The 922,746-nt window shown below is 57.9% G+C and carries 622 protein-coding genes, 16 tRNA genes, 3 rRNA genes, 1 other RNA gene, 192 pseudogenes and 2 riboswitches (2 of these 836 cut by a window edge); of the genes and pseudogenes, 484 read left to right on the top strand and 350 right to left on the bottom strand.

Annotated elements, in window-relative coordinates:
* From ML_RS09555 to ML_RS09535, 5 genes and pseudogenes are all read left to right on the top strand, one after another.
* Positions 1-464 (top strand): annotated as a pseudogene (locus ML_RS09555) (alpha-hydroxy acid oxidase); it begins 686 nt to the left of the window's first position.
* Positions 465-478: 14 nt separating this feature from the next.
* Positions 479-995, top strand: a pseudogene (gene mftE / locus ML_RS09550) (mycofactocin biosynthesis peptidyl-dipeptidase MftE); the annotation flags it as partial.
* A pseudogene (locus ML_RS09545) lies at positions 992-2,286 on the top strand (mycofactocin biosynthesis glycosyltransferase MftF); the annotation flags it as partial. The pseudogenes mftE and ML_RS09545, both read left to right, overlap by 4 nt.
* Positions 2,284-3,682 (top strand): annotated as a pseudogene (locus ML_RS19305) (GMC oxidoreductase); the annotation flags it as partial. The pseudogenes ML_RS09545 and ML_RS19305, both read left to right, overlap by 3 nt.
* Positions 3,683-3,875: 193 nt before the next feature.
* Positions 3,876-4,088, top strand: coding sequence for a hypothetical protein (locus ML_RS09535; protein ID WP_041323033.1), 213 nt, complete (start codon positions 3,876-3,878; stop codon positions 4,086-4,088).
* 284 nt (positions 4,089-4,372) lie between these two features.
* Here ML_RS09535 and ML_RS17485 read toward each other — a convergent pair whose 3' ends face one another.
* The gene (locus ML_RS17485; RefSeq protein WP_269147013.1) at positions 4,373-4,507 is read right to left on the bottom strand and encodes a hypothetical protein; all 135 of its coding nucleotides are present in this window, start codon (positions 4,505-4,507) and stop codon (positions 4,373-4,375) included.
* 778 nt (positions 4,508-5,285) lie between these two features.
* Here ML_RS17485 and rpsJ point away from each other — a divergent pair.
* From rpsJ to sppA, 25 genes and pseudogenes are all read left to right on the top strand, one after another.
* Entirely contained in the window at positions 5,286-5,591 is a 306-nt protein-coding gene (gene rpsJ, locus ML_RS09530; RefSeq protein ID WP_010908587.1) for a 30S ribosomal protein S10, read from the top strand.
* A 15-nt stretch (positions 5,592-5,606) separates the two neighbouring features.
* Complete coding sequence (rplC, locus tag ML_RS09525) at positions 5,607-6,260, top strand: 50S ribosomal protein L3 (RefSeq protein WP_041323030.1); 654 nt, start codon at positions 5,607-5,609, stop codon at positions 6,258-6,260.
* Positions 6,260-6,952 (top strand): 50S ribosomal protein L4, encoded by a 693-nt coding sequence (gene rplD, locus ML_RS09520; protein WP_010908585.1) that lies wholly within the window; start codon positions 6,260-6,262, stop codon positions 6,950-6,952. The genes rplC and rplD overlap by 1 nt, the downstream gene beginning before the upstream one ends.
* Positions 6,952-7,254 carry a 50S ribosomal protein L23 gene (rplW, locus tag ML_RS09515; RefSeq protein ID WP_010908584.1) on the top strand — a complete coding sequence of 101 codons (303 nt, stop codon included), beginning with the start codon at positions 6,952-6,954 and terminating at the stop codon, positions 7,252-7,254. The genes rplD and rplW overlap by 1 nt, the downstream gene beginning before the upstream one ends.
* A 29-nt stretch (positions 7,255-7,283) precedes the next feature.
* A complete protein-coding gene (gene rplB, locus ML_RS09510) occupies positions 7,284-8,126 on the top strand; it encodes a 50S ribosomal protein L2 (protein ID WP_010908583.1) in 843 nt (280 codons plus the stop codon).
* Positions 8,127-8,149: 23 nt separating this feature from the next.
* Positions 8,150-8,431, top strand: coding sequence for a 30S ribosomal protein S19 (gene rpsS / locus ML_RS09505; RefSeq protein ID WP_010908582.1), 282 nt, complete (start codon positions 8,150-8,152; stop codon positions 8,429-8,431).
* Entirely contained in the window at positions 8,428-8,955 is a 528-nt protein-coding gene (gene rplV, locus ML_RS09500; protein WP_010908581.1) for a 50S ribosomal protein L22, read from the top strand. Before rpsS ends, rplV begins: the two co-directional genes overlap by 4 nt.
* Positions 8,955-9,800 carry a 30S ribosomal protein S3 gene (gene rpsC / locus ML_RS09495; protein WP_010908580.1) on the top strand — a complete coding sequence of 282 codons (846 nt, stop codon included), beginning with the start codon at positions 8,955-8,957 and terminating at the stop codon, positions 9,798-9,800. The genes rplV and rpsC overlap by 1 nt, the downstream gene beginning before the upstream one ends.
* A 3-nt stretch (positions 9,801-9,803) precedes the next feature.
* Positions 9,804-10,220 carry a 50S ribosomal protein L16 gene (gene rplP, locus ML_RS09490; protein ID WP_010908579.1) on the top strand — a complete coding sequence of 139 codons (417 nt, stop codon included), beginning with the start codon at positions 9,804-9,806 and terminating at the stop codon, positions 10,218-10,220.
* Positions 10,220-10,462 carry a 50S ribosomal protein L29 gene (rpmC, locus tag ML_RS09485; protein ID WP_041323024.1) on the top strand — a complete coding sequence of 81 codons (243 nt, stop codon included), beginning with the start codon at positions 10,220-10,222 and terminating at the stop codon, positions 10,460-10,462. The genes rplP and rpmC overlap by 1 nt, the downstream gene beginning before the upstream one ends.
* A complete protein-coding gene (gene rpsQ, locus ML_RS09480; protein WP_162618335.1) occupies positions 10,462-10,842 on the top strand; it encodes a 30S ribosomal protein S17 in 381 nt (126 codons plus the stop codon). Before rpmC ends, rpsQ begins: the two co-directional genes overlap by 1 nt.
* An 876-nt stretch (positions 10,843-11,718) precedes the next feature.
* A pseudogene (locus tag ML_RS09475) lies at positions 11,719-13,102 on the top strand (sulfatase-like hydrolase/transferase); the annotation flags it as partial.
* Positions 13,103-13,143: 41 nt separating this feature from the next.
* Positions 13,144-13,446, top strand: a pseudogene (locus tag ML_RS09470) (DUF4436 family protein); the annotation flags it as partial.
* 134 nt (positions 13,447-13,580) lie between these two features.
* Positions 13,581-14,405, top strand: a pseudogene (locus tag ML_RS09465) (SUMF1/EgtB/PvdO family nonheme iron enzyme).
* 1,606 nt (positions 14,406-16,011) lie between these two features.
* A complete protein-coding gene (rplN, locus tag ML_RS09460) occupies positions 16,012-16,380 on the top strand; it encodes a 50S ribosomal protein L14 (RefSeq protein ID WP_041323021.1) in 369 nt (122 codons plus the stop codon).
* Positions 16,381-16,698 (top strand): 50S ribosomal protein L24, encoded by a 318-nt coding sequence (gene rplX / locus ML_RS09455; protein ID WP_010908575.1) that lies wholly within the window; start codon positions 16,381-16,383, stop codon positions 16,696-16,698.
* Positions 16,699-17,262: a 50S ribosomal protein L5 gene (rplE, locus tag ML_RS09450; RefSeq protein WP_010908574.1), complete on the top strand. Its 564-nt coding sequence runs from the start codon at positions 16,699-16,701 to the stop codon at positions 17,260-17,262.
* A gap of 5 nt (positions 17,263-17,267) precedes the next feature.
* Positions 17,268-17,453 (top strand): type Z 30S ribosomal protein S14, encoded by a 186-nt coding sequence (locus tag ML_RS09445; RefSeq protein WP_010908573.1) that lies wholly within the window; start codon positions 17,268-17,270, stop codon positions 17,451-17,453.
* Between the two features lie 82 nt (positions 17,454-17,535).
* Positions 17,536-17,934, top strand: a complete 399-nt coding sequence (gene rpsH, locus ML_RS09440) for a 30S ribosomal protein S8 (RefSeq protein ID WP_010908572.1) — start codon at positions 17,536-17,538, stop codon at positions 17,932-17,934.
* A 25-nt stretch (positions 17,935-17,959) separates the two neighbouring features.
* Complete coding sequence (gene rplF / locus ML_RS09435; protein ID WP_010908571.1) at positions 17,960-18,499, top strand: 50S ribosomal protein L6; 540 nt, start codon at positions 17,960-17,962, stop codon at positions 18,497-18,499.
* 2 nt (positions 18,500-18,501) lie between these two features.
* Positions 18,502-18,870, top strand: a complete 369-nt coding sequence (gene rplR / locus ML_RS09430; RefSeq protein WP_041323018.1) for a 50S ribosomal protein L18 — start codon at positions 18,502-18,504, stop codon at positions 18,868-18,870.
* A gap of 28 nt (positions 18,871-18,898) precedes the next feature.
* Positions 18,899-19,517 (top strand): annotated as a pseudogene (rpsE, locus tag ML_RS09425) (30S ribosomal protein S5); the annotation flags it as partial.
* Between the two features lie 37 nt (positions 19,518-19,554).
* Positions 19,555-19,770, top strand: coding sequence for a 50S ribosomal protein L30 (rpmD, locus tag ML_RS09420; protein ID WP_010908568.1), 216 nt, complete (start codon positions 19,555-19,557; stop codon positions 19,768-19,770).
* Positions 19,771-20,211 carry a 50S ribosomal protein L15 gene (gene rplO / locus ML_RS09415; RefSeq protein ID WP_010908567.1) on the top strand — a complete coding sequence of 147 codons (441 nt, stop codon included), beginning with the start codon at positions 19,771-19,773 and terminating at the stop codon, positions 20,209-20,211.
* A 235-nt stretch (positions 20,212-20,446) separates the two neighbouring features.
* Entirely contained in the window at positions 20,447-22,255 is a 1,809-nt protein-coding gene (sppA, locus tag ML_RS09410) for a signal peptide peptidase SppA (RefSeq protein ID WP_010908566.1), read from the top strand.
* A 546-nt stretch (positions 22,256-22,801) separates the two neighbouring features.
* Here sppA and ML_RS09405 read toward each other — a convergent pair.
* Both ML_RS09405 and ML_RS09400 read right to left on the bottom strand, forming a co-directional pair.
* Positions 22,802-23,175 (bottom strand): annotated as a pseudogene (locus tag ML_RS09405) (class II aldolase/adducin family protein); the annotation flags it as partial.
* 6 nt (positions 23,176-23,181) lie between these two features.
* A pseudogene (locus ML_RS09400) lies at positions 23,182-24,226 on the bottom strand (NAD(P)-dependent oxidoreductase); the annotation flags it as partial.
* Here ML_RS09400 and ML_RS19900 point away from each other — a divergent pair.
* A pseudogene (locus ML_RS19900) lies at positions 24,219-25,198 on the top strand (xylulokinase); the annotation flags it as partial. The pseudogenes ML_RS09400 and ML_RS19900 sit on opposite strands and share 8 nt — an antisense overlap.
* A 93-nt stretch (positions 25,199-25,291) precedes the next feature.
* A complete protein-coding gene (locus ML_RS09390) occupies positions 25,292-25,975 on the top strand; it encodes a GNAT family N-acetyltransferase (protein WP_010908565.1) in 684 nt (227 codons plus the stop codon).
* A gap of 144 nt (positions 25,976-26,119) precedes the next feature.
* On the opposite strand, the gene ML_RS16320 is transcribed toward ML_RS09390, so the two are convergent.
* Positions 26,120-26,380, bottom strand: coding sequence for a hypothetical protein (locus ML_RS16320; protein ID WP_049769817.1), 261 nt, complete (start codon positions 26,378-26,380; stop codon positions 26,120-26,122).
* 151 nt (positions 26,381-26,531) lie between these two features.
* Positions 26,532-26,651, bottom strand: a pseudogene (locus tag ML_RS16315) (class I SAM-dependent methyltransferase); the annotation flags it as partial.
* 467 nt (positions 26,652-27,118) lie between these two features.
* On the opposite strand from ML_RS16315, the gene secY reads away from it, so the two are divergent.
* The 7 genes and pseudogenes from secY to ML_RS19295 all read left to right on the top strand — a co-directional run bounded on the left by secY (position 27,119) and on the right by ML_RS19295 (position 33,035).
* Complete coding sequence (gene secY, locus ML_RS09380) at positions 27,119-28,435, top strand: preprotein translocase subunit SecY (RefSeq protein ID WP_010908564.1); 1,317 nt, start codon at positions 27,119-27,121, stop codon at positions 28,433-28,435.
* Positions 28,432-28,977 carry an adenylate kinase gene (locus ML_RS09375; RefSeq protein ID WP_010908563.1) on the top strand — a complete coding sequence of 182 codons (546 nt, stop codon included), beginning with the start codon at positions 28,432-28,434 and terminating at the stop codon, positions 28,975-28,977. Before secY ends, ML_RS09375 begins: the two co-directional genes overlap by 4 nt.
* A gap of 11 nt (positions 28,978-28,988) precedes the next feature.
* A complete protein-coding gene (map, locus tag ML_RS09370) occupies positions 28,989-29,789 on the top strand; it encodes a type I methionyl aminopeptidase (protein ID WP_010908562.1) in 801 nt (266 codons plus the stop codon).
* An 813-nt stretch (positions 29,790-30,602) separates the two neighbouring features.
* A pseudogene (locus tag ML_RS18065) lies at positions 30,603-31,237 on the top strand (SRPBCC family protein).
* Between the two features lie 68 nt (positions 31,238-31,305).
* Positions 31,306-32,246: pseudogene (locus tag ML_RS16310) on the top strand (beta-ketoacyl-[acyl-carrier-protein] synthase family protein).
* A 76-nt stretch (positions 32,247-32,322) separates the two neighbouring features.
* Positions 32,323-32,655 (top strand): hypothetical protein, encoded by a 333-nt coding sequence (locus tag ML_RS19300; protein WP_064430436.1) that lies wholly within the window; start codon positions 32,323-32,325, stop codon positions 32,653-32,655.
* A 251-nt stretch (positions 32,656-32,906) separates the two neighbouring features.
* Positions 32,907-33,035 (top strand): hypothetical protein, encoded by a 129-nt coding sequence (locus ML_RS19295; protein WP_269147012.1) that lies wholly within the window; start codon positions 32,907-32,909, stop codon positions 33,033-33,035.
* A 965-nt stretch (positions 33,036-34,000) separates the two neighbouring features.
* Here the strand turns inward: ML_RS19295 and ML_RS09360 are convergent.
* On the bottom strand, positions 34,001-34,378 hold the full coding sequence (locus ML_RS09360) for a hypothetical protein (protein ID WP_010908561.1): 378 nt from the start codon (positions 34,376-34,378) through the stop codon (positions 34,001-34,003).
* Positions 34,379-34,725: 347 nt separating this feature from the next.
* Positions 34,726-34,907: riboswitch (cobalamin riboswitch) on the top strand.
* Between the two features lie 117 nt (positions 34,908-35,024).
* Here ML_RS09360 and ML_RS09355 point away from each other — a divergent pair.
* From ML_RS09355 to ML_RS19895, 7 genes and pseudogenes are all read left to right on the top strand, one after another.
* Positions 35,025-36,743: a PPE family protein gene (locus ML_RS09355; protein WP_010908560.1), complete on the top strand. Its 1,719-nt coding sequence runs from the start codon at positions 35,025-35,027 to the stop codon at positions 36,741-36,743.
* A 127-nt stretch (positions 36,744-36,870) separates the two neighbouring features.
* Positions 36,871-37,354, top strand: a pseudogene (locus ML_RS18055) (cobyric acid synthase); the annotation flags it as partial.
* Positions 37,338-37,730: pseudogene (locus ML_RS09345) on the top strand (bifunctional adenosylcobinamide kinase/adenosylcobinamide-phosphate guanylyltransferase); the annotation flags it as partial. The pseudogenes ML_RS18055 and ML_RS09345, both read left to right, overlap by 17 nt.
* Positions 37,731-38,432: 702 nt before the next feature.
* Entirely contained in the window at positions 38,433-38,576 is a 144-nt protein-coding gene (locus ML_RS09340) for a hypothetical protein (protein WP_156511828.1), read from the top strand.
* Positions 38,577-39,230: 654 nt separating this feature from the next.
* Positions 39,231-39,481 (top strand): annotated as a pseudogene (locus tag ML_RS16300) (RNA-dependent RNA polymerase family protein); the annotation flags it as partial.
* Between the two features lie 7 nt (positions 39,482-39,488).
* The gene (locus tag ML_RS16295; protein WP_049769633.1) at positions 39,489-39,788 is read left to right on the top strand and encodes an RNA-dependent RNA polymerase family protein; all 300 of its coding nucleotides are present in this window, start codon (positions 39,489-39,491) and stop codon (positions 39,786-39,788) included.
* Between the two features lie 2,017 nt (positions 39,789-41,805).
* Positions 41,806-42,112, top strand: a pseudogene (locus ML_RS19895) (hypothetical protein); the annotation flags it as partial.
* Between the two features lie 844 nt (positions 42,113-42,956).
* On the opposite strand, the pseudogene ML_RS09320 reads toward ML_RS19895, so the two are convergent.
* Both ML_RS09320 and ML_RS16290 read right to left on the bottom strand, forming a co-directional pair.
* Positions 42,957-43,532, bottom strand: a pseudogene (locus tag ML_RS09320) (cutinase family protein); the annotation flags it as partial.
* 1,175 nt (positions 43,533-44,707) lie between these two features.
* Positions 44,708-45,207 (bottom strand): annotated as a pseudogene (locus tag ML_RS16290) (transposase); the annotation flags it as partial.
* 2,070 nt (positions 45,208-47,277) lie between these two features.
* On the opposite strand from ML_RS16290, the gene ML_RS09305 reads away from it, so the two are divergent.
* From ML_RS09305 to ML_RS16280, 4 genes and pseudogenes are all read left to right on the top strand, one after another.
* Positions 47,278-47,670: a thioredoxin domain-containing protein gene (locus ML_RS09305; protein ID WP_010908558.1), complete on the top strand. Its 393-nt coding sequence runs from the start codon at positions 47,278-47,280 to the stop codon at positions 47,668-47,670.
* Between the two features lie 76 nt (positions 47,671-47,746).
* Positions 47,747-48,559 (top strand): annotated as a pseudogene (locus ML_RS09300) (enoyl-CoA hydratase).
* Between the two features lie 39 nt (positions 48,560-48,598).
* Entirely contained in the window at positions 48,599-50,236 is a 1,638-nt protein-coding gene (locus tag ML_RS09295) for an ABC-F family ATP-binding cassette domain-containing protein (protein ID WP_010908557.1), read from the top strand.
* A gap of 107 nt (positions 50,237-50,343) precedes the next feature.
* A pseudogene (locus ML_RS16280) lies at positions 50,344-50,525 on the top strand (helix-turn-helix domain-containing protein).
* A gap of 122 nt (positions 50,526-50,647) precedes the next feature.
* Here the strand turns inward: ML_RS16280 and ML_RS09290 are convergent.
* Both ML_RS09290 and ML_RS09285 read right to left on the bottom strand, forming a co-directional pair.
* Positions 50,648-51,225, bottom strand: a pseudogene (locus tag ML_RS09290) (TetR/AcrR family transcriptional regulator).
* Entirely contained in the window at positions 51,225-54,056 is a 2,832-nt protein-coding gene (locus ML_RS09285) for an aconitate hydratase (protein ID WP_111481143.1), read from the bottom strand. The pseudogene ML_RS09290 and the gene ML_RS09285 overlap by 1 nt, the downstream one beginning before the upstream one ends.
* Before the next feature lie 285 nt (positions 54,057-54,341).
* On the opposite strand from ML_RS09285, the gene ML_RS09280 reads away from it, so the two are divergent.
* From ML_RS09280 to ML_RS09240, 9 genes are all read left to right on the top strand, one after another.
* Entirely contained in the window at positions 54,342-54,914 is a 573-nt protein-coding gene (locus ML_RS09280) for an Rv1476 family membrane protein (RefSeq protein WP_010908555.1), read from the top strand.
* 239 nt (positions 54,915-55,153) lie between these two features.
* The gene (gene ripA, locus ML_RS09275; RefSeq protein WP_010908554.1) at positions 55,154-56,593 is read left to right on the top strand and encodes an NlpC/P60 family peptidoglycan endopeptidase RipA; all 1,440 of its coding nucleotides are present in this window, start codon (positions 55,154-55,156) and stop codon (positions 56,591-56,593) included.
* A gap of 26 nt (positions 56,594-56,619) precedes the next feature.
* Entirely contained in the window at positions 56,620-57,345 is a 726-nt protein-coding gene (ripB, locus tag ML_RS09270) for an NlpC/P60 family peptidoglycan endopeptidase RipB (RefSeq protein ID WP_010908553.1), read from the top strand.
* A gap of 234 nt (positions 57,346-57,579) precedes the next feature.
* Complete coding sequence (gene moxR1, locus ML_RS09265) at positions 57,580-58,713, top strand: chaperone MoxR1 (RefSeq protein WP_010908552.1); 1,134 nt, start codon at positions 57,580-57,582, stop codon at positions 58,711-58,713.
* Between the two features lie 47 nt (positions 58,714-58,760).
* Complete coding sequence (locus tag ML_RS09260) at positions 58,761-59,672, top strand: DUF58 domain-containing protein (protein WP_049769945.1); 912 nt, start codon at positions 58,761-58,763, stop codon at positions 59,670-59,672.
* Between the two features lie 43 nt (positions 59,673-59,715).
* Complete coding sequence (locus ML_RS09255) at positions 59,716-60,723, top strand: VWA domain-containing protein (RefSeq protein ID WP_010908550.1); 1,008 nt, start codon at positions 59,716-59,718, stop codon at positions 60,721-60,723.
* A 72-nt stretch (positions 60,724-60,795) separates the two neighbouring features.
* Entirely contained in the window at positions 60,796-61,557 is a 762-nt protein-coding gene (gene fabG, locus ML_RS09250) for a beta-ketoacyl-ACP reductase (RefSeq protein WP_010908549.1), read from the top strand.
* A 29-nt stretch (positions 61,558-61,586) separates the two neighbouring features.
* On the top strand, positions 61,587-62,396 hold the full coding sequence (gene inhA, locus ML_RS09245; protein WP_010908548.1) for an NADH-dependent enoyl-ACP reductase InhA: 810 nt from the start codon (positions 61,587-61,589) through the stop codon (positions 62,394-62,396).
* 6 nt (positions 62,397-62,402) lie between these two features.
* Positions 62,403-63,413: a ferrochelatase gene (locus ML_RS09240; RefSeq protein ID WP_010908547.1), complete on the top strand. Its 1,011-nt coding sequence runs from the start codon at positions 62,403-62,405 to the stop codon at positions 63,411-63,413.
* A gap of 36 nt (positions 63,414-63,449) precedes the next feature.
* On the opposite strand, the gene ML_RS09235 is transcribed toward ML_RS09240, so the two are convergent.
* Positions 63,450-64,346, bottom strand: coding sequence for a hypothetical protein (locus tag ML_RS09235; RefSeq protein WP_010908546.1), 897 nt, complete (start codon positions 64,344-64,346; stop codon positions 63,450-63,452).
* A 57-nt stretch (positions 64,347-64,403) separates the two neighbouring features.
* On the opposite strand from ML_RS09235, the gene ML_RS09230 reads away from it, so the two are divergent.
* Both ML_RS09230 and ML_RS09225 read left to right on the top strand, forming a co-directional pair.
* A complete protein-coding gene (locus ML_RS09230; protein ID WP_010908545.1) occupies positions 64,404-64,835 on the top strand; it encodes an NfeD family protein in 432 nt (143 codons plus the stop codon).
* Positions 64,836-64,871: 36 nt separating this feature from the next.
* Positions 64,872-65,996 (top strand): SPFH domain-containing protein, encoded by a 1,125-nt coding sequence (locus ML_RS09225; RefSeq protein ID WP_010908544.1) that lies wholly within the window; start codon positions 64,872-64,874, stop codon positions 65,994-65,996.
* A 146-nt stretch (positions 65,997-66,142) separates the two neighbouring features.
* On the opposite strand, the pseudogene ML_RS09220 reads toward ML_RS09225, so the two are convergent.
* Positions 66,143-66,906, bottom strand: a pseudogene (locus ML_RS09220) (TVP38/TMEM64 family protein).
* 189 nt (positions 66,907-67,095) lie between these two features.
* Here ML_RS09220 and mutA point away from each other — a divergent pair.
* Genes mutA through meaB form a run of 3 tightly spaced genes read left to right on the top strand, consistent with a single transcriptional unit; the run spans position 67,096 to position 72,272 of the window.
* Positions 67,096-69,006 (top strand): methylmalonyl-CoA mutase small subunit, encoded by a 1,911-nt coding sequence (gene mutA, locus ML_RS09215; protein WP_010908543.1) that lies wholly within the window; start codon positions 67,096-67,098, stop codon positions 69,004-69,006.
* A gap of 5 nt (positions 69,007-69,011) precedes the next feature.
* Positions 69,012-71,288: a methylmalonyl-CoA mutase gene (scpA, locus tag ML_RS09210; RefSeq protein ID WP_010908542.1), complete on the top strand. Its 2,277-nt coding sequence runs from the start codon at positions 69,012-69,014 to the stop codon at positions 71,286-71,288.
* A complete protein-coding gene (gene meaB, locus ML_RS09205; protein WP_010908541.1) occupies positions 71,289-72,272 on the top strand; it encodes a methylmalonyl Co-A mutase-associated GTPase MeaB in 984 nt (327 codons plus the stop codon).
* 1,203 nt (positions 72,273-73,475) lie between these two features.
* Here the strand turns inward: meaB and ML_RS09200 are convergent.
* Positions 73,476-73,889, bottom strand: coding sequence for a hypothetical protein (locus ML_RS09200; protein WP_010908540.1), 414 nt, complete (start codon positions 73,887-73,889; stop codon positions 73,476-73,478).
* Positions 73,890-74,447: 558 nt separating this feature from the next.
* Entirely contained in the window at positions 74,448-74,894 is a 447-nt protein-coding gene (gene hsp18 / locus ML_RS09195; protein WP_010908539.1) for a molecular chaperone Hsp18, read from the bottom strand.
* Positions 74,895-75,042: 148 nt separating this feature from the next.
* On the opposite strand from hsp18, the pseudogene ML_RS09190 reads away from it, so the two are divergent.
* A pseudogene (locus ML_RS09190) lies at positions 75,043-75,346 on the top strand (MerR family transcriptional regulator).
* A 1,124-nt stretch (positions 75,347-76,470) separates the two neighbouring features.
* Here the strand turns inward: ML_RS09190 and ML_RS09185 are convergent.
* Positions 76,471-77,679: a MalY/PatB family protein gene (locus ML_RS09185; RefSeq protein WP_010908538.1), complete on the bottom strand. Its 1,209-nt coding sequence runs from the start codon at positions 77,677-77,679 to the stop codon at positions 76,471-76,473.
* 715 nt (positions 77,680-78,394) lie between these two features.
* Here ML_RS09185 and ML_RS09180 point away from each other — a divergent pair.
* On the top strand, positions 78,395-78,715 hold the full coding sequence (locus ML_RS09180) for a hypothetical protein (protein ID WP_145985196.1): 321 nt from the start codon (positions 78,395-78,397) through the stop codon (positions 78,713-78,715).
* Positions 78,716-79,349: 634 nt separating this feature from the next.
* On the opposite strand, the gene ML_RS09175 is transcribed toward ML_RS09180, so the two are convergent.
* The 3 genes and pseudogenes from ML_RS09175 to ML_RS19285 form a co-directional block, all read right to left on the bottom strand.
* Positions 79,350-79,541 carry a hypothetical protein gene (locus ML_RS09175; protein ID WP_041322984.1) on the bottom strand — a complete coding sequence of 64 codons (192 nt, stop codon included), beginning with the start codon at positions 79,539-79,541 and terminating at the stop codon, positions 79,350-79,352.
* Between the two features lie 73 nt (positions 79,542-79,614).
* Positions 79,615-80,792 (bottom strand): annotated as a pseudogene (locus tag ML_RS14050) (AAA family ATPase).
* Between the two features lie 59 nt (positions 80,793-80,851).
* Positions 80,852-82,480: pseudogene (locus ML_RS19285) on the bottom strand (Na+/H+ antiporter).
* A gap of 119 nt (positions 82,481-82,599) precedes the next feature.
* Between ML_RS19285 and ML_RS09155 the strand changes: the two are divergent.
* The 3 genes and pseudogenes from ML_RS09155 to ML_RS09145 form a co-directional block, all read left to right on the top strand.
* The gene (locus tag ML_RS09155; protein WP_041322978.1) at positions 82,600-82,785 is read left to right on the top strand and encodes a hypothetical protein; all 186 of its coding nucleotides are present in this window, start codon (positions 82,600-82,602) and stop codon (positions 82,783-82,785) included.
* 408 nt (positions 82,786-83,193) lie between these two features.
* The gene (locus ML_RS09150; RefSeq protein ID WP_197492534.1) at positions 83,194-83,571 is read left to right on the top strand and encodes an NYN domain-containing protein; all 378 of its coding nucleotides are present in this window, start codon (positions 83,194-83,196) and stop codon (positions 83,569-83,571) included.
* Positions 83,572-84,018: 447 nt separating this feature from the next.
* Positions 84,019-84,222: pseudogene (locus ML_RS09145) on the top strand (transposase); the annotation flags it as partial.
* Positions 84,223-84,505: 283 nt separating this feature from the next.
* On the opposite strand, the gene ML_RS09140 reads toward ML_RS09145, so the two are convergent.
* From ML_RS09140 to ML_RS16255, 3 genes and pseudogenes are all read right to left on the bottom strand, one after another.
* Positions 84,506-84,691, bottom strand: a complete 186-nt coding sequence (locus tag ML_RS09140) for a hypothetical protein (RefSeq protein WP_041322973.1) — start codon at positions 84,689-84,691, stop codon at positions 84,506-84,508.
* A pseudogene (locus ML_RS16260) lies at positions 84,688-85,068 on the bottom strand (YidH family protein). The gene ML_RS09140 and the pseudogene ML_RS16260 overlap by 4 nt, the downstream one beginning before the upstream one ends.
* A gap of 727 nt (positions 85,069-85,795) precedes the next feature.
* Positions 85,796-86,096: pseudogene (locus ML_RS16255) on the bottom strand (cytochrome P450); the annotation flags it as partial.
* A gap of 207 nt (positions 86,097-86,303) precedes the next feature.
* Between ML_RS16255 and ML_RS09125 the strand changes: the two are divergent.
* Positions 86,304-86,636 carry a hypothetical protein gene (locus ML_RS09125; RefSeq protein ID WP_041322971.1) on the top strand — a complete coding sequence of 111 codons (333 nt, stop codon included), beginning with the start codon at positions 86,304-86,306 and terminating at the stop codon, positions 86,634-86,636.
* Positions 86,637-86,727: 91 nt separating this feature from the next.
* Entirely contained in the window at positions 86,728-86,853 is a 126-nt protein-coding gene (locus ML_RS17475; protein WP_269147011.1) for a hypothetical protein, read from the top strand.
* A 754-nt stretch (positions 86,854-87,607) separates the two neighbouring features.
* Here the strand turns inward: ML_RS17475 and ML_RS16250 are convergent.
* Positions 87,608-87,777: pseudogene (locus ML_RS16250) on the bottom strand (MBL fold metallo-hydrolase); the annotation flags it as partial.
* Between the two features lie 53 nt (positions 87,778-87,830).
* Positions 87,831-88,916: an S-(hydroxymethyl)mycothiol dehydrogenase gene (locus tag ML_RS09115; RefSeq protein WP_010908534.1), complete on the bottom strand. Its 1,086-nt coding sequence runs from the start codon at positions 88,914-88,916 to the stop codon at positions 87,831-87,833.
* An 84-nt stretch (positions 88,917-89,000) separates the two neighbouring features.
* On the opposite strand from ML_RS09115, the pseudogene ML_RS09110 reads away from it, so the two are divergent.
* The 3 genes and pseudogenes from ML_RS09110 to ML_RS09100 all read left to right on the top strand — a co-directional run.
* Positions 89,001-90,006 (top strand): annotated as a pseudogene (locus ML_RS09110) (class I SAM-dependent methyltransferase); the annotation flags it as partial.
* A 39-nt stretch (positions 90,007-90,045) separates the two neighbouring features.
* Positions 90,046-90,867, top strand: a complete 822-nt coding sequence (locus tag ML_RS09105; protein WP_010908532.1) for a serine hydrolase domain-containing protein — start codon at positions 90,046-90,048, stop codon at positions 90,865-90,867.
* A gap of 138 nt (positions 90,868-91,005) precedes the next feature.
* Positions 91,006-91,518: a DUF3145 domain-containing protein gene (locus ML_RS09100; RefSeq protein WP_010908531.1), complete on the top strand. Its 513-nt coding sequence runs from the start codon at positions 91,006-91,008 to the stop codon at positions 91,516-91,518.
* On the opposite strand, the pseudogene ML_RS09095 reads toward ML_RS09100, so the two are convergent.
* Positions 91,499-92,470, bottom strand: a pseudogene (locus ML_RS09095) (diacylglycerol kinase). The gene ML_RS09100 and the pseudogene ML_RS09095 sit on opposite strands and share 20 nt — an antisense overlap.
* A pseudogene (locus ML_RS09090) lies at positions 92,467-94,068 on the bottom strand (FAD-binding oxidoreductase). The pseudogenes ML_RS09095 and ML_RS09090 overlap by 4 nt, the downstream one beginning before the upstream one ends.
* 101 nt (positions 94,069-94,169) lie before the next feature.
* Here ML_RS09090 and ML_RS09085 point away from each other — a divergent pair.
* The 3 genes and pseudogenes from ML_RS09085 to ML_RS09055 all read left to right on the top strand — a co-directional run bounded on the left by ML_RS09085 (position 94,170) and on the right by ML_RS09055 (position 97,218).
* A pseudogene (locus ML_RS09085) lies at positions 94,170-94,682 on the top strand (TetR/AcrR family transcriptional regulator).
* A gap of 7 nt (positions 94,683-94,689) precedes the next feature.
* A pseudogene (locus ML_RS16245) lies at positions 94,690-96,130 on the top strand (FAD-dependent oxidoreductase); the annotation flags it as partial.
* Positions 96,131-96,957: 827 nt separating this feature from the next.
* Positions 96,958-97,218: a serine hydrolase gene (locus ML_RS09055; RefSeq protein ID WP_049769810.1), complete on the top strand. Its 261-nt coding sequence runs from the start codon at positions 96,958-96,960 to the stop codon at positions 97,216-97,218.
* An 895-nt stretch (positions 97,219-98,113) separates the two neighbouring features.
* Here ML_RS09055 and ML_RS09050 read toward each other — a convergent pair.
* Positions 98,114-98,562 (bottom strand): annotated as a pseudogene (locus tag ML_RS09050) (Lrp/AsnC family transcriptional regulator); the annotation flags it as partial.
* Positions 98,563-99,297: 735 nt separating this feature from the next.
* Between ML_RS09050 and ML_RS19280 the strand changes: the two are divergent.
* From ML_RS19280 to ML_RS16230, 5 genes and pseudogenes are all read left to right on the top strand, one after another.
* A complete protein-coding gene (locus tag ML_RS19280) occupies positions 99,298-99,597 on the top strand; it encodes an aminotransferase class III-fold pyridoxal phosphate-dependent enzyme (RefSeq protein WP_414085493.1) in 300 nt (99 codons plus the stop codon).
* The gene (locus ML_RS19275) at positions 99,594-99,839 is read left to right on the top strand and encodes an aminotransferase class III-fold pyridoxal phosphate-dependent enzyme (RefSeq protein WP_414085492.1); all 246 of its coding nucleotides are present in this window, start codon (positions 99,594-99,596) and stop codon (positions 99,837-99,839) included. Before ML_RS19280 ends, ML_RS19275 begins: the two co-directional genes overlap by 4 nt.
* A 94-nt stretch (positions 99,840-99,933) precedes the next feature.
* A pseudogene (locus tag ML_RS19270) lies at positions 99,934-100,326 on the top strand (aminotransferase class III-fold pyridoxal phosphate-dependent enzyme).
* Between the two features lie 250 nt (positions 100,327-100,576).
* Positions 100,577-101,808, top strand: a pseudogene (locus tag ML_RS19265) (APC family permease); the annotation flags it as partial.
* Positions 101,809-101,854: 46 nt separating this feature from the next.
* Positions 101,855-102,022: a hypothetical protein gene (locus ML_RS16230; protein ID WP_231846592.1), complete on the top strand. Its 168-nt coding sequence runs from the start codon at positions 101,855-101,857 to the stop codon at positions 102,020-102,022.
* A gap of 663 nt (positions 102,023-102,685) precedes the next feature.
* Here ML_RS16230 and ML_RS09030 read toward each other — a convergent pair.
* The 3 genes from ML_RS09030 to ML_RS09020 all read right to left on the bottom strand — a co-directional run bounded on the left by ML_RS09030 (position 102,686) and on the right by ML_RS09020 (position 105,915).
* Positions 102,686-104,026 carry an ABC transporter substrate-binding protein gene (locus ML_RS09030; protein WP_010908530.1) on the bottom strand — a complete coding sequence of 447 codons (1,341 nt, stop codon included), beginning with the start codon at positions 104,024-104,026 and terminating at the stop codon, positions 102,686-102,688.
* A gap of 91 nt (positions 104,027-104,117) precedes the next feature.
* Positions 104,118-104,942 (bottom strand): carbohydrate ABC transporter permease, encoded by an 825-nt coding sequence (locus tag ML_RS09025; RefSeq protein ID WP_010908529.1) that lies wholly within the window; start codon positions 104,940-104,942, stop codon positions 104,118-104,120.
* The gene (locus ML_RS09020; RefSeq protein WP_010908528.1) at positions 104,929-105,915 is read right to left on the bottom strand and encodes a carbohydrate ABC transporter permease; all 987 of its coding nucleotides are present in this window, start codon (positions 105,913-105,915) and stop codon (positions 104,929-104,931) included. Before ML_RS09020 ends, ML_RS09025 begins: the two co-directional genes overlap by 14 nt.
* Positions 105,916-105,977: 62 nt before the next feature.
* Between ML_RS09020 and ML_RS09015 the strand changes: the two are divergent.
* The 4 genes and pseudogenes from ML_RS09015 (at position 105,978) to ML_RS19250 (ending at position 108,975) form a co-directional block, all read left to right on the top strand.
* A pseudogene (locus ML_RS09015) lies at positions 105,978-107,433 on the top strand (TldD/PmbA family protein).
* A gap of 173 nt (positions 107,434-107,606) precedes the next feature.
* On the top strand, positions 107,607-107,870 hold the full coding sequence (locus tag ML_RS19260; RefSeq protein ID WP_414085491.1) for a hypothetical protein: 264 nt from the start codon (positions 107,607-107,609) through the stop codon (positions 107,868-107,870).
* 177 nt (positions 107,871-108,047) lie between these two features.
* Positions 108,048-108,471: pseudogene (locus ML_RS19255) on the top strand (metallopeptidase TldD-related protein); the annotation flags it as partial.
* Positions 108,472-108,765: 294 nt separating this feature from the next.
* A complete protein-coding gene (locus ML_RS19250; RefSeq protein WP_145985193.1) occupies positions 108,766-108,975 on the top strand; it encodes a hypothetical protein in 210 nt (69 codons plus the stop codon).
* A gap of 139 nt (positions 108,976-109,114) precedes the next feature.
* Here ML_RS19250 and ML_RS16220 read toward each other — a convergent pair whose 3' ends face one another.
* The 3 genes from ML_RS16220 to ML_RS16210 form a co-directional block, all read right to left on the bottom strand.
* Positions 109,115-109,288, bottom strand: coding sequence for a hypothetical protein (locus ML_RS16220; protein ID WP_231846591.1), 174 nt, complete (start codon positions 109,286-109,288; stop codon positions 109,115-109,117).
* Positions 109,289-109,314: 26 nt separating this feature from the next.
* Complete coding sequence (locus ML_RS16215) at positions 109,315-109,557, bottom strand: NAD-binding protein (RefSeq protein WP_231846590.1); 243 nt, start codon at positions 109,555-109,557, stop codon at positions 109,315-109,317.
* A 655-nt stretch (positions 109,558-110,212) separates the two neighbouring features.
* The gene (locus tag ML_RS16210) at positions 110,213-110,428 is read right to left on the bottom strand and encodes a hypothetical protein (protein ID WP_010908527.1); all 216 of its coding nucleotides are present in this window, start codon (positions 110,426-110,428) and stop codon (positions 110,213-110,215) included.
* Positions 110,429-111,608: 1,180 nt separating this feature from the next.
* On the opposite strand from ML_RS16210, the gene ML_RS08995 reads away from it, so the two are divergent.
* The 7 genes and pseudogenes from ML_RS08995 to ML_RS16205 all read left to right on the top strand — a co-directional run.
* Complete coding sequence (locus tag ML_RS08995) at positions 111,609-111,755, top strand: hypothetical protein (protein WP_156511974.1); 147 nt, start codon at positions 111,609-111,611, stop codon at positions 111,753-111,755.
* Between the two features lie 389 nt (positions 111,756-112,144).
* On the top strand, positions 112,145-112,336 hold the full coding sequence (locus ML_RS08990) for a hypothetical protein (RefSeq protein WP_041322964.1): 192 nt from the start codon (positions 112,145-112,147) through the stop codon (positions 112,334-112,336).
* Between the two features lie 483 nt (positions 112,337-112,819).
* A complete protein-coding gene (locus ML_RS08985; protein WP_010908526.1) occupies positions 112,820-113,164 on the top strand; it encodes a hypothetical protein in 345 nt (114 codons plus the stop codon).
* A 459-nt stretch (positions 113,165-113,623) separates the two neighbouring features.
* Positions 113,624-113,697, top strand: a tRNA-Ile gene (locus ML_RS08980).
* 714 nt (positions 113,698-114,411) lie between these two features.
* A pseudogene (locus ML_RS08970) lies at positions 114,412-115,204 on the top strand (phosphohexomutase domain-containing protein); the annotation flags it as partial.
* A 67-nt stretch (positions 115,205-115,271) separates the two neighbouring features.
* A tRNA-Ala gene (locus tag ML_RS08965) sits at positions 115,272-115,344 on the top strand.
* Positions 115,345-116,098: 754 nt separating this feature from the next.
* Positions 116,099-116,635: pseudogene (locus tag ML_RS16205) on the top strand (ferredoxin reductase domain-containing protein); the annotation flags it as partial.
* A gap of 941 nt (positions 116,636-117,576) precedes the next feature.
* Here ML_RS16205 and ML_RS08955 read toward each other — a convergent pair.
* Positions 117,577-117,900, bottom strand: coding sequence for a DMT family transporter (locus ML_RS08955; RefSeq protein ID WP_010908525.1), 324 nt, complete (start codon positions 117,898-117,900; stop codon positions 117,577-117,579).
* 257 nt (positions 117,901-118,157) lie between these two features.
* Between ML_RS08955 and ML_RS08950 the strand changes: the two genes are divergently transcribed.
* Entirely contained in the window at positions 118,158-119,534 is a 1,377-nt protein-coding gene (locus tag ML_RS08950) for an L-serine ammonia-lyase (protein ID WP_010908524.1), read from the top strand.
* Between the two features lie 856 nt (positions 119,535-120,390).
* On the opposite strand, the pseudogene ML_RS19890 reads toward ML_RS08950, so the two are convergent.
* Positions 120,391-120,510, bottom strand: a pseudogene (locus ML_RS19890) (hypothetical protein); the annotation flags it as partial.
* Positions 120,511-121,582: 1,072 nt separating this feature from the next.
* Here ML_RS19890 and ML_RS08945 point away from each other — a divergent pair.
* Together ML_RS08945 and ML_RS08940 are read left to right on the top strand one after the other, a co-directional pair.
* Positions 121,583-121,924: a hypothetical protein gene (locus ML_RS08945; RefSeq protein WP_041322961.1), complete on the top strand. Its 342-nt coding sequence runs from the start codon at positions 121,583-121,585 to the stop codon at positions 121,922-121,924.
* Positions 121,925-122,102: 178 nt separating this feature from the next.
* Entirely contained in the window at positions 122,103-125,423 is a 3,321-nt protein-coding gene (locus ML_RS08940) for a LuxR family transcriptional regulator (RefSeq protein WP_010908523.1), read from the top strand.
* Positions 125,424-126,107: 684 nt separating this feature from the next.
* Here ML_RS08940 and ML_RS08935 read toward each other — a convergent pair.
* A complete protein-coding gene (locus ML_RS08935) occupies positions 126,108-126,260 on the bottom strand; it encodes a hypothetical protein (protein WP_156511956.1) in 153 nt (50 codons plus the stop codon).
* Between the two features lie 703 nt (positions 126,261-126,963).
* Between ML_RS08935 and ML_RS08930 the strand changes: the two genes are divergently transcribed.
* From ML_RS08930 to ML_RS19885, 5 genes and pseudogenes are all read left to right on the top strand, one after another.
* On the top strand, positions 126,964-127,872 hold the full coding sequence (locus ML_RS08930; RefSeq protein WP_010908522.1) for an EAL domain-containing protein: 909 nt from the start codon (positions 126,964-126,966) through the stop codon (positions 127,870-127,872).
* Between the two features lie 1,144 nt (positions 127,873-129,016).
* Positions 129,017-129,724 (top strand): hypothetical protein, encoded by a 708-nt coding sequence (locus ML_RS08925; RefSeq protein WP_041322959.1) that lies wholly within the window; start codon positions 129,017-129,019, stop codon positions 129,722-129,724.
* Between the two features lie 345 nt (positions 129,725-130,069).
* The gene (locus ML_RS08920) at positions 130,070-132,181 is read left to right on the top strand and encodes an Rv1355c family protein (protein WP_231846587.1); all 2,112 of its coding nucleotides are present in this window, start codon (positions 130,070-130,072) and stop codon (positions 132,179-132,181) included.
* A gap of 17 nt (positions 132,182-132,198) precedes the next feature.
* Positions 132,199-134,070, top strand: a complete 1,872-nt coding sequence (locus tag ML_RS08915; protein ID WP_010908520.1) for a putative bifunctional diguanylate cyclase/phosphodiesterase — start codon at positions 132,199-132,201, stop codon at positions 134,068-134,070.
* 616 nt (positions 134,071-134,686) lie between these two features.
* Positions 134,687-135,780 (top strand): annotated as a pseudogene (locus ML_RS19885) (IS1634 family transposase); the annotation flags it as partial.
* 1,449 nt (positions 135,781-137,229) lie between these two features.
* On the opposite strand, the gene ML_RS19245 reads toward ML_RS19885, so the two are convergent.
* Positions 137,230-137,352: a PAS domain-containing protein gene (locus tag ML_RS19245; protein WP_368730475.1), complete on the bottom strand. Its 123-nt coding sequence runs from the start codon at positions 137,350-137,352 to the stop codon at positions 137,230-137,232.
* Positions 137,353-139,627: 2,275 nt separating this feature from the next.
* On the opposite strand from ML_RS19245, the pseudogene ML_RS08905 reads away from it, so the two are divergent.
* The 9 genes and pseudogenes from ML_RS08905 to ML_RS08875 all read left to right on the top strand — a co-directional run bounded on the left by ML_RS08905 (position 139,628) and on the right by ML_RS08875 (position 149,210).
* A pseudogene (locus ML_RS08905) lies at positions 139,628-140,265 on the top strand (SDR family NAD(P)-dependent oxidoreductase).
* A gap of 79 nt (positions 140,266-140,344) precedes the next feature.
* Positions 140,345-142,515 (top strand): annotated as a pseudogene (locus ML_RS08900) (acyl-CoA dehydrogenase).
* A gap of 932 nt (positions 142,516-143,447) precedes the next feature.
* On the top strand, positions 143,448-143,639 hold the full coding sequence (locus tag ML_RS19240) for a hypothetical protein (RefSeq protein WP_049769802.1): 192 nt from the start codon (positions 143,448-143,450) through the stop codon (positions 143,637-143,639).
* A 49-nt stretch (positions 143,640-143,688) separates the two neighbouring features.
* The gene (locus ML_RS19235) at positions 143,689-143,850 is read left to right on the top strand and encodes a hypothetical protein (protein WP_156511896.1); all 162 of its coding nucleotides are present in this window, start codon (positions 143,689-143,691) and stop codon (positions 143,848-143,850) included.
* Between the two features lie 76 nt (positions 143,851-143,926).
* Entirely contained in the window at positions 143,927-144,178 is a 252-nt protein-coding gene (locus ML_RS19230) for a hypothetical protein (protein WP_049769801.1), read from the top strand.
* Between the two features lie 1,131 nt (positions 144,179-145,309).
* Positions 145,310-145,522: a hypothetical protein gene (locus ML_RS08880; RefSeq protein WP_041322949.1), complete on the top strand. Its 213-nt coding sequence runs from the start codon at positions 145,310-145,312 to the stop codon at positions 145,520-145,522.
* Positions 145,523-146,705: 1,183 nt separating this feature from the next.
* A complete protein-coding gene (locus ML_RS16185) occupies positions 146,706-146,879 on the top strand; it encodes a hypothetical protein (RefSeq protein ID WP_162618264.1) in 174 nt (57 codons plus the stop codon).
* An 836-nt stretch (positions 146,880-147,715) separates the two neighbouring features.
* Positions 147,716-148,268 (top strand): annotated as a pseudogene (locus tag ML_RS18045) (TetR/AcrR family transcriptional regulator).
* A 3-nt stretch (positions 148,269-148,271) separates the two neighbouring features.
* On the top strand, positions 148,272-149,210 hold the full coding sequence (locus ML_RS08875) for an SDR family oxidoreductase (protein WP_010908519.1): 939 nt from the start codon (positions 148,272-148,274) through the stop codon (positions 149,208-149,210).
* A gap of 24 nt (positions 149,211-149,234) precedes the next feature.
* Here the strand turns inward: ML_RS08875 and ML_RS08870 are convergent.
* Together ML_RS08870 and ML_RS08865 are read right to left on the bottom strand one after the other, a co-directional pair.
* Positions 149,235-150,240 (bottom strand): annotated as a pseudogene (locus ML_RS08870) (Y-family DNA polymerase).
* 36 nt (positions 150,241-150,276) lie between these two features.
* Positions 150,277-150,872 (bottom strand): annotated as a pseudogene (locus ML_RS08865) (TetR/AcrR family transcriptional regulator).
* A gap of 192 nt (positions 150,873-151,064) precedes the next feature.
* Here ML_RS08865 and ML_RS08860 point away from each other — a divergent pair.
* The 7 genes and pseudogenes from ML_RS08860 to nrdF all read left to right on the top strand — a co-directional run.
* A pseudogene (locus ML_RS08860) lies at positions 151,065-151,544 on the top strand (NAD(P)H-dependent oxidoreductase); the annotation flags it as partial.
* Between the two features lie 472 nt (positions 151,545-152,016).
* The gene (locus ML_RS08855; RefSeq protein ID WP_041322946.1) at positions 152,017-152,256 is read left to right on the top strand and encodes a redoxin NrdH; all 240 of its coding nucleotides are present in this window, start codon (positions 152,017-152,019) and stop codon (positions 152,254-152,256) included.
* Positions 152,257-152,260: 4 nt separating this feature from the next.
* A pseudogene (nrdI, locus tag ML_RS08850) lies at positions 152,261-152,732 on the top strand (class Ib ribonucleoside-diphosphate reductase assembly flavoprotein NrdI).
* A complete protein-coding gene (gene nrdE, locus ML_RS08845) occupies positions 152,702-154,867 on the top strand; it encodes a class 1b ribonucleoside-diphosphate reductase subunit alpha (protein ID WP_041322943.1) in 2,166 nt (721 codons plus the stop codon). The pseudogene nrdI and the gene nrdE overlap by 31 nt, the downstream one beginning before the upstream one ends.
* A 163-nt stretch (positions 154,868-155,030) precedes the next feature.
* Entirely contained in the window at positions 155,031-155,741 is a 711-nt protein-coding gene (locus ML_RS08840) for a TetR/AcrR family transcriptional regulator (RefSeq protein WP_162618334.1), read from the top strand.
* Between the two features lie 190 nt (positions 155,742-155,931).
* Positions 155,932-157,465: pseudogene (locus ML_RS08835) on the top strand (flavin-containing monooxygenase).
* Positions 157,466-157,603: 138 nt separating this feature from the next.
* Positions 157,604-158,578 carry a class 1b ribonucleoside-diphosphate reductase subunit beta gene (gene nrdF, locus ML_RS08830; protein WP_111481141.1) on the top strand — a complete coding sequence of 325 codons (975 nt, stop codon included), beginning with the start codon at positions 157,604-157,606 and terminating at the stop codon, positions 158,576-158,578.
* A gap of 1,608 nt (positions 158,579-160,186) precedes the next feature.
* Here the strand turns inward: nrdF and ML_RS08825 are convergent.
* Positions 160,187-161,227 carry an NAD(P)-dependent alcohol dehydrogenase gene (locus ML_RS08825; RefSeq protein WP_041322939.1) on the bottom strand — a complete coding sequence of 347 codons (1,041 nt, stop codon included), beginning with the start codon at positions 161,225-161,227 and terminating at the stop codon, positions 160,187-160,189.
* A 307-nt stretch (positions 161,228-161,534) separates the two neighbouring features.
* Positions 161,535-162,611 (bottom strand): iron-siderophore ABC transporter substrate-binding protein, encoded by a 1,077-nt coding sequence (locus ML_RS08820; protein WP_172591968.1) that lies wholly within the window; start codon positions 162,609-162,611, stop codon positions 161,535-161,537.
* 232 nt (positions 162,612-162,843) lie between these two features.
* Between ML_RS08820 and ctaD the strand changes: the two genes are divergently transcribed.
* The 7 genes and pseudogenes from ctaD to ML_RS08785 all read left to right on the top strand — a co-directional run bounded on the left by ctaD (position 162,844) and on the right by ML_RS08785 (position 169,678).
* Entirely contained in the window at positions 162,844-164,568 is a 1,725-nt protein-coding gene (gene ctaD / locus ML_RS08815) for an aa3-type cytochrome oxidase subunit I (protein WP_010908511.1), read from the top strand.
* A 39-nt stretch (positions 164,569-164,607) separates the two neighbouring features.
* Positions 164,608-165,843 (top strand): phosphoserine phosphatase SerB, encoded by a 1,236-nt coding sequence (gene serB / locus ML_RS08810; protein ID WP_010908510.1) that lies wholly within the window; start codon positions 164,608-164,610, stop codon positions 165,841-165,843.
* 48 nt (positions 165,844-165,891) lie between these two features.
* Positions 165,892-166,770 (top strand): ABC transporter ATP-binding protein, encoded by an 879-nt coding sequence (locus ML_RS08805; protein ID WP_049769943.1) that lies wholly within the window; start codon positions 165,892-165,894, stop codon positions 166,768-166,770.
* Positions 166,767-167,571 (top strand): annotated as a pseudogene (locus ML_RS08800) (NUDIX hydrolase). Before ML_RS08805 ends, ML_RS08800 begins: the two are co-directional and overlap by 4 nt.
* Before the next feature lie 70 nt (positions 167,572-167,641).
* Positions 167,642-168,400 carry an enoyl-CoA hydratase gene (locus ML_RS08795; protein ID WP_010908508.1) on the top strand — a complete coding sequence of 253 codons (759 nt, stop codon included), beginning with the start codon at positions 167,642-167,644 and terminating at the stop codon, positions 168,398-168,400.
* A gap of 32 nt (positions 168,401-168,432) precedes the next feature.
* Positions 168,433-169,416 (top strand): class I SAM-dependent methyltransferase, encoded by a 984-nt coding sequence (locus ML_RS08790; RefSeq protein ID WP_010908507.1) that lies wholly within the window; start codon positions 168,433-168,435, stop codon positions 169,414-169,416.
* A gap of 64 nt (positions 169,417-169,480) precedes the next feature.
* On the top strand, positions 169,481-169,678 hold the full coding sequence (locus ML_RS08785) for a hypothetical protein (RefSeq protein ID WP_145985192.1): 198 nt from the start codon (positions 169,481-169,483) through the stop codon (positions 169,676-169,678).
* Positions 169,679-170,529: 851 nt separating this feature from the next.
* Here the strand turns inward: ML_RS08785 and ML_RS19225 are convergent.
* Entirely contained in the window at positions 170,530-170,835 is a 306-nt protein-coding gene (locus ML_RS19225; protein WP_145985191.1) for a hypothetical protein, read from the bottom strand.
* Positions 170,836-170,990: 155 nt separating this feature from the next.
* On the opposite strand from ML_RS19225, the gene ML_RS19220 reads away from it, so the two are divergent.
* Positions 170,991-171,215, top strand: a complete 225-nt coding sequence (locus tag ML_RS19220; RefSeq protein WP_064430366.1) for a THUMP-like domain-containing protein — start codon at positions 170,991-170,993, stop codon at positions 171,213-171,215.
* Between the two features lie 78 nt (positions 171,216-171,293).
* Positions 171,294-171,995: pseudogene (locus ML_RS16180) on the top strand (esterase).
* Here ML_RS16180 and ML_RS08770 read toward each other — a convergent pair.
* Entirely contained in the window at positions 171,996-173,297 is a 1,302-nt protein-coding gene (locus ML_RS08770) for an outer membrane protein assembly factor BamB family protein (RefSeq protein ID WP_197492542.1), read from the bottom strand.
* A 232-nt stretch (positions 173,298-173,529) separates the two neighbouring features.
* On the opposite strand from ML_RS08770, the gene ML_RS08765 reads away from it, so the two are divergent.
* Entirely contained in the window at positions 173,530-174,267 is a 738-nt protein-coding gene (locus ML_RS08765) for an acyltransferase (RefSeq protein ID WP_010908505.1), read from the top strand.
* 738 nt (positions 174,268-175,005) lie between these two features.
* On the opposite strand, the pseudogene ML_RS08760 reads toward ML_RS08765, so the two are convergent.
* A pseudogene (locus ML_RS08760) lies at positions 175,006-175,929 on the bottom strand (fumarylacetoacetate hydrolase family protein).
* Between the two features lie 565 nt (positions 175,930-176,494).
* Here ML_RS08760 and ML_RS08755 point away from each other — a divergent pair.
* The 3 genes from ML_RS08755 to ML_RS08740 all read left to right on the top strand — a co-directional run bounded on the left by ML_RS08755 (position 176,495) and on the right by ML_RS08740 (position 178,564).
* The gene (locus tag ML_RS08755; protein ID WP_041322933.1) at positions 176,495-176,692 is read left to right on the top strand and encodes a hypothetical protein; all 198 of its coding nucleotides are present in this window, start codon (positions 176,495-176,497) and stop codon (positions 176,690-176,692) included.
* Positions 176,693-177,132: 440 nt separating this feature from the next.
* On the top strand, positions 177,133-177,453 hold the full coding sequence (locus tag ML_RS16175; RefSeq protein ID WP_231846586.1) for a hypothetical protein: 321 nt from the start codon (positions 177,133-177,135) through the stop codon (positions 177,451-177,453).
* A 772-nt stretch (positions 177,454-178,225) separates the two neighbouring features.
* Complete coding sequence (locus ML_RS08740; RefSeq protein ID WP_041322930.1) at positions 178,226-178,564, top strand: hypothetical protein; 339 nt, start codon at positions 178,226-178,228, stop codon at positions 178,562-178,564.
* Between the two features lie 95 nt (positions 178,565-178,659).
* On the opposite strand, the gene ML_RS08735 is transcribed toward ML_RS08740, so the two are convergent.
* From ML_RS08735 to ML_RS08720, 4 genes are all read right to left on the bottom strand, one after another.
* The gene (locus tag ML_RS08735) at positions 178,660-179,193 is read right to left on the bottom strand and encodes a hypothetical protein (RefSeq protein WP_156517096.1); all 534 of its coding nucleotides are present in this window, start codon (positions 179,191-179,193) and stop codon (positions 178,660-178,662) included.
* 140 nt (positions 179,194-179,333) lie between these two features.
* On the bottom strand, positions 179,334-180,578 hold the full coding sequence (locus ML_RS08730) for a glycosyltransferase family 4 protein (RefSeq protein ID WP_041322924.1): 1,245 nt from the start codon (positions 180,576-180,578) through the stop codon (positions 179,334-179,336).
* Positions 180,579-180,675: 97 nt separating this feature from the next.
* On the bottom strand, positions 180,676-182,244 hold the full coding sequence (locus ML_RS08725; protein WP_010908502.1) for a 1,4-alpha-glucan branching protein domain-containing protein: 1,569 nt from the start codon (positions 182,242-182,244) through the stop codon (positions 180,676-180,678).
* On the bottom strand, positions 182,241-183,083 hold the full coding sequence (locus ML_RS08720; protein WP_010908501.1) for a class I SAM-dependent methyltransferase: 843 nt from the start codon (positions 183,081-183,083) through the stop codon (positions 182,241-182,243). Before ML_RS08720 ends, ML_RS08725 begins: the two co-directional genes overlap by 4 nt.
* A 227-nt stretch (positions 183,084-183,310) precedes the next feature.
* Here ML_RS08720 and ML_RS08715 point away from each other — a divergent pair, with 227 nt between their 5' ends.
* The 8 genes and pseudogenes from ML_RS08715 to ligA all read left to right on the top strand — a co-directional run bounded on the left by ML_RS08715 (position 183,311) and on the right by ligA (position 193,447).
* The gene (locus ML_RS08715) at positions 183,311-184,111 is read left to right on the top strand and encodes an electron transfer flavoprotein subunit beta/FixA family protein (protein WP_010908500.1); all 801 of its coding nucleotides are present in this window, start codon (positions 183,311-183,313) and stop codon (positions 184,109-184,111) included.
* A gap of 48 nt (positions 184,112-184,159) precedes the next feature.
* Positions 184,160-185,116 carry an electron transfer flavoprotein subunit alpha/FixB family protein gene (locus tag ML_RS08710; protein WP_010908499.1) on the top strand — a complete coding sequence of 319 codons (957 nt, stop codon included), beginning with the start codon at positions 184,160-184,162 and terminating at the stop codon, positions 185,114-185,116.
* Between the two features lie 247 nt (positions 185,117-185,363).
* Positions 185,364-186,213 (top strand): annotated as a pseudogene (locus ML_RS08705) (GNAT family N-acetyltransferase).
* A gap of 90 nt (positions 186,214-186,303) precedes the next feature.
* Positions 186,304-187,073 (top strand): annotated as a pseudogene (locus tag ML_RS08700) (lysophospholipid acyltransferase family protein).
* A 38-nt stretch (positions 187,074-187,111) separates the two neighbouring features.
* Positions 187,112-188,302, top strand: coding sequence for a cysteine desulfurase family protein (locus ML_RS08695; RefSeq protein WP_041322921.1), 1,191 nt, complete (start codon positions 187,112-187,114; stop codon positions 188,300-188,302).
* Positions 188,299-189,375: a tRNA 2-thiouridine(34) synthase MnmA gene (mnmA, locus tag ML_RS08690; RefSeq protein ID WP_010908497.1), complete on the top strand. Its 1,077-nt coding sequence runs from the start codon at positions 188,299-188,301 to the stop codon at positions 189,373-189,375. The genes ML_RS08695 and mnmA overlap by 4 nt, the downstream gene beginning before the upstream one ends.
* Before the next feature lie 915 nt (positions 189,376-190,290).
* Positions 190,291-191,304 carry a uroporphyrinogen decarboxylase/cobalamine-independent methonine synthase family protein gene (locus tag ML_RS08685; protein WP_010908496.1) on the top strand — a complete coding sequence of 338 codons (1,014 nt, stop codon included), beginning with the start codon at positions 190,291-190,293 and terminating at the stop codon, positions 191,302-191,304.
* Between the two features lie 58 nt (positions 191,305-191,362).
* Positions 191,363-193,447 (top strand): NAD-dependent DNA ligase LigA, encoded by a 2,085-nt coding sequence (gene ligA / locus ML_RS08680; protein ID WP_010908495.1) that lies wholly within the window; start codon positions 191,363-191,365, stop codon positions 193,445-193,447.
* 2 nt (positions 193,448-193,449) lie between these two features.
* Here ligA and ML_RS08675 read toward each other — a convergent pair whose 3' ends face one another.
* Positions 193,450-194,106 (bottom strand): ACT domain-containing protein, encoded by a 657-nt coding sequence (locus tag ML_RS08675; RefSeq protein ID WP_165443162.1) that lies wholly within the window; start codon positions 194,104-194,106, stop codon positions 193,450-193,452.
* A 178-nt stretch (positions 194,107-194,284) separates the two neighbouring features.
* On the opposite strand from ML_RS08675, the gene gatC reads away from it, so the two are divergent.
* The 5 genes from gatC to ML_RS17470 all read left to right on the top strand — a co-directional run bounded on the left by gatC (position 194,285) and on the right by ML_RS17470 (position 199,824).
* Positions 194,285-194,584: an Asp-tRNA(Asn)/Glu-tRNA(Gln) amidotransferase subunit GatC gene (gene gatC, locus ML_RS08670; RefSeq protein ID WP_010908493.1), complete on the top strand. Its 300-nt coding sequence runs from the start codon at positions 194,285-194,287 to the stop codon at positions 194,582-194,584.
* An 8-nt stretch (positions 194,585-194,592) separates the two neighbouring features.
* A complete protein-coding gene (gene gatA, locus ML_RS08665) occupies positions 194,593-196,074 on the top strand; it encodes an Asp-tRNA(Asn)/Glu-tRNA(Gln) amidotransferase subunit GatA (protein ID WP_162618333.1) in 1,482 nt (493 codons plus the stop codon).
* An 87-nt stretch (positions 196,075-196,161) separates the two neighbouring features.
* Entirely contained in the window at positions 196,162-197,193 is a 1,032-nt protein-coding gene (locus ML_RS08660) for an ATP-dependent 6-phosphofructokinase (protein WP_010908491.1), read from the top strand.
* Positions 197,194-197,541: 348 nt separating this feature from the next.
* The gene (gene gatB / locus ML_RS08655; RefSeq protein WP_010908490.1) at positions 197,542-199,071 is read left to right on the top strand and encodes an Asp-tRNA(Asn)/Glu-tRNA(Gln) amidotransferase subunit GatB; all 1,530 of its coding nucleotides are present in this window, start codon (positions 197,542-197,544) and stop codon (positions 199,069-199,071) included.
* Positions 199,072-199,695: 624 nt separating this feature from the next.
* Entirely contained in the window at positions 199,696-199,824 is a 129-nt protein-coding gene (locus ML_RS17470; protein ID WP_269147010.1) for a hypothetical protein, read from the top strand.
* A gap of 188 nt (positions 199,825-200,012) precedes the next feature.
* Here the strand turns inward: ML_RS17470 and ML_RS08650 are convergent, their stop codons facing one another.
* Complete coding sequence (locus ML_RS08650; protein ID WP_010908489.1) at positions 200,013-201,131, bottom strand: PQQ-dependent sugar dehydrogenase; 1,119 nt, start codon at positions 201,129-201,131, stop codon at positions 200,013-200,015.
* A gap of 242 nt (positions 201,132-201,373) precedes the next feature.
* On the opposite strand from ML_RS08650, the gene ML_RS08645 reads away from it, so the two are divergent.
* The gene (locus ML_RS08645; RefSeq protein ID WP_010908488.1) at positions 201,374-202,207 is read left to right on the top strand and encodes a DoxX family protein; all 834 of its coding nucleotides are present in this window, start codon (positions 201,374-201,376) and stop codon (positions 202,205-202,207) included.
* A 56-nt stretch (positions 202,208-202,263) separates the two neighbouring features.
* Here the strand turns inward: ML_RS08645 and ML_RS16170 are convergent.
* Positions 202,264-202,633 (bottom strand): annotated as a pseudogene (locus ML_RS16170) (PH domain-containing protein); the annotation flags it as partial.
* Between the two features lie 345 nt (positions 202,634-202,978).
* On the opposite strand from ML_RS16170, the gene ML_RS08635 reads away from it, so the two are divergent.
* From ML_RS08635 to ilvC, 3 genes are read left to right on the top strand one after another with little or no spacing between them, the layout of a single operon-like run.
* Complete coding sequence (locus ML_RS08635; RefSeq protein WP_010908487.1) at positions 202,979-204,856, top strand: acetolactate synthase large subunit; 1,878 nt, start codon at positions 202,979-202,981, stop codon at positions 204,854-204,856.
* Between the two features lie 51 nt (positions 204,857-204,907).
* A complete protein-coding gene (gene ilvN / locus ML_RS08630; RefSeq protein ID WP_010908486.1) occupies positions 204,908-205,417 on the top strand; it encodes an acetolactate synthase small subunit in 510 nt (169 codons plus the stop codon).
* A 52-nt stretch (positions 205,418-205,469) separates the two neighbouring features.
* Positions 205,470-206,471: a ketol-acid reductoisomerase gene (gene ilvC, locus ML_RS08625; protein WP_010908485.1), complete on the top strand. Its 1,002-nt coding sequence runs from the start codon at positions 205,470-205,472 to the stop codon at positions 206,469-206,471.
* Between the two features lie 954 nt (positions 206,472-207,425).
* On the opposite strand, the pseudogene ML_RS16165 reads toward ilvC, so the two are convergent.
* Both ML_RS16165 and ML_RS18040 read right to left on the bottom strand, forming a co-directional pair.
* A pseudogene (locus ML_RS16165) lies at positions 207,426-208,019 on the bottom strand (NAD(P)H-dependent oxidoreductase); the annotation flags it as partial.
* A pseudogene (locus ML_RS18040) lies at positions 208,016-209,269 on the bottom strand (dehydrogenase); the annotation flags it as partial. The pseudogenes ML_RS18040 and ML_RS16165, both read right to left, overlap by 4 nt.
* A gap of 120 nt (positions 209,270-209,389) precedes the next feature.
* On the opposite strand from ML_RS18040, the gene serA reads away from it, so the two are divergent.
* Both serA and ML_RS08610 read left to right on the top strand, forming a co-directional pair.
* Positions 209,390-210,976 carry a phosphoglycerate dehydrogenase gene (gene serA, locus ML_RS08615; RefSeq protein ID WP_010908484.1) on the top strand — a complete coding sequence of 529 codons (1,587 nt, stop codon included), beginning with the start codon at positions 209,390-209,392 and terminating at the stop codon, positions 210,974-210,976.
* 49 nt (positions 210,977-211,025) lie between these two features.
* Complete coding sequence (locus ML_RS08610) at positions 211,026-212,036, top strand: 3-isopropylmalate dehydrogenase (protein WP_010908483.1); 1,011 nt, start codon at positions 211,026-211,028, stop codon at positions 212,034-212,036.
* Positions 212,037-212,060: 24 nt separating this feature from the next.
* Here the strand turns inward: ML_RS08610 and ML_RS16155 are convergent, their stop codons facing one another.
* A complete protein-coding gene (locus tag ML_RS16155; protein WP_231846584.1) occupies positions 212,061-212,465 on the bottom strand; it encodes an MFS transporter in 405 nt (134 codons plus the stop codon).
* Between the two features lie 830 nt (positions 212,466-213,295).
* Between ML_RS16155 and ML_RS08600 the strand changes: the two genes are divergently transcribed.
* The 4 genes from ML_RS08600 (at position 213,296) to ML_RS08585 (ending at position 216,082) form a co-directional block, all read left to right on the top strand.
* Positions 213,296-214,102 carry a fumarylacetoacetate hydrolase family protein gene (locus tag ML_RS08600; RefSeq protein ID WP_041322908.1) on the top strand — a complete coding sequence of 269 codons (807 nt, stop codon included), beginning with the start codon at positions 213,296-213,298 and terminating at the stop codon, positions 214,100-214,102.
* The gene (gene gltX / locus ML_RS08595) at positions 214,099-215,607 is read left to right on the top strand and encodes a glutamate--tRNA ligase (RefSeq protein WP_010908481.1); all 1,509 of its coding nucleotides are present in this window, start codon (positions 214,099-214,101) and stop codon (positions 215,605-215,607) included. The genes ML_RS08600 and gltX overlap by 4 nt, the downstream gene beginning before the upstream one ends.
* A gap of 240 nt (positions 215,608-215,847) precedes the next feature.
* A tRNA-Gln gene (locus tag ML_RS08590) sits at positions 215,848-215,919 on the top strand.
* Positions 215,920-216,009: 90 nt separating this feature from the next.
* Positions 216,010-216,082: transfer RNA gene (locus tag ML_RS08585), tRNA-Glu, on the top strand.
* A 47-nt stretch (positions 216,083-216,129) separates the two neighbouring features.
* On the opposite strand, the pseudogene ML_RS18035 reads toward ML_RS08585, so the two are convergent.
* Positions 216,130-216,650, bottom strand: a pseudogene (locus tag ML_RS18035) (pyridoxamine 5'-phosphate oxidase family protein).
* A gap of 123 nt (positions 216,651-216,773) precedes the next feature.
* Positions 216,774-217,484: pseudogene (locus tag ML_RS08580) on the bottom strand (IclR family transcriptional regulator).
* An 83-nt stretch (positions 217,485-217,567) separates the two neighbouring features.
* On the opposite strand from ML_RS08580, the gene leuC reads away from it, so the two are divergent.
* The 3 genes from leuC (at position 217,568) to ML_RS08565 (ending at position 220,474) form a co-directional block, all read left to right on the top strand.
* The gene (gene leuC, locus ML_RS08575; protein ID WP_049769796.1) at positions 217,568-219,019 is read left to right on the top strand and encodes a 3-isopropylmalate dehydratase large subunit; all 1,452 of its coding nucleotides are present in this window, start codon (positions 217,568-217,570) and stop codon (positions 219,017-219,019) included.
* 42 nt (positions 219,020-219,061) lie between these two features.
* Positions 219,062-219,658 carry a 3-isopropylmalate dehydratase small subunit gene (gene leuD, locus ML_RS08570; protein WP_010908479.1) on the top strand — a complete coding sequence of 199 codons (597 nt, stop codon included), beginning with the start codon at positions 219,062-219,064 and terminating at the stop codon, positions 219,656-219,658.
* Between the two features lie 213 nt (positions 219,659-219,871).
* The gene (locus ML_RS08565) at positions 219,872-220,474 is read left to right on the top strand and encodes an HU family DNA-binding protein (RefSeq protein ID WP_010908478.1); all 603 of its coding nucleotides are present in this window, start codon (positions 219,872-219,874) and stop codon (positions 220,472-220,474) included.
* A gap of 68 nt (positions 220,475-220,542) precedes the next feature.
* Here ML_RS08565 and mutT1 read toward each other — a convergent pair whose 3' ends face one another.
* The 3 genes from mutT1 to cofC form a co-directional block, all read right to left on the bottom strand.
* Positions 220,543-221,481: an 8-oxo-(d)GTP phosphatase MutT1 gene (gene mutT1, locus ML_RS08560; protein ID WP_041322901.1), complete on the bottom strand. Its 939-nt coding sequence runs from the start codon at positions 221,479-221,481 to the stop codon at positions 220,543-220,545.
* 75 nt (positions 221,482-221,556) lie between these two features.
* Positions 221,557-223,776: an RNA degradosome polyphosphate kinase gene (locus ML_RS08555; RefSeq protein ID WP_010908476.1), complete on the bottom strand. Its 2,220-nt coding sequence runs from the start codon at positions 223,774-223,776 to the stop codon at positions 221,557-221,559.
* An 83-nt stretch (positions 223,777-223,859) separates the two neighbouring features.
* Positions 223,860-224,510, bottom strand: coding sequence for a 2-phospho-L-lactate guanylyltransferase (gene cofC / locus ML_RS08550; RefSeq protein ID WP_010908475.1), 651 nt, complete (start codon positions 224,508-224,510; stop codon positions 223,860-223,862).
* Between the two features lie 546 nt (positions 224,511-225,056).
* Here cofC and ML_RS08545 point away from each other — a divergent pair.
* Positions 225,057-226,106 (top strand): NAD(P)H-dependent glycerol-3-phosphate dehydrogenase, encoded by a 1,050-nt coding sequence (locus ML_RS08545; RefSeq protein WP_041323875.1) that lies wholly within the window; start codon positions 225,057-225,059, stop codon positions 226,104-226,106.
* Between the two features lie 135 nt (positions 226,107-226,241).
* Positions 226,242-227,372, top strand: coding sequence for a D-alanine--D-alanine ligase family protein (locus tag ML_RS08540; protein WP_162618262.1), 1,131 nt, complete (start codon positions 226,242-226,244; stop codon positions 227,370-227,372).
* Between the two features lie 8 nt (positions 227,373-227,380).
* Here ML_RS08540 and ML_RS08535 read toward each other — a convergent pair whose 3' ends face one another.
* Positions 227,381-227,974, bottom strand: a complete 594-nt coding sequence (locus ML_RS08535) for a DUF3515 domain-containing protein (RefSeq protein ID WP_172591914.1) — start codon at positions 227,972-227,974, stop codon at positions 227,381-227,383.
* A 165-nt stretch (positions 227,975-228,139) separates the two neighbouring features.
* Here ML_RS08535 and ML_RS08530 point away from each other — a divergent pair, with 165 nt between their 5' ends.
* Both ML_RS08530 and ML_RS08525 read left to right on the top strand, forming a co-directional pair.
* On the top strand, positions 228,140-229,117 hold the full coding sequence (locus tag ML_RS08530) for a thiamine-phosphate kinase (protein WP_010908471.1): 978 nt from the start codon (positions 228,140-228,142) through the stop codon (positions 229,115-229,117).
* A gap of 113 nt (positions 229,118-229,230) precedes the next feature.
* Positions 229,231-229,914: a uracil-DNA glycosylase gene (locus ML_RS08525; RefSeq protein WP_010908470.1), complete on the top strand. Its 684-nt coding sequence runs from the start codon at positions 229,231-229,233 to the stop codon at positions 229,912-229,914.
* A gap of 176 nt (positions 229,915-230,090) precedes the next feature.
* On the opposite strand, the gene rpmB is transcribed toward ML_RS08525, so the two are convergent.
* Entirely contained in the window at positions 230,091-230,285 is a 195-nt protein-coding gene (rpmB, locus tag ML_RS08520) for a 50S ribosomal protein L28 (RefSeq protein WP_081439356.1), read from the bottom strand.
* Between the two features lie 272 nt (positions 230,286-230,557).
* Between rpmB and ML_RS08515 the strand changes: the two are divergent.
* The 3 genes and pseudogenes from ML_RS08515 (at position 230,558) to ML_RS08505 (ending at position 235,249) form a co-directional block, all read left to right on the top strand.
* Positions 230,558-232,234, top strand: a pseudogene (locus ML_RS08515) (DAK2 domain-containing protein).
* Positions 232,235-232,236: 2 nt separating this feature from the next.
* The gene (gene recG, locus ML_RS08510) at positions 232,237-234,468 is read left to right on the top strand and encodes an ATP-dependent DNA helicase RecG (protein ID WP_010908469.1); all 2,232 of its coding nucleotides are present in this window, start codon (positions 232,237-232,239) and stop codon (positions 234,466-234,468) included.
* Positions 234,469-234,552: 84 nt separating this feature from the next.
* Positions 234,553-235,249 (top strand): annotated as a pseudogene (locus ML_RS08505) (HNH endonuclease family protein).
* 37 nt (positions 235,250-235,286) lie between these two features.
* Here ML_RS08505 and ML_RS08500 read toward each other — a convergent pair.
* Both ML_RS08500 and ML_RS14360 read right to left on the bottom strand, forming a co-directional pair.
* Positions 235,287-236,135 carry an aldo/keto reductase gene (locus ML_RS08500; protein WP_010908468.1) on the bottom strand — a complete coding sequence of 283 codons (849 nt, stop codon included), beginning with the start codon at positions 236,133-236,135 and terminating at the stop codon, positions 235,287-235,289.
* A 1-nt stretch (position 236,136) separates the two neighbouring features.
* Positions 236,137-236,961, bottom strand: a pseudogene (locus ML_RS14360) (aldo/keto reductase).
* A 20-nt stretch (positions 236,962-236,981) separates the two neighbouring features.
* On the opposite strand from ML_RS14360, the pseudogene ML_RS19215 reads away from it, so the two are divergent.
* The 6 genes and pseudogenes from ML_RS19215 to coaD all read left to right on the top strand — a co-directional run bounded on the left by ML_RS19215 (position 236,982) and on the right by coaD (position 244,059).
* Positions 236,982-238,072 (top strand): annotated as a pseudogene (locus tag ML_RS19215) (alpha/beta hydrolase fold domain-containing protein).
* A gap of 88 nt (positions 238,073-238,160) precedes the next feature.
* A complete protein-coding gene (locus ML_RS08485; protein WP_041323874.1) occupies positions 238,161-238,937 on the top strand; it encodes a DsbA family protein in 777 nt (258 codons plus the stop codon).
* Between the two features lie 8 nt (positions 238,938-238,945).
* Positions 238,946-239,590 carry a vitamin K epoxide reductase family protein gene (locus ML_RS08480; RefSeq protein ID WP_010908466.1) on the top strand — a complete coding sequence of 215 codons (645 nt, stop codon included), beginning with the start codon at positions 238,946-238,948 and terminating at the stop codon, positions 239,588-239,590.
* Positions 239,591-239,594: 4 nt separating this feature from the next.
* Positions 239,595-243,003 (top strand): annotated as a pseudogene (locus tag ML_RS08475) (pyruvate carboxylase).
* Positions 243,000-243,554 carry a 16S rRNA (guanine(966)-N(2))-methyltransferase RsmD gene (gene rsmD, locus ML_RS08470; RefSeq protein WP_064430360.1) on the top strand — a complete coding sequence of 185 codons (555 nt, stop codon included), beginning with the start codon at positions 243,000-243,002 and terminating at the stop codon, positions 243,552-243,554. The pseudogene ML_RS08475 and the gene rsmD overlap by 4 nt, the downstream one beginning before the upstream one ends.
* Before the next feature lie 22 nt (positions 243,555-243,576).
* Positions 243,577-244,059, top strand: a complete 483-nt coding sequence (gene coaD, locus ML_RS08465) for a pantetheine-phosphate adenylyltransferase (RefSeq protein ID WP_041322890.1) — start codon at positions 243,577-243,579, stop codon at positions 244,057-244,059.
* A 27-nt stretch (positions 244,060-244,086) separates the two neighbouring features.
* Here coaD and ML_RS19210 read toward each other — a convergent pair whose 3' ends face one another.
* From ML_RS19210 to ML_RS08450, 3 genes and pseudogenes are all read right to left on the bottom strand, one after another.
* A complete protein-coding gene (locus ML_RS19210; RefSeq protein ID WP_119607978.1) occupies positions 244,087-244,299 on the bottom strand; it encodes a reverse transcriptase domain-containing protein in 213 nt (70 codons plus the stop codon).
* 197 nt (positions 244,300-244,496) lie between these two features.
* Positions 244,497-244,953: pseudogene (locus tag ML_RS16150) on the bottom strand (reverse transcriptase domain-containing protein); the annotation flags it as partial.
* Positions 244,954-245,568: 615 nt separating this feature from the next.
* Complete coding sequence (locus ML_RS08450; RefSeq protein WP_049769795.1) at positions 245,569-245,769, bottom strand: hypothetical protein; 201 nt, start codon at positions 245,767-245,769, stop codon at positions 245,569-245,571.
* A 390-nt stretch (positions 245,770-246,159) separates the two neighbouring features.
* Between ML_RS08450 and sepIVA the strand changes: the two genes are divergently transcribed.
* Genes sepIVA through mutM form a run of 4 tightly spaced genes read left to right on the top strand, consistent with a single transcriptional unit; the run spans position 246,160 to position 249,200 of the window.
* A complete protein-coding gene (gene sepIVA, locus ML_RS08445) occupies positions 246,160-246,897 on the top strand; it encodes a cell division protein SepIVA (RefSeq protein ID WP_041323873.1) in 738 nt (245 codons plus the stop codon).
* Between the two features lie 33 nt (positions 246,898-246,930).
* A complete protein-coding gene (locus ML_RS08440; protein ID WP_010908462.1) occupies positions 246,931-247,584 on the top strand; it encodes a YceD family protein in 654 nt (217 codons plus the stop codon).
* Positions 247,581-248,297 carry a ribonuclease III gene (rnc, locus tag ML_RS08435; RefSeq protein ID WP_010908461.1) on the top strand — a complete coding sequence of 239 codons (717 nt, stop codon included), beginning with the start codon at positions 247,581-247,583 and terminating at the stop codon, positions 248,295-248,297. The genes ML_RS08440 and rnc overlap by 4 nt, the downstream gene beginning before the upstream one ends.
* Positions 248,298-248,351: 54 nt before the next feature.
* Positions 248,352-249,200, top strand: coding sequence for a DNA-formamidopyrimidine glycosylase (gene mutM, locus ML_RS08430; protein ID WP_010908460.1), 849 nt, complete (start codon positions 248,352-248,354; stop codon positions 249,198-249,200).
* Between the two features lie 1,125 nt (positions 249,201-250,325).
* Here mutM and ML_RS08420 read toward each other — a convergent pair.
* The 7 genes from ML_RS08420 to aceE all read right to left on the bottom strand — a co-directional run bounded on the left by ML_RS08420 (position 250,326) and on the right by aceE (position 260,027).
* Positions 250,326-251,747 carry an acyl-CoA carboxylase subunit beta gene (locus ML_RS08420; protein WP_010908459.1) on the bottom strand — a complete coding sequence of 474 codons (1,422 nt, stop codon included), beginning with the start codon at positions 251,745-251,747 and terminating at the stop codon, positions 250,326-250,328.
* Positions 251,748-251,777: 30 nt separating this feature from the next.
* Entirely contained in the window at positions 251,778-253,040 is a 1,263-nt protein-coding gene (gene kasB, locus ML_RS08415) for a 3-oxoacyl-ACP synthase KasB (RefSeq protein WP_197492536.1), read from the bottom strand.
* A 27-nt stretch (positions 253,041-253,067) separates the two neighbouring features.
* On the bottom strand, positions 253,068-254,318 hold the full coding sequence (gene kasA / locus ML_RS08410) for a 3-oxoacyl-ACP synthase KasA (protein WP_010908457.1): 1,251 nt from the start codon (positions 254,316-254,318) through the stop codon (positions 253,068-253,070).
* Positions 254,315-254,662, bottom strand: coding sequence for a meromycolate extension acyl carrier protein AcpM (gene acpM / locus ML_RS08405; protein ID WP_010908456.1), 348 nt, complete (start codon positions 254,660-254,662; stop codon positions 254,315-254,317). The genes kasA and acpM overlap by 4 nt, the downstream gene beginning before the upstream one ends.
* A 99-nt stretch (positions 254,663-254,761) precedes the next feature.
* Positions 254,762-255,676 carry an ACP S-malonyltransferase gene (locus tag ML_RS08400; protein WP_010908455.1) on the bottom strand — a complete coding sequence of 305 codons (915 nt, stop codon included), beginning with the start codon at positions 255,674-255,676 and terminating at the stop codon, positions 254,762-254,764.
* Between the two features lie 210 nt (positions 255,677-255,886).
* A complete protein-coding gene (locus ML_RS08395) occupies positions 255,887-257,131 on the bottom strand; it encodes a PucR family transcriptional regulator (protein WP_010908454.1) in 1,245 nt (414 codons plus the stop codon).
* 85 nt (positions 257,132-257,216) lie between these two features.
* On the bottom strand, positions 257,217-260,027 hold the full coding sequence (aceE, locus tag ML_RS08390; RefSeq protein ID WP_010908453.1) for a pyruvate dehydrogenase (acetyl-transferring), homodimeric type: 2,811 nt from the start codon (positions 260,025-260,027) through the stop codon (positions 257,217-257,219).
* 606 nt (positions 260,028-260,633) lie between these two features.
* Between aceE and ML_RS16145 the strand changes: the two genes are divergently transcribed.
* From ML_RS16145 to ML_RS08355, 8 genes and pseudogenes are all read left to right on the top strand, one after another.
* Positions 260,634-260,789: a hypothetical protein gene (locus ML_RS16145; RefSeq protein ID WP_231846583.1), complete on the top strand. Its 156-nt coding sequence runs from the start codon at positions 260,634-260,636 to the stop codon at positions 260,787-260,789.
* Between the two features lie 150 nt (positions 260,790-260,939).
* Complete coding sequence (locus ML_RS08380) at positions 260,940-261,362, top strand: DUF3052 domain-containing protein (RefSeq protein ID WP_010908452.1); 423 nt, start codon at positions 260,940-260,942, stop codon at positions 261,360-261,362.
* Positions 261,362-261,831, top strand: a pseudogene (locus ML_RS08375) (redoxin domain-containing protein). The gene ML_RS08380 and the pseudogene ML_RS08375 overlap by 1 nt, the downstream one beginning before the upstream one ends.
* A 45-nt stretch (positions 261,832-261,876) precedes the next feature.
* A tRNA-Val gene (locus ML_RS08370) sits at positions 261,877-261,951 on the top strand.
* A 1,730-nt stretch (positions 261,952-263,681) separates the two neighbouring features.
* Positions 263,682-263,861: a hypothetical protein gene (locus ML_RS08365; protein ID WP_145985190.1), complete on the top strand. Its 180-nt coding sequence runs from the start codon at positions 263,682-263,684 to the stop codon at positions 263,859-263,861.
* Between the two features lie 446 nt (positions 263,862-264,307).
* Positions 264,308-264,457, top strand: a pseudogene (locus ML_RS19205) (type IV toxin-antitoxin system AbiEi family antitoxin domain-containing protein); the annotation flags it as partial.
* A gap of 62 nt (positions 264,458-264,519) precedes the next feature.
* On the top strand, positions 264,520-265,059 hold the full coding sequence (locus ML_RS16140; protein WP_049769793.1) for a hypothetical protein: 540 nt from the start codon (positions 264,520-264,522) through the stop codon (positions 265,057-265,059).
* A complete protein-coding gene (locus ML_RS08355) occupies positions 265,020-265,403 on the top strand; it encodes a hypothetical protein (protein WP_049769792.1) in 384 nt (127 codons plus the stop codon). Before ML_RS16140 ends, ML_RS08355 begins: the two co-directional genes overlap by 40 nt.
* 1,078 nt (positions 265,404-266,481) lie before the next feature.
* Here the strand turns inward: ML_RS08355 and ML_RS16135 are convergent.
* The gene (locus ML_RS16135; protein WP_231846582.1) at positions 266,482-266,637 is read right to left on the bottom strand and encodes a hypothetical protein; all 156 of its coding nucleotides are present in this window, start codon (positions 266,635-266,637) and stop codon (positions 266,482-266,484) included.
* 734 nt (positions 266,638-267,371) lie between these two features.
* On the opposite strand from ML_RS16135, the pseudogene ML_RS08345 reads away from it, so the two are divergent.
* Together ML_RS08345 and ML_RS19200 are read left to right on the top strand one after the other, a co-directional pair.
* Positions 267,372-268,545, top strand: a pseudogene (locus ML_RS08345) (epoxide hydrolase N-terminal domain-containing protein).
* Positions 268,546-268,746: 201 nt separating this feature from the next.
* Complete coding sequence (locus tag ML_RS19200; protein ID WP_414085490.1) at positions 268,747-268,962, top strand: hypothetical protein; 216 nt, start codon at positions 268,747-268,749, stop codon at positions 268,960-268,962.
* Positions 268,963-269,417: 455 nt separating this feature from the next.
* On the opposite strand, the gene ML_RS08335 is transcribed toward ML_RS19200, so the two are convergent.
* From ML_RS08335 to ML_RS19195, 3 genes and pseudogenes are all read right to left on the bottom strand, one after another.
* Positions 269,418-270,230 (bottom strand): SURF1 family cytochrome oxidase biogenesis protein, encoded by an 813-nt coding sequence (locus ML_RS08335; protein ID WP_010908451.1) that lies wholly within the window; start codon positions 270,228-270,230, stop codon positions 269,418-269,420.
* A pseudogene (locus ML_RS08330) lies at positions 270,230-270,671 on the bottom strand (arsenate reductase/protein-tyrosine-phosphatase family protein). Before ML_RS08330 ends, ML_RS08335 begins: the two are co-directional and overlap by 1 nt.
* 55 nt (positions 270,672-270,726) lie before the next feature.
* Positions 270,727-271,050 carry an HAD family hydrolase gene (locus ML_RS19195; RefSeq protein ID WP_414085489.1) on the bottom strand — a complete coding sequence of 108 codons (324 nt, stop codon included), beginning with the start codon at positions 271,048-271,050 and terminating at the stop codon, positions 270,727-270,729.
* Between the two features lie 157 nt (positions 271,051-271,207).
* Here ML_RS19195 and ML_RS08320 point away from each other — a divergent pair.
* The 5 genes and pseudogenes from ML_RS08320 to rnpB all read left to right on the top strand — a co-directional run.
* Positions 271,208-272,072: pseudogene (locus ML_RS08320) on the top strand (Rv2231c family pyridoxal phosphate-dependent protein CobC); the annotation flags it as partial.
* A gap of 95 nt (positions 272,073-272,167) precedes the next feature.
* The gene (locus ML_RS08315) at positions 272,168-273,325 is read left to right on the top strand and encodes a Nif3-like dinuclear metal center hexameric protein (protein WP_010908450.1); all 1,158 of its coding nucleotides are present in this window, start codon (positions 272,168-272,170) and stop codon (positions 273,323-273,325) included.
* 45 nt (positions 273,326-273,370) lie between these two features.
* Positions 273,371-274,069, top strand: coding sequence for a zinc ribbon domain-containing protein (locus ML_RS08310; protein WP_010908449.1), 699 nt, complete (start codon positions 273,371-273,373; stop codon positions 274,067-274,069).
* Positions 274,066-275,181 (top strand): bifunctional RNase H/acid phosphatase, encoded by a 1,116-nt coding sequence (locus ML_RS08305; RefSeq protein WP_010908448.1) that lies wholly within the window; start codon positions 274,066-274,068, stop codon positions 275,179-275,181. The genes ML_RS08310 and ML_RS08305 overlap by 4 nt, the downstream gene beginning before the upstream one ends.
* 1,744 nt (positions 275,182-276,925) lie before the next feature.
* Positions 276,926-277,343, top strand: an RNA gene (gene rnpB / locus ML_RS08300) — RNase P RNA component class A.
* A gap of 25 nt (positions 277,344-277,368) precedes the next feature.
* On the opposite strand, the pseudogene ML_RS08295 reads toward rnpB, so the two are convergent.
* A pseudogene (locus ML_RS08295) lies at positions 277,369-278,860 on the bottom strand (CYTH and CHAD domain-containing protein).
* A 342-nt stretch (positions 278,861-279,202) separates the two neighbouring features.
* On the bottom strand, positions 279,203-280,063 hold the full coding sequence (gene panB, locus ML_RS08290) for a 3-methyl-2-oxobutanoate hydroxymethyltransferase (protein WP_010908447.1): 861 nt from the start codon (positions 280,061-280,063) through the stop codon (positions 279,203-279,205).
* A gap of 368 nt (positions 280,064-280,431) precedes the next feature.
* Here panB and ML_RS16130 point away from each other — a divergent pair, with 368 nt between their 5' ends.
* The 14 genes and pseudogenes from ML_RS16130 to ML_RS19170 all read left to right on the top strand — a co-directional run.
* Positions 280,432-280,536 carry a hypothetical protein gene (locus ML_RS16130; protein WP_306455873.1) on the top strand — a complete coding sequence of 35 codons (105 nt, stop codon included), beginning with the start codon at positions 280,432-280,434 and terminating at the stop codon, positions 280,534-280,536.
* A gap of 95 nt (positions 280,537-280,631) precedes the next feature.
* On the top strand, positions 280,632-280,793 hold the full coding sequence (locus ML_RS19190; RefSeq protein WP_330998105.1) for a hypothetical protein: 162 nt from the start codon (positions 280,632-280,634) through the stop codon (positions 280,791-280,793).
* A gap of 405 nt (positions 280,794-281,198) precedes the next feature.
* Positions 281,199-281,456, top strand: coding sequence for a WS/DGAT domain-containing protein (locus tag ML_RS19185; RefSeq protein ID WP_368730474.1), 258 nt, complete (start codon positions 281,199-281,201; stop codon positions 281,454-281,456).
* 189 nt (positions 281,457-281,645) lie between these two features.
* Positions 281,646-283,208, top strand: a complete 1,563-nt coding sequence (locus ML_RS08280; RefSeq protein WP_111481041.1) for an alpha/beta hydrolase — start codon at positions 281,646-281,648, stop codon at positions 283,206-283,208.
* Between the two features lie 74 nt (positions 283,209-283,282).
* A complete protein-coding gene (locus ML_RS08275; RefSeq protein WP_010908445.1) occupies positions 283,283-284,818 on the top strand; it encodes an alpha/beta hydrolase in 1,536 nt (511 codons plus the stop codon).
* A gap of 96 nt (positions 284,819-284,914) precedes the next feature.
* Positions 284,915-286,261, top strand: coding sequence for a type I glutamate--ammonia ligase (glnA, locus tag ML_RS08270; protein ID WP_010908444.1), 1,347 nt, complete (start codon positions 284,915-284,917; stop codon positions 286,259-286,261).
* A 48-nt stretch (positions 286,262-286,309) separates the two neighbouring features.
* Positions 286,310-289,306 (top strand): bifunctional [glutamine synthetase] adenylyltransferase/[glutamine synthetase]-adenylyl-L-tyrosine phosphorylase, encoded by a 2,997-nt coding sequence (locus tag ML_RS08265; protein ID WP_041322874.1) that lies wholly within the window; start codon positions 286,310-286,312, stop codon positions 289,304-289,306.
* An 18-nt stretch (positions 289,307-289,324) separates the two neighbouring features.
* Positions 289,325-289,498 (top strand): hypothetical protein, encoded by a 174-nt coding sequence (locus tag ML_RS08260; RefSeq protein WP_156511888.1) that lies wholly within the window; start codon positions 289,325-289,327, stop codon positions 289,496-289,498.
* Positions 289,499-290,725: 1,227 nt separating this feature from the next.
* Complete coding sequence (gene smc / locus ML_RS08250) at positions 290,726-294,337, top strand: chromosome segregation protein SMC (protein WP_010908442.1); 3,612 nt, start codon at positions 290,726-290,728, stop codon at positions 294,335-294,337.
* 113 nt (positions 294,338-294,450) lie between these two features.
* On the top strand, positions 294,451-295,743 hold the full coding sequence (gene ftsY, locus ML_RS08245; protein ID WP_010908441.1) for a signal recognition particle-docking protein FtsY: 1,293 nt from the start codon (positions 294,451-294,453) through the stop codon (positions 295,741-295,743).
* 653 nt (positions 295,744-296,396) lie between these two features.
* Entirely contained in the window at positions 296,397-296,672 is a 276-nt protein-coding gene (locus ML_RS19180) for an ammonium transporter (RefSeq protein WP_049769790.1), read from the top strand.
* 20 nt (positions 296,673-296,692) lie between these two features.
* Positions 296,693-296,914: a hypothetical protein gene (locus tag ML_RS19175; RefSeq protein WP_049769789.1), complete on the top strand. Its 222-nt coding sequence runs from the start codon at positions 296,693-296,695 to the stop codon at positions 296,912-296,914.
* Between the two features lie 80 nt (positions 296,915-296,994).
* Positions 296,995-297,332: pseudogene (locus ML_RS08235) on the top strand (P-II family nitrogen regulator).
* A gap of 126 nt (positions 297,333-297,458) precedes the next feature.
* A pseudogene (locus ML_RS19170) lies at positions 297,459-299,674 on the top strand ([protein-PII] uridylyltransferase); the annotation flags it as partial.
* A gap of 89 nt (positions 299,675-299,763) precedes the next feature.
* Here ML_RS19170 and ML_RS08225 read toward each other — a convergent pair.
* Both ML_RS08225 and htpG read right to left on the bottom strand, forming a co-directional pair.
* Positions 299,764-301,554 (bottom strand): DEAD/DEAH box helicase, encoded by a 1,791-nt coding sequence (locus ML_RS08225; protein WP_010908440.1) that lies wholly within the window; start codon positions 301,552-301,554, stop codon positions 299,764-299,766.
* A gap of 161 nt (positions 301,555-301,715) precedes the next feature.
* The gene (htpG, locus tag ML_RS08220) at positions 301,716-303,686 is read right to left on the bottom strand and encodes a molecular chaperone HtpG (RefSeq protein ID WP_010908439.1); all 1,971 of its coding nucleotides are present in this window, start codon (positions 303,684-303,686) and stop codon (positions 301,716-301,718) included.
* 138 nt (positions 303,687-303,824) lie between these two features.
* Here htpG and ffh point away from each other — a divergent pair, with 138 nt between their 5' ends.
* Entirely contained in the window at positions 303,825-305,390 is a 1,566-nt protein-coding gene (ffh, locus tag ML_RS08215) for a signal recognition particle protein (RefSeq protein WP_010908438.1), read from the top strand.
* 7 nt (positions 305,391-305,397) lie between these two features.
* A pseudogene (locus ML_RS08210) lies at positions 305,398-306,526 on the top strand (amidohydrolase family protein).
* Positions 306,527-307,058: 532 nt separating this feature from the next.
* Here ML_RS08210 and ML_RS08205 read toward each other — a convergent pair.
* Positions 307,059-307,238, bottom strand: coding sequence for a hypothetical protein (locus ML_RS08205; RefSeq protein WP_041322865.1), 180 nt, complete (start codon positions 307,236-307,238; stop codon positions 307,059-307,061).
* 1,207 nt (positions 307,239-308,445) lie between these two features.
* Here ML_RS08205 and rpsP point away from each other — a divergent pair.
* From rpsP to trmD, 4 genes are read left to right on the top strand one after another with little or no spacing between them, the layout of a single operon-like run.
* Positions 308,446-308,928 carry a 30S ribosomal protein S16 gene (rpsP, locus tag ML_RS08200; protein WP_010908437.1) on the top strand — a complete coding sequence of 161 codons (483 nt, stop codon included), beginning with the start codon at positions 308,446-308,448 and terminating at the stop codon, positions 308,926-308,928.
* A gap of 24 nt (positions 308,929-308,952) precedes the next feature.
* On the top strand, positions 308,953-309,195 hold the full coding sequence (locus tag ML_RS08195; RefSeq protein ID WP_010908436.1) for an RNA-binding protein: 243 nt from the start codon (positions 308,953-308,955) through the stop codon (positions 309,193-309,195).
* A gap of 25 nt (positions 309,196-309,220) precedes the next feature.
* On the top strand, positions 309,221-309,739 hold the full coding sequence (rimM, locus tag ML_RS08190) for a ribosome maturation factor RimM (protein ID WP_041323871.1): 519 nt from the start codon (positions 309,221-309,223) through the stop codon (positions 309,737-309,739).
* Positions 309,736-310,452 (top strand): tRNA (guanosine(37)-N1)-methyltransferase TrmD, encoded by a 717-nt coding sequence (trmD, locus tag ML_RS08185; protein WP_010908434.1) that lies wholly within the window; start codon positions 309,736-309,738, stop codon positions 310,450-310,452. Before rimM ends, trmD begins: the two co-directional genes overlap by 4 nt.
* A 521-nt stretch (positions 310,453-310,973) precedes the next feature.
* Here the strand turns inward: trmD and ML_RS16090 are convergent.
* The gene (locus tag ML_RS16090) at positions 310,974-311,204 is read right to left on the bottom strand and encodes a hypothetical protein (RefSeq protein ID WP_041322861.1); all 231 of its coding nucleotides are present in this window, start codon (positions 311,202-311,204) and stop codon (positions 310,974-310,976) included.
* Between the two features lie 533 nt (positions 311,205-311,737).
* On the opposite strand from ML_RS16090, the gene rplS reads away from it, so the two are divergent.
* The 4 genes from rplS (at position 311,738) to ML_RS08160 (ending at position 314,171) form a co-directional block, all read left to right on the top strand.
* A complete protein-coding gene (rplS, locus tag ML_RS08175) occupies positions 311,738-312,079 on the top strand; it encodes a 50S ribosomal protein L19 (RefSeq protein WP_010908433.1) in 342 nt (113 codons plus the stop codon).
* 79 nt (positions 312,080-312,158) lie between these two features.
* Positions 312,159-313,028 (top strand): signal peptidase I, encoded by an 870-nt coding sequence (gene lepB, locus ML_RS08170; RefSeq protein ID WP_010908432.1) that lies wholly within the window; start codon positions 312,159-312,161, stop codon positions 313,026-313,028.
* Between the two features lie 2 nt (positions 313,029-313,030).
* Positions 313,031-313,753, top strand: a complete 723-nt coding sequence (locus tag ML_RS08165) for a ribonuclease HII (protein WP_010908431.1) — start codon at positions 313,031-313,033, stop codon at positions 313,751-313,753.
* 112 nt (positions 313,754-313,865) lie between these two features.
* On the top strand, positions 313,866-314,171 hold the full coding sequence (locus ML_RS08160; RefSeq protein WP_010908430.1) for a DUF2469 domain-containing protein: 306 nt from the start codon (positions 313,866-313,868) through the stop codon (positions 314,169-314,171).
* A gap of 18 nt (positions 314,172-314,189) precedes the next feature.
* Here ML_RS08160 and ML_RS08155 read toward each other — a convergent pair whose 3' ends face one another.
* Positions 314,190-314,387: a hypothetical protein gene (locus ML_RS08155; RefSeq protein ID WP_041322859.1), complete on the bottom strand. Its 198-nt coding sequence runs from the start codon at positions 314,385-314,387 to the stop codon at positions 314,190-314,192.
* A 218-nt stretch (positions 314,388-314,605) separates the two neighbouring features.
* Here ML_RS08155 and ML_RS16085 point away from each other — a divergent pair.
* From ML_RS16085 to ML_RS08135, 4 genes and pseudogenes are all read left to right on the top strand, one after another.
* Positions 314,606-315,524: pseudogene (locus ML_RS16085) on the top strand (hypothetical protein); the annotation flags it as partial.
* A 3-nt stretch (positions 315,525-315,527) separates the two neighbouring features.
* A pseudogene (locus ML_RS08145) lies at positions 315,528-316,062 on the top strand (formate dehydrogenase accessory sulfurtransferase FdhD).
* Between the two features lie 138 nt (positions 316,063-316,200).
* The gene (locus ML_RS08140) at positions 316,201-316,491 is read left to right on the top strand and encodes a YraN family protein (protein WP_010908429.1); all 291 of its coding nucleotides are present in this window, start codon (positions 316,201-316,203) and stop codon (positions 316,489-316,491) included.
* 90 nt (positions 316,492-316,581) lie between these two features.
* Positions 316,582-316,917, top strand: a pseudogene (locus tag ML_RS08135) (magnesium chelatase domain-containing protein); the annotation flags it as partial.
* 867 nt (positions 316,918-317,784) lie between these two features.
* Here the strand turns inward: ML_RS08135 and ML_RS08130 are convergent.
* Positions 317,785-317,970, bottom strand: a complete 186-nt coding sequence (locus tag ML_RS08130) for a hypothetical protein (RefSeq protein ID WP_231846576.1) — start codon at positions 317,968-317,970, stop codon at positions 317,785-317,787.
* 1,475 nt (positions 317,971-319,445) lie between these two features.
* Positions 319,446-319,676, bottom strand: coding sequence for a hypothetical protein (locus ML_RS08125; protein WP_111481039.1), 231 nt, complete (start codon positions 319,674-319,676; stop codon positions 319,446-319,448).
* 101 nt (positions 319,677-319,777) lie between these two features.
* Here ML_RS08125 and ML_RS08120 point away from each other — a divergent pair, with 101 nt between their 5' ends.
* The 11 genes from ML_RS08120 (at position 319,778) to ML_RS08070 (ending at position 328,278) form a co-directional block, all read left to right on the top strand.
* Positions 319,778-319,915 (top strand): hypothetical protein, encoded by a 138-nt coding sequence (locus tag ML_RS08120; protein ID WP_156511842.1) that lies wholly within the window; start codon positions 319,778-319,780, stop codon positions 319,913-319,915.
* Between the two features lie 40 nt (positions 319,916-319,955).
* The gene (locus tag ML_RS08115) at positions 319,956-320,345 is read left to right on the top strand and encodes a hypothetical protein (protein WP_010908427.1); all 390 of its coding nucleotides are present in this window, start codon (positions 319,956-319,958) and stop codon (positions 320,343-320,345) included.
* A 722-nt stretch (positions 320,346-321,067) separates the two neighbouring features.
* Positions 321,068-321,388, top strand: coding sequence for an ATP-grasp domain-containing protein (locus ML_RS08105; protein ID WP_010908425.1), 321 nt, complete (start codon positions 321,068-321,070; stop codon positions 321,386-321,388).
* A gap of 193 nt (positions 321,389-321,581) precedes the next feature.
* On the top strand, positions 321,582-321,707 hold the full coding sequence (locus tag ML_RS17450) for a hypothetical protein (protein ID WP_269147007.1): 126 nt from the start codon (positions 321,582-321,584) through the stop codon (positions 321,705-321,707).
* A 364-nt stretch (positions 321,708-322,071) separates the two neighbouring features.
* The gene (locus ML_RS08100; RefSeq protein WP_010908424.1) at positions 322,072-322,437 is read left to right on the top strand and encodes a carbamoyltransferase N-terminal domain-containing protein; all 366 of its coding nucleotides are present in this window, start codon (positions 322,072-322,074) and stop codon (positions 322,435-322,437) included.
* 210 nt (positions 322,438-322,647) lie between these two features.
* Positions 322,648-322,848 (top strand): hypothetical protein, encoded by a 201-nt coding sequence (locus ML_RS08095; RefSeq protein WP_145985189.1) that lies wholly within the window; start codon positions 322,648-322,650, stop codon positions 322,846-322,848.
* A gap of 291 nt (positions 322,849-323,139) precedes the next feature.
* Entirely contained in the window at positions 323,140-323,373 is a 234-nt protein-coding gene (locus ML_RS08090; RefSeq protein ID WP_041322849.1) for a carbamoyltransferase C-terminal domain-containing protein, read from the top strand.
* An 80-nt stretch (positions 323,374-323,453) separates the two neighbouring features.
* Complete coding sequence (locus ML_RS08085; protein WP_010908423.1) at positions 323,454-324,347, top strand: tyrosine recombinase XerC; 894 nt, start codon at positions 323,454-323,456, stop codon at positions 324,345-324,347.
* 823 nt (positions 324,348-325,170) lie between these two features.
* Positions 325,171-326,004 carry a 30S ribosomal protein S2 gene (gene rpsB, locus ML_RS08080; RefSeq protein WP_010908422.1) on the top strand — a complete coding sequence of 278 codons (834 nt, stop codon included), beginning with the start codon at positions 325,171-325,173 and terminating at the stop codon, positions 326,002-326,004.
* Position 326,005: 1 nt separating this feature from the next.
* Positions 326,006-326,836 carry a translation elongation factor Ts gene (gene tsf / locus ML_RS08075; protein ID WP_010908421.1) on the top strand — a complete coding sequence of 277 codons (831 nt, stop codon included), beginning with the start codon at positions 326,006-326,008 and terminating at the stop codon, positions 326,834-326,836.
* 35 nt (positions 326,837-326,871) lie between these two features.
* Entirely contained in the window at positions 326,872-328,278 is a 1,407-nt protein-coding gene (locus ML_RS08070; protein ID WP_010908420.1) for an amidase, read from the top strand.
* Positions 328,279-328,281: 3 nt separating this feature from the next.
* Here the strand turns inward: ML_RS08070 and ML_RS08065 are convergent.
* Positions 328,282-328,733, bottom strand: a pseudogene (locus ML_RS08065) (hypothetical protein).
* An 851-nt stretch (positions 328,734-329,584) separates the two neighbouring features.
* On the bottom strand, positions 329,585-329,821 hold the full coding sequence (locus tag ML_RS08055; protein WP_156517078.1) for a hypothetical protein: 237 nt from the start codon (positions 329,819-329,821) through the stop codon (positions 329,585-329,587).
* Between the two features lie 332 nt (positions 329,822-330,153).
* On the opposite strand from ML_RS08055, the gene ML_RS08050 reads away from it, so the two are divergent.
* Complete coding sequence (locus tag ML_RS08050) at positions 330,154-330,414, top strand: hypothetical protein (protein ID WP_041322847.1); 261 nt, start codon at positions 330,154-330,156, stop codon at positions 330,412-330,414.
* Positions 330,415-331,246: 832 nt separating this feature from the next.
* On the opposite strand, the gene ML_RS17445 is transcribed toward ML_RS08050, so the two are convergent.
* From ML_RS17445 to ML_RS16070, 3 genes are all read right to left on the bottom strand, one after another.
* Positions 331,247-331,516, bottom strand: coding sequence for a winged helix-turn-helix domain-containing protein (locus ML_RS17445; RefSeq protein ID WP_269147093.1), 270 nt, complete (start codon positions 331,514-331,516; stop codon positions 331,247-331,249).
* Between the two features lie 113 nt (positions 331,517-331,629).
* Positions 331,630-331,782 carry a hypothetical protein gene (locus ML_RS16075; RefSeq protein ID WP_162618260.1) on the bottom strand — a complete coding sequence of 51 codons (153 nt, stop codon included), beginning with the start codon at positions 331,780-331,782 and terminating at the stop codon, positions 331,630-331,632.
* 5 nt (positions 331,783-331,787) lie between these two features.
* The gene (locus tag ML_RS16070) at positions 331,788-332,018 is read right to left on the bottom strand and encodes a hypothetical protein (RefSeq protein WP_049769783.1); all 231 of its coding nucleotides are present in this window, start codon (positions 332,016-332,018) and stop codon (positions 331,788-331,790) included.
* Positions 332,019-332,868: 850 nt separating this feature from the next.
* Between ML_RS16070 and pyrH the strand changes: the two genes are divergently transcribed.
* The 8 genes and pseudogenes from pyrH (at position 332,869) to ML_RS08000 (ending at position 338,654) form a co-directional block, all read left to right on the top strand.
* Entirely contained in the window at positions 332,869-333,708 is an 840-nt protein-coding gene (gene pyrH / locus ML_RS08030) for a UMP kinase (RefSeq protein WP_010908419.1), read from the top strand.
* Positions 333,709-333,766: 58 nt separating this feature from the next.
* Positions 333,767-334,324, top strand: a complete 558-nt coding sequence (gene frr, locus ML_RS08025) for a ribosome recycling factor (RefSeq protein WP_010908418.1) — start codon at positions 333,767-333,769, stop codon at positions 334,322-334,324.
* 31 nt (positions 334,325-334,355) lie between these two features.
* Positions 334,356-335,294 (top strand): phosphatidate cytidylyltransferase, encoded by a 939-nt coding sequence (locus ML_RS08020; protein WP_010908417.1) that lies wholly within the window; start codon positions 334,356-334,358, stop codon positions 335,292-335,294.
* A 22-nt stretch (positions 335,295-335,316) separates the two neighbouring features.
* Positions 335,317-336,353, top strand: a pseudogene (locus tag ML_RS08015) (dual-specificity RNA methyltransferase RlmN).
* A gap of 191 nt (positions 336,354-336,544) precedes the next feature.
* Positions 336,545-337,011: pseudogene (locus ML_RS19165) on the top strand (thioredoxin domain-containing protein).
* A 640-nt stretch (positions 337,012-337,651) separates the two neighbouring features.
* On the top strand, positions 337,652-337,894 hold the full coding sequence (locus tag ML_RS08010) for a hypothetical protein (protein WP_049769782.1): 243 nt from the start codon (positions 337,652-337,654) through the stop codon (positions 337,892-337,894).
* A gap of 275 nt (positions 337,895-338,169) precedes the next feature.
* Positions 338,170-338,520: a hypothetical protein gene (locus ML_RS08005; protein WP_041322844.1), complete on the top strand. Its 351-nt coding sequence runs from the start codon at positions 338,170-338,172 to the stop codon at positions 338,518-338,520.
* On the top strand, positions 338,514-338,654 hold the full coding sequence (locus tag ML_RS08000; RefSeq protein ID WP_156511841.1) for a hypothetical protein: 141 nt from the start codon (positions 338,514-338,516) through the stop codon (positions 338,652-338,654). Before ML_RS08005 ends, ML_RS08000 begins: the two co-directional genes overlap by 7 nt.
* A 692-nt stretch (positions 338,655-339,346) precedes the next feature.
* On the opposite strand, the gene ML_RS07995 is transcribed toward ML_RS08000, so the two are convergent.
* Positions 339,347-339,601: a DUF2631 domain-containing protein gene (locus tag ML_RS07995; protein ID WP_010908416.1), complete on the bottom strand. Its 255-nt coding sequence runs from the start codon at positions 339,599-339,601 to the stop codon at positions 339,347-339,349.
* 154 nt (positions 339,602-339,755) lie between these two features.
* Between ML_RS07995 and dxr the strand changes: the two genes are divergently transcribed.
* The 9 genes and pseudogenes from dxr (at position 339,756) to ML_RS07950 (ending at position 350,208) form a co-directional block, all read left to right on the top strand.
* Positions 339,756-340,976, top strand: coding sequence for a 1-deoxy-D-xylulose-5-phosphate reductoisomerase (gene dxr, locus ML_RS07990; protein WP_010908415.1), 1,221 nt, complete (start codon positions 339,756-339,758; stop codon positions 340,974-340,976).
* A gap of 8 nt (positions 340,977-340,984) precedes the next feature.
* Positions 340,985-342,199: a M50 family metallopeptidase gene (locus tag ML_RS07985; RefSeq protein ID WP_010908414.1), complete on the top strand. Its 1,215-nt coding sequence runs from the start codon at positions 340,985-340,987 to the stop codon at positions 342,197-342,199.
* 52 nt (positions 342,200-342,251) lie between these two features.
* Positions 342,252-343,430 carry a flavodoxin-dependent (E)-4-hydroxy-3-methylbut-2-enyl-diphosphate synthase gene (ispG, locus tag ML_RS07980; protein WP_010908413.1) on the top strand — a complete coding sequence of 393 codons (1,179 nt, stop codon included), beginning with the start codon at positions 342,252-342,254 and terminating at the stop codon, positions 343,428-343,430.
* Between the two features lie 67 nt (positions 343,431-343,497).
* Positions 343,498-344,264 (top strand): annotated as a pseudogene (locus ML_RS07975) (GNAT family N-acetyltransferase).
* Between the two features lie 1,168 nt (positions 344,265-345,432).
* Positions 345,433-347,256 carry a penicillin-binding transpeptidase domain-containing protein gene (locus tag ML_RS07970; RefSeq protein WP_162618331.1) on the top strand — a complete coding sequence of 608 codons (1,824 nt, stop codon included), beginning with the start codon at positions 345,433-345,435 and terminating at the stop codon, positions 347,254-347,256.
* A gap of 191 nt (positions 347,257-347,447) precedes the next feature.
* Positions 347,448-348,305, top strand: a complete 858-nt coding sequence (map, locus tag ML_RS07965) for a type I methionyl aminopeptidase (RefSeq protein WP_010908411.1) — start codon at positions 347,448-347,450, stop codon at positions 348,303-348,305.
* A gap of 449 nt (positions 348,306-348,754) precedes the next feature.
* Entirely contained in the window at positions 348,755-348,967 is a 213-nt protein-coding gene (locus ML_RS07960) for a hypothetical protein (RefSeq protein ID WP_172591913.1), read from the top strand.
* 232 nt (positions 348,968-349,199) lie between these two features.
* Positions 349,200-349,418, top strand: coding sequence for a hypothetical protein (locus ML_RS07955; protein ID WP_041322840.1), 219 nt, complete (start codon positions 349,200-349,202; stop codon positions 349,416-349,418).
* Between the two features lie 40 nt (positions 349,419-349,458).
* Positions 349,459-350,208, top strand: a complete 750-nt coding sequence (locus ML_RS07950) for a gamma-glutamyl-gamma-aminobutyrate hydrolase family protein (RefSeq protein WP_010908409.1) — start codon at positions 349,459-349,461, stop codon at positions 350,206-350,208.
* Between the two features lie 460 nt (positions 350,209-350,668).
* On the opposite strand, the gene ML_RS07945 is transcribed toward ML_RS07950, so the two are convergent.
* The 4 genes and pseudogenes from ML_RS07945 to ML_RS07930 all read right to left on the bottom strand — a co-directional run.
* Positions 350,669-351,133: an alkaline phosphatase family protein gene (locus tag ML_RS07945; protein WP_231846575.1), complete on the bottom strand. Its 465-nt coding sequence runs from the start codon at positions 351,131-351,133 to the stop codon at positions 350,669-350,671.
* 393 nt (positions 351,134-351,526) lie between these two features.
* Positions 351,527-351,781: a HoxN/HupN/NixA family nickel/cobalt transporter gene (locus tag ML_RS07940; protein WP_081439348.1), complete on the bottom strand. Its 255-nt coding sequence runs from the start codon at positions 351,779-351,781 to the stop codon at positions 351,527-351,529.
* 183 nt (positions 351,782-351,964) lie between these two features.
* Positions 351,965-352,357 (bottom strand): hypothetical protein, encoded by a 393-nt coding sequence (locus ML_RS19880; RefSeq protein WP_081439347.1) that lies wholly within the window; start codon positions 352,355-352,357, stop codon positions 351,965-351,967.
* 396 nt (positions 352,358-352,753) lie between these two features.
* Positions 352,754-354,104, bottom strand: a pseudogene (locus tag ML_RS07930) (FAD-dependent oxidoreductase); the annotation flags it as partial.
* Between the two features lie 1,229 nt (positions 354,105-355,333).
* Between ML_RS07930 and ML_RS07925 the strand changes: the two are divergent.
* From ML_RS07925 to ML_RS07895, 6 genes and pseudogenes are all read left to right on the top strand, one after another.
* A pseudogene (locus tag ML_RS07925) lies at positions 355,334-356,819 on the top strand (malate:quinone oxidoreductase).
* Positions 356,816-357,103 (top strand): annotated as a pseudogene (locus tag ML_RS07920) (GNAT family N-acetyltransferase); the annotation flags it as partial. The pseudogenes ML_RS07925 and ML_RS07920, both read left to right, overlap by 4 nt.
* Positions 357,104-357,110: 7 nt before the next feature.
* Positions 357,111-358,595: pseudogene (locus ML_RS19875) on the top strand (ATP-binding protein); the annotation flags it as partial.
* 35 nt (positions 358,596-358,630) lie between these two features.
* Positions 358,631-360,012: pseudogene (locus ML_RS19150) on the top strand (cobyrinate a,c-diamide synthase).
* A 48-nt stretch (positions 360,013-360,060) separates the two neighbouring features.
* Positions 360,061-361,259, top strand: a pseudogene (locus tag ML_RS19145) (siroheme synthase family protein).
* Between the two features lie 33 nt (positions 361,260-361,292).
* Entirely contained in the window at positions 361,293-362,897 is a 1,605-nt protein-coding gene (locus tag ML_RS07895; RefSeq protein WP_010908407.1) for an MFS transporter, read from the top strand.
* A gap of 24 nt (positions 362,898-362,921) precedes the next feature.
* On the opposite strand, the gene ML_RS07890 is transcribed toward ML_RS07895, so the two are convergent.
* A complete protein-coding gene (locus tag ML_RS07890; protein WP_010908406.1) occupies positions 362,922-363,419 on the bottom strand; it encodes a ferritin-like domain-containing protein in 498 nt (165 codons plus the stop codon).
* Complete coding sequence (locus tag ML_RS07885) at positions 363,416-363,943, bottom strand: hypothetical protein (protein ID WP_414085488.1); 528 nt, start codon at positions 363,941-363,943, stop codon at positions 363,416-363,418. The genes ML_RS07890 and ML_RS07885 overlap by 4 nt, the downstream gene beginning before the upstream one ends.
* A gap of 136 nt (positions 363,944-364,079) precedes the next feature.
* On the opposite strand from ML_RS07885, the pseudogene ML_RS07880 reads away from it, so the two are divergent.
* The 7 genes and pseudogenes from ML_RS07880 to ML_RS19135 all read left to right on the top strand — a co-directional run bounded on the left by ML_RS07880 (position 364,080) and on the right by ML_RS19135 (position 370,477).
* Positions 364,080-364,555: pseudogene (locus tag ML_RS07880) on the top strand (LSm family protein).
* Between the two features lie 56 nt (positions 364,556-364,611).
* Positions 364,612-365,655, top strand: a complete 1,044-nt coding sequence (nusA, locus tag ML_RS07875; RefSeq protein WP_010908404.1) for a transcription termination factor NusA — start codon at positions 364,612-364,614, stop codon at positions 365,653-365,655.
* Between the two features lie 148 nt (positions 365,656-365,803).
* Positions 365,804-366,175 (top strand): YlxR family protein, encoded by a 372-nt coding sequence (locus ML_RS07870; protein ID WP_197492503.1) that lies wholly within the window; start codon positions 365,804-365,806, stop codon positions 366,173-366,175.
* Between the two features lie 64 nt (positions 366,176-366,239).
* On the top strand, positions 366,240-369,014 hold the full coding sequence (infB, locus tag ML_RS07865) for a translation initiation factor IF-2 (RefSeq protein ID WP_010908402.1): 2,775 nt from the start codon (positions 366,240-366,242) through the stop codon (positions 369,012-369,014).
* Positions 369,015-369,027: 13 nt separating this feature from the next.
* Positions 369,028-369,522: a 30S ribosome-binding factor RbfA gene (gene rbfA, locus ML_RS07860; protein WP_010908401.1), complete on the top strand. Its 495-nt coding sequence runs from the start codon at positions 369,028-369,030 to the stop codon at positions 369,520-369,522.
* 425 nt (positions 369,523-369,947) lie between these two features.
* The gene (locus ML_RS19140) at positions 369,948-370,208 is read left to right on the top strand and encodes a hypothetical protein (protein ID WP_414085487.1); all 261 of its coding nucleotides are present in this window, start codon (positions 369,948-369,950) and stop codon (positions 370,206-370,208) included.
* Positions 370,209-370,303: 95 nt separating this feature from the next.
* Positions 370,304-370,477, top strand: a complete 174-nt coding sequence (locus ML_RS19135; RefSeq protein ID WP_414085486.1) for a hypothetical protein — start codon at positions 370,304-370,306, stop codon at positions 370,475-370,477.
* 29 nt (positions 370,478-370,506) lie between these two features.
* Here ML_RS19135 and proS read toward each other — a convergent pair whose 3' ends face one another.
* Both proS and ML_RS07845 read right to left on the bottom strand, forming a co-directional pair.
* On the bottom strand, positions 370,507-371,949 hold the full coding sequence (gene proS, locus ML_RS07850; protein WP_010908400.1) for a proline--tRNA ligase: 1,443 nt from the start codon (positions 371,947-371,949) through the stop codon (positions 370,507-370,509).
* Between the two features lie 251 nt (positions 371,950-372,200).
* A pseudogene (locus tag ML_RS07845) lies at positions 372,201-372,946 on the bottom strand (enoyl-CoA hydratase-related protein).
* Between the two features lie 243 nt (positions 372,947-373,189).
* Between ML_RS07845 and ML_RS19130 the strand changes: the two are divergent.
* Together ML_RS19130 and ML_RS07840 are read left to right on the top strand one after the other, a co-directional pair.
* Positions 373,190-373,324: pseudogene (locus ML_RS19130) on the top strand (DUF2277 domain-containing protein); the annotation flags it as partial.
* 20 nt (positions 373,325-373,344) lie between these two features.
* Positions 373,345-373,772 (top strand): annotated as a pseudogene (locus tag ML_RS07840) (DUF1802 family protein); the annotation flags it as partial.
* Between the two features lie 301 nt (positions 373,773-374,073).
* Here the strand turns inward: ML_RS07840 and ML_RS07835 are convergent.
* From ML_RS07835 to ML_RS19125, 3 genes and pseudogenes are all read right to left on the bottom strand, one after another.
* The gene (locus tag ML_RS07835) at positions 374,074-374,259 is read right to left on the bottom strand and encodes a hypothetical protein (RefSeq protein WP_145985188.1); all 186 of its coding nucleotides are present in this window, start codon (positions 374,257-374,259) and stop codon (positions 374,074-374,076) included.
* A 113-nt stretch (positions 374,260-374,372) separates the two neighbouring features.
* Complete coding sequence (locus tag ML_RS07830) at positions 374,373-374,531, bottom strand: CocE/NonD family hydrolase (protein ID WP_111481037.1); 159 nt, start codon at positions 374,529-374,531, stop codon at positions 374,373-374,375.
* 321 nt (positions 374,532-374,852) lie between these two features.
* Positions 374,853-375,435: pseudogene (locus tag ML_RS19125) on the bottom strand (DUF3558 domain-containing protein).
* 170 nt (positions 375,436-375,605) lie between these two features.
* Between ML_RS19125 and ML_RS07825 the strand changes: the two are divergent.
* Genes ML_RS07825 through truB form a run of 3 tightly spaced genes read left to right on the top strand, consistent with a single transcriptional unit; the run spans position 375,606 to position 378,192 of the window.
* Positions 375,606-376,553, top strand: a complete 948-nt coding sequence (locus ML_RS07825) for a metallophosphoesterase family protein (RefSeq protein WP_041323870.1) — start codon at positions 375,606-375,608, stop codon at positions 376,551-376,553.
* A complete protein-coding gene (pptT, locus tag ML_RS07820; RefSeq protein ID WP_010908398.1) occupies positions 376,550-377,233 on the top strand; it encodes a 4'-phosphopantetheinyl transferase PptT in 684 nt (227 codons plus the stop codon). The genes ML_RS07825 and pptT overlap by 4 nt, the downstream gene beginning before the upstream one ends.
* Entirely contained in the window at positions 377,230-378,192 is a 963-nt protein-coding gene (gene truB / locus ML_RS07815; protein ID WP_010908397.1) for a tRNA pseudouridine(55) synthase TruB, read from the top strand. Before pptT ends, truB begins: the two co-directional genes overlap by 4 nt.
* A gap of 1,239 nt (positions 378,193-379,431) precedes the next feature.
* Here truB and ML_RS16015 read toward each other — a convergent pair.
* Positions 379,432-379,632, bottom strand: coding sequence for a hypothetical protein (locus ML_RS16015; RefSeq protein WP_231846569.1), 201 nt, complete (start codon positions 379,630-379,632; stop codon positions 379,432-379,434).
* A 1,669-nt stretch (positions 379,633-381,301) separates the two neighbouring features.
* On the opposite strand from ML_RS16015, the gene eccB reads away from it, so the two are divergent.
* From eccB to ML_RS19120, 8 genes are all read left to right on the top strand, one after another.
* The gene (eccB, locus tag ML_RS07800; protein ID WP_010908396.1) at positions 381,302-382,822 is read left to right on the top strand and encodes a type VII secretion protein EccB; all 1,521 of its coding nucleotides are present in this window, start codon (positions 381,302-381,304) and stop codon (positions 382,820-382,822) included.
* Positions 382,819-386,976 carry a type VII secretion protein EccC gene (locus tag ML_RS07795; RefSeq protein WP_041322832.1) on the top strand — a complete coding sequence of 1,386 codons (4,158 nt, stop codon included), beginning with the start codon at positions 382,819-382,821 and terminating at the stop codon, positions 386,974-386,976. The genes eccB and ML_RS07795 overlap by 4 nt, the downstream gene beginning before the upstream one ends.
* A gap of 3,017 nt (positions 386,977-389,993) precedes the next feature.
* On the top strand, positions 389,994-390,896 hold the full coding sequence (locus ML_RS07790; RefSeq protein WP_010908394.1) for an ESX secretion-associated protein EspG: 903 nt from the start codon (positions 389,994-389,996) through the stop codon (positions 390,894-390,896).
* 263 nt (positions 390,897-391,159) lie between these two features.
* The gene (gene eccD, locus ML_RS07785; protein ID WP_010908393.1) at positions 391,160-392,671 is read left to right on the top strand and encodes a type VII secretion integral membrane protein EccD; all 1,512 of its coding nucleotides are present in this window, start codon (positions 391,160-391,162) and stop codon (positions 392,669-392,671) included.
* Complete coding sequence (locus tag ML_RS07780) at positions 392,649-394,406, top strand: S8 family serine peptidase (RefSeq protein ID WP_165443173.1); 1,758 nt, start codon at positions 392,649-392,651, stop codon at positions 394,404-394,406. The genes eccD and ML_RS07780 overlap by 23 nt, the downstream gene beginning before the upstream one ends.
* A gap of 20 nt (positions 394,407-394,426) precedes the next feature.
* Positions 394,427-395,632, top strand: a complete 1,206-nt coding sequence (gene eccE / locus ML_RS07775; RefSeq protein WP_010908391.1) for a type VII secretion protein EccE — start codon at positions 394,427-394,429, stop codon at positions 395,630-395,632.
* The gene (gene eccA, locus ML_RS07770) at positions 395,629-397,461 is read left to right on the top strand and encodes a type VII secretion AAA-ATPase EccA (RefSeq protein WP_010908390.1); all 1,833 of its coding nucleotides are present in this window, start codon (positions 395,629-395,631) and stop codon (positions 397,459-397,461) included. Before eccE ends, eccA begins: the two co-directional genes overlap by 4 nt.
* 202 nt (positions 397,462-397,663) lie before the next feature.
* Positions 397,664-397,835: riboswitch (M-box (ykoK) riboswitch) on the top strand.
* A gap of 793 nt (positions 397,836-398,628) precedes the next feature.
* Positions 398,629-398,889, top strand: coding sequence for a PPE domain-containing protein (locus ML_RS19120; RefSeq protein ID WP_081439346.1), 261 nt, complete (start codon positions 398,629-398,631; stop codon positions 398,887-398,889).
* Positions 398,890-401,109: 2,220 nt separating this feature from the next.
* On the opposite strand, the gene ald is transcribed toward ML_RS19120, so the two are convergent.
* Positions 401,110-402,225, bottom strand: a complete 1,116-nt coding sequence (ald, locus tag ML_RS07755; RefSeq protein ID WP_010908389.1) for an alanine dehydrogenase — start codon at positions 402,223-402,225, stop codon at positions 401,110-401,112.
* A 179-nt stretch (positions 402,226-402,404) separates the two neighbouring features.
* Between ald and ML_RS07750 the strand changes: the two are divergent.
* The 3 pseudogenes from ML_RS07750 to ML_RS07740 all read left to right on the top strand — a co-directional run.
* Positions 402,405-402,863, top strand: a pseudogene (locus ML_RS07750) (Lrp/AsnC ligand binding domain-containing protein); the annotation flags it as partial.
* Positions 402,864-402,890: 27 nt separating this feature from the next.
* Positions 402,891-403,779 (top strand): annotated as a pseudogene (locus ML_RS07745) (metal-dependent hydrolase).
* A gap of 388 nt (positions 403,780-404,167) precedes the next feature.
* A pseudogene (locus ML_RS07740) lies at positions 404,168-405,268 on the top strand (PDR/VanB family oxidoreductase).
* Positions 405,269-405,757: 489 nt separating this feature from the next.
* On the opposite strand, the gene ML_RS19115 reads toward ML_RS07740, so the two are convergent.
* Positions 405,758-405,829 (bottom strand): hypothetical protein, encoded by a 72-nt coding sequence (locus tag ML_RS19115; RefSeq protein WP_414085560.1) that lies wholly within the window; start codon positions 405,827-405,829, stop codon positions 405,758-405,760.
* On the opposite strand from ML_RS19115, the gene ML_RS17440 reads away from it, so the two are divergent.
* Positions 405,815-405,937, top strand: a complete 123-nt coding sequence (locus ML_RS17440) for a hypothetical protein (protein ID WP_269147006.1) — start codon at positions 405,815-405,817, stop codon at positions 405,935-405,937. The two genes, ML_RS19115 and ML_RS17440, sit on opposite strands and share 15 nt — an antisense overlap.
* Before the next feature lie 121 nt (positions 405,938-406,058).
* On the opposite strand, the gene ML_RS16005 is transcribed toward ML_RS17440, so the two are convergent.
* On the bottom strand, positions 406,059-406,217 hold the full coding sequence (locus tag ML_RS16005) for a DUF222 domain-containing protein (protein ID WP_231846795.1): 159 nt from the start codon (positions 406,215-406,217) through the stop codon (positions 406,059-406,061).
* Positions 406,218-407,501: 1,284 nt separating this feature from the next.
* Here ML_RS16005 and dapB point away from each other — a divergent pair.
* From dapB to ML_RS19100, 8 genes and pseudogenes are all read left to right on the top strand, one after another.
* Positions 407,502-408,238: pseudogene (gene dapB / locus ML_RS07730) on the top strand (4-hydroxy-tetrahydrodipicolinate reductase).
* A gap of 11 nt (positions 408,239-408,249) precedes the next feature.
* Positions 408,250-408,717, top strand: a complete 468-nt coding sequence (locus tag ML_RS07725) for a tetratricopeptide repeat protein (protein WP_041323866.1) — start codon at positions 408,250-408,252, stop codon at positions 408,715-408,717.
* A 7-nt stretch (positions 408,718-408,724) separates the two neighbouring features.
* Positions 408,725-409,180: a flavodoxin family protein gene (locus ML_RS07720; RefSeq protein WP_010908387.1), complete on the top strand. Its 456-nt coding sequence runs from the start codon at positions 408,725-408,727 to the stop codon at positions 409,178-409,180.
* 2,307 nt (positions 409,181-411,487) lie between these two features.
* Positions 411,488-412,150, top strand: a pseudogene (locus ML_RS16000) (SDR family NAD(P)-dependent oxidoreductase); the annotation flags it as partial.
* Between the two features lie 87 nt (positions 412,151-412,237).
* Positions 412,238-413,442 (top strand): annotated as a pseudogene (locus ML_RS07710) (acyl-CoA dehydrogenase family protein).
* A 60-nt stretch (positions 413,443-413,502) separates the two neighbouring features.
* Positions 413,503-413,718, top strand: a complete 216-nt coding sequence (locus ML_RS19110) for an acyl-CoA dehydrogenase family protein (RefSeq protein WP_414085485.1) — start codon at positions 413,503-413,505, stop codon at positions 413,716-413,718.
* A gap of 12 nt (positions 413,719-413,730) precedes the next feature.
* Complete coding sequence (locus tag ML_RS19105) at positions 413,731-413,883, top strand: hypothetical protein (protein ID WP_414085484.1); 153 nt, start codon at positions 413,731-413,733, stop codon at positions 413,881-413,883.
* 52 nt (positions 413,884-413,935) lie between these two features.
* The gene (locus ML_RS19100) at positions 413,936-414,133 is read left to right on the top strand and encodes a hypothetical protein (protein WP_414085483.1); all 198 of its coding nucleotides are present in this window, start codon (positions 413,936-413,938) and stop codon (positions 414,131-414,133) included.
* 401 nt (positions 414,134-414,534) lie between these two features.
* On the opposite strand, the pseudogene ML_RS19095 reads toward ML_RS19100, so the two are convergent.
* Positions 414,535-415,258, bottom strand: a pseudogene (locus ML_RS19095) (dienelactone hydrolase family protein); the annotation flags it as partial.
* A 106-nt stretch (positions 415,259-415,364) separates the two neighbouring features.
* Between ML_RS19095 and ML_RS07700 the strand changes: the two are divergent.
* The 12 genes and pseudogenes from ML_RS07700 (at position 415,365) to ML_RS07655 (ending at position 426,260) form a co-directional block, all read left to right on the top strand.
* A complete protein-coding gene (locus ML_RS07700) occupies positions 415,365-416,165 on the top strand; it encodes a thymidylate synthase (protein WP_010908385.1) in 801 nt (266 codons plus the stop codon).
* Between the two features lie 52 nt (positions 416,166-416,217).
* Complete coding sequence (locus ML_RS07695; protein WP_010908384.1) at positions 416,218-416,715, top strand: dihydrofolate reductase; 498 nt, start codon at positions 416,218-416,220, stop codon at positions 416,713-416,715.
* A gap of 62 nt (positions 416,716-416,777) precedes the next feature.
* Positions 416,778-418,003: pseudogene (locus ML_RS19090) on the top strand (DNA glycosylase AlkZ-like family protein).
* A 164-nt stretch (positions 418,004-418,167) separates the two neighbouring features.
* The gene (locus ML_RS19085) at positions 418,168-418,545 is read left to right on the top strand and encodes a hypothetical protein (protein WP_414085482.1); all 378 of its coding nucleotides are present in this window, start codon (positions 418,168-418,170) and stop codon (positions 418,543-418,545) included.
* Positions 418,542-418,751 carry an N-6 DNA methylase gene (locus ML_RS19080; RefSeq protein WP_414085481.1) on the top strand — a complete coding sequence of 70 codons (210 nt, stop codon included), beginning with the start codon at positions 418,542-418,544 and terminating at the stop codon, positions 418,749-418,751. Before ML_RS19085 ends, ML_RS19080 begins: the two co-directional genes overlap by 4 nt.
* 17 nt (positions 418,752-418,768) lie before the next feature.
* A complete protein-coding gene (locus tag ML_RS19075; RefSeq protein WP_414085480.1) occupies positions 418,769-418,978 on the top strand; it encodes a hypothetical protein in 210 nt (69 codons plus the stop codon).
* A gap of 757 nt (positions 418,979-419,735) precedes the next feature.
* Positions 419,736-419,939, top strand: a complete 204-nt coding sequence (locus tag ML_RS15990; protein ID WP_231846568.1) for a hypothetical protein — start codon at positions 419,736-419,738, stop codon at positions 419,937-419,939.
* Between the two features lie 1,714 nt (positions 419,940-421,653).
* Positions 421,654-422,121 (top strand): MATE family efflux transporter, encoded by a 468-nt coding sequence (locus ML_RS07675; protein WP_156511931.1) that lies wholly within the window; start codon positions 421,654-421,656, stop codon positions 422,119-422,121.
* Between the two features lie 125 nt (positions 422,122-422,246).
* Positions 422,247-422,429 carry a hypothetical protein gene (locus ML_RS19070; protein WP_049769773.1) on the top strand — a complete coding sequence of 61 codons (183 nt, stop codon included), beginning with the start codon at positions 422,247-422,249 and terminating at the stop codon, positions 422,427-422,429.
* A gap of 352 nt (positions 422,430-422,781) precedes the next feature.
* The gene (thyX, locus tag ML_RS07665; RefSeq protein WP_010908382.1) at positions 422,782-423,546 is read left to right on the top strand and encodes an FAD-dependent thymidylate synthase; all 765 of its coding nucleotides are present in this window, start codon (positions 422,782-422,784) and stop codon (positions 423,544-423,546) included.
* A gap of 115 nt (positions 423,547-423,661) precedes the next feature.
* Positions 423,662-424,564: a 4-hydroxy-tetrahydrodipicolinate synthase gene (gene dapA, locus ML_RS07660; protein ID WP_010908381.1), complete on the top strand. Its 903-nt coding sequence runs from the start codon at positions 423,662-423,664 to the stop codon at positions 424,562-424,564.
* Positions 424,565-424,583: 19 nt separating this feature from the next.
* Positions 424,584-426,260: a ribonuclease J gene (locus tag ML_RS07655; protein ID WP_010908380.1), complete on the top strand. Its 1,677-nt coding sequence runs from the start codon at positions 424,584-424,586 to the stop codon at positions 426,258-426,260.
* A gap of 974 nt (positions 426,261-427,234) precedes the next feature.
* On the opposite strand, the gene ML_RS07650 is transcribed toward ML_RS07655, so the two are convergent.
* Positions 427,235-427,948 carry an NAD-dependent deacylase gene (locus ML_RS07650; RefSeq protein WP_010908379.1) on the bottom strand — a complete coding sequence of 238 codons (714 nt, stop codon included), beginning with the start codon at positions 427,946-427,948 and terminating at the stop codon, positions 427,235-427,237.
* Between the two features lie 33 nt (positions 427,949-427,981).
* Here ML_RS07650 and ML_RS07645 point away from each other — a divergent pair.
* Positions 427,982-428,346 (top strand): annotated as a pseudogene (locus ML_RS07645) (GntR family transcriptional regulator).
* Positions 428,347-428,893: 547 nt separating this feature from the next.
* On the opposite strand, the gene ML_RS15985 reads toward ML_RS07645, so the two are convergent.
* Positions 428,894-429,109 carry a DUF1697 domain-containing protein gene (locus ML_RS15985; RefSeq protein WP_064430393.1) on the bottom strand — a complete coding sequence of 72 codons (216 nt, stop codon included), beginning with the start codon at positions 429,107-429,109 and terminating at the stop codon, positions 428,894-428,896.
* Positions 429,110-429,190: 81 nt separating this feature from the next.
* On the opposite strand from ML_RS15985, the gene ML_RS07635 reads away from it, so the two are divergent.
* Both ML_RS07635 and ML_RS07630 read left to right on the top strand, forming a co-directional pair.
* The gene (locus ML_RS07635) at positions 429,191-429,634 is read left to right on the top strand and encodes a PPOX class F420-dependent oxidoreductase (RefSeq protein WP_041323864.1); all 444 of its coding nucleotides are present in this window, start codon (positions 429,191-429,193) and stop codon (positions 429,632-429,634) included.
* 472 nt (positions 429,635-430,106) lie between these two features.
* Positions 430,107-430,636 (top strand): annotated as a pseudogene (locus ML_RS07630) (HhH-GPD-type base excision DNA repair protein).
* A 174-nt stretch (positions 430,637-430,810) separates the two neighbouring features.
* Here the strand turns inward: ML_RS07630 and ML_RS07625 are convergent.
* Together ML_RS07625 and ML_RS07620 are read right to left on the bottom strand one after the other, a co-directional pair.
* Positions 430,811-431,839, bottom strand: a complete 1,029-nt coding sequence (locus ML_RS07625; RefSeq protein WP_172591911.1) for an Rv1157c family protein — start codon at positions 431,837-431,839, stop codon at positions 430,811-430,813.
* Positions 431,840-431,884: 45 nt separating this feature from the next.
* The gene (locus ML_RS07620) at positions 431,885-432,433 is read right to left on the bottom strand and encodes a hypothetical protein (RefSeq protein ID WP_010908376.1); all 549 of its coding nucleotides are present in this window, start codon (positions 432,431-432,433) and stop codon (positions 431,885-431,887) included.
* A gap of 118 nt (positions 432,434-432,551) precedes the next feature.
* Here ML_RS07620 and ML_RS07615 point away from each other — a divergent pair, with 118 nt between their 5' ends.
* Positions 432,552-433,829: a mannosyltransferase gene (locus ML_RS07615; RefSeq protein WP_041323862.1), complete on the top strand. Its 1,278-nt coding sequence runs from the start codon at positions 432,552-432,554 to the stop codon at positions 433,827-433,829.
* On the opposite strand, the gene ML_RS07610 is transcribed toward ML_RS07615, so the two are convergent.
* Positions 433,816-434,100: a 4a-hydroxytetrahydrobiopterin dehydratase gene (locus tag ML_RS07610; protein ID WP_010908374.1), complete on the bottom strand. Its 285-nt coding sequence runs from the start codon at positions 434,098-434,100 to the stop codon at positions 433,816-433,818. The two genes, ML_RS07615 and ML_RS07610, sit on opposite strands and share 14 nt — an antisense overlap.
* 827 nt (positions 434,101-434,927) lie before the next feature.
* On the opposite strand from ML_RS07610, the pseudogene ML_RS07605 reads away from it, so the two are divergent.
* The 8 genes and pseudogenes from ML_RS07605 (at position 434,928) to ML_RS07580 (ending at position 445,570) form a co-directional block, all read left to right on the top strand.
* Positions 434,928-438,591: pseudogene (locus ML_RS07605) on the top strand (molybdopterin-dependent oxidoreductase).
* Positions 438,591-440,263 (top strand): annotated as a pseudogene (locus ML_RS07600) (4Fe-4S dicluster domain-containing protein). The pseudogenes ML_RS07605 and ML_RS07600 overlap by 1 nt, the downstream one beginning before the upstream one ends.
* Positions 440,264-440,304: 41 nt before the next feature.
* Positions 440,305-440,918 (top strand): annotated as a pseudogene (gene narJ / locus ML_RS07595) (nitrate reductase molybdenum cofactor assembly chaperone).
* Between the two features lie 49 nt (positions 440,919-440,967).
* Complete coding sequence (locus ML_RS19065; protein ID WP_368730479.1) at positions 440,968-441,192, top strand: respiratory nitrate reductase subunit gamma; 225 nt, start codon at positions 440,968-440,970, stop codon at positions 441,190-441,192.
* Positions 441,189-441,467, top strand: a complete 279-nt coding sequence (locus ML_RS19060) for a respiratory nitrate reductase subunit gamma (protein WP_368730480.1) — start codon at positions 441,189-441,191, stop codon at positions 441,465-441,467. Before ML_RS19065 ends, ML_RS19060 begins: the two co-directional genes overlap by 4 nt.
* Positions 441,352-441,642: a respiratory nitrate reductase subunit gamma gene (locus ML_RS19055; RefSeq protein ID WP_414085479.1), complete on the top strand. Its 291-nt coding sequence runs from the start codon at positions 441,352-441,354 to the stop codon at positions 441,640-441,642. Before ML_RS19060 ends, ML_RS19055 begins: the two co-directional genes overlap by 116 nt.
* 121 nt (positions 441,643-441,763) lie before the next feature.
* Positions 441,764-443,650 carry a translational GTPase TypA gene (typA, locus tag ML_RS07585; protein ID WP_010908373.1) on the top strand — a complete coding sequence of 629 codons (1,887 nt, stop codon included), beginning with the start codon at positions 441,764-441,766 and terminating at the stop codon, positions 443,648-443,650.
* Between the two features lie 99 nt (positions 443,651-443,749).
* On the top strand, positions 443,750-445,570 hold the full coding sequence (locus ML_RS07580; protein ID WP_162618330.1) for an ABC transporter family substrate-binding protein: 1,821 nt from the start codon (positions 443,750-443,752) through the stop codon (positions 445,568-445,570).
* A 22-nt stretch (positions 445,571-445,592) separates the two neighbouring features.
* On the opposite strand, the pseudogene ML_RS19050 reads toward ML_RS07580, so the two are convergent.
* Positions 445,593-446,173 (bottom strand): annotated as a pseudogene (locus tag ML_RS19050) (TetR/AcrR family transcriptional regulator); the annotation flags it as partial.
* Between the two features lie 203 nt (positions 446,174-446,376).
* On the opposite strand from ML_RS19050, the gene mshB reads away from it, so the two are divergent.
* Entirely contained in the window at positions 446,377-447,303 is a 927-nt protein-coding gene (gene mshB / locus ML_RS07570; RefSeq protein ID WP_010908371.1) for an N-acetyl-1-D-myo-inositol-2-amino-2-deoxy-alpha-D-glucopyranoside deacetylase, read from the top strand.
* 164 nt (positions 447,304-447,467) lie between these two features.
* The gene (locus tag ML_RS07565) at positions 447,468-447,821 is read left to right on the top strand and encodes a hypothetical protein (protein ID WP_010908370.1); all 354 of its coding nucleotides are present in this window, start codon (positions 447,468-447,470) and stop codon (positions 447,819-447,821) included.
* Positions 447,822-448,234: 413 nt separating this feature from the next.
* On the opposite strand, the gene ML_RS14020 is transcribed toward ML_RS07565, so the two are convergent.
* Both ML_RS14020 and ML_RS14015 read right to left on the bottom strand, forming a co-directional pair.
* Positions 448,235-448,462, bottom strand: a complete 228-nt coding sequence (locus ML_RS14020) for a hypothetical protein (RefSeq protein WP_165443161.1) — start codon at positions 448,460-448,462, stop codon at positions 448,235-448,237.
* Positions 448,446-448,706 carry a PE family protein gene (locus ML_RS14015; RefSeq protein ID WP_269147005.1) on the bottom strand — a complete coding sequence of 87 codons (261 nt, stop codon included), beginning with the start codon at positions 448,704-448,706 and terminating at the stop codon, positions 448,446-448,448. Before ML_RS14015 ends, ML_RS14020 begins: the two co-directional genes overlap by 17 nt.
* A 281-nt stretch (positions 448,707-448,987) precedes the next feature.
* Here ML_RS14015 and ML_RS07555 point away from each other — a divergent pair, with 281 nt between their 5' ends.
* Positions 448,988-451,579, top strand: a complete 2,592-nt coding sequence (locus ML_RS07555; RefSeq protein WP_010908369.1) for a bifunctional FO biosynthesis protein CofGH — start codon at positions 448,988-448,990, stop codon at positions 451,577-451,579.
* 123 nt (positions 451,580-451,702) lie between these two features.
* On the opposite strand, the gene ML_RS15965 is transcribed toward ML_RS07555, so the two are convergent.
* The 4 genes from ML_RS15965 to ML_RS19035 form a co-directional block, all read right to left on the bottom strand.
* Positions 451,703-451,864 (bottom strand): hypothetical protein, encoded by a 162-nt coding sequence (locus ML_RS15965; RefSeq protein WP_156511923.1) that lies wholly within the window; start codon positions 451,862-451,864, stop codon positions 451,703-451,705.
* A gap of 359 nt (positions 451,865-452,223) precedes the next feature.
* On the bottom strand, positions 452,224-452,688 hold the full coding sequence (locus tag ML_RS19045) for a hypothetical protein (RefSeq protein WP_414085478.1): 465 nt from the start codon (positions 452,686-452,688) through the stop codon (positions 452,224-452,226).
* Positions 452,689-453,056: 368 nt separating this feature from the next.
* On the bottom strand, positions 453,057-453,179 hold the full coding sequence (locus tag ML_RS19040) for a hypothetical protein (protein WP_414085477.1): 123 nt from the start codon (positions 453,177-453,179) through the stop codon (positions 453,057-453,059).
* A gap of 414 nt (positions 453,180-453,593) precedes the next feature.
* Positions 453,594-453,788, bottom strand: a complete 195-nt coding sequence (locus ML_RS19035) for a hypothetical protein (RefSeq protein ID WP_414085476.1) — start codon at positions 453,786-453,788, stop codon at positions 453,594-453,596.
* A 977-nt stretch (positions 453,789-454,765) separates the two neighbouring features.
* Between ML_RS19035 and fdxA the strand changes: the two genes are divergently transcribed.
* From fdxA to ML_RS19025, 4 genes are all read left to right on the top strand, one after another.
* Complete coding sequence (fdxA, locus tag ML_RS07545) at positions 454,766-455,092, top strand: ferredoxin (RefSeq protein WP_010908368.1); 327 nt, start codon at positions 454,766-454,768, stop codon at positions 455,090-455,092.
* A gap of 55 nt (positions 455,093-455,147) precedes the next feature.
* On the top strand, positions 455,148-456,233 hold the full coding sequence (gene dapC, locus ML_RS07540; RefSeq protein WP_162618329.1) for a succinyldiaminopimelate transaminase: 1,086 nt from the start codon (positions 455,148-455,150) through the stop codon (positions 456,231-456,233).
* Between the two features lie 150 nt (positions 456,234-456,383).
* On the top strand, positions 456,384-456,593 hold the full coding sequence (locus ML_RS19030) for a hypothetical protein (protein WP_145985186.1): 210 nt from the start codon (positions 456,384-456,386) through the stop codon (positions 456,591-456,593).
* 417 nt (positions 456,594-457,010) lie between these two features.
* A complete protein-coding gene (locus ML_RS19025; RefSeq protein ID WP_041322816.1) occupies positions 457,011-457,319 on the top strand; it encodes a hypothetical protein in 309 nt (102 codons plus the stop codon).
* A gap of 613 nt (positions 457,320-457,932) precedes the next feature.
* On the opposite strand, the gene pepN is transcribed toward ML_RS19025, so the two are convergent.
* Entirely contained in the window at positions 457,933-460,521 is a 2,589-nt protein-coding gene (gene pepN, locus ML_RS07520) for an aminopeptidase N (RefSeq protein ID WP_010908366.1), read from the bottom strand.
* Positions 460,522-460,652: 131 nt separating this feature from the next.
* Between pepN and ML_RS07515 the strand changes: the two genes are divergently transcribed.
* From ML_RS07515 to ML_RS19020, 3 genes and pseudogenes are all read left to right on the top strand, one after another.
* Positions 460,653-461,276: a mycothiol-dependent nitroreductase Rv2466c family protein gene (locus tag ML_RS07515; RefSeq protein ID WP_010908365.1), complete on the top strand. Its 624-nt coding sequence runs from the start codon at positions 460,653-460,655 to the stop codon at positions 461,274-461,276.
* Positions 461,277-461,325: 49 nt separating this feature from the next.
* On the top strand, positions 461,326-461,805 hold the full coding sequence (locus ML_RS07510) for a ribose-5-phosphate isomerase (RefSeq protein ID WP_041323860.1): 480 nt from the start codon (positions 461,326-461,328) through the stop codon (positions 461,803-461,805).
* 36 nt (positions 461,806-461,841) lie between these two features.
* A pseudogene (locus tag ML_RS19020) lies at positions 461,842-462,633 on the top strand (Fpg/Nei family DNA glycosylase).
* A gap of 112 nt (positions 462,634-462,745) precedes the next feature.
* On the opposite strand, the pseudogene ML_RS15955 reads toward ML_RS19020, so the two are convergent.
* Both ML_RS15955 and ML_RS07495 read right to left on the bottom strand, forming a co-directional pair.
* Positions 462,746-463,862 (bottom strand): annotated as a pseudogene (locus ML_RS15955) (serine hydrolase domain-containing protein).
* A 33-nt stretch (positions 463,863-463,895) separates the two neighbouring features.
* Positions 463,896-463,966: transfer RNA gene (locus ML_RS07495), tRNA-Gly, on the bottom strand.
* Between the two features lie 135 nt (positions 463,967-464,101).
* Between ML_RS07495 and ML_RS07490 the strand changes: the two genes are divergently transcribed.
* The 4 genes from ML_RS07490 (at position 464,102) to clpP2 (ending at position 466,987) form a co-directional block, all read left to right on the top strand.
* Positions 464,102-464,178 (top strand) — tRNA-Pro (locus tag ML_RS07490).
* A 32-nt stretch (positions 464,179-464,210) separates the two neighbouring features.
* Complete coding sequence (gene tig / locus ML_RS07485; protein WP_010908363.1) at positions 464,211-465,620, top strand: trigger factor; 1,410 nt, start codon at positions 464,211-464,213, stop codon at positions 465,618-465,620.
* 123 nt (positions 465,621-465,743) lie between these two features.
* A complete protein-coding gene (clpP1, locus tag ML_RS07480; RefSeq protein WP_111481034.1) occupies positions 465,744-466,346 on the top strand; it encodes an ATP-dependent CLP protease proteolytic subunit ClpP1 in 603 nt (200 codons plus the stop codon).
* Positions 466,343-466,987: an ATP-dependent CLP protease proteolytic subunit ClpP2 gene (gene clpP2, locus ML_RS07475; protein WP_010908361.1), complete on the top strand. Its 645-nt coding sequence runs from the start codon at positions 466,343-466,345 to the stop codon at positions 466,985-466,987. The genes clpP1 and clpP2 overlap by 4 nt, the downstream gene beginning before the upstream one ends.
* On the opposite strand, the gene mmuM is transcribed toward clpP2, so the two are convergent.
* The gene (mmuM, locus tag ML_RS07470; protein WP_162618328.1) at positions 466,984-467,859 is read right to left on the bottom strand and encodes a homocysteine S-methyltransferase; all 876 of its coding nucleotides are present in this window, start codon (positions 467,857-467,859) and stop codon (positions 466,984-466,986) included. The two genes, clpP2 and mmuM, sit on opposite strands and share 4 nt — an antisense overlap.
* Before the next feature lie 278 nt (positions 467,860-468,137).
* Between mmuM and clpX the strand changes: the two genes are divergently transcribed.
* From clpX to ML_RS07395, 15 genes and pseudogenes are all read left to right on the top strand, one after another.
* A complete protein-coding gene (clpX, locus tag ML_RS07465; protein WP_010908359.1) occupies positions 468,138-469,418 on the top strand; it encodes an ATP-dependent Clp protease ATP-binding subunit ClpX in 1,281 nt (426 codons plus the stop codon).
* 415 nt (positions 469,419-469,833) lie between these two features.
* Positions 469,834-471,322: pseudogene (locus ML_RS07460) on the top strand (2-oxoacid:acceptor oxidoreductase family protein).
* Positions 471,323-471,371: 49 nt separating this feature from the next.
* A pseudogene (locus ML_RS07455) lies at positions 471,372-472,487 on the top strand (2-oxoacid:ferredoxin oxidoreductase subunit beta).
* 254 nt (positions 472,488-472,741) lie between these two features.
* Entirely contained in the window at positions 472,742-473,107 is a 366-nt protein-coding gene (locus ML_RS15950) for a glycosyltransferase family protein (RefSeq protein WP_231846566.1), read from the top strand.
* A 2,983-nt stretch (positions 473,108-476,090) separates the two neighbouring features.
* A complete protein-coding gene (locus ML_RS07445) occupies positions 476,091-478,751 on the top strand; it encodes a valine--tRNA ligase (protein ID WP_010908358.1) in 2,661 nt (886 codons plus the stop codon).
* The gene (gene folC, locus ML_RS07440) at positions 478,748-480,205 is read left to right on the top strand and encodes a bifunctional tetrahydrofolate synthase/dihydrofolate synthase (RefSeq protein WP_010908357.1); all 1,458 of its coding nucleotides are present in this window, start codon (positions 478,748-478,750) and stop codon (positions 480,203-480,205) included. The genes ML_RS07445 and folC overlap by 4 nt, the downstream gene beginning before the upstream one ends.
* A complete protein-coding gene (locus ML_RS07435; RefSeq protein WP_010908356.1) occupies positions 480,202-480,573 on the top strand; it encodes a DUF4233 domain-containing protein in 372 nt (123 codons plus the stop codon). Before folC ends, ML_RS07435 begins: the two co-directional genes overlap by 4 nt.
* A 49-nt stretch (positions 480,574-480,622) precedes the next feature.
* Positions 480,623-481,033: a nucleoside-diphosphate kinase gene (gene ndk, locus ML_RS07430; protein ID WP_010908355.1), complete on the top strand. Its 411-nt coding sequence runs from the start codon at positions 480,623-480,625 to the stop codon at positions 481,031-481,033.
* 342 nt (positions 481,034-481,375) lie between these two features.
* Positions 481,376-484,150, top strand: a complete 2,775-nt coding sequence (rne, locus tag ML_RS07425; RefSeq protein ID WP_010908354.1) for a ribonuclease E — start codon at positions 481,376-481,378, stop codon at positions 484,148-484,150.
* A gap of 226 nt (positions 484,151-484,376) precedes the next feature.
* Complete coding sequence (gene rplU, locus ML_RS07420; RefSeq protein ID WP_010908353.1) at positions 484,377-484,688, top strand: 50S ribosomal protein L21; 312 nt, start codon at positions 484,377-484,379, stop codon at positions 484,686-484,688.
* Positions 484,689-484,699: 11 nt separating this feature from the next.
* On the top strand, positions 484,700-484,966 hold the full coding sequence (gene rpmA / locus ML_RS07415; RefSeq protein WP_010908352.1) for a 50S ribosomal protein L27: 267 nt from the start codon (positions 484,700-484,702) through the stop codon (positions 484,964-484,966).
* A gap of 114 nt (positions 484,967-485,080) precedes the next feature.
* Positions 485,081-486,520, top strand: coding sequence for a GTPase ObgE (obgE, locus tag ML_RS07410; RefSeq protein WP_010908351.1), 1,440 nt, complete (start codon positions 485,081-485,083; stop codon positions 486,518-486,520).
* Positions 486,521-486,523: 3 nt separating this feature from the next.
* Positions 486,524-487,627, top strand: coding sequence for a glutamate 5-kinase (gene proB / locus ML_RS07405; RefSeq protein WP_010908350.1), 1,104 nt, complete (start codon positions 486,524-486,526; stop codon positions 487,625-487,627).
* Positions 487,628-487,843: 216 nt separating this feature from the next.
* Complete coding sequence (locus ML_RS07400) at positions 487,844-489,886, top strand: NAD(+) synthase (RefSeq protein WP_010908349.1); 2,043 nt, start codon at positions 487,844-487,846, stop codon at positions 489,884-489,886.
* Positions 489,887-490,247: 361 nt separating this feature from the next.
* Positions 490,248-490,445, top strand: coding sequence for a hypothetical protein (locus tag ML_RS07395; RefSeq protein WP_041322806.1), 198 nt, complete (start codon positions 490,248-490,250; stop codon positions 490,443-490,445).
* 1,800 nt (positions 490,446-492,245) lie between these two features.
* On the opposite strand, the gene ML_RS07390 is transcribed toward ML_RS07395, so the two are convergent.
* Positions 492,246-492,752, bottom strand: coding sequence for a HipA N-terminal domain-containing protein (locus ML_RS07390; RefSeq protein WP_041322803.1), 507 nt, complete (start codon positions 492,750-492,752; stop codon positions 492,246-492,248).
* Between the two features lie 1,349 nt (positions 492,753-494,101).
* Here ML_RS07390 and ML_RS15940 point away from each other — a divergent pair.
* The 5 genes and pseudogenes from ML_RS15940 to ML_RS07370 all read left to right on the top strand — a co-directional run bounded on the left by ML_RS15940 (position 494,102) and on the right by ML_RS07370 (position 499,846).
* A complete protein-coding gene (locus ML_RS15940) occupies positions 494,102-494,269 on the top strand; it encodes a hypothetical protein (RefSeq protein WP_231846565.1) in 168 nt (55 codons plus the stop codon).
* A 389-nt stretch (positions 494,270-494,658) separates the two neighbouring features.
* Positions 494,659-494,889, top strand: coding sequence for a hypothetical protein (locus ML_RS15935; RefSeq protein WP_231846564.1), 231 nt, complete (start codon positions 494,659-494,661; stop codon positions 494,887-494,889).
* A gap of 1,291 nt (positions 494,890-496,180) precedes the next feature.
* Positions 496,181-497,440, top strand: a complete 1,260-nt coding sequence (locus ML_RS07380) for a glutamate-5-semialdehyde dehydrogenase (RefSeq protein ID WP_049769771.1) — start codon at positions 496,181-496,183, stop codon at positions 497,438-497,440.
* A 45-nt stretch (positions 497,441-497,485) separates the two neighbouring features.
* Positions 497,486-498,375, top strand: a pseudogene (locus ML_RS07375) (AAA family ATPase); the annotation flags it as partial.
* Between the two features lie 30 nt (positions 498,376-498,405).
* A pseudogene (locus tag ML_RS07370) lies at positions 498,406-499,846 on the top strand (VWA domain-containing protein).
* A 552-nt stretch (positions 499,847-500,398) separates the two neighbouring features.
* Here the strand turns inward: ML_RS07370 and ML_RS19015 are convergent.
* Entirely contained in the window at positions 500,399-500,488 is a 90-nt protein-coding gene (locus ML_RS19015; protein ID WP_111481028.1) for an AbrB/MazE/SpoVT family DNA-binding domain-containing protein, read from the bottom strand.
* Positions 500,489-500,569: 81 nt separating this feature from the next.
* Between ML_RS19015 and nadD the strand changes: the two genes are divergently transcribed.
* The 7 genes from nadD (at position 500,570) to ML_RS07330 (ending at position 504,154) form a co-directional block, all read left to right on the top strand.
* On the top strand, positions 500,570-501,244 hold the full coding sequence (gene nadD, locus ML_RS07360) for a nicotinate-nucleotide adenylyltransferase (RefSeq protein WP_081439343.1): 675 nt from the start codon (positions 500,570-500,572) through the stop codon (positions 501,242-501,244).
* A complete protein-coding gene (gene rsfS, locus ML_RS07355) occupies positions 501,241-501,630 on the top strand; it encodes a ribosome silencing factor (protein ID WP_010908346.1) in 390 nt (129 codons plus the stop codon). Before nadD ends, rsfS begins: the two co-directional genes overlap by 4 nt.
* Entirely contained in the window at positions 501,630-502,304 is a 675-nt protein-coding gene (gene gpgP, locus ML_RS07350) for a glucosyl-3-phosphoglycerate phosphatase (RefSeq protein ID WP_010908345.1), read from the top strand. Before rsfS ends, gpgP begins: the two co-directional genes overlap by 1 nt.
* Positions 502,294-503,037 carry a diglucosylglycerate octanoyltransferase gene (octT, locus tag ML_RS07345; RefSeq protein ID WP_041322801.1) on the top strand — a complete coding sequence of 248 codons (744 nt, stop codon included), beginning with the start codon at positions 502,294-502,296 and terminating at the stop codon, positions 503,035-503,037. Before gpgP ends, octT begins: the two co-directional genes overlap by 11 nt.
* Before the next feature lie 82 nt (positions 503,038-503,119).
* Positions 503,120-503,335, top strand: coding sequence for a hypothetical protein (locus tag ML_RS07340; RefSeq protein WP_111481027.1), 216 nt, complete (start codon positions 503,120-503,122; stop codon positions 503,333-503,335).
* A 38-nt stretch (positions 503,336-503,373) separates the two neighbouring features.
* Positions 503,374-503,850: a DegV family protein gene (locus tag ML_RS07335; protein ID WP_111481026.1), complete on the top strand. Its 477-nt coding sequence runs from the start codon at positions 503,374-503,376 to the stop codon at positions 503,848-503,850.
* Positions 503,851-503,926: 76 nt separating this feature from the next.
* Positions 503,927-504,154 carry a hypothetical protein gene (locus ML_RS07330; protein ID WP_049769770.1) on the top strand — a complete coding sequence of 76 codons (228 nt, stop codon included), beginning with the start codon at positions 503,927-503,929 and terminating at the stop codon, positions 504,152-504,154.
* A gap of 1,592 nt (positions 504,155-505,746) precedes the next feature.
* On the opposite strand, the pseudogene ML_RS19010 reads toward ML_RS07330, so the two are convergent.
* Positions 505,747-506,055 (bottom strand): annotated as a pseudogene (locus ML_RS19010) (MMPL family transporter); the annotation flags it as partial.
* Positions 506,056-506,216: 161 nt separating this feature from the next.
* Between ML_RS19010 and ML_RS07320 the strand changes: the two are divergent.
* Positions 506,217-506,973, top strand: a pseudogene (locus tag ML_RS07320) (cobalt-precorrin-4/precorrin-4 C(11)-methyltransferase).
* Positions 506,974-507,732: 759 nt separating this feature from the next.
* Here the strand turns inward: ML_RS07320 and sigC are convergent.
* On the bottom strand, positions 507,733-508,287 hold the full coding sequence (gene sigC / locus ML_RS07315; protein ID WP_010908344.1) for an RNA polymerase sigma factor SigC: 555 nt from the start codon (positions 508,285-508,287) through the stop codon (positions 507,733-507,735).
* A gap of 82 nt (positions 508,288-508,369) precedes the next feature.
* On the opposite strand from sigC, the pseudogene ML_RS15930 reads away from it, so the two are divergent.
* The 3 genes and pseudogenes from ML_RS15930 to ML_RS07305 all read left to right on the top strand — a co-directional run.
* Positions 508,370-508,668, top strand: a pseudogene (locus ML_RS15930) (cobaltochelatase subunit CobN); the annotation flags it as partial.
* Positions 508,669-508,706: 38 nt separating this feature from the next.
* Positions 508,707-509,093, top strand: a complete 387-nt coding sequence (locus ML_RS07310; RefSeq protein ID WP_010908343.1) for a PPOX class F420-dependent oxidoreductase — start codon at positions 508,707-508,709, stop codon at positions 509,091-509,093.
* A gap of 222 nt (positions 509,094-509,315) precedes the next feature.
* Positions 509,316-509,540 carry a hypothetical protein gene (locus ML_RS07305; protein ID WP_010908342.1) on the top strand — a complete coding sequence of 75 codons (225 nt, stop codon included), beginning with the start codon at positions 509,316-509,318 and terminating at the stop codon, positions 509,538-509,540.
* 357 nt (positions 509,541-509,897) lie between these two features.
* Here ML_RS07305 and ML_RS07300 read toward each other — a convergent pair whose 3' ends face one another.
* Positions 509,898-510,596 (bottom strand): dienelactone hydrolase family protein, encoded by a 699-nt coding sequence (locus tag ML_RS07300; protein ID WP_010908341.1) that lies wholly within the window; start codon positions 510,594-510,596, stop codon positions 509,898-509,900.
* A gap of 327 nt (positions 510,597-510,923) precedes the next feature.
* Between ML_RS07300 and ML_RS15925 the strand changes: the two genes are divergently transcribed.
* The 3 genes and pseudogenes from ML_RS15925 to lnt all read left to right on the top strand — a co-directional run bounded on the left by ML_RS15925 (position 510,924) and on the right by lnt (position 515,552).
* Positions 510,924-511,151, top strand: a complete 228-nt coding sequence (locus ML_RS15925) for a hypothetical protein (RefSeq protein ID WP_231846563.1) — start codon at positions 510,924-510,926, stop codon at positions 511,149-511,151.
* Positions 511,152-511,184: 33 nt separating this feature from the next.
* A pseudogene (locus tag ML_RS07290) lies at positions 511,185-512,795 on the top strand (amidohydrolase family protein).
* Positions 512,796-512,913: 118 nt separating this feature from the next.
* Positions 512,914-515,552: pseudogene (gene lnt / locus ML_RS15920) on the top strand (apolipoprotein N-acyltransferase).
* Here lnt and rbpA read toward each other — a convergent pair.
* Complete coding sequence (gene rbpA, locus ML_RS07275) at positions 515,509-515,844, bottom strand: RNA polymerase-binding protein RbpA (RefSeq protein ID WP_010908338.1); 336 nt, start codon at positions 515,842-515,844, stop codon at positions 515,509-515,511. The pseudogene lnt and the gene rbpA overlap by 44 nt on opposite strands.
* Positions 515,845-516,028: 184 nt before the next feature.
* Here rbpA and ML_RS07270 point away from each other — a divergent pair.
* From ML_RS07270 to ML_RS18995, 10 genes and pseudogenes are all read left to right on the top strand, one after another.
* Positions 516,029-516,338, top strand: a pseudogene (locus ML_RS07270) (hypothetical protein); the annotation flags it as partial.
* A 274-nt stretch (positions 516,339-516,612) separates the two neighbouring features.
* Positions 516,613-522,809: pseudogene (locus ML_RS15915) on the top strand (type I polyketide synthase); the annotation flags it as partial.
* Positions 522,810-523,056: 247 nt separating this feature from the next.
* Positions 523,057-525,383: pseudogene (locus tag ML_RS18010) on the top strand (NAD-dependent epimerase/dehydratase family protein); the annotation flags it as partial.
* Positions 525,384-526,749: 1,366 nt separating this feature from the next.
* Positions 526,750-526,983 carry a hypothetical protein gene (locus ML_RS07255; RefSeq protein ID WP_041322791.1) on the top strand — a complete coding sequence of 78 codons (234 nt, stop codon included), beginning with the start codon at positions 526,750-526,752 and terminating at the stop codon, positions 526,981-526,983.
* A 918-nt stretch (positions 526,984-527,901) separates the two neighbouring features.
* A complete protein-coding gene (locus ML_RS19005) occupies positions 527,902-527,979 on the top strand; it encodes a carboxylesterase family protein (RefSeq protein ID WP_231883219.1) in 78 nt (25 codons plus the stop codon).
* A 178-nt stretch (positions 527,980-528,157) separates the two neighbouring features.
* Positions 528,158-528,421 (top strand): carboxylesterase family protein, encoded by a 264-nt coding sequence (locus tag ML_RS15890; RefSeq protein ID WP_049769765.1) that lies wholly within the window; start codon positions 528,158-528,160, stop codon positions 528,419-528,421.
* A 15-nt stretch (positions 528,422-528,436) separates the two neighbouring features.
* Positions 528,437-528,586: a hypothetical protein gene (locus tag ML_RS15885; protein ID WP_231846558.1), complete on the top strand. Its 150-nt coding sequence runs from the start codon at positions 528,437-528,439 to the stop codon at positions 528,584-528,586.
* 497 nt (positions 528,587-529,083) lie between these two features.
* Positions 529,084-529,245 carry a hypothetical protein gene (locus ML_RS07245; protein ID WP_156517128.1) on the top strand — a complete coding sequence of 54 codons (162 nt, stop codon included), beginning with the start codon at positions 529,084-529,086 and terminating at the stop codon, positions 529,243-529,245.
* Positions 529,246-530,894: 1,649 nt separating this feature from the next.
* Entirely contained in the window at positions 530,895-531,125 is a 231-nt protein-coding gene (locus tag ML_RS19000; protein WP_049769762.1) for a cysteine hydrolase family protein, read from the top strand.
* Positions 531,125-531,866: pseudogene (locus ML_RS18995) on the top strand (nuclear transport factor 2 family protein). Before ML_RS19000 ends, ML_RS18995 begins: the two are co-directional and overlap by 1 nt.
* A 74-nt stretch (positions 531,867-531,940) precedes the next feature.
* Here ML_RS18995 and ML_RS07230 read toward each other — a convergent pair.
* The gene (locus ML_RS07230; protein WP_010908337.1) at positions 531,941-532,267 is read right to left on the bottom strand and encodes a DoxX family protein; all 327 of its coding nucleotides are present in this window, start codon (positions 532,265-532,267) and stop codon (positions 531,941-531,943) included.
* 239 nt (positions 532,268-532,506) lie between these two features.
* Between ML_RS07230 and ML_RS07225 the strand changes: the two are divergent.
* From ML_RS07225 to ML_RS18985, 9 genes and pseudogenes are all read left to right on the top strand, one after another.
* A pseudogene (locus ML_RS07225) lies at positions 532,507-533,431 on the top strand (sigma-70 family RNA polymerase sigma factor family protein).
* Positions 533,421-534,758, top strand: coding sequence for an ABC transporter substrate-binding protein (locus ML_RS07220; RefSeq protein WP_010908336.1), 1,338 nt, complete (start codon positions 533,421-533,423; stop codon positions 534,756-534,758). Before ML_RS07225 ends, ML_RS07220 begins: the two are co-directional and overlap by 11 nt.
* A gap of 92 nt (positions 534,759-534,850) precedes the next feature.
* A complete protein-coding gene (locus ML_RS07215; protein ID WP_414085559.1) occupies positions 534,851-535,714 on the top strand; it encodes a carbohydrate ABC transporter permease in 864 nt (287 codons plus the stop codon).
* Positions 535,701-536,552: a carbohydrate ABC transporter permease gene (locus ML_RS07210; protein ID WP_010908334.1), complete on the top strand. Its 852-nt coding sequence runs from the start codon at positions 535,701-535,703 to the stop codon at positions 536,550-536,552. Before ML_RS07215 ends, ML_RS07210 begins: the two co-directional genes overlap by 14 nt.
* A gap of 2 nt (positions 536,553-536,554) precedes the next feature.
* Positions 536,555-537,625 carry an ABC transporter ATP-binding protein gene (locus ML_RS07205; protein WP_010908333.1) on the top strand — a complete coding sequence of 357 codons (1,071 nt, stop codon included), beginning with the start codon at positions 536,555-536,557 and terminating at the stop codon, positions 537,623-537,625.
* A gap of 84 nt (positions 537,626-537,709) precedes the next feature.
* The gene (locus ML_RS07200) at positions 537,710-538,684 is read left to right on the top strand and encodes a patatin-like phospholipase family protein (protein WP_041323856.1); all 975 of its coding nucleotides are present in this window, start codon (positions 537,710-537,712) and stop codon (positions 538,682-538,684) included.
* Between the two features lie 96 nt (positions 538,685-538,780).
* Positions 538,781-539,586, top strand: a pseudogene (locus ML_RS07195) (DUF3097 family protein).
* Positions 539,587-541,522: 1,936 nt separating this feature from the next.
* The gene (locus tag ML_RS18990) at positions 541,523-541,978 is read left to right on the top strand and encodes a hypothetical protein (protein ID WP_081439340.1); all 456 of its coding nucleotides are present in this window, start codon (positions 541,523-541,525) and stop codon (positions 541,976-541,978) included.
* A 425-nt stretch (positions 541,979-542,403) separates the two neighbouring features.
* Positions 542,404-542,448: pseudogene (locus tag ML_RS18985) on the top strand (hypothetical protein); the annotation flags it as partial.
* Here the strand turns inward: ML_RS18985 and ML_RS15875 are convergent.
* The gene (locus tag ML_RS15875; protein ID WP_010908331.1) at positions 542,447-542,800 is read right to left on the bottom strand and encodes a hypothetical protein; all 354 of its coding nucleotides are present in this window, start codon (positions 542,798-542,800) and stop codon (positions 542,447-542,449) included. The pseudogene ML_RS18985 and the gene ML_RS15875 overlap by 2 nt on opposite strands.
* A 369-nt stretch (positions 542,801-543,169) precedes the next feature.
* On the opposite strand from ML_RS15875, the gene ML_RS07170 reads away from it, so the two are divergent.
* Both ML_RS07170 and ML_RS07165 read left to right on the top strand, forming a co-directional pair.
* Complete coding sequence (locus tag ML_RS07170; RefSeq protein WP_269147092.1) at positions 543,170-544,837, top strand: diguanylate cyclase; 1,668 nt, start codon at positions 543,170-543,172, stop codon at positions 544,835-544,837.
* A 3,109-nt stretch (positions 544,838-547,946) separates the two neighbouring features.
* Entirely contained in the window at positions 547,947-548,495 is a 549-nt protein-coding gene (locus ML_RS07165; RefSeq protein WP_010908329.1) for a thioredoxin family protein, read from the top strand.
* A gap of 241 nt (positions 548,496-548,736) precedes the next feature.
* Here the strand turns inward: ML_RS07165 and ML_RS07160 are convergent, their stop codons facing one another.
* The 13 genes and pseudogenes from ML_RS07160 to argC form a co-directional block, all read right to left on the bottom strand.
* Positions 548,737-549,543 carry a CDP-diacylglycerol diphosphatase gene (locus ML_RS07160; RefSeq protein WP_010908328.1) on the bottom strand — a complete coding sequence of 269 codons (807 nt, stop codon included), beginning with the start codon at positions 549,541-549,543 and terminating at the stop codon, positions 548,737-548,739.
* A 457-nt stretch (positions 549,544-550,000) separates the two neighbouring features.
* Positions 550,001-550,665 (bottom strand): annotated as a pseudogene (locus ML_RS19870) (beta-ketoacyl synthase N-terminal-like domain-containing protein); the annotation flags it as partial.
* Between the two features lie 189 nt (positions 550,666-550,854).
* A complete protein-coding gene (locus ML_RS18970; RefSeq protein WP_162618254.1) occupies positions 550,855-551,076 on the bottom strand; it encodes a beta-ketoacyl synthase N-terminal-like domain-containing protein in 222 nt (73 codons plus the stop codon).
* A 314-nt stretch (positions 551,077-551,390) separates the two neighbouring features.
* Positions 551,391-552,101 (bottom strand): annotated as a pseudogene (locus tag ML_RS07140) (beta-ketoacyl-[acyl-carrier-protein] synthase family protein).
* Positions 552,102-552,408: 307 nt separating this feature from the next.
* Positions 552,409-552,747 carry a PE family protein gene (locus ML_RS07135; RefSeq protein WP_049769758.1) on the bottom strand — a complete coding sequence of 113 codons (339 nt, stop codon included), beginning with the start codon at positions 552,745-552,747 and terminating at the stop codon, positions 552,409-552,411.
* Positions 552,748-552,894: 147 nt separating this feature from the next.
* Entirely contained in the window at positions 552,895-554,307 is a 1,413-nt protein-coding gene (gene argH / locus ML_RS07130; protein ID WP_010908327.1) for an argininosuccinate lyase, read from the bottom strand.
* A gap of 71 nt (positions 554,308-554,378) precedes the next feature.
* Positions 554,379-555,575: an argininosuccinate synthase gene (locus tag ML_RS07125; protein WP_041322778.1), complete on the bottom strand. Its 1,197-nt coding sequence runs from the start codon at positions 555,573-555,575 to the stop codon at positions 554,379-554,381.
* A gap of 12 nt (positions 555,576-555,587) precedes the next feature.
* Positions 555,588-556,091: an arginine repressor gene (locus ML_RS07120; RefSeq protein WP_010908325.1), complete on the bottom strand. Its 504-nt coding sequence runs from the start codon at positions 556,089-556,091 to the stop codon at positions 555,588-555,590.
* A 2-nt stretch (positions 556,092-556,093) separates the two neighbouring features.
* Complete coding sequence (argF, locus tag ML_RS07115) at positions 556,094-557,014, bottom strand: ornithine carbamoyltransferase (RefSeq protein ID WP_041322775.1); 921 nt, start codon at positions 557,012-557,014, stop codon at positions 556,094-556,096.
* 73 nt (positions 557,015-557,087) lie between these two features.
* Positions 557,088-558,302: an acetylornithine transaminase gene (locus ML_RS07110; protein ID WP_010908323.1), complete on the bottom strand. Its 1,215-nt coding sequence runs from the start codon at positions 558,300-558,302 to the stop codon at positions 557,088-557,090.
* Positions 558,303-558,353: 51 nt separating this feature from the next.
* On the bottom strand, positions 558,354-559,247 hold the full coding sequence (gene argB / locus ML_RS07105; protein WP_041323854.1) for an acetylglutamate kinase: 894 nt from the start codon (positions 559,245-559,247) through the stop codon (positions 558,354-558,356).
* Positions 559,248-559,255: 8 nt separating this feature from the next.
* The gene (gene argJ, locus ML_RS07100) at positions 559,256-560,479 is read right to left on the bottom strand and encodes a bifunctional glutamate N-acetyltransferase/amino-acid acetyltransferase ArgJ (protein ID WP_010908321.1); all 1,224 of its coding nucleotides are present in this window, start codon (positions 560,477-560,479) and stop codon (positions 559,256-559,258) included.
* A complete protein-coding gene (gene argC / locus ML_RS07095) occupies positions 560,476-561,519 on the bottom strand; it encodes an N-acetyl-gamma-glutamyl-phosphate reductase (RefSeq protein ID WP_010908320.1) in 1,044 nt (347 codons plus the stop codon). The genes argJ and argC overlap by 4 nt, the downstream gene beginning before the upstream one ends.
* A gap of 212 nt (positions 561,520-561,731) precedes the next feature.
* Between argC and ML_RS07090 the strand changes: the two are divergent.
* Positions 561,732-562,936, top strand: a pseudogene (locus ML_RS07090) (transposase).
* Positions 562,937-564,594: 1,658 nt separating this feature from the next.
* Here ML_RS07090 and pheT read toward each other — a convergent pair.
* The 3 genes from pheT to ML_RS07075 all read right to left on the bottom strand — a co-directional run bounded on the left by pheT (position 564,595) and on the right by ML_RS07075 (position 569,977).
* Complete coding sequence (gene pheT, locus ML_RS07085) at positions 564,595-567,102, bottom strand: phenylalanine--tRNA ligase subunit beta (RefSeq protein WP_041322770.1); 2,508 nt, start codon at positions 567,100-567,102, stop codon at positions 564,595-564,597.
* The gene (gene pheS, locus ML_RS07080) at positions 567,102-568,154 is read right to left on the bottom strand and encodes a phenylalanine--tRNA ligase subunit alpha (protein WP_010908318.1); all 1,053 of its coding nucleotides are present in this window, start codon (positions 568,152-568,154) and stop codon (positions 567,102-567,104) included. The genes pheT and pheS overlap by 1 nt, the downstream gene beginning before the upstream one ends.
* Before the next feature lie 848 nt (positions 568,155-569,002).
* On the bottom strand, positions 569,003-569,977 hold the full coding sequence (locus ML_RS07075) for an adenylate cyclase (protein ID WP_010908317.1): 975 nt from the start codon (positions 569,975-569,977) through the stop codon (positions 569,003-569,005).
* Positions 569,978-570,136: 159 nt separating this feature from the next.
* Here ML_RS07075 and ML_RS07070 point away from each other — a divergent pair.
* Positions 570,137-571,065: pseudogene (locus ML_RS07070) on the top strand (oxygenase MpaB family protein); the annotation flags it as partial.
* A gap of 239 nt (positions 571,066-571,304) precedes the next feature.
* On the opposite strand, the gene ML_RS07065 reads toward ML_RS07070, so the two are convergent.
* The 4 genes from ML_RS07065 to infC are packed head-to-tail and all read right to left on the bottom strand — an operon-like array spanning position 571,305 to position 573,435.
* Positions 571,305-572,084, bottom strand: coding sequence for a TrmH family RNA methyltransferase (locus tag ML_RS07065; RefSeq protein ID WP_010908316.1), 780 nt, complete (start codon positions 572,082-572,084; stop codon positions 571,305-571,307).
* Positions 572,085-572,138: 54 nt separating this feature from the next.
* Positions 572,139-572,528, bottom strand: a complete 390-nt coding sequence (rplT, locus tag ML_RS07060; RefSeq protein ID WP_010908315.1) for a 50S ribosomal protein L20 — start codon at positions 572,526-572,528, stop codon at positions 572,139-572,141.
* 53 nt (positions 572,529-572,581) lie between these two features.
* Entirely contained in the window at positions 572,582-572,776 is a 195-nt protein-coding gene (rpmI, locus tag ML_RS07055; protein ID WP_010908314.1) for a 50S ribosomal protein L35, read from the bottom strand.
* A 50-nt stretch (positions 572,777-572,826) separates the two neighbouring features.
* Positions 572,827-573,435 carry a translation initiation factor IF-3 gene (gene infC, locus ML_RS07050; protein WP_081439339.1) on the bottom strand — a complete coding sequence of 203 codons (609 nt, stop codon included), beginning with the start codon at positions 573,433-573,435 and terminating at the stop codon, positions 572,827-572,829.
* A 506-nt stretch (positions 573,436-573,941) separates the two neighbouring features.
* Between infC and lysX the strand changes: the two genes are divergently transcribed.
* On the top strand, positions 573,942-577,268 hold the full coding sequence (gene lysX / locus ML_RS07045) for a bifunctional lysylphosphatidylglycerol synthetase/lysine--tRNA ligase LysX (RefSeq protein WP_081439395.1): 3,327 nt from the start codon (positions 573,942-573,944) through the stop codon (positions 577,266-577,268).
* 676 nt (positions 577,269-577,944) lie between these two features.
* Here lysX and uvrA read toward each other — a convergent pair.
* Entirely contained in the window at positions 577,945-580,854 is a 2,910-nt protein-coding gene (uvrA, locus tag ML_RS07040) for an excinuclease ABC subunit UvrA (protein WP_010908311.1), read from the bottom strand.
* A gap of 137 nt (positions 580,855-580,991) precedes the next feature.
* Here uvrA and ML_RS07035 point away from each other — a divergent pair, with 137 nt between their 5' ends.
* The gene (locus ML_RS07035; RefSeq protein ID WP_010908310.1) at positions 580,992-581,690 is read left to right on the top strand and encodes an MBL fold metallo-hydrolase; all 699 of its coding nucleotides are present in this window, start codon (positions 580,992-580,994) and stop codon (positions 581,688-581,690) included.
* Positions 581,691-581,698: 8 nt separating this feature from the next.
* Here ML_RS07035 and ML_RS07030 read toward each other — a convergent pair whose 3' ends face one another.
* Positions 581,699-582,142, bottom strand: coding sequence for a universal stress protein (locus ML_RS07030; RefSeq protein ID WP_010908309.1), 444 nt, complete (start codon positions 582,140-582,142; stop codon positions 581,699-581,701).
* A gap of 303 nt (positions 582,143-582,445) precedes the next feature.
* Here ML_RS07030 and ML_RS07025 point away from each other — a divergent pair, with 303 nt between their 5' ends.
* Positions 582,446-584,017, top strand: a complete 1,572-nt coding sequence (locus ML_RS07025) for a mannosyltransferase (protein WP_041322764.1) — start codon at positions 582,446-582,448, stop codon at positions 584,015-584,017.
* Here ML_RS07025 and ML_RS18965 read toward each other — a convergent pair.
* From ML_RS18965 to ML_RS15865, 3 genes and pseudogenes are all read right to left on the bottom strand, one after another.
* Positions 584,006-585,344, bottom strand: a pseudogene (locus ML_RS18965) (MFS transporter); the annotation flags it as partial. The gene ML_RS07025 and the pseudogene ML_RS18965 overlap by 12 nt on opposite strands.
* 85 nt (positions 585,345-585,429) lie before the next feature.
* Positions 585,430-587,589: an excinuclease ABC subunit UvrB gene (uvrB, locus tag ML_RS07015; protein ID WP_041322763.1), complete on the bottom strand. Its 2,160-nt coding sequence runs from the start codon at positions 587,587-587,589 to the stop codon at positions 585,430-585,432.
* A 1,174-nt stretch (positions 587,590-588,763) separates the two neighbouring features.
* Positions 588,764-589,060: a hypothetical protein gene (locus tag ML_RS15865; RefSeq protein WP_231846555.1), complete on the bottom strand. Its 297-nt coding sequence runs from the start codon at positions 589,058-589,060 to the stop codon at positions 588,764-588,766.
* Positions 589,061-590,790: 1,730 nt separating this feature from the next.
* On the opposite strand from ML_RS15865, the gene ML_RS15860 reads away from it, so the two are divergent.
* From ML_RS15860 to ML_RS07000, 3 genes are all read left to right on the top strand, one after another.
* Positions 590,791-591,057 (top strand): P-loop NTPase family protein, encoded by a 267-nt coding sequence (locus ML_RS15860; protein WP_231846554.1) that lies wholly within the window; start codon positions 590,791-590,793, stop codon positions 591,055-591,057.
* A 1,197-nt stretch (positions 591,058-592,254) separates the two neighbouring features.
* Complete coding sequence (locus ML_RS15855; RefSeq protein WP_231846553.1) at positions 592,255-592,557, top strand: hypothetical protein; 303 nt, start codon at positions 592,255-592,257, stop codon at positions 592,555-592,557.
* A gap of 103 nt (positions 592,558-592,660) precedes the next feature.
* The gene (locus ML_RS07000) at positions 592,661-593,104 is read left to right on the top strand and encodes a ribonuclease FAU-1 family protein (RefSeq protein WP_041322757.1); all 444 of its coding nucleotides are present in this window, start codon (positions 592,661-592,663) and stop codon (positions 593,102-593,104) included.
* Positions 593,105-593,758: 654 nt separating this feature from the next.
* Here the strand turns inward: ML_RS07000 and coaE are convergent.
* Together coaE and rpsA are read right to left on the bottom strand one after the other, a co-directional pair.
* Positions 593,759-594,991, bottom strand: a complete 1,233-nt coding sequence (gene coaE, locus ML_RS06995) for a dephospho-CoA kinase (RefSeq protein ID WP_010908305.1) — start codon at positions 594,989-594,991, stop codon at positions 593,759-593,761.
* Between the two features lie 26 nt (positions 594,992-595,017).
* Positions 595,018-596,463 (bottom strand): 30S ribosomal protein S1, encoded by a 1,446-nt coding sequence (gene rpsA, locus ML_RS06990; RefSeq protein WP_010908304.1) that lies wholly within the window; start codon positions 596,461-596,463, stop codon positions 595,018-595,020.
* A gap of 350 nt (positions 596,464-596,813) precedes the next feature.
* Between rpsA and ML_RS06985 the strand changes: the two genes are divergently transcribed.
* From ML_RS06985 to polA, 3 genes are all read left to right on the top strand, one after another.
* Complete coding sequence (locus ML_RS06985) at positions 596,814-597,026, top strand: hypothetical protein (protein WP_049769757.1); 213 nt, start codon at positions 596,814-596,816, stop codon at positions 597,024-597,026.
* Between the two features lie 104 nt (positions 597,027-597,130).
* A complete protein-coding gene (locus tag ML_RS06980; RefSeq protein WP_049769756.1) occupies positions 597,131-597,370 on the top strand; it encodes a hypothetical protein in 240 nt (79 codons plus the stop codon).
* Positions 597,371-598,247: 877 nt separating this feature from the next.
* Positions 598,248-600,971, top strand: coding sequence for a DNA polymerase I (polA, locus tag ML_RS06970; protein WP_049769942.1), 2,724 nt, complete (start codon positions 598,248-598,250; stop codon positions 600,969-600,971).
* A gap of 708 nt (positions 600,972-601,679) precedes the next feature.
* On the opposite strand, the gene ML_RS06960 is transcribed toward polA, so the two are convergent.
* Positions 601,680-601,919, bottom strand: coding sequence for a hypothetical protein (locus ML_RS06960; protein ID WP_041322752.1), 240 nt, complete (start codon positions 601,917-601,919; stop codon positions 601,680-601,682).
* Between the two features lie 765 nt (positions 601,920-602,684).
* Between ML_RS06960 and ML_RS15850 the strand changes: the two are divergent.
* Positions 602,685-603,435 (top strand): annotated as a pseudogene (locus tag ML_RS15850) (molybdopterin-binding protein); the annotation flags it as partial.
* 122 nt (positions 603,436-603,557) lie between these two features.
* On the opposite strand, the gene ML_RS06955 reads toward ML_RS15850, so the two are convergent.
* The 7 genes from ML_RS06955 to ML_RS06940 form a co-directional block, all read right to left on the bottom strand.
* Positions 603,558-604,121, bottom strand: a complete 564-nt coding sequence (locus ML_RS06955) for a hypothetical protein (RefSeq protein ID WP_010908302.1) — start codon at positions 604,119-604,121, stop codon at positions 603,558-603,560.
* Between the two features lie 703 nt (positions 604,122-604,824).
* Positions 604,825-604,977, bottom strand: a complete 153-nt coding sequence (locus tag ML_RS17430; protein WP_269147003.1) for a D-arabinono-1,4-lactone oxidase — start codon at positions 604,975-604,977, stop codon at positions 604,825-604,827.
* 8 nt (positions 604,978-604,985) lie between these two features.
* Positions 604,986-605,162 carry a D-arabinono-1,4-lactone oxidase gene (locus tag ML_RS17425; protein ID WP_269147002.1) on the bottom strand — a complete coding sequence of 59 codons (177 nt, stop codon included), beginning with the start codon at positions 605,160-605,162 and terminating at the stop codon, positions 604,986-604,988.
* A 142-nt stretch (positions 605,163-605,304) separates the two neighbouring features.
* Entirely contained in the window at positions 605,305-605,463 is a 159-nt protein-coding gene (locus tag ML_RS17420; protein WP_269147001.1) for a D-arabinono-1,4-lactone oxidase, read from the bottom strand.
* 1,257 nt (positions 605,464-606,720) lie between these two features.
* Positions 606,721-606,891, bottom strand: coding sequence for a hypothetical protein (locus ML_RS15845; protein WP_231846552.1), 171 nt, complete (start codon positions 606,889-606,891; stop codon positions 606,721-606,723).
* Between the two features lie 53 nt (positions 606,892-606,944).
* Positions 606,945-607,196 carry a hypothetical protein gene (locus ML_RS15840; protein WP_231846551.1) on the bottom strand — a complete coding sequence of 84 codons (252 nt, stop codon included), beginning with the start codon at positions 607,194-607,196 and terminating at the stop codon, positions 606,945-606,947.
* Between the two features lie 264 nt (positions 607,197-607,460).
* The gene (locus tag ML_RS06940; RefSeq protein WP_231846550.1) at positions 607,461-607,661 is read right to left on the bottom strand and encodes a hypothetical protein; all 201 of its coding nucleotides are present in this window, start codon (positions 607,659-607,661) and stop codon (positions 607,461-607,463) included.
* A gap of 129 nt (positions 607,662-607,790) precedes the next feature.
* Here ML_RS06940 and ML_RS06935 point away from each other — a divergent pair.
* Both ML_RS06935 and ML_RS06930 read left to right on the top strand, forming a co-directional pair.
* Positions 607,791-607,880 (top strand): annotated as a pseudogene (locus ML_RS06935) (nitroreductase/quinone reductase family protein); the annotation flags it as partial.
* A 327-nt stretch (positions 607,881-608,207) separates the two neighbouring features.
* The gene (locus ML_RS06930) at positions 608,208-608,444 is read left to right on the top strand and encodes a hypothetical protein (protein ID WP_156511861.1); all 237 of its coding nucleotides are present in this window, start codon (positions 608,208-608,210) and stop codon (positions 608,442-608,444) included.
* 1,527 nt (positions 608,445-609,971) lie between these two features.
* Here ML_RS06930 and ML_RS15835 read toward each other — a convergent pair.
* The 4 genes and pseudogenes from ML_RS15835 to ML_RS06910 all read right to left on the bottom strand — a co-directional run bounded on the left by ML_RS15835 (position 609,972) and on the right by ML_RS06910 (position 613,583).
* The gene (locus ML_RS15835; RefSeq protein ID WP_231846549.1) at positions 609,972-610,139 is read right to left on the bottom strand and encodes a CoA transferase; all 168 of its coding nucleotides are present in this window, start codon (positions 610,137-610,139) and stop codon (positions 609,972-609,974) included.
* 612 nt (positions 610,140-610,751) lie between these two features.
* Positions 610,752-610,825, bottom strand: a tRNA-Pro gene (locus tag ML_RS06920).
* 1,418 nt (positions 610,826-612,243) lie between these two features.
* Positions 612,244-613,020: pseudogene (locus ML_RS18005) on the bottom strand (IclR family transcriptional regulator).
* Between the two features lie 392 nt (positions 613,021-613,412).
* Complete coding sequence (locus ML_RS06910) at positions 613,413-613,583, bottom strand: hypothetical protein (protein ID WP_156511863.1); 171 nt, start codon at positions 613,581-613,583, stop codon at positions 613,413-613,415.
* A 1,414-nt stretch (positions 613,584-614,997) separates the two neighbouring features.
* Here ML_RS06910 and ML_RS18960 point away from each other — a divergent pair.
* Positions 614,998-615,138, top strand: a pseudogene (locus ML_RS18960) (hypothetical protein); the annotation flags it as partial.
* A gap of 300 nt (positions 615,139-615,438) precedes the next feature.
* Positions 615,439-615,681, top strand: a pseudogene (locus ML_RS18955) (DUF222 domain-containing protein); the annotation flags it as partial.
* Positions 615,682-615,932: 251 nt separating this feature from the next.
* Here the strand turns inward: ML_RS18955 and der are convergent.
* The 6 genes from der to ML_RS06875 are packed head-to-tail and all read right to left on the bottom strand — an operon-like array spanning position 615,933 to position 621,162.
* A complete protein-coding gene (der, locus tag ML_RS06900; protein ID WP_041323845.1) occupies positions 615,933-617,318 on the bottom strand; it encodes a ribosome biogenesis GTPase Der in 1,386 nt (461 codons plus the stop codon).
* Positions 617,315-617,986, bottom strand: coding sequence for a (d)CMP kinase (gene cmk, locus ML_RS06895; RefSeq protein ID WP_010908300.1), 672 nt, complete (start codon positions 617,984-617,986; stop codon positions 617,315-617,317). The genes der and cmk overlap by 4 nt, the downstream gene beginning before the upstream one ends.
* Positions 617,983-618,729: a pseudouridine synthase gene (locus tag ML_RS06890; RefSeq protein WP_414085543.1), complete on the bottom strand. Its 747-nt coding sequence runs from the start codon at positions 618,727-618,729 to the stop codon at positions 617,983-617,985. The genes cmk and ML_RS06890 overlap by 4 nt, the downstream gene beginning before the upstream one ends.
* Positions 618,730-618,752: 23 nt before the next feature.
* Entirely contained in the window at positions 618,753-619,436 is a 684-nt protein-coding gene (gene scpB / locus ML_RS06885; protein WP_414085557.1) for an SMC-Scp complex subunit ScpB, read from the bottom strand.
* A gap of 59 nt (positions 619,437-619,495) precedes the next feature.
* On the bottom strand, positions 619,496-620,323 hold the full coding sequence (locus ML_RS06880; protein WP_231846791.1) for a segregation/condensation protein A: 828 nt from the start codon (positions 620,321-620,323) through the stop codon (positions 619,496-619,498).
* Entirely contained in the window at positions 620,299-621,162 is an 864-nt protein-coding gene (locus tag ML_RS06875; protein WP_010908296.1) for a ParA family protein, read from the bottom strand. The genes ML_RS06880 and ML_RS06875 overlap by 25 nt, the downstream gene beginning before the upstream one ends.
* A gap of 304 nt (positions 621,163-621,466) precedes the next feature.
* Here ML_RS06875 and ML_RS18950 point away from each other — a divergent pair.
* Positions 621,467-621,643, top strand: a pseudogene (locus tag ML_RS18950) (O-methyltransferase); the annotation flags it as partial.
* Between the two features lie 59 nt (positions 621,644-621,702).
* Here the strand turns inward: ML_RS18950 and xerD are convergent.
* The 10 genes and pseudogenes from xerD to ML_RS19865 form a co-directional block, all read right to left on the bottom strand.
* Positions 621,703-622,653, bottom strand: coding sequence for a site-specific tyrosine recombinase XerD (gene xerD / locus ML_RS06870; protein WP_010908295.1), 951 nt, complete (start codon positions 622,651-622,653; stop codon positions 621,703-621,705).
* A pseudogene (locus ML_RS06865) lies at positions 622,650-623,274 on the bottom strand (NUDIX hydrolase). Before ML_RS06865 ends, xerD begins: the two are co-directional and overlap by 4 nt.
* A complete protein-coding gene (locus tag ML_RS06860; protein ID WP_010908294.1) occupies positions 623,267-625,039 on the bottom strand; it encodes a CTP synthase in 1,773 nt (590 codons plus the stop codon). The pseudogene ML_RS06865 and the gene ML_RS06860 overlap by 8 nt, the downstream one beginning before the upstream one ends.
* 172 nt (positions 625,040-625,211) lie before the next feature.
* Complete coding sequence (locus ML_RS06855; protein ID WP_010908293.1) at positions 625,212-626,165, bottom strand: copper transporter; 954 nt, start codon at positions 626,163-626,165, stop codon at positions 625,212-625,214.
* A 21-nt stretch (positions 626,166-626,186) separates the two neighbouring features.
* The gene (gene steA, locus ML_RS06850; RefSeq protein ID WP_010908292.1) at positions 626,187-627,368 is read right to left on the bottom strand and encodes a putative cytokinetic ring protein SteA; all 1,182 of its coding nucleotides are present in this window, start codon (positions 627,366-627,368) and stop codon (positions 626,187-626,189) included.
* 185 nt (positions 627,369-627,553) lie between these two features.
* On the bottom strand, positions 627,554-629,317 hold the full coding sequence (gene recN, locus ML_RS06845; protein WP_010908291.1) for a DNA repair protein RecN: 1,764 nt from the start codon (positions 629,315-629,317) through the stop codon (positions 627,554-627,556).
* A gap of 23 nt (positions 629,318-629,340) precedes the next feature.
* Complete coding sequence (locus ML_RS06840) at positions 629,341-630,276, bottom strand: NAD kinase (protein ID WP_010908290.1); 936 nt, start codon at positions 630,274-630,276, stop codon at positions 629,341-629,343.
* Positions 630,273-631,082, bottom strand: a complete 810-nt coding sequence (locus ML_RS06835; RefSeq protein ID WP_010908289.1) for a TlyA family RNA methyltransferase — start codon at positions 631,080-631,082, stop codon at positions 630,273-630,275. The genes ML_RS06840 and ML_RS06835 overlap by 4 nt, the downstream gene beginning before the upstream one ends.
* 7 nt (positions 631,083-631,089) lie before the next feature.
* Positions 631,090-631,275, bottom strand: a complete 186-nt coding sequence (locus ML_RS06830) for a hypothetical protein (protein WP_010908288.1) — start codon at positions 631,273-631,275, stop codon at positions 631,090-631,092.
* Positions 631,272-631,369: pseudogene (locus ML_RS19865) on the bottom strand (hypothetical protein); the annotation flags it as partial. The gene ML_RS06830 and the pseudogene ML_RS19865, both read right to left, overlap by 4 nt.
* 213 nt (positions 631,370-631,582) lie before the next feature.
* On the opposite strand from ML_RS19865, the gene ML_RS19860 reads away from it, so the two are divergent.
* Both ML_RS19860 and ML_RS19855 read left to right on the top strand, forming a co-directional pair.
* Complete coding sequence (locus ML_RS19860; protein ID WP_156511864.1) at positions 631,583-632,056, top strand: hypothetical protein; 474 nt, start codon at positions 631,583-631,585, stop codon at positions 632,054-632,056.
* Positions 632,057-632,086: 30 nt separating this feature from the next.
* The gene (locus ML_RS19855) at positions 632,087-632,242 is read left to right on the top strand and encodes a hypothetical protein (protein WP_156511865.1); all 156 of its coding nucleotides are present in this window, start codon (positions 632,087-632,089) and stop codon (positions 632,240-632,242) included.
* 3,493 nt (positions 632,243-635,735) lie between these two features.
* Here ML_RS19855 and tyrS read toward each other — a convergent pair.
* Both tyrS and ML_RS06810 read right to left on the bottom strand, forming a co-directional pair.
* Positions 635,736-637,016: a tyrosine--tRNA ligase gene (gene tyrS, locus ML_RS06815; protein ID WP_010908287.1), complete on the bottom strand. Its 1,281-nt coding sequence runs from the start codon at positions 637,014-637,016 to the stop codon at positions 635,736-635,738.
* A 10-nt stretch (positions 637,017-637,026) separates the two neighbouring features.
* Positions 637,027-637,638 carry a DNA-3-methyladenine glycosylase gene (locus tag ML_RS06810; RefSeq protein ID WP_162618252.1) on the bottom strand — a complete coding sequence of 204 codons (612 nt, stop codon included), beginning with the start codon at positions 637,636-637,638 and terminating at the stop codon, positions 637,027-637,029.
* Positions 637,639-638,070: 432 nt separating this feature from the next.
* Between ML_RS06810 and ML_RS18945 the strand changes: the two genes are divergently transcribed.
* The 3 genes and pseudogenes from ML_RS18945 to ML_RS06795 form a co-directional block, all read left to right on the top strand.
* A complete protein-coding gene (locus ML_RS18945) occupies positions 638,071-638,511 on the top strand; it encodes an ATP-binding cassette domain-containing protein (RefSeq protein ID WP_414085542.1) in 441 nt (146 codons plus the stop codon).
* A 520-nt stretch (positions 638,512-639,031) separates the two neighbouring features.
* Positions 639,032-639,253, top strand: coding sequence for an ABC-2 transporter permease (locus ML_RS18940; RefSeq protein ID WP_414085541.1), 222 nt, complete (start codon positions 639,032-639,034; stop codon positions 639,251-639,253).
* A gap of 4 nt (positions 639,254-639,257) precedes the next feature.
* Positions 639,258-639,825 (top strand): annotated as a pseudogene (locus ML_RS06795) (TetR family transcriptional regulator); the annotation flags it as partial.
* Between the two features lie 18 nt (positions 639,826-639,843).
* Here ML_RS06795 and ML_RS06790 read toward each other — a convergent pair.
* Together ML_RS06790 and ML_RS06785 are read right to left on the bottom strand one after the other, a co-directional pair.
* Positions 639,844-640,077 carry a Trm112 family protein gene (locus ML_RS06790; RefSeq protein ID WP_010908285.1) on the bottom strand — a complete coding sequence of 78 codons (234 nt, stop codon included), beginning with the start codon at positions 640,075-640,077 and terminating at the stop codon, positions 639,844-639,846.
* Positions 640,070-643,120 (bottom strand): acyl-CoA synthetase, encoded by a 3,051-nt coding sequence (locus tag ML_RS06785; protein ID WP_111481018.1) that lies wholly within the window; start codon positions 643,118-643,120, stop codon positions 640,070-640,072. Before ML_RS06785 ends, ML_RS06790 begins: the two co-directional genes overlap by 8 nt.
* A 2,828-nt stretch (positions 643,121-645,948) precedes the next feature.
* On the opposite strand from ML_RS06785, the gene ML_RS06780 reads away from it, so the two are divergent.
* Positions 645,949-646,209 carry a site-specific integrase gene (locus ML_RS06780; protein WP_010908283.1) on the top strand — a complete coding sequence of 87 codons (261 nt, stop codon included), beginning with the start codon at positions 645,949-645,951 and terminating at the stop codon, positions 646,207-646,209.
* Between the two features lie 89 nt (positions 646,210-646,298).
* Here the strand turns inward: ML_RS06780 and ML_RS06775 are convergent.
* Positions 646,299-646,373 (bottom strand) — tRNA-Val (locus ML_RS06775).
* A gap of 178 nt (positions 646,374-646,551) precedes the next feature.
* On the opposite strand from ML_RS06775, the gene ML_RS06770 reads away from it, so the two are divergent.
* The 4 genes from ML_RS06770 to ML_RS06755 all read left to right on the top strand — a co-directional run bounded on the left by ML_RS06770 (position 646,552) and on the right by ML_RS06755 (position 647,543).
* A tRNA-Gly gene (locus tag ML_RS06770) sits at positions 646,552-646,624 on the top strand.
* 28 nt (positions 646,625-646,652) lie between these two features.
* Positions 646,653-646,723 (top strand) — tRNA-Cys (locus ML_RS06765).
* Between the two features lie 17 nt (positions 646,724-646,740).
* A tRNA-Val gene (locus tag ML_RS06760) sits at positions 646,741-646,815 on the top strand.
* 524 nt (positions 646,816-647,339) lie between these two features.
* Positions 647,340-647,543, top strand: coding sequence for a hypothetical protein (locus ML_RS06755; RefSeq protein ID WP_041322727.1), 204 nt, complete (start codon positions 647,340-647,342; stop codon positions 647,541-647,543).
* A gap of 1,313 nt (positions 647,544-648,856) precedes the next feature.
* Here the strand turns inward: ML_RS06755 and ML_RS17995 are convergent.
* Both ML_RS17995 and zapE read right to left on the bottom strand, forming a co-directional pair.
* Positions 648,857-649,021, bottom strand: coding sequence for a hypothetical protein (locus ML_RS17995; protein ID WP_197492522.1), 165 nt, complete (start codon positions 649,019-649,021; stop codon positions 648,857-648,859).
* Positions 649,002-649,706, bottom strand: a pseudogene (gene zapE, locus ML_RS17990) (AFG1/ZapE family ATPase). Before zapE ends, ML_RS17995 begins: the two are co-directional and overlap by 20 nt.
* A gap of 296 nt (positions 649,707-650,002) precedes the next feature.
* On the opposite strand from zapE, the gene ML_RS06745 reads away from it, so the two are divergent.
* From ML_RS06745 to ML_RS18935, 4 genes and pseudogenes are all read left to right on the top strand, one after another.
* Positions 650,003-650,809 (top strand): pyrimidine reductase family protein, encoded by an 807-nt coding sequence (locus ML_RS06745; RefSeq protein WP_010908282.1) that lies wholly within the window; start codon positions 650,003-650,005, stop codon positions 650,807-650,809.
* Positions 650,810-650,822: 13 nt separating this feature from the next.
* Positions 650,823-652,400 (top strand): alpha/beta hydrolase, encoded by a 1,578-nt coding sequence (locus tag ML_RS06740; protein ID WP_010908281.1) that lies wholly within the window; start codon positions 650,823-650,825, stop codon positions 652,398-652,400.
* A gap of 19 nt (positions 652,401-652,419) precedes the next feature.
* Entirely contained in the window at positions 652,420-653,742 is a 1,323-nt protein-coding gene (aftC, locus tag ML_RS06735; protein WP_010908280.1) for an arabinofuranan 3-O-arabinosyltransferase, read from the top strand.
* A 70-nt stretch (positions 653,743-653,812) separates the two neighbouring features.
* Positions 653,813-654,153 (top strand): annotated as a pseudogene (locus tag ML_RS18935) (peptide-methionine (R)-S-oxide reductase); the annotation flags it as partial.
* Between the two features lie 1,884 nt (positions 654,154-656,037).
* Here the strand turns inward: ML_RS18935 and ML_RS06725 are convergent.
* From ML_RS06725 to ML_RS06715, 5 genes and pseudogenes are all read right to left on the bottom strand, one after another.
* Positions 656,038-656,139: pseudogene (locus ML_RS06725) on the bottom strand (NAD-dependent protein deacylase); the annotation flags it as partial.
* A gap of 267 nt (positions 656,140-656,406) precedes the next feature.
* The gene (locus tag ML_RS15815; protein WP_231846762.1) at positions 656,407-656,553 is read right to left on the bottom strand and encodes a hypothetical protein; all 147 of its coding nucleotides are present in this window, start codon (positions 656,551-656,553) and stop codon (positions 656,407-656,409) included.
* Positions 656,554-657,225: 672 nt separating this feature from the next.
* The gene (locus ML_RS17410; protein WP_269147082.1) at positions 657,226-657,351 is read right to left on the bottom strand and encodes a hypothetical protein; all 126 of its coding nucleotides are present in this window, start codon (positions 657,349-657,351) and stop codon (positions 657,226-657,228) included.
* A gap of 307 nt (positions 657,352-657,658) precedes the next feature.
* Positions 657,659-657,862 (bottom strand): hypothetical protein, encoded by a 204-nt coding sequence (locus ML_RS15810; RefSeq protein ID WP_041322723.1) that lies wholly within the window; start codon positions 657,860-657,862, stop codon positions 657,659-657,661.
* A 1,033-nt stretch (positions 657,863-658,895) separates the two neighbouring features.
* A pseudogene (locus tag ML_RS06715) lies at positions 658,896-660,052 on the bottom strand (M24 family metallopeptidase).
* 35 nt (positions 660,053-660,087) lie between these two features.
* On the opposite strand from ML_RS06715, the pseudogene ML_RS06710 reads away from it, so the two are divergent.
* Positions 660,088-661,003, top strand: a pseudogene (locus tag ML_RS06710) (5'-3' exonuclease H3TH domain-containing protein).
* Positions 661,004-661,050: 47 nt separating this feature from the next.
* Here ML_RS06710 and ML_RS06705 read toward each other — a convergent pair.
* The 13 genes and pseudogenes from ML_RS06705 to ML_RS06635 form a co-directional block, all read right to left on the bottom strand.
* Entirely contained in the window at positions 661,051-661,869 is an 819-nt protein-coding gene (locus ML_RS06705) for a DUF4333 domain-containing protein (RefSeq protein WP_010908279.1), read from the bottom strand.
* A gap of 64 nt (positions 661,870-661,933) precedes the next feature.
* Positions 661,934-664,696: a DEAD/DEAH box helicase gene (locus tag ML_RS06700; protein WP_010908278.1), complete on the bottom strand. Its 2,763-nt coding sequence runs from the start codon at positions 664,694-664,696 to the stop codon at positions 661,934-661,936.
* A gap of 24 nt (positions 664,697-664,720) precedes the next feature.
* A complete protein-coding gene (gene tatC, locus ML_RS06695; RefSeq protein WP_162618251.1) occupies positions 664,721-665,653 on the bottom strand; it encodes a twin-arginine translocase subunit TatC in 933 nt (310 codons plus the stop codon).
* A gap of 66 nt (positions 665,654-665,719) precedes the next feature.
* A complete protein-coding gene (gene tatA / locus ML_RS06690; protein WP_010908276.1) occupies positions 665,720-665,986 on the bottom strand; it encodes a Sec-independent protein translocase subunit TatA in 267 nt (88 codons plus the stop codon).
* A 72-nt stretch (positions 665,987-666,058) separates the two neighbouring features.
* Entirely contained in the window at positions 666,059-667,033 is a 975-nt protein-coding gene (locus ML_RS06685; RefSeq protein WP_010908275.1) for a helix-turn-helix transcriptional regulator, read from the bottom strand.
* Positions 667,030-668,025, bottom strand: a complete 996-nt coding sequence (locus tag ML_RS06680) for a helix-turn-helix transcriptional regulator (protein WP_010908274.1) — start codon at positions 668,023-668,025, stop codon at positions 667,030-667,032. Before ML_RS06680 ends, ML_RS06685 begins: the two co-directional genes overlap by 4 nt.
* 6 nt (positions 668,026-668,031) lie before the next feature.
* A complete protein-coding gene (gene pafA, locus ML_RS06675) occupies positions 668,032-669,390 on the bottom strand; it encodes a Pup--protein ligase (RefSeq protein ID WP_010908273.1) in 1,359 nt (452 codons plus the stop codon).
* A gap of 1,622 nt (positions 669,391-671,012) precedes the next feature.
* Positions 671,013-671,450: pseudogene (locus tag ML_RS17985) on the bottom strand (TA system VapC family ribonuclease toxin); the annotation flags it as partial.
* Positions 671,451-671,840: 390 nt separating this feature from the next.
* Entirely contained in the window at positions 671,841-672,638 is a 798-nt protein-coding gene (gene prcA, locus ML_RS06660; protein WP_010908272.1) for a proteasome subunit alpha, read from the bottom strand.
* On the bottom strand, positions 672,635-673,510 hold the full coding sequence (gene prcB, locus ML_RS06655; RefSeq protein ID WP_010908271.1) for a proteasome subunit beta: 876 nt from the start codon (positions 673,508-673,510) through the stop codon (positions 672,635-672,637). Before prcB ends, prcA begins: the two co-directional genes overlap by 4 nt.
* A complete protein-coding gene (locus tag ML_RS06650) occupies positions 673,507-673,698 on the bottom strand; it encodes a ubiquitin-like protein Pup (protein WP_010908270.1) in 192 nt (63 codons plus the stop codon). The genes prcB and ML_RS06650 overlap by 4 nt, the downstream gene beginning before the upstream one ends.
* Positions 673,699-673,729: 31 nt before the next feature.
* Entirely contained in the window at positions 673,730-675,274 is a 1,545-nt protein-coding gene (gene dop, locus ML_RS06645; RefSeq protein WP_010908269.1) for a pup deamidase/depupylase, read from the bottom strand.
* Between the two features lie 1,299 nt (positions 675,275-676,573).
* Positions 676,574-677,053, bottom strand: coding sequence for a hypothetical protein (locus ML_RS06635; RefSeq protein WP_049769753.1), 480 nt, complete (start codon positions 677,051-677,053; stop codon positions 676,574-676,576).
* A gap of 822 nt (positions 677,054-677,875) precedes the next feature.
* Here ML_RS06635 and ML_RS15805 point away from each other — a divergent pair.
* Positions 677,876-678,253 carry a hypothetical protein gene (locus tag ML_RS15805; protein WP_231846761.1) on the top strand — a complete coding sequence of 126 codons (378 nt, stop codon included), beginning with the start codon at positions 677,876-677,878 and terminating at the stop codon, positions 678,251-678,253.
* On the opposite strand, the gene ML_RS15800 is transcribed toward ML_RS15805, so the two are convergent.
* Both ML_RS15800 and arc read right to left on the bottom strand, forming a co-directional pair.
* Positions 678,228-678,509 carry a hypothetical protein gene (locus tag ML_RS15800; protein ID WP_111481017.1) on the bottom strand — a complete coding sequence of 94 codons (282 nt, stop codon included), beginning with the start codon at positions 678,507-678,509 and terminating at the stop codon, positions 678,228-678,230. The two genes, ML_RS15805 and ML_RS15800, sit on opposite strands and share 26 nt — an antisense overlap.
* 608 nt (positions 678,510-679,117) lie before the next feature.
* Positions 679,118-680,947 carry a proteasome ATPase gene (gene arc / locus ML_RS06625; RefSeq protein WP_010908268.1) on the bottom strand — a complete coding sequence of 610 codons (1,830 nt, stop codon included), beginning with the start codon at positions 680,945-680,947 and terminating at the stop codon, positions 679,118-679,120.
* 287 nt (positions 680,948-681,234) lie between these two features.
* Here arc and ML_RS06620 point away from each other — a divergent pair, with 287 nt between their 5' ends.
* Together ML_RS06620 and ML_RS06615 are read left to right on the top strand one after the other, a co-directional pair.
* Positions 681,235-681,819: a lipoprotein gene (locus tag ML_RS06620; RefSeq protein WP_010908267.1), complete on the top strand. Its 585-nt coding sequence runs from the start codon at positions 681,235-681,237 to the stop codon at positions 681,817-681,819.
* A gap of 8 nt (positions 681,820-681,827) precedes the next feature.
* Positions 681,828-682,121 carry a DUF503 domain-containing protein gene (locus ML_RS06615; protein WP_010908266.1) on the top strand — a complete coding sequence of 98 codons (294 nt, stop codon included), beginning with the start codon at positions 681,828-681,830 and terminating at the stop codon, positions 682,119-682,121.
* 113 nt (positions 682,122-682,234) lie between these two features.
* Here the strand turns inward: ML_RS06615 and trmI are convergent, their stop codons facing one another.
* The gene (trmI, locus tag ML_RS06610) at positions 682,235-683,080 is read right to left on the bottom strand and encodes a tRNA (adenine(58)-N(1))-methyltransferase TrmI (RefSeq protein ID WP_010908265.1); all 846 of its coding nucleotides are present in this window, start codon (positions 683,078-683,080) and stop codon (positions 682,235-682,237) included.
* A 73-nt stretch (positions 683,081-683,153) separates the two neighbouring features.
* Between trmI and ML_RS06605 the strand changes: the two genes are divergently transcribed.
* Positions 683,154-684,038, top strand: a complete 885-nt coding sequence (locus tag ML_RS06605) for a RecB family exonuclease (RefSeq protein WP_010908264.1) — start codon at positions 683,154-683,156, stop codon at positions 684,036-684,038.
* 105 nt (positions 684,039-684,143) lie between these two features.
* On the opposite strand, the pseudogene ML_RS17980 reads toward ML_RS06605, so the two are convergent.
* From ML_RS17980 to ML_RS06590, 3 genes and pseudogenes are all read right to left on the bottom strand, one after another.
* A pseudogene (locus ML_RS17980) lies at positions 684,144-685,490 on the bottom strand (FAD-dependent oxidoreductase).
* A gap of 587 nt (positions 685,491-686,077) precedes the next feature.
* Complete coding sequence (gene hisG, locus ML_RS06595; protein WP_041322695.1) at positions 686,078-686,941, bottom strand: ATP phosphoribosyltransferase; 864 nt, start codon at positions 686,939-686,941, stop codon at positions 686,078-686,080.
* Positions 686,942-686,943: 2 nt separating this feature from the next.
* Positions 686,944-687,225 carry a phosphoribosyl-ATP diphosphatase gene (locus ML_RS06590; RefSeq protein WP_010908262.1) on the bottom strand — a complete coding sequence of 94 codons (282 nt, stop codon included), beginning with the start codon at positions 687,223-687,225 and terminating at the stop codon, positions 686,944-686,946.
* Between the two features lie 358 nt (positions 687,226-687,583).
* On the opposite strand from ML_RS06590, the gene ML_RS19850 reads away from it, so the two are divergent.
* Together ML_RS19850 and ML_RS15785 are read left to right on the top strand one after the other, a co-directional pair.
* A complete protein-coding gene (locus tag ML_RS19850; protein WP_081439332.1) occupies positions 687,584-687,817 on the top strand; it encodes a PPE domain-containing protein in 234 nt (77 codons plus the stop codon).
* A 134-nt stretch (positions 687,818-687,951) separates the two neighbouring features.
* The gene (locus tag ML_RS15785; RefSeq protein WP_049769750.1) at positions 687,952-688,359 is read left to right on the top strand and encodes a hypothetical protein; all 408 of its coding nucleotides are present in this window, start codon (positions 687,952-687,954) and stop codon (positions 688,357-688,359) included.
* A 165-nt stretch (positions 688,360-688,524) separates the two neighbouring features.
* Here ML_RS15785 and ML_RS06575 read toward each other — a convergent pair whose 3' ends face one another.
* Together ML_RS06575 and metH are read right to left on the bottom strand one after the other, a co-directional pair.
* The gene (locus ML_RS06575; RefSeq protein ID WP_156511964.1) at positions 688,525-688,689 is read right to left on the bottom strand and encodes a hypothetical protein; all 165 of its coding nucleotides are present in this window, start codon (positions 688,687-688,689) and stop codon (positions 688,525-688,527) included.
* Between the two features lie 30 nt (positions 688,690-688,719).
* Positions 688,720-692,340 (bottom strand): methionine synthase, encoded by a 3,621-nt coding sequence (gene metH, locus ML_RS06570; RefSeq protein ID WP_010908261.1) that lies wholly within the window; start codon positions 692,338-692,340, stop codon positions 688,720-688,722.
* A gap of 144 nt (positions 692,341-692,484) precedes the next feature.
* On the opposite strand from metH, the gene ML_RS06565 reads away from it, so the two are divergent.
* The 3 genes from ML_RS06565 to ML_RS06555 all read left to right on the top strand — a co-directional run bounded on the left by ML_RS06565 (position 692,485) and on the right by ML_RS06555 (position 696,672).
* Positions 692,485-693,372 (top strand): PAC2 family protein, encoded by an 888-nt coding sequence (locus ML_RS06565; protein WP_414085537.1) that lies wholly within the window; start codon positions 692,485-692,487, stop codon positions 693,370-693,372.
* Positions 693,373-693,508: 136 nt separating this feature from the next.
* Complete coding sequence (locus ML_RS06560; protein WP_010908259.1) at positions 693,509-695,026, top strand: amino acid permease; 1,518 nt, start codon at positions 693,509-693,511, stop codon at positions 695,024-695,026.
* A 149-nt stretch (positions 695,027-695,175) separates the two neighbouring features.
* Positions 695,176-696,672: an amino acid permease gene (locus tag ML_RS06555; RefSeq protein ID WP_010908258.1), complete on the top strand. Its 1,497-nt coding sequence runs from the start codon at positions 695,176-695,178 to the stop codon at positions 696,670-696,672.
* Positions 696,673-697,646: 974 nt separating this feature from the next.
* On the opposite strand, the gene ML_RS18930 is transcribed toward ML_RS06555, so the two are convergent.
* The 8 genes from ML_RS18930 to ML_RS06520 form a co-directional block, all read right to left on the bottom strand.
* Positions 697,647-697,790, bottom strand: a complete 144-nt coding sequence (locus tag ML_RS18930; RefSeq protein WP_231846758.1) for a hypothetical protein — start codon at positions 697,788-697,790, stop codon at positions 697,647-697,649.
* A 16-nt stretch (positions 697,791-697,806) separates the two neighbouring features.
* Complete coding sequence (gene mshC / locus ML_RS06550; protein ID WP_041323832.1) at positions 697,807-699,054, bottom strand: cysteine--1-D-myo-inosityl 2-amino-2-deoxy-alpha-D-glucopyranoside ligase; 1,248 nt, start codon at positions 699,052-699,054, stop codon at positions 697,807-697,809.
* A gap of 102 nt (positions 699,055-699,156) precedes the next feature.
* On the bottom strand, positions 699,157-699,972 hold the full coding sequence (locus ML_RS06545; protein ID WP_010908256.1) for a 3'(2'),5'-bisphosphate nucleotidase CysQ: 816 nt from the start codon (positions 699,970-699,972) through the stop codon (positions 699,157-699,159).
* Positions 699,973-700,010: 38 nt separating this feature from the next.
* A complete protein-coding gene (locus ML_RS06540; RefSeq protein ID WP_330944710.1) occupies positions 700,011-700,826 on the bottom strand; it encodes an SCO1664 family protein in 816 nt (271 codons plus the stop codon).
* Positions 700,810-701,400: a DUF3090 domain-containing protein gene (locus ML_RS06535; protein WP_010908254.1), complete on the bottom strand. Its 591-nt coding sequence runs from the start codon at positions 701,398-701,400 to the stop codon at positions 700,810-700,812. Before ML_RS06535 ends, ML_RS06540 begins: the two co-directional genes overlap by 17 nt.
* A gap of 77 nt (positions 701,401-701,477) precedes the next feature.
* Positions 701,478-702,230, bottom strand: coding sequence for a histidine phosphatase family protein (locus ML_RS06530; RefSeq protein WP_010908253.1), 753 nt, complete (start codon positions 702,228-702,230; stop codon positions 701,478-701,480).
* Positions 702,227-703,057 carry an undecaprenyl-diphosphate phosphatase gene (locus ML_RS06525; protein WP_041323829.1) on the bottom strand — a complete coding sequence of 277 codons (831 nt, stop codon included), beginning with the start codon at positions 703,055-703,057 and terminating at the stop codon, positions 702,227-702,229. Before ML_RS06525 ends, ML_RS06530 begins: the two co-directional genes overlap by 4 nt.
* A gap of 58 nt (positions 703,058-703,115) precedes the next feature.
* Positions 703,116-703,418 carry a hypothetical protein gene (locus ML_RS06520; protein ID WP_041322689.1) on the bottom strand — a complete coding sequence of 101 codons (303 nt, stop codon included), beginning with the start codon at positions 703,416-703,418 and terminating at the stop codon, positions 703,116-703,118.
* A gap of 117 nt (positions 703,419-703,535) precedes the next feature.
* Here ML_RS06520 and ML_RS06515 point away from each other — a divergent pair, with 117 nt between their 5' ends.
* Genes ML_RS06515 through ML_RS06505 form a run of 3 tightly spaced genes read left to right on the top strand, consistent with a single transcriptional unit; the run spans position 703,536 to position 705,927 of the window.
* Entirely contained in the window at positions 703,536-704,585 is a 1,050-nt protein-coding gene (locus ML_RS06515; RefSeq protein ID WP_041322687.1) for a YncE family protein, read from the top strand.
* 53 nt (positions 704,586-704,638) lie between these two features.
* Complete coding sequence (locus tag ML_RS06510; RefSeq protein WP_049769940.1) at positions 704,639-704,836, top strand: DUF5703 family protein; 198 nt, start codon at positions 704,639-704,641, stop codon at positions 704,834-704,836.
* 20 nt (positions 704,837-704,856) lie between these two features.
* The gene (locus ML_RS06505) at positions 704,857-705,927 is read left to right on the top strand and encodes a quinone-dependent dihydroorotate dehydrogenase (RefSeq protein WP_049769939.1); all 1,071 of its coding nucleotides are present in this window, start codon (positions 704,857-704,859) and stop codon (positions 705,925-705,927) included.
* Between the two features lie 1,884 nt (positions 705,928-707,811).
* Here the strand turns inward: ML_RS06505 and ML_RS17405 are convergent.
* From ML_RS17405 to ML_RS06485, 4 genes are all read right to left on the bottom strand, one after another.
* Positions 707,812-707,946, bottom strand: a complete 135-nt coding sequence (locus ML_RS17405; RefSeq protein WP_269147081.1) for a hypothetical protein — start codon at positions 707,944-707,946, stop codon at positions 707,812-707,814.
* A gap of 2,478 nt (positions 707,947-710,424) precedes the next feature.
* The gene (locus ML_RS15775; RefSeq protein ID WP_064430469.1) at positions 710,425-710,604 is read right to left on the bottom strand and encodes a hypothetical protein; all 180 of its coding nucleotides are present in this window, start codon (positions 710,602-710,604) and stop codon (positions 710,425-710,427) included.
* 472 nt (positions 710,605-711,076) lie between these two features.
* Positions 711,077-711,607: a YbhB/YbcL family Raf kinase inhibitor-like protein gene (locus ML_RS06490; RefSeq protein ID WP_010908247.1), complete on the bottom strand. Its 531-nt coding sequence runs from the start codon at positions 711,605-711,607 to the stop codon at positions 711,077-711,079.
* A gap of 31 nt (positions 711,608-711,638) precedes the next feature.
* Positions 711,639-712,985: a M20/M25/M40 family metallo-hydrolase gene (locus ML_RS06485; protein ID WP_041323826.1), complete on the bottom strand. Its 1,347-nt coding sequence runs from the start codon at positions 712,983-712,985 to the stop codon at positions 711,639-711,641.
* A 169-nt stretch (positions 712,986-713,154) separates the two neighbouring features.
* Here ML_RS06485 and ML_RS06480 point away from each other — a divergent pair.
* Both ML_RS06480 and ML_RS15770 read left to right on the top strand, forming a co-directional pair.
* Positions 713,155-713,240 (top strand) — tRNA-Leu (locus ML_RS06480).
* Positions 713,241-715,481: 2,241 nt separating this feature from the next.
* A pseudogene (locus tag ML_RS15770) lies at positions 715,482-716,652 on the top strand (lipid-transfer protein); the annotation flags it as partial.
* Between the two features lie 54 nt (positions 716,653-716,706).
* On the opposite strand, the gene ML_RS06470 reads toward ML_RS15770, so the two are convergent.
* Positions 716,707-717,324, bottom strand: coding sequence for an ANTAR domain-containing response regulator (locus tag ML_RS06470; protein WP_010908245.1), 618 nt, complete (start codon positions 717,322-717,324; stop codon positions 716,707-716,709).
* A 92-nt stretch (positions 717,325-717,416) separates the two neighbouring features.
* Here ML_RS06470 and ML_RS06465 point away from each other — a divergent pair.
* From ML_RS06465 to ML_RS17965, 3 genes and pseudogenes are all read left to right on the top strand, one after another.
* Positions 717,417-717,490: transfer RNA gene (locus ML_RS06465), tRNA-Leu, on the top strand.
* A gap of 228 nt (positions 717,491-717,718) precedes the next feature.
* Positions 717,719-717,982 carry a hypothetical protein gene (locus ML_RS18925; protein WP_414085536.1) on the top strand — a complete coding sequence of 88 codons (264 nt, stop codon included), beginning with the start codon at positions 717,719-717,721 and terminating at the stop codon, positions 717,980-717,982.
* 8 nt (positions 717,983-717,990) lie between these two features.
* Positions 717,991-718,128, top strand: a pseudogene (locus tag ML_RS17965) (hypothetical protein); the annotation flags it as partial.
* A 42-nt stretch (positions 718,129-718,170) separates the two neighbouring features.
* On the opposite strand, the gene ML_RS17400 reads toward ML_RS17965, so the two are convergent.
* On the bottom strand, positions 718,171-718,293 hold the full coding sequence (locus ML_RS17400) for a hypothetical protein (protein WP_269147080.1): 123 nt from the start codon (positions 718,291-718,293) through the stop codon (positions 718,171-718,173).
* Between the two features lie 94 nt (positions 718,294-718,387).
* Between ML_RS17400 and ML_RS17395 the strand changes: the two genes are divergently transcribed.
* From ML_RS17395 to ML_RS18915, 7 genes and pseudogenes are all read left to right on the top strand, one after another.
* Positions 718,388-718,561, top strand: a complete 174-nt coding sequence (locus ML_RS17395; RefSeq protein WP_269147079.1) for an adenylate/guanylate cyclase domain-containing protein — start codon at positions 718,388-718,390, stop codon at positions 718,559-718,561.
* The gene (locus ML_RS17390; RefSeq protein ID WP_269147096.1) at positions 718,488-718,727 is read left to right on the top strand and encodes an adenylate/guanylate cyclase domain-containing protein; all 240 of its coding nucleotides are present in this window, start codon (positions 718,488-718,490) and stop codon (positions 718,725-718,727) included. The genes ML_RS17395 and ML_RS17390 overlap by 74 nt, the downstream gene beginning before the upstream one ends.
* 319 nt (positions 718,728-719,046) lie before the next feature.
* A pseudogene (locus ML_RS17385) lies at positions 719,047-720,367 on the top strand (cytochrome ubiquinol oxidase subunit I); the annotation flags it as partial.
* A gap of 31 nt (positions 720,368-720,398) precedes the next feature.
* Positions 720,399-721,437: pseudogene (gene cydB / locus ML_RS06450) on the top strand (cytochrome d ubiquinol oxidase subunit II).
* Between the two features lie 84 nt (positions 721,438-721,521).
* Positions 721,522-723,102: pseudogene (locus tag ML_RS06445) on the top strand (ABC transporter ATP-binding protein/permease).
* Between the two features lie 930 nt (positions 723,103-724,032).
* Positions 724,033-724,479, top strand: a pseudogene (locus tag ML_RS18920) (ATP-binding cassette domain-containing protein); the annotation flags it as partial.
* 76 nt (positions 724,480-724,555) lie between these two features.
* On the top strand, positions 724,556-724,705 hold the full coding sequence (locus ML_RS18915; RefSeq protein WP_368730477.1) for an ATP-binding cassette domain-containing protein: 150 nt from the start codon (positions 724,556-724,558) through the stop codon (positions 724,703-724,705).
* A gap of 183 nt (positions 724,706-724,888) precedes the next feature.
* Here the strand turns inward: ML_RS18915 and ML_RS18910 are convergent, their stop codons facing one another.
* The 13 genes and pseudogenes from ML_RS18910 to ML_RS06380 all read right to left on the bottom strand — a co-directional run bounded on the left by ML_RS18910 (position 724,889) and on the right by ML_RS06380 (position 737,052).
* Positions 724,889-725,176, bottom strand: coding sequence for an SDR family NAD(P)-dependent oxidoreductase (locus ML_RS18910; protein ID WP_049769749.1), 288 nt, complete (start codon positions 725,174-725,176; stop codon positions 724,889-724,891).
* A gap of 60 nt (positions 725,177-725,236) precedes the next feature.
* Positions 725,237-725,419: a hypothetical protein gene (locus ML_RS15755; RefSeq protein ID WP_162618249.1), complete on the bottom strand. Its 183-nt coding sequence runs from the start codon at positions 725,417-725,419 to the stop codon at positions 725,237-725,239.
* A 1,612-nt stretch (positions 725,420-727,031) separates the two neighbouring features.
* Positions 727,032-727,898, bottom strand: coding sequence for an acyl-CoA thioesterase II (locus tag ML_RS06430; protein ID WP_162618248.1), 867 nt, complete (start codon positions 727,896-727,898; stop codon positions 727,032-727,034).
* Between the two features lie 133 nt (positions 727,899-728,031).
* Positions 728,032-729,450 (bottom strand): pyruvate kinase, encoded by a 1,419-nt coding sequence (gene pyk, locus ML_RS06425; protein ID WP_010908243.1) that lies wholly within the window; start codon positions 729,448-729,450, stop codon positions 728,032-728,034.
* 82 nt (positions 729,451-729,532) lie between these two features.
* Complete coding sequence (locus tag ML_RS06420) at positions 729,533-729,973, bottom strand: DUF2752 domain-containing protein (protein WP_010908242.1); 441 nt, start codon at positions 729,971-729,973, stop codon at positions 729,533-729,535.
* Complete coding sequence (locus ML_RS06415) at positions 729,963-730,352, bottom strand: NINE protein (protein ID WP_041323823.1); 390 nt, start codon at positions 730,350-730,352, stop codon at positions 729,963-729,965. The genes ML_RS06420 and ML_RS06415 overlap by 11 nt, the downstream gene beginning before the upstream one ends.
* Before the next feature lie 172 nt (positions 730,353-730,524).
* Complete coding sequence (locus ML_RS06410; RefSeq protein ID WP_231846756.1) at positions 730,525-730,746, bottom strand: hypothetical protein; 222 nt, start codon at positions 730,744-730,746, stop codon at positions 730,525-730,527.
* A 32-nt stretch (positions 730,747-730,778) separates the two neighbouring features.
* Positions 730,779-731,741, bottom strand: a pseudogene (gene lgt, locus ML_RS06405) (prolipoprotein diacylglyceryl transferase); the annotation flags it as partial.
* Between the two features lie 5 nt (positions 731,742-731,746).
* Positions 731,747-732,559, bottom strand: a complete 813-nt coding sequence (trpA, locus tag ML_RS06400; protein WP_010908239.1) for a tryptophan synthase subunit alpha — start codon at positions 732,557-732,559, stop codon at positions 731,747-731,749.
* A complete protein-coding gene (gene trpB, locus ML_RS06395) occupies positions 732,556-733,809 on the bottom strand; it encodes a tryptophan synthase subunit beta (protein ID WP_010908238.1) in 1,254 nt (417 codons plus the stop codon). Before trpB ends, trpA begins: the two co-directional genes overlap by 4 nt.
* Before the next feature lie 63 nt (positions 733,810-733,872).
* The gene (gene trpC, locus ML_RS06390; RefSeq protein ID WP_010908237.1) at positions 733,873-734,691 is read right to left on the bottom strand and encodes an indole-3-glycerol phosphate synthase TrpC; all 819 of its coding nucleotides are present in this window, start codon (positions 734,689-734,691) and stop codon (positions 733,873-733,875) included.
* Between the two features lie 112 nt (positions 734,692-734,803).
* Positions 734,804-735,463, bottom strand: a pseudogene (locus ML_RS06385) (TIGR02234 family membrane protein); the annotation flags it as partial.
* Positions 735,463-737,052 carry an anthranilate synthase component I gene (locus ML_RS06380; protein WP_010908235.1) on the bottom strand — a complete coding sequence of 530 codons (1,590 nt, stop codon included), beginning with the start codon at positions 737,050-737,052 and terminating at the stop codon, positions 735,463-735,465. The pseudogene ML_RS06385 and the gene ML_RS06380, both read right to left, overlap by 1 nt.
* A gap of 108 nt (positions 737,053-737,160) precedes the next feature.
* Between ML_RS06380 and ML_RS06375 the strand changes: the two are divergent.
* Positions 737,161-737,625, top strand: a pseudogene (locus tag ML_RS06375) (peroxiredoxin).
* A gap of 31 nt (positions 737,626-737,656) precedes the next feature.
* On the opposite strand, the gene ML_RS06370 reads toward ML_RS06375, so the two are convergent.
* The 11 genes and pseudogenes from ML_RS06370 to hisD form a co-directional block, all read right to left on the bottom strand.
* Positions 737,657-738,751: a calcium:cation antiporter gene (locus ML_RS06370; RefSeq protein WP_010908234.1), complete on the bottom strand. Its 1,095-nt coding sequence runs from the start codon at positions 738,749-738,751 to the stop codon at positions 737,657-737,659.
* 273 nt (positions 738,752-739,024) lie between these two features.
* A complete protein-coding gene (locus ML_RS06365; RefSeq protein WP_156517098.1) occupies positions 739,025-739,168 on the bottom strand; it encodes a hypothetical protein in 144 nt (47 codons plus the stop codon).
* Between the two features lie 622 nt (positions 739,169-739,790).
* Positions 739,791-739,997, bottom strand: a complete 207-nt coding sequence (locus ML_RS06360) for a hypothetical protein (RefSeq protein WP_164920144.1) — start codon at positions 739,995-739,997, stop codon at positions 739,791-739,793.
* Between the two features lie 487 nt (positions 739,998-740,484).
* On the bottom strand, positions 740,485-740,832 hold the full coding sequence (gene hisI / locus ML_RS06355) for a phosphoribosyl-AMP cyclohydrolase (RefSeq protein ID WP_010908233.1): 348 nt from the start codon (positions 740,830-740,832) through the stop codon (positions 740,485-740,487).
* Positions 740,829-741,614 carry an imidazole glycerol phosphate synthase subunit HisF gene (gene hisF, locus ML_RS06350; protein ID WP_010908232.1) on the bottom strand — a complete coding sequence of 262 codons (786 nt, stop codon included), beginning with the start codon at positions 741,612-741,614 and terminating at the stop codon, positions 740,829-740,831. The genes hisI and hisF overlap by 4 nt, the downstream gene beginning before the upstream one ends.
* Positions 741,601-742,414 (bottom strand): annotated as a pseudogene (locus tag ML_RS06345) (inositol monophosphatase family protein). The gene hisF and the pseudogene ML_RS06345 overlap by 14 nt, the downstream one beginning before the upstream one ends.
* Positions 742,415-742,421: 7 nt before the next feature.
* Positions 742,422-743,159, bottom strand: a complete 738-nt coding sequence (gene priA / locus ML_RS06340; RefSeq protein WP_010908231.1) for a bifunctional 1-(5-phosphoribosyl)-5-((5-phosphoribosylamino)methylideneamino)imidazole-4-carboxamide isomerase/phosphoribosylanthranilate isomerase PriA — start codon at positions 743,157-743,159, stop codon at positions 742,422-742,424.
* A gap of 9 nt (positions 743,160-743,168) precedes the next feature.
* Entirely contained in the window at positions 743,169-743,789 is a 621-nt protein-coding gene (hisH, locus tag ML_RS06335) for an imidazole glycerol phosphate synthase subunit HisH (RefSeq protein ID WP_010908230.1), read from the bottom strand.
* Entirely contained in the window at positions 743,786-744,418 is a 633-nt protein-coding gene (hisB, locus tag ML_RS06330) for an imidazoleglycerol-phosphate dehydratase HisB (protein ID WP_010908229.1), read from the bottom strand. The genes hisH and hisB overlap by 4 nt, the downstream gene beginning before the upstream one ends.
* A complete protein-coding gene (locus tag ML_RS06325; protein ID WP_010908228.1) occupies positions 744,415-745,548 on the bottom strand; it encodes a histidinol-phosphate transaminase in 1,134 nt (377 codons plus the stop codon). The genes hisB and ML_RS06325 overlap by 4 nt, the downstream gene beginning before the upstream one ends.
* Positions 745,545-746,873, bottom strand: a complete 1,329-nt coding sequence (gene hisD / locus ML_RS06320) for a histidinol dehydrogenase (protein WP_111481139.1) — start codon at positions 746,871-746,873, stop codon at positions 745,545-745,547. Before hisD ends, ML_RS06325 begins: the two co-directional genes overlap by 4 nt.
* Positions 746,874-747,049: 176 nt before the next feature.
* Between hisD and ML_RS17960 the strand changes: the two are divergent.
* A pseudogene (locus ML_RS17960) lies at positions 747,050-747,424 on the top strand (nitroreductase family deazaflavin-dependent oxidoreductase).
* 436 nt (positions 747,425-747,860) lie between these two features.
* Here the strand turns inward: ML_RS17960 and ML_RS06315 are convergent.
* From ML_RS06315 to ML_RS06295, 4 genes are all read right to left on the bottom strand, one after another.
* Positions 747,861-748,145, bottom strand: a complete 285-nt coding sequence (locus tag ML_RS06315; RefSeq protein WP_145985184.1) for a hypothetical protein — start codon at positions 748,143-748,145, stop codon at positions 747,861-747,863.
* Between the two features lie 786 nt (positions 748,146-748,931).
* A complete protein-coding gene (locus ML_RS06305) occupies positions 748,932-749,423 on the bottom strand; it encodes a DUF5130 domain-containing protein (protein ID WP_010908226.1) in 492 nt (163 codons plus the stop codon).
* Positions 749,374-749,601 (bottom strand): aa3-type cytochrome oxidase subunit CtaJ, encoded by a 228-nt coding sequence (ctaJ, locus tag ML_RS06300; RefSeq protein WP_081439394.1) that lies wholly within the window; start codon positions 749,599-749,601, stop codon positions 749,374-749,376. Before ctaJ ends, ML_RS06305 begins: the two co-directional genes overlap by 50 nt.
* A gap of 236 nt (positions 749,602-749,837) precedes the next feature.
* Positions 749,838-750,485 carry an HNH endonuclease gene (locus ML_RS06295; protein WP_010908225.1) on the bottom strand — a complete coding sequence of 216 codons (648 nt, stop codon included), beginning with the start codon at positions 750,483-750,485 and terminating at the stop codon, positions 749,838-749,840.
* A gap of 168 nt (positions 750,486-750,653) precedes the next feature.
* Between ML_RS06295 and glbO the strand changes: the two genes are divergently transcribed.
* Both glbO and ML_RS06285 read left to right on the top strand, forming a co-directional pair.
* Positions 750,654-751,040, top strand: coding sequence for a group 2 truncated hemoglobin GlbO (gene glbO / locus ML_RS06290; protein ID WP_010908224.1), 387 nt, complete (start codon positions 750,654-750,656; stop codon positions 751,038-751,040).
* A pseudogene (locus tag ML_RS06285) lies at positions 751,040-752,418 on the top strand (alpha-amylase family glycosyl hydrolase). Before glbO ends, ML_RS06285 begins: the two are co-directional and overlap by 1 nt.
* Positions 752,419-752,628: 210 nt before the next feature.
* On the opposite strand, the gene ML_RS17380 reads toward ML_RS06285, so the two are convergent.
* The 10 genes and pseudogenes from ML_RS17380 to ML_RS06245 form a co-directional block, all read right to left on the bottom strand.
* Positions 752,629-752,757, bottom strand: coding sequence for a hypothetical protein (locus ML_RS17380; protein WP_269147078.1), 129 nt, complete (start codon positions 752,755-752,757; stop codon positions 752,629-752,631).
* Positions 752,758-753,059: 302 nt separating this feature from the next.
* Positions 753,060-753,376: pseudogene (locus ML_RS18905) on the bottom strand (acyl-CoA thioesterase).
* A gap of 47 nt (positions 753,377-753,423) precedes the next feature.
* Positions 753,424-758,292 (bottom strand): NAD-glutamate dehydrogenase, encoded by a 4,869-nt coding sequence (locus ML_RS06280; RefSeq protein ID WP_010908223.1) that lies wholly within the window; start codon positions 758,290-758,292, stop codon positions 753,424-753,426.
* Between the two features lie 58 nt (positions 758,293-758,350).
* Positions 758,351-760,021 carry an energy-dependent translational throttle protein EttA gene (gene ettA, locus ML_RS06275; protein ID WP_010908222.1) on the bottom strand — a complete coding sequence of 557 codons (1,671 nt, stop codon included), beginning with the start codon at positions 760,019-760,021 and terminating at the stop codon, positions 758,351-758,353.
* Positions 760,014-760,493, bottom strand: a pseudogene (locus ML_RS18900) (single stranded DNA-binding domain-containing protein). Before ML_RS18900 ends, ettA begins: the two are co-directional and overlap by 8 nt.
* 345 nt (positions 760,494-760,838) lie before the next feature.
* Positions 760,839-763,166, bottom strand: coding sequence for a glycerol-3-phosphate 1-O-acyltransferase (locus ML_RS06265; protein WP_010908221.1), 2,328 nt, complete (start codon positions 763,164-763,166; stop codon positions 760,839-760,841).
* The gene (locus ML_RS06260) at positions 763,163-764,902 is read right to left on the bottom strand and encodes an HAD-IB family hydrolase/lysophospholipid acyltransferase family protein (RefSeq protein WP_010908220.1); all 1,740 of its coding nucleotides are present in this window, start codon (positions 764,900-764,902) and stop codon (positions 763,163-763,165) included. Before ML_RS06260 ends, ML_RS06265 begins: the two co-directional genes overlap by 4 nt.
* On the bottom strand, positions 764,899-766,374 hold the full coding sequence (locus tag ML_RS06255; protein WP_010908219.1) for a wax ester/triacylglycerol synthase family O-acyltransferase: 1,476 nt from the start codon (positions 766,372-766,374) through the stop codon (positions 764,899-764,901). Before ML_RS06255 ends, ML_RS06260 begins: the two co-directional genes overlap by 4 nt.
* Positions 766,375-766,596: 222 nt before the next feature.
* Complete coding sequence (locus tag ML_RS15745; RefSeq protein WP_231846755.1) at positions 766,597-766,800, bottom strand: hypothetical protein; 204 nt, start codon at positions 766,798-766,800, stop codon at positions 766,597-766,599.
* 391 nt (positions 766,801-767,191) lie between these two features.
* Complete coding sequence (locus ML_RS06245) at positions 767,192-767,401, bottom strand: hypothetical protein (RefSeq protein ID WP_145985183.1); 210 nt, start codon at positions 767,399-767,401, stop codon at positions 767,192-767,194.
* Positions 767,402-767,669: 268 nt separating this feature from the next.
* Between ML_RS06245 and ML_RS06240 the strand changes: the two genes are divergently transcribed.
* Positions 767,670-767,743, top strand: a tRNA-Arg gene (locus tag ML_RS06240).
* Between the two features lie 812 nt (positions 767,744-768,555).
* On the opposite strand, the gene ML_RS06235 is transcribed toward ML_RS06240, so the two are convergent.
* The 3 genes from ML_RS06235 to ML_RS06225 form a co-directional block, all read right to left on the bottom strand.
* A complete protein-coding gene (locus ML_RS06235) occupies positions 768,556-768,981 on the bottom strand; it encodes a hypothetical protein (protein WP_041322671.1) in 426 nt (141 codons plus the stop codon).
* 1,153 nt (positions 768,982-770,134) lie between these two features.
* The gene (locus ML_RS06230) at positions 770,135-770,338 is read right to left on the bottom strand and encodes a hypothetical protein (RefSeq protein WP_049769743.1); all 204 of its coding nucleotides are present in this window, start codon (positions 770,336-770,338) and stop codon (positions 770,135-770,137) included.
* Positions 770,339-771,755: 1,417 nt separating this feature from the next.
* On the bottom strand, positions 771,756-772,640 hold the full coding sequence (locus tag ML_RS06225) for an enoyl-CoA hydratase (protein WP_010908217.1): 885 nt from the start codon (positions 772,638-772,640) through the stop codon (positions 771,756-771,758).
* Positions 772,641-773,329: 689 nt separating this feature from the next.
* On the opposite strand from ML_RS06225, the pseudogene ML_RS17955 reads away from it, so the two are divergent.
* Both ML_RS17955 and ML_RS15740 read left to right on the top strand, forming a co-directional pair.
* Positions 773,330-773,822, top strand: a pseudogene (locus tag ML_RS17955) (ATP-binding cassette domain-containing protein); the annotation flags it as partial.
* 194 nt (positions 773,823-774,016) lie between these two features.
* Positions 774,017-774,158, top strand: a pseudogene (locus ML_RS15740) (cytochrome P450); the annotation flags it as partial.
* A 407-nt stretch (positions 774,159-774,565) separates the two neighbouring features.
* On the opposite strand, the gene ML_RS18895 reads toward ML_RS15740, so the two are convergent.
* From ML_RS18895 to ML_RS15735, 3 genes are all read right to left on the bottom strand, one after another.
* Positions 774,566-774,967 carry a hypothetical protein gene (locus ML_RS18895; RefSeq protein WP_414085535.1) on the bottom strand — a complete coding sequence of 134 codons (402 nt, stop codon included), beginning with the start codon at positions 774,965-774,967 and terminating at the stop codon, positions 774,566-774,568.
* Between the two features lie 1,565 nt (positions 774,968-776,532).
* Positions 776,533-776,820 carry a hypothetical protein gene (locus ML_RS06210; protein ID WP_145985181.1) on the bottom strand — a complete coding sequence of 96 codons (288 nt, stop codon included), beginning with the start codon at positions 776,818-776,820 and terminating at the stop codon, positions 776,533-776,535.
* A gap of 1,252 nt (positions 776,821-778,072) precedes the next feature.
* On the bottom strand, positions 778,073-778,309 hold the full coding sequence (locus ML_RS15735) for a hypothetical protein (RefSeq protein ID WP_231846790.1): 237 nt from the start codon (positions 778,307-778,309) through the stop codon (positions 778,073-778,075).
* Between the two features lie 1,567 nt (positions 778,310-779,876).
* Between ML_RS15735 and fadD21 the strand changes: the two genes are divergently transcribed.
* The 3 genes from fadD21 (at position 779,877) to ML_RS06190 (ending at position 783,579) form a co-directional block, all read left to right on the top strand.
* Entirely contained in the window at positions 779,877-781,616 is a 1,740-nt protein-coding gene (gene fadD21 / locus ML_RS06200; protein ID WP_010908216.1) for a fatty-acid--AMP ligase FAAL21/FadD21, read from the top strand.
* Positions 781,617-781,645: 29 nt separating this feature from the next.
* Positions 781,646-782,338, top strand: a complete 693-nt coding sequence (locus ML_RS06195; protein ID WP_010908215.1) for a GAP family protein — start codon at positions 781,646-781,648, stop codon at positions 782,336-782,338.
* Positions 782,339-782,502: 164 nt separating this feature from the next.
* Complete coding sequence (locus ML_RS06190; protein ID WP_010908214.1) at positions 782,503-783,579, top strand: PE-PPE domain-containing protein; 1,077 nt, start codon at positions 782,503-782,505, stop codon at positions 783,577-783,579.
* 427 nt (positions 783,580-784,006) lie between these two features.
* Here ML_RS06190 and ML_RS06185 read toward each other — a convergent pair whose 3' ends face one another.
* The 7 genes from ML_RS06185 to nadA form a co-directional block, all read right to left on the bottom strand.
* A complete protein-coding gene (locus ML_RS06185; RefSeq protein ID WP_414085556.1) occupies positions 784,007-786,979 on the bottom strand; it encodes an MMPL/RND family transporter in 2,973 nt (990 codons plus the stop codon).
* A 60-nt stretch (positions 786,980-787,039) separates the two neighbouring features.
* Entirely contained in the window at positions 787,040-788,455 is a 1,416-nt protein-coding gene (locus ML_RS06180) for a condensation domain-containing protein (protein ID WP_010908212.1), read from the bottom strand.
* An 80-nt stretch (positions 788,456-788,535) separates the two neighbouring features.
* A complete protein-coding gene (gene pks2 / locus ML_RS06175; protein WP_010908211.1) occupies positions 788,536-794,892 on the bottom strand; it encodes a sulfolipid-1 biosynthesis phthioceranic/hydroxyphthioceranic acid synthase in 6,357 nt (2,118 codons plus the stop codon).
* A gap of 2,105 nt (positions 794,893-796,997) precedes the next feature.
* The gene (locus ML_RS17375) at positions 796,998-797,126 is read right to left on the bottom strand and encodes a hypothetical protein (protein WP_269147077.1); all 129 of its coding nucleotides are present in this window, start codon (positions 797,124-797,126) and stop codon (positions 796,998-797,000) included.
* A gap of 1,856 nt (positions 797,127-798,982) precedes the next feature.
* Complete coding sequence (gene nadC / locus ML_RS06160; RefSeq protein WP_162618323.1) at positions 798,983-799,840, bottom strand: carboxylating nicotinate-nucleotide diphosphorylase; 858 nt, start codon at positions 799,838-799,840, stop codon at positions 798,983-798,985.
* The gene (locus ML_RS06155) at positions 799,840-801,420 is read right to left on the bottom strand and encodes an L-aspartate oxidase (protein WP_162618322.1); all 1,581 of its coding nucleotides are present in this window, start codon (positions 801,418-801,420) and stop codon (positions 799,840-799,842) included. The genes nadC and ML_RS06155 overlap by 1 nt, the downstream gene beginning before the upstream one ends.
* Entirely contained in the window at positions 801,420-802,460 is a 1,041-nt protein-coding gene (gene nadA, locus ML_RS06150) for a quinolinate synthase NadA (RefSeq protein ID WP_414085555.1), read from the bottom strand. The genes ML_RS06155 and nadA overlap by 1 nt, the downstream gene beginning before the upstream one ends.
* 64 nt (positions 802,461-802,524) lie before the next feature.
* Between nadA and ML_RS06145 the strand changes: the two genes are divergently transcribed.
* Positions 802,525-803,244, top strand: a complete 720-nt coding sequence (locus tag ML_RS06145; RefSeq protein ID WP_010908207.1) for an NUDIX hydrolase — start codon at positions 802,525-802,527, stop codon at positions 803,242-803,244.
* 207 nt (positions 803,245-803,451) lie between these two features.
* A pseudogene (locus ML_RS17950) lies at positions 803,452-804,740 on the top strand (lipase family protein).
* Between the two features lie 50 nt (positions 804,741-804,790).
* On the opposite strand, the gene ML_RS06135 reads toward ML_RS17950, so the two are convergent.
* The 7 genes and pseudogenes from ML_RS06135 to ML_RS06105 all read right to left on the bottom strand — a co-directional run bounded on the left by ML_RS06135 (position 804,791) and on the right by ML_RS06105 (position 810,594).
* Positions 804,791-805,387 carry a DUF2567 domain-containing protein gene (locus tag ML_RS06135; protein ID WP_010908206.1) on the bottom strand — a complete coding sequence of 199 codons (597 nt, stop codon included), beginning with the start codon at positions 805,385-805,387 and terminating at the stop codon, positions 804,791-804,793.
* A complete protein-coding gene (gene bsaP, locus ML_RS06130) occupies positions 805,384-805,626 on the bottom strand; it encodes a biotin synthase auxiliary protein BsaP (protein ID WP_010908205.1) in 243 nt (80 codons plus the stop codon). Before bsaP ends, ML_RS06135 begins: the two co-directional genes overlap by 4 nt.
* Before the next feature lie 25 nt (positions 805,627-805,651).
* Entirely contained in the window at positions 805,652-806,689 is a 1,038-nt protein-coding gene (gene bioB / locus ML_RS06125; RefSeq protein WP_010908204.1) for a biotin synthase BioB, read from the bottom strand.
* Positions 806,690-806,915: 226 nt separating this feature from the next.
* A pseudogene (locus ML_RS06120) lies at positions 806,916-807,443 on the bottom strand (2'-5' RNA ligase family protein).
* The gene (gene bioD / locus ML_RS06115; protein ID WP_010908203.1) at positions 807,443-808,123 is read right to left on the bottom strand and encodes a dethiobiotin synthase; all 681 of its coding nucleotides are present in this window, start codon (positions 808,121-808,123) and stop codon (positions 807,443-807,445) included. Before bioD ends, ML_RS06120 begins: the two are co-directional and overlap by 1 nt.
* Positions 808,120-809,277, bottom strand: a complete 1,158-nt coding sequence (locus ML_RS06110) for an 8-amino-7-oxononanoate synthase (RefSeq protein ID WP_010908202.1) — start codon at positions 809,275-809,277, stop codon at positions 808,120-808,122. The genes bioD and ML_RS06110 overlap by 4 nt, the downstream gene beginning before the upstream one ends.
* Positions 809,278-809,283: 6 nt before the next feature.
* Positions 809,284-810,594: an adenosylmethionine--8-amino-7-oxononanoate transaminase gene (locus ML_RS06105; protein ID WP_010908201.1), complete on the bottom strand. Its 1,311-nt coding sequence runs from the start codon at positions 810,592-810,594 to the stop codon at positions 809,284-809,286.
* 948 nt (positions 810,595-811,542) lie between these two features.
* Here ML_RS06105 and ripD point away from each other — a divergent pair.
* From ripD to ML_RS06085, 4 genes and pseudogenes are all read left to right on the top strand, one after another.
* On the top strand, positions 811,543-812,181 hold the full coding sequence (gene ripD / locus ML_RS06100) for an NlpC/P60 family peptidoglycan-binding protein RipD (RefSeq protein WP_010908200.1): 639 nt from the start codon (positions 811,543-811,545) through the stop codon (positions 812,179-812,181).
* A gap of 156 nt (positions 812,182-812,337) precedes the next feature.
* Positions 812,338-814,512, top strand: a complete 2,175-nt coding sequence (locus tag ML_RS06095) for an acyltransferase family protein (protein WP_041322657.1) — start codon at positions 812,338-812,340, stop codon at positions 814,510-814,512.
* 43 nt (positions 814,513-814,555) lie between these two features.
* A pseudogene (locus ML_RS06090) lies at positions 814,556-816,750 on the top strand (glycogen debranching protein).
* Between the two features lie 807 nt (positions 816,751-817,557).
* Positions 817,558-817,707: a hypothetical protein gene (locus ML_RS06085; RefSeq protein WP_156517111.1), complete on the top strand. Its 150-nt coding sequence runs from the start codon at positions 817,558-817,560 to the stop codon at positions 817,705-817,707.
* A 204-nt stretch (positions 817,708-817,911) separates the two neighbouring features.
* On the opposite strand, the gene ML_RS06080 is transcribed toward ML_RS06085, so the two are convergent.
* The gene (locus ML_RS06080; protein ID WP_010908198.1) at positions 817,912-818,097 is read right to left on the bottom strand and encodes a hypothetical protein; all 186 of its coding nucleotides are present in this window, start codon (positions 818,095-818,097) and stop codon (positions 817,912-817,914) included.
* 846 nt (positions 818,098-818,943) lie between these two features.
* On the opposite strand from ML_RS06080, the pseudogene ML_RS15725 reads away from it, so the two are divergent.
* Positions 818,944-819,629, top strand: a pseudogene (locus ML_RS15725) (pyridoxamine 5'-phosphate oxidase family protein).
* A gap of 27 nt (positions 819,630-819,656) precedes the next feature.
* Here ML_RS15725 and ilvA read toward each other — a convergent pair.
* The 5 genes and pseudogenes from ilvA to ML_RS18890 all read right to left on the bottom strand — a co-directional run.
* Positions 819,657-820,940, bottom strand: a complete 1,284-nt coding sequence (ilvA, locus tag ML_RS06075) for a threonine ammonia-lyase IlvA (protein ID WP_010908197.1) — start codon at positions 820,938-820,940, stop codon at positions 819,657-819,659.
* 65 nt (positions 820,941-821,005) lie between these two features.
* A pseudogene (locus ML_RS06070) lies at positions 821,006-821,400 on the bottom strand (nitroreductase family deazaflavin-dependent oxidoreductase).
* Between the two features lie 1,243 nt (positions 821,401-822,643).
* Positions 822,644-826,177 carry a DNA polymerase III subunit alpha gene (gene dnaE / locus ML_RS06060; protein WP_010908196.1) on the bottom strand — a complete coding sequence of 1,178 codons (3,534 nt, stop codon included), beginning with the start codon at positions 826,175-826,177 and terminating at the stop codon, positions 822,644-822,646.
* Positions 826,178-826,803: 626 nt separating this feature from the next.
* Positions 826,804-827,522: pseudogene (locus tag ML_RS06055) on the bottom strand (SDR family NAD(P)-dependent oxidoreductase).
* Positions 827,523-827,591: 69 nt separating this feature from the next.
* Positions 827,592-828,572 (bottom strand): annotated as a pseudogene (locus tag ML_RS18890) (SDR family NAD(P)-dependent oxidoreductase); the annotation flags it as partial.
* A 1,269-nt stretch (positions 828,573-829,841) separates the two neighbouring features.
* On the opposite strand from ML_RS18890, the pseudogene ML_RS18885 reads away from it, so the two are divergent.
* A pseudogene (locus tag ML_RS18885) lies at positions 829,842-830,498 on the top strand (SAM-dependent methyltransferase).
* A 13-nt stretch (positions 830,499-830,511) separates the two neighbouring features.
* Here ML_RS18885 and ML_RS06045 read toward each other — a convergent pair.
* Both ML_RS06045 and lspA read right to left on the bottom strand, forming a co-directional pair.
* Positions 830,512-831,438 carry an RluA family pseudouridine synthase gene (locus ML_RS06045; protein WP_010908195.1) on the bottom strand — a complete coding sequence of 309 codons (927 nt, stop codon included), beginning with the start codon at positions 831,436-831,438 and terminating at the stop codon, positions 830,512-830,514.
* A 118-nt stretch (positions 831,439-831,556) separates the two neighbouring features.
* Entirely contained in the window at positions 831,557-832,150 is a 594-nt protein-coding gene (gene lspA / locus ML_RS06040) for a signal peptidase II (RefSeq protein WP_162618247.1), read from the bottom strand.
* Between the two features lie 86 nt (positions 832,151-832,236).
* Between lspA and ML_RS06035 the strand changes: the two genes are divergently transcribed.
* Positions 832,237-833,169 (top strand): asparaginase, encoded by a 933-nt coding sequence (locus tag ML_RS06035; protein ID WP_010908193.1) that lies wholly within the window; start codon positions 832,237-832,239, stop codon positions 833,167-833,169.
* Positions 833,170-833,702: 533 nt separating this feature from the next.
* On the opposite strand, the gene ML_RS19845 is transcribed toward ML_RS06035, so the two are convergent.
* Entirely contained in the window at positions 833,703-834,161 is a 459-nt protein-coding gene (locus tag ML_RS19845) for a hypothetical protein (protein WP_231846751.1), read from the bottom strand.
* 93 nt (positions 834,162-834,254) lie between these two features.
* Positions 834,255-834,392, bottom strand: a complete 138-nt coding sequence (locus tag ML_RS19840) for a hypothetical protein (RefSeq protein ID WP_231846750.1) — start codon at positions 834,390-834,392, stop codon at positions 834,255-834,257.
* Between the two features lie 346 nt (positions 834,393-834,738).
* Here ML_RS19840 and ML_RS17940 point away from each other — a divergent pair, with 346 nt between their 5' ends.
* Positions 834,739-835,011, top strand: coding sequence for a class I SAM-dependent methyltransferase (locus tag ML_RS17940; RefSeq protein WP_306455887.1), 273 nt, complete (start codon positions 834,739-834,741; stop codon positions 835,009-835,011).
* 215 nt (positions 835,012-835,226) lie between these two features.
* On the opposite strand, the gene ileS is transcribed toward ML_RS17940, so the two are convergent.
* A complete protein-coding gene (ileS, locus tag ML_RS06020) occupies positions 835,227-838,406 on the bottom strand; it encodes an isoleucine--tRNA ligase (RefSeq protein WP_010908192.1) in 3,180 nt (1,059 codons plus the stop codon).
* Positions 838,407-840,672: 2,266 nt separating this feature from the next.
* Here ileS and ML_RS06015 point away from each other — a divergent pair.
* Positions 840,673-840,831, top strand: a complete 159-nt coding sequence (locus ML_RS06015) for a hypothetical protein (RefSeq protein ID WP_164920143.1) — start codon at positions 840,673-840,675, stop codon at positions 840,829-840,831.
* A 668-nt stretch (positions 840,832-841,499) separates the two neighbouring features.
* Here ML_RS06015 and ML_RS06005 read toward each other — a convergent pair.
* The 5 genes and pseudogenes from ML_RS06005 to ML_RS17935 form a co-directional block, all read right to left on the bottom strand.
* On the bottom strand, positions 841,500-842,828 hold the full coding sequence (locus ML_RS06005; RefSeq protein WP_010908191.1) for a dipeptidase: 1,329 nt from the start codon (positions 842,826-842,828) through the stop codon (positions 841,500-841,502).
* 89 nt (positions 842,829-842,917) lie between these two features.
* Positions 842,918-843,310 (bottom strand): holo-ACP synthase AcpS, encoded by a 393-nt coding sequence (gene acpS, locus ML_RS06000; RefSeq protein WP_010908190.1) that lies wholly within the window; start codon positions 843,308-843,310, stop codon positions 842,918-842,920.
* A gap of 28 nt (positions 843,311-843,338) precedes the next feature.
* Positions 843,339-852,569, bottom strand: a complete 9,231-nt coding sequence (locus ML_RS05995) for a type I polyketide synthase (RefSeq protein WP_010908189.1) — start codon at positions 852,567-852,569, stop codon at positions 843,339-843,341.
* Between the two features lie 611 nt (positions 852,570-853,180).
* Positions 853,181-853,900, bottom strand: coding sequence for a DUF1906 domain-containing protein (locus ML_RS05990; protein ID WP_010908188.1), 720 nt, complete (start codon positions 853,898-853,900; stop codon positions 853,181-853,183).
* 1,472 nt (positions 853,901-855,372) lie between these two features.
* Positions 855,373-855,788, bottom strand: a pseudogene (locus tag ML_RS17935) (nuclear transport factor 2 family protein).
* A gap of 526 nt (positions 855,789-856,314) precedes the next feature.
* On the opposite strand from ML_RS17935, the gene ML_RS05980 reads away from it, so the two are divergent.
* The 3 genes and pseudogenes from ML_RS05980 to ML_RS05965 all read left to right on the top strand — a co-directional run bounded on the left by ML_RS05980 (position 856,315) and on the right by ML_RS05965 (position 859,742).
* Positions 856,315-856,698, top strand: coding sequence for a cytochrome P450 family protein (locus ML_RS05980; protein ID WP_010908187.1), 384 nt, complete (start codon positions 856,315-856,317; stop codon positions 856,696-856,698).
* A gap of 1,528 nt (positions 856,699-858,226) precedes the next feature.
* A pseudogene (locus tag ML_RS17930) lies at positions 858,227-859,021 on the top strand (FadR/GntR family transcriptional regulator).
* Positions 859,018-859,742 (top strand): annotated as a pseudogene (locus ML_RS05965) (SDR family oxidoreductase). Before ML_RS17930 ends, ML_RS05965 begins: the two co-directional pseudogenes overlap by 4 nt.
* Here ML_RS05965 and ML_RS17925 read toward each other — a convergent pair.
* Both ML_RS17925 and ML_RS05955 read right to left on the bottom strand, forming a co-directional pair.
* A pseudogene (locus ML_RS17925) lies at positions 859,732-860,533 on the bottom strand (LLM class flavin-dependent oxidoreductase); the annotation flags it as partial. The pseudogenes ML_RS05965 and ML_RS17925 sit on opposite strands and share 11 nt — an antisense overlap.
* 1,873 nt (positions 860,534-862,406) lie before the next feature.
* Positions 862,407-862,585 (bottom strand): annotated as a pseudogene (locus ML_RS05955) (DivIVA domain-containing protein); the annotation flags it as partial.
* 637 nt (positions 862,586-863,222) lie between these two features.
* Here ML_RS05955 and ML_RS15695 point away from each other — a divergent pair.
* The 7 genes and pseudogenes from ML_RS15695 to ML_RS05930 form a co-directional block, all read left to right on the top strand.
* Positions 863,223-864,019, top strand: a pseudogene (locus tag ML_RS15695) (TetR/AcrR family transcriptional regulator); the annotation flags it as partial.
* A gap of 458 nt (positions 864,020-864,477) precedes the next feature.
* Entirely contained in the window at positions 864,478-864,774 is a 297-nt protein-coding gene (locus ML_RS18875) for a hypothetical protein (RefSeq protein WP_414085534.1), read from the top strand.
* Positions 864,775-865,017: 243 nt separating this feature from the next.
* Complete coding sequence (locus ML_RS18870) at positions 865,018-865,467, top strand: MDR/zinc-dependent alcohol dehydrogenase-like family protein (RefSeq protein ID WP_414085533.1); 450 nt, start codon at positions 865,018-865,020, stop codon at positions 865,465-865,467.
* A gap of 1,098 nt (positions 865,468-866,565) precedes the next feature.
* The gene (locus tag ML_RS05945; RefSeq protein ID WP_010908098.1) at positions 866,566-866,865 is read left to right on the top strand and encodes a PE family protein; all 300 of its coding nucleotides are present in this window, start codon (positions 866,566-866,568) and stop codon (positions 866,863-866,865) included.
* Positions 866,866-866,921: 56 nt separating this feature from the next.
* Positions 866,922-868,187 carry a PPE family protein gene (locus tag ML_RS05940; RefSeq protein ID WP_010908184.1) on the top strand — a complete coding sequence of 422 codons (1,266 nt, stop codon included), beginning with the start codon at positions 866,922-866,924 and terminating at the stop codon, positions 868,185-868,187.
* Positions 868,188-868,249: 62 nt separating this feature from the next.
* On the top strand, positions 868,250-868,552 hold the full coding sequence (locus ML_RS05935; RefSeq protein WP_010908099.1) for a WXG100 family type VII secretion target: 303 nt from the start codon (positions 868,250-868,252) through the stop codon (positions 868,550-868,552).
* 51 nt (positions 868,553-868,603) lie between these two features.
* Entirely contained in the window at positions 868,604-868,891 is a 288-nt protein-coding gene (locus ML_RS05930) for a WXG100 family type VII secretion target (RefSeq protein ID WP_010908100.1), read from the top strand.
* A 986-nt stretch (positions 868,892-869,877) separates the two neighbouring features.
* Here the strand turns inward: ML_RS05930 and ML_RS15690 are convergent.
* From ML_RS15690 to ML_RS15680, 5 pseudogenes are all read right to left on the bottom strand, one after another.
* Positions 869,878-870,257 (bottom strand): annotated as a pseudogene (locus ML_RS15690) (acyl-CoA dehydrogenase); the annotation flags it as partial.
* Positions 870,209-870,868: pseudogene (locus ML_RS05920) on the bottom strand (GntR family transcriptional regulator). The pseudogenes ML_RS15690 and ML_RS05920, both read right to left, overlap by 49 nt.
* 3 nt (positions 870,869-870,871) lie before the next feature.
* Positions 870,872-872,106: pseudogene (locus ML_RS15685) on the bottom strand (acyl-CoA dehydrogenase family protein).
* A 1,212-nt stretch (positions 872,107-873,318) separates the two neighbouring features.
* Positions 873,319-873,453: pseudogene (locus ML_RS05905) on the bottom strand (acetyl-CoA C-acyltransferase); the annotation flags it as partial.
* Positions 873,454-874,253: pseudogene (locus tag ML_RS15680) on the bottom strand (SDR family NAD(P)-dependent oxidoreductase).
* A gap of 327 nt (positions 874,254-874,580) precedes the next feature.
* Here ML_RS15680 and ML_RS05895 point away from each other — a divergent pair.
* Positions 874,581-874,745 carry a hypothetical protein gene (locus tag ML_RS05895; RefSeq protein ID WP_156511836.1) on the top strand — a complete coding sequence of 55 codons (165 nt, stop codon included), beginning with the start codon at positions 874,581-874,583 and terminating at the stop codon, positions 874,743-874,745.
* 287 nt (positions 874,746-875,032) lie between these two features.
* Here the strand turns inward: ML_RS05895 and ML_RS05890 are convergent.
* Positions 875,033-875,115: transfer RNA gene (locus ML_RS05890), tRNA-Leu, on the bottom strand.
* Between the two features lie 854 nt (positions 875,116-875,969).
* Here ML_RS05890 and ML_RS05885 point away from each other — a divergent pair.
* Positions 875,970-876,350: a lipoprotein gene (locus ML_RS05885; protein WP_010908183.1), complete on the top strand. Its 381-nt coding sequence runs from the start codon at positions 875,970-875,972 to the stop codon at positions 876,348-876,350.
* Positions 876,347-876,706 carry a DUF3817 domain-containing protein gene (locus ML_RS05880; protein WP_010908182.1) on the top strand — a complete coding sequence of 120 codons (360 nt, stop codon included), beginning with the start codon at positions 876,347-876,349 and terminating at the stop codon, positions 876,704-876,706. Before ML_RS05885 ends, ML_RS05880 begins: the two co-directional genes overlap by 4 nt.
* Before the next feature lie 40 nt (positions 876,707-876,746).
* On the opposite strand, the gene ML_RS05875 is transcribed toward ML_RS05880, so the two are convergent.
* From ML_RS05875 to clpS, 11 genes and pseudogenes are all read right to left on the bottom strand, one after another.
* Positions 876,747-877,373: a non-canonical purine NTP pyrophosphatase gene (locus ML_RS05875; RefSeq protein ID WP_162618243.1), complete on the bottom strand. Its 627-nt coding sequence runs from the start codon at positions 877,371-877,373 to the stop codon at positions 876,747-876,749.
* A gap of 70 nt (positions 877,374-877,443) precedes the next feature.
* Complete coding sequence (gene rph / locus ML_RS05870; RefSeq protein WP_010908180.1) at positions 877,444-878,223, bottom strand: ribonuclease PH; 780 nt, start codon at positions 878,221-878,223, stop codon at positions 877,444-877,446.
* A gap of 89 nt (positions 878,224-878,312) precedes the next feature.
* Positions 878,313-879,095: a cyclic nucleotide-degrading phosphodiesterase gene (locus ML_RS05865; protein ID WP_010908179.1), complete on the bottom strand. Its 783-nt coding sequence runs from the start codon at positions 879,093-879,095 to the stop codon at positions 878,313-878,315.
* Between the two features lie 72 nt (positions 879,096-879,167).
* Positions 879,168-879,986, bottom strand: coding sequence for a glutamate racemase (gene murI, locus ML_RS05860; protein WP_010908178.1), 819 nt, complete (start codon positions 879,984-879,986; stop codon positions 879,168-879,170).
* Positions 879,983-880,660 (bottom strand): rhomboid family protein, encoded by a 678-nt coding sequence (locus ML_RS05855; RefSeq protein ID WP_172591907.1) that lies wholly within the window; start codon positions 880,658-880,660, stop codon positions 879,983-879,985. Before ML_RS05855 ends, murI begins: the two co-directional genes overlap by 4 nt.
* Before the next feature lie 130 nt (positions 880,661-880,790).
* A pseudogene (locus ML_RS05850) lies at positions 880,791-881,792 on the bottom strand (PLP-dependent cysteine synthase family protein).
* An 8-nt stretch (positions 881,793-881,800) separates the two neighbouring features.
* Positions 881,801-882,078, bottom strand: a pseudogene (locus ML_RS15675) (MoaD/ThiS family protein).
* 332 nt (positions 882,079-882,410) lie between these two features.
* Positions 882,411-882,515 carry a hypothetical protein gene (locus ML_RS18865; RefSeq protein ID WP_269147091.1) on the bottom strand — a complete coding sequence of 35 codons (105 nt, stop codon included), beginning with the start codon at positions 882,513-882,515 and terminating at the stop codon, positions 882,411-882,413.
* 36 nt (positions 882,516-882,551) lie between these two features.
* A complete protein-coding gene (locus tag ML_RS05840; RefSeq protein ID WP_041323793.1) occupies positions 882,552-883,619 on the bottom strand; it encodes a P1 family peptidase in 1,068 nt (355 codons plus the stop codon).
* 20 nt (positions 883,620-883,639) lie between these two features.
* Positions 883,640-884,227 carry an oxidative stress transcriptional regulator AosR gene (gene aosR / locus ML_RS05835; RefSeq protein WP_010908175.1) on the bottom strand — a complete coding sequence of 196 codons (588 nt, stop codon included), beginning with the start codon at positions 884,225-884,227 and terminating at the stop codon, positions 883,640-883,642.
* Positions 884,228-884,252: 25 nt separating this feature from the next.
* Positions 884,253-884,570, bottom strand: a complete 318-nt coding sequence (clpS, locus tag ML_RS05830) for an ATP-dependent Clp protease adapter ClpS (protein ID WP_041323790.1) — start codon at positions 884,568-884,570, stop codon at positions 884,253-884,255.
* 47 nt (positions 884,571-884,617) lie between these two features.
* Between clpS and ML_RS15670 the strand changes: the two are divergent.
* From ML_RS15670 to ML_RS05820, 3 genes and pseudogenes are all read left to right on the top strand, one after another.
* Positions 884,618-885,125: pseudogene (locus ML_RS15670) on the top strand (nicotinate phosphoribosyltransferase); the annotation flags it as partial.
* Between the two features lie 273 nt (positions 885,126-885,398).
* Positions 885,399-885,584 (top strand): hypothetical protein, encoded by a 186-nt coding sequence (locus ML_RS05825; RefSeq protein ID WP_145985180.1) that lies wholly within the window; start codon positions 885,399-885,401, stop codon positions 885,582-885,584.
* Positions 885,585-885,588: 4 nt separating this feature from the next.
* Complete coding sequence (locus ML_RS05820) at positions 885,589-885,804, top strand: hypothetical protein (RefSeq protein WP_049769732.1); 216 nt, start codon at positions 885,589-885,591, stop codon at positions 885,802-885,804.
* Between the two features lie 1,033 nt (positions 885,805-886,837).
* Here ML_RS05820 and glgP read toward each other — a convergent pair.
* Positions 886,838-889,472: pseudogene (glgP, locus tag ML_RS05815) on the bottom strand (alpha-glucan family phosphorylase).
* 160 nt (positions 889,473-889,632) lie between these two features.
* Between glgP and ML_RS18860 the strand changes: the two are divergent.
* From ML_RS18860 to glgB, 7 genes and pseudogenes are all read left to right on the top strand, one after another.
* A complete protein-coding gene (locus ML_RS18860; protein WP_269147076.1) occupies positions 889,633-889,929 on the top strand; it encodes a maltotransferase domain-containing protein in 297 nt (98 codons plus the stop codon).
* 141 nt (positions 889,930-890,070) lie between these two features.
* Positions 890,071-890,214, top strand: a complete 144-nt coding sequence (locus ML_RS18855; RefSeq protein ID WP_269147075.1) for a hypothetical protein — start codon at positions 890,071-890,073, stop codon at positions 890,212-890,214.
* Positions 890,211-890,441, top strand: a complete 231-nt coding sequence (locus ML_RS18850; protein ID WP_269147074.1) for a maltotransferase domain-containing protein — start codon at positions 890,211-890,213, stop codon at positions 890,439-890,441. The genes ML_RS18855 and ML_RS18850 overlap by 4 nt, the downstream gene beginning before the upstream one ends.
* 17 nt (positions 890,442-890,458) lie before the next feature.
* Positions 890,459-890,593, top strand: a complete 135-nt coding sequence (locus ML_RS18845; RefSeq protein WP_269147073.1) for a hypothetical protein — start codon at positions 890,459-890,461, stop codon at positions 890,591-890,593.
* 367 nt (positions 890,594-890,960) lie between these two features.
* Positions 890,961-891,221, top strand: a complete 261-nt coding sequence (locus ML_RS18840) for an alpha-amylase family protein (protein WP_269147072.1) — start codon at positions 890,961-890,963, stop codon at positions 891,219-891,221.
* A gap of 329 nt (positions 891,222-891,550) precedes the next feature.
* Positions 891,551-891,712, top strand: a complete 162-nt coding sequence (locus tag ML_RS18835; RefSeq protein ID WP_414085532.1) for a hypothetical protein — start codon at positions 891,551-891,553, stop codon at positions 891,710-891,712.
* Positions 891,713-891,772: 60 nt separating this feature from the next.
* Positions 891,773-893,956 (top strand): annotated as a pseudogene (gene glgB, locus ML_RS05805) (1,4-alpha-glucan branching protein GlgB).
* A 49-nt stretch (positions 893,957-894,005) separates the two neighbouring features.
* On the opposite strand, the gene ML_RS05800 reads toward glgB, so the two are convergent.
* Entirely contained in the window at positions 894,006-894,944 is a 939-nt protein-coding gene (locus tag ML_RS05800; protein ID WP_041323787.1) for a thioredoxin family protein, read from the bottom strand.
* Positions 894,945-895,097: 153 nt separating this feature from the next.
* Positions 895,098-896,279: an acetyl-CoA C-acetyltransferase gene (locus ML_RS05795; RefSeq protein WP_010908172.1), complete on the bottom strand. Its 1,182-nt coding sequence runs from the start codon at positions 896,277-896,279 to the stop codon at positions 895,098-895,100.
* A 91-nt stretch (positions 896,280-896,370) separates the two neighbouring features.
* Between ML_RS05795 and mce the strand changes: the two genes are divergently transcribed.
* Entirely contained in the window at positions 896,371-896,838 is a 468-nt protein-coding gene (gene mce, locus ML_RS05790; protein WP_010908171.1) for a methylmalonyl-CoA epimerase, read from the top strand.
* A gap of 3 nt (positions 896,839-896,841) precedes the next feature.
* Here the strand turns inward: mce and ML_RS15665 are convergent.
* Positions 896,842-897,146, bottom strand: a pseudogene (locus ML_RS15665) (hypothetical protein).
* Between the two features lie 23 nt (positions 897,147-897,169).
* Positions 897,170-897,841 carry an endonuclease NucS gene (gene nucS, locus ML_RS05785; RefSeq protein WP_041322633.1) on the bottom strand — a complete coding sequence of 224 codons (672 nt, stop codon included), beginning with the start codon at positions 897,839-897,841 and terminating at the stop codon, positions 897,170-897,172.
* A 100-nt stretch (positions 897,842-897,941) separates the two neighbouring features.
* Between nucS and ML_RS18830 the strand changes: the two are divergent.
* A pseudogene (locus ML_RS18830) lies at positions 897,942-899,522 on the top strand (adenylate/guanylate cyclase domain-containing protein).
* A gap of 460 nt (positions 899,523-899,982) precedes the next feature.
* Here ML_RS18830 and ML_RS18825 read toward each other — a convergent pair.
* Entirely contained in the window at positions 899,983-900,453 is a 471-nt protein-coding gene (locus ML_RS18825; protein WP_414085531.1) for a hypothetical protein, read from the bottom strand.
* 496 nt (positions 900,454-900,949) lie between these two features.
* On the opposite strand from ML_RS18825, the pseudogene ML_RS18820 reads away from it, so the two are divergent.
* From ML_RS18820 to ML_RS05755, 4 genes and pseudogenes are all read left to right on the top strand, one after another.
* Positions 900,950-901,141 (top strand): annotated as a pseudogene (locus ML_RS18820) (Ada metal-binding domain-containing protein); the annotation flags it as partial.
* Positions 901,142-901,645: 504 nt separating this feature from the next.
* A complete protein-coding gene (locus tag ML_RS17335; protein ID WP_156511839.1) occupies positions 901,646-901,807 on the top strand; it encodes a hypothetical protein in 162 nt (53 codons plus the stop codon).
* Positions 901,808-902,120: 313 nt separating this feature from the next.
* Complete coding sequence (locus ML_RS17330) at positions 902,121-902,294, top strand: hypothetical protein (protein WP_156511840.1); 174 nt, start codon at positions 902,121-902,123, stop codon at positions 902,292-902,294.
* 39 nt (positions 902,295-902,333) lie between these two features.
* Positions 902,334-902,831, top strand: coding sequence for a methylated-DNA--[protein]-cysteine S-methyltransferase (locus ML_RS05755; RefSeq protein ID WP_010908169.1), 498 nt, complete (start codon positions 902,334-902,336; stop codon positions 902,829-902,831).
* 59 nt (positions 902,832-902,890) lie between these two features.
* Here the strand turns inward: ML_RS05755 and rrf are convergent.
* The 4 genes from rrf to murA all read right to left on the bottom strand — a co-directional run bounded on the left by rrf (position 902,891) and on the right by murA (position 909,611).
* Positions 902,891-903,003, bottom strand: a 5S ribosomal RNA gene (gene rrf / locus ML_RS05750).
* Positions 903,004-903,091: 88 nt separating this feature from the next.
* Positions 903,092-906,213: ribosomal RNA gene (locus tag ML_RS05745) — 23S ribosomal RNA — on the bottom strand.
* Between the two features lie 287 nt (positions 906,214-906,500).
* Positions 906,501-908,045: ribosomal RNA gene (locus tag ML_RS05740) — 16S ribosomal RNA — on the bottom strand.
* The 16S, 23S and 5S rRNA genes sit together here, the layout of an rRNA operon.
* A 309-nt stretch (positions 908,046-908,354) precedes the next feature.
* A complete protein-coding gene (gene murA / locus ML_RS05735) occupies positions 908,355-909,611 on the bottom strand; it encodes a UDP-N-acetylglucosamine 1-carboxyvinyltransferase (RefSeq protein WP_010908168.1) in 1,257 nt (418 codons plus the stop codon).
* A 117-nt stretch (positions 909,612-909,728) separates the two neighbouring features.
* On the opposite strand from murA, the gene ML_RS05730 reads away from it, so the two are divergent.
* Both ML_RS05730 and ML_RS13970 read left to right on the top strand, forming a co-directional pair.
* Positions 909,729-910,304, top strand: a complete 576-nt coding sequence (locus ML_RS05730; RefSeq protein ID WP_010908167.1) for a cob(I)yrinic acid a,c-diamide adenosyltransferase — start codon at positions 909,729-909,731, stop codon at positions 910,302-910,304.
* Positions 910,305-910,516: 212 nt separating this feature from the next.
* Entirely contained in the window at positions 910,517-910,672 is a 156-nt protein-coding gene (locus tag ML_RS13970; RefSeq protein WP_010908166.1) for a hypothetical protein, read from the top strand.
* A 138-nt stretch (positions 910,673-910,810) separates the two neighbouring features.
* On the opposite strand, the gene ML_RS05725 is transcribed toward ML_RS13970, so the two are convergent.
* The 14 genes from ML_RS05725 to prfA all read right to left on the bottom strand — a co-directional run.
* Positions 910,811-911,254 (bottom strand): DUF2550 domain-containing protein, encoded by a 444-nt coding sequence (locus tag ML_RS05725; RefSeq protein WP_010908165.1) that lies wholly within the window; start codon positions 911,252-911,254, stop codon positions 910,811-910,813.
* Positions 911,255-911,260: 6 nt separating this feature from the next.
* The gene (locus ML_RS05720) at positions 911,261-911,626 is read right to left on the bottom strand and encodes a F0F1 ATP synthase subunit epsilon (protein ID WP_010908164.1); all 366 of its coding nucleotides are present in this window, start codon (positions 911,624-911,626) and stop codon (positions 911,261-911,263) included.
* 32 nt (positions 911,627-911,658) lie between these two features.
* Positions 911,659-913,116, bottom strand: coding sequence for a F0F1 ATP synthase subunit beta (gene atpD / locus ML_RS05715; protein WP_010908163.1), 1,458 nt, complete (start codon positions 913,114-913,116; stop codon positions 911,659-911,661).
* Positions 913,117-913,142: 26 nt separating this feature from the next.
* Complete coding sequence (locus tag ML_RS05710) at positions 913,143-914,039, bottom strand: F0F1 ATP synthase subunit gamma (RefSeq protein WP_010908162.1); 897 nt, start codon at positions 914,037-914,039, stop codon at positions 913,143-913,145.
* A gap of 17 nt (positions 914,040-914,056) precedes the next feature.
* Positions 914,057-915,733: a F0F1 ATP synthase subunit alpha gene (gene atpA / locus ML_RS05705; RefSeq protein WP_010908161.1), complete on the bottom strand. Its 1,677-nt coding sequence runs from the start codon at positions 915,731-915,733 to the stop codon at positions 914,057-914,059.
* 61 nt (positions 915,734-915,794) lie between these two features.
* Positions 915,795-917,135, bottom strand: coding sequence for a F0F1 ATP synthase subunit B/delta (locus ML_RS05700; protein ID WP_010908160.1), 1,341 nt, complete (start codon positions 917,133-917,135; stop codon positions 915,795-915,797).
* Positions 917,136-917,140: 5 nt separating this feature from the next.
* Positions 917,141-917,653 carry a F0F1 ATP synthase subunit B gene (locus ML_RS05695; RefSeq protein WP_010908159.1) on the bottom strand — a complete coding sequence of 171 codons (513 nt, stop codon included), beginning with the start codon at positions 917,651-917,653 and terminating at the stop codon, positions 917,141-917,143.
* A 21-nt stretch (positions 917,654-917,674) separates the two neighbouring features.
* The gene (locus ML_RS05690; protein WP_010908158.1) at positions 917,675-917,920 is read right to left on the bottom strand and encodes a F0F1 ATP synthase subunit C; all 246 of its coding nucleotides are present in this window, start codon (positions 917,918-917,920) and stop codon (positions 917,675-917,677) included.
* Positions 917,921-918,015: 95 nt separating this feature from the next.
* Positions 918,016-918,771: a F0F1 ATP synthase subunit A gene (atpB, locus tag ML_RS05685; RefSeq protein WP_010908157.1), complete on the bottom strand. Its 756-nt coding sequence runs from the start codon at positions 918,769-918,771 to the stop codon at positions 918,016-918,018.
* Entirely contained in the window at positions 918,768-919,229 is a 462-nt protein-coding gene (locus ML_RS05680) for an ATP synthase subunit I (RefSeq protein WP_010908156.1), read from the bottom strand. The genes atpB and ML_RS05680 overlap by 4 nt, the downstream gene beginning before the upstream one ends.
* Before the next feature lie 262 nt (positions 919,230-919,491).
* The gene (locus tag ML_RS05675; RefSeq protein ID WP_111481138.1) at positions 919,492-920,688 is read right to left on the bottom strand and encodes a glycosyltransferase family 4 protein; all 1,197 of its coding nucleotides are present in this window, start codon (positions 920,686-920,688) and stop codon (positions 919,492-919,494) included.
* 33 nt (positions 920,689-920,721) lie between these two features.
* Positions 920,722-921,375: an L-threonylcarbamoyladenylate synthase gene (locus ML_RS05670; protein ID WP_041322625.1), complete on the bottom strand. Its 654-nt coding sequence runs from the start codon at positions 921,373-921,375 to the stop codon at positions 920,722-920,724.
* 48 nt (positions 921,376-921,423) lie between these two features.
* Positions 921,424-922,290 carry a peptide chain release factor N(5)-glutamine methyltransferase gene (gene prmC, locus ML_RS05665; RefSeq protein ID WP_010908153.1) on the bottom strand — a complete coding sequence of 289 codons (867 nt, stop codon included), beginning with the start codon at positions 922,288-922,290 and terminating at the stop codon, positions 921,424-921,426.
* On the bottom strand, positions 922,287-922,746 hold the end of the coding sequence (gene prfA / locus ML_RS05660; RefSeq protein WP_010908152.1) for a peptide chain release factor 1. The gene runs 626 nt beyond the window's last position; 460 of the gene's 1,086 nt are visible here — the last part of the coding sequence; its start codon lies off the right edge, out of view; its stop codon occupies positions 922,287-922,289. The genes prmC and prfA overlap by 4 nt, the downstream gene beginning before the upstream one ends.

Below are 922,746 nucleotides of genomic sequence, written 5' to 3'. Positions count from 1 at the left end.
GCCGTCGACCTGAGACGACACCGCCTGGCTACGGAACTGTGGGGTGGATCATTCATGATTAAGGGCATTATGCGAGTTTACTATGCCAAAAGGCTGTATAGACTGCTGTTTCAGGGATTTGGTATAGAACTATAGTGCAGCAATCTGGACGGAACGCCTGCCGCTATTCATGCTTTCATGCAGTAGCGGCAGCCGTGGTCGACCAAATCGAGGTGTTGCTTAACGGTGGCCTTCGGCGCGGAAGCGATGTTATCGAGGCTGTAGCGCTGGGCGCGTGGGCGGTTATGTTCGGCCGAACGTACCTGTGGGGGCTTGCCACAGCCTGGCAAACCGGTGTCGAAAACGTCCTCGATATTTTGCGCTCCGGTCTCGACTCGGCGTTGATGGTTCTGGGGCAAGCCAGCGTCGGTGAAATCAGCCCCGATGACACCCTAGTTTCGACCGGGCTTTGGCCGGGAACATGACCCACGTTGAGTAAGACTGGCTGGCGGCACCGGAGCTTGCCTACGGTGCAAGCGGTGAGCACCAAAGTTTCTCCGGAACGATCTCCATCGGTAGCGAGGTCTTGACTGCGCTGCTGGTGGAGTACGGTAGCTCGATTTGCTGCTGGCCGCAGTGTCTGTCTTCATCAACGGCCACGTAGATAATGTCGGTGTGTTGGACCGTGCCGTTGGCAGACTTCGCGCTAAAGGCCTTGACGTAGCATGGTTCGCGTGTACCGCCGCCAGCGGCGATGTCCATGCTGGGCGCACCGTTACATCGGTGTTGCTGCATAGCTCACCAGCCGGAGTGCTGATTGATCGGTGGCTAGCTGGTAGCGGCGCGCCATTGGCTGAATTGCTCCTGCCCATGCGCTGCGGGGGAGTCGCGGTGGAGGTGCTGGGGTCCCACCACCGCTACTGTAGATGAGGGCAAGCGCATCTTCGCGGAGCTGGTCGACTGGTGTGTGTTGAGTTGTCCGCTGGCTTCCTGGGTCCGACGGGATGTTGGCCTGATCCAGGCCCAACTGCCGTGCGGATTCCCCGTTCAGGTCGATCGCTGTGTGTTCATGCTTGGCGACGGTTAGGGCCTTGCTCGGGAATCACCAATCCGCCTGCTGCGGGTTGGCTCTGGCGGCCTAAGAGATGTTGTCTGATGGCCCTTGCTGAAGGGTGCAGCCCCCAGGCCTGGCACGTGCCCTGCTGGATGCCACAGTGACGCATCTCCCGGCCCGCGGCTGGCCCTTCGCACCGTGACGTGACCGCGATGGTAGCCGATGCGTGATAACGCCGCTGGAGTGCGGCGCTTGGTGAGCTCACTACGCGGATTACGCGTTGTTTTGGTGGAAGACGGTTTGTTGTGCCCTACTTCGGAGGAACTTAGGACGGGGGATTGCGTGGGTATGCACTGCGACGTCGAAGTGTTGCGCAACTACTAGGCTGGCCTTCTGCGCTACAGACTTCATCACGTTTATGGATTCCGGTGTGTCGCCATGGCGTGGTTCACTGAAATGTTCTGCTCGGTCACTTCTGCGATCCCACCATCGCCGTGATCTTATCACGCATAATTGGTTTCTTGCAAGGCGTGAATGCTGTAGCTCGTTATAGGGCGGGTGTATTCGTAACTGGTCCTCGGTCAGCGAGAAGCTTCAGTGTGGCACCACAGCACGATGTCCTAATGTACCCAGCATGGCGATCATCTGCGTTGCTCGGCCATTTGCAGGATCGGCGGGTTCGATGAGACGCTGTAGTACGGCTAGGAGGTCAACCTGTGCCGGAGGCTCATCGAAGCAGCAGCCTGGCTGTCGCTACGAGCTCATCACGTTGGTCGCTCACGATCACCACATCGAATTGCTAGATTAGATTGTGCACAAAGTATTCTTCTATGGCGGCTTGACGGCGGAGCTATCGGTGCGTCACCCTGACAAGACCGTTCCTTTGGTGATTTCCTGCTGGGCACCGATGGCCTGGATTCTTATGGCTGTAGGAAAACGAGCATCATGCAGCTAACGTCGTTGGTGATCGCCGTCCTGACGGGTCGACGAATGACCAGAGTCTTGCACAGTGCCGAGACTCGTTGCGCGATATTGTTGCGATCGCCACCCGCTGTCTATGGTCGGCGGCACTGCAACTGGCGTCGGCCATTTGCTGGCATTACTGGCCGGGGTGTTGCTGGCAGCACGTTCTCGGTATCGAATTGCACTATTTGGCGCTCAAGCGGGTCGATTACCTAGCCTACGACATCGGGCTGTCGTGGGGTGTGGTGTGCGAAAGCAACGTTGGTGTGCTCAAGCCACAGATCGCCGTGTTAGCCACGGCCGTCTCGCATAGCGATGTGCTGGTCGTCGGTACTGGCAGTGCTAGATCGATTGTTGCCTAACGTCTTTCCTCCGATCTCTACTACGTGGTGACCGTGCTCGAGGTAGGTCCTAGGCTCGCCGATTTCCAATTATTGGCTCAGAACGCCAACGGCTTGCAGTTGCTTATCGATGTTAGCAACCTGCTGGTACAGTGCTATGTGACTAAACTCACCGATAAATCAGCTTGTTACTTGCCCATCGTGCGCGGAGTCATGGTCGGCGGTTCTGGCGCGGTCAGCGGCGGCTATTTCTGTCGTGAATTGCCTTACGATTTCGATCCCGTCGCGACACCCGACTGGGGGTGCTCGTACGTCCGCGACCGCTTCCGAGCTATCGAGAAGGATCTGGATTTCGATGGCCCCGCCCAAGATAACACCGGCTTTCTACTTGTTCAGCTGACTCGCGAAATAGCAGGCGTCATTGAGATTTTTCCAGCGGCTACCCAGTGCGTGGAGTTCTTGTGCATCGTTAACCTCAACGATGTTGGGGACTACACATGCTTTCAGCTGTCGGAGCGGTTCCACTCAACATTATTGACGGTGTGTGCACCAGTTCCGTTGCCATCTATGCTAATAACCACGCTGAGGCGACTTAATCTGACGTTGCTGGCCCAGAAGTGGGAACTGCTGCTGCTTTTCTCCGACGCAATCGCGGCAGCTGTCAACCCGGTAGGCCTAGATGGCTCGATTGCTCTGGTTGCTGACTGAATCATATTCTTTTCCAGAACGGTTCATTCCGATCATCTGCTGATGCTTTCGGGCGTTGGTGATTAGGTTATGCAGCGTGCTGACGGTGTGACAGTGGTGGTGGGGAAAGTAATGCGGCGTCCTCCTGAACTGGGTGATGTCTACCAATTAGGCGTTGGCTGTGGATCGACCAGTATTAGCGGTAGTGTTAAGCACCGCTAATGGAATCGAGATATGTCCTGTATACAGCTGGTTTCGTTGCAATGGCCAGTGACGGTAGTGTTGTCCACCGCGACTGGCCTCATGGGAAGATGGCATTCATGTAGCCGTGGGTATGAGGGTGTATTATCCTGGCCTCGCCTGATCCCCAGGTGCCGGCTTGCATTGAACACCGCTATAATGCGTGAACCCGCTGATGTTGCGGTCTTGTGTTAAGATAGCGCATTATTCAGTGTGGCAGCGCATATAGTTTCTATCGCCACATCTTTGTGGCAGTGCTCCGATCGGCGCCGAGCGTAACCCGCGGGCTGTCATGGACCATCGTGTCGGGTCCGCGGTATCGAGAATTTCTGGGGTGATTGACGGGTTGATTTTGCCCACGCTAACTAGTCGTGTGCCCGACGCTACCATTGTGATGCTGGAACATCGCGCCGCTGAAAAATGCGCGATCGCCAGATGCCTTGGCAAGAGCGTTCTAACCTCATCTCAATACCCGATACCCGCCGTCCTGGGTCGACCAGAATGATCCGGTTTGTACAGGATGGGAGATGTCGTACATAACTCACTGCCTCTGAGACGTTGCTGACGGCTGCCACCGATATGGACGTTATCGCGTAGGTGCTCACTACGGTGTGTCGGCCGCTCTCCTGGGACATACCCGGCTGCTGCGGGGAGCGCCTACACACAACGCCGAGGTCGCCATCACGATGTCAGATGTTCTGGGCGTGTTCAGCGCGCAAGTCCAGTCCTTGATCTCCAGCAGCATTGCCGCATTGACTACGCTGGCGGATCCAGTCTACTCCGCAAATGGCGTTCATAATGGGTGGAACACCGATACCTTATAACCCTGACCCGACATACATGGCAGCTATTCAGGAAAATCTATTATGTTGAGCCCCCATTTTCCGGATACACTACATTGAGTATACTGGTCGTACCTGAGAAGTTGTGGCGCACCCCTTGCCTCGGCCAGTCCGCTGCCTAGAGGTTAAATCTGCTGAACAACTTGATTAACGCACAACCCAGCCAATTGGCAGATAGCGCCGTCGTTTTCGGCTACTTCCAGAGCCCCGTGATCCCAACCAAACGAAATACGGTCCCTCATGGTTCAAGTTAAGTCCCCAGTCACCTAGCCTTCGTGCTGACTGGCGATCTCAGCAATCCCGTCGGCGGCCCCAGCGAGCGCTTCACCCAGGTTGTACATCCCGATTCTGGGTTTGCCGTTCAACAGTGCAACCTGGCCGAATTTGCCCTGTTCAACCACTATGTTTGTCCTGTGATTAAGGTGGCTGTATACCTGGCGCCCAGGAGTTCTCCGTTCGGCTGCGTGCCGCAGTTTGACGACGACATGTTCTTGGCTTAATGAACCGTGCATTATTATAGACCCCGCTAAAACGGAGTGGGTGGCTTGGGAAGACGATGATATCCCGACCGCGCGATGCTCCAGCATCGAGGTTTAGCCAATGCCATCTTATCATGGCAAGGACGCACGAATTATCGTGGTTATCGGAGGGAAAGCGAATAGCACCTTCAACTGTTGCCCTAAGCTCAGGGTCAAGGCGCCGGCCGTTCGGTGGGCGGGTGCTAGGCTATAGTCTGCTACCCAGGCCCCGGCCCTGTTCGTTATTTGGGAGATTTGTACAGCAACACCTTACGAGCTTCCCCATCTTCATTTGTGGTGTGGCCGGCACCGTCCGCCGAGTGGCCCAATAATTTGGCCGATACAGCGAAGTAGGGCATACTGTTCAGGTTGCCTTGCGCCAGGTTTACGCCTGGACGGGCATACGACCAGCGCCCACACAGGGGCGCGCCCGGTCCCATCCTTGACGTGCGACTTAATTTCGGTCTTGAAATTTGAGTGCGGCAAGGCTGCGTGCGGGTGGTATGCCCGAGCGTTAGGAGGGTCGGTGAACCACGACAGGTAAACAGCGGCTCAGTCTCCGACGCGACGCTAGATCGGCCCAAGTTGGTCGGGTGTAGGTCGGTGCGCTGGAGGCACCAGGTCCGGACACGGGCCTCAAGTGGAATGAGGTAGGAAAAGCGTGGCGGGACAGAAGATCCGCATCAGGCTCAAGGCCTACGACCATGAGGCGATTGACGCCTCGGCTCGCAAAATCGTCGAGACCGTCGTACGCACCGGTGCCAACGTCGTAGGTCCGGTGCCACTGCCGACTGAGAAGAATGTGTACTGCGTCATCCGCTCGCCGCACAAGTACAAGGATTCGCGAGAGCACTTCGAAATGCGCACCCACAAGCGGCTGATAGACATCCTTGATCCAACACCGAAGACGGTTGACGCCCTCATGCGTATCGATCTTCCGGCCAGTGTCGATGTCAACATCCAGTAGTGAGGTTGCAGAGTGATGGCGCGAAAGGGCATTCTTGGTACCAAGCTGGGCATGACGCAGGTATTCGACGAAAACAACAGAGTGGTACCGGTGACTGTGGTCAAGGCCGGCCCGAACGTGGTGACTCGCATCCGCACACTGGAGCGCGATGGCTATAGTGCTGTACAGCTGGCCTACGGCGAAATCAGCCCGCGGAAGGTCAACAAGCCGGTGACAGGCCAGTACAACTCTGCGGGGGTGAACCCGCGTCGTTACTTGGCTGAACTACGTCTGGACCACCCGGACGCGGCGGCTGAGTACGAGGTCGGCCAAGAACTGACGGCGGAGATCTTCGCCGATGCCACGTACGTCGACGTGACCGGGACCTCCAAGGGCAAGGGCTTCTCCGGCACTATGAAGCGGCACGGCTTCCGTGGGCAGGGCGCCAGTCACGGTGCCCAGGCAGTACACCGCCGTCCGGGTTCGATCGGCGGTTGCGCTACTCCTGCCCGAGTATTTAAGGGCACCCGGATGGCTGGCCGCATGGGTAACGACAGGGTGACGGTCCAGAACTTGTTGGTGCACAAGGTTGATACCGAGAACGGCGTGCTGCTGATCAAGGGTGCCGTCCCCGGCCGCACGGGTGGGCTCGTCATGGTCCGCAGCGCGATCAAACGAGGTGAGAAATGATGGCAGCCAAGGTTGAGAACGGTTCCAATATCCGGAAAATCGATGTCAAGACACCAGACGGCAAAGTCGACGGCACCATCGAGCTGCCGGCTGAGCTGTTCGACGCACCCGCGAATATTGCGTTAATGCACCAGGTGGTCACCGCTCAGCGGGCAGCGGCTCGGCAGGGTACGCACTCAACCAAGACGCGCGGCGATGTCAGTGGTGGTGGTCGCAAGCCTTATCGGCAGAAGGGGACCGGTCGCGCTCGGCAGGGGTCGATGCGGGCCCCGCAGTTCACCGGTGGCGGTATTGTGCACGGTCCTAAATTGCGCGACTACAGTCAACGCACACCCAAGAAGATGATCGCCGCGGCGTTGCGCGGGGCGTTATCCGACCGGGCACGCAACGGCCGCATACACGCAGTCACCGAACTAGTGGTGGGTAAGACTCCGTCTACTAAGAGCGCCAAGGAATTCCTGGGCACACTGACAGATCGCAAGCAGGTGTTAGTAGTCATCGGCCGTAGCGACGAGACTGGTGCGAAAAGCGTGCGCAACCTGCCCGGTGTGCATCTCCTGTCGCCCGACCAGCTCAACACCTATGACGTGCTGCGCGCCGACGACTTGGTGTTCAGCGTTGAGGCGCTCAACAGCTATATCGCCGCTCAGCAAGCAGCCGGCACTTCTACACCCGAGAAGGTTTCGGCCTGATGGCAACTATCGCTGACTCCCGCGACATCATCCTGGCCCCGGTCATTTCGGAGAAGTCTTATGGGCTGCTGGACGACAATGTGTACACATTCGTGGTGCATCCCGATTCGAACAAGACGCAGATCAAGATCGCTATCGAGAAGATTTTCTCAGTCAAGGTCGCATCGGTAAATACCTCTAATAGGAAGGGTAAGTGCAAGCGCACCAGGACTGGATTCGGTAGGCGCAAGAACACTAAGCGTGCCATCGTCACCCTGGCGCCGGGCAGCAAGTCGATTGACCTGTTCGGAACACCAGCTTAGCAGCACGCGAGAGAAGGACCTGATTAGACATGGCAATTCGCAAGTACAAGCCGACGACTTCCGGTCGTCGTGGCGCCAGTGTGTCTGATTTCACCGACATCACTCGTACGAAGCCGGAGAAGGCGTTGATGCGTTCGCTGCACGGCCATGGTGGGCGCAACGTCCACGGCCGGATCACCACTCGCCACAAGGGCGGTGGCCATAAGCGCGCCTACCGGTTGATCGATTTCCGCCGCAACGACACAGACGGTGTCAACGCCAAGGTCGCGCACATTGAATATGATCCGAACCGCACAGCGAACATCGCGTTACTGCACTTCTTGGATGGCAAGAAGCGATACATCCTTGCTCCGCAAGGACTTTCGCAGGGTGACGTGGTGGAGTCGGGTGCTAACGCTGACATCAAGCCAGGTAACAACCTCCCGTTGCGCAATATTCCTGCCGGTACCTTGATCCATGCCGTGGAGCTCCGGCCGGGCGGTGGTGCCAAGCTCGCACGATCGGCCGGGTCGAGCATCCAGTTGCTCGGCAAGGAATCCAGCTACGCCTCGTTGCGTATGCCCAGTGGTGAGATCCGGCGGGTCGATGTGCGCTGCCGCGCGACGGTCGGTGAGGTGGGCAATGCCGAGCAGGCAAACATCAACTGGGGCAAAGCCGGTCGTATGCGTTGGAAAGGTAAGCGTCCGTCTGTTCGTGGTGTCGTCATGAACCCAGTAGACCACCCTCACGGCGGTGGTGAGGGTAAGACCTCGGGTGGGCGTCACCCGGTCAGTCCGTGGGGCAAGCCTGAGGGCCGCACCCGCAAGCCGAACAAATCGAGCAACAAACTGATCGTCCGCCGACGGCGCACCGGCAAAAAGCACGCGCGCTAGTACGTTTTAGGAGTAGCCAAACTATGCCTCGCAGCTTGAAAAAGGGTCCGTTCGTTGACGACCACCTGCTCAAGAAGGTCGACGTTCAGAACGAAAAGAACACCAAGCAGGTCATCAAGACCTGGTCGCGCCGGTCAACGATTATTCCGGACTTCATTGGTCATACCTTTGCGGTCCATGACGGACGCAAGCATGTTCCGGTTTTCGTTACCGAGGCAATGGTGGGTCACAAACTTGGCGAATTCGCGCCGACTCGCACCTTCAAGGGACACATCAAGGATGACCGGAAGGCCAAACGACGATGACTACGACTGAATTTCCGTCGGCGATCGCCAAAGCACGATTTGTGCGAGTGTCGCCGAGAAAGGCGCGCCGGGTGATCGACCTGGTGCGCGGAAGGTCGGTGGCAGACGCACTCGACATTCTGCGCTGGGCGCCGCAGGCCGCCAGTGAGCCGGTCGCTAGGGTGATTGCGAGTGCTGCGGCCAACGCCCAGAACAACAACGGACTGGACCCGGAGACTTTGGTGGTTGCCACCGTCTACGCTGGCGAAGGCCCGACCGCCAAACGGATTCGTCCGCGAGCCCAGGGACGCGCGTTCCGTATACGCAGGCGGACCAGCCACATCACGGTGGTGGTTGAAAGTCGGCCGGTCAAAGATCAACGGTCGGCGGCGTCGACGAAGGCCCGTCGGGCCGAGGCCAGCAAGACTGCCGGCAGAGCCCCAGCGAAAAAGGCCGGGGCCAGTTCTGGGGCAACCAAGATGCCGCCTAAGAAGGCATCCGTTAAAACTTCTGAGGCTTCTGAAACGAAGGGAGGCTCAGACTAGTGGGCCAGAAGATTAATCCGCATGGCTTCCGGTTGGGTATCACCACCGGCTGGAAGTCTCGTTGGTACGCCGACAAACAGTACGCCGAGTACGTCAAGGAAGATGTCGCGATCCGGCGGCTGCTATCCACCGGCCTAGAGCGCGCGGGGATCGCCGACGTGGAGATTGAGCGCACCCGTGACCGGGTCAGGGTGGACATCCACACCGCCCGTCCCGGCATCGTCATTGGTCGTCGCGGTACCGAAGCCGACCGGATACGGGCAGATCTAGAGAAGTTGACCTGCAAGCAGGTTCAACTCAATATCCTCGAAGTCAAAAACCCTGAGTCGCAAGCACAATTGGTGGCCCAAGGGGTCGCTGAGCAGTTGAGCAATCGGGTGGCGTTCCGTCGGGCGATGCGCAAGGCTATCCAGTCTGCGATGCGTCAACCTAACGTCAAGGGCATCAGGGTGCAGTGCTCGGGCCGGCTTGGTGGCGCGGAGATGAGCCGCTCGGAGTTTTACCGTGAGGGCCGCGTGCCGTTGCACACCTTGCGCGCTGATATCGACTACGGGTTACATGAGGCCAAGACTACCTTCGGCCGGATCGGCGTGAAGGTATGGATCTACAAGGGCGACATTGTCGGTGGCAAACGTGAAGTGACAGCCGTCGCGCCGGCTGGTGCTGAGCGTGCGCGCCGCGAGCGGCCGTCGGGCACGCGTCCGCGCCGCAGTGGCGCGGCGGGCACCACCGTAACTGGCACCGACGCTGGACGGGCGGTGGGTGGCGAAGAAAGCGCTGCTACCAACATTGGGCACTCTGACGACAGCGTGGTTACCCACGAACCGCAGATCGCGGAGAGCTGAATCATGTTGATTCCCCGGAAAGTCAAGCATCGTAAGCAGCACCATCCGCGCCAGCGCGGCATCGCTAGTGGCGGCACAAAGGTGAATTTCGGTGATTACGGTATCCAGGCCCTCGAGCACGCCTACGTCACCAACCGCCAGATCGAGTCCGCTCGTATCGCCATCAACCGACACATCAAGCGTGGTGGCAAGGTGTGGATCAACATCTTCCCGGATCGCCCGCTGACCAAAAAACCTGCTGAGACCCGAATGGGTTCGGGTAAAGGCTCACCGGAGTGGTGGGTGGTCAACGTCAAGCCGGGTCGAGTGCTGTTTGAGCTCAGCTACCCGAATGAGCAGACTGCCCGGGCCGCACTCACCCGCGCAATCCACAAGTTGCCGATCAAAGCACGCATCGTAACCCGAGAGGAGCAGTTTTGATGGCAGTGGGAATTTCCCCTGGCGAACTGCGTGAGCTCACCGACGAGGAGCTGATTGAGCGACTGCGCGAATCCAAGGAAGAGTTATTCAATCTGCGTTTCCAAATGGCGACAGGCCAGCTCAACAACAACCGACGGCTACGTACGGTTCGTCATGAGATCGCGCGTGTTTACACCGTGCTGCGTGAACGGGAATTGGGTCTAGCCTCTGGACCCGGTGGTGCTAATGGTGAGGAATCATGATGGCAGCAGAAGCTAAGACCAGCGCTAAGGCAGCGCCCTCGGCAACCACAGCCGCTCCTAAGGGAGGAGCTGTCAAGGGTGGCGTATCAAAAGACAAGGGTCCCAAGCACACTCCGAGTATTCCGAAGGTACGTGGGGGACGTAAAATGCGCATTGGCTATGTAGTGAGCGACAAGATGCAGAAGACCATTGTGGTTGAACTGGAAGACCGCATGCGCCATCCCTTGTACGGCAAGATCATTCGTACCACCAAGAAGGTCAAGGCGCACGACGAGAACAGCGTTGCGGGCATTGGTGATCGTGTTTCGCTGATGGAGACGCGGCCTCTATCGGCGACCAAACGGTGGCGGCTGGTGGAGATCCTCGAAAAGGCCAAGTAGGGTCTGTTCGTTAACAGCGGGGTCGACTTAATGTGTCTTGTGGTCGCTGGCCCTGCCTGTTGGACAACACGTTTCTGCATGCATATATTTGTATGCATGCTAACATCATTCACCCTTTCGGGAGGTAAGATTCCAATGTCCCACCGAGTTTTTGTTCCTAGAATGATAACTAGGCTACTCGTTTCTCATTCTCTGCCTTGATGAGATCACTGAGTGAACCTATTGTCAGGTGGCTTGAGTTTTGAACTTTCGGCGCACACCCGGTAGCGCCGAGCACTAGCTTGTGCTCCTGACTCGCCGGTGGGGATTTGATTTATACACGCGGACAGATTCCCGCTGAGCAATTTCTTCTCGTCCAGGCCTGCTATCCGCGGTGTGTCCCGTCTGAATCGGCAAATGCCGACAGTGCCACGGTGGCCTTAATAGACCAGCGTGTGATGTGTATCCGGAGGCGGCCACGTGCACATCAGCGCGATGTTGGAACGATATGAGCTCCACTGTTTGAGATCCATCGCGATCGGTGGGCGGGCTCGGCCAACTGCGACGTCAGCGTGTTAAACTGCACCACCGAATTCTAGATCGCCCGAAAGCCTAACCCTGGCCCGGATGGAGCTGCGGGTATTGCGGTAGCTGTTTTTGGAACTCGGTGGCACGCCATGACGACACCGAGGACGTCGATGGCGGTCTGATGTCTCGCCGTCCGTCAACGTGGTGGGACGCCACAGATCTCTATGTATGTCGTATGGTGCGGCCGCTAGCTGGTTGGCGACGTTATGTGATCAGGCCGAGGCCTCGATGCCCGGACTACCGCCATGTTCAGGTGTAGTCTTCACGTCGCGCTTGGCAGGTAAGTTCACAACGAGAGCGAGGCTGACGATGGCGGAATTTAACGGCCAGATCGATCTGGACATCTGTGATTCGGAGCCAGATTGGGCTCCGCCCGTGCGCAGTGCCGAGGACACCGGAGAATTCGCTAAACATCCTTTACTCTGCTCTGGGATGACACTGGTGTCGCGACCTGGGACTGCTTCGGGGGCCCCTGGTTGAGATGCCCGCAATAATGCTGATTGCCAAACGGCGGTGTGCGGCTGTTGCAGTTTCACACCGCCCGCGCTGTGCTAAACGACCAGGGCTGCCCTGCTGACTGGTCGCAACGCCACTACCGTGGGCCGGGTCACCATCGAAGAATGCACCGCCGTTTTCCCTAACTGCAACGCACGGATCCCGGGAGACACCACGCTGATCTCATAGGTGCTCGCCGAACGTGGTTACAACACCTACTGTGTTGACAAATGGCATCTGGCACCGCTGGAAGAGTCCAATCTGGCATCGACCGAGCGGCACTGGCCGACTTCGCACGATTGTACGTGGTTATGGGCGGGAAACCGATCAGTGGTATACCGGCTGGGTGTACCGATACTGACCTGATGACATCACCGGCCACTTCCGGCGGCGGCTATTGCCTGTCCGAAAGTCCAAAGGATATTGCTGATAAAACGATTGAATTCATCCGTGATGCCAATGATCACGTTGACTAAAACCGTGGTTTAGCTATGTTTGCCCGGGCGCCGGGCATGCGCCGCATCGCGTCTTCAAAGAATGGCCTGATAAGTACGCCAGCCGCTTTAAAACATGGCTACGAGCGTTACCGTGAGGTTGTGCTGGACAAGCAGAAGTCGATGGACATCGTCGTGCCGCTGGATACCAAGCTGTTGCCGGTCACCCCTCCAGTGCTTGAAGGGAGTGCTTGAAGGGACCGGACGGTTTGCCGTGGCCATTTCGGGACACGGTGCGTCCGTGGAACTCGCTCAGCGATGAAGCGAAGAAGTTGTTCAGCCGGATGGCTGAGGTGTTAGCCGGTTTTTTTGAGCTACACCGATGCGCAGATCGGTTGGATACTAGACTAGCTGGAGTAATTTGATCCGCTGGATACCATCATCGTGGTGATCTCTGGCAACGGAGCCAGAGATGAGAGTCGGCAAAGTGGATTGGTCAACGAGAGCAAGTTCTTCAACGGCTACATCGACACCGTGGAAGAGAGCCTGGAGTTTCTTAACCGGCTTGGTGGGCCCGAGACCTAGAACCCATTACCTGATTGGGTGGAGCGATGGCCTTCCAAGACGCCCTACAACCCCACAAGGAGTATAAGTGTTACGTGTCGCATGAGGGTGGTATCGTCCGGCCGACAGTCATCTCGTGGTCTAATGGTATTGTGGCGCGTGGGAAGATCCGCAACAACTACGTTAACGTCTGCGACATTTGACGTGTTGGTTGGGAGTGGGGTGATACGTAGATGCTCGGGTCGAAGTAGCCGGATCGTTGTACGGTTGGGCTGTTTACACCGAGCGCAGAGTCAGCGAAGCCTCAAATGATTCTGACGATGTGATCGTCACCTTGCAGAGAGCCAAGGGGTCATTGCTTTTCGATCTGGGAATCTGCCTGGTCCTCGTCAGTCTGCCTACTCTGGTGCTGGTGATGCCCATTCTAATGGCATTGGGCAGGAAGAATTTTTTTCCGCAGTTCGCAACGTGGTACACTGTGGTCCCGTTCGCCATCGTCCCGCTGAACAATTTCTTTCCGGGCTCTACCCTGTCGGGCTCGTAGATAGACCAAGCTGTTGTGTTTTGATTGGTGGTGGCGATGAGACTGTTAATCGTGGTGTGGTTCCGGGGTCGGGACTGAAGCGCGCTGAAAAGCGGCGTGCTACGGTACTCTGCGGTCGTCCTACTTGTTAAGTCGTGCTCACCGAGTTGATCGAGCTGCCGGCCGGATCATTCTCGCATGGGCTCGACGAGTTTTTACCCCGAAGAGGTGCCGGTACATACTGTGACCGTAGGTTCTTTCGCGGTGGAGTGGCACCCCGTTACGAATACGCAGTTCGCCGAATTCGTTAAGTAGCCGATCGATGCGGCGCTGTGCTCCGGAATAGTATCCGATGAGCTGCGTGTTGGTGCCATGGTTTTCCGCCCGACATCGGCCCTGGTAGACCTGCTCGACTGGCTGCAGTGGTGGGAGTATGGGTGTTGGGTGCTAACTGGTGTCATCCGTTTGGTTCGGATCACCCGGAGAGTCCAGATAGCCCTCCAGCGGTCGCGCCGTCGCCCGCGCCATCACCCAGTTGGCCAGGTGGCATACCCCGACTCCACGGCGTACGCGCGATGAACCGGGTGGCGTTGGCTGACCGAGGACGAGTGGGAGTATGCCGCCCGCGCCGGGAGTGCGACTACCTAATCGTGGGGAGTGACGAGGCCGGGTCAGACGGTCAACTGATGGCTAACACCTGGCAGGGTAGGTTCCTGTGTCAGAACGACGGTATGCTCGGCTGGATGGGAACCTCACCGTGGGGCTTTCCTGGCCAACCCTTTCGGGTTGGTGGACATGATCGGCAACGTGTGGGAGTGGACCACCACCGAATGTTACGCGCACCATCGGCCTAAAAGCCTGTTGTTTACCGTGGCTTCATGGATTCCGGTATCGGTCAAACGTTAAAGGGTGGTTCGTATTTGTGCGCACCGGAATACTGATACCGGTACCGACTTGCTGCGCGGTTGTCACAGTCATAGGATACCGCTACCACTCACATCGGATTTCGCTGCGTGGCGGATCTTGGATTCTGCTGGACTGAGCTGGCGGACGCGATCGGTGTACACCGCGGTTTCGCCGCAGAAATCGCAAAAGGGGTGGCTTCTGGCAATCAATCGGTATCGGTGTCCTCGTTCTGGCCAAATCAGCGGAGCTGGCTAACGGTGAAAGGGCTTTTGATTCTTCGGGAGTGCGTTCGATTTTGCTGGATCGGGCGACCTTGTTGACCTACGAGCCACAGTGGGACCGTAAGCCCGCCCTGGTGAACACCGATCCCGCCGTGCGGTTGCGCTACTAGACGATGCTGTTGGTCCTGAACAGCTGGCTGTCGTCAAGATGCCGCGTTGGTCGTCGATGACTCAGGGGTCGGCTGGCCGGCCAATCGTGGCTAAGGCCGATGCGGTGTGCGCAGTGTCAGGTCGATCGCGGGATGTGGCTTGAGGATTGCGCAGAGGGTGTCTCGGGGATCCACAGCAGCCTGTTGACTCTCGACGCGCACGCCTTCGCTAAACGGTTGACCGCGTTGGCGGCCACGATGGATGTGTGAGGGTATGATCTAAGAGGTCCTGAGCAGCGCTGCTGCGCTGACGTTTGGGCCCGTCGTTGGTGGGGTCCGGTGCTGATCGGCTAGGGTGTTGTTGCGGCCGGCACGACTGTGTGGCTGGGAAGTGACCTGCCTCAACGTCTGTGGTGATTCATAATGATTGCTGAGCAAGTCATGATCGAGAGCGGCGGCTCGGCGCCGGCGTCCCAATTGGACGCTGATGAGCTTATCGCACTCGACGTCGTTGCAGCGCTGGTTTATAAGTTGGTCCAAGTTGGTGTCGTTGGTCCACCCGACCGATGCTCCGCCCGAGCCGGGGTATGTGCCGTTGAGGACGTTGGCAGCTTTTGTGCGCTCTGCCAGTATTTGACGTGTCGTTGGCACAGCTGTTGCCAGCCTGTCTGAACTGCGATCTCAACTACACCATTGCGTACGCCGATGGCTGGCCAACGCATGGGTTCAACTTGCAGTGCTCTTGCCTGCAACCCACCATCTGGTGAAGACGTTCTGGGGCTGGTGGTGGCCAGTAGATGCCCGACGGAAGGACGACTTTGCTCTCGCTATCGGAGAGAACCGACGTCACCGCGTCGGGCAGCGCGCTGCTGTTTCCGAGTTTGTGCCTGTCCACCGGCCGGTATGCTGGCACCGAAGCCGGTCCTTTACTGAATTTTACTGAGGCAACCAGAGCGCTTTGGTGCCCAACGCCGCCGTATTCGCGGGCAAGACCGGGCCCATCGCATAGCCACCGAACGCCGACACAACCACACGGCTTGTGTCCGGCGGGCTGAGTGCTCGAGCTACCTCCGACCGGCCCACCCGGAACCGATAACCCAGCGACGTTTTAGATGGCTGTGGTCAGAATTTGGCTCCGAGTTGGTCATCCCCTAAACTCTAGTGGTTGCCTCGTGCTGGCCGCGGCCGGCATGCGTAAGCGGCGAGCCTGCAAGCTGGCTTCGCGGGTCCTTCGGCGACAAAAGACCGCGCACGTCAGGTTTTGTGGGTTCCTCCTGCCGTGCATATTGTGAACCAGGTCAGGAGATCGAGTGATTCAGCAGGAATCGCGACTGAAGGTGGCCGACAACACCGGCGCCAAGGAGATCTTGTGCATACGAGTGCTCGGCGGCTCGTCCCGACGCTACGCCAGCATTGGTGATGTCATCGTCGGCACCGTCAAGGACGCTATTCCTGGCGGCAACGTCAAACGCGGAGATGTCGTCAAAGCCGTCGTGGTACGCACCGCCAAAGAGTGCAGGCGTCCCGACGGCAGCTACATCAAGTTCGATGAAAACGCTGCTGTGATCATCAAGCCTGACAACGATCCGCGCGGAACTCGCATCTTCGGGCCGGTCGGCCGCGAACTTCGTGAGAAACGATTCATGAAGATCATCTCGCTGGCTCCGGAGGTGCTGTAGATGAAGGTTCACAAGGGCGATACCGTTCTGGTTATCGCGGGGAAAGACAAAGGCGCCAAAGGCAAAGTGTTGCAGGCCTACCCGGCCCGTAACCGGGTACTGGTTGAGGGGGTCAACCGGATCAAGAAGCATACTGCGATTTCAGCCAACCAGCGCGGAGCTCAAGCAGGAGGAATCGTCACCCAGGAGGCCCCGATCCACGTTTCCAATGTGATGGTGGTTGACTCAGACGGCAAGCCCACCCGCATCGGCTACCGGGTAGACGAGGAGACCGACAAGCGAGTTCGTATTTCCAAGCGCAATGGCAAGGATATCTGATTGAGTACCGCAGAAAAAGTGCAGCCGCGCCTTAAACAGCGCTACCGCAGCGAGATTCGGGAGGCGCTGAACAAGCAGTTCAGCTACGGCAACGTGATGCAGATCCCGACCGTGGTGAAGGTCGTCGTCAACATGGGAGTTGGTGACGCAGCCCGGGATGCCAAGCTAATCAACGGTGCAGTCAGTGACTTGGCGCTGATCACCGGGCAGAAACCCGAGGTTCGCAAGGCGCGGAAGTCTATCGCGCAATTCAAGCTGCGCGAGGGCATGCCAATCGGTGTCCGTGTCACGTTGCGTGACGACCGGATGTGGGAATTCCTGGACCGGCTTACGTCGATCGCGCTGCCACGTATTCGTGATTTCCGTGGGTTGTCGCCTAAGCAGTTCGACGGTGTCGGTAACTACACCTTCGGGCTGGCTGAGCAGTCGGTGTTCCACGAGATCGATGTGGACAAGATCGACCGGGTTCGCGGCATGGACATCAACGTCGTCACCTCGGCGACGACCGACGATGAAGGACGAGCGTTGTTGCGGGCCCTCGGCTTTCCGTTCAAGGAGAACTGAAGTAGATGGCGAAGAAGGCACTAGTCAACAAAGCCGCACGCAAGCCAAAATTTACGGTGCGCGGTTACACTCGTTGCAGCAAGTGCGGTCGCCCGCGTGCAGTGTTCCGCAAATTCGGGCTATGCAGGATTTGCCTGCGCGAGATGGCGCATGCGGGTGAGTTGCCCGGTGTGCAGAAGAGCAGCTGGTAACGGCCCAACACATGGCCTACAGGACTAACGCGGGCAGTCCTGAGCACAGGGAACCACCGCGAGGAAGGTGACAGGAGCTGTCATGACCATGACGGACCCGATCGCAGATTTTTTGACACGTCTGCGCAACGCCAATTCGGCGTATCACGACGAAGTGACTGTGCCGCACTCCAATATCAAGGCCAACATCGCCCAGATCCTTAAGAACGAAGGATACATCCGAGACTTCCGTACCGAAGACGCTCGTGTCGGCAAGTCATTGATCATCCAACTCAAGTACGGACCCAGCCGGGAGCGTAGCATCGCTGGTTTGCGCCGGGTGTCCAAGCCGGGGTTGCGGGTGTATGCGAAGTCGATCAACTTGCCGCGTGTGCTGGGCGGTCTGGGCGTGGTCATCATCTCGACCTCCTCAGGCCTGCTGACCGACCGTCAGGCAGCCAGGCAGGGTGTGGGCGGCGAAGTCCTCGCGTACGTGTGGTAGCTGTGAGAGCATGGAGTAAACGATCATGTCGCGCATTGGTAAGCAGCCGATTCCGGTCCCCGCCGGAGTCGACATCACGATCGATGGTCAAAACGTCTTGGTGAAGGGGCCCAAGGGTACTCTGGATTTGACGGTCGCTGAGCCGATCATGTTGGCGCGCAACGACGAAGGTGCAATCGTGGTCACCCGTCCCGACAATGAGCGGCGCAACCGCTCGCTGCACGGATTGTCGCGCACTTTGGTGTCCAACCTGGTCACCGGTGTGACGCAGGGTTACACTGTCAGCATGGAGATCTTCGGTGTCGGTTACCGGGCCCAGCTCAAGGGCTCCAATCTGGAATTCGCGCTAGGGTATAGCCATCCAGTGGTGATCGAGGCTCCCGAGGGTATCACGTTCGCGGTTCAGTCACCGACGAAGTTCACTATCACGGGGATCGACAAGCAGAAGGTTGGTCAGATCTCGGCGAACATCCGCCGTCTGCGCCGTCCTGACCCTTATAAGGGTAAGGGCGTGCGTTACGAGGGCGAACAGATTCGCCGCAAGGTCGGAAAAACAGGTAAGTAGTCGTGGTGCAGTCAGTTTCCGCGATTCGTAGGGTCTCTCGGCTGCGTAGGCACGCGCGGCTGCGCAAGAAAGTGTCAGGCACCTCGGAGCGTCCACGGTTGGTGGTGAACCGGTCCGCGAGGCACATTCACGTGCAACTGGTTAACGACGTCACCGGCACTACGGTGGCTGCTGCGTCATCGATCGAGGCCGACGTGCGCGGTCTGCAAGGTGACAAGAAAGTCCGCAGTGTGCGGGTCGGCCAATTGATCGCCGAGCGGGCCAAGGCCGCTGGCATTAACACGGTGGTATTCGACCGTGGCGGATACACCTACGGTGGACGCATCGCGGCGCTGGCCGATTCCGTGCGCGAGAACGGATTGAATTTCTGATGACAAGCAAGCCTGGAGGGCTGCTATAATGGCGGCGCAGTCAGCTGGCCTGCTAGGTGATAGCCGCGAGGGTCGTAGCCGGCGCGAGGGAGGTAGCCGCGGCGGTCGCGATCGGGACCGTGATGGTGAGAAGGGCAACTACCTGGAACGGGTTGTTGCCATCAACCGGGTCTCCAAGGTCGTTAAAGGTGGTCGGCGATTCAGCTTCACCGCTTTGGTCATCGTGGGTGACGGACACGGCATGGTTGGCGTTGGTTATGGTAAGGCCAAGGAAGTCCCCGCCGCGATTGCCAAGGGCGTAGAAGAGGCCCGTAAAAGCTTCTTCCGGGTGCCGCTGATCGATGGCACTATCACTCACCCCGTACAGGGCGAGGCAGCCGCGGGCGTGGTGCTGTTGCGCCCTGCCAGCCCTGGTACCGGTGTTATCGCCGGCGGCGCGGTACGTGCTGTGCTGGAATGCGCTGGGGTGCACGATATCCTGGCTAAATCCTTGGGCAGTGACAATGCGATCAATGTGGTGCATGCCACCGTGGCTGCGCTCAAGCTGCTGCAGCGTCCTGATGAGGTGGCGGCCCGGCGCGGCCTGCGATCGGGTATGTTGCCTCGGAGCTGGGATCCTGCAGGCGTGGCGGGAGAGCGAAGCGTTGATCGGCCAGTGGGGCGCGTGAGGGAACAGGCATAACCATGGCAAGTCTGAAGATTACCCAGGTACGTAGCACGATCGGGGTGCGGTGGAAGCAGCGTGAGAGCCTGCGCACCCTGGGCCTGAGGCGGATTCGGCATTCGGTGATTCGCGAAGACAACCTCCAAACCCGCGGGCTGATCGCTGTGGTGCGTCACCTCGTCGAGGTGGAGCCGGCCACCGGAGGTAGTACTCCTGTGGGTGGGGGGAGAGATTAAGTGACGATTAAGCTGCACGACCTGCAACCTGCGCGCGGGTCGAAAACTACACGTACCCGGGTCGGCCGCGGTGAGGCCTCGAAAGGCAAGACGGCTGGCCGCGGTACCAAGGGTACCAAAGCCCGTAAGCAGGTACCAGTGACCTTTGAGGGCGGGCAGATGCCAATCCACATGCGGTTGCCTAAGCTGAAGGGATTCCGGAATCGATTACGGACAGAATATGCGGTCGTCAATGTCGGTGACATAAGCCGGCTGTTCCCTGAAGGCGGCACAATCAGCGTAAACGACTTAGTCGCCAAGAAAGCTATTCGTAAAAACTCATTGGTTAAAATTCTAGGTGACGGCAAGCTGACTGTCAAAGTCACCCTGTCCGCGCATAAGTTCAGCGGCAGTGCGCGTCACAAGATCACCGTAGCTGGCGGCTCTGTTACCGAGCTCTAAGTCAGCTCGGTTTTGTGCGACTCTGTGGCTGATCCGGTTGACGACGGTGGTTACGGCCGAGGGTCAGTTGCAGTGTTTCCCCGATGACCTGGGTGTGGAGCTCGGCGTCATCGAAGTCCGTCTGCGGGGATCATAGTGATCGAGAACTTCACTTCACCACTGTACGGTGGGTGGCTTCACCACGGCTGAGCAGCGGTCTGAGATGTCCGACGCCACGTATCGGTACGCTGCAAGCATGTCCGCCTTTCTGCCCCCTTTTCCTGGTATCGATGACGTGCGTGCCCTGGCCAACCGGGTTAACACGGCCCGTCACCATGGCATACCGAATGGTTGCGTGCTCGAAGTCAATCTGCGGTCGTTGCCGCCGGAAACGACCAGCTTTGACCCCTTCACAATTATCACTAGGGGTGGCCGACCGATGGCCCTGCGCGAGGCTGTCGCCGCGATTCACCGCGCCGCCGCCGACCCCCGGGTCGCCGGTATGATTGCCCGCGTTCAGCTTGGTGCGTCGCCGCCTGCGGCAGTGCAGGAACTGCGCGAAGCCGTCGCCACTTTCAGTGCGGTCAAGCCGTCACTGGCCTGGGCCGAGACTTATCCTGGCACGCTGTCCTACTACCTGGCTTCGGCCTTTGGTGAGGTCTGGATGCAGCCGTCGGGTAGTGTCGGGCTGGTCGGCTTCGCTAGCAATGCCACGTTTCTACGCGACGTGCTGGCCAAGGTAGGGATCGAAGCGCAGTTCGTCGCACGGGGTGAATACAAGTCAGCGGCAAACCTTTTCACCGAAGGCGGCTTCACCGACGCTCACCGCGAGGCGGTCAGCCGAATGCTGGAAAGTCTGCAAGGCCAGGTGTGGCAGGGGATCGCCGAATCACGCAGGATCGATCCCGCAGCGCTCAATCCGTTGGCCGACCGGGCTCCTCTGTTACGCGATGACGCGGTCGCTTCCGGTTTGGTCGACCGTATTGGATTCCGCGACGAAGCTTATGCTCGTATAGCGGAACTTGTTGGTGCTGAAAGTATTACACCAAATTCAAGCGAGCCGCAGGCGAGAACAGAGGCCAACGACGGTCTACCGCGACTGTATTTGTCGCGCTACGCTAGTGCGGGCCGGTCACGGTTGATGCCCCCCATGCCGTTGATTCCCGGACGCCGATCCAAGCCAACGGTTGTCGTGGTCACTCTGGAAGGTCCGATTGTCAACGGGCGCGGTGGACCGCAGTTTCTGCCGTTCGGTATCTCTACCGGCGGTGGTGACACCATTGCGGCGGCGCTCCGCGAGGTCGCTGCCGACGATTCAGTGTCCGCGATTGTGCTGCGGGTGAACAGCCCGGGTGGCTCGGTTACCGCATCTGAAACCATCTGGCGTGAGGTGAAAAGGGCCCGCGATCGCGGCAAGCCGGTAGTGGTTTCCATGGGGGCGGTAGCTGCCTCTGGCGGCTACTACGTCTCGGTGGGCGCTGACGAGATTGTGGCCAATCCCGGTACGATCACCGGTTCGATTGGCGTGATCACCGGGAAGCTGGTGATTCGGGACCTGAAAGGTCGGTTGGGCGTTGGGTCAGATACGGTGCGCACCAACGCCAATGCTGATGCGTGGTCGGCTAACGTGCCGTTCACGCCGGAGCAGCACACCCATCGAGAGGCCGAGGCGGACCTGTGCTATGCTGACTTTCTTGAACGCGTAGCAGAAGGCCGCGGCATGACCACTGATGCAGTGGATGATGTTGCGCGAGGGCGGATTTGGACTGGTGCCGATGCTCTCGAACGCGGTCTGGTCGACGAACTCGGCGGGCTTGTAACCGCGGTGCGCAGAGCCAAGGTCCTAGCCGGTTTGGATGCGGACGTCGATGTCCGCATCGTCAGTTACCCCGGCTCGTCGTTGCTGGACATGGTACGACCCCGTGCGTCGTCGCAACCCGGGGCTGCGTCGTTGCCAGACGCGGTAGCCACGCTGCTAGGACGCTCGGTTGCCGGGATACTCGAACAGGTCGAGCAAGCGTTAAGCGGTGTCAGAGTGCTGTGGTTGGGGGAGTACCGGTTTTGAGAGTCTTAGCGATGTGGCTCATCTCGTTGAAAACGGTTAGTCAGAGTGACGGGGCGACGATCTGTGACACTTCTCCAAATGGAGTTACTTTCGACAGCTAAGCCTGCACTTTACGTGCGTAAGGTGGCCATTGCCTCGGCTTCCCGATCCCAGGATCCCTGATCCTTCTTTTCGAGGGCAGCGCTCTCTTGGGGCGTTGACCTCGAACTTGTTCTTTGCGTCCTCCACCTTTTTCGGTTAGTGGTAATATCCTCCGGAGGTATCCACGTTACTTATGCACCCGCGTACAGGCGTGTGCTATGCTCTGGGCCGATTTGGCGGTCAGTTTGGAACAACCGGTAAACAGTGCCACAGTCACGCCTGATGCTGTGTGGCTGTTTCTGCTATCCAATTCGCCGACTCGCGATCCCACGCGCGTCGTAGCTCTCCATTAAACCTAGATTAGGTGTGCTAGAATTCTAGAGAGGTTTTCCACTGCATTGCAAGGGACATCCGCGGCGTGTCGGTTTTTCCGTTGCCAGGGCACTGAATGTGCTCGCCGTATTAGACTGCGAACTCGTCAATGCAAGCTGGAATCGGCTTATGAGCGATGGCGAGCGTGGTCGACCGCACCAGGATGACTGTGAATGACGCTGTCGATGTCGTTGAACGCTTTTTGGCACGCCATATGCAACTTGATTTGCGACGACGGCACCCGGCTGGCTTTCGTTCCTATGATTCCCTCTTCGGGATAGATCAGCATAAGATCGTCGGGTAGCATGTCCCGGTAGTCGACCGACAACAGCGTGATGACGATGTTGCCGTTGCAGTTCCGGGCTGAAATGTTGCCCGCCGTTCCCTCGACCAAGTCCCCGGATCAGCATGTCTTTGTTCGTCGCCAGCCGTAGCTTCGGGGTGGGGACGGCTTTCGCAGTTGTCATCAGGACGAGTACTTCTGTGTTCAGAATGTAGGCGGGCGTGTTGTCTGACTAGCAACGCTTCTAGATCGTCGGCAACTATCTGTGCTCGGCTGGTCCTCAGTGTTCCACGTCGCGCGGCTGATGTGCGGGGTGAGTACGACGTTGGGCGTATCCACCAACGGGTAATCGGGGGCGGCAGTCACTCGCTGACGAAGTGGTCGAGTCCTGCGGTGGCTACCCGGTTTTGGCGCAACTCGTCTACCAGTGCGTAGGTGTCGTGCAGCTGAGACCGAGCGGTGTTGAGCAAGACGACACCATCACGTAAGGTCCGAAGTTGTTTTGTGTCTACCATCTCTATGGTTTCGTCGGTGATCGATGCGTGCAGCGAGGGGACATCAGCCTCGTTGCGCAGCTCGTCGAGGTTGTGGCGGGCTTCGTCGTTGTAAGGGTCGGTGGTGATGACCCGCAAGCCCAGCCCTGATAGCCGCCACTGTAACGCTAGGCAACCGCATCCAGGCCAACCAGCCCTGCTGTGCGCTTGGCGATTTCTCCTCAATGGAACTGCTGATAGGGAATGTTGCCATCACGAAACATGTTGCCGCTGAAGATATTCACATATGTGGTTCAGCAGATGACGGGTGGCCGTTAGCCACAAAGTCACAGCCATCTCGGTGACCGCGTCGGCGTTGTCGGCCAGGGTGTTCAGCACCGGAATGCCGGCTGCGATGGTGTCAGGAATATCGACGTTGGTGGGATCCCCGCGGGGGCTGCGATGGAGAGTACGGCGCGCCATCCCTGGTAAAAGACCCGGGTACCGACCGAGTCGCTTTCTACCACCACATCGATGCCTTTGTGTGCGATCCGGTTGGCCAGCTGTGTTGTAGAGCTTAAGCGGGGTCTGATCGCGCTCACCTATCCAAGGGTTGTACACCACGTAGGCCAACTCTCGAAGCTTAGCGAAGCCCGGTCCTTGCAGCTGAGCTGTTACCAAGGCACGTGGTAGAGACGTCGGCGAAAGCCAATGCTGTTGTACAGCAACGTCTGTATCGCGTAAAGGCGTCACAATCGGCATCGACGTCGGTAGCATCGCGTTCAAAGCGGTGGTTGCAGACGAGAACGGTCACGTGAAGGCTCGGCAGTGGATTGGCCACCAGCTGCAGGTGCCGACCCCCGATCGGTTGGAACACGACGCCAACCAGGCATGGCTGCAGGGTCCGTTGGCGGCCCTGGACCGATTGATTCGGACCGACATCAAGGTGGTGGCCGTTGCGTCCATGGTCCCCACGTTGACCGCCATCGATTCCGCAGGCAGGCTCGTCGTGTCGGGACTGCTGTACGGCAACAGCTGGGACCGGGTGCCCGCTGACTTGGTCTCACCGGCACAACTGCTTCCGCCGGTGGGCGAGGCCGCCGAGTTTCTGTGCTGGACGGCCGCCGCTGAGGCGGTCAGCTACTAACCCGCCACCAGCGGTAGCCAACTACATGCTGGCCGGCGAGGCAGTGATAGACTTTGCCATAGCTATCACGGTTCTGGCCCCTCTTCGGCGGCACCGAGTGGAGCTTGATGGCATGCAACGGCTGCGGAGTGACCGTCGACCGCATGCTCAAGCGGAGGCAATCGGAGCGGCTGTTGGCCAAGTTCGCCGAGAGCAGCTCCGTGTTGGCGACCGGCAGTGTCGTTGGTGCTTAACGGATCGTGGCTGGCGTTGACCGCGCCGGCGACGTGCTGGTGCTGTGTAGCACTACCTTGATTGTATGGATCCCTACCCTGGAGCCAAGACGGGTTCCTGGGCTGTGGGCAACCCCGCACCCAGCCGCCGGGAAGAGTCAGATCGGACGAGCCAGCAATTCCGGCAGATTATTCCTCGGCTGGGTGCATACAAGGTGTCCGGCTTTGTGGTTCGCCAGCTCATCGAACTGAGTGGAATATCGGTATCGCGCATCGTGGTCGCTGGCGGCGGTACTGTGGTCTGGCGTTGGAATCAGGCCATCGCCGACGCGACCCGTCGGACCGGTGCAGGTGGCTGAGGGAGCGGCATTGGGGGTTGGGGTTTTTCACGCTAGCAGACCGGCTGTTGCTTGGCGTCTAGCCTCGTGGCCTAGCGCGACAATCGAGGTGGCGTTCTAGGCTTATGCCATGACTGACCACGACCAAACCGCTGCCCGACGAGAGACAGCTGACGCTCTGTTGAAGGCGCTGGAACGTCGCCACGAGATAGCCGACGCCGTGGTGGAGGCCGAAAATAAGCCCGCCGCAGTCGAGGCGATCGTCAAGCTGCTTGACACGTCTCGCCTGGCTGCCGAAGCGGTCATGAGCATGTCGTTCGACCGGCTCACCAAAGACTCCCGCAAAAAGATCCTTGCCGAGCTGGAAGATCTGAACAAGCAGCTGAGTTTCACCCTCCAGGAGCGCCCGGCAAGCCTGGGGGAAAGTCTCGAGCTTCGACCTTTTTCCGGCGAAGATGACCGTGACATCTTCGCTGCCCGCACCGCGGAAATCAATTCTGCCGGCGATGGGTCTGGCGGACCGGCCGGCAGCATTGATGACGAGATCCGTGCGGCGCTGGTCCGCGTCGCCGACGAAGAGGCTGCGTGGTTTGTGGCCGTAGACTCAGGCGCGAAGGTTGGGATGGTGTTCGGTGAACTCGTCCATGGCGAGGTGGATGTTCGGGTCTGGATTTGCCCCGATCACCGAAAGAAGGGTTACGGCACCGCTGCGCTGCGCAAGTCACGGTCAGAGATGGCGTACTGCTTCCCCGCCGTGCCAATGGTTGCCCGAGCGCCCGCCGCCGACTTGCATAGCCGTATCACGGCTGACTAACAGCTGGGTTCCTTGCTGGCCAACGCAGATCAAGTCTGCTGTCGGCGGAGTTCAGTTCTCAGAATTGCAGTAACGGTGACAACATTGCGGAACTGAGACATCTCATCGTCGTCTGGGAAGACGTGGCCGTAATCGGCTAACAAATCACGCCGTGGCCTGGTCGTCACCTGCCAGCCGCAATAGGCCAGGTAATGAATGACATTGCTGCGCTTGCCGTCGCAGAACAGTCCGGACAGGTCGATGCCGCAACCCAATTTGACCCACCGCTTGCCTGAAGTCCTGCGCGCTCTGCGACATCGTCGCACCCGAATCCGGATGGTATTCGGTGGCGAGCTGGCTTCCCGGCGCGCTGAGCGCGGTGATGTTGTAGAACAGCCGGTCTTGAGTATCCGGTGGAAGGTACATCAGCAAGCTTTCCGCGCTCCACGTTCGTCGTCCAGGTCGATCCCCACGGCGCGTTGCTTCGCCGTCGGCTGGGCGCCTTAGGGCGGCTGGCGTCGTGATCTTTAATACAGATCACCTGGGGTTGATAGATTTGGATCACTGTGGTATGGGATGGCCAGAGCAGCCGATAGGCGCAGACATCCAGGCCGGCTGCTAAAATGACGGTTTGCTGGATATTGCCTCGTGCGGTGTTTAGGAAAAATCGCCGACGCGAGATATCTTTGTTTCCCATATCCGTCGCTTCCGCGAACTGATCGTTGATCAAGACTGCTGATCCGTTGGCGGCCATGTTGGCATCTCCATACAGTAGCCAGGTCCCAAGGGTCAATCTCAAGTCGGGCGTTGCTCAATCCCCGTCATCCGTTGCCCTTCGTCGTTTATACTGATGTTTTGCCGCTTCATGCTTAGCCAACTGTAATGACCTACCCAAAACTTTACGTTTGTTGACTGGCCGGGTCCGGCATGTGATGGTGGAGTATTCGGCGGCCTTGCCGGCCTGATTCGCGGGGCTTCCCGGCGGCCCGCAAGGGGGCTTGTACAGACCAGCTGTTAGTCTCGTACACGGTTTGACGGGCGACGCGGTATGTCCCTGCCTGCGGGTATGATGCGCGAGACGCAGGATAACCCCCGGAAATCGATGCCAGCCGGACCAGCCTGGTTGGCATGTCGCGAAAAGAGTTTGGCTGCGCAGGAGGAAGAGTGCTCTCGGCTTTCATCTCGTCGCTGCGGACAGTCGATTTAAGGCGGAAGATCCTTTTCACGCTGGGCATCCTCGTGCTCTATCGCGTCAGTGCGGCACTGCCCTCTCCGGGCGTCAACTACCGGCACGTGCAGCAATGCATTCAAGAGGCCACCGCCGGCGAAGCCGGGGAAATTTACTCGCTGATTAACTTGTTCTCCGGTGGTGCGCTGCTAAAGCTCACGGTAGGGGTGATGCCCTATATCACCGCCAGTATCATTGTGCAGTTGCTGACCGTGGTGATCCCGCGCTTTGAAGAATTACGCAAAGAGGGTCAAGCAGGCCAAGCGAAAATGACCCAATACACCCGCTATCTGGCTATCGCACTAGCCGTCCTGCAAGCCACCAGCATCGTGGCGCTGGCGGCCAACGGTGGACTGCTGCAGGGTTGCCAGGAGGACATCATCTCCGACCAGAGCATCTTCAGTCTGGTCGTCATCGTGCTGGTGATGACGGGCGGTGCGGCGCTGGTGATGTGGATGGGTGAGTTGATCACCGAACGTGGTATCGGCAATGGCATGTCGTTATTGATCTTCGTCGGTATCGCTGCCCGCATTCCCGCCGAGGGCAAACAGATCCTAGATAGCCGGGGTGGGGTCATCTTTGCCGCTGTTTGCCTGGCCGCACTGGTCATCATCGTTGGCGTGGTCTTCGTTGAGCAGGGCCAGCGCCGAATCCCGGTGCAATACGCTAAGCGCATGGTGGGTCGGCGGATGTATGGCGGGACCTCAACATACCTGCCGCTCAAGGTCAATCAGGCCGGCGTTATTCCGGTAATCTTCGCGTCGTCGTTAATCTACATTCCACATCTGATCACCCAGCTGGTCCGCAGCGGCAGCGGTGGTGTGGGCAAGAGCTGGTGGGACAAATTCGTCGGCACCTACCTATCGGATCCGGCCGATCCCGTTTATATCAACATATACTTCGGGCTTATCATCTTCTTCACCTACTTCTATGTATCGGTAACATTCAATCCCGACGAACGTGCCGACGAGATGAAGAAGTTCGGTGGTTTCATTCCTGGCATTCGACCGGGACGGCCGACGGCGGACTATTTGCGTTATGTGCTAAGCCGAATTACGTTGCCGGGATCGATCTATCTTGGAGCGATCGCGGTGTTGCCCAATCTATTCCTGCAGATCGGCAATGGCGGCGAGGTCCAGAATTTACCGTTCGGGGGAACCGCTGTGTTGATCATGATCGGTGTTGGCTTGGATACGGTCAAGCAGATCGAGAGTCAGCTGATGCAACGCAACTATGAAGGGTTCCTGAAGTGAGAGTTGTTTTGCTGGGACCGCCGGGGGCAGGCAAGGGCACGCAAGCCCAAAGGCTCGCCGAGAAGCTTGGTATCCCGCAGATCTCCACCGGTGAATTGTTCCGGCGCAACATCGAAAAAGACACCAAACTCGGGCACGAGGCCAAGAAGTACCTGGACGCCGGCGACTTGGTTCCTGCCGACCTGACCAATCAGCTGGTGGACGACCGTCTGAACAAATCGGACACGGTCGACGGGTTTATCTTGGATGGGTATCCGCGCTCGCTCGAGCAAGCCAAGGCGCTGCATGAAATGCTGGAACGCCGGGGTACCGACATTGATGCCGTGCTGGAGTTTCGCGTGTCGCAGGCGGTGGTGCTGGAGCGGCTTAAAGGGCGGGGCCGCGCCGATGACACCGACGACGTCGTCATCAATCGGATGAACATCTACCGTGACGAGACTGCTTCGCTGTTGGAGTACTATAGCAGCGAATTGAAGACTATTGACGCCATCGGCACCATGGACGAAGTGTTTGCCCGTGCGTTGCACGCCTTGGGAAAGTAGGTAAAGTAGCTGTGGGCGCGTTGACACGGCTGCGCAGTCGCAGGGTTGTGCCGCAGCGCAGTGTTGGCGAACTTGACGCGATGGCCGCAGCCGGTGCAGTGGTCGCGGCAGCACTGCACGCCGTCCGGGACGCTGCAGGCCCCGGGGTGTCGAGTCTCAGCCTCGACGAAATTGCCGAGTCAGTGATCCGCGAAGCCGGAGCTACACCGTCATTTCTCCGTTATCACGGCTACCCCGCTACCATCTGCACATCGGTTAATGACCGGGTGATTCATGGAATCCCCTCTGCCGTTGAGATTCTCGCACCCGGCGACCTCGTGTCGATCGACTGCGGCGCGGTGCTGGACGGCTGGCACGGTGATGCGGCGATAACCTTTGGTGTGGGCACCCTCACTTCCGTGGATGAAGCCTTGTCCCAGGCGACCAGAGAATCGCTGGAAGCCGGCATTGCGGCGATGATTGTCAACAATCGTTTGACCGACGTGGCGCATGCCATCGAAGTGAGTACCCGTACGTCCGAGATTCGATACCGACTTACGTTTGGGATCGTGCAAGGTTACGGGGGTCATGGCATCGGCCGGCACATGCACATGGATCCGTTTCTGCCCAACGAAGGCGCTCCTGGGCGCGGCCCGCTGCTGGTACCTGGCTCGGTACTGGCCATCGAACCGATGTTGACGCTTGGCACCGGCAAAACGATTGTGCTCGACGACGAATGGACGGTAACGACTGCTGACGGTTCGCGTGCGGCTCATTGGGAGCACACTGTGGCCGTCACCGAGGACGGACCTCGCGTTCTTACTCTGGCCTGACACTTCTAGCGCACACGTACTCTGGTGAATCTTCCTCTAGGGGGGCGGTGAACTAAGCATTTACTCGTATCCAGTAAGTGGAGGTGATCAAATGACTTGCGGGTAGGATGACACTGCGGCTGCGGAAGCCGCTCTACGACGAGTATGCTGCCTGTTATATAGTGCGCTATACTTGCTGCAGTTAATCCGCCGTGCGAGCCAGCCGAAGGCATAATACAAGAGACCTTGTTGCAAACCTGGTAGCATCCCGAAGTGATCGGCGACACAGAGCGCTCGGCGTGCGGATATTGATCGTTGCTCGCAATATGATCATTGGGGGATCGATGTAGCGCATCGGTTCCGCAATTTCGGCGTCGTGATCGGCATGGCGTTCGGGGTGTCAACAGCGGACGTACAGTGGTGATTGCTGGCGACAGTGTGTTTTTCTGCACGGCATGGTAGTGCACACGGCCGTGCATTAACGGCTTCCGGTGAAGTTTATGTTGTTCAACAACAATACTCACGCCATGTGTGTTCCTGTGGGAGCAGCTGTTCTCTGAAGACCGCCAGAGCTACAATCGATTCTATATACAGCCGGTTGAACGCCGTTCTGGCAGAGATTTTCCCGGAGCTAACGTTCTTTGACATCAGCGACTTTGACGATTTTGCCGCTGCTATGCGTTCGGCACTTGTCGTGGACAGCCCTGCGATGGTGAGTGTGGAGTGCGACTTCGCACGAAATCCCGACTTTAGCAACATTTCTCATCTAGCAGTCGGTTGGAAACACTGCTGTAGTAGAGAATCTAACAGCGAAGAAAAACCGAACCAATGTAGCTGCCAGCTCTTGACGCTATCACCACGCAAATCGACGAGGTCACCGGCATCGATACCTACCCCTTTGAAAAGGGCACTCCGATCATTATGTAGATGATGTAGTTGGTCTACCCGCACGACCAAGTATTAGGCGAGTACTGCACCGTAAACGATTACGGTGACTGTACGCTCGACGAGTTGTTTTAGTATGTTGCTGGTACCCGCAGTCTCGAGGAGTGGATCGACAGTCCACGTGATTTTATCCTCGCAGATAAACCGGGTTTGTGGCTGGCTCCCACCGGGCTGTTCAGGGACCGAAATCTAACACCCGCATCGTTGTCAACTCGCAGGTTCGCACCGTCGACTACCACTGGCGTGGGATCAAGGAAAAGCCTGTGGACGATTTGCTTGATGCGTGTCATAGCTGCCCAAATGGTTCTCGACAAGCAGTGTGTGGTTGTACTGTGGATATCACCCGTTCTACGACCACAACCCGTACCCGGAGGGCAGTACCGCCCGAATCTACTGTCCTTGGTCGGTGATTTCTGAGACCTGTTTGGCGCAGGACACCTGCCGAAAATAAAAAAACCTTAAAGCAATTGTCGAGTACCGTCCACCACAATGGCCTTCCGGTGACCCCGAAATCAATGACCTAGGATGAGGCAAGAGGGTAGTAGGACATCGTGAGCTAACCCAGCGTCAGTCTGACCAACTTTCCACTTACCTGCCCGGTGAGCCGATCGGCGCAGACTACTAAGCGCAGTTCGCGCTGTCCGATGATCTGCGTGACAACGTAATGTTCCGTTTCCCCCAAGTTCCGCCACCATGTTGTGCCGGACAAGACGGTGATTGACGTGATTGCGAGTGAGTCGCGGGGTTTGATTGAACGGTAAGGCGACGACCTCATCGAGGTGCAGGTGTGTTTGATCACCTACATCGAGGCTCCTGAACTGCCGTTCTACGACGCTAGCGAGGGTGTTGCACACCGTTTGGGCATGCGACTAGCCTAGAGTGCTTTATATGCACAATGGCGGGTGCGCTGTGTTTGTATTGGTGCTCAACGAGGCTCGCTGACTGTTGACCCCAGGTTTGGGGCGCACCGTGGTGATAGCTATCGCGCAAAATGCCGCCGGCCAGGTGTCCGATCGACAGGTGATTCGCCAGAAGGCTTAGGTGCCGGCGCCGTGGTGGTCCTGGTCACGGGTGAGTAACCAGTCGCCGATTCTGGTTATCGAGTGCCGCATCTACGGGGAATACCACCGGTGAAATTACGTTTTCTCCCAACCCACCCGCAAGTGGTGGATGCCCGGGACCGATGAGCTTTGCATCGGTGTCACCGAAAGTAAGATTACTAAAGTGCTGACTCGTGGCAACCGGTAGGTTCCTGAAGTGTCGGTGGCAGTATGCTACCGAATTATCTTTTCTTCCAAAGATATCGATCTGCTGGTTACCAAACAACCAGCCGTGTTTTCTGCGTAATTGGCGGTAATTTCCCCAGGGGACCTGGGAAAGACATAGGGATACATTTGATTTGCTTAGTGCAGCAACCTCTTCGGTTCCGGTATAATGATCAACCTCGAGCCCGCGATATCTGATGGTCAGATCAAGACTAGGGGGGTGGTCGTAACAGCAGCCTTTGCGCACACCGGTGCGTTTAGGAGATAGGGGCTGATGCAACCCATTGTGAGCCCCGTAATCGACGAGGTTAATACTGAGTACCTGACACGTTGATCCGTTTGTTTTGTCGCGCAACGAGCATACTTTTCTGCAACTCACTGCGGTGCGATCGGCGTCGATTCGTTCGATCAACGCGGCCAACCGGTACCCGGAGTTTCTGCCCGAACGGTTGTTACGCTTGATTGCCGGCAATATCGGCTTACCCGCGGATCAGGTGGTTCTCGGCGCCGGTGCGACCGGTGTGGTGTTACAGGCCCTGCAGGTGTTGACCACCGCGGGTGGGCGAAATAGTCGCCGCGGCAACCACCTTCGACGGTTATCCGATCATCGCTCAGATGGCGCGGCTGATCCCGGTGACTTTTTCTCTCAACAAGCATGGCTGCAATTACCTCGATAGGCTGGCCGATGCCGCCACTACTGCTTGCGTGGTGGTGTGTCGTCCGCACAAACCCTACCGGCATGCTAGAGTCGACGGGCGCGCTATAGAGATTTCTACGCTGGGTGCTGCGACATACTGTCGTGTTGCTCGATGAGGTGTAGATCGAATTCGCCTCGCCTGAGCACCGGGTCAACCTATTCGGAAACAGCTAGCGGCGCTGACTGCGTGTTTACTCAAAGTGGTAGCATTGTCTTCTCAAGGCGTATGGGTTGCTGGGACTGTCGATCGACTACGGGTTGGCGTTTGCTGAGCTAGCCCGGACGTTGTGGGTTCAGCAGCTGTTCTTCGGTATCGTGATCACCAGTTTGCTTGAGGTCGCGGCTGCCTACGATGTTTAAGACGAATTGCTGCCATGGATCCTGCTCATAACGGCTGAACGTCAGCTATATCTAAGCGTATTGGGGATATTCAACACCCACGCTCATGCGAACTTCATGTACCTGGCTTCGCAAAGAAGGGTCGGATATGGTGTGATCTACTGTCGCGGCCTGTTCCGGGCCTGATTTTATCCGAATAGCGGTGCACGAATCACCGTGAACTTAAACAATCGAGTGTCGGTATTTACGGTGTTGTCTGCGGTAGATAAAGTCTGTGGCATGATCGTAGAGCTGGAAAGCCGAGCGTGTGCTTCGGTCCGCACGTGTGGCTGGTGCTGGCGAAGCCAGCCCAGCCCCCCGTACCGTAAATAACTATTATAGCGGATGTGTCGTTGAACGGCGTAGACGACCAGCAAATACCGATCGTCGATGGGGTACCTGTCGGTAGAACTCGAACTGGTGATTGGAGGCAATTTCGGTATGTAGGATCGCCACCAGATCTCTGAGCGCTAGATCAGGGTGCGCCCACATAGCTTTGCCAATCGTTGTTGCCGTTGCCGGGGTTGATCGCTTCGGCCGCCAAACTAAGCTGTAGCCCTTGCGCACCCCCAGCCAGCCCACTGTAGGGGGTGCCGGCTACCAGATCGTAGTTGAGCAGATCGTAGTTGAGGGTTTTCCATGTAGTTAGTGACCAAGGGGCTCTGTACGTACCTAGACTTAAACCTACTGTAGCGTAGACCTATTTTAAGATCAGCTGCAAGTTTCCGGTGCGTTGGTCATCGGCCTACGGAGATAGCTACTGCCCGCGTCGATGATTAGCTGGCCGGCAGAGTCGCCGCCTGCCGGCACTACCCAGGTGCCCTGATACGGGGTTCCGGATAGCACCTCCGGTGGTTTTGTTGGCCATCATGTGGTAGTTCGCCCCGGGATTGGTCATTGAATTTGCCGGCTTTCTTTTCCGGTGCCGGTCAACACGGCTAACACCTTCACCTAATTGCACGCGGCCTAAGGCCTAACGAGGTGAGCTTTAGCCATTCGGCGTCGACGTGGTTGTCGACGCCGAATGGCATAATGCAGATTGTTGGAGCCGTGGTGACCATCATATCAGGGTGATCTGTGATCACAGCCGCCACGTTGACCTGCTGACCCGGCGTGTACTCGGTGATCTTCCCGACGGTGACGCGTTGGCGGATCCGCGGGGTGACGGTGTCGCCGGTGTCAGCGACACCAGCGGTCTGCTTTAGTGTGGTGATCATCCCCAAGTGAGTGGTCGACGCCGAATACGGTCTTGTGACCGGTACCGTGATCTGTTGTCCGTGTGCCAGGTCGCCGGTTAGCCCCGGGGCCGAAGCGCTGCAGCGCACCAGCACATACGACTCGGGTTAACTGCCCGGATATGGGTTGCTCGACCGTCAGGATTTGGCAACTGTTGTGGTAACTAACGGTGAAATTCATAGCGTCGGTGACCGTCAACTTCTCGGGAAGTAGTCTAGTTTCCGGGCTGAAGTCAGTCAGGCTAGCCGGCATCTGGCGCGGCGCTGATGTCCAGATGGGCTAGAGGGGCTAACGCATCCAGCCATGGCGAGTAGTTAGGCTGGTTATTACGGTTAGGGTCACCCAGGGGACGTGCAATCGGGGTGGGCCACACTCCATCGGGCCCACGGTGTAGTAGCAAATCAGGCTGCGGGCTGAGCGGATTGCCCCAGCGTTGCTGTACTATATGCGACACTGTGTATCTGTAAAGGCGATGACGATGCAGGAAGTCGGTGCAAAGCCGGCGCGGTCCCGCCACTGTAATCGGGGAGCGACCCTCGTAGGCCACGGCCATTGGCTGGAAGGCGAGGCAAGCGGTGATCCGAGAGCCAGGAAACTCGCGTCATCGCGTCCTGCTAACCCGGGGCGGCGTATCCCGGAGAAAGCTGTCTTAGTCGTGACGTTGCAACTTTATACTTTTTCGGCCCGGTCGCCACTATGGAGCGTTGAATCGCATCCGATTACGGGTGGCTCGCGGTGAGTGCGCCGATCTGGATGGCGTCACCCCCGGAGGTGCACTCGGCGCTGCTAAGCAGAGGCCCAGGATCCGGTCCACTGCTAGTGGCAGCTGAAGCGTGGCGCTCGTTGAGTAGCGTGTACGCTGAGATGGCCGACGAGCTGGTCGCGCTGTTGGTGGTGGTGCCGGTTAGCTCCTGGGACGGTTCGGCCGCCGAGGCATATGTGATCGCCTATTTGCCGTATTTAGGGTGGCTGAGGCAAGCCAGCGTTGATAGCGCTGTGATGGCAGCCCACTATGAAACCATGGCCACAGCCTACATCACCACTTTGGCGATGATGCCGACGTTGGCTGAGCTAGCCGCCAACCGTACTGCCCACACGGTGTTGGTGACCACTAATTTCTTCGGCATCAACACTATCCCGATCGCTCGCAACGAAATCGACTACGTGCGGATGTGGGTCGAGGCCGCCATTGCGATGGGCACCTATCAGGAGGTCTCTACGGTGGTGGTGGATTCCGCCCCGGAGGCCATCGCCGCCCCCCAGATCATGGCAAGCGACGCGCTGGAAGCCAGTTCCGACCAGCCGTCGCCGACAGCCCCCAGCCAGTCCCCTCAGGTCCAAAATTGGTTGCAATGGTTGCAGAAGATCGGCTACACCGACTTTTACAACACTTTGGTTCAACCGCTAATAACCTCGTTGACGAACCACCCTTTCTTCCAAGGGATGTTTTCCGGATTTGATCCTTGGTTGCCTTCGCTTGGTAATCCGCTTAGTTTCCTCAGCCCTTTCAACATTGCGTTTGCCCTAGGCACTCCGATGGACATAGGTTCATATGTCGGTTATTTGTCCCAGACCTTCGCTTTTATCGGGGCCGATCTTGCAGCGGCGTTCGCTTCGGGTAATCCTGTGACTATCGGTTTCACCCTGCTGTTCACCACCATCGAAGCCATTGGCACGATTATCACCGATACCATCGCGTTGGTTAAGACTATGATTGAACAGTCTTTTGTGCTGCTCCCGATGATTCTACCGCTGTTGACCGCTCCGTTAGCGGTTGCCACCGCGGGTGCAGCGGGCAGTTTCGCGGGCTTGTCGGAGCTGGCGGGCCTGGTTGGTGTGGCACCACCCGGGTTGCCGTCCGCTCCGCCCGTAGCAGCGGTGGCCCCGGTCGTCCCGCCTTCGATGCCCACCTTAGCTTCGATACCGACTCCGACCCCGATGCCGGCTCCAGCAGCCTCGACCGCGCCGGTCGTCACGCCGCCTGGTCCGCCGCCGGTTACCGCACCACCGTCGGTGACCGGTGCGGGCGTGGAAAGCTTCGGTTACCTGGTGGGTCGCCTGCCGTCGACGGCCAGGGGGGTGGTGGGCACTAGCGTCCGACAGCAGTCATCAGCACCCGACCGCATCGAAGCCCCTGACGCTGCGGCAACGCCCCAGGAGCAAGCTCGATCGCGGTGGCGTCGACGGGCAAAGGTCACACCGTTCGACTCGAGCGGTTCGCCCAACCCGAAGGCCGCGCCGACGGCATCGGATCAAGGCGCAGGAACTCTGGGGTTAGCCGGAACTGCCCGCCAGGCCAGTTCCGGACCCGCCACAGGATTGGTCACTCTGTCCAACGGTACGTTCAGCGACAGTCCACGCGCGCCAATGTTGCCGCGAACCTGGGGTGCTGACCCAACTTTCTGTTACAATGCGGCTGATATTGGTCCTGCTGGTGGCTGGGACGACGAATGACTCTAGATAAGAGCGTCGTGACCGCGGGGCTATGCCGCGCGTTGGCTCGACGTGACGTACGGGTGAAGCATTTACTTTAAAGCGTGGAACATGTCCGATAACTCATAGTGTTCGCATTCCGGCCCTCGCGCGGGGCGATGTCGACCTGACCGTGCTACGCCAGGGTACCCGTGCAACGGTCGCCTATCTCGCTTGGTTGCGGGTACGACGCCTAGAGAGTGCGGTGCTTTAGCCCGCCGCGGCGGGCAAGCCATTGCTCGGTATTTGCGGTGGATTCCAGCTACCGGTCCGGATAGGTCGCGATTCGTATAATGTCGAAGGGCTGGTGGCCGAGGTCGAGGATATGGGTTTTCTCGCAGGGGAGACGGCCTGCTCTGTCCAGAAGGGGCTGCGGCTACTCTGCGTAGGCCAGGTCTTGGGAGTTTCCGCCTCAGGGTACGAGATTCACCACAGCAAGATTACCCGCGGTGACGCTACCGAGGAATGCCTGGGTGGTGCACGCAACGGACAGGGTGTTCGGAACGATGTGGCACGGCTCGCTCGTTAGTTAAGGTGATGTGCTCCGCCCGGCTTTCCTGCACGAGACGCTCGGACTCGCTGCATCGGGCTCGTCGTCCAGCGACTTGGCTGATGGTGAAAACAGCTGACGTCGTAAAAGTTTTGTCCGAGGCACGGTATCTCGTATCCTGCCTGGGTGGACTATCTGGGCAGTTGGTTGACGGCTCTCATGGATCGCGAGGGTGTTATGGGATGTTGCTACTGTTGACATCTACGCTGCGGTCGAGGCACAACTCGACGGGTTGTGTGGGGCGTTGATCGGATTGCCAGACGCGATCGTGGTGACGAATGAGGTCGGCCTCGGTGTGGTGCCTGCCCATCTGTTCGGGTGTGCTGTTTCGGGATCTGCTTGGCGAGATCAACCAACGCGTGGCGGCTGTCTGCGACGAAGTGCATCTGGTCGTCGCGGGACGGGTACTCACCCTTTAAGGGTCGACTACCGACATTGCCGCAGCAGGATCGACCGAATACGATGAATTCGTTGTGATAGTTGAGCAAAGCGATTATCAGGCCGCATGCCTCAGTAAATATGTATGACTATATTAGTGATTCGGCCAATTATTCAGCGGCCGCAGTTGTGCGGATCGGCTGCCGGCGTAGCTACCGAGTGGGGCTTGTTCTGGGCTCCCTGTTTCGATAGAAATGCCAGTTGTTTATTGACGCTGGTATGATGTGACAGCATATGGTCAGCAACGTGTCCGTCGTGCACCGAAACCCGGGTGGTGCAGCGATTCAACATGCCTATAACGGCACTCAGTCCAGATTCTGGAGTTTCAGAGAGCGTCTAGCGCTGCGGATTGCTGGTTTCCTTCTAGTCCCGATTGTAAGTGAGACTCGTTGTGTGTGTGTGTGTGTAGTTCCCACGTTCGACTGCGACAGTTCGGGTGGGTTTAACCTACTGCGCCCGTCACATAACTGCGTGCGAGTGATAGTCGCATCGCGCCATAAAATACTGCCAGTGCCGACACTGCAGGCAAACGGTTACTTGACCATCCTTGGTAATTGCTGGGGTTTTTTGAGAAGGAGTTTTGTATCCAGAGTCCCTATAACGTTGACGAGAGTGGTTGAAAGTGCAGCTAGTGGTGGGTGGTTTTGAGGCGTTTAGGTGTGGTTGGTTGAGGTAAGTGGGCGGTGTATGTGGTTGCTGTCTTGGAGTTGCGCGATGGCGACCGGGGTCGGCTGGGGTGGTTGACGAGGGTGTTGTGGGTGCTGGTGGGGCAGGTGACACGGGCGTGGATTGTGTGGTTGGTGTCCGATGGAGTGGCTAGATACTGATATCGCGGTTCGGGTACGCCGGGGACGGGACGTGCTTCGGTGATCGATGAGGTCATGGTGCTCGTAGAGACGTTGGTCGGCGATGTTATGCGAATCGGCCGTTCAGCGTCGGAGCGGCCCGTCACCGGAGCAGTTGATGGCTGTGGGGGATTTCGTTTTCCTTGGTCGCGCGGATCTGGCATAAGTGGGGGCATCCAGTCGCATCGCGTGAAGACCTTCAAGTTCGTTACCGACCCCGACGTGGGAGACCAAACGGCGTGATGTGGTCGGGCTCGACCTGGATCCACGTGCGTCACGAAGTGCTGATGATTGGCATGGCAGTGAAGGTGAGAGATCTTCGCCGCCGGGCCTGTCGCAGCAGGAACGGTGAAGCGGGGGCACCTTGGCCTTGGGTGGCGTCGGGAAGGGGAGGAATCGTCCTAGGTCCTGCTTGGGTGTTGTGTGGCCAACACGATTTATCGGGTTGGGGTCATCGTCGGTCGATCGTGGCCGCAGGTTTGATGACCTGTTCAATCTCGTGTGTGACCCGGCGAACATTGTTGGTGGCGTTTGACTGGGTCACGGGCAACTATGGGGCGAATACTGCTGGTGTGGACGCCCGGACCGGAGCCCATGTTGAGGAAATCGTCGAGGTAGCGGGTTGTTGGACAATCTGCGGATCGAGTCGTTCAGGCTGCGTTGAAGCTGGTGTTGGAGCCTGTCGTCGAGGCCGCTTTCGAGCCGATCTCCCCTGGATTCCGCCCCCAAGCGGCGATCTCAGGGACACGATCGCCGAAATTCACCAATACAGCACTACAAGCTATCGGTGGGTGCTGTATGCAGACATTGAGGTGCGCTGTGACTCTATCTCACATTTTGCTCTGTTGGAGCGGATGCTATTGCCAGTCAAGGATAAACGCGTACTTGGTCCTGGTGAAGGCGTTTTCTAAGGCCGGTGTGCTCACCGAGTCTGGTGAGCACCAGAACACTCACACCGGAACGTCTCAGGGCAATATCTTGTCGCCGGTGCTGACCAACATCGCCTTGCCTGGGCTCGATGAGTATCGGATGCAGCCATGGAAACCGTGCGGCTCGATGTCCACTGCTTACCTGCCTAGTCGGCGCCGCGTCACAGGCCTGCTGAGTACAACGCAGTCGTCCCGCGTAGCGGACGACTGCGTTGTACTCAGCACATGGCGACCAGACACGCCAGAGGCCTGCAAAACGAAATAAACTCGATGCTTACGCCTCTAGGTCTGCAGCTGTCGACTGCAAAGACAAAGACCGCGCACTTCGGTAACTGGTATGGACTTTCGCGGCTTCCACACCGGGTGGACACCCAAGAAGGCAACGACCACGTGGGCATGTCTAGGACTTGTATCGCCGACCGGGCACGACGGTCGGTCAAAGCCAAGATCCGTGCCCTGGCAAACAGGAAATCACAGCGCAATCCGGGGGCCGTGCTGGCACAGATCAACCATCGGTGGTTTCGAGCACTGTATCGCCGGAGATGGAAAGACATTCGCCGGCAGTTCACCACCTCCGAAAAACGGTGAAAACCGATTGACGCAGAAGAGACCACCCTATTGAACCCGACCTCGATACCGGTCACCCGGTACCGCTACCAAATCACCACAATACCCAACCCTTGGACCAGTATTCCCACCGCCTAACGGTAGTGACCATGAAAAGCCCGGTGCGCAAAGACGCGCACACCAGGATCGGCGACCAGTCTGGGAAACGGACCGAAAGTAATACACCCACACCGCGCCCCAGGCCTACTCAACCCGCGGCCGCGATTATGCTCTAGCGTCGACAATGAAGCCCCAGACCCAAGCAGCTGGATCACACCCAAACCGATTCTGCCACTACCTTCAAACTCGCCACCAAAACACACCCACACATACAGGCATGCCCCAATCTGCGACTGGCAGGCTTTTGAATTGGTGTTTTCGTCGTTGGCGGGACGGAATCTGGGCTACTAATTGAAGGTTTTTAGGAGTGCGGTGGTGGCTTATGGACGCACCGTGAAGATGGCTTCGGGGGCTACGGCTGCGTAGGCTGTTTGGTTCCCACGGTGGGGTTCACGCAAGAGCGGGCACCTGGGTTCTGCGCACGAAGAAGTGGAGTTGGAGGTGCTCAAGACTGTGGCGAATCAATGTAATGTAATGTCTGGCTGCCAGTCAGCAAAGCCTGGATCGTCCCGAGTCGTCCGGCGCCCCGTTGGAGATCATGGTGTCCAGGCCAGCGCACCTGTGGAAGGCGTTGTGTCAAGACTACGAGGTGCTGGGTTTCGATGCCGCCGCTGGCGGCTATGAGGTAGTTCGCGCCATGGTATACGGTACACGTCATCGAACCGACGAACAAGGTCGATACACTATGTGTGTTCAAGGAGACAGGAGTTGATTCGGCGGCCTACTGGACACTGAATCGACTCCTACCAGTACCAGTCTTCGCTAAACCTGCATTCCGGCAGCAACGTTCGACCCCGTGAGCTGCTCATGCGTAAGTTGAGTACAGCCAGTCTGGTGCTCTACGACGTGACAACCTTGTACTTCGAGAAGGTGTGGGGGATGGTTTCTGCGAGCTTGGGTTTTCGAAGGAACGCCGGTTGGACCCGTAGATCACCCTGGGGCGTTCACTGACGCTACCGGGTTTTGCTCAATGTCGCGGCGTTCGAGGGCAACCGAACCGAGACCACCACGATGGTGCCGGTCCTCAATGCATTTAAGACCGCTCGCAATCTGACCGACGTGACCGTGGTGGGCTGACGCCGGCATGATCTCCGAAGCCAACCAGGTCGTCCTACAGGCTGCCGGGTTGTCCTATATCTTCGGTGCTAGCGTTCCGCACCCGCCTGACGTGGTGCGCTAATAGTGTGTGACAAACACCCCAGAGAGGCGGTCCCCGACGGGCTGGTTCATTACCCAGCGGTGGTCGCCGACGAGTTCAGAAAAAGCCCGTAAAATCCCCGACCGGGTCACTCCACTACCAATACCGCCACGATCGGTCCCGAAAAACGCTGGGTGGCATCAATGACCAGGTCACTAAGGCCCAGCGTGTCATCGATGGGCGCTCTCCGGTCAAACGCAACCGCTATATCTAACCCGGTGCCACTAATAGAGTGTCAATTGCGCAGTGGAAGACAAGACCCGCACACTGGCCGGCTAGAACTAAAAAGGTACACCCCCAACCTCGTTCGTCGGCCATCACGCGACGTTCATTAATTGATGTCTCCCACCAGCTGTAGAATATCGACAAGGCTTTCCGGATGTCCAAACACGACCTGCAGGTGCACCCGATGTACCACCGCATCCGCGACTCCATCGAAACTCACTTAACCGTGGTGTTTGCCGCGATGGTCTTCAGTCACTAGTTTGAGCACCAAAACGATTGGAACATTAAGAAATTCGCGCGGACTACCCTCCGGCTACCGCACCATGCAGATCGAGGCCGGACAACAAATCCTGACCATCACCTACCCGCCAACCTCGTCGACGTGCTGGCCAAGATCAACAGCCACAATGTGCACTAAATTGTCCCAACCCACTACGTAGAGACACTGCCTACCACTCGAAATACATTGTGAAGTAGAATATTTCATAGCTAGTTGGTAATATCTAATAATATCCCTATTCTAATGTATCAACCATGTTGTTCGAAAAACGAGGCCCAGTAAATGCTTAATTCACGGCTAAATTCTCAACATGACAAAAATTTTGTCACAGTTTTATTAGCCACTCTGGGCTAACGACAGTCTGAGAACCACGTGGTGTGGATAACGCAATCAGTACAGCGCAATTCGTTGGCTTGGGAGAAGTTCAGCAATCGTGGCGAATAAGTCAGGAACAACGGTGGTTTTCCTTCAAGTGCATCCGGCTTGTGCATGCCGCTAAGCGGTATGCACTGCAACGCAGCGATGTGTCGCCTCCTTCTTTCCTGGAACGGCAGCGCGTTGCCGTACGGGGGTGACCTCGGCCCTGTTGTCCGAAATTTCGGGTATGCTCCAGCTTGAAAATACACTGGCTTAAGGGTTTATCCCGTATTGACGTTGACAGGTGTCCTCAAGCGGTTTAGCTGCTAGAAGCAGCTGGAACCGACCTCCTGACGGTCCCCATATGAAACGCATGTTGGTAGTAGCGATGTTGCTTTAAGGCTAGTAGCAGCGCATAGAGGTCGAGCTAGCCAGCTGCCGAACTTCGAATCTTGATTTGAATCATGCTGTGTCACAAAGTGCTAGTATAATTTAGCTAGTTCGACGTCAAACCTGAACCGACACCAGCCGTAGTGGTGTACATTCGCTACATTGATCAGATCGTGCTAACCCATACGAGACTGATCGTGGCAGCGGGCGCATGGTGTATCGTTTCCACACGCGACGTGCGGATGAGCCGCCTAGGACTAACTGGCTACGAAGTTGGCTTCCTGGTTGGCCATATCTATCTGAACGTATGCATTCGTGAGGTGTTGTGGCCAATTGTCTTGCCAGGTGTGCGTGTCAGCCGTGTTGCAGACGGGATCGGTGCTGTGGCACAGTTCGATGCTCCTGTCTTTGTAGAGCGGGTTGAAGTTCGTGATCGGACTCATCCATTGGCTCCCGTTGCCGAACAACGCGACGGCGGCAATGTGCTGGTCGGCATTGGCCGGGAAGGGCTGGTCAAAACTAAACGCCGCGATAGGTACCGCGAACACCACGTCGGTGACCGCCGCACCCCGTTGAGTAGCCGCCCAGTACCAGCCGGGTGTCTAGACAGCCATTGACTATGTAATCGATATATGTCGGTTCATGTCATTGGCGCCTACGTTAACCTGTCGTATCGACAGAGTACTTCACGGTGTATACGCCAATATTTTTTATCGCTGGCTTTGGATTCCAGCGCGTTGATGAACGCATTGCCGAGTATGGCCCGTTCCCGGTGATGTCAGCCGGCCACGGGTAAAGACGACTTCTATCTGCGGACAATTCGCCTCAGTAGCCGACTATGTGGCCCTTACGTCCCCGGAGGTACTCCAGCGGCAGTAGACCGTAAGGACTACTGCGATCGAAACTGCCGCTACGCTAGCAGTAGTCTATTTTTAGGTAAACAAAGAGCGCGGGGCATGATGTTTAGCGATTCATGTACTTGCTGTTGCTAGATCTGTGCACGACGCCACGTGGCCTAGGAAGGACAAGTTAACCAATTCAGTGACGGAGGATGTTGGAGCTGCGCACCCGGTGGACAGTATGTTGCCGCTGGTCGTACTGCTGATTTCCCTGATGGCGCTAGCGTTTTCTTATCAGGAGGATATTGGCGGTTGCTGATCTGGCACCCACTGACGTGATCATAGCGGTGGCTGTGGGATCCGGTAGCCAACCGATAAACGTTTACCAAGAGGTACTTTCGCAGGTCAATGTCTTCGCCGTTAACGATTGCACAATGCCGTTATCGGCAGTGGCCAATAACATTTGTTATTGTTCGCCAAGTGCGGCAAGGGTCGGTATTTGGTGGCTGTTCATGCCCAAATCACTATTGGGCGTTGACAATCCGTGGGACAAGTGCTTACATCGGGTGATTTATGGTGGTCAGCTACCGCCTGTCCAACCGACTGTCACACCAGACTCGTTTCGCACTTGTTCTCGCCGGCGACACACGTTGCCTGCCTCGCAATGGCGGCGTCTGGGCTGGGCACAATGACGGTTACGTTGGTGTCTATGGGTGTGGCGAACTCAGCGCAAAGCTAGCCGTCCTGTGGTTCCCCAACCAGGGTAGCGAGGACGTGCATCGACCGATTGATGCAGGTGTGGATGGTCAAAGTCGGTCAGTTAGGCTCACTAAATATCCACTTTCCACCGCCTCAGACCCACACGGTCTGACGACGACCTGGTTTGACGACCGTTGTAAAGCCAAGAGCAGCGGATCGCTTCCATAGTGAGAGCTAGTCGCAGGGACTCCGCTTAGCGCTTAGAATCTGCCGATGGTTCCGTGCGTGACTTCGCCATCAAATTTCTCCTGGGTGCTAACAATCGGTCCGTATCAAATCTAGGTGATCGAAACTTGACCTGGACTATATTTCAATTATTCATTTCGGCGTGCACCACACATGGCATGTGGAACTATAGGTGTACCACCGATCGAAAGTGAACTGTTCTGGAGCTGTCGGAGATTATTGGTTCATGTCACTTCGGTCGGGGTGGCTGTCTGCTGGTAGCGCTGTTCGTATGCGACTGGTGGTCGGTATTGGATTGATATTGATGAGGTGGAGTCTCGATCGTGTTGTACTAGTGCACCCAGGAGGTGGTTTCCCGTTCCAGTTCGACGCGACCGGTGAAGGTCGCATGTTGGTCGATTAATTCAGATTTGTACCGTCCCTATAGCAGAATCCATAAACACGTTGTCCAAAGCGTCGCCGACACTGCTGATGGATCCGGCGATACCGGCCTCGTGCAGCGCCTCGGTGAACGCGATCGACGTATATTGATCCCGCGTCCAAGTGATGAATCAAATCGGTTATAGAGAATGGAGCTATGTGCAATAGGGGGTGAGTAGCGTCTGCTCAAGCACCGATGTGACCAAGCACCCGCGGTCTTGCTGGTCATCACCTGCCAGCCCAGGATGGGGTGGGAGAACACGTCCACACAAAACGTGGTATAGCACACCCTTTGCAGCGTCCACTTTTTCGACGACGATCGCGAAGAACCGGTTGGGTAGTTCGATGATGTTGGCCGCAGGCTGGATGCTGGTAGTCAGCCGCGCGTAGCCGACGATATCGACGAAAGCCACGGTGACGTGGCGTTCAGCTGCGCCAAGTTTTTGGTCGTTCGCGTTCGGCAGCGGCGACTTTACACCCGACACGGTGGACGAAAAGATCATGCACCTGTTCGCGCTCACACAGGCCGTCGACCATCGTGTTGAAATCACGCTGCAGTTCACCAAGTTCGGGTCCCGGTGCTATCGCTCCAAGTAGTACTCCTACACGCGCTTAAGCGCCGTGCACACCACACCCACAGCGGTGTCACTGTCTACCAGGCTAGGGTCTACATCAGACTTCGGATGAACCCGAAGACCAGTGTTGTCGCTGACACGAGCAGCACTCTGAACCCGAACTGGGTTGTGATGAGATTGTGCATAAATGTCTGGGCGATCATCGTCAGGGCGATGCTGACGGCAGGAACGCCGGAACCGACTAGCCACACCATGATGGTCCGGACCATGATGCCAGCGGCTATCTGCCGTGGGGGTCTCTTGCCTTTAGTGCTTGGGTAGTCACTGGGCGCAGAGCTAATTCAGTGATTCAGAAAGCAATTGCTGGTGCCCAAGATACCGGAGGCGCTCACCGAAAAGAGACACCGCGGAATGAACATATGGTTGGCTCGTACGTAGAGTAGCATTTGTTTTTTCGTCTTCTATCCACACAGAGTCAGGTAGGCGATCGCCATGCACGATGAAGCCAGGAAGATGTTGCTTTTGGCTTGCGGGGGCGCAGTTTGCTATTCTCGATCGTTCAGCGCAGCGTGAGCGTATTTTGCCGGGTAATCAACATGGGTGCTTAGAGCGATTGCCGGGACACTGTAGGCGGGGACGGCGACAACCGTTATCCACAACGGCGCTTCGTTAAACTAAACACGCTCGCTCTGGGAACGCTCACCGTCATCAGCAGCACGACGACGGCGATTCTGGTCAGGTTCGTTTCGGTGATGAAAACGGCCAAGATGACTTAGATGCATCTGTGGCGATGTTGTCTGGTCTTACCAGACTTGCCTGAGCAGCTAGGAGCTGTAAGCCGGGGTGCGGGTGAGTCGGTCGCTCTGGCCGGTCACATCACTATAGCGCTAGCATTGGGTCTAAGAGTTGAGCCAACGTCTTCTTGGCCATCATGATCATGATGGCGTCATCCTAACTTGTCGGTCACGCTCTAAAGCTTGATTCTTGACCCGAGGTTGCGCTGTCCGGTCTGTCGGATAGGAGGTAGATTCTAACTACACAACGTTGATTGCACCCATTTGTGTGGTGTAAGTTGAAAGCCCCGCCGGCTGTTCAGGGTCCATTCTGTGTAAAGTGCGTTATTGCGCTACGTGATCCGTCGTGTGACGGCCGTGCCGGCTACCATGGTTCTCCATTGGTAGTAGGGGACGTGGAGTTAGGGTGAGTTGCCGTGTCAACGGCAGTTGGGCGTGCTGCAGTGGGTATTTGAGCTGGATGACGGTGCCGGATGCGATGACTCCGACTTCAGCCAGCTGCGCGGCAAATCTCCCGTAACGCTTTCGGTAGCCTGCTAATTGCTCGGCTGGACAGTCGGATTCGAGCGTTCGCAGGCCGTAGTACTGTGCTCCGACGGACCGGCGGTTTCGCTACCCAAAAGCTGTCGCAGGTCACCGGGTGCTCGTCGTCGGCCCTGGTGTCAACGACGCTTCCACTATAGCTGCGGCTTACCTGTACGTTGCGATTGGCGCCAGGGCCGACCGCGCGTTTCAAAACCGCCGACGGTGTCATCGTCCGTTATGAATCATCGCGCATGATCTCGGCTATCGGGTTAGTGCGACGCGCTCGTCGTGTCGTGACCGTCAATTTTGCGATCGCTACCGCCTTTATTCCCGTTTGGTGTTGTGGGACTTGTTCGGGCAGTTGCCGGTTGCCGCTGAGTACGGCCGGCCACGAAGGATCGACAGTGCTCAGCGGCATGTGTTTGCCCATCAACCGGTCGTGGCGGGCCGCGGCGTCCACCAGTGTGCTGAGGCCGGTGAATGGTCCGGGAACATGGCGTCGGTGTGCGACGTTGGACTAGACGTGACCTTATTGCTGAACAGTTAAACGAAACCATCAACGTCAACAACATGGTGCTTGTCGCCTTTTGGGCGTCCTGGTGCGGACCAGATCGATTGTTTGTGCCGACGTTTCACGCGTCGTCGAATAAGCACTCTGATGTCGTGCACTTAAACGTAGACACCAAAGCCGAAAGGCAACTGGCATTAGCAGCTCAGATCAGGTCCATCCCCACGTTGGTGGCCTTCAAGAAGGGCAAGCCGCTGTTGAGTCAGGCTGGGGATCTGACGCCGGCGGTGCCGGGGTATTTGGTGCAACAAATCAAGGCCTTCGACGTCTCCGACGATGGGGTCGTGCCAGACGAACAGGTCTAATCAGAATGTGCGTGGGCGGCGTTGGCACGGATCGACCGTGTACAGTGGGAGGCGCTTTGCGCGTTAATTTTCAACGGTGCCTTTTGTACTTGTTGATTACCTGCGACCTGGTGTCGCGTTAATAACCCCCAACTGGTTGAAGCGGATGAGCTCCATTGCGTTTGATGTCGTGGTGCCGTTCAAGAGCGAGCTCGAGAAAGTCACTTACGACAATTCGGTGCGAGTAGTCGTGCTGACTGGGGTTAGGCAGAAGTTGTTCGTCGGGTGCCGATCACAAGTCCGCGGGAGCGGTGCCGCACGTTGACGGATTTGCCCCAGCCGACATATGCGCTGCGCTCCATAGAGCATAGATCTTCTCGACGACGTTATCTTGATGCTGTGTCGGTTGCATCAACCGGTGATTGCCGCGGTCAATGGTCCAGCCATCGGTTGTGGGCTATGCTTGGCACTGGCGGCCGCTATCCGAGTGGTATCTACCACTTCCTACTTCTGGGTCGCGGGCATTAACAACCGGCTAACTGCCAGCGAACTAAGGCTGAATTTTATTCATTGTCCCGTGACATTGGATCTTCGCGTGCGGTCGAGATCATGCTGGCCGGTCGCAGTATTGCCGCCGAGGAAGGTCGAACGGATCGGCCTGGTGTCCTGCCAGGTGTTGGACGAGCAGCGGTTAAACGCCTGTTAAGCGATTGCTGCGTGGATCGTGGCGTTCTTCCGGCTAGGAATCGAGTTGACCAACCGCACGCTCTGTAGTGGACAGTACGGCTACCCTAGAAAGCTACATGCAAGGGCTGAGGGTCTGGGACAGCTTTTCGTTCGGCTACTCACCGTCAACGTTGAAGAAGCGTTTGCCGCGTGTGCAGAGAAGCGACCGGCAGTGTTTACCTAAGACAAGTGACGATGATAAACAACAAAAAGGGGAGCGAATGTGATCACGGCCACGGACCTTGAGGTCCGCGCTGGTGCGCGCATCTTGCTCTCATCCGACGGTCCGGACCTGCGCGTACAGCCCGGCGACCGCATTGGGCTGGTTGGACGCAACGGCGCAGGCAAGACCACCACCTTGCGCATTTTGGCAGGGGCAACTGAACCCTATGCCGGGTCAGTCACCTGGACCGGCGAGATTGGTTACCTGCCACAAGATCCCAAAGTGGGCAATCTTGACGTGTTAGCCCGAGACCGGGTGCTGTCCGCCCGCGGGTTGGACGTGCTGCTAACCGATCTAGAGAAGCAGCAGGCTTTGATGGCTGAGGTAGCCGACGACGATGCGCGTGACCGTGCGATCCGTCGCTACGGCCAGCTCGAGGAGCGATTCCTTGCGTTGGGGGGTTACAGCGCCGAAAGCGAAGCTGGCAGGATATGCGCGAGTCTAGGTCTGCCTGAAAGGGTGCTGGTCCAGCAGTTGTGCACCTTGTCGGGAGGTCAGCGCCGTAGGGTAGAGCTGGCGCGTATTCTGTTCGCGGCATCCAGAGCAGGAACTGGTGCTTCCGGTTCGGGAACCACGCTGTTGCTCGATGAGCCGACCAACCACCTCGATGCCGATTCGCTTGGGTGGCTGCGGGATTTCTTGCGGTCGCACACTGGTGGACTGGTAGTGATCAGCCATAACGTCGAGTTGATCGCCGCTGTCGTCAACCGGGTGTGGTTCCTGGATGCCGTGCTCGGCAAGGTCGATGTCTACAACATGGGCTGGTACAAGTACCTCGACTCCCGGGCCACCGACGAGCAGCGCCGCCGCCGAGAACGCGTCAACGCTGAACGCAAGGCCACTGCGTTGCGAACACAAGCTGCCAAGATGGGTGCTAAGGCAACCAAAGCGGTTGCGGCTCAAAATATGTTGCGTCGAGCCGATCGGATGATGGCAGCACTTGACGAGGAACGGGTCATCGAAAAAGTGGCCCAGATCAAGTTTCCTACACCAGCGGCGTGCGGGCGCACGCCGCTGGTGGCCAAGGGACTCAGCAAGACGTACGGGTCCCTTGAAGTGTTCACTGGTGTGAATCTGGCTATTGACCGTGGCTCGCGAGTGGTCGTACTGGGCCTCAACGGCGCCGGCAAGACCACGCTGTTGCGAGTGCTGGCCGGAGCTGAGAAGCCCGACGTCGGCAGGCTGGAACCTGGACACGGTTTGCGGATCGGCTATTTCGCCCAGGAACACGACACGCTCGATAACGAAGACACCGTCTGGCAGAACATTCGGCACACCGCACCCGAGTTCGGTGAACAGGATTTACGCGGACTGCTCGGCGCGTTCATGTTCAGCGGCCCACAGCTCGACCAACTGGCTGGCACCCTTTCCGGTGGTGAGAAGACCCGACTCGCACTCGCAGGCCTGGTAGCGTCCACGGCTAACGTGCTACTACTCGATGAACCGACCAACAATCTCGATCCCGCGTCGCGCAAGCAGGTGCTCGACGCGTTGCGTAATTATCAGGGTGCAGTGGTATTGGTGACGCACGATCCCGGAGCGGCAAAAGCGCTGGATCCGCAACGCGTCGTGTTGTTGCCTGACGGCACTGAGGACTATTGGTCCGACGAATATCGGGATCTCATTGAGTTGGCCTGACCAATCGAAGCCGGACCGTGCAGGACGTTTCGGCCAAAGTGGCTTCGCAGCGGACGACGGGTTCTATAACGTTATGAGCTTAGGGTCTGTCGATGCGTGGAGGCGCGATGAGGAACTCGAAGAAGGCGTGCGATGGGGTGCGGCATGCCTATGAGGACGGGGCCAGCATCCGCAGCCTGGTGGCCGCACCACCGGCAAGTCACACGGATCCATTCACAGCATGCTGCGCGAGTCGGGCACCACACTGCTCAGTTGTAGCAGTCCCAACCACCGCGCTCGGCCAAGTTAGTCATGTTGGTGGGTCAGCCGCGAGTGTAGCGTTACTGCGAGATCTTGTCCCTTTGATCGCAGTGCCGTTTCCCACGCAAGTGGGCGGTGTTCCCCAGCTAGCGGTTTCACCACCGGCAGAATCTACCTGCGGCGCAACGAGTTCTCTACTAATTTAAGGATCGCGCTGAGCCGCTGCTGATCTTCGCCGGACGCCAGTCGGGCTACCAATCCATCCAGAACCAGGCCTAGTTAGCATTGCAGTACGTTGCTCGAAACATTGTCACGCACCCTGCCGGCCTGTTTTTGTCGATGTAGCCGATCCGTTGTTGCCGCGGCCAACTCCGCGGGGTGTTCTGTCCATTCGCGGCTGAATGCTGGATCGGTTCGAGGCTTTCGAGCGATTTCCAATCTGGTGACAAGCCAGTCGAACTGGTCGGGCGTAGCGAATATGTCGCGCGTAATCTGAATCAGATCTGAGCGCGCCGCGATATAGGCCATCTGCTGGGCATATTCGTGGGCCAAGGCGAAAAACAATGTGTCTGTTGTTCCGGAAATGGTGGAAGATCGCGCCGTGTGATGTTCCGATCGCTTGTTCCATCTGACTTACGGTGGTCTTGTCATAGCCATATTCGGCAAAGCAGCGACTCGGCGCCATCGAGGATTCGATGGCGCCGAGTCGCCAGATGGTCTTCACTGAGTCTTGGGCACGGGTACTGGATTAGTTTGACTTCAGTATGTTGCGCAACACGTAATGCAGAATTCCGCCGTTGCGGTAGTAGTCGGCCTCACCGGGGGTGTCTATGCGCACCAACGCATCGAACGTCACTGTGGTTCCGCTAGCCTTGCTGGCTTTGACATGCACAGTTTTTGGTGTCTTGCCATTATTGAACACATCGATACCGTTGATCTCGAACACTTCGGTACCGTCCAGTCCGAGCGACGAAGCCGACTCGCCCTGCGGGAATTGTAGCGGGATCACACCCATACCAATCAAGTTGGAGCGGTGGATGCGTTCGAACGACTCGGCGATCACCGCACGCACTCCTAACAGCAACGTGCCCTTGGCCGCCCAGTCGCGCGATGACCCGGACCCATATTCCTTGCCGCTGAGTACCACCAACGGAATGTTTTCTGCCGCATAGTTTTGTGCCGCGTCGTAGATGAACGCCTGCGGAGCACCGGGTTTGGTGAAGTCGCGGGTGTACCCGCCCGCAACGCCGTTCAGCAGCATATTGCGCAGTCTGATGTTGGCAAATGTGCCACGGATCATGACTTCGTGGTTGCCGCGACGTGACCCGAAGGAATTGTAGTCCTTGCGGTCGACGCCATGGGTGTCGAGGTATTGTGCTGCCGGGGTACCCGGCTTGATGGTGCTGGCGGGGGAGATGTGGTCGGTGGTCACTGAGTCGTCCAGCAGCGCTAGCACTCGAGCGCCGGTGATGTTACGCACTGGCTTGGGCTCTACGGACATTCCCTCGAAGTAAGGAGGTTTGCGCACATACGTCGAATTCTGTTCCCAATCAAAGGTATTGCCGCTCGGTGTTGGCAAGTTGCGCCAGCGTTCATCGCCCTTGAAAACGTCGGCATAGTTCTTGGTGAACATCTCTTGATTGATTGCCGAGGCGATGGTGTCGGTGACGTCTTTTTGCGAGGGCCAGATGTCTTTCAAGTAGACGGCCTTGCCGTTTTTATCTGTGTCCAACGGCTGGCTCTCGAAGTCGAAGTCCATTGTCCCGGCTAGTGCGTAGGCGATCACTAGTGGTGGCGAGGCCAAGTAGTTCATCTTCACATCGGGGTTGATGCGACCCTCGAAGTTTCGGTTGCCCGACAACACAGCGGTCACCGAAAGGTTGTTGTAGTTGATCGCTTTCGAAATCTCCTCGGGAAGTGGGCCAGAGTTGCCAATACACGTGGTGCAGCCGTAGCCGACCAGATAGAAGCCGAGCTTTTCCAAATACGGCCACAGACCGGACCGGTCGTAGTAGTCGTTGACCACCTGCGAGCCCGGCGCCATCGTGGTTTTCACCCATGGTTTGGAGGCCAGTCCCTTTTCGACGGCGTTGCGGGCCAGCAGCGCCGCACACAACATAACCTCAGGATTGGAGGTGTTGGTGCAAGATGTGATCGCGGCGATCACCACCGCGCCGTGGTCGAGCACGAACTCACCGAGTTCTTGCGTCTTGATGCGCACCGGGTTGCTTACTCGGCCGTTCGCATGCGCGGCCGCAGATTGCATTACCACCTCATCGTTGTTGGTGAACGACAGCTTCCCCGGGTCGCTGGCTGGGCATGTCTCCTCGACTACCTCGTCCAACTTCGAATGTTGGTTGTGGAGCGAACTGCCGTCAACATACTTAGGAATTTGCGCGCGGAACGTGGACTTGGCTTGCGCCAAGCAGATTCGGTCCTGCGGACGTTTCGGTCCGGAGATCGACGGTACCACATCGGAGAGGTTTAGTTCGAGGTATTCGGAGAACGTCGGCTCATTCTTGGGGTCGTGCCACATGCCTTGCTCTTTGGCGTAACCCTCGACCAGGGCAACTTGCTCAGGCGTGCGCCCGGTGAACCGCAGGTAGTTAATCGTCTCTTCGTCGATCGGAAAAATTGCTGCAGTGGAACCGAATTCAGGGCTCATATTGCCCAGAGTGGCGCGATTGGCCAGCGGTACCTCGGCCACGCCCTCGCCGTAGAACTCGACGAACTTGCCAACAACACCGTGCCTGCGCAACATTTCGGTGACAGTCAGTACGACGTCGGTGGCTGTAACACCTGGCTGAATCTCACCACTCAGCTTGAAGCCGACCACCCACGGGATCAGCATCGACACCGGCTGGCCCAACATGGCGGCCTCAGCTTCGATGCCACCTACGCCCCAGCCTAGGACGCCGAGCCCGTTGACCATCGTGGTGTGCGAGTCGGTGCCTACGCAGGTGTCGGGGTATGCCACTACTGTTCCTTGGGTATTCTCCTGAGTCATCACGACACTAGCCAGATATTCGATGTTTACCTGGTGCACAATGCCGGTGCCCGGTGGTACCACCTTGAAGTCGTTGAACGCTCCTTGTCCCCAGCGCAGGAACTGATAACGCTCGCCGTTGCGCTGGTACTCGATTTCAACATTGCGCTCGAACGCGTCGGCGCGGCCAAACAGATCGGCGATCACTGAGTGGTCAATCACCAAGTCAACCCGCGCCAGTGGGTTGACTTTTTCCGGGTTGCCGCCGAGATCCCCGATGGCCTCCCGCATGGTGGCCAAGTCGACGATACACGGCACGCCTGTGAAGTCCTGCATGACGATACGGGCCGGCGTGTACTGGATTTCGATGCTGGGTTCCGCCTGCCTATCCCAGTTTGCTATCGCTTCGATGTGATCTTTGGTGATATTCTTGCCGTCTTCGTTGCGTAGTAGGTTTTCGGCGAGTACTTTGAGACTGTATGGAAGTCTCTTGGTATTGGAGACGGCGTCCAGACGATAGATTTGGTAACTGTTGTCGCCGATTTTCAGGGTGTCGCGGGCTGAAAACGAGTTCACCGAATCTTTGCTACTTATCACATCAACTCCCTGGGATTACATTCACCCGTTGACGGGCCGTGTCGACGGCGCCCTGCCACGTTAACAGTACGCTTGTCCTGCATTGCATTGGGCATGTACCTGTGTCGGTCTTGTCGAGTTAGGCGTGTGTTTGAACCTCATTTCCTCTTCATGTTCCAGCGAAATTGCCGCCACTCGCGTTGTTGCGACCACAAATTGCAACCCTCACGGCAATCTCGACGTCGAGTGTCGCGTACGGTGCTTATAAGCACTGGGATAGGAAACGGCGGGAGGGAGACATCGATGACCGGTCAAGATGTTGTCGTTCAGCAACCTCAGACGATTCCCATGCTACCGATCTATATTCCGCAAGATGTCGATATGACCGTGGTTAAGTCTGAAGTCGCCGCGGCCGGGGTCAGTGCGTCACCGGCTGCCATGCCGGGGTTACTCGAGGTAGTGAGCCATGCGCAGGCCGAGGGTATCAACCTCAAGATCGTGTTGCTAGACCACAACCTCCCGAACGACACGCCCTTGCGCGATATCGCCACCGTGGTTGGCGCCGATTACCCAGATGTCACGGTTCTCACGCTTAGCCCTAACTACGTCGGCAGCTACAGCACGCATTACCCGCGTGTCACTTTGGAGGCGGGGGAAGATATCTCCAAGACCGGCAACCCCGTGCAGTCCGCGCAGAATTTCCTGGGTGAACTAAATGTCCCCGAGTTTCCTTGGACCGTGTTGACCATTGTATTGTTGATCGGGGTGCTGGTGGCAGCCATCGGCACTCGGTTTATGCAGCTGCGCAGCAAGCGATTAGCAACATCATTAGATGCCGCCGGCATCCTGGCAGAAGACGTTAATCGGGCTGATTAGTCAGGCTAAGTCCGGTTCTTTCAGTGTTGTAACCCTGGCTGCGGCCCACTTTACGGCAAACCCAGTAGGTCACTGTTCGGTCACAGTAATCGCACGTACAGAGTGCAGTTTGTGACTTGCGTTTCCTCAGTGTCAGATGTGACGTACGGTGCGAATAATGCTCATGTTGTCATCGGCGTTTCGCGAAAGTCGTGGTTGGCGCCGTCCGTCCGTGTTGAGCCATAGGAGATTCCAGTCGAATGAAACGGCCCCGCCGTGGCTCTGTTTCGCGACCGACCGCACGGTTTGTGCGGCCGGCCATTCCGTCACTCGTGAGTGCGGCCCTACTGGTATCCCTCCCGGTGCTGGCGACCGCTGATCCAGATGGAGACAACTTAGGCACCTTGATTGCCGACGTCGCCAAGGTCAACCAGCGCCTAGAAGATCTCGGCGCGGCCATCGAGACCGAAGAGCAAAGTGTCAACAAGGCGATGGTTAGTGTGGAGATGGCCCGGGACAACGCGGTAGCGGCCGAACACGATTGCGAGGTTAGCCAACAGTCGGTCAAGGACGCGAATACGGCCATCAATGCTGCTCAGCATCGGTTTGATAGCTTCGCAGCAGCCACATATATGAATGGCCCGTCGGGCAGTTACCTGACTGCGACCAGCCCGGATGACATTATTGCCACCGCGACCGCCGCCAGGACGCTCACTGCCAGTTCCCAGGCGGTGATGGCCAATCTGCAGCGGGCCCGGACTGAGCAGGTGAACAAGGAGTCGGCTGCGCGGCTGGCCAAGCAAAAGGCCGATAAGGCCGCTGACGATGCAAAGGCCAGCATGGATGCCGCGGTGGCGGCACTCACCGCGTCCAAGCGCAAATTTGATGAGCAGCGGGACGAAGTTAATCGCCTGGCTGCTGAGCGTGACGAGGCTCAGGCCAGGCTCGAAGTGGCCCAAATAGCGGCAGCAACGTGGGTGCCAGGGATGGGAGGGCATGGCACGCCACCGTTCGGTGACCGGTGGGAACCTGGTTCGCCAGCTTCAGCTGGCCCGGCCGGGGGCCGCAAATGGGACGGCTGGGATCCCACGCTGCCGCAGGTACCCAGCGCCAACGTCCCGGGAGACCCGATCGCAGTGATCAACCAGGTGTTGGGGTACGCGGCGACTTCGACGCAGGTCACCGCCAGCATGGGGCGCAACTTCTTGCAGCAACTGGGCATCTTGAAACCGAACGACACTGGTATCACTAACGCCCCGATTGGTTCGACGCAGGGACGTATTCCGCGGGTTTACGGGCGGCAGGCCTCCGAATACGTGATCCGTCGCGGGATATCGCAGATCGGCGTGCCCTACTCCTGGGGTGGTGGCAACGCAGCTGGCCCGAGTAGGGGAATAGACTCGGGTGCTGGGATTACCGGCTTCGACTGTTCGGGGCTAGTTTTGTATTCTTTCGCCGGGGTGGGCATCAGGCTGCCGCACTACTCGGGCTCGCAGTACAACCTGGGCCGCAAGATCCCGTCTGCTCAGATGCGCCGCGGCGACGTCATCTTCTACGGCCCGGGCGGCAGCCAGCACGTGACGATCTACCTCGGCCATGGCCAGATGCTCGAGGCTCCGGACATCGGCTTGAGGGTGCGTGTTGCACCTGTGCGCACCAGTGGCATGACTCCGTATGTGGTCCGCTACATCGAATACTAAACGAGGCTGAATATCAACGAGGAGCTATGCGCCACAAGAATTTTCGCCTGATCAATCTAGCCGGGCTCACCGCGATGGTGGCCGGGTTGATTATCGTTGTCACGATACCTGCTACGGCAGACCCTGGCCAGTGGGATCCGACATTGCCAGCAGCGGTGAGTGCGGGGGCCCCGGGAGATCCGCTCGCTGTTGCCAACGCTTCGCTGCAGGTCACCGCTCAAGCAACCCAGACCACGCTCGATCTGGGTAAGCAATTTCTGGGTAGGCTAGGGATCAATTTCGGTGGCGATCCTTCCAACGCCGCGACCACATCCAGCAACCCGGGAGGCCGGATTCCGCGGGTCTACGGTGGTCAGGCCATCGAGTACGTGATCAAGCGGGGTGGGGCACAGATCGGGGTGCCGTATTCGTGGGGTGGCGGCTCGCTGCAGGGTCCCAGCAAGGGGGTCGGCGATGGTGCCAACATTACCGGTTTCGACTGCTCGGGTCTGATGCGATATGCGTTCGCTGGCGTTGGCGTGCTGATCCCGCGGTTTTCCGGTGATCAATACAATGCCGGTCGCCACCTTACTCCCGACCAGGCCAAGCGCGGTGACCTGATTTTTTACGGCCCGGGTGGAGGTCAGCATGTCACCATGTATCTGGGCAACGGTCAGATGTTGGAAGCATCTAGCAGCGTCGGCAAAGTCACCGTCAGCTCGGTGCGTAAGGCTGGTATGACGCCGTTTGTGACTCGGATCATCGAGTCTTGATTCGGTGCGTTGTCAAGCTGGTGGTCCGGGCCGGCACGGTTTGCACCTAGCTGCTGTTCCGGCTGGGGTTTCTCCACCTAGGGCCGTTCCGGCCCGCTCAAGAACTGGGGGATTGATCGACGGAACCGCGGCGTCGACGGAATCCACGAGGCCTGGAATAGTTGAACGCGGACATGTCGTGATATTGGGTCGTGTCCGATTGGGCTTTGTTGGTTGAGCCGAGAAAGGAGCGTGATGACATCAGCAGGAGGGTTGCCCGTGGGCGCCGACGGTTGTTCGGGCCCGGGTGGGCAATCAGGCCCGAGGGCTCATGAGGCGCCTCCGGGTGGCGCTGACGGGTTGGTTGCCGAGGTGCACACCTTGGAGCGTGCGATCTTCGAGGTTAAGCGGGTCATAGTCGGCCAGGATCAACTCGTTGAGCGGATGCTAGTCGGTCTGCTGTCCAAAGGACACGTCCTGCTTGAGGGTGTTCCCGGTGTGGCCAAGACGCTGGCAGTGGAGACCTTCGCGCGGGTGGTCGGTGGGACCTTCGCGCGCATCCAGTTCACCCCCGACCTGGTTCCCACCGATATCATCGGTACCCGTATCTATCGGCAAGGCAAGGAAGAATTCGACACTGAGCTTGGCCCGGTGGTGGTCAATTTCCTGCTGGCCGATGAGATTAACCGGGCCCCGGCTAAGGTGCAGTCGGCGCTGCTGGAGGTTATGCAGGAACGCCATGTGTCCATAGGGGGCAAGACGTTCCCATTGCCCAACCCGTTCCTGGTGATGGCGACGCAAAACCCGATCGAGCACGAGGGTGTTTATCTGTTGCCCGAGGCGCAGCGCGACCGTTTCCTGTTCAAGATCAACGTCGGCTACCCTTCACCCGAGGAGGAGCGGGAGATCATCTACCGGATGGGTGTCACCCCACCAGTGCCCAAACAGATCTTGAATGCCGGCGATCTGCTGCGGCTGCAGGAGATTTCGGCCAACAACTTCGTTCACCATGCGCTGGTTGACTATGTGGTGCGCGTAGTCACCGCCACCCGCCACCCCGAGCAACTGGGCATGAACGATGTTAAGACGTGGATCTCGTTCGGCGCCTCCCCGCGTGCTTCATTGGGTATCATTAAGGCATCTCGGTCGCTGGCTTTGGTGAGGGGACGTGACTACGTGATCCCGCAGGACGTCATCGAGGTTATTCCCGACGTACTACGGCACCGATTGGTGCTAACCTACAACGCGCTTGCCGACGAAATCTCCCCGGAAATTGTCATCAACCGTGTTCTGCAGACAGTTGCCCTGCCACAGGTGAATTCTTTTCCGCAACAAGGCCATTCAGTACCTTCGGTGACGCAGGCCGCGGCCGCGGCCAGCGGTCGGTGATCGATCCAAACCCCGCCGCGAAGCCAGGGGTGTTCCACCCGCCTTCGATGCAGCGCGGGCAGATCGACGACCCGAAGCTGTCGGCGGCGTTGCGGACACTCGAGCTCACAGTCAAACGCAAACTCGACGGAGTCCTGCATGGTGACCACCTCGGCCTGATCTCGGGCCCGGGATCAGAGCCGGGAGAGTCGCGCGTGTATCAGCCTGGCGACGACGTCCGCCGGATGGATTGGGCGGTCACCGCACGCACGACTCACCCGCATGTTCGGCAGATGATCGCTGACCGTGAACTGGAGACCTGGATGGTGATCGACATGTCGGCTAGCCTGGACTTCGGCACCACCATCTGCGAGAAACGTGACTTGGCTGTGGCGGCGGCTGCTGCGATCACCTTCCTCAACAGTGGTGGCGGAAACCGGCTCGGAGCGCTGATCTGCAATGGCGCGAGAATGACCCGGGTACCGGCACGTTCCGGACGCCAACATGAGCAGACACTGTTGCGCACCATCGCTACCACGCCTAAAGCGCCGGTCGGGGTACGTGGCGACTTGACGGTTGCCATCGACGCACTACGCCGGCCGGAACGCCGCCGCGGAATGGCCGTCATCATAAGCGATTTCCTGGGCCCGATTAACTGGATGCGCCCGCTGCGCGCGATTGCAGCCCGGCATGAGGTACTCGGTATCGAGGTGCTCGACCCCCGCGATGTAGCACTGCCCGACATTGGCGAGGTTGTCTTGCAGGACGCCGAAACCGGTGTCACCCGAGAGTTCACCATCGATGCAGCGTTGCGTGACGATTTTGCGAGGGCCGCTGCCGCCCACTGCGCCGATGTCTCCCGCAGCCTGCGCAATTGTGGGGCACCGCTGATGTCGCTGCGCACCGACCGGGACTGGATCGCTGACATAGTCCGTTTCGTCGAATCTCGTCGGCGTGGGGCATTGGCGGGACGCCAGTGACTGATGTGGCACACACGCTCGCACCTTTTAAGGCGGGTCGGCTATGACGCTGCCGTTGCTGGGGCCGATGTCGCTGTCCGGTTTCGAACACTCGTGGTTTTTTCTGTTCATCTTTATCGTTTTTGGGCTAGCCGCGTTCTACGTCATGATGCAGGTGGCGCGCCAGCGACGCATGCTGCGGTTTGCCAACATGGAGTTGCTGGAAAGCGTAGCTCCCAACCGACCTGTTCAATGGCGCCACGTGCCCGCGATTCTGCTGATGTTGGCGTTGTTGCTGTTCACCATTGCGATGGCGGGGCCGACGAACGACGTTCGGATTCCGCGTAACCGCGCGGTGGTCATGCTGGTTATCGACGTATCGCAGTCGATGCGTGCTACCGATGTCGAACCCAATCGGATGGCTGCGGCGCAAGAGGCTGCAAAACAGTTTGCCGGCGAGCTGACTCCAGGCATCAACCTTGGCCTGATCGCCTACGCGGGCACGGCAACGGTGCTGGTGTCACCAACCACCAATCGGTACGCCACCAAGAACGCGCTCGACAAATTGCAGTTTGCCGACCGTACCGCCACTGGAGAGGCCATCTTTACCGCGCTGCAGGCCATCGCCACCGTAGGTGCGGTGATAGGCGGCGGTGAAATGCCACCACCGGCGCGTATCGTGTTGTTCTCTGACGGCAAGGAGACGATGCCGACCAACCCGGACAACCCCAAGGGCGCTTATACTGCTGCGCGCACCGCCAAGGACCAGGGCGTGCCGATCTCAACGATCTCGTTTGGCACCGTGTACGGCTTCGTTGAGATCAACGGTCAGCGTCAGCCGGTGCCCGTCGACGACGAGACGATGAAGAAGGTCGCCCAGCTCTCCGGTGGTAACTCGTACAATGCGGCGACCTTAGCGGAACTAAAAGCCGTTTATGCGTCACTGCAGCAGCAGATCGGCTACGAGACCATCAAGGGTGACGCCAGCGCTGGCTGGCTGCGGCTGGGTGTGCTGGTGCTTGCGCTGGCTGCGCTGACGGCGCTGCTGATCAACCGCCGGCTGCCGACCTAGTTTTGTTACAGTTGCGTCAGAGTCAGACCGGCCGGTGTTGGGTCGGCCGCGGTGAGGCGATAGGTTGGCGGGGTGACTGACGCCGCTGCCAAGGTCTCAGCAGCCCCTGGGAGGGGTAAACCCGCATTCGTGTCTCGTTCAATACTGGTCACTGGCGGAAACCGGGGGATCGGGTTGGCGGTGGCGCGCCGCCTGGTCGCTGATGGGCATCGGGTGGCGGTGACCCACCGGGCGTCCGTCGTCCCTGACTGGTTTTTCGGCGTCGAGTGCGACGTCACCGACAACGATGCCATCGGTGCTGCCTTCAAAGCAGTCGAAGAGCACCAGGGGCCGGTGGAGGTGTTGGTGGCCAACGCTGGTATCACGTCCGACATGCTGATCATGCGGATGAGTGAGGAGCAATTCCAGAAAGTCATCGACGTCAACCTGACCGGTGTTTTTCGGGTCGCCAAGCTGGCTTCACGCAACATGATCAAGCAGCGGTTCGGTCGCTACATTTTTATGGGATCGGTCGTCGGGCTCAGCGGTGTACCCGGACAAGCGAATTACGCCGCATCCAAGTCGGGCCTCATCGGAATGGCCCGGTCGTTGGCCCGCGAACTGGGGTCGCGGTCGATCACCGCCAACGTAGTGGCGCCCGGCTTCATCGACACCGAGATGACCCGTGCCATGGACTCGAAATACCAGGAAGCCGCGCTGCAAGCAATTCCGTTGGGCCGCATCGGCGCGGTCGAGGAGATCGCCGGTGCTGTCAGTTTCCTGGCATCCGAGGATGCCGGATACATCTCGGGCGCGGTGATCCCGGTCGATGGCGGCCTGGGTATGGGCCACTGAGAAAGTATCGAACACATACAAGGACGAACATGGCAGGACTGCTCGAAGGCAAAAGGATTCTGGTCAGCGGGATCATCACCGATTCGTCGATCGCGTTTCACATCGCCAAGGTAGCCCAGGAAGCGGGGGCGCAGTTGGTGCTGACCGGATTCGACCGGTTGCGGCTGATTCAGCGTATAGCCGACCGGCTGCCGGACAAGGCGCCGCTGATCGAACTTGACGTGCAGAACGAAGAGCACTTGGCCACGCTAGCCGAGCGGGTGACGGCCGAGATCGGAGAAGGTAACAAGCTCGACGGCGTGGTGCACTCGATCGGCTTCATGCCGCAGACCGGGATGGGCACCAACCAGTTCTTCGATGCGCCCTATGAGGACGTTTCCAAGGGTATCCACATCTCGACGTACTCGTACGCCTCGTTGGCCAAGGCGCTGCTGCTGATCATGAACTCTGGCGGCTCCATCGTGGGCATGGATTTCGATCCGACCCGGGCCATGCCGGCTTACAACTGGATGACCGTGGCTAAGAGCGCGCTGGAGTCGGTCAATCGTTTTGTTGCGCGCGAGGCTGGCAAGTACGGTGTACGCTCCAATCTCGTTGCGGCGGGTCCTATCCGGACACTGGCGATGAGCGCTATCGTCGGTGGTGCGTTCGGCGAGGAGGCCGGTGCTCAGATGCAGCTGCTCGAGGAGGGCTGGGATCAGCGTGCCCCGATCGGCTGGAACATGAAGGATCCCACGCCAGTCGCTAAGACGGTGTGCGCGCTGTTGTCTGAGTGGTTGCCGGCTACTACCGGTAGCATCATCTATGCCGACGGCGGTGCTAGCACCCAACTACTCTAAACGGCAATGCTTTTCGATGCAGCTCTACTTTTGTCCTTCGGCGGTCCGGACGGACCCGAGCAGGTGCGGCCGTTTCTGGAGAACGTCACTCGGGGATGCAACGTGCCACCCGAACGCCTTGATGAAGTTACCAAGCATTACCTGCATTTCGGTGGAGTGTCGCCAATCAATGGGATCAACCTCGCCCTGGTCAATGAGCTGCAAGTGGAACTGGACCTGCCCGTCTATTTCGGCAACCGTAACTGGGAACCCTACATAGAGGATTCCGTTGTGACCATGCGAGACGATGGTATTCGTTGTGCTGCTGTGTTCATCACGTCGGCGTGGAGTGGCTATTCCAGTTGCACGCGATATGTTGAAGCCATTGCCCGTGCTCGTCGGCGAGCTGGTACGGGCGCGCCCAATCTGGTTAAATTGCGGCCCTACTTCGATCATCCGCTTTTCGTCGAGATGTTCGTCGATGCCATCACGGCTGCTGCCGCCAGCTTGCCCGCTGCGCTGCGCAGCGAAGCGCGGCTAGTGTTCACCGCGCATTCGGTTCCGGTGGCTACTGACCGACGCTGCGGTCCTGCGCTCTATAGCCGCCAAGTCGGTTATGCTGCAAGGCTCGTCGCGGCCGGTGCTGGATACGCCGACTACGACCTGACCTGGCAGTCTCGGTCGGGGCCGCCGTATGTTCCGTGGTTAGCGCCCGATGTTGGCGATCAACTCATGACGCTGGCGTCCGCCGGCACCAAAGCCGTCATCGTCTGTCCAATCGGGTTTGTCGCTGACCATATTGAGGTGGTGTGGGATCTAGATCACGAATTGCGATCTCAAGCAGACGCGGCGGGCGTCGCGTTCGCCCGGGCCGCTACACCTAACGCCGATCGGCGGTTCGCCCGGCTGGCCGCAAGTTTGATCGACGAACTCACGCACGACCGCGTGCCCGTTCGGGTGAATGGCTCCGATCCGGTGCCGGGTTGCCTGGCCAGCATCAATGGCGTGCCGTGCGATCTACCGCACTGTGTTGCGTAGGTAGAGTCCGGCGTGGATTTGTATGGCGCGGTACAATCAGTCGGGCCAGGCCGAGTGCAGGATTGCGTTGACCGCCGCCATCCTTGCCGAACGTACCACCGCGGTGAGCGGTCGCAGCGCATTGCTAGCGATCTCGATGTCGGACAATGAGTGGGTTCCGATTGGTGTTAGGCCGGTGCTTACCGAGATTATCGCATCAACGTGCGCAGCGTTCTCCAATACCCTCAATGCACGTGATGGCGCGTGGTCTGGAACTCTGTGTTGCCGTGAGGATTCCAGCAATTGTTCGACAAGCCCCCGCGGATCGGTTATGTCGGCTGTCGCGGAATTCAGTTCAATGGTGCCGAGCGCATCGGCGGCGGAGCGCACCGCGGATCGCAGTGCGTATTCGGCGTCACCCAGTTCGTGATGGTCGAACAAGGGTACGCCAGGTAGTGAGTACACCACCCAAGATAGCGCAGACAATTCGGAGAGACGTGTCTCTTCGCTGTTGGTGTACTGCTCGGGATTGCTGTAGGAGTACTCCGGGACGAGTCCGACGGCGGTGCTGGAATCGTGCGGGTTGGTGATGATTACCGCCTCGCTCGCAGCCAGGGCATCATGCTCGAATTGCGTGCCCGTGACCAGCCCGTGCACGTCGCCGGGTACCGGCAGTACCACATTTATTGTCCCACGCAACCGATGTGGGTCATTGGGCGTAGATTTCGTCGGCCTGCCGACCGCGGTACGTAGGGTTTGTAACAGCGAGACTGTTCCGGCGTCGTGAATGTCGGGCCACGGCAGTCCGGTATGGCCGGCCGCGACGGCGTCATATGCGGCAACTGATTGCATTGGTGTCCAGAGCGATAACGCATCCAATAGGTCGTCGGGCGCAGCCTTGCCGGCGAGCCAGGCGTTGGCCCACACGGACAGTGAAACACTGGGACACCACATGATTTCGCAGTGTAGTTGTTCGGCCCTAAGAAGGCCGATTATGCGTATTCTGGCCGCATGCCTGTCGCGCTAGTTTGGCTGATTTTTGCGCTGGTGCTGGCCTGTGCTGAGGCGCTAACGGGTGACATGTTCTTGTTGATGCTCGGCGGCGGTGCTCTGGCCTCGGCCGTAAGTGGCTGGCTGACGGATTGGCCAATCTGGGTCGACGGGACGGTGTTCCTGATCGTCTCGGTTCTGCTACTGACGTTGGTTCGTCCTGCGGTGCGGCGGCTAACGCCCGCTCTGGGAACACAGCTGGGCATAAAGGCGCTAGAAGGCAAGGCCGCCCTGGTGCTTGATCGCGTTGCCCGCAATGAGGGCCAGGTCAAGCTGGATGGCCAGGTGTGGACGGCCCGCACGTTGAGCGACGATGATGTGTATGAAGCCGGCGAGTCGGTAATCGTTGTGCACATCGACGGCGCCACGGCGATGGTATTTAGGAACGGGTAAGAGCGTCGGTAGAACCCTGCGAAGAAAGGAACCCCAGTGCAAGGTGTGGTTGCAGGTCTGGTGTTGCTTGCCGTCCTGACGATATTCGCCATCGTTGTGGTGGCCAAGTCGATTGTGTTGATTCCACAAGCCGAAGCTGCGGTAGTCGAACGGCTAGGTCGGTACGGTCGTACCGTCAGCGGGCAGCTGACCTTATTGGTGCTCTTCATTGACCGTGTCCGCGCCCGAGTGGACCTGCGGGAGCGGGTGGTGTCCTTCCCGCCGCAGCCGGTGATCACCGAGGACAATTTGACTCTCAACATTGACACCGTGGTCTACTTCCAGGTCACCGTTCCGCAGGCGGCAGTGTATGAAATCAGTAACTACATTGTCGGCGTTGAACAGCTCACCACGACTACGTTGCGCAATGTCGTTGGTGGCATGACGCTGGAGCAGACTCTGACCTCCCGTGACCAGATCAACGCTCAGCTGCGGGGTGTGCTGGACGAGGCGACCGGTCGCTGGGGACTGCGGGTGGCCCGGGTGGAGCTGCGCAGCATCGACCCACCGCCGTCGATCCAGACCTCGATGGAAAAGCAGATGAAGGCCGACCGGGAGAAGCGGGCGATGATCCTGACCGCCGAAGGCACCCGGGAAGCGGCCATCAAGCAGGCCGAAGGCAACAAGCAGGCGCAGATCCTGGCTGCCGAGGGCGCCAAGCAGGCCGTGATTCTCGCCGCCGAGGCCGACCGGCAGTCGCGGATGCTACGTGCTCAGGGTAAGCGTGCCGCGGCCTATCTCCAGGCGCAGGGGCAGGCCAAGGCCATCGAGAAGACGTTCGCTGCGATCAAAGCCGGCAGGCCGACCCCGGAAATGCTGGCTTACCAGTACCTGCAGATACTGCCGCAGATGGCGCGTGGTGACGCCAACAAGGTGTGGGTTGTCCCCAGCGACTTCAGCACGGCGTTGCAAGGGTTCACCAAACTGCTGGGCGCCCCGGGTGAAGACGGGGTATTTCGGTTCCAGCCGTCCCCCGTTGACTCTTCCGATCAGGTTGTCAAGCATGCTGCCGACGAGGATGACGCCGAAGTCGCGGACTGGTTCTCCGTTGAGACCGATCCGGCGATCGCTCAAGCGGTCGCCAAAGCTGAGGCGATGGTTTACCAGCCAGTCGACGAATAGATAGGTTTGCGCCCCGAGTTTCCTTGATAGGTTTTGTGTATGAGTGTTTTGACTGCAACGAAAGCCTATGCAGCGCCTAATTTTCCAGGCCGGTAGATGCGGTGGTGATTGTGAGGGGAGTGGATCAGGGAGCTGCCTATAAGTGTTCACTGCACCGGTCGGTTTAGTGGATGGCTGCGGTTCGGGGGCGTGTCGGTCCCCGCGCGGCAGCTTTGGTTCGATGTGCGGTGGTGGTGTTGCCGATAGCGGCGGATTTCGACGATCAGCTCCGCCATATCCAAGTCGCCTGTACACAGCGACACCAGATATATCGTGTCAAGCTCACGTGACCGGCGAGCGTGTAGCCGAGTGTCACTACAGCCGCGGTGCCGTGCAGCAGGACCAGCCAGCGTGGGCAACGTGTAGGGCGGTATTCGCACGGCACACGGCGGCATAGTTGATCGCGGAAAACGCCACGACAGAAAAATATAAACCTCAGCGACAGTACGGTTAGCCAGCCTCGCTCCTGCAGTGCTCGTTTACCATGCCGGCCGCTTTGGTGCCGAATCAGGCGATGCAGCTGCCAACCGGGGCTGCTCGGACCGCCAGCACTGCGATCAGCACACCGACGACCGGGCCAAACAGTAGCCCGGCAGCCAGAGTGATACGTCGTGTGGGGGATAGGAACCACCGTGACGACAGTATGCGCTATCAAAAACGTTAGCGGAAGTCATGAGCCCAGCGATGTTGCCCACTTGCGTAACTGCACTGCGGTGTGCGTCGGAACCTACATAGCCAGCGCAACCAGAACTGTGATTCCAACCACGGTCGTGATGATCCGCAGCCAGGACATCTGACGCTTGGCCGCGCCTTGCGTAGCGGCAGGATTGTGCAGCTTGCTGACTGTTTTACAGGTGGCGGCCCTCGTCACGTCTACTAAGGCTAAGAGGGGCAGATAAGTAATCTAGTTTCTCATAGCTGGCGTTTCGCCGCCGACCGACCGGCTCGCTTCACTTCGGCGCTTTACGATCGCCGCGATCAATTAGCTTTAATTGGTCGAATGGCATCCTCGAAGCCCTGCATCAAGGGCTCGCCAATTGCTGGGAAATAGGAGCAGTCGGTGTTCGTAGATGTACCCGAGTTCGCCGAACTGGAACAGATTCGCGGGCGGTGGCGACGTGCGGTCGCTGGTGTGCTCTCGAGGAGCATGCGGAGAGACCCTGCCACGTTTGGGGATCAGCCTGAGCGGCTACTGGACACCGCGACCTACGACGGGTTCGCCATCCGGCCGCTGTATACCGTGTTCGACGAGTTGCCGGAATCGTCGCTGCCAGGAGAGTGGCCTTACCGCCGCGGTGGCGATGCGTTACGCGATGTTCATTCCGGCTGGAAGGTCACCGAAGTGTTTCCGGTCGACCCGGCAACCGCAGGGGTGGCTGCCGACGAGGGCACGGCTAGCAACGCTACAATATTGGCTGCGCTAGCAGAGGGAGTCAGCGCGCTGCGAATCCGGGTGGGCCAGTCCGGGGTAGCGCCTGGGCAGCTGGACAGCCTGCTTCTCGGTGTGTACGTGGACTTGGTCCCGGTGATTCTTGACGCGGGCGCTGACTACGTCGAAGCCTGTGATGCGGTGTTGGCCCTGCTGGCCAGGCTGGACTCGAGTCGGCGCACAATGCTATCGATCGATCTGGGTGCCGACCCGCTGACTGCGTCGCTGAGCGGTCGTCCTGCCCCGTCGATCGACCAGGTGGTTGCAGTCGCAGCACGGGTCGCCGGCGACCGTGGCGTGCGGGCGATCACCGTCGACGGGCCTGCTTTCCACAATTTGGGGGCCAGCGCGACATGGGAGCTCGCCGCTGCGATTGCGGCTGCGGTGACCTACCTTCGGGTGCTCACAGAATCCAAGATGCCGGTCAGCGAGGCGCTACGGCAAATCAGTTTTCGGCTAGCTGCCGACGACGATCAGTTTTTGACCATCGCTAAAATACGCGCCGTGCGTCAACTGTGGGCGCGTATCGCAGAAGTCGCGGGGGACCCCGAAGGCGGCGCGGCAGTTGTGCACGCGGAAACGTCGCTGCCGATGATGACTCAGCGCGACCCGTGGGTGAACATGCTGCGCGGCACGCTGGCCGCGTTTGGTGCAGGCGTTGGTGGTGCCGACACCGTGTTGGTGTTCCCGTTCGATGTGGCGATTCCCGGTGGCTTTCTTGGCATGGCGGCTAGCTTCGCGCGTAGGATTGCCCGTAACACCCAGCTGCTGCTGTTGGAAGAGTCACACGTTGGCCGGGTGTTGGATCCGGCCGGAGGGTCCTGGTTCGTCGAGAACCTCACCGAACAACTGGCTCAGCAGGCCTGGCAGCATTTTCAGGCTATCGAGACCTACGGTGGATTTGTCGATGCCGGTGACTACCTTGCCGGCCAGATCCACGAAACAGCCGCACGCCGTACCGACGACATCGCGCATCGCCGTACCGCGATAACCGGTGTCAACGAATATCCGAACTTAGCTGAGCCTGCTCTGCTGCACGGCGGTTCGCCTGTTGTGGCGACTGCTGCGGGAAACCTGCTGCGCTACGCTGCCGGTTTCGAAGCGCTGCGGGATCGTTCGGATGCTTATCTGGCCCGCACCGGTGCACGTCCGCAGGTGCTGTTGCTGCCGCTGGGCCCGCTGGCTGAGCACAACATTCGGGCGACGTTTGCGACGAATCTGCTGGCTTCGGGCGGCATAGCGGCGATCAACCTAGGATCAGTGGACGCACCGGGTGTCGTGCAAGCCGTCGCGCAGGCTGGTTTCATGGCCGGGTCGTCGATGGTGGTGGTTATCTGTGGCACAGACTTGCGCTATCGGGATGAGGCCGCAGATGTGGTGGAGGCGGCGCGAGGCGCCGGGGTGTCGTGGGTCTACCTGGCGGGACCTGAGAAAGCGCTGGGTGATATCAACAACGCAAAGAGTCGGCCAGATGAATATATAACTGCGAAAATTAATGCGGTCGAAGCTCTTTCAAATCTGCTCACTCGATTGGGGGCATAGCCACGATGACTGTGCGTGACGTCGGCGGCCAGCAGGATAGAGAAACTACATTCGTGGTCGGCAGTTTCGCCGATATCCCGCTGCGCAGCGATCGTGTCGTGTGGCCACCCTCCGAAGCTGCGGTCGAAAAGCATGTTTTCTCAGCCGCTTCAGCACACGGGTACACAGTTGATCAACTGCACTGGCATACGCCGGAAGGTATCGACGTCAAACCGGTCTACATCGCTGCCGACCGTGCCGCCGCCGAGGCCGGCGGCTACCCGTTGCATAGCTTCCCCGGTGAGCCGCCTTACCTGCGCGGACCTTATCCGACGATGTATGTCAACCAGCCGTGGACAATCCGTCAATACGCTGGGTTTTCCACCGCCGCAGATTCCAACGCATTTTACCGTCGGAACCTGGCAGCCGGCCAGAAGGGCCTGTCGGTAGCCTTCGACCTGGCTACTCACCGCGGGTACGACTCCGACCATCCTCGTGTCCAGGGTGATGTCGGAATGGCTGGTGTGGCAATCGATTCTATCCTCGACATGCGACAATTGTTCGATGGCATAGACCTCTCAGCGGTTTCGGTATCGATGACGATGAACGGTGCTGTGCTGCCGATCCTGGCGCTGTATGTGGTAGCAGCTGAGGAACAGGGTGTTCCTCCGGAGAAGCTGGCAGGCACTATTCAAAACGATATCCTCAAAGAGTTCATGGTCCGCAACACCTACATCTACCCACCTGAGCCATCGATGCGGATCATATCCGATATATTCGCCTACACCAGCGCCAAGATGCCGAAGTTCAACTCCATCTCGATCTCTGGCTACCATATACAAGAAGCAGGCGCCACAGCGGATTTGGAACTGGCATATACCTTGGCCGATGGTGTCGACTACATCAAGGCGGGCTTGGACGCTGGGCTGGACATTGACACTTTTGCGCCGCGGTTGTCCTTCTTTTGGGGCATCGGGATGAACTTCTTCATGGAAGTTGCCAAACTGCGTGCTGGCCGGCTGTTATGGAGTGAACTGGTCGCCAAATTTGGACCCCAAAGCCCAAAATCCCTATCACTGCGCACCCATTCGCAAACCTCTGGATGGTCGTTGACCGCCCAGGACCCGTTCAACAACGTAGCCCGCACCTGTATCGAGGCGATGGCCGCAACACAGGGCCATACCCAGTCGCTGCACACCAACGCGTTGGACGAGGCGTTGGCGCTGCCAACGGACTTTTCCGCCCGGATCGCCCGCAATACTCAGCTTGTATTGCAACAGGAGTCGGGCACTACGCGGCCGATTGACCCGTGGGGAGGCTCTTACTATGTGGAGTGGCTGACCCATCAACTGGCTGCCCGTGCTCGTACTCATATCGCCGAGGTTGCCGAGCATGGCGGCATGGCTGCGGCTATCAGCGACGGCATCCCCAAGCTGCGCATCGAGGAGGCTGCTGCGCGCACCCAGGCCCGCATCGACTCCGGGCGTCAGCCGGTGGTCGGGGTCAACAAGTACCAAGTCGACCAGGATCACGAGATTGAGGTACTCAAAGTCGAGAACAGTCGGGTGCGTGCTGAACAAGTGGCCAAATTGCAGCAGCTGCGGGCAAACCGGGATCAGTTGGCGGTCGACGCGGCTCTGGCCGAGCTGTCTGGTGCCGCTGGGGCCCACGGCCGTGCCGGAGATAATTTGTTGGCGCTTGCTATCAACGCGGCCCGGGTTCAAGCTACTGTCGGCGAGATCTCCGATGCGCTGGAGAGAGTATATGGGCGTCACCAAGCGAAGATCCGTACCATCACCGGGGTCTACCGTCGGGAAGTGGGAGAAGCTGGGAAGGCCACCGATATCGCAAACGCTACAGAACTAGTCAAAAAATTCGCCGAGGCTGATGGTCGTCGACCCAGGATTCTGGTGGCCAAGATGGGCCAGGACGGCCACGACCGCGGGCAGAAGGTTGTTGCGACGGCATTCGCCGACCTCGGGTTTGACGTCGATGTCGGATCGCTGTTCTCCACGCCCGAAGAGGTCGCCCGCCAGGCTGCCGACAACGATGTGCATGTGATAGGTGTGTCGTCGCTGGCCGCTGGCCACCTGACGCTGGTGCCGGCGCTCCGAGACGCGCTTGCTGACGTGGGCCGGCCTGACATCATGATTGTGGTGGGCGGCGTGATCCCGCCTGATGACTTTGATGAGTTGTATGCTGCCGGGGCTACTGCCATCTTCCCTCCTGGGACGGTGATAGCCTACGCCGCAATTGGCTTGCTGCATAAGCTCGCCGGCCGGCTGGGGTACACTCTCACCTAGATGGCGGGGGACAGCACCGTGGACAGACTAGTCGCTGCTGTCCGTAGTGGTGATCGCGTGGCATTGCCGCGGGCTATAACGTTGGTGGAGTCCACTCGCTCCGACCATCGTGAGCAGGCGCAGCAGCTGCTGCTGGCATTGCAACCGGATGCTGGAAACGCCCATCGGGTGGGCATCACCGGGGTGCCCGGGGTAGGAAAGTCCACCGCCATTGAGGCGCTTGGCATGCATCTGATCGAACGGGGTCATCGAGTGGCGGTGCTGGCCGTCGACCCATCATCGGTCCGTACCGGTGGATCCATCCTTGGCGACAAGACCCGGATGGCGCGGCTAGCGGTACACCCGGACGCCTATATCCGGCCATCGCCGACATCGGGCACGTTGGGCGGGGTGACGAAGGCCACTCGGGAAACAGTTGTCCTGTTGGAGGCGGCTGGTTTTGATGTAATTCTGATCGAAACTGTAGGCGTCGGACAGTCTGAGGTAGCGGTGGCTAATATGGTCGACACCTTCGTTTTGTTGGCCTTGGCGCGTACCGGCGATCAGTTGCAGGGCATCAAAAAAGGCGTGCTGGAGCTGGCCGACATCGTGGTGGTGAACAAGGCCGATGGGGAGCATCTGCGCGATGCTCGGCTAGCTGCTCGGGACCTGTCATCGGCACTCCGATTGATCTATACACACGAAAAAATTTGGAGACCAAAAGTTTTCACGATTAGTGCGACTGAGGGGACCGGTCTGACCCAGATGTGGGAAGCGGTCGAATGTCATCGTCAAGTGCTTACTGCCTCCGGCGAGTTTGAGAACCGTCGACTGGCCCAGCAAGTCGAGTGGGCTTGGCAGATGGTCCGTGACGCGGTGCTAGACCGGGTGCTGTCCAACCCCGCGGTGCGTGAGATTCGTGCTGAGCTGGAGTGTCAGGTGCGAGCAGGGGAGCTGACTCCCGCGATGGCGGCCCAGCAAATCCTGCAGGCAGCATCCTGCTAATGGAAAGGTAAGTTAATTATCGTTTGCTCATGACTGATGTGCAATCATCGTAAATTCACGAAGTGTGAAGGTGTAAGCTCAAGTCGATCGCCGTGTGTACCCGTCCTCACGACGCCTTTAACGCTGGTCATCGTTTGTTCGGAGCGGCGGACTCAAACTTTGCTTGCGTCGTTCGTAGTTTTGTGACCCTGTTCCCCGGGCGTTGATTCGGCGGAGGAGCACTGGCCATGTTCAACTGATCGTCGACATGTCGGACCGGGTGCGTGGATCGGCGCGGCCAGGTGCTTACGAGCGGCTGATACTGTCCGGATGGTGTTCTCTGCGACCAAAAGGTTGGCGGCTAACGTCATTCACCGGCTCGTCGGCTGGGGGATTGATCGAGTATGACGCGCCGGTTGACGAGTATTGGCTAACTGTTCGGAGCCAATGGCAAGTTAGCGCTGACCGTTCGTGAGGTGGTTAAACAACACGCCGGCTGGTCGGGTTTGCGCAGCACCACCAAGGAAGACTGGCTGGGGATGCACATACGTGCACGGCGTAACTGTTATGGTGCTGGCTAGCGGGTGATCTCATTGAGTGAGTTATTTCGTTGAAAAGACTTGAAAAACAACGTCTTTCACGAGATGATGGGTGTTGCGGGTTGGAACTGTGCATTGTCCCGCTTCACTTGGGGCAAGATTGCGCTCGAGTCACTGATCATATGTGGACAACCCAGTTCGAAGTACTCGCGGCAATCCGTACTACAGGAAGCACGGTGACTCAACTGGGGTGGGATACGGAGACTGCTATGTAGTTGTTCGCTATGTCGACTGTGACAACCATGCCAATCTGCCGCTACGCTGTTCGGTGTGGCCTGCCAGTCACCCGGCACGATCCACTGCGACCTCTGCTCTGGTTCTGACGCCCTGAGTCACGGTGGTGGTGAGAAGTGCAGCCCGGCTGCTCTTTGCCACTAGCAATTCTGTACCTGTAACCCAAATAACGCGGAGTTTGCAGGCCGTACCCGGTTACGGGTACGTCTGATCGGTGGACATCTGTTCCGCTGTGAACGTGTTGTGGTGCGCGCTCGTCATGCTTCTTGGAGTACGGTCAGGTTGTCTCCAAGAAGGACTTGAAGATGCCCTGTCAACAGTAGTTGGTCGAGCCTTGCTTGGGCACTGAAACCGGGTCCGGCGCCGCGGAAACCTTCCCAGATCTTTTTGGCTAGCCAGCCGCAGCTTGATGTTGGTTTCCTGGGACAGCGTATTTGAGCAGGTTGAACGGGGTGTCGTAGGTTATACCATCGATCAGCATCAACATGCTCTTGGTCTGCTCGATTCCCGCTCGGTTTTGGGTGCTCTTGGCTAGTCTCGCTATGACGATGCCCTCGTGCACTTGTTCCGGTAGGGCCGAAACATCGATGTAGAAATCATACGTTCCGATCGTTGCTCCTCGGTCGTCGAACAGCTGATCAGCAATTACGATGACGTTGTCCACATTTTCGCTGGTGTCGATAATCCGGTGACGGGTGCTGAATAACTTATGTGTGTTCAGGATTTCGTCAATGGTGGCCGCTACTTGACCGCGGTCGTTGAGGTGCCTGTGGGTGAGCATCAGGTCGGTAGTTAGGGACGACATTGCCGGGCTTGTACCTGTGTATCCGTTGCACCTGTTCAGACCATTCCTACTGTTGGTCGGTGCAATAGAAGCAGAACCACCCTATTTGTTCTATTTGTTGTGGTGAGCAGCTCGGCAGGGCCTGTTCGACCTCGGTCGACTGGCCGTTGAACTTCCAATTCATCGTCAAACTTGCCTCCTCGTGTCCACGTCGCTGTGGATGACTGAGGCTATACCCATCAGCACACCGCTATAAGAGGGGTGTACACGTATCCCCACCAGATACCCGGCCGATAGCAGCATCAGGACAAACAGTACTACACTACCCGTCGAAGCCAGGGACAGCTCCCGAAGTATCTAGCTGGGGAGCCGCCCGTATCACCAATTATGACGCTGTCGTCAAATGGCATCGCATTGCCGATTCACTTAAATGCCTAGTTGTTGTCGTGGTGATTCTCGCACATCTGCGGCCAGCAACCGAAATGTTCGGATACTTTAAAGATCCATGGCTAAGACGGGCTTTTGACCGCAGCGGCGTGCTTAGCTTCGTGCTTAGCTTGTTGCGCAAACAACAGTCGATTAGGCATCTATGATTTCGTGTGCGGTTTTGTTTATGGTCTGGTGTCCGTTGTTGCCACGATCAACGGAGATCTTGCGCGGTTTAGCCCTTTCGGCTACTGGTATCGACAACTTCAGGACACCTTCTTGGTAGGAAGCCAAGATCCGTTCGGTGTCGAGGTTTTCGCCGAGAACCAGCTGACGATTGAACACACCGCGTGGCCGCTCGGCAGCAAGCATTTCCCGATCGGGGTCGACGCCTGGGCGCTCGGCCCGCACGGTGACTACGTTGCGTTCGATGTCAATGTCCAGTGAATCGGCTTTGATGCCAGGAAGGTCGAACTCGACGACGAATTCTTCGCCCTCACGCCAAGCGTCCATGGGCATTACTGCTGGGCGGGCAGACGTACCTAACACTTGCTCGGCGAAGCGGTCCAGTTCACGGAACGGGTCAGTACGCATCAGCATGTGTGGTCACCTCGCACTCCAATCTGTTGTGACAAACTATAACTATATAGCTGTTCCTGACTACATAGATTTGATATAGCACTGGTCGATATATTGATGCAAGTTGTGATAGACAAGTTTTCTGTCTGAACAGCTGAGGAGATTGCTCATGACCGATTGTAGTGCCGGCACGGGTACGTCGGCACTGCAACGCAGCGTATACGACATCATCGGTAGCGGCCGAACTTTCCGGCGTTCCCGGTGCCGTCGCTGCGGCTCTATGAACGCTGCGGGCTATTCAGGCCGGCTCGAAGTGACAGCGGAGCCCGGCGCGCTATAGTGCCGACGATTTGGCCCGGTTGCAGCGCATCAGTCCGCTGGTAGACGCCGGTATCAATCTGGCTGGTATTGCTCGTATGCTTAACCTTGAAGACAACAACGCAGCGCTATCGCAAACTAATACCGATTTGTGATATACCAACAGTAGGTTGTGTAACGCTATGGAGGCTACGGGATCTAAGCCCACATACGACCGGCCGCCGCCGTGAACCTTAGTACGCGGCACTTTGCGGTTCTGTTTAAAAAACTACACGGAATTGTTACGCATTGGGATCGGCGGGATCCGGCAGGGCTATGCGCGCCTCTGCGCCTGACCGCAGGTGGTCGATCACGGCGTTGTTGACCCGCTCGCCTGGGACGACCATTGATGGGTATGCCCCGTGGATACGGGGGTGGTCTGTTCTGCCGCGATGCGGCCGTCGGCTTTTAATGCGGGGGGTATTTCGGTCGGTTTGAAGAACGCGTCACGAGGAAGACAGACGGTATCAAGTTGCAATTCCGTTGGTGAGGGCACCTGTATCCGGTTGTGGGTGCTGGAAGTCCTTTACCGCTGTGCGCTATGGAGTCAGCGTTGCTACGAGTCGATCGATGGTGTGCTTGTTGTTTAGTCGAATGACATCGTCGCCAGAATGCGGCGGTGATCGCTTAGGCTGAGGTTGAGTTGGCGGTTTTCACGCAGCTAATCTATGGCTTGGTAACTTGATGTTCTGGTCGTGGATAGGCCCATAAGGACTTGCGGCAGGGCTGTTCGAGCTACGCATATCATTACGTAGGCATTCTAAAGCGTTCGGGAACTCGCCTAGCTCCGGGTAGCCAACCAGACCCGGGAAAGCAACGGCATCGCCGTAGTGATATAGCCACCGCGATTCCTGCTAGGCCAGGCGCTCGGGGCACCACTTCGAACATTTGTCGCTGGTAACTCGTTGGGCACATTCAGCTAACGTCGGTGGATTTAGGTGCGGAATCGACTTGCCACGATGCCGTCTGAGATGTGCCAGGGATAGATATAGATGGTGTCGTCCAGACCCGCCCACGGCGAGCTCCCTGCCTGAGGGTACTTCTCACCGGGACGCTGTACTGAAATGGGCTGCAGATCACCTTCTCTGCGACGATCAAACCGGTTCTGACCCGGGTCGGTATGCTAACGAGATTTGGTCAGCTTCAAAGGGTCGAAGCCGTTCGTACTGTGATTTTACCACGCATGCTAGCCGAGGCTGCGTAACACTGATGCCGTGGTTTGCAGCGCGCTACCGGACGATTATCGGAAATTGACGAGTGCTCGACCCATTCGCGATAGGGCCTCGATGAGGATTGCTTGGGAGGTCGCGAAGTTCACGCGTACGTGTCCGACTCCGCCTGTTCCGAAGGCGTGGCCGGAAGTGAGGGCCACACGCGAGTGGTCGAGGAACCAGCGGGCTGGTCCGGATAGATCGGAGATTGCCGCAAGCCCTTCGTTGATCTGCTCGTCGAAACCGAGGTGTCGGCAATCCAGCCAAGTCAGATACGTGCCCTGCGGTCGTTGATATCTCACTCCGGGTAAATGCTTGGTGACCAGATCTCTGAGCAACGCGCGGTTCGCTTCCAGACCTTGCAACAACGCGTCGAGCCAGCTGCTGCCGGTGCGGAAGGCTGCGGTATGCGCGATGATGCCCAGATGGCTGGGGCCGTGGCTGACCTCTTTTGGTATCCGGCGAAGGTCGGCGGCCGCTTCACGACCGGCGATGGCAATGGCCGCTTTCAACCCGCACAGGTTCCACCCCTTGGTGGCTGACATCAGGGCGAACGCGTTTTCTGCTCCGGGGATACTCAGATATGGGGTGAATCGCGCACCGGACAAGACGAGCGGAGCGTGAATTTCGTCTGATATCACCCGAACACCGAACCGACGGGCGAGTTCGGCAACCCCGTGCAATTCGGCGACGGTGTGCACCGATCCGGTCGGATTGTGCGGATTACATAACAGGTATGCGACTTTTCCGTTGGGTCCGCTCGAACGTCGGGCACGCGAAAACGCGTCCTGCAACGCGGCCAAGTCAAGCCGGCCGTCGCGGCCGAGCGGTGCTTCGAGCACCCGACGGCCATCGTGTGTCACGAAGGCGTAGAACGGGGGGTATACTGGCGGGCTGACTATGACGCCGTCACCCCGATCAGTGATCAGGCGTAGCATCTCAACGACACCAAGCATGACGTCGGGAACGATTGCTGTGCGGCTGACGTCTAGGTCGTGCCATTGCCAACGCTGCGAAGCGAATTCACTTATCGCCTCGGCGAACGTGGTTCCGTAAGGATAACCGGTATCACCGTTGTCGACAGCACGATGGACGGCTTCGGCCACCGTCGGCGCTAGCAGCACATCCATTTCCGCGACCCACAATGGCAACACGTCTTCGGGATGTGCGCGCCACTTCATACTGGTGCGGCATTGCAGTTGTTCTATCGTTAGTTGTTCGAGCGGATTAGAAGTCACTCAGGCAGATTAGACGAATCGGCAACCATTGTTGTCCCGGCCGGCGTTAGACTCCCTGTCTGCGGTCCACTGACCTCGATTGCAGTGATGATTTGGACAATGACGTCGATACGATCTCAGTGACCAAGTGATTTGGTCAACAGATGTTGCCGGGGGTCCGCTGTGTTGTCGGCAGCGCCGTGCAAAGCGCACGGCCGGGCCAACCGACACTGTGCCGGATACAGCGATCGCTGATCCAGGTGGTCAGCTTGTGACTGAGCCAGCGTGGTTGATCTTTCTTTTTGATCTGACTTAGCTTACGTGAGAAAAAGATTTAGGTTATCTAGGAGTTGCTTTGTTCACGTTGCGCTTCGACATGCGAGCGTATAGACTCCTGTCGTACTGACAGGGTGGTTTCGACTTGTGCTGTCGGCGAAATCCGGATTTTGACCTCCTCCTTTCCCGGCCGGTAAGGTGTACTGGGCCAAGGGCGGGCGGTACCACCCTTTGAAAAGTTCAGACGGTTTTTTTGACCAGCACTGGCGTCGGAGCCGGGGCGGGAAAGTATCGAGGGAAGCAGCCTGGCCATGACCTCGGCACAACACGATCTTTCGGCCGAGCCTGGCAGGTTTATTGTGCCCATCAGGGCGCCAGGAGCGGGCAAGACCACTGTCGCAACCACTTTCGTGCAGCACTACATGCCTGCCGTACATTTACACTTATACGCGGACGTCTTTTGGCGCTTCGTCTATTGTGGTGGCTGTACCGCCGTACGTACTGCAAGGCACACCGGCAGAACATCGTGGTGCTCACCGCGCTGGTACGTGCTGCTGCCATCTACGTCACCGGCGGCTACCAGGTGATCGTGGGCGGCATCGTAAGGCCCTGGGCTCACCGAGCTTTTTTGCACCGCCACCCACCCGGCTATCCGATGCATATTCACTACCTCATCCTGCACCTCGACGAAGTCACCACCTTGCACCGTGCACGGCACCGCGGTTCTGATGCTGCTTGCAGCAAGCTACTCGGTTCAGGCTGTATGTCACCAATTTGTTGACCCGGGACCCTATGAGAGCTAAGTGATCGACTCAACGATCCTTGACATAGTTGTTACGCGTTGAACGCGTCGAGTAGGGACTCGGTACAGGACAGTTTGTCCTGGGGCCTTGCATAGGCTAGTCCGATGGCTGGCTTTGATGCACCAGTACCGCGTCGTTGGGTTGATTCCCGAGTGTTTGAAGCCAATCTCCTCACTTCTGCTAGTCAGACGAACGATCTGGGCCAAGTACTGGAGGTAGTGATCGGCGGTCAGTATCATTCAGTAGCAGCTTCGACCGACTTTGCTTCTTATATATCTCTGCCATACGTGGTTGGCGGCGCGAGGTTGTCGTGTAGGTCCCAATACCAGAGTGGTGTTAACCAATTTTTGGAAAATGTTTCACGTTAACCTGTTTCAGCATAATATATGGTGTTTGACGGTGCCAGGATTCTATTGTTGTGGGCAAGGCACTGTGCCAACGCGATGATCTCGGGATCGTCCAGGGTGCGGCGTGAAGGTGGTCATTTTCCCAGACCAGTGGCCAAGACCTCAGGCGTGGTTGCTGTTACCGTGGTGCGCGCCGTTGCGGGGTCGAGAAGCACGTTTTGGAACACTGTGAGGTTGGTCAGCGGAAGGTAATCCTTGGCATTAGTTATGATGATATCAATGGGTAGCGCCAGTTGCTCCTCGATACTCCCGCCGGGATGGCGATATCGTCTTGCGTAACGTTGGCCAGCCCGCGTTGCGGCGTCGGATCCAACGCGGTAGCGTTGAATACACGCCTGGTGTCGGCTTTCTTGCGTTCCCGCAGTATGGGCAGCTGACCCATTATGATAACCAACATACTTCAGAACGTTGGTTGGTGGGTAAAAGTGCCTATCAGGACAATTCTGTGTTCTTCAGCGTTTGCTCCAGTCCTATCGCAGTGTTGTCAGCAGGTCCTGGCCGCTGATACGGGTATCACCCCACTCCTTGTACGGTCCGATCTCGACTGCTCGGTCGGCAGCGTCGGTACCGAATGGGCAGGCCGCCACTACGGTTACGGTGTCGAAGAACTCCAGCGGTGCAAGGGAGTGGGTGACCATCACAACCTGAGTCCGTGTGGCCACGGTCCGGGTCAGCGATGCAAGCGGACGAGCCAAGTTTGGTTGCAGTTAGATTTTTGATTCGTTGAGTTATATTAGCGATAACGCTAGAGCACTAAACAGTGCGGCGGTCCACAGCAGGAACCGTAATGTGCCGTCGTATAACTCGGCAGCTCGCAGCATCTCGTGCTGTTGCAACTGAAGGTCGAACAGCCCGTCGTGGATGACAACCGAGACCGTGGCACGCATCGAATGTGTCCGCGACGGCGAGTCTCCGCTCATCGAATCCTGACTTGATGATCGTCGAATCGCGGCGGCCAAGTCACTGTTGTCGTCGGCAAGCACCGGGGTACGTGTATCCCCCTGTGGGGGCCGCGCGGGTGCTGTCGCATTCATGCCGAAGTCTTCTTAGAACCGCCATACGGGTAGCCGCTCGCGCACGGTTGCCAGTTCGGAAAAGTGCTTGCGGGTAGGGGCATACTGCTGCGAGCACATTGCGGTTAAACGGCAAGGACCGGCACAACTCGTTGAAAGTGCGGCCTACGTCTGCGCTGACCTCGGCATAGTTTCGGGTCCGACGCACGAGCATGGTGCTGGTCCGCCGGATCGGGCCAGTAAACACCGCTGCCCATTTGATTTCTGGATCGCGGGCGAAGGTCGAGTTATGCCCGACTGATGGTGGGATGCCTAGTTTTACTAGATAAACGAAATCATTTGCTGCGGAAGTGTAGTCAAGTGTTACGGGTTTGGTATGTACCGTGCCCTTCGCTTTCCCAGTGCTTCGGGCAGCTCCCACATCCTCGGTCCTGGCCCACAGCACAGGTTACAGTCCGCCCTCATGAGCGACTGAGCCGATCATTTCGCCTCGGTCGTACTCTGCTAATAGCCGCAGAGTGCGGTACAGAGACGACTTTACTGCACCGTTGGCGCCGGTGACGATCGACAGCTGACCCAACGGGGGGACTACCTCGCGCGGCACGGCATCCGCGAATCACTATCGTTTGTGACATGTAGCCGACTGTACGGTTTGGGACTGTCGACGCGTGTCGACTGACTGTGGGTGGTGCGCTTAGTCGGTATCGGCAGCGTCGAAAAGTTGTGCCTCCGCTAGATCTAGTTCGGCCTGCAACTCGCGTAGTACGATGTCGTTGATGAGGTTCTGGTGTCGAAGGTCAGTAACGACCCAGTGTTGGTGCTGGATCATGCCAAGATGTACCCGCCGCACCAGATCATTTCGTTTAACCAGATCGTTTGTCGCCGAATCGTCGGCGTTGGCGTTGACCACTGCGGCGTGTTCTTCGTCTTACTTTTGTAGGCAGCTCAGTAGTTTCGAACCGAACCCGCGTTCGCTGGTAACCGCCGGTAACACATCGAGAGCGGTTTGAGCGCCAACACTGCGGGCCAATGGCAATTTCTCAGCGTGAGCTACGTTTTCGGGCATCCGGGCCCAGCGGATGACGACGGGTAGCGTACTCCCTTGGAGTAGCGTGGTAATAAGAATGATCGCCGTCACGACATAAATGATCAGGCTGCGGTCTGGGAATGGTGTGCTGCTGAGCGTGGTCAACGGGACGGTTAACGCAGCGGCTAGTGACGCTGTACCGTGGAATCCTGCCTCGGCGTTAACGATGTGCTGACGCCAGTTGACTCGACGGGTGAGCTGCACCTCGCTTCGGTCGATGACACTAATCAGCGCGGTGGTGAGCGGTCCTCAGAAAATTTGGGACACGATGATGACGCCGGTGATGGCAAGGGCAATAAACGTGGTGTGGTGTAACCCACCCGTCGACGTTGGGTATTCTGCGCAGCGTTCCCGAGATATGGATTCCAATAAACACCCACAACGGGCCGTTCATCAGAAATGTCGCCATGTCTCCAGAATGCATAAGCCTGCGGCTGGGAACGAGCCCGGATCACGACCGGTTCCGAATAGACGAACAAGCACTAGCGCCGACACCATGACCGCGACCACACTGCTGCAGTGGATTGATTGGATTATCAAGTAACGTTGCTAACGGTGTCAGCGCGCTCAAGGAGCTTTTTCCGCTACTGGGGCGTCGATTCCGTTGACGTAGCAGGGGTACCAATCCGCCGACCAGTAGCTTGGCGGAGATACTGCCGAGGTAGGGGAGCCAATAAATTGGGCGACCGAATCAACGGGTCCGATAGCGGCTCCGCCAATCGTGACTTTTACAGTCACGATGAACACGACCAGTGGGCTCCCTCGGGGAGGGTACTCTGCGGCGCGCAGCACGGTGAGGTTAAGGCGTGGCAATTGCTTGGCCAGACCGGCTAAGGCGGTGGTGGGGGAGAGCACAGCGTACAGCACCGCCATTGTGTCCGACGCCATACCGAGCGCTCGTGCTGTCCACGACATCATTACTGCGGTGGCAATTACTAGGGCGACACTGAGAAACATGATGACGCTTAGGTTCGCGTGGATCTAGCGAAAAGTTCATGTTCATGCTTTCCCCAATATGGGGTATAACCGGCAAAAATAGTGGAAGCACCATCTCCTCGTTGATCCGAACATCACCAGACGGCAGGGATCAGACCCAGCAGGACAATACGCAAGATTGGGGGGATTCACGCGATAGCGCTGTTCCAAGACCGTTCCCACGATGACGGTGGAGACCAACTCGACGACAATGACAAGCCAAAAACTAGCCCATCTGCTGTACAGTTTAATCGATTTCATACGTCTGGTTAGCGGTGTGTTGGTATCCAGCAATCGTAGCAGCAGATGGTGGTGATTTAGCGCGCTTACATCCCGTGCAACGGGCTATGCTCCAAAACTGAATTAGAGGGTTTATTCTCATGGAAGACAAGGGTTTTGGTGATGTTCGCCATGTTCGGTTCACAGTGGTGTTGGGTTACCTGAGATCCACTGAGAGCCCGCTGGCAACCAAAACCATCGACGTCCCCATGTACGACTTTTTTAACCAGAGCAACATCTCTCGAGACATGACGCTGACAGTTGGCGACACACTGAAAGTAAAGTGACGCTGGGCTCGAATCACACCACTCCGTAACGGTGGACGGCGAACGCCAAGATTGGCGATGCTAGTGTCGTGCAGCAACCGATCACGAATGTATCTGATCAACTTCTGGCTTGATGGAAGCTCCTGGTACTGAGGTGCGGCCATTCACGGCGCTGAAGGTGGGCGCACCACGGCGATCTTCAACAGCATCGCCATCGGGCTCGCGCTGCATGGCTTTGTCCCTTTTCCTTCGCAACTGGTTCCAAGTAGGCAAGCTAGGAAAATAACTCGAGGTCGAGGCCGAGAGCTCCATCGTCATTGCTGCCATATTTCTGGTGTTGGCTTAGCCGCGGGTGGCCGACAATTGGGAAAAATTTTTATTATGTTGCCGACGGTTACGCACCAAGCCATAACCTGTACTGTCAGACGTGTGCGCTGGATAGTCGATGCGATGAACGTGATCGGGACTCGCCCGGATTGTTGGTGGAAGGACCGCCGTGGCGCAATGGTTCGTCTGGTAGGTAAGCTCGAGCGCTGGGCGTCAACCGAAAGGAACCACGTGACAGTGGTGTTTGAGCGGCCGCCGTCGCCCTCCATTCGTTCATCGGTGATCGTGATAGCACACGCACCCAAGGCATTCCCTGACTCAGCCGACGACGAGATCGTCCGGCTGGTGCAAGCCGATCCTGAACCTCAAGGAATTTGTGTCGTGACATCGGATAGCGCGTTGACCGATCGGGTTCAGGAGGTGGGTGCATTAGCCTACCCGGCTGCACGCTTTCGTAAACATATCGACTCGATCGACTAGGACAACTTTGCGTGTTCAACAGAAGATTCTGTGCCAGAAGAAGATTCAGCTCCGTCTTATGCGGTGAACATCGGGATCTGATAGCGCGTGTGTTATCGGGTTCCGTAAAAGCTTGTATAGCCCGCCAGGCGATCGTGCCGAAAGTGTGGCTGGTCAAAACGGCTCGAGTGAGGTGCAGCTGGATCACTAGAAACGTCGGGTGTCTGTTACCGCCAAGTGGTGTCCCCGAACACCGTTCGTATCCTTGGTACTTAAATCCATTGTTTCGAATGTGTTTTCGAGTTTGGTTACTCATTATTAGCGTCACGGTGCTTGACCCAACTGGGGGTACAACCCATGAGGTAGTGGTATTCACGAGGACGCTGCTGATTTAGTTACGCGATTTTCTTTTTGCCTGAGTGTTTTCGACTCGGCTATTCCTTCAGGATCGTTGGGTGGATTTAGGATATAAAAATCGATGAGGGATCATTTGATGACGTGTTGTTGTTGGGTGATAAGCTACCCGAGGTCAGTATTTATCGGCTGCTGGCTGAGTATGGTGCTGCGCTGTTCGGTGACGATTATTTCGTCGCTTTGTTCATGCGGTCGACGTTGGGACAGCTGACCGTGCCGGAGTGGGTTTTTGCCACGGTGATGTTGCTGACTTCGTGGATAATCCAATGTGTATCGGAAACAAATTAATCCTATTATAGGAATAACGGATTGTTAATGTATACTCACATCGGTGAGTTTCGGTACGAAATCCGGAGGCTGTCTGACGAACTGCGCAACATCGTTCCCAGCGTTGATGTCGACGGGCGTTAGTGCAATACGGCAAGCGTGTTCACGGCCATGAGTGCCAGCAACCGATATACCGACGACGTGCACGTGACAGAGCGGAGTGATGTACGCGGGATTGGGCGTTGTCCCAATGTTCATTGGCGTTATGTAGCAATCACGTGGCAGCATGATGTTGCGACGATCGCCAACCCGGCGGGAATTGTTTGGTGAGTTCGTCAGTGCCGTGCAGGTTCTTGCCTATCATCATCGCGCCGTTGCCCAGCAACGCAAAAGAGGTCCGGGCGGTTCGCTCCGACTGTAGTCCGGGATCTGGCTGACCGACTGACGTCGTCTGGCTCAATTCATGACAGCCTTGGCGATTACCAGAACTAGCGCGATTATCCAGACCAGTTTGAGGGCTTAGCGCTAGGTAGCCGGGGGTGAGGTGACGGGGCAATTACACAGGCCGCGGTGCATGGAATGCTCAGGTTGCCGCCAGCGCAGCAGTCTCATTCCGCTGGTGGAGGGTGGTCAGGAACTGTAACCCTCATGCTAAGCAAACGGCACGCGCCGGGAACAGGTCAGCTCCGGAACGAGCTGAGCCAGGGCTACTGCAGCAGCCAGCAGCCCTGGCGAAGTGCGTTGCCAGGACAAGAAAGTCCGCTCGTTAGCCAGGGTGAACCGATAGTCGGGTTCGATCTCTGCTTCGTCGTTGGTGTGTTGTTCACCGGTTGGCATGGTGGTGTTATCGGCCAAGAGGTACTTTGCAGGGCTCATCGGGGACTGGGTTGTTTGTCGTCGACAAAGTCTACTCAATGACATGGTCGGCCACGTTGTATTTAGCCGGTCACGGGCTGGCACCAGATAAGTCCTTGCTTCAGCTATGCACTGAGTCCAGTAGGGGGGTTGGCCGTTTGCGGCTTGAAGCAGGCCGATGACGGTGCATCATGAGGTTTAGATCTACCTTGCCGAAAAGAGTCGTACAGCCGGTTCGGTACTGACCGTGCTGAACCGTTTCAGCAGCCCTCGATATTACAGCAGTTGCACGACCTGTCCGACAGTGCCGCCGGACCACAGAGTGGGCCGGAATTGGGATGGGCGTTCCAGCATCAGCTGTCGCACGCCGGCCAGGCTCAGTTTAACGGCCAGTATCAGACAGGTGAGCTTGGAGCCCACGACGATCACCTAGGCATGCATTACTTACCATCTTTCACGACTCCATTTGCGCAGCTTCTGGTCTTGGCCAGTATGCCCCAGGGCTTACCGCAAGTCCTGGGTACGCTATACGTTGAGAATGAGAAGAGGCGGAAGTTAGCTTCAACGCTAAGAATTCGTTTCCTGCTAGCTGCCGACCTACCAGCTATCGGACAACGCAGAGCACACCGTCAGGTCTCCTCGACAGAACCGATTACGTTGCCAATAAGCATGTTTCCGTGGAAAACTGGAGTAAGTGCCAACGCTGATATCATGCTAAGGGGGGAGTCCAGGCGACCCTCAGACTTTTGATGCCGTGGATGAATTGCGACAAAAGGCGTGAGGGTGTTCCTGTCGCGACTATATCGGTTAATTTCGTCGAACACGACTCTGATCTCGCTCCGAGTTATGTTAGCGCCCAGACAGAATTGGGTACTTCGGCCACATAAACCGACATGCGGATTGGGATTGCGTTCGACGTCCAAAGTCGATGGATTAACAAACTTTGACTCGTCGTAGTTGGCAGAATTGTACCACAGTGGAACCTGATCGCCGGTCGCCATCTTGGTGCCGTCTCTTGCTGATGGCTCTTAGCGTCCTCTTCACCTGGCCTCCAGGGAATCCGGGCAGCGTTCTGGTGAAATGGGCACATGCTCGACAGCCTGTCGAGGGCAAATCCTCGGCTGGCCGTCGGTGTAGTACCTGTCTTCGCTTTTCCCGTGCCAGTGTGATAGTGGCTGAACCTAGTTCGGCCTGGTGCCGTTGCGTCTGGTTGTGCTATGAATTACCTCGCCGACTACGTTCGTGATCGGGCCGTTGATCAGCTACGAGACAATTTTTTTGACCTTGCTCATCATGAGGCGCAGTTTGGCGCTGAGTTGTTAGTCAATCAGAGTTTCACTTCAACGATTCAGAGGACTTGGGTGCAGCAGCTGGCTGTTTTGCCCGCGCTGTACGCCGCCGAGGTAGGACGTTCGGCGGTGCATGTCAGATTGTCGGGCGATAACTTGGCCTTCGACGTCTGGGGTCGCTGTCTGGTGTGGTGCCCGTCGGGCTACCAGGGTGTGGTTGTGTTTCGTTGGCGTCGAATGCCTCCTGTATACAACGGCTAGGAGATTGGGTTCTGGTGCCGGTGTTCGCCGGATCCTGGGCTTTGCGCTGTTTCGTTGGCGCCGTTTCTGTCGTGATAGACATACTGCGTGGATGAAGAGCAGGCGGCTCGCCCGGATTTCGCTCACTGCCGCCATCGCTATGTTGTTGGTGTTGGTCGCCGGTTTCGCTGATGGTAACTACAACGTCACCACCGACGGTCAGGTCGCAGATTCATGAACCCGCGACTTGCCTTCGGCTATTAAAGTTCGTACGGCTTTCTGGTGTAGGTGTTTGTTGTGGTCAGCTTGATCGATTTAGCTTTGTCAGTGACCTGGGTGGCCCGCACCCGGCAGAAGGCTGTTTCGGCGCTGGTGTCTCAATCCTTGATGACTACACCGGCCGTAGCCTAGGAACTCCCTGACTAGGGTGTACGCCTTGAGTGACTCAAAAAGTTAGTCGGCTGCGGCTAAACAACAGGACCGCGACCATCACCAGACGCCATTCGATACTGATGCGACCTGATTTTAGCTTCACTTGCTGCAAGATTGTTGAATTGTACTTTGTGTGCATGTTCTGTTGTGGGGGTGGAGTAAAGGGTGGCGGTGTGTTGCAGTGTTGTGAGTTGATGTGATCGATCGTTAACCGTTCGTTTGGGTTGGGTGGGGGTGGGGATCGTGCGTGAGATCACCAGCAAGGGTGGGGCCCGCGTGTTTGCGGGTTGCTTTGGGGGTTGCACTGATTCGACACCAACTATGCTGGCTAAGACGCTCAATCGGGTTACTGAGCTTGTATTGCTTAGCTATGCAGTGAGCAGTGGGCCCAGTGGCTTTAAAGGCCGGCAAGGTGAGCGTTGTGGGCAGCTGCGTACGGAGATAGACATGTGTGCTGGCCAAGAAGTACAGTCCCGAACAAATTGTGGGGGTGTTGGCCCAAAACCTATCCCGACCGGCCCGAAAGATGCAGGTGTCCTATAAAACACTTCAACATCGAGTCCAAGCTCGGGAGCCGCTGTGATGTGATCGTTGTGGCCGTGGGTGCACACCACTGCCACTACGTTGTGCGGCCATCGATTGTCGCTACGATCGGTGCTGCTTAATGGGGGGTGGCATTGAAAATCACGACCTCGGTGTCGTCACCGACTATCCAGATGTTGTTATCGATTTCCTAACTGCTACTGTCGAGTTCGAAGGTTCTTTGGGGGACTACCCATTCAATCACAGCATAACCACCGAGCGCAGCACTTTACCACCGTGTATCTTGTGGAATGCTTCTTCGACGTCGCCCAGCCCAATGCGCTCGGAGACGAACTTGCCCAATGGAAGGCGTCCCTGCAGATAGAGGTCAACAAGGGTGGGGAAATCGCGTTCAGGTAGGCAATCACCGTACCACGATGACTTAAGCGAGCCGCCATGAGAGAAGAAGTCTAGCAGCGGCATGTCCAGGCGCATGTCGGGTGTCGGTACACCCACCAGTACAACGGTTCCGGCGAGATCGCGGGCGTAGAAGGCCTGCTTCCAGGTTTCGGGTCGGCCGACCGTGTCGATTACCACGTCGACGCCGAAGCCACTGGTGAGATCCTGGATGGTTTTGACGACTTCGAGTTCAAGGGCGTTAACGGTGTGGGTGGCACCGAACGTGCGTGCCCACTCCAGTTTCGTGTCATCGATGTCGACCGCGATGATCCGGTTGGCACCGACCAGCGCGGCCCCGGAGATTGCGGCATCACCCACACCGCCACAGCCGATCACCGCGACGGTGTCGTCGCGGCTCACTGCGGCGGTATTGATTGCGGCGCCTAACCCGGCCATCACCCCGCAGCCCAGCAGGCCGGCGACCGCTGGATCGGCAGCGGGATCGACTTTGGTGCATTGACCAGAGTGCACTAGCGTCTTGTCGGCGAAGGCTCCGATGCCCAGCGCCGGGGTAAGTTCGGTGCCGTCGATCAGTGTCATTTTCTGTTGGGCGTTGAATGTGTCGAAACAGTAGCTTGGCCTGCCGCGTTTGCAGGCCCGGCACTGCCCGCACACGGCTCGCCAGTTCAGGATTACGAAGTCGCCCGGTTCGACCGCGGTCACGCCCGGCCCGACGACCTCGACCGTGCCGGCTGCTTCGTGGCCGAGCAGGAACGGATACCTGTCATTGATGCCGCCTTCGCGGTAGGTCAGGTCAGTGTGGCACACTCCGCACGCGGTGACGTCGACCACGGCCTCCCCCGGCCCGGGATCTGGGATGACGATGTCCACCAGTTCCACGGGTTCGTCCTTCTTGCGCGAGATTACTCCGCGTACTGTTTGACTCATGGTGTCCAACCTACGGTTGTAGCGTTGCTTAGTATGACGGCGCCCGAGACCGGCTTCGCAACCACCGAAGCATTCATCGAGAGGATGTCCGACGCTCATGAACAACGCCAGACTGGCACTGTTCATGAGCGTCGGACATTAAAACCGCTTTGCTGGAAACGATGGTCGGGCTTTCGCTCGTCACCAGCACCCAGATCGCGTACGTCGCCGGGCTCAACGAGCGCTACGTCCGGGAGTGGTTGGGTGACATGACCACAGGGCATGTCGTCGACTACTACGCCGAGACCGGGACTTACTCGTTATCAGTACACCGCGTGGCCGTGCTGGTGTGGGCGACCGGGACAAACAATCTCGCCTCGGTGGCTCAGTTCATTCCGCTGTTCAGCGGGTTTGAACAGCAATTCATCGGGGGTTTCTGCGACGACGTTGGCGGGCCCTACAGCGAGTTTCCGCGCTTCTACTCGTTGATGGCTGAGATGAGCGGTGCGATGTTTGATGCAGCGTTTGTCGATGTGGTGCTACCGTTGGCCAACGGCCTTCCGGAACGCTTGCGGTCTGGAGCCGGCGTCGCCGATTTCGATTGCGGCAGTGGTCATGTGGTCAATGTGTTGGTACGAGCTTTTCCCGCGAGCTGGTTCATCGGCATCGATTTTTCCAATGAGGCCGTTGCGATCCACACCGCGGAGGAGGATCGACTCGGTCTAGGAACAGTGACCTTTGAGAGCCACAATCTGGCCCGGTTAGATAAGGCTGCCGCCTATGACGTCATCACCGTTTTTGACGCTAGTCACGATCATGCACAGCCGGTGCGGGTGCTGGAAAATATTTATCAAGCCCTGCGACCCGGCGATGTGCTCCTAATGGCCAGCATCAAGGTGTCAAGCCAGCTCGAAGACAATGTCGATGTCCTGATGAGCATTTATCTGTATACGGCCTCGCTGATGCATTGCATGACGGTGTCCTTGGCGCTACAGGGTGCCCCGGATTGGATGCGGTGTGGGGAAGGTGGCTGGCCACCACGATGTTCGGCGACGCGGGATTGGACGACGTGCGGGTGGTCGATATCGAGTCCGACCCGATCAACAACTACATACATTTACATCGCCACAAAGTTACCCCGCCTAACTTAATGGTAGCTCTGGACGCACTTGATGACTGGCCGGTTCCGACTACCGCTGCCGCGGTGGTCGGACCCACCGGCGTGTTAGCCGCTCGCGGCGACACCGAGCAGGTGTTCCCGCTGGCCTCAGTCACCAAACCACTGGTGGCCCGCGCCGTGCAAATCGCCATCGAGGAAGGGGTTGTCGACCTCGATACCGTGGCCGGTCCGCCTGGCTCCACGATCCGCCATCTACTGGCGCATGCATCAGGCTTGGCGATGCACTCCAAGTACGTGATGGCTCCGCCCGGCACCCGTCGGATTTATTCGAATTACGGCTTTAGGGTGCTGGCCGAGACTGTGCAGCGGGAGGCGGGGATTGGATTCAGCCGTTACCTCACCGAGGCGGTGTTGGAGCCACTGGCGATGACAGCCACCAAGCTAGAGGATGGTACGTGGGCTGCCGGGTTTGGGGCCACCTCGACCGTGGCCGATCTGGCCGCATTCGCTAATGACTTGCTGCGTCCTGCGACGGTCTCGGCGCAAATTCACGCGGAAGCCACGTCTGTGCAATTCCCCGACTTGGATGGCGTCCTGCCCGGGCACGGTGTGCAGCGTCCCAACGATTGGGGACTAGGCTATGAGATCAAGAATTCAAAATTACCGCATTGGACCGGCACCCTCAACTCCGCCCGAACATACGGCCATTTCGGTCAATCAGGCGGTTTTATCTGGGCAGATCCGGAGGCGGAGCTAGCATTGGTGGTCCTCACGGACCGCGATTTCGGTGAGTGGGCACTGCAGCTGTGGCCGGCGATTTCCGACGCCGTAATATCCGAGTACGCCCGATAGAGATTGCAGACTAGCGCAACACGGGTCTCACAAGGCACAATAGGCACGCAAGACACACAAATACCGGCAAGTATCTTGTTCTTCGGGTTCACCAGGTCGTTGGGGAAGACGTCCCTCGTGGAACCGAAGGAGTAGCAGATGCGTGCGTCGAATCAATTCGCTGACGCCACGGCGGGTGTGGTGTATGTCCACGCCTCACCCGCGGCAGTATGCCCGCATGTCGAGTGGGCATTGTCGTCGACCCTGCAGACTAAGGCGAACTTGGTGTGGACACCGCAGCCGGCGATGCCGGGGCAGCTGCGTGCGGTCACCAACTGGACCGGACCGGTGGGTACCGGCGCCAGGTTGGCCAACGCGTTGCGTTCGTGGTCGGTGTTGCGGTTCGAGGTCACCGAGGATCCCAGCCCCGGAGTCGACGGTCAGCGGTTCAGTCACACACCGCAGCTAGGGTTGTGGAGCGGGTCGATGAGTGCCAACGGTGACATCATGGTCGGGGAGATGCGACTGCGGGCGATGATGGCTCACGGTGCCGACACACTTGCCGCCGAACTGGATTCGGTACTGGGAACGGCGTGGGACGACGCGCTCGAAGTGTATCGTGACGGCGGTGACGTCGGTGAGGTGACCTGGCTCAGCCGTGGGGTCGGATAACGGGTGGTTGGTGTGGACGAAAAATTTGCAGAGCACCGGCGACCACGGAGATTTCGGCGGGGAGCAGGCACGCGAAATCGCCGTCGGCATAGGCGTGGATTCCGGGGCACTTAACGTGGATTGACTTGGCACGTTCCGTGCTGACCCCATCGAGGTAATATGGATGCCTTTTATTACTTTTATTACAATGGGGGATAAGCGGATCAGCTTGGTCCGGGATGCTTCTTTCACCATGGTGATGTCGAGCAGGCCGTCGCTGTGATCGGCGTTGGGACAGATCAGCAGTCCCCCCGCCATAACTGAGGGTATTGCCGAAGGCCGCGAACACGATATCGCACTCGACTTCCCTGGCTCCTGGTTTCGTCGAGGATCGACCGATAACGCATAGAGTCGCAGCTACGACAGTTCGGCTGCTATCACCAGATAGCAGCGCAATCGTCCGTGTGGCTAGCGTATTCAGTTGGAGCGATCGGTCACTAGGGAATTGAATCCAGTTACCACTACACTGCCGAACCACTTGACCCACTTTTTGCGTACCTGGCGACACTAAAATCCTAACCAAGTCAACGGTTTCTGTCCAGCCGGCAACGATGATGTTGGCAGCAGTTTCGGGATCCTTTGTGGAAATTCCGGATTAACGAGCATGATAGTTACCGGTTACAGCTGGGATGATTCCCAGCGGAATGTCGTTGCCTGCCAGGACCTGCAGTGTGTTGGAGATGAAGCCGTCACCGCCCGTCACTATGATTGCTTCGGTGCCCTTCTCGAGTGCCGCGTAGACGAGATACTGTGCATCTTCAGCATCATCACCGATGATTTCCACGACTTCTAAGTCGTGCTACTGCAGCCGGGTGATCGCGCGTCGTGCCGCTTCTATTGCACTGCCATGCCTCGACAGGGGACTGGTCAGCACGGTCACATGGGCGATTTCGCGCTGGCGTAATTGGGTCACAGAATCAGTTTGCCGGTATTGAGAATTTCGTCCGGATCCAACGCCATCTTGACCGCACGCAACACCTGTACACTCATATAGCCGACCCCCTATCGTGCATCCAGGGTCGGTGGTCGGTGCGGACCGCACGGTGGTGGGTTATGCCTCCTCCGGAGGCCGGATCGCATCCAAAGCGGTCTTCTTGGAGGTCCGCCACTGCTAGATCGGATTGTTCCGCTGCTTGGCGACGACTGTGCAGTACAGTTAATCACCGCTGGGGTAGACGTGCGACACGTGACACATCACCAGAGCCGTTGCTCCCGGTGTGGTTAACGAGGTGGTCAGCGCGTCGGTGACTGTGGCCTTAAGCGCGGGCATGTTGGACCATACGGTGGCGTTCTCGAGCGGCTCGCAGAGCACTCTTGCGGCTAGCAGAGTGTAGCGCAGGTGCAGGTATGGCACGGCGAATCGGCCGCTTTCTCAGTTCTGTGCCAGCCCCTCTCTCAACGATGTGCCGCTCTGGGCCGGCCAGCAGCGCACTGCTTTTGGTCTGCTGGCTCTCGACGCGTTCCTTGATGCCTTCGAACACGGTGATGACCAAGCAGTTGTTAGTGATTTGGTTTTCGCCGATTGACTTGTTGGTGACGAGATTGGCCCTTGTCTTGGCCTCCTCAGAGAGCCGAATAACGATGGTAACGGTGGCCATTGTCAAGGACCGTCCGCAGCGCGGTAACCCCGGTCTTGAAATTGGAGAACGACCATGCTTCGTAATGGACGCCCTGCGGCGTGCGATGCATGCACCACCATACCTGGGCTATGACGTCTAAGGGTGCCCTTGGAGCCTATGGCATTAGTTGCCGCAGATCCGGACTCGCGGCCGAGGTGGGCGCGCCGCCCAGCACCAGCGTGCCAACCGGGTGATTATCCGTAACCCAAGAATCATGTCGTTGAACCGGTCGTAGCCAGTCGAGTCCTGGCGGGACGACCGGGTCGCCGCGAAGCCTCTGATAGTGGCGAATTCAAAGTTTTGTGGGATGTGTCCGAGCGAGAAACTGTGTTCGTCAAGCTGATGCGGCTTCCGGTCCAATGACATCGGTGCATAACTTGGCTGTGCCTTATACCTCATCTAGGGCGAGCAGCTGATTGAAACGCCGCAAACCCAGGGAAACTACGGCATCGAACGTGACGTGGGATGAGTTGAGCTCACCGACGATGTTGGTGCCACCTCCGCACGGGATGACTGCGATGCCGTGCTTAGAACAGTAATCCAAAATGACGGTGACGGTGTCTTCACCTCTGGGGCTGCTGGGCAGCAACACCGCGTCGGATGCATCTTGGACTCCGGTGTCCTTTCGCCGCAACATGTCCGGGGTGGACTTACCGTCGGTGTCCAACAACCTGTCACGCATCGGAAGTGCGGCAGCAATCGACGCCCATGATCCTGACTAGCGCATCGTGATCTGCATTTCGATAATGCGGCTAGGCGTAGCTTCACCTTGTCGGGCTCGAGCTCAGTCTCTTCTCGTTCCGCTAGGTTCAAGGTTTGCTTCAGCAAAGACCGGATTCCCCTCGGCAAGTGGTTTGGTTGTGGCCGGATCTCCTCATGCGTTCCATTTCATCGGCGGAAAAGTGAGTTGCTCAACATGGATCACGTGTTATTGCATTTTACATATGCTATCAATTTTAAGAATGCTTCGCTGGATACCGCGGAGCGGGTACTGTGGCCAGATGTGTCGTTGATTTCGGCGTGGACAGGGCGGTCCTTGCCGGATAGCACGGCGTGCGGGTGTGCGCAGGCCAACGGTATACTGGTGATTGCCTGATACTCGGTCGATTATGGTGGCGCTGCTGACCACGCGCATCACCGACGTGATGCGCGACGCGCCATTATTCGACGACGATCGCGAATCGCTTGTGCATCGGATCGTTACAGTCGCCAATCTGCTGTGTCAGGACAGACTGGTTATGTTGATGATGCACTAGGAGCTGGTGCAGATCCACATCAACGAAAGCTTGGGGGCTAGTCAGCAGATATTGATCGACGCTCTTGCAGAACGGTTGCGGGTGGCCCAGCGGCACGGCAGCGTACGCGCCGGCGACTCCTAACAGGATGGCCACGATGGTGTTGCTGATCGCTCAGTTGACCATTCAGTCGGAGCAGGTTGTGGCCGATTTTGATGTCGATGCGCTGGCCGCCGAATTCATCTACTCGCTGAACGGGTACCTGTCCTGATGACTAAATTGACGGTGCTCAACGTCGCGTGATCGAACTGCAAGCACTCGCTGACAGCGACCGGCCCGACGTCATCGTGATCCGTGACGATCTTACCAGCGTCGGGATTGCTCTCGATGTCGCGTCGCGCGGGCTTCGGGTAGCGCTGGCGGAAAACATGCTCTGGCGTTTTGGCACCAGCCATTGAAGTTCTAAACTGGATCATAGAGTCTATGTCATCTGGTGGCCGGCAACGTGGGAATCATCCGGCGCAGCGCCGTCGAGCACGGAATCTTCATGACATGCAACGTCCCCTAATCTCGTGACGCGATGCTGCCGCTGATTCCGTTGCTGCCGTCGATGGGGCACACTACGCGAGCACTAGTGCATGCTGGATTTTTCGACGGCGACGCGTCGCGGATTCTTACGGGCACACCGCCGTCGACGCTGCCGCTATTATGCAGGGTTAGGCATAGTGTGTCGTGGATATGGCTCCTGCGGTTCGATGTGACGGGCTTGACGGTGAATTGCTAGCCTACGACGGGCAATTGCTCGATGAGGCCCGGCTAGTTATCGCGGTCGCGTGCACCGCGGCGCAACATGGCGCCAGAATTTTCACCTACGTGGCCGGCATCCAAAAGGCCACTGGAAACTCGGTGCGGTTGACTGACTAGCTCGCCGGATAGTTGTTCGAGGTGTCGGTAATTGCCGTCATCAATGCTGTCGGGGTGTGGACGGGCGAGAACCCATCGCTGAAGTTGCGGCCTAGCTTTGGGACAAGCCTTATCTTTGATGCTAGATTGTTCGCCAATCCGACTGCAGCGTTGACAATTCCGATTCCTGGTGGGCTCAACCGCTTCGTGTTCACATGCCCGAACAGTTAATCCAGTCTTCTCTGGGTTGACCGATGAAGCGGCTCCAGGACCGATTCCCAATGTACTGCGAATCCTTCTTAGAGGAGATCACGTTTCTGTTGGACACAGTGAACACTGCGTTGGGGGCGGCGTTACGGATTACTGATGTCATCGGTTCCTACGTTGGTTTGCGGCCGTTGATCGACACCTGCGAAGGCCGCAGCGCAGATGTGTCGCGAGACTACGCTGTGGTCGAGTTGCCCTTCGACGTGATCAGCGCGATAGGCGGCAAGCTGACCGAATATCGCTACACGGCAAGGGACGTGCTGGATCACGTCATCCGCCTGTGGCACCTGCCCGCCGCAAATTGTCGGACCCGCGATTTACCGCTGATCGGAATACTGGCCAACCCCGGGCCGCGTTGTTGGCTGCAGCATGGGGCCGGGCGTCGGCGTGTCGAGGTCGCTGGCACAACGTTATAGGGCTGAGGCTTACAACGTCATCGCCACTGCGACTTGCACACGGCCGACCGAGCTGGTTATCGATGGCATTGACGTGACTCAGGCGGAGTTCGAATATGCGGTGACCTATGAATGTGCATTGGATGTTGCCGACCACGCCAATGAGTTCGACACACGGGCCACAGCACCGCAGCGACCTGTGCGAGTCAGCATCGGACGGGGCATTGTTGGGGTGATTGAGGCCTTGGGTGGTGGTGTTGTGGTGGGCTGGTGGGGTGTGGGTGGTTGATCTGCGCTAGAAGGTTGCCGTATGTGCCGCCGACGGCCGGATCATCGATGCACTGTTCACTAACACGATACTGCTGCACCCGGCGGCATGCCTGCTTGCTGGCTGAGGGCCGGTCAACAAGCCGCCGACACCGATACCAGCGGCAGAAATGGTGCAAGGGATAACATCAGGTGCGAATAGTTATACCGTGCACGGGGACGTGCCTGTTCAGGTGCGGCCACATTGACCACGCCGACACCTCAAGGCCATGACATGCACACTAAAACGCCCCTACCCCGCGGCGCTAACAACTATCCTCACACTCACGCCTGCATCGATATCGCCTTCAGCACAGCCCAGGTGCCCAGCCCCTGGCATCATCAACATGTAGACCAAGCAGCATCCACCACCGACATGCTTACGTGCGCCGCGCTAATCGTGTCCACTGCGGCAAAGCACACGAAGCCTCATCGAAAGCAGGCAGTCAGCCACCCACCAACAAAAACCCCGCAACACAGCAAAACACGTCAACAGGATTCCGGGCTGCCCCCCACGACTACCGAACATATCGGCCAGTCATAAAACGCAAAAACAGCCATTTCACCCACCACCTATGAAACCAACCGAACAACTCACCGCCACAGACACAAGACAGCAACCTGCAGTTCAAGGGAAGCAGCGGTGGCCAAACCAGCGAACGGCATTGATCCCAGGTGCTATCGTGGGTTTATAGCGGCAGCAAGGTCGAATATATTCGAGCGTTTCAGGTTTCTTATAAAGCAGCCGGTGCTGTGATGAATGCAGATTTCTGCAGCCGAATTCGCAGCGAAACAAAGACCTTTACCGTGATGGCGTTGCCGCAGTTTGCCGACCAGGCGATGATCCACATCGACGATTCGATCGTGAAGTATGTCGATGGTATCCTTGTTGGAAGACTGGATTACCTTGCTACAGTCGACACGGATGCAAAGTGAACTGTATAAATGCGCCAACAATCAAGCTTTTAGGCAAGCATATTTCGCTGATCTGCATCGCCGCTTCAGTCCTCGGGAGCTGCTCGGATACGCATTCGCACAGTTGCCGGAGAGACATCTCACGACTTAAACGCCGATATTATTCTGTTGGGTCTGGTGGTGGAAAAGGTCAGCAGATAGTCGTGGTGCGACTATCTGCGTTAACGCATCATCACACCGCTTATCGTGATTTTTCTATAACGAACGGGTTTTCGGAACCACACGCTCAGGGCTAAGCCATCTTAACTGTCAACGGTGCATAGACCACGGAAACCGACTGGGATCCGTCCTCAACTTGGGTCACCAGGGAGATGATTTTCACGCTCGAAGACTGGCATGCTTGGACGGTCGCTGTTCCACCATCGGCAAGCTTTTCAGTACGGAGATGCAACGGCAACGGCCGGAGACTGTGTATGAGCCAGTGTGTCAATGAGGATCCGATATTGGTTAGGAATTTGTAACGTTGCTGTATAGATCGTGCGCAACGGCACTTTGCCCGGTAACGAAACCGTGGCGGTCTACTTACCGAATAAGTAACTAACGCTCGTCAATCTCACCAATACCAATATCGATTATATTGACGACACCACAAATATGAAGCTGGCTGCAGTCGTCATCAAGATCGTACCCCAAGATCACGTCTACGCGTTTAGTCCGTAAATCTAGAAGATAGTTTTTCGCATAACGTAAGTGGGTGGCCGACATATACCGCATGATCTGTTCCAGTACCTGCCGATGCAGCTTAAGCACATTATGACCAATTCGGTATATGAAAGAAATACTACTTATATCGCATATGGCTAATCACATCAGCATCTGGGTTGACGCGTCTGGATGGATTGGACAACCAGCCGCTCGGCACGCTATGTCCGTATGCGTTGGATAGAACGGCGACGCTTTCGCTGTGCTCGATACCAGCGCTTGAAAGGATGCGTTCGAGCGCTGTCGCGAGGTGCTGCATGTTACGGGCGAGTACGTGGAGGAAGACGTCAGAGGTTCCGGTAACCGTCAGCGATGCTGCCAACTGCGAGAATATTAACCCACGCCGCCTGCAACTGATCGTAAGCAATCCTGCCATGGCAGAATCTCCGAGTATTATTAGGTCTCGGTGTTACAGCCCAGTGTATTGCGGATGACTTTAGTTGTGAAATCCTTGGTCATGTCCTTGTCAAGGATTCGATCGACACATCGTTTGATTATCGGTGCGGATAAATTCACCTGCTGTCTGATATCGGCAAAGGTAGTTCGCGCATGCTTGGCCAGCTTGGCGAGAATACGTTCTTCTGTGTTATCTAGGAGGTCCAACATAGGAACCTTGCACCCATCCTTTTGGGTAATGATCCTCGCAAATTCAAATCATGCGCTACGAATTCGCTGAGAACATAATGGTTGTCTTTTTGCTTGTCAATTAAGGCAAAATTATTGTTAATTCATGACCGATTACTATGTCGAGACCGCCTGTTCTCAACATAGTAACGTTGACATGGCAAGCTGCCGAGCAGCGCGGTCACACGCCCCGATCTCGTCGATACGCGATGACCCCGCTGACCTATTTCGCAGTCGAGTATGCAATCAGCCGGTGACCGCTCGTCGCGTCAATGAGGGATAGGGAGACGGTACTGTTGATGGGAGAAATAGTGTTGGCTTGATATGGATTTCGCGCCTACCGAAGCGCACATGCCGAAATCTCCGTGGCATTGGGGAAACCGGTAGTTTCTTCGAACTGGTTGCCCCGGCTTCTATCACTTAGATGCCGCACTAGGGATTCTCGATTATCACACAAATGTGTTCTATCCTCCGGAGTACAGTACAGCTATGCAGGATCACTGTACACGCTGTTTCCCGACGTCATTGTTTTCGGTAATGTCGACGCCTATATATTCGGAATATTAATATTCTGTCCTATGGTTTACACGTTGTTCTTCATTCTGTTGCAAAAAATTTCGCTACGCGGCTTCGTGAAGTAGGCTTTGACGGCGGTTCAGTCAAGTGTTGCATGTCGGATGTTTTCCCATGGAAATTTTTGGCGTTCCAGCTTAAGTGCTAGTGGCCACAGAACGAATTCAAGAATTCATTGCTTTAGCGGAAAAGAATGCAGTGTATAATTATGCGACGCTACTGGTGCTCACGGCAAGAGCCGAGGGCTCGTGGATCACCAATATCGAAGGCAGGTGCTACCTGGATTGCTTGGCCGCCTATTCTGCGGTTAACTTCAGCCATCGCAATCCGGAGATCACCGCGGTGGCACACGCTCAACTCGACACCGTTGTGATTGTTGAGTCGAGCCTTCCATTCCGGCAATGTAGGACCGTTTTGCGCTGCGCTTGCTTAGGTGTGTGAAAAAGACAATGGTGTTGCCGATTAACTCCGTCGCTGACGCAGTGGAAAGCTTCCTCAAGGTCACCCGCAAGTGGAGTGTAGAAGCCAACGGAGTCCCTGAGAGTCGGGCACACATCATCTTGGCCGATAACAACTTCCATGGTTGGATGATCCGCGGCGTCAGCTTCTCGTCCGATCCGGTAATGCGACGCAGAGTTGGGTCGTTCACATCGGGATTTTGTTCGGTGATACTGCGGTTTTGACTGAAGCGATCGACGACAACACTGTAGCGGCGCGACTTGAGCCTCTCCCAGAGAGGCCGGCGTCATTGTTCCCCCAGACGGCTACTTGCTGGCCGTGCAAGCGTTGTACAGCGAGCACAACGTGCTGATGATCGCCGACGAAATCCAGTCGTTGGCCCGCACAGGCTATATGTTTCGTGGGTGACCGCTTTGAGCGGTAATATTGGTAGATTGCCTGCTTGGTAAGGTGGTCAGCGGCGGCGTGGTTCCACTGTCGGCGGTGGTAGCCAGACCTCGGGATCCTCGCTTGTTGCATTCTGGTGAGCACGGCTCGACGTTCGCTGGCAACCCGTTGGCCGCGGCAATTGGTACGACGGTTGTTTTTTTCATGTTGACGCGTGAGGAATTCCAGGCTCGCTCGGCTGAATTGTGCGTGTATCTGCGGAGCCTGATCGGTGATGGTGTGTTGGCGGTGCGCGGCCTGGTATTGTGGGCAGCGTCGATATAGAGCCGACGTTGGCCACCGGCAAGGAATGAGCATGCGGTTGGCCAGCTGTGGTGTGCTGGTGAAGGACACCCGTGGTTCGGCGCTACGGTGCGCACCTGCACTAGTCATAACTGTCCATAACTGCCGAGGAGATCGACGGGTCGGTACGATAGTTCACCGCCGTGTTAAGGGAGGTTTGATAATCAGGCTGATCTAACAACTCTGGAGGTGCAATGACGTTCCTGTCGATCAGCCTGACAGAGCAGATGTCGGGGCCTCTGCCCACTTCAAACGGAGTATCGGCACGTTCGATCTGACATGTTTGGTGTCGGCCCGACGATTGGTATCGGCGTCTTCTTTGTGCTGTCCCAGGAGGTGCCAGAATCAGTTCCTGGGATGATCTATCTTGCTTGTTGTTGGAGTACGGAGTGGCTATCGCCGCGGCCGTTTGGAGCGGTTACGTCAACAAGCTGCTGCGAAACTTATCCGGATTCGAGATACCGTAGGCTTTGTCGTTTGCGCCGTGGAACTCGGCGCCGGGTTATGTGAATCTGCCGGTCGTCAATCCTGGCCGGAATATGCAGCTTACTCTTGTGATCTGCGCCCCAGCGAGTCGGTTGAAGGTCAACGCGATCATGGTGCTGAATCAAGCTCGGTATACTGGGCATGTTCGTAGTCATCGCGTTCAGCGCTTACGACGTCAACTATATCAATGCTTTAGCGCCATTCGACGTTGCCGGCATCGGTGCGGAGGCGGACACGATCTTTTTCTCTTTCATCGGCCTTGACACCGGGTTGACCGCGGGTGACGGGGGAAAAACCTGCAGAAGACGATGCCGTAGGAACTGATCGTGGTGCCGATAGTTGTCACAAGCGTTTATGTGCTCGCCTCGGTCGCTGTGTTGGGTACTCAGCCGTGGCAGAAGTTTGGTGGGCAGCAAGAGGACGGGCTGGTGACGATCTTCGACCACGTCACGCACGGCAAGTGGGTGACCATCACTATGGCTGCCGGTGTGGTGATCTCGATCTTCACCGTCATGTTGGTCACGACGTATGGCCAGACGCGCATCCTGCTTGCCGTGGACCGCGAAGGATTTTTTGCCGACGTGGCTTGTGACGGTTAATCCGCGCACGATGATTCCGGTTGCCAATACGATCATAGTCGCGACGGCCATGTTGATGCTGGCTGCTGTCGTACCGTTGTCTGATTTGGCGGACATGGGGTGTCCCTCGGTACACTTATCTCATTCATCGTCGTGTCTACAGGGGTGATCATCCTGTGCGTGTGCGCACTCAACCTGCCGCGTACGTTCAAAGTTCCTGATTATCCGGTGACATCGGTACTTGCAGTGCTGGCGTGTGGATATCATCTCGTCAGTCTGCTCTGCTATAATTTAGATCCTGTTCAGCCAGTGGTCGCGCTGACTCTAGATCTTTTACCTGGCGTGGGGTCGCTATCGTAGCGCGCTCAACTTACTCGCGGTACCGATTGCATCGCGATAGGAGCCCAGCAAAACGAAGTGCTCAACAATCCGTCAAAGAAAGCCTTGTGACTGTCGTTGCCCGGCTACCTGGCTGGCAAATCGGGTTGTCAGGGTTGTACCTGGCCGTGCGCACCGCGCGGATGCTGAGAACGTCGCTAACCGTCGGTACCATCATGTTGAAACTGTGGCTGACCCCGCCACGGGCGCGTATCGACGCCGAATACGTGCAATAGGTAGATTGTCTTACCGCGGACTCGGCGAAGGAGGCCCAGCAGCATGTCGACAAGGTAGCCGACGGGATCGAGATCAACTAATGCCACAGCGCGCACCACTCGGTCGTGGCTGAGTGTATCGAGGAAGTCGACGCTGAGATTTGGTGCTGGGGTTGTTGCTGAGCGGTGGACGTGGGCAAGGGCAGATGGTAATCGGCTCGACGGCTGACTGGCTGCTGCATTCGTCGGCGGTGTCGGTAACGATCACTCCCCCCGGATATCGTGGTTATAACTGCAAGCTATCGCGGGTGAAGTGTGTCTAATCGGCTATCCTGGATGTAGTCGATTTGGTGAGGCGCTGTTTTCAGTCCGCCAAACAATTCGAAGTATCGTCGCGAGTGGTCAGCTTCGCGGTGCGCGACTGGACTATGTATCCACCGGAGATTGGTTGGGACGCTGAGGATTCGTTCCTCAGCGCTTGGGACGTCGCAGGTGTGAGAAAAACTGGAAAATTGAAGATTTATGGATATAGTCGACGAAGACATTGTACTGCAAGTGGTTACTCTGCTATTGGAAGCAGGCTTTCGGCACTGTGAACGGAGAAGGCGGCGAGATCCAACGGGTATTCCGCGATTCGCACAGTGATAAAATGATCCGTTACAGCCCGGTTCATGTGTTTTCTGGCTAGCGGTGAGCTGCGGTGTTCGCTGCCGCTTGAGCTTGACACAGGATTTTCTCGACATCACCGTGACCTAGGAACATTTCGTCGAAATAGCTTTGCAACGCGTCGTCTCCGGCGGGAAAGCCAGCGCCGCCCGGAGCCGGAATGTGAGGGCCGTCCAGCACCGAGAAAAAGGGTGTGACGTCGATGCCCTTTGCGGCCCAGTAGTCGAAGTAGACCGACTGAGCTGACCGCACTGCTGGGACGGCGGCACCGTGACGCCCCAGGTACGCGTTGCCCTCCCTGCTGCCCATCCAGGCCAATACTTGACGCACCGCATCCGGATGCTTGGTTGCTGAATTACCAGCTACGGCAATACCATTGGTAACACTCACTCGTCCCTGCGGGCCGGTCGGCATCATTGCGATACCCCAGTGGAACCGGGCCTCGCGGGCTATTAGTGCCAAGTTGTAGGTGCCGGACTGGAAGAGTGCCATCCTGCCAGACAAAAATTGGTTGCGCGAGAAATCGCCGTTGTTGTTGGTTTCTGAGGCCGGCGGTGCCACGTGATCGTTGTTGATCAGACCGACTAGGTATCGGAAGGCTTCGACCGCCGAAGGGTTATCGAAGGCGAACTCGTCGCCGCGTTGGAATACTCCACCGGCTGACCCGATGTAGTTAAGGTAGATGGCCTGGGGGTCGTTGGCCGCATTATACCCCCATTGACGGACTCGTCTTGAATCGAAACCTGGTGTTTTAGCGACATGTCCATTGGTGTCTAGGGTGAGCTGAGTCAGTAAGGGGCGCAAGGTGTCGTCATCGTTAGAAGTCCATTGCATGCGGTTGAGCTGGACCGGATCAATACCGGCAGCAGTGAGCAGGTCGGCGTTATAGAATACAGCGATGCCGGCATCGGTCAACTGCGGTACACCCCATAACGCTCCGGCTCGGGTGAATTGGTCTACCACTGCTGGCTCCCAGTCTGAAGTGGCCCTCTGTCCGAGGCTGTTACTAATGTTTATCAACCGACCGTTGTCAGCATATGCTGCGAGGTAAGCGCTTGATAGCCAAAAGATATCGTCGGCGCTGCCGCCGGCTACGTCGGTGCGTAGGGTATTGAAATACTTCGAGTAGGCAACGACATTGGTGTGCACCTCGATATCGGGATGGGTACGGGTAAAGGCCTGGAACGACTGACTATATGCTGTGGAAATCTGGTCAGCCCACAGGCGCATTGTAACGACGACCTTACCGCCACGTAGCTGGCCTCCTGACCAGCCCATCAGCATTGCTGTAGCAGTCAACAGGACGGTGGCCAACGCAAGTGCTTCGGCAACTAATGTTGAATAGCGGGGCCGGGTCACGTCGTATGCCTACACGCACGTTGCAATTGCTGCTGTAGTCGTGGATCCGCGAAGGTCACGAGCCTGAAGGCAATCTCGGTGTCAAGGCAGCTCATTTCAGCCCCGAGACGACGATCGAGGGGATGATGTGCCGCTGGAATCCAACGAAAAGTACGATCAGCGGAACGATTGCAACCGTGGTAGCGGCCATTACCAGCGTCCACTGAGCGTTGAATCGGGACTGTAGGTCAGCTGTCGCTACCGTAAGCACACGCCACTTGTTGCCGCTAGTGATCACCAACGGCCACATGAAGTTATTCCACTGCGAGACTACTGTGATAAGTGTCAAGGCCGCTAGAACCGAGCGGTTGGACGGAATCACAACATGCACGATCACGTCCAGAGTGTTAGCGCCGTCGAGACGTGCCGCGTTGATCAAATCATTTGGGATGATGCGAAAGTGTTCGCGCAGCAGGAAAATTGCGTATGGGGAGCCAAACATAAACGGCAGCACCAGCGCCCAAAATGTGTTACGGAGGCCGACTTGGGCCATCATCATATACATCGGCACCACCGTGACCGTCGCCGGCACCATCAATGTCATAATGTAGGCCCAAAACAGGGTATCGCGCCCGGGAAACCGTAACCGTGCGAACGCGTAGCCAGCCAGCACCGAGAAGGTTAGCTGGCCAAGAAGAATTACCGCCGTCATCAACGCGGTAACCGCGGTCGCGCGCAGAAATCCAGCACCGGACAAACCAGCGTAGTTAGCCAGCGTGGGTGGTCGTGGCAATTGCAGCGGTGTACCGGTCGTAAATTGATGCGCCGACGTGAACGAGGTGAGTAAGCCGAGTGCGAACGGTGCGACGGTGATCAGCGCACCGAGTGTCAGGCCGGCGTAAGTCACGGCGTTGGACAAGCGACTAGGTGAGCTCATAGCTGATCCGACGCTGGAAGTACAAATGTTGAACAACAGTGACGCCGAATAGGACGACGAATAATAACACTGCCATCACCGATGCTCGCCCAATGGCCGCAGAGCCGAATGCCTCGGCATAGATGCGGTGCGCCACCAGGTCGGTGCGGCTCTTAGGACCACCGTCAGTCAGCGCATAGACGGTGTCGAAAACCTGTGCTGTGCTCACTATTCCGGTAACCAGCACAAAGAACATCGTCGGCCGTAACATCGGCAGAGTGATGCGCCAGAACCGCTGCCAGGCATCGGCACCGTCGGTGCGCGCGGCAGCGTTAATGTCTTCTGGGATAGACAGCAGTCCGGCGAGGAACGACAGCGAGACGTAGCCGACGTTGGTCCAGACGACGACAGCTGAAACGACCGGTAGCGCAAGACTGGGATCGGAGAGCCATTCTATGCGATGTCTTAGGACCATGCTGAACGCACCGTCGGTGGGAGCAAGGAGCCAGCGCCACAACACCGCTATTGCCAAAGGGGCGCAGATCCACGGCAGCACGTATAGCGTGCGAAACACGCCGGTGCCCGGAAGTTGGCGGGCCAGCATTGTCGCGATAAGCAGGCCGAGCATCGTCTGAGTTGGTACCACAATCGCCACGAAGACGGCTGTGACAATTAGTGAATTGGCGAAATTGGGGTCGGTCAGCACTGACCGCCAGTTGGCCAGGCCGACATAGTGCAGGGGTCCCAACAGGTCCCACCGGAACAGGCTAAGCCAGATAACCACGATGATGGGTAGCAGCAAGAAGGTGACCACGCCGAACAGGCTGGGGGCCAGCAGGGCGTAGGCCAGAGCGATGGATCGTGGGTGGTTCTTCGTTAGGGCGCGGGTCCTGTGTGTCTTTCTCCCCCGCAAGCGGGAGATGCTCCCCACTTCATCGCTTTGCTCTGTATCGTCGCCGGTGTTGGTCATGGAGGTATTAAAGTGGGCGCACATGGCTGGTTGCTACAGTGTAGCCGTGACACTAAACCGGGAGATCGATAGGCTGACTTCTTGGATTGGATCTTCTGCGCCAGGAATTGCCCAAAGTCGCGTTGTCGGCAGCTCCTGTGGCCGGGGCCAACTATGCGTACCTGTGCATTCACCGCCTCTGCATCGAGATCATCCAGCTCCGTGACGACGATGGGCTAGAGACCGAGGTGGTCAGCCGCGAGATCGGGTTTGGCGGTTCGGGTTAGTGTGGGCGACACGTGGGGTTTGCCGCAGACGCCGAGTTGGCGCCGTCCGTGGCATCCAGCACAGCACGCCGCGGAGTACGATGACCACCACGCTCGCGGCGCTCTACAGCGAGCGGTGTCGTGCTTCCGCTCGCGTCAGTCTACACCAACGCCAGCTGTGCGTCGAATTACGGATCGACTCGTTCAGCATCTCCGCGCCGGACAAGATCGCCGTGCTCGAGGAGTTTTCCTGACAGTTGCTGGACGCAGACATCATTGACCACGTGTCGCCTGGTTTGAGAGCAGTCCAGGCGGAATTCTATGCAGACACTTTCGGGTCATCAATTACCCAACAACGGGTGAGGGTAATGCCGTCGGTGGAGGCGGTGGGCGCTACGGCGGCGATTTCGACTCGATGCATACGTTGGCGCCACCGACGGCCCGGGGCTGGGAAGTGTTAGCTGATGATGAAGTGTGGAACTGCACCGACGAGTTCGCACAGCTGGCGGCAAAGCTCAACGAGCACAGTGTGACCTCAGGGACTGAGGATCTGGTGATCGACCCGACCAACCTGTGGTTGACCATTCACCAAGCCACTATACACACAATCAAATACAAGCGCGCTGTCGGCTACGAGGCCTCCTACGTCAGAACCTCGTTCGCTACAGCCGAGACAAACTCGGAACCATGTAATCTGGTTCTCCGGTAATGAACCTGACAGTGGACCGTGCCGTGAAATTCGGTCTTGCTCGCGTCGGTTACGAGGACGAGGGCATGGCCGCGCAGCGCTGGATAGTATTGCATGACAGGGTGTTTGTCGGTTATCAGCTTGACCGGGTCTTCGCTCCACGGCTGGGGCAGTAGCGCTCCAACGGGTGCTCGTATGCTGATTTGCCGCATCACGTGCCGAATTCAGCGGATGGCCATTGTGTCGCTGCAGCCTGGCCCCGACGAGATTACTACCGCTGACCTGATCGCCTAGGCTGACGACAGCATCTAAATTGTCAGCGACAAGTCATGGCCGATCGATATGCAGCGTTAAAGTTTTCAGTTCACCGGACAGCTGTTATTCTCGCATCCGAGACAGCCGTCTGAATGATCAGCTGCACGCTGTTGCTTATCAGGCAACCACCGATTTCTGGAATTCCATGGAAACTGTGGGCGACCCGTCGGCCTGGCGACGCATTCAATTGCGGCAAGGCCCAGCCCAGCTAGGTGGCTGCCGTGAGCCATGGCTGTCCGACAGCGTTATTTCGGGGACCTAAACGTACTCAACATCCGTACCGAAAGTGACTGATAATCACGGTGCAGTTATGTTGTCAATCTTCTGTTAGATCAGGAGGAGAAGTCTGGACGTGCCAACGAGACTATGGTCGTGGTCACCGACCGCATCGAAGCGAACTTGCACTGGGGCAGACAATTCGATGACCATCAATGGAATGTCGGTCATCGGTCAATCGAAGTGTGACTGTGATTTCTGTTGTTCACCAAGGTGATAGCGTTTTGATTAGCACGGTGGTATCGGAGGAAGTGGATTCATTAATGCTTCCTGTACTGGTTCCTGCATTCCAAGAGGTAGCACGGTCCGTGCCAAAGAACGGTGATGCTGCGCCGCTGCCGGTACATCCGACGATTGGTACGCTGTATATGTCTGGCAATGGAGCTGAAGTGTTCGCCGATGTCCCCGACTCATTGAGCTGGGGGTTCCGCGGCATCGACAGACTGTATAGCTAAGCGCATCGCAGTGTCTAGACGAGGTTTTAGCGTCGCCGACAAGACTGCGTCGACGCTATAAGGGCTATCGAGATCAACACCAAACGGAACGACAGAAGTGCTTGGATGGGTGTCGGCTCACGCAATTTCGTGGACGTGCCAACCGGTCTGGCTACTCGAGCAGTTGTCGATGAGGTTGGGGTGATCAATGCGTTAGCCTATCTGCGGGCCACTGCTGCTTAGTTCAATGCCCCGCTCGCGGTCGTTACCGACAACCCGATGATGACAAGGCAGGTTGACCTATCTTGCTGGCATGATCACGGGTACCGAGCACGGCCTATTGTTGACCACGCTGTGATATATCCGGGAGATTGACCCAACCACGCTACTGCCCGCCAGGCTAACTCGCCGACGGCGTGTACCTTATTCAAGACGGCAAGCTGACAGCAGCGGTCAACAGCTTCCGGTTCAATGAAAGCCGGCTTGACCTGCTATGACGTGACACGCAGGTCGGCGTCAGCGAGATTACCCTGTCGCGGGAATGGGGGACTGGCCCGCTTGTGCAACGATGCCTTCGCTATGGATACCAAACTTGCATATGTCGTCGGTGAATCAGGTGCAACGGCCGATTGCCGAACGGCGAAGCACGTCCCACCGGGTGAGAAATGGGATTCCGGTTTTTGTCGCGGGTGCGGGCTGAATGTTCAATGACTTCTGCACGCCGTGGCCCGGATGCATGTGCTCGACCTGGTCACCTCCGAACACGTGGCGCCGCTCAACACAACTGCCGACTGTGCATGTAACTGCGGGAAGCACCGCGTTCGGCGTCGGAGGTTTCAAGCGCTCTATGTCGTCATAGAGCGCTTGAAACCTCGCTATTACTCGATGACCGCGCAAAAACCGCGCTGCGGTATAATTGAGTGCGTTAGTTTGGACGCCGACGCACCTCGTCGCCGAGGTGCGCACCCGTTTTTCCGATACTGAGGCCTTCGCGCTGAACTTTGACATCATGAGTAACGCCAGCCCACAAGGTTGCTGTGTTGTTGGGTGGCCGACGCTGCACGGGTTTGAGTACGGCACCGAGCGTTACGTGCTGGACACCGCCTGTCAGGCCGTGTCCAGTTGATAACTGGGTGCGTGGTGTCGGCTCGAATAGGCTTGGTGGGTACGAAACAAGCCTGGCGTCCACTTGTTGATCTCTCGGCGGACGTTCATCATTGATTAGATGCTGCCGGGATAGGCTGTCCCTTACGTAGGCTGGCGAATTATTTGCGGTACGGATCAACAAGGTAAACGCTGTTGCCGGCACTGAGCAAGGCGTCCTGTCCCGAGTCCAGCTGGGCTGGCGCAACTTCCCGGGTGATCGTGATGACACGGATTTGCCTTGATAGTTCGAACATTTGCAGCCCATCGAGTTCGTGGTCGGCTTGTACATGCATTACGCCGATCCGGAAAGAGCGTTTTCCTAACGAAAACGTCCCCCAGCCCCTGCAGCTCTAACGGGAAGCTGCCCCTGCCAGATGGCGGCGGCTTCCACCTGCTGTCCCAGCATTTCACGAATGACGATCATGGTCTCGATGTTGACCATGTCATCGCGGGTCAGCGCCGCCACGACGCGGGCTTGGTCGACACGGTCCGCTTCCAATGTTTGGCGTAAACTGACTTCCCTGAAAATTACCGGCATGTCGAGTTGGTCCGCCGTCGACAAGAAACAGTTGTTTATATCGCGCTCGATCGCCGCTACGTCATATCCGGCTGCGGTTAGACTCAGTGACGACGCGGATCCCGAGTGCACTTAGCCTGACGACCGATTATGTGGCCGCCTGGGTGGCGCGCTCGCGGGCATTCGTTCGGGCAGACGAATCGACGCGACAGCAGCACGTCAACGACAAAAGCTACAAGCAACGTGGTGGTCACGCCACTCGACATCAACATGGCAGTGTACATTCGTAGCCAGGTTGGTTGCTGGGCAAAGCTGAAGTCGCCATAACCCAGCTTCGTGATTGTCTCGTTGGTGAGGCAGAACGTGTCTACCTACTACCTCCCGGGGTGCTTATAGCCAATAGCCCTCGAGCTGAGTAATTAAGATATTCAGGGCGGCGATCACTGGCTAGAACGCGGAGTTGACTTCGTGGTTGGGTAAAGTGCGCGCGGTGTTCAATTCTCGACGCAGTCGAAAGTGGCATGAACGTGTTTTGTCCGGACGCCTAACCCTAATATTATAGGCCTAGCTAGTCGCCTGTCTATCATTGCTGTCCAGTCACTGGCGTGCACTTGCACATCCCGCCCCGGACCTGGGTATTACATTGCTGGGGGTTGGTGGTGGTGTTGTTCTGGTCGCGAACTATAGCTATCGGGGCAAGCTAGTGATAGATTTCGCGTAGCGTCACGTCACGTGATTGCTTCGGAGCTAAAGCCATGAATTCAATGCCCGCAGCCCCGACGGGGTGTGTGGTGCGCCCCAGGAATGTCTCGACAAACACCGACGTCGCGGGGGCTGCGACGTCAAAGATCGCGCTGGACCTGTCGTCGTCGGCCACCGTTTCTCGCAGCACCTCGCTGGCTAACCGTGCCACCATGCAAATATTTTTATTTGATTTCCTTGCTAGGAAATTAATTTAAAAATTCGTCACGTTATCATTTCCGGAACAGATGACGGTGGTTGCTTTTGTTACCCCCGCTTTGGCGAGTTCCGTTTTGACTCGGGCTCCGGTGAATTCAGGACCGAGGAGTTTGGCGATACTTGCCTTCGCCCTCTTAAATTTTTGTCGTAGCCAATACTTAGTCACCTCTGACAATAATTGTGCTGGCGCACGGGTTTCTACTCCTCAGTGAAACATTGATCTAGATAACCACATTAAATTCTTATGGTGTCAAATCGTACGAAAAACGATTCCATAGCAATAATTTTTACAGCTGGCATAGGTCTTTTCTTGTTTACGATAACATTAATTAGTAACTCGGTTAATCGGACATCTTGGTCGATATTAGAAACAAATTAACCATGTTGTACAAGAATGGTCTGATAAGCTTGCTAAAATATAATCAATTTTATTGTTCTGCATCACAAATATAGTTACCGGTTTGTTACCGGCTGGACTGGATTACTAGAGAAACCGTGTTGCTAATTTAAGTGCCAAAATAATTGATAGCCAAGACTGTTGTTGGCGGCAGGTTCACATGTTATGCAGCGGAATTTCTTCCCTATTCGGAGCCATGATTTTTTATATAGATATCAACTGAATTCCGAAATACATTGACAACATTCTGCTCCTGGATATTCCGTAAATCTATGTAGCGCACGAAGACTTTAGGTTTTCTTCGAAGTATACGTGCCGGAAAAGAAAAATTGACTCTTGACAACGATTTTGATTGACAGATGGAGTACATGGTTACATTCTTTCGATGTGTGTAAGCACGGCTTGTTCGGGAGCAGCGTTGATCACCGACCGGCTGCAACACGAACGATTATCGAATCCTGTTTTTCTCGGTGTCCTTTCGCTGGAAGCGATTTTCTCGACCGCCTACGGTCCTGAACAAGTCATGATTGAGTTGCTGTCGGCAGCCGGGATGGCTGTTTCGCTTTGCTGCTGCCGATCACCGATGTCATCCTGTTGATTCTGGTGTTGGTGGCTGCGTCATATTGGCAAATCGTCCAAGTCGTCATGGTCTATACCCGGTCCGGTGGATAATACGTGGTCGTATAGGAACAACCGCGGGCCACGTGTGGTGCGGATCGCCGCCGCATGCGGCTGGTAGATGGACGTAGTCACTGTCGTGGTGCAGTGCGCGGACGGGACAGTGGCGATGGTTTTGGCGATACCGGTGCGAGGCCCCTGCAACCTGGAGAGCACGGTGGGTGTGGTGTTGCTGATGTGTCTGACGAATCTCCGTGAATTGCGGTAGGCCGGAGTGCTTTTTGCGTTACCGACTTACGCCTTTGTAGCTATGGTCGTCGCTGACGATCGTGGTCGGTTTTGTTTGTTAAATTGCTTGGTGCTTAACGAAATATGATCCGCAGCAGATTGTCGGGGCGGTGCCGGTTCATCAGGGTGGCGATCTATTGATGGGTGTGAAGTTGTTGGCCGTGTTGCGGGCATTCGCCAACGGTGGCTCATAGTTTACCGGTGTTGAGGCCATTGCCAACGCGATCAGCAATTTCTTTCAGCCCGAAGGTGTTAACACGCATCGGGCGCTGACCGCGTTGGCCTGCATTCTCGGGGTATTGCTGGTGGGCGTGGTCTGGTTGGCGTATGTTACCCACGCCACGCCCTAGTGTTGACGGGTATCCATCGATGCTATCCGAGATTACCCGGGTGGTCTTCGGTCACGGTGTGATGAGCAACATCCTGTGTTTTTGGTGCAAGCGTCGTCTGCGGCCATCCTTTTACCGGTTGCAACACGAGTTTAAGGGTTTTCCCGCGTTGACCAATTTTGTTGCTGAGGAACGTTTTCTGCCGCGCCTAGTTGATGTTGATGAAGCATAACCATCGTTTGGTGTTTTCTAACGGACTTTCGACGCTTACCTGTGATGTCCGTGGCGTTGCTGGTTATCACCGGCTGCTGGGTCAATGCTTCTTCGCAATCGGTGTGTTCACCGGGTTTTCGATGGCTGGCTACGGCATGGCTAAACATCACCTGACTCGCTGCAGGACAAGCTGGTGATCAACTTGCTGGCGGAAGTGTTATAGACGATCATGGTGGGAATTTTCGCGGTGGTTAATTTGACCAAAAGTGAGTGGTTCCTCTTTGTTATGTTTCCCGTGCTGGTTTTGGCTTTGGTGCGGTTCAACCGACAATACCGCGCTGAGGCTCCCGTTCTGGAGATGTTCCACACCGAACGTTCCTACTAGCCAAGCATCTGCGCCTTCGGGTACTGGGCTTCGTGGATTCGGTTGATTTCGCCGAGATCGAGGCACTGCGCTACGGAAATGGCCTGCATTCCGGCGACCTCACCGCGGTGCACTTCCTTGATCGAAGCTGATTATGCTGCGTGGCTCAAGGAACGCTGGGAGCATTTTGAACACCACACGCCGCTGCGGGTGGTCAACTGCCCGGATTACCACCTGATTCGGGTCGCACATGAGTTGATAGCTCAAGTGCTCAATGAGCATCTAGACAGCAAGGTTACGGTGCTGCTGTTTCGTCGAAAGTATTCGCCGTTCTTGTGCCAGCTACTTCATGATCGCACCACCGACAAGATGGTCCGCGCCGTCGGCCTCATTCGAGACGCGATCGCGCTAATAATGCTTGACGATATAGAATCGCGGATATCACGGTTGGTGAACTCCGAGGGTTCGAGTAGCGCGGAATAAAGGGCTGTGCAGTCACTCGAAGGCTTGAAAACAAAACTCGTACATTATATTCCTATTCGGTTATCGCCGATATGACGGAGCACTGAGATCAAACACGACGTCTGAGGGGTGGTTGAGGGGTTCGCAAGTTTCAAGGGTGGTTAGTTTCTGAACGCACTCCTGTTCCCAAGTCGTCACTGCGTATCTACCCGTCGACGAGTACTGCAGAGCGTTCGTTAAAGCTTGCAATGCGTTGGTGGCCAATAGGTTCCGTACTACACGGACTACAGCAGACTATGGTGTCGTTGGCGATTAACGCAGGCACTGAGGTCAAGCCTGTGCAGAGACTTCTTGTGCACGCGACGGGCTGCTAGTGCGCTTCACCGCAACGGACACTCGTTAAGCGACTGGATAGCGTCGCGGACGTAGCTGCTGAATATGTCGAGGACGCAAGCTGGACTTGCACTAGATTAGATTAAGGGGGCGGTAGCTCAGTTGGTTAGAGCCGCGGACTCATAATCCGTTGGTCGCGGGTTCGAGCCCCGCCCGCCCCACTTCAGCCCTGCCCGCCACCCAAGCCCCCACTTCAGACGATTGGACTATCGTGATTAGCGTTTACCCGCTGTGTTCATATGACTGAACATTGTTGGCTGGCGGTTCCGACTGCCTGTGCCCGCGGGTCGCGCACGGCGGTCAGCGCATCTTTTGCCGAGACAGTAAGACATGTTCGGTAGTCGTGGGGGGCAGCCCGGAATCCTGTTGACGTGTTTTGCTGTGTTGCGGGGTTTTTGTTGGTGGGTGGCTGACTGCCTGCTTTCGATGAGGCTTCGTGTGCTTTGCCGCAGTGGACACGATTAGCGCGGCGCACGTAAGCATGTCGGTGGTGGATGCTGCTTGGTCTACATGTTGATGATGCCAGGGGCTGGGCACCTGGGCTGTGCTGAAGGCGATATCGATGCAGGCGTGGGTGTGAGGATAGTTGTTAGCGCCGCGGGGTAGGGGCGTTTTAGTGTGCATGTCATGGCCTTGAGGTGTCGGCGTGGTCAATGTGGCCGCACCTGAACAGGCACGTCCCCGTGCACGGTAAAGGTGACACTGGTTCATTATTCCTAGGCCCTGACACGCACAGCTTTTCTGAGCGGGCATGTGTTTCGGAGTTGGAGGTCCTCGCCGCTAGTGAAGTGCTAGCGGTGGTGGATTACCGTAACCGCTATACGCCGATGCCGGCGATCAGTCATGCGATCCTGACCTACAACCGCGGTCGCACCGACGCGATGGCCTCGCTCATCGTCAACTGGTACCACGATCAGATCGCCACCGGCAACGACGCCGACTCCGATCGCTACGGATATCGTGACCTCGATGCGGGTTTGTGAATCCGAACTATTATCTGGCGGTGGTAATCGACTACTTTTACACGCACCGGCCGTCCTTACCAACAGGTATAGCGCCAACAGGTATAGCGGTCGGTAAGACCGCGGTCAGTTCCTGGATCATCGACCGGGTGATCGTCCGGTCTCGGTCGTGAGATGGTCGAAGTGTTGTTCGGGTTCAAATGGTTCGTCGACAGTTTGCTCGGTGGCATGATCGGCTTCGGCGGCGAGGAATCGACGGGGGCGTCGTTCCTGCGGCGAGATGGATCGGTGTGGACCACCGACAAGGACGGCATCATCCTGGCTTCTGAGATCTTGGCCGTCATTGGTTGCACCCCCTCACAGCGCTACCAGGAGCTGACCGCCAAGTACGGCACCTCGTCGTATGCTCGGCTTGACTCGCCCGTTGACCGTGATCAGAAAGCTCGGCTGGCCAGGGTGTTGGCAGATCAGGTTGAAAGCCACCGAGTTGGCGGGTGAGCCGATCACCGCGAAGTTCACCGCCGCGCCGGACAACGCTACTCCGCTGGGCGGCTTGAAGGTGACGACGGCCAACGCGTGGTGTGCCGCACGACCATCGGGTACCGAGGATGTCTACAAAATCTACGCAGAGTCCTTCAACGGACCGGAGCATCTGGCCGAAGTGCAAAAGACCGCCTGCGAGGTGGTCAATCAAGCTATCGGGTAAGGGCACTTGGCCAGTGACTTTGAACGCTGCCTGGCAGTTGGTGTAGCTTCGACGAGCACAACTTCTCGGGGCTATGGCGCAGCTGGTAGCGCACCACACTGGCAGTGTGGGGGTCAGGGGTTCGAGTCCCCTTAGCTCCACTACGGAAGAAGCCGTGTTGTGAGTTTCGTTCTTGAACGTTTGACTACAACGGCGGCTTCACTGACGACAACCGGCCGGACGACTCTTCACCTACGGGTTCGAACAAAGTGCCTATCGAGGCTAGGGCGCAGCGCCGCTGCACAGCCTAATCGAACTGTGTCGCCAGGAATCCGCTGCACGGTGGTCGGGGCTTTCCCATAGTAAACAACAGGGTGACGCAAATCATGCATGCGAAGCTGCGGGATGTCCGTGTCGGTTAACGTTTTCGAAGGCGTCGTCCTGGTGGCGGTGGAAGGCGATCTCGTTGCCGGTCCGGTCTTTTTGGCCGCGCCCCCCGGACGATAGTGATCGCATCCAGGTGCAGGATTTGGCTTTCGGCCAGTTCGCTGACTACTCCGCCGAGCTCGAACGCCAGGCTCAATGTGAGTGTACCGGTCGATTGATGATTACCTCAATGGACTCAATCCTGACCGCGGCAACATTCCCGGGCCGGAGTTGGCTCCCGGGGCGCAGTGGCCGTAAATTCCGGTCCCGATACAGGTTACTGATAGTGTGCCTCACTACATTATTTCTATTTCGTGTCACCTGCCCTGCAGCGGCTCACCGGCTCGCAGCGTAATCGTCCCGATCGCGGTTGGGCACTAGATCGTTACCTCACCTCCCGGCGTCGTCGGCCGGCTCACCAGCAAGTGGGTCGACCTGGCCATCGAGAGTGTCGTTCCCGCGGAAGGTCTTCGACCAGCAGAGCGAGATTTGCTGTTTAACAAAACATTTGGATATAATAAATCTGCTAATTTGTACGGTTGCCACAAGTGCGACAGTTCCTACATCGCGTTGTGGGGTGCAGGTATTCTCTTCGGCTGATTCGTGTCGGCGTCACAGTGGTCGCCAGCGCGGGTGGTATCGGTGCAGCGGATCAACACCGCGGTAATCCACCCAACGTGAATTGCTCACGCCCGACGTGGTCGCGTTAACCTTGGCTGATGCGCAAGGTGGATTGCTGCCGTCCTGGACGTCAGGTGTGCACATCAGTATGGCCGACGCCAGTACTCGCTGCGCGGTTCTCCCTGGAGGTGCACGGCGATCCATGACATCTTCGAGGTGGGTGACATATGCGAGTTCGAAGGTCCTCGCAACACGTTTTATCTCGTCATGGATAAACAAGACGTGTTGTTCGCGATCGGTGGCATCGGAGTGATGCCAATCCTGCCGATGATTCAGGTGGCTGGGCAGCGTGGCATCAATTGGCGCACAATCCACTTGCTCCGGGAGGATATCTACACGCGGCTTTTTCCAGGCTATCTCGTGTAAAACCTATATATAATTATAATGTACAATTATGTGGATGCGTTTCTCGATCTCGTTGAGACAGCATTGTGATATTTGACGTTACGAACTCTTACCCCAGGAGATGTCCGCAGCGCGGCATGTTTTGCTCCACTCCGTGGAGAACCCGGCTATCATCGAGATGATGACATATTTCTGAACTTTCTTGAAGGGGAGATTAAGACATCGTGCAAAAGGAATACCTAGCGCTTGACCTACCGAGTGCAACAGCACATCCGGGCCCTCATGTGAGGGGTAATGGTAGCGCAACATCGCCAGTTTGGAACAGAACCTGGGGCCCATGCAGCGAATTGCTGCGCCAGACGCAATCTGCGCACCCTTGGAACCGCTAGGGGCAATTCTTGGCCAGTCTGGCTATGGCGTCGGTGAGTGCAATAGGTGCTGAGCGAGGCATCGGTGATCAGCGAGTTCAGAGTGGCGCTGTCGAGAAACATGGTGACCGTTTCCGTGTCCCGTCGCCCTATGTGCGTTTTGAGCAGCACGAGACTAGGCTCTCATGCCACTCCCCGCGCCAGGTGCTGCAATTCCGGTCGATGGGTGGTGGCAATACACAGAACTGTTGAGTGCGCGGTGTCGGTCGGCCAGGTAATCTACGGTGGGCTGGGGGAGTGCGGCGGGAAGCTCGGGCTTCGTCTCAAGTTCGTGACGTCACTGACTGAGGTATGCGGTCGCAGTGGTCGCCGCGTGCGTGAGCGGGGCATCCTGCAGCGCTTCGAGATAGCTGAAGTAATTAGGTGGTACCCGACCGGCACATCCGCCTCGGCGGATGTACTCGGCGCTGGGTTGATTCGTCGAGACCCCCAGGTGATTATTGCGTCCAGCTGCCTGGACGATCGCTTGTTGGCGACCGGTGGGGTCGCGTGGACGGCGATCTGGGGCGGTGGTCAATGGGCATCGGCCAGGTTCAACGTGATCACTCCGACTATAATCAGCGCGACGCCAACGACTTTCGCCACGGATACCGGTGAGTCGAGGAATAGCACCGCGATCAGCACGATGGCAGCCGTGCCGATGGCCGACCACAACGCATAGGCGACGTCTGTCTTCATGCCGCGTGAGATCGACAGCGCCAGGAGTGTGAAAGTTACTGCGTAGCCGGCCAGACAAGCCAGGGTTGGCACCAGCCGAGTGAAGCCTTCGGTGCTCTTGAGCAGGGTGGTCGCCACCACCTCCACAAAGATCGCGCAAAAGAGGAACAGATAAGCCACAATGCCTCCCTATTCTACAAATGTACACGAGAAAAGCGGGCGAATGACTTGCTGGAGCGGACAGCTTGTCGATGCCATGATGCTCGCCGATAGTTTGGCTCATCTGCGGAATTGCACAGTGCCGCTACTGGTATGATATCGGCTTCACGCATACACATTTTCACCAGCAGTGGCCAGACGGGCGGAGGTTGCCGATAAGCGTTGTCAACGTATGGGGGGATGATGGCTGCTCGACCTGAGACATCCGAGGCTTCATCATGACCATCAGCGTGTTCGATCTGTTTACGATCGGCATAGGGCCGTCCAGCTCACACACGGTCGGTCCAATGCGCGCCGCAGCACGTTTCGTCGATGGCTTAGCTGCCAACGGTTTGCTCGAGGACGTGTGCGACATCCGTGTCGAGTTGTTCGGATCGCTGGCGGCAACTGGGGCAGGCCACGGCACCATGTCGGCTATCCTGTTAGGGCTTGAGGGGGAGCATCCCGAGAGGCTTGATGCCGATGACATGGTGACCCGATTGGCCTGTATGCGCGCTGCCGGGACAATCTGTCTGGGTGGATTGATCGTGATCAAGTTCACCGAAGCCGATGTCGTACTGCGTCCACAGACGGTGCTGGACCGGCATCCCAACGCCATGACGATCGTTGCTCTCGCCCGCGACGGAACCAAGCTCGCCGCCGAGACTTATTATTCGGTCGGTGGCGGATTTGTCGTGGCACACGGCGATCCACCCGAGGGCGCGGAATGGACCACTGGTGGGGTGTCCTTTGGCTCGGCGGGTGAGTTGTTAGAATTGGCGGCCACGCGAGGAATGTCAATCTGCGAGTTGATGGCCGAGTACGAGCAAAGCCTGAGGTCCGAGCAGGAGGTACGTGCCGGTCTGCTAAATATTCGTGACGTCATGACGCAATCCGTTCAGCGTGGTATTGCTCAGGGCGGCTACCTGCCTGGTGGGCTGAAAGTGCGTCGCCGCGCACATTCCTGGCACGAGCGGCTGTGTGCCGAGGATCCGAATCGCGATCCAGTGTTCGCCGAGGACTGGGTGAACCTGGTCGCGCTGGCAGTCAACGAGGAGAATGCCGTGGGCGGAAGAGTGGTCACCGCTCCGACTAACGGTGCGGCGGGCATCATTCCCGCTGTTTTGCATTATGCACAGCATTACTGTCCCGCTGGGCGGGCAGACCCAGACGATACAAGTGTGCGGTTTTTGTTAACTGCGGGGGCAATTGGTTCGCTGTACAAGGAGCTTGCGTCTATCTCCGGCGCGGAGGTCGGTTGCCAAGGTGAGGTGGGGTCGGCGGCTTCTATGGCCGCTGCGGGCTTGGCTGAAATCCTTGGTGGCACACCGGCTCAGGTCGAGAACGCGGCTGAGATTGCGATGGAACACAGTCTCGGTTTAACCTGTGACCCGATCGCCGGTCTGGTCCAGATTCCGTGCATCGAACGCAATGCCATCTCGGCCGGCAAAGCGATCAATGCCGCTCGGATGGCTATGCGTGGCGACGGTACCCACCGGGTGAGCCTTGACGAGGTGATCGCCACCATGAGGGCAACCGGCCGGGACATGAATTTCAAGTACAAGGAGACTGCCGCGGGCGGACTCGCCCTCGCGGTCAACATCGTCGAATGCTGACCGGCCGACGCGGTTGCCGGCGGAAGTTCGGGTGCGTAATCGCCGGTGGCAACCGACACACCCATCAATTCGCTGTATTGATCAACCCCACGTCGCCGGTAGCAGCGGTACCTGTGGGTCACCACTGAACCTGCCATCCAACGTGACCAGCTCCGAAGCACCAGCAGTGGTCGGCGAAGGAGCGGTGGTACAATCCCACCACCCTGCGCTGAGAGTGCCACCGCTGACATGACATCACTGGGTGGCACTTGAAATTTGCTCGATGCCTCGTCGTTGTTTGATGTGGCCAAACTATCGGTGATGGTCGTGTCTACAAAGTCTGCTTCCAAGTAAGACAGGTAATTGACACCGCCCGGTATCCCAATTCTCAGCGGAAGCGCTACCGTACTCATAGCGGCGACTGTGCTAACCGGGCCAACTCCTAGGATCAGAACCGCGGTAATAGCAATAACCAGGGCCGTCAGAGCTTCGACTAAGCCGCCGAACAAGCCAATTAGGTACGCGACCAACCACCGAGTCCCGAAGGCCAGCAGGAATAACAGGTAACTCGCCATTAGTTCGATTGAAGTGCATGATCTGTACGAACCTGTGCCAGGTCGCGATGAGTTAATTCCCAGGTGCTGCTGATTACCGCAACAGTGTCGTCCTGAGCCGCGATGGTCCTCTAAAGTAGGGAGTTAGTTTATTACTCATATCGGGTTTTGCGATCGCTGACGCGGGTGTGATGTGCGGGGATTGCGACCACCGCCGCGGTAGAGACTTTCTGATAGAACTCCATAGTGGTGTCCATAGTGGTGGGAGCCTAGATCAACATCCGCGCAAGTTGTCCTCATTAGCGTCAATCGGAATCTTTTTATTACCAACGAAATTCGTACTTAGTACGTGTTACATGTGCTGTGTGATTGGCTACCAACTCACCCACTGTCGGCATTGTCTCCAGCGCACTCACATAGGCCGTTGGCATGACCTCATGCTGAGCCGCAGCATCCTGCTATCGATGCTGTTATGAGTCAGTCATTTCTGATACGGCATATGCTCAGCCACATAACGTTCAGCGCTGGTACGCCGCTAAGTTTCATACTGCACCCCAGTCAGGACTACACCGAGTTCTTCTGCCGCCGAAGCGTATTGTGTTCAGCGAATTCCACGCTTCCACTGTCGCCAATAGTGGGTTTGGTCCAGGCACCGTGCTCAGTAACATCGAAGATGCCTCTAGTGGGTCGGCAGGCCAGACACAACCTTTCCCGGTGTCGTCACGCTAAACCCCCACATAGCGACACCACCACAGTATCACCGGCGGTATAGTTTGCTCAGAACTTAACTGCACCAACGACTTAACTACATCAACGCCTACCTCATTTACTGCCGAACTACTCGTCCCTCTTCAATGGCTACCGCAACACATTCGTCACCTACCACGCTAAAATCGGCCGCAATTTACAGCGACACCAGGCCAGTCGAATGCGGCACCGTCATCCTAATCGCCGTTGTGCAAAGTCGTAAGCAGCCGCCAGCTGATACGTCTGTGCTGACCTACCCGACTGCACGCTGCCAGGCCCTCATGACCAACAGCGTTTCTACCGACACTTCTTCCGGCGCATCTCATGCACCCCCGTCCGCAACGAAGAAGACATCGTCTAGTCCAGAAGCGACGTCGAACGCTGTTAGTGCTGTATGCTTGACTTTAGTATCTTGTGGCGCGCTGAGTGTAGCGACCGCAGCGGTGGCTGAGACGGAATGCGACCCCGGTGCATTATCAACTTCCTGCAGTACCCACCATTAGCGACTTGGATTTGCCGTAGCCTAGTGCTTGCTGGCCAGTTCAGCGGCCATTCTGAGGGCTAGTCATGCCCGTTTACTCTACGTATAGAGACTGGACCAAATACGTAGCTGCGCCGATGTAGTTGGACTCGTGTTACACGAAGCTTGCGAGGATAGGGGTGAAGATTCTCAAAACCGCCGTTGGCAACGCTGCCTCGGCACCGGAATTCGACTAAATAAACCTCGTTGCAGCTGATCGTTGTGCACGGAATTCAAGGTCGAACACCATGCAGCGACTGTCGTATCTGATGCGCGCGGGTCGTGGTACGGCAGCAAAGGAAAGGTTGGACATGATGGTCACCGTAACTTTGAGCAACGGACAGGTCATTAGGTTGGAAACAGATGATACCGGGCATGAAACGTCCGGGTCGTATGCCATCGATGACGCTGGCGTGCTGATGATTGAGTCCAGGAAGATCAGGAGCACAGGAGAAGTGGTGGTCACACGCCAGCGTTTCAGCCCGGCCGCGTGGCAGTGCGTTGAACAAGACCACGCCATTGGGTATTCTGATGTCTTGCCTTGGACCGCTGGGGTGATCGGCTCTGGGGTTTTGAGTGGGCACAGGTGATGGCGCCCACGGTAAGATGTCGACTCGCCGCAGGTTACCAAGTCTGCCGGCTTGTGAGATGTCGGCAGCAATTTGATCGACCGAGAATCGGTTTCTCTCCAAATATTTGGCGCAGACTGTGCATTTCCGCGGAACAAGACCGTGGTTAACATGTACGGCCGAATGTGTGTCGGGAGACATGTATTCTTTGGGCGAGATGCAGAAACCAGTACCCGTTGGCGCTGATTATCTGGCTTCATGTCTGGTGGCGCGGCTGAGATCGACCGATGTACCGACGGACCTCCATCGCGGTTGCACGGTGACGTTGTTTCTGGGTGACGTCGAAGGCTTGGCAGAGCTGTCCGAAACACAACCCGATGAGGCAGCGGATGCAATCGCACGCCTGGACTGTGTGGTGTCAGAAGCTGTCGCGGCTCACGGCGGGGTGCAACAGGTTGTCCAAGGGGTAAGGGGAAACTTTCTCGCAACGTTTGCCCGTGCTAGCGACGCCACAGCGTGCGCATTAGACCTGCAGCTGGCCCCGATCGTACCAGTTCGGTTTCGTATCGCTCTGCACACCGGTGAGGTTCAGATATCCAACGATGATGTCAATAATGTGGTTTTTATGATGGTGCAGGCTGCAGGGTTGCTCGATTTGGCATGCGGGGGACAAACGGTGTTGTCATCTATCACAGGAGATCTCGTCGTTGATGGGCTCCCCGCTGATACCTGGCTGGTGGATCTTGGCAGTCACCTATTGCGGGATCTGGCTCGGCCAGTACGTGTCATGCAGTTGTGTCACCGTAATCTGCGCAGAAATCTTCACGAGCTAGGTATCCGGACTGTCCCTGGCGGACCAAGTCTTCCGGTGCCGCTCACCACTTTTGTTGGTCGCGCTGCGCAGATCAAAGAACTGCAAGAGCTGTTGACCGAAAAACGGTTGTTAACGCTGGTAGGTCCAGGGGGAGTAGGAAAAACGCGGCTCGCGTTACAGGTCGTCGCTAGGGTCGCAGACGAGTTTAGTGGTGAGCTGTCGTATTTCGACCTAGCTCCGGACACCGATCACGACATCTTTCCGATTACGGTGTTAGACAATCTGCGCCGGTGCATCGGTGACCGTCGCATGCTGATGGTGTTGGACAACTGCGAGTACCTTCTCGATGTGTGCGCGAATGTGATGACTACGCTGTTGGGCGCTTGTCCGTCGTTGACGATTTTGGCGACCAGTCGTGAGCCGATCGGGGTGGCCGGCGAAGTCATATGGCGGGTTTCAATGCTGTCTCCTGCCGACGAAGCGGTCGAATTATTCACAGAACGAGCTGCCTTGGTTCAACCCGGTTTCAGTGTTACCGATGGCAACCGTCAGATCGTGACCGAGATCTGTCAGCGCCTTGACGGCATGCCTTTGGCGATTGAGCTGGCCGCTGCACGGATACGTACGTTATCGTTAACTGAGATAGCCGATGGTTTGGATGACCGGTTTCGGCTGCTGACTGGTGGTGCGCGTACCGCGGTGCGACGTCAACAGACGCTCCGTGCCTCGATGGATTGGTCGTATGCATTGCTGACCGAAAGCGAGCGGGCCTTGTTTCGTCGCTTGTCGGCAATTTCGGGGACGTTCGACCTCAAGGTGGCCTATGCGGTTGGACACGATGATCTTGAGGAGCCTGATCAGGTTTTCGATCGGCTGACTATGCTCATAGACAAGTCTTTGGTCATAGTTGAAGGCAGACAGGGTGGCTCGCGGTACCGGTTGCTGGAAACGGTGCGCCAGTACGCGATGAAGAAGCTCGAAGAGTCCAATGAGGTCGACCTTGTGCTTGCCCGTCACCGCGATCACTACATGGCACTTGGGGCTTTGCTGGATACTCCGGGAGACATCGACCACGAGCAGCTTGTTGAGCAAGTTGAGACCGAGCTTGACAATCTGCGTAGCGCATTCGCATGGAGCCGCGAAACCGGCGATATCGCTGGCGCACTGCAACTCGCGTCTTCACTACAGCCGATCTGGTTTGGTCGGGGCCACATGTATGAGGGGTTGGCCTGGTTCGACTCGATCTTTGAACACAAAAACATCGAGCATCTTGTTGCACCCAAAGAGGTTTTAGCTCGGGCGGTTGCCAACAAGGTTATGCTCCACGCCATATTGGCCAGCAGTCCACCAGACGGCAGTGACCTCGTCACTCAAGCTCAACAAGCTCTGACCATGGCACGCGAGATAGGTGACTCTGCTGTTTTGGCTCGGGCGCTTACTGCCTGCGGCTTCAGCAGTGGCTATGACACGGAGGTGGCTCGGCCCTACTTTGCCGAGGCGGTTGAGCTCGCGCGAACGCAAGGTGATAAATGGACACTGAGCCAGATTCGGCTTTGGGGAGTTGTTGGATTCTGCGTGTCAGGTGACCCGGTTGCTTTGCGAGCAGCAGCTGAGGCGGCCGACGATCTCGCTCAAGAAATCGGGGATCGGTTCGTTTCGCTACAGTGTCGTTTGCTGCTCTCCATTGCACAGTTATGGCAGGGCGATATGGACGGAGCGATCGTACGATCGGGTGAAGTTGTTGCCGGTGCTGAAGCTGCCCACGATACAGTGACGAGAACTTTCGGTCTGTACGTCCAAACTCGGGCGCTGGTGCATCGCGACGTCAGCGCGGCCCTGGTTACGGCCGGCCTGGTCGTTGAAGCCGCAGCGGAATTAAGTGGGGTGTACCAAGGTATTGGTTATGCAGCAATGGTTTTTGCGGCGTTGGCTATGGGCGATGTTGCCGCGGCTGTCGAGGCCAGCGAGGCGTGCCGGCCGCACCTGGGTGCTGACCACGGCCTGGTAGCGATACACCTCGAACTCATGGCGGCGGTCGCTTTGGCAAGAGGCGATGTAATCGTGGCGCGACGCCTCGCCGACAATAGTGTTTCTGCGACCACTGGGTGGCATCAAATGGCGGCCTTGACAACGCGTGCGCGCATCGCTATGGCGCAGGGTGAACCAGAACTGGCACGAGCTGATATCCATGCTGCGCTTGCGTGCGGTGCCGACATCCAGGCGTCTCTGGGCATATCAGACAGCATGGAATTGTTAGCCGAGCTGATCAGCCAGGGTGACAACCATCGTCAAGCCGGGCGTCTTTTCGGTGCGGCGTCCGCGCAACGTGAGAAGACAGGTGAGGTCCGCTTCAAAGTCTGGGATGCAGGCTATGAGTCCGCAGTGGCGGTGCTTCGTGGCGCGATGGGCTGCAAGGATTTCGACTCCGCCTGGGCAGAGGGTGCTGCCATGCCCATCGACGACGCGATCACCTACGCACAGCGCGGGCGTGGCAACCGTAAACGACCGACCACTGGTTGGGAATCCCTAACCCCTGCCGAACACAATGTAATACGGCTCGTTAGCGAGGGGTTAGATACCAAAGATATCGCGGCACGGCTTTTCGTCTCCGTTCGAACCGTACATACCCATCTCACACGCATCTACTCTAAACTTGGCCTCACCTCCCGCGTCCAACTCGTGCAAGAAGCTGCGCGCCACAACTAGGTTGCGACGTTCTCTACGGCTGCTATACGTGTGCTCTCCATAGCTGTGCCCCCGTTGATTGGCGCGGCGATTACTTCGCCGAGTTCGACTTTTGTGCCAGGCGGCGTTGTGGGAATAGCACCTGGATGTGTGTCCCATTAGCGACCAACTGAACCAGTGCCGACCGGATCCGTTCGGCACTGGTTCAAGGATTAACGCGGCGTCGGCGGGCACCGCTAGATCGGCGTTGAGCATAGAACCGATACCCCCGTCAAAGTAATTAGGCGTGGTCGATTAGGGCTGGTGGCCTGTGGTGCGCATCGATGATGCTGTTTCTATACAGATACAGCGGAACCTCATCGGTGAACACAGCGCGGTGGCCGGTACGCAGGTTACGTGTGACGATTGACAGGTTTGACTTTGGTTACACAGCACCTCGTGCATCTGGTGATGTGGGGGGCTGGGATCGTTGTCACGTGAGTATCGCAGCAATGTTTGGAGTCGACTCAGCTCACGTATCGTTGCCGTGTCATTGCGGGTGCAGGTTCGCGTGCGTGCTGTCAGCAGCGTATCGCTCGGGTGCCGTTTGTCCGAACGATTTGGAGCGCGAACATGCCTGCTTGCCGTGCATAGGAGCCGGTGTTGGTGCACGATTCTACGGGCGGTTATCGCTGAAGAGCGTGACGATCTGTCGAGGCGGCCCAACTAGTGCTGCAGCACCGGCTGGCCGGCGGTTGCTGCCATATGCTCAGACAAACGCAGCAGCCCGAACTCGCCTACCCCGTGCGGGAGGTTGTGGGCCAGCTTGCGCAACTTGACAGCGCAATCGTGTAGTTCCTGCCGAAGCTGTGTTCTCATCGTGCATTCGCCATGGTTCAAGGGTGTTGAAATGTTTGGTAACATCAACAACGTCTGTTTCTCGGATCAATCTTGTAAATGAGAGCCCATCATTTGCTATCGCCGAACAATAAGCATTAGCGCATCTGCTTGCATCCAGCACAGATTTTGCTGCGCACACCGTGTCACTGTGTGGTTGTGACATGCTCCTCAGCAGCGAAGTCCGAAGGGCATTCCACAGTCAATCTTCACACAAATTAATAATTCTATAAACAATTTTCAGATGACAGTAAGGTATTGACTTGTTTGACAGGGAAATTCGGCAGCTAAGGAGCTGAATTTGGCCTACCTTTAGTTAAATCAACTAAGGCCAGTCTTGATGTAGCTGGCAGTGCTCGTCAGTCGGAGTTACTCATTATCAGGTCATTTTTCTGCTGCAGACTGGCACGGTTTGCGCCTTTGTTTTCGTAGCTCGGGCGTGGAGGCAAGCAGCCTTTGAGTCCTCTACGTGGAACAGTGGCAAGTTGTACGTAATACTACTGATGATCTTCACTGCGCAGCATCGCTAGAGTTTGTTAATAGCTAGGCATCGTGGCCCAGCTATAGTAAATTCAGACGAGAATGAACTGGCGTGATGTCAGCATCGGAAATTGCGGGTTGCGACGATTCGGGTGGCGTATCTGCGGATGCCCTGCGGTACGTCGACATTGAATGCCTGTCGACATTGCCTATCGAGGGTGCTATGCGGAGCAGTTCGCTGCCGGATGGGTGTAGTGACAGGTCAGCCGATTCGCGCGGCAGTGGCGAGGTAAAAGACCGAAGTAGTGGATGGTTTTACGGCCATCACGATCGCGAGCAGCGGAGCGTCCACGATGGTCTGTTGCAGGTGATTCCTGCTGCACTGGATCGCGGAGAATTTTTCCTCGTCTACCAGCCGATTGTCCGGCTTAATGACAAACGCTTCATCGGCGTCGAGGCGTTACTGCGTTGGGCGCATCCGACGCTGGGTACCCTACTCCCAGCGCGATTCATCAGCCTTGCCGAGCGAAACGGCATGATAGTACCACTCACTACCTTCGTGATTGAGCAGGCCTGCCGACATATCCGCAACTGGCGTGACGACAGCACCAATCCGCGACCGTTCGTCAGCGTCAACGTCTCGGCCCGCAACATTCGTGATCCCAGTTTTCTCTCGATGGTCGAGCGGGTGCTTGGCGAAACTGGTCTGCCTGCCCACGCGTTGCGGCTCGAACTCACTGAGAACGCGAGCCTGAGCATAGATGAGGCATCGATCACCAGGCTGCAGGAGCTGTCCGCGTTAGGCGTGGGTATCGCGATCGACGACTTCGGTACTGGATTTTCCAGCCTCGCTTATTTACGCAACTTACCCGTCGACATGGTCAAACTCGCCGGCGAGTTCATCGAGAACCTCGGTGGTGATATCCGTGGCCGGTTGGCTGATGAACAGATCACCCGGGCAATGATTGACCTTGCCTTCAAACTTGGGATCATTGTTTGCGCCAAGCGAGTTGAAACGCCCGGTCAAGCTGCTAGGTTGCGTGATTTCGGCTGCGACGCTGCCCAAGGCTGGCATTTTGCGAAAGCGCTACCGGCCGATTTTTTCACTGAGTAGTAGGTCGAATAGTGAGAGCAAATCTATGGTGGCTCGCAGCTAGCAAACCGCGGCGCGTGTCAATTAGTTGTAGCGGCGAGCGAGGGCCACCATATATTGTATTGGCCTCATTGACGAGGCCAAATATCAACTGTCACAAACCTCAAATGATATTGCGAGCAAATCGCTGAGGTTTGTAAATGACACCCGGCGGGGCGGTGCGTAGAGGGGACGCATTTCCCCGCCGGGGAACCACAGAAATTTTGGGGTAGCTTTGATGAGGACCGCTTTGCTGCCTCGTTTCGCGAAAGTATACGCATGGTTGTGATAATGCTTGACCTCGACAAATCTTGGCGTGGAGGTCGCCGACTATGTGAAACGGTTCGCAGATTAGGTCGACGAGGACGTTATTGAGACCTTCTCCGGTTAGCGACAACGGTTCTCCCCGTTGATACGGTAGGTGTGGGTACTGTAAGTCGCCGCTGTTTATTTTGCTGACCAAGGCTTGGCTGTAGCTTCGGGTTTATCGTTTGTCCCGCAAGCGCTTTCGATCCGATTTGGTTCAGATCTGGGCTCTCGGTTACCTGCATATATAGGCTCACCAGGCCCAGTGGCTAGGGCGGGCCATGACCTTCGTCGAGCGTGATCGATGGGGGTTCACAGACCACCTTCGCAATATTAACAGCGTCGCTTGTTAGAGATCGGAGCTCGCGACGATAGCCGTAATTAATTGGTCGTGCTGAGCGATAAATATCGCAAGTAGGACAAATTTAAGGTTGATGTGCTATCTCGAGTAATTCTGTACGAATCGCGCCTAACGACGCAGACCTGTTGAAATAATGATTGACGATAGCAGTGCTAACCGGGGTCAGGAACTACTGATCAGTTAAGTAACCACGTATTATCTAGCTTTATTTTCTACACGCTATGGTCGTGGATTCAGATATCGAAAGACAACATGTCTGCGCAGAAATAGCAATATTCAGCTAAATGATAAATTTGCGTGCAGTGTGCTTAAAACGGCTCGATAACAGTTCAAATCATGCTGTAGAAAAACTGGCTGGATATTGCCAAAGATAGGAAATTTTCTACCAGTTATTGCCATTAATAGCAAATGCAATGACGTTTTGCATAACTACCTAATATTCATACAGATTGGAGAATAATGGTCACCGCCCAATTGGATCCTGTTGTACCGCAAGGGTTGTGCCTTCGGGAAAACCTTAGTGTCTGGGCTTCCGATGCACAATGTCAGCTTGTGGTATCGCAGCCCACCCTTGATCCTAAGTTATGGAATGAATATCTTGACGGTGCGTTTCGTACCTACAGCAAACATGGAGTCGAGTGTACTCTAGACCCCGACGCGGGTGATGACACACGGCTATTTTTCGCTGCGGTAAACATGCAAAGACAGGTGGTTGGGGGAATGCGCGTGATTGGTCCGCTGGGGTCAGCTGAGGATTCGCATGCCGTGGTTGAGTGGGCAGGTAATCCCGGACTGACCGCAGTGCGCAAGATGATCAATGATCGCGTGCCGTTTGGGGTCGTGGAAGTAAAGACCGCATGGGCTGACAGCGACTCCCATCAGAGTGGTTTAATTGCCAAGGCCTTAGCGCGCCCCGCGTTTACAGTCATGGCTTTGTTAGGGGTGCAGTTCATTATGGCGACCGCGGCAGCCCATGTGCTGGACCGGTGGCGTTCATCGGGGGGAGTAGTAGCAGCGAAAATCCCGGTGGCTGCATACCCGGATGAACGTTACCGAACCAAGATGATTTGGTGGGACCGCCGTACCTTAGCTAACCATGCTGAACCGCAACAACTATCAATAATGCTTGCTGAGACGCGCGAGCTGTTGCGCGACACGAACACATAGAGTGGAATCTGCACAGCGACCGCCGAAGCCGGCCAGTGATCAACCTGCACAGCAACTCGCCGCCGGTCCCGGAGTGTACATCGGGGGGCGTTTTGCGGGCTCGGGCTCGGAGGCTACTCTGGGGCTAGCTACGTTATATTCGGCGAGCTGCAGTGCACTTGCTGGCCGATAATTTCCCGCTGGTGGCAACGTTTACTGTGGTTGTCGACGGCTCGATTTGGACCTGCAACCTTCCAGCTGAGCCGTCGATTGGAGGCCAGATGATCGAAACTGGCACCCGGCTACGTCGGCTTGGCGTATGGGTGCAACCCAAGGGGAGCCGCAAGGGTGAGTGATGAGCGTGATGTGAGCCCGTACGCTCGGGTTCTGGCCCTTGACGACCCCGCTGATGCTGCGGTGCTGCAGCGGCTGCGGGCTGATTCCAAGGTTGACTTTGTCGACCATCATGAGCGACAGCTGCAGGAATTGCTTAGCTTGCTGCCCACGCCCGATCCGCAGTTGATCGCCGAACCGTGTAGGTGGGTGTACTACCCATGGCGGCATGTGGTCGTATCGATGCTGGGTCCGCGCGGGTTTCGGGCGGTACGGTTGGACCGCAACCGCAACGAGATCACCGCCGAGGAGCAAGTTGCGTTGGGCAGACTACACATCGGCGTCGCTGGGCTAAGTGTGGGACATGTGATCGCCCACACGTTGGCCGCCCAGGGCCTGTGCGGACAACTGCGCTTGGCCGATTTCGATCGCCTCGAACTATCCAACCTCAACCGAGTTCCTGCCACGGTGTTCGATCTTGGGCTCAATAAGGCTGAGGTAGCTGCGCGCCGCATCGCTGAACTGGACCCGTATCTGACAGTGCGAGTGTTTGACAATGGTTTGACGTTCGACACCGTTGATCAGTTCTTGGAGGGCCTCGATGTCGTGGTGGAGCAGTGCGATTCGCTGGACATAAAGGCTCTCCTGCGAGAGGGAGCCCGCAGCCACGGTATTCCGGTACTGATGGCGACCAGTGACCGCGGCCTGATTGATGTTGAGCGGTTCGACTTGGAGCCGCGGCGTTCGATTCTGCACGGTCTGCTAGGTGAGCTTGATATCCGGTTGCTTCCAGAGATGAGCAACCGCGAGAAAATTCCGTATATTTTGCGCTTTCTGGAGGCCGAACGGTTGTCGCCGCGCACTGCGACGACGTTGGTCGAGATCGATCGCTCGCTGTCGACCTGGCCCCAGTTGGCAGGGGACGTGGCGCTGGGAGCTACTGCGGTGGCCGAGGCGGTACGCCGAATCGGTCTCGGGGAGGAGTTGCGCTCGGGGCGAGCGCGTATTGACGTCGCCTCGGCGCTCAATCAGCTCACCGAGCCGGACATGGCCCGACATCGTCCCGCGAATCCGACGCAGTGTTCAGAACTCGCACTGTCCGGTATTGAGGGGGTTATTGCCACTGCTGCGATCCGCGCACCGTCGGGTGGAAACCTACAGCCCTGGCACATCGACGCCGGGCCTGATGCCTTGGTGATTCGAATTGCTCCAGAACATACTGACAGCCTCGACGTCGGCTTCCGCGGCAGCGCCGTTGCGGTGGGTGCAGCGTTGTTCAACGCTAGGGTTGCGGCTGCTGCCCATGGTGTGCTCGGGCCGGTAAGCCTGGCTGAAAATGTTGACGGTGCGCCGCTGCGGGTCACCTTAAGTTTAGGTGATGGGTGGAACCCCGACTTAGCAGCAGTTTATGAGCCGATGCTGGTCCGCGAAACTAATCGCAATCATGGCAAGCCAACAATGGTTCTGACCGAGACGATTGATGTGTTGCACGCGGCCGCGGTGGCCGAAGGTGCACGGCTGCACCTGCTAACTGCGCGAGATGACATCGTCCGAGCTGCAACCATTCTGGCTGCTGCCGACCGGTCGAGGTATCTTACGCCACGGCTTCACGAGGAGATGATCTCGGAGCTGCGTTGGCCGGGAGATTCGTTTCCAGACACTGGTATTGATGTGCGTAGCCTCGAAATGGATTGGCATCAGTTGGCTGCGTTCGACGTGCTTCGTCGTACGGACGTTATGGAACTCCTTGCGCAGTGGAACGTCGGCGCCGCGCTGGGTCAAGACACCCATGATCGTGTGGTGGCCAGTTCGGCGCTTGCCGTGATCTCGGTGCCCGGGCACGCGTTGGCGGACTACGCTCGTGGTGGATCGGCTGTCGAGGCGATATGGGTCGCTGCGCAGCGGTATGGGTTCGCAGTACAGCCGATTTCGCCCGTGTTCCTCTACGCTCACAGTGTCGACGAGCTACACGCATTATCTGCACAGTTCGCCGATGAATTGGGTCAACTGGGCAAAGACTTCCGCAGTCTGGCGCGTATCCCGGCCGATAACTCCCTCGTGTTGGTGTTGCGATTGACTGTCGCGGGGCCTGCGTCGGTGCGGAGCCGCCGAAGTTTTGAACGCATCCGGTTGCTGTCGGGCTAAGCGGTTATGGTAAGACCATGACCCGGTCCCTGGACGAACTCGTCACTAGGGTGGCCTCGAAGTTAATGGCTGCAACAGCGGCCACCGCGGTCACGATCAGCGAAGGGGTGCTGGCTATCCTGGTGGAGCACTTCGGCGTCGATGTGAGTTTTCTTCGTCACAATAACCACGATATTCACGCGACCAAGCTGATCGTGGAATGGCCGCCGCGTGACTACGTGCCTGATCCTGACCCGATCGGTGTGGTGTATTTCGCCGACGCCGACCCGGTTTTTGCTATGGCCGAGTATCTCAAAGAACCGGCGGTTTTGCGGCCCGAGCCGGCCAATGCCGACTATCAGCGTCGCATCGAGGAGGGCGCCTCTGTGCCGGCTGTTTCCCTGGCGTGTGTTCCGTTGCTGTCCGGAGAAATCACCACCGGTGTCCTCGGATTCGTTAAGTACGGCGACCGGGAATGGCACGACGATGAGTTGCGCGCGCTGCAGGCGATCGCAACTCTTTTCGCCCAGCTGCAGGCCCGCATCGTTGCCGAAGAACAATTGCGTTACCTGGCCGAACACGATGATCTCACAGGGCTGCTGAATCGCCGAGCCCTGATCGCGCACCTCGATGAGAGGCTGGCCGACGGTCAGCGCGGCCCGGTGACGTTGCTGTTCCTTGGCCTCGATCGGCTCAAAGCGGTCAACGATTACCTGGGTCACAATGCCGGCGACCGGCTGATCGAGGTCTTCGCCGATAGGCTGCGCGAGGCTGCTGAAAGCCTAACGGTTATTGCCCGTTTCGGCGGAGACGAGTTTGTCGTAGTGCCCGCTGAGTCGGTGTCGGTTGATGTTGCAGAGTCGTTTGCCCATCGCTTGCAGACGCGGCTTCAAAAGCAAGTGGTGATCGACGGCGAAATACTCACCCGCACCGTCAGCATTGGTGTTGCCACCGGTCTTCCGGGACGGGATACCACGTCGGATCTGCTACGTTGGGCTGATCACGCGGCGCTGTCGGCGAAAAGCGACGGCAGCAAGGTCGTGGTTCTTGACCACGGGATCAGCGCACAGCATACGCTGAGAACTGAGGTTGAACTGCACTTAGCAGGGATGATCGATACTGACCTGGTGCTGCACTACCTTCCTGAGGTAGACATGAGTACCGGCAAAGTCTTGGGCACCGAGGCCTTGGTGCGCTGGCAGCACCCGACACGGGGGTTGCTATTTCCCGATTCATTTATCCCAGTGGCGGAATCGATTAATCTAGCAGGCAAGCTGGGCCGGATGGTGATGCACTCGGCATGTGCGGAATTCAGTCGATGGCGCTCAGCCGGCGTGGGACTTGATGCGCTGTTGCGCATTAATGTCTCGCCAGTACAGTTGGTTGCTGAAGGTTTCGTTGACAACGTGGCTGGCACTCTCGACGAGTTCGGTCTCGACGGCAGCATGGTGTGTCTGGAGATCACAGAGAATGTTGTGGTCCAAAACATCGATGCCACTCGCAAGACACTTGCCGGACTCAAGGAGGTCGGAGTGCACCTGGCTATCGACGACTTCGGTACCGGTTACAGCGTGTTGACCCATTTGAAATCCCTGCCGGTGGACACCATCAAAATCGATAAGAGCTTCGTGGCCGAACTGGGCAGCAACGCAAGTGATCTAGCGATCGTGCGGGCGATCATGGCGCTAGCCAAGGAATTTGAACTCGAAGTCGTCGCTGAAGGCGTCGAGACTGCCGTTGCAGCGCAGGTGCTGCTGGAGTTAGGGTGCAACCGTGCGCAGGGCTTTCTGCTCTCACGTCCCGTCGACGGTGCGGCGATGGAATCTCTGCTGGCAAAAGGTGTGATACCCATGGCGCTTGGCACATGTCAAAGCCCGGAGCCGAGCGAACACCAGATACACCGATCGTAAAACCCGAACGCCGACCCCAAACTTGCTTGGGTTTGTAAGCGCTGATCAAGAATTTTGGTAGTTTCTGCCTGACCGTTATCGTCGATTGCATTAGGGTGGGATTGTGAGGTTGAGAATTGGTGGCAGTTTCATATATATATATGAACGCTGGACGGATCTAGTCGATCTGCCAGTATTTGACCACGGTTTTGTGCAATTCCCCAATCTGCGACAACTACGCCAACCCACAAACCCCCAGCAGCCGATCCTGGCTACAGGATAACCAGCAAGCCACACTGCACTTCACACCGACAAGCTGCTCATAGCTGACACATAACCAAAATCTTCTTCACCACCATCACCCGCCACAACACGTTCACCGATATCAACAACCTCGAAACCGCGATCCCCACCTACAACGAACACACCACACCGTTCACCTGAACCCAGACCGCAGACACCCCCTCAACAAAATCAAACGTTAAAACAATCACCAACACACAACACTAGCGAACACATCAGACCTGACTTTGGCCATTCTTCGGTGATCGGTTGTCTGCAGGCTTTTGAATTGGTGTTTTCGTCGTTGGCGGGACGGAATCTGGGCTACTAATTGAAGGTTTTTAGGAGTGCGGTGGTGGCTTATGGACGCACCGTGAAGATGGCTTCGGGGGCTACGGCTGCGTAGGCTGTTTGGTTCCCACGGTGGGGTTCACGCAAGAGCGGGCACCTGGGTTCTGCGCACGAAGAAGTGGAGTTGGAGGTGCTCAAGACTGTGGCGAATCAATGTAATGTAATGTCTGGCTGCCAGTCAGCAAAGCCTGGATCGTCCCGAGTCGTCCGGCGCCCCGTTGGAGATCATGGTGTCCAGGCCAGCGCACCTGTGGAAGGCGTTGTGTCAAGACTACGAGGTGCTGGGTTTCGATGCCGCCGCTGGCGGCTATGAGGTAGTTCGCGCCATGGTATACGGTACACGTCATCGAACCGACGAACAAGGTCGATACACTATGTGTGTTCAAGGAGACAGGAGTTGATTCGGCGGCCTACTGGACACTGAATCGACTCCTACCAGTACCAGTCTTCGCTAAACCTGCATTCCGGCAGCAACGTTCGACCCCGTGAGCTGCTCATGCGTAAGTTGAGTACAGCCAGTCTGGTGCTCTACGACGTGACAACCTTGTACTTCGAGAAGGTGTGGGGGATGGTTTCTGCGAGCTTGGGTTTTCGAAGGAACGCCGGTTGGACCCGTAGATCACCCTGGGGCGTTCACTGACGCTACCGGGTTTTGCTCAATGTCGCGGCGTTCGAGGGCAACCGAACCGAGACCACCACGATGGTGCCGGTCCTCAATGCATTTAAGACCGCTCGCAATCTGACCGACGTGACCGTGGTGGGCTGACGCCGGCATGATCTCCGAAGCCAACCAGGTCGTCCTACAGGCTGCCGGGTTGTCCTATATCTTCGGTGCTAGCGTTCCGCACCCGCCTGACGTGGTGCGCTAATAGTGTGTGACAAACACCCCAGAGAGGCGGTCCCCGACGGGCTGGTTCATTACCCAGCGGTGGTCGCCGACGAGTTCAGAAAAAGCCCGTAAAATCCCCGACCGGGTCACTCCACTACCAATACCGCCACGATCGGTCCCGAAAAACGCTGGGTGGCATCAATGACCAGGTCACTAAGGCCCAGCGTGTCATCGATGGGCGCTCTCCGGTCAAACGCAACCGCTATATCTAACCCGGTGCCACTAATAGAGTGTCAATTGCGCAGTGGAAGACAAGACCCGCACACTGGCCGGCTAGAACTAAAAAGGTACACCCCCCTTTTTTATTTCATTGTCCCTAAGTTGGCAATGCATATAATGGCGCCACCTATATCCGCAGCTGTAACGAACGAGCCACTCCGTTAACCTGGTAATGACCCCATATTTTGCTCGGAAAAATCAAGTGAAAATTGATCATAAGAACGCGATATTTAGTGCATATTTGGCAGGGATATTGATAGTGTAAAATAATGAGCCATATTTCCTTCGTATGATTTAACATGCCGAATTCTTGCTTCGGTGTCGTGTATAATCTGTCTAGAATTGCATGGGTAATCTTCAGTAATTACGAGGATGTCGTTACTGGCGCTTACCACCGCCTCAGCACTTCCGATACGTACAGGTTTAGCCAGCGCAGCAAGGATCCTTTCGGCTAGTTGATCCAACCTTGCTTGCGTCATCTCCTCTTGGCTTAAAGCGATCTTGAATTTATCCAGATCAAGGTGTCGGAAACACGTACTATGAAAAGTATATGTCTGTGATCGGGTAGTCCCGGTCAGCCCATCGTGAGCGGCCTCATAGGAAAGCCAAGGAGAGCAGCACCGGGCGAGCTTTGCAGGTCTGAACGGCTTACGCTTGCAGGAACCCAAATAGGGTTCGTTGATCCGGGTTGAGTATTCGGCCTTCGGAATCGAAGATCAGAACTATCACAACGCGTCTCCCGAAATCGTAAACCTAGTCACTGGAATCGACGTTCAGAATTTGTAGTGCAGCTGCGTTCATCGCTTTAACGCGTCCATCACTGTCTAAATACAAACACACTCTCCGCAAGTGAAGCGACGACGGTTTGGAAGTGCTACTCAGCCTGCAGCAGGGGCGTTTGATCGGCGCATTCTAGAACAATCTACTATCCATTGCGGCTGAGCTGACCTACCTGCACTGACAGAACAGTGCTGTCTGAGGTGTGCTGTGCGGCACGGAACACATTTTCACTGGTGACAATGACTGCCGGATCCAACAAATGCACCGACCGTACTTGCTCTACTGGAATTGGAAGCCCCAACGCCATGGCGGCTTAGTCGGCAGTAAATCATTTAGGTTGCCGGATGCCAACTGGGTTGACAATACCGGCGACAGTCGCATCACTGGTGTGGCTTACCAGGGCTACCTGCCTGATAATGCAGCGTCTTTTCGGCAGCTTTCTAGAGTGCTCAGGTCACGCATGATGGCCAAATACAAATAGAAGTTGAGCATTGCACACCACCTCGACGTCCATCGTGGTGCCACCCAAGCTCAGCAAGGCCTCCGGAGCTGGGTCGGAAGTATCCCCCGACGTGACGCAACGAGATGATGCGTGCCAAGCCCTTTTGTGTCTCGGTGGGATTTACGACTTCGGTGGCCCGACGGCCGACGAATTGCTCTTACGAGGTCTTGCCTAGCCACCTAACCCCGGCCGGGTTTACATACACGAACCGGCTGTCTTTGTGTACTAGGATCATGTCGGGAGAATGGTCGAGCAGCTGGCGGTAATGCTGTTCCGCAATGAGCTGGCCTTCCTTGTAATTGTTACTTATCCGCTATATCGGTTTGTAAGTAATGACGTTCTGGATCTGTATCTTTCATTGGCCATGCCAGCCGAAATCCATGCGTGCTATTGCTAGGCAAGCGGCGACCGATCCCGTTGCATCCTCTTCAGCGGTCGTATCGATCAGAATTTTGCGGTAGTCGACGACGAACCTGGCGAGAGCGAAGTCTGTTGCGACAAGACCGTTCTCGATATCGTTATTGATAAACCGTATATCGGTGACGTGGCCGGGGGCCGCAATAGTTAAACTGGCGTCAATCGCGGTTGGCAAGGATCAGGATTGGCTTTTGAAATGTTTTGGTCCAATAGATTTCGACCGCAACACCGAGTTAGGGGACTTTCGCGGCCCTGGTACTACCACGTTGGAGGACACCAAGCTGTTTGTAATCGATCGGCGTGCAGTGTTACGGCATCAGTAGTGAGGATTGCCAGATTGCGTTAACCTGTGAGGGGAAATATTTGAAGCTTGCACGACTACGAAGCTCCTCGAATCGCGTCTGAGGTGAGGATCGATGATACTGTACGACATCGAGGCAACTGTCTAAGGGCTCTACTTTAGATACTTCTTCAGGTTGGGTAGCTGCAGATGTCCATTTTGGGATGCGTCGGTTGTTTGGTCACACGAATTGGTTATTTTCTTCATGTTGTCTTTTGTGAGAACGGCTGAATAAACACACGATCCCGAGGTTGATATTTTTCCTTACCGCACATTTTTATTGTGTTGTAACGAATTTAGTCATGACCATCGCTACTCGATGGCCGAGCGTACCGTCGTTTTTGCAACTTTTACTCCGTTATGGTGTTAAGCAACCCGGAGGGTGTGAACAACTTAGACGGCATAGGATCATCCTCGGTTAATGTCCTATCAGCACTTTGAATTGATTTGACCGCGAATATAATTCATGCAACTAACACAAGGATGACAACCGTGGAGAAAATAATCGACAAGATTCCCTGAATCGAGGTGTTTCCGATGACTTCGTCGAGCTGATGCTGGTTCTTCGTCGCACCTAACGTCATTTTGCCCAAATGTTCGCCGCTAGATATCGGATATGCTGTGCCCAGCAGCCGATGGCCAGATCTGCGGAGAAGATTTTCTGCCAAGACGCTGTCAGCGCGACAACCGTATAACCTAGTAGCGGAACTCCTGGAAGCTAAAAACCGTTTTCAATAGGCTCTTCCTGATAACCACCATGATGATGACGGTCAGCAAAATACTTGCGAGCTAGTTAGCAATACCGAACAGCGGGAACAGTTGTGTTGATAACACCGAGCGGATCGGTTACTGCTCAACAGCAGGATGCTGTTCCACACGCTGATCATCACCAGGCTGCAGATCTAATCTATACGTCGGGGTGCCAATTCGGATTTGGCAGCTTGGCCAGTAAGCCGCTCAAACTACCGAGGGTGTTGGAAAGCATGAAGCAGCTCACCCGAGTGTCTGCGTGGTAGGCTGGGCGGTGCGAATGCCGATCGCGAGTGCCGATCGCGAGTAAAGCGATGGCGTCTACATTTCATGAATATCGACAGGTAGTTGCGTAGCGCAAGCAGCAACCACATCCGAAGAACTTCCGCGGAGCAATCGTAAATGATTTAGATACCAGCTACAAGGTAACCGGCGATAGGCTGAACCAGGAGGTTTTTCAGGATGTTTCGGCGATCCAGTTGCCGCTGGCTACCGCGAGCAGACTTCTGCTAAGCGTTGCCGCGCGTTGTACTGTGGCAGTCGGGATTTCGGCGATGACGACAGTGTTAGTCATGAGCCTGACCAGCGCACCTCGGCACAGCTCACTGCTTTAGTAACTGGCGCAGAAAGAGTTGTTTCGGTTTTGGTGGCGGCAGCGAGTAACCGAACGACGAGTTCGTCACGCCGCGCTTGGGTCTTATTGCCGGACACTACGCTGATCTTGGGAGATAAGGTGGTGTCGATGTTGGTAGCATTCAGTACTGGCTGCGATGCTGCCGTTGGTCGTGACTGTAGCGATACCTAGCTGACGGCGATATGGAGCGTTGGTGTAATTCACCGGAGAGCCATGACATGATGATCGCGACTACGCTAGCGATGCGCGCGACTTTAGAACAACCGCGACGAGGTGCCGCCAACATCGTGTGATATGGTAGCCACATCGAAAAACAGCACAGTTCAGCTCGCCAAGGCTTGCCGTCATCTTGGTTACGCGGGCGCTCTAGCGTGCGTACTAGATGTTCAGAAGGCTACGGCAATGGAGGGCTGAATGGAGATCACCGGGAAAGAGGCTGCCGTCGTCGGTGGTGCGTCAGGTATGGGGCGGGCTACTGCCGAGTGGTTGGCCGAGCGTGGCGCACAGGTCACTGTCCTTGATCGCGAGGGTTGCCGACGGTAAAACAGTTATCGAAGGTCTCGGTGGTGTGTTTTATTTTAGTAGGTGTCTATGTCACCGACTTCATTCGCACTGAGCCCACGGTTGACAAACTCCGCGGTCTGTAAGTCGCAGTGACCACCGGCGGCGGTATAGCCAAGCGGACGTTCACCAAATCCGGTCTCCTTGACCTCGAATCCTTCCGCTCGGTGGTGGATCTCAATCTCATCGCGACGTTCAACATGAGTCGGTTGTCAGCTGCTCACATGAGCAAGAACGAGCCCGAGGATTATTATGCGCGACCTTGGGTCGCTGGGGACGGGGTGCTGGCGATCGCTCCGAATTTGTTTCTGACCGACTTGACTGTGAGGTTCCGACGGGAGGGCGGCTATGCTGACCCGCGATACGGTCTTCGCTAAGCGGATGGGACGGCCTGAGTAATAAGCGAAGTTGGTGCAGCCATAGTGGATAACTCGATGCTCAACGGTAAATGTTTATGCCTGGATGCTGGACAGTTATTCGTGCCTAAGTAGCCTCATCGGCGATTCTTGTCACATTAAGTACACTACATTTTGCTTTTTCCAATCGGAAAGCGGTGCGAGGAGGACCCTGATGGGTATCGCACTGACCGACAATCATCGCGAACTCGCCGAGGTAGCCCGCGCGTTCTTGATCTCGCAGCAGGTGCGCTGGGCGGCTCGGTCGCTGCTCGATACGCCCGACGAGGTCCGGCCTGCATTCTGGCACGACATGGTGGAGCTCGGCTGGCCCGGTCTGCACGTAGACGAAAAGTACGGCGGTTCAGGCTACGGGTTGCCCGAACTCGTGGTGGTGATAGAAGAACTCGGGCGCGCGGTGGCGCCGGGGCCATTTGTCCCGACCGTGATCGCGTCGGCAGTGATCGCCAACGACGGCACCGCTGGTCACAAGGCGCGGTTGCTGTCGGGGTTGATCGACGGTAGCGTCACTGCGGGAATCGGGTTGTACGGCCAGGTGCGGGTCAAAGACGGTGGCACTGCCGATGGCGAGGCCGGAATCGTATTGGGGGCTGGGCTCGCCGAGTTGCTGTTGGTTGCCGCTGGTGACGACATGCTGGTGTTGGAACGCGACCGCGCGGGTGTGGTCGGTGGACATGACCGGAAAATCTCGATCCGACTCGGCGCTGCGGGCGCGTCCGGCTACACAACGTTAGCGTCACCGCCGACGACCTTTTGCCTGGGGCACGGGAATCGGTGCTGGCTCGGGCGCGCACTTTGCTGGCTGCCGAGGCGGTGGGCGGAGCATCCGACTGTGTCGACGCTGCCGTCGGGTATGCCAAGCTGTGTCAGCAATTTGGCCGCACCATCGCCACGTTCCAGGCGGTCAAGCATCATTGCGCGAACATGCTGGTGGTCGCCGAGTCGGCGGTCGCCGCGGTCTGGGATGCCGCACGTGCGGCATCCCAGGATGAAGAGCAATTCCGGCTGGCTGCCGCGGTAGCGGCTGCGCTGGCCTTCCCCGCCTACACTCGCAATGCCGAACTCAACATTCAGGTGCATGGCGGTATCGGTTTCACTTGGGAACATGATGCGCACCTACACCTGCGGCGGGCGCTAGTCAGTGCGGCATTGCTGGGTGGTGACGCGCCGGCCGTGGATGTCTTCGATCGCACCGCGGCTGGTGCTGTTCGGACCAACAGCCTGGATTTGCCGGCCGAAGCCGAAGAATTGCGTACCCAGATCCGTGCCGACGCCGCCGAGCTCGCCGCCCTGGATACGAAGGCACAGCGCGACAAGCTGATCGAGACCGGCTACGTGATGCCGCACTGGCCCCAACCGTGGGGTCGCTCGGCCGATGCTGTGGAGCAGTTGGTGATCGATGAAAAGTTTTGCGCAGCAGGAATCAAACGCCCGGATTACTCGATTACCGGCTGGGTGATCCTAACCTTGATCCAACACGGAACGCCTTGGCAGATTGAAAGATTCGCGGGAAAAGCGTTGCTTCAAGAGGAAATTTGGTGTCAGTTATTCTCCGAACCCGACGCTGGTTCGGATGCAGCGTCCGTTAAGACCCGGGCCACGCGAGTGGACGGTGGCTGGAAGATCACCGGGCAAAAGGTGTGGACCAGTGGGGCCCAGTATTGTCGCCGCGGCCTGGCCACAGTACGTACCGACCCGGATGCACCTAAGCATGCGGGCATCACCACCGTGATTATCGACATGAAGGCAGTGGGCGTCGAGGTGCGGCCATTGCGGCAGATTACCGGCGGGTCGGAATTCAATGAGGTGTTTTTCGACAACGTGTTCGTTCCGGATGAGGATGTGGTTGGTGTGCCCAACTCCGGGTGGACGATCGCGCGGGCGACGTTGGGCAATGAGCGGGTCAGTCTCGGCGGTAGTGACTCGTTCTACGAGGGGATGGCGGCGCAACTGGTGCAGCTAGCCCAGCAGCGGGTGGATCGGTTGGCGAGTGCGGAAATCCGTGTCGGAACCTACCTCGCCGAAGACCATGCGCTGCGGCTGCTGAACCTGCGTCGCGTCGCCCGCAGTGTCGAAGGGGTGGGTTCTGGCCCGGAAGGCAACGTCACCAAACTGAAGCTGGCGGAGCACATGGTTGAGGGCGCGGCGATTTTGGCGGTGCTGCTGGGGCCCGAGGTTGCATTGCTCGACGGTCCTGGCACAGTGGTCGGCCGGTTGATCATGGGCGCGCGCGGTATGGTGATCACTGGCGGCACCTCGGAGGTTACTCGCAACCAAATTGCCGAGAGGATTCTCGGCATGCCGCGCGATCCGTTGATTAACTAAGATTCCGGGTGCTTTGTTAGGTTGCCCGGGTGCTTGGGATCCGTCCCAGCACAGTGAATCTCGCAGTTATTACGTACCACCAACACGGCGGTGCCGACAGATACTGGCTCGATGGTCGCCGCCGGGGAGCGGCAACACATGACTGAAATGATGTTTTCCGGAGTTGTTGAGCCGTTAGGTGAGATGGATGTATGAGGCGGCTACGTAGTTTCTGAGCTGGCTATGTACGCTGCGAAAGCAGCTCTTAGTGGCCCATCAACAGGACGTTTAGTTTATCTCTGCACGGCCATTTCGATGCACATCGGGCAATGATCGTTTTCGGCTGGGATCGCCGATAAACGTGCTGATTGGCATAAGTGGGGTAACGGCCAACCAACTTGGGCTAAATACTCCGGCGATCGCAGACCTCGATGCGCAATACATACAGTACGGGGACCATGGAGTCGCGGTGATGTGGCGCTATAAGAATATAGTGGTTCTTTCAACGTTGTCGTCGATGACTCCGTGGGTAGATGCTACCGCTGATCACCAACGAAACTGGGCTTGCTCAGTTTAGCGGGCTAGCCACACAAGGCCACGTTCAATGAAGCTGGCAAGGTGAGGCAGTCGCCGACGTTTTTACCGGCTGCAAAGTTACCATTGACGACTATTGAAGGTATATGCAGAAAGTCGTTATTCTGCAATGTATTTCCGGTGAAGGTATTGATACTGTATGGGTGGTTTTCCGCGACTCTTGCAAGGCAAACCACGGACCAGGGGAGCGTACGCAAGTGCTGACTAGCCTAACTTGTCCCTGCTAATCAGATTAGTGTTCGGTTTAACCAACTGCTCCGGCGGCTACCAGCTCGGGTCAGATATCAACGATCATCCCGCATTTCACTGAATCTGGTTAGCAGTCAACGATATTAGCTGTTATCCACAGCTTATGTGGTTTGGCGAGTCCGACGAAGTCAACACCGCACTGCGGATCCACGCTGTGGACTGAGACCGGCGGCTTGCTGAGCCCGGGTCGGGCACGCCAGCTGCGCGAGGTGCCGGGGGTCGATCTTGAGGCACCCCACGGCAAGCTGGCGGAGGGATTGGCGACCACCATTGTCGACAATATCGCGGGTAGTTCCTGGTAGGTCCGTTCCGTCTTTCGGGACCGAGACAGTGCTGCTGTAACGCAGCCGGGTGAGCCGCGCGGTGCTTCTGGAAGCGGTGCTACTCGCATATTACGCGATCACACACATGCGCCGCAGACTGGTCATCATAAAACCCCAGGAGCAGGCCAGCATGGACACGATAGCGCTTTACCGAGAGTACTTAAAACCGGACCGCGAAGACTTACGTTGAGTCCGGGGTGCTTTCGAGATAGACACCATCGCCAAAATCCTGAGGAGGCGGAACGAGCCCGAGGTGGCGGCCTTTCTTGCCGTTCATCGGGGTATTCGCAACCAATACCCTCAAACAGCTGCCGGCTGATATGGCCGCGGCCGGTGAGTCACGGTTCCACCTCAGATTGGCGCAGTTGGCCGGCAATGCGCTGCCGGCTTGGCGCGATGTCGTCGCTGTCGAGCACGTTAAACAGCGGATTGTCGAGGCAATCAGCGACGGTGACGACAGCTTGGCGCGCTATCGCATCCATCGCCATCTGTACGCTGCTGCATCTTGGTGGCTGTAGGGGTTAACCGGTGTCCGGCCAGCGAGAGCAGCAAGGATCTGAGCTCTAATTAATATAGCCTAAGGGACCGGTCCGCTTAACCAGTATGAAGAAGAATGGAAGAAATGGTTCTTCGCACTAACTGCGACAAAGCTCGAGCGAAAGTTCAAAGAAGCGATCGTGAGAGATTTTCCGTGAGTGAGGATTAGAGCATCATGCGCGTTTAGCGATCAGCCACACTACACACCTCATTTGATTACACAGTCGAGCGAGCTCGGAAAGTGCTTACGCAGCAAGGTTTCGTTGTGCTAATCGAGATCGACATGAACGTGACGCTGAAAAGCTTTAGAAAAATATGGAGTATTATATGGTTCTTGGTGCGTGTAATCGCACGTTTGTGTAACAGGAGGTCAATGTGTACCGGACGCTTGGAGTTCTGTTGCCTTGCAACGTCGTCATGGGCAAAGACTCGGATGCACCGGATACGGTTTTGATCGACGCTATGGACCCCAGGTTGGGGATCGAGGTAACCTAAGATCCTGGGTTGTGGGAGATCGCTGAGCAGGTAACCGTGCTGTTGAAGAATGCCCTGCACGAGGTTCAGCAGACTTGTAGCCATTTCTCGTGGCGCGAAGTGACGTCAACAAGCGGTCAAGGTCGTTTCAAGAAATGTTTGGGGTGGTGGTTGTGGGGGTGTGATTCTGGCTGACTGGTGTGTGGAATGTGTCATTGTTGGTGCTTCGGGCTGTGCTGGTGTGAGTGATTTTCCCTTGTCGCAGGCTTGGCGCGGCGGGCAGTCTGTGCGGCGGTTCGCCCAAGTAAGTAAAAACAGTCGGCGCATACAACGCAAGCGCATTTAGACTTCCGGGGTCCGCTAACAGTACGTAGCCATCGCTGGTTAGCTGTACGAGGAGGTACTCTCGTGTCCCATCCGTTTCCCCATCCCGTCGTGACGGGACCATCGGAAGCCCCGAGGGTAGTTGCCGGCAACCTGCAGGGCATCGATGCGCAGATGGTTACCAGATAATGTAGGCGCAGCTCCCGCAACGACTGGTACTCTATCTCTTTCCGCCGACGAGGTGTCGGTGCTCAACCCGCTCACTACAGCGCGCAAGCTGAGCTTTATCCGGTATTTTCCGCTCAGGCCAGAAGATGCATGAGCAGTTTGTTGCCCCCCTTGCCGCCAGCGCGGATTCCTATACCGATACCGAGGTCACCAACCAGGCCATCGGCGCTACTTCGGAGGCCGCTAACCCGGCGAACGTCCCGCAGAGTTCCGTAGACGATAACGATCTCGGGATGGGGCGAAAGGGATCCAATTTTCAGCTACGACCAGTTTTGAGTTCGGGGCCCACCGCAGCTTAAAAGTCACCGGACGTATTTTATGGTTGATTGCTAGCGGTTCCCGACAACGAGTTTACAAATAAGGGAGGAATACCTAGAGGCTATGGGTAGGTTGATTGGCTATTCCGTATCGGAAGACGTGGTCCTGGGTATCATTCATCAGACTCGGCGTCGGACTTGTCTTGCCAGGCCCATTAACTCGCCACGTGGAGCGAATTCTGGGACTCGCCACACCAGGGGCATTCCCCCCCGTCGAGTCCACTGGAGCCGAGAGGTGGGTAGTGAGCGTACCTGCTACTGGTAGCGGTTGGAGAAGCTGCTCGAAGGTCCCCTGATCTGCGTCCGTCAGGGCTAGCGGTCCGACGGCGGGATCCGATATTGTGATTCCGGAAGCCGCTATACTGCAATTGATTTCATCAAGTCGTTGGTGTTTGTTGGCCGGAAAATCCGACGTAGTTCGTGTTGTGTGCGCTAACTGACTGTCCGTGTGATTGGCGTCTGTTCGGGGTACGGGTTAGAACGGACGCAGCATAATCGGCATCCAGCTGATTGTCCCATAGTAGCTGTTAGTCGGGTCGGATCAGTCCCAGCCGGTAGCTGCTAAGCAGTCGGTACACGACGGTCCTGACCTTCAGTTGTCCGAATGCCATGCTAATGCACTTGTGCGCTCCAGCACCCGAACGGTGCGAAGGCTTACCGGTGTTTCTTTTGCTCGGACCGCGATTCTGCGAAGCGTTCCGGGTCGAATTATTTTGCTCTCTTCATGATTCGGGTATTCGGTGGTTCAGTCCGAGCCATCCGTATTGTTACGTTAGTTTCGGCTGGCGTATGATAGCCCAGCCGGTTGGTGTCACGAACGGCCTGGCGTAAGTTGAAGGGCAGTGAGGTCACCATGCGAAGAGATTAGTTCATTACAAAATCGAGAGCTTCCAACTTTTCCAGCGCATCGATGTCGAACGGTGCATCGTCACGCTGAGCCGACTTCTCGCGTGTTTGCTCCTGCCACTCCGGATGCGCGCGGTCAGGTTGTAGATCATCGTTGTGGTTGTTGATGTCGAGGTGTCTTGGGCGGTCATCATCAGTAAGATCATGTGGTTGACGATGTCTTCGTCGGTGAAGCTGTTACCGTTGTCATTCTTGGTTTTGGAACAGCACTGTTAACATGTTGGTGCCACGAGCGTGACGGCGCTCCATGAAGTGGTCGATGAAGTACTCCTCGAGCACCTTGCGGGTGCGCAGTATACGCCACCATTTAAACGGCGGTACCCACTGGCGGATGCTCGTGCCACCGGCGCGTGTTGTAGTGGTAAAGGCCCGGATTAACCTTGGTGGCCGGGTCGCTGTCGGTACCGGGTTCATGGCCTATGAACACTGTTGATGCGACGTTGAGGGTGAGTTGCGTCATCGCGGGATGTAACAGGAACCGTGCATCGTTGGTTGGTCAGTTGGCGATGGTGGTCGACGCCATGCGGTCAGTGAGCTCGACGTACCCCCGGCTAAGTGGGGCCGGATGAAGACCTCTTGCATGATGTGCTGGTGGTACATGTACTTTTCGAGGCGTAGCAATATAAGGTACTGGCTCAAGAACGGGCCGGTCGCCGTGTGCTAAATACTTTTACGAAAGTCCTTAGTTCTTAATTGGCGAATATGGCCTGGGTAGCGTCGGTCCCAACACCAGTAACCGACGGCAGGGCCGGCGAAGCGGGATAAATCAGCGGATTGTGTGCTTGATACAGGAACAGCGCGTAGTCCATGTCTCCCCTGGAATACTTCGATGAAGTGACCGAGCATGGGCAACGTCTGAGTCGCCGAGGATGAGCTTGAGACTGTTACCGGCGGGTGGTTTGGCTAGGATTGCTGTCTTCCAGTCGTGGGCGAATATAGCGCCTTGGAACGTTTCCATACTGAGGATGGTGTTAAGCGTTGGGGGCATCGATGTCCTGTGTCTGGTCCGGCTTATAGTGCTAAGTGCTTATGATGGCGGCCATGAACGCTTCATTTGCCTGCCTGGACAGGCTATGACAATGTTACTAAAAAATGATCCTTCGGACAGGTTTGATGGCTGTCAAGTTTCCTTTTCGAGCGGCATGGTGCAAGGTCAGATGGGATGATTACAATGTGAATAGCTAAGCAGCCAGGAGCGGGGGGATACCAACTGTGCGACAGCATGATCACAAGCACCGACAAGCGGTCCTGTAGGCAGCGCGTGAGCTTCTGGAGGAGAGGTCGCATGTTGGAGCTGTCGGTTAGCACCATTAGCCACCGCGTCGGGGTGACCCGATCCGGCTTCTTACTTCCTATTTCGACTCCAAGTACGCTGTGCTTGCCAAGATTCTGGCGAAGGCAGCCGAAGAACTCGAAAAGTCCACCTAATATTTCGTCCCCCGTCGGTCGGGCGAATCACTCGAGCAGTTCGCCAAGCAAATGGTGGGCAGTGCCGCCGTTGTCTACGCACACAACGACTCGGTGATGACGGCCTGTAATCATCTGTCGTCCGCCACACCGATATTGAGATCCAACATATTTTCGAACGGCAATTTGAAGTGGTGCTTTGCTAGATCATTGATTTACTCGAGGCGCGGGGATCGCGCATCCGATCTGTGCAGACATCTCGGCATTGATCCGTACGCTTGGCGGGTCCGGCCGCGCTGATGCTGACCGGTTAACCTATGCTGATCGGTTGCGACAGTGGTGTGGTACGGGGCGCTGCGTGCGGGTGCTCGAGCAGGTGTGGCTAAACGTTCTATGGTGCGGCGGCCAAAGGTAAGCCATGGTGAAGACGGCACAATATTTCGTGGGGAAGCGGTGTTTTGTCACCGGCGCGGCTAGTGGTATTGGCCGAGCCACCGCATTGCGGCTCGCCGCCTACGGTGCTGAGCTGTATCTGACCGACCGCCACTGCGATGGTTTGGCCCAAACCGTGTCCGAAGCACGGGCTCTCGGTGCACAGGTCCCCGAGTATCGTGCCCTGGACATTTCCGACTACGACGAGGTGGCGGCATTCGGCGCTGACATCCACGCAAGGCATCCCAGCATGGATATCGTGATGAATATCGCTGGCGTCTCGGTCTGGGGGACTGTTGACCGACTCACCCACGACCAGTGGAGCAACGTGGTCGCGATCAACCTGATGGGACCGATCCACATCATCGAGACGTTCGTGCCGGCGATCCTGGCCGCCGGCCGGGGTGGGCATTTGGTCAATGTCTCTTCGGCGGCTGGGCTGGTCGCCCTGCCCTGGCATGCGGCCTACAGTGCCAGCAAGTACGGATTGCGCGGACTTTCTGAGGTGCTGCGCTTCGACCTAGCCCGGTACCGCATCGGGGTGTCGGTTGTGGTGCCCGGTGCGGTACGGACGCCGCTAGTCGATACTATCGAAATTGCCGGGGTTGACCGCCAGGACCCGAGGTTCAGTCGATGGGTTGACCGCTTCCGTGGTCATGCTGTGTCAGCGGAAAGGGCCGCCGAGAAGATCTTGGCCGGGGTCGCAAAGAACCGGTACCTGATCTACACCTCGCACGATATTCGGGTGCTGTATGGGTTCAAGCGGCTGGCGTGGTGGCCGTACGGAGTGGTGATGAAGCAAGTCAACGTAGTTTTCACGCGGGCACTTCGGCCCAGTCCGGCGACGATGCGGTGCGTGGAGCCGATCAAGGTGGGGGTGTACTCCCAGCCGCGCAGCGGTGAGGGGGGCAAGTCGGGCAATTGAACCCGGACCGATACCATGCTGACGCTACGGGGGCGTCTCGAGTTCGAGCCGCCTACCGAGTAATCGGATCGGGCGGTCCAGCTACGCCATAAACCCAGTACGCGCAATGTCGCGGTGGTGGTGGTGTTGGGATGGTGTGGTGTGCGCGTCTAACTTGCGGATCTTGTTGTTGGCGTAGAAAATTGCGGTGAGCACGGTGACCGCCACTTGGGTTACTGTTCGAGATGAAGCTACCACATTGGTCAGCGCTCGCTGCACTAATTCCTTTACCGCCAAATCCATTTCGATTCGTTCAGTGAGGTCACGTGGAAAGGTGACTATGTGGCTGCAAGAGTGCGGAATCCATGATTGTGCACTTGACCGCGGTGTGGCCACCCCCTCAGCGAGCAGCGGCAGACACAAGCCGGTTAGCGGACCGAAGGTGGAAGTCAGCAACTCGCTGTCGCTGTGTACAAGCTGCCGCGCCGTTATTCTCCCAAGGGCTTCAAGATTTTTCGCGATCCTAGGCTCGACTATCCCACAGTCCACAATTTTTCGACAGGTCGGGTGGCTGTCAGGGTCATCCCGTTCGCGTAGGTGATGGTAAAGATCCCGGCCGGTTTCGCCAAGCCAGTGGAGACCTTGACATGCTGTTTGTTGTCGCTGATGGCCGACTTAGCAGGATAGCCCGGTTTCCGAGAAGATGACGGCGTGGATGTGGCTCGGTACCTTCAGTGTCCTGAGCTGTCTCGGCTGCGGTCAACTCGGCATAAGCTTCGTCCAGCCCCAGACCTCTGCCCGGGTGTACCAAGTCGCGCAACAATTCCATAACGTGGTCGTAGGCGGCCGGATCGGACCCTAAAAATGTGGCCGGGGCAGCACCGAGCGGACGGCCGTAGTGACCTACTCGTGTGCACAACCGAATTCGCGGGTCTCATGTTAGTCGCAGGTGACGATCTTGAGGTGGTTCGGTTGAGGTTGAATAGTCGGCGCCGACGACGACTGACAGCTCGGTCACTTCGTAGTGGTAGCGAAGCTCGACCGACGCCAAAAATTGGTCGAGGTAGACATCGCAGGACCGAGTTAGTCACTGTCCGCACAGCTTGCGCACCAGACTCTCCCACGCCTGGCCCAAAGTTTCCAGGTGTGACTGCTATAGTTCAATTGATGTTCTACGTAGTCGGCGTCGAGCAGCGCTAGCAGGGCGTCGGTCTGGCCATCGAGGTTGCCAGTGTTCTTTGCTGACTGCAAAAGTACCCGCACATGGGTGCGCTACACCGCGGCCGCCCTAACGTGGCGGGTAAGCGGGTCGCGGTTGGCTGCCAACAGCACAGCGCGTGGTGGGTATGGGCGAAGCAGATCCGCTCTCGTCTGAACGCGACTAGTCGATCCATAGGGGCGCATCGGGTCCAACGGCAGCGCTCCGAATAGGAACATGTCTGATAGGAACGTCTGCTGGCTAGCGCGCTCGTCCGCTTCGAGCAGCACCATCATCAGGCTGGCTCGGCTGTCGAACTGGCTGAATAGCGTGTCTTTGCCGACGCCGACGTCGTCCATGGTGACAGCATCCGCACCGTGTGTGGTGACCAAGCGGTGGGCCACCTGCAACAATAGTGCGCGATTACGGGCCGCGTCACTGCGCTCTTGTGGGAGCTCTGCTGAAGCGGACAGAGCCAATTCTATTCAATCGCTCGCCATGGATCCCATAAATTGTACTGTAACGTGGTTGGAAAAAACGGACCGTAGGTCCCTTTTGTATATCCAAGGCTGAAGGTCAGCCCATGGCCTACGAAGAGAATGGAATGGTGCCGGAGGACTCTAACATCAACGTCTTAGTGTAGTGGAAGCCTGTGCGTAGCGTCGATCAACCACCTTATGGCCGACTTGGACATAAGGGTTGCCCCCGGACGGCTTCACCGTCACGGTGGTTGAGGGGCTGGGGGCGTTGCCGTTGTATAATGATAATGAGGACATCGACATACCGACACTTGTGCCGGTTTCGGTGACGGCGTTGCGAGAAGTCGCAACTGACGAGGATAGTGTCCTGGTTGTCATCCCGGAATACAACGGCAGTACCCTCGCGATGGTCAAGAATGCGGTCGACTAGCTGTCACGACCATTTGGCGATGGCGCGGTGAAGAACAAGCCGCTAGTGGTGTTGTGTCAGTGGATCAATACGGTGGTGTGTGGGCGCGCGACGAGGCGCACAAGTCGTTCGGCATAGCCAGCTCGAACGTGATCGACGAAATTACGTTGTCCGTGCCGTTTCTGTCCTTGGCGGGCAAGGCTCCCGCGGACAGCCGCGAGATTTATGCAAAGCTGTGTGACATCGTCGGTAAGCTTGCTGCCCAGGTGAGCTGGACACATTGGGTGAGCGGCAGAGCCGCCAGTTGCCGTTGGCAGCTTTGCTGGCTACAAGGGGCGTGCCGTTGACACCAGTCTTGTCGGTGGCCAGTGCTATACCGATGCGGATGGGCGCCTGTGGTGATTGTTGGGCGACTATATGTAAGTTCCGACACGCCGGATGGTTCGCAGGGCATGGCTGACTACCAGGGAATTTCGTAACTGTTGTTCAGAACATCTTGTATCTATTCTCCTTGCCACCCACTAGGTGTAGTGTTTTAAGGTGCCGGCAGATCCCAGGTTCACTACGCTAACCAGGCAGGTGATCGTTCCAGAATCGGTATCGCCAGGTCAGGTGATGTGGGCGGCCGCACGACGGGAATCTTGGGGCTTGGCGGACCGCTGAACACAGCACACGTTGTACCTGAGTAGTTGCCAGTCCATATAGCCTTTCCAACTTTCGCAAAGGAGCGGTATTTCTGTGATGAACATCACCGTGTACACCAAGCCCGCGTGTGTGCAGTGTAGTGCCACTTACAAGGCGCTGGATAAACAAGGTATCCCCTACCAGACGGTCGACATCAGCCTCGATTCTGAGGCGCGTGACTACGTGATGGCGTTGGGTTACTTGCAGGCGCCGGTTGTGGTGGCCGGAAACAACCACTGGTCGGGTTTCCGGCCCGATCGCATCAAGGCACTCGCCGGGGCCGTGCTGACCGCGTAGCCAGATGACTATAGGTAAGGAGGTTGCGGTGCAGGCGCACAACTTGGTCTATTTCTCTTCGGTGTCGGAGAATACTCATCGCTTCGTGCAGAAGCTGGGTGTTCCCGCCATGCGGATACCATTGCATAGTCGTATCGAGGTCAGCGATCCCTATGTATTGGTGTTGCCCACGTATGGTGGCGGCCGGACCGCTCCGGATCTTCAAGCAGGCGGCTATGTCCCCAAGCAGGTCATCGCCTTTTTGAACAACGAGTACAATCGAGCACTAATATGCGGGGTGGTCGCGGCCGGCAACACCAACTTCGGCGCAGAATTTTGCTATGCCGGCGATGTCGTTGCTCGCAAATGCGGTGTTCCCTACCTCTACCGCTTCGAATTGATGGGTACCGAGGACGACGTCACTGCTGTCCGAGCGGGCTTGGCCAATTTGTGGAAGGAACATTAGGTGCCACCAACCGCCACTGCAGAGCCGGTAACCGCCAGCACTCACATGTTGTCCAATGAAACAGACTACCACGCGCTCAACGCGATGTTGAATCTGTACGATGCGGACGGCAAGATCCAATTCGACAAGGACGTACTCGCGGCCCGCCAATTCTTCCTGCAGCATGTCAATCAGAACACGGTCTTTTTCCATAACCAGGACGAGAAGCTGGACTATCTGATCCGCGAGAATTACTACGAGCGTGAGGTGCTCGATCAGTACTCGCGTAACTTTGTCAAGTCGCTGCTGGATCGTGCCTACGCCAAGAAGTTTCGGTTCTCAACGTTTCTTGGTGCGTTCAAGTATTATACCTCTTACACGCTGAAGACGTTCGACGGGAAGCGGTATTTAGAGCGCCTCGAAGACCGGGTCTGCATGGTCGCACTCACGTTGGCGGCCGGTGACACCGGCTTGGCCGAGAAGCTCGTCGACGAGATCATCGACGGCCGATTCCAGCCAGCTACCCCAACTTTTTTGAACTCGGGCAAGAAACAACGCGGCGAACCGGTGAGCTGTTTTTTGCTGCGCATTGAGGATAACATGGAGTCGATCGGGCGATCGGTCAACTCCGCGCTACAGCTATCCAAGCGTGGCGGAGGAGTTGCTTTGCTGCTGAGCAACATTCGTGAGCATGGTGCACCGATCAAGAACATCGAACACCAGTCTTCGGGCGTAATTCCGATCATGAAGTTGCTTGAAGATGCGTTCTCGTATGCCAATCAGTTGGGCGCCCGCCAAGGCGCTGGTGCGGTGTACCTGCATGCTCATCACCCTGACATCTACCGCTTCTTGGACACTAAGCGGGAGAATGCCGACGAGAAGATCCGGATCAAGACGCTGAGCCTGGGGGTGATAATTCCCGACATCACCTTTGAGCTGGCTAAGCGTAACGAAGACATGTACCTGTTCTCGTCGTACGACGTCGAGCGGGTTTACGAGGTGCCGTTCGCCGATATTTCGGTGACTGAGAAGTATTATGAGATGCTCGATGACGCACGCATCCGCAAGACCAAGATCAAGGCGCGGGAGTTTTTCCAGAAGCTGGCCGAGCTGCAGTTCGAGTCCGGTTACCCCTATGTCATGTTCGAGGACACGGTGAACCGGGCCAACCCCATTGAAGGTAAGATCACTCACTCGAATCTATGCTCGGAGATCCTGCAGGTGTCCACGCCGTCGTTGTTTAACGACGACTTGTCGTATGCCAAAGTGGGCAAGGACATTTCATGTAACCTGGGATCGCTGAACATTGCCAAGACGATGGACTCACCGGATTTCGCGCAGACGGTTGAGGTGGCGATTCGCGCGTTGACTGCGGTGAGCGACCAGACGCACATCAAGTCGGTGCCCTCGATCGAGCAGGGTAACAATGATTCCCACGCGATCGGGCTGGGGCAGATGAACCTGCATGGCTACTTGTCCCGTGAAGGAATCTTCTACGGTTCCGAAGAGGGAGTCGATTTCACCAACATTTACTTCTATACGGTGTTGTTTCACGTGTTGCTGGCTTCGAACTCTATCGCGATCGAACGAGGTACCTTCTTCAAAGGTTTCGAGCGGTCCAAGTACGCGTCGGGAGAGTTCTTCGACAAATACATCGAGCAGACGTGGGAGCCGAAGACCGATAAAGTGCGTCAGTTATTCGCTGAGGCAGCGATCCGTATTCCGACCCAAAACGACTGGAAGCGGCTGAAGGAGTTGGTGGTCGCACACGGCATCTACAACCAGAACCTGCAGGCGGTGCCGCCGACCGGATCGATCTCCTATATCAACCATTCGACGTCGTCGATCCACCCGATCGTGTCGAAAGTTGAGATCCGTAAGGAAGGAAAAATTGGCCGAGTTTACTATCCGGCGCCCTATATGACCAATGACAATCTGCAGTACTACCAGGACGCTTATGAGATCGGGTACCAGAAGATCATCGACACATACGCGGCGGCCACCCAGCACGTCGACCAAGGGCTCTCACTGACGTTGTTCTTCAAAGACACCGCCACCACCCGGGACGTGAACAAGGCGCAGATTTATGCGTGGCGCAAGGGAATCAAGACGCTGTATTACATTCGGCTGCGGCAGATGGCGCTGGAAGGCACCGAAGTCGAGGGCTGCGTGTCTTGCACGCTGTAAGTTCCTCGGTTCCTCGCGAGTATGGATACTGCGACGCGATACGTCCGTGACCCGTCGCAGTATCCATACCCGCAAGCCGTTGAAGTGGTCGGGCTGTGCGGGTCAGCATGTGCGATCCGGTAAGGTATTTGACGTGGGGAGAATTAGCCTATCCTATCCCAGCATGAAACCCGGGGTGAAGATCGACGCACGCAGTGAACGTTGGCGTGAACACCGTAAGAAGGTGCGCGGCGAAATCGTCGATGCGGCTTTCCGCGCTCTCGACCGGCTGGGGCCTGAGGTCAGTGTGCGGGAAATCGCCGAAGAGGCCGGAACCGCTAAGCCCAAGATCTACCGGCACTTCACCGACAAGTCCGATCTGTTCGAAGCTATCGGCATACGTCTGCGTGACATGCTGTGGGCGGCGATCTTTCCGGCTATCGACTTAGCTACCGACTCGGCTCGCGAAATCATCCGGCGCAGCGTCGACGAATATGTCAGCCTCGTCGACAAACATCCCAATGTGTTGCGGGTTTTCATCCAAGGCCGTTTCTCGGCGCAGTCCGAGGCAACAGTTCGGACCCTCGACGAAGGCCGCGAAATCACCCTGACCATGGCCGAGATGTTCAACAACGAGCTGCGGGAAATGGAGCTAAACCGCGCGGCTAGCGAACTTGCCGCGTTCGCCGCCTTCGGATCGGTTGCGTCGGCCACAGAGTGGTGGTTGGGTCCCGAACCCGATAGCCCGCGGCGGATGCCACGTGAGCAGTTCGTCGCGCATCTGACGATCATCATGATGGCCGTCATCGTCGGAACCGCAGAGACGCTTGGCATCTCGATGAATCCTGATCGGCCGATCCACGATGCGGTACCACTCGATCGCTCCGCGAGCTGAGCATTGACGGTGTTGACATCGTTACGATGATCGAAAAATCATATTGAAATTTGTGTACGATACCCCGGGTACCGGATATTTGTGACAGCTAGATGCCTAGGCTAAAAATGCGCATGTCGCGCACAGGTTTCCATAGGAAGACTGATCCAACGTGACAAATGCCGGGACTCGACCGGACACTCATGCCGAGCTGGGGATCGAGGGTCATCAGTTGGTGCATACCCGTGCTCTCATTATTGGTACCGGGTTTTCTGGTCTGGGGATGGCGATTGCGTTGCAACGGCAAGGCGTCGACTTGGTGATCCTGGAAAAAGTCGACGACATCGGCGGTACGTGGCGGGACAACAGTTACCCCGGCTGTGCATGCGACATCCCATCTCACCTGTATTCCTTCTCATTCGAGCCCAAGCCAGATTGGAAACACTTGTTTTCCTACCAACCTGAGATCTGGGACTACCTCAAGGGAGTGACCGAGAAATACGAACTGCGTCGTTACATAGTTTTCAACTCGCTGGTAGATCGTGGCCACTGGGACGAGGACGAGTACCGGTGGCATGTGTTCACTTCCGATGAGCGAGAATACGTTGCCCAGTTCTTGATCTCGGGGGGCGGTGCGCTGCATATCCCGTCGATCCCTGACATCGAAGGCCGTGACGAATTCCGCGGCACCGCTTTCCATTCCGCGCACTGGGATCACGGTGTGGATTTGACTGGAAAGCGGGTGGCGATGATCGGGACTGGCGCCAGCGCGATCCAAATCGTGCCGGAGATCGTCTACCAGGTTGCCGAACTCCAACTCTATCAACGCACCCCACCCTGGGTGGTGCCGCGCATTAACGTAGAATTGCCATTGTGGCTGCAGCGTGTTCTGACGAATGTTCCGGGACTACGGGCCTTGCTGCGTGCCGGTATCTACTGGGCGCATGAGGCGTTGGCGTACGGCATGACAAAGCGACCGAACACACTCAAGGTCATCGAAGCTCTCGCCAAATGGAACATCCGCCACTCGGTGAAAGACCCCGAGCTGAGTCGTAAGCTAGTTCCGCACTACCGCGTCGGGTGCAAGCGAATCCTGAATTCTTCCAGTTATTAACGGGCGGTCGCTAACCCGAAGACTGAATTTAGTGACCGAGGCCATAAGCCGAATCACGCGCGACGGAATCGTCACTGTCGACGGTACTGGCCGTGCGTTCTTCCGAGAAGTGGACGTGATCGTCTACGGTACCGGTTTTCATGCCACCGAGTCCTACACCTATGTCCAGATCAAAGGATGCCACGGTGAGGATTTGGTAGATCGCTGGAACCGTGAGGGCATTGCCGCTCACCGCGGGATCACCGTCGCTGATATGCCTAATTTGTTCTTCTTGCTGGGACCTAACACCGGACTAGGGCACAACTCCGTCGTGTTCATGATCGAATCCCAAATCCGCTACGTCGTCGACGCGATCGCGACGTGCGATCGGTTAGGCGCACAGGCGCTGGCTCCGACGCGTGCTGCGCAGGACCGTTTCAACGACGAACTGGAAGGCAATCTGGCTAACTCGGTGTGGAACAGCGGCGGTTGCAGTAGCTGGTATCTCGATGAACATGGCAAGAACACCGTGCTTTGGGGCAGTTACACTTGACAGTACTGGGGTGGGACCCGCTCGGTCAAGCCCACGGAGTACCAATTCTTTGGAGTGGGGATGGGCATCGCACCGGCATGCGCCGCTCACGGTGGCTAATTAGGTGGCTGGGCTAGTCGACACGCAAAACACTACTTCTTGTGTTGCGGCGTTATGTCGGACCCCAAGGGTAGTGTTTAAGGTCTAAGTACAGTAAGAAGACTGTCAGCTGACTAGAGCGTGTGAAGTGGGGTTTTGTTGACTGGGAAGATGAAGCTAATTGACCGCGTTTCGGCGATTAATTGGAACTGGCTGCAAGACGACAAGGACGCCGAGGTCTGGGACCGGCTGACTGGAAACTTCTGGCTGCCCGAGAAGGTGCCGGTGTCCAACGATCTCCCGTCGTGGGGCACGCTGACTGCTAGTGAAAAGCAGCTGACAATGCGGGTGTTCACCGGTTTGACGCTGCTCGACACGATCCAAGGCACGGTCGGAGCGGTCAGCCTTATTCCTGATGCGCTAACGCCGCATGAGGAAGCCGTCTACACCAACATTGCATTCATGGAGTCGGTGCACGCCAAGAGCTACAGTTCGATCTTTTCCACGCTGTGCTCGACAGCGGAGATCGACGAAGCGTTTCGCTGGTCGGAGGAGAACAACAACCTGCAGCGCAAAGCTAAGATTGTGATGGAGTACTATCGAGGCGACGAACCGCTCAAGCGCAAGGTGGCCTCCACCTTGCTCGAAAGCTTCCTGTTTTACTCTGGGTTCTACCTGCCGATGTACTGGTCAAGTCGGGCCAAGCTGACCAACACCGCTGATATGATTCGGCTGATCATCCGCGACGAAGCAGTCCACGGTTACTATATCGGCTACAAATTTCAGCGTGGCTTGGTGTTGGTCGACGACGCCAGGCGGGCAGAACTCAAGGAATACACCTACGAATTGCTCTTTGAGCTCTACGACAACGAGGTGGAATACACCCAAGATCTCTACGACAGAGTCGGGTTGACCGAAGACGTCAAGAAGTTCTTGCGCTACAACGCAAATAAGGCGTTGATGAACCTTGGCTACGAGGCGCTGTTCCCGCGGGACGAGACCGACGTGAACCCGGCGATCCTGTCGGCCTTGTCTCCCAACGCCGATGAGAATCATGACTTTTTCTCCGGCTCGGGGTCGTCGTATGTGATCGGGAAAGCCGTCGTCACTGAGGACGAGGACTGGGACTTCTAAAGGTCGCAGTTCAGCTGCTTTACCTTCAGGTCTACTCGCCTGATCCAGCAAACTCCTGATCGGTTAGTCTTCGGTTCCGAAGCCATCCATTTGTGGCGATACGCGCTTGCCCGCTGGGTGAGCTGTGCCGGAGGCGAAGTAGCGCATCGCGGATTGATCCGGTCACCGCTTGACGGACATAGTGGATCTCCTAAGAGGTTTCCGGGGCATCTGTCTATTTGAGATAGACGCTCGGCCAAGGATAGGTCGTGGTAGGGCCACATCGATTGGGTCAGTCAGCGTGCCTGAGGGTGTTGGTCTGTTTGCCGAATTACCATTGGCGACAAGCAGTCCCAAGGGGAGCAGGTCCATCGAGCTCTGAGAGTGCAGAGAGTTGTTGCACAAGTACCGGCTCACACTGAGACCATGGTCGTCGCTGCTTCCTGAACAACGCTCAACTGTTCGGCTATGAGACGAATGCTGACCATTGCCGCACGTTGCCTCTGTTCAGGCCGCTTTGGTCCACCTTCGTCAATCGGTTCTCCCCACTCCGCGTCGGGCCATCACTGCTTTCTCAAGCTTATCTGCGAGTTGAGCGTCATTCTTGCGATGTTTGTGGTTGTCGGTCATATCATCCTCTCCCCTCCAGAGCCCCTTTACTTAATCTCATAGCCTTCGCTACTTGCGAGATGTAATAGGACGAACTACGTGGCGAGTCTCGTTGTAAATTACTGCGGCAACAATCGACCGATGTCCGTTTATACACTCTACCATCAAATACGTGGCAGTTCGGTCTTTCTTATTTGCTACCCAGCGGGGACGGTTCTCAAATACTTGGTAGAATTTGACGACCGACATCCCCATGGGCAGTGACATGCTCCTTGTTGCCTCATTGATTTCAAGAATTTCGGCGTCAACTAGGCGATTTCACCACCATTCCTGACGGTCATACCGCTGGTTTTGATGCGGTATGACCGCAATAAGTGACATTCGTCTTTATATTAGGTGAGCTAGCGATGGAAGTAACCGGGCTCTTGTGGAATCATGCCGAAGCCGTGAACAACATGCTGTTTGTTCTCGGGAGGAGGCATAGACCAAGCGGTTATTCAGCCGTACCAACCCGGATCCTGGCAGGTATCCTCTAAAGTCTTGGTATTTGAAGTCCTGTGGACTGCCATGAACCAAGCATATTCCGTACATGTCACCCTGGAGCACGCTGACGGACAGCCTGTCGAAATGTCTCACCAGTTCAGACACCCGTTGAACCGTTCTGTGTCGACCTCAAATTTTAGGTTGGTCGGCCGCCACAACTCGTGGTTGGGACAAGCCAAACACTGTAGATTCATTAGGAATAAACGTTCCAGTGCTCCCGCTGGAAAAGCTCGGACAATATAACTTATAACTTTATAATTTATAACTTTGTTGTAGCCGTTGATGGTTCCAAGGAAAAGCGCTTGCATTACCGACAGTTGGCCAACCGGGTGTTATGTTGAGTCACGGCTTGTGCCTACAGATCTACCCGCAGTTGTTGATATGTCTTCGTCTCTGGCTAGCCGTTGGCTGGCATCTCAGGATTCGTCCATGCTGACTGAAGTCAGTTCATGGCGAATCCGCGCCGACGTCACAGCCTTACAAACTTGATATGTTTATGACGAAGCGGTACCGCACGTCGCTTGCCAGCACTCGTTCATAGGCTTCGTTGATGTAGTCCGGTTCGATGAGCTCTATTTCCGGTGTAACACTATGTTCAGCACTGAAATTCATCATCTCCTGGGTTTCGGTGATCCCGCCGATGTTCGACCCAGCTAGGCTGCGCCGCATGAGTGCCAGCGCGAATGCCGGCACCAACATCGGGTGCTCGGGAATGCCCAGCTCGACGAGCGTCCCGTTGACATCAAGCAGGTTCAGGTATTTGCCGAGATCCAGATTCGCCGAGACGGTGTTCAAAATCAGGTCGAAACTGCCACGTAGTTTGCGGAAGGTGTCGGGATCGGCAGTTGCGTAATAGTTGCTGGCGCCCAGCTGCAGTCCGTCCTCCATCTTCTTCAGCGACTGGGACAGCACCGTCACTTCACAGCCCATCTTTCTGCCCAGCTTGACACCCATGTGCCCGAGACCGCCCAAACCGATGATTGCGAGCCGCGTGCCCGGCTTAGCATTCCAATGCCTAAGCGGTGAGTAGAGCGTGATGCCCGCGCACAGCAGCGGTGCGGCGGCGTCCAGCGGTAGCGCATCGGGTATGTGTACGACAAAGTTCTCGTCGACGACGATTGCCTGGCTGTAGCCGCCTTGTGTTGACTGGCCGTCTGTGCCGATCGAGTTGTAGGTAAAGGTCGCGCCCCGTTTACAGTACTGCTCGATGCCAGCTAGGCAGCTGCTGCATTCACCGCAAGAGCCCACCATGCAGCCCACGCCGACGCGGTCGCCCACCTTGTGCTTGGTGACCTCAGTGCCCACCGCGGTCACCACGCCAGCGATCTCATGGCCTGGTACCACAGGGTAATTCGGTTGGCCCCACTCAGCTTTTACGGTGTGGATATCGGAGTGGCAGATACCGGCGAACTTGATCTGGATTGCTACGTCGTGCGGACCCGGGGCGCGGCGGTTGATGGTGACCTTGGTTAGCGGTTCGGTCGCCGACGTGGCGGCGTAAGCGGAGACGGTAGTCATGGCACCTAATCTTCTCTTTCTTCTGTGTTTTGACACGTGTGACTTCATTAGCTGTGAATACCGAAAGCTTATCTCTGCCCCCTCAATCGGGGTAAGTAATTAGGTCGATGGTGGTGACTCGCTAGCCCGGCTTTACCGCGCTTGCGCTCATCACTAGCTCCTTGCATCTGAAGTTCGTTTTATTAATTTGTTGAAAGCCGCCACCGGTGACTACCGCGACATTGACAAAGCTGCGGTGACATGCCCTGAAGAATGTCGCTGTGATCTTATTCACTGTGAATATTCAACGAACTTCAGGCTTACAATGTTAATTGATTGGTGCGTTGATCCACCTCAGGTCATCGACGATGCCGCGGGCCGCGATCAAGCCCTCACCGGTCTGCCACACTTCATCGTTGACGATGAAGATACGGTTGTCATGATTGGCGGACAGCTTGCGCCACGGGCCGCTGTCGAGCACGGTGGCGGCGCGCTTTGCGACTGCCGGTGAGGTGCACGATACGTAGATGATGTCGGCGTCAACCGCGGAGAAATCCGGCTCCTTCGCGAGATCAGCATCGGTGATCCCGCTCTGAATATAAGCCTGGTCGGTGAATCGCTGTGACGTGGGCCGGTCCACTCCGACCGCGGTTAGCACGCGGGCCGGGAAATTATTGGATCCGTAAACCCGCATAGTGTTGGTGGTCAGCTGGACGATGGACACTTGGTAGTGGGTTGCGTCATGAGTGGCCCCGATCTGGGTGGCCCGTTGGGAGAAGCCGTTGATCAGTGTTTCTACGGCATCGTTGCGCGCCGTGGCAGCGCCGACACCACGAAGGTTGTCTTCCCACGTTGCGCCCGGTGCTGCTGCTGTGAACACCGTCGGGGCGATCGCCGTTAGCTGCGGATATAATTGCGGCGTCAACTCTTGAGAGCCCAGAATCAGATCTGGTTGAGTAGCCGCAATAGCGCTCAGGTCCGGGGCCCTGCGGGTACCGACGCCGGGCAGGCCATGCACGGTTTTGCCCAGGTAGGAGGGCTGGCTTACGGAGTCGTTCGGCAATGCGGCGGCGGCGACTCGGTATTGCAAGCCAAGCGCGCACAGCGCATCGAGCTGGTCACCGGCCAGCACCACGATGCGCTGTGCTTCAGCTGGCACCTGGACCACATCTGGTTTGACTCCCGCGACGTTGTGGGCCGGCCGTGTCGGCGGCCCCGGATCAACCGTCGCTGGCTCTGGTGCGCAGGCTTGGTCCGGCCGGCGCTCATTTCCGATCACAGTGGCTCCCGCGATTTGGGTGGTGGGGGTGAGCAGCGACCGGGTGGGTGACGATGGTTTGCTTCCGGGCTGTCCCGACCCGCAACCGCTACCCACTGCTATTACCGCCGCCGCTACTGTGACGATGGCCCTGGTGGGTAGCAATAGGTGTTGTATTGCGACGGATAGCACGCGTTCGACCGTAACATCCGGCCAGCGCGGTTCCGGTGACGCTGCGTGCCGCACCGACTCGGTGAGGCATATACGACAGTTTTGTCGGATCAGATCTACCGCCCACCTGTTCGGGGGCTAAAATTACAGTCTGTAATGCAATGCGTAGTGTGCGCCCCTGTCCGGAATGGATGTTTTGGAGGAGCTGTTGACAGCCGAAGCGCTCTCGTCGGGAGAACTCAAGGCCATCCGTCCATACCCGGCCCGCACTGGTCCCAAAGGGAACCTCGTATATAAGCTGATCACCACTACCGATCACAAGATGATCGGTATCATGTACTGTGTTGCCTGCTTCATCTTCTTCTTTGTGGGCGGCTTGCTGGCGTTGCTGATGCGTACCGAGTTGGCCGCACCTGGCTTGCAGTTCTTGTCCAATGAACAGTTCAACCAGCTGTTCACCATGCACGGCACGATCATGTTGCTTTTCTATGCCACCCCTATAGTGTTTGGCTTTGCCAACCTGGTGCTGCCGCTGCAAATCGGTGCACCCGACGTGGCATTCCCACGGCTGAATGCCTTTTCGTTCTGGTTGTTCTTGTTCGGCGCCGCCATCGGGATGGCCGGTTTCATCACACCAGGTGGGGCCGCCGACTTCGGCTGGACCGCCTATACGCCGTTGACCGACGCCATCCACTCTCCCGGTGTCGGCGGCGACCTGTGGATTATGGGTTTGATTGTCGCCGGTTTGGGCACCATCTTGGGTGCGGTTAACATGATCACCACCGTGGTCTGCCTGCGCGCGCCCGGGATGACGATGTTCCGGATGCCGATCTTCACCTGGAATATCTTGGTGACATCGATCCTGGTGCTGATTGCGTTCCCCCTGCTCACTGCTGCGCTTTTTGGGTTGGCCGCCGACCGGCATCTGGGAGCTCACATCTACGACGCGGCCAACGGCGGAGTGCTGTTGTGGCAGCACCTGTTCTGGTTCTTCGGCCACCCCGAAGTTTACATCATCGCGCTGCCGTTCTTCGGGATCGTCTCAGAGATCTTCCCGGTCTTTTCCCGCAAGCCCATCTTCGGCTACACCACGCTGGTTTACGCGACGTTGTCTATCGCTGCGTTATCGGTCGCGGTGTGGGCGCACCACATGTTCGCCACCGGTGCTGTTCTGCTGCCGTTCTTTTCGTTTATGACGTATTTGATCGCGGTGCCGACCGGGATCAAATTCTTTAACTGGGTCGGCACAATGTGGAAGGGCCAGTTGACTTTTGAGACGCCGATGTTGTTTTCGGTCGGCTTCGCGGTCACTTTCTTGTTGGGTGGTTTGACTGGCGTGTTGCTAGCCAGCCCGCCGCTGGATTTTCATGTGACTGACAGCTATTTCGTCGTAGCGCATTTCCATTACGTGCTGTTCGGCACTATCGTGTTCTCCACGTTTGCCGGTATCTACTTCTGGTTCCCCAAGATGACCGGTCGGCTGCTTGACGAGCAGCTGGGCAAGCTGCACTTCTGGCTGACGTTCATCGGTTTCCATACCACGTTCTTGGTGCAGCACTGGTTGGGTGACATGGGCATGCCTCGACGCTACGCCGACTATCTGCCCACCGACGGCTTCCAGGGTTTGAATGTTGTCTCGACTATCGGGTCCTTCATCCTGGGTGCGTCGATGTTTCCGTTTGTGTGGAACGTATTTAAGAGTTGGCGCTACGGCGAGGTGGTGACCGTGGACGACCCGTGGGGATACGGCAACTCCCTGGAATGGGCGACCAGTTGTCCGCCGCCGCGGCATAACTTCACTGAGCTGCCCCGGATTCGTTCGGAGCGTCCGGCGTTTGAGCTGCACTACCCGCACATGGTGGAACGATTGCGCGACGAGGCATACGTTGGGCGCCGTCACGCCGAGGAGCTCGTTGAGGTGAGTTTACACTGATACGGCTCGGCTTGGCCGGCGCTGTCAGATGAGTCGCGAGTGAATACGCCACCCAAGGTGTCGGTGCTGATCACTGTCACCGGCGTGGATCAGCCAGGTGTGACGTCAGCGCTCTTCGCGGTGCTTTCGCGGCACGGGGGCGAACTGCTCAACGTCGAGCAGGTGGTAATTCGGGGTCGGCTCACACTGGGTGTGCTGGTGTTGTGCCCGCCGGAAGTTGCCGCTTATACCGCGTTGCGAGATGACGTGCAAGCCGCGATTCGCCGGGTCGGCCTTGATGTCACGATCGAGCGCAGTGACGACTTGCCGATCATCCGGGAACCGTCGACCCACACGATTTTTGTGCTGGGCCGTCCGATTACCGCTCGGGCGTTCGGCGCTGTAGCACGTGAGGTTGCGGCACTGGATGTCAATATCGACGTCATTCGAGGCATCTCCGACTACCCGGTTACCGGGCTGGAGTTGCGAGTCTCGGCGCCGTTGGAAGCCGCGGGATCGCTGCGGACAGCTCTCAACCGGGTGGCTACCGAGGAACATGTCGACGTGGCAGTGGAGGGTTACGGTCTGGCCCGGCGCATCAAACGCCTCATTGTGTTTGACGTCGATTCCACTTTGGTCCAGGGTGAGGTGATTGAAATGCTGGCCGCCCGAGCTGGCGCCCAGGGAACGGTCGCCGCGATCACCGAGGCCGCGATGCGCGGTGAACTGGATTTCGCGGAATCGTTGCAGCAGCGGGTGGCCACCTTGGCGGGACTGCCTGTCACGGTGGTCGATGAGGTGGCCAATCAGTTGCAGCTGATGCCAGGTGCTCGGACCACTCTGCGTACGCTGCGACGGCTGGGGTTTCGTTGCGGGGTGGTGTCCGGAGGCTTTCGGCGGATCATCGAGCCGCTTGCGCACGAGCTGATGCTGGACTTCGTCGCGGCCAATGAGTTAGAGATCGTCGACGGCATACTTACTGGCCGGGTGGTCGGCACAATCGTCGATCGGCCCGGTAAGGCCAAGGCGTTACGCTACTTCTCAGAGCAGGCTGGTGTGCCGATGGAGCAGACCGTTGCCGTCGGTGACGGCGCCAATGACATCGACATGCTGACAGCGGCTGGGCTGGGAATTGCGTTTAACGCTAAGCCGGCGTTGCGTGCCGTCGCCGATGCGTCGTTGAGCCATCCCTACCTGGACACGGTGCTTTTTGTGTTGGGTGTGACACGCGGAGAGATCGAGGCCGCGGACGCGGCCGACGGCGGGGTGCGCCGCGTCGAGATCCCTCCCGACTAGCCGCTTCCCGTGGCGACTTGGTCGAGGCTACCCGGCAACCGTCGCAGCATCGCGGTACGGCACGATGTCCGAGTGTCCCAACTTGGCCCTGAAACTGGCAGCGACGCAGCCGATCCCGATCTGCTGATCGACTTTAAGGACGTATCCCTGCGCTGCGAAGGGCGTGTCCTGGTTGGGCCGCTGGATTGGGCAGTGGAACTCGACGAACGCTGGGTGATTATCGGCCCCAATGGGGCCGGCAAGACGTCGCTGTTGCGCATTGCTGCAGCGGCCGACCACCCGTCGACGGGCGTTGCCTATGTGCTCGGTGAGCGGTTGGGGCGCATAGACATCTCCGAGTTGCGTGCGCGCATTGGCCTGAGTTCGTCGGTTCTGACGCAGCGGGTGCCTAGCAATGAAGTGGTGCGCGATCTCGTGGTGTCGGCGGGCTATGCGGTGCTGGGACGCTGGCGCGAACGGTACGAAGGTGTCGACTACCAGCGAGCGGTCGACATGCTGGAGAGTATGGGTGCCGAACACCTCGCCGACCGCACCTTCGGTACGCTGTCTGAAGGTGAGCGCAAGCGGGTGCTGATCGCCCGGGCATTGATGACTGATCCGGAGCTACTGCTGCTCGATGAACCTGCCGCCAGTCTCGACTTGGGTGCTCGCGAGGAGTTGGTCTCCCGGCTGGCTGATCTGGCCGCCGACGCGTATGCTCCGGCGCTAGTGCTCGTTACCCACCACGTGGAGGAGGTTCCACCTGGCTTTAGCCACTGTCTGCTGCTGTCGGAGGCCAAGGTCGTCGCCGCGGGTTTGCTGTCCGACGTGCTGACAGCAGAAAATCTGTCCACCGCGTTCGGTCAGTCGATCGCTCTGGATGTTATCGACGGGCGCTATTTCGCTCGCAGAGTCCGCGCCCGAGCAGCTCACCGGAGGCAGTTATGACGTCACCGCGACCGGCGGAGACCGTGATGCTGATTCGGGAGATTCCAGATAGTCCAGAGGGCTTGATCGTCTTTTTGATGCGCCGGCACGCAGCGATGGAGTTGGTCGCCCGGGCTATGGTGTTTTCCGGTGGTGGTGTCGACGATCGCGATCGCAACGTCTACATCGCGTGGGCTGGGCCGTTGCTGGCGTGGTGGGCGCAACGGTTCGGCGTTACAGCCGATCTGGTCGAGGCGCTGGTCTGCGCTACCGCTCGCGAGACGTTCGAGGAGACGGGGGTGCTGTTCGCTGGGCCGGTCGGCCGGTCGCTTTCGTCACTGGGCGGCATTGTTACAGACGCTTCGGTGTACGGCGAGGGGCGCCGAGCACTGGCCGACCGGACACTGTCGTTCGCAGACTTCCTGCACCGCGAAAATCTAGTACTGCGATCCGACCTGCTTCGGCCGTGGGTCAATTGGGTTACCCCAGAGGCCGAGCCGACCCGCCGCTACGACACCTACTTCTTCTTTGTGGGGGTGTTGCCGGAAGGGCAGCGCCCCCACGGGGAGAACATCGAATCCGATCGGACGTTTCAGGCGGTGGCCGATGACTTCGCCGCCAACCGTAACTTCCTGCTTCCCCCGAACTGGACACAGCTGGGTGCGCTGATAGGCCACACCGTAGCTGATGTGCTGGCCGTCGAACGTCAGGTTGTTTTCGTTGCGGCCACATCTGGTGAAGCGGGACGACAACTGGGAGATCGAGTTTTTCGACTACGATCGTTACAGCCAGGCGCGGATTTCCGGTGGATCGTCGCGGTAGCCGTAGTGGTGAGCGCAAGCGCGGCGAAGCCGGGCACAGCCGGTAAACACCATCGACTTATGCGCTCGTCATGAGCGAATTCGTCAATATTGTGGTTAGCGACGGCTCGCAGGATGCTGGCCTGGCCATATTGCTCCTCTCGCGACCGCCCACCAACGCGATGACACGCCAGTTTTACAGGGAAATAGCGATGGCCGCCGACGAACTTGGACGTCGCGACGACGTTGCTGCGGTTATATTGTTTGGCGGCCACGATATTTTCTCCGCCGGCGACGACATGCAAGAGCTGCGGACTCTGACCGCGGTGGAGGCTGGCGTCGCTGCTGAGGTCCGCCGTCAGGCTGTTGACGCCGTAGCGACGATCCCGAAGCCGACCGTGGCCGCGATTACCGGATACGCGCTGGGAGCGGGCCTGACGTTGGCCCTGGCTGCCGATTGGCGGGTCAGCGGCGACAACGTGAAGTTCGGCGCTACCGAGATCCTGGCCGACCTGGTCCCGGATGGTGATGGATTGGCCCGACTGACTCGCGTAGCCGGCGTGAGCAGGGCCAAGGACCTGGTGTTCAGCGGGCGCTTCTTTGATGCGGCGGAGGCCTTGGCGTTGGGCCTGATCGACGACATGGTGGCTCCCGACGACGTGTATGACATCGCCGCAGCTTGGGCGCGCCGCTTCCTCGACGGCCTGCCGCATGCGCTGGCCGCTGCCAAAGCTGGCATCAACGAGGTCTTCGATCTGGAACCGGCTGAACGGATCGCTGCCGAACGTCGCCGTTATGTCGAGGTGTTCGCCGCTGCTCAGCCCTCTTTGTTGCTAGGCGGCTGCGACTAGGGTGATCCGGGCGGCTCGTTAGGCTGCCCTTCATGACGAGGAGTACGGAAATCTCTGCAAATGCTGTGCCCAATCCGCATGCTACTGCGGAGCAAGTAGCTGCAGCCCGGAAGGATAGCAAACTCGCCCAGGTGCTCTACCACGATTGGGAAGCTGAAAACTACGACGAGAAGTGGTCGATCTCTTACGACCAACGCTGCGTAGACTACGTGCGGCACTGCTTCGATGCCATCGTGCCTGATGAGCTATTCACCGAACTGCCCTACGACTGTGCCTTGGAACTGGGTTGCGGCACCGGTTTCTTCCTGCTGAACCTGATCCAGTCCGGCGTCGCCCGGCGTGGATCGGTCACCGACCTCTCACCCGGCATGGTCAAGATCGCCACTCGCAACGGTCAGTCGCTTGGACTGGACATCAATGGTCGGGTCGCTGACGCCGAGGGCATCCCGTACGACGACAACACCTTCGACCTGGTGGTGGGGCACGCGGTGCTGCACCACATTCCCGACGTCGAATTGTCGCTGCGTGAGGTGCTGCGGGTGCTGAAGCCGGGCGGCCGATTTGTGTTCGCGGGCGAGCCCACCGACGTTGGAAACCGATACGCCCGTGTCTTTGCGGACTTAACGTGGAAGGTTACCATCCGCGTGGTGCAGTTGCCTGGGTTGAGTGCCTGGCGTCGTACGCAGGTCGAGATCGACGAGAACTCGCGTGCGGCGGCTTTGGAGTGGGTGGTCGACTTGCACACTTTCGAACCGAAAGTTTTGGAGACAATGGCGACCAACGCCGGCGCTGTGCAGGTGAAGACCGTCACCGAGGAGTTCACTGCCGCGATGCTGGGCTGGCCGCTGCGCACCTTCGAGTCGACGATGCCGCCGAGCAAACTTGGCTGGGGCTGGGCACGTTTCGCATTCACCAGCTGGAAGACCTTGAGCTGGGTAGATGCCAACGTGTGGCGGCGGGTCATACCGAAGAGCTGGTTTTACAACATTATTATCACCGGGGTTAAACCTTCCTGAGTGTTGTCCTGACTTTCAAGCTCGATGACGTCAGCTACCGTCCTGGTCGCAATTGGGTGCCGCGGTGCTTAGAGACGTCGACGAATTCGAGCTGACCGACACCACCCGGATTGCCGCCGCCGCTGCGGTACGGGCTAGGTTCGGTGACCGTGCCCCTATCCTGGTGGAGATAACACTACTGTGCGGCAGCGTCCTCGACAAGCTGGCCGGGTTAGGCGATATCTCAGCTGGCTGTTCACCGACGAGGCATTTCAATAGGTGACTGCCGCGCCCGGCGGCCCTGAACCGGGCGAAATGGCTGTTAGATCGTGTCGTTCACGGTGCGGCCTGCTCTATCGGCACAGAATGCGCTGCGTTACGCAGCTCCGCCCACCGAACGGTGGGCGTGCTCTTCATCGGCGCAGCACTCACCTGGAGCGTGTTCCGCAATCATCGCGAGGTCAAGGCCTGTACATAGCTGCGACGGTTCCCGGGCTCTGCTGTCTTGTGTCTGTGGCGGTGAGTTGTTCGGTTGGTTTCATAGGTGGTGGGTGAAATGGCTGTTTTTGCGTTTTATGACTGGCCGATATGTTCGGTAGTCGTGGGGGGCAGCCCGGAATCCTGTTGACGTGTTTTGCTGTGTTGCGGGGTTTTTGTTGGTGGGTGGCTGACTGCCTGCTTTCGATGAGGCTTCGTGTGCTTTGCCGCAGTGGACACGATTAGCGCGGCGCACGTAAGCATGTCGGTGGTGGATGCTGCTTGGTCTACATGTTGATGATGCCAGGGGCTGGGCACCTGGGCTGTGCTGAAGGCGATATCGATGCAGGCGTGAGTGTGAGGATAGTTGTTAGCGCCGCGGGGTAGGGGCGTTTTAGTGTGCATGTCATGGCCTTGAGGTGTCGGCGTGGTCAATGTGGCCGCACCTGAACAGGCACGTCCCCGTGCACGGTATAACTATTCGCACCTGATGTTATCCCTTGCACCATTTCTGCCGCTGGTATCGGTGTCGGCGGCTTGTTGACCGGCCCTCAGCCAGCAAGCAGGCATGCCGCCGGGTGCAGCAGTATCGTGTTAGTGAACAGTGCATCGATGATCCGGCCGTCGGCGGCACATACGGCAACCTTCTAGCGCAGATCAACCACCCACACCCCACCAGCCCACCACAACACCACCACCCAAGGCCTCAATCACCCCAACAATGCCCCGTCCGATGCTGACTCGCACAAAGACCGGGGCTTCGTCATAAAGGGTTTTACCGGAATCGATTTCGGCCAGAGACGCGGGCTGGGTTTCGATGTGGAAATTTATGAGGTGACGTCTACACCGCGGTTCGGTCCGGGTGGCGTTTCTGTGGTCGGCAGAACTGGTTGATCCGGGTGTGCGCCGCCGAGCCAGCATGCTCGATAGCGCTGAATAGATCACTGACGCGAAGCCCGACAACTGTCCAGTGTAGCCTTTCGGGCTATGGATCTTAGATCCCGAAGGTGCCGTGGTGCGGGCCGAGCTGGTACGTCACTACGGAGTGTGGCAACTCGACCCCTAATATTGCCTATCTGTTCGGGGATCGTTTTCCGCCCACAGTTCGGGGTTTCGAAGTGCTTGAACAGCTGCGGTTCGATGAGCGCTGGCTGCGGCAGGCACTGCCGGCACTGGATTGTGGTGCTTTAGAGATCTTGGTTCGCAGTATCAAGGTCGACCTTGATACGCTGTGCCGTGGTATCCGGCTACGCGGCAACCGGCTCCTGTCCGTGGTCATCGCCCGCATCGGTTCGGGGCCCACCAGTCATTCGGTGGAGTTTGCTTGCTGCCCGTCGTGGTAAATACCCGGATACGCTGACGGTGGTCATTTTGCGAGGTGCCCCGCCTTCACATGTGGTCTGCGCGCAATTCTATCTACGATGCGCCATCTGATGGCGCCCGCGGTACTAGCACCTGCAGTTCTGTTGGCCTGGCCGGCGGCCGCAGCGCCGGCGTCGTGCGAGAGCTTAGGCGGTGTCCAGATGGCCCAGATATGCCATAGTATATGTCGCAGGCCCTATAGTACACTCTCAACTTGACCTTTCCCGTCGACTATTCCGACCAATAGGCGTTGACCGACTACATCACCCAAAACCGCGATGGATTCGTCAACATAGCTCAGGTTTCTGGTGTCTGCGAGCACCCCCTACCAAATGGACGTGACGACCGAACAGCACAGCCCCGGTCAACCGTCACGCACTACCTGCAGTGTTGTGCTCAAGTTCTTCCGTGACCTCGGTGGTGCACATCCGTCCACCTGGTACAAGTGGTACAAGGTGTTTAACTACAACCTCCTACAACCTCGGGACCTGCCAGCTCATCAATTTGGACACGCTGTTTGCACCTGGCACGATGCCGCTGGACAGCATCTTCCCGGTCGTTCAACGCGAACTGGAACGGCAGTACGCGATGGGTGCAATGATAACCTTCTATCAGCCTTGACTCGTCTCGTTACCAGAACTTTCACTATAATTGATAACCAGCTGATCTTCTACTTCACCCAGGGTGAGATGTTGCCGGACTTTGCTTCCGCCGTTCAAGTCCGGGTACCTCGCAGCGCTATCCCACCGCTAACGATCTGACTAGGTGGGCGCGAAGCTGTAGAGTTGGCCATCGCTGGTGACGGTTATCACCCGGCGGTTGTTGGCGATAGATACCCCGACGGGATATCCGGTGGCTGCCGGTAGCGGATAGCTGTTGAGGGTGTGGCCATTGCGTGGATCGAAGGCCAGCAACGACATGCCAGGTGCGTCTGCTGCGGGCGAACTGCTGACCACCGTGTAGCCGACGCTGACGCCAGCTAGGCTCGACGTCGACAATGGGGTGAGGTCGTCGCGTCGCCAGATCTGTTGGGCGTGGTCACCGGCGTCCTTGAACGCGGCCAGGCGGGTGTCGGGGCCCCCGCCGGACACGATCAATCCCTGCGGGGTGACTGTGGGCGGCGTCTGTGCCAGAAATTCCAGTGGCACCGACCATTTCGGTTTCCCGTTGGCGGCGTGCAGTGCCCACAGGTGCTGGTCGCGGCCATTGACGTAGACGGTTGATCCGTCGGCGGATAAGACCGGGCTGGCAAGTACACCGGCGCCTATGGCGTCGCTAGTCCACGCACGGGCAAGAAGTGGCGTCTGCCTTGAGTGGTACTTCAGCCCGATTAGCCCCGCGGTTGGTGCGCCTGGCTGCCAGATGTCGAGCACCACCGTCTGGCTGGCTGGCGAATAGGCAGGGGCTGACGCAACAGGGCAGCCCCGTTGGGCTGATACGCAATCGGCCAACCCACGCGTCGGGTCGGTCGGGTTAACGCCGTCCACCAGGTCCAGTGGACTACCGACAACCATGCCGCGATGCGCGTCGAAAACCAATACCTGCCCCAGGTGCGTGGTGACGAGCAGTTGGCCATTGCCAAGAAAGCGGGGGGTGGACGGCATCCCGATCACCGGCTGTCGCCAGCGTGTCCATTGCGTCATTGGGAACGAGAAGATCGTCCCAGGTTCGCCGACATACAGATTCTCGAAGCCGTCGAACAACGGACCGCCGAAGCCGCCACCTTGGACCAGCCGAACACACCAACGTTGCCGGCCGTTGTCGTTGTTTTCCCACTCCATCAGCGAACACCCGGCCTGGGTCTGCGCGTTCATCGCGAGATATCCGCGCGCGCTAAGTGCCGGACCGGCCGCCAAACTTCCTTTAACCGACCGTGTCCACTGTAGCGCCAACTTGGTGGAGCCGCTGGTTGCGGTGTAGCTGCTGTTGGATGCGTCGCCGTATTGCGCCGGCCAGCCTTGAGCGGCCGACGCGTCAACCCAGGAGTCGGTGTTGCCGCAACTGTCGAGCCCAACCGTGAGTACAGCCGCCAGTGCCGCTGACGACCAACGCCGAAGTCTCAGGAAGAGATGTTGGGCACGCACCGTATCCTTTCGCAGGGTTTCAAACCCTTCATTCAACGTGGGTGCCGTCCGGACGGACCCGGCCGTTCAACCAATGCAGCAATCGAGTACAGGTGAGGGTACCCTGTCGCGGCTCAAGCCCGCGTTATTGGCTCTGCCGTTCTCTGTCTAGTAAGGTTAGGCACAGCCCGCCGTTTCGGCGGGCATTGTCGCCAGACTAAGCTGTCCCGCCATGACGACGATGTGGGGTGCACCGCTTCATCGCCGCTGGTGTGGGTCACGGTTGCGAGATCCGCTCCAGGCTAAGTTCCTCACTTTAGCCTCGCTGAAGTGGGTGCTGGCCAACCGCGCCTACACCCCCTGGTATCTGGTGCGTTATTGGCGGCTACTGAAGTTTAAGTTGGCTAACCCGCACATCATCACCCGCGGTATGGTGTTTTTGGGTAAGGGTGTGGAGATTCACGCGACGCCCGAACTCGCGCAGCTCGAGATCGGACGCTGGGTGCACATCGGTGACAAGAACACGATCCGCGCGCACGAGGGCTCGTTGCGATTCGGCGACAAAGTAGTATTAGGCCGGGATAACGTTATCAACTGTTATCTCGACATCGAGCTTGGGTCGTCGGCGTTGATGGCTGACTGGTGTTACGTCTGCGACTTTGACCACCGGATGGATGACATCAACATCCCGATCAAGGATCAGGGGATCGTCAAGTCCCCGGTCCGCATTGGTCCGGACACCTGGATGGCTGCAAAGGTGACGGTATTGCGTGGCACCTCAGTCGGGAGGGGTTGCGTGCTGGGAGCACATGCGGTGGTTCGTGGGGTAATCCCTGACTATTCGGTCGCGGTCGGTGCACCGGCCAAGGTGGTCAATAATCGAAAGCTGTCTTGGGAGCAATCGGCCGCGCAGCGCGCCGAGCTGGCTGCTGCATTGGCCGACATCGAACGTAAGAAGGCGGCACACTAAGTCGGTTGCTACTTCCGTTACCTGGCAGCGTAGTTGTCGGGCCGGTTTCTTTTCATCTAGGCGCGAAATGGCCAGAGGAGGATTCGCAGCACGGCATACGCCGTGTAATAGATTGCGGAAGAAGCTAGTCACTCCCATAAGCCCCGCGGATAAGTGAGGGTCAAGCAGAGCTGAAGGAACTGTTTTGATGCTGACGGGGTAGTCAGTTGTCTGGGAGACCAGGAACCGCGCGCTGTTGCAACCCACAACGTAAATGGCGTCCACGACGTGCTCGCCGCCGTTCATCTGATCGATGAAACTCACTTTGAGTACCGTCAGATTCACGCTGGTTAAGCTGGTTAATGTTGGTGATCTCAGCATTGCTTTGAAAGCAAAAATAGCTGTTTTTTAATGGTTTGACTGAAACACTTGTTCAAGTTCGGGTTGATCGAACACGTTGGCTTGCGGGAAGCCGTGCTGTGAGCCGGATCGCGGTGAAACTGGGCCAGGGTTCGCAAGTCCTTGTCGACAAGTCGAAGACTCAGCGCTTGCCGCGTTATCGTGCGAGTTCATCGCCGATGCCGAGGTGTTTGACTATCCACTTTGTCTCGTCGTTAAGGTGTACCGTTTCGGATCGTGGGTACGCAGTTTCCCAACGTTCGAGGCGGAGACACGATATGCTGTACTAGACTAGTAGGGCTGCCGTGGTGAGATCTATGGTGCCGGCGCTGACGACGGTTGCGGGCCTGGGTAACCAGTTCACTTGTACCGCATTACCGAACTTTGAGTGTCTAGGTCTATCGCGGTCTGATCGGCGGCTTTGGTGATCTCAACGATATCTCCGTCATGCAGGTATTTGGCCTTGTTACCCTTCCCCCTTGAAGAAGGCCTTCCACTTGACCGCGGGCAGCAGTAGAGAATTCATGATTTGCACCGGTTTTGGTGGAGCACAGTGCTCATCGGCGTGCCGGTCAACACCAAATCTCCGGGTTGGAGGTGCTGAAACCGAGTGAGCTCCTTGCAGCGGTGAATAAGTCATGCCTGCATTCACCATTATGTCTGGACGTATTTGGCCGTTGACTTCTAACCGCAGCCGCAGGTCGCTGCAATGCTTAAACTCGTAGCCATATAGCAGCACCAGCGCTGGGCCAACGGAAGTAAACGTCGGGTACGATTTGTCTTCGTAGAGATGGTGTTTGGGAAATTGGATGTCGCAAGCAGACATATCGTTGGTGACTGTCAGATCGGTAACGCAGTCGCACAAGTTGGCTGCGGTGACGGTGGCACCGAAGCGCAGCTCGCGGCAGGTAATTAAAACGATTTCGACCTCCTAGTCCCGAAACCGGATGTGATCGGGTTTGATGACGTCGGCGAATGGCCTGCTGATCAAACCCGAAGCCCTGCTGAGGAACGTCAAAGGGATTGTCTTCGGTGCTATGCCGGAGTCTTTGATGTGTGGTGCGACGTTGGTCATTTTTAGCCACAACTCGGCACGGGGGCATTGGCTAGACAAGCTGAAGGTTCTCAACAGGCACAGTGTCACTGTCGTCGGCTGCGGTGTTGATGGCTGCACGGTCGGTCAGCAATTCACCGATGCTTGCCGCATCGGTAGCGACTTTGACAGCGCCACTGGGTGACTTGCACCCACCAGGCGTCAGCGGTGCCCAGGATCGAAATGGTCATGACTTAACTGCTTTCATCAGGACCATAAGCAGTTAGGAATCGAATTCATTGTCGGCGCGCAGCGCACTGACGACTGACAGTGCTTCGTGTGGTAGGTGTTTGGTGCTGGCGCCGAGGTGTTCTTCTCAGGCCGTCAAAATATCTAGATCGTACACCTGAGTACTAAGTACGGGTAGTGGATCGCTGATCCCAACGACAGGGTCAGCGTATGGTGGCCAGTCGGTGTCACGTCGTGCTCGCAGAGGATGAAGTTCATGGTGGGCTCCCGGTCGCGCTGTTCAGGGAAAACAGAAAATCGCTGACGATCATTCCAATAGTGGGGAGGTACCAGTTGAGCGTGCCCAGGTATTCAGTGATTTGCAGCGCCATGTGTGTCCCAGCTGTTGCACGGTCGGGGGTCGCTACGATTGGTGCTGGGTCGGGTCGCGTTGACCTACTTAAATTGATGCCCAAATTGAAGGTATGTGGAGTCTGAATCGGTAAGGACTCGAGTTAGTGTGTGCACGCTACCACGCCGGACCGTGAGCCCGTTTGAATCGGTCAGGTCGATGGCCAGGCTGCCCAGGTGTTGGGTCAGGCTGCGTGTCTGGTGTTCGGTTGCTCCGGTGAGCCGGCATCGGCGCCGTGCAAACATATGCTGTCGGGAGTGCTATGCGGCAGTGGTGAATCCGAATGCCTTGGCGAATTTTTCGGCCCGTTCCAGATCCGGCTTTCCGAAATTGAGCCGTGCGGTGTCGTGCACTTCTATCACGGGTTAGGTTGAGCGCCTAGAGTGGTTCAACCCTGTGGGCGTCGCAATTGCTGTGTAAACCGTTGTGCGCGCCAACACCGTGCATCATAGTGGTTCTTTAAGCTATTGTAGCTGAAGACATCTTCACTTCAGAATAATTTGTCAGTCAAAGATTTGTGAAAAATCCTCATAAATGAGGTAGGTAATTGCCCGAAGAGGCTTGCTAAAGACGAAGACAAAGGAGGTGCCTGTGGTCGACAAGCTGCCCACCGCTTCTAAAGGCACAAGCAGCGCACCCGTGCGGCGCTGATCACCGCTACGCAAGCCTTCATTTTCGTTGCCGACGATACGCTTAATGCGCCAATACAGGCATCAGCCAAGCCACCGGTGTCGGCTCGTTCTACAACCATTTTGGGAGCAAAGAGGAATTCTTCGAAGCAGCTATTAACGAAGTCCTCTACGCGTACGGGTTTTTGTTCGACGCACTAACGGCATTAATCGGGTATGGGGAGGAAATATACGCGTTTAGTTTTCTCTTAACTGGACGGATGTTTCATAGGCCGGACAGTCGAATCGTTCTCAATCAAGGTTTGCGCCTGATTACCGCCGACCGAGGGCTGGTGCCTGGAGCCAAGCGCGACATTGCGGCCGTGGCCGGGAAGTTGCAGGTGATAGATCCGAGACTGGCGATGGCGGTCGCCGCAAGAGTGCTGCTGGTACTCGGCAAACTACTCCAGGACGAACCCGGGCACGACGAGGTGCAAATCGCAGATATCCGCCGAGGAGGTGCATAAGTTGTGCGGTATACCGCTTAGTGTCGATGTGCTCGACTAGTGAGGTCGTTTAGCAGGTGTCGTAGCGATCAGCCTTGACCCGGCGCCTGCTTTGCGTAACTCCCTTGAGCTCGTTGACCAGGCCTTCGGTGTCCGCGACGATCACCGTCAACGTCGAGTGGTTGTGCAGCTCCAGGACGCGGTGGATCCTGGCTTAAAGTGTATGCAAACACCGGCGTGTGCGTTGGTACCGGAGGTCAGTCCGTCATCGATGAACGACAATCGGGGCCCACGGTTGGTCTACTATACGGTAGGGGGCGGTGACATGGACGTCGCGAATACCGGATGGTGGGGTCTCGACACGAAATGGTCCGTAGCGGACGACGAATTGACCGTTGTCGGTTAGTGTCACGCTCTGGTTGCTGGGTCGCCAAAATGGTAACCACATTGGTGCGAGCATCTGGCCGTAGCGATAGGGAAAATAATGACCCCGGTGCTGCGGCTTCATTGGCAATAATTCCAATCTTTCTTGATCAGGCTATTTTTTGTTAAAACTTTTAAATCTTAGCAGAATTCGATGAAATTGAACCCGAAGCCGCTATCTGTACGCCGGCTTCGTCTTAATGATCACACCGGTAGTGGGACCCCGAGTCCTGGGATGGCCCCGACTGGGAACAGGGCCAACAAAATAACCCTGAGTGCGAACACGATGCAGGTGCGTCGGGTCGGCTCTTGAGTGGCTTCGGGCTGATTACTCGCGTAGAGCAAGTACACGTACCCAGCGTCGAACGAGATGGTGACCTATTGCCGGACTCAGTCGACTGAGGTTGCAAAAACCGTCAGCATGAGCATCGCTGCGAACGTCACCCAACCAGAGCCGCTGGCATGGCAGATTGCAGAAACGCCGGAAAGGAATGCCGGCCGCGTTGTTGATGGTCAAGACAGTCCTGTCAAGAGGGTGATCCCGAACGCGGTCGAAGCGAGCACCCCGGCGCCGACTCTGGTGGCGTCGCTGAACGTCTGGTCGAAATTTATGATGCTGTTTTCAGCACACCCAGTCGTGAGAACAATGTATTTAAAGTGTTGGCTACTAGGAATTTGGCCCGTGGAGAGCTTGCCCGCAGCCGATTAGTCAACGGTACCATGCGCGGTACTAGCGCACACAATTGGGCGAAATTCCACGGTTCCTGAGCAATGCTGTGGTTACCGTTATAGCCGGCCCGGGAGCTACTGTAGGCAGCGCGCTAAGGACGCTGGATGTTGATCGAACTGTGCACCGCGAGAGCCACAATAGACAGCAAGGTACCTAGTGAACACAATAAAGGAATCGCTTTGTGCGCTAATGTTAGAACCGGCGACGGTGACGGTAGGGGTCGCACTGGAGAACAAGATTGACCGGTCGATCTTCGCGGAGGCAAGTATCACGGCGAACCTGGTTAGCGCTGTCCCGGTGAGAAGATCAGGATGCGCGAAAAACACTGTGAATGCGAAGCCAAATGGCAGCGCAGTGATGAACAGCGCCAGCAGTAGTCGGCGTTTGGAATGGCTGAACCTGACTGCCGCCGCTACCAAGCCTCCGATGAAAATGTTGATGAAAGCCAATAAAAGATATACAGGCCGGTGCAGTAGTGTTTGGCGGGAAACAAATGCAGCGTTTCGCCGGCGAGTACGCGTCGTATAAAGCCCAGCGTGTAGTCGACTGAGTAGTACTGAGAACCGGTACAGGTAGGGTACGAACGCAAGAACGACCGGACTAGTCACAATACCAACAGCAGTGCCATGATCGTGTAGCCGACGTTGCGGGGACGAGTTATTTAGGTTGCCAACACCGGTGGATACTAACTGAGCGCAGTACTTCATCCTGATGTTGTGCGGCTGTTTCGGCTCTGACGCGGTATAGACTAGCGATCCGGTAATGCGTGTTCGACGATGGGCAACCTGGGTTGTGGTTGTCGTTCGCGACGCTTGGCCGCCAGGTACACTTGCGCGGTCTGCTGAGCTACTGTCTGCCAATCGAAATCGGAGGTGAGACGCTCTCGGGCAGCTAGCGCGCGTTGTTGCGCGGCGTCGGGATCCTCAAGTACTGTGCACACCATCGCAGCCAGTTCTGCGATATCGCGGGGCGGACACGACACCCCGGTCTGCCCGTTGATTACCGCCTCGCCCAGGCCGCCTATGTTTGAGGTCACCAGCGGAGTGCCGGCTGCAGCGGCCTCTAGGGCGACCAGTCCGAACGGCTCATAGTGACTCGGCAGCACTGCGGCGTCGGCCCGCTGCAGCGCCGCCAGCAGTTCGTTGTGGTTGAGGTGCCCGACGAACCGGGTGGCTTTGATTACTTTGTATTTACGGGCTTGGTCGACGAGCCAATCCTGCTGGGTTCCTTCTCCAGCGATGGTCAACGTGGTGCCAGGGTAGCTGCGCCTTATCCGGGGTAGCGCGGCAATGACGTCGTGCACACCCTTCTCATATTCTAGTCGCCCGACGTAGAGTAGTTCGGCCGGTCCAGTGCGCGCCCGGCGGGCTGCGAACGGCCAGCGTGCTGGGTCAATACCGTTGCGGATCACTGTGATCTCGGCCAGACCGGGACCAAACAATTCGATGATTTCGTTGCACATCGATGCCGAACATGTGATCAACGAATCGGATTCACGTACCAGCCACGACTCGACGGCATGTACCTGACGGCTGAGTGCTCCAGATACCCAGCCGGAATGCCGACCTGCTTCTGTCGCGTGAATCGTGGAAACCATTGGAACATCATAGAATTGGGCGAGCGTTATGGCTGGATGTGCCACCAGCCAGTCGTGCGCATGTACGACATCGGGACGCCAGGGGAGGTCGCTGCTATGCCTGGTTAGGGACAGGCCGGTGCGGATCATCGCATGGCCCATCGCCAGAGTCCAAGCCATCATGTCGTTACTGAAGGTGAACTCGTGTGGATCCTGTGCGGCAGCGATCACTCGCACACCTTCGCTGATCTCGTCGGAGGTCGGATGGGTACAGGGATCGGTGCCCGAGGGGCGGCGAGACAGGACAACCACGTCGTGGCCGGCCGCGGCCAGTGCAGTCGATAGGTGATGGACGTGACGGCCGAGCCCGCCGATCACCACTGGCGGATATTCCCAGGACACTATCAGGATTTTCATGAGCGTTGTCCCCTCCGCTGGCGCGAACGTCCCAAAAATGCCACGCACGACGGCGTGTCGCTGTATAAACACGCACGCTCGCGGGGAAGTCCGATTTTCACCGGGGCAGCCTTCGGGCGTCCAGTGCGCCGAACAGACCGTCGGCGCGGTTCCATCCGTCCGCCAGTTGCGCCGCGGTGTCACGTCGGCCCGATGCCAGCGCTCCCGCGATCTCCCGTGTGGCGTGGGCATGCAGGTGGGCACGGTACCTGGCGTAGTCGGCGGCTGAATCCTTGCTCACCATGAATGGCCAGTCACTTGATACGGTGAGCAGCGTTTCGCGCAGGAGTTGGTCGGCGACGTGATTGCGAGGGAGAAGTCCATCCAGTGATGTCGTCTGTGCTAGCACTTTATCGACTGTGGTCAGCGCTGTGTCGACTACCTCATTGTTGAGCTGAACCAGATCAGCGACTTTGTCGCCGGCCCACACTTGCCAGTCCTTACCGGACCCCCACGAGCTGGGTGGCAACGTAACTGTATTGCCGACGAACCCGCCCGCTAGGGCGTCGCTAAGTGTGCCCACTCGCACCCCGGCGGTGGGCAAGGCGCGCAGCACCCGCTGCAGCCAGATCGGCCCCTCGTACCACCAATGGCCGAACAACTCAGTATCGAAGGCGGCGACCACGTGAGCGGGCCGCCCGATGCGCTCGGACTCGGTGAAGAGCCGGTTGCGGACCACGCCGACAAAGTCGTCTACATGGGCGTCGACGACTTTGTCGGCGTGGTCGGGATCGTAGGGCGCCTTGGCCTCAGACGGCACGTTGCACCCGGTGACTCTGGCCGGTTTGAGACCGGTGAGGTGGTCGTAGGTGTGGAAATCGCGGTAGGCGGCATGTCCCGGATAGCCAGATTTCGGCGACCACACCCGGTAGCTGACCTGCAAGTCACGCCCGAACGCGACCACGGCGGTGTCGCCAACTGGTCGGCCCAGTGCGGTGTCGCCGTGCAGTGACGGACCGTCGACCATGAAGTGAGTGATGCCCGCGGCCGAGTAGTCGTGTTCCATCCCTGGGGCGTAGGCGCATTCCGGCGCCCATATGCCGGTTGGCCGGTGCGCCAGCCGCAGCCACGCGTCATCCAGGCCTTCGTGTAGCGCGAACTCGCGCAGCCGCGGCGCGATAAGCGGTTGGAATGGGTGGGCCAACGGGCCGCCAAGCAGTTCGACCGTCCCGGCGTCGATTAGGCTGCGCAGTAGCGGGCTGCCGCCGTGACGCCACAGAGTAGCGAAATACTCGAGTGCCCGCTGGGCCTCGATGCATTCGCGAGCTCCGAAGGCCCGCAATGCTTGCGGTGCGCACGCCGGCTTCGACTCCGAACCGGACCGCACGCTGGCCGCTTCAGTCGCGCGCAGTCGCCAGTTCGCCAGCCAGTGATGCATACCGTCGAGACAATAGGGGTCGTCGAGTTGAGCGTTCACCACCGGCGTAACCCCGAGTGTAATCAGCCGGTGCCGATTTTCATCGGCTAGGGTGTGAAGCACCTGCAGCAGCGGCAGGTAGGCCGCGGCCCACGATTGGTAGAGCCATTCCTCACCGACCGGCCAGCGGCCGTGGTGGGCTAGCCACGGCAAGTGGGTGTGTAGCACCAGGGTGAACAGACCGGGCACTGGGTTTGCGGATGTGTTCATCGGCGCACTGCGATCGCGATTAGATCCAGACTTTCATCGACGTCCCTACCATCGCTGGCCTCTGGGCCCGCTGATGCCTCGATGATGTCAAAGTCGGCAGCGGTAACCGCGGCGACGTCTGCCACCAGTTCGGGCGGCCATGGTGCGTTGCTCACCGCACGTGCGATTTGCGCGTCGATGATGGAGCCGCCGTGGCGGGCATCCATTTCCTTCAGGCGCGGTCCATGAAACAATCCGTACATGGCTACCTCGGAAAAATCTGCGGTGATAAGCAATTGGGTCAACTCGTCGGCGTTCAGCTCACGGGTGTGAAACGGGTTGATCGATGTGTCACGCCCCGGTGAAAAGGTGATTCGGTTTGGGGTGGACACCATCAGTAACCCCGAGGGACGCAGCACTCGGGCGCACTCGCTGACGAACTGGGCCTGATTCCACAGATGTTCGATTACTTGGAAGTTCACCACGACGTCCACCGAAGCGTCGGCCAGCGGCAACTCAATCAGGTTTGCTTGCATAACCTGGACTCTCGGGTAACGGCTACGGACATGGGCCACTGTGGCCTCGTCGTAGTCCACCGCAATGACCCGGTAGGCAACGTCGACGATCAGATCGGCTCCGTAGCCCTCGCCGCAGCCGGCCTCGAGAACCTCACAGCCGGTGCAGCGCTGCGCCAGCCACTGGTAAACCACCTGATGGCGGCGGAACCAGTAGTTTTCGATATCCAGATCGGGGATGGTGCGTTCACCTGTCAGCGTCAGCATGCCGTGGAATGCGGTGGAGTCGATTGACGAGGGGTCGTCGGGTATGCGGTTGGGAACGTCGGGGACGAATGCGCTCATTGTTAAGGCAGGCTAACCCGAACCGCCAGATTCGCGAACCGCTAGAGCCTTCTGTGCTAACGGCGGTGAGGAACAGCAGGCAATTGCGCAGATGCGACCCGCTATGGTGTGAGGGCATACCGTATGAAGTTACCGAACAGTAACAGGGCTGTATGGTTGCGAAACGTGTGACCTAGGTCCTGCAGTCGAGGACTGCGGGACGCCTTCGAGGAGGACTAACCACACCTATGACGAACATTGTGGTCCTGATTAAGCAGGTTCCAGACACCTGGTCGGAGCGCAAGCTGACTGACGGCGATTTCACCTTGGATCGCGAGGCCGCCGACGCGGTGCTAGACGAGATCAACGAGCGCGCCGTAGAAGAGGCGCTGCAAATCCGTGAGAAAGAGGCCGTCGACGGCATCAAGGGGTCGGTCACTGTGTTAACCGCGGGACCAGAGCGCGCCACCGAGGCGATTCGCAAGGCCCTGTCGATGGGCGCTGATAAGGCCGTCCACCTTAAGGACGACGGTATGCACGGCTCGGATGTCATCCAGACTGGGTGGGCCCTGGCACGCGCGTTGGGCACCATCGAAGGCACCGAACTGGTCATCGCCGGCAACGAATCCACCGATGGCGTCGGCGGCGTGGTTCCGGCGATCATCGCCGAGTACCTGGGCCTGCCGCAGCTCACCCACTTGCGCACAATCTCGGTTGAGGGAGGCAAAATCACCGGTGAACGCGAAACGGACGAGGGAGTGTTTACCCTCGAGGCCGTACTGCCTGCAGTGGTCAGTGTGAACGAGAAAATCAACGAGCCACGCTTCCCCTCCTTTAAAGGCATTATGGCCGCTAAGAAAAAAGAAGTCACGGTGTTGACGTTGGCCGAGATCGGTGTCGAGGTCGATGAGGTCGGGCTGGCCAACGCCGGGTCGAAGGTGTTGGTGTCGACGCCCAAGCCGGCCAAAACCGCGGGCGAGAAGATCACCGATGAAGGCGATGGCGGTAACCAGATCGTGCAGTACCTGGTTGCTCAGAAGATCATCTAAGCCGAACGCTACAAACCAATCCCCGAGACGAGAAGAGCGATATCATCCATGGCTGAAGCACTGGTGCTTGTCGAACACACTGAAGGCGCGCTGAAAAAGGTCAGCGCTGAATTGATCACCGCCGCCCGCGTGCTGGGCGAGCCGGCTGCCGTCGTGGTCGGTACACCGGGAACGTCGGCGCCGCTGGTTGACGGGTTGAAGACGGCTGGCGCTGCCAAAATCTACGTCGCCGAGTCCGACGCCGCCGACAAATACTTGATCACGCCGGTAGTCGATGTGCTGGCCGCGTTGGCCGAGTCATCGGCTCCGGCCGCTGTGTTGCTGGCCGCCACCGCCGATGGCAAGGAGATCGGCGGCCGGCTGGCGGCCCGGATCGGGTCCGGTCTGTTGGTCGATGTCGTGGACGTTCGAGAAGGAGCGGTGGGTGTCCATAGCGTTTTCGGTGGTGTGTTTATTGTAGAGGCGCAGGCCAACGGTGACACTCCGGTGATCACAGTACGGGCTGGGGCCGTTGAGGCGCAGCCAGCCGAGGGGGCGGGCGAGCAGGTCAGCGTGGAAGTGCCGGCTCCTGCCGAGAACGCCACCAAGATCACCGCCCGTGCGCCCGCGGTTGTCGACAACCGCCCAGACTTGACCGAGGCCACCGTCGTGGTGTCCGGCGGCCGTGGTGTTGGCAGTGCGGATAACTTCAGCGTGGTCGAGGCGCTGGCCGACTCGCTGGGCGCCGCGGTTGGAGCATCGCGTGCCGCTGTGGATTCCGGCTACTACCCGGGCCAGTTCCAAATAGGCCAGACTGGTAAGACGGTGTCGCCCCAGCTCTACATCGCGCTGGGTATCTCCGGGGCTATCCAGCACCGCGCGGGCATGCAGACCTCGAAGACCATCGTTGCGGTCAACAAGGACGAGGAAGCACCGATCTTCGAGATCGCGGACTTCGGTGTCGTCGGTGACTTGTTTAAGGTGGCGCCACAGCTGACCGACGGGATCAAGGCTCGTAAGGGCTAGGTTTTCGCGCGGGCCCGTCGTGGTGTGCATCCGCCACATGTGCGCCAGGGGAACCATCGCACGATCCGTGAATACATTATCGCATGTGATACTGCATTCGAAAATCGCCTATTGGTGCGGTACGAGGTGACATTTTTTCACGACATTGTCGTTATTTGGCGTGCAATGTTACATCACAGGATCGATGTCGATTAGCTCATGACTTATAGTCATGTTGTTGGTATGAGCATTGCTTTTGTCCTGACAGATACTCAGCGAGAAGCCCCATGGCACGGCGACAAGTTCGTCTATCGGGTCGCGTTATTCTCTGTTGCTGTCCACCGAACCCATCCTCGTTGGAGCTGCGTATAGTGGTTCTGCTTCGATGTGTTGAACAGTACTCCCGGCTTCGCCTTGCTGCCGGCGAACTCGGAGCAAGGTGGTGAGCACCTGGATGTCGAACTGTTCGATCTAGTTTTGTGATCACCCGCTGGTGCGTGGCGACCGCACCGGCGAGTTGGTGGGTTGTTGCCGAATGTTGTCGCCGGAGGGTGCCATTGCGGCAAGAGGCCTTTATACCTCAACGGAATTCGATATTCGTTCATTCGATCCGTTGCGGTCGTCGTTGGTCTAGATGGGCTGCGCCGTGGATGTTGAGAAAGTCACCGCAACGGTAATGTGGTGCTGCTGATGTGGGCGGGCATTCTGGCCTATCTGGATCGATATGGCATGTAATTTTACATCTCCGCCTGTGCGTCGGTCCCGATCGCAGGCGATGGGGATGGTTTCTGTGGCGATCCTGCTCCAGGTAGACAGATTACGTGATGTCCATGATTTTGTGTTGCACCGTCATACTGCCTTGCCGCAGCATCAGGTGTACCTGTAGCGCCCAGTGCAAGTGGAGGGTAGGGGTATCGACGATATTCCGCTGCCGCAACGGTCGGTGATTCCACCCGCCAGCTGATGTGTGGCTACCTGTGACTGGGGGCACGGGTCTGCGGTGAGCCGGCGTACAACCCGGACTTCGGTTCGGTGGGGTCTGCGTGCTGATGGACAAGTGGTACGCTGATAACCACTACACTGCGGCGACTTGTTGGTTTTGGCGGCCGCACAGATAGTTTGGTACGACTATTGCTCACAGCGACTCAATAGAAACCCAATAGAACAGTTTACAATGCACTCCCGCAGTAAGTGAGCATGCTTGGCGGTTGCGGACATCGTATGATATCAACTGTGTGTGTAAGGATAAAACGCTGCTGGGTTGGACGCACACGCAACGCGCCTATTGCCGGTTGATGCTGCGCCGATTCGGCGTCCGAATCACCACGGTGTCGGGAAGCCCGATTTGCAGTCTGTGCGGAGTCCTGGTGGTCAGCAGCCACATGTTTTAGCTGGAATGTCTTCGCTATCGGCTCTACGTTGCCGGGGTCTTTCGTCGCCCGTGCTGATATGTTCAGCGTGCCCACCATTGCGATCGTGGCGCGCATCCCTGAAATAGTATCCCGTATAGAGTAGTCCAGTTTGTGGTGTCTACCTAAGGTGGTCGATACCTTTGCCCGTAGGCTGTGCTCCTGTCAAACCGTGGTGGTGTTTCCTGAAGGCACTACCTGGTGCGGCCTCTCCACGCCATCGCACTGATGGCGTGGGTTCTTCTATCCAGCAATGTTGCAGGCCGTGGTCGATGCCGGTTGTCCAGTGCAGCCACTTTCACTGACGTATAACCACATCGACGGGATGTGTATTGACCGTGCCCGCTCTTCGTCGGTGACGACACGTTGTTGCGGTCAATCTGCCGATTGCCCACCGTGCGTCGCACGCTGGCCTAGATGCGTGTCGAATTTCTGCAGTTGCCGGCCGGGTATCGATTGGCCGGGCCCTGGCCCGTCGCTGTCAGTTCACGGTGCGACTGGGGGCTAGGCAGTATGTCGATGCGGAACCTCGACATGTCGGTGCTGGAGTGAGCAGCAGGCGCTCTTGATCCGGCAGGCTCCGATCGCCGGTATCCTAAAGTGCGTCATGGCCTACCTGGATCACGCCGCTACTACCCCGATGCACCCCGCCGCCATCGAGGCGATGACGACCGCGCTAGGCACTGTCGGCAACGCGTCGTCGCTGCACACCAGTGGGCGAGTGGCGCGGCGGCGGATTGAGGAATCCCGCGAGCTGATCGCCGACAAACTTGCTGCGCGCCCGTCCGAGGTGATTTTCACTGCAGGTGGCACCGAGAGCGACAACTTGGCCGTCAAAGGCATCTATTGGGCGCGCCGTGACGCGCAGCCGTGCCACCGACGCATCGTTACAACCGAGGTGGAACACCACGCCGTGTTGGACTCGGTGAACTGGCTGGTCGAACACGAAGGTGCGGAGGTGACGTGGTTGCCCACCGCTGCCGACGGCTCGGTATCGGCGTTCGGGCTGCGGGAGGCGCTGCAGCAACACAACGACGTCGCACTCGTATCGGTGATGTGGGCCAATAACGAAGTCGGCACAGTCATGCCAGTCGTCGAACTCGCCGCCGTCGCTGCCGAGTTCGGTGTTCCGATGCACAGTGATGCGATACAAGCGGTGGGTCAGCTGCCGGTAAAGTTCGGTGTCAGCGGGCTGTCGGCGATGAGTGTGGCCGCGCATAAATTTGGTGGCCCGCCTGGTGTGGGCGCGTTGCTGCTGCGCCGGGACATCAGCTGTGTTCCGTTGTTGCATGGTGGTGGGCAGGAGCGCGATATTCGTTCCGGCACTCCCGGTGTCGCCAGCGTTGTTGGGATGGCAGCGGCGGCACAGATCGCGGTGGACGGATTGGAGATCAACAGTATCCGGCTGCAGGTGTTGCGTGACCGCTTGATCGAGGGTGTGCTGGCGACGATTGACGACGTTGCACTCAACGGTGCCCGCGATCGGATGCGGCTTCCAGGTAACGCGCACTTCATCTTCCGTGGTTGCGAAGGTGATGTGCTATTGATGCTGTTGGATGCCAACGGAATCGAATGCTCGACTGGATCGGCCTGCACCTCCGGTGTTCCGCAGCCGTCGCACGTTCTGATAGCGATGGGCGCCGACCCGGCTAGTGCGCGCGGATCGCTTCGTCTTTCTTTGGGGCACAATAGTGTTGAGGTCGACGTTGAAGAGGTGCTGCGGGTGCTGCCGGGGGCGGTGGATCGCGCCCGCCGAGCATCGCTGGCAGCGGCAGGGGCCGGGGGTGTTGGGGTGTGAAAGTTCTCGCCGCGATGAGCGGTGGCGTCGACTCGTCGGTTGCTGCTGCCCGGATGGTCGACGCCGGACATGATGTGGTGGGTGTTCACCTGGCGCTGTCTACCGTCTCCGGTACGCTGCGCACCGGGTCACGGGGCTGCTGTTCCAAAGAAGACGTGTCAGATGCGCGCCGTGTTGCCGATGTCCTTGGGATCCCCTTTTATGTTTGGGATTTCGCCGAGAAGTTCCAAGAAGACGTGATCGATAATTTTGTGTCTGCGTATGCCCGCGGGGAAACCCCTAACCCCTGTGTGCAATGCAATCAGCGGATCAAGTTCTCGGCGCTTTCTGTCAGAGCCTTAATGTTGGGTTTCGATACGGTGGCCACTGGCCACTACGCGCGACTGTCCGGTGGGCGACTACGTCGTGCTGTCGACCGGGGTAAGGATCAATCCTACGTGCTGGCGGTATTGACTGCTCAACAGTTGCGCCACGCCGCGTTCCCGATCGGCGACACGCTCAAGCGGCAGGTTCGTGCGGAGGCCGCCCGCCGTGGCTTACTAGTCGCTGATAAGCCCGACAGCCACGGCATCTGCTTCATCCCGTCCGGGAACACCCGTGCTTTTTTGAGTGAATGTATTGGGATACGCCGCGGCAGTGTGGTTGACGCGGATGGCACGGTGCTTGCCGAGCATGATGGAGTACACGGTTTCACCGTAGGCCAACGCAAGGGTCTGGGCATCGTCGGGCCAGGACCGAACGGCCGTCCGCGCTATGTGACGGCGATTGACGCCGACACCGCGACCGTGTACGTGGGTGACGCGGCCGACCTCGGTGTGCATACGCTGATCGGACGGGCGCCGGTCTTCACCGCGGGAGCTGCGCCGTTGGGTCCTGTTCAGTGTGTGGTTCAGATTCGTGCACACGGTGAAACCGCCGTTGCGGTCGTTGAGTTGATTGGTGACGAGCTGTTTGTGCGGTTGTGCGAACCGCTGCGCGGTGTGGCGCGCGGCCAGACGTTGGTGCTGTACCGCTTGGATCCGGACGGGGACGAAGTGCTTGGCAGCGCCACTATAGCTAGCATGTCGGCGTGATAGTTGGCAAAGCGATTTTGGATCTGGGGGTAAAACCCGTCAGTGCGGTCGTTGCATTGGTCTGTGACGAGCTTTTTTGCGTGCGGTTATGTGAAATCGCTGAGGTGATCAACTTCAGATTTCGTCGTGATAATCTTCATCTCTCTGTTCTTGATAGTCGCAGCCCCTATTCGTGCTGGCCGACTCCGTGATTAGAGCGTCGATTGCGTTGTCAATCGGCATCGAGCGTCTACTTTGCGGACCAGTCGAGGTACGAGGAGTTTCGTCAAGTTGGCGAACACAGTAAAAATAATGTCGTCTATTTTAGTGCGCTCTCGGTAGCATCGGACAGCAGGTTGGTATTGGTTGTGCGGCCGGCTCCTACGACTAGGTCGCTGTCAGCAGTGGATTCTGACCAGGATGTTGGTCTGTGGGACTTTGCTGGTACCGCGGGTAATGGAGTCGGTTGGGCTGGCACCGATGGTGCCGGTTAGCTGGGAGCCGGATGTGGTTGGTGGGCCGAATTGACGGACGTAGGCCGGTAGAGTCCACCACCGTCGCCGTGTGTGCGGCTAAGCCGAGTCTGACAAAGACGGGTAGTCGATGTGTTGCCGTGCCACCTTCGGCGAGAGGACCTGCTTTGGGCGGGTATTGGACAGCCGTGTTAGTGGCACTCTTCAACATGGGTCAACATGGGGCTTGTAGTGCGGTCTGGGTAGGGGCACCGTTGCCTGGGATGGTTGCTAGGTCGTCGCCGACCGTGCAGCTGTGACTGGGCCAGCGGGATCACGTCTACGGTGATGTCGTCTTTGGGGTAAAATTGCGCCGCATAACAACCAGCGGCCGTGTCAGACTTGCTAGCTGTGGGCTGGTTCGCGCAACAGAACAGATACCCTGACGAGCGACGGTCGATGCGATGTCGAATACGGTTGCCGGATGAGTGTTTTCGCAACGGCTAGCGGTGTTGGGTCGTGGCCCGGTTCATCCCCTTACCCAGCTGCCAAGGTTGTCGTTGGCGAGTTGGCGGGTGCGCTAGCCCATATCGTCGAGTTGCCCGCCAGGGGAGTGGGCGCCGACATGCTTGGCCGGGCCGGCGCGCTACTTATCGACGTGGCTATCGACACGGTGCCGCGCGGTTACCGAATTGCTGCACGGCCCGGTGCAGTGACACGAAGGGCCTTTAGCCTGCTCGACGAGGACATGGATGCCTTCGAAGCGGCATGGGAGATGGCCGGCCTGCGCGGTAGGGGGCGTGTCGTCAAGGTACAGGCTCCTGGGCCGATTACACTCGCGGCCGGGCTAGAACTGGCCAACGGCCACCGGGCGATCACTGATTCCTGTGCCGTGCGTGACTTGGCGGAATCGCTGGCTGAGGGTGTTGCTGCGCACCGTGCGGCTCTGGCACGGCGACTCGACACACAGGTGGTGGTGCAGTTCGATGAGGTGTCGCTGCCGGCGGCATTGGGGGGACTGCTGACTGGGGTGACTGCGTTTTCCCCGGTCGCCCCGCTCGACGAAACATTGGCGGCAACACTGTTCGACAGTTGCGTCGCGACCGTGGGTGCCGACGTACTGCTGCACAGCTGTGCTGCGGAGTTGCCATGGAACTTCTTGCAGCGCAGCGCTATTAGAGCGGTGTCGGTAGACGTCAACGTGCTACGGACAGGGGATCTGGATGGCATCGCAGCATTCGTCGAGTCGGGCCGCACGGTCGTGTTGGGCGTCGTGCCCGCAACCGCCCCGCAACGGCTGCCGTCGGTAGAGCAGGTGGCCGCCGCAGTTGTTGGTGTGACCGATCGGCTCGGCTTTGGTCGCTCAGCGCTGCGTGATCGTATCGGCGTCAGCCCGGCATGTGGTCTGGCGGGTGCGACGCCGCACTGGGCATGCACCGCTATCGAGCTGGCGCGTAAGACCGCCGAAGCGTTCGCCCAAGACCCGGACGCCATCTAGTTGCGTCGGCGCACCAGCGGCCCAGTCGCGTGTCGGATTGCTCAGTTAGCCTGCGAGGGTGAGTTCCCCCGAAGCTGACCCTATCGGACCCGAGGTGTTGCAGCAGTGGCGAAAGCTGACCGAAGAGGTGCGTGAACACCAGTTCCGTTACTATGTGCGTGACGCGCCGATCATCTCTGACGCGGAGTTTGATGCTCTGCTGGACAGGCTCACTGTGCTGGAGGAACAGCATCCCGAGCTGTGCACGCCCGATTCACCTACCCAGCTGGTCGGCGGTGCTGGCTTCATGACTGATTTCGTGGCGACCGAGCATCTCGAACGGATGTTCAGCCTCGACAACGCCTTCAGTGGGGATGAACTCAATGCCTGGGTCACTCGCATCCGCGCAGAGATCGGTAATGACGCCCATTATTTGTGTGAGCTCAAGATCGACGGTGTCGCATTGTCGTTGGTCTACCGGGATGGACGCCTGACCCGCGCCACGACTCGGGGCGATGGTCGCACCGGCGAAGACGTCACGCTGAACGCGCGGACCATCGAAGATGTGCCGGAACGGCTGACCGTCAGCGATATTTACCCGCTGCCAGAGGTTCTTGAGGTCCGCGGCGAGGTGTTCTTCCGAGTGGTGGACTTTCAAGCGCTTAACACGAGCCTCGTTGAGGAGGGCAAGAATCCGTTCGCTAACCCACGAAACAGCGCGGCGGGCTCGCTGCGCCAGAAGGATCCGGCGGTCACGGCTCACCGTAAACTGCGAATGATCTGTCATGGACTGGGGCACATCGAAGGCTTTCGTCCCGCTACCCAGCATCAGGCTTACTTAGCTTTACGGGACTGGGGGTTGCCGGTGTCCGAGCATACGACGCTGGTCAACGACATAGCTGGCGTCCAGGGATGCATCGCATACTGGGCCGAACATCGTCACGAGGTGGACCATGAAATCGACGGGATAGTGGTCAAAATCGACGAGGTTACGTTGCAGCGCAGGCTGGGTTCCACCTCGCGAGCTCCACGATGGGCCATCGCTTACAAGTACCTACCCGAGGAGGCGCAGACCAAGCTGCTCGACATCCGGGTGAACGTCGGCCGCACCGGTCGGGTTACGCCATTCGCGTTCATGACGCCCGTGAAAGTTGCCGGGTCGACGGTCGGGCAGGCGACCTTGCACAACCCTTCTGAGGTCAAACGCAAAGGTGTGCTGATCGGTGACACCGTGGTGATCCGCAAGGCCGGCGACGTGATTCCCGAAGTTTTGGGACCTGTGGTTGACTTGCGCGACGGGTCCGAACGTGAATTTGTGATGCCCACAACGTGTCCCGAGTGCGGTACTACGTTAGCGCCAGAAAAGGAAGGCGATGCCGACATCCGTTGCCCCAATGCCAGGAGCTGCCCGGGGCAACTGCGAGAGCGAGTGTTTCACGTCGCTAGCCGCAGCGCTCTGGACATTCAGGGGTTGGGTTACGAGGCCGGTGTGGCGTTGCTGGCTGCGCAAGTGATCACTAGCGAGGGCGACCTGTTCACCCTCACCGAGAAGGCCTTGTTGCGCACCGAGCTTTTCCGCAACAAGGCAGGGGAGTTGTCGGCGAATGGCAAACGGTTGCTAGTCAACGTCGACAAAGCCAAAACTGCACCGCTGTGGCGAGTGCTGGTGGCGTTGTCGATCCGGCATGTCGGGCCGACGGCTGCGCGAGCCTTGGCCACCGAGTTCGGCAGCGTTGACGCAATCTTGGCCGCGTCCCCTGAACAACTGGCCGCTGTCGAGGGTGTAGGGACCACCATCGCGGCCGCGGTTACCGAGTGGTTCACCGTCGACTGGCATCGCGTGATTGTCAATAAGTGGCGGGCTGCCGGGGTGCGGATGGTCGATGAGCGTGACACCAGCGTGCTGCCCACATGCGAAGGGTTGACCATCGTGGTCACTGGTTCTTTAGCAGGGTTTTCCCGTGACGATGCCAAGGAGGCGATCGTGGCGCGCGGAGGCAAGGTCGCTGGTTCGGTATCGAAGAAGATCGCCTACGTGGTCGTAGGCGACTTGCCGGGATACAAATATGACAAGGCGGTCGAGCTCGGGGTGCCGATCCTCAACGAGGACGGGTTTCGCCTGTTGCTTGAGCAGGGACCTCCGGTGCAGCAAGTCGTTGACTAGCGTTAGCGCAGCATGGTGGCCACGATTCCGGCTAGGTACCCCAGTCGAGCCACCTCTGATGGCCTAAACTCCGGGCCCGGACGGCCCAGCACCACTGCGGTGTGTGGGTCGCCCAATGGTGCGGCGATCATGGTGGTGTTCATATCGCGCAACGACTGTGGCACCCACTCGGCGGTACCGTCTAGTGGCGCGGCACGTTCGATCGGCAGCCACGGTGCCGAATTCGCCCGAGTCTCTGGTGCGCCAACACTAGCGGCTAAGCGTAGTAGCTTTCCCTGCGAACTGCGCAATACGGTGCACCAGCTCACCCGCAGCACCTTGGGCGCCTCGTCGGCCAGCACTTGCAGTTTGGATGCGTTGTCGTCGGCCGCGGCGACCTGGTCGAGCAGCTCCAGCTCGCGGTGGGCTTCCAGCAGACCGCTATGCGGACGGACACTGTCCACTCGGACACCGGGAAGTGATTCGAAGGCGGTGATCAACTTGTCGGGCATTGCCCCGGATGGAACCTCGATGACAAGGTCATCGATCGCGTAACCACCGCTGCGCTCGACCACATCTAGCGACAGAATGTCGCCGCCCACTGAACCGAGCGCCACAGCTAGTGAGCCCAGGCTGCCTGGGCGGTCGGCTAGTTCGATGCGCAGCAGATAGGAAGGCACGGCCAACACTGTTGCATAGCGTTGGGTAAGCGGCATTTCCACCCAGAGGCCTGACCGGCTGGCTTCCTCTGCCGACGAGCGTGCATCTAGATTTTCTGTTGGGTAGAGAAAGTTCTGTTGGGTAAAGAAAGTTATTGTGCGGCCAACTTCACGCTCGCGGCTAGGTAGGCTTTCACGCGTGTCCCCGATCTCCCGCGATGAGGTCTTGCACCTGGCCCGGCTAACCCGACTGGTGTTGACCGATACCGAGTTGGCCAGCTTCTCTAGTCAACTCGACGTCATCCTGGCCCACGTGAGCCAGATTCAGGCTGTTGACGTCACCGGCGTCGAACCTACCGACAATCCGCTCAAATACGTCAACATCACGCGCCCGGACGAGACTGTCCCGTGTCTGACTCAGCAGCAGGCGCTGGCCGAAGCACCCGAAGCCATTTACGGCCGCTTTGTTGTCCCTCAGATCTTGGGGGACAACAAATGATTGGTTCACTGCACGAGATCATTCGGTTGGACGCGTCGACGCTGGCTGCCAAGATCGTTGCCAAGGAGCTGTCGTCGGTTGAGATCACCCAGGCCTGCCTGGACCAGATCGAGGCGACGGACGACACCTACCGAGCCTTCCTTCACGTGGCGGCCGAGAAGGCACTGTCGGCGGCGGCCGCCGTCGACAAGGCGGTGGCCGCTGGCGGACAGTTGTCGTCAACGTTGGCCGGAGTTCCATTGGCGCTCAAAGATGTGTTCACCACTGTCGACATGCCGACCACCTGCGGATCCAAGATCCTACAGGGCTGGCATTCCCCTTATGACGCCACTGTCACCACGCGGTTGCGCGCGGCCGGCATCCCGATCCTAGGTAAGACCAACATGGATGAATTCGCGATGGGCAGCTCAACCGAGAATTCCGCTTACGGCCCGACCCGCAACCCGTGGAATGTCGACCGGGTGCCAGGCGGCTCCGGTGGCGGCAGCGCAGCGGCGTTGGCAGCGTTCCAGGCGCCGTTGGCCATCGGCTCCGACACCGGCGGCTCCATCCGGCAGCCGGCCGCGTTGACCGCGACAGTCGGTGTCAAACCCACCTATGGCACAGTTTCCCGGTACGGACTGGTTGCTTGTGCCTCGTCGCTGGATCAGGGAGGGCCGTGCGCGCGCACCGTCTTAGACACTGCACTGCTGCATGCGGTGATCGCCGGCCACGATGCCCGCGACTCCACCTCCGTGGAAGCAGCGGTGCCCGATATCGTAGGTGCTGCTAAGGCCGGCGAGTCGGGTGACCTGCACGGCGTGCGGGTAGGGGTGGTCCGGCAGTTGCGTGGCGAGGGTTATCAGTCGGGGGTGTTGGCGTCATTTCAGGCCGCTGTCGAGCAGTTGATCGCACTGGGTGCAACGGTCAGCGAAGTCGACTGCCCGCACTTTGACTACGCGCTGGCCGCCTACTATCTGATCTTGCCATCGGAGGTGTCAAGCAACCTCGCGCGTTTCGATGCGATGCGCTACGGGCTGCGGGTCGGTGACGACGGCAGCCGCAGCGCCGAAGAGGTGATTGCGCTGACCAGGGCTGCCGGGTTCGGGCCGGAGGTCAAGCGGCGCATCATGATCGGTGCCTACGCATTATCGGCCGGCTATTACGATTCCTACTACAGCCAGGCGCAGAAGGTGCGCACGTTGATTGCGCGTGATTTAGACAAAGCTTACCGATCCGTCGACGTGCTGGTGTCCCCGGCGACGCCGACTACCGCGTTCAGCCTTGGCGAAAAAGCCGACGATCCGCTGGCGATGTACCTGTTCGATCTGTGCACGTTGCCACTCAACCTGGCTGGCCATTGCGGCATGTCGGTGCCGTCCGGGCTGTCCTCGGATGACGATCTGCCGGTGGGCCTGCAGATCATGGCGCCCGCTTTGGCCGACGACCGACTCTACCGGGTGGGTGCCGCCTACGAGGCCGCACGCGGGCCATTGCCGTCCGCTATTTGAGTTTCTTCGGTCACGAGCAGCTGCCAACGCGAGCAGATATTTGCGTTTGTTCGCGCTATCTGAGGCGTTCGCATGCAAGATGAAGGCATGAGGATCGGAATTCTCACGGGGGGCGGCGACTGTCCTGGTCTTAACGCCGTTATCCGGGCGATTGTGCGCACCTGTGACGCCCGGTACGGTTCGTCGGTAGTCGGGTTTCAGGACGGCTGGCGTGGGTTGCTGGAGAATCGGCGCATGCAGCTGTGCAACGACGACCGGAATGACCGTCTGTTAGCCAAAGGCGGAACCATGCTGGGCACTGCCCACGTGCACCCCGACAAGCTGCGGGCCGGGCTGCATCAGATCAAGCAGACCCTGGATGACAATGGCATCGACGTGCTCATCCCGATCGGCGGCGAAGGCACGCTGACGGCCGCGCACTGGCTGTCGCAGGAAGACGTTCCTGTGGTCGGCGTGCCGAAGACGATCGACAACGACATCGACTGCACCGACGTGACCTTTGGCCACGACACCGCGCTGACGGTGGCTACCGAAGCCATTGACCGGTTGCACAGTACCGCCGAATCTCACCAACGTGTGATGCTGGTGGAGGTGATGGGTCGGCATGCCGGCTGGATAGCGCTGAGTTCCGGGCTGGCTTCCGGTGCGCACATGACGCTGATTCCCGAACAGCCCTTCGATGTCGAGGAAGTGTGCTGCCTCGTGAAACGACGTTTTCAGCGCGGGGATTCGCATTTCATTTGCGTGGTCGCTGAGGGTGCCAAGCCGGTCCCAGGCTCGATCACGTTGCGCCAAGGTGGGATGGATGAATTTGGTCACGAGCGTTTCACTGGGGTGGCAGCGCAATTGGGCGCTGAGGTCGAGAAGCGGATCAACAAGGACGTGCGAGTGACTGTGCTGGGTCATGTCCAACGCGGTGGTACACCGACGGCCTTCGATCGGGTGCTGGCCACCCGGTTCGGGGTTAATGCTGCCGACGCCTCGCACGCCGGCGAGTACGGCCAGATGGTGTCACTGCGTGGGCAAGACATCGGTCGCGTACCGCTGGAGGATGCGGTGCGTCAGCTCAAATTGGTGCCCGAAAGCCGTTACGACGACGCCGCCGCCTTCTTCGGTTAAGATGGGAATGCTACTGCAAATACCGCGGTAGCGTCAACTGTTCGACTGTCTGAATTTCGAGGTGGCCATATGCACCAAACGCTGGCAAGACACTCACGTCGAGGCTGAGGAACTGGAAACTATGGCTAGCTAAGAACTTGAGCGATTGTCCGCCTAAGTTGCTGCTACGGATGGTACTGTTGTTAGATCGACACGTGCATGAGAGGAACGAGATCACGTTGCCCACTATGTTCCTGGCCAGGCAACGGAGCATGACCTTCGCATAGCGGTCTCTCGGCCGGGCGCCTAGGTGGTGGCCCGCTTAGTTCGGCTCGGCTGGTCTCGCAATCGGCCTCTAGGATCGAGCTCATGACTGTTGTTTCCGGGGCGTCCAAGGCTTCAGGGGCGGATTTGCTGGATTATGATGTTGTAGTCGCGCGGTTTGATCCGGTGTTCGGGCTTGAGGTGCATGTTGAGCTGTCCACTGTGACTAAAATGTTCTGTGGCTGTGCCACCACATTTGGCGCTGAACCAAACACTCAGGTGTGCCCGGTGTGTCTGGGCCTGCCGGGTTCGCTGCCAGTGCTCAACCGGGCCGCGGTCCAGTCGGCGATTCGGATCGGGCTGGCGTTGAACTGTGAAATCGTGCCCTGGTGCCGCTTCGCACGGAAGAACTACTTCTACCCAGACGTGCCTAAGAATTACCAAATATCGCAATACGATGAGCCGATCGCCATTAACGGCTACCTCGAGGTACCTCTGGAAGACGACACTACCTGGCGGGTGGAGATCGAACGGGCGCACATGGAGGAAGACACCGGCAAGCTGACCCACCTAGGCAGCGAGACCGGCCGCATTTACGGCGCAACGACGTCGCTGATTGACTACAACCGTGCTGGCGTGCCGTTGATCGAAATCGTCACCAAGCCTATTGAGGGGGCCGGAGTTCGGGCACCACAGATCGCTCGGGCGTATGTGAAGGCATTGCAAGATCTGTTGCGCACGTTGGACGTATCCGATGTCCGGATGGACCAAGGCTCAATGCGTTGTGACGCCAACGTATCGTTGAAACCTATCGGTACGGTCGAATTCGGCACCAGGAGCGAGATCAAAAACGTTAATTCATTGAAAAGTGTTGAAATGGCTGTACGCTACGAGATGCAGCGCCAAGGAGCCATTCTGGTGTCCGGAGGTCGAATCGCCCAGGAGACCAGGCACTTTCATGAGGACGGGTACACTAGCCCGGGACGCGCCAAGGAGACAGCGCAGGACTACCGATATTTCCCCGACCCCGACCTAGAGCCCGTCGCGCCCAGCCGCGAGCTGGTCGAGCAATTGCGTCAAACAATACCGGAGTTACCGTGGTTGAGCCGCAAGAGGATTCAGCAGGAATGGGGTATTTCCGACGAGGTGATGCGAGATCTCGTCAACGCTGGCGCGGTTGAATTGGTCGCCGCGACCGTCAAGAACGGCGCCTCCAGCGAACAAGCACGCGCTTGGTGGGGAAACTTCTTGGTGCAGAAAGCTAATGAGGCAAACATCACCTTGGACGAGTTGGCCATCACTCCTGCCCAAGTCGCCGTGGTAGTGGCGTTGGTCGACGAGGGTAAGCTGTCCATTAGGTTGGCTCGCCAGGTCGTCGAGGGTGTGCTTGCCGGGGAGGGTGAACCCGAGCAGGTTATGGTTGATCGCGACTTGGCCTTGGTGCGCGACGACTCGGTGATGCAGGCTGCTGTCGACGAGGCTTTGGCCGCCGATCCTGATGTGGCGGAAAAGATTCGTGGCGGCAAGGTGGCGGCGGCCGGTGCGATCGTAGGAGCGGTGATGAAGACCACCCGCGGGCAGGCCGATGCTGCCCGGGTGCGTGAACTCGTCTTGGCCATTTGCGGGCAGGGGTAACTGAACAGTTTAAGTAGACCAGAAGCTGTTGTGAAGCTGAGGCGATTGTGTAACGATTAGCATGACGTCTTCTATACTTTAAATATACTTTACTTTATATACTTTGTACGCGTACTCCAGCAGCGTGGTCACCGCTGTGGCAGAGACGGTGTTGCTGAGTGTTGGTCAGCATGGCGATGCGCAGCCGCGGTAACGGCGGTGGCAGCCGCCAGCGTCATCGTCTTCTCCGGGCTGGGACGGTCGCTGCTACCCACTGGTGGTGGCCTCGTCGTCGGCCAGGTCATCTAAACTGACGCTGCGCTGAGCCCGGAAATAGTGGCTGATGTCTTGGCTGACGGCTAGGGTTGGATGGTTAGCATGAGCACGCCAATCGCCTGTGTCGAGCTGGCTGTGCCCGTTAACGAGTTGACCCACAAGATCATGTTCCGCTGATACGTGCCGGCCTCGTGCTGCGTGCCTGGTTGGGCATCGCCGGTTCACATGTCCCGGTGCTGCCTGCGGTTGCCAATAAGCTTGGGCACCCACGCATAGTCTACAAGTCGGCCAGCGTGGTACCTGGCAGCCCGACCGTCACAACTGCCCCTGCGCCGCGGTGACATTGTGGTCAGCGTTGACGGCTAACACGTGGCCACTGCAACCGCGATCCAGCGACTAATGGTTGAGGATGCTATCGCGTGTCGGATCGAGATGACGGTGTGGCGCAATGGTGCATTGGTCGATGTGTTCGTGGTGCCCTGCAAACTTGCCGACTGATCACCGAACTCTTCGGCAGTCAAACCGGCTCTTCAGGTGTGTATCGCGCTATGCTACACACCGTTAGGGTGTCGTGAGAGTCACACGCGACGATGGATTTTTGCCCGGCTCCGTCTTGATTTGCTGATCTTCTCCGCGGGCTGCTCGGTCCGCATTGTCGCTAGGCTAGGTTTTGTCTTGTCGCTAGGCTAGGTTTTGTCGTCGTTGTTGCGCGGAAAGCCGCCACCCCGGGGGAACAGTGGGAACACCACGTCGTCGAGCTTTTCGGCGTCACCGGCAGTCTTGTTGATGGTTGCTCCCCAGACATTCCCGTCTGGAGACATTCGCAATGCCCACGCGTGCACGTGGGTGTCCTTACGGACAACGTCGGGTTCACCGGTGACTGCACCCGTCGATGGTGCTAGCCGGACGGCCACCGTCAGCTTGGGGCTAATCAGATTGACCAGCACGGTCCCGTCCATGGCCGCACAGCCGGCCACGCCGGGCTTGTCGGGCCAGGTCCATACTGTCGAGACTTTTGAGTTCTTGGTGATGCGCTGCAATCGGTCTGCGGTGGGGGTGCGGTCGGTGACATACAGCGAGTCGTCGACGGGGTCGGTACACAAGCCGCCGCCTGAGCCGATGCTGGATAGCGCCGTTGTCGGCGGCGCCTGGCCGATGGTGGTCGGCTGCTCGATGCGCAGTAGCTTGCCGGCCAACGATTTGGGATCGGCGGCCATTGCCGGGTTGTCCACATCGCCAGTGAGCACAACCAGGGTGGTGGGGCTAGTGAAGATCAACGCTCCGGTGTTGCCGACAGCCCCTTTGGGGATGCCGGTCAGGATGTTCTTCGGGATGTCGCCGTCAGCCACTCGGATCACTCGGTTGTCGGTGGGCGTACTAATATAAGCGTACATCAGGCGGTCTTGCTGGTAAGTGGGCGACAGCACGATATCCATCAAGCCACCATCACCGGACGAGTCGACCGAGACGACCGTCTTTACCTTAGGTTCGGCGCTGACCGAGATCTCCTTGACTGCGCCGGTGGTGCGTTCAGCTACCAGTGCGGTTTTGTTGTCGATGCCCATAATCAGGCCGCTAGTGCTCTCCAGACAGCCTTGCATCACCCCGGGGGCTGGGCACTGTTTGGGGAACGGTGTCAATGGCAATGGCGGAGGGGGTGGTATCGAGCTGGGCTGTGGCCGGAGTTCTGGCTTGGTCGTGAAGGGCTGTGACTGGGTGTTGTTGAACCGTGCGCAGCTGCTCAGTATCAGCAGCGCCGCACACAACGCAGTGAAACCAGACCGAACTGACCGCCCTATCCGCATGACCGAAAGGCTACGGACATCGCCGGTGTTGCTGCCACATGCGTGCTTTCGTTTTCCCCGTAAGTTGACGCTCTAACCCTACTTGTGCAGGTGATTAGTCGTATCGTAGAGGCATGCGTCACCATTTTCGGGCCATTTTGAGTCCGATCTGCATTTAATTATACAGGTTTAAGTGTTGATTGTTGGACGAAAGTGTTGCTCAAATCCCCAATTCAGACCCAAATGCCTTTACTCTAGCAGGAGTGACCGGTCAATCGCATGACGAACATTGGCGGCGGCCGGGCGAATGCCCGGAGCCAATCCCGGGACGCCCTGCCTCAGCAAGCCTGGTCGATCCCGAAGATGACCTGACGCCAGTCGGCTACCCAGGCGATTTCGGAACTACCACCGTCATCCCGTACAGTGACCCTGATCACTTGAAGGGTCCCGGTGGTACGGGATACAACCTACTCGACCAGCAGGAGCCGTTACCTTACGTCCAGCCGCAGGCTCGGCATGCAGTGGCTGAGCCTACTGAGATCGATTCAGACCAGGACAACGAGCGATTACACACCGTCGGTCGGCGCGGTACCCAGCATCTCGGTTTGCTGGTACTCCGGGTCGGGCTGGGCGTAGTGTTGGCCGCCCAAGGGCTGCATAAGCTGTTCGGTTGGTGGGGTGGCCAGGGGTTGACCGGATTCAAGAATTCGCTGACCCAGGTTGGCTACCAGCACGCCGACATCCTGGCTTATGTGAGCGCTGGCGGAGAGGCTGTTGCCGGCGTGCTTCTGGTCCTGGGATTATTTGCGCCGGTGGTCGCTGCGGGCGCGCTGGCGTTCCTGATCAATGGTCTGCTCGCGGCATGGCCGCATTCGCCCCTATTCTCATTCTTTTTACCGGACGGGAATGAACATCAGATCACCCTGATCGTAATGGATGTTACTGTCATCCTGTGTGGTCCGGGTCGGTACGGCCTCGATGCCGGTCGGCGCTGGGCCTATCGACCGTTCATTGGGTCCTTCATAGTGCTAATTGCCGGCATCGCCGCCGGCATCGCGGTGTGGGTGCTGCTCAACGGCGTGAATCCCCTAGCCTGAAACGGCCTTACACTCGGTGACAGGTACCTTTTGCGCTCATCCGGTACGGGGTCGGGTCGGTACGGGTTGGGGACTTGTCCGTCCTGAGTGGGCTTCGGTCAACAGCGGCAGGGTGGCGAAAGTGACTGCGGGCAATCTGCAGTTACGCACCACTTTTGAGCCGGGTGTGTTCCCAGGAACCTCGGTTGAAACGCAGTCCGTCGATGTTACCCCGGCGCACTACCTGGCTGCTCAACGGGACGTGTACTACATATGCCCTGGTCTTCGGCGACCATACGGAGCCGGAAGAATAACGCCGACAATACCGCCGGGATGACAATGCAAGTAGTGGGACGGCCGGCAGGCCAGGCCAGCTGCCGGCACCAGCAGCCCGAGGGGTGGGAATCCAACGGCACTGTGTGCCACCGGTGACACCTTGATTACCATTCGAGAGCCAGCGGGTGTTTGGCCAGACGAACTAGAAAACCAGACGAACCAGAGTAGCCACCCGAGCATAATTTCACTTGTCACGCAGGCCGAGGTGCTGCTTGGGCGGTGTCGGATTTGACGGTTGAGCTCTGCGAAGGCTACCGTCGGGTGTTATGGATAACGCCGGCCAGCCCGGAATGTTGGTAGTAATTTGTCAGCGCGTTGGTGGTTGAGTAGCACTTCAGTATTTGAAGCGATCCAAAGCCAACGCGCAACCCTCGTGCAGCTAGCTCAGCTGTCGAGGGTTTTTTGTTGCCCGTCAACGTGACTGTCGAAGCGAATAAGGACTAAAGAGGACACACAGTGAGCGCACCGACCAAGCCACACGCCCGCCCGCAGGGGGCGGGTAACAGCGTGCCAAACACCGTGAAACCCGCCACGCAATTTCCCTCAAAGCCAGCTGTCGCAAAACTAGAACGCGTTTCACCTGAGCAACTTACCGGTGCTCAATCGGTGATTCGGTCGTTGGAAGAACTCGATGTCGAGGTCATCTTCGGAATTCCCGGCGGTGCCGTCCTTCTGGTATATGACCCGCTGTTCTACTCAAAAAAGTTACGTCATGTCCTGGTCCGCCACGAGCAGGGCGCCGGCCACGCGGCCAGCGGCTACGCACACGTGACCGGCAAGGTGGGGGTGTGCATGGCGACTTCTGGTCCTGGAGCCACCAATCTGGTGACACCGTTGGCCGATGCGCAGATGGACTCAGTGCCGGTGGTCGCCATTACTGGGCAGGTCGGGCGCAGTCTGATCGGGACGGATGCCTTCCAAGAGGCCGACATCTCCGGCATCACAATGCCGATAACCAAGCATAACTTTCTGGTTCGTGCCGGCGACGATATTCCCCGGGTACTGGCTGAGGCCTTCCACATCGCGTCGTCGGGACGGCCGGGTGCGGTGCTCGTCGATATCCCGAAGGATGTGCTGCAGGGCCAGTGCAAGTTCAGCTGGCCACCGAAAATGGACTTGCCCGGGTACAAGCCGAACACCAAACCGCACAACCGGCAGATCCGTGCGGCAGCCAAGCTGATCGCTGACGCCCGCAAGCCTGTGCTGTATGTCGGCGGGGGCGTTATCCGCGGCGAAGCGACCGAGCAGCTACGGGATTTGGCCGAACTGACCGGCATCCCGGTGGTTAGCACGTTGATGGCACGTGGCGCGTTCCCCGACAGCCATCACCAGAACTTGGGCATGCCCGGCATGCACGGCACCGTTGCGGCGGTGGCAGCGCTGCAGCGCAGCGATTTACTGATCGCACTGGGCACTCGCTTTGACGACCGGGTGACTGGCAAGCTCGACTCCTTCGCGCCCGACGCCAAGGTTATACATGCCGACATCGACCCGGCGGAGATCGGCAAGAACCGGCACGCTGACGTGCCGATTGTGGGCGACGTCAAAGCTGTTATTGTAGAGCTCATCGCGATGCTGCGCCATTACGAGGTCCCCGGCAACATCGAAATGACCGACTGGTGGTCATATTTGGACGGTGTTCGCAAGACGTATCCGTTGAGCTACAGTCCACAAAGCGACGGCACTCTGAGCCCGGAGTACGTTATCGAAAAGCTTGGTGAAATTGTTGGCCCGGAGGCCGTATATGTCGCGGGTGTAGGTCAGCATCAGATGTGGGCGGCGCAGTTCATCTCCTACGAGAAGCCGCGTACTTGGCTCAACTCAGGCGGTCTGGGCACCATGGGGTTTGCTATTCCGGCGGCCATGGGCGCCAAGATTGCTCGCCCGGAGGCAGAAGTCTGGGCGATCGACGGCGATGGCTGCTTCCAGATGACCAACCAGGAGTTGGCTACGTGCGCTATCGAGGGCGCGCCGATCAAGGTGGCGTTGATCAACAACGGCAACCTGGGCATGGTGCGGCAATGGCAAGCCTTGTTTTATCAGGAGCGTTACTCGCAGACCGACCTGGCCACCCACTCACACCGCATTCCGGACTTCGTGAAGTTGGCCGAGGCGTTGGGTTGCGTCGGATTGCGTTGCGAGTGTGAAGAGGACGTTGTCGATGTGATCAATCAGGCCAGGGCGATCAACAACCGCCCTGTGGTGATCGACTTCATCGTCGGCGCCGATGCGCAGGTGTGGCCGATGGTCGCCGCTGGGGCCAGCAACGACGAGATCCAAGCTGCCCGCGGTATCCGCCCGCTCTTTGATGACGAAAGCGAAGGGCATGTTTGACTGTGCGTCGGCGACGATGCAGAGCCTAGCGATGAGGAGGAATGGCGCATAATGGTAGGGTTGCCAACGCACACCTTGTCGGTTCTGGTCGAGGACACTCCCGGCGTGCTCGCGCGGGTGGCGGCACTGTTCTCTCGGCGCGGTTTCAATATTGAGTCGTTGGCTGTCGGTGCTACTGAGTGCAAGACTATGTCGCGAATGACCATCGTTGTCTCTGCCGAGGAGACCCCGCTCGAGCAGGTCACCAAGCAGCTGCACAAGTTGATTAACGTCATCAAGGTTGTTGAGCAAGAGGCTGACAACTCGCTGTCCCGCGAGCTGGCGTTGATCAAGGTGCGGGCCGAAGCTGGTACCCGCAGCCAGGTAATCGAAGCGGTACACTTGTTCCGCGCCAGGGTTATTGATGTATCGCTCGAGTCACTGACTGTCGAGGCCACTGGTGACTGCAGCAAAATTGAGGCGTTGCTGCGTGTGCTGGAGCCTTTCGGCGTACGAGAAATCGTCCAATCGGGAGTGGTCTCGTTATCTCGCGGTCCGCGCGGTATCGGCACAGTCAGGTAGCTAACACGAAGGAGATAGTCACGTGGCAGACGTTTTGGATGAGTCACTATCATTGTTCTACGACGACAATGCAGATCTGTCGATCATTCAGCGACGCAAAGTCGGCGTGATCGGATACGGCAGCCAGGGGTACGCGCACTCGCTGAGTCTGCGCGATTCTGGTGTCCAGGTGCGGGTCGGTCTGCCGGAGGGCTCGAAGTCTCGGCCTAAGGCCTTCGAGCAGGGCCTGGACGTCGATACCCCTGCCGAGGTCGCCAAGTGGGCCGATGTCATCATGCTGTTGGTGCCTGACACTGCGCAGGCGGACGTCTTTGAAAACGATATCGAGCCCAACCTCCAGCCTGGCGATGCTTTGTTTTTCGGTCATGGACTCAACATTCACTTCGAACTGGTCAAGCCGTCGGGCGATGTGACCGTCGCGATGGTCGCACCGAAGGGTCCCGGCTACCTGGTGCGCCGCCAGTTCGTTGATGGCAAGGGTGTGCCTTGCCTGATCGCCGTTAACCAAGACCCGACCGGCACCGGCGAGGCGCTGGCGTTGTCTTACGCTAAAGCTATCGGCGGCACCCGTGCCGGCGTCATCAAGACTACCTTCAAAGACGAGACAGAAACTGATCTTTTCGGTGAGCAGGCCGTATTATGCGGTGGTACAGAGGAATTGGTGAAGGCAGGTTTCGACGTCATGGTCGAAGCGGGCTACCCTCCCGAGATGGCGTACTTCGAGGTGCTGCACGAACTTAAGCTGATCGTCGATCTGATGTACGAGGGCGGGATCGCGCGGATGAACTACTCGGTGTCTGACACCGCTGAGTTTGGTGGGTACCTGTCAGGTCCGCGTGTCATCGATGCTGACACCAAGGAGCGGATGCGCGGCATTCTGCGCGACATCCAGGACGGCAGTTTCGTCAAGAAGCTGGTCGCCAACGTTGAGGGCGGAAACAAGCAACTCGAAGTGCTCCGTAAGGAAAACGCCGAACATCCCATCGAGGTTACCGGCAAAAAGTTGCGCGACCTGATGAGCTGGGTTGACCGCCAGAGCACCGAGACCGCATAACGTAGCGCTCTCTCGGGGTTGAATTGTACTTTGTGTGCATGTTCTGTTGTGGGGGTGGAGTAAAGGGTGGCGGTGTGTTGCAGTGTTGTGAGTTGATGTGATCGATCGTTAACCGTTCGTTTGGGTTGGGTGGGGGTGGGGATCGTGCGTGAGATCACCAGCAAGGGTGGGGCCCGCGTGTTTGCGGGTTGCTTTGGGGGTTGCACTGATTCGACACCAACTATGCTGGCTAAGACGCTCAATCGGGTTACTGAGCTTGTATTGCTTAGCTATGCAGTGAGCAGTGGGCCAGTGGCTTTAAAGGCCGGCAAGGTGAGCGTTGTGGGCAGCTGCGTACGGAGATAGACATGTGTGCTGGCCAAGAAGTACAGTCCCGAACAAATTGTGGGGGTGTTGGCCCAAAACCTATCCCGACCGGCCCGAAAGATGCAGGTGTCCTATAAAACACTTCAACATCGAGTCCAAGCTCAACCAACATGTGCGCACTGGGTGGATGTTCCGCACGCTGAGGGCACAGCACGCTAAAACCGGGCACCACCATTATTCTCTAGGTATGGCCACCACCAGTGCACGTCCCGCGAAAACTACACGACCGTGTGGTGCTCTAACCTCATAGCATTGGGCGGATGATGTAATCATCGGCAAAAATTAGACCCCCAAATCGGCGCCCTGGCCGAACACAAGTAGCGGATTCGTGCAGCTGCTACACCTATCCAAGGACCACAGCACTGATGTGATCACTGCGGCCATGATCAACCACAAGACAACGCCCTACCACAGAATCGCTGTACAACCCCAGCGTGAGACCAAGACCTCGAAACGACTCTCATACCCGCATCACCACGGCATCGATACCGACCTTTGCGACCTGACGCACCGACCCGCCAATACACTGACCCACCACCCTTTACTCCACCCCCACAACGAGTCCGCGCTAACATTAACCTCAACACAACCGCCAGTAGTCACCACCCAGCGAGCCCGGTAATCGAGGGTGTTTGCCGGTCGCATAACATAATTTGATTCGGTGATGTTGTCGTGGGTGGACACTGAGCTCACCTCTATCAGGGTGGCCGTCGACAGATTTCACCGTATCGGTGTGTACCCAGTATCACCGATGATGTCGCTGAAATGCATCAGGGTCAAGTACGGTGTGACCAGGGTGGTTTCCTGTCCGTCATGTACGGTATTGGACGATGTGAAGGCCGAGTGCACCTTGTCGGCCAGCTTGCCTTCGGCTCACAGCCCGTACAGCGAGTCGAGGAAGTTGCACAATTGCGATGCCGGAGAGCCGAATCAGGTCGGCCAGTGAAAAATCAAGGCGTCGACTCAGATACTGTCGTCACCGGTGGTTGGGGGCAAGTCTTTGGTGGCTTCGTAGTTAGCCGTCCTGGCCGGGTTGGGTGCGAACGATTCCGGGGCGCATGTCTCGGCTACGTGGCGCATTGGACTTCCGTGCACGCAGATTTGGTCGTAGCGGAGACGCGCTCAGCCATCGTGGTGCCGTGACTGGTGGTCGAAATAATAGATGACCGCGAGCCTTGTCACGGTGCCATCGCGGGCACGTCGGTGGTCCCGAATTCTCGGAGTAACAGGGTGTGTGCGGCTTAGTAACCGGCCATGCCGTGCACGTTGTTGCCGGGGGCAGCCGAACACAGATTACACCTTGGGAGTCGTTGTGTGCCAAGGGTTGATCCTCGGTGTGGAGGTTAGCGATCGCACGCCGCAGGGAATTGTCTCCCGTCACAATATGGTCGCCGACATAGTCGGTTATTAGCGCGGTGTACACCGTATGCGCCACAACCACGATGTCGCGGAAGCTCGGTGTGAATTGCTCGACACCCCCGGTCACGGTCTCGGTTGGATCGGCGGTGGAATTCGACGGGACGTAGGTGTAAGTCCAGAAAAGATGGCGGCCGTTGGTAGCGATGCGGCCCGGATCGGCGATGTGTGGTGAGGTGGTTAGCAGCATTGGCCACCGCGCGTGGCGGCCAACCACGATGTCTGCCTCGGTGCGCGCTATCTATTCGCGGGGTATCGCCCAGATTGAAGAATTGCTGCTTGCCGCAGCCGCGGATCCGACCACGAGATGGAATAACTAACCACGAAGTCGACTTTGGCAACATCTGGCCCAGTCGGTTACGGCGAAATGCTTTAACGTACCGAGGTGGAAGGATGTTGCCGTACTTCTGAAGCAACATTGTTGGGGTCGTGTCAAACATGACGGCACCTCAGGAGTCCTGGTGATTCGGTGCTTTCCACGTCGTCCGTAAACGCGCTTCTGCGCGCGCTTAGGTAGGCAAGCGTGTCGATGATGTCTGGGTAGCCCACCACCAGGCGCGGTTAGCCTACTGCATAGGCGAGGGTGGGCGGCGTTAACCCGGCGCCCGCCGATACCAACGACGGTATCCGCAAAACCGTATGGGCGGCAACGCCGGTGAACAAGGATCGGGTGTACTCGCCACTCAGTGACCGCCACGTCGGGGTGCTTTGCGCCAGCATTCGTAAGCCCAGACGCAGGTCAGGCAAGATCTAACTGGGCACCGAACGCTTGTCGCCGAGCACGAATCCGATCACTGCGTCGGCGTCTGCCGTCAGTGGCCCGAGCAGTCGCCGCCAGGACGCGTAGTCGACCAACTCGGCACTGTGCGTTCGAGATCGCGGTAAGCGATGGCCGCGGGCCGGCTCGGCAGCGGGTTTGCATAGGCAATCTTTGGTACCGCCAGTGTGACGCCGCGGGCACGCAAGTCGAACTCCACGAAAAACGGCGATGCCAGCGTCAGGGGGTTAACCGCTGAGCCTTGACTACTGGCATTTTGCGTCCTGCGCGGGCGCAGGTCAGGCAGCAGAGATCTTGGTGAGTTCGCTGTCGACGACGGTGACGTCCACATGTCAATTACAGTCGATACTCTGGCGGCGTGGACCTGCCTGTTGTGTTAATTGCCGACAAACTCGCCCAATCAACCGTGGCTGCCCTGGGAGACCAAGTCGAGGTGCGGTGGGTGGACGGTCCAGACCGGACGAAGCTGTTAGCTGCAGTACCCGAGGCCGACGCGTTGTTGGTGCGGTCGGCCACTACTGTCGACGCCGAGGTGCTGGCAGCCGCTCCTAAGCTCAAGATCGTCGCCCGTGCCGGGGTAGGGCTAGACAACGTTGATGTCGATGCCGCCACCGCGCGCGGTGTCCTGGTAGTCAACGCCCCAACGTCGAACATTCACAGCGCCGCTGAGCACGCGTTGGCGCTGCTATTGGCAGCTTCTCGGCAGATCGCGGAGGCCGACGCCTCACTGCGTGCACACATCTGGAAACGGTCGTCGTTCTCCGGCACCGAAATTTTCGGCAAGACCGTCGGCGTGGTGGGGCTGGGTCGGATTGGGCAGTTGGTTGCCGCACGGATAGCAGCGTTCGGGGCTCACGTTATCGCTTACGACCCGTATGTGGCGCCGGCACGGGCCGCGCAGCTTGGTATCGAGCTGATGTCTTTTGACGATCTCCTAGCCCGGGCCGATTTTATCTCAGTGCATTTGCCGAAGACGCCCGAGACGGCGGGCCTGATCGACAAGGAGGCGCTGGCCAAAACCAAGCCCGGTGTCATCATTGTCAATGCCGCACGCGGCGGCTTAGTGGACGAGGTGGCGCTAGCCGATGCGGTGCGCAGCGGACATGTTCGGGCGGCCGGTCTAGATGTGTTTGCCACCGAACCGTGCACCGATAGCCCGCTGTTTGAACTATCGCAGGTGGTGGTGACACCGCATCTGGGGGCGTCTACCGCCGAAGCCCAGGATCGAGCAGGTACTGATGTGGCCGAAAGCGTGCGGCTGGCGCTGGCGGGGGAGTTTGTGCCTGACGCGGTCAACGTGGACGGGGGCGTGGTCAACGAAGAGGTGGCTCCCTGGCTGGACTTGGTGTGCAAGCTTGGGGTGCTGGTAGCCGCGTTATCCGATGAACTGCCGGCGTCGTTGTCGGTGCACGTGCGTGGCGAGTTGGCTTCTGAAGACGTTGAAATATTGCGGCTTTCGGCCCTACGTGGGCTTTTCTCGACGGTCATAGAGGATGCTGTGACGTTCGTCAACGCACCGGCACTGGCCGCCGAACGAGGTGTGTCCGCTGAAATCACTACGGGCTCGGAGAGCCCCAACCATCGCAGTGTGGTCGACGTGCGGGCGGTCGCCTCCGACGGCTCGGTGGTCAACATAGCCGGTACGTTGTCTGGGCCGCAACTGGTGCAGAAGATCGTGCAGGTCAATGGTCGTAACTTTGATTTGCGTGCGCAGGGCATGAACTTGGTGATCAGGTATGTCGACCAACCTGGCGCTCTGGGCAAGATTGGCACTTTGCTGGGCGCGGCCGGGGTGAATATCCAAGCTGCTCAGCTGTCTGAGGACACCGAGGGGCCAGGTGCGACGATTCTGTTGAGGCTGGATCAAGACGTGCCGGGTGATGTGCGGTCGGCGATCGTGGCAGCGGTGAGTGCCAACAAGCTTGAGGTAGTCAATCTGTCATGACTTACTCCGGTGACGATCCAGCGCGAGGCGATGAGAAGGAGCGGGGCAGATGAAATTGGCGATCATCGGTGGCGACGGGATCGGCCCGGAGGTGGTCGCACAGGCAGTCAAAATTCTTGATGTGGTGCTGCCGGGCGTACAGAAGACTACCTACGATCTGGGCGCCCGGCGTTATCACACCACTGGTGAGCTATTGCCGGAGTCGGTGCTCGCCGAGCTACGGGAGCACGACGCCATCTTGCTCGGGGCGGTAGGTGATCCCTCAGTCCCTAGTGGTGTGTTGGAGCGGGGCTTGCTGCTGAGATTGCGCTTCGAGCTGGATCATCATATCAATCTGCGACCGGCCCGGTTGTATCCAGGTGTTAACAGTTTGCTTGCGGGAAAGCCCGATATTGACTTTGTGGTGGTTCGCGAGGGCACCGAAGGCCCCTACACTGGTACCGGCGGTGCGATCCGTGTCGGAACCCCTAACGAGGTGGCCACGGAGGTAAGTGTGAATACCGCTTTTGGTGTGCGCCGGGTGGTGCAAGATGCGTTCGAACGTGCCCGACAGCGCCGCAAGCATCTGACGCTGGTACACAAGAACAACGTGCTGACCTATGCCGGGACGTTGTGGTGTAGGATCGTGCAGGAGGTCGGTGAAAAATACCCCGACGTCGAGGTTGTCTACCAGCATATAGATGCGGCCACCATCTACTTGGTCACCGAACCCAGTCGCTTTGATGTCATTGTCACTGATAACCTATTCGGTGATATCATCACCGACTTGGCCGCAGCGGTGTGTGGTGGCATTGCCTTGGCCGCCAGTGGAAATATCGATGCCACCCGGACCAATCCGTCGATGTTCGAGCCGGTGCATGGCAGCGCTCCGGATATTGCCGGCCAGGGCATCGCTGATCCGACCGCGGCGATAATGTCGTTGGCACTGCTGCTCGCCCATCTCGGTGAGGATGAGCCGGCTGCTCGGTTGGACCAGGCGGTAGCGAGTTATTTGGCGACTCGCGGGAACGGGCGGTTTTCCACCGGCGAAGTTGGAGAACGAATAGCCGCTGCACTCTAGGTTAGGTTCCAAGCCGGTCGGGACCTACCGCATCGGCACCAAAGGCGCTGATGCGAGCGGGAAAAATCCGCGCAACACCCAGGTCGGTGGATACGTAGCGTCGGCGGTCAGGATACCGAACAGTGGGGGTGCGGCAGCTGCCATTGGCCGCTGGTAGGTGTTCTGAATGTCCATATAGCGTCCCAGCTCCAGAACGGTCTGGCGCAATTTGGTGATCACGGTTGCTTCCAACCCGTTGTCAAGCACTGCAGTAACCGATATGGCGATCATGAGCAACACGTAGTACCGCGAACCCTGGTCATAGACAAGGGTTAGCAGAAACAGGGCCGAAGCAGCCGGGGTGGTGATGATGCGAACGAATCGCATTCGTGAGCCTATGCGGCCAGCCAGGATGCGGCCCAGTGCACTGAGCAGTTGCGAGATTGCCACCGGCTTAGCCCGCTGCTGCGACCGACCAACCGTAGTGTTTTACCAGCCAGACCAACATGAACGTCACTGGTATCGCCTGCGACATCATCAGCAGTGCCTAGATTGCGTGGATTAGCCACAACGTGAACGCCTCGTGATACGGGTGGCCAGTTCCTTGTTGCTGTCCGGGCTTTTCCGCGGCTGTCAATCTGCCGATCGCGCTGGCCACCGTGGATATCGTGCACATAAATGCCGGAAACATCAGGCCTGCGTTCGACGATCTCGGGTATCGTCAAGGCGCCGATGGCGATTCTCAGCGGTTTTGCACGGTCTGACGGATAAGCCCCATCGCGACTTTGAGTTTACTTTGGTGGTAGCCAATTGGAGACCAGCCCACCGCCAGCCGTGTTACGGCTAGCGGTGGGCATGCCACCGAGGAATAGGAATGCGCCCGTTGCCACTAGCGAGTGGACCGATGCCGCGGCATACTTCGAAGCCGCGGTGAGCGCCGAGCCCACAATTATGACGATCCACTTGCTCAGCCGTACGGTGATGTAACTTCATAAAGCCAGCGTAACGACCTCCGGCCCTAGCTGGTCATCGAAGCCAATAGTTCAGCGTCGGCCAACGAGATTCCCACGTGCGGCGACAAATGCGGAAATCATGAACGCAACGCTGTTGATAAACAGGAACGAGCTACTAGATGTCACGCCCACCGAGATGAATGTTATTGACCAGCGTGCGCCTAGGCTCAATTGGTTTGGGTGACTCGGATTCTCAGGCATCGGATCATGCTTGTGCGTGCACCGCCGCTCCACGGCATGCATTGTCGTTACGCTAGTCTCAAGTAAATGCGTCTTGGTCGAATATCTAGTCCAGATGGCGTCGCGTTCGTCAGCATCGAAGGTGAGCCTGACGATCCCGATGGGATGTTTGCCCGTGAGCTCGCTGAGTACCCATTCGGCGAGTTAACCTTCACTGGCCGTTCGTGGCCATTAGCCGATGTCCGGCTACTGGCTCCGATGCTGGCCAGCAAGGTGGTCTGTATCGGTAAGAACTACGCCGATCATATCGTCGAGATGGGTGGCCAAACGGGACTAGCTTCGGCAGATCCGGTGATATTCCTCAAGCCCAATACCGCGATCATCGGGCCAAATGTTCCGATTCGACTGCCTGCCAACGCATCACCTGTGCATTTCGAGGGCGAGTTGGCACTCGTGGTGGGCCGGTCGTGCAAGGACGTCCCGGCAGTCCAGGCCGTCGACTGCATTCTCGGCTATACCATCGGCAACGACATGTCGGCTCGCGATCAACAACGCGCGGATGGTCAATGGACCCGCGCGAAAGGACATGATACCTTCTGCCCAGTAGGGCCGTGGATCGTCACCGACCTCGGTCCCCTAGACCCAGCCGATCTTGAACTGCGAACCGCAGTCAACGGCGAAGTTAAACAACACAGCCGCACCTCCCTGATGATTCACGGCATCGGTGCCATCATGGAGTGGATCTCGGCGGTAATGACATTGCTGCCCGGTGATCTCATACTCACCGGGACACCGGCAGGTGTTGGTCCCGTCGAAGACGGTGACATCGTTTCTATCACTGTCGAAGGCATCGGAACTCTTACCAATCCCGTAGTCCGCAAAGGAAAGTCGTGACTGCAGTAACCTCTGATGGTACCCCGCAAGCAGCAAAAGTCAGGGTACGATTCTGCCCATCGCCCACTGGTGTTCCGCACGTCGGGATGGTTCGCACGGCCCTGTTCAACTGGGCTTACGCTCGACATACTGGAGGCACCTTCGTCTTACGCATCGAGGACACCGACGCCGACCGCGACAGTGAAGAAAGCTACCTGGCCCTGCTCGATGCGTTGCGCTGGCTCGGCCTGAACTGGGACGAGGGTCCCGAGGTTGGAGGACCTTACGGTCCGTACCGGCAGTCGCAGCGCACTGACATCTACCGCGAGGTGGTGGCAAAGTTGCTTGCTACAGGAGAGGCCTATTACGCTTTCTCCACACCGGAGGAAGTCGAGAACCGCCATCTTGCTGCTGGACGCAATCCCAAGCTGGGTTATGACAACTTTGACCGCGATCTTACCGATGCGCAGTTCTCAGCGTACTTGGCGGAAGGCCGTAAGCCTGTAGTTCGGCTGCGGATGCCCGACGAGGATATCAGTTGGGATGACCTGGTGCGCGGGACAACTACCTTTGCTGTGGGCACTGTGCCCGATTACGTGTTGACCCGAGCAAGCGGAGATCCGTTGTACACTTTGGTCAACCCGTGCGATGACGCGCTGATGAAGATCACGCATGTACTGCGGGGCGAAGACTTACTATCGTCGACTCCGCGACAGGTGGCGCTATACCAGGCGTTGATCCGAATCGGGATGGCTGAGCGTATTCCCGAATTCGGTCATTTCCCATCGGTATTGGGGGAGGGAACCAAGAAACTCTCGAAGCGAGAACCGCAGTCGAATTTGTTTGCCCACCGTGACCGGGGCTTTATCCCCGAAGGTCTGCTGAACTACCTTGCCTTGCTGGGGTGGGCGATCGCCGATGACCACGACTTGTTCAGTCTCGATGAGATGGTAGCCGCGTTCGATGTGGTCGACGTCAACTCCAATCCGGCGCGATTCGATCAGAAGAAGGCCGATGCGGTTAACGCCGAGCACATCCGAATGCTCGACTCCGAGGATTTCGCTGGCAGGCTACGCGACTACTTCACCACACACGGCTACCACATCGCTTTGGATCCCGCTAATTACGAAGCTGGTTTCGTTGCCGCGGCGCAGTTGGTGCAGACCCGCATCGTTGTGCTTGGTGACGCTTGGGACCTGTTGAAATTCCTCAACGATGACGAGTACTCTATCGACTCTAAGGCCGCTGCCAAAGAACTGGATGCCGATGCCGGGCCGGTGCTTGATGTTGCCTGTGCCGTGCTGGACAGCCTGGTGGATTGGACCACTGCGAGTATCGAGGACGTCCTCAAGGTTGCACTCATCGAAGGTCTTGGTCTTAAACCGCGCAAAGTGTTTGGCCCGATCCGGGTCGCCGCCACGGGGGCATTGGTCAGCCCGCCGCTGTTCGAATCGCTGGAGCTACTCGGCCGTGCTCGCAGTCTGCAGCGGCTGAGTGCTGCGCGAGCGCGAGTCACCTCGGCCTAGCTGCAGGCCTAAGTCCGGTTGCGTGGCTGCTTACTCGCGCCGTTTCCAGCGCTCGCTATCGCCACACTAGGAACGCAACGAGGTAAGACAAGGTGTGTGTATTTGCGCGGTGAGTCTTTGGTAGTCTGCACGTCGGCCGATCATGGCTGGACAGAAGCAAGTCCCAGGACATATTAAGACGCTGATACGTGTTTGTTATAGTCCGCAGAATGTGCTCTGACCAGAGGTTCTAGGTAGAAATGGGGTATGGTGTAATTGGCAACACAGCTGATTCTGGTTCAGCCATTCTAGGTTCGAGTCCTGGTACCCCAGCAAAAAGTCCGTCGGACTGTCAACCATGGTCTCGAAGCGATTGGGTGGGCTTAGCGGTGTGAGCTATGCTAGACAGCTCGGATCGGTTCTGGCCCCGTCGTCTAGCGGCCTAGGACGCCGCCCTCTCACGGCGGTAGCGTGGGTTCGAATCCCATCGGGGCTACAAAGCGACCGTCGATAACGTGGTTACTGGCCGAACCCTATTTGTTTCTAATTTGCCAGTGCGGCTGGTCCGGTCGATCCTCTTCACAGGAATGTGCGGCAAGCTGAGCTTGTGGTTATCCCACGAACGGGTAAGACGGCTGACACCGCGCACAGTCGATTCGCTTGTTCATCATCTGGTCGACCATGGGCTTTGCGTCGTCGATGTAGGACCGGTATAGCGTTCCCAAACGCTGACTCCGAACTGGTCCGATCCGGAAAGGGGAATCGTGATCGGCCGATACTCTCCGTAGTTCCTTCAAAGAACATCCCGCGCAGCGGGTCATACGTTTGGCCGTTCTCGATCAAAAAACTCACTCGCGGGTCTCGTTTCAGGTTGACTGCTTTCTGTGATTTTATCTTTGATTTCCAGTCGGATTGCGCTGTCGATGGCAGTGTATTACATAGCGGTCAAATGTGCCTGCCCGTTTGGACCGATGGTGGTTAGCGTACCGGTGCGGATGTTGACGACGCAGTCGAATGATTTCAGCCTCGGCCATGACGACATGCGCGTGCCGATTGGTTCCTATTGGGCCAGTCTTTCAGGCGACCGCCAACGCCGAGTCGATGGCTAAGAAAAGCGCTACTGTGACCTGCTACGTGAACAGCATCGAGATACGTGTCGCGTGGTTTACGGTCGAGCAGCAGAATTTTCAGAGGCGGCGAGTCAATGCTTCGGCCGCTGATAGTAAGTCAGTTGCCCATCGTGCACCGGGACGTCGGACTATCCTGTCGATGGGTCCAGACACCGATATGGCAGCGGTCACGACACAGCGGCCGTTGCGCACGGGCACCGATACACTTGCTACCCCTGATTCGTGCTCGGCTACGCTTTGTGCCCAACCGCGTCGGCGGACTTCGGCTAGTGTCCGGTCGGTGAATTTCACCGTCGGTAGCACGGCTTCCCTGGTGGTGGCGTCGCTATGGGCCAGTAATACTTTGGCTCCCGAACCTGCCGTCATTGGTAACTGCACCCCGACCGGAACCGTATCGCGAAGGACCGCAGGAGGTTCCGATGCGGCCACGCAGACCCGCGAGATGCCTTCTCGGCGATACAGCTACACGCTTTCTCCGGTGCTTTCGCGCAATGTAGATAGCACCGTCGCGCTGGCAGCCAACAGTGGATCGTTGACATGGATCGCGAGTTCGGAGACTGCGGTTCCAAGCTGGCACCGGCCCTCGTCGTTGCGCGCTGCTAGACGGTGAGCCTCCAGCGCGGCGGCCAGACGGTAGGTGGTGGCTCTGGGCAAGCCAGCTCGGTCGTACAGTTCGGCCAACCCGCAGGAAGATTACGCGTCGTATGTAATCGTATGTAACAGCGCCACAGCTTTGTCGAGAACCCCGATACCGCTAGTCTGTGTCACAGAGAGATATCAGTCTCGTATTCTGCGATATCAATATGGATTGATCGGCGAGCCGCAAATGAGGCGAATCGAGGCGCTTGGAGATGGATAACGAGAGGAAACAAGTGGGTGGCGCCCGCAAACCGCGCACGTTGGCCGAAAAGGTTTGGGACGACCACGTTGTGGTAGCCGGTCAGGGCTACCATCAAGATCGGGGTCCCGATTTGATTTACATCGATCTACATTTGGTGCACGAGGTCACCAGCCCGCAGGCTTTCGATGGCCTGCGCTTGGCCGGCCGGTGGGTGCGGCGCCCCGATTTAACAGTGGCCACCGAGGATCACAACGTGCCCACCGTCGACATCGACAAGCCGATCGCTGACCCGGTGTCGCGCATTCAAGTGGAGACGTTGCGGCGCAACTGCGCCGAATTTGGTGTCCGGTTACACCCGATGGGCGATATCGAGCAGGGCATCGTTCATGTCGTAGGGCCACAGTTAGGCCTCACTCAACCGGGCATGACGATCGTTTGCGGCGACAGTCACACCTCTACCCATGGCGCTTTTGGTGCAATCGCGATGGGCATCGGCACCTCGGAGATCGAGCATGTACTCGCTACCCAAACGCTGCCGTTGCGCCCATTCAAGACAATGGCGGTCACTGTCGATGGGCGGTTGCCCGCCGGCGTCACAGCCAAGGACATCATCCTTGCGTTGATTGCTAAGATTGGCACCGGCGGCGGGCAGGGCTATGTACTCGAATACCGGGGCAGTGTCATCGAATCGATGTCCATGGAAGGACGGATGACGATCTGCAACATGAGCATCGAAGCCGGTGCTCGAGCAGGAATGGTGGCTCCCGACGAGACTACCTACGAGTTCTTACGTGACCGTCCGCACGCACCGACTGGCAAGCAATGGGATGCCGCAGTAGCCTACTGGCAACAGCTGCGCACTGACGACGACGCTGTGTTCGACACCGAGGTCTATCTCGATGCGACCTCGTTGAGCCCGTTTGTCACCTGGGGGACAAACCCCGGTCAAGGAGTGCCGTTGGCCGCATCTGTGCCTGATCCCGAACTGATGATTGACGATGTTGCCCGACAAGCCGCCGAGAAAGCTTTGGCGTACATGGACCTTCGCCCAGGTACACCGATGCGCGATATTGCGGTCGATGCGGTGTTCGTTGGGTCGTGTACCAACGGCCGCATTGAGGATCTGCGGTTGGTGGCCGATGTGTTACGTGGCCACAAGGTGGCCGACGGTGTGCGGATGCTGATCGTCCCCGGCTCGATGCGGGTACGTGCGCAGGCTGAAGCCGAGGGGCTCGGTGAGATTTTTATTACTGCGGGAGCGCAGTGGCGGCAGCCGGGTTGTTCGATGTGTCTGGGCATGAACCCCGATCAGCTTGCGCCCGGGGAGCGGTGCGCTGCGACGTCCAACCGAAACTTCGAAGGACGGCAAGGCAAGGGTGGCCGTACACATTTGGTATCCCCGGCCGTCGCCGCTGCCACCGCGGTTCGCGGCACTTTCTCTGCTCCGGCCGATTTGAACTAACTCGGCCGGCTTGAACTGAGATAGAGGAGTGGAGGATAAATTATGCAAGCTTTCCGCGTCCATACCGGTATCGGCGTGCCGTTGCGGCGGTCCAATGTCGATACCGATCAGATCATTCCGGCGGTCTTTTTGAAGCGTGTCACTCGAAACGGTTTCGAGGACGGCTTGTTCGCTACGTGGCGGGTCGATCCCTCATTCGTGCTCAACCTCAGCCCCTTTGATCGGGGCTCAGTCCTGGTCGTCGGTCCTGATTTCGGGATCGGGTCGTCGCGTGAGCATGCGGTGTGGGCGCTCATGGACTACGGATTCCGGGTGGTTATCTCGTCTCGATTTGGTGATATTTTTCACGGTAACGCGGGCAAGGCGGGGTTGCTGGCAGCTCAAGTAGCCCAAGATGATGTCGAATTTCTGTGGAAACTCATCGAGCAGAAGCCGGGGTTGGAAATCACTGTCAATCTTCAAGATCGAAATATCAATGCTGCAACGGTGGTGTTGCCGTTCAAGATTGATGACTACACTGCTTGGCGATTGCTCGAAGGACTCGACGATATAGCTCTTAATCTGCGGAAACTTGACGAGATCGAGGCGTTTGAGTCGGCGCGTCCTGCGTGGAAACCGCGCACCCTGCCCACCACCTGACGGGTCGCACTGGCAGGATTTTTCGCTTGCTCACCAACACAGCCAGGCCCATTTTCTGTTCCCGCCACCGGTCAAGGGCGGCAACCTGATTGCGATAATTGCCGCCGCAGGATCGGTGAAATTGCGCGTGGCTCTTGGAAATCAATGGGCTGAGGGTTTACCGTGTCCATTAGTCGGTTCAAAAACGAGGACCACTGACTTCGGAGGATTTGGATGAACAAAGCAGAGCTCATTGACGTGCTGACACAGAAATTGGGCTCGGACCGTCGGCAGGCGACCGCTGCCGTCGAGAATGTCGTTGACACCATTGTGCGTGCTGTACACAAGGGCGACAGCGTCACCATTACCGGGTTCGGTGTGTTCGAGCAGCGTCGCCGGGCTGCGCGCGTGGCTCGTAACCCCCGTACCGGCGAAACGGTGAAGGTGAAGCCGACGTCCGTCCCGGCGTTTCGTCCGGGTGCGCAATTTAAAGCGGTTGTGGCTGGCGCACAGCGTCTCCCGTTGGAAGGTCCCGCTGTCAAGCGTGGTGTAGCGACCAGCGCTGCCAAGAAGGCAGCGATTAAGAAGGCTCCGGTTAAGAAGGCGCTGGCCAAGAAGGCGGCGACCAAGGCTCCGGCCAAGAAGGCCGTGAAGGCGCCCGCCAAGAAAATCACCACGGCCGTGAAAGTTCCGGCTAAAAAGGCGACAAAAGTGGTCAAGAAGGTCGCCGCCAAGGCTCCGGTACGCAAGGCCACGACCAGGGCGCTGGCCAAGAAGGCAGCGGTGAAGAAGGCTCCTGCCAAGAAGGTTACCGCAGCTAAGCGGGGTCGCAAGTAAAGAAAATAGACAGTCTAACGCAGATACCTTTCGGTAGGCGTTACTTTCACCCGGAGGGTATCTGCGTGTTAGGGCTGTACGTTGGCTGCGAGCGTGCTGCCGACGTGGTCGACAGCCACTAGCTGACCGGCTAATAGTGACAGCACCCAAGTACTGCCCTTGTAATTGTGCGATTTTTTGGGGCGCACTCCATCGCGTTCGCACCACCACGCGATCAGGTCTGGAATTATCTTGCCCTGCAAGCAGATCACCGGTGTTCCTGACTGCGCCGCGATCCGCAACACTCGGTGTAGGCCACGTTTGGGGTTTTTGGCGAAGGCCTCCTTGGTCAAACTGGGCTCGTTGTGGATCGGCACACCTAGTTCTGCGGCGAGCGGTTCTACTGTCTGATGACAGTGTAACTGGTCGGCCGCATACACATCGGTGGCACCAAAAGCCAGCAGCTGTCCAATCAATGCCTCCGCTTGTGCGCGACCCTGTTTGTCCAAAGGTCGTTTGGTGTCATCCTCCGATAAGCGTGACTTCCGGCCGGCGGTTCCGTGCCGGACGATCAACACGGTCCGCGTATAAGCTGGTTGTTTAGCGAACTGGCGCAGGACTTTTCGATCCTGCACGTAATCAAGTTTTTTCATTGCGTCGACAACCGGCAGCCAGAGCAGCTCGTCGACCTCGCTGCCCGGGACAAATTGTCCCTCAATGCTGCGAGCTGCCCAGTAGTACACCTTCTTGACGTGTTGACCGATTGGGTAATTCACCACGACGAGCCGCGCGCCAAGGGTAGCGTGATGGCCTGTCTCCTCGAACACTTCGCGCACGGCCGCCATCGGAGCGGTCTCACCGGGGTCAACTTTGCCCTTGGACAGTGACCAGTCATCGTAACGGGGACGATGGATCACGGCAATCTCGACGGCCGGGTCGGAATTGCCTGGTCGCCACAACACCGCCCCCGCAGCGTACACGATTTGACTCTTTGGCCATTGACAGGACGAGTTCCAGATCGCCACCATTAACATCCTTGCAGGTCAATTGAGTCAGGGTAGCTCACACATTGTGGATGTGGCCGAAAAGATCATCACACAGCGTCAGCGGCTGCGGTGCCGTTCCATCAACGATTCTTGGTGGTCGCGCACCTGCTGGCCTTTCTGCGGCGAAGCGGTCCACTGCCCGTCGGGTCGCAGTTCCCAACACCGGGTGAACGGGTCCAGCGCGGACTTCAACAACTCATCTAGCTGCGCGGTCAGCCTCGAGTCTTTAACTTGCGCCAGCACCTCGACTCGTCGATCTAGGTTGCGGTGCATCATGTCGGCGCTTCCGATCCAGAACTCATCGATGGCTCGGAAATGGATGATCCGTGAATGCTCGAGGAAACGGCCGAGAATCGAGCGGACGAAAATGTTTTCCGAAAAACCTTCGGTGCCTGGGCGTAGTGCGCAGATGCCGCGCACCACCACCTCGACCCGCACGCCTGCCTGTGACGCGCGATACAGCGCATCGATAACTTGTTCGTCGACCAGAGCGTTCATCTTGAGTCGGATCAGGCCCTTACCGGTTTGGGGGCCGGATTCGCGATGGGCGGCCACCTCGCGCTCGACCCGCTCGATAATGCCTCGGCGAATTCCATACGGTGCCACCAGAAGGTTGCGGTAAGCCAGCTTACGCGAGTAGCCGGTAAGCGAGTTGAACAAGTCAGTCAAGTCGGCGCCGATATCGGGTGCTGCGGTCAACAGACCGACATCTTCGTACAGTCGAGCGGTCTTGCTGTTGTAGTTGCCGGTTCCGATATGGCAGTACCGCCGGATCGTCGGGCCCTCACGGCGCACCACGAGGCAGGTCTTGCAGTGTGTCTTGAGCCCAACGATCCCGTACACCACATGCACGCCTGCGTGTTCCAGCGCGCGCGCCCACCGGATGTTGGCCTGCTCGTCAAAGCGAGCCTTGATTTCGACCAGTGCCACCACTTGCTTTCCTGCCTCGGCAGCTTCGATGAGCGCCAGCACGATCGGTGAATCACCGGAGGTGCGGTACAGCGTTTGTTTGATCGCCAGCACATCGGGGTCGGCGGTGGCCTGTTCAATGAATCTCTGCACGCTGGTGGCAAACGAGTGATAGGGATGGTGCACCAGAACATCGCCTTCGCGCAGCGTCGCGAAGATGCTCTTGGGAGTTTCCCGTTCGGCGAAAGCGGGATGAGTGTCGGGAATGAATGCGCGGTCTTTGAGTGCGGGTCGGTCCAGCCCGTAAATTTGCCACAACGACGACAGGTCAAGCAGCCCGGGCACTTCGATGACGTCGCTGGGATGCACGTCGAGTTCCCGCAACAGCAGTTCCAGCATGCTCTCGGTCATGTCGTCGGCGATCTCGAGTCGCACCGGCGAACCGAACCGTCGACGCGCCAATTCTCGTTCCAGCGCCTGTAGTAGGTCTTCGTCACGGTCTTCTTCAACCTCGAAGTCAGCGTTGCGGGTAATGCGGAATGCATGATGCTCGACGATTTCCGTGCCAGGGAAGAGCACCGGAAGGAATGCCGCGATCAGCTCCTCCATGGGCAGGAACCGGTGAATGAGCTGACCTTCATCTCCGGCAGAGGTATCTCTGACCGCCCCGCGGTTAGCGAGTTCTACGAATCGATCGACGTTGTTAGGCACTTTGACCCGGGCGAAATGCTGGGTACCGTCTTCGGGTTGCTTGACGGTGACAGCCAGGTTCAGACTTAACCCGCTGACAAACGGAAACGGGTGGGCGGGATCGACAGCCAGTGGTGTCAGGACGGGGAAGACCTGCTCGTTGAAATAGGTCGATAACTGGTCACGTTCGGCCTGATCTAAATCCGTCCACGTGACAATGTAGATACCCTCCTCACCGAGTGCGGGTAACACCGAATCGAGGAACACCCGCGCGTGCCGGCTGGCGATCCATTGGGTCTGCTCGCCTATGCGGCTCAGTTGCTCACGTGGGGTGAGACCGTCAGCAGAGCGCACCGACAAGTCCATCTCGTCGCGGCGCTTGAGGCCGGCGACTCGAACCATGTAGAACTCGTCGAGATTGGATGCGAAGATAGCCAGAAACTTGGCTCGCTCCAACAAAGGCAACGAGTTATCGGCGGCTAGTGCGAGCACACGCGCATTGAAATCCAGCCAACTTGATTCCCGGTTGAGGTAGCGGTCGTCGGGCAGCTGGTCCTGACTCGCAGAGGTGGTCGCCGCGGGCGGTGCTGCGAGGGCGGAGTTGTCTGAATGCCATATATTCTCTTCGGTACGGGCCTCAGCTTCGATGTCGGTCACCAAAAGATCATTGCTCATCATCCGATGGTGCTGCTATCACGCTGTGGCCATTCATTCCGCGTTGGTGTGCTGTTTACCATTTGGGATCCTGTAGCTGGTTGGGGCTAAAGATGTGCGACCACCCGCGTGGTGGCGGCTCCGATGCCCAGACGGCGTGCGGCGGCCAGATCGGCAGGCGTGTCGACGTCGCATCGCAGGCCAGGCCAGGGTCCCGTAAGCTCGATCGCGCCTGAACGGCGATGTTGCGCGGATGAATCTGGACCGAACTGCGGGTTGAGTGCGGTTCCGAACGTGCAGAGCGCTGCGGTTCCGCTACCCAGTCGATCAGCGACGAAGCTGCGCTGATGGTGTCGGGCGGCAGCGATTGCCTCGGACAATTCCTGTGTCTGTAAGGCAGGCAAATCTCCTTGCAGTACAACGATATTGGAGAATGATCCAGCTATCGCGTGTTCCGCAGCGGCAATGGCGTTATTCAGTGGATCACCATGACCATCGGGTGTTGGATCGGCCAGAATCTCGGCTCCGAATTCGGCCGCTGCCGCGGCAGCGGCCTCATCGGGCGTGATGACGGTGATTGAACGTAGTGCTGAAACGGGTGCCGCTGCGGTCAGGGTGTCTACCAACATGGCCAACACCACATTCTCTCGTGTCCGAGTCGAGAAGACCGGTCCTAGCCTGGTCTTGGCGGCGGCCAGCCGCTTAACGGCGATGATCAAGCCGACATCAGCTGTGCCTCCAGCCCGTGTGCCACTCATGAGGTCATCCTGCCAGCGTTGGTCGCTGCATTCCCTGCAAGTGTCACGAGAGCTCGACCGTGGCAGTCGATTTGCGCGCTAGAGTGTTGTGTCGTGGTATGACTGGCGATTCCCAAGTCTAACTTGGGTATCGGCACTGCAGTCTCGACGACCAACCCAGCAGCCGACTGTATGCCCGAAGCGGCGGCCGAATCTGCCAGCTCGATATTAGACTTCGATTGGAACAGGAAGTGTCACAATACACTTCCGTGTTGATCGACAGGAGCGTGACGCTGGTCTTCATAGGGATCGGCGACGCCCCTACCAGCAAAATCTTAGTTTCACGGATTTGCTATAACGCACCTAAAGTCTGACCGCTGGAAATATGAGGCCGACATCGACCAAGCTGCCTGATCCACGTATCACCGATACGACTTACCGATAGAGTAACGACCGCAGCCCAGCGCCACGTTAGCGCGTGATCGTGACTAGCGTGACGATAGCCCGTGTTGGTCTGTGCCGTACCTGCTGCAGATGCCGCTTTAAACAACTACGGGGGTGGTGGAGATGGCCGGCATAGTGGTCCGTTCAGAGAGTGCTGTCGCGGTGATGGGCGCTGGTGCATGGGGCACTGCACTGGCCAAGGTGCTTATCGATGCCGGCGGACCGGAGGCCGGAGTCGTATTGTGGGCTCGGCGACCGGATGTCGCTGAGCGGATCAATACCACCCGATGTAACCGCGCCTATCTACCGGGAACACTGCTTCCGCCAGGTATCCGCGCTACCGCCGATCCAGCAGATGCGCTGCGCGGTGCGTCGACGGTGCTATTGGGGGTGCCGGCGCAGCGGATGCGGGCCAACCTCGAGCGGTGGGGTGGTTTGGTGGCCGACGGCGCGACCCTGGTGAGTCTGGCAAAAGGCATCGAGCTGGGCACGCTGATGCGGATGAGTCAGGTCATTGTCTCGGTAACTGGCGTGGACCCGGCGCAGGTCGCGGTGCTTTCGGGACCCAACCTGGCTAGCGAGATTGCTCAATGCCAGCCCGCAGCCACCGTCATCGCGTGCAGCGACTTGGGCCGAGCCGTCGCTTTGCAGCGCATGCTAAGCAGTGGCTACTTTCGGCCGTACACCAACAGCGATGTCGTCGGCACCGAGATCGGCGGGGTATGCAAGAACGTCATAGCGCTGGCGTGCGGGATGGCTGCGGGTGTCGGGTTCGGCGAAAACACCGCGGCGACGATCATTACTCGGGGCCTGGCGGAGATCATCCGGCTGGGGATGGCGCTAGGCGCCCAGGTTACTACGTTGGCCGGTCTGGCGGGGGTAGGTGATTTGGTGGCCACCTGCACATCGCCGCATTCGCGTAACCGGTCACTCGGCGAACGCTTGGGCCGGGGCGAGATCATGCAGTCGATCTTGCACGGTATGGATGGTTCCGATGGCGGAGACGGCTACGTCGTCGAGGGTGTGACGTCGTGCGCGTCGGTACTCGCGCTAGCGTCCAGTTATGACGTCGAGATGCCGCTAACTGACGCCGTCCACCGAGTTTGTCACAAGGGACTCTCGGTCGAGAAGGCGATGGCTCTGCTGTTGGGCCGCAGTACTAAGTCTGAGTAACCACGCCGGAATGTGACGGGGCCCGCCCAGGTGGACCGTGAGTAGCCTAGAAGGCCTAGTTCAGAGTTTTAGCTGCTCTTGGAGCTGCTTGACCGGTAGCCTCTTTAGGCTGTGAATGTCTACCAGCGGCCCTTGATGCCTTGGCTGCCATCCGGCGGCCGTGTGCGCGTTGCCGTCGTATTCGGCGGGCGCAGTAACGAACACGCCGTCTCCTGTCTGTCTGCCGGCAGCATCTTGCGCAATCTGGATCGACAGCGGTTTGACGTGGTCGCGGTTGGTATCACTCCGGAAGGGACGTGGATGCTCACCGATCCCAACCCGGATGCGCTGGCGATTGCCAATAGACAGCTTCCCGCTGTGAGCTGCGAATCGGGAATCGAGTTGACGCTGCCGGCCGATCCACGGCGCAGCGGTCAACTGGTGTCACTTTCACACGGCGCCGGCCTTGGGGCCGGAGAGGTCCTGACGTCGGTCGATGTGGTATTCCCGGTGTTACATGGTCCATATGGCGAGGACGGCACCATCCAGGGGCTGCTGGAACTCGCTCGTGTGCCCTACGTCGGAGCTGGTGTTCTGGCCAGCGCCGCCGGCATGGACAAGGAATTCACTAAGAAGCTCTTCGCTGCGGAGGGACTGCCGTTGAGCGCGTACACGGTGTTGCGTCCGTTGCGGCCAACGCTGCATCGGCAGGAGTGTGAGCGGTTGAGTTTACCGGTATTCGTTAAACCCGCACGCGGTGGCTCGTCTATCGGTATCAGCCGGGTGTCGAGCTGGGGTCAACTGCCCTCCGCGATTGCCTACGCTCGCCGGCACGATCCGAAGGTGATTGTCGAGGCGGCGGTTAACGGCCGCGAACTGGAGTGCGGCGTGCTCGAAATGCCGGATGGCACTGTGGCAGCCAGCGCGGTGGGGGAAATTCGGGTAGCCGGGGTGAGCGGAAGCGAGGATTCGTTCTACGACTTCACCACCAAATATCTCGACGACGCAGCCGAGTTAGATGTGCCCGCCAAGGTGGACGATGACGTTGCTGACGAGGTGCGCCAGCTCGCGATTCAGGCGTTTCGGGCTATCGACTGCCAGGGCCTGGCACGAGTTGACTTTTTCCTAACCGACGACGGGCCGGTGATCAATGAGATCAACACGATGCCGGGGTTCACCATGACCTCGATGTACCCAAAGCTGTGGGCGGTCAGTAGCGTGGACTACCCGACGTTGCTAGCGACCATGGTGGATACGGCATTGGCTCGGGGTGTGGGTATGCGTTAGCATGCTCGCTAGTGAGACTGAGCCGGGCTGATCGGGATGGCCGCCAAGGTCCGGTCGATCACGTCGGAGAGTTCTTGGATGGGTGTCGGTCCCGATCCAGATGGCAGTGTCAATGCGACATACACTGGTCGGTCTACTGTGTACCAGGTGGATCTGCCGGCATCAATGGCGGGTTTTGGTTTGGCGTCCACCTCAAACCACTGCACTTGATCGACGGCTTGGATTGGGGAACCCACAACGAATTCGGCTGGGCCGTCGAGTCCGCAGCGCAGCACCACTGGCTCGGTGTCTGAGCCGGTTCGCCAGGCGGCTACGGCGTCGGGCGCTGGTTGCGCGACAGGTGCACGCTCATAGTCGCCGAGCCGCTGAGGCAGTGCTTGCGTCAGCGATCGGCATGCGGCAGTGGTGGCCTGCGGGGCTGGGACGGCAGTAATGACAACTGGCTGTGGTGGCTCGTGGAGGGTTGCTGCGAGGACCAAGATTGTGCCGATCGTTGCTGCTGTCAGCACCACTGCGGCGATAATCACGGTGCGTGGTGGCCCGCCTGCGTCGACAGCAGAACCAGCGTCGGAGTTGCTCGTCACCTGCCCAGCCACCTCCATGACTGATTCCTTCCTGTTGTGCTGATTGTCGGGCCGTGTACCGTACGCATCCGGCTCTACACTGGCGGCGGTCCGCTCGTGCGGGTCGGCAGAGATTTAACTTATCGCAGTTCGGGCGATCGTTCGGCTGGCCTCAGAGGTCCGGGACACGCCGGAGGAAGTGACGTGTGCAACCATGAATGTGGGGCGTTAGGGGAGTCTGTAACGCTTGAGCAGCTCGGTGAGTTCGCGGTAATCGACCGGCTGGTGCGAGGCCGCAGGCAGCCGGCTGTGGTCGCACTCGGGCCCGGCGATGATGCAGCGGTGGTGACTGCCAGCGACGGTCGCATCGTGGTATCAACAGATGTGTTGGTGCAGGATCGCCATTTCCGGCTGGACTGGTCAACACCGCACGATGTCGGCCGTAAGGCAATCGCGCAGAACGCGGCCGACATAGAGGCGATGGGGGCGCGGGCCACCACATTCGTTGTGGGTTTGGGAGCGCCTGGTGATACGCCGGTGGCGCAGGTGGACGCGTTGGTCGATGGGCTGTGGGACGAGGCCGGGCGCATTGGTGCCGGCATCGTCGGCGGCGATTTAGTTAGCTGTCCTCAATGGGTGCTCTCCGTTACCGTGTTGGGCGATCTTGACGGCCGCGCACCAGTATTGCGGTCTGGGGCTAAAAACGGCTCCATGGTTGCTGTCGCTGGCGCCCTGGGTCGCTCGGCTGCCGGTTATGCCCTGTGGCATAAAGGGATTGACGGATTCGATGATCTGCGGCGCCGTCATCTGGTGCCTGAGCCGCCATATGGTAAGGGGGTTGCTGCTGCGGCTTGCGGGGCTCAAGCAATGATCGACGTCTCCGACGGTCTGATCGCCGACCTGCGTCACGTCGCGCGGGCATCCGGGGTGTCGATTGACCTATCCACCGCGGCGCTGGCTGCAGACCACGCCGCGCTGATTGCAGCCGCGACCGCGGTGGGCGGTGATCCGTGGCCGTGGGTGCTGGGTGGCGGTGAAGACCACGCCCTGGTGGCCTGTTTCGCCGGTACGGCACTGTCTGGCTGGCGCATCATCGGGCGGGTATTCGACGGGCCTGCCAGGGTGCTTGTCGATGGGCAGGAGTGGCGGGGACATGCGGGTTGGCAATCCTTTGGAGGTTAGGGTGTCGCGGTGACCGTCTACGCTATTGCCGCGCTGAAGTTCACCGACCGGCAATCACCTGAATACCGGAAAATCGTGAAGGACCTGCTGGTGCTGTGTGCGCAGGGGCTGGGATGACCGCACGTCCGTTGAGTGAACTTGTCGAGCAAGGGTGGGCGGCCGCGCTAGAGCCGGTCGTCGACCAGGTAGCTGAGATGGGTCGATTTCTGCGGGCCGAGATCGCTGCCGGGCGCAGGTATCTACCTGCCGGGCATAGTGTTTTGCGCGCCTTTACTTATCCGTTCGACAACGTGCGCGTTTTGATCGTTGGGCAAGATCCGTATCCGACACCGGGACATGCTGTGGGCCTGAGTTTTTCGGTGGCCCCCGATGTGCGTCCGCTGCCCCGCAGTCTTGCCAACGTCTTCGACGAGTACACTGCGGACCTAGGCTATCCTTTGCCTGTGTGTGGCGATCTGACACCTTGGGCGCAGCGTGGTGTGCTGCTGTTAAACAGGGTGCTCACGGTGCGCCCTAGTAACCCGGCGTCTCATCGGGGCAAGGGCTGGGAAGTGATCACGGAGTGTGCGATCCGCGCGCTGGCTGCGCGGTCAGAACCGATGGTGGCGATTTTGTGGGGTCGCGATGCTGCCACGCTGAAGCCGCTGCTGACTGTCGATAACTGTGTGGTGATCGAGTCGCCGCACCCTTCGCCGCTGTCGGCATCTCGCGGGTTCTTCGGCTCGCGCCCGTTCAGCCGTACCAACGAGATACTCGTCGGGATGGGTGCTGGGCCCATCAATTGGCGCCTACCCTGACCGACATGACAGCTCGGACAAGATCGAGGCCAGCCTGCGACACTTGCCGCGTTCGTCGGAAGCTGCCGGTGACCGGGCCGGCCGCGGACAAGACCGTTCATCGTCGTCCCGTATTGACCTGACCGTTGCGTCGCTGTGTGCGCGCCGACCTCGGCGCTGGGGCGCTGGCGCAACAGTCAGCCGCGGGTAACCTTGCCGGCCTTAATGCAGGAGGTGCAGACTTTGAGCTGTTGCTTGTTGCCGCCGGGACGCGTCACCATGTGCACAGTTTGCACATTGGGATCCCACCGGCGGCTGGTGCGGCGGTGGGAGTGTGATACCGACTTGCCGAAGCCGGGACCTTTCCCGCAGATATCGCACACAGCGGCCATTCTGAATGCTCCTCAACTCTTCTGCTGGAATCCGGCAACTGACATATTTGGGAGCCAGGGCAGCCTAGACTGACCCAAGCGCCAGCTCAGGATAGCGACTGTTGTGGGCAACCACCAAAAACGGTCAACAGCTGCTGGATGACGGTCACGGTCTGTATGGTCCATCCTCGTTAGCTACTAGTCCCAATGATTCGGTTCGCCCCCCCGCGGGTATGTGGTGTGAAGGAGGTGGGTCACACTGAGCGCCTGTTTATAGTTCACAGGATAGCCTGCTGGACGCGTCGGCATTACGATATGGGGCGCACGTTGTCATCGGCGATTTTATCGCCCACATCGACGAGACAACCGGCTCAATGTGTTCCCGGTCGCTGGCTCCGATATTGGCCGCCAACATGTTCTTCGCCAGGCGTTCCACACTGGCTGAGGTTAGTGCGAGAGCCGACGTGCAGGGGGCTGCCTAGGACCCACGTTGCTCGGGTTACGGCAGCTCTGTCAGAAGGCGCCCTAAACGGTCGCCCACGGCAACTCCGGCGTGCTCCTGTCCCAGATTGTGTGTGCCATAGCCGACTTAACCGCAAGTGCGGTCTCCCAGTACGGCGGTGAACTGTCCGATATCGATGTCAGACTGTTCCGGGCCGGGTTGCAATGTGGTGTTGAGCTGGTCATCAACTCCACGGGTGGTGCGGAGATCTCAAGGGCCATAGTTTCGGTTTTGCGGGCTGCCGCGGATGCCGTCGAGCAGTGCGCCCCCCGCGGGGAAGGGTATGGTGTTGGCGATAATCACCGTCGGTGACGCGACCGTTGTCGCGCTAGAGAAGACTTTCGAGCAGCTTGATGTGCTTGCTGATGCCGGTGCGGTGGATGCTGGCGGACGGGGTCTGCTGGTCCTATTGAACACACTGCGCTTGCCCCTCACCGGGGTGCCGGCGTGCACAGTGTACGAGCTTTCGCCGTGCGCGGTGTCGTCCGATGAAAAAGATGATGTCACCGGACGCCGGGCACCGCAATTCTAGGTAATGTACCTGCCGGATGAGTGTTATGTGTACGAGGTGGATACGCTTCGGGATCGGCTCGGGGGAATCGGTAGCCATTGTGGCGACGCACGGCAGTTACTCGGTGCACGTACACACTGACGATGCCGGCGCCGCTATCGAAGTAGGATTGGTAGCAGGACGACTCAGCCGGATCGTGGTCTCGCCGTTGGACTCCGACTCTGGCGCCGCCGGATTATCGGTGGGCAGCTGGACGCGGGAACGGGCGGTGCTGGCCGGTTGTTGTTGATGGCGACTGTGCTGCCGAGTTGTTCGCCGGTGCAGGGGTCTGCGTGCTGCACCCGTGGCCCGATGCTGTCGATCCGGCCATGGATATCAGTGCCCACCAGCTGATGCGGGCTGTAGTGGATACCGGCGCCGCTCAGGTGATGCTGATGCTCAACAGCTATTTAGATCGCCGAGGAGCTCGTCGCAGGTCGCACTGCGGCGGCTATTGGCTGGGGCATCGACGTGGTGTCGATACCGACCGGGTCGATGGTGCAAGGCCTGGCCGTGCTGGTTGTCCATGATACGGGTCGTCAAGCAGTCAACGACGGCTACACCATGGCCCGTGCCTCCGGTGCTGCTCGGCACGGATCGGCACGCGTCACGACCGAGAGCGCGTTGGCCTGGGCAGGTTACTGTCGACCTGGTTATCGTCTGGGCATCGTCGGCGACGTGGTATTGGTCGTGGCTGCTGATGCGGTGAGAGCAGCGATCGGTCTGCTTGATCTTTTGCTGGCCTCAGGTGGTGAACTGGTAACTGTGTTGCTAGGGGCAGGTATCGACACAGCAGTTAACGCCGCCACGTTGAACGACATCCTGCAACAGTACGGGCACAACAACCATCCGGAGACTGAGTTGGTGACTTACCGCTGCGGGCATCGTGGTGATGCGTTGCTGATCGGAGTCGAGTAGCTATGGTGTCACTATCCGATCGGCTCGACTACATCGTGGGCGCCAAGGCTGCCGATTCCCTCGACGAAGTGTTTGGTATTCGCACTGTCGACGACCTGCTACGCCATTACCCACGCAGTTACACTAAGGGTGCGACTGTGCGGGGCGCCCAAGACGAGCGGCCGGAAGCAGGTGAACACATCACCATCGTCGACGTCATCACAGAGGCGGTGACGTTACCGATGAAGAAGGACTCGAAAAAGAAGTATCTACGTCTCACGGTCGGCTCTGGACGCAACAAGGTGATCGCTACGTTTTTTAATGCGGGCTATATCAGTAAGGGGCTAACCAAAGATACCCGGGTGATGCTCTCTGGGGAGGTTGGATTTTTTCGGGGCGTTATGCAGCTGACGCACCCCGCGTTTCTCATTCTCGACTCGCCGGACGGACGCAACCGCGGCAGTAGCTCGCTGCGCCGCATCGCCGATGCTTCACAGGCTGTCAGTGGCGAAGTGCTGATGTCGGCGTTCGAACGTCGATTCTTTCCGATCTATCCGGCCAGCACCAAACTGCAGAGCTGGGATATCTACGCCTGCGTGCGTCAGGTGCTTGAGGTCCTCGATCCGGTGGCCGATCCGTTGCCCGCGGATCTGCGCGCCAAGCATGGCCTGGTCTCCGAAGATGAGGCACTGCGCGCCATCCATCTCGCTGAAAGCGAGTCGGACCGTCGGCGTGCGCGGGAGCGGCTAACCTTCGACGAAGCGGTCGGCTTGCAGTGGGCGTTGGTAACCCGAAGGCATGGTGAACTGTCGGAATCGGGACCGTCGGCGCCGCCGCGGTCTGACGGTCTGATGGCAGAACTGATGCGGCGGTTGCCGTTCGAGCTTACGGAGGGACAGCGTGAGGTGCGTGACGTGCTGTCCGATGGGCTAGCGGCTACCCGTCCGTTGAACCGCCTGCTGCAAGGTGAAGTCGGGTCGGGCAAGACCATCGTCGCGGTATTGGCAATGTTGCAGATGATTGATGCTGGCTACCAATGCGTGTTGCTGGCTCCTACGGAAGTTCTTGCTGCACAACATCTACTGTCGATCCGTGACGTTCTCGGCCCGTTGGGGATGGGGTGTCAGCTGGGCGGGGCGGAAAATGCCACCCAGGTGGCTCTGCTGACCGGCTCGATGACGATGGCCCAGAAGAAAAAGGTTCGCGCCGACATTTTCAGCGGCCAGACTGGCATCGTCATCGGCACGCACGCGCTGCTGCAGGACGCGATTGAATTCCACAACCTAGGCATGGTAGTAGTCGACGAACAACACCGTTTCGGTGTCGAGCAGCGAGATCAATTGCGTACCAAGGCCCGCACTGGCATCATGCCACATCTGTTGGTGATGACGGCGACGCCAATCCCGCGTACTGTCGCACTTACCGTCTATGGCGACTTGGAGATGTCGACACTGCGCGAACTGCCGCGCGGACGTCAGCCGATAACCAGCAACGTCATCTTCGTCAAGGACAAGCCAGGGTGGCTGGACCGGGCTTGGCAGCGCATCCTCGAGGAAGTCGCCGCGGGCCGCCAAGCGTATGTGGTGGCGCCCCGGATTGACGAGACCGAAGATCCGCAGAAAGGGGGGCAAAACAGCAGACCATCGGAAACCGCGGACGGTCTCTACGCACGATTGCGTTCTGGTGAGCTGGCTAACGTGCGGCTGGCGCTTATGCACGGTCGGTTGTCCGCTGACGAGAAGGACGCTGCGATGATGGCTTTCCGTGCAGGCGAAATCGATGTGCTGGTGTGTACCAACGTCATTGAGGTAGGCGTAGATGTACCTAACGCCACCATCATGCTGGTGATGGACGCCGATCGGTTTGGAATAAGCCAGTTGCATCAGCTGCGTGGCCGCATCGGTCGCGGCACGCATCCGAGCCTGTGTTTGTTGGCCAGCTGGGTCTCACCGGGCTCCCCGGCCGGGCGCAGGCTATGTGCCGTCGCCGAGACCATGGACGGGTTCGCACTCGCCGATCTCGACCTCAAGGAGCGTCGGGAAGGAGATGTTCTGGGCCGCAACCAATCCGGAAAGGCAATTACCCTGCGGATGCTGTCATTGGCCGAGCATCAGGTGTTCATTGAGGCCGCAAGGGATTTCTGCACGCGTGCCTACGAGTATCCGCACCTCGGATTAGCCCCGCATCCGGGATTGGCAGATTTGGCAGCACGATTCATTGACACCGACCGTATAGAATACTTAGGCAAGTCATGACGTCCAGTGACGATGCAGTGGGTGAAACCCTTCACAAGTGGGAAGTACCCCCCATCTGCTTGTGGCGGAGCGCGGAGCTGGTGAATAGCTAAAGTGCTGCTGTGGTTGTCGGTTGTTGTGGTGTGCGCGGTAATAGTTGCCTATCAGACGTTGGGAGCATCTTCAGTCAGGCACGTTGATGAATTTGCCGCGAGCACTGACATGCCGAGGTGGCAGCTGGGTACCGATGTGCTGGAGAATGTTGTTAGTGCTGCTGCGGCGCCTGCATCGCAGCGATTACCATCGGTCGGCGTTCGGTCACCTGTGGGACGACAACAACGATGCCTCTCTTGGGCACAATGGGTGTGACACCAGCGACGAAATCCTCACCCGCGATCTCGTCGACAAGGCGTTCGTGTGGATCAAGCGGTGTCCAAATGCGGTGGCTACCGGTACGCTGCATGATCCGTACACCAATCAGGCCATCGCCTTCCAACGCGGCCGCAAAGGTCAGCGAATCAGTGCAGATCGACCACATTGTCCTGCTCGCCTATGGTTGGACATGGGAGCCTACAGCTGGCCTGATCGACAGTGGTTGCGGTTTGCCAACGATCTGGCCAACTTGCTAGCTGTTGATGGCCAGGCCAATCCAGAAAAAGAGCGATTCGCCACCGGCCTGGTAGATGTCGTCGAACGCCGCGTTTACGTGCCAAATACGCCATGCAGTTCGTCGCGGTGCTATGCTGGTTACCAACTACCGGTAGACGAGGGTGTCGATGAGCGTACTACCTGTAAGTTGTAGTGACCTTGTCAGGTCGGGTAGCAGTTACGGGGCGAGATCAGCTGCCGGCGTAGGTTTCTGGATCTGGGCGCAACCGGGTGCCGTCGTGCAACTCATTCATTGCGTCCATGTGATTGACGGCCAATTCGAAATCGAAGACGTCGAAGTTGCTGGCAATGTGCTCGGCTTTGGCGGACCGGAAGACTACTGCATTACCCAGCTGCAAGTTCCACCGAAGCAGTACTTGTGCAGGTGTTTTGCCATATTCGGCGGCGATCGCGGTCAGGGTCGAATTGTCCATCAACCGGCCAAGAACCAATGGGGTGTAGGACTGGGTGATAACGTTGTGCTGTGCATTTGATTTGCGCATCTCGTCTTGGTTGAGCAGTGGGTGTAGCTCGATCTGGTTGACCGCTGGCGTGACAAAGGTGAGATCGATAATCGCCGATAAATGCTCCTCGGTGAAATTGCACACGCCGATCGAGCGGGCATGGCCTTCGCCACGGGATTGGATCATGCCTCCCCAGGCATCAACATACTGGCCCACTGGCGGGGCCGGCCAGTGAATCAGGTAGAGGTCGACGTAGTCCATGCCAAGTCGATCCAAGCTGGCGTTGCAGGCATCTTGGGACTTGGTGAAACCCTGGTCGGGGGTAGCCAACTTGGTGGTGACGAACAACTGGGCGCGGGGAATTCCGGAGGCGGCAATTGCGCGGCTGACTGCGGCTTCGTTGCCATAAGCTGCTGCGGTATCGATGAGCCGGCAGCCGATTTCCAGCGCTGCCAAAACCGCGCGCTCGGTCTCGTCCTCCGACAATTCCGCGACGCCAAGGCCGAGCAACGGCATAGTGTTCTCGTCGTTAAGGGTTATTGAGGGTATAGAGGTGCGGGGGGTGCTCGGCATCATTTCACCTGCCTGTGAAATCGAAGGTGCATGGGTTGCGTTCAAGCCGGGTTCGGTCATCGATCGAGGAGATCGATGCCATTTCCGCGGCGCTGAGTTTGAACTCGGACACGTCGAAGTTGCTCGCAATCCGTGAGGGGTTCACCTGCTTGGGAATCACGATATTACCGAGTTGCATGTGCCACCCAATCAACAACTGTGGCCGCTTTTCGGCCACGGCGGTGATCGTCTGGTGGACCAACAGCGACCCCTTGCTTAGTGGTGACCACGCATCGGTGGCGATCCTGCGGCGGGTGTGAATTTTGCGCAACTCTCGCTGTGGCAGCCGCGGATGCAGCTCGATCTGATAAACCACTGAAGCAATGCCGGTGGCATTGATCAGGAATACTGAGGTACTCGGGCTCGAAGTTGCTGACTCCGACGGACCGGATCCTGTTCTGGTCAGGTAGGCGGGCGGATGCCTTACAATCTTTTAAGGTAGCGATGAACTTGTTGAGCACCGACTGCGGTCAACGGCTCAGGTCGAGGTAGTCGAGCCCAGGCCGCTCCATGCTGGCGTCGAACGCTGTCAGTGTGCTGTCGTGGTCGGTATTCCATAACTGGGTCACCACGTACAGTTGGTTACGGGGTGCACCGGAATTCGGTCGATCGTTCGTCCGACTTCTCGCTCGTTCTGGTAGATCGTTGCGGTGTCGATGTGCCGATAACCGGTGCGTAGCGCGATGTAGACCGTCTATTCGGTGTCGGCCGGCGCGATCCGGGACACGCCGAGCCCGACGGCGGGGATCGAATTGCCGTTGTTCAGAGTTACAAGGTCTTTTTCGGGGATATGACCATAACTGTTAGAGTCTGCCAGGCGCAGTAGACCTTCATCTTGGCGCTAAACCGTAAACCAATGCGGTGGACAAGTCGCATGCAAGGCAAGAAGATCGCCACGGTTGGCGCCAAGGTTCTTCCGTGGATGCCGAGTGTAGTTAAGAGGGTGCTGTTGGTCGGGTGGTCATTATCGACGGAAACACACTTGCCCCCATGCTGCAGCTGATGCTGTTCAGCATATTTACCGACGGCTTGGTCGTCAACGACAACGTTGCCGCATCTCGCACTAAAATGCGCTAGGCCTCCTTTTGTGTTTGCCGGGCTCGCAGCTCCACGTCGAAGTAAACGACATTTCGTTGCCTGTGCCGGATGGTGAGATCTCGGCACGGTACTATCGCCCGGACAGTGGCGTGGCTGCCCCGTTTCTAGCCTCGGTGGTTGTACACTCGGCGATCTGGACACCTACGGACGCGCTGTGCCGGTTGACGTGCCGCGAGTTGACATCCACGTCTTGTCGATTGACTACCGACTGGCGACTGAGTATCCGGGTATCTGGCCCTGGCCGGGATCGAGGATGCCTTGAATAGGCGTATCAGCAACTCGGCGCCAGCTCCGGGTCGGTCGCGGTGGGCGGGGACAGCGCCGGCGGTAACCTGCCGTCTACGGTGTGCCAATTGGTCCGAGCTGCCGACGGCCCTGCTCCGGTGCTGCAGTGGCTGCTTTACCCGCGGACCGACTTCATCCGCTCGCACACACACATTACCCGGTCAATGACGCTGTTAGCCCGTGGTTTTTTGTTGACCAAGCGGGATAGGGATTTCATTTCAAGCGCAATACTTGAAGGACTGCGGTATCGAGCACGCTGATCTGCGGTTGTCGCCGTTGCAGGCCGAGTCGCTGGCCGGGCTGGCGCCGGCGCTGATCGCGGTAGTGGGATTCGCCCTATTGCGTGCGACCGAGGTGAGAGCTGCGCGCCGGTGCTGCGGGCCGACGAGACTACGGTGTACCTGCGTTCCTTCGGTTCGCTGTCGCGCGGCTTCGCCAATTTGTTTCCGCTCGGCGGCTGTGCAGCTGCGACGAGTGTGCTGATTTCGGCACTGCGTGCTCACCTGAGCCGGGTATAGTTACCCAATTCACCGTCGCCGGTACTCTAGAGACGCCGTCGCCCGATCGTGATCGGGCCAAATCGAGCACGTGAGGATCAGCGAACCTGTGGCCGATAACCGCAAACGTCTTCAGCGATTCGACCTAAAGTCGGTAGACGGCCGGTCTGGCCGGGCTGTCGTGATCGCCGGCACTGTGATTGTCGCGATCTTCGCGGTTGTCGTCGTCTTCGCCGTCATGAAATCGCAGCATGCCAAGCAAGATGGCGCGGCCCCGCTGACCGGCTCGGGTGACACGGTGCGGGTGACTTCGAGCAAGTTAGTCACCCAGCCCGGCACCCACGACCCCAAGGTCGTGATGTCTTTTTACGAGGACTTCCTGTGCCCGGGGTGCGGTGATTTCGAGCGGAATTTTGGGCCTACGGTGTCCAAGCTCATCGACATCGGTGCGATTGCGGCCGATTACTCCGTGGTGTCCATTCTTGACCACCCACGTAACCATAACTATCCGTCACGGGCAGGTGCGGCGTCCTTGTGCGTAGCCGATGAATCCATGGATGCTTACCGTCGGTTCCGTGCTGCGTTGTACAGTCGCAGCTTCCAACCCAGTGAACTTGCGAGCAGTTTCCCTGAGAATGCGAAGTTGATCGAAATCGCGCGGGAAGCCGGCGTGGTTGGGAAGGTCCCGGACTGTATTAACAGCGGGAAGTACCTGGCCAAGGTCACCGCAGAAGCAGCGCTCGCGAAGATCTCGGCAACCCCGACGATCAAGATCAACGGCGACGAATACGACCCGTTGACACCCGAAGCACTGGTGGCCAAGATTAAAGCAATCGTGGGCGCCGTCCCGGGCATCGACGTGGCTGTCACTGCTACGACAACGTAACTTACGCGGTGTCAGCACAACCTGTCGAGCGTCCCGGCGACCTGAAACCGGCTCCGGCTAGCGTGTTGCCGATGCCGGTGCCCACCGCATGGTGGGTGCTGATTGCGGGTGTGATTGGCTTGGTCGCCTCGATGATGTTAACCGTTGAGAAGATCAGGATTTTGCTCAACTCGGCTTACGTGCCGTCGTGTAATGTCAATCCGATCGTCGCGTGCGGCTCGGTAATGAGCACACCGCAGGCGTCTGTATTGGGTTTCCCCAATCCGTTGCTGGGTATTGTGGGCTTTACGTTGGTGACTGTCACCGGTGTGCTGTCGGTCGCGGAAGTATCACTGCCGCAATGGTATTGGATTGGATTGGCGGTTGGTACGTTGGCTGGTGTGGGGTTTGTGCATTGGCTGATCTTTCAGAGTCTGTACCGCATCGGGGCGTTGTGCGCCTACTGCATGGTGATCTGGGCTGTCAGCGTGTCGCTACTGGTGGTGGTCACCGCCATCGTGTTTCGTCCGCTGCTCGAGGTCCTGCCTGGCCGGACCAGCGCCATAGCCCGGGGAATTTACCAATGGCGATGGTCGATTGCCACTCTGTGGTTCATTACGGTGTTTCTGCTGATCATGGTGCGGTTCTGGAACTATTGGCAGACACTTTTATGAGTTACTGGCTTTTAGGGGCACGCGTGTTTTCCTAAAGTGTTGGTCGGCTAATCTCAGGGAGATCCCGATCCGCGTTTTCCGTGTTGATTACGAACCGGGTGTAGGCACGGTGGCATTGTATCCTTACGAGCACCGCAATTTGTAGTATCGACTTAAGGTGACGAGTCTTACTTTATCTATCGGCGACGTTGGTCATCCGGTGCGGACTTTACCTGTCCATCGATCAAATCGTCGACACGGCTCGTTACATTGACTCCGTCTATTTTTGCTAAGTTTTATCGGAGAACCTAGAGTTGGCTGCGGTGTGCGCGGCAGTAGGCATCACGTACGTCGGCCCCACCGCCGAAGTGCTTAAGCTGAAAGGAAATACGTCCCGGGTGATTGTTCGCTGCGGTCCGCGAAGTTGGCCTGCCTGTTTTCATTTGTCGGCACCATTTAGTCTTGATCGATGCGCTGATGTCGGCCCTCGAGTCGGGCTAGATCGGCATCCGGTTTCCGTTGTTCGTCAAAGTGGTTGCCGACGGCGGTCGAGGTATGCGCCGTGTCAACGATGTGAGCGTGCTGCGCGAAACCGCCAGCCGAGAACCCAAATCCGCGTTCGAGGATTCGACGGCCTATACTCGCACGAACAGGTAATACTGCAACCATACTACGTCGAAGCGCAGATCCTTGCCGACAACCTCGGCAACGTTGTCCACGCTTAATATCTAGTGTACCAGCGCGACTGCAGTTTGCAGCGTCGTCATCAACAGGTCATTGAGCTGGCGTCCGTACCGGGCTTGCCCGCGTGAATTGCGTGACAAATGTTCGCCAACGTGGTCGCTTTTGCCTGGCATATCGGGTACACGTAGTGTTAGCCTGGCCGAGTCTCTACTGGGTGAGGATGGCCAGTGTGTGTTCATCGAGATGAATCCGCGGATTCAGGTGGAGTGCAGCGTAACTGAGGAGATCGTCGATGTCGATCTGGTCTTCAGCCAGCTGTGGATTGCCGTTAGAGCGTTGCTAGACGAGCTGGATTTAGGCCAGCAAGACACTCGGCCGCACGGTGTCGTGTTGTCGCCGGATCACCATCGAGGATCCGGTTAACGTTTTTAGGTCCGATACCGGTTGGATCAGCGTGTACCGTAGTCCCGGTGGGGTGGACATCCGGTTGGACGACAGCCCTAACCCTGGTGCCGCGGTCAACGCGGACTGCGATTTCATGCTGGTCAAGCTGACCTACTGGGGCCGTGATTTTCCGACGACGGTGGGCAGGGCGTGCTGGGCGGTTGCGGAGTTCCGGATTCGTGGTATGTCGACGAGTATTTTCTTCTTACACGCGGTCTTGGATGACCCGAATTTCCAGGCCGGCCGACTCACCACATTGTTCATCGACGAGTGGCCACAGTTGTTGACCCTGCGCGCCTCGGCCGATCGCGATACCAAGATCCCCAACTATCTAGCCGACACCGTCAACCGGCCGGATGGCTTGCGATCGTCAACGGTGTACCTACACGACAAGCTGCCCGACATCGATCTGCAAGCTTCACCACCGACGGATCTAAGCAGCGATTGGTTGGGTTGGTGTCCCAGCGTTTTGCGTGCTGGTTGCGGGAATTGGCGGCAGTAGGGGTTACCGATACGACGTTTAGCGTCACCCACTAATCGCTGCTGGCTACCCGAGTGAGTGTCGGCGGGTTGGCTAGGGTGGCAAAGTATCTCGCCCGGAGAATGCCACAGCTGTGGTCGATGGAGTGTTGGGGGAGGTGCGACGTACCAAGTGGCACTGCGTGTTTCCTCAAGGAGACGCTCTGGGAGCGGCTGGCTGCGCTGCGTGTTGTGCTGCTCAACATCTGTCTGCATATGTTGCTGTGGGGCCGGAACACGGTTGGCTACACACCGTATCCGGAGGTGGTTACCTCGGTGTTCGTAGCGGATGCAACAGCTATCGTTGTTGACATCTTCCGAATTTTAGATGCGCTCAACAATGTTGAGTCGATGCACCAGGAGATCGACCCGGTACATGAAAAGTGTTCTGCAATAGCAAAAGTCGCAATGTTCTACACCGGTGATTTGTCCGAACTGGGGGAGCGACTCTACACGTTGGACTACTGTTTGAACCTTGCCGAGCAAATCGTGGGTGCTGGCGCACACGTGCTAGCCATCAAGGATACGGCCGGACTGTTGCGGACACCGGGCGCACAGTGGTTAGTCGTTGCGTTGCGCAGTTGTTTCGGTCTGTCCGTGCACGTATACATCCATGACACACCGGGTGGGCAGCTGGTCAGCTATATGGCCGCTTGGCACGCTGACGCCGTCGACGGTGCTGCCTTGTCGCTAACAGGAACAACCAGCCTAGCCTGCGTTGAGCTCGATTGTGGCTGCTGCAGCTCACAGCGAGTACGAAACCGATCTGTCGCTCTTCGCCGCGTGCGCATTGGAGCAGTACTGGGAAGTTCTACGAAAAGTATACGCACTCTTCGAATCTGGTCTACCCTGTCCGACAGGACGGTCGTATCACCATGAGATTCTGAGTAGCCAGTTATCGAATCTGCGTCAGCATGCGATTGCGCTGGGTCTGGTGAATCGATTCGAGAAGACCTATGCGGGGGCCGACCGTGTGTTGAACAGATTGGTTAAGGTCATGCCGACGTTTACGATGGCTGGTTATCTGGCGCTGGTGTTGGTTGGCGCTGAGGTAAGTGCAGACGAATTTGACTCGGATCCAGTGCGATATTCGACATCCCAGATTTGGTGATGGGGTTACTGCACGGCGAGCTTGGTGATCCGTACGGCGGCTGGTCGGAACCGCTGTTCACGACGGTGCTGGCCGGCTGCGCTCCGGCCAAGTCCATTCGGCAATTAGCCAGCGACGATGAGGTGCCCGAACCCTGGCCAGTCTTAAGCGTCAAGCCACGTTAGTAGGTTGTTATTCCCGATTCTGGCAAAGGAATTCGAGGAGCATCGAAAAACCTACGGTGACACTTCGCGATTGTCGGTCAACCAGTTCTTTTGCGGCCTTCGCCAGGATGAAGAGCAACAGGGTGGAACTGGAACGTGGGTTTGAGCTGATGATCGGGCTGGAGGCCATCTCTGATCCTGACGAGCGTGTTATGCAAATGGTGATGTGTATCATCAATGACCAGCTGAAGCCAATTCTGGTGCGTGACCGCCGCATCACCAACTCGGTTCCGGCCGCCGATAAGGCCGATCACGGTAATCCCAGATACATTGCGACACCCTTCGCCGGAGTCGGCACTGTGTGCAGTGTCTGTTGGTGCTAAAATCAACATTGACCAGACCATCGCCAGCATCGAGGCGAATGAAAGATGGAAGCTCTGATCACTGCCCCGGAGGATGCTGTCGTGGTGCGGGTGGAAGTGTCTGGTACCGCTGCGATGGAGGGCGGAGATTTGCTGGTGGTGCTGAGCTGACCCGGATCATTGGTGGCGTAGCGCGGGGAAGGCGCATTGTTGTTCCGCAGTGGGGGGCCAGGCCGACCACTGATCGGGTGCGCGAGTCGCTTTTTAACATCGTGGCTGCGCAGCGGGAACTGACCGGTCTGGCGGTATTAGACCTTTACGCCGGTTCTGGTGCGCTCGGTCTGGAGGCTCTGTCGCGCGGAGCCGCGTCGACGCTGTTCGTGGAATCCGACAAGCGTACTGTTGCTGTCATCGAGCGCAACGTGACGGCCTTAGGTCTAGTTGGTGCCAGGCCGCGCTGCGGCCCGGTGGCCACTGTCCTGGCCGCCGGGACCGCGTCTCCGATGGATCTTGTGCTGGCCGACCCGCCCTATGCGATCGACACAGCTGAGGTCGAAGCGGTGCTGGCCACGTTGACCACCTACGGCTGGGCGCGACCGGGAACCGTCGCGGTGATAGAACGTGGCGCCGCGAGCGTGCCGTTGACCTGGCCGGCCGGATGGAGTTCGTGGCAGTCGCGTGGGTACGGTGACACCCGTTTGGAGCTTGCCGAACTGACCTGATCCGCCGTGTAGCGTTTCGATCATGAGCAGTGTGGTATGTCCGGGGTCATTCGATCCGGTGACGTTGGGCCACATCGACGTTTTTGAACGCGCTGCGGCTCAGTTCGACGAGGTGGTGGTCGCGATCCTGATCAACCCCGTCAAGAAGGGCATGTTCGACCTCGACGAGCGGATAGCGATGATCAATGAGTCGACGATGCACCTGCCTAACTTGCGTGTGGAGGCCGGAGAGGGATTGGTGGTCGCCTTAGTCAGGTCCCGTGGGATGACAGCCATCGTGAAGGGCCTGCGCACCGGCGTGGATTTCGAATACGAGCTGCAGATGGCGCAGATGAACAAACACATCGCAGGCGTCGACACTTTCTTCGTCGCAACGGCGCCGCGGTATTCGTTCGTATCGTCGTCGTTGGTCAAAGAGGTTGCTATGCTAGGCGGCGACGTTTCAGAGCTATTGCCGGAATCGGTGAACCGCCGATTCCGGGAAAAGATGTCCGGCACTAGTTAAGGCCGCGGTCAAAAAACTAGGTTTGGGTTATTGCTGTTTTTTGGTGCCACTGAACGTGGCACCAAAAAAGTCGAACCCCTCACTTATGTGTACTGTTTGGGTCTTGGTCTCGGATAGGTGCAATCCCATTAGTTCGAGCGCCCAAGTGATGTCTTTGCGTAGTGTTTCGATGTGGCTTTGGGATCTTTTGACCAGCACTACAAAATCGTCCGCGTAACCAACTAGGCGCCAGTTCGGCAGTCCTTTCCAGCCACGGCGTCGGCGTACTGGTCAACCTTGGTTGCCGCGGTTTCCGCGGCATATGTAGGTGCTTATCGAGTACTGCCGACGCTATGTTGGCCAGCAGCGGGACCAAGAGGCTGTCTTGCGGCGTGCTGATATGGGTGTTCTCGTAGTTCGCCGAGTTCACTGAGGATCCTGACCTTGAGGAACGACTTGACCAGCCGCAGCACCCGCTTGTCTTTGATCCGCTGGAGCACCTGGTCTATTGGGGTCGGGTGGTCTACGTGGTCAAAGTACGTCTCAAATATCTGTGTCTAACACTCATCGGTATTCCTGGGTGGCCAACAGATGGATCTCGGCGATGGCGTCGTGTGTGCGCTGGGCGGGCCGAAACCCGCAGGAAAATGGCTTGAAGTCGGTCTCGAAGATGGTTTCTAGCAACAGTTTTAGCGTCACCTGGAAGACGACATGGTCGGCCACCGTGGGAATCTCCAGCAACAGCAACTTGCCCGACCTGCTTGATTTGGGGATCTTGTGTATCCTGCACCGGTTGAGGTTGGAACTGCTCACTTTTGAGCGGTATGCGTAGCCCTCCTAGGAACATCGGTACTTCACCTTGGAGTTGATGCGGGTGTCCACAGTCAGCCCGTTCGATCTTGCTGTTGTACGGGCACTCGGGTTGGTTGCTACCCGATCAATGCCACCACCAAGGTGACTGGGTCGGAGACGGAATTGAACAGATCATCGAACCGGTGGCCGGGATCGGCTGTCGCCCATCGGTGACGTTTGACCTGTATTTCCGATCCTTACCGCTAGGGTCCATCAGGTCCTGCTTGCACAGAGCACCACCATTCAGCGGCGCATCATCCGGCATGATAACCTCCTAATGCCTTTGCGAATTCGCTGCTCCTTGATCATTAGTCGCCTTTTCCGACCTCGGACTACTATTACTACGGTGGTTTACTACGGTGGTTCTGTTCTATTCCGAACCGGTCGGTCGACGGCGCTCCTAGCCCAGCACTGTGCTGGATATGCGGCATTAAGCCGGGAACGGCTGATTGCCACGATCGGCCCCCACAGTGCTACCCTGACTGGGTAATAGGCGAAAAAGAATTTTTGTCAAAATGATTTGGGGTATCTAGGCGGCGATAACACCAGCGAGCAACAGATTTGACAACGAGGTCTCCTACAGTGGCTAGCCGCTCCCATGATGAACATCATGGGAGACCGAGGTAAAACCCTGGGGCAAAAACAGTTGTCACCGCAGTGTGTTATCGCCTTTGGAGCTCATGCCGCGATGGACATGTCCATCGCGGCATCAGCTTTCATCGAGTCAGCAATGCCATGGCCTGATGGCGGGCGGTGTCGATGAGTCGAGAGCGCACGAACAGCCGGAGTAAAACGGCCAGATATCATGATCATCGGTAGCTCGCCGATGAGCTCTGCTCTGATGAATTGCCAATTCATCAGCAGGGCCAGGACAATCACTCACTTCACCATGAGATTGGTGGTAGCTGATCTCAAATGTCATGGCGGCGATAGAAGTTAGCTCCCTTGCAGAACAGTGATCGAGCCAACGCCGCAGCGGTGTAGGAATACGATGACGATGTCACTTCCCGCTCGGCCGCGATGGCCAGAGTGCGTAGCGGTCATCGGCCGTTCCACGGATGGTATTCGGTGGACGGCCTGCGCCAGAGCGTCACCATGTACCCTCTACAGGTATAATTTCAACCGCGAACCAGTATAATGTGATCCGCCATGTCGGCCACATAGGTGGCTGTTCAGGCCATAATGTCCGACACACCGAGCCAGCAACATCGTGACAGCGGTAACAGCAGGCACACTGGTAACAACCAACGAGGCCAGGAGGGTATGGCTGTGTACCGAGTCTTTGAGGCGCTGGACGAATTGGGTGCCATTGTCGAAGAAGCCCGGGGCGTGCCGATGACCGCTGGCTGTGTGGTACCTCGCGGCGATGTGCTGGAGCTGATCGACGATATCAAAGATGCGATCCCGGGTGAGTTGGATGATGCCCAGGATGTGCTCGACGCGCGTGATGCGATGCTCAACGACGCCAAAGCGCATGCCGATTCCATGGTGTCCTCAGCGACCACTGAGTCGGAGTCATTGTTGAGTCACGCGCGCGCGGAGGCTGATCGGATCCTGTCTGACGCGAAATCGCAGGTTGATCGGATGGCAAGCGAGGCGCGTCAACACAGTGAGCGGATGCTCGGGGATGCGCGTGAGGAGTCGATTCGCATCGCTACAGTAGCGAAGCGAGAGTACGAGGCCAGCCTCAACCGTGCCCAATCCGAATGCGACCGGTTGATCGAAAACGGCAACATCTCCTACGAAAAGGCTATCCAAGAGGGCATCAAGGAACAGCAGCGCTTGGTGTCGCAAAACGAGGTGGTACAGGCGGCCAACGCCGAATCCACCCGGCTGATCGACACGGCGCACGCCGAGGCGGACCGGCTGCGCGGCGAGTGCGATATCTATGTCGACAACAAGCTCGCCGAGTTCGAAGAGTTTCTCAACGGTACGCTTCGTTCGGTTGGCCGCGGCCGCCACCAGCTCCGCACGGCGGCCGGTACGCACGATTACGTGACACGCTAGCTTTCTGCTTAAGTACCATCGCCACGAGGAAAGGTGACTGTTGCTCTGGCGCTACGCGATGGGTGCCGTAGGATTTCTACTATGACGCGGCAGTATGGTGTCACGACGCAACGTCATCTGATCTCACCGGTAGTGTTCGACATCACCCCGTTGGGACGACGACCGGGAGCGATCATCGCCCTGCAAAAAACCGTGCCCAGCTTGGCGCGCATTGGATTGGAGCTGGTCGTGATCGAGTGGGGTGCGCCGATAAATCTCGACTTGCGTGTGGAGTCGGTGTCAGAGGACGTGTTGGTCGCTGGGACGGTGACTGCTCCTACGGTGAGCGAATGTGTCCGTTGTTTGACCGCGGTCCATGGACACGTGCAAGTCACCTTGAACCAACTGTTTGCCTATCCCTACAGTGCGACGAAGGTGACCACCGAAGAGGATGCGGTAGGACACGTGGTCGATGGCACGATCGATCTTGAACAGTCCATCATCGATGCCGTAGGGATCGAGCTCCCCTTCGCGCCGATGTGCCGGTCGGATTGCCCTGGATTATGCGCAGAATGTGGTACTTCACTGGTCGTCGAGCCCGGTCATCCCCATGACCGCATCGACCCGTGGTGGGCCAAGTTGACTGACATGTTGGCGCCTGACGTCCCGCAGACATCGGAAACGGATGGATCACGGAGTGAGTGGTGACCCAGCCTCGACAAGCTTTGCTCGATGCGTTCGGCGTCGATCTGCCTGATGAGCTACTTTCGCTGGCGTTGACACACCGCAGTTATGCCTACGAGCACGGCGGGTTACCAACCAACGAGCGCCTGGAGTTTCTTGGTGACGCTGTCCTGAGCTTGACCATTACCGATGAGTTGTTCCATCGCCACCCCGACCGTTCGGAAGGGGATCTGGCTAAATTGCGTGCCAGTGTGGTCAACACCCAGGCACTGGCTTACGTTGCGCGAAACTTATCCGATGGTGGTCTCGGTGTCTACCTGCTGCTGGGCCGTGGCGAGACAAACACCGGAGGAGCGGATAAGTCCAGCATACTGGCCGACGGCATGGAATCGCTGCTGGGTGCGATCTACCTGCATCACGGTATTGAGGTGGCCCGTCAGGTGATCTTGCGGTTGTTTGGTACGCTGCTGGACGCTGCGCCTACGCTGGGAGCTGGGTTGGATTGGAAGACCAGCTTGCAGGAGCTAACAGCGGCACGCGGCATGGGCGTGCCATCGTACGTGGTGACCTCCACCGGTCCGGACCACGACAAAGAATTCACCGCGGTTGTCGTCGTGATGGACACCGAATACGGGTCAGGTATTGGCCACTCGAAGAAAGAGGCTGAGCAGAAAGCCGCATCAGCGGCTTGGAAAGCACTCGATGTGCTGGGCGGCGTCGGGAAAACGTCCGTGTAGTCGATGGTTATGATTCGCTGCGCCCGGTTTCGCCGGGCTTGGGATCATAACTAAATGCCTGAACTGCCCGAAGTAGAGGTGGTGCGGCGCGGCCTGCAGGACTATATCGTAGGCAAGACGATTACTGCGGTTCGGGTGCACCATCCGCGCGCTGTGCGCCGCCACGTTGCTGGACCAACTGACCTCACGAACCGGCTGCTCGGCACCCGTATTAACGGAATTGATCGGCGCGGCAAATATCTGTGGTTCTTGCTGGACACAGACATTGCGCTCGTGGTGCACCTCGGCATGAGCGGGCAGATGTTGCTGGGGACCGTGCCTCGCGTCGATCACGTTAGGATCTCTGCGCTGTTCGACGACGGGACCGTGTTGAACTTCACGGATCAGCGGACCTTAGGGGGATGGCTGCTAGCCGATCTAATGACGGTGGACGGCAGTGTGCTGCCGGTGCCTGTCGCCCACTTGGCGCGTGACCCGTTCGATCCGCGGTTCGATGTCGAAGCTGTAGTGAAAGTGTTGCGGTGCAAGCATTCCGAGCTCAAGCGCCAGCTCCTCGATCAACAGACAGTATCTGGAATCGGCAACATTTACGCCGATGAGGCGTTGTGGCGGGCCGAAGTGCACGGCGCGCGAATTGCTGCCACTCTGACCCGTCGGCAGCTGGCCGCGGTTCTGGATGCTGCCGCCGATGTGATGCGCGACTCGTTGGCCAAGGGTGGGACTTCGTTCGATTCGCTGTATGTCAACGTCAACGGCGAATCGGGGTACTTTGACCGATCTTTGGATGCCTATGGTCGTGAAGGCGAAGGCTGCCGGCGTTGCGGCGCGGTGATGCACCGGGAAAAGTTCATGAACCGCTCGTCCTTCTATTGCCCTAGATGCCAACCTCGGCCCCGGCGGTAGCTTCGGCCGTGCACACGTCGAGATTGACGTCGGTGTGGTGCTCTATCGAACTTTTCCATGCTGCCGTCGATCTCGGTGCGAGGACCACCTGGTAGAAAGAAGCCATGACCGACCTGGGGGTCGAACGCACTGGAGAGCGCCGCTAAACGGAATACAGCGCGCGAGATGTGCAGTTATTCTTCGGCTCCGAGGATCTCTACGGCGTGTTTACGCTCGGTAAGTTGCTTAACGATCGCACTCACCCGCGAGGCCTTGGGTGGTGGTGTTGTGGTGGGCTGGTGGGGTGTGGGTGGTTGATCTGCGCTAGAAGGTTGCCGTATGTGCCGCCGACGGCCGGATCATCGATGCACTGTTCACTAACACGATACTGCTGCACCCGGCGGCATGCCTGCTTGCTGGCTGAGGGCCGGTCAACAAGCCGCCGACACCGATACCAGCGGCAGAAATGGTGCAAGGGATAACATCAGGTGCGAATAGTTATACCGTGCACGGGGACGTGCCTGTTCAGGTGCGGCCACATTGACCACGCCGACACCTCAAGGCCATGACATGCACACTAAAACGCCCCTACCCCGCGGCGCTAACAACTATCCTCACACTCACGCCTGCATCGATATCGCCTTCAGCACAGCCCAGGTGCCCAGCCCCTGGCATCATCAACATGTAGACCAAGCAGCATCCACCACCGACATGCTTACGTGCGCCGCGCTAATCGTGTCCACTGCGGCAAAGCACACGAAGCCTCATCGAAAGCAGGCAGTCAGCCACTCACCAACAAAAACCCCGCAACACAGCAAAACACGTCAACAGGATTCCGGGCTGCCCCCCACGACTACCGAACATATCGGCCAGTCATAAAACGCAAAAACAGCCATTTCACCCACCACCTATGAAACCAACCGAACAACTCACCGCCACAGACACAAACACGACAGCTTGACATCGGGTGGTTTCAACGGTGCAGTCCGATAGACGTCATGCGACTCGGTACATACCATGTCGCCGTTCAGGGCTGGGGAAACTACCGCATTACTTTCGTCGAAAATCCGAATCGTGACATTATACATTGATGTGCACAAGAACAATATCACATGTGATATTGTTCTTGTGCACATCACCGGGTGTTTACAGCGGGATGTTCTTGTGGCGACCGCGGCGCACAGGCGACTGGGCCAGTGCCTCGGTGAGTTTACTGCGGGTATGTGCCGGGTTGATCTTCTCGTCAACCACACCGATGTCGATGGCACTGTCCACGCCGCCGGCGATGCGCTCATGCTCGGCAGCTAAGTCGTCGTGTAGAGCTTCCCGTTCGTCGTTCGGTGCTGCGGCTAACTTGCGCTTGTGAAGTATGCCGACGGCCGCCTTGGCGCCCATCACCGCCACTTCGGCGTCCGGCCACGCGAATACCTTTGTTGCATTCAACGATCGAGAATTCATCGCAATGTAGGCCCCGCCGTAGGTCTTTCGGGTAACCAGCGTTACGCGCGGAACGGTGCACTCACCGAACGCATGCAACAGTTTAGCACCTCGGCGCACCACGCCGCCCCACTCTTGGTCAACCCCCGGCAGATAGCCGGGGACATCGACGATGACCACCAGCGGGATCCCGAACGCGTCGCAGAGTCGTACGAAACGTGCTGCCTTCTCGGCGCTTTCGGAGTTCAAACAACCGCCCAGTCGCAACGGGTTGTTGGCCAGTACGCCCACCGTGCGGCCGGACAGTCGGCCCAGCCCGACCACCATGGACGGTGCCCAATTCGCCTGGAATTCGTCGAAAGGCGTGTTCTCATCCAGGATCGCTGTCACGACTGGATGTACGTCATAGGCTCGTCGGGACGATTCGGGCAGCAGCGCTTGGATATTGGTGTCACCAGCTTCTGCCTTGCTACGGTCGAAATGACCTTGCTGGCAGAACAATCCGACTAACCGGCGGCCGCGCTCATAGGCGTCGAGTTCATCGTTGGCAACGATGTGGCACACCCCGGACTTCTTGTGGTGGGTCTCTGGGCCGCCGAGCGAAGCCATGTCCACGTCTTCGCCGGTGACGCTGCGTACCACGTCGGGCCCGGTGACGAACACCCGACCTTCTGGCGCCATGATGACGACGTCGGTCAGCGCTGGCCCATAAGCGGCGCCGCCGGCAGCGAAACCGACGACCACCGAGATTTGCGGAATGTACCCGGATGCGCGGATCATGGCCTCGAACACCTGTCCGACTGCGTGCAGCGCCCGCACTCCCTCGGCTAACCGGGCCCCGCCCGAGTGCCAGATGCCTACGATGGGGCTCTGCTCTTCAATAGCGGTGTCGTAGGCGTTGACGATATGCGCGCAGCCTTCGATACCCATGGCGCCGCCCATGACGGTGCCGTCGGTGCAGAACGCTATGGTGCGTAAACCGTTCACGGTGCCTGTCGCAGCGAATACGCCGGACTGGTTACGCTCGTGCAGCGGTTCGACTCTGCCATCGTCGAAGAAATTGCTCAGACGCAGTAGTGGATCGCGGGGATCAATGGACTTGCCCACCACCTTTGGGGCCGTGATTGTCATCGCAGGTCTCCTGTGTCAGTGATGTTCGGGTTAGTAGCAGCCGAAGGCGATCGCTACGTTGTGACCGCCGAATCCGAACGAGTTGTTGACCGCATACCGATAATCACCCGGCCGTGGTTTACCCGCTACCACGTCCAAGTCAATATCTGGATCGAGGTTTACCAGGTTCAGTGTCGGTGGGATTACCTGGTCCCGCAACGCCAGCACAGTCAAGATTGATTCCACCGCGCCGACTGCGCCCACTGAATGGCCGAGGGCAGATTTGGGTGCGTACACCGCCGGTCGATTGTTGCAGAGGGCTTTGTTGATGGCTTTGGCTTCGGCCAGGTCACCGACCTGGGTGCCGGTGGCATGGGCGTTGACGTGGTCGATGTCGCTCGGACTGAGGCCCGCTAGGTGCACTGCACGTGCGATAGCATGCCCGGCACGTTCCCCGTTGGGGTCCGGTGCCACCATGTGGAAGCCGTCCGAGGTGATGCTGGCCCCCATGATCCGGGCTAGGATGTTGGCGCTGCGCGCCTTCGCACTGTCCTCGGTCTCGATTAGCATGAGCGCGCCGGCCTCACCGAACACGAAGCCGTCGCGGTCCCTATCGAACGGGCGACATGCACCGGCGGGGTTGTCGTTCTTGGTGGACATTACGATGCGCATCTGGGAGAACCCGGCGATTGGCACGGCCTCGATCTTTGTTTCCACGCCACCACAGATCGCCGAGTCGGCTTCGCCGAGCACGATCTGCTGCCACGCATGGGCGATGGCCTCGGAACCGGACGCACACGCCGACACAGGCGTCATCACCCCAGCCTTGGCGTGGTGCTCCAGCCCGACGGCCGCTGCCGCACCGTTGGGCATGTACTTCTGCACGGCCAGTGGCGAGACTGCCTTCATTCCGCGCGCACGCATGTCGTCGTAGCTGAAGACCAGCTCCTCGGCCGAGCCCAACCCGGTGCCGATGGACACCATTAACCGATTGGTGTCCACTTCGGGTGAGCCCGCGTTCTCCCACAGTCGCCGGCTTAGCACGGTGGACATTCTCTGTAGGTAACCCATCCTGCGCAGCTCGACGCGGGTCAGCTGGTGGTCGAATTCCTCCAGCAAATGTCCACCGATGCGAACCGGTAGGTTGAACTCCTCGATGAACGGGTCGTCGAGCATACGAATTCCACTTTGGTTGTCGAGCAACAACTTCCACGTGGTCTCCGCGTCTGTTGCCAGCGCAGTCGTCATAGCAATGCCGGTGACGACCACATTGGGAAAGGCTTTCCCTGTAACCAGCTCCGGCGATGTGGTCATGAGTCTAGCGATCATTCCTTCCCGTGCTTAGTAGCGCCCAAAAGCGAGCGCCACGTTGTGGCCACCGAACCCGAAGGAGTTATTGATCGCGTAACGGTAGTCGCCGTAGCGAGGTTCACCTGCGACAATGTCTAGGTCGATCTCGGGATCTGGGGTTTGGTAGTTCAGTGTGGGTGGGATGACACCGTCGCGAAGGGCCAGCACCGTCAGGACAGACTCAAGCGCGCCGACCGCGCCGATGGAGTGGCCCAGTGCTGACTTTGGCGCATACACCGCAGCCTGTTCGCAACCGGCGACCCTGATGGCGTTGGCCTCCGCGCTGTCGCCGATCGGCGTTGCTGTCCCGTGCGCGTTGACGTGGTCCACGTCCTTCGCCGACAAACCCGCCAGCTCCAGCGACCGGGTCATTGCCCGCCCTGCTCGCACGCCGTCGGCCGCGGGTGCCACCATATGAAAGGCGTCCGAGGTGATGCCTGCACCAAGCAACCGAGCCAGCGGCTTGGCGCCGCGAGCCTTGGCGTGCTCCTCAGTCTCGATGAGCATCAGGGCTCCGGCTTCGCCGAACACAAACCCGTCACGATTTTTGTCGAATGGCCGAGATGCCCCCTCGGGGTCGTCGTTACGGGTCGACATGGCTCGCATCATCGAGAACGCCGCGATAGGCAGCGCCTCGATCGGGCCCTCGACACCGCCACAGACGGCGACATCTGCATCTCCCATGATGATCTGGCGCCAGGCGTGTGCGATTGCCTCAGAGCCCGACGAGCAGGCCGACACCGGTGTCATCACCCCGGCGCATGCCCCAAGCTGTAGCCCGACGGTCGCTGCGGCGCCGTTGGGCATGATCATCTGAACGGCGAGCGGGGACACCTTACGGGGTCCGCCCGCGTTCATCAGGTCGTAGCTTTCCACGATTCGCTCGGCGCCGCCCAGACCGGTGCCGACCACGACGGTGAACCGGTCGGGATCGACCTCCGGGCTGCCGGTGGACTCCCATAGTCGACCGCTGAGCAGCTTGCTCATCCGCTGGACGTACGACATGCGCCGCAGGTCCAGGCGGCTCATGTGGCTATCGACTGGCTCCTTGAGGTGGCCGCCGATCTTGACTGGCAGGTCCCACTTGGTGATGTACTCGTCTTCGAGTACGTGGATGCCGCTCTCGCCGGCCAACAGACCCTTCCACGTGCTTTCGATGTCCGGCGAGATTGACGTCGTTGCTGTGACAGCGGTCACCACAACACTGGGGAAACCGCCATTAGCAGTGGAAGGCATGGTCACTTACTTTCTGTTTCTAGCCTTGCCTGAACGTTCGCGGCGGCCTCGGGGTTCTCCGACACGATCTTGGCGCGCAGCGCCTCGGCGGCCTCAGGATTCTCTTCTTCGAGCTTCTGGATGTAGGTCACAACGTCACCGACAGTACGCAGACCCGCGAGGTCTTCGTCAGGGATCTTGACGCCGTACTTGTCTTCGGTCTGGACGGCGATCTCGACCATCGACAGCGAGTCAATGTCCAGGTCGTCGACGAACGACTTCTCCGGGGTAATCTCAGACGGTTCGATACCGGTCACCTCTTCGATGATCTCGGCGATTCCGGCAATAATCTCTTCCTGGGTGACGGCCACAGTCTGCTTCCCTTCGTAATGTGTTGTGTGCAAATCGGATTGATTTGCTGTTTAGACCTGTGTGGTTGTTCCTGCCATTGCAAATTGCCGGGTCGGCGGTTAGAGGTTCGCCAACTTGTCCAGGTCTGTGGGCGACTTGACGGCGCAAGTTGTTACTTCCCGAAGCTCGCGTTTGGCGATTCCGGTGAGAGCGCCTGCGGGCGGGAGTTCCACGATCGCCGTGACGTTGTGCTCACGCAGCGTTACGTTGCACAGATCCCAGCGCGCCGGGTGAGTCAGCTGAGAAATCAGGGTTTCCATACCGGTCGCTGCCGACGCGACCGGTTTTCCGTCACGGTTGGAGAGCAGCATCGCGATGGGTTCGGCAATCGTGATGCTGGCCGCCGCCTCTGCGAAGCCATCAAGAGCTGCGGTCATGAACTCGGTGTGGAACGCTCCGGCCACGTCCAGTGCTCGCACCCGGGCCCTGGCTGGCGGGTCTTCGGCGAGTTTTTCTAGCGCGGTCAGTCGACCGGCGGCGACAATCTGACCGGCGGCGTTGCGGTTCGCAGGAACCAGGTCAAGTTCCTCGAGGCGATTCAGCACGTCGGCTTCGTCACCGCCGAGCACAGCGGACATGCCGGTCGGCTCGATGGCGCATGCCTTGGCCATCTCGGCGCCGCGGGTTGCGGCCAGCGCCACTGCATCATCGGCGGCGATCACACCGGCGATCGAATACGCCGCGATCTCGCCGACGGAGTGTCCGGCCACGATTAGGTTGTCGAGGGCATTCTCAAACAAGGCATGCTTGGCCAGCTCCTGATGAGCTAGCAGCGTGGTCGCAACAATCAACGGCTGAGCGACAGCGGTATCGGTTATCTCCTCGGTCGAGGCGGTGGTGCCTAGACGTACCAGATCTAAGCCACTTGCCTTCGACCAGGTCGCGATCTGGTCTGCGGCACCGGGGAGTCCCAGCCACGGCGATAGCATTCCCTCGGTCTGCGAGCCCTGTCCGGGTGCAAGTAACGCAATCACGTGTCTAAGAAAACACTGTGAAGACGGTTTTGCGGGGTGTAACAGATTATGAACCTCGTCTTAGGTTTTTGTATATAACCTACAAAACTGTTCGGTAAGCTACGGGTTTGATAGCATCTTGAGATCTGCGGTCGCTATCGTCCTGGCGGTGTCATGGCACCTCGCGTGACTGGCAGTTGTGCCTAGGGCATTGGTCTTGTGGCCGGCACTTTAGTGATGAGTCGGATAGTTGAGTTTACCCACTGTCGCTGCCACTCGCAGGACATATGCATCGCGCGGTAGGGTGGGATCGTGTCCGGTGAAGTCTGTAATGCGCTTGAGCCGGTACCGTACGGTGTTTGGATGAACGAACAACTTGCGGGCGCAGGCCTCAATTGCGCCGCCACAATCCAGATACGCGTCGAGTGTCTCGATGAGCGTCGGCCCTGCATCAGCTAATGGCAGCATCACATCGGTATGCAACGCCACGATCGCCGATGCATCCCCCATTAAGGCGCGTTCCGGCAGGAGTTCTCTGGCCTGCACGGGTCGCGGCGCTCCACTCCACCCGGCAACGGCGTTCATCCCGGAAACCGCCTCGCTTGCGCTGTGGTAGGCGGCAGTCAGCATCGGCGCTGTTGGTCCGATGACCACCGGTCCGTCGGAGAACGCGTGCAGCAGGTCACTGAAAAATTTGTCCGTCGGCGCTAATTGGCCGGATATGATCGCCACCAGCCAGGTACCGTGTACGTCGGTCAGCGCCGCGCGGCCGTGGCGGGCTGCGATCTCGCGGACTTCCTGGCTGGCTCGTTCGCTGCTGACCTGCCCGTTTGGGCCGTCGTGGTTCGGTGTCGGGGTACCGACCACAACCGTTGCTGGTGCGGTCGTGTCCCAGTTCAATGCGGCCGCGCGAGACAACAGCTCGGGGCCGGTGTCGCCGCGCACTACCGCGTCGACGACGCTGGCTTCCATCCTGCTGTCCCAGGTGCCGCGCGCTTCGGCCGCGTCGGCATACGCCGTGGCGGCGGTGAACGCCAGGTCGCGGCTGTACTTCAAGATGCCCACGGTGAGTGCCGTCAATTGCTCTTCGGAACGGGCCAGCAGTGGCACAACTTCTTCGAAGAACTCCATGGTGACTCGCACCATGTCCACGGTGTGGCGTAACGCGATTCGTCGGGCCAGATCCTGGGGTACCAGTTCGAACGCCTGCGCGGTGTAGCTCACGTCACTGTGCGGGTTTTGCATCCACTGGACAAAGTTGACCACCGCCGTCTGCACCACCAGCGTCACGCTGGCGCGCTGGGATGCTTCCAAGTCGGCGAAGAACGGCAACCGTTCTTGCATAGCTGTGACCGCTTCAGTAGCTAGCCGGCCCGAGTACTGCTTCAGCCGTCGTAGCAGTGAATCGGGCACGGTGTCCAGTAGTTCGAGCGGCAACCTGCGAGGCGGTGCAGGCACAAAATGATTGTGATTCACTCCTAAAAGCTACGCCAGATTTCTGGAAGTTTTCCCCAAAACAATGCTCGGCTCTTACTGGTGTCTTACCGGGGACCGGATTATGTCAGTTCTGAACTCCCGGTCCCGGATCAGAAGTCTGCTCTGGGGCGGCCTGCACGTCGTCGATCTGGTATTGACGTGTGGCCGCGACCGGCACCGACGGGTCGATCTCACCGTCACGTGCCAGCGCCTCCAATACCGCGACCACCTGCGATTCGGCATCGGTGTTGAAATAGCGTCGAGTGGCTGTACGGGTGTCGGAAAAACCGAACCCGTCAGTGCCCAGCGTGACGTAGGTGCCAGGAACCCATGGTCGGATCTGTTCGGGCACCGCGCGCATCCAGTCCGATACGGCGATTACCGGTCCGGCGTTATCCGAGCGGGCTTCGGATAAGACCTGGGTCACGTAGGGGACGCTCGTCGGTTGGTCGGGGTAACGCAGCCGGGCCGTTTCGATGGACATCCCGTCGCGGTTCAGTTCGCCCCAACTGGTCACCGACCATACGTCGGCAGCGACATCCCACTGGGTGGACAGCATCTCGGCTGCCGTCAGTGCCGCAGGCATTGACACCCCGGAGGCCAAGATGTGCGCCTTGTTGGAACGTTGTTCCTTAGCCGTGTAGTAGCGGTACATGCCGCGCAGTACTCCGTCGGGATCGAAGTTCTCCGGCTCGGGTGGCTGTGGGTATGGTTCGTTGTAGACGGTGATGTAAAAGAACACGTTTTCCGGGTCCTCCCCAAACATCCGGGTCAGCCCGCTTTCGACGATATAGGCGATTTCGTAGGCGAACGCCGGATCGTACGTGACGACTGCCGGATTGGTGGCCGCTAACAGCAACGAGTGGCCGTCGGCGTGTTGCAGCCCCTCGCCGGTCAGCGTGGTACGTCCCGCGGTGGCCCCGAGTAGGAAGCCCCGCGCCATTTGGTCGGCCGCGGCCCACAGGCCGTCGCCGGTGCGTTGGAACCCGAACATCGAATAGAAGATGTAGATTGGAATCATTGGCTCGTTGTGCGTCGAATACGATGTGCCTGCCGCGATGAATGAGCCCACCGACCCGGCCTCGTCAATGCCTTCGTGCAGGATCTGCCCGACTTCGCTCTCCTTGTACGCCAGCATCAGTTGTGCGTCGACGGCGGTGTAAAGCTGGCCGTTGTGGTTATAGATCTTCAACGACGGAAACCACGAGTCCATGCCGAACGTGCGCGCTTCGTCGGGAATGATCGGGACGATCCGTGGGCCGACTTCCTTGTGTCGCAACACTTCTTTGAATGTGCGCACGATCGCCATGGTGGTGGCGACTTCCTGCTGACCCGATCCGGTCTTCAACGCGGCGTAGGTGTCGCGGCCGGGAAGCGTTAGCGCGCCGGACTTTGTCCGGCGCTCGGGCAGAAAACCCCCGAGGGCGCGGCGTCGGTCGAGCAGATAACGGATTTCCGGTGAGTCGGGTCCGGGATGGTAATACGGTGGTAGGTAAGGATTTTCCTCTAATTCGGTGTCTGAAATCGGAATCCGCTGGGTATCACGAAACTCCTTAAGATCTTCCAGCGTAAGCTTTTTCATCTGGTGAGTGGCATTGCGGCTCTCGAAATGTTTGCCCAGCGCGTAACCCTTGATGGTCTTGGCCAAGATCACTGTTGGCTGTCCCTTGTGGTCGACGGCGGCGCGATAGGAGGCGTAAACTTTACGGTAGTCGTGACCGCCGCGCTTGAGGTTCCAGATCTCTTGGTCGCTCATATGTTCCACCAGAGCCTTGGTACGAGGGTCGCGCCCGAAGAAATGGTCGCGGACAAAGCGGCCATCGTTGGCTTTGTACGTTTGGTAATCACCGTCAGGGGTGGCGTTCATCAGATCGACCAGGGCGCCGTCCCGGTCGGCATGTAGCAGCGCGTCCCATTCACGGCCCCACACTACCTTGATGACGTTCCAACCGGCTCCGCGGAAGAATGACTCCAGCTCCTGGATGATCTTGCCGTTACCACGTACTGGACCGTCGAGGCGCTGCAGATTGCAGTTGATGACGAAGATCAGATTGTCCAGGTCTTCGAGGGACGCGACATGTGCGAGCCCGCGGCTTTCGGGCTCGTCCATTTCACCGTCGCCTAAAAAACACCACACGTGTTGGTCGGAGGTATCCTTGATACCCCGGTCATGAAGATAGCGGTTGAACCGTGCCTGGTAAATGGCATTGAGCGGGCCCAGACCCATCGACACGGTGGGGAATTCCCAGAAGTCGGGCATCAGTCGTGGGTGTGGGTAGGACGGCAACCCGCCTCCCGGATGACTGTGCTCCTGGCGGAAACCATCAAGCTGGTCTGCGGACAATCGGCCTTCCAGGAAGGCACGGGCGTAAATTCCGGGGGACGCGTGGCCCTGGATGAATACCTGATCTCCGCCGCTGGGATGCGACTTTCCTCGGAAAAAGTGGTTGAACCCTACCTCGTAGAGCGCAGCGGACGAAGCATAGGTAGAGATATGACCACCGACGCCCACACCCGGTCGTTGCGCGCGGTGCACCATAATTGCCGCGTTCCATCTGATCCAGGTGCGGTAGCGACGTTCGATGTCCTCGTCTCCGGGGAACCACGGCTCGAGCTCGGTCGGGATGGTGTTGACGTAGTCGGTCCATGTCAACGCCGGGATCGTCACCCGCTGCTCGCCGGCCCGCTCCAGTAGCCGTAGTATCAGATATCGTGCCCGCGACGGCCCTGAGTGCTTCAGCAATTCGTCGAAGGACTCCAGCCACTCCGCTGTCTCCTCGGGGTCGATATCGGGCAAATACGACGCCACACCTTCGCGGATCACCCGAACGCTGTTGGATTCGTTTGTGCTGCTAGGGTTTTTGGCCAGATCCGGGCGCGCGAACTCGATTGTCAACGCACTACTCCTGTAGTTGGCGGGGCATTATTTGGGATGATGCCTTTGGGGCTATCTGGACCATCGCCCCCTATCGTGCCGCACCGGTATTTCGGGCCGTTAGCCGCCCCGGTTGCCCTTGGCGGTCCTCGAGTGAATGACGTCACGAGAGACCGTTTGTCGACCCGAACCTGACGCGTCGCGAGCGGTTGGAATTGTGATCCGGCAACGTAACAAGTTGTGCTCATCACATGACGTGCCATCCCGCTCAGGCACGCGGGGGACGGTCCTAATAGAGGCCTAAGGTGAGGTGCGCTGCTGCTTGACGGTAGTGCGGCGGCCTTGATGGGCCTCGTGGGCTGTACCGCTCTCATCGATGGAACAGTGACGCCGGACACCGTGGTCGCTTCGGCCTAGCTGTGCTTCGTTGTCGGCTTCGGCGGCGACGTCTAGCATCCGAGAGTTCCAGCGGCAACAATCGCTGACCACCAAGACAATTCGCAGCTCGTGTGACTCAACTTGTTATCACCAGAAGCTTCGCTATCGACAAGGTAAACGTCTTTGTCTGGGCGTTCAATCAGGGCTGCAACATTGGTCCGACTGAACGCTCGGCCATAGACGTGCCGAATGACAGCGCTTCGACGGTTGTCAGTAGGTTTCACCGAGGCGTTGTCGTCACAGCTGTTTGATGTGCTCAACGCGTATGTCGACGCTGCCCGTTTGGTGGCCAACACCATTGGCACGTACGCTCCGACGTTGGAGTTCACCAGGTGGGTCGATTAGCTTAACGGCATCAAGACGTAAAGCATTGAAACTATGCCGGGCTTCGTGCTGAGGTGGTCTCCTGGGTCGAGGTCGGCTTGTGCGACGATAGTGCCCATCGCAACGGCGTGCAGATCAGTTTCGCAGATAGTTGTCTAAGGAGGCTCCACGGTGGTCGCGGCGGATCACACCCCGAGCTTCGCTCGCAAATTGGGCATCCAACAAGGCCAAGTTGTCCAAGAGTGGGGCTGGGACGAAGACACCGACGACGACATTCGCGCATCGGTTGAAGAGGCGTGTGGTGGCGAGTTGCTCGATGAAGATACCGACGAAGTAGTCGACGTCGTTTTGCTGTGGTGGCGAGACGGAGACGGGGATCTAGTGGACACCCTGATGGACGCGATCACCCCGCGCGCCGAAGACGGCGTGATCTGGGTGTTGACTCCCAAGACCGGAAAGCCCGGTCACGTACCACCCGCCGAGATCGCGGAAGCGGCTCCTACCGCCGGCCTGATGCTGACCTCTTCGGTCAACTTGGGTGACTGGAGCGCTAGCCGGTTAGTTCAGCCGAAGTCGCGGATCGGGAAGCGTTGATGCTGGGCTTCGGAGTCACCGCCCCGACTTCACGCTGCGCGACCAGAATCAGCGGTCTGTCATGCTCAGCGGCTATCACGGCACCAAGAATGTGCTGGTGGCGTTTTCTCGCTGGCATTCACCGGGATTTGCTAAAGTTTGAGGTGCACCAATTGCGCGATCGTCTGCCTGAATTCGAAAACGACGACAGCATGGCGCTGGCCATTTCGGTCGAGCCACCACCCACAAGATCTGGGCGACCCGGAGCGGATGCCTGTTTCCGGTGTTGTCGGACTTCTGGCCGCATGGTCAGGTCAACCAGCATTGCGTTGTGTTCAAGTGACACCACCGGCTACTCCAACCGTGGTACTTTTTTCGTCGATCGGTCGGGGATCATTTTGGTTCGCCGAGATGAAGCAACTCGGTGAGGTCCGCGATCAGCGGCTGTAAACTCACAGCTTTAGCTGCTCTAAGTGCTCTAAGGGTTTGAAGTTTGGGTGGCTGACCTTCGGGCGTGTAGCCTGCGGCGGGCATGGGGCGCGTAGCTCAGTGGTAGAGCTCTGGTTTTACACACCAGCGGTCGGCGGTTCGATACCGTCCGCGCCCACCAGTGCTTGTGCGGTCCACACAGATACAGCATTTTCTCAGGCTAACAGCCTGCCAGGCGACACCCCCCCCGGGGGGGGGGGGGGGGTAACTTCAATCGTCCTAGCACGCCGCGCCGCCTAGCATAGCGTTCGCCGGTGCCGTCCAAAACTCGAATTTTTTCGACGATAGCGAGTTATACAGATGAAATCAGAGATTTTCGTGACCGTGGGCTGGCGGTTTTAGTTTGCATCGCCGCGGACGTTGGCAAGTTACGTTCGTTTGGCAGTGTTCGGGATTCGGCGCGAACGCTTCTGCCTGAAACTGGGTATCTGCAAGTGGGGCTAACTACGACAACATGAACATACCCTGCTCGTCTTTGGCTGACGCGTCTGGATTGCAGGCTGGGGTGGGGCGTTGCTGTCCATCTAGACTGCTGGGATACTTGGGCAGTTTCCATAACTATGCCGCTCCTGGAAATTAATACCGTGAAGTTGCGACGGAAAACGTTAGGATTATTACGCTGCCACATTTATTCTGGGAGAGATACAGCCGGAGAAGTTGATAAATTTATTCATTTCGCTACTTGAATTACTATCGTTGTTATGTGGCTAGGAAAGATTCACGCTGACGGAAATCACAGTGGAATAATCGGATTTTAAAACACATCACTACGTGGATAAAAAGGTCAAAGCTAAATAATGTCAACATATTTCTGTGTGACAGCCCTGCCGGCCGGCAAGTATCACGTTGCCCACTGAAGTGATCCCGACCTATCCATTCGATGTAGTAGCATACATGTACGGGAAAGAAAATGGTATCTAGACCATCCGAATGCTTTTGTATTTAGTAACTAAGACTAGCGAATTACACTATAGCCTGTTGGAAGACCTTCGATAAACTATGTCAGAAATTTTGTATAAAGTTGGACTGTCAAATTTTGGCACAGCACGAAGGTCGCCTGAGTGAAGCATGCTGCGATGACTACATAGTAACTCCCTGATGGAACGATTGCCGCCGAGATAGCTATAGATGTGGAATCAGTGATTGTTGAATTGAAGCAGATGAACCAGTGGTGAAGCTGTTGGCGATCGGCGAGATGCAACGGAGTCAGCCTTCGTCAAATATTCGGCAGATAAATCTGTCGAGTTAGCATGGAACACGCTACCTCCAGATTATTGTTCCAGTCGCCAAAGCTTTTTCTTTGATGAGATGAAGTTCGAACTGACAATGGGTTACCATTTGATTATCATTCTGAATGATCCCATACTTGAGTTATGTAGAATTATTTCTGAGCACGACAATACGCAAAAGTATAGTTTGCTGATAACAGTCACACCTCAAATTAAATTTCGTGCTTATGGTTACTGCTGAGTCATATTTCTGATGACCTATTACTCGGAGATGGGCAACCACTTAGCGATTGAGGGTCCGCAAACATCAAATGTATTGTGTTGCACGACTAGCAAACGTTGACGAAAAGCGGATCCGATGACAATGAATAGGATGCGATGGATCCATGATAGAAACCCATGGGTCTGAATATAGTCATTCTATACAGCCAGCAGTTGTCAAGGGGTTCGTCACAGCCACTTCTCGAGAATTTGGCCGAATGCGTCCTAGGTGTTGGCAAATAAGTCTCATTCCGCGAGTCAGGTATCGGTTAAGACTTCGAAGTAATTGGGTCGCCGCCACTCAGTCAGTTTGGCCTGCGGGACTCCGACACCCCCGCTGGAATCGCCATGTGCTTTCAGATTGCACAAAAGATTCCATGTGGTCTCCGACCCCTACGAACTGTCAGACTCTATCAGCGGGCATGCCTGCGACTTAGTCGACTTGTTCCTGTTGTGCGCCCTTGTGGCCGAGATCGAAGGCCCGACGCTGACCGCAATCCATGCAGCCGGGGTGGCTCTGTTTTCGGGCCCGAGCTCATGAAGCTAAGAAGCAACTTGGTGTAGCCGCCAAGGACGTGGCTGCCAACCATGGTCGGACAACCCCCTGGGGTGACCCCTACAAGCGGGCCGCGGCCTCAACGAGCATCGAACCTGTCGCTCGACACAGCCGTTGCCGGGATCAATGCCTAGATTCTCCAGGTCGATCAGGCCTAGCGTGGGCCTCGTTTTGTGAACTAAAATTGTGGTGCAGCTGCTGAGATGGTCCGATTGACACGGATCGAGTCCTGGTGTGCAGCGCTTATAGACGTTCACATACGTCATCGTTTCAATCCGTGCCGTCATGCGCGTTCGGCAACTGCATCGACCGTGGTGATGGCCTTTGGCGAGCGCAAGACCTGGCTGCTTGAGCCCGGCGCGGGAAGTTTTCTCTGCGGTAGCTCATCAGGTCATTTAATGTCAAATTTTACATAAGGCTAAGGCTTTGACATGGCTGTGGTGACGAGGCTGGAGCGACTACGTGAGGTAGCGCTGGATCAGCATGGGTTCGTTACAACTGCGCAGGCTGTGAAGGAAGGTGTATCGCACGCCGAGTTGTCGGCGATGGTTGCCCGTGACCTGTTGGACCCCGTTGCCCATGGTGTTTACCGGAAGCCACAGGTTGCGGAGACCGAGTTCGATCAGTACCAACTGGCCGTGTTATGTACTGGCGTGTCCTTAGCCACGACTCGGTGCTGGCTGTGTGGGATAGGTCAGCGGCATCAATCTCGACCGTATCCACCGCACTGTCGCTCGTCGCCGGCGTATCTGTCGTACCGCTGGTGGACTTTACATTGTCCACTACACAGGACCTTGACGCGAGACAGGTGACATGGTGGCAAGGGATACCGATGGTGAACGTACCTACGGCGATTTTCCAGCGCATTTCCTCCGGTGGGCCGACCTACCTGATATGCTCAGCTCTGGACCGGACGACTGACTGCACCAGTTGTCTGCCTGCCCGGCCGAAGTCGAACAACTCGCCGCAGCTTTGGAGTCTCGCGATGGCAGTGGATGAGCCGTTCAACTTTGCGCAGTTGCTGGATCGACTAAAACCGAAAGACAAGTTGCCGTTGTCTGCTCGAGTCTTCCGTACCTGGATCACCCAAAATCCAGGACAGCTTCGGATCATCAACCGGTACGCGTTTGTGCTGGCTGGTCGTTGCAACAGTCGTTACCGCCACGCTTCAACGCGCCCGTAGATGAGTCCGGCGCCGCGTTGTTCCTGATTCAGGGCGGTACCACGATGCAATACCGTTTGCCCAGCATGGTCACTCGACCTACCCAAGACATCGGCGACCTGGTACGTGGGGACATTGATCGGTGCCTAACAGAACTGGACGTGACTTTCGGAAAACCCTGGGGACCACTGACGCTCGTGCGCGGAGAAGTTGAGATCATCGATGTCCCACACAAGCTCATCAAGCCACGGCGCTTCGACATGACTGTGCTACTCAACAGTGTTAATTTGCGACGAGTCCAGATCGAAGTATCCCCCCGAAGAAGGCCGGGCCGAGATAACGCCGAGCAGACTCCCTCACCCTAATTTACTGGATTCGGGCTGGCCTACCCGGACCACCTCCTTCAGCTTGGTCGATGCGTTGTCAGATTGCCCAGAAGGTCCGTGTCTCCACGGATCCATACGACCCCCGCCTGCGTTTGTCAACAACCGTGCCTGTGACCTGGTGGACCTTTATGTTACTGGCGCACCTTTACTCAGACGACCGGGCATCCGTCATTGACCGAGATCGGCGCAGCGGTCCAGGACATCCTTGCGAACCGTGCCGCCGAAACAAAGGCTACCGATGCTCCATCGCGGACATGGTCTGCAAGATTGGCCGTCTATTCGCACTAGGGTCCTAGCTTTGCCAAAGCCGCCGATTCCTCCCGGCTGACGATCTTCCTGGCCGACGCCGTCGCAAAAGTCAACATTCGGTTGGACCTCCACTCCCTCGTCTCTTGGCGGTCTACGTAGAGTTTGTCACTAACGTGAGAGCCGTTACGAAACAAAAGAATTCGTCTTGTATCTGACTAGCGGTGAAGTGGGCGCATTCATCTATTCGACAACGCCTAGATCAAACACGTTCGCATGGCAAAGATATATTCAGTCCCTCCAGCGCTCCCCGAGGACCTTCGTTGCGGTGGACACCTTCATTACCAGACGGAGCTCACGGTTCCTGCTAGGGATGAAGTGTTAATGCGCATAGAATGACAGCTTATCCTCGTCTATCGTATTGACGAGGATAAGCTGTCCCTCCACCGATTTCCGATGCAGCGACGGCTTTCCTTAGTGCATCTAGGAACATCTGTTTGCCGTATCTCTGTCCATTCCATGTAGTATTACATCGATTGCTAGGCGAGTAATCGAATACTCGGGTAGGCGGGAAAATCCCGCAGCCATGGTCTTCGACACATTGTCATCTTTGCGTACCACCTTGGTGGGACAGATAGCGAAAGAGGTACCGACTTTCGGTTCCCCGAGCGAAGTCCAAACGTACACGTGCGCTACTAGCTGCTATCCGTGCGGCGGGCCTGCTGAAACAGCCAGGTGGTCAGCAACTCCTTATCATAGCTTAACCCGCCAACATGTGGTTGTTATCCAGCCGTGTGGACTCAAACATTCGTCAACATTCCCTTGATACACGTATCGGCATACGTGCGGCTGCTGCCAGTAGCGACGCGGCGTCAGCAACATCCAGCCAGGACATCAGCTTGTCGGACTGTTCGGGCTCCATAACGTTAACAGCTCCTGCCGCAGGCCCGTCCTCGATGCGTTGCATCGCTGCTTTCTGCACGCATTTCCGCGGTTTGCTTATGCAGAACTATTGGCGGCTCGCTGAATGCGGTCCAGAGTCGCTTACTATGCGTGAAGCTCGATGCGCTTCATCTTGATGGCCACGATGGCACCTCACATTTCCTCTTGGCCCAGTGTATGGTGAATATATACCTACCATTAGGTAGCTGGATCGTGAGGTTTTCGCAGCGAAAAGGCAAGTTTAGTCATGTATAGGGCGATCGAACGTTTGGCGACCAAACTCGCGCTGTGCCAAGACATGAGTATGGGACTGCGTGAAATGCGGTCGATGGCCTTGCCCGAATTTACACATCAGTGGTTCGACGGTTTTTTTGTCGTTCGTGCTCACCGTCTTTGCACAGCTAGACGACAGTATCCCTGAAGGTCCGTTGTCGGTGCTGAGTTTGTATGGCAACGTCGGCGGCGGTAGGACGGGCGGTCTGATTCTCCGAGCGGCAGGGCGGTGCTGAAAAGCAGCAAGACGAGTACCGTCCGTCGTGCTGTTGTCGTCCGAGCAACAGCCGGCGACCAAGGCGGATCTATAGTCGCAGTGGATGCGCTACGCGGCTGATATGTGTGATACTGGTAGAGAATGTCCGCAAGTTGATTTAGGCACCGGACAGCCGGGTGACTGAATCTAGAGCAGACCAAGGGCGAGGTCGGGCAAAAGCTAGCGGAGGATTAGTGTCCCCGACACCGGGTCGCAAAGACTTTTCGTCAGTGAAACCGTTTCCCATCAATGTTCTCGATGATTTACGCTTCCGCCTAGCGCGCACCCGATGGCCCTAGGCCGAATGTGTAGATGACTGGCACCAGGGGATGCCGTTGGGTTACACCCGCGGCTTGGCAACCTACTGAACCTACTGATACGACTAGCGGTTTCGGGAGGCAGCGCTCAACCACCTGGATCAGTTCATCACCGAAATCAGCCTTCTGGAAAGTCATTTCATCCATCAACGGTCCCGGCATGAGGACGCCTTCCCGTTGCTGATCACCTACGGCTAGCTGGGGTAATTTCACAAAGTGATTTGAGTCGCTGACCGATCCGATGGCTCACGGTGGACGCGCCGAAGACACATTACACGTTTATCTGTCCATCTCTGCCCGGATACGGCTTCTCTGGCAGATCTGCCCGCACCGGATGAGGCGTTGAAAAGTATCGTGTCGGCTTAGAAGATGCTCATGGTGTTCCTTGGCTACGACCGCTACGGTGCCCATGACGGCGACTGGGGTGCAGCCGTTACCATGCAGCTGGGTCCTAACCGCTTGCATTGCTTTGTCATTCATCTGAACATGTCATGCCGATCGGCCGGCTCCCAGCGGAGACGCTCATCAGTCTAACCACTGAAGAGCAGCAGATCCTGGCTGGGCTAGCCAGGCATCGTTGTACTGGAACCGGTTATTCTAAACAGCAGTCGACCCGAACCTAGACATCGAGCTGTGGACTCCTTGATTCGCCGGTGGCACAACTGGGGTGGATTGTCGAGAAGTTTTGGGCGTGGATGGACTGCGATGAGAATTCAAAGAACATACTCGGCAGGGATGAGCTCTTCGACAACGTAATGGTAATGGTTTATAGGGTGACCAGTACCGACGCTTCGGCTTCCCGGTTGTACGGGGAGAACTACGACGCCTTCCAAACACCTGGTCGGGGCGGAATTCCCGACGCGTATCAGGGCTTTCCCCAAGGGGATTCTGCTCCTGCCGAGGAGTGGGTGCGAGCCAGGCTACCACATCACACACTGAACAACCCATGCCGTGCGGTGGTCACTTTGCCGCATTTGAACAACCGGAGCTGTTTGTCGAGGAAGTCCGCGCGTTCGTCTGCACGCAGCACGACACTAGCGTCGCTTGTGCGCAAGGATTTTTGCGCTCACACGGCAGGCCCGTATAGTCGGCGTGCTGATCGGCTACCGAGCTGATCTGGTGCTATAGGTGACCCGCAACGGGGTCATACGGTCGCGTATGTTCGGCCAAGCGGCTGCAAAGTTAGGGCAAGTTACCTACCGCGACAGCAGGATTGCCAGTGGGATGCATGTGGGCTTGTTGGCCGGTGTGGTCGGCTTGCCGGATATGGTGCTGCATGCAGCACCATATGTCAGATTCGGCCCTGGTTGATCGTGGCTACCGCTACGGCCAGTTGGGGTGTCATTGGGGAACTTACCGGGTGCACACGGGCGATGTCGTGGCTGCTATCATTGTTGTGCGGGCGCGATTCTGGCACGGCTGGATAAGCTCGGACCTAACACGTCCGGCATTCGAATCGGTAGAAGAGAACACGTCGGACGCTGCGGTGGTGTCGCTGCTGTAGGTGACGGTGGGCGGCGTGTCTGGGTTTTGGTTTACCGTGCGGTCAACACTTTAGATTGAATGGTTGGCTACAGCTCGCCTCGACATATCCGATTCTGCTGGGCTGCTGCGCGATTGGTTGACCGTAGCTAAACTATGTCGTCGCGTAGCGGACGACCGCAGCGTTGGTGGTGGTGGTGGTGTGTGAACTAGTCGTCGGCGGATCACCTTCGGGTGCGGTGCGTTCCCGGCGCCGTGACGCTGCCCGGCATCTCAGCCCCAAAGTGAGCGTTGTCGAAGCGGGTTTCGTCGGGGCGCTTGGCGTGTGGCAGGGAGGGCCTACCCGTACCACTATGAGCTGCAGATAGGGCCTAACCTCGATGACGGCCCGTAGGCAGATGTCGCTGATTTGCGTCGCGCGGTGATGCTGTCGCGGGCGGTTCAGGCGGAGGTCGCTCTACTAATTGGGCTGTCGATTTACCGTGGGTGGCCGTAGCGGTCTGCGAGTTTTTCCTCGACGGCCATCGGAGCCTGTGACGGTTTCGCTAGCTTCTCCTGACGGTGGGTGCGGATCTCTGCGTAGGCTAAATAGCCCAATCCAATTGGCGCGATAATGCCAAACGAGATCCATTGGATGCCATAGGACAGAAACGGCCCAGCGTCGAGATGCGGTATGTCGATCACACCGAGTCCGCCGGGTTGGTTATCGACCAACTGCAGATAGGACCCGGCCAACGGGATCTTTGTCAACCTTGCGACCTGTTCGATGTTAATCGAATACACCTGCTGGACGCCGTCCCTGGAGAACGGTTCTTTGTCTTTCATGACCGGTTCGGAGTCGCGCAGCCGAGCTGTGATACTTACGGCCTCGTTGGGAGGGCGGGGGATTGGCGGCACGTGCGATCCTGGTTCGGGACGCACGTAACCGCGATCAACCAGGACGGTCGGTCCATCGTCAACGACGAATGGTGCTAGCACCTCGAAAGCCTGGCCTGAATCAACCACTCGCAACCGGGCCAGCACCTGGACGTCCGGCAGATAGCGCCCGGTCGCCGTAACCTGGCGCCACTGAGATTTCGATGTCGACAAATCCTGGTGCGATAGTAAGGTTTTCACCGGCACCGGCGGCGTGTTGAGGGAATATTCGATCTGGTTGTTTTCCCGTGACATCCTGGTGTTCTTGCCCAACTGCCAGGGTGCGAGCACCATAAAACACAAGTAGGTGAACGCGGTAACCACTAAGGTCAGTGCGATCCAGCCTGGCCGCAATAATAACGCCAAATGGCGCATTAACTGTGTCCGTTCTGCGCGAGTCGCTCATCGAGCCAATCATGCAGGCCCGGCAAGGCGGTCTCGATGACGGCGAAAACCTCTTCGAAGTCATCGTGGTCGCCGTAGTAAGGATCCTCGACGTCAAGGGCATAAGCACCGGAGCTCGGGTCGAATGATCGCAGCATTCGTATCCTGCTGTTTTCGATCCCTGGCTGTCGCAACATCACAACGTGATTGCGGCTCAAGGAAACCACCAGATCGGCCGATAATAGGTGGTCGGCATTGACTTGGGCGGTACACTGGTCGGTGGGGGTAGCCATGGGCGCACAGGACCCGCGAGTGACCCGTGCGTCGGCTCCATCGCTCACAGGCGAGTTGCCGGTGCCTGCACTGATCACCAGCATTGCATCGCCCAGACTACACTGTCGGAGCTGGTCAGCGAACATTTTATTCGTCCATCGGCGAGTGGCAGATGTGGCCGGTACAGACGAACGTCACGTGCAGTGCAGTCAAATCAAACACCCGGTGCCCTCCTCAGCTCGTCCACTGGCGCGGCATGTATAATGCCGGTGGACGGATCAAGTCCGACAAGGGCGAAAACGCACCGTGCTATCAGTTCTAAAGTTGAGGTGGCTGCGGTTAGCCTGATATCGGCGGAACGTAGATCGGCCAGTAGCGGACCGATCCCATCGCAGAGGCTGTTCATCGCCCAGCCTCGGGTGCCGTACTCGGTCCGGCAGGCTCCGATCGCGTCTTCGGCTTGTTCGCGCTGCGGCGCCGCACTCAGCGACGATCCGTGCACATGGAGGGGGGGTGTGCCATTAGCTGTACTTGTCACGTGATCATTGTCCTTGATGGGCGCACCTGGGTGGGACGGTGTTCATGACAGGCTCCCAAGGTGGCGCACTCGCACTATTGTTTCACGGATAGCGCGTCTGGACCACAGTGCGACAATTCACTTCGTACCGGTGCGCTATCACGGTGATCAGGCCGTCATGACCGCATCATGTTGGATTTCGCCGTCAACGTCCGTCCTAACCAGCCGTCGCAATGGCTGGTGCAACGGCTGGCTGAGCAACTGTTGAGTATAGTGAGTATGGCCCGCTACCCTAGTAGCGCCAATGTGTACCAGAGCTTAAGACGCGATCGCCGACCGCTATCACCGAGCCTGCGACGCGATGAGGTACTGCAGCTGGCCAAGGTGGCGGTAGCGTTCGTGTTGTGGCCCAACCTATTGCTGGCGCGGGCTGCGGTCGTTGCGCTCTCGCTTACCGAGCTGACCGTGGCGTTGGCTGCTGCCGAAGTGCCTTTGTGCCATACTATTCTCGAGCCGTCGTTCGCCTTGGATGGACCGACCTTACCTGAGCACGCCGATCTTGTTGTGGTGGGCAATCCGACTAAGTCCACTCCGGTATTGTACGCTGCGTGAGCAGCTGTTCGCTTTGCGCCGGCTCGGCTGGATTCTGGTGGTCCAGGAGGTATTCGCCGGTTCGCTCCCCGACATGCTGGTACTGCGCAGTCTGACCAGGACGTGGTCGTTGGTGGGATTGCGGGTGTGCTTATGCCCTTGGCTCGCCAGAAGTGCTGGCGCGGTTGGCTGCCCCACGGGGGCATTGGCCGGTGGGTACATTGCAACTGACGATTACCACGGCCTGTTGCGCCGCTGATGCCAACGCCGCGGTCAGTGCTGCACGGTTGGCGGTTTGGTGCGCCGAGATGGAGGCCGGTCTGGAATCGCTAGGTGTCGACGGTGTGGCTCCGTTCATATTGTTCAGCATGACTGATGCGAAACTAGTACGAAAGAGCTTGCAGAACAATGGAAGTACGATTTATCTGTATGACAGATTCTTAGATCTCGGCTAGCGGTATCTGAGTCCGGCAGTATGCTTGGAGTGGCCGCTGCTAGTCCAAGCTATTGCGTAGGTGATCGCCTGCGCGAATATTGGGAGGTGCCGATGAGTGCGCGGTTGGCTGATGTTATCGAAGTCTTGGATCACGCCTACCCGCCGCGGTTTGCCCAGTCTTGGGATTCGGTTGGTCTGGTATGCGGCGACCCCGAGGATGTGCTGGAGGCGATAACTATCGCGGTCGACGCCACGCCGGCGGTCATCGACGAAGTGCCCGATTCCGGCTTGTTACTGGTTCATCATCCATTGTTGTTACACGGGGTCGACACGGTGGCGGTCAGCACGCCGAAGGGTGCGTTGGTACACCGCCTAATCCGCTCCGGGCGTTCATTGTTCACCGCGCACACCAACGCAGACTCGGCATCACCCGGTGTGTCAGACGCGTTAGCACACGTCTTTGGTCTCACCGTCGACGCGGTACTTGAGCCTTTGCTCGGTGTGGCCAGCCTCGACAAGTGGGTCATCTATGTGCCACTCGAGCACGTAGCAGCGGTGCAGGCGGCGGTGTTTGAGGCTGGTGCCGGCCACATCGGCGACTACTCGCACTGCAGCTGGAGCGTAACCGGTACCGGGCAGTTCATGCCGCATGACGGGGCGTCGCCTGTGGTGGGTAGCATCGGCGCCATCGAGCGGGTGGCCGAAGACCGGGTTGAGGTTGTAGCACCTGCACGCGCACGGGCTGCTGTGTTATCGGCGATGCACGCCGCGCATCCCTACGAAGAGCCGGCGTTCGATATCTTTGCTCTGGTGCCTCCGCCTGGGGATGTCGGCTTGGGCCGCATTGGAACACTGCCGCGACCAGAATCGCTAAGCGCTTTCGTTGCCAGGGTTGGCGCCGCATTGCCGCAAACATCCTCGGGCGTGCGCGCCACGGGAGACCCCGACATGCTAGTGTCGCGGGTCGCGGTGTGCGGTGGCGCCGGGGATTCGTTGCTGAGTCTCGCTGCTGTCGCAGACGTTCAGGCGTATGTCACGGCTGACTTGCGGCACCATCCAGCCGACGAACATCGGCGGGCTTCAAATGTGGCGCTAATCGACGTCGCGCATTGGGCAAGCGAATTCCCGTGGTGCGGTCAGGCTGCTGACGTGCTGCGATCCCATTTCGGTACAGCACTGTCGGTGCGGGTGTGCACTATCCGCACTGACCCGTGGAATCTAGGCGCAAGAAGAGTGAATGATGTGAGCGATAGTGGGAGAGATCAGTAATGAAAGACGAAGTAAACAAGAACAACAACGTTTTCGCGGCCGGAGTTGTCGAAGTTGGATGATGAGTTGTCCCGGATCGCGCACCGGGCCAACTATTTACCGCAGCGGGAGGCCTACGAGCGGATGCGGGTCGAGCGCACCGGCGCCAATGATCGGCTGGTAGCTGTGCAAATTGCGTTGGAGGACGTAGATACCCAGGTGTTTCTACTCGAGTCGGAGATCGACGCGATGCGACAGCGTGAAGACCGGGATCGGTTGCTGCTCAATTCGGGGGCAACGGACGCTAAGCAGTTGTCTGATCTGCAACCCGAATTTGGGACCTGGCAACGCCGTAAGAACAGCCTGGAAGATTCCCTGCGGGAGGTTATGAAGCGCCGCGGAGAGCTGCAGGACCAGCTGACTGCAGAGCTAGGGGCAATCGAGAGGATGCAGACCGACCTGGTCGGTGCTCGCCAGACTCTTGACGTTGCCTTTGCTGAGATCGACCAAGTTGGCCAGCCGCATTCCTCACAATGCGATGTGCTGATCGCGGAACTGGCCCCTGCTCTCTCCGCGCCTTACGAACGACTGTGTGCTGGGGGTGGGTTGGGTGTCGGGCAATTGCAGGGACACCGTTGCGGAGCCTGTCGAAGCGAGATCGGCCGCGGAGAGCTGTCTTGCATCTCGGTGGACGTCGACGACGAAGTAGTGAAGTACCCGGAATCTGGAGCTATCCAGTTGCTGGACAAAGGATTTTTCCAGTGAAAGTTATCATCGAGGCTGACGGTGGGTCGAGAGGAAACCCCGGACCAGCCGGATATGGCGCAGTGGTGTGGATAGCTGACCGTTCGGCTGTGCTGACGGAGACCAAGCAGGCAATCGGCAGAGCGACGAACAACGTCGCTGAATACCGTGCTCTAATAGCGGGGTTGGACGATGCTGTGAAAATGGGTGCCACCGAGGCCGAGGTCTTGATGGATTCTAAGCTGGTCGTGGAACAGATGTCGGGGCGGTGGAAAGTCAAGCATCCCGACTTGATTGAGTTATACGTACACGCCCAGACGTTAGCATCGCGGCTGGCGAGTGTTAGTTATACGTGGATTCCGCGTACCCGGAATTCGCGCGCTGACCGATTGGCCAACGAAGCGATGGATGCCGCGTCTTGCGCTGAAGGCCGAGTTGACCAAGCCGCTACGCAGCTTGCTCAGTCCACGAAAGCTGTTGCGAAGGAATCGCAAACAGCGCCAGGTTGGACGGGTGCGCGAGGTACGCCCACCCGTCTGTTATTGCTGCGACATGGCCAGACCGAACTGTCGGTGCAACGTCGCTATTCGGGACGCGGTAACCCGGCACTAAATAACGTGGGTTGGCGTCAAGCTCGAGCTGCGGCGCGGTATTTTGCGCAGCGCGGCGGCATAGCCGGAGTGGTCTCCTCGCCATTGCAACGGGCTTACGACACCGCGGCAACCGTCGCCGACTTGCTGGGGGCCAACTTGACGGTTGATGATGATCTGATTGAAATCGATTTCGGCGCCTGGGAGGGGTTGACGTTTGCCGAGGCCGCCGCGCGCGATCCGCAACTGCATCATTGTTGGCTGCACGACACTGCCACGTTACCGCCGGGCGGTGAAAGCTTCGATGATGTGCTGGGCCGGGTGTGCTCGGCGCGTGCACGGATCATCGCTGAATATCAGGGCGAAACGGTGCTGGTGGTGTCACACGTCACACCGATCAAGATGCTGCTGCGGCTCGCGTTGGATGCCGGGGCAGGCATCCTGTACAGGCTTCATCTTGACTTGGGATCGTTGAGCATTGCTGAGTTCTATCCCGATGGCGCGTCTTCGGTGCGGTTGGTGAACCAAACCGGCTACCTCTGAAGCGTGTCGGAACGATCCTCATACCCAAATCAACCAAGCGACGATTAGTGCAGACCGGGAAGTAAAATAGGTGTAAGGATGGCGCTCTGGTTGGTAGATGTAATGCCGCCACTCGTTTTCGTAGTTGATGAAGCCTCGAGATTGAAGTATGTCCTTTAAGTAGTCAGCCGGTTCGCGAGTTGGTCGCCCTGGATCCGCGGGTCGAGCGTATGGACAAGGGCGTTGAAGCAGTCAAAGCTGATTCCTATATCCCATATGATTTGTCTGAGAATCGCGCCCTACGGCCCGGTGGCGGTGTAATCGATTAGGGGCTTGTTGGGCCACGTACGGCTGGGCGGGTATAGACCAGGAGCGCCACCAGCGTGAAGTCCACCGTGCTGCCCTGATTATGTCTTGACTGCTCGGCGATTTACCCGACGCTGAAGATGGTCGATTTGTCGATGCACGGGCAGAATTGGACTTTCATCCGCTGATCGCTGCGATCGTTACCCACGAGGCAAAGTAGTTAACTGTCCACTGTGTACGGCAGCAATTGTATATTTTCAAGATGAAGTTTCGCTGATCCAATTATTGTTGTGTGCGTTTGAGTCCTTCGGTTGCATCACGAGTGAGAATGCACTTTGACGTCTTGTAGCTGGCAACGGGTTCGCCGGTGAAGTTGTGCGCCGTAAATTAGCGGATGTCCTGCAGTGCCATAAAGTCCAATTGGAGCAACGGGTTCCGGCTGCGTTGAGGCGATACCGTCGGGTACGGCAGAATAAGGATGCGGCCAACCATCGCTAGGAGCTCGGCGATCCTGCCGGCAATGCTGGATTGAATAGGTTTTGAATAGGGTCTTGACAACCGGGTCCACAAAAATATACTGATTCCCCTCAGTTGTTAACTCAACCAGTTTGAGTCGCTCGGTGGCTACGGTGGTGCAGCGCGTTGAGCACTACATGTAGCCTTCATCCAGGCAAAGTGTATGTTCAAAGCAGGTGCGTGGCAATCAATGCAAAGTGGACCACTATGCTAAGTATAGCACTGAATATCGACTATGTCCAGTCATATCTACCAAATCAAGCCCAACAAACTGGGCATGAATCGATTACGTAAAATGATTGCACATATTGTACCACCTTTGGTTTTTTTGATTCTAAACGACGTAATCGTACGGGATCTGGAATGTTGATATTGCATGCGCTATATTTTTAAAAGCGAGTAGTTATGTGCATTGAGTGGCTGGTGATACAGCAACTGGCGTTTTCAGCTAATGCGGGATCGGATCCCGGATGAACGTGTGCGCCTGGATGCATGGCCGGATCCTGTCGACGTTCCGAATTCCCGACCAATGCTTGACTGGTCAACACAGCCGAACGGCTTCTGGTGTAGCCGTGGGTATCGCGACGTCGAATTGGTTTAGCTCGGTTACGACCGCCACTTCGACCGTTGCTCTCGGGTATAGAGCTACGCGCCATTAGTGGGCGTTATGCACCAGGTAGCTCTCGGCGGGCTATTTCCCGCGGAGTGATAGCGGGTTGCGGACGCGGTGGTACTTCGTGTGCTCAGTCGGGTCGATCTGCTAGGGAATGAGCCGGCGTATCTTACTCAGATAGACTATTCATGTTCGACGAAAAACAGCTCGGCTGGTGTTATTTGGCCAACTTGACCATCATTTTCCAATGACAATGATGGTCGTTGCCGATAACAAGCTATGTTGTCCCTGGCCCCGGAACTCCGCAACGAGTACCGTGCTTATTGCGGACGAGTTGGCTGGGCGGCCGCGGCTCGTGTCGGTCTGAAAGGCCCGGTAACGAGTCGAGGAAAGTCCGGACTTCACAGAGCAGGGTGATTGCTAACAGCAATCCGAGGTGACTCGCGGGATAGTGCCACAGAAAACAAACCGCCATCCTCGCGGTGGTAAGGGTGAAACGGTGCGGTAAGAGCGCACCAGCATCCCGGGTGACCGGGATGGCTTGGTAAACCCCACCCGAAGCAAGGTCAAGAAGGCTGCACTACAAGTGCGGCCGCGCAGGCGTTCGAGAGCTGCTCGCCCGAGCCTGCGGGTAGGCCGCTTGAGGCACCCGGCAACGGTGTGTCCAGATGGATGGTCGCCGCCGCGCCACCGTAGGCAATGCCGCGTTGGCGGGGAACAGAATCCGGCTTATAGGCCAACTCGCCCGTCATCTTTTGGTTTGATGGCCCAGCTCAGCGCCACGCTTTGCGCACCGCCTTATCGAGTTTTGCGCAGCACTGCGTCGAGTTGTTTACGGCAACAGTCGGCCAGGTTGGCCTCCAACTGGGAAGAGCAGACCATAGGTATAAGGTGTCCTCGCCGGCGGTGTTCATGGCCTCGGTCTGGTGAATCAGATGTTCGCGGCTGACTACGCTGTCTTGGTGATTGTCCAGCAAAGTGTGGATGGCCTTGTCCTACTGTGACACGTGGTTCGCCCCGGTCGGTGCCGCGGTGTAGCGGAGTAGCTTGGCGCACTGAAGGATTCGATGTGATGTTTACCGCCCTGGCCCGCTTTGTTCTGTTGGGCAGCAGCTTTCTCGGCCTTGCGGACCCGTTTGTGGGCCGAATCAACGGTGCAAGGTGCCGGTTTTTCGTCGACCGGACCGGCCGGGATGTCGGCCATCACCGAATTTAGGGCGTCGAGCAGACGGAAATGTCGCTGCGACTGCATAGCGATCAGCTACTGCCGCAGACCGGTCTTATAGCGGTGCTGCGCGCCCTCAACCAGACGTTTCTGTACCGGTTCACGCACCAGCTCCGGTGCCCGCTGGTTCAGTGGTGTTGTTAGCCGCTCCTAAGAAACTCGGTGTCGTGCGCCATGCTTAAGATAACTAGCAAGCTCGCGCAGTTTTTGAGGATCCACGCGCCGTTGGACCATTCGAACGAATCCCGGAAATCACGCATCTGATGCACGGCGTCTTATGTGTAAGCGCGCACGGCGCGGTATCAGACCAGCAGTTCGTCAACTTGCTGTGCTAAGGTTTGGTGTATTGGCTCCTCGGGGGCCGTGTGTCGTGCGGATGCGACGTTGTGTCAGGCGTCCACGTCAGGTTGGAGTCGTGAGTGGCGGGTACGACACCTTCATCGAGCAGTCGGTTGCTTAGCCGATCCAACAGCTCGTATTTAGCGTCCCCATTGACGAATTTCAGTTCCCATTCGAGCCAATGTTGTTCGGCCGGATCCCAACCGGAGCTCGCCGAATTGCTGACAGACCACGCGGTGACATAGTCTTTGTTGAATTACGCCAAGCAAGGTGCCGTTGATTCCTTACAGGACTTGGCTTTTCCGTTGAGTGGTGCTTCGCGCGATGGGCTTTACCTGGCGGTCGCGAACAATGGTCAGCACCACATCCAGTAACTCGGTTGGCACCGTATAGCCGTATGCGACCAAAGGCGTGCGCGGATCTCGATACGGGCATCGCTTCTGGCCGGCAACTTTAGATGCCAACCTGCGTCGGGGCCACTAGTGCGGCGCCGCAGGGTAATGTTATTGCGAGCCAGGTCCTGCTTCGGCGTGTCGAAATAAGTAGCATCCAGTAGATTGCGTCGGTAACTTCTCGACGCGAGCCACCACGGCGATGCCCTTGAAGGACAGGGACACTGTCGACTCGACCACGTCGAACTTGCGTTCCACCTCCAAATGGCCCGATCTTTGGGCCCGTTTATCCGCATTTTCGCCTCCGATGAAGGTTCTGTGGCGTAGTCCTGGGTGGATGTAGAACAGGAATCCCTGGTGTGCTATAGCACATATGCGTGGTTACTGGTGAATGTCGCAGCCTGCGCGCCGGCGCATCATCCAGCAGCGACGGGCCATAGTGCGTAATGGTATCTGTTAGCTCAAGGACATTTCTGATGACAGCCTGAAAATTTTGTCGTACAATATGTCATGTCGTTTGGCACTGCGCTGAGCTTGGCTTAGGTACGTTGTTTTGCGATCCTGACCACACCTAAAAGACCTGCTAGTCGGTGTGGAAACACTTGTCGGCCAACGACTTTAGAGAGATTGCGCGGAGACGCGGCTAGCTTTTCAGAAGCAGTGCTCCTCAGCAGGGAAAACCGCGCTGGCCACTTCCTCTGCGTACTGCATTGCGGCACGCCGCAACTCGCCAGCGATATCAGCATACTGCTTGACGAAACGTGCCACCTTACCGCTGCTTAAACCGGCCATATCTTGCCAAACTAAGACCTGGGCGTCGCAGTTAAGACCCGCACCGATCCCGATTGTCGGAATGGTTAATTTGCCGGTGATCTGGGTGGCTAACTCGGTCGGCACCATTTCCATTACGACGGAAAATGCTCCGGCTTCAGCAACGGCAACGGCATCAGCGACGGTTTGTTCGGCGTCGCCGCCGCGGCCCTGTACCCGGAAACCGCCGAGGCTGTTGACGCTTTGCGGTGTGAATCCGATGTGCGCCATTACCGGAATGCCTGCTGCGGTCAGGCACGCGATTTGTTCAGCTACCCGCTGGCCGCCTTCGAGTTTTACGGCGTGTGCACCGCCCTCCTTCATAAATCGGGTGGCGACAGCCAGCGCGGCAGTGGGTCCGGGTTCGTAGCTGCCGAATGGCAGGTCGGCGACGACCAGAGCGTGCCCCGCACCCCGCACCACGCCGCGAACCAGCGGGAGTAGTTCGTCGGCCGAAACCGGCACCGTGGTGTCGTAGCCGTACACCACGTTGGCCGCTGAATCACCCACCAGCAACACCGGGATACCGGCTTCGTCGAAAACCCGAGCAGTCGAATAATCATAGGCTGTCAGCATGGCCCACTTGTGGCCTTCGGCCTTCATTTTTTGGAGATGCTTGGTGCGTATTTTGGTGCGCTGTATTGATTGAATGGAGGATGTAGAAGGATCAGCCCCATAAACATTAACATTCTGCTCAGACATCACTGGCCTTTGTGGTTAGGTCGGGTTCGCTTCTCGTGGCCCTGAAGAAGCTGGTTCGGTAGGGTCCCCGGGTTCGTCTGACCCTGTATAGTCTGCCATCTCTTTTGCGCAGTTGCACCATCTGGCTCTGTGAGACATACCATCGACGCATGCAGCGGTTTAGTGGGCTAGATGCCAGCTTCCTGTACCCGGTGACCTCCTCGCAGCCCATGCATGTCTGTTCGATTATGGCACGTGGACACCTCGACGATGCCTTCCGGCTACCTCTTTGACTGGCTGTGCGCACTATTGCTGTGCATCAAGGCGATGCCGGAATTTCGTGGACGGCTCACCAAAGTAGTTAGCTAAACCTTGACCGTCCGGTCTTGGTGGACGATCCGAACTTCCATGTGGACCGCCATCTGCATTGCATCAGGTTGTCACCTCCAGGAGAGCGGGCCAAACTTTCGGAAATCTGTGGCCATATAGCGTAGCTGCCAGTGGATCGCCGACGACCATTGTGGGAGATGTGGGTGATCGAAGGCATGATGGTACCGGCTACCATCACAACGACGGCCGCGTGGGGGTGATGACCAAGGTGCACCGTGCTGGCCTGGACGGGTTGACTGGCGCCAACCTCATGTCGCGGCTGTGTGCCACAGAAGTTGATAAGCTCCCGCCGGACCCTGGTAGATTGCGTCGACTATGTCACTGGCTGGTAGATCGCCGCGGGCGGGTTCTTGTGGTTTAGCCATCCGGCCATTGGCTCTGGTCAATATGTTGCCCGGAACGGTGTCCTCGGTGATCGCGACGGCCTGACCATGGCGCGTCCGTTCACAGCGCCCCGAACGCCGTGCAATTCGCGCAATAAACGGCCACTGCAACATCGTTTACGTTGAACTGGCTCTTGAGGAGATTAAAACGGTGAATAATCACTTCGGTGTCAAGGTCAATGACGCGGTAATAGAATTGTTTTCGGGGTGCTTTGACAAAATTTCGGGTGAGCGCAACGCGTTGCCCGATTCGTCACTGGTGGCTCGGGTGCCAATCTCCTTGCATGACAGTCCAATCAGCCTGTTAGCAAACGGGTTTCGGGGTGTGGTATCCATGATTACAGACCCACTTTGCCGATCTAGTAGAACGACTGAACGCTATCGTGCAAGTGAATTCTGTTGCCAAGAAACAGTTCGGCTATCAGCGCCATCCTGTTGCAGGATTGGTCGTAGTTTGCCGTGTTAGAGTTCTCGAAGTGGTGATACGACTCTACGCTCGAACCCGATTGCCTGAGAGCCTGCTGGTGCATAACTCGATGGTCTCCAATGTGTTCGGTCCCCAGTTGCCGTTGTACATGCTGGGTTGTGAGGTCAAAGCGATGTATCCGTTGGGGCCGATTTTTTTGCGGTGCAGGTCTTAAGGTCACCGTGATACCGCTGAACGGAAACTTCGATGCGGGCTCATATCCTGCCTGGAACTGCTGCCGGACTTTATGTGTAGATGGTCGGACGAGTCCAGCATCGGTTTATGGAGAACTGCTCGCAGCCATCTAGTAGCTACTTAGGTGACGGCCGCTCACCAGGAACCGAAGCCCTCTCTGGCAGCATATGTGAGCATGGCCCTGTCTTATCGTGACAAGATCGCGCGTATGCTGCTGCTTGGGACTGCGATCGCGGCCGTAGCGCTGGTTCTCGCTGGCTGTGTCCGTGTTGTTAGCGGGCGTGCTCTGATGGCTGGGCCGAAACTGGGCGAGCCGGTGGCGTGGGCACCGTGTCGTCCTAGCAACCCCGCGGTGAAACTCCCCGGTGGCGCGTTGTGCGGAAAGCTTGCCGTGCCGGTCGACTATGACCACCACGATGATGATGTAGCGGCGCTGGCGATGATTCGCTTTCCCGCGACCGGTGACAGGATGGGTTCGCTGGTCATCAACCCTGGGGGGCCCGGCGAGTCCGGCATCGAGGCTGCGTTGGGCGTTGTTCAGACGTTGCCGAAGCGGGTTCGCGAACGTTTTGACCTGGTTGGGTTTGACCCCCGTGGGGTGGGAGCATCGAGGCCCGCGGTCTGGTGTAACTCCGATGCCGACAACGACCGGTTGCGATCCGAGTCCCAGGTCGACTACAGCCCGGCGGGTGTGGCACACATCGAGGATGAGACTAAGCAGTTCATCGGTCGTTGTATCGCCAAGATGGGCAAGATATTCCTGGAAAACATCGGGACGGTCAACGTCGCCAAGGATCTCGATGCCATCCGGGCAGCGTTGGGTGACGACAAGCTGACCTATCTCGGCTATTCGTACGGTACCCGGATCGGTGCGGCCTACGCTGAAGCCTATCCGCAGAACGTGCGTTCGATGATTCTCGATGGCGCTGTCGACCCCAACGCCGATCCCATCGAGGCGGATCTGCGCCAGGCCAAGGGATTCCAAGACGCGTTCAACAACTATGCCGCAGACTGTGCGAGGAAACTGTCTTGCCCGCTTGGCGCCGACCCGGCCAAAGCCGTCGACGTCTATCACAACTTGGTCAACCCGCTGGTCGACCCCAATAACCCGATGGTTAGCAGGCCCGCACCGACGAAGGACCCGCGCGGGTTGAGTTATAGCGATGCGATCGTAGGCACCATCATGACGCTGTACTCGCCCACGCTGTGGCACCACCTCACCGACGGTCTTTCCGAGCTGGTCGACCATCGCGGAGATACCCTGCTTGCCTTGGCTGATATGTACATGCGTCGTGACTCGCAAGGCCATTACACTAACGCCACCGATGCACGGGTGGCAGTTAATTGCGTTGATCAGCCCCCGATTACGGACCGGGCTAAGGTCATAGATGAAGATCGCCGTTCACGGGAGGTTGCACCTTTCATGAGCTACGGGAAGTTCACCGGTGACGCGCCGCTGGGCACTTGCGCGTTCTGGCCGGTACCACCGACCAGCAAGCCGCACATTGTCTCGGCGCCCGGCTTGGCGCCGACAGTGGTGGTGTCGACCACTCATGATCCGGCGACACCGTATAAGGCCGGGGTAGATTTGGCGAACCAGCTTCGGGGTTCGTTGCTCACATTTGACGGAACCCAGCACACCGTGGTTTTCCAAGGCGACAGCTGCGTTGACGACTACGTGACGGAGTATCTGATTGGCGGCACCACGCCGCCGAGCGGGGCGAAGTGCTGAAGCCTGACGACAACAGATTGACGTGACCAACGCGTGACCTTTTCGCGCTGCTGTGGGTATACGAGAATGCAACGATGGTAGCCATGCCGAGCCTGAGATCGTTGAGCTCGGCGCTGCTTTCGTTAGGGCTGTTGCTGCAACCGGCAATGACACCGCCGGTGGTTGGTGCCAGCCCAGAGCAGACTCCTAGCCCGGTGCCGGAGCAGAACTGGGGTAATTGCAGTGTGTTCCTGTCCGACACTAGCGACATCCCCTCGGCACGGTGTGCAACGGTGTCGGTGCCGGTCGACTACAACAATCCTGATGGGGTGCACGCCGAATTGGCGGTCATCCGCGCTCCAGCGACTGGCCAGCGGATCGGATCGCTGCTGTTCAATCCGGGAGGACCCGGGGCGTCCGCGGTTGACATGGTCGCCGAAATGATACCAGGGCTACAACGTACCGATATTGGCCGTCACTTCGACCTGGTGGGGTTCGACCCGCGAGGAGTCGGCCACTCAACCCCGGCGCTTCGGTGTCGCACTGACGTTGAGTTCGACGCGTACCGGACCGAACCGATGGTTGACTACAGCCCGGCCGGTGTGGCGCACATCGAGCAAGTCTACAAGCAGCTCGCTCAACAGTGTGTTGCCCGGGTCGGCACCGCATTTTTGGCGAACGTGGGAACTGCCTCGGCCGCGCGCGACATGGATATAGTTCGCCTGGCTCTGGGAGACGAGCAGATCAATTACCTCGGTTATAGCTACGGCACCGAATTGGGTACCGCCTATCTCGAGCGGTTCAGCGACCATGTGCGGGCGATGGTGCTTGACGGCGCTATTGACCCGAGTGTTAGCTCAATCCAGAAAGACATCCAGCAAATGGCCGGATTCCAGATCGCATTTACCGACTATGCCGCGGACTGCGCCCGCTCGGCGTCCTGTCCACTGGGCACTGACCCCAGCCAATGGGTCAACCGATACCATGCGCTGATCGACCCGTTGGTTACCAAGCCGGGTCGGACGTCGGATCCACGCGGCCTGGGCTACGCTGACGCGACCACCGGCACCATTAATGCGCTCTACACCCCGGTGCACTGGAAATACCTGACCAGTGGCTTGCTTGGGCTGCAGCGTGGCACCGACGCCGGTGACCTGCTATTGCTCGCCGACGACTACAACGGCCGGGACCGCAATGGGCACTACACCAACGACCAGGACGCGTTTAACGCGATCCGCTGCGTCGACGCGCCGGTGCCAACCGACTCGGCGAGCTGGGTATCGGCCGATCAGCAGATACGCCAGGCCGCTCCGTTCCTCAACTACGGGCAATTCACCGGCAACGCTCCCCGCGATATCTGTGCACTGTGGCCGGTGCCGGCGACATCGATGCCGCACCCCGCGCCGCCGGTCGCGCCGGGCAAGGTTGTCGTGGTCTCCACAACGCACGACCCGGCCACTCCATATCAGGCCGGGGTAGACCTGGCTCGCGAGCTGAGCAGCCCGCTGATCACCTACGACGGAACCCAGCACACCGCGGTGTTCAACGGCGACCAGTGTGTGGATAGCGCGGTGGTGCATTATTTCGTGGACGAGACGTTGCTACCGGCGTCCTTACAATGTCAGCCCTAAGCTGATTCATAAACGGCTGTTTAACTGGGAACTGAGCAACGCTAATGGGCTGGTCCGGCAATACCGGATTAACAACAGTTGCATAATGTGCGAGTTATGGATCGACAGAAGGAATTTGTGCTGCGCACGCTTGAGGAGCGGGACATCCGCTTCGTGCGCCTGTGGTTCACCGACGTGCTTGGTTACCTCAAGTCGGTCGCGATTGCTCCCGCCGAGTTAGAAGGTGCCTTCGAGGAAGGCATCGGCTTCGACGGATCCTCGATCGAGGGCTTTGCGCGGGTCTCGGAATCCGACACCGTGGCGCATCCGGATCCGTCGACCTTTCAGATCCTGCCCTGGGCTACCACCGCCGGACACCACCACTCGGCGCGGATGTTCTGCGACATCACTATGCCGGACGGCTCGTCATCGTGGGCGGACCCTCGACACGTTTTGCGGCGTCAGCTGACAAAGGCCAACGACCTTGGCTTTTCTTGCTACGTCCATCCCGAAATCGAATTCTTCCTCCTCAAGGCGGGGCCTGAGGACGGGTCGATGCCCATTCCAGTTCCAGTCGACAACGCCGGCTATTTTGACCAAGCGGTGCACGACTCCGCGTTGAACTTTCGCCGGCACGCAATCGAGGCCCTGGAATTCATGGGTATCTCGGTGGAGTTCAGTCACCATGAAGGCGCGCCCGGCCAGCAGGAGATCGATCTGCGCTTCGCCGACGCACTGTCGATGGCCGATAACGTGATGACTTTCCGTTACGTCATCAAAGAAGTCGCGATCGAAAACGGCGCTCGGGCGTCATTCATGCCCAAGCCATTCGCGCAGCACCCTGGCTCAGCGATGCACACCCATATGAGCTTGTTCGAGGGTGACGTGAACGCCTTCCACAGCGACGACGATCCGTTACAGTTGTCGGATGTGGGCAAGTCGTTCATTGCTGGGATACTTGAGCATGCCTCCGAGATTAGCGCGGTCACCAATCAGTGGGTCAATTCCTACAAACGGCTGGTGGTTGGCGGCGAAGCACCCACCACTGCCTCGTGGGGGGCGGCCAACCGGTCTGCCTTGGTGAGGGTGCCGATGTACACGCCGCACAAGACGTCTTCGCGGCGGGTCGAGGTGCGCAGTCCCGATTCAGCGTGCAACCCCTACCTAGCGTTCGCCGTGCTGCTGGCCGCTGGCTTGCGTGGGGTGGAGAAGGGTTACGTGCTGGGGCCGCAGGCCGAGGACAATGTCTGGGATCTCACGCCCGAAGAAAGGCTCGCGATGGGATACCGAGAATTGCCAACCAGTCTTGACAGTGCTCTTGGTGCCATGGAGGTCTCCGAGTTTGTCGCGGAAGCCTTGGGGGAGCATGTTTTTGACTTTTTCTTGCGTAATAAGCGTGCGGAATGGGCTAACTATCGCAGTCATGTCTCGCTTTATGAGCTGAAGACTTACCTGTCGTTGTAGCCTAGATTCTCTCCGGTCAGTTCGACTGGGGTGTGTTGCACTACCGTCGTGGTTGTGAGAAAGCCCGCGACAGAGCGCCTCAAGCGGCCCAGTGTCGGCCGGCTCGGGTTGTTTGACCCTCATGCCGCGGAGAATCTCGCGCTACTGGGCTGGTATGACTACGATTGCCGAGAACATGTGGACCTGTTGTGGTCGCTGTCGCGGGCACCCGACGCCGATGCTGTGCTGCGCCCCATGGTCCGGCTGTTCGAGAACCCGGCCACCGGATGGGATGAGCTCAATGCCGCTTTGCTCACCGATCGCGGTCTGCGTGGGCGGCTATTTGCCGTGCTGGGCTCGTCGTTGGCGTTAGGCGATCACTTGGTCGCCCATCCGCAGTCTTGGAAGCTGTTGCGGGGCAGGGTCAGCTTGCCGTCCCGTACCCAGCTGCACCAGGCTTTCGACGAGTGCGTGAGTAATTTTGGGGATGACCCTTTGGATGCGCCAGACTCGGTACTGCCTCGATTGCGCACGTTATACTGTGATCAGCTGCTGGTGTTGGCCGCGCTCGATCTGGCCGCAACGGTCGAAGACGAGCCGGTGCTGCCGTTTACCCTGGTCGCTGCCCAGCTGGCTGATATTGCGGACGCCGCGATGGCGACTGCACTACGTGTGGCCGAAAAAATTGTGTGTGGTGATCGCACGCCACCGCGGCTGGCGGTCATTGCTATGGGCAAATGGGGTGCCCGCGAACTGAACTACGTCAGCGACGTCGACATCATCTTTGTCGCTGAGCAAGCTGACCCGCTCAGCACTCGCGTGGCCAGTGAGATGATGCGGGTGGCTTCGGAGGCGTTCTTCCAGGTGGACGCCGGGTTGCGGCCGGAGGGCCGCAACGGTGAACTGGTACGTACGGTCGAGTCGCACATCGCCTACTACCAGCGCTGGGCGAAGACCTGGGAGTTTCAGGCGTTGCTGAAAGCCCGCTCGGCGGTTGGCGATGCGGAACTGGGTGAGCGTTACCTGGCCGCGTTGATGCCGATGGTCTGGGCCGCCTGCGAACGTGCGGATTTCGTGGCCGAGGTGCAGGCCATGCGGCGGCGCGTGGAGCAGCTGGTGCCTGCGGATGTCCGCGGCCGCGAGCTCAAACTCGGAAGTGGCGGCTTGCGAGATGTGGAGTTTGCCGTGCAGCTTCTGCAGTTGGTGCACGGCCGCAGCGACGAGTCGCTGCATGTGGTTTCCACGGTAGACGCGCTGGCGGCGTTGGGTGAGGGCGGCTATATCGGCCGTGAGGACGCTGCGAACTTGACCGCCTCCTATGAGTTCCTGCGACTGCTTGAGCACCGACTGCAGCTGCAGCGACTCAAGCGCACTCACCTGCTGCCCGAGGACGGCGATGAAGAGGCGGTGCGTTGGCTGGCCCGCGCGGCGCACATCCGTCCGGACGGCCGGCACGACGCTGCGGGGGTGCTGCGCGAGGAGCTCAAGAACCAGAACCTGCGGGTATCACAGCTGCATGCTAAGCTCTTTTATCAGCCGCTGTTGGAGTCGATCGGGCCGGCCAGCCTGGAGATTCGTCACGGCATGACATCGGAGGCAGCCGAGCGGCAGCTGGCCACACTGGGCTATGAGGGCTCGCAGACCGCGTTGAAACACATATCGGCGCTGGTCAACCAGAGTGGGCGGCGAGGGCGGGTGCAGTCGGTGTTGTTGCCCCGGTTGCTCAATTGGATGTCGTATGCGCCCGACCCTGACGGCGGGCTATTGGCTTATCGGCGCTTGTCCGAGGCGCTGTCGGCTGAGACCTGGTACCTGTCCACGTTGCGTGACAAGCCAGCAGTGGCCAGGCGGCTGATGCATGTGCTGGGTACCTCTGTGTATGTGCCAGATTTGTTGATGCGTGCGCCCGAAGTCATTCAGTCTTACGGAGACGGGCTAGCGGGCCCGAAGCTGCTGGAGGCTGAGCCAGCCATGGTGGCTCGCGCGCTGATCACTTCGGCGGGCCGCCACACTGACCCGATACGGGCCATAGACGCCGCGCGTAGTCTGCGGCGTCGTGAGTTGGCCCGGGTCGGGTCCGCGGACCTCCTGGGCTTGTTGGAAGTCACCGAAGTGTGTAAGGCACTGACGTCGGTGTGGGTGGCGGTGTTGCAGGCCGCTTTGGACGCAGTGATCCGGGCCTACCTGCCTGACGGTGACAAGGCGCCGGCGGCCATCGCGGTCATCGGCATGGGCCGGTTAGGCGGTGCTGAACTGGGATACGGTTCAGATGCCGACGTGATGTTTGTCTGCGAGCCGGCCATTGGGGTCGAGGATGCGCAGGCGTTGCGATGGTCGGGGATGATCGCTGAACGGGTTTGCAGACTGCTGAGGACACCCAGCGTTGACCCGCCGTTGGACGTTGATGCCAATCTACGTCCCGAGGGTCGCAACGGACCGCTGGTTCGTACCTTGGGTGCCTATGCCGCCTACTATGCGCAGTGGGCTCAGCCGTGGGAGATTCAGGCCTTACTCCGCGCACACGCGGTTGCCGGCGACGCGGATTTGGGCCAGCGGTTCCTGCTGATGGCCGATAAAATGCGCTATCCACCCGATGGTGTATCTGCCGAGGCGGTGCGCGAGATTCGTCGGATGAAGGCGCGCGTCGAGGCCGAGCGTTTACCGCGCGGTGCCGACCCCCACACGCACACTAAGCTGGGCCGCGGGGGATTAGCCGACATCGAATGGACTGTCCAGTTGATGCAGTTGCGGCATGCGCACGAGCTGCCGGCTCTGCACAAGACTTCGACGTTGGAATCCCTAGACGCCATAGCTGCTGCCAACCTGATCCCCGAAGCAGACGTGGACCTGCTGCGGCAGGCGTGGCTGACCGCTACTCGAGCCCGCAATGCGCTGGTGCTGGTCCGGGGTAAGACCACCGACCAGCTGCCAGGGCCTGGACGCCAGCTTAACGCGGTCGCCGTCGCCGCCGGCTGGCCAAGCGATGACGGCAGCGAATTCCTGGACAACTATCTGCGGGTGACGCGACGTGCAAAAACATTTGTGCGCAAGGTTTTTGGTAGTTGAAGCAGGAATCTGTTCCGGTTGGCTGCCGTCGAATTCTTAAGCGAAGAGGAGCTACTTTTCGTGCTGCCGACCATTCAGTGCGTGATCGACATCGTGTGGTGTTTGGGGTCTAGGATAGACTCGATCGTTCTTACCCGAGCTGACTATGATTTCATCTGCCAGGCGCGAAGTGCGATTCTAGGCGGTGACTGAAATCATTGCTCAGTGAGCCGTCTTGGCCATGGGGGCGTGAAGTATCGCGTTGACAGCCGTCCGCTGCTATCGGGTAAAGCCGCGCCCGGCCAGTAACCAGTAACTTGTCCGTTTAGACTTCAAGGTGTCGTCGTGATGGTCATTTGGTGGTTATTTTTTGCTGGTTTGGTTTGGGTGGTGTTGTGGTGGGCTGGTGGGGTGTGGGTGGTTGATCTGCGCTAGAAGGTTGCCGTATGTGCCGCCGACGGCCGGATCATCGATGCACTGTTCACTAACACGATACTGCTGCACCCGGCGGCATGCCTGCTTGCTGGCTGAGGGCCGGTCAACAAGCCGCCGACACCGATACCAGCGGCAGAAATGGTGCAAGGGATAACATCAGGTGCGAATAGTTATACCGTGCACGGGGACGTGCCTGTTCAGGTGCGGCCACATTGACCACGCCGACACCTCAAGGCCATGACATGCACACTAAAACGCCCCTACCCCGCGGCGCTAACAACTATCCTCACACTCACGCCTGCATCGATATCGCCTTCAGCACAGCCCAGGTGCCCAGCCCCTGGCATCATCAACATGTAGACCAAGCAGCATCCACCACCGACATGCTTACGTGCGCCGCGCTAATCGTGTCCACTGCGGCAAAGCACACGAAGCCTCATCGAAAGCAGGCAGTCAGCCACCCACCAACAAAAACCCCGCAACACAGCAAAACACGTCAACAGGATTCCGGGCTGCCCCCCACGACTACCGAACATATCGGCCAGTCATAAAACGCAAAAACAGCCATTTCACCCACCACCTATGAAACCAACCGAACAACTCACCGCCACAGACACAAGACAGCAGAGCCCGGGAACCGCACGATTTTTGACGCCACTCAGGCCAAGTTGGCAACCACGTGGTAGGACCTCGATGCTTCAAGAAACCCTCGAGCTCGACCTGTAAGGGTTGTACCCGTTGCCGGGTGTTGGAGCTGCGCGTCACTATCAACGCGACCAGCTATGTTGAACGGTTGCGTGCTGGTGGTTGTTCAGGAGCTGTGCGAGACGTTGCCTGTGCCGTGCTGGAGAGCCAAACTACGTACGGCACAGTCGACAAGGTGATCGTTGATTGGTCCTAGCAATCCGCGAAGACAGCTGCTTAAGCGAGCGCTAGTTCGGTCCTATCCACATGCTGGGAAGAGCCGGGTAACGCGGATCTGCCGCGCGGGTAATGTGGCTGGTCGTGTACCTCAAGAGTCTGACGTTGAAGGGCTTTAAGTCCTTCGCGTCGCCGACGACTTTACGTTTTGAGCCGGGCATTACCGCTGTCGTTGGACCTAACGGCTCCGGTAAGTCCAACGTCGTCGATGCTCTGGCGTGGGTAATGGGGGAGCAGGGAGCCAAGACGCTGCGTGGGAGTAAAATGGAAGATGTCATTTTCGCCGGCACGTTGTCGCGCGCTCCGTTGGGTCGCGCAGAAGTCACTTTGATCATCGACAACTCCGACAACGTGCTGCCGATCGAGTACTCCGAGGTGTCGATCACGCGGCGGATGTTTCGCGACGGTGCTAGTGAATACGAAATTAACGGCAGTAGTTGCCGTTTGATGGATGTCCAGGAATTGCTGAGCGACTCCGGCATTGGCCGCGAGATGCATGTGATTGTCGGGCAGGGTAAGCTCGATCAGATCCTGCAGTCACGGCCCGAGGACCGTCGGACCTTCATCGAAGAAGCCGCAGGCATACTTAAGTATCGTAGGCGCAAGGAAAAGGCTTTGCGAAAGCTCGATGCTATGTCGGCGAATCTGGCCCGGCTCACCGATTTGACTACGGAATTACGACGTCAGCTCAAGCCGTTGAGCCGTCAAGCCGAAGTGGCCCGACGGGCCGCGACTATTCAGGCCGATTTACGCGACGCTCGGTTGCGATTGGCCGCAGATGATCTGGTAAGTCGACAAGGGCAGCGAGATGCGATCGTCGAGGCTGAGACGATGATGCGCCGTGATCATGATGAGGCGGCTGCTCGGCTGGCGGTAGCGTCCGAAGAGCTGGCGGCGCATGAAGCTGCGCTTACCGAGCTTTCGGGACGGGCTGAGTCGGTCCAGCAGATCTGGTTCGGGTTGTCCACCCTGGTCGAGCGGGTAAGTGCAACGATTCGGATCGCCGGCGAACGCGCGTACCATCTTGATGTCGATCCAGCCACACCGAGCGACACCGACCCCGACGTGTTGGAGGCCGAGGCCCAGCAGATGGAGGTCGCCGAGCAGCAGCTGCTGGCGGAGCTGGCTGTAGCACGTACCCAATTGGAGGCCGCTCGTGCCGAATTGGCCGACCGCGAGCGCCACGCCGTTGAGGCCGACAAAGCGCATCTGGAGGCGGTCCGTGCGGAGGCGGATCGGCGCGAGGGGTTGGCGCTGCTGGCCGGCCAGGTGGAGACTATGCGGGCGCGTATCGAATCGATCGATGATAGCGTCGCGCGGTTGTCCGAGCGCATCGAGGAGGTTACTGCACGAACCCAGCAGATTCTCGCGGAGTTTGAAACCGTGCAGGGCCGCGTCGGTGAACTGGATCAGAGCGAGGTCCACCTTGACGAACAGCACGAACGGGCCGTGGCGGCATTGCGGTTCGCTAACGAACGCGTGGCTGAACTGCAGTCCGCTGAGCGAGACGCCGAACGCCAGGTGGTTTCGCTGCGAGCTCGTATTGACGCGCTGACGATGGGACTCGAGCGTAAGGACGGCGCGGCTTGGCTGGCACGCAATTACAGTGACACCGGGCTCTTAGGTTCGATCGCCAAGTTGGTGAAGGTGCGCCCCGGCTACGAGGCAGCGCTGGCTGCAGTGCTCGGGCCCGCGGCAGATGCGCTGGCCGTCGATAGTTTGGGCGCGGCTCGTAGCGCACTCACCGCGCTTAAGGAAGCCGACGCAGGCCGCGCGACCCTCGTCTTGGCTGACTGGCTGGCGGATGCGGGACCGGCCTGCGTTACTGGGCTGCCCGATGGGGCTCAACGTGCGCTCGATTTGATTGAGGCACCGCCGTGGCTGCAGGGCGCGTTGATCGCTATGCTGTACGGTGTCGTGGTGGTCAACTACCTCGCCGAAGCGTTGGGCGTGGTCGATATCTGTCCGCAGTTGCGGGTGGTCACCGTTGATGGTGATCTGGTGGGCGCCGGCTGGGTGAGCGGTGGTTCTGGCCGCAGACTGTCGACACTGGAGGTCACTTCGGAGATCGATAAGGCTGGTGCCGAGCTAGCCGCTGCCGAGGCACATATGGCGCAACTGAATGCCGCGTTGTCCGGTGCACTGTCCGAGCAGGTTGCCCATTCCGATGCCACTGAGCAGGCATTGGTCGCACTCAATGAATCCGACACTGCAATATTGTCAATGTATGACCAGCTAGGGCGGCTCGGGCAGGAGGTTCGCGCTGCCGAAGCAGAATGGGAAAGTCTGCTAGCCCAGCGCGAGGAATTAGAAGCCAGGCGTGTTTCGATTCTCGAAGAGGTTGTCGAACTAGAAACCCGGTTGCATAACGTCGAGCAGATCCAGCATGTGCATGCTCTCGATGAGAATTCTGCAGCGGCCCGGCAGCTGATTGTCGCCGCGGCCGAGGAGGCTCGTGGCGTCGAAGTGGAAGCCCTACTTGCGGTTCGGACTGCCGAAGAACGCGTCAATGCTGTGTGCGGGCGGGCGAATTCATTGCGTCGCGCGGCCGCTGCTGAGCGTGAGGTGCGGTTGCGGGACCAGCAAGCGCACGCCGCACGAATACGCGCGGCCGCGGTAGCTGCTGCGGTTACCGACTGCGGTCAGTTGCTGGCGTCCCGGTTGACCCAGGCTGTCGACCTGGCGGCGCGACACCGCGATGCACTGGCCACCGAGCGTCAGCAGCGATCGGTTGCAATAGCGGCTGTGCGCTACGAGGTAAACACTCTGAGGGTTCGGTTGGCCACCCTAACCGATTCGCTGCACCGCGACGAGGTGGCTAACGTTCAGGCGGCGCTGCGTATCGAGCAGCTCGAGCAGCTGGTGCTGGAGCAGTTCGGAATAGCGCCGGTGGATTTAATCGCTGAGTACGGTCCGCAGGTTGCGCTACTGCCGACCGAGCTCGAAATGGCTGAATTCCAACAGGCCCGGGAGCGTGGTGAACAGGTGACTTCGCCTGCTCCGATGCCGTACGACCGCGCTACCCAGGAGCGTCGGGCCAAACGTGCGGAGCGTGAACTAGCTGAGCTGGGCAGGGTCAATCCGCTGGCGCTGGAGGAGTTCGCTGCACTAGAGGAACGCTATAACTTCTTGTCTACCCAACTTGAGGATGTCAAGGGTGCCCGCAAGGATCTGCTCGACGTTGTCGCTGAAGTCGATGCTCGTATCCTGCAGGTGTTCAGCGACGCCTTTGTGGATGTGGAGCGTGAATTCCGCGGTGTCTTTACCTCACTGTTCCCCGGTGGCGAAGGTCGGCTAAGGTTGACCGATCCGGATGACATGCTCACCACTGGCATAGAAGTAGAGGCGCGTCCGTCCGGCAAGAAGGTTAGCCGGCTATCGTTGCTGTCCGGTGGCGAGAAGTCGCTGATTGCGGTGGCTATGTTGGTGGCGATTTTTAAAGCTCGCCCGTCACCGTTCTACATCATGGATGAGGTGGAGGCTGCGCTCGACGATGTCAATCTGTGTCGCTTAATTGGTGTGTTTGAGCAACTGCGTGGCCAGTCGCAGCTTATAATCATTACGCACCAGAAACCGACGATGGAAGTCGCTGACACACTGTACGGCGTGACCATGCAGGGCGATGGTATCACTGCGGTGATCTCACAGCGGATGCGCGGTCAGCAGGTAGAGTCGCTAGTAACCAGTTCCTCGTAGCGTCGCAACGTGAGGGGGTATCTCCAGCGGTGAGGGGGCGAACTGGGTAATCCAGTTTTAGTCCGGTCCGCCCTCACTGTTCGCCGGGTGTCACCCCCTGAAACAATGGCAACGTGTCAGAAGGTTTGTGGATCGCCACCGCTGTCGCCGCCGTCCTGGTTGTCATCGCAGCCTTGATTCTGGGCTCGGTGCGTTACCGTCGGCGGCGGATTAGCTTGATCTTTTCCTCTTTGAGCTCTGGGCCAAGTGCAAGCGACCGTTCCGGCAGCTACACTGCGTCGTCGGGTATCACATTCAGCCAAACCGCACTGCCCGTTCAGCCCGCGGACCGGATTGACACCGGAGAACTGCCGGCGGTGGGCGATGACGCGACCGTGCCTCGTGACTCGCCGCGACACACGATCTCGGACGTATTGCTTCCCGAATCTGAGCTCATTACGTCACCTGACGAGCCAGAGGCGGCGGTCCCGCACATTGATGCCATTGTTCCACCCGAAGGCCGATTGGATCGGCTGCGCGGGCGACTCGCCAGGACACAAAATGCGTTCGGACGCAGCATCTTGGGCTTGATCGTCGGCGGCGATCTGGATGAGGACTCCTGGCAGGAGCTCGAGGATACCTTGCTGGTCGCTGATCTGGGCCCCGTTGCCACTGAGTCGGTGATGTCTGCGTTGCGCAGCAGGCTGCTCAACAGCAACGTGCATACCGAGAGTGACGCCCGTACCATGCTGCGTGACGTATTGATCAGTGAACTGCAACCCGATATGGACCGCTCGATTCGAGCTCTACCGCACGCTGACCATCCGGCAGTGCTGCTGATCGTCGGTGTCAACGGCACCGGCAAGACCACCACGGTCGGCAAGTTGGCGCGGGTTTTGGTAGCCGACGGCCGGCGCGTTGTCCTCGGCGCGGCGGACACGTTTCGGGCAGCGGCCGCCGACCAACTGCAAACCTGGGCTTCTCGGGTGGGTGCAGAGCTGGTGCGTGGTGTCGAAGGCGCTGACCCGGCATCAGTGGCGTTCGACGCCGTCGACAAAGGCATCGGTGCGGGCGCTGATGTTGTGGTCATCGACACCGCCGGGCGATTGCATACCAAGGTGGGGCTGATGGACGAGCTCGACAAAATCAAGCGTGTGGTGACTCGACGCGCGGCAGTTGACGAGGTGTTACTGGTACTTGATGCCACCATCGGTCAGAATGGGCTGACGCAAGTTCGGGTCTTCGCCGAGGTTGTCGACATCACTGGTGCCGTGCTGACCAAGCTAGATGGAACGGCCAAGGGCGGCATTGTTTTTCGTATCCAACGTGAGCTTGGAGTGCCGGTGAAGCTGGTCGGGCTGGGTGAAGGTCCCGACGACTTGGCGCCATTCGAACCCGCCGTTTTCGTCGATGCCCTGTTGGAGTGAAACTCTTCAGCCGCAGGCTACGTTAATCCCGTTAAACATGGCGGCCTCATCGCAGCAACAACCATTGCACATGGTTCTGGATCAGGTTGTTAGGCCAGTCTGACGGACACCTGGGGTTAACCGCCAACCGAAGGTGGTAGCGAGTGGGGCCAATTCCTTGTCCTGGGGCAGCCCAATACCGGTGACACCGCCTGGATATTGTAAAACCCTGCGTTTGTGCTGTTGGTGACGTCAGATTTAGCGTTTTTGTGGCGGTATGGTGTGTGCCAGGATGTGCTCAACATTCATGATGAGCACAAGCACGAATAGGCGTGGTGACCGTGCTGTGAGTGCTCTACGGCTATTCGTTCGCTTTTGACAATGCTGTCCGGAAACGTCGCCGGCAACCCGACCTAATACTGGGGCCTGAAGGGTCTCATCGGTGTCAATGCCGCTGAGGCGGATCCGAGCCACATAGACTGCGTTGGTGAATATCCCGTTGGCCGGTACCATATGCCGCCCACCGTATTTATGGCATTTCAGCTTATGTTCGCGATCATCATGGTCACGCTAATCTTGGGGCCGTAGCTGACTGGATGCGGATCGATGCCTGGATTTTGTTCGCCGGACTATGAACGTCGTTCTTATACTTCCCGATCGCCACAGCAGCGGTGATGTTCGCCCGAGCGTATCCGCGGCGGCAAGGCAACAACGCTGGGCTCGGCCTCGAGAATTGTCGCCGGACTGGTCGCCATCACGCCTGTCTTTGTTCGTCGGTCAACGTGCTGGGTGCATTGGTGGCCGGTGTGGTGTGTGCACTGGCATGTGGGCTGAAGTTCCGGCTCGGTTTTGACGATTCCCTCGACATGGTCGGGGTACACATGGTTGGTGGTCTGGCAGGCACGTTGTTGGCAGATTTGCTGGCAGCCCCGGAACCGCCCAGCACATAAGGGCGTGGCGGAGGTATCGAATGGGGTTGTTCTATGGTGGCGGCTTCGCCGATCTGGAACAGCAATCCATCGGCGCCTTCGGCGTTCTGCTCTACTCTGGTGTCTTTACCCGTATCTTGGCGCTGATCCTAAAATTCACCATCGGGTTCTGGCTGGGCGCTGACAAAGAAGTTGTCAGCATCCACGAAGTCGAATACGCTGAGCCCGGCTACGGTTTCGCGATAGTCAGCGGGTCGTTCTAGCCTCCCAGTATCTAACGTGGAGGACACCTTGAACGGCTAGTAGCACAGCTGCTGGGCTACCGAGTGGCGGCAGAGCGGAAATAAAGTTGATTACCGCGATCGTTAAGCCATTCACGCTAGACGACGTCAAGGCAAATCTCGTAGAGGTGGGGGTCTTGGGGGATGACGGTCAGTGCAGTGAAAGGTTATGGGCGGCAGAAGGACCACACCGAGGTAGACCGGGGTGCTGAATACTCGGTCGATTTCGTGCCGAAGGTTCGAATCGAGGTCGTCATCGACGATTCCATAGCCGAGAAGGTGGGGGACAGCATCGTCCATGCCGCGTGCTGGCAAGATTGGTGACGGCAAAGTCTGAGTTGTTTCAGTAGCGGCTGTCGTCCGGGTGCGCACCGGTGAATGTGGATCTGAGGCGTTATGAGGTTAGCTGCACAGTGCTTATCTACCGTGTAGGGCCGGGTGGGGATGAAACCCCAGTCAGCACGACCCGTCCGGGTTCTCTGTATCGGCTTTCTTAGCAAGAGATTTTGCTGTTGAGCGTCCAAAGTTGCTGTCTGAAGGGAATCGTCAACTTGACGCAGCGCAGCTGCGCCACGCGTGGCTGGATCTGCACGAGTCCTGGCTGATTGCCAAGTCGGTCGAGATCGGAATCACCGATACTGGTGATTTCGCGATCGTGGCAATTGGCTGACTGGACAGCCGCGAGTTACTATCCTACTCTGACCTGGACCTTATGCTATTGCACGACAGCATGTCTGTTGACATGCTACAGCGGGTCGCTGATCAGCTGTGGTATCCGTTGTGGAACGCCGATGTTCGGCTTGACCACAGCGTGTGAACCTTCTTCGGGGCATGGGGCATAGCTAACACCAATATGCTTGCTGCCCTGGGTATGTTGGAAGCGCGCCACATCACCGGTGTTGCGGGGTCAACGGCCGAACTGCTCTACGGGGTACGATCGCAGTGGCGCAGCGGGATTTGCTGCCGAATGGACGAACTGGTCGACATCGCGCATGTCCGCTGGGAGCGTTGCCTGCGGATAGCGGAGCGCGCTGAATCTGACCTGAAATCGGGTGGTGGCGGTCTTGGCGACGTTCAGTTGTTCGATGCGCTGGCCGTCGCCCAACTCATTGATCGTCCACGGCATACAGCAACCCGACATGACCGTAGGTTTGCTGGACGCCGCCTGCCTCACCCTGCTCAATGTCCGTACCGAGTTGCATCGGGTATCTGGTCGTGGACATGATTTGCTGCCGGCTTAGCACGTGGACGACATCAGTACGGTCTTGCGCATCGGTGACCGATTAGATCTGTCGGACGCCGGCCACACCATTGCTTATCACATTGAAATTGGGCTGCGGACCACTGTCAACGCATTGCTGCGGCGTGGCATATCGCGTTGGCGACGACCATTAGACGGGGGCGTCATCGAATTCGCCGGTGAAATCCTGCTGGTCCGTGATACCCAACTGGAAAACGACCTCGGTCTGATAGTGTAGTGTCACTGCTGCATCGGCCGCTATCGGATTACTTATCAGCGATGCTACGCTGAGTGTCGCTTGGCCACCAATGCCGCTGAGATGCAAACTTCGTGGTCGTCGTGAGGTTTTAGCTGATCTTTTGGTAGTGCTAAGCGCTGGCCTCATCGCCGTGGTGACAATCGAAGTGTTCAAGCACCGGGTTATGTATGGGACCGGTTGTTGCCAGAATGGGTGCAATTAGCGACCTTCCGCCCCGCGGCGTCGTGCATGGTGGACCGTTAACCCCGTCGAGACCACTGTCCAAGCAGCACCGCTGTCCACCCAGGTAGCGCCGACTCGATCTGCTTGAGCTTGGTGCGCTGCTGCATGACATCGGCAAGGGCCGGGTCACTGATCATAGTCTGGTCGGCAGGGAACTGATCCAACAGATTGGCGCCCGACTTGAGGCCTCGCCTTTAGACGTCGAGATGCTCGCCACGCTGATCCACTACCACTTGCTGTTTCCCATCGCGGCTACTCGAGGTGACTTGAACGATCCGAGAACGTATTGACAAGTATTACTTTAGGTAAAGTACGCGCTGATGGAGGTGGACTCGAAGGCCATCGACCCCAAGGTGTGGACTGCGCTGGACGGTGTCTCTGATTCAGGATTTGGTCGATCGCTGCCCGATGGTGATGGCGGGTGATGCACTGCCGCAGGCGAATCCGACTGCGCTCCACAATGTTGCACTTTCGGCCGACCACGGGGTCCACGTGGAAATTAGGCTGGGCAACGGCGCACAGCATGTACAACATCGCGATGGTCGCCTCGGATGCGCGGGGATTGGTGTCGAAAGCTGGCGTTGAATTCGCCACGAGTCTACTCGGCGTCGGTCATCAGCATCCAAGGCGCAGCGGTCACCGAATTCTTGGTGTCACCGACTTTTGGTTCCTCGGCAGCAGCCGAACTACCATGTTCGCAGTTCTTCGGTGCCTTTGCCGGCGGACATCAACGTCCTCGATATGTGTGGAGAAGCGGGATGGCGAGGCCGCTAGCTCGTCGTCCGCCCGGGTGGAGGAGGGTTGCTGGCGGGGGTGTGCCTGCCACGCAGCCTGTGGCTCGACAACGTCGCCCAAGGACAGGCTGATTCTCGGGGTCCGTGCCATGGACTGGGTGGGTTTGCTCGTGTTGCTGATCCGGGCGTTGAAGCGAGCTGGAGCAGACAGCGTCTGGGCGAAGGTTAAAATGTTCGGCTCAACCGCGGTTGATGTGTTTTGTGTGGTGCTGCCGGCCAAGCCTGACCGGGGGTGGCGATGCAGCACTGCGAACGGTGGGTTGAACGGCACTTGCGCAGAGCGCTCCGGCCGATGAGCGGTGAGCTAAATCCGTGTTTACGACGGCTCGGCGTTGAGCTGCCGCACGGCATCGATGCGTGCTTTGAGTTGATCGTGGGTAGCAGCGGCGATCGGCGGTCCTCCGCAGCGTCGTCGAAGTTCGTTGTGGATCCAGCCGTGCGGCTTGCCGGTATGGTGATGGGCTATTGAGACTAGCGAGTTGAGTTCGCGGCGCAGCTCGCGGAGTTGGCCATGCACAGACGCCGGCGCCCCGGAGGTCCTATCCGGTGTTGATGATGCTTGTTGTGCAGCGGTCCGCTTTTGGAGCTGCTCGTTTTGGCGGCGGTGCAGCAGCGCTCGCATCTGGTCGGCATCCAGCAACCCAGGGATACCGAGGTAGTAGGCTTCTTCCTCGCTCCCGGCAGGAGTAGCGGTGCCGAACGATGATCCATCAAAAATGATCTGATCCAGTTCGGCGTCGGCTCCTATTGCGGTGAAATACTTCTCAGTGTCGTCTTGCTCGGTTTGTGTCATCGTGGCGGGATTGCCCCCGAGGGGATTGTCGGTTGATTCGCGGTGCGGTTTGCCCAGCACATGGTTGCGCTGGGTCTCCAACTCACTGGCCAGCTGCAGCAGATTAGGCACCGACGGGACGAATATGCTTGCGGTTTCTCCTGGATGACGAGACCGCACGAACCGGCCGATAGCCTGTGCGAAGAACAACGGCGTTGAGGCACTGGTGGCATAGATCCCCACCGACAACCGAGGTATGTCGACGCCCTCAGAGACCATCCGGACTGCGATTAGCCACTGACTGGTGTTCTTGGCGAATTCGGTGATGCGGGCCGAAGATCCCGGGTCGTCGGACAACACCAACGTCGGCGTTTCTGAGGTCATTTGCGCCAGCAGGTTGGCGTACGCGCGGGCTGCGGTCTGATCGGATGCGATGATCATGCCACCGGCGTCGGGTACATGCGTACGAAGCTGGCGCAGTCGTTGATCGGCCGCGGAGATGACCGCCGGCATCCATTCCCCAGAGGGGTCCAGCGCGGTCCGCCACGCCCGCGCGGTCTGTTCCGCAGACAGCGGCTCGCCCAGTCGAGCCGCGTGTTCTTCACCCGCACTATTTCGCCAACGCGCCTGCCCAGAATAGACAAGGAACACCACCGGCCGGACTACGCCGTCGGCAAGGCCTTCGGCGTAGCTATAGGTGTGGTCGGCCTGTGAATGCATCAGCCCGTCCGCGTCGAGTGCGTAGGTGACGAACGGAATTGGCTTGTCGTCGCTGCGAAATGGCGTGCCCGTCAGTGCAAGTCGGCGCGTCGCGTCGCTGAAGGCTTCTCGGATAGCGTCGCCCCAAGCCTTGGCGTTACCGCCATGATGGATCTCATCAAAGATCACCAAGGTTCTGCGACCTTCGGTGCGCACCCGGTGCAGTGTCGGATGTGCGGCGACTTGAGCGTAGGTCATCGTCACGCCGTGATACTCCGGCGAGGTCCGCGGGTTGGTGTTGGAAAATTTCGGGTCCAGGGCCAGACCGTGGGTTGCCGCGGCCCGGGTCCACTGAACCTTGAGGTGCTCGGTGGGAACAACGACGGTAACCTGCTCGACAGCGTGACTGTTCAGCAGTTCGGTCATCACCCGTAGGGCGAACGTTGTTTTCCCGGATCCAGGCGTGGCAACGGCCAGGAAGTCGCGTGGTTGGCTGGCCAAATACTTTACCATTGCTCGACGTTGCCAACCCCGCAACGGTCGGCTGTCTTCGACAGTGGCTTGGCTGACCCGTTGCGTCAACACAGTTCCCCCGTAGCTGCTTGGCCGCGTGTGGCGGTGATCCGATTGGGTCATTTCTCATGTTTTCAGTGCGTGCTATCGCATTATGCCACATTAGTTCTGTTACAGCAGAAAGTACGATGGATACAGTGGTACACGCCAGTGCGGTCAGGTGATGACTGTAAAACATAGAACGACAACATTTTTCAGCATGCTTATGACCTTTGTGGCGTTTCCTACATCGACCGGGACAGAAGATCCGCGAGCAATCCGGCGAACTTTGCCGGATTCTCTAGTGCTCCGCCTTCAGCGAGAAGGGCGGTACCGTACAACAATTCGGCAGTTTCGGAGAGTTGACGCAGGTGAGTATCATCACCGCCGTTCTCGTGTGCCTGTTGCAGGCCAGTGATCAGTGGATGATTTGGATTGAGTTCCAAAATCCGTTTTCCGAACGGAACGTCCTGCCCGGAAGCCCGGTAGATGCGCGCCAGCGCCGGCGTAATACCGAAGGCATCAGTGATCAGGCAGGCTGGCGACTCGGTGAGGCGTGTGGATAACCGTACCTCTTTGACGTGATCACTCAAGGTCTCTTTCAACCAGTTCACCAGCCCAGCAAAATTCTGCTCCTGCTCCTTGCGTTCAGCTTCGTGCGCTGTCTTTTCCTCTTCGGATTCGAGGTCCACCTCGCCCCTAGCTACCGATTTCAACGGCTTGCCGTCGAACTCGGGTGCCATTCCTACCCAAACCTCGTCGACCGGGTCGGTCAGCAACAGCACCTCATAGCCCTTGGCCTTGAATGCTTCGAGATGTGGCGAATTCATGACTTGCTGACGCGACTCTCCTGTGGCGTAGAAGATTTGGTCTTGGCCGTCTTTCATGCGTTCTACGTATTGGGCCAGGGTGGTGGGTTCTTCGTCGCTGTGTGTCGAGGCGAACGAGGAAATGTGAAGCAGTGTGTCTCGATTGTCGGAGTCCGACATGAGTCCCTCTTTGAGGACCTTGCCGAACTGTGTCCAGAACGTGCGGTAGTCCTGTGGTCGTTCGGCCTGCAGATCTTTGATTGCTGAAAGGACCTTCTTGGTCAGCCGGCGACGGATCGCATTGATTTGCCGATTCTGTTGCAGGATTTCTCGAGAAACATTGAGCGACATGTCCTCTGCGTCTACAACCCCTTTGACGAAACGCAAGTACATCGGCATGAGCTGATCGCAGTCGGACATGATGAAGACGCGTTTGACATACAGCTGCATGCCGATTTTGGCGTCGGAGTTAAACAGGTCGAACGGAGCGTGCGAAGGAATAAAAAGCAGCGCCTGGTACTCGAAGGTGCCCTCGGCCTTCATCGCGATCACCTCGAGTGGGTCATCCCAGGCGTGGGCGATGTGCTTGTAGAACTCCTTGTATTCGTCCTCTGAGACCTCGTCTTTTGACTTAGTCCACAACGCCTTCATTGAGTTGATGGTCTGGGTTTCGATGGTGACTTGCTCTTCACCATCCGCCCCTTCTCCGTCCGAGGTGGCCGGCGCGCGTCGCTCAACTTCCATCCGGATAGGCCAGGCGATGAAGTCGGAGTACTTCTTGACCAGCTCCCTGATCTTCCATTCCGAGGTGTAGTCGTGCAACTCGTCCTCGAAGTCTTCGGGTTTGAGGTGCAACGTCACTGATGTTCCCTGCGGAGCTTCGTCGACGGATTCGATGGTGTAGGTGGCCTCACCGTCCGATGACCATCTCGTGGCCGCAGTCTCACCGGCTTTACGGGTGAGAAGTTCGACCTTGTTGGCTACCATGAAACTCGAGTAAAAACCGATACCGAACTGACCGATCAGTCCTTCAGAGGCGGCGGTGTCTTTCAGATTTTTGGCCGCATGCAATTTCTGACGCAGCTTGGCGGTCCCTGACTTGGCCAGTGTACCGATCAAGTCCACCACCTCCGCGCGTGTCATACCTATGCCGTTGTCACGGACGGTTAAAATGCGTGTATTTTTGTCCACTTCGATCTCGATGTGCAGATCGGAGGTGTCAACTGTACGTGGGTCCAAGTCTTTGTTCCGAAACGCTTCAAGCCGAAGCTTGTCCAGCGCGTCGGAGGCATTCGAGATCAGCTCCCGCAAAAATGCATCTTTATTGGAGTAGACCGAATGGACCATCAAGTCCAGAAGTTGGCGTGCCTCCGCCTGAAACTCCAGCTGTTCGACTTGTGCGCTCATGTCAATCCGTCCGACGAGGTAACCTGCAAATCCACAGGACCAGTTATACCCAGACGATGATCGATCCGCTGCGCCTGGCTCGGACATGACTGGCGCCGCTGCTCCCCGCTTCCGCGGTACTACCACTAGGCTGGTGGGGTGTTTGAATCGCTCTCTAACCGGTTGACTGGCGTCATACAGGGGTTGCGTGGCAAAGGCCGGCTGACCGACGCCGATATCGAGGCCACCACCCGCGAAATCCGGTTGGCGCTGTTTGAAGCCGACGTTTCACTACCTGTGGTGCGGGCGTTTGTGCATCGGATCAAAGAACGCGCTCGGGGCACCGAAGTGTCTGCTGCTCTCAACCCGGCGCAACAGATTGTCAAGATCGTCAACGAAGAACTGATCGGCATCCTCGGTGGCGAGACCCGCCAGCTGGCGTTCGCTAAGACACCGCCGACGGTAGTGATGCTGGCCGGCCTGCAGGGATCCGGCAAGACAACGCTGGCTGGCAAATTGGCAGTACGCCTTCGCAGGCAAGGACACACACCGCTTCTGGTGGCCTGTGACCTTCAGCGGCCGGCGGCAGTCAACCAGCTGCAAGTTGTCGGCGAGCGTGCCGGGGTGCCGGTATTCGCCCCGCATCCTGGGGCCTCGCCCGATTCAGGTCCCGGTGATCCGGTCGCTGTCGCGTCGGCAGGGCTGGTCGAAGCCCGGGCCAAACACTTCGACGTCGTGATCGTCGACACCGCCGGGCGACTGGGCATCGACGACGAGTTGATGGCCCAGGCCGGGGCAATCCGGGAGGCCATCAACCCCGACGAGGTGTTGTTCGTCCTCGACGCGATGATCGGCCAGGACGCTGTCACCACCGCTGCGGCATTCGGTGCTGGAGTCGGCTTCACCGGTGTGGTTCTGACCAAGCTCGATGGTGACGCCCGCGGTGGAGCCGCTTTGTCGGTCCGCGAGGTGACAGGTGTGCCAATCCTTTTTGCCACCACCGGTGAGAAGTTGGACGACTTCGACGTCTTTCACCCTGATCGGATGGCCAGCCGCATCCTGGGCATGGGAGATGTGCTGAGCTTGATCGAACAAGCCGAGCAGGTCTTTGACGCCGAACAGGCCGAGGCAGCCGCTGCGAAGATCGTCGCCGGTGAACTGACGCTAGAGGATTTCCTCGAGCAGATGCTTGCGGTACGCAAGATGGGTCTAATCGGCAACCTGTTGGGCATGCTACCCGGCGCGGGTCAGGTGAAGGAGGTACTGGAACAAGTCGATGACAAACAGCTCGACCGGTTGCAGGCCATCATCCGCGGAATGACGCCACAGGAGCGGGCCGACCCCAAGATCATCAACGCGTCCCGGCGACTGCGTATCGCCAACGGCTCCGGGGTGACGGTGTCTGAGGTCAACCAACTGGTCGACCGGTTCTTCGAAGCCCGTAAGATGATGTCCTCCGTGCTCGGCGGCATGGGTATACCCGGTATGGGACGCAAGTCTGCCACACGAAAGTCCAAGGGAGGCAAAGGCAAGAAAAGGGCACGCGGTCCGACGTCACCGAAGGTCAGGAGTCCTTTCGGGCCTGCCAGGCCCGGAATGCCGGACATGATGAACATGCCGCCAAGCTTCCCGGATCTGTCGCAGATGCCAGACGGTCTCAACGAGCTGCCGCCTGGGCTGGCCGCTTTCGACTTGTCCAAACTGAAGTTCCCAGGCAAGACGTAGCCGCGCTGTGCGCATGCACGTGCGGGATTTGGTGCTGCCCGACGAGGCGGTGACCGAACTGTGGATCGTTGATGTTTGCATCAGCACCGCGCCGGTCGTGCATGCGGATAACGTTTTTGATAGTGGTTCGATTCTGCCCGGATTGATGGATGCACACTGTCACGTCGGCCTGGGGCAACACGGGGAGATCGAACTCGATACAGTCATTGTCCAAGCCGAGACTGAATGCGATGCTGGCCGTGTTGCTGCTACGTGACTGCGGCTCACCGACTGAGACTTGTGGTCTCAATGACCGCACCGATCTGCCCAGCATTATCCGGGCTGGAGCGCTATTAAGTCGGCTTTGCGGTTGAGCTCGAGGAGACGGAATCGCAGCTTCCTGCGGTGGTGGCCGAGGAAGCTCGGTTCGGTGACGGCTGGATCAAGCTCATCGGCGACTGGGATAGACCGCCAGACCGGCGATCTTGCCCCGTTGTGGTCGGACGATGTCCTCAAAGCTACGATCGATGTCGCGCACGTCAGCGCGCACGGGTCACCGCACATGCGTTCAGTGAGGACGCGCTGCCCGGTTTGATCAGCGCCAACATCGATTGCATCGAGCACGGCACCGGGCTCACCGGCGACACCATCACCCTTATGCTCTAACACGGCACTGCATTGGCCACCACGCTGATCAACCTAGAGAATTTCTCAGGCATCGCCGCCGCGGCCAGGCGTTACCCCAGTTACACTGCATCACATGCGCGACCTTTATGGGCGCCGCCGTGCTTGGGTGGCCGCAGTGCGTGATGCGGAGGTGCCGTTGTACGCCGGCACCATGATCAAATTATGGCCGAATCGCCGACGAGGTTGAGGCCCTCAAAGGTATCGGGATGATCCCGACCGAGGTGTTAGGTGCTGCATGTTGGGATGCCCGATGCTGTTTGGACCGTTCCGGTCTAGAGAGACCATGGGGCATCCGCTGACCTGTTGTGCTACTCCGCGGACCCGCGACAGGGGCCCGGTATGTTGTGTTGAGCAACTCCGATCTGGTGGTACTGCGCGGCAAGACGTTTCGGCCGCACAGGCAGGCCGGCGTTAGCCAGGCGTTTGAACGCGTGTGGGCTGACTCGATCGCGGTTACGCCCGCAGCATGACGTTGGCCAGCGGCGCGCTCTTGGCCGGTTACACCATCGTTCGGAGGCTGGGTCCCAGAGTGATGGGTGAGGTTTAGCTGGTTCAGGACCATCAATCGGCGCATTGGGATGTATTGGAAGTTTTTTCGGTGGTGCCGTACGCGGATGGCGGGTTCCTCCGGCGATTCCGCCAGGAGATCGACACTGCCGCCAATACTTCTCATATCTTGGAAGTGTATGATCGCGACGAATTCGAAGGACCGTTGTGGACTACGTCAACGGCAGATAACGCTGCGCGGGCTGATTGCCGATCGATTTCTGACTGTTGCACCGGTAGGTGAGGTGCTCGCGATCGTTACCGTTGTGGTCTGAGCTCTCGACCGACGCCCATCAGTGTGGACTGCTACATCCCGATGTCAAAACCGCCAACATCATGCTGACCAATCCCGGGGATGGTGAACAGCGACTTCATCTTGTCTTGGCCGACTTGGGGAGAGTCCGGCAACTCGGTGATGCCACCGGGGCGTTGGGACCAGCGGGATCAATGTCCCAGTTAGCACGGTCGCCTACGCCGTTCCCGAGGTGTTAATTGGGTGTCGACGCCGACGAGACCGCTGATCAATGCGCGCTGGCTGCCACCGCTTTTCACCTGCTCACCGGTGCGCCACCGGTTGAGCACACCCATCCCCGCGCTCAGGCTATCGGCCGCAGCCGTGGTACCACCTACCAGCATATACATCCACCCTGCCTGTTCCAGGCGAAGGTGCCTATCGCATCGAAGTCCAGCGCGCAAAGCAGACATTGCAGACATTTGATTACGTGCCCGATCCGCAACCACCGAACATCGAATACCTGGTGGGCAGGTTGCTTGTCATGCACGCCAATGTCATGTGTCATGCACCGCCGTGGGAATGCAGTTCGACGACAACGACCACATGTAGCCGAACTCGTCGGGCGGTAGTTTTTCGATCGTCATGGAGTTCACGAACGGTTAATGGCAGTCGCGGCAGGAAATACAGTGAGATTTCCATGCGTCGGACCAAACGGGGTAGCACAGACGCAGACCATGACCGGGCTGCTGTCGTCGCGGCCGCAGCGGTAGGGGCGACCTGGTGGGCGAAATGGACATTACCGTGGAAATCATTGAGTGCGGCCAGTGATCGTCGGTGATCCGGATCCCTGCAGTGGCTTACCGGAGTGGGGGATGTGCCGCCGACGGTCACCCTGCCGGACCTGGCAATGGTCTCGCAGACTTCGAAACGCCGCGCAAAGGTGTGCAATTGCGCACGTTCGCGGCGAGAATCGATGCATGCTGCGCCTCACTGAAAAATCCGACCTTCAGGAGATCCAGTAGCTGTTGCTGGACTATTCCACCGCCATTGACCAGCGTTGATGCGACTATCTGGACAAGGTGTGTTCACCAACGACATTTACATCGACTGCACGGCGCTGAGCGGGATCGAAGGAAGCTACCCGAAAGTCAAGCGGTGACTCTCGGGGGTGTTGTCGAACTTCCCGATGTATGCTCATCTGCCAGACAATTTCTCGGTCCGCATCGACAGGGGACACCGCGTCGTTGCGCGTGATCTGCTTCAACCCTATGGTGCTGCCCGGCGACAAGAATGAAGATGTTGTTTTGCGGACTGTGGTATAGTAACTGGCTCATGCGTACCGTGGAGGGCTGGCGTACGACCCGCCGGGGTCGAACCGAAACTCTATCCAGAAAGTACGAAAATCTTCCAGGAAAGCAATGTAGGCGTCAGCCGGGCGAATTCCTCGTCAAGATCTTTGTTCTGCCACAATAGGTGGCTGTCTGCCGCGCAGCAGAGTCGGTTTGGGCTAGCTGCGCAGCGGTCACTCACGCGAGGCAAAACCGGATCGGGCAGTTTGCTTGGGTCGCTGAATTGCAGCGTGACAGACACAGGAGATATCGCGTAACCATGGCTGTAAAGATCAAGCTCACTAGGCTTGGCAAGATCCGCAATCCCCAGTACCGTGTCATCGTCGCCGACGCGCGGACGCGGCGCGACGGTCGTTCCATCGAGGTCATCGGTCGGTATCACCCGAAAGAAGAGCCAAGCCTGATCGACATCAACTCTGAGCGCACTCAGTATTGGCTTTCGGTGGGTGCGAAGCCTACTGAACCTGTTCTCAAGCTGCTGAAGATCACAGGCGATTGGCAAAAGTTCAAAGGCCTGCCCGGTGCCGAGGGCCGGCTGAAGGTCGCCCCACCCAAGCCCAGCAAGCTGGAGTTGTTCAACGCCGCGTTAGCTGTCGCCGACGGCGGTCCCACCACCGAGGCCACACGGCCGAAGAAGAAGGTTTCGGCTAAGAAAGCCGCTAAGGCTGTAGAATCCGACGCTGAGGGCGCCAAAGCCACGAAAGCGTATGCGCTGGCCGAGGGCGACGAGCAGTCCGAGTAAACGAGCGAAAGCTGACTAAATGCAATGAGTACGGTCGTCGTTGACGCTGTCGAGCATGTGGTCCGCGGGATTGTCGATAATCCGGACGATGTCCGGGTGGACCTGGTCATCAGTCGGCGTGGGCGCACTGTCGAAGTGCATGTTCATCCCGACGATCTGGGTAAGGTGATCGGTCGTGGAGGACGTACTGCAACCGCGTTGCGCAAGTTGGTCGCCGGCATCGGTGGCCGCGGTATCCGCGTCGATGTGGTAGACACCGACCAGTAGCTGAGTGCATGCTCATGGTGCTTTGTTGGAGTTGACAATCGGGCGGGTGGTGAAAGCGCACGGTATCGGTGGGGAAGTGGTCGTTGAGATTCGTACCGACGATCCAGCTTCCCGGTTCTGTCCGGGTAATATATTGCGCGCCAAGGATTTTCCACGTGGTGGCCCAGAACGAAGATACACCGTCGTCTATGCGCGTGAGCACGGTGCGCGGCTTCTTGTGCGATTGGCCGGAGTGAGTGACCGTGACGCCGCCGACGCGTTGCGGGGCAGTTTGTTCGTCATCGATTCCCTCGACTTGCCGCCGATCGATGAGCCGGATACTTATTACGACCACCAGCTCGAAGGTCTGCAGGTTCGTACCATGATGGGACGAGACGTTGGTGTCGTTGCTGAGGTGCTTCACACTGCGGCCGGTGAGTTGTTGGCGGTGCGATGTGATTCCGGCGAAGTACTAGTGCCGTTTGTCGGTGCGATTGTCAAGTTGGTGTCTCTAGACGACGGCATAGTCGAAATCGACCCGCCCAAGGGCCTGCTGGATCTATGAAAATCGATATTGTCACGATTTTCCCGGCTTACCTAGACCCGCTGCGGCAATCGTTGCCGGGCAAGGCGATTGAGTCGGGCCTGGTCGATGTGCAGGTGCACGACCTGCGGCGGTGGACCCATGATGTACACCACTCGGTGGACGACGTGCCCTATGGTGGTGGTCCGGGGATGGTGATGAAAGCGCCGGTATGGGGGGAAGCGTTAGATGAAATCTGTTTCGACGAGACACTGTTGGTGATCCCCACCCCCGCTGGTGCGCTGTTCACCCAGGCCACCGCACAGTGCTGGAGCACCGAGAGACACCTGGTGTTCGCCTGCGGTCGCTACGAGGGCATCGATCAGCGAGTCGTTGATGATGCAGTACGACGAATGCGAGTCGAAGAGGTTTCAATCGGTGACTATGTGTTGCCGGGTGGCGAGTCAGCGGCCGTGGTAATGATCGAGGCTGTTCTGCGCCTGGTGGCTGGGGTGCTCGGCAATCCTGCGTCGCACCGCGATGATTCACACTCGCCGGACCTGGGTCGACTCTTGGAGGGGCCGAGCTATACTCGCCCACCTACCTGGCGTGGTCTCGACGTTCCGCCGGTTTTGTTGTCTGGTGATCATGCTCGAATCGCCGCTTGGCGCCGAGAGGCTTCGCTCCGGAGAACTCGTAAACGCCGTCCCGATTTGTCGGGGGCCCGGTTTGTCTGGGGGCTGGGTTTGTCGTGAAGTAAGCTAATCGTCAGATCCGGCCGTTGAGAAATATCGTCTTCGCAGCCTAGGTGATCGTAGGTCGCCCGGTGACATCACCGGATGGCTGCAACGACTGGATGACCATAATGCAGCGGCAGTCCGCGTCACTCTACCTCGGTCGGCATGTGCATCCAGTCGTTGACGATACAACAATAATCCCGCTCTGCGTAACCGCCATCGGTTCGACATACAGGACGATCGGGATGCCGAAACGCTGAGGATAGCCACCGATTCCGGTGGGGGTGGACTGGGTAAGGTTGTTGACGATGATCTTGGCCCGGCTCCGGTGTGGAGCCTGCCGGACCCGTTGAGCTGCATGTCATATGTAGCGAGCGCATCAAGTCGGTCGCCGAGCTGATCGTGTTCCACTGTCGCCCGACGGCGTCGTGACGGGTCAATCCGTACTGGTTCGCGATCCGCGTGATGATGGCCTCTCCAGCCATCACTGATCCCAGAATTTTCGGCGGCACCGTTATCAGACGGGTGTAACATGATGTTCACCACTTGGCGGTCGCCAGTGGACAGTGTTGCTTTCCCTTCGAACGTCCCGCAGAATCGGATCTTTGGCTGATGAAGAGCTTGGTCACCGGCTCGATAGCGGTGATCTGAGTGTTACCTCTGGAGGCCAGTTGGTGGGTGGCTTGCTGAATATCGGCCTGCAGTGCGTCGAACCCGAAGTTCGGCAGTGTATACGGCGCCGAGGGTGAAAGTGGATAGTTATCTAGCATCAGTTCAGGTAAGCTGTGGTTGATTCTGGGATTAATATGAGGTCCACTGGGCTGTATTCCGCCGAGCTGTAGACCGTAGCTTCCCATCTTTGCTTCGTCCCCGCCGACTAATGCTAGCGTCACTGCATACGCTCGGGGCGAGCAGGGTAGAGTGGTCTGAGCGCGCATTTCCTCTCATTTGGCTTCTGAACGGTGTCCCGGACACATGCGTGGGTAGGTAGGCGAGGCGGTATCGCTATCCGCCCGGAGTGTCACGCTGAGGTTCGTTAGAGCTAAATTAACAGCCGTCATTATTTGCCATTCACCAGCGCCTTTGGAGATTGAGACGGATTAGGATTTCCTGTGATTTTCACTGTGTGCAGATTGTTTGGCACAATTGACCAGTTGTCTCCAGCAGTTGTCCGGTCCGCTGGGCCGTTTGGTGCAACTGCAGGATACGCTCATAAGCCCGAACCCATCGGCTCGGTGACCGTCTGATGCTTACGCGTGGGCGGCTTCCGAAAGCCGCGAACCCGAGGAAGTGTTTTCTTAAGATGAACAGGCTGGACTTCGTCGACCAGGCGTCGTTGCGCGACGACATCCCGGCCTTCAGCCCGGGTGACACGATCAATGTGCACGTCAAGGTGATCGAGGGCGTTAAAGAGCGTATCCAGGTGTTCAAGGGTGTGGTCATCCGCCGGCAGGGCGGAGGTATCCGCGAAACGTTCACCGTGCGTAAGGAAAGCTATGGCGTTGGCGTCGAACGGACCTTTCCGGTACACTCGCCGAACATCGATCACATCGAGATGGTGATTCGTGGCGATGTCCGCCGCGCCAAGCTGTATTATCTGCGTGAACTTCGCGGCAAGAAGGCTAAGATCAAGGAGAAGCGCTGACTGGGGTACACCCTGGTTGCCGGTCGTGCCGCCTCGGTGTCGCATTAGGCCACACACTACGCTGGCTACGCTGATCATCGTGACCGAAACCACGGACTCCGTACCTGAACCTCCGTCCGACGCTGACCAGTTGCAGCCGAAGGTGTCTATCTGTGGTCTTGATATGCCCGCTGAAGTATCTGAGACTGCCGCGGAAGCCGCAATAGGCGTGTCGGAGCCCAAGAAGCGTTCGGCGTTGTGGGAATTCGCGATTTTGGCGGTGATCGCTATAGGCTTGTACTACGTCATGTTGACGTTCGTGGCACGCCCCTACCTGATTCCGTCGGAATCCATGGAGCCCACGCTGCACGGATGCTCGGGCTGTGTGGGCGACCGCATCATGGTGGATAAGATCACTTATCGCTTCAGCTCACCACAACCTGGTGACGTCATCGTCTTCAAGGGCCCGCCGTCGTGGAACACGATGTACAAATCTATCCGGTCAAACAACATCGTGCTGCGCTCGGTGCAAAACGCGTTGTCGTTCGTCGGTTTCGTGCCTCCCGACGAGAACGACTTGGTCAAGCGCGTTATCGCGGTCGGAGGACAGACGGTGCAGTGCCGGTCCGACACGGGCTTGACGGTCAATGGGAAGCCACTCAAAGAGCCGTATCTCAGGCCGGTCACCATGAATGCCGACCTGTCATTCTCCCCGTGCCTGGGTAGCGAGTTCGGTCCAGTCACGGTCCCGCAGGGACGCCTGTGGGTTATGGGTGATAACCGGATACACTCCGCGGACTCGCGTTACCACTGCAACTCCACCGACGTGGTGAATGGGCTTTCGTGCACCGGTGATCCGAATTCGGGGACTGTGCCGGTGTCCAATGTCATCGGTAAGGCCAGGGTCGTCGTGTGGCCGCCGTCACGATGGGGTGGTGTGGGTTCGGTGAATTCCCAGCAGGGGCAGTAGCCATGGCCACCACCTGGCCGCCGTGCAGGATAATCCGTAAGTCTGGGGGTTTGCGGGGGATGTGGACTCTAGAGTACGAACTGCAGCGCAGCGGGTTGGGGCCGGTGGCAGGGGTGGACGAGGTGGGTCGCGGCGCCTGCGCGGGTCCGCTGGTGGTGGCAGCTTGTGTGCTCGGGCCGGGGCGACTGGAGGAAAGTCTTGATGATTCCAAGAAGCTTAGCGCGAAGGGGCGGGAGATGTTGTTTCCTTTGATCTGCCGGTACGCGCTGGCTTACCACGTGGTGTTCATCCCGTCGGTTGAGGTCGACCGGCATGGTGTGCAGGTAGCCAATATTGAAGGCATGCGGCGTGCGGTGGCCGGTCTGTCGGTGCGGCCCGGCTATGTATTAAGCGACGGTTTTCGCGTACCCGGCCTGTCGGTGCCGTCGCTGCCGGTAGTTGGTGGAGACGCGGTGGTTGCCTGCATTGCCGCGGCCAGTGTGCTGGCCAAAGTCAGTCGTGACCGGTTGATGGTCGCAATGGACGCTGACTATCCTGGCTACGGCTTCGCTGCACACAAGGGGTACTGCACGCGCGCGCATAGCTTGGCGCTCACCCAGCTGGGGCCTTGCCCAGAACACCGCTATTCGTTCATCAACGTTCGGCGCATAGTGACCAGGTCTAATACCCGGGCGGTGGCTGGATTCACACCGGCTCCTCCGGCCGAGCACGGCGAATGCCGGTGAGAAAAGATGGGACCGGAATTCCCACTTGGTCACGGTCGTGTGTGGCTCAAAGAGTCCAAGGGGCCCAATAGGGACGTCGGGAAAAGGGCCAGAGAGAAGGACGTCTGAACAGATGAGTGCTGAGGATCTCGAGAAGTATGAAACCGAGATGGAGCTCTCGCTGTACCGCGAATACAAGGATATTGTTGGCCAGTTCAGCTACGTCGTGGAAACCGAGCGACGTTTCTATCTGGCGAACAGTGTGGAGATGATGCCGCGCAACACCGACGGTGAGGTGTACTTCGAGCTGCGACTAGCTGATGCCTGGGTGTGGGACATGTACCGGCCAGCGCGGTTCGTGAAGCAAGTGAGGGTGGTCACCTTCAAGGATGTCAACATCGAAGAAGTTGAGAAGCCCGAGCTACGGCTGCCGGAATAGGCCGACTTGATCCGGTTGTTATGTCTCGGGCGGAAGTTGATCCCCGCTGGCCAACGTGAGTTTGTTGCGGTTGGTTCGGAGATGCTGTTGCGGCAGCATCAACATCCCAACGGCCTCACCGATTTCGCGGTTGCTTAGCCGGTCCGCATCGCGAAATTGCGGAGCTCGAGTGTCCGCCAGGTCTAGCGCGCCATGCGGCGCTAGCGCGGTAACCAATGTACGATGGCTATGTTAGGTGCCAGTACCCAGCTGAAGTTCGTGACATCTAGGTCAGCTATGACGAGCACGGGATAGTGGTTACCTCGAGTAAGTATGAGGTGGCCGGTGTGCGGGCGGCGATGGTATCATTGCAGCGTGGGTTGCAGCAGATGGATGTGCTGCGCACCGCGGCAGCGCTGGCTCGGCTGAGTCAGTGTAACGGTGTTGATTGGCATGGGGGTAACTTTGCATCAGCTACCCCGGACAACCTCCGTCACTGAAGCGGCCTTGCGCAGTTGTGTGTTGACCGTGTAGGTTTCGACTACATTAAACCGCAGTCCACATCGTCCACTGAACCACGGTGTTGATCCTGCTGACGTTGTGTTGGACCGACCGCGATATCCGTGGTGGGTCCAAACAGGTTTTTTGGTTTGATGATTCGATTCCAATGGCGCATTTGTCGTGGGACTGCTTCCATCCGTACAGCGATCGGCTCTGTAGTAAGGTCCAGATCGTTTGCCAGTTGGTCCGCACTCTAGTTCGGCGAGCAACATTTGGTGCTGTGGGAACGGTTCGCCGATGACTAAGACACCCTCCGCGACGCGATCGCTGCGGTGATCCTCGGCTGTACCGATTACAACCGTAAGGTGCGCGTACCCGACGGATTCTGGCTACCTCACCCACCGTGTGATGCGTGTGAATTCTATATCAACATCTGCAAAGCCAATTTCACAATAAATCAGCTGCACCGGATTCCGGTACCGTCGAGCTAGCTGGTGCTGAAAACATTGCGCAGCCACGATTCGTATTTTGTGCTCTATGGGTTAGACGATCGTTATCGTGGGGTAAGGGGGATAGCCACCGAGTGGTGTTTTTATCAACTCCGCTGACATCGAGGCACTGGGCTTGACAGGGGGCCAACGCGTCGACCTGGTGTACGTAGTGTACCGACGTTGAAAACCGCCTGCAGGAGCGACGTGCAGATGCCTTCTTGATGGTGGTTTACTCGACTCTGATCGACAATACCGCTTCCTACTATCAGGAGACCAGTCCACTTGTGCCACTTGATCACAACGCGGCTAACTCGAATATCTGGTGTCGAAAGCGATCATCATTGAGTGGAGTGGTCTCGGGATGAAAGCAATAGTGAAATAGCTAGTGGGGCAGGTAACGCAGTGTCGGCGGGTAAGGCATCTTGCCGCAGAGCAGGCAATCACCCGGCCGGAAACCCCGATCGTTGGGAAACCGCTGGAGATCCGCGTCAACGAAATGCCGGTTACTGCTATTATTCGTGCGCCGGGTTTTCGATATCCAACTCGAACAAAGATTTTGCTAATTGAAGGGGTAATCGCGTGCCGCAAAGACATGCTGTGTATTAATTTATTGTGGGCGGGGCGATGCCTTGTGGTTCCTGAGGACATCGGCAGGCACAGTGCGGTCGATAAGGCCAAATAGGTTGGGCGATTGAACATGACCCAATATCGCTGGGTCAGTCGGTGTTGTTGGTCACCGGACGGGCATCATTTGAGTTGATGTGGAAAGGCTGTGATGGCCGGCGTACCGGTGCTTGCTGGCCCTGTCGGCGTCGTCTTCGCTGGTGATTTCGTTGGCCGGTGAGTTCGGGGTCACGCTGGTGGTGTTTCTTCGGGAGAATTTGATGAACGTCTACACCAGGCCCGACCGAATTACCTGATTGACGTTTGCTTGAATTCTGTCACTGCCAAAGGTTGTTGGCAGAACACCCCACTGGGGATAAATAAACCGGTGTTTGCGCCAGCATGAGCCGTTGGTTGGGCATGTCGCGTCGATGCTACCGGGCAGATTGTCTCCCATGACGACCCACAAGGCTATGACTCGAGTCCAGTTGGAGGCGATGGGCGAGGTGTTCGCGGTGGATAACCTGACGAGGATGGGGTTGCGGGGTTTGCACTGCAACTGGCGTTGTCGCTATGGCGAATGCGATGTGATCGCTTCCGAGACGGCCCACCGCACGGTGGTGTCGAGGCTAAGATCCATAGCGGCTACGGTTATGGAGGGCTCGCGCAGGTCAGCGCCCGAGCAGAAGGTTCGTTGGCTGCGTTGGTTGGCTGGTTTATGGCCGGCGAATCAAGACGAATTTTGAGCAGCAAGCCGGATCGATGTGATCGGGTTGCAGATCCGGACGGGTCACCACAGCTGTACCCCGGGAGATCACGCATCTGCAGGAGATTGGCTGGATGGCGCTGGGGCGCTCTCAGTTGCGGTGCGCGTATTGGATAGCGAGAGCGTGGAGATTGAAGCCGACATCACCTCGGGATTGCCGGGTGTGCATTTAGCGGGGCTACCCGATGCCGCCCTGCAGGAGCCCCGGGATTGGGTCCGGGCGGCGATAACCAATTGCGGCAACAGCTGGCCTATGGCCCGGCTCACGCTCTCACTCGCGACGCTGCCGACAATGGGATAGGTCTACGATTTGGCGTTGACCGCGTCGGTGCTGTCGGTGTAGCGCAAGAATCCATGTCAATGCCTGGAGAAGAAGGTGCTGTTAGGTGCTAATGTCCTAAGGGGATGCTGTTTTCCCTTTGCTTCTCCACAGTATCCGGTGCGTGAATCACCCGGGTCAAAGATCGGCGAACGACCTGCCACGTAACCGTGCGTCGCGGCCGATCCAGCCATACGTATGGTGTCAGCGCATTCCCGCAGCAAATCTCCGGGAAAATTATGATACTGATTTGTCGCTGATTCAGTAACTTTCCTAGGCGCATCTGCGAACGTCTGCTTTGAACGATTCCCTTTTGACCCAGCCGGGACCGTGATGTAACACATCGAGTTCGTGATATGTAATGGCGAGCTGTGTGGATAGTCGGGCGGCCAATCTGGATTTGCTGGAACCAGAGGGCGGCCAATGTGGATTTTTACACTGCCGCGAACTCCTGTGACTATCGCCAATAGGAGAATATATTTGAATTGGCAAGCTTGCGTCGTCTTTGCTGCTGTCGGGCATATGGATGACCTCGGCGTGTAACGGGCATTGTCTCCGATGCGTGCGGACACATGCCCACCCTGCGACAGATGCTGCACACCTTGGTCCTCGCTGTTCAACAGACCGGTGTGGTAATCGCCACCGGTACGTCGTTGGATGATCAAGTATTGATTGCGTTGGCAGACTGAGCCTGTTCGGGTGGGTAATTGCTAACGGCAATTGACCACCACCCGGGCAGCTAGTCGATTAATGTGGTTACCAACTCGGAGTTCTACTACGACCCCGAAAGTGGAGTAGTTGCCCACCGATTCCGTGTTTGAGTCAGCCAGATTCCTTATATGGCCATAGGGTTCTGGTATGTGTTTAGGTTGAATGCCGAGGGTGATGGTCTGATCACGCCTCGCTCGCGCCGGTAGCATAGCGGCGCCAGTGTACGAGATCGATTAGCGCTATCTAAAACTGCTGCACGATTGATGCTATCCGTTCGCGAAGATCCGCAATGGGTGTCCAAGGGTTAGCAATTCCGGGTCCGAACCGCCCGTATTCACCGTGCAGGACATCGACGTCACGACCGTTTTCCACGGTCGACACACCCGCGAGGGCATACAGCTGCAGCTGGAAGCGGTCGATTCGGAACACCGTGTCACCCTGCATACATTCGAGGCGGTGCTTGACGATCCGTTGCTTGGTGACTACTCTGCTGCCAGAGATCGGCGATCTGTGCTGTTTGCTGACAATCGACGCGTGCCGTTCGGCGCGCCACCAGGATCGCCCACATTACTATCGGAAATGCTGAATTTTATGCACATACATGGTACCGGGTTATGGGCAGTTTCACGTAGATGGGAAATTATTTTTGCTTGCGTAGATTAGAATACGATAATCTGACAAACAAGAAAACAGCTTCCTTCTTTGCGGTCAAGCATTGTTTTAATCTTACACACTGGACTGCTGGACAAGTTTGCGGATGCAGAGTAATAGATACTCCTAAGGAATCTAGCGCGGAAATCTGTGAGCCAACAAAGACTCACTGTGGCGCCCGAATTTAGGGTCAAGCCAAGAAAGAAAATTGGTGCTATCTGGAAGAGAGCTCTGAGGACGACATATACGAGTCGTCCATTATGGACTGGTGGTCTGGTTTGGCTTAACCGGCGATTTTCGACAATCCGGGGAGCCAATGGCGCCTATCGTATTTGGCGTTTGGTGTTAAAGGTTTTATCCGGTGTTTTATCCGGTCAAGTATGGCACTAGGTGTCGTCGCGGTATTTAGTCTTGTGTTGATAGGATATTCCGCAGCTTAGTGGAGGTGTAGCCATCGCCTCGAGATTGAGACGAGACAGGGTTGGCGGTGTTCGACAATCAGTGTCGTGCGGTGCTTGCGTTGTGACATCGACCGCTCGATTATTTGCAATTATTTGAACTGTTGCCTGCGCGACCAAAAAATATGCTATTATGGACGTAATTGCATGACGAAACCTCTTCATGTATTGACTGGAGTACCATGCTAGAGCTTGGAGTTCCTTCCCAGGCAGGACCGATATCATTTTTGGCAGAATTGACTTTAGGTGGGGATGGTGGTCGTCCAATTCAAGCTATGGCCTAGGTACCACAAATCCCGATAGCCTAATTGTGACGCGATAGATGGTATCTTTCGGCAATTCACACCGCACTCTCCGCCAGGATAAACGGGATGCCTGTTTTGAAGAGCACTGCTTCCGATCCGGTCGACGGCCGTAAGGATACACCCGTGCGGATGGAAAGAATGGCGGTTCTGAAGAGCACTGCATCTGATTTTCGGGTCTCCGACGCAATGGTAGTCGCTGTCTCCGACCCGGGCCCCGGAACTCACCACTATAGTTTTGCTGCATAAACCCGGATACACGACGTTCGAGGTTGCCGATGCGGTTGCCGAATTTTGAGTTACTTCGCCGGCGGACTTCGGATAAGAGGGTCTGAAAGACAAGGATGGTGTTATCGACCATTCCTTGCAGTGGTGGGTGAACTGGATGCAAGCTGTAATCGAGGAATTCAATAGAACCCATGGCATCCAGGATGAACTCGATGGGCCGTGGATGCGTTTACGGTACGATGGCAATGGCGTAGATCCGCTCAGTCTAAGAGAGCTCGACGATAACAGCTGTCGTGTCGTGGTTCGCGGCGTCGACGCTGACCAGGCGACATAGCTGTGCGCCATCCAAGTTCGAACGTTCTTCTTCGTCAACTACAACGACACGTAATGGTTCGGTGTACCCGACTGGCCCAAGCAGGCTCATCCTATTGACCAAGCGCTGCTCGACGGGGAGCATGCGCAACGCAGTCCACTTTGCTGCGCTCCTCGCGGTCACCGGAGGCACGACTGTGTGTGGATTTCACCGACAGCCCGAGCATTTATTCGCTGCGTTCGACCCGCCCAAGGTGGCGTTTTATCTCTGCATGCGGGGCTCCGATGAATGGAACGCACAGGTTCGGACAACTTGCTCGTGAGTCTGCGGCCGGTGCCGCGATCGAGGTCGAGCGCGACGGCGTTCCGTACGTATTTTCTCGCCGGTCAGATACCGCGCTGGAGGTGCTGCGCCGCGGTTAGGGTTTACTCTGCTAGAGCTACATGGTGGGTCGGCGGCACGATGGTTGTCGCGATGTCGACTCGTCCGCTGATCGTGCAGGTGCTCGCCAGCGATGCACCTGCCGACGAAGTCGTTCCCGGGACTTGGCGATTTACCCTGGCCTTATTTCTTGCTCAACAGCTGCTAAGGCCTATCCGTGGTGATGCAGTTATTTCTCACTTTGTCCGAACTGTCATAACCATGATGGCTACCGCCTCCGCTTGGGCTGCAACGGATTCGGCTGTCGTCGACCTCCTGCTTATCGAAGGTGGTCGGCCGCTGCAAAGCGATGTGCGGGTAGGTGATTTCAAACATGCTTTAGTTATCGTGATAGAGTCTGCTGTGGTCTGGCGGGCGCCGGTGACGATAGCCAATTGCCCTGAGATCGAAGAGACTCGGATGCTGAATTAGTTGCTGCGCTGTGCCGGTGACCTGGTGACTCGGCAGACCCGGCTCACTCGGGCTGAATCTCGCCGGACTGCGTGACGAACCCCCAGATCCCGCGCTCGCCGCCCGAATATACTGCGCCGTCTAATTTTGGTCCCCGGATTGCGGGCCCGGTTCGGTCCGAGTACAGTTATCACCGGTCGGCCAATATCGCGCCGTGTTAACCAGCTGTGGTGCCCACGGAAAAGGTAAACCCCGATGGGGTGCTGTTGGTCGTCGCGGACCGATTCACTGGCTGCGAAATCGATCTTCGGGAGTTCATGGCCGATCTGTTACTGCTGAACGGCCCACTGTATTCTGGCGCCAGTCAAAGGCTTTACTGTAATGCTCTTTATTGCTGCGTCCACTGTACATGCACTACCGCGGCGATGCCTCCGGCAGCGACTGTCTGCCGGGACAAGTTTGTGATGAAATTGATCTTCGCCGATGCCTGATTGCAGATGGCGCCAATGCGTCGCGTGTAGAGCGCTGTGACGGTACGGGACTTCGCCGCTACCCCGTGCTTGTCAAACCGGTCTATCGTGGTGGTTTCGGTGTGAATCCACCTGCTGGGCGATGTCGACGACTTGGACAGGGTTCTCGGTGGGCGAAGCTACTCAATGTGGCGTGAACTGATGCTTGCCGAAGCGTAGATAGACGGCGACTTCTACTACGTCAACTGCCTCATGGACTATGGGCGTCATCGTATGAGTCCAGTAACGAGCTGCAAACCCCATTTCGACCGGTTCTCGGTTGGTTTCAATGCGGCCTCCTACCTGGTTGCCATACTCTCGGAATCAAATTCGATGGCCGACTGTATTCGTGTGCCGACTGCGCAGGTCTTGGGTGCGTTGCTGACCGTTCCCGGCATCAGCGCTTTCCACGCCGAGATTTTTTACACGCCTGATGACCGACTGGTGTTGTGTGAGATTGCTTGTTGCGCCACCGGCCCCGCTGTCGTTGTCGATATCCATGAGGAAGTGTCCGGGGTGGATCTACACGGTGCCAGCCTGCTATGCGAGGTCTGACGTTGGCAGCGGTCCTATTATGCGGTTCGGAAGCCGTTACAAGGTTTTGCCCGCTTTCCTACCCGCATGCCGGTGTGTTGCGCCGCGTCCTTGGCCACTGCCCGCGACCCAACATTTCGAGCTACTCGGTGTATCCGGCAAGTGCTGCCGCATGTACCACGGCACAGTAAGCCTGGGACCAACCGTTGCGAAGATGACCTTCACCTTATCCACTTCCGATGTGCGAGCTCAGCTGCGCCGGATCGAGCAGTGGTCGGAACGAAACACGTTGTGGGAACATTGGACAAGCGGCGTGCTCAACGGTGCCGTGCGGCTGTGACAACTGGCACGTGACTAAGAGATGTGCTGAGATGATTGTGCTCGGTGTCGATGGTATGGGGTGAATGCCGCGGTGCTAGCCACGATGATCCCGCTGCCGCACTTATGGTTGATGGGCAGCTGATGCCCTTAGTCGAAGTCGAAAGAGGAACGGCTTAACTGGGTTCGGCATTCGTGATAGATGTTGCTTGTGCTAGCGGTGGACTAGCTTCTCGGGGAAGGGGCATCGAAATCGATGATGTCGATGTGCTGGTGTAAGGATGTGATCTGCTACAGGTCAATAACATTCGTGAGATCTGGACGATATGTAGTTCGTCCGATTCGTTACCGGTCAGCCGCCGCGTCGCATATTTTGAGTGCACTGAGTGGCACACCACAATGCGCATGCTGCTCCGGCGTTCCTTTGGTCCGGATTGGTCTCGGCAGCAGTCCTTATCGCTGACGGGCGTGGTGAGGATACATACTTACCGATCATATCGATCTACCTGGCTCGCGGAAACGAACTTAAGCCCAATCCGCTCCTATCTGTTATCTATGTAGAACACTTGCTCGTCTTGTTCTACCAGTCGGTCGGCGATCATTGCGGATTCGGGCGTTACGACTTCGGCAAGACCATGGTATTGGCCTGCTATGGATGCGTGGGCACCCGTTCGCTCTTATCAGGCCGCGACGACGATCTCGTCACTTCCGTACCACCGTGTGGCCGTGCCAGTGTGGTCCACCGGTCCTGAGATGTCCTCCTAGACGGCCTGCGCGGATTGCGCTGGGCTTTGACAAGCTACGTTCCCACCTAATTAGGTGCAACGTCGACGTGGTGAACTTAAAACCAGGCGTGGTGGCGTATGCTCAAGTGTCCGTGGACGATCTGATGTTTTCGTCGGCGTGCTACGTGCTAGAGACGGTTGGCGAACATCGATTTATGTGTCGCCAACGGCATAGGGTTGAACAGTGTCACTAACACCCGTCTCGTTGACCGCGGTGTGTCGCTGCACCTCATGCCGGAACTACACGATGCCGGTGTAGCGCTGGGAACTGTGCTGCACGTTGGCGCTCAGCATGGTTTGTTGATTAAGCATGATGGTATCACCGACCTTGGTCCCGGGTATTCCTCGGATACCATCCACGATCACCTGGTGCACTAGGGCTTTGACGTTGTTGAGGTCGATGATCCTGTCGAAGTGGCGGTCGAGCGTGTGGGGCGGGAACAGGTGCTGGATTGGTGCCAGGGCCGGATGGAGTCCGGCCCACGAGCGTTGGGCATCGCGACCACCTCAACAGCAAACGGCGCGAAAAATGGTGCCTGTTTGCTCTCGCTTTGCCACATGACGAGTCGCGGTACCTGTTCGGCTGTGACACGTTCCCCATCACATGGAGCAAAGTTTCATCTTCACCGACCAAGCTGGCATGGATAATAGAGCAATTGTACATGTTTAATGGAACGGTCCGTCAGCAAACCGTGTGAACCCGGCACCGGTCGCTACGCCGACCTACTGTGTGAGCTACGCGAGCAGCGTAGGCACGGAGTCGTGCTAAACACCTCGTTCAACAGCCCCGGCGAACCCATCGTCTGCATCTCGGAGGATGCACTGCGCGCGTTCGCCGGGATGCTGCTCGATGCCCTGACCATTGAAAACCACCTCGTTTATAACAAAAACTTCGGATGGTAACGTCACGACAACAGTTCGGCGCGTCTACAGCGAAACGCCGTGCTGAATCTGCAAACGTAAGTCGAGTGTCGGACCACAGCGTGGCGATCCTCGACGAGTTCGATGAGCACCTAGCGCTGCGGTGCGGTCGCTCAGAGCATACCCGTCGTGCATATCTGGGCGACCTGCGGTCGTTGTTGACCCATCTAGAGGGACGTGGGTCCAGGCTAGATCAACTGAGCCTGCCGGTGCTGCGGTCGTGGCTGGCTACGGCGGCCGGTGCCGGCGCGGCTCGCACCACGTTGGCCCGTCGCATCTCGGCGGTCAAGGCATTCACCGCGTGGGCGAAGTGGCGTGGCCAACTTGCGGCCGACCCCGCCGCGCGGTTACAGGTGCCTAGGGCGTATCGCACCCTGCCGGCGGTGCTGCGTCAGGATCAGGCGTTGCAGATCATGGCGGCCGCAAAATCCGGCGCCGAGCAGGGTGATCCTCTGGCTTTGCGGGACCGGTTGATCGTAGAAATGTTGTACGCCACCGGCATCCGGGTGAGTGAGTTGTGCGGCTTGGACATCGACGATGTGGACACCCGGCACCGGCTGGTGCGTGTCCTGGGTAAGGGCAATAAACAGCGCACCGCGCCGTTTGGGGTACCGGCCGCTGACGCGCTGCGCGGCTGGCTGGACGACGGGCGCCCGGCTTTGGTCACCGTAGAGTCCGGGCCAGCACTACTCCTGGGATCACGGGGGCGACGGCTCGACGTGCGCCAGGCCCGCACGGTGGTGCACCAAACCGTGGCCGTGGTAGCCGGTGCACCCGACATGGGACCGCATGGGCTGCGGCACAGCGCAGCCACTCATTTGCTTGAAGGCGGTGCTGACCTGCGTGTCGTCCAGGAATTGCTAGGGCATTCCAGTCTGGCGACCACCCAACTGTACACCCACGTGGCGGTCTCACGGCTGCGTGTGGTGCACGACCAGGCTCACCCGCGGGCGTGATGCTGTCAATGGTTCAGCGGTTTGAGTCGGATGGCAGTCGATATTTAAGATTTAAGCAGGCTCAGCAGATCGGCATAATCAGCGTCGGACGCCGGACCCCATAGCGCCTCAATGCAGACACGCCGCGGCTGGGCAGCCGAGGTTCCCGGCGGCCAATTCGCCGACCACATTCTTGAGTCTTGGACATCACTTGCTGACCGACTTCAACGGTCGCTCGGACTGGGCTCATAGCTAGTGTACAGACCGTCGAAGTGCGCCAGCGACACAGCCGGCCGGCAAGCTGCCCGGCGAACATGACGGTCGCACGACCTTGCCGCGTATACCGGCTGAAAGGAACGACGGATAAGTCCACACCTTGGTGCCCACGAGGGGGTTACCTGGGCCAGGGGGCGTCAAGTCCAGCACGATGGCCGGTGAGGGACGCAAAGGCCAATCCAGCCGAGGGGCCGTCGGCAACTTCCTATGTCGTGCTGACCAGGGTCATTACTCACGATTAGTGTCACCCAACGCACCTTAACTAGTTCAGCTTCGCGCTGAAGGCTTGGTCAGCCGCCGCTTCTGGTTCTCTGTACGTGGATGTCGCTGTGGACGTGTCAAGCCGCCGGCTGGATCGGTGTAAACTCCTGGTTGCAGCTCGTTAGCGGGCTAAGTTTCGCGCGCCTGTACCGCGTCTTTCGAGTTCCACTAGAGAGTGCGCACCGCATGCCGGGAGGGTCCCGGCCGGGGGTTTCCTCGACTGGGTCCGGCATTGCAAGCAGACGCCAGGGCCCGGCTTCAGCTGAAGCCAGGCGAACAACCGACACGAAAAGGACATGGGCTCACTATGGCTGTTGTGACCATGAAACAGCTGCTTGACAGCGGCACCCACTTCGGGCACCAGACCCGTCGTTGGAATCCCAAGATGAAGAGGTTCATTTTCACTGATCGCAACGGCATCTACATCATTGACCTACAGCAGACGCTGACTTTCATCGACAAGGCCTACGAGTTCGTTAAAGAGACTGTCGCCCGCGGTGGCTTAGTTTTGTTCGTTGGCACCAAGAAGCAGGCGCAGGAGTCCGTCGCGGCCGAAGCGACTCGCGTCGGCATGCCGTATGTGAACCAGCGCTGGCTGGGTGGCATGCTCACCAACTTCTCCACCGTGCATAAGCGGTTGCAGCGTCTAAAGGAGCTGGAGGCGATGGAGCAGACTGGTGGTTTCGAGGGTCGTACCAAGAAGGAGATCTTGGGCTTGACCCGGGAAAAGAACAAGCTGGAGCGCAGCCTGGGCGGTATCCGGGATATGGCGAAGGTGCCGTCGGCAATCTGGGTTGTCGACACGAACAAAGAGCACATCGCCGTTGGCGAAGCCCGCAAACTGGGCGTCCCGGTGATTGCGATCCTGGACACTAATTGCGACCCCGACGAGGTCGACTACCCGATCCCGGGCAACGACGACGCGATCCGATCGGCGGAGCTGTTGACTACGGTGATCGCCTCCGCGGTTGCCGAAGGCTTGCAGGTCCGTGCCGGTCTGAGGTGCGGCGATGGCAAGCCCGAAACGGAGGCCGTTGAGCCGCTCCCGGAATGGGAGCAGGAGCTGTTAGCCGGTGCTGGTTCCAGCGCCCTCAACGATTCGGGCGCGGACTTATCAGAAGCCAACCCTACGGAAGCCTGATATGGCGAATTTTACTGTCGCTGATGTCAAGCGGCTTCGCGCGCTAACTGGTGCCGGCATGCTCGACTGCAAGAGTGTGCTGGTCGAAACCGACGGAAACTTCGACAAGGCTGTCGAGTCTCTCCGGATCAAGGGTGCCAAGGACGTTGGCAAGCGTGCCGAACGGGCCACTGCCGAGGGCCTGGTTGCGGCTAAAGATGGTGCGCTTATCGAGTTGAACTGCGAAACGGACTTCGTTGCTAAAAACGCCGAGTTCCAAAAGCTGGCCAACCAAATCGTTGGGGTGGTGGCGGCAGCCAAAATCGTTGACGTCGACGCACTCAAGGGGGCTAGTGTCGGTGATAAGACGGTCGAGCAAGCGATCGCCGAGCTGGCGGCCAAGATTGGCGAGAAACTGAAACTGCGCCGCGCCGCGATCTTCAACGGCACCGTGGCAACCTACCTACACAAGCGCGCGGCTGACTTGCCGCCAGCGGTGGGCGTGCTAGTTGAGTATGGTGCCGGCACCGACGCGGCTAACAGCACAGCGGCGGCACATGCGGCCGCGCTGCAGATCGCCGCGCTCAAGGCGCGTTTCCTGTCCCGCGACGATGTTCCCGAAGACGTCTTGGCTAGTGAACGTCGCATAGCCGAAGAGACCGCTAAAGCTGCGGGCAAGCCGGAGCAGTCGCTGCCCAAGATCGTCGAAGGCCGGCTAAATGGTTTCTTCAAGGATTCCGTGCTGCTCGAACAGCCGTCGGTTTTCGACAACAAGAAGACCGTCAAGGTCCTGCTTGACGAGGCCGGCGTGACGGTGACGCGATTCGTTCGGTTCGAGGTGGGCCAAGCCTAGCTTGGCGGTGAGCGCGAGCGTCTAGCGTTGTTGCTATGCAACGTGTGCACGCTTTCGGTGACGACGCCCTCGGCGATCTCGACGCGGTCGGTCTAGCCGACGCTATCCGAGCCGGTTGGGTCAGCAGAGCCGATGTCATCGAGGCGGCCATTGTGCGGACCGAGGCCGTTAACCCGGCCTTGGGTGGCTTGGCTTATGAGGCGTTTCAGTGGGCTCGGCAGACCGCGTCGAAAGCAGGCAGTGGCTTCTTTAGCGGTGTCCCGACCTTCATCAAGGACAACATCGATGTCGCTGGACAGCCGACGATGCGTGGCAGCGACGCATGGGTGCCCCGAAATGCGTTCGACGACGGAGAGTTCACCCGGCTGTATTTGGCCACCGGACCGGTATCTTTGGGCAAGACGCAGTTGTCAGAATTCGGGTTCAGCGCCTCCGCTGAACATATGCGTCTAGGGCCGGTTCGCAACCCATGGGACACCGACTACACTGCCGGGGCCTCGTCTTCGGGATCGGGTGCGTTCGTCGCCGCCGGTGTAGTCCCGATGGCGCACGCCAACGATGGTGGCGGGTCGATTCGTATTCCGGCCTCCTGCAACGGGCTTGTCGGGCTCAAGCCGTCACGCGGACGATTGCCGCTGGATTCCGAGCTGCGCCGGCTTCCGGTGGGCATCGTAGTCAACGGCGTGCTGACCCGCTCGGTGCGGGACACTGCGGCCTTCTATAGAGAGGCTGAGCGTATTTGGCACAACCCCAAGCTGCCGCCGGTCGGAGACGTCACGCAGCCCGGTCGGCAACGGCTTCGGATTGCCGTGGTGACGCGTTCGGTTCAGCGCGAGTGTAGCCCCGAACTACGCGAGCTCACACTGAAGTCGGCTAGGCTGCTCGAGGAGCTGGGCCATCGCGTCGAACGGGTTGCCGAGCCCCCGGTGCCGCCTAATTTCCCGGACGATTTCCTGCTGTATTGGGGACTGTTGGCGGCGATGCAGGTGCGGACCGGCCGGCTCGCGTTCGGCAACACGTTCGACCGCACCAAGCTGGACAGTTTGACGCTGGGCCTGGATCGCCACGCCAGCCGCAACATGCACCGGCTCCCCAAGGCAATCATGCGTTTGCGTAGGCTGCGGCGTCGCACCGCTGACTTTTTCGCTACCTACGATGTATTACTTACTCCAACGGTCGCTGACGAGACACCGCGGATAGGGTACCTCACTCCCACCGACTATCAGCAGGTGATGGACCGGCTGATGGGCTGGGTCGCTTTCACTCCGTTGCAAAACGTCACTGGGGAGCCGGCGATTTCGCTGCCGTTGGCCCAATCCGCTGATGGTATGCCGGTGGGCATGATGTTCACCGCTGACTTTGGTCAGGAAGCGCAACTATTGGAACTGGCATTTGAACTCGAAGAGGCTCGGCCGTGGGCGCGGATTCAAATTGGCGACTAGCTGTCAGTTGGATCCGAGCTGGTAGAGCATTCGCTTGAACTCACGCTGCTGCGGTGCACCCAGTTTGTCTAAGATGCGGCCATCAGCTATGCGGATCGCACTATCCGCGTGTTTCAACAAGGCGCCCCTCGGACCGGTCAGCGTCGCTAGTAGTGCACACTCGGAGGACGCCAACGCGGGACGTGCCACAACGTCAGTGTCTTCCGGTTTGCGCAGTATGGTATTTATAAATGATATTTATAACCTGTGGTGTGATGCCTGTGTTACGTGACAGTTTGGCGCTCGACAGGCCAGAAGACGTCGACAGCATATGTAGGCAAAAGAATTCGGGAGCGTAAGGCTGAGCCGAACGCATTACGGCGGAAATTTCTGGTCGTACAAGCGGCTCCCGCCCGAGAGGGTAGGTAACGGAGTGGCGCGTCAACACACCGGATATATGTCAACAATGTTGACATATATCCGGTGTGTTGACGCATTTTTTGCGTTACCTCAACATTTTGAGGCGAGATTGTGTCCTTGGGTGCACGCCGGTCGTGGGGTCGATATCCCCAGCAGGGCTATGGAGAAGGCGCATCCTGCAGCAACCTTCGGCTCGCTAACCGCCACCGGCATCAAACAGTCAGATGTCGGAGAATATAGCTATCCAGCAAGCTGGACGCCGGGCTGCTCCGGATCGTCGGTGTGTGTGTTGGTTTTATTCCTGTCGAACCTCGACACCATGGTTGTCAGCGTTGCACAGTGCACCTTACATTTGCGTGTTCGAGTCCACGCAGGCTGCCGTTGCCTGGACGATGACCGGTTACACACTTGCGCGGGCCGCCATGATCCCATGGGCAGGTTGAGTTGCTGACCGATTAGGTTCCAGCAACTATTCATGGGGTCTGTCCTCGTATTCACACTGGGCTCATTGCTGTGCCTCACCTCGTCAAATATCTTTGCACTCATTTCATATTTTCATATTTCTAATAGTTCAGAGACTCGTCAGTGGGATTCTGATTCCGCTTCCCCTAGCCATGTTGACCAGAAACATCGGTCCTAGTCGATTGGGTCCGCTTAATGGGTTGATGAGCATACCGGTGTTGATCGGTCCGGTTGGAGTTCACGGTACTGGACGGCTGGTTGATCTACACCTACAGCTGGCAGTGGATCTTCTGGATCAACCTGCAGATCGACTCGACCGCGTTCTTCTTGGCGGCGTTGTTGTTCCAAAGGAGCATTCGATGCTATCGGCACCGTTTGCCTTTATAGGCATGCTGCTGTTGTTCAGCTTGGCGATGTTCCTTTACGGAGTGTCATCTATTCCGAGTCACGGTTCAATGGCTGATCCCCGCGTGTGGATACCGTAGGGCATCGGTCTGGCGTTGATCACCGGATTCGTTTTCAACTCTATTACTGTCGCGCCGATCATTCGCTGATCGACGTACGGCTGTTCAAGAACCGTGTGGTGATGCTTGCCAACTCGGAGTTGGTATTGCTCACTGTAAACCTTTTCAACATCCTGTTGCTCATCTCTAGCTATTTGTTGCAACAGGTGGAACGCCAAACACCTACCACAGTCCGGTGTGTACTTGATTCGGTAGGAATGCGTGTAGGCTAGCGGCCATGTCCCTCGCCAGAGCCGTCATGGGCAAATACGGCCCCCGTAAGGTCGTGCTGGTACTGCATAACGCTGATTGGCGAGCACCTGGCCATGATAGCCTACGGATCCGCCGGGCAAGCCTAGACTACTTACCGACCTTGCTATAGGGCTTGCGTTCATGGGTATGGACTCCCTCACTTGGGCGGCGGTGCAGACCTTGGTCCCACATCAGGTCACGCGGCGCTCGACGCTAATTAGCGTAAACCAGCAGGCCACTGGGTGCCACGCTGATGTCTATGCTTCTCACCAACCAGTTCAACCGCAGCGAAAATACCTCTGCTGCATACAAATTGGCAGCGTTGCAAACTAACACTGCTAAGCGTGTCGTGCCAGTCTCCCCGTCCACCATGCTGTGGCCAACTTTTGCACTCAACTTCACCAGCAACGTGCTGTATGACCTCTCACAGGCGTACATGACGGTGTTCGTCTTGGCGGCTGTGCCGGCCGGGTCCATCATCAGCCCAGCGGTGTTTTTGTCGAAGGAGCTGGTATGTTAAATGTCAACGTTTACGCATTAATTTGGCTCGCCTTCCAAGGAATCCTGGCAAGCTAATCCTGAGCATGTGTGCCTGGAACGAGACACAAGGAGCCGATATCCCCCTCATTCCATCAGCGGATTGATGTTTGAGTTCTACCGGAAATGGTAATGGACGTTACGGTTAGGTGGTCGCTCGTGCGAGGGGGGTAATAATTGTTGGAAAGAATTGCTCGAGCGATTCAACTGAGAGGTGTTTGAATGAAGTTCACGACTATTCTTATCTTACGAAGGCAGCCATTAAATTGGCGGCCGGAGCGGCCAGGATTGCAGCTTTCGGTGGTTTCACTACGGTGGCTACTGCCGAAATTATCGTAACTCGGAGCTTTGACGCCAGCGAAACGCTGGTTGACGGCCCGCTCGTAACTATCTTTTACCGTCAGCAACCTACTGCCAGCAACGTCATCTCTCCCTGGCTTACACGCTGCAAGGACAGCTTTGGCAGGACGACATAGGATGCGCGAGTGACCAATGGCCTAGTCACTTCCGTTGTTTCCGACTTCAATGTGCGGACTAACGACGATCGGACCTTGAGTGATCAGCGCCTTGTCTACGCCCGACGGTCTTAGTCCCGCGCCGATTAACCAGGGTGGCTAAGCGAACGGTGAAGATTTATTTCGACTTGATTGGGTGCATCCCCGAATGAACGTTGTATACAACGATGGCATGCAGGACATACTCGTCTGGACAAAGAACGGGTCCCCTAAAAGCCTAGCGCCCGATCAGTCACCGAGCCTAATTCGCTGCCGCACAGCTGGACCGGTTATGCACTGTCTGTGCCGCATCCGGGTTCGTCAAAGTGTTTGCGGGAACAAATCTATCGAGCGATCAAGCTCCAGTGCGGCGTCGATGTCCAGACGATACTCTGCATCGGTTCGCGGATAATCCATTGCGGTTGCGGAGGTATCATCGGCCATATAGCCCACACCGTGAACGGTGGTAACCATCGATTCGTGCTCGACTCCAAGCTTAGCTTGCAGTCGTCGCACATGAACGCCTACTGTACGAATACGATCGTTGCAGTCATAGCTCCATATTTCATGCATCAGCCGGGTACGGGTCAATGACCGATCGGGATGCTGCGCAAGGATATTCAATAATTTAAATTCGATGAGTAATCAGGACCGAATCCTTACCTTACAGTGTTCCGCTGTAATTGGTTGGGTGAAGGACGAGATCACCAAAATTTCAGCGTGCAATCCAGGGCACTGCGACGACGTGTGGCCGCGAGCCGCAGACGTGCCTGCAACTCGGTCGCACTGGCCGCAGGCAGCAGCGCATCGTCGAAATGCCAATCGACGTCAACGGGCATGAAGTTAGCTAGGGTCACGGTCGCTACCACCCGCCACAATTAGCGCATGACCCATCAGCAGGCCGGTACACCCGGCGAGCCACCGCCAACTTGTTGCGGGCGTATATGACCGCGACGTCGTCGCCGTAGTCGTCCCTGGTGAAGCGTTCAGTCAGGGATGCTTGGTGGATGGTTTGCGCGAACGAGTTCAGTGTAGGTTCGATCGATTCGAATTCGTCCTTACCCGAAAAAGTAGTAACATATATCGTAGCCATATCCAAACTCCATTAGTGTATGCTATTTAGCTCTGGTCTGTAGGTGTCTTTGAGGAGGTTTCTACTAATGCAGCGTAGGTTACCCAGTTACAGTAGAATTACTCCAAGTTTGGTTTAACGTGTTCGGCGCCTAGCGTGGTGAGCTGAACTCGCTTTTTCGGACATTTGTTCAAGCTGGTAGAAAGTCGATGGGTCCGCCCCGTTTTCGGGCAGGACCCATCCTTCCGTCAAGCTATTTGGTGGGACTGCGGTCACGCTCGGCTGCCTTGACGCTGCCACAGGCGGCCGCTGCTTCGGCTTTCTTTTTCGCCGCGTTGTGTAGTGCCTGCGCCTTGTCTTGCTGAGCCTGGTCCTCGCGAGTGATAGTGATGTCGTCGTAACCCGCCCATAGCTACGGCCTCCTTGAACTTGCCTTTGGTATAGATGTCAATGCCTTGACAGCTTCAGTAGCTAACGTGTTGGTGACATCCGCCATGGTTTTTCTTCTCAACCGACGTGCGGTTCGGGCTAGTCACATTCAATCTCTATCGAGGTGTCGATCGTTCTCTATCGAGGTGTCGATCGTTCCCGTTCTACGGCTTATACGGCGCTTCACGGCTCTCATTCTTAAGACCATGGATTCTGCGCCGCGTTGCAGCGGGTTCCCATACCGGGCGACACCCAAACATCTGATGCTAACCGCAAAGTTGGCTGTTGTGGGTTGGCTTGTCCCTAGACGAACGACGTTGGCATAGGTTGGCAATTGTGCAGATAATGCACCCCGTTCATGCTTGAGTGTGGTGATGGGGCAGGATGTCAAATGCCGTTCCGGATGGTGGCCCGGGGTGGCAATTGTCATGCGAGGAGTCTGATGACGGAGTCCTGGGAGTCTCAAGTCGCCGGCTCGGCGGTTCCCAAGCCACAGCTGATGAGCGCCAATGGTGTGTCGGCTGCTGCAGCGGGCCGTGGAGAACGGCTCAACCATGCTGGTAACCCGGGGCATCGGTCTAAGTATTCGAGGGTGCTGCTTAAACTTGGCGGAGAAATGTTCGGTGGAGGCCAGGTAGGGCTGGATCTCGATGTTGTGGCGCAGGTGGCCCGCCAGATCGCCGAGGTGGTCCGCGGCGGCGTGCAGGTCGCTGTCGTGATCGGCGGTGGCAACTTTTTCCGCGGCGCACAATTGCAACAGCGTGGGATGGAGCGCACGCGTTCGGATTACATGGGCATGCTCGGTACTGTGATGAACAGCCTTGCACTGCAGGACTTCCTGGAAAAAGAAGGCATCGCCACCCGAGTTCAAACTGCGATCACCATGGGCCAGGTGGCTGAGCCTTATCTTCCTTTGCGGGCTGTCCGCCACTTAGAGAAGGGCCGGGTGGTAATTTTCGGTGCAGGCATGGGGCTTCCGTACTTCTCCACTGATACCACGGCAGCGCAGCGGGCACTGGAGATCGGCGCGGACGTTGTGTTGATGGCCAAGGCGGTCGACGGTGTGTTCGTCGAGGATCCGCGGGTCAACCCGGAGGCCGAGCTACTCACCGCGATCAGTCACCGCGAAGTAATCGACCGTGGGCTTCGGGTAGCTGATGCCACAGCGTTCAGTCTTTGTATGGACAATGGCATGCCGATCCTGGTGTTCAATCTGCTGACCAATGGCAATATCGCCCGTGCGGTCGCTGGTGAGAAGATCGGGACGTTGGTTACCACTTAAGGCAAAGACGCCGCGCCGGTGACGATGCAGAGCGCAGCGATGAGGAGGAACGGCGCGAATGATCGATGAAGCTCTTTTCGATGCAGAAGAGAAAATGGAGAAGGCTGTTTCGGTGGCGCGTGAAGATTTGTCGATGATTCGGACCGGCCGCGCCAATCCAGGTATGTTCTCTCGACTCGTCATTGATTATTATGGCTCGGCCACCCCGATCACCCAGCTGGCCAGCATTAATGTACCTGAGGCGAGGCTTGTTGTCATCAAGCCGTATGACGCCATTCAGCTGCATGCCATTGAAACTGCTATTCGTAACTCCGACCTCGGGGTGAACCCTAGTAACGACGGTACCTTGATCCGGGTAGCCGTACCGCAGCTAACCGAGGAACGTCGGCGGGAGTTGGTCAAACAGGCCAAGTGCAAGGGGGAGGACGCCAAAGTCTCGGTACGCAACATCCGTCGCAAAGTGATGGAGGAACTGCATCGCATTCGTAAAGATGGCGAGGCAGGCGAAGATGAGGTCAGCCGGGCGGAAAAGGACCTAGATAAGACCACCCACCAGTACGTTATCCAGATTGACGAACTGGTCAAGCACAAAGAAGGTGAGCTGCTGGAGGTCTAGCGGCCGTTCAGCAGCTAATTCATTCAGGTCCGTGGCTTCCACCGATCCCGGCACAGGCACCCCGCTTGACGAGTCGGTGCCTGGGATCAAGAGGGCTATGCGGCAATCGACTAAGAATACCCCCCGGGCGGGACGTAATCTGCCCGCCGCGATCGCGGTGGGCTTAAGTATTGGTGGTGTTCTCGTCGCAACGCTGGTGTTTGCTCCGCGAATCTGGGTTGTCTTGTGCGCTGGCGCCATTTTCGTTGCTAGCCATGAGGTGGTGCGGCGGCTACGGGAAGCTGGATATGTGATTCCGGCTATCCCGCTGCTCATCGGTGGGCAGTTCACCGTCTGGTTAACTTGGCCGTATCGCACCGTTGGTGCATTGGCTGGCTTCGGTGCGACGGTGGTGGTCTGCATGATTTGGCGGCTTGTCATGCACGACAACAGCAAGCAGCACGAATCTCGGGAAGCTTTGGCAGGTCCGCCGGTGTCAAATTACCTGCGGGACGCGTCGGCCACCGTTTTTTTGGCCGCGTGGGTCCCGTTGTTTGCCTCGTTCGCAGCATTGCTGGTTTATCCGAAGGATGGTGCGGGCCGGGTATTCTGCCTGATGATTGCGGTGGTAGCTTCCGATGTGGGTGGTTACACAGTAGGGGTACTTTTCGGCAAACATCCACTGGTTCCAAGGATTAGCCCGAATAAGTCCTGGGAGGGATTCGCCGGTTCGCTGGTCTGCGGGACCACCGCAACCATCCTGACTGCTACCTTCCTGGCTGGCAAAACACCGTGGGTTGGGGCTTTGCTCAGTTTTGTACTGGTGCTCACCTGCACGCTGGGGGATTTGGTGGAGTCCCAAGTTAAGCGCGACCTCGGCATCAAAGATATGGGCCGGCTGCTACCCGGCCACGGTGGCCTGATGGACCGGCTTGATGGTGTGCTGCCGTCGGCGGTTGTAGCTTGGACCATGCTTACGTTGCTGCCCTGACAAGGCTGGTACCGGACAGATTATGGCCCAAGAGTTGGTGTTCTCTGAGCCGTGTCCAGGCCGACTGCCGTGGCACTTGGCCGACCTCGACGCGGTCGGTCTCACATCGGCCATGGCGGAGCTGAGCCTGCTGGCTTTCCGGGCCAAGCAGCTTGTCCCACGCAAGTACTACGGCCGGCTGCTAGCTGGATCCGTGCCAGATCCGATCTCCCGGCGGCCGTTCGCGATTCGATTGCCGACACTATGTTCCCGACATTGCTCACTGCGGTGGCCGCAGTGACCTGTGATACCGACTAGACGTCGGAAGATGGTGGTGGCGGGTCTTCGATGGCCGCACTTTCGAATCGGTGCTGATGCGTTATCCGCTGCACAATACGCTGTGTATTTCGTCGCAGGTAGGCTGAGGCATGGCCTGTCTGTTCTGTGTCACTGGCTAGGGCGGATTGAGTCGCAACTTGTCGTCAGCGGAGATCCTCGAGTAGGTGCGTGCTATTGCTGCGGTGTTGCGTGACGACTTCGGTGATCGACTGTCGAACGTGGTCTTTCTGGGTATGGGAGAGCCGCTGGCTCACTACGTGAGGATGTTGGCCGCGGTGCGGCGCATCACCGGACCGTTTGGCTTAGGAATCTAGCCCCGATCGGTGACGGTGTACACCGTAGGCTGGCACCGGCTATCCGCAAGTTAGCCGACGAACGGCTCAGGGTAACTCTGGCGTTGCCGCTGTATGTGCCCGACGACGAGCCGCGTGACACCCTGGTTCCGATCAACAACCGATGGAAGATCAGCGAGGTACTTGATACCGTCAACTACTATACCGGAGTGACTGGTTGGCGGGTATCGGCTGAATACTCCTTCAGTCGTGATGTCAGCTACCAAGCTCGGCGGGCCGCGACATACTGACTGGATAGGTGGCTGCATCCTATTCTTTGGTCGTTGGTGCATGTGAACTGATCCCGTTCAACCCGACCTCGGGCAGTGAATGGGACGCCAGCCCTAAGGTGGTGGAGCGAGAGTTCGTCCGTCGGGTTTGGTCGCACCGAGTCTCCTGCGCTGTGTGAGACACCTGAGGTCGGGAGATCAGCCCGGGGTGTGGTCAGCTGGCCACCGAGACGTAGTGGATCCAGTGATTCCAAGCTGTCGCTGTCACGTCTTTAGGAGGTCTTTAGGAGATAGAACCAGCAAATAAGGCGGGTCACGACTATTCGCTTGTTGTCCTCGGTGAAATTTAGTTGCTGTTCTTGCCAGTGCCTTGGTGTTGGGGCTGGCCGCTGTACCCAGTGCGGTGGCTGCCGACGATAGTCTGAACTTCACTGGAACTATCCTCAGCGGTGCTCCGGTTAATGGTGCTTCCCTGTAGGGCAAGCCGGTGGTGTGCTATCCGTTCTGGACGCTGTGGTGCTTGTTTTGCAATCTCGACCATTACCTGGCCTTAAGGCCAGTAATGGTCGAGATTGCAAAACAAGCACCTTCGTTGGTCATCGCGGCATACTCGGCTGTCGGCGCGATGCAGGGCTTCGTCTCTAAGTAACAGGCCGGGCCTGAATTGCACCAACTTAAATTGGGAAGCACAGCTCGATCTGTGTCCGTTACAATATGCCCTGGCAGCTGGTTGTGGGTGTTATATCGCGCGTGCCCAGCTCGACTTGCGTGAACAATCCCACCTCGGCGAGGTTGCAGCAGAACTTGTCTGCCCCGGTGGCGACGCTTAGGTCCTAAGTTCGTGGATCAGGGTCTGGTCGGTTTGGTGTTTGCCGCCGAATTGGTGGCAGCACTCAACTCGTGTGGGTTTGCTATGCTGGCTACTTAACTTTTTGTGATACGCGAGCAGCCGTACAGGGAACGATCGATGGCAACCATCCGGCCGCGTGCTAGCCTCAACGTCCTGGGCCGCACGGTGGCAGCTACCGTCGAGGACGGTACTCGGCTTTAAAGGTATGCGGATTGTTCGGGACGCTGACCATAGCTGCGGGCTCGCTGGCGCAACGTTATTTGATTTGCCATACGCCACGGTGGCGATCGGTGTTGTGTGCTGGTCGCTCTCGGTGTGTGGTTGCTGTCGGGTTGAAAGCTAACGGTGCTGACGCCTCGCTCGTTCGGTGTGTGATGGACTCCGAGCCCGTCCACCGGATGGTGTCGAGACGTATGGCTACGGGGTAAGCGATGCGATCGCCTCGTTGTCGTGCACCATCGGGCCCTTTTTGGCGGTCACCCCCGGCCGGCCTTCGAGGCGGTTTAATCATCGGGAGCGTGGTGATCTACCTCGTCTACGTGGCGAGTCCGACCTTGGTTGTCGGGGTTCTTGCCATCGCGGCCGTGATGGCAAGTTCGCCATTGGTCGAGCTAGTTACGGTTAATCTTGCAGTTAGTCAACCGGATCAGTGGTGCACTGCTGGTGCTAGTCAGGATGCATGTCGGCTACTATTGCCTTTACGAGCTGTGTCTGTTCAGCGCGACCACGGCTGCCCAAGTGCATCCTCATGACGGGGTGATTGCCGTGGCCGGTTACCTGCAAGGTGCGCTGGTAGATCGGTGCATTAGCCGACGACTGGCATCGGCGGCCGTCACGCTACCCCCCCGGACGTCAAAAGCACTATTGTGACACTTGTGTGTGGCGTCTAAATCTAAATGTAATGACACTATAGATAAATAGATAACTGGAATTTCCAGCTCTATGTTGACCCGTCCGGCACGAGTTGAACGTAGTCCCGGCTAGCTGGTGTCATCGATGTGCAGGGTTTGGCCGAGCGGCTGAGTTCTCCACTGGAATCAGCTATCCGGTCTGGCCTTGTTAGTAAGGGCTATCGGTTAGCCACCGAAGAAATCGCCGGCTAGCTGGCAACACGATCCGTTGACGTTCGGCTGTGTGGCTGCGATTTGGATTTCATCGTCAGCGCTCCGCTCGACGAGGTGCCCGCTGACAGCGTGGGCAGCATGGACAGGGTGTTGGTCGCCAAATATGACGGCGGCTACCTGGCGAGTTATTTTTCGGCTGCCGGAGAGGCTGCGGGCTACCCCGTCGAGGCGGCCGTTCGTCGTGAGGGAGCATCGCTGAATACCTGGCTGGTCCGCGCTGCCGCCACAGCTAGTCTAGGGATCGAGTCGGTCCGACGCCGGTTGCTCGGCCATAACCAGACATCACGTCAGTGGCTGGGTGCGTTGACGCCATCTCGACACATCCAACGAGAGCTGCTAGCAGGACCCCTGACGGAGACGACAATATGCTGACGTTTGAAACCTCTAAACCGATCACCGTGCGCATCGAAGACGACGGTGGGTCGATCCGGATATTTGCGACTGAGCATGCCGATACGATCGTCGAGGTGCGCCCTCGTGACCAATCACGTAATTTCGACGTATAGGCGACAGAACACACCCGGGTATGTGCGCGACGGCAAGCTGTTTGTTTTGGTGGCTGAACGTCAAACGTAGCTTGCCACTCTTTCGGGGCGGGGTCATCGACCTTGAAATCGCACTGCCGTCACGGGTGCATGCATCGGTGGCATCTGACGATATGTGTGCTGAAGGTGAATTTCGCCGACTCTAGATTCGTGGCAGCCTGTGGCTACGTCGAAGTCGAGGTGGTCACGGGAAAAAACTAAGGCCGTCAACGCATCTGGGGCCGTTTACCGTGCGTACCGTGCAAGGCAAGCGCGGTAGTGGCAACCATGTCGGGCAAGGTGACGATCAGGGGCCTCGACGATGAGCTGAAGTCCACGGTCGCCAGTGGATAGCTGGTCGTCTAAAGGCTGCGTGTCACTGTTCAAAGTCGCGGACTGCGTCTGAATCGGGGTGGGCCATCGCGGCGGCCGTTTGTGGCCTCCTCCCACCGTATACCAGTAGTGGAGGGGGTGCCGAAGGTACTGCCCGCTCAGGCTGGACATTGTCCACCGTATCGGGCATCGTTACCAATAAATTGCAGCCGTCGGATGGCCCTCAGCCAGGCGACGAAACGTTCGTTTTAGAAGTGCGCAGCGATTTCGAGGATGTCAGCTTTCATCGGGGAAGCTCGGCGCATGACACTGTAGTCGGGTAGTCGGGCAATCGGCCCCAGCTATCTAATCCAACCGCGTCGGCGACCTAGCAGGTCACGGATCAAAACGAAGAACACCAGGGCGGCAAACCCGATGAGATACCAGTTCTCGACATGGCCAATGTGGTTGCCGCGCAGCATCGCCAGCAGCAACCCAATGGCGAACAAACCGACGATGTGCCAGGTGTGGTGGTTGATTCTGCTCCACCCCCACGCCACGGACGGCACTTCAGCAGGGTCGACGCCGGCATTGTGCTCCCCCTCAGTGCTGGCCACAGCGATTCCTCCCGAATCTGATTGGGTGTTGGTGAAAACTCTCCTGAGTATTCTGGCCTACTGGCTTAGGGTACCGCTTAAAATTTATATGTTTTAGTACCGATCGTGGTCCGCTTTCTAGCCTGTCGAGTCAGCGGACGGGCACAATCTTGGGGTGAACAATCCGATCGAGGGGCACGCTGGCGGCCGCCTCCGCGTGCTGGTGTTGGGAAGTACTGGCTCAATTGGCACCCAGGCGCTGGAAGTTATCGCCGCCAATCCGGACCGTTTCGAGGTAGTCGGGCTGGCCGCCGGGGGCGCGCAGCTGGACACGCTGCTGAGGCAGCGCGCCGCGACCGGCGTCACCAATATCGCCATCGCTGACGATCGCGCGGCTCAGCTGGCCGGCGACATCCCTTACCACGGGACCGATGCGGTCACCCGGCTGGTTGAGGAGACTGAGGCTGACGTTGTCCTCAATGCGCTGGTCGGGGCATTGGGTCTGCGACCCACACTGGCTGCACTGCACACGGGCGCGCGATTGGCGTTGGCCAACAAGGAATCGCTGGTAGCTGGCGGTTCGCTGGTGTTGGCCGCGGCGCAGCCAGGCCAGATCGTGCCCGTAGACTCGGAACACTCCGCGCTGGCGCAATGCCTGCGCGGTGGTACCCCCGACGAAGTTGCTAAGTTAGTGCTAACCGCCTCCGGCGGGCCGTTTCGTGGCTGGAACGCCGGCGACTTGGAGCGCGTTACACCCGAGCAGGCGGGCGTCCATCCGACTTGGTCAATGGGGACGATGAACACGCTGAACTCAGCGTCTCTGGTTAACAAGGGGCTCGAGCTCATCGAAGCCAACCTGTTGTTCGGCATTCCCTACGACCGCATTGAGGTGGTTGTGCACCCTCAGTCAATTGTTCATTCGATGGTGACATTCATCGACGGCTCGACGATCGCCCAAGCCAGCCCTCCGGACATGAAGCTACCTATTTCTTTGGCGTTGGGCTGGCCACAGCGGGTGGGTGGCGCTGCTCGAGCCTGTGCTTTCACTACCGCATCTACCTGGGAATTCGAGCCGCTGGACATCGATGTTTTTCCCGCAGTCGAGCTGGCCCGGCACGCTGGACAGATCGGCGGCTGTATGACCGCCATTTACGATGCTGCTAATGAGGAGGCTGCAGAGGCCTTCCTCCAAGGTCGGATCGGCTTCCCCGCCATCGTCGCAACAATCGCGGATGTGTTGCAGCGTGCCGACCAATGGGCTCCCCAATGGGGTGAGGGACCCGCTACTGTGGATGATGTACTCGACGCGCAGCGCTGGGCCCGTGAGCGAGCGTTGTGTGCGGTAGCAACAGCGAGTTCTGGAAAGGTCTCTGACATGGTCTTAGAAAGGTCCTAAAAGGCTCGATGATGTTCGCTCTCGGCATTGTGCTGTTCGCTATCGCCATTCTTATTTCGGTGGCCCTGCACGAATGTGGCCACTTGTGGGTGGCGTGCGCCACTGGCATGAAGGTGCGTCGTTATTTTGTTGGTTTCGGCCCCACCCTCTGGTCGACCCGGCGCGGTGAAACCCAATATGGTATCAAGGCCGTTCCGCTAGGCGGTTTTTGTGATATCGTCGGTATGACCTCGGTTGAGAAGCTGGAGCCTGACGAATCTGACCGAGCAATGTACAAACAAGCGACCTGGAAGCGGGTGGCGGTACTGTTCGCCGGACCTGCTATGAACTTTGTGATCTGCCTGGTGCTGATCTATGGCATCGCGCTGGTCTGGGGGCTACCCAACCTGCACATGCCTACCAGGGCTGTAATCGGTGAAACTGCTTGTGTAGCATCGGAACTGGACCAGGGCAAGCTCGGAAACTGCACTGGCCCAGGTCCGGCGGCGCTGGCCGGACTCCGTGCTGGCGACGTCGTCGTCAAGATCGGTGATACTACGGTGTCGACCTTCGATGACATGGCCGCTGTGGTGCGTAAGTTGCATGGTACGGTGCCGATTGTCTTCGAACGGGACGGCACTGCGATTACTAGCTACGTCGACATCACGCCTACCCAGCGCTATATGTCCAAAGGAAAGGGTAGTCAACTCGAACCAGCCACGGTCGGTGCCATTGGAGTCGGCGCACACCATCTGCTGCCCACGCATTACGGCGTATTCTCCGCTTTGCCCGCCACCGCCGCTTTCGCCGGGGATTTGACCGTCGAGGTGGGCAAGGCTCTGGTCACCATACCGACCAAGCTGGGTGCCTTGGTGCACGCTATCGGTGGTGGACAGCGTGACCCGCAGACGCCGATGAGTGTGGTCGGCGCCAGCATCATCGGCGGCGACACCGTCGATCATGGGCTGTGGGTGGCGTTCTGGTTTTTCTTGGCGCAGCTGAACCTTATTCTGGGTGCCATCAACCTGGTGCCGTTGCTGCCTTTCGATGGCGGCCACATCGCCATTGCCGTATTCGAGAGGATCCGTAACCTCATCCGGTCCGCACGTGGCGTGGTCGTGGCCGCGCCGGTGAACTATCTCAAGCTCATGCCCGCGACCTATGTGGTCTTGGTCTTTGTAGTCGGGTATGTGCTGTTGACCGTGACCGCCGATCTGGTAAACCCAATCAGGCTTTTTCAATAGCCAATAGTGAAAAACGAGAAAGCCAATAGTGAAAACCGAGAAATGGGGAACAGTGAACATGCGTCTGGGCATGCCCGAGGCTCCGGCTCCCGGGCTTGCCCCCCGGCGTATCACGCGTCAATTGATGGTCGGCAACGTTGGGGTCGGTAGTGATCACCAGATCTCCGTGCAGTCGATGTGCATCACCAAGACTCATGACGTCAATGCGACGTTGCAGCAGATTGCGGAGTTGACCACTGCCGGCTGTGACATCGTTCGGGTGGCCTGCCCGCGTCAAGAGGATGCTGACGCACTTGCCGAAATCGCCCGGCACAGCAAGATTCCGGTGATTGTCGACATACATTTCCAGCCGAAATACATCTTTGCCGCCATTGACGCCGGGTGTGCCGCGGTGCGGGTCAACCCCGGCAACATCAAGGAATTCGACGGCCGGGTCGGTGAGGTTGCCAAAGCCGCGGCCGCGGCCGGTATCCCGATCCGCATCGGCGTCAACGCCGGCTCGCTGGATAAACGGTTCATGGACAAGTACGGCAAGGCCACGTCCGAAGCACTGGTGGAGTCTGCGCTGTGGGAGGCATCACTGTTCGAAGAGCACGGCTTCGGCAACATCAAGATCAGCGTCAAGCACCATGACCCCGTCGTGATGGTCGCCGCCTACGAGCAACTGGCCGCCCAGTGCGACTACCCCTTGCACCTCGGTGTCACCGAGGCCGGTCCTGTTTTCCAGGGCACCGTCAAGTCCGCGGTCGCCTTCGGAGCACTTTTGTCGAAGGGCATCGGCGACACCATCCGGGTTTCGCTATCGGCGCCGCCGGTCGAAGAGATCAAGGTTGGCAACCAAATTCTCGAGTCGCTCAACCTTCGGCCACGTTCACACGAGATTGTGTCCTGCCCGTCGTGCGGCCGTGCGCAGGTCGACGTCTACAAGCTGGCCAATGAAGTCAGCGCTGGGTTGGACGGACTCGAGGTGCCGTTGCGGATCGCCGTGATGGGGTGCGTCGTCAACGGGCCTGGTGAGGCCCGCGACGCCGACCTGGGTGTCGCGTCCGGAAACGGCAAGGGCCAGATCTTTGTCAAGGGTGAAGTGATCAAGACCGTACCCGAAGCCCAGATTGTCGAGACGCTGATCGAGGAGGCCATGCGGCTTGTCTCCGAGATGGGGACCGAGAAAGGCAGTGATCACTGTTCAGAAACGACAAGGAGCGGTTCACCGGTTGTGACCGTAAACTGAGGTGGGGCTAGCCTGCTTGACTTGGCTTCGAGTTAGCCTTATAGAGAGTTCGCCAGATATCGGCTACATCCAATATTTCTTTCGTTTTGTCGGTGAGCCACGGGTGTCGGTAGTGTGCTAAGCCACCGCGGTATGGAAGGTATTCGAAGACGACCCGGTCGGATCAGCATGGTCGTGGCCCAGATTGTCAGACCACGGCATCGATCCCCAGTCGATTGGTGGGAAAAAACTGTGGACCCGTCGAGGCGTTGTTCGTCTCTGGTCAGTAAGAACCGAATTGGTGATGCCGATGTGGCGTCGACTCGAGTTGGCCTGGGGTCCGGAGCGTGATGTACGCGAGTACCAACCACTGACGGCCCTCAAGTGCACCCGAACTTCGAGATCAATCCCGCAGTGCGTCAAGTTCGGCCAGAGGAGCGCCGGATGCCTACCTAGTGTCGCCATCGACATGTTCGTCGGCGAAATGGGCGTGGACCCTCGGCTGGGCGACGGTGGTCGCGGTTATCGTCGCCGGGTGGCCAGTCTCATTGCGGCCGGACGTGCGTGGGACCGTTTCGAGTAAGGGCAGGTCGTTTTCAAAGCTGGTGTGGGATCGCAGTCTCCGGCGGTTGGGCAGATTCAAGAGGTGTCTGGATGCATCCGGAGTGGTGTCTGGGCTGGACTTGGGGCTTCAGCGGCACCGCAACGTTGGCTGCTGTGATCGTGGGCTGCGGACGCTTCGCCAGTTTGTATATGGGAGAAAAATTTCAACACTGTGTTGCGTACGGCCCCAGTGGTTTCATCGAGGTCAGCACCGTAGTGACGGTGCTGCTGGGGCTAGACCGTTGCTCCTGAGATCGACGGCAGAGCTTAAAAATTCTGAGAACGGCCCGGTAGGTAACGTAGGTTGGACGTTAGACGAAGTTGCGGATCGGACCACTTAGCCATGACTCGCCGGTCCTGGTCGGGAAGCATCGTCGCATGGTTGTATGGTCTTGTGTCCATGCATGTTGAACTGGTTGGTTTGGTTAGCGGGTATTAGACATATTTATGCACCTCGACCACTACCGCCGCGGGTATGGTAGCGACGCCCTGTAGACGCTGATCAACTGGCTGTTCATCGAAACAGACCGACCGTCGCATCACGATTGACCTAGCCTTTGGACAATGCCGGGGCTATTCAGTGTTACGAATCTGTGGGATTTCGGCGAGTAGGCGTGATGAACTAGTGGTGAAACGCCTCCCGGTGGCAGTCGCGGGACGGTGTGATGATAGGACTGCTGGCATCCGAATATTCCCTAGCTGGTGATCCACCGGGGCTAGTCCGAACTCACCGCCGGTATGTATCTGCGCGGTGATCGACGCACACGGTCGTTGCCGTCGTCCTTCCGTCGTCGATGTGGTACAACCATGCGGTAGGGTTCGGCGGCGTGCGCTGAACGTGCCGACTAATTCGCGCCGCAGGGGCTTGCCGACCCGACGGAGTTCATGAGATAGATAACCCAAGGTGAATTCGACTACTGCAGACAGGACTCGTGGCGGCAGCTTGCGGAGATCTCGACGCGCGGTTGGGGTAAACTAGACGGTGTAGGGCTCTGTTTAGCGAGGGCGTCGCGGGACGCCGAATTCCGTACGGATTTCGCTTTCGTCGTAGGTGCGGTCGGCCGCAATGTCGGCTTCGATAATCCACTCTTTGGTTCCGGGTTGCGACAGCGAGTAAAGCGTCTCATGTAACGATTTCTACTCGTCGGCTCCGACAATAACGGCTGCCGACGCACCGTTCCTTATGATGGTGCTCTGCTCCTGCGGTCCCTATTCAACTTGTCTTTGACCTTAGAAATCGACAATGCTTACATACATACAATACTTAGATAAACTAATTACCACAAGTGTAGGCTGTTACAACGACTGTGAGCTGGTTAATATACGCGTATGTCTCGTATATCGACTCTACGTCCGATAATTGGTGGGTTTCGGTGTGTCGATGCTGTAGTTCAGGTTTCAGTTCTTAACATCAGCGATGATGGTCACAAGAACCTCACCAGGGTCATTCGTTTCGGTAGTGGCGGGTCTGTGCTTTGTCGCAGTTATCGCCGTGTCGGGCTGCACCCCACGGCCCAACGGCCCGGGCCCGGCCGCTGCGAAGTTCTTTGACGCACTGGCCATCGGCGATACCGCGACGGCTGCCCAACTTAGTGACAATCCCAACGAGGCCCATGAAGCGCTCAACGCAGCCTGGGCTGGACTACAAGCTGGCCGCCTGGATGCACAGCTCATCAGTGCGAGATACGTCGAGGACACTGGCACCATTGCTTACCGCTTCACTTGGCACCTGCCGAAGAACCGGACGTGGAGCTATGATGGGCAGCTGAAGATGGTGCGCTACGAGGGGCGCTGGCAGGTTCGGTGGACTGCAACCGGGCTGCATCCCAGATTGGGCGAGCATCAGACGTTTGCTTTGCGCGCGAATCCGCCGCGGCGCGCTTCAGTGAACGAACTCGGGGGCAGCGATGTGTTGGTGCCGGGCTACCTGCACCACTACGCGCTGGACGCCACTTTGGCCGGGTCCAGCCTGATTGGGACGGCACGTGCGGTGGTCGAAGCCTTACACCCTTTTGATGACACCCTCAACGATCCGCAGCTGCTAGCCGAAAAAGCCAGCTCGGTGACGGAGCCACTGAGTTTGGTCACGCTGCGCCCTGATGACAACGACCGGGTCGCTTCGGTGATCGGCAGGCTGCCTGGCGTTGTGGTTACGCTCCAAGCCGACTTACTGCCGACCGACTCGCATTTCGCCCCGTCGGTCATCGCCGAGGTGAAGAAAGCCGTGATCGACGAACTCGACGGTCAGCCGGGTTGGCGAGTGGTCAGTGTCAACCGTAATGGCGTCGACGTCGCGGTGCTGCACGAGGTCGAACCGTCCCCGGCATCGTCGGTCTCGATCACGCTAGACCGGTTCGTGCAGAATGCCGCTCAACACGCGGTAGATAGCCGCGGCGGTAAGGCGATGATAGTCGTACTCAAACCGTCGACTGGGCAGATCCTTGCGATCGCGCAGAATGCGGGGGCAAACGCTGACGGCCCGCTTGCTACTACCGGTCTGTTCCCACCTGGGTCGACCTTCAAGATGGTCACCGCCGGCGCGGCCATCGACCGGGATATGTCTACCCCCAATACGATGTTAGGTTGCCCTGGCCGCATTGACATTGGGCACCGCACTATCCTCAACTACGGGGGTTTTGATCTTGGCGTGGTGCCGATGTCACGTGCATTCGCCAGTTCCTGCAACACCACGTTCGCCGAATTAAGCAGCAGGATGCCACCCCGCGGTCTGACACAGGCCGCCAACCAGTACGGGATCGGGCTTGACTATCAGGTGGACGGCATCGCCACGGTAACCGGGTCGGTGCCGCCAACGGTGGACCTGGCTGAGCGCACCGAGGACGGCTTCGGTCAAGGCCGGGTGCTGGTCAGTCCGTTCGGGATGTCCTTGGTGGCGGCCACCGTAGCTGCTGGCAAAACCCCGGTTCCGCAGCTGATCGTCGGACGGCCAACGAGAGTCGAAGGAGACAGCACGCCGATCCTCCCGAAGGTGATCGATTCGCTGCGACCGATGATGCGGCTGGTGGTGACTAACGGGACCGCTAAAGAGATCGCCGGCTGTTGCGGTGCGATCTTCGGGAAGACCGGTGAAGCTGAGTTCGTAGGCGGATCGCATTCCTGGTTTGTCGGATATCGCGGCGATCTGGCGTTTGCAGCGCTGATCGTGGGGGGCGGAAGCTCGGAATACGCGGTCCGGATGACCAAAGTCATGTTCGAATCGTTGCCGCCAGACTACCTGACCTAGCGCGATTAGCGGCGCTTTCGGCGCGCCTCGGCATCCAGCCTGCGTCACCAAACCGGTGCGCAGACATACGGCGCAAGGTTTGTTTGCCTGGTTTGCTCCCAGCTACTGCGGGACTGGCAGGTGGCCTTCACCTCACACCGTTGATGTGGCGCGCATCGTCGCTGAAAGAATCGTGTGACTAAGCTTGCGGCATGCCTGCCCGCACCGCGCTTTCGCCCGGCTTTTTGTCCCCGACCCTGCCGGTGCCCGCATGGATTCCGCGCCCCGAATACGTCGGCAAGCCGACCGCACAGGAGGGCAGCGAGTCTTGGGTGCAGACGCCGGAGGTGGTCGAGAAGATGCGTGTCGCCGGCCGGATAGCGGCTGGTGCGTTGACTGAGGCCGGCAAGGCAGTCGCACCCGGAGTGACGACCGACGAGCTGGATCGGATTGTCCATGAATACATGGTCAACCACGGTGCCTACCCGTCAACGCTCGGCTACAAGGGCTACCCGAAGTCGTGCTGTACGTCGCTCAACGAGGTCATCTGTCACGGCATTCCAGACTCGACGGTGATCGCTGACGGTGACATCGTCAACATTGATGTCACTGCCTATATCGATGGCGTGCACGGCGACACTAATGCGACTTTTCTGTCCGGCGATGTCTCCGAATCCCATCGGCTACTCGTTGAGCGAACGCGTGAGGCGACGATGCGAGCGATCAACGCCGTCAAACCTGGGCGTGCGTTGTCCATCATTGGTCGGGTCATCGAGTCCTATGCAAACCGGTTCGGGTACAACGTTGTTCGTCACTTCACTGGTCATGGCATCGGTACCACGTTTCACAATGGGCTGGTTGTTTTGCATTACGACCAGCCCTTTGTCACGACAATCATGCAGCCGGGGATGACATTCACCATCGAGCCAATGATCAACCTGGGAACGCTAGATTATGAAGTCTGGGACGACGGCTGGACAGTGGTTACCAAGGACCGCAAATGGACAGCACAGTTTGAGCACACGTTGTTGGTGACCGACACCGGCGTCGAGATACTCACCGTGCAGTGATCTGGCCGGGTAATCGCGCCTCGACCTGGGTATTTGGTCGTTGATATGCATGATTGCCCCACCGCCGCGGCGACTGTTGGTGCACGTGCAACTCGGTGATGTGCTGTATCCGTAACAGCTTGGTAAATACTGACTTAACTTATTTAATGGTAGGTAACTTAGGCGCATCCGGAACTGGCAGTGGTTGAGACAACTCGCGGAAATGGTGATTAAACAAGCTGATTGGCTATATCGCGTGTTTGACGGATATTTCGGTCCCGGTCTTTATAGCCGGTCTGGAGGCGGGTGTCATGGTCGTGGTACGCAGCGCGGGCCTGTTCCCCTGTGAAGCGGTGTGCGAGCGCCTACATACCGCTTCGCTGTGGACCTGTCGTTATTGGCTCTGACCCGCGACTGACTGGCCAAGTCGGTGGTCGAGCATCCTTGATGCCCTGGGGATCGCCTGGGCGGTGGTGGTCAGCGACCGTGTCGGCGGTGAAGCTCGCCTGGGAGGAGTTGGCGGCGCTCAGGTTAGGTCGGCCGTTGGTCTCGCCGCTATCCATCGCGGACATCCGCTGGTGGCTGACCTCAACGGCGTGGTTCGCGATGGAGACTGTCCGCCGGTGGAGATTGCTACCACCGTGCTGGTCAGTTTTCCTGACGCTCGGGCAGATGATAGGTAGACAGGCCCGTGGTTCAGTCCACGCCGATTACCGCATGGTGGACCTGCTGGGTTGACGCAACGCCCAGGAGTTGTGGACGCAGCGATCATATTGTGCACCAGCACCTGGTAGCGTCGCCACATCTATCTCTGGCTGCAGGCCGCAGGATAGATCTGCGGTCTTCGCGCGATACGCGCCGAACATAATTCCTACAAGCTATTTGACTACTGCAGCTGCGCGCTGACCACCGTACATGGGTGCTGGGAACCGCAGTTGCGCTACGCTAGTCGTCGGCGGCGATGTCAACGTGTACCACGCGGTGGCCGCCTTGATCGCGGCAGTGTTATATGAGATAGAGCGAAAATTGCAGCCACCCGAGGCCGGCGCTGGCCATGCCGACGACGTTTCCGGCGCGGAACAGCTGCCAGCTACGCTGGCTGAGACCGCCGCCACGTGGTCGCACAATAACTGAACAAATCCAACGCGGTGGTCATCGATTCGGAGAGGGGTACGTGGATTTGAGCGGCTCGAGACCAGTAGTGGGTTTGACAGCCTACCTGGAGCAGGTGCACACTGGGCTCTGGGACGTCCCTGCAGGTTATCTCCCGGCCGATTACTTTCAAGGCGTCGCCATGGCCGGCGGTATCGCGGTGCTGCTGCCGCCGCAGCCGGTCGATCCCGAGATCGCTGGCCTCGCACTCGATGGCCTGGACGGTCTGGTGATCACCGGTGGTTATGATGTCGATCCCGCTACCTATGGCCAGAGACCGCATCCGAGCACCGACGAGCCCCGTACTACCCGAGACTCCTGGGAATTCGCGCTGTTCGAGGCTGCGCTGCAGCGCGGGCTGCCGGTGCTAGGTATTTGCCGTGGCGCGCAGCTGCTTAATATCGCGCTGGGCGGCACGCTGCATCAGCACCTGCCTGAAGTGATCGGTCATAGCAAGCATTGGGTGGGCAATGCGGTGTTTAACAACTTGCTGGTTCGCACTGTGCCGGGTACTCGGTTGGCAGCTGTGCTGGGCGAGTTCGTCGAAGCGCGGTGCTACCACCATCAATCCATCGACAAGCTCGGTGACGGCTTGGTGGTCAGTGCATGGGACGCTGATGGCGTGGTCGAGGCGGTAGAGTTACCGGGGGATGCTTTTGTGCTTGGTGTGCAATGGCATCCGGAGAAGGCCCTGAGTGACCTGCGGCTGTTCACCGCGATAGTCGATGCTGCGTGCCGCTACGCTAATAGCAGATGCGTAGAGTACAGCTGACCAAAAAATTGTGTTCATTGCGATCTGAGAGGGAAGGTCTAGTGGTAGCAGTCAATCCTACCCGGAGGCTCTATTTCCTACCTCGTTGCCAAGGTCGGGTACTGGTTATGTTGCAGGAGCCGTTCGCTGAGGTTGGACAACGATGGTATGGCAGGACTTGCCGAAGTATTTGAGCATGCCGAAATCTCAGCAGCAGGCAAGAGGTTGCAAAACGAGTGTCCAGACTACCATTTCGGCTGGGGCGCACGCGACGTGAAAACCGATGAATCGCGCCGATTCTGACTGGCTTATATTATACTCGGTCGTCTGTACCCCCTGTTGCCGTTCTAGACGGCGACATCGCCGATGCCGGGGTAGGTACCGCGGGTTAACATTCGGCCCGAACAGTCCGATGGACACGGTCTGATCGCGGCTTTACACTTGCTTACTCAGCTGTCCAGTAGCTCGCGCCAGGTGTCAGTTACGTCGACTGCGGCGCTGGGGTTGAGTGTGTAGGTAGCGCATTCGCGGCTCTCCGGCGACCACCCGTATTCCTTCGTGCACTAGTCGGGTCGGCGTTGACGTCGATGCTTGAGTCGTTGGGGACGTTAAGGACGCCATGGTTGGCGGTCACCAGCAGCACTGCATTCCGGGGCAGCACCTCAGTCAGGTGGGTCAGCAATCCATTGACGTGGGCCGCTGCGTCGTGCCATTGGTAAGAACCGATACCGAACGCATGAGCTGCGGTGTCTAGTTCGGTAATATATAGCCATAGACCAGACCCGTCCCTGCGCGAAACCTCGTCGGCCAACTGCTGGGTGTAGTCCTCGGTCATGTTTGTGAGAACAAACCGCACATCGCGATATGCTGCGTAGGTCAATCCATTGCCGAGAAACCTCTCAGGCCAGCACCGTGACGCGACCGACTCGGTTGACCTGATTGACATGGCACAACCAATTTGTCAACGTCAGTTTGTCGAGTGCACTCGGAACCCCTAGCAGCGCAGCCGCAGCGGGCAGTACATCGCAGATTGATTCGGAACTGGACTAGGTATATGGGCCCGCCCTAGCCTGTTGGCAGATCGCATGTGGCTCGACGTGGGTCAGCCGTTGGCCCAGACATCCACATGCACAGGTCGGAGTGTCACGCCGGTGATTGCATATCTGGCGCGGACGGCCAAGGGATCAGGTTGCGCTTTCGGGTGAGGACCACCGTTCTTCGATACGGCCGTAGCGCCAGACCAGTAGCATCGTAGCCTAGGTGACGACAACATACCGACCACCCAATAGCCGATCGTGTTGCGGTCAAGGCCATTGACACATTTACAAAACCCTCCCTGCTAGCCGAACGGGTCGGCGAACAGGCTGAATAATTCGACGTTGATGATCCGCAGGGCGACAGCCGCCAACAGTACGGTGATGGTGATGTTGTAGTAGATAATTTGTGTATCGGATTGGCAAAAGCCCAACCGTAGGCAAAGTTCATAAACCAGCCCACCGATGTTGTCCAGCAGACACATGCCGGCGGTGAACGGTACGCGCAGGTGCAGAATAGCATGCCACGATAGTCCGTTGGCTGCGGTGGCCCCTGCCATGACCAGCGGAGCGATTTCGGTGGCGGTATTGAAACCAGCTCAAACAACAATTCGATCGGGTACAGCGTGCCAGGACTTGCTGATTGCTGTAGTCCAGCGTCCGACAAAACGGTTGATCAGTACTCGATTGTCCAACTGTTGTTCCAGCTTAGCTTCGTCGTAGCTGCTTGCGGCGCAACTGTGCTAATTACCCTCCGCCAGCATGCCGATCAGTATGATGACGTCGAGGAGCGCGATGCGGTAGAGGAGCATCCTTGAGGCGTTGTTGTCAACCAGCGCTGTGCAATGGTGCAGCGACGAGGAGTTATCCTTAACCGGTCCGACGATGGTTTTACCTCCGGTTGCTAGCAGCACCGCCATCCTGAAAACCATTGTGACGTGGCCCAGCAGCACCGATCCGACACCAGGGGACGTTTCCCATCGTTCATCAGCTTGCGGATGGTGGTGTAGATCGCCGTAATATGTTCGGTGCCGAACGCGTACCGCAAGCCCAAGGTGTAATGCCGTCAACTTGATATCGATACTAAATATCTTGCCGCCCAAGGAGAACTGTGCTGACTGGACGAAGCACTCCACAGTGGTCCAGCCAACCAGGTGCAGCGAGCACGATAACCACCAACATCAATTCCAGCCGTCGGCCATTCTGTTGGCGCTATGAAGCCATGTGCTGTGCAGAACCGTGATGACCACGATGGGCTTTTATCGAACTCCTTACCGATCATGTCGGTCCTTCTAACGTAGGTCGGGCAAAACGCAACAGCCACCACTGTGCAGTTGAGTCACCGGCTCTATGCAAGTGGATTACAGGAGTCACGCCGTTCCCTATTGCGGCTGAAAATTGGCGATCCCAGGTATCGGGGCTGATTCTGGCCAGGTGACGCCCAAGTCGTCGGCTCTGGACCCGGCTGTTACCAACGGATTAGGTGTATTCGCCATCCGCAGCGTCGTTAAGGTCAGCGCGGACCGACTAGCGCTTTTTTCGACTCCTTCGGGCAGCGCAGGATGGATCCAGTATTGGCCACATGCTATTTGGTGCACGGTTAGCCCCGCAGTTCATAGCTTGAGTCAGCGGTTGTGTGATAGGGGATTCCTGGTAGCCCAGGATGTGTACACCCAGCAGGCGCCGGCTGCCGTGCTGGGTGATGAGCGTAATAAGTCCGGTGGCGTCTTCTATGGCCTAGCCGTACGCGAAGTTGCCGTAGTCCTTTACCCTGATGGAAATATCGAGTGAACTTGCGAAAGCTTGATTTTCGGTCAACAAGATAGCATCCAATGGGTATTGGTAAATACTACCTAAGGTACGTTCCGGAGGTTGGTCACAGCCATCGACCAAGTGGCGTAACAATCGCACCAGAGATTGTGCGCCAAGATGTGGGCTTTGTGGTTGGCAGCATGCTTGAGAAGATGTGGAGCGAGACATCCTTGAGAGCTAAAACGCGATGTGCGGAAGTACTTGATATTCGTCGACTACCACACGACTGTCCTCGATTTCGATACTGTTCTGCTAGTCGTCAAGGCGATTGGCATTGGACGCCTTGCTGATCGCCACCAGCATTAGGTCGGCGTGCAACTCGCAACCATCGTCGAGCGTCACGATGACGCCGGAGCTACGATTCTGTGTCCTTAAGCTGTTAAGATAGGTGTGCAGTTCCCATGTGCTCAAAGCGGTGCGGGTGAACCGTTCGCAGATAGTGTCATTGTAGTGCCGAAGCAATGTGCCGTCCCGGATCACCGGGATGACCTGTACCCCCAAGAGTGGAGAAGATGTGCGCGAATTCTGCTGCAAAAAATCCTCTTTCGATGATCACGGTATGTTCGGGCAACTCAGATATCTGCATGACGTTATCGCTGGTGTGATACTTTGAAGTCGGATGCAAAGATGGCCGGCGGAACCACTAGCCGCGGTCCCGCTACGATTACCACTTGTTCGTCGGTGAATTCTTCACCAGCTTCGGTGCTCAGCAGATAAAACCCGTAGGCTTTAACGGTTCCGAACCTGGTGTTCTGGTGGTATGCGTCGGATATTAGGTGCTTACTGTCGATAGTGGTAGTACTCGCTGCTGAACCTGATTGGATCGATCCTTCCGAAGATGCGTGGGACGATATATTCTCAGCGCACCCGGTAGATACGTGTATCGATATCATATCATGCCGAACGTCTGATAAAATTGAAGTTTTTGGCAGTAGAGACGAACATCTTCGTAGGTATGCATCCGGAGTTCAGGAAAGTCCCCATGAAGTCCTGTTCGCAGATTGCTTTCCGCTTGTTCGGCATATCGATCTGCTGGAATGCTTTTCCCGAACTTGTTCCGATTACAGCGATGTTGTAATTCCTATTTTTTGCTTACCCTTTCCGTAACGATGCTGAGATCGATGGTGATGACCCGCTGCACTCAGCTTCGCCGCGCTTGCGCTCATCACTGGTGTCGGTGTTGTCCCATAGTTTGAGATAAGAAGTCCGTTTGGTGATAGGACATCTGGCTCCGTTGCGGAAGTGACAGGAAAACTTTGCGTTTGGCATCTACTGCAGGAACGACGGTACTACGGTTGTCCATACAATCACCTACCAGGCGATCTGGGCAGTGTCGAAAACCGCGTAGCCGTATTGCAGGGCCGTCAGGACACTACTTTCGTTTACGCTATGATCCCAACTAAAAATTAAGTCGGTTACCCTGACGTCGAGAGACTGCAATGCAGCAGTGCCTGTCCGAGGCGCATGGTATTTGAATCAGCCGAAGGTAATCGGGAAGCCTTCCAGCGACTTCCATTGCAGATTATAGTCGAACTCCCCGATCGTACTATCGGTGCAGGATGTACCCGTAACCATCATTACCCTGCAACGGAATACACCGTTTGTGCACAGTCTCGATAGCGGCGTGATTGCTGCCGCGGCCATGCCCAGATGCAGAACCTCCGGGCCCTGGCAATCCAACCACGGGCTACTAAGGACTAGGATCCCACTGCTCACACGCGGGTGCACCACTCCGGTGCAACTTATCCAGCAGGAGCTCCACGATGAGTCCATCGGTGTAATGACTGCACGCCAGCACTTTGGCTGAAAGGTTCTGCTTGCCGATGACTGACAGGGTGTGTTCGAGTTCAGCGTCGTAGTTGCGACATGTTGGTGATGAAGTGCGGAGTTTGGCCTAAGCTATCATCCCCGGCTGCACTTGTATCGGTCTAGCGCATGAGAATGTTAGCCGAGGTTGGTGAAATGATTGGCCAGCTCGGTGTGGAAGAAGTAATCGGTGTATCCGTGCACCACAGAGACCGCATGCGCCGCCTTCGGCTCCCCCCAACGGATCAGGGTTGCGACGATGTCTCCCTCCCGTCGGTATTGATTCTGAGCGGGATTGTGTACTGCTAATAACTGGGCAGAACATCGGGATTCCAGCTGGTCACGAGGTGAGCTTAGTAGTGTGGTGACAGATTGTGTGCGATGGTTAGCTCGGGTTGGTTCTGTGGCGCCGCTTTGGGGTAGGCCCGGTCGCGATAACCTGGGGACTGGCATCGCCGAGTAAGTCTTGCTAAAACGAAGGATCAACGATACGGGTGTCAGAGCTAGCCAGCACCAGCGTTGTGCTCGTTGGTGCCGGAAAAATGAGGGCCACGCTGAGTGCGTTGCTAGAGCGGCTAGAGCCGGACTGGTTGATTACCTTGATCGAGTCGCTGGATGTGGTTGCCGCCGAACGCAGCAGCTTCTTGGAACAATGCCGGCCTCAGACTCTCCGCACTATGAGTTTAGAATTATACCTCACAAAACTCTTCCGGTGCTATCGACATCACTAAAGCGATGCATATCAACAAACAATTCCAGGTGGTTAGCCAGTTCTGGGCGTAGGCCGCCGAAAATACCATCCTGATCGACGTACGTAGTTTCCTCAACCGCATTCCGCACGTGAGTTTCGTCCACGGAACTGAGCGTGTCTATTACCCGCGGCGCTGACAGCAGGTGCTGGCTGCTAACCTGTTGTTCGTCCGTACTGAGCTGATTTAGGACCCCGGCCAGTTCGCTCTTCCTGCAACCGTTGGTGGCCGCCAAAATGGACTTCTCTGAGCTGATTGCGCTGCACTAGGCTCAGGATGGCACGGATGTCCATTTCGGTTCACTCTCCTGACAGCTCATCGTTTTTTGCGTGCGCAACGGCACAATCACGCTGTTTGGTCACGAAGTGCGCAACCTATCTCGTCAGTTCGACGGCAGCTGGACGCTAACTGTCAGCAACTGCCGGGCTGGCGAAAGGAACAAGTTGAACACCAAATTTGTCTTTATCGGAGTTGGCGGTAATATCCTGTAGTTGCTGTAAAAGTCCCGCATCGATGAGGTCAAGGGGTTAGCTGGCTTTCCGATCGGTGGCCGGTTTCTGCGCACCGACAGCCCTGTATTCACCGCTGCGCATCGGGCCAGAGTATATGGCCTTCAGGAGCCTGGTGCGCCATCTTTTGGGGCGCTGCATCTGGACCAACGGTTGGTCAACGGCAAGTAGTGGCTGGTGTTCGGTCCGTATGTCAGTTGATCACTAAAATTCTTGAAAAAATCACTTTACCGACCTGCCCCGCTCGATCAAACCTGACAACTTGTTGTTAATTCTCCACGTTGGTATCATAGATATCACTCTGCTTGACTATACTGATCAGCCAAAAACAATCATCGAACTCGATCGTGTCCGTATTATGTTCTAATTCGATTCCAGTGCAATGGATTGAGACTGTTTTCTTACGGTACCTGGTCAACGCGTGCGGATGATCCGGTTAGATAGGTGTAAAGGCTGAATAATCGAATTCAGCACCTCTGTGCTGGGATCCGTCGACAGTAGCATCGCGCCTTGCTGTTGGGTGGATTCCCGGGAGCAGTCGACCGCAGCGTAGGACATACTCAACGTGCTTGCGTGTTGTTTTGCCAAGCGGTATCAGGCTCGGTTATCTACATGTCAAGGACATGGTGTAGTCACTGGGGGTCGAACTATCTCATGAGTTCGAATTGATCGACGAGGTGTGGTTATGGAGCGTTATAGCTGTAAGGCTGTGTGACCTATGACTGAAGCTTTGCTTAGCATTTGGGCTAAAAACTTTGACGCTCAGATTCATTACGAGCTACTCAATTTGCGGGTGGAGTTTTTCGTCGTAGAACAGGTGTACTCGTATCCGGAGCTAGATGGTCGTGACTGGCTAGTCTAAACTCGGCACTTCTGGTTGGCACCGGCCGACGGCGAGGTGGATCTGCACGCTGCGGCTGATGGAGGAACACTCCGGAGGCGAAAAAGCGTTTCGGATTGTCCTGTGTGCACGAAACGTAACGTACGTAGTCGGGGGCACGCCACGCTGCGCGCTCCGCGGCGGTGAGTACGTGTTTTCATCCGGGGTGCTGGCCTGTGCTTACAGGTGGTGTGTTGTATGTCGATGAGGTCAACCTGCTCCACGATCATCTGGTTGACGTGCTTTTCTACGCTGCGGCGATGGGATGAGTACACATCGAGCGTGACGGCATCTCCTACTCGCATGAGGATCGTTTCGTGTTGATCGGCATGATGAATCCGGAGGAGAGTCAACTGTGTCCGGAACTGCTGGATCGGTTCGTCCTCGACGTGTACGTGAACGTGTCGTGTGACGTCGACGCTCACGGTTTACATGCTCGCCACTTTGCTTTTCGCCACCGGAGTGGGCCGCTGCGGTCGGAGCCAGGCGACGTACGCCGTGCCATCCGTCAGGGTCGCGAGGGCAAACTGGGTGATCTTCGTTGTCTACGCTTCATGCTCGATGGCTGCCCGGAGTCGCATGGCCGTGGTCAGCGGAGCCACCCTGTAGCTGCTGCGCGACGTCTACCAAAGGTGCTACACGGTCGAGGTGATCACCTTCGGTCAGCACTAAGCGAAATTGCTTCCTCCGCTGACATTGTCAGTGTATATCTCCTGTACTCCGGCTAGCCCAACTTGACACAGGCGGCAAAATAGCGCTCGCTAAAGGTCTGTTGGCGTTGCGTGAGTTGGTTATATGGGAAAGGTGTGTGAACGGGGACAACGTCGTACTCACCAACGGTTGGGCTGCTTTAGGGCCAGACACGTTGGTCCGCAGTCGAATCACGGCGTACCAGCTGGCAGCTGAGGATGCGTCCGTGGTAGTGGACTGCGAGACGTCGTATATGCGGCTGGAGCTGGCTGGCCAACTGGCCTGCCAACTCGAGGCACCGACGGTGCTGCTCGAACAACTAAATGCTTTTATTATTCTGATGTACGTTGTGCGCAGGGTGACCGAAGTCGGTAAACGCTTATTTCACAGGGGTATGGGCTCCAAGCAACCGGCGATAATATCGGCTCCGTGCTCGGTGCAACACATTCATACTAGCATCCATACCGGTGCGGGCAAGGGACAAATCGACGGCAGTGTTTGGAATGTTCTTGTGTTCCTAGATATAGTGGACTGGACTTCGTTGTCTTCCAGTTCGTTAAGAGCGTCAAGGGAAAAGTCAGTGAAGAGCCGGCTTTTCGTCAGTTTGATCAGTTGCACGACCAGAACGGGGTCGATGGGGCCGTCGAATGGCATAAAATTGAGTGCCGGCCGGTTCTGGACGCGTACGTTGTGCAAGGCGGGCAGCGACCGCGATCACGCGGAGGCCGCAACGGATGGCTTGACAAAGCAATGGTTTCTATGGGCTGGGATTGAGTCCACCTATCTGCTGAACTGGGGTTGGGTCGACGTAGACGATGTGGTGGACGTTTTGTTGGTCTGGCCTGGTCAGCAGCATGTGGTGATCATCGCACGTGATGTTCCGCCACTGTTTGTCGAGTCTGCTGATTTAGCGACCGGGATTACCTAAAGTGAAAAACCGGATGGAAGCAGGACGTTTGTGGCATTGGGTCACAAAGCGGCGCCAGTACCGGAGGTGGTTGTCGCCTCCCCGCATTAGGCAGTGGAGATATCACGGTTGCAACGGTTTTGATCGGAACACTGCGGAAGACAGGTCATATTGTCGCGCCGTTTGAGGTGGGTTTGGATTGGCTACCACACTGTGGCCGCGTCCCGCCTCGGCCACAATGCTGGTCCCGGTATTGGTGGATGAGCAGTTCATTGTCCCGTTGTATGCGCACAGCGCTGCTGGCGCTTACATCGTTGTGATCGAAAGTGTGATGGTTTTGTTCTACGGAAGCATTGTGTTAGCCGCGGCGTACGCTGCGGCTAACACAATGCTTCCGGGGGTCCACTGCACACGTAATCGGTCTGCTGGGTGCCCTGGTTATCCTGGTGATCGATGGGTGCGGCCAGAGCCACAGCATTGCTGCTTTCCTGCAAGGCTTGTCCACGTTAAATAATGCTAACCAGGCTTGCCAGTGTGATTCTAAATCGGTATTGAGTCGGCCAGGCCACGAGCAGGTGCTGCGACAGGCATCTGAGCAGGTCGGTGTCGCGGTGCTGGGCACCACTCTGCTTTTTACTGAATTAGAGCTGCCGACAAGACATCTGTGTCATGAAACCATCGCAGAGTACGAGCGTCATGCGTACGTCGCGGTCGAGGAAATGACGGTCTTGGTCGCTGTGTTTGCCGCCGCCAGGTGCTGGGCTGCTGATCGGCGGCAAGGTTGTTGGGCGTGGTGCTGAGATCGGCGGGTGCGCCATCGTGGCAATGGCAACGGGAAGGTATTCAATTTCGGCTACCCAGAGCACGCCGAATTGTTGCGGGCTACTGGCGTTGAAGTGGTCGAATTCGATCCGCTCAGTGATTCGTTGCAGGACAGCATGGACGCGGTGCTGCTGGCACGGCGGGATCCCGAATAATTCACTGCGTAGCTTGCTGCCAACGATGTCGGCCGTCGCTAAAATAAAGGCACTGGCGATCGTTGGCACACTGGTGCATGCCGGATGCGCGGGGCTGATCTATATCTACATGGTCTTCGACCTTGACGGACACCTGATGTGCGGTGTGTTGACCGGATCGGCGTAGTTCACTCGGCGCCTGCAATTGGTATACGGCCACGCCGTGGCGGTGGCCTAATCGGCGCTGTATTAGGTTGTTCAGCGAGTGATTGGAGATGAATTTCACCGAATTGCAGTCACATTTGTCGATAGCTAGGCTAGCGTGGGTTTTTTGGACTCGCGATGTAGGCGGTGAGTACGGCACTTTGCATGCTGACGTCGTGGACTCCGGCATGCACGCCTCGTATCTGAACACCCATCCGGTTGCTACGCTGGCCGTGGTGGAGCGGTTTTTTGCACACACTGTCGCTAATCGAAAGTAACGTTGCTGGAAAGGTTGGCGATCAACCCCGGATCTTAAGCTTTGGTAGGTGACTGAGAACGCTTACCTGGCAGGGTTGCGGCTGGCAGGTAAGGAAGGTGGTGATCGGTGGAGGCACGATTGCTCAGCGCCAGTTACCTTTGCTCATCACCAGCGGCGCCGACATGCACATCATTTCCCGTACCGCGATCACGCCGTCAAGGCAATGAACGGAATCACTATTGTCGGCGCGGGAATACCGCGATGGCTCCCTTGACGACGCCTGGTCCGCGATCGCGGCTACTCGGTGACGTACAGGTGAATGAGGCGGTGGTCGCTGAGATCGATCGTTGTCGAATCTTTTGCTTCCACGCCGATATTGCTGTCGAAGGGACCGCGGTGACGCGGGTGTCGTTCAGCTACGTGAGGTTGTCGGTAGATTTTTCGGTTGGTGGCGAGCACCGTCGGTCGGTAGCGATCCGGTCGGCCATTCGCTGAGGTGTGCAAACGACGCCTGCTTTCCCTCGAAGACTTTGCAGGCTCCGCCGACGTCGTGCACGTTGGGTCGGCAGTGGTCCTGGTTATCCCTGAGTTGATCATCGTGCTTGGCCGCCGTTTATTGACCCGGGTCCGATTTTGTGGTCACTGATCGACTTGCTCCGCCCGAATTGCTCGCCGAGCTGTCGCCCTGTACGTGTTAAGTTATAGATACTGCCAAATATTTCGTACGGCCGAGCCATGGCCCAGGAAGCAATCAATGACGTCATGATCGAACGGGTCCGATCCGGGCGTTTTGTGGTCCGCCTCAAAGGCACCCTGTCTTCGCTCGCGGTTATGAGGTTATGAGGAAGTCTCGGTGACTGTGGTGCCCGGTGTGACCAGTGCCATAGTGGTGCCCGCATTGGTCGGCGTTTCCGGTCACTCACCGGGCGATAAATCACGAATTTGTAGTCTTCAGCGGGCATCTCGCGCCCAGTCATCCCGAAATCGGTTTAGTGAAATTGGAATGCATTGGCTGCATTATCGGGTATTATAGTTTTTGTTGATACCGGTGGAACGGATCACACTTTTCGTCGATGCTGTGCTCAAGGGCGACCGACCTGTGGATGCGCCGGTGCTGGTAGTTCAAATTGGCACGACGGCTCGTTCAACAGACATTGCGGGCTACCCTTGCCGACACGCCGGAAAAGGGCCGGAAAAGGTCCGTGCAGAAGGGATCTGCCCTCGCGCGCTTACTGTCATTGGGCTGTCGCGGCATTCGGCCATTAAACTTCTCTTAAGATTACTGTAGGGTAACCGGCTATGGTGACTCTTTACGACCATGAGCGGGCAGTCCACAACTGGACAGCTGCACGATCGGATCGTCCGGCCCCGTCGCGACTGACGCAGCAGGTGGAGCCCGCCTCAGAACGCACAAGCAAGTACCCGACGTTGCTGCCTTCTGGTCGTTTCCCTTCTGGTCGTTTCATTGCAGCGGTCATCGTGATCGGTGGCATGCAGCTATTGGCGACCATGGACAGCACCGTCGCCATCGTCGCGCTTCCCAAGATTCAAAACGAGCTGAGCCTGTCCGACGCCGGCCGTAGTTGGGGGATTACTGCCTACGTGCTGACATTCGGCGGGCTGATGTTGCTCGGTGGCCGCCTCGGCGACACCATCGGGCGCAAGCGCACGTTCATCGTCGGCGTCGCGCTGTTTACTATTTCCTCGGTGCTTTGCGCTGTGGCCTGGGACGAAGTGACCTTGGTCATTGCTCGACTATTGCAGGGCATCGGGTCGGCTATCGCATCACCGACCGGTCTCGCACTGGTTGCAACCACCTTCTCTAAGGGCTCAGCGCGCAATACCGCTACGGCGGTGTTCGCCGCGATGACGGCAATCGGCTCGGTGATGGGCCTCGTGGTCGGCGGGGCGCTTACCGAGGTGTCGTGGCGACTGGCGTTTTTAGTGAACGTGCCGATTGGGTTGGTGATGATCTACCTGGCCCGCACCGCTTTGCATGAGACCCACAAGGAGCGGATGAAGCTGGACGCGGCTGGGGCCATTCTGGCCACGCTGGCTTGCACCGCGGCCGTTTTCGCCTTCTCGATGGGACCGGAGAAGGGTTGGATTTCGCTGACCACGATCGGTTCGGGCTTGGTGGCATTGGTAGCCGCTATCGCATTTGCCGTCGTGGAACGTACTGCTGAAAATCCTGTCGTACCGTTTGACCTGTTCCGGGACCGTAATCGGCTGGTCACCTTCATCGCGATTTTCCTGGCCGGTGGCGTCATTTTCAGCTTGACTGTATCCATCGGCCTATACATACAGGACATCTTGGGCTACAGCGCGCTACGCGCTGGCATCGGCTTTATCCCGTTCGTCATCGCGATGGGAATCGGCCTGGGCGTGTCTTCACAGTTGGTGTCTCGGTTTTCGCCACGGGTATTGACGATAGGTGGTGGATGGCTGCTCATGGTCGCTATGCTGTACGGTTGGGCGTTCATGAACCGCGGCGTTCCCTATTTTCCCAACCTGTTAGCACCCATCGTCGTTGGTGGAATCGGCATCGGCATGGCCGTCGTCCCGCTGACGTTGTCTGCTATCGCCGGGGTAGGTTTCGATCGGATCGGCCCGGTGTCCGCGATTGCGCTAATGCTGCAGAGCCTCGGCGGGCCACTCGTGCTGGCTGTCATCCAAGCGGTCATCACCTCGCGCACGCTGTACCTGGGCGGTACCACCGGCCCAGTGAAGTTTATGAACGACGCGCAGTTGCGTGCACTTGATCACGGCTACACCTACGGCCTGCTGTGGGTGGCCGGAGCGGTCGTCATCGTCGGCGTGGCGGCGCTGTTCATCGGGTACACCCCCGAGCAGGTGGCCTACGCGCAGGAGGTCAAGGAAGCGGTCGACGCCGGCGAACTGTAGGCCGTCGTCGGGGTGCTACCCGCGCTATTCGTTGCTGCCAGGGAAGGTGGTGGTGATGGGCCAGGCGCCCAGCATTTTGTTCCATCGGGCGGCCATGACTGCGCTTTGGGCTAGGGCCATCGCGGCGAACGTGCGGTCATCGGCCGTCTCGGCGTGTTCGGCGACGGCTCGCCAGGCTGTCGCTCCGTCGTTTTCCATCCGCACGGCCAGGCGTGCCGCATCGGCCGCGCTGCCGACCAGCATGGGCAGCTGGTAGCCGGACGCTGCGACTGGAGGACTGACTCGGCGTGCGGTCAGCATCACGATGATATCGTCGCGCCGTTGGCGATGCTGGATAAGGGCGTCCACTACCAGGCTGTTGGCATTCGGGGGCGACAACGCTAACACGATGCCGTAGCCATAAATGGTCGAGTGTTCGACGACAAGCGCCTCACTCAGCCCAGCGTTGTCGGAATCCTGACTAACCGGGGTCCGTTTGGGTGTGGCGACCGGGGTTGGTGCGCTGGGCTCAATGGATGTCATATCGATGGACCTCCAGACACGAGCGCAACCGTGTAGGACGCTGTGCAGGAAGCGGCTATAGAGGCGAGCAGGCCGGCCCGGTATCCCGATGCGGTGGAGACTAGGCGACCAGCACCCTCCGCTGATGTGCGCAGTGCATCGATCACGTCGGATACCGGTGGCGGTGGCTTCGACGGCGGACTAGCTGGGCTGAGGCCGGGGCTGGTTGTGTCGCTTGAGGAGGAGGCGAGCTTGCCGGTGGCCCGAGAGATCTCGGTGACCAGTGCTCGGGCATGCGCGGCGCGTTGGGTGGCGACCACAGCCAGCGCTGCAGTGATTTGCGGCAGGTTGCCGATGGCAGCCGCGGCGGCGGAAGCCAGCGCACTATCGTGTCTGGCCTGGTCCAATGGACCTAGTAGCTCTTCGATCTCTGGGGTCTTGGACGGGGACTTACTGCAGGCGGAGAAACACACTCCGAGCACAGTCAGGGTAGCACCACCGGCGAGCACACCGCGCCTGTTGATGACGGGTACTGCACTGGGCACAAGCAACATCCTGCCATTGGGACCGGTTTAAGGCGTGATGAGTTTATCTTGACTACACGATCACATCGTGATTCACGATTCCTGGCGTATCGTTGTTCGTTGGATTCCGCCGACAACTCAAGATGAGGAACTCGCCGTGAACACCGGGCTACCTTCGCAGATACAGGTCATCGAGCTGCTTGGTGGAGAGTCGCCCGTGCAGGCTACGAGGTCGAAGACGTGATCATCCACACCTGGTCCCAACCGTTCTGGATTACGGTGCTTGCCGACGGTGACACAGTCCTCGCTCGGGACATAATAGCCACTCTGTCACATTCGGTATCGGCTTTATTGGACGGCCTGGATAATATCGTGGACCGCTACTTCCTAGAGGTCAGTTCGCTCGGTATGGGGCGACCGTTTACCAGCGAGAAACACTTTCGCCGCGCCCGTGGCCGCAAGGTTGAATTGGCCGCCGTCGGGCGGATCCCAGCTGACCGATCGAATTGGGGAGACGTGCGGCGACACGGTGACGTTGGTGATCCACGAAGACCGCGACTGTGTGGTATGCGCGATCCCGCTATTGAAATCATGAAAGCTATTGTCTAGATGGAATTTTCACCACAAGCGTAGTTGGAACTGGCGACTGGGCTGATCAGGGGGCAGGCCAGCGGAACGGAGGCCGGAGGATGAACATCGACATGGCTGCGCTACATGCGATCGAGATGGATCGGGGTATCTCGGTCAATGAGTTGCTCGACACGATTAGGTCCGCCCTGCTAACTGCTTACCGGCATACCCAGGGGCATCAGATAGACGCGCGTATTGACATCGACCGCAAAACTGGCGTTGTGAAAGTGATCGCCCGCGAAGTCGATGACGATGGCAATGTCATTAGCGAATGGGATGACACGCCAGAGGGTTTTGGCCGGATCGCGGCTACTACCGCGCGGCAGGTGATGCTGCAACGATTTCGCGACGCCGAAAATGAGCGCACTTACGGAGAGTTTTCCACCCGCGAGGGTGAGATCGTCGCGGGTGTGATCCAGCGCGACAGCCGGGCCAACGCCCGTGGATTAGTCGTCGTCCGGATGGGTAGTGAGACCAAGGCTTCCGAAGGAGTGATCCCGGCGGCTGAACAGGTCCTTGGCGAGAGCTACGAACATGGCAACCGTTTGCGGTGCTATGTGGTCGGTGTGACTCGTGGGGCGCGTGAGCCGCTGATCACCTTGTCGCGTACCCACCCCAACTTGGTACGCAAGCTTTTCTCGTTGGAAGTCCCGGAGATCGCCGACGGGTCGGTGGAGATTGTGTCGGTGGCCCGGGAGGCCGGCCATCGTTCCAAGATTGCGGTGGCCTCCCGCGTTCCCGGTTTGAATGCCAAAGGGGCCTGTATCGGTCCGATGGGCCAACGGGTCCGAAATGTGATGAGCGAACTTTCCGGAGAAAAGATCGACATCATCGATTACGATGAGGACCCGGCCCGTTTCGTCGCCAACGCATTATCGCCCGCGAAGGTGGTCTCGGTGTCGGTTATCGATCAGACTGCCCGGGCAGCCCGCGTAGTGGTTCCCGACTTTCAGTTGTCTCTGGCCATCGGCAAGGAGGGCCAGAACGCGCGGCTAGCCGCTCGGCTTACCGGGTGGCGTATCGATATACGCGGTGATTCGCCGCCATGCTCGGCTGGCCAGTCGGAACAGAATGCCAGCCATGGGATGGCCCACGAACGCTAGTGATTGAGCGCAAGCGCGGCGAAGTCGGGCGCGACTAGGCCATCACCATCAACCCAGCGCAGTGGTCAGGAGGCGAGCTGGGCAGTTTGGTTCGAGCGCAGCTCACCGGGTGGTTCTGCTCAACAGCGCGGTAACGCTAGACTGAGCCGTGATCCAGCGTGAATCTTCGGCCTCGGCCCGTCACCACACTGATGGACCGGTGCGGACATGTGTCGGGTGCCGAAAGCGAGAGTTGGCTGTCGAACTGCTTCGAGTGGTTGCGCCGTCAACCGGAAAGGGCAGTTATGCCGTGATCGTTGACACAGCGAGTAGCCTTTCGGGGCGGGGTGCGTGGTTGCATCCTGACATGCAGTGCGTGCAACAAGCGATTCGGCGACGGGCTTTCACCGGGGCGCTGCGCATCGCCGGTTCACCGGACACATCCGCGGTGGTCGAGCACATAGAGTTTCTCAGTGAACTAGATCGTCCCGGCAACAGAACAGGTAGCAAAGAACATGAGCACACCGTGAAGTCCCGATGACAATGCGTCATAGCTAAACCCGGAGGCGCGGCCCACCACTGTCGCCTCATAGACAGGAGATGTAGTGGCAGGTAAGGCCCGTGTACACGAGTTGGCTAAGGAACTCGGTGTTACAAGCAAAGAAGTCCTCGCCCGGCTAAATGAGCAGGGCGAATTCGTCAAGTCTGCGTCGTCGACGGTCGAAGCACCGGTCGCTCGCCGGCTCCGTGAATCGTTCGGTGGCATCAAGCCGGCCGCGGATAAGGGTGCTGAGCAGGTAGCCACAAAAGCCCAGGCCAAACGCCTCGGCGAATCGCTCGACCAAACCCTTGACCGGGCTCTCGACAAGGCGGTCGCAGGCAACGGTGCGACGACTGCTGCGCCGGTACAGGTCGATCATTCCGCTGCAGTGGTGCCTATTGTGGCTGGCGAGGGTCCTTCAACCGCGCATCGTGAGGAACTGGCGCCGCCCGCAGGACAGCCTTCGGAGCAGCCGGGAGTGCCGCTCCCTGGCCAACAGGGCACTCCAGCGGCGCCCCATCCGGGCCATCCGGGGATGCCGACCGGCCCGCACCCCGGGCCGGCACCTAAGCCAGGGGGTCGTCCCCCGCGCGTTGGTAACAACCCGTTTTCGTCGGCGCAATCTGTAGCCCGGCCCATCCCTCGTCCGCCGGCACCCCGCCCGAGCGCTTCGCCAAGCAGCATGTCGCCGCGTCCCGGAGGTGCAGTTGGGGGAGGGGGACCCCGTCCACCACGTACTGGCGTACCCCGACCCGGTGGGGGTCGGCCGGGCGCTCCCGTCGGCGGTCGCTCCGATGCGGGTGGCGGTAACTACCGTGGCGGGGGTGTCGGAGCCCTGCCGGGTGGCGGCTCGGGAGGTTTTCGTGGCCGTCCCGGTGGTGGCGGCCACGGTGGTGGCGGCCGGCCCGGACAGCGCGGCGGTGCGGCCGGTGCATTTGGCCGTCCTGGCGGTGCACCCCGGCGCGGTCGTAAGTCCAAGCGGCAGAAGCGCCAGGAATACGACTCTATGCAAGCTCCTGTCGTTGGCGGCGTGCGGTTACCGCATGGCAACGGCGAGACGATTCGATTGGCGCGCGGAGCATCCCTCTCGGACTTCGCCGAGAAAATTGACGCCAATCCGGCTGCATTGGTGCAGGCGCTGTTTAACCTCGGGGAGATGGTGACGGCAACCCAGTCGGTCGGTGACGAGACACTCGAGTTGCTGGGTAGCGAGATGAATTACAACGTCCAGGTAGTCAGCCCCGAGGACGAAGACCGTGAGTTGCTAGAACCCTTCGACCTCACTTACGGTGAGGACCAAGGAGACGAAGACGAGCTGCAGGTCCGTCCGCCGGTCGTGACCGTAATGGGCCACGTCGACCACGGCAAGACCCGCCTGCTGGATACTATACGAAAGGCCAACGTCCGCGAGGCCGAGGCTGGCGGCATCACCCAGCACATCGGTGCCTACCAGGTCGGAGTCGACCTCGACGGCAGCGAGCGGTTGATCACCTTCATCGACACCCCGGGCCACGAGGCGTTCACCGCCATGCGTGCTCGGGGCGCCAAAGCCACCGACATCGCCATCCTGGTGGTTGCCGCCGACGACGGTGTGATGCCGCAGACGGTGGAGGCCATCAACCATGCGCAGGCCGCTGACGTGCCGATCGTGGTGGCGGTTAACAAGATCGACAAGGAAGGTGCTGACCCGGCTAAAATCCGTGGCCAGCTCACCGAATATGGTTTGGTAGCAGAGGATTTCGGTGGCGACACCATGTTCATCGACATCTCGGCAAAGGTGGGCACCAACATCGAGGCCCTGCTCGAGGCGGTGCTGCTGACCGCCGATGCCGCTCTGGACTTGCGGGCTAACTCCGGCATGGAGGCCCAGGGTGTGGCGATCGAGGCGCACCTGGACCGCGGTCGAGGTCCGGTCGCCACGGTGTTGGTACAGCGCGGTACGCTGCGCATCGGCGACTCGGTCGTCGCCGGCGACGCGTATGGCCGTGTCCGCCGCATGGTCGACGAACACGGAGTGGACATCGAGGCGGCGCTACCGTCGAGTCCGGTGCAGGTCATCGGGTTCACGTCGGTGCCCGGCGCTGGTGACAACTTCCTGGTCGTTGACGAGGATCGCATCGCCCGCCAGATCGCCGATCGGCGCAGCGCCCGTAAGCGCAACGCCTTGGCGGCGCGTTCGCGCAAGCGAATCAGCCTGGAGGACCTGGATTCGGCGCTGAAGGAAACCAGCCAGCTGAACCTGATCCTCAAGGGCGACAACGCCGGTACGGTCGAGGCGTTGGAAGAGGCGCTGATGGGCATACAGGTCGACGACGAAGTCGCTTTGCGCGTTATTGATCGGGGCGTCGGTGGCATCACCGAGACTAATGTCAATCTTGCGTCGGCCTCGGATGCGATCATCATTGGCTTCAACGTGCGCGCTGAAGGTAAAGCCACCGAGTTGGCAAGCCGCGAGGGCGTGGAGATCCGCTACTACTTGGTCATTTACCAGGCGATCGATGATATCGAAAAGGCCCTGCGTGGCATGCTCAAACCGATTTACGAAGAGAATCAGCTGGGGCGTGCCGAGATCCGGGCGCTGTTCCGTTCCTCAAAGGTAGGCATCATTGCTGGCTGCATAATCAGTTCGGGTGTGGTGCGGCGCAACGCGAAGGTCCGGCTGTTGCGTGACAACATCGTGGTCACCGACAACCTCACGGTGACCTCGCTGCGTCGGGAAAAAGATGACGTGACCGAGGTACGCGAGGGCTTCGAGTGCGGTATGACGTTGGGTTACTCGGATATCAAGGAGGGTGATGTTATTGAGTCCTACGAGTTGGTAGAGAAACAACGTGCGTAGGAGGGCGTTCTTAATGGCTGATCAGGCTCGTGCGCGTCGGCTGGCCAAGCGGATCTGCACGATCGTTGCCTCGGCCATCGAGTTCGAGATCAAGGATCCGGGGTTGGACGGGGTGACCATCGTCGATGTGAAGGTGACCGCTGACTTGCATGACGCCACAGTGTTTTACACAGTGATGGGTCGCACGCTGGAGGATGCGCCCGACTACACTGCCGCCACCGCTGCGCTGAACCGGGCCAAGGGCACGCTGCGTAGCAAGGTCGGGGCGGGTACTGGTGTGCGCTTCACTCCGACTCTGACGTTCATTCGGGACACGACGTCTGACAGTGTGGCGCGGATGGAAGAGTTGTTGGCCCGCGCCCGCGCTGCGGATGCCGATGTGGCGCAGGTCCGCCTACGTGCCAAGCCGGCGGGGGAGGCCGATCCGTATCGTGACAAGGGGTCAGTGGCGGGACTGGTCGGGGTCGATATCGCGGACATTGATGACGACGATCTAACCGATGACTGAGCCGGTCGGTGCTTCGCTCACGCGGGCTCCTGTGGACGCTGTCGTCGAAGCCAAGTTGTTGTCGTCCGCGACGACGATCGGACACGGTCACATTCCATGCCGATGTAGATACCATAGGCGCCGTCCTGGTAATGAACCTGGTGTTGGATAGGTACAGGCAAGCAGGTCGAGGTCAATTTCGCTGTACCGAAGGCGCTGAGGTGCCTGCCTGGCTGCCACCTTCTGGCGAGCCTCGACATGATGTGCCGCTATGTTGATTTGGTTGTGACCGTTGATGTTCCGAGTGTGAATCGGCTCGACAGGCTGAGTGACTTCGCCGCCTTGGGTCAACAGTTGCTGGGTTATTGACCATCACGCGTCCAACGACATGTTTGGCACTGCGCATTTCGTCGATTCGTTGGCGGATTCCACCACAATGTTGGTTGTTGAACTTTTCGATGCGTGGGGAGAGGCCAATCGGGCCCGAAGTCGCACGCTGCATCTATGCTAGGCTGACCACGGGTACCGGGTCATTTCCGCTTGGCCAGCTGCGCGCCCTGCGACTGGCGGCTTGGCTGGTCGATATCGGCGTGGATAACGCCGCGGTGAGTCGAGTGCTGATTGGCAGTTATTCGTTTGCGTGGCTGGTCGATACTGTCGCGCGTGCTGGGCTCTGTGCGGTTGCTGCCCGACGTGGTCGATGCTAGCGGGCTGGCCCTGCATCGGTTGTTGACAATCAGGACTGGGTGAGGTTCATGCCTAGAAGAGGGTGAGAGCATTGCCGACTATTCAGCAGGCCTAGGTGGCGGTGGTGGTCAAGGAGGTCGATCCACAACGGTGGTCCATGTTGAGATGTGAGCCAAGACTGCCATGGATCTGGTGGCGGTCGCGTCTGGGTTCGGTGGCGGTGGCCACCGGCTATTCGACCAAGGGTCTGATCGATGATGTGGTGAACTGCACTGCGCGCAGCGTTTGACTAACGATGTGCCGGCCAGGGCCGTCCGGTCAATAGGCTCTCGCAAAGATGACTCGCTTGTCGTAAGCAGATGGTGCATCGCAGCGTATGCACCGTCCGGTAGCTGGGGCGCCTTGCCGAGGTACGCATCGGGGGGTGGCCGCTGTTTCGGCTTTGATGTCCTCTTCGCACTCCGGGTTGCCGCAATGAATGGCAAGTGCCCATCCTGTGGCTACGGTTGTTGCGAAAGCGTCCCAGTTGTCGACCAGTGTGGTGTGATCGTCGCGGAATTGGGTGGCGCGCTCCAGCAAGGTGCGTTGGAACTCTTCGAGAATGCCGGGGAGTTCGGTCGGGGCAGCTGCGATGGCAATGGGCTGTTTGGCTTTCTCACCGATACGCCTGACCATGACTGTGGTTCCGGCTTCGAGGTCGCGCGGGCCGAGTTCGAGGCGGATCGGTACCCCGCGGAGCTCCCATTCGTTGTATTTCCAGCCTGGCGTCAGCTGTGGACGCGCATCCACATGCGTGCGCACCCCGGCAGCTTGCAGGCGTCGCGCCAAGTCTGCTGCGGCATGTCCGACCTCGGATGCCTTGTTGCCGGTAGTGATTGGCACGATGACAACTTGGTAGGGGGCCACCTGGGGTGGGAGAACAAGGCCCTTGTCATCGCCGTGGACCATCACGATAGCACCGATCATCCGCGTACTTAGCCCAAAAGACGTCGTGTGCACGAAAGCTTGTTGTTCTTCGGCGGTGGTGTAGCGGATGTTGAACGCCCGAGCGAAGTTGTCTCCCAAGTAATGAGTGGTTGCGGATTGCAACGCTTTCCCATCGCGCATCATCGCTTCGATAGTGTAGGTGTTGAGCGCACCGGCGAACCGCTCACCGGCGGTTTTCTCTCCAGAAACAATCGGAATGGCGGCCATGTCACGAGCCAACGTGGTGTATATGTCCAGAGCGAACAAAGTTTCGCGGAGAGCGTCGGATTTCTCGATGTGCGCCGAGTGACCTTCTTGCCACAGGAATTCGATCGTGCGCAGCAGCATTCGGGGCCGAAGTTCCCAACGGACCACATTCGACCACTGGTTTAACCGCAGCGGTAGGTCACGGTGGGAGGTGATCCATTTGGCCATCATGTCGCCGATGACGGTCTCGGAGGTGGGACGGATCACGAGGGGCTCGGACAGCTCCTTGCCGCCGGCATGGGTGACGACCGCCAGTTCCGGATGGAACCCTTCGACATGCTCGGCTTCCCGGTTGAAATAGTTCTCTGGGATCAGCATCGGAAAGTAGGCATTTTCGTGCCCGAGTTCCTTGATCTTGCTATCAAGCTCGTCCTGCAACAGCTCCCAAATTCGGTAGCCGTACGGGCGAATCACCATGGTTCCCTTGGCGGGTCCTCGATCGATCAGTCCTGCCTTGGCGACGACCTCGTTGTACCAGGCGGAGAAGTCGTCTTCCTGGCGAGTCACGCCTCGCTTGTTGCATCCCATGGATCGCGCAGTCTACCTGCCGACCTCGTTGCCGGAATGTAGCGGTCTATGGACGGCTTCATCCGGTCGTGCGTAATAATGGCGGTGTTGATGTTGCCTCCTGACAACAATGTATTAAACGCAATTATATGGTCTATTTGTCAGCCTCCGTGGCTCGCCATTCCGTTCGTACTGCACATCTCGAACCCTTAACAGGGTGAAAGGCGTGCACCAATCCGCATTGGCTGGGTGCCTGTTGCTTGTCTCCTACCCTAACGCACTTGTGGACGTCCACGTCGAAGAACGGCCTCGCGGTTGACGGCTATGTCGTCGTTGCTGGCTCGGAATTGCTTGGCCGCCATCGCTTCCAGTCGTAGTCCCCGGAAGTTTACGACTCTTCGGTCCGGTGGTGGGACGCCAGTAATATCCATACTGCGTTTGATTGTTGCCGATGATGGTTGCTGACATCTGGTGAGCGTTGTCCAGCAGCCGGTGGCGCGGTACCACTTCGGTGACCAGGCCGGTCCACAGCGCGGCGGCCAGCAGGTAGTTGTCCGGTGAAGTTCATCCGCTGGGTCATGCCTATACCCACCTTTTGCGGCAGCCGCACGCTCAGCCCTGAGGTGGATAGCCGGCCAACTTGGGCATGGGGTGTCGACGAAGCACGTGTGCTTTGAAGCGATCCCTGTTGCAGTACAGGACCATTTTCAGTCCACCGGTGACCGCGGCGCCATTGATCGCGTCGATCATCAGCTTGGTCATCGATGGTTACCGTGGGGAGATATCGGACAACGTCGAATGTTTGTCCAGCTTTTTGGTATTCAGCTCAGCGCAAAATACCGGATCGGCACCGGTGACTATGGCAGCCATCGTCGGTCTCGGCACCGGTCAGGTCCCTGAAAAACCTACCGCGTAGTATCTCAGACAGCACATTGCTCTCCTACAGCCCGTTGATGGTCCGGGTGCACACCTGCTCGTTGGTTTTGATCAGCAGGGTATCGTCCGGCCATGACCTCAGGCTAGCTAGTCTTTCGTGACACAATAATGGGCGGTGACGACTCGCCGAGGAGTCTCGCCGTGGTTTATATCTGGCGGGTTTTACCGCAGCGATCCCGCACCTATCGTGGTCTGCTCCTACCAGAACAGCATCGAACTGCGCGGGTTGCAGTCCGTGGCCACGGCGAGAAGAGTATAGTGCTGGTAGCCCGACAGTAATATGAGCAAGGTCAGTGGCATCACCTAACCATTAGCGCGGAATGCCGAGGTGGCAGTCGCTGAAGTCACCGTGACGACGACGCGATTGCTAGGTGCGTTGTCGTTACGGTGCCAGCCGCCGAAGACCGTGTCGCCTTTGCGCCGGCTCGACGTTGTAGCGCGGCTTGCGAGATCGCAGTGACACCTTTCTGAAGTAATGGCTTGTGGTCGTGCAACGTACTGCTGGATGTTTATCAGCGTGTGTTGCTGCGCAAAGGCGGCATCGGAGAAAAGCGGTTCTAGGTTGGCGACCCGGGAGTTCTTGCTGTTTTCGACGGTCGCTCATGGACACGTGGAGCGAGTGTGACCCGAGAATCGGGACTTACTGGCAGCTGCGGCTGCCGACAGCGCCGATGCGCACCTTGTGGTGCGGGTCGCAGCGAAAGTTGTTGTCGCACTAACGGTGAAATACCCAGAAAGCCTTAGTGCAATCAAGGATTTGCATATTTGGACTACCGAGTCGGTGCGTGTCTACCGGATCGATTTTCGACCCAAACACAAATTGGCGGTGCTCATGGTATCAGTGATACTGTTGATCGAGCTGGTGCGACTCAACCTGTACACCTGACTACGTCTGCTGTACTAGCTGGTGGTACGCCCGATGTTGGAGGTGTCGGTGTATGATTCCGCCGGCCAACCGGAAGGGGCCGAAATACACCGGAGGGGTGGCCGGTGTCAGCAGCTGGGATGCCATCATCGGTTCTTGCTTGTCGCGCCGGCGTCTCGCCCAGGTCAGTGTCCATTCAAGTAAACGATTCCGAGAGCATTGGTGGTCAGACCTTTGGTGAGCATTTGAGTTGTGTGTCTACGGCCTGATCGTTAGCGTTACGTTGACACCTCGGCCGCACCAGATAACCGGTACTGGTGCAGGTTTGCCGGAGAGACTATATCTTACCAGCTCTCACTAGCAATATCGGCCATCTGAATGCGGTCCAGCGCGGTGCCGAGCCGTATTTGTGTCCAAAACGGATCGTTGTGGTCGGAATGTGTGCCCCACGATGCGCAACACGGAGTACCCGTGCCAAGCAGTGTCCTGGCGGCAGTACCCAGTGGAACGTCACTGGCGGCGCGTGTCACCTTCCGCCATGTCTGCAGCTGGCGATGCTGCTCCGGATGCGTTGTGGATGTTACTGGTGCGAAATCAGATTGCGCCAGCGCAGAAAATTGTTGATGGTGAACGAGCCGGTACCTCACACCGAGGTGTGGAAATCGTGTGGAGCCGCGGTGATGACGGTCGCGGTCAGTTCTGGTGGCGGATAGTGCAACAGCGCCTCCTGGGTGAACCCCAGGTAGGACAACCCGACGGTGCTGAACCATCCCGGTGAATTAGGGTGGCTGACGGAGGCCACGTCACGGTGTCGGCGGCTTCGTTGATCATTGGCTCGAACACACCGCCCGACCCGAACGTCCTGTGCACGCTGTGCAGCACGATGTGGTAGCCGCGGGCAGTTTACAGCTTGTCAAATATCAACTAGAATCGACAGCCTATGCTCATAGGGTCAGCGGACTAGCAAGGTGCTTGTGGGGCTTGACGTGATCGGTGCATAGTTGTCGGCAACCAGGTGTATGGCTGTTGCGTATCGGGACTTGTACTCAGCTAACGGTGTAACGGGTGGTCGCCCACGGCAGTCTCAACAGTCTTCCGGCAGCGTTGCTGCCGAATTGCGTGCTTAGGGTACGCACGAACTCAGGGTAAGACTGGCCGACTGGCGGTTAGAACTTGTACTGGAGAGATCGTTAGCTTGTTGCAGGTTGGTGTACGGGCAGTCGACGTCGGGGCTGGGGTGTAATGGGGCCTGCTGGATTACTCCGTAGCGGGTCTTGAACGTCACCATGCAGGAGTAGTTCTAGAAACTATTGTGATCGGTCGGTTTCATGACCTAATACTGTGCGGCACGGTGGCCACTGATGGGCATCGGGTGGAATTGTGCGTAAGCAAGTCAGATGATTGGCCTCGACAGCCATCTGATAGTTATCGGTGTCATAGTAGCAGTACAGCCCGACTTCGCGTTTGGGTGGTGTGAACGCCAGTCCGAGTCGCTGCACGGCATCGAACTGGATGTCCCCTAACATAGGTCGAACGGGCGTGGGTCACTGGTAGCTATAATCGGTTACTCGTCATTGTGGTTTCTATCGGATCGCTGGTCGACCGGCAGCTAGGACGGTCCCAGCTGCGGTTGGCAGCGGGGCGTTCTCTGTGCCCACTGCGCCCCCGATGACCGTTGTGACTAACGCACCGGGCTCTCCGATCAGACGGACTCAGACTAGTAGGATACTACTAACATGTAACTTGCTGCGGTCCTTTGCCGAGAGTGTGCAAGTTACGTTCGTGTCGTCAGTGGGAAAACGATAACCGGTGGTGACGTGTGCAGGTCGACGAGGTCGTGGCGCTAGGCTGAGCAACCGTGGCAAAACAGGAACCGATGTGCGGGGTAGAGCCGACGTTGTGGGCGATTTCCGACCTGCACACCGGTCACGTCGGTAATAAGCCGGTAGCTGAATCGCTGTACCCGTTGTCGCCAGATGATTGGCTGATCGTTGCCGGCGACGTCGCTGAATGCACCGATGAGATTCGTTGGACGCTTGAACTGCTGCGGCACCGCTTTGCCAAGGTTATTTGGGTTCCTGGCAACCACGAACTGTGGACGACCAACCGGGATCCGATGCAGATCTTTGGCCGAGCACGCTATGATTACCTGATTAATATGTGCGACCAGATGGGCGTGGTTACGTCCGAACATCCGTTCCCGCTTTGGACAGAGCGTGGCGGCCCGGCCACGATCGTGCCGATGTTTTTGCTGTATGACTATACTTTCTTACCCACTGGCGCTGACAGCAAAGCCAAGGGTTTGGCCATAGCGCGGGAGCGCAATGTGGTGGCTACTGATGAATACCTGCTCTCATCGGAGCCGTACGCTACTCGCGAGGCGTGGTGTCGTGACAGGCTCGATGTCACCCGGTCCCGTCTCGAACAACTTGACTGGATGACACCGACCGTGCTGGTAAACCATTTTCCGTTGGTGCGAGAACCCTGTGACGCGTTATTCTATCCAGAATTTTCGCTGTGGTGTGGAACCACTAAAACCGCTGACTGGCATATCCGCTACAACGCAGTTTGTTCGGTCTACGGCCATCTTCATATTCCACGTACCACCTGGTATAACGAGGTGCGCTTCGAAGAGGTATCGGTGGGTTACCCGCGGGAGTGGCGGCGCCGTAAGCCGTATAGCTGGCTGCGCCAGGTGTTGCCTGATCCTCAGTATGCACCCGGCTATCTCAACGACTTCGGCGGTCACTTCGTGATTACTTCCGAGATGCGGGCACAGGCCGTGCAATTCCGGGAACGATTGCGGCAGAAGCAGTCACGATGACAGTGAGCATGTTGGTGTCATCGGTGCTGCCCGACTACGCGTCGCAGGATCTGGAGTACGCGGAGCTGTACTCCGACCCACCCGGTCTTACTCCGTTGCCCGAAGAGGAACTGTTGATTGCCAAGTCGGTGGCTAAGCGGCGCAACGAATTCATCACCGCCCGTTATTGTGCCCGGATTGCTCTGGGCCGACTCCGAGTCCCTCCGGTGCCAATCCTCAAGGGAGACAAGGGGGAACCGTGTTGGCCCGACGGGGTGGTAGGGAGTCTTACCCACTGCTCTGGCTATCGCGGCGCCGTAGTGGGGCGCAGTGCCGCGGTACGTTCAGTGGGCATCGACGCAGAACCGCATGAGATGTTGCCGAACGGCGTGCTGGATGTTATCAGCCTGCCGGAGGAGCGCAGCGAAATGCGTCGGAAGTTGCCGTCGGTACTGTATTGGGACCGAATCTTGTTTTGTGCTAAGGAGGCAACGTACAAGGCGTGGTTTCCGCTGACCAAAAGGTGGTTGGGTTTTGAGGACGCTCACATTACGTTTGACGTGGACAATCTTGGTTCGTCGGGTGGTTTCGTGTCTCGGATCCTGGTCGACGGATCGGCATTGTCGGGTCCACCGTTAACGGTGCTGACTGGTCGGTGGTCAGTCGATCGCGGGTTGGTGCTGACCGCAATCGTGCTATGAGCGAAAGCTCCACAGGTGCAGGACTCGGTCCGGGAATAGTGGTCATTGACAAGCCGTCCGGGATGACCAGTCACGATGTGGTGGCGCGCTGTCGCCGAATATTTTGCACTCGCAGGGTGGGGCACGCGGGAACGCTGGATCCGATGGCCACCGGTGTGCTGGTGCTCGGGGTCGATCGAGCCACCAAGATCTTGGGTCTGCTGGCCGGGGCCTCGAAAGAGTACGTCGCGACCATCCGCCTAGGTCAGACCACATCTACTGAAGACGCCGAAGGTGAACTGCTGCAGTGTGTCTCGGCTCGGCACGTGACAGACGAGGCGATCGCCACCGCGATCGGTAGGCTGCGCGGTGATATCAAGCAGGTGCCGTCGGCGGTCAGTGCTATCAAGGTCGACGGCCGTCGTGCTTATCGACTGGTCCGCGAGGGTCATGTTGTTGAGCTGCAAGCCCGGCCGGTACGCATTGACCGGTTTGAGGTGCTGGCTGTTCGACCCGGGCCCGAAGTCGGATTAGCCGATGTCATCGATCTTGATGTGGAAGTCGAATGCTCATCGGGAACCTATATTCGTGCGCTGGCTCGCGACCTCGGCGATGCGTTCGGGGTAGGTGGGCATCTGACGTCGTTGCGGCGCACCCGGGTCGGCCGTTTCGAGCTGGACCAGGCGTGGTCACTCGAGGATCTGGCGGAGCTACCGCGGTTGAGTCGGACGCTAGACGAGACCTGTTTGCTGATGTTTCCTCGCCGTGACCTTACGGTAAGCGAGGTCGAGGCAACCAGCAACGGGCGACCAATTTCGTCGGCCGGTATCGACGGCATCTATGCCGCCAGCGACGCCGACGGCCGAGTCATTGCATTGCTGCGCGACGAGGGCCCGCGGACCAAGTCGGTGGTGGTGCTGCACCCGGTCTTTGTGCGAGTCAGCATCGGACGGGGCATTGTTGGGGTGATTGAGGCCTAAGGGTGGTGTTGTGGTGGGCTGGTGGGGTGTGGGTGGTTGATCTGCGCTAGAAGGTTGCCGTATGTGCCGCCGACGGCCGGATCATCGATGCACTGTTCACTAACACGATACTGCTGCACCCGGCGGCATGCCTGCTTGCTGGCTGAGGGCCGGTCAACAAGCCGCCGACACCGATACCAGCGGCAGAAATGGTGCAAGGGATAACATCAGGTGCGAATAGTTATACCGTGCACGGGGACGTGCCTGTTCAGGTGCGGCCACATTGACCACGCCGACACCTCAAGGCCATGACATGCACACTAAAACGCCCCTACCCCGCGGCGCTAACAACTATCCTCACACTCACGCCTGCATCGATATCGCCTTCAGCACAGCCCAGGTGCCCAGCCCCTGGCATCATCAACATGTAGACCAAGCAGCATCCACCACCGACATGCTTACGTGCGCCGCGCTAATCGTGTCCACTGCGGCAAAGCACACGAAGCCTCATCGAAAGCAGGCAGTCAGCCACCCACCAACAAAAACCCCGCAACACAGCAAAACACGTCAACAGGATTCCGGGCTGCCCCCCACGACTACCGAACATATCGGCCAGTCATAAAACGCAAAAACAGCCATTTCACCCACCACCTATGAAACCAACCGAACAACTCACCGCCACAGACACAAGACAGCAGAGCCCGGGAACCGCACGATTTTTGACGCCACTCAGGCCAAGTTGGCAACCACGTCTTCAAGCAGCAGCGGCTGGCCGTAGGGGCAGGTTTAGCGGAACCCATTAGTTGGGTCGTGCCTGGCTGATCTGTGTCCGTTGGTCATCGACTGCGTCGGTCAGCATCACCCCCAACAGTCGTGAGGGTGTTCGGCCCAGAGATACTTATGAAAGGCTAGAACAATCTGTTCTGGTCTGGGGTGGCTTTCCTAGGTCTCTTAGCAACCCGACCCGGCGCAACTCAACACATCTAGGCCTCCAGGTCGGCGTGGCTGGACTCGACTTTATCCTCGCCCGGCCGGGTAAACAGGTACCTAGTGACTCCCATAGGCGGCATATGGTCGCCAGTCGGGTAGGCCGGTGGTTGGCGACAGATCCTGGAGGATGACCGACGACAAGCAGTATTTACAAGCAGTATTTATTTACTCCAGCATCTGGTTGGAAATGGACCGCCAGTTCCGTCTCGATCCAGCTCAAGCCAGAGAATCTTAGGTGTCTAACAGATCCTGTAGTAGGTAGTCACCCAATCACGGTTCGACCGTGCTGAGGTCCTCGCCACCGACGACCGCACCGGCCCAGTGCGTTTCCAAGGCGACGATGCCGATCGTCGTTTCATGTTTGTAGTGCACGTAGGTTCCTTGGGTTGGCGGTGCCCTCTCACACGATCCACCACAGCCGGGGTCGATACGTACCCCACCGGGGTGACGTAGCACAGTCTGGATCAGCACACTGAAGGGCTGATATTCGAGCTCAATCTAACCGATCCGGCTGCCATGGCGGCTGCGTCCAGGTTTGGCCGAGTTAATTTAATTCATCTTGCGGCGAGCCCGCGGTTACGCTCTGCGTCAGCGTATCCTTTCGTGTCCACGCGCCGGTTCCATTCGGGTGCACGCCGACAATCAGGTTGTGCACGATACCCAAATTTCAGAGCACTACATGCGTATTGTGCCATGGTGAGTTCCTCGTTGAGCTGCCATTGTAGCCAACGGTGGAAATCCGATAGTATTCGAATGTTTTCGACGAAACGAGCGACATCGGCGCCGGCCAGATGCTGTAGAAAGCTCGACCAGCAGTGTCAGTTGCCACCGTAGCATTCGGCCAACGCGCACCAGGTGGCGAAGTAGTCGAACGCGCCTGCTGGACTTTATACAGAAGGCGGTGTAAGTTATCCGGCGGCTTGTTGATAGCGGTACTCGATGATAGCAGCAGGAGCGCTGCACGCTTGGTCACTTATGCGCTGTCACGGTCGCTAGTGTCGAGTTGACTGGTGCGTTGCTGGAGCTCGGTCCGCAGCTCCTGTACCCGAGCCACGCTTCTTCAGACCAGAGAATTCCGGAATTGCTTCAACGTCAATATAGTTTTGTCAGATCGGTGAAATCACCGATACCCCACGACTGTTGGGAGCGCCCATTATAGAGCTGGGCGGTTAGGCCCTACGCCCAGCGGGTGCCTAGCTGCTCCGGCAGGACCGATTCAATCCGGTGTTACGGTGAGCGCTGTGTTGGTCTGGAAGTCGCCGGAACATAGCTGGTAGCCCAGCTGCAAATCGATGAGCGTCGCAAAGCTGGCCTCGCCGATTCAGCGTCCGTCCAGATCGAAAGGCGGAGTGAAGTTGTCGACCTGCTGCAACCCGCCCCGTTTCTTGGTTTCTTGTCGTTCTTGAGCTTCAACCATACTTCTCGGCGGGAGTGCCTTGGCGCATTTGCATCCAGAATCTAGTTTGCGTATCAGCGCGGGCGACGATCGTGGCCGGCATTTAACGTACCTAATTAGGACCTACCCTGCGCGGTCAGGGCGATGTTGCGCTTCCACCTCGGTACCGGCCCCTGGCCACACCGAGGGCGGCAAGCGCAGCTACCAGTGTTGTCTCAGAGACGTGCACCTGACCGCCGGTCCAGTTCTCATACGCGGTCGCGATACCAAATTGCCTGGCAAGTTCGACGAGCTAGGGTTCAAGTTCAGCCATACCGGCCATATTGCGTCCCGAACGTGCCCCGTGACGGTGGGGTCTGCCTAATGGCTCCCTTGGGATGGTTTGCCGCATGAACTATTTCACAGTCAGCAAGACGGAGGACGGAGCGGACGCTCAACAGGACGAGCTAGCTATCCACGACTACCATGCTGTGCAGGCGTGAATGGGGGACATGGAACGTGGCAGTTCAGTGGTCGCTTTGACAACTATACTACCCCGGTTTTGGTGCGATTCCGTCGACCGGCAGGCTGACCGTATTGAAGAAGATTCGATTCAATAATGTAATCCGATGCCGAGATGGGCGAGTGTATCGCACTTTGGCCAAGGTAAATACAGGTGATTTACGGTTATCGATAATGAGCAGTGCATAGCTTTTAAAGCCATGTCAATATACGGGAGTTTTTTAGACCGGAAGGTGATCTAACGTGGCCGAAGAGAGCAGCGGGCGGCGGGGGTCGGAGTACGGCCTTGGTTTGTCAACACGGACTCAGGTGACGGGTTATCAGTTCCTTGCCCGCCGAACCGCAATGGCGTTGACGCGGTGGCGCGTCCGCATGGAGGTCGAACCAGGTCGCCGCCAGACGTTAGCGGTGGTGGCGTCGGTTTCCGCGGCATTGTTGGGTTGCCTGGGAGCGCTGCTGTGGTCGTTTATAAGCCCATCCGGCCAGCTGAATGAGTCGCCTATCATCATTGACCGTGACTCTGGCGCGCTGTACGTCCGGGTAGGGGATAGGTTGTACCCCGCTTTGAATCTGGCGTCCGCACGGCTGATCACCGGACGACCGGACAATCCGCACGCGGTTCGGTCCAGCCAAATCGCCACGCTACCGCACGGACCGCTGGTGGGCATCCCAGGCGCACCGTCGGAGTTATCACCTGAAACTCCACAGACATCATCATGGCTGGTGTGCGATACGGTGGCCACCTCGACCGGGATTGGGTCGTCGTCTGGGGTGACGGTCACAGTGATCGACGGATCCCCAGACCTGTCTGGCCACCGTCGGGTGCTGACCGGCTCGGATGCGGTAGTGCTGCACTACGGTGGGGATGCGTGGGTCATCCGGCAGGGACGCCGGTCCCGTATCGACGCCATGAACCGGTCGGTGCTGTTGCCATTGGGCTTGACCCCAGAGCAAGTCAGTCAAGCGCGCCCGATGAGTCGTGCGTTGTTCGATGCTTTGCCGGTGGGTCCCGACTTGGTGGTGCCAGACGTACCAAACGAGGGCAATCCGGCCTCTTTTCCGGGTGCTCCGGGACCGGTGGGTACGGTGATTGTCACACCACAGATCAGTGGTCCGCAACAGTATTCGCTGGTGTTGGCTGACGGCGTGGAGACGGTCTCCCCACTGGTGGCTCAGATCATGCAAAACGCAGGTAAACCAGGAAACACCAAACTAATCACCGTAGCACCGTCTGTGTTGGTAAAGATGCCGGTGGTCAATAAGCTGGATTTGTCTGTTTACCCCGACACCCCGTTGCAAGTGGTGGACCTCCGAGAGAATCCGTCGACCTGTTGGTGGTGGGAACGGACCGCTGGTGAGAGCCGGTCTCGTATCCAGGTGATAACTGGGTCAACCATTCCAATTAACTCAGCCGATGTGAAGAAGGTGGTGTCGTTGGTGAAGGCGGACACAACTGGACGCGAAGCTGATCAAGTCTACTTCGGTTCTAACTATGCCAACTTCGTTGCAGTCACCGGCAACAATCCAGCGGCACAAACAACGGAATCACTGTGGTGGGTCACGCGGACGGGAGCTCGGTTTGGAGTGGAAGACACCAAGGACGTTCGTGACGCATTAGGTTTGAACGGCACGCCCAATTTGGCGCCCTGGGTAGCCTTGCGGCTATTGTCGCAAGGCCCGACTCTGTCCCGAGCAGATGCATTGATGGAGCACGACACGCTACCTATGGACATGACCCCTGCCGAGTTGGTGGTACCTAAGTGAAACGTGGCTTTGCACGCCCGACGCCGGAAAAGGCTCCGGTTATCAGGCCGGAAAACATTGTCCTGCCAACACCTTTGAGTATTCCGCCACCAGAGGGCAAACCCTGGTGGGTTATCGTGATCGGTGTCGTAGTGATCGGTCTGGTGGGCGGCATGGTCGCCATGACGTTCGCCAGCGGTTCACGGGTGTTCGGGGGTGCAGGCTCAATTTTTCCGCTCTTCATGATCGGTGGTGTTGCGATGATGATGTTCAGTGGCCGAATGGGTGGGCAGCAGCAAATGAGCCGGCCGAAGCTGGACGCGATGCGCGCCCAGTTCATGTTGATGCTGGACATGCTGCGTGAGGCCGCGAATGAGTCGGCCGACAGCATGGACGCCAATTACCGGTGGTTCCACCCGGCGCCCACCACGTTGGCTGCTGCCGTGGGATCGTCCAGAATGTGGGAACGCAAACCTGATGGCAAGGACCTTAATTTCTGCGTTGTCCGAGTTGGCGTGGGCATGACGCGTCCCGAGGTGACGTGGGGCGAACCGCAGAATATGCCGACCGACATCGAGCTGGAGCCGGTAACCGGGAAGGCGCTACAGGAGTTCGGACGTTATCAAAGCATTGTTTACAACCTGCCAAAAATGGTTTCCCTACTGGTGGAACCCTGGTATGCGCTAATTGGGGACCGTGAGCAGACACTGGGATTAATGCGGTCAATCATTTGCCAGCTGACGTTTTCGCACGGTCCCGACCACGTGCAGATGGTGGTTGTTAGTTCCGATTTGGAGCAGTGGGACTGGGTCAAGTGGTTACCGCATTTTGGTGATCCCCGACGTCAGGACGCAGCAGGCAACGCGCGGATGGTGTACAGTTCGGTACGGGAATTCGCCACGGAACAAGCCGAATTGTTCGCCGGTCGAGGGTCGTTTACGCCGCGACACGCCAGTTCGTCGGCACAAACCCCGACACCTCACCACCTGATCGTTGCGGACGTCGTCGATCCGGAGTGGGAGTACGTGATCAGCGTCGAAGGTATCGACGGTGTGACGTTCTTCGACCTGACCGGCTCTTCGATGTGGACAGTAGTACCGAAGCGCACGTTGCGGTTTGACGAAAAAGGTGTGATCGACGCGCTGCCCCGCGATCGTGATACCTGGATGGTGATCGACGACAAGCCTTGGTTTTTCGCCCTCGCCGACCAACTCAGTTTCGCCGAAGCTGAAGAGTTCGCACAAAAGCTGGCGCACTGGCGGCCAGCCGAAGCCTACGAAGAGATCGGCCAGAGAGTAGCCCATATCGGTGCTCGAGATATCTTGTCTTACTACGGAATTGGAGATCCATCTGCGATCGACTTTGATGCGCTGTGGAACAGCCGTACCGATGCGATGGGCAAGTCGCGGTTGCGGGTACCGTTCGGCAATCGATCCGACAACGGTGAGCTGTTGTTTTTGGACATGAAATCGCTTGATGAAGGCGGCGATGGCCCGCACGGGGTGATGTCGGGGACAACTGGTTCGGGCAAATCGACGCTAGTGCGAACCGTGATCGAATCGTTGATGCTCGCTCATCCGCCGGAGGAGCTGCAGTTCGTGTTGGCAGATCTCAAAGGTGGGTCGGCGGTCAAGCCGTTCGCCGGTGTGCCGCATGTGTCTCGGATCATCACTGATCTTGAAGAAGACCAAGTGCTTATGGAGCGCTTCTTGGACGCGCTGTGGGGCGAAATCGCCCGCCGCAAAGCGGTCTGCGACAACGCCGGTGTAGACGACGCCAAGGAATACAACTCGGTGCGCACCAGGATGCGGGCGCGCGGCCAGGACATGCCGGCGTTGCCGATGCTAGTAGTGGTCATCGACGAGTTCTACGAGTGGTTCCGCATCGTACCGACGGCGGTCGACGTGCTTGACTCAATCGGCCGGCAGGGCCGCGCCTACTGGATTCATTTGATGATGGCGTCGCAGACCATTGAGAGCCGAGCTGAAAAGCTCATGGAGAACATGGGCTACCGTTTGGTTCTGAAAGCACGTACCGCTGGCGCGGCGCAGGCGGCCGGCGTGCCGAACGCGGTGAACCTGCCGGCTCAGGCGGGTCTGGGATATTTTCGTAAGAGCCTCGAAGACGTCATCCGGTTCCAGGCCGAGTTCCTGTGGCGGGACTACTTCCGCGGCGTCACTCTCGACGGCGAGGAACAGCCAGTGTTGGTGCACAACATCGACTATGTTCGACCGCAATTGTTTACCAACTTGTTCACGCCGCTCGAGGTGAGCGTAGGAGGCCCCGAGGTCGATGCGGAGGCTGTTTTTGCGAACGCTCAGGAATTCGACGAGGAGATCGCTGAGGAAGAAGCCGAGGGAGGGGTCAGGACACCGAAAATCGGTACGGTGATCATTGATCAGCTTCGCAGGATCGACTTTGAGCCCTACCGGTTGTGGCAACCCCCGCTGACCCAGCCCGTTGCCATCGACGATTTGGTCAACCGGTTTTTGGGTCACCCCTGGCAAAAGGACTACGGCTCGGCCAGGAATCTTGTGTTCCCCATTGGGGTCATTGACCGGCCATTCAAGCATGACCAGCCGGCGTGGACGGTTGACACTTCCGGACCCGGCTCCAACGTGTTGGTTCTGGGAGCCGGTGGTTCTGGAAAAACCACTGCGCTGCAGACAATTATCTGCTCGGCAGCACTGACTCACACCCCTGAACAGGTTCAATTCTACTGCCTGGGCTACAGCGGCACCGCGTTGACTACGGTGGCGCACTTGCCCCACGTCGGCGAGGTAGCAGGTCCTACAGATCCTTACGGTGTGCGCCGTACTGTGGCCGAACTGCTGGCACTGGTTCGCGATCGCAAACGTAGCTTTCTCGAACACGGGATTGCCTCGATGGAGGTGTTCCGGCGCCGCAAGTTCGGTGGTGAGCTGGGGCCGGTGCCTAATGATGGGTTCGGTGATGTCTACCTGGTGATCGACAACTACCGGGCACTGGTCGAAGAGAACGAGGTGCTTATTGAGCAGGTGAACCAGATCATAAACCAGGGCCCCTCGTTCGGCGTGCACGTGGTCGTCACTGCTGATCGCGAATCAGAGCTGAGGCCGCAGGTACGTAGCGGCTTCGGTTCCCGAGTCGAATTGCGCTTGGCTGCTGTGGAAGACGCCAAGTTGGTGCGTTCTCGGTTTGCCAAGGACGTTCCGGTTCAGTCGGGACGCGGCATGGTTGCGGTCAACTATGTCCGACTAGACAGCGATCCACAGGCGGGCTTGCACACGTTAGTCGCCCGGCCAGCGTTGGCCAATACCCCCGCTAACGTCTTCGAGTCCGACAGCGTGGTCGCACCGGTCAGCCGGTTGACGAGTGCCCAGGCCCCACCTGTGCGCCGGTTGCCGGCTCGTTTCGGTATGGAACAAGTGCGCGAGCGGGCTGTCCGAGACACCCGTCAAGGGGTTGGCGTAGGAGGAATAGCTTGGGCGATATCGGAATTGGATTTGCAACCGGTCTATCTGAACTTCGCTGAGAACGCGCATTTGATGATAACGGGTCGACGTGAATGTGGCCGGACCACAGTGCTGGCTACCATAATGTCCGAGATCGGTCGGCTCTATGCGCCGGGAGGTACTAGCGCACCACCGACGTCAGAACGCTCTGCGCAGGTATGGCTGATCGATCCGCGTCGTCAGCTGCTGACGATGCTGGGCTCCAACTATATGGAGAAGTTTGCCTACAACCTCGATGGCGTATCCGCCATGGTGGGTGAGTTAGCGGCGTTGTTGGCCAGCCGCGAACCGCCGCCTGATCTGTCCGCGGAAGAGTTATTGTCACGATCGTGGTGGAGCGGCCCGGAGATCTTCTTGATCATCGATGACATCCAGCAACTGCCGCCCAGTTTCGATTCACCGCTGCAGAAGGTTGTTCCCTGGGTGACTCGGGCCGGCGATGTCGGCTTGCATGTCATTGCCACCCGTACGTTCGGGGGGTGGTCTTCGGCGGGCAGTGACCCGATGTTGCGGGCCCTGCATCAGGCGAACGCACCATTGCTGGTTATGGACGCTGATCCCGATGAGGGTTTCATCCGCGGTAAGATGAAGGGCGGTCCTTTGCCCCGCGGCCGAGGCCTGTTGATGGCCGAAGACACCGGTGTGTTGGTGCAGGTGGCAGAGACCGATATGCGCCGATAGCGCGCAAGTTGCGTTGCCTCAGTTAGCGCAGTTTGCACTGCCTGGGGTTGATTAGCTCCAGTGTAGCGCCAATGCTTTGAGCGCGAACAACTTCTTCGACAGGCATTGACTTTATGTTTTTGGTCGGATAGCCCGGAGGACAGTTCGAATTCGGATATTTATCAGCCATTCATCGACAGCAAGGGTCAGTTTCAGCCGCGCTAAATGTGATCCGGGCATTGGAGTGGTACACCGCAACCCTCAGTTCCGGTGCATTTTTCGTCCATAACCTCCAAATCGGAGGTGTTGTCTCGGTTGATCGCAACTATAACACAACCGCACCCGTGAGCCTGGGGACAGCGTCATCCCGTCGACGTTGACGAATTCGGTGGTAATGTAAGGTGTTATCTGCGCTGGCGGCTCGAGTTGTAAGATTATCTTCGATCAAGATCCTGATCTGCTTGGGCTTGTCACGAAGCATCGTGCGCAGCTGTTGTCTGCATGCGGGTTGGAGCAAGGAGAAACCTACGGTCGCCGTCACAGTGTCCAGCTCAGCCAGTATCAACATAGTGACTCAAGGTCTAATACCTTGATTTCGCTGAGCGGGTCTTCGCCGATGAGAACCTGGGACAACACGTCCGGCCGGATTCTGTTTGCGTTCGGCAATGGTATCCACGAGATATTCGCACAATTCTCCCTGATCAGCAATGTCAGCTTGGGAGAGGAAGGGCTTGTCTGACATGCCGATGACGACGTCTTTCAAAAGGGCAATAAGGTGGTCACGATCCTGCGCTGTATAATCCTTACAGGACAAGGAACAGCTGCAAAGGGAACAGTATTGGCGAAATCTGTCATAGCCTCACCACTCACCCCTGCTGGTGATAGCATTGGCCATGGTAACAGTGTAGGTGCGCAATGCCGGCAGCGCCTTATTCAAATTATTCAAGCTTCAAGGTGGGCGGTTTGAATGCTCGCCGGAAGCACCGGCAGTGCATTTCCGGGGCAGTGGGGCTTCCCGTGAGGAGAATCCTTTCGTTATTGATGTAGTGTGGAGAATACATTTTCGTGACACGTTCAAATAATATCAGCCGTTCATGAAAACCACTGGCTTTGCGCCCGCATAGTGTCTTCCATATCACACCTCTGTCGGTGATCATCGACAATGCCGAGTAATTCAAGCTGCAGTAGGTGAAATGTGTCGGGTTGGCCTTCGCCGAAGTGCTCATGTTTTTCTTTTGTCTGTTCTCTGCTAGCAGAGGCCGCTTTTTCATGCTGTCGTATGGGAGTCCTGCCTTGGCTGCTGGTTTGTAACGCTGGTGAGTGGTTTGCGGTGGCGAGCTGCCGTCGCGTTGCTTGCCCAACCGCATAATCTACGTATTGGCCAAATATGGTCGGATTTGGCGTCTGTCCGACGTGCGTGAGGGAGGATACCGGTGAAGGTTCTTCTAGAACAGTCCATGTGCATGGGGAACGAGCAGTGCTGTGCCGTGTGATTCACAACTGTTCCCGATCGGTGACTCGGGCTATTCGACCCTTGAGGAGTATGCGATACGTTCGGAGGAAGCACAGTTGACCCGAGATGGTGTCGCAGTTTGCTCAGCAATGGCGTTCATTCTCGAAGAGGACTGAATGAACTGGCCTCCGATCGGCTTACACGGAAGCTAGGTGCTTTATGCAGGTGGCTCTGGTTGAGTCTATTCGAAAATTTAACAGCGATTTAACAACGTTTGCTCCGCATGAATATCATGCATAACTATTTTACGAATCCTATTTTCCTCTTAGAGTCTCGTGGCTAGCATGTTCGATAAGGATTAGCTATGGTAGATCGCGGTTAGCGCCGAACGGATTTGAGGAAAAACGAGCGTCTAGTGATTGTCAACATCGAAAATTAGTAGCGCCAGCCGCAGTTTTTTTGTATTTTGGTTTGGGCATACCAGAATTTTTCGGCTAGGCCAGACGGTAGTTTACGTTCGGCGCCGAAAGCATGGTAGGTTTGCTTGGGTCATGGTATATGACTTTGCAATTTTCCTAATTTAGCTTGGGTGTATGTAGTAAGCCATTGTAAATTTTATTTTCCGGCAACAAAAGTGCTCTTCTGCACATGTCCAGATGGACCGGGAAGTTAATGCTTTGACAGAGCAAATTCATGAGTAGTTTGTGACAAAAACTTAATACCAATTCTGTCTCTTACGGCAACTACCGAGGCCGCCGATGTGGCTGCTGCAGGCTAATCCGGCTGGCAAGTGAGGATTGGGCAGGACAGCCACAAGCTGTAGGCGTCATGGCAACCTCCCAGCCAGTTGGTAATCTCGGCTCCGTATGAGCGGATAGCCACCGTGTCTCGAAGAACCACGAGGATTTCGTCAACGCGGACACCACGGTCGGGGTCCGTCCTGCGGTTTAACCGTGTTACAACGCTCGGCGGTCGCCGGCTGAAAGAAACTAAACTACAAAGGAGGGGATCTATCGGTAAATTACTCGGGGCGGTGGTTGCGTGACTCGTAATCGATTCGGCCACAGCGCCGTCCATCAGCCAACATGGCACCATGTATGTTTTTATGACCTACCTGGCCGTTATGCAAGATATGGTAAGCTGATTTAGGATCATACCCATACGGTCAAGGATGAGGCCCGCAAGATGTAGGCGTCTTCGCTGCAATACTGCGGGTGTGGGATGATGAAGTGAGGCTGTTCAGGTGCCTTTGTACGACCCAATGGGGCAGATGAGTCAGGCATTTCACCAACAACATACAAGCAGTAAGAGGAAGCCTTCGGCGACTAGCGCGGAAAGGCGTGGCTGCGTACCCTTCATAGCCGTTAGGCGAATACCAAAAGATAGATTCAGTTACCAGTTCGGCGATGTCGACGCCCATGGGCAGAGAGTGGATACGATCAGCATCAACATGGGTAGCACTGATAGTGGTGTTGGTGTCAACTGCGCGTAACACCCGTCCTTATGCGTGGCAGCCACACCGACTGTCGGTGTGTTGCCTGCGTTCTGCAATGTCCGACCATGTCGACCCCCATAGAGGTTATTGATGGACCATCAGAGCACCCGTACCGATATCACTGTCAACGTTGATGGTTTCTGGCTGCTCCAGGCGCTCTTGGACATTCGACATGTCGCGCCGGAGCTGCGGTGCAGGCCGTTCGTATCGACCGACTCCAACGATTGGCTGCATGAACATCCCGGGATGGCAGTCATGCGTGAGCAGGGTATCGTCGTCAACGGCAATGTGAACGAGCATGTCGCGACTCGAATGCGGGTGTTCGCCGCACCCGACCTTGAAGTTGTCGCTTTGCTGTCGCGGGGAAAATTGCTCTACGGAGCGGTCAACGACGAGAACCAACCACCGGGTTCGCGCGATATTCCCGAGAACGAGTTCCGGGTGGTGTTGGTCCGTCGTGGCTCGCACTGGGCGTCAGCGGTTCGGGTTGGCAACGACATCACCATTGACGACGTCGCCATCGCGGACAGCGCGTCGATCACTTCTCTAGTGATGGATGGCTTGGAATCGATTCATCACGCGGATCCTGCGGCGATTAACGCGGTCAACGTGCCTCTAGAAGAAATGCTGGAAGCGACAAAGTCGTGGCAGGACGCGGGCTTTAACGTGTTCTCCGGCAGGGATCTACGGCGTATGGGCATCAGCGCCGCCACGGTGGCCGCGCTGGGCCAGGCGCTGTCAGACCCCGCGGCCGAGGCCGCGGTGTATGCGCGTCAATACCGTGACGATGCCAAGGGCCCCAGTGCCTCGGTGCTATCGTTAAAGGACAGTTCCAGTGGGCGTATTGCGATTTATCAACAAGCACGGACAGCGGGTTTGGGTGATGCGTGGTTAGCGATCTGCCCGGCTACCCCACAACTAGTGCAGTTGGGTCTGAAGACTGTGTTGGACACACTGCCTTACGGCGACTGGAAAACTCACAGCAGGGTCTGATGTCGAATGCGAAATGTAAAATGCTGCGTCGTGTTTGACTAAACGTATGCGGTCAAGATATAAACCGTCCATGCTGTCTTATAATCGGCAGCAAAGCGAAAAGTGTTGTGACGATAACCACTAGTCGCGAGGCAAACGGGTTCGGAATTGGTCGTGCTGCATCTCCCAGGGAGCCACGGGGCTTTAGCTTGTGCAGGTGCGCCACCCCCGCGCGACCATGATGTGCGGGATACTACATTCACCACACCAGGGGGTGCAGAACGATGACGGCGGTAGCTGACGCGCCACGGACCGACATCGAGGGCACATCGTCACCCCGAGTGGTCGTAGTTGGAATCGTGGCTGGCGAGGGGGCCCAGATCAGCGTTTTGCTTGATGCCAACGCCCCGGTGTCAGTGATGACCGACCCACTGCTCAAAGTAATAAACAGTCGACTGTGTGAGCTTGGCGAAGGAACGCTTGAGCCTACCGGGCGCGGCAGATGGGCACTGTGCCTGATTGACGGCACCCCGTTGTGGCCCACCCAGTCGTTGACCGAGCAAGATGTCTACGACGGCGACCGATTGTGGATTCGGTTCATCGCCGACACCGAGCGTCGATCGCAGGTGATCGAGCATATCTCTACTGCGGTTTCGGCAAATCTCAGCAAGCGGTTCGCCGCGATAGACTCGATCGTTGCTGTGCAGGTCGGCGCGTTGATGGTGGCAACAGGTGTGTTGGCTTCGTCAGTTTTGTTGGTCTGGTGGCGTTGGCACCACGGTTTTTGGCTTTCGGTCATCTACGCCACAGTGATTGCGTTGCTGATATTGGTGATGTCCACGTTGGTGCTGATGCGGGCCACTACCCGGGAAGATCGACGCGCCGGTGACATCATGCTGCTGAGTGGGATTGCGCCAGTGACTGCGGCCGCAGCGGCCGCGCCACCTGGTCCGTTGGGGTCCCCGCACGCGGTGATGGGTTTCGGGGTGTTCGCGATTGCCGCGATGTTGGCCTTGCGATTCACCGGTCGTCAACTCAGTATTTACACTGCGATGATCACCATTTCCGTGGTGGTGGCGATCGCGAGCCTGGCACGGATGGTCGCGATGACCAGCGCGGTGACGCTGCTTTCCTGCGTAATGCTGGCCTGCGTGCTGCTCTACCATTGCGCACCAGCTCTGTCCCGCCGTTTGGCCGGCATTCGGCTACCGGTGTTTCCATCGGCCACCAGCCGGTGGGTGTTTGAAGCGCGACCCGATTTGCCTAACACGGTGGTGCGCTCCGACGGAGGCCCGCCGGTCTTGGAGGGGCCGGCGTCGGTGCGCGATGTGCTGCTGCAATCCGAACGTGCCCGGTCTTATTTATCGGGTTTACTCCTGGGGCTGGGCGTGTTGCTGGTGGTTTCACTTACCGCATTGAGCAACCCCCACGTCGGGCAGCGTTGGCTGCCGCTGTTGCTAGCTGGGTTTACCTCCGGTTTCCTACTATTGCGGGGCCGCTCGTATGTCGACCGCTGGCAAGCAATCACGTTGGCTGCGACTGCGGTACTCATCGTTGCTGCGGTGGTGGTGCGGTACGCGCTGGTTTTGTCGTCGCCGTTGGCGGTATCGATCGGGGCGGCAATCTTGGTTCTGCTGCCTGCTGCAGGGCTGATAGCTGCGGCGGTCGTGCCTAACACGATCTATAGCCCGCTGTTCCGCAAGCTTGTGGAATGGATCGAATACTTGTGCCTGGTACCTATTTTCCCCCTGGCATTGTGGTTGATGGATGTCTATACCGCGATCCGGTACCGGTAGTAAGAGGGCGCGAGGCGGTTGCTCGTCTCGCGTGTTCGTCGCACTAGCGTTACTTACCTCGGGAGCATTTGCTGGCCTGCCACCAGCGTATGCGATTTCACCCCCGAAGATTGATCCAGGTGCGGTGCCGCCAGACGGTCCTCCCGGACCGGCCACACCGATGAAACAGTACTCTTACTGCACCGAGGTTGGGGTGCTGCCCGAAACTGACTTTCGGCTGCTGCCAAAGTATATGGACATGCTGAACATGTTCGATGCATGGGAATTCGGTCGTGGTGGTGGGCAGAAGATAGCCGTCATCGATACCGGTGTGACTCCGCACCCCAGGCTCCCGCATCTGATCGCCGGTGGCGACTATGTGATGGCTGGGGGCGATGGGCTGTCAGATTGCGACGCCCACGGCACCATCGTGGCGTCAATGATCGGCGCGGCGCCGGCGACCGGCGCACCGGTGCCCGCGGCACCGCGCAAGCCTGTCCCTATTCCCACCACTGAGAAGTCGCCACCGCCGCAGACTGTGACCTTGTCGCCACTACCTCAGACCGTCACGGTCATTCCGGTCCCGCCGCCCCCGGAAGAGGGTCTGTCGCCTCCGGGTGTGCCGCCACCACTGCAATCTGGCCAGCATGCTTCGTCAGGCAGGTGGGATGGTAGCACCGTGACAATATCCAACTACTTGGGCGGCCGACAGGTAATTGCCATCGACAACCCAGCCAACTCGAGCCCACGCGCCCCAGTGCCGAATCAACCATCATCCCCGCTAGCTCCTACGTCGCGCCCCGATGCCTATGCAGGGATCGCCTCAGATGTTGACATCCTCTCAATACGCCAGTCAAGCCAGGCCTTTGGCTTTAAGGACCTGTACACCGGCGATGCAGATCCGCAGACATCGCAAACAATTCACTACATTCAGACAATGGCGCGAGCAATAGTGCATGCTGCCAACATGGGCGCCACAGTGATCAACATCTCCGAGGTGACGTGCATGAGTGCGCGCAATGTTATCGATCAGCGCGCGCTGGGAGCGGCTGTCCGCTATGCGGCGGTCGATAAGAACGTTGTCATCGTTGCCGCTGCTGGCGACAGCAGCAAGAAGAACTGCAAGCAGAATCCGCTGTTTGATCCTTTGCAGCCGAATGACCCCCGCGGCTGGAACGGCGTTAATACAGTGGTCACGCCTTCCTGGTTCAGCGAGTATGTGCTGACTGTCGGTGCAGTCGATTCGCATGGCCAGCCGTTGACCCAAACGAGCATCGCTGGACCGTGGGTATCGATCGCGGCTCCGGGAACCGACATCATCGGCCTTTCACCGCGTGATGATAGCCTGATCAATGCGATTGACGGTCCAGATAACACGTTGCTGGTGCCGACTGGTACCAGTTTTTCGGCCGCGATTGTGTCAGGGGTGGCCGCGCTCGTGCGCGGGAGATATCCTCAGCTCACGGCGTACCAGGTGATAAACCGGTTGATTCACACGGCCAGGTCGCCTGCTCGCGGTGTGGATAACCAGGTCGGCTATGGCATTGTCGACCCGTTGGCCGCACTTACGTGGGATGTACCCGAGGGCCCGGCAAAGCCGCCGCCGCAGTTGTCGTCACCGCTGAACCTCCCCAAGCTGCCTGCCCACCGCGATATGGTGCCTGTGTGGGTGGCCGCCGGAGGACTGACCACAGCAGTACTGATAGGCGCTGCGGCGTTCGGTACAGCGATGCTGGTGCGGCGAACGCAAAAGTAGCCGATCAAGGCGGGAAAATAATGAAGGCTCAGCGCAGGTTGGGGTTGGCTTTGTCGTGGTCGCGTGTCACGACAGTATTTGTGGTCGCTATTGTCGTCCTCGTGTTGGCGAGCCATGTCCCAGAGTTATGGCAGGCCGGTCATCATGTCGCGTGGTGTGTAGGTGTTGGAATCACCGTCGTGGTCATGGTGCTGGTGTTGGTCAGCTACCATGGAATCACGCTGATGTCCGGTTTGGCCACGTGGGTATGGGATTGTTTTGCCGATCCGCGTGCCGCACTAGCGGCGGGGTGTACGCCCGCGATCGATCATCAGCGCCGCTTCGGACGCGACGTGGTTGGGGTGCGTGAGTACAAAGGCCGGCTCGTCACGGTGATCGCGGTGGACGATGGCGAAGACGACCCAGTGGGGCGACATAGGCATCGAACAACGCCGGCAGGTTTGCCGGTACAAGCTGTTGCCGATGGGTTGCGACAGTTCGATATCCGCCTCGATAGTATCGACATTGTCTCGGTGAAGATACGCCGCGGCGGCAATGCGGCCAAATTTTCAGCACTCGACAACTGGGGGTCCGAAGAGTGGGGGCTGGTGTGTGCTTGCCCGCCAACCTATCAGCGCTGTACCTGGCTGGTGTTGCGGATGAATCCGCAGCACAACGTTGTCGCGGTGGCTGCCCGGGATTCGCTGGCTTCGACGTTGGTGGCAGCTACTGAGCGACTTGCCCAAGATCTCGACGGACAAAACTGTGCGGCCCGGCCATTGGCCGCTGGTGAGCTGGCCGAGGTTGACAGTGCTGTGCTGGCCGATCTGGAGCCAACGTGGAGCTACCCGGGATGGCGCCATATCAAGTACGTCAATGGATTCGCGACTAGTTTCTGGGTGACGCCGTCAGACATCGATTCCGAAACACTGAATGAGCTGTGGCTGTCTGACCTCCCCGACATTAAGGCCACCGTGATCACGATCCGTCTCGCCAGTCGTAGTTGTCAAACCCGGCTGTCGGCGTGGGTGCGTCATCATAGCGAGACACGATTGTCCAAGGAGGCATGTAGAGGACTCAACCAACTGACCGGCCGTCAGTTAGCTGCGGTGCGTGCTAGCCTGCCGGCGCCGGCTACCCGGCCCGTATTGGTCGTGCCTAGCCGAGAGTTAAGCGACCATGATGAGCTGGTGCTGCCGGTGGGACAGGGGCGGGAAGGCTCAGCGAGCTTGTTTGCAGGGCAATGACGCGCCCACAGTCAACCGCCGAAGACGCCCGCAACGCTATGGTTGCCGGCCTGCTGGCATCAGGGATCTCTGTCAACGGACTGCAGCCCAGCCACAACCCACAAGTTGCGTCGCAAATGTTCAGGACGGCCACCACGCTTGATCCAGGGATGTGTGACGCCTGGCAGGCGCGAATACTGGCAGGTGATCAGAGCATCGAAGTGCTGGCTGGCGCATGGAGTTCAATCAGGACATTCGGTTGGGAGACGCGTCGCCTTGGGGTCACCGATTTGCAGTTTCGTCCAGAAGTGTCCGACGGGTTGTTTCTACGACTAGCGGTAACCAGTGTGGAGTCGTTAGCTTGCGCTTATGCCGCCGTGCTGGTCAAGGCGAAACGTTACGCGGAAGCGGCCAAACTGCTTGAGAGTGTCGAGCCACGGCATCCTTTCGACACCGAGCTGGTCAACTATGTGCGGGGTATGCTGTACTTCCGAACCAAACGTTGGCCGGATGTGCTTACCCAATTCCCTGAGGGAAAGCAATGGCGTCACCCCGACCTGAAGGCCGCGGGCGCGGCAATGGCTACTTCTGCGCTGGCATCGCTTGGGGTTTTTGAAGAGGCGTTCCGGCGTGGCAAGGAAGCAATCGAGGGTGACCGCGTGCCCCGCGCGGCCAATATCGCTTTGTACACCCAAGGCATGTGCTTACGACATGTTGGTCGAGAAGACGAGGCCGTCGAGCTGTTGCGTCGGGTGTATTCGCGGGACGCAAAGTTTACCCCGGCTCGAGAGGCATTGGATAATAACAACTTTCGTCTGACACTGACTGATCCGGAAACAATTGAGGCGCGCACTGATCCGTGGGATCCGGACAGTGCCCCGACCCGTGCGCAGACCGAGGCCGCTCGCTACGCGAGGATAGCCGCAAAGTATTTGGCGGAAGGCGATGCCGAACTCAACGCGATGCTGGGCATGGAACAAGCCAAGCGAGAAATCAAACTCATCAAGTCGACAACAAGGGTGAACTTGGCCCGTGCCAAAATGGGTTTGCCGGTACCGGTGACATCGCGCCACACCTTGTTGCTTGGACCACCGGGTACCGGGAAGACTTCGGTAGCACGTGCTTTCACCAAGCAGCTGTGTGGGTTGACTGTGCTGCGCAAGCCACTTGTAGTCGAGACAAGCCGCACCAAGCTGTTAGGCCGGCATATGGCTGATGCGGAGAAAAACACCGAGGAGATGCTCGAGGGTGCGTTGGGTGGGGCGGTCTTCTTCGATGAAATGCACACCCTACATGAGAAGGGCTATACCCGAGGAGACCCCTACGGTAATGCGATTATCAACACGCTGCTGCTGTATATGGAGAACCATCGCGACGAGCTGGTGGTGTTCGGTGCGGGCTACGCCAAGGCGATGGATAAAATGCTCGAGGTGAATCAGGGTCTGCGACGGCGGTTTTCGACGGTGATCGAGTTTTTCAGTTACACCCCTGAGGAGTTGATCGCGCTGACCCAATTGATGGGCCAGGAGAATGAAGACGTCATCACTGAGCAAGAGGCACAGGTGTTGTTGCCGTCGTACACAAAATTCTACCTTGACGAGACCTATTCTGAAGATGGAGATCTAATTCGTGGTATCGACATGCTCGGTAATGCCGGCTTTGTGCGCAATGTAGTGGAGAAGGCCCGCGACCACCGTAGCTTCCGCCTGGACGACGAGGACCTCGATGCGGTACTGGCCAGTGACCTCACCCAATTCAGCGCTGAACAGCTGTTACGCTTCAAGGAGTTGACCAGTGCCGACCTGACCGAAGGCCTCAGCGCGGCGGTGGCTGAGAGAAAGTCGTCATAGCCGGTGGGCAATTCAGCAGCGTCCTTTGTTAACTGAGCAATCACGTGTACTTGAGCCGGCTCCAGCTGAACATCTCGCTGGACTTCGTATCCTGGCACTATTGGGAATGGCTTTTTGTGTTGACTGACTCAATTGTTACAATTGTTTGACAGTCTCCTTGACTGATTTTATTTTTACCCAACGAGCGCCATGCTCACCTTTGCAAGTGCCTCGTTAGGTGAGGGTTCTGCACGGATATAGGCCACTGACGTCGAACGATGCCCAGGAGCAGGACAGTTCCTCCCAGATTAAGGAGTTTGAGCCTAAATTGTTTCCGGCTCTCATTGAGCTGTACATGTCGTTTGGTGCCAAAGCTCTGACGATAGGGAGGCCGTACTTGGGTGTTCGTGTCGGACCGTCCTCTCCACAGTGCAATGCGTGATACCCTTTCATGTGCCTTGTCCGTGAATGAGGTGAGAGCGAAATGAGTCCCGACGATAGTCCGCAGTCTAAGTCGACGATTATTTCGTTGCGACCCATCCTGGGTGTCTTTTCCGTAGTCTGCATCGGTTTACCTTCCTAAAGATTTGATCCGATCGTTTCTACTTAGCGGATTCGTGTGAGTGAAGTGCGCCGAAGTAGCCTCGGAGGTAAAACCAAACTCGGGTTCGGTCTCATTCCGTTTGGCTAAGTCCAATGTCGTTTGTCTTTACGCATCCAGAAGTGTTATCTTAGATAAAGTAGGATAGTCACGTAAGCAGGGTTGGATCCGTGATCGCTACGCAAAACGCAGCTGCGACTGCTGGGTTGCCTGCTACTCGTCGTTGACGAGATATCAGCTTTGACCGCAACCATGATGTCAACCCATACGGCGCGATGTACCAGTTGGCGAGTGCCCAACGATGGTAATTGCACGAGCTGTTTGTCGGGATTTTGGGCGCGAGCGGGGATTCCTATGCGGTCTACCGAAGCTGCCAACGCGATCGCGGTCAGCTAGACAAAGGAGGGTAACGATGACTGCAGCCCCGGACTTTGTCACGTTGCCACCCGATCAGCTCCGCGCGCATGCCTATGCCGGGAATTGGCTTCACGCCACTACTGGCCGCTGAGTCGGCTTGGTGTGGATTGGTCGCGGAGTTGCGGTCGGCGGCGCTGTGTTGTATGGGTCGGTAGTTTTAGAGCTGGCCAATGAGGAGTGTCGGGGTCCGGTGGTTGTCGATGGCGGTTGCGGCCGCGCTCTATGCGGTGTGGCTGAGCACGGCTGCCGCTCAGGTGGAGCTAGACCGTTGCGCAAGAGACGGCGGCCACCGGGGCGTATGGATGATCGCATTCTCTAAAACGATGCCCCGTCGCTCATCCTGGCAAACCGCAATCGGCTTGATGTCACTGGTCGTAAACAACGCATTAGGTCAAAACACTCCGGTGATTGCAGCCGTCGAGGGGGACTAAGCCAAAGTGTGGGCCCAAGACGCAGCCGCGATGTAGGACTATGCCGGTTCCTTGGTGGCGGCCACCCGGTTGACCTCGCTCACTCAGCTGTAGCTGACCCTGGATTGGTCGCCCAGTCCGCTGCGGTGGCTCAAAGTACGGATGCGTCGACTAGGCCACCCAGCAGAGCAAGTTGTCTTAGTTGCTCTGCATTGTTGCCGTCGCACTGCAGGGGTTGTCATCGCCATCGTCGGGTCTTGTTGGAATCATCAGTGAGCTCGTGGTCGACGTTAAATCCGTTTGCTCAGGGTTAGGCTAATTACACCACGGGAATCGATGGTTTTCTGAGTATGTATTCGTACATTACGGTACCTGTGACATCGGTTTGGGTGTCATGCTAAATCCCGACCTGGGAAACAGCATATTTGGGTTCGGGTTTTTTGCACTTGCCCAACGCATTGGCGTGTTTATGAATCTTCTTGGCTGTGGAGCGGCCGGGCAGGCGTTGGGCACTATCGTGGCCAGTGACAGTTCAGTACCACCTATCGTCAACTAACAAGGGGGATCGAGATATTTTACGCGGCGTTTCCGCCCGAAATTAACTTCGCCAGGATCTATGCTTGTTCAGATTTGGGTTGGGTGCGGCGTCGACACGGTGGCCTGGGATTCCCTGGGCAGGGAACTATAGTCCATCCTGTTCCTGGTATTCGTCAGTGATCTCGACTCTGACCGGCTGTCCTGGATAGGGGTCCGTTGTCGCTATCCAGGATCAACGCTCTCACCTTTTTCTGAGTTGGTTACACGCTACCACCGTACAAACCACCTAAGCCGGCGATCCAAGTCAATGTCACCGCGAGCGCCTACGAGACTGTATTGGCCGACTACGCACCACCGGAAATAAATAGCAGCCAACCGCAGTCAACTAGCTCTGATGGTGGCGTCCCCTTATTCGTATTCAAGCACCATACCACCGCGATTGCAGTCTTCGAAGCCCGCTATCTCGACATGTGTGTCTAAGACGCTCGGGCCATGACCATCTCGTCGGTACCTAGGCGGCTGCCACTACACTGACTGTGTTCACCGCGCCACTCTAAGTCACCGACACCAGCACACCAGTCGGCCAGGCCGACGCGCTGGCCTAAGCTGCTGCGACCACAACTAACAATGCCCAGACGCTGTTATTAGCCAATAGCCTACATGCTCAACTCACTGTTCTCGGTGCTACAAGTGGGGCTCAAGCCTGCCACCGGCTGGGCTACATCGTTACCGTTAACGCGCTCTTCAACGGCCTTTCGGCCAACCGGGTGCATCGGATACTTACCGCCCTGTATTTCTTAATCAGGATTTTCTCCTTGACTTTACTACGCAGTTCAACGACATCGGGGTTCTGACAAGCTTGCCCATAACGCAATTCCTCAAGTTCGTTCCATCCACACTTTTGGGTCCCATCTCCAAAGAAGGACTCGGTCTTGTGTCTGTGGCGGTGAGTTGTTCGGTTGGTTTCATAGGTGGTGGGTGAAATGGCTGTTTTTGCGTTTTATGACTGGCCGATATGTTCGGTAGTCGTGGGGGGCAGCCCGGAATCCTGTTGACGTGTTTTGCTGTGTTGCGGGGTTTTTGTTGGTGGGTGGCTGACTGCCTGCTTTCGATGAGGCTTCGTGTGCTTTGCCGCAGTGGACACGATTAGCGCGGCGCACGTAAGCATGTCGGTGGTGGATGCTGCTTGGTCTACATGTTGATGATGCCAGGGGCTGGGCACCTGGGCTGTGCTGAAGGCGATATCGATGCAGGCGTGAGTGTGAGGATAGTTGTTAGCGCCGCGGGGTAGGGGCGTTTTAGTGTGCATGTCATGGCCTTGAGGTGTCGGCGTGGTCAATGTGGCCGCACCTGAACAGGCACGTCCCCGTGCACGGTATAACTATTCGCACCTGATGTTATCCCTTGCACCATTTCTGCCGCTGGTATCGGTGTCGGCGGCTTGTTGACCGGCCCTCAGCCAGCAAGCAGGCATGCCGCCGGGTGCAGCAGTATCGTGTTAGTGAACAGTGCATCGATGATCCGGCCGTCGGCGGCACATACGGCAACCTTCTAGCGCAGATCAACCACCCACACCCCACCAGCCCACCACAACACCACCACCCAAACCCAAACCAGCAAAAAATAACCACCAAATGACCATCACGACGACACCTTGAAGTCTAAACGGACAAGTTACTGGTTACTGGCCGGGCGGGATTGACGTCAGGCCAGCACGCTTGCCGGTTCGGTGAAGGCCAATCCCAGGTCGGTGGCTACCTGTTCAGACAACAGTGCACCGTTATGCGTCGAAAGACCTTTTGCCAAAGCGGGATCCGATTGGCAGGCTTCCTGCCAGCCTTGGTCCGCGAGTTTGAGTATATATGGCATCGTTGCATTGGTCAGCGCGAATGTCGATGTCTTGGGCACCGCGCTAGGCATGTTTGCCACACAGTAGAACAGCGTGTCATGCACCGCGAACGTCGGTTGATCATGGGTGGTCGGCTGCGAATCTTCGAAACAACCGCCCTGATCGATGGCGATGTCGACCAACACAGCACCCGGCTTCATATGTGCGACAAGCGAATTCGATATCAATCGGGGGGCTTTGGCGCCTGGCACCAGGACGGCGCCGATCACCAGGTCGGCGTGCTTGACCGCACCTTCTAGGTCGTAGGCCGACGAGTAGCGGGTGCGGAGGCGGCCACCGAACTCCGCGTCGAGCTCCCGAAGTCTGTTGATGTTGACATCAAAAACCGTGACGGTCGCACCCATACCGTTGGCAATTCGAGCGGCGTTATATCCCGCAGTCCCGCCGCCGATCACGACCACGTCAGCGGGTTCGACGCCGGGCACTCCACCCATCAGTACCCCGCACCCCCTGTGGGTCCGCATTAGGTGATAGGCCCCTACCTGAGCCGACAGTCGTCCGGCAACCTCGCTCATTGGAGCTAGTAACGGCAGCGCGCCGTCGGCGGTCTGCACGGTCTCGTAGGCGATTGACGTTGTGCCGGAGGCCAATAATGCGTCGGTGCAAGGGCGTGAGGCAGCTAGATGCAGATACGTAAACAGGATCTGGCCGTGTCGTAGGTGAACATACTCTGCGGGCATGGGCTCTTTGACCTTGAGTAGCAGGTCGACCTCGGTCCACACCTGCTCGGGAGTGCTGATCAGTTGGGCTCCTGCTGCCTTGAACTCCGCGTCGGCGATTGCCGAGCCTTCTCCGGCGCCTGCTTGCACAAGCACCTCGTGGCCGCGGTGTGTCAGGGCGGCCACGCCGGCCGGCGTGATGGCCACCCTGAATTCGTTGTTTTTGGTCTCGGTCGGAATGCCGACTCGCATAATCACTCCCCCTGGCTCAAGATCGTTGAGGTTATGGCTCAAGTGTGAAGAAAGTTCGGATAGTCCGCAATCCCTCTGATGCTATATCGATATCGCTGATGTTGATATAGGCGATGACTATTTCGATATATCTAGTAGGTTAACAGAACCGTGAGGTGAGCGGGGTGACTTAATCGAAGGATGGTCGGCCTTCTGATATTGATGCGGTGGATTGCAGAATTCTGGGCTTGCTGCACGGCTATGCCTGGATGACCAACAACGCGCTACCGGAGGTGGTCGGGTGCTCCGTCAACGTGTCATGGCCGGGTTTGGCGGCTTGTGACCTCGGCGTTATCAGCAGGTTTTATCAGGTTTTATACCGACATCGATCCGCTCGCAGTGTGACTGCCGCTGTAGGCAATGATCTCGGTCAGCCTACAGTTCAGTGCGTGCGTGGGACGATCCGCAGCTTCATTCAGCAGATCCGCCGCAGGCGCCATGTGATGGATATGTCTATATTTGGCCGGCGCCGAAGACTTCATCCTGCACTTAGCTGCCCGCGACACCGACGATTTGCTCGCGTTCGTGGTAGAGCTGATGCCGATGTCGCAGGAACCCGGACATCACTACGATATTTGATATTTGCTCAATTGGTGTAAACTTTCACACAGAGGCAAGGATGTTCGATGTTCACCGTCTATGACGAGGCAGCGGGTCCATATGACGCTTCTTTAGATCATGAGCGTTTTGTTCTCGAAGCGCGCAATGTTGGGTTCGATTGGGCGAAGTTATCGTTTCACTAAATATTATCGTGCCTAACGATCCGTTGGCTACCCACATCAATCTGCTGCACCTGCAGTTGCTCACGGGCGAGGAGTTTCTCGTTTAGGTGCTTAAGAAGACGTTGCCACTGAATTAAGGACGATCAGCTGCGGCTAGCTGTGCAGGGATTCATCGGCCAGAAAGCTATGTATTCCCAAGCGCATTCCGGAGTGCTTGCCCACTTTGCCGCGCAGGGCGTCGACCTGATGCCGTACACCGATCAGATCAAGTGGCTCTTTGATAAACTGCTAGGGATTAAGCCGCGCTGGAACGTGCGACGGCAGCGCAGCTGGTTGCTGGAGCAGGTTTCGTGCATAGCGGCAGTTGAGCACTACACCGCCATTTTTTGGGGAGGAGGATTTAGACTTCCACAGCTCGATGGCGTCGGCGCCGACCAGGTGATGCTGGACATGCTTCGGTGGCACGGGTCCGCAGAGGTTGAGTATAAAGCGGTGGCGTTCGGCACTATGAAGGATCTGCGCGGCGGATATTGGCGGCAGGTACGGCACTTATTAACTGGCAGTCACGCCGGTGATGCTGCTGTGGATTCGCACAGTGCGATTCATGTATGTTCTTGCACTCGGCGGATCCTTACTTGCCGCAGGGGATCAAACCGGACTGGCGGCGACTACTTCGTGGCAACACACCGGGGATTGGTGGCCCAGGCCACGGTGTTTGGTGAGGATCGTTGGAGACTGCCACAAGCCGGGTTTCCACACGTCACAACTTAGGCCGGCTGGAGCGGGTGGTTGACATTTAGCGGTCTCACCAGTTGCTTGTGCTTCGCACTGATCGAAGAGCACCACATCGACAGCTGACATTACGGCGTCCGACAGCATCACCCTTGAGATACATCGATACATTGCGATTGATTCCGCAGCGCCCTACTATCCTGGTTGTTCACGGCTGGCCCGACCAAGCGGTTATGTCTGGGAAGGAATGGTTTGGGAGTTCTGTGAACGTTTCCACGGCCGATACAACATTTGTAGTCTACGACGTGCGTGGAGCTGGTGAATTCTCGTGTTCAACAAGCACGATTCGCGATCGTGCCGATTGCTGCCGAATCAAGGAGTGAGTACGCGATACTCCGCATTAGCCTGTCGGTGTTTCGGCTGTTAACGCGCTTGGACATTCGACGGGCTTGAGCCTGTTGTGGAATTGCATCGTGTCAAAGAGTATCTGGGCCAGTACTGTGTAGGGTCGGTGCAACCGTGATCGGCTTGCCACATTGTTGTGGGGTGTTCGTGTGGTGTTAGGCGTATTCGCCTCGGCTTCGTGGTGGGGAGCCGTCGTGGGTGAAGCCGGTGTGGCGGACTCAATTTGCGGTAGTTATAAGACGCGAGCTCGTTACCCCTGACGTGGTCGCGTTGACGTTGGCCGACGCGCAAGCGTGGTTTACTCCCGTCCTGGGGACGCCCGGCGGGCATATCGACGTTCAGCTGCCATCGGGCCGTCGGCGACAATGTTCGCTATGCGGTACGCTCGGGCGCCGTGTGGCTCACCACCATCGGTGATCCGTCGTATCGCCGATGGTGGTGGCGGTTCGCTTGAGATGTATAATGGATTCGATGTGGGCGACGTCGTAATGTTCGAAGGTCTTCGCAACGCTTTCTATCTCGGCATGGCCTAGCGTGATTTTGCTGTTCGTGATCGGCGGCATCGGTGTGACTCCCATACTGTCGATGATCCAGGTGGCTGTGCAACGTGGAAACAACTGGTGGGCAATATATGCCGGTAGTAGCTGGGAGTACATGCCGTTTCTGGCTGAAGTGGTTGCGGTGCCCCGGATCGGGTCACCGTTATGGGCCGACGACGGGGCATGGTCACATCACCACTGTAGATGATCTGTTGACCGGTGAGGGGCCGATGACGGCTGTTTACGTGTGTGGGCCGACCGCCATTGTAGAGGGGGTTCGGCTGGCTCGTGACGAACACGCCGAAGCGCCACTGCACTACGAGCGGTTTAGCCCGCCGCCACTCGTTGATGGGCTCTCTTTCGAGTTGGAACTTGCGCGGTCGAGGCGTGTGCTCAGCGTTCCGGCTAATCGGTCGGCACTTGACAGCATGCTTGACTGGGACCCGACCACGGTGTACTCGTGCCAGTAAGGCTTCTGCGGAACATCCAAGGTCAAAGTTATTGCTGGAACAGGTCCATCGGCGTGGACGCGTCGTCGAGGGCGATGACGATATGCTGGTCTGCGTATCGCGGGCGAAAAGCAGTCGGGTGGTCATCGATGCCTGATAGGCCGCATATCAACACTCAGTGCTGACTGATGTCGAACAGGTGTTCTGGGCGGTGATAATTGTTCGTTCTGGCTTGGCCGTGATCCCGATATGGCGGCGTGATCCATTCGGTGCCGGTCGTGGGGGGACGCGTTTCCTTGTCCTCTAGCCATGTTCATCCTGCTTATGGTTGGGCTTATGTGCAACGGCGAGTTTGTCGACATCGGTTAAACCGCCGGCTGACCATTCAATCTATGTGGTGAATTTCGGAGCAATCGCTGGGTATGTCGCAGCCGGGGGTGTGCAGCAGCGATCCTTAGCATAGAGGACCGCTCGTTGATCCGGTGAGGTCACTCGGCGAGGTGGGTCAAGATACAAGTGGATAACTTGAATGCTTGTCGCACACGGCCAAATAGAGTTAAGTATAGCTGGCCATTCGGATCAGGACCAGTGTACCGCCGTCCGTTATCGCTCAGTCCGCGGCCGACGTCAGCTCTTGAAGCGTGGTTCACACGATTACTGTCACCGGGAGTCCATTGTATACACCAAGTTTCGGATCGCCCAATTGGCCCCGGTCCAAGGCCGTGAGCGCATTGTGTTGGCGTTGGGTGTGGCTATCGCGTGTCCGTGGCTGCTGTTTCTTTCGTTGGATTGGCCGGTGACGCCGTTGACATGGGGTAATTGGTAGTCCAGGTTTGCATATGCTGGGCATGGCGAATCATGCCAGCCACGCGTCACTATTCCGGGGATATGGTCAGCATCCTGCTACTCATCCCATTGGACCGTTGACTGCACCAGGTAAAATCACGCTAGCGCGCGGTAGGAGCCGGAAATTTCCTGTCCGGGTTGATCAGCAACGCATACCTGTGTGCCAGCTTTTCCACCTGGTTAGGACGCGATTTTGCCGCTTGTTGGGCAAGAAATTGCTCGGCGTGAGCAAGCGTATAGGACGGCGTTGCGTCTGGGATCTTGTGGAAGAAGGTCTGAATTATTCGCAGGTGTTCACCATCGAGGAAGTTATTTTACTACGCCTGGGCGGTAGCCGATAGGTCTGGCAGCAATATGCCGGTGGGTGAGTGTTAAACGCGGCGACAACTCCTTCAGCCGGCGGCGAGTTTTGGCGCAGCTGGTCCGTAGCCAATCGGCGACCACTTTGTGAGCCGGGCCGCCGACAACAGCGAGATTCTCTTTGGCCAGGCCCGAAACTACCTCGTGACTTACCGCGATCTGCCGCCAACGAGTCGTTTCCATTTTGTTCCAGCGCATGTAAGCGGGCAGGAGGCTCGAGGCCGTCGAAGTTCAGCTTGCCAATGTCTGTTACAGCGGCGTTGAATGCGTCGAGCTTGACAGTTACCCGCAGGTGGCACTTTAAACCGAAAAGATGTTCGAACTCTATTTCGATGTATCGCCGGGAGCCATGTCCCAGCTAGCTTCTGTGGAATTAACAGCTAACTGTGGAAAAATCCGCGAATACGATCGTGGAGCTCGTTCTGTGATCTCGCGTGACTGCTCCATTACCGTTGCGTTCAGCGGACGTGGGATGTAAACGCCGTGAAAGCACTGTGTGCAGCGATACTGACCGGTAACGGGTCTGTTGTTGAGACTGGGCGCAAGCTGCTCACCTACGAGGTCCTTCAGCTCGCAGGTGATGACCTCCGGGACACCGTTGTCCAGCATGTACCAGACGCGGCTGGACTAATCGGATAAGTGTATGGCTGCGCTAAACGAGTACACCTGAGCGGGGGACGAAAGAGTTGGCCGATCAACTTGTAGCAATCTTCAACCAAAGCCCTACGCCAATGCTTCGTCTGTGGCCAGTCGACCTGGATCAGCTGGCGTTTCTTATTGTAAGGAAGTCCCGTGTGGGGTGGTGGCTGGATCGACCTCAAGACCGGTTATTTGTGGGTCGCAGGCTCGGACTACAAAGACGACAGTCTCGACGAGGGTGAGGGCTGCTGACTCTATTTTTGGAGTGCATAGGCTCGTGAGCGGGATACCGGAGGATATTGGGAGTTGTTCATCGCTTCATCGCTACGAGTGGACACTCTAACTCGGGGCCGCGATAAGCGGAAAAGGCGTTTTCCGTCGGTTTAAAGACGTACTTTCGCTGTGACCCGACGAGCTGCACCGTTATATTCTTGTTTTGCAGTGAACACCAAGTGGACCGTGCCTGTGACTGGTTTGCCGCGGCAGGCTAAACACCCGTCAAGGCGGCTAAAGGTTCTCCAACCGTTCGGTCTAGGGTGAACACTATGCGAGTAGGCGTGCTTGGAGCCAAAGGCAAAGTCGGGTCGACGATGGTGCGGGCTGTACAGGCCGTCGAGGATTTGACCCTGTCCGCGGAGGTGGAGGCCGGTGATCCGCTGAGCTTGCTGACCGAGGGCAACACCGAGGTAGTCATCGACTTTACCCATCCAGATGTTGTGATGGGCAATTTAGAGTTCCTGATCGGCAACGGAATTCATGCCGTGGTCGGCACCACCGGCTTTACGGCAGAGCGGCTGCAGCAGGTGCAATCATGGCTATTTAATCAGCCTAATACATCAGTGTTGATCGCGCCTAGCTTCGCGATCAGTGCGGTGCTCTCGGTGCATTTTGCCAGACAGGCTGCGCCGTTCTTTGACTCGGTGGAGGTCATCGAGCTGCATCATCCGCACAAAGCGATGCGCCTTCGGGCACCGCGACGCGCACTGCGACGCTGATCGCCGAGGCACGAAAAGGTTTGCCGCTCAAACCCGATGCCACCAGCACCAGCCTGCCTGGTGCTCGCGGTGCCGACGTTGACGGTATCCCGGTGCACTCGGTGCGGCTGGCCGGACTGGTCGCCCATCAGGAGGTGCTGTTCGGTACTGCGGGGGAGACGTTGACCATCCGCCACGATAGCCTGGACCGGACATCATTTGTGCCCGGCGTGTTGTTAGCGGTGCGTCGCATCACCGAACGTCCTGGCCTCACGGTGGGCCTCGAGCCCTTACTCAACCTGCAATGAACGACACCGTCATGACCAAGCGCAGCTTGTATATCTTGTATATTCAGTTGCTCATCGCGGCCCTTTGCTTCGCGATGCTGGCATACCTTGTGCTGTTGGGCCGCATGGCCGTCGCGATGATCGGCTCAGGTCAGGCGGCCGCCGTAAGTCTGGGGTTGGCGCTGCTGATCATGCCCGTTATCGGGTTGTGGGCGATGATCGCCACGCTGCGAGCAGGATTTGCTCACCAGAAACTGGCCCGCCTGATAGCGGCAGACGGAATGGAGCTCGACACCAGCGTGCTACTCCGGCGACCCTCTGGCCGCATACAGCGAGACGCGGCTGACGCGCTGTTCGCTACCGTGCGCGCTGAGCTAGCCGGCGATCCCGACAACTGGCGCTGTTGGTACCGGCTGGCTCGGGCCTACGACTACGCAGGGGATCGCCGTCGTGCGCGGGAAGCCATGAAGACAGCCCTCGAACTACATGGGCGTGACTGACCTGCCAATGACTAAGACGCTGCTGGTGGTGCACCATACCCCGTCGCCGACTACCCGCGAGCTGCTGGAGGCAGTGCTTGCCGGAGCCAACGACTCCGAGATCGACGGTGTAGAAGTGGTTTCCCGACCGGCGCTGGCCGCGACTATCCCGGACATGCTTAACGCCGACGGCTACTTGTTTGGCACCACCGCCAACTTCGGCTACATGTCCGGGGCGCTTAAGCACTTCTTTGACACCGTTTACTACCCGATTCTGGACCACGTGTCGGGACGTCCCTACGGCTTGTGGGTGCATGGCAACAACGACACCGTCGGCGCCGCGGTCGCCGTAGGCAAGCTTGCTACCGGGTTGTCGCTGACTCATGCTGCAGACGTCCTGGAGGTCGTCGGTCCTGTCGATGCCATGGTGTGCGAACGAGCCCACGAATTGGGTGGCACGCTTGCCGCGATGCTAATGGAATGACCGGAAGGAGCGGGCATGCCTGCTGCTATTGACATCTCCCGTGGCAGCAATCCGTTTGCGGTGACGTGAGTTTCCCGCGACCGCAACACTCATCCCGTACTGCGATTGCTTGCCCGCCAAGCTGCTGAACATGTTTGCCGAGCAGGTCGACAACCGCCCAAACGGTGATGCCATAGTTGAGCTGGGGTGGTGACCAAATGATCTACCGGCAATTGTGGCAGCGTGCTCCACGAGTCGCCTTAGGTGCTGGCGTTTTGGGGCACCGTGATGGCCGTCGGCGTTGCGGTACCGGTCAATACTCGATCGGTGCAGCCTTAAGTCGAGTTTATCTTGTCCTACGCAGGTGCCCGGGTGGAGCTGGTACGGGAGACCGCGTTACCCGACAGCCAACCGTACGTGACTCATCATTTTCGCCACACAGACGCCGCTGCGCTGTTCTACAACTCGGGTACTACCGGTCCACCTCAAAGGGGTGTTGACCACCCACGTGGCTTTCCTGACCAATACCGAGAACACGATCCGATGTCTCTGTCAGTCAAGGGATCTCGGTGAGGAGCTGCGTACGTTGATCTTGGTGCCGTTGTTCCACGTGACCGGCTGCAACTCGCAGCTGTTGGTGGCAGCGAATCTTGGAGGGCGGTGATCATGCTCGTATCGATGATCGACGGGTTGATCGCAGCACTGCCTGCAGAGCACATTTCGTTCATTGGTTACCGTCCCCATGGTCTAATTGTTCTTGTTGCGAAACGACACAAAGGTTTTGCGGCCGTAGACGTCTCCGGTGTGTGCTGGTTAGTCTATGATGGGGCATCGTCGCCCCGTCTCTCGTGCATCGGGTGAAAAGCGTTTTACCGTAGGACACGGTGTTCAACGGATACGGGATGATCGAGACTGCTGCGCTGATGACCGCCCTGCCTGACTAGGATGCTGTGGGGTATACCGATTCGGTGGGGTTGCGGGTCCCCTCGGTGGATCTTGGTGTGGTCTCTGACGGTCACAACACGGGTGTGGCCGGGTTGGTGTAGTGTGCGGCGAAATCTGACGACCAGACTACTGGAACCGGACTCAGGCCACCTCGATCTGCATCGAGGACGGGTGGGTTACACACCGACGACATGGCTCGGGTTAACTACTTAGGTCGGGTGTACGATATCATATCGTTTTAAGGATGTCATCAACCGGGGCGGCGAAAACCTCTCCAGCATCGAGGTCTGGGAGGTGTTGCTGGCGAATCCGCATGTTGCGGACTCCCGTGTGTTGGCGGTGCCTGACCACCTCATGGGGGAGAATGTATAGAACGGAGCTGTTTCGCGGTACAGAACAGATTGACGTGACCGTGATGGTGGTTCTTGACAACTGTCGGGGGTAGCTTGCGCGACTTTAAAGGCGCCGCAATATGTCGTTGTAGTGGACAACGCGTCGCCGCGTAATGCCGATAGCAAACTGTTCACGGGCAAGCTGCCGCAGGCAGGTTGGTGTGGGTCTGGTCAGGCGGTGAGCGGGTCGGCTACCGCAACAGCACGGATCGTCCGGCTGCGGGCACATTCGGACAAATAGTTTCTAAAAGTGAAAGCTGCATTGGCGCGCTTAACACTGCGCACCGGTGCAGGCGATTGCACCTACACCTAAGAACCGCGCGGCCTATGACTCGTTCCTGTGTGGTTGCTTGACATTAGATAGCCTAATCCGATAAGGCCGTGTTAAATCTGCTGGGAACATGTGTTAAGAACCCGTAAAAACACCTTTATCGGAGTCTGTCGGTGGTGGGGTTACGTCGCTGCGGGTCGTTAGCCTTTTTGGGACGCACAAGGTATGACCAGGAAATATATCTGACAAAGCTGGCCGTACATACGAACTAAGTATCTTTACTGGTTGGCATGTCTCACACGATGAGCACGGAATGTCATTCCTGACTACACAGCCTGAAGCATTGGCCACCCCGGCGGCTGTCGTCGATATGGCTCCGGCCTCCGCCGCCGGGGTCTCCGTTTTGGCCTCCGGAGCCGCAGTTGGTGTTGTCGCAGTCACCTCCGCCCGGGTCGTCCGTAGGGACAAAATGAATGGCCTTGGTAATGGTAGGTCGTTGCTGGGCCAGCCGCAAAAACCTCGACTGAGGCTGTGGACGGCCATCGCCGCAGTAACAACCTCGGTTCTTGTCAGTTGTTTTATCAGAGTTAATCTGACTAACTAAACATTATGGCTGTTTACCCTATATAGGCGGCTGAAAAACATGGAACGAGAGACCGGGGTGCAACCGGTGCCCTCCGCTGACGAGATTCGGCATCAAATTAACAGAAAGCATATCAAATGACCTGCCTGGATCTGACCGGTCGGACAGTCATAATTACCGGAGTGTCCGCGCGGCATCGGGCTGGTGATCGTCCAACAGTTCGCGGCTGTCGGCGGCCAATGTGGATGTTCACCGTCCGCAAGCAAGAGGCAGCGGAGGCGGCCGCATCACAAGTCGGTGATGGGGCGTTGGCGTTCACGCGGTCGACGAGGAGATGCTGCGTGACATTGCGTCGAGCGCGTGCTGGAGCTTCGGCGATGTGGGCATCTTGGTCAACAACGTGGGAATCAATCCCTGGGTATGGTCCGCTGGTCGAGCAGGACCACGCTTGCTTCGCTAAGATTTCGATGTCAACTTGTGGACTCCGCTGCTGTGGCCCTCACTCGTCGTGAAAGCATGGATGGGTGAGCATGGCTGCGTGGTGGTCACTACCGGCTCCGTCGGCGGCACATACCCATCGCCAGTGATGGGTATGTGCAATGCACCAAGGAGGCGCTTATCTGTGTCACCAAGCAATTGCGCTGGAACGTTCGTCAGCTATTCGAGTCACTTTGGTCTGCCCCGGCGTCGTTCGTACTAGGCTGGCTTAGGCCATCTGGAAAGACCACGAAAATTCACTTGTGGCGATCATCACGTTCGGAAGAGTTGGTGTGCCGGGTCCAGTTTTCTTTCTCATTTCGGGACACGTTTAGTTAGATCATCGGCGAGACGGTGGTCTATTGCTCGGCAATGTATCAGGGATTCCGCGTTCAGCCGCGAGCCAAGCAATGAGTATTGCCGTCGACCTAGATGCGTGGATGAAGTTGCTCCTCGAGGAGCACAACCCTGCCATCAACGAACTGTGCGATTTCCTTGGTGCGTGGTTCGATCTGGAGCTGGACTGGGTTCACTTTCTACCAAGCAACGGTGGGCTGGTTCTTCTGCAGGCCACTCAGGAGCAGGTTGATGTCCAGTTGGTCGTTGACGGCAGCGCCCTCGGCGGGCGGTGGAAAGAACTGTATCGGGATTGGTGTAGCGGCGTCGACCATTGCCCAGTTTGGGATCGATGAATAGAAGCAAAAGTTCCTGCTTCCGTTATTCGTTGGTATTGCCAACTGCTCAATGATCCAGGTGTGGGATCGGACTTGGTGGCGGTGGTGACCCGCAGTGTGCGAGCCGTGCTATCACTCCGATGACTGGATCGTCAATGAGCAAAAGATATGGACGTTGATGGCGTGGCACGCTAAAAGACTATCCTGGTTCCGCGCACCGGTCCGACGGTAGCCTAAATACGCTGTTTTGACTTATTTTCTGTGCGACGTTACGCAACTGAGAGGAGAAATTCGGTCGCTGCGCCAGACCACTGGTGAGGCGGAGTTCAACGAAAGTATTCTCCACCGACGTCCGGGTGCCTGATGCGACTTGGTTCGGCCTGTAGGGCGGCGGCTAGCGGGTTGCGACTACCGCGCTCAACAACGGAGCGCGTCACGATCGGCTCTCGCTCCGGCGTACCTCTGTAAGACGGTAATATCGGCAAGGTCACCGCACCTTGACGAGACCAGTTGGGGGCCTGAGTAACCCTGCGATGCGCAACGCGCTAATGCTACTGTGGGTCGAAGCAGAGGTTCTTTGGCTGGCGGGTTAACGGTTGTAGTAGTGGGACAAAAGTATTCAGAAGGGTAAGCCCGGACCTGAAGGTTCCTGCGTCAAAGTATACTTTAGAAGCTTTTCTGGTGTAAACTACCTCGGTTTTTGAGCTCGATCTGCATGCCGAATCCGGACTGAATTACGACGATTGGATCATGCGCCGATCAGAAATTATCGACCTGATCGGGTGTGAGTCCGGTTACCGCTACCTGTGCGCACGCAGCAACTCGATTATAGGGTGGCACTTCGGAAATCTTGCACAATACGCTCGCCAAGCGGATTCTCGGATTGCCCGACGAATATCGTGTCGACAAATGAAGTGACATGGAAGGATCTAGATAGATGAGCATGGGCGACCTGCTGTACTCGGACATCTAGGAATCATTGCGCAACAACGTGCGTAGCTTTGTTCGTAGAAAAGTGTCCACCGGAATCGATCATTCGCACATATGACTCGGATTCCTTTGTTCTGCAGTTCTGTCAGAAGTTTGGCGAAGAGCAGCCGTTGAGCTGGGATGTTGGGGTGTTGGTGCCTGAGTCGTTTGGTGGCGGTGGTGCGGATGTTCGTGAGGTCGCGATCGTGATGGAGGAGATTGGTCGGGCCGTCACGCTGGTCCCGTGATTGTCCAGCACTGTGCTCGCCACCGTTGTGTTATTGCAGGCTGGCGACACCGAAACCGTGTCGGCGCTGGCTCAGGGTACGGTCACCACGGCGCTGGTGGTGCCGCTGTGCACCGCGCCGGGAGATTCGGTCGCCGAGGTCAGTATTGGCCCTCCGATGGTCTGACTGGGTCCGTCCGTAGTGTCGCGGCCGCCCGTGAAAACTGATGTTTCATCCGGTGCTAGCCCTGGGTATGACCAGACTTCTTGCCGACGTTTGGTTCTCGGCGGCGGCATTGTCGTGGGTAGGCAGGGGGTATGCGGTCGTGTCGGCAGCTCTAGAGATCGGGGCGGCGTTGCTAATCCCCGAGCAACTTGGGGTCGCGCAGTGGTGTTTGACACCGTATTGGCTTACGCCAGGCAGTGCAAGCAATTAGGCTGTACGATCGGCTCAATATCAGGCGATCAAGCACCATCTCGCGGATCTGTGGTTTGTGGTCGGTACAGGGGTGCTACGGTCGCTGTCCGCTACACCGCCGATACGTGCGCCAGAGACGATGCAAACACGACCGTCGCGTAGGCTCCCTCTGTTCATGTCGTGGATGAGCGCGTACAGCCTCACGACAACACTGGAATGGCGTTAGAGTATTCCGGCGCACCCAACCTGAATTGGGCCAAGAGCGGCCAGTTGGTCTTTGGCGTTGTCTACCGTTGTCGGTCCCGACTGGCCGAATTGGTGGACCTTTCGGTTTTGTGATCTATTTAGCGCCGGTCGGTTACTGTGCACTGACGATGCCTCCGCGGCACCGCTAGCTTTAACGCGGTAACACCCCAAGCCGAATAGATCGGTCATTGCTGTCCAGTGCCGTGCGGCGGCATCATACGGTGAGTGGTCTGCTACTATGAACCCGCAGACCCCCGAGTATCATCGGGCCATAGTGTTGGGTAACGCTGGCCGCCGTCAGCGCTTTGTAGAGTTGTGTGGCGTGGTTCGGGGTGAACGCATATTATTCTTCGGTACCGTCCACGTAGGCCGTCGCCCTCATCCGGTTGGTCAGCAAGTGTAGGTCTGTCCGTGGTGTTGGCCACCAGGCTGTCACTGTGGAAGGAAGGCGGCAGGCAACGCGGTCTGGTTGTTGCCCCGCTATCACCACTGAAATTCGCCCACCCCATTCAATAGCCGTATACGTCGAACTGCTCCCCGGTTACCCCGGGGCAAGCAGTGAATATAGTCGAAGAAGGCGCCGGCGTCGCTGGCCATCGTCTCCAATGTGACGCTTTCCATCATGTCCGTTACCCGTTTGCGTTCTTTCGCGTCGCGGAATGCTGCTGCAATGTTGATCGGGGCCCAGTCGCCGTGGTGCATGGTGGTAGTACACGTCGGGCAGCAGCACTGCGTAGCCGAACCCGGCCAGCTTCGTCGCCCTCTAGTAAAATGTTGCGTACGCTGCTGGCGTCGGGGTACACGACCACGCTGGGCCAGGGCCCGTCTCTTCGGGGATGATCAACTGGGAGGGGTAACGGCTGTCGGACGTAGTGAGACTGTCGGTGCGGTTCGGCATGTTCTCTGTTCTACTCTTCGTGGCGCGGCGTAAATTCATTGGCTTGTTGGCGTCGATCCGCCGCGCCTGGCTTCGCTGTGCTTGCGACCGCCGCTAAACTGGCTGCGTGCTGATAGCGACGCCATACGAGGATTTGCTGCGTCTCGTGCTTGACTGCGGCGTAGCCAAAATGGACCGCACCGGCACCGGGACTCGCAGTCTGTTTGGTCAGCAGTTGCGTTACGACCTGTCGGTTGGGTTCCCGCTAGTTACGACGAAAAAGGTGCACTTCAAATCGGTTGTCTACGAGTTGTTGTGGTTCTTGCGCGGCGACTCCAACGTCGCCTGGTTGCATGAGCATGGAGTTAATATCTGGGATGAGTGGGCTAGCAGCACAGGCGACCTCGGGCCGATTTATGGTGTGCAGTGGCGATCTTGGCCGACCTCTTCGGGTGATTACATCGACCAAATCAGCACCGCACTGGATTTGCTGCGTACCGAACCGGATTCTCGGCGCATCATTGTGTCGGCTTGGAATGTCGGTGAAATCCCGCAGATGGCGCTGCCACCATGTCACGCGTTTTTCCAATTCTACGTCGCTCAAGGCCGGCTGAGTTGCCAGCTGTACCAGCGCAGCGCCGACATGTTCCTTGGTGTGCCGTTCAACATCGCCAGTTACGCGCTTCTGACCCACATGATGGCCGCCCAGTCCGGTCTTTTGGTTGGTGAGTTCGTCTGGACGGGCGGTGATTGCCACATCTACGACAACCATGTCGAGCAGGTACAGCTGCAGCTCAGCCGCGAACCCCGAGCATATCCAGAACTCTTTTTAGCGCAGCGTGATTCTATCTTCGACTATGTCTACGAGGACGTCGTCGTCACGAATTATGATCCGCACCCGGCGATCAAAGCCCCAGTCGCGATATGACGCGCGCCGACGATGATGGTGCCAGCATGGCTGGGATCGAGGAGTGGTGCGTATGACGGTGGTGGGCCTGATCTGGGCTCAGTCGACGACGGGTGTGATTGGGCGCGACGGCGGCATGCCATGGCGAGTGCCTGAGGATCTGACTCGCTTCAAACAGCTGACGATGGGTCACCCGGTGGTGATGGGCCGACGGACCTGGGATTCGTTGCCGGTTGGGGTTCGCCCGCTGCCAGGCCGCCGAAATATCGTGTTGAGCCGACAAATTGACTTTATGGCTGAGGGAGCGGAGGTGTTCGGTTCTCTCGAAGAGACCATTTCCAATCTCGAGACCGAGCCTGAGATGTGGGTGATTGGCGGTGAGCAGATCTACCGGCTTGCGTTGCCGCTGGCGACCCGTTGCGGGGTCACCGAGGTAGACACCTACCTGCTTCATGAGGACGATGACGTGCTGGCCCCGGTGCTCGACGATACATGGGTGGGTGTGACGGGAGAGTGGCTGGTGAGCTGCTCCGGGCTGCGGTACCGGTTGCACAGCTATCATCGTTCATGAGCGCTGTTTTCCGCGGCAAGTAGGGTGGGTTATCCCCACATGTATCGTTGCGGCGCGTTTGCATGAGCACTGTTACTACCGTACAGGCCTGTCGAGTAGCGTTCGCGGTACAAGGCTTCGCCGAGCTCAAACGACCGGATCAATCACCGTACGCATTTGAAGCGGTTGATCTGGTGGATCCAGGTGCTGCAGTTGGATTCGGTGTTGCTGGCGGTGGGTGCACAATACGCGCCTGTTTTTGGCCTACTTGGGCCGTACAACCGCGATGTTTTGGACCGCGCCGCGTGGGGGTCCAGCGTAATCGCTTGGTGCTGCTGCTGGTGGAGTACTGGGCACACGAGGCAGGACTGATGGCCGTCGATGATTGGCCATTGTTGTGCTGGGCGGATGTGTCAGCACCGGCATGGCCGCTGGGGCAAGTCATATCGTCAAGGCCAATCCGCAGTCGGTTGACGACATTGTGGGCCGCTATAGGCGAGCTTTGACCCAGTACCGAGGGCCGATCGAGGCGCATTTGGCCGCCGCACCACGCTCATCAACGGGTTCCTGGTAGAATCGCAGCGACACTAAGTGGGTTGTCGAACCGCTGTTTGCCTTCGGGATGCTCACCACAGTTACCTGGGTGGGTTTAGCTCGTCACTAAGGATTTGGTGGAAAGGGTGTTGCCGGCCAGTGCGTGGGCCCGGGAGGTTGACGACGTGGCTGTTCGTGAGTTGACGCGGCGGACCGCCACCGCACTGAGTTATGGGTACTGAAGCCGACATCCGCGACTACTTCCGGGTAGGTTGAGAGTAGGTTAAGTTGGGTGTCGCTGAGCTGGTGGCGGCCGGTGAGATTGAATCGGTCACTGTCCAGGGGGTCGGCGCAAGGCATATTTGCGACACAGCGAAAGCGGTGCCACGCGTTGACCGTGGCACCGCTCTGCTGTGTCTGTTCGACCCGGTGATCTTCTTTTGGCAGTGGGTGGAGTGGCTGTTCGGCTTTCGCTACTGCATCGAGATCTACACATCAGCGGTTAAACGCCAGTACAGCTATATATTTGTGGTCGCTGCTGCTAAACGGCCGGTTGGCCGCGCGTGTTGACCTCGCGGTCGACCGAGCCTGCAACCCTTTTGCGTGTCATGGGTGTGTTCTTTGATGACCAGCATGCCAACCAAGTACTGGGTAGTTGGGTTAACACGGCGCTAGCCAGCGAGCTGGAGTAGATGGGCGTCCTAGCTGGGATGGTGTCACTGTGTCCCGACGGAGCGATTTGGCTGGCAAGTTACGCGCAATTGAATGCAACTAATCTGCGAAGCAAGATAGAAAGGAACTCGCTGGATGGCTCCAGGCAAGAAACACGATCCGGAGGCACCGTCGACGGTACAAGAAATCAATGACGCGCTTTGGAAGGCCGTGGACAAGTTGCGTGTGTCGCTACCTGCCAACTAATACAAGTGTGTAATCCTTATTTTGGTATTTTTCAAATACATTTCTTTCGCTGATGACGAACGAGCCGAAGACGTGTTTGCTGTGCCGTCATCCGAGCACTGGAAATTTTTGGCGTACAACACAAAAGACAAGAACATCGGCCAGCTCATCGATGAGGCAATGGACGCTATAGTGACGGCTAATCCGGAGCTGGTTGGTACTTTTTCGCAGATATATACGACCGTTGACCAGCCTGGGCTGGGTGAGTTGGTCGAGTTGCTTGGCAGTGTACGGTTCAGCCTGCATGGCAGGTGTCGCGCGTGGCCTGATGGGGGAGATGGACAAGTAACTTTTTGGGAAATTAGCTCACACAGTAAGGATGGCGTAGCGGCGAATTCTTCGTTCCATCCAGTGTTGTGACGGTAATTGTCAAGATTCTCGAACCATCCAGCGGTCGGGTGTATGACCTGTGCTGTGGCTTGGGCGACGTGCTAGTGCAGACCGAGAGGTTCATCTGTGATCACGGCGGCAGTCCGACGGATGTTGCTATCTACGGGCGGGAAAGCGCCGAGCAGACCTGGCGGATAGCACAGATGAACCTCGACAATAACGATGGCGTGCGGTAGGGCGAACATGTTTATCAATGATCAAGCAAGCCCGCATAGCTGTTTCTCGGCACCGGGATTCCGGTTTTCCTGTGGTTTTCGCGATGGACAAAACGTATGGCTTGGATAGATCCGGGCAGGTGCTGTTTATCGACGCGTGCGGGCTCGGCTATCTGTTGGATCTCGCTGAACGTGCATTGACAGACGATGAAGTTGCCCGTATTGACGGTACTTACCACGTATGGTGAGAGCCGAGATCAGCGTCCGCGAAAGACCTTATCTAACAGTGTTTTCCTATGATTCTATAGATCCGTGTCGTTGGATGACATTAGAGCCTCAAGGTACGCCTATTACGACGGTACGGTATTTGGGAACTCTGGTGACTTAAAATGACGGGTGAGCCAGTCGTCGAGAAAGTCGCACGGTTGGCAGAGGATCTGATGGCGGAGCGTGACGAATTAGCGCGGTTGGAATGGATGTTGCGCGAGTAGGTAGAGCGCCTGCGGTGAAAGGTCAGACTGGGTGATTACCGCGACTTCAACAAGGGGTATACTTCGCTGGCGCGCAAGTCAGGTGATCGTTATCCAGTTTATGGCATCAACGCGGTTATAGGCTATTCTGCGCAGTGCAATGCCCGTGTCCTGCTCATAGTCGTGGGTCGTATTGGGTCATATTGCGTTAGCTTGCACTACTGCGAATCCGATTTCTGGGTTACCGATGACGCACTGATTTGCTGGGCAGATGATAGCCATAGAGATGCGATACTGGTACTACGTGTTGCGGACTTGCCGACTCAATGAACGCCGGGAAGAATCCGGCCAATCACTGCTCAACTAGCGGATTCTGTGCGACTTGTCAATCAATGCGATCGCAACGTCGCAACGGAAAAATTTTTCGGAGCTGCTCGGCGTTCTCGATGACAAAATTTCCGGTAACCAAGGCGTTATTGTTTCTGCCGAGATCTTAATGCTTACTACTGTCGAGTCGGTCTCTTAGTACGTGCCGTTGTCTGACTCGGAAAGTCGGTCGACGGTGTTTCTCAACGTGGGCGGATTCGACTATGTGGTTGCCCATTTCAGCTTTCCGGAATTTGACGACGGTGTGAAACCGAAAATAGTCGCCACCGTAGCTGTTACGATCGGCAAGTTCGTCTTGTTGGAGCCGTGCGTGTTGTTTGCGAAGCTGAATTCGAGAATTCCGCTAATCTGAAATGTGGTGACTCTGATGTCGTACATGGTATTAGTTGAGTGTCGAATTTCTTGGTGCTAGGGCCAACTGGCGTCGATACGTTGATGCTGTGGTCAGCGATACGGCAATCTGATGTCGTGCGAACCTTGCGACAGCACACCGCGGGTACCGCAGGAAGTCACCAAACGTATTCAACCGCAGGAACTCCTCAAGTTTGGTGCGATATGTGCGCCGTTTGGCTCCCGAACAGTCGCGGATGCTCGTGTACTTAGGCGCACTGTGTTATGAGCGACGTACTGAGTCTATTCAGCTGGCAACCTTACGTGATGACTGCTCCCTTTCATGCTGTTCGGACCGGTCTGGGTCCAGGATCGGACGATAGCCAGTGACGCGGTTTAAGAAGTCGTTTGTGCCTCGGCTGGCTAGGCGCCAAAGGCGGAGGTGGGGGTCGACGTTACCAGCGTCGAGGTGCACTTTCCTGTCGTGTGCTCGGAACCGACTTTGTGGTTACCGGGTCGGCCAAAAGTGAACGACTGCTATGGCTGGCCGCTAGCTATGATTGTCTCATCGCAATCGACGCCTTGGATGAGCTTTACTGGATGCTCACACTGGTGCCATACCGCGAACGTGGGCACATCCTGCTGGCACGTGCTCCCATAGGCAAATCCCGACAGCAGATTTGGCTTTGATCACGATGAGATGGGTATCGCCTTAAGTCGATGTGCTGCACACCGGCATCGAGTATAGATAGAAATAGGGATTCTCTTTTTTCTCAGCGGATGCGAGGTTCAGCCGCGCTCACAGCTGGCCAACCATTTGCTTGACCGTCTGGTCGATGCGTGCATGGGCTAGCAGCGAACTCCATCTCCATCGGAGGTGGGTTTGCGGTCAACTCTTTCGAGTCGGAGACATGGGCGCGTTTCTTGTCTAACAGTAACGAGTCGGATTTCATGCAGGAAAGTAGTTAGCTCAGGTGGTATCCCTACCGTCGGGCGCCGACCGGTACGGGCATGTTGGCCCCGATTTGTGCGGCTAAACTGGTTGCTTTTCAGCAACGGTCAGGAGAGAAGTTCATCAAAACAGGTACCAAGCTGCTCATGGAATCGGGGCGGATATTGTATTACTTGATCGCTCAGGGGTCACAGTTTTCCTCATCGAGGGCGTCAAGCGAAGCAGCGATTACAGGATCATCATCGTTCGCGGGTTGAGCATGATCTTGTCGGAGTAGTGGAAATTTAGCGAGTTCCTGACCGATCCGATCTTGTGGTCGGCAAAAGAGATCGGCGACGGTCAGTTGGCAGGTCCGGTTTGTAGCTGTGTGTGCGGAGCCAGCTGCCTAGAGTACGACGTGTTGACCTGGCGCAAGTTGTGCTGCCACGGGAACTACGCCATGGCGACTTGCTAACCGTACCCGAATACGGCTTGCTATCGGATGGATAAGCACGAATCAGAGTTCCATGGACTCAGAATTTCTTCCAAAATTGTGATGAATCACGGTAATCAAGTAAATTGCACGGGCAACTTGATGAAAACTGCTATCAACTATGCGTGATGCTCCACCGGATAAAATTGGCAGCGCGCGTCCTGTTGACATGGTGTGCGCCGGTCGGCAAATTACCACGTTGGCGGTATTGATCTGCTACAGTCCAGTTCTCCCAAGCGGCGTTGATCACCACTGAGTTGGCCATGATGGGCTGATCAGCGTGCCAGCTATTGCTGGCGGTGGTCTGGCTTGGTGGAGGCCGCTACTGCTGTGCTGCTAGGGGAGCAGCGCTCATCGCACTCGGCTACCTCTTGCCACTCCTCAGCGTGGATTAGGAACGCGCTGGCGCTGGCAAGGTTAATTATGATCGCGATGGATCCCGGGCTGGTATCGAGGGTGTGGCTCAATGTATTGCATGTATTGCGTCAGTTCCCAGTTGGCATGCGCAGCCCCGGGGCGTCGTTAGTGTTCAGCGTCGTTGTAGTCGCAGCCAACGTGGAACTAGACATTGCGTTCATTCGCGGAGTTACTAGCTTTCCGAAGATCGGTTTGGTGGGAATCGTTTTGGCCACAACGCTTGTGCAGGTTTTCACGGTTGGTGTGTATTACACTTTGCTGCCTCGGGACGATCAACTTGCCTCGTTACTAGCGGTAGATGGCTGGAATGCCCACATTGCAACGGCTCGTAAGATTTTACTTCTCGGCTCCCTATCTCGTTGACTTACAGCTCAGACCCGGTTTCACCTCCCTAACTGTGGTGATGAGGGTCTCAGGCCTCGTTATGCTGGCCGCGTTTAATTTGGTTACTTAATTTTACACGCATCGTCTTCCAAATCAGCATCGGTTTGTCTCAGGCATCGTCAATTCCGATCAGCCGTGTTCTTGGCCAAGGCAACCGAGAGCGGGTCCACCAGGTTGCTGCAGTTGTGTTGGTTTTTGGTGCGATCACCACGGTCACAATCGGAATGCTTTACTTGACAACACCAATCTGGATGCTGCGGCCATTTCTCGATCCTGTTGCAGCCTAGGCCATGATGTTGCTGTCCAAGTTTTCCTATTCTTTGCCCATAGCCTAGCCAAGGGTGGTATTCATGCAAAACGTTGCTGTCGGGTTGCTCTGGGGGATCGGGATCACTTGGACGGGAGTACGAGCATCCACGATCAGATATTGGGTGATCGGATTACCGATGACGCTATTGTTGGTTTTTCGGCGGGCGGTGTACCCCCAGGGTATGGATCGGGGGCAGCACAGGCTTTGTAGCTACCGCAGCGCTGCTGCTACGCAAGTTCCGTAGAGAACTTGGCCCGGACCCGGCCTGATTGCCGGGCGTTTCTCGTGTCGCTCTACAGCGTGCATCGCCCCTGGCTAAGGTGAGTGCTGTGGCCCAGATCGCGCCGCTACGCGTGCAACTAATTGCCAAGACTGAGTTTCTGGCGCCTCCTGACGTGTCGTGGACTACCGACGCCGACGGTGGTTCCGCGCTGGTCGAATTCGCCGGTCGCGCCTGTTATCAGAGCTGGTCGAAGCCCAATCCCCGGACCGCGACCAACGCCGCGTACATTAAACACATCATTGACGTCGGGCATGTTGCGGTGCTCGAGCATGCCAGCGTTTCGTTCTATATCAGCGGCATCTCGCGATCATGCACTCACGAGCTGATCCGACATCGGCATTTCTCCTACTCTCAGCTGTCGCAGCGCTACGTGCCGGAAAAGGATGCCCAGGTCGTTGTGCCACCGGACATGGAGGATGACGACGAACTTCAACAGATTCTGATTGCGGCCGTAGAGGCCAGCCGGGCCACCTACACTGAACTGCTGGTCAAGCTGAACGCCAAGTTAATGGCCGGTGAGCTCGGCGGGAATAGGGCGGTGTTGCGGCGCAAGCAAGCTCGCCAAGCTGCCCACGCGGTGCTGCCCAACGCCAACGAGACCCGGATCGTTGTGACCGGGAACTACCGGGCATGGCGGCACTTCATCGCCATGCGGGCCAGCGAGCACGCCGACGTCGAAATCCGGCGGCTGGCCATTGTCTGCCTGCGCCGGCTCGTCGACGTTGCGCCCGCAGTATTCGCTGATTTCGAGATCACCGCACTTGCTGATGGTACTGAGGTCGCAACTAGTCCTTTAGCCACCGAAGCTTGATTCCTAGGGCCGTCGCCAGCGTCCGTGGAGGTACAACTCAGGCGGCGTGTTGCTGGACAAACACGCGCCCTTGCGCGGTTGCTGAAAGCTTGGCATCGCCAGGTAACCTGTGGCCGTGACCACTGTCGGATTCGACGTCCCCGCACGTTTGGGGACCCTGCTTACTGCGATGGTGACACCGTTTGACGCTGATGGTTCTGTTGACACTGCGGCTGCGACGCGGCTGGCGAACCGCCTGGTCGACGCGGGTTGTGATGGTCTGGTGCTCTCGGGCACCACCGGCGAGTCGCCGACCACTACTGACGACGAGAAACTCCAACTGTTGCGTGTCGTACTTGAGGCGGTAGGTGACCGAGCTAGAGTCATCGCCGGCGCAGGTAGTTATGACACAGCTCATAGTGTCCGACTCGTCAAGGCCTGTGCGGGTGAGGGCGCGCACGGACTTCTGGTGGTTACCCCTTACTACTCGAAGCCGCCGCAGACCGGGCTGTTTGCGCACTTCACCGCTGTGGCCGACGCGACTGAGCTACCAGTGTTGCTCTACGACATTCCCGGGCGGTCGGTCGTGCCGATCGAGCCTGACACGATTCGCGCGCTGGCGTCGCATCCCAACATCGTCGGAGTCAAAGAGGCCAAGGCTGATTTATACAGCGGTGCCCGGATCATGGCTGACACCGGCCTGGCCTACTATTCCGGCGACGACGCACTGAACCTGCCCTGGCTGGCGGTGGGTGCCATCGGCTTCATCAGTGTGATTTCTCATCTAGCCGCAGGACAGCTTCGAGAGCTGTTATCCGCTTTTGGTTCTGGGGATATTACCACTGCCCGAAAGATCAACGTCGCGATCGGCCCGCTGTGCAGCGCGATGGACCGCTTGGGTGGGGTGACGATGTCCAAGGCAGGTCTGCGGCTTCAGGGTATCGACGTCGGTGATCCGCGGTTGCCGCAGATGCCGGCAACAGCGGAGCAGATCGATGAGTTGGCTGTCGATATGCGTGCAGCCTCGGTGCTTAGGTGAACTAAAAGGTGGCTAACAAGTGGATGTAGCCCTGGCCCCGCCAGGTCCGCTGGCCTCAGGTGGGTTGAGGGTTACAGCGTTGGGAGGCATCAGCGAAATCGGCCGCAATATGACGATTTTCGAGCATCTGGGCCGGTTGCTGATCATCGACTGCGGCGTGCTGTTCCCCGGCCACGACGAGCCCGGTGTCGACCTGATCCTGCCGGACCTGCGCCATATCGAAGACCGGCTCGACGATATCGAGGCGCTCGTGTTGACACACGCGCACGAGGATCACATCGGCGCAATCCCGTTCTTGCTCAAGTTGCGGTCTGATATCCCGGTAGTCGGCTCGAAGTTCACCTTGGCCTTGGTCGCCGCGAAATGCCGTGAACACCGCATCAAACCGGTGTTTGTCGAAGTCGTCGGGGGGCAGAGCTCTCGGCACGGTGTGTTCGAGTGCGAGTATTTCGCCGTCAACCATTCCATACCGGACGCACTTACTATCGCGGTCTACACGGGCGCGGGAACGGTATTGCACACCGGAGACATCAAGCTCGATCAATTGCCGCTCGACGGCCGCCCTACCGACTTGCCAGGCATGTCCCGGCTGGGTGACGCTGGTGTAGACCTTTTCCTGTGCGACTCAACCAATGCCGAGATACCCGGCGTCGGGCCTAGTGAAAGCGAGGTGGGTCCGACACTGCATAGGCTGATTCAGGGGGCTGATGGCCGTGTCATCGTGGCGTGTTTTGCTTCCAATGTGGACCGGGTGCAGCAGGTTATAGATGCTGCAGTGGCATTGGGCCGGCGGGTGTCGTTCGTCGGACGGTCGATGGTCCGCAATATGAGCATCGCGCGTGACCTCGGATTTCTACGAGTAGACGATTCCCATATGATTGACATCGCCGCTGCCGAGATGATGGCACCAGAACAGGTAGTGTTGATTACCACTGGCACCCAAGGTGAGCCGATGTCGGCGTTGTCGCGGATGTCACGCGGCGAGCATCAGAGCATCACGCTGACCTCGGGTGACCTCGTCGTGTTGTCATCATCGCTGATCCCTGGCAACGAGGAGGCGGTCTACGGTGTCATCGACGCGCTCGCCAAGATTGGAGCTCGAGTTGTCACCAATGCCCAAGCCCGGGTCCATGTTTCGGGCCACGCCTACGCTGGTGAGCTGCTGTTCTTGTACAACGGCGTGCGGCCGCGTCAGGTTATGCCGGTGCACGGTACTTGGCGGATGCTTCGCGCTAACGCTAAGCTGGCTGCCAGCACCGGGGTGCCGGAGGATTCAATCTTGATCGCCGAGAACGGCGTCAGTGTCGACCTGGTTGCTGGTAAGGCGTCGGTCTCCGGAGCGGTGCCGGTCGGCAAGATGTTTGTCGATGGGCTGATTACCGGCGATGTCGGCGATGTTATCCTGGGTGAGCGGCTTATCTTGTCGTCGGGTTTTGTCGCGGTCACGGTGGTGGTGAAGCGCAGCACTGGGCGTCCAGTTACTGTGCCGCAACTGTATTCACGAGGATTTTCCGAAGACCCCAAAGCGCTTGAGCCTGCAGTTCGCAAGGTCGAGGCAGAGCTGGAGTCGCTGCTCGCCGAGAACGTGACCGACCCGAGCAAGATCGCCCAGGCCGTGCGCCGCGCCATTGGCAAATGGGTAGGTGAAACCTACCGTCGGCAGCCGATGATCGTGCCGACGGTGATCGAGGTTTGAGGTTATCTGGGCGCGCACTATTGAATTGTACTTTGTGTGCATGTTCTGTTGTGGGGGTGGAGTAAAGGGTGGTGGGTCAGTGTATTGGCGGGTCGGTGCGTCAGGTCGCAAAGGTCGGTATCGATGCCGTGGTGATGCGGGTATGAGAGTCGTTTCGAGGTCTTGGTCTCACGCTGGGGTTGTACAGCGATTCTGTGGTAGGGCGTTGTCTTGTGGTTGATCATGGCCGCAGTGATCACATCAGTGCTGTGGTCCTTGGATAGGTGTAGCAGCTGCACGAATCCGCTACTTGTGTTCGGCCAGGGCGCCGATTTGGGGGTCTAATTTTTGCCGATGATTACATCATCCGCCCAATGCTATGAGGTTAGAGCACCACACGGTCGTGTAGTTTTCGCGGGACGTGCACTGGTGGTGGCCATACCTAGAGAATAATGGTGGTGCCCGGTTTTAGCGTGCTGTGCCCTCAGCGTGCGGAACATCCACCCAGTGCGCACATGTTGGTTGAGCTTGGACTCGATGTTGAAGTGTTTTATAGGACACCTGCATCTTTCGGGCCGGTCGGGATAGGTTTTGGGCCAACACCCCCACAATTTGTTCGGGACTGTACTTCTTGGCCAGCACACATGTCTATCTCCGTACGCAGCTGCCCACAACGCTCACCTTGCCGGCCTTTAAAGCCACTGGGCCCACTGCTCACTGCATAGCTAAGCAATACAAGCTCAGTAACCCGATTGAGCGTCTTAGCCAGCATAGTTGGTGTCGAATCAGTGCAACCCCCAAAGCAACCCGCAAACACGCGGGCCCCACCCTTGCTGGTGATCTCACGCACGATCCCCACCCCCACCCAACCCAAACGAACGGTTAACGATCGATCACATCAACTCACAACACTGCAACACACCGCCACCCTTTACTCCACCCCCACAACAGAACATGCACACAAAGTACAATTCAACCCCGAGAGAGCGCTACGCCTACTTCAACAGGGCGGGAAGCCGCTGCAGCAGTCCTGGCAATGCCTGACTTGCAGTCTCACGAATGCTGATCGTGGCGTTCTTGGTGAGCGGTGTGGGCTCGGGATTAACTTCGATCACAACCGCACCACGTGACAGTGCCAGCTCGGGTAGCCCGGCCGCCGGGTAGACGATCGCGGATGTCCCCACCACCACCATGACGTCGGTGGTTTCGGTCGCCTCCACTGCGCGTCGCCACGGCTCATCGGGTAATGGCTCACCGAACCACACGATGGCAGGCCGGATCAGACCGCCGCAGTAGCAGACCGGTGGGTCCACCTCTAGTACGGGTTCGGGCATATCGGGAAGTGCACCGGTGTAGGCCACATTGCAGCGGGCACAATGAAATTTGAAAAGGCTGCCGTGCAGATGGTGCACCGGCGTGCTGCCGGCGCGCTCGTGCAAATCGTCAACATTTTGGGTGATGACGCTAACCTCGATCTGCTCCTGCCAGGCGGCTATAGCGCGGTGGCCATCGTTGGGTTTGACGTTGGCTACCAGGTAGTGGCGCCACAAGTACCACCCCCAGACCCGCTCAGGGTTGCGCTGCCAGCCTTGCGTGCTGGACAGCTGGTAAGGATCGAAGCGTGCCCACAATCCATTCTTGTCGTCGCGGAATGTCGGCACGTCGCTTTCCGCGGAGATACCCGCGCCGCTAAGCACTACCACCCGCATGCTATAAAGATAGCCGGGCTTGGGAGATACTGGATGGGTGGGTGGAGCGGCGGGATCGACGTAAAGGCGGGCAAACCGTTGTTCGACCAGCTCAAAAACCAGGTGATCGACGGAGCCCGGGCTGGTGTGTTGCTGTCCGACACCCGCCTTCCGACGGTATGCGATCTGGCCGGTCAATTCGGTGTAGCCGGCTACCATTGTGGCCCGCGCTTACCGTGAGCTGGAGTCGGCGGCGATTGTTGAAACACGAGGGTGTTTCGGCACGTTTATTTCCCGCTTCGATCCGACCGACGCTGCGGTGGCGGCTGCTACCCGCCGACTATGTCGAAGTGGCTCGAGTGGTGGGGCTGATCACGTACGATGCTATTCGCGATCTCACTAACGTGCCCGATGACTGAGGCCAGTGTCAGCCGTGCTTCCTTGGCTGGCAGCAGGTACATCTCTTGGCGCATTGGGGAATCTAGCTGGAACGAGCGATTTCTCGGATTCTAGATGCGTCCAGCAGTCGGTAGCAGATGAACTGGTATCCTAACGATACTAGCCGTTAGGAATGGTTTCGTTCAGCCGTGGATTGGTCGGTAGGCTCTAGCCGGTGCCACCACGGTGGCCGACGGGCCCCTAGCCTGGCTTGGCCTCGCAACATGTTAGCTCGTATGCGCAGATTACGAATTGTGGTCAACGACTTGTAGCGCGGGTTGCCCATCATCTTGACGATGGTGCTGTTCAGGGTACCCCCCTTGGGAACTTGCCAGTAGATGACGCTGTCACCGCGGCCGAATTGCTGGTCCGGGCTCAAGTATTGTGGTCGGCGAGTGAGATTAATTCATTGTAGCATCGGCTCGTTGGCGGCCAACCTGATGTAGGACTAGTACCCGCCGACCTTGGTGTTCGCAAGAGTAAGTTTCGAAAATGGTCCACATGGTAGGCAATGTCGTAGACCAACACTCAGTCTTGACAACCGAATTGCTTGCGTAAGGTGGCTTCGGCCTTCTTTCGCACAGCGGCAACCTCTAAGGACGACTGAAGCAGCACGTTGCTGCTGCTCAAAATGGTGCGTACATTGGCAAATTCGGTGTTCGTCAGCACGGTGGCCATCTCGGCCATTGTCAGATTGACGTGGCCGACATTGATATCGTGAAGGAACGCTGCGGCGTGGGTCATGATCCGCAATATTCATTAGGCCACCGGGCGGCTATGCGTTTCGGGGCCAGCTTGTTACGTGTGCGACGTAGGCTTTATGGCATGGGAAGCCAAGTCTTCGACGACAAGCTGCTGGCTGTGATCAGTGGGAACTCCATCGGGGTGCTGGCCACTATCAAACGTGACGGGCGTCCCCAATTGTCGAACGTGCAGTATCACTTCGATCCGCGTGACTTAGCAGTTCGGGTCTCGATCACCGAGCCAGGGGTTAAGACTCGTAACCTGCGCCGGGACCCACGTGCTTCGATCCTGGTCGATGTCGACGACGGATGGTCATATGCCGTCGCTGAGGGCACAGCGGAGCTGACGCCACCCGCGGCCGCACCCGATGATGACACCGTCGAGGCGTTGATTGTTTTATATCGAAACATCGTCGGTGAGCATCTGGACTGGGACGAATATCGACAGGCGATGGTGACCGATCGACGGGTGTTGCTGACGTTGCCGATCTTACACGTGTATGGTTTGCCTCCAGGAATACGGTAGTGGTTAGGCTGCTCTTATAGCTGAATAGAACTATCCGTAAGATAGATGCCAAGTCTTCTGGGTTGTCGGATTCAGCGGATGACACCAAGTGCAAGGTCCGTGAATCCCTGGGGACTGCAAGGTGACGCAATATTTAAGCGGATCCGACCACGAGGACGGCGGCGGCAAGCTGTCACGGGCTCATGGTCTGGTGGAGAATTGCCGGGAGTGACCTGATAACTCGTCGTCGGGTCATAGTCATTGGCTGATGAAGCATTTCGTCAGGTTGTCGCTGACGTGTTAGCCGAGTTGGTGAAAAGTGTTTTTAAAAAAAGTAATTCGTCTAACTTGAGACCATTCCGAAACTGGCTTACTGGGCCATCTTGAACCTGGGATGTCATTCGCCTCTAATGTCAGGTGCTTTGCATACGACTCTAAAAAGATCTGAGTGCCGAAACTACAGCTTGTCTAAAATCCGTCCTCCGAATCGCTCTTGGACAGCTAACCCCTTCGCGTTGCCATCGGTACATGCTGATCGAGCAGCATGTACCGATGGCAACAGCCTGCGCGGGACCCAAGAAGATCGTTGATCGGATGGGCGGTTTTGACTTCCGCGACATCGCCGACTATGACCCGGACAAGTTCGCCGCGCTGTACTCAGAAAAACCTGGGATACACTATATTTTTTGGGATCAATGGCCAAGTATCCAGGTCCTTACGCATTGTGGACGGCCGGTGAGCTCGATAACAGCGAGCTACTAAGGCGGTTCAAGAGGTTACCCGGTTTTGGCGGACAGTAAAGTGCAGATCTTTCTGATGTTGCTTAGCAAGCAGTACGGCGTGACACCGAAAGGCTGGCGGGCGGTTGTCGGCGGGTCCGACCAACCCGGTATGGCGACAATATCTGTCGTCGATATCGTCGACGCCTGTTCGCTCGTGCAGGTGCGATCGCATAAGAAGCAGATGAATATCGGCAGCGAAGGTAAAGCGGAAACAGGAAGATTCCACATAACGTGCCCTTGAGGTCAAGCTATCATAGGTAAGGACGAAGACGAACTAGTCCGAACTCACCCAGATTCACTTGGTGAGTGTGTACCCGGGCTAGGTAGTAGTACGAGCGCGATGCGATTTGTTCATGGCCTACGGACTCTATGCCGTAAGCGACGTGTATTTGCGCGCGCTCGCGGCTTCAGAACGTTACGGCACCACCGTGGAGCCGATCGTGGGCATGAACTGGCATTGTTTTTCTTTGGTGGTGACCTGCCCGAAGATCGTAGACATAATGCTGCCTGAGCCGGTGTCGGCGATTACGGTCAACGTTGTTGGCCCTTCCGGATTTATGTCTGGGCGTGGCTTGAGCGTAGCGCTCCCAGACTTGCCGGTGGTCAGGTTCACCCAGGTGACGTTCAATGGTAACTTCTGGACATCGGCGGGTCCAGGCGTTCCGACAGCGGTAAACACATAGGCGGCCTGACCGGGACCGGGACCGGGCAGTGGGATCTTCGCCGGCCCTGCCACTGACAGTGCTGTCGCAATCGAGCTACTGCCGTCTGCAAGGCAATTGGTGCTGATCGAGGGATATATGAAGTCCTGCGTCGGTGGGGCGTCTGGCCCAAAACCCGGGGTCGTCGCAGGCAGTTCCGGAGTGGTCGGTGCAGGTGATGCTACCGGCGTGGGTGGGGCAGCGGTCCGGTTAGTGGGGCTTCCGGGTGTCGGCGTTGCAGCGGTCGCCGGGCCGGCCGCGTGAACTGGATCAATACCCGTAGGCAGGTGTGCCTGGGCGCCGGGCTCCGCACCTGCCGATGGTAGGTGAGGCACCAGGACGACGTCCAACGGGGTGATGCCATTGGCCGCTGGAGCGGGTACGCCCGAAGTGGGTATGTCCAGGGCCGAAGCCCCGGGATTCGGATTGTTCGGCTCCTGCATGAACTGGCTTACCGACGTGGCCAGGTTCTTGGACGCGATGGGTGCAGTCGGATTCTGGGTGAGTGCTGACACCGCCTCCATGAGCAGCTGTGTCGCTTGCTGAGGGTTGTTGGCTGCTTGCTGGACTATCGGACTCAACTGAGCCAACGCGGGCAGACCCGGTAGTTGTTGGGTGGGGTTTGGCGGTGTGCCGTAGGGGTTGGCCGGGTCGGCTGCTGCATTCTGGCACAGCCCGAACGCGGCAGTCGATGCCGTGACGACGGCGACCAAACCCTTGGGTAGATTCCAAGCGCTTGTCACGAATCCTCCGGTCTTCAATGGTGGGTTAGCCGTCTAACTGGCTGCTTACGGCAGGGCGGACAGTAGCGTCGGAGCCGCGACCGGCGCGGCTGCGGCTGATGCGCTCGAGGCGAGTGCCTGTAGGTCACCTGGCAGTGAAATTTGCGGTGGTACACTAACAGGCAAGAATGGCATCGCCGGCATATCAACCCTGGCTTGCGGGAACCCCGGAGTGGACGCCGGCAATCCCGGGGTTGTTGGGGTGTTGGATATTGCTGGTGCCATGATCCCGGGAAGGGACGGGAGTGTCGCCGCGGAGGAGGTGGGTACGGTCGCCGCGGCCGGGGTCAGTCCGGGAAAGCTGATCCCGGGAGCCGACGGCGTGACCGGCGGGGTGGCGCCCAGTGCCGTCGCCAGGTTTTGCAGAATTTGCGGCGCGTTGGCCGCCGAACTGATCAACTGTTGCGGAATGTTCAATGCAGGTGCAGGTGCAGGTGCAGGTGCAGGTGCAGGTGCAGGTGCCGTGTCGGCGTGAGCGATACCGCCCGTTAGTAGTGCAGCGGATGAACCGACAACGATGGCGGTGGCGCGCAAGTAGGTCCAGATGGTTGCCATGACTCTCCCTGGTGATTGACGACAGGTCCGGACCCGAAACTACTTTGATACGTATGTGACTCAAGTGACATATGTGGTATTTATTCGATCGTTACCCAGATGAGTGGTGGCAGTGATCATGGCAAAGGCGTTTGCCGCGGTCGCTAGAGTCGGGCAGATAGACACCACCACCACTAACACCACAGCCGCCGCGTCGGCACCCCGCGTCCGACGGCTGACGAGCCGGTTGAATGCTGCCGCGCCGTTACTGTTGGTCTTCAGCGTCGCGGTGCGACTGGCTTGGACCTACCTGGCACCCAACGGAGCAAACTTCGTTGACCTGCACGTTTACCTGGGTGGCGCGGCTACGATCGACCATCCCGGCACCTTGTACCGTTACGTGTACGTCGACCAGACACCGGACTTCCCGCTCCCGTTTACCTATCCGCCGTTTGCAGCAGTGGTCTTCTACCCGCTGCATTTGTTGCCGTTTGCTCTGGTGGCGTTTCTGTGGCAAATCACCACGATCGCTGCATTGTATGGCGCGGTTCGGATCAGCCAGCGCTTACTGGGTGTTTCCTCCCATACCGGTCACCGCGTTGCGCTGTTGTGGACGGCGATCGCCATCTGGATCGAGCCTCTGCGCAGCGCCTTCGACTACGGGCAGATCAATGTGCTGCCAATGCTGGGGGTGCTGTGGGCGGTCTACACCACGCGTAACTGGCTATCGGGGTTGCTGGTCGGTGTGGCGGGCGGAATCAAGTTAACGCCGGCGATCGCAGCTGTCTATTTCCTCGGGGCCCGACGCGTTCGCGCAGCAGCGTTGTCGGCGGCCGTGTTTGGTGCCACCGTCGCGGTGTCGGCTCTCGTCGTTGGTGATCAGGCTCGTTACTACTTCACTGAGCTGCTGGGCGACGCGCATCGAGTTGGTCCTATCGCCACCTCGTTCAATCAATCGTGGCGCGGCGGCATCTCGCGGATCATGGGCTACGACGCTGGGTTGGGCCCGTTGGTCCTCGCTGCGATCGCCATCACCGCTGTAGTGGCGGTTGTTGCTTGGCGAGCGCTCGATCGGCCCGACCGACTGGGCAAATTGCTGGTGGTCGAGTTGTTCGGACTGCTGCTTTCGCCGATTTCCTGGACTCATCACTGGGTGTGGCTGGTGCCTCTGATGATCTGGCTGATTCACGGGCCGCTGGGCGAGCGCCCCGGTGCCCAGATTGTGGGTTGGGGCTGGTTGGCGCTGAGTGTCGTCGGCGTGCCGTGGTTGCTCAGTTTTGCTCAACCGACCATCTGGCAATTAGGCAGACCGTGGTATCTGGCGTGGGGCGGCCTGGTCTATATCGTGGTGGCGCTGGTGACGTTGATCTGGATTGTCGTCATCGGGAAACACCCTGTAGTGGCTAGTCCCCGATGAGCCTGTCGATATCGCGTGCCATCGTGATGTCCTTCTTGGTGATGCCATCGGCATAATGTGTCACTAGAATGAACGTAACTGTCCGATAACGGATATCGATATCTGGGTGATGATCTTTGGTTTCGGCGTGCTCGGCTACCCGACATACAGCGTCGATGCCGGCGAGAAACGTCGGAAATTTGATCGAGCGGCACAGTGCGCCGTCGGTATGCTTCCAGTCGTTGAGGTCGAGCAGTGCCGCGTCTACTTGCTCATCAGTTAGCACAGTCATATATCGATGATATGCGGTTACTGGCCTGTCGAGGTAGATCGTTGTTGCTGGGGGTGGTAGTTTTGCAGCACAATGGTTTTGGTTCCCCAAGGGGTTCGATAGGGGTTCGATCGCCGTAGCTGACGGACCGTTGGGAGCTATCTGGTGGCAAGGTTGTGGCCCGGGCTGCACTGGGCGTGAGGCAATGGCTGAGGAGGCTGGGCCTTGAAATCAGTGACATCGCAATAGGTGACTCGCTATGTTCCGAGCCACGACGACGCTGCGGGCCTATCGCGTGCTTCTGCTTGTAGGCTCCATCGTACCTGCGTGACCACCGCACGTTGCGTTGGGTTATGGTGGCGGAGCTGGACGATGTGGACTGGGTGCCGGCAGATTGGGGTTGGCTATCCGACTTGTCTAGGGTTCCTTGAGCGAGTACCGGGAAAGTCAGCAGTCGTTATTCAACTAACGCACAGCGATATACGAAGCTAACCGACGTTAACTGGACAGTAATAACGTCACAACACCTTAACCTGGATTTGTATGCCGGTAATGATTCCGATGATTATTTGGATGGCGTGGTCAACGGCTTCTGTGCCGGGAGGCGTATCTACATGCGGAAAACCCGACGTTGATGACACGCTATTCTGTTAACTAGGTCGTGTGTCGTAGGTGCGATCAGCCGGGTACTGCAACCTATGCTGGTGAATGGTTGGGGATCCGCGCTTGGGTCGCGAGGCATATCATGATGCCGACGGGGCTGGGATCAGGCGGGTGGATCGATGGGGTCACTGCCGAGCAGTTAACTAGTACGAGGTACGACACGAGTGACAAGGAGGGTCATCCGTGTGACTGTCACACCTCACCTTGGCGGAAAGCTTGAAAACTACTGGAACGCAGCGGCCGCTTCATTGACTTTTAGGTGAGTTCTCTGTCGATCTGCGCATCGCCACCCGACGCAGTGGCCGCGAAGGTAACAAGCTTATACCGCGACCGGGCGGAGGCCCGACAAGGGGTCCGGTCCACCTGCGGGGTCAACTGCATCGGATCGTGATTGTGGAAGATCTTATGTCAAAGACGGGATCATCACCTGGGAAACTCAGTAAACAGGCTATCCGTCTATGTCCCCAGTCTGGCCTCAACACGAGCTGTGGTGGTTGCCCCCGCGGTGCGTCTTTCTCCTGGTAGAAGCACTTCGCCTGCCTGGGCAGGCTACCGCGTATGCCTGCGGCGTGCTGGTCGAAATGCTCCGCGACGCCAAAGCCTGGCTTAAAAAACCCGTGCTAGCGTGGGTCGATATCCAAGCCGATCTTGAGTGTTGCCGCCGCTATCAGCAGGCTCGGGGTAAAATGGGGCTAGTGCAGGTGAGCTGAGGCCAGCGAGATGATCGTTGCGATCTACGTGCACACCATTAAGGCTTATGATCCGGACGGACCGGGTCGCTGGATTTGTGCCGATCCTGTCGATGTCGCTGTTCAAGCATGTCACGGGATCGCGGTGTGTTGAGCTGATCGGTGGTGTGATTACGTCTTTCTAGGGCTAATACGCCGACTTGCCGGTGGCTTCGCAGCAGGTATTCGGCGACTACACTGATGTCCCCGAATCCGGAGATTGTTGGTAAGCTTCGTATTTGGTCATGTGGGCCTCCAATGCCCCGATCACTCGTACGTCCGACACACACACTGGATGCACTGGATGGCTGAAGCCCGCTACCGTTGCATTAAAATCGTTATGGTTAAGCGTCGGATTACGCCGACAACACAAAATTTTTTCCTACGAGTGTATGCGATGCTCAGCTGGAACCGATGTGTCGTTAGTCGTGGAAATGGGTGACGTGATTCTGTTGTAATGCTATGTAGACAAACAGGTTCTGTTCTCCGTTGGCCTATGTTCGCCACTGCACTGACCTGCTCTTCCCGATCACACCGGAGAAGTCCGGTGATTCGTTGGTGTTTGGAAAATTATTGAAAGCGGACGATATTGGTGATGCAGTCGAGAATTTGGTATTCAAAACCGCATTTCTGGGTGGAGTTACCTACACTGTCGTTGTGCCACAGGGCTCACCGGGTTCCTTTTCGGCGAGGATGGTCTCGGCAAGTGGACTAACGACTTGGGTTCGGGTGTTACCCGCGTTGAGCGTTACCGGTACAGATGAAGCAGAACTGGTTGATCTGCCCAGCTTTGACACCGTCTACGGCGATTGTGAGGCTGTGTCGTGTGGTGTCCCGGTATATCGGGTCGGCAAGTGTCGTGGTGTGTACGGTGTTCGATCTCATGCTGGACCATTCCGGGGTGGTGCGCCTGGTGTTACTCGGCGAGTGGTTCACCGGTTAAGGCCATCCCACCCAACAGAACATCCCGGCTTGGCAGGAAGCGATCATCGGGATCCCGGTTCAGTAGGCTACCCGGATCTCTAAGGACTTTGCCCGCAAAGCAGAGGAATCCGCGGGCGACTCATGGTCATCATGGGCTGCGGCATCTGCCACTGGTAGTCACAAGCGACGCTATCTACCGGATCGGTGCTGAAGCTGCTGGCTGACCGGCTCGATGGGACACAACGGCGGCTGGGGTCCACTATGTCGGTCAGGAAAAGGTGCGTCCGCTAACCGGATGGCCGACCATGACCAATTTACCGACTGGGTGCGGTCGCCGCGACAGGTACCTGCCGCCTCGTAATGGTATGCGCACACTGATCAGTGGCGCATCGATATTTTCGATGCTGATCGACTAGTCAGCTAGGTCGGATCGCGGCAGGTTAACCGGCAAGCACACGATAGCTTTGCTGACCTTGGCGACGGCGATAGGTTGGAGCGTGCTTTACTCTCAATTCCACGGTTCTGCTCCTCCACGTTGCCCAGGAGGCACAGGCCGCGGGGTGCGATGCTGCTGACTACGTTGCCGAACAACTCGTTTAGCGCAAGCTTGCGATCACCGACTCCCATAACCCGGTCAACTTGCCGCGGATGCTCACTGTCTGGCAAGACAACGTGATCGGTTCGTCGGGCAAGGGCAGCGAGTACTTCCTAAGGAATATGCTCAAGTCGACTTCAACGTTCAGGCTTAACCTCTGGACGACGGCATGCTAGAAGGCAAGCGTGACCTGATGATGTTGATCGACTTACGAATGACGTCGACGACGTTGGTGTCCGACGTAGTACTGTCCGCCGGGATTTGGTACGAGAAGAACGACCTGTCCAGCACTGATATGCACCCATATGTGCACGTGTTCACCTCGGTGATTGACCCGCCCTGGAAAACTCGTTCGGACTTCCACGCATTAGCTACTATTGCCCGCGCTTTCAGCGCGATGGTCAAGCGTCATCTTTGGTACTTGCCGCGATGTCGTGCTGGCCGTGCTGTTAAATGACCATCCGGACGCTATGGCGTGTCCGGATGGTAACGAATGTGATTGGCTGCGTACCGGACAGGTGCCAGTGCCGGGTACGTCGATGAGCAAGCTCACTGACGTGGAGCGTTACTATTCCGCGACTTACGACAAGTGGGTGACGCTGAGACCGCTCATCGACCAGGTCGGTGGGCGTCAAGGGCTCTATTTTCATCCTTTCCGTGAGATCAGCGAAATTGGCTGCCAAATTTGGATTGAGAAAGTCCGGTGCAACAGTTGGCTGTTCGGCGACCATCACGGTCAGTCGAATGGCCGACGTGATACTGGCTTTGTCTTATACACGTACAACGCCCGAGTAGCTGTCAAGGGCTTCCTAGAATTCGGCAAGCGCACCTTACGACGGTTGGCTCATCGGGCCGAGGGCAGTGAGGAAAAGCGTATCACCTACGTCGAGATTCAGGTGCGTTTGGTTCCAGGTGGTTACCAGTCCAGAGTGATCTGGCCGGTGAGTACCGGTGGCCGTCTCTACTACCCATTCATGATCACTATATAGAGCACCTCAAGTCGTTCCATACGCCGACCGGAAGCATTCGCCTCTAACTAGATTAAGGAGCTTAGCGAACAATTGCCCGTTTATCGGTGGCCTCTGGATATGGTTCGGCTGGATAACTAACCACAGTTCGGCCCAACCGATGAGAGGGCATCGGGCTCACCGCACGATACCTGACGCTGTATTAGTTAAGTGGTATTTTCTTTATGACCTACCCAGCACAACCTCTGCATGCTGCCGTTGTCTCGCGACGTCCCGACAATGTGGATGATCCCTTCAGATGCTGTGAAAATGAAAGTGCTTGATAATGATTGGGTCAAGACGGTTAACGCCAGCGGGATTTATGTGTGCCGGGTGATCGTTAGCCAACGAATGCCTAATGGTGTGGTGTTTGTTTACCACGTGCAGGAAAGCACCATCGATACACCGCGCACTGAGACCAATAATGAGCGCTGCGGCAATAACAAGGCGCTGACTGGGGTGCGAATCAAGCCCAGCCACCTGGCCGGTGGCTGCAGCCGGCATGCTTTCGGGTTCAACGTACTTGGTCCCGACGGGCAACCAGGGTGGTGAGGTGACTGTGGTGCGCAGCCGCAACCAGGCGGTGATCTACTAGTGAAGGTTATGGCGCAGATGTCCATGGTGATTAACCTCGATAAATGCATTGGCTGACATACCTGCTCGGTAACCTATAAGCAGGCGTTTACCAATCGTTACGGTAACGAATACGTGTGGTTCGACAACGTCGAAACCTGGCTGGTTGTCGGCTATCCGCGCACCTATGAGGACCAAGACTCGGTAGGGTGGGGATGGGTAAGCGGACCAGAAGGGCCGGTTGCGGCTACGCTACGGCGGCCGCTTGGCTAAGCTGTATGGATCTTAGCTAACCCCAACTGGCCCACTATCGACTACTACGAGCCGTGGACCTACGGCTACGGAAACCTGACGCAGGAACTGGCTGGGGACACCTTCCCGACGGCGCTACCGCGTAGCCTGATTACCGCCAGGCCGATGAAGGTGTCTTGAGGCTCGAACTGGGACGATAATCTCGCGGGGTAGCCGTAGATTGTGCCCCACGACTCGATCCTGAAAAGGCTTAGTGCCTGAAGTCAAGCTTAAGCTCGAATAGACCTTCATGTTCTACCTGTCGCGAATCTGCGAGCAATGCCTGAATTGTCGTGCGTGGCCTCGTGGTCCTTCGGGGAAGATGTACAAGTGCATCAAGGATGGTATTACTATCCTTGACTAGGACCGCTGCCTTGGTTCGGGGATGTGTGTCTCCAGGTGTCCTTACAAGAAGGTGTATATCTCAGCTATGAGACTGGCAAGGCCGAATAGTCCACGTTGTGCTATCCGCGCATTGCGGTCGGGTTGCTGAGGGAGGTGCGTGGGGCCAGCTACGTTGCTTCGGATGATGCTCTATGACGTCGGCCGGGCGCTCGAGGCGGCGTCAGTGGAAAACGGTAAGGAACCTGTATTTAAGATGTAACGTCCGATCTTCTTGAACCCGCGCAGTCCCGACGCGATTGCCGGTACGTGGGTCAAGCCTATCTTGGCCGAGTGGATCGAGATTGCCCGGCGGTCACTGGTATACGCAGTGATCAACACTTACCTTCTGGCGCTTTTACTGCACTCGGAGTACCGGGCTATTCTGATAGTCTGGTGTTTTCCGCCCCTGTTATCGGTGGTCTACGCGGGTAGCCACGACGGGGAGGATCTAGGTAGCTTGTTCGGCGCGCTGGCCGCACTGCGCATCCTGATGCAGTACCTGGCCGAACTGTTTATCTCCGGTGACACCGCGGTCGTTGAACGGGTGCTTCGGGCGGTTGCCGGCGATGCGGTCCTATATGCTTGACATCAATCTGGGCTGTGCAACTCCACCGCACACATACCGCACCCTGTCGGTATGTCCGAAGAGCAGATGTATTAGATGTACCGGCTGTTGGTTATAGCGAAATATGATAGAGCGCTACGTTATTCTGACTCTGACGTTGTATGCTGCGGAGCTGCCGGTGGTGACTCATTCTGCTTGGGGCCAACGAAATTGAGGTTTTCGTTATCTTTTGACTGCGGACCGGGTATGTATGAATTCGGTCCCTTCGGTGAGGACAGCAGTGCCCCGGTTCCGGTCACCATGGAGACCTTTCATGCCTTGCAAAAAGTCAGATTGACGAAGCCGGAACGGCAGTTGGGCACGGTGAGGGCGGTCATTCCCGAGTGAACTGTTCAATTGGGGCGGCATGCCCGCAGGCCTGTATCCCGAGCCCGACACCGAAGTGGTCACATGATGATGTTGCTCAGTGTCCGGTAACGTTCGGATGTCTGCACGATGTGGGGTCGGCTTGTGTGGCAGTCGGCTTTGTTGCTATTGGCTTATCTCGATGAGGCTATGACCCAGCAGCTCCTCGACATCGTCGAGGAGCTGCTGGGTCATATAAACGGTCCTGCGACGGAGTTGCTGGAACGGACAGTCGCTGCAGTGGATGCATGCGAGCTGATGGCCGGCGTGACAGATTACGTAGAGACCTTCGACATGCGCCGACGCACCATCATGTACTGGACGTACTGGACTGCCGGGGACTCCGCAATCGAGATGGCGAAATGTTGAAGTTTGCCAACGCCTATCGGGATGCTGGTGTTGTGCTGCCGCACGCCGAGGCTCCGGATCAACTGCTTTTCGTGCTGGAATTGACTGCCACTGTCGACCACGACGTCGGGTGCCGGTTATTCACCGAGCATCGGATTCCGATCGACATGCTGCCGGGCGCCCTATCCGAAGTCAATTCGCTCTATGAATACGTTATTACCGCGGTCTACGAGACCTTGCTGGCAGCAATCAATCAGGAAATCTTCAGGGCGCAGCGCTTGGCGCAAGCCAGCACTCCCGCGGAGGCCGTTGGTTTGCAACGATTGACCTTGAGTGTGCCGCCGAAGCGCAGATAGTAGGGTAGCCTGGATGCGCATGCAGTTACTCAAGATCTTCTGAGACGATATGCTCTACCTTGTGCTGGCGATCGCAGGGATCCCCGGCTGGGGGTGGTATCGTTACGACAAGTTCGGCTTAACCAAACATTTGTCGCAACGTGGTGAATCAAAGTTGTTTTGTTGTCTTTCGATTGACAGTCCGATGTTTCACTTCGGCAGCCTGATGGTGATGATTGGGCCACGTAGTGGGTCTGTTTATTCCGGAGTCTTGGTATTGAGGCGCTTGGGATGAGCGATCACCTTTACCACCTGCAGTCGCTGCTGTTCGGCGCACCAGCCGGCCTTGCTGCTCTGACCGGTATTGCGCTGCTGATCAACCGGCGCCGCACTCGTAGCGCGGTGTTCATGGCCACCACCCGCAGCGACAAGTTGATGTACCTAGTGCTGGTGTGTGCCGCTGGCGGCCGGTCCGGACTGTACTCTGGTAGGCGCTACGCACTATGGCGCGGTGCACGACTGCCGCCAGACAGGGTCGATCTGGTTACGGTCTCTGGACCCGTGCGGTGATCTGATGTCGCAGGCGCCTTGGTATGTTAATAACACGCACACGTGCTACTTTGCCCCACGTTTTGTGGCCTGTACCCGGCTGGTGTACACATTCAGCGAGCCGCTCGGCTATCTGTTTCGGCCTTGTAGTTATTTGGTGTACCGCAGTCGTGAGTTGGTCCAGAAGCACGAATAGCTCAGGTTTGCGCTTTGGGCCCTCTGCGCTGGGCGGCGGTGCGGGCCGTCGAGCGGACCGAGGTGGGGTATTTCCGCATGCGGGGGAGAGCCGGCAATCTGCACCTGCCACAATCACCGACGTGCCATTCCGCAATGTCGCCATTGTCGCGCACGTCGACCACGGCAAAACCACGCTGGTTGACGCGATGCTACGCCAGTCCGGCGCGCTACACGAACGCGGTCAAGTCCAGGAACGCGTGATGGATACCGGTGACTTGGAACGGGAAAAAGGCATCACAATCCTGGCCAAAAACACGGCCGTACATTGTCACAATTCGGACGGTACGGTGACGGTGATCAATGTTATCGACACGCCTGGCCATGCCGACTTCGGCGGTGAAGTGGAACGCGGGCTGTCTATGGTGGATGGGGTGTTGTTGCTGGTCGATGCCTCCGAAGGGCCGCTGCCGCAGACGCGGTTCGTGCTGCGCAAGACGCTGGCTGCGCATTTGCCGGTGATTCTGGTAGTTAACAAGACAGATCGTCCCGACGCACGCATCGCCGAGGTGGTGGAAGCCAGCCACGACCTGTTGCTTGACGTCGCATCCGATCTTGACGAGGAAGCGGCTGCGGCCGCCGAGCGTGCGCTGGGTCTGCCGACGTTGTATGCGTCCGGGCGTGCCGGCATCGCCAGCACCGAGCAGCCTGCTGACGGTGCTGTGCCCACGGGCGACAACCTCGACCCCTTGTTCGACGTGCTGATGGAGCACATCCCGTCGCCGAAGGGTGACCCCGAAGCGCCGTTGCAGGCGTTGGTGACTAACTTGGACGCCTCGGCCTTCCTCGGTCGGCTTGCTTTGGTCCGCATCTATAACGGCAAGCTGCGCAAGGGGCAGCAGGTGGCTTGGATGCGTGAAGTGGACGGGCTGCCTGTCACCACCGACGCCAAGATCACTGAGTTGCTGGTCACCAAAGGTGTCGAGCGCAGCACTACAGAGGAAGCGACGGCAGGGGATATCGTAGCCGTAGCGGGACTGCCCGAGATCATGATCGGTGACACGTTGGCCGATCCCGAGCATGCTCATGCACTACCGCGTATCACCGTAGACGAGCCGGCTATCTCGGTGACGATCGGCACCAATACCTCGCCCCTGGCGGGCAAGGTGTCGGGCCACAAGTTGACTGCGCGGATGGTTCGTGGCCGCCTGGACGCTGAGTTGGTCGGCAACATCTCGATCCGTGTGGTGGACATAGGACGGCCCGATGCGTGGGAGGTGCAGGGCCGAGGTGAGCTTGCGTTGGCAGTGCTTGTTGAGACGATGCGTCGGGAAGGGTTCGAGCTTACGGTCGGCAAGCCGCAGGTGGTCACCCGTACGATCGATGGCAAACTGCACGAACCATTCGAGGTGATGACGATCGACTGTCCCGAGGAGTTCGTCGGCGCGATCACCCAGTTGATGGCCGGCCGTAAGGGCCGCATGGAGGAGATGGCCAACCATGCTGTGGGCTGGGTGCGAATGGACTTCATCGTGCCCAGCCGTGGCTTGATTGGCTTCCGTACCGACTTCCTCACCCTCACACGCGGCACCGGTATTGCTAACGCTGTGTTCGACAGCTATCGGCCGTGGGCCGGTGAGATCCGAGCCAGGGATACGGGGTCGCTGGTTTCCGACCGGCCGGGTACTATTACGCCGTTTGCTCTGCTCCAACTTGCCGATCGGGGTCAGTTCTTCGTGTCGCCTGGCCAGGACACTTACCAAGGTATGGTCGTCGGAATCAACCCTCGTCCGGAAGATCTCGATATCAATGTTACTCGTGAGAAAAAGCTGACCAACATGCGGTCATCGACCGCCAATGTCATCGAGACGTTGACCAAACCGCTCGAGCTGGACCTGGAGCGGGCGATGGAATTCTGCTCGTTCGACGAATGTGTTGAGGTGACCCCTGAGATTGTGCGGGTGCGCAAGATCGAACTGGAATCCAACGCCCGGGCCCGAGGCCGGGCCCGAGCCAAGGTTCGAGGCTAGTGCCAGTGTAGCGCGCTGTGCTAGCACACTGGGTCCGCTGGATCGGTGCTCGATACCCTGAAGGGCGTGCCGAGACGAGCCCGCCGCGTTGTAACGACGATGAGCGTGCTGATTTCGCTGGTAGATCTGATGTTGGTGGCGTGCACTGTCAGCACGCCACCGGCGCCGCAAAGCACCGAAACGCCGCGAAGTTCACTACTGCCGCCGCGGATAACCCAGATCATCATGGGCATCGACTCGATCGGTGCTGGCTTCAACCCGCATCTGCTGTCTGATCTGTCGGCGGTGAACGCGGCGATCAGTGCGCTGGTGTTGCCGAGCGCATTTCGGCCGGCGACCGATCCCAACTCGCCTACCGGCTTACGCTGGGACATGGACCCGACCGTGCTGGTGTCCGCAGATGTCACCAACCAAAATCCGTTCACGGTGACCTACAAGATCCGGCCCGAGGCGCAGTGGACTGACAATGCCCCAATCGCGGCCGACGACTTCTGGTACCTGTGGCGGCAGATGGTCAGTCAGCCTGGCGTTGTCGATCCGGCAGGATATGACCTGATCACTGGTGTGCAGTCACTTGAGGGCGGTAAGCAGGCGGTCGTCACCTTCGCGCAACCCTATCCGGCTTGGCGGGAGTTATTCAGTAATATCCTGCCGGCACACATCGTTAAGGACGTGCCGGGCGGTTTCGCGGCCGGGCTCGCTCGGACGCTGCCGGTCACTGGCGGACAGTTTCGGGTGGAGAACATTGACCCGCAGCGCGACGAAATCCTGATAGCCCGCAATGACCGCTACTGGGGGCCTCCCGCCAAACCCGGGCTCATCCTTTTCCGCCGTGCTGGTGCGCCAGCCACACTGGCCGATTCGGTGCGCAACGGTGATACTCAGCTGGCACAGGTGCATGGCGGCTCCGCCGCCTTTGCCCAGTTGTCCGCAATTCCCGGGGTGCGTACTGCCCGGATTGTGACGCCGCGGGTCATGCAGTTCACGTTGCGTGCCAACGTGCCCAAGTTGGCCGATATCCGGATTCGCAAGGCGATTCTGGGATTGCTTGACGTTGACTTGCTTGCCGCTGTGGGTGCGGGCAGCGACAACACTGTGACGTTGGACCAGGCCCAGACCCGATCACCGAGTGACCCTGGCTATGAACCGACCGCGCCACCGGCGCTGACCACGCCAGCGGCTATGGCGTTGCTGATTGCGTCTGGATTCCAGATCGATCCCATCACGTTGGCTTCGCCGACGCCCAACTCGACAGCATCGGTGAGTACCGGACCGCTGGAAGTCATTCACGGCCGGATCAGCAAGGACGGCGAACAGCTTTCGTTGGTAATTGGCGTCGCGTCGAACGATCCAACGTCAGTGGCCGTGGCTAACACGGCCGCCGACCAGTTGCGTAATGTCGGTATCGCCGCCACGGTGCTGGCGCTAGATCCGGTGGTGCTTTATCGCGACGCGTTGAACGATAACCTGGTGGATGCGATCGTCGGCTGGCATCAGGCCGGTGGAAACCTGGCGACGTTGCTGGCTTCGCGGTACGGCTGCCCCGCATTGCAGGCAACGGAGGTGTCGACCTCCAATACACCGACTGCCAGTTTCGTGGGTCCTGTTGGGCCGATGCAGCCACCGAACAGCCACTCACCCGAGCCCGGCACGCTAGTTCGGGCGCCATCGAATCTCACTGGCATCTGCGATCATAGTATACAGGCGACTATCGATGCCGCTCTCAATGGCAGCAAGAACATCAACGACGTGATCACCGCGGTTGAGCCACGATTGTGGAACATGTCGACCGTGTTGCCGATCTTGCAGGACACCACGATCGTTGTGGCTGGCCCGAGTGTGCAGAACATCAGCCTTTCTGGAGCGGTGCCGATCGGTATCGTCGGCGACGCTGGCCAATGGACCAAAATCGGGTCTTAGAAAAAATCGCGCAAAAACTAGGTCAGTTAGTCTGTGCCGCGGCCGTTGCTACTTTTGGCGGGATGACAGTGTCGACGATGAGCGTCAGCTCGCGTCGGTTCGGCGACAGCCCAGTGAGCAGAAAGTGCTGGTTAATTAACGCGGGCCCGGTCTGGGCGGTTAGTGGAATGGACGTGGCTGGGTCGTGTCGTTGTCGTGAACGGCGACTTGCAGGATCGAATCGACGATGTTCAAACGCGGGGGTCACCACGGCGTCGACGAAGCTGCCCCGCAGCTCGGGTTCGTGAATGAGCTGGCCTGTGATGTCCTGTGATGTTCAGGCCGGGAAAGGCAGTTTTGTTGGCCTAGACGTCAAGGGTGGGCGGTAAACATCACCTGCAGGTTCTTCTTTGCCAACTCGACTGATACACAGTTCGGGCCATGACGGTAGCGCGTGCCGCAGCGCGGCGTGTACCAGGCCATGTTTGCTGGTTCAGCGGTGGTACAACACCACCTTGCCGGTGTGGGCTTGTGCCACGACGCCCTTCGTGGTTAGCTTGCCGTATCCGGCTTTAGCCAGCTCAGCCAACGTCGCTTCTTTAGTAGGGTACGTTCAAGGACTTCGTCTCACTAGCGGCTTCGGCCGACGTTTGGGATCTTTCGGGTGGGCTGGACCATTTTTCGATAGTAACCGCTGGCTTTCCTGTTTGCTGTTGTCGGATGCTGCAGCGCGGAGCACTTGACATCGTCTATATGGGTTAAGTAAGGGATTAGAAGCAATTAAAGTGACTTTCGACGACGTTTAGTGTTCCGGTTAGGGTGCGTCCATGTCTGAGACGCCGCGGCTACTGTTCGTGCATGCCCATCCCGACGATGAGAGCCTCAGCAACGGTGCTACCATCGCACACTACACCTCGCGTGGGGCGCAAGTGCAGGTTGTCACGTGCACACTCGGTGAGGAAGGCGAGGTCATCGGGGACCGCTGGGCGGAGCTCACCGTCGATCATGCGGACCAACTCGGTGGCTACCGAATCTTTGAGCTCACCGAAGCGTTGCGGGCGTTGGGGGTCAGCGCACCCATTTATCTTGGTGGCGCGGGTCGCTGGCGCGACTCGGGCATGCGCGGCACCGCGCCGCGGCGTCGTCAGCGGTTCATCGACGCCGACGAAAACGAGGCCGTCGGGGCCCTGGTTGCGATCATCCGCGAACTGCGTCCACACGTCGTGGTGACATATGATCCCCACGGGGGGTACGGCCATCCCGACCATGTCCACACCCACTTTATTACCGCAGCCGCGGTGGCTTCTTCTGGCGTTGCGGCCGGCCTAGAGGTCGGTGCCGATGAATACCCGGGCAAGCCGTGGAAGGTACCGAAGTTCTACTGGTCCGTCTTCGCCCTCAGCGCATTTGAAGCTGGGATGAACGCGCTGCAGGGCAAAGATTTGCGGCCCGAGTGGACGATCCCGCCGCGTGAAGAGTTCTATTTCGGATATTCAGATAAGGACATAGATGCTGTCGTCGAAGCAACCTCAGATGTATGGGCAGCCAAGACGGCGGCTTTGACGGCACACGCCACCCAAGTCGTCGTTGGCCCGACCGGCCGGGCCTGTGCCTTGTCGAACAACATGGTGATGCCAATTTTCGCACAAGAGCACTATGTTCTCGCCGCCGGCTCCGCGGGAAATCGCGATGAGCGCGGTTGGGAAACTGATTTGCTAGCGGGACTATGTCTGGATGGATTTGATGCGCGGTAAACTGCCAATAAGGTATCTGCGGAAGGAACTGGTTGTGTACCCCGACCTGCAGCATTGGCAGGACCGACTCGACAGTCTGCCGTGGGAAATCGCATCTGTGTTCTGGTATATCGACAGTGTCCCGACTTGACCGAAACCAGTTACGCGCCGCGTCAGGGCCTGTCATGCGCATCGTTGTCCTGGTGCTTTTTGCTGCCGATGGGGTTTTGTCTGCAGTAGTCGGGGCGATGCTGATGCCTCTCTATATCGGTTCTGTTCCGTTTCCCATTAGCGGTCTGATCAGTGGATTGGTCAATGCGGTGCTGGTATGGGCCGCCAGGCTCTGGACGAGGTCACCGTGGTTGGTTGCGTTGCCCTTGTGGGTGTGGCTGCTCACCGTCGGGTTACTCAGCTTAGGTGGTCCTGGCGTTGATGTCGTTTCGGGGCAAAGTGTAATGGCCTCCGGAGCACTGTGGCTGATTTTGTTGGGCGTTTCGCCGCCGGCGTGTGTACTTTGGCGGTGTAATCGCTACGGCTAATGGAATCGGTGTACGGGAGGGGCGGCAGCAGTGGGAGGGAAACTAAGCACCCAGTTGATCTCAGCCTGGATGAATTGATTTGGTCGACGCTGTGGTGACTGCCCAGAAATTACTCAGCCCTTGACTGAAGGTGATTGTTCCGCCTAGCCAGTCGATTGTGCTGAACAAGACGCTTTGCGCCATGGGCTCGAACAGGTAGTATAAAAAGTTGATTTGCGGTGCCAAGATGTCGATCCAGGGTACCCAACTCACCACGTAAGACAGCAGATTGACACCGTACTGCACCCATGGTCCAACACCAAGGTATGAGGTTATCGATCGCGTTGCCGATAGATCCAGTTGCCGTGGGCACTGCCGCAGCGTTGGTCAGATTCACCGGCTTTAGCAGGACGTTCCCGGCAGCGGCGGGGCCACTAGCACCGCCGGTAGATCGGTGTCCCGGCACGCTGGTGCCAGTGTGGTGCGCGGCTAACTCCGCTAGGGAAACTGAAGTTGGCGTTGCTGGTCAACCCGACCTCTGCGTTGCCTAATAGGAGGTTCTCGATGCGTTCCGCGACGTTGGACCAGAGGCTGCTGGCCACCGTGTGATCGTCGCTGCCGAGCAACGGGTGCCCTAGCAGCAGCTCAGTGGGTCTGTTCACCGAATTTACCAGCGTTTGTTTGCACGGCGTTGGCCTCGGCCGTCGCATATGTGCGGGCACTGGTGCTCACGGCCTGCACGAATTGCTCATGAAACGCGGCCAACTGCGCTCTCAGCCGCCGATATCCCTGTGTATACTGAGAGAATAGCGCGGCTATCTGCGTCGATGCCTGATCTGCGGCGGCCAGTATTCCGGTTCTCGGGGCTGTCGCTGCGGCGTGGGCAGCGCTGAACGTGGAACCCATACCTGCTAAGTCCGATGTAGCAGTAAGCAGTGCATTTGGCGCGGTGAATACAGAAAGACATCCCGTATCCCCCGTGCGTTCGCAGCAGCGCGGCTATCGCCTAAGTAGTGCCTGATTGACTGAATTGTATCGCGATCTCCGGCTGTTTAGCGGAGATATTCGCGAAACGGTTAGCTGAGCGCTCGTTGCGCGGCGATGACAGCGGGATACTCGACCGCGTGCCAGCTGTGGCTTGGCGCTAGTGTTGCGAATATGTTTGGGACGTCGTGGATGGAATTTGATTGTGGGGAAGTTACACCAAAGTGTCGCTGATTGAAAGCCAGGAGCCCATCGCTCTTTCTCGCCCTGTCGTTCCACCCAAGCCTAATACGTCGGCGCTGCGGCGGGTATTGCGCCGAGCTCGAGACGGTTTCGCGCTGAATATCGATGAGGCGGTCGTTGCGATGACCGCACGTGGTGAGGATCTGGCTGACCTTTGTGCCAGTGCTGCTCGGGTACGCGACGTAGGTCTCGAAACGGCTGGGCGACGCGGTGCAGACGGCCGGTTGCCGATTACCTATTCGAGGAAGGTGTTCATCCCCGTCACCCATCTGTGCCGCGACAGCTGCCACTACTGCACTTTCGTCACCGCCCCAGACATGCTGCGTACCCAAGGTGCTGGGATGTACTTGGAACCCAACGAAATTCTCAATCTAGCTCGTCGTGGGAGTGAACTTGGTTGCAAGGAGGCACTATTCACCCTCGGTGACCGGCCTGAGGATCGCTGGGCGCAAGCTCGTGACTGGCTCGCTGAACGGGGTTATGATTCCACGTTGTCCTATTTGCGGGCGATGGCGATTCGCGTGTTGGAGGAGACCGGCCTATTGCCGCATTTGAATCCTGGCGTGATGAGTTGGTCTGAGCTGTCGCGGCTCAAACCGGTGGCGCCTTCGATGGGTATGATGCTGGAGACGACGTCACGACGATTATTCGAAACAAAAGGCCTCGCGCACTACGGCAGTCTGGACAAAGATCCGACGGTGCGGTTGCGGGTGCTGACTGATGCGGGTCGGTTGTCCATACCGTTCACCACCGGTCTGCTGGTCGGCATCGGCGAGACGTTGGCCGAGCGTGCCGATACGTTGCACGAGATCCGCAAGTCGAACAAGGAGTTCGGCCATGTCCAGGAAGTAATCGTGCAGAATTTCCGGGCCAAGGAACACACTGCGATGGCTGCGGTTCCGGATGCCAGGATCGAGGATTACCTAGCAACCGTGGCTGTTGCTCGGCTGGTACTGGGTCCAGCTATGCGTATTCAGGCGCCGCCGAACCTGGTGTCGCGCGAGGAGTGTCTCGCGTTGGTTACTGCCGGTGTTGACGACTGGGGCGGTGTCTCACCACTGACACCCGACCATGTCAATCCGGAACGACCCTGGCCTGCTTTGCATGAATTGGCTGCTGTCACAGCGGAGGCCGGTTATACCCTGGTGCAGCGGTTGACTGCCCAACCTAAATACGTGCAGGCAGGTGCCGCATGGATCGACCCACGAGTGCGGGGTCATGTTGTGGCACTGGCTGATCCGGTGACCGGCTTGGCTCGCGATGTCAATCCGGTCGGCATGCCCTGGCAGGAGCCCGACGATGTGGAGTCCGCCGGTCGGATGGATATCAATACAGCGATCGACACCGAGGGCCGCAACACCGAAGCCCGTAGCGACCTCGACAGCGCATTCGGTGATTGGGAATCAATCCGTGCCCACGTGCACGAGTTGGCCGACTGCGCCCCGGAGCGCATCGATACCGATGTGCTCGCTGCACTTCGCTCAGCTGAGCGTGATCCCGCCGGTTGCACTGACGACGAGTATCTGGCGTTGGCCACCGCCGACGGTCCTGCACTGGAAGCTGTTACTGCACTTGCAGATTCGTTGCGCCGGGATGTGGTCGGTGATGATGTGACGTTCGTGGTGAATCGTAACATTAACTTCACCAATATCTGTTACACCGGCTGTCGGTTCTGTGCGTTCGCCCAACGCAAGGGTGACACCGATGCCTACTCGTTGTCTAGAGAGGAGGTCGCTGAACGCGCATGGGAGGCACACGTCCAGGGTGCCACCGAGGTATGTATGCAGGGTGGTATCGACCCCGAGCTACCGGTCACTGGCTACGTCGATCTGGTGCGCGCCGTCAAAACCCGGGTCCCTTCGATGCATGTGCACGCGTTTTCCCCGATGGAGATCGCCAACGGTGTGGCCAAGAGTGGTTTTAGTATTCGTGAGTGGCTGATCAGTTTGCGTGAGGCTGGCTTGGATACCATTCCCGGCACCGCCGCCGAAATCCTGGATGATGAAGTGCGCTGGGTACTAACTAAGGGCAAGTTGCCGACGTCGATGTGGATCGAGATCGTCACCACGGCCCATGAGGTGGGTTTACGCTCTTCGTCGACCATGATGTACGGCCATGTCGACGGGCCACGCCACTGGGTGGCTCACCTACAAGTCCTGCGCGATATCCAGGATCGCACCGGTGGCTTCACCGAATTTGTGCCATTGCCTTTCGTGCACCAGAATTCGCCGTTGTACCTGGCCGGAGCAGCTCGTCCGGGGCCCACCCATCGTGACAACCGTGCCGTTCATGCCCTGGCGCGAATTATGCTGCACGGCCGTATCTCTCACATTCAAACTAGCTGGGTGAAGCTTGGCGTGGAGCGCACGCAGGCAATGCTTAACGGGGGCGCCAACGACCTAGGAGGCACGTTGATGGAGGAGACCATCTCGCGGATGGCCGGTTCTGAATACGGTTCCGCCAAGACCGTCGCCGAGTTGATAGCGATCGCGGAGGGCATCGGCCGCACCGCCCGCCAGCGCACCACCACCTACGCCCTGCGAGGGGCTTAAATCTTTTATCCGCGAGGGCGGGTGTTCTCTTCTCCCGCAAGCGGGAGGTGTCCCAGTCTAGTGGCGTGACGTGAATACGATACTTGGCACAACCTTTGTCGTGACGTGGGAGAACACCATCTGCTAAGCGGTTACTGAGCGGCTCATGTAGTTGTTGCAGATGTCAGTTATCTGCTCAAACAGGTCGAAGTATTGCGCAGCCCCGGCATAATTCTTATCTGCTGCTATCTGCGCGTGTTGCGCTGGCGGAGCGACCAGGAACTGATGCAAATAGTTCTGCGCCATTGAGTATGAATAAGTTTAATTGTGCGATAGCACCCGGATCCGGCGGGTTGAGCGACAGCACTTGCCCGTAATTACAGCGCGTGTGTTGCAGTGGATCTGCGGATGCAAATCTTAAGCCGTAGTGGCTAGCGCTACTCTGCCCAGAGTAACAGCTATTTGGCTAAAGACCTAACCATGTGGGCACCTTCCCCAGTTATTGCATCGCCAACAAGACGGCTACGGGCATCTCCCCAGTGGCTGCCGTCTGCGATCACGGCTACCAACTCCCCCCGTGACTTACTTCCGATGCAAGAAATGTCGGCGACCACGCTCCGGACGTGATTATCTGTAGTTCGGTGGCCTGCTGACTTGGTTTGTGGTCAGCGAAATGGGCCCTCACGCCCGAGCCGGGCCGCCAGCTCTGTGCTATGCATGATGGCGCGCTTTGCGTCCGGCTCCGCGGCAAAGGCCGCTCCGCCGGTGATGTTTAGGTCGATATCTGCAGTTCTTAGTGCATTTTCCAGATCGCGGACCGACTCCTGGTACGCCCAGAGCACCACATTGTCAACTGCGAGCAGTCGTGGGCGCTGCCGGTTCGGTCTGAAATATGGATGTGCAGACCGTCGTCGGTGAATCCGATCGTAATTCACTCCGGAGAGTTGGGGAACGCCTTTGGTCTTTAACAATGCTCGGTGCATCCATCCGCTGGTTTTGCCGAACTGTTTGCCCTGTGGAACTTTGCTGCGTTGCAGCAGGTCTACTTGATGAGCGGGCTGTGCGGGCGCCGGGGTGGTCAGCGCGCCGTGTGGTTTTTGGAGATCCGCGAAGTCCATTCGGCTTTCCACGCTTTGAGGTCTTTAGAGTCTCGGGTAGGTGATTGTTCGGTAACCAGGAGTTCGCTGATGTCGAAGCCGGTGCTTCCGGCCCCGACCTACCGCCACGGTTCGTTCGACCGGCTTGCTGCTCATAATCGCTTCGGCGTAGGTCATTAACATCGGGTGGGTAAATGCTAGGGATGGCCGGAATGCGTGGTGCCAATCCAGTAGCCAGTACGACAATTTCGTACCCCGTTACGTCGATCGCCGACACCCGAATACCCAGCCGCACCACTACACCGTGTTTTTCCAGCATCGTTGTGCAGTAGCGGATGGTCTCGTTAAATTCTTCGTTGTCGGGACTGCGGCGGGCCATGTCGAACTGGCCGCTGATGAAATCATTGGCCTTGATATAATATTATCTGGTGCCCGCGCTGGGTGATGATCACCGCTGCGCCCAGTTCGGCCGGACCGGTCTCGATGACGGCCACTGAGTGGGTGCGCCGGGCCGGGGACAGCATTAGTTGCATCTTGCGCTCGGCTCGGGGGCAGGACACCATTTTTTGCGAATGCGTGGACGAGGCAAGTCTGATTGCAGGCGAGGCAGGTATTGATTTTCTCGGAACGGTCCGTCGCGCTCTTGCGTACCCACTCCGGGTCGCTCAGCAACGGTTGGGCCATCGAATCAGGCTGCACCGGGTCTCTCGGCTCCGATCTGGTCGGAGGCTTACGGCATGCTAATACATGTTGGATGCCACCACCGGGATGCTGACGTGGTCGGGCGACAGCGTCGCTGATACCAATGAAGGCGTTGTTAGGCACCTAAGTGATGATCCTTCGGTGCCCGGGCCTCGTGCCAACCGAAGTCGGAGTTGATCATGGTCGCGCCTGCGGTCTGCACTTCGGTCGTCAACGCGATGATCTCGTCTCAGCTTTTACAGTCCTCGACGTAGTTGACCATGACATCCGGTAACAAGTGATGCAATCGGGGTCGACGACAGCACGGGGGCGGAGCACGATCTCGACCGGGAGCGAGCTGCGGTTGGCCGGTGCGCCACTCCAAAGAATTCGGTGCGTTTGTTGGTGCGCGGTGCTAGAAACTGGTTGACCAGGCATCCTCCGATGCCCATGATTTCGACTCCATCATAGCTGGCTTCGCGAGCCAGTTAAGTGCAGCGGGCAAAATCGGCGATCGTTGCTTCGATGCCCCGAGACGACAGCGCTCGTGGCCGGAACGGGTTGATTGACGACACGCTGACTGAAAGTGGATGGTAGGCGTAACGTTCTGCGTGTAGGATCTGCAACAGGATTTCGACGCCCGGTTCGTTGGACGTGTATGGTGACACGACGATGCCGTCGGGCTTGTGGGAAGGAAACCATTTCCGATGCGAATGGCAGCAGCAAGCCGGTGCGGTTCGGTGCGTTGCCTCCCGGTAATGATCTGTCAGAGCCCTCCATGTACGTGTTTGGTGAAGTATGCGACGAGTCGATCGATATGGTGAATTCGGTCTTCCCGTCCGGCATACATCGGCCCCATGACCACCCGATTGCGCAACATAGTAAAGCCAACGGCCAACCGAGATAACAAGGTTCAAGACTGGGTAGGGATTCCACTGCGGGGAGAGTTTTTTAGTCATGGCGTCCGTTGGAGTCCTCCGGAGGCTCTTGAAGTGCCTGAATAACCTTGTCGAACCGATCGATCATGTTGTTTTTCAGCTCGGATGTCGCTGAGTGGTTTGACGGCCACCCGGGATCCATCTCAGCCCTGTCTCTATTGACGTCGGGTTGGCTGGGCCGGGTGACTTTTGTGGCGTGTATCCAGCGATCAAATCGGTGCGCCAGTTCGTATCCTAGGCTAGCCGTGCTCGCACAGCTAGCCTAGGATCGCGTGGGACAGCGCTACTCGGGCAGTATAAATCGTAACGCACGGTGCTGTGTAACTACGACCCTAGACTTCTAGGAATTGTGACGATTGTGCCCAGTAGTTGACGTGTATGTGCAACGTCTAGTATCAGTAACCGAACGCTTTGTCCGGGAAAGTGGCTTGCACGTGCCGTGGCGAGGCGAATAAGCAACCCACACCAAACAGTACACGGAGGAGACGTCTGTGACGTACGTGATAGCCGAACCCTGTGTCGACATCAAAGACAAGGCGTGCATTGAGGAGTGCCCGGTCGATTGCATCTACGAGGGCGCCCGGATGCTGTACATCCACCCTGACGAATGCGTCGACTGTGGGGCGTGCGAACCGGTCTGCCCGGTCGAAGCGATCTATTACGAAGACGACGTGCCCGAACAGTGGAGCCATTACACGCAGATCAACGTCGATTTCTTTGTTGAGTTGGGATCGCCGGGCGGCGCGGCAAAGGTCGGTATGGCTGAGAATGATCCGCAAGTGATCAAGAACCTCGCGCCGCAGGGCGAAGGCGATTGAGTCGGACGGCGTTGGAGAAGCTAGCAGGGAGGGGTGCGTGTCCCCCTTTGGGCGAGTGTCGGCTACCTTGCCGGTGTTTCCCTGGGATACCTTGGCCGATGCGAAAGCCGTCGCCGAGAGTCATCCCGACGGTATTGTCGACCTGTCCGTTGGCACCCCGGTCGATCCCGTAGCGCCGCTGATTCAAGAAGCTCTTGCTGCCGCGAGCTCCGTAGCGGGATATCCCACTACGGCCGGCACTGCGCGGCTGCGTGAGGCGGCCGTGGCAGCGTTGGACCGCCGCTACGGCATCACCGGACTCACTGAGGCGGCCGTGCTACCTGTGATTGGCACCAAGGAACTGATCGCCTGGTTGCCGACCCTGCTGGGCCTGCGCGCCGGCGACGTGGTTGTGGTGCCGGAACTGGCGTATCCGACATATAATGTTGGCGCCCGGTTGGCCGGAGCACGGGTGCTGCGTGCGGATTCGTTGACCCAGCTGGGCCTGCAGTCCCCGGCGCTGTTCTACCTCAACTCTCCGAGCAACCCGACCGGCCAAGTACTCGCCGTGAACCACTTGCGCAAGATGGTGGGATGGGCGCGCAATCGTGGTGTCGTGGTGGTTTCTGACGAGTGCTACCTGGGTTTAGGTTGGGACGCCGAGCCGTTCTCGGTGTTGCACCCTTTGGTTTGTGACGGCAACCATACTGGGCTGCTGGCGGTGCACTCGCTGTCAAAGAGCTCGTCGTTGGCCGGATATCGGGCGGGTTTTGTTGCTGGAGATCCGGACTTGGTTGCTGAGCTGCTGGCGGTACGCAAACACGCCGGGATGATGGTGCCGACTCCGGTGCAGGCGGCCATGGTCGCCGCCCTTGGGGACGACGCTCACGAACGCGAGCAGCGAGACCGCTACGCTCGTCGAAGGGATGTTTTGTTGCCCGCGGTCGTATCAGCCGGTTTTACCGTTGATCATTCCGAGGCCGGCTTGTACCTGTGGGCCAGCCGTGGTGAGCCTTGTCGGGATAGCGTTGAGTGGTTCGCCCAGCGTGGAATCCTGGTGGCGCTCGGCGAATTCTACGGCCCCGGTGGTTGTCAGCATGTGAGGGTGGCTCTGACCGCCAGCGATGAGCGGATCGCTGCCGTCGTCGCGCGGCTCAGCTAGATCACCGGAGCAACGCCGTGATGTTTGCCTCGTCGATCTGTCTTTAGTGCTGTTGACGTTTCGGTTTGAATTTGAAAGAGCCTGGGAGCAAACGGTAAAGTGCATTAAAGCTATGTCGTCATCCTCAACCGTGGGGTAAGGAATGTGGTCGTGACATCTTCGGTTGGCAAGCTGCGCATCCTGCTGTCGTTTGGTGACATAGCCGAGTTTATCGCCCTGGGCAAGTCACTAATCACCGAGGACTTGAGGTCCATGAAATGGTCTAACAAGTTGTGCTTGAGTAACTTTCACCTACTGGAGCAGATCGCAGCGGCCTCCTTGCTGATCGACTATGTGGTCCAGAGTGTGTGGTACACGTGACGGCCGGGACGGTTGCGGTGGTGCCGGCGATCCCCGTGTTGGGTTTCTACAGCCTGGACATCATCGTCTGTTATGGCGCTGCTGATCTCCTAAAGCGCGTTTGCACGGCCTCCGCGAAATGTGGACGCTGTTCGCGGTGGCTACTTATGCGTCCATCTTCATGGAAGCCTTGGCAATCATGGTCGGCGTCATCCGCGAATATAGTACAGGGAATTACTGACATACTATCCGTATCAGCTGGTCGGACCGGTGCCGGGGCAGCAGGGAAGCGGGCTGGTGATGGGCGCGACGATCCTGACCGTGTTGCGTGCGTTCGCTAACGGGGGTTCGTAACTGGCCGGTGTTGAGGCGATCTCGAATACGACTGATTTCTGCCGAAAACCGCAGGGCTTCAACGCGAGTTGCGTTCTCACTGTCATGTATGCGGTGCTTGGATTCTTGCTGGCTGATGTTGTGTGCCTGGCGTTTGTTACCCACGCAACACCGTATGTCGATGAACATCCATTGGTTTTGTCTCAGGTTATTCGCGTGGTCTTTAACAACGGGGTAATCGCCAACTTCTTCTATGGCCTCTTCCAGGTGGTATGGGCTGCCATTTTGTTCACCAGTGCAAACACCAGTTTTACCGGATTCTCGGCGATGGTCATTTGGTGGTTATTTTTTGCTGGTTTGGTTTGGGTGGTGTTGTGGTGGGCTGGTGGGGTGTGGGTGGTTGATCTGCGCTAGAAGGTTGCCGTATGTGCCGCCGACGGCCGGATCATCGATGCACTGTTCACTAACACGATACTGCTGCACCCGGCGGCATGCCTGCTTGCTGGCTGAGGGCCGGTCAACAAGCCGCCGACACCGATACCAGCGGCAGAAATGGTGCAAGGGATAACATCAGGTGCGAATAGTTATACCGTGCACGGGGACGTGCCTGTTCAGGTGCGGCCACATTGACCACGCCGACACCTCAAGGCCATGACATGCACACTAAAACGCCCCTACCCCGCGGCGCTAACAACTATCCTCACACTCACGCCTGCATCGATATCGCCTTCAGCACAGCCCAGGTGCCCAGCCCCTGGCATCATCAACATGTAGACCAAGCAGCACCCACCACCGACATGCTTACGTGCGCCGCGCTAATCGTGTCCACTGCGGCAAAGCACACGAAGCCTCATCGAAAGCAGGCAGTCAGCCACCCACCAACAAAAACCCCGCAACACAGCAAAACACGTCAACAGGATTCCGGGCTGCCCCCCACGACTACCGAACATATCGGCCAGTCATAAAACGCAAAAACAGCCATTTCACCCACCACCTATGAAACACCCACAACACAGCAACAAACGATTTAGTCAGCACTGTCGAACATGCGAGCGCGTAGTGCGCGCTTCACCGCAGCCTGGCCCTCCAGCACCAGCCGGCGCAAGGCTGGTGGTACTTTTGACTCCGGGGCGGTTAGGAACTCCTCAGCAGCGGCGATACCCACGTCGCTGATGTCCCAGTGGGGATACAGGCCGATCACCACCGTTTGCGCTACTTCGCTGGATCGCCGTGTCCAGACACCGGGTATCGCGGCGAAGTAGCGCGCGGTGAACGGCTTGAGTAGCTCACCTTGTCCTGGTGCGACAATGCCCGCGATTATTGCCCGGCCTGCAGCGTTAGTCAGGGTGTCATCTTCGACCACCGTAGTGAACGCCTTGTCCTTAATGTCGGACTGCGGCCGTGCTGCTGCGGCCTGAGCGCCGTGGCGCTTGCCGGCGGCCGTCGGGTCACGTTGCATCTCGGCGTCGATCCATGGTGTCTGCGGCCCATTGGCATCGAGAGTCCCGGCGGTGGCGAGTGCGGTTACGATGCGCCAGCGCAGATCGGTATCGACCTGCACGCCAGGCAATCCCAGCTCGGTGGGGTCATCGTTGAGCAGGGCAGCCAATGTCTGCACATGCCGGGGCGACAGCACCGATGAGCACAGCGTGTTGATGAAAGCGAGCTGGTGATCCGACCCGGATACTGCGGCGCGCGCCAATTCCAAGATCCGGTCGGCGAACTGCGGCCAGCCGTAATCACGCGCCCAGTCTGGATCGGCATATGAGCCCAGCGCCGTTTGCGCCTGCAGTAGCAGCCGCTGTGCCACCCCGACCTCGGTTTCGGCATGCAAGGCACCTGAAACCAGCGCCACGAAGTCGCGGGCACGCAATTCGGCCTCGCGGGTCATTTCCCAGGCTGTTGACCACACCAGGGTGCGTGGCAGTGGTTCGGCGATGTCGGCGATGCTCTGTAGCGCGGTTTGCAGCGACTGGGCATCTAGCCGCAGTGAGCAGTAGGTCAGGTCGTCATCATTGACAAGAATCAGCTTGCCCTGCGAAATGCCAACCAGTGCAGGTACTTCCGTTTCTGTACCCTCGACGTCGAGTTCTTCCCGATGCACCCGCACCAGTTTGTCGGCTTCCCCGCAGTTATCGTAGATTCCGACCGCCAGCCGGTGCACCCGAGTCTCACCCGCACCCGGTTCGGCGCCGCTTTGCATCACCGAGAACCGGGTAAATTTGCCATCGGCGTCGACGTCGAAATCTGGCCTTAGCATGTTGATCCCAGTGGTTTTCAGCCACTGTTGACTCCAGTGTGACAAGTCGCGTCCGGAGGCGTTTTCCAGTGCGACAAGCAGATCGTCAAAAGTGGCATTGGCGAATGCGTGTTTGCGGAAGTAGTCGCGCAGCCCGGCCAGGAATTGCTCTAACCCAACGTACGCAACGAGCTGCTTCAATACGGAAGCGCCTTTAGCGTAAGTGATGCCGTCAAAGTTTACCTCGACTGCAGCCAGGTCTGGGATGTCGGCGACGATCGGGTGCGTGGATGGCAGTTGGTCCTGGCAGTAAGCCCACGACTTTTCCACAGTGGCGAACGTCGTCCACGCTTCGGTAAATTCGGTGGCTTCGCTTTGACACAGCACCGATGCAAAGGTTGCGAAAGACTCGTTCAGCCACAAGTCGTCCCACCAGGTCATGGTGACCAAATTGCCGAACCACATGTGTGCCATCTCGTGTAGTACCGTCTCGGTGCGCCGTTCATAGGAAGCACGGGTGACTTTGCTGCGGAAGACGTAGTCCTCGAGGAACGTCACCGCGCCGGCGTTTTCCATTGCTCCGGCATTGAACTCGGGGACGAAGAGCTGATCGTATTTGCCGAACGCGTACGGTAGGCCAAAGTGCTTGTGGTAAAAATTAAATCCCTTCTTAGTCTGTGTGAATAATCGCTCGGCGTCCATGAATTGTGCCAGCGAGGCTCGGCAGTAGATGCCCAGCGGGATTTCACCGTGTTCGTCGCGGTAACTGGCGTACCAAGCAGCGTATGGCCCGGCGATCAACGCCACCAGATAGGTGCTCATACGTGGGGTGGTGGCGAAGGTGTGTGTCCCCTCGGTGATGTTGATGCACACGCTATTGGAGATCACCTTCCAGTTCTTGCATGCGGTCACCTCTACCTCGAAGGTGGCCTTGAGGTCAGGTTGGTCGAAGCAGGCGAACATCCTTTTGGCGTCAGCTGTTTCGAATTGCGAGTACAAGTAGATCTCGTCGTCTACGGGGTCGACGAAGCGATGTAGGCCCTCGCCGGTGTTGGAGTAGCGGCAGTCGGCGTCGACGACGACAACGTTGCGATCGGCCAGTCCAGGTAACGGGATACCGGTCGATTCGTCGTATTCGGAGACGTCGAGTTCGTGGTCGTTGAGGGTGGCACTGCGCACGGCATCGGCAGCAATGTCGATTACGGTGTCGGCGCCGGCTAGTGCGTCAAACACCACCGTGGTGATGGAGCGGAACGTGCGGTCGCTAGGGGCGTTGTCGGGGCCGTCGGTGAGATCGAGGTTGATCTGGTAGCTGTCGACGGTGATCAGGGCGGAGCGTTCGACAGCCTGGTCCCGGGTGAGGTTTGGAAGGGCCACGCGTCCAACTTAGAGCCTGTCGGTACGCGAGCCGGGTGCCGGTACCTTTGGGTGGGAACAGCCGCGCGGCAACTACGTTTGTACTGAAAAGTTTTCCGACTGTCTCTGAACTCTCTGGAGAGGACTGCGCCATGCCCGAGAAGGCGTCTGTCAAGTATCAAGCCGATTTATGGTTCGACCCGCTATGCCCGTGGTGCTGGATCACTTCGCGCTGGATCCTTGAGGTGGAGAAGGTTCGCGATGTCGAGGTGCACTTTCACGTGATGAGTCTGGCGATACTTAACGAAAACCGCGAAGATCTGACGGAAAACTATCTCGAAAATATAACGAAGGCATGGGGACCGGCGCGGGTGGTGATCGCTGCTGAACAGGCTAATGGTGCCAGTGTGCTGGACCCCTTGTACACTGCGATGGGTATCCGGATTCACAACGAGGACAACAAAAACCTCGACGAGGTCATCAAGAGATCGCTTGCCGACACTGGTCTGCCAGCGGAGCTGGCCGCGGCAGCTCAAAGTAACGCCTACGACGACGCGCTGCGTGAGAGTCACCACGCCGGCATGGACCCGGTTGGCGACGATGTCGGCACACCGACTGTGCACGTCAACGGTGTGGCGTTCTTCGGGCCGGTATTGTCGAAAATCCCGCGCGGTGAGGAGGCCGGCAAGCTCTGGGACGCCTCGCTGACTTTGGCGGCTTACCCACACTTTTTTGAGCTCAAGCGGACCCGAACCGAACCGCCGCAGTTCGCCTAGAACAGGCGGCTCGGCGAGCGTCGTAACCGCGTCGGGCACAATGTCGGGCATGCGTGTCTACCTGGGGGCCGATCACGCCGGCTACGAGCTCAAGCGGCAGATTATCGAGCATCTGAAACAATCCGGTCATCAGCCGATCGACTGTGGCGCCTTTAGTTACGATGTCGACGATGAATATCCGGCGTTTTGCATCACTGCCGCGACGCGCACGGTGGCCGATCCAGGTAGCCTCGGTATCGTGCTTGGGGGGTCGGGCAACGGCGAGCAGATCGCGGCCAACAAGGTTGTCGGCGCACGGTGCGCGCTGGCGTGGAGCGTCGAGACCGCGAGGCTGGCGCGTGAACACAACAACGCGCAGTTGATCGGTATTGGCGGCCGCATGCACACCGTCGCTGAGGCGCTGACTATTGTCGACGCTTTCGTGACCACACCGTGGTCGGAAGCGCAGCGCCACCAACGGCGTATCGATATCCTCGCCGAATTCGAACGTACGCACCAAGCGCCGCCGGTGCCCGGCGCTCAGGCCTGAGGTTCACCGGTGCCCGGAAGGCATCCTTAGCACCGGCTGGCCTGGTTGCATCAGCGTCGATTCTCTGGTGCACCCGTCGTGGTGTTCAACTCGCCAACTGCGATTCGCTAGTTTGGCGGCCGCGGTGGACGGTCGAGTGGTAGCGCAGGCCAACTTGGAGCAAGTATCTGTTTTATCACTACGTCAATGGTCCGATAGGGCATGTGTGTCTTGGTCTCTATAGGCATCTTCACCGAATGGACTCGCTCTAGCGATGTATCGCTGTTCGTAACAGGTCGGACAGGTACGGATGTGGATGGTCGGTGCTGACTGCGGCACCGACTTGGGCGGCTCGACAGTATGCCGGTTGTTCGACGAAGGCCAGGTCGGAGACGTCGTCGCAAGGTTTGGACTCGATCACCTACGTGGCGATGCCAACCCCTGGTGGGCGTGGGCCCGGGTTACAAAGTCGTGTAAACTTGTTAATACACTCTTGATGGAGCAAACCGTTATCGGCCGGGTTCGGGTGGGGCATGTATCCACAGCCAATTGTTGTTCCGCCACCGCATCGACCTGCTCCAGATCGACCGAGGAGATCGGTCAGACAGCGTTCGATGCAGAGTGGGCCGATCTGGTGGCACTGAAGATAAAATGTGTTTGCGCCGTGGCAAAATCTTCGTGATTTACCCGAGTACGATCGCAGTCTGCTGTCCTACCTGCCAGAGCGGCCCCGTACGTCTAGCCGGTGCACCGGTGAGGGGCTCTACCGGGTTGGTGTGGGGGAAAGATCTGTACTGCACGATGCTAGAGGGTCGTAATGTGTTTTGGCGCCCTCAGTGCCAGACGTGAATGGCCAGGACAAAGATCAACTTCGCTGAATCCGCGGGTGGAGACCGGGTTGGCCCAGTCGTCGGTAATTTTAGACTACCTAGAGTTCGTCGTTGTTGACCTCAAGCGCCGCCTAGACCTGGTTACTAAGGGCGAGGTTGCGTGGGTCTGCGTTGGCCTCGGTGGTGTCGAAGCGATTCATCACATACGCTTAGCCGATTCGGTGTTCCAAATCGACAAACCCGAATGAACCGCCTGTGCCGCCGTGGCCGAAAATCTCCGGATTGGGTCCGTTGCTGCCACGCTGGTTGAGCATGTAGCCCAAATTCCATACGTGATCGGGGGAGACCCGCGGGCCGAGCACCGGATCGGTGTCGAAGCCACTTTGGGACACCCGGACGAGGTTCGCGTGGCTCGAGGTCCATGTGGCTGGGACTGAGCAGCTTCTCCTGGGTGAGTGTGTTGTAGTTTAAAGTCGCCAACCCCAGCGCCGACGCATGTCTGTTGATGGTGGGAAATTCGATCTTTCACCACCGCTCCGATGCCTTGAAGCCGAGTTAGTTGTCGGGCATACAAGGGGCACGAACCCGATCGAGACGGACAGCCCTGCTTTCGGGTGTTAGGCCAGCATGACGGTATAGTCGGATACCTTGACGCCGCACACCATCATGCGGATTTGGGGAGTGGTTCATCAGATCGGCACAGTGGTGATGCTCACCGGCAGGGAAGCCAATATGCACATCGATGCCTAAAGGTTCGGCAATCTCGGTGAGTAAATTAGTGAGGTATTATACGGCCGGTGACCCGGTGAGTCACCTCACCGAGGAGGACATTGAAGCGGACTGCGTGGTAACTCTGGGCGGTTGCTGGCTAGTCACCACGGTTCGGCAGTTCGCTGCACGCCGATAAGGCTTCCAATCGCTACTTGCCCTCAAGTGAACCGTTTGCGCGACCCAATTGCGCCGGAGCGGTGGCTCATCACCATGGCCAGCGTGGCTGGCTTCCTTGCCAGCCCGAACTCTGGCCAGTAGCGTCTTGGTGCCGGAGAGCACGACGGATAGTGTCTCCTGCTGCCACGGCAGGGTACCGGCGGTGTCGGCGGAGCTGCCCAGAGGTGGACGACAAGATCTCCGTCGACCCACACCGCTACAGCCGTGCCGACTTGGCTATGCAGCGCAAAGTTGTGCTCGAACGCATCTTGTACGCCGACCGAAGTCCGACGCGCATGATCTTTTGATGACTTCGCTCATGGTGCCTTTCTGTTGAGCAAAACAGTCAACCTGAGCGGGCGACGGGAATCGAACCCGTGTAGCTAGTTTGGAGGACTAGGGCTCTACCATTGAGCTACGCCCGCGTGTATCAGTCGAAGGCGACTGTACGTGGTGGCAGGCATAAAACTCTAATCGGAGTTGTTCTGCGACCGCTCCGTGACGCAAATAGGTCGTTGCAAAAGCCGTTGCTGTCGGGCCGTAAGATCGCGTGGTCAGCGCGGGGTGTAGCGCAGCTTGGTAGCGCATCCGCTTTGGGAGCGGAAGGCCGCAGGTTCAAATCCTGTCACCCCGACCAATCGCCAGGGACGACCACCGAGGAGCACGCCCGTGAAAAGCAGTGTCGAGCAGTTGAACCCTACTCGGGTGCGTATCAACGTGGAAGTACCTTTTACAGAGCTTGAGCCGGATTTTCAGCGGGCCTACAAAGAGCTGGCCAGACATGTGCAGCTGCCCGGTTTCCGGCCCGGGAAAGTTCCTGCGCGATTGCTGGAGGCCCGTTTTGGTCGGGAGACGCTGCTCGATCAGGTCGTCAACGAAGCCATGCCCAGTCGGTACGGGCAGGCGCTGGCGGAGTCTGAGGTCCAACCGATCGGCCAGCCCGAAATAGAGGTGATCAGAAAGGAGTACGGTCAGGATCTGGCTTTCACCGTCGAAGTTGAGGTACGCCCCAAGATCGCACTTCCGGATTTCAGCACATTGAAGGTTGTTGTGGATCCGGTCGAGGTCAGCACCGATGATGTCGAGGCAGAGTTGCGGTCGTTGCGTGCCAGGTTCGGCACTCTGATCGGCGTGGACCGACCTGTGGCGCTCGGTGACTTTGTCTCGATTGATTTGTCGGCCACCATCAATGGCGAGAAGGTGCCGAACGCCGATGCGGAGGGGCTGTCTCATGAGGTCGGCTACGGCCGGCTTATCGCAGGTCTCGACGATGCGCTCGTCGGTTTGTCCGCTGGTGAGTCGCGAGTCTTCACCACCCAGTTAGCGACCAGCAAACACGCCGGGCAAGACGCAGAGGTCATCGTCACCGTCAAGTCGGTCAAGGAACGCGAATTGCCGGAGCCGGATGACGAATTCGCGCAACTGGTCAGCGAGTTCGACACCATGGCAGAACTACGGGCCAATCTCGGGGATCAGGTCCGTAAGGCTAAGTACGCCCAGCAAGCGGAGAAAATCCGTGACGCGGCTGTGGACGCTTTGCTCGAGCGGGTAGATGTGCCATTGCCGGAAGGGATTGTGCAAGCCCAGTTCAATAATGCCCTGCATGACGCGCTCAGCGGCCTGGGCCACGACGAAGCCAAGTTCGCCGAGGTGCTCGCTGAGCGTGGGTCGTCGCGCGAGGAGTTCGAGGCTGAAGCGCGTAGCGCTGCCGAGAGAGATGTCACGAGGCAACTGCTGTTGGATGTAGTGGCTGACGACCAGAAGATCCAGGTGGGTCAGGATGACCTGAACGAACGCTTGCTCGCCACGTCTCAGCAATACGGCGTCGACGCACAGCAGCTGTTTGGCTTCTTGCGGGAAAACAACCGGTTATCGTCCTTGGTTACTGACGCGCGGCGCAGGCTGGCGGTCGCAGCTGTGGTCGAGGCGGCTACGTTCACCGATAGTGACGGAAACACGATAGACACCAGTGAATTTTTCGGTAAGCATGCCCAAAGCGATAAGGCCGACCAGAAGACCGAAGAAGCAGATCCGAACAGTGATGCCATCGATGAAGAGGTCGACGAGGCCGCGGAATGACAATGACTGGGTTATGACGCTGTAAACGAACGTGCCCCTTTCAGGGGGTGCGTGATCGCCAAACAACGGGCTCGGTTCGTTAGTGTCGGTGCATACAGAACTCCAGAAAGCAGGTATCCCACTGTGGGCCACGTGACTGACATCCGTTCGAATTCGCAGGGTTTCAACCTCACGGACTCGGTCTATGAGCGATTGCTCTCCGAACGCATCATCTTCCTGGGGTCGGAGGTGAACGACAACATCGCCAATCGGCTCTGCGCACAGATACTGCTGCTTGCCGCCGAAGACGCCTTCAAGGACATTTCTCTGTACATCAATTCCCCCGGTGGATCGATCAGCGCCGGGATGGCGATCTACGACACCATGGTGCTGGCGCCATGTGACATCGCCACCTACGCGATGGGCATGGCCGCGTCGATGGGGGAGTTCTTGCTGGCGGCGGGAACTAGGGGCAAGCGCTACGCGCTACCACACGCCCGCATCCTAATGCACCAGCCGCTGGGCGGGGTGACCGGCAGTGCAGCCGACATCGCCATCCAGGCTGAGCAGTTCGCCGTCATCAAAAAGGAGATGTTCCGGCTCAACGCTGAGTTCACCGGTCAGCCGATCGAGCGAATCGAAGCGGATTCTGACCGCGACCGCTGGTTCACTGCCTCGGAAGCCCTGGAATACGGTTTTGTCGACCACATCATTACCCGCGCCCACGTCAACGGAGAAGTGCAGTGAAACTGCAGAATTCTCAGCTCCAACCTCAGGCGCGATACATCCTGCCATCATTCATCGAGCACTCCAGTTTCGGCGTCAAGGAGTCCAACCCTTACAACAAGCTGTTTGAGGAACGCATCATCTTTCTCGGCGTCCAAGTTGACGATGCGTCGGCAAACGACATCATGGCCCAGCTGCTGGTGTTGGAGTCGCTGGATCCCGACCGCGATATCACTATGTACATCAACTCACCGGGCGGTGGTTTCACCTCGTTGATGGCGATCTACGACACGATGCAGTATGTACGGGCCGACATCCAGACGGTGTGTTTGGGTCAGGCTGCTTCGGCGGCGGCGGTGCTGCTGGCTGCCGGAACCCCGGGTAAGCGGATGGCGCTACCCAACGCGCGCGTGCTGATCCACCAGCCGTCGCTGGCCGGTGTGATCCAAGGTCAATTCTCCGATCTGGAGATCCAGGCTGCCGAAATCGAACGGATGCGCACCCTGATGGAGACGACGCTGTCCCGGCACACCGGCAAGGATGCCGCGGTGATCCGTAAGGACACGGACAGGGATAAAATCCTGACCGCCGAAGAAGCCAAGGATTACGGTATTATCGACACTGTGTTGGAATACCGTAAGCTTTCCGCGCAGACCGTTTAACGGCTCGCCAGTGCCTTCGTCAATTCGGCGATATCCGCCGGCCGCACCCGGCAGCATCCGCCGACGATGCGTGCCCCGGCCGCCGTCCACTGCAGGGCGAGCTGCGCCGAAAACCTACGCGGTCCTGTCCAGGTGCGGTAATCCCAGCGTTCTCCACTATTCGGGTAGACGATGATCGGCTTGCCGATATTCGCGATCTGGATGGCCGCCAGCACATCGTCGGGTGCGCAGCAATTGACGCCGACCGCGACAATCTTGGGGACGCCGGCGGCCACCGCGAACGCCTCGGCAAGCGGTTGTCCGGCGCGGGTCCGCGTTCCGTTGATGGTGTAGCTGAGCCACGCTGGCACTCCGACCGAGCGTACCAGGTCGACTAACGCTTCTGCCTCGTCGATGTCGGGGATGGTTTCCAGGGCGAGTACGTCCGCGCCGGCGTCGGCCAGTACCTCCAGCCGCGGGCGATGCCATCGGGCCAGAGCTGCGACGGACAGGCCGTAGCGTCCGCGGTATTCCGACCCGTCGGCCAGCGCCGCGCCGTACGGTCCGACTGAGGCGGCGACGCAAAGACCACCCGCGCTGATCTCATCACGCGCGGCGCTGGCAAGTGCGACGCTGCGGCGCATCAGCCGGATGGCCTGATCGCGGCCGATCCCGCGTGCCGCAAAACCTTCAAACGATGCTTGGTAGCTCACGGTTGTCGCGATCGTCGCGCCAGCGCGAAAGTACGCGACGTGCACCGCGACGATTTCTTGTGGGGCATCCGTCAGCAGTCTAGCCGACCACAACGGATCGGATAGATCGTTTCCGCGCGCTTCGAGCTCGGTGGCCAACCCACCGTCGTTGATCAGCACGGATTCGCTGTGAACAGCCAGTCCCACTTGGCCACTGTAAGGTGATTACGCGCAGGCTCGACGACTCAGGGGCGGCGGTCACGCAACGACCGCGACACGCCAGAGACACGGATTGCGCGTCTCGACCAGTGGTGGGTGGAGTCGGGCTATATGTTTCATGCCAGACGGAAGAGTCATAAGAATACCGATGACGCGATTCGGCGCTAACGGTCGCGTCTGCCCCGAACTAGCGGGTAGCGTCGCGGAATACACGCGGCATAGCAAGACGAACGGCGAACAGGAAGTAGGCCCTTAGCATCATGGCGCGTATCGGAGACAGCGGTGACTTGCTGAAGTGCTCGTTTTGCGGGAAGAGTCAGACTCAGGTCAAGAAACTAATTGCGGGCCCTGGGGTGTACATCTGTGATGAATGTATTGACCTGTGCAACGAGATCATCGAAGAAGAACTGGCCGATGCTGACGATGTGCAGCTTGATGAGCTGCCCAAGCCTGTTGAGATTCGGGAGTTTCTTGAGGGTTACGTCATCGGGCAGGACACCGCCAAGCGGACGTTGGCTGTCGCGGTCTATAATCACTACAAGCGGATCCAGGCTGGAGAGAAGGGCCGTGACTCTAAGCGCGAACCGGTAGAGTTGGCCAAATCCAACATCTTGATGCTGGGACCTACTGGTTGCGGCAAGACTTACCTGGCTCAGACGTTGGCCAAGATGCTCAATGTCCCGTTCGCCATCGCCGACGCCACCGCACTGACCGAGGCCGGTTACGTCGGTGAGGATGTCGAGAACATCTTGCTTAAGCTGATCCAGGCCGCCGACTATGACGTCAAGCGTGCCGAGACCGGTATTATTTACATCGATGAGGTCGACAAGATCGCTCGTAAGAGTGAGAACCCATCGATCACTCGTGACGTCTCCGGCGAGGGCGTTCAACAAGCCCTGCTGAAAATTCTAGAAGGTACCCAAGCGTCGGTTCCCCCGCAAGGTGGCCGCAAGCACCCACACCAAGAATTCATTCAGATCGATACCACCAACGTGTTGTTCATCGTCGCCGGTGCCTTTGCCGGGTTGGATAAGATTATTTACGAGCGTATTGGCAAACGCGGCTTAGGCTTTGGTGCCGAAGTCCGCTCCAAAGCCGAAATCGACACCACCGATCATTTCGCCGATGTGATGCCTGAAGATCTGATCAAGTTCGGCTTGATCCCTGAGTTCATCGGACGACTCCCGGTGATCGCCTCGGTCATCAATCTGGACATGGAGTCGTTGGTCAAGATCCTGTCCGAACCGAAGAACGCTTTGGTCAAGCAGTACACTTGGCTTTTCGAAATGGACGGTGTGGAGCTGGAATTCACTAACGACGCGCTGGAAGCGGTCGCCGACCAAGCAATCCACCGCGGCACCGGCGCTCGTGGCCTGCGGGCCATCATGGAAGAAGTCCTGCTACCCGTGATGTATGATATTCCTAGCCGCGATGACGTTGCCAAAGTGGTGGTGACCAAGGAGACTGTGCAGGACAACGTGTTGCCGACAATCGTGCCGCGCAAGCCGTCGCGCACTGAGCGCCGCGATAAGAGTGCCTAGTAGTGTGACGGCGGCAGCTGGAAAGTCGGGATCGGCACCAAAAAAATGAATGTGTTCAACGGGCGGCATTACTCCGATGTGGGTCTGTTATCGGTGAACATGATCAATACCACAATTTCGCACCTTCGCCTCAGTTATCCCACGCTGACGTCGACTTTTAACGGCTAATTCGCTGTGTGTTTGGGGGTTACGATGGGCGTACGCCACAGAGAAGCAATGCCAAACTTGGTTAATATCAATGAGATAAAGCGTGAGGGCGGGGAAGTCACTCCGACGGTGTATAATTTGAAGCTGTAGCCCGGAGTGCCTGTCCGGAGAGCAGATGGAAGGCGGAGATGTGGATCCGAATGACAACGGTGCCGGGTCAGAGTTTCATGCTAGGGCTGCTGTTCATGCCAGGTCCAACCGACGATTCCTGGAAAGAGTTACTATACCGTTTCGCGGGGGGATCGGGGCGATGTTATGTAGCTGACCGGCGACCAGTTTACATCGGAGGGGACGCTTTTCGGCAATGATCTGGCTACCTAGTCGGATTACCCCACCGAGATTCGCATAATAACAAATACTATGTCCGGGGTTTCCGTTTTCCAAATTCAAATCGCCGACTACGACATTTTGACCGCCGACAACCAGCTGGACGTGTTTGTCGTGATAAATCCGACAGTGTTGAAGGCCAATATTGGTGATTTCCAGCGTGGCGGAATGGTGATCGCAAACTCTGACGAGTTCATCAAACGCAAACTGATGAAGGTGGGTTAAGTAGCCAGCCCGCTGGAATCCGATGAGCTGGAGGAATACGTTGTTCACGCCGTCCCGATAACTACGCTGACCCTTGAGGTAGTCGAGGCTATCGGTGCGTACAAGAAAGATGGCCAGCGCCCCAAGAACATGTTTGTGTTTGCGCTGGGAGTTACGAGCACATTGGTGCCAGGTCTTTCGCTGAAGGCCGAGGCGCTAGGCTTCGGTGTGATGACGAGCTGTCGCTGTTGGTCATCGAGGGGGACCTTCGACTGGTTTGCCAACCGAGATCGAGAAGGCTGACTTGCTGCAGGCGTTGTACAGCCGCAATGGGGAGTCGCTGGTGGTGGTATTGGTCCGCAGTCTCCGTCGAATTGCTTTGAAACTGTCATTGATAGTGGCGTGTATCAGGTTATTTTACCCCACGCCAGTAATCGTGTTGTCTGACGGCGTCATCGCCAATGGCTCGTAGCCGTGGCAAATCCCGGACGTCAGTGCTTTGGTGCCCATCGAGCACACCTTCGCCAAATCCGATGCGCTCTTTCAGCCTTATGCCCGCTACCCGGAAACGCTGGCTCGGCGATTATTCGTCGTCCCGGGAACTTCCCCCCGGTCTAGAACATCGCATCGATGGATTGGAAGCGGCAAATGGCGCCGGCAACATCTCTTACGAGCCGGGCAACCATGACCTCATGGTTCATGGTCAGGTTGCGCCAGGCCAAGACCGATGGCATCCGGGTTCCCGATCTAAAGATAGACGATCCAACTGTATATGCCGAGCTACTGCTGATTGGGTGGGGAAGTTTGTACGGCCCGATCCGTAAAGCCTGCTGATGTGCACGGCGCAGGGTGTCAAGGTCTCGCATGCCCCAACTGCGGCATTTGCGTCCGTTCCCAGCTAACCTGGGCGACGTGCTGCGGCGTGACCCGATGGTGGTGGCATCGGAGATAAACCTTGTTTAACTGGCGATGGTGCTACGTGGCAAGTATTTGGTTGATGTGCAGTGGGGGGGGTACAAGATGCAGGGTGTTTCGTTCTTGGTCGACGAAGTAGGCCGTGTTATCCGTGCCGCGTTGGACGCCACACTGGCCGAGATTGAACAGGATAAGACTGATGGTCACTAGATTTGCGGCGGCCACGGGTTAGTGCGGGAGTCGACGCATGACCCGCGCCGCGACGATGCAGAGCGAAGCGATGAGGAAAAGCGGCGCTCAATGACTAGCGGGATCAGCAATCTGGCGGGCAACGGGCCTTGGCGTGACTCTGACGTCGACGAAACACGCTTGTGTGCCCACTGTGTCTTCTGGGGAACAGCCGCAGAAGTCCAAGTACTTTATTAGCGACCAGGAGGTCCGCTGGTGTCCGGGCTGTGGATCCTCAACACCATAAGCAACTTTCTGCCCGCATTGGGGCTACGCCGCTAAAACATTGCGTTTCTCAGCGGCATCGGATGCTCTAGCCGGTTCCCGTAACTACCTGGAGACCTAACTTATTGGGTTCCACTCGATCCACGCCCGAGAGCCGGTGATCGCGAATGGTTTGGCGTTGGCTCGCGATGATCTGTCGATATGGGTGGTCACCGGTGGACGGTGACGCGTTGTTGATCGGCGGCAACCATCTGATACATGCGCTGCGCCGCAACATCAACATGACCATTCTGCTATTCAACAATCGGATCTATGGGTTAACCAAAGGCCAGTATTCGCCGACGTCAGAGATGGGCATGGTCACCAAATCGACCCCCGATGGGCTCGCTGGATTACTCGTTCAACCCGGTGTCGTTGGCGCTGGGTGCTAAGGTGACTTTCGTTGGCCGGCGCGCTAGACGCGGACCGCAACGGACTAACCGAGGTGCTGCGTGCCGCGGCCCAGCACCGTGGCGCTACCCTAGTCGAAATTCTGCATGATTGCCCTATCTTCAACGACGGTTCGTTTGACGCACTGCGCAAAGAGGACACCGAAGAGCGGGTGATCAATGTCCAGCATGGCGAGCCAATCGTCTTCGGCGCAAGCGGTGAATACTGCGTAGTGTCGTGAAGTCCGACTTTTCCCTCGAGGTGGCTAAGACCGCTGACGTTGCTTGTTCAGGAGATCGTCGTGCATGACGCGCACGCCGACGACGTAGCTTATGCTTTTGCGTTGTCGCGGCTATCTGATTAGAACCTTGACCATGCCGTCCTGGGTATCGTTCGCCGGATCAGCCGACTAACTTATGCTGACATGGCCCGTTTCCAGGTTCGCGCTGCCCAGACTTCGACCGCGTCCGGACAAGCGTCGCACTGCAATCTTTAGTGCGCGGGCGCGACATCTGGACCGTCGACTGGACGTGATTGCTCAGATGTCTGATGCGGTTCTGCTGGTTGGGGTCCCCGTATACCTCACCGGGGTCAAATCGCGAAACACAGAACCTGCTAATGCTAGCATGGTGATGTCGGGACGACCTACACCAAAATAGTCGACCATGTCCTTGGTGTCGTCACTCAGCGCTGCAAGCCGGTTTTTGTGATGGCCACCCCCAATGACAACTGTTACCTGAGCTGCAGGCCCACATCATGTCATGCGCGACGAGGTGCGAGGACTAAGGGTGCTGCTGGCAACCGGGTGCGCATTGCATGCAGCCGATGGAGGGTGTGGCTCGTTTGGGTTCGTCTACGCTGTCGACCGTTTCTCCGTAGAATTGATGGATTGCCTCGATTGCAGGGCCTATGCGACGGACGCCGAGGTGGTGTTGCCGTGGAACGGCCAGTATCACTACCTCTCCGCGGTATACTGCACGGATCTGGCCGACCTAGCTGATGCGCTGGTAGCTGTCGGTGAGCGCAAGATGCGTGCGTTAGTCGACGCGTCGGATACTCAGCCGGATCGTGATGCCGGATTCGCGGCCGTAGTGACGAACGTCAATACGACTACTGACTTGTGTGCTTTCGTGCTGCCGGGGATCCCGAGGTAGTTACACAACGGTCATTTTTTTAATTTTTCTATCAAATTAATTGTTGAATATTTCTGTGGTCATTTTGCGATAGTAATCAGTATCCATTTATGACAATGGCGTGTAATATTCGTACGAGCTTATTTATAATAGATTACATCTGGCTTGCCTGGGCGTTTACCATATTCTATTTGGAGTAGCTATGATTTTGAATATTGAACGCGTGGGGTTTGGTCGAGTGTAGCATTGCCCGGAGCCCTGGGGTTTTGTGGCGAATCTGCTTACGCGGATCAACCATTCAGGTCTGTGTCCCATAGGGTGCGGTTTAGTCAAATGGGACGCTATTGCTGCCATTGCTGATTCGCTAGAGATCGTCGGTGATAACCAAATCTGTTGGTAAACATTGTAATTAGGATATATTGGTGACCAGTGTGAAACCTCCTGTTGCTCCAGTGTCGAATAGTGTGCGATGTTGCTAGGCTACTCGTGGAATCAGCAAATATTATTGACTTCAATGTAGCCGCGATTTATTAGCTTAGTTGCTGCCTGAGGCCTGCATCCTGTCTACCTTGCTATTGTTGGCGTCTCGAGTGGCCGATTCTGAACGACTGCATCACGTAAGAACAAATTTTTTTCCTAGCTAACAAAATTTACATGATTCTGCTAACAAAATAACTTTGATGGCGATGTATTGCTGTTAGCTTAAAAAGGGTTGCTGAACTGCGGAAATACATCTATTCTTGTTCCGTTATCGGGCCATGATAGAATATGTATTGTCTAGTCAAAATAATGACGCACGCAATCTGCGTATCGTAATGTGCGTACACAGCCCGATGTGGGAGTCATAAAAAATAATCCACGGATCCGTACAGTCCTGGCCGATTTTGGCTGCCGGCACGGCATTGACATCGACTCTGAATGAAATGGCTGCCCGTACCCGAATCGCCGTTACGACGGTTGAGCCTTACACCCGCTACGGCTTCCATTAGTGGCTGCATGTGCTGCTGCTGGTACGGACTTAGTTGACCTGAGTGGAGGAGCTTCCTGCTCGTCCGCAACAGCGTCGACCTTAACTATAAGGTAAGCAGGCCGGTCGATATCGATGTTCACATCGTCCACGCCCCTGTATCGCACGGCTAGGAAGAACAATGTTGGCGAGCTGGTTGGCCACCGATTTCGTGGTGTGTGTCGTGGCCTGTGGGCCCCCCGGAGGGGCCATCATATCGCTACCGTTAAGTATTGCACGTCGTCTCCAGTGGTTCTGCTGTGCGTTGCCAATTCGCGGATCTACACACGCTGAGCGCCGACTGCGGTGTTGAGCTCGAACTCGGCTCGCAACCCGATTTGCCGTGGCATCATGTTCGTCAGATTGCTTCGGAGCTGGCTGGTTTGTGGAGGGCCGGCTTCATAATGGCGCCGACTCACACGCGGATCGCGCGGCTCAGCAACGCATTATCGCATTATCGGACGCGACTTATAGCGATGTATAGTAGGTAATTCTATTTTAGCGAAAGCGTGAGCCTAAGGTTATCGGCTATCGTCAGCGGGGCAGGCAACGTTATGTCCGAACTGGGCAACCGCTACTTCACTGCTATTGTCTATTGTCGTGCGAACTGATGCAGCGAGTCGTTCTCACACCTGGGACCCGCTCAAGTGCGGCGATTCGGGAGTGCGACTTTAGAATGTAGGATCGAGACGTAACACTATGGATACGATAAGTGACAATGTAGTGTCACAAGTGACAATGTAGTGCCACGGTACGTGGTGCGTATAGCGTAGGACGGCGAAGTCGGTGCGGCTCGGAGAATGTAGTCTTGCGCTGGCATTTCGGTTGTGACAAGCCCTCCGGCCTGCCGGGCGTGCTCACGCCCGCGATTGCGATGGGTGATGCTTTGTTGCTGCGATTTCCTGCTGGCGGGTGTGCCCCTGCAGGCCGAGCGGTTGAACTGAGACCTGCCGCGAATCGCACGATAAGTCACATCTACTACGGCTGTGGATTCGTTTCTTTCCCTTCAGATCTGATTGTGCACTCGTGATTTCGGCGGTCGCCTAGGCGTTGCTGAAGGGGGATCGCTGGAGATCGGATCGGGCTAGTGTCGTAATCGACTTGGCTTCAAGATATCTGCGATAAAGGTGGACACGTTGGCGGCCGGTCTTGATGATCTCTATGCCCAGGTTCCCACGTCGGAAATCGCAACCAAACTCGGTGCCGATAGAGACGACGTCGACAGCGCAGTTCATACATTGGTGACGGTGTTGGTCAATGGATTTGGTGCACAACTCGAAAGATCCCGAGCAAGCCAACAGGATCGAGTTCGCCGCCAGCAGTCACAACGCTGTTCGTGGGCAATGACACCGAGCAGTTTGCATCGGCGCTGACAAAGGGAGATTTCGGCGGTTAACTCGCCGCAACAACCTCTTGGCGGCATCCTTGGTGGCAAGAAGTAGCCAGCGCCAGCTGTTGGGGCTTTCGGTTGGCGTCTATAGGGTAAATTACTCAGATTGATCCAGGATCGATAGGTGCCCGCTTATCGGGTGCTGGCAATGACGGCTGACAGCAACCAGTCGGACTGGATAAATGTAGAGGCAATGCCATGTAGGACACGCTCACTGAGGGGCAGAAGTTGGTGCTGGTGGGTGAGTTGCTCGTCTCCCACAACGGCGCCTTGACCTTCACCCTGCAAGAGGACGGCAATTTGGTGCTTTACGCCGTTTGACGGGTCGACGTGGGCGACGCATACAGAGACCGACCGACGCCCCGCCGCCGGCGGCGACTGCGCCTGCTGCCATGGGGGTAACGAGCGTAGACGAGCCCGCTGTGCAGCAAGTTGTCGGCGCTACCTGGCAGCCAGTAGCGGAAGCTGCTCTGGAGCCGGCCTCAGCCCGTTCTCATCTATCCTGGGCTGGTTCTAACTCTTCCTCGATCGGCATGCTTATCATAGCCCGATCACCTGCCAGTTCGGGTGCTTTCGCGCGCGCTAATCGGGCTCCCTAGAATTGACCGGTGACCACCAGCCCTAGTTCCTCTGCTGACCTGCTGCCCAAGTCGTGGGACCCAGGTGCGATGGAGAGCGTGATTTACCAGAAGTGGTTGAACTCCGGTTACTTCGCCGCGGATCCCGCCAGCACAAAACCTGGGTATTCGATCGTGCTTCCGCCTCCTAATGTGACCGGCAGTCTGCATATGGGCCACGCGTTAGAGCACACCATGATGGACGCCTTGACTCGCCGCAAACGGATGCAGGGATATGAGGTGTTATGGCAGCCAGGCATGGACCACGCAGGGATCGCGACTCAGAGTGTAGTGGAAAAACAGCTTGCGATCAACGGCAAGATCAAGGAGGACTTTGGTCGGGAGCTGTTTGTCGACAAGGTGTGGGACTGGAAGCGTGAATCCGGCGGTGCCATAGCCGGCCAGATGCGCCGGCTCGGTGATGGGGTGGATTGGAGCCGCGACCGGTTCACTATGGATGACGGCTTATCGCGGGCGGTGCGGATGATCTTCAAGCGGCTCTACGACGCCGGGCTGATCTACCGGGCGGAGCGGCTGGTCAACTGGTCGCCGGTACTTCGGACGGCACTCTCCGACATCGAGGTTATCTACGACGAGATCGAGGGCGAATTGATCTCGTTCCGCTATGGGTCACTCGACGACGACGAGCCACACATCGTGGTAGCTACCACCCGGGTCGAGACGATGCTCGGCGACACCGGGATCGCCGTGCATCCCGATGACAAGCGCTATCAGCATCTGGTCGGGACTACGCTGCCGCACCCGTTTATCGACCGCGAACTTGTAATCGTAGCTGATGAGCACGTCGACCCTGAATTCGGCACCGGCGCCGTCAAAGTCACACCCGCTCATGATCCCAACGACTTTGAAATCGGATTGCGGCACAACCTGCCGATGCCGAACGTCATGGACGTTAAGGCCGTTATCGTTGACACCGGAACTGAATTCGACGGCATGGATCGATTCGAGGCCCGCATCGCGGTGCGCGAAGCGCTAGCGGTGCAGGGCCGCATTGTCGAGGAGAAACGACCCTACCGGCACAGCGTGGGCCATTCTGAGCGCAGCGGCGAGGTCATCGAGCCACGCCTGTCGCTGCAATGGTGGGTCAGGGTGGAATCGCTGGCCAAGGCCGCTGGTGACGCGGTGCGTAACGGGGACACCGTGATTCACCCTGCTAGCATGGAATCGCGCTGGTTCGCTTGGGTGGACGACATGCGCGACTGGTGCATCTCACGGCAGCTGTGGTGGGGCCATCGCATACCGATCTGGTACGGTCCCAACGGGGAACAAGTGTGTGTCGGTCCCGACGAGACCCCTCCGGAGGGCTGGCAACAGGACCCCGACGTGCTGGACACCTGGTTCTCGTCCGCGTTGTGGCCGTTTTCCACGCTGGGCTGGCCACAAATGACTCCGGAGCTGGAAAAATTCTATCCGACAAGTATTCTCGTCACCGGCTATGACATTCTGTTTTTCTGGGTAGCGCGCATGATGATGCTCGGCACCTTCGTCGGCGGGGACGATGCCATCACACTGGGTGGCTGCCGTGGCCCGCAGGTGCCGTTCACCGATGTCTTCCTGCATGGGCTGATCCGCGACGAATTCGGTCGCAAGATGAGTAAGTCCAGGGGTAACGTCATCGACCCGCTGGCCTGGATGGATATGTTCGGAGCTGACGCGCTGCGCTTCACTCTGGCACGCGGCTCCAGCCCCGGTGGTGATCTGGCTATAGGAGAGGATCACGTCCGCGCGTCGCGCAACTTCGGTACCAAGCTGTTCAACGCCACCCGGTACGCACTGCTCAATGGTGCTGCGCTGGTACCTTTGCCTGCGCTGACGGCGCTGACAGATGCCGACCGCTGGATTCTCGGAAGGCTGGAACAGGTTCGCGCCGAAGTTGATTCAGCTTTCGATGGCTACGAATTCAGCCGCGCCTGCGAGGCGCTCTACCATTTTGCGTGGGACGAATTCTGCGACTGGTATCTCGAATTGGCCAAGGCACAGCTTGCTGACGGGCTCACGCACACCACAGCAGTGCTGGCCGCGGCACTCGATACGTTGCTGCGGTTGCTGCACCCGGTGATGCCGTTTATTACCGAAACGCTCTGGCAGGCACTGACCCAACTGGAGTCACTAGTGATTGCTACCTGGCCGGAGCCTTCTGGCATCAGCCTAGATCTGGTTGCCGCGCAGCGGATCAGCGATATGCAGAAGCTGGTGACCGAGATCCGTCGGTTCCGTAGTGATCAGGGGTTGGTCGATCGACAGAAGGTGCCGGCTCGATTGTCTGGTGTCGAAGATTCCGACCTGGCCACCCAGGTGGGCTTCGTGACATCACTAGCTTTGCTTACTGCTGCGAGCAACGATTTTCGCCCTTCAGCGTTGCTGGAGGTTCGTCTCGGCCCTAACAAAGACCGCGCCGTCGTCGTTGAACTCGACACTTCGGGCACCATCGATGTGGCTGCCGAGCGTCGTCGCATGGAAAAGGACTTGGCTGCAGCGCAAAAAGAGCTGGCATCGACCGCCGCAAAGTTGGCCAACGCGGACTTTCTAGCTAAAGCCCCGGAAGCAGTCGTTGTCAAAATCCGCGATCGTCAGCGGATGGCTAAGGAAGAAACCGACCGCATCATCGCTAGGCTGGCTGGGCTGCAATGACCGCAGAGCTGCCTGACTGGGGATCCGGACGTCTTGAAACCAATGTCGCTGCTCTCACACCGGACAAGGTCGCCTCCCTGTTGCAGGTTGAACACCTGCTGGACCAGCGCTGGCCAGAGACCTGTATCGAACCGAGTTTGACTCGGATCAGTGCGTTAATGGATGTTCTCGGCTCACCGCAACTCAGTTATCCGTCGATACACGTCGCTGGCACCAACGGGAAGACCTCGGTGACGAGGATGGTTGACGCGCTGCTAACCGCGCTGCACCAGCGCACTGGCCGCTTTACCAGCCCTCACCTGCAGTCGGTAGTCGAACGCATCGCGATTGACTCAAAACCGATCAGCCCGGCGCAATATGTAGCAACTTACCGTGAGGTTGAACCGTTTGTGCAGATGATCGATGCCCAGTCGCAGTCCTCTGGGGGGCCGGCGCTGAGCAAGTTCGAGGTAGTCACCGCGATGGCGTTCGCCGCGTTCGCGAATGCGCCCGTCGACATCGCGGTGGTTGAGGTGGGCCTCGGTGGGCGATGGGATGCGACCAACGTGATTAATGCATCGGTCGCCGTGATCACCCCGGTCAGCATCGACCACGTCGAGTATCTTGGCAACGACGTTGCAGCGATCGCCCGCGAGAAGGCGGGCATTATCACGAAAGCTCCCGAAGGCGCGCCAGACACCGTCGTGGTAATCGGTCGTCAGGTACCTGCGGCGATGGGGGTGCTGTTGGCTCAATCGGCACATGCCGGCGCTCGAGTCGTCCGTCAGGATTCGGAGTTCGCGGTCTTGGACCGTCAGGTCGCAATCGGTGGTCAGGTGTTGCAGCTGCAGGGGCTTGGTGGAGTTTATAATGACATTTACCTGCCGTTACATGGCGAACACCAGGCGCACAACGCGGTCTTGGTGCTTGCTGCGGTCGAGGCGTTTTATGGTGCCGGGGTGCAGCGCCAGCTCGATGTCGAGGCGGTGCGGTCCGGTTTCGCCGCTGTCATCAGCCCCGGCAGGTTGGAACGCATGCGCAGTGCCCCGACGGTGTTCATCGACGCCGCTCACAATCCCGCCGGAGCGAATGCGTTGGCGCGCACGCTGTCTGACGAATTTAATTTCCGAACCCTGGTCGGGGTGCTCAGCGTGCTGGCAAACAAGGACGTTGATGGCATCCTGGCCGCACTGGAGCTGGTGCTGGATTATATCGTTGTGACTGACAACGGCTCGCCGCGGGCGTTGGATGTTGAGTCGCTGGCGTTGGTGGCGCGGGAGCGGTTCGGCCCCGACCGGGTAATCAGCGCGGCGAACCTGCGTGACGCTATCGACGCAGCGACTGCACTGGTCGACGACGCCGCTGCCAATGAGGAAATCGAAGGGCTCGGAGTCTCCGGCCGTGGGATCGTCATCACCGGCTCGGTGATCACCGCCGGAATCGCACGGACTTTGTTTGGCCGTGACCCACAATGACGGACAGCCCGGGGGAGCACGGTCCGCAAAAGCCTCTGCCATCTGCCGACCCCTGGAAGAGCTTTGCCGGGGTGATGGCTGCTATACTCTTTCTTGAGGCAATCGTCGTGCTGCTGGCGTTACCGGTGTTGGGTGCGTCCGGCGGGCTGACTCTGTCTGCGCTGAGTTTTCTGATTGGGCTGGCCGGGCTGTTAATCGTCCTGGTCGGACTGCAACGCAAGGCTTGGGCGATCTGGGTGAACCTGGGCGTACAGGTGGTGGTGCTAGTCGGCTGCGCCGTGTACCCTGTGTTGGGATTCGTTGGTGTGTTGTTCGCCGGATTGTGGGCGCTGATCGTGTATTTTCGGGCCGAGGTCAGTCGGCGTTAGGAATACTGCCGTCGAGCTGATCGGCGAGCCGTTAGGTACGCTGTGCGCCGTGACCGAACGGACTCTCGTGTTGATCAAACCGGATGCTGTGGAACGGCAATTGATTGGGGAGATCATCAGCCGCATCGAACGGAAGGGTCTCACCATCGCGGCGTTGGAACTTAGACAGGTCGGTGAGGAATTGGCCAGCCAGCATTACGCCGAGCACGAGAGCAAGCCATTTTTTGGATCGTTATTGGAGTTTATCACCTCGGGTCCAGTGATGGCGGCGATCGTGGAGGGACCACGTGCCGTTGCGGCGGTTCGCCAACTCACCGGGGGCACCGATCCGGTGGAGAAGGCGGCGCCGGGCACAATCCGGGGCGATTTAGCGTTGGAAACGCAATTCAACTTGGTCCACGGTTCCGATTCGACTGCTTCGGCACAGCGCGAAATCGCGTTGTGGTTTCCCGGCATTTAGCGCGTGGGTGAGAAGGGGCCCGTGCCGGGTTCCTAAACGGGCCGTGTTGTAGCCACATCAGGGGCGAGTGGACGCGCCGGCAATGTGGGATACTGGTAGCAGGTGAACGTCGTCGTACCGGCGCCAGACACCCGAATGAAGACTTAGACAAGCGCGACCATCGTGATCCCGCGACGTAGCGCGGCGTGTCAAGCCGTCATTCACTATGCCGCCGAGTGAGTTCTCTAGATGAACTGCTCGGGGTGAGGCCATCACAAGTCCGGGAGAAGTGACCCGGACACATAGCGAAGGCCTTCGTGTGGCCGCGTCGATCGGACGCGCCCGGGGGCTTGAGGAGAATACGTGATAGACGGTGCACCCCCGTTAGAGCCATCAAAAGAGCCGACGCAGCATATGGAACTGCCGGACCGCTTGAGAGTCCATTCGCTAGCACGAACGTTGGGAACCACCAGCAGACGAGTGTTGGACGTGCTGAGCGCTCTCGACGGCCGGATCCGTAGCGCACATTCCAGTGTCGACCGCGTCGACGCGGTCCGGGTCCGTGATCTGCTGGCCAGCCAACCCAACTCACCTCATGAACTCACTGCCGTACCTGATAACCCTGTCGCGCTCGAAGAGCGCGACTCTCGGCTGGTGCTAGAAACCACAGTAGAGCGGCCGCACTACATGCCGTTGTTCGTTGCGCCACAGCCGATAGAGGTCGATGATGACTCCTGCGCTGACGATGATGTGGAATCCGGTGACGACTCCGACGTTGGCGACGACGAAGAGCAACCCGATCGACCGGCGAACCGTCGTCGGCGTCGTGGCCGTCGGGGTCGTGGTCGGGGCCGCGGTGAGCAGGGTGGATCCGACGTCCAGAGCGACGATGTCGACGGCGCGGTCGACTCAACCGAGTCTGAGGACTTCGATGGCCAAGATTTCGACGAGTCCGAAGACACCGAAATCGGTTACGACGAGAGTGGGTCCTCTGAAGCCGGCAACCGCCGCCGCCGTCGGCGCCGACGTCGTAAGTCGGGGGTAGGTGAAGACGAGGGGTGCGCGCCCGACGATCCGCCGAACACGGTTGTGCACGAACGGACACCCCGTGCGGCTGGTCGGTCTGCTAGTTTTGACAACGGCGTCAACGGCACGGGCAGCGCCGATATCAAGGGTATCGACGGTTCGACTCGACTGGAGGCCAAGCGGCAACGCCGCCGAGACGGGCGCGACGCCGGGCGGCGCCGTTCATCAGTGTTGAGCGAGGCCGAATTCCTGGCTCGGCGCGAGTCCGTCGAGCGGGTCATGGTGGTGCGCGATCGGATCCGCACTGAGCCGCCCCACCCTGGCGCTCGATACACCCAGATCGCGGTGCTCGAAGACGGCATCGTCGTCGAGCACTTCGTGACGTCGGCAGCATCTGCTTCCCTGGTCGGCAACATCTACCTCGGTATCGTGCAGAACGTGCTGCCGTCGATGGAGGCGGCCTTCGTTGACATCGGTCGCGGTCGCAACGGCGTGCTTTATGCCGGAGAAGTAAACTGGGAAGCGGCCGGATTGGGCGGGGCCGATCGCAAGATTGAACAGGCCCTCAAACCCGGCGACTATATCGTTGTCCAGGTCAACAAGGACCCGGTCGGGCACAAAGGGGCGCGACTTACCACGCAAGTGTCTTTGGCCGGTCGTTACCTGGTTTACGTCCCAGGGGCGTCGTCGACCGGGATCAGCCGTAAGCTGCCTGACACCGAACGCCAGCGCCTCAAGGAGATCCTGCGTGAGGTAGTGCCACCCGATGCGGGCGTGATCATCCGCACTGCGTCAGAGGGCGTCAAAGAGGAAGACATCCGCAAGGATGTCACCCGCCTGCAGGAGCACTGGGAACAGATCGAAGCCAAGACAATCCAGACCAAGGAAAAGGCCGCTGGCGCTGCGGTGGCCCTTTATGAGGAACCGGATGTGTTGGTCAAAGTCATCCGCGACTTGTTCAATGACGACTTCTCGGGCCTCGTCGTCTCCGGCGACGAGGCATGGAATACCATCAATGAGTATGTGAATTCTGTTGCTCCCGAACTTGTTTCGAAGTTGACAAAGTATGACCCGCCAATCGGTCCGGACGGGCAGCACGGGCCAGATGTCTTCGCGGTACATCGCATCGACGAGCAATTGGCCAAGGCAATGGACCGGAAAGTGTGGCTGCCATCGGGCGGTACACTGGTGATTGACCGGACTGAGGCGATGACGGTGATCGACGTCAATACTGGCAAGTTCACCGGGTCTGGGGGTAACCTCGAGCAGACAGTCACCAAGAATAATCTTGAGGCAGCTGAGGAGATCGTGCGCCAGCTGCGGCTGCGTGATATTGGCGGCATCGTGGTCATCGACTTCATCGATATGGTGCTCGAGTCCAACCGCGACTTGGTGTTGCGTCGACTGACTGAGGTGCTTGCTCGCGACCGCACTCGTCACCAGGTGTCCGAGGTGACGTCTTTGGGGCTGGTGCAATTGACCCGCAAACGGTTGGGCACCGGGCTGGTCGAGGCGTTCTCGACATCGTGTCCGAACTGCACAGGTCGCGGTATCCTGCTGCACACCGACCCAGCTAATTCGACCCCGATGGTTGGACGCAAGTCCGAGTCAGGCGGTCGGCGAAGTAAGCGATCGAAAAAGAACCGATCGGACGAGACCGCTGTGGTTAAAGTACCGGTGCATGCTCCGGGCGAGCATCCGATGTTTAAGGCGATGGCCGCGGGCTCGTCCTCGGTGGTTGTTGGTGGCGAGGACGAATCCAACGAGTCTGGTACAGAACTCACCGGGAAGATCGACGAGCCGCTCGAAGAGCAGGCTGTTGCTGGCCTAGATGATGTTGACCAGGAAGATTTCGACACCGACGAAGAAGACGACCTCGACGATGACGAGGAGCTCGACGACGAGGAAGACCTTGGCGACGATGACGAGGAACTCGATTTAGACGACGATCTTGACGTTGACGAAGACGAGTCTGACTCCGAGGCCGACCTCGACAGCGCTGACGTGCTTGACCGCTCCACTCTCCTGATCAGAAACAGATCAGGTTTTGCCCGTCCGCGACGGCGGCGCGCAGCGGGTCGTCCGGCCGGGCCGCCGATCCACGTGGACTGACCTTGCATCCGATCAAACAGCGGTCAGAGCCTGTTTGACCCTGTAGTCGCTGGTCAACTACCCTTGGGTAGTTGTCGGCAGGAAGGCGATTAAACCTAGCCCGGCGACAGCGGGCCTCAGCCCAGTGATCAGGTCTGAGCCCCCACCCCAGACCTAGCTACGCGTATGCCGGTGGTACCGCGCGAAGTGCCCAGAAGAGGTTAGAAAGACAGAGGCAGGAGCAATAATGGCGACCTATGCAATCGTCAAGACCGGTGGCAAGCAGTACAAGGTTGCTGTGGGAGACGTGGTCAAGATCGAGAAGCTCGACTTCGAGCCCGGCGCCAAGGTATCTTTGCCCGTCACCTTGGTCGTCGATGGCGCCACCGTCACCACCAATGCCAAAGCTTTGGCCAAAGTTGCGGTGACCGGTAAAGTGCTCGAGCACACCAAGGGTCCCAAGATCCGTATCCACAAGTTCAAGAACAAGACTGGCTACCATAAGCGCCAGGGACACCGTCAGCAGTTGACTGTCCTCAAGGTCACTGGCATCAAGTAGGGAGCAAACAGATGGCACACAAGAAGGGAGCTTCTAGCTCGCGTAACGGTCGCGATTCCGCCGCTCAGCGGCTGGGAGTCAAGCGGTTCGGTGGCCAGGTCGTCAAGGCTGGCGAGATTCTGGTCCGCCAGCGTGGCACCAAGTTTCATCCCGGTGTGAACGTCGGGCGCGGCGGCGACGACACACTATTCGCCACATCGGCAGGAGCCGTCGAATTCGGCGTCAAGCGTGGACGCAAGACCGTCAACATTGTCGCTGTCGGGCTAACCGCCGACTAGAACGTCTTGTGGTCCCTTCGCGCGAAATCGGTGTTTTGCAGGTAGTCATTCACGCGTTTTTTGCAAAACGTAGATTTCGGCACATGTGTTCGTTGGCGGGTGAGAGGACCCCCGATGCCTCGGTTTGTCGATCGCGTCGTCATCCACACCTGGGCGGGTTCTGGCGGTAACGGCTGCGCTTCGATTCATCGCTCAAAGTTCAAGCCGTTAGGTGGCCCTGATGGTGGCAATGGTGGCCGTGGCGGCAGCGTGGTCTTCGTCGTCGACCCTCATGTGCACACCTTGTTGGACTTTCATTTCCGACCGCACATCACCGCGCCATCCGGCAAACAGGGTATGGGCAACAACCGTGACGGTGCAGCCGGCGCGGATCTGGAAGTCAAAGTCCCCGACGGCACCGTCGTCCTGGACGAAGACGGTCGGTTGCTAGCTGATCTGGTAGGCGCGGGCACTCGTTTCCAAGCCGCCGCTGGCGGTCGCGGCGGCTTGGGCAATGCAGCGCTCGCGTCGCGTACCCGCAAGGTGCCCGGCTTCGCACTGCTCGGTGAACAAGGCGAGTCTCGTGATCTCACCCTGGAGCTCAAGAGCGTTGCCGATGTCGGTTTGATCGGGTTTCCTTCGGCCGGAAAGTCGTCCCTTGTGTCCGTGATCTCGGCGGCCAAACCCAAGATTGCCGACTACCCGTTCACTACGCTTGTTCCCAATCTCGGCGTGGTCTCGGTCGGCGAACACGCGTTCACCGTCGCTGATGTGCCTGGTTTAATCCCGGGAGCTTCGGCGGGGCGCGGCCTGGGTCTGGACTTTTTACGGCATATCGAGCGGTGCGCGGTGCTGGTGCACGTGGTGGATTGTACGAGTGTAGAACCGGGGCGTGATCCGATCTTGGACATCGCCGCGCTGGAGGCCGAACTCGCAGCTTATACCCCGACACTGCAAGGAGATACGACTTTGGGTGACTTTGCTGAGCGGCCCCGTGCGGTGGTGCTCAACAAAATCGATGTGCCGGACGCCCGCGAGCTCGCTGAATTCGTTTGCGACAACATTGCTGCCGAGCGCGGTTGGCCGGTGTTTAGTGTGTCGACGGTCACTCGAGAAAACCTGCAGTCATTGATTTTCGGGCTGTGGCAGATGATCTCAGCGTACCACGCCGCGAGGTCGGAGCCGGCGCCGGGACGGTCGCTGATTCGTCCGGTGCCTGTCGATGACAGCGGCTTTACCGTTGAACCGGACGGACAGGGCGGCTTTGTGGTTACCGGTACGCGACCCGAACGTTGGATTCATCAGACCAACTTCGATAACGCCGAAGCGGTCGGCTATCTCGCCGACCGGCTGGCACGCCTCGGGGTAGAGGACGAACTGCTGCGGGTGGGTGCACAGCCGGGGTGTACAGTAAGCATTGGTGGGATGACGTTCGATTGGGAGCCACAAAAGCCTGCGGGCCATCCGGTCGCAATGTCAGGCCGGGGTACCGACGCGAGGTTGGAAAGTACCGACCCCGTTGGTACCGCTGAACGCAAGGTTGCGCGGCATCAGCGTCACAAACACGGTGGATGAGCCGTGAGTGTACATCGCGACGCGATCAGAGCTGCTCGGAGTTTGGTCGTCAAGGTTGGGACTAACGCGCTCACCACATCATCCGGAGTATTCGATTCTAGCCGGCTGGCCAGACTGGTCGACGCGATAGAGGCGCGGATGAAGGCCGGTACTGATGTGGTCATCGTGTCTTCGGGTGCCATCGCCGCCGGCATTGAGCCGCTTGGATTATCACTTCGCCCAAAAGATTTAGCGACCAAGCAGGCTGCGGCCAGCGTCGGGCAAGTTGCGCTGGTAAACTCCTGGAGCGCAGCGTTCGCCCGGTATGGTCGCGCGGTAGGGCAGGTGCTGCTGACTGCGCAGGATATTTCGATGCGAGTCCAACACACTAACGCTCAACGCACCCTAGACCGGTTGCGGGCGCTTCATGCGGTGGCAATCGTCAACGAGAACGACACCGTGGCTACCAACGAGATCCGGTTCGGTGACAACGATCGGCTTTCGGCGGTGGTGGCGCACCTGGTCGGTGCCGAAGCTTTAGTGCTGCTATCCGATATCAATGGTCTCTACGATTCGGATCCGCGGAAGAATACCGGTGCGCGCTTTGTTCCTGAGGTGACCGGGTCGGCAGATCTCGATGGTGTGGTCGCCAGCCGGGGCAGTTCCTTGGGAACAGGTGGAATGGTATCGAAGATGTCATCGGCGCTACTGGCCGCCGACGCGGGTGTGCCGGTGCTGCTGGCTGCCGCGGCTGACGCCGCGACTGCGCTTACCGATGCCTCGGTTGGCACAGTGTTCGCCGCGCGGCCGGACCGGATGTCCGCCCGGCGGTTCTGGTTGCGCTATGCTGCCGACTCTGTCGGCTCGTTAACCCTCGACGAGGGTGCGGTATGGGCAGTGGTACAGCAACGCCGCTCGCTGCTGGCCGCGGGTATCACCGCGGTTTCGGGCCGGTTCTACGGCGGTGATGTCGTGGAATTGCGCGGACCAGACGCGACGATGGTCGCCCGCGGTGTGGTCGCCTATGACGCGACCGAGCTGGCCGCCATGATGGGCCGGTCGACCTCGGAGCTGCCTTGCGAGCTGCGCCGGCCCGCGGTGCACGCCGACGACCTCGTCTCGATTTGATGCGGGTCAGGGCGTCTTCGTTGCACCGAGATACATCTGCGCCGCAGATGATCTCGGCGTGGTTGCGGGACCAATACCACTGCGCGAGGGCGCGTAGTTTATACAGCGACACGCCAATAACGCTGGCATTATGCGGACGCCCGTACCGCACTGCCAGCTCATTGTGTCAACCCGGCGAATGCTTGGTGACACCAGTCGGGTGACAATGAGAGGGCGATGGACTTCTACAACTCCTACAGCCAGGGTTTTGTCCGAGTCGCTGCGTGCACCCATCACGCTTCCATCGGCGATCCGACGACCAACGCTGCATCGGTTTTGCGGTTGGCCCGCCAGTGTCACGACGACGGAGTTGCCGTGGCCGTCTTCCCAGAGCTGACGTTGTCCGGTTACTCGATCGAGGATATTTTGCTCCAAGACCTTTTGCTCGAGGCTGTCGAGGACACCGTGCTCGATATCGTTGTGGCCTCCGCGGATCTGTTGCCGGTTTTGGTCATTGGTGCCCCGCTGCGCTACCGGCATCGCATCTACAACACCGCAGTGATCATCCACCGCGGTGTGGTACTCGGTGTGGCACCCAAGTCGTACCTGCCCACCTACCGGGAGTTCTACGAGCGTCGTCAACTCGCACCTGGAGACGACGAACACGGCACCATTGGCATCGGTGACTTGCGGGCCCCGTTCGGTCCTGATCTGCTGTTCGCCGCGGCCGACTTGCTCGGCTTGGTGCTGCACGTTGAAATCTGCGAGGACATGTTCGTGCCGGTGCCGCCCAGCGCCGAAGCCGCGTTGGCAGGCGCGACGGTGTTGGCGAACCTGTCGGGCAGCCCGATCACGATCGGCCGCGCCGAAGACCGTCGCCTGCTGGCCCGCTCGGCGTCGTTGCGGTGTCTAGCCGCTTACGTCTATGCCGCTGCGGGGGAGGGTGAGTCCACGACCGACTTGGCTTGGGACGGTCAGACGATGATCTGGGAGAATGGGGTGCTGCTCGCGGAATCCGAGCGTTTCCCCAAGGGGGAGCACCGCTCGGTCGCTGACGTCGACACCGAACTGCTTCGATCCGAGCGATTGCGCATGGGCACCTTCAACGACAACCGTCGCCGTCACCGAGCGTTAGTTGAGCCATTCCGGCGCATTGAGTTTCGGCTCGAGCCGCCGGTCGGCAACATCGGATTGTTGCGGGAGGTTGAGCGTTTTCCTTTTGTCCCAGCCGATCCGCAGCGTTTACAGCAAGATTGCTACGAGGCTTACAATATCCAAGTTTCCGGGCTTGAACAACGGTTGCGTGCGTTGGACTACCCGAAGGTTGTAATCGGAGTTTCTGGCGGGCTAGATTCGACACATGCGCTGATCGTCGCCGCGCGCGCAATGGACCGGGAAGGACGCCCGCGCAGCGACATTCTCGCATTCACGCTGCCCGGGTTCGTGACCGGAGATCGCACCAAAAGCAATGCCACCGAGCTGTGTCGCGCACTGGGTGTTACTTTCACGGAAATAGATATCAGAGACACCGCAACGTTGATGCTGAAAAAAATCGGTCATCCGTTCTCACGCGGCGAGGTTTCCTACGATGTCACTTTCGAGAACGTCCAGGCAGGAGTGCGCACCGATTATCTCTTTCGGCTGGCCAACCAGCATGGTGGCATCGTGCTCGGCACCGGTGACCTGTCAGAGCTGGGGCTGGGTTGGTCGACCTACGGTGTGGGTGATCAAATGTCCCACTATAATATCAATGCTGGTGTTCCAAAGACATTGGTGCAACACCTGATCCGCTGGGTCATTGCCTCGAGTCAATTCGAGGAGCAGGTCGATAAGGTGCTGCAGTCGGTGCTCGACACCGAGATCACTCCGGAACTTATTCCAAGCGATGGTGAAGAAAAACTTCAGAGCACTGAAGCAAAGGTTGGTCCGTTTGCCCTACAAGATTTTTCGTTGTTTCAGGTCTTGCGGTACGGATTTCGTCCATCGAAGATCGCTTTCCTGACCTGGCACGCTTGGAGCGATCCCAATTGCGGCAAGTGGCCACCTGGATTCCCAGAAGATAAACGATTGTCCTACTCACTTAAGGAAATTAGGCATTGGCTGCAGATTTTTGTGCAACGTTTCTATTCGTTCAGTCAGTTCAAAAGATCAGCGCTGCCCAATGGCCCCAAGGTGTCTCATGGAGGAGCGTTATCGCCGCGTGGGGATTGGCGAGCCCCGTCAGATATGTCCGCACGGATCTGGCTCGACGAGATCGAGCGCGAAGTGCCCGAAGAGTAGCCGGTTACGGTGCGTCTTCCAGATCAGGAGGGCTTTCCTAGCTGGGCTACTTCGGGTCACTATTTGTCGGTGCTGTTAGTGTCGAACCGCAGCCGTTAAACCGGTGCCGGTCTGGCCATCGCGCATGATGTGCGTCGAGTGTCGTTAGCGGATCAATCTGGCACTAGGGATGAACTGGCCGACGGTGGTGGTGTAGCAAGCAGCGATAAGCACCGTAGCGCGTCCGAAGCATGTAGGGTTCTTAGACGCTGTGGACTTGTACCTAGGTCGTGAAGACGAGCAGGGGGCACCTTGGAATGACAACGAAATTCTTTGTCAACAAAGCAATCACGAGTAGATATATGAATGTGTCGGTGTCGATATGATTGCGCACTCACCCGAATACACCGATGCGCACCAACGTCGTGGTTTCCCGTTCATCCACGCCGATTCACCAGGAATCGTCGATCTGCAGTTGCGGGTAAACCTTCGATGCTATCCCGGCAAGCGTGACGAGGGTCTCGGCGACCTTAATCTAGCTGACCGCAGCACATTGAAAATTTCAATAACGTTATCCTGATACAGGATTAGGTAGATAACTGCCATCTTCAGTGTGATGACAAAGCCCACCCCCAGCCATCCATTCCAGTGAACCAATGCGGAGGTTGGTGCTACATAATTCGGTAGATCTGGTACTACGGTGCATATAATCAACTATGCTAGCAGAATTCCAGCACGATGAAAACCGGGAATAGCATCAGAGCAATGTCGGCGGCAGTGGTTTTCGTTGTATGCTTCTTTCGATCGCGTCGGAATCAAGTGTGCGGTCCACCGGTGCCGGGTAGCAGTGTCGCGAGCGCGCCTGCTGCGCAGCTATGCCCCACGATGGGCAACCGCTGAGTCTTAAAGCTCGGGCTTGGTCTCGGTGCGCGGCCATTTCGTTGCCAGGACTCTGGCGAACACGTCGCCGGCTCCGGTGGTATCCACCGCGGCAACTACCGGAGAGTATATTGCTAACGCATCACCTCGCACCAATATGGCTTGGCGACCAAGGTCATTTGCGCTCCTCAGATTTGTTTTCGATCACGACGTCGGCGAGGGAAGCCAGTTCAGCCAGCGGTCCTGTATGCGGTCCTGCCGGTGAAACATTGGCCGTGAAGACCGCTACGGCTGACCGGATTTGCTGTGTGGCCGCATCAACGAGTGTCAGCTGACTGTTCATGCCTAGCGCTAAAAGATGGTTTTCTCGGCACTGGCGTCGACTACAGATAACTGCTGTGCTGCTCGGTCCGGGCACGTTGCCAGTTCCCTCCAGGCCAACATCGTTGGTCAGGAGATGTACTCGCCAATCGTTCAGCGGCAAGGTTGTTGCCGACTGCGCTGATGAACTGTACTGGCGCACGCGCTGCTGCTAGGGTTTAATTACCGCCTTTGCCGCGAGGTGTGTAGGTTAACGACTTTCGCCCGGAGGGGGAAGCCGAGCAACGTCGAACGGCAGATACCATGTTTACACCCCCTACCATGCAGACACATGCCGTCATGCTGCAGAAGCTAACCGAGGTTAATATCAATCACACAATGGCCTCACTGCTGCATTTTGTTGTGCAGACGTGCGTCGTGGAGAGCCCGGACGGTGTTTGCCCTCATATTTCAGCCAGTCACGTTGACTGAGCAGAGTTTTTCGCTTTCGTACATGATCGCCTCTCCCAGAGGAGCTCCAGGTTAGGCTGCACCTGCTCCATGCACGAACAGACCGCTGCAGCCGCGTGCCGCCCCTCATACTCCAAGACGCCGTTTCAGCCGCCAGATCGTTGGGATCAATCGTGTCAATGCTGTTCTTACCGTTAATCACTTACCTTATTCCCTGAATCAGGGATTCAGGTGCACTACGGCGCTCCGTCATAGACACGCTCTCGTTGCTATCAATCATCACAGAATAGTTCTTCGAGTAAACGTCGCTATTGTTGACTACGACGTTAAACGTGATCGCTTGCAACAGCTCCAGTTGGAACGCATTCGGATCGTGAGCCCTGGATGCTGCCGCTTGCTAACCGACCCGTGTTCCCAAAAATCTTGCTTCGCTGGTTTTTTCATGCATGGCTTACGGATCAAGTCCCAGAGCTTGGCAGAAGCCCTACCGATGTAGTCATTCGCTCGTCGGGTTGCGGTCATAGCTGGTCATGACAATCGCCTTGCGCTTGTCGAACCGCTCCAGAAGTGACTTTGCCGCATTCACCTCCGTTGTACGCGTTAATGGTAACGCCCAAATACTCGACTTGGATTAGGTGTGTTATCGCACCACCAAGCGGTTCGGGCTTGTGATATGCGTCGACGCAGTGCCGGCCTTTGGGCAGCACCACCAGCCGTCGGGAATTGCCTACTAACTCAAGACTTTGCCCTGGAAGCTAGCCAGCGATACTTGTGGCGTCGCACCAGTAGGAAAATTGGTAGGTAAGTAAGTAATTTCGCTACCAGTTCGGTCACCTCCTACTTGTTTTAATCGGCAGACACGACCAGCATCGGGAGTCACGCTGTCTGTGAAAAGTTGGATAGTTCCCACACATTCCTCATCGACTGACGCAAGTATACACATCGTGTCGGTCACCGAAATACCGGCCGCTGAAATGAGGTGACGGCGCAGATTGTCTTCGGGAAAAGACTTTCGATGCACGCTTAATATCTTAATATCTTGTGCCCCGGTCGCGCCGCATGCATCGTGCACGGGTCGCTGTGAGATCGGCAATGCCAGCGACAGCACCCGGCTGACCTCTCCGAAGAAGTTCAGGGCCTTCTTGGTGAAGTTCAAATGCAGTCGAAAGTGACCCAGCTTGCTGAGCCAGGCGATGTGCATGCCGTACAGCTCCACGTCGAGCGCTCTACGCGTCATAGAGCACCGCCACATGAGAAAATTGCGGTACTAACGCCAGTGCGGTGCCGCACTCAGGGCGCGCGTAGCCCAGTGTTCACTGCGAACAGACTATCTGCACTCGATCCGAGAGATGGTCATGCGGGTCAAGTCGATACGCTTGGTGAGTTCATCCTGTTGACAGTCCTTATTGAACGGACTCTTCGGATGTGTTTACCCAGATCGGTGGTGTCATACACCAGCGCCACGCGATAATCGGCATATCGGTAATAATACGCAACAACGATAAATGCGTGATATTTCGATCATCGTCTGGTACGAATGCATGTGATCGAAATATGCATTACAATGACTTTTGAGGCAAAGACGCGTACACAAGGGTGATTTGAAGCACCCGCGTTTGGCCCTTTGGTCTTGAGGTTCGCGCGCTAGTCTGTTGCGTTAGTCGATGCTGAGTTTGGCCAGAGAGATGTAGGAAGGCGGTTGACAGCCAGTAAGCTAACAGACATCGGAACCCTAGGCAGAAACCCTCCAGCTCAGGAGAGAAGGATGCAGCAGGACCGTAAGGGTAGGTACCTTTTTTCGGCTTTTCCGGGTGGGCGTCCAGTCCAAGCTGTTGGTCTGCAGTGTGCTGTCGTTGGGTGTGGTGGTGTCATCGTTGCTTTATTCGGTCGCAATGCATTGCGGCAAGTCGAATCCGAGTGATTTGGTCGAATTTCATGAGTTATAGAAACGACCGGTAGAGGCGTTGTGTGATGAGGTGATGGATTTGCTGGTTATCTACAGCAATAGGTTCGGTATCCTCGATATGACGATCAATTCTCCTCCACAACAGAGGATTGTTAACTATTACAACAATAATATGATCAATCAGATCACCGGTGACACAATCTATCTTAATGCTTTTCTGCTGAATTTCATTGCCCAGAAGAAATAATTTCAGGTGTAATACACGGCACTGTTCACGTTGGTATCCGGTTGCGGTGGCTATTGAGGACGTTTGAGACGGCCGTGCATGATCGGCAGTTAATTCCTGCTACAATTTTTGCCTCCGCGATATTGCCACCTATTTTGAATATCGAGGTGCACTGTTGCTGAACATGCAGGGCAACGTTGTTTACTCGGTCGACACAGTCACCGACTTCGGAACCAATATCCTGATTAGCCCCTATCGTGAATAATAACCCGCGAGGCGTGTACCAAAAGCATTACGGTCCAACGATGTCGATTTTTTCTGGATCACCGACTTCCAGGAAGATTAGCCTCAACTTGATGCTCCCACCGCGTGGGTGGTGTAGCCAGTTCGAATGAACGGCTAGATCGAAGGTGTCATGGCTTTGCCGCTGCCGATTTCGGAGAGCAATAAGATCATGACTGCTGACAAACATTGGGAAGCTACCGGCATGGTCCCATTGACTCAGACATATTTGGTCGTCTTCGACAATTTGATGCGTTTGGATTCACGGTTCTTCTTGGAAGACTCCGCAGGAATACCGGCGCGAGGCGGTGGCTACCGGTATTTCACTACGACGTCGTAGACACAGCTATCCAGTTGGGTGGCACGACGCTGGTGCAGTCGGTTCCAGGTGCGACTCTTTTCGCTGCCCAACGTGGACAGACTGGAACCGTCACCGCTACTGACTATAGGGGCATGGAACCTCAAGCCCCGTTGACAGTGCCGAACTCCGATCTGAACTGATCGATTCCGACGACCCGAGACGATTCGGATGCTTTTGCGTAGCTAAATAAGTTCGACAAGACACTGGCGGTGGCGAGTCGCCGTCGCTGTTGCTTGCCCAAAATATTTTTGCGGCCTATCCGGAGGCTAGAGGAGCTCATGTAGAAGATCAATTACGGCGACTACACCGTCGGTATGTCGGTAATTTCACGCAACGAAATCTTTTATATCACTGCTACTTTCAACGAGATGAGTCCGAATCTAGCGATCAAAGAAGAGCTGCTCAACGAGCAACGCAAGGCAGACAACCAGCTGTTGTTGGTACTGACTCCCGAGTCGGTTGTGCAACGGTATGGCGATGATAAGGAGACCATTGAACAAAAACACCAGGACGTGGCCATCATCTTTGCTTACAACGTTGGGATCAATGATATTTCCAACAATCTATCGGGCGATGAATTGGTCTGGATTGTAGATTAATTATTTCGGAATTTTGATGCGGCTGCTGAAACCCTTGGAATCAAAATTATGTGTATGTTTCGCAATGGCTACCTTGTTAACTGTAGTTTAACGACTCCACGACTGGATAGCGTTCAGGGATGCGTCGTTTTTTGCAGTGGAACTATGGCGAATCATCGATAGATTCAATAGCCAATCCGGGCCATTAGTTACGCTTTTAGATTTAGTTAACATAGGCAACGTCGTCAGCAAGTTGAAGGGTCGTTCCGGTCTTGTCTATGATATGTTGAGGTGGTGTGGTCATTCTCGCCTATCGAATACACAGTGGCTCACCGCAGCTCGGCATCTATGTCTGCTCGCAGATATACTAAAATGATGCGAGACGTTCGACATTTCACGCAGGTCGGCACGATGTCGATAGACGGAACTGATGAAGTGATCTAAGTACTCGCAGTCGATTCGCTTGAATTCCGGCAATATCACCAGTTGCTCATCGCCTTGGCCTGCCACCGTCGAGGTCAGGTGCACTTGTGCGGAGTGTAGGTATTTCGTTGGGTCGTGACCGATTTCGGTGTATGCGGTGTTCAGGCTAGCGTTCGCAACGTCCCATTCCTCGGGACCGTCGTAGCTGGGCATGTTGCATTCGCCGGCGTGGTGTGCAATGACCCGCAGAATCTTTGGTTCTGAGCCGTCGATCACAATAGGCGGGTGTGGGACCTTAAGTGGTTTGGGGTCGTACAATGCAATGCGTTATCGGAGGTTAAGGAAGCGTCCGGTATAAGGTCACCGACTCTTCGGCCCAGAGCCTGCTGATCGCAGTCAGCGCTTCATTCGAGCATCGCGACCCGGGTGTCCAGGCTCGGCAAATCGATTTGTAGCCGCGGTGCTAGTCTTTGTGCTATCCCGCACCGGTTCGGAAGTTCACGTGCTTCCCCAGGAAATGTGGTCGACTCTGACCGTCATTTTGGCGAGAATCGCCGGATTCCGATAAGGCATGCCGAATTACCGGGAAGCTGATTCGCACTCGTTCAGCGGTCACTGTCATGGCAGCCCGTGTATGTCTTCTCGTATAAGTGGTCGTAACCCCAAATGCATTGAATCCAAATCGATCGGCGATTTTCCATAGGGCCTGTGACTCCGGGAATTTCGAACATAACCGGAATTTGACGGCTATCTGTCTATGATGGTGGTAGAGCGGAAACATGGCGTTGTGGGGCCGTCATGGCGGGCAGGCTGTTTGCATCGCCCTGATACTGGCCCCCGACTAACGGGCGGTCGTAGCTGGCCAAGGAAAGCCCGATACCCTGAATTGATGAGTCTTGAAGCACCATCGCGTACCAACTTGCGTCAAGAAGTCCACGATGCTGCCCGGCGAGCCCGGGTCGCTGCTCGCGCTCTCGCAGTTATGCCGACGGTAGCTAAGGACCATGCACTGCGGGCCGCAGCAACGGCGGTAACTGCTCACACCGAGGAGATCCTCGCGGCCAACGCCGAAGATCTGCAGGCGGCTCGGGCCACCGACACACTGGCCGCGACGCTCGACAGGTTAGCTTTGGATAGGCAACGCATTGACCAAATCGCGGGCGGTTTGCGTCAAGTCGCGGCGTTGCCCGACCCGATCGGGGAGGTGTTGCGCGGTTACACGCTACCTAATGGGCTGCAGTTGCGCCAGCAGCGGGTTCCACTCGGCGTAGTGGGTATGATCTACGAGGGCCGGCCTAACATCACCGTTGACGCTTTCGGACTGGCGTTCAAGTCAGGTAATGCGGCGTTGCTGCGTGGCAGCTCGTCAGCGGCGAAGTCCAACCAAGCGCTCGTAGAGGTGTTGCACGCTGCGTTGGTTAGCGAAGACTTGCCCGCCGACGCGGTCCAGCTGCTTTCAGCTGCCGATAGATCCACGGTCACCCACCTGATCCAAGCTCGCGGCCTGGTGGATGTGGTGATCCCGCGCGGGGGAGCGAACCTGATTGATGCGGTGGTCCGTGACGCGCAAGTGCCTATTATCGAGACCGGTGTCGGCAACTGTCACGTCTACGTGCATCAGGCTGCTGACCTGGAGGTTGCCGAACGGATCCTGCTGAACTCCAAGACCCGTCGGCCCAGTGTCTGCAATGCTGCCGAGACGCTGTTGATCGATGCAGCGATTGCCGATCACACTATGCCTAGGTTGGTCGCTGCCTTGCAAGGTGCCGGAGTAACGGTGCACGGTGGTCTTTCGGGAGACCCGGACAAGGCTGACCTGTGTCGCGAATACCTGTCGATGGACATTGCCGTGGCGGTGGTCGATGGCGTCGACGCCGCAATTGCCCACATCAATGAGTACGGCACCGGACACACCGAGGCGATTGTGACCACCAATATGGCTGCCGCCCAACGGTTTGCCGACGGAGTGGACTCGGCCACGGTGATGGTCAACGCATCGACGGCGTTCACTGATGGTGGGCAGTTCGGTTTCGGCGCCGAGATCGGTATCTCCACCCAGAAATTGCATGCCCGTGGACCAATGGGACTGTCGGAAATGACCTCGACTAAGTGGATCGTGTGGGGAGACGGTCAGATCCGACCGGCCTGACCCTTCGATATTCGCCGGACACAACCAGCTTGGGAGCATACGATTGTGACTGTGCCAGCTCGTCCCATGTCTCTTGGTCGATATCCCCGACGTCTCGCGGTGATTGGCTGAGACCGGTCCACCTGCCAGACACTGCCACCGCTACGGCGGTGTTTCTCGCCGACCGGTTGGGTAATCCTTTGCTGGTGGAAGGCCTAGCTGGCAGTCGGCAAGACCGAGTTGGGCCATGCAGTCGCTCAGGCTACCGAGCTCTGGTCTGGTCCGGCTGCAGTGCTACGAAGGGGTCGATGAGGCTCGTGCACTGTATCTCGTGCGTTATATTTGAGTGGAATTACGCCAAACAGATCCTGCTCATTCAGGCCGATTCCGGAGACGGCAGCGATTGGGATCGTACGAAAGATGCTGCGTTCAGCGAAGAGTTTCTGCTGCCGCGTTCGTTGCTGACTGCGATCCGGCACATCGAACCGACGATGCTGTTGATCGACGCAACTGAGAAGGTCGACATCGAGAGTGAATGCGTGCTGCTAGACGCGCTGTCCGACTTCGCGGTACGATCTTCGAACTGGGTACCTCACCGCGGTCCGGGCGCCGTTTGTGGTGGTTAACCTCCAATGCCACCCGCGAACTGTCTGAGGAGCTCAAGCGCCGTTGCTTGTTTTTACACGTGACTTCCTTAGCCCTGAACTGGAACGCCGGATTCTGTTGTCTCGAGTCCCCGAGCTGTCTAAGCGCCTTGCCAAGGAGCGGGTACGGATCATCGGCGTGCTACGCGGGATGCGGCTCAAGAAGGTGTCCGTCCATCGCTGGAGACTATCGGCTGGGGTCGTACGATGTTCGCACTGGGTCTGGACACCATAGACGACGCTGCTGTGGCTGCCATACTCGGCGTGGTCCTCAAGCATCAATGCGACCAGCAACGCGCTATGGGGGAGCTGGGGGTTGAATTAAGTTATACGGTCTACTTAATGGCTACCAACTGCATCTGCTCCACTCGATCGCTCGCCCCGCACAGGCTGTCCTTCCACTTGGTTGAGTTCGGGGGAGAGACTCGCCAGCAAGGGATTTCGTTGGGTCCTTCTGAGACGATAGATGCCGGCCAGGTGCTGGAAACTCTTGGTCTGGGTGACCGTAAGATGCTCCGCGCGGAGTATCGCCTGTGCGGTGCTGCGCTAGTCAGATCACCGCGACACCTACGACACCATGTTCGATTTGTGGGTTCCGACGGCATTGGGCGCATGCGCAGTGTTCATAAACGAAGAAGCAGTAGGGTCCGGCTACGGCAGTTTGCTACCTGACGACGTTCGAGGCAACGCGCCAGCTGCTGTTGGACCTGCTCACCGACAAGACAGACCTCGCTTACATGGATGAGCGGCTAGTGGGGATGATCCCGCGGATCTGGAGGCGAAAGGCAAATACAACTCTAGTCGCGGTCCGTAGTTTTCACCGTGTCAGGCGGTTAAGGCAATGGTGCTGGATGCACTGGAAAGCAAGCTGCTCACGGGGCTGTTAACCCGTTATGACGAAGAGCCCACAACTACCCAGTAGAAGAGCGCTAAATCCCTTGCAGAGCAAAGGATCGCGCAGATTCGTAGTATAGCGGAATCCGAGAACAAGTGGCACAACTACTAGGTAACTTGGCCACGACCATATCCGAAGTGGATAGCATACACGAGCTGTCGGAAAACGTCGAGTTCTTGCGTACCTCAGGTGATCAGCTGCGCCAGATGCGCTGGATGGGGGGCTCTGCTGGCTCGTACGCTCGCATCCCGGCTGGTAGCCCGTCAGCGGCACGCCCGCGCCGGGTCGGTAGATCTGTGTAAGACGCTGTGTAAGTCGATGTCGATCGTTGGCATGCTAATCGAAGCAGTGCTGGCTAAACCTCGTCCCGCGTGCTCGGAATGATTAGCCGCTTCACTTTGCTACTGGTACACGCTCTGAAGCAGACAGTACTTAAGCGTTCGTGTCTTCGTATTCATTGACACCACCGATGAGGTGACCCACATGTTTTCCCCAGATGCCAACCTGGCTATGGCGATCCAGGGGATCATTCGGGAGGTGGTTTCTACAGCTTGAGAGACGAGCGTTTCTACGACGGCAACGCATTCATCTCGTTCATGTGAATTCACCTGAATGCATTGCTGTCACCCAGCTCGCTGCTGGTGTTGGGGAACGGGCACATCAACTACCGGGTCCGGCCGTTAATATGCCAGTTTACATGGTGACTACCAACCAGCAGGAGCACTGGGTGAATTTTGAGCCCAAATACCTATGGGACAGTCACAACTTGGCGGTGCCGAGCTACCAAGAAGGTGGTCACTATGCGCGAATGGTGTTCCGCCAAACAGCTTGCCGCGGTGATAGACTAGACTGTTACCGGTTGGAGGTCGCCACGATTGCTCGGGCTAACAGTTCGATGTCCATGTCGAGAGTGAGACAGACTTCCACTGCTCGCCGATCACGAAGTGTCACTAGGACTGGGTGGATGTTCCTTGGTCGTGGTGCCGACTAGAGCGTCATAAACTGCGTTACCGGCGAGTCTTGGCCGTTTCGGTTTTTCCCAGTAGTGCTGTGGCGGCGCAAGTCCCGAGAAACTTGGTCTCCGGAAAGGTGTTTGTTCCAGTACCTTCGCAATGGTCACTGCAGTCCTGCGGTCCGACGGTGGCAGGTGGGCCAGGGCAGAGAATGTCTCAAATGCGGCGTGGCTGACCAGACTCACTGTCCGGCTGTTTGTAGTACTCGGAATGTTTCTTCGTGGTGGTCGTGATCGGTGACCATCAGTACGGCGATGCTAGTGTCCACAAGTGATGTGGGTGTGCTAGCATTGATCGGCATCGCGCAATGTCTGGACGATGGCGTCGGTGATTTCCGCTCCCCCTGTCGGTATCACAAAGCGCTCCTCTCGCTTGTCGAGTTAGTCACCGGCTAGCAGTTCTGTGCGCAGTCCAGCGCTGTCAGCGGTTACTTCGACTCACCCTCTCGCAGCCCGAGATGGTTGCGTAGAGGCGACGGGATAACCAAACTGCCTGCTTTATCAATGGTTGCACGCATGCCTAGAGGCTACAATTTGACTGCCGCGACTAACTAGCGCGATCACGACCTTCGCGATGCGCTCAAGTAAACTGGCGAATTGTGCAAAAACACTTTCGTAGGCTGGGAATCATGGGTGGGACGTTCGACCCCATCCACTATGGTCACCTGGTTGCTGCAAGTGAGGTGGCGCACATGTTTGAACTCGATGAAGTGATGTTTGTGCCCAGCGGGCAGCCTTGGCAAAAGGGTCGGCACGTCTCCGCTGCTGAGGACCGGTACTTGATGACGGTGATCGCAACCGCGTCCAATCCGCGTTTCTCGGTGAGCAGAGTCGACATCGACCGCACCGGCCCCACCTACACCAGGGATACGGTGCACGATCTGCATGCCCTCAACCCTGACTCCGAACTGTACTTCATTACCGGCGCCGACGCGCTGGCTTCCATTCTGTCTTGGCAAGGTTGGGACGAGCTTTTCGACTTGGCGCGATTCGTCGGGGTCAGCCGACCCGGATATGAGCTGGGCCAAGAGCACATCACCGGGGTTATGGGCGAGCTGCCCGCAGACGCGTTGACATTGGTCGAAATCCCGGCGCTGGCGATCTCGTCGACCGACTGCCGGCAACGTGTCGAGCAGCGTCAACCGCTGTGGTATCTGATGCCCGACGGTGTCGTGCAGTACGTGTTCAAGCGCCGACTCTATCGTGGACCTCACGGCGTGGCTGGGACTGGGCGCTTAACGACGCCCAGTCTGGTCGTCGGAAACAACACATGAATGCCACAAAGGAGGCGATCGACATGGCAACAGTGGCCGCCGCAGCGGCCGCCGCGAAGCTAGCTAACGACGTTGTCGTTATCGATGTCTCCGAGCAACTGGTGGGCATCACGGACTGTTTCGTCATCGCTTCGGCGTCCAACGAACGGCAGGTCAATGCCATCGTCGATGAGGTCGAGGAGAAAATGCGCCAAGCAGGCTACCGGTTGGCACGCCGTGAGGGTGCTCGTGAAGGCCGCTGGACTCTGCTGGATTACCACGACATCGTTGTACATATTCAGCATCAGGACGATCGTGACTTCTATGCCCTGGATCGACTGTGGGGTGATTGCCTGGTGGTACCGGTGGACATATCTCAACACTCCGGGCAATCAGCGAGCCCGTGATGAGGACGCGTCGTTTGGTGATGTTGCGGCATGGGCAGACGGACTTCAACCTCGGTGGCCGGATGCAGGGCCAGCTAGACACCGAGCTTAGTGAATTGGGTCGCGCCCAGGCGGTCGCCGTTGCCGAGGTACTGGGTAAGTTGCAGCCGTTGCGGATCGTGTCGTCGGATCTGCGGCGCGCCTATGACACGGCGATCAAACTGGGGGAGCGGACCGGGTTGAAGATCTGGGTGGACGACCGGTTACGTGAGGCCCACCTCGGCGACTGGCAGGGCCTAACCCACAGCCAGATCGATGCCGATGCTCCGGGTGCCCGGCTGGCATGGCGCGAAGACGCAACATGGGCACCGCATAGCGGGGAGAGTCGGGTTGACGTGGCGGCCCGCAGTTTGCCGGTGGTCACTGAAGTGGTGTCTGGTGCCCCGGAGTGGGGTGACTGTCATGAACCGGATCGCCCGGTGGTGCTGGTGGCCCACGGTGGCTTGATCACCGCCTTGTCGGCTGCGCTGTTAAGGCTCCCGGTCGCCAATTGGTCGATTTTGGGCAGCATGGGTAATGCCAGTTGGGTGCAACTGTCCGGTCATTCTGATGAGTCAGACAGCGAGCTGGATCTAATTCAGTGGCGTCTAGACGTGTGGAACGCTTCGGTTCAGGTCTCTAACGATGTGCTCTGAGGTAGCGTCAAGACCCGTATTGCTGGTCTTCGCCGACTCGCTGGCCTACTATGGACCTACCGGCGGCTTGCCTGCTGACGATCCCCGTATTTGGCCTAATATTGTTGCTTCGCAATTAGGTTGGGATTTGGAGCTGGTGGGTCGAATCGGCTGGACGTGCCGCGATGTCTGGTGGGCGGCAACCCAGGATCCTCGGTCCTGGGCGGCGTTGCCCAGAGCAGGCGCTGTCATCTTCGCTACTGGCGGAATGGATTCGCTACCTTCGGTGTTGCCTACCGCGCTACGTGAGCTGATCCGCTACGTGCGGCCGCCCTGGCTGCGTCGTTGGATCCGCGGCGGGTACGGCTGGGTGCAGCCACGATTGTCACCAGTGGCTAAAGCCGCGTTACCGCCGTACTTGACCGCTCAGTACCTTGAAAGGACGCGTGGTGCAATCCATTTCAACCGTCCAGGAATCCCGATTGTGGCATCACTACCGTCGGTGCACATCGCCGAGACTTACGACAAGGCTCACCACGGCCGACCGGGGACCGTGGCGGCAATCACGGAATGGGCGCAGTGCCATGCTATTCCCTTGGTGGATCTCAAAGCAGCTGTTGCCGAGTACATTATAGGCGGACATGGTAATCCGGACGGCATTCATTGGAATTTCGAGGCACACCAAGCTGTTGCGGAACTGATGATCAAGGCGCTGACCGAAGCCGGGGTGCCAAACGAGAAATCCCTCGGCTAGGCTATAACTCTCGCGCTGGAGACGGTTTAGTAGGGGGACCTCCCGCTTGCAGGAGACGAAGCGATGAGGATGAGCTGCGCCCGTGACCGTCGTGATGGTGACTGACGCGTCGTTATTTTTAACGGAAGCTATGTGCGAAAAGTGGGCGATATGCTTGGTTCTGCTACGCATTTTGCTCGACGGTGTCGATTTGCGCGACGATGTGGACGATATCCCCTACGACGTATATAAGCTTCCCACGCCACGACCGCGGTGGCGACTCCTGCTGCACTCTGTGCCGCCTACCAGCAGGCTTTGACTGACATCGGGGGTGGTGGTGTGTTGGGGCAGTAGCATATTTCGTCGGCGCTGCCGGGAACTTGTGCCGTCACTGAACGGGCTGCGGCCACCGGTTGTGATATAGAAACCGTTGCCTTCGTTGCGAGTTCAGCGGTACGACGAAGTAACTCGTTCATCGTGGTGCATCGATTAAACAACCTGCGCCGTAGCGGGCGCATCGGTGGTGTCAAAGCTTGGTTGGATACCGCGCTGGTGCTCAAACCGCTGTTGGGTATCGAGGACGGCAAACTTGTTCTGGTCCAACGGTTGTGCACTGTCTTTCAGATTACGGCCGCGATGATCGATCGGATTTGCGAAGTGATCGGTGAGGGCCCCTCGGCTCTGACGGTGCACCACGTCGCCAATCCAGCTGGCGCCAGCGGCACTAGCGCAGCCCCTAAAAGCGTGCGAGCCAGCGATCGTGACGTCTTTGACCACGGTGCTGACGCTGTATGTCAGTGCCGGAGCTGTCGCGGTCTGCGTGGAGCTAACTGAGACTTAGACTCTGCCGGGCAGTGTCTCCATGCTGGTGCACAACTTTTGCAACCAGCAGAACTAGCGGCCTAGCATTGTGGCGATCAACGGCACCAGCAACATGCGCACGATAAGCATACCAATGCAGACGCTTGGTATCGAACTGGCTGATAACTGGCAGTTAGCTGTTGAGTATGGCAGCCATAGTGAAAGCGAATACCAGACCCGTGACCGTCACCACCCCACCGATGCTTTCCATCTATTGGATTGTCTTCGTGTTGAGTCCGGTGTGGATATCTTTTTTGAATCGGGAGACCAGAAGTAGGCTGTAGTCTTAGCCGACCACCAGCAAGATGATGACGGCCAGCGCCATGACGATTCAGTGGATTTTGAGCCGACAAGACCCTATCAATACTAGTACAGGCAGTCCTAAGGACGCGGCAATTGAGTTGGCTGCGGTGCCGACTGATCACCAGCGCGGTCACCAGGTGTTGGGTGAGTGGCAGCATGATCATAAAGATCAGCGTGAGTGCCGGGGCCACCCACGATAATCAGGTCGTATTTCGCACCTTTGTGCATGTATTTGAAATCGCGGCAGTACTTTCGAGGTGCAACTTGGCCTACGCACAAGAGGAACTGTGTTACAGTCCCTCTTGTGCGTAGGTTCGCTCCACAGCGAAACGCGAGATGTCCTTACTGTTCATCGGATCGCTTCGATGGGTGATGATAAAGCGCCCCGACTTGGTATCTGGCTACAAGAGCATCCGTAGACCCGTCTGGAGTCCGGGGTATCGAACGCCTCCGAAGGAAAGTAGAAGAAGTCATCATTCTTGGGGTTGTCTCATGACGATGACGGTATCGCTCATAACCATCCATTCGATGGATCATTGCCGAGAAGGTAACGTACATCGTTAGCATGAAGCCTTTTGTGGTCTTCATCGTGTTGATGATCGCGGAATCAGTGGCAGCAAATCGTTAATGGCTGCGGTGGTGTGTTAGATATCAGCCGTGATCTTGTGGAACTGCTTGGCAAGCTGGTCGCACTCGTTCAACGAGTCGAATAGGTATAACAACGACCAGCATATAGCTATGTCGAACCAGTTCCTATAACCAATAGAAAAAGGTTCTGATCGGTCGTCATAAGTCGTTGAAATCAGCGATTGGATTCCGCAAATTATCGGTGATAATCACGTGTTTCCGCTGTGATCTTTGCACTGTCGTCAGCGGCGTTGGAAAGGTCTTGCGTCAACGTATATATATATATATATATACGTTCGATCATGAACTGCATTTCTTTGGCTATCTCGAGAATGTAGGCTACTCTATCTTTAAGAAAATTAATATTTTGCATGGTCGTTTGAATCTATGCTGTCCTGAAACGATATCAAGTTGTGTTTAATCGGGAATTCCCAGAGGCCTAGTGATGTCCTGAATCATGACGATTCCCGCCACGCGAATGATGTTTTGGCCACTTTATCCGGTACCAGCATGTTGGCCGCATGTCGTGGTTAGCATCGAACATAAATATGTCCGTGTTCATCCGCCTGAGTGAAATGCCGTTCGGCAGTCTGGTAGTCAAGATTGGCCGGGACGTTGGCGGGCAAGTAGTAACGGTCGTTGCAACTCGTGACACATTCCGATAGCGCGATCAGGACGAATTGCGGTGCTGACGACCAAACTCAGTGCCGATCCGCCGCCACAGCCGGCCTCTGGTCGCTCACTTGCGTTCGAAAAGACCGAAACAACTGCCGACGAAGATGACAGCCGGACCCATTGTGAGCCCGGGGGAACGCCACAGCCAACATTACGATTGCCACGGACGCACCCATGGTGTTGAACCAGACTAGCTTGGTTAAGCTCGGGCAATAAGCCACCCCAGCGATGGCCAGACTCGACCCTGGCACAACCGAGGTCACACTACGAAATATGGTGTAGTACGTCGTCTTGGTCGTAGCCGACTTGACGTGCCTCTGGATAACAGTTGACGAGGAAGATCCCGCAATCTGTTCCGGCGGTGATCGCCAGCATGTAGGGGTGTTCGCGACGAACGTGGTGAGCTCGAATATGTCGTGGTATGCGCGAAACGCGATGACTCGTCCGTGACGAAGCCAAAGCTATACCGGTCATGAACAGCTGGACGAGTGTGATGGCTATGTAGCGGTGGCCCAGCAGCAACATCATTGCAATGGTGCCCAAGGTAAACAGAGTGATTTTGGTCAGGCTCGCGTTACCTAAGTGATATGTATGTCATCTTTGAACGCGGAAGGACCGGTCACATAAGCCTTTAACCAGCTACAACGCGTTGAGCGTTATCGTGGTGAGCCGCTGGGCGACTTCACTGGTTGGCCACCCGCAGATGCCGCTTACCCAATGGGCGGTAATTTAGAGTGACGGTGTATTGTATCGACGCGGGCCCGCGCATAACTGACCTGATCACCGTCCGCGCCCAACGGCTCCTGGAAAGATGTCAGGTTGTGCCTCTACCCAGGTTCGATCATTTCCGACGATCTGCTGGTGCAGCTGTTTACCTGGCGCAAAAGTTGTCGACACCGGTCCATTGACGTTTGAACGGATCGGTCACCGAGCTCGCCTACGCCGACGCTGCCGGCCACGACGTGTCGCACTTGCACTCGGGAGATCCGTCGGCTGTATAACGCGTTGGTCGAACAAGGTCGCCGGCTCGACGCACGGGGCATCGACTATGACATGGTGCCTGGTGTACCGGCTTTCGCTATGGCAACGGTCGTTCTAAAAAGTGAACTCATCCTCCCGGGAGTGGTACAGACAATGACGCTGCTTTTGGCGGCGACCCTGTTGAACTCTATGCCATGCCGCCGGGCGAAGCCTTGGCTGCCCTAGCCTAGTCCTATGCCTGGCCTCTGCTCAGATCGACGTGATAATCTCGCAGCTGCTGGCCGGCTGCTAACCGGTAACCGGCCTGAACTCCCCGCAGCTGTTGTTGCTTTCGCGAGTTGGCCGCGGCAGACTATGCTTCGCGGCACGCTGGCCGATATCGCCGACCAGATGCATGAGGCCCAGATCACCGAGACCATTGTCATCATCGTCGGCTACTTACTGGCCGTCGAAGGTTCACGGACAGCTATATAATATTCGACTGCGCGCCGCAAAAAGGGCTCTCATTGATGCGGAGGTTGCTGCTGGACGGCACCTCTGAAGGCTGTACGCTGGCCGAAGGCATTCTATCCTAAGATCGAGATCATTAGTTCGCTGGCCGGTCGGATGCCAAACTCTTCATTGCCGGTCGGTGCGGTGTGCATTGGCGGGCTCGGCGACGGCGATGGTTTACGGACTGGGCTGTGTGACGAGGTGACTGACGCTGTGGTCAAGATTACACCACCCGTCGGCGACGACCATCACAGCATACGCCGCCGAGGCGTCATAAGCAATTGTAGAACAACACATTCGAGAGTTTTTCTCACCACGAACCGCTCTAGCGTAAAGGCGTTCACCGACAGTGAGGCGTGGTTTTTTTAATTCGGGTGGTCACCGTACTGGACTGAGACGTTGTTGCTGCGTCATCATCAGGTGCTGCTGTCCCGGGGGCGTGTCCCTACGACGACGAGTTCGAGCTGCTTGCGTGTACACTCCATAGACACGCTGGTCATCAAAAATAGCGGCGGCGACATGACCTGAACGAAGTTGGATGCTGCTGCCGCTCTATATATACCGGTAAGTATGGTGCAGTGGTCGCCGCTACTTGGACGGGGACGACGAACATCGGCACCGTCGATCAAGCCACCGAATGGATAGCCCGACTCGGGCAAGCAGAAACTCCTTGCACGGCAAGGACAAAGAGTAATAAGGCACGGAGCGACGTTTTGGGTCGTCATTGCACTCAGCAATGCCGTTGCCTGGGAAATCGCCTTGCTGTGTGCTAAATTTCTACCCGGTCAGGTGGTTATGCTCGGTGTCGGCCAACAGCGCGTCCCGGGCACGGGCGACCCGGGATCGAATGGTCCCCACCGGGCAACCGCACACCGCGGCGGCATCGGCGTAGGGCAGCCCGAGAAGCTGAGTGAGCAACAGGGCTTCGCGTTGTTCGGTGGCAAGGTTGGCGATCATTGTTGTCACTTCAACGAGGTCTTCGAATCCGCGGGCGTGGCGGTCGGCGTTGAGCATGCGTTCGGGGTAGCCGTCGAAGGTGGTGCGGGGTCGTGTTTGGGCCCGGCGGATGTGGTCGGCGACCACCCGGCGCGCAATGGCCAGCAGCCAGGTTCGGCCGCTGGAATGTCCGGAAAACCGCTCGATGGCTCCAATTGCTCGCAGGAACGTCTCCTGAGTCAAATCGTCGGCATTGCCCACATCCGACAAGTAGGCGACGAACCGCCACACATCTTGCTGGGTGGCTTTGATAAACGCCTCCAGTGCTCGTTTGCTCCCGCGTGCAGCTGCTAAGGCGAGGTCAGTAACGGCCTCGTCGCCGCTAGACGCGATCATAGGGATCCACTTTAAATGTGCGGCCATCAATCAGTCTACGACCAATTGTCGTAGACTGATTGATGGCCGCACTGATTGATTTCGTGCAGCAGGTGCGTTGCGTCGGCACAGAGCTACAAGGGGGCGTTCGAGATGGCGGTGACCGTTGATTAACTGTTCGGTTATGACGCCACCACCAGGGTAATGGCCGACTGGATGTATGAACAACTTGCCTAGCGCTACGTTCTGGACTCGGAGAACCGGGAGCGCATGGCGGAGTCCAGCCCGTGGGCATTGCACTATATGACCTAACATCTGCTGGAGGTGAATGACCGCAGCATGTGGGCCGGCTCGCAACCGAGCATTCTCGATCAGTTGCGTCAGGTGCTGTTGGAAACCTAGGGCGATCTGGACGGTTCGCCACCGGTAAGCTTGGGGCTGTGACGCCCACATTTGCCGACTTAGCCAAGGCAAAGTACATCCTGTTGACCACATTCACCAAGGATGGCCGACCCAAGCCGACTCCCATCTGGGCGGCCGCTGACGGCGACCGGCTGCTAGCTATATCCGCGGGAAAGGCGTGGAAGGTCAAGCGAATCCGCAATAACCCCCGGATTACGCTAGCCACTTGCAACGTACGTGGTTGCGCGACGAGCGCGGGTGTCCAGGGTAACGCCACCATCCTCGATAAGTTGCAAACGGGCAGCGTCTATGACGCAATCTGCAAGCAGTACGGCATCCAGGGCCGGCTGTTCAACTTCGTCAGCAAGTTGCGCGGAGGTATGCAAAACAATGTCGGTCTTGAGCTCAGAGTGTCTGGAAGTTGACTCCGACAAGTCGGCAGCACCGATGAGCACCGTATTTATCCCGATTCCAGATCGGGACTTCGATCCGGCCTAGGTTGGCCTGGGGTTGAGGTCAAGTGGCGGGTTTTGAGTGACCAAAGGTCACCGCGTGGTTTTTGTTACCGAAAGCGGCACGCCCGGGATGGCTGACGACAGCATGGTCAATGGCCAGGGTGTTGAGGTCTGGTCGGTGCTCTCCGGTGTTTGGGCGCCATCCTGGTCATCGGGTTTGCGCCGCAGGCGAATAAGGATGGCCGCCGTGCATATCAGGACATGTTGCTATCGGTTAAGTTGCAGCATCTCGTCCGCTGGACAGAGGCCAGCGTGGACAGCATCGATGCGTTACTGATGCCCGACGGCCAGTATAGTGTGATCTTGTACGAATGCCGGACTACAGCGCTGACGTGGGTGCTGGAGCGTATCGGCTAGTGGATGACCTGCGTGACACGCTGCTGGGATTCCAACTACTGCGGCATCTATCTACCTCGAGGAGGTGGTCAGCCATGCGGGTATATCTCCGGTGCAGTCGGAGGTTATCCGTGCTCTCCAAAGGCCCAACGGATTTCTGTGACGTCATCCGCGAAACGCCGTATTGGCTTGCTTAAGATCTCCGGCATGGTGGTGCGATATGATGAGCAATTCATGGTCGGCGTTCGTCGTCGACGGCGGCAGTTAACTGTCGGCGTGCTGGCTAGGTGATACTCAAAACATACCTTAAACATACCTTCGCCAATATCGTTGTCGCGAATCTGTGCGCTCAACCGGGATGGCGCACCGTGAGGCGTCTCAGTCGGTTCGCAGATGCTTGTCGAAGAACGCGAAGACACGGCTCCACGCATCCTCGGTGGCGGCCTGGTTGTAGCCGAAACCCGTGATACGCATTAGTGGCTGGCCGGGAAGCTTGTTCGCGAAACTGTGCCCGGCATCGGGGTAGACCTTGATGTCAGTGGTGATGTGCCGGGTCTGGGTCGCTTGGCGCAATCGCTTGGGTGCGCCAATACCCAGCGGGTCACGGCCACCAAAGCTCGCCACAATCGGGCATGCTCCGTTCAGCGTCTCGCTGAGGTTGCGAGGCAATGGAGTGCCGTAGAACGGAGCAGAGGCGTCAAAACCTTTGGGCGACATAACGAGTGCGAACCGACCGCCCATGCAGAAGCCTGCGATACCGACACGTCCTGAGCATTTCGGCATGGCCAACAGGTAATCGCGGGTAGCCAGAATGTCGTCAAAGGCGCGGCCTCGCTTGGTCAGTAGCTCACGCATGACTCGGGTGATGCAGCGGGCACGGCTACCGCGTGAGTACAAATTCGGCGTAATCGCCACGTAGCCCGCCATGGCGATGTGGTTGTTGGTCGACTCCTTATCGGGTTCGTAGCCGATAGCGTCGTGAATCACAACTACGCCCGGCCATGGCTCAGGCCCCGGGGGGACACTCAGCAGCGCATCGATCGGTCCGTCGGGTGCGTCGATCTGAATCTTGGTCATAACATCATCTTCATAACGTCATGTATGTCCTATATTTTTAGTATAGGGCTCAGATGTGCCTACAAGGCACATCTGAGCGTAGCTCAACACACCTTGGCATCACATGGTGCGGCAAGTTGTTCCTGATTTACGTGGTTGTCGAGCTGGCGGCGATTTTTGCGTTGGTGTCGGTGATCGTGTTTGGCTGGGCCCCTGTTGGCTGTCAGTCGTGCTTGGGTGAGACCTCGTGGACCTGCTTGGCGGGTGGCAGATTCGTGCTCGGCTCGTGCAGCTGCGGTCGGGTCTCGCTGAACTGTGCACCACAGTAACGACGGTGCGGTGGTTACTGTGGCCACGATTCTGGCGCTGATTACCGGATTGGTTATCACGGCGTTAGGGACTAGCAACCGCTCGAATCGAGCGGTTGCTAGTCCCGGATTGACCGCACTTGCCGTGCGTAGTTTCCGGCAACGGATGCCACTGGTCACCGATACGACGGTTGCCGGCGATGGTCACGACTGCATCGAGGGTGAGGTCATTGACGTGTTAGACGTCGAAGCACCGATCTTGCCCTAATACCTAACCCTGGACCCCATGTAGTTTTGCGGTCTGACTCGGACTTCCACCAGGCTGTTGGTGAACGGCTATGTGTACAAGCCCCAACCACCCAGATGCCACTGTGATGGTGGTGCGTGGTGATCTTTGTCGGCTGGCTAGGCAGCGACGATATCGGTCACAGCCAGTTTCCGGACGCTTACGTGGAGGGATATCGATGATGGTGATGGTATTCGTGGAGCCGCGGTTAATGGACAGCCATATTCACCTGAGCGCTACTGGTCTGATGTTCAGTGGACTGGATCTGCACCCAGCTGTCTCGTGCGCGCACTATATTCAGATAGTCACCGATATAACACGGTCGCCTATTCTCGAACCAACCGGTGTGGGGGCACGGGTGGGACGAATAGGCGTAGCCCAATCGCACTGCGCCGAGCACCAATGATCTGGATGCGGTGAGCGGCCCGCCTACATAGCACGCGTAGACGTGCATTCCGCGTTGGCTTCTACTGGGCTGTGGCGGCTGGTCCCGGAATTAGTGGAGGCGGCTGGTTTCGTGGCCCAGCAGCCGCTGACCGGCGACGCTCATCACCTGGCGTGAGCCGCTGCTTGTGACCTAACTAATCACCCCGCAGTTAGCCGATGCCTGGCTCATGGCGCTAGCGGTGGCAGCAGCGGGCATCGTCGCGGTGCACGAATGCGCCAGCTCCAACATTGACGGGCTCGACGACTGGCTGCAAGTTCGTGCCCCCAGTTATGGCGTCGAAGTAATCGGTTACCCGGGGTGAGCCTTGATCACAAGGGTAGCTGCTTGCGCACTGGTGAACGAGACTGGGGCTCGCGGTTTGGGTCGGTGACCTGTTCGTCGGCGGGACCCTAGGATTGCGTGCTGCCTGGCTACACCGGCCGTATACGGATGCGCCGGATCGGACGGTCACCTGTTACCTCGAGCCCGACGTTATTGAAGCGCATTTGCAAGCTTGTACCGAGGCGCAGGTGACGGCGGAGTTTCACATCATCGGCGATGCGGCAGTCTCGGCGGTGGTCGCCGCTTTCGAAGGGGTTGTCGTGAACCTGAAGGTGGGAGCGCTGGCCCGGTGTAGGCACCGTTTGGAGCACATTTATTGTAGTGGCCACGGATCAGGTGGCCAAACTGGGCGCTCGGGTCTCATCGCCAGTGTGCAACTGAATTTTGATGTGCTCTGGGACGGCGGCAACGGCACGTACGCCCCTCACCTGGGTGTAAAGCGATGCAGTGAACTCAACCTGCTAGCGCTGTTAGCATCCCACGGCATGCTCCTTGCGCTAGATTTAGATATCCCGGTAACAAGTCTTGATCTGTCGGTCAGCGTGCAGGCAGCGGTCAATCACTACACTCCCGGAAGCGCAGTCTCGGCGCGAGCAACATTCGCTGGCGCTACCCGAGGCGGCTGGTGGGCAGGTGTTGCCCGCGACGGCAAGATTGGCGCCCTGGTTTCTGACAAGCCGGTGTCCTATGCTGTGTGGGACGCCGAGGCCATTGACGTCGGTGCGCCGCGCTACGCCGTCCAGCAACGGTCTCCTGACCTACGTTCGTGGGTGCCCCGCTTTCCGTGGCTGGGCTCGACCGACGCCGTACCGCGTTGCTGCCAAACCGTGCCCTGGGGTGCTGTGATCTATGGTTGATGAAATCATCGAGATTGACCCAGTCGATGACGACCCGGTGAACGGCGCCTTCGCTACGCTTGCGGTACCCAGCCGGGTCGTTAAGCTGCGTGCCACAGTGTGTCACGCACTCGCGCAAATGGGTGTTGCGACGGTAGCACGGGTACCCGCTACCTGGGCTATGCTGGTGCCGCGTCTGCCACGGCTGGTTGTTGCCGTGGTGGCCGGTTTGCTGTTTTGCGCCAGCTTCCCGTCGCTGAACTGGTGGTGGGCCGCCGTTGTCGCCTTCGCGCTGCTGGCTTGGGTCTTGACGCACCCAACTACGACACCTGTAGGTGGTCTGGGCTATGGATTTCTGTTCGGGTTAGCGTTCTATCTGCCGTTGTTGTCGTGGATCAGCAGTCTTGTGGGTGCCACGCCCTGGTGGGCGCTGGCGACCGCAGCCGCGTTTTTGCCCGGTTTTTTTGGCCTGCTCGCTGTCGTAGTGGGCCCGCTGCCGGGTTGGCCGATCTGGTTTGCGGTGGTGTGGGCGGCGCAAGAGTGGTTGAAGTCGGTCGTTCCGTTCGGCGGCTTTCCCTGGGGGTCGGTGGCCTTCGGCCAAGCCGATGGCCCGTTACTGCCATTGGCTCAACTCGGTGGCGCTCCGTTGCTCTCGATGGCGATTGTGCTGGTGGGATGCAGCACTACCGCGATCGCATTAGAAGTCGTTAAGTGGTGGCGAAGCAGTGGTCAGTCGAATAGAAGCGATCCACCGCCGGCGGTGGTGCTGCCAGGTGTTTGTGTGTGCCTGGTGTTGCTGGCCGTCGTCGTTGTTTGGCCCCAGGTGCGGCACGCGGGTGCAGGATCGGGCGGCGAACCTGTGATTACTGTCGCGGCAGTACAGGGCAACGTACCGCGGCTCGGTCTTGACTTCAACGCGCAACGCCGAGCTGTGCTGGACAACCACGTCCATGAGACGCTGCGACTGGCCGAGGACGTGCGTGCTGGAATCGTCCCGCAACCTCAATTCGTGATCTGGCCCGAGAATGCGTCGGATATCGATCCACTAGTCAATGGCGATGCTGGGCAAGAGATCACGGTGGCGGCCGCGACGATTGACGCGCCGATCTTAGTCGGCACCGTGCTTGATGTCCAAGGCCCTGTACCACAAGCCCCCGAGTACACCAATACAGTGATTGTCTGGAATCCTGGCACCGGACCGGCTGATCGCCATGACAAGGAAATTGTGCAACCTTTCGGCGAGTATTTGCCGATGCCGTGGCTTTTTAAGCGTCTTTCTAAGTATGCCGACCGGGTGAGCCACATCGTGCCCCGCCAAAGTCAAAGTAGTGGTGTCGTGCGTATCGCGGGGGTACCTATCGGGGTGACCACCTGTTGGGAAGTGATCTTTGACCGTGCTGCGCGAAAAGCTGTCCTCAATGGCGCCCAATTGCTGGCGGCGCCCACCAACAACGCTACTTTCAACAAAACGATGAGTGAGCAACAGTTGGCCTTCGCCAAAGTCCGAGCTGTGGAGCACGACCGATATGTGGTGGTTACCGGCACCACCGGGATCAGCTCGGTGATTGCGCCGGACGGCAGCGAATTGGTCCGCACCGACTTCTTTGTGCCCGCATATCTGGACATGCAGGTGCGTCTTAAGGCGAAGCTGACTCCAGCAACTTGCTGGGGTCTGACCTTGCAGTGGATCCTAGTCGGAACGGCTGGAGCGATCGTGCTCGCCGCCATGCGGCACAATAATGGTTCCCGCTCCCGTATCGTTTTGGGTCTAGGGTCATCGGCGAGTCTGAAGACTCGGGTACGCCAGGCGAATGTTAGGGAGGCGTTGACACTCCGCCTGGGGGATCGACCGCTAATCCACCTGAGCCGGCTGGTGACTACACTCCGCTCTATCTATAAGGGCGGCCAAAAGCCACGTTATTTCGGGCGACACAAAGGAGCTAAATGATCACCGGCCAGCCTGCGCGCAAGATATCGGGTAATCGTCCCAGTCAGTGCGTCCTGGTAATCATCCCCACATTCAATGAGTTGGAGAACCTTCCGGTGACCCATGGGCGACTAAAGGACGCATACCCAGAGATACACGTGCTCATTGTGGACGACGGCAGTCCCGATGGCACTGGAGAACTTGCCGACGAGCTGGCACAGGTCGACCCGGGTTGTACCCACGTGATGCACCGCACCACTAAGGATGGTCTGGGTACGGCGTATCTAGCAGGGTTTGCCTGGGGTATGAGTCGGGACTACTCGGTGCTGGTGGAGATGGATGCGGACGGAAGTCACGCGCCCGAACAACTACACCGTCTACTCGGTGCCGTCGACGCCGGAGCCGACCTTGCTATCGGTTCGCGCTATGTCAATGGGGGGACAGTGCGGAACTGGCCGTGGCAGCGCCTGGCTTTGTCTAAGACGGCCAACAAATATTCGCGGTTGGCGCTCGGCATCGACGTCCACGACATCACCGCCGGCTATCGTGCCTATCGCCGCGAAGTGCTCGAGGCAATCGATCTTGACAGTGTGGCCTCAAAGGGTTATTGCTTCCAGATCGATCTCACTTGGCGCACTGTGAACAACGGGTTCGTGATCATCGAAGTGCCGATTACTTTTACCGAGCGTGAATTTGGTCTGTCTAAAATGAGCGGATCCAACATTCGCGAGGCACTGGTCAAAGTGACTCGATGGGGTATCGATGGACGAATCCAACGCGCTCGAACAGGGCGTGCGTATAACTCGGTCAGCCGCGGCGGCGGGACCGGATCAAGTCCAAGCGCTCCTTGAGTAGTTCTTCGAGCTCCTCGATGGAGCGGCGCTCCAACAGCATGTCCCAGTGCGTACGCGGGGGCTTGACCATCTTCGGCTCAGGCAGGTCACCCTCGATCAGGGTGCCTTCCATGCCGTTGCGACACAGCCAGGTACCGGGTATATCAGCGTCGTCAGCGAAGGGCACTTCGAACTCCTCGCCGTTGTCGGTGCGGTACCGCGCTATCTGACGTGGCGCGAGATCGTGGTTGCGATCGGTCTCGTAGCTCACGGCACCGAGGCGACTGCCTCTCAGGACTCGATCAGCCATCGGCATACTCTCCTTAAATAGTGCTGTGAGCTCTTGGCTCCTGTGCGGATGGTTCTTTTCGTCTGCCAAACGTTACGAGGGTTCGTGTAGTTCCCGAACTGGCACGTAGGGGCACGCGACGTGAACATCAAGGATACCCCGGGTTCGCGCACCTTAACGGACTAGCGGACTAAACTCGACAGGCGTGACGCGTCGTTTCCGGCCCCAACCATGCCCCTGGTGTGGTCGAGATGTGACCGATGTCGGGATGAGTCGGTGCCACCAATACTGTCGGCAGTCTTGCCGGCAGCGCGTGTACGAGCAACGGGCCTTAGTGAACCGTGGTGAGGCTGGGACTTTTCCAGCGGGCGCAGTCGTGTTGTCGGCCGACCTGTCGGATCGCATGTATCAGGTGCGATGGGCAGCGGAAGATCTTGATGCAAGGAGCCAGCTCGATTGAACTGCGTGAACTGTGTGAGGTGCTGATCCAGGCTGCCAGGGTTGCCGACGTGTGGGTGTCTAGCGTGCCTGGCCCCGCGATTTTGTGGCGGCGTAGACACCGCGGCAATTCGATTCATGGAAACTGGGAGTATTCGACGTTTTGAAATCCTGCCGGAGTTGGCCATGCTCACCAGCGACATTTCTTGGGTCAGAGAGCAGCGAGAACTGGTTGAAAAAGCGATACCGGTCGAAAAAACAACGACGTCGCTTCGTGCAGAACCCTATTGTGACTTGGCGAGAACCGCATTCGGCGTTTTGAGACCAATAGATGTTTAGGCGAGGTTTGTAGTGGTTGATCAACTTCAGCATGCGACTGAAGCGTTGCGCAAAGCACTGGTCCAGGTTGAACGCTTAAAGTGTACCAACCGGGCGTTGCTAGAGCGGTCTAACGACCCGATCGTGATCGTCGGTATGTCGCGTGCCGCTTCCCAGGTAGGGTGAATTCCCCGGAGGCCCTGTGGCAAATGGTCGCCAACGGCCGGGATGTTATGTCGGAGTTTCCGACCGATCGTGGTTGGGACTCGGCCAGTCTGTATAACCCCGCCCCCGATGTTCCGGGTACGTGCAACACCTGTACCGGTGGTTTTGTCGACGGTGTTGCCGACTTCGACCCTGTGTTCTTTGGCATAGCGCCTAGTGAGAGGTTGGCGATGGATCCGCAGCAACGGATGCTGCTTGAGCTAAGCTGGGAAGCGTTAGAGCGGGCTGGGATTGATCCTGCCGGGTTGCGGGGCAGTGCCACCGGGGTGTATACCCAAGGGTACGGGATGCTCGCTGAGGAGATCGAGGGCTACCGGTTGGCCGGGCAGTCCACCAGTGTGGCATCGGGGCGTGTGTCGTATGTGCTGGGTCTGGAGTGTCCGGCGGTGTCGGTGGATAAGGCATGTTAGTCGTCGTTGGTTGCGTTGCATATGGCGGTGCAGTCGCTACGTTCCGGTGAGTCCGATTTGGTGCTGGCCGGCGTCGTGACTGTCAACGTCACGCCGACAGTCTTTGTAGAGTTCAGCCGGCACCACGGCCTTGCCCCGGGTGGTCGGTGCAAAGCTTACGCTGGGGCTGCCGATGGTGTCGGGTTCTCTGAGGGCGGCGGCATACTCGTGGTGGAGCGTTTATCGGATGCGCGGCGGTTGGGGCATCCGGTGTTGGCGGTGGTGCGAGGTTCGGCGGTTAATCAGGATGGTGCGCCGAATGGTCCGTCACAGCAGCGGGTGATGCGTGCGGCTTTGGCTCATGCGGGGTTATCAGCGGCTGATGTTGATGTAGTGGAGGGCCATGGGACTGGGACGATGTTGGGTGATCCGATTGAGGCGCAGGCGTTGTTGGCAACCTATGGGCAAGAGCGAGATTCGGATGAGACTTTGTGGTTGGGCTCAATTAAGTCGAATATGGGTCACACGCAGGCTGCTGCGGGGGTGGCTGGTGTAATCAAGATGGTGTTGACGATGCGCCATGAGGTGTTGCCGGCAACGTTGCATGTCGATGTGCCTAGTCCGCATGTGGATTGGTCGGCGGGGTCGGTGTCGTTGTTTACCGAGGTGCGGCCTTGGAAGGATCAGTCGGCCAATGGTCGATTGCGTCGGGCTGGGGTGTCGTCGTTCGGGATTAGCGGCACCAACGCGCATGTGATCATCGAGTCCGTGCCCACCGAGCCGCGACGGTTCGTTGAGATCCCCGTGGTGCCGTGGGTGGTGTCGGCTAAAAGCCAGGCTGCGCTGACCCAACAGGCGGCTCGGTTAGCCGAGCATGTGCGTGCCTATGGCGAGCTTGATGTTGCCGATGTGGGGTGGACGCTGGCGTGTCGTTCGACCTTTGAGCATCGGGCGGTTGTGGGGTTGGTAGTGATCGGGACCGGTTGCTGGCTGGGTTAGACGAGTTGGCAGTTAATGAACTCGGGTCGGTCATTCGGGGTACCGCCACACCTGGGGGCAAGACCGTGTTCGTTTTCCCCGGCCAAGGAGCCCAATGGCTCGGCATGGGTGTAGAATTACTCGACACTGCACCGGTATTCGCACAACAGATCGAAGCGTGCGCGGATGCTTTCGCGGAGTTTGTGGATTGGTCGCTAACCGACATCCTTCGTGACTTGCCGGGCACTTCGAGTCTGGATCGGGTGGACGTGGTGCAGCCGGTGCTGTTCGCGGTGATGGTGTCGTTGGCCGAACTACGGAAGTCGGTCGGGGTACGTCCAGATGCTGTGATCGGCCATTCTCAGGGTGAAATCGCAGCTACGTACGTCGCCGGTGCGCTGTCCTTGCGGGATGCCGCAAAGGTGGTCACGCTGCGCAGCAAATTGCTGACCTCGTTGGCCGGATCGGGCGGTATGGTAGACGTTGCATGCGGAGTTCAGCGGGCTCGGGAATTACTGGCTTCCTTTGGAAAAAGGATCAGCATCGCTGCTGTCAACGGCCGTTCGGCGGTTGTGGTGTCGGGTGAAATAACTGCGCTGAAGGCACTGATTCAGCTCTGCGCCGACCAGGATCTGCGCACCCGCCGCATCGACGTGGATTACCCTTCGCATTCGGTTGAGGTTGAGACTATTCGTAGTGACACTGGCCGCTGTACTGGTTGGTATCGAGCCGAAGCTCTCGCCTATCGGCTTCTTCTCGAAGGTAACTGGATCTCGTTTGAACACAGAAGATTTAAATGCTGAGTACTGGTATAGAAACATTCGGCATACCGTGGAGTTCGACCAGGCGGTGCTCAGCGCATATAAGCACGGGTATCGCACATTCATCCAATCTAGTCCAAATCCCGCGTTGATCGCCGGAATTTAGGACACCGTGAACGACTGTGTCGAAGGGGACATCGAGCCTGTCGTTGTTCTCACCTTGGGGCGGAAAGACGGCGGACTCGAGCGGTTCTTGACGCCGGTCGCCTCCGTGTTCGTTGCGGGCGTTAGCGTGGATTGGCGCGCTGTGCTGGGCCAGGCCAACTTCGTCGAGTTCCCCACGTATTCCTTTGATCATAAGCGGTTTTAGCTCTCTGGCGATGGTGTGGTGGCTAATGTTATCGGCTTGGGATTGAAAGCCAGCGAACATGCGTTACTAGGCGGGGTGATGGAGTTTCCGGCCTCAGGCGGGGTGGTGTTGACGGGACGGTTGTCGCCTAATATGCAGGGGTGGTTGGCCGACCACGCTGTGTCCGGTGTGGTGATGTTCCCGGCTGCGGCATTTCTAGAGCTTGCGATTCGCGCCGGTGATGAAGTCGGCTGTTTGGTGGTCAATGAGCTGACGTTCCAGGCGCCGTTGATATTGTCAGCCAGGAATTTTGGGCTGGTTTCGTTTGCGATGCAAGTCGTCTTGGGGCCCCTCAAGACTCGAAAGAGCGAAGGCATCGCAGTATTTCGATTTTTTCGCGGACCGATGCCGGTTCCGAATGGGTATGTCACGCTGAGGGCGCATTGGGCTCGGGGTCGGTTGAGTCGAGTGTGGACATGTCGGTGTGGCCACCAGCGGGTGCGGTCGCAGTGGACATGGCTGATGGCTACGAGCGCTTGGCCGAGCGTGGCTACGGCTATGGCCCTGTCTTCCGTGGCTTGACTGCGATGTGGCGGCGCGGCGACGAACTGTTCGCCGACGTGAAGTTGCCCGTCGATACTGAGGTATCGGTGGCTGGCTTCGGGATTCACCCGGCATTATTAGATGCGGCCTTGCATGCCATGCTTATAGCCAACCCAACGGCCGAACTAGTTTTGCCGTTCTCCTGGCAAAGTTTTTCGTTGCATGCTACCGGTGCGTCGGCGGTACGAGTGCGGATCGCGCCGACGAGTCTGACCGGAACTTCATCGGTGTCGATTGAGTTGGTCGATGGTTTAGGGCTTCCAGTACTTTCGTTGACATCTATGGTGGCCCAGCAGATTACCGGTCAGCAGTTGTTGGCCGCGGTGTCGAATTCGGTTCCGGAACGGCTCTTTGAGGTGGTATGGTCGGCGCAGCCTGAAACTACACCAACGCCGATATCGGTGCGTCCTTGGTGAACAATGGATTTGGAGGAGGAAGACGCCAGCGAAGCTGCGCTGCAGGCAGTAGTGTTCGAGGTGGTGCCAGTCGGCAGTGATGTCGTGGCGGAGGTATACGCTTCTACGCGGTCTGTGCTCGGAGTATTGCAGTCCTGGTTGATCAAGAGCGACTCTGGAGTGCTGGTGGTGGTGACCCGGGGTGCCGTCGCGTTGCCAGGGGAGGACGTTATCGATTTAGCAGGCGCAGCGGTGTGGGGGGTGGTGCGGTCGGCACAGACTGAGCATCCCGGCCGGCTTGTGCTGGTTGATTCCGATGCATCCCTTGATGATGCAGCGGTAGAGTGCGGTATTGGCTTTCGGCGAGCTGCAGGTGTTGTTGCGTGGTGGGCAAGTGTACACCGCGCGGGTGCATGGCAGCCGCGCGGTTGACGGTGTCTTGGTGCCGCCCGGGGACGGCCCCTGGAGGTTGGGTATCAGCAGTGCGGGAACCTTCGAAAATCTCCAGCTGGAACCCGTTCCCAATGCTGATGTGCAGTTGGGTCCTGGCCAGGTTCGGGTAGCCATTCGCGCGATCGCCGCTAACTTTCGCGACATCATGATCACATTGGGCATGTTTACTCATGATGCACTGCTCGGCAGTGAAGTAGCCGGCGTGGTGGTGGAAGTCGGCCCGGAAGTGACCGAGTTTGCGGTCGGCGATCGGGTGATGGGACTCTTTCCGGAAGGCACCGGAACTTTGGTAGCCGCCGACGTCTGGCTGCTACTGTCCATACCCGCTGATTGGTCGAACGCAGAAGCAGCCGGTATGTCAGTGGTTTTCGCCACCACTTATTAACGCGCTGATGGACTTGGCTGCTGTGAAGCCAGGCCAGCGGATGTTGGTGCACGCTGCCACCGGAGGTATGGGGATGGCGGCGGTGCAGTTGGCCCGGAATTTGGGGTTGGAGGTGTTCTCCAATGCTAGCCGAGGTAAGTAGGACACCTTGCGGGCTATGGGTTTTGACGACGATCACATCTCTGATTCACGCAGCTTGGAGTTTGAGGGCAAATTCCGGTCGGTCACCGGCGGGTGCGGCATGGATGTGGTGCTGGACTCACTAGCAGGCGATTTCGTGGATGCTTCGTTGCGCCTTGTTGCCCTCGGTGGGGTGTTCTTGGAGATGGGCAAGATTGATATCCGCGATCCCGATGTCATCGCCCAGGCATACCCGGGTGTGCGTTACCGCGCTTTCGATCTCTCCGAGCCAGGCCGTTCTCGGATGCACCAATACATGCTTGAGTTAGCCGCACTATTTGATGCCGGGGTGCTGCGACCGTTGCCGGTAAAGACGTTTGACGTGCGACGTGCGCCCGCCGCGTTGCGATATTTGAGTCAGGCGCGCCATGTCGGCAAGGTCGTAATAGATGATGCCGGATGCGTGGGCGGCAGGCACCGTATTGATCACTGGTGGTACCGGAATGGCAGGTTCGGCGTTGGCTCGTCACGTGGTGGCCCGCCATGGGGCACGTAATCTGCTGCTGGTGAGTCGGCGTGGTCCAGATGCCCCGGGCCGCTGTGGAGTTGATGGCCGAGCTTGCTGCGACCGGTGTAGAGGTCCAGGTGGTGGCCTGTGATGTTGCGGATCGGACAGCCTTGGCCAAGGTGATTGCCGATATCAGAGTGCAGCGGCCGCTGTCGGCAGTGATCCACGCAGCCGGAATGCTCGACGATGCGGTGATTTCCTCGTTGACGCCGGAGCGGATGGATGCAGTGTTGCGGGCTAAGGTGGATGCGGCCTGGAACCTGAATGAGTTGACCCGCAACTTGGATGTGTCGGCGTTTGTCATGTTCTCGTCGATGGCCGGGCTGGTGGGTTCGTCGGGTCAAGGCAATTATGCGGCGACTAACTCGTTCCTTGATGGGTTGGCTGTGCATCGGCGGGCACAGGGATTGCCGGCGATGTCACTGGGATGGGATCTGTGGGATCCGGCCAACGCGATGACTGGGGAACTAGGCGTCGCCGACCGGGCCCGCTTCGGTAGGGACGGTATTGTGGCGATGTCCTCGGATCAGGAGCTGGAATTGATGGATACCGCATTGATTGTCGACCAACCGTTCCTGCTTTCTGCCTACATCGACTTTGCTGCGTTGCGGGCAAAGTTCGATGGGGGCACGCTGGCTCCGATGTTCGTCGACTTAATCAGCGTGCCGAACCGGCGTCAGGTCAACGACTCACTGGCCACCATGAAATCGAAATCGGCTTTGGCGAAACAGTTGCACCGGCTTCCCGAAGACGAACAACACGCCGTTCTGGTGGACCTGGTGCGATCCCACATCGCCACCGTGCTCGGTAATACTATGTTCGAAGCAGTCGACCCGAACAAGGCTTTCCAGGAGTTGGACTTCGACTCGCTGACGGCGGTCGAAATGCGCAACCGACTCAAAACCGCTACCGGTCTATCGCTTTCACCCACACTCATCTTCGACTATCCGAACTCGGCCGCGCTGGTCGGCTACATCCGAACCGAACTTGTCGGTGTCGTGCAGTAAGGCATCCCGGCCGCGGTGCCCGGGGAAGCCGAAATCTAGCGGGTCGTGGCAGCCATTCCTGTCAAGTGTCTTCGGCAGTCGGTCATGTTGGACCTGTTGCTCGGGTTGGCAAATGAAGCTGAGGGCACGGCGATGATGGCGGCCGGCGAGCAGACTACGGAGAAAACATCGCGGACATGGACCTCGATGATCTAGTTAACGCTGCGTTCATGAACGACGACTAGGCATGAGTTAGGAGGCAGCAGTGAGAATCACGGTCACCGGGACAAGTGGATTACTTGGCCGCAGCCTCGCTGCCAAACTGTTCAGCCAGGGCCACAATGTCGTCGGAATCGCCCGCCATCGTCCCGAAAGCTAGCCGAGTGCAGCTGATTTAGTCGCAGTGGACATTCGAGACACTGCTGCCGTACGCTGCGCTGTCATGGGCGCTGAGGTCGTAGCTCACTGCGCCTGGACACGGGTGCCTACAGGACCAGGTCAATATAGAGGGTGTACCCAACGTCCTGGACGCGATGACCATATACCGGCGCCAGAAGCATCGTTTTCGCTTCCTCAGCACACTTGTACAGTGCGGCAACGACGCCAGCAACCGAGGGACGATGCTATGACGTCGGCCACTATTGATGGCCTTCACAAGGCCCACGTTGAGAAAATGTTGGCCAATTCTGGAATGCAGTGGTTCGCGATTCGATCCGCGCTAGTCGTCGGCCGAGGAGTAGACAACTGGGTATGCCGGGCGCTGGCCTTGCTCGTGCTTCCCGACATCAGCGCCGATCGTGCCCTGCAGGTTATCCACACCGACGACGCGCTTCGGTTGTTCATCCACGCAATCATGGATACTGAGATCAATAGTAGTCCAGTCAATCTTGCGGCGCCAGGCGAGACGACGTTTCGTCAGATTGCCGCCAGACTCGGGCTGCCGATCGTGCAGCTGGGCTCACGGTTGGCGGTGCTACGACGCCTCGGCCTTTTGGCCGAACTAGACTTTTTGCAAAGTGCGCCATGGATAGATACCTCACGGCTGCGCGATGAGTGGGGATTCGTGCCGGTCTGGAACGTCGATGAATGCATCGACGACTTCGCACTGGCGGTCCGCGGTCGGTTTTCGTTGGGTGGGCGGTTGATGTCAGTTCCCTGACTGCTGGCCAATATTCAGCACTTGCCTGCCGTCGATTTGCCGTCTGAAGATGAAGTGGTACCTAAATTCGCTGGACCAGAAGGAAGTAACGGCGAATTCGACACCCCAATCGACCCGCGTTTCCCTACTTTCCTGGCCACAAATTTGTCGGAGGCGCTGCCTGGTCCGTTCTCGCCGTCGTCTTCATCGGTGACTGTGCGGGGCCTGCGCGCCGGGGGTGTGGGCATCGCCAAGCGGTTGCGGCCCGGCGGGGTGATTCAGCGCGAAATCTCCATGCGCACCGTCGCGGTATTTGCCCACAGACTGTACGGAGGCATCACGTCGGGACATGTTATGGCACGAAACCGTGCCGTTCGTGAAACCTGCAACCATTGTAAGCAATAGTGGATTCTTTGGTCCCAGCATGAGCTCCCTACCGATCTTTGGTAAGCAACGTCCGCCGTCGGAATCCTGCCCCGTCCACAGGAAAACTACGCATTCTCCGCAACATGGGGGTGTTCGGTGTCAACCTCGTTGGCCTAAGCGCCGGTTCATCCCAAGACACCAGCACTTACATCGAAGATATCGATCATCTGGAACATCTTGCCGGCGTTGATGTCAACCAACTCGACGATCGCCGGCTGCTAAGTCTGATCTTTTTGGCGCGTGATCATGTCATGCACGGCTGGGTGTTGGCGTCGGGGTGATTCATGTTGTGCGCCGCGTTCAACGTGTTGTTGCGCGGTCTGTGTGGGCGAGAGACCGCACCTCCGGCTGGGCCAGGATTGGTCAGTGCGCGATCGGTGGAGGCGGTGCAACGACTGGTCCGCGCGGCGTGGCTCGACCCGAACGTGACACGCCTGCTGGCCGAACCGGGGGAGCGCCTTGACAAGCTGGCAATCGAAGCGCCAGAGTTTCATTCCGCCGTGCTAGCTGAGCTAGCATTGATCGAGCATCGAGGTCCAGCCGAAGTCGAGATGCTGTCAACCAGTTACGCTGATAATCCCGAGTTACTAGTCCGGATGGTGGCCAAGGCGTTAAGCGCTCCTCTTGCGCCGTCGCCCCAGCATCCGCGGATTCCACGGCAGGCCATGCCTGTTGCGCTGTTAGCCGCCCGCCAACTGCGCGACCGGGAAGTTCGCCGCGACAGGGTGGTGCGCGTCATCTGGGTGCTGCGCGGTCTACTGCGTGAGTATGGGCGCCGGCTGACCGATGCCGGTGTTTTCGACACCGCCGATAATGTGTTCTATCTGTTGGTCGACGAGCTCGACGAACTTGACCGACTCCCGGTGGACGTTTCGGGACTGACCACCCGACGCCGAGCTGAACACCACAGGTTGGCAGCCATCATCCCGCCGACGGTATTCAGCGGCACATGGCAGCCGTTGACCACGTCGTCGAGCGTGTTGGGTGCCGGGGGCATCCTGCGCGGTGTCGGAGTCTGCGGCGGGCGGGCAGCTTTGAATGACAGTATAGAACGCTAGGATGCTCGCGTGGGCTCGGAAGTTGTCGATTCCTGCGGGGCCCTAGGACCGAGACACCTGTATTTGGGAACGTGGCTCAGTTGAGAGGTCGGTCGATCAGATTAATTCCGGTTAAGACAGCAGCACCTATGGGCAGCCTGTGTGGTTTGTGGCTGACGCATGACGATTATAAGTCAATTCTACCTTAGGCCGGGAACTTTTGAGTATCACATCGATCAAACTGTGTGTCACGAGCTTGGGCATATAGTGTTGGGACATGGTTGTTCCCGACAGTTCGATGACGGCAAGGAGTGTAAAAGTGAGCTATATCATAAATTCCTGCCCAATCTGGATTCGGTGACCGTGCACGCCGTACTGGGGCGTGCGGACTAAGCCCTCAATCAAGAACGTGACGCTGAAATGCTTTGTGACTATGCTGATGATCGTGGCCGAAGTCTTCACTAGGGCACTCGGTGGTGCGTAGCTTTTTTCGCCCTCGATGATCATCATTGTACTTGAGGTATAGTCTGGTCTTTTATCATTATTTATGGCGATTGTTCTTGCTGTACGTTACAACTGGGCTAATACTGAGCCAGTTGAGACATATCTCAAAAATATACTAGTGCTAATTTTGTCTCTCCGCTGTTTAGCAAGCGGGTTGTGGAAAGACTACTCTCGGGCAGTGTGCTGCTGAGTGTGAGGGCAGCACAACAGCTATCTTTGGTTGTGTTTATCTTTGTGGCTAACGAGTTCATGGATTTCGTGTCTTTGTGGTTGACGCGCTCACTAAGTGAAACGCATCGCCGTCGCCATCATCATTGTATAGCGGTCACTATCTTATTTGTTGACTTTCTCGTCTCAGCTACCTAAGCCAGAGTTGTAAGGATGCTTTTTGGCGGTTGCAGATGAATAGGACAGTGTATTGGTTTTTGGGTTATTGACGGTAATTCTTGTGGTGCTATCCGCACAAGTATTTCAGATGTGTATCAAAGAAATAGGACGACTCGATGTGAAACGTTGTGAACGGGCTGGTGGCGACAGTTATACATGCTCTTTTTTGGCTGTCGGCTCTATGACATTGCAAGCGGTTTTGGTGTCGTTGTTTGAGCAACTTGGATGGATTAATGTAGTTAATTTACGGTTCAGTAGCTATGGGTTCATTATGTTCGGAGCTACGGCAGCTGGTATCTGCTTGATTGTCATCCCGTGCGTGCCGAATTTAATCGGCTATTATTGACTCTCTCAGGATAGTCAAGAAGATCGTAACTTTTTTATGGCTTCGCTTAGCGAAAGCATGATCACCGCAGTTCCGGAAATTTTTTAACTGGTCGACCGGGATCTAAGTCAGTGAAAAACAATGCTGGAGCTCTATCAGGGCACCGTCCAAATACGCGGATGCGCTTATGCAATTCGACTGTATTTCTGCGATATTGACCCGGCCGAGTTGATCGATTTGTTTAATAGATACACTGTTACTTTAGATCAGCGCAAGGAAACTGCGCTGACCCTCCAGTTTGCCTACGCGGCGCGCGCCAAACTGGCTGGCGCCCAAGTGGGCACTCTAGACACCTCGTTTTTTATCCTCATATAGACTACTCTTGAAGCAGAAGAGGCCGAATTGTTAAAGCTATCCAGATGGTGGCCATACGTAGAGGCCGTCGCTGCAAATAGAATTACATATATACTGTCCAGTTATAGTGGGCGACGGCATCCGCAGCCAAACATCAAGTCGTTGACATCGGTGGTGTGACATGTTACGTAGTCGGTGTTGTAACGACGACAGTCGACTAAGCAGCCGAATGTTTTGCTGATACTTTCGAGTGGCGGCACGGATCGTAGGCAGCCGAACGGCTTGATCCCGGTGTTGCTCAACTGGGCAGCTGAATGATGTGTTTAGTTGACAAAGAGCAGTCCGGATTGATTGGTAAGGCAAACGCTAGTCACCGAATAACAACGAGTCCCCGTTGACCAATTCGGGGCTGTTGTCGTTGATGAACGGACTTGGATCGCCAGGAAGGTGGCCCCGACCTGCAAATTCGTTTCGTTGCAGGCGGCCCAAACGGCTTTCTATTCGTCGTGAGCTGTTTCGAGCCGGGGCAGGAGATTGGGTCAGATTGACCAATCAGGTCAGCGTGCCGGTGTGTTTGGAATCGGTCATGCAGAAACAGCCTTAGCCGTCAAGGCGATGTCACTATCGAGCCACTATCGAGCGGAGCGATGACACCGTCGCACGTCGCGTTGTGATAATAGCCCGGATCGGCTAGATGGCCGGCCTTAGTCCAGGCCATGACATCGGAGATCGCTGCCTCGGCGGTCGGTGCGGTTGGCACTGCCTAAGGTGTGCTTACTGTCGGGGGTGTTGGTTGTCGCTGAAGTCCTGTATGGGTGGAATAGGTACTGCGCGCGTATTATGTTTCGCGTATTATGTTCGTAGTGTTGGCTACCGTCGGATTATGCACATGAGGGCACCATCCGCACCTGCACCGTCGAAAGCTTCACTCGCGACGGTGTGTACCGCTGGCGCTCCATCCCGTATTCCCGGCAGCCGCTGGGGCACCTGCGATTCCGGGCACCGCAACCCGCCTAGCCCTGTTCGGGGTGCTGAGCTGTCACAGCTTTACCAGCTGTGTACCCCAGCAGCGTCGCCATACCATGGTAGGTATCAGGTAAGTACCAGCACGATGGGCGAGGACTGCCTCCCATGCAACTTTGTCACGCCCTAAGTCGCCAGTGCGGAACCACTACACCGGTCGTGGTCTGCATCCATGGTGGGCGGGTACATCTTGGGCAGCTTGGCAACCCCACTCTACTACGGCGCTGCATTGGCGCGCCGGGGTTGGGGGTACGTTTCCAGTCAGCTACCGGCTCGACGTACTGGGATGTCTGGACCGGATATCACCATTGACAGCAACTTGTATTTGCACGATCTGGTGCTGGCGTTGCCATCGATGAGAGACCATATTGTGGAGTTCGACGACGACCCAGTCCGTGTCACCATTTTCGGTGAAAGCGAAGCGTGTATAATATAGCCAACACTGTTTGCGGTGCCTGCCGCCAAAGGCCTGTTTAATCGGGCGATTTCGGCAAGCCTGGTGTTGGGAATGGTGCGGTCGGAAGAGCTTGTCGACGAGTTCGCGATGTGTTTTGCCAAAGTTACTTTAGTGTGCGTGCACCGGATGCCGGTGCCGTGCTAATGAAGGCATCCCCGGCCCATCTGGTGGCAACACAGCAATTTCTGATCGAGCAAGATCATGCGAAAAATGCTGGACTCCATCACCAGATTGGTCCCGTCGTTGGCGACGATTGTCTGCCGATGAATCCGGCCTAGGCGATGCGGGCCGGTCATGTGCGTTAGGTGCCGCTAATTGTTGGCACCGACACCGAAGAGGGCCGGCTGTTCACCAGGTTCCTCAAGATGTTGCCGACGGAGGAAACGATGATCGGAGAGTTTACTAGCCAACATTGAATTGGCTGCTTGTGAACGTATTACCGTCGCCTATCCAGGCTACCCGAAGCAATCGTTCTGCATACAGCTGGATGGTTACTTTGTCTTTAGCTCGGCGTTCTGGCAGATCGCCGAGGCGCAGGGCAACTTATCGCTGGCATGCTGCCCTCCGTGGCTCGCGTAACAGATGCGGGTGCTCTTCCTTAACGCTGATTTTTCGCACCCGCCGGCAAAAATAGTGTCACGATGACCGACGGGGAACCGCTCAACGACGACGATCGGCATTTCTGGCTGGTGAAGGGCGGCGAATGGCTGGCTAGCTGCCATTACGGCGCAATGGTGAGTTGTTCAGCGCTCAAACGAACGTATCGCAACCAGGTGCATGCGCACTGTCCGCATATTGAGTGACTTGTATCTCAGCGCATCACTGGACCTCATCAGCCGTCGACTAGCCGCTCAGTCCTGCCATTTCATACCGGCCGCCCTGTTGCGCTTGTAATTCGACACTTTAGAATCGCTTGGCGACGACTAACCTGGCCATCAATGTAGATATCGACTAGCACGGCCAGGATGTCGCTGCCATCGTCGATACTTTCGTCACTTTCCTGGCCAGGCTCGGCAGTGCGGCAGAACCCGTAGACAGCGCGACAATGTACTAAACCGTTGGTCGTGTTGCAGGTTTATCTTCGCCTGTTACGTTGTCATCGGCGGCTTCCTAGCGGTGTATTGATGGCGCGCGGATCTAGCTGCACATGCCGGTGGTGGTTGAGAGTAAAATTGTCATAGCCGCCAATCGTGTTTATTGCCCGTTGACTTGCTTTGAATGGTTGGGGCGCGGGTCGCAGTGTTGGCCGCTGCCGCCGGACGGATTCATCGCCCATTTTCTATCTTGATATTAAGTAAGGAACTGGCACAGCAGACCAAGTCGCCAGCGATAAACCTGATCAGTGATTACCAGCAGCGCTTGCATGTGACTACAACTGCTGACCCGTCTACCAACGCTAGTCTAGCGTAGTGTCGGCTGGCTTGCCGTGCGGACGGGCGGCCTGAGGTCAGTGGCGTGCTCTTTTAGATGGCGCTGATGGGCATTTCGCGGCCACTTTCGGCGCCGACCGGCAGGGTTATGTGCGATCTTTTCGCAAGTATCCGCGTCGGGCAACCGGTGGTCAAATCCCGGCACCGCTGGAGACACCATTTACGAGATCCGCTTAGTCGCCCGGCGGCCGCACCGTCCCTAGGACGGCTTGTCTGCGGTGCGGTCACAAGTCCGCCCAAAAAGCTAAGGTCGGCCAGAAGCTCCCGGCTTTTCTACGCTTTGCGTACTGGATCGTATTTATTCCAGAACGTGTGCACTCCCAGGCTGGCCGTTAACATGGTGCACGTAAGCGCGGTGGAGGTGAGACGGGGCAGCTAACCGGTGGCCGGCAGAGACTGCCCCCGATCTGAATCAGTCGCATTGATCTGAGTGAACGTTTCGGCGTCGTCCGGAACACTGCTGCCAACGGGATCCGGCAGTACCTGCAGACCGCCTACTGCGGGCACTGCCACTGCCGACTTGTGATTGAGCAGCGATTCGACTATTTAGCCTATAAACATCACCGACAACAGGGGTCGTGCAGATTCTGCGCATAAACATGGTCGTTGGGTTATCCGGCTGGCCGGCAAACAAACCGCGTGCTATATCAACAGCAGTTTGCGACGGCAGTTTACTGCGACGGCGGATATGGTGGACCGGATGCGAACGTTGATCATTGTCGACGTGCAGGACGGTTTCTGCACGGGTGCATCGGTGCCAGCGGCCGGCGGCGCGGATACGCTACCCCACGCGATTAACGCTTACCCGGCCCAGCAGGCCAGCTATCAGATACCTCGTGGCCACCACATAAACCTTGGGAACCATTTCTCTGACACACAGGATATACACCACGTATCGTCCCGGCTGCCGGACTGCGTGGCGGGAAGCTCCGGTGCCGACGTTTCATCTTGATCTCGACACGAGCCCGGTTTAGGTGATCTTCCGTAAGGGTGCTTACAGCGGTTTCGAGAGTGTCGACTAGATGGAGACATTGCTGCTTGACTGGTTGTTGCTGCACGAGGTGAACGAGGTTGATATGGGGGTCGGCGTTGCCACCGACTTCTGCGTGTCCAGAACCGACCAAGGCCCGGCCCGGGTGGGCTTTGTGACGCTGATATTGCTAGACCTGTTAGTGGGGTCCAACGCGTCGTCGACCATGAGGGCACTCAACGAGATGAGCAATACCGGCGTCACCTTAGGCTTGAATTCCTGATGGCGGCACCGAGCCGCGACGAACTACTGGCCGCGGTGGAACCGGTCGACGCAGGCGACCGGTTCCACGAACGTATCGGATGGGTTGAACTATTGACCAGCGACGGCCGAATCGAAGATCAGTGAACTGGCAGCCGCATGTAGGGCACGCACAAATCGACCGCTTTTACGGTACCTTCATCGGGCCACGCGACATCAAATTCCATCATGATTGGGTAGCGTCATTGTGCGTTATCTCGAACTCGACATAGCGATGTCGTAAGCTGTGATAATAGTATATTTCCACTTTTTGCCCTATAACCTTCGAAAAGCTAGCGGCGAATGGGCGATTGTCGTGCTGCGGGCCTACGGGGAATTGCCGGTGATTATGCTACAGTCCCCTGTTTAACCAGGTTGCGAGCGGTATCATCCGCCCTCTAATTGCCCTGAGGGCTATTGGACAGTCAGGGATCGCATGCTACTGCGCGTTTTCATTCGGTGCTTTTTAGGGTTTAGGGCCGGAACACACCACAGGAAGTTGGTGGCAACCTTCCTGCACTCGGTTGCACAACGTGAAACATCGGCCACCTGTCGTGCGTTGTCATTTACTGCTGCAATAACTTTGGTCGACAACGATCCTCTTGATGTTGTTGAACTCGTCGAACGACTCAACGGGGCCAAAATGAACAGTGCCGGATCTACCGTTGCTATCTCGCTGGCCGTTCATGAGCGCGGTCTCATGTTCGCCGACGTGGTCTGGTGAGGCAACGAGATCAACCGGTTCGGTCCTTCCCGCTCTGGTGCGGCGTTGTCCAGTGCAAAACCATCAGCGCCAGATTATTCGGTCGACAGCAACAAGTAACAGCCCGGAAAGCCGATATTGTAAAGGACGAGGATCCGGAGGTGCGCTACGACTGCGCCGACCGAGAACAGCACCAGGCCGGCCGCCGCCGTAATTTCGGGGACAGACAGCCCTAAGAGACCGATAACCAACCAGATAACTTCGGCCAGTTTCACAGCTTCCAGTGTCGGTAGCCACGACCACGACACACCAACCTCGGTCGAATGCGCCAGCACGAATTTGGCGGGTATGAAGTTGGTTACAGCGATTCCCGCAGTGGCCATCGCTGTGCTTACCGTGACCATGATGTATGCGGTGTTCATAAGTCCAACCCGTGCAACGAGCCTCATGGCCGCAGTGTGCTATGCGGAACATGATAGATAGTGTCATGATGCTGGTCTCCTTTTGTGACACAAAGTTCAAACGTGTGCGGTCATCTACTTGACGGCTCTTGCGTAGGGAAGGTGACCGCTATGAGTGGGCCAGAAAATTTTGTCGATCTTAATGGTATTTGGCGTAGCGGTTTGACAAAGAGCGAAGACACTTTCCAGTCGCGTTTTAGCTGCTTGGCTCGGTAGCCAATGCTGATGACGCTCTAAAATGGTGCTGGCTGAAGGCCAGCAGCTCGGATTTCTGCACCGTGGACAACTTCACCGGCTGGTTCACGGTGGTTACCGTGCATGAGTCTTTCGACCAGCTTCCAGTACGTAAGCGACGAGTAAAGTGACCGCTGGTCGACTCCAACGAATTAGACCAGCTAGTGCAAACCATCTCCGCGCTGGCCGACGAAGACGCGCTGCTGAAGAACGCAGTCAGCAGCGCGTTATTGGCCATTTTGGACTGGCTTCCATCCGCACAACGTGTTGCGTTGGTGCTTCACAACGTGTTTGCTGTGTCGTTCGAGACGATTGCCGACCTGTTGAAGCGATCACCGGAAACCGTCAAGAAACTCACCAGCTGGGGCTGGGTTCGTGGGCGGCTGCATAGCGACCCTGGCCCGCCCAACTCCGCTGTGTGGCTAAGCGCCCCGAGAGCGTGGAGGCGTTTCTGGAAGCGTCCTGCGACGGTGATATCGCCACGTTGTTGGATCTGCGGGCACCCGAGGTGGTGCGGACAGTCAATCGCGTGCTGGTTCCCGTCGGGGTGCTGACCGAGATGCGTGGAGCCAAGGAAGTCGCCGACGAGACCCGTCGATTCGCACGACGTGCGCAATCCGTTGCCGTCTTGATCATCGATGGAATCCTGGGTTAGCGTGAGCACGCCGTGCGGTCGCGTGTATGCATTGTTTCAGATCGGCGTCGGTGACCACAATGGCATCCATGAGATCCACATTAAACAGCGAACCTGATCGCGTGCGTCGGGTTGTTCTTACAGTGCCGCGTAGGTTGTCTCGGGTGCACCACGTGCTGATAAGGTGCCAAGGAGATCGGACACAGCCGCAGGGTCGGTCGGCAAGGCTCCGAGGTCGGAAGTGCTATGCACGGTAAACTGTTCGGGCGGCGAAGCCTGTTGCGGGGTGCCGGTGCGCTCACCGCGGCGGCACTGGCACCCGGGGCTGTTGGTTGTAGTTCCGACGACGATGCGTTGACCTTCTTTTTCGCCGCCAATCCGGAGGAGACCAATGCCCGAATGCGCATCGTCGGCGAATTTCAGCGCGACCATCCCGACATTAAAGTGCGGGCGGTGTTGTCCGGGCCGGGTGTTATGCAGCAGTTATCGACGTTTTGCGCTGGCGGTAAATGCCCGGATGTGTTGATGGCGTGGGATTTGACCTATGCCGAACTGGCGGACCGGGGAGTTTTGCTGGATCTCAACACGTTGTTAGGACAGGATAAGGCGTTTGCTGCGGAGCTGAAGTCCGACAGTATCGAGCCGCTGTATGAGACCTTCACATTCAACGGAGGCCAGTACGCCTTTCCCGAACAATGGTCTGGAAACTACTTGTTTTACAACAAACAGCTGTTCACAAACGCTGGCGTGCAGCCGCCGCCCTGCACCTGGGAACAGCCATGGAGTTTCACCGAATTCCTGGACACCGCCCGCGCTCTCACTAAGCGGGATTCATCGGGACGGGTCACGCAGTGGGGCTTTGTCAACACCTGGCTCTCGTACTACACGGCTGGATTGTTCGCCCTCAACAACGGAGTACCTTGGTCCAACCCGCGGATGAACCCGACTCATCTCAATTTCGATGACGACGCGTTTATCGAGGCGGTGCAGTTCTATTGCGATCTGACCAACAAATACCAGGTGGCTCCCGACGCATCCGAGCAACAATGGATGGCTACGGCCGATTTGTTCTCGTTGGGCAAGGCAGCGATTGCGCTGGGTGGGCATTGGCGCTACCAAACATTCATGCGAGCCGAGGGGCTGGATTTCGATGTTACGTCACTGCCTATCGGGCCTTCGGCGGGCACAGTGCCCGCCACGAGATCCGGCGCCTGCTCCGATATCGGTGCCACTGGACTGGCTATCGCTGCCAGCAGTTCACGCAAGGAACAGGCATGGGAGTTCGTGAAATTCGCGACCGGCCCCGCCGGTCAAGCGTTGATCGGTGAATCCTGTCTCTTTGTCCCAGTCCTGCAATCCGCGATCTATTCTACGGGATTCGCCAAAGCTCATAATAGAGTGGCTAACCTCGCCGTACTCACTGGGGGGCCAGTCCATTCAGCGGGCCTGCCGATCACACCAGCGTGGGAAAAGATCAACGCCTTGATGGATCGTAACTTCGGACCTGTGCTGCGAGGAGTCCGGCCGGCGACATCGCTGGCCGGACTCGCACGCGCTGTCGACGAGGTGTTGAATAGTCCATGACATCGGTCGAGACCACAGCGGTACCCGAGCCTAGTATCGCTAAAAACCACGCCAGCTTGCCGCCTTCGCGCCGGCGCGCGTGGGCCGGTCGCATGTTCATCGCACCTAATCTGGCTTCGGTCTCAGTCTTTATGCTGTTTCCGCTCGGATTCTCGCTGTATATGAGCTTTCAGAAGTGGGACATGTTCACCCCGCCGGTGTTCGTGGGTCTGGCGAATTTCCAAAATCTCTTCACTTCAGATCCGCTGTTTCTCATCGCGCTGTGCAACAGTGTGGTTTTCACTGTTGGGACGGTCATACCGACCGTCCTGATCAGTCTGGTAGTTGCCGGTGTGCTTAACCAGAAAGTCAAGGGAATCGGGATCTTTCGAACGATTGTCTTCTTGCCACTGGCCATTTCCTCAGTGGTGATGGCGGTCGTTTGGCAGTTCATCTTCAATACCCATAACGGGCTGCTCAACATCATGCTCGGCTGGATTGGCATCGGCCCAATTCCCTGGTTGGTGAACCCTGGATGGGCGATGGCCTCGCTTTGCATTGTCAGCGTTTGGCGGAGCGTGCCGTTTGCCACCGTCGTCTTGTTGGCAGCGATGCAGGAGGTTCCCAAGACAGTTTACGAGGCGGCCAAAATTGATGGTGCAGGCGAGATAAGACAATTCATATCCATCACTGTGCCTTTTATCCGCGGGGCAATCTCGTTTGTGGTGGTCATTTCGTTCATTCACGCGTTTCAGACATTTGACCTGGTGTACGTGCTTAATGGCCCAAACGGCGGTCCAGAATTGGCGACCTATGTGTTAGGCATCATGTTGTTCCAGCACGCGTTTTCGTTCCTAGAATTCGGTTATGCGTCGGCGCTGGCGTTGGTGACGTTCGCAATCTTGTTGGTGTTAATCGTGTTGCAGTTGCTGCTGAACCGACGGCATTCGTGGGAGGTTTCTGGTGGGCTTAGCTGAGCGACTCAACCATATAGTTAAGCGCAGTGTCTTGCGTGCGGTGGTCGTTTACATAGCGCTGACCGGCATCGCGTGGTGCGCCCTGTTCCCCATTGTCTGGGCGTTGTCAGGCTCGTTGAAGAAGGAAGGCGAGATACGCGAACCCACGCTCTTGCCAGCCCATCCGCAATGGTCTAACTACACCGAGGTGTTTGATCTGATACCCTTCTGGCGAATGTTTTTCAATACCGTGTTGTATGCTGGATACGTCACAGTCGGCCAGGTTTTCTTCTGCTCACTGGCTGGATATGCGTTTGCACGACTACAATTTCGCGGGCGCGATGCGTTGTTCGTTTTATACCTGGGCACGTTGATGATGCCACTAACTGTAACAATTATACCACAGTTCATCCTGATGCGAGTCCTGGGATGGACTGACACGCCGTGGGCGATGATCGTGCCAGGCTTGTTCGGGAGTGCGTTCGGCACCTACCTCATGCGGCAGTTCTTCCGGACACTGCCGAGCGATCTCGAGGAAGCCGCAATCCTGGACGGCTGCTCGCCATGGCAGATCTATTGGCGGGTCTTGTTGCCTCACGCCAAGCCCGCAGTGGGGGTACTTGCGGTCCTCACCTGGGTCAACGTATGGAACGACTTTTTGTGGCCGTTGCTGATGATCCAGCGCAACAGCCTAGCCACACTGACGTTGGGCCTAGTCCGGATGCGGGGGGAGTACGGAACCTGCTGGCCGGTGATAATGGCGACCTCGATGCTAATCATACTGCCACTAGTCATCATCTATACGATCGCGCAGCGCGCCTTCGTTCGCGGTATCACCGTCACCAGGATCGGCGGGTAGTCATGGCTTCGGTGACCTTCGAACAAGCGACACGCCAGTTCCCTGACACAGATCGACCAGCCCTGGATCGCCTCGACCTCGACGTCGATGATGGCGAATTTGTGGTTGTGGTAGGGCCATCTGGATGCGGCAAGACCACCTCGCTGCGGATGGTGGCCGGATTAGAAACGCTGGATTCCGGATGTATTCGGATCGGCGACCGCGATGTCACTCACGTCGATCCCAAGGATCGTGACGTCGCGATGGTCTTTCAAAACTATGCCCTTTACCCGCACATGACCGTAGCGCAGAATCTAGGGTTTGCGTTAAAGATCTCTAAAATCTCTAAGGCCGAGATCCACGATCGGATACTCGTCGTTGCGAAACTACTTGATCTGCAACCGTATCTGGATCGCAAACCAAAAGATCTTTCCGGAGGTCAACGTCAGCGGGTAGCGATGGGGCGGGCCATCGTGCGCCGTCCACAGGTGTTCTTGATGGATGAGCCGCTGTCCAATCTCGATGCCAAACTGCGAGCGCAAACTCGTAATCAAATCGCGGAATTGCAGTGTCAACTCGGCACTACCACCGTCTATGTCACCCACGACCAGGTCGAAGCCATGACCATGGGGGACCGTGTCGCGGTACTGTGCTACGGGGTGTTACAACAGTTCGCTACGCCTCGTGAACTTTATCACAAACCCGAGAATGTTTTTGTCGCAGGATTCATAGGGTCTCCCGGAATGAACTTGGTCACCCTCTCGATCGTCGATTCCTCTGTTTTGCTGGGGGATTGGCCGATTCGCATACCGCGTGAAATCGCCAGCGCCGCAAGCGAGGTCATCATCGGCGTCCGTCCCGAACATTTCGAGCTGGGCAGCCTCGGTGTCGAAGTGGAGATCGACATGGTCGAAGAGCTCGGGGCCGATGCTTATCTATATGGCCGAATCGCAGGTGCCAGCAAAGTAACCGACCAACTTGTCGTTGCACGCGTCGACGGCCGAAACCCGCCGGCAAAGGGCAGCCGCGTTCGTCTGTATACAGAACCCGGGAATGTGCATTTCTTCGGCGTTGATGGCCATCGAATTTCTTGAGCACCTCGTTCAGTTAGGACTGAGTAGGACTTAGTCCGCGTGCTGCGCACCAGATAAACTGACATAATAGTGCTATATTTAGTAATTGTGAGTGTTGTGCATGCCGACTTGGTGTGTCAAGGTGGCGGAATTCGCGGGATTGGCTTGGTCGGAGCGGTAGACGCACTGGCCACGGCAGGTTACCGATTTCCTCGTGTGGCGGGGACTAGCGCGGGCGCGCTTGTTGCATCGTTGATCGCCGCCTTGCAGACCGCTGGTGAGCCGCTGACTCGGCTTGCTGAAGTGATGCGCACCATCGACTATCGGAAATTCTTTGACCGTAGTTTGATTGGGCGGGTGCCTTTAATAGGTGGCGGGCTGTCGCTACTAGTGTCGGATGGAGTCTACCAAGGGGCCTATCTCGAAGAGTGGCTAACCAGTTTGCTCGGCGACTTAGGCGTGTATACCTTCGGTGACTTACGTACCGGTGAGGAGCCCGAACAGTTTGCCTGGTCGCTGGTCGTGACTGCCAGTGATTTGTCGCGACGTCGATTGGTGCGCATCCCGTGGGACCTTGATGCCTACGGCATCAACCCGGACGACTTCTCAGTGGCACGCGCAGTACACGCTTCGTCGGCGATTCCGTATGTGTTCGAACCGGTTCAGGTGGCTGGCGCGACCTGGGTCGACGGCGGATTGTTGTCAACTTTTCCGGTGGAGTTATTCGACCGGTCTGACGGTGATGCGCGATGGCCGACATTCGGGATTCGACTGTCGGCTCGTCCTGGCATTCCGCCTACCCATCCGGTGCGTGGGCCAGTGTCGTTGGGAATCGCTGCTATTGAGACCTTGGTGAGTAACCAGGACAATGCATACATCGACGATTCATGTACCATGTTACGTACTATCTTTGTGCCTGCAGACGAGGTGAGTCCGATCGACTTCAACATCACCGTCGAGCAGCGGCAAGCGCTCTATCAAAGCGGATTACAGGCGGGTCAACAGTTTTTGAAGACGTGGAATTACACTGAATATCTGACGGCTTGTGGCCGCCCGGTTACGCGGTCGGCTGGCTTGTAAAAAATCCCCCGCGGAGTAGTAAGCAGTTCTGGGCTACGCAACGGCGCATTGCGAAGATGATGGCGCACAAGGTTTCCTAGGTATTGTGCCGGGTGGCTGATTCGTCATGGAACAGACGTCCTTGTCGAGGTCGATGCCGACTCCGCTCGATTGAGCACATAGTGGAGCTGAGTGCGGGCTTGGGGGATGTCGTGCTTGGCTCTGTTGGCGCTGTAGTCCGAGTCGAATAGGGTCGTATCGACCTCGAAGAACGGCACCGGGCACACCTGTGGCTTTTCGCTAACTGGGGTTTTCTGCTTGAGGGTTGTCCGGTGATTCCCGACCGCGCTACGCCGGTTACCGCGGGCCGGACAGGCTATGGTTCGGTCACGGTGTTGGATGCCCGTGCCAGTCGAATCTATGTTGCGGGCCGTCACGACACCGAACTCATTGCGCAGGTGTGTGTGTCGGGGGGCGATCTGCGAAGTGAAGATGTCGTTGTTGAGCACCTCGGTGGCATGAGACGGGCTTGTGAATATGAATATTGTGCCAGTGCGCCGGACTGGGCCGGCACACTGGCCGGCGTTCTCGTGGACCACCTAGTGGCCCAGAGTCGAAGGGGGCGCGGATCGCCGATGCGGTGCGCCGGGGACCAGGCGGTCCTAACACCTTCGTCGTCGGTCCCCGTATGTTTGTCGATATCTGGCAGGTCGTGAAGTCGCAGCGACTGGTCCTGACGGCTTGGTCCAACGTGCCACGGTATATTTTGAGTGGCAGCACGGCGCATGTCAGGTCCTGTACTTGCTTGCACCATGACCAGGCAAAAAAATCGCCAGTGCTTGGCGGCTGAGTTGTTGGTGCGTGATTGGAACGATCTGGCGCCGGCGCTGATCAGCCGGACTGACGAGCTATCGACTTCGTGACATGACACAGCCGGCCTGACGGTCGGCTAAGAGGTTCCTCTCGTCCTCAAGTACCTGTCGCTGGTGATCTCCCGCAGAAAGTGTTGGGCAGCAAAGGGTATTGGTGCATGATGCGGGACGGGGATCGTGTTGTTGGCAAACATGCAACATATCTATCTATCATATATATGATAGATAGATATGTCTCGCGATAAGGTCATGCCGATAACCCCGATGATCCCAACCGGGTCCAGCGAAGGTCCTCTGTCTGCGTGGTTGAGGACTAAAGCCTCACGACGATGAGTGTGTTGGCTTCTGCCCTTGCTTATTATTGAGGGAGAGAAACAATTCACTGACTGTGGTCAACGTGGTTATTGTCGCCGCCGCAACTTAACCGCCAGTCCCGGACCCGGACTCTTTCGGGATTTGGCTGGAAGAGGAGGACCGCAAGGTCGTGGTACACGTAGCCAAAAAATCGCCGAAGACGCCATGTCGGCGAAACGAAGGGCCATCGTCAAAAGTGAGGTCGTATTTTCGGCTCCAGTGCCGAAGCGCTGGCCGAAATGTCCAGTAAGGCACAAATGATGGTTTTCGGCGGCATTGACCGGGGTACATTAGTCTGGGATTTACTTGGTTCGGCACGCCAATTGCTCGGTCGCCGTCATCCGTAATGAAGGTCTATTGATGCCGAATCTACAGCATGCTCCTGTCCTGTTGGGAATCGACAGTTCACCGGCTTCTGACCTTGCCACGGCTCGCGTTCGACGAAGTGTCGCGTATGGGAATCGATCTGATCGCCTTGCACGCGTGAAGCGACATAACAGTATTTGAACTTCTGGGCTTGGACTGGCCCGGGGTGGTGTCAGCGGCAGAGCGCCATCTCACAGAATGGTTGGCCGGTTGGCAAGAGCGGTATCCGGATTTGACGATGAACCGACTGTTCGTATGCGATCAGCCGGCGTGATAGCTCGTCGAAAAGTCAGAATCCACATAGCTCGTCGTGGTGCGGCAATCGCAAGTGCCGGGTGCCTAACTGCGTCGATCGAGCGAGATTCTGGTAGCCAACGGGCCCGGCCTACTGATGCCGGAACGTGGATTGGCTCCCCGGGCACTGCGCGATATCAACGTCGCCGACGAGGCATTCCGTCTGTCAACGTCTACGGACTGACCTCGCTGCCTGTCGTCAACCTGATTCCGCCTCGTGAGCCGTCATCCGGCTTGCGCCCAAATGTAAAGCACGGTCACGTTCTGTGGCGTGTCTTGTGGGTGTGGTGGCAGTGTTGCGTGTCCATTGCCTGATTGCTCAGTAGATACTCTGCCAGTGCGTGCCGCAGTTGCCGGTGCTGAAGCAATCCGGACAAGCGGTATAGCCCCCGACGCATCGTCTCAGATGGATTAAGCAAATGATAAATATGACATCTGCGTCGGTGTCAGCAACGCAGAATCGCGGTGGTGCAAGCCCTTATAACAACGGGTTTTAGATGGCAAGGGGGCGCAGTTCGACTTTGTCGAAGTGTTTTCCGACACGGATCGTTGGCGTGAGGGATAGGCTATTAGCAGCTCATAGACATGCCTAGTTACCAGGAATTGATAGGTCTTGCCAGGATGAGGTATGACCGGCACCCTTACCCGAATGTTTTCACCCACGTTACCCCCTCGCGAGCATGAGTTCCGGTAGGCGGTCACGATTCTGCGGCTCAACCAGGGAGTAGACGGCCAAGTGGTCTTTGCCTTGATAGAACTCGAGGAGCCAAACAAATTGTACAGGTCACGACTTTCGACGACACCGGCCCGGTATCGGATCGATTCGCGGTCATCGTTTGCTACAACAGCGATGCGAACTGCACATGCAAAGTCCTGGTTCAAAGTACTGTTTTCGTTGTCCGATGACCCAGTCGCGTCGTTGACTATATAGCCGGGGTGCAGGCGAACACGGCGGTTAACGAGTGGCCATAGGATGGGTGAGCTGTTGCGCACCCATCCTGCCGTGGTCGCGGCATCGCACAGATACGGTGTCACCGACATGGACAGCGTGCTCATGGATGTGTCAACTTATAGAGACATCACGATCCCCGAAGTTTACCGTGGCCGTCGGCTCGCCTGGGCGAACATCTGGGTCAAGTCGTCGGGCGACGCCAATCCCTATCACCATCTCACGGAATTGCACTGCGTGATCGATTTAAACACGATGGAACTGCTCGAACTTGAGGAAGGTGAACCACAAAAGCTCATCGGAGGTAGTGGCCGAATAATCTTTCTCGGGACAATCACAAACTCCTGCTCGAATCGATTACTAGGATGCCACTGCAGATCACGCAGCCCAACGATCCGTTGCTCATCATCATCATCAAAAATCAGTCGCAATGGCAAAACTGTTTGTTGCGAGTCAGTTTCAACTATCGCGAGGGGATGATGCTGCATGCTGTCATGTACAACGATCACGGCCGAATACGTTCCGATCGCCCACCGCATATCATTCACCGATATGGGGGTACTGTACCGCGATCACTGGGATGATCACTACCGTCGTACAGCGTTTGACATCGGCGAGTGGGGTCTTGCAAGACAGCAAGGGTGAGTCCTAAACAATCAAAACACACCATTTGCATCCGTGAAAAATTAACGCGGCATTGTGGAAGCACGTCTACCTCGATACCGGCGCGTGCATCCTCTGGATGCGCCGGCACACAGCATCCTTTCACGCCACCGTCACCAACTACGAATACCTGATCTACTGACGCTTCTGTCAGGACAGATAACATCGAATGTGAATTTCCTGAAACAGGTATGATGGTGACCACACATCTGCACGACGGTGAGGAACACTAGTACGGGACGTTGGTAGATCAGCGAACCCGTGCATCATATCATCAGCATTTCCTCACTGTGCGGCTTTATTTCGATATAGACGGTACCGACAACACGGTGTATGTGAGGTGAGACCTCGGTATTCCTGCATCAGCAGCGACACCGGTCTGGACGGCATCAGAACGAGATAGTCGCGGACTCGACGCCGTCCACCGTCCTGGCAGTGGACGTTCCCCCATTCCTCGAGCTCAGACACGACAACCTCATGGACCACGCCCACCTGTTGGCCGGAGTCCATCCGGGCTCCAACGCATAGGTAGGTGATTGCTTCGCGCGCCGCAAGGCTGGCTTCGTCGTCAGGATCACTGTACATCACATCGCTAACCTGAGCCAGCCATAGCAGGGTGGCAGGTGGCTTCCCGCTCAACAAAACCTCCCACAGATACTCTGGTGCCCCAGCCGTACCCAGGTATTGCTCCGATCCCGGTCATCGCCACAGCCTGCTCACGCATGTCCTGTTTCCCTGCGCGTTACTTTGTGCCATCTCGTGGAAAGCTCAATGACACCCTACCTTGGCTACAATGTCCCTCTTTTTGCTCTTCATTTCTCTCGGGTCACGCAATAAGGACACCTAAGGAAGAGAAGAACAGCAACACCAGTGTCAGGTCTGATACAAAACTGTCTACAAGGGCTGGTTATTGCTCTGCTGTGATGCCCTACCTTAGCTTAGTCAAAGGAAACAATACCTTAAAATTATTTTTAGAGTAATCAAGTGTTGGAGACGGTGCGTAGCGTCATGGTCCACAGTGGCGAGTGCTCAGCTGAGTCGACTGCCGACAAAGAACACCGCCATCATGATCTTGTCGCCCAACGGTACCAACGGCTTGTCGACCACAGCCCCAACATGACCTGCGTGCATGAAAGCGGCCGAGTGACCTATCTCAATCCCGTTGGTGTCAAGTGGATGGCCGCACAGTCGCCCGAGCAGATCATCGGGCACCCGCTGATCGAGTTTGTCCACCCCGACTCTATGCCGGCAATGATGTCCCGCATCGCGCCCCTGCGCGAGGTTGGCGACGCATCTCAGCCATCGGAGGCGGTGCTGCTACGCCTCGACGGCACTACGCTTGAGGTCGAAGCGGTATCGGTGCTCACCGTATGGGAAGGAAAACCCGCTTACCAGGTCATCTTTCGCGACCTGACCACTCAGAAAGCCGCGGAAGAAACGCTGCGCTTCCAAGCGGCTTTGGTCAACCACGTCAGTGACGCCATCATCGCCACCACGTCGACCGGCATGGTCACCAGCTGGAACCCGGCCGCGGAGGCCATCTACCGTCGTTCCGCATCAGACGTCCTAGGCATGCCGATCGGTGAAGCTGTAGGCGCGCCGCTGGATCCGGGCGCCATAATCACCGAGGGTGGGGTGCTAAGTACTACCCAGTACGCCTCGGATGGCATGGCTCTGGCCGTGCGGGTGTCTGCGGCCGTGATGGAAAACGGTTTCGTGCTGGTGTGCAGCGATTACACCGCGCTGCTCCGAGTCGAGCGCCGCTTCCAAACTGTCGTCGCATTATTGGAGGAAGGAGTCATCGTCCTGGACGGCGACGGCTACGTCGAATCAGTGAACCCTGCCGCCCTGCGCATTCTTGGCGTCAGTGACCGAAGTGCCCTCGATGACCCCGTCCGGCGGGCAGCAACGCTTCCGATGTACGATGCCCAAGGCCGGCTGCTTGACCACGGTCGGGGGGCTGTGCGCGAGTTTTTGCGGACCGGTACCCCAAAAACTGGCTTCATCGTCGGTATCGATCGTCCTAGCGACGGGACACGGGTTTGGTTGTCAGTCAACAGCCGATCGCTCAATCCCGTCGATCCCGAAGACGCGACGTTGCTGATTTCCTTCACCGACGTCACGGCCGAGCGCCAGGCTAGCCAATACCTGGCCCATCAAGCGGCGCACGACACGCTGACCGGCTTGCCTAACCGCACGTCCATCCTCGCCCGTATCGATGAACAACGTTACTGCGGCGCCCCCGACCAGCTGCTGACAGCGGTGCTGTTCATCGACCTGGACAATTTCAAGGGCATCAACGATTCGCTGGGGCACGACGTTGGCGACGTAGTGCTGCAGACTGCAGCGCAACGATTGCGGGCGGGATTGCGATCACGCGATGTGGTGGGTAGGTTCGGAGGTGACGAGTTCGTCGCTCTGATCCTGGGAAAGATCACCCATACTGAATTGAGCAAAGTCGTAGACAGGATGCACGCGGCACTATCTGAGCCGACCTACGTCGCCGATGCTGTACTCCACCTTCGTGCGAGTATCGGTGTCGTTGCGATCAAAGGCGACGACCCCCGCAACATAGGTCAGATCCTGCGCGACGCCGACACCGCAATGTATCGGGCAAAACTTTCCGGCGAAGGGACCAGCTACTACACTGACACGTTCAACCAACAACCTAGCTGAACGAAGTCGGTAGAGATTATTTAACAACGCCTGATAGCACAATTTGCCATCGTGACCTATTGGCGATACGCAGCCCTCGCCAGCCAGAAAGAGGGGAGTGAAGGGCGGTCGACTGTAGTCCGTGCAGCTCACCAGGGTGGACGGTACGGGCTTTCACCTAACACGCGAATTATTCATTAAACGCAAGGAGGTGTGGCGTCGGATCCCGTGCGTAGCTGCCGAAGTGGTTTCCTTGCCAAGGGGGGCGAGAATTCTCAGCTGGTGTAATTTAATTTGGCCGAGTAACGAGTAAGCGGTAGCGATGCGTGCTTGAGAGGTGCGAGTTCCTCCGTATTGGGTAGCGACGATTCGAGCGAGGAGACCGCCTGGTGGCCACCAACGTTCCCACAGGCCGCCCCGTTAACGACTCCTCGGCGGTCCCAAGCAAATCTTTCAACGTGTCGGCGCCTCGATCAGAAGCCATCGTCGACTTCATACATGCCCGCAGGAGCCGACGTCACAACCGCCACCAAGCCGCCCTCCAGTACCACCGCAGACGACCACCCTCGCCATAGATCGCACCCAGGCGATCATTCATCTGCGGACCCAATACTGGAGAAATTTCCCGCGTTGGAAGCATAAACCATCACATTGAGTACGGTCTCGTCAGTGCAAAAGTAGCGAAACGTCATTGTGGCGCCGAATGTATGGACATCCAGCCGGCTAGTTCCCAACTCGTTTTTTGCCAGAAACCGCCTGTTCCACTGTCAACTTGACGTGTTGAATCAGTAGTTCCCTGGACCCGGCCTTACAAGCAGATTCGTCACAGTGACTTATCCACTCTGAGAGTACCACAAAAAATATAATTTTAGGGGAAGGTGGAATGTTCGGTCAACGGCTATAAGGCCTGTCGACAGCGACATCCTCAAGGATGCACCGAACACCCGAATAATTCATTAAGTGATTGAACTGCACGGCAGCCTTACCGCATACATAAACTGATGTGAGCAGTCTGTTCGGGAGTGAGTAGCCGGCATCGGGGTTTGTGACACCCTCAGATCGGTCAATAGGCACTGGGGGTGCCACCCCTTTTGTCTAATGCCATCCACATTGGCCGTTTGCCGATAAGCAACATTATGTCAAGTAAAGGCTTCGCTTTCATCAGGTGAATCAGGTCAGCCTTTGTCTTGTCCGTTCCAGGTTTAGATGATCATGACAAGCTACGGCGTGCCGCTGGGTGTACAGAGCATGATCAAAACCGGGTAGGGGTAGGGTGAGTTGATGTGATCGATCGTTAACCGTTCGTTTGGGTTGGGTGGGGGTGGGGATCGTGCGTGAGATCACCAGCAAGGGTGGGGCCCGCGTGTTTGCGGGTTGCTTTGGGGGTTGCACTGATTCGACACCAACTATGCTGGCTAAGACGCTCAATCGGGTTACTGAGCTTGTATTGCTTAGCTATGCAGTGAGCAGTGGGCCAGTGGCTTTAAAGGCCGGCAAGGTGAGCGTTGTGGGCAGCTGCGTACGGAGATAGACATGTGTGCTGGCCAAGAAGTACAGTCCCGAACAAATTGTGGGGGTGTTGGCCCAAAACCTATCCCGACCGGCCCGAAAGATGCAGGTGTCCTATAAAACACTTCAACATCGAGTCCAAGCTCAACCAACATGTGCGCACTGGGTGGATGTTCCGCACGCTGAGGGCACAGCACGCTAAAACCGGGCACCACCATTATTCTCTAGGTATGGCCACCACCAGTGCACGTCCCGCGAAAACTACACGACCGTGTGGTGCTCTAACCTCATAGCATTGGGCGGATGATGTAATCATCGGCAAAAATTAGACCCCCAAATCGGCGCCCTGGCCGAACACAAGTAGCGGATTCGTGCAGCTGCTACACCTATCCAAGGACCACAGCACTGATGTGATCACTGCGGCCATGATCAACCACAAGACAACGCCCTACCACAGAATCGCTGTACAACCCCAGCGTGAGACCAAGACCTCGAAACGACTCTCATACCCGCATCACCACGGCATCGATACCGACCTTTGCGACCTGACGCACCGACCCGCCAATACACTGACCCACCACCCTTTACTCCACCCCCACAACAGAACATGCACACAAAGTACAAGTCAACAATCTTGCAGATCCGTCGTGACTTCATTTCCTTTGTGGACAACGACTAGACCGACCTAAAACACTCCGATCAAGGCGGTATCTAGCACACCAACGAGATAATTTCCAGTAGGGCCAACCGACGAGCAAAGCCGGAACCTCACCTCCTCCCCTCGCTAATCTCTACATTGCGTACGGCGGATTTTATCAGCTTGAGTCACGTCACAAGGTGTTCTGGTTGCAAGCCAGGTCAGACTTCGACGGACCCGTGATGCCCAATGACACTTCCTTGTCGTATGTGGGACGCGTAAAAATCTGGTTTACTTATTCTGTGGCGTGTTCCCGGTGATTGAGACCGCGTTCCTTAGTACCGGGGGGACTCGCCACTACAATTTATCAGCGTTGGTAGAGTTCCGCTTAAGCCTGTCGCCTTGGAGACCGGCAGTTCTAGTATCAACTCAACCTAGGCAGTGTTTGATTATGCGGCACCGACCATGGGTGTCACATCCGCGAACTTGATGCCTTCAAGCCCAAGATACTGTGTACGTCGTAGGCAATCGAGTCTGACATTTTGTCAGCCATGCGATTGGCGCAGATTTTGGTGCCCCATCACGATGCTTGTGGGGTCGTCGGCCGAAGGCCAAGAGAAGTCGAGGTTGTGCATCTGCCCGACGAATGGGTTCATCAGTGCTGTCAGCAACCACAATCGCAGTAGCTCGTCACGAGGGTAGCGCCGGCCACAACCAGGATAGTCAGTACAACCAGCGAAGTGAAGGCATTTGCACTTCCTTTTTTTCTTTGCGGTGACGATGTCGTCGGTATGAAGTGTTTAAAGCACGTAAACACAAAGGACAATGACAGATGGAGCTAGGAAAAATTTGTGAAGAGTTGGATACCAATTTGGTTAGCATGGACTCCGGCGTGCGCAGTTTAGGATTTCATAGCCGCGCTCGACGAATCTAGGAAGTCCAGCTTGTGGAGCTAACCTGGATTGTGGGGCTACCCTGCCAAGTATGGCCATCGAGTCCACCATGCCTGCCCTCGGCACTCCAGCTCCGTCGTTCATGCTGTTCGAGCCAGCCTCTGGCGCCATGATCAGCCTCGACGAGCTCACGGGTCGGGCGCTTGTCGTTACGTTTATCTGTAATCACTGTCCATATGTTCAGCACGTCGCTGCTGGGCTTGCCATCCTCGGGCGGGACCTCGCCGATCAAGGCGTCGCGATAGTCGGTATCTCCAGCAATGACGTGATCACTTACCCACAGGACGGACCCGATCAGATGGTCGCCGAGGCCCGTCGCCACGGCTGGACCTTTCCGTATCTCTACGACGAGACCCAGGCTGTGGCCCGCGCCTTCGCCGCGTCCTGTACGCCCGATACGTTCGTCTTCGATGGCGAGCGTCGACTTGTCTACCGGGGCCAGCTCGACGACTCCCGCCCCAACAATAATCTCCCAGTGACGGCGGCTGACGTCCGAGCGGCAGTCGACGCAGTGCTCGCAAGACGGCCAGTAGACTCCGACCAGCGGCCGTCGATCGGGTGTGGCATCAAGTGGCGTTGAGCCAAGCTGGCCGCGATTAGGCTTGTGTGGCAATATGCTCCGCTCGCTCTGTATACCTCCTCATGCCTTGGCATGGTCGGCCGAATGGCTAAGACTTATCTGATCCCGGCACATGTTACGCGGCCGACCAGATTCAGGTGGTGGTGTTCTGGTGGTGTTCGCGGCCTGGCTTATCAACAGCGGGAAGGATTTTCTTCCCCAGGTCATGGTCTTTTGCTATGTGAAGAGGACTGCGTGTACTCTACCTCCGGGTCTCCATGTCTAACTGTCCTGTTAGCCGCTTGGCGATGGAACAGTTGTGGTCCTGGAGCTCTTCGGCTGCGATAGCCTGGTCTTCAGTTCCCTCGGCCACGAGCAGCAAGAACTGGTCCGGTGCAATGTTTGCAACCGCAACCGAAGCGTGATCCATTGTATTGCCGTCAGCAGTTACCTTCGTCTGGATGTCCCGGAACAGACTCTTGGACTCGAACGTACTTCTGTTAACCGCTAGTGCTTGGTAAGTGTGATCTTGTAAAGTGACGGGGAGTGGCTTCCAGCCAACGTATTCAGCCCAATTAACCTGCTTAAGGATCTCCGCTGTCGTCGGTGACACACATGATATGTGGATATGCAGCTGATCCTGTGTACGTGCGTTCTTCGGATTGATTGCAAGGAAGATGTCAGGCTCTGGAAGTGAGTTATTTAGGCGCGAACTGACGAAGCCTCGAGCGGCCCAAGCGTTGTAAAGGTAGTTGGGGCTCGCGAGCTCCTGCAAGGCAGGATCCTCAATGCCCGTGACACGAGCAAGCGGGAGTAAGAGGTACTGGTTCGGATCATAATTTGCTTTAAACAAAGCCGTTCCGGCCTGTTCATCGACCAGTGTGCAAGGAGCGTAAGCACCGGTATGTTGATAGCCGAGTTCGCAACGGTCGTGCACAATTTTCCACAGTGCATCGCGAGTGGCTGCAGACGGGTTATTCGGCGGCATCGGCTCGGCCTCAGCAATTGACGCGCCGGTCAGCATCGCTATGGCCACAGACACAGACACTAAGATGATACTTCGACGCAATAGCCAACTGCTGCTCGCTAGCTTGGTGCTGGCAGCTTTTATCGGTGACCAACAGGCGCCGAACGCAGTGCGGGTCGCTCGTGTCATTACGTTGTGTCGCTCCGTTCGAGGTAACGCGGCCAAGCCGCCTAGGTAAAGTTACTAGTTTAGCTTCGTCATCTTGTAGAGCGACGTTACCCATCGCCTATACACCACCGAATGAATACGTGGGGTGGCTCGCGGACCGAGAGAAGGGCCGTATTCCCCATGTCGCCGTCTTAATCCTTGGGGACACTGTACATCTGTACATCGTGTGTTGAGATGTCACCGTTCTGTGTGGCATCTCAACCACGCATAAAGCACGCATGCAACGGGCGGTTGTCAACGCTTGCTCACTGCGTTGCATGTGACGGAAGTTCGGTTCCAAAATCACATGCGTATTCGTGCCGCTAGTACCAAACGACGACACCTCAGCCTACCGCGGCCGACCTTCAACCGGCCACGATCGAAATTCAGTCAGCACCGACACCGGCCTCAACAGTCGATACCACACATGCTGTGTAACCATATCCATATGCCGTATCGCCTGCATCGTCTTAATAAACACGGCCACCGCTGCCGCCATCGACGGGTGACCGATATTCGATTTGATCGACCCCAAAACCACAACGGCCGATCCTGCCCAGAAAGCGCTAAAAGAACCTGCGCCTCAAGTGGATACTCCAACGTAGTAGCCTATCTCCTATGCCCTTCCACCACATCCACGTCTACCGCATTCAACCCCGCACTAGCCAACGCCACCCGAATACTCGCTGCTGCGACGAAACATTCGGTAACACCAAATCCGTTGGAGGTGCCATTATCTGATTAACCCCCGAGCCTCTCGCACCACCGGATACCCCAATCGATGCGCATCAGCCAACCGCTCCACCACCCCGGTGTCTTTCCAACCGTGCAGTCACGCCAGCGACGCGATGGATCAATGATGAATGCCGCGGGGGCATTCACCGGCTAGTGCCGAATCACACTCCCCCGACCGCAACAACTGAATCGTCAAATGTAACAGCCCACCAACGACGATGAATATGCCGTATCCACGGACACCGCCGGACCCTCCAAACCTAACACATACGCCACCCGCCCCGGACGCCATACTCAACTTTGAACTGTGCAGTCGGGGTAGCACTCCAAATCCCCCGGTCGCCTTAATCCTACTCTCCGTAGGAACCAGGGAAACACACCAGTGAACACACCCGTCCGCTAAACCCTGAAAGGCGGTAAAGTCAATTTCCGTGCTTCAACGGCTTCCCACGATCCCTCCAGCATCAAACACTACTGAAGATCCAGCGTCTCGCTCGGCGCAATGCCGAAAAACGTGTTGTCGAAATCAGCAACATTTGCCAAAAATTGGCCGCAGCGAGTATATGACTGCCTATAGCGTCGGGATTTGCGTCGATTAGTTACACCAAAAGCCCAGCTGCGATCGTCCGGGAAGTCGGACATGACGTCGCGACTCGCAGCGACTACTTCCCACAATCCGTCGGGTGAGTCCACCACATCCGGATACCGGCGTAACCCATCTTCCTATTGCCACCGGCTCAGCGTTCTGGGCAGCTAGATACTCGAGGGTTTCGCTCGTTTGAGCAGCTCGTTTTCCTTGAGTGATCTGAGGGGTTCTACGAACTCTTCTTGAGTGCTGTTCATCGGAACTGGCCTTTCGTACCGCTCAAACGAACGGCTGAGCTAATTGAACTCAAGACGGAGGTTGAATACCCCAGTTCCGCCACTCGCCACCAAACTTTGGTCGTATCATGACCGTAACTTCCTTAGCCAATGCGCTACGGAATGAAACAGAATCCACAGCCGCATCAGTGCCAGCGCAGAAACACGAATTCGTAACAGAAATCCGGGGTCCGTCAGCCATAATTAACTCCGGGCTATCGCTGGGCGGTGGTTTGCGATGGTGTCCCGCAGTACATGCAGGACCGACACCGATGAGTAGGGTACCGACCCCTCACAAAACGAACACCAGGTTCGTTCCATGCCCGACCCGCCGCGCCGAATCTGTTCGGCGCGACGCTCTCCGACTGCGACTACCTCCGTTAACAAAGAACACACTGCCGACTACACCTGCCAGAGATGACTTGTATCCCGGGTAGGTGAATGAACACAGCTCGACCGCGATTAGGACCGTGAAGGCATCCAGCGCCCCGTGCATCCAAAAACGGGAGTGTGAGATCGGTAACCGTTGCCGTCACGATCACGTCGGTGTTCTGTGGTTGCAGGCCCACCTAATCAAGCGCGCCAACAAGTAGCGTTTGTCAAGCAAGATCCATCGCATGCTCGATGACAATCCGGTTTGCCGCGCCGAAATCGGCGAAATCGGTCAACTTCGGATATCTCTTTAGCGGCACGGGCAGGTGACGACTATTCACCTTCGTGCTGGCGTGTCGCTGCCGAACTATATCCTCGATCCTCGTAACCCACGAAATCCAGTCTTCTGAGAAAGAAGTGTGTGGGCTCTCGCTGCGAATAGCGGTATGGGACAACGCACCGAAGAAACCTGAGATGACGCTCATGGTCCCACCTCTTCGATCACAAAAACCCAGAAAGACGGTTTAGCCCAATCGCTTAGAGCTGAAAGGCTCAATCCGCCTAGAACTCCCCGGCAACAAGTGGCAGATCAGCTGCTCACGCGCAATAGTAATCTCACGACGCCAAAACACACACTTTCAACCGGCGAAAATCGGCCTGGGTGTCACTCAACCCTGGCTGGACGCCCCCCTGCGCGCTGGGTTTTCCAAATACCTGCCCGGAAACGCCGCCGAAGCCACCCGTACCGTCGTTTCCCGTCATCGACCGATGAGTGTGAATCTTAACAACTTGCTAGGTTGGCACGTTAACTAAATTGAGCACTTCCTGGAACGGCAAGGCATTGGCGGCTTTTGCGGCCGCATACCGCGCCCCTCCACTAGTGGCCAATGCGCGCACGAACTGATCACGGCACGTCGCTGCCTGCACACTCACAGCTTGATGCATCAACGTGTACTCGGCAAACAGCGACGCCGTTATCGCCGACACCTCGTCAGTGGCAGGCGCCAACATCCCCGTTGTGGCAGTAACCGTTGCCGTGTTCGCGGCGTTGATCACCGATTCGATACTCGCCAAATCTTCAGTTGCCACTGCCAGCATGTACGGTGCCACGATCACAAGCGACGTCGCCATCCTCCCGACAACTCACAAGAAAATTTTGCCGATCATCACTGTCTAACCACTCCAATGAGCCGGATTATATTTGCGATCGCAGTAGCACGTCTGCCGGTTTATTTTAACATGCGCTGGTCAATATTGTACTGGCACGAGGGTGCAGCTCTAGCGCATCAAGAGTTGGCGCAACTGGTTTGCGTTCGCGCGGACCACAGTCAGTTGCTTGGCTGCTTGACTAGGCGCGGTACCACCACGAGCCGCTCGCGACGACACCGAGCCCTCGACTGTTAGCACCTCGCGGACCTGCGGCGTCAAGTTGGCGCTGATGGCAGCCAGTTCGTCGTCGGTCAGTTCCTCAAGTCCGACGCCGCGACCCTCAGCCACCCGCACCGCGGTACCCGCGGCCTCATGTGCGGATCGAAAGGGAACACCTTGGCGCACAAGCCATTCAGCGATGTCGGTGGCCAGTGTATAGCCAGCAGGAGCTAGGGCAGCCATCCGCTCGACGTTGAACGTTAAGCTGGCTACCAGACCAGCCATCGCCGGAAGCAGCAGCTCCAGCTGGGCCACCGAATCGAACACTGGCTCCTTGTCTTCTTGCAGGTCGCGGTTGTAGGCGAGCGGTTGAGCTTTCAGTGTCGCCAGCAACCCAGCCAAGTTTCCGATCAGTCGCCCGGACTTTCCGCGAGCCAGTTCGGCGATGTCCGGATTCTTTTTCTGAGGCATTATCGAGCTTCCGGTAGACCACGAATCATGTAGCCTGGCATAGCCGAATTCGGTCGAACTCCACAAAATGATGTCTTCGGCGAGCCGCGACAGGTCGACGGCGATCATGGCGAAGACGAACGCTGCCTCGGCTGCAAAATCGCGAGCGGCGGTCGCGTCGACGGAATTGTCGGCTGCAGCCGGGAACCCCAGGTCCTGGGCCATCGCGTCCGGGTCCAGGCCTAACGACGAGCCAGCCAATGCTCCCGAACCATACGGAGACACTGCGGCCCGTTTGTCGAAGTCGACAATCCGGCCCACATCACGCAGCAACGGATGAGCGTGTGCCAACAAATGGTGTGCCAGCAGGATCGGCTGGGCAGACTGCAGGTGGGTCTTACCAGGCATGATGGTGCTCGAGTGCTCGGCCGCTTGGTTGGCCAGCGCATCGACGACCTCGAGTGCGCCGGCAGCGACTCGCCGCACTGCGTCGCGTAGCCACATCCGGAACAGCGTGGCCACCTGATCGTTGCGTGACCGGCCGGCTCGCAGCCGGCCGCCTAGGTCAGGGCCGACCCGATCGATCAGTCCGCGTTCCAACGCAGCGTGCACGTCCTCATCGGTGACCAGTGGTAGGAAACTGCCGTCGGCAACGTCCTCGGCGAGGTTGTCCAATCCCGCTAACAACCCGTCGCGTTGCTCTTCATTGAGCAGTCCGGCTCGGAATAACATTTTCGTGTGCGCCCGGGACGCGGTTATGTCGTAAGGAGCCAGCACCCAGTCGAAGTGGGTCGACTTGCTCAGCGCGACCAGAGCCTCTGAAGGGCCGGCTGCGAACCGCCCGCCCCACAGCGAACCCTGATTGGTGCTCATTGGCCTGTCATTTCACCCCAAGTGTGGATCTGACGACGCCTTGTCGGGGCGCTCAATATCACACTCTTACCTCACCGTAAGTCCCTACGTGCCGCGAGCTTCGACGGTAACCCGTACACGTAGACGAAGCCGCGAGCAGCGGATTGATCGAAGGTATCCCCTTCGTCGTAGGTGGCCAAATTGAAATCGTATAGGGATTCGGCGCTGCGCCGCCCATTCACCGCAATATGGCCTCCATGTAACACCATTCGAACTTCACCGGTAACGTGTTGTTGCGTAGCGGCGACAAAACTCTCCAGTGCGGTCTTCAGCGGCGAATACCACAATCCGTCATACACCAATTCGGCCCAGCGTCGATCGGTCTGACGCTTGAAGCGTCCCAACTCACGCTCCAGCGTGACGTGCTCGAGTTCGGCGTGCGCGGTGATGAGCACCATTGCTCCGGGTGCCTCGTAAATCTCGCGGCTCTTGATGCCTACCAGCCGGTCTTCGACAACGTCGAGACGCCCGACGCCTTGCGCGCCAGCGCGTCGGTTGAGTGCCTCGATGGCGCCCAGCATGGACACCGGACTACCGTCAATCGACACCGGAACTCCGTGCTCAAAACCGACGATCACCTCATCGGGCGTGTTCCAATTGATGGTGGGGTCGTCAGTGTAGGAATAAACCTCTTTAGTAGGTGCGTGCCACAAGTGTTCCAGGAAACCGGTTTCCACTGCGCGGCCCCAAACATTCTGGTCAATCGAGAACGGCGAACGTTTGGTGACATTGATGGGGATGGCGTTCTCTTCGGCGAAAGCGATCGCCTTCTCTCGTGTCCATGCGTAGTCGCGCACCGGCGCCAATATTTCGAGATCCGGTGCCAGCGAAGCGAATCCGACTTCGAATCGGACCTGGTCGTTACCCTTGCCGGTACAACCGTGCGCGACGATGCTGCCGCCGTGCGCACGTGCGGCCGCGACCAGGTGCTTGACGATCAGCGGCCTGCTGATCGCGGACACCAACGGGTACCGATCCATATACAGCGCGTTGTTCAAAACGGTGGGCAAGCAATAGCCTTCAGCGAACTCGTCACGGGCATCGACAACGATAGCCTCAACAGCTCCGCAGTCCAACGCCCGTTGACGTACGACCTCCATGTCCTCGCCGCCCTGGCCGAGATCAATCACCACTGCCACGACCTCATGGCTAGTTTCCTTGCCGATCCAGTTGATCGCCACCGAGGTATCCAGCCCCCCCGAATACGCCAGGATAATACGTTCCGGCATCAACCAATCTCCTTATCTATTCAGGCTTTCGAGAACAGTGGCCAACTCGGAGCCAGTCATCGGCTCGCGGGCGGCCACGAAGACGGTGTCGTCACCAGCGATGGTGCCGACCACGTACGGTAGCGCTGCACGGTCGATCGCGCTGGCTAAGTAGTCAGCGGCGCCAGGTGGAGTGCGTAGCACAGCGAGGTTCGCACTGGAGTCGGCGGATACCAGCAGCTCGCTTAGCAGCCGGGACAGTCGCGCGGTACCGCCAGATACGCCGCGCACCGGGCTGCCATCCTCGGGAACAACGTAGACCCCAACGCCACCATCTGCACCGCGCAGTTTCACCGCTCCGAGCTCTTCGAGGTCTCGTGAGAGCGTGGCCTGGGTGACATCGATACCGTCATCGGCGAGCAGCGTCGCCAATTCGCTTTGACTGCGCACCGACGTCGATGACAGGATCGCCACGATACGGGCCTGTCGACCCGCCCGAGTGGTCTCGGGTGTGGTCTTCGAAGCGCCGTGGGTCATCGTTACCGTTCCAGTAGCCACACCAACAGTGCCTTCTGCGCGTGCAGCCGGTTTTCGGCCTCATCCCAGATCGCGCTGGTCGGTCCGTCCATTACCTCGTTGGTGATCTCGTCACCACGATGAGCTGGAAGGCAGTGCAGCACGATAGCTTCCGAGTCGGCCAGCCCCACGAGTCGGGCGTTGACCTGGAACGGCCAAAACGGCTTGACCCGGTCCAGCCCGTCGTTCTCCTGTCCCATCGACGTCCAGGTGTCGGTGACCAGGACATCGGCGCCCGCGGCGGCTGTGTCCGCGTCGACAGTCACGGTCACCGACGCGCCAGTCGCCTCCGCACGCTTCTTAGCCGCGGCCAGCACCGACGGATCCGGCGTAAAACCTACTGGGGTAGCGACGGTGACGTGGACACCTGCGGTGACTGCACCGAGCATAAGCGAATGAGCCATGTTGTTGGCACCATCGCCGAAGTAGGACAGTCGCAAGCCGTTCAATGATCCCTTGCGCTCGGCGATCGTCTGCAGATCGGCCAGCACTTGGCACGGATGGAATTCGTCGGACAGCGCATTGACCACCGGCACCGTCGCGGTAGCGGCCATGGCATCTAGCCGGTGTTGCCCGAAGGTCCGCCAGACGATGGCATCGACGTAGCCAGACAACACCCTTGCCGTGTCTTGCAAGGTCTCGTCGCGACCCAGTTGAGTGCTGAGCCCGTCAACAACAACGGCATGCCCACCGAGCTGCGCAATGCCTATATCGAATGAGAACCGGGTTCGCGTGGAGTTCTTGTCGAAGATGACCGCAACCCCACGCGGGCCCGCAAGAGGACGGCGGCTGAACGGGGCCTTCTTCAGATCTGCAGCGAGCGCCAGAATGTCGGCCTGTTCAGTCGGCGACAGATCGTCATCACGCAAAAAATGCCTAGTCAACTGCGCCGCTCCTCTTCCCCGCAAGCGGGAAGCGCCCCCCACATCGTTTCTCTCTGCATCGTCACCGGCGCTGTCATGCCTTTTTTCCCAGCTCAGCTATGGAGGCATCCAGAATGCCTGGCAAGGCAGTGATGAAGCTGTCGATCTGGGATTCGGTGATGATCAACGGCGGGGCCAACCGGATGACCTCCGGTGCTGTGGCGTTAACCAAAAACCCAGCGTCACGCGCGGCCTTCTCGATATCTTTGGCTCGAGGCGCGGTCAACACGATGCCCAATAGCAAGCCGCGGCCGCGCACCTGGTCGATCAGCGGGTGACTGAGAGATTCGATGCCGATGCGCATCGAATCGCCCAACACCTCGGCACGCCGGACCAGGCCCTGGGTCGCCAATACTCGCAGCACCGCAAGTGCCGCCGCGGTGCAGACCGGGTTGCCGCCGAAGGTGCTGCCGTGCAGCCCCAGCGTCAACAACTCCGCCGCTGGCCCGGTGGCCAGGAACGCCCCGATCGGCAGTCCGCCGCCGAGGCCCTTGGCCAGGGTCACCACGTCCGGGGTGATGCTGTCGTGTTGGTGAGCGAAAAAGGCACCGGTACGGCCTATTCCGGTCTGCACTTCGTCGATTACCAGCAAGGCGCCGTGCCGTGTCGTTATATCCCGGGCAGCAGCAAGGTAGCCCTCAGGCGGGACGATGACACCACTTTCCCCCATGATCGGCTCCAGGAACACCGCGGCGGTGTCGTTGTCGACCGCGGCGGCTAGGGCATCGACTTGACCGTAGGGCACATGCGTGACGTGGCCGGGCAATGGCTCAAACGCCGCCTGCTTGGCGGGCTGACCAGTCAATGCCAGCGAACCCATCGTCCGGCCGTGGAAAGCTGCTTGCGCAGCAACCAGTTTCGTACGGCCCGTGAGCCGAGACAGTTTGAACGCCAGCTCGTTGGCTTCAGTACCAGAGTTGCAGAAGAACACCCGTGTCTGTGTGTCAGCACCCAGTAGGGCGACCAATTCTTCGGCGAGTGTGATACTTGGTTCAGTGGCATATAGGTTGGATGTGTGGCCCAGGGTGGTTATCTGATGTGTGACGGCTTCGATAACCGCGGGATGGCGGTGGCCAAGAACGTTGACCGCGATGCCGCCGAGCAAATCCAGATAGGTATTGCTGTCTACGTCGGTGACTACGGCGCCGTTACCGCTGGCTAGCACGATCGGTGGGGTGCCATAATTGTTCATCATCACGGTTTCCCAGCGCTGCTGCATAGTCGCAGTGTTGGTTTGTGTCGGGGTCATGGGTGCCCGCTTATCCCTATCGCTTCTCTACTGCATCATCACCGGCGCGCGTCATGCGCTCACCACCTTGGTGCCGGTGCCCTCGTTGGTTAACAACTCCACCAACACACAGTGTTTGACTCGCCCGTCGATGACGTGTGCGCTGGGCACGCCGCCAGTGACGGCTCGCAGACACGCTTCAACCTTGGGAATCATGCCCGCTTCCAACGTAGGTAGCAATTGCGCCAGTGCAGCAGAATCGATTTCGTTTACCAGGGAATCCCGTTCTGGCCAGCGGGTGTACAAACCCTCGACATTGGTGAGCATCAACAATTTTTCGGCTCCCAAGGTTTCGGCCAGCGCAGCTGCAGCGGTGTCGGCGTTGATGTTGTGCACCACGCCGTCGCGATCCGGCGCAAGCGTCGACACCACTGGGATACGGTGGGCAGAAATCAGGTCGAGCACCGCGGCAATGTTGACCTGATCGACATCTCCAACCAGGCCGATGTCGGTCGCCATGCCGTCGACAGTGGCGCTGCGCCGACCGGCGGTGAAAAGTTGTGCATCCTCGCCAGTAATGCCGACCGCGTAGGGCCCGTGTGCATTGATCAGGTTGACTAGTTCACGGCCCACCTGCCCGAACAACACCATTCGCGCGACATCGAGCACTTCCGGTGTGGTGACCCGAAAGCCGCCCTTGAAGTCATCTGCAATGCCAAGCCGGCGCAGCATGGCGGTGATCTGTGGTCCGCCGCCGTGCACAACGACCGGATGAATACCGCAATTGCGCAGAAACGCCATGTCAGCAGCGAACGCGCGCCGCAGCATATCGTCGGTCATGGCATTGCCGCTGTATTTAACCACAACAACCTTGCCGTGCAACTGCTTCAGCCAGGGCAGGGCTTCAGCCAAGACCTCCGCCTTGACTTGAGTCGACAATGTTTCGTCGTCGCCGGTGCGGTTCATCAGCACAGTCACGAACTGTAGGCCGAATTCTCTTCGACATAGGTGTGCGATAGGTCAGTGGTCCGGATAGTGGCAGCGGAGTCGCCAATGCGTAGGTCGACGGTTATATCGATATCAGCCGTTGAGAGGTCCACGTCGCGTGCGCACGGAGTACCGACTCCATCTATACACACAGCAGCACCGTTGAACGACATGCAGAGTCGGTCAGGGTCAAGTGCGACCGGTGCCATGCCGACGGCAGCGAGCACCCGTCCCCAGTTGGGGTCCGACCCGAATACCGCGGTCTTGACCAGGTTGTCGCGGGCGATCATCCGAGCAGCGACCAGCGCGTCGTCGTCGCTAGCAGCACCGATGACGGTCACGGTGACACGCTTAGTAACGCCCTCGGCGTCGGCTTGTAACTGTGCGCACAAGTCGTCACAGGCATGCCGTACGGCGTCGTCGAGATCTGCCTGCGGCGGAGTGATCCCGCTGGCGCCGGATGCCAGCAGAAGCACAGTGTCGTTGGTGGAACAGCAGCCATCAATGTCGAGTCGGTCAAATGTATGAGCAGTGGCGCGGCGCAGCGCCTGATCAAGTGCCGCCGGCTCGACGACCGCATCGGTGGTGAGCACACACAACATGGTGGCCAGCGACGGCGCCAACATGCCCGCGCCTTTGGCCATTCCGCCAACCGTCCACTTGTTGCGATTGTGCAGCGCAACTTGCTTGGGCACAGTGTCGGTGGTCATGATGGCGTGGGCGGCGTCGTCACCTCCGGTCACCCCACCAGCCATCTTGTGCACGATCGCACGGACACCGGCGAGTACTTTGTCCATCGGCAGCCGGTCACCGATCAGCCCAGTGGAGCAGACGGCAACCTCGATCGCCCCGGTTTCAGTTCCCCAATCCGACAATGCTGCGGCGACCGCCTCCGCGGTGGTGTGGGCGTCCTGAAAGCCCGCAGGTCCGGTGCAGGCGTTAGCGCCACCGGAATTGAGAATCACCGCACGTAGCTGACCGGTGCTCAGCACCCGCTGTGTCCACAGCACCGGAGCAGCCTTGACCTTGTTGCGGGTGAATACTCCAGCGGCCGCATAGTCGGGCCCTTCGTTGAAAACCAGGGCAAGGTCCGGGGCCCCCGATACCTTGATTCCAGCAGTGATACCGGCGGCCTGAAAGCCCGCAGGGGCGGTGACGCCCTGTGCGCGCAGCAGCCGCGTCTCATTGACTATTTCGACTATTTTGGTCACGGTGCCACCCCAACCACTGAAAGGCCCTCTGCTTCCGGCCAACCCAGCGCTAAGTTCATCGACTGCACAGCGGCGCCAGCGGTGCCCTTGACGAGATTGTCGATCGCCGAGATCGCGATGAACGTCTCAGCAGCTTCGTCCACCGCAACAGCGATATGCGCCGCGTTGCTGCCGATCACTGCGCCGGTGAAAGGCAACTGTCCCTCCGGCATCAGGTAGACGAAAGGCTCTACTTGGTATGCTTTTTCGTAGGCGGTGCGCAGCTTCGAGAGCGATGAGGAGGTGCGCGCAGTGCAGGCAGCTAGGATGCCGCGGGAAGTAGGGATGAGCACTGGGGTGAAGGACACTGTGACAGCACGATCGGTCACCACCCGCAGCCCCTGTATGATCTCGGCGGTGTGTCGGTGGGTACCGCCAATGTTATAGGCTCTTGCCGAACCGATGACCTCTGAGCCGAGCAACTTGGTCTTGGCTGCTCGACCGGCTCCGGAAATACCGCTCACCGCGAACACCGTCACGGCGGGTTCGATAAGGCCCTCCGCCATCGCGGGTAGCAAGGCTAGTAGGATGGCCGTCGGGTAGCAACCGGGAACCGCGATGCGGCGTGCCTTTTGTAACCGCTCCCGACCGCCGGGCAGCTCTGGCAACCCGTACGGCCAGCTGCCGGCATACGGGGATTCGTAGAACCGCCCCCAGGCACCGGCGTCGGTGAGTCGGAAGTCCGCACCGCAGTCGATGATCAGTGTTTCTGGACCCAGTCGTTCGGCCAGCGCTGCCGAATGTCCGTGTGGCAAGCCAAGAAAAACCACGTCGTGGCCAGCTAGCACGGTCAACTCAGTAGATTCGAGTACTCGATGAGCCAGCGGCGTCAAGTGCGGATGGTGCTCGCCGAGCGTGTCACCCGAACTGGCCGCGGCGGTCAGCGTGCCGATCGTCAGCCGATCGTCGGCGTACGCCGGATGCCCAAGTAGCAACCGAAGAATCTCGCCGCCCGCGTAACCGCTGGCACCGACAACCGCCACTCTTATCGCGTAGGACATCTTGCAGATAATGAATAATTATGCATTATTTCGCAAATCCATTCTTCTTCAGTGAAAATAGCTCTGACTTACTGGTGACTCGGCGTGATATCGGATCACAATGATCGAAAACTGTGGATGGTCGGAAGTTAGAGTAGAATACCTTCCCGGGTGATCCGTAAGCAGGCTTTGACCAAGTCCAGTCGGGCTAACGCTGGCGGTAAGGCACTCCCATGCTCACGGTAGCTCAGGAAGTTGCCGAATCTAATACGGGCTGTGCGTGTGTGGCTAGGTCGCTGTTGGATGAACTGGTGCGCCAAATGCTGGCGGCGGCGTTGACAGCAGTAGCCTGAGGCTTATATCGATGCCTACGCCGAGGACGGACATAGGTTTGGTGGTGCGCAACGGCTACTGGAACGAACATACCATATTGACTGTTGCCGGTGCGGTGATCATGACCGCGCCCGTGGGTCGACGACAAACATGTTGACCCCGAAATCGTTGATCTTAGCGGTTTTCCTAGGCGATCCTGCCGGTCTGGTGCCGTAAGTCACTGCAGATCAGGGAAGTGCTGCCACTGTGATCTTGCATGGGTTGTCCACGGGAGATTTCGCCCCAGAGCTGAAGCAGTTCGTGGGTACGGGAGCGGGGTTGTGGGCGGCCCCGATCATTCACCTCACCAACCAATGGCAAGCCTAAGCCCAGGCATTCGTCGACAGCGATCTCTCCAAGGGCTGACTATACCCAGTCTCTGGGTCGACGGAATCCAACTCAAAGTCCGCTTGGAACAGGAGACCTTTGTCTGTTGGTGATGCTCGGAGTGTGTACTGGTGGCCGCAAGAAACCTGTTGCTGTGGCCGATGTTTTTCGAAAATCGGTCGAATCGTGGGCTGATCTGTTGCGCGATCGCCGCAGCCTTGAGATGACCGCACCGGTACTGACGGTCAGAGACGGGCCGTTGGGGTTCTGGAATGCGATGCGCGAAGTTCTTCCAGCCACCCGTGAGCAGCGGTCCTGGTTTCACAAACAGGCCAACGTCCTTGCTTCCCTGTCCAAATCAGCGCATACAGCAACGTCGGTGGCGCTCAAGTAATATTTACAACGCCGAAGACGTCGACGTGTTCTTGGAATTTTACAGATACCCTGCCGAGCACTGGATCCATCTACGGACCACCAATCCCATTGAAAGCACCTTCGCCACTGTGCTTTTATGGACCAAGGTCCCCAAAGGGTTTGGTTCTCGCGCCGCGGGAATCGTCATGACCTACAAGCTCATCGAGGCAGCTCAGGTCTACTGGCACGCCGTCAATGTCTCCGTACTCAGCCGCCCTGATCCTTACCAGCGCTGTCCTTCCGCGGAGCAAAGCTGCTCGAACGGCCCCACCACATCACACTGATCGCCAAGACCATCAACACCGGATTGAAGTTTCCTAACTAATAGCCAGTCCACTCGATTGACAGTCTTTTGACTGAAAACCAACGGTGTGCGATACCCCCAGAATGGGGTGGTTCCTGTCCGTGCTGTTGCCACGCCTAGCCGGGTTAAGATGACATGGCTTGCTCGGATTTGCGTTCTCGTTCTGTACGCTGCCGGCATCACCGTGATTACTGCTACCCGGTCCAAGTCATAGAAAACCAAGACCGTGGGTGCTGTGACAGTCCGGTTCGGGAAGCTCACCAAATTACAACGATTCGAGTACACACCGTTATACGGGAAGAAACTATTCTTCAACGCGGGGTTGCTGTATTATGACAACAGAATTTATACCATCTTGTTCGAAAGTGAAAACCACTAAGGGACGTATGTGATGCAGGGGAATTGGGCCGACTTGACTTACACAGTGAATTTCATATCGCTGCTATCGCAGGATTGGTCATATATCATATATATGATATAGTAGTGTCCCTCACAATTCAAGCAATCGGGTGGCTTCACCACATTTGACAACACGGTTAATGACCCAACCCAGTTGGTCTGGTACTCAGTGCAAAAAGCGTGCGATTAAAACCAGTGGGCAATCTCACTCCTGCATAATCTCAACCACGCCTGGTGCCTTGATAAGCTAATTTGTGGCCCAATCCCACTCCGTGCTGACGGTCATCCGCCAGAACTTCTCACTTCGCTCAATGAGTCATCAATATCAGTTGGCTGCACATAAACATTAACACCCAACCCACAGGATTTGACAATTCCCATCGTGTCGGATGGTCTGCCGGAGGCGCGGTATGTGTCGTTTCGCCGTTCGAGCTGCCAGGCACAATCCGGTACGCGTGCCGCACGCGGACAACTGCCGGCCTATAACCCTAATTACTACGACAGCATCATCTGCGACGGTCTTGACGTCGCTGACCTCCGGAACAAAATGAGCACCGACGATTTGCACTGTAGCTAAGCCGGGAGCAGTATCCTGCCCATCCATCATCAGGAAACTAACATCCTGGACAAGCTGGCATAGACTGCACTGCACCGCAGCGAATCCCATAGTAACAGCCGGCGTAACCAACATCAGATGGTTAACATCAGGCATGAGCTCAACACCCGGTGGTCCCAAGCAGGCCAGGTTCTCCTAAGGCATTCTGTATAGCCAGCGCAACGACAGACGAAAAGAGCTGTACAACCGCACTGTCCAGCAGACCGAGTCCAGACGATGCCACTCCCCAGTCAGTACAATGAATCCAGTATCTTGAACGAGGTGAACAGCGGCGCTCTCCTGCACAGCTATCCCAGCTGCAGCATTGGCTGCTTCGGAGCTGAGATACGCTGTCCACACCAGGCTGCAACAAGGTTACGAACTCGTCATGAAACGCAGTCACTTGGGTGTTGAGAACTTGAAAACTCCGGCCGAAGTCACCGAACAGCATTGAGTAAATATCCGCCAACCCCTGAACCGCAGACTCAGTCTGCTTCGGCATCACACTCAGGAACGGCATATCCAGTCCCCTCGACTTACTACGGCTATCATCCGACGGCAATCAAGGCAGACCGACAATAATGAAATGTCTCACTTCGCGCAGGAAAATCCGGATTTAGGCTGGGATTTAGCCCGAGCACATCATGCCGATTTACGGGCGACGCGAACCTGCAATTAGGGCGATTTAGGTGCGCAATGTTGCACCGACACGCTCGGCGGCGTGTCGTACCGCGGCATCGCGAGCCGCGCTGGCGTCGTCTTCGGTCAGCGTACGATCAGGTGCGCGAAACCGCAGTGCAAATGTCAACGACTTGCAGTCCTCGCCAATCTGCGAACCGGTGAAGACGTCGAACAATTGAATGTCTTCGAGCAATTCACCGGCCCCATCGCGAATGGCGTCCTGCACTTCTTGAGCAGGAACCTGCGTGGACACCACCAGGCTGACGTCCTGCAACACAGCCGGAAACGGCGACACCTGAGGTGCGGGCAACCCCTCGACGATAGGCATGGCAGCGAGGTCCAGCTCGATCGCGCAGATGCCCTTCGGCAGACCGGCGCGTTCAATCACGGCCGGATGCAGCTGCCCTGCATGGCCGATAGGCGTTTCACCAACAAACACTTCAGCGCACCGACCCGGATGCCACGGCAAATATTGGACAGCCCGGAAAAACACGTCGACTCCACTGACCCGCGCGATGATACGCACTGCTTCAAAAGCGTCGGATGCCTCGGCTAGACGGCCAGGACCCCACGGACCCCGCGGTTCCCGCAACCCAGCCAACACCGCGGCGACGTGTTGTGGCTGCCGGGGCAAGGAGGCGTCCAGCAGAGCTATTTCAGCATCGGTCAGTCGACGGTCGACGGGGATGGACCCTATGCCGCCAGTCCACTCGGTCGGCTCGACCACCTGCGCGATGGCAAACAAAGCGACATCGATGATGCCTCGAGATACGTTGCTTACCAACGCTTCCAGTAGCGCCGGCAGCAGTGTGGTGGCGAGTTGGGGACGGTTGGACTCCAGCGGGTTGAGCACTCGCGTCGTCGTCCGTCGCGGGTCATCGGCCGGCAATCCCCAAAGGTCGAACACATCAGCCGGCAAAAACGGTGTCGGTAAGATCTCGACATAGCCGGACTGTGCAAGCACCTTACCAATTGCACGGTAGCGTTTCTGCACTGCGGTGAGTCCCCGGCCCGCGGGTGCGAGCGGCCGGACCGATCTGATGACCTCTAGCCCTTCGAGGCGCAGCACCTCCTCGACAAGATCGGAGGGCTGCAGTAGATCGGGGCGCCAACTCGGCGGCGTGACGGTGAGCGTGTGACCTTCTGAGGACACCGTGTCGACCACCACAGCACCGATTTGAGTCAGCCGTTTGGTGGTTGCGCCTTGGTTATAGACCACCCCAGCGATCCGGTCTGGCAGGTCGACGGCGATCCGGATCGGCGGCAATGACCAGTCAGCTCGCGGCGGGCTGCCCCGCCAATCGGTCAGGGTCTCCGAAACCGTTCCCCCGGCGATATCGGCAAGCAGCATCGCACACCGATCTAAAGCAGCTACCGAGATAGCAGGATCCACTGCCCGTTCATAACGGCGGGCGGCTTCGCTAGGCAGGTGCAGCCGCCGCTGGGTGTGTGATACCCTGGCGGGGTCCCATACCGCAGCCTCGAGTAGCACGTCGGTGGAATCGGAGCGCACTTCGGTGCTTGCGGCACCCATCACGCCGCCGATCGCCGCAGTAGTGACGTTATCGACGATGAGGACATCGACGGGATCGAGCTGACGCTCGATCCCGTCGATAGTAACGATGGTCTCGCCGGGCCGGGCGAATCGTACGGTGAAGCCTCCGGTAATGCGATTGCGGTCGTGGGCGTGCAGCGGGTGGCCGAGTTCTAGCATCACGTAGTTGGTGACATCCACTGCCGGTGAGATCGCACGAATTCCGGATAACAACAGCCGGCGCTGTAACCACCACGGCGACACGGCGGCAAAGTCGATCCCAGTGACCGGACGCAGGGCGCACCGACGAACTCCCGTTTCGGGCTGTACCGTCACCGGCCACGCCTGCCCCCCAACTGGCAACGGCGGCACCGCTTGGTCGCTGGCCGGGTCAACGAAGGCTAGGTCGTAGGCGCATGCGATCTCACGGGCCAAGCCCCGCACCGACATGCAATACCCGCGGTCGGGAGTGATCGCCAAACGAAATACCACATCGTCCAATCCAAGTACGTCAGCACCGTCGGCACCTGGTAGGGCGGTTCCAGGTGGCAATACTAGGATCCCCGAATGATCTGTACTCAAACGGAGTTCGGCCGCTGAGCAAATCATTCCAGCAGAATGACGACCGTAGGTCTCGCACGCCGCGATGGCGAACCCGTCAGGCAGAGTAGTACCGGGAAATGCTACCACGACCAGATCGCCAACGACAAAATTTGTTGCACCACAGATAATTTCGTGTTGCTGACCGTCGCCAACATCGACTACACAGGCTCGAATAGGCTTTTTGAATCCGGTGAGTTCTTCGATATCGGTGACCCGCCCCACGGTCAGCGGGCCATCGACCGGGCCTACCGTGATCATCTCCTCGATCTCGTGGCCGATGCGTACCAGCGTCTGCTTGAGATCGCTCGCGGAAACATCCCAATCCGGTGCACCAACCGTAACCACTTCGCACAGCCAACTATACGGAACGCGCATCAAGCCCCCACCCCGAACGGCAACGAAAACCGAACGTCCCCTTCGACCATATCGCGCATGTTGGGAATGCTGTTGCGGAACTGCAGGGTGCGTTCCAGGCCCATCCCGAATGCGAAACCGGAGTAGATATCCGGGTCAATTCCTGTTGCCCGCAACACGTTTGGATGCACCATTCCGCAACCGCCCCATTCCACCCAGTCAGCGCCATCCTTTTTGCTCGCAAACCATACATCGACCTCGGCCGACGGTTCGGTGAATGGGAAGAAGTGCGGCCGGATCCGGGTGCGCGTCGACGGCCCGAACTCCGCGCGTGCGAAGATGTCCAACGTTCCCCGCAGATGCGCCATGGAAAGACCGCGGTCCACTGCCAGGCCTTCGACTTGATGGAAGACGGGCGTGTGGGTGGCATCGACTTCGTCGGTGCGGAAGGCTCGACCGATCGAGATGACGTAGACCGGCAGCTCACGCTCGAGCAAAGTCCGCACCTGCACTGGTGAAGTATGGGTTCGCAGTAGCTGCCGTGAACCGTCCGGCGCAATATAAAAGGTGTCCTGTTCACTGCGTGCGGGGTGGTCGGCAGGAAAGTTAAGAGCGTCAAAGTTAAACTGCTCAGTCTCGACTTCGGGTCCGTCGACCAGTTCCCATCCCATCGCAATGAAGGTATCGGCGATATGCTCGGCCAATATCGTTATCGGGTGCCGTGCTCCGGTCGGCTGCCTTGTTGAAGGCAGAGTGACATCGATACGTTCGGTGACCAGCACGGCCGCGTCGCGCTCGGCTTGCAACGTCGCCAGTCGTTCGTCGTAGTCACGCTGGACCTCGCTGCGGGCCGTGTTGACCTGCTTGCCGACGGCGGCCCGGTCAATCTTGGGCAGGCTAGCAAGCGCTTGTCGTGCGAGCGCCAGCGGCGAGCGGTCACCGAGGTGCTCGGCCTTGATGAGCGCCAACGCGTCGAGATTGACGGCAAGTGCGATGGCTTGGCGGGCGGTGTTAACTGCCTTGGCCAGTGCTTCCGACGACAACATCGACAGATCAACGGGTTGATCACCCACGCGGCGACACTCTCCTTGCTGACGAAGCTGGTCGGACTGCCCGCATCGGCGCTGAATTGGGCTGGACTTGCGCGGCTTCTCTTCAGTCCGCTGCATCGGCCTGACGCAAGTGCCGATCATAACGGCGGGACCGACAAACGCCGACCGCAAGGTCAGACAGTGACCACCGGCTGAGGACCGGTCAACGTGTCCGCCGGCAATCAAGTGACGCGCTGCGATCAGCCGGACTAACCAGTGGGCCAGTACAGCGCCCAGCACACCAAATGCCAGCCCAGCAGCCATTGGACTCCCAGTGATGGGCCAACACCACGAATCCTAACCTCGAGGACGTCGCCAGCATAAGACACCGCACAGGTGTTCAGCGGATCGGTCGACGGAACCGGACCGCCACCACCGCCAAATCACTGCTGCTAGCGCACCGAGGGCACCATAGCTCGATCCCGATGTTATTGGCCTGGGTGATCGACACTGACAGTCAACCTAACTTGACCGCCGCCGCAAGAGCAGCGACCACCACTAACGTCGTGCAGACAGGGTTGACCAAAAACGTCACCATAAAGCTGGATGGTGCGCAAATGCAGTTCAGCGGGCGCCAGCAGACCGTCAGGATTAGGGTATCTAGAAATACGGCGAACCGGGATCGATGACAAACGTGCTGGTCAACAAAGTCCCCAGGTGTCCGTGGGACACGGTTGTGCAGATTGGTGCTGGAGCGCGCAATGATCCATTCCTGCACGTGGGGACCCGGCGTCAAGATTGCGAAGCTGACCGTGGCCAGAATTGTCGTGTACCCAACGGTGAACCGACCCAGAGCACCGAAACTAGATGCTATAAATCATCGACATCCACTATGTCAGGGAATTTGTTTGAGCTGTTTCATCTGAAGCTGTCAACTCCCTACGAGCCTTGATGCGATAAATCACCATGTCCGGGGGAATACCGGTGAATTTGCTGGTGAACATGGGTTTTCGGACGCGCCTAGTAATAATGCCTAGCTCTTTCAGGTCACTTTGTGGTATCAGGTCCAGGGTAGGGCCAGAGATCATGATGCCACCTTTTGTCGCGCGCTCCATAACGCGCGCGGCGATATTGACGTCAACACCAAGCCAGTCCGCGGCCAGTCGTTGTGGCCGGCCAGTGTGTATTCCGACACGGATTCGCGGTGTGTAGCCTCCTACCTCGACTGATTTCATCGCTTCCGTGGCAGCCAGTACGGCCTGTACGGCGACTGACGGATCGCGAAACACTGCCATGATCCCGTCCCCCATTCGCTTGACGATATGCCCACCGGCATCGAGCAACGGTGACTCAACAGCGCGCGCTACCTGTCGCAGCAGTGCCAGGGTCGCTTCGTCACCAGCTTGCAATGACCACCCGGAGAAGCCAACCAGGTCGGTGAATACCAGCGTCACCTCCGGATTGACCGGCCGTCGGGCAATGGCCTCGGTCAATGCCTGCCACACCTGTAGCACACTCAGACTCACCTCACGCGACGCCGCACCGCGATCCCCTAGCAACCGGTCGGCAGCTCGTGCCGCGGCACGTGGGCCACCCTCACCCGCGGTGGACAGAGGATCACCAAAGTCAGGATCGCCAGGCAACAGTCGTCGTGCCCGCCGGACCATCGCCACTAGCCGGGGGCTGCGGTTTGTGGTATGTAGCCACTGTGCGGCGTTGGGCATCGACACCGAAGAACGTCGTATCAAGGCCGGCGCCGGCACGGTGACCGTGTCCTCGTCCGGTTCCTGAGGCGCGGACGGGGTCCCATCGTGAGGAGCGCCTTCCACTTGGCCAGGGTAGGTAGATTTTGCGGACGGGGGCAATGACGTTTATGTCACAATGCACAATAAAGACCTGATCATACCGTTGCGCTACCATTGTGAACAATCGATAAATCCCCTAATATTATCAGGTGCTGGAAATGTAGACAACGTGTGTTGCCAACATTTATTGTGGGCGCAATCATTGCGTAGGAGGCCGTGATGACTGCTACTTTGAAGACATCCGCTGAGCCGCTCGGGCCGGATTCGCTTAGCCTGGAAGTATTTCGGTGATTTGCGCATCGGAGTGATTGAGTGTGTGGATTGGCGCGATCCAAAATATGTATCCAGACCCCGGTACTGGGTGCGAAGAGCATTACATCTTACTGCGCGAACCGCTGCAGTGGGTGGCTCAATCCAGTGTATTCCGATTATGGTCGTGGTCGACGACGGCGATTGAGTGGCTCAGACCGGACAACAGGTCAAAAGTTACCACAACACGATCAAGGGTTTGACGCCTCCAGGCGTCGGTATCACGGGCTGAATCCGGAGACGTTTTACTGCGCGCACGCGACGTTTTTCATGCTGCTCGTCAAAGTGGCCGAGTATTTTTGTGGCGGTTTGACCAAAGCCGAGAAGCGGCATTGATTCGACGAACACATTCAGTGGTACCGGATGTGTGGGATGAGCATGAAGCCGGTGCCCGAATCATGGGAGGAGCTTCAGCAGTACTGGAACCGGGTATGTCGCGAGGAGCTAAAGATTAACCAGGGCATCTTGGACATCTTCCAGATGTGGATTCCCAAACTGAAGTTTGTGCTCATGCCAACCCCGATCTGGGATCAACTGTTGAAGCCGTTGGCGTCGGGTCAACGCTGGATCGCGGTTGGATTATTTGACCCGGCTGTTCGCGAAAAAGCGGGAATGCACTGGAAGACTGGAGACGAGATGTTGCTACGGCTATTCGGCACGTTGGGCGAAGTGGCATTCTTAGCGGTTCCCGACGAAATCCGGTTGCACCCTTGCGCTGGCTGCTTACCGCCGGGCACAAGGGCAACTACTCAGGGACGCTCCGTTGGTCGAAGCACCGGGATTCATGGCGCCACCACGTGACCGCCGAGGGCTGCCGATGCATTATTTTCCTCCTCAGTCTCAGTCCCACCTCTGCCGCCACACCTTTAGCCACCCCTTGCGCGGCCCCGCTCTGACACTGATGAAGCATGTGAGTCAGTTACGTGCTATACCCGCCCTTTTCGTCTGGAAGGGCCGCAGCCTACAGCTGGATGCGAAGCCCCGTAGGAAAAGATTGCCTAAGGCCAGGAATGAACGCGCTAGTGGCGATCTGGCCAGTGCGGCTAAGCCAGGAGTCGTGACTTGTACCACCAGATGGCTAAAGACGCAATGCACGCGAGCTCTGATAGAGGCAAATCGCTGCGGTCGCAGCCACGTTCAGGCTTTCCACACCGCCGACCATCGGAATACGCACTCTATAGTCCGCTGCTTCTGCGATTTCGGTTGACAAACCGTGTGGTTCGGACCCGAAAAGCCAAGCTGTCGGCTTGCCAAGCAGTGGCTTGGCTTCGTCGAGAGACGTCTCACCGTCGACCATGGTGGCCAGCACTTGCAGTCCGGCGGCGCGCAATTCGGTCACAGCGGCGTAGGCATCAGACGCCACGACAACCGTTATCGAGAAGATACTGCCGGCAGAGGAACGCAGACATTTACCGTTGTACGGGTCGACGGTGTACCCACCGAAGATCACAGCTGCAGCACCCATGGCATCCGCGATGCGGATTACAGTGCCCGCATTGCCCGGTTCGCTGATCTCGACAGCGGCCACCACCAGCTGGGGTGAGCCAGCCAGCACAGTCGCTAGCCGGGTCGTCGGCATTTCGCACACCGCGATCAACCCAGTCGGAGTGACCGTGTCGGAAAGTGCTTTTGCGGCACGTTCGCTTACAGGATGGACCGGACACTTCAGTGTAGCCAGCACTGTGGCGTGCCGTTGGGCCGCGACTTCTGTGACGAATACGTCGCGAACCAGCCCGCTTACAATGGCGGCTTCGACGAGGTTAGGGCCTTCAGCGAGAAATCGTCTGACACGCCGCCGCGCGACTTGGCGATGCAACTTAACTGCCGCGACCACCCGGGCGGAACGCTCGGTGAGCACCGCAGGCCCCGGCAAGGTTCGATTTCCCCGCTCCTTGGTGCGCATCGTGGTGGGTTAAGCAGCTTCTCCGGATGGCACGTTGACATCTTCGGGTAACCCCGACCGGGCAACCTCAACGAGCGCCGTGAACGCCGCCGGATCGCTGATCGCAATATCGGCGAGATTCTTGCGATCCACGTCGACATCCGCAGCCTTCAGGCCCTGGATCAACCGGTTGTAAGTGATGTCATTGGCGCGCGCAGCCGCGTTGATTCGCGAAATCCACAATTTGCGGAACTCCCCCTTACGCGCGCGACGGTCGCGGTAAGCGTAGCCCAACGAATGCAGCTGCTGCTCTTTGGCTTTACGATAGAGCCGGGACCGCTGGCCGCGATAGCCTTTCGAAGCCTTCAAGACAGTGCGCCGCTTCTTATGGGCATTGACTGCCCGCTTTACGCGTGCCATGGTATTTCCTCCTTTCGTTCGTACGTACCTGGTCATGGTCTGACGCAATCTGGTCAGCCGTTCAGCAGTGAATTGACCCGTTGGGTGTCGTTGGCTGAAACCCGCGTGTGTCCATCCAGTCGCCGGGTACGAGTGCTCGGCTTATGCTCGAACAGATGCCGACGATTGGCTTTCTGACGGACGATCTTCCCGGTACCGGTGCGCCGGAACCGCTTCGACGCCCCACTGTGGGTCTTGGCCTTGGGCATGTTTCCTCAGTTCTGCTGTTTCTACTGTTCTTCCTGCGCTGGCTAACTCGCTAGTGCGGTGAACCATCGGTGTCGCCGGTTGCATCGATATCTTGCACTGACCCAGCCCCCGGTACTTCCGGATGCCGCGCGCTGGCGCGAGTCTTCGCGCCGCGATGCGGTGCCAGCACCATCGTCATGTTGCGCCCATCCTGTTTGGCTGATGTTTCGACGAATCCGTAATCGGCGACGTCCGCACCCAGTCGCTGCAGTAATCGGTAACCCAGCTCGGGTCGCGACTGCTCACGTCCGCGAAACATGATGGTGACTTTGACCTTGGATCCCGCCTCCAGGAAACGGACCACGTGGCTCTTTTTGGTCTCGTAATCATGATCGTCGATCTTTGGTCGCAACTTTTGTTCTTTGACGACGGTCTGCTGCTGGTTGCGGCGGGATTCGCGTGCCTTCTGTGCCACTTCGTATTTGTACTTGCCGTAGTCCATGATCTTGCAAACCGGTGGTCTGGCATTTGGGGCAACTTCGACAAGGTCGAGATCGGCGTCCGCAGCCACGCGAAGTGCATCCTCGATCCGTACGATGCCTACCTGCTCCCCCCCTGGACCAATCAACCGGACTTCAGGTACGCGTATGCGCTCGTTGACACGGGTCTCAGTGCTGATGGGGCCTCCCTTGTTGGGCCATAGTGGGCGTAATAGTCATCTACTTAGCCATCCTCCAGATCGTCTTCCAGCCGCGACCAGGGCCTGGCTGATCAGGGAGTCAGCGGTAGAAACACCACAACATCAGCAAAAGCCCTGCACAAGCAGGGCCCAATGCCGACCGATCACGGCTTGAAACAATGCAAGCCGTCCGCGTCACGTGCGGAGCAGGCACTACGACATGCCTGTGACCGGACCGCTCAGCCCTGAAATAACTCTCGTGGCTAGCGGTGGGAGTGGGACTCCACTTAACTGTTCCCGACCTTCGCCGGTATGATCGCAGAAGTCAGTCTAGCAGCCAATAAGCGTCGCCCGGCACTTCGAAGCGAGGGCCAGGTCAACCGGCCTCTGGCGCGTGAGTTACACTGAGTCCGGCAGGTAGATAATCACTCTTGACCACTGTAGACGCTTCGCCAGGCATTTCACGGTTTGAAGGAATATCCTCGCGGTCTGTGACAGTCGCTACAATTTGTTCGGGGCCTTGTTCTGGCAGCCGGTCGCACTCCCGCTATCACTGGGTACCGGCAGCAGCCGGCTGGACCGTCGGTGTAATCGCCACACTGTCACTGATAGCAAGTGTGTCACCGTTGATCAGGTGGCTCATTAGGGTCCCACGTGAATTCATCAACAACTACCTTTTTAATTTTCCGGACACCAGCATCGCCTGGTCGTTCGTGCTGGCGCTGTTAGCCGCCGCGCTAACCACGCGCAAACGCATCGCCTGGCTGCTGTTGCTCGGCAATATGGTGCTCGCCGCCGTGTTAAACGCTGTGGATATGGCAGCGAATGGCAACACCCCAGCCGAGACATTCGGCGAAAACCTCGGGTTCGCAGTGCATGTTGTTGCGATCTTGCTGCTGGTTTTGAGCTATCGGGAATTCTGGGCCAAAGTCCGCCGAGGCGCGCTGTTCAAAGCGGCTGCGGTGCTGGTTGCCGGAGACGTGATCGGGATACTGTTGTCTTTGGGCCTGGTCGAGCTGTTCCCCGGATCGCTAGCGCGGCAGGATCGCCTGCCGTATGTGGCCAATCGGGTGGTCGGATTCGCACTTGCCGATCCCGACCTCTTCAGCGGCAAACCGCACGTCTTACTCAACGCAATCTTCGGCTTGTTCGGCGCCCTCGCGTTGATCATGGCCACTATCGTGCTGTTTCAGTCCCAGCGTGCAGATAACGCCCTGACCGGCGAGGATGAGTCCGCCATCCGCGGGCTACTTGAGCTGTATGGCAAGAACGACTCACTGGGTTACTTCGCCACCCGGCGCGATAAGTCGGTGATCTTCGCGCACAATGGCCGCGCGGCCATAACCTATCGAGTTGAGATAGGAGTCTGCCTAGCCAGCGGCGACCCAGTAGGCGATCCCGGGGCATGGCCGCAGGCCGTCGATGCGTGGTTAGAGCTTTGCCAGACGTACGGTTGGGCGCCCGGTGTGATGGGGGCCAGTTCACAGGGGGCCCAGGTATTTCGTAGGGCCGGCTTCAACGCCATAGAACTCGGCGACGAGGCGATCTTGCGGACTGCCGTTTACAAACTTTCCGGCCCCGACATGCGCGGAGTGCGCCAGGCGGTGACACGGGCACGCCGGGCCGGACTGACCGTACGCATTAGACGGCACAGCGACATCTCCGCCAACGAGATGGCAGACACCATCGCGCGTGCTGACGCCTGGCGCGACACCGAATTCGAACGTGGCTTTTCGATGGCGCTGGGCCGGCTCGGCGATCCGGCTGATTCAGATTGCCTGCTGGTCGAAGCAGTGGACCGCGACGACCATGTCGTTGCGATACTGTCACTGGTCCCGTGGGGAACCACCGGCGTCTCGTTGGACGTGATGCGCCGTTCTCCACAATCACCCAACGGCACCATCGAACTCATGGTCAGCGAGCTAGCCCTCAAGGGCGAGACTCTTGGGATCGCCCGCATTTCGTTGAATTTTACGATGTTTCGCGCCGCGTTCGAGCAAGGTGCTCAACTCGGCGCTGGCCCAATTGCACGGTTGTGGCGGGGGCTGCTGTTGTTTTTCTCACGGTGGTGGCAGTTGGAGACGCTGTACCGCTCGAACATAAAATACCTTCCTGACTGGGTCCCTCGTTACGCCTGCTACGAGGACGCCCGGTTGATTCCGCGGGTGGGGGTTGCCTCGGTGATCGCCGAGGGTTTCCTTGTGTTACCGTTCAGCCGACGCGGCCGGGTGCACACCGGCCATCATCCGGCTGTGCCAGCGCGGTTAGCAGAATCCGGGCTGCTGCACCACGATGGGTCGACTCCAGATGTCAGCGGATTGCAAACGGCGGACGTCGATTTGGAAGTAGCGAATTCCCGTATACCCGAACAGGTACGGGTGCGTCTGGCAAAACTTAAGACATTGCAACTCAACGGTATTGACGCTTATCCGGTGGGACACCCGCCTAGCCACACAGTCGCCCAGGCTCTGGATGCCGACGACGAAGGCACCGTCTCGATATCTGGACGCATATTGCGGATACGTGACTATGGCGGCGTGTTGTTTGCTCATGTGCGTGACTGGTCGGGCGAAATACAAGTGCTGCTGGATAATTTAGTGCTGGAGTGCTGCTGCATCGCAGATTTCACCGCAGCCATTGATCTGGGCGATATAGTCGAAATGACCGGGAACATGGGCTTCAGCAAAAACGGGACTCGCTCGTTGATAGTACGCAACTGGCGGCTGATCGGTAAATGCTTACGGCCGCTACCGAACAAATGGAAGGGGTTAACCGACCCAGAAGCCCGGGTGCGAACCCGTTATGTCGATCTGGCAGTCAATACCGAGTCCCGTAACCTGATCATGGCTCGCAGCTGCGTGTTGCGCTCGGTCAGGGAGATGCTGTTCGCTAAAGGATTTGTCGAAGTCGAGACCCCAATCCTGCAACAAATTCACGGCGGCGCCACTGCCCGGCCATTCGCCACTCGCATCAATACCTATGACATGGATCTGTTCCTACGCATTGCCCCGGAGCTCTATCTTAAGAGGCTGTGCATCGGGGGTGTAGAGCGGGTCTTCGAGCTGGGCCGGGCCTTCCGTAACGAGGGAGTAGACTTTAGTCACAATCCGGAGTTCACCTTGCTGGAGGCCTACCAGGCGCACGCAGACTACCTAATGTGGATCGACGGCTGCCGAGAATTGATCCAGAATGCCGCCGAAGCCGCGAACGGTACACAGACCCTAATGCGGCCGCGGATCGAGGGAGCAAGCGGAACCGCAAACCACCTCGAGCCGATCGACATCTCCGGCGTCTGGCCGGTGAAGACCGTGTACGAAGCAGTATCCGAAGCGCTCGGAGAATGTGTCGACACCAGCACTGAGTTGGCCACTCTGCGTAAATTGTCCGACGCCGCACACATACCTTATTGGCCACACTGGGATACTGGTGCGGTGGTTCTGAAGCTCTATGAGCACCTGGTTGAGAACCGAACCGATCAACCGACATTCTACATCGACTTTCCAACGTCCGTGTCACCGTTAACCCGGCCACATAGAAGTAAGCCCGGTGTCGCCGAGCGATGGGACCTGGTGGCGTGGGGTATAGAATTAGGTACCGCCTACAGCGAACTAACCGACCCGGTAGAGCAGCGGCGTCGTCTGCACGAACAGTCCTTATTGGCCGTCGGCGGAAACCCCGAAGCGATGGAGCTCGACGAAGACTTCCTACAAGCCATGGAATACGCTATGCCACCGACCGGCGGCCTGGGAATGGGCATAGACCGTCTCGTGATGTTAATCACCGGCCGCAGCATTCGCGAAACGCTACCGTTCCCACTGGCCAAGCCGCACTAGCTCGGCGCTGGCCGCAAGTTTAGCAACAAATTCGCCGCGGCCGTTGCTAACGCTTAACCATTACACCTAATCCGGGCTTCTTCGTTACGGGATATATGATTTATGTGTAAGATACTGCAATCCGTGGAGAGCATGGACCCACTGGGCAAGCAGTGCCTTGTGTTCGGCAAGCCAAAACATGAACACGCTTAATCGACTCGAGCAATGCTGAGCGAAGAATTGTGGATCACGCGTCTACCCCGAGATACAGCCATGTCTGTCAGCACATGGACTTTGGCAGTTTCGATGGTCGCTATCATAGCCACTCGCCACTACCATCTATAGTACGGCGGCGATCCTCAACCAGCGTGCAAATGGCACTGATACTGATGTGCTGAGAGCAGATGGTGCACTTGCACTATGTCGATCGGCAGTGGTAATCGACAGGCAACCGCCCGCAGTAGCGTGACGACATACTCGACGAACCAACACCCCACCCGTCCCGCAGCGCACGGTAAGACCATGGTTTCGACGACAGAGCCAGCGAAAGCCCTTCTTCCCCAGCCTGATCCGGGGTAACTAAAGTAGGAGTGTCGACCTTTGAATCCGTCTGCGAGAAGAGCTAATCCAGGCCCGCGACGGCCTTAGGTGCCACGAAATTCGACGCCGTCACTGCAAACGCGATATTTGTGTGGACTTAGGCGGTGACTGTGCGGCGTCGCCGTGGTGTGCGTGCAGGCGCGCACCCTGCGCCAACGACTTCGGCGAGAAATTTGCCAGTGTAGCTTTCCGGAACCGCTGCGACATCCTCCGGAGTGCCTTCGGCGACAACGGTTCCACCTTGAGCGCCACCCTCGGGACCCATATCGACGATCCAGTCCGACGTTTTGATCACGTCCAGGTTGTGTTCGATCACGATCACCGTATTGTCTTTGTCAACAAGACCATTGATGACGTTAAGAAGTTTGCGGATATCGTCGAAATGCAGTCCTGTGGTGGGTTCGTCGAGAATGTAGATGGTGCGCCCGGTCGAACGCTTCTGCAACTCGGACGCCAGTTTGACCCGCTGCGCCTCACCACCCGACAACGTCGGCGCGGGCTGACCCAGTCGGACATAGCCCAGACCGACATCGACCAGCGTGCGCAGATAACGGTTAATGCCGATGATCGGCTCAAAGAACTCCGCCGCTTCCTCGATCGACATGTCCAACACTTCGGATATGGCCTTGCCTTTGTAGTGTACTTCAAGGGTTTCTCGGTTGTACCGGGCGCCCTGGCACACTTCACAAGGTACATACACGTCCGGCAAGAAGTTCATCTCGATCTTGATGGTGCCGTCACCGGTGCACGCCTCGCAGCGACCGCCCTTAACGTTGAACGAGAATCTACCGGGTTGGTAACCACGGACTTTCGCCTCGGTGGTAGCCGCGAACAAGATTCGGATCTTGTCAAATACCCCGGTGTAGGTGGCCGGGTTGGATCGCGGCGTGCGGCCGATCGGCGACTGGTCCACCCTCACCAGCTTGTCCAGATGTTCTAGGCCGGTGACTCGGGTATGGCGACCCGGAACTTGCCGAGCGCCGTTGAGCCTGTTGGCCAGCACCGCTGCCAGGATATCATTGACCAAAGTTGACTTGCCGGAGCCCGACACACCGGTTACCGAGGTCAACACGCCAAGCGGAAACGACACGTCGATGCCGCGCAGATTGTGCTCGCGGGCCCCGACGACGGTGAGCTCACGCTTACGGTCGACGGAACGCCGACGTGTGGGGGTGGCAATGCTTTCCCGACCCGACAGGTAAGCACCGGTAATCGAATCCTTATTTGCCAGCAGTTCACGGTAGGTCCCGTTGTGCACGATTTGGCCGCCATGCTCACCGGCGCCCGGGCCGATGTCGACGACCCAGTCAGCGTGTGCGATGGTGTCTTCGTCATGTTCGACGACGATCAGTGTGTTCCCCAACGCCCTTAACCGCGTGAGAGTTTCGATGAGTCGACGGTTGTCGCGCTGGTGTAGCCCGATGGATGGTTCGTCAAGGACGTAGAGCACGCCCACCAGACCGGAACCGATTTGGGTAGCTAGCCGAATGCGTTGGGCCTCACCACCAGACAGCGTGGCTGCCGCCCGAGACAGCGAGAGGTACTCCAGCCCGACGTCGAGCAAAAAGCCGAGTCGCGACTGGATTTCTTTGAGCACCTGCCCCGCTATCGCCTGCTCGCGCACACCAAGGATAAGCGCGTTCAGAAAAGCCGAGCAGTCCGCGATGGACAGCTCGCAGACCTCGGCAATGGACTTCGCGCCCCGCTCCCCTGCCGCTAACGTCACCGCCAGAATCTCTGGCTTGAGTCGGGTCCCCTGACACACCGGGCAGGGGATATTACGCATGAAACCCTCGTAGCGTTCCTTCATCTGCTCGGACTCGGTCTGCTCCATCTTGCGCTGTAAGAACGTCAGCACGCCCTCAAAATCAACGTAATATGAGCGGGGTCGACCGTACCGGTTGTGGTACTGCACATGCACCTGATGATCGGAACCTTCAAGAATCGCCTTGCGGGCCTTGGCCGGGAGTTTGCGCCATGGCGTGTCAACGTCGAATCCCAGTTTCTCGCCGAGCCCGGCCATCATCCGGGTGAAGTACTCCGCGGTGCGCCCCGCCGACCACGGCGCCACCGCACCCTCGGCCAGAGTGCGATCCGGGTCGGGCACCACTAGATCTGAGTCGATCTCTTTGCGGATTCCCAAGCCCACACATTCGGGACAGGCGCCGTAGGGCGAGTTGAACGAGAACGAGCGTGGTTCCAGGTCGTCAACGGCCAGGGGGTGCCCATTGGGGCAAGCTAACTTCTCGGAGAAGCACTGTTCGCGCGGGTGGCCACGTTCGTCGTGATCGTCGGGAAATTCCAACACTACGATGCCGTCAGCTAGGTTCAGGGCGGTTTCCACCGAGTCGGTGAGCCGCTGCTTGGCGGCGATCTTGACGGTGAGTCGGTCCACTACCACCTCGATGTCGTGCTTTTCTTGTTTTTTAAGCTTCGGTGGATCGCTCAACGGGTACACTACATCGTCGACCCGAACCCGGCTGTAGCCCTGTGCGTTGAGCTTGTCGAACAGGTCCGCGAACTCGCCCTTGCGGGTACGCACCACCGGAGCGAGCACCAAAAACCGGGTGCCCTCCGGCAGCACCAGCACCTGATCGACAATTTGCTGCGGGGTCTGACGGGAGATCTGCTCGCCACAGATCGGGCAGTGCGGTGTGCCAGCACGCGCATATAACAATCGCAGGTAATCGTACACCTCGGTGATTGTTCCTACGGTCGACCTCGGGTTGCGGTTCGTCGACTTCTGGTCGATGGACACCGCCGGGGAAAGACCCTCGATGAAGTCGACGTCCGGCTTGTCCATCTGTCCAAGGAATTGGCGCGCGTAGGCCGACAGTGACTCCACGTAGCGGCGCTGGCCCTCGGCGAAGATGGTGTCGAATGCCAGTGAAGACTTGCCTGATCCGGACAGCCCGGTGAAGACGATCAATGAATCCCGCGGCAGGTCGAGATCGACGCTTCGCAGGTTGTGCTCACGGGCACCCTTGACGATCAAGCGGTCAGCCACGCTGCCCCTCTCACTGAAACTCTTCTTGCTCTTGCCTAAAGCTGTCCTACAGTGGCCACTGCGCACGACGCATTCCATGCTATGTGCTCAGACCGACAAGCAGCGGACCTAGTTCCAGGAGCAGTAACCTGGCCGCTATGACAGCCTCGATCGATCCCGTCAACGACTACACCGGGCACGTTGACCCGGGTACCGCGGCCCGCCGGGCCCTACCCGGCGCCACAATCCTGAAGGTGTCGGTAGGCCCGATGGACAACAACGCCTACCTGGTGACGTGTTCGGCTACCGGAGAAACACTTCTGATTGACGCTGCCAATGATGCCGAGGTGCTTATCGATCTGGTCCAACGCTACGCCCCGAAGCTGTCGTTGATTGTGACCAGCCATCAGCACTTTGATCACTGGCAGGCACTGGAAGCGGTGGTCGCGGCCACCGGTGCGCCAACCGCCGTGCATGAGCTCGACGCCGAACCGCTGCCGGTCAGGCCGGACCGTTTGTTGACCAATGGTGACTGCGTGCAGATTGGGGAGCTGACGTTCGACGTTATTCACCTGCGCGGGCACACGCCCGGATCAATCGCGCTGGCGCTCGACGGAGCCACCTCTGGCCCAAAAACTGGGAGAGTCACGCAGTTGTTCACTGGCGACTGCCTGTTCCCCGGGGGCGTTGGCAAGACGTGGCAGCGCAGTGACTTCACCCAACTGCTCGACGACGTCACCACCCGAGTGTTCGATGTGTACGCGGACACTACAGCCATCTACCCCGGCCACGGCGACGACACAGTACTCGGCGCCGAGCGTCCCAGCCTGGCAGAATGGCGTGAGCGTGGCTGGTAAAGGCGGTTTCAGTGCGTGGTGTGCACGATCAAGACGTCGATCTTGGCCCGACGCGAGACGTTGGCCGGCACCGATCCCAACAGTCGACCTGCGATCGTGCTCAGACCGACATTGCCAACCACTAGCAGATCGGCATTTGTTTTCTCGGCAAGGTTCACCAGCGCATCGACCGGAGCGCCGACAACCGGTCGCTCTTCGACGTTCTTAGCACCGGCGGCGTGCGCTCGCTCCTTCGCGTCATGCAGGATCTCGTAGATCGGGGCAGTACCCGTCACTTTGTAGCTTTCGTCCTTCAATATGTCGAACGCCCGAGCATTGTCATGCTGGGGCAGGTAGGCCGACGCGATGATCAGCTTGGCATCCGACCCGGCAATTTTGCCTGCCCGGTCCACCGCACGCAACGACGAATCTGAACCATCGGTTCCCACCACCACGGTCTGATAGGCGCCCATTTACCCTCCCAATGTCAGTTTGCTCAGCCCAAGACAGTATTCGCGTTGCTTGATGCAAATGGGTCAGATTACCGACTCAGCAGCAACGTGGCGCGACCAGTCATTTGCTTAGCCAGGGCAACTCGACAGACAACACCCGCGACGGCACGGCGCTCGACTGTGCATATCCCACCTAAAAGCCCTACTGTGCAGAACTATTCATGACTTACAGGCACCGAGCGCGGACAATCCGGGCCGACAGCATGCTGGCTATTCCTTGCCGGTGACCAGGGTCATCGCGCGCACTTTACAGTGACAAGCATCATGTCTGTATCGGCACTTGAGCAGAGCGCAGCGGACGTCGGTGACAATTCGGCGCGCCAACATGCGCACGGCGCGCTACCCGACTCATTGGCAATTGCGATGCTGGCCACAGTCATCAGTGGGGCCTGGGCCAGTAGGCCTTCGCTCTGGTTCGATGAGGCCGCAACAATATCGGCTTCAGCGAGTCGCACTGTGCCAGAACTATGGAGATTGCTGAGCCACATCGATGCTGTGCACGGCTTGTACTACCTGCTGATGCACGGCTGGTTCGCGATATTTCCCTCGACTGAATTCTGGTCAAGGGTTCCAAGTTGTCTGGCAATTGGGGCCGCTGCTGCCGGCGTCACGGTTTTCACCAGACAGTTTGCCACACGGACCACTGCGGTATACGCAGGCATTGTCTTCGCCATTCTGCCGCGCATCACCTGGGCCGGTATCGAAGCACGCTCATCTGCCTTGTCAGTGGCCGCGGCCATGTGGCTGACCGTGTTGCTCGTGGCCTCGGTACAGCGCAACAGGCCGCGGCTATGGCTGTGCTATGCGCTGACATTGATGCTGTCAATTTTGCTGAATCTCACCCTGGCCACGCTGGTGCTGGTTTACGCCGTGATCCTGCCATGGCTCGCACCCAACAAATTTCGCAATTCTCCGTTCATCTGGTGGGCGGTTACCTCGGTCGTCGCACTCGGGACTATAACGCCGTTCATCTTGTTCGCTCATGGCCAAGTATGGCAGGTCGACTGGATCTTCCGGGTCAGCTGGCACTACGTCTTCGACATCACACAACGCCAGTATTTCGACCACAGCGTTTCGTTCGCGATTGCCACGGCCGTGATCATCGTCCCCGCGATCGCGACTCGCCTGGCTGGCTTGCGAGCCCCGGCGGGCGACCTTCGCAGCTTGGTGATTATCTGCACTGCGTGGATCGTCATTCCCACCACTCTCATGGTCGGCTACTCGGCGGTCATTGAACCAGTTTACTACCCGCGTTACCTGATCCTCACCGCTCCGGCGGCAGCTATCGTCATAGCGGTCTGCATTGTCACGGTCGCCCGTAAACCGTGGCCTATTGCCGGCGTCCTAGTGTTGTTCGCTGTTGCTGCCTTTCCAAATTATCTCTTTACGCAACGCGGGCGATACGCCAAAGAAGGCTGGGATTACAGTCAAGTAGCCGATGTGATCAGTTCCCAGGCTGCGCCAGGGGACTGTCTGATCGTTGACAACACTGTGCCCTGGCGGCCCGGGCCGATCCGCGCACTGCTGGCCGCTCGGCCGGCGGCTTTTCGATCGCTGATCGACATCGAACGTGGTTTCTACGGACCGACAGTCGGCACCCTGTGGGACGGTCATGTTCCCGTGTGGTTGGTGACGGCCAAGATCAACAAGTGCTCCACGGTCTGGACAGTCTCCGACCGAGACACATCACTGCCCGACCATCAAGCGGGACAATTACTGTCACCAGGGCTCATATTGGGACGTGCGCCGGCGTATCAATTTCCCAGTTATCTGGGGTTCCGCATTGTCGAGCGGTGGCAATTCCACTATTCGCAGGTCATCAAGTCAACACGGTGAACGACGGTCACGATGGATCACCCGGTAAGAGGCCACGACACCGACCGTGGCCAGCACAGTTAAGGTCGTGTAGAGGCAGCGCCGCCGCCACTCCGCCGTCTTTGGCTGTGTTGACCACCACACCGGCTAACCCTGCGTCGACGACCCGGCCCGCTGCTATCTAGCCGGGTCGTCGATCCAGGTCATCGCACGTGCGGCCAGGAGGTCCCTATACCGGCCCCGGTGACCAATAACTCCAACGCCCAGAGCGCAACAATCCCGATCGACGCGTTAGCGCGTTGGGTGGTTGCGTCCAACACTAGAACCGACGCCATCACCAGCGGCGCGGCCGTTACCACGTGCCCGATCACGCGAGGATTACTCAGCGACACCCTAACGGTCTTCCCCGTCGTCCAGCCGAACAGCTAGCACCGCGCCCAGAAACCGGCGGAACCGGACGCAGATGTCCCATTCGCTGACCAACCAGTTGCATATACGTGGGGGTGACTATTCCCATCAACCAATCGACACGCTATTGGTCAAGTCAAATCCATTTCAACAGTCCAGAAGCGAAATACGCTGGAAGGCAATACCGCTGCGTGCACTCGCCAATCGACGACTACGAATATCCCGACTAGCAACGTGCCGGCGGCAAGCAGACCGGCGGTCGCCATCAAATAATGCGGGAGCTCGGCAACGCTGACCAGGGGCGTTGGGTGCCCCCGTCAGCGGTACTTGACCACTCCAGCACTTGTGTGCAGGGTCAGACGGGGTCACCCCGCTCGGTCAAGCCTGATTTTGCGGGGAATACGATCTGTACCAATGGAGGCCATCAAGACGATCATCATCGCCACGGCACCAAACGCCCATCGCCACAACTCGAGCAATGCGAAAACGCCCCACCACGGGCCCAATCAAAGTCGTGACACCCCCACATCGCCGATATCAGCGCTGAATCACAAGTACCAAGTACACAGCCACCGGGGCAGGGCAGAGCTGATGAAGCGCATACCCCAAGCCGGCTAGCAGTCCGCTGACTACCCATTGCAGGGTGCGTCCTGCTACCCAGAACCTCCATGATCGGCGCAAACTCGCACACCAGGTTGTTTAACGTCGAATACCGCCAGTCCCATCGGAAGCGATGTGCATGCACCGATCCGCAGCAGCGCCAAACTGACTGCAGCCTCTGCCACGACCAACCCGAACAGCTACAGGATTGTTACCCAAGAAACAGCCGGCTGCCACCGATTTCGGCGATCGCGTTAGGGAGCAGCATGACGGTCAAGAACTCGTTAGTAGCGAGCAACCCCATAGCACCGGCCAACAAGATGGACGTTCCGAGATGCTGTGGCCCAGCAGCTCATGCTAACTGCCAGTATTGCTTTCCGTATCCGTCACGCCATACACCGTAGGAGTGCACACGCGGTTGACATTCATTTGAGGCCCGCCGCGTCCATCCCACGCAGTTCCTTTTTGAGGTCTGCGATCTCGTCACGGAAGCGCGCGGCCAGCTCGAATTGCAAGTCACTTGCGGCGGCCATCATTTGGGCGGTAAGATCTTTGATCAGGTCAGCCAGTTCTGCACGCGGCATACCAGCGGTGTCGCGACCCTCGAACACTCCGACGCTGACCGAGCGAACAGGTTCACTCTGGGCGCGCCGACCGCGGGACACGTTACGTCCCGATCCACCCACTTGAACGGTGTCGGTGTCGTCGGCCTCGCGATAGACCTGGTCGAGGATGTCGGCGATCTTCTTGCGCAGCGGCTGTGGGTCGATACCATTGGCATTGTTGTAGGCGATCTGCTTTGCCCGTCGCCGTTCGGTTTCATCGATGGCTTCGGTCATCGAATCAGTGATCGTGTCGGCATACATATGTACTTCACCGGAGACGTTGCGGGCTGCCCGGCCTATGGTCTGGATTAGGCTGCGCGCCGACCGCAGGAAGCCTTCCTTGTCGGCGTCCAGGATCGCCACCAGCGACACCTCGGGCAGGTCGAGGCCTTCGCGCAACAGGTTAATGCCGACCAACACGTCATAGTCGCCAAGCCGCAGTTGACGCAGCAGTTCTACCCGCCGCAAGGTGTCGACCTCGGAGTGCAGGTAGCGCACCCGGATACCCATCTCTAGCAAGTAGTCGGTGAGGTCTTCGGCCATTTTCTTGGTCAGCGTCGTTACCAAGACCCGTTGGTCGGCGTTGGCGCGTTTGCGGATTTCGCCAATCAGGTCGTCGATTTGCCCCTTGGTTGGCTTGACTACCACTTTCGGGTCGACCAAACCGGTCGGTCGGATCACCTGCTCGACGAACTCACCACCGGACTGGCTGAGCTCATACGGTCCCGGGGTGGCCGATAGGTACACCGTTTGCCCGATCCGATCGGCGAATTCCTCCCAGGTCAGCGGGCGGTTGTCACACGCTGACGGCAGCCGAAACCCATATTCGACGAGGTTACGCTTCCGCGACATGTCACCTTCGTACATGCCGCCGATTTGCGGGACGGTGACATGCGACTCGTCGATGACGAGCAAAAAGTCCTCCGGGAAGTAATCGAGCAACGTTGCCGGCGGCGTGCCCGGCCCCCTGCCGTCGATATGGCGGGAGTAATTCTCTATACCTGAGCAGAACCCGACCTGCCGCATCATTTCGATGTCGTAGTTGGTCCGCATCCGCAGCCGCTGCGCCTCCAGCAGCTTGCCCTGGCGTTCGAATTCGGCGAGCCGCTCGGCAAGTTCTTCCTCGATGGCTGAGATTGCCTGCGCCATCCGCTCGGGACCGGCTACATAGTGGGTGGCGGGGAAGATCCGTAGCGAGTCGACCTGACGAATCACCTCGCCGGTGAGGGGGTGTAGGTAGTACAACGCCTCGATCTCGTCGCCGAAGAACTCGATACGAACCGCCAGCTCCTCGTAGGACGGAATGATCTCCACAGTGTCGCCGCGCACCCGGAAGGAGCCGCGGGTGAAGGACAGATCATTGCGGGTGTATTGCACGTCGACCAGCAGCCGCAATAGGCCGTCGCGAGGCACCTCGTTGCTAACCGCTAGCTCGACAGAGCGGTCCAGGTAGGACTGTGGAGTACCTAGGCCGTAAATGCATGACACCGAAGCCACCACTACCACATCGCGCCGCGACAGCAGCGACGACGTGGCGGAGTGCCGCAGCCGCTCCACGTCGTCGTTGATGGAGCTGTCTTTTTCGATATAGGTGTCGGTCTGTGCGATGTACGCTTCTGGCTGATAGTAATCATAGTATGATACGAAGTACTCGACCGCGTTGTGCGGCAACATCCCACGCAGTTCGTTCGCAAGTTGAGCTGCCAGCGTCTTATTCGGCGCCATCACCAAAGTAGGTCGCTGCAACCGTTCGATAAGCCAGGCGGTGGTTGCTGACTTTCCGGTACCGGTGGCACCAAGTAACACTACGTCACGCTCCCCCGCCAGGATCCGTCGCTGCAACTCATCAATAGCCGCTGGCTGGTCACCAGCCGGTTCGTGCGGGCTGATCACCTCGAAGCGGCCACCGACGCGCACAATCTCCTTGACAGCGCGATATTCCGAATGCGTTATTATCGGGTGCTCGGTGGCGAAAGCCATGCCCTCAGCGTAAGGCCAGGCACCAAGAGGTTGGCTGCAATCCAGCCGGGTCTATCCGGCGGAATGGGTCCACACCTGAGTGACCGGATTGCATTGGAGCAGTTAGCTATCTCTGGAGGTGGATATGGCTATCACCGAAATACCCTGCCGGTTGCACAAGCTATCGAAGGTGTGAACTTTGTTCGTAATGAGGTTTTAGCCTCACTGTTGCTTTTACAGACGATCTGTCCATTGTTGATCGGGTCGTAGGAGAATCTGCCTACGACCCGATCAACAATGGACAGGCGACGACGCGATAGCAGGCGCGGTCGAGATGGTGGCCACAACTGCGGGTTCGGCTAAGCTCACGCCCGAAGAAACGTCACCGACCCAAGCGGCCACCGCAGGTGCTCGCACCACTGTTCCCTACGCACCATACTAAGTTGCTAAAATGGCTCCGGCCTGCGCGCGCACAGGGTGCCGTCGGCCTAGTAGACCACCGGCCACGCCACTGTCTCCAGCATAAGTGGCTCTGAACTGTGTGTTCAGCTAAACACAGTCCATCCCCACTCCTTCTGAGGACTGCCCTGCCAGTTTACTCTCACAAGGCGCAAAAAGTCGGTTTTCTACATCGGCTCTGTTGATCACGTGATGGGCGACATCGTTCAGCTCAGTCCCGATGGCTACGCACCCGGTAGCGGTGAATGCGGAACGGAACGCGCACCAGTTGGTGTCTCCCTCCGACATAACGGACCGCAAGGCCGTTGGTCGTACGTTTGTTACGGTTGTAGGCCAATTTGTAGGCGTCGTTGAGTACCGGCCTCCCTGGGAAGGTGGCCGTCGCCGGCCCCGAGTGCGGGAGCCGAGAGTTGCGACGCGAGCACAGGGCTAGTCAGGAAAATATCCGTCTGAAACATTTGGAAGAAGTACAGGATATCGGCCAGGTCGCTGCGCTACCACAACGATTCAGCACTGCGCACGTCGAGGCTCCCGGCTACAGAGGTCTGGACGAAAACCGATGGTTCATAGCCCCAATAGCGGCGCGGAGTCCACGCCGAGGCAACTCGGCCGAAGCAGTATCAGATGTAGCGATGCAACCATCGTTGGCGCTGCCATCTAGGCGTTCGCCTATGGCTTTATCAGCTTCGAAAGCAGAAGCAAACGCGTGACACCGCTGGAACCGTTTTTCAGCTTACTAGACAAGGACTTTGAAAAACACCTCGTCGAGTTGCCCCAGATCCAGCCGATAGGATCGTAGCGGATCCTCGTGTAAGTTCTGACTGATCACCGCGATCGGGTTGGGGTGTTGGAATGGCGTTGTACCGGTTAGCAAATGGAAAGCCGTTGCAATTAAAGGAGATTGGTCGTATGGTCCGTCGATGTTAGGGTCCGTCAACTGTTCGGGAGCGGTATACGCGACCGTCCCGACCATGACATTGGTCTCGGTGATCTCGCTGATATCGTCCAGATAGCGAGCTACAACGAATTCCATCAACAAAATTAGTCGTTATCCAGTTTTCAGGATGGGTGAGCGAAATGTTAACGGGTTCGACGTAGCGGTGCAGCAAACCGCGATCGCACGGTGTAATCGAGTACGCCTGCGACAGCGTTAGGATGGCACAAACCTCCTCGACTGGCATACCGTTCTGGCAACGTTCTTTCGCCAGTCGGTTGGCATTGGTGCCGTCGACGTAATCCTGGAGATCCAGGGCTGACTGTCGAATTTGCTGCGATCGTGGACTTCGACGATGTGCGGGTGCTATAGCATGACAGCGAAATCTTCTTCCCGGTTGAACCTGTCGCGGAACCCGTGATCCGCAGTGATTGCCTCAGCGAGGACCTTGATCATATCGCGCCGCGGTAACCGGGGATGTAGGCTAGATAATCCTCAACCATCCCGAACCATCCCGCCGGAGCCCAACGGACGGAAATAGTTTTGCCGGCAAAGGGCACGCCGGCTAGTCATCACGCGGCGTTACCCGCTGGTCTCCCCATACGCCGAAACGGCGGGCGCCTAGACATTTAGGGGAGACACACTGACTGGTGGAACTCGGCCAAACAGGTGCGCTACGGTCGGCGAAGGCAACGATTGAAAGCCCGTACGCAACACCGCGCACATGTCGTGGGGTTACTCCGCAGCCGTCGCCCAGCATTCAGACCCCGGGTGGGGTTCCCTTAACCTCGTCCATGTTTGGTTACCCTTTTGCTCATTGACATTGCCTGCAGGTAGCATCGCAACCCGGCGCGGGGCGAACAACTCTGGGTGGCTGGGATCGGTATGGAGTCCGGATATGTCTCTTTGCACACCCAGCATTGCCAAATTATGCCGGATGTGCATAGGCGATGGGCCGATGCTGGCTATGTCGAAAACAAAACGAAATCAGAAGCAAGTCTGATGGAGCTGACAAACTCAATCGACCGATACTGATGTAGTGAGTCGACCAGTCCCGCCAGTGTGGACAATTCAGCACAACAGGTCACACCAGTCCTTGGCGGCAGGCCATGAAGTAATCTTAGACGTGATGCGCACGCTGATTTGCCCATCGCGGATCCAAGGATCTTCCCGTATCCGTCCTCATTCTGCATTTTGACCGGGCCGGTGGTTGGCAATCGATAACGGTTCGTTAAACGGAACTTACGTCAACAGTTACCGCATGCCAGTTCTCGACATTCACGACACCCGAAGGGTCAACGTTGGGAGTCCGCACGGGCCGCGGCTGACCTTCGAGATCAAAACTCGGCAAGTGACGATCAACCAGCCACTACAAACGAGGTCAATGCCAGACTCGGGGCCATCCACCTTCGCCTGGCCACTGAATCCAGAACGTCAGACCGGGAGTCCCTACCTTCGCAGCACCGCACCCAACTGAACGAGGTGACTGCGGTCAACACCGGAGTGACCAACTCAGCCCAACTCGACACCGCCCGCCGAGTGCACGGTGATCGACACTTTCTCAGCATACGCTTCCAACTTTGCGACGAGACGAGAATAGTCAAGTTCTTGTCACAGCAAGTCCACCAGGACCCGCCCAGATATCCGAGACGGCCAGCACAGTCACGATTGGTCGTGTTAACGGCAGCGACATCGTCATCCCCGATAATTTGGCTTCCCGCTATCAACACCACGTAGGTTTGACGCCATGTGGTACCGCAATCCGAGACCGCAGCATTAACGGCCGTTCGTCAACGGCACCCGCGGCGGATCAGCGATCTTGACCGAGGGTGACGTGGTCACTATCGACAATGTCGGCCTGGTGTTCACTAAACAACACCCTACTCCCGCGCACCGAGGTGGCGATGCACACCGGCGGGCTGGAGATGCGTGGGGTCAAGGACACCGTCGATAACGTAAAACCACTGCTGGATGACATCTCATTACTCACCAGACCCGACACGCTGACCGCGATTATCGGTGGTTCCGGTGCAGGGAAAACCGCTTTCGCGCGGCTAGATAGCAGGTTAAGCTCGCTCGATTTCGGGCTAGGTTAGTTTAGATGGGGAACGATGTCCACGCCGAATATGCGTCGTTGCACAACAGGATCGGGATGGTCCTGCAAGAGATGACGTGCTGCACCGCCCGTTGACAGTCAACTAGGCACGGAACTACACCGCCACACTAGGGCTGCCGCACCCGACACCAGCAAAATCAATCGTGCCAAGGTCGTCACCCAGGTACTCGCAAAGCGAGATCTAGCCAAACATACCGACACCCGGGTGAACAAGTCTGTCCGGCGGTAAGCACAAGCACGCCTCGAAGGGGCTCAAGCTACTCACCGGGTCGTCGCTGCTGATCCTTGACGAGCCGACGTCGGGCCTGGACCTGGCGTCAACTGGCCAGGTGATGACTATGCTGCGTCGTGTTGGCCGACAATCGACCGCGTGGTGATTGTGGTGACACACATGTTGTCCGGTATCGCGCTATCTGCGACCAGCTGCTGCTGTTCACAGCGGGTGAAAAGACGGCGTACTACGAGACCCCTCTCCTAACGACATCGTCGAGGCGAATGAAAACTAGCAACTGGGCCAAGGTGGGCGCCGATCCCGGGCAAGCCAACCGAACGCTTCCTGCCCCAGGACCAAAACCAGCTTAAGGCACCAGTCAAAGTTGATGAGCCAACCGAGCTGGGTAAACTGGCATACACCAACGTCCGGTAACCAATCCTCAGCCATCGCACTCCGACAGGTCCGTCTGGTGGTAGCCACCGCACTTACTTTCTATGCCCGATGCGGCTGCCGTTCATTCTAGGTGCGCTTTCTCCGACAGTTCTCGGCATCAGCGGACTGCGCATACCCCCACACACCAGCACTCCCGACGAAGCCACTCAGGTGCTGAACCTGCTCAGCCCTCGCCACGGCCTTCATCGGCACCGCGCTGACAATCCACAACCGAGTTAGCGAACGCGCGACCTTTCAACACGAACAAGCGGTCGGATTGTCGACCACGGCTTATCGGCTTGCTAAAACCGCAGTCTTCTGCACGTTTGTCATCCTGCAGTCGGCAATCATCACCACGACCATGGTTTCTCGACAAGAGCGCGCCGACCTGTGGCGCTGTGCTGTTGAGCGCCACACTTTTCGCGGCTACTACCGAGCTGTTTGTGACTGTCGGCCACGACACGTATGGCCTAATCCATCCTTGGCCTGGCCATCTTAGCGCTGATACGCTCTCACGAGACATGATATATAATGGTGCTGTTCGTGGTGTCGATGATGGCGAAGCTGATTTTGTGCGGGGGGATGGTCGCGGTAGCCAGCCGACTTGGGCTCGACCAAACTTTCTTGCGCAATGCCTGCCCGCTGGGCGGGCTACACCGCGGCGGCATCAACGATCAATATGCGAGCCCTGACACCGCCTTCAATGCTCACCGAATACCGGCTTTGGCACCGCAAGTCGAAGATTTGGCTGTTCAACATGGGCATGCCAGCTGCATTATTTCTATGTGTATGCCAATTTTGTGCGGCGGAAAATCTGGCTGGCTCCGCCGCTAACGGGCCATTAGAGGCCGCTGAATCGCTATAAGGTGACATTATACATCCACCCAAGCATGAGACGTTCGACCTAGTCGCCCGGACCAACACCGATCCCAAAGGGATTGTCCGGGCCGTCGACCAGTACACGGTTCAACCGTGGGGGCTTTATGTTGCTCGACCCACTCCCGGCCGAGCTCAATTCCATTATCTCGAGTCGTGGCTGCTTCCATCCCTGGGCTTGCGCGCCACGGTTTTCCACTTTAACCCGGGCCAGGAAAGCGACCATGACTACTACCTCGATGTGGGCGAATATACGCCTGGCCCAGTCGTGTGGCGTTCTGAAGACCATTATCTCGACATCGAGGTTCGCACCGGGGCCGTGGCAAGACTGGCCGATGTCGACGAACTGCTGGATGCCGTCCGTCACGGTCTGCTGACCCTAGAGGTCGCCGAGCAGGCGGTCCGGCGTGCCGTAGCCACGGTCGACGGCCTAGCCCGCAACGACTACACTCTCTCACGCTGGCTAGCTGCCCAAGGCATGAAAATCACCTGGAGTGGGAACTAAGCCGACAGGCGGCCGGTCCGGCCACAGTCCCGAGCCGATCGTTTCACCCATCTTGGCGAGCGGCTAAACTAACAGGCGACTCCTTAATGCGATATCATATACAATACTACACTGGTGAATCACGTAACGTCAGCGATAACCAACTCAAAAATTCCCACAGCCAACTGTGGCCCATGTGACTAGCGATCGACAGTGGGCGTAATTGCAGCAACTATGCGCTCCAGCAAGCCCTGGCAAATGCTAATCGCCGCCGTCACGGTCATCGCCGCTGTCTCCCAGTTAAGCTTGGCGACTGTGTGCGTACCGATCTCCACAAGATCGCCTATGTCGGCCAAGTCGATGGGGCGACAATCGGGAGCCAGGTCGCCTTCGTGACCACTGGTGGTTAAAGGAATACCACTGGCCTGATGCTTGATTGCCCGGCAACGTATTCCATGCCGACGTGGTGCTGGCTGGCCCGCAGCAAGCCAACATGCAGATTTTGCTTCATTGACCCTACTAGACGAACGTGCACTTGCGATATCATCGTGGGAGATCACCTTTTCACCCAAGTCGACCAAAACAAAATTAGTTTTAGACCGACACCCGGAAGTACCAAATCCCATAAACGGTTGCCGCGATCCCCCGACACGTCCATGTCTACTTAGGGCCCACCTAGAGCCGCCAACCCGTGGAGTCGGCCCACTCCCACGCTCGCCGGTAGGCGTCGAGGAGCCATGGTTCCTTCGCGTCGGCGTAACGGCCCATGTCTCCGGCCGCCAGCCGGTCCGCCGTGCGTTTGACGTCCAAGTAGTCGGCACGCACACCCGGGTTAGCTTTCAACCAGTCGACGAACAGCAAACCGAATTGCTGATTCGGCCAGCCAGCCACCCGGATATGCACGTATGTCGGTCGACCGGGGTCTGCAGAGGCATGAAACCTCTTGTGCCATAAATTTGGGTCGCTACTGTGTTCGTAGCGATCTACGGTGCTGCGGGCATTGGTCTTGGCGGCATCACCGGTGACGTGCTCCAGGCGCGGGTACCCGGCAGACAACAGAGGGTCGGCGAGTTCGTCAGCCATCGCTAGTGACTCGACGGTGATCTGAATGTCGATGATGTCTTTGGCCTGAAAATCAGGAAAACCTGGATAATGCGGCACCGCGGTCGAGCCGATGTGGTCAACGCGTAACGCCTTATGGCCACACGTGGTCTTCAGCCGAGCAACAATGCGCTTCGCCTGCCCCAGCCAGATCGGATCAGACGTGACCAAACCTGCCGGTGCATAGACCGCCTGACGCTGACTCAGGTTGTAGGCGAACGGCAATATGCGATGGTACCATAGGTCACGAGCCCGTTGGACCAAAACCTCTGGTGTACTTGAATTGTCTAACCAGACATCAGCAACAGCACGACGCTCCTCATCGCTAGCCTGTGCAGCGATCCTGGCACGCGCATCCGTTTCGGCCACACCACGTTGCTCAACCAGCCTGCGTACTCGCAGTTCGACGTCGGCATGCACCACAACGACCAGCGGGAACAGGTGCGCCATCCCGGATTCCACCAGCAGAGGAATGTCTTCGACCACAACCGCGTCCTCGGATATCGCCGCAATGATCTCCGCGCGGCGGTTGGCCACCAGTGGGTGCACAATCCCGTTAAGCACATTGCGCGCCGCGTCGTCTCGAAAAGCCTTGACAGCCAAAGCCCGCCGATCCAACGCACCGCCAGGAAGCAGGATGTCCTGACCAAATGCATCGACCAGCGATGACAATCCTTTGGTGCCGGGCTGCACCACTTCGCGTGCCAGCACATCGCCGTCGACGACGATCCCACCACACTGTGAGAACGTACTAGACAGCAAAGACTTCCCGGCGCCGATGCCACCGGTGATCCCGATGCACAGCATTACACGAATACGACCCAGAACAGTTATTATGCGCTGCCGGCGAGCTTTTCCCGTAAAGCTGCTAGTTGGGCATCGCTAGCCAGCGACCCACCCGTGGCCTTCGCCGAAGGTGTACTGCTGGCCGGGGGCTGCTCGCTACTGCCGTGTCCGGCCTCCTCGGTTGCAGCGAACTTCTCCATTTGGATGGTGTGCATCTTGTAGCGACGTTCGGCTTCAGCGTAACGGGCCTCCCATTCGGCGCGCTGGGTGTCAAAACCCTCTAGCCACTCGTTGGAGTCGGGATCAAAGCCCTCAGGGAAGATGTAGTTGCCCTGCTCGTCGTAGCTGTCGGCCATACCGTACTTTGCCGGGTCGAACTCCTCGATGTAGTCCTCGTTGGCCTGCTTCAACGACAGCGAAATCCGGCGTCGCTCCAAGTCGATGTCAATGACTTTGACCATCGCATCGTCGCCGACAGCAACCACCTGGTCAGGCACCTCGACGTGCCGTTCGGCCAGCTCCGAGATGTGCACCAGACCTTCGATGCCTTCCTCAACACGAACGAAGGCACCAAACGGAACCAACTTGGTCACCTTACCTGGCACGATTTGCCCGATGGCGTGGGTGCGGGCAAAATGCCGCCACGGGTCTTCCTGAGTTGCTTTGAGAGACAACGAAACCCGCTCGCGGTCCATATCAACGTCGAGAACCTCGACGGTAACTTCATTCCCCACCTGGACCACCTCGGACGGATGGTCGATGTGCTTCCAGGACAGTTCGGAGACGTGCACCAAACCGTCTACACCGCCCAGATCGACAAACGCACCAAAGTTTACGATGGACGATACTACACCCTTGCGTATAGCACCCTTCTGCAGCTGATTGAGGAATTCACTGCGCACCTCGGATTGGGTCTGTTCCAGCCAAGCCCGCCGCGATAATACCACGTTGTTGCGGTTTTTGTCTAGCTCGATGATCTTGGCCTCGATCTCCTTGCCGATGTACGGTTGCAGATCGCGAACACGGCGCATCTCCACCAACGAGGCAGGTAGGAAGCCACGCAACCCGATATCGAGGATCAGACCGCCCTTGACCACCTCGATGACGATGCCCTTGACAGCCTCATCCTTCTCCTTAAGTGCCTCGATGGTGCCCCACGCGCGCTCGTACTGCGCACGCTTCTTGGACAGGATGAGCCGCCCCTCTTTGTCCTCTTTGGTAAGTACCAGAGCCTCCACCTCGTCGCCCACAGAAACGACCTCATTGGGGTCGACGTCGTGTTTGATGGAGAGTTCGCGGGCGGGAATTACCCCTTCGGTCTTGTATCCGATGTCAAGGAGCACCTCGTCCCGGTCCACTTTAACGATGGTGCCTTCGACGATGTCGCCATCGTTAAAGTACTTGATCGTTTTGTCTATTGCGGCAAGAAAGTCCTCGCTGGAGCCTACGTCATTGACGGCTATTTGGGGCGAGGGGACGGCGGGAATTGACATGTTGTTGGGTTGCTCCGGACATGCTCACTCGTAGGGACAATTGGCATTATTTATTACCCGCCATCCTGGGCGGGCGATTACCTGCCGAGGCTACTCGACTGTGCACATGCTGGACAAACCCGCGCTTTGACTCACCGAAAATACACACTTAGCCACCACCTCGTCACCTGAGGATGAGGACAGCGTCAAGATGGCATGAAGCTGCTGATTCGCTGGCCGCATCCACCACCTACCGCAAAAACGATGCTAACAAAACAGCTTGACTCATCCGATATACTCCCTACTCCGATCATGGATCATGCAATATTTGGTCAACGTGCTGCCGGCCTTCTTGCTGGCCTGCGTTATCCTTGTCGTTCTTCCCGGTCCCGCCATCGCGTTGTTGCTGCGCCATTCCGGTCCGGTTCGGTCGTGCGGCAGGTCTGGTGGCCGTGGTCGGCAACGAAATCGGGTTGTTAGGCTGGACCCATGGCCGGCGGCGTCGGATTGGCGGTGTGACTGAGACGGGCAACCGCACACTGTCGGTGATGCTGCACGTCATCAAGGCGGCAATCCTGGTCTGACTCGGCACCAATGCGTGGCGTAACGCTTAAAGTAACCAAAATATCTCTATATCGAGGTCCCTATCGCGTCGCGCCTCGAGGCAGGACGTCGGCTACAACATCGCGTGCGTGAGTTAGTTTCGATCACCGCCAACCCTAAAGCGGCCACCCTCGGGATCGCGATGCTGCCGCAGTTCCTACCGGGCAGCGAGGCGGCACTTACGACGCTTTTCGTGCTGCCGACCATTCAGTGCGTGATCGACATCGTGTGGTGTTTGGGGTCTAGGATAGACTCGATCGTTCTTACCCGAGCTGACTATGATTTCATCTGCCAGGCGCGAAGTGCGATTCTAGGCGGTGACTGAAATCATTGCTCAGTGAGCCGTCTTGGCCATGGGGGCGTGAAGTATCGCGTTGACAGCCGTCCGCTGCTATCGGGTAAAGCCGCGCCCGGCCAGTAACCAGTAACTTGTCCGTTTAGACTTCAAGGTGTCGTCGTGATGGTCATTTGGTGGTTATTTTTTGCTGGTTTGGTTTGGGTGGTGTTGTGGTGGGCTGGTGGGGTGTGGGTGGTTGATCTGCGCTAGAAGGTTGCCGTATGTGCCGCCGACGGCCGGATCATCGATGCACTGTTCACTAACACGATACTGCTGCACCCGGCGGCATGCCTGCTTGCTGGCTGAGGGCCGGTCAACAAGCCGCCGACACCGATACCAGCGGCAGAAATGGTGCAAGGGATAACATCAGGTGCGAATAGTTATACCGTGCACGGGGACGTGCCTGTTCAGGTGCGGCCACATTGACCACGCCGACACCTCAAGGCCATGACATGCACACTAAAACGCCCCTACCCCGCGGCGCTAACAACTATCCTCACACTCACGCCTGCATCGATATCGCCTTCAGCACAGCCCAGGTGCCCAGCCCCTGGCATCATCAACATGTAGACCAAGCAGCACCCACCACCGACATGCTTACGTGCGCCGCGCTAATCGTGTCCACTGCGGCAAAGCACACGAAGCCTCATCGAAAGCAGGCAGTCAGCCACCCACCAACAAAAACCCCGCAACACAGCAAAACACGTCAACAGGATTCCGGGCTGCCCCCCACGACTACCGAACATATCGGCCAGTCATAAAACGCAAAAACAGCCATTTCACCCACCACCTATGAAACCAACCGAACAACTCACCGCCACAGACACAAACACGAGACCCTAGAGTATGAGCCGTGAGTGCAGCAATGACCGCTGAAGTCTGCGAAGACCACACCAAGCCAATGCTGATGCTGCTGGACGGCAATTCGCTGGCATTTCGCGCATTTTACGCACTGCCAACAGAGAATTTCAAGACCCGCGGTGGCCTCACCACCAACGCGGTGTACGGCTTCACCGCCATGCTGATCAACTTGCTGCGTGAGGAGGCTCCAACGCATATCGCTGCGGCGTTCGATGTATCGCGGAAAACGTTTCGCTCCGAGTGCTATGCGGGATACAAGGCTAATCGGTCATCAATCCCCGCTGAGTTCCACGGCCAGATCGACATCACTAAGGAAGTCTTAGGTGCGCTGGGTATCACGGTGTTCGCTGAGGCTGGATTCGAGGCTGACGACCTCATCGCGACGTTGGCTACTCAAGCCGAAAACGAGGGTTACCGTGTGCTGGTGGTCACCGGTGACCGCGACGCACTTCAGCTGGTCAGCAACGACGTGACGGTGCTCTATCCTCGTAAAGGCGTTAGCGAACTCACCCGCTTCACACCAGAGGCTGTTATCGAGAAGTACGGGGTGACGCCGGCGCAGTACCCCGACTTAGCGGCGCTACGTGGCGATCCCAGCGACAATCTGCCCGGTATTCCCGGCGTGGGGGAAAAGACCGCCGCCAAGTGGATCGTCGATTACGGTTCGCTACAAGGGCTGGTCGACAATGTCGAGTCGGTCCGCGGCAAGGTGGGCGAAGCGTTGCGGACGCATCTAGCCAGCGTGGTGCGCAACCGAGAGCTCACAGAGCTTGTCAAAGATGTGCCGTTGGTGCAAACCTCGGACACGCTGCGGCTGCAGCCGTGGGATCGCGACCGAATTCACCGGCTCTTCGACAACCTAGAGTTCCGGGTGTTACGTGACCGGTTGTTTGAGGCTTTGGCCGCCGCTGGAGAGCGTGTACCCGAAGTCGACGAGGGGTTTGACGTCCGCGGCGGTTTGCTGGAGTCCGGCACGGTCGGGCGGTGGCTGGCTAAGCACGCCGATGACGGACGCAGGTCTGGGCTAGCGATCGTCGGTACACATCTGCCGCACGGCGGAGACGCCACTGCGCTAGCTGTAGCCGCCGCCGACGGTAACGGCGGCTACATCGACACCGCGATGTTGACTCCCGACGACGACGACGCGCTGGCGGCTTGGTTGGCCGATCCCGACAACCCCAAAGCGCTGCATGAGGCGAAGCTGGCCATGCATGATCTCGCTGGTCGCGGTTGGACGCTAGGCGGCATCACGTCCGATACCGCGTTGGCGGCCTACTTGGTGAGGCCGGGGCAACGCAGCTTCACTCTTGACGATCTCTCACTCCGTTACCTGCGTCGCGAGCTGCGAGCAGAAACACCTGAGCAGGAACAGTTTTCGTTGCTTGACAACGTCGACGAAGTGGACAAGCAAGCCATCCAGACTCTGATACTGCGGGCCCGGGCGGTGGTAGACCTCGCCGCTGCGTTGGACGCTGAGCTGGATCTCATCGATTCTACCTCACTACTAGGTGAGATGGAGCTGCCGGTCCAACAGGTGCTGGCTGACATGGAGAAAGCGGGTATTGCGGCCGATTTGCGGTTGCTCACCGAGTTGCAGAGCCAATTCGGCGATCAGATCCGAGACGCCGCTGAGGCCGCCTACGCCGTAATCGGCAAGCAGATCAATCTGAGCTCACCCAAGCAACTGCAGGTCGTGTTGTTCGAAGAACTAGGCATGCCGAAGACCAAAAGGACCAAGACCGGCTACACTACTGACGCCGATGCTTTGCAGTCCCTGTTCTGCAAAACGGAGCACCCATTTCTGCAGCATCTGCTCACTCACCGGGACGTCACCCGACTCAAAGTCACCGTCGACGGGTTGCTGAACGCGGTCGCCGCAGATGGCCGGATTCATACCACATTCAACCAGACGATTGCGACGACCGGTCGACTGTCCTCGACAGAACCCAACCTGCAGAACATTCCAATCCGCACCAATGCCGGCCGGCAGATCCGGGACGCTTTCGTCGTTGGTTCGGAAAATAACGGCTACACCGAACTGATGACCGCCGATTACAGCCAAATCGAGATGCGGATCATGGCACACCTATCCCGGGATGAGGGGCTCATCGAGGCCTTCCACACTGGGGAAGACCTGCACTCGTTTGTGGCCTCGCGGGCATTCGGTATACCTATCGAGGATATCACCCCCGAATTGCGGCGCCGGGTCAAGGCGATGTCCTACGGGCTGGCCTACGGGCTAAGCGCATACGGGTTAGCTACGCAGCTGAAAATTTCCACTGAGGAGGCGAAGCTGCAGATGGAGCAATACTTCGCTCGATTCGGCGGGGTGCGCGACTACCTGATGGATGTCGTCGAGCAGGCACGCAAGGATGGATACACCTCGACGGTGTTAGGCCGTCGACGTTACCTGCCCGAGCTAGACAGCAGTAATCGCCAGATACGGGAGGCGGCAGAGCGGGCAGCGCTCAACGCGCCGATCCAGGGCAGTGCGGCCGACATCATTAAGGTGGCAATGATCGCGGTTGACAAGTCGCTCAAACAGGCGAAGCTGGCGTCGCGAATGCTGCTACAGGTACACGATGAATTGCTGTTCGAAGTCGCGATCGGTGAGCGCGAGCAGATCGAGGCCATGGTGCGCGAGCAGATGGGCAGTGCCTACCCCTTGGACGTGCCGCTGGAAGTAAGTGTTGGCTTTGGCCGCTCGTGGGGTGCTGCTGCGCATTAAGGTGTTGCGGGGTTTTTGTTGGTGGGTGGCTGACTGCCTGCTTTCGATGAGGCTTCGTGTGCTTTGCCGCAGTGGACACGATTAGCGCGGCGCACGTAAGCATGTCGGTGGTGGGTGCTGCTTGGTCTACATGTTGATGATGCCAGGGGCTGGGCACCTGGGCTGTGCTGAAGGCGATATCGATGCAGGCGTGAGTGTGAGGATAGTTGTTAGCGCCGCGGGGTAGGGGCGTTTTAGTGTGCATGTCATGGCCTTGAGGTGTCGGCGTGGTCAATGTGGCCGCACCTGAACAGGCACGTCCCCGTGCACGGTATAACTATTCGCACCTGATGTTATCCCTTGCACCATTTCTGCCGCTGGTATCGGTGTCGGCGGCTTGTTGACCGGCCCTCAGCCAGCAAGCAGGCATGCCGCCGGGTGCAGCAGTATCGTGTTAGTGAACAGTGCATCGATGATCCGGCCGTCGGCGGCACATACGGCAACCTTCTAGCGCAGATCAACCACCCACACCCCACCAGCCCACCACAACACCACCCAAACCAAACCAGCAAAAAATAACCACCAAATGACCATCACGACGACACCTTGAAGTCTAAACGGACAAGTTACTGGTTACTGGCCGGGCGCGGCTTTACCCGATAGCAGCGGACGGCTGTCAACGCGATACTTCACGCCCCCATGGCCAAGACGGCTCACTGAGCAATGATTTCAGTCACCGCCTAGAATCGCACTTCGCGCCTGGCAGATGAAATCATAGTCAGCTCGGGTAAGAACGATCGAGTCTATCCTAGACCCCAAACACCACACGATGTCGATCACGCACTGAATGGTCGGCAGCACGAAAAGCGTCGTAAGTGCCGCCTCGCTGCCCGGTAGGAACTGCGGCAGCATCGCGATCCCGAGGGTGGCCGCTTTAGGGTTGGCACTACCCAACCACCCTACCGTCATACTCGCTAACCGTGCCGCCACGGTTGATGCGCTCTCAGGCAGCAGACTCTAGCTATGCTAGACTCCAAAGTTGTTCATGGGCATGGGCTGAATTAAGAAAGAGCTCAAGATCTGTGACGCTAGAGTTGGATAATCTAGGGGCTGGCAAACATTTGGTTGTTTTGCGGACAGTGTAGGGCCCACCAGCCCCCAAAAGGGATCATAACATGGCGAATTCTTCAGCTTCGAGGATACCATGTGCTACCTGAAACCAATTGCTGGCGAATATCTTTTGGTTCATATCGGTGTACACACCCCAGGCGACCGTGCGTCGAGCCTGACGGTTGGGCAACGGCTGCCAACTGCTCGACGTCACCGCTCCGCAACTCGTGTCACTGATCCGGTGGATACACCAGGTGGCATCGGTTTGCAAGCAGCGATCCGGCACAGCTTGAAGTGTCGCTGAGACACAAGAGCACCACGATCGATGCTGAGTGAGCGCGCCGGCACCCTGATTGATCAGGGCGCCGGCCGAATCGTGTTGGCAATGCCGCCGACCACCGATATCTAAAATGCTAAAGACACTCTGTCGTTCTGCACGCAGCGGTTGTCGTTAGTCTCTGCGGAACTTGCGCGATCAGTAAAGACTTTCACATATTCGACCGAGCGGTCCTCAGTGATTTGGTGAAACGGTACACCGACAATGCCGATAACCATTAATTCGATTCTGCAGCAAAAATTTTAACCTTCACCGCCGAGTAGGCGATGCCTGATCCACCAGCTGAAAACCTCAGCCATATGTTCGCAGCCCGCGACGACAACAGCTAGATGGGTTTCTGAATTTTCGCTACGGCGAGGGCAGTGAAGGCGATCACCTGGGTTTGTGCTATCCTGTTGACCATTGGCCATCCCCGTGTAGTGCAGCGGGTCGGATATGTACTAGTTGTCCTGTTCCAGCAGCCACTGGAACAGGACAACCCGAAGCCTGGTTCCTTCACTAAAAAGACATTTCACCGCAACCACTGCCGCAATAGACTCCTAGCGGAGACCGTCGAGTGCAAGGATTTGGAGAAAAAGACTTTCGTGATTAGCAGCTGAAGGTCTACGTTCTCGTCGAACACTCTACGGAGTTCTCGTTCGACACCTTGAAGAAGCTGCCTTACCGCTGATCAGATCAGCCAGCACTTTTGAATCCAATCTCGTTCTGCCATCGCTAAATAGTTTGATGTGCAGTTAATATAATAACGGAAATTATCAAACCGCTACCCTAGGAGAATTGTGTAGTGTTCTATTCGATGGGCATTGGAGCGATCGGGGGCATTTACTACAACACGCACCACATCGGGTCAGATGGGCCATTATATGACGATGCCAACCTACAGCATAAACGACCAGCATCTCGCCCTAGTTGTACGGCAAGCTGCTGCGCCTGCGTGATGAATTGTGGTACGGCTTCAAACTCAAACTAATGAAGTGGATCAAAGGGACCGAGCTCGTCGTCGACTATTCCGATATCGGTAGCGGTTACGGTGACTAAAACAAAAACCACTAGTATTTCGTGCTATGTCAGGCTTCTAGCGGACCAACGAGTGTCTATGCTAAACTGCTCTTTTCTACTAGTGTAGTAGAGTTTAGTAGGTGTTTCCGTACACTTGGCTCCTAGGGGTCGGCCCAGGTGGCTTCTAACTGGTGGGTTACATCGATAACTTGTGCGGCTTGAGATTGAGGGGAGTCGATTTCGGCAGTGACGTACTGTGCGACGAATCGCCGGATCTCATCGTCAATGCCCGCAAGCATGCGTAACACTTCGCCACGGATGGACTTAGACGACACGTTGACAGTGATATCGGACGGCAACGGTTTCTCAACGTTGACCATGAGGAGCAGCGGCTTGGCGGCACGTGCAGTTGCTCGCAACGCGATGTCGCCGGCGACGGTAAAACGCTGCTTATCGAGCCGAAGGTCGACGAGTAGATCGATCGAAAGCGGAATACGAATGACAAACGTGATGTTGTCGCCTAGGTGCCGCGTGACCCGAGGCTCTCTGAGCTTGACCTTGGCGCTGACCTTGGCGATCTTGCCAGGACCCTGACCAATCGGCTCCATTGAGAACTCGTTGCCCGCAATGTCGGCGAATGCAGCGGCGACCCGGGCCGGTGTGACGGCGACCTCGAAGAATTTGCGACCGAACTCTTCGTAGGTGAGATAGTCGTAATTTTGCATAGGAAAACACCGTACGTCACCTGCCAAAACAACCGTTGATCTGCTCGCGTCACAGACAATCTGGCCTCGACTGTGCCCTTAGTACGTCGGGCGCCCGCCGGCCAAGCGTAGCCAGAATTGGAAGGTGTTTACCGTCTCATGTAAGTGCACAAATCCACTGAGCCGCGCGCTCCGTGCCCAAAATCAGGCGGCTGTCTACCTGACTCGGCGATGAACAAACCCCGTCGATCCGGGATATCGCTAGGGCAACAGCATCAACTGCGGTCACCCACCGTTCCACGCCAGCTGCGGCCCACAGAATAACGGTTGCGCTGTGACGATCTTTCGAGCATTTGCAGATCGACATGGATCTTGAGGCCTGCGCGACAGTGATAATGGCCGGCGCCAACTACCCAAACAGAGATCAATCAGGTTGCGAAAAAGCACAGTTCACGATCACAGTCGGCTCTTGCATACTGTGCCATGATTTGTGCATCGTCTTCATTGTTCCAAAGCAGCGACCACATTATTATATGATTGTAATCATGTTGATATAGATGCTGAAGACGAATATTCATCGAGTAATCGACAGTGAAATAAGCATTTCAGATTTTTAGGTTATCGCTTGGCATCAGAGCTCCAGCACGCGCCGGGTGTAGTCGTTAATAAAGATGCCGTCAGGGTAGAGGCGGTCGCGGATGCCGGTGAAAAAGTGCCATCCGGTCTACCGCTCGAGCAACGTACCGGAGTTCTGATAGTGACGCTTGCCCCAACGTGGCCGGCCGGCATATTCATCCATGATTGTCTCGATGACACGAAAATAGGTCTCGAATTCCATCACGGTGTACTGATGGACACCGAAGTAGCAGTCTGTCACGCCTATGCTCAATAGATAGTAAAGACATCGTCAGACACCGCTAAGCGCACCTCGAGCGGGAACATGATCGGCAAGTTGTGACGGCGCACAAGGTCGACGATCTGCTGGATCGCTACGCGTATGTGCCCGTAAGGGATCGAATATTTCATCTCGGTGAACTTGACCTTCCACTCGATCGCGTACACCTTGTAGGCTTAGTCCTGGACGGTGAAATTCGAGATCACCTTCTTCATAAGGCGATTAAGAGTCGGGGCGGTACGGAGAAAGTGGTGCCCCAGTACGGAAAATCATGCCCCGTCGCCCATTTTCCACCTGCTCGTGGGCGATTCATCGGTGCATCGGGTAGATTCTCGTCAAAGCCGTGTCAAAATAAGGAAATACAGAAAATCCAAAGTGGTCATTGCCATAGACATGTTCGTCGAGGTTTTCCAGGATATTGGTTAGCGTACGTCGTTCGTCACGGCGATTTAGAGTGTAGAGCGGCACCGCTTGGACGGTGACTTGCGAGATTATCCCTAACGCACTCAGCGACACCCGCGCCTAGCTAGGCACCAGCGTTTGAGCCTTCCGTCTAAAATTTACACGTCACCGGTTACGGTAACGTGTCGCACCGCAACGATCCGCGCCAACAAGTTCGGAAAACGTACTCCGGACCCATGCGTCGCGATCGCAGTAGCGCTGATGATCGACTGGGCATCGAATATCACTCTGGTTCTCCACCCCGCGTCCGTGCACAGCCAGCTGCAGACCTTAGACTATGTATGCAACTACGCACCAAACCTCAATCGTCACCAAACCAGTTTGCGGGGTCTGCAGCTAATGACCTGCTGTAAGAATGGTCATGTCGGCCATCACTGCGTCGGTGAGCGCACAGTCGGTGACCCAATGCCTAGTGCCCGTACTGATTCACCACGCTAACTCTGCCCGCACAACCGCCTCAATCAGTCCAGCCTCCGCTCCGAGGTCGTCCACACAATCGCCGACGTTGCACAGAATTGCTCATCGGCACAGTTTCCCCACACTGACGCCCACTCCACACATCACCGCTTCAACAAGAGTGAACACGTACATCACGGTCTCGTAGACCAGGCTATCAGATGTATTGGAGATCTGGCGATAATTCGAGAATACCTTAATAGGGTATTATTATAGCGATAGATGGATAAGAAGCACGCGGGGTTGAATAACCTGTACAACTCATAAGCACGGTGTCTTTGCCGTTGCACGCTCATATGCTTCTGTGTAGCAGCATGTTGGCCCGTACCACCGGATCATGGAACCGTCGGGGGTAGTAGTCTTCCAAGTTGTGGTGCCCTCGAGCATGATCAGCTCCCAGCACGCCGATCGTGCCGAAATTCAGAAAGTACGTTTGGTCGCATTCAAACTCGGATTTGTGACGAGCCATGAAGCCGCACATGCCGCCTTGCAACTGTTCCTCTGCGCCCAGTTAAACTAGCAGTACTCGGTTAAACTAGCAGTACTCGCCCACCGCATGCTGGCCGATCGCGCAGCAGTTCGGCCAACGCGACTAGCAGAACAATGGCAGAGCAGTTATCCGTTAGCGCCCGAGACAATTGGGCTGCTAACGATGTTGACTAACAGTGCAATTGTGATTGCGCCCATTATGGCGTCGGTGACTATCATTTTACGACTGCCCCGCAGCGCGCCGAAGACAGCAGGCCGCCGGTTGGTCAGCAAAGTGTCGATGCGCTCAACAATCCCGGGGAAGCGATCGATTATTACCTATTGAAAGTCGGCCACAAAAAACTTGCCGTTATGCGCCGCGTCGTGATGAGCACACACCACAATCGTCCGTGTACCGTTGAGATCGCCAACCTCGGCCACCACGTTCCACGTTGTCCGAGGCTTCTGCAGTGTCCTGCGTACCACCCTCGTCCCCGTTAGAACAGTCATCGGCGATCGCCAGTCCGGCACCCAGGCCCACCAAGGACGCCTGGCCTGAAACGTCAACTCAGCAAGCCCGCTACGCTGACCGCCACCCCGAACGCTGTCAGTTTTGCGTGCAGTCGAGGGTAGCCATCGTAGAATGGTGCTTCCTCTACGTGCGCATTGTGTGCGCTCGCCACACTTAAGTGCTTGACGACCCACCTGACAGGCTGCGGCTGACCAGCGGCGCGCTCGATCGGCACGAACGCCTCCGCAACTTCGCGCATCGTGTCCAGCTCTGTTGGCAATGCGGTGTTTGCGGTCGTGGCCACTCCTCTTGCACGCCCTAGATTATACTGCTGGACCGCGCCGTATCTGTCCGATAGGCATCCGGATGAGAACTTGCTCCACTACATATATCTATATTATATCGGCGGGAAATTTGTATAAGAGAAAACACATTCCGCATCAGAAATAATGTGCGGCCCTCAACACGATACGTCGGCACAGTGTCACCGGTCTGCGTGCCCCGAATCAGATGCAGACAATCGAACCACTCCCACAATTCGCTGGCCTTTGTGTGGCGGAAATAGACCTCATTCACCACCAGCGTGAGCATCGGCCGTCGCGCGGTCTCCGCCGCCAGCGCGCACGCGTTCCGGTGTGTGCAGTGGCGAGCACTTCGAGCATGCGATCGGCGCCCAGTGCGAGTCGTTGGCGGTGATCCCATCGCACTCGCGCAGTGTCGCTCGATCGAGCGTCGGGTAAGCGAACAACAGATTCGAGAAACCGCGCACCACAAGCCAGAGTGTCTCGGGAAGGGTGAATGTCATTAGGCTGTCGAACCACCCACTGGCATCGAGATTTTTCCGTTGCAGCGGCCGATAACACAAATTTGGACCCACCCGGATCGACTTTTCGCCTACGCGCGTGAGGTATTTGGCGAAGAGAAGGCCACCTGGTGGCAGCGCGCTGTCGAGGTCTGGCCAGACTACGTCAATTACCAGAGCTGCTGACGTCAGCATACTGGGTGGTCCTGGCTTGTTGTCGTGCTAGCCGGTCGGCGAGGATTTCACGGATGACTTGGCGAGCGCTGTCCGCTAGCCGTAGGTTGGTGTCCTTGTAGCACGGGAGTGCGATGAGCGCACTCGACAGTGCCCAGCCGCTACCGCGTACCCAAGCGTCGTAATCGACCCCAGCAAGGTGCGAAACTACTTTCGCACAAGTGGAGGTAGCAAAACTCCATGCGAGACTCAGATCGATGCTGGGGTCTCCCAAGCCCATGAGATCGAAGTCGATAACGCCAGTCAGTCACCCCCGGACCGTCAAGAGGATAGGTTACCGTGGAAACATATCGCCGGCCCGCGTACACCGGTACCCGTAGCACCTCCTCCCAGGCAGAGGTGGCCGCCCGGACATTGATGAGCCCATCCAGGGCCGGCAGTGCGGCGGGGACCCCCTCGTCTCGCATCGCCAGAGGCCCGCACCGATGCGCGGGCGACCCGACGGTGAGATCGATGGCGGGCCGGGCAGTGATTGAAGGCGATGAGATTCTGGACGATCCCGGTGGAGTCCATTAGGTTCAGCTGGCCGCTGGGTTCTCTCCTTCGACCCAGCGGCCAGCTGGCTAGGGCTATCCGAAGCGCTCCGCCGGGGTGCCCAGGCCCGCCGGGATGGGGCTGGGCACCGGGAAGTGCGGGGCGATCCGCGGCAACCAGTGCTGTTCGGTCCACAGGCTCTCGACAGCCCGGTGGATCCCGGGAATCCGGGCAGCAAGGTTGTCCGCCGAGCCGGTACATGGCGTTGTCAGTCTATGCGAAGCGGACCGGAGTAATAAGGGGCAGGTCGGCTCAATGAGGGAACCAGATACTCAGCAGCCATCGCACCAGGTGTTCGTTGATGTCCACCTCGTCATCGTGCATCTTGCCAATGATCTTTGTCGCGCAGCGCTTTTCAAAGCCGACTGCTGCCGTCCAGCAGACTGCTCAACGCTGTCCGGGCCAGCTTGCGAACGATGATTCCGAGAGCGCGGCTGATGTGTCGGTGGTCAAACAAATCGTCACCGTGCCGTTCGAAGAGGAACGCTTCCGCGCCGCATCAACGGCCGTCCTAGACCGCGCCCCGTGTAATGGGATCGAACGTAACAGGCGAAGACGCTACCTTGTCATCGCAAAGCCGGCTATCATCGGCACCATAAACCTAAGCGATCCACCTACAAGGGAACACCTGCAGCGCGTCTTATACTGTCTTGTGTGATCCCAAGCTCGTCCTTTTAGGTTATCCTGCCTAACCCGCCCCTTGACTGAGGTCTCGCTCTTAGCGGTCGAAGGCTGTGCCGTCCTATTCTCGGAGTCGACCGGCGTGGGTGAAGTCGGTCCGTAGCGCGACCCGGATGGATGCCGCGTTCTCCGGCTCCACCTTTCACCACTGCTGTACTCGTGTACTCGCCACCGTGCTCTGCCGCGTACTGACCACGCCAGGTCGACAGCGCGGATCGCCAACCCACGTCCACACCAGGACTGGCGGCAAAGCTCGTAGGCGACGCTGAACTGCCCAGCTGCCAATCCCTCATCCTGCCTAATCGCAGATCGACGGTCTCAGCCAGTACCTCCTCGGCGCCTACGGCGCGGATAGCGAAGGCCCGCAGCGGACCGCTGGTTGCTTACTGATGCTGACAGTGGCACAGGTAAGCTTCGCCACCTTGGTGAGTCCTGGGCTCGACCGAGTATCAGCGGACCAGCTGCTTGTCCTCCCCGCCATATGTGACACTGCATCATCCACGCGCAGCGGGGAAAGAATGTAGGATGCCGTCAGACAAGCTCTGATTGCGCATCCTGTGATTGTCACGATCGAAATGCCTCCCGACAATCGGATATTTCATGGACGTTCCGGGCATCACAGAATGGTCGGCACCGTTGCGGAAGCCTAATCGGGCTTATCCTCAACGACGTTCATTCCTCCCGAAAAGACCCAACAAAGCCAATAAACACACGGATGTCCTAAACGCTTAGCCGAACCAACTCAAGCGCGCTGGGCAGCCAATACGTCAGGAACACATCTCAGCAATGGCCAACAACCAACCCAACAAATCCGGACCCATTTCGGATTTAATGTCGATTGCGATAATGCGTTGTCCACGGTTGCCTAACTTCCAGGATGAAGTCGGCGTCAACTCGAGCCGTCTCACAGGTAAACACGCCAACAACCAACGCCATGCCGGTAGCACCGGAGCCAACACCTTCAACTTTGATCACCTCAGCGCCCCAGTCCGACAATCCGAACACCGCTGAATATGCCTGACATCGCCAACTTGCTCGGTCACCAGCATTTCTTACTATTTTAGATATTCTAGTTACTGCAAAGGATGTGGACGAATTCGTTGATACCATGGGCTGGTATCGAGACGTCTCCAGATCGACCACAGTTCGTATTCTCCGAGCAACGCTTTATGGTGCTGCCCATCCAGATGTTCGACATCGATGCTGGTGGCAATTATGCATTCACTGCGGCCAGAAATCATGTGCCATTCACTTCTGGAACGCCTCATAATTGTTCCTCTGAACTAAACCATGAAATTCGGTACCGGGAATTTCGGCGAGCATGGAGTCACCAACAACGCCTTGGTAAAGGACATTCTCCGCTTTCTCGTTTATCAAGGAGTCAGGTTGAGATCGCTGAAACTGTATCATTGCTCGATACCAATTTCTGGCCGCACCAAAGGCCTTTCTGAAAACACAGAGGCCTCGACGGTCCCTATCCTCGGCAAGGCTCACTTGACTATTAGTACCCTGATTGCGCAGAGCCATGGCCCTAAATCGATATCAGCGGAACAGGGCATTCGTGAACTGACGAGAGAGGAACAGCAGCTCAACACCTATTTCTTTCGGTCGGGCTGACAGGATTTGAACCTGCGACCACTTGACCCCCAGTCAAGTGCGCTACCAAACTGCGCCACAGCCCGTCGTGCTAAGTGTCGCCGGTTGATCGGCGGTAGGCTGTCAGCCTACCGCCGATCAATCCCAAGCCCGACTACCACCTACAGCTCACGGATCCACAACAACGATGGACATATACAGTAGATACCCACCGGTCGTGTCTCCGCTGAACACCAGCCTCCCCAGTTTGGACCAACCCGATGGCCCTGCACAGCTTGACCATCAAGACTAACCAGATCAATGTTGTATAACCAAATATCCCTAGTTCTGCATACGTAGATCGTGGTCACTGGTGTTGGTCAATACCAAACTGAGTCATTTGGCGGCTTGAAAGGATTCCTCTATACGCCAACGTTGACTGGCTACAGCGTACAGCTGTACTCAACGGAGCGGGGTGTACAATGTAGTAGTTCAGTTAGGACAATTCGCCGGTGGCATGGTTGTGGCGTATCTGCAAATGACGGCCCTCGGTGTCGTCTTCAGGCTGAAGCCTGCTCTAGTCTGAGCAGCAGTAGTAGTCGATGTCCGTGACTGGCCGGTGCCGGCGGAGTGTTTCTGCCAAACCCAGATGGGCAGCCGGGATGGGAGTCAATCCACGCAAATCGGAACTGCTGCAGTTGGCGCGCGCCGATTGGCTGCCACGGCCAGTACTTTAGCCCAGACCGTGACCGCGGATGGCAGCCCGCAGCTTGGGTCGACTCCATAGACTTCGTCGCCGGCCACCCAAGCTACGGGCACCTTGGCCTGCACAGCGCGAGCAACCAAAGCTGCTGCCAGAAGTAGGTCTGGTCACGAAACTCTTTTTGTTGGTGGGGATCGCGGCATTGTCTCAGCGACTGGGATCTTCGGTCCATGATCGTCAGGATAGGATCGATTAGGGCATGTCCACGCGAAGCGGCATAGATCGGATAGACCACGACTTGCTCGTTCTCGATGCACCCAGAAGGGCCGGTGTACTGATGTTGCACCCCGATCGAATGAATGCCCTTTTCACGTTCCCGGTTTCGTCAACGACCAGAATCGCTGAAGGCGTCAACAACGGAGTAGCGCAAATCATAGCGGGCCACTTCAGTGTCCCACTTCACCCGTAACAGTTAGGTGCTGCAACCCGTCTAGGGTGGCATCGCCTCGGTGCTCGGCAATCGTCCAGCAATTCCGGTCCAGCACAGATAACCATACCCAGCATGAGTCCGCCGGCATGTCGCAACGGCTGATCACGAGCGAAACATAGTGCGATCCGATCGATCATCGCCGAGAACTCAACCCACCACCGATCAAGGTTTACGCCATGAAACCGCATCGTAATTCAGATGTACTCACCAACTCCGAGCAATGCCCCGGTTAACTCCCCCACCAGCACAGAAACGCCAGAGTCCATGGTTCCAATCTACGGCTAAAATGCCAACAGTAAATCAGACTGCTGTGCAATACTTTTAGAAACATCTCACATATACTCGAACCAGCAGTTCACTTTATTTCAATCCACGCTAGCAGAGCCTGAGCAAGTTCGGATTCTCATCCGTAGAACCGTCGCGTCAGAACCGGCACGCTGACTGCCACCATTTGCTCAGTTGCCCTTTGCGGCGCCACGTCCACTGCGCAGATGTCTTCGCTTTGTTCTTCGCGGCCATAGGCGACGAACTTAGACTCGAATGCGGTCGAGCTCCTTGTGCAACGCCGCCCAGGTCGTGCTGGTGCTCGCGGTGAGCCGAATGAGTAGACTGGGCAGCACTTAAATCCGTCGGACAGGCGGCAGGCTGGCTAGAATCGCTTTGCCATTAGCGCAGCAGTACAGCGAGAACGATTCTTCTACCGCACTGCTGGCCTGAAGACGGTGCGGCCCAATGACCTGATCAAAGAAGTTGGCACGATCTCCGTCGAGCATTGACAGGTCCACCGTTTCTTGCAGCTCGCAACACAGCTCCTCAAGAAACGGATGCAGATCCATAACCAGGACCGGTCGCACCGTGCGAACTCTGCGCGCAATCTCCGAGCCAAGCCGAAACCACCCTCGGACCGTACCTGGGACCATCAACCCTTCGTCGTGCAGGGCGTTGAGAATCCGGCTCACGGTGGAAAGCGCCATGCCCAGCCGTTCCGCCGATCACAGCCTGGTTGAGGCTTTTGAAATGAGCCTTTAGCAGCCATAAATAATGTCTCGGCCGGGCGGGTAATCCACATGGATACCGCCCGTGTCATGTTCTTCGACGTTGACACTCATTGAAGATCTCCCAGCGGACCCAGCAGGACTTCCGCAAAAACAGATCGTATGCGACGCCAGCGGCGCGTGTCCCGCGCTAACTTGCCAGCTCGTGTCAGGGAAAAAGCTGGCGCACCATCGTGAGCACATGATCGACGTGGTAGCCATTCTTCCGGTTAAATAGATCTGCACCTGCGGAGCGCCTTCATGATAGGCCTCCGCCGCTGCCTTCACGATCTCCTCCGAGGAGATCGGAAGCCTGGGACTGTCTAGACTAGCCATCGGCCGCAATGGGTCCGGCGGATACAACGGTCTTGGCAACGCTCACACCGACGTGGGCCGGCCCCGCGGCCTTGCTAGCCGCACGATGAATCCGTCACCGCCAACCCAGCACCATGGGAACACCACGAAGGTTACGCGCGGACGCTGACCTTTTCCAGCTCGCAACCAAAGTTCTCGAAGCCGTAGATGGCCTTCGACAAAACCGCCCGGTGGCCCAGCTCCCACTCCGAGAAGTCATCGAGCATCTTATGGCCGACCTCTTCCTCGTATTCGTGCACCGGCCAAGGAAACAAACCATCCAAGTGTTCGCCGAGACAGTGTGGGTCGAGCGAAGTAAGCCATCGGGTGATACAACACCGTGGTGTCAGTACCGAGCGCTTTGACGTCCTTGGTTACGAACCACACTCACCAGCTTCCTTCCAGAATCCCGATAGATATAGATATAGCATGAAAGCCATATACCATAAGGCGCTATACAACGTATTTATGTGGTGTCTCCCGGTGTTGAAAATGACGATGTCGCCGGGCTAGATGTCAGGTGCGACTTTCTCCGAATCCTCGGCGACGTAGTGATTTTCTAGGTCAAGACTAGTCCCCTGGCCATTCCCCTGACTATGTTCTGCAATCACTCGAATTTGGCGTCTTTGCTTATTACACCGACACCAGCACACCGTGACGCCACGGGTGCGCCAGGCCGTAGAACTGCATTTTGCTTCGGCTGCCACTGACAGTCCAGGTGAAAGTCATGGTCTATTTCTTCCTTTCGTTTTTCGTCTCTATTCAACGGCGTTACACAGCTGGACTGACTCGGCCAGCCGCGCGACGGTCTGCTGTATAGGTGGCAATTGAGCCTCAAGATCACTGTTTGTCCGCTAGCCAGATGGACCACAAGCGATGTCGTCAACGACGTCTAGAGAGCCTAAGCTTGGTAGCCCAAAACAACCGACGGCACCCATGATCGATATCGAGCTTCCCTACAAAACAAACTGAACCGCGCCGTCGAGGTCGCGCTGTTCCACAAATCCCTCTACACGGTCTTTAGCATTCGGGACACGCAATGGTAGAGCAGTATTAGACATATAAAATATATAACTAAGATTTAGCGGATCTACAAGTCGAAAGACAGCCATATATCCGACGCGCTTGACAACTAATCGTCAGGTTGTCAACTAAGAAATTACCCGCCTGTGAATGCTTTTGCTTCCTGCAGATAATGCCTGCGCCGCGTCACACCGTCTCGATGATTATTCGTATATGCGTTCGATCTGTACGGTCACACCGACCGAGGTGACTGCCGCCTGCAAAGCAATCGATGCAGCGGTCACGGCGATCCGCGAGTTGACCGTGGACAACCTGGCACCTGCACTTCGGCTAGCGGGTGTTCGAGCATCTGGAGATGAGGCAATGTCAACAGACGATAGTCAGCCACGACATTGTCCAAAGCCTGGACAAAAATGATCTCACCGCCGTCGGACGGTACTGTCCACAGAGTGGTCACTAACTGCTTACGGATCAGCTACGCCGAAGCCCGGCGCAGGCTAAACGACGCTGAGTAACTCACTCCGTAATTTACTATGACCGGCGAGAATTTGCCGCCGGAATTGCCGGCGACGGCACAGGCGTGGCGAGCCAGCGTGTTGTATGGACAGCACCTGCAGTTAATTAGACATTTATGCGTAACCTGCCCGAGGTGGTCCCAGTCTACTAGTCGACCGGGCCAAGCGTTTCCTTGCCGAGCAAGTGTCGAAGCTGCGCACCGATCAACTAGAAAAGTCGCTCAACCGATGCGCGCTGTTGATCAATCCCGACGACAAGTTCTCGAACAGCAACCAAGCCCGACAGCACAGCGTCGTATAGTCAGCTCAGCACCACGACAGGATGAACATAGGCAGGCTGATCGCAAGCCTTGGACTAGCGCGCCAACCTCGACGCCTAGTTGGCCCGATTCGCCGCGTCGGGTATATGAAACCCCGACGATCAAACCGCCTGCTTTGGCGGCGAACCCCACCAAGGAAACCGCGAGAAAGGAGCTGCGCAGCCATGCCCAGCGTCAGTACGACGCACTCAATATCCTAGTCCTGTGCCAGCTAGGCAACCCGAAATTCGGTACACACAACGATTTGCCGGTGATCGTGACCGTGTCTAACTACCCTCACAGAATTGACCTCAACTGCTGGCCACGCGGTAACCGGCAACGGTACGCTGTTGCCCACACGCGACGTCATCCGGATGATCAGACATGCCTATCACTACCTGGTCGTGTTTGACGACCATCAAAGCCGCCCAGTGCATCTCGGACGTTCACGACGAAATCATTTCACCGGATCAGCTCGTGATACTCTAAGCACAAGATCGCGGCTGCACGTTTCCGGGTTGCGCAGCGCTCTGTTGTGTATCTGAGACGATCACTACATGGACGAGTGAGCCGTCAGCGGACTGACTAACATGGCCAAGTTGACATTCTGTTGTCTTCCATATCATGGGTTACACGAAATAGGTTAGAGTACAGGCAAATTCGCAGAAGTAATGACAAGGAATGACCGAGTGAATTTCTTCTCCATGATCACCAATGGTATATGATAACAACGACTTTCACCATCCGGAGCACTAACTTCCGGATGACGGCTCAGCCTAGCGACGATGCAACACAGTTAGCGGCGCTTGAGTCCCCGTTTTTCGCGCACTCGCACATTGATCCGGATCGGACTGCCCTCAAACCCAAACGTCTCACGTAGCCGACGTTCTAGGAAGCGTCGGTAGCAGGCTTCCAGAAAACCAGTCGTGAACAGCACGAACGTCGGCGGTCGAGCAGTCGCCTGGGTAGCGAATAGTATGCGCGGCTGCTTGCCACCGCGCACCGGGGGTGGTGTCGCCGCCACCACTGCCTTAATCCATATGTTCAGCGGGCCGGTCGCAATTCTGGTATCCCACGACGCCAGCGAATTTTCCATCGCCGGCACCAGTTTCTGCACCGCCCGGCCCGTCTTGGCGGAGATATTGACCCGTTGCGCCCAACGCACCTGCACCAGCTCACGATCGATCTCGCGCTCCAGCAGATCGCACCGATCTTCGTCAACTAGATCCCACTTATTGAAGGCCAGCACCAACGCGCGACCAGCATCGATAACCATAGAGAGCACCCGCTGATCTTGTCCCGTTAGCGGCTCCGATGCGTCGATCAGCATGATCACCACTTCGGCCGAATCGATGGCCCCATGAGTGCGCACCGAAGCATAGAATTCGTGCCCGCTTGCCTGACCGACTTTTCGACGCAAACCCGCGGTGTCGACGAAACGCCAGACCCTGCCGCCCATTTCAATAAGTGAGTCCACAGGGTCTACTGTCGTCCCTGCGGCCTCGTGGACTACCGAACGCTGGTCACCTGCCAACTTGTTCAGCAATGAACTCTTGCCCACATTGGGCTTGCCGACGAGCGCCACACGCCGAAGACCGCCGTCAAGCGACGTCGATTCAGCCACGTTGGGCAGTGCGGCCAGCACCTTGTCAAGCAGGTCAGCTACGCCGCGACCATGCATCGCACTGATTGCGTGCGGCTCACCCAGTCCCAGCGACCACAATGCCGACGCGTCCGATTCGCCCTTTTCGCCGTCCACCTTGTTGGCTGCTAAGAATACCAGCTTACCCGAGCGGAGCAAAATCCGAGCTGCGGCTTCGTCGGCGTCAGTGGCCCCGACACCGACGTCAACCACAAGGATCACCGCGTCGGCGGTGCGCATGGCCACCGACGCCTGCTCCGCCACCAGCCGTTTGAGGCCTTTGGCGTCGGGTTCCCATCCTCCGGTGTCCTGTACGACGAACCGACGTCCGGTCCACATTGCATCATAGGAGACTCGGTCGCGAGTCACCCCGGGAACATCCTGCACCACCGCTTCGCGCCGGCCCAGAATTCGGTTAACCAACGTCGATTTGCCGACATTAGGCCTGCCCACCACCGCCACCACCGGCCCGAACTCGGCTAGATCCGAATCGTCAAGTTCCCAGTCGCTTTCGTCACTCCAGGTGCCATCCTGGCTCACCACACCGCCCCACTGCGCTGCTTCACCAAGTCCATTAGGTGGGCGATCACCTCGGCTTCAGCCATCTTGCTGGTGTCAACAATCATGGCGTCTTGAGCCACATACAACGGCGACACCGCCCGGGTGGAGTCGAGATGGTCGCGGCGGCGCACTTCGGCCAACACGCGGTCATAATCGTCGGCCGAACCTGACGCGACATTCTGGTCGTTGCGACGTCGCGCGCGGGTTTCGGGCGATGCCGTCAGAAAGATCTTCACCGGAGCGTCGGGTAATACAACGGTCCCAATATCGCGGCCCTCTACAACGACACTGCCTCGCCCTTCGGCCATCTGTCGCTGCAGATCAACAAGCCGGACGCGCACGGCAGGAATCGCCGACACCGCCGACACCGCCTGGGTGACCTCCTCAGTCCGTATCTCAGATGAAACATCCTCTCCACCAAGGAAATAACGATCATGATCGGAGAGCATCTGCACTTTCCAAACACTCTCCCCAATCGCTGCAGCATCTGCTGGATCAATTCCGGCGCGCAGCACCGCCAATGTCATCATACGGTACATTGCCCCGGTATCTAAGTAGCGCGCCCCCAGCTCACGCGCTAGTCCCCTTGACACGGAAGATTTTCCGGTCCCCGCCGGTCCGTCGATGGCGACAACAATATCGGTCACAGGCCCACCTCTTTATACAGTTGTCTGATCTCATCACGGAGCAAAGCCCGAAGGCAGCCCGGACGCTGATCTCCCAGCGACACCGCACCGATATCGGTGCGGACCAGCATCTCTACAGGGAAGCCTGCAGCTGTCAGTAGCCGACGTACAATGCGCTTACGTCCTTCGTGCAACGTCAACCGCACCAACGTCTTACCTGGGATCGCGTCTACCACCGCGAAATCATCGACATGCGCCGGGCCGTCGTCCAACTCAAGTCCCACGCTTAGCTTCTTACCTAACCCACGCGGAACCGCCCCTTTCACCGTCGCCAAATACGTCTTGGACACCTCATGGGACGGATGCATCAACCGGTGTGCTAACTCGCCATCGTTAGTCAACAAGATCAGCCCTTCGGTATCGGCGTCTAGCCGCCCTACATGAAACAGCTTCTTATTGCCCCGCACCCGGCGCTCGATCAAATCACCGACACAGGGCCGGCCGCGGTCGTCCGACATGGTCGAGTACATGCCGCGCGGCTTGTTCAGCGCCAGATACACCAGCGAGTCGTCGACCACTACCTTGACCCCATCGACCCGAACTACCGAGACATCCGGGTCGACCCGGGTACCCAACTCCCTCACCAGCTGACCGTCCACTTCGACACGGCCTTCGATGATTAGCTTCTCGGCGGCCCGCCGCGACGCAATCCCAGCCCGGGACAATATCTTTTGCAGACGGACCGCCCCAGCACCCCGGTCCATCCTAGAATCGTGGATCTCGACCATCAATCCTGGTTCACATCGAACGACCGTGGCTGCTTAGACACTTTGGCGCCGGTAAGCTTGATGAAACGTGGCTTTTTGTCCAGAAACTCGCTCATGTCTTCGATAGTGTCGACGTCGGGAAGCAGCGGCGCGATGTCGGGAAGCTCGGCAAGTGAGGTCAACCCCAAGCGCTCCAGAAATAGCTCGGTGGTCGCGAACATCACCGCGCCGGAGTCGGGCTCAGGGCCAACCTCGGTGATTAGGCCGCGCGCCAACAAGGTGCGCATGACGGCGTCCACATTGACACCGCGAACCGCGCTCACCCGTGCCCGCGTCACAGGCTGACGGTAGGCGACCACGGCCAGCGTCTCGAGCGCGGCGCGGGTCAGCTTGGTGCGCGCACCATCCAACAGCAGCCTCTCGACGTAGGGTGCATATCGGGCACGGGTGTACAACCTCCACCCCTCAGCCGAGTGCCGCAGATCGATACCGCTGTCGCGTTCGGCGAATTCGTTAACCATCAACCGCAGCTTTGCAGCGATCCGGTCAACAGGTTGCTCGGCGGCCGCAGCTAGTGCCTCGACAGTCACCGGGGTGTCCACCACCAACAACAGCGCTTCCAACACACAACCGAGTTCGTCGGCATCGAGCTTTGACGCCTCAGCTATGTTCGGGATTCCAGAGTCCAGTTCGAGATCGGGCATTTCTTGGGTCAAGCACCGCTCCTCCTCATCGCTGCGCTCTGCATCGTCGCCGACACCAATCATGATTCGTCTCGCACTTCTGCCAAGGCTTCACTGGCTAGTCGTTCCCCGGCCCACGAAACTTGAAGCACACCAAGTGGCTCGGCCTGCTCGAATGCTATCGCCCGGGTCCGATATAATTCGAGCAGAGCAAGGAAGCACCCGACCACCTCGATCGGCTCCCGGCAGTCGGCGACCAACTCAGAAAATGAGGTCCATTGGCCGTTGCCCCGTGCTTCGAGCATCGCCAGCAATCGTTTGGCTTGCTCGGGAACCGAGATTTTCAGCTCGTGCAAGTGCCCGGTGGCCACAATCGGCACTGGCCGGGGGGTGAACGTGAACGCGGCGATCTCAGCAAACCGATCGGCGTCGACGCCGATCATCACCTCGGGAAGCAGGCTGGCGAACCGCTCTTCCAAGAATACCGCGTGTGGATAGCTACGCAGCGCGGTGGCTTCCAACTCGGCGAATATCTGCGCAACGCGCTTGAACGCGCGGTATTGCAGCAGTCGGGCGAACAGCAGATCGCGACCTTCCAGAAGCGCCAGGTCCTCTTCGTCCTCGACCCGCCCGGCTGGTAGCAGCCGGGCGGCCTTGAGATCGATCAGGGTCGCGGCAATCACCAGGAATGCTGTGGTTTCCTCGAGACCCAATTGAGGGCCGAGCCGACGAATGTACGCAATGAAGTCGTCGGTGACCTGGTGCAACGCAACCTCGGTAACATCTAGGCGGTGGGCGCAGATCAAGTGTAGCAACAGATCGAACGGCCCCTCAAAGTTGGTGAGCCGAACCTGGAAGCCGTTCTGGTGTGGAGCCTCACTGTTCACGCGCCGAAGCGGTCGATGAATTCACAGGCCAATGCGCGATAGGCCCTGGCGCCGCCCGATTTCGGTGCCCACGTGGTGATGGGTTCACCCGCGACACTGGTCTCAGGAAACCGGACCGTACGGGTGATCACAGTGTCAAAGACCAGGTCGCCGAACCGTTCTACGACACGTGCCATAACCTCGCGTGCGTTGACAGTGCGCGGGTCATATCGAGTAATCAGGATGCCGCTGATTTCCAACTTCGGGTTGAGCCGATCACGCACCTTGTCTACGGTGTCGGTAAGCAACGCCAGCCCACGCAGCGAGAAGAATTCGCATTCCGTCGGGATAACTACGCCCTCTGCACAAGCCAGTCCGTTAACGGTGAGTAGGCCCAGCGAAGGCTGGCAGTCAATCAGCACATAATCGTAGCGGTCCAGTACCGGGTGCAACGCCCGCGCCAAGGTCTGCTCTCGCCCCACCTCGTTAACCAACTGGATCTCGGCAGCCGACAGGTCGATATTGCTGGGTACCAAATCTAAGTATCTGACCCGTGTGTGGATCAGCACGTCGTCGATCGATACCAGTGGTTCCACCATTAGGTTGTGGATTGTCCGGTCTAGCTCGTAATGCGGTACGCCAAGGCCTGCCGACAGTGCGCCCTGCGGGTCTATATCCACCAGCAGCACCCTCCGGCCGAATTCGGTGAGGGCGGCACCCAGGTTGATCGTCGACGTGGTTTTCCCGACGCCACCCTTCTGGTTGCACATCGCGACGACCTTGGCCGGACCGTGCGAGCTACGCGGCCTGGGTTCTGGGATGGCCCGTGGCGGCCGTCCGGTCAGCCCGATCTCTACAACGCTATCGAGGTGGTCGATCATTGCCGGTAACGACTCATAGGGACAGGCATCACGGTGAGCATCGCAGGAAAGTCTAACGTCTGTACGCGCCCGAGTTTGGAGACCCACAGTGGTAGTGGGGCGGCAATTACGATAATAGCGGCTCTGTCGACCACAGGGAGCCGCCACAGCACCAAGCAGAGAACTATACAGGACACTGTGTGCCGTACCGCACAGCTGCATCAAACCTCATTCTAATCATTGCCTTTCGCAGTAGTAAGGCGATCCCCAATGAACCACGAATTCTTCACTGAAACTATCAATTTCGTGCTCCTCTACTACAACAAGAAAGGTCTATCTCGACGATCTACAAAGCATTACCAACCTGGGCTGGCTACATCGGGGCTCGATCGTGGTTACCTGCAAGGTCATGGTTCCTGACGCACCGAAGTACCGCAAATACATGCGAGGCCAGCAAGGCGCGCTATGGAACACCATCGAGCACAAGACGCACTTCAAATAGCAGACGCTGGCGCCCCAGTCTGGTGATGGAATTCCAAATACCTGGGCTGAAACGCGGAGCTATTTGGCCCTAGGGTGCGCCCCGGCCCACACTTCACGTAACGCCTGGACAGTAACCAACGTGTAGATCTGCGTTGTCGTGACCGAGGCATGACCCATTAACTCCTGCACAACCCGGATGTCGGCGCCACCTTCGAGTAAGTGGGTGGCAAAGGAATGCCGCAACATGTGCGGCGACACACCCGAAGTGATACCGGCATGTTCAGCAGCATCTTGCAGAACTTGCCACGCACTTTGACGCGACAACCGACCTCCGCGCGCATTGAGAAAAATGGCTGGCGTCGCAAGCATTCCAGGACCCCGACGAGCCAGATCGGAGCGTCCACGCACCAGATAGGCATCCAGCGCTTGCACGGCGGGACGCCCCACCGGTACTAGCCGCTGCTTGCCGCCCTTCCCCTGCAACAACACCGTCCTGGCCTGGGTGTCGACATCGTCGACATCAAGCCCAACAGCTTCAGAAATCCGGGATCCGGTAGAGTACAACAACTCCAGCAACGCCCGATTGCGTAGTACCAGCGGTCCGTCGGCCCGACTTTCGCCGCCCACACTCTCCAGCAAAGCCAGCACCTCGTCAACTGTCAAGCTCTTGGGCAACCGACGTCCTGGCGTAGGCGGACGGACAGCTCGCGCAACATCCAGGTCGACCAACCCTTCGGCGACAGCGAACCGATGCAAACCGCGCACTGCGATCAACGCTCGCGCCGCCGACACCGCAGACAGCGCCGCCACCCCGGAATCGGGATCCCCACGGCGCAGCGCCACCAAGAACTCGCTAACATCGTGCTCACCGACCTTGGCCAGATCCTCAATTCCCCGATCTGACAAGTGCTTGGAGTAGCGGATCAGGTCACGGCGATAGGAGCTCAGCGTGTTTGCCGCTATACTGCGCTCGATGATCAGATAGTCGAGGTAGCCCTGCAGCTGTGTCTGAAGCGCGGCCGTCGTCACTGGGTGACCTTTCGGGCCGCAAGCACCGTTTGCTTATCGATCCACTGACTGTTTAGTGAGCGCGATTGCACGAACTCGGTGGTCACCGCATGGGCGGCTAAAATCCCAACAATTGCAATAAAGTTGACAATTTCACCACTGAACACCCGTCGGACTGTCTCGTCGATAGGCGGCCGGAGCATGGTCATGTCGGCCTCTTCATCATCATGCGCTTCGGGTCGGGCTACTTCACTTAATCCGGTGGCTAGATAGATCCTCACCGATTCATCGCTTAAGCCCGGTGCAGTGTTGAAGTCGACCAGCACCTGCCAGATGCTGACTTGCAAGCCGACCTCTTCCTTAAGGCCGCAGACGGTATTCAGATACGGCGGCTCGCCTGCGGCGTCAAGTAAGCCTGCCGGCAGCTCCCACAGCCACGAATCGTACGTGTTGCGGTACCGATAGACCATCGGGATGCTGTTGCCGTCCATCGCTGCGATGGCGACTACACTGCACTGCTCAACGACCTCACGTGCCATGGGTGCGGCCACCGAGCATCGGTACCTGGTCGCGACGCAGCGCAGAAATGTTACCGCGATCCGCCGTTTCGAACGAAGTCGTCTTGAAGACGTGCTCAGCCACGGGCTGCAGGTGCCGGGAACGACCGCTCGACGCCATCTCGATGCTGGTTACTGCTGTTGGGCAAGTGCTCAGAAATTTCCGGGACCGCAGGTATCTCCACAGGGAGCAACTCCGCCGACTTGTAGTCGATGGCCGCCCCGACGAAAGCGACGAACAGTGGATGCGGCCGGGTGGGTCGGCTCTTCAGTTCAGGGTGAGCCTGGGTGCCGACAACGAATGGATGCATGTTGGCCGGATATTCGACGAACTCCACCAGATAACCGTCGGGCGAAGTTCCAGAAATCCGCAGCCCACTTTCGGCGATCCAATCGCGGTAGGCGTTGTTGACTTCGTAGCGGTGCCGGTGTCGCTCGGACACCTGCGTTGTGCCATACGCTTGGGCCACGATCGAAGCCGGTTGCAAAACCGCGGGATAGGCCCCCAGCCGCATCGTGCCGCCGAAATCCGCTTCGCCGGCCACGATCTCTTTTTGATCGGCCATCGTTGAGATCACCGGATCTGGTGTAGCTGGTTCGAATTCGGCCGAGTTCGCTTGCACGAGACCGACCGAGCGGGTGGCCTCGATCACGATACATTGCAAACCCAAGCATAGGCCAAGCACCGGCAGCCCCCGAGCCCGAGCATACCGGATGGCGCCGATTTTTCCTTCGATTCCGCGGATACCGAACCCACCAGGGATCAGCACACCGTGAACGTCGGCCAGCACCGCTGCAGCGCCCGTGGCAGTTTCGCAATCGTCGGAAGCCACCCAAACTACCTCAACCTTGGCGTAATGTTTGAACCCGCCGGCATGTAGCGCTTCGGAGACTGACAGATAGGCGTCGGAAAAGTCAACGTACTTACCTACAAGAGCAATTCGCACAGTCCCGTGAGGCTCGTGAACACGGCGCAGCAAGTCGTCCCACTCGGTCCAGTCCACGTCGCGGAACGGTAGATTGAGTCGGCGCACCACAAAGGCGTCGAGTTCCTCACGATGCAACACTTTGGGTATGTCATAGATCGATGGCGCGTCCGGGGTGGAGATGACTCCATCGATATCAACGTCGCACATCAGCGCAATCTTGTTCTTCAACGATTCGGGAACATCTCGGTCGCAGCGCAGGATCAGGGCATCCGGGGTAATACCGATGCTGCGCAGCGCGGCCACTGAGTGCTGGGTAGGCTTGGTTTTGAGTTCACCCGAAGGCGCCAGGTGAGGCACCAACGACACATGTAGAAAGAAGACGTTCTCCCGGCCAAGGTCGTGACGGACCTGCCGTGCCGCCTCCAAAAAGGGCTGCGATTCGATATCACCCACGGTGCCACCGATTTCGGTAATGACGACGTCTGGGCGGTTGTCTCCGCCGTCGGGCTGGGCCATCGCCATGATGCGCTGCTTGATCTCGTCGGTGATGTGCGGGATCACCTGGACTGTGTCACCGAGATATTCGCCACGCCGTTCTTTGGCGATCACTGTCGAATACACCTGCCCGGTAGTGACATTCGCCGAGCCGGACAGATCGCGATCCAGGAACCGCTCGTAGTGGCCGACGTCGAGGTCAGTCTCGGCGCCATCCTCGGTCACAAAGACCTCCCCGTGCTGGAACGGGTTCATGGTGCCCGGGTCAACATTGAGGTACGGGTCGAGTTTCTGCATTGTCACGTGCAACCCACGAGCGGTCAACAGTTGCCCGAGGCTGCTCGCGGTGAGTCCTTTGCCAAGCGAAGAAGCGACGCCACCGCTGACAAAGAGGTGCTTGGTAGCGGATTGCGGGTGCTTACGCACTAAGACGACCTCCGTGAAGACGGGCAGCGCATATTTTTCCAGGACTCTGCCAAGATGTTTCTGGCCGTTGCCAGCTGGATCTGCCAACTTACGGAAACCCACCTTAACACCCAGCATGCTGTGGCGCGGCAAAACACACCCTACATCACATCGCAGCTACTGGGGTCCGAACCTACTGGGGCACGGTGATCGAGGTAGCCCCGTGTCCGACGCCGTACTGCCCGGTATGGCCGCCACTGAGCAAGTCGTGCAGACCCAGGATCGCGGTGATCCGCCCAGGTTCGGCATCGACGTTATCGACGGTGCTGATCGTGGCGGCCATGCCAGCATCGGCGCGGGCTACCGCCACGGCGGCGACTCCCGTCGCCGAGCCGTCCCGGCCAGCAAGCAGGGTGCCAGAACCATGCGGAGCGAGTGCGGCGGAAAACCGGGCCACGCTGACCCCTTGATTGCCGGCATCTTGGGGTAGTAAACCGCCGGTAATGACTAGCGCGGCGTTCGCCGCCCCCAGGTGATCATTTCGATTGTAGGTCTGGTAAGTGATGAAACCTGTGTCACGCAGTGCCACTAGGACGGTACTGCGCTGAGCATCTCCGACATTGGGGACGGCCGGGTTAGCGTTGACCAGCAATGTGATCCCCAGCAGGTCGCCAGCCTGCGAACCTTGGTCGACGAGCTTGGTGCTCAACTGTGCACCGGCTGGCAGAATCGACGAATTCACGACGCTGCGAAGCTTTTCCGTGGAGTTGGCATCGACAAATTCCTGCGTCAGCGACACCGTTCCGGTGACCGTCCCGCCGGCCTGGACCACGATTTTCGACACCGCCGCGACATCGTCATCTTTTGCATCCGGAGTGCGGAAGACCACCACCGACGTGCCCCCAAGCACGTCGTGCACGATCCGACCTAGTAGCTGGTTATCGAAGTTATTTGCTGCACTGACTTTCTCGTTCAGCATGTTCTTCTGGTCGTTGAGCCCACTGATCTGCGTGTATAGGTCCCGCTTCTCGTCACGCAGACTGGACAACAAAGTGTCTGACAAAAATCCGGAACCCAGTACAACTCCCACGGCCAACGCCAAGAAGACTGCAGCCAGGGAGAACGCATGTTGGCGTAACGAGATCATGAGTGCACGTACCTCGGGAAATTAGGCGATCAGGCGCTGTATCCAAAGGGAAAAGCGGTTCCAGTAGTCGATAACCCCGTGCAGCACTACACCATCGGTGCGTGATACCCACAACGCGACGATGACTGCGATCAACATGATCAACGCCAGCAACGCAATAGCTCCAAACGAAATATGGTTACGATAGAGGGTGGCGACTGCTTTGGCGTCCACTAGCTTTTCCCCCACCCGCAACCTAGTAAGAAAGGTCGATGGGTTGCTCTGCGTACGTGTGCGGTCGAAGAACGTCTCGATATTAGCAGTATGGCCGGCCGTGACCAGCAGTGCCGCGCCATGATGATCGGCCAGCAGTAGTGCCAAATCGGTGGCCGAGCCAGCGGCTGGAAACGTCATCGCCCCGACCCCAAGATCCTGAATTCTTTCCAGACCAGGCGCGTGTCCGTCAGCGTCAGCAGGCAACACCACGTGAGCACCGCACCTAAGTGCTTCAGTGCTGATCTGCTCGGGGTCACCGACGATGAGTTGTGGACGATAGCCGGCCTTTCGCAACACATCCGCACCGCCGCTGACGCCAACCAACACCGGCTGGTACTCCTTGATGAATGGCTTGAGAGATTTCAGATCATCGGCGGCGCTAGGCTCGTCGGCAACAATTACCACATGCCGGCGGCGCAGGTCGACGTCGATGTCGGGGATGCCAATGCCGTCGATCAACAACGGGCTTTCACTTTTGATGAATTCAATGGTGTTGCCGGCGAAGGCTTCCAAGTGGGTGGCTAGCCCGCTTTTGGCTTCCCGCATCAGATCGGCAATGTCATGGTCTGTGCGCTCGGTGCCGCAGATCAATCGGCGGTCGCCGGAGTACACGCCGCCTTCATGAAGGCGAATCTTGGCACCGTCCTTGATTTTTTTGAAGACTTCCGGTCCGGTTTCGTCGATCAGCGTGACTCCGTTATTGACCAAAACCTCTGGACCCAGATTCGGGTAACGGCCCGAGACCGACGGCGATGCGTTAACGACGGCAACGATATCGGCCTCCACCAATGCGTCAGCTGTGATCCGATCCAGATCCAGGACGTCGAGGACCACAATGTCGCCGGGGCAGATTCTACGTAGCAATCGGTCGATATTCCGATCAACTCGAGCGGTCCCAACCAACCCCGGCCGGGAGTTATTGCGGGAAAGCAGTGCTGACATCCTCATAGGGCAATCCTGGCGGTCAAGTGCGGCTGAGCCTAGGAGACGCGCCGTAATATTAGTATCAGAAGTTTCTGCAGTAACATCTATCACAAGATAGTAACGATTTGATCGCACAAACGTCCGCAGATGTACAGGTTTTGCGGCGTGTCGGGGTACGGACACGATCGCTCGCAGCAGCGCGGACCAAATTAGCTCTTATCTTTCCGCGCGGCATCGAGCAGTTCACGGGCGTGCGCGCGGCCACTATCAGACTCACCGAGCCCCGCCAGCATCCGCGCCAACTCGGCCACCCTATCGTCGCCGGCCAGACGACGCACGTCGCTGGCGCCGTCAAGCCCGGCACTGTGCACCACCAGATGGACATCAGCATAGGCGGCAACCTGTGGCAAATGCGTCACCACAATGACCTGGTGGGTACGGGCCAACCGCGCCAACCTACGCCCGATCTGCACTGCGGCCCTGCCGCCGACGCCGACATCAACCTCATCGAACACCATCGTGGTACCCGCCGCCGAAGTAGCTAACACTACCTCTAGAGCGAGCATCACCCGAGATAGCTCACCGCCAGAGGCGCTTTTCGCCAGCGGCAGCACCGTCATACCGCGGTGCGCAGCAAAGCCAAACTCGACCTGGTCGACACCATCAGCGCCGGCTCGGGCCACTCCGCCCGAGGGCAGCGTGACGGCAGCGGAGCGCTTATAGTCGGTCAAAGGTATGAGATCGGTAGTCACGCTAATGGTGAATTCCGCATCGACCATCGCCAAGGCAGACAGCTCCGCGGTCACCTCTTTGGCCAGTCTATTGGCTGCATCGCGTCGAAGCTTGCTGAGATCGACTGCGGCTTGCGATAATTGGCGTTCCAACTCATCGACACGAGATTCAACGCCGGCCAACCTTTCATAGGAGACGTCAAGTTGCTCCAGCCGTTCGCGTGACTCCCTTGCCCACTGCAACACGCCATCGATATCCGCGGCGTACTTGCGAGTCAGTGTGCACAGTTCGGCTTGCCGAACCAGCTTGGACTCTAGTGCGCTAGCATCGACCGGCAGTTCCTCCAGATACTCGCCGAGCTCGCGACCCACTTCGACAACCACCGTCAGCACTTCGCCGACTTGGTCGGCGAACGCCCGCAACGTTGCGTCATCGGTCGATTCCAACGCAGCCTTCGCCTGTCCCATACAAGCAACAGCATTCGAGCCTGACACGTCCATATCGTCAAGCGCCCCGGATAACGCCGCGCGCGCATTAACCGCGACTTCACGCAGCATGTCCAGTTCGGAGAGCCGAACGATGTCAGCGACCAACGCGTTGTCCTCGCCCGGTTGCGGGTCAACGCTATCGATCTCGCTCAGCGCGAATTTCAGCCGATCCGCCTCCTGGACAAGTTCCCGAATCCGATTGCGGCGATCTATGAGATCGCTCCGCGCCAACAACCAGGCATCACGCAGCTCGCGGTAGCGCTCACAACTGGGGCCTGCAGCCGCGTAACGGTCTAGCGCAGCGCGTTGCTCCTCAGGCCGCACCAACCGCAGCTGATCGTTTTGCCCGTGCAAGGCAAGCAACTCAGTGGTGAAACTGCCCAGTGACTTGGCCGGCACGCTGCGACCACCGAGATAGGAGCGAGAAGGCCCGTCGCGGCTGACCGAGCGCAGCACGATCACGCTGCCATCCTCATCGCGCTCTGATCCCGACGCGTTAAGTATCCCGTCAAGCTGCGCGACTACAACATCGTCTAGGTCGGTCGTCGTGAACCGGCCTTCGACAACAGCACGGTTAGCTCCTGATCGGACACGGCTTGCGTCGGCGCGAGCCCCGCCGAGCAGATGCAGCCCCGTCACCACCATGGTCTTGCCAGTACCGGTTTCGCCGGTCAGTACAGTCAGGCCCCGATCGAACTCAGCTGTCGCAACGCTGATAGCGCCCAACGACTCGATTCGTATTTCCGTCAACATTCAGTGCGCACCAGGCAACGCCATCACTTCCCGCGCCAACCGGTCACCGGCAACCGGAATTTGCTCACCAAGCGGTCAGTGAACGGCGCGCTATCTAGGCGCGCCCATTTCACTGGTGTGGCACAGCGAGTCACCTCGAGCCGTCCGCCGGCCGGTATAATCATTTCGCGGCGACCGTCGCAGAACACCAGTGCGTCGTTGCCGTTGGCCTCTAGCTCAATTGCCACGGTAGCATCGGGGCTGGTGACCATCGGCCGGCCGAACAGAGCATGAGCGTTGTTGGGGACCACCAGGATAGCTTCGAGATCCGGCCATAGCACCGGACCACCTGCCGAGAACGCATAGGCGGTGGATCCCGTGGGGGTCGATACCAACACCCCGTCGCAACCGAACGTGGACACTGGCCGCCCTTCGATTTCGACGACCACCCCGAGCACACCCAGCCGCGGACCCTTTTCCAAGCTGGCTTCGTTAAGTGCCCACCCCTGATCGATGATGTTCCCGCCTTGGCGTACCACGATGTCGAGTGTTAAGCGCTCCTCCACGCGGTAGCTCCGCGCGATGACGTGCTCCAGCACAACGTCAATAGCCTCCGCTTCGGCCTCCGCTAAAAAGCCGATCCGTCCCAGGTTGACACCCAACACTGGGATGCGGGCGGTGCGAGCCAGCTCAGCGGCACGTAAGAAGGTGCCATCACCACCTAGCACCAGCACCAGTTCGCAACCCTGGGCAACGTGCGGGTCAGCGTCAACCACCTCGATATCAACACCCATTGCACGCATATTGTCGAGAGCAAGATGCAGCGATCCCCTATCGACCGCCTCAGCAGATAACACCCGAAGTGCAATTCCATTGTCGCCCACAATTTTCTTTACACGCCGAGCCGTCTCGGTTGCTTCGTCACGTCCGGTGTGGACGACCAGCAACACAGTCCGTTGCGCCGCCTTGCGAGGAGTCACTGCGGGCCTTCTGCGATGGCACGTTGCACGGCTGCCTCCAGCCCATCGGTCGAGAGCTCCAGATCGGTCTGAGCGCGTAGCCACAGGAAGTATTCGACGTTGCCTGACAGACCCGGTAGCGAGCTGGCAGTCACATCCATGGTGCGCCATCCGAGCTCTGTCGCACGACGCGCGACGGCCAGAACCGAATCTGCTCGAAGCCGCAGGTCGCGAACCACCCCGCCGGGACCCACCTGACCCTTGCCCACCTCAAACTGCGGCTTCACCATGGGAACGATATCCGCGCTCGGTAATGCGCAGCCAGCCAGCGCCGACAAGACGGTGGCTAATGAAATGAACGACAGGTCAGCCACCACCAAATCAACCGGCCCGCCGATCAGCTCGGGTGACAAGTCGTGCACATTGGTCCGTTCGACAACGATCACGCGCGGATCGCAGCGCACCGACCAGGCCAGCTGACCGTACCCCACATCCACAGCTACCACCTCGGCGGCCCCGCGATCCAGCAGAACTTCAGTAAATCCACCCGTGGACGCGCCAGCGTCAAGGCAGCAACGCCCCGCGACCGGGATCCCGAAAGTGTCAAGCGCACCCATAAGTTTGTGCGCTCCGCGCGACACCCAACTACGCTCACCATCGTCCGCGACGGTCAAGACCGTGGTTATGGCCACGGCGGTGCTCGGCTTGACCGCCGGCAAACCGTCGATGCTAACCTTACCGGCGCTTATCAATTTCGCGGCCTGTTGACGGGACCGCGCAAGGCCACGTCGGACCAGCTCAACATCAACGCGGACACGTCGGGCCACGATGCAGTCAACCCTTCTCCGCTGACTCTAGAGCCTGCAACAGCACGGAATGCACCTCGGAAAAACGGAGCGCTACCTCTTCGAGCTGGGCAAGAGATAGCCCGCTTACCGAGTCTTCTAAGTCGGCGAAGTCAGGCAGCTGGGCAAGCAGGGCATCGATTTCGGCGCGAATCTGATCAGGATCGATAGTCATTGCGTTCCTACGCTAGTAACCGTCTCATCGTGCCACACAAGGGACCAGTGATGTAACGCGTCGCGAGCCGGTCGTCGCCGGCCTCGATGCGCAACAGGCATCTCTTTAAATGCACATCCCGTACCGCGCTGACTATGACGACACGAACCGTGGGAGACCCCATCCATATCCCCGGCGGTTGCCATTGCCGTTGACCGTTTACCGACCCGTCGTCGATGTCTGTCGACACGGTAAACCGAGCACAGCCCCACCACGAGACAATTGGCGAAGCCGGCATAGTGAACGCAAGTCGTGCCCGGATGGGCCTATGAGCAATTTTAGCGTACACTACATCCCACCGAGTGTTAACCCCGGTGAGCACCATCAAACTGGGCAACTACGCGGTATAACGTCCTCGATGTCGATGTCCAACTTGTCACCGGCCGCCAAGGGCGCGCGGAAAGCGCCCCGTGGCCACCGCATCGGTCAGCAATCTGGGTGCTGGCTTGCCCGCCACCCGGGAGGGTACACCGGTGGCCGTCTGCAGGACGGCCACCATAGAGCTGTTACCGGGCAGCAGGCTTCGCTAGGTGAACAGAAGGGGTGCCCCCATGTTGGCTGCCACGCATTGGACACCGTCCAGGATGGCCAACGTGACTCAGCAAGATCGGGCCAACCGGTGGTTAGGCGAGTGCCCGTGGACAACGACGACGGGTTTGTCCTCCCACCGTCGGAGTTCACGCAGCCCGACGGCGACAATTTCATTGGTTTCATTGGTCAGCGAGTCGGTGCCCACGATTAGCGTAGCGCCGGCGAACCCGGCGGTAACTTCTTGGCTAGCAGGTGGACCGCGCTCTGGGCACTGGTCACCACGTCAGTCACCGATGACGGTAAAGCCGAGTTCGTGCAGGTAAACCGCAACCTCATCAGCGCTACGGTACGCGTTGCTTCAGTGGCAAACAGTGGTGTGACTTACCACCTCACCTAACGACTGCACCGCACCGTCGGTGAACTGACGGCCGAGAAACACCGTGCCGTCCAGATTGATTCAGTAAACAGCCATGTTTACTGAATCAATATTTAAAATTGTTAGTATATCATTTTTTATCAGCTTGTCATTTTAGCCCAGCTCGCTTACCCGATCTTCGGCGTCGATGACATCTTCGACAGCAACGATCGCGGACAGTATGGAACCAGTGCATCGCTTCGTCGCCGCGACCGGGTACTAGCAACGTGTCGGCGTAAGCGTAGAATGACCGCGAAGCCGTGGTGCCGATATGGCCCGAGTCCAGCTACAACATGAACAACACCGTCAGCGCTTGCTCAAGCTGTCCAAGACCGGCTCACGCACCGGTGAAGATATTCAAACTCGTCAGCGTCATCGTCACCGAGCTGGGCGGCGTCGGGCTCAGAGCTAACTCGATCGCCTACTGTGGACGGCCAAGGTCACGTCCGCAATCAGCAATCAACGCAGACTTACTGCCCATTCTGCGGGCAGCGTGCAACTCGGCCAATGCATGGGCCCAACCGCCGTACTGTTAGGAGGCGATTTCGACAGCCGCGCAAATCGCGGCGATCCTGCTGGCGTGGGCTCGAGCCGGCGGGCATGGCTTAGGGCGGCTTCCGGATCGCCGCCGGGGGCAGTGCCTTGCGGCTGGACTGGACACGTACGATCCGGGCCTGACCGGGAAACCTCCCACCTCCCGCTCGCCAGGTGGTCTGCCCTGCTGCACGTCGCCGGATTCCGGGCACGGTCGGTCGCGCACCCCTGCAACCATGCCTGTTCGCCGACCATGCTTATAATTCACCTCAAAACGCTTCTGAGATTTTGCCCTAGAGGTTATGTGCAAAGGCTCCGCAATTACGCATGGGTTACCACCACTGTACACACGCCTCGGGACAGATTTGCCGCTGAGCATTGGTAGTCCCGCTATGGTTAACCTGATTTCTCTACAATCATTTACACTCACAGCCTATTGAGCATGAGCTGTGCACCTTTGTTGTACAAAAGCACATAAAAACAGTGATTGACATGAGCTTATACCTACAACACAACAAGATACATTTTGCACACTAGCGCGTTTTGGTACCGCGCTACGCGCGTGATCACTAAACCATTATGGAGCCGACGGAGATTATCGGTTCATACTAAAAGAAAGACAGTCACCAATTGCAGGCCGGACGGCCATGGGTGTATGTGGGAAATTCTGTGGGATTGTCCTCAATCGGATGATAAATTGATCCCTCGATGCGGGACTCGAATTTCTTTCTGTACCCCAGCAATTTGTGGGATAGCAGCCCAGTGGAAAAACCCGAAAACTATGCCTCGAGAAGGACATCAGCAGAATCTCTATCCCACTCAATGTGTCGCGGGATAGAGATTGGAGGCATCGACCACTTTGATAGAGTGCGAGTTCGATATTGTGCACACCTCCCAGTTGATATATAGAACCCAGCGGGGGTCTCCTAGCCCCCTCACCCCAATTTTAGATGCCTCCCCACTGAATCTCATCTCCACGACAACAACGATTAATCGCTCGGAGAAACTCTGTAATCTTCTAACGCGCCAACGCCAACTCAGTTAACGTAACTTACTACTTCGAAATTCCACCGATTCGACGCCACGGAGCCAATGTGGACAAATTGGCTACATTGGCCAGCAGGGGTATTGGGGAATGGCGACTCCACGCTAATTGCCCACTGATCGGGCACCCACAGCATCATCTCCCCAAGCAAACCTGGCTGGCCGTTCAACTTCTGCTGAAAACTGCTGGCATCACCAGCGTCTCCGACTGAGCCTAGCTCGACGATCTCGGAATTCCCTCTACGCAAGCCGTACGACCCATCTCATACCAAACCTTGTTGGTCAGTCGTTGATATGTGACTTAGCCAACGGCTGCGTTCCAGTCGTGAAGGTCATCGATAACGACCCTACTTAATTTAATTATCTTCGCTCTCATGGCTGCTCCAAGTCCCGCTCGAAGAGTCGAGCATGATCACCCAGCTACAGATCATCGTCGCAGCGAATCCCACTGTTCAATGTCGCCGACATCCGAGCTACTGTTACCAATCACGAAGTGGTGACACAGATTGTGTTCGGACGAGCATTGTCGTACAGCTTGCAGCCTGACGACAATGCTCGTCATCGACAGGCTCTTATCTATCTCGGTAGCCTATCAGTGCGGCAAAGGGAATTGCTGGCCCTGATCGCCGGCGGAGTGGGAGTGGTCGATTCTGTTAGCATTGGGTGTGTTACGCACCGCTGAGTTGTATACGTTTGGGCTGCAGGGCTACAGCTTAAGTCTACGAGGGATACTATAGACAGGTTGATAGAAGCCGACGACGAGGTAGGCATGATGCATGGAGATTCCGAAGACAGGTATTTAAAGTGTTAGTCGATGCGGTGGAAATATCCGTCGAACAGTGGCGCAGACCGTCAATTTCTAGTATTACTTTCAGCCCTTTGGCCGGCAAGCTTATCGAAATGGCTCGCACCATACCGTTCACCATACAGACTTGGAACAGTCTACTAGACTTTGTCGGCGCCGATATAGCCGCCAGCCTGGCCAACCAGCTACGATCGGTGTGGGGCGACATTGAAACACGCTGATGCAGTGCTTGCCCTGTATGCGATCGTCAGTGGTCAGGGGGCGGTCGCGGTGCGAACCGGTCACCTCCGACGGTCTGATCGGAACGGTGACGCCAACGGTGGGCCCCACCAACTCTCGTTGCCATAGCAACCCCCGACAGGGGCGAATCCCTTGTCGATATCGTCGACGTGGATGTCTGGTCAATGCTGAACTTATGCACGACTGACCGGCCAGCCTACTCGCCTGCGCTAGAGCAGGCTGCTGCTTGATACTGACCACTGAAGTACCCCGCCGACGAGCCCGGCATAGTTCGCTAACGCACTTACCAAGCCGTCACCAAAAGATAACCGCCGACCGCTACCAACGTACGCTGGCAATGGTTGTTCACCACCATGCGCTGGCCACCGGCATTATCGACGAATCTCAGCTTTCCCGAAACCGTCAGGGCGCAGTGGTTCACAACCGAGAAAAACATAGAGCCTGGCCGACGACCCCGTTGAGATCTCGACACGACTCAACCACTCGTACCCTCGTGTTCATCCGGTCGCTTCCCGGCATCCAGCACCTCCTCAACCTGCTGGGCGACTCACCTGAAACTGGCCCGAATAGCGCGCCATGAACACCCAGGCGCCGGCCATTACGCAACCGCCTAGCTTAGCCATAAACCGCATCCAACGTGCCACACCCCGGCGCTACTCAACTTCAGGCGCCTGTTCAGCTCGCGACGGGGCTTAGTGTACCAAATAGAGATGGCTAAGCGTAACCTGATTACCAAGAACTGGTTCTACGCTGCCACCGCCCCGCCCGCTGTAGCTGCCGTGGACAACCAGCTGCCGACCATCCAAATCGGGCTATCTGGGGCCTAGTAAACTAGCGATCACCCAACCCGTGCTATACTCTTTCTATCCCGGCGATGTTCCGCTTGCCACGGCGCAGCACCAGCCAGCGGCCGTGCAGGAAATCCGATGTCCGGGGCGTCCATTCCTCGCTCTGGATGCGAATGTTGTTGACCAACACCCCGCCTTCATCGATAGTGCGCCGCGCCGCACCCCTGCTAGGGGACAGACCGCTGGCCACCAACAGATCGACAATACCATCGGGATTGCCGGGTTTCAGCTCAGCGACCACTGTCTCGCGCAATGCCGTCGCCAACGTCGCTTCGTCAAGGCGAGCAAGTTCGCCCTGACCGAACAATGCCCTGCTGGCATGCTCAACAGCCTGGGTTGCCGCTGCGCCATGCACCAAAACCGTGAGCTCGGTGGCGAGTCGACGTTGTGCAGCACGTTCCTGTGGGCGTGAGACCGTCGTCTGCTCCAGCTCGACCAGTTCTTCGGGCAACAAAAAAGTGAACCAACGCAGGTACCGAATGACATCAGCGTCGGAGGTGTTGATGAAGTATTGGTACCAGGCGTACGGGCTGGTCATCTCTGGGTCCAACCATAAACTGCCACCTCCGGTGGATTTGCCGAGCTTGGCGCCATCGGCAGCGGTCACCAGCGGGACTGTGAGCGCATGCACTGTGGCGCCGAGCTTTTGTCGCACCAGGCGAACCCCGGCGATGATGTTGCCCCACTGATCCGAACCGCCGATCTGCAGCGCACAGCCATGGCGCTGATGCAATTCAGCATAATCGTTGGCTTGCAACAGCATGTAGCTGAACTCCGTGTAAGAAATCCCTTGGCCATTCAACCGTCGCCGGATTGTGTCCCGATCTAGCATCAAGTTGATCGAAAAGTGTTTGCCGACATCGCGCAAGAACTCGATCGCCGACATCGGGCTCGTCCATTCCAGGTTGTTGACAACGATGGCGCCGTTCCTAGACTTCGCGACATCGTCGAATTCGACGAAACGCTCCAGCTGTCCGCGGATTCGCTCGGCCCATTCGGCGACGGTGTACGCCTCGTTGAGGGTGCGCTCACCGATGTCGCGCGGATCACCAATCATGCCGGTTGCCCCGCCCGCTAGCACGATTGGCCGGTGGCCGGCTCGTTGAAAGCGCCGCAATACCAGCAGCGGCACCAAGTGTCCGACATGCAGGCTCGGCGCGGTGGGGTCGAAACCGGCGTAGACTGTCATCGGTCCACGCCGCAACTCGTCGGCTAGAGCATCGAGGTCAGTGGACTGCGCGACCAACCCACGCCAGCCCAGCTCGTTAAGGATGCTGGAAGACACCCAAAAGAGGCTAGTCGCTAGCACCGGGAGCCGGAGCTCGGGGACTTCGACGATAAGTCGAGACTTCGGGTCGGCCCGGCAGCCACAATCGCCAGGGTCGGTCGGCTGCGTGACTGATTCCAACACGTGGACCCGACATCGCTTCCTGAGCCTCATTGAGGACCAATGTCACCGGGCTGTCAGCAGCAAATACATCAATACCGTTGTCATCCATAGTAATTCCTAAAGCAGAGCACAGATTTCCGGGTCCACGCGCTAACGCAACAGTACGGACTGACGCGCCGCGCCGAGACCGGGCGACGTCGGCGCCGTTCTCGAGAGCACCGGCCCGAATAAGGACTGCGGCAGCCGTCCCATCCGGTCCACACGAGACATTGGCGCATACATGGATGCCGTGGCTACAGTAAGTGTAGAGTCGGCCGGGCGGCCCAAACATCACAGCGTTACGGTCGTTCCGGCCGTGGTAGGAGTGGGCGGCGGCGTCGGGCCAGGGACCGTCGGGAACCCCACCGTACGCCTCCACCTCAACGACGATGGCACACACTCCCCGGCCGGTGATGGTGGCACCGAGTAGTCGATGCGCGGCAACAACCGGGTCAACAACCAATTGGTCAGCACTCACGGCACAGATTTTGCACCGCCGTGGTGATCGCAAGCGCAGCGGAGTTGCGCGCAGCGGATTACCACCACCACGCCGTGGCTCTTGACAACTCCGTGTTAGGAGACAGAATTCATCGCACGATGAATTAACCTCAGTGAGATAGCGCGACACCAGTCGTAAGCATCAAGCACCTGCTGGTGATTTCGCTGCAAAAGTCCAGCCCTGCACAATTTCTAAGTAGATATCGCCCAGGACAGCAGCCTCATCGGTCTGCTTGGTCCATCCCGCTGCGGTAAGACCACACTGATGTGTTGCATCGCCGGCACCCAGACCGTGACCGGCCACTCCAAAGGAACCGTCACCGTACTGGGTAAACGGGACGGATGCGTGGCATTATGCCGTCAAGTCGGATAATATGCCGCAGGATCCCACGATCTACGCATCATCGATAATGTGCACTACTTCACCGCGCTGTCTGGCTTCGATAGCCACGCCGCTGATGTCGCCATCGAGCGGGTTAGGTTGACGAATAATCGAGCGGCGTTCTGCAGCAACCACTCCGACATTCAGTGCACCAGAGTGTCATTGGCGTGCGCCCTAGTCTGTCAGCCTGCGCTGCTCGTGCTCGATGAACCGATGTTATTCTTGAATCACATACTGCGAGTGGATATTTGGGAGTATTTCATCGACCTGACGCACGCCGGCACCACGCTGCTGGTCTCCAGCCATGTGATGGATGAATCCGACCACTGTGGTGACCCGTTGCTGATGCGTGACGACCATCTGATCGCCCGCACCAGCCCAGACCGACTCAGAGAGGACGCCGGATGCACATCACTGAAGGAAGCGTTTCTGTCCATCAGCAAACACAGCACCGCTCCCCAAATCGGATAGGATCCGTCTAGACTTACGCCGCTACCACGACGCGGATTCTGCGACAGCTTGCCGCCGATCACCGCAGCATCGCGATGATCTTGTTGGTGCCGATCTTGGTAATCACGCTGATGTACTTCATGTTCGAAAATGCCCCCACATCATCCAAGAACCCCGTAGCTGTTGAACAACGCCCGTCTGATCCTGCTGGGCCTTTTCCTGTTTTTCGTGATGTTCATAATCTACCTCGGTCACAATGCAACAGGAACGGTGGAGCGCATCCTGACCACTCCGCTGCACTAGCTCAATCTGCTGCTCACCTACAGGACCGTATTCTCGATTGCCGCGGTTACCCAAGCTGTCGTGGCATGCATCGTCGTTTTGGTTGCTCGGTTTTGATTCCGCAGGAAGCCCTGTATGGATATTCGTGATCGCAATCGTCAACGCGATGCTTGGTATCGACTCAGGATTGCTGTTTAGCACTTTCGCCCGTCCGGATTTTAAGGCCGTGCAATTAACCTAATTGGTGATGGTTCCCCAATTGCTGTTGGCCAGCATCATAGTGCCACGAATGTTGATGGTGCTCTGGCTGCAATGGATCAGCAACGTGATGCTGGTCAGCTACGCATTGAATGCCTTGCAGCAAGTACGTGCACATTCCGAACTGGCCCACATCGCAGTGCACGACATCATCGTCGTGATAGGTTTCGTGCTAATATCGTTGTTTCTAGCTGCGATAACACTGAAACACTCGATGCCTTAGCACGTTGACCACCAACCCAAAACACAGGCGACCCTCCGGAAGTTCCGATACCCATAAACGCATCTTGACTAGAGCTCGAGAGCTGTTTACGAACAACGATATTGATAGAATATCGATATGGGCGGTGGCTGCGGCCATCAGAGTCGATACCGTCCTGGTGCATCACTACTTCGGTACTAAGCCGTAGCTGTTCGCCGGTGCGATCCACTTTCCGATCGATCCCATGGCGGTGATCGTGCCAATGCGGGAGGCCCCTCGTCGAGTAAATCGGATACAAGTTTCCATATTTTATTGCTGCCAATCTGGGATTCCGCCTTGGGTATGGGGGTTGATCGTAACGTTACGGTCGTTAGTCTAGGTTTTCGAGGGGAGTTTGGCGCACTCATTTCTGCAGGAAGTGGTCACCGTGGAAATGGTTGCGCGGGTCGACAACCCGACGGTGACCGGAAATCCACACCCAGTTCGTTGCGTCACAGTTGATAGACGTCGTCATGGCTCGCTACATCGTCAAGATCAAGCCATGCACGTTGCTGCCGGTCAAACAGATCATGTACAAACCAATCGCCCCGTCGAACCTTGCTAGCGCTACCTCACTGAGGATCTGTCGTAGGCGCTTGCACCATAAGCTGGGCGTGCTCGTCGTCGTCTACATCGCGGGCTTCGTCGACCAACAGCACCGGAATGCCGTCGTCGATGCGATAGGCACGCCGCAGTCGCGGGTTGTAGAACGATTGGCCACCTGCCCCATAGCCTTGGTCAACCAACACCAAGGGCCCCCGGTCAGCTGGGCACACCAGAATGCTCAGCAGTAAATCGTCAAGCATGGGTGTGCGTGTGTTTGCCTGCTAGCTCCGCCCGCACCCCGGGAGTCATCCGCCTGAATTGATTACTTGCGGAATCGAAATACCATACCTGGCGCCCCGTTTTAGGAATCCCGGCCGTGCGCAGGGCACCGACGATTGGACGATAGGTGGCGCTGAGCGTTAGCTCTGGTACCACGTGCACAATGTCGGGCCCCAGTCCGACGGGCATGCTGGCAACGGCTTCGGTCAAGTCGGCCGCCGTTATGGCCGCTCCGGGCAACAGTGTCACCGCCGACACCGCCAACTCACGATCATCCACCGCCACACTGTAGGTCGCAGCGAGGTCGACCCCAGTGATGAAGCCGAGCGCGTCGGTCACTGGTTCAGTATAAACCAATCCGCGTGCGGTGCGAACCACCGAGCTACGCCGCCCCGCCAGCCAATAGTCTCCATCGTAGTCGCGGCGTAACAAGTACTCGGTTGCTATCCAGGTGTCAGCCGGAGCAAAAACACCGCGTTTGACAGACGCAGTCGGATCGATCGGCCCGCGGGACGCAGCGAGTAGCACACCAATCTGGTTGACGTCGGCGACCTGTACGAAACCGCGGTCGTTTTCCAGGATCAAGTCCTGTTCGGCGTCGTAAGCACCCAACTCGACATGCCCAGCGCCGGGCAGCGGACGACCCTTGCTACCAATCTTCGCACCCGACACGTTAGCCAGTACAGCTTGTCCGTCGACCGTAGCGAAAAATTCGACAACATGAGCGGGCGCGAACGCTTCGACGACCCGCTCCCATAGGCCGGTCGGCATGCCTGAGCCCATGAACAGCCGCACCGGATGGTTGCCGTGCAGTACAAACGCCGGGTCATCGACAAGTTCGCGCAGCATAGCCCAGGTGTAGGATACAACAGTGACGCCGTATTGACGCACCTCGTGCACAAATCGGTTCGAGCATAAACCGCGCGACAGCGCTATGCGAGCACCACCAACGACCGCACCGCCCAGGCTTACCAGCAGCGCGGACTCGTGATGCAGCGGCGTCAAGCAATACACTGTGTCCCTGCGATCGAGAGCGGCTGTTGAGGCAGTTCCGAAAGCTGAGACCGCCCATCGGTAGTTAGTGATCTGCTTAGCTACCAACTCGCCGCCGACCGTGCTGCACGCGATGAACGCCAGATCCCGAGCCAATCCCGAGTTGGGCCGATACCAGGCCGGCAGGTCGACGGCATTCGGGTCGATCTTTTCCATGTCGATGACTTGGTTTTGCTGCAAGGCGTCCTCCGGCAGGTGCAGATCACGTGACTCACCGCCACCCAACACCAGTACCTGACCAGTCAACTGGCGACCGTAAGCAAGTACTACGCCAAGATTGGCGGGGTCAGTCAAGATCTTCGTCGCTCCCCCGATTCGGACCGATGCGGCCAGATCGGCATCTGGCCTCATCATCACGGCAACCGCACCCAGCCGAGACAGTGCTGCAATGGCGACCAGTGCGCTGGGACGAGTTTCCATCAGCACACCTACGCGGTCACCCTGCCGCACCCCGACCGCGATCAGACCTCGGACGACGTTGTTGACTCGCCGGTCGACAGCCTCGTAAGTATGCACACGTCCGTCGAACAACAGGAACTCACCCCGTGGGGCATCGTGAGCTTGTTCGCCGATAATACGGCCTAGCGAGATCCGAGTGTGGTCATTGAGCTGTCCGAGCCGAGCCAAACGTGGTAACGTCCGGACTGTCTCCACAGCCAACGTATGAACGGATCTGTTGGCAGCCACAATCGCATCGGCCACGCCACGAGCCAGCGCCAACGCCGTCTCGGAGACCTCCCCCAGTCCGTGCGCGAGCCGAGAACTAATCGCGACGCCACTGGCGGTGTGTTCGACCGGCTGATCCGGCATAATATGGATATTCGCCGGCTTGTTAGCATTAGCGGCTAACCAGCATACCCATTCGGCGACGGTCGGCCAACTCTGCTGCGCCGCCCTGGATCCCACGACCAGGCCGAAATGTCCTGTCCGGATCAGAGACTCGTAGACCTCGGCGTTGGGTGCTGCGCGTCTAATGCCTCGCACTGACGCTGGCTGACCGATGTCGTCAACCTCGCCGACGAAAGCCAGCACCGGGCAGGTGATGTCAGTTAACGTCACCATCTGCCCGTTGACAGCAAAACCGCCCGTCATCATTCGATTGTGCGCAATGAACTGCTTAAGTAGCTCGGAAATTGCTGGACCCGACCACGCGATCCACCCTTCGGATTCAAGGAATCGGCGCTGCTGTTCACGCGACAGCAAAGCTTCACGATTGTGCAGCTGACGCACGAAGTCGACCCGGGCTTTGACCGTCTTGAGCGGATCTAACATCTGAAAACCGGCACGCGCCAACCAGCTTGGGATATCCAAGCGATTGAAGACGTGATCAGCCATAAAATTGGCAAGTACCACGCCGAAGTTTGGTGGAATACCCATGGGAAGCGCGGCTAGAGTGTCAACTGGGGAGCCGAACGCCACGATGCTAGCGATGTTCTCCGAACGCCGGTATGCGGCAGCTTGGTAGCAGAACATGCCACCCTGTGAATACCCAACCAGGTGCACATCGTTACCGGTGACTTCCTTGACAGTATCGACCGCTTCGCTGAGGGCCACGATGTGGTCGGCCAGATTCCGACGCATTCCACCCTCGACTTTGTCGGGTGAGCCGAAGTCGATGACCCAGGGATCAAGCCCCCTGACGTGCAAGATGCCTACCGCGCCCTCCTCCCGGGTGACGTCCCACATATCCGCCGACATCATCATCGGGTGCACCATCAGCACCGGCGCTCCCAACAGCGGTTGCCCAGGCCGGTTACCGGGCGGAAAGTACCGTCGAAGCTTGTACATCGGCACGCTCTCGACAATCTGCGACGGTGACGGAAAGCTGCCTGTTTCTAACCCCCCCAACCGCAAAACTTCCAGGCCATTTTGTGCCGTAGCGACCAGACGCTCGACTGGTCGTGTGACGATTGAAAAATTGAGATCCACTGCTGCTCCCTGACTCTTGACAGCTTGGACATCATGGCACATCGTCAGACCCGGCAGTTTTTTTAGTTGACTTCGGTGCGGGCCTGCTGTGACCAGGAGACGACCGAATCGATTAGCTGTGGCACATCAGCTTCTTGCGCATGTTGGACGCGCGAACTAGTCGTGGGTGGATGAGACTACACTATATTATTATATGAGGGGCGAAACGAAAAACCGTGTAGTGACTTTGTCGATTTCCCAGTCCTTCACCCACGAGCTGCATCTAAACGTTACACTCGGCAGAGATTAATCAACCCCAGCCACTGCTCCAAACGTTTGCGTTTTCCGCGCTCATAGTGTGCTGAACGAATCACATCGTCGATGGGCATAGCGGCCGCCGTCGGCCCGGGCGGAGTCGAAATTGTCGTTACCCATCGACGTCACGAAGCGCCGGCATCTAGACCTCGTAGTCGGCCTCTCAGACCTTGAAGAGAACCTCCGCTGTCCGCCGTCACGATGCGGCCGCCGTGCCATGAAGACGCGCCGCGGCAAATGACCTGCCGGACTCACAGTTCAGTGCAACTAGAAACGGCATCTGGCACGCCTACGCGCGCAAGTCGGTAACGTACACTAGAATTGCGTGCGGCCCTCATTGCGTGCTGCATCGCGTTCATCAAGTGGGATCGCAACGTGTGCTCACGTTACCGACGACACCATGCGGTGCCATCTCACTCATCAGACACAACGGCGTCGTCGGTGTAACTGTATGCCACCTCACATAACCGGGCACCGGTCCTCGGGCCACCAAGCTGCTTGAGCATCACTTTGTCCCGCGAGTGCACGCACTCAAACATCGGCGGATACCGTAAGCTAATTAAGCATCACCATTTTTCAAGATCGAAATCGAATCGAACCAGGCTAAGCCCGCGCACTGGAGGCCACGCCCGAACCAAATCGGCTGCAGCCAGGATGCGATTCTGCGATACACCTACACAATCGTTGTGATCGTTGTTGCTGTGGTCCCAGATGAAGCATGCACACCAGACGGGCGATCACGAGCTCAGCCTGCTCCACCAGCTCGAGATGGTCGGACTGCCCTAGTGTACTCCAGCCTAGAAGCCAATGTCTTGTATATAGTCGCAGTGACGCACCGACAGGTCGGTTTCGCCGGATTCGTCCAACGTTCTAACGTGCAACTCACGCACAGGTTTCCCACAGCCGGTACCGTTTGCATCCCTGGACATATTGGACGACTACCAATAACTTGTCGACGAGCAGCTTCAGTTGATCGAGGACTTAAATATAGATCTCCACGTCACTGTTGGTACCAGCTCGGGCTGCGGGCAAGTCGAACGTACCCGTGGAGACAACCTAGCCGGCGAAACAAGATCCGTTCGCTCTCGGTCAACAACGTATGCTACCAAATCCATCGGTATGCAGAGTGTCTGTTGGCGGCGCACCGCGCTGCGCAGATTACCCTGTCAGCAGCCAGAACCGCTAGCCTAAACTCTAGGTGATCTCGACCGGCGACAACGAACGCACCAGTGCAGCAGCAAGCTCGATGGCGAGGGGCATGCCGTCCAGCCGCTGGCAGACCTGGCCCACCGCCTCGGTATTAGCGCTGACGACGCGGAAGGCGAACTAAACCAGGTGGGCGCGATCAGCGAACAATTCGATTGCTGCGTCGGCTGGCAACAAGAACGTTGCCCGCCAGGTGATATATCCAACAACCCCGATCGATTCGCAACTGGGCGCCAAAATCGTAAATGCCGGGCAGTCACCCAAAAGCGCAGTGACCAGCTCAGCACAGACATCGAGAACATATCTCACAGTTGTCCAACACCATGAGTTTTAGTGGCGGTCGACGATACGAAACCGGTCCCTGCGGGGTTAGCAAGGTAACCCGCAGTCCTTTCGGATCGTTACCAGCGTTACGCGCCGATCGGGGACAAGCATCTCGATCTCACGCGAGCAAGTCTTCAAGCACTATCATCAAAGGATCCCCGCGTAAGCGGCAAGCGCCCCTGCCGACCAGCAACCAAGTAATGAAGTAGCAGTTCCACAATATTCAGCTCCGTTGCCACTGCCGGAATATCGGATGGAATATCTCAAGCAAGTATCCCAAAGCCACCGGTATCGGCTGCCGTGATAATGGCCGAATGCGTGGTGAGTTGACGTCTGTAACGGATCTACCTTCAAGACTTCCGCACCTTCAGCACGCTCATGGTACATACGATCACCACAAAAAACAAGATAGCCATCATCCTGTATGACAAATCTCCTTGCAATAGTTGTTGTGAAAGTAACACTCAATATCGATTTAGAAATGAGGGGGTTAGAGACTTCATATCGAGCCGCGCTTCGGCTCGTGACCTATCACGAAGATCGATCATGAGTCGATCCAGCAATGGGTGAATGCCATGTCGCCATCGGGCCTAAGTCCTCGAACGGTGAGGTGGATGCATTCAGTCCTCAAGATGTGTCTTTACCACGCAATTGCGGAAGGTCAAAGTATTAGCAAGAATCCGGAAGCCCGCACGAATTGTACACCAATACGACCTACAACACACATTTACCTGACCACCACTGAAATCGCAGCCCACGCCCGGACCTGTAGACGTCAGAGTGATGTCGTTTAGATCCTCGCCTACACAAATTCTGCGATTTGGCGCACTCCTCGAGTTTAATATCGAAGATGTTGACTTGAAGGCTCGCCGACTTCGCGTGCGTCGGTCAATGACACAAGTCGAAGGCAAACTGATCGAAGTCAATACGAAATTGTAGTCTAGCCGACATGAGGTACCAATAACGTTTGACCCCAATGCCTCAAGGCGCGGTTTAACGCACGGCCTCACTGCGCACCGACAATCACGTCTCCCAAAAGTGCACACTTGAGCCAGGAAAACTGGAAGCAGGCTGTCAACTGGCGCAAGTCAGTCATCGAGATTGGCCACGACAACCTGCAGGTGCACTACCTACGCCATACTTGCACATCGTGGTCACGCAGGGCCGGTACCGGCCCGGATACTCCTGCAGAAGGCCATGGGTCACGCATCGATCATCGTGACGAGTATATCTACGTGGATCTCTTTGACGACGACCTTGTCGACATCACGACAGCGCTCGATGACGTTCATGAGGGTGCGAGCTGACACCAGCTTGGCCCCATGTCACCGAGTGCCAAAGAAGATCCGCGCACAGCAAAAAGGCATTTTTAACCAACTAACCTAGATAATCACTCTGGTGGTCCCGGCTGGGGTCGAACCAGCGACCTTCCGCGTGTGAAGCGGACGCTCTTCCACTGAGCCACGGGACCGGCGCCTAGAGGCGAATGACGTCGAAGACTAGCACGAACCGCTGATCCGCAGCATTCCCCACATGCTTACGACCTAGTCACGCAATCTAGCCACGCGTCGTACCCAGAGAGTTGTGTACGCCCATTCACGTGGACTATCGTCGTGCTTCGCACCGGGCGACGATTTCGTCCGTTGCGCGCGGATGTAGCGCAGTTGGTAGCGCATCACCTTGCCAAGGTGAGGGTCGCGGGTTCGAATCCCGTCATCCGCTCGAAGGTGCAAGTGGCATCAATCCCTGTGGTGGAGTGGCCGAGTGGTGAGGCAACGGCCTGCAAAGCCGTGCACACGGGTTCGATTCCCGTCTCCACCTCTAGATTTCACCCCCTAGCGCGATTAGCTCAGCGGGAGAGCACTTCCCTGACACGGAAGAGGTCACTGGTTCAATCCCAGTATCGCGCACCAGTGTTTGCTCAGTTCAGACTAGTAATTAGAGTTACAAACGTAGGTTCGTGACCTAGATATGACCTGAGCCTGTTCGGTCGGCAAGCTGGCTACCTCTACGCAAGGAGCCAACCCCATGACCGACTAACGCTCATACGAGATCTGTTGCCGCCCGGAGCTCACAGTCGGCCGGTGCGAAGACGAATACCACCGACCTGACCATAACGATGAGCGTGTTGATACCCCCGATACAGCACAACCGGAGTCAATATCGTGGCCGTCTGCTTCCAGCGGGCGAATGGCTAAGTCGTAACCACCAAGGAATCGACAACCCGTGTGCTCATCGGCAACACGAAGCATATAGACCCAAGTCAAAGCGCGGCAATTTGCCCTCGCAATCATCAGCGCGGCCAAGTTGGTCTGGCCAAGTTGGTTTATAGTGCTGTAGAATCAGGAATCACTCGACGACACGTTAGCCGGCTGGATCAGGTTATGGTGACCGCACCGGAACCGGTTGACCAGATTCCTACCATTATCTGCGTGCCATGGTGCACTTGGCGGTGCAGGGCAGTGTCCGCGAGTTGATCTGCGATCACCAACTATGCTTGGGTTCGCTGTGCCATGTCACGCTGTCCACCGAGGATGTCAAAGCTGCCGCGTGTGACGGATCTCTGGGTGGTTGGATCGTTAAACGCGCCCGGATCTGCCCTCACGACTACCGTGGGTTCAACCAGAATCCGGTTGTCTAGTTCCCAGGTCACAGCAGCGGTGTGCTGGACGTTTCCTGATAACTCTATGTGCCCGAGGCACGCCAACTCAGTGTGGCGCTTAACCCCCAGCCAATGAAATTAACGATGAACTAATGAAATTATAAGGACTCCTTGGGATTTCAGGAAGATTATACTTTCAGTTCCCAATTTGGGAATGTCTCTGCTAAGGCTTTGATCACTACTACAGTAAAGCCCATGCAGCAGAGCAGTTTTCGCGTATTCAAGTCACCATTGGCAACCAACTACTCAAGCAGAAACTCACCGATGCCGAGCATGGCTCAGGTGATTTCCTTATCCACCGTAACAGGTTCGACGGAGGCGGGTCGTGTTGAGGTTGATTCCCTATATCACCATACGAGGAGGAAATCAGGTTTAGTTATCTAACTGCGGATGTTCAGCGGCTTCACTTAGGCCATCCATGTTGCGGATCTGCCTTTTTAAACCTAGGTCGAACGTTACGGTAGGCATGCCATTCATCTGCTTGCCACTTCCATTGGCTTTGTGCTAGCCACCCTATAGTGCAGGAGGATTAGGCTTAGCAGCTGACTGCTGACGGCCAGCGTGTCGAAAAATTCGAAGGCCTGGCATCCTTAGCGTCCTAACTGACACTAGAGTCGGAGTCCTTTCTGCTAAACACTATGATCATAGTGATTGCAGTCGTCACAAACGTTGGTGGTACGAAGCTACTGCCCCTGCACACAATTGTGCATAAGCACAACATATTAACACTCGTCCGAACGGCCACAGTGCACGGCACGAAATGCATCACTGCCGTCCCCTGGACTAATGTAATCTTCTGCGTTCATAACCCGAGCGAAATAGCAAAAAAGCGTAGCCCAGGATAGGACGAAAAAGGATTGTTAACACAATAGCAACCATCGCCGGCGTTGACAAGCCGCGTACCTCCGATGCGCCCAACGCGCTGGTGAATACGTCCAACGGTACCATCGTACAAAGCGCAGTGTATTTGGGACGCCTATCGCGATCCGATGTCCAACGTCATACTGCTGGACAAGAAGACGAGCCAGCATCTTGCGCAATGGAATCTCTGACGCTGAACGCACACCTGGCCACGATGGACTCCATCTATACCTAAAAGCTGACCGCAGCGCTCGTCGACTGGTATTGATGAATCTCGCGCCAGCCACAGTCACCGACTGGAACGTGCGCTGCGTATGGTTGGGGGTAAAGCAGGGAAATCTACGTGCACAACGCTTCATAATTCAATAGCAAATTGAAGGTCAATGGCACCGGGACTTTTCAAGTCGACGCTCATCGTTAGAACGACTACGTTATAGTGCGCGGGCTTCGTTGACCCCGGCGGTGCTTAGTGCCAACAGCCGTGACGTGGCCCGCAGATACTTCTTTCGGTAACCACCGGCCAGCATCTCCTCGCTGGAGATACCGTCCAGCTTCTCCCGGGAAACCACCACCGCCTTACTTAATACCGGCTTCATAAAGCCGATCGGTCAACGACACCAGCCCCAGTGCAACGTTCTGGTCATCGAGACCGTGCACGCCGGTCAACAACACCGTAGTCACGCCCGAAATCAATGTCAGATACCGCGACGGATGGATGGTGGCCAGGTGCGCGCACAAAGCTTCGAAGTCGTCGACGGTGGCCCCCTGGACACGTGTGGCACGCGCAGCCACTTGTTCATCCCACAGAGGCTGAGGCGCAGGCAGCAGGTCGCGATGCCGATAGTCCGGCCCATCGATCAGGACTGTAGTAAAAATCTTTGCCAGCGTATTGATTCCGCACAGAAAATCCTGTGCGACAAAACGGTCCTCACCGAGCTGCTCCGGCGACGTATTAGAAGTGGCAACCACTGACACACCACGCTCGACTAATGCCGAGAGCATCCGCGAGATCAGCGTGGTGTTACCCGGATCGTCCAGTTCAAACTCATCAATGCACACCGCCGTGTACTTGGCTAGCAGATCGATGCATTCGACGAAACCAAAACACCGGCCAGCTGAGTCAGCGCCCCAAATGTTGCGAATGCTTTGAGACTTCCTGCAGCGTCCTCCGCACTAGCTGGCCCAAGGCCGGGCAATTGGTAGTAGGCCGATGCCAGCCAGATGAGTCTTGCCCACGCCGAACCCGCCTTCCAAGTACAACCCAACACCAGGCAGAACCACCCGTTTTCCCAGCAATTTCTTCCGGCCCGCCCGGCGTGCTACGGCCTGCCGCGGCAGAACTCCTTACAGACTCCAATCGCTGCTGCCTGGGTCGGGTTCCGCCGGGTCGGGACGGTAAGTCGCGAAGCTCACCTAGGTGAACGTTGGCGGCGGCGTTAGCTGAGCAATCAGTCGCTCCGGCGACACCGTCGGCTGCCGATCCACCAGGTGCCCCACCCGGAACGACGCTTCGGGTGGGTTTGCAGAGATGGACCTGTACATTGAAGACACTGTAGCAACGTGCTGCAATCAAACGGATGTCCGACTTTGAAACCGGTCCAGCAGCCAGCACCACCGCTGGCCGAGCCGCCCAGACGCCGCTGTTAATGCTCACCTCTGGGCGCTATCTCGACGACGACGAACTCTCCCAGCTCTACGGCTACCCGTCCGAACGCGCCGGCGTCTGGATACGGGCAAACTTCATCACCAGTATAGACGGCGGTGCCACCGCCGACGGCAGGACCGGCGCCATGGCAGGGCCAGGCGACCGATTTGTGTTCAACATGCTGCGCGAACTCGCTGATGTGATCGTCGTCGGCGCGGGCACCGTACGGATCGAGAACTATTCCGGCGCGCACCTGCCGGTAACCAAGCGCCAGCAGCGGCAGGCCCGCGGCCAAAGTGAAGTCCCCCAATTAGCGATTGTCACAAATTCGGGTCGGCTGGATCGGGATATGGCGGTGTTTACCCGGACCGAGATAGCACCACTGGTGCTCACCTGTACGGAGACCGCCAAGAAGCTGCGCACGCGGTTAGCTGATCTTGCCTACGTGGTCAGCTGCTCTGGCGACGATCCCAGCAAGGTCGACGAGACTGTCGTATTGGCGACCCTACAGACTCGCGGTCTGCGCCGGGTCCTTACCGAAGGCGGGCCGATGCTGCTCGGCTCGTTTATCCAGCACGGCATGCTCGACGAGCTGTGTCTGACCATCGCACCTTTGATAGTGGGCGGCCGGGCTCGACGTATCGCGACAGGCCCGGAGCAGCTGCTCACCCGTATGCGCTGTGCCCACGTTCTCACTGACGATGCCGGCTACCTTTACACCCGCTACGTCAAGGCCTGACCCGGCGGCGGGAATGGCTACTGTGGTCGGCATGCGTTGGCACACCAGATCCGCCACGATTTTGGTTGCTGTTACCGCATTGCTGGTAGGTTGTGTCCCGGGCCTAGCCGCGAACCCGCGGTTCGCCACCAACTCCGGTGCTCGACCGCAAGGCGCGGCCGCCACCACTACACCGGCCGCCGGGCCGCTGCTGATCGCTGCACCCAAAAAGGACTTGTCGTGGCACGACTGCACGTCACGGCTATTCAGGGATGCCGGGGTCGCAGCGGCACCCGGCATACAGTTGGAGTGTGCGGACTACGACTCCGACCTCGACCCAGTCAACGGTGGATCTGGGACCGTGACCATTGGAGCGGTCCGCGCCCGCTCCAGTCAAACGCCACGCGACGCAGGCCCCCTGGTTTTCACCACCGGATCCGACCTGCCGTCGTCGGCACAGCTACCGGTCTGGCTGTCACGCTCGGGCGCCGATGTGGTCCGCACTCACCCCATCGTCGCAGTCGACCGACGCGGCATAGGCATGTCGAACCCGATCGACTGCCGCGACCACTACGATCGCCAAAAGATGCGCGACCAGGCGCAGTTCGAGTCCGGCGACGATCCCGTGGCTAACCTTTCCGACATTTCAAACACCGCCACCACCAACTGCACCGACGCCATCACACCAGGAACTTCCGCCTACGACAACTCACACGCCGCCTCTGATATCGAGCGACTGCGCAACCTCTGGGACGTACCCGCACTCGCGCTGATCGGGATCGGCAACGGGGCCGAGGTAGCATTAGCCTACGCTGCGTCGCGTCCCGACCGGGTCGCGAGGTTGATCCTCGACTCCCCGATTGCATTGGGGATCAAGACCGAAGCTGCCGCCGAGCAACAAGTCAGGGGCCAGCAGGCCGCGCTCGATACGTTCGCTGCGCAATGCGTTGCGCTGAAATGTGCGCTAGGACCCGATCCGAAGAGCGCCGTCACTGCGCTGCTGGCTGCCGCCCACGCCGGTAAAGGGCCCGGCGGTGCATCGGTGGCCGCAGTAACCAACGCCATCACTGTCTCTTTGGGTTTCCCTTCAGGTGACCGGGTCGGCACGACCATGAGCCTGGCCAACGCGCTCGCGGCCGCCCGCAGCGGCGACGCCAATCCGTTGACCAACTTGATCCACCGCTCCGACGCCACACAGGATTCAGACGGCCAGTTTGTCAACGATTGCAGCGACGCACTCAACCGCCCGACCCCCGACCGCGTTCGCGAACTGGTCGTTGCATGGGGGAAATTGTATCCCGAGTTCGGCACGGTCGGCGCACTCAACTTGGTAAAATGTGTGCACTGGCCCACAGGCACAACGCCGCAACCGCCAAAGAACCTCAAGATCGACGTCATGGTACTGGATGTACAAAACGACCCGATTGTGGGCTTTGAAGGGGTCGCCGCGACAACGGCCGCCATTATCAACGCCAACGCCGCCAGCAAACGGGTGATGTGGCAGGGCATCGGCCATGGTGCAAGCATCTATTCGGCCTGTGCGGTCCCGCCCATCATCGGCTATCTAACTAGCGGCAAGCTACCCGCAACTGACACCTACTGTCCCGCCTAATACTTGCGTCCCAGCTCCGGTGTACGGTGCGCTGGTGACAGCAGCTGACTCGACTCAAACCGGCTTGCGCAATTGGTTGCTAGCCGTATTCCATCCCCGCACCCACACACCGAGCACGGCGACAATCGTGCGGTCAGCATTGTGGCCAGCGGCCATTCTTTCGGTGCTGCACCGCAGCACCGTGATCACGACCAATGGCAACATTACCGACGATTTCAAACCGGTCTACCGCGCGGTGCTGAACTTTCGGCACGGCTGGGACATCTACAATGAGCACTTCGACTACGTAGACCCGCACTACCTTTACCCACCCGGCGGCACACTGCTGATGGCGCCGTTCGGATATCTCCCATTTGCACCGTCACGCTATCTGTTCATCCTGATCAACACCGGAGCCATCCTGATCGCCTGGTACCTGATCCTGCGGTTGTTCAAGTACACATTGTCCTCGGTGGCTGCACCCACCCTGCTGCTGGCTATGTTCTGCACCGAGACCGTGACCAGCACGCTGGTGTTCACCAACATCAACGGCTGCATAATGCTGCTGGAAGTGCTGTTTTTGTGGTGGCTGATCAACGGCTCCGAACCCAAGACGGTCAGCCAGCAGTGGTGGGCTGGCGGCGCGATCGGGTTGACACTGGTGCTCAAACCGCTGCTCGGTCCCCTATTGTGCCTGCCACTGCTGAATCGTCAGTGGCAGGCACTAGTGCCTGCCATCGCACTGCCCGTGGTCATCAACCTCGCCGCGCTGCCGTTGGTGAGCCATCCGATGGACTTCTTCACGCGCACAGTGCCCTACATCCTGGGCACCCGTGACTACTTCAACAGCTCAATCGAAGGCAACGGAGTCTACTTCGGCCTGCCCACTTGGCTGATCGTGTTCCTGCGGCTGCTGTTCACAGTTTTGGCCATCTGCAGCTTGTGGCTGCTAAACCGCTACTACCGCACCCGCGATCCACTGTTCTGGTTCACCTGCTCGACGGGCGTGTTGCTGCTGTGGTCGTGGCTGGTGCTGCCGCTAGCGCAGGGATACTACTCGATGATGCTGTTCCCGTTCCTGATGACGGTGGTGCTACCGAACTCCCTGATCCGCAACTGGCCAGCTTGGCTGGGAATCTACGGCTTTTTGACGCTGGACCGCTGGCTGCTGTTCAACTGGATGCGCTATGGCCGGGCGCTGGAATATCTGAAAATCACCTACGGCTGGTCACTGCTGCTGATCGTGGTGTCCACAGTGCTGTGCTTCCGCTATCTAGACGCCAAAGCCGAAAATCGGCTGGATCACGGAATTGATCCGGCATGGCTGACGGCAGAGCGGGAGCGCGCTAGCGTGAACGCATAGCGCGTTAGCAACAACGCAGTGTAGATCCCCCCTACGGGGGACGAAGCAACGAAAGAGTCGTGGCGCAAAATTGCCTAGTCTGTCACTTGAACTCTCCAACGACGAGTGGCGTAAGAAATTCAGCCAGAAGGAACTTGACGTGTTTCGGCTCCCCGGCACCAAGCCACCATTCACTGGCGAGTACACCGACACCAAGCCCCAGGTCGTCTACCAAGGCCGAACCTACATATATCTAAATTTTTCTGCAAAACAGAGAAATTCGAGTCAAACTACAGTTTGTTGTCGTTCCTTGGCCCTTCGCGTTCGAGTGCCGTGACCCTGTGTTCCGATAGCTCACTGGAGATGACCCACACCGAGGTGCTATGAGCAAATTGCCACAGTAACCTTAGCCACGTGTCCTCCAGAGAAGGCTAGCCGACGAATCAACACTACTGCATAAACTCGGTCTTGTGTCTGTGGCGGTGAGTTGTTCGGTTGGTTTCATAGGTGGTGGGTGAAATGGCTGTTTTTGCGTTTTATGACTGGCCGATATGTTCGGTAGTCGTGGGGGGCAGCCCGGAATCCTGTTGACGTGTTTTGCTGTGTTGCGGGGTTTTTGTTGGTGGGTGGCTGACTGCCTGCTTTCGATGAGGCTTCGTGTGCTTTGCCGCAGTGGACACGATTAGCGCGGCGCACGTAAGCATGTCGGTGGTGGATGCTGCTTGGTCTACATGTTGATGATGCCAGGGGCTGGGCACCTGGGCTGTGCTGAAGGCGATATCGATGCAGGCGTGAGTGTGAGGATAGTTGTTAGCGCCGCGGGGTAGGGGCGTTTTAGTGTGCATGTCATGGCCTTGAGGTGTCGGCGTGGTCAATGTGGCCGCACCTGAACAGGCACGTCCCCGTGCACGGTATAACTATTCGCACCTGATGTTATCCCTTGCACCATTTCTGCCGCTGGTATCGGTGTCGGCGGCTTGTTGACCGGCCCTCAGCCAGCAAGCAGGCATGCCGCCGGGTGCAGCAGTATCGTGTTAGTGAACAGTGCATCGATGATCCGGCCGTCGGCGGCACATACGGCAACCTTCTAGCCCAAGGAAGTAACCTGCACTCCATGCTCCGGGATCAACCGCGAGATGGGGTTTAGAGCCGTCCAAGGCGTGATCTTATGACGTGTGCTCGTGGCGGGCAGCCCGTTCACTTCGTGGCCAACCCAAAACCATCAACGCAGTCTAGGCATCCTGGACTAGCTTATCCACCAGCGCCGCGCACGCTGGTGGATACGCTCAATCACGCCAAAACCGAGCCCAAATCAGCAACGTCCTAAGACCCAACAGAGGCCTTAACGTCAAGTTGGATTGCAAAAACACTTAAATGGTCGCTGCGACATGTGTGGGGGTGGAGTAAAGGGTGGTGGGTCAGTGTATTGGCGGGTCGGTGCGTCAGGTCGCAAAGGTCGGTATCGATGCCGTGGTGATGCGGGTATGAGAGTCGTTTCGAGGTCTTGGTCTCACGCTGGGGTTGTACAGCGATTCTGTGGTAGGGCGTTGTCTTGTGGTTGATCATGGCCGCAGTGATCACATCAGTGCTGTGGTCCTTGGATAGGTGTAGCAGCTGCACGAATCCGCTACTTGTGTTCGGCCAGGGCGCCGATTTGGGGGTCTAATTTTTGCCGATGATTACATCATCCGCCCAATGCTATGAGGTTAGAGCACCACACGGTCGTGTAGTTTTCGCGGGACGTGCACTGGTGGTGGCCATACCTAGAGAATAATGGTGGTGCCCGGTTTTAGCGTGCTGTGCCCTCAGCGTGCGGAACATCCACCCAGTGCGCACATGTTGGTTGAGCTTGGACTCGATGTTGAAGTGTTTTATAGGACACCTGCATCTTTCGGGCCGGTCGGGATAGGTTTTGGGCCAACACCCCCACAATTTGTTCGGGACTGTACTTCTTGGCCAGCACACATGTCTATCTCCGTACGCAGCTGCCCACAACGCTCACCTTGCCGGCCTTTAAAGCCACTGGGCCCACTGCTCACTGCATAGCTAAGCAATACAAGCTCAGTAACCCGATTGAGCGTCTTAGCCAGCATAGTTGGTGTCGAATCAGTGCAACCCCCAAAGCAACCCGCAAACACGCGGGCCCCACCCTTGCTGGTGATCTCACGCACGATCCCCACCCCCACCCAACCCAAACGAACGGTTAACGATCGATCACATCAACTCACAACACTGCAACACACCGCCACCCTTTACTCCACCCCCACAACAGAACATGCACACAAAGTACAATTCAACCCCGAGAGAGCGCTACGCCTACTTCAACAGGGCGGGAAGCCGCTGCAGCAGTCCTGGCAATGCCTGACTTGCAGTCTCACGAATGCTGATCGTGGCGTTCTTGGTGAGCGGTGTGGGCTCGATAATATGTCGTCAACCGAATTATACTTGGCATCAACGTAATTCAAGCTGACGTAATTCATCGAAAGATACTAGCTTCCTGACCTACCAAAGGTTTAACCTGCCGCATTAACACAGCAACGGTGGCTAACCAACTCACTAATATTCGATCTGCCAAACCGCGATTCTGCGAATTCTGTTCAGCACCAATACACGCACCATCACCTAACGCTGAGCAACACTGACATTGATCAGCTGAACACCCTGCTGTGTGTCGCCCCGCCGCCTTTAGGCGGCTACCTCCTGCGGTGGGGGAACGGGCAGTGCCGGCGCGGTATCACCGAATTCCCGGAACGTGCGGTAGCAGCGAAGCATGACCTTGCGCTCCACCGCCAGGGTGGGATTCTTGCCGTTGTGGCCGTCGCTTTTGGTCACCAGCTTACTGGTAGTAGTCGTAATCTGGGGAACTACGCTGGACCACGCACTTGGACGCCTCGAACACGACCCACCGTAGCTCCGGCAAACCCTGCCGCAACATATGCCCCAGTGAGGACTTGCCGACGGTGACGCAAACCGCACCAGTTGATCGGAACTGGAAAACTGGCGGAGTCACCGAGCCCGGTCCACATGATCTGCCGCGTACAGCCAACCGATGCCATAGTTGCGCTGCAACACCTGGTAGCCTCGTTGGCGCTTGGCGAAGTTCACTAATTTTGTTCGTAGCGACTCTACCTGGGTAATCAGCTCATCAATGTGCCACAGCGCCGTGTCAACGTACTATCGTCCGATAGTTAAGAATTCAGTGCTGTCCAACACCTGACAACCCACTGCCGCCAACAACGCTTTGCTCGGCAGGCATCCCCTAGTGGAACCACTGAGCATGGATAAGTTACGGCCACGCCCGCTACTGGTCCATCAGTGCAAAAGATAACCGGCCCTCCAACAGCAGCTTCGCATTGGCGCAACCAGTCTTGACGGGCTTCTTGTGACCCCGCAACACAGCAACTTCAGTCGGATCACTCAGGTTTACTCTCACACTCGCGGCCGCCAGTTCCTCACATACATACCGCCCAACCGGTACAGCCCTCTAGCGCGCAACCCGCATTCTCATCCGGGCAATGAATGCTCAACTAGCCAACTCCACAACATCTTGCGGGTCGCCAGATAGACCTTACCCTCGTATACCAAACCATCGTCGTCGATGTAATCTAAGGTAATCTGCTGCCTATGCATGTGCAAACTGCCTACTATCGCCATAAGGGCCTTTCTTGAGCTCCCGAAAATTTTTTCTGACGCCCAGATCAACGAGCCTCTGAGTCAAGAGGGTTCCTATCACATGTCGTCTTTGATTTGTGTTCTATTCAGGGGACGCCCTATAAGCGGTTGTAGGGCAGGTCCCTGTAGCAGTGCGATGGACGTGTGAGATCCTCGTGCACGGGCACACTACGGTGAAGCGTGTAAGACCCTGCCAGGAATGAATGGTTTGCTGGCGAATGACCCAACAACAGCGGCTCTAAGCAGCATTTCTTCTTACGACCGCTCATTGAGTCTTATCAGCACCGACTCTACTGCCAATATGTGACAGCATCGACTTGAAGAAGATGATGAAGGTTTTGACGTGGCGCGCAAACATGTCAGTGCGGTAATTCACACGCGCATGTCGGGTTTGTGAAGCGAAAATAATCGCGGTGACGAGTAGCTTGTCTAGCAGCATTACCAGCGGCTGATCGACCACTGCCGCCACATGATTGATTTGCGTACACGAAAGTGGCCGGCTTGTATATGTGAACCCTACTAAAGTCAGGTGGTTTGGCAGAATGTCGGGCGAGCCGTTTCTTTGCCACCCGATCAAGGGATTTGTGCACCCTGATTCAGTTACTGCGATGTTCGAACGCATCGCTTCGCCACATTTAAGACACGATCGACCTGGCTAAGGCCGCCCTGCTCCGCTTGGACGGCACCCTGACTTATGTGCAATCGGACTCCGTGCTCACCGTATGGGTAGCATTAGCCAATAAAAGAATTCACGCGATTTAGTGCCCAAGCGGTTAAAAAACGCTGCGCTACCAGGACTCCTTGGTCGCTCATGTGAGCTGCGCTGTTATATGTTATAGTCAGCACGTTCAGCTTCCTCGTAACGAGCTGGAATCCCATCGCCGGGACCACTAACGACATCTTGCGGCAAATGCACTCGACATCTTGCGGCAAATGCACTGGGGCGGCCAGTCAGCGAAATCGTTGGCACGCCGATTGAACCGGGTGCCATTGGTCGATGACGGCGGTCTTCTGCACACCACTCACTACACATTAGATGGATCAGCCCTGGCCATACGAGTATCCGCGACTGCGATAGACAACGGTTTTGTGCTGTTGTGTAGTGACCAAACGGCGATTCGCCGAGCTGAGCAACACTTCACAAACCGTTGTAGTGACGCTGGAGGAAGGAGATGATGGTTGTGGGCAGTGGATCGGCCACATCGATTCGGTTAATCCGGCGTCCCAACAGCAGCCTGGGCATCAACGATCGAGATTTCGTGTACGAGCATTTATCGTGTGTTGCAACTTTTCCCCGCTGCGGGTCCAACGATCAAGCAATCGGTTGCGGACAGCGCGGGCTTGGCACGGTTATTCGGTTGTGTAAACTCTTAACCGGCCACGTGTTCAGTTTTTGATCGCCGCATTGACGGCCAACGGCGATGGCTGTCGGCACACTCCAGGAGCCGGCAACAAGACCGCTGCCAATTACCATTGCACCTGGTTCGAGTCCTGCAAGACCATTAACGAGCCAGTACACCGTTGACGACTGGCACAACGATCAGCTCATGCGACCGGTTGTTAATCGAGAACGCGCCATTCTCGATCACGACAACGATGTCTTCGATTCGCGCATCCCAACGCCCAGACAAATAGATCCCCGGCTCAACAAAAAGGCCATGCCGGCAACCATCGGCAAATCGTTGCCGCTAACGATATGAGGGTGCTTCATAGATCGACAGGCCGACACCGTGCCCGGTACGAGTGTACGAAATATCCCGCAAGTCCAGCAACGGGCAACACTTTGCGTGCGACCGCATCGACCTATGCCGCTGTCGCACCTGGACTGACCGCCTTAAAAACCGCACGTTGGTCCCGTTGCAGGACCGAATACTAATACTGTTTACACCACTTCGCTGTTGGTATCGCCAACGCGGTACGTATACGAGTCAAGCCGTAATAATATAGAAGCACCTAGGTGCCCCTGATGTCGACTACGACGATGTCTCCGACCTGCAGTTTACGATCCGAGTATTCGTGATACGGGCCGGAGTCGCCGAGTACGAACGCAACCTCCGTATGTCACTCGGCTACAATCGCTTCAGCGATGTTAGCGACTACCTTGTCCACAATTCAGCCTCAGAACCAAAAACTCCGGAACTCGGGCATGGACCCGATCGAGGGCACCACCCGCTTTGTGCAGTACACCGATCTCGGCCGCCTCCTTGACCATCCGTAACCCACGCAGAATGTCAGTAGCCAGTTACCCGGTAGCACGTCAAGCACACTGGTCAGTGTGTAACAGGTGCAGCGCCGGCATGGAATCGGTAACGGCCGGTCGCCGCAGGAGCGCCACACAAAACGTCGCTCACTAACTGATGCGGGTCCTCGCCATCGACCCAATACCGCACCGCCAGAACAAGGTCCATCACAGCTGACGTTTTGAGCAAGGAACGCTCTCAGCCTCGGCACCACAATCGTCGACTCGTCGGCGGCAGGCAGTACCAACGCGGTGAACCACTCGAACGTCTGCGCCTGCGAACCGACGCAGATAGCACAGTTCGTAGTCCAGGTTGACGACCAGGCCGGTCAGCCCGTTCTCGGCAGTCGCGGCCACGGCCAGCCGCCTGGCATACACTTCGGTTTCTAATCTGTGGAATCCATGGCAGTCACAGGCCAACCGCGCCGTCGGCGGCGCTGGCAGGATAGGCCGGCATGCCCGCACTCTTGCTCCTGCTTGACGGCACCAGCATGTGGTTCCACTCCATACTTCGGGGTACCACCGTCATCTATCACCGCTCCCGACGGCCTGCCGGTCAACGCCGTGAGCGGAGTCATCGATTTGATGGCGGTAGCGATCACCCAGCAGCAACCGAACCGGCCGATGGTATGCATCAACCTAGATTGGCTACCGCAATTCCGTGGCGATCTCATCCCATCGTATAAGGCCCACCGCGTAGCAGAAGAAATCAGCGGCCAGGCCGACATCGAAGAATTGCCCGACGACCTAACATCGCAGGTGAACACGATAATGCAGCTGCTGAACGCGTTAGGGATCCCAACGGCGGGCGCATCAAGATGAGGTGCTGGACACACTGGCAGCTCGGGAACGGAGAGATCCAGCTTTAGTAGTCAGCAGCGACCGGGACTTCCTGCAGTTGGTAGCTTACCCCCTCGTCTCCGTCCGGGTGCTATACCTCTGCCACAAACTGTCCCAAGTCACCTTGTACGCGCCCGCCGAGGTAGCCGAACGTATTTTCCATGCCGGCGGATCGCGCCGGGATCGCGTACACCGAACTCGCACTCCTGCATGGCGATCCGTCCGATGGCTTGCCAGGTGTTTCCGGCATCGACGAAAAGACGACCGCTACCCTGCTGGTTCGGCACGATTCGCTAGATCAGGTCCTGGCCGCCGCCCATGATCCCGGATAAGAGATGGCTAAAGGTACTGTGAACGAAATGCTGACGGCGGCATGATACATCCAGGCCGCAGAATCGGTGATGCGGGTAGCTACCGACGCGCTCATCACGCTTTCCACACCCACAGATGTGCTACCCCGTTGGTGTGGCTGCGGACCCGGAACGCACCGCCGAGCTAGCGACTCAACTGAGCATCGGATCGCCCATCTGACGGCTGCCGAAGACGCTCGACACGCTGCCCACGTGACGAGCGTCAGCCTATTGTGGTCGACCGACCTCGTAGGTACCCTTATCATCTTGAAAAGTCACCGTCACTCGCTTCTGCATGCCATCGATACTTACACTGCAGTCGAAGGTGTCACCCTTCTTGACGGTAGGATCTGCCCCGTTATTGCACTTGACGTCTTTGACATTTTTCGCGCCATAGCCGTTAGTCTCATCGGTAAGGACCTGCTGCACACTAGCCTGGGCCTTGTTGACATCCAACTTGGTAGTGACTAGCCACGCTGGCCACAAAAAGCCGGTTACCAAGATGGCAGCAAAGATCAGCACGCCAATCACGCCAGCGATGCTGCCGATCAGAGCGACAAAACCCTTCGTGCCCGGTTGTTCATAAGGCTGGAATTGCTGTGAGTACTGGCCAGGCGGGCCGTACTGGCCAGGCGGGCCGTACTGGCCAGGCGGGCCGTACTGGCCAGGCGGGCCGTACTGGCCAGGCGGGCCGTACTGGCCAGGCGGGCCGTACTGGCCAGGCGAGCCGTACTGGCCAGGCGAGCCGGATTGTGGGTATTGACCGGGTATACCGCACTGGGAAAACTGGGCACCGAAATACCCAGGCTGCCCATAGCCGGGGGTAGCCGATGGATATTGATGCGGATAGACGGGCTCAGTCAGCTGCGGATAGTTGTAGCATTCTGGAGACGCGTACGCCGGCGGATGCCAGGTTGAGTCCTGGGTTGAAGGTTGCTGTTGCCAGGGTGATGCCGCCTGGGTCGGCTGGTCCGAGGAGTGGTTTTCCACACCCTCACCGGGCGATTGCCACTGCTTACCCGGATCCGATCCCTGCGGTTCGCTCATCGTTTCTCCTCAGTGTTCTTGCTTCCTTGACACATCCGGGATATAACCGAAGTTCCGATCCAGCCTACCCGGCGTCAACTGCGACGACGCCGCGCCGAACATCGTTGATTGCGCGCTTAGCTGTGGCCCGCAAATCAGGCTCGGGGGCAGCGTTGCGAAGTTGATCCAATAAGTCGAGCACCTGACGGCACCAGCGCACAAAATCCCCCGCTGACAATGGCGCACCGTTGCCCGACGCATCGGCCGCAGCTAATACCGCCGCTAAATCACCGGTCCGAGCCCAGCAGTAAATGACACCGACAAAACCGTCGTCGGGTTCACGGCTCAATGCGATCCGGTGCCGTTGCTCATCGGCGCGTAAAGTCGCGGACAACCTTGAAGTGTGTTGCAGCGCCTGACGTAACCGCGGTGTGGGCGCCTCGGCGTCAACTGGGCCACCGGGGCCGTCATCACCACGCGTCTCGTAGAGCACCGCCGAGACCACAGCCGCTAACTCCGCGGGCCGCAGGCCTGCCCACGCACCGGTTCGCAGGCATTCAGCGACCAACAGATCACTTTCGCTGTAGATACGGGCCAACAACCGGCCATCATCAGTAACTTGGGGATCATCAGCCGGGCCTCGGATGAAGTCACGCTCGATGAGCAGCCCGACGATCCGATCAAAAGTCCGAGCCAACGAGTTGGTGGCTGCGGCCACCTTCCGCTGCAGCTGCGCGTTGTAGCGTTCGATGCGCAAATAGCGTTCGGCCTGCTGTAACTGGGTGTCCAAACCGGGTGCGTTATTTGACCGATGACGACGTAGTTGCGCGCGCAACGACGCGAGCTCGGGATCGTGCAATACACCGTCATTGAAGCCGATTTTGTCGCCATCGACTCCATCACCGATATCAGGAACTGACAACCGTGTGGCAGCCGATCGCAGTGCGGAGGCTAGATCACGACGAACCCGCTGCTGGCGGTGTTCGACCCGCTTGGGCAACGTCATCGACCCAACCGGCGCGGCCGCACCCATATAATCCGCCGAGGAAATCCGCCCCGCCCATCGGTGTTCGGTGAGCACCAATGGCCGCGGGTTGGAGCTGTCGCGGGCGGATTCGAGGACCACTGCCAGTCCGCCGTGACGACCATGCGTGATGGTGATGATGTCGCCTCGCCGCAACGCCGCCAACACATCGTTGGCCGCCTGCTTACGCTGCAGCCTAAACACGAAGGATTGTGCGCGTTCCATCTCTGCGATCCGCGCACGTAGCCGAGCATATTCTAATATCGGCGCATCCGGCCCGCCCAGTTCAGAGGAAATATCGCCAAGCACCTGAGTGCAACGCTCAATGCCCCGAACAAGTCCGACGACGGATCGATCGGCTTGGTATTGGGCAAACGATTGCTCCAGCAGCGCGTGCGCCCGCTCGGGACTCATCCAGTGTACCAGGTTAATCGTCATGTTGTACGACGGCACAAACGAACTACGTAGCGGAAAGGTGCGGGCGGAAGCCAAGCCGGCAACCGCGGACGGTCCGCTGGTGTCTTCGCTAGGATGCCAGATCACCACTGCATGACCCTCGACATCGATGCCTCGCCTGCCTGCGCGGCCCGTCAGCTGAGTGTACTCTCCCGGCGTCAACGGAACATGCTGCTTGCCGTTGAATTTCACTAACCGCTCAAGCACTACCGTGCGCGCGGGCATATTGATGCCCAGCGCCAACGTCTCGGTGGCAAACACCGCCTTCACCAGTCCTGCGGTGAACAACTCCTCGACAGCGTGTCGGAATGCCGGCAACATCCCAGCATGATGAGCCGCCAGACCGCGCAGCAGCCCCTCTCGCCACTCGTAGTAACCGAGTACCGCCAGATCGGCGTCCGCGAGATCACCGCAACGGTGGTCGATCACCTCCGCAATCTGGGCACGCTCCTCCTCGCTGGTCAGCCGCAGCGGTGACCGCAGGCACTGCTGAACTGCGGCGTCACAACCGAACCGGGAAAACACAAACGTGATCGCCGGCAAGAGTCCTTCGGCGTCCAGGATCGCGATTACCTCCGGGCGCGCAAGTGAACGGTAGAAGCGCGGCCGGACACCGCTGCCTCTTCCCGCCCGCCGGCGGGGATTGCGCCAATCCGACATCCGGTCCGCCTCGCGGCAATGTGCGATGTGACGCAACAGATTCGGGTTGACAGGGGATTGGTCGACGTTGCTGTCGTAATCGAACAAGTCGAAGAGCCGTTTACCCACCAATACGTGTTGCCACAATGGCACCGGCCGATGTTCGTCAACGACCACAGTTGTATCGCCGCGCACGGTCTGGACCCAGCCACCGAACTCTTCGGCGTTGCTCACCGTCGCCGACAGGCTGACCATTCGCACATCATCGGGCAGATGCAGGATCACTTCCTCCCAGACCGGACCCCGCATTCGGTCGGCAATAAAGTGCACCTCGTCCATCACCACATGAGAAAGTCCTTGTAGTGCAAACGAATCAGCGTAAAGCATGTTACGCAACACTTCGGTGGTCATCACCACCACAGGCGAATCACCGTTCACCGACTGGTCACCGGTCAGCAGCCCGATCCGATTCCGGCCGTAGCGCGCGGTGAGGTCGGTGTACTTTTGATTGCTCAGCGCTTTCAGCGGTGTGGTGTAGAAGCACTTGCCACCAGCCGCTAACGCAAGGTGTACGGCGAATTCGCCGACCACGGTCTTACCGGCACCGGTAGGTGCGCAGACCAGTACACCATGGCCACGTTCAAGTGCCGCACACGCCCGTTGCTGAAAGTCGTCGAGCGAGAAGGGCAATTCCGCGGTGAACCGGGCCAGCTCGGCCAGGTCAGTCATGCTGCCGCCGCGCGGCGCGGACCTTTATGTGACATCGTCATGAGACCTAGTAGCGGTATACGACCGCTCCGGTATCGACGAGGGTGGCTCGATGACAGACGCTTCATCGTCGGCGATTAAGGCTTCATGCTTGACTCTGCGCTTGTCGTGCAGCCGAACTAGCTGGATGGCAAGCTCGAGCAGCACGGTCAGAGCGGCGCCAAGCGCTGTCATCGAAAATGGGTCAGATCCGGGCGTAAATACCGCCGCGAACACAAACATTGCGAATATTAGACCACGACGCCAAGACTTCAGCCGCTGATAGGTCAGAAGACCAGCGATGTTGAGCATGACGATCAACAGCGGGAACTCAAAGCTGACCCCGAAAACTACCAGAAGGTTCAACAAAAAACCGAAATACCGGTCACCAGAAAGCGCGGTCACTTGCACGCCGCTACCGACAATCAGCAAGAAACCCAACGCTTTGGATAACACCAAATATGCTAGTACAGTACCGCCGGCGAACAGCACCGCGGCTGGAACCACGAAAGCCACCGTGAAGCGGCGTTCCTTCGTGTAGAGCCCTGGCGTGATGAACGCCCAGAGCTGGTAAAACCACACTGGGGAGGCCAGCACGATCCCGGCGGCCATCCCAACCTTGATTCGCAGCATGAATTGATCGAACGGCGCTGTGGCCAACAATCGACACTGCCCGTCGGGGCTGATATCCGCACGTGCCGATTGCGGCAGCGAACAGTACGGACGCCGTAACCACTCGCCGAGACTCTCCAACCCGAAGATGGAATGAGAGTACCAGATGAACCCGAAAATCGTGGTGACCACAATCGCGGCCAACGAGATCAGTAGCCGGGTTCGCAACTCAGTCAGGTGGTCGATCAGAGACATCGTCGCATCTGGATTGGTGCGACTGCGCCTGTAATGCTGCTTGATTCTTTTGAGTAGATCACAGGCACGCACTACAGCCCTGCAACCGTTCACGACGTTTGGTCAATGACGCTCTAGGATTACGACGTTGCTGCCGTGCTAAGCCGGCCGCGCCTCGGTGTGATCCTGCTCAGTCGACCATGGCGGGACGACCCGCTGGGACTGCACAACCGTGGGGTTCTGCATTGGTGTCTCAAGGGCAGACGCTTGCGCCTGGTTCTCGGTCTGCATTTCACGTAGTTCAGACTTAAAAATGCGCATCGACTTACCCAACGAGCGCGCAGCATCGGGGAGCTTCTTGGCACCGAACAGCAGGACCACTACGACAACGAGGACCACCCAGTGCCATGGACTAAGACTACCCACTTTAAATTTACCTCCAGACATCCAGTGGATGCTACCGCGGCAACGCCACCTATCGGCGTCCGCACCACAGCATCACGCCTGAGCCGTAACCTGGTAGGACTCCAGAGCAGCGACCGCAGCATTCCGCACGCGGTACGCGAGCGCCTCCGGTGCTTGTACTTGCACAGCCGACCCAAATCCTAGCACCAAGCGCGTCATCCAAGCATCCGAAGCGTATGTCATGACCGCCTGGAACGATCCATCCGGCAACTCATGGGCCTGCCGCATCGGGTAGTACTCGAATATCCAGGACACCGAACGCGCTACCCACAGCGTCGCCGACGGCAGCAACGGGTCGTCATCGAAGAACGATGTGTCTGGCAGCGCCTTCCGCACTGTTTCAGGTGCAGCGGCCGGCTCATCCAGCTCGCGGGCCACCACGATCCGGTCGAAGCGGAACAGCCGAACCCCTTCGGCTTCGCGCGACCAAGCCTCAAGGTAACTGTGATCACCCACCAGGAGTACTCGGATAGGGTCGACAATCCGGCTGGTCAAAGTGTCATGTGACGCAGAGTAGTAGTCGATCACCAATGCTTGTTTGTCCCGCACCGCGGCACGCACTGCGGCCACTGCGTGACTCTCGGAGAACGGCCGCGTATCGACTGAGGCCACCGATCCAGTGGCCTCGTTCCCCATAACAACCGCTGCGGCCTCGATCTTGGCGATCGCGCTGCGCACCGCCTCCGGATCAACCACTCCCGGAATGTTGGCCAGTGCCCGAAGCGCCACCAACAGGCCGATGGCCTCCGGCGACGTCAGCTGCAAAGGCCGGTCAATGCCCGCTGAGAAGGTCACCTCGATGGTGTCACCAGAGAACTCGAAGTCAATGAGATCACCAGGGCCATAGCCAGGAAGACCGCACACCCACAGCTGGTTGAAGTCCTGGTCTAGCTGCTTGGCAGACACTCCCAGATCGGCGGCAGCTTCCGCACGGGTAATCCGCGGGTTAGCCTGGAAGTACGGCACCATATTGAGCAGCCGCACTAGGCGGGTGGACAGCTGTGTCATGAAGGCCCTGTTCCCGCGTGGGCGCGCAACCGTATCAACACATCGTCGCGCAGAGCGTCTGGCTCGAGCACGACAGCGTCAGCACCGTGGCCAGCGATGTCACGGGCCAGCCGGTCGATGGATCCAATGTCGAGTTCGATCACCTGACCGTCGCGGCCGCCCAGTCGCCGAACACCGGCGGGTCGTCCGGCGTGCCGCAACGCAGTGGCCCGTCCGTCGACGACCCACACCCGGGCGGTAGCGCCGGTCGACACTTCGGCGACGGCGTCAGACACGATTCTGCGCAAATCGACGCCGTCAGGCACGGTGACAGCGCCGGCAGGCCCGATCGGCGCGACCTCCGAACCGATCCGAGAGAGCCGGAAAGTGCGGGTGGCGTTGCGATCGCAGTCGTGGCCAACGAGATACCAGCAACTGTTCTCGGTGATCACACCCCACGGTTCGACGTTGCGCATGGTGTAAGGCTCAGCCCGTGACGGCCGGTACGGAAACTGCACTGCCTGCCGAGAACCAATGGCCGACAACAGGATTGATAGAAAATCCTCCGACCCACGCAGACTTGACACCCCAGACGATGAGGCGATGACCACCGGTGTATCGAGGGGGTCGATGTCAACCCCGGCGGCCCGCAGCTTGAGCAATGCGCCTTGTGTCGCGGTGATCAGTTCTTGCGATTCCCACAGCTGAGTTGCGACAGCTACTGCAGCCGCTTCGTCCGGGGTTAGCTCGACGGGAGGAAGTGCGTACGCATCGCGGTTGATGCGGTAGCCCTCGGAGGGGTCTAGCGCCGACACCTTGCCGACCTCGAGCGGTATGCCAAGGTCACGTAACTCGTTCTTATCGCGCTCAAACATCCGAGAGAACGCCTCTACGGTAGGACTGTCGGAGTAACCCGCCACGCTGGATCTGATCTTTTCAGCGGTCATGTAGCCACGGGTCGACAGCAAGGCGATAACCAGGTTGACCAGCCGTTCAACTTTCGACGTCGCCATGTATAGCTACATGCTCGCGATCAGCCGCTTGACCCGCTCGTCGACCGCGCGGAAGGGGTCTTTGCACAACACCGTGCGCTGCGCTTGGTCGTTAAGTTTAAGATGTACCCAGTCGACAGTGAAATCACGTCCCGCCGCCTGCGCGGCGCTGATGAACTCGCCGCGCAGCCTAGCCCGGGTGGTTTGCGGCGGGTGGTTGACCGCGTCGGCAATGTCTTCGTCGGTCGTGACACGCGCCGCCAGCCCCTTACGCTGCAGCAGATCGAAGACACCGCGCCCACGCTTGATGTCGTGATAGGCCAGGTCCAGCTGGGCGATCTTCGGATCGGTCAGCTCCATGTTGTCGCGGTCCTGGTAGCGCTGAAACAGCTTGCGTTTGATCACCCAGTCGATCTCGGTATCCACCTTGGCGAAATCCTGGCTCTCAATGGCGTCGAGCTGACGGCCCCACAAGTCAACAACCTGCTCGAACTGCACGTTAGGCTCTCGGGTTTGCAGATGTTCGAAGGCCCGGGTGTAATATTCCCGTTGGATGTCCAGCGCACTAGCTTGACGCCCGCCAGCCAACCGCACCGGACGGCGCCCAGTGATGTCATGGCTGACCTCCCGGATGGCGCGGATAGGGTTGTCCAGAGAAAAATCGCGAAATGGAACCCCGGTTTCGACCATTTCCAGCATTAGCGCGGCGGTGCCCACCTTGAGCATGGTGGTGGTCTCGCACATATTGGAGTCACCGACGATGACGTGCAGCCGCCTATACTTCTCAGCGTCGGCGTGTGGCTCGTCGCGGGTGTTGATAATCGGTCGGCTACGGGTAGTCGCCGAAGAGACGCCCTCCCAGATATGCTCAGCACGTTGTGACAGGCAGAACGTCGCGGCTTTGGGAGTTTGCAGCACCTTGCCGGCTCCGCAGATCAACTGACGAGTGACCAGGAACGGCAGCAGCACATCCGAAATTCTGGAGAACTCACCAGCGCGCACGATCAGGTAGTTTTCGTGACAGCCGTAGGAGTTTCCCGCCGAGTCGGTGTTGTTCTTGAACAGGTAAATGTCGCCACCGATGCCTTCGTCGGCGAGCCGCTGCTCGGCATCAACGAGCAGGTCTTCTAGCACCCATTCGCCAGCCCGGTCATGGGTGACAAGCTGCACCAGGTTGTCGCATTCGGCGGTAGCATACTCGGGATGACTGCCCACGTCAAGATAGAGGCGGGCACCGTTACGCAGGAAGACATTGGAGCTGCGGCCCCAGGACACCACTCGACGGAACAGATAGCGGGCCACCTCATCCGGGGAAAGACGACGGTGACCATGAAATGTGCAGGTGACACCGAACTCGGTTTCGATTCCCATAATTCGACGCTGCACATCTTTGAGGGTACTGGTTGTTTGAGCATCGCGGTGGGCGAGCCACGCCCACGGGTACCAACCAACCATCAATGTCAGTGCCACCCCCCTAGCAACAAAAGCATATTCGATATATCACCGCCGAACCCGACTGAACTGCACCGTGTTGGTACCGCGTACCAAGGACTGCGCAGCTGTCGAAGTGGCTGCCGCGCTGAGCATCAGCCACGGCAATGCCTCAAGACAGACAGATACATCTCAATCTCACCCTAAATCGATTGCCGAAGGTAGCAACACTGTTTCTAGCATGAGGGCTCAGTACGCGGTTAGCATCTACCGGTCACGTGGCGCACCTAATACTCGTCCACGACGAGGAAGCGCTGCGGCTAATCGATGCCACCTTAGTCGAACTACACAACCGCATGTAGTCCGCTGTCAGCAGCCAAACTGGAAAAGGCCATCAACGCGTGGATCGATCGCTATGACTCTGATGCACTGCATCACACACGCACCAAAGCCTGCAGCCGCGAAGTGTGCATTGACACTGGCGATGACGAGACCGGCACCACCGCGCTTTGGGACCGGCTAACGTCACCAACACCGCTCTGCTGGATTGCCGGCCGATGCGGATGGGCCTCCCATAGGGTAAGCGACGATCGCTCGCACACGATCGCACAGCGCCACGTCAACGCACTCGGCACCTCGGCTGCAAAAATATCGACTGCCCATTTGGTATCGATAAAACGAACAGGCAACCAATGCGGTCATCCACGTTTTAGTTTTATACGTTTTAGTATCGAGACACTCAGCACTAGACGCGCCACCCGACCCCCGACTTTACCCACCCCACACCATCATCGGACAAACCGCCCGCCGCCCTGAACACTCGCCGCGGCGTGGTGCCATGTAGCTGTTGTCCTGCTTATTGACGGCAAGGCCAAAATCCGCCAAGTAGCGTCATCCCGACGCTCCCGAGCGGGTGAGTAGTGTCTGGTATCATCGCCATAGCGGCCCCGCTCCGTTGAGTACGGGAGTCAAGGCGCGCAGCGCCCGCGGCCCGATCGCACAAACCTGGGTAGTCGGAGCGCTTCATTGCGGTGCTGGAGGACATTTGGGCAGGGCAACCAACTAACTAGGCGCGGCCGCAGTCAAGGGCAAGTGATCACTCTCGAGGTTGACCGAGCTCGGTTACTACGCAGATACAAGGCAGCAGGGTCAGGTTTTATCGGATCCGGATCGGTTCCCCGCATTCGGAAAGTCCGAATGAACTCATGCCAAGCAGGAACTGGCTAAAAATGCTTGATACATAGCGAATTACTCTCCGGCGAGATGCTCGACAACTTGATAGATGTCTTCGCCAAACTCGGTCTGTCGGCTGTCTCCAGCCCACGCCCGGGAACTGCCGCTGGGCTATCCGTTCGTGAACAAGCAGATGCACAAGTAAAGTGCAGGCCACCCAACTAGTCGACTGCCTGGCCAGTTATTACGCTTGGCAAGAAGACGTCATTGCCCCGAGCGTATCAGCAACACCATCGGTAGCATTACTTGACCAGCTCCCAGAGACGAGTTTAGCCCCTCTAGGGCCTGCCGTTAATCAGATCTACTAGGACCGGTTCATGTGCTAGCTTACCCTTATAAAGGGATAGCAGCGCCGATAGTTGATCCCCGCGCACACTGTCGAATCGGCCAAAGTCGCTGTCATGGGATACGATGCTCGAGCAATGTTCGACGGCAAGCGCTATCAAGATCAAGTGGGCATCGTTGACGAGGTTACCGCCAGTTCCCAGTTACACCAGAATTTTTACCAGGAAAGCGGCGTGGCGCACAGTTAGACACATCAACACCGCGCTCGGCCCCGTCAGCCAATCCGCGACCTGACCTATGGCATCCTCTGAAGACATCGTGCGAAGAACCAACCCCATCTTGGTCGCGGGCCGAACGAACACCAACAACGGGACCCACCCGAATCCGATGCGATCAGCACACGATAGTCGCACCGTTGAGCCAGCGCAAGGATGACCTGTGTGTTCGCTAGACGTGTTACCGGAATACAGCAGCACGTTCGCGTCGGCGATTTTCATGAATAGTTATGATCCGCGCCGGTAGACGATGTGGAGCGAGACGATGAGATAAGAAGGAGCGACGCTCATGACCGAAGCCGCTGAGACGACGCACGAGTTCCTCGTCCTCGAATTCGGCCGCAATTGGCAAAGCCCAATCAAGATTTACTGCGGACAAGGCCAAGTCAGTAATACATGCGGTAAACCGGTGCGGCTCGAATCGCCCTAAGACACTGTCCCGAATCACGTCGTTGAACACCTTTTTGAAGGACATCTGCCGCTCAGCCATCCAGACGCCGCACCAAACTGCTTGACGTGGTCGTCCAACGTCACCGTCGTATGCAGTCTAACAGCAATGAGTGCTGCAAGTGCTCGCCGAATTGGCCACTAACGACCGAATAGGCTGTACCCCTAATCCGTTGATTCGCCGTAGGATTTCGAATTCTTCGAATCCCTAGCACCTTTGGGATTCTGAGCACCCTTGGAGCCTTTGGAATCCTTTTCCCGCAGCAATGCTTCCAACCCAGAGCCGATGATCCGACGAAAAGCCCGCCGCGGCCGATTAGCATCGAGGACAGCCACCTCTAAGCTGGCCACGCCAAGGGTAGGTTGATCGCTACCGGCGGCATCCGCACTGCCCGCCCGCAGTGCTGCGACCGCGATCCCCAGAGCGTCGGTCAAGCTGGCATTCTCGGCATACGACTCTTTGAGCGCGTTAGCGATCGACTCCGTAGTGCCACCCATGACCATAAAATGCGGTTCATCGTTGATCGATCCGTCGTAGGTGATCCGGTACAGCTCAGGCGGTTTCGTTTCACCGTAGTGCGCGACCTCAGCTACGCACAACTCAACCTCGTAAGGTTTGGCCTGTTCCGTGAAGATAGTGCCAAGCGTCTGCGCATAGACGTTGGCCAACTGCCGGCCGGTGACGTCGCGGCGATCGTAAGCGTAACCTCGAGTATCAGCGAATTGGATCCCGCCGCGGCGTAAATTGTCGAACTCATTAAACTTACCTGCGGCCGCAAAGCCCACTCGATCGTAGAGTTCACTGATCTTCTGCAGTGAGCGTGACGGGTTCTCCGCGACGAACAAAACACCGCCAGCATAGGCTAGCGCTACCACGCTGCGGCCCCGAGCAATACCCTTGCGAGCGAGCTCGCTGCGCTCGCGCATAGCCTGTTCAGGTGAGATGAAGTACGGAAAACTCATTTCTCACTCCCGCCAAAGGAGCCAAGAGTGTACGCACGTGAACGGCTTTCGATAATCTCGCGGGCAAGTTCGGCGATCCGGCTTTCTGTTACCTCGGCCGCTCCCTCAGCGCCGATAGTGACCGCCGTAGGGTAGATGCCACGGACCAAATCCGGCCCTCCGGTAGCGGAATCGTCGTCGGCTGCGTCATAGAGCGCCTCGATGGCTACCCTCAAGGCAGAATCAGCATCGGAGACCTGCGAGTACAATTTCTTTATCGACGACTTAGCGAAAATCGACCCCGACCCTACCGACTGGTAGCCCTCTTCCTCGATGTTCCAGCCGCCGGCGGCATCGAAAGAGACGATGCGCCCCGCGCTCTGCGGGTCAGGTGCATGAATGTCGTAGCCCGCCAGCAGTGGCAGCGCCAACAGCCCCTGCATCGCGGCCGTTAAATTGCTACGGACCATGATCGCAAGCCGGTTTACCTTGCCAGCAAACGTAAGCGGCACGCCTTCGAGCTTCTCATAGTGCTCGAGTTCGACCGCGTAGAGGCGGGCGAACTCGACCGCTACGGCAGCAATGCCGGCGATACCGGTGGCGGTGTAGTCATCGGTGATGTAGACTTTGCGCACATCGCGGCCGGCGATCATATTGCCCTGAGTAGAACGGCGATCACCCGCGATGACGACGCCGCCTGGGTATTTCAGCACGACGATCGTGGTCCCGTGCGACAGTTGTTGACCACCGCCAGATTGGCCGCCGCCAAGACTCACCGGTAGCAATTCTGGCGCTTGGCGACGCAGCAGGTCGACGAACGAGGACTGATTTATCACTGAAATTCCGGGAAATGCCAAGTTTGTAGGCAGACGATCAGGAAACGACCGGGTCACTGTCCGCCCTTTTGTACGTACGCGCGAACAAAGTCTTCCGCATTCTCCTCAAGGACATCGTCAATTTCGTCGAGCAAATCGTCGGTCTCCTCAGTCAGCTTCTCGCGACGCTCCTGGCCCACAGACGTGCTGCTGGTGAACTCATCGTCATCACCTCCACCACCACGCCTAGTCTGCTCCTGAGCCATCGCCGCCTCCTGTTTCTAGTCTTTCTCTACCCTACCGGTCCAGTCCGACCTTTCCCGGGTCAACAGGCTTAGTAGTTAATTGCTCCACTAATTCCGCAGCGCTGTCCACCGAGTCCAACAGCGCTCCGACATGGGCCTTGCTGCCGCGCAGTGGCTCCAAGGTCGGGATCCGAACCAGCGAGTCACCGCCTAGGTCAAAGATCACTGAGTCCCAACTGGCCGCGGCGATGTCGGCACTGAACCGGCGCAAGCATTCGCCGCGAAAATACGCGCGAGTATCGGTCGGCGGGTTGTTCACCGCCCGGAGCACCTGGTGTTCGTTGACCAGACGTTTCATCGAGCCGCGGGCGACCAACCTATTATACAGCCCCTTGTCCAACCGAACGTCAGAATACTGCAGGTCGACTAGATGTAGCCGCGGGGCTGACCAGTTCAAGTTCTCCCGCTGCCGAAAACCTTCAAGCAGCCGCAGCTTCGCCGGCCAGTCCAGCAGTTCAGCACAGTCCATCGGGTCGCGCTCCAGCTGGTCAAGCACGTGCACCCAAGTTTTCACGACGTCGGCTGCGCGGGGGTCAGGGTCACGGCTGTCGACCAGCTTTGCCACTCGGTCGAGGTAAATCCGTTGTAGCGCAAGACCGGTCAATTCACGGCCGTCGACCAACGTCACAGTGGCCCGCAACGATGCATCGCGGCTTATCGCATGGACAGCATGCACCGGCCGGGCCAGCGTGAGGTCGGTCAAGTCTATTCCGTGTACTGGACCTTCTTCGATCAAATCGAGCACCAGCGCCGTGGTGCCCAGTTTCAGGTAGGTCGATGTCTCGGCCAGGTTGGCATCACCGACGATGACATGCAACCGGCGATACCGGTCGGCGTCGGCGTGCGGTTCATCGCGAGTGTTGATAATGCCGCGTTTCAGCGTAGTCTCGAGCCCGACCTCGACCTCGATGTAATCGGAACGCTGGGACAGCTGGAAGCCGGGCTCGTCACCCGCGGGCCCGATGCCGACCCGCCCAGAGCCGGTGACCACCTGCCTCGACACCAAAAACGGGGTCAACCCAGCTATGATAGCTGAAAACGGTGTCTGCCGCGACATCAGATAGTTCTCATGCGCCCCATAGGAGGCACCCTTGCCGTCAACATTGTTCTTGTACAACTGCAGTTTGGCGGCTCCCGGCACACTAGCGACATGCCGAGCGGCGGCTTCCATCACACGCTCCCCAGCCTTGTCCCAGATCACTGCGTCCAGCGGGTCGGTGCATTCGGGGGCAGAGTACTCCGGGTGCGCATGATCGACATACAGCCGCGCCCCGTTGGTCAAGATCATGTTGGCAGCGCCAACTTCATCGGCGTCCACCACCGGCGGCGGTCCCGCTGACCGGCTTAGATCGAAGCCCCGGGCGTCCCGCAGCGGCGATTCCACCTCGTAGTCCCAGCGGGTGCGTTTAACACGCTGAATGCCAGCGGCAGCAGCGTAGGCCAAGACCGCCTGCGTCGAGGTGAGGATCGGGTTGGCGGTCGGGTCCGACGGGGACGAAATGCCATACTCTACCTCCGTCCCAATAATCCGCTGCATGACTTGAAGCCTAGGGGACGCGTCGACGGCGTACGCGGGCGTGCGTCTCGGTGCGACGCCGGTTCCATAACCATCGGTCTATACGCCAGAGAAGCGCAACGGCGCAAAATCCGGAAACCGATTTGCAGTCCATAGTTAACGTGCGAAGCGTTGACGTCGATGATTTCGTAGAACAGGCAGATAACTATGAGGTGGCCGCTCTCTCCATAGTAGGAACAAACCGGTTTAAGTCCGATAAATAGATTGCTTCAACGGCAAGAAAGAAGTTTGGCACTATATGTGCGAATACACAAAAATCGGCGGAGAGCGCCAGGCTGCGGTGAAGCGCGCACTACGCGCTCGCATGTTCGACAGTGTTGACTAAATCGTTTGTTGCTGTGTTGCGGGGTTTTTGTTGGTGGGTGGCTGACTGCCTGCTTTCGATGAGGCTTCGTGTGCTTTGCCGCAGTGGACACGATTAGCGCGGCGCACGTAAGCATGTCGGTGGTGGATGCTGCTTGGTCTACATGTTGATGATGCCAGGGGCTGGGCACCTGGGCTGTGCTGAAGGCGATATCGATGCAGGCGTGAGTGTGAGGATAGTTGTTAGCGCCGCGGGGTAGGGGCGTTTTAGTGTGCATGTCATGGCCTTGAGGTGTCGGCGTGGTCAATGTGGCCGCACCTGAACAGGCACGTCCCCGTGCACGGTATAACTATTCGCACCTGATGTTATCCCTTGCACCATTTCTGCCGCTGGTATCGGTGTCGGCGGCTTGTTGACCGGCCCTCAGCCAGCAAGCAGGCATGCCGCCGGGTGCAGCAGTATCGTGTTAGTGAACAGTGCATCGATGATCCGGCCGTCGGCGGCACATACGGCAACCTTCTAGCGCAGATCAACCACCCACACCCCACCAGCCCACCACAACACCACCACCCAAACCAAACCAACTATGACGATTTCGCGGATTCACGCATCATAGTGTACGTGACGCTTGGCCTAAATTTCATTTAGCGTACATTTGCTTGCCAGTCGACGGAAAAACGGACCGGGCTTAATCCACATAACTCCAAGTTATCGATAGAACTATTTGGTTCCCTCCAGCAGGCTGATGTTTCCAGAAAATTTCTCCCTGGAGAATGAAAATCAGAGCCCTTTCTCGTTCAAAATACGTGCCGACACTTCCCGGGCGGACAAACGAAGTCCATGTCAGGGATATCGTGCAAGAAAAAATTGAATTACGTTAGGCCACTCAAGCGCAATTGTATACGCACTGTTCGAAATGCGGAAGATGTTGCTTGACATAGTCTTCTTTGGCCACCTCATGCAGCGTCAGATAAGGCAGGAAGAGAATAATCGCAAGCTAATCTGCGGGAATCAGTGGATATCAATGCAGCTATCCGACTGTCCTCGCATTCGAGATCAGAAATGCGTATGTTGAACTGTAGTCGATGCCGAGGTTGTAGAGTTAACGCATCCAAGGATCGACCATGCGCCCACTCGTCGGTCCATTCATCATCATGCTTGAATGTGCTTTTGGCGCCGTCCAAGGCTGGTGCGCCACCGGTAAAGTGAAACGGCCCCTTGAGAATTACAGGAGCAATCACGGCCGTTTTCGCACTCGGACGGGCTGCAACAAAAATGTTTGGTAAGACTGAAAAGAACATTTGCACATCGGGATACTTGCAGTTTAGGTCTAAATAGTCTGCATAGAAGCTATCGTCCAACTCCGCGACAACTTCCTCTTTGCACATCCACAGCAGGAACAAGCGAGCGTAAAGATACAAGATAGCGGATGACATCTGAAAGTGCCAATCCTCTTTAAGTCAGGCCAACGATCACCAATACATTCCGCTATGAAATCCGGCCAAGTTGCACCAGCGAGTGGAGCGCTTTGCCGATTAATCCGTAAACAAGTTGGCCGCCGGCATACAGAGAAACGGGGATGGCCGTTTGGTCCATCGGGCGGTCTTTGTATACAGGGACTACCTAGTCACGCCGACCAGGTTGTTGAACACGATCATACGGTCCTCGGCGGGCATGCGCAAGAACAACTTCAGCAGGGTCTGATAACCCACCCGTGTACACTCAGCAAACTAAGCTCGGTAGGCTGATCCTCAGCAAGGTGAACACTCCTGGCTTCGTCCTCCGGCTTGAGATACCGCTTCGCATAAAACAACCCGCATTCCGGCACCCTCGGGGGAGAATCACGGCAGTCGTGCCCACGATTCCAGATCCGGCAATAACAACACAGGCTTCGGCGATCATCTTCTGTTTCATATGATCTCAAGTCCCAAATAGTACTCGGCTTCTGGTGCAATTCTGCTTGACTGGGTCGAGTGCCGCTTGCACCAACGCCGCTAGGGTAAGTGAGCTTGAGGCTTTCCCTCTGCTACCGAGCATCGGCACGTGATACGGCTTAAAGCTGGTTTTTGGAATGCGGCTTGCCGGCAGTGGCTGAACCGTCGAGGCTGCTGGCGACGACTGTGGTTGCAGCCAGCCCCAATCATGGCGATCTATGGAACTCAGCAAGCCCGCACTATGCCGATCGTCATCATCACCGACGGCCACCACGTCGATATCCAGGTTGAGCCAACAACCAATCAAATGGGTAGGCTTGTCAGTTGTCGGGATCCCTCTTCCTAGTTGATAACGGTCGTCAGCTGGCGGATGTCCAGGTAACTATCACACGGCCAACTATGCGCGATCACGACGACCAGCGCGGCAGAGTGACGGTACTCATGGTAATCGTCAAAAGCGAGAGGGTCGCTGACCTGCTTTCATCGGTACTCGTGGTAGCCCGCAATACCGATCTTGGCTACCAGCGTTTTGGGATCCGTGCTGGGATGGGCGATGCGCATGACACCGTCACACCTTCCGACAGTAGGTGCCCTGGAGGTCCGAACCCTCCCGTTGTGCTGCTAACCACACTGGTGGTTTTCAACACCTACGTCTGGATTGTGGCCACGACGCTCATCAGGGAGCACTATGGCTGGCGATGATTTTTCTGACCGGCACCGCAAAAGCACCTGTGTCCTCTCCGCCACCATCGAACCGGGTCAAACCGACGATGAAGTCGACTGTGGAGCTGCCGTAGGAGGACCGAAAGGCTGGCCCCCGGACACTACCCGTAGCGGCGATGCTAGACGCCTCACCCAGTGCCGCACTCACCAGAGCCGAACGTCTCAACGTCGTCTTCGTGATGGCCACTTCACAACTGATGCAGATGTAGATGGTGGCGGTAGTAACCGCCACCATCTACATCGTCCTCGGGCTGATCGTGCTGAGTCCAGCGCTGCTCACAGAACGTACACACACCAGCACCAGTGGCGTGACACATGTTGGTCATGACACTTCCGGCGCCGAACTCTCTGAATCCATATGTGTCTTTCCTCAGCGCGTTGATATCCATCTACATTAGCTACATTAGCGTGCGTGCCGTCGGCGACGTGGAATACCGTGCAGATATTCTGCGACTTGCCAATCGATAATTTACACACCACCCTGATTGCGCGAAACCGTTACCGACACGAGCACACCGATCGCTCTACACCGTTAATCAGATGAGCTGCAACACCATCTTCATCGTCAGTGCAGGAGAAGAAATCTACGAACTGACCAATCCTGAGGGACAATGCTGGGTGATTAAAGACCCGGAGTCAGGGCCGTGACCCTCACCTGCCATGGAGATGACCCAGCCTGGCGCCAGCCGGCAGGATCGACCTGTCGGCCAGATGGAACTAAGCAGTCGTGTGTGCCTACCGGACCTGTTGAGCGTGGACACGAGAACCCAGCCAGCCCACGTCTTGCAGGACGATCTGACCAACAGCTACGCGCGGGAGACCGACAGACCTCAACGCCCATGCCTACAGGTACTGGCCGAGGTTGGATTCAGTATCAATTGCCCGGCTGGCACTCGAACTCTTACCAGTAACCAAAGTGCGAATGTAGACGATCCGCTCACCCTTCTTGCCCGAAATCCGCGCCCAGTCATCAGGATTGGTGGTGTTGGGAAGATCCTCGTTTTCAGCGAACTCGTCAACGATCGAGTCGAGCAGATGTTGAATTCGCAACCCGGGTTGACCGGTCTCCAGCACTGACTTGATGGCGTTCTTCTTCGCCCGATCTACGACGTTTTGGATCATCGCCCCGGAGTTGAAGTCCTTAAAGTACATGACTTCCTTGTCCCCGTTGGCATAAGTGACTTCCAGGAAACGGTTGTCGTCGATCTCGGCATACATCCGGTCGACAACCTTTTCGATCATGGCCTTTATGCAAGCCGCACGGTCACCATCGAACTCGGTGAGGTCGTCGGCATGCACCGGCAGCGACTCGGTCAGGTACTTCGAGTAGATGTCTTGCGCCGCTTCGGCATCGGGCCGTTCGATCTTGATCTTCACGTCGAGACGCCCGGGCCGCAGAATCGCGGGGTCGATCATGTCTTCGCGGTTGGAGGCGCCGATCACGATGACGTTCTCGAGGCCTTCTACCCCGTCGATCTCGCTGAGCAGCTGCGGCACCACGGTTGTCTCGACATCCGAGGAGACACCGGTGCCGCGGGTACGGAAAATCGAGTCCATCTCGTCGAAGAACACGATCACCGGTGTTCCTTCCGACGCCTTCTCTCTCGCGCGCTGGAAGATCAGCCGGATGTGTCGTTCAGTCTCGCCGACGAACTTGTTCAATAGTTCGGGACCTTTGATGTTGAGGAAGTACGATTTAGCCTCGCGGGCGTCGTCGCCGCGAACCTCAGCCATCTTCTTAGCCAGAGAGTTGGCCACCGCCTTGGCGATCAGTGTCTTGCCACAGCCGGGCGGACCATAAAGTAACACCCCTTTGGGTGGGCGCAGTGCGTACTCCCGGTACAACTCCTTGTGCAGGAACGGCAGCTCCACGGCATCGCGGATCTGTTCGATCTGGCGGGTCAGACCGCCGATGTCCTGGTAGCTAACATCGGGCACCTCTTCCAGCACCAGGTCTTCAACCTCGGCCTTGGGGACACGTTCGAAAGCATAGCCGGCCTTGGGGTCGACCAACAGCGAGTCTCCAGGACGCAGTTTGCGCGGCCGGCTATCATCGTTGAGGGCACCGGGAACGCCGTCCAGCAAATTCTCGGCAACCAGCGGCTCAGCTAAACAAACGATGCGTTCCTCGTCAGCGTGGCCGACGACCAGCGCGCGGTGACCGTCCGCCAAGACCTCCCGCAAGGTGGATACCTCACCGACCGCCTCGAAGGTACCAGCTTCGACGACGGTCAGGGCCTCGTTGAGCCGGACGGTCTGGCCCTTCCGTAACGACGCAACCTCGATATTAGGTGAGCACGTGAGCCGCATCTTGCGGCCCGACGTGAACACATCGACCGTTTCGTCATCGTGAGCGGCCAATAGCACGCCGTACCCGCTGGGCGGCTGTCCTAGCCGGTCGACTTCCTCACGCAGCGCCAACAGTTGTTGACGGGCTTCTTTAAGAGTGTCCATTAATTTAGAATTGCGGGCCGTAAGCGAGTCAATTCGAGCTTCGAGCTGATGCACATCGCGCACAGAGCGGACACTCCCATGCGGTCCAACCGCATGCTCAAGTTGCTCACGCAACACCACTATCTCGCGTCGTAGTTGTTCCAATTCAGCAATATCGCCGCTGGACATGCCCGCTTCACGAGGGGGATTGAATGCTTCAGAACGCTCTGACTCACCCACCTTGCGCTCCTTTCCCGCACCGAAATAGCACGGCGAATGTTTCAACGCTACCGGTGATTGCCTCTATCGTACGCAGAAGTGAAATGCCGCCAAAAGCCGTGTCTCCGGTAGCGTTGGTAAGCTCTGCGCTGAGTTAGCCGATCGAAAGGGCAGCGGTGACTATACAGTACCTCGCCATACACATAGCGGCACATATTGTCGTCCGAGGCGCGTGTGCCAGCCATGTGATTTCCCTTGCACCCGCTAGCCTGCTGCTGCAGTCAATCGACGTAGACGCGTAGTTGAACGTGTCGCGCTGGACGCATCGAACCTTTTTCATCGCCCTGAGCGCTATCGTAACCACGGCAGGATTTGGGTCCTCGGGATGTGCACATGGCAACTCCAGCACATCAGAGTCGGCTGTCCCATCCACTTTCCCAGGCATTTCGAGTTCAATTACTGCTCCGCCAGCTACTGGCCTGCCGGCTCCGGAAGTCCTTACCAATGTGCTTAGCCGGCTCGCCGACCCCAACATTCCGGGCATCGACAAGTTACCCCTCATCGAAAGCGCAACCCCTGACAGCGCTGTCACCCTGGACAAATTCAGCAACGCATTACGGGACAACGGCTACCTGCCGATGACCTTCACGGCGAACAACATCGCATGGTCAAACAAGAATCCGTCCGATGTGCTAGCCACTATCAGTGTCAACATCGCCCAAACGAACAACAGCGTATTCTCGTTCCCGATGGAGTTCACACCCTTCCCGCCCCCGCAACAGAGCTGGCAGTTATCCAAGCGAACCGCAGACATGCTGCTAGAGTTCGGAAATTCATCGGGCCTAACTAACCCAGCACCAATCAAGGCGCCGACCCCAACACCTTCGCATTGATCCGCGGTATGTGGATCGGCTGGCTCGAATTCGATGTGCTGCTAGGCGACGTCCATTCACTCAAACAAAAGCGGTCGCTAATACGCCCAGTTCTCGCTGAGCTACAACACAAGTTCAGCGTGTCGGCCGCTGAGACCGGTTCACACGACTTGTATCGCCGAGCTGGCATCGGTGTGGCTATGGTGTCTAGCGACCGCAGTCATACCGTTGATGTGCTCGATGCCAGCGAACGCCTGGTAGCCGCACATCCCGAGTTCGAGCTGCTCCACGTTCGCCGCGGCCTGCACCACAGCGACGATTAAGCCCAAGCGGTTCTCCGGTACGGTCGATAGTGCTAAATCCGATAGTGATAACCCGCTACGGTCGGCTTCGTCGCACTCGCGATCATCACTAGCTGTCACGCTCCTCACCGTTTTCACCGTTTGCGACCCCACGGCGCCGGCGCGACAGCGCCGGGCGCCAGCCGGCGGGCCAAAATCAGGAACGCGGTGTGCCCACGCATCAAATGCTCTGGCCGAACCGCCAGACCAACCACGTTCCAACCCCTCTGAAGCGTTTCCCACGCCCGCGGTTCAACCCAACATTGCTGAACCCGCAGAGCCTCCACAGCCCGCGACAGCTGGGTGACGGTGGCCACGTAGATCACCAATACGCCGCCGGCGATCACCAGCCGCGAGACTGTGTCCAGCACCTCCCACGGCGCCAGCATGTCTAACACCACCCGGTCGACGGAACCGTCGGGCAACTCTGAATTCGCAACATCACTAACGATGAGCTGCCAATTGTCCGATAGTCGGCCTTCGGCGCCGGAGACACAAAAGAAGTTAGACACATTGCGACGAGCGTGTTCAGCGTGATCGGTGCGCAGTTCGTAGGAAATCACCTGCCCCTGCGGCCCGACCGCTCGGAGCAGCGAGCACGTCAGCGCACCGGATCCGGCCCCGGCCTCCAGTACCCGGGCACCGGGAAAGATATCACCTTCGTGCACGATCTGAGCGGCATCCTTGGGGTAGATCACCTGTGGCCCGCGCGGCATCGACATCACGTAATCGATCAGCAACGGGCGCAAGACCAAGAACAGGGCACCGGTGCTGGATTTCACCACGCTGCCCTGTTCCAAGCCGATGATCCCATCGTGGGCAATCGAGCCGCGATGAGTGTGGAATTCTCCACCAGGGGTGAGCGACATCGTGTAGTGGCGGCCTTTAGTGTCGGTGAGCTGGACGCGCTCGCCAACGGTGAACGGGCCAGTTGCGGACACGCTGTCTAGCGTGCCAGCCGACTCGCCACCGCCGGTGCTTGGGGTTGTCGGTGTCCTGCCCTAGGCTGCCGTCATGATCGACCAGCCGAAGCCACTTCGAGCGGATCTGTGTTCGCCACGACTGGCGCTATCACCGTCGCGTGCGGCGGACTTCAAGCAGTGCCCACTACTGTATCGGTTCCGGGCGATCGACCGGTTGCCCGAAGCACCGTCTGCCGCGCAGCTCCTCGGCTCAGTGGTGCACACCACGCTGCAACGACTTTATGGTCTGCCCGCGCTGCGGCGCTGCTCAGACACTGCGCGATCGCTCGTGGAGTCCGTGTGGAACCAGATGATCGCTGCAGAACGAGACCTGGACGGCGAGCTGGATGCTAAGCAGCGAACCCAATTGCTGGACGAAGCCCGCACATTGCTCTCCGGTTATTACCGGCTCGAAGACCCCACCCGCTTCAACCCGCAAAGCTGCGAACAACGTGTGGAAGTCGAACTGGCCGACGGCCTATTGCTGCGCGGCTTTATCGACCGGATCGACGTCGCCGCCACCGGCGAGCTACGGGTGGTGGACTACAAGACCGGCAAGGCCCCGCCGGCTGCACAAGCTCTAGCCGAGTTCAAGGCTATGTTCCAAATGAAGTTTTACGCATTGACGTTGCTGCATTCACGCGGTGTGCTGCCCGCCCGGCTGCGGCTCATCTACCTTGCTGACAGCCAGCTGCTGGACTATGCGCCGGATCGTGACGAGCTGTTGCGCTTCGGAAAGACGTTGATGGCGATCTGGCGCACGATCCAATTCTCTGGTGAAACAGGCGATTTCCGTCCCAACCCGTCGCGGTTATGCGGGTGGTGCCCGCACCAGGAGCATTGTCCGGCTTTCGGTGGGACGCCGCCGCCCTACCCTGGATGGCCGGATCATTCGCACACGGAAGCCGTTTCCCGCCTAACGGAATCGGCGGCCTAGCCGAGGCGAGTTTTCGTCAAGATTTGCGCTGGCACGAAAAAGGGCAAGTAGCCTGCACGCTGCCGTCGATCTTGCCGTCGGGAACACCCAATTAGCGCCCGGGCACTACTCGAGTAGCCACATCTCCTGCAGCATCCTGGGAATGAAATGCTGACGATAGGATGGATATGCATCGTGCGCACTAGCGTGGTGTAGGGTGCTTTGGCTGACATGACGTCCAAAATGACGTGAATCGCTTCGTCACCGTCGACTCCAAAGATGTTTTCTCCCAGGGACCTAGTGGGTATCGGCGTCGACTACTGTACTTTATATAGCCTTGTATCTCACCTTTTCCACTTCTATGCCCAACCCTAGTCATTGATCACTAACCAACTAGTGCCTTGCTGCCCGATACGTGAGCCTGATCGGCGGTCATGCCGCCGCTCCCCAGCAAGGAGTCGATATACAGCGCATAGGTGGTGATGAGTTCATTCACCCCAAGCGGGTCATCGTCGATCAAGTTGGCGGCAACAATTTCGTAATAATTGTATGATAGTGTGAATGAAAGCACCCATTGCCATTGCAATCCACCATCGCCCAAATATGGTCGATATTGATCTTGAGTTGGCTGTCGACTGCGATTCAGCTGCGACTGTCGATATGCACAACGACGACCTCAAAGAACCAGGTCGTCGTTGTTAGGCCGCCGTCCCACGGCCAACAATAGATGGGTGCCCTGAATCGGAACAACACCAGTACTAGGTGTGAGCGCAAATCCTCAGGAATCACTGTGACGCTTACTAACCCACATATCATTAGCGCCGGCGACAATATCGATACCTTCAGCTTCCAGGATCTCTCTGGTGGCAGTTAAGACATCCCTTTCTTCGCGGAAGGCTAGTCGTAGACTCCTTTCGACGAACCACCCAGGCTTCGAAGCGACGATACATCTACACAAAATCCAACACGATGTAACTGCCCCCGCAGAATGACGAGATGGGATAACAACGTGACGAATTCGAGAATCTATACAACATAGGTAAGGAATTCGATATCGCAGAGCCCCGGGATGTCCGACACCACCGCATGACCACCGGCATTGAGGAAGATCCGGTCAGCGCGCAGCAAGTCCTCGCCGCAGCAGCGGGTACGCGGATCCTCAAAAGAAGTGTAACCACGAAAGACGGTGCAGGTGTCCATGTTATCTAAACAGATTTCAACACCCTAACATCTTTGCGCGCCTTGACTTTCGCCATGTCTCACACTGATTGGCCCAGTGCTTCCATTGTATTACACTGCCACGGCAGTCCAACTACGCAGCATGCGCGCTAACTACCAACTTCTTGGTTGGAATGCATCCGGTGTTGACACAGGTGCCACCGATAATTTTGCACTTCCACTATCGCCACGAGCTGTTCGGCAGCCATCAGCCTGACCGTCGCCGACGATGACTGGATCGACATGCTTACCCATAGAGAACCCGTGAGCGTAACGATTGCGAACCAGCCCAAGACCGTGACCGCATCCTCCAACAGCACGATCCAGCAGGTCCTATATGCCCCGGGCAACGACCAGCCGATTGCGTGCCTAAAAACTGGCCAGGATCCCGAACACCTCACCGACGAGGACGGCACCAAGTGCGATCCACAAATAGCACCTGAATGTACCTATTACGACGCCGACAAACGCGCCTGTCATGCTCCGCACAGTAAACGCCGGAGGCACGATACAAGTCGATGTTTTAGGAAGCTTGTCATTGACACAGCTCTGTGACCGCAATAACAATGAGGATCACAACAGAGGTGAAATGACCTACCTCAATTCGAGGTTGTACTAAAGAAGTTGATCCAGACGAGTAGAGAGCTGCTCAGGAAACTACCGCGGAAACAGTCAGGGAACATGACTCGACGTTAACACCAATCAAAAGAACCAGGTAATGCGTCACGGAGTTCCTCCCGTCAAGAGGAACAGCTCGGCAACCAATACGGATTATAACCCACAGGGGGTGCCATTAGTCCGATGGAAATCAGCCGTAGCCGAACGACTAACACAACGAAGTTTCAAAACCGGCAAAACCTAATGTCAGAAGCCAGAATCGCTTTGGCTCCGATGGCGGCAAGCTCGTCCATAATCCCGTTGATGTCTCGGCGGGGCACCAATGCACGAATTGCCACCCAGCCTGGCTCGGCTAGTGGAGCTATGGTCGGTGACTCCAGTCCCGACGTGATCAACGTAGCCTTGTCCAGTACTGAGCGCGGGCAGTCGTAGTCCAGCATCAAGTATTGTTGACCAAACACCACCCCTTGGACCCGAGCGACCAATTGATCGCGAGCTGCAACGGTCTCGTGGTGATCGAGGCTGCCCCGATCACCACGCTCGATCAACACCGCCTCCGAATCACACAGCGGCTCGCCAAAAGCCACGAGGTCATGCAAGCTCAGGGTGCGTCCGGACCCGACCACGTCAGCGATGACGTCGGCCACCCCAAGTTGCACCGAGATCTCTACAGCGCCGTCAAGTCTTATAACTGTTGCTTCAATACCCTTGGCAACCAGGTCCTTTCGTACCAAATTCGAGTAAGCGGTGGCGATCCTTTTTCCGGCCAGATCCGACGTCGTCCAGTCGCGTCCGGCAGGCCCGGCATAACGGAAGCTGGACGATCCGAAACCCAGCGCCAGGCGTTCACACACCGACGCATCAGAATCGTGCACCAGGTCTCGTCCGGTAATGCCGAAGTCCAGATCTCCGGAACCGACATAGATGGCAATGTCTTTGGGCCGCAGAAAGAAAAACTCAACGCGGTTAACGGGGTCGACAACAGTAAGGTCTTTGGGATCAGTGCGTCGTCGATAGCCAGCCTCAGCAAGGATCTCGGTAGCCGGCTCGCTTAGCGCACCTTTGTTAGGAACGGCAACCCGCAGCATGCTCACAGCTTCCGATAGACGTCATCGAGCGACAGTCCGCGCGAGATCATCAGCACCTGGGTCCAGTACAGCAACTGGCTGATCTCTTCGGCCAACACTTCCTTGGGTTCGTGTTCGGCAGCCAACCACACCTCGCCGGCCTCCTCTAGGATCTTTTTGCCCAGCGCATGTATCCCACCGTCCAGGGAGGCCACTGTGGCACTGTCGGTAGGCCGGGTACGGGCACGTTCGCTGAGTTCGGCGAACAGATCCTCGAAGGTCTTCACGGCCAGCGATTGTTTCACATGCCAGCCAGCAAAGTCGCGGCGGTTTCACCGGTCGACTTGATACGCCCCCAGTCGCGCAGCGGCAAAACCGCAAACAACGTGCCGTTGAGCATGGCCAACGCCTTCCCGAGGCGGGACTACCTCGCACACCGACGATGGATGCCTACCCCGAGGCTCGGGGCACGGCCATCCAAAGCCACCATACTGGACTAAGACACCTTGATATTAGCTTAGTCTAACCTCGTATATGTTGTGGCTTGAGGACGGTAAACCACGAAACGTGACGCCTACGGTGTAACTGGCATTGTCCTCAAAGTGCATTGAGTGCTGTTGTCCACTGGTGCCGGTCCCTGACCACTTCTGGTAGACCAAATAACTGAAGCTACAACAAAACTCGCGCCAATTCTCGTATCCTCTCCTGCAACCAGGTGAGACGGGGCCGAGCGCAGAGCGGTTCGTCACGGCCCATCGACCGTTCTTTTGTTCGTGGCCGACCGCCTCCGCAGTGGCCATTGCGGAGGCGGTTGGCCACGAACTTGCCTCCACCGGTTACACCTCCGCATCGAACGGCATACCGACTCTCACCGCCCTCGCAGCCAACCATGCTTAGTATACAGCACTGGTCACGACACCAATTTCTTTGGCATCAACACCATATCCCCTCGCATTCGACACAGCCGACTACATGGAGATGCGGGTTCAGGCAACAACCACGATGAGCGTCTATTAAGTGGTCTCAAACGAATGCCTGGAGGCGGACGACATCACCCGCGCCGTAACATCGTCGCCACCGACGGCTCAGATAGCAGTTTCCCCGACCCAACCAACAAATTAATTGTTAAGTTAATCAAGAAGTTACTGGATTTTCTCTGTAACCTAGCCGTCGAATTCCTGTCCGGACCTCTCAGCATGATCACCACCCAGCTACCGAACGCACTCACCTACCTGGGGTCCAGTCAGGTCGCCACAATCATCGCTTACGCAGTATTATACACCATGATCTATTTCGGCCCGTTCGCTCCGCTGCTGCTTATCGATGCGGTCGGACTAACCGGGCTTGCCGGCGGTTGCGTGCTGGGCGAAGATGCGGGGCCGCTGATCGACGTGGCACATTCCAACGGCCCTGGCCGGGCAGGGCTTGCCCGCGATTAGCGTAGTCACGTTTATCGGCACCAGCCCCACTGCTACATACATCACAGCCACGACGCTGACATCGACGTCTCTCCCCCCGCATCCGGGAGTAGGCTCTACTCAAGGCGATTACGTTGTCAACGGTACCGATTCGAATTCCTCACAGACAACAGACGCATGACCGCATCAGCCTAGGGAATAGCCGAGCAGAGCCTCGGCACCGACCACGGTATCGAACTGTTCGGATTTGCCGTACCCCTCACGAATTCTGCTGTCAACCAAGCTAAAGGAGTCTTTCTGTTGGGAAAATTCCATATAGGTGAAACTTCCCAGGAGCCAATGCTGCAGCACACCTGAAAGGCTGACGAGTCGAGGTAGCCCTCAGACGTTGAAGTACTTAGCCGCCGGATGGTGCAGCACGAACGCATCAGTCGATTGCTCGGGATGTAACTGCAACTCTTCAGATATCGTTACACCGATGCGTTCGGGTTGAAGCAGCTCCATCATCTTGATCCGGTCCTCCAGGTCCGGGCATGCTCCATACCCGAACGCGAAGCGGGCACCTCGGTAGCCGAGCTTGAAATAGTCCTCGACGGCCTCGGGATCGTCAGCCGACATCGTCCGGTTTCCGGAGAATTTCAGCTCTTCACGAATGCGCCGGTGCCAGTATTCGGCCAGCGCCTCGGTTAGCTGCACACCGATGCCATGCACTTCAAGATAATCACGATAGGAATTGGACACGAACAACTCGCCAACGAAGTCAGCAATGGGTTGACCCATGGTCACCAGCTGGAACGGCAAAACATCCACCTCACTCCGCTCGGTCGCCAGATCCCGGGATCGAATAAAATCGGCAATGCACAGGAACCGACCGCGTTGCTGACGCGGGAAGGTGAACCGGTACCGCTGCTCGGCGTCCGGTCTCGGCTCAGCGAGCACGACAATATCGTTGTCTTCGGACACCGCCGGGAAGTAACCGTACACCACGGCGGCGTACGCCAAGACGCCGTAGGTGGACAATCGGTCTAGCCAGTAGCGCAACCGCGGCCGGCCCTCGGTCTGCACCAAATCCTCGTACGAGGGCCCCGCACCGCCGCGCACACCACGTAATCCCCACTGACCCAAGAACAACGCGCGCTCGTCGAGGAACCCGGTATAGTCGGCCACCGCCAGACCCTTGATGATCCGCGAACCCCAGAACGGCGGCGCCGGAACCTCGACATCACTCGGAACATCGGAGCGTTCGGGAACCTCAACTGGCTCTTCGGCAGCCTTACGCTGCACTGCAATGCGTTTGGACCGCTCATGACGTGCCTTGCGCTCAGTTTCCTTATTGCGGTCTGCTTCTGCAGCTAAGGACTCCGGGCTCCCCGGCGCAAGCGCCTCGCCGCGCTTGGCGCTCATAATGGTGTCCATCAACTTCAAACCCTCGAAAGCGTCTCGTGCGTAATGCACTTCGCCCTCATAGACTTCGGCCAGGTCGTTTTCCACATAGCTGCGGGTCAACGCCGCGCCGCCGAGCAGCACTGGGAATTTCTCAGCGACTCCGCGAGTGTTCATCTCCTCGAGGTTTTCCTTCATGATCACAGTCGATTTCACCAGCAAGCCCGACATCCCGACTACGTCGGCGCTTTTGTCCTCGGCCACCTCGAGAATGTTGGTAATCGGCTGCTTGATGCCGAGGTTTACCACTTCGTAGCCGTTGTTGCTCAGAATGATATCGACGAGGTTTTTGCCAATATCGTGCACATCTCCTTTGACGGTAGCCAGCACAATCCGTCCTTTGGCTAACCCCTTACCGAAGTCACAGTCGGATTTCTCCATGTGCGGTTCTAGATAAGCCACCGCTGCTTTCATAACCTCGGCCGACTGCAACACGAAAGGCAGCTGCATCTGCCCAGAGCCGAACAATTCACCGACTGTCTTCATGCCGTCCAGCAGGTTCTCGTTGATGATCGCCAACGGCGGTTTCTGGGTCATTGCCTCGTCGAGATCAACATCTAACCCGTTGCGCTCGCCGTCGACGATCCGCTGTGCTAACCGGTCGAACAACGGCAGCTTAGCGAGTTCTGCCTCCCGTGTTTCCTTCGACGATGGCGACGACACACCTTTGAATAACCACATCAGCTTCTGCAATGGGTCGTAGCCTTCGCGACGGCGGTCATACACTAGATCCAGCGCAGCCTGGCGCTGTTCTTCGGGTATCCGGTTGATGGGCAATATCTTTGAAGCGTGCACAATCGCCGAATCCAGTCCTGCTTCCTGACATTCATGTAGAAAAACAGAGTTAAGAACTTGGCGTGCAGAAGGATTGAGACCGAAGGAGATGTTGGACAACCCCAGCGTAGTCTGCACCGCTGGGTGCCGCTTCTTCAGCTCACGAATCGCGTCGATGGTCTCAATGCCGTCTTTGCGTGACTCCTCCTGGCCAGTGGCAATAGTAAAAGTCAAGCAATCGATGAGAATCGCCGATTTATCAACGCCCCAGTTACTCGTAATGTCATTGATAAGCCGCTCCGCGACTTCGACCTTCTTCTCAACGGTGCGGGCCTGACCCTGTTCGTCGATGGTCAGCGCAACCACCGCCGCTCCGTGCTCGGCGACCAGCTCCATGGTCTTGACAAACCGTGACTCGGGACCGTCACCGTCCTCGTAGTTGACGGAATTGATCACGCAGCGCCCGCCCAGGTGCTCCAAACCTGCCTGCAGCACCGGTATTTCGGTAGAGTCCAGCATGATCGGCAATGTCGACACCGTTGCAAGCCGACCGGCCAACGCCTTCATGTCGGCCACACCGTTGCGGCCGACGTAATCGACACACAGATCCAGCAGGTGTGCGCCGCCACGGGTTTGGTCCTTGGCGATATCTAGACACTTTTGATAGTCCTCGGCGATCATTGCCTCACGAAAAACCTTGGAGCCGTTGGCATTCGTACGCTCACCGATCATCAGAACCGAGGGTTTTTGGGCGAATGGAATGGCTGTATACAGCGACGATACCGACGGCTCATAGGTCACATGACGCTCACCGCGTGGCACTGTCCCGTCGTTGCATCTGGCTACCGCTGCGGCCACTTCCCGGATGTGGTCCGGGGTGGTACCACAGCAGCCACCTACCAACGAAAGACCAAATTCAGCGATGAACCCAGCCAAAGCTTCGGCCAATTCGTCGGGCTGCAGCGGGTATTCAGCTCCCTTGGCACCCAGCACCGGCAGCCCGGCGTTGGGCATCACCGACACCGGGATGCGGGCATGCTTGGACAAGTGCCGCAGATGCTCACTCATCTCAGCGGGGCCCGTTGCGCAGTTCAAACCGATCATGTCGACACCGAGCGGCTCGACGGCAGCCAGTGCAGCGCCGATCTCACTTCCCAGCAGCATCGTTCCGGTCGTCTCGACAGTCACGTGGACGAAGACCGGAATGTGCCGACCGGCCTGTGTCATCGCGCGCCGCGAGCCCAGCACCGCAGCCTTGAGCTGCAGCAAGTCCTGACAGGTTTCAACCAGTACGGCGTCAGCGCCACCGTCCAGCATGCCTAACGCCGACTCGGTGTAGGCGTCTCGAACGACCCGGTACTCGGTGTGGCCCAGGGTGGGCAACTTGGTGCCTGGTCCCATCGACCCCAGCACGTATCGCTTGTGGTCGGGGGTGGTCAGCTCGTCGGCGACCCGTCGCGCAATCACGGTGCCCCGCTGCGACAAGTCCCTGATCTTGTCGGCGATGTCGTAGTCACCAAGGTTGGACAGGTTGCAGCCGAAAGTGTTGGTCTCGACGAGGTCCGCACCTGCCTCGAAGTAGCGTCGGTGGATGGTTTCCAGCACGTCAGGACGCGTTTCGTTGAGAATCTCGTTGCAGCCCTCCAGGCCGCGGAAATCATCTAACGTAAGTTCCGCGTCCTGGAGCTGAGTACCCATTGCGCCGTCACCCACCATCACACGCTGCGCCAAAGTCTCGAGGAGATCGGTGTCGTACTGATGTTGGTTAGCGGCAGTTACACGCATAAGGCATAAGGATAGTGGACCTATACAAATCGCTTAGTTACCTAATACTGCCCCGCAGTACCTCGTACGTACGGTGAAGTGCCCCCTCATCGAGCCGTTACACGACACGCATCGTCGTCAGCCTTAAAGCCGTACGCTGATTCTGTGACTTTGCGAGATGGTGGGCCGGATCGTGGCGCGCTGCCCGAACTGCACAACACCGTTGTCGTGGCAGCGTTTGAGGGTTGGAACGATGCCAGCGATGCGGCCAGCGGAGCCCTAGAGCATCTGAATGCCGTCTGGGAAGCCGATCCGATTGTGGAGATCGACGACGAGGCCTACTACGACTACCAAGTGAATCGCCCGGTCATCCGCCAGGTCGATGGAGTTACTCGGGAGCTGGTGTGGCCAGCGATGCGGATCTCATACTGTCGCCCACCGGGCAGTGACCGCAATGTGGTGTTGATGCACGGAGTAGAGCCAAACATGCGCTGGCGCACCTTCTGCACTGAGTTGCTGACCATCGCGGACAGGCTCAACGTCGACACTGTCGTGATTCTCGGAGCGTTGCTGGCCGACACCCCGCATACTCGGCCGGTGCCAGTCTCGGGTGCGGCCTACTCACCGGAGTCGGCGCGGCGCTTCGGTCTGGAGGAAACCCGTTACGAGGGCCCTACAGGGATCGCCGGGGTGTTCCAAGACGCCTGCGTAGCGGCCAGGATACCGGCGGTGATGTTCTGGGCAGCGGTGCCCCACTATGTGTCGCACCCACCCAACCCGAAAGCGACAGTCGCGCTGCTGCGCCGCGTAGAAGACGTGCTCGACGTCGAAGTCCCGTTAGCTGATCTGCCGACGCAAGCCGAGGACTGGGAACAGGCAATCACCGAGATAGCTGCCGAGGACGATGAGCTGGCCGAATACGTGCATTCACTGGAGCAGCGCGGCGACGCCGAGGTCGATGTAAATGATGCGTTGGGCAAGATCGATGGCGACGCGCTGGCAGCCGAGTTCGAACGCTATCTACGTAGGCGGCGCCCGGGATTCGGGCGGTAGGCACTGGCTGAGACCATGGTGTCCGCACAATTTGCCGTCATCCGTTTGAGTAGGAAAAGATCGCTAGCTAACCCTGTCTTCACGATTCGCGGCAAGCCCACCGAACTCCGGTAGGACAACGATTAGGACCCCATGTATGGCCACACTGGCTGAGAGCCCCGAACCAAAATCCGGCGCGTCGAGAGCTGGTGTCCTCGGCGAGGAGGCTGGTTACCACAAGGGGCTCAAACCTCGACAACTGCAGATGATCGGGATCGGCGGCGCGATCGGTACCGGGTTGTTCCTCGGCGCCGGCGGCCGGCTGGCCAAGGCCGGGCCCGGATTGTTCCTGGTGTATGCCGTCTGCGGGGTGTTCGTCTTCCTGATACTGCGCGCACTGGGCGAGCTGGTGCTGCATCGTCCTTCATCGGGATCCTTCGTGTCTTACGCACGTGAGTTCTTCGGCGAGAAAGCCGCCTACGTCGTCGGCTGGTTGTACTTCCTGGACTGGGCGATGACAGCGATCGTGGACACCACTGCCATCGCCACCTACCTGCATCGCTGGACAATCTTCACGGCGTTGCCACAATGGACTCTTGCGCTGCTCGCCCTGGCGGTGGTGTTGGTAATGAACCTGATCTCCGTGGAATGGTTCGGCGAGCTCGAATTTTGGGCCGCGCTGATCAAGGTTTGCGCGCTGATGGCATTTTTGGTCGTAGGAACTATCTTCCTCGGCGGGCGTTACCCGGTCGACGGGCACAACACTGGGTTAAGCCTCTGGACTAGTCACGGCGGATTGTTCCCCACCGGCGTAGCGCCGCTAATAGTTGTCAGCTCCGGAGTGATGTTCGCCTACGCTGCCGTCGAACTGGTCGGCACCGCAGCAGGTGAAACCGTCGAGCCGAAAAAAATCATGCCGCGAGCGATCAACTCGGTAATCGCTCGCATCGCGATCTTCTACGTCGGATCGGTGATTCTGCTGGCATTGTTGCTGCCCTACAGCGCATTCAAGGCCAGCGAAAGCCCGTTCGTCACGTTCTTCTCCAAGGTTGGGTTCTACGGCGCCGGCGATCTGATGAACATCGTAGTGCTCACCGCCGCGCTGTCCAGCCTCAACGCCGGACTGTACGCAACCGGCCGTGTCATGCACTCGATCGCGATAAATGGTAGCGGACCGAAGTTCACCGCGCGAATGTCGAAAAATGGTGTGCCATATGGCGGAATTCTTTTAGCCGCCGTCATCTGCCTGTGCGGTGTCGCACTAAACGCCTTCAACCCCGGTCAAGCCTTCGAGATCGTGCTCAGCGTCGCCGCACTGGGCATCATCGCCGGGTGGGGAACAATCGTACTGTGCCAGCTTCGACTACACAAGATGGCCAAAGCCGGGATCATGCGCCGACCCCGCTTTCGCATGCCGCTGGCCCCATACAGTGGCTACCTCACTTTGGCCTTCTTGTTCGCGGTACTGGTTGTGATGGCGTTCGACAAACCGATCGGCACCTGGACAGTAGCGTCACTGATCGTTATCGTCCCAGCCTTGATTGCAGGCTGGTACTCAATACGCAAGCGCGTGATGACCATCGCCCGTGAAAGAATGGGCTATACCGGACCTTTCCCGGCGATCGCCAACCCACCGGTGCAACCATCAGAACGATCCCATAGCCAGAATCCGTAGATCAACACAGTTACTAGGCCTATTGCGGTCGAGTTCCCCTAACCTAAGAAATCAGTACAACCTCACGACCAAATTGCACACTAACCCTGTCTTCACGATTCGCGGCAAGCCCACCGAACTCCGGTAGGACAACGATTAGGACCCCATGTATGGCCACACTGGCTGAGAGCCCCGAACCAAAATCCGGCGCGTCGAGAGCTGGTGTCCTCGGCGAGGAGGCTGGTTACCACAAGGGGCTCAAACCTCGACAACTGCAGATGATCGGGATCGGCGGCGCGATCGGTACCGGGTTGTTCCTCGGCGCCGGCGGCCGGCTGGCCAAGGCCGGGCCCGGATTGTTCCTGGTGTATGCCGTCTGCGGGGTGTTCGTCTTCCTGATACTGCGCGCACTGGGCGAGCTGGTGCTGCATCGTCCTTCATCGGGATCCTTCGTGTCTTACGCACGTGAGTTCTTCGGCGAGAAAGCCGCCTACGTCGTCGGCTGGTTGTACTTCCTGGACTGGGCGATGACAGCGATCGTGGACACCACTGCCATCGCCACCTACCTGCATCGCTGGACAATCTTCACGGCGTTGCCACAATGGACTCTTGCGCTGCTCGCCCTGGCGGTGGTGTTGGTAATGAACCTGATCTCCGTGGAATGGTTCGGCGAGCTCGAATTTTGGGCCGCGCTGATCAAGGTTTGCGCGCTGATGGCATTTTTGGTCGTAGGAACTATCTTCCTCGGCGGGCGTTACCCGGTCGACGGGCACAACACTGGGTTAAGCCTCTGGACTAGTCACGGCGGATTGTTCCCCACCGGCGTAGCGCAGCTAATAGTTGTCAGCTCCGGAGTGATGTTCGCCTACGCTGCCGTCGAACTGGTCGGCACCGCAGCAGGTGAAACCGTCGAGCCGAAAAAAATCATGCCGCGAGCGATCAACTCGGTAATCGCTCGCATCGCGATCTTCTACGTCGGATCGGTGATTCTGCTGGCATTGTTGCTGCCCTACAGCGCATTCAAGGCCAGCGAAAGCCCGTTCGTCACGTTCTTCTCCAAGGTTGGGTTCTACGGCGCCGGCGATCTGATGAACATCGTAGTGCTCACCGCCGCGCTGTCCAGCCTCAACGCCGGACTGTACGCAACCGGCCGTGTCATGCACTCGATCGCGATAAATGGTAGCGGACCGAAGTTCACCGCGCGAATGTCGAAAAATGGTGTGCCATATGGCGGAATTCTTTTAGCCGCCGTCATCTGCCTGTGCGGTGTCGCACTAAACGCCTTCAACCCCGGTCAAGCCTTCGAGATCGTGCTCAGCGTCGCCGCACTGGGCATCATCGCCGGGTGGGGAACAATCGTACTGTGCCAGCTTCGACTACACAAGATGGCCAAAGCCGGGATCATGCGCCGACCCCGCTTTCGCATGCCGCTGGCCCCATACAGTGGCTACCTCACTTTGGCCTTCTTGTTCGCGGTACTGGTTGTGATGGCGTTCGACAAACCGATCGGCACCTGGACAGTAGCGTCACTGATCGTTATCGTCCCAGCCTTGATTGCAGGCTGGTACTCAATACGCAAGCGCGTGATGACCATCGCCCGTGAAAGAATGGGCTATACCGGACCTTTCCCGGCGATCGCCAACCCACCGGTGAAATCCTCAGACTGACGACTGACTCTCGCACGAGTTGGATTGATCGTCCGCAACCGATACGCCAGTCAGTCACCACTGTACGGAATGGCCATGATCTTCTGAACCATCACTATCGTCGTGGTTACCGCATACTGGCACGCCAGCTGGTGGTCACTGATTGGTTATGCCGCGGCTGCGCTCACCTCGGTTATCGGGGTCCGCGCTCGCTTTCCGCGCCCCTTCCTGACAACCGTTCGAGCCCCGGAACGGGCACCTTTAGGATTTCGCTAAGTCCTCCAGTTGTATGCGCTAAGGTGGAGCGACCGAGCGCGACAATCTCGGCATCCATGTACAACACCAGATCAGCAGAAATTTTTCGGACGGGCAGTATCTACCTATCCGAGTGGGTAAAACCGGTTTGATCCAGCCGAACAAACCCCCAACCCGGGTCATACACGTGGTCCTTCCGGCCTCCGGTGCCCTAGAACAAACGCCGTAGCGCACCAATCCACCGTGCTGGTCTTGTGGAACGGAACGGTCAGGGTAGTGCTGCAAGCAGTTAGCCAAATGCCGGGTAGGTCGTCCTCGGTGTCGCGAACCAGCGGGGTATCGATCTACGACATGTGGGCCCGTATCTACGCCGACACTGAGCGGACCAATCTCCATTCGCACAGAGTTGGCGAAATGTCATTGCCTGCCTTTTGACACATTGTAAGGCATCATCCCCGATGGCATTCGTGAAGGCGGCCATCGACGAGATTATCAGCAGATAACTTCAGCGGTCGATCAACACCGACAATGTGGCACGCACCGTGTATAAAAACACCAAATAAATTAACATCTAACACTCACTGGAACACCACCGGGTCGACCCACAGGACAAAACCGTAGCTAGCTATACCCGCGTTGGCTACCACCACGTCAATACCGCCGGAACGTTTATGACCTGCTCGGATGTGGCTTGCAAGGCGCACGGATCTCGCACCTCAGCAACCACGGTAAACTAGCTACTAGACTTTGTCCAGATCGATCAGTGCAAGTTTGGCGCCTTTATACCGTGTAGCCGACAAGCCAGCTGTGCGCCGATTCACCTGGGCACCACCCGTGATGAACATGACTTTGCCGTGCAACGATGTCGTGGCCGAAAACCGCACTTTGCCTCTGCGACCATTACAGGTCCACCCCCAGCAACGCATCGATCGCGGTTGCCAGCAACTTTGGCGCCGCCGCATCGTGGCCTCCGTACTCCAGCGCATCGGTTACCCAACCATCCAATGCAGCAATCGCTTTAGGAGTGTCAAGATCGTCAGCCAAATACCCGCGCACCCGGGCAATAACGTCAGCGACGTCCGGACCGGCGGGCATCGAGGCAGCGGTGCGCCAGCGATGCAACCGGGCGATAGCATCGTCTAGCAGCTGCGAACTCCAAAACCTGTCAGCACGATAATGCCCGGCTAGCAGACCCAGCCGGATAGCCGAGGGCGGGGCGCCTTGAGCGCGCAGCGTCGACACCAGCACCAGGTTGCCGCGGCTCTTAGACATCTTGTGTTCGTCCCAGCCGATCATCCCAGCGTGCACGTAGTGCCGGGCGAATCGCCGTTCACCTCTGACGCATTCAGCATGCGCCGCGGTGAACTCGTGATGCGGAAAGATCAGGTCGCTGCCCCCGCCCTGAATGTCCAGGCCGATGCCGATACGGCTGAGCGCAATTGCCGCGCATTCGACGTGCCAGCCCGGCCGTCCCGGACCGAACGGTGACGACCAACTGGGCTCGCCGGGTCGTGCAGCCCGCCACAGCAATGCGTCAAGCTCGCCGTTTTTTCCAGGCCGGCGCGGATCACCGCCGCTTTGCTCGTACAATCGTAGCATGGTGTCTCGGTCATAGCCTGACTCGTAGCCGAACTGCAGCGTTGCATCAGCTCGGAAGTAAATGTCCGGGTACTCGTCGTCGATGACATACGCGGCCCCCGAAACCAGCATCTTGTCGACTAGTTCGACGATCTCGACAATCGTTTCAGTCGCCGCCACGTAGTCATGCGGCGGCAGTATCCGCAACGATGCCATATCATCGCGGAACAGCGCGACCTCGCGTTCGGCGAGGTCGCGCCAATCGACCCCGTTACGATCAGCGCGTTCAAACAACGGATCGTCAACATCGGTGACGTTCTGCACATAATGCACCTCGTGACCCAAGTCCAGCCATAGTCGGTGGATCAGGTCGAATGCCAAATAGGTTGCGGCGTGGCCCAGATGAGTGGCGTCATACGGAGTGATCCCGCAGACGTACATGGTCGCCTTGCAAGTGGGCGCAACAGCAGCGGACACCGGACGTACCTGTCGATCAGAGGTGTCGTACAGCCTGAGCTCCGGGCCGCGGCCCGGCAACGCCGGAACCTGTGCGAAAGACCACGACAGCATGTCGTTGACTTTAAGCCAAGCATCCAACGAAATTGCCACGATGATCGTGGTTCCCACCCACACCACAGCCCTCATGGCAATCTTGGCGCACGCGAAGGCGGTTCATTGCCACACCTCACGGATGACACCGAGCAGTATCGGCGCGATATCGGCGCGACACATAACAAAGTCGGGTAGATACGGATCGAGCTGGTTGTAACGCAGCGGCGAGCCGTCCAGGCGCGATGCGTGCATACCGGCTGCCAACACCACCCCGGCTGGCGCTGCCGAATCCCATTCCCATTGGCCCCCGACATGCAGGTAGGCGTCCACATCGCCGTCGACAACCGCCATCGCTTTAGCCCCCGCCGACCCGATAGCCACCGGTTCGATGGCCAACTTTTGCCGTATCCGGTGCAAGATTGTGGGCGGCCGGGTGGCGCTGACAGCAATCCGGAGAATGTTGGGAACACCACCAGTCACAGCGCCGGCGGTCACGGTGTCACTGCGGTACACCCTGTTACCGCGGGCCGGCAGCGCCACCGCCGCATCAGTGATCTCGCGCCGGCCGTCTGCGACGCCGCCGGTGGTACGTTGCCACAGCGCTATATGTACCGCCCAGTCAGTGCGCCCCGCTGTGGAGAATTCGCGGGTACCATCCAGTGGGTCGATGATCCATACCCGGCCAGCCTGCAGCCGAACACGATCATCATGTGCTTCCTCGCTGAGTACCGCATCACCCGGGCGCTCGGCCCGCAGCCGGCTCAGCAGCAGGGAATTTGCCAGCCTGTCACCAGCATCGCCGAGCGCCCGCGGTTGGTCGAAACCGATCTCCTCGCGAATTTCGAGGAGTAACTCCCCCGCTGCCGTGGCGAGATCGGCAGCCAGTGCAGCATCCGTTAACTCTGCCTGGTAATCCCTTTTGTCATGGGAGGCCATGTTCACCGCTTCAGTATCGCCGAGGGCACAGCTAGTCCTTAAAATGCCGGCCATGGAATGGCACGATCCCGGTTCGGTCCGGGCATCACCGGGTTGTCTAACATCGCGTACGCACGCCTACGCAAAGCGATGATTTCTGCCCAGGTAATCTGCCCGGCAAGCGTATCGGCCAACGGGCCGCTAAGGGCGTCAGCCAACCCGGCGACCTCCTCTAGGGTTTGGTTATCGATCGGCTTACCGGCCCAACCCCATAACACTGTGCGCAATTTGTCTTCGACATGCAGAGACACACCATGGTCAACCCCGTACACGTGGCCGTCGAGGCCGTAAAGGATGTGACCACCCTTACGATCGGCGTTGTTGATCAACACGTCGAATACTGCCAGTCGCCGCAACTGGGTGTCGTCGGCGTGCATCAAGATGACCTCGTCGCCGGCATAGTTGTAGGACCGCAACACCGGCAGATACCCCGACTGCAGCTTGTCGGCGGGAAATAAGTCAACCATGTCGGGCCCGGACCGGGGAGCGGAGTCGGCAACGTCACCGGGCTGTTGCACCCACAGCTGCAGCATGCCAGGACCTGCCGGCCCGTCACGAATTACCGTATAGGGAACAATATTCCACCCCAAGTCAGTCGAAACCAGGTATGCACTCAGTTCGCGGCCAGCTAAAGTTCCTTCCGGAAAATCCCACAGCGGCTGCTCACCGGAAACCGGCTTGTAGACGCAATGCACGCTGCGCTGGTCCAGCGTGGATTCGCACAAAAAAGTGGCATTGCTGGCCGAACGGATGCGTCCAAGGACCGTCAGTTCGCCGTTCCGCAACACCTCATGCTCATCACCATTCGGTGTCATCATCTTTAGGCCCGAGCAACGCGCTGCGCTTATAGCCGTTGGTGCGCGCACAGACGTGCCCCTCAGGGTCCAACGGTTCGTCGCACAGTGGGCACGGTGGACGTCCCGCCAAGATGACACGGTTAGAGCGAGTGGCGAACTGTCGTGCCGACTCCGGCGTCAGGAACACCCGCACCGCGTCGGGACCCTCATCGGTGTCATCGAGCACCACGGAGGCGTCGAACTCAGCGTCAGTAACGGCCAGCAACTCCACCACCACGGTCTGCGCTTCCGAATCCCAGCCTAGGCCCATGGTGCCGACCCGGAACTCGGCGTCCACCGGCATAACCAGTGGGTTAAGGTCATTGATCTCAGCGGGCTCCGGGGGCACCGGGGTGCCGAACCTGCGATGCACCTCGAGGAGCAACGCACCGATGCGTTCTGCAAGCACCGCAACCTGCTGCTTTTCCAAAACCACTGACACCACCCGAGAGTCGTGCACCGCTTGGATGTAAAAGGTGCGATTCCCGGGCTGGCCAACAGTCCCGGCCACGAAGCGGTCGGGTGTGCGGAAGACGTGAATTGCGCGGGCCATGGCATCTCCAAAATACCGGCAGTTGGGCCCAAGGTGTGATCCGGACGCGGGCGCAAACCGAACCGGCTCCGAAAGAACTAGTCGGCGGAGCCGCCGAGTACCGCATCACCAGACGGCACCGCAGCATCCGGTTCGTTCCGTATCTCTCCTGAGCGCTCGCCACAAGAATCACTGTGGGACTCACCTGAAGGCTTCATCGCGGCCCGCAACGCCGACGACAACTGCGCACCAGTGTGGTTGACGTGCAGCACAAACGGCCGCAGCTGAGTGTAGCGGATCACACTCACTGATCCCGGGTCGGCGATGACACGTTGAAAGCTATCCAGATGCATGCCGAACGCGTCGGCGATCACCGCCTTAATGACGTCACCGTGAGTACAGGCGACCCAAAGCGTGTCACCACCGTGTTCTGAAGTGAATCGCCGGTCGTATTCACGGATCGCGGCCACCGCGCGCACCTGCACCTGAGCCAACCCCTCCCCGCTGGGAAACACCGCGGCGCTGGGATGTGCCTGAACTACCTGCCATAACGGCTCCTTGGCCAAGTCACCGATGCTGCGACCTGTCCATTCTCCGTAATCCACTTCGGACAACCGGTCATCGATGAACGGCTCAAGGCACAGCGTTTCGGCGAGCGGATTGATGGTACGTCGACACCGTAGTAGTGGCGAGCATACCACCGCCCGAATCGGTAATTCAGCGATCCGGTCTATCAGACCGACGGCTTGCTCGCGGCCCCTGTCGTCGAGGTCGACCCCATCGGCCCGACCAGCTAAAACACCTGCGGTATTCGATGTGGACCGCCCGTGCCGCAACAAAATGACCGTCATGTCGCAGCTACCGTCTTGACCGCCAGCAGGATCAGTACACCCACGCCGACGACTATCCGGTAGCCGACGAACCAGTACAGGTTGTGCTGCACCAGAAACCGCAGCAACCAGGACACCGCAACCAAACCGACGACAAATGCGATCACAGTGGCCACCAGCAGCTGCGCGCCGGTGGCACTCATACCCTCAGTGATAGGATGGAAGGCGTCCGGTATCGAGAACAACCCGGACGCGAACACAGCGGGTATGGCCAGGAGGAAGCCGAATCGGGCGGCCAATTCACGATCTAGTCCGAGAAACAGCCCAGCGCTGATAGTCGAGCCGGATCGTGAGACACCAGGAATCAACGCAAGCGTTTGGGCCACTCCTACCACCAGAGCGTCACGCCAGTTCAGCTGCTCGATACAACGATTCTGACGCCCGACATACTCAGCGAAGGCGATTACCCCCGAAAACGCCACCAACGCGGTCGCTACGACCCACAGAGGACGAATTCCCGAGCGGATCTCGTCCTTGCACACCAGGCCCAGGATGCAGATTGGGATGGTCCCGATGATCACATACCAGCCCAACCAATAGTCCGCGGTGCGGTGCAACGTGACGGTCAGGCCTCTACACCAGGCATGGAGAATGCGTACGATGTCGCGTCCGAAGTACACCAGCACCGCGACCTCAGTGCCCAGTTGGCTGACCGCGGTGAATGAGGCGCCAGCATCGCCAGTGAACAAGATCCGCGACACAATCGCCAGGTGACCCGAGGATGACACCGGCAGGAACTCCGTGAGACCTTGCACCACGGCCAAAACGATGACTTGCCACCAGGACATCGCCGAAACCGCAGTCACGACGACGACCGTACCTGGTGGCAGCCGGTACCTGATGCGACTAACCTGAGACCGTTAACGTGCGTGCGACCAAATCTCGCACCGCCGCAGCCAGGCTGCGTTCGTCGGTGAGGTCGATGTTGACCAGCCCGCGGATCGCCCTCGGGACTACTTCTTCAGTCTGCGGAACAAGCCCGGCCAATCGTGTCCGGTAAATTTCTACGACTAACGACCAGTGCTCGATGTGGAATGAAAAACTGCGTCCATCACCGACTTGTCCATACCCGCTGGCGAAAATTCCCGTCGAAATCTCCTCGACGGTAAACTCGTTGCCTGCCACATGCCGGTCAACGGTGACAGTCATACTGTCAAGATACCTCATCCCGAACCGGTACATATTGTAGCATCCCAGATTGAATACAATGATGCACCATCGTTCCTTAGAATTCGAGTTTGATGTATAGTATTTTAGGGTTAGCCGTTGCTGTCGCCGGATAAGCGAACAGTTCAACACTGTTTAGCTGGCGTGTTGCTAGCACTCATGACCGGATGTTCGTCGGATCGGCTTGATAGCTCCCCACCCACTATCGAACCCGCGCAGCCGGCCGACTCACCGCCGGTGTCACAGAAACCTGTGGGTGTAGTGCGACCACTGGGCGGCCACCCGCAGGGTGTGATATTCGACAGCGGCAGTCACCTGTTGGCGGTCCTGTGCCCAGGCACCGATCCCGCTGCGCCCGCCAGCGTTACCGTTTTCGATGACGCACACACTCAGCCACGCGTGATCGTTCTACCGGGGCCTGCAACCGCGTTGACCAGCGACGACCACGGCACCGCCTATCTTGCCTCGCACGGTGGCTACTTCGTGGTCGATCTCGAAGGCGGCCATACCTCACAAGTGAACGTAACCGACGCTGGACACGCCAAATTCACCGCAATCGCACGCCGAGCGGACGCCAAGTTGGTTCTGGGCAGCGCCGACGGCACCGTCTACACTCTTGCCGCGACGGCACCTGGAACCAACACCGCTACCGCTAGCAACCGAAACAAGATCTTTGCTCGTATCGATTCCCTCGCAACCCAAAGAAATAACACGGTAGTGCTGGATAGTGGACAGACGTCAATAACGACAATAGGAGCCGACGGTCATGTCCAGCAAGCGCTGCGAGCCGGCGAAGGCGCAACCACGCTGGCCGCTGATCCGCTGGGCCGTATTTTAGTCGCCGACACCCGCAGTGGCCAGCTATTGGTGTATACTATTGACCCGCTAATCTTGCGCCAGACCTATCCTGTGCGCCACGCCCCGTACGGGCTAGCCGGATCCCGCACGTTGGCCTGGGTATCTCAAACCGCCTCTAACATCGTTATTGGTTACGATCTAACCACCGGAATCCCTGTCGAAAAGGTAAGTTATCCAACCGTGCAGCAACCCAATTCGTTGGCTTTTGACGAAGCGTCAGACACCTTGTATGTGGTATCGGAGTCGGGCGCGGGAGTGCAGATCATCGAACACGCAGTAGGTACACGTTGAGCAACCGACTGGCGCCACCGCGGAGCCGGCTACCCGCCGGTTGGGACGCTGAGATGTCTAACGAGTACGAATGGGTGCCGTTGCACCTGCCGTCAGAATTGACCACGCTTAACGCATCGACCCGGCTGTCCATCGAGGCTGAATATTGCGGTTGGGAGCTGATCAAGGTGCGGATCTACACCGACGGCAGTAGGAGGACATTGTTGCGCCGCAATAACTCTCGTCTAGAAAACACAGGCTCCGACCGGTGACCTGGCTAGCCGGAACTGTGATGTACCGGGTCGTACGCCGGCTGCTGTTCCTGACCCCACCCGAGCGGATACACACACTGGTTTTTGCCATGCTGCGTTGCGTAACCTCCATCGCTGTGCTGCGCCGGTTGCTGCGCTGGGTACTGGGACCGACGGATCCGGTGCTGGCCAGCACGGTTTTTGGGGTCCGCTTCCCCGGACCGCTGGGGCTGGCAGCGGGCTTCGACAAGGACGGCATGGGGCTGCTTGCCTGGGGTGCATTAGGGTTCGGTTATGCTGAAGTCGGAACCGTCACCGCGTACCCACAGCCCGGCAACCCGGCCCCGCGCATGTTCCGGCTGCCCGCCGACCGCGCTCTGCTGAACAGGATGGGGTTCAACAATAACGGCGCCGGAGCGCTGGCTATCCAGCTCGCCCACCACCGCCCCGAAGTGCCTATCGGGGTGAACATCAGCAAGACTAAGGCAACCCCGGCCTCCCATACTGTCGATGACTACCGGGCCAGCGCCCGGCTGGTCGGCCCGCTGGCCTCGTATCTGGTTGTCAATGTCAGCTCCCCGAATACCCCGGGGCTTCGCGACCTACAAGCAGTCGAGTCGCTTCGGGCCATCTTGTTGGGAGTCCTGGCTGAGACCTCAGTACCAGTGCTGGTCAAGATTGCACCCGATATCTCCGATTCCGAGATCGACGACATCACAGACCTAGCCGTCGAACTTAGGCTAGCAGGCATCGTGGCAACCAACACCACAGTATCGCGTGACTGCTTGGTGACACCGGGAATCGATGCGCTGGGGGCAGGTGGCATCTCGGGGCCGCCGGTGGCGCGCCGCGCTGTCGAGGTGTTGCGCCGGCTCTACGGACGGGTCGGTGACCGTCTGGTGCTCATCAGCGTGGGAGGCATCGAAACTGCCGACGACGCATGGGATCGCATCACAGCGGGCGCCTCGCTGCTCCAGGGCTATACCGGATTCATCTACGGCGGGGGATTCTGGCCCAAACACATTCACGACGGCATCGCACGCCGGCTTCATGACGGCGGGTTCGCCTCACTGCGCGACGCGGTCGGGTCGGCGACCGCCAAATCGGAGTGACCGCCAGGATAGATAATGCCACCGTATCCTGGTCATCTGTAGCTTCGTCGCATAGCAGCTTCTCGGGGCGATGAAATCCGCAGGACAAAGTCAGCTTGTCGATGTTGGTGTGGCGCGTGGTCTCCCAATCCTGGATGTGTGCACTCGCATCAACGCCGAGAACATCGCGGTCTGGGCGTGTGCAACCGCGATTCCTTAGCAAAAATTGCGATAATGCACTGCGAGTAACTAAGGTGACAAGTAGCAGTGTGGCATCCGCCACTCGTCACATTCCTCCGGGGACCATTGCCAGCGTAAACGTGATGCTATCGCCGGTGGCTATACCCCCTGTCTATCACATCCGATTTGTCGACGTTCCGGCCTTCGTCAGCTGGAATCCCCCATTCGGAATCGCGTGCTATGACCTCGCCGTCGCGTTAACGTTCTACCTGTTGAATATACGAATCCCGCTAAGACGAGATCAGTGCAATACCTATCGACATCCTGATGCTCTAGTGGGTCTTGTTGTCACGCAAGGTAATCAACTTATGATAGCACTCAATATAAAATTACGTTAATCGAACCGCACAATCGCAAAAAATTTAGAACAACACCGAATATATGTGCAAGAATATCTATCCAAATATCCAAGTCTAGAGCTCATTAATCGGCACGAAAATAATAGGCTGAAGCACAATTTCCACTTTGATTATGGACTAAAGTGAATCCCACTCAATTCTTGAATGAGCTAATTCTCATTTTTTTAGCTCTTGCGGGACCGATCTGAATTGACTTTTATCAACTTTCTAGCCCCATGACCACTGCCGAGTTTCTAGTTGACATGTCCCGATAGGTCCAGAGCACGGGAACATTGATTGGTAACAAAGAAATATATCTTCTGATATATAACCGATATTCAACTACACCAGGCTGATTCGTGATATTGAGAGCTACCAGAAGAAATACCTGCTAATAACCTACAAAGATAGGCTAATATGAATTAGCGTACCGCAGATGATCACGTTGTGCCGCAGCGGAATTGAATTATTTTCCCTCAGTATCGATAGACCAAATCCCCGAAAGCCCAAGTACATTGGGAATCTATCAATTTGCTGCAAAGTTCCGCCTGGTACATTGAATACCGCTGGTCACCAGCAGTATTCGGTCTATAGTACACATGCAAATAGCAGGGACAGGTGTGACTAAGCGAGCAACCCCATCAACGTATATACCACGGCTACCTCTCATCGCTGCTGCCGGCAGGCTTGCTAAGCTAGCTGGTCACGTCTGGCTTCTGCTCGATTCGCATCGCCGGAACGCCTCTCGGCATCTATTCTTTCTGCACCGCGTGCACTTTTGGAGCCTCCTTCGCCATGGGATTCTCCTTCCTTCTCATCCCTTTAGCTAAGCTAGCATACGAGTAAAAATTGGCGGCCCAACTATCTGGCATATATACAGTCACACCATTAGCATATCGTTCTCTCTCATGCACAACTTGACAGTTTTACGCCACTGTAACGTCCATCTTGCACAATGTCCTAGACGGTCGGCAGACCCGAGATGGACGGGACAGCATAAGGAAACTCCACAGCCAGCTCAAAATACTCCTTGACAACCTAGCGCTCCAGGTTGCGGATGCAATCGTCATGATTGGCTCCTGTGCACGGTGAAAACTATTCTTGCACGACAAAAAATCCGAACTTTCTCATATCTTTCAGCAAGCCGTCTCCGGCAATGATCTGCATTGTCAGCGATATCTCAACACGACAAAATTTTTGTCCTCATCGTTTGCCGTTTCTGCTGAGATGCACTACTATCAATAATTCACTTTTGTGTCTGTGCAATCGCTAAGCAGGCAAAGAGGAGTAACTACACACAGATCTTTTCTGCCCGAGCTAGCCCACTTCACAGATCCGCAATGGACTCCTTGACCTCGTCAGAGGCATTGGTGATTCCCCAGCAACGGTGTGCGTCAAAATTCTTGACGTACCGAGAAATCATACAGATGTCCTGCGGTATCTGGTCCAACGATCGCTCCATTTTTCGACGTTGACCACCTGGCGCACAATTTCCTGTAATGCATATTGGGTGAAGTCTTGAATTGTTTCTTGGTTTCGCTGGAGGCTTTTTGTACAGGGAGAGGGTAAGTATGGATGGCATCACAGTGGAAGTACTCGCGGGAGTTGTGGGAGCGGCAACGAGGATAGCGGGAGAAGTCAGGTGGGCTCCGGTGGTAGCCAGAGGCGCGATTAGGCCGAGCGTGAGCGTGAAGTGCAAGAATTGAAGCTTGTCAACGAGATTCTGCGAATAGCGAACGCGTTTTTCACCGCGGCGGAAGTCGATCGCCGACTGCGGTGATCCTTTCGCGCGCAATTCTTTGCAGAGTACATCAATGTCCACCGCGAAGAATGCGGGTCGATCCAATCTGTCATGTACATGTTTGAGCAGGCTGACGTGCAGGTCCCCCCGTCTACCTACTACACCGTCAAGCAGCAGGGTTTTGTGCGGGCAGCCGATCTTACCGACACGTACGACGGCAAGATCCTGTTTGATCTGTGGATGGCTAACCTACCGATCTTACTGTGTGCACAGGCTTTAGCCCGCCACTACACACGCAGGTCACAGTTGAGGTCCAGACAGGGCGACACGGCTGATGTGTATCGCCGGTATTGACGATGTAGGCTGCAATAAGTGCAGCATTCGTACGACTGAGTACGACAAGTCTTCGCCGCCGCAGCATCCCGACCGGCTCGATCGTTCCTGCTCAATGCTGTCATTACCCGGATCAGTGGCAGGTAAGGGATTGCACATATGTGTGGACGCTGCAAAGGGTGTGCCATACCACGTTTTGTGTGGACGTGTTCTCCCACCCCATCCTGGGCTGGCAGGTGATGACCAGCAAGACCGCGGGTGCTTGGTCACATCGGTGCTTGAGCAGACGCTACTCACCCCCTATTGCACATAGCTCCATTCTCTATAACCGATTTGATTCATCACTTGGACGCGGGATCAATATACGTCGATCGCGTTCACCGAGGCGCTGCACGAGGCCGGTATCGCCGGATCCATCAGCAGTGTCGGCGACGCTTTGGACAACGTGTTTATGGATTCTGCTATAGGGACGGTACAAATCTGAATTAATCGACCAACATGCGACCTTCACCGGTCGCGTCGAACTGGAACGGGAAACCACCTCCTGGGTGCACTAGTACAACACGATCGAGACTCCACCTCATCAATATCAATCCAATACCGACCACCAGTCGCATACGAACAGCGCTACCAGCAGACAGCCACCCCGACCGAAGTGACATGAACCAATAATCTCCGACAGCTCCAGAACAGTTCACTTTCGATCGGTGGTACACCTATAGTTCCACATGCCATGTGTGGTGCACGATCTTCTACAGAGTCGCTACTTCTGATTCGGTCGCAAACACCAGCTCAGGCTGGCCGGCACCCTCTACCACGATAGCCGGCGTACCAGTTGTTAACTCGTGTACGAGGATGTTCCAGGCTGGGTACCTCGATCACTTCCACCGACCGCCGATCCAACAGGCGGCGCTATCAGAATGGTTATGGATGATTGTCGGTTCCGGGTGGGCCGGTCGGAGGTAGCTCGAGCACTCAGCCCGCCGGACACAAGCCGTGTGGTTGTGTCGGCGTTCGGTGGCTATGCGATGGGCCCGGTCTTGCCCGCGAATACGGCGGCGTTGGGCACCAAAGCGCTCTGGTTGCCTCAGTAAAATTCAGTAAAGGACCGGCTTCGGTGCCAGCATACCGGCCGGTGGACAGGCACAAACTCGGAAACAGCAGCGCGCTGCCCGACGCGGTGACGTCGGTTCTCTCCGATAGCGAGAGCAAAGTCGTCCTTCCGTCGGGCATCTACTGGCCACCACCAGCCCCAGAACGTCTTCACCAGATGGTGGGTTGCAGGCAAGAGCACTGCAAGTTGAACCCATGCGTTGGCCAGCCATCGGCGTACGCAATGGTGTAGTTGAGATCGCAGTTCAGACAGGCTGGCAACAGCTGTGCCAACGACACGTCAAATACTGGCAGAGCGCACAAAAGCTGCCAACGTCCTCAACGGCACATACCCCGGCTCGGGCGGAGCATCGGTCGGGTGGACCAACGACACCAACTTGGACCAACTTATAAACCAGCGCTGCAACGACGTCGAGTGCGATAAGCTCATCAGCGTCCAATTGGGACGCCGGCGCCGAGCCGCCGCTCTCGATCATGACTTGCTCAGCAATCATTATGAATCACCACAGACGTTGAGGCAGGTCACTTCCCAGCCACACAGTCGTGCCGGCCGCAACAACACCCTAGCCGATCAGCACCGGACCCCACCAACGACGGGCCCAAACGTCAGCGCAGCAGCGCTGCTCAGGACCTCTTAGATCATACCCTCACACATCCATCGTGGCCGCCAACGCGGTCAACCGTTTAGCGAAGGCGTGCGCGTCGAGAGTCAACAGGCTGCTGTGGATCCCCGAGACACCCTCTGCGCAATCCTCAAGCCACATCCCGCGATCGACCTGACACTGCGCACACCGCATCGGCCTTAGCCACGATTGGCCGGCCAGCCGACCCCTGAGTCATCGACGACCAACGCGGCATCTTGACGACAGCCAGCTGTTTATTCACCACCGCGAACACCTCGCGACCGATGATCCGATAGGTACGGTACACCATCGTCCGAAAAATGTCGGAAGGTCAATGTCACCAGCTGTGAAGATTTCCGCCAGCTTCGGCAACCAATCGCGCATTGCCCAGACATACCGCAGCCGACTCCAGGTCAGCTCCTGGCTAATTAATTCGCAACGCCGCGACCCACTCAGCGGTCACCACCTACATTACGTCGACCACCCACTCTTCGGTGTCCGAGCAGCGCGACAGCCGATAGACAAACAAATCGCCAATAGCGACCAGGCTGCACTGCGGTCTCCCGGTTTTCCGCCCGGAACAAAGAACAGACCAGACCCGCCAGTGAAGCAGACTCCGGCGTGGTCGACAGATAGTGTCGCTCGAACAGCTCATCAAACCGGGCCACCACATCCTACGGCGATCTAAAGCCACACTTAGGATTGTTCGAACGTATATACGATTATGTCACAACCGTCCAACATTTATCCTTAAAACGCGACCGGCCGCAGCTGTGACCCGGCTAGTGCTGTTCGTAGGTGCCGTGGATGACGGCGCGAGCTATTGCATGCTGGAAAAGATTGAATCCCAGAAAAGCCGGACTTGCGTCCTCGCTGAGATTGAGCTTTTGGACCCGCACGGCATGCACCGCCACGTAATATCGGTGCACACCGTGGCCAGGCGGCGGAGCGGCGCCGATGTAACGGCGCATGCCCGCATCATTGATCAACGTCAACGCTCCGGCCGGAAGTTCACCGTCATTGCCCACACCTGCTGGCAACTCGGTGACGTCTGCAGGCAAATTGGCCACTGCCCAGTGCCAAAATCCAGATAGGGTCGGTGCGTCGGGATCGTAGACGGTGACCGCAAAGCTACAGGTCTCGGTCGGAAATCCCGACCAGCTCAGTTGAGGGCTGACATCTGCTCCCCCCGCACCCATGATACCGCTGATCTGCGGTGTAGCCAACGGTTGGCCGTCGGTAATCGAATCCGACGTCAGGTGAAACGACGGCAGCTTGGGCAATGCAGCATACGGGTCAGGCGGCAAACTCATGGGCGATCCTCTCGTGATTGATACTTTGCGATTAGCAATGTGTCAGGAAGTGCGCCAGCACATCGATGCCAAACTTGAGCGCATCGATGGAGACCCGCTCGTCGACACCGTGAAACAGCGCGGTGAAATCCAATTCCGGTGGCAACCGCAGCGGAGTAAAGCCGAAGCAGCGAATACCCAAGCGCGCGAAAGCTTTCGCATCGGTGCCGCCGGAAGCCATATAAGGCACCGTTCGACCATCGGGGTCGACCGCCAGCACAGCAGCGTTCATTGCATCGACCAAATCCCCGTCGAAGGCAGTCTCGTACGGGGGCAAGTCCTTGATCCACTCCCGAGTCACATCAGGACCGATCAATTCATCGATCGCGGCCTCGAATGCCGCCTGCCGCCCGGGCAGTATACGACAGTCAACCATAGCTTCCGCAGTCGCCGGCACCACGTTGACCTTATATCCTGCCTTGAGTACCGTCGGGTTCGCGGTGTCATACAGCACGGCTTTCAACATGCGAGCCATCGGGCCAAGCTTTTCGATCGCTCCTTCCAAGTCGGGCGACCCAATGTCGAATTCGAGGCCAGTTTCCTCGCTGATCGCGGCCAGAAATTGGACCACGGTATCGGTCGTCACGAGCGGAAACTGATGGCGCCCCAGCCGCGCAACCGCCTCGGCAACCGCGGTGACCGCGTTCTGATTGTGCACCATCGAGCCGTGCCCCGCTCTGCCCCGTGCGGTCAGCCGCATCCACTGCATGCCCTTCTCGGCCGTCTCAATCAGGTAGAGCCGACGCTCACCACCGTTGCGGCACGGCACAGTTAACGAAAAGCCGCCGACTTCGCCGATAGCTTCGGTGACGCCGTCGAACAAATCGGGCCTGTTATCGACCAGCCATTGGGATCCGTAACTGCCACCATGCTCTTCGTCGGCAACGAATGCGAATACGAGGTCTCGCGGTGGCGCGATGCCGGCCTGCTTTAGCTGCCGGGCTACCACAATCATCATGCCCACCATGTCTTTCATGTCGATCGCGCCGCGACCCCAGACCTGACCTCCTTCGACCGCACCGGAAAATGGGTGCACGCTCCATTCGGCGGTTTCCGCGGGCACCACGTCGAGATGCCCATGGATAAGCAGGGCGCCGCGCGAACTATCCTCACCCGCAAGACGGGCAAACACATTGCCTCGACCGGGTGCCCCGGATTCCAAATATTCAGGCTGGTAGCCAACCTCAGCTAGCTGGGAGGCTACCCATTGCGCGCACTCAGCCTCACCCCGTGTGGTCTCGGGGTCACCGGTGTTGGTGGTGTCAAAACGAATCAACCTGCTGACAACCTCTACCACATCATCGCTCGGATTGACTAGGACGTCGGTCTCAACTGTCACAGTCACCTTTCCTACCACCGCCACGACGAGCGAGCGCAACACCTTCGTCTTCTGCACGACTTGCGGCAGCCGCTTGTCGGTTCGCTCGACAGGTTCGGTGCGCCGAGCTAGGTTGGTCCGGCGCGGACCAATCCGATAGCCTTAGCTGCCCAACTTTGGTTGGGGTCTTGTCCGAGTGGCGGAATGGCAGACGCGCTAGCTTGAGGTGCTAGTGCCCTACTAATGGGCGTGGGGGTTCAAATCCCCCCTCGGACACACTGTGTGATTTAGTCAGATTACCGTCCGGAACGCCGTTTCGGTAGCGAGCTTCTGGTGGTTGACGTCGTCCAGTCGCCAACTACCACAACCAAGATGACGGCCCAGACAATCGCACAAGCGATGCTGTAAGGACATGTTGCTAGAAGCGCGCCATCTCATATCGCGAATATTCTCGATCATGACTCCCCGGAACCTCTATATGGCAGCTAACCGAAAACCGTTCAATACCAAATATATCTTGCAGCAACGCCACCAGTTCGTCGCCGTAGTGATGCCACCAATTTCGGAATAACTTACCACAGCACCCGCCGCGCATCACCTGTGTTCACAGCAAGCAGCGAAAATGGAGAGCTAACGGTATTCTCAACCGCAGCGCACCCCCTTTGGCGATCTCCTAACTCCCTGACAGTTGCGGCAAAGTTGGACCTGCCCAGCCACTGTTCATCGGTAGGGTCGATGCTGCTCGTTCCGTACCAGCTGCTCAATAAGGAAGCATTCCTCTAAGCATGTGATCGCCCGTATCACGTTCCCAGCCCCAGCACCACCTTGGAATCCCCGATATCGGGAACCAACGCGTATCCGTTCTTGAGACCGGAGGCTAGACTCGCCAGAATCAATTGGCTTGCCTGCTTTACCCGACCGCTATCTACTCGCTACATCAGCCAGGCTAGTACATCCAACATATTAACTCCAAGGTTTTTCATTAATCAAGTACCATCGTGAATTCCATTTCTAAATAAAGGTATCCGGGGTTTTCAAGCCGCTCCGGACAACAATTCCATCGATATGGCACAGTCGGATGTTGCCAACAGCCACGAACAGCAGTTAGCGATAAGGGCGTAGCGTTTGCCTAATCGGTACCCGACCTTGCGAGCGCACATCGGCTTGATAAGGGGTCCGTAGCCTGGGTTGCGACCCTGAACCACCGAGTGGCTTCCTCCGCTGGACACCGACGTGCACCTTCCGAGAACGGCGTGAACTAATCATGTGCTCCCTGAACAGCTGATGTCCCTACTGCAGCTAGCAGGTGTTTGCTCGTCCTGAGGTTGGCTCACGGCGGTGTTCCGATGAGCTGGGAAATCGCCCTCGACGCTGGATGCCGCGCTCGACCTGTTCTTGGTGCGCAAGCTCAGCGTACCGCGGTGAAGCGCGCACTACGCGCTCGCATGTTCGACAGTGTTGACTAAATCGTTTGTTGCTGTGTTGCGGGGTTTTTGTTGGTGGGTGGCTGACTGCCTGCTTTCGATGAGGCTTCGTGTGCTTTGCCGCAGTGGACACGATTAGCGCGGCGCACGTAAGCATGTCGGTGGTGGATGCTGCTTGGTCTACATGTTGATGATGCCAGGGGCTGGGCACCTGGGCTGTGCTGAAGGCGATATCGATGCAGGCGTGAGTGTGAGGATAGTTGTTAGCGCCGCGGGGTAGGGGCGTTTTAGTGTGCATGTCATGGCCTTGAGGTGTCGGCGTGGTCAATGTGGCCGCACCTGAACAGGCACGTCCCCGTGCACGGTATAACTATTCGCACCTGATGTTATCCCTTGCACCATTTCTGCCGCTGGTATCGGTGTCGGCGGCTTGTTGACCGGCCCTCAGCCAGCAAGCAGGCATGCCGCCGGGTGCAGCAGTATCGTGTTAGTGAACAGTGCATCGATGATCCGGCCGTCGGCGGCACATACGGCAACCTTCTAGCGCAGATCAACCACCCACACCCCACCAGCCCACCACAACACCACCACCCAAAATTGCACATCACCGACGAACAGGTGCGCACGGCTCCACCGCAAAATTGCAATACGTTCCAGTGTTGTAGTTTAGCTCGGTACACTAGCCCGATACCAGAGGTCACCCACCGAGCACAGGCGATCGAGGATTGGTTGGCCACCGACGATGCCTATAAACCCCTATTTGCTCGACAACAAGTGCCCCCAAAAAGGCAGCACCTGTGTCTTTTCACCCCAGCGAGAATAACTGTCTCAATTCCACTCTACCCCAGCGACACACTTGTGAATCCTTTGAGTTGTCGACGCGGTCGAGCTGACCCGCAAGAGGCTAATCGTGTATGAACAAGGCCGGTCGAGGACGGCAGACTGACCGCCGAACTGAAGGTTTGTGTCGAGATAGAGCTGACTACCATGCCGCTGTACGCTGGACGATGCGTATCTAACGCATCGTCCACAGATGGAGAATCGCATGAACATAAGCACGCCGGCACCAGTGTAGATCCTCCGCACCGGCGGCATGCTCCCGTGGGGAAAGTCTAGCAGCGAATTCACCGAATACGAGGGAATCGCAGCCTGCGACACACTCGCCGAAATTGATTTAGACTGGCGGCCGATTCAGCTGGTAACTGGTGCAGACACGATCCATAGCGAGTATCTGGGTTCCGTTGCTGTCGCCACGTTCGCGCAGAAACTCGGCTGGAACGACGTACCGGCCAGTTCGAGCTATGCCACGTACGGCCAGCGGTTCGCAGACACTGCAAAGTGCGTTGGCTCAGATCCTGACTGTTTTCTGCAACGGCGCTACTGGCCATCAGCGCCGATACCAAGCCGAAGGGCTTTTTGCACCAATAGGAGGCAAGCGCCGCAACGATCCGAACTGACAGCGATTCCATCTCATTGGGGCTACCAATGGTGCATTTCGCGCTGCTCATGCGGCGGCGGATGGCATGGATCTGTACGGGGCCACGCTCGAAGATTGCGCGCAGGTGAAGGTCAAGAATTCCCGGTTATTGCCCACAGAATCCCAATGTCCAATTCTGCAAAGAGACATTGGTCTACGATGTACTGGCCAGCTCAGTGGCGGCCGATACGTTGCAACTGCTGGATATCTACGCTACCTCTGGCGACGCAGCGGCACTGATCGATCAGTGCCAGCACAAAGTTAGCCCGCCAATACCTCAGCTCGCTGTACGAACGATAACATCAGTGCGCGCTATCACCGTCACCCCACGCTAGCCGCAACACCCGCCCGAATTACCGTACATCACAACCGGATTCCACCGCTGTTGCGCCAACATCAGACCGAGCGTTCAAGGATCAGATTCTCGAAGCCGCCTATATCTAGGCTGGCCTCGGGCCCAACCACCTGAGTCTAGCCAAGACTTACGACTTTGTCACCGCATTGGAATTCTACTGGTATGAACACCTGGAGTCTGTGCGCCAAGGATGAAGCCGATACGCTGTTGCACAGCGACGCGACCACTCTAGACGGGAAGATCCCGGTCAGCCTGTCGGAAGGGGGTGGCGTGCTTCGGCGAGACCATTCCCGCCCAGGCGATCGCCCAGGTCTGCGAGCTAACCTAAGCAACTCCGTGGAAAAGCCACCAGCCGTCAAGTCAAGCAGACCAAGATCAACATCACCGCCAATCAGAGCTTGTTCGGTATATGACTCGTCGGTAATCGTGGCATGCTCAAGGGCTTTCTCTCGCAATTTGCTGCGCAAGCGTGCTGCCGGCCCGGCCCTAGGTGTCTTTGGGAGTGTCAAGGGTTTCCAGGACAACTTCAGCCACCCGTTTCATCGTGGTCCGCCGATCCATGGCGGCACGTTGAATCCATTTGAACGCCTCGGGCTCAGTCATGCCCTGTTTGACCTGCAGTAGGCCTTTGGCTCGCTCAACAAGCTTACGGGTCTCCAGCCGGTCAGCCAGCGTCGCGACTTCGCGTTCCAGCGCGGTGAGCTCACTAAACCGGCTCATCGCCAATGCTATGGCCGGAATCAAATCGCTGATGGTGAAAGGCTTAACCAAGTAGGCCATAGCCCCCGCATCGCGTGCGCGTTCAACCAAGTCGCGCTGACTGAACGCAGTCAGCACCACGATCGGCGCGATGCGTTTGCTGGCTATCTCCGATGCTGCGTCGATCCCATCACGGCGCGGCATCTTCACATCCATGATCACCAGGTCGGGTTTATGGCGTTCTGCCAGTTCGACCGCTTCCTGGCCATCAGCGGCTTCTCCAACGATGTCGTACCCCTCATCTCGCAGCATCTCGGCCAGGTCGAGTCGTATGAGTGCTTCGTCTTCAGCAATCAGAACCCGGTGCGGCGTGGCGGCGTCGGCGTCGGTCGTGGGTCCGGTCATGACGTCATTCTGACGTGGCCGCCAGCGGCTAACGATCTCGGGGGCAGGGTGAACCCGTTGAAGGCTCCTCTAAGGTAGTTAAGCCGGGTAAAGCCCTCGTATCCCAACTGGCAGAGGAAACGGACTCAAAACCCGTCCAGTGTGGGTTCGAATCCCACCGAGGGCACTATCGGAAGCCGCCGGCAATTCACCGCTTACGCTGGGTAAACATTAAGCTCAGCGGCTAGGCTTTAGGCGTAGCCGTTGATAACCGATGGTGCCCCATCGGGAAGGACCAAACGGTTTCAGTGCAACGCCCAGACTGTGTCGCAACCGTGCGGACGCAATCAGCACTACGCCGATACTATGGCGTGGCAACAACGCATGCCTGTACCTCACCACCTAGCTGGTCGAGGTGGTTAACGCGAGTTTTGTGATTGTGCAATTTCTAGCCGAAGCATGGTCCTGGCAGATCAGCTCGATCAACGTTAGCAACACGATAATCTTAACAATTTGTCCTGCTGCTGCACCGTTTCGCAGATCTAGTAGCGGCGTTGACATATATCGACATAGCCGATATATGTCGGTCTTCGCCAGCTGTTGGGACGTGGGCACCGGGTTCGGGCTCTACATTTTTCTTCCTCGTAGGCGCCCATCTGTTGGTACTACTGAGCATTGAGAAGCATCGTGTGTGTGTGTGTGTGCCGGTTGGCACTAGCGGCCCACACTGGTGCCGGGCTTGTCATCGCGCTGGAATGCCTGGTTCCGCGTAACACCGAGCTACAGCCAGGACTGGGCCCAGTCGATAGGTTTGTCCTCACCACAGTCTCGTCGTGCGTTATGGCGGTCGCTACAGTGTGGTTCACCTTACGAGACACTGCGCGCCGAGGTGGTGATGGAAACCCGATAAGACTGCTCCGAAGCCTTGTTAGCCAACATGCTGCCGGCCAGCATAACCAAGCGGCTCAAATAGCCCAACCAAACCGTCATCGCCGATTAAATACGACGATGCCTCAGTCCTGTGTTCCAACATCGTTAGCTTCACTAAGCATTGCACGCGAAGGAAACCAGACCGGCCGGTCTGGTGCGGTTGCTGGGCCAGCTATACAGCGCTTTCGATGCGCTGGTGGATAAGCACTGCCTGGAGAAAATCAAAGTCAGCGGTGACTTTAAAATGTACCACAGTGGTCAACGGAGTTCCACGGCCACGTCCCGACCATGTACAAGCGCTTGCGGACTTTGCCATCGATATGGCTGATGTTGCAGCCGAACTGGAGGATCCGCACAGCCTCGCAATGCCAATGCGGATTGGATTGGCCGACGGCCAGGTCATCACCGGTGTGACGAGGTCTCGGTGGTTCTTCTACGACGTGTGGGCGACGCGGTCAACATCGCATCCAGAATGGAATCCACCAACTCGGTAGGAACACATTCAAGTGCCCGAGACGGTTTACCAGTGCCTCAGGGAGGAAAAGGGCGGTCGCCTCAAGATCATAAAGGATAAAGCACCATGCGCATGTGGTATCTCATCAGCCGCAAATTCATCGAAGATTCCAGCGACCTGTTTGCCGAGGAATCACGCACAGCCCACGTTTGAGCCGTCGAGTCCACGTGAAATTGCCAGTAGCGCCGAACGACGCCACCTACTACACTACATCGTAGCAAGCTAACAGGCCCCGTAGACTCGGGAGATGGCCGATGAACGTCGTCGGTATTTCGCGGTGACAGTTCGGTAGCACCACGTGGTATCGACTAAACCGAATTCTTCGGCAAGCTGTTCCTGATCAACTTCGTCATTGGTGTGGCAACCGGGATCGTCCAAGAATTTCCGTTCGGGATGAACTGGAGCGATTACTCGCGGTTCGTCGGCGACGTCTTCGGCGCCCCGCTGGCACTTGAGGGCCTGGCTGCCTTTTCTTCGAATCTACCTTCCTCGGGCTGTGGATCTTCGGGTAGAGCAGGTTACCTCGGCTGAGTCACCTGGCGTACATCTGGATTGTCGCAATTTCGGTCAACGTGTCCGCATTTTTCATGCTTGTAGCGAACTCGTTCATGCAGCATCCGGTAGGCGAGCACTACAACCCAACGACCCGGCGGGCCGAGTTGACCAGCATTTCCGTGTTGCTCAGCAATAACACTGCGCAAGCAGCGTTTTCGCACGCTGTCGCCGGCTCATTGCTGGCCGCTGGGACGTTTGTCGCGGCAGTTAGCGCCTGGTTATTGGTCAATTCCCACCAAACCGGGTCCGAGTCAGATGCCCGCACCATGTATCGCTCGGCAACCATCCTGGGGAGCGGGATTGCGCTGTTTGCCACCATCGGCGTGTTCTTCAGCGGTGACCACCAAGTCAAATTGATGTTCCAACAGCAACCGATGAAAATGGTTTCGGCCGAATCACTATGCGACACTGAAACCGATCCGGACTTCTCGATCCTCACAGTCGGCACCCACAACAACTGCGAAAGCATTACCCGTGTGATCGAGATCCCCTACGGTCTGCCGTTCCTCGCTAATAGTCAATTCAGCAATGTGACACTGCACGATGTACGCGACATCCAGCAGAGGTACCAACAAAGATTAGGACCAAATGACTACCGGCCCAAACTATTCGTCACCTATTGATCCTTTCGTGCAATTATCGGGCTGCTTACGATTCCAGTGTTGTTCGCACTGACGGCGTTGTAGCTCACCCACAGCGGCAAGATTCCCAACCAGCGGTGGTTCGCTCGGCTGGCGTTGCTGACCATTCCCACACCGTTCCTAGCCAACAGCGCCGGCTGAGTGTTCACTGAAATAGGCTGCCAGCCCTGGATCGTCGCTCCCAAACCAACCGGCGATCAGCTGGTCCGGCTCACTGTCTATGACAGGTGTCTCGCACCACACTTCCGGCATAGTCATCACCTCACTGGTGACATTCACCCTGGTCTACACGGTGCTCGCGGTCATCTGGTGCTGGCTGCTCAAACGTTACGTCACCGAAGGGTCGCAGGAGCACGACGCCGAACCGGCAGCTACCACCGCGCCCGGCAATGACGAAGTAGCGCCGCTGTCTTTCGCGCACTAACGCCTAAGAATTCCCGAAAGGAGCTGGACCAGTGGGACTCCAGGAATTGTGGTTCGATGTCATCGCGGCGCTATTCCTTGGCTTTTTCATCTTGGAGAGCTTCGACTTTGGCGTGGGTATGTTGATGAAGCTGTTCGCTCACGTGCGAACAGGCGATCAGGAAGCCCACCAGCGCGCTGTGCTGAACACCATCGGCCCGGCGTAGAACGGCAACGAAGTCTGGCTGATCGTTGCAGGCTCCGCGATGCTCGCCACATTTCCCGGCTGTTACGCCACCGTGTTCTCCACGCTGTACCTACCGCTGTTGACCATCCTGTTCGGCATGATCGTGCGCGCCGTCACCATCGAATGGCGTGGCAAGATTGACGACACAAAGTGGCGCTAATGGGCCAATTTCGGCATTGCTGCCGGGTCGTGGTTGCCCGCGGTATTGTGGGGCGTAACGTTCGCCATTTTGGTTCGCGGACTCCCCGTGGACGCTAATAGTCACGTCAATCTATCAATCACCGAAGTGCTCAATGGCTACACACTGCTGGGTAGCTTGGCCACTGCCGGACTGTTTTTGCTCTACGGCGCGGTTTTGTCACATTGAAGACCTCCGGCCCGATCCACGACGATGCTTACCGCTTCGCCTCCTGGTTGTCGTTTCCGGTGACAGGATTTGTTGCAGACTTCGGACTTTGGGCACAACTAGAGCATGGCAAGAACTGGACCTGGCTAATGCTAGCTGCCGTGGTGGCCGCGCAGGTGGTAACGGTGGTGTTGGTGTGGCGGCACACATCCGACAGTTGAGCGTTCACGTGCACCGCCGTGGTAGCGGCGGCCGCGGTAATTCTATTGTTCACAGTACTATATCCAAACTTGGTGCCCTCGACGCTGAGCATACACTGGAACGTGAACATATACAACGCCTCGTCGACCCCCTACGCTCTAAAGATCATGACCTGGGTGACTGAGATCTTTGCTCCACTGACGCTAGCGTACCAAGGGTGGACGTATTTGATTTTTCGACAACGAACCTCGGCTGAGAAGAACCGCCGCCGATCGGCCTGACGAGGTGTACGTCCTGAACGCAAAACTCAACCAGCAGAGCTCCCCTGGACTCGCGACTGTGGTTAGTGTCCAGCGCATTACGCCGCCTCTTGGTTACCACCGTGGGTTGCGGAATGGTAATCTCGAGCCGCATGATCGGCTCAGCGATTCTGCTGGCCAGCATAGTTCACCGCTCTCTCAGCACGCGGCTTGCACGACTGGCTGGGTCCATTGTCAATGCTGTTGGTGCTGTGGATCATAAGCAACAACGACACACTGGCTTCAGGCACACCTGGGCCAACGTGGTGTCAGCGCGATTATTGCCAATCTCAACGGTCAGGTACTGGCGTCCGTGACAGCCCAGCAATCCAGTGAGCGAGCGACATAGCGCGATACAGCCGCAGTAGTGGTCACTCGTGGCCTCGACAGCTTACATCCCTACCGTACCGAGTACCTCCCGACTTTGCTGCTGGCCGCAATCCTCACCCCCGGGACAGTCACCGTGATCGCACTCTACGACCTGAAATCGACTGCGATAGCACTGATCACACTGCCATTGATACCAACTTTCATGGTTCTGATTGGGTTGTTGACAACGGCTGACAGATCGGCAGCTGCGCTAGCCGCCACGATAATCCTACAAGCACGACTGTTGGACCTGATCTCTGGTACCCCCACACTGCGGGAACTGGGCCGTGACTCAGGTCCGGAACACCGAATAGCTGAACTCGTTGCTGACCATCGCCACTCGACGATAGCGACACTCCGGATCACGTTCTTATCGGCATTGGTGCTTGAATTGCTGGTCACGCTGGGTGTGGCGTTGATCGCGGTCGGTATCGGTCTTCGCCTGGTGTTCGGCGATATTGGCTTAAACGTCAAGCTTAACAGTCCTATTGCTGGAACCGGACGTGTACTGGCCGCTGCGGCGCGTCGGCATGGAATTCCATGCGGAGCAGAACAGCAGGGCTGCTGCCGACAAGGCACTCTCGCTCATCGGCGCGGGTGACCCGGCACCCGCTGGCCTACCTTCTCAGCAAATAGTCACCGCACGTGGCGCCGAGATCCGCTTCGAACGACTCAGCGTGACCGGCCGCGACCACCTCGCCCCTTGTGACCTCACCGCGGTGATCGAACCAGGTAAAGTAACTGTGTTGACCGGACGAAACGGCGCGGGCAAAAGCACTACATTGCAAGCGATCGCCAGACTAACCACGCCATCGCCAGACCGCGCCACCGTTGCTGGCGTCGACGTCGCAGACCTGAGCCCCGACGCTTGGTGGCAGCAGTTAACCTGGCTGCCGCAACGCCCGGTATTAATCCCAGGCACCGTCGGTGACAACCTGGTTCTGCTCGGTGGTTTGGACAACCCTGAATTCCTTGAAATTGACTGTGCTATAATTGGATTCGACACCATTCTGGACAATTTACCGTACGGGATGGACACCACCGTAGGGCGTGGAGGTGTCGGGCTGTCATTGGGACAGCAGCAGCGACTGGGCCTGGCTCGAGCGCTCGGATCAGACGCATCCGTGCTGCTGCTCGACTAGCCGACCGCACACCTGGATGACCACACCGAAAACAGGGTTTTATAAGCTATCGTGCAACGTGCACGCGCTGGTGCAACCGTGGTAATCGTTGGCCACCGCAAGCACGTTGTCGCCATCGTCGACCGAGTTATCGATGTAACCGCGAATGTCTAAGATAGCGAGGTACATTGTGTGCCGCACCTGATACCGCAACAATCACAAGTATAGCAAACCCGGGTGCAGCGGGTCGCCGGCAGAGGACTCTACTAGACGCTTTGCTCCTGTTGCGACCGCGGCTTCTCCACATCCTGACAGCCATCATAATGATGGTGCTGTCACTAGGCAGTGCGCTAACGCTGGCCGGTGTTTCGACATGGTTGATCACCCGAGCCTGGCAGATGCCGCCCGCGTTGGATCTGGCTGTTGCAGTGGTCATGATACAAACTTTCGCGATTTCGCGGAACTTATTGCACTACTGCGAACGACTGGCCACACACGACACCGCGCTACGCGCAGCCGGCACAGACCTATCATCGTCTAGCCCACGGACCGGTGGCCGCCTCCACCCGACTGCCTAGTGGTGAACTAGTGTCACAAGTCGGTGCTGACGTCGACGAATTGGCCAACGTGCTGGTTCGAGCGATAGTACGCCATGGGCGTCGCAGTGGTCTTGTCATTGACAGCAACTGCTGTTGTCGCAGCTATTTCACGGCCGACCGCTGCGGTACTGGCGATCTGCCTACTAATCACAGGTGTTGTGGCGCCGTGGCTTGCTGGCAATGCCGCTGCGGGCGCAGTAAACTATTGCTCAGCAACATCATTCCGAACGCGATACGTTGGCTACGATTGCGCTCAAACATGCACCGGAACTTCGCGCCGCAGGTGCACTGCCAATTGTCATCGCCGAATCACAACGCCAGCAATAGTTTGGTGTGCCGTCCTCGACGCTACGACCAGGCCAGTCACAGTCGCTGCGACAATACCAACCGCAGCGATCGGGGGCAGTGTACTCGGCGCTGTGATAGCCGGGATCGCGATAGCCCTAACCGTCGCGCAACCACACTGGACGTCCTTATATTGTTGCCGCTGTAAGCATTTGAAGCGATGACTCCGTTACTTACGGCCGCCGTCCAGTTGATACGATCGCGGATCGCGGCGCATCACCTCCTCGACCTAGCCCCGTCAAGCCGTCCTTGGCGTGTGGAATCTACGACAACGCCACAGCTAACTAGTTGCACCAGAATATTATTCGCCGATATCCTTTTGAGATACGCCTATGCAACGCGGCCGTCCCGGGTAATCCTCGACCTACTACCTGGAGTCCAGCTGGCCTTCACCGGAGCCAGTGGCGCTGGTAAGACGACACTGCTGATGACACTCGCGAGCCTACTACCGCTGCTGCGTGGACAAGTACTACTAGACGGAATCGACATTAGACAATTCAATGAAAATCAATTTAACAACACTGTCAGTTTTTTTCGCCGAGGAAGCGAACATTTTCGCCACCATGATTCGAGACAACCTTCTGGTCGCGCGCGGCAATTGCCGAGACGAAGAACTGACCGCGACATTAGCGGTAGTCGGCCTCAGCGGCTGACTCGCCAGTTTGCCGAAGGGTCTATCAACCGTGTTGATCGGTGGCGCACAGGCAGTCTCGGCGGGCCAGCGCAGGAAGTTGCTGCTGGCTCGTGCGGTACTCTCACCTGCCCGAATCGTGCTGCTCGACGAACCCACCGAACACCTCGACGCGATTGACACCGAACGGTGTGCTAGGTGATCTGTTGGCCCCAGCTCCGCTCTGATGTCCAACAATAGAACCGTCGTGGTAGCCACTCACCACCTGCCCAAAGACTTTGGCTACGATGAACTACGCATCGGCGCAGTGAAGTCGTCACTTCGCATCCCTACGCCAACCGGAGCAACCAACGACGACTGAGTGGGGAATATTCAGGTTGACTCCTTACCCGTCGAAGAACCCAATCGCACGTCGTCGTGACAAGCCGTGCCATCCAAACATGTCGTGTCCATTCCAATACATTTCAGTGTCCGTCGCTCCGGGCTCGATGAGCGCAACAGCGCCGTTCCACCGCTTCAGCTCTATACTCAGCACGTCGCCCATAGCCTCAAGTGGGAATTTCGAAGCGCAGTATGCACCGATCAACAGAAACGTTACCTTGCCAACGAGACTCGAGATGAGAACGATCCAACCCTGTGTGAGCCATAACTGCGGTAGTAACGCCTGGGTCACCGCAATCTGGCCAAGACGTTTACCTCTACTTAAGGCTGCATCTCCGCTAGCAGGAAGGCGTCAAGGGAATCCGCTGACAATGATGACAGGCTCCAGGCTCTCGAGAAACGAACCGTCGAATGCAGCAACATGATAAGCGTCGATGATATCGAGGATGACCGACTTAATCGGATGGTGGATGGTCCGTCGCGATCGCGGCCACATCGCCGTCGGTGTGGACTCCGGCGAACACCTCCGAGCCATTCTCCGGCAAGTGGATGGTGATCGAACCTCCGATCCCACAAACAGTGCTGGTGATACAGGACGATGACATACCCGCGAGTTCAGAACAATTTAGAACCAGCCCGGCGCACGATCAAACTGTTTCAAAACCAACAGAGCGGGTGGTCCGATTGATCGCAGATATCTTTTTTAGAGGTGCCGGCGACGCGGCATGAATTTCAGCAATAACAGCACGAACACCAAGGGAATGATCTGCGTGATCGCAGATTAGCGCGTAATATTACTCGTCCAGCACGTGAAACTTGCGCACATGATGGTATAGTGACTCAAGTGCAATCAACAGATTTAGAACATAAAGCAACCGGTAGAGGATACGCTACAATAAACTGGATTGCGCGCCTTCGAGGATTGAAGGAAACGGCACGTATAATAGCGGTAGCCGTTGCTTACCAACATCGTAGGCGGCCGTAATCATGTCGATGCTACGCTGTTCATCGATGCCGTTCGGAGTTTCGTTACGACGCCAAGGCGTAATCAAGGGTGAATATCCGGCCGCCCCTGCCGGGGCTGGTAGTCGTTACGCCAGTGAGAGCCCTGCACACGGCTTGAGGCGTCTCTGACAACAACCTAGCTATCCGTCCCTCCAGCACTCTATCGAGGTTCATGTAAAACCGGCTATCCATGTACGCCCCGGTGGGTGATGCTCGCACTACGTAAGCAAGTGCAGCCAACCCCGCCTATCGTCAAGTTCCTGTTCTGCCACAATCTTCAGTCGTGATGCCGCAATTGTGAGTGCGCTGCACTGCCCTGACACAGGTTGTGGAACTTCCGCTCCACCGTATCGAAGCTAGACACGTGGATGGACAACATCGCCGCCGATAGATATTGCCCGCAACGATTGCCCGAGCGTGACAAAATCACTCCATAGCTTGAGCCGCCGCTCGGTGCAACCCACCATCACGATCCGCCAGCCTTAGGTAGGGCACAAGGCGGCGAAATGAGTGACTAACTCGGGGAATTGCTCTTCAGCGTCGATCGGGTACCTGGTGGTGGCATTGATCAATCTCCAGGCACGTAGAAGATCTACGGACTGCGGACCTGACGACATCGGCCACATCAAATACCATCCCCGAACTGGCGACCAACACGTCACTGAGCAAATCGAGGGGCAGCACGTGTACACCGGCCCATGCCGGCCAACACAAATAGAACCGCAGCTGTCGCGTACATGGTCATCACTGGACGCCCCAGTAAGATGCCACGAGCGATCAATGCCATCGCAGCCAGGACCATCAGTTACCAGCCGATGGCGGTAAACCTCTTACCCCGGATGATGGTCACAGCAAGCAACACGACCAGCCAGAGTACGACGCATAACAGAACCATAGCACCGATCCAGCGGGCGGCGAGCGAATCGACGTGAACCCCGACGCGTTAACGCACGTGGAGTCTCGGCACAATATCGACCCGGCGGCTAGTTCACAATCACCTCCCGATGTCGCTACTTCTCAGCTAAGCGATTCACCCATCGCTTCCCACGACGCAAATAAAATACCACCTAAAGAAACGGGGCGCTCGACCAGAATGGTGCTGAGCCGAAATCGTGAGGTCGATTTGCGTATCGAGCTATGGTCTATCGATGGGAGGCAGGAAAGTATTTCAATACCCCTTCTTGGACCACCGTGGCAATTAGTTGCCCCGAGCGATCAAACAAATGCCCAGTACCCAGTCCGCGCGAATCTGCAGCTACCGGAGACGACGTCGAATACAACACCCAGTCATCGAAGTTCACCTGTCGGTGAAACCACACCGAATGGTTAGCGGAAACAGCAAAAATACGGTCGAAGCCCCACGACAGCCCATGAGTAGTTATAACTGAATCCAACACGGTGGTGTCAGTAGAATACAGCATCGCCGCGGTGTGCAAGGTAGGATCGTTGGGCAGTGCCCCCAACGCCTTTACCCAGACCCGATTGTAGGCAAGCCGTTGGCCTTTGTTACGCATAACCCAAGACGGGTCATTGACGTAGCGCCACTCGACCGGTTGCAACGCATTGACGAAATGCTGCACAATCTGCTCGTAGCCGCGTAACAGCTCGCCTATCGGCGGCCGGGTATGAGGTTCGGCCGCCTCCGGCGGCTCGACAGCATGCTCAAGCCCACACCCGCCAGACATGTAGGAAGCCATCGCTGAGGACAACAACATGCCGTCCTGAATCGCATCGACACGACGGTTGGCGAAGCGCCGCTCGTCACGCAGCCGTACAACGTGAAACTCGATTTCCTTGGCTGTATCACCACCATTGATAAAGTGCACTGAAAATGCGCTGGGCGGCAGGTCGTCTCGGATCAGCGTGCGGCTACTAGCCACAAAGGACTGCGCCACGAGCTGCCCGCCGAATGTCCGCAGCGGGTTCTTGCTGGGATGGGATCCGATGAATAGGTCATCGGCGACGCGGTTGAGATCTAATACCGCAAGCAGTTCCTCGAAGTCAGACATAGTCTTTTTTTCCCAGAGTCTTTTCACGCATTCGGCTCATCGCCAAACCGACACGGACGGGCTCTCCTCAGACTGATTGCCCAGCTCTTCGTCGGGCCGCTACCCGGCCCGCATCGTTGCCGAGACGGGCGACCTATACGTCGTCCTCCCCAATCCGGTGCACATGGATCAAGTTGGTCGATCCTACTGTGCCAGGTGGCGTGCCAGCGACGATCACCACCAAGTCACCACGCTTGTAGCGACCAAGTTCGAGCAGTGACTTGTCCACCTGGCGTATCATACCGTCAGTGGACAGCATCTTTGGTACGAGAAATGTCTCGGTGCCCCAAGTCATAGCGAGTTGGCTGCGCACCTCTGGCCACGCGGTGAAGGCAAGCAGCGGCAGCGGGGTATGTAGACGCGCCAGTCGCCGCACCGTGTCACCGGATTGAGTGAACGCAACCAAGGCCTTAGCGTCGAGTCTTTCACCGATATCGCGGGCAGCGTACGAGATCACCCCCCGCTTCGTGCGAGGTACGTGTGTCAACGGCGGCGCGGCCGTGGAATTCTCCTCAACCGCACACACAATGCGCGACATCGTCTTCACGGCTGCCAATGGGTACTTCCCCACCGACGTTTCCTCAGACAACATGAGCGCGTCGGCGCCGTCGAGCACCGCATTAGCGACGTCGGAGGCCTCAGCTCGGGTCGGCCGGGAGTTTTCGATCATCGAGTCTAGCATCTGGGTAGCCACGATGACGGGTTTCGCATTCTCCCTTGCCATCTGGATTGCCCGCTTCTGCACCAGTGGGACCTCTTCAAGTGGCAGCTCGACACCCAGGTCGCCGCGAGCCACCATGATGGCATCGAATGCCAACACAATAGCTTCGAGGTTATCGACGGCTTCTGGCTTCTCCAGCTTGGCGATCACCGGTACACGCCGCCCGACGCGATCCATCGCCTTGTGGACCAGCTCAACGTCAGACGGCGAGCGCACAAACGACAGCGCGACCAGATCGGCGCCGAGATTCAGCGCGAACGTGAGGTCCTCGATGTCCTTGTCCGACAAAGCCGGAGCAGACACGTGCATCCCGGGCAACGACATGCCCTTGTTGTTGCTAACCGGGCCGCCTTCAGTGACAGTACAGACCACGTCGTCGCCATCGATGGCCGAGACCACCAGTCCGACCTTGCCGTCGTCGACCAGAACCCGGTCACCGACCACCGCATCCCTGGCCAAATTCTTGTAGGTGGTTGATACCCGGTCGTGGCTACCGTGGCAGTCGGCCACAGTGATCCTTACCGTTTCACCGTCAGCCCAGTAGGTGGACCCCGTGGCAAAGCGTCCCAGCCTGATCTTTGGGCCCTGCAGGTCAGCGAGCACGCCGACCGCGCGTCCGGTTGCATCAGATGCGACGCGCACCCGATCGTAAACAGCCTTGTGATCGGAGTAATCGCCGTGACTGAAGTTCATGCGGGCAACGTCCATTCCGGCTTCAACCAGCGCCCGGATTAACTCGTCCGATTGTGTTGCAGGGCCAAGGGTACAGACGATCTTCCCGCGTCTCGTCACGACGACCCAGCATAGTCTCGCCAATAACCAGCGCGGATTTAAGGTACGTAAGGACGGCTAACTTGTCCGGCGCACCGCACGGTTACCCGCTGTAAACAGTCGGAACCAACGGGAACCCAGGCACGTTGCGCAACACCGTCCACACGATCGACGCGACCGTGATCGTCAGCAACGCGACTGTCGGCAATACTGACTGGCCAAGGCGGCGACGCAGCACAACCCAGCCGACCAACACTGGGATTCCGACCAACAGAAAAACATTGTCGCTGACGCTGGCTGCCAAATCGCCGTGCAACAGGTCATGCATCAACCGAAGGCCACCACAAAACGGACAATTCCAGCCCGTAAGCAGCTTAAACAGACACAGCGGATACACTAAATCCGCATTGTGCGGGTCGACGAACCCGATATAGCCGAATGCACCGGCCAACAACAACCCCGAACCGGCCACACCGTAAAGACGACGATGTGGGTCCTGCTGACGACGCTGCTGTGCAGCTCGCGAGACCTGGTTAAGTTCCATCGCGCAACAGACGACCCGACAGGTCCCTGACTTTGTCGGTGGATATCAACAGCGCGTCGGCAATAACCCAGATGACCACGCCAAGTCCGCACGTGAAAATGCCTAACAGCAACTGCGCGATACCCAGCTCAATGTAGCCAAGGTAAATGCGGCCGATATCCAAGATGCCGATTAAGCCAAGAAGCTGCAACAGACCCGCAACGGTCTTCGATTTGCCGAAAAGCAGCTGCCCGGTAACCGGATACCGACCCCAGGGTGCGGCCGGATCGAGGTAGCCCCCAGCCCCCGGGTATTGCGGATACGACGGCAGATACCCAGATGGATAGCCCGGCGGTGGCGATCCAGACCTTGCCGGATCGGACCACGACTGATCAGTCACATTTTCAGCATGCCAGATCCACTGGGATACCGACCCAGCCACCGCAACGTGCATCCGGCAACTACCGAACCGAACGCAACAGCCGGTTTCCTCAACCGGACAGTCCAGCGCTGCCGCGCTAACCCATCATCACTAGCCGAGATTCCCCGCCCCTGTTCAACTACGGATTCTTCTAGCTCGGCATCGACCGGTGCCATTGTGTCTGACTCGACGTCAGTGACGACGACCATGTCTCTTCAACCAATTCCTTAACCCCCTCCGCTTTGGACCGGTGTTCCCAATCCTCGGCGTCGGTGTCGGATTCGGCACCGATAGTCGACGCTTCCTCCTCGGTGAATTGCTCAACCTTGTCTTCGACGGGCTCACACTTGGCGCTCTGCATCAGATTCAACAACTTCAGCAGATTCAATTCGTTTCTGCAAACTCTTCGTCGGCAGAAACTGGCACCGCCGTTGTTGTAGCGTAGGTTGAAGCCACAGTCGCGCGCTCAGTCGCTGACTCGGGTTCTGGAATTTCTCTTGCTACATATTCAGCACGACAAAGGTTTTCAGGCTCTTCGCGCCCTTTCGGCGCCAGAATGATATAAACCACTGCCCCGATGAACACGAAAGTCGATGTGAACGAATTGATCCGGATTCCAGCGATGTGTGTGGCCGCGTCGTCACGCAACAGCTCGACGCAGAACCGTCCGATGCAATAGGCGGCGACATAGGTTGCAAACAGTCGGCCGTGGCCCAGTGTGAACCATCGGTCCACGTAGATCAACGCGAAGAATACTAGAACGTTCCAGATCAATTCGTAAAGAAATGTCGGCTGTACGACGAACGCCAATTGTCCAGTCGAAACACCATCGAGTGAATGTGGGTCCATGTATCCCGCGGGATCTCGACGGTAGAAGACCTCCAAGCCCCACGGCATCGTGGTTTCTCGTCCGTAAAGTTCCTGATTGAAATAATTTCCTAACCGGCCGATTGCCTGCGCCAAAATGATCCCCGGAGCTAGCGCGTCACCGAATGCCGGCAACGGAATTCGGTGACGTCGACAACCAAGCCACGCGCCCACGCAGCCGAGAGCCACAGCGCCCCAGATACCCAAACCACCGTCCCAGATTCGCAGAGCCGCGCCGAGCCCGGCACCGTTTTGCCCGAAGTAGGTCCGCCAATCAGTGGCCAGGTGATAGAGTCTGCCACCAACCAATCCGAAAGGTACAGCCCACAGCGCGATGTCATAGGTCACGTCGCGCTCACCGCCTCGAGCCTCCCAGCACCGGCCGCCGACCACTAGCGCAGCGACGATACCGAGGATGATGAGCAGCGCGTACGCTCGAATCGGCAGCGGACCAAGGTGCCAGACCCCACGCGGTGGGCTGGGAAAATATCCAGGCAACATCCTCGTCACATGAACGTCCTTTGGCGCACGCCGGCGGCGAGTTCCTCGGCAAGAGCACGCAATCGAGGCAAACCGTCACCCAGCGCCGACACCAACGCGGAACCAACAATGACACCGTCGGCGTAGCCGCCGATCTGCGCGGCCTGCTCTCGTGATCGCACCCCCAGGCCGACCCCGACCGCAATGTCAGATACTGCCTTCACCCTGGCCACCAGTTCTGGCACAACCTGCGACACCGCGTCACGCGCCCCGGTCACACCCATCACAGACACCGCATAAACAAATCCACGTGATGCCCCGACCGTGGTCACCAACCGGTGCGGCGTCGATGATGGAGCCACTAGAAAAATGCGATCCAACCGATGCTTCTCGGATGCCGCGATCCATTGGCGTGCTTCGTCGGGAATAAGGTCGGGAGTGACCAGACCGTGTCCTCCAGCTGACTCCAGATCCCGCGCAAACGCACAAACCCCATAGCGCAACACAGGATTCCAGTACGTCATCACCACGGCGCGTCCGCCAGCTTGGCTGATCGCCTCGACCGCGGCTAGAGTATCGCGGACTCGTACTCCTCCACGAAGCGCAACCTCGGTGGCCCTCGCGATGGTTGGACCGTCCATACCGGGATCCGAATAAGGAACGCCAACTTCAATGATGTCACAGCCGGATTCGACGAGTTCTATCATCGCGTCCACCGAAGTAGGCACATCAGGGTAACCGGTGGGCAAGTAACCAATCAATGCCGCGCGATTGTCCGCACGACACGAATCGAAAACCGGCCCAAGCCTACTTGTTTCGCTCTGTTCCAGAACCATCATCTGGTACCCAGCAGGCCGAACCACTTAGCAGCTGCCTCGATATCCTTATCGCCGCGACCCGAAAGGTTCACCACTATGACCGCACCCTTGCCTATTTCAGAAGCCAACTTGAGGGCACCGGCTACAGCATGCGCGGACTCGAGGGCCGGTAAAATACCTTCGGTGCGACACAGTAAACGAAACGCCTCTATCGCCTCAGAATCAGTAATGGGCTGGTATTCGGCGCGTCCGGTTTCCCTGAGCCACGCGTGTTCGGGGCCAACCCCCGGATAGTCCAGACCTGCTGCGATTGAATGGGACTCGATGGTCTGACCGTCCTCGTCCTGCAGCAAGTAGGAGAACGTTCCCTGGAACGCTCCGGGCAAGCCGCCGGTCAATGTCGCTGCATGCCTGCCAGTCTCGACGCCATCGCCAGCTGCCTCGAACCCGACCAGCCGTACACCCGGATCATCGAGGAACGCGTGGAAGATCCCGATAGCGTTGGACCCTCCGCCGATGCACGCCGTAACCGCGTCCGGTAGCCTGCCCGCCTGATACTGGATTTGCCGACGTGTCTCGAGACCGATGACGCGCTGTAAGTCACGCACCATAGTCGGAAAAGGATGCGGTCCCGAAGCAGTCCCGAAGCAGTAGTAAGTGTTATCTGCATTAGTAACCCAATCCCGGAACGCGTCGTTGATGGCGTCCTTGAGCGTTCGCGAGCCAGTCTCGACCGATACGACCTCGGCACCCAGCAACCGCATCCGCGCCACGTTGAGTGCCTGCCTAGCAGTGTCAAGGGCACCCATGTAGATCACACAATCCAGGCCGAACAGCGCACACGCCGTCGCTGTGGCCACTCCATGCTGACCGGCACCCGTCTCAGCAATCACTCGCGTCTTGCCCATTCGCTGGGCCAGCAATGTCTGACCAAGGACATTGTTGATCTTGTGAGAACCAGTGTGGTTCAAGTCTTCCCGCTTGAGAAAGATGCGCACCGAGCCAGCGTATTCGCTAAGCCGAGTAGCTTCATATAGCGGCGACGGCCGGCCAGCGTAGTTTGCTTGCAACTTGTCCAGCAGGTCCAGGAAGTCCTGATTAACGCGTTCCTTCTCGTAAGCGGCGGTGACCTCCTCGATCACCGCCATCAGCGCTTCGGGGACGTAGCGACCACCATAACCATCGGGGCCACCAAAATGCCCACCCGAATCGGGGTCGTGGCAAGTGGGTTCGGAGATGGCCACGCTAAAACAGGATAGATTCGGCATCACCGGAACTCAACGGGCAGTCGGCTGATAGCGTTCAATGTTTCACCACTGCATCTTGTCGAATGACTAGCGAGCCGGTTTTGGGCATGACGGGTGGGTACCCGCGGTGACCAGATCGGCAACCGCTGCCCGCGGGTCACCACTTTTCACCAGGCCTTCGCCGACCAACACGGCGTCCGCTCCCGCACCAGCGTAAGCCAACAGATCCGCGGGGCCACGTACACCGGATTCGGCGATCCTGATCACGTTACTCGGCAACCCAGGAGCAATTCGCGAGAAGCAATCCCGGTCCACTTCCAACGTCATTAAATCGCGAGCGTTTACACCTATCACCTTGGCCCCTGCCTTTAGGGCCCGGTCCGCTTCCTGTTCCGTGCGGACTTCAACGAGAGCAATCATACCAAGTGATTCGGTGCGGTCCAGCATAGACATCAACGCCGATTGGTCCAACGCAGCAACGATCAACAACAACATATCGGCACCGTGCGCGCGCGCCTCATGGATCTGATATGGCTGCACCACAAAGTCTTTGCGCAACACCGGTACTGAAACCGCGGCGCGCACTGCATCGAGATCGTCGAGTGAACCGTTAAAGCGACGTTCCTCGGTCAAAACGCTGATGATCCGAGCACCGCCGTCCTCGTAGGCCTGGGCCAGCTTTGCCGGATCAGCGATGGTGGCCAATGAGCCCACCGATGGACTGGCGCGCTTGACCTCGGCGATAACACCAATACCGGGCTCACGTAAAGCGGCCATAGCGTCCAGCGGTGCTGGTGCGGCCGCGGCGGCGGCTTTGATTTCGGACAGGCTGATGCAGGCTTCGCGTGCGGCAACGTCGGCCCGGACTCCCTTTAGAATGGAGTCAAGCACAGTTGCCGGACACATGCGTGTCGTTTCCTTTCCCGCTTGTCACCCACCGACCGGCTACCGAACCGGTACACCCGCCGATTTCGACGACGTTCATGAAGGGTAGCGACCGTCGACACGCGGTCCACCACCGCCCCTCGGTGTCCGGCTCGCGGAGTCGGTCCGTCGGGTCTCGGTCTTCGTCAAGCGCATCCCAGATCATCCGCTCTGACATCTGCGAGATCGCCGTCGCGGCACCGTCGCGCCGCGCGATCGAACGACGTTGCGCTGGAACCACGTATTTCGATGTGCCCTGGCGGGCGGATCCGATGACGGAAGCCGACCGCATCAATAAAACAGCAGCAATGAGGGTGCACCCAGAAGCTGCTACCGCAGCCCCTGCGCCCAGATGGTGCCGTTGGCTACCTACCAGCGACAACAACGAGACGTGCGCCAGGACAGCTCCGCGCACCGTTACATCCGGCAGCACCCACAGGCTGACACCCAAATAGCCGACCAGGAAGCTAGCCACTGCCAGCAGCCCTGCCAACACCCGCAACGGCCAACCGCGCACTGCGATCGCTGCGACAGTCGCGGCCAGCATGAGCAGCGCTAACGGCAGCAGCACCGCCGACCATGACGCTCCGGAAAGAGCCACCTCCTTTGGAGGACCCAACCCGTCGAACGACCGAATAACGACCCACGGCAGCCGGGCCGCCATCCACAATGCGCCAGCAGCAACCACCAGCAACAACTGCGCTATTTGAATCGTCAGCCGGCCGGCCCGGGCGCTCTTGATATCAGGAGCCATCACAGCCTCCCTTGATTGCCCGCCTCGCCCCTGGCCGCCACGCGGCCAGGGGCGAGGGCAACACCGAAGTCCAAAGAGGTCAACGTCTCGGCGGCGGCGATCGCGTTCAACACCGCTCGAGCCTTGTTACTCGCCTCGATGTATTCGTAGGGCCCGTTGGAGTCGGCCACTACCCCACCGCCGGCTTGGACATACGCGATGCCGTCACGCATCAGCGCTGTACGGATTGCTATCGCGAAGTCAGCGTTACCAGCGAAGTCGAGGTAACCGACCACGCCACCATAAAGGCCGCGGCGCGTCTTCTCCACTTCCTCGATTAGCTCCATGGACCGCACCTTCGGGGCACCCGACAGCGTGCCGGCAGGGAAGCAGGCGGTCACCGCGTCCAGGGCGGTGCGGCCTTCACCGAGCAGCCCGGTCACCGTAGACACCATGTGCATTACGTGACTGTAACGTTCAACGTGGCTGTAATCCTCGACACGTACGGTGCCTGGCGTACAGACCCGACCAAGGTCGTTGCGACCGAGATCGACAAGCATTAAGTGCTCTGCTCGTTCCTTCTCGTCGGCGAGCAACTCTTTTTCCAGTAGCTGATCCTCTTCTTCGGTCTGGCCTCGCCAGCGAGTTCCAGCGATCGGATGCGTCGTCACCCGACCGTCCTTGACGGTCACCAACGCCTCCGGGCTGGATCCAACGATCGAAAAGCCAGTTGCTCCATCGCTATTAGGCACATGCAGCAGATACATGTAAGGGCTAGGGTTGGTGACCCGCAGCATGCGATAGACATCGATCGGATCGACATCGGTATCCACCTCGAAGCGCTGCGAGGGCACCACTTGAAAGGCCTCACCGGCCGCGATCTGGTCGACGAGGTGGTCGACGATCGCACCGTATTCCTCGATGGTGCATTGCGCTCGGCGCCGAGGGTCGGGCCGGCTGAACGTGGCAATGGTCGATGGCAGCGGCTGGCCCAGTGCTGCGGTCATTACGTCCAAGCGCGCGATCGCATCGTCGTAGGCCTGATCTACCCGCTCATCGGTACCGTTCCAGTTCACAGCGTTGGCAATCAGGGTGATCGTGCCCTCGTGGTGGTCAACGGCCGCTACATCGGTGGCCAACAGCAGCAGCATATCGGGCAACTGCAAATCATTTAAGGCCAGTTCAGGCAGGCGCTCCAGGCGCCGCACCATGTCGTAGGCGAAGAAGCCCACCATACCACTCGATAGCGGTGGCAACCCGGGCATTGCCGCGGTGGCAAGTAGCTCGAGCGTGGCCTGCAGGACATGCAGGGGGTCACCGCCAGTGGGCGCGTCCTGCGGTACAGTGCCCAGCCACACCGCTTCGCCGTCACGAATTGTCAAAGCCGATGGGGCACCCACGCCAATGAACGACCACTGCGACCAGGATCTGCCGTTCTCGGCCGACTCTAGCAGGAAGGTGCTCGGACGATTGGCGGCGAGCTTCCGGTATGCCGATAGCGGCGTTTCGCTATCGGCCAAGACTTTGCGGGTCACTGGAACCACCCGATGATCGACAGCTAGCTGGCGAAAGTCCTCACGTGACGTGGTGGCGGCGAGGTGGGCGTGCACCGATTCATCCTTCCAGATGGGCTTATCACGTCCGAACGCCCCTAAACTACCGTTCTACATGGCGTGCCGATGTGCAGACGTAAGCGCGGGCGATTGAGTGTGGCAGCCATGAAGACCGATGACACCGCGACTGACTTCGCACTTCCCGATCAAACCGGAACACTGCATAAACTCAGTGCGCTGCTTGCCGGCGGGCCCGTAGTTCCGTTCTTTTATCCGGCGGCGTGACACCTGGCTACACCAAGGAAACGTGCTATTGCCACGACTTGGCGAAAGAATTCGTCGCGGTCGGGGCTGGCAGGGTCGACATAAGCACCGATATTGTTTCAAAAGCAAGTCAAGTCCGCCAACATCCAGAATTCTTTCCCCCCTGTTGTCGGACACCAACAGCAGGGTGGCCACCCAATATTCGGCGTTAAGCGCGGTCTGCTTGACAAGCTAATTCCGGTTAAACGCATAACCTTTGTCGTCGACACCGACCGAAAGTTGCTCAATGTGATCTCTAGCGAATTAAGCATGGACACCCATGCCGACAAGGCGCTAGAGACGCTGCGGGCCAGATCGACCGATTAATTATTCAAACTCGTCGATAGTAACTGCCTTTTTACGGGATGATCGCCAAAAACACGAAAGCGGCAAGCAATACTAGATGCACCTCACCCTGGAGGCGAGTAGCCCGCCCAGGCACCACGGTCAGCACGCTGATTACGACGGTCAGAGCCAACAACACCAACTGGGTCGCGCCCAGGCCGAGTATCAACGGTCCGGTAAGCCAGATGGAAGCCAGCGCGATGGCCGGAATAGTCAGCCCAATGCTGGCCATAGCCGAGCCGTAGGCCAGGTTCAGGCTGGTCTGGATGCGACCCCGACGCGCCGCACGCACCGCCGCAAGTGTTTCTGGTAACAGCACCAGCGTGGCGATCACTACACCAACGAATGGCTGGGGGAAGCCAACTGCTGTCACCAAGTGCTCGATTGCCGACGACTGCAGTTCGGCCAGACCCACCACCGCGATCAGCGCAACAAGCAGCAATGCGAGGCTGATCAGCGCAGACCGTGCGCTGGGCGGATCGGCATGGCTTTCATCCTCTTCGAACAGGCCTTTTTGGCCCTTCTGTGCGACAGGCAAAAAAAAGTCGCGATGCCGGATAGTTTGTGTGAATACAAAAAGCAGATAAAGTCCTAGCGAAGCGACGGCAGCGAAGGCCAGCTGGCCAGGTGAGAACTCATTGCCACGGTGACTAGTAGTGAAAGTGGGCAGCACCAGGCTTAACGTCGCCAACGTGGTGAGCGTGGCCAGCGCGGCCCCGCTGCCGTGGGCGTTAAACAACGTCACACCGTAGCGTCGGGAACCCAGTAGCAGCGAAAAACCCGCAATCCCGTTAGTGGTGATCATTAGTGCGGCGAACGCGGTATCCCTGGCCAGGGTCCATGATTCGTTCTCACCAGAGGCCATGAGCGTGACGATGAGAGCCACCTCGATGACCGTCACCGCTGCAGCGAGCACCAGCGACCCAAACGGCTCACCAACCCGGTGCGCGACAACCTCCGCATGATGGACCGCGGCCAGCACAGCGCCGGTCAGCAACGCCGCCTGTAACGCGGTCACGACTGGACCGATCTCTCTTCCCCAGGTCAATGCCAGCACGGCCAGAGCAAACAGAGGTACCAGTGCGGTCCAGGCTATCCGTTTCAACATCGCCCGCCATTCTCACCAAAGTCATCTGCCGGCTCCCCAGCGGGGCGAACACGGAACCACTATGACCAGCGCCGCTCTACCGCGATTACCTGCCGCTCTCCCGCGATTGCCCTGGAGTGCCGCCCATAGCCCTCAATAGCATGTTCACATGCCGCAAAGCGACGGCCCAACAGACAGAGGACAGGTGTTCACCGGATAGAGCTTCGCAAGACCGCGGTTCGCACCCGGGCCGGTGAAATATGTGTCTGGTGTATCTAGGCGCAGGATTCGAGGCTAACACGCCACGATGCCGTCAAAATCTTGCCCAGCGACCTGAACAGGAACCTCTAATTTAATCAACGCTTCAACCAGGAAGCCGACATGACCGCGAGCGTGTACGATGAGCACATCGTTGGGATCCACGAGCACGGCAAGCACCAGGAACAACTGTGGATCTCAATGGACTTGTGTGGAAGGAACCGATGCCGCAAAATTGTTACGTAGCCAATACTCATCCGGAATGCTGCGAGCAAACGTAGTCGAAGTAATTTCAGTCGTTGGTGAAGCGCTTGATTACACTCATGCACGCGGATTTCTTCATTGTAACGTCACGCCGGCCAACTATGATCGCGCTGGGCGATGCTAGTCGGCTACGGCAGGTACCCTGATCGGCCGATTTCGGTATCGTCCACGAGCTGGTCAAGATTAGCGGCCTAACCGCGACAAACATGTTTTTAGTGGGCAGCATCGCGCCTACTGCGCGTCCGAGCAACTATTTTAGAGTGAAAATCTCGGCACAAGAACTAAACTGAACATACACGCGGTTGCACGGCATCTAACCTACTGACCGAGTCGGCCACGTTCCAGCACTCCAACCCGGCGATGATTATGAGCCAGCACCTGTTGGCACCACCTCCGCTACCCAGTGAGCGGCGACCCGAATGAGCATAACTTGAACGCCGTCACTACCAAAGTGGGCATTACCTAAAGTGCTGGCCCAAAACCCGACACATGTTATCCGACGTGCGCGGACGTCACGTCCGCACTGGCCGGCCAACCGCTAACCACCCCGGCCGGCGAGGTGGACGCCACCGAAAATCATCGTCGAACCGACATCGGTCATCGCGAAGCCTACTGCGGTAGCCGACGAAAAATGCGCGCTAGCCGGCTGGAACCGACGATACTGATTGCGGTGGTGGCCACTGCCACGTAAATTGCGGTGACTGCGGTCGTAGGTAACCGGATGAGCGGCGCCCGCGCCCATCAACAGGCCGTCGGCAACCCTCCGGCTGCGGTGACTCCGCCGAACAGCGACACTGCAACACTCCTCAATCAACGCCGGCGATTAAGTTAACCAGCCAAGTCACCGATCAATCAGATGTACTCAATCCGGTCAGACACCTGACCGTAGACAGAGCAATAACCAAACTCTACAACGGACGCGGCACCCGCTTATGGAGAGAGTATGCCAAAAATTTTGGCGGCTTCAAGCCAGTCAAGTGGACCTAGGACACCACACAAGCCAACGGCTTTACCAGACACCAACTCCATTCTGGCTATCGCCACAGACGAATCATCCTTCTCCTTCCGAGTACCCTCGGCTGTAACGCTTGGAAAAGTATTGAATTTCAAGATTCTTCGACGCTATAGAATACAGCCAGCCGTTTTTCCGACACGAACGGACCCACGCGGCGATAGCCGCGGACAACGGATTGAGATACCGCGCCTTGCTAGAGGCATGGGTGAGGCGCCGACTAGTCCTGAGGGGCTAATAACATTGCGGAATCAAAGCAACTGTGAGCGCCGGTATGGCAGGCTCCACCGACCTGGTCGACCGTCAACAGCACGGTGTCGCCGTCGCAATCCAGGCGCACCGAGTGAACATGCTGCGTGTTGCCGGAGGTCGATCCCTTGATCCACTGCTCGGCCCGGGATCGCGAATAATAATTCGCCTCACGGGTTTCCAGGGTGCGAGCCAGTGCTTGGTCGTCCATCCAAGCGACCATTAGCACGTCTCCGCTGGAGCGCTCCTGTACGACGGCGGTGAATAAACCTTCGGCGTTGCGCTTGAGGCGTACAGCAATGTCTGGGTCGAGTGTCATCGCACCGCGATCCCTGCTGCGGCCATAGCGTCTTTCACCTGCCCGATCGTTAGCTCTCGGAAATGAAAGACACTGGCCGCCAAAACCGCATCAGCACCGGCAGTAACCGCTGGCACGAAGTGTTCGATTGCCCCGGCGCCGCCGCTAGCTATGACCGGCACCGTGACCGCGGCACGAACAGCCCGCAACATCGCCAAGTCGAACCCGGCTTTAGTGCCGTCGGCGTCCATCGAGTTCAGCAGGATTTCTCCCACCCCAAGGTCGGCCCCACGGGCCGCCCACTCAACAGCGTCAATACCGGTGCCGCGGTAACCGCCATGAGTAGTGGCCTCCCACCCGGACGGTGTTCGCGCTGATCCGGTGGGTACCGTGCGCGCGTCGACAGATAACACGATGCATTGAGAACCGAATTGCCCTGCCATGTCGGCCAATAGCTCGGGACGAGCAATTGCTGCGGTGTTGACCGCAACCTTGTCAGCTCCCGCACGCAGCAACACGTCGACGTCAGCGACCGTACGCACCCCACCGCCGACCATCAACGGGATGAACACCTGCTCGGCGGTGCAGCGCACCACCTCCAGCATGGTGGCCCTGCCCGACGACGACGCAGTCACGTCAAGAAAAGCCAGCTCGTCGGCGCCTTCAGCATCGTAGGCGGCAGCCAACTCCACGAGATCACCCGCATCCCGGAGGTTCTTGAAATTGACCCCTTTAACCACACGCCCACAATAGACGTCCAGGCAAGGAATCACTCGTACCGCAAGACCGTTACCCGAGTACATCTTGGTAATCCTCCGGTTCGCTCATGCCGCAAAGGATCTCGAAGATCTGGCTATGCACGCCGGGTGCCGCATTTACCACACACGACGCCGTGGTTGTCCACAATTCACCAGCCAGATCGGTGACAATACCACCAACAGCCTGAACCAACACGACGCCGGCAGCGTGATACCAGACGTAGCAACCGACACTTACTGCCTCACCAAGAATTCCGTTGGCAACATAGGCAAGATCAGTACCGGTGAAGCCATACGTGTGCAACCGCAAACAGGACCTTCTGAGATTTTCCACCACAGCCAACCGACAGCGTCCGGGGACCCAGCCCCGTGAGCCCGTATTGAACGTAACGACACCGAACAGCACCTTGCTACACTCTCGGGTAGCCAGCGATGGTTGTGAAACACCATTTTTCATCATCGACCCACCCGCGACGGCCGTGTAGCACCCGACGATGAACGGCATCCAGGTCAAGCCCGCCACTGAGTCGTCGTAATGCAGCAGAGCTAACAACATAACGGTCATCGGCGATCCCGCCGCATAGTTGCATGTGCCGTCGATCGGGTCCAATACCCACACTCAAGGTGGGTCCAGGTCCGGACCCTCTAACTCCTCGCCGTGCACGCCGATCTCCGTGATTTCTATCGACACAGCGACGCCCCGCCGTTCGATGGCAATGTTGACCTTCGGTAGCAAAATCGTCGCACTTCTTGCCGGCCGCCGGATCGGTGCGATGGCCAGCCAGGAACGAACTCGCAGCATCAAGGATTGCCGACTCCTCGGCCATCAACGCGTACAGATCCATTGTGGGGCTACATCCGCACCACGGCCAGTGCCTGCGGCAAGGTGAACCGTTCGGCATAGAGGGCTTTGCCCACAATAGCACCCTCGATCCCGCGCTCGGTGAATTTAGCGATAGCACGCAAGTCATCCAGACTGGAAACGCCACCGGACGCGATCACCGGGACGTTGGTGCGATCGGAGACACTTGCCAGCAGGTCAAGGTTGGGACCGTCCAACGTACCGTCCTTAGTGACATCGGTAACAATGAACCGTGAACATCCTTGTCTATCAAGATTTTCTAACACATCCCACAGGTCTCCTCCGTCGGTTTCCCAGCCGCGTCCACGCAGCCGATGCTGGCCGTCGACGATCTGGACGTCCAAACCGACGGCGATCTTGTCACCGTGCTCGGCAATCACCTGTGCGCACCAGTGCGGGTTCTCACATGCGGCCGTACCTAGGTTGACCCGTGCACAGCCGGTAGCTAGCGCAGCATTCAAAGAGTCGTCGTCACGAATACCTCCGGATAGCTCGACCTGCACATCAAGCTTGCCCACCATCTCAGAAAGCAGTTCGCGGTTGGAACCGCGACCAAACGCTGCGTCCAGATCCACTAGGTGAATCCAGTCGGCGCCGTCGCGTTGCCAGCACAACGCGGCGTCCAATGCTGAACCGTAATCGTTTTCGCTACCGGCCTTTCCTTGAACCAGGCGCACGGCGCGCCCCTCGACCACGTCGACAGCCGGTAAAAGTATCAGCGACATCAACAGCATCCTTTAAAGTTCCCCAAGCCAATTGCTCAGCAAGGTTGCTCCAGCGTCCCCACTCTTCTCCGGATGGAACTGGGTGGCAACCAGTGGTCCTTCTTCCACCGCGGCCAAAAACGGTACTTGGTGAGTTGCCCATGTCAGCAGCGCCTTGGATGAGCCTTCCCAACGCTGCGCGGCATAAGAATGCACGAAATAGAACCGCACTCCAGCATCTAGGCCCTTGAACAACGCACTTCCAGAAGCGGAATCGACTACGTTCCAGCCCATATGGGGAACCACCGGGGCGTCGAGCCGGGTCACAACGCCCGGCCACTGCCTACAGCCTGTTGTTTCCACACCGAATTCGACACCGCGGGCGAACAAAATCTGCATGCCGACACAGACCCCTAATACCGGCCGTCCCGCGACGATCCGCTCGGCGATGGTCCGTTCACCCGCGATTTTCCGCAGACCTGCCATGCACGCCTCGAACGCGCCGACACCGGGCACCAGCAACCCGTCAGCGGCGGCGCCTGCAGCTGAGTCAGCCGTAACTTCGACCGCGGCACCAACCCGCTGCAGCGCGCGCTGCACCGACCACAAATTACCCGAACCGTAATCCAGAACTACAACCGATTTACTTCTCACAGGACACCTTTGGTGGACGGCACGCCCGAAAACCGAGGGTCGAATTTGACCGCCTCACTTAACGCGCGCGCGACGGCTTTGTATTGCGCTTCAGTGATGTGATGCGGATCGCGCCCGTACAAGACGCGCACATGCAACGCGATACGGGCATTGGCCGCTAGCGACTCGAACACGTGCCGATTGATGACGGTGGAGTAGGGCACCGAACTTCCGGAAATAATGTTGTGCTGCAGGTGATCAGGTTCCCCGGTGTGCACACAATAAGGACGACCTGATACATCGACTACCGCGTGTACCAGGGTCTCGTCCATCGGGATGAAGGCGTCTCCGAACCTGCGGATGCCCTTCTTGTTTCCCAGCGCCTGCCCAAACGCCTGACCCAGCGCAATCGCGGTGTCCTCGATGGTGTGATGGGCTTCGATCTCCACGTCGCCTTTGGTACACACGGTCAGATCAAAACTAGCGTGGCTGCCCAGCGCAGTCAGCATATGGTCATAGAACGAGACACCGGTATCGATGTGAACCTGCCCGGTGCCGTCCAGGTCGAGTTCAACGACGATATCAGATTCGCTGGTGCGGCGTTCAATACGCGCACGACGCGTTGTTTTCCCTACTTCGGTGTTGGTCACGAGGCTCCTAGTGTGGTGGCTGGGGCCAATTCGGTGGCAGCTATCTCGGAGCTGGCTTTAAGGAACGCGTCGTTCTCTTCGGCCAAACCCGTGGTAGCGCGCAGGTAACCGGGAATACCGACATCGCGGATCAGCACACCGGTGTCCAAATAATGCTGCCAAGCGCCAGCCGCGTCGGAGAAGTGTCCGAATAGCACGAAGTTTGCGTCGCTAGGGATTACACGAAATCCCATGTGGACCAAAGATTTTGTCACCCTTTCTCGTTCGGCGATCAACGCCGCGACACTACCTAGGGTATCATCAGCGTGCCGGAGTGCCGCTCGGGCCGCCGCCTGAGTGACCGATGATAGGTGATACGGCAACCGCACCAGCAACATCGCTTCCACCAGCGCAGGCGTCGCGATCAAATATCCAAGCCTGCCGCCGGCGAAGGCAAATGCCTTACTCGTGGTGCGGGTAACAACGATTTTGGTCGGATACTCACCTACCAGCGCCACTGCGCTGGGACGCGAGGAAAATTCGCCATAAGCCTCGTCGACAATCAAGATCCCCGGCACCACGTCGAGTAGCCTCCGTAAATCAGCCAACGAAATACTCTGCCCAGAAGGGTTATTGGGGCTGGCTATAAACACTACATCGGGCTTGCGGTCAGCGACGGCGGTGACAGCGGCCTCGACATCGAGGCTGAAATCGTCAGCACGAACGGTCTCTAGCCACTCGGTGTGAGTGCCGTCAGCGATTATAGGGTGCATCGAATAGGACGGGACAAAGCCGATCGCACTGCGCCCCGGACCACCGAACGCCTGCAGAAGCTGCTGCAGAATCTCGTTGGAGCCATTGGCAGCCCAAATGTTTTCGACACCAAGCCGGATACCGGTCTGCGCGGTGAGGTAGGAGGCCAAGTCCTGACGCAGTGCCACCGCATCGCGATCAGGGTAGCGATGCAAGTCGACTGCCACCTTTTGCACTGACCGCACCACGTCGTCGACCAACGCCTTGGTGGGTGGGTGCGGGTTCTCGTTGGTGTTCAGTAGCACTGGAACCAGCAATTGCATTGCACCATAAGGTGATTTGCCGCGAAGATTATCGCGCAACGGCAGATCGTCGAGTGTGGGCTCAGGTACATTCATCGCGCGAATCTCCGCCGTACCGCCTCCCCATGCGCCGGCAGGTCTTCGGCTTTGGCCAACGTGATAACGTGTCCGGATATGTCTTTGAGAGCCGTCTTGGTGTAGTTGACAACATGGATGCCACGCAGGAAGGTCTGCACTGACAGGCCGCCGGAATGCCGGGCAAAGCCCGCGGTCGGCAATACGTGGTTGGACCCAGCGCAGTAGTCACCGAGGCTGACCGGTGCCCACGGGCCAACGAAAATAGCTCCTGCACAACGTATTCTGCTCGCGACTCGTGAAGCTTCAGCAGTCTGGATCTCCAGATGTTCAGCTGCGTAGAGATTGACAACTTTGACACCAGCCTCCAGATCGTCGACCAAAATGATAGCTGACTGGCGTCCTCCTAGTGCTGCCACCACCCGTTTCCGATGCACCGTGGTCCGCAGCTGGGCAGCCAATTCGGCGTCGGTGGCATCAGCCAGATCCGTACTTGGGGTCACCAATACACTGGCAGCCATTTCGTCATGTTCGGCCTGGCTGATCATGTCGGCAGCCACATGTGCTGGATCTGCGGTATGGTCGGCGAGGATGGCAATCTCGGTCGGACCGGCCTCGCCGTCGATACCCACCCGAGAGCGACATAACCGCTTGGCGGCAGTGACGTAGATATTGCCTGGCCCGGTGATCATGTCGACCGGTGCCAGCTCGCAATCGTCACTATCGGTGCCTCCGTAAGCAAGCAACGCCACTGCCTGTGCCCCGCCGACGGCCCAGACTTCGTCAACTCCCAGTAGCCGTGCCGCGGCCAGAATCGTCGGATGCGGCAGTCCGTGAAACCGGCCACCGGAAGTGAACTGCGGAGGGCTGGCCACCACCAGGGAATCGACACCCGCGGTCTGTGCCGGCACCACGTTCATCACCACGCTGGACGGGTACACCGCATTGCCGCCGGGTACATAAAGGCCCACCCGCTCAACGGGAACCCACCGTTCGGTGACCGTCGCACCCGGGCCGAGCGCGGTAGTGACGTCGGTGCGGCGCTGGTCGGCATGCACAACGCGGGTCCGCTCGATCATCACCTGCAACGCGTCGCGGACATCGGGGTCCAATCCTGCCAGCGCGGCGTCCAGCGCGGCGTCGGGCACCCGGACAGTCGGGGGCCGCACGCCGTCGAATAACGCCCCGAATTCCAAAGCCGCATCGGCCCCGCACTCGGCGACGGCCTGCACGATCGGCCACACCGTAGGCAGCACAGCCTCCACGTCGGCGCCACCGCGCGGCAGCGTGGCCCGCAACTGGGTAGCCGTCAACTCAGCTCCCCGCAGATCAATGCAGGCTAGCAGGAATGGTGGCGTGATGCTCACAACGACCATTGTCCCAGAGCAGCTCGAGTCGATAGCCGGCCGGTACAGTGCCACTAACAAGCCTGCACCGCGTTTGTCTCCACTTGGCTGACATGGCCGCTCAAGGAACGGCCATGTCAGCCAAGGATCACCCCAAATAATCCCCAGGCGTCCCGATGATCTTCCCGCCCTGGCTCGAGCACCTTCAGATCAAATCCATGAACCCGGCGCTCAACACCAATCGCACCTTACCTGCCGAGAACCATCACTCACCATGGTCGCAAATCCGGCATGCCATACCAGAGCATCGTGACCGCCTACTGCGAAGTCAATGTGTTGGCAATCACGCTGGGTCACGGGAAAAACTGACTGGATCAAAAACGTTCTAGCCGCCAACGAAGCCAACGTGCACTTCACCCGCCGCAACATGCATATCACACCAACACCCAGATTATGTCCGCCAGCTCCGACGGCCCAGACATTCAGCAGTTGCCATGGATTGTGCGCGGCAGCTGTGCCGGACCGGGGTCGTCGTCGGCGACATTGCCTGAGCCGGTGCAAGCCTACCCCCTGGCGAAGACAGTCTTGCTCGTCCATCGTTAGCCAAGCTCATGGGGCATCTTCCTATGCAACCACGTGCTCAACGGCCGGCAACAAAGCTCATACCTCGGCAAGCATGTCCAAAATGCGCGGAATGACGGTGCGCGCATCGACGTGCCCAGGAACAAACCGTACCCACGAGTGTACATCAAGAATAACGGCATCATCTAACACGGGTTGGTAGTAGATCCCGCTATCAGTACAGATGCCGTCCGCCACGTCGCGCGTAACGTCGCGAAATCTGCGGCAATATACAAGGTAGCGGGGTGCCGATCCCAAGACTTGCCCAACTTTACCCGATCGTGTGACATAACTCCGAATTTCTCGGCGGCTGCTAGCCACTGCTGGTCGGTGTCGACATAGTCGACGTGCACCCCAAACGCTGCCTCATAACAACCCGATCAACAGCCGAGTAACCGCCAGGACACAGCGATCGACCCGTTCGGTGCTGGCCAACTCCGCTGCGAGTGGCCCCACAGCTCGCCAACCGTCGAGCATGCTGTGCGACAGCAAAGCAATGGCAGCTAGATAAAGTAAAGGTGTTCTGACATCGGAATTCAGCATCGCCGTCGGCTGTACGGCACGAGCACCAGAGCCGACATAAAGCCGCCGTAATCCAGGCCGGCAATCGAGGCCAGCCATCAACGGCATCAAACCGCATGAACCCGTCAAGCCGCGGCAACATTTGCGGCAGGTTTCGCAGCCTGGTCTAAAAAGGCCCTACCACGTGGTTGCCAACTTGGCCTGAGTGGCGTCAAAAATCGTGCGGTTCCCGGGCTCTGCTGTCTTGTGTCTGTGGCGGTGAGTTGTTCGGTTGGTTTCATAGGTGGTGGGTGAAATGGCTGTTTTTGCGTTTTATGACTGGCCGATATGTTCGGTAGTCGTGGGGGGCAGCCCGGAATCCTGTTGACGTGTTTTGCTGTGTTGCGGGGTTTTTGTTGGTGGGTGGCTGACTGCCTGCTTTCGATGAGGCTTCGTGTGCTTTGCCGCAGTGGACACGATTAGCGCGGCGCACGTAAGCATGTCGGTGGTGGATGCTGCTTGGTCTACATGTTGATGATGCCAGGGGCTGGGCACCTGGGCTGTGCTGAAGGCGATATCGATGCAGGCGTGAGTGTGAGGATAGTTGTTAGCGCCGCGGGGTAGGGGCGTTTTAGTGTGCATGTCATGGCCTTGAGGTGTCGGCGTGGTCAATGTGGCCGCACCTGAACAGGCACGTCCCCGTGCACGGTATAACTATTCGCACCTGATGTTATCCCTTGCACCATTTCTGCCGCTGGTATCGGTGTCGGCGGCTTGTTGACCGGCCCTCAGCCAGCAAGCAGGCATGCCGCCGGGTGCAGCAGTATCGTGTTAGTGAACAGTGCATCGATGATCCGGCCGTCGGCGGCACATACGGCAACCTTCTAGCGCAGATCAACCACCCACACCCCACCAGCCCACCACAACACCACCACCCTAAGACCGGGAAATCCCCGCACTGAGCACGCGGACCGCGCTGATCAGCCCATCGATCAGGTTCCCTTGCTCGAAGGCCGAAGAAGCCGCGGCAACACCCAGTGGTGCTGCCGACTCGGCGCCACGACCCCGGACCTGCGAGCCGTAAACCACCTCGATGGCGCACTGGTTCGGTGAAACGGCGACTAGCACCGCGTCGTCCGGCGTCGGCACCTGGGCTAGGATTTCGCGAGCTAGTGCTGCTGTATCATTGCCCAGGTCACCGAGGTAAACAGCGAACCGGGCGTGAGATGCCCGAGAGCTGTATGTTAGCGCGTCGTCCAGGGCGACGAGGTCTTTGATTGGAAATGGGTAGTGCACTGACCGGTCCCCGGGCTCGGTAACCCCGGAGACCCGTCCGCTGGTGGTGATCACCCACCCCTTGGGTAGCTCAGTTACAACATCACCACGTACCACTGGCGCCACCTCCGACTGTGAACTCTGATGCCCCATAGCCCCCGTGCCCGTCACTGACAACTTCGTCGATGGCAGCCCATAGGATGGGCGGATGCGTCCACCTCTCGCCCAATCTATAGGTCGCGGGATAGGGCCCTTTACGGGACAGGATGGGCACTGCCAGCATGACCACCAGCAACAATGGGATACCAACGAAACAAAGATGGATTTGCAGCATGCTCACGAAGCAAACCTATCCCACCACTAGCGCGACCGGCGCATGTGAAAGCAAATTTTAGACCCAGCCCGGCGGCAATGTGAGCCCGAGCGGTACTTACTTACGTGCGGAAGCCGCTGGCCCCTTCGGAAGCAGATTTGGCCAGCACGGTGAGTGTAAACTCAACACGTTTAAGGTCGCACGCGCGCCACCTAGAGCTAAGACGGACCACTGCGGATGCCGGGAAATCCAGCTTAAGCGGCGCCCCCACCAAGATATCGAGCCCACGCCGGATCCAGTTCTTTGACCGTCGACAATAGCCGCCAGTGTTGACCTGTCGGCAGCACCGGCGTCCGGCGCAGTACCCAGCCAAGTTCGGTAAGCAGCTTGTCACCCTTGCGGTGGTTACATGTCGAACAACACGCAACACAGTTCTCCCAGGAGTGGTCACCACCGCGGCTACGTGGCACCACGTGATCGACGGTATCGGCCTTGGCTCCGCAATAGGCACAGCAAAAGCGGTCCCGATGCATTAGCGCAGCGCGGGTCATCGGGACACGGGCTCGATACGGAACCCGAACATAGGACCGCAGTTGGATCACCGACGGCACCGTGATCGACCTGGTTGCCGAATGGACGACCGGCCCGGCCGGATCCACGTGCACGACGTCGGCCTTGCCGCAGATCACCATAATGATCGCCCGCCGCGTCGGCAATGCGGTGAGCGGCTCGTAGGTGGAATTCAGCAGCAACACCCGCCGGCGATTCCAAATTGATCCGCTCTCATAGCAGGTGGACGGGTGGATATCAACATTGTGCAGGGATGAGGGGTTAGCAGCCCTGATCAGGTTTGCCGCGGCCCCGGAACTGCGATGGCTGCGGCGATTCTTGCGCTGCACCATTAAATCTAAGTCCTCCGCGAAACAGTCCACCATGATTCGCCGCTGACCGCACACCAATCGCTGAGTGTATGCCATGTCGATCTGGTGAACACCAGGAACCACCTATTGGCTTAAGCCCACCTCCGGTTATCACCCAGGCGATACACCACAATGGAAGAGATGGATCAGGTGCAGCAATCTTTCTACGACGCTATCGGCGGGGCCGAGACCTTCAAAGCGATTGTGTCACGCTTTTATGCGCAGGTTCCTGAAGATGAGATACTGCGTGAGTTGTATCCCGCAGACGACCTGGCCGGCGCCGAAGAACGATTGCGCATGTTCCTCGAGCAATACTGGGGTGGTCCGCGAACATACTCCAGTCAACGCGGCCATCCGCGGTTGCGTATGCGTCACGCTCCTTTCCGGATCACTGCCATCGAGCGCGACGCTTGGCTGCGGTGCATGCACACCGCCGTCGCCTCCATCGACTCGCATACCCTCGACAACGAGCATCGACGGGAGTTGCTCGACTATTTGGAGATGGCCGCACACTCCCTCGTGAACTCCGCGTCTTGATGTCGGGCCACGAGACCCAGCCGTGGTGGTCGACCGCGGTGTTCTACCAGTTCTATCCGCAGTCGTTCGCTGACAGCAACGGCTACGGGGTGGGCAGCCTGGACGGTTTCACAACCCGGCAGAGGCACCTGGAATTGCTCGGTATCAAAGCGATTTGGACCCACTCCGTCACTGTCTCACCAATAGCCGACCATAGTTACGACGTCGCCGATCCTCGTGACATCGACCCGTTGTTCGGCAGGCCGGCCTGGAAACGGGTGGACGAACCGGACAGCACCCCCGGCCAGGTGGTATCTGCACCTCTTCGACACCGAGCAGCCCGATTTGAACTGGGACCACCTGAGATGTCTTCGACGACTTCGAGAAAACGCTGCGCTTCTGGCTGGGACACGGCGTGGATGGCTTCCACATCGATGTGGCCGCACGGGATGGCCAAGCCGCCCGGCCTGCCGAACTCACAGGTAAACGAGACCAGGGGTGTTGCACCATACCGACGACAACCGGCGCTTCAACCACCCAAGTGTGCAAGCGATTAACCGCGATATTGGCACGGTCGTCCACGACTATCCTGGCGCGGCGATCATCGGCGAAGTATTAAGTCACCGACAATGCCCGGTGGACCGAATTACCTGCGGTCTGACGAACTACACCTCAGCTTCAATTTCCTCCTGGCGCAGATCATCAACTTCGACGCTGCCGCCATTCACGACGCGGTGCAGAACTCACGTACGGCCACGTAGATCGAAAACGCGATCCCAACCTGGACACTGGCCATCATGACGTAGGTCGGGACGTCACCCGCTATGGGGGCGGCAATAACGGACTGCTCCGAGCGCGGGTCATGGCGATGGTGATGCTTGTCCTACCGAGCGCGGTGTTCATCTATAATGATCAGAAACTGGAGTTGCCCGACGTGGACCTGCATGACGCGGCATTGCAGGACCCGACCTGGGAACGCTCAGGACATACCGACCTTGGCCGCGCCCGGTATTGGGTTCCAATTCCCTGGTAAGGTGTTGCTCCGCATATCGGTTTATCCCCGTCTGTTTGACACCTGGCTGCCAATGCCTACGGCTTGGGTGACGCTGACCTTAGAAAAATAGCGCACCGGACGCCAACTCAACGTTGTCGTTCTTTAGCCAAACGTTGAAATCACACAAGGAGTGAGCCGAATTTGATGGTAGCAAGATAGAGCGGCTGACCGCGCTACGCGATTCGCGGATATTCCGGCCGGTGCGGCGGCAGACTAGTATACACATTTAACGCCAGCGACCGTACGCTGGCGCTGCCAGCAGGAGAATGCATACTTGCCAACACACCACTGATGGGTGACCAATTACTGCCAGATACCGCAGCCTGGTTAGTTTCAGCATACTAACGCAGTGCCTATAGCCGGATGGCCACGATGTCGACCGCATCCGGTGACTGCGGCAGAAAAACCATTGCGAGCGATCAAAGCGAACACACAGCGCATAGATGGCCCCCACACTGACGTCTCTAGAACTGACCTGAATGACCTCCCCTGACCAAGCAGGAAAACCGGCGAACCACGGTAACTGCTGTGCTCCTTAGCGAGCCGCGCGCCACACTACGCCAAATCCAGCATCACCAGGGCCGGTACGTCATGGATGTTGGCGAAGCCAGATTCTGGAGACAACACACCTCGCCAGGCTGAGTCCATCGAGAAAACCAGACTAATATAGCACGAGGCATCCATCGCGGACAGGCTGCACACTCATGCGTTTGCGCCGAAAAACAAATCGCTGGTCTGCACATTGGCAAACTACCACTAGGCGCGGCTAGCAAGTCGAAACCGGTTGCCATCCATACCGTCCGCAATCCGGCACAGTGTACCCGAAGTTTGATAACCGCAGCCTGGTCGAGCCGCACCACACGATCGACGAACGTGGCCAGATCCACTCGATGGGCGGCCCTAATGTCTGGGCCCAACCACAGTCCCCACTCAGTTATCGTTGCCACTGTTGCAGATACCCAATACTCCCGACGATGCGGCAAGAGTCACACCAACCGCTGCTCGTCGATGTGAATACGCAGCCAGCTGCGACTCGAACAATAACAACAGGTTTGGACTCGGGATCAGCATTGACCGAACGCACCTCGTAACCGAGTGGTGAAGTCCATCGCCCGCAACCGCTACACTCATATCGTCACCTGTAATGGTGAATCGGTCCAGTCGCAGCTGACGCTTGTGTATAGTGACCCGGACATCAGCGAACCAGTTAAAGTGATGTCGACGCCAAAACGCTTGTGCGAAAAGAAACACGCGCCTCTTCGATAATCGTGACCATAGTCGCGTAGTTGATGTAATGATACATGTCGATGTCCGATCACCGGACCAGCACGGCCACAACGAACCCCGCACTCACCCCGACGACCCACGTCCACTGGTGCGGGTCATGCGGCGGATCTGACGTGCCGCAACCGACAACGTCGCGAGATCCTTCTCACCGCTAGCGTGGATCTCGGCAAGCATTAAACGTGCCCTTTCCACCCGGGAAGCGCTGATGTGCTCCCACTCGGCGATCTTCTCTTCACCGCTTTCATCAGGCTCTCCAACGGCAAGCACATCGAAACACAACGATCGCAGGGAAGCATAGATGTCGTCACGAATCGCCAAACGCGCCAAAGAATGCCAGCGGTCATTTTGGGGTAGTTTGGACACCGCCGTGAGCAATCCATCGGTGCCCAGCCGGTCCATCAGGGAGAAATAAGTGTCTGCGACCTCGGCCGGGTCGAGCTCGGTGATGTCGGCGATGTCAATGATGTCAAGCAGACTGTAGCGATATAGCCCAACCGCAACCCGGTAGGCCAAGTCTTCGGGAGCACCCTGCGACACGAATTCTGTGGCTTGCTGTTCGACGATGGCCTGGTCGTCACCGCGCAACCACTCTGACATCCGCGGCGTTAGCGCCTTAACCTTCGCGGCAAATCGGTTGATCTCGGCGCCGACGGCTAACGGTTGCGGACGATAGTTAAGTAGCCATCGTCCGGCGCGGTCGATCAGCCGACGGGTATCCAACGTCATTCGATCCGACAGCACGACCGACAAATTTGCCGCACGAATACGCCGCAATACATCACCCACACCAAAGATGGCGTCGGTGGCGACATAGGTACGTATCGCATCAATCGGCCCGACCCCGATATCCTCGGCGATCCGGAAAGCGTAGCTGATGCCGGCGGTGTCTACCAGATCGTTGATCAGCATGGTGGTGACGATTTCTCGGCGCAGCTGGTGCGAGCGGATTTCCGGGGTGAAACGCTCGCGCAGCGGCTTGGGGAAGTATCGTGGCAACCTCGACACGAAGACATCCTGGTCCGGCAGTTCGGTGGCCAACATCTGCTCTTTAAGTGCCAGCTTGACGTGTGCCATCAGCGTCGAGAGCTCGGGCGAGGTAAGGCCGATGCCGGCCTCGGACCGCCTTTGAATCTCCTTCTCTGAAGGCAGCGCTTCCAATTCGCGGTTGACTCCGCGTTCGTCCACCAGGTATTTGATCTGCATCGCGTGCACTGAGAGCATGTTGGCTGCGTTGGCGCGACTGGTGCCGATCAAGTCATTCTGGTCCTCGTTGTCGGTAAGTACCAAACGTGCGACTTCGTCGGTCATCGACTCCAACAGGTGTTTACGCTCCTCGACTTTCACCTTGCCAGCGGTGACCAGTGAGTCGATCAGGATCTTGATGTTAACCTCATGGTCGGAACAGTCCACGCCGGCAGAGTTGTCCATCGCGTCGGTATTGATCCGTCCACCGGACAGATCGAACTCGACGCGGCCCAACGCGGTAACCCCGAGGTTTCCACCTTCGCCGATAACCTTGGCGCGTACCTGATTTGCGTTGACTCGCACCGGATCGTTCGCGCGATCGCCGACGTCGGCAACGGACTCAGTTTCAGCCTTGATGTAGGTGCCAATGCCGCCGTTAAACAGCAAATCCACCGGTGCTTGCAGAATTGCCCGGATCAAGTTGGGCGGTGCCATTTCGGTTACTTCGCCATCGATGCCCAGGGCAGTGCGGACCTGCGGACTGGTCGGGATGGCTTTCTGCTCGCGACTATACACACCGCCACCCTCGCTGATCAACGACTTGTTGTAGTCGTCCCAGCTGGATCGCGGCAGATCAAACATCCGCTGCCGTTCAGCCCAGGAAACCGCGGCATCAGGGTCCGGGTCAAGGAAAACATGCCGATGATCGAAAGCAGCGATCAGCCTGATGTGCTTGCTAAGCAGCATGCCGTTACCGAACACGTCGCCGCTCATATCGCCGATACCCACAACGGTGAAGTCCTCATTTTGAGTGTCCACCCCCATCTCCCGGAAGTGTCGTTTGACGGCTTCCCACGCGCCTTTGGCAGTAATGCCCATGGCCTTGTGGTCATAGCCCACCGATCCACCGGAGGCGAAGGCGTCGCCCAGCCAGAATCCGTAGGACTTGGCGACATCGTTGGCGATGTCGGAAAACGTGGCAGTGCCTTTGTCCGCGGCCACCACCAAGTAGGCGTCGTCGCTGTCACGTCGCACCACCTGGGGCGGCGCGTTAACTTTTCCGGTCGCGTGGTCGACGTTGTCAGTAATGTCGAGCAGACCAGAAATAAACAGCTGGTAGCAGGCGATACCTTCGGCTCTCATAGCGTCGCGGTCGGCAGCGGCGTCGCCGGTGGGCAGGGGCGGCCGCTTGAGCACGAACCCGCCCTTGGCGCCGACCGGCACGATAACGGCGTTCTTGACCGCCTGTGCCTTAACCAGACCCAGAATTTCTGTGCGGAAATCATCCAGTCGGTCGGACCAACGCAGCCCACCACGCGCCACCGCACCGAACCTCAGGTGCACGCCCTCGACACGAGGCGAATACACGAAGATCTCGAACTTGGGCCGCGGCAGCGGCAACTCGTTGATCAGCTGTGCATCGAGTTTGAGGACAAGTACACCTTTGCTGCGAGCAGAAAATTTTTGTGTCACAAAGTAATTGGTTCTTAGGGTGGCCTGAACCAGAGATGCAAAGGCACGAAGAATGCGGTCGGTGTCCAAACTCACCAAGGCATCGATGTCCGCAGCGACAGCTGCAGCGGCCGCTTGCGCATCACAGTTCGTTGACGAACTCAACGGGCTGGGATCGAATAGCGCTTCGAACAATGCGACCAGTGATCGAGCGGTGGAAGGGTGCTCATTGAGCACCGATTCGATGTAGGACTGACTATAGTTGAAACCCGCCTGCCGTAAGTACTTCGCGTAAGCACGCAGTAGCACGACCTGCTGCCAGGTCAGCCTTGCACGCATCACTAACTCGTTGAACCGGTCGATCTCGACGCGGCCCTGCCAGATGGCGGTAACTGCATCGGAGAATCGTTTTGCGGTAAGCTCCCGCTCATTCGCTGTCGACGCCAGCGGAATTGTCGGATGCGGCGAGATCTTGAACTGATAGATCCATACCGGCAAGCCATCGGTTCGGGCGACGGTAAACGGTCGCTCCTCAAGCACAACAACGCCCATGCTTTGCAGCATGGGGAGCAGCTGGCTCAGGGAGGCACTGCGCCCACCCAAGAACCAAGTCAGCTGGGCGAACCCATCCGCTTTCCGCTCGAAGAACACCAACTTAACTGAATCATCGGCCAACTCTTTGATGATGGCTATGTGGTCAATCGCATCGGCCGGAGTGACAGCTTGTTTGTAGGTTTCGGAGAAGGTCGCCGCGTAATGCTCGGCTTCAGCATACGAGACGGAACCCTCAGAGAATGAAGCCGCGGCTGCGATTAGCCGGTCAGACCATGTCCGTGCAGCTTCACTCAACATCGCCTGGATCCGGATCCGATTGCCTTCCGAGACGTCGACTGAGCCCGTCGCAGCACCTTCGGACAGACGGACCATAAAATGCATTAACGCCCAAGGTGATTCACTAACTCGTGCAGTAAATTCCACTTGCGTACCACCGAACTCGCGAACGAGGATATCCTCGATTTGCAACCGCACACCTGTGGTGTAGCGATCGCGAGGTACATAAACCAAGCAGGAGACGAAGTACTGCAGCCGATCAGCGCGCAGGAACAACAACGCACGCCGCCCAGATCCTAGATCTACCACCTCTTTGGCCATCGTGAAAAGCCGTTCAGCGCTCAGCGTGAAAAGCTCCGAACGCGGGACGGTCTGGATGACGTCAAGTAATAGCTGGCCCGGATAAATGGGGTCGCTGTTGGCCATCGCAAGCGCCGCACGAACCCGGTGTGAGATCGACGGAATCTCCAGTACATCTGCGTTCATAGCAGCAACCGTGAAAAGCCCGACGAAGCGGTGTTCAATAATACCTCCGTCCCCACCATCGTCGTATTCACGGACCGCGATGGCATACGGGTACGCCCCGTAGCGCAGATAGTTGCCGACAGCAGCTTGCGCTAGGACAAGCAATTCGTTATCGTCGGTCAGCCGGGGCCGGGAGCCTGTGCGTGCACGCAGCACGCCGAGACCGGTTGACCTGTCGCAGGAGACCAGACCATAATGCACCCGGCAGCGCTGGTAACCCAAAAGCAGAAAATTCCCGTTACCCAGCCAGTGCAACAACGCCGCGACATCATCGCGGTCAGAAGCCGAAAAGTGGCCTTCTTTGTTCGTTTTGACGTCTGCGGCCAGACCGCTCAAGGTGGCGTTCAATGCTGCTGCGTCAGCGGCAACCCGCTGAACGTCAACCAGGGTCCGGGGCAGCAGCTGTTCAACCTCGGCTAGGGATTTACTATCGACAGCAGGCAAGAGCTGGATATATATCCAGACCTCACCGACCCAAGTCCCTTCGATGGAGTGCGACGTACTAGAAGCTCGAGGTTCGACGCCGAGCAACTCCCCCGTCGGGCTGCGAAGCACCATGAACACTGGGGTCATCATGGCCGTGTATGTAACCCCGAGCCGGTGCAGAAGCACGGTAATAGAATCCATCACCATGCCGCCATGGTCGGTGACGATCTGCAGCGCGGGCCCGAACCCTGCGGGGTCATCTGCCGGATAGACGCGGACACAGTTCCTACCGTTCGGTCGGCACTGACCTAGACGATAGTGTGCGCTGAGCATGGCCGGCGTCACCAAGGCGTTAGGATTGACTCGACTGGTTTCGGGGGCTTCGCGTACGTCGCCGTGCGAACCGCGATAGCTGTCGATGTACGCCTTCGAGATCCAGTCGGGTACGTCCGCACCCTGCGTGAATGTGGTACACAGCTCGGCAACATGCGTAGCTCCGGGATCGATGGTCATGCCGTTTGCTCCCAACCCACTCTGAACCCCCGGGATACCAACGCTAGTGAAGCTGACATTAGTCGCGCGTCAACTTACGGTGAGTCACCCTGTGCGGACGCGCAGCTTCAGCACCGAGCCGTTCCACCTTGTTTTCCTCATAGGCACCGAAGTTTCCCTCGAACCAGAACCACTTCCCCTCGTCGTCGCCTTCCCATGCCAAGATGTGCGTGCACGTGCGATCGAGGAACCAGCGATCGTGCGAAATCACCACCGCACAACCGGGGAAATTCACCAACGCGTTCTCCAGCGAACCCAAGGTCTCGACATCGAGGTCGTTGGTCGGCTCATCAAGCAGGATGAGATTGCCGCCCTGCTTAAGCGTCAGCGCAAGGTTCAGCCGGTTTCGCTCACCACCGGAGAGCACCCCGGCCAGCTTCTGTTGATCGGGACCCTTGAATCCGAACGCCGAAACATAGGCCCGCGACGAGACCTCGGTTTGGCCGACCTGAATGTGGTCCAACCCATCTGAGACCACTTCCCACACGATCTTCTTCGGATCGATACCCGCGCGGGTCTGATCCACGTAGCTCAGCTTGACGGTTTCGCCAATCTTGACAGCACCGCCGTCCGGCTGCTCGAGCCCCACGATGGTTTTAAAAAGTGTGGTCTTGCCAACCCCGTTGGGGCCGATGATGCCGACAATGCCGTTACGGGGCAACGTGAAGGATAAGTCCTTGATTAGGGTGCGTCCGCCGTAACCTTTGTCGAGGTGTTCGACCTCGACCACCATGTTGCCCAGGCGTGGTCCGACTGGGATTTGAATTTCTTCGAAATCGAATTTACGATTCTTTTCAGCTTCGGCAGCCATTTCCTCGTAGCGCTGCAAACGCGCCTTGCTTTTGGCTTGACGTGCTTTAGCTCCGGACCTCACCCAGGCCAGCTCGTCAGTCAATCGCTTCTGTAGCTTGGCGTCCTTGCGACCCTGTGTAGTCAGTCGCTCAGCCTTTTTCTCAAGGTAAGTAGAGTAGTTACCTTCATAGGGATATGCGCGGCCACGGTCCAGTTCCAGGATCCATTCGGCAACGTTGTCCAGGAAGTAGCGGTCGTGGGTGACCGCCAAAACCGCACCAGCGTAACCAGCAAGATGCTGTTCGAGCCACTGCACGCTTTCGGCGTCTAGATGGTTGGTCGGCTCGTCGAGCAGCAACAAGTCAGGTTTGGACAGCAATAGCTTGCACAGCGCCACACGACGCCGCTCACCACCGGACAGGTTTGTCACCGGTTCGTCGGGCGGTGGGCAGCGCAGCACGTCCATGGCCTGCTCCAGTTGCGAGTCAAGGTCCCACGCGTCGGCGTGGTCCAGTTCCTCTTGCAGCCGGCCCATCTCTTCCATTAACTCGCTGGAGGAGTCGGTGGCCATCAATTCGGCGACCTCACTGAAGCGGTCAAGCTTGATCTTGATGTCGCCCAAGCCCTCTTCCACATTGCCACGAACCGTCTTCTCCTCGTTCAACGGCGGTTCCTGTTGCAGAATGCCGACACTAGCGCCGGTAGCCAGGAACGCGTCACCGTTGTTCGGCTTGTCCATACCGGCCATGATCCGCAAGACGCTCGACTTACCGGCACCATTCGGGCCGACGACACCGATCTTGGCTCCAGGGAAGAAGTTCAGCGTAACGTCGTCAAGGATTACCTTGTCGCCGTGCGCCTTACGAACCTTTTTCATCGTGTAGATGAACTCAGCCATGCCCCCGTATTGCCTTTCTAGTCTGCAAAGTTACTAGCGCCCATCCTAGGCATCGCGCCACAGCCGCAATTCGACTCCTAAACCAACATCGGTGACATGGGTAATGCGTCGAGCCCAGTAGCGGCGACCAGCCGGACCTGGAGGCTGGATTCCCGTCAGGAGCTCGGGTAACAGCATCGGCGGCTGTGGGAATCGAATCCACGTCCGGACCGGTTTTTATCCAGGCTTCTCGATGCGTACAATCACCCGCGACAAATCCGGGCCGACCGGAGGAGTTGCCCGCATCTCCAACGACGAACGATAAGCCGTGCCGGTCCCGTACTCGCTGGTATAGACGTGACCCACCACGATCACCGATGCGACGACGAGAACTGCTGACCACCCGACACTTGACCACCTCCTGATCGCCCACCTTGCAGCGTTGCAGGTCGTTGACGATGTAACCGACTACAGTTAACGGCGTTCCGAACACTGACGCATTCCCTTCGTTGCTTGCTCTGTTGTCGTCTTTGAGTCGTGACGTGTTGGCCCCTTTCCAATGACCATTCAGCTTCCAATGACCATTCAGCGCGGAACTACCGACAAATTAGGAACAACACGAGCCCACCCCCGCTGACCCCGTGCAAAGAACCGTGACTGGGGATCAGTCCGCGAGTGACGAGCGATCCCGACGGTTGGCGATGAGTCGCCGTACGACCTTATTAACGCTGCGACACCAGTCAGTTAAGGACACACCCGAGCTTGCCAGCAAAGCGAGCAACCGTCAGCTACCCTGGGTATGGACCGATAGCTTGGCCACTGAACGGTACAAGCGTCACTAACGCGATTTGAACTCACGGACGATGAACCGGCTGCGCGCGATTTGTTCGACGTAGTCGAAATCTCGCCGAATATCCCGCAACTCCCGCCGGAAAACCATCCGACGTTCAGCGAGATCCGGAGCTGGCGCTATCAGATTCTGATCGACAACAACCTGGTAAGCGGTGGCGAATAGTAGCGTAGACACCGATTCACCGCTACGGACCCGACCCTGTGCCACGTACTGGCGTCCGACACCAAGTGCCAATTCAGTCAGTTCCTTTTGGCCAACATCCGCCGGAGCATCGCGCAACACATCAGCGACAATATCGTACGCTTCAAAAAATACCCGCAACATCGCATCTGAGATCAACGGTCGCTTAGTAAGCAGCATCGCGTCGATATCATCACCATCACCGGAAACACGATCCTCCCAATTCTGGTGCCACGCTATCTCTTCGGCGATATTGGCACGAAAAGCAGCCGAATCCGCGAAATAAAAATCGAACTTCAAGAGATCACGCAGCCTCATCGCCTGCGCCCAGAAAACCTTCATACGGTCGCCTTCGACATGCCTGGCATGCGCCAACGCGAGTTCGACTATCGAGGTCTCCAGGAAGGCGTGTATCACCGAGTTCCGGTAGAATGCCGCAGCATGTTCATTACCGGGGGTAATATACCACACCGGTTCCCGACCGCTGTCAACCCGAGTGATCGGGTGCCCGCTGGACAATGCGTCGACCGCAGCACGCACGCCTTCACGCGAACGCAGCCGCAACGCACTCTTCGACACAGGAGTTTGCTTGCGTTCCAGGTAATCCAGTGATTCTTGCAACGTGTGATGCAGTTGATCAAGCGTCAAGGCCACTCCACGAGTGGTCAATAGCAGCGCGGAAACCAACGCTGTCGCCGTCACTGGCGTCGCACACAGAATCCGCCATGCAACTTCGAACGACATCTTTTGGAGCGCAAGCCGTTTAGCGTCTTGATCTTGAACCAATGCACCGTGAGGCGCACCGAGATACTGCCGCATCGAGACCGCTTCCGGGAAACGGACGTAGATCTTACCGTAGTTACGTTCACCTTGCGCCTTGATAAAACTATACAGCCAAGCGACACCTTCGGGCGTCTTTTCGCCGCCACGAGCATAGGCAGCGTACTCGGCGGTTTCGTGCAACTGATCGAAACTGATCGACACCGGCTGCAACAGGATGTCTTCACTCCGGCCGTCCAGGTACGCATCGGCCACGTAGGTGAGCAGACCGAGCTTGGGTGGCAGCATCTTGCCAGTACGCGAACGAGTGCCCTCAATGGACCAGCTCAGGTTGAAACGCTTCTCCACGATGTAGCCGACGTATTCGCGCAAGACATACTTGTAGAGCGGATTGTCGCCGATGTTACGGCGGATGAAAATGACGCCGGAGCGGCGCAACAGTGGCCCCATTAACCCGAACGACAGGTTGATGCCGGCGAACACATGCACCGGTGGTAGCCGATTCTCCTGCATCGCCACCGGCACCACCGCACCGTCAATGTAGGACCGGTGCGAGAACAGCAGCACCGCTGGATGAGCTTCCAACGCCGCGCGCATCGCCGCGACTTGATACTCGTCGTAGTCGATCTCAGGTTCGAAGCCGCGGCTGAGCATCCTGCCGAGCACGGAAACGAGGTCAACCGACGCCCTGCTCCACCCGGTGGCGAGTTCGTCAAGCATCTTCCCAGCTTCTTCCACGGTTGCGCCCGAGATCTTTTCCAGTCCAGCACGAAACCGCGTTGACGCCAAGATTTCTGGCTTCACCAGCCGCGGAGACTTGTACTGTGGTCCGAGGATTCGAGACTCGGCACGTTCCATCGCCAAGATGGCGCGGCGAGTAACGAACTGAGCGAAATCGCACTCGTTTTCTCCAACGGTGGTATCGCGCCAGTATTGGCGGAGCTCGGACACTTTAGCAGAGTCGCCAGCAATCACCAGGGCACGCCGGGCGTCGGTTTTTAAGATGTGGCGCTGCTGGCGCCGGTTGGGGTGGTAAGGATCCCGGCCGGGCAACAATCCAGCCAGCTTGGCCAACTTACTGCGCTCCGCAGGCGGCATCCAGAAAACACGCACCGGCACGACCGACCGGTCTTCGTCGGATTCGAGCTGTTCAACAAGTGCTGTCAGCGCCGCGGGCGCTAAGTTGCGCGAAGGAAGCTTCAATACGTCGAACTTGATGTCCGGGTTGCGGTTACGCTGCTGGCATAGCCAATCCATGACCAGCTCAATTTCCGCCGGAGTGTCCATAGACGCTAGCACCAGCGTGTCTTCACCGGTAAGGACTGAGCTGATTTCTACATCCGGTTCAGTCACGACCGCTCTCTGGGCTGTTTCACGACGAGGTCTTGGGAAACGACCTTAGGTACTTTCGGGTTCTCTTTGTCCGATATCCTCGTGGGGGGCGTCAACATGCTTTTGGTAACAGCTGTGTTAGCAGTCTTAGCTGCCGTGGCCTTGGTCGCTGTCTTCTTAGCGGTGGTCTTGGCGGCCGAAGTGCGACCGCCCTTTTTTGGCTCCGCCTTTTTCACCGTCGCCTTTGTTGCCCGGGTGTACAGAGCAGCCTTGGGCAGCTCGTCGACCGGCCAGTCAGCCAGAATGTCCAGATACAGCTGACGCACCTCGGCAATGCGCTCCGATAACGCATCAAGAGTCCAGTCATCAACCGGAATCGCCGGCAAAACCGCGACATCGACCATGCCCGGATTAATCGTATTGGAGTTTCGAGCGGCGACGATCTCCGCATTGCGGAACACAATCGGAACAATCGGGATCCCGACCGCCATCGCGATGCGGAAAGGCCCCTTCTTGAACGGCCCGACTTCTGTGGTATCTAATCGGGTACCTTCTGGGGCCATCAGAATCGAGAGTCCCTTCCTGGCCCGGTCTTCGACCGCGTGCAACGTCTCTACCGCGCCGACCGGATCGTCCCGGTCAATAAACACACCGTCGGTTAATTTGCCGAGCGCGCGGATGATCGGATTCTTTGCCAATTCTTTCTTGGCCACAGCAATCCAATTGCCACGCACTAGCGCACCGGCGATGAGCGGGTCAATCTGATTGCGATGGTTATAGATGAACACGGCGGGACGCTGCATGGTCAGGTTCTCGTTCCCGATCACATTGAGATGCACCCCCGCGGCCGCGAGCACCAACGGGGGAAAGACAGAGGTGAAGAAGTTGGCACCCCGCCGACGGCTACCAGTCAACACACCGATTCCCACCGCGCCGGCCACGAGTGGTAGCACTGAACTCAGGCCGACCAGTGTTCGCAACTGCGCTCCGATACCAACGCCGCCACGGCTGTTGAATTTCAAGATCGGCCAGCCACGGCGTTTGGCGACGGCAGCCATTTTTCCTTCAGGGTTAGTCGGCCGTGGATTGCCAACTAGATACATCAGCGCGACGTCCTCGTCACCATCAGCGTAGAAGTAGCTGTCCTTGAGGTCGATGTCATGCTCAGCAGCAAATCGTTGTACCGCAGCGGCTTTGCCCGGACCCCACAAGATCGGTTTAACCACGCCACCAGTGAGCATTCCGTCTTCGTTGATCTCAAACTTGTTGGTGAGCATGTGGGCAATACCCAGAAAACGTGCGACCGGCCCCACTTGAATCGTCAGGGCCGACGAGCTGAGCACCACGGTGTGACCGCGAGCCACGTGAGCCTGCACCAGCTTACGCATTTCAGGGTAGATCCGAGACTCGATGCGCTGGGCAAACAGCCGCTCGCCGATCTCCTCCAAGTCAGTCAATAACCGTCCGCGCAACGCCGAGGAAACCTTACCGATGAGGTCCTCGAACTCGATGCGCCCGAGTGTATGGTTCAGACCAGCCTGAATCATTGAAAGCAATTCTCCCACACCCATATCACAGCGTCGCAGACGCTCGTGCGTAAGGATGACTGCGGTAAAGCCGGCAACCAGCGTCCCATCCAAGTCGAAAAACGCCCCTACCTGGGGACCAGCAGGACTGGCAAGGATCTCGGCGACCGAACCAGGCAAGCGCACTTCCGGCCCTGACTTGGGCGTCCCGTTCTCGTCGAAGGCACTCATGAGCTCGACAACCATCCCGCCGGCGAACCGGAGGACCGCGCAGCAAACGATGCCGGCACAGCGTGCGGTGTCGGGTCACCGGCCAACGCCAGGACCTCGTCGAAACCCTCCAGCAGGCACCGGGCAAACAATGCCTCGCTTTTCACCGAAGCCCGATCGTATCGCACAGTGACCGTGCAGAACCCGCCTCGAGACATCAGCACCGCCATCATCGCTACACCAGGGCGAGGTCCTATACCATACTGCCGCAAGATTTTTGCACCCGCGAAGTAGGTGTCCCCGGGGTAGGCCGGAATATTACTGGCATTCACATCGGAGCTGGCCACAGAGTCAACGATAAAATCTAGCACCGATGCCGGTAGTACTGTCATCAACGGTGCGAGGGAACCAATGATGTTCATTGCAGGCTCGTCGCGCCGCTGCGTCATCTGCGAACGAATCTTCTGCATCCGGGCTGCCGGATCATTGGTACCGAGCGGTGCCGCCAAGGTAACGCCAACAAATCGGTTGCTTCCAACCACATCGGCTTCAGTCCGTACGTTTACCGGCACCGCCATCGGCAGCGTGCTGATCGACACACCAAGTGCCTCATGGTAGCGGCGCAAGGCACCAACCAAGCCGGCCAGATAAGCGTCATTAATCGACCCATCGCCCGCTTTCGCAGCCTTGTGCAGGTCGGAGAGCTGGATCTCTATTGCCTCGGTGCGAGTAGCCAGGCTGCGCTGGCGCAGCAACGGGGACGGTTCGGCAGCCTGGCTCAACACTCTGATCCCCGACCGGACGTAACCGACGACTCCTGATACAGTCGAAGCAGGTCGTAGAATTGCCCGCCCAGCCACCGACGCCACCCCAGATAGCCCACCCACGACACCGCCTGCCAGGGCGACCGGCAAGTGGTTGATGCCTTGTAGCATTAAGTCATTGCGCGACAGATCCTGCGGAATAGGTTGCGGGGACCGAGGTCTAGACGGCGGATCTCTTTCTAAGTCATACATTTCGGCGAACATCTCGACACTGCCGACACCGTCGGTGATCGCATGGCTAATCTGCAATAGCATCGCAGCCCTGCCAGCGGCCAGGCCCTCGACCAAGGTAGCCGTCCACAGTGGCCGCGACACGTCCATCGGTGACTGCTGAATCACCTCGGCAAGATCGAATACCTCGCGCAACGTACCCGGATCAGGCACGCGCACCCGACGCACATGAAAGTCCAGTTCGAAGTCGGGATCCACCACCCAGCGTGGTGCGGCGGTAGGCAATGTCGGTACTACAACCTTCTGCCGCAGCCGCAACACTCGTTGGGAGACATCCTCGATCCGGCTCCGGAACCGATTCCAGTCCGGTGTGGTATCCAAAAGTTCCACCGCCATGATCCCGGCGCGGGTCCGTGGATTTGCCTCACCCCGATGCAGCAGATAGTCGAGCGCTCCCAGTTCATCGAACGGTCCAATGCCCTCGACGGAGTCAGCCATCAGAACGACCCCACGCCCACCAGTACGTTGTCACCGCCAACCACGCCTCCTGCACTCAGTCCCCCCACCTAATTGCCTACCCAACGCTAGTCGGGTTCACCCGCTGGTGAAAGCCAACTGCAGATACAGGTCGCTCATTGCGTGGATGTTGGAATGCTGGCATACGAAACTCCATAATGGGCAGCCGGGTTGGCGGATTCGTCAGAATTGCGGCCACCCGGTTCAGTCTCGTCGGGGATGCCGACAAGGGCCCGTGCGGACTCCAACCGTGAGCAGCGCCGCGCAGAAGGCGTGAGCCTTCGCGCTCGGAGCCAAAGGATTTTTTTCCTCACCGTGCAGCATCAAACACGACGAAGCCTCGCTTTGCGTGTACGAGATCGGCGCAGCCGCGTTGAACCGCTCGGAGTCGGCGGCGGCAGTCAGCAATGTTATCGCGTACCCACGCGATAACCTTTTCAATCGAAGATGTGAGCCGGCCAAACAAAGCGCGAACCCTTGCTGTCCGTTGACCAAGACACAAATCCCGCTAAGTTCCATCCCCCTGTTCGGCAATGAATAGGCTTGCCCCCGTTTGATGTTGATAGACCAATGCCACACGAAGAACCTGTACCAACACCGGCTCCTGACAGCCAGACAGACGTCTGGGAGTCCTTCCCACTTGCGGGGGAGACATGACGCCACCAAATGTCGAACAGATTTTCGCTACCGGTCCGAACCGCAGAAGAGGTCGGGAGCTGTGTGCCGCTTACCAGCAGTGCGGCCCAGCCATCTGCAACAGCCGTCGCAGCGCGGACACGCCGACGAATCGCTAATCGGGCTACACACCAGATATGCGGAAGCCCATCCCGAAGGACTCCTCGAGTACAGCAGTTAAATGTGTGACCCGCGCACTGCAAAGGCCACGTCGTCGCAACAGACGTATAGCCATGACAGCGCAGGCCCGGTCACGCACTGCGGGAAACTCATGGCCAGCCAGCTCACCGCGACGGGCTAAGGGCAAAGCAACAAGTGACAGGATATCAGACATCGGCCGCCAGCTGAGCCTCGTGTCACAGCACCCGGGCTGCAGCCTACGAGCATTCCGAAGTCACGCTAATCGCTACGCCCAATACAACGCCACCACAATTTAGACATCAGGCACACGCATTACTGCGGTTATCGATGACTACCACCAGTTGTTGTACGTGTATCGAAGCACACCCCATTATGGTAACCGCGGCGAGGAAAATAATTCGTGTGCGTTAAGCAGGCGAAACCGATTGACTATCCCCATTGGATAAACTGAACTGCGCACTGCCTCCGTAGCTCAGGTGGATAGAGCAAGGGCCTTCTAATCCCTAGGTCGCACGTTCGAGTCGTGCCGGGGGCACTGGTCAGAGCAGATTTTCCTGTCCAAAGTAGTCCAGCGTGTAGCACTTATATAGCAACAAGCCTTCTGTTTCATGATGCAGGGTGCTACCCTCCTCATCCGACGACTACAGGGTCAAATCCTGCCAAGCACACTTGTTCCGTCGCAGTTCAAAGGATGTTTTGCGATCAGCAGATGCCCACATGCATTCTCTGTGCATTGTTGTTGCCACAGGTCAAGCCGGTACAGACTGCGGAGGCAAGGTCGCTGACGACTTGTCCGAGCTTGACGCGCCAACATGCTGGGAAAGAACAGCTGACAAGTTGTCACCGCCGTGGTGCACAATATGGCCAGTAACGGCCAACCACGGCAGCAAGGGATTAGCGATGGCTGCCACTACCGAGATCGGCTTAACTCCAAAAACCGAGAAGGCAATCTTGGACGCATCTTGAACTGTTCTGGAGCTGTCGGAGATTATTGGTTCATGTCACTTCGGTCGGGGTGGCTGTCTGCTGGTAGCGCTGTTCGTATGCGACTGGTGGTCGGTATTGGATTGATATTGATGAGGTGGAGTCTCGATCGTGTTGTACTAGTGCACCCAGGAGGTGGTTTCCCGTTCCAGTTCGACGCGACCGGTGAAGGTCGCATGTTGGTCGATTAATTCAGATTTGTACCGTCCCTATAGCAGAATCCATAAACACGTTGTCCAAAGCGTCGCCGACACTGCTGATGGATCCGGCGATACCGGCCTCGTGCAGCGCCTCGGTGAACGCGATCGACGTATATTGATCCCGCGTCCAAGTGATGAATCAAATCGGTTATAGAGAATGGAGCTATGTGCAATAGGGGGTGAGTAGCGTCTGCTCAAGCACCGATGTGACCAAGCACCCGCGGTCTTGCTGGTCATCACCTGCCAGCCCAGGATGGGGTGGGAGAACACGTCCACACAAAACGTGGTATGGCACACCCTTTGCAGCGTCCACACATATGTGCAATCCCTTACCTGCCACTGATCCGGGTAATGACAGCATTGAGCAGGAACGATCGAGCCGGTCGGGATGCTGCGGCGGCGAAGACTTGTCGTACTCAGTCGTACGAATGCTGCACTTATTGCAGCCTACATCGTCAATACCGGCGATACACATCAGCCGTGTCGCTAACGCGGGGGATCTGAGCTCAACCTCCACCAGATCGTTTGAGGCTCGGGCAAGACCAAGTACCTCGGTAACATAACGGTCAGCAACGTCGTAACCGGCCATCACAGCGCTTAACCCGCATTCCGTGAGTACCCGAAGACAGCAAAGCGCGGTCGTCAACTTCACAAGCAATCTGCAAGGCCGGTTGGTATACTCTATGCCCGCGGTAACATCGACAAAAGATGTCGAGCACAACCTTCTCGGCAAGCACTCTCGCGCACATCACAAGCGGTAGCATAAGTTAACCGCCATCCTTGCCGGCAGAGAACAGCATCAAGCCAGGCTTGCCCTTAACGTAATGTGGCCACATGCCAGCCATGTGGGCTGCAGTGAAGACGACAGCACCAGCGCGAGTCCAGTGTCGGAGCTCTCGCAAGGTCCACATAAAGGCGGCGCGCAAGTTGTTTATTTCGACTTGTTTATTTCGACCTCTGCCTGTTTAAGGCACTTGCCATAGTCAGTGTCATCCGAGGCATTAACGTTAAGCAGAGCGGCCAGTCTCACGTAGTAGTCGCTGCGCCGCAGCCGCACAGCGTGCAAATCTCCCCAGACTCGTCAAGTTTATCCAGCACGTACTGACACACCGTCTTCGACAGCCGATATAATGCTCGACCAGCCACTATCGTCGGTGACCACCAACGACTGGTCAACAAGCAGCGTGAGCGCATCGCGTGTACCCGACAGGGCTCCACCTCACCACAACCGCGACGGCTTCCGCAGCACCCAGGAAGAAACAGTCCACACACTGCCACCCAGCGGAACACAACCGGTTCCGGCCTGATCAACAGCGCATGGGACCAGTCCGCCGAAGCCCACAGAGTGTGTTGACGGGCCACCACCATGCAGACGTTGCCAGGTCAGCAAGTGGAAACAGTCATCTAAATTATCAACCATCTCAGCCGGTGAAAGCGCCCGAACACAGACCGACACTAGCTCAATCGCCCGTGACAAACACCATACAGGCGGCCACGGATCGCCATTGCAGCCGTCGAGTGGACATCGATAAGCCGGAAATCCGTCTGCGCCCGGTCACAAAAAACAATTCGATGACCTAATCGTTTACAGACAGTGCCGGCATCCACCCGCTCACCTCGCCCGCGAGACGAAAACGTTCGCGCCATAGTCAGTCACCCCCTCACGCGTGGACCTGCGTCCGTCAGACGCGACACCAACGCCGCGGTAGCCTCCCACCAGATGTTCATAGTTATCCAGCCCACTAGTAGCGCCTGACGCCCGGCGAAGAAATATAGCCTACGTCCACGGTGGAGCGGTCAGGTTGGTCGCGCAGACCCAGCTCACAGGCAACCTTGGCCGGCGCCAGATCCGAATCGCTGATCAATACCAAATCCACGTACCACCCACCGCCGACCTCACCGACAAATTGGACCGCTACCTGCAACGATAGCCGTGTCTTGCTCACACCACCAACACCGGTCAGGGTGAACAGCCCGATTACCGGCCATCAACTGCTGAACCTCGTTGGGTTGTCCGCAGTGCCCGACGAAAATCGTTTAGCTGCAGAGGAAAACGTAGTTTAGCAGGTCATAAGTGGCCCGCAACGGCGGGAACTCAACCTGCAAATCAGCATTACACAGCTGCACCACCCGCTCAGGCCGGGGCAGACCACGCATCCGGTGAATACCCCAGATGGGTCAACCAGGCCCCGCTAAAGAGCCGAGCAACCATCAAGTTCTCGGTAGCACTTAACAGCAAGGTCTGGCCTCCATGCGCCAAGTTGCGTAGGCGCGCAGTCCGGTTGACGATCGAACCAACGTAACTACCCTCATCACGCAACCGCACCTCCCCGGGATGGGCACCCCAATACGGAACCGGATCGGTCCAGCTGGGCTCGCTGCAAGTCTAATGCCGCTGCCATAGCATCCGCGACACACAAGCGAAGAGCATCATGAAGGTATCGCTCTCGTCCTGTTCGACCGGCCGCACTCCTTCATGGATTGCCGTTACATTCGAACACCGTTTTCTCCTAAACGTGCGAACACAGCGCTCACTTCCTGGGCCCGCTGCTCACTACATAGATTGAACAATGCGGGCTAAGTAACCCTGCCTACCAGAAGGTGCTTGGTCACGGCCACATTGCAAAAGTCGTCCGCGCGCACCTCTACCGACGTTCAGCGATTACGAAGTCAGCGAGCTCATCCTTAGTTGGCTATCGGCACGCCACCAATCCAGCGGCCGAGTCAGAACATCTCATCCCGGGAGCACGGTACCCTCACCCCGCCAGCCGTGTGCGTTGAGCCAATCCACGACAAACCGCTCAGTCCCGGTCGTGGTACGTCATAAATACTTAACTACTGCAAGAAGATATACGCGCTGCCCGATGACGAGTTCATATGCCGCCCTCCCGCACCGATCCCGGAGCCGCACGCAGGGGTCGCGGATCAGTCTGGTCAGGTTCGAACGGCTCGGTCCACCATCACCACAGGTAACAGTGAGGTCGACACTGGCCTATGATATCCTAGGTATCGTCATCGCATGCTCAATGTGTTCCCTCTAAGATCCAAGGTGTCAAGTGCTCCCTCTGTTCCAATTGCGAGTCGGTGGTCGGCCCTAGATCGACATGCCAGAGTGCCTCTGACCATTAAGTCATCCACCGCTTGAGCGACTATCTGTGACATCAGCAGCCTTTTACTTCTGTCGGCTGCCGATCAATGTCACAACGTGGTCGCCAACCAACAGCTGCGACAACTAGTTCGCTTCTATTATGTCGAGACCAACAAAATTCATCGCGTGACTTGGAAGACATGGAATGACCATGCTTGTTAGCAAAAAATCTTTGTTAGCAAACAATCAGCGTGAAGTATGGTTATTCGAAAGCCTTACCCCGGGCTTGTGGCGCAGCCTCTGGCATCGACTAACACCGTTGGCCGCTTCTCGGTGCATGGGGCAGCCGCTTCTTCAAAATTGCTGGTATGCAATGCTATAAAGAGCTGTGCCAGGCTCTCGCTTTGCATGTGCTTATCCAGACTGGCGGCATCCAAGCCACCCCACAAAGCCCGCTTCGTCAACTCAGTTCCAGACCGCGAGAACGTCGCCATCCGCGCGGCGATGGAGTAGCAAGTGTCCAGAAGCCGATCGTCCGACACCCGATATGACACCAGCCCGATCTGCTCGGCTTCCTCCGCCCCGACATCGCGACCGCTAAGCATGATTTCAAAAGCCCGCGACGATCCGACGGCCCGAGGCAGCAAATAGCTCAGCCCCAGCTCACTGGCACTAAGGCCGTTGTTGATGCCAGCAGCTCGAAAGTAGGCCCTAGTTGAAGCCACCCGGACGTCTGCGGCCAACGCCAGACACAACCCACCGCCGATGGCCGGACCATTGATCGCGGCGATCACAGGTTGGTGCAATCGCCGCAGAGCCAGGATGACTTCTTCAAGAAGCTCCATGGCACGCAACGCGCGAACCGGCTGTGTCAACCCCTCGACCTGTGGCACAGGTGCCGTGAACTTTTGATCTGCACCAGAGCAGAATCCTCGACCCGCGCCAGTAAGCACGACCACCCTCACCGAGTGGTCATAGGTAATCCTTTTGAGAACCTGCTTGAGCGACTTCATAAGGTCGAGAGCCATGGAATTCATCCGGCCGGGCCGATTAAGAGTGATCAACGCGACCTCAGGTCGCGGAAAATCCAGCACGACCAAGTCCGTGACGGATCTATAGGGAAGCTCTGCAATAGTGCACGATGCATCAGTCTGACTCACACGAACAGCTTGCAGCCATTATAACCGGAAAACATCGGCTGAAACGCGTATAAATGCGAAAAACAACACGTATATGGTGCAAAAGGACTACAGTAAAGTTACTATAAGAAGCAGCGCCTGCGCACCTTGTCCCGATGAATTGAAGTGATGAGATCCGAAACACGAAGCGCTAGCGGGTGTGCGACCGTCCTGGTGACTAACCTACCTGCCAACACCTGGTGCTCAACGCGCTCCCCGCATCGCACAACATGATCGGAACTGTCCAAGGACCTAGCTAGCACAGGTTACAGGCCGTCTCAGAGGCTATGCGCGGACCGCTAGTACACACCGTAAAGCCTTGATACGCGGTGTCTAAAGTCATGATAGTTGCACTTGTGGTGAGCGCCAACTTGTCACCGACTGCATATTAAGACCGTGCTGTAGCGGTGAGGCGTTAGCCGGATTGGCTGGACGGTAACGACAACGTCGTTACCGAGCCCACGCTGAATCGCCCAACCTCTCCTCCCACCACCCTGCAGCGGGCATCGTTGGCCAGCTTAGGTCGGCCCGGTGGCAGGCTATTGGGCACTGCGCCCGAACATCGGGAATATCTGACATTAAGTGGTGTTCGAGTCGGTCACACACACACTCGGCGTGAGCAATGGCAGGCGCACCAGCGTCTTGTCCGGCTAAGGCTCCGATGCCCCACCGCCGGAAAATCGACGCTACTGGGATTGATCACCAACACCGTTGCACCTGACTCCGGGCGCGTCAAGCACGGCAAGACCGTCCGGCTAACGGCGCTCGATCAGCAGAGCGATCAGTTGGCACCGTTGGCACACAACCGGATCACCGAGGTATTGAACAGACTACGCGGCGGCTGTCCAATCGAGGGTCGTGCAATCCCCCGGTCCAGCTGTTGGAGCGACTCGGCTTCGTCCGCGAGGCAGTTGTCCGCGCAAATAGCTGGACTCTCCGGCAGCCAGCTGGCAGCAGTTGCAGCTAATGCTCACCTTGTTATCCGAGCCGGACGTACTGTTTCTCGACGAGTCCACCAACGACGTCGATACCAACACGCTGACCGCGACTGAGGACTTCCTAATCTCCTGGGCAGTCACCTTGTCCCGCATAACTGGGTACTTACTACACTCGGCTACCGAGAAGCAGCTGACGTCGATCGATCGCCCATCCGCTCGCCTCCCTAAACCAGATCGCGATCGCGGCTAAAAACACTCCGAACTTGTCGAGCATGCCCAATACGACCACGTCGCCGTGACGTAGCTGACACGGGAGCTACGCGCGCATTTGAGAACGAGGTCGCCACGAGGGAAAGTCGCTGCTCGCCTGACCTTTTCTAGAAAGGGTCAATTAGCGGCAGCGTTCGCACAAGCGGGTGACACAGATGTATTCGGAGCAGCCGTGGCCACCACTTCGATGACCGTGATACTCGCCCGACTGGCTTCCAGAACCAGGTTGCATTTGCTCGCTCATTACACTCACCGGGTTCGGGCACGTAACTTCGCTGCGTTAATCCCCTGACTGAGCCTGACCGTTGAGGTCATCAACTCAATGCCAACGCAGTAGCACAAATTCTGCGCAGAATCCGAAACCCATCCCGACCATCAGCCCTGAGTTCCCGTTGGGTAGCGGTTTGGCGATGGTGTCGCGCAATAATGTGCGGTATTGACACCAACCAGAGGTTGACCGATCTCGCTCAATGAGCACCAGGTCAACTCAAGAGCCTCGGGAGGCAATTCAAGAGTCTCATAGTGATCGCATAGATGACCCTTGGCCACCAGGATGGCTAAACCCACACACCAATATCGTTCTTGATCAAACCATGCGCTACGAGGAAGCCAATGACGTCATCGGCTCGGTGTCATTCGACAATACTCGTCAGCTCCGGTCGGAGACAGTACCAGCGACAAGCTGGCATAATTGACTATTCAAGCCCATGATGTGCAGCGATTCCGGGGTAGAGACGGCTGCGCGAATCGCGGATGTCCGGCACACTGGCACAGATCTGTCCGTCTTCGGTGCGGCGCTCGCCGAACAGAACCGTCTCCACACCAAGCCCGACACAGTTGGTTTGACCGCGGAATAGGTGAGCGAGCAGACCAAATACCAATACCGCGACATCGTTGGGAGCACCACACAATATCTTCATGCAACCGGCCCAAACCCCGCTGCCCCGCCACACACCCCAAGCCGAACAGAGGCATTCGGCGGACATCCAGGCGCAGACCGAGCTGTTCAGCGCATCTAGCATCCAGCGAAGGTACTGCGAAGCCGGTGATCGTCGTGGTGACGATCGTGTCGACATCTTGGTGTTCCCAAGCCTGTCTCATCAAGCGCTCCTCTAGCGCATCATAACCAAATTCCACTGCGTTTGCGATGAAAATCTCGTTCGCCTAGCTGAAGTCGGTCAGCTAGGCGTAACTTCACTTTTCCAGCAACAGCATCAGATTTCGACTGTTGACCTTCGTGCCGGCATGCATACGTCGAACTATCTGCTCGTACTCTTTCAATCCAGAAATTGAACAAAAGAATCGGTAACCTCGCTCTGGCTATATCGATGCGGTGGAAACATACTGAATACACCTGCGATGACACTCATATCCTGCCTCTGTAGTCACCACTATCAATACTTTCCAACATCCCATCTGTATCGCAGAATAGGATTCCACAAACCCTGAAATTTTAGATGTCTTTTGCAGTCGTGCAAAAAACCACTTATTCAACATCTGTTGCATTTACAATTATTAGCATTGATTAATTAAGATCGCTTCACGATTTGAGCATCCAAGCTAACCAACCATAGCGGCAGATATCGCCCCCTCTACCCACCCGCACACTGGCCACATAGGCTTAGCCAAATGCTAAACAAAATCGTTACAATTCACTCGATTTCCGCCACAAATACGAAGCCTGGACAGCCCTTTTCGTAGTCACAAAAACAATATTTAACATCCGTTATATTTCAACCGGTACTGTGCCTAATTGTACGTACCAAATACGATTTGATCAATGGCTGTCGTCGACTGGTTTTATCGTCATCGCAATCAACTCTTCGGCACTTAACGAGTCGATGCTATCGTCACTGACAGCTGGCTCCAACCAGAGACTTTCCTAGACTACCTGCCACCAGTAACAGTTTGTCCAGCCATCCGGCGTTACGCAGCTCGCGTATAGAAATCTTTCGCAGCAGAAACCATCTTCTCTCGTCGGATTGTTCGCGGTAAATGCTAGACAGTTGCTAACCAAGGTAATCGGCCAGGCCCGCTGGAGTGGGACAGTCGAAGAGCAGAGCAGAATGCGCAAAAGCGCTAATCTGCCCAGCCCGGTTACGGCTTTGAGATGGTCACGCAGTTCACCCCAGTCAGTAACTCAAATCCGAAGCCTTGAAACGCACGCTGAGCATCAATGTCCCAGCTTCCCGAGTGATCCCAGATAATTGCCGTATGCATACACACCGGTTCAACCAAGTAACGGTGCAGTTCTTGCGGAGCAAATTATTGCAACAACTGAGCTGCACCGGTGTTAGTATGACCCACCCCACACCCTCCCTGTATCTTAGCAAAATGGCTGCTGCACAAATGCATACGTTGGCAACGTCTACCCTGCAGACCCCCAAACCCTTCAAACATCACACCCCAATTCAGCCGCGCATCCGCAGTGAACAACCACCCAGTGCGCCGAACGCAGAATCCACTTACGGTAGATCCTTAGCCAACACCGCCACCGAAGCGGCACGCTCACCGAACAACGACTGTTCCACCGCCACGGTCAACCCCACACCGGATCCCACCCAACAACCTCGCGAACCCACAAAGACTCCACCGACCCCACACTGTCGGCAAAGCGCACCGGACGACACGCATGTTCCACCCAACATACTGCGCTAACCGCTGACCTAATATCCATCCCTAGGCAACTTCCCAGTCATATTTGATACCAAACCAATCCGTGACTCGGCCATCGACACCTGATCCAGCATCCGGGAAAACTCCTTCACCATCGTTTCCATCAGCACCGCATGAAACACATGCGAAACCACCAACCTATGCACCCAGCGACCCTGGCCCACCAACCGATCCAACAGTGCGCCCACTGCGACCTGCAGCACCGAAATAACCACCGCATCAGACCCATTGACAATCGCGATACCCCCTATCGAACAACGGCGCAATCTCCGCCTCATTGGCGGCCACCGCAAATATCAACCGAACCCGAGCTATCGCCGCCGCATCCCCAGCTATAACATCCCCGCTTCATACGTCATGCTGATCTACCCTACATGAATGACCGTACGCAAAATCGGACACCACACCGCAGCCTTGCAACAAAGCAGCCAAAGCCAAATCTCCACGGTAAACAAAGCCGGCTGGGCAAACTCAGGATTTTCCAACAGAACCGCATCCTTATCCCAATTCTTCTACCGCAAAGGCAATCGCAGATGCGGATCCAAGACGTCGGCAGCGTCATCAAAATAGTTAGCAAAAACAAAAAATCGTTGATAAAAATTGCTGCTCCTCTCCCCAAACACTGGGAATTCTACCTGGGAAACACAAAAGCCATCTTGCCTAACGAATAGTCTTGTTCTACAAGAACATCCACGACTAGCTCACTGGAAATCAACCCCGCCAGCTCTGTAAACAAATATCCAAGATCAACCCCTCACGGTACCAGCCGAGGCTCGAACACCGACCACGTCGTCACCAACGAGAAACTGACACCCGCAATATCGAACGTAGGTTGCTGACCCACGCCCGCCAACAACCGTTCCTCCGTATCTGCCAACGCCTGCGTCGAACGACGCGGACACCACACAAGGAAGGGTGACCACATCGTTATCCAGTTAAGCAACAACACTTTCCGCTACAATTGGTGCTTATCTAGAAAAACAAGCGCGCTAGTACCACCCGTTCCGAACAATGATACTCCTGCCCAGAACAACTCACTGTGCACCGATCACGGTGTCAGCGTCGTGTCGACGCGCAGTCCTAGACTTTCCAGATCGATGCCATGACCGGTGTCCGCGAAGTTGAAATTTGATGGAATCAATACGCTATTCGATCGACAGGACGATCTTGATCAGGCCAGTGATTTCGGCTGCTCCACCAGCGTAGCCAATGTCAATCTTCATTGAAGCTACACGTACTGGACGGTCCTGGCAATCGGTGACTATTTCCTCTGGTACCCTTGCCTAGATCGAGTAGCCAATTTTGATGCCGACTACGTGCTCCTCAACCTAGTGGACTTCAGTGCTATCCATGCCGGTAATGCACAGTGCACTCCGTATCACACGACTTGTCCTGAAACGGACGGAACGGTCAACCCTGCGACGGCTGTGCCCGGCATTGCCAACCGCGCTGCCACGAATGATCGCATGGATTCTATCGCCATCGTCAACGGCAATAAGTAACAACTTCAGCAGAAACCACCCGCCACCTTCACTCTGTAAAGGTACATATCCATCCGAGCGCCCAACAAACGCTTAGATGTGGCCAGACACCGAAAATGCCCCAAACTCCTTTTTCAATAACACGGTTTCGCTCGCCAGGTTGAGAGGGATGCCACCGGAGAACCGCTAGCGGCGACGCACCGGTTCGTAGACTTCCACAGGTGAGGTAAACCGCCACCAGAGAAGATGATTGACTGGAATCAACGGTCACCCTGGTGCCGCCCATCCCGAAGAAATACGACACCCTGTTGGCAATCAGCCCTCGACTGGTGCTAGCTAAAGAGTCAGAAGCAACGTTAACCGCAACAAACGTCAGGAATGCGTAATCGTCGTTAATCGCTCCGAGAGGAGACCGCGACCTGTTGTCCTAGTATCGTTTTTGGCACGACGAACGCGTCCTCAAGTAGTTCCCCATATCAACTTGAGCACCAATCGCTACCTAGGGTCCATCGCACTCGCCTAGCGTGGCGATAAGAAGTTGGCATCAAAATTGACCACGTTGTCAACTGCCGATTGCGTGACTTCACGTCCGTCGCGCACGACACACCAGAAGTCGCGCGGGCTGGCCGGCAACCGGGGAATCGGCACGACGATAATCGCCACGTCGTCAGACATTTACGGGCTAAGTTCCGCGTCGAGTATGACGAACAGTTGGCTTTCAGTGACCCTTTCAGTGACCTTTGTGATGTCGTCGATACCCAAATGATTGGGGAAGCTCCGAATTCAACTCACGTTCCAGCACCACCTTGGTCAATTTCGTTGACCAACCCATCCGCGCCGGCGAAGCTACGCCCTAACACGCCCTTACTATGGGTTCTTCTGCCGGGGCATTTGGTAGACACCCCTGCTTCCCCAGGTGCGTATATTTAGAGGCTACCCGCCGGCCAAGTCGTCTGATGCGACAGCCACACCGCTAGACCTGACCATCATGGCAACAACACCTGCCATCAAACCCTGCCGGCTATCAAACCCTCCACCAATATGATTGCTGCAGATTTGCTTTCAAACGCCCCCTACATATATCTATAATAGCTAAATAGATATAGCGTCAGCACTGTACCACCCCGACGGCGGTTATCAGAAGCGTTAGGACTACATCTACAGGCAGTTGGCATCGGGCGCCTGTCCGATTTAAATCCATCCGAGACAGTCGAAACGAGCTACGCACGGTCGCACCCCAAACCTAGATGTCGTTTGGTCCGGGCTTAGTGTTATCAGATTACTCACGGCGAACCAGCTCCATTTGGATGCGATCAACCTCATCCTGAATATTATTAGAGTAGAGAAACGTTGAGCCCCCGAGGCGACGACACGCTAGCCCGAGGCGGCAAACAAGGCGCCCTAAATTAAGCATTTAAGAGACGCCGCCGCTAACACTCCGGTCAGATCACCGCCAGTTACCACGTCGTCAAGACCAGTTACTTCTTAATAGACACCATCGTCCACACCGCAAAGTTCGCTGAGGCCGGTGACGTGGACCTGTTCATCGACCGCACCAGCCAAACGAGCCCGCACCAGCAAAGCATCCGATTTACCTTCGCTGGTCTAAACACGCCTATGCCACCGCATGCCTAAACATCTCCCCTGTACCCGATCGCAATTGGTCACGTGACATCAGTGACGAAAAACGCAACTGCCTTAATTATCTTTTAGCGCCCAGCTGTCAACCCGCATCAGACTAGGTTGGCGAGCGATTCTGGTGAGTCGCGATTCGGTGCACAACCGTCTTTCCGTCTCATCCGCCCCACACCAGGCGTCCAGCCGATCCCAACTGAGGCGGTAACCTAAAGCCCATGCAAAACTCGTCCGTCCTTTCTTTCCTGCGCGAACGTGCCGGCCTGCAGCCAGACGATGAAGCATTCAGCTTCACCGACTACGAGCAGGATTGGGCGGGTGTCCGCAAAACACTGACTTGGGCGCAGCTGTATCAACGAACCTTGAACGTTGCGCACGAGCTCAGGCGGCACGGTTCGATAAGAGACCGGGCAGTGATATTGGCTCCCCAGGGGCTGGACTATATCATCGCGTTCCTGGGAGCTATGCAGGCTGGCTTTATCGCCGTTCCGCTGTCAGTACCTCAGGCCGGCTCCCATGACGAACGTGTCGGAGCTGTGCTTGCCGACACATCACCCTCGGTCGTCCTGACAACGTCTGCGGTTGCCGATGCGATCGCGAAATACGTTGACCACTCTGACACCGACACCGTCCCGGCGATCCTCGAAGTCGACTCACCAAATCTAGACGTCGAGAATAAATCGAATATTAGACTCACCGATGCGCCGAGCACAGCGTACTTACAGTACACCTCGGGTTCGACCCGCCTTCCAGCCGGGGTCATGGTCACGCACCGGAACCTTATGGTGAATTTCCAACAGTTGATGGCTGACTACTTCGCTCCCACTAACGGTGTGGCGCCACTCGATCTCACCATCGTGTCGTGGCTGCCGTTCTACCACGATATGGGCTTGGTTCTCGGCGTCGTCGCACCAATTCTGGGCGGCTGGCGGAGCGAGCTTACGAGTCCGATCTCGTTTTTGCAACGTCCAGCCAGGTGGATCCAAGCGATGGCCACCAGCAGCCACCCATTTTCTGCAGGACCGAACTTCGCCTTCGAATTGGCTGCACGCCGGACATCAGACGCAGATATAGCCGGCCTCGATCTCGGCGCTTGCCAGGGCATCATCAGCGGCAGTGAACGAATCCACCCCGCCACGCTAAATCGGTTCTCGGATCGGTTTGCCCGAATCAATTTCCGCGACGACATGATGCTACCCTCCTACGGGTTAGCTGAAGGAACTGTCTATGCCGCCAGCCGCCCTAAGGGAAGCTCGCCAGAGGTCGTTTATTTCGAACCCGCGAAGCTGTCGGAAGGCACCGTGAAACGGTGCGAAGCACGGACCGGCGCGCCACTGCTGAGCTACGGCACGCCGAAGTCACCAATAGTGCGAATCGTGGATTCCGACACGTGCATCGAGTGCCCAACAGGAAGGGTAGGCGAAATCTGGCTACATGGTGACAACGTCGCCGAAGGCTATTGGCACAAACCGGAGGAAACGCAACGTACCTTCGGCGGAAAGCTAGCTAACCCCTCGCCAGGCACACCCGAGGGACCGTGGTTGAGAACCGGAGACCTCGGGTTTATCTCCGAGGATGAGCTGTTCATCGTGGGCCGTATGAAAGATCTGCTGATCGTGTATGGACGCAACCACTACCCTGAAGACATCGAATCGACGGTCCAGGAAATCACCGGTGGTCGGGTCGCGGCGATATCCGTCCCGGTTGATGAGACCGAAAAATTGGTCACCATTATCGAAGTCAAAAAGCGCGGCGACTCCGACGCGGAAGCGATGCAGAAGCTCGTCGCCGTCAAAAACAACATCACCGCGGCTATATCCAAGTCACATGGTCTGAACGTAGCCGACCTCGTTCTGGTACCGCCGGGGTCAATTCCTACCACGACCAGCGGCAAGGTTAGGCGGACCGCCTGTGTCGAGCAGTATAGGCGGCAGCAGTTCTCCCGGTTAGACGGCTAAATCACACTAGCTGGCAACCACGAATTGCCATGTGGATCACAATCCTATTGATGGCCATCGCAATAAGCCTCGAGCCATTCCGGATCGGCATGACGGTACTGATGTTGAACAGACCCAGACCGACGCTGCAACTGCTTGTATTCCTGTGCAGCGGATTCACAATGGGGATGACCGTAGGTTTCGTTGTGTTGTTCGTCTTTCGACGCAGACTCATGGCCTCAATGCAATTGACGTTGCCCAAGGTGCAAATTCTGATCGGTGTGCTAGCTTTGCTGGTAGCTGCCGTATTGACGGTACAGGTCTGCATCAGTAGCGAACCGCCAGCGGAATCTCCCGTCGACAGTGCTTCTGGCCCACCGAAGCCGTCAAAGTGGGCACCAAGACCTCTAGCAAGACTGCTGAACGGGGATTCGCTCTGGGTCGCAGGCGTGGCCGGCCTGGGGATCGCGCTGCCTTCTGTGGACTATTTGGCCGCACTTGCCGTCATTTTGACCTCCGGCGCTGCAGCCACAACGCAAGTCGGTGCACTGCTGATGTTCAACGTCGTAGCTTTCGCGCTGATAGAGATCCCACTCGCCGCCTACCTGTTGGCACCCGACACGACACGGGCATGGACGGCGGCTCTGAACAACTGGATCCGTTCACGCCGCCGTCTCGAAGTTGCTACTCTGCTAGCCGGAGTCAGCTGCCTCCTGCTCGCAGTCGGCATAGCTGGTCTGTGAGTGGATGTCCAACTTGCTGTGTGGCAACCGGCAGCCATTGCAGGTACCATAAACTAGTGAAGACGTGCTTGCGTCGCGGCTCGGCGCCCATTGCGGCGCGAAAATCACTACCATCACTCGGATGCATAGCCCCAACGGGTTACTCGGAGAATAAGAATAACGAGATGAAACGACTACTGGCTACGACCCTCGCCGCCTTGACCGTGGGTACGGTTAGTGGATTTGGATCCACCGTCGCATCAAGCGAACCCGGGGAGCCATGGCTGCCACCCAGCCCGGTTCCGGTGCGTGAGAACTCACCCGCCAAAATCGTCTATGCGCTAGGCGGCGCGAGACCACCGACCTTTGACTGGGATTACTACACCATCCGGGCCGGCGACGAGTTTTTCCCGGACGTCAACCGCAAACTCATCGACTACCCCGCCAGAGCCCCTTTTCGCTATGTGCCAACATTTCTGGTACCGGGGCCTCGAGACGAAGTGACTATCGGCGAAGCGATTGCCGTAGCAACCAAAAACCTAAACCAAGCCATTCACCGGGGGACCGAGCCGGCCGCTGTCGTCGGTTTGTCCCAGGGTAGCCTTGCCCTCGACACAGAACAGGAACAGCTCGCCACTGACCCGACGGCACCACCACCAGACCAGTTAACGTTCAACACCTTCGGTGACCCCTCAGGATACCACGGATTCGGCAAGAGTGTGCTTGCCAGCATCTTCCGGCCCGGGGACTATATCCCGCTGATCGACTACACGATGCCCCAGCGTATGGACAGCCAGTACGACAGCAACAGAGTTGTCGCCGCATACGATGGGCTGTCCGAATTTCCTGACCGGGCAGACAACCTGTTAGCCCAGTTGAATTGCTTCGCTGGGGGAGCAATCTCGCACACTCCATCCGGATTCTTCAATCCTGAAGATGTGCCCCCGCAGAACATCAGGACCACTGTTAACTCGCGGGGCGCCAAAACAACGACGTATTTAATTCCGGTGAATCATCTTCCGTTGACGTTGCCACTGCGCTACCTCGGCTGGTCCGACGCTTTGGTGGATCAAATCGATGCGGTGCTACAGCCGAAAATCGATGCCGCGTATGCGTACAACGATAATCCCTTAAACAAGCCGATTTCCGTAGATCCTGTGAACGGCATGGACCCGATCGCCGGCATCGACGCGGAGCTCCGCGACAGCATCCTGAATGTTTTCGCCCAGCTCCGCTCGATCCTTCCACCGCCCCCGGGTTGACCTGAGTAGTTTTCAGGCAACGCACACCACAGCATCACAGCATCGTCAAGTTGTTAAGAGGAACGGATGCTTGGTCCACGATGTCGCGTGGTTAGCTACGAAACGACCAGCTCTTCTCTTGTTGTGCCAAGTTCAAATCAGTAAACCAGGATCCAAAAACTACTGACGAAACGTTCTTCCTCAAACGATCCGAATCCGAAGATCTTAGCCAGAGCTTCGGCAAGGTCGAGTGGTGGAGGTTCGGCAGCAGCCCAGCCAGGGTGTGGTTGCATGGCTTGAATGATTTAGATAACTTTCCCCAGCCCTGCCTCTCCTCGGGCCACCCAGTCTACCGAAAACAATGTAGGGCGCCAATCTAATTCAAGCTTTCAGCTTTCCGGTGATGCGTTGAACAGGGCTTTACTTCTTTGTGTCAAGTCGTCATCGACTACGCGTTGTTACCCCACGGCCGTGCGGGCCACCAACTCGCCCGTCTCAACAAAGCAGCGACCGCAGGCACGGTAATAGTACGGACAATGAAAGTGTCGAGCAAGATCCCGGACCCAAGCACGAAGCCTGCCTGCACGACAGTCGCGATGCTGGACAACAGCAGACCAAACATCGATGCAGCGAAGATTAAACCCGCCGCGGTTATGACTCCACCGGTGGAACGTACGGTGCGAATAACGCTTGCACGCAAGCCATGTGACGACTCGTCACGCAGCCGTGATGCGAGCAACATGTTGTAGTCAGCACCCACGGCGACCAGCACCACGAACGCCAATCCCGGCACGCTCCAATGCAATTGCTGCCGCAATAGCACCTGGAACACCAAGACACAGAGTCCGAGTGCCGACAGATACGAAACAATCACCGACCCGACGAGGTATATTGGCGCAACTATCGAGCGCAATAGTGCCATAAGGATCAAAAGCACCACAATCATCGTGACGATGACTATAAGCTGCAGATCTCGGTCGTAGTAGTCTCTGGTGTCTCGAAGCGTCACGGTATAGCCCGAAAGGTAGATCGACGCGTCCGACAATGTGGTGTTTGGCTGAGCACCTGTGGCGACGTTGAGGATCGTGTTGACCTGATCCATGGCCGCACTGCTGAACGGGTTGAGATCGGTTTGAATGAAGTACCGCACCGAATGGCCGTCTGGCGAGATGAATGCCTGGACGAGTTTCTTAAAATCTTCCGTATTGAGCAATTGCGGCGGCACATTGAATCCGGCCATGGACGGTTGAGATGCGTCTTGACCCATCTCCATCAAAAAGGCCGATGCCCGGGCAAGACTGGTGCCCATAGTCCTGGTCTGATCAACGAGCACCGCCACACCGTCGGCGATCCGACGTCCGGCGCTCGCAAGGTCGTTGACACCGTTTTGCAAACCGATCATCTTTGAGCGCATAACATTCGGATTATCCAGCCCCAAGGAGCGCAGCGACGTATTAACGGCGGTCAGTGTTTTCTCCAGACCACTGACCGTGGCGCCTATGGTCTGCGAGGACTGCGTCGACCCCAACTGCTTCCAGAGGTGGGCGATATTGTCCAGAGTTCCGTCTTCAGATGCGGTGAGCAGCTTGTGGAACTGAGCGCGCGCATCGGCGCAGATGGGATTAGTGTCGCAAAGCACACTGGAATCCAGAGCAATGACCACGGCGCCAACCCAGTTGATGTCGTTCATCGTGGTTGAGAAATTAATCCCAAACATGTTGCCGAGAGCACGCATACTCGAGACAAGCTTGCCGGCAGTGTCGATTTCGCCCAACGTCTTGCTGTCACCAAACATCTTCTGCGCGAACGCCAAATTGTCGAGCAACCCACTGATCCCTGCGACGGCCTGGCCAACTTGAATGCGTACGTCACCAAGCTTGTCTGCCAACAGACCAGCACCCGAGGCCAGTCGGTTCAAGTCGCCGGTGCTTTCACCGATGAGATGAGATGCACTGCCTAGCTGTTTACCAACCATGCCCGCCTGATACGTCGCACTAGTCTCTTCAAGCGGCTTTCCAGTGGGTCGAGTAACCCCACGGACCAGAGCAATGCCCGGAATCTGGCTCACTCGTTGCGCCAGCTCAGCCATATCGGCAAGGGCACGAGGCGTGCGCAGGTCGTGCGGCGATTGGATCAGCAGGTACTCCGGAATCGCTTGACCTACTGGGAAATGGCTTTCCAGGGCAGCATATCCGACAGAGCTCTCATCAGAGGCCGGTATCTGCTTGCGGTCATCGTAGTTGAATCGAACGAGGCTGGCGCACAGGGCCAACACAATCAGAATGACCATGCTCGCACTCAAGTAAGCCACTGGCCGGCGCACTATCCGCACCCCGGTTCGCCGCCAGAATGCGCCGGCGCGGTCACGCCGCGGCGCGACCCAACCACGCGTCCCGGCGAGCACCAGGAGGGCCGGCATCAAGGTCACCGCAGCCAAGAACGCTACCGCGATCCCAATCGCCAGTGCCGGACCGACCGTGGAAAACACTCTGATTTTGGTAAAGCTCATCCCTAGGAAAGTGATACCTACTGTTGCCGCCGACGCGGCGATCACCTTGCCTAGGGAAATCAGTGCTTGTCGCACGGCGCAACCCGCATCCTGCGCCGAACCAGACCCCATCCTAATGTAGTCGTGATACCTGCTGATGAGGAACACCGCATAATCAGTTCCCGCACCGGCGATCATCGCACTGAGCAACACGATCATCTGGTTGGAAACAGCCAGACCGGCCAGTACTGAGACGCCAGATACCACGGCCTGCGCAGTCATCAACGATGCACCGATCGTGATCAACGGCAACAACATGGTGATCGGGTTGCGATAGATAATCATCAAAATAGTTAGCAACAAAACGGCGATCACCAGCTCGATCGACGTGCGATCTCGTGCCCCGGCGTCCGTCAAGTCAGCGACGGTGGACGCCGGCCCCGTTAAGTTGGCCTTGAGAGACGATCCGGCTGTGCTTTCCAAGGTTTGTTTCACGATGCCCGCGACGCCTGCGTAGGCCTGATAGGACGCGGACGTGCCAAGCTCACCGGCCAGGACGATCGGCAGGATCCACGCCTTGCCGTCTTTGCTAACCAGTAACTCATGCAACGGCGGTGTGCTGAGGAAATCCTGTAACACCACAACGTCTTTGGTATCATTGCGCAGCCGATCCACCAGCGTGCGGTAAACGGTTTCGTCGGCCGGTCCTAACCCCTTGTCGTCGGTCAGCAGCACGATCAATACGTTTTCCGAATCCACCTCGTGAAATGCCTGGGAGATCTTTTTGGCTGCGACGCTCGACGGCGCATCAACAGGCAGAATCACGACGGGATGACGCTGAGTTAGCTCCGTCAACGACGGCACCGTCATCGGGAGCATCAGCGCAAGTAGAGTCCAGCAACCGATTACCACCCACGGCCACCGTGTGACGATGTCGCCTAACCGACTGAAGATGAGTTCACCCCCAATAGCGCCGCCCGGGTGCAACAGATATCATGCGACATTACGCCAGTGCCCACTTTCGGCGACGCACTCGAACACGGACTTCAACGTCTCCAGATAGCGGGCGACCGACTCCTGGGCTTCCGGATTATCCGGAAACATCACCGCCACCGCAGTCTCCTGCTCAACCCGGATCACGTAGATCGACATCTGATACGAGTAACGACCATCGCTATAGACGCCGATATTGAGGCCGTCCAATCCCGCGGTAAGCAATACCGAAAGCGGCGCGGTTCCCGCATCAAGAAAGTTGATCACTGGGAAGTTCGGCCGCGGCTTATGCACTGTCGGTGCCAATTCCACCACCCGGTCGTAGGGAACTTCAGCTAAGTGCACGTCGGTGTCGAAGCAATTCTGCGCGGCGCGCGCGGCATCGCCGAACGATGAGCCAGCAATAGGGACCGTGATCGGCACCAGTCCGGTGAACCAGCCTTGAGTCAAGACATCAGTCGGAATGCGACGGGTGTCGCGCGGTGTGAGCCCATAATAGGTGTCAGCACCGGTCAATTCGTACTCGGCCAGGCCGCAGCAAGCCAGCACGCCACCGACAAAACGAGCACCAGCAACTGTACATGCCGCTTCGAATCGATCCGTCTGCTGCTCATCGAGCATGGTTATGGTGACAATGTCGGCCTGAGTGGGCTCCAATGGATCACCGAGTGGCAGCGGGAAATCGGGAAAACTGCCTTCGTTCGGCTCAGCGAATTGGGTCCACGAGCGAATCTGTGGAGACTCCGCAGTGAGCATAGAGGTGAATCGGTGCTGGCGGCGGCAGAAGTCATCGTAGCTACCCGCCTCCGGCAGCTCGAGGGGACCAGCACCACTGACGAGTGCGCTGTACATCATATGGAATTCCATGAGCGTCACGCCAACGATCATCGCGTCCACATGGACGTGGTCGATACTGGCATAGAACGTGAAATGCTCCTCAGCTTGGATCACACCGAACTGGAAGCAGCCCCACTCCAGCGGATCTGGTGTACTCACCGCAAGTTCACGTATTTGTGCCAGCGACAGCTGGCCATGTTCGATGGGCACGAATTCGATGTCTGCGGGATCGCATAACGTGTGCCGGATGATTTCGCCTTCGTCGGTATACTCAAACCAGCTACGGTAGGTATCATGGCGGCGCAGGTGCGCGTTGACGATGTAGTTGATCGCACGGATATCACATTGGCCGAGCTGGTCACAGCTGACAATCATCAGCCGTGAGTAGTCGAGCCCCTTTGCTTTCTGCTCGACATAACCACGGATGTGCTGTGCTTGCATGTAGGCGACCGGTACCGAACTCACCGGCGCCTGCGACACCTTCTCGCAGGTAGCAGGTGTCGGTTGCCACGAGATGGTCTTCCCCGCTCGGGGTGCCCAATCCAGCAGTGTCCCCAGTGTCAACGGCCCTACCTGCAACGTGTTCTCCTTGACTCGAACTCCCCGCTATGCTCCCGTTGGGGCGTCTATAATCCCCCGAAGATATAGGCCGCCTGCCATCAAGTGGCAGTGACTGCCGATTCAGCTTCCGTAGCTGCCAGCTCTTCGCACAAATGCTCGGCTAGACTTCGAATTGTGGTGATTTTAGTGGGACTTATGCGTATCCCTGTCTCTGTCTCGATGCGGGTTCGTAATTCCAAATTCCCGAGCGAATCCAAACCATAGTCAGATAGCAGTCGATCGGGATCAATAGTGCGCCGCAGTAACAAGCTGATCTGCTCGGATACCAGCCGTCGAATCATGCTAGGCCATTCGTCTCGAGGCAACACTTTCAATTCAGCCAGGAACTTGCTTTTGTCTTTTTGGCCTTGGGAAATGGATCGGAACGCCTCGGCGAAGCGACTGTGTTGCGCAAAGGACTTCAACCACGGCGTTTCCATGATCGGCGCATAGCAGGAATAAGGACGATTATAGCGCAGCAGCGTCTGAAATACCCGAGCACCCTCAGTGGGTGCGATCGCTACACCGGCCATTTCTGCCAAAGCGGTGGCAAGACCAAGCTCACCCCAAGCCCCCCAAGCGATCGTGGTGCTGGCAAGGCCCTGTGCCCGGCGCCAATACGAGAAACCATCCAACCAACTGTTGGCCGCCGCATATGCGCCCTGACCCGGCGAACCGACCAGCGCGGCGGCCGTTGAGAACGAACAGAACCAATCCAGCAGCTGCGCGGTTTTTCCTTCTTGCAGGGCCTGGTGTAGGTTCCACGCGCCGTAGACCTTAGGCGCCCAACAACGGTCGATGAGGTCATCGGTGACGTTGGTCAACGTAGCGTCCTCGACCACCCCCGCTGCGTGTAGCACGCCACGAACCGGAAGCCCCGATTGAGTCGCCGCCACCACCAGGCGGTCAGCGACCCTAGGCTCAGCGATATCACCACACTCCACTTGGATATCGGCGCCCCCGGCACGCAACCGTTCGATAGTCTCTTGCGCTTGGGGATTAGGCGCCGAGCGAGAGTTGAGTACGATCCGTCCGCAGCCCGCTGCAGCCATCTCGGTGCCGAGGAACAGCCCTAAGCCGGTCAGCCCGCCAGTAACGATATAGGCACCGTCAGCGCGAAACGTACGAACCTGCTCCGGGGGAACCACAGCCACACTGGATCCGGTATGCGGCACATCCAGCAACACCTTGCCGGTGTGCCCGGCACCAGCGACTAGGCGGACGGCATTAGCCGTGTTATGAATTGGATAGTGCGTGGTCTGCGGCACAGGCAGCACACCCTCGGCGGTGCGTTGGTACACGGTGGTCAGCAAGCGCCGAACGGTGTCTGGGTGAGTATAAGTCAACAACGCCAAGTCGACCGCGTACAGCGAAAGGTTGCGGCGGAATGGGAACAAGCCAAGTCGGGTGTCGCCGTAGATGTCGCGTTTGCCGATCTCGACAAACCGCCCACCGAAAGCCAACAATTCGATTCCGGCGCGTTGCGCAGCGCCGGGCAGTGAGTTGAGCACGACGTCAACACCGTACCCCTTGGTGTCACGATGGATCTGTTCGGCGAACTCGAGGCTGCGCGAGTCGTAGACATGCTCAATACCCTTGTCGCGCAGCAGTTGTCGCCGCTGCGGACTACCCGCCGTCGCGAAGATCTCACACCCCGCGGCACGTGCGATCGCGATCGCCGCCTGTCCGACACCACCGGTCCCCGAATGAATCAGCACTTTATCGGTCTGTGAGATCCGGGCCAGATCGTGCAGACCGTACCAAGCGGTCGCAGCGACGGTAGGAACAGCCGCGGCCTCTTCCAGCGGCACCTCGGGCGAGAGCGTGACCGCGTGGCGGGCGTCGCAAATCACAAATGTGGTCCAGCAACCGTTGCGGGACACACCGCCGACCCGGTCACCGACCTTGTGATCGGTGACATTTAACCCGACTGCCGACACCACTCCAGCGAAGTCGATACCCAACAGTTGGCAGTAACCCTCGAAAGTGGGATACCGACCGAACGCGACCAGAACGTCGGCGAAGTTAACGGTGGATGCGGTGACCGCGACCTCGATCTCCCCCGGTCCCGGCGGTACCCGATCGAAAGCAACGAATTCCAACGAATCCAGGTCACCCGGAGTACGGATCTCTAGACGCATGCCATCGTGTTCGTTCTGCACGACAACGGTTCGCCGTTCGGCCTGGCGCAACGGACCGGGGCGCAGTCGGGCTGTATACCACTCGCCGTCCCGCCAGCCGGTCTCGTCCTCATCCGAGCCGCTGCGCAGTTGCCGAGCCACTTGTGTGGCGATCGTCGCTTGGTTGGTTTCTTCAACGTCGATCTGAGTGACACTCAAGTACGGGTGTTCGGAGTCAATCACCCGTATCAGCCCGCGCAGCCCGACCTGCTCCAGGTTGGCCAGGTCACCCGTCTTGATGCTTGCGGCATTTCTAGTCACTACAAAGAGGCGAGGCCGCTCACCGGGGAGTTCGGAGATCTCGCGGACGATAGTGATAAGGTGAGATACATAGTCCCTGCCGCGCCGCAATGCTGGCGATTCTGCCACAGTGGCGGGTGGGGCGGTCACTACGACGACGCCGGTCAGTCCCTTGAGGGCACCGTGACCAATGGAGGAACTCACGCCGTCTCTAGACAGCAGCGAACACAGCTGCGCGGTATCGATTTGTCCGAGCGGCAACGACACCGCGGTGCAATGCCCGCCATCGGCGTTTAGTGCATCGCCGAGTTGCTGAACCAACGGATCCTCGGCGGACGCGCCGAGCACTAACCAGGATCCACGCTCACGCTGCGTCACCTCAGGCAGTTCGCGCGGTTCCCACTCAACGGTAAACAGCCGCTCGTCGAGCACTCGATTGGCACATTCGTGCTCCGAGGCGCCCCCAGCCAGACGCAGCCCCTCGACCAGCAACAACACCGCTCCAGACTGGTCCAGAACTTCCAAGTCAACTTCGCACTCACCAGCTCGCGATGTCTTGACCCGGGTGAGGCAGTATTGCGCGTTGCGCATCGAGTGGTAGTTAAGCAGTCTGCGCACATATACGGGCAGCAGCAGACCGCCGGCGCCCGCCTTTTGCACCTCGGGTGCAACGATGACCGACTGGAAGCACGCATCGAGCAATGCAGGGTGACTTGTGTATGATGCTTGCTGCGAGCGAATGGCCCCAGGCAGCGCGACCTCAGCAAGCACCGTAGAGACATCCTCATTGGTCCCAGCGGCAGTGTATACTGCAGTGAGGCCCGAGAAGGCCAGGCCGTACTGGATGCCGATGGCGTCGAAGGTTGCCCGCAAATCGGCGCCTTCCGTGCGCAGCGGATGGCTGGCGATTAGCGCGTCGATGCTGTGTGAGGCCGGCTGCTGATTGACTCGGTCCTCCAGGGCCCGTAAGACCGCACTTGCCCGCCGAACACGTTCGCCTTCCTCATAAGTTTCCACCGCGAACTCGAGGACGCCAGGAGCCGAAACCGTTGCCGCCGACGATGCCATCGTTTCACGATCCAAAAGCAGCGTCTGCTCGAACTTAATGTCGCGGACCTCTGATGCTTCGCCAAGAGTCACGCGCGCGGCGGTTAAGGCCATCTCACAGTAAGCAGCACCGGGAAACGCGGCTACGTCGTGGATCTGGTGGTCGCCGAGCCATGGATGTGCCTCGGTGCCGACCCGGCCTTGCCATACATGGCGCTCCGGTTCCTCGAACAGATGCACATGTGCCCCGAGTAGTGGATGAACAGCCTGGACCGCGGCGCCGTGCGCAGGATGGTCCACCGACTCGCGACTCAGCATCAGCTCCCGACGGGTCCAGGTAGGTAATGGTGCATCCACCAGGCACCCATTGGGGTACTGGACGGAGAAATCGACCAAGGCGCCGGCGCTATGCACATCGGCGATGAAACCACGTAATCCGAACGGCAGTTCCTGCTCACGCCGCATGGCGGCCAACGCGCTGACCGGCATGTCGAGACTGGCAGCGTTTTGCTCGATCGCATAGGTCAACAGGGGGTGTGGCGCCAGCTCCCCGAAGACTCGAAAGCCATCCTTGAGTGCCGCCTGCACGGCCGCCGCGAATCGCACCGTGTAGCGTAGGTTTTCCGCCCAGTATTCACCGGTGAACGACGGCCGCTCACGAGGGTCCCACAGGGTCGCGGAATAATACGGAACTTTCGGCTCAGTTGGTTTGAGATCGGCAAGGGTTTCGACCAAGTCGTCAAGAATCGGTTCGACCTGCGGCGTATGTGAAGCGACGTCGACAGCTACCTCACGCACCATCACGTCCTGTGCCTGCCATGCGGCCAACAGATGCCGAATCGCCTGGGTGTCACCACCGACGACGGTCGATGTTGGTGAGGCTACGACGGCCAGCACAACATCCGACAGCCCGCGAATAGAGAGTTCGGAAAGCACTTGTTGGCCAGGTAGCTCCACTGACGCCATAGCGCCGCTGCCCGCAACACGCGACATCAGTTGCGAGCGACGGCAAATGACGCGCAAACCGTCTTCGCAAGACAGTGCGCCCGCGGCGACGGCTGCCGCAGCCTCACCGAGCGAATGTCCGATGACTGCCCCCGGATACACTCCGTAGGACTTCATCGTGGCAGCCAACGCCACCTGGATTGCGAAGATCGTCGGCTGGACCCGGTCAATACCGGTTACCTTCTCAGCCACCGTCAGCGCCTCGGTGACCGAAAACCCTGATTCCTCGACAATCACCGGTTCCATCGCCGCGATGGCCGCGGCGAACACCGGCTCCTTCGCGAACAACTCAGCGCCCATACCGGCCCACTGTGACCCCTGCCCGGAGAACACCCACACCGGTCCGCGGTCATCTTGCCCCACAGCGGACTGATACGGAATCTCGCTGCCGGCGATTTCACGCAGTCCCCGGCTGAGTTCAGCAAAGCTGCTCGCCAGGACCATCGTCCGCACTGGACGGTATCCACGGCGGCGCGACAGCGTATAGCCCAAATCCCACAGCCCAGTGTGTTTAGTCCCGCTGCCGTGTTCGTCGACCCAATCCGCCATTCGGGCAGCCGTCGCACGCAATTGCTCAACCGACGTGGCCGACAGCGGAAACAACAGCGGGCCATTGACTTTAGATACTGCCGGGGAGTCCTTACCTGAATTCTCTGGTGCTTGCTCGAGGATCGCGTGCACGTTGGTGCCAGACATGCCATACGACGACACCGCGGCACGCCGTGGCTGCTGGACATCGACGGGCCAGGGCGTATTAACCTGCGGCACAAAAAGTTCGGTGGTAATCTCAGCCAGTTGATCAGGCAGCCGAGTGAAGTGCAGGTTTTTCGGAACCACGCCATGCTGTAGCGCCAGGATTGCCTTCATCATCCCCAGAGGTCCTGATGTCGACTGCATGTGGCCAAAGTTTGTCTTAGTCGATGCCAGCGCACAACGTCCCGCAGTTCCGTAAACCGCCGCCAGGCTCGCATATTCGATCGGATCTCCGACCGGGGTGCCGGTACCGTGCGCTTCGATCAGGCCGACCGTGGTGGGGTCAACGCCGCCCACGGCCAACGCCTTGTGATATACTGCGATTTGTGCCTGCTCCGATGGTGCTGCTATGTGCACAGTGTGGCCATCCTGATTAGCCGCGGTGCCGCGTAGCACCGCCAGGATTCGGTCACCGTCACGCTCAGCGTCGGGCATCCGCTTGAGTAACAGCACCACACAGCCCTCGCCAGACACGAATCCGTCGGCTGCGACATCGAAGGCATGGCAACGACCGGTGGGCGACAACATTCCCTGCAGCGAACCCGAAACCGACTTCCGTGGCTCCAGCGTCACGACGACGCCACCGGCAAGGGCCAGATCGCTTTCGCCGCAATCCAAACTGCCGCGGGCCTGGTGCACAGCCATCAAGCCCGACGAGCACGCCGTGTCCACCGTGACCGCCGGACCGTGCAACCCAAGTGTGTAAGCCACTCGCCCGGACGCGAAGCTGTTACTGGTGCCGGTGAAACCGTACGGTCCCTCCGTGGCACCACAATCGGCGGACAACAGTTCATAGTCCCCATGCGTCAGTCCCACAAAGACGCCGGTCGCAGACCCCGCGAGTGTCGCTGGGTCAAGACCCGCATGCTCGATGGCATCCCACGACGTTTCCAGCAACAGGCGATGTTGCGGGTCGATCGCGATGGCCTCACGCTCAGTCATACCAAAGAAATCGCAGTCAAAGCCGCCAACATCATCCAGGAAGGCGCCCCATCGTGATACCGACCGGCCAGGCACCCCTGGTTCAGGATCGTAATACAAATCCGCGTCCCAGCGCTCCTTGGGAATCTCGGTCACCAGGTCGTCGCCACGCAACAACGCCTCCCAAAGGCGCTGCGGAGAATCGATCCCGCCGGGAAGCCGACAAGCCATACCAATGACAGCCACCGGCGTAACGTTTGCGGCTCGCAATGTGCAGTCCCCTCTATAGATAGCTCAATGGCGCTCAGCAGTCTCGCCACGTAAGCGCAGGAAAACTCCGACATAACTGCCGTACCACTATGTACGGCGCATTCAGGCTAAGGATCGTTCGGGCTCAGGATCGCCAGATGTCGCGGGTGGTAGTTTACCGGCAAATAGTGACAAGTCCGATATTGACGTGGCAGATCCCACAGCGGAAGAGTTTCCAACGGCGACCGAACCCGGCTACACGTCGACCTGACGCTAGGCATATATCTCAGCAAGGAACTGCTCGACGGCCACCGCGGCGTGTACCGCCCAGGCATACGCGAGGAATGTCGAAAGCGCTTTGCTTGCAAAGTAATTCGACTTAGAACACGGGCTGGCAACTAACCTCGCGCAGTCGCTTTGTGAAGTTGTGCGCCTATTCAACCCGGACCAACGAGTTGTTACGGCTACATAGCATAAAACCCGGGTGCGTCTTGATCGATGTGCGTGATTGGCGACGCGACACGAAAATCGCGCAGGTGGTCACTGCACTTCAGTGTAAACACGTACTTCTGCGCTATCGGCAGCATAATCGTATGCATCGAGTTGATCAGAGACCAGTGAAGTCATAAACACCGTAGAACGGAACAACCGCTTGCACCCGGATGTCAGCCTTCTCGAAGCCCGGCGGAAACTGTGGATCGTTGGGGATTCTCGTGACAACAAGAAAAGTAAAAAGATACCCATCGGCCGAGCCACCGGTGATCGAAATCCAGTCCGGGTTACTGCCCTACTCGGCGATGTGCTCCTTTATTCACGCAATCGCGTACTTGAATCAGGCCAGGTGGCACGCGGGTTGAGCCGATAGTTGATCACCACGTAGACCCAATCCAGCTAGGTCAAAAGGCCCATCAGCGGGTGTACCTGTCCACGTTTGTTTCCGACCATCCGAGCCTCCCGGGAACTTACAGCAACACTGGAACCTGTCCGTCGCGGTCCAAGTCGGGACGTCGCCAAATGTCGAGCTGGTTCCCGGAGCCACACTGCCAGTAACTGACATCGGCGTCATACGCATAACCGCAATAGATCCTCAATATACGCGCAACGCCGGGTTTCTTCGGGATGGCACCAACCGAAGCGCGGGCCGCTTCCACAAGTCGCCCAGTTCAGTGCTACAGTCGGGGTCGAATCCTAGCCACCCAATACCGCAGTCTACAGCTTGTTGGCCCTGTGTCCGATGCGGTGCAGACTCCATAACCCCAGCCACGACAGTACCGAGCCAGCTAAATCGGTGTATCCCCGTTGGCTGGACGCCGAAGACCTGAGCGGTAAGCTTCGAGCTGAGCAAACTGTAACCGAACACGTACGTCGAGCCGTAACCATGCCGCGTCAAAGGCCGACAACCATTGGCGGTGCACACGAACCCCAGCGTTGAACACCAACACTGCTGCCAGTTGCTTTCACCGTATTCCTTGGCTTCCCCCCAAGTCTGTCGTTACTGAATCTGACGGGCTGACTGATGACGGCTAGCTGGGTCAGTCTCTGTGGGTTCATCAATCACGGAAGATACGCCAAGTCGATCATCGACATGAGACGGTCACCGCTCTAGCGGGCTTTGCTGGTGACCCGCGATAGCGGATCGGACTGGATGTCGGCACCCCCACGCCTGGGATGAAACATCACACTGATCTCGCCGGCGCTGTCGCCTAAGACGATCTGACGATCCACTGAAGTGTGTGTGTGTGTGTGTCCATGTTGACTAAATGTCCTCGGCTGAACTTTACCAGTCTTTCCAAGGTGGCGCATTGTCCGGGCACCAGGCCAGCCATATTGTCTATCGACAACGGGCGCTCCGGGTTTGCTGGGTGCTCATAGGCGTCGACATCCTAACCCCTTGCCTTACGACACCCGTAAGTCAACCTTGTTGAGTTAGCATACGACCTGTTCCTCAAACCGTTCAGGGTAAGCCTCCTGAATCCGAGATTGCACGTCATAAAGCACTATCGCCGCTTTAGCATCCGAGATTAGGTTGACGGCCGAGCGATCTTACGGAACAACAACACCGTCACGTTGGTATCGGGATGTTCGTCGCACGTCTTGACGACCAACATCTGCGCGGCCCCATCGACTCACCGGCCTGGACACTCCACCACTCGTAGCTGAATGTCGAATTCGTAGTGATCCCAACGCTTTCGCAACTTCTCGGCGTAGGTCACGTCGACCATGAAATGCACCGCGATGAGATCGTCGACTCGCATCTTTTACCGTACCACAGAACTTCGATCACCCAAGGTCAACCGAGTTCACGAGAACAAACAACTAAAGTATAATCATACTTCACCAACTCGGGGCAGTCAGTACGAAACTTCTCGATAATAACGGCCTAGGTTCGATATTCTGGGTTGAGTCGCATCAACACAAACGACCAGCACCGCGAATACCACAACATAACAGCCACAGGCTTCCAGTGAACTTGGTCACCGGGAAAATCCCCACGGGGTTCTTACACAGGACCACCCATGGAAAAGTAATCGCCCCCGGGTTCCCAGTAAGTCAGATGATGTCTGGTCATCCTGTAACCAGGTAGTGGAGAATCCACTAAACACGCCGATTCCGGGTGAACGCACATACGAAGCCTCGTACTGGTTTCCCACCACTACCCCACCGCTGCTTCCCTTGAACTGCAGGTTGCTGTCGTGTTTTGCTGTGTTGCGGGGTTTTTGTTGGTGGGTGGCTGACTGCCTGCTTTCGATGAGGCTTCGTGTGCTTTGCCGCAGTGGACACGATTAGCGCGGCGCACGTAAGCATGTCGGTGGTGGATGCTGCTTGGTCTACATGTTGATGATGCCAGGGGCTGGGCACCTGGGCTGTGCTGAAGGCGATATCGATGCAGGCGTGAGTGTGAGGATAGTTGTTAGCGCCGCGGGGTAGGGGCGTTTTAGTGTGCATGTCATGGCCTTGAGGTGTCGGCGTGGTCAATGTGGCCGCACCTGAACAGGCACGTCCCCGTGCACGGTATAACTATTCGCACCTGATGTTATCCCTTGCACCATTTCTGCCGCTGGTATCGGTGTCGGCGGCTTGTTGACCGGCCCTCAGCCAGCAAGCAGGCATGCCGCCGGGTGCAGCAGTATCGTGTTAGTGAACAGTGCATCGATGATCCGGCCGTCGGCGGCACATACGGCAACCTTCTAGCGCAGATCAACCACCCACACCCCACCAGCCCACCACAACACCACCACCCAAACCCAAACCAGCAAAAAATAACCACCAAATGACCATCACGACGACACCTTGAAGTCTAAACGGACAAGTTACTGGTTACTGGCCGGGCGCGGCGTCTGGCACCAGGGGCATATTGCGTCAGTACCGCCGGCAGCGGCCAAAGCAGCGCCTGCCCCGGACATTGTGATTTCGGGGTCGGACACCTCGCGCCATGCGTATCACCCAGCCTCTGTAAACACCAACTGCCTCCTTGCAAAAATTTTTGAGCGATCATTCAAAAACATTTTTTCAGTATTTTTGTGGTACAATGAGATTTGATCATAGCTGCGCACGGCTGCTTGAGACGACCGCAGTATTGTTTCGCCTCTAAGGATTACGCTCCGAACTCGGTTAGCCAGATTCTAGAACGTCTGGTGTTAAACCCGGTTCGCTGTATCACCACTTCCCGCAGGGCAAGCAACAGTTGGCCGCCGCGGTAAGTGGACAGCGCCGGGATCGGCACCAAACAGTTGCTGCGTCGATTACTGATTACCAAACGGCCGGTGGCCGACATTGTCGATCGGTGAATCGACCTACTTGTGGCTAGGCTGGCCGGTGATCAGCACGACGACTAGTCCCATCGAGCCGATCGCCACCGAATCGGTAAACGTAATTTTACCTAATACACGCAACTTATGCACGTGCATGCACAGGTTGGCATGCGCCGCTCGAGAATCGAGCGGCGTACGGAAGACTGGTCAGCGGCACACGCGGAACAGATTGGGCTCACACTGATCTCGGATCTCGTTGATTGAAGCAGCGCTGATCCTCTCCCGAATCGCTAGCGATTCGGGAGAGGATCAGCGCTTCCAGACCCACGGCCCGCACATTGATTGCTGCGCGAGTAAACCTACAAATCCAAGCCGATGTCGAGAATTCGCACCGAGTGAGTCAACGCACCGACGGCGAGGTAATCTACGCCGGTCCCCGCGTAGATCGCCGCATTCTCGAGGCTCAGCCCACCGGATGATTCTAGCAGGACGGTAGGTGCTCGGATGTCTCGACGTTGCACCGCTACTTGTGTCTGCCACACTGGGAAATTGTCCAGCAGGATCAGTTCGGGCTCCTCAGCCAGCATGGCATCAAGCTGCTCGAGTGAGTCCACTTCGACTTCGCACGGAAGCTCAGGCGCAGCTGCCCTCACTGCCCGCAGCGCGTCAACCACCGATCCTACAGCGGCAACATGGTTGTCCTTGATCAAGGCGGTATCACCGAGCCCCAGTCGATGGTTGACACCGCCGCCGACACGCACCGCGTACTTCTGCAGCGCACGCAGACCAGGAAGCGTCTTACGGGTATCTCGGATCTTGGCTTTTGTGCCACGTACGGCGTCAACCCAGGCCACCGTCACAGTGGCTATCCCGGACATGTGGCAGACCAGGTTCAACATGGTCCGCTCAGCCGTCAACAGCCCTCGGGCTGCTGCCTGCACGGTCAGCAGTGGTTGACCTGATTGCAACCGGGCACCGTCCTCAACGCGATAGAGAACCCGGTAGCCGTCGACGCCGAACACCTCATCGAGGACCAGCAACGCCACATCCACCCCGGCAATCACACCCGGCTCGCGAGGCACCATCGACCCCGTGACGACCGTACCAGCCGGCACGGTGGCCTGCGTAGTGATGTCGAGCCCGTACCGTAGATCCTCATGCAGAGCGCGCCGAATAGTGTCTCGCGCCGCATCGAATTCGCAGTCGGACAGCATTATCAACCCACCGTCGCCAATGCCTCCGCACGCACCAAGTTTTGGTCGTCAGCCAGTCGAATCACAGTGCTGCGGGCGTGTTCTGGCGCGGTGTCCGGATACTCTGTGCAGTGGTGACAACCCCGACTTTCATTGCGGGCCAAGGCCGCAGCTGCTACTGCCCGGGCAGTCAGCGTCAACGCAACGTCTTCGAAATCGCGGCGGCCGGTCACGTGGCGGATCGGCGCCTCAGCCAGCGTGTCGGACAACCGCTGCAGACCTGCGGCGTTGCGCATCACCGCGGCATCTCGGCTCATCACGCGTTGGAGTTCACGGCGCTTCAGCGCGTGATGGGTGACAGGCTCGAGCTTGGATACATACGCACGCCCAGCCGCCGCCGCATGTGCGGCCGCAGCCCTTCCGGCGCGGCCACCGACCACCAAGCCTTCCAACAAGCTGTTGGACGCCAAACGGTTAGCACCGTGCATCCCGGTGCGGGCCACCTCTCCAGCGGCGAACAGCCCAGCCAGCTCGGTTTGACCGTACGCATCGGTGACGATGCCACCGCAGCTGTAGTGTGCGCCCGGAACAACCGGGATCGGTTCACGGGCCGGGTCGATACCAACAGTCCGGCATGCGGCGGTGACGGTGGGGAACCGGGAAGCGAAGCCGTCGATGCCGCGGGCGTCGAGGTAGACGCACGAATCGCCAGTGGCCTTCAGGCGCGCGTCGATAGCAGCAGCGACAACATCGCGCGGCGCCAGATCACCCAGTGGATGCACCCCTGATGTTACCGAATTACCTTTGCTATCAAGCAAAATCGCACCTTCACCGCGGATGGCTTCGGTTACTAGTGGCCGCCGACCACCGGTGCCAGTACCCGCCGCGAAAAGCATGGTCGGGTGGAATTGGATGAACTCGAGATCGCTAACCGCCACGCCAGCCCACAGCGCCAGCGCGATTCCGTCGCCAGTGGACCCCTCAGGATTGGTGGTCGCGCCGTAGAGGTGCCCGAGCCCACCGGAGGCCAGGATCACCGAAGGTGCGCTGACGATACCCCACCCGTTTGGGTTGAGCACCGACACACCGTTCACCACGGTGCCATCGTGCAACACTCGCAGGGCAAGGTGGCTAGTGCGGATGTCCAACACGTCAGCGGCGTGGTCGAGCGCCCGCTGCACCTCGGCGCCGGTGGCATCGCCACCGGCGTGCACGATGCGTCGTCGCGAGTGCCCTCCTTCACACGTCACCGCCCATCGCCCGGGAATCGATTCGTCGAAACGCGCTCCGTAACCGACTAATTCGGTAACCGCGTGGTAGCCTTCGGCTACAATCGAATACACGGTGTCGAGATTGCACATGCCTGCCCCTGCCGCCAGGGTGTCGGAAGCATGGGCGTCAACAGAATCGTCGGAACCCGGTAACACGACTGCGATGCCGCCTTGCGCGTAGTGCGTCGCTGTCTCGCCGCGCCGCTGATCGGCTTTGGTAAGTACGACGACGTTGCGACCGGCGCGGTGGGCGGCAAGCGCGGCAGCCAAGCCCGCCACGCCGGTTCCTATTACCACCACGTCAGCCGCGTGCTTCCAGTCGGGAACGGCCATCATTCGCCACCGCCAGGCAGCCCGATTTCGATCATACGCTGCACACTGCGCCGGCCCGCCGCCGCGATTTCCGAGTCGACGTGAACCTCGTCGGTCCCCTCGACCAGACAACGCAACAGTGCACCGGGGGTGATCATCTTCATGTACTTGCACGACGCGCGGTCGTTGACCGCGCGGAAGTCGATTTCCGGTGCTGCCCGGCGCAGCTGATACAACATGCCGACCTCAGTGGCGACCAAAATTTTGCGGTACTGCGTCTGCCTAGCGGCAGTTAGCATGCCGCCAGTGGACAAGATCTTGACTCGGTCCGGCGGGAACGCGCCTTCGCCAGCGAGGTACAGCGCCGAGGTCGAGCAACCACATTCCGGGTGTACAAAGAGCTCGGCGTCGGGATTTGCGCGAGCCTGATCAACGAGCTCGTCGCCGTTGATCCCGGCGTGCACGTGGCATTCCCCCATCCACACATACACGTTCTTGCGGCCGGTCACGCGACGAACATGAGCGCCCAGAAATTGGTCTGGGCAGAACAACACCTCGCGACTGGGGTCGATGGACTCGACGACGTCCACTGCATTTGACGAGGTGCAACAGATATCGGTGAGCGCCTTCACTTCCGCCGTGGTGTTGACATAAGACACCACAGCAGCGCCGGGGTGCTCGTCTTTCCAGGCACACAGCTCGTCGGGGGTGATTGAATCGGCCAGTGAACAGCCCGCCCGCTGGTCCGGGATGAGCACGGTCTTGTTCGGGCTTAGGATCTTGGCTGTCTCGGCCATAAAGTGCACACCGCAGAACACGATAGTCTCCTCGGGCACCTCGGCAGCGATCCGCGACAGCGCCAGCGAGTCCCCCACGTAGTCAGCGATGTCCTGGATGGCGGGCAACTGATAGTTGTGCGCAAGCACAGTGGCGCCACGCAATCGCGTCAACCGACGAATCTCAGTAGCCCACTGCTCGTCACCGTCCACGCCGGCGTAGCCGACCGGTGAATCGGTAATGCCAGCAATCACGACAGTCATGTCGCCGGCGAGCGGCTCCATGCCATTCAGCACCGTCACGGCAGCTCCTTTCGGCACAGGAGGTTTTCGACTTATAATCGAAAACATGGCCTATGCTAGCACCGCACACGAAGTGCTAGCTGTCGTGTTCCAGGTTCGCCGAGTTGCCGAGCAGGTGAAGGGAACCCCGCAAAAGGCAAAACCGCAACTTAGCGTGCTGTTATGGGAACGTTCCCAGGATCCGCAACGAGGCGCATGGTCGCTGCCGGGCGGACGGCTGCGCAATGACGAGGACATGACCTATTCGGTTAGGCGCCAATTGGCCGAAAAAGTCGATCTTCGGGAGCTCGCACATTTGGAGCAGCTCGCCGTGTTCTCCGAACCTGCCCGACTACCGGGCACTCGGATGATCGCGTCCACCTTTCTGGGATTAGTTCCCTCCCCCGCCACCCCCGAGTTGCCGCCAGACACCCGCTGGCACCCGCTGAACACGCTGCCATCGATGGCCTTCGATCACGGCCCGATGGTTACGCACGCACGCGCCAGACTGGTCGCCAAAATGTCCTACACAAACATCGGATTCGCTCTGGCTCCAAAGGAATTCGCGTTATCAACGCTGCGTGACATCTACGGCGCGACGCTAGGGTATCAGGTCGACGCAACGAATCTGCAACGGGTACTGGCCCGTCGCAGCGTCATCATCCAGACTGGAACCGTAGCGCAGTCGGGCCGTAGCGGCGGACGCCCGGCCGCGTTGTATCGATTCACCGACTCACAGTTAAGGGTTACTGACGAATTTGCCGCGCTGCGGCCGCCCGGGAATTAACCACGCGGTCATTACTGGAGCACTACCTGTACTGACGGAAACAACGCGGCGTTTTTAGGGTAGTGGATATCGGCGTGAACACAAGTGTGAACTCGCTAACCACACAGCCCGATGGTATGGCCGCCGGCCGTTCATGCGCACGAATACCGACTGGTCACGAAGAAAGCCTCGTAGTGGAGCTCGCCAACCTGGCGAAAGCGAGGGGAGTTGATCAGCCGCCCGCTGCGTGAGAAGTTGCAACATAAATATACATCTATACATCCACCGCTGCCGTCTAAAAATTCCTTTAGCCGCCGCCTGGCTATCACCACACCACACCGGGACCGTGCTGCGCTCCCACGACGTCGTCGAGATGGCGTTCCTGGATCTGATCCCGTACCCCCTTGCACCACAAGCCAGCTGCTCTGTCGAACGATGGACATGAACGTCAAGCCAGAGGCGATGGTGACCATGGTGATCCTCCCGGCCGGACCAGCCCCGCTACCATCGCATCAGTGCGTGATCGGACACTATGTCGTCCCGCCGTTTTTCGTCCTATGCTCTGCAACGAAAGGCCAAGGCCTGAGGTTCACTGACCCAATTCGAGCTTTTGATGACCATTGCTGCCCTCGCCGAGGAATGAGCAATCTCGGTACCCGACCACAAAGGGCCCCACGGATTGTGGGGTTCGCTCTAATGAGCCTGGCTATTACGTGCTGGACGGCATCCGGGCCACCCTGGACTCTAAAAATCCATCGGATTTTGCCCCCAGTTACGCCAATCGGGCTGTAGGGGGATATTCCGGCGACGGACTAGCCAACCCCGTGGGCTGCTGAAGTATGTGCCGAGTAGGCACCCAAGCTGGACATCGTCGGAGCGGTGCCGGGATCATCGATCGGCGACCCAGGCCATACCTTCCGTCAACTCAACGGCGACTTCCTTGCAAGTTTGCCAGCACTGATGGTGGTCGCCCCCTATCACACACCTATCCCGCTCTGGACAAAGTCATCAAAGAGCACGCTAACGACGAAGGACGCGCCCTGCCAACGCGGCTGAAACAGATGACGACGGTGGGCGCGGTCATCAAGATGGCGGGAAGAACATTCAGTGGCTATATCCACAAACCGCTCGCGGAAACCCTGTCCAGACCGACGGTTGCGCATGTTTTCAACAACATCAAACTGAGCTCCGGAGTGCCAAACCGCCAAATCTTGATCGTGCAGGCCATCCACGACTAAACTTCATGACCGTGCTAGCCGACGCCTATTTGGCCGGTAGTGCCAACATGACCGATCACCAGAACCCGTTAGCGAGCACATCTCCCTGCATCCGCTATCCGTCCTGATACCCCTGAGCTGGTTCGCGGACCAGCTCGCCAGTCGACCGCTGATCAATCAGCTCATCAGGACCAGCTGGCTAACGATGCTCAATCTCGCAACCTACGTCAGCCTAGTACGAATAGCGATAATTGCCCCAAGGTCATCATCGGCGGGAAAGTGCATCATCACCCGCTCTGACAGCTGTTACGGCACACAGGCTTCGGGCTCCATGGTAGCGCCTTCGCGGCTTACCGACTACATAGTCTGCCGCCCAGGTCGTCGCGTCCGTTCGCGGCAGCAAGCACCGCATACACCAGCGCAGCGATGCCCGCCGGCCATAGCACGGTGGCCGCTACTTGCAGCAATCCGTGCGCGAAGAACACCGGCGGTGCTTGAATGACGTGCGCCACTTTGTGGTCGTACGACAGCGGTACTGCGTCGAAATTCAAGGCACCATAGCGCATCCAAACCAACAGCGCCCCCACCGCTGCCGCAGTTGCGGCGCAGATCATCAAGCCAATCGCGAGCCCGATAACCATCCCCGGCCCACGGTGCTGACGCAACTGCCATGCCAGCACCGACGCCGTAACCGCCAGCACAGTTAATAAGCCCAACATCAAGCATGGCGCGACAAAGAAGTGCTCGGACTCGTTGCCCAGGTAGTCGTGCCCTCGTTCGCCTGTCCGCGTGAGCCCCACTACCGCATGGATCGGTGGGGCAATCCAGGCCCACAGCCCGCCTATCAACGCGCCAGTCCCCGCAAGGCCCAGCACCACCCCGACGATCACACGCCCCCGCGGTGGGCAGGAGACATCGGAAATGTCCGACGCGCAATGTTCGGTCACCGCTTTGCCTCCATGTCGACCGAGTCCACCTGTCCGTGCCGCGAACACTTCGCCCGCCAGCCGTCGGGACGAACCTGCACAACCATCCGCCGTCCGCATTCCGCGCAAAACCGAGGAGGCTCCAGGCCTAACTGGGCCACTGTGGGCATCGAAGCGCCAGCAAGTTCATCCCGGTGTTTGACACCGGTATAGATGTTGTAGATGCCCGCACCGATCGGAGTAGGAAGATCCTGAACCACAGTCCTTATTTTCTATAGGCATTTTCTATAGGCTGGCATTGAGTGCCTTGATAGGCATTTGTAGATCGTCAAGCAATCTCAAATCGGCTTCGGCGGGCCGACCCAACGTGGTCAAGTAGTTCCCCACGATCACTGCGTTGATGCCGCCCAGCATGCCCTGCTTGGCGCCCAGGTCACCCAGGGTGATCTCGCGGCCGCCGGCGAAGCGCAGGATCGTGCGCGGCAACGCCAATCGGAATGCAGCCACCGATTTTAATGCTTCGCTGGGCGGCATCACCTCAAGGGCACCAAAGGGAGTACCGGGCCTCGGGTTGAGAAAATTCAAAGGAACCTCATCAGGGCCGAGTTCGGCGAGTTCAAGAGCAAATTCTGCGCGCTGCTCGACTGTCTCCCCCATGCCGAGAATGCCGCCACAGCATACCTCCATGCCGGCGTCCCGAACCATCGATAACGTTTGCCAGCGCTCTTCCCAGGTGTGCGTGGTGACAACGTTGGTGAAAAACGAGCGGGCTGTTTCGAGGTTGTGGTTATAGCGGTGCACGCCAATGCCCGAGAGCTGCTCCACCTGCTCGACGGTCAGCATCCCCAGCGAGCAAGCAATATTAATCTCGACTTCGTTCCGAATCGCCTCAATGCCGGCCGCTACCTGGGACATCAACCGCTCATCGGGCCCTCGTACCGCTGCCACGATGCAGAATTCAGTGGCACCTGACTTGGCAGTCTGCTTGGCTGCCTCTACCAGGCTGCGGATATCCAGCCAGGCACTGCGCACCGGCGACATGAACAACCCAGACTGTGAGCAGAAATGGCAATCCTCTGGGCAGCCACCGGTTTTCAGACTGATGATGCCCTCGATCTCGACCTCTGGACCGCACCAGCGCATCCGCACGTCGTGGGCTAACGCCAGCAATTCCTCGAGTCGGTCGTCGGGTAGCCACAGCATCTGCAGCACCTGGTCCCGGCTCAAGCCCTCACCGCGCTCTAGCACCTGCTGGCGAGCCTGAGCCAAGATGTCAGTATTTTCGGTATCACCATTAGTTGACCGAGTCCCCGCCTGAGTCACGCAGTACTCCTTTTCACGTTCAAGTCTTAAAACTAGGGTCCGAGCTTGCGGATACCGAAGCGGTTCACCAGGCTCTTCGCGGCCTGACATGAACGGTGTCCACGTTAGGTCAGCCGTTTACGCTTGAACAAACTCGTTGCCGTCAGCCAGCGACAGCTTGGCCATCGTGCCGCGGGGTCGAACCACCGAGTGAGTGCTTTGCTGGCGAACACCCAGCGTAGCTAGGTCAGCTGATCATGTATTTGATGCGCTTGTTACCGTGCCCAGCGGCGCAGGCCAGCAAAGTGGCCGTCAATCTGTGACGGCTGGCCCGCGATGCGCAGAGTCCGCCCCAGTTGAGCACCACAGACCCGACGGGCCAGCGTGACATGCGCGATCCACTGACCGGGCACGCTGTTGGGCAGCGGGGCCACCGCAGCTGGCAGCCGGCCCAGGAAGCCTAAAAGCACAATCGATGCACCTCGGCGTGCAGGGCTAACAGATCGCTGGTTGGTACCACGAGTCGTGCGAACACCACGTGGGCTCGGCCGAACAGCACCGACACACTGATCGTGGCGTCCAGCAGCAGCCGCTGACTCACCGGACCAAGCAGCTGATCGACCTCGGCGCCGATATGTTCAGCAACGGCCAACGTAACGTGAGGACGGCTAGCTGACGCTTGGCTGGGTATTCCGGCGCTGGCCAGCTGGTCCCAAATGCGACAGATCGCCGACTCGGTGTCGGGGTCGAAGACCAGCTCGAGCGAATGAACCATCAATGGACCAACGTGGTTACCCAGTCCCGGTCGAAGGCCGCCGCGCTCATCGCCGCAAAATCCGTGGCGTCCATCGATCCGGCCCCGGCAGGCAACGTGGCCCGCATTGGAGCCAGCCGGGCCAGCGCAGACCGATTGGATATCTGCACCGCACCGGGCCGCCCCGTCCAGCTGCCGATCACCAAGCCGGCGCACGCAACCCCTCGTGTGGTCAACGCCTCCAGAGTCAGCGCGGTGTGGTTGAGGGTGCCCAATTCCACACTGACCGTGACCAGTGCCAGTGCACCTAGCTCGACAGCTAGATCACGCAAAGTGGCACTAGCATCAGCGAGTTCGACCAGTAGACCACCAGCGCCTTCGACCAAAATCAAGCGTCCCGGGCGATCCAGTCCGGCGATGAGCTCCAGCAGTTGCTCGCGGGTGGGTAATGCCATCCCGGCGTGTTCGGCGGCGGCGGCCGGCGCCAGTGGTTGCGGATATCTCACCAAGCCGGTGAGTTCGGTCACCCCAGATAGTCGGGCCACCTCGGCAAGGTCATCGTCTCCGATCTGAGTTCCGGTCTGAACCGGTTTGCACACTGCCACTTCGATACCAGCTTGACGCGCGTGACACGCCAGCGCTGCACAGGCGACGGTCTTGCCGACCCCCGTGTCAGTGCCGGTAACGACCACGACAGTCAACGGCGCGCCACACAACAGCCACCAAGAACGTCCGTCAACACCCGCCGGGCCACTTCCAACTTAGCGCTATCGAGAGACGCGTGCGCAGTCAACCGCAGCCGCGACGTCCCGGCCGGCACAGTCGGAGGCCGGAAGCAGCCCACCCGCACGCCGGCGTCCAGGCAGGCGATCGCGGCGGCCAACGCTACCTCCGGATCGCCCAACACTACTGAGACCACCGCCGACTGCGGCAGCTCGGACAGATCGCAGATCTTAGCCAAGGTTCGGGCGTGCTGCAACACCGCCTCTGGGCGCCACGTCTCGGCCTTCAGTATTTGCAGCGCGGCCCGCGCGGCACCTACCGCCGCAGGCGCCAAACCAGTGTCGAAGATGAACGGACGGGCGGTATTGATCAGGTGAGCACGCACCGCGGACGACCCGAGAACCGCACCACCCTGGCTGCCGAGCGCCTTGGACATGGTAGTCGTAATCACCACGTCAGGTGCACCCGCCAGCCCGACCTCGTATACCAGCCCGCGCCCACCACCACGCACACCGAGGCCGTGCGCCTCGTCTACGAGGAGCAACGCGCCGTGCCGACGGCATACATCGTGCAACTCCGAAACAGGGGCCAGCACACCATCAGCGCTGAACACCGACTCAGTGACAACAACCGCACGCTCCTCGTGGCATGACCTCAGCGCGGTGTCCACGGCGTCAACGTCACAGTGCGGTGTCACCACCACCCGCGCCCGCGACAGCCGGCAAGCATCCACCAGGGACGCGTGCGAATAGGCATCGGAGACGATCAGCGAACCCGGGCCGGACAAACCGACAACAGCCCCGAGGTTGGCGGCATAACCGGAAGAAAACAGTAGGCCGACACAGGCGCCGACAAATTCAGCTAGCTCGCATTCCAATTCGTGGTGCAGTATGGTATCGCCGGTGACCAGGCGGGATCCGGTGGCACCTGCACCCCAAACCCGCAACGCCGCAACGCCGCCGTCGATGACGTCGGGATGTTGGGAGAGACCGAGATAGTCGTTGGAGGCCAGATCCAGCTCGGTGGCAACGGCTGAGCGCGGCCGCAGCGAACGGCGCAGCCCGGCCCCGCGGCGCTGTTGCTCCACTGCTTCCAGCCAGGCCAGCGGTGACGTCTCGATCGGGACCTTCATGGGCCTTCAGCCTACGAGTCCCGCGACTTCGACCATCGCGGAGGTGATCTGGGCGATCTCGGCCGGCGGGCAAATATATGGCGGCATTGCATAAACCAGATTCCGGAACGGACGCAGCCAAACACGTCGGTCCAACGCCGCCGGGGTGGCAACGGCCAGGTCGACCGACCGGTCGCATTCGATAACGCCGATAGCACCGCACACACGCACATCGATCACACCGGGTAAACCCTGGGCAGCTTCGAGCCCAGCTGTTAGGCCAGCCGATATTTCGGCAACGCGGGACCTCCAGTCCTGGCCCAGAAGCACCTCGACGCTGGCCACCGACACGGCACAGGCCAGAGGATTGGCCATGAACGTGGGTCCATGCATCAGCGCGCCGGCCGCACCGACGCTTATGGCGTGTGCGATATCGGTTGTGCACAAGGTGGCGGCCAAGCTCAGGTATCCGCCGGTGAGGGCTTTGCCGACACACATGATGTCCGGGCTCACCCCGCAGTGGTCTGCGGCGAAAAGCTCACCGGTACGCCCGAAGCCAGTCGCGATCTCGTCGAAAATCAACAACACGTCGTGCCGCCGGCATATGTCGCGCACATCACACAAATACCGTGGGTCGTGGAAACGCATCCCACCGGCGCCCTGCACTACCGGCTCGACGACCACAGCCGCAAGTTCGGGGGTGTGCTGCGCCAGCTGCGTCTCAAAGGCCTTACTGTAGGCAGGGTCGTAGTCGCGGGGCACCTGCGGGGCAAACACCTGCCGCGCCAAAATGTCAGTCCACAGCGAGTGCATGCCGCCATCGGGGTCGCAGATACTCATCGGCGTCAAGGTGTCCCCATGGTAGCCACCACGCCAGGTCATCAGCCGCCGCTTAGCCGGCTGACCGCGGCTGCGCCAGTACTGCAACGCCATCTTCACCGCGACCTGCACTGAAACCGACCCGGAGTCGCTGAAGAAGACCGTCTCCAAACCCGCCGGGGTGATGTCCACCAGCAACTGCGCCAACCGGGCCGCAGGTTCGTGAGTCAATCCGCCAAACATGACGTGATTCATCGCACCCAGTTGGGTAGTCAGCGCCGCGTCCAACACTGAGTGGCCGTGACCATGGATCGCGGTCCACCAAGAGCTCATCGCGTCGAGCGCCTCGATCGGCTTGCCGTCGCGGATCAGCGTCAGCCATGCGCCGTGAGCGGCGACCGCGACCACAGGTGGTATAACGCCGGTAGCAGCACCAATGGTGCTGTAGGGATGCCACAGATGGGCGGCATCGATCGCGCCGATCTGCTCAGGCGTCAACCCGGAAGTCGCCCCAGACATAAAGATCGAGGGTAAAGCAAGAAGGCGGATTAGCCGGGGTCATACCCGAACCGTCTCGAGCCGTCCTGCTGTGGGTCGCGCAAACCCCGACAATCGTGGAGCATTGGACGTCATGGCTACGCCGCATCGGTTCCAAGACCCATTTACAACCGACGAGATCGACGACCGGCCGGGCGCCAACGGCTGGCTACAATTGCGATGACGCCGATACCTGCAGCGACCAGCCAGCACGGACACTCCGGTTGCGGTTGGCCGTCTAGAGCCTAAACTTGCCCAGTCACGCTGTGGACGCTGCTAGTCGTTCTGACCACCACGGAGCCATATTGATTGGCCAGCACAGCTATACTAGGTTTCGTCACGACGGTGTGCCCAGCAAGTATTTGCGGACGGACAGGTGTCATACGGAATCGGTGTGTAGATACTTCCGGTGGCGTGGGGGATAGCGGTGCGGCGATCGCCGCGGCCAACATCGAGTCCTTCGTGTCCCTCTTGAAGGGCTGGTAATAATGTCCTTCTGACCGATCTTGTCGTTCACCATCCTGCTAGTCAGCGTTGCGGCCGGTTCCCTAATGACCACCTTCAGCGAACGTTATTGGCTCTGACGGCGCCACTGTGGTAATTCGCCACACGGTGTGACAACACGTACGAGTGTATGGTTAACCGAATTTACAGCTTTGCAAGCAAAATTAAGCGTGCCAGTTACCGTCCGGTCACGTTACGACAAAAAATCCTTGGTGAACGACCTAAGCTTGTGGGCCACCGGCAATTTCTGCTGTAAAAGTTACAGTAGTGACTGATGTGACTCAGTGGTGATTCACGTTCCCATGCGGCATGCGGCGCTCAACCCCAGCGGGTAAGCCTCGCGTGAGTCATGAAATAGCAGCCGATGCGCGAAAGCACGGCGCTGAGGCCCAAAACGCCCTTGACCGCCAAGAAGATTGGTATCCAATGAATCGCATCTACACCTTCGTGACCGGCCTAGCAATGCTAGTAACCTCGATACTCACCTGCAGTCTCGCGTACGCTGACTCCGGCACCAGGACAGCGGACTACCAGCAAACTATCGACACCGTCGTCCAACGGGCTCTCGCGCAGCGCGGCGTGCCGTTCTCCTGGGCCGGCGGCGGTGTTAGTGGCCCCACTCGCGGCACCGGTACCGGTAGCAACACTGTCGGCTTCGACGCCTCGGGCCTGATCCAGTACGCCTACGCCGGCGCCGGACTCAAGCTTCCACGCTCGTCCGGCGAAATGTACAAAGTCGGCCAGAAGGTGCTACCGCGGCACGCACGCCGAGGCGACCTGATCTTTTACGGTCCCGAAGGCACCGAAAGCGTTACGCTATATTTGGGCGACGAGAAGATGGTGGAGGTCGGCGAAGTCGTCCAAGTGTCGCCAGTACGCAGCAACGGCATGGCACCCTACCTGGTTCGGGTTCTCGGGACCCAACCGACATCAGTGCCGCAAGCACCCCTGCAGCAAGTGCCAACTCTGCCGGCACCGCAGCAAACGCCAACGCATCGTGCACCCTTGCAGCACATGCCCTTGCAGGTGCCAGTACGACCCGTTCCAGTCAGTACCGCGCGGTAGCCCTATCCAACCAACGGGGGCTTGTTAAGCTACCGAAGTTAGCCATCTGCTCCCTTGGTGACGGCATCGAATGGTCAACGAATCCGCTGAGCCGCCTTCCCTGCAGCACGCACACTCCGAAGGAGGTGGTTGTCTTCGGTAAATTGGCGGTCAATCATGCAGACCCTGTCACCGGCTTCCCTACTGGTAGCCACCGCAAAGCCCGTTCCTCTGGAGGGGCGCACTGCGGTGTTCACGATATTCTATCGTCACGATCTCGACGGCTTGCGCGGCATCGCGATCGCGTTGGTGGCCATATTCCACGTGTGGTTCGGTCGGGTGTCCGGCGGCGTGGATGTGTTGCTGGCGATGTCCGGCTTCTTCTTCGGCGGCAAAATCCTTCGCGCCGCGCTGAACCCGGTCCCCTCGTTGTCGCCGGTAGCCGAAATAATCCGGCTGGTCCGTCGACTTCTTCCGGCTCTGGTAGTGGTGCTCACCGGCTGCGCGCTGCTCACCGTCGTGATGCAACCACAGACTCGCTGGGAGACATTCGCCGACCAGAGCCTAGCCAGTCTGGGCTACTATCAGAATTGGGAGTTGGTCGGTACCGAATCCAGCTATCTGAAGGCGGGCGAAGCTGTAAGCCCGTTACAGCACATCTGGTCAATGTCCGTGCAGGGGCAGTTCGACATCGCCTTCCTGCTGCTGGTTGCCGGATGCGCCTACCTATTTAGGCGCCCGCTGGGTACCCAGCTGCGGATAATGTTCGTGGTGCTGCTAGGCGCATTGATGATCGCGTCATTCATTTACGCAACCTTTGCTCATCAGGCAAACCAAACTACAGCTTATTACAACAGCTTCGCGCGCGCCTGGGAATTGCTGCTAGGAGCGCTTGTCGGCGCAGCAGTACCCTATATTCGCTGGCCGGCCTGGCTACGCACTGTAGTCGCCACCGTCGCGCTGGCGGCGATCCTGTCATGCGGAGCCTTGATCAATGGTGTCAAAGAATTTCCCGGCCCGTGGGCCCTAGTGCCCGTAGGGGCTGCAATGCTGCTGATCCTTGCCGGAGCCAACCGGCAGAGCCGGCCCGGTACTAGTGCCAGCATGCCACTACCCAATCGATTGCTGGCAACCGCACCACTGGTGGCATTGGGTACAATAGCGTACACGCTGTACCTGTGGCACTGGCCGCTGCTGATCTTCTGGCTATCCTATACTGGCCACCACCACGCCAATTTCGTCGAAGGCGCCGCACTGCTGTTGGTGTCCGGATTGCTGGCTTACCTGACCACCCGGCTCATCGAGAACCCGCTACGGTACCGCACACTCGCCAACACCGAATATCCGTCGCCCGCACGGGCTGCCGCCTGGCAGTTACGCTTGCACAGGTCGACGATAGCGTTGGGATCAATGGTGGTGTTGCTGGGTGTCGCGCTGACCGCAACCTCATTCACCTGGCGCCAGCACGTCATCGTTTTGCGCGCCACCGGCAAGGAACTCAGCGCCCTTAATGCCCAAGACTATCCGGGTGCGCGTGCCCTGACCGCCCACGCGCGAGTACCCACCCTGCCGATGCGGCCCACTGTCCTGGAAATCAAGGACGACCTGCCAGCCTCCACTCGAGACGGCTGCATCAGTGACTTCGTCAACCCGGCCGTGGTCAACTGTACCTACGGCGATGCCAGTGCCAACCGAACCATCGCGCTAGCGGGCGGGTCGCACGCAGAACACTGGCTACCTGCGCTGGACGTGCTTGGGCAGCTGCACCACTTCAAAGTGGTGACCTATCTCAAAATGGGTTGCCCGTTGTCCACTGAACATGTCCCACTGATCATGGGCAACAACACACCGTACCCACAGTGCCGGGAGTGGGTGCAAACGACGATGACCAAGTTGTTCTCCGACCGTCCCGACTATGTGTTCACTACGTCGACCCGACCGTGGAATACCAAACCCGGCGACGTTATGCCAGCAACCTACCTTGGCATCTGGCAAGCTTTGTCCGACAACAACATTCCCATCCTCGCCATGCGGGACACTCCGTGGCTAGTCAAAAATGGCCAACCATCCAATCCAGCGGACTGCCTGGCCAAGGGCGGCAACGCGGTGTCGTGCGGAATCAAGCGTTCCAACGTGTTGGCCGATCGCAATCCCACTCTGAATTTCGTCGCGCAGTTCTCACTACTGAAACCACTTGATATGTCCGACGCTATCTGCCGCCCAGACATCTGCCGCGCGGTCGAAGGGAACGTGCTGATCTACCATGGCACTCACCACCTATCCCCCACCTATGTGCGCACCCTGGCCGACGAACTCGGCCGACAGATTGCAGAAAACACAGGTTGGTGGTAGCCAACGCGCCCAGGACCAACCCCAAAACGGATAAAGTCGATTAATGTCGTGGAACAATCCGGCCACAGCTTTGGCACGTTCGGACGCAGCGCGCGAGCCGACGTTACCTACCGTGTGGCCGTGCACCGTCTATCCGCTTAAGGAGACTTATGACGGCGCTGACATCAACTTTTCACTGTTATTCGAAATCGCCGACAAAGTTGACTTGTAGCTGATCACCTACGACAGCAGCAAGTAGCGGATCCCTTTTCGACGAGGTGGACAGCTATATCTGACATGCCTATCTGCCGAACATCGCCCTGCGCCAGCGCTACAGATTTCGCGTTCACGGATCATTCGATCCGAGGGCCGGCCACCGGATGTGACCCAAGCAAGTTACTGATCGACCCGTGTGGGAAATCATTCCACGGTGATTTCACGTTCGGCCAGGGGCTGTTTTTCTACGACGTAGACGTTGTTGACCCGCACAGCAACTCAGCAGACCACGGCTACTCCCCCAATGTTTAACTCACTCGGCCACACCATGACCAGCGTGGTGATCAACCCGTTCTTCGACTAGGTGTTCGACGAGCACTGTTCATCCCCTGCCACGAGACCGTCATCTACGAAGCCATGTCAAGGCGGATTAAGCAGACCCACCCGAACATCCACGAAGAACTCCGCGGCACCTACGTCGGGCTAGCCCACCCTGCATCATCGATCACCTCAAGTCGCTCAACGTCACCACTCTTGCATTGATACCGATAAACCAATTCCTGTACGACCAGCTGCTGCACCCAGGCTTGTGAAACTTTTCGGGCTACAACACCATTCGGGTTACTCGCCCCGCACTACCTGTACGCGTCTAATTTGCAAGACCGCAGTGCGGTAGCCGAGTTCAAAACCATGGTGCGCAGCCTGCATGAAGCCAACATCGAGGTCGTCCTCAATGGAGGCTAGAACCACACCGCTGAAGAAAATCATCTTGACTCGAAATCAACTTCCGCGGTATCGACAACATCGCCTATTACCGGCTTGTCGACGAGAAGGCGCGGTTCTACAAGGACTTCACCTGAACCGGCAACAGCCTCAATACCCGTGTCACCCGCACACCCTACAGCTGATCATAAACTCGCTACGCTACTGGGTACTCGAAATGCACATCGACGGGTTCTGGCTCGACTTGGCGTCTACATTGGCCCGTGAGTTCTACGATGTCAACCGGCTGTCAGCGTTCTTCAATCTGGTGCAACAGGATCCTGTAGTCAACTAGGATCAAGTTGATCGCCGAGCCGTAAGACATCAACAGATGGGTTACCAGGTAGGCAATTTCCCAGGGTTATGGACCGAATAGAACAAAAAATACCGCTATACTGTGCACGACTACTGGCGAGGCGAGCCGGCCACCCGTGAATGAGTTCGCCTCCCGACTGGCCGGGCCGTCGGACCTCTACAAAGCTACCGGCTATCGCCCCAGCGCCAGTATCAACTTCGTCAACCGCACAATGGATTCACGCTCAACAACTTGGTCGTCATACAACGAGAAACACAACAAAGCCAACGGCTAAGACAACAGCAACAAAAATCATAACAGCTCGTGGAATTGCAGCGTCACAAGAACTAGCAACGACCCCGAAATCCTGGCGCTGCGCATTCGCCAAATGCACAACATGTTGGTCACTTTGATGTTTAGCCGGGTAACACCCATGATCGCACACAGCGACGATATAGAACGTAACCAACTGGGCACCAGCAACGTGTATTCCCAGGAATCCGAATTATTTTGGATAAATAGTCATTAGTCTACACGAATACCGACTTGCTTGCTTTTACGCGGAAAGCGACATATATGCTGCAAGCAGCATCCGGCGTTTCGTCGTCGCCGTTTTTCAAGAAGCAACCAATCCGCAGTGGTGACCAAGTCCGCCCTATCGCCTGGTTGACACCGACCGTCCCAAAGGATGATACACGAGGATTGGAGCAGGGGCTTCGATAAGTACTTGGCGGTGTTTCTCAATGGTTACACCATATACTGCACCCAATGCCCGCGGTCAGCTGAAGGCCGACACTTCATTTCTCTTGTGCTTCAAAGCTCATGACCATGACATGGAGTTCGTCACGCTGCACGACTACTAGCAAGAGTGGACCCTTAAGCTGGACACCAACGACATCGCCGGTGACACCAACCTGGTGGTGACAGTCGAACAAAAAATCTCAATTCCAGCACGACCGCTATTGGTCCTCCGTAAGACGTCCTGAAACATAGCTTTTCCGGTTCTTTCCATCTATCGGTTGAAGCTGCACAGTTCGTCCCGCGGATTCAGGTTCACCTTCGCCACTACCGAAGACCTGCTGTACTATTTCGACGAGCTCGGGGTGACGTATCTGTTCCTACCCTATTACGACCGCGGTTCACGAGTCCAGGGACGGGTTCGATGTCACCGAACCGACGACGGTTTCCGCGGAACTCGGCGATATCTATTGGCCTGGGGCAAATGTCGGCCTCGCCGCGAGGTAGGGCCTTTGGTCGTCGACATCGTGCCCAACCACGTGGGAAGCAGCAAACCTGAGCATAACACATTGTAGTTGAGACGTCTTACGGCACAATCGGTATTCCTCCTATGCAACTTTCTTCGATATCGATCTGGATCTTGACCAAGATCGCTGTCGAATCGTGCTGCCCTGTTGGTATATGACGATAATGTTGGCTGGCGACCGGAAAGTCGACGGGGTTTACTGCTGGGCGACCTAGCATTGCCCACCACCCCCAGCACCAGCCCTGCACCGACATTGACAGCGGTGCGCATATGCATGACCGCCCACACTATCGGCTGATAGGGCGATGGAGCGAGTTCTGCGGTTATCATCGTTTTCTGTGCGATCACCTGACTGGCTGGGCTGAGGGAAGAAGACCGCACGGTGTTCGACACAAGCCATACCTAAGTCGCGCACTGCTTCACCGAAGGACTTGTTGACGGCGTGCTCATCGACTACCTCTACGGTCTGTCAAATCCCTATCGTTATTTGCATTGTTGTAAGGAGCTGCTCGGCACGAACGCTTGGATAGTGATCGAGAAGATCTTGGCCGTAGACGAGGCTCTGGTGAACCTCGTCGTTGACTACGACGAAGAACAACACGAAATCATGATGCGCCACAACCAGTTTGTGATCTCCACCAACCTGGGCATCGATGCAAGACTGTACCGATCAATGTGATCTGATATTGGCCTGAGATTCGCCGATCGTCGGCGTCAAAACCACTGAACTACCGACATATTCGTTCGTGATTGTGCGCGACTAGGACTACTCGGTGGTACACAATCGCGATGTCCTAGAATCATTTTTATCTTACCGGACGACGGTCAATCGGTGTTCTTTGGCCCCAACCCCACCCCACGTATCGCCACTGGCCCGCTTAAGTTAGATGCTGGGCCACCCTTGGTGTGCGATTGCGTCGTCGCTAAACGGCTCGATCTCGTCGGCCGTCAGGTCGGCTAGTATGATCCGCATGCCCGGGCCGGCGCGAATCCGGAAGTGTGTTTCCGGCGCCGCGACCCAACCGCTGTCAAGTAGCCGGGTGATCGAAACCGCCTCGTCGGGTACCATGATCCAAACATTGAGCCCGGGTCGGCCGTAAACAGTGACGTCGCGCTCGTCCAGCGCGGTACGCAGTCGGATTCGGTTATTGGCGTAGCGCTCCTAGACTACAATAGATGAGGCGGGTCGCCGCCTGATCAAACCACAAATAACGGCCAGCTATATACAATCCCGAGGTGACTCACCCAGCCCAATCCAAGCCACAGTCGCCCGTGTGCTCATTCGACGTGCGGTGGTCTCCGGCCAGCACGGCAACCAGCAGGTTCGGTCCGCCAGCTCTAGACACTGGCTACAAAATCGCAGTGCTTGGTGAATCCGGTCAACGTGTAAAGCACAGCGGAGCCCCGAAAAACCCGCGCAGTGGCCGCCCTCTATAACCAGCAGGTCGTCGAACCGGGCCGGCCAACAGGGTTGCGTCAGGTTACGTAGTGCACCGGCACGATCTGCGGATGAGCATCCTGCCGGTCACATTTTGCACTCTACTAGAGAAGACCACGTTACGCACATTGCGGCCCACTTCACGAGCCATGTCATCATCCACATGCACCGATTCAACAGAAAGACCCGGCTTCACAAGAAGATCCCAAAAGTTTAACCAGCTCGGATCCTCGACGGCTACCCGTTCACCGAGACGCCGGTGTGTGCCGAGCTCCTGCTCTATGCGATCCAGCACTCCACTAGTTACCGCGAGATGATCGGACAGGGACGCTGGCTGCGGTGAAGACAACGGGTTGTAGCGGTCCAGTGCCGACTACATAGTAGATTCACTATAACATTACACGACCGCGCGAACTGTCCTGTAACCGGACGGCCGCAATAGATAGACAGCACGGGGTCGGGGTTACCTGTCGACAAATCTCGCGCACTACGCCCACCCGCTATCAAAACCGCGCTCACTACGACCACGTCACCGTCCATCGCATTCTGGATGAGGCATTGATCTGCCACCTGGGCTATGCCAACGCGGGTGAGCCGGTGATTCTGCCGACAACGCATGCCCACTAGGGGAAACCCTGTACTTGCATGGCTCGACCGACAGCGAGCCAATGTTCGACGCCAGAGCGGCCAGGGCGTCAGGCCTACCGATGTGCGCCACCGTCACCCTCGTCTACAGGTTGGTGCTGGCCCGCTCAGGCGCTACAACCATTCCTTGGTCTACTGCTCATTGGTAGTAGGTGGGCGCCGCACGCGTGATCGAAGACTCAGCGGAGAAATTGCGGGCACTGCACTCCCTTCTCGATCACATCGCCTTAGGGCGGGGCACCTAACGCGCGTAAGCTCGCCGCAACCGGAGTGGCTCGCACTCGACCTTGTCGAAATTTCGGCCAAAGGTGCATACGGGCAGCCCGATTGATGATCCAGAGGACTGCACGTTGCTGCATTGGGCAAAAGGGTTGCGATTGAGCTTGACGACCGGAATAGTAATGGTACCGAGTGGCGATCTCGACCCTACGACCCCCGGTACTGAATACCTGACCGCAAACCTGGACTCGCCACTCGCCTGCTGTGAGCGCGCGTATTTGCACAGCGATACGCCGTAAAACGTGTACAACTACGTGCGTTCTCGTCTAAAGCAACAGGTAGCGGTAGGCCGGCGAACCTGGTTGTAGGGTTTCGACGTGCATTTCGGTCCCCTGCATCCGGGCCAGCAGGACGTCTAAGTCGACAGCAGACCCCAGCTGGATACCTACCAGCGCCTCGCCGGTCTCTCGGTTGTTGCGCTTGACGTACTCGAACAAGGTGATGTCGTCGTTGGGTCCAAGCACTTCGTCAAGAAAACGGCGCAAGGCACCAGGCTTCTGGGGGAAGTCTACCAGGAAATAGTGTTTGAGACCTAGGTGGATCAGCGAACGCTCCAACACCTCACCGTAGCGCAATACGTCGTTGTTGCCGCCCGAGATCAGGCAAACCACGGTGGACCCGGGTTCAATGTCAGTTTCCAGCAGCCCAGCTACTGACAGTGCGCCCGCCGGCTCAGCTATAATGCCCTCGTTCTGGTAAAGGTCGAGCATCGCAGTGCACACCGCCCCCTCGTCGACGGTGGTGATGGACACCATGTCACCTGCGGCAGTCAACGCGGCATAAGGCAACGTTCCCACCCGGTTCACCGCAGCGCCATCCACGAACTGATCGACGTAGTCCAGTGTCACCGGCTCACCCGCGGCCAGCGCGGCCATCATAGCCGCGGCACCAGCCGGCTCGACACCAAGCACAGCAGTGTTCGCCGTTCGTTCGGCCAAGTAAGTGGTCATGCCGGCGATGCAGCCACCGCCGCCCACCGGGACCACCACTAGGTCAGGCTCGGTGTTGAGTTGCTCCAGCAACTCGACGGCAATGGTGCCCTGACCAGCGATGACGCGGACGTCGTCATAAGGAGGTACCAACGTCGCGCCGGTGCGTTCAATGTCGTCGACCGCCGCGGCAGCGGCGAGATCGTAGGTCGATCTCCCGACGATCAGCTCGATGAATGCCCCGCCATGGTAGCGGATCCGATCCCACTTTTGTTTGGGTGTCTTGGCAGGTACATAGACACGGCCGTGCACACCCAGTGACCGACATGCATACGCGACACCCTGTGCATGGTTACCCGCCGAAGAGCACACAACGCCGGCGGCGATCTCCTCGTCGGTCAGCTGCACCAACAGGTTGTAGGCGCCGCGCAGTTTGTAAGAGCGCACCGTCTGCAGGTCTTCACGCTTGAGGTACACCGCTGCACCAGTGATCGCCGACAACCGATCGCTAAGTTGCAACGGGGTAGGCGTGACCACCGGCGCGATCCGCTTCGCCGCACCGTCAATGTCAACCGCGGACACCGGTGGGGTCCTGGGGTTTCTACTAGGTTCGGCGGACATAGGTCCATGGTGCCATGTCGTCCGACAAGCAATCAGCTCACCGGAGTCAGCACAAAGACCGGAATCTAACGTTCAGTTTTGGTCTGGTAGTTGACGTAGTCCGGCCAGACCTCGACAGCGCGCTGCCACCAGGTGGCCTTCTCTTCGCCAAATACCTCACGCGCGTCATAATCACGGCTGACGAGACCATCCCGCAGCTCGACCTTCGGATACTGCACGACGTTGTAGTATCAGACCAGGTGTTTCGAAGCTCCTCCGCCTGAGGCGACGATCGCGTACTCGCCGTTGTGCTCAACACGCATTAGCGGAGTTTTACGAAGTTTGCCGGTCTTAGCGCCGACAATACAGTGGTCGGCAATACTACGGGCTTTTCTTGCAGTTCCGTGCCCTCGGTTCCGCAGGAAGCCATGTACCTCTCAGCTTGCTCGCGCACCCAGTCGACCGGGCTAGGTACATACATACTCCCATGAAAGGGACAAGCAGCACCCTAGACCGTCAGCTGTCCGTTCCCTGAAGTCGTCGGGTTCCCGGAAAATAGTCCATAGAGTATCCTTATCTGTTACTGGCCCGGCCAAAACCTCAGAGGTGCTTTTTATGGATGTGCCCTGGCCGCTGCAAAAACTGCTCGCGGTGATCGCAGGGTTCGTAACGCTACTGCTGGTCGAGGTGTTGACCACCAGTGCTGCTCCGGCCGGCCTTGGTGGTGCCAACCGTTGCCATCGTAATCGGTTTAGTTCTCAAGGCGCTCTCAAAGCCTTCCAGTCACTAGAGCACTAGAGCAATCTCTCAGCTACTCCAGCGACTAAACCACCATCGTGGGTTCTGGCCAATTCGGCGATTAAGTTGACACGCCGGATGTCACGCTGATCTCATCGGCAAATTGCCCCCGATCGAGAAACCGGCGGTACTGACGCAATATGCCCCTGGTGCCAGACGCCGCGCCCGGCCAGTAACCAGTAACTTGTCCGTTTAGACTTCAAGGTGTCGTCGTGATGGTCATTTGGTGGTTATTTTTTGCTGGTTTGGGTTTGGGTGGTGGTGTTGTGGTGGGCTGGTGGGGTGTGGGTGGTTGATCTGCGCTAGAAGGTTGCCGTATGTGCCGCCGACGGCCGGATCATCGATGCACTGTTCACTAACACGATACTGCTGCACCCGGCGGCATGCCTGCTTGCTGGCTGAGGGCCGGTCAACAAGCCGCCGACACCGATACCAGCGGCAGAAATGGTGCAAGGGATAACATCAGGTGCGAATAGTTATACCGTGCACGGGGACGTGCCTGTTCAGGTGCGGCCACATTGACCACGCCGACACCTCAAGGCCATGACATGCACACTAAAACGCCCCTACCCCGCGGCGCTAACAACTATCCTCACACCCACGCCTGCATCGATATCGCCTTCAGCACAGCCCAGGTGCCCAGCCCCTGGCATCATCAACATGTAGACCAAGCAGCATCCACCACCGACATGCTTACGTGCGCCGCGCTAATCGTGTCCACTGCGGCAAAGCACACGAAGCCTCATCGAAAGCAGGCAGTCAGCCACCCACCAACAAAAACCCCGCAACACAGCAAAACACGTCAACAGGATTCCGGGCTGCCCCCCACGACTACCGAACATATCGGCCAGTCATAAAACGCAAAAACAGCCATTTCACCCACCACCGACAAAACACCCACAACACAGCACCAGTACTGCGGTTTGCTAATCACCCAAACACCCGGGACCGAGCAGCGCCTTAAGGTCTCCCATCAACGCCGGCGACGATGTCACCCGCAGCGACTGGTCTAGTTCAAGCGTAGTGATTCGGTCCCCGCTGATAAGCCGCAAATGGACTTGCGATGTGCCGGGGTGGCGCGCCAGCACTTGCTTGAGTGCATTTACCTTGTCGAACGTGCACTGCCGAGTCAGCAAACTAACCGCCAGCGGCCGGTCCTCTTGCACGTTGGAAAAGTCAGGAACAACAAGTTGATTAGCGATCAGCGCAATCCGGTCATCACGAACCACCACCTTGGCATTAACCAACACAACAGCATCATCGATGATGTCGGCGCCGTAGCTGGAATATGTGTGCGGGAAGAACATCACCTCGATCCCTCCAGTCAAATCATCTAATTGCGCTGACGCCCAAGGAATTCCGTTTTTGTTGACGCGCCGGTTCACCGCGGCCAGAATGCCACCCACCCGCACCTGAGTATCATTGGAGACACCACCGTCGAGAATCGTCGGAATGGCGGTGTCTACCTGAGCAGCCAACAGGTGTGCCACTCCGTTGAGCGGATGCCCGGACACATACAAGCCCAGCATCTCCCGTTCCAGAGCCAGCTTGTGTTTATCCTCCCATTCGTCGTCAGGAACTTTGATGGTAAATACCGCGTCAGTGCCGCCATCAGTTCCGCCGAACAGATCGAACTGCCCGATCGCTTCCGCTTTCTTGGTGCCTAGCACCGAATCCACAGCGTCAGCGTGGACCAGGAAAAGACCTTTGCGAGAATGCCCTAACGAATCGAAGGCTCCTGCCTTGATCAGCGATTCAGTGACTTTCTTGTTGCAGGACGTAATGTCGATCTTGTTCAGATAGTCCGAGAAGTCAGCAAATTTGCCCTTGGCATTGCGAGTCTTGATCAACGAACCTACCACGTTGGCACCGACATTGCGCACCGCGCCCAACCCGTAGCGGATGTCAGCACCCACCGAGGCGAAGTCCAGGACGGACTCGTTGACGTCCGGCGGCAGCACCGTGATGCCAAACTTGCGGCAGTCGGCCAGATAGACAGCTGCCTTGTCTTTATCGTCGCCGACCGAAGTCAACAGGCCCGCCATGTATTCACCAGCAAAGTTGGCCTTGAGATAGGCGGTCCAATAGGATATTAGGCCATAGCCAGCGGCGTGAGACTTGTTGAATGCGTAGTCGGCGAAAGGTAAGATGATGTCCCACAACGCCTTGATGGCGTGGACCGAGAATCCGTTGGCCTGCATACCTTCCGAAAAACCCTCGAACTCCTTCTCCAGCACCTCGCGCTTCTTTTTTCCCATCGCCTTACGCAGAATGTCCGCTCGGGCCAAAGAGTAACCGGCCACCTTCTGCGCGATTCGCATGATCTGCTCTTGGTAGACGATGAGTCCATAGGTTTCAGCGAGGATCTCACGCAGCGGTTCCTCGAGTTCGGGATGAATGGGTTTGATTACCTGCCGGTTGTTCTTGCGGTCGGCGTAGTCGTTGTGCGCGTTCATGCCCATCGGTCCGGGCCGATACAACGCTAGTACCGCGACGATGTCTTCGAATCCGGTCGGTTGCATGCGACGCAGTAGGTCGCGCATGGGCCCACCGTCGAGCTGAAACACACCCAGGGTGTCACCGCGGCCAAGCAGCTCGTAGGTGGCCTGGTCGTCCAGTGGCACGGATTCCAGATCGAGATCAATTCCCCTGTTGGTCTTAATGTTTTCGATCGCATCGCCGATGATCGTCAGGTTACGTAGACCCAGGAAGTCCATCTTCAACAGACCGATGGCCTCGCATGCTGGGTAGTCCCAGCCGGTGATGATGGCCCCGTCCTGCGGTCGCTTCCACAGCGGGATCGCCTCGGTCAACGGCTCACTACTCAGGATCACCGCGCATGCGTGCACGCCGGCGTTGCGGATCAGACCCTCCAGCCCGCGAGCAGTCTGGTAGATGATGCGCACGTCCGAATCAGTTTCGATCAGGCTGCGGACCTCGGCGGCTTCCTTGAACCGTTCGTGGGCCGGATCGGTGATTCCCGACAACGGGATGTCTTTGGCCATTATGGCCGGCGGTAATGCCTTGGTGATACGGTCGGCCATAGCAAAACCAGGTTGCCCGTAGTGGATCCGCGCAGAATCCTTCAGCGCCGCTTTGGTTTTAATGGTACCGAAAGTGATGACCTGAGCGACTCTGTCATGCCCCCACTTGTCGGCGGCGTAGCGCACCATCTCACCGCGGCGACGGTCGTCGAAGTCGATATCAATGTCAGGCATCGAGGTGCGTTCCGGGTTGAGAAACCGCTCGAACAGCAGACCGTGCGGTATCGGGTCGATGTCAGTGATCCCCAGGGCATAGGCGGCAAGCGACCCGGCTGCCGAACCGCGGCCCGGGCCCACGCGGATCCCGACAGACCGGGCATGGTTGACCAGGTCTGCAACGATCAGAAAGTAGGCAGGAAAACCCTTGTCACAAATGACGTCGATCTCGTAGGCCGCCCGTTCGACATATCCGTTGGGTGGGCCATCGGGGAATCGGCGCTTGAGGCCGGCATCCACCTCGTGACGTAGCCAAGACGCCTGGTCGTGTCCCACGGGAACAGGGAAGACAGGCATCCGATTGCGCGGTTCCCACACATCGGCGTAGGACTGCACCCGCTCGGCGATCAGCAGCGTGGAGTCGCAGGCCCCAGGAACTTCGTCGTCCCAAAGCTGGCGCATCTCGGCAGCCGACTTGAGATAATAGCCGTCACCGTGGAACTTGAACCGGTTCGGATCCGACAAGGTCTTGCCGGTCTGTACACACAACAACGCCTCGTGGTTGTGCACAGCGTCGCGGGTGACATAGTGGCAGTCGTTGGTGGCCAGTGGAGGAATGTTGAGCTTGCGGCCGATATTAAGCAGTCCTTCGCGGACACGTTGCTCGATAGACAAGCCGTGGTCCATCAGCTCGAGAAAGTAGTTATCGGGGCCAACGATCTCGCGCCACTTGGCGGCCGATTCCAACGCCTCCCGGTCGTGCCCGAGGCGAAGCCGGGTCTGCACCTCACCGGAGGGGCAGCCAGTAGTTACAATGATACCCTCGGCATATTCACCGATAAGCTCGGCATCCATTCGCGACCACTTGCTCAACTGCCCCTCGAACGAAGCCAGCGAAGACAACTTGAACAGGTTGCGCAGACCTGCCGCATTCTCTGCCACCATCGTCAAGTGCGTGTAAGCACCACCCGCCGAGACATCGTCAGCCTTCTGGCTGGGGTCACCCCAGGTAATGCGCCGGGTGTCAAAACGGGATCCAGGAGCGATGTAAGCTTCCACACCGATAATCGGCTTGATTCCGGCTTTGATGGCCGTATTGTAAAACTCGCTCGCACCGAACATGTTTCCGTGATCGGTCATGCCAACCGCGGGCATCTGTAGCCGTTCGACCTCGGCGAACATGGGCGTGATCTTCGCAGCACCGTCCAGCATCGAGTACTCGGTGTGGTTATGCAGGTGAACGAAGGAAGACTGGTTCATAGAGACGCCAGTCTATGACCGACGACTGACGGTATCTCGGCATGTCGCCGCATGTGTTCGATCCTCGTCAGGCATACAACTTCACAAACTGCTTAAGCGATTTCTCTACGTACCCTTTGACCACGCGTGCCGCCGCGGACTCTAGCGAACCGAACAGCGCAGGACCGGCGCACTCAAGGTGCAAGCCAAACGTGGATCAGTCGTTTTTGTACCGCACAGTGAACTGTGACGCCGTACTTGGTGCCGCCCTTTCCAGGATACTGAGAATGCCAACTTATTGGGCAGGTCCCATATCGTGATTGTCCAGATCACCCGGTTGCGCATGCCCTTGGCATGCGCCCCACACGCTCACATTTGGGTGCCTACAGTCAGCTCCTAACGAAGCTCGCTACGCCACCCCTTCATTCATGACAAGCCAATCGCCCAGCTCCGACAGATCCGAAATATGGTCCCAGGAGTCCTGAGGAGTCATCGACACATCGGCGGTCATGTCAACTTAACAGCCACCACCTGAGCCTAGCCGCGGCGACGCCGACACATAACACCAAGCACAAGCCACGCTAATCATCCTGGCCTAAATAGCCCACGCGAAATCGCACGGAACCGAATCCACGCCAGTTAGCGACCTACCCGACACGCAATCGGTTACCGATACGGATCGCAGGCAACGCGATACGTATCTGCCGCTAGTGCTGACAATTTGAGCGCCACTCTGCTCTGACCGTCCAGCACCCGCCGCTCACGACTTCATGTAAAGTTCTGCGGTTGCACCTGGACAACGGAGAATACTGAATCGTTCGGTATTGGCGATCTCGGCCCATTCGGTCGGAACCAGAGCCGAGCACAAAACCTTGACCGATGCCCATTATACCGTGCAACTCCTTGTGAATAGTCTACGCGAATATCTGGGACAACGGCCTTGGTGGCTGCATAAACCACCATGTGGGGAATCAACTGGCAACCGACCATCGATGCGATGTTCATGACCGCACCGGAGCAGCGCTCAACCATGCCCGGCAACACCACATGCGTCAGTTCCATCAACACGATCGAGTTGAGAGTCACCTCTCCGCTCTCGCGTTCAAGTGGAAACGTGCACAATAGCCCGCTGGTGCCAAAGGCGGGCACTGTATGCACAAACCGCCGATCGGTTAGTAGCGAAGCCGGTCCGCCAACTTTGCGCGATCATGGGGTAGCCGAGGTCTAGAGGCATGACCTCAACTGCGGGAGCAGTATCCCTGGTCTACTTCGTTGGCAAACTCTCCGAGGCAGTCTACATCACCACACCGATGAACAGCAGTGGAAAACCGCTGCGGGCCAAGCCACAAGGGAGTTCGACCCTGATGTCTCAGGAGGGATCGGTGATGACGAAGGTTGTCCCATTGTTCGACTCCGGAAAGTTGATGACGTCACCAAAATGCACCCCACGACTCACTTGGACCAATGTTTCGCTTCGCTTATCGAACTCCTCGACCTTCGCTGTGCTAACGGCAGATTAGCAGTCCTTGGCGGCAGAGTAGGTGAACGTACCAAACACGCCGTTGCGTAACCGGTCCATCACCCGCAAGGTTAACCGCATCGGCAACGGGCGAACGTTGAGCGGACCCACCGAGGCCGGCGCAGGATCACGTAGGTTACCTGCTCTCAAGTTAGCATCGGGAACTTAATCCTACAGGTTGATCGGTCTGATCATCAGCGTACGCACCAACGCCATGTGTACAGCGGTGAATCGAACGTTGTTGTTCATTATCTCGGCTTCCATCACACCGCACAGGCTGCCCAGCACAGCGTTGCTAGCGATGCAGGCACCCAAGCGCAGCATACCACAACCGACAAAACGTTGACAATCTGCCTGAATACCAGGTTCCCGCATCCCAGGGATGAATTTGAACCGTCCTCAGGCAATTCTAACTGCATCGTGCGCTGACAGCCATGAATCCGATCGTAAGACAGCGTCAACGACCACCGAATCGAGTGCCCAGCATTATTGATCAGCATGTCGACGCCGCCTAGATCAGCGAGCAGCTGGTCGGCCATAGCGGCGATAGCATCTACGTCGGAAAAGTCGCTCGGTTACACATGGACAGCACCGCGATGACTAACTCGACTCTCCGAGGCTACTTTTTCGAGGTTCTCCAGGGTGCACGCGACCAGCACCACCGTGCCACCTGCGGCTGCGATTTTGGCCGCTACCGCACCGTACAACCGACAACCTTCCGGTGATGAGGACAGGTCTTGCGACCGACCGCTTCGCCGCATTTGCGGCGCTGAACCATATCAAGCAGGTTCCGCAGATAGAACAGGGGTATCGCCCCGCGGAATTAGAGGTGTTGACGACATGGGACATTGCCGCCAACGGCTTTTCGGCGAGGTTCGTAAGGTCGCCAAAATTCATCGATCGTCGCTCCTAGCGATGTTCGCACTCGGACCGCAGCTGCCCCGGTCGCCGACCAGGGCCACCTCACTGGACGACGTGGGTGATGCGAGCCGGGTAACCATGCCCACCCGAGAACATCACTGAATGAATCGATGAAGATCGTCGTCATGTTACCCAGCCCAGGCGCCGCACAGACGACAAAATTTATGGCTGATAACGGGAAAACAGATTGTTAAACAATACATAATGTGGACATGATCAGATGCTAACGTACACAGAACATCGCAGTTCCCGGCTGCCCCTATGGGAATTTCGTCACAATTCCACAAACGCGAGCCCGTCAGAATCTCCGATAGGATTGGCGGATACGAGACGATGAAATTGTCGTTTAGGATTTCTGTGCCCACGTTTTCACCGGAACGAATTAATGAGCCATCGTAAGGGATAAACAGGCTGAATTTATCGCGGCAACTCTCGGCAGGCCTGAGTTCTAGAACGATACGTCGATGCAATCAGGTGTATACAGGGCGAGGAGTCACCATAGTATCACTTCCACTCTCGCGGCAAGACACTTGAGCGACCGCACTCACAGCCGTCGGAATCCCCGCTAAGACTCTGTGCCGGAGACACTCAGGGGCATCGGATCCACTGCCCTCCCCGACGACGTAGTGACGACGTAGTATCGGGCGAAACCACTACAGCCCAGGCCTGACCGGGCTCGACCACCGGCTGCAGACCGCCTATTAGCCAGGCACCGGCCCGTCCTGACGCGGACCAAACCACCCTGACAACCAGCCACAAAACCGTTGGTCCACGGTCCGCGATAGGGCTCCGCACAAAACGCCGATATATCCACCTGCGTGGTAGAGGCCTATCAGATCCAGCTGGTCCAGCTAGCAATCGCTAACCCAGCTACCACGGTACCAACGGTGATCACGTGCCACTGCCCTTCACGGATCCGAGTCGTTGACCGCACAGTTCTACAACCAGTTCAACTAGCCTACCGCCGTGCTCGACTAGAACGACAACCAGCCGATCCTGTTTATCCCACCATCCGGCAGTGACGCCCGGTAGACACCAAGGCATTGAATATTGAGAGTACCAAGGCGAGGTCAGGCTTGATTTCAACGGCAACAAGTTAGTCTATACGACGCCGCAACGCCCGATCAACGAGTTCCAGGTTCGCCATCCCCGGCCAACAAATGTACGCATCGAGGCGATGCTAAATCGATATCTGGGCATACCGGCAACGGTCCGGTCCATTTAGCTGAGAATGTCTGCCATGCGATGCACATGCGAAAAGAGCTGGCGGCAAAAGCTGATTCGGTATCCGTCGAGAGCTGGGAATTTTCTTTGCTGTACCCTGTACAAGGGCCCCATGCGACGGAGCAAAGACCGTCCTGAGGCTATCAACGGGCTTTGAATCAACATTTGGCTAGCGTATAGGCCACGTTAGCACTGCACACCGGCAGCGTCGAGGTTTTAGTCTGGCGCGACGCCGCCCCCACACCTAAGGAGCGTTTGACCTGATGACCTCCCGTCATCCGATCTCCGTGTGGTGGACCGAGATCGTTCAGATGCTCCGACCGGGCGGCACCTACTTTGCGTAGCAAATCAGACCCGCAACGATGTTCGAACTAATCGAGTACTTCAGCGGACCGCAACCCGAAAAATGGGCCGAGTATCACCCCAGCCTCGTAAGTACGCAAACACAAGCCGGTTGGCCTACAGTAGCGTGAATCTACGCATGAAGCGGCTACGAGTCGAGTTTCGACATCGGCGCCAGTATCTACTTACTCCGTAAGATTATTTAGACGGTGCCTGACTTTAACTGTGGACCGCTATCGCAACCGGCTGTGGGAACTTCATGAACGCATTGAGGCCGACGGGCCGTTCGTCGCGAACTTGACGCGAGTCCTCGTCGATACCTGCAAACCTGACTGAACGTTGGTGCCAGTCAGCTTTCAGCGCGCAGCACATCCAGTGCGTGCTGCAGATCGGGTGGGTAGGAGCTAACGATCTCGACCCGCCTGCCGTCGGCCGGATGGGCGAATGACAACGACCGAGCGTGCAGCCATTGACGTTCTAGACCAAGTCTTTTCGCCAGCTTCGGGTCGGCCCCATAAACGAGGTCGCCGCAGCATGGCCGATGCAATTCGGCAAAATGCGCTCGGATCTGGTGGGTGCGCCCGGTTTCCAGATGAACGTCTAGCAGGCTCGCGGCGACGAAGGCTTCCAGGGTATCGTAGTGGGTGATACTGTGCCGACCGTCTTTGGTGACTGCGAACTTCCAGGTGTGGCCACGGTGTCGGCCAATCGGCGCGTCGATCGTTCCGCTGGACGGGTCCGGGTGGCCCTGCACCAGCGCATGGTAGCGCTTGTCGACCGTCCGGCATTTGAACGCCCGCTTGAGCACTGTGTAGGCGCGCTCGGAGATCGCCACCAACATCACACCCGAGGTGCCGACGTCGAGGCGATGCACAATGCCTTGGCGCTCAGGCACACCCGATGTGGTGATCCGGTAGCCGGCAGCAGCCAGGCCACCGAGCACCGTCGGCCCGGCCCAGCCTACTGATGCATGCGCCGCCACCGCTGCCGGCTTGTCAACTGCGACGATATCGTCGTCGGAATACAGGATCGTCATGTCCTCGATGTCGACCGGAGTGTTCTCCAACGGCGCCGGTGCCTCGCACAAGCGTACCTGCAGCCAGGCACCCGACGTCAGCCGATCGGACTTTCCCGCCTGCACGCCATCCAACTCGACACCGCCATCTTCGGCGAGAGCAGCTACGGCAGTTCGAGACAGGCCCAGCAGGCGCGCCAGCCCAGCATCAACACGCATGCCCGCGAGTCCCTCCGGTATGGGCATAGAACGGTCCGTCACAAGCGCTACTCTTCCCCGCAAACAATTGAGGCACGCCCCCAAAGTGGGGCGCCCACACCCACCTGTGGGGGGCACCTCCCCACCGCATTTCTGCCCTCTTCATCGTCGCTTCCGGCCATCAACGCTGTTCAGCCTTCCGCTGACCTGCAATGTCGAACTCGGCTTTACGCCGACCTACAGTGTCGAAGTCAAAGCCAAAGATTGACAGGACGACCAGCAGGATGGCACCGACCACCACCGATGGATCGGCAACATTGAACACTGGCCACCAGCCGATCGACAAAAAATCGACGACATGTCCCCGAAGCGGCGCGGGCGCGCGGAAGAAGCGATCGACCAAGTTACCCATCGCACCACCAAGGATCATACCAAGACCCAACGCCCACCAAGACGACACCAGCCGCCGCCCCATCCAGAAGATCCCAATCACCACACCCGTCGCGATCAGCGTCAACACCCAAGTGTATCCGGTCGCCATCGAGAAGGCTGCTCCCGAATTTCGCACCAAAGTCCAGGTCACCGTGTCACCGATGATCGACACCGACTTCCCAGGAAGCAAAAACTTGACGGCGAGCACCTTCGTGACAATGTCCAGCGTCAGCACAACCGCCGCGATCGACAACAGCAGACGCAGCCGCCGCGGAGGCAGCATAGCTTGAGCTTCCTCAACTGAAGGCACCAACGCAGCCAATCCTGTTGGTCCGTCAGGCACTCTACCCATCATCCCCCAAGGGTAATACTGTCCTACCGACCCCCGCGATCGATACGGACCGACCAATCGTGCAGGATGATCCCACCATGAGCCGCCTCACCGTCATCGCCACTGGAGGTACCATATCGACCAGTACCGACCACGATGGGGTGCGCCGCCCCGCCTACAGCGGAACGGAACTGACCGCACACGTGGCCGTCGATGTCGACGTGGTGGACCTGATGACTGTCGACAGCTCACAGCTGATACCGACCGATTGGGATCGGATTCGCGCTGCAGTGCACACAGCGACCAGAAACGGCGCCAGGGGTGTGGTCGTCACCCACGGGACCGACACCATGGAAGAGACCGCACTGTGGCTGGACCTCACCTACGCGGGGAACGTCCCAGTAGTCTTGACCGGCGCCATGCGCAGCGCCGACGCTCCCAATGCAGACGGTCCGACCAATCTGCGCGAAGCACTTGCGGTGGCGGCTAGTCCGGCCGCTCGCGGCGTGGGCGTACTGGTGTCTTTCGCCGGCCGGGTATTACAACCGTTAGGCCTACGCAAGGCAGCTACGCAGGATCTGAGCGGCTTCGCCGGCGAGTTGCTCGGCACCAGCTCCAGCGGTTTTGCGCTGACAGCAGCCAAGACCCGCCCGTATCTCGGGGACCTGTGCGCCGCCGATGCACCGCGAGTCGATATTGTCGCGGCATACTTGGGCAGTGATTCGGTGGCGTTGGACGCTTATGTGTCCACCGGAGCGCGTGGCATCGTCCTGGAGGCACTGGGCTCGGGCAATGCCGGGGCCGCGGTAGTCGACGGGGTACGCCGCCATTGCCACAATGGGATCGTGATCGCGGTGTCCACCCGCGTGCCCGAAGGCCATGTCAGCGCAGGCTACGGTCCTGGCCACGACCTGGTAGAAGCCGGCGCGGTGCTGGTGCCATGGCTACGACCCTCGCAGGTCCGGGTGCTGTTGATGGCTGCGCTGGCCGCAAACCTACCGATCGCTGACGTCATCGAACGCTGGGGCTAACGTACCCACCGAATCCTCGACCCACCACTTGACTATATAGTCCGACCAGTCGAGATAGTCCGACCAGTCGAGACTGTCAAGCGGGTTGACTTTAACGACATCGCAGGTGTCGACGGTGAATGTCTGGGCTGGCCCCGGACCCGAGCCGCAGGTCTCACACCCGCACAGTTACCACGACGTAGCCCACGTCCTGAATTCAGCCGTGCCCAAGGTCACGATGCTTGATGTCGTTTTGCCAATCTATCAAGCCACACGGTTGTGCACAGGATGGCCTGCTGGCCGGCAGGGATGCCAAACGGAATAATCACAGCCTCCGAAAAGCTGAGCCGACAATCTCACGTCCGATAACAGACCTCCCTGACGCACACCGTTCAATCCCGAAAACCCCACACTGAGAAAGGCAGAGTAGTCCCGAGCGGACGTGGATATAGCAACAGCAAGCGAGCCATCGCAATTAACGCACTGGTTTCGGTCGTCATGTTAGAGTGACATCGCCAACCGCATCAGTGTGCTCATGTCTGATTTCTTGCGCTTCACCGTGACGATAATGCGCGCCGCGGCTGTCGCGCAGTAGTCATGTACACATGTGAGGCGATCGGCTCGAACGCCTCACATAACTGCTCCAGGCTGGTCAGATTGATCACAAAGGTGGACTCAGAGCTGATCTGCTTTGCTTCGGCACGCTCGGTGACCAGTCGGTCGTTGATGCCACGAGCTAGCCGGTACAGCGTAGGCGCAATTGTCGCACCCAGAATGTTAGCCGCTTCGGAGTCAGTCAGCGCAGCGAACTGCCCGATCGTCTCGATGCTAAGTCGATTCAGCTTAATCTTCTGCGACCGGGCTGATGCCCCACAGTCGACGCACAGGCAACTCCCCCCAAACAATCGCTGCTCATCTACGCGACAAACTAACCCTAATGCCGTCGGTTTTACCGGACCAGAGATAATCTTGGCAATCGACTTTCCCGATCCGGCACCGACCAAGGCGATCAAGCCAGTCTCGTCTCACACCCGTGGCCGCAAAGAGCACTTCGACATCGGAGGCTGACACCCCGACAAGTTGGAGGCAGCTAGGCGAACGCCTCGTCAAACGCACAGTTGCCCGACCAGACACAAAATACTGCGCAGCACGCCGATGACCCAACGACTGGCTACCACATACATCACACCACGCGACGGCAACACCACCGCGGCCACGGCGACCAACGAGCGGAGCTGGTGCATCGGGCATTGGCCGAGCGAACATTGAACACTTGCATTACCATAATTCGCTCCAGCGACCACCCACTAGCATCGGCCGCCCTAGCAGGGTCGGTCGGTTAAGTTGTTCTATGGAAACGAAGAACGGTTTTTTTTTAATGGTACCGCATACCCGGTAGTAGTAGCATTTGGGGGCCATAGGTGATTGGTCTACGTCCTTTGGTATGCCCATGAACCTCTGCCATAGGTTGTGCTGCAATTTCGGACCACTGGGCCAAGGAAATCGAAGGCCGGCTGTTGCCTTGGGTGCTCGCCGGCATGGAGTTCGGCGATAACCTCCTCGAGGATCAGGTCGGGGTATGGCGCATTTTTGCGGGTGCTGGTAGACAAGACACCAAAAATCACTGCCGTCGAGATCGATCTGCCGATGGCCCAAAGACTGCAGGACCTCTACGGCAACCGGGCAAACATCATCAACGCAAACGGCACCGATACCGGATTGCCGGACGACGAGTTCAGCGAGGTGGTGTCGTTCACACATGCTGCATCACGTCCCACACCGCAAAGCAGCAAGCTCGGCTGTTCGCAGACACCTTCCGGGTGCTTCGCTCCGGCGGCGTCTTCGCCGGTAACAACAGCCTGACTTCTCTACTCTGCCATATCCTGAACTGCTGCAACATCTGCAATCATGTCTCGCCGAAAGAGCCGCCGGATCGATTGCACATAGCGGGATTTCATGATGTCGACGTCCGACACGACACGCAGCGCTGGCACGCGATTACATCTGATTTTCTCGCGTCGAGATCGACGTTTTGCAAGGCTGTTCTCAAACTTGCTCGGCAAAACGTTGATCTCGACTTAGACCTTTAAAAGGCTGACTCGGACGCCATCTCCGATAGCCACCGAATCAGCCGGCTCGCCAAACTCGAAGCTGGTGGCCAGGATTTCCCTAGCGATGAAGTCGCGATGGACGCGCGCCCAGTCAGCCCGCTCGGCCGGCACCGACATCAACACCCGGATACGATCGGAAACATCCAGCCCGATCAACTTACGCAACTCCTGTAGTTCGCGGATCCGATCCTTGGCCCAGCCCTCGGCCTCCAGTTCGGGAGTCACCGTATCGTCCAACACAACAAGACCGGACCCGTCGGGCAGCTCCGCGGTAAATTCCGGGTTAGCGGCCACCAACCGCGAACTGTACTCGTCAGGTTGCAGCACAACGGGCCCGGCGGTCAGGGTGCCATCCGGGTTGGCGACCCCTTCTCCCGCCTTTACCACCTTGATGGCAGCCTGCACATCCCTTCCCAATCGCGGCCCGGCCACTCGAGCGTTGACGGTGAACTCAAATCGGCCGTAGGTGTCAATAGCATCGGTCAGTTCTATCTGCTTGACGTTAAGCTCATCGCCGATTAAGTCAATGTAGGGCTTTAGTCTCTGTGAATTATACACTGCTACAACGAGTTTCGGTAGAGGAAGGCGTACCCGAAGCTTCTTAGCCTTGCGCAGCGATGACGCTGCGGAACACACTTGTCGGACCTGATCCATCACAGCAACCAGGTCAGGGTCGGCGGGTAGCTGGTTGGCTTGCGGCCAATCGGTCAGGTGTACCGAACGCCCACCAGTGACACTGCGCCAAATAATCTCGGTGATCAACGGGAGAAGTGGTGCAGCCAACCTGGCGGTCACTTCCAGCACGGTGTGCAGGGTATCGATAGCATCAACATCTTCGTCCCAGAACCGCGCACGCGACCGTCGCAAATACCAATTCGTTAGCGGCTCGGTGAATTGGCGAAGCTGTTCGCAGGCCCCAGAGATATCACAGACCTCCATCGCCTGACTGAGATCATCACGCAGTACCGCCAGCTTCGCCAGAATATAACGGTCCAACACATGCGACACATCCGTATGCCAGGTACCGATTTTGGGTGCGTAAAGGGCCAAAAAACTGTAAGCGTTCCACAACGGCAGCAGCACCTGCCGCATGCCTTCGCGGATTCCGGGTTCAGTTATGATGAGGTTGCCGCCACGCAGGATCGGCGAGGCCATCAAAAACCACCGCATGGCATCGGAACCGTCGCGGTCAAATATCTCAGTAACGTCTGGGTAGTTGCGCAACGACTTGCTCATCTTCTGACCGTTAGACCCCAGCACAACCCCATGCGCTATACAGGTTTTGAATGCCGGACGATCAAAGAGTGCAGTGGCCAGCACATGTAGCGTGTAGAACCAACCGCGGGCCTGACCGATGTACTCGACGATGAAATCGCCAGGATAGTGCGCGTCGACCTGCTTGTCAGAATCAGCGGAATCGAACCCGTCGAACCAGTCATCGTTTTCAAACGGGTAGTGCACCTGAGCATATGGCATAGAACCCGAGTCGAACCACACATCAAAAACATCCGGGATCCGTCGCATGGTGCTAAGGCCGGTGGGATCGTCAGGGTTGGGTCGGGTGAGCTCGTCGATGTAGGGGCGATGTAGATTCGTGGGACGCACCCCGAAATCGCGCTCCAGCTCATCCAAGCTGCCGTATACATCGATTCTTGGGTAATCGGGATCATCCGATTTCCACACTGGGATTGGGGTGCCCCAGTAGCGGTTTCGTGAGATAGACCAATCGCGGGCACCCTGCAACCACTTACCAAACTGACCGTCCTTGACGTGCTCAGGATACCAGGTGATCTGTTGGTTCAGTTCCACCATGCGGTCCCGGAATTCCGTCACAGCGACAAACCATGACGACACCGCACGGTAGATCAGCGGATTGCGACATCGCCAGCAATGCGGGTATGGGTGCTCATAGGTTTCGTGACGAAGCAACACCGCGCCGTTCACCGCCGCCGAGCCACTCTGGTTCTTCAGATCGCGGATGATCTGGGCGTTGGCCTCAAAGACGTGTTGCCCCTGGTAATCGGGCACGGTGGCGTCAAAACAACCGTTAGAGTCAACCGGCGTGACCGGAACGATGCCAACCTTATCGGCGGTCGCCATATCATCTTCGCCGTAGGCAGGCGCGATATGGACGATACCAGTGCCGTCATCAGTAGTCACGAAGTCTCCTGGGAGCACCTGAAATGCATTTCTAGCAGACTCGTAGAAATACTGGAACGGCGGCAGATAGTGCCTGCCCAGCAGATCGGCGCCACGATAGGTGGCAAGCACCTCAGGTTCGTCGCCTAGCTCTCGAGCATAGGCGGTCAGACGCGCCTGTGCCAAAACGAAACGGCGATCGCCTGCCCTGACATCGACATAGGTTACATCCGGATGGACGGCAACGGCCAGGTTCGACGGTAAAGTCCAGGGCGTCGTCGTCCACACCAAAAGATAAGCACCAACTAGGTCCTCATCGTCACCCCCCAGCACCTTGAAGCCCAGCGTGACCGCCGGATCCTGGCGGCTTTGATAGACGTCGTCGTCCATCCGCAGTTCGTGGTTGGATAGCGGGGTTTCGTCGCGCCAGCAGTACGGCAACACCCGATAGCTCTCGTAAGCCAAACCCTTGTCCCACAGCTGTTTAAACGCCCAGATCACAGACTCCATGTAAGACAGATCGAGTGTCTTGTAATCGTTATCGAAGTCGACCCAGCGTGCCTGGCGGGTTACATACGCCTGCCATTCTTCCGTGTAGCGCAACACCGATTTGCGACATGCTTCGTTGAACGCGGCAATTCCCATGGCGTCGATCTGGGATTTGTCGGTGATACCCAGCTGCCGCTCGACTTCGAGTTCAGCAGGCAGCCCGTGCGTGTCCCAACCAAAGCGGCGCTCTACTTTATAGCCACACATGGTGCGGTAACGCGGAACGATGTCCTTCACATAGCCGGTGAGCAGATGCCCATAATGTGGCAGGCCATTAGCGAAGGGAGGTCCGTCATAGAACACGTACTCGGGGGCGTCGTCACAACGGGCAATGCTGGCCCGAAAAGTATCGTCGTTGGACCAATAATCGAGGACCTGGGCTTCCAGCGCAGGAAAATTTGGGGACCCGCCGCGCTGGTCGGCGCCCAGATCAGTGCGCGGGTAGGCGCTGTTAGTCATACGTCTCCTGGGCCACTTAACACAAGTAGACACGGGGACGACGACGCGCTAGGTGCGCGAGCGCCGCGGTACCACCCCGCTTGCCGCACGCGAACGCACGGCCACTCATTCGAGGCTGTGACGGGCCCACCCGTTCGGTTTTACTGGGCTTCTACTAGGACGTAGCGCTATTCTTCCGAAGGCTAACCGGTGATGGCCGGATCGACGCCGTTAGCGACGATTCTACTGATCCGCGCGGGTTGTGGCACCGCAAGCCGCAAGGAGGTGAGACCAGGATAAAGTAAATGCTGCAGAAACGGCGAATCCAACCACCACTACATCGCCTAAGTTCAGTCATAGCTAACGAAGGTCACTAGCTGGAGAAACCAGCACATACAGCGATGGTACGAAAGCCCTGCACCGACTGATCGGGTTTCGCTTTTTGCGCACGACCACTAAACAACTAAACAGGTAAGAGGATATAGTACCTACCACGCGATCACGATCCATATTTGTTATCAACTAGCCGCTGGCACCGAACTCTGCCTCAATTGCTATCGACAGGACCGTCGGCGTGATAAAGACGTTATCACGACAATTGTGTTAGGCAAAGATCGCAGTTCAAAACCTGCTTTCTGTGCACACCGCTAGCAACCATTGAAGTTGCGATGACGTAGCGGCCGTCGGGCGAAATGCAATCGCTGAGCGACTTGGAGAAAAGTGATCACAGTAGGGGGAAGTGAAGGTTGTTCCACTTCAGGAATACATGCCACAACTGGACTCGCTCGTGTCCTGACAACCGTCCCCCGTAACGATCGGTAAAGCCAACCAAGCACTGGTGAACACCGTCCCAGCCAGCTCTATATACACGCCCATACACCTTCGTAACTATCACCCATATGCCGCCCGCGGTCTGTGAGAAAGTCACGGATGCTTATTTCTTCCTGGGACATGCCAGTTCACTACGATATACGATATCCGTACCATTACGCACGTCAATCAATGCACACCTGGGTTGCCATGATACCTACCGCAGTTGGTTCGAGCATACTGCCACCAACTACTTCATGTGGCGGATGATCAGCAATCCCAGCGATCTCCAGTTTGTCCCAATTAGACATGACTAGCTAAATGATTCAAGCGAATGGCGAAATCACCTGTCGGCTACCCCAAACCGGCTGCAGTGGGCTTGCTTCCAGTTCTCGATCATTCCGCACGCCGATCACCTCACCTGCCTCTTTGAAGACTGACCATCTCCATTGCTACGCTATGGTCATCGGCGTAGCGTTCGCAGAAATTCACATGATGTTAAGATTATGTACATCGCCCTATGGTTTAGAGACGCCCTATGGTTTAGAGACGGAGCGCCATTCCAGCTGGCAAAGGTGGGCAGCTATCACGGTTACTGCATCCGAGCAGCGTCAGCACACATCCATCCGCACCATAGATCCCCCCGCGATAAGGCGAGTGGGCCAAATTCTTCGAGGTTACCGAGAGAGCCCTTCCCGAATTCCCTCTGTCACTCGACTACACCTCGGCGCACTGCGAAATCATGGGCGTGCAGTTTATGGACGAGCAGCAAATAGTTGCGTTCGCATCTACTTGCTTATCGACGAACACACAATTCTGCGGCGGAGTGTTCACGATCTCCGCCGTGGCTGAACAGAAAACTACCGGAGCCGAAACGTATTACACGATCACCCCAAGCGATACTCGCCGCAATTTAGCTTACTTCACGACAACGAGGTGGTTAACCGGCTTTGTTCCGATTAAGATCCCTGCCACCGGATCGTCTTTCCGTAAGATACACAGATGTCGTTAAACTCCGATCAAGACGTCGCGGACATGCCGCTGGACCGCGCATCGGAGCTGACGCTAATGTAGTCGGCCAGGACAATTTAGAGTACCCTCCTACACTACTCTATTCGGCATTCCTCCGATTTCTGCTCTTGCCAACTCCCAGGTAGACAGTTGGCACTTCAAGATCTGCAACGATGGTGAGATGATGGGGTAAGTTTCATACAGGTGAATCTACTTAAGCACGGAACCCAATTTACGGTTCTGTTCCCGAGTAAGCCGATAGTCCACAAATCAATTACCTATCTATGTAAAAGCGATGAAATCCGCATTTTTATCAGCGTCGCTGAAGACCGCAACTTAGTGGGAATTCCACGGCGCACTGGGACACAGACGCATCATTCGTTTAGTTGTTTAATCACCACACGAATTGCGTAGCCACTACACCAGTATCCATTTTGCGCCAGCGGCGCACCGGATCAAGCAACGCGTGGCGTCCAAGCCGGTTGCCGACCACGCCAATGAGTTCGACACACGGGCCACAGCACCGCAGCGACCTGTGCGAGTCAGCATCGGACGGGGCATTGTTGGGGTGATTGAGGCCTTGGGTGGTGGTGTTGTGGTGGGCTGGTGGGGTGTGGGTGGTTGATCTGCGCTAGAAGGTTGCCGTATGTGCCGCCGACGGCCGGATCATCGATGCACTGTTCACTAACACGATACTGCTGCACCCGGCGGCATGCCTGCTTGCTGGCTGAGGGCCGGTCAACAAGCCGCCGACACCGATACCAGCGGCAGAAATGGTGCAAGGGATAACATCAGGTGCGAATAGTTATACCGTGCACGGGGACGTGCCTGTTCAGGTGCGGCCACATTGACCACGCCGACACCTCAAGGCCATGACATGCACACTAAAACGCCCCTACCCCGCGGCGCTAACAACTATCCTCACACTCACGCCTGCATCGATATCGCCTTCAGCACAGCCCAGGTGCCCAGCCCCTGGCATCATCAACATGTAGACCAAGCAGCATCCACCACCGACATGCTTACGTGCGCCGCGCTAATCGTGTCCACTGCGGCAAAGCACACGAAGCCTCATCGAAAGCAGGCAGTCAGCCACCCATCAACAAAAACCCCGCAACACAGCAAAACACGTCAACAGGATTCCGGGCTGCCCCCCACGACTACCGAACATATCGGCCAGTCATAAAACGCAAAAACAGCCATTTCACCCACCACCTATGAAACCAACCGAACAACTCACCGCCACAGACACAAGACAGCAGAGCCCGGGAACCGCACGATTTTTGACGCCACTCAGGCCAAGTTGGCCAACAACAGCGCTTCAGCGACCGCCGCGCGTTCTAACACACCCAAATGCACGCTCTCGTTAACGCCGTGAGCCTGCGTTGCAGGGTCTCCGACACCGGTGACCAGGATCTTCGCTTGCGGAAACGCGGAGGCGAACTCGGCGATGAACGGGATCGAGCCACCCATCCCCATATCGGTCGGATCAGCACCCCACGCCTGCCGGAACGCTGTCCGCGCGGTGTCATAAACTCCGCCGCTGGCCTCGATGGCGTACGGTTGGCTGACCTCGCCGCGGATAACGCTGACTTGGGCACCCCACGGAGCATACCGCTGCAGATGCGCGGTCAACGCATCCAGGTGCACCGCAGCGTCACCGCCCGGCGCGATCCGCATGCTGATCTTGGCCCGGGCCCGCGGGATCAGCATGTTCGAGGCTGCGGCAACGGATGTGGTGTCGATACCAATCACAGTGATCGCCGGTTTGGCCCATAGCCGCTGCGGCACTGAACCCGAGCCTATTTCTGACACCCCATCCAACAAGCCAGAGTCAGCCCGTACTCGCTCGTGCGGATAGTTCACGTCTGCAGCAGTAGTACTTTCATGCAGACCCGCCACGGCAACGTTGCCGTCGTCGTCGTGCAGGCTGGCCAGCAGCCGCATCAGCACACTCAGCGCGTCAGGAACCACGCCACCCCACAATCCGGAATGCAGCCCGTGGTCAAGTGTGGCGACCTCAACGACGCAGTCGACTAAGCCACGCAGTGACACCGTCAGCGCAGGGACATCGGTACTCCAGTTATCCGAGTCGGCAATTATGATCACGTCAGCAGCCAGCGCATCGCGGTGGGCGGCCAGCAACCTGCCCAGCGACGGCGATCCGGATTCTTCTTCGCCCTCCACGAAGACTGTCACACCCACCGGCGGTCGACCACCATGCGCCCGGAACGCAGCTAAATGCGTTGCAATGCCTGCTTTATCATCGGCGCTGCCGCGACCGTAGATTCGCCCGTCGCGTTCAGTGGGCTCGAAAGGCGGCGACGCCCACTGGTCGCGGTCACCTTCCGGCTGAACGTCATGGTGGGCATACAGCAAAACGGTGGGCGTTCCCAGTGGGGCCGGATACCGAGCAATGACGGCCGGCGCACCACCCTCACTGACGATACGCACAAAGTTAAAACCCGCTTGCGACAACAGATCTAAGACCACTTGCGCGCTGCGGTGCACCTCATTCCGCCGGCCAGGATCGGCCCACACCGATTCGATCCGGACCAAATTCTCAAGGTCGCGTCGTACCAACGGTAGCACTTCACGAACACGCTCAATAAGATCACTCATGGCTTGAGGCTAGTCCAGCGTCTACTGCACGCCAGCTTGCGCCGCAGGCGGCTGGGGTACCTCCCCACAAACGGGGGAGGTACCCCAGCTCACAGAACCTCCAAGATCACCACTGCCGCCGCGATATCCCCTTCGTGCGTCAGCGACACATGGATCGTCACATCCGTCAGATGCTTAGCGATGGCTCCGGTGAGCCGGACCCGCGGACGGCCCCACATGTCGTTGACTACCTCGATATCGCGGTGGATGTTCTCTGGCAGCATCGGTCGCTGGGCGAACCGCGATCCTGACCACGCCTTGATCACCGCTTCCTTCACAGCCCAACGCGCCGCCAGGTGACACACCGCCGACGAACTCTTGACCGAGGCATCGCGACGCTCACCAGGAGTGAAGATAGTCATGAACACCGTTCCCGGTTGGCTGACCTGCTCGGCGAAATCAGGGATGGAGACGAGGTCGATTCCCACGCCGACAATGCCCACGAAGTGCTACGTTAACCGATGACCGAACTCATCCGATATAAGCATCGCCGTCACCAAGCCGAGCAGCCGGATTGAGCAACATCGCTGCCTCTTGCAGCTTCTCCGGCACATGGTGGTCGAAGCGACGGTCCGGTGGCCGCTCGTACATCGGCGCACCGCCAGCGATCGCCGAAGCCAGACGCCGCTGACCGGCTAGCAGGCGCACATTCGCACGCCGCTGGTAGTCGTCCCGCTGACCTGGGTCTAGCGCGGCGATAAACGCCTGCGGGTGCACCAACGCCACTAAACCCGACACGTGCCCGAACCCAAGGCTAGTCAGCATGCCGGCCTTAAGCGGGAATTTTTCGCCGAGCCGCAGCGTGTCGCGTAGCCATACAAAGTGCGCCGCACCAGCTAGCTCCTCATCGACGCAATCCAGGCTGCGGTTGGGCGGGATTACCCCATCCCGCAGCATCTGGCACAAGCCCATCATCTGGAAGACTGCCGCGCCTCCCTTGGCGTGGCCTGTGAGGCTCTTCTGCGACACCACGAACAGCGGAGCACCCGCGGAGCGGCCCATCGCGTCAGCGAGCCGCTCATGCAGCTCGGTCTCGTTGGGATCATTGGCCAGCGTCGAAGTGTCGTGCTTGGAGATCACTGCAATGTCGTCAGCAGACACACCAAGCTTGGCCAGCGACTGGACCAACGGCGAATCCTTGCCACCGCGGCCTGCGCCAAGCGCGCCCAAGCCCGGAGCTGGGATTGAAGTGTGCACACCGTCACCGAACGACTGGGCGAACGCCACCACCGCAAACACCGGAAGACCCATCTTGAGCGCTAGGTCACCACGCGCCAGCAGGATGGTGCCACCACCCTGGGCTTCGACGAAACCCAGTCGACGCCGATCGTTGGGCCTGGAGAACTTGGAATCGTGGATGCCCCGGCCACGCATCATGGCGGTGTCGGCGGTGGCCGCCATATCGCCGAAGCCAATGATGCCTTCCAACGTCAGGTCATCTATGCCGCCAGCTACCACCAGCTCGGCTTTACCGAGCCGGATCTTGTCGACACCCTCCTCGACCGACACCGCGGCCGTCGCGCATGCAGCGACCGGGTGAATCATCGATCCGTAGCTGCCAATATAGGACTGGACTACGTGCGCGGCAACTATATTCGGCAAGATTTCCTGAAAGATGTCATTGGGCTTGTTACGACCCAACAAGCTGCTGTGATACAATCTTTGTATCGAAGTGCCACCGCCCATACCGGTGCCCATGGTGTTGGCCACTAAACTCGGGTGCACATAGCGCATCACCTCGGCGGGGGTGAAGCCAGCGCTCAGGAACGCATCGACAGTTGCTACGATACTCCACACCGCTACCCTGTCGATGGAACTGACCATGTCGGGGCTAATGCCCCACACCGTCGGATCGAATCCGGTCGGGATCTGACCACCAACGACCCGTGACAGCTTCATCTTTCGCGGCACTCTAATCTCGGTGCCGGCCTTGCGGATGACCTGCCAGTCGCTCGAGTCGGGCACCGGCCGGATAACCGTGTGCTCCGGATCGAACTCGACAAAGGCACGAGCGTCGGCCTCCGAGGAGACGACGAACGCGAAGTCCTTGTCCAAGAACACCGAGACCAGGAGCGGGTACGCATGATCAGGATCGATCGTGCCATCATCAACGAACTCACGGATGCCGCAACGCTGCACCACGGTGTCGTGGTAGCGTTCAACTAATTCGGACTCGTCGACCAATTCGCCGGATTCGGTGTCATACCAACCGGGTTGCGGGTCGTCTTCCCACCGAATCAATCCAGTGGTCCAGACCAACTCCAGGACACCGGCAGCCGACAGTTCGCCCGCAACCTCCATCTCGAACCGGGTACGCGACGAACCGTACGGGCCTATTTCGGCGCCACCGACAATCACCACCAGGTCGGCGGGGTCGACATCAAGGTCGTCCCAGTGCGGCGACGCCGGAGTGTAGCCGCGAGGTGGGGAGGGCAACGCGGCAATCGTGCCCGCTACCTCGGAGGCTTCAGTTGCTTCATCTTCTGCGGCCTGCGCCGCATGATCTTCACGCGCTTTGGCGGCTAGTTCGGCCATGTCGAGATCAACCTCACCCAGGCCTCCGGTCAAGTCCACCGTGATCGGCGTGCCGGCCGCAGCCACCTTGGACTCCGCATTGCACAAGTCCAACAACATTGCGGCCATCTCATCGGTGGAGTACGTGGTAACGCCTGCCTCTTCGACAGCACTGACGATAACGTCGTTGTGCCCCATCAGCCCCGTGCCGCGAGTCCAGCCAATCAGCGCATGTGCCAGACTGACCCGCGCCGCCCACGAAGACTCGGCGTGCCAACGACTCACCACGGCGTCCAAAGCCGACTTAGCTTCGCCGTAAGCCCCATCGCCACCGAACATGCCGCGGTTGGGTGAGCCGGGCAACACCACGTGCAGCCGCGACGCGACATCGCGCTCAGTGCCGATCTTCGACAGACCAACAATCAGTCGCTGCACTGCCCACAACAGCACTTTCATCTCTATCTCGGAGCGTGCACCGGCCTCCGACAAGTCACCGATCACACGCGGCGCTGCAAACGGGAACAGCAGCGTCGGTGTCTGCGCATCCTTGATGTGAATCGACTGTGGCCCAAGGCTTTCTGTCTGTTCGTTGCCAATCCATTCAACCAGTGCATCAATGTCAGAATAGGATGCCATGTTGGCCGCGACCACCCACAACGCGGCGCCGTACCGAGCATGGTCACGGTACAACGCACGGTAGAACGTTATCCTTTCCTCGTCGAGCTTCGACGTTGTCGCTATCACAGTGGCACCGCCATCGAGCAGTCGTGCTGCAACCGAGGCGGCGATCGAACCCTTTGAAGCTCCTGTAACGACGGCGATTTCACTGCTGTAGAGACCTCGATCCGGGTTCTGGGCACCGGCAGCGATCCGTCCGTACAGCGACGCGTGGATCTGGCGACCCGCGGCCAACGACTTACCCTGCCACCAGGTGGCCTGGGTAGCAACGACGTGGCCGGCGCCCTCGAACCTTTCCGACAGATGCGACCACTGGGCTTCAATCTCACCCTCGTCATTCAGCCACAACCTGACCAAATCCTCACGGGCACTAGCCCAGCGGTCGTCGAAAACAACGGCCTTCTTGACGTCGAACACCGGAGCCACCAAACGGGGCCAGTCCGTACTCAATTCAGCAGTAACCAAATCGATGAGCCCGGTGTCGGTGGTAGCTGGAGCCGCAGTAACGGGTCCATCCAGACCCAGCTGACCCAATACCAAACGGGCCGCCGAAGCGAGCACGCCGTCGTGTCCGGTGATCTGATCGGTGAATTCGCTCAATGCTGCAACGTCGACGGTCGCACTTCCTCCACTGCCCGCGGACGGCAGGGCCACCACAACGCCATGCCGCGCAGCGACCGAAGCGACCGCCGCGTCAACGGCCTTGTCAACGGAGTCGACATCGGCCAACGCACCCTCGTTCAGGTTGCCCAGGGGTCCCCCACGAACACTGGTGCCCTCACGAGTTCCCAGCGCAATCTCGACCGTTACGTGCTTAACCCAACCATCGCCGAGCTCCCAAATCTTCTTGACCCGCTCGGCGATGACGCCGGGCCGCTTGCCCGAGGGCCCTAGAGCCGAGCGCAGCTGATCATTAATCAATTCAGAAAGCACTGGACCGTAAGGCTTATAGGTGCGCGCTAACTTAGTCACCTGCGACCGCAGCCCGGCTAGATCCGCCTCGGCGACGCCATCGATGGCGCCCAGGCTCAACTCAGAACCCAAGTCTACCAGCAGCTGGTTACGCCGCGACGACGCGCCATCAGTGATGGACTCGATCGAGTCCATCTCCTCAATCTGGTCGAGGCGCATCTTGGCCGACAGCGCGATCAACGCCAATGTAGCGTCGGCGGCGCCGAACGAAATGTCCTCCGGCCGAGGACCCGACGGCACCACCGGAGCAGGCGCAACAGTTCCCAGCGCTAACGCGCTTTCTGCCGGTAAAGCGGCGGAAGCGTCCGATACGTTTTCTGGCTCCGGCTCTAGCTCGGGATCGGTGTCAGTGGCGAACAGCACCGCGGCGTCACGCTCGACGTTGAGCACTTCGACTGTGTTGTGGGAATATTCAGGAAGTTTAAGGGTATCGGTAGCGAGCCCAGCAACGGTCGGCGCCGACTTCACACCGATCTCGACGAACCGCTCCACGCCGAGGCCGCCAGCGGCCTCTTCGGTGAACAACAGATCCTGCGTTTCGATCCAGCGCACGGGGCTGGCGAATTGCCAAGCCAACAGCTCGATTAACACCCGCCGCGCCATCTCACTCGGGCGCTCACGGCGCCAGGTATCATAGTCGGCGAGGATATCGTCGAGTGGCTCGGCAGGTACCAGATCCCGGATCTCCTGGATGAAGTCGCGAGCCAGTGTGAACGGCCGTGGCACTAGGTTGGGGATGTAGCGCCCAATGATCCAGTCGGGATCTTGATCCTGCGGCAGGACGCGGTCCAGCGAACGGCGGAATTCTGCCACGCCGACCCGTAGCACCCGCGAGTGGAATGGCACGTCGATGCCAGGCACCAAGATGAATGAGCGCCGACCGCCGGTGAGCTCACGGCGCCGCTCCACTTCGGCTTCCAATGCTTCCAGGCCGTGGACCGTGCCGGCAATCGCGTACTGCGAGCCACGCAGGTTGAAGTTCACGATCTCCAGGAATTCACCAGTGCTTTCGGCGATTCCTCTGACAAACGCGGGAACCTCATCATCGGGCAGGCCGATCTGCGAGGGTCGGATCGCCGCCAACCGGTAGTTAGAACGGCCCAGTTCGTCGCGCAACACGATGTCGTGCATCTTCGACCCGCGGTGAAACACAGTCTCTAGCAAGGCTTCTAGCTCATAGACTCCCATGACACAGGCCAATGCCGTATATTCGCCGACGGAATGGCCGCAGGCGATAGCACCTTCGACAAAAGCACCCTGTTCACGCATCTCAGCAACCTGCGCGACCGCCACCGTAGCCATCGCAACTTGGGTGAACTGTGTGAGGTACAACACCCCATCGGGATGGTGGTAATGTACACCGTTGGCGGTGATATTGGTCGGGTTGTCACGCACCACGTGCAGGACCGAAAACCCAAGCCCGCTACGAGTAAATTTGTCAGCATCGTCCCACACCCTGCGGGCCGCCTTGGAACGAGCCCGAACATCCATGCCCATACCTTTATGCTGGATACCCTGGCCGGGGAACGCGTAGACAGTCTTGGGCGCGGCCAGCCGTGCGGTAGCCGACATCACCAGACCCGAACTGATGCGCGCGCTAACCTCTAAAATCTCTGCTCCCTGGTCGATTCCAATGCGGTCGACACGAAAGTCGACCTTGTCGCCAGGATGGGCCATACCCAGGAATCGTGCAGTCCACCCGATCAATCGCGCCGCCGGTCGAGCTTGTCCGTCGGTAGCCATTACCACGTGCTGAGCTGCAGCCGACAACCACATGCCGTGCACGATCGGCGATTCCAAGCCTGCCAACAGCGCAGCAGTCCGGTCGGTGTGAATGGGATTGTGGTCACCGGACACCACTGCGAACGGACGCATATCAATCGGTGCGGTAAGGGTGACGTCACGACGCCGTCGGCGCGGAGTGTCGGTCGCGTTCTCAGATATTGCTCCACCAGCCCGAACCGGGCCGGTGAGTTCCGCGGTGCCGGTGCGTCCGAGGATCACAAACCGCTCCTCGAGAGTGGCAAGCACAGCGCCGTCGGCTCCGGTTGTGTCTCTAATGGTCACCGAGACGGGCACGACACGGCCCATGTCTGTATCGATGGCCAAAGAAACCGTTGCGGTTACTGTCAATTGGGCTGGAACTGTTGGCAACTTGCCAACAACACAGACAGCGTGGTCCAGGTGCAGTAGATTCAGCAGGCCCTCCACCACCAAAACACCGGCTTCGGTAACTGCGGAGCCGATGGCCGAGAAAACCGCGGGCCAGCATGCACCGACCAATGCGTCGGGCACAGTGGCGAGACTGGGAGCCAGCGGCTCCCGGAAGGTGGCCGTGACCCCGGTGTGATCAGCAACCCGCTCAGGATTCCAGTCCACTGTGACTATAGCAGTTCCGTCTTTAACCGGGGACAGCAACTCCGGCCCGTCAACACCAGCGACGATTGCCAGCACTGCGCGCATGGCACTGGTGGCATCCTCGGTGGATACCAGCAAGGCACCGCCGTCAACGGTGTTGGTAGGCAACGTAAACGGGATGTCGATCCAACCGTTCGACACCGGGACGCTGAGAACTACCTGCTGGTCTTCGGACTTTACCTGCAACTGGGCACCGGTGGATGAGTGTGTCGCACTGAGGTTTCCATTAACCTGCCACTCATTCGGATCGGCGATCCGATGAACCGGGTTGGTAGCGATGCGCCCGGCCCACAGCACATCGGGTGCGTCAAGCACCACGGCCAGAGGTCCGGCCACATCGGCACGGCCCAACCGGCGCGACATAACCACCACCGGCTCCGCTCCGCCGGCGAGTACCTCGTCGATGGCGGCCTGTTCGAAGCGGTCCAGCAACTCACCAACGGGTTCGTCCATCTGTGTAATACCGGCCACCGCTGCAATGCCGGGGATGATGCACACCTGGTCGGCGTCATAGCGAGCATCATGCGCCTGCCACAGCGAGTCACTACGCCACCAACGCCGCACATCCTTGTCGATGACCGGCACGAAGTTGACCGGCTTGCCCAGCATCTGGCATAGCATGACGAAGAAAGGCGCATCCGCCGGGTGCAGCTGGACGGTTTCGGCGTCTGGGTAGTACTTCAGCAGAGCGGCGATAGCCTGGTTGGGTTTCTCTAGTAACACAGGATCGGTAAAAATTGTCTTAATCAGACCGAAATCACTTGGATGCAAACGTGATTCAGCTCTTTGCAACATTTTCTGGAACCGGTCACGCCAGGTATCGGCCAGCCATGGGCTGCCCGGTGACGCAGTGTCGGCGGTCGAGTTACCCTCGCCGATCGTCAACTCAACGTAGCGCTGCAACCACTGCAGGTAGGTCATCTCTGAAACGTCGCCAAAATAAGGTTTAGCGGTGTTGGCCATCGCCGCGATGATCTCGTCACGACGTTCTGCGACCGCCTCAGCATCGCCAGCGACCTCGTCAAGTAGTCGACCACAACGCGAGGCAGCGTTGTCAATCTCGTGGATGTCGGCACCGAGCTGGCTACGGCTGGAAGCCATGCCGCCCTGGGCCTTTCCGGAGCCGATCCACTGGTCGGTCCCTTGCGTTTCGACTAGCATCCGCTTAACCGATGGCGAGGTAGTGGCCTCCTTGGTAGCCATCGCCGCGGTGCCGACCAGGATACCGTCGATCGGCATCAACGGGAAGCCGTACGCTTGCGCCCAACGTCCGGACAAGTACTCCGCCGCCTTTTCGGGAGTGCCAATGCCACCGCCGACGCAAACAGTAATGTTGGCATGTGAGCGCAACTCCGAATAGGTGGCAAGTAGCAGGTCATCGAGGTCTTCCCAGGAATGATGACCGCCTGCACGCCCACCCTCGACATGCATGATCACCGGCTTGGTGGACATCTCGGTCGCGATACGAATCACCGAGCGTATCTGCTCAATGGTGCCGGGTTTGAACACGACATAGCTGATGCCGATGCCACCCAGTTCCTCGATCAACTCGACGGCATCTTCCAAATCTAAAATACCGCCGCTTATCACCACACCGTCGATCGCTGCGCCAGACTGCCGGGCTTTCTGCACCAACCGCTTGCCGCCAACTTGCAGCTTCCACAGGTACGGGTCAAGAAACAACGCGTTGAACTGATAGGTGCGTCCAGGCTCGAGCAGTCCGGACAGTTGCTCGACGCGGTTGGCGAAAATTTCTTCCGTGACCTGCCCACCACCGGCCAGTTCGGCCCAGTGCCCGGCGTTGGCCGCAGCAGCCACAATGTTGGCATCGACGGTGGTCGGGGTCATGCCCGCGAGCAGAATCGGCGAACGCCCAGTCAGCCGGGTAAACTTCGTCGAGAGCTTGATCCTGCCGTCGGGAAGTTGGACTACGGTTGGGGCGTAGCTCAACCAAGCGCGAACCACCTCAGGAACGGCCCCGACGGTGAAGAGGGTGCGCTGACCACCTCGATTTGCAACGGGCACAATGCCCACACCGAGGCCGCGAATCACCGGCGCAGTCAGCCGGGTCAGAATGTCGCCAGGACCCAGATCGATAATCCACCGAACGCCAGCACCATGTACCCGGGTAATCTCGCGCACCCAGTCGACGCCGCGCACCAGGATGGCCTCAGTCAGTTCCCGGGCCAACGTGACATCGAGGCCGACTTTCTCGGCCCAGCCTCCGACGATGCCAATACCGTCGGCCAGATGTGGCGTGTGGAAGCCTATCTCTACCTGCACCGGATCGAAGACCGGCGCAAAAATATCACCACCGCGGATCTTTTTCCTGCGATCCTCCTCCTCCTTGTCGGAGATCTGCCGGCAGTAACGCTCGAATCGCGACAGCTGTTCGGGAGTGCCGGTAATAACAACCGAACGCCACCCGTTGCGAATGGACAGCACCGGGGGTAGCACAGTGCGAACATCCTGTGCGAACTCATCGAGCAGCCGGCGAATCCGCTCGGGGTCAGCGTTGGTGACCGACACCATCGGCGGACGGTCGCCGAGGACGGAAATGCCGCGGCGGCGGGCCACCAACGTTCCGGCAGCACCAATCAGCTGGGCCATTGCCAATAGCTCAGCGTCGCGTGCCCCCCCGGCCTTCAACGCCTCGACAGCGAGCACCCCCTGGGAATGCCCCACAATCCCCACCGGGGGTGTCGCGATAAGGTCCATGCCCTGCCGTGCCAGAGCGCGCCCGACCGCGATCTGGGTGAGCAGCACGCCGGGTACCGACACCGCAGCCGACGTCAGGTGCTTGTCGGACGGTACCAAGTCTTCGGCCAACAGCGCGCGTACCCACTGCAGCGGCTCGAAACCGATCGGACGCACCACAACCAGCTCTTTGGCGACCGGTTCGAGTAGCAATTCGACCTCACAAACCAACGTTGCCAAGTCGGCTTCGAGCCCAGCCGAGGACACGAGTTCTTCCAGGGTCTCTAGCCAGGCGCTGCCTTGGCCACCGAACGCGACGACGTACGGTTCTCCGGCCTTTAGCCGATCCGCCAGAGCACGGGAGCCATGTAGGCTATTTCCGTTGCGATCAGCGGACACTTGGTCGTGCTCGTGGATCGTCACGCTCTATATCTCCCTGTGTGCGTCTTTAATAAGGTGTCTGTTCGCCAGGCCGCCTGGACTGCCGTGCGAAGCCCAGTCAGTTTCCGGTCGATTCCACGTTAAACCGCAGACCGAAAGTCAGCTGACCGGTGTGTGTTTGGTGCACCGGCCGTGGACCGAGCCGCGCGGCAGACTGCATCGGCTGCAACAAGGATTTCATAAGAGAAAACATAAGGTGTAACAAAAACGTGCCCTTCTTGCACGCCGAGTGGTTACTAGCGAGTTCTATATCCTATATAGGGGTAGCCATGTTGTAAGTAACGCCGGGTCAAACCGCGAGCACGGATGCTGCGGACAAACATCCTGCGTGTAGGTGGTTACGGTCAAGTAGCTATAACTGCATTGATCGAGGCAAGATTGTTATGGAATACTTCATACTGTTATATAAATTACAGTGAGGCTAGTTTATATAAATAATTTTTGATAGTGAGGCTACAGAGGCGAGGTACGTACCACCACGCATCTTTACAAGTCTACAGTCCCGTGCACCGAACGAAAACAAGTGTTTGCCGGAGTGCACAGGCACCGGCGTCAGGCAAGGCCGTTCAACGCGCCAGTAGCCCCAGACCGGCTTAAGCCCACTGCCCGAATTGGGGCTTGAGGATTGTGTTGACGTCAACCCCAACCCCACCAACGGTGCGCCTGTCAATCTCGACCTGGTGCAAATTCGCAGCCGGATGAGTGTAGCCCTTAGGGGAGCCCCAGTTGTGCTGCCAGAAATACGAGGCCAAGCCGTCTTGCAGGGCCCAGGCGATCGTCCTCGAATTAGCATAGACGCCCGTGCGCTGGTGCCCGATCACCGATTCCCAGGACCGCAGATACGGAGCAACCTGCTGTTTGTACTGCTCATACGTGGGATTAGAGTCGATCGAAGCGTAAATAGGTGCACTGACGGGACCACCAGCGGCAGTGTGTAACTGCACTCCGCGCTGGGCGTGCCGGAGGCCGGCAGTGGCACCGCCCAGCCAGTCTGCGGTATTGCCCTTGCCATATTGATAGCAGGAAACAATTTTTAGCCCGTTATTGATGAGGTCACGCGCCTCAGTGACCTGAATCGGCTTGCCAACCGCCCAGGTACCCCGAGGATCGGACACGTATCGGATTGCCCCCACCGCGCCGGTGGCCCTGATCTGGCTGGCGGGGATGACTCCGGCCGCGTAGTCCAACAAGGTGCCAAGTGAACCTGCCGTCGATGCCGGTACGGCGCACAACGCCGCGGCAGCGACACCTAGACCTAACAGGCCCGGTGTCACGGTAGCGAATTTAAGGACGTCACGCCGAGAAACCGACATATGTCACAGGATATGTCAGAAACACCAAAGAATCACGTCAAAACCACCAGTCACATATTTGTCATATTGACATAATCATATCCGAACGTCATGATGCTGCCGGTATTTCTGTCGGGCGACCCGTCCTCCGATAGTATGGAGAGCAGATCGTGGAGAATCTTTGCTATCTAGTACTTTTGGTTGGGAACCACCTTCATCAACCTCTCACGCACCGCATAGCAACGAGCTCAAACTGACAACGGCACAACCTGATCCACTGTGATCTTCAGGTCTGAGTAAGCTAGTGCGACGTTAGGGACGGTCGTAGCCAACACATCGATCAGACCCCAATCCCGATACAGCGCCAATGAGCGCTCTTAGCAAGCGAAGCCACTCACCGGATTGCCCCACAGCGTCCCACGGTCCACATATTCGATCGGCAGGCCATGCGCTGGAGCAGCAACCAAAAACTCTCCTAAGAATGTCCACAGTTGCAGTGCGCAGCAAGTCATCCGATGATAATCGAACATATATCTAACCGGCGCAATCGGGTACACCAAGGGCCGCACAGCGTCTGGCCATCGCACGTAGCTGCTCACCATGACCTGGATGTCTTCGGCACATTCAGACGGTTACTTAATACCATGAGCTAGGTTCGGGTATCTCAGCATCACGCCGGAGAATGCTTGCAACGCATTACTGTTGGTGCGGTAGAATGCTGCCAAATACTGGGGTAGACGCCGCTATCGAAATTGATCGCGCGCCATTCTTGAGACCGAGCCCGCGAGCCTCCCCTGGTTTCCACGCCGCACACATATTTCGGAAACCATTGCCGGTCTACATGCTCATCGGTGCTGCTGACCTACTCGATCACTTCACCCCAGCGCAACGTCCGGGTCATTGTCCATCCGGTCTGAACATATGGAGTAGGTGTATTTTTGGCCGAAGCAGACGATCTTCCCGTGATAAATAGACGCACACACTGGTGTCGATGCTCGAGTTGATGTTACGGTCAGGTCCAGTTGCATGGATCAACCCGCCCGGCTAATACCGACTAGATCAACTTGGCAGGAACAAGGAAGTAATGTTCGTCACCGTCGCAGTGGACAGCCCACGACGCAGCTCTGGCTCCGCTTTGATATTCAAGACCTAGGCAGCCATACGATGGTAGCCAAATTGCGCTGTATGTCCGCATTCAGGGTGGCCTGCGGTATGCCATAATCCTTTATAGGTGCCGTAATCACCGGTCTGTAGATAAAATAGCACCATCGTATAGAAACCGGCGACTATCGGTACCACCGGGCCGATTCTTAATTGAATATCCTCAGAAAGGCAAATGACTGAACGATCTCGGCAGCGTCGAGGTGGCCAGCCATGAGCCAAGTACCGTACTCCTGGTCGGGGTGGACACCTTCTGTGACAGACAACTCTAGTTCTGTGACTGACAACTCTAGCTTCCAATACTTGGGTACTAACTGAAATGGATAGCAGCGCTAAATCCCTTTCATGTCAAGCAACGTAGCGGTACTGCGCACATGACCGAGCGGATGACGGCTTGGTACCGCATCCCAGGCAAAATTGCGGCAAGAGAAATACCAGCCACCGCGCTCGTAAATTCAGTTAATCCCAAAATACCCCTGTGGCCTGCAGAGTCGTATCGCCGTATGCGCTGCGACACAACATCGTACCGCGTGGACTCCTTCGACAGTGATTTCGTGATCGACAGTCACCAATCGCTATCCATCGTCGCCGTTGAAAGAAGCGCGCAGATCGCGAAACAACTCGCCATCTCCGGATGCAGCTAGCACCGGAATGGCGGCAAGGTGGCGAGCCAGTGTTCACGATCGCCGTCAAAGTATACACCATTTTGTTGAGCGGTCACATACAGAATGGCCGCACGAGCAGTCACCGCATCGAGTACTCGCTATTCCTGACAAATCATCGCCATCTTTGCTTATCCTCCTCTTCCGACGGTCAAGTCGGAGGAAAATCCGACGATGAACCAACCCGTCGAGAACCGGTAAGTCGACAACGCAATACCGGTCGATCCGAACTTCCGTTCTGACGCATCCTTGGCCCGACTCAACAATCTAGTCCAAAACAGTATACGTCACGGTGCACTCCGTATACCACACAACCGAACGCAAACGGGGCCACCCCACTGACAGCGGTTCGACGACTAGAGTCTATTTCTAGTATTTCAAATATTGAAAATCAACGCCGTGGTGGTGCGACACTCCAACGAATCGAGACTGGCAATTACCGCTGTCACAGTAAATATATCCGATATTATGTTATAAATAGTTTTTCTGATGATTTGTTTGCCGACCTGAGACGCAACAGGCCGCTTTCCGGGCGCTAGTTCACACCCGGTTTCGCTCGGCTTGCTACAGTGACCACTCAACACCACTTCTGGGTGACGGTCAAGCATCGGCATGCTGGAAAAGAACCGGCCGCAGATTTTTGATTCCTTTGACCGAATCCTGAAGGCTCGATCGCCAGAAGCCTGGCTGAGCCGGCGGAAGGAAATCGATCTCCACAGCACCATCTTTGAGTACACACTCAAACTCACCGCGGAAAAGCGACGCAACCCATCCGACGACATCTGGCGGACGCTGGCATCGGCCGTCATCACCGGGAATGACGAAAAACCATTCCGTCTTCCCGCCAACGAACTAGAATTCTTCTTCGTGCTCACCTTCACCGGCAGCAACACCGCCAAGCACACTACTGGCTATTGGACTGCAGGCGTTCACCACGAATCCCGACCAGATAAAACGATACCGCGATCAGGAAGCATTGCACCCCAGCGCCGTTGAGGAAGTTCTGCACTGAACCCCGATATCATAGTGTACTGGATGCGTACCATCAAGGTTGATGTCGATTCATCCTCCCCCAACTTAACGGAATTGAGTTCATCGCATGGAATACTTAACCGTACTACCACCAGTTCTCGACTTCAGTGTGCATTCCGACCAATTAGCGAATGCCTATAGAGACACTGGATAGACTCTACCTTGACTACGTCGGCACCGAACACAGCTAGCAGAGAAGCTGGATAGCAACGGACCCGACCCAAAAAGTAACCAAATCGACAACGACAACTGTCTCGAGATGCAATCTTTGCGCCGCCATTTTACATGTAGATCCACATTTTACCATGGCTATATCTCTTTGCCCGCACAGCGTGCTGTGGTGCGGACAAGCACCGCAGATACGCACCTTGACTCAACCATGACAGGAGCGGCTGGTGAAAACCAGAGGGTTACGAACCAACACCCCGCGGTCGATCAGGTGGGCCGTCTCTCGGGCAGTGTAACCGTTACCCCTGCGCCGAGATCGGTAGGCAGAACAGTTAGCCCAGCCGACGATCTACTAGATGATTCATTCTGCCATTCAGGGACCAATCCGTTCCTTGATCAGGTTGCGGTATTCCCATCGGCTGATCTGAAACCGCAGCTACGGAATACCGCCAAGTTCAGGGCAGTCGACCATGGCCACGAAGTCCAGCCATGGCTGGACTTCGTGGCCATGGTGATCCCACCTTAGCCGTACCAGGTCGGTTCGATCGTAGGGTACTTCGAGAGAGCGGCGGACCGGAGGAACTCGCAGCAACTGCGGAATGCAGCTATTTGCTACTCTGCATCAACGTGATCGCCTCGAGTTTGGACAAGGTCGCGATTTCTCACCCGGATCGCCATACTCGAGGCGGCGTCGCGCGGCCAGTGCACCTAACACGCCGCCCACATACTCCCCGATCGATCGGCAGGCGAGTAGGCCCAGGCTCTGCAGCATTAACTCGGTTGCCGCGTGATCAGCGAACAGACCGATTCAGCCGAAATCGGAGATCATGACTATGATCACCTGCGGAAAGACGCTTAGCAGCCGCTGCGGATCGATTACCAGGGCCACTGCCCGCGATCAGCTTTCGGTGAGCACTATAACGTTCGGGGCAGCGAGTGCGGCGCGGTATAGGTCGGAATCCACCCAACAGGTCATTCTGCGCCTGCCCACGTTGAGATAGCTGAACAACGGGAAATCCCGGCTATCCAAGGATGGTAGCCACCGAAACAACAAAATCACCTTGCAACAGTTTGACTTTACGTAGCTCTGCGCCAACGTCGACCAACAGTTTGCTGCAATAACTGCCGACAATCAGGTCATTGATCTCGACAATACACAACTAGTCAAGCGAGATCGACCGGATGTCGGACCCGCAACTCACGCAACTATTTACAATATAATTGTTAAATTAGCTAAAGCAAGAACCGCGGGTCACCACGTAAAAATTAAATCACTAAATGTAATAAATTACATCATTAAATTAAATCGAGTTGCGAGGATCAGATCATCGCCTTAGCACTTGGTGACGACGCCCGTCGCCGGTTGTCGACACCGAGGATAGACGAAATCGTAGCTGAACGAGCTGTGCTGCCAGATCATCGACGGCAACCTGTTGCCGCGCCAGGAAGCGCTCGTCGAACCGTTAAACGTCAGCTTGCTCTCATTTCGGGAAGCGCTGCAGATCATGGACACTGAGAGGCTAATCTCGTTACGGCGAGGCAACCGTGGCAGCGTCGTTGTGCACACACCAACCAGGACCAGCGCCGCTTACATGCTTGGTTTACTGCTGCAGAGTAAGTCAATCGCGCTCGCCGACCTCGGCGCGGCATTACAGGAACTCGAACCTGCCTGCGCCGCACTGGCAGCCCAGTAGCACGACCGCGAGGATATTCTTAGTGCCAAAACTTAAGTAAAATCAATGATTCCATCGCTATGCACCCCGAAGACAGCCTGCTCTTCACTGAAATGGGTGTCGATTCCACGATCTCATCGTCCGCGGCAACTACACCATACATCGCGGTAGTAGGCAGCTTAGAGACGCTGTGGACCAGCCATGAACGGCAGTAGTCGAACGAGAGCTCAGCGCGGGGAACTTACCCATCGCTGGCGAAGCGCCGTGCCGGGCTCAACACGCATATCAAGTTCGCTGAGACGATCACCGAAGGTGACGTCGACCGGGCACGCCGGACCGCTGGCCGACACCCAGACCTAATGTGTCGTCAAGCTGGACACGAACAACGGATCTATGCGCTTTCACCGCAGGAATTGTCGCATCCGAAAGATATTCGGCGCCCTTGAACACCAGAACCGCACTGCTCACCGACAGCAACGACAGGGTCAGGAAAGCATGTGTTCGCAGGCTATGTGAGCTAAAGTACGACATGATGTTGGCGGAGCGACGTCAAGTCTTGCTACGCTCCGTAGAGATCGTGAACCACCATATCGTGACCTAAGCATCCGATACAGCGGAATCACCTGATGCCATAAACACACTGGAATCGGTCGACCTTATCTTTCACAAGGCCGATAAGCTGGGAAACATACGTGCACAAGCAAACACTCGAGCAATGGCAGGCAATCGGCTCGGCCAGACTGGATTTGTGTTTCGTAATGACCGCTGCCGCTGATGCGTGCGGATTCGCGGTTGATGTTTATCTCGTCGTCAGCGGCACACGAGCCTATACCAGCCAAAAGGACTCCCTACTCGGCATCCAAAGACGGCATGAATACGTTCGCCCGGGCATTGGCGCGAAGTCGACCGGAATGGCATCGACGTCCACATCGTGACGGCCAGAACAGGTAAAACCGAGATGCTGACCGACGTCCCCGTCAAGGTGGACGCAATCCAGGTGTCTAACGTCACCAAAGCTGTTGCCTAATTAGACACCGTCGACCCATTCATCATTGGAACTGCCGGAGATCCGGCTGAGTGCGGTCGGTACAGCGCGGCCCCTTCGCTCGGCCACAGACCGTGCCCCGACCGAAACTCGATGCCGTTCCACTCGGCCGAATGCTTTGATCACCAATTCACCGAACTCGCGCAGCGAAACCGACTACGAAATCGGCAAACCACACGTAGAAAAGCTCCACCCGATAAATCGTCAAGCCCGCGAAGTGTGCGATCAATTCATCCGGCGTCACCACAGACGAGTCCCGGGCCCAGGTGGCCGAATAGCCGAGTGTTCAGCTCATGCACAGCAGCCGAATAGTTACTTGACCTAACAAAGCCCGCTATCTGCTGCACCGAGATCCAGTACGCCCCGTCGCCTGAGCCAGCCGGGGCAACCGAGCAATATGATTCTCCTGGAGGTTCCACCAATCCTATTACCCGACAAAGAATTACATCATCAGAAGACCACTTCCACCCAGAACCAGCAGTATCCGACGAGCCGGTCTGGAACGCTGACTCTTGTCGCCGTCAGCCCAATACTGCGTGGTCAGCGCCAGGTGGCTTCCGAAATTGCTCGACCCGGTCCACCGGGTCCTACTGGATAATATCGAATCTGGCGAACTCCGCCGACCACAACCACGAACCTAGACTGAAATTGAATTTGCCGTCGAACGCAGCCGGCAGGATGATAGCGTGCTTAGCGAGTACCGTCGGATACCGGAACGCGTCGCATAGCATCAGATGACCGATCTTCAGCGCTAAGGCCCGACCGCTACCAAGGTCGTAATTCCCATCACATTTCAGATGTTTTCATCATGGAGCCCGGGAACCTCGAGATGATCAATGAACGCTATTCCGTCACAGCCACTGTCCTCTGCGTAGCACAACCGCTCGGTGATGTTGGACAGCGATAACCGCACCCTGCGACAGGAATAGAAACTATTCTACCATGCACCCACCTATGCATATTCTCAGCTGCGAGTCCGAAAGCCCAATTCCTGAAGCAATTTCCCGACAGAAAAAGGAATTTTCAGCAGAAAATCAACCGACACGACCAAGGTGATCCTTAATTTAGCCCCGTCGCTCCGCATCCCTCAGCACAGCGAGCCGTTCTGATCGACCTGGACGCCAGTGGTCCAGGCAGCAAGCCATTGGTACCCGTGCCGATACATCACACCAAACGGCTTCGCCACCCTCCTCATCTCTTATGGGAGACGACCATCTGGTTATGCCCGAAAAGTTCGAAGCGACACTGGTTGTGAACATAGTCGAGTGGTATCAGATTACCAACTTCACGGCCACGCCGACCATGCTGGCGAGTATCGTAGCCCTGCCTGACATCGGACTAAACGAGACTTGTCCAACGTCATCTTTAATCTTTATCCTCGCAGGGCGCTGCCGTGATGCCAACCGGCTATTGCATAGCTGGCTCGAACTACTCAGTCTCGAACAGATTGTCATCTCCTACGACAGGCACTAAGAACCCGAGGACTCACGGCATTGCGCAGCGACGAGTGGCTCACTCATCCGGGCAACGTAGGCCGCGACTTCTCGAATACCGATATCCAAATTCTAGATGCCGAACAAAGACCGCTGGGGTCCGGTAGAAGATGGCGACATGTATCTGCACGCACCGATGAGCACTGACTACCGCTATCTGGGTGGGGCTTTACCGCTACCGTCAACCGACGTTGGATTCCTTTAATTTGGCGATTATCCGCCACCTGTAATCCGATGGCCACTTCCACATCGACATCGTAGACGGCCTTGCCGACATGATCATCACCGGCGGCACCAGCGTCTTTCCAGTCGAAGTCGAGTCTGCCCTTGCCACACACTCAGGCATCTGCCGGACGTGGTGGTCGTCGAAATGGCCGACTCGCGCTGGGGATGCAAGGTGCGCACGCGGTGGTGCAAACTACTCCGCTAACCACAAGGCTGTGCCGTCGACAGAGCAGCAGGTGATCGACTAAGCAAAGAGCAAGCTTGACAGATACAAAGTTCCGAAAACGCTGGAATTCATCGACCAGATTCCACACACAGTGACAACATAAGGTGAACCGCTCAACGGTGACAGCAGCCCGAAGAAGCTGATCATCGCACCGCAGGCCACAACACACTTAGTGCCGGTCAAGCTCAGCAGCAAGGAGAGCCGCCACAGCTTTGAGAATGCCGTTGGATCGGTTAAATTCGGCGTTCTCGCGCATGAGATCCTGCAATGGAGAGACCACCTCATTAGGCAATTACGCACTGGCGTGGGTTGAACCGTACTCGTGCGCATACACTCACACACCGTCTCAGCCATCCTGTTACCGAGTATGTCGGTCACCGCCCGAATCGGCTGTCCGCTCCATGCGGTGCCGACCATGCACCGCGCTTACTGTCCGCCCACTCTAGGAGCGAAGCAAACCATGGGTAACGACGTGCTGCAGATGTGGCGCAATGCATTGAGGCACAGAGTGAGAGGACTGCGTCATATGGTAAATAGCTGCATCACCGTTGACGCAAAAGGACGGATCGACTCTGATCGGTCCTGCCGCTCACGAATCTCAGTTTCTTGCTCTCGTAGAGCCAAGCCTCTTGTTGGCTAACTTGCCATTCACCTTCACTCACAACAGCGTGCCGTTGGGCAAACTCGGTTTCTTGCTGACGCAGCCGGACCTCCCGCCGGGCGATCGCGGCTTCTTGCGGGCACAGCCGGGCCTCTTGTTCACCAACTTGCCGTTCCCGCTGAGTGACAGCAGTGCACCGCTGTGCAAGCTCGACTTGTCCGTCAGCGAGCCTGGTGTTCCGCTTGTCTAGCCCAGCAACACGATTACGGAGCTCAGCATTCCTCTCGATATGGCTGACCACCTCTTCCTCAATGAGGTCAAGAAAGAGATCGACCTCATTCTTCGCTGTAACCACGTTTGCCGATGCGTGGCTTAAGAGAACGCAACATTATGAACATCAGCAGGAGTCGTCAGCCCCATCGCCTGTCTCCACTAGCCAAAGAAAAATAAACCTCAACTGTCGAATGGACTTTACGTTCGTAGTCACTTGCGGGAAAAAGCTCGGCATCAACCGCCACTCGCCGCTCTGCGCGTAATAGCAGGCACCGCAACAACATGAGCATCAACCAAAGTTGGCACTGACGAACTGTTCAACGCCAATCCTTTGTTCACCCCTCGCACTGTCACCATCGATACCTCTTACGTATCATCTCCATCTCGGCTACCGTCCAAACCTTCGTCATTCAAGCTTCCCTGACAAAATTGTATACGTGATCCACACTATAAGGCTGGGAGAATATTACAGTTGTCGACTGTTGCTTGCAAATACGGTTTCGTAGATTTTCCGCAATGCCAAATGTACAGTTCCGTAGGTTCTTGTCGGCACCAGCTCATTTGTCCGGGCTGGCGCATCACCATGCGGGCGCACCGCATTGCCGCCGCACCAAGAAAAAGCAAACAATACTCAAAATCGTTAAGCCACAACACAAATCGAGCAAAGCGGGGCCAACTACCGAGGCGAGGATTCGCACTACCGGCCGCAACAAAATACTGTAACCGCATTCCCAGAGATGAACGTCGGTCTTAGAGTTGAGTGAGAGGCCCACGACCAGAGCGGATGACGTCGAAAGATAGCGCGCGCCGACCACTTTGTAAAATCAAGATAGCAGTAGAAATACTGAGCAAAATCGGAACACGCCGACTTCACCGTGCAAGAAGTCTTCCCACGCTCCAAGACGCGCTGTGCACATTTTACCAGCATTTCAGTAGCAAAAACGAATTGCTGCTAGCACTGTTAGACAGGATTATCGCGCAATCGGCACACTTGCAGCACGCTGCGACCCGCAGACTAAACAGCACCGCCACGCTGAACTGATGATCGACAGCATCAGCACACAGCCAGAATCAAGCACTCAGGACAACACGCTAAAATCTGTAGTTGAGTCTCTAATAACCTGCATCTGGACGAGACCCGTCCCCGCGAATACGCGCACGTGCCTCCCTCCGCTCTACCAATTGATCCGCGACATCGTGGAACAAGGCATCACCGACGGGTCTTGGGCCCGGGCATGGATATCGGTGCCGCGGCCGGGATATCCATGCAGACGGTGGTGAGGGCACTCCGGTTACATTGGCTGAGAACCGAATGGAACCAGCACACGATAGACGCGGCCAACTGTATAATTCCTTTAGCGGCACTCTCGGCATTCGAAACAGCGACGAGCAATCCCCGCCCTTGCTCGGCGAGCTGTTCACCCAGATCAGCGAGCGGCCGAGCACCGCGAAGGCAAGTTCGCGACGACGACGCCGATTAGCCCGCAGATGGTCAACACTTCTGGCGCGCTCCGAGGCGGCTTGATCACCACGCTCGTTGACGTAGCAGTGGGCCAGTTCAGGCCGGATTATCTACATCCACCCCGAGCAGCTGGCGATGGTTATTAGGACCGGTCCCTGATTCCAAGCGCGATCGAAGAAGGCTCGCGGTCCGAAACCCCCAACTGGGCCTCAGTCACCCGGATTACAATTGCCTAACTCGCAATAGGCGGCAAGACCATCCTTCCCAACGCAGGAGTCGACATACTCATGGGCTCGGCCAACCGCGATGGAAGCCGGTGGACCGAGCCCAACACCTTCGACATCCACTGGCCACGGCAAGCTCATACCACCTTGGCTGGGAGCCACATGTGCCTAGGGATAGGCCTAGCACAGCTGGACACACGGGTGATGTTGAACAACTTGTTCGATCGCATCACTAAATCTAGGCCCTTGTTGGCAACCATGGAAAGGATAAAAAGTCCAGAATTGTCGGGTTGACCTTACCTGATAGCCCAATAGACTTCCTGGTCACTTTCACGTCCGTATAGAAAGGCAGCATGAGGAGTCGGGCGGCTATCCTGCATGACGTCGGCGGACCGTGGTCTGGTGAGGAATGTGAACTAGACCCGCCGTGGACCGGCGAAGTCCCGGTCGAGATAGTTGCTTCCTGGTTGTGCCACTCCGATGACCACATCCTCAAAGAGGATCTGTCCGCATCCAATAAAGCGCTTCGATCCCTCGAGCTGCCCACTCATGTTCCCGACGATCGGCTGGCACGATGCCTTGACGATATCGCTGGGCGCAGTGTGCTGCCAGTCCCGCTGGTGTGCGAACACAATGGAGTACATCTGTGACATCGGGGCCACCGTCTTAACGCCGGACATGCCTACCGACGGCACATTCCGCCATCACACTGCCGATGATTGATCCTCGGCCATCTGTGCCAATGTCGGAAACCCTTCACAAAACACCACTGTGGTATCTAGGGATTCACTCGTGAAGACAGAACCACCACTTACCACTGGCCACTGGCACCAAGCGCGTTACTGTCGTGCGCCATTACAGCCGGCTACGATTCAATTGCAAACTGTCCCGGAATGCACTCAGGCGGTACCGGAGGAATCCAAACCAGTGCGATCCAGAGCACCCGGATCGGAGGCGCCGCAAAGATGGTCTCTGTTGATCGAGGCGAATTCAAGCAAAAATTAGCACGGCAGCTCAGCGCTACCCACAAAGCTGCAATAGTGGTCGACGCACTAAATCTGTTACGCCATCTGACATATGGAATAATGGCTGACGCCGTTGTCATCTCGCCTTTGTTGATCGTCAGCGACAACGTCCACTACGCGCTAATGCTACCCTGCAAGAGCGGGGTCTCCGTACTCACCGGCATGGCCTCGCAACTGACTTGGCCAATCAAGATTGATCTTCAGGACTTGACCCCGATGAACAAAATGCTCGCAGGCAACGTCTTTAGTTCACACAACCCACAGGAGGACATCTTCCGACTGGCCAGGATCTACCCTAGACAGGCCAAGTACAGCTAGACGAGATGATCACGAAGCACTAACGTTTATACAACATCAACAACGCCTACAATGACCTGCGAAACCGTGCAATCATAAGGAGAATTATCGATTTTGGGGTCAGCGTATGCGATTTCTGACGGGTGATCACTCGCTGGAGTTGTTAGGTGATCTGGGCCAGTGTGCGATCTCAAAATAGACACGCAAAACCTAGGTCGTAGGCTGCGCGATTGATTTCCGCGATACTTGTACTTCGATTATAGTATTTCGCCAGGAACCCAATCCACACCGGGCGTGGTGGTAACCAACTAGACCAACTGGTTAGGAGTTCTGGTCTACGGCCACGACAAATCGCTCCACCGGCCTGTGCTGCACAATATGAGTTTAAGCAACCGAGAGCCCCGTCAAAACGGTAACGCCGATGCAATTCCCTGGTGAACAAGATAAATTCCAGCTTCACGAGCACATAGGCCAGTGTTAGGCCGACTCCGATCCGCACTTTTCAAGTCAGTGATGGTGACCTTACGAAGGAAAGTTCATGTGGCCAGCACAGCTCGGAGAAGGCAACACCTAAGTATAGTCCGTGCCCAACTCCGTGGCCACGACGGCGGTCCTGCTTACCTACCGGTCCACCACCACTACAACAAGTAGTGTTTCGCCTCGCCGACGTAACCGACGAGTCGTCGCAGCCCGATGCCGCCACTGACACCGGTAACGATAATCGTTTTAGGCGTCATATATCGCATAACTAGGATCCGCTGCGGGTGGTGTACCCATCGCTCCGGGCGGGGAAGCATACCTGGCAATTACACCGGTGACGGAGCATGCATACTGTTGCCCAATTTTACAAATCTTTCGAGTGCTGTTTACCTAGTGTTTATTTGTTTAGACGGAATTAACCTTTTGCCGGGTCGATGGGTGCACTTTGCACCTTAAACTGCGGCAACTCGGGTGGTTTTAACCTGTTATAAACTCTTAACCTGTTGTAAACGTTGCATAACGGAGATCATTAAGGCCAGTTCGTACCACCAAGCAGTCGGAAGGGAGGCGCAGGTGAGCAGGTCGCTTGAGCTTTCCCCGTGCAGTAGTCGGATTGTTTGAGTTTCGAGGAGGAACCGCATGCCCCTTTTCTTGAATGCAGAGCCACAGGCCCTGACCGCGGCAGCTAACACCTTGGAGGGCCTCAGTGCTGCCACAGTGGCAAGCAACGCCGCGGCGGCCCAGCTGACCACTGAAATTGCTCCCCCAGCTGCCGATGATGTGTCAATCTTGCTAGCACATTTTTTCAGTGGCCATGGGAGACAGTACCAGGCGCACGCCTCTCAGGGCGCGACCAATCATCAGGATCTAATCCAGAGCTTGTTGACGAGCTCGTCAGCATATGCGGGTACCGAGACTGCCAATCACGATAGTTTATAGCGGACGTCGCTAGCTGCACACGAGTGGCTACCAACGAGTAATAAGGGAGCGACGAGATGTTCGATTTCGCAGCGCTGTCGCCCGAGACCAACTCCACCCGGATGTATCTCGGCCCGGGCTCCAGCCCGATATTGACCGCTGCCGCAGCATGGGTTGTTCTGGCTAAGGAGCTGACTGCTGCAGCGCAGGGGTTGCAGTCAGCGGTCGAAGCATTACTAACAACATTTGAAGGTGAGTCAGCAGCGGCGCTGGCAGAGCGGGTCACGCCGTATGAGAAGTGGCTTACCCAGAACGCCGCAAGCGCCGAGCTGACCGCAACCCAGCTCACGGTAGCAGCGAACGCCTACGAAACAGCTTTTACAATGACGGTGCCGCCCCTGATGGTGTTCGTGAACCGCGCGCAAGCATGCCTGCTGATTATGAGCAACATTTTCGGGCAAAACTCCACCGCGATCGCGGAGAAGGAGGCCGAATACACCGAGATGTGGATCCAAGACGCGGCAGCAATGACCAGCTATCAAGCTAGTGTGCTGGAGGCAGTGGGGGCGACGAAAGCATTTACGGCGCCGCCGCTGGGGGTCAATGAGGTCGGGTTAGCCCAGGAGGTTGTTGAGGAGGTTGTTGAGGAGGTTGTTGAGGAGGTTGTTGAGGAGGTTGTTGAGGCCGAGCAGGCAATCAGCCAAGCCGCACTCGATCAGGCGGTCAATGAGGGGATGGAAGCTACTGTCGTACCGCAAGTGGACCAGCAAGTAAATGTAGACGTCGCCACCCCACAAACAGCTGTTCCTGACTCTTCGTCGGCTGCCGCACCACAGTTGTGGGGGGGCTTTGCACAACACTTGTCGCCCATAAACGACACCTTATCGATGATCAACAACCATGCGGGCATGGCCAATGCGGGTTTGTCATTGGTCAACGGCATGGGTTCGGCGATGAAGAGCTTGGCGCCGACGACGACCAAGGCAGCAGAAAGCGCGTTTAAGGCGATGGGAAGTGCTGTACAGTCGACAGGCCGCGGATTGCTGGGTTCAAGCTCGGGTGGTCACGTGACTGCTCAATTGGGTCGGGCCGCGTCGATCGGCTCGTTGCGGGTGCCGCAAACTTGGACCACGGCCAGCCAGCCGGTTACGGCAGCGACGCGCGCATTGTCGCCAGCCAGGGTGGCCGTCGCAACCGAAAGCGAATCGGCGCCGCTGCTGGGGGGCGGGCTACCGATGGCACCTATGGTCCCTGGCGGAGGCAGCGGTACTGGCGGCGTCAACACTGCACTACGCCTGCAACCAAGAGCTTTCGTGATGCCCCGCAACCCCGCAGCGGGATAAAAGCTGCGAGGTTGACGTTTCATCCACAACGCAACGAAATCAATGGAAGGAAATTATAAAGGATGACAGCTGCACATTTTATGACCGACCCACAGGCGATGCGGGACATGGCGCGCAAATTTGACATGCACGCCCAGAACGTGCGAGACGAGTCCCACAAGATGTTCATGTCCTCGATGGACATCGCTGGTGCGGGCTGGAGTGGGACCGCCCAGTTGACCTCCCACGACACCATGGGGCAGATAAATCAGGCGTTTCGCCACATAGTGACCCTGCTGCAGGACGTGCGTGACCAGCTGGGTACCGCCGCCGATCGCTACGAGCACCAAGAAGAGAACTCGAGGAAAATCCTTTCTGGCAGCTAGTTGCGAAAATCGCTGCTAATCAATACTTTCAGTGCAGGAGGAGACAAAGTAATGGGAAACATTAACTACCAGTTTGGGGAGATCGACGCACATGGAGCGGCTATCCGCGCTCAAGCGGCTGCGTTGGAGACCACCCACCAGGCCATTCTAGCCACTGTGCGGGACGCCGCTGAGTTTTGGGGCGGACAAGGTTCGACTGCCCATGAAATGTTCATAGCCGACCTGGGTCGTAACTTCCAGATGATTTACGAGCAGGCCAACTCTCACGGCCAAAAGGTGCAACGCGCCAGCTCCTCCATGGCTGACACTGACCGCTCTGTCAGTTCCGCTTGGTCCTAACGTAAAACTACCTAAGAGCCGCTCGCTCAAACTAGTTGAGTAGCGAATCGGCACAGGTGCTTAAGTGGCGTTGTCGACCACTGCGGCTACCAACTTGACCTGATGCCTCATGATTGAGGTGTCCTGCAAGCCGTCGGGTGCGGCCACGACTTGCAGGACGCCAGGCTTGGTGTTGGCTCACATACCACCGTCCAGCCCACTTACGCCTGGCCGAGGCGATATCTGTCGTCGGCGCAGATGTCGCTGTAGTAGACGATGTTGGTCCGGTCACCGTCGATAGCACGGATGCCCTGGCACGGATGCCCTGGATTTTGATGGCCGGCAAGTAGTGCTGCGGCACCAGAAACATGATCAAGCTCTAGTGTCATATTTCATCCGGATGAGGTGTTGGTGACCAAGAACGCTGATGAGAGCATCAGTAGCAGTTGTGCGCAACAGTATGGTAGCCAACATCTTCGACCAGTTAATCAGCCAGCTACCAACATCACGTACTGCTCAGGTTTTGCAAATGGCAACATCCGAACCGCCTTCGGGCTCAGTATAGCAGAGGCACATCCGTACTTGGCCGCCGACACCCCAGGTAACACCTCGGCATGAAGCTCAACCGAAACCGAACGGAACTACTTCACCACCAAACAGCGCCACCATAGCGGTAGTTCCCAGGCCACCCACGACATGTGTGCCCGCGCACTATATCTAACGCCGCCGCATCCCGCTGAATCCGCCGTACGATGCTGGCTTCCACCCCGCAGCCAAGATACCCCCGCAGTGCCGAACGTCAGATTCAGACCTTTAATTAAAGTTGTCTTCCGTCTAGCGGTCTCGACGCCTGACTTCTTCGGTCATGTGTGCGACGATACACTTCCACGCTTCGTCGTGAAAGGCGGTCTTAGTCGGACAGCTGAATCCGAAAGAAATCCATAGCGAAGCTCCTTCCTTGAAACCAGTACGGTTAAGTAACGGAAACCAGTACGGTTAAGTAACGCGCTCTCACGGGCAGCCACAATCTCGGCAGTCTGCTGGGCGCTGAAACCTGGATCACTGCCCGCCAACGGCTACCCCCGGCGTACACTAGGTCAGGTAGGCCGTGGCGGCGGCTTACGCCAAAACTCCCAAGCTGCCTTGGATATTAACCGCGACATCGTCGCCGCCCTAACGACCTCCTCAGCCATGAACGCGAACACCGACAACGGCCAAACTCTGGTTATTCGTCGGGTTCGTTATCCAAGAACCAAGCTGCGCGCCGGGCCAAATTACAGCCGCTTTGGACGGTGATTGCTATATCCGCTAACGGATACTAAATGGCCTGCAGCGTCGCTATAGAAACCCCCAGCATGTAGCAATTCTTAGCGAATTCCGTAAAAACCTCAACTCAACCGTATTGCGCCGACGCTGCCGAGATGACGAACAGCTCACTTCAGCAAGCACACCACGCGCAACAAGGTGGTCAATGGACGGAATAGCAGCGGCGGCAAGGTTTCCGACATTGTAGCCCGGGCGATCTTGCCGTCGTGTTTCTTTAGCGCAGACAAAACCGGGTGATGGTACCAGTTCAGACTGGTCAGGACAGTCCCCGATCATGGGGAACACCGAATTCAGGCGCGTAGCGGGTAATCTGCGACATCAGCTGAGCAAATTTTAGCGAGTCCATCGCAACATTGATGCCCCGATGAAAATTGAGAGGAACCGTTCGCTCGTCGCCGGTTTCGACATAAGCATCTTCCAGCTGGTCCTGGATATTTTTGAGTTCCAGCAGTTGGCTGTCGGTGATGTTAGCCGCGGCGCCGTTGCTGGGCAAGCAAACCTTGCGCACTTAGAATAAACAGCGCTTCACAACCAGTGTGACGTTTATCCCCTAATCCGTGGTCCATTGGTCTACTGTCCTGCTACGTAAGTACCATCGAAGATCCTCTTGCGGACAAAGCGCGCAACGTCCTCGGACAGTTGAGGTCGCGCACCTGAGTCAAGAACAGGCACCGGTCACACACAATTCACTCCGATAATCCGCTTGCTGATGATGGACTTCTGGATTTCGCTGCTTCCTTCACCGATGAGCAAGAACGGAGCGTCGAGCGCATCAACCACTCGGTCTCGTAGTCCTTGAAGTAAGAGTAACCGCCGTGAATCCGGACGCTCTGCTAGGTAGACTGCGGAACAGAATTCGTTAGCAAGGTATTTAGCCATACCGGAAGCTAAGTCGTTGCTCAACCCGAATCTTTCAACTGTACCACGTTGACCAGCATCAGATGCATGGCTTTGACTTTGATCACCATTTCGGTGAGCAGTAACACGATGGTCTGGTGCTCTGCGATTGGCTTACCGAAGGTGTGACGCTACTAAACTACTATTAATTACAAGTCGTGCACCGCGAGCGCGAAGGCACGAATGCCGACGCCACAAGTTCTTGCCGACACGTTCACGCGGCTGACTTCGATACTGGCCATCATCTGGAAGAAGCCCCGCCCCGGAGTGGGGCCGCCACGGATGTCATCAACGCTTGCTAGGTAGCCATCGAAGATGAGTTCCGTGGTGTCGATGCCCTTATAAGCTCAGCTTGTCGATCTTGCCGGAGATAGTTAGCCCAGACACCACTTCACCGAAAACGTTTGGCTTTTCTACGAGAAACGCAGCGAGGTTGCGGTGCAGCTTCTCGGCGGCCTTCGTCGGTGCACACCAATACGGCAACCAACGTGAAATTAGCGCCGTTAGTCGGCCACATCTTCTGGCCGTTGAATGGTGTAGGGTGCCGTCCAGGTTACGCCCCATGCGGATTCGGATCGCGGCAAGATCAGAACCCGACTCCGGCTCTGACATTGAAAACGCACCTCTGTACTCGCCGGTCCGTGATGCACGCTGCAGGAAAAGCTGCTTCTGAGCCTCGGGTGCCGTGCTGGCACAACAGGTAAGCCACAATTAAGTGAGTTTAAGCACCTTAGAGACACTCATCCTGCCGCGCGCCAGCTCCTCAACGCCCAACGCGTAAACGAGTAGGTCAATAACGACTCCCCCAGGACGCCGTAAGTCTGCGTAATCATCAATCCGAACAGGACCCATATCCCGTATCCGATCGATGATGTCCTGCGCATAGGCGTCACCGCATTTCGTTACGGCGCGTTGAGAATGACTTCCTTGTCCTTGTCGACGAATTTCCTTACCGCAACCCAGCCAACGATCGTTCTAGCACTTAAAAAGCGCGTGATGTCGGCGTTGGTCAAGCTCAAACAGTTGGTGAGGACATCTATCCGGGGCGAGCGTGCTAGCGGGATGAGTACCGTCGAACGCGACCGACATCCCGAGGGCGAAACACTCTCCGACACCAGGCTGTGTAACCGGGGAACAACAGATTGCAAATTACCCGCTCGTCATCGGCAACCTCTGCGAACGTGCGGTATCGCTCAAACAGAACAGTGGTTCCAACAACACGGTGTGTGATATCTTCGTCTGTGTAATTGGCTCGACTAGGTCGCAAGCAAGCCGGAGAACACTTCAAGATACCGATACTCCGGACGCCTTGGTCGTCAAAGTCAACACGGAGCACCGTGGCAAGCGCAGCCACTGCTACCCCTATTCCGATTACCTAAACCAAGTCGCGAAAGCTCCTCCCGGTCAACCCGGCAATTATGAACGCTGTCCCATCACGACTGAATACAATCATATGCAATCATGACCGTAATGGCCGTAGATGGCGTTGTCGAAACGTGGGCGTTGCGTACTCAGTGTCAATAACCCGAAGTGTCTAGCAGTGGCCAGCGCGACATCCTCCAGTGCCAGACTGATGTGTACACCTACCCCAGATTGGTCACGGCAGCGGACAGCGACCACGACGGCCAGCACAGCGTAGATGCCACAACACACATCCCAGACCGGTAACACATGGCTGGATAGGCCCAGTCATGATTGGCCGGGCCGGTGACGAGCGGGAATCCGACATTCGCGTTCACGGTGTAATCCACACCGGTGGCACCGCAGACGCACCCAAGCAAGGTGAAACATCAACGACATCGGAACGCTTGGCAGCCAAGCAATCATGGCCTACCCTGGCCAAGCTAACGACGTTGGTGACGACGATGTCGTCCCCCTCGACGACCAGCAGCTGGACGAGCTGTTACCCTTCGGTCGAAAGCAGATCGATCGTGTCCGAACGCTTTCTCTTGATCAGGACAGTAAATCGACGTACCGTCTGTCGCCATCGGCCAGCGATGTACGTCGGAGGCATCGCTGATCAGATTCACACGGATCACCGCGCCAAGCTGGCTGAACATTGCAGCACACAAAGGTGCGAAGACAAAAATTGACACCCTAACAACGCTGACACCGATCAGCGGCAACCCAGGGCCATTCATGTTGACGCAAACCATTCGAAGATCGCGACGCTGCCGATTGCACATAGCCTCCAACCCATAACATTCCTGACGACAATCGAGTTAGCGCATCAAGGTGATTAACACCCTGCCACCGGTAACACCCACGGGGTGACCTAGTGAGATTTCCTAACCGTGCATATTAGTTCGTTCCCGTTCGACGGCAACGAAACTCCACTGTCGCATCACCGCAAATACTTGCTAGGTTTCAATAAATAACAACTTGGCGCATAGCCACTCTCCTGGTTTCAGATGTGTAGAACGCCAGTGACTTCCCATAACAGTTCCGGGCATATGCAATGACAGATCGAAAATAAAAACACTAGAGCGGCATTGGCCACTTTGCTAGGCTCCCCAGCTCACCTCACTGTAACCTCCGCCACTTTAGCGGCCCAAATACATTGCGGCATTGCTTCGGTCATGACCGAGCGGATCATCCCAGGAGCGATCGCGTTCACCCGAACACCTAGCTTAAGCAAGCTCTTTAACCCCAGCCTTGGTCATCACCATTCCCAGCCTTAACCGCCGAATAATTGGTCTGACCGGCCATGCCAGACACCTACAAGATGGTCACAATTACGCCACGTTGTTACCCCCGCATGATCGCTGCCACCATCCTGGCACCGTTTCAAGTCCCCCGTCAGATGCACCAACAATGACCGCGTCGACTTGCTCTTCAGTCATCTTGCGCACCACCGTAACGCGGGTGATCCCGACGGCGTTAGCCATGATGTCCACCTCCACCGAAACTATTCGACGGCCGTCCGCACGAGGATAGGACGTCGACGTCGGCTGCACGAATTACTTGCTACTTGCACAACACCGCTAAGGCAACATCTGCACCACCCAATTGTTTCGTCGCAACTCCAGGTTGTCTCAAGGTCCTCCCACCGAGCACCACCCGCGCCCTCCACAACGCGCCACTCGACAATGGCCAGACCCAGATCTTGTGCACCGCCTGTGACCACCGTGATCCAATCACTTAGCAACGCCACCTGTATCCCACATCCCTAACCACTATTGCTTTTCAGGGCGCTCGACAAATACCAGGTAAGGTTTCGGTAGAGCCGAAGATTCGAGCCGGGCCGACATCAGCGAGGAGCGTTAGCCAATAACCACCGCAGAAGTCCTCAGAATCAATCTCTGGCGAGGAGTTCCAGCAAATCCTTGCCCAGGACGCGGTTGTGCGCACCGCCGACTTACATCGAAGACTACGGTCTCATCAGGGACACCACGACCAAAGTTCTGGACGGATTCGAGGAATCGTCTTCGCTTAACACCTCGTCAGCTGCTAAAATTCCCCACACATACACATCAGGCCGACTATCTTGCTCAAGAACCCGTTCTTCGCCCTAGTGGCCGCGCGCTCAGTCCGGGAAAGCGACCAACTGCCCCTACCGTTCGGAGCCAACCGCACCTCGCCCGTCGCATCCAGCGACATCGTCACCGCGGTGCACACCCCACGAATCATCTGGGCGTGGTCTATGAATTGACTGGCTGACGACGCTGGACATCGATGAGCTGGCAAAGCAACACACACAAGCCCTGGGCCGACCCATCAGCACCGTTTAGCCGTCCGACAACGAGCGGCTAGCGCTTCTTGATAAGCTATAAATTAGCCGGCCCCAGCATGTGCGACAACACATCGCCACCACGGCCAAACTGCACCGCGAAGACCGCTATCGCCGCTCAACCTACGATGTTGAAGACACCACCGGCCATCCCGCACAGACAGTGCAGCTCTACGTGGAACAACACCGCGGCCTGTTCAGCTGAAGAGTGCGGGCGGAGGGAGTCGAACCCTCACGCTCTTTCAAGCACCGGCACCTAAAGCCGGCATGTCTGCCATTCCATCACGCCCGCGAGCCTGCCAATGGTACCGGTCCGCTCACCGACGAACCCGTAGACAGCCCTCCCACCTTGGGTTCATTATGGTCGGTGCAAGGAACACACAGATGCGATCGGCACAATAATTCGAAGCCGTTCCGCTACCCGTCGCCAACGGCTTCAACGACTGCGCGATAGCCCGACGGACCAACATACTCCGAAAGACTGTTTGGATCTGGTGGGATCCCAGACCAATTCGACCAACGCGCCCGAGCGCATCGTCACCATGCGGTATTGACCATATACTTCAACGCCCTCCCAATTAACGACGTATTGTTATCTCCTCGGCACCTAATTTCAGCTATGACTGCACCTCATGGAGCGGCCGTGTCTAGCGGCTCAGGATCGCTCTTGACGAAAATACCCGGGATCATCGACCGCTGCTGCCAGGCGATCGACCTCCTGACACCGGGACAGCGAACGAAGATGCTACGTCGTTCCGACGATTGCATCGAGGTTTCACTCTATTAAAACTAGTGACCCTGTTTGCTGCCTCAGCATAGTCCCGGCAAGAAACTATTTGAGATCGATTCGGTTTGGAGCTCTGGCAAGAACTAATCGCCACACAAGCAACGGAAGAACTCATTCGCGACTTAAATCGATAGCAACCGGTACCGTGTTATCGCCAATAATCATGGTGTCCGACGCAGGCAATACCACATCATCAAACCAATCCTACGATATCAGTGGACTGCTCTGCGCAGCACTCGATAACCTTAAGAATACGGTGGACTCGGCCGGACAAGTATGCCGTCGCCATCTACCGCAAGACCGCAGTGGCGCGCCGCGATCAATTCACCGGGTCCAAATCGTGAGCGTACCGTCAAGGGGTGTCCACTACACGTCGTCGGAGGCCCGCACTAGTTGCTTTGGTGACCATTGCGGCCTGTGGCTGCCTGGCCCTGGGCTGGTGGCAGTGGACCAGGTTTCAGTCAGCCTCGGGAACTTTCCAGAATCTGGGCTACGCTTTACAGTGGCCGCTGTTCGCCGGATTCTGCCTTTACACATACCACAACTTCGTGCGCTACGAAGAGTCACCCCCACAGCCACGGCACATGAACTGCATAGCCGAAATTCCACCCGAACTGCTGCCCGCTCGCCCCAAGCCCGAGCAGCAGCCACCCGATGACCCCGCCCTCCGGAAGTACAACACCTACCTGGCCGAGCTGGCAAAGCAAGACGCCGAAAACCATAACAGGACCACCACATGACCAGACCCGAGACACCCCAAGCACCCGACTTTGATTTTGAGAAGAGCCGCACCGCGCTACTCGGCTACCGAATCATGGCGTGGACAACGGGGATCTGGCTCATCGCACTGTGCTACGAGATCGTCTCGCACCTCGTCTTCCACCACGAAATCCGGTGGATCGAAGTGGTGCACGGCTGGGTGTATTTCGTCTACGTGTTGACCGCGTTCAACCTCGCCATCAAGGTCAGATGGCCGATCGGCAAAACGGTCGGTGTGCTGCTGGCCGGCACCGTCCCGCTGCTGGGCATCATCGTCGAGCACTTCCAAACCAAAGACGTCAAGACGCGCTTCGGGCTTAGACACAGTCGAACGTGAAGCGCCTGGCCGCACACTCGTTCTCGCATCGCGGCCAGCTTCACGTTCGCATGGCAAGAACACGCAGCGCAGGCATCAGCAACGTTAACGCACGGAAGCGATGCGAGAACGCATCCTTTTCCGCCGGCCTTAATTGAGCCACTGTGCGGCCTCCCAGGCCAGGACCGTCAGGAATGAAGATCGAATCATAGCCAAACCCACCGTAACCGCGCGGCTCCCTGGCAATCGTGCCCGGCCACACCCCTCGGACGACGACTTCGTCGGACTCCGAGACCAGCGCACAGGCCGACACGAATGCCGCGCTGCGCCGCTCGTCAGGCACATCACACAATTGAGCCAGCAATAGCGCGGTGTTGCCGGCGTCGTCGCCGTAACTACCCGACCAACGCGCTGACAGCACCCCTGGCATGCCACCCAGCGCAGCCGCCTCCAAACCCGAGTCGTCGGCCACACTCGCCAAACCCGTGGCTGCAAACGCATCGCGTGCCTTGGCCAACGCGTTGTCCTCGAAAGTGGCGCCGGCTTCCGGGGCCTCATCGAACGGCACCACGTCGTTCAGCGATACCAGCGTCAACCCCGACAACCCGGCATTGTCGAGCACACGGCGCAATTCTGCCAGCTTCTTCCAGTTACGGCTAGCGACCAATAGCTTGGTCACAAGCGCCACCCCTCTCGCCGCTTCACGGCTGGGAGATACCCCCACATCATCACTCCGCTCTGCATCGTCGCCGGCACACTCAGCTGCCGAACGCCTTCGGCGGTGGCGGTCCCTCAGGGGACATACCCTGATACGGCAGCGCCAACGCATCGCGCTGTGCAACGAATAACTTGTCGCAAGCACCCAGTGCCATATCAAGAAGCTTGTCCAGCGTCGAACGCGGGAACGTGGCGCCCTCACCAGTCCCCTGAATCTCCACCAGCGTCCCGGTGTCGGTCGCGATGACGTTCATGTCGACCTCGGCCCGCGAGTCTTCCTCGTAGGACAGGTCTACCCGAATCCTGCCGTCGACCACGCCAACGCTGACCGCAGCGATGGCACACGATAACGGCCTGGGATCTAATAACCTGCCTGCAGCCGACAGGTAAGTCACCGCGTCGGCCAACGCCACGTAGGCGCCGGTGACAGCCGCAGTGCGAGTACCACCGTCGGCTTGCAACACGTCGCAGTCGACGGCGATGGTGTTCTCCCCGAGCGCCGCCAGATCGATGCACGCCCGCAATGACCGCCCGATCAGCCGGCTGATCTCCTGTGTGCGCCCGCTGAGCCGACCTTTCACCGATTCGCGTTCCGAACGAGTATGGGTGGCCGACGGCAGCATCGCGTACTCGGCGGTGAGCCACCCCTTACCCGATCCCTTCCGCCAGCGCGGCACTCCCTCGGTGGGACTAGCGGTGCACATGACTTTTGTGTGACCGAATTCGATAAGCACCGAACCCGCCGGATGTTCGGTGAACCCGCGAGTGATGACCACCGCGCGAAGTTCGTCATCAAGACGACCGTCTGCTCGTGTGGACACGCAGCAACCCTAGCCCGCCGAGGGTGGCGCGCCTTCACGGCGTCCGCGCAAGAAGCAGGCAAGCAACCTGCGACAAGCCGTAAGCCAGCTCAGACTCGTTCGGGAGCTTGGATATCGAAGGTCTCACCGGACACCACCGCGTGCACCGGACCATCGAATTCCGCTTTGGCCTCACTAATAACGTCCTCACGTGACGTCCAAGGCGGGATATGCGTTAGCAACAGCTCACGGACACTTGCTTGTGCCGCCGCCCTGCCAGCCTCGGTGCCCGACAGATGCAGATTCGGCGGTCTGTCCGGCGAGTGTGTCCAGGATGCTTCGCAGAGGAAGACATCCGCACCCCGAGCCAGTTCGACAAGTTGGTCGCAGCTACCAGTGTCACCGCTGTAGACCAACGACGCACCGCTGGGATCGGTGATACGCAAGCCGTAGGATTCCGTTGGATGAGCCACCAGCCGCGGCATTATCATCAGCGCTCCCAGGGGCACCGGTTCACCGTCGACCCAATGGCGAACATCGAAGATATCAGAGCAATCGTCGATCTCGCCGCCGTACGGTGACGACGCCGCCCCCAACCGCAACCAGGTATCGTCCGGGCCATATAGCAGCGCCTTGCCCACCGGGCGTGTCGGATGATAGCGACGCCACACGAACAGTCCGGGCATGTCCAAGCAGTGGTCAGCGTGCAGATGTGACAACAGCACATGCACCGAGCCAGGATCCGCGTGTCGCTGCAGCGCACCGAGCACTCCCCCACCGAAGTCAAGAACCAGCGGCGGGGTGTCCGGGGCTCGTAGCAGATAACCCGACGCAGGCGAATCCGGCCCCACGACACTGCCGGAGCAGCCGAGCACGGTTATGCGCACGGTCACTACTGTGCCATGCCCGATACCAGGATGAGGAAAACATTGCCCATTAAGGTGATCAGAATCTCTTGCACTCATCTAACGGACACGAGAATGAAGTCGCGCAGGTTGAACACCACTCACCGCTGGACCGAGAAATCGCGCAGCCAACTGAATGAACGCTTCGGGGTCACCGGTAGCTTCGAAAACCCGGTTAACGGGCGGCGCGTCATGTCGACGCAACAGGTCTCTTTCGGTAAGCACCCGCAGCACTTCCTTGGCGGTCTCCTCGGCGCTGGAGACCAGCGTGACGTTTTCTCCCATCGCCAGTTGAATCAGTCCAGCCAGCAGTGGGTAGTGTGTGCAACCCAACACCAGCGTGTCAACCCCGGAACGCTGCAGCGGCTCCAGATACCCTTCAGCCAGTCCGAGCACCTGACGACCGCTGGTCACACCGCACTCGACGAAGTCGACAAAGCGTGGGCACGCCACCGCGGTGATCTCGGTGTCGCGGGCAGCAGCAAACGCATCTTGGTACGCGTGCGAGGCTATGGTGGCCCGGGTGCCGATGACCCCAATGCGGCCGTTGCGGGTGGCGGCAACCGCGCGGCGCACTGCCGGCAAAATGACCTCGACTACGGGCACATCGTAGCGCTCACGAGCGTCTCGCAGGCACGCTGCAGACGCCGTGTTGCATGCAATCACCAGTATCTTTACGCCGCGGCCTACTAGGTCGTCACAGATAGCCAACGCGTGCGCACGAATCTCAGGGATAGAGAGCGGTCCGTACGGGCCGTTGCCGGTGTCACCCACATACACAATATCCTCGTCAGGCAGCTGGTCGATGATCGCCCGCGCGACTGTCAAGCCGCCGACGCCGGAGTCAAAGACCCCAACGGGCAACAGCGGCGAGCTCATGTCTTCAGACGCGGCGAATCGGTGCCGGCTTCTTTGAGCGCGCGGGTCTTACGTTCCGGCGCGGACAACAGATATGCGGCCACGACACCTGAGATCGCGCCACACAAATGACCCTGCCACGACACACCACCGCATCTGCCGAGCACCGGCATGACGCCCAACAGCACACCGCCGTATGCGAATAAGACCATGCACCCGATGATGTCCCACCCCCTGCGGACGAACAGCCCGAACACCAGCAAGAAAGCCAGCCAGCCGAAGATCAGACCGGAGACACCGATGTGGTCGGTCGGGCCGAAGCTGCTGCCCATATTGCCGATAAGCCAGGTGGCAGAGCCGCCAAAGATCCATACCATCGCGGTGACCCAAATGAACCGGGACAATCCGGCTAGTGCTATCAGAAACCCCAGTACCAGGAGCGGGATCGTATTGGCCACGAGATGTTGCCAGTTGGCATGCAGCACAGGCGCGAAGCTGATCCCCCACAGGACGTCAGTTTTCAACAGCCTAATCCCATTGTTATCCAGGGAATGCCGCGTCAGTTGATCAATCAACTCGACGAGGTAAAGCAACGCCATAAAGGTGAGGATCGTGACCCCACCCACCATCCACCGCAGACGCCTGTTTGTCTCGGTCTCCGGTTTATAGCCCAGGTTTTTCTCCGGCAGGGTCATGAGCGCCGATCCTCCCCCGCAAGCGGATGGTGCCCCCACCTCATCACCTCCTTTATACCAGTCGCCGGTTGGGGTCATTGAGCGTCACTCCATTATCATCGCTTCGCTCTGCATCGTCGGCCGGCACGGGTCATGCCCATAACTGCCCGTCCAGGGCGTCCTCAGCCTCATCGCCAGGCTACCGGGGTAGGGCCGCCCGGTGGACCGATATTTCCAGCCGACATCGGCAACCACCAACGCGACGTCAGCGCGTTCACCAGCCGCTAGCACCACGGATTCCATCGCGAAAGCGACATGCAGCACCGCACCGGTTGAGTTGAGAGGCCAGCAAAGATGCCTTCGGAATCCACTAGTTTCGGGTACGACACACAGCGTCGGAGGCGCCCACCGAGTATCGGATGGTCAGCACGTCCGGGTCGTATAGCTCGGGAACAAATCCTTCATCAATGTTCCGCAGCGCATATACCCCCTCGTTGTCTCGTTGTAGCGGGGTTCGGCGGCCACGATCTTGACGCCAGAAACATGCTCACGCAGAAATCCACTAGTAACCATCACTGTACCCGTGGCGCCTAGGCCGGCGACGTAATGGGTTATTTCGGGCAGGTCAGCAAGCAACTCGGGTAGTTGCTACGGTAGTGGTAGTCGATGTTGGCCGAATTGCCGTACTGACACAGCCTCCCCACAATGGATTAGCAACGGCCAGCCTCTTTGGCGGCGGCTACCGCAATGTTGGATCCGCCCTTTGTTGGCGAGAAAACTATCTGCTCACCATAGAACTCTAACAGCCGATGGCGCTCGACCGACGTGTTTTCGGGCCTCACACCCATCAGCTTATAACTCTTGAGCCGAGCTGCCATCGCCAGTTATATACCAATGCTACCATGATTAAGTAGGCTTGAGTCTAGTCGCACCCGGCGCCAGCAGCCTGTCGTCTTCGGCCTGCTAGATCATCCGCAACGCCAGCCACTCCTTAGTTTTAGTTTAGTCAACCCAGTAAGGTTGCGGCTTAAGCTTCGCCCACAGCAGCACATGCGGCTCGTGCGCCCCACAGGACTCGTGACGACAGCCGTAGCAAACCAACCACTGGTGTATTGCCCAGGGCCTGCAACAACGAGTCATATACGCTTCGTATACTCCAGCTCACCCACCTGCCACAGCAAGCAAGATGGTGACCGAATCACCCGTAGACTAACGCAGTGCGTAAGTTGCCGGAAAACCGCACGTCCTCGTCGTTGACATAGATGTTCACGAAGCAGCTGTAACTTCCCGTTATCAACCAGGAGCTTGGCGATACTCGAGTAGTTGTACTCTAGGCCACTAAATAATGACCACCCTAGTGTGTCGCCGCTGGCAGATACGCGCTTCTGGACACCGATGTGGGGTCGCAGGCTAATCGGGGTTAGAGTGTAAAACTCCAGTGACGCTCATGTGAGCCTTTCTCGGAATCGTGGAGAACCTTTTCGGGGGGTATTCAGTACTGTTCGTACGTTATAATGATGGATCCCTCGATGACGACGGCGGTACTAGAACCTAGGCAGCTCGTGACTGTCTGGGTCGCGGGTAGACAATTAAAAACTACACAATTTACGTCCCGGCCAGCGGCTAGGTTGACATTCGTACGGCTGGCATACCCGCTAGATCTCGATATGTGAGTGTATAGATGACGACGGCAGCCTTACCTGTGTCCTCTATCGACCGCCACACGTGGAGCTGCTTTTGCGCATCGAATCAGTAGAACGTCGACGACCGCTCAGCGTTGACCATTGAGATGTGGCGCTTGGGGGCGATCGAAACCCTCGAGACCGACCAGCACCCCACACGCTTCGTCAGGGTGGTCGCGACGTGCGTGGGACACTATCGCCTCCACCAGTCAGCACGAATCACCACCACGTCAACGGTTGCCCCCTCCGATTGTGGTCCCGAACGCTCCAGGAAACATGCCGCAGTAAGTCGGTATTCCAGCGACCGACTCGGCAGCCAGCACCGCAACCAGCACTGCACGAGCCAAACAGTCGTCCGCAGCCGCACCGACCTCAGTGATCAGGCCCGTCTCCGGCGACATCGCGACGGGTACATCAGCCGTCGCTGTGGCTTCGACCGCTCCGGTGGCCAGTGCGAACACCGTGTCACCGTCCAGCGCAGTGTGCGCTGGACGGATAGTTCGGGCCAGGCCGTCCTGAGCGGCCATTGCGACACGCTGGCACGCCGCCGGGCTCAGCGTGGCATCGGTCGCTACCACGCCGATCGTCGTGTTCAGCGCGCTCAACGGGGACTTTAGCTGTGCAAACCCGGCGATCTGCTCGGGCGAGGGTGGTCGCAGAGCGAACTCGTCGATCAGATCTGTCATCCAGGGCAGACCAGTGGCGCGGTCGACGACATCGCCCACGGAGTTCACCACGACCACCGCGCCCACCGTCGGCCCCGACTCCAGTGTGATCGACGCGGTGCCGACACCACCCTTAAGCACGCCAGCGCGGGCCCCCACCCCGGCACCCACCGTCCCGACAGCCACGGTGGCATCTTGACCACCAACAGCGGCATCGTAAGCGGCTTGACAAGCCAAATAGCCGAATTCCGCTGTCGGTCGGCAATGAAAGTCACCGACTGACAAATCGAAAATCACCGCACCCGGCACGATGGGCACCACTCCGCCGAGCATCACCACGCCGCGCTCGTGTTCCTCCAGCCAGCGCATGACGCCATCGGCGGCTGCCAGACCGTAGGCGCTACCGCCGGCGAGCAACACCGCATCAACGAACCGCACACTGTTGGCTGGATCAAGCAAATCGGTCTCCCGGGTGCCTGGCACCCCACCCCGGCAATCGACCGCGCCAACCGTCCCAGGCGGTGTCAGCACAACAGTCACACCACACGCCCAACCCGCACCAAGGGACGCATCAGGATCAAGCCTGTGGTAGTGGCCAACCTGGATACCCGAAATGTCGGTTATGGAGTTCATCGGCGCTGCCATCAAGATCATCAGGTAGCCATCAGCGCCAAAACCAAGTATTCCTGCAACACCGTCAGCCACTGGTAGACGTCGAAGTGCACGGATAGTGGATGACCGGCCGGCACCCGTTCGGGTGCCGGCCGGTCGATCTCGAGTATGACACCCAGTGCCAGTCGAAGATCGTTAACCGCAGCGATCCAGGCATTCGCACTTGCTTCAGTCAATTCCAGCCGGCCGTCACTTTCCGGAAGCGTATCCAACAACTGCTGTGCAGCAGAGCGTTTGGCGTCCACAATCTCCGGTTCGTGCAGACTGCGCAACGCGGCGTTCAGGCTATCGACGGCATCGAGAGCCGCGGGGTCTAATTGGTCCTTGTCGTCCGGAGTGTAGAAATCTGGCAACAGCCGACGCAACGTCGGGTCCTCCGGGCGCTGCGCATTCCCGGCTTTAATACCGGTTATTACCTCAAGTTCGTCTAGAGGCGAGGAAGATTCACGCTCGTTCAGCAAGCCGAGCAGCGCGCCGACGAGGTGCTTGAGCAGGGCAACCTCGTGCGGCGCCACGACGGACCGAAAACGGGGGCCGTTGGCAGTCTCAACGCGCTTCCATTTGCGCACGAACGATCCTGGATACCTTCGGACCTCACCGGTCCTGCTGCATCGTCGCCCACAAACCGGCGGCATGCAGCTTGGACACATCGACCTCCATGGACTCCCGACTACCCATCGACACCACTGCCTTACCTTCATTGTGAACCTGCAGCATCAGCTTGGTGGCATGAGGCTCGCTGTAGCCAAACAATTTCTGAAACACATACGTCACGTACGCCATCAAGTTGACGGGGTCATCCCACACAATCGTGACCCATCGAGCGGCCGTGATGTCTACTGGAGCTGACTCGTGTTGCCAGGTTGTGTTCGGCCTCACCTTCGGTTCTATCGGAGCTAACGTAACAACCATGACCCACACGATACCGAGCTTGCGCTGACAGCCGTTACCGTTGCGGAATGAACAACTCGGTCTTCGACGAGCTGCTGACCGACAGGTACAAATTAACTATGTTGACAAGTGACATTACACAACGGCACCACTCACCGCTGAACCACATTGGAAGTGTTCACCTGCCGACTCCCGGATAGTCGCCGTTACAGGGTGATTGCCGTAATCGGTCGATTGCTAAAAACCTTGCCCCAGTTGAGGTTCAACGATCCCTGCCAGTTGCTGGCCCAATTCCTCGGCCCCGACACGTTGAACTATCTACACGGTTTCCGGTTCGGCGGCGACATCGACGGGTACGCAAAAGGTGAACTCTAACTTTCCCGGGTCACCTGTACCTATCGGTGCTCGGAACCTGCGCCGAATGCGTGGTGATCGAAACGCTGATGCTATCGATCTTCAACCACAACAGTGCGATCGCATCTGCGGCTACTTACCATGGTCAGTACCGCTGGGGAACGCCCGCTGATCGAAATGGGATCGCGACATACCCACAAATACGCCGCGGTCGCGGCAGCTACGCGCTGAGCCCCGGCCGCGTCGACCGCAAAGGGCTGGAAACGCGGAGCTTGCTGCGGACAAAATGGTACTGCAGGCTACAGCCGGCAACGCAAGCTTACGCGATTTGTGCTTGCACATAGCTGACCGCGCCGTGTTGGTGGTTGCCGACCCAGCACCACCGTTAACTCCGCTACCGACACGTGCGGGATGGCACCTACCTGGGTATTGGCAGACCCGCACACCTAACGTGAACACCGCCGCAGGTGGGAGGAAGTGATCACGCGGCAGTCGATGCATGTGGTTCGCCCTGAAAACGCCACCGCCAACCTTCGCCCGCTTGCCGCGCGCATCGCGAGTCGCTTGATCGGGCTGGTTCTCGACCGTGGCGTGGCACGCGGATCCACCCACTTGGGGGTGTTGGAGGAGCTAGAGGCGACTGGGCTGCCGGTTGACCAGTTCGGCCAACATCACCATTAGCGCGATGATCGTAGCCCTTGCCGCCACAGGCATAGTTACGACTGCGATAGACACCCATGTCTACGAGTACTTGCTGCCCAAAACGTACACCGTACCGTACGAAAACAGCCTGCCGGTAGCCGCGTTGGCGGGCGACGATATCCCGGTGATCGCCGGCCGTACCAGCGCCGACGATCTCGCCTCCAGCACGCCGCAAGTGCCGAACATCGTCGACACCTGATGCACACGACGACAATTCGCAGCGGGATGGCATCGGCAGCGACGCTAACCCGCGCCGGCATCACATGGTGACGCATAGCAATGTAGTCGGATTCCTGCAATTCCACCAGAGACAGCACCCGCCAGACCGGCCGGATCGCAGTCCGCGAAGTCCTAGCGTGGCACACCGATAAGTGCCGCAAGGATCCACTTATTCAACTTCAACGCAAATGGGCTGCCGCCGCGGTGACCGGCCGCGACGAGAATGCCATGCGCCATTTCGAAGCTTCCGCTGGCGCGCAACGGCCGAGATCGACTCGATCTAGTGACCCGGCAAGTCTACTAAGAGTAAGAGTACGAACGCACTTCTGAACAGGGAGGATCGGCAGAAGGCGATGGGTCTTATCAACCAGGAGCCTGCGCTGGCGCTACGCATTGGCATACGGCGTCGAAGTGGAGCCACTCATGCAACTGCGCCAGGAGCATCAAGCCCCCCAAGAACTGAAGCCTATGCACAGCTGGACGAGATTGGACAGCGTTGCGCAATCCATCGAGCTAAACCGTCCCAACCTGCACACAGTAGCGGCGCCCGACAGAACGGTCACAATCATGTTCTTCAAACATCGAAGGCTCCGACGGTGTTCACCAAGTAACTCGGGAACGAGCGGTGGCTCAAGCTGCTGCACGGCCACAACACTGTCATCCGTAGTCATCTAACAACGCACTGCAGCTTTGAGGTCAAATCCGCAGGAAGATGGATTCATCGTAACGTTAGACAGCGCCAGCAGCACGATCCGTTATGCAATCACGCTCCGGCACGACTTCGCGGAGCGTCATGATCGTCCCAATAGCCGGGGTGTTGCATGTCCGGATCAGACTGCACGCTGGCGAACTGATCCGCGAGCAAAAGAATTTCTCTGGTCACAATGTGATCTCTTCGCGGCACGGATTGCGGCAAAAGCAAAGGGCAACGAGCTCCTCGTTTCGTCGATGCCAAGCAAATTGATCGCCGGCAATCAAAAGCTTCAGTTCGGTGACACAAGCGAGGAACAGCCTCACGGGGCTGCCAAGGATCCGCAGGGAGTCATGAGGTAGGTGGGGGCCGTATCTACTAGAAGTAGGATGGCCAGACCCAGCTCGTTACTGGCCGCAAACATCGGATGGCGAGGCAAGATTCGCACCGTGTATCCGAAACGCCCACCCCGCGCAAAGGCAGCAGCGTTGTCGTAGAAAAGATCTCGTTGCCGCCCTCGGCGGTATAGATGTAGGTCATTTCGATATTGACCTGATCTATCACCATATCACTGCCTCCCACCCTACCAAGCACCGCTTGCACCGTCACCTCATCGGGCCCCAAGCCGGCCAGCTGCACGGTGGCAGTCAGAGTCAACTTCGATCCAAGCACCGGGTTATCGGGCAAGACGGTGCCGTCGACGTAGGTGATGTCAATCATCGGCCATACTTCTTCTACGCGCTGACAGTAAACAACCAGCTTGCGGGCCATACCTCACCCACCGTCTCGCCGCTCTCGGGCGGTGCAACCGTCCTGCGCAGCTACTGCGCCGCAGTCACGTAGCAGTGTTCGACGTAGTCACACATCTATACGGGATGCCCACACTTTCGGCCCAAAACGTCTGCAGAGTGTGTCGCACCATTTCGATCCCCCGTGACAGAACCCCGCGTTCGTCACGTTCATAGAACTTCGGTACCACCGCGTGTTCTAGGAGGTCGTAGAGCACGCCAACTTCCAGATCGCCTCGACGAGCCTCGTCCGCCACGCTGTTGGCAGACGGTATCTCTCCGTCGCACCATTCGTCCAACCAGCCATCGCGTATGGACAGATTCAATCCGTCGTTCAGAGCACTCTTCATCCCCGAGGTGCCGCACACCTACAATGGTCGCAGCGGATTGTTCAATCAAAATCACAGCCCCAGTTACAATTTGCGGTCTATCGACATGTTGTAATCGGGCAGGAAGGCGATACGGTGGCACACCTGCGGACGGTCAGTAAACCGCGCCACCTGTTGGATTCAATGCCTTGCCACCGTCACCAGCGGGGTGCGACTTCTCGGCAACGATCACTTGTTGTCTTCGAGCAGCAGCCGTTCCAGCCGATCCGGATCGCGCAACATCAAGGTAAGGCACTTATACTTGGGAACGCGGCGGCACGAAGACAATAGTCAGCACAGTCGGATCAAACACCGCCCTGCTCCAGCCCAATTCGACGTCCAACGCACCGCGTTCCCACCGGGAGCAACTCAAGCCGCTCCCGGATGTCATCAATCAGTTGCGAGCGGATCCACCACAAATGGCCCGAATCAACCTGTTGCAATCGCAGCCAGACTCCGAGGTCACTGACTGAACGAATCCGACCCAGCTAGTTCGCATCCCAGCTGCAACCACTGTGGCGCCACCCAAGTGCGCACATGCACGCCATTGGTAATCGCCCCGATCGGCAACCTCGTCGTGGTCAAATCCGCACCATAACTGGCTGAACATGACCCAGTTCACCAGGCCATGCAGCAGCAAGATGCCGTTGGCCCGTTGCGCCAGCCGCAGACCCATGTGTGCCATGTTGAATTTGGTCAGATTGCCCTCGGCGCCAAGTGCGAGGCTTCGCTCCACAGGAACCCCGGCAACAGTGCGAGCACATCCGAGAAGTAGCAGCACCCCAGACTCTACCGGGAACCGGTCAATATCGGCATGCACCGGGGTGTCCGTGATGAATACCGTGCTGGACTGCACGACAGCCAGCACGGTGTCGAAATCCCATCCCGAATCGGTGGACCAATTCGCGGATGTGTTCGGTTACGAGGGATCCGGCGTGGCCCTCGTTCCCGTGGAATCCTCGGGCGCGGGCAGCCCCGCACTGAAGGTACACACGCGGATCACCCGCACACCGCCGATACCGACCAGGACCTCTTGTTGCTTGATGCGATGCTCATGATCACCTCCATAGAGTCGTCCAGTAACGTCCCGCAGATCGTGCTCGTTCTCAGGGACGTCGGAGTCCAGCAAACACAACGGAACACAACCCACCGGCGCGACCCCAGATCCGGGTCCGCAGCTACGCAGCGTCGGGCAAAGTCAGCTCCAACCAACACAGGATCGCCGTTGCCAGCGGTGAGTAGCCAAAACGGGAGCCCTTGCGGATCCAGCGACGGGTAGGTCTCGTGTTGCCAGCCGTTCTCGGTCCACGACTGTCGGAAGTGCCAGGAGCAGTAGGAGAGAACCACCGCAATCAGCTGCACCCCCAGATCGGAGGCGGCCTTCAGGTGACCGCCAGCCAGAATGCCGAAGCTGCCCGAGTAATTTGGGTAACGCCTCGGCGACTCCGATCTCCATCGAGGAGTACGTATATGGCGTTGGGCATCATCACATCAGCCTGCTGCTATTGATACCACCGCGAACAGCTTAGTTATAGTCGTTCAAGTCGGCAGCCCGCTCATCGAGTCGGCACAGGAACCCCTCGTCGAGTGCCATCTCGTCGAGCCGTGACGGACTCACCACTTCACAATAGCGCCACCGGGTCATTGCCCACACAACGTCGAAACGATGGTCGCGGAATATATCTTGCGTCGACTTGTCCTACGACCACCGCAGGTTGGTCAATAGCTAGTCGAGCGCGGCGAGGCAGTCCGATAGGTGGGCACGAACGGTAAAAATGGTAAAATAATAAAGAGCTTTCACACTCCACCACCACCTTACTTAGGATTTATTACTTAGGGATTCCGGTGCACGCATGGCTACTTAGCAACCGTTCATCCGCAGGAGCGTGACTAGCAACTAGGATGAATATCGGGTAGCTAATGGGGGCATTCCGCCACGAAGTACACTGGGTCACCCTCGTGTGTGGCAAGCCGCGAAGCAGAAGGAGTGGTGGTGGCCCGGTCAGGTCAAGATCCATAACGTCGCACCGATCATCTCCTGCGGCATGTACCCTGCTAAAGCCGTAGTCGGCGAAATGGTCCCGGTCAGCGCCACGGTATGGAGAGAAGGCCACGAAGCCGTCCCGCCCCACACTGGTTGTCCGCAACCTCGGGTTCGCTGTCTGCTCGCGACGAAAACTCACCGAATCAAGGTGGTCCAGGACCTCAAAGCACGTCCTGCAGCCACACCCAGGTCCGACGAGTCGAGTTGCTGCTGATTCACATGACGATGTGTCAAGAACCCTACGTTTTTCACGGTCAGTTCACCCCCCGACCGCGTCGGATTGTGAAACTTCCGAGTCAACGCAGCTGGGGCGATCCGATGCACACCTGGCGGCATGCGCTGATTGTCAAGTTGCATGCCGACCAGGGTGAAGACAGAATTGTCCAACGATCTTTTGGCCGGAGCAGCGCTGTTCGAGCATGCCGCAACCGGTGTATCGCGCGCTGCGTGGCCTGCTGCTGACGGCCTCGACGAGGTTACGCCCCCAGAGATCCGGTGACCCGCACCACGCTGGCACTGGCGCCCGAAATCGATGAACTTTTGACGAATTATCCGCTGCAAGATCTGGTTACCCGGGGCGAGCAGTTCAGAGTCTGGGTGGATCGACCGTTGGCCCGTTTTGGCTCCTGGTACGAAATGTTTCCGCGCCCGACCGGCTGCTGGGACGCCGACGGTAACCCGGTACACGGCACCTTCGCCACCCCAGCCGCGGTACTTCGCGTATAGCCGACATGGGATTCAACGTGGTGTACCTGCTGCCGATCCATCCGCTCGACAAGATACATCGCAAGGGTCGCAACAATTACTCCACCGCCGCACCGACAGATGTCGGATCTCCATGGGCGATGGGTAGCGATGAGGATGGCCATGTGATGTGATTCATCCAAGCCTGGAAACTATCGACGACTTTGTTTCCGCGGCAAGTAAACTAGGAATGGAAATGGCCCCTGGATCTGGCGCTACAATGTTCGTCAGATCATCCATAGATACGCCAACATCGTTATTGTTTCACCGAATTACCTTATAGCACAATAGCTTATGCGGAAAATCATCCGAAGAAATACCAGGACATCTACTCCCTTAAACCTCGAGAACGATCTTGTCGGCCTCTATGACGAAGTGGTTCGTGTAGTGTTATAGTGGATCAATCACGGCGTCAAGCTGTTTCGAGTCAACAATCCGCATACCAAGTCACGCGACTTCTGATCCTGGCTGATCTGTAAGGTCACAATCACCAACCCCGACGTGCTCTTCTTATCCGAAGCTTTTACGTCTCCGGCACGCCAATACAGGCTGGCCAAGCTCGGCTTCACGCAGTCTTATACCTACTTCACCTGGAGTACGGCCAAGTGGGAAATCATCGAATTCGGCAACGAAATCACCGACTACCTCAGGCCGAACCTGTTCGTCAACACCCGCGACATCCTGCATGCAGTGCTCCACCATAATGGCCCAGTCATGTTCACGATCCGCGTAGTGCTGGCGGTGACCATGAGTCCGACTTGAGGTGTGTACTCCGGTTACGAGTTGTTCGAGCAGCGCCCGGTGCGGGAGGGTAACGAAGAATAGCTGGATTCAGAGAAATAAGAATTGCGCTCTCTCAACTATGCTAGCGAGCTTGTCGAAGGAAAATCGCTGGAGAATTTCATTAAGTAGATAAAAAATTCGCAAAATCCATCCCACACTACAGCAATTGCTCACCATTCATTTCCATCATGTGGACAACGAAGCATTGCTGGCATACGGCAAATTCTATACGGCTACCGGAGACTGCGTGTTGGTGGGTGGTGACACTCAAAGCACTTGGTCCCGAGTAAGCTACGCTGTGGTTAGACATGGCTAGGTTAGATATGGCTAAGTTGAGTATGGATCCCTACGAAAGGTTTTGGGTGCTCGATGAGATAAATGGCCAGCAATACCAGTGGAAGAAGATGAATTATATTCTTATCGATCTCCAAGTCAAGCAGTCGCTCACATCATTAATATGCCACTCCTAAAGTACGAATAAGGAATCACGCTGCTAAGCAAGAGGTGAAAAGATCCGAGGGAACAAATGCATGAGCCGAACCGACCAACTCTCCGGGAGCCACTTGGCAACCGAGCCAGCCGACGTGACACGCCTGCTGTCCGGCGCACACCACAATCCGCACAGCACCTTGGGCGCTCACTAATACGGTGACCACACTGTCATCCGAGCGTTTCGACCGCACGCAGTTGACGTCGTAGCGGTGGTGGGTCACAACCGGTTCCCGTTGCAAAACCTCGAATACGGCTTGTTCTCTGTGGCGATACCGTTCGTCGACCTCATCGACTATCGCCTGCGGGTGAGCTATACGGGTCCCGAACAGACACCGAATGTGCACACTGTCGCCGATGCTTACCGCTTTTTCCCCCTGAGCGAAGTTGGTCTTCATCTGTTTGCCGAGGGCCGACACGAGCTGCTCTGGGAAGTTCTTGGTGTCCATCGACGCTCGTTCACCACGGCCGACAGCGCGGTGGACGGGGTGTCGTTCTCCATGTGGACACCTAACGCTAAAGGCATCAGCTTGATCGGCGAATTCAACAGCTGGAATGACAACGGTGCCCCGATGCGAGCGCTGGGCCCGTCGGAAGTATGGGAATTATTCTGGACCGGCTTCCCCGCCGATGGTCTGTACAGATTCCGGGTGAACTGCGCCGACAGTGTCATCACTGGATAGGGCCGACCCGTTCGCCTTCGGTACCGAAGCACCGCCGCAGACGGCATCACAGATCACGTAGAATAACTTCACTTGGAGTGAAGACGAATGGATGGCACACCGTACTCAGCGCAACCCGGTGTTTGATCCTATAGGCACCTACGAAGTCCATCTCGGCTCGTGGCGTCCCGGACTCAGTTACCGTCAGATCGCCCGCAAGCTTCCAGACTATGTTGTGGCGCAAAGATTTACCCACGTTGAGATGCCTCCGGTTGCGGAAAATCCGTTCACTGGAACGTGAAAATACCAAGTCACGTCGTACTACGCGCCGACATCACAATTTGGCACTCCCGACGCGTTCCGTACGCTTATCGACGAGCTGCATCAATCCGGCATCGGTGTCAGCGTGGATTAGGTGCCGGAAAACTTTCCAAAGGACGCATAGGATCTGGGGCGGTTTGATAGGACACCCTTCTATGAACAGGACGATCCTATGCGCGATGAGCAACTAGACTGGGACACTTACATATTTTATATGCGCAACTTCTTGATGGCCAATGCACTGTACTGGCTCAAAGAGCTTCACATCGAAGGATTGCGGGTGGATGCGGTCGCGTCAATGTTGTACCCGGACTACTCACGTCCCGAGGGCAACTGGACCCCGAATATCCACAGCGGGCAGGAGAATTTGGAAGCGGTACAGTTTCTGCAGGAGATGAGCACCACAGCACACAAATCCGCGCCAGGCATTGTCACCATCGCCGATGGAGTCGACTCCGTGACTCGGCGTGAAGCGACTTATCAACATTGTCGTACTGGGCTTTTCGATGAAGTAGAACATGGGGTTGGATACACGACACACTCGACTACATCAGCCGCTACCCAGTGCATCGCAGCTACCAACACAACGAAATAACGTTCTCCATGCTGTACGCATTCAGCGAGAATTACTTGCTGCCGCTCAGCCACGACGAGATGGTACACAGCAAGGGTGCGCTGCGGAGACGGACGTCGGGCAACAACCACACCAAGGCCTCCGGACTACACAACCTACTCGCCTACCAGTGGGCACACCCAGGCAAGCAACTGTTGTTCATGGGCCAAGAATTCGGCCAGCACGCCGAATAGTCCGGAGCAGCGCGGTCTAGATTGGTTCCCATTCGACAAAAACGGTTTCTCCAAAGGGAGTCTTGCTCCTCGTGGACGACCTCAACGACCTCTACCTCAGCCACCCGGGGCTGTGTGTGGATTCAAGACACCCTCACCAAGGGTTATTCCTGGATCGACGCCAACGAGTCCGTCAACAACTTACTGAGTTTCCTGCGATATGCCCACGACAGCTCGGTACTGGCCTGTGTGTCCAATTTCCCTGGCTCAAAACACAAAGGCTACCGACTCGTCCTGCCGTCGGCCGGACGCTGGCGCGAAGTGTTGAACACCGATACTATCGCCTACAACGGCTCCGAGGTCGGCAATATTGGTGGCGTCAACGCCACCAATGACCCGTGGCAAGGCTGCCCGGAATCGGCGGTGTTGGTGCTGCCGCTGATGTCGGCATCGTAGTTAGAATTCAATAACGCAAAACCCTAGTAGCGCAAGAGCCAAGAAGGACTCAGTACAATGCGTTGGCAAGGTTGCGTCGACCGACGATGACATTGGGATCGTCGGGATCGAAGAGTTCAAACAGCTCGATCAGCCGAGTACGTACCGAACTGCGCTCATCTCCAGATGTGCTGCGCACCAAAACAATCAGGCGCTCGAACGCCGCGGTCACATCTTGGTTGAGGATTTGCACGTCAGCAGCCGCGAACGCCGCCGCAATGTCACCCGGCGCAGCATCGGCTACCGCAACCGCGTCGGGATGTTGCGCAGTTGCGCGCGTAAGGAAGTCGATCTGCCGGATCGCGGCCTTAGCTTCGACACTGGCCGGATCGGCATCCAAAATCGCGTGATATGACTGCTTCGCAGTGAGGAAGTCACCGGCTTCCAATTGCTGGCGAGCTTGGGCAATCGCAGGATCAATTTCTGCAGAATCCTCAGAACGAGTTGGGCCTCTCAGTTTACCGGCTGTCACCGATAGCAACGAATCCAGCCAGCGGCGTAACTGATCGACGGACTGCATGCCCTGAAAGCTGGACAACGGCTGCCCAGCAGCCAGCGCGACCACGGTCGGAACCGCATCAACACCAAAGATCTGCGCCACCCTGGGCACCGCGTCGACGTTGACCGTCGCCAACAACCAGGTGCCGCTGTCGGCGACCGCCAAGCCGGATAGTGTTTCAAGCAGCTTTACACACGCATCACTGCGCGGTGACCATACCAGCACCAGGATCGGTACTTCGTGGGACCGGACCAGTACTTCATCTTCGAAATTGGCCTCGGTGATCTCAATGACCGAGGTGTTTTCGGAGCTACCGGTGCCACGCGCTCCCAATGTTGCTCGACTGGCGGGGTCACTTGTTGAAGCTTTCTGCCGAGCTCGCTGCTTCAGACCGGAAAGGTCGACCGCACCGGCCATGGCAGGCCTGATGGGGGATCGCGGAGACGTCACGTTGTCAAGTCTGTCACGTCGCATCGGGTACCGATACACTCACTGGCGCCCATGCTTACGTAGTCGCAAAACCGGTTCGAAAATTGAATTCGGGCGCCGCAAACCATTTTTGTGACGTAAATCATATTACCCCGGACGCGTCGCAGGTCAGAACTAAACGGCCCGCAGAATCAGCGCATCACCCTGGCCACCGGCACCGCACAGAGCCGCAACACCATAACCCGAACCGCGACGCGCCAATTCTAGCGCGACATGCAACGTTATTCTGGCTCCCGACATCCCGAGGGGGTGACCGACAGCGATCGCTCCGCCGTTGACGTTGACAAGCTCGGGGGCGATACCAAGTTCACGGGCTGAGGCCAGCGCCACCGCCGCGAACGCCTCGTTAATCTCTACGACATCGAGCTGCTCGACGGAGATACCTTCACGGTCAACCGCCTTCTTGATTGCGTTGGCCGGCTGGGATTGCAACGTAGAATCTGGGCCGGCTACAACGCCGTGGGCACCGATCTCGACCAGCCAAGTCAACCCCAGCTGCTGCGCCTTTTCCTTGTTCATCACCACGACAGTGGCTGCACCATCGGAGATCTGCGACGCAGAGCCTGGAGTAATAGTGCCGCCGCAGCGAAACGCCGGCTTCAGACCGGCCAAAGACTCGGCACTGGTGTTGGCGCGAATCCCCTCATCCTCAGTGAACTGCAGCGAATCACCTTTGCTCTGCGGAATACTCACCGGCACCACTTCGTCGGCGAAGACGCCGTCCTTCCATGCCGCTGCCGCCTTTTGGTGCGACCGGGCAGCAAACTCGTCCTGTTCTTGGCGCGTGAATTTTTCGACATCATTGCGCTGTTCGGTAAGCGCGCCCATCGGCTGATTGGTGAACACATCGTGCAGGCCGTCATAGGCTAAATGGTCCACAATGGTAACGTCACCGTACTTGTAACCCGACCGGCTATCCATCAGCAGATGTGGTGCCTTCGTCATGGACTCTTGGCCGCCAGCCACCACCACATCGAATTCTCCGGCGCGAATGAGCTGGTCAGCGAGTGCGATGGCGTCAAGACCAGACAGACACATCTTGTTAATCGTCAGCGCCGGCACATCCCAACCGATGCCGGCCGCTACTGCCGCCTGCCGCGCCGGCATCTGACCGGCCCCCGCGGTCAACACCTGGCCTATAATCACGTACTGCACAATGGAAGGTGCTACATTGGCTTTCTTCAGCGCAGCGGCAATGGTGATCGCGCCCAAATCGCTAGCCGAAAAGTCCTTCAAAGACCCCATCAACTTACCAATGGGTGTCCGTGCTCCAGTAACGATCACCGATGTCGTCATGACTACCCCCTAGCCCTGCTCTCGGGTCCTCTTTGCAGGCCGATTCGAACCTGCTGGAGAAACGTGCTCTTTCCCGTCAGGCTACCGTTGTGTGATGACGACCGATCAAATCAACACTTGTCAGCTGCTGGCCACCACTCTGGTGATAACGATCGATCACGTCGGCATCGCGGTAGCCGACCTGAATGCGGCCATCTCCTGGTATCATGACCACCTGGGCATGATCCTAGTCCACGAGGAAGTTAACGACGACCAGGGGATCCGTGAGGCCATGCTATCGGCACACGGCGCACCAATCGGCACAACCCAGATTCAATTGATGGCCCCGATCAACGAGTCATCGCCGATCGCGAAATTCTTGGATAAACACGGACCAGGCATCCAGCAGCTGGCTTGCCGGGTCAGCGATCTCGACCGCCTTACCAAACGACTCCGCGCACAGGGAGTCCGGCTGGTCTACGATACACCCAGGCAGGGTACGTCGAACGCGCGAATCAACTTCATCCACCCGAAAGATGCTGGCGGCGTTCTGATCGAGTTGGTCGAGCCGGCTTCCTGATGCTTAGACACTCAAAACTATATTCCGGATCGGACCACGGGTAGCGCGGTGAGCCCAACACTGGGTGTACCAATGTCGCCGATCGTCGATGCCGGCTTGCCGTGAATCAGCCGGCCATGCCACTAAATGCGCAGTATCAACATGGATTTCGTGATCACATCCAGAATAACGATAGGTTTTCCGGCTCGGGCTGCAACGATCGGACGCATTTCGCACTCACAACCGTCAAGCCCTGTTTCCACCCGGAATAGAAACGGTAATAGCGATATTGGCTGCTGCCCATGCGGCGATGTGCGGTGCCTAGCCATGGCGTCAGTCTAATCGGGAGATTTTAGAACAACCGGTACTCATCGCTGTCCATGCCCCGCATCTTGTCGTAATCCAATGTTACACAACGGATGCCACGGTCGGTGGCCAAAGTGCGCGCCTGCGGCTTGATGTGTTGAGCGGCGAACACCCCCCTTACCGGCGCGAGAACACTGTTCCGATTAAGTAACGCTAGATAGCGGGTGAGCTGCTCAACGCCGTCGATTTCGCCACGCCGTTTGATTTCCACCGCGACCGAACCACCCTGCTCATCGCGGCATAACAGGTCGACAGGGCCGATCGCGGTCATGTACTCACAGCGGACCAACGTATATCCCTCGCCCAGCAGTTGGACTTGCTCAGCGAGCAAAGTTTGTAGGTGGGCTTCGACGCCGTCTTTGACCAGCCCGGGGTCCACGCCCAAATCGTGACAGGAATCGTGCTCTACCTCTTCAACGGTGATCCGCAGTTGTTCGCCAGCCTTGTTCTCGACCACCCAGGCCGGCGAGGCGCCAGCGACGTCTTCGGTCAACCAACATGGCGGACTCATCCAGTTCAACGGTTTGTAGGCGCGGTCGTCGGCGTGCACACTGACCGATCCGTCTGCCTTAAACAGCAACAACCTGCGCGCGGACGGCAGGTGAGCGGTGAGCCGGCCAAGGTAGTCTACGGTGCACTGGGCAATCACTAGACGCACCCAACTCACCTTAGAGTGTGGCCGACAAATTAGGCTGTCACCACCAAGTTTACCCCTAGACCCCCACTAGAACCCCACGAAAAAACATGGGCCGCAACGGTTGGGTCGGGTGCTCACGCACGGTAACTCATCAGAGTGGCCAGTTGGAAGAAATCCCTGCTTATGACTCCTGGAGGTTTGTCCGGGTGTCGGAAAACCCGGGACGTCGACGGATACGCTTCCAGATCATCTTGGCTGTCCAGATGGTAACCGTGAACCTGATCGGGATCGGTATTACCGTGTTCTTGGTAACGGTTATCATACCGGCATCACATGTGTTGACGTACGCCCCGATGTGGGTCACGTTCGTGATAAGATAAGTGTGCTGTGGCTACCTTGGCATTGGGCGCATACATTATCGTTGCCGAGGAGGCACCGTGCTGGCCCCCACTGGGTGATCAATGGAGCGCAAACCCATCCGCAACGACGCGTGGAACACGTTCCGGATACCATGGCGAGTCGGGATAGTCGACTTCCTCCTGTGGCTGGGTAGGCTCAGCTCTGTTCACGATACTCTATGGCTCTGGTGAACACCATGTTGTTCATCCTGAGCTTCCTGTTCGCAGTAAGCTTTTGCTGCGTATTGGTCAGCACAGGCAATTACCTATTCACCAAGTGAACGCTGCACCCAGTGGGGGCTCAGGCACTCAAGACCGGACTGCCGCCACAGCGATTAAGGATGGGAATCATGTCCGGCCCATGACAGTGTGGCTAATCGATTCGTGCCAGTCATCGGCATCGCCCTGCTAACGGATCTTCGCAATATTGCAGCGTAGTCTGACCCGGGTACAGTGCGTGACGAACGTGTGAGCCGTGTCAACGGCAACATTGACCTTACAGCTTTCTGCGGATGTGATGTCCTGGTCTGGCTGACTGCGATAGCATTTAAGCACAGCGATTTGCAGGGTAATCTGGTGGGATTCGACAGCATCGAAATCGGTGAGCTACAGCATAGGTTGAATTGTATAGTCGATGGATTGTGTGAATTCGAACCGGTGAGGAACCTTTTCGGCCGACATAATTAGGGCGCGAAGTCGCCGCCATGGAACGCGAGCGACCGAAACTAGGCGGAGAAGAGCACCATATCGATATTCGGCTACACTCAGTGGGTGGCTAGCCGGCCTGCGGCCAATGTAGTTGCCTTGCCTCAAAAGGTTTTTCGCGATCGTCGTCCAAGAAGTTACCTGGACCTAGCCAGCATGGACTGGTCAATAAATTCGAGAGTGAAGCGTCGCTAGCAATCTTCGGGGCCCCGAATCACCTCGACCATCCCGAAGACGAAAGTGTTGGCCCGCCGCTCGCACTATCGCCGACCGTCTGGCCAATGAAATATCTGAGTATCAGACCGGCATCAACGTAGCGGCAGGGCCAGGTCGGAGCCAGCAATGTCGGCGCCAAAGAAAGATTTAAGCACGCCGTGATCGGCGAGTCGGTCAACGAGGCTACCCGATTGTGCGAGCTAGCCAAGTCACACCCGGGCCCGGTGTTAGCAACAGCGATAGCGCTGCAACTTACAAGCGAAAACGAGTGCGCCCAATGGCGTTTAGGTGAGACCGTGACGCTGCACGAACACGGTAATCCCACCCAACCTGGCGTGGCACATTTGAGCCGCCAAACCTGGCTTACACTCGGCGAGGCCTAGAAAATCAGTCCGGAGAACATGGCTCGGTGGAAATCATACTTCTGCCGTACAGCGCTCAGCCGGAATATATTCGTGCCAAAGTGTCGCAACGTCAGCTGGTCGCTGCCGACGGGTCCCCGGATGCTTCCACATAGCACAACACCAGCGCGGATTGCCGGCACCACGGAAAAGCGGTGGCCCCGGCACAACACCAACCGAACGCCATCGAGGTCGTGCATGAGCACCAACGCACGGCACACACCATGCGGAAATACCTCGACAACCGAAACAATCTTTTAGGCAACAACCGCGTTGACGGTGGGCAAGACATCGGATAGACTAAGCAAATACCAAAAGCGATGGGGGTTGAGGTTCCGCCGTCCAGCTACTTGGTCAGGTCCAAGTAATTGGATGGCATGGCTTTTAGACCCTGTCAGTTGCACCTCAATGCTGAACTGATGTCCTCCGCCACGCTGCTACCCTACCTGACCGGGGCAAGTCGCGATGATACGGCAATGCCGTGCCCAGCAGGTTGATTGTGGAGTCTGCCAGCGCCCAGCTGCTTTGGTCGGCGATACGTAACCTGTTTGGCCAACCGAGCAAGACCTGAGGCGAACGCTTGCGGCGGGAAATTGAGGTTCACCACGTCGAAGTCCCTGGTGGGGAACGCAGCAAAGGTCAACGAGATTGTTCCCCCGACGTAGCAGCCACCGCTGCCGCGCAACGCCCAGAGCAAGCCATCGGGGTTGTGGGTGGCGGATGCGGTGACCAGCTGGCCACTGAACAGCAATACCGATAACGACGTCAATCGATCACAGAGCAGGCTCACATGTCGGGTAATTGACATCCAGCCCCTAGGGCGTGCGGCAACCTTGAGCTGGTGGCCTGCGGCGAACGCCATCGCCTTTTGCACGTCCGTCGTCGATGTAGCGGTGACTATTATCGCCGGCACCGAGCCATTGCAGTTTAGTGTTGAACACCTGCTTGGCCGCTACGAATTGGAGACCGTCGCCGGGTCGTAACACTTTTTTCACTGAGGGCGGCAAAAAGAAAGAGCGTCTCAAACGGAACTGTTTGGAACGGCTAGAACCCGGTCCGAACCGACTCGGCTCGATCCAAAAACTGCGCCGGAGACCGGTGCTCCCAGCGGCACCCCACAGAAACGTCTGACGCGAAATCTCACGCCCCAACGTCGGGCTCCCCCGATATGCATCATGTCCCGCATTGTCCACCACCCGAACCACGGTGCCGCATGATGCGTCGAGGACAACGAGAAACGTGCCCAACCGGTTACCTAACCCGGGCCATCGCACGAGCTCACTACGATCGTCGTTTTTCCGCCAGTTTTGTCGGTGGTTAGGTGTAAGTCTGGAAGCGTGCATGACGATTTCGAACGCTGCTATCGTGTTGTTCAATCCAAGGACACCCAGGTCGACGGCTAGTTCGTCACCGCGGTGTTGACGACCCGGATCTACTGTCGGCCCAGTTGCCCAGTCAGGTCCCCGTTCACCCGTAAAATTCACGGGGTTCTATCCGGGCTGCGGCGGCCGCCCAACGCGCAGGCTTTCGCACGTGCAAGCGGTACCGTACCGACGGGTCCCCGAGCTCCCCGGAATAGAATGCACGTAGTGACGTGGTAGCCGCGCGGGATAATACGCGGACGGCACGATAGACTATGAGGGTTGTCAGCAGCCTAGCCATTCGCGTCAGCTACACCACCCGTCAGCTGCATCAGCTTTTCAGACCGATGTCGACCACCGGCCTGCTCGCGCCAGCTCGATCACAAAGAACCCAGACAGCCCGGATGCTTATCAAAAACCACAGACCTGTCGTTTGATGATGTCGCATTCGCTGCCAAATTTTCCAGTATACGACAGTTCAACGACACCGTGACCTGATCACCCCGACGATGCTGTACCAGCGCGTAGCGGTCCAGTTCGAAGACTTGAAAGCTACAGCCGATTCACCGGGAACCGCGTAACTGCTGCTCCCCGTCAGCACATCGTTTACCTAACAGGGTGTTTTCCCACCGGCGCCATACCTGGATACGAGGAGCTCGGAGACGACGCGAACCCGACCGCAGCTGGCGACTTCCCTTTGGCAGCGCACTGATAACCTTAAACCGTGGTTGTCGATCATGTCCGATGCCTGTCGTGCTCGACGTCGATAACGACCCCGACGTAGTAGTCGAACCGCTCATCGGCGACCCCAACACTGAGTCCGGTGGTAGCCAAGGCGCTGAGACAGTACATCCTCTGCACTGTCCAACGTCAACGAAGTTGAACTCCCCGTACGTGCGGTATTAAGCCCACAGATATCGACCAAACACACCTGGGTAGGATGTTTGCTGCTTACGGGGCGTTTGTCCACGATGCCGACGGCGTATTGACCCATACCTTCCCGTCGATCGAGCTATTCGTGAAAAACTTGGAAACGAAGCCACCAATACGATTCACCTGGCGGCGCCTAGAACCCGACAACGGACGCCAAGTACCCTTGCTACTCACATCGCCGACAGAAGTGTCGTCTTGGCCACCGACTGCGATTGGGTAAAGTGCACAGAGCGCCAGTTGTTAGCCTTGTCGCGCATCGGCCGGTAGACCTGCAGGGTTGATCGCGATGCCCGGCATCGGGGATCCCGACACCTTTCCCGCCAGCAACCTGGGGTTTCGGCTAGCCGCTCAACGACTAGGCCTGCCCCTGGACGAACGGACTACCCATCGAGCACAGCGCACGTTGGCGTTCCTATGGCCACCCAACACCTCTGGACCACACCCTTCCTCCATCCAGTAAACCAATGGCCACTAAAAGAACATCCCGAAAGGGGGTTGCATGATTCATTGCCGTAGCATGGACAGCCCAATCGGACCGTTGATCCTAGCCGGGCACGGTTCGGTCTTGACGAATCTACAGATGGTCGATCAGACCTACGAACCCAGTCGCGTCGGCTGGCTACCCGAGAACGGTGCATTTGCTGAGGCCGTCAGCCAACTTGATGCCTACTTCGCCGGCGAACTTACCGAATTCGCTATTGAGTTGGATCTATGTGGAACAGAATTCCAACAACGAGTCTGGCAGGCTCTGCTGACAATTCCTTATGGGGAAACCCGGTCGTACGGAGAGATCGCAGAACAGGTCGGGGCTCCTGGCGCTGCGCGTGCCGTGGGATTGGCCAACAGCAGAAATCCCATCGCCATTATTGTGCCCTGCCATCGAGTGATTGGCGCAAGCGGACAATTGATCGGCTACGGCGGGGGACTCAACCGGAAGCTTACACTGCTCGAATTGGAGAAACACCAGGTACTGACAAGTTTGACATTATTCGACTAGGCATGTGCAGAAAATTCAGGGAATAACAAAACCGCCTTTGACGAAAATGTTTTGTTTATGTTCGGCAGTGTCCTACTTTTCCACCCGAATGGGCAGTATCATCGGCGCTGACAGGCTTAGCTTCCGGGTTCGGTATGGGACCGGGCGTTTCCCTATCGCTGTGGCCACCGTAACTCTATAAAATTTAAAAATTTGTTCTGATGGGGGGTGTGATGCTCCACGACAAAGTGGATCTGAATTATGTGGTTGCGATGTGTGTGTTTTGTAAGCTTTCGGCCAGTTAGTGCCAGTTCCCTACACTCATTACTGAGCTTCTAGGTCTGACCTATCAATCCCGTGTTCTGCGGGGGGCCTTATCCCACCAAGTGGGTAAGAAACCTGATCTTGGAGAAGGTTTCCCGCTTAGATGCTTTCAGCGGTTATCTTGTCCGAACGTGGCTATCCAGCGGTGCCCCTGGTGAGACAACTGGTATACCAGAGGTTCGTCCGTCCCGGTCCTCTCGTACTAGGGACAGATTTCCTCAAGTTTCTGACGCGCGCGGCGGATAGAGACCGAACTGTCTCACGACGTTCTAAACCCAGCTCGCGTGCCGCTTTAATGGGCGAACAGCCCAACCCTTGGGACCTGCTTCAGCCCCAGGATGCGACGAGCCGACATCGAGGTGCCAAACCATCCCGTCGATATGGACTCTTGGGGAAGATCAGCCTGTTATCCCCGGGGTACCTTTTATCCGTTGAGCGACACCCCTTCCACTCAGAGGTGCCGGATCACTAATCCCGACTTTCGTCCCTGCTTGACGTGTAGGTCTCGCAGTCAAGCCCCCTTGTGCATTTACACTCGCCACCTGATTACCGACCAGGTTGAGGGAACCTTTGGGCGCCTCCGTTACATTTTAGGAGGCAACCGCCCCAGTTAAACTACCCGCCAGGCACTGTCCCTAAACCGGATATACGGTTCGAGGTTAGATGTTCAATACAATCAGAGTGGTATTTCAACAACGACTCCACCCCAACTAGCGTCGAAGTTTCACAGTCTCCCACCTATCCTACACAAACCGCACCGAACATCAATACCAAGTTGTAGTGAAGGTCCCGGGGTCTTTTCGTCCTGCCGCACGTAACGAGCATCTTTACTCGTAGTGCAATTTCGCCGAGTCTATGGTTGAGACAGTTGAGAAGTCGTTACGCCATTCGTGCAGGTCGGAACTTACCCGACAAGGAATTTCGCTACCTTAGGATGGTTATAGTTACCACCGCCGTTTACTGGGGCTTAAATTCTCCGCTTCACCCTTTCGGGTTAACAGGTCCTCTTAACCTTCCAGCACCGGGCAGGCGTCAGTCCGTATACATCGTCTTACGACTTCGCACGGACCTGTGTTTTTAGTAAACAGTCGCTTCTCACTGGTCTCTGCGACCGGATCCCGCTCCCACCGCAAGGGTGTTCACGATATTCCGGCCCCCCTTCTCCCGAAGTTACGGAGGCATTTTGCCGAGTTCCTTAACCATAGTTATCTCGTACGCCTTGGTATGCTCTACCTGACCACCTGTGTCGGTTTGGGGTACGGGCCGCATGTATGCTCGCTAGAGGCTTTTCTTGGCAGCAGAGGCTTACCGAATTCGCCTCAATCGGCTATGCATCACCTCTCAGGATTCACGAACGACGGATTTGCCTATCGCTCTCCCTACGGGCTTGCTCCAGTATTACCACTGACTGGTACGGCTACCTTCCTGCGTCACCCCATCGCTTGACTACTACCAACGAAGTTCCCACGCAGCCCCGAACCTCCATAGCCCCCGAAGGGGATATGGTCGATCCGGTTTTGGGTGGTGAGTACCGCTGATTCATCACGGGCGCACACACACGGGTACGGGAATATCAACCCGTTGTCCATCGACTACGCCTGTCGGCCTCGCCTTAGGTCCCGACTCACCCTGGGCGGACTGGCCTGGCCCAGGAACCCTTGGTCTTACGGCGGGCAAGGTTCTCACTTGCCTTATCGCTACTCATGCCTGCATTCTCACTTCCCCACCCTCCACCACCGGTTACCCGGAGGCTTCGCTGAATGAGGAACGCTCCCCTACCCACATCCACCCTAGAAGGTGAATGTGCCGCGGCTTCGGCGGTGTGCTTGAGCCCCGCTACATTATCGGCGCACAATCACTTGACCAGTGAGCTATTACGCACTCTTTCAAGGGTGGCTGCTTCTAAGCCAACCTCCTGGTTGTCTTTGCGACTGCACATCCTTTTCCACTTAGCACACGCTTAGGGGCCTTAGCCGGCGATCTGGGCTGTTTCCCTTTCGACGTACGGAGCTTATCCCCCGCCGTCTCACTGCCACGCTTTTAAACCACGGCATTCGGAGTTTGGCTGACGTCAGTAACCTAGTAGGGCCCATCGGCCATCCAGTAGCTCTACCTCCGTGGTGAACCACGCAACGCTGCACCTAAATGCATTTCGGGGAGAACCAGCTATCACGGAGTTTGATTGGCCTTTCACCCCTACCCACAACTCATCCCCTCAATCTTCAACTTAAGTGGGTTCGGGCCTCCACGCGGTCTTACCCGCGCTTCACCCTGGCCATGGGTAGATCACTCCGCTTCGGGTCCAGAACACGCCACTACACACGCTCACACGTGATACGCCCTATTCAGACTCGCTTTCGCTGCGGCTACCCCACACGGGTTAACCTCGCGACATGTCCCTGACTCGCAGGCTCATTCTTCAAAAAGCACGCCATCACCCCACAAAGAGGCTCTGACGGATTGTAGGCACACGGTTTCAGGTACTATTTCACTCCCCTCCCGGGGTACTTTTCACCATTCCCTCACGGTACTGATCCGCTATCGGTCATCGAGAAGTATTTAGGCTTACCGGGTGGTCCCGGCAGATTCACAGCAGATTCCACGGGCCCGCTGCTACTCGGGAATTGATACAAGGCAGGTGCCAGGCTTTCGCGTACTGGGCTCTCACCGTCTACGGCAGGCCATCCCAGGCCATTTCCGCTAACCACGGCACTTTCTGACTACCCCTCAACCAGGTAGAGTTGAGACATACCAATCCCACAACACCGCACACACAACCCCTACCTAGTTAGACATGTGTGCGGTTTAGCCATATTCCACGTTCGCTCGCCACTACTTGCGGAATCACAATTGTTTTCTTCTCCTACGGGTACTGAGATGTTTCACTTCCCCGCGTTCCCTCCCGAACCCTATATATTCAGATACGGGTAACACGACATGACTCGTGTTGGGTTTCCCCATTCGGAAATCCTCGGATCCACGCTCGGTTGACAGCTCCCCGAGGCATATCGCAGCCTCCCACGTCCTTCATCGGCTCTCGATGCCAAGGCATCCACCATGCGCCCTTAGGCACTTACTTACACACAAAACCAAAGAAGAAAATTACACATTTTCAATGAATACGCCACCACTACATAACTGACAACGCATCCATTTAGATGCTCGCAACCACTATCCAATACTCAAACACCACACCCCACCACCAAAGATGAGGGACAACACCCAATCAAGCCGAGTGTTGCCTCAGGACCCAACAGTGTGTCTGGATATTTGCTGTTGCGCACCCGGCTCTCATCCACTACAGATGAGAACCCCTGACGGCTTACACCCTAAACTATTTAGAGTGTTTTTCGTGGTGCTCCTTAGAAAGGAGGTGATCCAGCCGCACCTTCCGGTACGGCTACCTTGTTACGACTTCGTCCCAATCGCCGATCCCACCTTGGACAGCTCCCTCCCGAGGGTTAGGCCACTGGCTTCGGGTGTTACCGACTTTCATGACGTGACGGGCGGTGTGTACAAGGCCCGGGAACGTATTCACCGCAGCGTTGCTGATCTGCGATTACTAGCGACTCCGACTTCACGGGGTCGAGTTGCAGACCCCGATCCGAACTGAGACCGGCTTTAAAAGGATTCGCTTAACCTTGCGGCATCGCAGCCCTTTGTACCGGCCATTGTAGCATGTGTGAAGCCCTGGACATAAGGGGCATGATGACTTGACGTCATCCCCACCTTCCTCCGAGTTGACCGCGGCAGTCTCTCACGAGTCCCCACCATTACGTGCTGGCAACATGAGACAAGGGTTGCGCTCGTTGCGGGACTTAACCCAACATCTCACGACACGAGCTGACGACAGCCATGCACCACCTGCACACAGGCCACAAGGGAGTGCCTATCTCTAGACGCATCCTGTGCATGTCAAACCCAGGTAAGGTTCTTCGCGTTGCATCGAATTAATCCACATGCTCCGCCGCTTGTGCGGGCCCCCGTCAATTCCTTTGAGTTTTAGCCTTGCGGCCGTACTCCCCAGGCGGGGTACTTAATGCGTTAGCTACGGCACGGATCCCAAGGAAGGAAACCCACACCTAGTACCCACCGTTTACGGCGTGGACTACCAGGGTATCTAATCCTGTTTGCTCCCCACGCTTTCGCTCCTCAGCGTCAGTTACTGCCCAGAGACCCGCCTTCGCCACTGGTGTTCCTCCTGATATCTGCGCATTCCACCGCTACACCAGGAATTCCAGTCTCCCCTGCAGTACTCCAGTCTGCCCGTATCGCCCGCACGCTCACAGTTAAGCCGTGAGATTTCACGAACAACGCGACAAACCACCTACGAGCTCTTTACGCCCAGTAATTCCGGACAACGCTCGCACCCTACGTATTACCGCGGCTGCTGGCACGTAGTTGGCCGGTGCTTCTTCTCCACCTACCGTCAATCCGAGAAAACCCAGACCTTCGTCGATGGTGAAAGAGGTTTACAACCCGAAAGCCGTCATCCCCCACGCGGCGTCGCTGCATCAGGCTTGCGCCCATTGTGCAATATTCCCCACTGCTGCCTCCCGTAGGAGTCTGGGCCGTATCTCAGTCCCAGTGTGGCCGTACACCCTCTCAGGCCGGCTACCCGTCGTCGCCTTGGTAGGCCGTCACCCCACCAACAAGCTGATAGGCCGCGGGCCCATCCTGCACCGCAAAAAGCTTTCCACCACAAGACATGCGCCTTGAAGTCCTATCCGGTATTAGACCCAGTTTCCCAAGCTTATCCCTGAAGTGCAGGGCAGATTACCCACGTGTTACTCACCCGTTCGCCACTCGAGTATCTCTAAAAAAGATTTTTTAGAGACCTTTCCGTTCGACTTGCATGTGTTAAGCACGCCGCCAGCGTTCGTCCTGAGCCAGGATCAAACTCTCCAAACAAAAACTCCATCAATAACTAGACGAAATTTTCAATTTCTAGAGATACCTGACAAGACACCAAAACTGGCATCTATAAATAACATAATAAACTACACCTACACACACGAGGAATGCTAGATGTAGTCAAAAAATCAACAACAACAAAACCAAACACACTATTGAGTTCTCAAACAACACTTCAAGCTTACTTCCCCCGCTTCGGGGCAACCCAGCCAGATTAATACAGATCCAGCAGAGGAGTCAAGTCCCGGGTTGACTATAACATCTTAATGCCTGGTGACAGTGTCAGCGGTACTATACGAGCAGTACCTACAAGCATACTCGCTCGATCTCGGCTCCTAAATTCGCCAGGTTCTCCACGAACAATGGATACCCGCGATCGATGTGGAAAACGTCGTAGACCTCGGTGTCTCCATCAGCGACAAGTCCCGCGAGTACCAAACCGGCACCAGCACGGATATCCGAACACCAGACCGGCGCGCTCGAGAGTTGTGGAAGACCCCGCACAACGGCATGGTGCCCATCCGTGCGGGCATCGGCACCCAGCCGGATCATCTCTTCGACAAAGCGGAATCGTGCCTCAAACACATTCTCCGTAATCATCGACGTGCCATCAGCGATCGAAGTCAAAGCGATCGCCATTGGCTGCAAATCGGTCGGAAAACCGGGAAATGGCAAGGTCGCCACATTGACGGCCTTCGGGCGCTCGTACTGGGCCACGCGAAAGCTGTCGTCCGTCTGGGTTACGGTAGCACCCGCGTCATGCAACTTATGCAACACTAGCTGAAGGTGAGCAGGATCAACGCCAGTCACAGCTATGTCGCCGCGGGTCATGGCAGCAGCAATGCCCCACGTAGCGGCTACAATCCGGTCTCCGATGACGCGGTGTTCGGTCGGGTAGAGCCGCGGGACGCCGGTGATCGTCATGGTCGGCGAACCCACGCCTTCGACCTGTGCACCCATCTGGTTCAACATCGTGCACAGGTCAACCACGTCGGGTTCCCGGGCTGCATTGTGAATTGTGGTCACACCCTCAGCCACAACAGCTGCCATCAGGATGTTCTCGGTAGCGCCCACTGAAGGAAACTCCAACTGAATCTCAGCGCCGCGCAATGTTTCTGCGGAAGCCACCACGCATCCGTGCTCGATATTGCAGCGTGCTCCCAGCTGCCGTAGACCAGCCTGATGCATATCTAGCGGACGCGATCCGATAGCGTCACCGCCCGGAAGCGCGACCCTGGCTTGTTTGCACCGGCCGACCAGCGGCCCCAGCACACAGACCGAAGCCCGGAACTGCCGCACGGCAGCGAAGTCAGCATCGTACTTCGGTTCATCAGGCGAAGTGATTCTGGCAACGTCACCATAGAGTTCGACAGTGGCGCCTAGACCCCGCAGCACCTCCGCCATCAGTGGCACATCGAGGATGTCGGGGCAATTGGTGATCGTGCTGGTGCCTTCGGCCAACAAAGTCGCGGCCATAAGCTTGAGGACGCTGTTCTTGGCACCTCCGACGGTGACTTCGCCTGACAACCGGTTGCCGCCGGTCACCACGAATCGCTCTGCCACCCGGGTCAGTCTAGTGAAGCGGTATCGGCTTGTCAGTCAACTAGCTTGGCTTCTCCTCACTCCGCTGAGCGGAGTGAGGAGAAGCCAAGCTAGTTGACTTTAGTACCGTGTTTGGTCATGGCAATACATCTGACCCGCATCTACACACGCACTGGCGACAACGGGACGACGGGGTTGAGCGATTTCTCACGAGTCGCGAAAACCGATCTCCGCCTCGTGGCGTACGCGGATTGCGACGAAACCAACTCCGCGATCGGCGTCGCACTTGCCCTGGGAAATCCCGACCAAAAAATCACTGACGTACTGCAACAGATCCAAAATGACTTATTCGACGCTGGCGCAGACCTGTCCACCCCCATGCAAGACTCGGTGAGAAATCCCGAATATCCCCAGCTAAGGATCACCCAGACACACATTGATCGGCTTGAAGAGTGGTGCGACACATACAACACACCGTTACCAACACTGAACTCATTTGTGCTACCAGGTGGTTCGCCGTTGTCAGCGCTACTACACGTCGCTCGTACCGTGGCGCGTCGAGCCGAACGATCAGCGTGGGCAGCTGTCGAAGCTCACCCGGGGGTGGTCAGTATGTTACCCGCGAAATACCTGAACCGACTCTCAGATCTGCTCTTTATCCTGTCACGGGTGGCTAATACAGGCAATGATGTGCTGTGGCGACCAGGCGGCTGATGGCAAAAGCTGTAGTAACACAGGAGAATTACCATGAAAAACAATCGTCCGATTCTTCCGGCGACCGTTATGCCGCACTCGCCTACCCGGACACACACACTGCGATACAGTAACTCACCACAGCCTTCGACTTCGTCGAGTGAACGTGGATCGACGAGAACCACCGAGCACAGCTGAACATCGTCGCAGACGGAGCAAGGATCGTCGCCGATATGCGGGACGAGAAACAACCATTCGAAGCTAACACGGCGGGAAACGTCATGACGGTCCGGGTCAATGACGTGGGCACCCAGTTTGAGCGGACAGTGGTGGCCGGAGTCAGGGTACTAGAGTCCTCCACCGACCACGTTTACGGCGAACGAGAATAGCATTGTCGAGGATCTCAACGACTATCGCTGACAATTAGGCGAAACAGCGCGGGATGTGCCAGCCCGAAGAGTACTGATACCAGACCGTCGCGCCTTGTTATACCCGTTCGAGTACTTAATTTTTCCGGATGGGCTGCTTCAGACGCTGCGACGCCGTGTGCGCGGTGAAGGTCGGGACTCCAGCCACGACAAGAACGCAGCCAGTGCACCCTGATCAAGGGCGATCTCGTATCCTGACCTGCGATCCTGCGTCGTATCGCGCAGTTCCAACACGACGATCTTGTCGGTCATAATATCGAACTCATCGCCACGCGGGCCACGCCGAGCCACAATCTCAACACCCCGTCGGCTCAATCGGCGATCTGGCCACAACCGCAGACTGGACAGCCGGTAAAAGGCGGCTGCCTCACCCCGATAACGGATCACGCCATGGCGCCAGCCATGGCCTCCGACCGCCGGGATGTCTCGCATGATCCCAGCCGTACCGCCCTGGCGCAGTTTCCATAACCGATAGCTCAGGGCAAGAACCGCTGCGCCCAACGTGACGACGAGCACGACCATGCCGACCATGGGCGCGCTCATCGATAGTTAGTCGATCGCGCCGACGGCGCGCAATCGGGCGCGACCCCTGGCAGCGATACGTGGGTCGTCAGACTCAGCATCCTGCTTGGCAGCATTTTCGTCGATCTCCGAATCGAATTCGGCGGATTCGGCGAGAATGCTGACCCTTTCCTCGGTCACCGACAAAAAACCGCCGTCCACTGCCACCCGCAGGTCTTTTTCGCCTTCCCGTTCGATGCGCACCATGTTGTCGTCGACCAATTGAGCCACCATGGGGATATGGCGAGGCAGGATGCCGATCTCGCCGGCGGTGGTGCGGGTGAACAAAAAGGTGCCCTTGCCCGACCAGATCTTTCGGTCAACAGCAACGATCTCGATGTTCAATTCGTCCATACATAACACCTTTCGCTGTTAGCTGGACCGGGTCACAACTTGGCGCCGAGGCTCTCGGCCTTCTTGGTCAAGTCGTCGAGACCACCAATCAAGAAGAAGGCCTGCTCGGGCACATGGTCGAACTCTCCCTTGCACAAGCGGTCGAACGCGTCGATGGTCTCCTTCACCGGAACTGTCGAACCCGGCTGCCCAGTGAATTGTTCAGCCGCCATCATGTTCTGAGAGAGAAACCGCTCGATGCGCCGAGCTCGGTTGACCAATTGCTTGTCCTCTTCAGAAAGTTCGTCGATGCCAAGGATCGCAATGATATCCTGGAGGTCTTTGTATCGCTGCAAAATCCGGATGACTTCCTGGGCCACACGGTAGTGCTCTTCACCAACAATACCGGGGTCGAGAATGGTAGAGCTCGACGCCAGCGGGTCCACTGCAGGGAAGATGCCCTTGGCAAACACCGAACGCGACAGCTCAGTAGTGGCGTCCAGGTGCGCGAACGTCGTTGCCGGCGCCGGGTCAGTGTAGTCATCGGCAGGCACATAGACGGCCTGCATCGAGGTGATCGACCGGCCTCGTGTCGAGGTGATGCGTTCCTGCAGCTCACCCATCTCGTCAGCCAGCGTGGGCTGGTACCCTACCGCCGACGGCATACGACCGAGCAGCGTCGACACTTCGGATCCAGCCTGGGTGAATCGGAAGATGTTGTCGATGAACAGCAGAACATCCTGGCTCGCCTCGTCGCGAAACCACTCCGCCATCGTCAGCGCGGACAGTGCCACCCGCATACGGGTGCCGGGAGGCTCATCCATCTGGCCGAACACCAGGGCGGTGTCCTTGAGCACGTTGACTTCCTGAAGCTCGACCCACAGGTCATTGCCTTCGCGAGTACGCTCCCCAACTCCGGCGAACACCGATGTACCACCGAAATTACGGGCGATGCGGTTGATCATCTCCTGGATTAGCACTGTCTTGCCCACACCAGCACCGCCAAACAAGGCGATCTTGCCGCCACGCACATACGGAGTCAGCAAATCCACGACCTTCAGGCCGGTCTCGAGCATCTCAGTACGAGGCTCAAGCTCCTCGAAGGAAGGCGGCTTGCGGTGAATCGACCAGTGCTCGAACTCGTCTCCGTACCCGGGCTCATCCAGGCAGTACCCCAGCGCGTTGAAGACATGACCCTTGACGCCCTCGCCAACCGGCACCGAGATCGAGTTACCAGTGTCGGTTACCTCAACTCCGCGCACCAGCCCGTCGGTAGGCTGCAACGAGATGGTGCGCACTAAATTGTCGCCGAGATGCTGCGCAACCTCAAGCGTGAGGGTCTTGGCAAGCGAGGAGAAGGTGGTCTTCGCATTTAGCGCGTTGAACAACTCCGGGACAAAACCGTGCGGGAATTCGACGTCGACGACAGGACCAGTAACCCGTACCACGCGACCGCTGGTCCCCTTGCTTCCAGTCTTTACAGTCATTTTCGTCGTCTTAGTAGTAGACATATTCTCTTCGTTTCCTTGTGGGCTACCTAGCGGGCATTGGCGAGTGCATTTGCTCCGCCTACGATTTCGCTTATCTCTTGGGTAATCTGGGCCTGTCGCTCACGGTTTGCCTCCAACGTCAGAGCCTTGATCAAATCGTCCGCGTTGTCGGTTGCCGATTTCATCGCCCGTTGGCGCGACGCCAGCTCCGATGCTGCGGATTCAAGCATCGCGGCGTACACGCGGATAGTCAGGTACCGCGGTAGCAACGCTTCGAACAGTGTCGTAGCATCTGGCTCAAACGAGTACAGAGTGCGCGGAAGCTTGGACTCCTCGACATATTCCACGACCATCGGAGCCATCCGACGGGCCTTGGTCGACTGCGACAGCATCGATTTAAATTCGGTGAAGACGATGTGTAGCTCATCGACACCTGCATCGCTCTCGCTGCTTCCGAGCATGAATACATCGACCAGCGTCGAAGCGATTTTGGCGGCGTTCTCATATTTGGGTTGTTCAGAAAAGCCAGTCCACGACTCGGCGATGCCCCAGTTGCGGAAAGTGTAGTAATTCAGCGCTTTACGGCCGACCACGTACAGTATCGGTGTCTTGCCTTCCGCCCGCAGCAGCGAAAACAACTCCTCAGAGCGGCGGAAGACGTTGGCGTTGTAAGCGCCACACAGACCACGGTCGGAGGACACCACCAACACGCCGGCACGCTTGGGTGTGGCACTCGCGACGAGCAATGGATGGTCAAGAACCGCCTCATAAGCCAGGGTAGTGAGCATTCGAGTGATATCGACAGCGTAGGGTCGGGCGGACTCCAGGCGAACTTGCGCTCTGGCGATACGCGACGTCGCAATCAGCTCCTGGGCCTTGGTGATCTTCTTGATCGAGCCCACTGAACGGATCCGTCCGCGTAGTTCGCGAAGTGTGGCAGCCATATCTCCATTACCCTCTATTACCTGGGTGTGCTATTTTTGCTTTTCTCCGAAGTCTTTGCTGGAATAGCCTGGTGCACTTTCACTGATTCCTTGTCCAACTTCTCCTCATCGAGGGCTGCGACGTGCTCGTTGGGCACCACCGATGCACCACCAGTCGCCGCGAAACCCTTCTTGAAGCTCTTGATGACTTCAGTGAGTGAATCGGCGGCTTCGTCGGTGAGCTTCTGGCTCTCCCGAATCTCAGTCAAAATTTCCTCTTGTGCAACCCGGATGTGGTCCAGCAGCTCGGTTTCGAACCGCCTGACATCCCCGACCGGCACTGAGTCCAGGTGGCCGCCAGTACCCAAAAAGAGGGATATCACTTGCTCCTCGACGGGCATGGGCTGGTACTGCGGTTGTTTGAGCAATTCGACCAGCCGCGCACCACGCTCCAACTGTGCCTTGGAGGTGGCATCCAGGTCCGAGGCAAAGGCAGCGAAAGCCTCTAGCTCACGATACTGCGACAAGTCCAGACGCAGCGAGCCGGCCACTTCCTTCATGGCCTTGATCTGTGCAGCACCGCCGACCCGGGACACCGAGACACCGACGTTAATGGCCGGCCGGACCCCCTGGTTGAACAGATCGGTCTCTAGGAAGCACTGCCCGTCGGTGATTGAGATGACATTGGTAGGGATGTAGGCCGAAATGTCATTGGCCTTGGTTTCGATGATCGGCAAACCCGTCAGCGAGCCGCCACCGAGGTGGTCAGCAAGCTTTGCGCACCGCTCCAACAACCGCGAGTGCAAGTAGAACACGTCACCAGGATAAGCTTCGCGACCCGGCGGGCGACGCAACAGCAAGGAGATAGCGCGGTATGCCTCGGCCTGCTTGGTAAGGTCGTCGAAGACGATCAGCACATGCTTACCGTCGTACATCCAGTGCTGAGCGATCGCCGAACCAGTATACGGCGCAAGCCACTTGAAGCCAGCGGAATCTGATGCCAGCGCCGCAACGATGGTGGTATAGTCCATCGCTCCGCCCTCCTCCAGAGCGCGGCGGACAGAAGCGATGGTGGTACCTTTCTGCCCGATGGCCACGTACACACAACGCACCTGCCGCTTGGGATCGCCGCTCTCCCAGTTCTGGCGCTGGTTGAGGATGGTGTCAACACACACCGCAGTCTTGCCAGTCTTGCGGTCGCCGATGACCAACTGACGCTGTCCGCGACCGATCGGAGTCATCGCGTCGATGGCCTTGATCCCAGTTTGCAGCGGCTCTTTCACGCTTTGCCGCTGGACTACCGAGGGCGCCTGAAGTTCCAGCGCACGCCGAGCCTCGGCCTCGATATCTCCGCGCCCGTCGATCGGCTGACCAAGCGGATTGACCACCCGCCCCATGAACGCTTCCCCTACGGGGACCGAGAGAACGTCGCCGGTACGCTTGACCTTTTGGCCTTCTTTGATGTTTTCGAAGTCACCAAGTATCACCGCGCCAACGTTATGTTCGTCGAGGTTGAGTGCGACACCCAGGATCCCACCGGGGAACTCGAGCAGCTCCTGGGTCATCACGGAGGGCAAACCCTCGACGTGCGCGATGCTGTCCCCGACGTCGACAACGGTACCGACTTCCTCGCGGAACGTGTCGGCGGTGAAGGAGCTTACGTACTCTTCGATCGCGTTCTGAATGTCGTCAGCGGAGATTGTCAACTCGGCCATGGCTTTTTCGTCTTCCTACTTGATTTTCGTCTTTCGCGCGGATTTAGTGACTAGTTCGTGTTCAGTCGGGCAACGCAGCCTCAGCGGCGACCAGACAAGACGAGAGAGTACCGTCGATCACCTCATCACCCACCACGATTGAGAGCCCACCCAGCAGTGCAGCGTCGATTTGCATCTGCACGGTCACGGGATGGCCATAGATGCGACTGAGCACTTCGGTAAGCCGCGTGCGCTGGGCATCGCTGATCTCGGCCGCCGCACTGACTTGCGCTACGACTTCACCACGCCGAGCCACGGCAACTTCGGCCAAAAACAGTATGGCTTCCTTGGCCGGCTGACCTCTTAATAACTCGACTGTCTGGGACAACAGGGCGACCGCGATCGGATTGACCACGCTACTCGCGCTCTGCAGCACATTGCACAGCAACCGAACCCGACTGTCGGCTGGCACCGCGTAGTCATCCAACAAGATGGCAAGTCGCGGCGCAACGTCGAGAATGCGAGAAAACCGGAACACCTGGTCTTCGACCTCGTCGATCTGGTCCTCACGTTCGGCGACTTCCAATAGCGCTTGGCGCGAGATGTGCTCGAGGGCATCGACCAGGTCGGTATTGGCCGACCAACGCTCCGATACGGCCGCCCGCAGTATCTCCATCGTCGGGTCGCCGACATGGGCGGATACCAATCGGTCGATCAACTTGACCCGGGGCGCCTCATCCTCGACGGGCACGGTGAGATACCGAGTCACCACGATTTCGCGGTCCAGCATTTTGGCAACCGACACCAGTTCGCCGGCAAGAGTATATAGCGCTTGATTGTCCAGACTCTTGGCGATGGCACCGAACCGATCCGCCAAGTCGACCAGCGCCCGCCGACTGGCCGAACGCATTTTCGCCAACAACGGATACTCAACGTCGGCGCCCTTGGGAGTCATGGCATCGAGGTCATCGAGAAAGCGATCAACAGTGGCTGACTGCTGCACCGCATCGGCAACGTGATTGCGCACCAATTCTGCTGCCTGGCGCACAGATTCGTGGCCAAACTTCAGGCGAAGCTGACGGGTCAACTGGGCCCGTAGCAGTTCGACTTGGCGAGCTCCCTGTAGCTTGATGCGTTCCGCCTCGACATCGGCCTGGGCTTGCAATTGCTCAACAATGCGCTTGGCGTCTTCGACAGCCTCTTTGACGACACGCTGGGCCTCGACCTTGGCGTCTTCGGTGGCCTTGGTATGGGCCTGGCTCGCTTCAACTAGCCGATCTGCGGCCTCGGCCGCCTCAGTCAACTGCTGGCGCACCGCGTCCCGCCGAGCTCTCATCAAACGGCACACCGGCGGCACTACATACCACCACACCAAATAGACGATGGCAGCGAAGCCAACCAACTGACCAATGAATGTTGACATTGACGCTATCTCGTCACAACGGAAGCGGTGATGTCAACGCCCAGGATTCGACTGGCCAGGATCAGCGACATGGCGCCTGCTTTGGCGCGCAGATCCAGTTCCACCGCATCTCGTTCCCGCTTTATTTGCTCACCTGCAATTTGCAACGTCGACACTACGTGCTGCTCAGCGCGGACACGCGCTTCTTCGATGGACTTACGGCCGTCTACTCGGGCATTGTCTCGCAAAAACGACGACTGGACTCGCGCTTCCTTCATGGCTGCTTCGTAGTCAGCCTGGGCGGCAGCGAATTGCGCGGCCGACATCTTGCTGTCAGCATCAGTTTTGGCGACCATGGCGTCGCGTTCCTGCAGTACCTTCAGGATCGGCGGCACGACGAAAGTGCCGATCACGCCAAGCACCACTAGGAAAATGGCCAGCACGAAGAAGAAGGTGCCGTTCGGGAGGAGGAAGTTGCTACTTTTGCCTTCCTCTGCTGCCTGACTGACGGCAAAAACGATCGCGCTCACTTCAAACATTGACAACCCATCATAACCAAATTATTTGACGGGTGTGGCGAAGACGAACAACGCCATAAACGCTAGGTTGATGAAGTAGGCTGCCTCAACCAAGCCAACGGTGATGAAGAACGGTGTGAACAAGCGGCTTTGCGCCTCAGGTTGCCGGGCAATACCCGAAACCAGCGCATTGCCTGCCATACCGTCACCGATACCGGCGCCGATTGCACCACCAGCCATGATCAGGCCACCACCGATAAGTGCACCCTGAGCGATCATGGGATCCATACTTTGTCCTCCTTATACCTCAATAGCTACTATCTGTGTAGCGGTCTACCTGGCTTGAAGTAGTGGCTTGTGGGCCAGGATAATGCGTGGCGTTTTTAGTCATGATGGTCCTCAACCTCCATGGCTTGGCTGAAATACAAGATGGTCAGAATTGAGAAAATGAATGCCTGAATGGCGCCCACGAACAGGTCGAAAGACTTCCAGATCGCATTCGGCGCCCACATAATGTACGGAGGGAACAGTGCGATCAGGGTAACCAGGATCCCGCCGGCGAAGATATTGCCGAAAAGTCGAAGCGACAACGAAATGGGCTTTGTGATTTCTTCAACCAGGTTAATCGGCGCCAAGAACGCCACGTGACCTTTGAGCACCGCCACCGGATGCCCGACAATGCCGCGACGCCAGATACCCGCCAAGTGATAGCAGACGAAGACGAAAAACGCCAGCGCCAGCACGTAATTGATGTCGGCCGCCGCCGAACTGAGCACCTCGGTGGTGTGCCCATCTGCGTTGGTGTATTGCAGCGGCAGCACCGAGAGCCAGTTGGAGATCAGGATGAACACGAAGATCGTGACCGCCAACGGCAGCACGAACGGGGCAATCCGCATGCCGATAGCGCTCTCGATCTGAGTGCGCATCTGTACCGTGATCGCCTCCCAGAACAACTGCATGCCACAAGGAACACCTGTTGAGTTGACCTTGGTACGCAAGAAGAAAGCCAGCGCGATTACGATCGCCGCCGCGATCGCAGTGGAGAGCACCGTATCGGTGTTGACGGTCATCCCAAACCAGGTGGTGGTGTGGTGCTCGCCGACCTCGATTTGACCTCCGGATAGGATTGTCTCAGTCATCGCTGCTGCTCCTCACCTTCTGATCCTTTGAGTACACCGCCGTCCGCTTCCCCGAAGCGGAACTTCCTCCAGACCGGCAGCATGGTCGATAACACCAATAGCACCTGAAACAGCGCCAACCCGAACACCACGCCTAAGCCAGCCAGGGGAAAAGCGTACGCGATGATCAACCCAAAGACAGTGATGATCGCCAACCGTGACGCAGAGTTAAGCGCCATTGATCTTTTCAACGGATGGCCTTGAGCCGTGATCGACTCGACTGAACACCGTACCAAGAGAGCGTTGAGCAAACCTAATAAAAGCCCAATACCAAAAAAGACGCCGACCATTAGATGACCGGACAAACCAGCGGCGAGCATCGCTAACCCGGTTAAGACAATGTTGATGATAAAAAGCCGAACCGGACGGAAAGCAACAGCGGGCAACACCAACGGGGCGTCCTGCGCTGGTGTCGTCACTGCGCTACCTCAATCCCGGGTTGATAGAATCGTAACCACTCAACCAACCGATCGGTGGCCCGCAGAGCGTATCGCAGCCGTCGTGCTGGAAATTACCCAAGGGGTTGCTCCCTGTGTCGGTAGTACAGCGGCACGCTCGAACAGGAATCCAATAACCCGGAAACGGGAACCCGAGAAATTTATTTCGGGGCTCTGGCAGCAGTGTACCACACTAATAGACATCACTACTACTATCGGTAGTAAAAGCCTCCTAGGCATGGTCCTAATAGTTGTCGCGACGGCGCAACAGCGGGATCACCGTCGCCATGCCAGTGATCACAATTGCGCCCAACATGACCGCTCCGGTGTTACGCGGGTTGAAGAAAATCGTGCTTGCCGCACCGAATGCGACGATGCCCACCCAAAGGTAGATCAGCAGCACCACACGACGATGCGAGTGTCCGATCTGCAGCAGCCGATGGTGCAAATGCATCTTGTCGGGGCTAAAGGCGCTACGACCCGCGCGAATACGACGCACGATCGCTAGCAGCAAGTCGAGCATAGGCACAAACATGACCGCCACCACCAGCAGGAACGGTGACAGCAGAGCAAACACATCGCGAGTGCCGTAAGCGTTCTGCGAGATCGGTCCAGCAGCGGTCGTAGAGGCCGCCGCAAGCATTAAGCCTACCAACATCGACCCGGAATCACCCATGAAGATCTTGGCCCGGTGAAAGTTGTGCGGCAGGAAACCCAGACAGGATCCCGCAAGTACCACCGAAATCACCGCCGGCGGATAAAACAACACGTCACCATCATGGTCACGAAGCAAGCCAACCGAGAATATGCAGATTGCCATCGCGGTAATGAGCCCCAACCCGGCGGCCAGTCCGTCGAGTCCGTCGACGAAGTTAATCGCGTTAACGATCGACACGGTCAACGCCAAGGTAAGCAAAATCGAGGAGGTCTGGTCCAACACGATAGTGCCGACGCCACCCAGCGGGATATAGAGGACACTCCAAGCAACTCCCATGGTGACCAGCACGCTGGCTGCGGTGATCTGACCCGCAAACTTCGTCAGTGCGTCCAGACCCCAGCGGTCGTCGATCAGTCCGATACCCGTGATCACCGCACCAGCCACCAATACCGCGGGCATGCCCGAGGAATAGACGAACCCGCGGGTAAGCGCCGGAAGCTGAGAAGCCAGAAAGACAGCAGCCAAAACGCCGAGATACATGGCCAGCCCACCCATCCGTGGGGTTGGCGTCACATGAACATCGCGTTCGCGAGGATAAGCGACCGCTTCCAAGCGGTTGGCTAACACCCCTACCAGCCCAGTTGCGAAGTAAGTGATGATCGCGGCGGTCAGTCCGACCAATGCAAGCTCGCGCAGCGGGACACCAGCACTACGCTCAAACAAGGCGAGCAAACCACTGGCAAAGGTGGCTAGGTCGCTGGACATCTCGCGAACGTACTGCACCAACCTGAGACCCGCCTAACCGCGCTGGCCAGTTTAGGCGATCAGACTCGCGGGAACCACCCCTAGCACCTCCGCGATCCGCGCAACGCTCACTGGGCCGGCTCGCAGGATCCGCGGGGTTGCTTCGGTCAAGTCGACGATAGTCGAGGCGGCCTGCTGCGCGGACGGACCGGCATCCAGATAGACCCCGACCAGCTCTCCGAGTTGACCCCGCGCCCCGTCGACGTCGACCGCTGCCGGCTGACCGGAGACGTTGGCACTGGAAACCGCCATCGGGCCAACCTCACACAATAATTCGATGGCAACCGAGTGCAACGGCATTCGCAGCATCACGGTGCCGTGCGCATCGCCGAGATCCCAATTCAACGATGGCGCGTGCACCACTACCAGACTCAGCGCACCCGGCCAGAATGCGCGGATCAGCTCACGGGCCCCGTCAGGCATCGTATAGACCAGACCTTCAATGGTGTGCCAGGAGCCCACCAGGACACCCACCGGCATGTCACGTCCTCGTCCCTTCGCCGACAGCAGTGCGGCCACTGCGGCGCGGTCGAAGGCGTCAGCGCCGATGCCGTAGACAGTGTCCGTCGGCATGACAACCAGTCGACCACCCTTGAGCGCCGCGACCGCCGAAGCGATCCCACGCGCACGCTGGTCTGGGTCAGCACAATCGAACACCTCATTCATGCGTACCACTTCTCCTCATCCCTACGCTCTGCATCGTCGCGACGCAATTCATGCGCTCCAGCTTTCCCGCCTGCGGGCCGTCACAAACCTTGGCCGACCGGCTAGATCTCTGTGGGTCAAGACATCGTCGAAAAGATCTGTTCGGTAGACCAAGTCAAGCGTTGGCACCGACGTGCTGTCGTCATGCTCGACGGCGAATAAACCACCAGGGCGCAGCCAACGCCCGGCTAGACCGACAATGTCAGCCGTCAGCGCCATTCCGTCCGGACCGCCAAATACCGCGTGACGCGGATCATATTGGGTCACTTCAGGTTCCAGAATGGATTGCACTACTGGATCGTCAGGAACGTAGGGTGGGTTGGCCACAAAGAGATCGACGCATCCATCAAGTTCAGGCAACAGAGCCGGGGTGGTGACATCGGCACGCACGCATTCTACTGCGGTGCCTTCAGCATTGCGGCGTGCGTAGTCCAGGGCCGAATCGGAATCGTCGATGCCAATCACTCGTGCCGCAGGCCGATGGTGAGCCAGCGCGACCGCTAAAGCGCCGGATCCAGTACACGCATCCACAATCACTGGCCGCTCCGGCAGCCGCTGTGCCATCACCCACGCCAATATGGCCTCGGTCTCTGGGCGCGGTATGAATACATCCGGGCCGACATGCAGCACTACTGGCCCGAACGACACCGTACCGATGAGATGCTGCAACGGCACCCGCCGCGACCGCGCGGCAACGGCGTCGCTGTAACGCCTGAAAAACTCCTCCCCGGGCGTGTCAAGTAAGGCCAGCCGACCGCGGTCGGTGCCAGCCAGGTGAGCGGCCAGCTGCTCGGCATCGCAACGCGCAGAACCGATCCCCGCTTCCTCGAGCTGCGTCACAGCAGAATCAATCGCACGCCGCAGCCGAATCATCATACCTGTTGCAACCTTGACTGCTTATCAGCAGCACTTAACGCGTCAAAAAGCGCATCCAGGTCACCGTCTAGGACCTGATCGAGATTGTGTGCCTTGTAACCGATTCGGTGATCCGTGATCCGGTTCTCCGGGAAGTTGTAGGTGCGAATGCGTTCACTACGGTCCACCGTGCGAATCTGGCTGGCCCGATCCGCCGACGCGTTGGCTAGTGCTTGCTCCTCGGCCATTGCCTGCAGGCGGGCGGCCAACACCTGCAACGCACGTGTCTTGTTCTGCAGCTGCGACCGTTCGTTTTGACAGGTGACAACAACCCCGGTAGGTAGATGAGTGATCCGCACCGCGGAATCGGTTGTATTAACGCCTTGGCCGCCTTTGCCTGAAGACCGGTAGACATCGATGCGCAGATCCGACTCGTCGATGTGCACTTCACCTATTTCCTCGGGTTCCGGATAGACC

Source organism: Mycobacterium leprae TN, from assembly GCF_000195855.1.
Classification (GTDB): domain Bacteria; phylum Actinomycetota; class Actinomycetes; order Mycobacteriales; family Mycobacteriaceae; genus Mycobacterium; species Mycobacterium leprae.
Note: the sequence above shows the minus strand (reverse complement) of the source record. Positions and strands in the feature narration are given on the sequence as shown.

What these genes read in the sequence shown, in the direction of transcription:
- ML_RS08685 (WP_010908496.1), top strand. Translation starts at nt 190,291, where the DNA reads ATGAGTGTTTTCGCAACGGCTAGCGGTGTTGGGTCGTGGCCCGGTTCA.
- kasB (WP_197492536.1), bottom strand. Translation starts at nt 253,040, where the DNA reads ATGACCACATCGCCGGAGCTGGTTACAGGGAAAGCCTTTCCCAATGTG.
- ML_RS08115 (WP_010908427.1), top strand. Translation starts at nt 319,956, where the DNA reads ATGGTTGTCGCGATGTCGACTCGTCCGCTGATCGTGCAGGTGCTCGCC.
- sppA (WP_010908566.1), top strand. Translation starts at nt 20,447, where the DNA reads ATGTCCGCCTTTCTGCCCCCTTTTCCTGGTATCGATGACGTGCGTGCC.
- ML_RS06545 (WP_010908256.1), bottom strand. Translation starts at nt 699,972, where the DNA reads ATGGCCTCCCATGACAAAAGGGATTACCAGGCAGAGTTAACGGATGCT.
- ML_RS06855 (WP_010908293.1), bottom strand. Translation starts at nt 626,165, where the DNA reads ATGATCTCGTTACGCCAACATGCGTTCTCCCTGGCTGCAGTCTTCTTG.
- ML_RS08525 (WP_010908470.1), top strand. Translation starts at nt 229,231, where the DNA reads ATGACCGCACGTCCGTTGAGTGAACTTGTCGAGCAAGGGTGGGCGGCC.
- ML_RS08610 (WP_010908483.1), top strand. Translation starts at nt 211,026, where the DNA reads ATGAAATTGGCGATCATCGGTGGCGACGGGATCGGCCCGGAGGTGGTC.
- dop (WP_010908269.1), bottom strand. Translation starts at nt 675,274, where the DNA reads ATGCAGCGGATTATTGGGACGGAGGTAGAGTATGGCATTTCGTCCCCG.
- uvrB (WP_041322763.1), bottom strand. Translation starts at nt 587,589, where the DNA reads ATGGCTTTCGCCACCGAGCACCCGATAATAACGCATTCGGAATATCGC.
- trmD (WP_010908434.1), top strand. Translation starts at nt 309,736, where the DNA reads ATGAAAATCGATATTGTCACGATTTTCCCGGCTTACCTAGACCCGCTG.
- ML_RS06035 (WP_010908193.1), top strand. Translation starts at nt 832,237, where the DNA reads ATGAGCCGCCTCACCGTCATCGCCACTGGAGGTACCATATCGACCAGT.
- ML_RS07565 (WP_010908370.1), top strand. Translation starts at nt 447,468, where the DNA reads ATGCGCATCGTTGTCCTGGTGCTTTTTGCTGCCGATGGGGTTTTGTCT.
- hsp18 (WP_010908539.1), bottom strand. Translation starts at nt 74,894, where the DNA reads ATGCTGATGCGTACTGACCCGTTCCGTGAACTGGACCGCTTCGCCGAG.
- rplS (WP_010908433.1), top strand. Translation starts at nt 311,738, where the DNA reads ATGAACAGGCTGGACTTCGTCGACCAGGCGTCGTTGCGCGACGACATC.
- inhA (WP_010908548.1), top strand. Translation starts at nt 61,587, where the DNA reads ATGGCAGGACTGCTCGAAGGCAAAAGGATTCTGGTCAGCGGGATCATC.
- ML_RS09105 (WP_010908532.1), top strand. Translation starts at nt 90,046, where the DNA reads ATGGTAGCTCTGGACGCACTTGATGACTGGCCGGTTCCGACTACCGCT.
- ML_RS07895 (WP_010908407.1), top strand. Translation starts at nt 361,293, where the DNA reads ATGGTGACTCTTTACGACCATGAGCGGGCAGTCCACAACTGGACAGCT.
- ML_RS08695 (WP_041322921.1), top strand. Translation starts at nt 187,112, where the DNA reads ATGGCCTACCTGGATCACGCCGCTACTACCCCGATGCACCCCGCCGCC.
- frr (WP_010908418.1), top strand. Translation starts at nt 333,767, where the DNA reads ATGATCGATGAAGCTCTTTTCGATGCAGAAGAGAAAATGGAGAAGGCT.
- ML_RS08275 (WP_010908445.1), top strand. Translation starts at nt 283,283, where the DNA reads ATGGTAGCCATGCCGAGCCTGAGATCGTTGAGCTCGGCGCTGCTTTCG.
- meaB (WP_010908541.1), top strand. Translation starts at nt 71,289, where the DNA reads ATGGCGGGGGACAGCACCGTGGACAGACTAGTCGCTGCTGTCCGTAGT.
- panB (WP_010908447.1), bottom strand. Translation starts at nt 280,063, where the DNA reads ATGTCTGAGCAGAATGTTAATGTTTATGGGGCTGATCCTTCTACATCC.
- mshC (WP_041323832.1), bottom strand. Translation starts at nt 699,054, where the DNA reads ATGCTGTCGTGGTCTTTCGCACAGGTTCCGGCGTTGCCGGGCCGCGGC.
- ML_RS07245 (WP_156517128.1), top strand. Translation starts at nt 529,084, where the DNA reads ATGACCGACGGGGAACCGCTCAACGACGACGATCGGCATTTCTGGCTG.
- ML_RS16070 (WP_049769783.1), bottom strand. Translation starts at nt 332,018, where the DNA reads ATGGCTACGATATATGTTACTACTTTTTCGGGTAAGGACGAATTCGAA.
- ML_RS09445 (WP_010908573.1), top strand. Translation starts at nt 17,268, where the DNA reads ATGGCGAAGAAGGCACTAGTCAACAAAGCCGCACGCAAGCCAAAATTT.
- glnA (WP_010908444.1), top strand. Translation starts at nt 284,915, where the DNA reads ATGGATCGACAGAAGGAATTTGTGCTGCGCACGCTTGAGGAGCGGGAC.
- ML_RS16090 (WP_041322861.1), bottom strand. Translation starts at nt 311,204, where the DNA reads ATGCTAGATAACTATCCACTTTCACCCTCGGCGCCGTATACACTGCCG.
- ML_RS15845 (WP_231846552.1), bottom strand. Translation starts at nt 606,891, where the DNA reads ATGACTGTTCTAACGGGGACGAGGGTGGTACGCAGGACACTGCAGAAG.
- ML_RS17380 (WP_269147078.1), bottom strand. Translation starts at nt 752,757, where the DNA reads ATGGATGCCTCGTGCTATATTAGTCTGGTTTTCTCGATGGACTCAGCC.
- ML_RS07025 (WP_041322764.1), top strand. Translation starts at nt 582,446, where the DNA reads ATGTCTGTATCGGCACTTGAGCAGAGCGCAGCGGACGTCGGTGACAAT.
- clpX (WP_010908359.1), top strand. Translation starts at nt 468,138, where the DNA reads ATGGCGCGTATCGGAGACAGCGGTGACTTGCTGAAGTGCTCGTTTTGC.
- ML_RS05725 (WP_010908165.1), bottom strand. Translation starts at nt 911,254, where the DNA reads ATGAGCGCGCCCATGGTCGGCATGGTCGTGCTCGTCGTCACGTTGGGC.
- ML_RS08710 (WP_010908499.1), top strand. Translation starts at nt 184,160, where the DNA reads ATGGCTGAAGCACTGGTGCTTGTCGAACACACTGAAGGCGCGCTGAAA.
- ML_RS05990 (WP_010908188.1), bottom strand. Translation starts at nt 853,900, where the DNA reads ATGTCGGTTTCTCGGCGTGACGTCCTTAAATTCGCTACCGTGACACCG.
- ML_RS08540 (WP_162618262.1), top strand. Translation starts at nt 226,242, where the DNA reads ATGCCTTGGCTGCCATCCGGCGGCCGTGTGCGCGTTGCCGTCGTATTC.
- argC (WP_010908320.1), bottom strand. Translation starts at nt 561,519, where the DNA reads ATGTCCTACGCGATAAGAGTGGCGGTTGTCGGTGCCAGCGGTTACGCG.
- ML_RS06510 (WP_049769940.1), top strand. Translation starts at nt 704,639, where the DNA reads ATGTCTAACGAGTACGAATGGGTGCCGTTGCACCTGCCGTCAGAATTG.
- rplX (WP_010908575.1), top strand. Translation starts at nt 16,381, where the DNA reads ATGAAGGTTCACAAGGGCGATACCGTTCTGGTTATCGCGGGGAAAGAC.
- ML_RS05710 (WP_010908162.1), bottom strand. Translation starts at nt 914,039, where the DNA reads ATGGCTGCCACACTTCGCGAACTACGCGGACGGATCCGTTCAGTGGGC.
- ML_RS16220 (WP_231846591.1), bottom strand. Translation starts at nt 109,288, where the DNA reads ATGCATGTACAAGCCGACCACGAACTCGATGGGCTGCAAATGTTCGAA.
- ML_RS19175 (WP_049769789.1), top strand. Translation starts at nt 296,693, where the DNA reads ATGGGGTTGTTCTATGGTGGCGGCTTCGCCGATCTGGAACAGCAATCC.
- ML_RS17995 (WP_197492522.1), bottom strand. Translation starts at nt 649,021, where the DNA reads ATGAAGCCGGTATTAAGTAAGGCGGTGGTGGTTTCCCGGGAGAAGCTG.
- ML_RS17405 (WP_269147081.1), bottom strand. Translation starts at nt 707,946, where the DNA reads ATGGAGCGATCGTTGGACCAGATACCGCAGGACATCTGTATGATTTCT.
- ML_RS09020 (WP_010908528.1), bottom strand. Translation starts at nt 105,915, where the DNA reads ATGTGCGCCCACTTTAATACCTCCATGACCAACACCGGCGACGATACA.
- ML_RS18895 (WP_414085535.1), bottom strand. Translation starts at nt 774,967, where the DNA reads ATGAGACAGGCTTGGGAACACCAAGATGTCGACACGATCGTCACCACG.
- moxR1 (WP_010908552.1), top strand. Translation starts at nt 57,580, where the DNA reads ATGACATCAGCAGGAGGGTTGCCCGTGGGCGCCGACGGTTGTTCGGGC.
- dnaE (WP_010908196.1), bottom strand. Translation starts at nt 826,177, where the DNA reads ATGAACCAGTCTTCCTTCGTTCACCTGCATAACCACACCGAGTACTCG.
- ML_RS19200 (WP_414085490.1), top strand. Translation starts at nt 268,747, where the DNA reads ATGTCAGATTCGGCCCTGGTTGATCGTGGCTACCGCTACGGCCAGTTG.
- ML_RS19120 (WP_081439346.1), top strand. Translation starts at nt 398,629, where the DNA reads ATGAGGAGTGTCGGGGTCCGGTGGTTGTCGATGGCGGTTGCGGCCGCG.
- murI (WP_010908178.1), bottom strand. Translation starts at nt 879,986, where the DNA reads ATGAGCTCGCCGCTGTTGCCCGTTGGGGTCTTTGACTCCGGCGTCGGC.
- ML_RS06790 (WP_010908285.1), bottom strand. Translation starts at nt 640,077, where the DNA reads ATGCTTGACGATTTACTGCTGAGCATTCTGGTGTGCCCAGCTGACCGG.
- ML_RS16140 (WP_049769793.1), top strand. Translation starts at nt 264,520, where the DNA reads ATGTACTGGCGTGTCCTTAGCCACGACTCGGTGCTGGCTGTGTGGGAT.
- ML_RS07985 (WP_010908414.1), top strand. Translation starts at nt 340,985, where the DNA reads ATGATGTTCGCTCTCGGCATTGTGCTGTTCGCTATCGCCATTCTTATT.
- ML_RS17330 (WP_156511840.1), top strand. Translation starts at nt 902,121, where the DNA reads ATGCCCGGCATCGGGGATCCCGACACCTTTCCCGCCAGCAACCTGGGG.
- ML_RS19000 (WP_049769762.1), top strand. Translation starts at nt 530,895, where the DNA reads ATGGAGACATTGCTGCTTGACTGGTTGTTGCTGCACGAGGTGAACGAG.
- ML_RS08720 (WP_010908501.1), bottom strand. Translation starts at nt 183,083, where the DNA reads ATGAGCGCATTCGTCCCCGACGTTCCCAACCGCATACCCGACGACCCC.
- ML_RS06260 (WP_010908220.1), bottom strand. Translation starts at nt 764,902, where the DNA reads ATGAGTGCCTTCGACGAGAACGGGACGCCCAAGTCAGGGCCGGAAGTG.
- ML_RS17450 (WP_269147007.1), top strand. Translation starts at nt 321,582, where the DNA reads ATGACCTTCACCTTATCCACTTCCGATGTGCGAGCTCAGCTGCGCCGG.
- ML_RS19040 (WP_414085477.1), bottom strand. Translation starts at nt 453,179, where the DNA reads ATGCTGTCCCCGGCCCGGCGCACCCACTCAGTGGCCGTCATCGAGACC.
- atpD (WP_010908163.1), bottom strand. Translation starts at nt 913,116, where the DNA reads ATGTCTACTACTAAGACGACGAAAATGACTGTAAAGACTGGAAGCAAG.
- leuD (WP_010908479.1), top strand. Translation starts at nt 219,062, where the DNA reads ATGCAAGCTTTCCGCGTCCATACCGGTATCGGCGTGCCGTTGCGGCGG.
- ML_RS15865 (WP_231846555.1), bottom strand. Translation starts at nt 589,060, where the DNA reads ATGGAATTCGTTGTAGCTCGCTATCTGGACGATATCAGCGAGATCACC.
- recN (WP_010908291.1), bottom strand. Translation starts at nt 629,317, where the DNA reads ATGTTGACGGAAATACGAATCGAGTCGTTGGGCGCTATCAGCGTTGCG.
- ML_RS07515 (WP_010908365.1), top strand. Translation starts at nt 460,653, where the DNA reads ATGCCCGAGAAGGCGTCTGTCAAGTATCAAGCCGATTTATGGTTCGAC.
- prcA (WP_010908272.1), bottom strand. Translation starts at nt 672,638, where the DNA reads ATGAGTTTTCCGTACTTCATCTCACCTGAACAGGCTATGCGCGAGCGC.
- ML_RS15935 (WP_231846564.1), top strand. Translation starts at nt 494,659, where the DNA reads ATGAGTCCGAATCTAGCGATCAAAGAAGAGCTGCTCAACGAGCAACGC.
- hisI (WP_010908233.1), bottom strand. Translation starts at nt 740,832, where the DNA reads ATGACACTCGACCCAGACATTGCTGTACGCCTCAAGCGCAACGCCGAA.
- ML_RS15985 (WP_064430393.1), bottom strand. Translation starts at nt 429,109, where the DNA reads ATGACCCACGCCGCAGCGTTCCTTCACGATATCAATGTCGGCCACGTC.
- ML_RS16135 (WP_231846582.1), bottom strand. Translation starts at nt 266,637, where the DNA reads ATGCAACGCATCGAGGACGGGCCTGCGGCAGGAGCTGTTAACGTTATG.
- ML_RS06420 (WP_010908242.1), bottom strand. Translation starts at nt 729,973, where the DNA reads ATGGAACTTAACCAGGTCTCGCGAGCTGCACAGCAGCGTCGTCAGCAG.
- rpsP (WP_010908437.1), top strand. Translation starts at nt 308,446, where the DNA reads ATGGCTGTAAAGATCAAGCTCACTAGGCTTGGCAAGATCCGCAATCCC.
- ML_RS09175 (WP_041322984.1), bottom strand. Translation starts at nt 79,541, where the DNA reads ATGTTGGTTATCATAATGGGTCAGCTGCCCATACTGCGGGAACGCAAG.
- folC (WP_010908357.1), top strand. Translation starts at nt 478,748, where the DNA reads ATGACCGCAGAGCTGCCTGACTGGGGATCCGGACGTCTTGAAACCAAT.
- rplT (WP_010908315.1), bottom strand. Translation starts at nt 572,528, where the DNA reads ATGGCACGCGTAAAGCGGGCAGTCAATGCCCATAAGAAGCGGCGCACT.
- ML_RS06110 (WP_010908202.1), bottom strand. Translation starts at nt 809,277, where the DNA reads ATGAAGGTCCCGATCGAGACGTCACCGCTGGCCTGGCTGGAAGCAGTG.
- metH (WP_010908261.1), bottom strand. Translation starts at nt 692,340, where the DNA reads ATGCGTGTAACTGCCGCTAACCAACATCAGTACGACACCGATCTCCTC.
- ML_RS18855 (WP_269147075.1), top strand. Translation starts at nt 890,071, where the DNA reads ATGCCGACCAGGGTGAAGACAGAATTGTCCAACGATCTTTTGGCCGGA.
- ML_RS16185 (WP_162618264.1), top strand. Translation starts at nt 146,706, where the DNA reads ATGAAGTACTCCTCGAGCACCTTGCGGGTGCGCAGTATACGCCACCAT.
- rplB (WP_010908583.1), top strand. Translation starts at nt 7,284, where the DNA reads ATGGCAATTCGCAAGTACAAGCCGACGACTTCCGGTCGTCGTGGCGCC.
- prmC (WP_010908153.1), bottom strand. Translation starts at nt 922,290, where the DNA reads ATGATGATTCGGCTGCGGCGTGCGATTGATTCTGCTGTGACGCAGCTC.
- ML_RS06195 (WP_010908215.1), top strand. Translation starts at nt 781,646, where the DNA reads ATGTGGATCACAATCCTATTGATGGCCATCGCAATAAGCCTCGAGCCA.
- ML_RS09115 (WP_010908534.1), bottom strand. Translation starts at nt 88,916, where the DNA reads ATGAGTCAAACAGTACGCGGAGTAATCTCGCGCAAGAAGGACGAACCC.
- ML_RS19075 (WP_414085480.1), top strand. Translation starts at nt 418,769, where the DNA reads ATGATCAAGCAAGCCCGCATAGCTGTTTCTCGGCACCGGGATTCCGGT.
- ML_RS07945 (WP_231846575.1), bottom strand. Translation starts at nt 351,133, where the DNA reads ATGTCAATCAGGTCAACCGAGTCGGTCGCGTCACGGTGCTGGCCTGAG.
- ML_RS05795 (WP_010908172.1), bottom strand. Translation starts at nt 896,279, where the DNA reads ATGACGACATCGGTGATCGTTACTGGAGCACGGACACCCATTGGTAAG.
- ilvN (WP_010908486.1), top strand. Translation starts at nt 204,908, where the DNA reads ATGGTAGGGTTGCCAACGCACACCTTGTCGGTTCTGGTCGAGGACACT.
- ML_RS18875 (WP_414085534.1), top strand. Translation starts at nt 864,478, where the DNA reads ATGAGGAGTCGGGCGGCTATCCTGCATGACGTCGGCGGACCGTGGTCT.
- rpsS (WP_010908582.1), top strand. Translation starts at nt 8,150, where the DNA reads ATGCCTCGCAGCTTGAAAAAGGGTCCGTTCGTTGACGACCACCTGCTC.
- ML_RS19025 (WP_041322816.1), top strand. Translation starts at nt 457,011, where the DNA reads ATGTATGCGGTGCTTGGATTCTTGCTGGCTGATGTTGTGTGCCTGGCG.
- ML_RS06325 (WP_010908228.1), bottom strand. Translation starts at nt 745,548, where the DNA reads ATGAATGTACCTGAGCCCACACTCGACGATCTGCCGTTGCGCGATAAT.
- ML_RS09240 (WP_010908547.1), top strand. Translation starts at nt 62,403, where the DNA reads ATGCTTTTCGATGCAGCTCTACTTTTGTCCTTCGGCGGTCCGGACGGA.
- rplC (WP_041323030.1), top strand. Translation starts at nt 5,607, where the DNA reads ATGGCGCGAAAGGGCATTCTTGGTACCAAGCTGGGCATGACGCAGGTA.
- ML_RS08565 (WP_010908478.1), top strand. Translation starts at nt 219,872, where the DNA reads ATGAACAAAGCAGAGCTCATTGACGTGCTGACACAGAAATTGGGCTCG.
- ML_RS06605 (WP_010908264.1), top strand. Translation starts at nt 683,154, where the DNA reads ATGATCGACCAGCCGAAGCCACTTCGAGCGGATCTGTGTTCGCCACGA.
- ML_RS06680 (WP_010908274.1), bottom strand. Translation starts at nt 668,025, where the DNA reads ATGGCGACGTCGAAAGTTGAACGGCTGGTCAACCTGGTTATCGCCTTG.
- ML_RS06210 (WP_145985181.1), bottom strand. Translation starts at nt 776,820, where the DNA reads ATGAGGCGGAGATTGCGCCGTTGTTCGATAGGGGGTATCGCGATTGTC.
- ML_RS07380 (WP_049769771.1), top strand. Translation starts at nt 496,181, where the DNA reads ATGAGTCTTGAAGCACCATCGCGTACCAACTTGCGTCAAGAAGTCCAC.
- ML_RS08105 (WP_010908425.1), top strand. Translation starts at nt 321,068, where the DNA reads ATGAGTCCAGTAACGAGCTGCAAACCCCATTTCGACCGGTTCTCGGTT.
- ML_RS17475 (WP_269147011.1), top strand. Translation starts at nt 86,728, where the DNA reads ATGAAGAGCAGGCGGCTCGCCCGGATTTCGCTCACTGCCGCCATCGCT.
- ML_RS09100 (WP_010908531.1), top strand. Translation starts at nt 91,006, where the DNA reads ATGCGTGCGTCGAATCAATTCGCTGACGCCACGGCGGGTGTGGTGTAT.
- map (WP_010908411.1), top strand. Translation starts at nt 347,448, where the DNA reads ATGCCTGCCCGCACCGCGCTTTCGCCCGGCTTTTTGTCCCCGACCCTG.
- ML_RS06705 (WP_010908279.1), bottom strand. Translation starts at nt 661,869, where the DNA reads ATGAGCGAACCGCAGGGATCGGATCCGGGTAAGCAGTGGCAATCGCCC.
- ML_RS08225 (WP_010908440.1), bottom strand. Translation starts at nt 301,554, where the DNA reads ATGACCCAATCGGATCACCGCCACACGCGGCCAAGCAGCTACGGGGGA.
- ML_RS07620 (WP_010908376.1), bottom strand. Translation starts at nt 432,433, where the DNA reads ATGGCAACCATCTGGACCTACTTGCGCGCCACCGCCATCGTTGTCGGT.
- ML_RS07215 (WP_414085559.1), top strand. Translation starts at nt 534,851, where the DNA reads ATGTTCATCGCACCTAATCTGGCTTCGGTCTCAGTCTTTATGCTGTTT.
- ML_RS05930 (WP_010908100.1), top strand. Translation starts at nt 868,604, where the DNA reads ATGGGAAACATTAACTACCAGTTTGGGGAGATCGACGCACATGGAGCG.
- ML_RS18870 (WP_414085533.1), top strand. Translation starts at nt 865,018, where the DNA reads ATGCACTCAGGCGGTACCGGAGGAATCCAAACCAGTGCGATCCAGAGC.
- ML_RS19035 (WP_414085476.1), bottom strand. Translation starts at nt 453,788, where the DNA reads ATGGGCATCGGAGGATGCCTGGTCAACCAGTTTCTAGCACCGCGCACC.
- rplW (WP_010908584.1), top strand. Translation starts at nt 6,952, where the DNA reads ATGGCAACTATCGCTGACTCCCGCGACATCATCCTGGCCCCGGTCATT.
- ML_RS15735 (WP_231846790.1), bottom strand. Translation starts at nt 778,309, where the DNA reads ATGGGCGGCACCAGGGTGACCGTTGATTCCAGTCAATCATCTTCTCTG.
- ML_RS07695 (WP_010908384.1), top strand. Translation starts at nt 416,218, where the DNA reads ATGACGGTGGTGGGCCTGATCTGGGCTCAGTCGACGACGGGTGTGATT.
- ML_RS06190 (WP_010908214.1), top strand. Translation starts at nt 782,503, where the DNA reads ATGAAACGACTACTGGCTACGACCCTCGCCGCCTTGACCGTGGGTACG.
- ML_RS15855 (WP_231846553.1), top strand. Translation starts at nt 592,255, where the DNA reads ATGGTGCTGTTCGTGGTGTCGATGATGGCGAAGCTGATTTTGTGCGGG.
- nadA (WP_414085555.1), bottom strand. Translation starts at nt 802,460, where the DNA reads ATGGAGCCGCTCGCCGGCGACATGACTGTCGTGATTGCTGGCATTACC.
- ML_RS15940 (WP_231846565.1), top strand. Translation starts at nt 494,102, where the DNA reads ATGACTGCTGACAAACATTGGGAAGCTACCGGCATGGTCCCATTGACT.
- argH (WP_010908327.1), bottom strand. Translation starts at nt 554,307, where the DNA reads ATGAGCACCAATCAGGGTTCGCTGTGGGGCGGGCGGTTCGCAGCCGGC.
- ML_RS08950 (WP_010908524.1), top strand. Translation starts at nt 118,158, where the DNA reads ATGACCATCAGCGTGTTCGATCTGTTTACGATCGGCATAGGGCCGTCC.
- ML_RS08535 (WP_172591914.1), bottom strand. Translation starts at nt 227,974, where the DNA reads ATGGAGGTGGCTGGGCAGGTGACGAGCAACTCCGACGCTGGTTCTGCT.
- ML_RS13970 (WP_010908166.1), top strand. Translation starts at nt 910,517, where the DNA reads ATGCGGGACGAGAAACAACCATTCGAAGCTAACACGGCGGGAAACGTC.
- ML_RS08725 (WP_010908502.1), bottom strand. Translation starts at nt 182,244, where the DNA reads ATGAACACATCCGCAAACCCAGTGCCCGGTCTGTTCACCCTGGTGCTA.
- ML_RS06505 (WP_049769939.1), top strand. Translation starts at nt 704,857, where the DNA reads ATGTACCGGGTCGTACGCCGGCTGCTGTTCCTGACCCCACCCGAGCGG.
- ML_RS07580 (WP_162618330.1), top strand. Translation starts at nt 443,750, where the DNA reads ATGAGCGTGCTGATTTCGCTGGTAGATCTGATGTTGGTGGCGTGCACT.
- ald (WP_010908389.1), bottom strand. Translation starts at nt 402,225, where the DNA reads ATGCGAGTCGGCATTCCGACCGAGACCAAAAACAACGAATTCAGGGTG.
- scpA (WP_010908542.1), top strand. Translation starts at nt 69,012, where the DNA reads ATGACTGTGCGTGACGTCGGCGGCCAGCAGGATAGAGAAACTACATTC.
- rplP (WP_010908579.1), top strand. Translation starts at nt 9,804, where the DNA reads ATGTTGATTCCCCGGAAAGTCAAGCATCGTAAGCAGCACCATCCGCGC.
- ML_RS07220 (WP_010908336.1), top strand. Translation starts at nt 533,421, where the DNA reads ATGCACGGTAAACTGTTCGGGCGGCGAAGCCTGTTGCGGGGTGCCGGT.
- eccE (WP_010908391.1), top strand. Translation starts at nt 394,427, where the DNA reads ATGAAGGCTCAGCGCAGGTTGGGGTTGGCTTTGTCGTGGTCGCGTGTC.
- ML_RS07170 (WP_269147092.1), top strand. Translation starts at nt 543,170, where the DNA reads ATGGTCCACAGTGGCGAGTGCTCAGCTGAGTCGACTGCCGACAAAGAA.
- hisG (WP_041322695.1), bottom strand. Translation starts at nt 686,941, where the DNA reads ATGCTGCGGGTTGCCGTTCCTAACAAAGGTGCGCTAAGCGAGCCGGCT.
- ML_RS07635 (WP_041323864.1), top strand. Translation starts at nt 429,191, where the DNA reads ATGGGAAGCCAAGTCTTCGACGACAAGCTGCTGGCTGTGATCAGTGGG.
- htpG (WP_010908439.1), bottom strand. Translation starts at nt 303,686, where the DNA reads ATGAGCGCACAAGTCGAACAGCTGGAGTTTCAGGCGGAGGCACGCCAA.
- ML_RS06470 (WP_010908245.1), bottom strand. Translation starts at nt 717,324, where the DNA reads ATGACCGGACCCACGACCGACGCCGACGCCGCCACGCCGCACCGGGTT.
- ML_RS06105 (WP_010908201.1), bottom strand. Translation starts at nt 810,594, where the DNA reads ATGTCTGGGGCGACTTCCGGGTTGACGCCTGAGCAGATCGGCGCGATC.
- ML_RS06745 (WP_010908282.1), top strand. Translation starts at nt 650,003, where the DNA reads ATGTCCGACTTTGAAACCGGTCCAGCAGCCAGCACCACCGCTGGCCGA.
- ML_RS07030 (WP_010908309.1), bottom strand. Translation starts at nt 582,142, where the DNA reads ATGGGCGCCTATCAGACCGTGGTGGTGGGAACCGATGGTTCAGATTCG.
- cofC (WP_010908475.1), bottom strand. Translation starts at nt 224,510, where the DNA reads ATGAGTGGCACACGGGCTGGAGGCACAGCTGATGTCGGCTTGATCATC.
- ML_RS09200 (WP_010908540.1), bottom strand. Translation starts at nt 73,889, where the DNA reads ATGTCGTCCCTAACTACCGACCTGATGCTCACCCACAGGCACCTCAAC.
- ML_RS07390 (WP_041322803.1), bottom strand. Translation starts at nt 492,752, where the DNA reads ATGACGCGTAGAGCGCTCGACGTGGAGCTGTACGGCATGCACATCGCC.
- ML_RS05940 (WP_010908184.1), top strand. Translation starts at nt 866,922, where the DNA reads ATGTTCGATTTCGCAGCGCTGTCGCCCGAGACCAACTCCACCCGGATG.
- ML_RS06615 (WP_010908266.1), top strand. Translation starts at nt 681,828, where the DNA reads ATGTGGATCGGCTGGCTCGAATTCGATGTGCTGCTAGGCGACGTCCAT.
- ML_RS07135 (WP_049769758.1), bottom strand. Translation starts at nt 552,747, where the DNA reads ATGGCGACGTCGCTTGTGATCGTGGCACCGTACATGCTGGCAGTGGCA.
- ML_RS06525 (WP_041323829.1), bottom strand. Translation starts at nt 703,057, where the DNA reads ATGTCCTGGTGGCAAGTCATCGTTTTGGCCGTGGTGCAAGGTCTCACG.
- clpS (WP_041323790.1), bottom strand. Translation starts at nt 884,570, where the DNA reads ATGGTTGTTACGTTAGCTCCGATAGAACCGAAGGTGAGGCCGAACACA.
- ML_RS08940 (WP_010908523.1), top strand. Translation starts at nt 122,103, where the DNA reads ATGTATTCTTTGGGCGAGATGCAGAAACCAGTACCCGTTGGCGCTGAT.
- ML_RS05935 (WP_010908099.1), top strand. Translation starts at nt 868,250, where the DNA reads ATGACAGCTGCACATTTTATGACCGACCCACAGGCGATGCGGGACATG.
- ML_RS06155 (WP_162618322.1), bottom strand. Translation starts at nt 801,420, where the DNA reads ATGGCCGTTCCCGACTGGAAGCACGCGGCTGACGTGGTGGTAATAGGA.
- ML_RS19190 (WP_330998105.1), top strand. Translation starts at nt 280,632, where the DNA reads ATGACCAAGGTGCACCGTGCTGGCCTGGACGGGTTGACTGGCGCCAAC.
- ML_RS08915 (WP_010908520.1), top strand. Translation starts at nt 132,199, where the DNA reads ATGACCCGGTCCCTGGACGAACTCGTCACTAGGGTGGCCTCGAAGTTA.
- ML_RS07120 (WP_010908325.1), bottom strand. Translation starts at nt 556,091, where the DNA reads ATGACCCACGGCGCTTCGAAGACCACACCCGAGACCACTCGGGCGGGT.
- ML_RS08880 (WP_041322949.1), top strand. Translation starts at nt 145,310, where the DNA reads ATGCATGAGCAGTTTGTTGCCCCCCTTGCCGCCAGCGCGGATTCCTAT.
- ML_RS06235 (WP_041322671.1), bottom strand. Translation starts at nt 768,981, where the DNA reads ATGGCCGGTTACGACGTTGCTGACCGTTATGTTACCGAGGTACTTGGT.
- ML_RS06295 (WP_010908225.1), bottom strand. Translation starts at nt 750,485, where the DNA reads ATGGTGCAGCGCAAGAATCGCCGCAGCCATCGCAGTTCCGGGGCCGCG.
- rpsH (WP_010908572.1), top strand. Translation starts at nt 17,536, where the DNA reads ATGACCATGACGGACCCGATCGCAGATTTTTTGACACGTCTGCGCAAC.
- ML_RS08090 (WP_041322849.1), top strand. Translation starts at nt 323,140, where the DNA reads ATGGAACGGTCCGTCAGCAAACCGTGTGAACCCGGCACCGGTCGCTAC.
- rpmD (WP_010908568.1), top strand. Translation starts at nt 19,555, where the DNA reads ATGGCAAGTCTGAAGATTACCCAGGTACGTAGCACGATCGGGGTGCGG.
- ML_RS09155 (WP_041322978.1), top strand. Translation starts at nt 82,600, where the DNA reads ATGGAAGACAAGGGTTTTGGTGATGTTCGCCATGTTCGGTTCACAGTG.
- ML_RS07650 (WP_010908379.1), bottom strand. Translation starts at nt 427,948, where the DNA reads ATGCGGGTGGTAGTGCTTAGCGGCGCGGGTATCTCCGCGGAAAGCGAC.
- pyrH (WP_010908419.1), top strand. Translation starts at nt 332,869, where the DNA reads ATGACGGAGTCCTGGGAGTCTCAAGTCGCCGGCTCGGCGGTTCCCAAG.
- ML_RS07615 (WP_041323862.1), top strand. Translation starts at nt 432,552, where the DNA reads ATGGCAAAGGCGTTTGCCGCGGTCGCTAGAGTCGGGCAGATAGACACC.
- ML_RS06520 (WP_041322689.1), bottom strand. Translation starts at nt 703,418, where the DNA reads ATGACTGTCACCGTTGACCGGCATGTGGCAGGCAACGAGTTTACCGTC.
- rpsQ (WP_162618335.1), top strand. Translation starts at nt 10,462, where the DNA reads ATGGCAGCAGAAGCTAAGACCAGCGCTAAGGCAGCGCCCTCGGCAACC.
- scpB (WP_414085557.1), bottom strand. Translation starts at nt 619,436, where the DNA reads ATGCCCGATCTCGAACTGGACTCTGGAATCCCGAACATAGCTGAGGCG.
- ML_RS06255 (WP_010908219.1), bottom strand. Translation starts at nt 766,374, where the DNA reads ATGGCTGACTCCGTCGAGGGCATTGGACCGTTCGATGAACTGGGAGCG.
- ML_RS07790 (WP_010908394.1), top strand. Translation starts at nt 389,994, where the DNA reads ATGGACCATCAGAGCACCCGTACCGATATCACTGTCAACGTTGATGGT.
- ML_RS19840 (WP_231846750.1), bottom strand. Translation starts at nt 834,392, where the DNA reads ATGCACCAGCTCCGCTCGTTGGTCGCCGTGGCCGCGGTGGTGTTGCCG.
- tsf (WP_010908421.1), top strand. Translation starts at nt 326,006, where the DNA reads ATGGCGAATTTTACTGTCGCTGATGTCAAGCGGCTTCGCGCGCTAACT.
- ML_RS05670 (WP_041322625.1), bottom strand. Translation starts at nt 921,375, where the DNA reads ATGAATGAGGTGTTCGATTGTGCTGACCCAGACCAGCGTGCGCGTGGG.
- ML_RS05825 (WP_145985180.1), top strand. Translation starts at nt 885,399, where the DNA reads ATGCATGTGGTTCGCCCTGAAAACGCCACCGCCAACCTTCGCCCGCTT.
- ML_RS08995 (WP_156511974.1), top strand. Translation starts at nt 111,609, where the DNA reads ATGGACGTAGTCACTGTCGTGGTGCAGTGCGCGGACGGGACAGTGGCG.
- ML_RS07955 (WP_041322840.1), top strand. Translation starts at nt 349,200, where the DNA reads ATGGGTGCTGGGAACCGCAGTTGCGCTACGCTAGTCGTCGGCGGCGAT.
- ML_RS07720 (WP_010908387.1), top strand. Translation starts at nt 408,725, where the DNA reads ATGACTAAGACGCTGCTGGTGGTGCACCATACCCCGTCGCCGACTACC.
- ML_RS05730 (WP_010908167.1), top strand. Translation starts at nt 909,729, where the DNA reads ATGGCAATACATCTGACCCGCATCTACACACGCACTGGCGACAACGGG.
- ML_RS08875 (WP_010908519.1), top strand. Translation starts at nt 148,272, where the DNA reads ATGGTGAAGACGGCACAATATTTCGTGGGGAAGCGGTGTTTTGTCACC.
- pptT (WP_010908398.1), top strand. Translation starts at nt 376,550, where the DNA reads ATGACAGTGAGCATGTTGGTGTCATCGGTGCTGCCCGACTACGCGTCG.
- ML_RS08050 (WP_041322847.1), top strand. Translation starts at nt 330,154, where the DNA reads ATGCTTCTCACCAACCAGTTCAACCGCAGCGAAAATACCTCTGCTGCA.
- ML_RS06005 (WP_010908191.1), bottom strand. Translation starts at nt 842,828, where the DNA reads ATGAGTGATCTTATTGAGCGTGTTCGTGAAGTGCTACCGTTGGTACGA.
- rpmI (WP_010908314.1), bottom strand. Translation starts at nt 572,776, where the DNA reads ATGCCCAAGGCCAAGACCCACAGTGGGGCGTCGAAGCGGTTCCGGCGC.
- ML_RS08165 (WP_010908431.1), top strand. Translation starts at nt 313,031, where the DNA reads ATGGCCACCACCTGGCCGCCGTGCAGGATAATCCGTAAGTCTGGGGGT.
- ML_RS06305 (WP_010908226.1), bottom strand. Translation starts at nt 749,423, where the DNA reads ATGGGGCATCAGAGTTCACAGTCGGAGGTGGCGCCAGTGGTACGTGGT.
- ML_RS08825 (WP_041322939.1), bottom strand. Translation starts at nt 161,227, where the DNA reads ATGACTACCGTCTCCGCTTACGCCGCCACGTCGGCGACCGAACCGCTA.
- ML_RS05720 (WP_010908164.1), bottom strand. Translation starts at nt 911,626, where the DNA reads ATGGACGAATTGAACATCGAGATCGTTGCTGTTGACCGAAAGATCTGG.
- ML_RS06700 (WP_010908278.1), bottom strand. Translation starts at nt 664,696, where the DNA reads ATGACTGACCTGGCCGAGCTGGCCCGGTTCACCGCGGAATTGCCCTTC.
- ML_RS05980 (WP_010908187.1), top strand. Translation starts at nt 856,315, where the DNA reads ATGCTGGAAAAGAACCGGCCGCAGATTTTTGATTCCTTTGACCGAATC.
- ML_RS08140 (WP_010908429.1), top strand. Translation starts at nt 316,201, where the DNA reads ATGACGACCCACAAGGCTATGACTCGAGTCCAGTTGGAGGCGATGGGC.
- ML_RS15775 (WP_064430469.1), bottom strand. Translation starts at nt 710,604, where the DNA reads ATGGTGTACCGTACCTATCGGATCATCGGTCGCGAGGTGTTCGCGGTG.
- ML_RS19060 (WP_368730480.1), top strand. Translation starts at nt 441,189, where the DNA reads ATGAGCGATCACCTTTACCACCTGCAGTCGCTGCTGTTCGGCGCACCA.
- rplD (WP_010908585.1), top strand. Translation starts at nt 6,260, where the DNA reads ATGGCAGCCAAGGTTGAGAACGGTTCCAATATCCGGAAAATCGATGTC.
- ML_RS18835 (WP_414085532.1), top strand. Translation starts at nt 891,551, where the DNA reads ATGGCTAGGTTAGATATGGCTAAGTTGAGTATGGATCCCTACGAAAGG.
- ML_RS06245 (WP_145985183.1), bottom strand. Translation starts at nt 767,401, where the DNA reads ATGTCTGATATCCTGTCACTTGTTGCTTTGCCCTTAGCCCGTCGCGGT.
- ileS (WP_010908192.1), bottom strand. Translation starts at nt 838,406, where the DNA reads ATGACTAACAGCGCCTACCCGCGCACTGATCTGGGCGCCGACCAGCGC.
- ML_RS16320 (WP_049769817.1), bottom strand. Translation starts at nt 26,380, where the DNA reads ATGTACCTTCCACCGGATACTCAAGACCGGCTGTTCTACAACATCACC.
- ML_RS06890 (WP_414085543.1), bottom strand. Translation starts at nt 618,729, where the DNA reads ATGGACCGGGGTGCTGGGGCGGTCCGTCTGCAAAAGATATTGTCCCGG.
- ML_RS08790 (WP_010908507.1), top strand. Translation starts at nt 168,433, where the DNA reads ATGACGAGGAGTACGGAAATCTCTGCAAATGCTGTGCCCAATCCGCAT.
- ML_RS06535 (WP_010908254.1), bottom strand. Translation starts at nt 701,400, where the DNA reads ATGGCCCGCGCAATTCACGTCTTCCGCACACCCGACCGCTTCGTGGCC.
- ML_RS14015 (WP_269147005.1), bottom strand. Translation starts at nt 448,706, where the DNA reads ATGGGTTCCACGTTCAGCGCTGCCCACGCCGCAGCGACAGCCCCGAGA.
- ML_RS15800 (WP_111481017.1), bottom strand. Translation starts at nt 678,509, where the DNA reads ATGGTGGCGGTTACTACCGCCACCATCTACATCTGCATCAGTTGTGAA.
- ML_RS05695 (WP_010908159.1), bottom strand. Translation starts at nt 917,653, where the DNA reads ATGTTTGAAGTGAGCGCGATCGTTTTTGCCGTCAGTCAGGCAGCAGAG.
- steA (WP_010908292.1), bottom strand. Translation starts at nt 627,368, where the DNA reads ATGAGGATGTCAGCACTGCTTTCCCGCAATAACTCCCGGCCGGGGTTG.
- leuC (WP_049769796.1), top strand. Translation starts at nt 217,568, where the DNA reads ATGGATAACGAGAGGAAACAAGTGGGTGGCGCCCGCAAACCGCGCACG.
- ML_RS08600 (WP_041322908.1), top strand. Translation starts at nt 213,296, where the DNA reads ATGCGTCTTGGTCGAATATCTAGTCCAGATGGCGTCGCGTTCGTCAGC.
- proS (WP_010908400.1), bottom strand. Translation starts at nt 371,949, where the DNA reads ATGGGATGCAACAAGCGAGGCGTGACTCGCCAGGAAGACGACTTCTCC.
- recG (WP_010908469.1), top strand. Translation starts at nt 232,237, where the DNA reads ATGGTGTCACTATCCGATCGGCTCGACTACATCGTGGGCGCCAAGGCT.
- ML_RS08925 (WP_041322959.1), top strand. Translation starts at nt 129,017, where the DNA reads ATGGTCACCGCCCAATTGGATCCTGTTGTACCGCAAGGGTTGTGCCTT.
- ML_RS08990 (WP_041322964.1), top strand. Translation starts at nt 112,145, where the DNA reads ATGCTATCCGAGATTACCCGGGTGGTCTTCGGTCACGGTGTGATGAGC.
- ML_RS07110 (WP_010908323.1), bottom strand. Translation starts at nt 558,302, where the DNA reads ATGACCCCGACACAAACCAACACTGCGACTATGCAGCAGCGCTGGGAA.
- ML_RS08160 (WP_010908430.1), top strand. Translation starts at nt 313,866, where the DNA reads ATGAGTGCTGAGGATCTCGAGAAGTATGAAACCGAGATGGAGCTCTCG.
- ML_RS06960 (WP_041322752.1), bottom strand. Translation starts at nt 601,919, where the DNA reads ATGACGGTAGGGTGGTTGGGTAGTGCCAACCCTAAAGCGGCCACCCTC.
- ML_RS08545 (WP_041323875.1), top strand. Translation starts at nt 225,057, where the DNA reads ATGGCCGGCATAGTGGTCCGTTCAGAGAGTGCTGTCGCGGTGATGGGC.
- ML_RS09025 (WP_010908529.1), bottom strand. Translation starts at nt 104,942, where the DNA reads ATGAGCTCACCTAGTCGCTTGTCCAACGCCGTGACTTACGCCGGCCTG.
- ML_RS05690 (WP_010908158.1), bottom strand. Translation starts at nt 917,920, where the DNA reads ATGGATCCCATGATCGCTCAGGGTGCACTTATCGGTGGTGGCCTGATC.
- ML_RS07970 (WP_162618331.1), top strand. Translation starts at nt 345,433, where the DNA reads ATGGTCACAAGAACCTCACCAGGGTCATTCGTTTCGGTAGTGGCGGGT.
- octT (WP_041322801.1), top strand. Translation starts at nt 502,294, where the DNA reads ATGTGCTCTGAGGTAGCGTCAAGACCCGTATTGCTGGTCTTCGCCGAC.
- ML_RS18990 (WP_081439340.1), top strand. Translation starts at nt 541,523, where the DNA reads ATGGGTGAGCTGTTGCGCACCCATCCTGCCGTGGTCGCGGCATCGCAC.
- ML_RS06740 (WP_010908281.1), top strand. Translation starts at nt 650,823, where the DNA reads ATGGCTACTGTGGTCGGCATGCGTTGGCACACCAGATCCGCCACGATT.
- ML_RS07725 (WP_041323866.1), top strand. Translation starts at nt 408,250, where the DNA reads ATGACCAAGCGCAGCTTGTATATCTTGTATATTCAGTTGCTCATCGCG.
- atpA (WP_010908161.1), bottom strand. Translation starts at nt 915,733, where the DNA reads ATGGCCGAGTTGACAATCTCCGCTGACGACATTCAGAACGCGATCGAA.
- ML_RS17375 (WP_269147077.1), bottom strand. Translation starts at nt 797,126, where the DNA reads ATGCGAGTCGACGATCTCATCGCGGTGCATTTCATGGTCGACGTGACC.
- ML_RS08335 (WP_010908451.1), bottom strand. Translation starts at nt 270,230, where the DNA reads ATGCGCCATTTGGCGTTATTATTGCGGCCAGGCTGGATCGCACTGACC.
- ML_RS06430 (WP_162618248.1), bottom strand. Translation starts at nt 727,898, where the DNA reads ATGTCTGACTTCGAGGAACTGCTTGCGGTATTAGATCTCAACCGCGTC.
- ML_RS09230 (WP_010908545.1), top strand. Translation starts at nt 64,404, where the DNA reads ATGCCTGTCGCGCTAGTTTGGCTGATTTTTGCGCTGGTGCTGGCCTGT.
- ML_RS06530 (WP_010908253.1), bottom strand. Translation starts at nt 702,230, where the DNA reads ATGACGGTCATTTTGTTGCGGCACGGGCGGTCCACATCGAATACCGCA.
- argB (WP_041323854.1), bottom strand. Translation starts at nt 559,247, where the DNA reads ATGAACCGCACCGGCGACGACGAAACATTGTCGACTCAAGTCAAGGCG.
- ML_RS08205 (WP_041322865.1), bottom strand. Translation starts at nt 307,238, where the DNA reads ATGCTGGTAGGTGGTACCACGGCTGCGGCCGATAGCCTGAGCGCGGGG.
- rpsB (WP_010908422.1), top strand. Translation starts at nt 325,171, where the DNA reads ATGGCTGTTGTGACCATGAAACAGCTGCTTGACAGCGGCACCCACTTC.
- ML_RS06955 (WP_010908302.1), bottom strand. Translation starts at nt 604,121, where the DNA reads ATGCAAAATTACGACTATCTCACCTACGAAGAGTTCGGTCGCAAATTC.
- gatB (WP_010908490.1), top strand. Translation starts at nt 197,542, where the DNA reads ATGACTGTTGTTTCCGGGGCGTCCAAGGCTTCAGGGGCGGATTTGCTG.
- ML_RS15890 (WP_049769765.1), top strand. Translation starts at nt 528,158, where the DNA reads ATGGTGGGCGGGTACATCTTGGGCAGCTTGGCAACCCCACTCTACTAC.
- ML_RS06685 (WP_010908275.1), bottom strand. Translation starts at nt 667,033, where the DNA reads ATGACACAGCTGTCCACCCGCCTAGTGCGGCTGCTCAATATGGTGCCG.
- ML_RS16210 (WP_010908527.1), bottom strand. Translation starts at nt 110,428, where the DNA reads ATGGTGGCACGGTTAGCCAGCGAGGTGCTGCGAGAAACGGTGGCCGAC.
- eccA (WP_010908390.1), top strand. Translation starts at nt 395,629, where the DNA reads ATGACGCGCCCACAGTCAACCGCCGAAGACGCCCGCAACGCTATGGTT.
- trpA (WP_010908239.1), bottom strand. Translation starts at nt 732,559, where the DNA reads ATGATGGTTCTGGAACAGAGCGAAACAAGTAGGCTTGGGCCGGTTTTC.
- ML_RS19015 (WP_111481028.1), bottom strand. Translation starts at nt 500,488, where the DNA reads ATGCGTGCAACCATTGATAAAGCAGGCAGTTTGGTTATCCCGTCGCCT.
- ML_RS17400 (WP_269147080.1), bottom strand. Translation starts at nt 718,293, where the DNA reads ATGACGGTTTGGTTGGGCTATTTGAGCCGCTTGGTTATGCTGGCCGGC.
- rbpA (WP_010908338.1), bottom strand. Translation starts at nt 515,844, where the DNA reads ATGGCTGATCGAGTCCTGAGAGGCAGTCGCCTCGGTGCCGTGAGCTAC.
- rbfA (WP_010908401.1), top strand. Translation starts at nt 369,028, where the DNA reads ATGGCTGATCAGGCTCGTGCGCGTCGGCTGGCCAAGCGGATCTGCACG.
- ML_RS06755 (WP_041322727.1), top strand. Translation starts at nt 647,340, where the DNA reads ATGGTGCACTTGGCGGTGCAGGGCAGTGTCCGCGAGTTGATCTGCGAT.
- rplF (WP_010908571.1), top strand. Translation starts at nt 17,960, where the DNA reads ATGTCGCGCATTGGTAAGCAGCCGATTCCGGTCCCCGCCGGAGTCGAC.
- ML_RS06490 (WP_010908247.1), bottom strand. Translation starts at nt 711,607, where the DNA reads ATGAGTTTGCCGCCTGACCCGTATGCTGCATTGCCCAAGCTGCCGTCG.
- ML_RS07205 (WP_010908333.1), top strand. Translation starts at nt 536,555, where the DNA reads ATGGCTTCGGTGACCTTCGAACAAGCGACACGCCAGTTCCCTGACACA.
- ripD (WP_010908200.1), top strand. Translation starts at nt 811,543, where the DNA reads ATGAATCGCATCTACACCTTCGTGACCGGCCTAGCAATGCTAGTAACC.
- ML_RS08420 (WP_010908459.1), bottom strand. Translation starts at nt 251,747, where the DNA reads ATGACAATCACGGCCCCAAAGGTGGTGGGCAAGTCCATTGATCCCCGC.
- ML_RS08000 (WP_156511841.1), top strand. Translation starts at nt 338,514, where the DNA reads ATGCTGACGTTTGAAACCTCTAAACCGATCACCGTGCGCATCGAAGAC.
- ML_RS08650 (WP_010908489.1), bottom strand. Translation starts at nt 201,131, where the DNA reads ATGCGGATAGGGCGGTCAGTTCGGTCTGGTTTCACTGCGTTGTGTGCG.
- ML_RS06785 (WP_111481018.1), bottom strand. Translation starts at nt 643,120, where the DNA reads ATGTGCCATGATGTCCAAGCTGTCAAGAGTCAGGGAGCAGCAGTGGAT.
- ML_RS07610 (WP_010908374.1), bottom strand. Translation starts at nt 434,100, where the DNA reads ATGACTGTGCTAACTGATGAGCAAGTAGACGCGGCACTGCTCGACCTC.
- ML_RS19180 (WP_049769790.1), top strand. Translation starts at nt 296,397, where the DNA reads ATGTTCGCCCGAGCGTATCCGCGGCGGCAAGGCAACAACGCTGGGCTC.
- trpC (WP_010908237.1), bottom strand. Translation starts at nt 734,691, where the DNA reads ATGTGTCCGGCAACTGTGCTTGACTCCATTCTAAAGGGAGTCCGGGCC.
- rpmA (WP_010908352.1), top strand. Translation starts at nt 484,700, where the DNA reads ATGGCACACAAGAAGGGAGCTTCTAGCTCGCGTAACGGTCGCGATTCC.
- pheT (WP_041322770.1), bottom strand. Translation starts at nt 567,102, where the DNA reads ATGCGCGTTCCGTATAGTTGGCTGTGCGAAGTGGTTACGGTTGGTGCA.
- ML_RS07300 (WP_010908341.1), bottom strand. Translation starts at nt 510,596, where the DNA reads ATGACCAAGATTCAGATCGACGCACCCGACGGACCGATCGATGCGCTG.
- ML_RS06080 (WP_010908198.1), bottom strand. Translation starts at nt 818,097, where the DNA reads ATGGTACCCGACGAGGCGGTTTCGATCACCCGGCTACTTGACAGCGGT.
- ML_RS07825 (WP_041323870.1), top strand. Translation starts at nt 375,606, where the DNA reads ATGTGCGGGGTAGAGCCGACGTTGTGGGCGATTTCCGACCTGCACACC.
- ML_RS08660 (WP_010908491.1), top strand. Translation starts at nt 196,162, where the DNA reads ATGAGGATCGGAATTCTCACGGGGGGCGGCGACTGTCCTGGTCTTAAC.
- ML_RS07035 (WP_010908310.1), top strand. Translation starts at nt 580,992, where the DNA reads ATGACAGCCTCGATCGATCCCGTCAACGACTACACCGGGCACGTTGAC.
- ML_RS09255 (WP_010908550.1), top strand. Translation starts at nt 59,716, where the DNA reads ATGACGCTGCCGTTGCTGGGGCCGATGTCGCTGTCCGGTTTCGAACAC.
- coaD (WP_041322890.1), top strand. Translation starts at nt 243,577, where the DNA reads ATGAGCAGTGTGGTATGTCCGGGGTCATTCGATCCGGTGACGTTGGGC.
- ML_RS15965 (WP_156511923.1), bottom strand. Translation starts at nt 451,864, where the DNA reads ATGGCGCAGAACTATTTGCATCAGTTCCTGGTCGCTCCGCCAGCGCAA.
- gpgP (WP_010908345.1), top strand. Translation starts at nt 501,630, where the DNA reads ATGAGGACGCGTCGTTTGGTGATGTTGCGGCATGGGCAGACGGACTTC.
- ML_RS06555 (WP_010908258.1), top strand. Translation starts at nt 695,176, where the DNA reads ATGGCCACACTGGCTGAGAGCCCCGAACCAAAATCCGGCGCGTCGAGA.
- ML_RS08765 (WP_010908505.1), top strand. Translation starts at nt 173,530, where the DNA reads ATGACGACGATGTGGGGTGCACCGCTTCATCGCCGCTGGTGTGGGTCA.
- mshB (WP_010908371.1), top strand. Translation starts at nt 446,377, where the DNA reads ATGTCTGAGACGCCGCGGCTACTGTTCGTGCATGCCCATCCCGACGAT.
- ML_RS08740 (WP_041322930.1), top strand. Translation starts at nt 178,226, where the DNA reads ATGGTGACCTATTGCCGGACTCAGTCGACTGAGGTTGCAAAAACCGTC.
- coaE (WP_010908305.1), bottom strand. Translation starts at nt 594,991, where the DNA reads ATGCTGTGCATCGGGATCACCGGTGGCATCGGCGCCGGGAAGTCTTTG.
- ML_RS09125 (WP_041322971.1), top strand. Translation starts at nt 86,304, where the DNA reads ATGAATTACCTCGCCGACTACGTTCGTGATCGGGCCGTTGATCAGCTA.
- ilvA (WP_010908197.1), bottom strand. Translation starts at nt 820,940, where the DNA reads ATGTCCGCCGAACCTAGTAGAAACCCCAGGACCCCACCGGTGTCCGCG.
- ML_RS08555 (WP_010908476.1), bottom strand. Translation starts at nt 223,776, where the DNA reads ATGATGAGCAATGATCTTTTGGTGACCGACATCGAAGCTGAGGCCCGT.
- truB (WP_010908397.1), top strand. Translation starts at nt 377,230, where the DNA reads ATGAGCGAAAGCTCCACAGGTGCAGGACTCGGTCCGGGAATAGTGGTC.
- ML_RS06370 (WP_010908234.1), bottom strand. Translation starts at nt 738,751, where the DNA reads ATGTTGAAACGGATAGCCTGGACCGCACTGGTACCTCTGTTTGCTCTG.
- ML_RS19860 (WP_156511864.1), top strand. Translation starts at nt 631,583, where the DNA reads ATGAGCAATTTTAGCGTACACTACATCCCACCGAGTGTTAACCCCGGT.
- ML_RS08945 (WP_041322961.1), top strand. Translation starts at nt 121,583, where the DNA reads ATGCAGCGACTGTCGTATCTGATGCGCGCGGGTCGTGGTACGGCAGCA.
- ML_RS07940 (WP_081439348.1), bottom strand. Translation starts at nt 351,781, where the DNA reads ATGGCAGGGGCCACCGCAGCCAACGGACTATCGTGGCATGCTATTCTG.
- rsfS (WP_010908346.1), top strand. Translation starts at nt 501,241, where the DNA reads ATGAATGCCACAAAGGAGGCGATCGACATGGCAACAGTGGCCGCCGCA.
- ML_RS08795 (WP_010908508.1), top strand. Translation starts at nt 167,642, where the DNA reads ATGAGCGAATTCGTCAATATTGTGGTTAGCGACGGCTCGCAGGATGCT.
- ML_RS07395 (WP_041322806.1), top strand. Translation starts at nt 490,248, where the DNA reads ATGATTGCGCACTCACCCGAATACACCGATGCGCACCAACGTCGTGGT.
- ML_RS05855 (WP_172591907.1), bottom strand. Translation starts at nt 880,660, where the DNA reads ATGACCCTGCCGGAGAAAAACCTGGGCTATAAACCGGAGACCGAGACA.
- ML_RS05700 (WP_010908160.1), bottom strand. Translation starts at nt 917,135, where the DNA reads ATGTCAACATTCATTGGTCAGTTGGTTGGCTTCGCTGCCATCGTCTAT.
- eccD (WP_010908393.1), top strand. Translation starts at nt 391,160, where the DNA reads ATGACGGCGGTAGCTGACGCGCCACGGACCGACATCGAGGGCACATCG.
- ML_RS07400 (WP_010908349.1), top strand. Translation starts at nt 487,844, where the DNA reads ATGGACTTCTACAACTCCTACAGCCAGGGTTTTGTCCGAGTCGCTGCG.
- polA (WP_049769942.1), top strand. Translation starts at nt 598,248, where the DNA reads ATGACCGCTGAAGTCTGCGAAGACCACACCAAGCCAATGCTGATGCTG.
- rpmC (WP_041323024.1), top strand. Translation starts at nt 10,220, where the DNA reads ATGGCAGTGGGAATTTCCCCTGGCGAACTGCGTGAGCTCACCGACGAG.
- rpmB (WP_081439356.1), bottom strand. Translation starts at nt 230,285, where the DNA reads ATGGCCGCTGTGTGCGATATCTGCGGGAAAGGTCCCGGCTTCGGCAAG.
- ML_RS15785 (WP_049769750.1), top strand. Translation starts at nt 687,952, where the DNA reads ATGCCTGGAGGCGGACGACATCACCCGCGCCGTAACATCGTCGCCACC.
- ettA (WP_010908222.1), bottom strand. Translation starts at nt 760,021, where the DNA reads ATGGCTGAGTTCATCTACACGATGAAAAAGGTTCGTAAGGCGCACGGC.
- ML_RS09280 (WP_010908555.1), top strand. Translation starts at nt 54,342, where the DNA reads ATGACCGGTCAAGATGTTGTCGTTCAGCAACCTCAGACGATTCCCATG.
- mutT1 (WP_041322901.1), bottom strand. Translation starts at nt 221,481, where the DNA reads ATGGTGGCGATCTGGAACTCGTCCTGTCAATGGCCAAAGAGTCAAATC.
- ML_RS08070 (WP_010908420.1), top strand. Translation starts at nt 326,872, where the DNA reads ATGCAACGTGTGCACGCTTTCGGTGACGACGCCCTCGGCGATCTCGAC.
- hisF (WP_010908232.1), bottom strand. Translation starts at nt 741,614, where the DNA reads ATGTACTCGGGTAACGGTCTTGCGGTACGAGTGATTCCTTGCCTGGAC.
- ML_RS16145 (WP_231846583.1), top strand. Translation starts at nt 260,634, where the DNA reads ATGACAGCGCTTCGACGGTTGTCAGTAGGTTTCACCGAGGCGTTGTCG.
- ML_RS07435 (WP_010908356.1), top strand. Translation starts at nt 480,202, where the DNA reads ATGACGGACAGCCCGGGGGAGCACGGTCCGCAAAAGCCTCTGCCATCT.
- ML_RS05880 (WP_010908182.1), top strand. Translation starts at nt 876,347, where the DNA reads ATGACCAGACCCGAGACACCCCAAGCACCCGACTTTGATTTTGAGAAG.
- ML_RS06095 (WP_041322657.1), top strand. Translation starts at nt 812,338, where the DNA reads ATGCAGACCCTGTCACCGGCTTCCCTACTGGTAGCCACCGCAAAGCCC.
- nusA (WP_010908404.1), top strand. Translation starts at nt 364,612, where the DNA reads ATGAACATCGACATGGCTGCGCTACATGCGATCGAGATGGATCGGGGT.
- ML_RS07255 (WP_041322791.1), top strand. Translation starts at nt 526,750, where the DNA reads ATGCTGGAGCTCTATCAGGGCACCGTCCAAATACGCGGATGCGCTTAT.
- atpB (WP_010908157.1), bottom strand. Translation starts at nt 918,771, where the DNA reads ATGACTGAGACAATCCTATCCGGAGGTCAAATCGAGGTCGGCGAGCAC.
- ML_RS09260 (WP_049769945.1), top strand. Translation starts at nt 58,761, where the DNA reads ATGCAGCGCGGGCAGATCGACGACCCGAAGCTGTCGGCGGCGTTGCGG.
- obgE (WP_010908351.1), top strand. Translation starts at nt 485,081, where the DNA reads ATGCCTCGGTTTGTCGATCGCGTCGTCATCCACACCTGGGCGGGTTCT.
- ML_RS09305 (WP_010908558.1), top strand. Translation starts at nt 47,278, where the DNA reads ATGGTCCGGGAACATGGCGTCGGTGTGCGACGTTGGACTAGACGTGAC.
- ML_RS08500 (WP_010908468.1), bottom strand. Translation starts at nt 236,135, where the DNA reads ATGATGCCGAGCACCCCCCGCACCTCTATACCCTCAATAACCCTTAAC.
- sigC (WP_010908344.1), bottom strand. Translation starts at nt 508,287, where the DNA reads ATGATCGCGTCTAGCGGCGACGAGGCCGTTACTGACCTCGCCTTAGCA.
- ML_RS07165 (WP_010908329.1), top strand. Translation starts at nt 547,947, where the DNA reads ATGGCCATCGAGTCCACCATGCCTGCCCTCGGCACTCCAGCTCCGTCG.
- ML_RS19065 (WP_368730479.1), top strand. Translation starts at nt 440,968, where the DNA reads ATGCTCTACCTTGTGCTGGCGATCGCAGGGATCCCCGGCTGGGGGTGG.
- ML_RS05820 (WP_049769732.1), top strand. Translation starts at nt 885,589, where the DNA reads ATGATCGTAGCCCTTGCCGCCACAGGCATAGTTACGACTGCGATAGAC.
- ML_RS08715 (WP_010908500.1), top strand. Translation starts at nt 183,311, where the DNA reads ATGACGAACATTGTGGTCCTGATTAAGCAGGTTCCAGACACCTGGTCG.
- ML_RS07510 (WP_041323860.1), top strand. Translation starts at nt 461,326, where the DNA reads ATGCGTGTCTACCTGGGGGCCGATCACGCCGGCTACGAGCTCAAGCGG.
- ML_RS06650 (WP_010908270.1), bottom strand. Translation starts at nt 673,698, where the DNA reads ATGGCTCAGGAGCAGACTAGGCGTGGTGGTGGAGGTGATGACGATGAG.
- rpsA (WP_010908304.1), bottom strand. Translation starts at nt 596,463, where the DNA reads ATGTCAATTCCCGCCGTCCCCTCGCCCCAAATAGCCGTCAATGACGTA.
- ML_RS05755 (WP_010908169.1), top strand. Translation starts at nt 902,334, where the DNA reads ATGATTCATTGCCGTAGCATGGACAGCCCAATCGGACCGTTGATCCTA.
- rplV (WP_010908581.1), top strand. Translation starts at nt 8,428, where the DNA reads ATGACTACGACTGAATTTCCGTCGGCGATCGCCAAAGCACGATTTGTG.
- ML_RS07890 (WP_010908406.1), bottom strand. Translation starts at nt 363,419, where the DNA reads ATGACATCCATTGAGCCCAGCGCACCAACCCCGGTCGCCACACCCAAA.
- rplU (WP_010908353.1), top strand. Translation starts at nt 484,377, where the DNA reads ATGGCGACCTATGCAATCGTCAAGACCGGTGGCAAGCAGTACAAGGTT.
- ML_RS08840 (WP_162618334.1), top strand. Translation starts at nt 155,031, where the DNA reads ATGAAACCCGGGGTGAAGATCGACGCACGCAGTGAACGTTGGCGTGAA.
- ML_RS09390 (WP_010908565.1), top strand. Translation starts at nt 25,292, where the DNA reads ATGACTGACCACGACCAAACCGCTGCCCGACGAGAGACAGCTGACGCT.
- ML_RS17410 (WP_269147082.1), bottom strand. Translation starts at nt 657,351, where the DNA reads ATGCATAGGCAGCAGATTACCTTAGATTACATCGACGACGATGGTTTG.
- ML_RS05945 (WP_010908098.1), top strand. Translation starts at nt 866,566, where the DNA reads ATGCCCCTTTTCTTGAATGCAGAGCCACAGGCCCTGACCGCGGCAGCT.
- ML_RS05840 (WP_041323793.1), bottom strand. Translation starts at nt 883,619, where the DNA reads ATGAACTCCATAACCGACATTTCGGGTATCCAGGTTGGCCACTACCAC.
- ML_RS08730 (WP_041322924.1), bottom strand. Translation starts at nt 180,578, where the DNA reads ATGAAAATCCTGATAGTGTCCTGGGAATATCCGCCAGTGGTGATCGGC.
- ML_RS08315 (WP_010908450.1), top strand. Translation starts at nt 272,168, where the DNA reads ATGAGTGCGCGGTTGGCTGATGTTATCGAAGTCTTGGATCACGCCTAC.
- fadD21 (WP_010908216.1), top strand. Translation starts at nt 779,877, where the DNA reads ATGCAAAACTCGTCCGTCCTTTCTTTCCTGCGCGAACGTGCCGGCCTG.
- ML_RS08855 (WP_041322946.1), top strand. Translation starts at nt 152,017, where the DNA reads ATGAACATCACCGTGTACACCAAGCCCGCGTGTGTGCAGTGTAGTGCC.
- ML_RS08195 (WP_010908436.1), top strand. Translation starts at nt 308,953, where the DNA reads ATGAGTACGGTCGTCGTTGACGCTGTCGAGCATGTGGTCCGCGGGATT.
- ML_RS07125 (WP_041322778.1), bottom strand. Translation starts at nt 555,575, where the DNA reads ATGCCGGAACGTATTATCCTGGCGTATTCGGGGGGGCTGGATACCTCG.
- ripB (WP_010908553.1), top strand. Translation starts at nt 56,620, where the DNA reads ATGCGCCACAAGAATTTTCGCCTGATCAATCTAGCCGGGCTCACCGCG.
- ML_RS06635 (WP_049769753.1), bottom strand. Translation starts at nt 677,053, where the DNA reads ATGTCATCCGCTATCTTGTATCTTTACGCTCGCTTGTTCCTGCTGTGG.
- ML_RS07230 (WP_010908337.1), bottom strand. Translation starts at nt 532,267, where the DNA reads ATGAACACCGCATACATCATGGTCACGGTAAGCACAGCGATGGCCACT.
- ML_RS15755 (WP_162618249.1), bottom strand. Translation starts at nt 725,419, where the DNA reads ATGGCTCGGAGGTGTTCGCCGGAGTCCACACCGACGGCGATGTGGCCG.
- ML_RS09235 (WP_010908546.1), bottom strand. Translation starts at nt 64,346, where the DNA reads ATGTGGTGTCCCAGTGTTTCACTGTCCGTGTGGGCCAACGCCTGGCTC.
- ML_RS08120 (WP_156511842.1), top strand. Translation starts at nt 319,778, where the DNA reads ATGAATGGAACGCACAGGTTCGGACAACTTGCTCGTGAGTCTGCGGCC.
- mutM (WP_010908460.1), top strand. Translation starts at nt 248,352, where the DNA reads ATGCCTGAACTGCCCGAAGTAGAGGTGGTGCGGCGCGGCCTGCAGGAC.
- ripA (WP_010908554.1), top strand. Translation starts at nt 55,154, where the DNA reads ATGAAACGGCCCCGCCGTGGCTCTGTTTCGCGACCGACCGCACGGTTT.
- ML_RS06540 (WP_330944710.1), bottom strand. Translation starts at nt 700,826, where the DNA reads ATGACACCGAATGGTGATGAGCATGAGGTGTTGCGGAACGGCGAACTG.
- ML_RS06560 (WP_010908259.1), top strand. Translation starts at nt 693,509, where the DNA reads ATGGCCACACTGGCTGAGAGCCCCGAACCAAAATCCGGCGCGTCGAGA.
- ML_RS17335 (WP_156511839.1), top strand. Translation starts at nt 901,646, where the DNA reads ATGCCTGTCGTGCTCGACGTCGATAACGACCCCGACGTAGTAGTCGAA.
- ML_RS06145 (WP_010908207.1), top strand. Translation starts at nt 802,525, where the DNA reads ATGGCCTATGCTAGCACCGCACACGAAGTGCTAGCTGTCGTGTTCCAG.
- ML_RS06830 (WP_010908288.1), bottom strand. Translation starts at nt 631,275, where the DNA reads ATGACTATCGATCCTGATCAGATTCGCGCCGAAATCGATGCCCTGCTT.
- ML_RS06280 (WP_010908223.1), bottom strand. Translation starts at nt 758,292, where the DNA reads ATGACCATCGATCCCGGAGCTACGCATGTTGCCGAGCTGTGTACCACA.
- ML_RS08935 (WP_156511956.1), bottom strand. Translation starts at nt 126,260, where the DNA reads ATGAGAACACAGCTTCGGCAGGAACTACACGATTGCGCTGTCAAGTTG.
- ML_RS06875 (WP_010908296.1), bottom strand. Translation starts at nt 621,162, where the DNA reads ATGATCGACCACCTCGATAGCGTTGTAGAGATCGGGCTGACCGGACGG.